645 protein-coding genes, 46 tRNA genes, 1 other RNA gene and 4 pseudogenes (1 of these 696 running past the window's edge) are annotated in these 733564 nt (G+C 39.6%); 414 read left to right on the forward strand and 282 right to left on the reverse strand.

Annotated elements, in window-relative coordinates:
• On the reverse strand, positions 1-157 hold the start of the coding sequence (locus RF53_RS01565; RefSeq protein WP_039036410.1) for a YqhA family protein. 320 nt of this gene lie to the left of the window's left edge; 157 of the gene's 477 nt are visible here — the first part of the coding sequence; it begins with the start codon at positions 155-157; the stop codon falls past the left edge of the window.
• 98 nt (positions 158-255) lie between these two features.
• On the opposite strand from RF53_RS01565, the gene RF53_RS01570 reads away from it, so the two are divergent.
• Positions 256-843, forward strand: a complete 588-nt coding sequence (locus tag RF53_RS01570) for an acyl carrier protein phosphodiesterase (RefSeq protein WP_039036411.1) — start codon at positions 256-258, stop codon at positions 841-843.
• A 51-nt stretch (positions 844-894) separates the two neighbouring features.
• Here RF53_RS01570 and RF53_RS01575 read toward each other — a convergent pair whose 3' ends face one another.
• Positions 895-1203 carry a hypothetical protein gene (locus RF53_RS01575; protein ID WP_039036412.1) on the reverse strand — a complete coding sequence of 103 codons (309 nt, stop codon included), beginning with the start codon at positions 1201-1203 and terminating at the stop codon, positions 895-897.
• Positions 1204-1567: 364 nt separating this feature from the next.
• Between RF53_RS01575 and RF53_RS01580 the strand changes: the two genes are divergently transcribed.
• Positions 1568-2410, forward strand: a complete 843-nt coding sequence (locus RF53_RS01580) for an alpha/beta hydrolase family protein (RefSeq protein WP_039036413.1) — start codon at positions 1568-1570, stop codon at positions 2408-2410.
• Positions 2407-3642 (forward strand): kynureninase, encoded by a 1236-nt coding sequence (gene kynU / locus RF53_RS01585; protein ID WP_039036414.1) that lies wholly within the window; start codon positions 2407-2409, stop codon positions 3640-3642. Before RF53_RS01580 ends, kynU begins: the two co-directional genes overlap by 4 nt.
• 74 nt (positions 3643-3716) lie before the next feature.
• Here kynU and RF53_RS01590 read toward each other — a convergent pair whose 3' ends face one another.
• Positions 3717-5705 carry a methyl-accepting chemotaxis protein gene (locus RF53_RS01590; protein WP_039036415.1) on the reverse strand — a complete coding sequence of 663 codons (1989 nt, stop codon included), beginning with the start codon at positions 5703-5705 and terminating at the stop codon, positions 3717-3719.
• 282 nt (positions 5706-5987) lie between these two features.
• On the opposite strand from RF53_RS01590, the gene RF53_RS01595 reads away from it, so the two are divergent.
• The 3 genes from RF53_RS01595 (at position 5988) to RF53_RS01605 (ending at position 8742) form a co-directional block, all read left to right on the forward strand.
• Positions 5988-7298: a hypothetical protein gene (locus RF53_RS01595; RefSeq protein ID WP_039036416.1), complete on the forward strand. Its 1311-nt coding sequence runs from the start codon at positions 5988-5990 to the stop codon at positions 7296-7298.
• 298 nt (positions 7299-7596) lie between these two features.
• On the forward strand, positions 7597-8442 hold the full coding sequence (locus RF53_RS01600; RefSeq protein ID WP_006791797.1) for an enoyl-CoA hydratase/isomerase family protein: 846 nt from the start codon (positions 7597-7599) through the stop codon (positions 8440-8442).
• A 57-nt stretch (positions 8443-8499) separates the two neighbouring features.
• A complete protein-coding gene (locus RF53_RS01605; RefSeq protein ID WP_039036417.1) occupies positions 8500-8742 on the forward strand; it encodes a YdcH family protein in 243 nt (80 codons plus the stop codon).
• 99 nt (positions 8743-8841) lie between these two features.
• Here the strand turns inward: RF53_RS01605 and RF53_RS01610 are convergent, their stop codons facing one another.
• Positions 8842-9738: a LysR family transcriptional regulator gene (locus RF53_RS01610; RefSeq protein ID WP_006791800.1), complete on the reverse strand. Its 897-nt coding sequence runs from the start codon at positions 9736-9738 to the stop codon at positions 8842-8844.
• Between the two features lie 111 nt (positions 9739-9849).
• On the opposite strand from RF53_RS01610, the gene RF53_RS01615 reads away from it, so the two are divergent.
• Positions 9850-10839: a zinc-dependent alcohol dehydrogenase family protein gene (locus RF53_RS01615; RefSeq protein ID WP_039036418.1), complete on the forward strand. Its 990-nt coding sequence runs from the start codon at positions 9850-9852 to the stop codon at positions 10837-10839.
• 104 nt (positions 10840-10943) lie between these two features.
• Here the strand turns inward: RF53_RS01615 and RF53_RS01620 are convergent, their stop codons facing one another.
• The 16 genes from RF53_RS01620 to RF53_RS01695 form a co-directional block, all read right to left on the reverse strand.
• Complete coding sequence (locus tag RF53_RS01620) at positions 10944-13124, reverse strand: GAF domain-containing hybrid sensor histidine kinase/response regulator (protein WP_039036419.1); 2181 nt, start codon at positions 13122-13124, stop codon at positions 10944-10946.
• 364 nt (positions 13125-13488) lie between these two features.
• Positions 13489-14043, reverse strand: a complete 555-nt coding sequence (locus RF53_RS01625; protein ID WP_039036420.1) for a hypothetical protein — start codon at positions 14041-14043, stop codon at positions 13489-13491.
• 5 nt (positions 14044-14048) lie between these two features.
• On the reverse strand, positions 14049-14534 hold the full coding sequence (locus RF53_RS01630) for an RNA polymerase sigma factor (RefSeq protein ID WP_039036421.1): 486 nt from the start codon (positions 14532-14534) through the stop codon (positions 14049-14051).
• On the reverse strand, positions 14534-15241 hold the full coding sequence (locus RF53_RS01635; protein WP_039036422.1) for a hypothetical protein: 708 nt from the start codon (positions 15239-15241) through the stop codon (positions 14534-14536). Before RF53_RS01635 ends, RF53_RS01630 begins: the two co-directional genes overlap by 1 nt.
• Positions 15242-15355: 114 nt before the next feature.
• Positions 15356-16147 carry a hypothetical protein gene (locus tag RF53_RS01640; protein ID WP_039036423.1) on the reverse strand — a complete coding sequence of 264 codons (792 nt, stop codon included), beginning with the start codon at positions 16145-16147 and terminating at the stop codon, positions 15356-15358.
• A gap of 163 nt (positions 16148-16310) precedes the next feature.
• A complete protein-coding gene (gene dps, locus RF53_RS01645; protein ID WP_039036424.1) occupies positions 16311-16826 on the reverse strand; it encodes a DNA starvation/stationary phase protection protein Dps in 516 nt (171 codons plus the stop codon).
• Positions 16827-17065: 239 nt separating this feature from the next.
• On the reverse strand, positions 17066-17428 hold the full coding sequence (locus tag RF53_RS01650) for a DUF2237 family protein (RefSeq protein ID WP_039036425.1): 363 nt from the start codon (positions 17426-17428) through the stop codon (positions 17066-17068).
• Between the two features lie 203 nt (positions 17429-17631).
• A complete protein-coding gene (locus RF53_RS01655; RefSeq protein WP_039036426.1) occupies positions 17632-18411 on the reverse strand; it encodes a DUF2189 domain-containing protein in 780 nt (259 codons plus the stop codon).
• 225 nt (positions 18412-18636) lie between these two features.
• On the reverse strand, positions 18637-19398 hold the full coding sequence (locus tag RF53_RS01660; protein ID WP_039036427.1) for a DUF6515 family protein: 762 nt from the start codon (positions 19396-19398) through the stop codon (positions 18637-18639).
• Positions 19399-19673: 275 nt separating this feature from the next.
• Positions 19674-20753, reverse strand: coding sequence for a methyl-accepting chemotaxis protein (locus tag RF53_RS01665; protein WP_052242853.1), 1080 nt, complete (start codon positions 20751-20753; stop codon positions 19674-19676).
• Between the two features lie 176 nt (positions 20754-20929).
• Positions 20930-22000: a cytochrome-c peroxidase gene (locus RF53_RS01670; protein WP_039036428.1), complete on the reverse strand. Its 1071-nt coding sequence runs from the start codon at positions 21998-22000 to the stop codon at positions 20930-20932.
• Positions 21993-24671: a TonB-dependent receptor plug domain-containing protein gene (locus tag RF53_RS01675; RefSeq protein WP_039036429.1), complete on the reverse strand. Its 2679-nt coding sequence runs from the start codon at positions 24669-24671 to the stop codon at positions 21993-21995. Before RF53_RS01675 ends, RF53_RS01670 begins: the two co-directional genes overlap by 8 nt.
• 13 nt (positions 24672-24684) lie before the next feature.
• Positions 24685-27429 (reverse strand): Ig-like domain-containing protein, encoded by a 2745-nt coding sequence (locus RF53_RS01680; protein ID WP_039036430.1) that lies wholly within the window; start codon positions 27427-27429, stop codon positions 24685-24687.
• Between the two features lie 192 nt (positions 27430-27621).
• The gene (locus RF53_RS01685) at positions 27622-28314 is read right to left on the reverse strand and encodes a hypothetical protein (protein WP_235420589.1); all 693 of its coding nucleotides are present in this window, start codon (positions 28312-28314) and stop codon (positions 27622-27624) included.
• A gap of 447 nt (positions 28315-28761) precedes the next feature.
• Positions 28762-29709, reverse strand: coding sequence for an alpha/beta hydrolase (locus RF53_RS01690; protein ID WP_039036432.1), 948 nt, complete (start codon positions 29707-29709; stop codon positions 28762-28764).
• Positions 29710-29972: 263 nt separating this feature from the next.
• Entirely contained in the window at positions 29973-31856 is a 1884-nt protein-coding gene (locus tag RF53_RS01695; protein WP_039036433.1) for a propionyl-CoA synthetase, read from the reverse strand.
• 183 nt (positions 31857-32039) lie between these two features.
• Here RF53_RS01695 and RF53_RS01700 point away from each other — a divergent pair, with 183 nt between their 5' ends.
• On the forward strand, positions 32040-32444 hold the full coding sequence (locus tag RF53_RS01700; RefSeq protein WP_039036434.1) for a nucleotide triphosphate diphosphatase NUDT15: 405 nt from the start codon (positions 32040-32042) through the stop codon (positions 32442-32444).
• Here RF53_RS01700 and RF53_RS01705 read toward each other — a convergent pair.
• From RF53_RS01705 to RF53_RS01720, 4 genes are all read right to left on the reverse strand, one after another.
• On the reverse strand, positions 32434-33522 hold the full coding sequence (locus tag RF53_RS01705; protein ID WP_039036435.1) for a polysaccharide lyase family 7 protein: 1089 nt from the start codon (positions 33520-33522) through the stop codon (positions 32434-32436). The two genes, RF53_RS01700 and RF53_RS01705, sit on opposite strands and share 11 nt — an antisense overlap.
• Before the next feature lie 118 nt (positions 33523-33640).
• Entirely contained in the window at positions 33641-34585 is a 945-nt protein-coding gene (locus tag RF53_RS01710) for an alpha/beta fold hydrolase (RefSeq protein ID WP_039036436.1), read from the reverse strand.
• 46 nt (positions 34586-34631) lie between these two features.
• A complete protein-coding gene (locus RF53_RS01715) occupies positions 34632-35402 on the reverse strand; it encodes a substrate-binding periplasmic protein (RefSeq protein WP_033018990.1) in 771 nt (256 codons plus the stop codon).
• Between the two features lie 93 nt (positions 35403-35495).
• Positions 35496-36497 (reverse strand): AraC family transcriptional regulator, encoded by a 1002-nt coding sequence (locus RF53_RS01720; protein WP_039036437.1) that lies wholly within the window; start codon positions 36495-36497, stop codon positions 35496-35498.
• Positions 36498-36591: 94 nt separating this feature from the next.
• On the opposite strand from RF53_RS01720, the gene RF53_RS01725 reads away from it, so the two are divergent.
• Together RF53_RS01725 and RF53_RS01730 are read left to right on the forward strand one after the other, a co-directional pair.
• Positions 36592-37044, forward strand: coding sequence for an SRPBCC family protein (locus RF53_RS01725; protein WP_039036438.1), 453 nt, complete (start codon positions 36592-36594; stop codon positions 37042-37044).
• Complete coding sequence (locus RF53_RS01730; RefSeq protein WP_039036439.1) at positions 37034-37879, forward strand: sterol desaturase family protein; 846 nt, start codon at positions 37034-37036, stop codon at positions 37877-37879. Before RF53_RS01725 ends, RF53_RS01730 begins: the two co-directional genes overlap by 11 nt.
• 42 nt (positions 37880-37921) lie before the next feature.
• Here the strand turns inward: RF53_RS01730 and RF53_RS01735 are convergent, their stop codons facing one another.
• The 3 genes from RF53_RS01735 to RF53_RS01745 all read right to left on the reverse strand — a co-directional run bounded on the left by RF53_RS01735 (position 37922) and on the right by RF53_RS01745 (position 40984).
• Positions 37922-40111 (reverse strand): fasciclin domain-containing protein, encoded by a 2190-nt coding sequence (locus tag RF53_RS01735; protein ID WP_039036440.1) that lies wholly within the window; start codon positions 40109-40111, stop codon positions 37922-37924.
• Between the two features lie 130 nt (positions 40112-40241).
• The gene (locus RF53_RS01740; RefSeq protein ID WP_006791830.1) at positions 40242-40619 is read right to left on the reverse strand and encodes a hypothetical protein; all 378 of its coding nucleotides are present in this window, start codon (positions 40617-40619) and stop codon (positions 40242-40244) included.
• Positions 40616-40984: a hypothetical protein gene (locus tag RF53_RS01745; RefSeq protein ID WP_082014412.1), complete on the reverse strand. Its 369-nt coding sequence runs from the start codon at positions 40982-40984 to the stop codon at positions 40616-40618. The genes RF53_RS01740 and RF53_RS01745 overlap by 4 nt, the downstream gene beginning before the upstream one ends.
• 195 nt (positions 40985-41179) lie before the next feature.
• On the opposite strand from RF53_RS01745, the gene RF53_RS01750 reads away from it, so the two are divergent.
• A complete protein-coding gene (locus tag RF53_RS01750; protein ID WP_006791832.1) occupies positions 41180-41599 on the forward strand; it encodes a VOC family protein in 420 nt (139 codons plus the stop codon).
• 54 nt (positions 41600-41653) lie between these two features.
• Here RF53_RS01750 and RF53_RS01755 read toward each other — a convergent pair whose 3' ends face one another.
• On the reverse strand, positions 41654-43279 hold the full coding sequence (locus RF53_RS01755; protein WP_039036441.1) for a sensor domain-containing diguanylate cyclase: 1626 nt from the start codon (positions 43277-43279) through the stop codon (positions 41654-41656).
• Between the two features lie 51 nt (positions 43280-43330).
• The gene (locus RF53_RS01760) at positions 43331-44215 is read right to left on the reverse strand and encodes an AraC family transcriptional regulator (protein ID WP_008128897.1); all 885 of its coding nucleotides are present in this window, start codon (positions 44213-44215) and stop codon (positions 43331-43333) included.
• 184 nt (positions 44216-44399) lie between these two features.
• On the opposite strand from RF53_RS01760, the gene RF53_RS01765 reads away from it, so the two are divergent.
• Positions 44400-45545: an iron-containing alcohol dehydrogenase gene (locus tag RF53_RS01765; protein WP_039036442.1), complete on the forward strand. Its 1146-nt coding sequence runs from the start codon at positions 44400-44402 to the stop codon at positions 45543-45545.
• A gap of 71 nt (positions 45546-45616) precedes the next feature.
• Here RF53_RS01765 and RF53_RS01770 read toward each other — a convergent pair whose 3' ends face one another.
• Positions 45617-48718, reverse strand: coding sequence for a beta-galactosidase (locus tag RF53_RS01770; protein ID WP_039036443.1), 3102 nt, complete (start codon positions 48716-48718; stop codon positions 45617-45619).
• Positions 48719-48830: 112 nt separating this feature from the next.
• On the opposite strand from RF53_RS01770, the gene RF53_RS01775 reads away from it, so the two are divergent.
• From RF53_RS01775 to RF53_RS01795, 5 genes are all read left to right on the forward strand, one after another.
• A complete protein-coding gene (locus RF53_RS01775) occupies positions 48831-49649 on the forward strand; it encodes a helix-turn-helix transcriptional regulator (protein WP_039036444.1) in 819 nt (272 codons plus the stop codon).
• An 80-nt stretch (positions 49650-49729) separates the two neighbouring features.
• Entirely contained in the window at positions 49730-50038 is a 309-nt protein-coding gene (locus tag RF53_RS01780; RefSeq protein ID WP_006791838.1) for a hypothetical protein, read from the forward strand.
• Between the two features lie 148 nt (positions 50039-50186).
• Positions 50187-51449 (forward strand): TolC family protein, encoded by a 1263-nt coding sequence (locus RF53_RS01785; RefSeq protein WP_039036445.1) that lies wholly within the window; start codon positions 50187-50189, stop codon positions 51447-51449.
• Complete coding sequence (locus RF53_RS01790; RefSeq protein WP_039036446.1) at positions 51446-52705, forward strand: efflux RND transporter periplasmic adaptor subunit; 1260 nt, start codon at positions 51446-51448, stop codon at positions 52703-52705. The genes RF53_RS01785 and RF53_RS01790 overlap by 4 nt, the downstream gene beginning before the upstream one ends.
• 8 nt (positions 52706-52713) lie before the next feature.
• Entirely contained in the window at positions 52714-55851 is a 3138-nt protein-coding gene (locus RF53_RS01795) for an efflux RND transporter permease subunit (RefSeq protein WP_039036447.1), read from the forward strand.
• Between the two features lie 78 nt (positions 55852-55929).
• Here RF53_RS01795 and RF53_RS01800 read toward each other — a convergent pair whose 3' ends face one another.
• The gene (locus tag RF53_RS01800) at positions 55930-57165 is read right to left on the reverse strand and encodes a TMEM143 family protein (RefSeq protein WP_039036448.1); all 1236 of its coding nucleotides are present in this window, start codon (positions 57163-57165) and stop codon (positions 55930-55932) included.
• A 197-nt stretch (positions 57166-57362) separates the two neighbouring features.
• Here RF53_RS01800 and RF53_RS01805 point away from each other — a divergent pair, with 197 nt between their 5' ends.
• From RF53_RS01805 to RF53_RS01820, 4 genes are all read left to right on the forward strand, one after another.
• Positions 57363-57947, forward strand: coding sequence for a YqaA family protein (locus RF53_RS01805; RefSeq protein ID WP_039036449.1), 585 nt, complete (start codon positions 57363-57365; stop codon positions 57945-57947).
• 70 nt (positions 57948-58017) lie between these two features.
• Positions 58018-58926: a GGDEF domain-containing protein gene (locus RF53_RS01810; RefSeq protein WP_039036450.1), complete on the forward strand. Its 909-nt coding sequence runs from the start codon at positions 58018-58020 to the stop codon at positions 58924-58926.
• 147 nt (positions 58927-59073) lie between these two features.
• The gene (locus tag RF53_RS01815) at positions 59074-60435 is read left to right on the forward strand and encodes a hypothetical protein (RefSeq protein ID WP_039036451.1); all 1362 of its coding nucleotides are present in this window, start codon (positions 59074-59076) and stop codon (positions 60433-60435) included.
• Positions 60436-60552: 117 nt separating this feature from the next.
• Positions 60553-63219 (forward strand): DUF2339 domain-containing protein, encoded by a 2667-nt coding sequence (locus tag RF53_RS01820; protein ID WP_039036452.1) that lies wholly within the window; start codon positions 60553-60555, stop codon positions 63217-63219.
• Between the two features lie 75 nt (positions 63220-63294).
• Here the strand turns inward: RF53_RS01820 and RF53_RS01825 are convergent, their stop codons facing one another.
• Positions 63295-66735, reverse strand: a complete 3441-nt coding sequence (locus tag RF53_RS01825) for a PAS domain-containing hybrid sensor histidine kinase/response regulator (RefSeq protein ID WP_039036453.1) — start codon at positions 66733-66735, stop codon at positions 63295-63297.
• A gap of 412 nt (positions 66736-67147) precedes the next feature.
• Between RF53_RS01825 and RF53_RS01830 the strand changes: the two genes are divergently transcribed.
• The 13 genes and pseudogenes from RF53_RS01830 to RF53_RS01890 all read left to right on the forward strand — a co-directional run bounded on the left by RF53_RS01830 (position 67148) and on the right by RF53_RS01890 (position 81029).
• The gene (locus tag RF53_RS01830; RefSeq protein WP_004586074.1) at positions 67148-67411 is read left to right on the forward strand and encodes a DUF4212 domain-containing protein; all 264 of its coding nucleotides are present in this window, start codon (positions 67148-67150) and stop codon (positions 67409-67411) included.
• A 10-nt stretch (positions 67412-67421) separates the two neighbouring features.
• Complete coding sequence (locus tag RF53_RS01835) at positions 67422-69146, forward strand: sodium:solute symporter family protein (RefSeq protein ID WP_039036454.1); 1725 nt, start codon at positions 67422-67424, stop codon at positions 69144-69146.
• 105 nt (positions 69147-69251) lie between these two features.
• A complete protein-coding gene (locus tag RF53_RS01840; protein WP_039036455.1) occupies positions 69252-71090 on the forward strand; it encodes a DUF294 nucleotidyltransferase-like domain-containing protein in 1839 nt (612 codons plus the stop codon).
• 7 nt (positions 71091-71097) lie between these two features.
• A complete protein-coding gene (locus RF53_RS01845) occupies positions 71098-71721 on the forward strand; it encodes a 3'-5' exonuclease (RefSeq protein WP_006791850.1) in 624 nt (207 codons plus the stop codon).
• A gap of 59 nt (positions 71722-71780) precedes the next feature.
• Positions 71781-72458: a hypothetical protein gene (locus RF53_RS01850; protein ID WP_039036456.1), complete on the forward strand. Its 678-nt coding sequence runs from the start codon at positions 71781-71783 to the stop codon at positions 72456-72458.
• Between the two features lie 140 nt (positions 72459-72598).
• Positions 72599-73323: pseudogene (locus RF53_RS01855) on the forward strand (SIMPL domain-containing protein).
• Between the two features lie 26 nt (positions 73324-73349).
• Entirely contained in the window at positions 73350-73610 is a 261-nt protein-coding gene (locus tag RF53_RS01860) for a hypothetical protein (protein ID WP_039036457.1), read from the forward strand.
• A gap of 165 nt (positions 73611-73775) precedes the next feature.
• A complete protein-coding gene (gene epd / locus RF53_RS01865) occupies positions 73776-74792 on the forward strand; it encodes an erythrose-4-phosphate dehydrogenase (RefSeq protein WP_006791866.1) in 1017 nt (338 codons plus the stop codon).
• A gap of 68 nt (positions 74793-74860) precedes the next feature.
• The gene (locus tag RF53_RS01870) at positions 74861-76036 is read left to right on the forward strand and encodes a phosphoglycerate kinase (RefSeq protein WP_006791867.1); all 1176 of its coding nucleotides are present in this window, start codon (positions 74861-74863) and stop codon (positions 76034-76036) included.
• Between the two features lie 200 nt (positions 76037-76236).
• Positions 76237-77301: a class II fructose-bisphosphate aldolase gene (gene fba / locus RF53_RS01875; RefSeq protein ID WP_006791868.1), complete on the forward strand. Its 1065-nt coding sequence runs from the start codon at positions 76237-76239 to the stop codon at positions 77299-77301.
• Between the two features lie 587 nt (positions 77302-77888).
• Positions 77889-78578, forward strand: coding sequence for a phosphate regulon transcriptional regulator PhoB (gene phoB, locus RF53_RS01880; RefSeq protein WP_006791869.1), 690 nt, complete (start codon positions 77889-77891; stop codon positions 78576-78578).
• 60 nt (positions 78579-78638) lie between these two features.
• On the forward strand, positions 78639-79970 hold the full coding sequence (phoR, locus tag RF53_RS01885) for a phosphate regulon sensor histidine kinase PhoR (protein WP_039036458.1): 1332 nt from the start codon (positions 78639-78641) through the stop codon (positions 79968-79970).
• 90 nt (positions 79971-80060) lie between these two features.
• On the forward strand, positions 80061-81029 hold the full coding sequence (locus tag RF53_RS01890; RefSeq protein ID WP_006791871.1) for a PstS family phosphate ABC transporter substrate-binding protein: 969 nt from the start codon (positions 80061-80063) through the stop codon (positions 81027-81029).
• Positions 81030-81099: 70 nt separating this feature from the next.
• Here RF53_RS01890 and RF53_RS01895 read toward each other — a convergent pair whose 3' ends face one another.
• The 8 genes from RF53_RS01895 to sfsA all read right to left on the reverse strand — a co-directional run bounded on the left by RF53_RS01895 (position 81100) and on the right by sfsA (position 87534).
• The gene (locus RF53_RS01895) at positions 81100-81336 is read right to left on the reverse strand and encodes a hypothetical protein (RefSeq protein ID WP_006791872.1); all 237 of its coding nucleotides are present in this window, start codon (positions 81334-81336) and stop codon (positions 81100-81102) included.
• A gap of 28 nt (positions 81337-81364) precedes the next feature.
• On the reverse strand, positions 81365-82213 hold the full coding sequence (gene panC, locus RF53_RS01900; RefSeq protein WP_039036459.1) for a pantoate--beta-alanine ligase: 849 nt from the start codon (positions 82211-82213) through the stop codon (positions 81365-81367).
• Positions 82213-83007, reverse strand: a complete 795-nt coding sequence (gene panB, locus RF53_RS01905; protein ID WP_006791874.1) for a 3-methyl-2-oxobutanoate hydroxymethyltransferase — start codon at positions 83005-83007, stop codon at positions 82213-82215. Before panB ends, panC begins: the two co-directional genes overlap by 1 nt.
• Before the next feature lie 31 nt (positions 83008-83038).
• A complete protein-coding gene (gene folK, locus RF53_RS01910; protein WP_039036460.1) occupies positions 83039-83524 on the reverse strand; it encodes a 2-amino-4-hydroxy-6-hydroxymethyldihydropteridine diphosphokinase in 486 nt (161 codons plus the stop codon).
• Between the two features lie 4 nt (positions 83525-83528).
• On the reverse strand, positions 83529-84956 hold the full coding sequence (gene pcnB, locus RF53_RS01915) for a polynucleotide adenylyltransferase PcnB (RefSeq protein ID WP_006791876.1): 1428 nt from the start codon (positions 84954-84956) through the stop codon (positions 83529-83531).
• Between the two features lie 187 nt (positions 84957-85143).
• Positions 85144-86046 carry a tRNA glutamyl-Q(34) synthetase GluQRS gene (gluQRS, locus tag RF53_RS01920; RefSeq protein ID WP_039036461.1) on the reverse strand — a complete coding sequence of 301 codons (903 nt, stop codon included), beginning with the start codon at positions 86044-86046 and terminating at the stop codon, positions 85144-85146.
• Between the two features lie 18 nt (positions 86047-86064).
• Positions 86065-86508, reverse strand: a complete 444-nt coding sequence (gene dksA / locus RF53_RS01925; RefSeq protein ID WP_006791878.1) for an RNA polymerase-binding protein DksA — start codon at positions 86506-86508, stop codon at positions 86065-86067.
• 306 nt (positions 86509-86814) lie between these two features.
• Positions 86815-87534 carry a DNA/RNA nuclease SfsA gene (gene sfsA, locus RF53_RS01930; protein ID WP_039036462.1) on the reverse strand — a complete coding sequence of 240 codons (720 nt, stop codon included), beginning with the start codon at positions 87532-87534 and terminating at the stop codon, positions 86815-86817.
• A 115-nt stretch (positions 87535-87649) separates the two neighbouring features.
• Between sfsA and pepB the strand changes: the two genes are divergently transcribed.
• Both pepB and RF53_RS01940 read left to right on the forward strand, forming a co-directional pair.
• The gene (gene pepB, locus RF53_RS01935; RefSeq protein WP_039036463.1) at positions 87650-88945 is read left to right on the forward strand and encodes an aminopeptidase PepB; all 1296 of its coding nucleotides are present in this window, start codon (positions 87650-87652) and stop codon (positions 88943-88945) included.
• Between the two features lie 182 nt (positions 88946-89127).
• Positions 89128-89694, forward strand: coding sequence for a phosphoribosyltransferase (locus RF53_RS01940; protein WP_006791881.1), 567 nt, complete (start codon positions 89128-89130; stop codon positions 89692-89694).
• A 95-nt stretch (positions 89695-89789) separates the two neighbouring features.
• Here the strand turns inward: RF53_RS01940 and RF53_RS01945 are convergent, their stop codons facing one another.
• Positions 89790-90446, reverse strand: coding sequence for a Crp/Fnr family transcriptional regulator (locus RF53_RS01945; protein WP_010555776.1), 657 nt, complete (start codon positions 90444-90446; stop codon positions 89790-89792).
• A gap of 384 nt (positions 90447-90830) precedes the next feature.
• Here RF53_RS01945 and RF53_RS01950 point away from each other — a divergent pair, with 384 nt between their 5' ends.
• The gene (locus RF53_RS01950; protein ID WP_039036464.1) at positions 90831-91082 is read left to right on the forward strand and encodes a YgjV family protein; all 252 of its coding nucleotides are present in this window, start codon (positions 90831-90833) and stop codon (positions 91080-91082) included.
• 50 nt (positions 91083-91132) lie between these two features.
• On the opposite strand, the gene RF53_RS01955 is transcribed toward RF53_RS01950, so the two are convergent.
• From RF53_RS01955 to RF53_RS01975, 5 genes are all read right to left on the reverse strand, one after another.
• Positions 91133-92821, reverse strand: coding sequence for an amidohydrolase (locus RF53_RS01955; RefSeq protein ID WP_039036465.1), 1689 nt, complete (start codon positions 92819-92821; stop codon positions 91133-91135).
• Between the two features lie 167 nt (positions 92822-92988).
• Entirely contained in the window at positions 92989-93225 is a 237-nt protein-coding gene (locus tag RF53_RS01960) for a calcium-binding protein (RefSeq protein ID WP_008130970.1), read from the reverse strand.
• Between the two features lie 8 nt (positions 93226-93233).
• Entirely contained in the window at positions 93234-93470 is a 237-nt protein-coding gene (locus RF53_RS01965; protein ID WP_006791886.1) for an EF-hand domain-containing protein, read from the reverse strand.
• 180 nt (positions 93471-93650) lie between these two features.
• Positions 93651-93878 (reverse strand): hypothetical protein, encoded by a 228-nt coding sequence (locus RF53_RS01970; protein ID WP_008130972.1) that lies wholly within the window; start codon positions 93876-93878, stop codon positions 93651-93653.
• Between the two features lie 24 nt (positions 93879-93902).
• Positions 93903-94136 carry a cag pathogenicity island protein Cag25 gene (locus RF53_RS01975; RefSeq protein WP_039036466.1) on the reverse strand — a complete coding sequence of 78 codons (234 nt, stop codon included), beginning with the start codon at positions 94134-94136 and terminating at the stop codon, positions 93903-93905.
• A gap of 309 nt (positions 94137-94445) precedes the next feature.
• On the opposite strand from RF53_RS01975, the gene RF53_RS01980 reads away from it, so the two are divergent.
• The 4 genes from RF53_RS01980 to RF53_RS01995 are packed head-to-tail and all read left to right on the forward strand — an operon-like array spanning position 94446 to position 98292.
• Complete coding sequence (locus tag RF53_RS01980; protein ID WP_039036467.1) at positions 94446-95903, forward strand: HAMP domain-containing sensor histidine kinase; 1458 nt, start codon at positions 94446-94448, stop codon at positions 95901-95903.
• Between the two features lie 2 nt (positions 95904-95905).
• Positions 95906-96421, forward strand: a complete 516-nt coding sequence (locus RF53_RS01985; RefSeq protein ID WP_039036468.1) for a hypothetical protein — start codon at positions 95906-95908, stop codon at positions 96419-96421.
• Between the two features lie 2 nt (positions 96422-96423).
• Complete coding sequence (locus RF53_RS01990; protein ID WP_039036469.1) at positions 96424-97773, forward strand: sigma 54-interacting transcriptional regulator; 1350 nt, start codon at positions 96424-96426, stop codon at positions 97771-97773.
• Positions 97774-97791: 18 nt separating this feature from the next.
• A complete protein-coding gene (locus RF53_RS01995; RefSeq protein WP_006791892.1) occupies positions 97792-98292 on the forward strand; it encodes a DUF1543 domain-containing protein in 501 nt (166 codons plus the stop codon).
• A 43-nt stretch (positions 98293-98335) separates the two neighbouring features.
• On the opposite strand, the gene RF53_RS02000 is transcribed toward RF53_RS01995, so the two are convergent.
• A complete protein-coding gene (locus RF53_RS02000) occupies positions 98336-98563 on the reverse strand; it encodes a hypothetical protein (RefSeq protein WP_039036470.1) in 228 nt (75 codons plus the stop codon).
• A gap of 124 nt (positions 98564-98687) precedes the next feature.
• Here RF53_RS02000 and RF53_RS02005 point away from each other — a divergent pair, with 124 nt between their 5' ends.
• The 6 genes from RF53_RS02005 to RF53_RS02030 all read left to right on the forward strand — a co-directional run bounded on the left by RF53_RS02005 (position 98688) and on the right by RF53_RS02030 (position 102841).
• Positions 98688-99941, forward strand: coding sequence for a multifunctional CCA addition/repair protein (locus RF53_RS02005; RefSeq protein WP_039036793.1), 1254 nt, complete (start codon positions 98688-98690; stop codon positions 99939-99941).
• Between the two features lie 500 nt (positions 99942-100441).
• Positions 100442-100996 (forward strand): hypothetical protein, encoded by a 555-nt coding sequence (locus RF53_RS02010; RefSeq protein WP_039036471.1) that lies wholly within the window; start codon positions 100442-100444, stop codon positions 100994-100996.
• Between the two features lie 54 nt (positions 100997-101050).
• Positions 101051-101566, forward strand: a complete 516-nt coding sequence (locus RF53_RS02015) for a hypothetical protein (protein WP_039036472.1) — start codon at positions 101051-101053, stop codon at positions 101564-101566.
• A 128-nt stretch (positions 101567-101694) separates the two neighbouring features.
• Positions 101695-102129, forward strand: coding sequence for a hypothetical protein (locus tag RF53_RS02020; RefSeq protein WP_039036473.1), 435 nt, complete (start codon positions 101695-101697; stop codon positions 102127-102129).
• Between the two features lie 14 nt (positions 102130-102143).
• Entirely contained in the window at positions 102144-102539 is a 396-nt protein-coding gene (locus RF53_RS02025; protein WP_039036474.1) for a hypothetical protein, read from the forward strand.
• 80 nt (positions 102540-102619) lie between these two features.
• A complete protein-coding gene (locus tag RF53_RS02030) occupies positions 102620-102841 on the forward strand; it encodes a hypothetical protein (protein ID WP_039036475.1) in 222 nt (73 codons plus the stop codon).
• Positions 102842-103030: 189 nt separating this feature from the next.
• Here the strand turns inward: RF53_RS02030 and pdsS are convergent, their stop codons facing one another.
• Positions 103031-105166 carry a proteobacterial dedicated sortase system histidine kinase gene (pdsS, locus tag RF53_RS02035; RefSeq protein WP_039036476.1) on the reverse strand — a complete coding sequence of 712 codons (2136 nt, stop codon included), beginning with the start codon at positions 105164-105166 and terminating at the stop codon, positions 103031-103033.
• Positions 105166-105855, reverse strand: coding sequence for a proteobacterial dedicated sortase system response regulator (gene pdsR / locus RF53_RS02040; protein ID WP_039036477.1), 690 nt, complete (start codon positions 105853-105855; stop codon positions 105166-105168). Before pdsR ends, pdsS begins: the two co-directional genes overlap by 1 nt.
• 201 nt (positions 105856-106056) lie before the next feature.
• Between pdsR and pdsO the strand changes: the two genes are divergently transcribed.
• From pdsO to RF53_RS02060, 3 genes are read left to right on the forward strand one after another with little or no spacing between them, the layout of a single operon-like run.
• Positions 106057-106791 carry a sortase-associated OmpA-like protein PdsO gene (gene pdsO / locus RF53_RS02050; RefSeq protein ID WP_039036479.1) on the forward strand — a complete coding sequence of 245 codons (735 nt, stop codon included), beginning with the start codon at positions 106057-106059 and terminating at the stop codon, positions 106789-106791.
• A 25-nt stretch (positions 106792-106816) separates the two neighbouring features.
• Complete coding sequence (locus RF53_RS02055) at positions 106817-108811, forward strand: marine proteobacterial sortase target protein (protein ID WP_039036480.1); 1995 nt, start codon at positions 106817-106819, stop codon at positions 108809-108811.
• A complete protein-coding gene (locus RF53_RS02060; RefSeq protein ID WP_039036481.1) occupies positions 108808-109401 on the forward strand; it encodes a class GN sortase in 594 nt (197 codons plus the stop codon). Before RF53_RS02055 ends, RF53_RS02060 begins: the two co-directional genes overlap by 4 nt.
• Here the strand turns inward: RF53_RS02060 and RF53_RS02065 are convergent.
• Positions 109296-110255 (reverse strand): DMT family transporter, encoded by a 960-nt coding sequence (locus tag RF53_RS02065; protein ID WP_008130411.1) that lies wholly within the window; start codon positions 110253-110255, stop codon positions 109296-109298. The two genes, RF53_RS02060 and RF53_RS02065, sit on opposite strands and share 106 nt — an antisense overlap.
• 117 nt (positions 110256-110372) lie before the next feature.
• On the opposite strand from RF53_RS02065, the gene proB reads away from it, so the two are divergent.
• The 4 genes from proB to gltX all read left to right on the forward strand — a co-directional run bounded on the left by proB (position 110373) and on the right by gltX (position 114482).
• Positions 110373-111476: a glutamate 5-kinase gene (gene proB / locus RF53_RS02070; RefSeq protein WP_039036482.1), complete on the forward strand. Its 1104-nt coding sequence runs from the start codon at positions 110373-110375 to the stop codon at positions 111474-111476.
• A 102-nt stretch (positions 111477-111578) separates the two neighbouring features.
• Entirely contained in the window at positions 111579-112520 is a 942-nt protein-coding gene (locus tag RF53_RS02075; protein ID WP_039036483.1) for a GGDEF domain-containing protein, read from the forward strand.
• A gap of 72 nt (positions 112521-112592) precedes the next feature.
• Positions 112593-112952, forward strand: coding sequence for a glutaredoxin family protein (locus RF53_RS02080; protein ID WP_006791909.1), 360 nt, complete (start codon positions 112593-112595; stop codon positions 112950-112952).
• A 45-nt stretch (positions 112953-112997) separates the two neighbouring features.
• Positions 112998-114482 (forward strand): glutamate--tRNA ligase, encoded by a 1485-nt coding sequence (gene gltX, locus RF53_RS02085; RefSeq protein WP_008130406.1) that lies wholly within the window; start codon positions 112998-113000, stop codon positions 114480-114482.
• 96 nt (positions 114483-114578) lie between these two features.
• On the opposite strand, the gene RF53_RS02090 is transcribed toward gltX, so the two are convergent.
• Positions 114579-114977, reverse strand: coding sequence for a hypothetical protein (locus tag RF53_RS02090; protein WP_039036484.1), 399 nt, complete (start codon positions 114975-114977; stop codon positions 114579-114581).
• A gap of 172 nt (positions 114978-115149) precedes the next feature.
• On the opposite strand from RF53_RS02090, the gene RF53_RS02095 reads away from it, so the two are divergent.
• From RF53_RS02095 to RF53_RS02110, 4 genes are all read left to right on the forward strand, one after another.
• Complete coding sequence (locus RF53_RS02095) at positions 115150-115851, forward strand: DUF3581 domain-containing protein (protein WP_039036485.1); 702 nt, start codon at positions 115150-115152, stop codon at positions 115849-115851.
• Between the two features lie 93 nt (positions 115852-115944).
• Positions 115945-117192, forward strand: a complete 1248-nt coding sequence (locus RF53_RS02100) for a DEAD/DEAH box helicase (RefSeq protein WP_039036794.1) — start codon at positions 115945-115947, stop codon at positions 117190-117192.
• Positions 117193-117434: 242 nt separating this feature from the next.
• Positions 117435-117974 carry a heme NO-binding domain-containing protein gene (locus RF53_RS02105; RefSeq protein WP_039036486.1) on the forward strand — a complete coding sequence of 180 codons (540 nt, stop codon included), beginning with the start codon at positions 117435-117437 and terminating at the stop codon, positions 117972-117974.
• Between the two features lie 2 nt (positions 117975-117976).
• The gene (locus RF53_RS02110; RefSeq protein ID WP_039036487.1) at positions 117977-119710 is read left to right on the forward strand and encodes a response regulator; all 1734 of its coding nucleotides are present in this window, start codon (positions 117977-117979) and stop codon (positions 119708-119710) included.
• Positions 119711-119795: 85 nt separating this feature from the next.
• Here RF53_RS02110 and RF53_RS02115 read toward each other — a convergent pair whose 3' ends face one another.
• The gene (locus RF53_RS02115) at positions 119796-120752 is read right to left on the reverse strand and encodes a methylenetetrahydrofolate reductase (RefSeq protein ID WP_039036488.1); all 957 of its coding nucleotides are present in this window, start codon (positions 120750-120752) and stop codon (positions 119796-119798) included.
• A 257-nt stretch (positions 120753-121009) separates the two neighbouring features.
• On the opposite strand from RF53_RS02115, the gene RF53_RS02120 reads away from it, so the two are divergent.
• Positions 121010-123889 (forward strand): M16 family metallopeptidase, encoded by a 2880-nt coding sequence (locus RF53_RS02120; protein WP_039036489.1) that lies wholly within the window; start codon positions 121010-121012, stop codon positions 123887-123889.
• Positions 123890-124061: 172 nt separating this feature from the next.
• Here the strand turns inward: RF53_RS02120 and RF53_RS02125 are convergent, their stop codons facing one another.
• The gene (locus RF53_RS02125; RefSeq protein WP_010555809.1) at positions 124062-124382 is read right to left on the reverse strand and encodes a helix-turn-helix transcriptional regulator; all 321 of its coding nucleotides are present in this window, start codon (positions 124380-124382) and stop codon (positions 124062-124064) included.
• A gap of 1 nt (position 124383) precedes the next feature.
• Positions 124384-124791 (reverse strand): hypothetical protein, encoded by a 408-nt coding sequence (locus RF53_RS02130; protein WP_039036490.1) that lies wholly within the window; start codon positions 124789-124791, stop codon positions 124384-124386.
• 302 nt (positions 124792-125093) lie between these two features.
• Here RF53_RS02130 and RF53_RS02135 point away from each other — a divergent pair, with 302 nt between their 5' ends.
• The 3 genes from RF53_RS02135 (at position 125094) to RF53_RS02145 (ending at position 127700) form a co-directional block, all read left to right on the forward strand.
• Positions 125094-126023, forward strand: coding sequence for a sensor domain-containing diguanylate cyclase (locus RF53_RS02135; protein ID WP_039036491.1), 930 nt, complete (start codon positions 125094-125096; stop codon positions 126021-126023).
• 142 nt (positions 126024-126165) lie between these two features.
• Entirely contained in the window at positions 126166-126984 is an 819-nt protein-coding gene (gene cysE / locus RF53_RS02140; protein WP_006791922.1) for a serine O-acetyltransferase, read from the forward strand.
• A gap of 35 nt (positions 126985-127019) precedes the next feature.
• Positions 127020-127700 (forward strand): hypothetical protein, encoded by a 681-nt coding sequence (locus RF53_RS02145; protein ID WP_039036492.1) that lies wholly within the window; start codon positions 127020-127022, stop codon positions 127698-127700.
• Here the strand turns inward: RF53_RS02145 and xseA are convergent.
• Positions 127697-129028: an exodeoxyribonuclease VII large subunit gene (xseA, locus tag RF53_RS02150; protein WP_006791924.1), complete on the reverse strand. Its 1332-nt coding sequence runs from the start codon at positions 129026-129028 to the stop codon at positions 127697-127699. The two genes, RF53_RS02145 and xseA, sit on opposite strands and share 4 nt — an antisense overlap.
• Before the next feature lie 147 nt (positions 129029-129175).
• Here xseA and guaB point away from each other — a divergent pair, with 147 nt between their 5' ends.
• The 5 genes from guaB (at position 129176) to rimI (ending at position 133388) form a co-directional block, all read left to right on the forward strand.
• Positions 129176-130645: an IMP dehydrogenase gene (guaB, locus tag RF53_RS02155; RefSeq protein WP_039036493.1), complete on the forward strand. Its 1470-nt coding sequence runs from the start codon at positions 129176-129178 to the stop codon at positions 130643-130645.
• A 97-nt stretch (positions 130646-130742) separates the two neighbouring features.
• Positions 130743-132320, forward strand: a complete 1578-nt coding sequence (guaA, locus tag RF53_RS02160; RefSeq protein ID WP_039036494.1) for a glutamine-hydrolyzing GMP synthase — start codon at positions 130743-130745, stop codon at positions 132318-132320.
• Between the two features lie 154 nt (positions 132321-132474).
• A tRNA-Trp gene (locus RF53_RS02165) sits at positions 132475-132551 on the forward strand.
• Between the two features lie 65 nt (positions 132552-132616).
• Positions 132617-132934: a hypothetical protein gene (locus RF53_RS02170; RefSeq protein ID WP_039036495.1), complete on the forward strand. Its 318-nt coding sequence runs from the start codon at positions 132617-132619 to the stop codon at positions 132932-132934.
• Positions 132921-133388, forward strand: coding sequence for a ribosomal protein S18-alanine N-acetyltransferase (gene rimI, locus RF53_RS02175; protein WP_039036496.1), 468 nt, complete (start codon positions 132921-132923; stop codon positions 133386-133388). The genes RF53_RS02170 and rimI overlap by 14 nt, the downstream gene beginning before the upstream one ends.
• A 29-nt stretch (positions 133389-133417) precedes the next feature.
• On the opposite strand, the gene RF53_RS02180 is transcribed toward rimI, so the two are convergent.
• Complete coding sequence (locus RF53_RS02180; RefSeq protein WP_039036497.1) at positions 133418-136078, reverse strand: hybrid sensor histidine kinase/response regulator; 2661 nt, start codon at positions 136076-136078, stop codon at positions 133418-133420.
• Between the two features lie 424 nt (positions 136079-136502).
• Here RF53_RS02180 and prfC point away from each other — a divergent pair, with 424 nt between their 5' ends.
• The 4 genes from prfC to RF53_RS02200 all read left to right on the forward strand — a co-directional run bounded on the left by prfC (position 136503) and on the right by RF53_RS02200 (position 141775).
• Positions 136503-138092 carry a peptide chain release factor 3 gene (gene prfC / locus RF53_RS02185; RefSeq protein WP_006791930.1) on the forward strand — a complete coding sequence of 530 codons (1590 nt, stop codon included), beginning with the start codon at positions 136503-136505 and terminating at the stop codon, positions 138090-138092.
• Positions 138093-138154: 62 nt separating this feature from the next.
• Complete coding sequence (gene argS / locus RF53_RS02190; RefSeq protein ID WP_039036498.1) at positions 138155-139897, forward strand: arginine--tRNA ligase; 1743 nt, start codon at positions 138155-138157, stop codon at positions 139895-139897.
• Between the two features lie 450 nt (positions 139898-140347).
• Positions 140348-140986 (forward strand): pyridoxamine 5'-phosphate oxidase, encoded by a 639-nt coding sequence (gene pdxH, locus RF53_RS02195; protein WP_008130371.1) that lies wholly within the window; start codon positions 140348-140350, stop codon positions 140984-140986.
• Between the two features lie 21 nt (positions 140987-141007).
• Positions 141008-141775 carry a TatD family hydrolase gene (locus tag RF53_RS02200; RefSeq protein ID WP_039036499.1) on the forward strand — a complete coding sequence of 256 codons (768 nt, stop codon included), beginning with the start codon at positions 141008-141010 and terminating at the stop codon, positions 141773-141775.
• Here RF53_RS02200 and RF53_RS02205 read toward each other — a convergent pair.
• Entirely contained in the window at positions 141742-142362 is a 621-nt protein-coding gene (locus RF53_RS02205; protein WP_039036500.1) for an AhpA/YtjB family protein, read from the reverse strand. The genes RF53_RS02200 and RF53_RS02205 overlap by 34 nt on opposite strands.
• 148 nt (positions 142363-142510) lie before the next feature.
• Here RF53_RS02205 and serB point away from each other — a divergent pair, with 148 nt between their 5' ends.
• The gene (gene serB, locus RF53_RS02210) at positions 142511-143530 is read left to right on the forward strand and encodes a phosphoserine phosphatase SerB (protein ID WP_039036501.1); all 1020 of its coding nucleotides are present in this window, start codon (positions 142511-142513) and stop codon (positions 143528-143530) included.
• Positions 143531-143555: 25 nt separating this feature from the next.
• On the opposite strand, the gene RF53_RS02215 is transcribed toward serB, so the two are convergent.
• A complete protein-coding gene (locus tag RF53_RS02215) occupies positions 143556-146033 on the reverse strand; it encodes a PilZ domain-containing protein (protein WP_039036502.1) in 2478 nt (825 codons plus the stop codon).
• A 359-nt stretch (positions 146034-146392) separates the two neighbouring features.
• Between RF53_RS02215 and radA the strand changes: the two genes are divergently transcribed.
• Positions 146393-147778, forward strand: coding sequence for a DNA repair protein RadA (gene radA / locus RF53_RS02220; RefSeq protein WP_008130364.1), 1386 nt, complete (start codon positions 146393-146395; stop codon positions 147776-147778).
• A 74-nt stretch (positions 147779-147852) separates the two neighbouring features.
• Entirely contained in the window at positions 147853-148785 is a 933-nt protein-coding gene (locus RF53_RS02225; protein ID WP_039036503.1) for a hypothetical protein, read from the forward strand.
• A 76-nt stretch (positions 148786-148861) separates the two neighbouring features.
• Here the strand turns inward: RF53_RS02225 and serA are convergent, their stop codons facing one another.
• The 5 genes from serA to metK all read right to left on the reverse strand — a co-directional run bounded on the left by serA (position 148862) and on the right by metK (position 153288).
• Positions 148862-150091: a phosphoglycerate dehydrogenase gene (gene serA, locus RF53_RS02230; protein ID WP_006791939.1), complete on the reverse strand. Its 1230-nt coding sequence runs from the start codon at positions 150089-150091 to the stop codon at positions 148862-148864.
• A gap of 9 nt (positions 150092-150100) precedes the next feature.
• A complete protein-coding gene (gene rpiA, locus RF53_RS02235) occupies positions 150101-150754 on the reverse strand; it encodes a ribose-5-phosphate isomerase RpiA (RefSeq protein WP_039036504.1) in 654 nt (217 codons plus the stop codon).
• 53 nt (positions 150755-150807) lie between these two features.
• Positions 150808-151404: a 5-formyltetrahydrofolate cyclo-ligase gene (locus RF53_RS02240; RefSeq protein WP_039036505.1), complete on the reverse strand. Its 597-nt coding sequence runs from the start codon at positions 151402-151404 to the stop codon at positions 150808-150810.
• 20 nt (positions 151405-151424) lie between these two features.
• The gene (locus RF53_RS02245; RefSeq protein WP_039036506.1) at positions 151425-151973 is read right to left on the reverse strand and encodes a hypothetical protein; all 549 of its coding nucleotides are present in this window, start codon (positions 151971-151973) and stop codon (positions 151425-151427) included.
• A 163-nt stretch (positions 151974-152136) separates the two neighbouring features.
• A complete protein-coding gene (gene metK, locus RF53_RS02250; RefSeq protein WP_039036507.1) occupies positions 152137-153288 on the reverse strand; it encodes a methionine adenosyltransferase in 1152 nt (383 codons plus the stop codon).
• 305 nt (positions 153289-153593) lie between these two features.
• Between metK and tkt the strand changes: the two genes are divergently transcribed.
• From tkt to RF53_RS02290, 8 genes are all read left to right on the forward strand, one after another.
• A complete protein-coding gene (gene tkt, locus RF53_RS02255; protein WP_008130353.1) occupies positions 153594-155585 on the forward strand; it encodes a transketolase in 1992 nt (663 codons plus the stop codon).
• Between the two features lie 348 nt (positions 155586-155933).
• Positions 155934-156248: a pyrimidine/purine nucleoside phosphorylase gene (gene ppnP, locus RF53_RS02260; RefSeq protein ID WP_006791945.1), complete on the forward strand. Its 315-nt coding sequence runs from the start codon at positions 155934-155936 to the stop codon at positions 156246-156248.
• A gap of 180 nt (positions 156249-156428) precedes the next feature.
• Entirely contained in the window at positions 156429-156785 is a 357-nt protein-coding gene (hpf, locus tag RF53_RS02265) for a ribosome hibernation-promoting factor, HPF/YfiA family (protein ID WP_006791946.1), read from the forward strand.
• 142 nt (positions 156786-156927) lie between these two features.
• Positions 156928-158163, forward strand: coding sequence for an NRAMP family divalent metal transporter (locus RF53_RS02270; RefSeq protein ID WP_039036508.1), 1236 nt, complete (start codon positions 156928-156930; stop codon positions 158161-158163).
• Positions 158164-158234: 71 nt separating this feature from the next.
• Positions 158235-158690, forward strand: coding sequence for a GNAT family N-acetyltransferase (locus RF53_RS02275; protein WP_039036509.1), 456 nt, complete (start codon positions 158235-158237; stop codon positions 158688-158690).
• A 17-nt stretch (positions 158691-158707) separates the two neighbouring features.
• Positions 158708-159118, forward strand: a complete 411-nt coding sequence (locus RF53_RS02280; RefSeq protein WP_082014413.1) for a GNAT family N-acetyltransferase — start codon at positions 158708-158710, stop codon at positions 159116-159118.
• 178 nt (positions 159119-159296) lie between these two features.
• On the forward strand, positions 159297-161486 hold the full coding sequence (locus RF53_RS02285; RefSeq protein ID WP_039036511.1) for a putative Ig domain-containing protein: 2190 nt from the start codon (positions 159297-159299) through the stop codon (positions 161484-161486).
• 378 nt (positions 161487-161864) lie between these two features.
• On the forward strand, positions 161865-162056 hold the full coding sequence (locus tag RF53_RS02290; RefSeq protein WP_039036512.1) for a DUF3185 family protein: 192 nt from the start codon (positions 161865-161867) through the stop codon (positions 162054-162056).
• 92 nt (positions 162057-162148) lie between these two features.
• On the opposite strand, the gene RF53_RS02295 is transcribed toward RF53_RS02290, so the two are convergent.
• Genes RF53_RS02295 through RF53_RS02305 form a run of 3 tightly spaced genes read right to left on the reverse strand, consistent with a single transcriptional unit; the run spans position 162149 to position 164463 of the window.
• Positions 162149-163336 carry a vWA domain-containing protein gene (locus RF53_RS02295; RefSeq protein ID WP_039036513.1) on the reverse strand — a complete coding sequence of 396 codons (1188 nt, stop codon included), beginning with the start codon at positions 163334-163336 and terminating at the stop codon, positions 162149-162151.
• 1 nt (position 163337) lies between these two features.
• Complete coding sequence (locus RF53_RS02300; RefSeq protein ID WP_039036514.1) at positions 163338-164186, reverse strand: AAA family ATPase; 849 nt, start codon at positions 164184-164186, stop codon at positions 163338-163340.
• 52 nt (positions 164187-164238) lie between these two features.
• Positions 164239-164463 (reverse strand): DUF1653 domain-containing protein, encoded by a 225-nt coding sequence (locus RF53_RS02305; protein WP_006791952.1) that lies wholly within the window; start codon positions 164461-164463, stop codon positions 164239-164241.
• A 60-nt stretch (positions 164464-164523) separates the two neighbouring features.
• Between RF53_RS02305 and RF53_RS02310 the strand changes: the two genes are divergently transcribed.
• The 11 genes from RF53_RS02310 (at position 164524) to rpoS (ending at position 172109) form a co-directional block, all read left to right on the forward strand.
• The gene (locus RF53_RS02310) at positions 164524-165003 is read left to right on the forward strand and encodes a DUF2947 domain-containing protein (protein WP_006791953.1); all 480 of its coding nucleotides are present in this window, start codon (positions 164524-164526) and stop codon (positions 165001-165003) included.
• 74 nt (positions 165004-165077) lie between these two features.
• Positions 165078-165710 (forward strand): hypothetical protein, encoded by a 633-nt coding sequence (locus RF53_RS02315; protein ID WP_039036515.1) that lies wholly within the window; start codon positions 165078-165080, stop codon positions 165708-165710.
• Positions 165711-165750: 40 nt separating this feature from the next.
• Positions 165751-166038, forward strand: a complete 288-nt coding sequence (gene ftsB / locus RF53_RS02320) for a cell division protein FtsB (RefSeq protein ID WP_006791955.1) — start codon at positions 165751-165753, stop codon at positions 166036-166038.
• Entirely contained in the window at positions 166028-166729 is a 702-nt protein-coding gene (gene ispD, locus RF53_RS02325; RefSeq protein ID WP_039036516.1) for a 2-C-methyl-D-erythritol 4-phosphate cytidylyltransferase, read from the forward strand. Before ftsB ends, ispD begins: the two co-directional genes overlap by 11 nt.
• On the forward strand, positions 166726-167223 hold the full coding sequence (gene ispF, locus RF53_RS02330) for a 2-C-methyl-D-erythritol 2,4-cyclodiphosphate synthase (RefSeq protein ID WP_039036517.1): 498 nt from the start codon (positions 166726-166728) through the stop codon (positions 167221-167223). Before ispD ends, ispF begins: the two co-directional genes overlap by 4 nt.
• Entirely contained in the window at positions 167220-168272 is a 1053-nt protein-coding gene (gene truD, locus RF53_RS02335; RefSeq protein WP_039036518.1) for a tRNA pseudouridine(13) synthase TruD, read from the forward strand. Before ispF ends, truD begins: the two co-directional genes overlap by 4 nt.
• Entirely contained in the window at positions 168253-169017 is a 765-nt protein-coding gene (gene surE, locus RF53_RS02340) for a 5'/3'-nucleotidase SurE (RefSeq protein WP_006791959.1), read from the forward strand. Before truD ends, surE begins: the two co-directional genes overlap by 20 nt.
• Positions 169007-169645, forward strand: a complete 639-nt coding sequence (locus RF53_RS02345; RefSeq protein ID WP_006791960.1) for a protein-L-isoaspartate(D-aspartate) O-methyltransferase — start codon at positions 169007-169009, stop codon at positions 169643-169645. Before surE ends, RF53_RS02345 begins: the two co-directional genes overlap by 11 nt.
• A gap of 9 nt (positions 169646-169654) precedes the next feature.
• Positions 169655-170233 carry a YqaA family protein gene (locus tag RF53_RS02350; RefSeq protein ID WP_008126892.1) on the forward strand — a complete coding sequence of 193 codons (579 nt, stop codon included), beginning with the start codon at positions 169655-169657 and terminating at the stop codon, positions 170231-170233.
• A gap of 41 nt (positions 170234-170274) precedes the next feature.
• Positions 170275-171099, forward strand: a complete 825-nt coding sequence (locus tag RF53_RS02355; RefSeq protein WP_039036519.1) for a peptidoglycan DD-metalloendopeptidase family protein — start codon at positions 170275-170277, stop codon at positions 171097-171099.
• 35 nt (positions 171100-171134) lie between these two features.
• Positions 171135-172109 (forward strand): RNA polymerase sigma factor RpoS, encoded by a 975-nt coding sequence (gene rpoS / locus RF53_RS02360; RefSeq protein WP_006791963.1) that lies wholly within the window; start codon positions 171135-171137, stop codon positions 172107-172109.
• A 68-nt stretch (positions 172110-172177) separates the two neighbouring features.
• Here the strand turns inward: rpoS and mutS are convergent, their stop codons facing one another.
• Positions 172178-174760 carry a DNA mismatch repair protein MutS gene (gene mutS / locus RF53_RS02365; RefSeq protein ID WP_039036520.1) on the reverse strand — a complete coding sequence of 861 codons (2583 nt, stop codon included), beginning with the start codon at positions 174758-174760 and terminating at the stop codon, positions 172178-172180.
• A 21-nt stretch (positions 174761-174781) separates the two neighbouring features.
• Here mutS and RF53_RS02370 point away from each other — a divergent pair, with 21 nt between their 5' ends.
• Together RF53_RS02370 and recA are read left to right on the forward strand one after the other, a co-directional pair.
• Positions 174782-175273 (forward strand): CinA family protein, encoded by a 492-nt coding sequence (locus RF53_RS02370; protein WP_039036521.1) that lies wholly within the window; start codon positions 174782-174784, stop codon positions 175271-175273.
• A gap of 65 nt (positions 175274-175338) precedes the next feature.
• Positions 175339-176382: a recombinase RecA gene (gene recA, locus RF53_RS02375; RefSeq protein ID WP_039036522.1), complete on the forward strand. Its 1044-nt coding sequence runs from the start codon at positions 175339-175341 to the stop codon at positions 176380-176382.
• 269 nt (positions 176383-176651) lie between these two features.
• On the opposite strand, the gene RF53_RS02380 is transcribed toward recA, so the two are convergent.
• Entirely contained in the window at positions 176652-178775 is a 2124-nt protein-coding gene (locus RF53_RS02380; RefSeq protein ID WP_039036523.1) for a TonB-dependent siderophore receptor, read from the reverse strand.
• A 235-nt stretch (positions 178776-179010) separates the two neighbouring features.
• Positions 179011-180180, reverse strand: a complete 1170-nt coding sequence (locus RF53_RS02385; RefSeq protein WP_006791968.1) for a DcaP family trimeric outer membrane transporter — start codon at positions 180178-180180, stop codon at positions 179011-179013.
• 437 nt (positions 180181-180617) lie between these two features.
• Between RF53_RS02385 and acs the strand changes: the two genes are divergently transcribed.
• The 3 genes from acs (at position 180618) to RF53_RS02400 (ending at position 185267) form a co-directional block, all read left to right on the forward strand.
• Entirely contained in the window at positions 180618-182558 is a 1941-nt protein-coding gene (acs, locus tag RF53_RS02390; protein WP_006791969.1) for an acetate--CoA ligase, read from the forward strand.
• Between the two features lie 95 nt (positions 182559-182653).
• Positions 182654-183307: a response regulator transcription factor gene (locus tag RF53_RS02395; RefSeq protein ID WP_039036524.1), complete on the forward strand. Its 654-nt coding sequence runs from the start codon at positions 182654-182656 to the stop codon at positions 183305-183307.
• A gap of 370 nt (positions 183308-183677) precedes the next feature.
• Positions 183678-185267, forward strand: coding sequence for an AbgT family transporter (locus tag RF53_RS02400; protein WP_039036525.1), 1590 nt, complete (start codon positions 183678-183680; stop codon positions 185265-185267).
• Between the two features lie 89 nt (positions 185268-185356).
• Here RF53_RS02400 and purU read toward each other — a convergent pair whose 3' ends face one another.
• The gene (purU, locus tag RF53_RS02405; protein ID WP_010555843.1) at positions 185357-186187 is read right to left on the reverse strand and encodes a formyltetrahydrofolate deformylase; all 831 of its coding nucleotides are present in this window, start codon (positions 186185-186187) and stop codon (positions 185357-185359) included.
• A 197-nt stretch (positions 186188-186384) separates the two neighbouring features.
• The gene (locus RF53_RS02410) at positions 186385-188271 is read right to left on the reverse strand and encodes a hypothetical protein (RefSeq protein WP_039036526.1); all 1887 of its coding nucleotides are present in this window, start codon (positions 188269-188271) and stop codon (positions 186385-186387) included.
• A 189-nt stretch (positions 188272-188460) separates the two neighbouring features.
• Between RF53_RS02410 and RF53_RS02415 the strand changes: the two genes are divergently transcribed.
• The 3 genes from RF53_RS02415 (at position 188461) to RF53_RS02425 (ending at position 191982) form a co-directional block, all read left to right on the forward strand.
• A complete protein-coding gene (locus RF53_RS02415) occupies positions 188461-189438 on the forward strand; it encodes a DNA topoisomerase IB (RefSeq protein ID WP_039036527.1) in 978 nt (325 codons plus the stop codon).
• Positions 189439-189610: 172 nt separating this feature from the next.
• Complete coding sequence (locus tag RF53_RS02420) at positions 189611-190972, forward strand: L,D-transpeptidase family protein (protein ID WP_052242854.1); 1362 nt, start codon at positions 189611-189613, stop codon at positions 190970-190972.
• Positions 190973-190983: 11 nt separating this feature from the next.
• Positions 190984-191982, forward strand: coding sequence for a D-Ala-D-Ala carboxypeptidase family metallohydrolase (locus tag RF53_RS02425; protein ID WP_039036796.1), 999 nt, complete (start codon positions 190984-190986; stop codon positions 191980-191982).
• A 58-nt stretch (positions 191983-192040) separates the two neighbouring features.
• Here the strand turns inward: RF53_RS02425 and pelG are convergent, their stop codons facing one another.
• From pelG to RF53_RS02495, 14 genes are all read right to left on the reverse strand, one after another.
• The gene (pelG, locus tag RF53_RS02430; protein WP_010555847.1) at positions 192041-193405 is read right to left on the reverse strand and encodes an exopolysaccharide Pel transporter PelG; all 1365 of its coding nucleotides are present in this window, start codon (positions 193403-193405) and stop codon (positions 192041-192043) included.
• Positions 193393-194910, reverse strand: a complete 1518-nt coding sequence (gene pelF / locus RF53_RS02435) for a GT4 family glycosyltransferase PelF (RefSeq protein WP_039036528.1) — start codon at positions 194908-194910, stop codon at positions 193393-193395. Before pelF ends, pelG begins: the two co-directional genes overlap by 13 nt.
• Positions 194903-195886, reverse strand: coding sequence for a tetratricopeptide repeat protein (locus RF53_RS02440; RefSeq protein ID WP_039036529.1), 984 nt, complete (start codon positions 195884-195886; stop codon positions 194903-194905). Before RF53_RS02440 ends, pelF begins: the two co-directional genes overlap by 8 nt.
• Complete coding sequence (locus RF53_RS02445; RefSeq protein WP_039036530.1) at positions 195879-197180, reverse strand: PelD GGDEF domain-containing protein; 1302 nt, start codon at positions 197178-197180, stop codon at positions 195879-195881. Before RF53_RS02445 ends, RF53_RS02440 begins: the two co-directional genes overlap by 8 nt.
• On the reverse strand, positions 197177-197692 hold the full coding sequence (locus RF53_RS02450) for a hypothetical protein (RefSeq protein ID WP_008132805.1): 516 nt from the start codon (positions 197690-197692) through the stop codon (positions 197177-197179). Before RF53_RS02450 ends, RF53_RS02445 begins: the two co-directional genes overlap by 4 nt.
• Positions 197693-197706: 14 nt before the next feature.
• Positions 197707-200988 carry a tetratricopeptide repeat protein gene (locus RF53_RS02455; protein WP_039036531.1) on the reverse strand — a complete coding sequence of 1094 codons (3282 nt, stop codon included), beginning with the start codon at positions 200986-200988 and terminating at the stop codon, positions 197707-197709.
• On the reverse strand, positions 200988-203699 hold the full coding sequence (locus RF53_RS02460) for an endo alpha-1,4 polygalactosaminidase (protein WP_039036532.1): 2712 nt from the start codon (positions 203697-203699) through the stop codon (positions 200988-200990). Before RF53_RS02460 ends, RF53_RS02455 begins: the two co-directional genes overlap by 1 nt.
• A 337-nt stretch (positions 203700-204036) precedes the next feature.
• Positions 204037-205026 (reverse strand): sensor domain-containing diguanylate cyclase, encoded by a 990-nt coding sequence (locus RF53_RS02465; RefSeq protein ID WP_039036533.1) that lies wholly within the window; start codon positions 205024-205026, stop codon positions 204037-204039.
• 197 nt (positions 205027-205223) lie between these two features.
• Entirely contained in the window at positions 205224-205604 is a 381-nt protein-coding gene (locus RF53_RS02470) for a DP-EP family protein (RefSeq protein WP_008132792.1), read from the reverse strand.
• A 20-nt stretch (positions 205605-205624) separates the two neighbouring features.
• Positions 205625-208876, reverse strand: coding sequence for an nSTAND1 domain-containing NTPase (locus RF53_RS02475; protein ID WP_039036534.1), 3252 nt, complete (start codon positions 208874-208876; stop codon positions 205625-205627).
• A gap of 158 nt (positions 208877-209034) precedes the next feature.
• Positions 209035-209865: a mechanosensitive ion channel family protein gene (locus tag RF53_RS02480; RefSeq protein ID WP_008132787.1), complete on the reverse strand. Its 831-nt coding sequence runs from the start codon at positions 209863-209865 to the stop codon at positions 209035-209037.
• Positions 209866-209902: 37 nt separating this feature from the next.
• The gene (locus RF53_RS02485) at positions 209903-210622 is read right to left on the reverse strand and encodes an LrgB family protein (protein ID WP_039036535.1); all 720 of its coding nucleotides are present in this window, start codon (positions 210620-210622) and stop codon (positions 209903-209905) included.
• A complete protein-coding gene (locus RF53_RS02490; protein ID WP_039036536.1) occupies positions 210615-210968 on the reverse strand; it encodes a CidA/LrgA family protein in 354 nt (117 codons plus the stop codon). Before RF53_RS02490 ends, RF53_RS02485 begins: the two co-directional genes overlap by 8 nt.
• Before the next feature lie 88 nt (positions 210969-211056).
• The gene (locus tag RF53_RS02495; protein WP_039036537.1) at positions 211057-211848 is read right to left on the reverse strand and encodes a crotonase/enoyl-CoA hydratase family protein; all 792 of its coding nucleotides are present in this window, start codon (positions 211846-211848) and stop codon (positions 211057-211059) included.
• A 243-nt stretch (positions 211849-212091) separates the two neighbouring features.
• Between RF53_RS02495 and RF53_RS02500 the strand changes: the two genes are divergently transcribed.
• The 3 genes from RF53_RS02500 to RF53_RS02510 are packed head-to-tail and all read left to right on the forward strand — an operon-like array spanning position 212092 to position 213783.
• Positions 212092-212412, forward strand: coding sequence for an HI1450 family dsDNA-mimic protein (locus RF53_RS02500; protein WP_006794135.1), 321 nt, complete (start codon positions 212092-212094; stop codon positions 212410-212412).
• A 41-nt stretch (positions 212413-212453) separates the two neighbouring features.
• The gene (locus RF53_RS02505; RefSeq protein ID WP_006794136.1) at positions 212454-213269 is read left to right on the forward strand and encodes a DUF481 domain-containing protein; all 816 of its coding nucleotides are present in this window, start codon (positions 212454-212456) and stop codon (positions 213267-213269) included.
• 25 nt (positions 213270-213294) lie between these two features.
• Positions 213295-213783, forward strand: a complete 489-nt coding sequence (locus RF53_RS02510; RefSeq protein ID WP_039036538.1) for a hypothetical protein — start codon at positions 213295-213297, stop codon at positions 213781-213783.
• A gap of 35 nt (positions 213784-213818) precedes the next feature.
• Here RF53_RS02510 and RF53_RS02515 read toward each other — a convergent pair whose 3' ends face one another.
• Together RF53_RS02515 and ygfZ are read right to left on the reverse strand one after the other, a co-directional pair.
• A complete protein-coding gene (locus tag RF53_RS02515; RefSeq protein WP_039036539.1) occupies positions 213819-214304 on the reverse strand; it encodes an FKBP-type peptidyl-prolyl cis-trans isomerase in 486 nt (161 codons plus the stop codon).
• A gap of 12 nt (positions 214305-214316) precedes the next feature.
• A complete protein-coding gene (gene ygfZ / locus RF53_RS02520) occupies positions 214317-215228 on the reverse strand; it encodes a tRNA-modifying protein YgfZ (RefSeq protein ID WP_039036540.1) in 912 nt (303 codons plus the stop codon).
• 161 nt (positions 215229-215389) lie between these two features.
• Between ygfZ and RF53_RS02525 the strand changes: the two genes are divergently transcribed.
• Entirely contained in the window at positions 215390-215641 is a 252-nt protein-coding gene (locus tag RF53_RS02525; protein ID WP_006794140.1) for an FAD assembly factor SdhE, read from the forward strand.
• A gap of 70 nt (positions 215642-215711) precedes the next feature.
• Positions 215712-216053, forward strand: coding sequence for a hypothetical protein (locus RF53_RS02530; RefSeq protein ID WP_425273084.1), 342 nt, complete (start codon positions 215712-215714; stop codon positions 216051-216053).
• On the opposite strand, the gene nadB is transcribed toward RF53_RS02530, so the two are convergent.
• Entirely contained in the window at positions 216028-217638 is a 1611-nt protein-coding gene (nadB, locus tag RF53_RS02535) for an L-aspartate oxidase (RefSeq protein WP_039036541.1), read from the reverse strand. The two genes, RF53_RS02530 and nadB, sit on opposite strands and share 26 nt — an antisense overlap.
• Before the next feature lie 246 nt (positions 217639-217884).
• Between nadB and rpoE the strand changes: the two genes are divergently transcribed.
• The 10 genes from rpoE to pdxJ all read left to right on the forward strand — a co-directional run bounded on the left by rpoE (position 217885) and on the right by pdxJ (position 226563).
• A complete protein-coding gene (rpoE, locus tag RF53_RS02540; RefSeq protein WP_006794143.1) occupies positions 217885-218466 on the forward strand; it encodes an RNA polymerase sigma factor RpoE in 582 nt (193 codons plus the stop codon).
• A 1-nt stretch (position 218467) separates the two neighbouring features.
• Complete coding sequence (locus RF53_RS02545) at positions 218468-219079, forward strand: sigma-E factor negative regulatory protein (protein ID WP_039036542.1); 612 nt, start codon at positions 218468-218470, stop codon at positions 219077-219079.
• A gap of 4 nt (positions 219080-219083) precedes the next feature.
• On the forward strand, positions 219084-220034 hold the full coding sequence (locus RF53_RS02550; protein WP_039036543.1) for a MucB/RseB C-terminal domain-containing protein: 951 nt from the start codon (positions 219084-219086) through the stop codon (positions 220032-220034).
• A 19-nt stretch (positions 220035-220053) separates the two neighbouring features.
• Positions 220054-220503 carry a SoxR reducing system RseC family protein gene (locus RF53_RS02555; RefSeq protein ID WP_006794146.1) on the forward strand — a complete coding sequence of 150 codons (450 nt, stop codon included), beginning with the start codon at positions 220054-220056 and terminating at the stop codon, positions 220501-220503.
• Between the two features lie 248 nt (positions 220504-220751).
• Positions 220752-222542, forward strand: coding sequence for a translation elongation factor 4 (gene lepA, locus RF53_RS02560; RefSeq protein ID WP_006794147.1), 1791 nt, complete (start codon positions 220752-220754; stop codon positions 222540-222542).
• A gap of 16 nt (positions 222543-222558) precedes the next feature.
• On the forward strand, positions 222559-223494 hold the full coding sequence (gene lepB / locus RF53_RS02565) for a signal peptidase I (RefSeq protein ID WP_006794148.1): 936 nt from the start codon (positions 222559-222561) through the stop codon (positions 223492-223494).
• A gap of 2 nt (positions 223495-223496) precedes the next feature.
• Entirely contained in the window at positions 223497-224174 is a 678-nt protein-coding gene (rnc, locus tag RF53_RS02570) for a ribonuclease III (RefSeq protein WP_006794149.1), read from the forward strand.
• On the forward strand, positions 224164-225096 hold the full coding sequence (gene era, locus RF53_RS02575; RefSeq protein WP_008132750.1) for a GTPase Era: 933 nt from the start codon (positions 224164-224166) through the stop codon (positions 225094-225096). The genes rnc and era overlap by 11 nt, the downstream gene beginning before the upstream one ends.
• A 20-nt stretch (positions 225097-225116) precedes the next feature.
• Positions 225117-225809 carry a DNA repair protein RecO gene (recO, locus tag RF53_RS02580; RefSeq protein WP_039036544.1) on the forward strand — a complete coding sequence of 231 codons (693 nt, stop codon included), beginning with the start codon at positions 225117-225119 and terminating at the stop codon, positions 225807-225809.
• Positions 225810-225831: 22 nt separating this feature from the next.
• Positions 225832-226563 (forward strand): pyridoxine 5'-phosphate synthase, encoded by a 732-nt coding sequence (gene pdxJ, locus RF53_RS02585; RefSeq protein WP_006794152.1) that lies wholly within the window; start codon positions 225832-225834, stop codon positions 226561-226563.
• A gap of 70 nt (positions 226564-226633) precedes the next feature.
• On the opposite strand, the gene barA is transcribed toward pdxJ, so the two are convergent.
• Positions 226634-229420: a two-component sensor histidine kinase BarA gene (gene barA, locus RF53_RS02590; protein WP_010555869.1), complete on the reverse strand. Its 2787-nt coding sequence runs from the start codon at positions 229418-229420 to the stop codon at positions 226634-226636.
• Positions 229421-229545: 125 nt separating this feature from the next.
• Between barA and rlmD the strand changes: the two genes are divergently transcribed.
• The 5 genes from rlmD to eno all read left to right on the forward strand — a co-directional run bounded on the left by rlmD (position 229546) and on the right by eno (position 237036).
• On the forward strand, positions 229546-230871 hold the full coding sequence (gene rlmD, locus RF53_RS02595) for a 23S rRNA (uracil(1939)-C(5))-methyltransferase RlmD (RefSeq protein ID WP_039036545.1): 1326 nt from the start codon (positions 229546-229548) through the stop codon (positions 230869-230871).
• A gap of 8 nt (positions 230872-230879) precedes the next feature.
• On the forward strand, positions 230880-233036 hold the full coding sequence (gene relA / locus RF53_RS02600; protein ID WP_039036546.1) for a GTP diphosphokinase: 2157 nt from the start codon (positions 230880-230882) through the stop codon (positions 233034-233036).
• A gap of 2 nt (positions 233037-233038) precedes the next feature.
• A complete protein-coding gene (gene mazG / locus RF53_RS02605) occupies positions 233039-233836 on the forward strand; it encodes a nucleoside triphosphate pyrophosphohydrolase (protein WP_039036547.1) in 798 nt (265 codons plus the stop codon).
• A 151-nt stretch (positions 233837-233987) separates the two neighbouring features.
• Positions 233988-235622 carry a CTP synthase gene (locus tag RF53_RS02610; RefSeq protein ID WP_006794157.1) on the forward strand — a complete coding sequence of 545 codons (1635 nt, stop codon included), beginning with the start codon at positions 233988-233990 and terminating at the stop codon, positions 235620-235622.
• Positions 235623-235737: 115 nt separating this feature from the next.
• Positions 235738-237036, forward strand: a complete 1299-nt coding sequence (gene eno, locus RF53_RS02615) for a phosphopyruvate hydratase (protein WP_006794158.1) — start codon at positions 235738-235740, stop codon at positions 237034-237036.
• Between the two features lie 671 nt (positions 237037-237707).
• Here eno and mutH read toward each other — a convergent pair.
• On the reverse strand, positions 237708-238379 hold the full coding sequence (gene mutH / locus RF53_RS02630; RefSeq protein ID WP_039036548.1) for a DNA mismatch repair endonuclease MutH: 672 nt from the start codon (positions 238377-238379) through the stop codon (positions 237708-237710).
• Between the two features lie 529 nt (positions 238380-238908).
• On the opposite strand from mutH, the gene rppH reads away from it, so the two are divergent.
• The 12 genes from rppH to RF53_RS02690 all read left to right on the forward strand — a co-directional run bounded on the left by rppH (position 238909) and on the right by RF53_RS02690 (position 249102).
• Positions 238909-239427 carry an RNA pyrophosphohydrolase gene (gene rppH, locus RF53_RS02635; protein WP_006792674.1) on the forward strand — a complete coding sequence of 173 codons (519 nt, stop codon included), beginning with the start codon at positions 238909-238911 and terminating at the stop codon, positions 239425-239427.
• A gap of 30 nt (positions 239428-239457) precedes the next feature.
• Positions 239458-241722: a phosphoenolpyruvate--protein phosphotransferase gene (ptsP, locus tag RF53_RS02640; RefSeq protein ID WP_039036549.1), complete on the forward strand. Its 2265-nt coding sequence runs from the start codon at positions 239458-239460 to the stop codon at positions 241720-241722.
• Between the two features lie 91 nt (positions 241723-241813).
• Positions 241814-242623, forward strand: coding sequence for a sulfite exporter TauE/SafE family protein (locus RF53_RS02645; protein WP_006792676.1), 810 nt, complete (start codon positions 241814-241816; stop codon positions 242621-242623).
• Between the two features lie 12 nt (positions 242624-242635).
• A complete protein-coding gene (gene lgt, locus RF53_RS02650; RefSeq protein ID WP_008132732.1) occupies positions 242636-243439 on the forward strand; it encodes a prolipoprotein diacylglyceryl transferase in 804 nt (267 codons plus the stop codon).
• A 7-nt stretch (positions 243440-243446) separates the two neighbouring features.
• The gene (locus tag RF53_RS02655; protein WP_039036550.1) at positions 243447-244298 is read left to right on the forward strand and encodes a thymidylate synthase; all 852 of its coding nucleotides are present in this window, start codon (positions 243447-243449) and stop codon (positions 244296-244298) included.
• A gap of 21 nt (positions 244299-244319) precedes the next feature.
• Entirely contained in the window at positions 244320-245198 is an 879-nt protein-coding gene (gene galU / locus RF53_RS02660) for a UTP--glucose-1-phosphate uridylyltransferase GalU (protein WP_006792679.1), read from the forward strand.
• A 339-nt stretch (positions 245199-245537) separates the two neighbouring features.
• Entirely contained in the window at positions 245538-246227 is a 690-nt protein-coding gene (locus tag RF53_RS02665; RefSeq protein ID WP_039036551.1) for an SPOR domain-containing protein, read from the forward strand.
• A 77-nt stretch (positions 246228-246304) separates the two neighbouring features.
• Positions 246305-246904 (forward strand): SPOR domain-containing protein, encoded by a 600-nt coding sequence (locus RF53_RS02670; protein ID WP_039036552.1) that lies wholly within the window; start codon positions 246305-246307, stop codon positions 246902-246904.
• A gap of 48 nt (positions 246905-246952) precedes the next feature.
• On the forward strand, positions 246953-247546 hold the full coding sequence (locus RF53_RS02675; protein ID WP_039036553.1) for a FlgO family outer membrane protein: 594 nt from the start codon (positions 246953-246955) through the stop codon (positions 247544-247546).
• 13 nt (positions 247547-247559) lie between these two features.
• Positions 247560-248252: a FlgO family outer membrane protein gene (locus RF53_RS02680; protein ID WP_006792683.1), complete on the forward strand. Its 693-nt coding sequence runs from the start codon at positions 247560-247562 to the stop codon at positions 248250-248252.
• A gap of 7 nt (positions 248253-248259) precedes the next feature.
• Positions 248260-248952, forward strand: a complete 693-nt coding sequence (locus RF53_RS02685) for a FlgO family outer membrane protein (RefSeq protein ID WP_039036554.1) — start codon at positions 248260-248262, stop codon at positions 248950-248952.
• A gap of 75 nt (positions 248953-249027) precedes the next feature.
• Positions 249028-249102 (forward strand) — tRNA-Arg (locus RF53_RS02690).
• A gap of 441 nt (positions 249103-249543) precedes the next feature.
• Here the strand turns inward: RF53_RS02690 and RF53_RS02695 are convergent.
• From RF53_RS02695 to RF53_RS02715, 5 genes are all read right to left on the reverse strand, one after another.
• A complete protein-coding gene (locus RF53_RS02695) occupies positions 249544-250968 on the reverse strand; it encodes a hypothetical protein (protein ID WP_039036555.1) in 1425 nt (474 codons plus the stop codon).
• Complete coding sequence (locus RF53_RS02700) at positions 250968-252890, reverse strand: restriction endonuclease subunit M (protein ID WP_052242855.1); 1923 nt, start codon at positions 252888-252890, stop codon at positions 250968-250970. Before RF53_RS02700 ends, RF53_RS02695 begins: the two co-directional genes overlap by 1 nt.
• Before the next feature lie 567 nt (positions 252891-253457).
• Complete coding sequence (locus RF53_RS02705) at positions 253458-254390, reverse strand: exopolyphosphatase (protein ID WP_039036556.1); 933 nt, start codon at positions 254388-254390, stop codon at positions 253458-253460.
• A gap of 145 nt (positions 254391-254535) precedes the next feature.
• The gene (locus RF53_RS02710) at positions 254536-255984 is read right to left on the reverse strand and encodes a dihydrolipoyl dehydrogenase (protein WP_039036557.1); all 1449 of its coding nucleotides are present in this window, start codon (positions 255982-255984) and stop codon (positions 254536-254538) included.
• A gap of 52 nt (positions 255985-256036) precedes the next feature.
• The gene (locus RF53_RS02715) at positions 256037-256765 is read right to left on the reverse strand and encodes a glutathione peroxidase (RefSeq protein ID WP_006792689.1); all 729 of its coding nucleotides are present in this window, start codon (positions 256763-256765) and stop codon (positions 256037-256039) included.
• A 111-nt stretch (positions 256766-256876) separates the two neighbouring features.
• Here RF53_RS02715 and RF53_RS02720 point away from each other — a divergent pair, with 111 nt between their 5' ends.
• Positions 256877-257776 (forward strand): LysR substrate-binding domain-containing protein, encoded by a 900-nt coding sequence (locus tag RF53_RS02720; RefSeq protein ID WP_039036558.1) that lies wholly within the window; start codon positions 256877-256879, stop codon positions 257774-257776.
• Here the strand turns inward: RF53_RS02720 and RF53_RS02725 are convergent.
• The gene (locus tag RF53_RS02725; protein ID WP_039036559.1) at positions 257773-258966 is read right to left on the reverse strand and encodes a flagellar assembly protein FlgT; all 1194 of its coding nucleotides are present in this window, start codon (positions 258964-258966) and stop codon (positions 257773-257775) included. The two genes, RF53_RS02720 and RF53_RS02725, sit on opposite strands and share 4 nt — an antisense overlap.
• 139 nt (positions 258967-259105) lie before the next feature.
• Here RF53_RS02725 and RF53_RS02730 point away from each other — a divergent pair, with 139 nt between their 5' ends.
• A complete protein-coding gene (locus tag RF53_RS02730) occupies positions 259106-259564 on the forward strand; it encodes an LPP20 family lipoprotein (protein WP_033019180.1) in 459 nt (152 codons plus the stop codon).
• Positions 259565-259810: 246 nt separating this feature from the next.
• Here the strand turns inward: RF53_RS02730 and flgN are convergent, their stop codons facing one another.
• The 3 genes from flgN to flgA form a co-directional block, all read right to left on the reverse strand.
• Positions 259811-260242 (reverse strand): flagellar protein FlgN, encoded by a 432-nt coding sequence (flgN, locus tag RF53_RS02735; RefSeq protein WP_039036799.1) that lies wholly within the window; start codon positions 260240-260242, stop codon positions 259811-259813.
• Positions 260235-260555: a flagellar biosynthesis anti-sigma factor FlgM gene (gene flgM / locus RF53_RS02740; RefSeq protein ID WP_006792694.1), complete on the reverse strand. Its 321-nt coding sequence runs from the start codon at positions 260553-260555 to the stop codon at positions 260235-260237. The genes flgN and flgM overlap by 8 nt, the downstream gene beginning before the upstream one ends.
• Positions 260556-260630: 75 nt before the next feature.
• Complete coding sequence (flgA, locus tag RF53_RS02745; RefSeq protein ID WP_039036560.1) at positions 260631-261338, reverse strand: flagellar basal body P-ring formation chaperone FlgA; 708 nt, start codon at positions 261336-261338, stop codon at positions 260631-260633.
• Positions 261339-261480: 142 nt separating this feature from the next.
• Here flgA and RF53_RS02750 point away from each other — a divergent pair, with 142 nt between their 5' ends.
• The 32 genes from RF53_RS02750 (at position 261481) to RF53_RS02905 (ending at position 294238) form a co-directional block, all read left to right on the forward strand.
• On the forward strand, positions 261481-262413 hold the full coding sequence (locus RF53_RS02750; protein WP_006792696.1) for a chemotaxis protein CheV: 933 nt from the start codon (positions 261481-261483) through the stop codon (positions 262411-262413).
• A gap of 20 nt (positions 262414-262433) precedes the next feature.
• Complete coding sequence (locus RF53_RS02755; RefSeq protein WP_006792697.1) at positions 262434-263264, forward strand: CheR family methyltransferase; 831 nt, start codon at positions 262434-262436, stop codon at positions 263262-263264.
• Between the two features lie 141 nt (positions 263265-263405).
• The gene (gene flgB, locus RF53_RS02760; RefSeq protein WP_006792698.1) at positions 263406-263813 is read left to right on the forward strand and encodes a flagellar basal body rod protein FlgB; all 408 of its coding nucleotides are present in this window, start codon (positions 263406-263408) and stop codon (positions 263811-263813) included.
• Positions 263814-263818: 5 nt separating this feature from the next.
• A complete protein-coding gene (gene flgC, locus RF53_RS02765; RefSeq protein ID WP_006792699.1) occupies positions 263819-264250 on the forward strand; it encodes a flagellar basal body rod protein FlgC in 432 nt (143 codons plus the stop codon).
• 13 nt (positions 264251-264263) lie between these two features.
• A complete protein-coding gene (locus tag RF53_RS02770) occupies positions 264264-264944 on the forward strand; it encodes a flagellar hook assembly protein FlgD (protein WP_039036561.1) in 681 nt (226 codons plus the stop codon).
• Positions 264945-265003: 59 nt separating this feature from the next.
• Entirely contained in the window at positions 265004-266365 is a 1362-nt protein-coding gene (flgE, locus tag RF53_RS02775) for a flagellar hook protein FlgE (RefSeq protein ID WP_039036562.1), read from the forward strand.
• A 156-nt stretch (positions 266366-266521) separates the two neighbouring features.
• The gene (locus RF53_RS02780; protein ID WP_039036563.1) at positions 266522-267265 is read left to right on the forward strand and encodes a flagellar basal body rod protein FlgF; all 744 of its coding nucleotides are present in this window, start codon (positions 266522-266524) and stop codon (positions 267263-267265) included.
• 20 nt (positions 267266-267285) lie between these two features.
• Positions 267286-268074 (forward strand): flagellar basal-body rod protein FlgG, encoded by a 789-nt coding sequence (gene flgG, locus RF53_RS02785; RefSeq protein WP_006792703.1) that lies wholly within the window; start codon positions 267286-267288, stop codon positions 268072-268074.
• 15 nt (positions 268075-268089) lie between these two features.
• The gene (gene flgH, locus RF53_RS02790; RefSeq protein ID WP_006792704.1) at positions 268090-268773 is read left to right on the forward strand and encodes a flagellar basal body L-ring protein FlgH; all 684 of its coding nucleotides are present in this window, start codon (positions 268090-268092) and stop codon (positions 268771-268773) included.
• 12 nt (positions 268774-268785) lie between these two features.
• Complete coding sequence (locus RF53_RS02795) at positions 268786-269880, forward strand: flagellar basal body P-ring protein FlgI (RefSeq protein WP_006792705.1); 1095 nt, start codon at positions 268786-268788, stop codon at positions 269878-269880.
• A 134-nt stretch (positions 269881-270014) separates the two neighbouring features.
• The gene (gene flgJ / locus RF53_RS02800) at positions 270015-271010 is read left to right on the forward strand and encodes a flagellar assembly peptidoglycan hydrolase FlgJ (RefSeq protein WP_010555887.1); all 996 of its coding nucleotides are present in this window, start codon (positions 270015-270017) and stop codon (positions 271008-271010) included.
• Positions 271011-273014, forward strand: coding sequence for a flagellar hook-associated protein FlgK (gene flgK / locus RF53_RS02805; protein WP_039036564.1), 2004 nt, complete (start codon positions 271011-271013; stop codon positions 273012-273014). It abuts the gene before it with no gap.
• 2 nt (positions 273015-273016) lie between these two features.
• Positions 273017-274249: a flagellar hook-associated protein FlgL gene (gene flgL, locus RF53_RS02810; RefSeq protein WP_039036565.1), complete on the forward strand. Its 1233-nt coding sequence runs from the start codon at positions 273017-273019 to the stop codon at positions 274247-274249.
• A gap of 334 nt (positions 274250-274583) precedes the next feature.
• Positions 274584-275549 carry a flagellin N-terminal helical domain-containing protein gene (locus RF53_RS02815; RefSeq protein ID WP_039036566.1) on the forward strand — a complete coding sequence of 322 codons (966 nt, stop codon included), beginning with the start codon at positions 274584-274586 and terminating at the stop codon, positions 275547-275549.
• Between the two features lie 495 nt (positions 275550-276044).
• Positions 276045-277013, forward strand: coding sequence for a flagellin N-terminal helical domain-containing protein (locus tag RF53_RS02820; RefSeq protein WP_039036567.1), 969 nt, complete (start codon positions 276045-276047; stop codon positions 277011-277013).
• A gap of 164 nt (positions 277014-277177) precedes the next feature.
• The gene (locus tag RF53_RS02825) at positions 277178-278143 is read left to right on the forward strand and encodes a flagellin N-terminal helical domain-containing protein (RefSeq protein ID WP_039036568.1); all 966 of its coding nucleotides are present in this window, start codon (positions 277178-277180) and stop codon (positions 278141-278143) included.
• Positions 278144-278229: 86 nt separating this feature from the next.
• Positions 278230-278664 (forward strand): flagellar protein FlaG, encoded by a 435-nt coding sequence (locus RF53_RS02830; RefSeq protein ID WP_039036569.1) that lies wholly within the window; start codon positions 278230-278232, stop codon positions 278662-278664.
• Positions 278665-278691: 27 nt separating this feature from the next.
• A complete protein-coding gene (gene fliD / locus RF53_RS02835) occupies positions 278692-280098 on the forward strand; it encodes a flagellar filament capping protein FliD (protein ID WP_039036570.1) in 1407 nt (468 codons plus the stop codon).
• Between the two features lie 40 nt (positions 280099-280138).
• Positions 280139-280573 carry a flagellar export chaperone FliS gene (fliS, locus tag RF53_RS02840; protein WP_039036571.1) on the forward strand — a complete coding sequence of 145 codons (435 nt, stop codon included), beginning with the start codon at positions 280139-280141 and terminating at the stop codon, positions 280571-280573.
• Positions 280563-280844, forward strand: coding sequence for a hypothetical protein (locus tag RF53_RS02845; RefSeq protein WP_039036572.1), 282 nt, complete (start codon positions 280563-280565; stop codon positions 280842-280844). The genes fliS and RF53_RS02845 overlap by 11 nt, the downstream gene beginning before the upstream one ends.
• A 70-nt stretch (positions 280845-280914) precedes the next feature.
• Positions 280915-283008, forward strand: coding sequence for a motility associated factor glycosyltransferase family protein (locus RF53_RS02850; RefSeq protein ID WP_039036573.1), 2094 nt, complete (start codon positions 280915-280917; stop codon positions 283006-283008).
• 73 nt (positions 283009-283081) lie between these two features.
• Positions 283082-284263, forward strand: a complete 1182-nt coding sequence (locus RF53_RS02855; protein ID WP_039036574.1) for a UDP-N-acetylglucosamine 4,6-dehydratase — start codon at positions 283082-283084, stop codon at positions 284261-284263.
• 11 nt (positions 284264-284274) lie between these two features.
• A complete protein-coding gene (locus RF53_RS02860; protein WP_039036575.1) occupies positions 284275-285417 on the forward strand; it encodes a LegC family aminotransferase in 1143 nt (380 codons plus the stop codon).
• Positions 285418-285423: 6 nt separating this feature from the next.
• Entirely contained in the window at positions 285424-286581 is a 1158-nt protein-coding gene (gene neuC / locus RF53_RS02865; RefSeq protein WP_039036576.1) for a UDP-N-acetylglucosamine 2-epimerase, read from the forward strand.
• Positions 286578-287660 (forward strand): N-acetylneuraminate synthase, encoded by a 1083-nt coding sequence (gene neuB / locus RF53_RS02870; RefSeq protein ID WP_039036577.1) that lies wholly within the window; start codon positions 286578-286580, stop codon positions 287658-287660. The genes neuC and neuB overlap by 4 nt, the downstream gene beginning before the upstream one ends.
• The gene (locus tag RF53_RS02875; protein WP_039036578.1) at positions 287653-288285 is read left to right on the forward strand and encodes an acetyltransferase; all 633 of its coding nucleotides are present in this window, start codon (positions 287653-287655) and stop codon (positions 288283-288285) included. Before neuB ends, RF53_RS02875 begins: the two co-directional genes overlap by 8 nt.
• Positions 288286-288295: 10 nt before the next feature.
• Entirely contained in the window at positions 288296-289354 is a 1059-nt protein-coding gene (locus tag RF53_RS02880) for a nucleotidyltransferase family protein (protein WP_039036579.1), read from the forward strand.
• Positions 289354-290316 carry a Gfo/Idh/MocA family protein gene (locus RF53_RS02885; RefSeq protein ID WP_039036580.1) on the forward strand — a complete coding sequence of 321 codons (963 nt, stop codon included), beginning with the start codon at positions 289354-289356 and terminating at the stop codon, positions 290314-290316. The genes RF53_RS02880 and RF53_RS02885 overlap by 1 nt, the downstream gene beginning before the upstream one ends.
• Positions 290316-291011, forward strand: coding sequence for an acylneuraminate cytidylyltransferase family protein (locus RF53_RS02890; protein WP_039036581.1), 696 nt, complete (start codon positions 290316-290318; stop codon positions 291009-291011). Before RF53_RS02885 ends, RF53_RS02890 begins: the two co-directional genes overlap by 1 nt.
• Positions 291008-291817, forward strand: coding sequence for an SDR family oxidoreductase (locus RF53_RS02895; protein WP_039036582.1), 810 nt, complete (start codon positions 291008-291010; stop codon positions 291815-291817). The genes RF53_RS02890 and RF53_RS02895 overlap by 4 nt, the downstream gene beginning before the upstream one ends.
• Before the next feature lie 40 nt (positions 291818-291857).
• Positions 291858-292640 carry a flagellin N-terminal helical domain-containing protein gene (locus RF53_RS02900; protein WP_039036583.1) on the forward strand — a complete coding sequence of 261 codons (783 nt, stop codon included), beginning with the start codon at positions 291858-291860 and terminating at the stop codon, positions 292638-292640.
• Positions 292641-292801: 161 nt separating this feature from the next.
• Positions 292802-294238, forward strand: a complete 1437-nt coding sequence (locus RF53_RS02905) for a sigma-54 dependent transcriptional regulator (RefSeq protein WP_039036584.1) — start codon at positions 292802-292804, stop codon at positions 294236-294238.
• 187 nt (positions 294239-294425) lie between these two features.
• Here RF53_RS02905 and RF53_RS02910 read toward each other — a convergent pair whose 3' ends face one another.
• Positions 294426-295022, reverse strand: coding sequence for a DNA-3-methyladenine glycosylase I (locus RF53_RS02910; protein WP_039036585.1), 597 nt, complete (start codon positions 295020-295022; stop codon positions 294426-294428).
• A gap of 131 nt (positions 295023-295153) precedes the next feature.
• On the opposite strand from RF53_RS02910, the gene RF53_RS02915 reads away from it, so the two are divergent.
• The 31 genes from RF53_RS02915 (at position 295154) to RF53_RS03065 (ending at position 325755) form a co-directional block, all read left to right on the forward strand.
• The gene (locus RF53_RS02915) at positions 295154-296266 is read left to right on the forward strand and encodes a sensor histidine kinase (RefSeq protein ID WP_039036586.1); all 1113 of its coding nucleotides are present in this window, start codon (positions 295154-295156) and stop codon (positions 296264-296266) included.
• Positions 296263-297729, forward strand: coding sequence for a sigma-54-dependent transcriptional regulator (locus tag RF53_RS02920; RefSeq protein ID WP_039036587.1), 1467 nt, complete (start codon positions 296263-296265; stop codon positions 297727-297729). Before RF53_RS02915 ends, RF53_RS02920 begins: the two co-directional genes overlap by 4 nt.
• Before the next feature lie 157 nt (positions 297730-297886).
• The gene (fliE, locus tag RF53_RS02925; RefSeq protein ID WP_008132633.1) at positions 297887-298219 is read left to right on the forward strand and encodes a flagellar hook-basal body complex protein FliE; all 333 of its coding nucleotides are present in this window, start codon (positions 297887-297889) and stop codon (positions 298217-298219) included.
• A gap of 20 nt (positions 298220-298239) precedes the next feature.
• Positions 298240-299955, forward strand: coding sequence for a flagellar basal-body MS-ring/collar protein FliF (gene fliF, locus RF53_RS02930; protein ID WP_008132632.1), 1716 nt, complete (start codon positions 298240-298242; stop codon positions 299953-299955).
• Positions 299948-300994, forward strand: a complete 1047-nt coding sequence (fliG, locus tag RF53_RS02935; RefSeq protein WP_006792737.1) for a flagellar motor switch protein FliG — start codon at positions 299948-299950, stop codon at positions 300992-300994. Before fliF ends, fliG begins: the two co-directional genes overlap by 8 nt.
• 3 nt (positions 300995-300997) lie before the next feature.
• Positions 300998-301804 (forward strand): flagellar assembly protein FliH, encoded by an 807-nt coding sequence (gene fliH / locus RF53_RS02940; protein WP_039036588.1) that lies wholly within the window; start codon positions 300998-301000, stop codon positions 301802-301804.
• An 18-nt stretch (positions 301805-301822) separates the two neighbouring features.
• Positions 301823-303157 carry a flagellar protein export ATPase FliI gene (gene fliI / locus RF53_RS02945; protein WP_039036589.1) on the forward strand — a complete coding sequence of 445 codons (1335 nt, stop codon included), beginning with the start codon at positions 301823-301825 and terminating at the stop codon, positions 303155-303157.
• On the forward strand, positions 303157-303603 hold the full coding sequence (fliJ, locus tag RF53_RS02950) for a flagellar export protein FliJ (RefSeq protein WP_006792740.1): 447 nt from the start codon (positions 303157-303159) through the stop codon (positions 303601-303603). Before fliI ends, fliJ begins: the two co-directional genes overlap by 1 nt.
• A gap of 95 nt (positions 303604-303698) precedes the next feature.
• A complete protein-coding gene (locus tag RF53_RS02955) occupies positions 303699-306071 on the forward strand; it encodes a flagellar hook-length control protein FliK (protein ID WP_039036800.1) in 2373 nt (790 codons plus the stop codon).
• Between the two features lie 57 nt (positions 306072-306128).
• On the forward strand, positions 306129-306656 hold the full coding sequence (fliL, locus tag RF53_RS02960) for a flagellar basal body-associated protein FliL (protein WP_008132626.1): 528 nt from the start codon (positions 306129-306131) through the stop codon (positions 306654-306656).
• Positions 306657-306665: 9 nt separating this feature from the next.
• Positions 306666-307757 carry a flagellar motor switch protein FliM gene (gene fliM / locus RF53_RS02965; RefSeq protein WP_010555915.1) on the forward strand — a complete coding sequence of 364 codons (1092 nt, stop codon included), beginning with the start codon at positions 306666-306668 and terminating at the stop codon, positions 307755-307757.
• 20 nt (positions 307758-307777) lie between these two features.
• On the forward strand, positions 307778-308176 hold the full coding sequence (fliN, locus tag RF53_RS02970; RefSeq protein WP_006792745.1) for a flagellar motor switch protein FliN: 399 nt from the start codon (positions 307778-307780) through the stop codon (positions 308174-308176).
• Positions 308173-308556: a flagellar biosynthetic protein FliO gene (gene fliO / locus RF53_RS02975; protein WP_039036590.1), complete on the forward strand. Its 384-nt coding sequence runs from the start codon at positions 308173-308175 to the stop codon at positions 308554-308556. The genes fliN and fliO overlap by 4 nt, the downstream gene beginning before the upstream one ends.
• A gap of 4 nt (positions 308557-308560) precedes the next feature.
• On the forward strand, positions 308561-309301 hold the full coding sequence (fliP, locus tag RF53_RS02980; protein ID WP_006792747.1) for a flagellar type III secretion system pore protein FliP: 741 nt from the start codon (positions 308561-308563) through the stop codon (positions 309299-309301).
• 40 nt (positions 309302-309341) lie between these two features.
• The gene (locus RF53_RS02985; RefSeq protein ID WP_006792748.1) at positions 309342-309611 is read left to right on the forward strand and encodes a flagellar biosynthetic protein FliQ; all 270 of its coding nucleotides are present in this window, start codon (positions 309342-309344) and stop codon (positions 309609-309611) included.
• A 3-nt stretch (positions 309612-309614) separates the two neighbouring features.
• Positions 309615-310394 carry a flagellar biosynthetic protein FliR gene (fliR, locus tag RF53_RS02990; RefSeq protein ID WP_006792749.1) on the forward strand — a complete coding sequence of 260 codons (780 nt, stop codon included), beginning with the start codon at positions 309615-309617 and terminating at the stop codon, positions 310392-310394.
• A 9-nt stretch (positions 310395-310403) separates the two neighbouring features.
• Positions 310404-311534, forward strand: coding sequence for a flagellar biosynthesis protein FlhB (flhB, locus tag RF53_RS02995; RefSeq protein WP_010555918.1), 1131 nt, complete (start codon positions 310404-310406; stop codon positions 311532-311534).
• Between the two features lie 73 nt (positions 311535-311607).
• The gene (flhA, locus tag RF53_RS03000; RefSeq protein ID WP_039036591.1) at positions 311608-313716 is read left to right on the forward strand and encodes a flagellar biosynthesis protein FlhA; all 2109 of its coding nucleotides are present in this window, start codon (positions 311608-311610) and stop codon (positions 313714-313716) included.
• Positions 313717-313736: 20 nt separating this feature from the next.
• Entirely contained in the window at positions 313737-315212 is a 1476-nt protein-coding gene (flhF, locus tag RF53_RS03005; protein WP_039036592.1) for a flagellar biosynthesis protein FlhF, read from the forward strand.
• A complete protein-coding gene (locus tag RF53_RS03010) occupies positions 315205-316065 on the forward strand; it encodes a MinD/ParA family ATP-binding protein (RefSeq protein ID WP_006792753.1) in 861 nt (286 codons plus the stop codon). The genes flhF and RF53_RS03010 overlap by 8 nt, the downstream gene beginning before the upstream one ends.
• Positions 316066-316091: 26 nt before the next feature.
• Positions 316092-316802 carry an RNA polymerase sigma factor FliA gene (locus tag RF53_RS03015; RefSeq protein WP_008132612.1) on the forward strand — a complete coding sequence of 237 codons (711 nt, stop codon included), beginning with the start codon at positions 316092-316094 and terminating at the stop codon, positions 316800-316802.
• Between the two features lie 39 nt (positions 316803-316841).
• Positions 316842-317225: a chemotaxis response regulator CheY gene (gene cheY / locus RF53_RS03020; RefSeq protein WP_008132609.1), complete on the forward strand. Its 384-nt coding sequence runs from the start codon at positions 316842-316844 to the stop codon at positions 317223-317225.
• Between the two features lie 18 nt (positions 317226-317243).
• Positions 317244-318011: a protein phosphatase CheZ gene (locus tag RF53_RS03025; protein WP_006792756.1), complete on the forward strand. Its 768-nt coding sequence runs from the start codon at positions 317244-317246 to the stop codon at positions 318009-318011.
• 15 nt (positions 318012-318026) lie between these two features.
• Positions 318027-320294, forward strand: a complete 2268-nt coding sequence (locus tag RF53_RS03030; RefSeq protein ID WP_039036593.1) for a chemotaxis protein CheA — start codon at positions 318027-318029, stop codon at positions 320292-320294.
• Positions 320295-320353: 59 nt separating this feature from the next.
• A complete protein-coding gene (locus tag RF53_RS03035) occupies positions 320354-321508 on the forward strand; it encodes a protein-glutamate methylesterase/protein-glutamine glutaminase (protein ID WP_010555920.1) in 1155 nt (384 codons plus the stop codon).
• Positions 321501-322265, forward strand: a complete 765-nt coding sequence (locus tag RF53_RS03040) for a flagellar motor protein (protein WP_006792759.1) — start codon at positions 321501-321503, stop codon at positions 322263-322265. Before RF53_RS03035 ends, RF53_RS03040 begins: the two co-directional genes overlap by 8 nt.
• 2 nt (positions 322266-322267) lie before the next feature.
• A complete protein-coding gene (locus RF53_RS03045; protein ID WP_039036594.1) occupies positions 322268-323227 on the forward strand; it encodes a flagellar motor protein MotB in 960 nt (319 codons plus the stop codon).
• Positions 323228-323239: 12 nt separating this feature from the next.
• Positions 323240-324010, forward strand: a complete 771-nt coding sequence (locus tag RF53_RS03050; protein ID WP_006792761.1) for a ParA family protein — start codon at positions 323240-323242, stop codon at positions 324008-324010.
• 3 nt (positions 324011-324013) lie between these two features.
• Entirely contained in the window at positions 324014-324814 is an 801-nt protein-coding gene (locus tag RF53_RS03055) for a chemotaxis protein CheW (protein ID WP_039036595.1), read from the forward strand.
• Positions 324815-324838: 24 nt separating this feature from the next.
• Positions 324839-325336, forward strand: coding sequence for a chemotaxis protein CheW (locus tag RF53_RS03060; RefSeq protein ID WP_006792763.1), 498 nt, complete (start codon positions 324839-324841; stop codon positions 325334-325336).
• A gap of 17 nt (positions 325337-325353) precedes the next feature.
• Complete coding sequence (locus RF53_RS03065) at positions 325354-325755, forward strand: DUF2802 domain-containing protein (RefSeq protein WP_006792764.1); 402 nt, start codon at positions 325354-325356, stop codon at positions 325753-325755.
• Between the two features lie 35 nt (positions 325756-325790).
• Here the strand turns inward: RF53_RS03065 and RF53_RS03070 are convergent, their stop codons facing one another.
• Positions 325791-326444, reverse strand: coding sequence for an OmpW/AlkL family protein (locus tag RF53_RS03070; RefSeq protein WP_039036596.1), 654 nt, complete (start codon positions 326442-326444; stop codon positions 325791-325793).
• 262 nt (positions 326445-326706) lie between these two features.
• Here RF53_RS03070 and dapE point away from each other — a divergent pair, with 262 nt between their 5' ends.
• Positions 326707-327891, forward strand: a complete 1185-nt coding sequence (gene dapE / locus RF53_RS03075; protein ID WP_039036597.1) for a succinyl-diaminopimelate desuccinylase — start codon at positions 326707-326709, stop codon at positions 327889-327891.
• Positions 327892-327942: 51 nt separating this feature from the next.
• Here the strand turns inward: dapE and RF53_RS03080 are convergent, their stop codons facing one another.
• The gene (locus RF53_RS03080) at positions 327943-329649 is read right to left on the reverse strand and encodes a lysophospholipid acyltransferase family protein (RefSeq protein ID WP_039036598.1); all 1707 of its coding nucleotides are present in this window, start codon (positions 329647-329649) and stop codon (positions 327943-327945) included.
• Positions 329650-329804: 155 nt separating this feature from the next.
• Between RF53_RS03080 and RF53_RS03085 the strand changes: the two genes are divergently transcribed.
• Positions 329805-330725: a 2-hydroxyacid dehydrogenase gene (locus tag RF53_RS03085; RefSeq protein ID WP_039036599.1), complete on the forward strand. Its 921-nt coding sequence runs from the start codon at positions 329805-329807 to the stop codon at positions 330723-330725.
• Positions 330726-330930: 205 nt separating this feature from the next.
• Here the strand turns inward: RF53_RS03085 and smrA are convergent, their stop codons facing one another.
• The 3 genes from smrA to RF53_RS03105 all read right to left on the reverse strand — a co-directional run bounded on the left by smrA (position 330931) and on the right by RF53_RS03105 (position 332434).
• A complete protein-coding gene (gene smrA / locus RF53_RS03095) occupies positions 330931-331509 on the reverse strand; it encodes a DNA endonuclease SmrA (protein WP_039036601.1) in 579 nt (192 codons plus the stop codon).
• Between the two features lie 128 nt (positions 331510-331637).
• Complete coding sequence (locus RF53_RS19550; RefSeq protein ID WP_006792771.1) at positions 331638-331883, reverse strand: hypothetical protein; 246 nt, start codon at positions 331881-331883, stop codon at positions 331638-331640.
• 107 nt (positions 331884-331990) lie between these two features.
• A complete protein-coding gene (locus tag RF53_RS03105; protein ID WP_039036602.1) occupies positions 331991-332434 on the reverse strand; it encodes a hypothetical protein in 444 nt (147 codons plus the stop codon).
• 113 nt (positions 332435-332547) lie between these two features.
• Here RF53_RS03105 and RF53_RS03110 point away from each other — a divergent pair, with 113 nt between their 5' ends.
• Positions 332548-332931: a response regulator gene (locus RF53_RS03110; RefSeq protein WP_006792773.1), complete on the forward strand. Its 384-nt coding sequence runs from the start codon at positions 332548-332550 to the stop codon at positions 332929-332931.
• A gap of 65 nt (positions 332932-332996) precedes the next feature.
• Here RF53_RS03110 and rpsT read toward each other — a convergent pair whose 3' ends face one another.
• Complete coding sequence (gene rpsT, locus RF53_RS03115; protein WP_006792774.1) at positions 332997-333257, reverse strand: 30S ribosomal protein S20; 261 nt, start codon at positions 333255-333257, stop codon at positions 332997-332999.
• A 294-nt stretch (positions 333258-333551) separates the two neighbouring features.
• On the opposite strand from rpsT, the gene murJ reads away from it, so the two are divergent.
• The 13 genes from murJ (at position 333552) to RF53_RS03180 (ending at position 348496) form a co-directional block, all read left to right on the forward strand.
• Positions 333552-335090: a murein biosynthesis integral membrane protein MurJ gene (gene murJ, locus RF53_RS03120; RefSeq protein ID WP_039036801.1), complete on the forward strand. Its 1539-nt coding sequence runs from the start codon at positions 333552-333554 to the stop codon at positions 335088-335090.
• Positions 335091-335173: 83 nt separating this feature from the next.
• A complete protein-coding gene (gene ribF / locus RF53_RS03125) occupies positions 335174-336124 on the forward strand; it encodes a bifunctional riboflavin kinase/FAD synthetase (RefSeq protein ID WP_006792776.1) in 951 nt (316 codons plus the stop codon).
• A 5-nt stretch (positions 336125-336129) separates the two neighbouring features.
• The gene (gene ileS / locus RF53_RS03130) at positions 336130-338958 is read left to right on the forward strand and encodes an isoleucine--tRNA ligase (RefSeq protein ID WP_033025856.1); all 2829 of its coding nucleotides are present in this window, start codon (positions 336130-336132) and stop codon (positions 338956-338958) included.
• A gap of 12 nt (positions 338959-338970) precedes the next feature.
• A complete protein-coding gene (lspA, locus tag RF53_RS03135) occupies positions 338971-339471 on the forward strand; it encodes a signal peptidase II (RefSeq protein ID WP_010555931.1) in 501 nt (166 codons plus the stop codon).
• Positions 339468-339908: an FKBP-type peptidyl-prolyl cis-trans isomerase gene (gene fkpB / locus RF53_RS03140; RefSeq protein WP_039036603.1), complete on the forward strand. Its 441-nt coding sequence runs from the start codon at positions 339468-339470 to the stop codon at positions 339906-339908. The genes lspA and fkpB overlap by 4 nt, the downstream gene beginning before the upstream one ends.
• Complete coding sequence (gene ispH, locus RF53_RS03145) at positions 339908-340837, forward strand: 4-hydroxy-3-methylbut-2-enyl diphosphate reductase (protein ID WP_039036604.1); 930 nt, start codon at positions 339908-339910, stop codon at positions 340835-340837. Before fkpB ends, ispH begins: the two co-directional genes overlap by 1 nt.
• 40 nt (positions 340838-340877) lie before the next feature.
• Positions 340878-341912, forward strand: a complete 1035-nt coding sequence (locus RF53_RS03150; protein WP_039036605.1) for a sensor histidine kinase — start codon at positions 340878-340880, stop codon at positions 341910-341912.
• Complete coding sequence (locus tag RF53_RS03155; protein ID WP_010555933.1) at positions 341909-342616, forward strand: LytR/AlgR family response regulator transcription factor; 708 nt, start codon at positions 341909-341911, stop codon at positions 342614-342616. Before RF53_RS03150 ends, RF53_RS03155 begins: the two co-directional genes overlap by 4 nt.
• 106 nt (positions 342617-342722) lie before the next feature.
• A complete protein-coding gene (gene pilV, locus RF53_RS03160; RefSeq protein ID WP_008132554.1) occupies positions 342723-343283 on the forward strand; it encodes a type IV pilus modification protein PilV in 561 nt (186 codons plus the stop codon).
• 2 nt (positions 343284-343285) lie between these two features.
• Entirely contained in the window at positions 343286-344293 is a 1008-nt protein-coding gene (locus tag RF53_RS03165) for a PilW family protein (protein ID WP_082014415.1), read from the forward strand.
• Complete coding sequence (locus RF53_RS03170) at positions 344281-344784, forward strand: hypothetical protein (RefSeq protein ID WP_010555936.1); 504 nt, start codon at positions 344281-344283, stop codon at positions 344782-344784. The genes RF53_RS03165 and RF53_RS03170 overlap by 13 nt, the downstream gene beginning before the upstream one ends.
• A gap of 1 nt (position 344785) precedes the next feature.
• Complete coding sequence (locus tag RF53_RS03175; RefSeq protein WP_039036606.1) at positions 344786-348070, forward strand: pilus assembly protein; 3285 nt, start codon at positions 344786-344788, stop codon at positions 348068-348070.
• A 9-nt stretch (positions 348071-348079) separates the two neighbouring features.
• Positions 348080-348496 (forward strand): type IV pilin protein, encoded by a 417-nt coding sequence (locus RF53_RS03180; protein WP_006792787.1) that lies wholly within the window; start codon positions 348080-348082, stop codon positions 348494-348496.
• Positions 348497-348498: 2 nt separating this feature from the next.
• Here RF53_RS03180 and RF53_RS03185 read toward each other — a convergent pair whose 3' ends face one another.
• The gene (locus RF53_RS03185; RefSeq protein ID WP_008132543.1) at positions 348499-349026 is read right to left on the reverse strand and encodes a GspH/FimT family pseudopilin; all 528 of its coding nucleotides are present in this window, start codon (positions 349024-349026) and stop codon (positions 348499-348501) included.
• A gap of 78 nt (positions 349027-349104) precedes the next feature.
• Positions 349105-349656, reverse strand: a complete 552-nt coding sequence (locus tag RF53_RS03190; RefSeq protein WP_006792789.1) for a GspH/FimT family pseudopilin — start codon at positions 349654-349656, stop codon at positions 349105-349107.
• Between the two features lie 159 nt (positions 349657-349815).
• On the opposite strand from RF53_RS03190, the gene glnB reads away from it, so the two are divergent.
• Positions 349816-350154 carry a nitrogen regulatory protein P-II gene (gene glnB / locus RF53_RS03195; RefSeq protein WP_006792790.1) on the forward strand — a complete coding sequence of 113 codons (339 nt, stop codon included), beginning with the start codon at positions 349816-349818 and terminating at the stop codon, positions 350152-350154.
• 56 nt (positions 350155-350210) lie between these two features.
• On the opposite strand, the gene RF53_RS03200 is transcribed toward glnB, so the two are convergent.
• Positions 350211-350975, reverse strand: coding sequence for an outer membrane protein assembly factor BamD (locus tag RF53_RS03200; RefSeq protein WP_006792791.1), 765 nt, complete (start codon positions 350973-350975; stop codon positions 350211-350213).
• Between the two features lie 141 nt (positions 350976-351116).
• On the opposite strand from RF53_RS03200, the gene rluD reads away from it, so the two are divergent.
• The 3 genes from rluD (at position 351117) to clpB (ending at position 355499) form a co-directional block, all read left to right on the forward strand.
• Positions 351117-352094, forward strand: coding sequence for a 23S rRNA pseudouridine(1911/1915/1917) synthase RluD (rluD, locus tag RF53_RS03205; protein ID WP_006792792.1), 978 nt, complete (start codon positions 351117-351119; stop codon positions 352092-352094).
• Positions 352094-352825 (forward strand): peptidoglycan editing factor PgeF, encoded by a 732-nt coding sequence (pgeF, locus tag RF53_RS03210; protein ID WP_039036607.1) that lies wholly within the window; start codon positions 352094-352096, stop codon positions 352823-352825. Before rluD ends, pgeF begins: the two co-directional genes overlap by 1 nt.
• A gap of 97 nt (positions 352826-352922) precedes the next feature.
• Positions 352923-355499 (forward strand): ATP-dependent chaperone ClpB, encoded by a 2577-nt coding sequence (gene clpB, locus RF53_RS03215; protein WP_006792794.1) that lies wholly within the window; start codon positions 352923-352925, stop codon positions 355497-355499.
• 64 nt (positions 355500-355563) lie between these two features.
• Here the strand turns inward: clpB and RF53_RS03220 are convergent, their stop codons facing one another.
• Positions 355564-357111 carry a methyl-accepting chemotaxis protein gene (locus RF53_RS03220; RefSeq protein WP_006792795.1) on the reverse strand — a complete coding sequence of 516 codons (1548 nt, stop codon included), beginning with the start codon at positions 357109-357111 and terminating at the stop codon, positions 355564-355566.
• A gap of 441 nt (positions 357112-357552) precedes the next feature.
• On the opposite strand from RF53_RS03220, the gene gshA reads away from it, so the two are divergent.
• Together gshA and RF53_RS03230 are read left to right on the forward strand one after the other, a co-directional pair.
• Positions 357553-359130 carry a glutamate--cysteine ligase gene (gene gshA, locus RF53_RS03225; RefSeq protein WP_039036608.1) on the forward strand — a complete coding sequence of 526 codons (1578 nt, stop codon included), beginning with the start codon at positions 357553-357555 and terminating at the stop codon, positions 359128-359130.
• Between the two features lie 134 nt (positions 359131-359264).
• Positions 359265-359879, forward strand: a complete 615-nt coding sequence (locus tag RF53_RS03230; protein WP_039036803.1) for a transglycosylase SLT domain-containing protein — start codon at positions 359265-359267, stop codon at positions 359877-359879.
• Positions 359880-359922: 43 nt separating this feature from the next.
• Here the strand turns inward: RF53_RS03230 and RF53_RS03235 are convergent, their stop codons facing one another.
• A complete protein-coding gene (locus tag RF53_RS03235) occupies positions 359923-361194 on the reverse strand; it encodes an HlyC/CorC family transporter (RefSeq protein WP_008132535.1) in 1272 nt (423 codons plus the stop codon).
• A 61-nt stretch (positions 361195-361255) separates the two neighbouring features.
• Positions 361256-362062 carry a cytochrome C assembly family protein gene (locus RF53_RS03240; protein ID WP_006792799.1) on the reverse strand — a complete coding sequence of 269 codons (807 nt, stop codon included), beginning with the start codon at positions 362060-362062 and terminating at the stop codon, positions 361256-361258.
• A 249-nt stretch (positions 362063-362311) separates the two neighbouring features.
• On the opposite strand from RF53_RS03240, the gene ffh reads away from it, so the two are divergent.
• The 6 genes from ffh (at position 362312) to tyrA (ending at position 367493) form a co-directional block, all read left to right on the forward strand.
• The gene (gene ffh / locus RF53_RS03245) at positions 362312-363691 is read left to right on the forward strand and encodes a signal recognition particle protein (protein ID WP_006792800.1); all 1380 of its coding nucleotides are present in this window, start codon (positions 362312-362314) and stop codon (positions 363689-363691) included.
• Between the two features lie 260 nt (positions 363692-363951).
• Positions 363952-364200, forward strand: a complete 249-nt coding sequence (rpsP, locus tag RF53_RS03250; protein WP_006792801.1) for a 30S ribosomal protein S16 — start codon at positions 363952-363954, stop codon at positions 364198-364200.
• A gap of 17 nt (positions 364201-364217) precedes the next feature.
• Positions 364218-364754, forward strand: coding sequence for a ribosome maturation factor RimM (rimM, locus tag RF53_RS03255; protein WP_006792802.1), 537 nt, complete (start codon positions 364218-364220; stop codon positions 364752-364754).
• Positions 364754-365521, forward strand: coding sequence for a tRNA (guanosine(37)-N1)-methyltransferase TrmD (gene trmD, locus RF53_RS03260; RefSeq protein ID WP_033019178.1), 768 nt, complete (start codon positions 364754-364756; stop codon positions 365519-365521). Before rimM ends, trmD begins: the two co-directional genes overlap by 1 nt.
• Positions 365522-365554: 33 nt before the next feature.
• Positions 365555-365914, forward strand: a complete 360-nt coding sequence (rplS, locus tag RF53_RS03265; RefSeq protein WP_008132530.1) for a 50S ribosomal protein L19 — start codon at positions 365555-365557, stop codon at positions 365912-365914.
• Positions 365915-366359: 445 nt separating this feature from the next.
• Positions 366360-367493, forward strand: coding sequence for a bifunctional chorismate mutase/prephenate dehydrogenase (gene tyrA / locus RF53_RS03270; RefSeq protein WP_039036609.1), 1134 nt, complete (start codon positions 366360-366362; stop codon positions 367491-367493).
• Positions 367494-367552: 59 nt separating this feature from the next.
• Here the strand turns inward: tyrA and RF53_RS03275 are convergent, their stop codons facing one another.
• Positions 367553-368710, reverse strand: coding sequence for a chorismate mutase (locus RF53_RS03275; protein WP_008132528.1), 1158 nt, complete (start codon positions 368708-368710; stop codon positions 367553-367555).
• 359 nt (positions 368711-369069) lie between these two features.
• Between RF53_RS03275 and RF53_RS03280 the strand changes: the two genes are divergently transcribed.
• Positions 369070-372081 (forward strand): bifunctional diguanylate cyclase/phosphodiesterase, encoded by a 3012-nt coding sequence (locus tag RF53_RS03280; protein WP_039036610.1) that lies wholly within the window; start codon positions 369070-369072, stop codon positions 372079-372081.
• Positions 372082-372096: 15 nt separating this feature from the next.
• Here RF53_RS03280 and RF53_RS03285 read toward each other — a convergent pair whose 3' ends face one another.
• A complete protein-coding gene (locus tag RF53_RS03285; RefSeq protein ID WP_039036611.1) occupies positions 372097-372426 on the reverse strand; it encodes a translation initiation factor in 330 nt (109 codons plus the stop codon).
• A 134-nt stretch (positions 372427-372560) separates the two neighbouring features.
• Here RF53_RS03285 and RF53_RS03290 point away from each other — a divergent pair, with 134 nt between their 5' ends.
• The 4 genes from RF53_RS03290 (at position 372561) to RF53_RS03305 (ending at position 376499) form a co-directional block, all read left to right on the forward strand.
• Positions 372561-372866 carry an STAS domain-containing protein gene (locus RF53_RS03290; protein ID WP_006794681.1) on the forward strand — a complete coding sequence of 102 codons (306 nt, stop codon included), beginning with the start codon at positions 372561-372563 and terminating at the stop codon, positions 372864-372866.
• Entirely contained in the window at positions 372866-374518 is a 1653-nt protein-coding gene (locus RF53_RS03295; RefSeq protein ID WP_039036612.1) for a fused response regulator/phosphatase, read from the forward strand. The genes RF53_RS03290 and RF53_RS03295 overlap by 1 nt, the downstream gene beginning before the upstream one ends.
• 56 nt (positions 374519-374574) lie before the next feature.
• Positions 374575-375228, forward strand: coding sequence for a GAF domain-containing protein (locus RF53_RS03300; RefSeq protein ID WP_039036804.1), 654 nt, complete (start codon positions 374575-374577; stop codon positions 375226-375228).
• Between the two features lie 80 nt (positions 375229-375308).
• Entirely contained in the window at positions 375309-376499 is a 1191-nt protein-coding gene (locus tag RF53_RS03305; protein WP_006794684.1) for an amino acid aminotransferase, read from the forward strand.
• Between the two features lie 86 nt (positions 376500-376585).
• Here RF53_RS03305 and RF53_RS03310 read toward each other — a convergent pair whose 3' ends face one another.
• A complete protein-coding gene (locus tag RF53_RS03310; RefSeq protein ID WP_082014416.1) occupies positions 376586-377791 on the reverse strand; it encodes an aromatic amino acid transport family protein in 1206 nt (401 codons plus the stop codon).
• Positions 377792-378117: 326 nt separating this feature from the next.
• Between RF53_RS03310 and RF53_RS03315 the strand changes: the two genes are divergently transcribed.
• The gene (locus RF53_RS03315; protein WP_039036613.1) at positions 378118-379005 is read left to right on the forward strand and encodes a DMT family transporter; all 888 of its coding nucleotides are present in this window, start codon (positions 378118-378120) and stop codon (positions 379003-379005) included.
• Positions 379006-379102: 97 nt separating this feature from the next.
• On the opposite strand, the gene RF53_RS03320 is transcribed toward RF53_RS03315, so the two are convergent.
• Positions 379103-379981 (reverse strand): flagellar protein MotY, encoded by an 879-nt coding sequence (locus tag RF53_RS03320; protein ID WP_039036614.1) that lies wholly within the window; start codon positions 379979-379981, stop codon positions 379103-379105.
• 205 nt (positions 379982-380186) lie between these two features.
• On the opposite strand from RF53_RS03320, the gene rnt reads away from it, so the two are divergent.
• The gene (rnt, locus tag RF53_RS03325) at positions 380187-380870 is read left to right on the forward strand and encodes a ribonuclease T (protein WP_039036615.1); all 684 of its coding nucleotides are present in this window, start codon (positions 380187-380189) and stop codon (positions 380868-380870) included.
• Here rnt and RF53_RS03330 read toward each other — a convergent pair.
• On the reverse strand, positions 380854-382479 hold the full coding sequence (locus RF53_RS03330) for a DUF342 domain-containing protein (RefSeq protein ID WP_039036616.1): 1626 nt from the start codon (positions 382477-382479) through the stop codon (positions 380854-380856). The two genes, rnt and RF53_RS03330, sit on opposite strands and share 17 nt — an antisense overlap.
• Before the next feature lie 267 nt (positions 382480-382746).
• On the opposite strand from RF53_RS03330, the gene ssrA reads away from it, so the two are divergent.
• Positions 382747-383103, forward strand: a transfer-messenger RNA (tmRNA) gene (gene ssrA / locus RF53_RS19185).
• A gap of 95 nt (positions 383104-383198) precedes the next feature.
• On the opposite strand, the gene RF53_RS03335 is transcribed toward ssrA, so the two are convergent.
• From RF53_RS03335 to mnmC, 4 genes are all read right to left on the reverse strand, one after another.
• Positions 383199-384257, reverse strand: a complete 1059-nt coding sequence (locus RF53_RS03335) for a hypothetical protein (protein WP_039036617.1) — start codon at positions 384255-384257, stop codon at positions 383199-383201.
• Between the two features lie 468 nt (positions 384258-384725).
• Positions 384726-385361: an NAD(P)-binding oxidoreductase gene (locus tag RF53_RS03340; protein WP_010555951.1), complete on the reverse strand. Its 636-nt coding sequence runs from the start codon at positions 385359-385361 to the stop codon at positions 384726-384728.
• A gap of 172 nt (positions 385362-385533) precedes the next feature.
• Positions 385534-385863, reverse strand: a complete 330-nt coding sequence (locus tag RF53_RS03345; protein WP_006793328.1) for a hypothetical protein — start codon at positions 385861-385863, stop codon at positions 385534-385536.
• Between the two features lie 59 nt (positions 385864-385922).
• Positions 385923-387932: a bifunctional tRNA (5-methylaminomethyl-2-thiouridine)(34)-methyltransferase MnmD/FAD-dependent 5-carboxymethylaminomethyl-2-thiouridine(34) oxidoreductase MnmC gene (mnmC, locus tag RF53_RS03350; protein ID WP_039036618.1), complete on the reverse strand. Its 2010-nt coding sequence runs from the start codon at positions 387930-387932 to the stop codon at positions 385923-385925.
• Positions 387933-388110: 178 nt separating this feature from the next.
• On the opposite strand from mnmC, the gene fabB reads away from it, so the two are divergent.
• Positions 388111-389322 carry a beta-ketoacyl-ACP synthase I gene (fabB, locus tag RF53_RS03355; protein ID WP_039036619.1) on the forward strand — a complete coding sequence of 404 codons (1212 nt, stop codon included), beginning with the start codon at positions 388111-388113 and terminating at the stop codon, positions 389320-389322.
• 71 nt (positions 389323-389393) lie between these two features.
• Here fabB and RF53_RS03360 read toward each other — a convergent pair whose 3' ends face one another.
• Complete coding sequence (locus tag RF53_RS03360) at positions 389394-389762, reverse strand: hypothetical protein (protein WP_006793331.1); 369 nt, start codon at positions 389760-389762, stop codon at positions 389394-389396.
• A 50-nt stretch (positions 389763-389812) separates the two neighbouring features.
• Here RF53_RS03360 and RF53_RS03365 point away from each other — a divergent pair, with 50 nt between their 5' ends.
• Both RF53_RS03365 and ggt read left to right on the forward strand, forming a co-directional pair.
• On the forward strand, positions 389813-390364 hold the full coding sequence (locus tag RF53_RS03365) for a GNAT family N-acetyltransferase (RefSeq protein ID WP_039036620.1): 552 nt from the start codon (positions 389813-389815) through the stop codon (positions 390362-390364).
• A gap of 133 nt (positions 390365-390497) precedes the next feature.
• Positions 390498-392171 carry a gamma-glutamyltransferase gene (gene ggt / locus RF53_RS03370; RefSeq protein WP_039036621.1) on the forward strand — a complete coding sequence of 558 codons (1674 nt, stop codon included), beginning with the start codon at positions 390498-390500 and terminating at the stop codon, positions 392169-392171.
• A gap of 64 nt (positions 392172-392235) precedes the next feature.
• Here ggt and RF53_RS03375 read toward each other — a convergent pair whose 3' ends face one another.
• From RF53_RS03375 to RF53_RS03410, 8 genes are read right to left on the reverse strand one after another with little or no spacing between them, the layout of a single operon-like run.
• Positions 392236-392988 carry a DUF3379 family protein gene (locus RF53_RS03375; RefSeq protein WP_039036622.1) on the reverse strand — a complete coding sequence of 251 codons (753 nt, stop codon included), beginning with the start codon at positions 392986-392988 and terminating at the stop codon, positions 392236-392238.
• A complete protein-coding gene (locus RF53_RS03380; RefSeq protein ID WP_021032391.1) occupies positions 392988-393545 on the reverse strand; it encodes a sigma-70 family RNA polymerase sigma factor in 558 nt (185 codons plus the stop codon). Before RF53_RS03380 ends, RF53_RS03375 begins: the two co-directional genes overlap by 1 nt.
• A 60-nt stretch (positions 393546-393605) precedes the next feature.
• Positions 393606-395261, reverse strand: coding sequence for a BatD family protein (locus tag RF53_RS03385; protein ID WP_039036623.1), 1656 nt, complete (start codon positions 395259-395261; stop codon positions 393606-393608).
• Positions 395255-397165, reverse strand: a complete 1911-nt coding sequence (locus RF53_RS03390) for a VWA domain-containing protein (RefSeq protein ID WP_039036624.1) — start codon at positions 397163-397165, stop codon at positions 395255-395257. The genes RF53_RS03385 and RF53_RS03390 overlap by 7 nt, the downstream gene beginning before the upstream one ends.
• Positions 397165-398151, reverse strand: coding sequence for a vWA domain-containing protein (locus RF53_RS03395; protein ID WP_039036625.1), 987 nt, complete (start codon positions 398149-398151; stop codon positions 397165-397167). Before RF53_RS03395 ends, RF53_RS03390 begins: the two co-directional genes overlap by 1 nt.
• Positions 398144-398578, reverse strand: a complete 435-nt coding sequence (locus tag RF53_RS03400) for a DUF4381 domain-containing protein (protein WP_039036626.1) — start codon at positions 398576-398578, stop codon at positions 398144-398146. Before RF53_RS03400 ends, RF53_RS03395 begins: the two co-directional genes overlap by 8 nt.
• 3 nt (positions 398579-398581) lie before the next feature.
• Positions 398582-399526, reverse strand: coding sequence for a DUF58 domain-containing protein (locus RF53_RS03405; protein WP_039036627.1), 945 nt, complete (start codon positions 399524-399526; stop codon positions 398582-398584).
• 3 nt (positions 399527-399529) lie between these two features.
• On the reverse strand, positions 399530-400486 hold the full coding sequence (locus tag RF53_RS03410; protein ID WP_039036628.1) for an AAA family ATPase: 957 nt from the start codon (positions 400484-400486) through the stop codon (positions 399530-399532).
• Positions 400487-400792: 306 nt separating this feature from the next.
• On the opposite strand from RF53_RS03410, the gene fadI reads away from it, so the two are divergent.
• Both fadI and fadJ read left to right on the forward strand, forming a co-directional pair.
• Positions 400793-402103, forward strand: coding sequence for an acetyl-CoA C-acyltransferase FadI (fadI, locus tag RF53_RS03415; RefSeq protein ID WP_006793342.1), 1311 nt, complete (start codon positions 400793-400795; stop codon positions 402101-402103).
• Positions 402103-404322 carry a fatty acid oxidation complex subunit alpha FadJ gene (fadJ, locus tag RF53_RS03420; protein WP_039036629.1) on the forward strand — a complete coding sequence of 740 codons (2220 nt, stop codon included), beginning with the start codon at positions 402103-402105 and terminating at the stop codon, positions 404320-404322. Before fadI ends, fadJ begins: the two co-directional genes overlap by 1 nt.
• 84 nt (positions 404323-404406) lie before the next feature.
• Here fadJ and RF53_RS03425 read toward each other — a convergent pair whose 3' ends face one another.
• Entirely contained in the window at positions 404407-404802 is a 396-nt protein-coding gene (locus RF53_RS03425; protein WP_006793344.1) for an MmcQ/YjbR family DNA-binding protein, read from the reverse strand.
• Between the two features lie 194 nt (positions 404803-404996).
• Here RF53_RS03425 and efpL point away from each other — a divergent pair, with 194 nt between their 5' ends.
• Together efpL and RF53_RS19555 are read left to right on the forward strand one after the other, a co-directional pair.
• Entirely contained in the window at positions 404997-405569 is a 573-nt protein-coding gene (gene efpL, locus RF53_RS03430; protein WP_006793345.1) for an elongation factor P-like protein EfpL, read from the forward strand.
• 403 nt (positions 405570-405972) lie between these two features.
• Positions 405973-406167 carry a hypothetical protein gene (locus RF53_RS19555; protein WP_052242856.1) on the forward strand — a complete coding sequence of 65 codons (195 nt, stop codon included), beginning with the start codon at positions 405973-405975 and terminating at the stop codon, positions 406165-406167.
• Here RF53_RS19555 and RF53_RS03440 read toward each other — a convergent pair.
• Both RF53_RS03440 and RF53_RS03445 read right to left on the reverse strand, forming a co-directional pair.
• Complete coding sequence (locus RF53_RS03440; protein ID WP_006793347.1) at positions 406164-408422, reverse strand: putative bifunctional diguanylate cyclase/phosphodiesterase; 2259 nt, start codon at positions 408420-408422, stop codon at positions 406164-406166. The two genes, RF53_RS19555 and RF53_RS03440, sit on opposite strands and share 4 nt — an antisense overlap.
• A gap of 53 nt (positions 408423-408475) precedes the next feature.
• Positions 408476-411199 (reverse strand): insulinase family protein, encoded by a 2724-nt coding sequence (locus tag RF53_RS03445; protein ID WP_039036631.1) that lies wholly within the window; start codon positions 411197-411199, stop codon positions 408476-408478.
• Positions 411200-411389: 190 nt separating this feature from the next.
• Between RF53_RS03445 and sixA the strand changes: the two genes are divergently transcribed.
• Genes sixA through RF53_RS03460 form a run of 3 tightly spaced genes read left to right on the forward strand, consistent with a single transcriptional unit; the run spans position 411390 to position 412972 of the window.
• Complete coding sequence (gene sixA, locus RF53_RS03450; protein WP_033019453.1) at positions 411390-411860, forward strand: phosphohistidine phosphatase SixA; 471 nt, start codon at positions 411390-411392, stop codon at positions 411858-411860.
• Between the two features lie 14 nt (positions 411861-411874).
• On the forward strand, positions 411875-412228 hold the full coding sequence (locus RF53_RS03455) for a RidA family protein (RefSeq protein ID WP_006793350.1): 354 nt from the start codon (positions 411875-411877) through the stop codon (positions 412226-412228).
• 6 nt (positions 412229-412234) lie between these two features.
• Entirely contained in the window at positions 412235-412972 is a 738-nt protein-coding gene (locus RF53_RS03460; RefSeq protein WP_039036632.1) for an SDR family oxidoreductase, read from the forward strand.
• A 1-nt stretch (position 412973) separates the two neighbouring features.
• On the opposite strand, the gene RF53_RS03465 is transcribed toward RF53_RS03460, so the two are convergent.
• Positions 412974-413903 carry an AEC family transporter gene (locus RF53_RS03465; RefSeq protein WP_039036633.1) on the reverse strand — a complete coding sequence of 310 codons (930 nt, stop codon included), beginning with the start codon at positions 413901-413903 and terminating at the stop codon, positions 412974-412976.
• 27 nt (positions 413904-413930) lie between these two features.
• Positions 413931-414488: an endonuclease SmrB gene (gene smrB, locus RF53_RS03470; RefSeq protein WP_006793353.1), complete on the reverse strand. Its 558-nt coding sequence runs from the start codon at positions 414486-414488 to the stop codon at positions 413931-413933.
• Positions 414489-414640: 152 nt separating this feature from the next.
• Here smrB and prmB point away from each other — a divergent pair, with 152 nt between their 5' ends.
• The 8 genes from prmB to RF53_RS03510 all read left to right on the forward strand — a co-directional run bounded on the left by prmB (position 414641) and on the right by RF53_RS03510 (position 421796).
• Entirely contained in the window at positions 414641-415576 is a 936-nt protein-coding gene (gene prmB / locus RF53_RS03475) for a 50S ribosomal protein L3 N(5)-glutamine methyltransferase (RefSeq protein WP_039036634.1), read from the forward strand.
• Between the two features lie 103 nt (positions 415577-415679).
• Positions 415680-416777, forward strand: coding sequence for a chorismate synthase (gene aroC / locus RF53_RS03480; protein WP_039036635.1), 1098 nt, complete (start codon positions 415680-415682; stop codon positions 416775-416777).
• Positions 416778-416898: 121 nt separating this feature from the next.
• The gene (locus RF53_RS03485; RefSeq protein ID WP_039036636.1) at positions 416899-417291 is read left to right on the forward strand and encodes a DUF4112 domain-containing protein; all 393 of its coding nucleotides are present in this window, start codon (positions 416899-416901) and stop codon (positions 417289-417291) included.
• Between the two features lie 68 nt (positions 417292-417359).
• Positions 417360-418007: a glutathione S-transferase family protein gene (locus RF53_RS03490; RefSeq protein ID WP_039036637.1), complete on the forward strand. Its 648-nt coding sequence runs from the start codon at positions 417360-417362 to the stop codon at positions 418005-418007.
• 107 nt (positions 418008-418114) lie between these two features.
• On the forward strand, positions 418115-418669 hold the full coding sequence (locus RF53_RS03495) for an elongation factor P hydroxylase (protein WP_039036638.1): 555 nt from the start codon (positions 418115-418117) through the stop codon (positions 418667-418669).
• On the forward strand, positions 418659-419822 hold the full coding sequence (locus tag RF53_RS03500) for an ATP-NAD kinase family protein (protein WP_039036639.1): 1164 nt from the start codon (positions 418659-418661) through the stop codon (positions 419820-419822). The genes RF53_RS03495 and RF53_RS03500 overlap by 11 nt, the downstream gene beginning before the upstream one ends.
• Positions 419819-420094 (forward strand): YfcL family protein, encoded by a 276-nt coding sequence (locus RF53_RS03505; protein ID WP_006793362.1) that lies wholly within the window; start codon positions 419819-419821, stop codon positions 420092-420094. Before RF53_RS03500 ends, RF53_RS03505 begins: the two co-directional genes overlap by 4 nt.
• Before the next feature lie 145 nt (positions 420095-420239).
• Positions 420240-421796 (forward strand): AbgT family transporter, encoded by a 1557-nt coding sequence (locus RF53_RS03510; RefSeq protein ID WP_006793363.1) that lies wholly within the window; start codon positions 420240-420242, stop codon positions 421794-421796.
• A gap of 229 nt (positions 421797-422025) precedes the next feature.
• On the opposite strand, the gene RF53_RS03515 is transcribed toward RF53_RS03510, so the two are convergent.
• The 3 genes from RF53_RS03515 to RF53_RS03525 form a co-directional block, all read right to left on the reverse strand.
• Positions 422026-423828, reverse strand: a complete 1803-nt coding sequence (locus RF53_RS03515; protein ID WP_006793364.1) for a DEAD/DEAH box helicase — start codon at positions 423826-423828, stop codon at positions 422026-422028.
• Between the two features lie 159 nt (positions 423829-423987).
• The gene (locus RF53_RS03520; protein ID WP_010555975.1) at positions 423988-424251 is read right to left on the reverse strand and encodes a GrxA family glutaredoxin; all 264 of its coding nucleotides are present in this window, start codon (positions 424249-424251) and stop codon (positions 423988-423990) included.
• Positions 424252-424378: 127 nt separating this feature from the next.
• Positions 424379-424873, reverse strand: coding sequence for a TlpA family protein disulfide reductase (locus tag RF53_RS03525; RefSeq protein WP_052242857.1), 495 nt, complete (start codon positions 424871-424873; stop codon positions 424379-424381).
• A 300-nt stretch (positions 424874-425173) separates the two neighbouring features.
• On the opposite strand from RF53_RS03525, the gene RF53_RS03530 reads away from it, so the two are divergent.
• Positions 425174-425701 carry a redoxin family protein gene (locus tag RF53_RS03530; RefSeq protein WP_039036640.1) on the forward strand — a complete coding sequence of 176 codons (528 nt, stop codon included), beginning with the start codon at positions 425174-425176 and terminating at the stop codon, positions 425699-425701.
• A gap of 308 nt (positions 425702-426009) precedes the next feature.
• On the forward strand, positions 426010-426456 hold the full coding sequence (locus RF53_RS03535; protein WP_010555978.1) for an Hsp20 family protein: 447 nt from the start codon (positions 426010-426012) through the stop codon (positions 426454-426456).
• Between the two features lie 64 nt (positions 426457-426520).
• On the opposite strand, the gene RF53_RS03540 is transcribed toward RF53_RS03535, so the two are convergent.
• Both RF53_RS03540 and RF53_RS03545 read right to left on the reverse strand, forming a co-directional pair.
• A complete protein-coding gene (locus RF53_RS03540) occupies positions 426521-428077 on the reverse strand; it encodes a cryptochrome/photolyase family protein (protein ID WP_039036641.1) in 1557 nt (518 codons plus the stop codon).
• A gap of 163 nt (positions 428078-428240) precedes the next feature.
• The gene (locus RF53_RS03545) at positions 428241-428702 is read right to left on the reverse strand and encodes a globin (RefSeq protein WP_008128088.1); all 462 of its coding nucleotides are present in this window, start codon (positions 428700-428702) and stop codon (positions 428241-428243) included.
• Between the two features lie 390 nt (positions 428703-429092).
• Between RF53_RS03545 and RF53_RS03550 the strand changes: the two genes are divergently transcribed.
• From RF53_RS03550 to RF53_RS03630, 17 genes are all read left to right on the forward strand, one after another.
• A tRNA-Met gene (locus tag RF53_RS03550) sits at positions 429093-429169 on the forward strand.
• A gap of 282 nt (positions 429170-429451) precedes the next feature.
• Complete coding sequence (gene rimP, locus RF53_RS03555) at positions 429452-429907, forward strand: ribosome maturation factor RimP (protein WP_006793371.1); 456 nt, start codon at positions 429452-429454, stop codon at positions 429905-429907.
• A gap of 39 nt (positions 429908-429946) precedes the next feature.
• Positions 429947-431446 (forward strand): transcription termination factor NusA, encoded by a 1500-nt coding sequence (nusA, locus tag RF53_RS03560; RefSeq protein ID WP_006793372.1) that lies wholly within the window; start codon positions 429947-429949, stop codon positions 431444-431446.
• Between the two features lie 25 nt (positions 431447-431471).
• Positions 431472-434129 (forward strand): translation initiation factor IF-2, encoded by a 2658-nt coding sequence (gene infB / locus RF53_RS03565; protein ID WP_006793373.1) that lies wholly within the window; start codon positions 431472-431474, stop codon positions 434127-434129.
• A gap of 109 nt (positions 434130-434238) precedes the next feature.
• Positions 434239-434685, forward strand: a complete 447-nt coding sequence (gene rbfA / locus RF53_RS03570; protein ID WP_008128093.1) for a 30S ribosome-binding factor RbfA — start codon at positions 434239-434241, stop codon at positions 434683-434685.
• Between the two features lie 14 nt (positions 434686-434699).
• Positions 434700-435644 (forward strand): tRNA pseudouridine(55) synthase TruB, encoded by a 945-nt coding sequence (truB, locus tag RF53_RS03575; RefSeq protein ID WP_039036642.1) that lies wholly within the window; start codon positions 434700-434702, stop codon positions 435642-435644.
• Positions 435645-435753: 109 nt separating this feature from the next.
• Positions 435754-436023, forward strand: coding sequence for a 30S ribosomal protein S15 (gene rpsO, locus RF53_RS03580; RefSeq protein ID WP_006793376.1), 270 nt, complete (start codon positions 435754-435756; stop codon positions 436021-436023).
• Between the two features lie 330 nt (positions 436024-436353).
• On the forward strand, positions 436354-438480 hold the full coding sequence (pnp, locus tag RF53_RS03585) for a polyribonucleotide nucleotidyltransferase (RefSeq protein WP_010555982.1): 2127 nt from the start codon (positions 436354-436356) through the stop codon (positions 438478-438480).
• Between the two features lie 212 nt (positions 438481-438692).
• Positions 438693-439571 (forward strand): lipoprotein NlpI, encoded by an 879-nt coding sequence (nlpI, locus tag RF53_RS03590; protein ID WP_010555983.1) that lies wholly within the window; start codon positions 438693-438695, stop codon positions 439569-439571.
• 1 nt (position 439572) lies between these two features.
• Positions 439573-440682, forward strand: coding sequence for a hypothetical protein (locus tag RF53_RS03595; RefSeq protein ID WP_039036643.1), 1110 nt, complete (start codon positions 439573-439575; stop codon positions 440680-440682).
• Positions 440683-440882: 200 nt separating this feature from the next.
• The gene (locus RF53_RS03600; RefSeq protein WP_039036644.1) at positions 440883-443675 is read left to right on the forward strand and encodes a monovalent cation/H+ antiporter subunit A; all 2793 of its coding nucleotides are present in this window, start codon (positions 440883-440885) and stop codon (positions 443673-443675) included.
• On the forward strand, positions 443675-444028 hold the full coding sequence (locus RF53_RS03605; protein WP_006793383.1) for a Na+/H+ antiporter subunit C: 354 nt from the start codon (positions 443675-443677) through the stop codon (positions 444026-444028). Before RF53_RS03600 ends, RF53_RS03605 begins: the two co-directional genes overlap by 1 nt.
• Positions 444025-445542: a monovalent cation/H+ antiporter subunit D gene (locus RF53_RS03610; protein ID WP_039036645.1), complete on the forward strand. Its 1518-nt coding sequence runs from the start codon at positions 444025-444027 to the stop codon at positions 445540-445542. Before RF53_RS03605 ends, RF53_RS03610 begins: the two co-directional genes overlap by 4 nt.
• Entirely contained in the window at positions 445542-446078 is a 537-nt protein-coding gene (locus tag RF53_RS03615; RefSeq protein ID WP_006793385.1) for a Na+/H+ antiporter subunit E, read from the forward strand. The genes RF53_RS03610 and RF53_RS03615 overlap by 1 nt, the downstream gene beginning before the upstream one ends.
• A complete protein-coding gene (locus RF53_RS03620; RefSeq protein ID WP_006793386.1) occupies positions 446072-446341 on the forward strand; it encodes a K+/H+ antiporter subunit F in 270 nt (89 codons plus the stop codon). Before RF53_RS03615 ends, RF53_RS03620 begins: the two co-directional genes overlap by 7 nt.
• A gap of 9 nt (positions 446342-446350) precedes the next feature.
• Positions 446351-446683, forward strand: a complete 333-nt coding sequence (locus RF53_RS03625; protein WP_006793387.1) for a Na+/H+ antiporter subunit G — start codon at positions 446351-446353, stop codon at positions 446681-446683.
• Between the two features lie 189 nt (positions 446684-446872).
• A complete protein-coding gene (locus RF53_RS03630) occupies positions 446873-447088 on the forward strand; it encodes a TIGR02450 family Trp-rich protein (protein ID WP_008128120.1) in 216 nt (71 codons plus the stop codon).
• 156 nt (positions 447089-447244) lie between these two features.
• On the opposite strand, the gene RF53_RS03635 is transcribed toward RF53_RS03630, so the two are convergent.
• Positions 447245-447487 (reverse strand): RNA recognition motif domain-containing protein, encoded by a 243-nt coding sequence (locus RF53_RS03635; protein WP_006793389.1) that lies wholly within the window; start codon positions 447485-447487, stop codon positions 447245-447247.
• A 220-nt stretch (positions 447488-447707) separates the two neighbouring features.
• Between RF53_RS03635 and RF53_RS03640 the strand changes: the two genes are divergently transcribed.
• Positions 447708-448985, forward strand: coding sequence for a VCBS domain-containing protein (locus tag RF53_RS03640; RefSeq protein ID WP_039036807.1), 1278 nt, complete (start codon positions 447708-447710; stop codon positions 448983-448985).
• Positions 448986-449069: 84 nt separating this feature from the next.
• Here RF53_RS03640 and lipA read toward each other — a convergent pair whose 3' ends face one another.
• The 13 genes from lipA to leuS form a co-directional block, all read right to left on the reverse strand.
• Positions 449070-450035 (reverse strand): lipoyl synthase, encoded by a 966-nt coding sequence (gene lipA / locus RF53_RS03645; protein ID WP_004585911.1) that lies wholly within the window; start codon positions 450033-450035, stop codon positions 449070-449072.
• Positions 450032-450685, reverse strand: a complete 654-nt coding sequence (gene lipB, locus RF53_RS03650) for a lipoyl(octanoyl) transferase LipB (protein ID WP_006793391.1) — start codon at positions 450683-450685, stop codon at positions 450032-450034. The genes lipA and lipB overlap by 4 nt, the downstream gene beginning before the upstream one ends.
• 19 nt (positions 450686-450704) lie before the next feature.
• A complete protein-coding gene (gene ybeD / locus RF53_RS03655; protein ID WP_006793392.1) occupies positions 450705-450983 on the reverse strand; it encodes a DUF493 family protein YbeD in 279 nt (92 codons plus the stop codon).
• Between the two features lie 169 nt (positions 450984-451152).
• Complete coding sequence (locus tag RF53_RS03660) at positions 451153-452316, reverse strand: serine hydrolase (protein WP_008128128.1); 1164 nt, start codon at positions 452314-452316, stop codon at positions 451153-451155.
• A 100-nt stretch (positions 452317-452416) separates the two neighbouring features.
• Positions 452417-453181, reverse strand: a complete 765-nt coding sequence (locus tag RF53_RS03665; protein WP_039036646.1) for a septal ring lytic transglycosylase RlpA family protein — start codon at positions 453179-453181, stop codon at positions 452417-452419.
• The gene (gene rodA, locus RF53_RS03670; RefSeq protein ID WP_006793395.1) at positions 453181-454287 is read right to left on the reverse strand and encodes a rod shape-determining protein RodA; all 1107 of its coding nucleotides are present in this window, start codon (positions 454285-454287) and stop codon (positions 453181-453183) included. Before rodA ends, RF53_RS03665 begins: the two co-directional genes overlap by 1 nt.
• A complete protein-coding gene (gene mrdA, locus RF53_RS03675) occupies positions 454284-456164 on the reverse strand; it encodes a penicillin-binding protein 2 (protein WP_033025212.1) in 1881 nt (626 codons plus the stop codon). Before mrdA ends, rodA begins: the two co-directional genes overlap by 4 nt.
• A 9-nt stretch (positions 456165-456173) precedes the next feature.
• Positions 456174-456644, reverse strand: a complete 471-nt coding sequence (gene rlmH / locus RF53_RS03680; protein WP_002958522.1) for a 23S rRNA (pseudouridine(1915)-N(3))-methyltransferase RlmH — start codon at positions 456642-456644, stop codon at positions 456174-456176.
• A gap of 37 nt (positions 456645-456681) precedes the next feature.
• On the reverse strand, positions 456682-456999 hold the full coding sequence (rsfS, locus tag RF53_RS03685; protein ID WP_006793397.1) for a ribosome silencing factor: 318 nt from the start codon (positions 456997-456999) through the stop codon (positions 456682-456684).
• Positions 457000-457054: 55 nt separating this feature from the next.
• Positions 457055-457690, reverse strand: a complete 636-nt coding sequence (gene nadD, locus RF53_RS03690) for a nicotinate-nucleotide adenylyltransferase (RefSeq protein WP_039036647.1) — start codon at positions 457688-457690, stop codon at positions 457055-457057.
• A gap of 24 nt (positions 457691-457714) precedes the next feature.
• Positions 457715-458752: a DNA polymerase III subunit delta gene (gene holA, locus RF53_RS03695; protein ID WP_008128152.1), complete on the reverse strand. Its 1038-nt coding sequence runs from the start codon at positions 458750-458752 to the stop codon at positions 457715-457717.
• Positions 458752-459243 carry an LPS-assembly lipoprotein LptE gene (locus RF53_RS03700; RefSeq protein ID WP_006793400.1) on the reverse strand — a complete coding sequence of 164 codons (492 nt, stop codon included), beginning with the start codon at positions 459241-459243 and terminating at the stop codon, positions 458752-458754. Before RF53_RS03700 ends, holA begins: the two co-directional genes overlap by 1 nt.
• 1 nt (position 459244) lies before the next feature.
• Complete coding sequence (leuS, locus tag RF53_RS03705) at positions 459245-461833, reverse strand: leucine--tRNA ligase (RefSeq protein WP_039036648.1); 2589 nt, start codon at positions 461831-461833, stop codon at positions 459245-459247.
• Between the two features lie 290 nt (positions 461834-462123).
• On the opposite strand from leuS, the gene RF53_RS03710 reads away from it, so the two are divergent.
• The 3 genes from RF53_RS03710 (at position 462124) to RF53_RS03720 (ending at position 465577) form a co-directional block, all read left to right on the forward strand.
• Entirely contained in the window at positions 462124-462582 is a 459-nt protein-coding gene (locus tag RF53_RS03710) for a zinc ribbon-containing protein (protein WP_010555995.1), read from the forward strand.
• 77 nt (positions 462583-462659) lie between these two features.
• Positions 462660-465098 (forward strand): Lon protease family protein, encoded by a 2439-nt coding sequence (locus tag RF53_RS03715; protein ID WP_235420591.1) that lies wholly within the window; start codon positions 462660-462662, stop codon positions 465096-465098.
• 2 nt (positions 465099-465100) lie between these two features.
• The gene (locus tag RF53_RS03720) at positions 465101-465577 is read left to right on the forward strand and encodes an FKBP-type peptidyl-prolyl cis-trans isomerase (RefSeq protein WP_008128159.1); all 477 of its coding nucleotides are present in this window, start codon (positions 465101-465103) and stop codon (positions 465575-465577) included.
• 49 nt (positions 465578-465626) lie between these two features.
• On the opposite strand, the gene RF53_RS03725 is transcribed toward RF53_RS03720, so the two are convergent.
• Positions 465627-466151, reverse strand: a complete 525-nt coding sequence (locus RF53_RS03725) for a CIA30 family protein (RefSeq protein WP_039036650.1) — start codon at positions 466149-466151, stop codon at positions 465627-465629.
• A gap of 326 nt (positions 466152-466477) precedes the next feature.
• Between RF53_RS03725 and RF53_RS03730 the strand changes: the two genes are divergently transcribed.
• Together RF53_RS03730 and RF53_RS03735 are read left to right on the forward strand one after the other, a co-directional pair.
• Complete coding sequence (locus RF53_RS03730; RefSeq protein ID WP_039036651.1) at positions 466478-467491, forward strand: RDD family protein; 1014 nt, start codon at positions 466478-466480, stop codon at positions 467489-467491.
• 33 nt (positions 467492-467524) lie between these two features.
• Positions 467525-468385 carry an alpha/beta hydrolase gene (locus RF53_RS03735; RefSeq protein WP_425273083.1) on the forward strand — a complete coding sequence of 287 codons (861 nt, stop codon included), beginning with the start codon at positions 467525-467527 and terminating at the stop codon, positions 468383-468385.
• A gap of 62 nt (positions 468386-468447) precedes the next feature.
• On the opposite strand, the gene RF53_RS03740 is transcribed toward RF53_RS03735, so the two are convergent.
• The 8 genes from RF53_RS03740 to miaB form a co-directional block, all read right to left on the reverse strand.
• Positions 468448-469122, reverse strand: a complete 675-nt coding sequence (locus RF53_RS03740; protein ID WP_039036653.1) for a hypothetical protein — start codon at positions 469120-469122, stop codon at positions 468448-468450.
• Complete coding sequence (locus RF53_RS03745; protein WP_235420593.1) at positions 469119-469862, reverse strand: hypothetical protein; 744 nt, start codon at positions 469860-469862, stop codon at positions 469119-469121. Before RF53_RS03745 ends, RF53_RS03740 begins: the two co-directional genes overlap by 4 nt.
• Positions 469863-469877: 15 nt before the next feature.
• Positions 469878-470462, reverse strand: coding sequence for a MalM family protein (locus RF53_RS03750; protein WP_039036654.1), 585 nt, complete (start codon positions 470460-470462; stop codon positions 469878-469880).
• A gap of 157 nt (positions 470463-470619) precedes the next feature.
• Complete coding sequence (lnt, locus tag RF53_RS03755; RefSeq protein WP_039036655.1) at positions 470620-472170, reverse strand: apolipoprotein N-acyltransferase; 1551 nt, start codon at positions 472168-472170, stop codon at positions 470620-470622.
• A complete protein-coding gene (gene corC, locus RF53_RS03760; RefSeq protein ID WP_006793412.1) occupies positions 472151-473035 on the reverse strand; it encodes a CNNM family magnesium/cobalt transport protein CorC in 885 nt (294 codons plus the stop codon). The genes lnt and corC overlap by 20 nt, the downstream gene beginning before the upstream one ends.
• Before the next feature lie 22 nt (positions 473036-473057).
• Positions 473058-473516, reverse strand: a complete 459-nt coding sequence (ybeY, locus tag RF53_RS03765; RefSeq protein ID WP_006793413.1) for an rRNA maturation RNase YbeY — start codon at positions 473514-473516, stop codon at positions 473058-473060.
• A 4-nt stretch (positions 473517-473520) separates the two neighbouring features.
• Positions 473521-474579: a PhoH family protein gene (locus RF53_RS03770; protein WP_006793414.1), complete on the reverse strand. Its 1059-nt coding sequence runs from the start codon at positions 474577-474579 to the stop codon at positions 473521-473523.
• Between the two features lie 51 nt (positions 474580-474630).
• Positions 474631-476079, reverse strand: a complete 1449-nt coding sequence (gene miaB, locus RF53_RS03775; protein WP_010556002.1) for a tRNA (N6-isopentenyl adenosine(37)-C2)-methylthiotransferase MiaB — start codon at positions 476077-476079, stop codon at positions 474631-474633.
• A 244-nt stretch (positions 476080-476323) separates the two neighbouring features.
• Here miaB and RF53_RS03780 point away from each other — a divergent pair, with 244 nt between their 5' ends.
• Both RF53_RS03780 and RF53_RS03785 read left to right on the forward strand, forming a co-directional pair.
• Positions 476324-477505: an FAD-dependent monooxygenase gene (locus RF53_RS03780; RefSeq protein WP_039036656.1), complete on the forward strand. Its 1182-nt coding sequence runs from the start codon at positions 476324-476326 to the stop codon at positions 477503-477505.
• A 181-nt stretch (positions 477506-477686) separates the two neighbouring features.
• Positions 477687-479261, forward strand: coding sequence for a putative bifunctional diguanylate cyclase/phosphodiesterase (locus RF53_RS03785; RefSeq protein WP_039036657.1), 1575 nt, complete (start codon positions 477687-477689; stop codon positions 479259-479261).
• A gap of 303 nt (positions 479262-479564) precedes the next feature.
• On the opposite strand, the gene RF53_RS03790 is transcribed toward RF53_RS03785, so the two are convergent.
• The 25 genes from RF53_RS03790 to lolB all read right to left on the reverse strand — a co-directional run bounded on the left by RF53_RS03790 (position 479565) and on the right by lolB (position 487203).
• Positions 479565-479639, reverse strand: a tRNA-Gln gene (locus RF53_RS03790).
• Between the two features lie 39 nt (positions 479640-479678).
• Positions 479679-479763, reverse strand: a tRNA-Leu gene (locus tag RF53_RS03795).
• A gap of 38 nt (positions 479764-479801) precedes the next feature.
• A tRNA-Gln gene (locus tag RF53_RS03800) sits at positions 479802-479876 on the reverse strand.
• Positions 479877-479916: 40 nt separating this feature from the next.
• Positions 479917-480001: transfer RNA gene (locus tag RF53_RS03805), tRNA-Leu, on the reverse strand.
• Between the two features lie 65 nt (positions 480002-480066).
• Positions 480067-480141 (reverse strand) — tRNA-Gln (locus tag RF53_RS03810).
• Between the two features lie 40 nt (positions 480142-480181).
• Positions 480182-480266 (reverse strand) — tRNA-Leu (locus RF53_RS03815).
• Positions 480267-480331: 65 nt separating this feature from the next.
• Positions 480332-480406: transfer RNA gene (locus tag RF53_RS03820), tRNA-Gln, on the reverse strand.
• Between the two features lie 40 nt (positions 480407-480446).
• Positions 480447-480531, reverse strand: a tRNA-Leu gene (locus RF53_RS03825).
• A gap of 95 nt (positions 480532-480626) precedes the next feature.
• Positions 480627-480703 (reverse strand) — tRNA-Met (locus RF53_RS03830).
• A gap of 5 nt (positions 480704-480708) precedes the next feature.
• Positions 480709-480783, reverse strand: a tRNA-Gln gene (locus RF53_RS03835).
• Between the two features lie 40 nt (positions 480784-480823).
• Positions 480824-480908 (reverse strand) — tRNA-Leu (locus RF53_RS03840).
• A gap of 38 nt (positions 480909-480946) precedes the next feature.
• Positions 480947-481021: transfer RNA gene (locus RF53_RS03845), tRNA-Gln, on the reverse strand.
• Positions 481022-481061: 40 nt separating this feature from the next.
• Positions 481062-481146: transfer RNA gene (locus RF53_RS03850), tRNA-Leu, on the reverse strand.
• Between the two features lie 38 nt (positions 481147-481184).
• Positions 481185-481259 (reverse strand) — tRNA-Gln (locus tag RF53_RS03855).
• Between the two features lie 40 nt (positions 481260-481299).
• A tRNA-Leu gene (locus RF53_RS03860) sits at positions 481300-481384 on the reverse strand.
• A gap of 95 nt (positions 481385-481479) precedes the next feature.
• A tRNA-Met gene (locus RF53_RS03865) sits at positions 481480-481556 on the reverse strand.
• Between the two features lie 5 nt (positions 481557-481561).
• Positions 481562-481636, reverse strand: a tRNA-Gln gene (locus RF53_RS03870).
• Between the two features lie 40 nt (positions 481637-481676).
• Positions 481677-481761 (reverse strand) — tRNA-Leu (locus RF53_RS03875).
• A gap of 47 nt (positions 481762-481808) precedes the next feature.
• Positions 481809-481885: transfer RNA gene (locus RF53_RS03880), tRNA-Met, on the reverse strand.
• 318 nt (positions 481886-482203) lie between these two features.
• Positions 482204-483295: a redox-regulated ATPase YchF gene (gene ychF, locus RF53_RS03885; protein WP_008133148.1), complete on the reverse strand. Its 1092-nt coding sequence runs from the start codon at positions 483293-483295 to the stop codon at positions 482204-482206.
• 53 nt (positions 483296-483348) lie between these two features.
• Positions 483349-483933 carry an aminoacyl-tRNA hydrolase gene (gene pth / locus RF53_RS03890; RefSeq protein WP_008133146.1) on the reverse strand — a complete coding sequence of 195 codons (585 nt, stop codon included), beginning with the start codon at positions 483931-483933 and terminating at the stop codon, positions 483349-483351.
• Positions 483934-483951: 18 nt separating this feature from the next.
• The gene (locus RF53_RS03895) at positions 483952-484569 is read right to left on the reverse strand and encodes a 50S ribosomal protein L25/general stress protein Ctc (RefSeq protein ID WP_008133144.1); all 618 of its coding nucleotides are present in this window, start codon (positions 484567-484569) and stop codon (positions 483952-483954) included.
• Positions 484570-484719: 150 nt separating this feature from the next.
• The gene (locus RF53_RS03900; RefSeq protein WP_008133143.1) at positions 484720-485667 is read right to left on the reverse strand and encodes a ribose-phosphate pyrophosphokinase; all 948 of its coding nucleotides are present in this window, start codon (positions 485665-485667) and stop codon (positions 484720-484722) included.
• 88 nt (positions 485668-485755) lie between these two features.
• Positions 485756-486613, reverse strand: a complete 858-nt coding sequence (ispE, locus tag RF53_RS03905) for a 4-(cytidine 5'-diphospho)-2-C-methyl-D-erythritol kinase (protein ID WP_010556006.1) — start codon at positions 486611-486613, stop codon at positions 485756-485758.
• A 2-nt stretch (positions 486614-486615) separates the two neighbouring features.
• Positions 486616-487203 carry a lipoprotein insertase outer membrane protein LolB gene (lolB, locus tag RF53_RS03910; protein ID WP_082014419.1) on the reverse strand — a complete coding sequence of 196 codons (588 nt, stop codon included), beginning with the start codon at positions 487201-487203 and terminating at the stop codon, positions 486616-486618.
• Positions 487204-487286: 83 nt separating this feature from the next.
• Here lolB and hemA point away from each other — a divergent pair, with 83 nt between their 5' ends.
• The 12 genes from hemA to rlmM all read left to right on the forward strand — a co-directional run bounded on the left by hemA (position 487287) and on the right by rlmM (position 498704).
• Entirely contained in the window at positions 487287-488543 is a 1257-nt protein-coding gene (gene hemA, locus RF53_RS03915; RefSeq protein ID WP_170865573.1) for a glutamyl-tRNA reductase, read from the forward strand.
• Between the two features lie 7 nt (positions 488544-488550).
• A complete protein-coding gene (gene prfA, locus RF53_RS03920) occupies positions 488551-489636 on the forward strand; it encodes a peptide chain release factor 1 (protein WP_006794503.1) in 1086 nt (361 codons plus the stop codon).
• 2 nt (positions 489637-489638) lie between these two features.
• The gene (gene prmC / locus RF53_RS03925) at positions 489639-490478 is read left to right on the forward strand and encodes a peptide chain release factor N(5)-glutamine methyltransferase (protein ID WP_039036658.1); all 840 of its coding nucleotides are present in this window, start codon (positions 489639-489641) and stop codon (positions 490476-490478) included.
• A gap of 56 nt (positions 490479-490534) precedes the next feature.
• Complete coding sequence (locus tag RF53_RS03930) at positions 490535-492076, forward strand: DUF3369 domain-containing protein (protein WP_200888038.1); 1542 nt, start codon at positions 490535-490537, stop codon at positions 492074-492076.
• Between the two features lie 28 nt (positions 492077-492104).
• Entirely contained in the window at positions 492105-492479 is a 375-nt protein-coding gene (locus tag RF53_RS03935) for a SirB2 family protein (protein ID WP_039036659.1), read from the forward strand.
• Positions 492480-492623: 144 nt separating this feature from the next.
• Positions 492624-493451 (forward strand): tetratricopeptide repeat protein, encoded by an 828-nt coding sequence (locus tag RF53_RS03940; RefSeq protein ID WP_039036660.1) that lies wholly within the window; start codon positions 492624-492626, stop codon positions 493449-493451.
• Positions 493452-493465: 14 nt separating this feature from the next.
• Complete coding sequence (locus RF53_RS03945) at positions 493466-494719, forward strand: DUF819 family protein (protein ID WP_039036661.1); 1254 nt, start codon at positions 493466-493468, stop codon at positions 494717-494719.
• Positions 494720-494728: 9 nt separating this feature from the next.
• A complete protein-coding gene (gene kdsA / locus RF53_RS03950; protein ID WP_039036662.1) occupies positions 494729-495583 on the forward strand; it encodes a 3-deoxy-8-phosphooctulonate synthase in 855 nt (284 codons plus the stop codon).
• A gap of 118 nt (positions 495584-495701) precedes the next feature.
• A complete protein-coding gene (locus RF53_RS03955) occupies positions 495702-496598 on the forward strand; it encodes a transcriptional regulator GcvA (protein WP_006794510.1) in 897 nt (298 codons plus the stop codon).
• A 2-nt stretch (positions 496599-496600) separates the two neighbouring features.
• Positions 496601-497233 (forward strand): alpha/beta fold hydrolase, encoded by a 633-nt coding sequence (locus RF53_RS03960; protein ID WP_039036663.1) that lies wholly within the window; start codon positions 496601-496603, stop codon positions 497231-497233.
• A complete protein-coding gene (locus RF53_RS03965; protein WP_006794512.1) occupies positions 497233-497601 on the forward strand; it encodes a DUF423 domain-containing protein in 369 nt (122 codons plus the stop codon). The genes RF53_RS03960 and RF53_RS03965 overlap by 1 nt, the downstream gene beginning before the upstream one ends.
• A gap of 17 nt (positions 497602-497618) precedes the next feature.
• On the forward strand, positions 497619-498704 hold the full coding sequence (rlmM, locus tag RF53_RS03970) for a 23S rRNA (cytidine(2498)-2'-O)-methyltransferase RlmM (RefSeq protein WP_008133126.1): 1086 nt from the start codon (positions 497619-497621) through the stop codon (positions 498702-498704).
• 75 nt (positions 498705-498779) lie between these two features.
• Here rlmM and cysZ read toward each other — a convergent pair whose 3' ends face one another.
• Entirely contained in the window at positions 498780-499490 is a 711-nt protein-coding gene (cysZ, locus tag RF53_RS03975) for a sulfate transporter CysZ (protein WP_200888040.1), read from the reverse strand.
• Between the two features lie 263 nt (positions 499491-499753).
• On the opposite strand from cysZ, the gene RF53_RS03980 reads away from it, so the two are divergent.
• The 5 genes from RF53_RS03980 (at position 499754) to speB (ending at position 506907) form a co-directional block, all read left to right on the forward strand.
• Positions 499754-500215 (forward strand): GNAT family N-acetyltransferase, encoded by a 462-nt coding sequence (locus RF53_RS03980; protein ID WP_039036811.1) that lies wholly within the window; start codon positions 499754-499756, stop codon positions 500213-500215.
• A gap of 206 nt (positions 500216-500421) precedes the next feature.
• Entirely contained in the window at positions 500422-502662 is a 2241-nt protein-coding gene (locus tag RF53_RS03985; protein ID WP_039036664.1) for a sensor domain-containing phosphodiesterase, read from the forward strand.
• 200 nt (positions 502663-502862) lie between these two features.
• The gene (locus tag RF53_RS03990; RefSeq protein ID WP_039036665.1) at positions 502863-503732 is read left to right on the forward strand and encodes an MYG1 family protein; all 870 of its coding nucleotides are present in this window, start codon (positions 502863-502865) and stop codon (positions 503730-503732) included.
• Between the two features lie 328 nt (positions 503733-504060).
• Positions 504061-505974: a biosynthetic arginine decarboxylase gene (gene speA / locus RF53_RS03995; protein ID WP_039036666.1), complete on the forward strand. Its 1914-nt coding sequence runs from the start codon at positions 504061-504063 to the stop codon at positions 505972-505974.
• 3 nt (positions 505975-505977) lie between these two features.
• On the forward strand, positions 505978-506907 hold the full coding sequence (gene speB, locus RF53_RS04000) for an agmatinase (protein ID WP_006794519.1): 930 nt from the start codon (positions 505978-505980) through the stop codon (positions 506905-506907).
• Between the two features lie 43 nt (positions 506908-506950).
• Here the strand turns inward: speB and RF53_RS04005 are convergent, their stop codons facing one another.
• Genes RF53_RS04005 through RF53_RS04015 form a run of 3 tightly spaced genes read right to left on the reverse strand, consistent with a single transcriptional unit; the run spans position 506951 to position 509477 of the window.
• Positions 506951-507349, reverse strand: coding sequence for a DoxX-like family protein (locus tag RF53_RS04005; protein ID WP_006794520.1), 399 nt, complete (start codon positions 507347-507349; stop codon positions 506951-506953).
• Positions 507336-508358, reverse strand: coding sequence for a M48 family metallopeptidase (locus RF53_RS04010; protein WP_039036667.1), 1023 nt, complete (start codon positions 508356-508358; stop codon positions 507336-507338). Before RF53_RS04010 ends, RF53_RS04005 begins: the two co-directional genes overlap by 14 nt.
• A 9-nt stretch (positions 508359-508367) precedes the next feature.
• The gene (locus RF53_RS04015; protein ID WP_039036668.1) at positions 508368-509477 is read right to left on the reverse strand and encodes a YjgN family protein; all 1110 of its coding nucleotides are present in this window, start codon (positions 509475-509477) and stop codon (positions 508368-508370) included.
• A 169-nt stretch (positions 509478-509646) separates the two neighbouring features.
• On the opposite strand from RF53_RS04015, the gene RF53_RS04020 reads away from it, so the two are divergent.
• From RF53_RS04020 to msrB, 7 genes are all read left to right on the forward strand, one after another.
• Positions 509647-510378 carry an RNA methyltransferase gene (locus RF53_RS04020; RefSeq protein ID WP_039036669.1) on the forward strand — a complete coding sequence of 244 codons (732 nt, stop codon included), beginning with the start codon at positions 509647-509649 and terminating at the stop codon, positions 510376-510378.
• 67 nt (positions 510379-510445) lie between these two features.
• The gene (locus RF53_RS04025; RefSeq protein WP_039036670.1) at positions 510446-513850 is read left to right on the forward strand and encodes a chromosome segregation SMC family protein; all 3405 of its coding nucleotides are present in this window, start codon (positions 510446-510448) and stop codon (positions 513848-513850) included.
• A 74-nt stretch (positions 513851-513924) separates the two neighbouring features.
• The gene (zipA, locus tag RF53_RS04030; protein ID WP_039036671.1) at positions 513925-514692 is read left to right on the forward strand and encodes a cell division protein ZipA; all 768 of its coding nucleotides are present in this window, start codon (positions 513925-513927) and stop codon (positions 514690-514692) included.
• Positions 514693-514769: 77 nt separating this feature from the next.
• Positions 514770-516788 carry an NAD-dependent DNA ligase LigA gene (gene ligA / locus RF53_RS04035; RefSeq protein WP_039036672.1) on the forward strand — a complete coding sequence of 673 codons (2019 nt, stop codon included), beginning with the start codon at positions 514770-514772 and terminating at the stop codon, positions 516786-516788.
• 10 nt (positions 516789-516798) lie between these two features.
• Complete coding sequence (locus tag RF53_RS04040) at positions 516799-517320, forward strand: DUF2919 domain-containing protein (protein ID WP_039036673.1); 522 nt, start codon at positions 516799-516801, stop codon at positions 517318-517320.
• Complete coding sequence (locus RF53_RS04045) at positions 517320-517766, forward strand: hypothetical protein (protein ID WP_006794528.1); 447 nt, start codon at positions 517320-517322, stop codon at positions 517764-517766. Before RF53_RS04040 ends, RF53_RS04045 begins: the two co-directional genes overlap by 1 nt.
• A 131-nt stretch (positions 517767-517897) precedes the next feature.
• The gene (gene msrB, locus RF53_RS04050; protein WP_006794529.1) at positions 517898-518338 is read left to right on the forward strand and encodes a peptide-methionine (R)-S-oxide reductase MsrB; all 441 of its coding nucleotides are present in this window, start codon (positions 517898-517900) and stop codon (positions 518336-518338) included.
• Here the strand turns inward: msrB and RF53_RS04055 are convergent.
• The 9 genes from RF53_RS04055 to RF53_RS04095 all read right to left on the reverse strand — a co-directional run bounded on the left by RF53_RS04055 (position 518335) and on the right by RF53_RS04095 (position 522090).
• On the reverse strand, positions 518335-519972 hold the full coding sequence (locus RF53_RS04055) for a response regulator (RefSeq protein ID WP_039036812.1): 1638 nt from the start codon (positions 519970-519972) through the stop codon (positions 518335-518337). The genes msrB and RF53_RS04055 overlap by 4 nt on opposite strands.
• 778 nt (positions 519973-520750) lie before the next feature.
• A tRNA-Val gene (locus RF53_RS04060) sits at positions 520751-520826 on the reverse strand.
• Positions 520827-520880: 54 nt separating this feature from the next.
• Positions 520881-520956, reverse strand: a tRNA-Val gene (locus RF53_RS04065).
• Between the two features lie 33 nt (positions 520957-520989).
• Positions 520990-521065, reverse strand: a tRNA-Val gene (locus tag RF53_RS04070).
• Between the two features lie 45 nt (positions 521066-521110).
• A tRNA-Val gene (locus RF53_RS04075) sits at positions 521111-521186 on the reverse strand.
• A gap of 151 nt (positions 521187-521337) precedes the next feature.
• Positions 521338-521413: transfer RNA gene (locus RF53_RS04080), tRNA-Val, on the reverse strand.
• A gap of 155 nt (positions 521414-521568) precedes the next feature.
• A tRNA-Val gene (locus RF53_RS04085) sits at positions 521569-521644 on the reverse strand.
• Between the two features lie 147 nt (positions 521645-521791).
• A tRNA-Val gene (locus RF53_RS04090) sits at positions 521792-521867 on the reverse strand.
• Between the two features lie 147 nt (positions 521868-522014).
• A tRNA-Val gene (locus tag RF53_RS04095) sits at positions 522015-522090 on the reverse strand.
• Between the two features lie 727 nt (positions 522091-522817).
• On the opposite strand from RF53_RS04095, the gene RF53_RS04100 reads away from it, so the two are divergent.
• The 9 genes from RF53_RS04100 (at position 522818) to RF53_RS04140 (ending at position 527343) form a co-directional block, all read left to right on the forward strand.
• Positions 522818-522893, forward strand: a tRNA-Ala gene (locus tag RF53_RS04100).
• A gap of 36 nt (positions 522894-522929) precedes the next feature.
• A tRNA-Glu gene (locus tag RF53_RS04105) sits at positions 522930-523005 on the forward strand.
• A 141-nt stretch (positions 523006-523146) separates the two neighbouring features.
• Positions 523147-523222 (forward strand) — tRNA-Glu (locus tag RF53_RS04110).
• A 90-nt stretch (positions 523223-523312) separates the two neighbouring features.
• A tRNA-Glu gene (locus RF53_RS04115) sits at positions 523313-523388 on the forward strand.
• Between the two features lie 90 nt (positions 523389-523478).
• A tRNA-Glu gene (locus RF53_RS04120) sits at positions 523479-523554 on the forward strand.
• Between the two features lie 90 nt (positions 523555-523644).
• Positions 523645-523720, forward strand: a tRNA-Glu gene (locus tag RF53_RS04125).
• A gap of 89 nt (positions 523721-523809) precedes the next feature.
• Positions 523810-523885: transfer RNA gene (locus tag RF53_RS04130), tRNA-Glu, on the forward strand.
• A gap of 194 nt (positions 523886-524079) precedes the next feature.
• Positions 524080-526947, forward strand: coding sequence for a M16 family metallopeptidase (locus RF53_RS04135; RefSeq protein ID WP_039036674.1), 2868 nt, complete (start codon positions 524080-524082; stop codon positions 526945-526947).
• Between the two features lie 129 nt (positions 526948-527076).
• A complete protein-coding gene (locus RF53_RS04140) occupies positions 527077-527343 on the forward strand; it encodes a DksA/TraR family C4-type zinc finger protein (protein ID WP_010558061.1) in 267 nt (88 codons plus the stop codon).
• Positions 527344-527392: 49 nt separating this feature from the next.
• Here RF53_RS04140 and gloA read toward each other — a convergent pair whose 3' ends face one another.
• Complete coding sequence (gene gloA / locus RF53_RS04145; RefSeq protein WP_006794590.1) at positions 527393-527779, reverse strand: lactoylglutathione lyase; 387 nt, start codon at positions 527777-527779, stop codon at positions 527393-527395.
• Positions 527780-528477: 698 nt separating this feature from the next.
• Between gloA and RF53_RS04150 the strand changes: the two genes are divergently transcribed.
• From RF53_RS04150 to RF53_RS04210, 13 genes are all read left to right on the forward strand, one after another.
• The gene (locus RF53_RS04150; RefSeq protein WP_008131457.1) at positions 528478-529356 is read left to right on the forward strand and encodes an NAD(P)-dependent oxidoreductase; all 879 of its coding nucleotides are present in this window, start codon (positions 528478-528480) and stop codon (positions 529354-529356) included.
• A gap of 145 nt (positions 529357-529501) precedes the next feature.
• Positions 529502-531760, forward strand: coding sequence for a polysaccharide lyase 6 family protein (locus RF53_RS04155; RefSeq protein ID WP_039036813.1), 2259 nt, complete (start codon positions 529502-529504; stop codon positions 531758-531760).
• Positions 531761-531764: 4 nt separating this feature from the next.
• Positions 531765-533972, forward strand: coding sequence for a heparinase II/III domain-containing protein (locus tag RF53_RS04160; RefSeq protein WP_039036675.1), 2208 nt, complete (start codon positions 531765-531767; stop codon positions 533970-533972).
• 11 nt (positions 533973-533983) lie between these two features.
• Positions 533984-534328: a cupin domain-containing protein gene (locus tag RF53_RS04165; protein ID WP_006794594.1), complete on the forward strand. Its 345-nt coding sequence runs from the start codon at positions 533984-533986 to the stop codon at positions 534326-534328.
• Between the two features lie 2 nt (positions 534329-534330).
• Positions 534331-535638: an MFS transporter gene (locus RF53_RS04170; RefSeq protein ID WP_006794595.1), complete on the forward strand. Its 1308-nt coding sequence runs from the start codon at positions 534331-534333 to the stop codon at positions 535636-535638.
• Positions 535639-535709: 71 nt separating this feature from the next.
• Positions 535710-536642 (forward strand): sugar kinase, encoded by a 933-nt coding sequence (locus RF53_RS04175; RefSeq protein ID WP_039036676.1) that lies wholly within the window; start codon positions 535710-535712, stop codon positions 536640-536642.
• Positions 536643-536698: 56 nt separating this feature from the next.
• Positions 536699-537316, forward strand: coding sequence for a bifunctional 4-hydroxy-2-oxoglutarate aldolase/2-dehydro-3-deoxy-phosphogluconate aldolase (eda, locus tag RF53_RS04180; protein WP_006794597.1), 618 nt, complete (start codon positions 536699-536701; stop codon positions 537314-537316).
• 14 nt (positions 537317-537330) lie between these two features.
• Complete coding sequence (gene fbaA, locus RF53_RS04185; protein WP_039036677.1) at positions 537331-538410, forward strand: class II fructose-bisphosphate aldolase; 1080 nt, start codon at positions 537331-537333, stop codon at positions 538408-538410.
• Positions 538410-539375, forward strand: coding sequence for a class 1 fructose-bisphosphatase (locus RF53_RS04190; RefSeq protein WP_010558054.1), 966 nt, complete (start codon positions 538410-538412; stop codon positions 539373-539375). Before fbaA ends, RF53_RS04190 begins: the two co-directional genes overlap by 1 nt.
• Before the next feature lie 434 nt (positions 539376-539809).
• Positions 539810-542545, forward strand: a complete 2736-nt coding sequence (locus tag RF53_RS04195) for a poly(beta-D-mannuronate) lyase (RefSeq protein WP_039036678.1) — start codon at positions 539810-539812, stop codon at positions 542543-542545.
• A 299-nt stretch (positions 542546-542844) separates the two neighbouring features.
• Entirely contained in the window at positions 542845-545877 is a 3033-nt protein-coding gene (locus RF53_RS04200; protein ID WP_039036679.1) for a TonB-dependent receptor, read from the forward strand.
• A gap of 627 nt (positions 545878-546504) precedes the next feature.
• Complete coding sequence (locus RF53_RS04205; protein WP_039036680.1) at positions 546505-549462, forward strand: TonB-dependent receptor; 2958 nt, start codon at positions 546505-546507, stop codon at positions 549460-549462.
• 184 nt (positions 549463-549646) lie between these two features.
• Positions 549647-551035, forward strand: a complete 1389-nt coding sequence (locus tag RF53_RS04210) for a sensor domain-containing diguanylate cyclase (RefSeq protein ID WP_039036681.1) — start codon at positions 549647-549649, stop codon at positions 551033-551035.
• 107 nt (positions 551036-551142) lie between these two features.
• On the opposite strand, the gene RF53_RS04215 is transcribed toward RF53_RS04210, so the two are convergent.
• Positions 551143-552015 (reverse strand): AraC family transcriptional regulator, encoded by an 873-nt coding sequence (locus RF53_RS04215; RefSeq protein ID WP_039036682.1) that lies wholly within the window; start codon positions 552013-552015, stop codon positions 551143-551145.
• A gap of 170 nt (positions 552016-552185) precedes the next feature.
• Here RF53_RS04215 and RF53_RS04220 point away from each other — a divergent pair, with 170 nt between their 5' ends.
• The 6 genes from RF53_RS04220 to RF53_RS04245 all read left to right on the forward strand — a co-directional run bounded on the left by RF53_RS04220 (position 552186) and on the right by RF53_RS04245 (position 558751).
• The gene (locus RF53_RS04220) at positions 552186-553136 is read left to right on the forward strand and encodes an SDR family oxidoreductase (protein ID WP_039036683.1); all 951 of its coding nucleotides are present in this window, start codon (positions 552186-552188) and stop codon (positions 553134-553136) included.
• Positions 553137-553201: 65 nt separating this feature from the next.
• Positions 553202-553876, forward strand: a complete 675-nt coding sequence (locus tag RF53_RS04225; RefSeq protein ID WP_006794764.1) for a fibrobacter succinogenes major paralogous domain-containing protein — start codon at positions 553202-553204, stop codon at positions 553874-553876.
• Positions 553877-553887: 11 nt separating this feature from the next.
• Positions 553888-554625 carry an alpha/beta fold hydrolase gene (locus RF53_RS04230; RefSeq protein ID WP_039036684.1) on the forward strand — a complete coding sequence of 246 codons (738 nt, stop codon included), beginning with the start codon at positions 553888-553890 and terminating at the stop codon, positions 554623-554625.
• Between the two features lie 391 nt (positions 554626-555016).
• Positions 555017-555517, forward strand: a complete 501-nt coding sequence (locus RF53_RS04235; RefSeq protein WP_039036685.1) for an RNA polymerase sigma factor — start codon at positions 555017-555019, stop codon at positions 555515-555517.
• Position 555518: 1 nt separating this feature from the next.
• The gene (locus RF53_RS04240; protein WP_039036686.1) at positions 555519-556178 is read left to right on the forward strand and encodes a hypothetical protein; all 660 of its coding nucleotides are present in this window, start codon (positions 555519-555521) and stop codon (positions 556176-556178) included.
• A 146-nt stretch (positions 556179-556324) separates the two neighbouring features.
• Positions 556325-558751 (forward strand): PAS domain-containing hybrid sensor histidine kinase/response regulator, encoded by a 2427-nt coding sequence (locus RF53_RS04245; protein ID WP_039036687.1) that lies wholly within the window; start codon positions 556325-556327, stop codon positions 558749-558751.
• 284 nt (positions 558752-559035) lie between these two features.
• Here the strand turns inward: RF53_RS04245 and RF53_RS04250 are convergent, their stop codons facing one another.
• Positions 559036-560946: an aminotransferase class V-fold PLP-dependent enzyme gene (locus RF53_RS04250; protein ID WP_008131420.1), complete on the reverse strand. Its 1911-nt coding sequence runs from the start codon at positions 560944-560946 to the stop codon at positions 559036-559038.
• Positions 560947-561151: 205 nt separating this feature from the next.
• A pseudogene (locus tag RF53_RS04255) lies at positions 561152-561391 on the reverse strand (endonuclease III); the annotation flags it as partial.
• Positions 561392-561462: 71 nt separating this feature from the next.
• Here RF53_RS04255 and RF53_RS04260 point away from each other — a divergent pair.
• A complete protein-coding gene (locus tag RF53_RS04260; protein WP_004589241.1) occupies positions 561463-563112 on the forward strand; it encodes a recombinase family protein in 1650 nt (549 codons plus the stop codon).
• A gap of 77 nt (positions 563113-563189) precedes the next feature.
• Here RF53_RS04260 and RF53_RS04265 read toward each other — a convergent pair whose 3' ends face one another.
• Positions 563190-563393 (reverse strand): hypothetical protein, encoded by a 204-nt coding sequence (locus RF53_RS04265; protein WP_004589242.1) that lies wholly within the window; start codon positions 563391-563393, stop codon positions 563190-563192.
• 577 nt (positions 563394-563970) lie between these two features.
• Between RF53_RS04265 and RF53_RS04270 the strand changes: the two genes are divergently transcribed.
• The 3 genes from RF53_RS04270 to RF53_RS04280 all read left to right on the forward strand — a co-directional run bounded on the left by RF53_RS04270 (position 563971) and on the right by RF53_RS04280 (position 566445).
• On the forward strand, positions 563971-564363 hold the full coding sequence (locus tag RF53_RS04270; RefSeq protein WP_004589243.1) for a hypothetical protein: 393 nt from the start codon (positions 563971-563973) through the stop codon (positions 564361-564363).
• A 129-nt stretch (positions 564364-564492) separates the two neighbouring features.
• Complete coding sequence (locus tag RF53_RS04275) at positions 564493-564777, forward strand: hypothetical protein (RefSeq protein ID WP_004589244.1); 285 nt, start codon at positions 564493-564495, stop codon at positions 564775-564777.
• 714 nt (positions 564778-565491) lie between these two features.
• The gene (locus RF53_RS04280; protein ID WP_002962290.1) at positions 565492-566445 is read left to right on the forward strand and encodes a replication initiation protein; all 954 of its coding nucleotides are present in this window, start codon (positions 565492-565494) and stop codon (positions 566443-566445) included.
• A gap of 35 nt (positions 566446-566480) precedes the next feature.
• Here the strand turns inward: RF53_RS04280 and RF53_RS04285 are convergent, their stop codons facing one another.
• A complete protein-coding gene (locus tag RF53_RS04285; RefSeq protein ID WP_002962291.1) occupies positions 566481-567359 on the reverse strand; it encodes a hypothetical protein in 879 nt (292 codons plus the stop codon).
• 807 nt (positions 567360-568166) lie between these two features.
• Between RF53_RS04285 and RF53_RS04295 the strand changes: the two genes are divergently transcribed.
• Entirely contained in the window at positions 568167-568364 is a 198-nt protein-coding gene (locus RF53_RS04295; RefSeq protein ID WP_002963063.1) for a hypothetical protein, read from the forward strand.
• 672 nt (positions 568365-569036) lie between these two features.
• Here RF53_RS04295 and RF53_RS04300 read toward each other — a convergent pair.
• From RF53_RS04300 to RF53_RS04310, 3 genes are all read right to left on the reverse strand, one after another.
• Positions 569037-569444 (reverse strand): energy transducer TonB, encoded by a 408-nt coding sequence (locus RF53_RS04300; protein ID WP_039036688.1) that lies wholly within the window; start codon positions 569442-569444, stop codon positions 569037-569039.
• Positions 569445-569752: 308 nt separating this feature from the next.
• The gene (locus RF53_RS04305) at positions 569753-570421 is read right to left on the reverse strand and encodes a hypothetical protein (RefSeq protein ID WP_039036689.1); all 669 of its coding nucleotides are present in this window, start codon (positions 570419-570421) and stop codon (positions 569753-569755) included.
• Between the two features lie 334 nt (positions 570422-570755).
• The gene (locus RF53_RS04310) at positions 570756-571313 is read right to left on the reverse strand and encodes a hypothetical protein (RefSeq protein ID WP_039036690.1); all 558 of its coding nucleotides are present in this window, start codon (positions 571311-571313) and stop codon (positions 570756-570758) included.
• Between the two features lie 296 nt (positions 571314-571609).
• Between RF53_RS04310 and RF53_RS04315 the strand changes: the two genes are divergently transcribed.
• Positions 571610-572233, forward strand: coding sequence for a tyrosine-type recombinase/integrase (locus RF53_RS04315; RefSeq protein ID WP_010388419.1), 624 nt, complete (start codon positions 571610-571612; stop codon positions 572231-572233).
• Between the two features lie 85 nt (positions 572234-572318).
• Here the strand turns inward: RF53_RS04315 and RF53_RS04320 are convergent, their stop codons facing one another.
• Both RF53_RS04320 and RF53_RS04325 read right to left on the reverse strand, forming a co-directional pair.
• Positions 572319-572801: a hypothetical protein gene (locus tag RF53_RS04320; protein ID WP_039036691.1), complete on the reverse strand. Its 483-nt coding sequence runs from the start codon at positions 572799-572801 to the stop codon at positions 572319-572321.
• A complete protein-coding gene (locus RF53_RS04325; RefSeq protein WP_010388416.1) occupies positions 572801-573523 on the reverse strand; it encodes a hypothetical protein in 723 nt (240 codons plus the stop codon). Before RF53_RS04325 ends, RF53_RS04320 begins: the two co-directional genes overlap by 1 nt.
• Positions 573524-573963: 440 nt before the next feature.
• On the opposite strand from RF53_RS04325, the gene RF53_RS04330 reads away from it, so the two are divergent.
• A complete protein-coding gene (locus RF53_RS04330; RefSeq protein ID WP_039036692.1) occupies positions 573964-574773 on the forward strand; it encodes a toll/interleukin-1 receptor domain-containing protein in 810 nt (269 codons plus the stop codon).
• Positions 574774-575111: 338 nt separating this feature from the next.
• On the opposite strand, the gene nth is transcribed toward RF53_RS04330, so the two are convergent.
• From nth to RF53_RS04405, 15 genes are all read right to left on the reverse strand, one after another.
• A complete protein-coding gene (gene nth / locus RF53_RS04335) occupies positions 575112-575774 on the reverse strand; it encodes an endonuclease III (RefSeq protein WP_039036693.1) in 663 nt (220 codons plus the stop codon).
• Positions 575775-575815: 41 nt separating this feature from the next.
• Positions 575816-576514: an electron transport complex subunit E gene (locus RF53_RS04340; protein ID WP_008131414.1), complete on the reverse strand. Its 699-nt coding sequence runs from the start codon at positions 576512-576514 to the stop codon at positions 575816-575818.
• Positions 576511-577152 carry an electron transport complex subunit RsxG gene (rsxG, locus tag RF53_RS04345; RefSeq protein WP_039036694.1) on the reverse strand — a complete coding sequence of 214 codons (642 nt, stop codon included), beginning with the start codon at positions 577150-577152 and terminating at the stop codon, positions 576511-576513. The genes RF53_RS04340 and rsxG overlap by 4 nt, the downstream gene beginning before the upstream one ends.
• Entirely contained in the window at positions 577149-578207 is a 1059-nt protein-coding gene (gene rsxD, locus RF53_RS04350; protein WP_039036695.1) for an electron transport complex subunit RsxD, read from the reverse strand. The genes rsxG and rsxD overlap by 4 nt, the downstream gene beginning before the upstream one ends.
• Complete coding sequence (rsxC, locus tag RF53_RS04355) at positions 578204-580747, reverse strand: electron transport complex subunit RsxC (RefSeq protein WP_039036696.1); 2544 nt, start codon at positions 580745-580747, stop codon at positions 578204-578206. The genes rsxD and rsxC overlap by 4 nt, the downstream gene beginning before the upstream one ends.
• A gap of 8 nt (positions 580748-580755) precedes the next feature.
• Positions 580756-581310, reverse strand: coding sequence for an electron transport complex subunit RsxB (rsxB, locus tag RF53_RS04360; protein WP_006794774.1), 555 nt, complete (start codon positions 581308-581310; stop codon positions 580756-580758).
• A 1-nt stretch (position 581311) separates the two neighbouring features.
• Positions 581312-581893, reverse strand: coding sequence for an electron transport complex subunit RsxA (gene rsxA / locus RF53_RS04365; protein WP_008134172.1), 582 nt, complete (start codon positions 581891-581893; stop codon positions 581312-581314).
• A 270-nt stretch (positions 581894-582163) separates the two neighbouring features.
• On the reverse strand, positions 582164-584107 hold the full coding sequence (locus tag RF53_RS04370) for an EAL domain-containing protein (protein WP_039036697.1): 1944 nt from the start codon (positions 584105-584107) through the stop codon (positions 582164-582166).
• Between the two features lie 151 nt (positions 584108-584258).
• Positions 584259-584335: transfer RNA gene (locus RF53_RS04375), tRNA-Asn, on the reverse strand.
• 24 nt (positions 584336-584359) lie between these two features.
• Positions 584360-584436 (reverse strand) — tRNA-Asn (locus RF53_RS04380).
• A 21-nt stretch (positions 584437-584457) separates the two neighbouring features.
• A tRNA-Asn gene (locus RF53_RS04385) sits at positions 584458-584534 on the reverse strand.
• A 21-nt stretch (positions 584535-584555) separates the two neighbouring features.
• Positions 584556-584632: transfer RNA gene (locus tag RF53_RS04390), tRNA-Asn, on the reverse strand.
• 21 nt (positions 584633-584653) lie between these two features.
• Positions 584654-584730, reverse strand: a tRNA-Asn gene (locus RF53_RS04395).
• A 21-nt stretch (positions 584731-584751) separates the two neighbouring features.
• Positions 584752-584828 (reverse strand) — tRNA-Asn (locus tag RF53_RS04400).
• Positions 584829-584849: 21 nt separating this feature from the next.
• Positions 584850-584926: transfer RNA gene (locus RF53_RS04405), tRNA-Asn, on the reverse strand.
• A gap of 1053 nt (positions 584927-585979) precedes the next feature.
• Between RF53_RS04405 and RF53_RS04410 the strand changes: the two genes are divergently transcribed.
• The 5 genes from RF53_RS04410 to RF53_RS04430 all read left to right on the forward strand — a co-directional run bounded on the left by RF53_RS04410 (position 585980) and on the right by RF53_RS04430 (position 592102).
• Complete coding sequence (locus RF53_RS04410) at positions 585980-587359, forward strand: MATE family efflux transporter (RefSeq protein ID WP_039036698.1); 1380 nt, start codon at positions 585980-585982, stop codon at positions 587357-587359.
• Positions 587356-589350 (forward strand): excinuclease ABC subunit UvrB, encoded by a 1995-nt coding sequence (gene uvrB / locus RF53_RS04415; RefSeq protein ID WP_008129815.1) that lies wholly within the window; start codon positions 587356-587358, stop codon positions 589348-589350. The genes RF53_RS04410 and uvrB overlap by 4 nt, the downstream gene beginning before the upstream one ends.
• A gap of 3 nt (positions 589351-589353) precedes the next feature.
• Positions 589354-590292, forward strand: coding sequence for a class I SAM-dependent methyltransferase (locus tag RF53_RS04420; RefSeq protein ID WP_039036699.1), 939 nt, complete (start codon positions 589354-589356; stop codon positions 590290-590292).
• Positions 590293-590973 carry a tRNA (adenine(22)-N(1))-methyltransferase TrmK gene (locus RF53_RS04425; protein ID WP_039036700.1) on the forward strand — a complete coding sequence of 227 codons (681 nt, stop codon included), beginning with the start codon at positions 590293-590295 and terminating at the stop codon, positions 590971-590973. It abuts the gene before it with no gap.
• Positions 590974-591076: 103 nt separating this feature from the next.
• Entirely contained in the window at positions 591077-592102 is a 1026-nt protein-coding gene (locus RF53_RS04430) for a hypothetical protein (protein WP_039036701.1), read from the forward strand.
• Between the two features lie 34 nt (positions 592103-592136).
• On the opposite strand, the gene RF53_RS04435 is transcribed toward RF53_RS04430, so the two are convergent.
• Positions 592137-592379: a hypothetical protein gene (locus RF53_RS04435; RefSeq protein ID WP_006792318.1), complete on the reverse strand. Its 243-nt coding sequence runs from the start codon at positions 592377-592379 to the stop codon at positions 592137-592139.
• A 256-nt stretch (positions 592380-592635) separates the two neighbouring features.
• Here RF53_RS04435 and RF53_RS04440 point away from each other — a divergent pair, with 256 nt between their 5' ends.
• Positions 592636-593085, forward strand: a complete 450-nt coding sequence (locus RF53_RS04440) for a methyltransferase family protein (protein WP_006792319.1) — start codon at positions 592636-592638, stop codon at positions 593083-593085.
• Between the two features lie 82 nt (positions 593086-593167).
• Here the strand turns inward: RF53_RS04440 and queC are convergent, their stop codons facing one another.
• Complete coding sequence (gene queC, locus RF53_RS04445) at positions 593168-593824, reverse strand: 7-cyano-7-deazaguanine synthase QueC (RefSeq protein WP_006792320.1); 657 nt, start codon at positions 593822-593824, stop codon at positions 593168-593170.
• Between the two features lie 144 nt (positions 593825-593968).
• Here queC and queE point away from each other — a divergent pair, with 144 nt between their 5' ends.
• Complete coding sequence (gene queE, locus RF53_RS04450) at positions 593969-594634, forward strand: 7-carboxy-7-deazaguanine synthase QueE (RefSeq protein ID WP_039036702.1); 666 nt, start codon at positions 593969-593971, stop codon at positions 594632-594634.
• A gap of 568 nt (positions 594635-595202) precedes the next feature.
• Here queE and RF53_RS04460 read toward each other — a convergent pair.
• The 4 genes from RF53_RS04460 to RF53_RS04475 form a co-directional block, all read right to left on the reverse strand.
• A complete protein-coding gene (locus RF53_RS04460) occupies positions 595203-595556 on the reverse strand; it encodes a 2OG-Fe(II) oxygenase (RefSeq protein ID WP_039036703.1) in 354 nt (117 codons plus the stop codon).
• Between the two features lie 86 nt (positions 595557-595642).
• Entirely contained in the window at positions 595643-595861 is a 219-nt protein-coding gene (locus RF53_RS04465; RefSeq protein WP_006792323.1) for a DUF6500 family protein, read from the reverse strand.
• Positions 595862-596053: 192 nt separating this feature from the next.
• Positions 596054-596533, reverse strand: coding sequence for a thioredoxin-dependent thiol peroxidase (bcp, locus tag RF53_RS04470; protein WP_039036704.1), 480 nt, complete (start codon positions 596531-596533; stop codon positions 596054-596056).
• A gap of 9 nt (positions 596534-596542) precedes the next feature.
• Entirely contained in the window at positions 596543-597076 is a 534-nt protein-coding gene (locus RF53_RS04475; RefSeq protein ID WP_039036705.1) for a glycine cleavage system protein R, read from the reverse strand.
• Positions 597077-597434: 358 nt separating this feature from the next.
• On the opposite strand from RF53_RS04475, the gene bamC reads away from it, so the two are divergent.
• On the forward strand, positions 597435-598493 hold the full coding sequence (gene bamC / locus RF53_RS04480; RefSeq protein ID WP_039036706.1) for an outer membrane protein assembly factor BamC: 1059 nt from the start codon (positions 597435-597437) through the stop codon (positions 598491-598493).
• Positions 598494-598558: 65 nt separating this feature from the next.
• Positions 598559-599929 carry a YjiH family protein gene (locus RF53_RS04485; RefSeq protein WP_039036707.1) on the forward strand — a complete coding sequence of 457 codons (1371 nt, stop codon included), beginning with the start codon at positions 598559-598561 and terminating at the stop codon, positions 599927-599929.
• Positions 599930-599960: 31 nt separating this feature from the next.
• On the opposite strand, the gene RF53_RS19200 is transcribed toward RF53_RS04485, so the two are convergent.
• Positions 599961-600107 (reverse strand): DUF2897 family protein, encoded by a 147-nt coding sequence (locus tag RF53_RS19200; protein ID WP_006792328.1) that lies wholly within the window; start codon positions 600105-600107, stop codon positions 599961-599963.
• A 76-nt stretch (positions 600108-600183) separates the two neighbouring features.
• Positions 600184-600714, reverse strand: a pseudogene (locus RF53_RS19680) (acyloxyacyl hydrolase).
• Between the two features lie 243 nt (positions 600715-600957).
• On the opposite strand from RF53_RS19680, the gene RF53_RS04495 reads away from it, so the two are divergent.
• On the forward strand, positions 600958-601551 hold the full coding sequence (locus RF53_RS04495; protein ID WP_006792330.1) for an MlaC/ttg2D family ABC transporter substrate-binding protein: 594 nt from the start codon (positions 600958-600960) through the stop codon (positions 601549-601551).
• Positions 601552-601774: 223 nt separating this feature from the next.
• Positions 601775-603112: an ankyrin repeat domain-containing protein gene (locus RF53_RS04500; RefSeq protein WP_039036708.1), complete on the forward strand. Its 1338-nt coding sequence runs from the start codon at positions 601775-601777 to the stop codon at positions 603110-603112.
• A 66-nt stretch (positions 603113-603178) separates the two neighbouring features.
• On the opposite strand, the gene RF53_RS04505 is transcribed toward RF53_RS04500, so the two are convergent.
• The 5 genes from RF53_RS04505 to RF53_RS04525 are packed head-to-tail and all read right to left on the reverse strand — an operon-like array spanning position 603179 to position 606697.
• Positions 603179-603622: a DUF2069 domain-containing protein gene (locus RF53_RS04505; protein WP_039036709.1), complete on the reverse strand. Its 444-nt coding sequence runs from the start codon at positions 603620-603622 to the stop codon at positions 603179-603181.
• Positions 603619-604173, reverse strand: coding sequence for an NAD(P)H:quinone oxidoreductase (gene wrbA, locus RF53_RS04510; protein ID WP_006792333.1), 555 nt, complete (start codon positions 604171-604173; stop codon positions 603619-603621). Before wrbA ends, RF53_RS04505 begins: the two co-directional genes overlap by 4 nt.
• Positions 604173-604520 (reverse strand): arsenate reductase (glutaredoxin), encoded by a 348-nt coding sequence (gene arsC / locus RF53_RS04515; protein ID WP_039036814.1) that lies wholly within the window; start codon positions 604518-604520, stop codon positions 604173-604175. The genes wrbA and arsC overlap by 1 nt, the downstream gene beginning before the upstream one ends.
• A gap of 52 nt (positions 604521-604572) precedes the next feature.
• The gene (locus tag RF53_RS04520; protein WP_006792335.1) at positions 604573-606030 is read right to left on the reverse strand and encodes a M48 family metalloprotease; all 1458 of its coding nucleotides are present in this window, start codon (positions 606028-606030) and stop codon (positions 604573-604575) included.
• 1 nt (position 606031) lies between these two features.
• A complete protein-coding gene (locus RF53_RS04525; RefSeq protein WP_008129788.1) occupies positions 606032-606697 on the reverse strand; it encodes a hypothetical protein in 666 nt (221 codons plus the stop codon).
• 159 nt (positions 606698-606856) lie between these two features.
• Between RF53_RS04525 and RF53_RS04530 the strand changes: the two genes are divergently transcribed.
• From RF53_RS04530 to RF53_RS04580, 11 genes are all read left to right on the forward strand, one after another.
• Positions 606857-607075, forward strand: coding sequence for a hypothetical protein (locus tag RF53_RS04530; RefSeq protein ID WP_039036710.1), 219 nt, complete (start codon positions 606857-606859; stop codon positions 607073-607075).
• Positions 607068-608147 (forward strand): AI-2E family transporter, encoded by a 1080-nt coding sequence (locus RF53_RS04535; RefSeq protein ID WP_039036711.1) that lies wholly within the window; start codon positions 607068-607070, stop codon positions 608145-608147. The genes RF53_RS04530 and RF53_RS04535 overlap by 8 nt, the downstream gene beginning before the upstream one ends.
• Positions 608148-608262: 115 nt before the next feature.
• Entirely contained in the window at positions 608263-610509 is a 2247-nt protein-coding gene (locus RF53_RS04540; protein WP_039036712.1) for an aminotransferase class V-fold PLP-dependent enzyme, read from the forward strand.
• Positions 610510-610884: 375 nt separating this feature from the next.
• Positions 610885-612531 carry a glucose-6-phosphate isomerase gene (gene pgi, locus RF53_RS04545; RefSeq protein WP_039036713.1) on the forward strand — a complete coding sequence of 549 codons (1647 nt, stop codon included), beginning with the start codon at positions 610885-610887 and terminating at the stop codon, positions 612529-612531.
• Positions 612532-612798: 267 nt separating this feature from the next.
• Positions 612799-614271, forward strand: a complete 1473-nt coding sequence (zwf, locus tag RF53_RS04550) for a glucose-6-phosphate dehydrogenase (RefSeq protein ID WP_039036714.1) — start codon at positions 612799-612801, stop codon at positions 614269-614271.
• A gap of 2 nt (positions 614272-614273) precedes the next feature.
• Positions 614274-614984, forward strand: coding sequence for a 6-phosphogluconolactonase (gene pgl / locus RF53_RS04555; protein WP_039036715.1), 711 nt, complete (start codon positions 614274-614276; stop codon positions 614982-614984).
• A 344-nt stretch (positions 614985-615328) separates the two neighbouring features.
• Positions 615329-616033 (forward strand): SapC family protein, encoded by a 705-nt coding sequence (locus RF53_RS04560; protein WP_006792343.1) that lies wholly within the window; start codon positions 615329-615331, stop codon positions 616031-616033.
• Positions 616034-616158: 125 nt separating this feature from the next.
• Entirely contained in the window at positions 616159-617193 is a 1035-nt protein-coding gene (locus RF53_RS04565; protein WP_039036716.1) for an isoaspartyl peptidase/L-asparaginase family protein, read from the forward strand.
• 124 nt (positions 617194-617317) lie between these two features.
• Complete coding sequence (hrpA, locus tag RF53_RS04570) at positions 617318-621205, forward strand: ATP-dependent RNA helicase HrpA (protein ID WP_200888039.1); 3888 nt, start codon at positions 617318-617320, stop codon at positions 621203-621205.
• A gap of 75 nt (positions 621206-621280) precedes the next feature.
• A complete protein-coding gene (locus tag RF53_RS04575; RefSeq protein WP_008129771.1) occupies positions 621281-621661 on the forward strand; it encodes a response regulator transcription factor in 381 nt (126 codons plus the stop codon).
• An 8-nt stretch (positions 621662-621669) separates the two neighbouring features.
• Positions 621670-621966 (forward strand): PilZ domain-containing protein, encoded by a 297-nt coding sequence (locus RF53_RS04580; protein WP_039036718.1) that lies wholly within the window; start codon positions 621670-621672, stop codon positions 621964-621966.
• Here the strand turns inward: RF53_RS04580 and RF53_RS04585 are convergent.
• Complete coding sequence (locus RF53_RS04585; RefSeq protein WP_006792348.1) at positions 621963-623153, reverse strand: class I SAM-dependent methyltransferase; 1191 nt, start codon at positions 623151-623153, stop codon at positions 621963-621965. The two genes, RF53_RS04580 and RF53_RS04585, sit on opposite strands and share 4 nt — an antisense overlap.
• Positions 623154-623259: 106 nt before the next feature.
• On the opposite strand from RF53_RS04585, the gene RF53_RS04590 reads away from it, so the two are divergent.
• On the forward strand, positions 623260-623949 hold the full coding sequence (locus tag RF53_RS04590; protein WP_425273082.1) for an HD domain-containing protein: 690 nt from the start codon (positions 623260-623262) through the stop codon (positions 623947-623949).
• Between the two features lies 1 nt (position 623950).
• Positions 623951-624391, forward strand: a complete 441-nt coding sequence (locus RF53_RS04595; RefSeq protein ID WP_039036720.1) for a VOC family protein — start codon at positions 623951-623953, stop codon at positions 624389-624391.
• Here RF53_RS04595 and RF53_RS04600 read toward each other — a convergent pair.
• A complete protein-coding gene (locus RF53_RS04600; protein ID WP_006792351.1) occupies positions 624388-625380 on the reverse strand; it encodes a response regulator in 993 nt (330 codons plus the stop codon). The two genes, RF53_RS04595 and RF53_RS04600, sit on opposite strands and share 4 nt — an antisense overlap.
• An 8-nt stretch (positions 625381-625388) precedes the next feature.
• The gene (locus tag RF53_RS04605; protein WP_039036721.1) at positions 625389-628712 is read right to left on the reverse strand and encodes an MHYT domain-containing protein; all 3324 of its coding nucleotides are present in this window, start codon (positions 628710-628712) and stop codon (positions 625389-625391) included.
• A gap of 275 nt (positions 628713-628987) precedes the next feature.
• Here RF53_RS04605 and RF53_RS04610 point away from each other — a divergent pair, with 275 nt between their 5' ends.
• Positions 628988-629674, forward strand: coding sequence for a M48 family metallopeptidase (locus tag RF53_RS04610; RefSeq protein ID WP_039036722.1), 687 nt, complete (start codon positions 628988-628990; stop codon positions 629672-629674).
• A 46-nt stretch (positions 629675-629720) separates the two neighbouring features.
• On the opposite strand, the gene RF53_RS04615 is transcribed toward RF53_RS04610, so the two are convergent.
• Positions 629721-629805, reverse strand: a tRNA-Tyr gene (locus RF53_RS04615).
• A gap of 49 nt (positions 629806-629854) precedes the next feature.
• A tRNA-Tyr gene (locus RF53_RS04620) sits at positions 629855-629939 on the reverse strand.
• 112 nt (positions 629940-630051) lie between these two features.
• On the opposite strand from RF53_RS04620, the gene RF53_RS04625 reads away from it, so the two are divergent.
• Positions 630052-630579 (forward strand): VC2046/SO_2500 family protein, encoded by a 528-nt coding sequence (locus RF53_RS04625; RefSeq protein ID WP_039036723.1) that lies wholly within the window; start codon positions 630052-630054, stop codon positions 630577-630579.
• A gap of 195 nt (positions 630580-630774) precedes the next feature.
• Positions 630775-631077 carry a DUF6172 family protein gene (locus RF53_RS04630; protein ID WP_006792356.1) on the forward strand — a complete coding sequence of 101 codons (303 nt, stop codon included), beginning with the start codon at positions 630775-630777 and terminating at the stop codon, positions 631075-631077.
• Positions 631078-631391: 314 nt separating this feature from the next.
• Here RF53_RS04630 and RF53_RS04635 read toward each other — a convergent pair whose 3' ends face one another.
• From RF53_RS04635 to RF53_RS04645, 3 genes are all read right to left on the reverse strand, one after another.
• Positions 631392-631871 (reverse strand): YchJ family protein, encoded by a 480-nt coding sequence (locus RF53_RS04635; RefSeq protein ID WP_039036724.1) that lies wholly within the window; start codon positions 631869-631871, stop codon positions 631392-631394.
• A 29-nt stretch (positions 631872-631900) separates the two neighbouring features.
• A complete protein-coding gene (locus RF53_RS04640; protein WP_039036725.1) occupies positions 631901-632344 on the reverse strand; it encodes a SulA-like leucine-rich domain-containing protein in 444 nt (147 codons plus the stop codon).
• A gap of 288 nt (positions 632345-632632) precedes the next feature.
• Positions 632633-633088 carry a tetratricopeptide repeat protein gene (locus RF53_RS04645; protein ID WP_008128067.1) on the reverse strand — a complete coding sequence of 152 codons (456 nt, stop codon included), beginning with the start codon at positions 633086-633088 and terminating at the stop codon, positions 632633-632635.
• Positions 633089-633207: 119 nt separating this feature from the next.
• Between RF53_RS04645 and RF53_RS04650 the strand changes: the two genes are divergently transcribed.
• Positions 633208-634500 (forward strand): NCS2 family permease, encoded by a 1293-nt coding sequence (locus RF53_RS04650; protein WP_167378159.1) that lies wholly within the window; start codon positions 633208-633210, stop codon positions 634498-634500.
• A 149-nt stretch (positions 634501-634649) separates the two neighbouring features.
• On the opposite strand, the gene RF53_RS04655 is transcribed toward RF53_RS04650, so the two are convergent.
• Complete coding sequence (locus RF53_RS04655) at positions 634650-635408, reverse strand: hypothetical protein (RefSeq protein ID WP_006792361.1); 759 nt, start codon at positions 635406-635408, stop codon at positions 634650-634652.
• Between the two features lie 291 nt (positions 635409-635699).
• Between RF53_RS04655 and cysB the strand changes: the two genes are divergently transcribed.
• Complete coding sequence (gene cysB, locus RF53_RS04660) at positions 635700-636677, forward strand: HTH-type transcriptional regulator CysB (protein WP_006792362.1); 978 nt, start codon at positions 635700-635702, stop codon at positions 636675-636677.
• A gap of 65 nt (positions 636678-636742) precedes the next feature.
• Here the strand turns inward: cysB and RF53_RS04665 are convergent, their stop codons facing one another.
• The 3 genes from RF53_RS04665 to pabB form a co-directional block, all read right to left on the reverse strand.
• Positions 636743-638119 carry an L-serine ammonia-lyase gene (locus RF53_RS04665; RefSeq protein ID WP_008127692.1) on the reverse strand — a complete coding sequence of 459 codons (1377 nt, stop codon included), beginning with the start codon at positions 638117-638119 and terminating at the stop codon, positions 636743-636745.
• 101 nt (positions 638120-638220) lie between these two features.
• Positions 638221-638796, reverse strand: coding sequence for an NUDIX hydrolase (locus tag RF53_RS04670; protein WP_039036727.1), 576 nt, complete (start codon positions 638794-638796; stop codon positions 638221-638223).
• Positions 638797-638798: 2 nt separating this feature from the next.
• Complete coding sequence (gene pabB / locus RF53_RS04675; RefSeq protein WP_039036728.1) at positions 638799-640148, reverse strand: aminodeoxychorismate synthase component I; 1350 nt, start codon at positions 640146-640148, stop codon at positions 638799-638801.
• A gap of 169 nt (positions 640149-640317) precedes the next feature.
• Between pabB and RF53_RS04680 the strand changes: the two genes are divergently transcribed.
• The 5 genes from RF53_RS04680 to RF53_RS04700 all read left to right on the forward strand — a co-directional run bounded on the left by RF53_RS04680 (position 640318) and on the right by RF53_RS04700 (position 648295).
• On the forward strand, positions 640318-641844 hold the full coding sequence (locus tag RF53_RS04680; protein WP_039036729.1) for a fumarate hydratase: 1527 nt from the start codon (positions 640318-640320) through the stop codon (positions 641842-641844).
• 425 nt (positions 641845-642269) lie between these two features.
• Positions 642270-643310 carry a Leu/Phe/Val dehydrogenase gene (locus RF53_RS04685; protein WP_006792367.1) on the forward strand — a complete coding sequence of 347 codons (1041 nt, stop codon included), beginning with the start codon at positions 642270-642272 and terminating at the stop codon, positions 643308-643310.
• Between the two features lie 132 nt (positions 643311-643442).
• On the forward strand, positions 643443-644081 hold the full coding sequence (locus RF53_RS04690; protein WP_082014421.1) for a CatA-like O-acetyltransferase: 639 nt from the start codon (positions 643443-643445) through the stop codon (positions 644079-644081).
• Positions 644082-644185: 104 nt separating this feature from the next.
• A complete protein-coding gene (locus tag RF53_RS04695; protein WP_039036731.1) occupies positions 644186-645010 on the forward strand; it encodes a M90 family metallopeptidase in 825 nt (274 codons plus the stop codon).
• Between the two features lie 99 nt (positions 645011-645109).
• Positions 645110-648295, forward strand: coding sequence for an amidohydrolase family protein (locus RF53_RS04700; protein ID WP_039036732.1), 3186 nt, complete (start codon positions 645110-645112; stop codon positions 648293-648295).
• 119 nt (positions 648296-648414) lie between these two features.
• On the opposite strand, the gene RF53_RS04705 is transcribed toward RF53_RS04700, so the two are convergent.
• On the reverse strand, positions 648415-648783 hold the full coding sequence (locus RF53_RS04705) for a hypothetical protein (RefSeq protein ID WP_039036733.1): 369 nt from the start codon (positions 648781-648783) through the stop codon (positions 648415-648417).
• Positions 648784-648933: 150 nt separating this feature from the next.
• On the opposite strand from RF53_RS04705, the gene RF53_RS04710 reads away from it, so the two are divergent.
• Entirely contained in the window at positions 648934-649686 is a 753-nt protein-coding gene (locus tag RF53_RS04710; protein WP_039036734.1) for a Nif3-like dinuclear metal center hexameric protein, read from the forward strand.
• Between the two features lie 372 nt (positions 649687-650058).
• Positions 650059-650637 carry a DedA family protein gene (locus tag RF53_RS04715; RefSeq protein ID WP_039036735.1) on the forward strand — a complete coding sequence of 193 codons (579 nt, stop codon included), beginning with the start codon at positions 650059-650061 and terminating at the stop codon, positions 650635-650637.
• 138 nt (positions 650638-650775) lie between these two features.
• Here the strand turns inward: RF53_RS04715 and RF53_RS04720 are convergent, their stop codons facing one another.
• The 3 genes from RF53_RS04720 to RF53_RS04730 all read right to left on the reverse strand — a co-directional run bounded on the left by RF53_RS04720 (position 650776) and on the right by RF53_RS04730 (position 655392).
• Positions 650776-651552, reverse strand: coding sequence for a YdcF family protein (locus RF53_RS04720; protein WP_039036815.1), 777 nt, complete (start codon positions 651550-651552; stop codon positions 650776-650778).
• 41 nt (positions 651553-651593) lie between these two features.
• Complete coding sequence (locus RF53_RS04725) at positions 651594-652481, reverse strand: LysR family transcriptional regulator (RefSeq protein ID WP_006792376.1); 888 nt, start codon at positions 652479-652481, stop codon at positions 651594-651596.
• Between the two features lie 541 nt (positions 652482-653022).
• Positions 653023-655392: a bifunctional diguanylate cyclase/phosphodiesterase gene (locus RF53_RS04730; protein WP_039036736.1), complete on the reverse strand. Its 2370-nt coding sequence runs from the start codon at positions 655390-655392 to the stop codon at positions 653023-653025.
• Between the two features lie 200 nt (positions 655393-655592).
• Here RF53_RS04730 and pyrC point away from each other — a divergent pair, with 200 nt between their 5' ends.
• From pyrC to RF53_RS04775, 9 genes are all read left to right on the forward strand, one after another.
• Positions 655593-656648 carry a dihydroorotase gene (pyrC, locus tag RF53_RS04735; RefSeq protein WP_039036737.1) on the forward strand — a complete coding sequence of 352 codons (1056 nt, stop codon included), beginning with the start codon at positions 655593-655595 and terminating at the stop codon, positions 656646-656648.
• Positions 656649-657145: 497 nt separating this feature from the next.
• Complete coding sequence (locus RF53_RS04740) at positions 657146-657349, forward strand: cold-shock protein (RefSeq protein ID WP_006792379.1); 204 nt, start codon at positions 657146-657148, stop codon at positions 657347-657349.
• A gap of 1043 nt (positions 657350-658392) precedes the next feature.
• Positions 658393-659163 carry a DUF3450 domain-containing protein gene (locus tag RF53_RS04745; RefSeq protein WP_006792381.1) on the forward strand — a complete coding sequence of 257 codons (771 nt, stop codon included), beginning with the start codon at positions 658393-658395 and terminating at the stop codon, positions 659161-659163.
• 6 nt (positions 659164-659169) lie between these two features.
• The gene (locus tag RF53_RS04750) at positions 659170-660534 is read left to right on the forward strand and encodes a MotA/TolQ/ExbB proton channel family protein (protein ID WP_039036738.1); all 1365 of its coding nucleotides are present in this window, start codon (positions 659170-659172) and stop codon (positions 660532-660534) included.
• Positions 660534-661058, forward strand: coding sequence for a MotA/TolQ/ExbB proton channel family protein (locus RF53_RS04755; RefSeq protein WP_004588135.1), 525 nt, complete (start codon positions 660534-660536; stop codon positions 661056-661058). The genes RF53_RS04750 and RF53_RS04755 overlap by 1 nt, the downstream gene beginning before the upstream one ends.
• Positions 661059-661072: 14 nt before the next feature.
• Entirely contained in the window at positions 661073-661477 is a 405-nt protein-coding gene (locus RF53_RS04760) for an ExbD/TolR family protein (RefSeq protein WP_006792384.1), read from the forward strand.
• Positions 661477-662088, forward strand: coding sequence for an energy transducer TonB (locus RF53_RS04765; RefSeq protein WP_039036739.1), 612 nt, complete (start codon positions 661477-661479; stop codon positions 662086-662088). The genes RF53_RS04760 and RF53_RS04765 overlap by 1 nt, the downstream gene beginning before the upstream one ends.
• Before the next feature lie 11 nt (positions 662089-662099).
• Positions 662100-663359 carry a tetratricopeptide repeat protein gene (locus RF53_RS04770; protein ID WP_039036740.1) on the forward strand — a complete coding sequence of 420 codons (1260 nt, stop codon included), beginning with the start codon at positions 662100-662102 and terminating at the stop codon, positions 663357-663359.
• A gap of 61 nt (positions 663360-663420) precedes the next feature.
• Positions 663421-664467, forward strand: coding sequence for a hypothetical protein (locus tag RF53_RS04775; RefSeq protein ID WP_039036741.1), 1047 nt, complete (start codon positions 663421-663423; stop codon positions 664465-664467).
• A 317-nt stretch (positions 664468-664784) separates the two neighbouring features.
• Here the strand turns inward: RF53_RS04775 and RF53_RS04780 are convergent, their stop codons facing one another.
• Both RF53_RS04780 and RF53_RS04785 read right to left on the reverse strand, forming a co-directional pair.
• Complete coding sequence (locus tag RF53_RS04780) at positions 664785-665126, reverse strand: TraR/DksA C4-type zinc finger protein (protein WP_039036742.1); 342 nt, start codon at positions 665124-665126, stop codon at positions 664785-664787.
• A gap of 61 nt (positions 665127-665187) precedes the next feature.
• Positions 665188-666168, reverse strand: coding sequence for a tRNA-dihydrouridine synthase (locus tag RF53_RS04785; RefSeq protein ID WP_039036743.1), 981 nt, complete (start codon positions 666166-666168; stop codon positions 665188-665190).
• A gap of 232 nt (positions 666169-666400) precedes the next feature.
• Here RF53_RS04785 and RF53_RS04790 point away from each other — a divergent pair, with 232 nt between their 5' ends.
• From RF53_RS04790 to adk, 12 genes are all read left to right on the forward strand, one after another.
• On the forward strand, positions 666401-666784 hold the full coding sequence (locus RF53_RS04790; RefSeq protein WP_039036744.1) for an HvfA family oxazolone/thioamide-modified RiPP metallophore: 384 nt from the start codon (positions 666401-666403) through the stop codon (positions 666782-666784).
• 66 nt (positions 666785-666850) lie between these two features.
• Positions 666851-667708, forward strand: a complete 858-nt coding sequence (locus RF53_RS04795) for an HvfB family MNIO-type RiPP peptide maturase (RefSeq protein ID WP_039036745.1) — start codon at positions 666851-666853, stop codon at positions 667706-667708.
• 36 nt (positions 667709-667744) lie between these two features.
• Positions 667745-668497, forward strand: coding sequence for an HvfC family RiPP maturation protein (locus RF53_RS04800; protein ID WP_006792392.1), 753 nt, complete (start codon positions 667745-667747; stop codon positions 668495-668497).
• A gap of 71 nt (positions 668498-668568) precedes the next feature.
• Positions 668569-668691 (forward strand): hypothetical protein, encoded by a 123-nt coding sequence (locus tag RF53_RS19645; protein ID WP_008132255.1) that lies wholly within the window; start codon positions 668569-668571, stop codon positions 668689-668691.
• 169 nt (positions 668692-668860) lie between these two features.
• Positions 668861-669406: an adenine phosphoribosyltransferase gene (gene apt, locus RF53_RS04810; protein ID WP_039036746.1), complete on the forward strand. Its 546-nt coding sequence runs from the start codon at positions 668861-668863 to the stop codon at positions 669404-669406.
• Between the two features lie 3 nt (positions 669407-669409).
• Complete coding sequence (dnaX, locus tag RF53_RS04815) at positions 669410-671905, forward strand: DNA polymerase III subunit gamma/tau (RefSeq protein WP_039036747.1); 2496 nt, start codon at positions 669410-669412, stop codon at positions 671903-671905.
• A gap of 59 nt (positions 671906-671964) precedes the next feature.
• On the forward strand, positions 671965-672291 hold the full coding sequence (locus tag RF53_RS04820; RefSeq protein WP_006792396.1) for a YbaB/EbfC family nucleoid-associated protein: 327 nt from the start codon (positions 671965-671967) through the stop codon (positions 672289-672291).
• 6 nt (positions 672292-672297) lie between these two features.
• Positions 672298-672906: a recombination mediator RecR gene (gene recR / locus RF53_RS04825; protein ID WP_008132248.1), complete on the forward strand. Its 609-nt coding sequence runs from the start codon at positions 672298-672300 to the stop codon at positions 672904-672906.
• Between the two features lie 173 nt (positions 672907-673079).
• The gene (locus RF53_RS04830) at positions 673080-674981 is read left to right on the forward strand and encodes an MFS transporter (RefSeq protein ID WP_039036748.1); all 1902 of its coding nucleotides are present in this window, start codon (positions 673080-673082) and stop codon (positions 674979-674981) included.
• Between the two features lie 5 nt (positions 674982-674986).
• The gene (locus RF53_RS04835; RefSeq protein WP_039036749.1) at positions 674987-675694 is read left to right on the forward strand and encodes an RluA family pseudouridine synthase; all 708 of its coding nucleotides are present in this window, start codon (positions 674987-674989) and stop codon (positions 675692-675694) included.
• 103 nt (positions 675695-675797) lie between these two features.
• Positions 675798-677711 (forward strand): molecular chaperone HtpG, encoded by a 1914-nt coding sequence (htpG, locus tag RF53_RS04840; RefSeq protein ID WP_039036750.1) that lies wholly within the window; start codon positions 675798-675800, stop codon positions 677709-677711.
• Between the two features lie 174 nt (positions 677712-677885).
• On the forward strand, positions 677886-678530 hold the full coding sequence (adk, locus tag RF53_RS04845) for an adenylate kinase (RefSeq protein WP_006792401.1): 645 nt from the start codon (positions 677886-677888) through the stop codon (positions 678528-678530).
• A 56-nt stretch (positions 678531-678586) separates the two neighbouring features.
• On the opposite strand, the gene tpx is transcribed toward adk, so the two are convergent.
• Complete coding sequence (tpx, locus tag RF53_RS04850; RefSeq protein ID WP_039036751.1) at positions 678587-679168, reverse strand: thiol peroxidase; 582 nt, start codon at positions 679166-679168, stop codon at positions 678587-678589.
• Positions 679169-679397: 229 nt separating this feature from the next.
• Between tpx and RF53_RS04855 the strand changes: the two genes are divergently transcribed.
• Both RF53_RS04855 and RF53_RS04860 read left to right on the forward strand, forming a co-directional pair.
• Positions 679398-680402, forward strand: coding sequence for a response regulator (locus RF53_RS04855; protein WP_010557595.1), 1005 nt, complete (start codon positions 679398-679400; stop codon positions 680400-680402).
• A gap of 3 nt (positions 680403-680405) precedes the next feature.
• Positions 680406-681377, forward strand: coding sequence for a sensor domain-containing diguanylate cyclase (locus tag RF53_RS04860; RefSeq protein WP_006792404.1), 972 nt, complete (start codon positions 680406-680408; stop codon positions 681375-681377).
• Positions 681378-681423: 46 nt separating this feature from the next.
• Here RF53_RS04860 and RF53_RS04865 read toward each other — a convergent pair whose 3' ends face one another.
• The 4 genes from RF53_RS04865 to RF53_RS04880 all read right to left on the reverse strand — a co-directional run bounded on the left by RF53_RS04865 (position 681424) and on the right by RF53_RS04880 (position 686982).
• A complete protein-coding gene (locus tag RF53_RS04865) occupies positions 681424-682938 on the reverse strand; it encodes a SpoVR family protein (RefSeq protein WP_039036752.1) in 1515 nt (504 codons plus the stop codon).
• A gap of 17 nt (positions 682939-682955) precedes the next feature.
• On the reverse strand, positions 682956-684239 hold the full coding sequence (locus tag RF53_RS04870) for a YeaH/YhbH family protein (RefSeq protein ID WP_039036753.1): 1284 nt from the start codon (positions 684237-684239) through the stop codon (positions 682956-682958).
• Between the two features lie 30 nt (positions 684240-684269).
• Complete coding sequence (locus RF53_RS04875) at positions 684270-686192, reverse strand: PrkA family serine protein kinase (RefSeq protein WP_039036754.1); 1923 nt, start codon at positions 686190-686192, stop codon at positions 684270-684272.
• Positions 686193-686400: 208 nt separating this feature from the next.
• Positions 686401-686982 carry a superoxide dismutase gene (locus RF53_RS04880; protein ID WP_006792408.1) on the reverse strand — a complete coding sequence of 194 codons (582 nt, stop codon included), beginning with the start codon at positions 686980-686982 and terminating at the stop codon, positions 686401-686403.
• Positions 686983-687247: 265 nt separating this feature from the next.
• Between RF53_RS04880 and RF53_RS04885 the strand changes: the two genes are divergently transcribed.
• Positions 687248-687586, forward strand: a complete 339-nt coding sequence (locus tag RF53_RS04885) for a Grx4 family monothiol glutaredoxin (RefSeq protein ID WP_006792409.1) — start codon at positions 687248-687250, stop codon at positions 687584-687586.
• A gap of 90 nt (positions 687587-687676) precedes the next feature.
• On the opposite strand, the gene RF53_RS04890 is transcribed toward RF53_RS04885, so the two are convergent.
• The 6 genes from RF53_RS04890 to RF53_RS04915 form a co-directional block, all read right to left on the reverse strand.
• A complete protein-coding gene (locus RF53_RS04890) occupies positions 687677-688990 on the reverse strand; it encodes a sensor histidine kinase (protein ID WP_039036755.1) in 1314 nt (437 codons plus the stop codon).
• Complete coding sequence (locus RF53_RS04895) at positions 688990-690321, reverse strand: sigma-54-dependent transcriptional regulator (RefSeq protein ID WP_008132054.1); 1332 nt, start codon at positions 690319-690321, stop codon at positions 688990-688992. The genes RF53_RS04890 and RF53_RS04895 overlap by 1 nt, the downstream gene beginning before the upstream one ends.
• Before the next feature lie 85 nt (positions 690322-690406).
• Complete coding sequence (locus RF53_RS04900; protein ID WP_039036756.1) at positions 690407-691615, reverse strand: ABC transporter permease; 1209 nt, start codon at positions 691613-691615, stop codon at positions 690407-690409.
• 11 nt (positions 691616-691626) lie between these two features.
• Positions 691627-692940, reverse strand: coding sequence for an ABC transporter permease (locus tag RF53_RS04905; protein ID WP_039036757.1), 1314 nt, complete (start codon positions 692938-692940; stop codon positions 691627-691629).
• Positions 692941-692943: 3 nt separating this feature from the next.
• Entirely contained in the window at positions 692944-693654 is a 711-nt protein-coding gene (locus RF53_RS04910) for an ABC transporter ATP-binding protein (RefSeq protein WP_006792414.1), read from the reverse strand.
• A 36-nt stretch (positions 693655-693690) separates the two neighbouring features.
• Positions 693691-694944: an efflux RND transporter periplasmic adaptor subunit gene (locus tag RF53_RS04915; RefSeq protein WP_039036758.1), complete on the reverse strand. Its 1254-nt coding sequence runs from the start codon at positions 694942-694944 to the stop codon at positions 693691-693693.
• Positions 694945-695820: 876 nt separating this feature from the next.
• On the opposite strand from RF53_RS04915, the gene gltB reads away from it, so the two are divergent.
• From gltB to RF53_RS04930, 3 genes are all read left to right on the forward strand, one after another.
• The gene (gene gltB, locus RF53_RS04920; RefSeq protein WP_039036759.1) at positions 695821-700278 is read left to right on the forward strand and encodes a glutamate synthase large subunit; all 4458 of its coding nucleotides are present in this window, start codon (positions 695821-695823) and stop codon (positions 700276-700278) included.
• A gap of 9 nt (positions 700279-700287) precedes the next feature.
• The gene (locus tag RF53_RS04925) at positions 700288-701703 is read left to right on the forward strand and encodes an FAD-dependent oxidoreductase (protein WP_006792417.1); all 1416 of its coding nucleotides are present in this window, start codon (positions 700288-700290) and stop codon (positions 701701-701703) included.
• Between the two features lie 322 nt (positions 701704-702025).
• Positions 702026-703048 (forward strand): GGDEF domain-containing protein, encoded by a 1023-nt coding sequence (locus tag RF53_RS04930; RefSeq protein ID WP_235420597.1) that lies wholly within the window; start codon positions 702026-702028, stop codon positions 703046-703048.
• Between the two features lie 377 nt (positions 703049-703425).
• Here RF53_RS04930 and recN read toward each other — a convergent pair whose 3' ends face one another.
• From recN to nadK, 3 genes are all read right to left on the reverse strand, one after another.
• Positions 703426-705105, reverse strand: a complete 1680-nt coding sequence (recN, locus tag RF53_RS04940) for a DNA repair protein RecN (RefSeq protein ID WP_039036762.1) — start codon at positions 705103-705105, stop codon at positions 703426-703428.
• 75 nt (positions 705106-705180) lie between these two features.
• The gene (locus RF53_RS04945) at positions 705181-705738 is read right to left on the reverse strand and encodes a hypothetical protein (RefSeq protein WP_039036763.1); all 558 of its coding nucleotides are present in this window, start codon (positions 705736-705738) and stop codon (positions 705181-705183) included.
• Between the two features lie 78 nt (positions 705739-705816).
• A complete protein-coding gene (gene nadK, locus RF53_RS04950) occupies positions 705817-706701 on the reverse strand; it encodes an NAD(+) kinase (protein ID WP_010557611.1) in 885 nt (294 codons plus the stop codon).
• 175 nt (positions 706702-706876) lie between these two features.
• Between nadK and RF53_RS04955 the strand changes: the two genes are divergently transcribed.
• Entirely contained in the window at positions 706877-707842 is a 966-nt protein-coding gene (locus RF53_RS04955) for an HrcA family transcriptional regulator (protein ID WP_006792423.1), read from the forward strand.
• Positions 707843-707900: 58 nt separating this feature from the next.
• Complete coding sequence (grpE, locus tag RF53_RS04960) at positions 707901-708509, forward strand: nucleotide exchange factor GrpE (RefSeq protein WP_008132071.1); 609 nt, start codon at positions 707901-707903, stop codon at positions 708507-708509.
• Positions 708510-708537: 28 nt separating this feature from the next.
• Here grpE and RF53_RS04965 read toward each other — a convergent pair whose 3' ends face one another.
• Positions 708538-709740 carry a multidrug effflux MFS transporter gene (locus RF53_RS04965; RefSeq protein ID WP_039036764.1) on the reverse strand — a complete coding sequence of 401 codons (1203 nt, stop codon included), beginning with the start codon at positions 709738-709740 and terminating at the stop codon, positions 708538-708540.
• Between the two features lie 180 nt (positions 709741-709920).
• Between RF53_RS04965 and RF53_RS04970 the strand changes: the two genes are divergently transcribed.
• On the forward strand, positions 709921-710718 hold the full coding sequence (locus RF53_RS04970; protein WP_006792426.1) for a M48 family metallopeptidase: 798 nt from the start codon (positions 709921-709923) through the stop codon (positions 710716-710718).
• Between the two features lie 108 nt (positions 710719-710826).
• Here the strand turns inward: RF53_RS04970 and RF53_RS04975 are convergent, their stop codons facing one another.
• The 3 genes from RF53_RS04975 to RF53_RS04985 form a co-directional block, all read right to left on the reverse strand.
• A complete protein-coding gene (locus tag RF53_RS04975; protein WP_039036765.1) occupies positions 710827-711843 on the reverse strand; it encodes an alpha/beta fold hydrolase in 1017 nt (338 codons plus the stop codon).
• Between the two features lie 152 nt (positions 711844-711995).
• Entirely contained in the window at positions 711996-712784 is a 789-nt protein-coding gene (locus RF53_RS04980; protein WP_039036766.1) for a nucleoside-binding outer membrane protein, read from the reverse strand.
• A gap of 119 nt (positions 712785-712903) precedes the next feature.
• Positions 712904-714217, reverse strand: coding sequence for a Na+/H+ antiporter NhaC family protein (locus RF53_RS04985; RefSeq protein ID WP_021032455.1), 1314 nt, complete (start codon positions 714215-714217; stop codon positions 712904-712906).
• A 348-nt stretch (positions 714218-714565) separates the two neighbouring features.
• Here RF53_RS04985 and dapB point away from each other — a divergent pair, with 348 nt between their 5' ends.
• The 8 genes from dapB to rhlP all read left to right on the forward strand — a co-directional run bounded on the left by dapB (position 714566) and on the right by rhlP (position 723865).
• Complete coding sequence (gene dapB / locus RF53_RS04990; RefSeq protein WP_039036767.1) at positions 714566-715363, forward strand: 4-hydroxy-tetrahydrodipicolinate reductase; 798 nt, start codon at positions 714566-714568, stop codon at positions 715361-715363.
• Between the two features lie 362 nt (positions 715364-715725).
• Entirely contained in the window at positions 715726-716862 is a 1137-nt protein-coding gene (gene carA, locus RF53_RS04995; protein ID WP_039036768.1) for a glutamine-hydrolyzing carbamoyl-phosphate synthase small subunit, read from the forward strand.
• A gap of 16 nt (positions 716863-716878) precedes the next feature.
• A complete protein-coding gene (carB, locus tag RF53_RS05000; protein ID WP_006792432.1) occupies positions 716879-720097 on the forward strand; it encodes a carbamoyl-phosphate synthase large subunit in 3219 nt (1072 codons plus the stop codon).
• A gap of 47 nt (positions 720098-720144) precedes the next feature.
• Complete coding sequence (greA, locus tag RF53_RS05005; RefSeq protein WP_006792433.1) at positions 720145-720621, forward strand: transcription elongation factor GreA; 477 nt, start codon at positions 720145-720147, stop codon at positions 720619-720621.
• A 132-nt stretch (positions 720622-720753) separates the two neighbouring features.
• The gene (locus RF53_RS05010; protein ID WP_039036769.1) at positions 720754-721797 is read left to right on the forward strand and encodes a S66 family peptidase; all 1044 of its coding nucleotides are present in this window, start codon (positions 720754-720756) and stop codon (positions 721795-721797) included.
• Positions 721798-721920: 123 nt separating this feature from the next.
• Positions 721921-722370, forward strand: a complete 450-nt coding sequence (locus RF53_RS05015) for a hypothetical protein (RefSeq protein ID WP_006792435.1) — start codon at positions 721921-721923, stop codon at positions 722368-722370.
• A gap of 307 nt (positions 722371-722677) precedes the next feature.
• The gene (locus RF53_RS05020; RefSeq protein WP_039036770.1) at positions 722678-723022 is read left to right on the forward strand and encodes a lactoylglutathione lyase; all 345 of its coding nucleotides are present in this window, start codon (positions 722678-722680) and stop codon (positions 723020-723022) included.
• 12 nt (positions 723023-723034) lie between these two features.
• Positions 723035-723865, forward strand: coding sequence for a rhombotarget lipoprotein (gene rhlP / locus RF53_RS05025; RefSeq protein WP_039036771.1), 831 nt, complete (start codon positions 723035-723037; stop codon positions 723863-723865).
• A gap of 80 nt (positions 723866-723945) precedes the next feature.
• On the opposite strand, the gene RF53_RS05030 is transcribed toward rhlP, so the two are convergent.
• The 4 genes from RF53_RS05030 to RF53_RS05040 form a co-directional block, all read right to left on the reverse strand.
• On the reverse strand, positions 723946-724836 hold the full coding sequence (locus RF53_RS05030) for a dienelactone hydrolase family protein (protein WP_039036772.1): 891 nt from the start codon (positions 724834-724836) through the stop codon (positions 723946-723948).
• Positions 724837-724940: 104 nt separating this feature from the next.
• A complete protein-coding gene (locus tag RF53_RS19495; RefSeq protein ID WP_167378158.1) occupies positions 724941-725108 on the reverse strand; it encodes a hypothetical protein in 168 nt (55 codons plus the stop codon).
• Positions 725109-725250: 142 nt separating this feature from the next.
• Positions 725251-728400, reverse strand: coding sequence for an efflux RND transporter permease subunit (locus RF53_RS05035; protein ID WP_039036773.1), 3150 nt, complete (start codon positions 728398-728400; stop codon positions 725251-725253).
• A complete protein-coding gene (locus RF53_RS05040; protein WP_039036774.1) occupies positions 728397-729578 on the reverse strand; it encodes an efflux RND transporter periplasmic adaptor subunit in 1182 nt (393 codons plus the stop codon). The genes RF53_RS05035 and RF53_RS05040 overlap by 4 nt, the downstream gene beginning before the upstream one ends.
• A gap of 168 nt (positions 729579-729746) precedes the next feature.
• Here RF53_RS05040 and RF53_RS05045 point away from each other — a divergent pair, with 168 nt between their 5' ends.
• Both RF53_RS05045 and RF53_RS05050 read left to right on the forward strand, forming a co-directional pair.
• Positions 729747-730010 (forward strand): YkgJ family cysteine cluster protein, encoded by a 264-nt coding sequence (locus RF53_RS05045; RefSeq protein ID WP_033035838.1) that lies wholly within the window; start codon positions 729747-729749, stop codon positions 730008-730010.
• A 689-nt stretch (positions 730011-730699) separates the two neighbouring features.
• Positions 730700-731957: pseudogene (locus RF53_RS05050) on the forward strand (IS110 family transposase).
• 56 nt (positions 731958-732013) lie between these two features.
• On the opposite strand, the gene RF53_RS05055 reads toward RF53_RS05050, so the two are convergent.
• Together RF53_RS05055 and RF53_RS05060 are read right to left on the reverse strand one after the other, a co-directional pair.
• Positions 732014-732763, reverse strand: a complete 750-nt coding sequence (locus tag RF53_RS05055) for a hypothetical protein (protein ID WP_039036775.1) — start codon at positions 732761-732763, stop codon at positions 732014-732016.
• A 153-nt stretch (positions 732764-732916) separates the two neighbouring features.
• Positions 732917-733492, reverse strand: a complete 576-nt coding sequence (locus RF53_RS05060; RefSeq protein WP_039036776.1) for a hypothetical protein — start codon at positions 733490-733492, stop codon at positions 732917-732919.
• Positions 733493-733564 lie beyond the last annotated feature (72 nt).

Genomic DNA, 733564 nt, shown 5'->3' on the forward strand with positions numbered 1-733564 from the left:
TACCTGCTTTTGCAGAGTCTGGTAGGTCGAGAATGGTTGAAACCACTATATTAAAAACAATATTAATACACGAAACATAAACAAGAAGCGATGATAATGCTGCGGTAATAACCGCAATGACAACTAAAAAACGACTGGTTTGGAATATATTTTCCATGCTGCTCAACTTTATAATTTGACGTAACTTATACGAAGCATAGTATATGTTAGATCCCTAAGTTACTATTTAAACAGAGTAACTAACGCGAGACCATATTGAATTACTTAGCCCATCTTTATTTTGCAAAGCCAACGGCTGATTCTCATTTTGGAAACTTATTGGGCGATTTTGGTGGCCACAGGCATGTGGCGCAACTGAGTGAGCCTGTAAAAAATGCGCTTAGTAATCACTATTTAGTTGATAAATTTACCGACGCGCACCCAATTGTTAAAGAAGCTAAACAGTATTTTTCACCAACGCGCAGGCGATTTGCAGGCGTTGCAATTGATGTGGTTTTTGACCACTTTTTAATTATGCATTGGCAACGGTTTAGTGATCAGCCCTTGAGTGATTTTAAACGTAACAGTTTTGGGCTTTTAAATCAGCGGTTAGCGCACATGCCGCCGCGTATGCAGCGGGTTGTTACTAGCATAACTAAACACGATTGGTTTAAAGATTACGAAACCATTAATGGTGTGGGGGCTGCGTTGGATAATATTGCTGATCGTATTCGTTTTGCCAACCAATTTACTGGCGCTGCTGAAGATATAAAGCGCCATTACAACCAATTTGATGCCGCTTTTTTAGCGTTTTTTCCACAATTAATAGCGCATGTAAAAGAGTTTAATACTGAACGCACTTGAGCCTAGAGTGCTTTATTTGTAATTACAGGCAAAGGTTTTTGTTAATGCTGTTTAGTCGTCTGGGCCGTTTAAGGTAAATTTTAGGTGCTTTCGCATATCTTTTAAAATAACGCCTTTTTTAAGCATTGCGCCGCTTAATCGTTTTTGCCATTTTAATATGTCAGGCTCGGCGGTATCAAGGGTTTGCTGGTTTTCAAACTGAAAGCACATAAGTAACGAGCCTGGGAATAAGTGATACTCCACGTCAAACCAACATTGCAGCATACCGGGTAGTTCGGCTCGGCCTTGCTCTTCTATTTTATCGGCAACGTTAAGCACAAGCGCTTGTTGTTTTTCTTGCACTTTAGATAGTTTTTTCATTGTTGTGTTCCACTTGAGGGCATAATAATAGCCAGAGTGAGTCATTATACATAAGCTTTTAATGGCCAACACCTTAAAGCTAAGTTAATAATAATTTAGGTATAAATATAAGCTTAAACGCAGTAACTTTACTCGCTGCTTTTAGCATGGTTAACTTGGCGCTGCTTTTGTAAAGTGGGGTAAATACGCAAACAATGGTCATTAATTACGCCTGTTTTGTGTATAACAATAATAATTGCAGCCACTAAAGTGTTATTAATTAATGATTAAGTGACGTGATAACGCAAGTTAAACGTAACGCTATGGTAGCAGTTTTAATATGTATAAAGGCGTTGTTTTTAAAATTTAAAAAGGAAGTTGTGTTGTGAAAAATATGGTTGTTTTACTTTTAGGTATGTGGTTTTTAAGCGGGTGTACGACTACCAACAACATTGAGTTTCCTGTTGTTGAAAACAATGTTGCTTACTCTAAAGTAGCGTCGCTTAGTTTTGTAAATGCTAATGAAAAAGTACCTTACGGGAGTGATGAATCACAATTTGCATTACTGTGGCGCGCCACGCAAGCTGAGCAAAGTACATCAAAGCCGTTAGTTGTATTGCTACATGGTGGCTGTTGGCTAAGTGCATACGATATAAAACACACCTATGCATTAAGCACAGGCTTAGCACAAGCAGGATTTAATGTGTGGTCGGTGGAATATCGCCGCAGTGGTGAAAGCGGTGGCGGCTGGCCTGTAACTTTTGACGATATTAAAGCCGGTATTTTAGCATCCAGTACCTACAATAGTGGCGAATTTAAATTGAATAATACAGTGGTTATTGGGCACTCGGCTGGTGGTCATTTAGCGTTACTAGCGGGTGGACAAATGAGTGAATTAAAAGGCGTAATTGGCCTTGCTCCCATTACCGATATTAAAGCCTATGCGGCAGGTACAAATAGCTGCCAAAAAGTCACTAAAGATTTTATGCAAGGTATGCCAAGCGATAAACCTAAAGAATACACTCAGGCCAACCCAAGTGAGCAACCATTGCATCAACAAAGCATTATTTTACAAGGTGCGAATGACAGCATTGTTCCTGCGTATAATTTAGATCAGCTTAATCGACCGGTAGATTTACTCGAAGGGGTGGGGCATTTTGATTGGATACACCCAGGTTCTGCTGCTTTTAGCACCTTAGTTAAACATTTAAACGGAATCGATAAATGAATTTTGATGATATTGTAGCGCTTGATAAAGCTGATGTATTGGCAGGCAAGCGTGATGAATTTGATTTACCCGCAAACACTATTTATTTAGATGGTAACTCGCTAGGTGCTTTACCTAAAGCGGTTAAAACCAGAGTGGCGCAAGTAGTGAGCGAGCAGTGGGGGAGCCATTTAATTAGGAGCTGGAATGATCACCAATGGATTGATTTACCTACACAGGTTGGCGAAAAAATAGCGCCGATAATTGGTGCTGAAAAAGGCCAAGTCATTTGTTGTGATTCGATTTCAATAAACTTATTTAAGCTTTTAAGCAGCGCGCTTATGTTAAACACTGGCCGTAGTAAAGTGTTGTCGACACAAGATAATTTTCCGACCGATTTATACATGGTGCAAGGTTTAAGCGATTTATTAGGTACTGACTTATGTCAATTAAAACTAGTTGAAGAGCAATATATTGAACAAAACTTAACTGATGATATAGCGGTATTGTTACTTACCCAAGTTAACTTTAGAACTGGTAAGCTTTTGAATATGCAAAAACTTACTGAGCTTGCCCATAAAAAAGGTATTTTAGTAATATGGGATTTAGCACACAGTGCAGGTGCATTGCCGGTTGAGCTGGATAAATACAACGTTGATTTTGCAGTAGGCTGTGGCTACAAATATTTAAATGGTGGCCCTGGCTCACCTGCCTTTTTATACGTTGCCAAGCGCCACCAAAGTGCAGTTAAACAGCCATTGAGTGGTTGGATGGGGCATGCAAAGCCATTCGCGTTTGATGCTCAATACGAGTGTGCAGCAAGTATTAATCAGTATTTATGTGGTACGCCAAGTGTGATTGCTATGAGTGCGCTAGACGCTGCACTTGATGTGTGGGAAAGCGTAAAAATAAGCGATGTGAGGGCTAAGTCGATTGCTTTAGCCGATGTGTTTATTGCTTTAGTGCATTCGCATGCTAGCTTGGCTGATTTGCGCTTAAGCTCTACTGAGGATTCAATCCAACGCGGAAGCCAATTGGCTTTTTCGCATAATCACGCATTTGCTATTTGCCAAGCATTAATAGAAAAAGGCGTTATCGCTGATTTTAGAGCGCCTAATATTTTAAGGTTTGGTTTTACGCCTTTGTACACCTCGTTTGAAGATGTGTGGAAGGCGGTAAATACGTTAGTTGATGTAGTTACAACAAAGTTATACGCCGAGCCACGGTTTAACTTGGCGGGTAAAGTAACTTAATAAAGCGGGCTAATTGCTTTGGTTTATTTTGCTTAAGCAATTAGCCTCTAGCTGTATTACAAGGTTGCCATTAACTATTGAAATTTAAAGTTTTTCATTGTGTGTTGCAGGGTTTCAGTGTTGAGTCGCATTTCATTAAATATTTCTTCTTGCTTACGTGCTGCTTCAACTTCGTGGTTGGCGTATTCAAATACGCTTGCAGCATCCACTGCTATATTTGACGCAACTGCAGACTGTTGTTCTGCGGCTGATGACACGTTCATGGCTAAGTTTTCGAGTACTTTACTTTGTGCATGTACTTGCTCGGATACCGCTCTTGCTTGATCAAATCGCTCTAAAGTGGCTTTTGATAATTTAGTACTTGCTACAATAGAGCTAACTACTTGGTCGCTGATAGATTGTAACTCGCCGAGCAAAGACGAAATTTTTTCTGATGATTCTTTACTGTTTCCGGCAAGGCTTCTTACTTCGTCGGCAACAACGGCAAACCCTCTACCATGCTCACCTGCTCTTGCTGCTTCAATAGCGGCATTGAGCGCTAGTAAATTAGTTTGCTCGGCAATGCTACTAATTGAATCTAAAATGGACGATATGCTCGCTACCTGCTGATCCATTTTACTTACCACTTCTTCTACGTCAGACATCCCCGTTGCAAGCTCAGTAATTGAGCTTTGGCTGAGTTTGTTATCTTCTATCAATAGATTGGCTTGTTTGTTTAACTCGTCACTAGAGCTGAGAGTTTCAGAAGCTGAGCCTGCTATTTCGCGGCTTGTTGCGGCCATTTCTTCTATTGCGGTGGCTATATTACTCGCCATAGCCAATGTTTTGTTTGAATCATCAAGGACTGTTTTTGTTGCATTACTCATATCGTCACTGAGTTTTGAGCCTGAATTTATTGAGTGGTCGAGCCCTAATAGCAGGTCTTTAAAAGCGAAAATAGTATTGTGGATAGCATTTGATATTTCGCCGAGTTCATCTTTACTTTTGAGCCTTATATCTATTGTTAGGTCGCCTTTTTCGGCTTTAAGTAAAAGTGATGTTAGTTGGCTTAATTCCTTTTTGAGAGTACTTAATAAATGAAAGTTTAAGTATGCGATGATCACAAGTGTAACCAAAAAGTAGATAATAGTGAGTGTCAGCGTTGTATCGGCCGCTTCTTTTAGTTCAAGGCCATCTTTGTCAACAGTACTCCATTGGCTGTCTAGTACTTTTTTAATTTGAGTTATTTGTTGTGTTGCCATAGGAAACCACACAGAGGCTGCCGGCAAAGCTGTAAAGTTGGGCGATTCTGTGTTGAGCAATGTGTTTGTTATTGCATTAATTTCACGTGAGTCAGCACTTTGTATAATACTGTTAAAGCTTTGTAATTGTTGGCCTTGCAAATTAGCTATTAAATATTGGTTGAGCAAATCTATTTCTGAATTGTATAAGGCAATATTTTGCTGTGTAACACTTGTTAATTGCTTTTTAGCTAAAGTGCCATTTATTTTTCCCCTATTTTGGCCCAAACGTTCTTTATATTGCGCGAGCAAAAAAGCAATATTTAGATCTTTAGATAATACCGGGTGCTTTATTTGGCTACTCAGGTTAGCCGCTATATCGAGTGCAATTTGATTTAATTTACTGTAAAACGCGAACGCACCAGGGGCTGCTTTATTATCAACTTGAGTGCGTAATGCCTCTTTTTTTGCATTGTGATCAAAAAGAATACTTAAATTTTTAGAGACCTTTGTAGAATTTTTAGTAAGTTGATCACTTACCGACTCTAAATGCTGTATTGAAGCATCTGCTTTTTGGCGTTGCGCGAGCACTTTGTTTTTAGCCTCGGCTGAACCACTTCCTAAAAAGCCTGCAGTTAACCCTCGCTCTACAGCATGGTTATGTGCCACTTTTTCCAGTGCATCTAACAAGCTAATTAATGCAATATCTTGCTGCAGTGTCTGCGACTCCTGCCATTTATTCGCTATGTTTTGTATCAGCAATATAAAAATAAAAACCATTAATATGATTGATGTTAACAAAGAGAGCTGAATGATAGATAGTCGGCCAAGTAAGCGATTCATAGGGTCAGTCCTGTTGTGTATTTATCTCGGTATTTTGGCTAAACAAGGGTTAAGCAAATAAATAGCCATTAACTATTTAATACATAAAGCTTAGTGTAGTTTTTAATAAATTCACTTGAACAAGTGAGTTAATTTAGTAAATGATGTTATGTGTGAGGTACTTAATCGCGGCTTGTTTACAAATCATTGCATTTTTGTAACCGTTTTGGTGGTGGTTACCTTGTTATTGTTTTGCTTAAGTTGAGATAATGGTAGGTGAACCAATTTAACGGACTAATTAAAATGAATAAATTTATACTTACCCCGCTTGCTATTACACTTTCTTTAACGCTTAGCGCATGTGGTGGCTCTTCATCAGAAAGTAGCTCTGGCGGCTCGTCAAGCGGTGGCAACACAGCCCAACTTCAAACTATTGCTTTACAAACATTAACTCGCGAATGTGGGGCTGATTCTGCGTATCAAACAGATGTTGTTTTTCATAATGATGACGGCGATGCTATCAGTTCTGTTAAAACCGATGCAGAAGGTAAATTTTCAGGTGAGTTACCCTCAGGCACCAAGCATGTATCAGTATTAGGTGATGTGTTTGATGAAGAAGACGGTGGTTATAAGCAAATTATCACTGAGCTTGATATTGAAAATAGAACTAATTTAGGCACCTTTTATTTTAATGACTTCACAGGTGATTGTGGATGTACTGAATATAGTGTTGATACAACAGCGCTAAGTACGATAGCGTCTGATTACACAATATATCAATCACAAGGTAACGAAGTTTCGGGGTCTGTAAATGTTTGCCCAAATGATAATAAGCTCTATTTAACGGCGCTTTCTAGTTACTCAGTTGATGCTAAAGCTGCCGTTATTGATATACCGGTAAACTCATCAGTTATTACCCTAAAGGATGAAGATTTTATTCATGACGGTGTTGAAGTTCCTGTTCAATTAGATTTTGATGCTGATTATGCTAGTACTCGAGGTTATATAGAAGCTGATAATACGTATAGGTTTTTTCAATATAGTGGTTTAGGCATATCAAACACGCTTTTTGTATTCCCAACGGTGACTGAGCATAATTTTTATGTGCAACTTGATTTTATGACAGACCTTATGAATGTAGATGGTGTTGACGTTGAGTTTCAAAGCTATGCCCGAAGCGCAGTAGATACTAATGGTGATTATCAGCTGACCACACTTCCGATAGTTACTGACGATTTAGGATTTAGTTTACTTCAATTTGCTGAAAACAATGATTCAAGTTTTGACTTTGGTAATGTTGACAATCGGTTTGCTCGCACAATATGGGGTTACAGCTTTTTAGTTGATGATTCTGCTGAAAGCCGATTTGATTGGACAATAAAAGCTGGCATAAGTGGTCAAATTCCAGATTTGTCTTTTGGTAGTGTGTTCCCTGAACCCACTGATGAGGTTATTTTAGAAGAGTTAACGGTATTACTTTATGGCTATGCTGGTAATGCAACCGATGCAAACAGTTATGCAAAACTTTTAGATACGATGTCTGAAGGTGGGCATTTAACTAAGCCAGAGTTTAGTAATTATGTATATACATTTGTGAGTGCTGAAATATATTAGTCATTGCGTTTAGTTTTGTATTAAAAGGCCACACTTGTGGCCTTTGATTTTTGTAAACCTACCCACACTAAATTTTACCTACCGATACATTCTTCTCTTTTTACTGCATCAATAACAATAAAAGAGCGTTTACCTTAGTTAAATTAAACTTATTATTAATAAAATGTAAAAACTGATTGTTTGTATAGAGTGATAATAAATTATTTAAAAGTAATCTAGACTGTAAATCACTCAATTGGCAAGCGTATGCTTTGTTGCTGAGTTTAAATAACAACAGATAATTTTACAGGAATTTATTATGAAGTATGAAGGGTATAAAACATTCACAACAGCGCAAGATGCGGGCGTACTGACAGTTACATTTGATTATGGGACAGTAAATGTGCAAGGGATCACTATGCTTGCAGAGCTTAACAGTCTTGCTATGAGATTAGAGCGTGATAGAAGTACAAAAGTGGTTGTGTTTCAATCTGCAAATCCAGAGATTTGGGTATGTCATTATGATACTGAGTTACTTAAAGATATGTCGCAAGAAGCGGTTTCTCGTGATGATGTTAAGCTGCTTGATCTGCAATCTGTTTGCGAGCGCATAAGTAAAGTACCTCAAGCAACCATTGCTAAACTAGAAGGGTTTGCGCGTGGGGGCGGCCATGAACTTGCACTTGCTATGGATATGCGTTTTGCAGCTCGTGGTAAATTTAAGTTTATGCAAATGGAAGTGGGTATGGGGATTTTACCTTGTGGCGGTGGTGCATCACGTATGGCACGCCAAGCAGGGTTAGGTAGAGCACTTGAAATTATATTAAGTGCACGTGATTTTGATGCTGATGAAGCGCAAGCATACGGCACTATTAACAGAGCTCTTGAGCCGGATGAAATAGGCCCTTATGTTGATACCTTAGCAAAGCGAATTGCTCAATTTCCTGCAGAATCAATTAACGCATGTAAACAAGCCGTTTATGAATCAATAGATAAACCTATTGATGAAGCACTAAAAGCGGAGGCCTACTGGCTATATCAAGCAACAAGTAAAACACCAGCAATTAAACGTTTTGCAGCCGCGGATGAGCAAGGCTTAGAGCATGATATTGAAAACCAGCGAAACTGGAATGAGTTAGTGATGAAGGTCCAAGAGATAAATTAATAAACAAACACACGACATTGTAAGCACTTTATATAATCAAAATAAGTAGGAGTTAAAATGTTAGGCGAAGATCATTCACTTATTAACGAATTTCCAGCGTATAAAGAAAAAATCGTAGCGCTAAACTCTACAGACAAGTTGTTTTCAAGTAATGCAGAACGTTATCATGGACTTGATACTGAGATAAGAGAACTTGAACTTAATAACGCACCTATTGGCGATGATGCTTTACACAAATTAAAGCAAGAACGTGCAATTTTGAAAGATGTGTTATTTAGCCAATTGTTGAAAGTGAAATAGTTATAAATAAAGCACTGTTTTTAGTTTATAAACAAGTGTGAGCACATTAAAAAAGCAGCCTTTTGGCTGCTTTTTTTGAAACCGAACAAAGCTGGTAATTTATGTTTTCTCCCAATATGGTATTTCGCCATAGTACTTTATAAAAAAGTCGATAAATGCACGTACTTTTGGCGCCAGCAATCGGGAGCTTGGGTATACAGCCCAAATAGCGGCATTTGAATCCATGGGGTAATCTTTTAGTATTTGAACTAGGGTGCCTTCTTTTAATGCGTTGTGGGCGCACCAAATAGACGAAATAGTAATACCTGCATCATTAATACACGCATCCCTTATCGACTCTCCATTATCAATACGAATACTGCCTTTTACCTTAACTTTTTCAATGCCATTTGGCGTTTTAAAGCTCCAGTAGTCAATCCCAATTAATTTAATACAATTATGGTTGAGAAGATCCTGTGGTGTTTTTGGTTCTCCGTGTTCTGCTATGTAGCCTGGTGAGGCGCATATAATTCTATGGTCGCGGGCTAACTTTCTGGCTACGAGGGTTGAATCGTTAAGCTCGGCATTTCTGATAGCGATATCAAAACCACCTTCTACCATGTCTACAATACTATCGCTTTGTCTTAAATCCACTTTAAGTTCAGGGTGCTGATCAATAAAAGCTTTAAGTGCGGGCACTATATGCATACGACCAAATGAGGAAGGGGCTGCAACACGAATCGTGCCTTGGGGGGTAAAAGAGCCTGCGCCTACAGCTGCTTTTGCACTATTTATAGCATTTAATATTTCTTCGGCGTGAGGTAAAAACTCTCGGCCTTCTTCAGTTAAAGATACTCGCCTTGTTGTACGGTGGATTAGTTTTACACCAAGCGATTCCTCAAGCTTAATTATATGCATGCTAGCTACTGGTGGTGAAAGACCAAGTTCCGCGCCTGCTGAACTAATATTGTGTGTAGAGGCAACACGAACGAATAACTTGAGGTGTTCATTGTTCATTATTAAAGCCTATTATTAATAAAAATTTAATACTGATTATTCATTTGAGTGTATTATCATATGTATGTTTTGTAAATATACTGTCTGTATAAACTAAACAAGGGGGTTACCATGAAAGCGATGATTATTAATGAGTTTGGCGCAAGTGATGTATTTAAAGCTGCGGATATTGCTAAACCAGTTGTTAAGGAAGGTCATGTTGTAGTTAAAGTAATGGCTACGAGCGTAAACACGGTTGATATGATGATTCGTCAAATGGGTGACGCATTAGCCCCCTTAGCGCCAGCTCTACCGGGTGTTTTAGGTATGGATTTTGCCGGTGTTATTGATGAAGTTGGCGACGATGTAACCGGGTTTGCTGTAGGCGATGAAGTATACGGCTGTGCAGGTGGATTGGCAGAGTTACAAGGTGCGTTAGCAGAATATATGCTCGCCGATATTAAGTTAATAGCACATAAACCAAAAACGTTGTCTATGCGCGAAGCGGCAGCTATTCCTTTGGTGGGTATTACGGCTTATGAGGGCTTAACGCGCGCTGCAGTAAAGTCTGGTCAAAAAGTGTTAGTTCATGGCGGAGCCGGTGGCGTAGGGCATATTGCTTTACAGTTAGCTAAATACTTCGGTGCAGACGTATTTGCGACAGGTGGTGGCGATAAGCAATCAGCATTAATTGAAAAGTTAGGTGGCACTGCCATTAACTATAAAACGCAAGCTGTGGCTGATTATGTGCAGACACACACGCAAGGTGCTGGTTTTGATGTTGTTTACGATTCAATTGGTGGTGCAAACTTACTTAAGTCATTTGATGCAGCCGCATTGAATGGCCAGATAGCCACTACCGTGTCGTTAGCTGAAATAGATTTAACCCCTGCTCATTTTAAAGGGCTATCGCTACATGTTGTATTTATGCTTATACCTATGCTGCACAACCATAAACGCCAGCAGCATGGCGAAATACTAGCTAAGCTTGCAACAATTATTGATGAAGGGCACCTAGTGCCTGTGTTAGACAATATTGAATTTAACCTTGAGGATACAGGTAAAGCGCATGATCGTTTAGTAAGCGGTGAGGGCATGGGCAAGGTAGTAATTACAATATAAACTAGTTTTGTTTGAAAAGCCGAGCATCTGTTAAAGGGCTCGGCTTTTTTATTATTTATAGGCAAAATCACTCTATAAAGATTTACGGTTAAATAGTCATAAATTCAATTGAGATCTATTTGTTTTGATAAAAATAACGTAGTTAAGTCTGTTATTTTTATCAGGGCTTCTTTATCTGCGTGGGTCCATGATATTTTCGATCCAATACTTTCACAGCAAATCACGCCTAGTGCCTTATTATCTTTAAAATAAATGTAGTCAAGTAGTGAGTAAATATCGTATGGCTCAAAATAGCTTTTGGTAAAGCCTTTTGTAACTTCGTGATTTCTTGCATCGGGGGCATCAAGTATTTGGTGGCTTAGTATGTAGTTAAAGTAATCTGGGTAGTCTTTTGCTGTTAATACTGAGTCAAGAATGACTTCATCGTTCTCATCAAGGCACATTAAGCAATTTATCTCAGAGTATTCTTCATTAAACAGCCATAAGCTGACTCTGTTGGCCGCAGGTATTAATCTTTTTAGTTCACGGCATGTTTGTTTAAGTTTATGTTCTCTTTTAATGCTCGGGTCACTAATTTTTATTGCTAAGTCTTTGAGATTTTCGTTGTTTGGATTGTAAACATTAAGCAAGCTGTTCAAGCTATCTTTATTAAATGGCTTAGTTAAATAACCGTCCATGCCAATATTTAGGTAATGCTCAATATCTTGTTTCATTGTGTTGGCAGTCATGGCAATGATAGGTATTGATTTACCGTTTTTCAGTGCTCTTATGGCCTTGGTTGCTTCAACTCCATCCATTACTGGCATTTGAATATCCATAAAGATTAAATCAACGTGGTTGTTAACAAAGTAATCAACACACTCTTTACCGTTTTCAGTAAAAATCACTTGAGTGTTGTGCGCTTTTAACATTTTATTGACGACGATTTGATTTATTTTATTATCTTCCGCAACTAAAATAGCACAGCCTTGTAAATCAGTTACTTCTTTGTTTTTCTTTAGCAAACTATCTAAAATCGATGCTTCAAAGCTTTGCTGATAAATAAATGTAGAGCCTTCATTTTCTTGGCTGGTAAAACTGATTTTCCCACCCATTAAATGACTTAACTTATTACAAATGGAAAGGCCTAACCCTGTACCACCAAATTTACGAGAGGTAGATGAATCAGCTTGATGAAATTCTTTAAATAAGTTTGCTTGTGCTGCTTTGTTTATCCCTATACCTGTATCTATGACCTTAAATGCTATGTTCTGTGTATTTAAAGAGTGACCTTTTAAGTTAATTATTAAATCAACGTGCCCAGCTTGAGTAAATTTAATTGCATTTGAGCATAGGTTATTTAATATTTGCGATATTCTTAGTGGGTCACCTTTTAATGTTTCAGCCACTTTTTTATCTATTGATACATTAAACTTTATACCTTTATCAGAGGCTTGTTTTTTTAGTGGCTCAATTACACCATTAACAACGTCTTTAAGGTTAAAGTCGATATGTTCAATATCTAATTTTCCAGCTTCTATTTTTGAAAAATCTAAAATATCATTCACTATATTGGATAAAATATTGGCTGAGTTTAGAATACTTTTTAGCGCAATATCTTTTTCACTATTACTGCTGTCAGATAAGCCAAATTCGGCCAAGTTTAAGATACCGTGAAGTGGTGTTCTTAGCTCATGCGACATATTAGCTAAAAATTTACCTTTTAAATTATTGGATGTATCTGCTTCAGCTTTTAGTTTTTCAAGCTCTTGAATATGAGTTTTTTGCTGTTCTAATGCTTTACTTAGTTCTCTGTTTTTTAGCCTTAACTCTAATTGGGCTATTACCTCTTTACTTAAAATAGTTAACGCACTAATTTGTTTTTTAGTTAATTTTTTAGGTTTATCACTAATTACACATAAAGTACCAATTGTACTGCCTTGCGGTGTGATAAGGGGGGCACCTGCATAAAAGCGAATGTTTGGATCGTTGGTTACTAAAGGGTTGTCGTGAAAGCGCTCATCAAGTAAAGCATTTTGTATTTCAAATACTTGGTCTTGCAAAATAGCATGGGAACAAAACGCAATATCACGCTCTGTTTCACTGGCATCAATACCGTATTTTGATTTAAACCATTGTCTTTGCGGATCGACTAAGCTTATAAGTGATATAGGGGTATCACATATATCTGAGGCAAGTTGAGTTAAGTCATCAAATACTTTTTCTGCTTCTGTATCTAATATTTCGTACTCATATAATGCTTTTAATCGAGATTGTTCATCCGCTGGAATTCGCGCTTTCTGCATAGTAATACCTAATGTTTATATTGCGTTACTATAGAAGTAAAGTGAACTGAATGACAACTTTTAACTACAAGTTACAATAAAGAGACAAATATTCGTTAGCTTTATTATAGACAGCCCGCCATTTACAAAAAGTTATTGATTTACATTAAGCTCAATAAAAATAAGTTGGAAGGTTAATTAATCAATTATAAAAATTTAACGGACCTTTATTGGGTATAGTAGCGGTAAGCACTGTACCTTTGAAATTAAACCAACCAAACAATTATATATTGTTTATTTTAATGGATTTTAAATATCATTAGATATTTAATTTAGTTTACAGTTTTGGTGTAAACACCTTATTGAGTAGCTTAAGCTGGAAAATCTACTTTAAACTTTCAATTAGCTTTAGCTTACTTTTAAAATTTAACTTTACATGAATGTAGCGAGCTAGTGTGGCAATTAGTACCAAAGTGCCAATACCTACTTGTGTGAGCCATATTGTTGTGTGGTTGTACATTAAAATGCTCACGGCCGCAGTGATGCAAAGTACTGCCCACAAAATGGAACAGCCTATAAGGTTTAAGCGCCAATAGTTTATTTGATTAATGAGCTGCTGCTTTTTAAAAAGTAGTAAACCATTAACATCTAGGGTGTGTGTTTTTATTAGCTTTTTGCGCTGAATAAATGCCCATACTGAAAACCCAATTGGTAACGGAGTTAAAATTGCGTATAACACTTGCTCAGGAGTGCTAGTTGCTTCAAAAACTAACGCATAGATACAAAATAAGCTAACAAATGCGCCAGCAACTAAGTCTAACCATGCTTTAATTGATTGTTTTTTTCTTGCCGATGTAATTTGGCCCAGTAGTGCGGCAGTATCTAGTTTTGGAGTCGCATTTTTATAGTCTTTTTGCCATTGTTCTAATAGTGGATCCATAATTATTATTGCTCCATTAGCTTTTGAAGTTGCACACGTGCGCGGCTAGCGCGCTTGGCAACGTTCGCTTCGTTTAGACCTAACGTATGTGCTATTTCGGCTTGGTTAAAACCTTCTAATTGAAGAGAAATAACTTGCCTAAATTTTAATGGTAGCCGTCTCATTGCTGTCATTAAATCATACGTGTTATCGCTGTGTTTGTGAGAATCAGTACTAACCAAGTCAAGTAAAGGGTCGCTTAAATTATGACGATCTTGGCGACGTGTTTCTTTTAAAACATGATCGACAGCACGGTTGTGTGCGACCCTAGCAATAAAGGTCTTCATACTTGAATCGCCTCTAAAGTTTTCTACTGCATGCCAAACAGCTAACGATATATCTTGCAGTAGGTCCTCTCTAAGTGCTTGGTCTGCTTCATGTGTTGCAGCAATACGCGCCATTAAAGGTGCGTATTGCAGTAGTATCTCATGAATATGATCCCTTTTTTCCACTAGTCTTCCTTGTTTTTGATGAATACACTTCTGTAAGCAATATAGCTTATACACGTGAGTATAGGACCCGTAATAATCGCACTTAATAAAAAAGTATAAGGAGCTAACAATAGACTTAAGAAAGAAATTAGCGCGATTAAACACATTGGTTTAAACGCATAGAAAAAAGCATTTAGGCTACTTTTTAATGCTTGCAGTACATTTTTATCACCAAGTAAAACACAATAGCCTGCAAAACTGACAGGCAGTGTAACAGGAATAACCGAGGCAAAAATAATACCTAGTTGCCATTGGGTAACTTCAGTAGGCTGCGAAAATAAAAGTAAATTTATGCCATCATTTCCTAGTAAAAGCTTTGCTACAAATAACTGAAGAAAAAAAGCAGATGCTAAAATTGCTGAAAGCGGAATCATGCTTAGCCAGTTTTTAGCTTTAAAGATCGACTTCAATGAAAATACTTTTTGAGTGGCCAAATGGTGAATGACGATAATAGCGCTGCTGCCTACAAAAGTGGCAGCCCATTTGGAGGCTAGCATGCCATAAGGGGCGGGTAGTATTTGAAAAATACCTTCAATAATTAAAGGAAGCAGTAAAAATAAAAAAAGTTTTACAGGTGCTTGCTTAAAAAGTGAAAAACCGTCTTGAAGCCATTGATTAGCTTTCCTAGCGGGTAAAGTATGTAGTGGGGTTACTGTTAATGTATTCATAATTACTCTCCTTTTGATTGTTATGTTATTAGTCGATAACAATGAGAATAACCTGACATTTTATTTTTAATTAAAGTAAAAAATTTAAAACACAAAAATAGATTTATAATTAGATTAGCTTACACCACAAGCAGGATATAAATTAAGCACTTCAGTAACTACTTGACCAAATAGAGCTTGTTCTTGCTTTGACAAATTAATCGTTGGGTCAAATTTCATGATATCGGCGGGTCGTGAAGTAATTATTTCTGAAAAAGTCATTGCTGTTAATACATTGCCTGCATAAGAGGCATGGTTGCCATCATCCATATGTAGTTTTGCATTTGGCATCAAAACTAAAAGCCTGTTCCAAACAAGGCCAATAGGAGCTACGCAGCTAGGTTGTTTAGCGCTTATTGATAAATGTAAGTCGTATACACGCTGGCCTTCTTCAGGGTTGCCTCTTTGTGGGTGTTCAGGAAATAAAATAGGTGTGATATTTTGTGCCTTAGCTGATGAAATTAAATGCTCAGCGGCATCAGTAGGGTAAGTTGTTAAACCAGACTGAGAGTATTTTTGGCCTTGAAAAATGGCATGGCTTGGATTTTTGTTTTTAAGTTTGTCTACGTTTGCCCTAATACTCACAATATTATCTAAAAATGGTCCCGACACTGTGGTTGTTTGAACTGACTTATCTGGGTATTGGTTTTCGATTATATGCTCAATGATCCGCCCTAACTGACTGCTGTGACTATTGCCATAAATAATAATGTTGTAATTATCTTCGATATTATTTTGTGTAATTGGAGTCTGACTGACACTTGTATTTGATTGAGGAACATTGGTATTACTGCTGCCTGAGCCGCAGGCTGATAAAAATATTAAAGAAAAAAGCCAAAATTGTTTAGGGGTATTAAAACTTATCATACTAATTTGTACCAATATTGAAAACTACTTACTGATACTAGTAGGTTAATTCTTATGCCACAAGTTCTTGCACGGCTCAAATACCTTAGTAATATTTTGTTTTATGATTTAAACAAAAAGCCCAGCAAAAATGCTGGGCTAAGGTACTTAGGTAATAAAGGTATTATTGCGTTAATTCACCAGTAGCTGACTCTATGTGTGCTCTTACAAACCACTGAAATTGCTCAAGATCGGTAAGTTGGCTTATTAACATATCTTCAGATACTGGATCTAAATCTGATACCGTTTCGATGGCTTTACGGTGATCGGCATTAATACCGTTGTACACCTTATCTAACGCGCCTAAATGCTCGGTAACAAGTCCTTTACCTAATGAATATTCGTTCCATGTACGGCGGTCAACAATTGACTTAGGTGTCCCTACTGGTATGCCGCCTAAAGTGGCAATACGCTCGGCTATTGTATCTGTCATTTCGCGCACAGCTTCAACCTGAGGGTCTAGCATTTCATGCACGCCTATAAAATTAGGACCAACAACATTCCAATGAATATGTTTTAGTGTTAATTGAAGATCTATAAGTGCAACCATGCGGTTATCTAAGGCTGCGATAGTTTTTTCAGCTGATTCGTTGCTCATACCTGGTGCAGTAAATTTAGCTTGCTTATTTGTATTGCTCATAACTTCTCCTACTTAACTATTTAATATTTTCACGTAGTCCTTTACGTAATAAATACGTGATAATTGTATGAAGCAATCAATATGCCGAAAGTTAAACTAAATAAAATTGCTTTAAATCAGTCGCTTGTGTTTTTGCTTTTGTTTGGTTTTTTATTAATATGAGGTGGTTATGAAAAGTCTGCATCTTTTTGTAAAATTTGCAGACCAAATAGATTTGCTGAAACTAAACTAGAATATTTTTAACGGGTGTATTCATGTGCCTTTAGTAATTCAAGCGGTATTACTTCAAGCGATTTTTTATTAGTGGCCTGCAAGATTACTGGCGGCGCAACGTTTGCTTGTTGCGCATGAAGCCATCTTATTGCGCATAAACACCATTTGTCGCCAGCTTTTAAGCCTTTAAAATCGTAAAGTGGATTGGGCGTTATGAGATCATTACCTTGTGACTTCGAAAACTGTAAAAATTCTTCGGTCATAATTGCACACACACTATGATTACCGCGATCAGAGTCTGGTACATAGCAAAAACCTTCGCGAGTATACCCGCCATTCCCACAGCATAACTGCAACCGGGAATCCAGAACGTTATATTGATTTGCCATTAGGTGCCTTAAGTCATTATGTTTAATACAGTAAAAATTACTTTATCAGGCGCTAAAAAGTATAGCTACTAAAGTGAGGATGTTTAATTATGACTTTTTAAAAAAATCGGGGCATTTAAATGAAGGGAGGAGGGGAAAAGTATTATTTGTGCCACAAACTAGTTTCACTAGATCGTGGCACAAGTTAAGTTAAAGTTTGTTAACTATTCGTATTTTCTGGCTTTTTTAGTTTTGATTACTGCAATGTATGCGTGCCAGCTTGCATAGCTAAGTAGTGGCATAATCACAATAAACCCAACAGCCCCAGTTACAAAACCAAGCGCAACCATTAGGAAAATGCATATTGACCAAACAACCATCGGCGCAAAGTTATTTTTAACGGCGTTAATAGATGAGACGATAGCTGTCATTATGTCTACGCGTCTTTCCATCATAATTTGTGGTGTAAATGCAGACACTGAAAAAACAGACACGAGTAAAACGCCACCTGCAATTGTACCAAGCGTTAAAAATGCTGACAGTTCTTCAAATGTTGGGTTAGCGTAGTTAGGGTATAAAGCATGAACAAGGGCGGCAATGCGCATCCACGCAATCATTATTACGAGTAATAATATTGCAAATCCCCACTCTCCAACTGGGTTTCTAAACATCGACTTTAGCGAATGCCTAAAAGTGGGTTTGTGGTCTTTTTCGAGTTCCCATGCTACGTCGTATAGGCCGGCTGCGAAAGCGGGTCCAATTAAAACAAACGCAACAGTGGCGGGTAAAATTACAAACACGCTTTGTGCAAAAAATGCAGAGTAGATAATAGCTGCAGGAATAATACTAAACACTAGGCCATAAATTACAGTAAGTAACGGGGCTCGGGTCATATCTTTAAACGCAAGTGCTAACCAGTGAAAAGCAGCGAACGTATCTACTTTGTTACACTCTATACAGCGAGCAAATTCGGTATTTTTTTCAATTGTTTTTGTTGTAGGCATAAGTGGAGCTCCTCTATAAAGCCTCTATTTAGGTTTAGGTCATAAACGCTTTATTTACAAATATTAAACATACATACGGAGCTAAAATTAAAATTGTTCACTAAATAAACGTTTTATGTTTTTAGAAGGGGGGATTACAAAAGGAAATTTTATAGGAGGATTGCTGAAATCAATATTAATAAAGTACTACTTAACCTGTGGGCAGGTTAAGTAGTTAAATAATGCTCAGCCTAAGCTGATTGCTAGGTATTGTATCTCGTCACCATTTATTTGTGGCAAAAAGTAAATATCGTTGTATTTAAAATATTGCTGAGAGTTTATCGTAACTGGCTCAGCTGACGATGGTAGTTCATCGTAAACTTGCCCTAAGCTATAGTCGAAGACGTTGCCAATTTTAATTGCTTTGTTGCGCTGAATTATTGGCGCGTCTACCACTTTATAGCCGCCGTTATCAGCAATATAAAAAACGTTCTGATAAGCATAATATGTGGTGTTGCGATGTTTCATACGCGAATAATGTCTTGGAAGTTTTTTAATGCGCAGTCCGCGAGGTGGCATCACAGCGTGATAGCCTTTTTTAGCTTTTCGGTAGTAAATGCCGTCATTAAAGCTAAATGAAATTCCATTAAACCAAATAGAAGTACTTCTTCTTGGCAAGTGCCTTATGTATCTATTTTCTTTGTAATAACGCGGCTTATACCTATTAGTTAGGTAGTTATATTTATGATTGTCGAAACGTAGTTGTTTACGCTTTTCTTGCTGCTTTTTTTGCTTGTTCTTTTCTTTTTTACGGTCTTGGCGCTTTTCTTTTTTTTGCTCTATACGTAGTTTTTTTTCATGGCGACGTTCATCGCGCTTATACTCAATGCGTTTAGGGTTTTCGTGCTTATAATTTTTATGAGCTTCTCGCTCGTTGGGCGCTGCAATTGCGGTGCTTGAAAGCGCGCTAATGGCAATTATACCCGATAGTAAAAATGTAAGTTTCATAGTGTGCCTCGTTTATGTTGTTACATAACTAGGCTTAATATTAACCTCTGAAACTGAACATTAACTGACCTATTTAATGTTTGGACGTTCCTTTACATTGCTTTACGTAAGCTAAACAGTTTCTTACTTATTATTACAGTTTTAAACAGGGCGCTTTAAACAATCTATACATGTGATAAAAAAAGAGTGCAGGTTAAAATTAAAGACTAACTTATAAGCCAAGCTATTAAAATTTAAATCATTTTAATAGCTTGTTCATTAGTGCTTAGCTGGGGCTAACAAATCTCATCGAGTAAATGCATCACACGTTCGCTGGCTGCTTCCATTTTATGAATATGCTTAATTGCAGATTCTTTATCGCCATTTTGAATTGAGTGCAGAGCCGCAACACCATTTTTATGTACTTCACTATGCGGGTTTTCTAATTGTTTAAATGCATTGGTGTGTTTAAATTCAGCAGACTGCTCTGAACTATACCATTGGCCTAATCGGCACATTGTATGATCGCTAAAGTCATTAATTGACTTGTTGCTTTGGCCATTTGCTACTGCGTAAATGTCACCTTTCCATACGACATGATCTAGTTTAACGGTTTGAATAAACGACAACGTAGCAGCCTGAGAAATCGTATTTTTCATGTTGTTACAAAAATCAATAATTGAAGTGTAATCGGTATTCAGTGCATCAAAATTATCACTTAGGTGCGAACTATTTTCTTTAATACCTTCTACTGATACCACTGTTTCATCTGTTTTGTTAATAATTTCTTTTACTAGGTCGGCCACTTCTTGCGCTGACTTATTCGTGTTTGTTGCTAGCACCCTTACTTCATCTGCTACAACACTAAAGCCTCGGCCAGCTTCACCCGCACGGGCAGCTTCAATAGCAGCGTTAAGTGCTAATAAATTTGTTTGATCTGATATTTTACTAATTGTTGAAACAAACGTACTGATTTTACCGGCCATGCTAGCTAGGCCTGAAATGTTTTCAGTCATGCTTCCCATTTTACTGGTCATTAAATCCATTTCTTTGACAATATGATTTAGCGAGCTATTTGATTTTTCGAGCAGGGTGTTTATTTTATCGCTTACTTTGTTTTCTTCATCAATTTTAGAGTAAGAGCCCAATACGGTTTGTCTTATATCTTCGATTTGAGCAACACCATTGATAGAGCTGGAAAGTAATGAGTAAGTGAAACTATGATCTTCATTATTATTTGGGTTATTTAACTCTTCAATTAGAGAAGTATTTTCATTGATAAGCGTTGTATTTTTGTTACGTAAACTCTCAATTTCTTTTTTTAGTTGGTCATTTTCGTTTTTCAATATCGAGTAGGTTGAACTTAAAACAAACATATTTAGACCTTGATTTTTAAAAATTAATTTACATTTAGTTATCATTATAGAGGTAAAATTTTATTGAGCATATATTTATAATCACTGTTTTCTTTCAATAAACTCATATGGTGATAAATTTTTGTTAATTCTCACCATACATTATTAAGTTCAAAGTCCTTGGTTAAAGGTTGTTTTTATAAAATCCGTAAAAATGCCACTAGGTCTGTTTGTTCTTGCTTGGTTAAATTAAGCTTTATAAGCAGGTCGGTGGTTTTAGGGAAGTGTGGGTCGTTTAGTTGGTTTTTTCGTGGTCTTGGTCTAGCTCCGCCATGGTTATACATACTTACGATGCCTGATAAATCTTCAAATAAGCCGTTATGCATCCACGGAAATGTTTGCATTAACCCTAATAGTGATGGGGTTCTAAATTGGCCAATATGCTCAGAGTTGTGGGTGGCATCGTAGCGGCCTTTATCTTCAAAACGGCGGCCGTAATAATGCAGCCCTGTGCCATGGAATTGGTTGTCGCTGAGTAGTGCGCCGTTATGGCAAGTCATGCATTTAGCTTTAGTTCTAAATAGGTGCAGGCCATTTAACTCACTATCACTTAGACTACTAACTGCTTGTTGTGGAACCTTATTAAGCTGCGTTAAAAAAGTTTTATAGCGGCTATTTGGCGCTGCTAATGTGCGCTCAAACGCAACTAAGGCTTTTGCCATTTGCTCAGTGGTTAACGTGCTGCTATTAAAAGCGCTTTGGTTAAATGCACTGTAGCTTTTATCTTTATTTACCCGCGCTAAAGCTATCTCAGGGTCTAAGTCCATTTCAATTGGGTTTGCTATGGGCATTAGCGCTTGTTGCTCTGCCGTGCTTGCACGACCATCCCAAAAAAAGCTTTGCCACTGATCAATACCAAAAATAGCAGGGGTGTTACGTGTGCCTATTTGCTCGTCAATGCCTATGGCAGTTGTACGGCCATCATGAAAGCCTTTGTCGCGTTCATGGCAGGTGGCGCAGCTAACGGTATTATTACGCGAGAGCTGCACATCATGAAAAAGCTTGTCACCTAAAGCAACATGCTCAGGTTTTGGCGAGGCTACAGGCAAAAGCGACATGGGCTCAACGCTTCTGCCATCACTGGTTTGAATAGTAGGCCAGTGAGCTTGGCCTTTGCTATAAAGTGAGCGTAAATCGTTATTGTTTAAAGCTTTAGAATCAGCCGTAAATAAGAATACAGCAAGGGCTACAAAAATAACTTTAATCATACTTGTAGCTCAGCTCTAACCAAAACACTCGACCAGGCTCAATACCTGATGCGCCCTCTGCAACTGTATACGTTCTCGTATTTAATAAATTAGAAATATCAGCACGTAACTCTAAGCTTTGGTTGCGGGTCAGTTTATGTTTGTATTTTAAACTTAGGTTTAGCATTGTCCTGGCACGTATAGTCTGTTCTTGGTAAACATCAAATAGAGTGGAAACAACTGGGCAGCTAGCACAGACATCCTCTATATCAATACTTTCGCTTCCTCCTGTACGTACAGCTGTATCGTAGCTACCTGAATATGAGATATTTAATCCAGTGCTAAATGAATCGACCCAATCTACGTTCCAGCCTAAGGCAGCTGTGATAGGTGCTCCAAAATTAGTTCGTATCTGAGATAGTTGACTTAATGTGACCAGTGATCCTTCATCTGTTGCATTAACATAGTAAACGAGCTCATCAAGTGGGGTGTTATCTACGGTTGCATTATAATTGTCATTTGATATTTCGTTCTCGGCATACGACGTATTCGCCCATACTGAATGAGCACCAAATTGTGCGCTCCATGCTAGTGAAATACGTTCTGAACTTCCCGTTCCTTCATTACTAATATTAATATAAGTGTACCCATCAAGATCTGTTTCGTCTGAAGTAGTGCGAGAGAACTGCTGATGTTTTTTACGTTTTATGTATTTTAAAGACACATTACCCATTGTCTCAAATGCGTGAGCGATACCCAGTGCAAATTCATCATCGTAAGGGGTATCAACGTCATTAAAACGATATTTAAAGCTACCAGTGTAATTTGAATCTAACCAGTTTTGTAAATATCCACTTTCGATAGGTCTGTATTGCAGGTACGAAAACTGCTGTTGCTCTTTTATTTTATAACTGATGATTGCAGAGTCGTAATATCGGTTAAGGCCGGCACTAATAATAGTTTTTTTATTATCAAATACGTCGTAACCTAATGAAATTCGCGGTGCTACATCATGGTTTTGTAAAAAGTCATCATAGCTGTAGCGCATACCTAAATTCACATCCAGTTTGCCATAGTTAATATGGTCGGTAACGTAGAGTGCGTTGCGATTTAAATTTACATCTATGTATTCAGCTGGGCTAACAGTTCGGCCATTAAAAAATTGCGCTGTAGTAGTTATATTATTACTGTATGCGGTGACGTGCTCCGAGTTGTTAAAGTCAATTTCCCCACCTAATTGCTCAGCTAATTCTTCTATAGGGATGAGAGTTTCGAGTGCTTGACAATCAAGTGAATAACCACTGCAATTAAGGGGGGTAGTAGCACTAGACCATATAACAGGCGAACTGTAGTTATAGCCATCTTGAAAACGCTCACGTTCTATTTGCTGATATTTAATTTCTGCACCAGCCACAACTGAGTGGGTTAATCCTAAAAATTTAAAAGTTTCTAGATTAAATGTATTTTTCCAATTAGTAGTGAATTGGCGGTTATCTAACGCGCCATAACCACCTTGGCGTGAAAAGCGTTCGTCTGCATCGCCTTGGTTAGCGTATTGTCCCCAGTCTTTTCCTTTTGTTTGCAGCCAATTATAAAAATGCGCTGGGCCATCTCGGCTACTATCACTTATGTTAAAGCTTAAATTACTTGCCCATGTTACATATTTAAAATCTTGCTTTAATTGTATTGCGCTACCATATGCGCCACCTTCTAACTGATAGTCACTATCAAGTGCATCAGTAATAAAACCATTCACCTCGTAGGGAGAGTAGATCATACTTATCGTAAAATTATCAACCCAGCCGTTCTTATAACCATATTTAAATATAGCGTTAATGTTACGGCGGCTTTGGGTTTTTGTTTGCCCTAGTGATAAGTCACTTATATCACTGTTAAGGTAATTTAAACTAAGCATTACACCGTGACGTTTATTAAGTTGCTTTTTACCGCTCAATGAATAGCTTATTTTTTCGTATACTGGAGCCTCTAATTCAGCTTCATCTGTACTGCTTTGCTCAGTTTGATCATCGGCTTGAATATAATGATAATCAGCCCAATCACTGTGATTCCCGCGTACAGTAAAGCTAAAACTATCTTTGCCAAACGTTTCTTTTGTTTTGGTATCAACAACACCGCCAGAAAAACCACCAAATTCAGCCGGAATATTATGATCGTACACAGTGATTGACTCAACTACATCAGAGTTTACATTCATGCTTTGCACACCGCCTGACACGTCATTACTTGATGATGTTAAGCGACTACTACTGGCAGGATCAATTCGATTATTGTAGTTCATACCATCAAGTGAAAAACCTGTTTGCCAAGGCTGGGCGCCTGAGATGGATATTTCTGGCGCACTTATCTCTGCTAAGCTTTCAATGCTGAATGCCTCATTGCTTAATTGTACGCCAGGTAAAAGGGCAATTAGCTCATTTATGTCGCCATTCCCTTTGGCTGTTGCATCAATAAAACTGCGGTCTAAATACGAACGACCAATAACTTCAGGAACTTCTATCCCTATAAATTGGCCTTTGACTTCAATGTGTTCGATAGCTTCACATAAACTTTTTTTTTCATCAGTGAGTGTGCTGCATTCTTCAGGTGGGGGAGGAGTCTGTTTTTGCTCGGTCGCACCATATGAATTATGGGCAAGCAAAAACAGACACGCATAAATATAACGTGTCTGCATTGTTTTCTCTTATTTAGTTGCCAATTGGAGTGCTGTCTTCGCTATCAGCAATACCATCGTTGTCAGCATCTTCATCGGCTGTTAAACCCGAAGCGGTAATATCTTCATCAGTTACATTTGCTAAGAAGAAGTTTGGAAGCCCGTCGTTATCAGTATCAACACTGGCAACACGGTTATCTCTAAAGTCATCTTTGCTTGCAATTAATTCAGCCATTGTGGTGTAAAGGTCAAGTTGGTCGGCTTCACCATTTACCTCGTTAGTGACAAGCGCTGTCGCTTGCTCGTATTCGCCAAGTAAGGTATGTGCTTCGACTAAATCTTCCATGGCATCAATAATGACAGTATCGGCTTGTGTTAAAATAAGCGTTTCAATATCAGCGAGAAGTGCTGAGGTGTGTGTTTTCACACTACTGTAAGTGCTAGCAAAGTCAGAAATACTACCTGCATTAGCGCCCATGCTAGAAAGCATGCTGTAACGCTCCCAAAAGACAGTTGCAGACGGACTAAGTAGTATTGTTTCGTTTTTTAGTGATTCGAGTACTTCAAGTAGTTGGTTACTTGTTAACGTGCTTAAATTTTCGTTTACTTCAACTATTGCACTATTAAATGTAGTTAAGGCTAAGTCGGTAAACCCTGCGCTTACTAAATAGCCTAATGTTTCTAATCGGTATTCAAAGCGGTCTTCAATGTCATCTAATACACTAATTTTACTAAGTAATTGCGTGTTTATTGCGGGGATTTCGTCAGTTAAGCCTGCGCGGTCAAGTGATACCATTACATTGCTGTGAACAACAATTGCAGAAGTGTCGGTTAAAGTTCGTAATGTGCCTGTATTTAGTTTATTTAACATGGTTAAACAGCGATTTGCGGCAGCAGCAGTATCTGCGCCAATTTCTCTACTAATGGTGACTAGTAAACCACAGCCTTTATAGCCAGCTAAGAAAGAAGTAGATGACTCTGTACTTATGTATTCGTCAGATGAAATAAACTCACCCGCATACGTTAATACGTCTTTCGCTTGTTCGGTATACCCGTACTGATATAAAATTTGCGCTGTGCCTGCGTTGTTGTCTGTTTCGACTAAACTTCTAAAAAATTCATTATAATCACCTTCCTCGGTAAAAAAGGTAAAGGCCTCAGTGGCTGCATCGTCCACTGAAGAGCCCGACATAATGCTTTTAGCTACGCTAAAGCTATACATAATTTGATTAGCACCACTGATATCAAAATCAGATGAAAGTAAGGCAAACGCAGGGTTTTCCTCAAGATCGTACAGGCCTTCTAGTAATCCGGCCAGAGTTTGTAGTGGGTAAGTATAAGTACCTAAATTGGCCTCAGTGTATTCTGAAGCAGCAAAGTCATAGTTGCTATCGATGCCCGTTACACCATAAAACGACAACGCTAGATTTACGTATTCTCGAGCTAACTCAAGCGAGTTTGCACGAAATAAAATCTCTGCTGCCCATGCGGTATAAAGCGCTTTTAGTCTTTGTGTTTTTTTACCTTTAAATTCACCGCTTTTGTGAATTTGGTAACCTGTGTTACTCGAAATGTTTACCAGTGCAGTAGCAAAAGTTTGTGCTGTGAGTTGATTGGCATCAGTTGGGTCAGCTGCATATACGTCTAATGCACCTTCGGCTGCATTTTTAAATGCTGTTTGGAAGTAACCATACGTTTTTGTGTACTCTTCTTCACGTACAATCTCTGCGTAGCTGTTAATGGTATTTAGTAGGGTTTCTGCTTCTTCAGTTTGCCCTACATCCATATAATCATTTAATAAACCAAGTAACCAAGACGCATCACTACTGTTTATATTTTCAAAGCCCTTTTCAGCTAAGTACTGGTTGTAAGCGGCTAAAGCGCGTGAGCGATATTGTGCACCTTGCTCTATTTCATTGATGCTATCTAACGCAACACCTACATCTCTTAGGCCTCCAGCAAGAGCTGTTTGCTCGTTAATGAGTAATAAATAGTCTTCGGCTGTATCTAAAAACCCAGCACGTGCATACGCCGCTGCTTGAACTTGGTATACGGTATAACGTGAAATTTCATCGTTAATGCTTTCGTTTACAATATCGGCTTGTTTTAAGTGTGATTTACTAGAGCTGTAGTAGAAATTACGTTTGTCTTCATTTGTAACATAAGAAGGGCTTAGTGTAATACTGGCCGTAATGGGTTCATCAATTACGCCATCCGTATAGCTTATTACGAATGCTTCATTAACTGAACTTAATGTTTGCGCTTCAAAGATAAACTCGCCCGTGCTTTCGTTTATTGTAATTACACCATTTTTAGGGGAGGTTACCAGCGTAAATGTTATTTCATCTCCATCGGCATCAACTACATTAATAGTCCCCTCTGTTGTTGATGATGAGGTAACAAATACGTTTGTTGTTTGTAATACCGGCGTATCATTAACATTTTCGACCGTAAAGTTTAGCGTTACATTTGAACTAAGAGAACCATCGCTGGCTGAAATTGAAGCACTATCACTACCGAAAAAATCGGCGTTAGGGGTATAGGCAAACTTACCATTTACTTCTACCTGTATAGTCCCGTTATCTGGTGCATTGGCAAGCGTATAGCTTAAGGCGTCATCGTCGGTGGCTGTTACTTGGCCTGAAAAAGTGGTGTCTTCGTTTACAGTAAAACTTAAATTAGGTTGAGAAAACTGTGGAGCAGTATTACTAGAGCCACCGCCACAACCTGCCAACGCAAGCGCGCATAATATTGGGGTAAATTTAATTAGCTTGTTCATTATTGTTAATATAAAAAGTTAATGGTGTTGCGAATGATAATACATATCAATTAGATTTAAAAGTTAGAAGTGTTTTTCATATTAATCGTGAGTATCCATAAAGTACTTATAAGGCAGCTAAAATACAAAACCCTGCTATTAACAGGGCTTTATTGTGAGTAAAAATGAGATTAGTAAAGAGGTGTGTGGTTATTAGTTTAAGTCGCTAATAATAAGCAGCGGAAAGTTTTTAACTGAACGAGGTTGCCAATTATTATAGCTAATATTGCTAATTCCAAAATAGTTAAGCACCTTAGGTGAATACGTCCAGCCACGCGCATGTTGCTTTATGGCGGCGCTGCGTAAACTGGGTTTTAACCCTACAGTGAGTAGGTCGTGATTTACATTTAACTTTGTGTAAAAGGCTTTTTCGCGCAGGCTTGCTTTATTTATCACCTCATCGTAATGAGCACGTAAAGTTTGCCACTTTTGGCTTTTTTGTGGCTCTTTTAAATGCTTTACCATGGCATCAATATCGCTATCTAACCATTTATCTGAGGCAGCATCCCCATGCCAGCCGATAATCGTATTGGGCTCAATTGTAGTAGGGTGCCCAGCAAGCAACACATAATTAGCACTCGACGAAAAGCAAAACTGCTTTATGTTTACCGTTAGCTTATGCGCCAAAATTAATTCGGCTAAGTCCATCCCTAAATCTATGTTTCCGCCGCCGCTGGTAATCGTAAATGTATTAATTGTAGGGTCAGTTTTTAAAAGCTCAGCTGCCGTATTGTTATTTTGTTTGTTGATTTGGCCACTGTATATAATTGTTTTATCACTTAAGGTTACTTGGGCCTGCAATAACGTGGGAAGTATTAAAAAAAGGGTAAAAATTAATTTATGCATATGAGTTTTAAGTGAGTAATTTTGCCAAAGGCTACGTAATTTGGCTAAAAGTGGCAAATACTAATTTTGCCTAAAGTAAGTTAACCCCTTTTGACCACTCTTAACTTTGCCCTAATAAACTATCTGTAATGATTTAAATTAGGCACAGTTAAATGGATTATTTTAAAAAGCGGCTTTACGTAGTGAACGTTAAGCCGCTTTTTATGATTATTAGTAGGGCGTATTCCTTATAATACCAATCTGCAATAATACTTAATCATTTTGAGGGGCTAAACGTGTCGCTATCTGCGTTAAAAAACTCTCATTTACGACTGTATGGATGCAGAAGGTAGAGCAATGCAGGAGCAATTGCCGAGAACAACTAAATAGCGAGTTTTTTGCCTAGCTATCAACACGTTTCTCCATCCTCAAAATAGATCACTTAATTAAGCATATTAGTATAAATGATTATTCGACGGTAGCTTGCTTGGTTTTTCTAAACATAAACTCAAGCGGAATATGTAGGCGTTTTGCCCACGCGTTTTCGGTATGATCTTCCCCTGGGAAGTATTGACTTTGCCATAACTTTGCTGGGTATTTATGCGCCATAAATAAATCATCAATTTGCGCTTGTAGCTTAGGGTACATGGCATCTAAAGTGCTGTCGCCATAATCAAAATACACTTTTTGGTTACTCAGCTTTGCGATGTTGCTGGCAATGTAATTTTTAAACTCGGCAAATACTTCGTCGTCGTGACTAAAAATACCCGGCCAGTGGGTCGACATGCTAATAGCGCCGGCAAATTCGTTGGGGTAATTAAGTAGTGTGTACCACGATATAAGACCACCCATGCTAGAGCCACCAATATAGCGGTGCTGCGTACCTTTGTTTACATTGTAGTTAGACTCTATATGCGGAATAACTTCTTTAACTAAAAAGCGTGAGTAGTTATCAGAGTACACCTTAGAGGCAAATAATTTGTGGCCTGGGTATTTATCTAACTGGTATAGGGCGTTTTGTTTTTGTTTGCTTAAGGCTTCAAACGGTTGTTGTGGGTAGTATTCGCTGTGGCGGTTTTCTAGGGCGTTTGGAATGCCTACCACAATAAATGGGCGAACTTTGCCTTGCTCTATTAATGAGCCGGCTACTTCATCTACGCGCCATTCTTGCTTGTTCCATGTGCTATTGGCATCAAACAGCATGCGACCATCGTGCATGTAAAGTACATCGTAGGTGGTGTTTTTGTTGTAACCTGGCGGTAGCCATACATTTAAAAAACGGTTTTTTACAAACTGTGATTCTATATTGTCAATCACCTCAATGTGGCCCTTGCTTACTTGCACTTTGGGCGTGTTTGCATAGCTGGTATGCACTACAAACATTGATAAGCTAAACAGTAAAGCAACTAATTTCATGGTGGCGTCTTAGCATACAAAAAGTGCACTATCACAAGCTTGTATTGTTAATTCAATGTGAATACGTATGCACTTATATTTAGACAAAAAATACACTCGCATACAGTTTATAAATCGCGGTGCTATTGCTTAACGCCGCGTTTAGATTATTTCTAAGTTAAATTGTTTTTAATACTGTAAAACTAATAGGCCTTAGTTTATTTAAAAGAATAAATAAAAAGCCATTATAAAATGGCTTTAGATAATTAATAGGTTGGTTGGGTTTAACGCAGGATGAGTTGTTGGTTTATTTCATCAAAAATACCGGCGTCGTCTATGGTTGAAGGGATTTGTAGTTCGTCGCCATCAATAAGTTGGCGTAAATTTTTACGTAGTATTTTTCCGGAACGAGTTTTAGGTAAGCGCTCTACGCTAACTATATTTTTTAAACACGCTATGGCGCCAATTTGATTGCGCACTGAGGCAATAAGTGCTTTTTCGACTTCTTCGCTTGACCCTGTAAAGTCATTTTTAAGTACAATCATGCCCATTGGGAGCTGGCCTTTTAGTGGGTCGTTAACACCAAATACAGCGCATTCGGCAACCGCAGGATGAGCCGCTACAATTTCTTCCATTTCGCCGGTAGAAAGTCTGTGGCCTGCAACATTTATAACGTCATCAGTGCGGCCCATTATGAATAAGTAGCCGTCTTCATCTATATATCCGCCATCGCCAGAGAGGTAGTAGCCCTCGTATTCACTTAAATAACTGGCTTTAAATCGGGCTGTGTCTTGCCAAATAGAGGGTAAGCATCCGGGTGGTAAAGGTAGTTTTATAACTACGGCCCCTTGTTCGTTAGCTGCGCATTCATTACCGTCCATGTCGAGTATACGAACATCAAACCCCGGTGTAGGTACGGTTGAACTGCCAGGTTTGGTTGTTAATGTTTCTATTCCTACTGGATTACACGCAATGGCCCAGCCTGTTTCGGTTTGCCACCAATGATCGAGTACCGGAAGTTGAGTTTTCTCTTTTAGCCAATTGTATGTGGGCGGATCGAGGCGTTCGCCTGCTAAAAATAATCGTTTTAAACTAGAGGTATTATATTTTTTAAAGCCTTCAGCATTAGGATCTTCTTTTTTGATTGCTCTAAATGCTGTGGGGGCACTAAATAAGGCGCTTACTTTATATTCTTCCACTACTCGCCAAAAAGCAGTGGCGTCGGGAGTGCGCACAGGTTTGCCCTCATATAATACGGTTGCACATCGGTACATTAATGGTGCATACACAATATAAGAGTGCCCAACTACCCAGCCAATATCTGAGGCGGCCCAAAATACCTCGCCTGGCTCTATACCGTAAACAGTTTTCATACTGTAGTTCATCGCTACGGCGTGCCCGCCATTTTCACGTACAACACCCTTTGGGGCGCCTGTTGTACCTGAAGTATATAAAATATAAAGTGGATCGTTGCCATTTAAAGGTGTTGGATCTGCCGCCTGTGCGGTTTGCATTGCGTGTGTCCAATCTATATCGCGTTTGTTGACCATATTGGCAGTAGCTTGGTCGCGCTGATAAATAATACAGTGATCTATTTTATGATTGGCAAGCTCTATGGCGTCATCAATAAGTGGCTTGTATTCAATGATGCTATCGACCTCTACACCGCAAGAAGCGCTAAGTATCAGTTTAGGTTTTGCATCGTCTATACGCACAGCTAGTTCGTGTGCAGCAAAGCCGCCAAACACCACGGAGTGTATAGTGCCCAGGCGAGCGCAGGCCAGCATGCCTATTACCGCTTGTGGGATCATGGGCATGTAAATCACTACACGATCGCCTTTTTGTACACCAAGTGCTTTTATTACGCCTGCAAATTTAGCGACTTCTTGTTGTAGTTGATTGTAAGTATAAGTTTGCTTTGTATTGGTAACAGGCGAGTCGTAAATCAGCGCAGTTTGGTCACCAAAGCCTGCAATTACGTGTTGGTCGAGCGCTAGAAAGCTGGTATTTAATTGTCCATCACTAAACCAATGATAAAGGCCGTCTTTATCCTGCGTATATGCTTGGTTTGGTGTTTTGTACCAGGGGATGTTTTTACTTTGTTCTAGCCAAAACTGGGCTGGGTTTTGTTTAAAGCTCGTGTATTGCTGTTTATACAGGCCTGACATAATAGGCTCCTAAAACTAAATATGTATGAGAGACCTTACAAAAGGTAGGCTTTTTTATGTGCCTAGGCTATTCGACCTTGGTCGGCTAAAAGTTAATCACATGGTTAATATGCAGCTGCAGTGAGTTTGACAAATTAAGGCGCGCGGCTCAGCATAGCCTCATATTTGTAAGGAATTAATTGTATGAGTAACGACGTTAGAGTGGGTGTTGCCGTTATTATTATGCGACAAAACACTATTTTATTAGGTGAGCGCATTGGTGCGCATGGTGCAAATACATGGGCAACGCCGGGTGGACATTTAGAATTTGGCGAAAGCGTTGAGCTGTGTGCAATACGCGAGGTATTTGAGGAAACAGGGCTGAATGTTAGTCAAATAACTAAGCTTGATTTTACTAACGATATTTTTAGTGCTGAAAACAAACACTACATTACTTTGTACGTAAAAGCTGATTACGAAGGTGGTGAGCCTGTGCTAAACGAGCCAAATAAATGTATACAGTGGCGCTGGTGCGATATTAATAACTTACCTTCACCACTGTTTACATCACTTAAAAACTATTTAACTACAGCAACACTTACGGCTTAGTTGATGGGCTTAATATTAACTTTTTAAAGCTCACTTGTGCGTAGTCACCGTTTTGTTTGTCGAGTGCCCACTCGCCTGTGCCTAAACAGCCAGGGTACCAAATACCTTTAGACGATTTAGTACTACATTGGTTATAAGCACCGGCCTTGAAATAATGCCAATCGGCAGCATAACCGTGCGGGTGATCTTTGTCGTCCACTTTGCCGTAGGCATCAACATTGTTTCCTAAGTTAATTGAGTAATTAACATCCTCTTTGCCTTTTGCGCTAAAGGTAAGGTGCATTACATTACCATGTACGTTTACGGTATAGCTAAAATCTTCACCAAGCGCTATACCTTCAACACCCGGATCATTAGGGTTTTCCCACGTGTTTCCCCATACTGGGTATGTAATATCAGTTCGGTTAGGATCTGTTTTTGGTAAGTTACGTTCGTAGTTCCAAAAAACGGAGCCCATTTTATGGCCGGGCCATTTTTTGTAATAAATTTTAAGAGGCTCATTGCCCCAGCCATAACCCAGTTTTGTATCTATTAGGGCTTGGTCTTTCCCCGCATGAATTTGTCCTACCACCACAGAATATGCGGCTTTTTTACTTGAGTCTGTAGCGCGTAATGCCACATGATCAACCTTCAACGTGGCTTCCATTTTTCCGCCTACCGAGCCAAAGCGCTCCGATAGAGGGTGTACAGCTAGGGCAAAGTTATTCTTTGAATTTTTAGTTTTTATTTTGGTATTGGTGCCGCGGATCATTTGTCTTAGTTCACTGCGGGTATTAGTAGAATTGGCGCTGGTAAGCGCTTTATTTGGCGAGGTAAATACCATATAACCTTGATCATCAAGGTAGAAAAAATCAGGGTGCGCGTAAGTTTGAATTTCTTCAACATCAATTGTGTCTATTTTACCGTCGTTGTTTAAATCAACAGGTACGTTTATTTTCCATTGTGATAAATCAAACTTTGATGCAGGAACAGGTGTATTGCTATCAATAGGTGTGCTTGTATTTGCGCAGCCCATAAACAGCAACGGAGTAACAGCAGCCAGTGCTGTGAGTTTAAAAGTAGATGTTAGGTTTTTCATTGTTGTCTCTGTGTGATGATGTTAATGAAGGACAATATCGACCTTGATTAACGTTAATCTAACATACCAATTTAAAATATCAACATTACCAATTGCTGTGGTTTTTATTTTTTACTTTTTACATTTGGTTATACCAATGTGGTTTTTGAGCTTTTTTTTTAGTGTATTTACGTTGTGCCTTTTTAATATGCTTTGTGAGCCATTTTGTCATTTTTGGCATGAGTTCTGGTGCAAAATTATGGCCCATACCAGGCACTATTTTTAGTTTTGCCTTTTTTATTAGCATGGCCGTTTTTTTACCTTCACCCACATTAATGACTACATCATGACTACCATGAATGACCAATGTAGGTGTTTTAATTTTTCGAATTAAATGTTGCCTATCTTTACTGGCAGCCATTGCAATGAGCTGGCGTTTGTAGCCATTAGGGTTGTTTGAACGCTCAACTATTTGTGTTGCATGAAGCCGAAGGGCGTCTTCTGTTTGTGGGTAAGCTGGGCTGCCAATTAGTTGGTTTAGTTTAATGTTGTAATTAATTGCTTCATCACGGCTTGGTGTTTTTGGTTTTAATTTGGCAAGCTTAATAAATACGCCAATGCTTTTAGCACTCAGCCTTGGCAAGCTTGAACTTGACATAATAGTGGTTAAACTTAGCACCTTTTTTTTATGTTGCGCAGCTATTAGCTGGGCAATCATTCCACCCATAGATGCGCCAACAAAGTGGGCTTTTTTAATTTTAAGGGCGTTCATAAGCGACAATACATCGTTTGCCATATCATCGAGCAAATAGGGAGTTCGGCTTTGTATGGGAAGGCGCTTACTCAGCCAAGATTTCACTAAACTAGGGGAGGGGTAATGATCCAAATGAGTCGACAGTCCGCTATCACGGTTATCAAAACGGATAACTCTAAAGCCATTTTTAACCAAACCATAGTATAGTGAATCTGGCCATACGGTCATCTGAGCACCCAAACCCATTATTAGAATAACGGCAGGAGAGTGTTTTTTGCCTTCATCTTGATAGTTAAGCGTTATACCGTGCGGTGTTTTAATTGTTCGCATAGCCAAGTTAGGTTATCAGCTTTACTAAAATTGTAGTGCGTATTTATTACAGTTTATTGGCAGTGGTAGGAAGCGGAAGTTTCCATTTATTTAAAATTGCTTCGTATTCACCGTTTTGCTTAATTATTACAAGTGCTTGCGATAAGGTGTTGGCTGTACTTTCTTCAAGCATTTTATTACTGGCAAAATAAAGCGTTGAAGGAAAGTCATCTAAGTGAATGCGCTTGGTGATAAGGCTTGGATCTAAGCCCGACATTTTTAACTCGTTTTCTAATGTGAGTGTATTCATTAAGGCAAAGTCGATACGTTTTTTGTAAAGCATTTGCCAAAGTTGCTGGTAGTAGCTCACCAATACTAAGTTTTTGTCTTCTTTAAAGCCCATTTGCTTTAAATACTTAGCACTTGAGTAACCACGAATAGTGCCTATTTTATAAAACTTAGTGTGGTTTAAGTGCGTGGCTTCTGCTTTATTGCTTTTTAAGCTAACTACGTAGGCATCGGTAAAATAAACACTGCCTAACCATTTAAAGTTATTTGTGCGCGTAGGGGTTTTTAATAAAGAAAGTAAAATAGTGTTTGGATTACTTTCAAGCTCGTGAAATGCGCGCGCCATGGGCATTATTTCAAATTTAGCGTTTAATGGTGTGATTTTTAAAACGGCTTTGGCTATATCAACAAGCGCGCCATCGGCTTGACCATTCTCGTTTTTAAAGTGATAAGGGTGCAAATCTTCGGCAATAAAGTTTACTGTACTCATTGCATTTACCGCAGTACAAAACATAAATACAAAGGCGCTAATTACAACACGCAGGTACATAAAAAAGTCTTTTTTAGCCAACATTGGTTGAGTTTAAATAATATTGCCTGAAATATAAACTTAAATGTTTAATAAAAGTAAATCAAAGTAAAATTACCCCATCTTCGTTTTAAAGTATTCTAGTGGGCTGCACGAATACCAGCGTTTAAAAGCACGATTAAAAGAGCTTTGATCTTTAAATCCGAGCAGCAATGCTAGCTGTGCTAAATTAGGTTTATTAGGCAGTTCGTTAATACGTCGCTTTCGCTCGTTTTCAAGCATGAGGGCAAACGTTGTACCGTGCAATTTTAAGTGCCGTTGCAAGGTGCGTGGTGTCATACTTAGGGCATTTGCAGTGCGTATTAACGTACAGTTTTGTAAATCGAGCTTTGCCATTAAAATTTGGCTGACATTTTCAGTTATATTTTGCTGGTTAGTAAAAAGGCTTAATTGCTGATCAGATACTTGCTTAAGTGCTAAATGTATAGCAGCGTTATCAGTTTTAAAGTTAAGGCTTAAATAGCTACTCGGAAAACAAATTTCGTTGTGTTTTGCATTAGTTAAAATTGGGCAATTAAACCATGTTGCTAGCGTATTTATTTGCGGTTGAGTAAAGTGATATTGAAAGCTAACTTGTGTCGGTGATAATTCGTTATTGAGTAATTGGCGTACAACACTCACCCAAGCTGTCATATTTCTTAATACTACTTGTTCATTACATTGAGCATGGGGAAACCAGCGGATAGTTGCCTGGCTTTCGTGTTGCTCAAATTGTGCTTGACCTATATTTGCCACTAGGCGGTCGTAATTTAAAAGCGCTTGTATAGCGTTGCCTAATCCGTTACTTGACTCGACTAAATATCCCAAAACGCCATAGTCAGCCGTACGAATATGCTGACCTAGTCTAAAGCCAAATAAAGGGTCTTTAAGTGTATTTTGAGCATAATTAAGCAATGCGTTATAGCTTTTTAGGCTTATGCGTGGTGATAGTTGTTGTTTTGTGCGATTACTAAATTCAGTAAAATTAATTGCCTTTAGAGCATCTTCATTATTTAAACCTTGGCTTTGTAAATAATCAAGAATACTAGAAAAGTAATGATCGGCAATGGTTTGCATTTGTCGCCTAAAGCTAAAAAATGATCGCGTATGAACAAGTTTGCCACGTTAAATTTTATTATGCTAGAGGCCTTATTTTAAGTATTGGTCACTTATGGTTTCTATAAATTTAAAATGTACTTTATTTGCTCCGCCTGAAAAGGTGGCGGCTGTATTGCTGGAACATGCCTGTTTAGAGCGCTTTTTTAATGCTCAATTTTCACAATTAAAACCCCACAATAAAGGTGAAATGAAAGGTGGGGCAGGTGCCATAAGGCAAGTTAAAACGCCGCTTGTTGCTTTTAATGAACAAATTATACATGCCAGCAGTAATCATATTTGTTACCGCATAATGGGTGATAAGCCGGTGGAGAATCATCAAGGAGACATATATTTAACTCCCATTGAGTATGAAGGTAATACAGCTACAGCGCTTAGGTATTGTATCGCCTTTAGGCCACCATGGTGGATGCCGGGTAGCTTGATAAGGTTACTTGTTAAGCATGATATATCGCAAGCACTTAAAAAATTACAGCATTATTTTAAGAGGGCACAACATGACCATTGAAGTAATTTTACTTGCACTTAGTCCCATTTTTTTAATATTTGTTAGTGTTGAATTTATTAAATACAGGCGTTTTTACGATATAAAAGACAGCATGGCGAATACGGCCTTGGCGTTATTGCACCAAGGTGCTGATGCGGTTTCTTTAATATTACTGATGCCTTTATTTAATTGGTTATATGAATACCGCGTGTTCGATATAGAGCTCTCGGTATTTACCGTTTTGTTTGCCTTTATATTTCAAGACTTTTTGTATTATTGGTTTCATAGGGCGTCGCATAATATTCATTGGTTATGGGCTGCACATGTTGTGCATCATAGCTCTACAAAAATGAATTTTACAACGGCATTCAGGCAAAGCTTAATGTATCCCTTAGCAGGTATGTGGGTATTTTGGTTACCCATGATTTTAATCGGCTTTGATCCTATAACGGTACTTACAGTTGTTGCGTTAAACTTGGCATATCAGTTTTTTGTGCATACACAAATAGTTAAAAAACTTGGGTGGTTTGAAAGCGTATTCAATACACCGTCGCATCATCGTGTTCATCACGCTATAAACCGAGAATACTTAGATAAAAATTTTGCAGGCGTACTTATAATCTGGGATAAGTTGTTTGGTACATTTGTTGAAGAAGACTCTAATAAGCCATGTAAGTATGGCATTGTGGGGCAGTTAAATAGCAATAATCCAGTCACAATTACATTTCATCAATGGTGGCATTTAATTAAACAAACTTATACAGCAAAAGGGTTTAAAGCTAAGCTAAGTATTTTATTTGGCTACCCAACTAGTTCGCAGAAAAACAATGATAATGACGTGAGTTATAAAAGTTAAGAGTGGTTATCTACTCTTAACTTTGTTGTCTAAGGAAAGAAACTATTGTGCAGTAGTAATGACTGTATCAATCAAATGAACCACGCCATTGCTAGTGTATATGTCGGTAGTTGTTACGTTACTACCAGCAACTTGCAATGAAGTTGCAGGTAAGCTTACTTGCCACCAAACATTGCCTACACCTTGGCCATTATCATCGCCAGGAGCAGTATCGCCTGAGTAGGTGTATAATGGACGACCTAGATATGCAACCTGCATAGTGCTATCTGCACGAGCAATAAGTGATAAACCCGGTATGTTTTCAATAGAGTCCGCTGTGCCCAGCACTGGTGGCCACGTTGTAGCACATGTATCTTCACATACGCTCATTGACTCACCTAAGTCGTTGTCAAAAACGTAAAGCGTTTTACCCGCAGTGCTGTCAGCCATGCCTGTTACTAAGCGTGCGTTGTCTGCATCGTATGCAACACTGTCTGTTGCAGCATTGGTGGTACTAGTAAAGTCGACAATGTTTACACTTATCATGTTTTCAGCAAGCGTAGTGACCATTTTACCGTTTGTTGCAAACGCATCTGTACTACCTACTTGAGCACCTAAAACGTGCTGCGTTAATACGCCGGTTAATGCATCTGTATCAGCGAGTAGCGCGTTTAAGGTATCCGTTGGGATTTTACTAAATGCGGCGTTTGTTGGAGCAAATACGGTGAACGATTTTGTCGTATCATTAAACGTATCAACTAAGTCAGCAGCTTGTAAGGCTGTCACTAATGTTGAAAGTGCGTCTGTTTCTGTTGCAACAGTAGCAATTGTTTTGGTAGGTGTGCCTACTTCGGCTGGTGGCATAATGACCTTATTGAGTACATGAATTACACCATTATCGGCTGTTACATTTGCCGCAGTGACGACAGAGTCGTTAATAAACAGTGCGCTGTCTACGTATGATAGAGCGGCCATATCGCCATTTGCCATTTCCACTTTATTATTTTCGCTATTTGCAATGGTGACTGCTGCGTCAGACAAAACGCTTGCATCAGCAACTACATGGTAAAGTAAAATGTCGCGAAGGGTATCAGTGTCTGCAAGTAGTGCATCAATGGTGTCTTGCCCAAGCGCTGCAAAAGCGTCATCGGTAGGAGCAAATACTGTAAATGTATTGGTAGGGTCAGCAACTAAAGTGTCTAACCCTGTAGCACCTAGTGCGGCAATCAGTGTTGTAAAGTTACCATTATCGCTGGCAACATCAGCAATTGTACCAAAGCTTTCAGGCAGTGTTACATCAGCCACAATAACTGAATCGATTACATGAATTACCCCATTAGTTGTAGCAATGTCTTTAACCACAATATTGGCACCACCAAACATTAACATGTCTGTTTCGGCATTAATTGTAATTGGAAGAGAGTTGCCTAGCAGCGTTTCTGCAGATTGACCATTTAATGACATAGCCGTTACCGAATCAACCGCGCCAGTCAAAACATGTTGCTTTAAAATGTCGCCAAGTACATCTGGGTTTGCTAAAAGCGTATTGATCATTTTGCTACCAACGGCTTCAAAGGCCGCGTCGGTGGGTGCAAAAACAGTGAACTGTGCTGATTCGTCGCTTAATGCTGCTGTTAAACCCGCAGTGTCTAATGCAGCAAGTAACGTGGTGAATCCACCTGCCTGTTGTGCTGTTTCGACGATATTGGTAGTTGGTGCTGCTTCAGCAGTGGCGATAGGCATAAGTACTGCATCAATTACATGAATGATGCCGTTGTCAGTTGCAATGTCAGTCATGGTTACTGTGCTTGTGTTTATTAACAAGCTATCGCCATTTAACGATAAAGCGACTTTGCCGCCGTTTACAGTGTCAACCGTTGTACCAGCAAGACCAATTGCTGCTTCAGCGTTAACGCTACCTGAAACTACGTGATAAGTAAGTATTGAACTAAGTGTATCTGTATCTGCTAGCAATCCGTTTATTGTGTCTTCGCCAAGTAGCGCAAAGGCATCATCGGTAGGAGCGAAAACAGTAAATTCTTGGCTAGTGTCGGCAAGAGTATCGTCTAAACCTGTTGCCTCTAGTGCTGCAACTAAAGTGGTAAAGTTACCCGCGTCTCTTGCTACATCAACAATGGTTGAAGATGATTCGGGCTCAACTTGTACAGGGGTGTTATCGTCATCATCGTCATTACACCCTTGTGCTAGCAACAAGGGAAATGTAATAAGGCATACCTTCAGTAATTTGTTCATGACCTGATCCTTCTGTGTGAGATGTAATTAACAATCTCGTAACGTTACGGGCGTTTTTTTACAATGGATCAGGTTTTTTGGGTGTTTTTTGAACGTTTGCATCTGTGGAGTTTGTTAGGGATTAAACTATTTATCGCTTTTTACTACGTGGCGCCCCAAATAAAATAAATATATGACAAGCACATACAGATAAAAAAGCACTAATACCCAGTGCTCCGCCATAATTATTAATTTTAGGAACTAAATATTCAAATAAGATCGCAAAAATCATTGCTGCACTGGTTATTGTATATACACCAAAACGCTTTGGCGCACTCATACCAATAAACGTACCACCAAAAAAAATGGCACTATAAAGCTCGGGCTGTAAGTTAAAATAATAAAAAAAATAGTAAGCAATTATAGATAAGCCGGAAGAGGCGCTAACAGGGCTAAAAGGCTTATGTTTAGCAAGTAAAAATGTAAGTAAAGCGCCGCAAAATGCAATGGCAGGGTATTCTATTGTCATAAAAAAGAACCTTTAGCTAGAGCAAATACAGCAACGCTTACAAATGCAATACTTCCTAATTTTCCCCCAAAGCCAGAAAATAAATTTAAAGTAAGTACATACAAACATGCGCCTATAAGTGAAATAAACCCCAGTTCCCAGTAGCTGCTAATTAAACTCGACGAGCACATGCCTGCAAAACTCCCTGCATAGATAGCAGCGCTCGGGTGGTTTTTAAATAACTGAGAAAAAGGAATAAATGAGCCCGTAAGCCCTACTGAGGATGCAGCAATAACTGCAGGTATATTAAATACAGTGTGCAATACAAAGCACAGTAAGCAGCCAATAAAAAAAGCGATGAATTTTACGAGGAAGAATTTAAGCATAGGGCGCTTAGTTTAAAGTAACTCGGGAATGTTTAAAAGCAGTGCTTACTATTGCGAGTGAATAGTTAAAAAAATCAAATAAAGCTACCGTAAGGTTTAAATATGCTCAAAAGAAGTGTTTTGTGTAATGTAAATTACAATTTATGTATAATATAGAAAACTTATTAAAGATTAAGAAATAACCAAAGGTAATTTATGTCTAATTGTTTGCATTTGGCAATTCCGGCCGGCGACTTAGAAGTAGCTAAAACATTTTATTGTGACGTACTCGGTTGTAAAACCGGTAATAGTGAAGAGGGTCGTTGGGTCGACATCGACTTTTGGGGTAACGAACTTACATTACACCAAAGCGTTGAGCGATTACCTACTGTTCGCCATGATGTAGATATGGGGGCGGTTGCGGTTCCTCATTTTGGCATTCACTTATCTGAAGATGAATTTAACAATTTAAAAAAACGTATAGAAGACGCTGGTTTAGAATACCTAGATAAGCCATATCGTCGATTCATTGGCGACGAATTTGAGCAAGAAACATTTTTTATCGAGGATACTAATGGCAACGTGCTCGAAATGAAAACCATGGTTAACCCCGAGGTTTTATTTAAAAAAGTATAACTTTTATAAAAAGCCACTTTTCAGTGGTTTTTTTATGTGAAAAATTTGACGATTTTATAAATCGACTAACGTAAGCGGTGTTGCTTTTCTTTTTAGCTTTTCATGGTACATAGCAGCATCGCCAGCTTTTAAAAGGTTATCAATGTTTTTAGGTGGGTCACTAAATACAGCACTACCAACACTCGCTTTTATGGCTAATTGTTCAGTATTATGATCAATAAAGAGTTTGGCTAATTCAGTTTTTAAAAAATGAACTTTTGGACTTACCTGAGCCTTAGTATAAAAGTGCGCTAGCACTACAAATTCATCACCTCCTAAACGCCCTATGGCATCGTTACTGCGCACAATAGCTTTTAAGTGGTGAGCAACTTTACACAGTGCTTGGTCTCCAACGGCGTGACCGTGATTGTCATTTATTTGTTTAAAGTCATCTAAATCTATATAAATTAAACAGAGCACACCGCCACTTTTTATATGATGTTCTATTAAATCTGCCGATTTTTTACACCAGCCTCTGCGGTTTAAAATACCGCAAAGGTGATCATAATCGGCTTCGGTTTCGGCGCGTTTTTTTGCAATCCTCATCCGACTAATACGCCTTGAAACCGCCACGGCGAGTAAAAATGACTCTACAGCAAAAGCTATAATTAACCCGTAGCGACGCATAAATGGACTTTCGTCTATTAATAATATTCTAAAAATCATACTGACAAATACAAAGCTTAGAGCAATAAACACCAGTGTTGCTTCACGAATGCCTTTGCGTGCTTGCAAAGCGGAAAGCACAAAAACACACCCTACAATACAAAGCGTTACATAGCCTGTAGCTTTGCTTAAAAGAGCCCATACTTGAGGGGTTTTAAACAGTATTTGTAAAACGCTAAATAGCATGACAACTACAGCTAAACACTTTAAGGCAGTATCTACTTTTGGCCAGCTTGTTTTGATTTGTAAAAGAGCGCAAATAAACCATGTCGCGCTTAAAACACATAGGCCAATAAATAAAAGGTATATGTTAAATAAACTGCTACTGTGCTGCGAGGTTAAAAATAAATACAGCTGCCCTTCTTGCATAAGAATAAAGCCACCAATACAAAAAATGTATAAGCTGTAGAGCTTAAATGTATCGTCGTTAAGGCGGCTCCCCATAATTAATACATACAATATAAGCGTGATACACAAGCCGTAAAACAGCCCTAAAATTAGGTTTTGTTGTTGGCTTTTTTGTATAAATACAGGCATTGGTTGCCACTTAAATACCGGGCGAAACTCGACTGGAGAATACAAAGTTAATAGGGCGGTTGTTGCACCTGAGTCGATAAAATAAGCTGGTTTGTTGTATCTAATTGGATTGTGTATTTCATCGTTTTGACGCCACTCAAAGCGCTCAAGGGTAGAGCGGTTAAAGCTAAGAACACCAGCTTGCTGTAACTGGCAATTTACAGAGTATTGAACTCTGCCAGACTGAATTTTTAGTCTTAAAGGCGTTTGTTTATTTAATGTGTTTACTGAAGTGATTTGTGGACTAATTTGGTTAATTTCACAATGTTGATTTGCAAATGCAGACTTATTAAATAAAAGATTAGAAAAAACAAAAATAACACCTAACAGCAAATACCTTTTTAGTTGCGTTTTAAGAGTGTTAGGTAGGAAAAGTGCATTAAACTTTTTGTAAGCCATAGGCGCAAGATAAAAATACTACATAATTTTATATTAGCAGAGCCCACTCATTTAGCTATTTAATTGAGGTACGACCTCGCTTGGCGTTTTATTAAAGTGGCGCTTAAACTCACGGCTAAACTGCGAGGGGCTGGTGTAACCTACCTTTAATGCGGCCTCATTTGCTTTACTGCCGTTGTTTGTAATGAGTTCTTTTGCTTTTGCTAAGCGTACTTTTTTTAAGTATTGCAATGGCGATTCAAAGGTCACTTGTTTAAAGGCACGATGAAACGACGACACACTCATATTTACCTCTTCAGCCAAGCCTTCAACCGTAATTTGATCTGCATAGCTTTTATGCATAGTAGAAAGCGTTCGTGCTATTCGGGCGTAGTGCCCATCGTGCATAGCAAGGCCAATTAAGGTATGACCCTGAGGGCCACAAAGTACACGGTATACCAGCTCTTTTATTATGTCTTGCCCAAAAATTTCGGCCTCTAAAGGGTTATTAAGTGCGCTTAATAAACGATGAGTTACTTGCTCCATAGCACCATCTATTTTTGCTGATTGTACACCGCTCATTTGCCCAGAAGTAAACGGGGTATATTCGCCCATTTGGTTTACTAACTTATGCAATGTTACTGGGTTTATATCTATTACTACGCCCATTACCGGTAGGCCATTATCAGTAAAGGCTTCGCACTCAAGGGGGACGGGGACACCCAAAACAAGGTAGTCGCCTGCACCATATTTTATTTGATGATCAGGAAAATGAATAATTTTATGCCCTTGACCAACTAAAATAATACCAGAGTTATAAATGAGTGGCTGACGAGGTGAGCTTTTACTCGCACGATGAAAATAAACACCGGGAATAATCGTTTTCGTTACGCCTTCAAAGTTGAGCAAATCATTTTGTTCGGCGTATTGCTGCAACATACTGGCTATAGTGGGCATTAAAAAACCTTGTGTCGTACAAATTTTGCGTAAAATAACAATGTTGGCAGTATTAGGCAAGCTTTAGGCATTTATTAGGCTTTTTTAATGTTTGTTTTGCCACTAATATGCACTCATTGAAATTTAGTTTAGTGAGTAACTAAGTACTCTACTTAGTATTTAACCGTCACCTTGGAGCAAAATAATGAAATTTAGCTACGTAAATCCAACACTTATTCAGTTCGGCCAACAGCAAATTGCATCACTAACTGATTTGATCGCAAAAGATCAAAAAGTATTAGTCGTTTACGGCGGTGGTTCTATTAAAAAAAATGGCGTGTACGACCAAGTTGTTGCCGCACTTGAAGGTTTTGATTGGGTCGAGTTTTCGGGCGTTGGTGCAAATCCAACTGTTGAGGTACTAGATCAAGCCGTAAACATTTGTAAAGAACAAGATATCGACTTTGTATTAGGTGTAGGCGGCGGCTCTGTAATTGATGGCGTTAAATATGTTGCAGCGGCCGCATTATACGACGGTGAAGGCTGGGATATATTAACGGGTAAATACAAAATCACAAAAGCTTTACCTCTGGGGGCTTTACTTACGTTACCTGCAACGGGCTCTGAATCAAATCAGAACTCAGTTGTTAGTAAAGAAGCGACACAACAAAAACTACCGTTTGCATCACCTGAAGTACTGCCTAAATTTGCGATTATGGACCCAGATGTAATGAAAACATTACCGCAGCGCCAACTTGTAAACGGGTTAGTTGATGCGTGGGTACATACGTGTGAACAATACTTAACTTTCCCACAAAATGCGTTAGTACAAGAAGGTTATGCAGAGGCACTTTTAAGAACGCTTAAAACGCTGGGCGATAACTTTGAAAACCAAGACGATGCATGGCGTGCAAACTTAATGTGGGCTGCAAACCAAGCACTTAATGGTTTAATTGGTTCAGGCGTTTCACAAGATTGGGCAACACACATGATTGGGCACGAGCTTACAGCCGCTTACGGTGTTGACCATGCACGTTCACTTGCTATTGTTCAGCCTTCTTTGCTACGTAACCAGTTTGACGTTAAGAAAGCGAAGCTAGAGCAAATGGGTAAAAACGTATTTGGCCTAGCGCAATCTGATGATTTAGCAGAGCAAACAATTCAAGCAATTGAGGCGTTTTACCACAGCTTAGATGTAGCCACTGTGCTTACTGAACATGGCGATGACAAAGCCGCCGCTATTGACAATATTATTGCTAAGCTTGAAGCACACGGCATGCTAGCACTTGGTGAAAACCAAGCAATTACGCTAAAAGAAAGCCGCGAAATTTTAGAGCAAGCAGTTGCTTAAGCACTTCTAAATATTATAAAACTAAAAGCCGCTAACTTTTATGTTAGCGGCTTTTTTTGTACTAAAAACCTTTAGTCTTTAGCAGAAAAGGTAAGTGAATAACTGTACTGTTTTTGCTCTAGTAAATACTCTTTATGGGTACTTGGGCTCCACGAGTCATCGCCACCAACCCCCATATGTTGATGGTCAATATGTACATGTAAGCAATCACCAGCTACTAGCTCATTGGTGTGCTTTGCTTGCGTTAACATGCTTTGAGAGTATTCACTGGCTGCAAATAAAAACGCACCTGTTACGGTTAAGTTATTAATGCTAAGCAATTGGCAATCACTACGCACGCCGTTATCGGTTGGAAATATATACGGTGTATGCAGCTCATTATGTTGCGCGCTGTAATACCCTAAACGCGCAGCCGCTTTGCGGTCTGGGTAGTTTTCAAATGGGCCTAAACCAAGCCAGTTTACTTGTGTATCACTTTGTTTATTAAGCGTTGTACTTAGTCCTATGCGTGGCATGGGTGGCAAAGTATCGTTTAGTTGTACATCAACATTTAAGCTAATTTCACCTGTATTATTAAGTGTATAAAGCCAAGTTGTTTTTGCTTGTACTGCGCCATTAAATTCATAACTAAATACACATTTAATACGTGTATCTACTTTTGATTGCACTACTTCAAACGAGCGACATGTACGCTGCCACTGCCCAATACCCGCTCTTAGCCAGCGCGCTTCCCATGCATTAGGATCTAGGTTATCTACTTCGCTTACGCCTATGTCGTTATCAAGCGGGGCGCGGTAAAAATTATCAACCAATGGGCTTTTAATAACTTGGGTTTGATTGTGTAGCCATTGCTCAACAAGGCCTGATTGCCTATTAAACACAAGTTTAAAGGTGCCGCCTTCAATACTAAGCTGTGTGTCGGTTTCACTAATATTTACAGTGCCATGTGCTGAGGCGTTTGCTAAAGCAGGTGAAAATGCATCAGCGCTTAAACTTTGGCAATTTATAAGCTTAAATTGCTCGGTGTTTAATACATGATCGGCACATGCAAAGCTTGAGTCGTTAATTAGTGCTACATCTAAATTAAGGTGATATTGCGCACCTGCTTTAAACACCGTTTTTGTATTAATAGTTAGCGTTTGCGTGCTTTGCGGAGCAATATTAATCACTTGCTCGCCTTGCTCTACACATTTGCCATTTTCTATTAACTGCCAAACCAGTTTTTCGTTATCGGTGTGCCTAAATACATAATCACTAAATACATCAACGGTGTATTGGTTTTGAGTTTGCTCTCGCAGCGTAAATTGTAAATGTTGCTGGCTGTATTTAGCTTCAAACAGGCTTGGGTGCGGTGTACGGTCTGGGAATAATAAGCCGTTAATACAAAATTGGCGGTCGTTTAGTTCATCACCAAAGTCGCCACCGTAAGCCCAATAATGCTTTCCGTTTTCATCAGTTTTAGATAAACCTTGATCTACCCAGTCCCAAATAAAGCCGCCTTGCAAACGCGGGTATTCTCTAAATGCTTGCCAGTAATCGTCAAAGCTACCTAGGCTGTTACCCATTGCATGGGCGTATTCACATAAAATAAGCGGACGCGTTTCACCCGGTAGGCTTAACCACTTTTTAATTGAATATTTAGGTACGGCGTCGTCGGCAATATGCGTATCTACACGGGCGTACATTGGGCAAATAATGTCGGTAGCGGTAGTATTTGCGCCGCCACCTTCGTATTGCACTGGGCGCGATGGATCAAAGCTTTTTGACCAGCCGTACATAGCATCGTGGTTTGCACCGTGCCCGCACTCATTACCTAGTGACCAAATAATAATAGAGGCGTGGTTTTTATCGCGCTCAACCATTTGCGTATAGCGCGACATAAATGCGCCAGCCCACTGCGGATCGCTTGCAAGCCTACCCATTGGGAACATGCCGTGAGTTTCTATATTGGCTTCGTCTACTACATATAAACCTAACTCGTCACACAGCTCGTAAAAACGAGGGTGGTTAGGGTAGTGAGCGGTACGTACTGCATTAAAGTTATTTTGCTTCATCAGCTTAATATCTTCAATCATGTCGGCAGTGCTCACCGTGTGGCCGTTTTCTGGGTGATGCTCGTGGCGATTAACACCGCGAATAAGCAGCGGTTTGCCGTTTAAGCAAAGCTGCCCGTTGAGCATTTCTACTTTTCTAAAGCCAATGTTGTAGGCTTCTACGTCTACTGTAATGCCTTGCTCATCTAGTAAGCTTACAACGCAGCGGTGTAAGTTTGGCGTTTCTGCGGTCCATTTTTTAGGGCTTTGTATATCAATTGTTTGAAATACGACATCGCTCCAACCGCCTTTTTCATCAACGCGCTTATTGTTAGTGCTTTGTATGTGTGGCTCACACAGTGCCTGTTCGCCATCAAAAACTTGTACTGCGACTTGGTAGTTATTTGGCGCATCTATTGCGGTTTTTATATGCAAAGTGGCATCGCGGTAGCAGGCGTCTAAATTTGGGGTTATAAATACATCGCGTATTTGGTGTTGCGGTTTGGTAAGTAAATTAACATCGCGGAATATACCGCTTAACCACCACATGTCTTGATCTTCTAGGTAACTACCATCGCTCCAGCGGATAACCATAACCGCAATGCGGTTGGTGCCAGCCACTAACAGCTTGCTTAAATCAAATTCGCTTGGTAAGCGGCTATCTTGCGAGTAGCCCACCCATTGTCCGTTACACCAAAGGTGAAACGCCGAGTTAACGCCTTCAAAAATAATATGGTTTCGCTGAGCTAATTGCTCCGCCGTAATAGTAAACTCTGTGCGGTAGCAACCTGTTGGGTTATCGCTTGGCACAAATGGCGGGTTTACGGCAAAGGGGTATTTAACGTTGCAGTAAATAGGTTTATCAAAGCCATGAAGTTGCCAGTTAGAAGGCACAGGAATACTTTGCCAGTCGCTGGCGAGTGCCTCACTTAGTAATGACTCATCAACCGCTTCGGGTTTATCAAATAATTTAAAATCCCACAGGCCGTTTAAACTTTGTTTTTGTGATTGCGTGTTTGTACGGGCATGGTCAACGCTTTTAAAACCATTAAGTGGGCTGTGCGCTTTTACTTGATTAACTTGCACCGAAATTGGGTTTTCCCAATCGCGGCGGTTAATTATGTGCTGTAGTGAGTTCATTAGTGTCCTATTGCATGTGTGGCAATTATAGTGGCTTAAATATAGCTAAAATAATGTGTTGCGGTTATGCTTAAAGCTCTCTTTTATTTATCCAAAACTATCATTTTAAATTATGCGCAACACCATTTTAGATGTACTCGATATTGGCCCTACTTGTATAGAGCGGTTTATTGACGTAGCGGCTTTAGCACAAGCCTCAGATTTGGAACTTACGCTAGCTGGGTGCTCTAACTTATCTGGGCGATATTGTGTTGCGCGCTCATCGCCTTTGGAGCACACACTGTTTTATACGTTATCAGGTCAAGGAAAGTTGGTTACAGAACATAACCAATATACATTGACAGCGAATACGCTCATTGTGTTACCTGCCAAGCAAGGCTTTGAAGTTAAAATTGATGCTGCGCATTGGGATGTTATTTGGTTAAACCTTGCAAATACTAATCGTTGGAAACACTTAAACTTAGTTGAGGCGCTGGTACTTTATGATCAAAAATTACAGCCGCTGCACTTTGCAATGGAGCTTTTATACAGCGAAAGTAACGCTACTTTACGTGAAGGCGTTATGCCTATTTTAAGTCACTACTTAAACACTACGTTGCAAAGCGAGCCGCAAATAGGCGGGCACAACCGGTTAACTAGTTTGTTTTTAGAGGTAGAAGAGCGCCTGCAGTTTGATTGGACAATAGAGGCTATGTGCGAACAAGTACATTACTCAGCACCGCATTTACATAGGTTATGCCAAGCTCAATTTGGTAAAAGTCCTATGCAGCAACTGATTTATTTACGAATTAAGCGGGCCAAAAACTTGTTACTAAATACCCGCTGGCCTGTTGCCCATATTGCCGCTTATGTGGGATACCCTAATATATTTAATTTTTCAAAACGGTTTAAAAAATCAGTGGGCGTGTCACCAAGTGAATTTAGAAAATAACGTGGGCGGCTCTCTACATTTGAATAAATTTAAGGTATTGTGCGGTTTCTTAAATTGCATTTTATAGTTTTAGGTAATGGATGCGCTCAAACTACTTTTTAGTCGTGATACTTCTTGTGCTTGTACACAGCTTTATTAGCTGTGATGCTGCCGCGTATCATTTACAAGAAGAAGTCGATCATGCTTCGCACGTTCAGTCTGTGGCCGATACAAACGATAAAGACGCGCAACCACCTACCGAAATTCATGCCCATCAGCATTGCCACTGTGGCTACTACAGTACGATAAACCATTCAATAAGCCCTGAACAAAGCCAAGCCACAAACAATGCTTGTTACAATGGTTTAAATTATCCACCAGATGTTCCGCCACCCAATTTTTATAGCTAGTTTTTAATTTTAAACACTTTGTATATAACTGCCTGCGCCTGTGCGCTACAAGGCTAATTATGTACATATTTAGGTTGCTTAATCGCGCTTGTTTTTAAAATAGGCATAGTGATTAAGCCAACTCTGTTTGTTAAAACGGATATGCTATATGAACAAAAAACTACTTATGCTGGTGGCGCTAATGTGTGCATTACCAACACTGAGCGCTTTGGCAAAAAGCGAGCCTCAAAACGTATTAACGCTAAAGCAAGCGCTTAAAAATACTGAGCAGCAAAACTTACAGCTTAAACGCTACCCGTACCATCAAAAAATATTAACCGCGCTTAAAAGCCAAGCAGCGCTTTCACCTAACCCTGAGCTGAGCTTTGAAGCTGAAAACTTTTTAGGAACTCATGGCTCTCATGCGTTTTCGGGGGCGCAGTACACGCTGGCTTTAAGCCAGTTAATTGAGCTTGGCGATAAACGCCAAAATCGTATTAATTACGCTACTGCAAATATAAAAGCGCAAACAATTGAGTATAAAAATACTCGGTTAGCACTTTTAGCAACCACCGCTGAGCGTTATTACCAAGTACTAAAATTTCAGGCGTTAATTGCGTTAAACAGTGAGCGTAAAAACACTGTTAAGCAGGCACTCAACGCAATTGAAAAACGCGCTAAAGCCGGTGCGGTCTCAAGTGCTGATGTAACCCGCATGCGTTATGCATTAAGCCAAGTCGATTTAAATACGGCCATGCTACAAAGTGAGTTTGAGCGCTCTCGCTTAGCACTCAATGAGCTTTGGCAAGAGGTGAAAGTGAGTGATTACTATGCGGGCGATTTATCACAAATAGCAGCTATTAAAAGTGAGGCGGCGTTACTTGAGGCGGTAAATACAGCGCCTGAATTTGCACTGCTACAGCAGCAATATATGCAAAAAACGGCTAATTTAGCGCTGCAAAAATCAACGGGTCAAAGTGATTTGACCCTTGGTGGTGGTGTGCGATATAACCAGCAAACTGATGCCAGCTCGTTGGTTTTTTCGTTTTCAATGCCGCTGCAATTAAGTAATGCTAATGGCGGGAATATTGAGGCTGCGCAGCATCAGCTTACGCTACTTAATGAGCAACAAGGGCAATTACGTATACAGTTACGTAAGCAAATACGCACGCTCTATGCGTATTACCAAGGCAAAGCGGCGCAAGCACAGCTTTTAACACAGCGCGTTATTCCACAAGCGCAAACGCTTATAAAACAAAGTTTAAAAAGCTATCAACAAGGGCAAATATCGGTATTGCAATTACTCGACGCACAGCAAGCTTTATTTGATTCTAAACGTGCACTTATTAACACCCATAGCGAACTATACCAAGTGCTGCTTACCCTTGAGCGTTTAACTGGCCAACCTTTAATTGAGACTCATCAATCATGAATAAAACTCTTATCGCATTATTAATTACGCAATTATTTACACTCCCATTTTTAAGTAGCACGGCTATGGCATCTGACGACAATCACGAAGAAAGTCATGGAGACAGCCACGAACAAGGTCATAAAGACGAACACACACAAAAAGGCCCGCATGGCGGATTTTTACTAACCAATAACGCCCTTGATTTAGAGCTTAAATTAACCCAGTTTGCCGGTAATACTGAGCTGCGAATATATGGGTTTAATAACGGTAAAGCTGTTGATATAAACCAGTTAGCGGTAACCATAAACGTGCAGCGTTTAGGTGAAGAGCCACAGCTTATTCGCTTTAAAGCTGAAGATGACTATTTAGTAAGTACCGTGAGCGTAAACGAGCCGCATTCTTTTAAGTTTGATGTAATGGCTCGCTATAAAGGCGCTGAAATAAATTATCATTATGAGCAAGAAGAAGGGCGCACAACGCTAAGCGAGAAAGCAATTGAACGCACGGGGATTAAAACCGACATTGCAAAAGCAGGTAGCGTTGAGCTAACAGATACTTTATTTGGTGTTATAGCACCCACTGCGCAGAGCACCGTTGAAGTAATGGCGCCTTATATCGGCTTAGTTAACGATATTTTTGTAAGCATTGGTCAAAACGTTAAAAAAGGCGATAAGCTTGCCAGTATAACTAACCGCGAAACCTTACAAAATTACACCATAAAAAGCCCAATTACAGGCGTTATTAGTGAGCAATATTTAAAGCGCGGCGAGCTTGCCAGTAGCGCGCTAATGCAAATAGTAAACCTTGAAACCGTATGGGTTGAGCTGTCGGCCTTTCCCGATAACATTGAAAAGCTTGCCATAGGGCAAAGCGCTACAGTGTATGACTTACATCATCATTTAAATGCCCAAGGTGAGGTGTTTTACATAGCCCCAATGATGAGTGGTGGGCATATTGCACGTGCGCGAATCGAGCTTAAAAACCCTGATGGCCATTGGCGACCTGGTATGCATGTTAATAGTGATATTAGCATTGCAAAAATAGATGCGGCTGTTCGCGTTAAAGCGATTGCTGTTCAGGAATTTAACGGCAAACCTAGCGTGTTTATAAAAAGTGGCAATGTGTTTGAAGTACGCCCAGTAAAACTCGGTGCTAAAAACAGCGAATGGGTAGAAGTGCTCGAAGGACTTTCGCCAAACAGTGAGTACGTAACTGAGAATAGTTATGTAATTAAAGCCGATATTTTAAAAAGCGGCGCAAGTCACTCTCACTAGGAGGCAACATGATTAACTGGATAGTTTCGTTTGCGGTTAAGCGCCGCATGATGGTGCTTGCGCTCACACTCTTATTTGCTGGGTTTGGCGTATATAACACACAAAATTTAGCCGTTGATGCCGTACCCGATATAACTAATGTACAAGTGCAAATAAATACCAAAGCGCCGGGCTTTACTCCGCTTGAAGCCGAGCAGCGCATTACATATTTGATTGAAACTGCAATGGCGGGTATTCCTAAGCTTGATTACACCCGCTCAATTTCGCGTTATGGGCTTTCGCAAGTTACCGTTATTTTTAATGAAGGCACCGATATTTACTGGGCGCGCCAGCAAATATCAGAGCGCATTCAAAGTATTCGATCAGACTTACCAGCCAATATTGAACCAAACTTAGGGCCAATTGCCAGCGGGCTAGGGGAGATTTTTACTTACTCTGTGCATGCAAATAACGGTGCATTAAAAGACGATGGTACGCCATTTAACGCAGAAGATTTACGCACCCTGCAAGATTGGGTTATTCGCCCGCAGCTATTAAAAGTAAAAGGCGTAACCGAAGTAAACAGCCAAGGGGGTTTTGAGCGCCAATATCAAGTAGCGCCCATGCCCGAAAAGTTATTGGCTTATAAGCTCACACTAAGTGATGTAATTACGGCACTTAAATTAAATAATAGTAACCAAGGTGCAGGGTTTATAGAGCGTTTTGACGGGCAGTACTTATTACGCTCGCCAGGGCAATTAAAAACCATTGATGATATAGCCAATACCGTAGTTGCTAAGCGCGATGATGCACCCGTTCGCATAAAAGATGTAGCAAATGTGCGTCTAGGTAAAGAGCTCAGAACCGGCGCTGCTACCTACAACGGTAAAGAAACCGTGCTTGGCACCGCCATGATGCTCATTGGTGAAAACAGCCGCGTAGTGGCAAAAGCCATGGCAGATAAACTCAAAGATGTACAGCTAAGCTTGCCTGAAGGTGTTGTGGTTGAGGCTGTTTATGACCGTACAACCCTTGTTGATAAAACCATAGACACTGTAAAAACTAATCTGTTTGAAGGCGCGGTGCTGGTGGTTGTTATTTTACTGCTACTACTGGGTAATGTAACTGGCGCATTAACTACGGCCATGGTTATTCCGCTTAGTATGTTATTTGCCATTACCGGTATGGTAGGTAATAGGGTGTCGGGTAACTTAATGAGCCTAGGCGCAATCGACTTTGGTTTAATTGTTGATGGCGCTGTAATTGTAGTTGAAAATTGCTTAAGGCAACTTGGCCTTGCGCAACATAAGCATGGCAGGCTACTTACACTAAACGAGCGTTTAAGTGTGGTAACCGCCGCCACTAAAGAAGTGTTCAGCCCAGCAGTATTTGGCATTTTAATTATTATGCTGGTGTATTTACCGCTGTTTGCATTAAGTGGTGTTGAGGGCAAAATGTTTCAGCCAATGGCGTTTACAGTGGTTGCTGCATTAGTTGGCGCACTTATTTTTGCCGTTACCTTTGTACCTGCCGCTATTGCGGTATTCGTACGTGGCAAGGTGAGTGAAAGCGAAAATGCAGTTATGCGCGGTATTAAAAAAGGCTATAAACCGCTACTTGGTCTATCGCTTAAGTTACCGTGGATGATGGTATGTATTGCGGGTATTTTAGTGATTGCACTTGGCTTTAAAGTTAAAAATATGGGCGCTGAGTTTTTACCGCAGCTTGATGAGGGCGATATAGCCATGCATGCACTGCGTATTACCGGTACCGGTATTGAGCAATCGGTAAAAATGCAAAAAGAGCTAGAGCAAGCCATTTTAGCCATACCTGAAGTTGAAAAAGTATTTTCAAAAATTGGTACTCCAGATGTAGCAAACGATCCGATGCCACCTAACGTTGCCGACACTTTTTTAATGTTAAAACCACGCGATCAATGGCCAAACTCTACTTTATCTAAAGAAGAACTGGTTAAGCAAATTCGCCATTTAGTAAATGAAGTGCCAGGTAATAACTATGAATTTACGCAGCCGATAGAAATGCGCTTTAACGAGTTAATAGCCGGTGTGCGCGCCGATGTTGCCGTGCGTATTTACGGCGATGATTTATCAACATTAAAACAGTATGGCGAAAAAGCCACAGCCTTGGTGCAAAGCATTACTGGCGCAACAGATGTACGCCTTGAGCAAATGGAAGGCCTGCCTACGCTTTCGGTTACGCCGCTTCGCGACCACATGGCGCTGTTAGGTTTAACAGTAACTGACATACAGCAAAGTGTAAGCGCTGCGGTAGGCGGTGTGCAAACTGGGCTTATTTATGAGGGCGATAAACGTTTTTTGTTATTAGTGCGTTTAGATGAGCGTTGGTCTAGCGATATAACACAGCTTGCACGTTTACCTGTTGCTGTACCAAAAAGTGCTAACCCCGACCTTGCATTTGTACCGCTTGGCGAGGTGGCAAATATTAGTATTGATAAAGGGCCTAATCAAATAAACCGCGAAAGCGGTAAGCGTAATGTTGTAGTAACTGCAAATGTAGAAGGGCGCGATTTAGCAAGCTTTGTAAGCGACGCGCAAGCCGCTTTAAATTCGCAGCTTAATTTACCTAGTGGTTATTGGATTGAATATGGCGGCACGTTTGAACAACTAGAATCAGCAAGTAAGCGGCTATCGCTAGTAGTGCCAGTTACTTTATTGCTTATATTTGGCCTGCTTTATAGCGCGTTTAATTCACTTCGTGATTCGTTAATTATATTTAGCGGCGTACCACTTGCGCTTAGTGGTGGTGTGCTTGCGCTGCTTTTACGTGATATGCCGTTATCAATATCTGCAGGTGTGGGGTTTATCGCGCTAAGTGGTGTAGCGGTATTAAATGGTGTGGTTATGCTGTCGTTTATTAAGCAGTTAAGAGCCGATGGACTTAGTTTGATAGATGCAATACAAATCGGTGCGCTTTCGCGTCTGCGACCAGTACTTATGACTGCTTTAGTGGCGAGTTTAGGGTTTATTCCTATGGCGCTAAATACAGGCACCGGCGCTGAGCTACAAAGGCCGCTGGCAACGGTTGTGGTTGGTGGGATTATTTCATCAACTCTACTAACGCTATTAATATTGCCTGCGCTTTATAAATTAGTGCATGCAAAATTTACTAGGCATCAAGCTGCTTAGCTAATTGCATCTTGTTAAGTAATGTAAAAAGCAGCTGTAATTACAGCTGCTTTTTTGTTGTTAGGTAAACATTGCAGATTAATTATATTGAAACAGATTATCCCAGCGCTCATCCAAAATAGTTTTTGCATGATCTAAATTTATTGCGCTATACAAATTGTTAGTGCAGGTTACTAAACGCATTCGAGTGAGCTTTTCAAGCGCATCGCTAATTTCAAAGTCGAGTTCGCATTTATACTCTGATTTAAACCATGCCTCTATTTGCTCATCAAGCATTTGTGCGCTCAGGCCACTTTCTGATTTTAGTAAAAATGTATAGGCCAGCAGGGCTTCTTTTATGTCTTCTTCTTCGGCGGCGTCAATAAGAGTGTGAAAAACACCGGCGTTATTATCAAGGTTTTTAAAGTAAAGATTATCGCTTAGCGCTTTCATAAATTTAATTTTACGGTTTTTAAATTTACTCCATTCTTTAAAAATAAAGCTACCAAATACTCCCATGCCAATAGCAAAGGTAATAAAGTGTTGCTGGGTCATTTCTACGGCTTCACTTCTAAAGCCGCCCCAAAAAGCAATCAAAGCAAACAATAATAAAATTGATGCGCCTAGCTTTGTAATTAATACTACAGCACCACCCACTAAAGCAGACGAGCCAATAATCACTTTATCTATAGGGCGCATGCGTACTTCGCTATTAGGAAATAGCATTTCAAGATCGGCTTTGGGTACATTTTGAAATAGCTTAACTATGGTCGAGCTTGGCTCAAACCCTAAAGGCGCTTTATTCTTAGCCTCAAAGTAGGCTTTATCTTTAAAACGAATAAACACCGCAACGCGGTCGTAATTGGTAAAGTGCAGCGGCTTTTTACGTAGGCCCCAAAAGCTGGTTATTGTTTCAGTAAGTTGTGATTCGCCACGGCGATAAAAAACAACTTCTTCAAAGTCGTCAAACTCTACCTCAAGACGTACTTTAAATAATGACTCCTCATTTAAAGCATCTTGTAAATCTTCGTTGGTAATGACTTCAAAATTAGCGGCATTTAAAACCTTAGCAAAGTCTTTGGCAAATGCGCGTTGGCACTGCGCTTTTTGATCGCTCGATACAGGCGCTAAAGAGCGTGTATCGCTATTAGGATCAAAGGGCGCATAGTTATTTTTTAGCGACTCAAGCGTTTCGTGATAATCATAATGAATAAGGCTAGCAAGTAGGTCACAAAACTGTTTAAACGAGGTTTTTTGTGTATTACTGTCAAGTTCATTGCTACACATTTCAATAATATCTTGCTTACGAAAGGGGATAAAACGCGCATTTTGCATAAATTTTTAACTGCTTTGGTAGGTATTTAACTGCATTTGCACATAATAAAATATTCTTATAAATATTGCTATTTTGTTAACGCTATTACTAAGTGATTGTTTATTGCTTTTTAAAGCGTGTTTCAGGTTGTATTAACTTAGCTGTGTCAATATAAGTACGTAAACACAGGGCAATGGGCAATTAGCAGGAGCGACTTATGGCTTTACAAAAAAAGCTAAAACAAAAAACACGTAATTTTATAGAGTCAAAGCATATGCTCAGCGGCATTACGATTGCGTCGTTTTTAGAGTCGACTATTGTTCCGATTCCACTTGAGGCTGTAATGGTGCCACTTATGCAGGCACAGCGAGAAAAGCTGTGGCTGATTGCACTAATGGCAACACTGGGTTGTGTTGTGGGTGCATTATTTGGCTATGCCCTTGGTTATTATTTATTTGATGCTGTTGGCGATTGGGTGATCAGCGCTTTTTCAAGCCCAGAACAGTTCGAAAATGTTAAACAAAAAATGCACGACCAAGGTTTTTGGTTTGTTATTACTTTAGGGATAGTACCCATCCCATTTCAAATAGCGATGCTTGCTGCGGGCGCTACCAAGTACTCTCTTGGGTTATTTTTATTAGCCAGCGCAATTGCTCGTTCAATTCGTTACTTTGGGCTTGCTATTGTTGTGTATTACGCAGGAAACCAAGCTGAACGTATAATTAGTAAACATAAAGTTAAAGCTATGATTAGTTTAACTATTTTAGTTTTACTGGGGTGGGGTATTAGTACCTTACTTTAAGGCTAAATTTCTATCTTGTGTTATAATTCTTAAAGATGATTTATTAGCTCAAGTGTAATCTATTTATATGATGAATGTTGAAACTGTCAGCCTTAAGTTGACCCGCTTTACTCGTATAACGCGGTTAAACAAATTACTTATGTTTGCGCTGCTAGTGTTTATAGTGGTTTTCACTATTTACAACTTCACCTATTTCCCACTGGTAGGTGCTAAAAAAAGCATGTCTGGTTTTGCTAGCGAGTTCATAAATCTTATTGTCATAATGACGGTTTTTTGGGTTGTGCAGTGTTCTAAATTAGCTAAAAAAGCATACCAGTATGTCACCATTGGATTAATGCTATGGATAGTTGGAATGACTGCCGATGTGCTTGACGAGCTTGTTGTTCAACCACAATGGGTCACGTTGTACATAAAAGACTTATGTATTTCTGTAGGGGTTGTTATTACTGCTTATGGCTTATTTAAAACTATGTTATTTATGCAAAAAATGCACAATAGACTAGCCCAAGAATTTATAGTTGACGATCTTACCCAAGTTTACAATCGCCGATGTTTTTACGAATACGTTGAAAACGAGACAGACGAATCGTATGCAGTAATCATTATCGATATTGATCATTTTAAATCTATTAACGATACCTTCGGCCACGGTAAGGGCGACAAGGTGCTTAAAGCTTTTGCTAGTAAAATAGACGCTCTATTTGAAGACGGCAATATTTTTGCGCGTATTGGTGGTGAGGAGTTTGCAGGCTACCTACCAAACTGCACTTTAGAACAAATGCAGGCGTTTGCTGAGTCGGTGTTAGCGAGTGCTCGCACTATTGAGGTTACCGACGAGCTTTATACTAGTGCCAGTATTGGGGTAGCTAAACGTTTTAAAAACGAATCATTTGACAGCGTAATGAAACGCGCAGACCAAGCTTTATACAAAGCTAAAAATAGTGGTCGCAACCGATTCGTAATCGCAACAAAGCCGTAAATAGCGGGTCCTTATTGTTTGCACATTTGCTACACTTTTTTACGTTTTCGTAAGTAAATGTCAGCTTAGGTAATACTTTGTAAAGCGTGAAATTAAATTAAAATGTAGAGGTCGTAGAGGGGATATTAATAATAAGGAATCCCCTTGATGACCAACCCTCTTTTAAAAGTTGCTTTACCTCTTACTTTACTTGGTGTTTTATCTGGCTGTGGCTCTGATGATAGCGCAAGCTCTACAGGTTATATTCAAATGTATAATGGCTCATACAACAGCCCTTATACGCGCTTGTTTGTTGAAGAAACAGAGCGCTCAGGCGCCGACTTTGCAGAAGTCACCACCCGCCATAATTACAGCACTGGCACATTTGATGTTAGCTTTGAATATTTAGACGCTAACGATAGCTACATTACTATTAGTGACCAAGAAATTTCAATTAAAGGTGATAAAACGCAATTAGTTGTCATGAGTGGTGATTTTGCTGAACCCACCTTTACAGAGTTAACGGTGCCTATTAGTAGCGATACGGGTGAGTTTAATCTTGGCTTTTTTAATATTACGGGTGAAGACACCAGCTACGATATTTATCTTGCAACAGACGATGGCGTATTTGAAAGCGCGACATTGTTTGCATCTGCGCAGTACTTAAGTGAATTAGACTTACAAAGTGTAGATGAAGGATATTACACTATTTTTATTACCCCCGCGGGCAGTAGTGATGTAGTTTACGAGTCGTCATCGGTTTATTTGTATGATGAGGCAAGCTACGTAGCGATTATCCGCCCAAGTTATGCCACAGAGCTAAGTGGCATTTCGCTTGATGTAGTAACCGACAATAACTATGTTACTGAACTTAAACACCAATCGGCATTAGGGCAATTACGTTTTATTAATACCCTTGATGACTATTCACCAGTTAGCTTCAGTGTAACGCGTGGTACTACAGAAACCCCAACAAATACGGTATCAAGCGATGCGTATACAGATTACATAGAGCTTTCGCCAAACAGTTACAGCGTGGCGATGTTTGATGAGCAAAGTAATAAACTAGCCGATAACTTTTTAATGACGCTTGAACGTGAGCAAAGCGCGGTTGGCATTTTTTATAACGATATCGATAATGGCCTACGCATGATGAGTGTTGAAGAACATTTAACACCAAGCAGTTATAGCCATACTGTATCGGTTGTTAACCTTATTGAGAGTTACGCAGGGCAGTCGGTGACCGACATTGATGTGTACTTTACCCTTGATGGAGAAACGGTCGACGACACCAGCAATGTAGTTGATGGCATAGACCGCTACGATCAAGAAGAGCAAGTAGTTGATAACGAAATTTATACAGTTTACGCAGTTTACGAAGATAACGGACAGCAAATTGTACTTATTCAACAAAGTGATATGGATTTTACTCAAGAGGGAAATTACATATTAATTTTAGAGCATGACGAAACCACAGCAACGGGTTATAAAATGTCTTTAGAGCGCACAATTACAGACAGTGTTGAATAATCAAATGAGTGTTAAAAGCCTAAATACAGAGTGTATTTAGGCTTTTTATTGAACAAAATTTAACGGCTTAGTAATAATTAGGTACACTCATGACATAATAAATAATAAGAGTGTGCCATGGATGATTTTATTGGGTTAATAGTAATAGTCATGCTGATTATTGCAACCGGTGCTTTGTGTGGATTAATTGCATTAATACAAGTAAACGGCCTAAAGCAAGAAATCGCGATTTTAAGGGCTAAAGTAGTCAAAATGCAGGCAAGCCCAAGTGCGGATCATTCTGATACAAAAACTTTTTCATCCTCAAAACACGTTGCGCCTTTAAATGCACAATCTACTGCTTATAAAGTAGAGCCTACCTCAGTACCAAAAAGTAATTCAGCGCAAAATGAGCCAGTAAATACGGTTGTAACGCCTAACATTAAATCAATAAAAGCGAACCCCGCTATCCCTTTATTTATTGCCTCCGTGTTTGAAAAGCTACGCACCGGGTTTGAACAAAATTGGATGACCTGGATTGGCGCAATAGCGCTTGCTTTTGGCGGCATATTTTTAGCTAAATACAGCTTAGAAGCAGGGCTTTTATCACCCGTAATGAGGCTCAGCTTAGGTGGTTTATTTGGGGTAGGTTTGATCATAGCTGCAAGCTATTTACACTATAAACGTATTATTTTTGAAGGCTTTAATAACTACATACCTGCAGCACTTGCCAGTGGCGGGTTTATAACCTGTTTTGCATTAACGCTTTTAGCTTACAGTAGCTATCAAATGCTTAGCCCTACAACCGCTTTTATAGTGCTAGCTATTATTGCCATAAGTGCGAGCATAATGGCAATAACACTTGGGCCATTGCTAGCGGTGTTAGGAATTATTGGTGCTTACAGCGTGCCTATTTGGGTTAATACCGGCAGTAGCAACGTATTTGCATTATTTATGTATGTTGGCTTTGTTAGTTTGTCGGCATCCTTGGTTGCACACAAAGTGCAGCGAGCTTGGCTTTGGTATTTAATGTGGGCAGGGCATATTGGTTGGTATTTAGTTGGTTTTATAATAATGCAGCTAAAAAGTAATACACCTTGGTTACTTGCAACCTTTGCATTACTGAGTATTGTTGGCCTGATTGCTTTGCCGCGTTTGGGTTTTAAATTAAAAAGTATTGAACATCGTCCGCACTCTTTAAAGCGCCTTATAAAAGTATTCCCCGATCACCTTTTACTCCTTGCCTTTATAGTTCCGCTAATTTTTACCATGTCGATAAGCTATTACAATTTAGAATGGCAAACTATCGGTGTATTAAGTATTGGATTGTTATTATTTTTAGCACTTAAAAATAGTCGCTGGGATTTATGGCAAGGGCTATCACTCGTTATTGCTACGCTAATGATTATAAGCGCAGAGCAAATGAATTCTTTATCCGCTTTTTTTGATGATGGATTATTTATATTTAAAAGCGAATACGGCTTAGGGTTATTGCTTGGTTTTGGCTTTATGGCGTACGGACTTTATTTTGGTAAAAAACAGGTAAAACGATTAGCGTTTCATATTACTGCGGCATTTAGCGTTTTTGTAATGATAAGTACCTTGTATGTACTAATTCCAAACAATGCGTTAAGCATCGCTTATCCACTTTGGGCTTTTGTATTATGTGTGGTTGCGGCTATTTTAATTAAGTGTGCGCAGCATAATACAACGTTGTTTCACTGTTTTACTTACTGGGTAGGCGCAAATGCGAATATTACTTTAGCTATAACTATGCTTCTAAGCGACAGCGGTTTAACCATTGCATTAGCTATTCAAGTACTGTTAATTAGTGTGCTCATAAAGCGTTATAATGTGCCTATGCCGCATTGGCCTATTAAAGCGCTAGTGGCTGCTTTATTACTTCGGTTAACGCTTGCGCCATGGACACCAAGTTACGACGCTCTTACATTATTTGGCTTGCACTGGAGTATTATTGTATATCCGCTGTGTACCGCATTATTTTTTGCCACAGCTAAATGCTATAAAACATCGCAATTAAAAGTGTGGTTAGAAGGGGCTGCGCTTCATTGCTTTGCGCTGTTCATTACAACCGAAACCAGTTACCAGTTAGTGGGACACTCCCCACAATTTGACGCGCTTAGTTTTTATGAGCAAGTTTTGCTTACCTGTAATTGGCTTGCGCTGGGCTGCGTTTATTTGCATCGTGCACGTATTGCGGGGAGCTTAGCTAAGCTTTATCAAATTGCAGGGAGTGTACTAGCAGGCGGCGCTGGCTTTATGTCACTTAAAACACTACTCGACGATAACCCGTTATTAACCTCTATTTATATTGGTGAGCTCCCAGTACTTAACTGGCTGTTTTTACTTTGGTTAGTACCAGCAGGCTTAACGGTTTGGTTATACTCACTGATTAAACCTATAAACGCTAAGATAGCGCCGTTTGTACTTGGTGTTGCAGGTATACTTGGCTTAATTGCCATTAACAGTTTTATTCGTCAATACTGGCAAGGGGCTTATATTTATCTATCAAAAGGGGCCAGTAACGAAGAGTTGTATAGCTACTCTGTTATTTGGCTAATACTGGGCGCTGGTACGGTTATATTCGGACACCTTAAAAACCAGTTACTTATTCAAAAAATAGGCTTAGGATTACTTGCGGCTGTTATTGTAAAAGTGTTTTTAATTGATATGGCTAATTTAACGGGGCTGTTAAAAGCCCTGTCGTTTATTGGTTTAGGGCTTTCGTTAGTTGGGCTAAGTTGGTTATTTCAAAAGCTTAGAAGCCGCTCAAAAACAATATAAAATATTTGGATACTTTATTAAGCAAAGCCCAGTAAACGTACTGGGCTTTTTATTTGCGATTAACTAAGTTACAAATTAAGTGCTGTGATTAAGCAGGGCTTTTAATTTACCCGGCTTAATAGGCTTACTTAAGTAGTGAATATTAGCTGCTTTTGTTTCCTGTTTAAGTTCGGTGTCGCGTACTGCGGTAATTAAAATAGCCGGGATGTCGCTTTGCCATATTTCTCTGAGTGTTTTAATTAAAGTGATGCCATCGCACTCATTGCCTAACTGGTAATCCATTAATATAACATCCGGTGCGCTATGCGCTTTAGCATGCGACATGACGTTTTCGACATTATCAAACAGGGTATAATTTGCTTGCCACTTTTTAAGTAAGCTTGCCATAGCTGCGAGATTTTCTGGGTCGTCATCTACGGCAATAATGTTTATTGCAGTGCGGTTTTCTATTAGGTTACTCGCTGCGCTTTTTTGCTGAACAAACTGGGCGTCACCATAGGGTACGTCAATACTAAAGCGGCTGCCTTTACCGGGTTCTGAGTGCACATCAAGCTCTAAACTTAATAAATCTGCCATACGCTTCACCACGCCAAGGCCCAGCCCTACGCCTTTGTTGTCGCCAGACTCGACGCGATAAAAATCGTTAAATATTTTGGCTTGTTCAACGTCGCTAATACCAGGGCCTGTGTCCCATACTTCAATGCGCAGGCTATGTTTTCGGTTTCTACATGCCACTAACACGCGTCCTTTATCAGTATATTTAACAGCATTAGACACTAAATTTTGAATAATTCGGCGCAGGTAGGTGATATCGCTATGCACAACTTGGCCACCAGAACGCACGGTGAGCTTTAGCCCCTTATCACTTGATAAAATAGCGTACTCACTTTTTAGCGGCGCTAAAATATCTTCAATGTAAAAGTGGCGCGGTGTAGGGGTCATTGCGCCTTGCTCTAGTTTAGCTATTTCAAGTAGGGCTGACATTAAGTGAACAGTCGAATCTAGGCTGTCACCAAGCTTATTAAAGTTATTTGCATTAGTGGCATCAAGTTGTTTTTCATCAATGGCAGCTAGGTATAAACGCGCTGCATTGAGGGGTTGTAAAATATCGTGGCTAGCCAGTGCTAAAAAGCGCGTTTTACTGTCGTTTGCTTGTTCAGCCTCTCGTTTTGCTAAAGTAAGTGCTTCCTCCGTTTGTACTCGGCTGTCTATTTGCGCTTGTAAGTCTTTATTTATGGTTTGTACTTCTTGGGTTCGCGCCTCAATACGGTTTTCTAGATCCATGTTCACTTCTTCAAGCGCATTTTGGGTGCTTATGTGAGTTGTAATATCAGAAAAGCTCGTTACAAAGCCGCCATCAGGCAGTGGATTACCAATCATCTCAAACACTTGGCCATTACGACGGTGGCGTATAAAGTGATGAGAGCTACCATTTTTTAAATGTTGCACGCGTTTTTCTATTTGGCGTTCTATTTCACCAGGCCCACATTCACCGCGTTTAGCGTTGTATCTAATAATATCCTCTATGGGTTGGCCAACTTCTAAAAAACCTTCAGGGTAGTTAAACATGGCACTGTAGCGCTTGTTCCATGCCACTAGCTTTAAGTTTTTATCAACAACCGAAATACCATGGCTTAAGTTTTCTAAAGAGGTAAATAATAGGTTTTGGTTAAATTGTAGGGCTTGCGTGGTTTCATCAAAAAAGTTAACAACTTCTTCAAATGCCATGCGTTTACCCGATGACACCGTATGAATAAGCGCCTGTGCAGATGATGCGCCTAAAACACCAGTTAATGCGCGTTCGCAATAGGCTATAAATTCCGGCTCTGGGTGAGCGTTATTGTCGTTTAAATGGTGGGCAAGTGCGTAATGAGCCAGTACTTGTTGACTGCGTTGTATGCCTAAAAAGGTTTGCAGCAATATTTTAAAGTCGTAAACCGTGGCTTTAACATCTTTATTTAAACGGCGAGACAAAATAGCCTGATCTTTTGGATTTACAAACGCAGCGGCCTGAATTTTATCAATAAGGCGCTCTTCAGCCCCTAAAGAAAAACTAATATAACAACCAATATTTGCAAAGAGTGCGATGAGTGTTCCACGAGTGATGAGTGTTTGTTGTAACTCGCTATTTAAGGTATTACCTGCATCTAAAATGGGCAACATTAAAAACAGCACCCAGCAGGTTATACCAGCTAAAAGACCAGCATAAACGCCATAGGCATGACCTTTTCGCCAATATAAGCCACCAACAATAGAGGGCAATAACTGAGTCACTAACGAAAAGGCAACTAAGCCCATACTAGCCAGTGCGCTGCTATGGCCAAACCATTGTTGATAAAAATAAGCCAATATTAAAATGCCGGCAATGGTAAAGCGCCTTACTAATAAAATTTGTGCCTTATAGCTGGTGGTAATTAGGTTACGTTTAAACTTACGACGCAGTATTAATGGCAGCACTACATCGTTTGAGATCATGGTACTTAGAGTCAGTGTTGCAACCACAATCATGGCAGTTGCAGCCGATAGGCCACCAATAAATACAAAGGTTGTTAAAAAGGCGTTGTCGTTAATTAGCGGCAGTGCCAGTACAAAACTGTCTGGCGAATAACCAATACCAATATTTGGGTGAATAGCGGCAGTCGCTATAGGTAAAATCATTGCTGCGGTTAGTAATAAATATAAGGGGAACGCCCAACGAGCGGTATTTAAATGGCGCTTATTTTGGTTGTCGACCACGGTTACATGAAACTGGCGGGGTAAACAAATAATTGCCGCGGCAGCCATAAGGGATTGACCAATAAAATTAAAACTAAAAAAATTAAAGTTACTCCAGTGTGCCCAAGCAGATTCGGTTAACTGAGCTGATGAGGTTTCTGGTAGGTTGAATAATGTATAAATAGCGAGGCCTGCCACAGCCATTAATGCAAAAAGCTTGATTAAAGATTCGAATGCTACAGCTAGCATTAACCCAGAGCGATACTCGGTGACATCGACTTTGCGGGTACCAAAAAATATTGCAAATAATGCCATGATAAGTGTGGCAGAAAGTGCCAGCATATCACCCGATATTTTATTGCTATTTTGCAATAGCAAAAAGCTAGTGCTTAGGGCTTTAAGTTGCAACGCAATGTAAGGAATAGTGGCTAGCAGCGCAATAAGAGTCACCATAATGGCGGTGGTTTGGCGTTTGCCATAACGGGCGGAAATAAAGTCGGCAATGGTAGTGATGTTTTGTTTTTTACTAACCAAAACTAGTTTGCGTAAAAAACCCTGCCCGAAAAAAAACAATAAGGCCGGACCCAATAAAATAGGTAAATAGCTCCAGCTGCTGGTGGCTGCGGTGCCTACCGAGCCGTAATAGGTCCAAGAGGTACAGTAAATACCAATTGCAAACGAATACACAAAAGGATGATGACTAATGCGCTTTGCCAAAGGCGTTGTTTTATCGCCCCAGTTTGCTAGCCAAAACAGTACCCCTATATACCCTAATGCAACAATAATCAGAACGGCAGTCATGGTGTTATTAACCCTTATTATTTTTAAATGACCCTCAACCCAAGAGGTTATTACACAATACCAGAACTGAGCTTAGGTGTGGGGGCTGATTTTAAATAGTAAATTAAAGTGAAAATATATCCTACTGAATAATAACAATAAAAAGTAAAAAGCCTCCGTATTAGACTAATGTCGCATTTGTGAGCTGAGTGGTAAATCAGCAATAAGTATAGCAAGTATAAAAAGCGTAACATGCTGATATTAAATAAAAATAACGTTTTCTATTAAATGGGTTAAATGCAGTTTACGTAAACGTTAACTAGGTGTTACGACTATGGTCTCAATTCAATATGTGAGCTGCGTTGCTAAATTGATTAGCGAAGATAAAAAACCACCCATCGCGATACTGCGGTGCTTAAAGGGGAAAATAAAAATGGCTTTTAAAGACGAAGAACAAGCAAAAGCTTATTGGGCTGAAAACATTTCACTACTGTTTAAATTACTAGCAGTATGGTTTGTGGTCTCATTTGGCTTTGGCATATTACTGGTAGATGTACTGAATGAAGTACGTTTTTTTGGGTTTAAACTTGGCTTCTGGTTCTCCCAGCAAGGCGCGATTTACACCTTTGTGGCTTTGATTTTTGTGTACGTTTTCAAAATGAATACGTTAGATAAAAAATACGGCGTAGACGAATAGGAGCTAAGCAATGGATGTTCAAACACTCACATTTATAATTGTTGGTTTAAGCTTTGCGCTTTATATCGGCATTGCAATTTGGGCCCGTGCGGGTTCAACAAACGAATTTTACGTAGCGGGCGGCGGCGTACCTCCACTAGCTAATGGTATGGCAACTGCAGCTGACTGGATGAGCGCCGCGTCGTTTATTTCAATGGCGGGTATTATTTCGTTCGCAGGGTATGATGGCGGCGTTTACTTAATGGGGTGGACTGGCGGTTACGTACTGCTCGCTATGTGTTTAGCGCCTTACTTACGTAAATTCGGCAAGTTCACAGTACCTGACTTTATTGGCGACCGTTACTACTCGCGCACAGCGCGCTTAGTGGCCATTTTATGTGCCATATTTATTTGTTTTACTTATATTGCAGGGCAAATGCGCGGCGTAGGCGTTGTGTTTTCTCGCTTTTTAGAAGTAGAAATTGAAACCGGTGTTTACATTGGTATGGTGATTGTATTTTTCTATGCGGTTCTTGGCGGCATGAAAGGCATTACCTATACACAAGTAGCGCAGTATTGTGTACTTGTATTTGCATACTTAGTTCCGGCTATTTTTATCTCAATGATGATGACGGGTCATTTCTTTCCACAAACAGGCTTTGGTGCCACTTTAAGTGACGGCTCAGGTATGTATGTACTTGATAAACTTGACGGGTTAAGCTCAGAGCTGGGTTTTGCACAATACACCGAAGGCTCTAAAAGCATGATTGATGTATTTGCCATTACAGGTGCATTAATGGTCGGTACTGCAGGTTTACCACATGTAATTGTTCGCTTCTTCACTGTACCGCGTGTAAAAGATACGCGTATTTCAGCTGCATGGACGTTAGTATTTATTGCTATTGTTTATACTACCGCACCGGCAGTTGCCTCGTTTGCACGTGTAAACATGATCGACACAATCAATGGTAAAGACGGCAGTGGCACAGAGTACGCAGAAGCACCAGCGTGGATCAAAAACTGGGAACGTACAGGCCTAATCACTTTTAATGATAAAAATGGTGACGGCAAAATGTTCTACACAGCAGGTAAAATAGAAGATCCAAATAGCGCAAACGAAGTAAAAGTAGACCGCGATATTATGGTATTGGCTAATCCTGAGATAGCTAATTTACCTGCATGGGTTGTTGCACTTGTAGCCGCAGGGGGGATTGCAGCAGCACTGTCGACAACAGCGGGTTTACTACTGGTTATTTCGACTTCTGTTTCGCACGATTTACTCAAACGTACTCTGAAACCCGATATTAGTGATAAACAAGAGCTACTGGCCGCTCGATTAGCCGCGATGATTGCCATTGTTATATCTGCTTACTTTGGAATCAACCCGCCTGGCTTTGTAGCGTCGGTGGTGGCCTTTGCCTTTGGTTTAGCTGCGGCGAGTTTCTTCCCTGCAATTATCATGGGAATATTCTCTAAAACAATGAACAGAGAAGGCGCTATTGCAGGCATGATTACCGGTATTGGCTTTACTGCAGCGTATATCATCTTCTTTAAATTTGTGAGCCCAGAGCTTAACAGCCCAGAGAACTGGTTCTTAGGTATTTCGCCTGAAGGTATAGGTTTAGTCGGTATGGTAATTAACTTTGTTGTTGCTGCCGTAGTACTGAAATTCACTCAACCAACACCTGTTGAAATACAAGAAATGGTAGAAGGTATTCGTAATCCTAAAGGGTCGGCAGAAGCGCACGCGCATTAAGCCAACTTATATGTAAAGTACCAAAAGCCCGACCTTAGTCGGGCTTTTTATTTGTATAAATAATGAGTACATTGGTGCTGTGTATACTTTTTAGTGAGTGTAACAATGAGTGTAGAACAACAAGAAGTAGCCCAATATGTTTACCTTCAAGCGCCTTTCAGCATGCTCGATAACAGTGCTTGCGACTACTTTGTAAACCATCTTGATGTTATTTATTTAACGCGAGAAAATCAGGCGCAGTGGCTACAGAGCGAACACCCAAAGCTTTTTTTAATTCGCTCAGGTCTTTACGATCTAGTTGATGCTAAAGGTGATGTAGTAACGCGTTTGGCGCAAGGTGATTATTTTGGTTTTCCTTCGCTTTTAACCGGCGAAGCAATTCAAAATAAATTGGCGGTTCAAAAAGAGGGCATAGTGTATATGCTCAACCAAGAACACTTTGATTTTTTACGCCGAGAGTACAAACCTTTTGAGCAATATTTTGTAAGAGCTCACGCCAATAGATTACTATCGTCACATTATAAAAGTAAAAACGACAGTTGGTCAGAGCGCAGAATATCTGAACTCATGACCCGCACAGCCATAACGCTTTCACCCGATGCCAGCATTCGACAAAGCGCTAAAAAAATGAAAGAGCACGGTGTGTCGTCAATTATGGTTATTCAACACGCCCATTTAGTTGGCGTGGTAACAGACCGCGATCTGCGAAATAGGGTGCTTGCCGACGAGGTAGACCCGCAAGAAGCGGTTAGCAGCATAATGACCACAAACCCTAAATTTATATTTGAAAATAACCGCGTGTTTTCTGCATTGCATTTAATGCTCAAATATAATATCCACCACTTGCCAGTGCTTGATGAAAGCCATAACCCGATAGGCATGCTCACCAGTACTGATTTACTGCGCCAACAAAAAAGTGATCCTGTGCAGCTCATTGGCCGCATTTATAAAGCGCATAACGTGACCGACTTAAAACGTTACGCCAAAGAAGTGCCCGATTTACTAAAGAGCTTCTCTCATAATATTGACGATATTTCACTTATTGGTAAATTACTAAGCGGGTTAACCGATGCATTAACATCGCGCTTGATCAGACTATTTCAAGAAGATCACGGCGCAGCCCCAACCAGTTTTAGTTTTATATGCTTTGGCTCACAAGCGCGCGAAGAGCAAACATTACATTCAGATCAAGATAACGGCCTACTGCTCCCCAACGATTTAACTCAAGAGCAGCATACTTACTTTAAAAAAATGGGAGAGTTTGTTTGCGAACAACTCGTTGAATGCGGCATTAGGCGATGCCCTGGTAACATAATGGCAAGCAGTGACTTATGCCGCATGAGCGTGAGCGATTGGTCGGAACGCTTTTTTAAATGGATAAAAAGCCCAACCCCCGAAGCCATGCTTAATTGTAAAATATTTTTTGATTTACGCTTTATAGAAGGTTCAAATTCGTTATATACCGCATTTTGTGAACAATTAGTGCGGATATCGCGAAACGATTTATTTTATGCAGCCATGGCTACCGACATAAATAATAACAGCGTACCCATAGGGTTATTTAACAAGTTTAAAACGCAAAAAGATGACAACAACCACAAATACATAGATTTGAAAAAACGCGGTGTGGTGATCATTAACGACATAGTGCGCTTATACGCATTAAAAGCGGGAATTAAACGGGCTAACACCCAAGAGCGCCTAGAAGCATTATTAAAGTATAACCTCATCAACAAAGACGATATTTACAACTTAAAAGACTGTTGGCGGTTTTTAACTCAGCTGCGATTAAGCACACAAATTAATGAAGAGGGGTTACCAAGCAACTGTATTAACCCTAATAAATTAAATTCACTAGAGCGCCATCAGTTAAAAGAAGCGTTTTATTTAGTAAAACAAGCGCAGCAAGGCGCCGCGTTTAAATTTGCACGGGGCAGTTTGTGAGGCTCTCATGGTAAAAATGTTACTTACGCGGTATATAAAGCGCCGTCAATTACTAGCAAAAAATGCATTCTCGCAGCGCTATTTGGTGATTGATTTAGAGCTCACAGGGCTTGACTCAAAACAGCACGAAATAGTGTCGGTTGCATGGGTTGTAATTGATAACCAATGTATAAAAATGAGCGAGTCGCAACATTTTATTAATAAAGACGTAAAAAGCCTTGAACAAAGCCCGGTTTTTCATGGTATTAGTACTGACTCGGTGGCACAAGGGCAAAGCCTACAGAGTATTTTAATGTCTTTAAGCGCTCACTTTAGTGACTGCATTTTAGTATTTCATAATGCCATGCTTGACTGGGGCTTTTTAAAGTTAGCACTAAAAAATGCAGGGGTCACCCAGCGGCCTAAGCTGATCATCGATACCCTACAAATAGAAAAAAAGCGCTTACTGCAACACGCAAGCGATATAAAATTAGATGATTTAACCTTAAATGAATGCCGTAATCGCTACGATTTACCAAGCTATCATTGCCATCATGCGCTTACCGATGCACAAGCCACTGCTGAGCTGTTATTGGCCCAATGCCATCAAATAGGCGCCGGTAAAGAGTTAACGTTAAGAGCACTAGTTTAACAAAGCTATTTCACTTACGTATAATTTTGTTAAACTCAATTCTTTTAAAAGGATTTATTATGGTAATTGAAGCCGCCAGTAAGTATTACAACCAGTTAAACAATGACCTTCAAGCAGTTAAAAAGTACATTCACAACAATTTTGGTGTGTTTCTTACTATTCTTTACTTATTAGGTAGTTTATCAGGTGTTGTGTATCTTTACGTTTTACTTAATAACTTTTCGGTTGATGTATTCAACTTTATTGAAATAAGTGACTTTTTACTGGCACTGATTTCAAATCCTTTACTTATTACTATTTATACTACGCTCATCGTTATAACAGCTATTTATTTAAATTGGCGCTCAGGACACATGCCAGATCCTAGTAAAACAACCGTGTTAAAAAAACTTTATTATGGCTTTTGTTACCCGTACTATTTATTAAAACCTAGTTATACAGCGGTATTATTTTTAGCGCTTATAATACCTACATACCCTACTATGTTGGCGTATTCACACAGTAAAGACATAGTAAATGAAAGAACAATGAGTTATCACTTATCATTAAATTATCCAATTGCTAAGAGCAAAGTAACTCAACTTCAAAATGTTCAAATAGTAGCCTCAACAATGGGGAATTTATTTGTTTATGATAATAAACAAGATAAGTTACTTATTATTTCACAAGAAAATATTTCAGCATTAATACCTAATGAAAATAAAGTAAAAACGGTTAGCTCAGAGTCAAAAGAGTAGCCTCTACATCACCCAAAAATTAGCTAATTTAATGAGGATACTCAGGCACGTAAGCATAAAATATTTAGCTGAAATATTATTAAATGTTACTTATAGGTGTAGGCATATAAGTCATAATTTCACTTTTACAAGGAACGAATATGAAACTTATCATCGCTATTTTTATTGCCTTATTTCCACTTGTTACGTTTGCAAATTCAAGTTTGCCGCCGAATAGACATATTGCTGTCCAGGGGAAGGGTGAGGTATTAGCTAAACCAGATCTAGCCAAAATTTCATTTGAGGTGGTTAGTATGAAAAAAGAATCACTTGATGCAAAACGTGATGTGGATGCTAGGGTTAATTTATTTTTAAACGGTTTAGATAAATATGGGGTCGCAGAGTCGGCAGTATCAGCCTCAAATTTATTAACTACTGCTGATATGCAATATTTAGAAAGTGGTGAGAAAAACGGGTAGGTTACATTGCTTCGCGTTCACTCAAAGTTACTATTGATGATATTAACAAGATGAATGAAATTGTTGATTTTGCATTGAGTGTAAAAATAAATGAAGTAACTAATATAGAGTTACTGTCTTCAAAAGCCAAAGAGTTGGAAGCTCAGGCTACGCAGAATGCAGTAGAAAATGCGAAAGTTAAAGGTAAAGTACTAGCGAGTTCATTTGGTGCATCTCTTGGAAATATTTATAGTATTAATTCTAATAACAATCGCTCAAATTATGGCTATCATTCAATGTATGTTGAGCGCATTGATGTGACTGGTTCGAAAATGAGTGAGTCTCCTTTTGCAGCGGGGCGTTATTTAGAAATTTCTATAACATTTGAATCATCTATAAACGTAGTGTTTGACCTAGAGATAAAATAACAATTAGGGTATGAGGCATTAGGGAAATGGAATTAAATTATTTTTATATTGGGTTTGGTGTCATTGTATTACTGAACGTCATCGTTAGTGTTCTTTTGATAAAGCGCGATGATTTAGAGGTTTTTCAAAAAGTGGCGCAAGTCATATTGGTCTGGTTAATTCCGTTGTTTGCTGCGGTTGGTTTGTGGTTGTTTTATCGCTCACAGGATAAGCCCAAAAGCATACCTAAAAGCTTTGGTGGAGGAACTTCCTCTGGTACGAACACACACAATGGCAGCGGATTATAAGCAAATTTTAACGTGTATACTTTAAGGGTATGTGGGGATTTTCAACGTTAATTTAAAGTTTCTAATCGCCCCCTCTTATAATCAGGCGCAAGGTCGATTACAATACAGGCATCTAAAAGGCAAATAGCCTTTATCTGCACGCTAAAAGAGTGGATTTTATATTTCATGGCAATCAAACTTGCAATTAATGGTTTTGGTCGTATTGGTCGAAATATTGTCCGCGCGTTGTACGAGTCAGGTTTGAGCGACGAAATTAAAATTGTTGCCATTAACGAACTGGCTGACCCTGAAGCTATTGCTCATTTATTAAAATACGACACATCCCACGGTCGTTTTTCTTTTCCTGTAAAACTTGGTGAAGACACCATTAGTGTTGCAGGCGATACTATTGCACTTTTTTGTGAAGAAAACCCAGTAGAATTACCTTGGCAAACCCTTGATGTAGATGTGGTACTTGAATGTACTGGTGTTTATCATTCGCGTGAGCATGCACAGTTACACATTACAGCGGGCGCCAAAAAGGTGTTGTTTTCGCATCCGGCTGATAACGACGTAGATGCCACTATTGTTTATGGCATAAACGACGATGAGCTTAAAAGCGAGCATACTATTGTATCTAACGGCTCGTGTACCACAAACTGTGTAGTGCCAGTAATAAAAGTATTAGACGATGCCTTTGGTATTGAGTCGGGTGCTATTACCACTATTCATGCATCGATGAACGATCAACAAGTGATTGACGCGTACCATCATGATTTGCGCCGTACCCGCGCCGCGAGTCAGTCTATTATTCCGGTAGATACAAAACTTGCCCGCGGTATAGACCGCATATTACCTAAATTTGAAGGTCGCTTTGAGGCCATAGCTGTTCGCGTTCCAACAATTAATGTAACGGCCATGGATTTAAGTGTAACGGTTAATGCCGATGTAGATTTAAAGGCCGTTAATAATGCACTTAAAGCACAAGCAAAAGATAGACTCGAAGGTATTTTAAGTTACACCGAAGAGCCGCTTGTATCAGTTGATTTTAATCACGATCCACATTCTTGTATTATTGATGGCACACAGACACGAGTTAGTCACAAACGGCTGATAAAGTTACTTGTTTGGTGTGATAATGAGTGGGGATTTGCAAATCGTATGCTCGATACCGCGCGTGCGATGGTTGCAGTAACTCAGTAACTTTTTATATTACTATAATAATTTAAATGTATTTTTCAGGTTCAGTATCGTTAACTAAGGAGATATTCATGTCGGTCATAAAAATGGCAGATTTAGATTTAAACGGCAAACGCGTATTAATTCGTGAAGATTTAAATGTACCAGTTAAAGCAGGTAAAGTGACGTCAGATGCGCGTATTCGTGCTGCACTACCTACTATTAAATTAGCTCTTGAGAAAGGCGCTAAAGTAATGGTTATGTCACACCTTGGCCGTCCTACGGAAGGGGAATACAACGAAGAATATTCGCTTGCCCCTGTAGCTGATTACCTAAACGATGCGCTAGCGCAAACAGTACGTCTTGAAAAAGACTACTTAAATGGCGTAGATGTAGCTGATAATGAAGTGGTTGTATTTGAAAACGTGCGCTTTAATAAAGGCGAGAAGAAAAACGATGAAGCGTTATCAAAACAACTTGCAGCTTTATGTGATGTATACGTAATGGATGCCTTTGGTACAGCTCACCGCGCACAAGCGTCTACTCATGGTGTTGGTTTATTTGCTGATGTTGCCTGTGCAGGCCCATTACTATCGGCTGAACTTGAAGCATTAGGAAAAGCACTTGATAATCCAGCTCGCCCATTAGTGGCTATTGTGGGTGGTTCAAAAGTTTCGACTAAACTAACTGTATTAGATTCACTGTCTAAAATTGTTGACCAGCTAGTAACTGGCGGCGGTATTGCTAATACGTTTATTGCAGCTGCAGGCAATCCGGTCGGTAAATCACTTTTTGAAGCTGATTTAATGGATGAAGCAAATCGTTTATGTGCAGCAGCGAAGGCAAACGATGGTGAAATTCCAGTTCCTACGGATGTAGTGGTAGGTAATGAATTTTCAGAGTCAGCAGTTGCTACGCTTAAAGATGTAAGCGAAGTGACTAGCGACGATATGATTTTTGATATTGGCCCAGATACCGCCAGCCAACTTGCTAAAATTATTGCAAATGCAGGCACGGTAGTATGGAATGGTCCTGTAGGTGTATTTGAGTTTGATCAGTTTGGCAACGGCACACGTGCTATTGCTCAAGCAATTGCTAATTCAAACGCATTTTCAATTGCGGGTGGCGGTGATACTTTAGCTGCAATTGATAAATACGGCATAGCCGATAAAGTTTCTTACATTTCTACCGGTGGTGGTGCGTTCTTAGAGTTTTTAGAAGGCAAAAAACTTCCAGCAGTAGAAATGCTAGAGTCACGCGCTAAATAAAGTTATTTAGCCGTGTAAAGTGAGGGGAAACCCTCACTAATCATTAATTATTAAATACCTCTCACCCTAATTTAATAATTAATGTGTACGAAGCTTAACTGCAGAGCAGTGGGTTTCGTGGTGTTATTTAAACGCCAAACTAACATATCCGTTCAAACTAGATGGCAGTGAAATGCTATCGATAAATTGGAGAATACCCAATGGCTTTAATCAGTATGCGACAACTTTTAGATCATGCAGCTGAGCATGGTTACGGCGTACCCGCTTTTAACGTGAATAACCAAGAGCAGATGCGCGCAATAATGGAAGCGGCTGACAAAACAAACAGCCCAGTAATCGTTCAAGGATCAGCAGGCGCTCGTGCTTATGCCGGTGCACCATTTATTCGCCATATGATTTTAGCAGCCGTTGAAGAATGGCCACATATCCCTGTCGTAATGCATCAAGATCACGGCACCTCGCCCGGTGTTTGTCAGCGTTCAATTCAACTTGGTTTTTCATCAGTAATGATGGATGGCTCGTTAATGAGCGATGGTAAAACGCCTTCAAGTTATGAATACAACGTTGAAGTTACTCGCGAAACAGTGGCTATGGCACATGCGTGCGGTGTATCGGTTGAGGGCGAGCTAGGTGTATTAGGTTCACTTGAAACGGGTGAAGCGGGCGAAGAAGATGGTGTAGGCGCAGAAGGTAAATTAACAACTGATCAAATGCTAACTGATCCTGAAGAAGCCGCTGACTTTGTAAATAAAACCCATGTTGATGCGCTTGCGATTGCATGTGGTACATCGCACGGGGCTTACAAATTTACGCGCCCACCAACAGATGATATTTTAGCAATTGATCGCATTAAAGCCATTCACGCACGTATTCCTAACACGCATTTAGTAATGCATGGATCGTCGTCGGTACCACAAGAATGGCTAGAGATCATAAACCAGTACGGTGGCGAAATTCCTGAAACCTACGGTGTACCAGTTGAGCAAATTGTTGAAGGTATTAAGCACGGTGTTCGTAAAGTAAATATTGATACCGATTTACGTTTAGCGTCTACCGGTGCTATTCGTCGTCATATGGCGCTTAATCCATCTAACTTTGATCCACGTAAATACCTAGCAGAAGCTACAAAAGCGATGACAGAGATTTGTGTTGCACGTTACAACTCGTTTGGAACGGCAGGGCAGGCTGGTAAAATTAAACCAATTTCTCTTGATGACATGCACCTTAAGTACTTAAGCGGCGAGTTAGCACCACAGATTAAATAATCGATCGATTAAACAGATCAATGTGTAAAGGCCAGTAATATTATTACTGGCTTTTTTATTGCCTGCCAATAGCAGATCATGCAATTACCAACGGTATTAATTGGGATCACTCATTTACTAACACAGATTGTATTGGATCATTACTTTACTAAGTAAACGTAATTTTTACTTTATTTAGCATTAAAAATAATCAGATCTTTTTTTGTTTGTACAAACAATCAACAACTTAACTTTTTGAGTAGGTAGAGTATTGATCTCAACATTGATCGCCTTGGTAAAAATCTGATCTTTAAAGTAAAGCTTAGTAAAATCCAGATCTATTAAAAGCTAAGTAAATACAAACAAAGGCAGACTTAGTAAAGCAATGATCTGAGTATTCGATCATATTTAAAGTTTAGTTTTTGTAAGTACTAAAAATGTCTTTATTCAATTTTTAAAATATATAAATTTGTGACAGTAGTGAGGTTTTTATTATTAATTTGGCTTTTTTTTACCCCGATTTTAATTTACACGTTACACTTTCATAAAAATGTAATACTTAGTCATAATAATGAAAACTTATTCGATAGCTTAAGAGATAAATTGGAATGTCACGTAAAGTACTAGTCGTAGACGACGAAGCGCCTATCAGAGAGATGCTTGTTTTTGTATTAGAGCAAAATGGATTTCAGGCAATTGAAGCTGAAGATTATGATTCTGCTATTGCTGCAATGGTTGAGCCTTACCCTGATATGGTATTGCTTGATTGGATGTTGCCTGGCGGAAGCGGTATTCAAATTGCTAAAAAGTTTAAGCAAAACGAACACACGCGCCAAATACCTATTATTATGCTTACAGCTCGCGGTGAAGAAGAAGACAAAGTACGCGGCTTAGAAGTAGGCGCTGACGACTACGTAACTAAACCGTTTTCGCCAAAAGAATTAATGGCGCGTATTAAAGCGGTTATTCGTCGTGTGTCGCCAACCTCTCTAGAAGAAGCAATTGAAGTGCATGGCTTACGCTTAGATCCTATTTCTCATCGTGTTACTTCTGAAGGAAATGAGCTTGATATGGGCCCTACAGAGTTTAGGCTCCTTCACTTTTTCATGACTCACCCTGAACGGGTTTACAGCCGTGAACAATTGTTAGATCATGTGTGGGGAACCAATGTGTATGTGGAAGACCGTACTGTTGATGTTCATATTCGCCGTTTACGCAAAGCAATTGGCCCGTTAGGACACGATCGTTTGGTTCAAACCGTGCGTGGTGCAGGGTACCGTTTTTCAAGTAAACTATAACCTACTTAAACACCAGCTTAGTTTTATACGTGTATAACTACTCTAAGGTAAAGTGAGTGTATGTATCGAGTTGTTAATAAGCAGGCGTTAATAAAACGTCTGTTTATCTATTTTTTACCCTTACTATTAATTGGTGTGCTAGTTGGCGCACCTTTTTTGCTTTTATTTTTAGGCTCTTTTTCACTTCTTGTTTGGCATTATCATCAATTATACCGTTTAAGCGATTGGCTTTTAAATCAGCGCAGTTTTAACCCCCCTGAAGGCGAAGGTGCATGGGAGCAAGTGTTTGAAGGCATTTATCATCTACAACACCGTAACCGAAAAAAACGAAATGAATTGGCTGATTTAATTAGGCGATTTCGTGATGGGGCCGAAGCGGTACCCGATGCTGTTATTGTGCTTCAAACCGATTTAAGCATTGTGTGGTGTAATCAGCTGGCGCTTAAGGTATTAGGGCTGCAGTGGCCTACCGATCATGGGCAGCGCTTAGATAACTTAATACGCGAACCTAAGTTTGCAAAATATATGCACAAAGGTAATTTTGACGAAGCACTAGAACTTGATAATGGCCATGCTATTGAACAAGTGCTTGAGTTTAGGGTAATGCCCTATGCAACTACGCAGTTAATGGTTGTGGTGCGCGACGTAACCCGTTTAAAGCAGCTTGAACAAATGCGTAAAGACTTTGTTGCCAATGTATCGCATGAGCTGCGTACGCCGCTTACGGTGGTTACAGGTTACCTTGAAATGATGGACAGCGACAACTTACCGCCTCCTGCAATGTGGAATAAAGCACAATCTACCATGCTTGAGCAGTGTAAACGTATGGACAGTTTGGTCAGCCAGTTATTATCACTTTCCCGAATAGAAGGTTCGCGCCGACAAGATAACGATAAAGCGATTAATGTACCTCAGTTACTTGGTTATATTCAAACAGAAGCCCAGTCTATTAATCAAGACAAAGGCCATGAATTACTCTTTGATATAGATAACACACTCGACATAAAAGGCTCTGAAGATGAGCTGCGTAGTGCGTTTTCTAATTTAGTTTTTAACGCTATTCATTACACTAAACCTGGCGGAAAAATACAGGTTAGCTGGCTTCGTAAAAATAATACCGCTTGTTTTACTGTTGTTGATAACGGTGATGGCATTGCTGCAGAGCATATTAATCGACTGACTGAGCGGTTTTATCGTGTAGATAAAGCACGAAGCAGAACCACAGGTGGGTCTGGTTTAGGCTTGGCAATTACAAAACATGTGTTAACACGCCACGATAGTAAATTAAATATCACCAGTGAAGTTGGAAAGGGTTCTTGTTTTTCTTTTTGTTTTTCAATAGATAAGATCGTTGAACCCCAAAATAAACAACAAGTTTTGGTAAAGTCATAAAAGTGTCATTTAAGAGTCATATCATTGTCATGTACTCACTTTAGAGTGGGCAGCAGTTAGAAAATGGGACGAACAAATCGGAGAACCCACATGAAATTTAAAAATTTAGTTGCCGCAATGGGTGTGGCTGTTACAACTTTCGTATCTGCTCAAGCAGTGGCTTTAGATCAAGACATTCCTGAGTATCAAAAAATCAGCGGCGTATCAGGCAACTTTTCATCAGTAGGTTCTGACACTTTAGCTAACATGATGACGTTTTGGGCTGAAGAGTACAAACGTATTTACCCAAATGTAAACATTCAAATTCAAGCGGCAGGTTCTTCTACAGCGCCTCCAGCATTAACCGAAGGTACTGCTAACCTAGGTCCAATGAGTCGCGCAATGAAATCAAAAGAAATCGAAGCGTTTGAAAAACGTTACGGTTACAAGCCAACAGCAGTTCGCGTAGCTATTGATGCACTTGCTGTTTATGTACACAAAGATAACCCAATTGAAGGTCTTCGTATTGACCAAGTTGACGCTATTTTCTCATCAACTCGTAAGTGTGGTGCGTCAGAGCAAGTTAACCGTTGGAGCGATGTAGGCCTTGAAGGTAGCTGGGCAGCACGCGACATTCAATTATACGGACGTAACTCTGTATCAGGTACTTACGGTTACTTTAAGAAAAAAGCACTGTGTAAAGGTGACTTCCGTAATAACGTAAATGAACAGCCGGGTTCTGCATCTGTAGTACAATCAATTTCGTCTTCACTGAACGCAATTGGTTACTCAGGTATTGGTTACAAAACGTCAGGTGTACGTACTGTTCCATTGTCTAAAAAAGGCACTAACTTTGTAGATGCAACACTTGATAACGTTGCGCAAGGTAAATACCCACTTTCTCGCTTTTTATACGTGTACGTTAACAAGCACCCAAATAAAGCCTTGTCTCCAATGGAAGCTGAATTCTTAAAAATGATTCTTTCAAAAGACGGTCAACAAATTGTAGAAAAAGATGGTTATGTTCCTCTTTCTGCAAAGCTAGTTGAAGTAGAGCTTAAAAAGCTAGGTTTAAAATAATAAATCTAAGCAATAAAAAAACCGCTCATTGAGCGGTTTTTTTGTGCTTAAAATTAAACATTTTAGGGAATTAAATACCACCTAACTTTTCAGCACGTGCTTTACATTGGTTGTATGTTTCTACACATTTAGCAGAACACACCTGTTGCTTAAGCCCTTCAGCTGTTGTTTGTTGCTCGCAGGTGCTTTCACAACGAAAGTTTTGTTGAGCACATTGGTTCATCTCGGCATTTTCAACATGGTTTTGACAACCGGCTAAAACAGCTAAAGTGAGCGCAACCACGCTTGTTTTTATTAATATATGCATTTTTAATCCTTAAAGTAAGCTCAATAAATTAAATATCGACCTGCATGTTGTCAATTAATCTCACAGAGCCTAAAAAGGCGGCGGCTAAAATAACAAAATGGTTATCATCGAGTGTAGCAGTTTTTAAGGTATCTCGTTGAGCTATCTCAAAATAGTCTGGCTTTAAGCCTGCTTGCTCTAGGCTTTGTTTAGCATGTGTTTTAAGCGAAGTGAAATCTTTATTACCTTGCTTAAGCTGCTCGGCACACTGGCCTAGCGCTTTAAATAAAGCGGTTGCTGTTGTTTTTTGCTCTGCTGATAAGTAGCCATTTCGTGAACTCATAGCAAGCCCTGATACTTCTCGCATGGTGGGTACACCAATAATTTCAACAGGTATAGATAGGTCACGAGCCATCGTTTTAATCACTTGCAGTTGCTGAAAATCTTTTTCACCAAAGCAAACGTAGTCAGGTTGTACTAGGTTAAATAGCTTAGTAACAACAGTTGCAACGCCTTTAAAATGCCCAGGACGCGAACCACCACAGTAACCAAGCGACACGCCTGGTACGTCAACAAAACTTTGCTCACCAAGCCCATTTGGGTAAATTGTGCTTACACTTGGTGTAAATACAATATCAGTACCTAATTCTGCAAGGCCTTGTTTGTCCTCTGATAATGTACGTGGGTAGTTATCTAAATCTTCGTTAGCGCCAAATTGCATTGGGTTTACAAAAATACTAACAACCACTTTATCAGCTAAGGTTTTTGCTTTTTCAACGAGAGAAAAGTGTCCTCGGTGTAAATTGCCCATTGTTGGCACAAACGCCACACTCAAGCCCGCTTGTCGCCATGCTTTAATTTGACTACGTAATGATTTAATTTCAGTAATTGACTGCATTATTTAAACTCATGTTCAGCACTTGGAAAAGCGCCACTTTTTACATCGGTACAATATTTTTGAACGGCCGCTGGCATGTTGCCAGTTTCTAATAAAAAGTTTTTTGAAAATTTTGGAATATAACCTGCCGAAATACCGACTAAGTCGTGCATTACTAATATTTGACCGTCGGTCACATTACCAGCACCAATGCCTATGGTTGGAATACTAAGCGCATCAGTAATACGTTTTGCCAATGCACTCGGAATACACTCTAGTACTAATAGTTGTGCGCCAGCGGCTTCAAGTGCTTTTGCATCATCAATCATTTTTTGTGCTTTGTCTTCTTCGCGGCCTTGGATTTTAAAGCCGCCAAATACGTGCACAGATTGAGGGGTAAGGCCTAAGTGCCCACACACAGGAATACCTTGTTGAGTAAGCGCTTTAATACTGTCGTAAAGCCATTCACCACCTTCAAGTTTAACCATGTTTGCACCAGCGCGCATAAGTTCTGCGGCATTTTTACAGGTGTCGTTAACGCTTGAATATGTCATAAATGGCATGTCAGCAATAACAAATAATTCACGGCTTCCTGCACGCACGCAGCGCGTATGATAAGCAATATCTTGGTTGGTTACGCCAAGCGTATCATCACCGCCTTGTAGCACCATACCTAATGAATCACCGACTAAAATAACGTTAACGCCATTATCATGAAATAACTTTGCAAAGCTTGCATCGTAAGCAGTTAAAGCTGTGATTTTGTTATTTTCTGCTTTCATTTTATTTAAAGTAGAAACGGTTATTTTAGACATAATATTCCTCGCAGGCATAAGCCTTGGTTAATTACAGAGGTAATTGTTGTAAGTCGTTGAGCGGTAAATTAGTTGCAATGGTTTTTAGTGCAATGCCGCTGGGTAAAATAAGTTCTGGCGCAAGTTCAAGCAGTGGATACACCACAAACTCGCGTTCGTTCAAGCCATAATGGGGCACAGTTAAGCGTGCAGTATTAATAATTTTATTACCAAACAAAAGGGTATCTATGTCTAGCGTTCGAGGACCCCAACGTTCGGCTTTTCTAACACGGCCGTGCTCTAGTTCAATTTTTTGTGTTAAATCAAGTAGCTGTTCTGGTTCAAGATAGGTATTAATACATGCAACTGCGTTAATGTAGTCGGGTTGGTCTTGCGGTCCCATGGGTTTACTTGCGTAATAGTGAGACACGCTTACAAACTCGCTATGCGGCAGTTTTTTAAGTGCCGCAATCGCATTATCAAGCTGTTGTTTAGGCGAGTTTAAGTTAGCACCTAACCCTAAATAAACACAGTTCATGTTATTACTCAGCTGGCTTTCTTGGTGCGCGGCGACGAGAGCGTTTACGCGGCTTTGGACCACCTTGATGACCTAAGTTTTTAACCATGTCTTTTTGACCGTTAATATCTTGGCTAAGGTATTGAGTCCACCACTGTGCAAGTTCTTTATGCTCAGTTTCACCCGCATCAACGCGCAATAATAAAAAGTCGTAAGCGGCTTTAAAGCGCGGTTGTTGCGTTAACCTGTACGCACGTTGGCCTGCACGTTTATCTAAACGGTGCTGGATATGCCAAATATCGCGCGCACCCAACGTAAAGCGTTTTGGAACTGCGATATGTTGTGCGCTTTCGCTAAGTACTTTATTCATTGCTTGTGCAAAGGCATCGTACTCGCTAAGTTGTTCTTCGGCTTGAAGCTTTTTGGTTATTGCTAAAAGTGGGAACCATAATAGCGCGGCAAAAATAAATGCAGGCGTTACTTTTTTATCTGCATTTATGCGTTTATCGGTATTTTGAAACATTTGCTGAACAAAGGCTTGTTCTAAACCATTTGGGTTGGCTTCTAAAATTTTATCTAGCGCAGGAAATAATGCACGGAAAAGCCCGTATTGGCGAAGCATTAAAAAGTTAGCTTCAGCTTTACCGTTTAAAAACAGTTTAAGCACTTCTTCAAACAAACGCGCCGGTGGAATGTTATCAAGTAAGCTGGCAAGCTCGCTGATCGGCTTTTCGCTATTAGGCGCAATGCTCATATCAAGCTTTGTTGCAAATCGTACTGCGCGTAACATACGCACGGGATCTTCACGGTAGCGTGTTTCAGGATCGCCAATAAGCTCTATTTGTTTTGCTTTAATAGCGGCTAAACCATTGGCGTAATCATGAATGCTAAAATCGTTAATTGAGTAATACAGCGCGTTAATTGAAAAATCACGGCGCTCAGCATCTTCTTCAATGCTACCAAATACGTTGTCACGTAATAATTGCCCTTCAGTACTTGATTGGCTTATTTGGTTTTTAGACTCAGGCGCTTCGTGATGACCGCGCATGGTTGCCACTTCAATAATTTCACGGCCAAATACAATGTGCGCTAAACGAAAACGGCGACCAATTAATCTACAGTTTCTAAAAAGCTTTTTAACTTGGTCGGGCGTTGCGTTAGTGACTACATCAAAGTCTTTAGGTTGTTGACCTAACAATATATCGCGAATACAACCACCAACGAGGTAGGCATCAAAGCCACCGTCTTTTAATCGGTATAAAACTTTGATTGCATTTGGGCTAAATTGTTTACGAGAAATACCATGCTCACCGCGCGTGATTACTAATGGTTCGCTGCTTACAGAGGCAGAGGCATTTTCAGCACTCGTATTTGGGCCGATTATCTGTCGGCAAAATTGAAAAAGCTTGGAAATAATAATCCGTCTCCTAGAAGGTGTTGATTGGCCTTTCATCGCAATCAAAAATAACCGCAAATAGTGGTGTTAAACCCCAATACTCACCGTCTTACTCAAATAGCACATATTTAGGCGGCTATCATATACCAGCAGGGTTTAAAAATTAAGTTGATGTGTTGAAATTAAGCTGTTTTTAACGATTTTATTTACACAGTTTAGTAAATTGCTTGGCTTAACTTGTTTGCTACTGAGAAATTTGTATTTCAGCGACTTGCGGCACTTGCTTTAACTCAAAGGTATTTACGCCCCACTCAATGAGTTGCTCAGTAGTTAAATCCATTAAATTGGCATGAGTTGGCAAGCCTAAAAATTCAAAGGCACTTATCAATGCGGGTTTTGGCTCTGCTTTACTAATTGCAGGAGCATAGTTTTGTTTAGATAGTTTAAAACCGGGCTTGGCAACGGCTAAAGGTAAGTGAGCAAACTCAGGAATAGGGTGATTAAGTTGTTTAAATAAACTGATTTGCCGTGCTGTTGGCTCAATTAAATCGGCGCCTCTAACAATCCTATTTATGCCTTGATCAATATCGTCCACAACAACCACTAATTGGTAGGCGAATAAGCCATCACTGCGCTTTATTATATAATCTTCGTGTGCCAGCTCGCTACTAACACAAATATCACCTTGAATCAGATCGTTAAACTGTGTGGTTGCATGGCATTGTGTTAATCGAAGTGCGCCTGTATCGGTTGGGTGTCCAAGGTTTTTACACTGGCCTTGGTAAATTCCACCCAAAGCTTTTATTTGTTTTCGGCTACAGTGGCAAGCATAAACACATTGTTGATTTTCAAGGGAGCTGACTACGTCTTGGTATAAATCGAGCCGCTTAGTTTGATAAACAACTGATTCATCCCAGTGGAGGCAATAGGCTTGTAAGGTATTTAGAATATCGGTGTCGGCATTTTTCACCACTCGAGTGGTGTCTATATCCTCGATACGGACGAGCCATGACCCTTTATTTGCTTTTGCATCAAGGTAACTGCCCACAGCCGCAACAAGTGAGCCAAAATGAAGTGGCCCAGAAGGAGACGGTGCAAAACGACCGCGATAGTTGCGCATAGGCGCAGTAACGGCTGCAGGTGGCATGCTAATTAATAGGGTTAATTAGCCGCGTCCAGCTTGTTTTTCTTTAATTTCTGCAAGTGTTTTACAGTCTACGCATAAATCAGCAGTTGGTCGCGCTTCTAGGCGGCGAATGCCAATTTCGATGCCACAAGACTCACAAAAGCCAAAATCATCTTCTTTAATTAAAATAATTGTTTTTTCAATTTTTTTAATTAATTTACGTTCGCGGTCACGAGTTCGAAGTTCTAAAGAAAACTCTTCTTCTTGTGCAGCGCGGTCAACTGGGTCAGGAAAGTTAGCAGCTTCGTCTTGCATATGCGATTTTGTACGATCAACTTCATTACGTAAATCGTTACGCCAAGTTTCTAAAATCGTTTTGAAATGAGCACGTTGTGCTTCATTCATATACTCTTCGCCTGGTTTTTCTTGGTATGGTTCTAAACCGGCTTGAGCCAATAAACCATGTTTCTTTTGGTCTGGCATAACTCTCTCCTAAATCCTTAATTTAATGCCTCAGCATTAGCCGGCGGTATAAATAACAGAAACTTATACCCTAGGCAAATTTATTTTTAATTATTCGAATTAGCTTCAACCATGCTTTGCGAGTAAAAAGTGCGTTAAATGAGGGTGCTTATTTAACTAACTTACTGGTTTGTAAAACTTGCCTATATATGAGGGCAAAACTTTAAAAAACAAGTTTAACTCTGGAATTGATTTTTATTGCTTCAATCTTTTCATCGCGTTGTTTGTTCTAATTACAATTACTGAGCTTAATGGTTGGGTTATACATTAAGCTACAAATGCTATTTTTTTATGAAGAACGACTTCGTTTGCGCAAATAAGTGCTTTATAAGCGATAACTTCAACACCGCCATCGATGGCTTGTTGTAAAAGCGCTGCGTATTTTTCATCAATATGCGCCGCCGCGCTGACAATATTAATCCCCTCATGCAAAACAGCGAACAGTAGTACGGCGCGATGGCCTAATTCGACCACTTCAATAAGTTCGCGAAGGTGTTTTTGTCCACGCAGTGTTTGTGCATCCGGAAAGTAACCTTGGCCGCTGTGTGGATCATCTTGGCTTATTAAAGTGACCGATTTAACTTCAACGTAGCAGCTTGGTTTGTTTGGGGTTGTGAGTAAAAAGTCGATTCGGCTATTTTCACTGCCGTATTTAACTTCACTTTGAAGTTGCTCATAGCCTGTTAGTTCATCAATCACTTTATGATTAATCGCTTCTTCAACTACTTTATTGGCTACCGCTGTATTAACACATATTAATTGCCCTAAATTGTTTTTGGTCAGCTCTAATGAATGTGGATATTTTCGTTTTACGTTATCGCTGGTTGAATAAAAAGCAGTAAAACCTGGTTCGGCGCAGCCGGTCATTTTTCCGGTGTTAGCACAATGGGCGGTAAACTCAGCGCCATTGTTTAATTTTAAATCAGCTAAAAAGCGCTTGTAGCGTTTTAATAGTGTGGCTGATTGCAGTGCAGGTGTGTACTTCATGGTTGTGTCCAATGCGGTTAAATAGCGTGATAGGGGTTATTTATCTCAAGCTGTTGGGAACTTAGGCGCACTATAGTAAACTCAACAGCACATTTAAGTGCAAGGATATTCTAACATGAGTGAAAAATTTGTTGTTCAACTAAGCGAACACGCAGCACCGAGTCATTGGGGCGAAAGCGCAACGTTGTCTTTTAACGAGCGTGGCGCAACCGTTCATTTATCTGAGCAAGAAACATTAAAAAATGTTCAAAAAGCAGCGCGTACAATTGCTAATCAAGGTGTTAAGCATGTTGAGCTTGCGGGCGACACGTGGTGCACAGAAAGCCAATGGGCTTTTTACCAAGGCTTTGTAACACCAAAATTGTTAAATGGTGTTGAATTTGTTGATAACGCACAGTCAGATCTTAAAGAACTTGCGCATTTAAAAAGCTCAGCAACATGGGCGCGTGAAATGGTTAATGGCACCGCAGACGATATATACCCTGAAAGCCTTGCTGAAAAAGCAGCTGAGTTTATTCAATCACTTGCGCCAGAGCACGTAAGCTACCAAATAATTAAAGGCGATGCGTTATTAGAGCAGCAATGGATTGGTATTCATGCTGTTGGTCGCGGAAGTGTTCGCCCTCCGGTATTGTTAGAGCTTGATTACAACCCAACAGGCGACGATAACGCACCCGTTAGTGCAGCCCTTGTGGGTAAAGGCATTACGTTTGATTCGGGCGGTTATTCAATTAAATCAAGCGAAGGCATGCTAGGAATGAAGTGCGATATGGGCGGTGCTGCAACAGTAACGGCTGGTTTAGCACTAGCTATTAATCGTGGCATTGAAAAGCGCATTAAATTATTTTTATGTTGTGCTGAAAACTTAATTTCTGGCCACGCTTACAAATTAGGCGATATTCTTACTTACAAAAATGGCACAACCGTTGAAATTGTAAATACTGATGCAGAAGGGCGTTTAGTGCTTGCCGATGGCTTAATGGCTGCGGGTGAAACAGGCGCGCCTTTAATTATTGACGCTGCAACATTAACGGGTGCAGCGTTGGTTGCTGTTGGTCAAGAATACAATGCGTTGTTTGCACTAGATAAAGAGCTTGCGCGTGAGGTTGAAGGCTTTGCATCTCAAGAAATGGAAGCAGCTTGGCCATTACCACTTGAAAAGTGGCACCAACAAAACTGCCCATCACCTTATGCTGATACGGCTAACAGCCGAGCGCAAAAAGGGGGCGGCTATGGTGGTGCGTCAAATGCTGCAGGCTTTTTATCTCGCTTTGTGCCAAACGATGGTAAAGGTTGGGTACACATTGATTTAGCTGCTGCATTTAACATGGGTAGCACGAGCCAATGGTCTGCAGGCGCAACAACACAAGGTATGCGCACGGTTGCTCGTACGTTGCTAGAAAAAGCATAATATTAACTAAGTTAGGCTTTTTATATTAAAATTAGGCACCGTTTGGTGCCTTTTTTGATCTACAAGCAAGCAATTTTATTTAATTTACGGTAAAATCCATCGCCAATACCTGTTTGAGTGGCTAAGTTGGTTTTACTCTAAACTACGCTCAAATATAATATCCACCACTGGGGTTTCTAACTATGTCAGATAAGTGCTATATCACAGCTCAACAGTTACTTGAAGATTCATTCCGCGTAGCGGCACAAGTATACAAAGACGGCTTTCGTCCTGATTTTATTATAGGTATTTGGCGAGGTGGTGCACCAATTGGTATTGCTGTGCAAGAATATTACGATTACAAAGGTATTGAAACTGACCACATTGCAGTGCGTACATCGTCTTATTACGGTATTGGCCAACAATCAAAAGAAATTAAAGTACACGGCTTACATTACATTGTAGAAAACGCTAATGCGGGTGATTCTTTGCTTATTGTTGATGATGTATTTGACTCAGGGCGCAGTATTGTTGCACTAAAAGAAAAGCTTTCAGAACTAATGCGCTTAAACTTACCGCGCGATATTCGAATTGCTTGCCCATACTACAAACCAAAAAATTCAAAAGTAGATACCGTGCCTGATTACTACATTCATGAGTCGGAAGAATGGTTAGTATTCCCGCATGAATTGTCGGGTTTAACACCGGATGAAATTATTGAAGGTAAATCTGACTTAGTAAAAATTCACGATATTTTGTTAGAAGATTAATACAACGAGTGCATCGAATGCATATTTAGCCTTACGAACGTGTTATTCGTTTTTAGGGCAATAAAAAAGGCCTTAATTGGCCTTTTTTTGTGAGCTTAAAGTTGTGCAAAGCTATCTACATATTCACTAAGCATTGGAATATCGACCGCTTGTAAACCATTAGTGCTTCTTTGCACTAGGCCTTTTTCTACTAACTCTGTTACAACACGCCTGTAAGCTCGCTCAGTGGTTGCAAAACGTTCAGCCTCTGCGTTTACCGTTGGGTAGGCTCTAAGTAGTGTAGGGTTGCTATTCTCGGCTCTCAGCAGGCAATCTTTAGCTATATTGTAACTAAGTGGCAGTAATAACTTATCTAAATTGATTTTTTGATTTTCTTGAAACTTAGCCGCAATAGTTTGTGCTGTGTATAAACTTAGCTCTGGTTTTTCGAGCAATAATGCACGCCAATGCCTTAATTCAATCAGGTTGTAAGTCACATCACTAAAACACGTTACCGTATAAATACACGGATTGTTGTTAAGTGCTTCTATTTCACCTATCAGGGTATTATTACAATCCAGTTGTCCTAGCAGCAGGCGTCGTCCGTTTCCTACGTCATAACTAAATGACACAGTGCCGCTGCGCACAAGCACAAGCTTGCTTAAAGGCTGATCTTGATGGATCAGCACTTCTTTTTTTGATTGTTGATAACTACTACCTGCAAAGGTTAATAGCTGTTCAACAAGATAACTAGAAAAATGGTATTGAAACATCAATATGCTCTTCGGACATTTGTCCTATTTATTATGTTTTAATGACGGTAGCATTAATACATTAAGAATTTACGCTAACTTGCTACTAATACTTTTAGCTTTGCTATGGGTATTATTTTACCTTCATTTCCCGTGTAATGATTTAAGAATTTGTTGGTTTTTTTGCCGGCAAACTTTTTCAGGTTTTTAAGCAAGTTAGCTTTTTATTTACGTATGTCACTTCGCTTAATTATTAATATAAGAGAGCTACTCTCTTACTAGCCAATTATTTTTCAAAATCTAAATAACGCTCATAATTAAGCAAAGTGCTATTACTTTGCAATACTTACAACTGTAATAAGTTAGCATTAGTGTAATGCTAACCCAAAGGTTAGGAGAGAACAATTGAGTTGGGAATATTTAGGCTATATTGCGTCAGCTTTATTGGTTGCATCACTCACTATGACCGATGTAGTAAAGCTTCGTTGGTACAACATGTTAGGATGTATTGTGTTTACGGCTTACGGTGTAGCCATTGGTGCTGTTCCCGTTGTTTTTACCAACGCGTTACTGGCATTGGTTAACTTGTATCACATTATAAAATTATACCGTCAGCCAAAAGCTGTTCAGCCAGAGACACAGCAGCCAAAAAGCTAAATGATATGGTTTGTATAAAAAAGGGTTAACTTGCGTTAACCCTTTTTTGTTTATTTAGCTGTACTCTCTTTTTTATCGAATCGCTTCATACCGGCAATCCATGTTTGTAGCACCTGGGTTTTGTATATATCTTCAACGGGTACTGTAAAGTAATCTTTATCCACTAAAATAAAATCGGCCCATTTACCTTGCTCTAAGCTCCCTATTTTAAACTCTTGATGCGCAGCATAAGCACCGCCCAGTGTAAACGCACGTAGTGCATCTTCGCGGCTTAGTACTTCGCTTGGACGCCAGCCATTTTCAGGCAGTTTGTTATGATCCATTCGCGTTATTGCTGAATATAAACCATCAAACGGATTTGCAAGCTCTACAGGGTAGTCAGAACCCGCAGCAACCACTGAACCTTGTTGTAAAAATGTTTGCCATGCGTATGCAAAGCTAAGTTGCTTTTCAGTTAGGCGTTGCTCTGCCATATGCATGTCAGACGTAGCATGAACAGGTTGCATTGATGGAATAATTTTTAGTGCTTTAAATCGAGGAATATCGTCTGGCGTTACTATTTGCGCGTGCTCTATACGGTTGCGCAGTAAAATACCGCCTGTTTTTTTAAATACATTTTCGTAGGCGTCTAAAACCACACGATTGGCCTTGTCACCAATGGCATGGGTGTTGGCGGTAAAACCGTTTTTAAAGCTTTGCGTAAATAAAGCTTCGAGTTTTTCTTGGGTTTCAAGCATCAAACCATGATGTCCAGCACGGTCGGCATAATCTTCAATAAGCGCTGCGCCACGCGAGCCTAATGCACCATCGGCATAAACTTTAACACTGCGAATTTCCATAAAATCGTAGTTATCGTGATATGGCCCCGCTTTTAACATCGCTGGTAAATCTGGGCTAGCACCACTTAGCATTGCCACAATACGCAGAGGTAAATTACCTTGAACGCCGCGTTCTTTGTACACTTCCCATGTGGCTTTATCTATGCCAGCGTCGTGAGTAGAAGTAATACCTAAGCTTAATAAGTGCTTTCCTGCGGCATCTAGCGAGTTGCTAATATCTTGTTTTGAAGGGGCTGGCATGTGCTGAACAATTAACGACTCAGCTTTATCAACAAAAATACCGGTAGGGTGACCAAATTCATCTTTTATTACTTCACCGCCTTTTGGCGATTTTGTATCGGCGTTAATGCCCGCAAGCTCAAGCGCTTTTGAGTTAACCCAAATTGCATGGCTATCAACACGAGATAAAACAACCGGACGATCGCTTACTACTTTGTCTAAATCTTTAGCGGTAGGAAAGCGTGTATCTGGCCATAACTCTTGGTTCCAGCCTCGGCCGATGATCCAACCTTGTTTGCCTTGCGCAAATTGCTTTAGTTTATTTGTAACGTCATCAACCGACTTAGCGCCGCGTACATCAAGTTGCGATAAGTTATCTCCTAACCCAATAACGTGGCCGTGAGCATCTATTAAGCCGGGCAGTAATGTGTTGCCTTCTGCATTTATTAATTTGGCATCTGGAAAGCTTTCTTTTAGTGTGTCGCCGCCTACTTTTACAACTTTGCCATCTTTTATAACTAAAGTGCTAAATTGCTGAAGTTCACCTTTTTGCATTTTGCCTTTATAAAGCGGGGTGTAGCCATTAGCATTATAAATAACTTTGGTTTGTGCAATGGCAAAGCTAGAGCCCGCACAAAGGCTGGCAAGTACAAGTGGTTTAAGTAATTTTTTGAGTAACATAGGACACTGTTTTGTTATTTTTAGTGCAATAACACTAGCAAACCCTTTTTTAGAATACCAACAGGATGCGATAAGCTCGTAAAATAGACAGTTAAAGCTAAGCTGGTTGCTTAGCTGTTAAATTAATTGCCTAAAACCTAAAGTTAGAAAGGTTACTTAAGTTAGGGCTACTTACTGGCATATAAATGGTATTCGCTAAGTGTTAGTCGGCCGTCTTTATCTTGGTCGTAACGAATAAACTTAGACCACAAGGCGGGGTCTATTGAGGCTTCAGAACGCGTTAAAAATCCGTCTTTGTTTCGGTCTATTTTTTTAAACTGGTTGTTAATAGTGTCACTTGCGGCAAAGCTTGATGCACTAAATACGGTTAGAGTGCATAAAATAAATAAGCGAATGGGGTTCATTAAAATACTCAGTAAAGATTGTTAGTAAGGTAGTTTTTAAATTCAATTAATGAAATTTGTTTATCTTGATTTTTATCCCACATTATAAACGTGCTAAGTAACTGTGGCTGGCGCTCTAATTCGTTATGGGTAAGGTAACCGCTTTTATCTGTATCAAGGTGATCAAAGCGTTGTTTTACATCAAGTGCAAAGGCATTAAAACTTAACAGCAATGCCGTGGTAGTTACAAAGCAACGTATCTTCATGGTAGTCCTTCCAAAAGGGTAATTAAGTTGTATTTAATAACGAGGTATAAAGCTTGATAAGATAAAGCACTTGCCATAATTTAACTCCCAACATTAAATCCTTTTACACACTCCCTCAGGGATTATGGCAAATGCTTTAGTACACTTTACATGCTAAAAACTTAAGCAAAACTTAATCTTTTACGGCTTAAAGTTTTCAAACTCTGCTTTAGAGATCATCTCATCGTTGTCTTCATCTAAATCGGTAAACTGTCTAAGCAGCTCTTTATCCTGCTTAGCTTCAACAAACGAGATACTTCCGTCCATGTTTGTATCTAAGTGTGCAAATCGCACAGCCGAAGGAGATGCCAACACTGTTGCACTAATAGCTAAAAATAATAATAAAAACGCGGCAATAAGTTGTTTCATAATTTCATTCCTTTTGAAGTTGAATTATTGAATAAATTTACTAAATTCATTTAGCGACAGTTGGCCACTTTGGTCTGTGTCTATTTGTGCAAAGTTTTCCTTAAGCACAGCATCCATTTGGGCCTCGGCTTCGCTTAACAAGCCGTTATTATCCTTATCTAGCGCATCAAACGTAGCCTCAACGTCCATAGCATATGCGTCTGTATTAACTAAACCTAATGCAAGTAATGTTGAAAAAACCAAAGCTTTTGCTCTCATGAGTATTTCCTTATTAAATTCATTTGTCATACCTACTAACAAAAAGGGTGCCATGTTTTGTTTTTGTTTATTTTCAATGGTTTACGTTTTGTTGCTTGAAAGGGGAGGTAAAAATTACACTTTATGTGTGTAATTTTGTATGAGTACAGCAACAGAGTGTGAGGTGTTTTTTATGATGTTAACTAAATCAATAGGTTGCAATGTTGCTATTTAGCAACACTATAGCGAGTGAATATTAATATGGTTCAGCATGTGTATAGGCGGTATTGATAATAATAGGCGAGTTATTTACTGATAGAGTTTACTGCAATGGCTGCAACGTTTACTAAACATTACAATGCAATGCTTAATTGGCGCCCTAATTTAATAGGGCAGTTTGCGTTAAGTATGCTGCTGTCGTTATTGCCACTGTCTATAGTGGTCATTGTGTTTTTAAATGCGTTAAACAAGCAGCTAGCAACCACTCAACAAATTGTAAGTAATAATTATCAGCTTACAAAATCGTTCGCTAGCTTAAAGCAAGACCTTAACAGTCTTGAGCGCGCAACAAGACAAAACTGGGTATTAAAAAGTGATTCGCTCGACACCCTCATAGTTGATAAATGGCAATCTTCAGTACAAAGCATAAACGACCTTAAACACATTAATACAAACCCAGATTACACACGCCAATGGGCACAGCTTTTAAATGTTTTACAAACAGCACACCAGCAACTTGTTGATCAAAAAAAGCAAGATGCAGCGCTATTTGTACCTGTAAGCGAGTTAATTACAGCGCTAACAGTGTGGCTTAAAAATAAAAACGAAGCGCAAATAACCCTTAATCAAAACGAGCTAGCTAGCCTACAAACGTCGTTTATAAATTGGCTGGTGGCACTTATTCCACTTACTTTATTGGTTGGTGGTGGATTTTTATGGCGTATAAGTGGGCGCTTAAAGGGATTAACTAGGGTTATTGATAAGCTAGGGCAAGGGGATTGGCAGCAAAAAATAGCGGTAAAAGGCTCGTCAGAGTTAGTCGAACTTGGAGAAAAACTACAGTGGGTACAAACTCAGCTGCATATGCTTGAGCAACAAAAAGATACGTTTTTACGCCACGTAACACACGAGCTTAAAACACCACTTGCTTCTATGGTTGAAGGAACCGATTTACTAACAGATGAAATTGTTGGCCCCATTAATGACGAACAAAAAGCAGTGCTTTCCCTTATAACTCAATCTATGGTGCGCCTTCGCATGATGATAGACAGCTTACTGAGTTATAACGCTATTAGAGCAACGATAAACAGCTCAAGCGAGGTTAATATTGATCATTTAATTAAAAAAATTAATGGCCATTTTGAGCATCGTCTAACGGCTCGAAAACAACGTATTCAATGGCAAAACTCTGTTTCAAGCACTGTTCTTGCGCTTCCTAATGAACTAATAGAAATGATGCTAATTCAGTTAATTTCAAACAGCTTAAAATTTTCTGATGATAACCAAGGTGTGACTGTAAAATTAAAATGCGAGCAACATCAGCTGTGTTTGGTTGTGGCCGATAATGGCTGTGGCATTAAAGAGCACGAAATAAACCATATTTTTAGTGCGTTTTATCAAGGTAAACATGACCAAAGTATTACCTTACAAGGCAGTGGTTTGGGCCTAACAATTGTAAAAGAGACGGTTGAGCAGCTACAAGGCACATTAAGTGTTGAGAAAAATAAACCACACGGTTGCCGTTTTTTAATAAAAATACCAATCAGTAAAAGTTTAGGAGTTAATTAACAATGCGCATACTCACTATTTTATGTGTGCTTGCAGGTAGCCTAATTGTATCGGGTTGTGAGCTTAATAATGGCACGCAAGCGCAGGGCGGTAATAAAACATCAAATACTAAAAACGTATCTCCTAGCCCCAAGCCAATGCCTAAATTAGCCCCCATTTATCCTTCATCTGAGCGGGTTATAGCGCTTCATGCAAATCAATGTGGTGGGTTTACATTGCCACCAACAAAGCGGTCATTTAAAGGTGAAAATGAGCTAAAAGCATTTTTTAAATTTATGTGCTTAAAAGTAAGTACCGACCCAAATACAGTAATGACCAAGTTACTCAAACTCGACCTAGCCTATTTTTGGCCTGACGATATAAAGCAGTATTTATGGCTGCAAAAACAGCAGATTACCTTACAAATAAATGCTCACAAAGAGCAACAAGCACTTAATAACCAAATGCAGAAAACCCTGTCGTCGCTGGCAGATATAGAGCAGCAGCTATTACTTCGCGAAGATACCAAGGAGCAGTAACCATGGCCACAAATAGTCCGCACAAAGCAAAAGTGTTATTAGTTGATGACGATGCAAGTTTATTAAAGTTGCTTGCTATTCGTATTGAATCAAAAGGCTATCAAGTAACAACTTGTGAAAGTGGCTTAGCAGCGCTACAAATTTTAAAAAGTCACGTGTTTGATGCCGTCATTACCGACTTACGAATGGATGAAATGGACGGCATGGCGCTGCATCGTCAACTGCAAAGCCGATACCCTGCATTACCAGTAATTATGATGACAGCGCATGGCTCTATTCCCGATGCGGTTGAAGCCACTAAACAAGGCATTTTTGCCTTCATTACTAAACCGGTCGATAAAGACGAGCTATTTGATAGCCTTGCAAATGCAATAGACATTCACGGTGTAAATACCGATGAAGCCCCATCAAAAGGTAATATAGTAACGCGCAGTGGTGCCATGTTGCACTTGCTTGAACAAGTTAAGTTACTTGGGCCTACTCACGTTAATGTGCTTATTTCGGGTGCCAGTGGAACGGGTAAGGAGTTATTAGCGCAGGCTATTCATCAGCATAGCCAAGTAAGTAACGGGCCCTTTGTGGCTATAAATTGTGGTGCTGTACCAGGGGAGCTTTTAGAGTCTGAATTATTTGGCCATAAAAAAGGAGCGTTTACTGGTGCCGTAAAAGATCACCAAGGTTTATTTCAGCAAGCGCAGGGCGGTACATTATTTTTAGATGAAATTGGCGATATGCCCCTTAACTTACAAGTAAAGTTACTGCGTGTACTGCAAGAAAAAACCATTCGCCCAGTGGGTTTTCAAGAAGAGATCTCAATTGATGTGCGTATTGTATCGGCAACTCACAAAAACTTGCCCGAAGCCATTAAAAACCAGCAGTTTAGAGAAGATTTGTACTACCGCCTAAATGTAGTTAATTTAAAATTACCACCACTATGTGAACGCCGTGAAGACATAAGCCTACTAGCTCAATACTTTAGCGCAAGTATCGCTAAACGAATGAACCAAAATGAAAAACATTTTGCCAATGATGCTATGCACGCATTGGTACGTTATGATTGGCCGGGAAATATTCGTCAGTTACAAAATGTTGTTGAACAAGTGGTAGCCTTAACACCTGGTGAGGTTATTTCAGCGCATTTAGTATTAGCAGCACTCGATAGCAACGAAAAAAGTGTAGAGCCACTCTCATTAAACGACGCTAAAAAAGAGTTTGAACGTGATTACGTTATTAATACGCTAAAAATGGCAGGCGGCAACGTAGCAGAAGGCGCCAAGCTTGCTAAGCGTAATCGTTCAGACTTTTATAAACTCATTAAAAAACATAATATTGACGTTGATACTTTGGCGTAAAAAATTAAAGGAATCCTCATGCAGTTATTTATGGTGTATTTAGGCGGGCGAATTCAAGGCTGCCACATAGAAATGCACGACATTCGCTTTGTAGTTGGGCAAAACATAGAGCAAACCTACACCAAATTAAAAAGCCAATGGGTTGGCGACAAAAACAGCGTACACATGGATAGTTTTATGGCTGTTAACAATATTGATGGCTACAAAGTAGAAGTGGTAGAGGGTTATGTTGAACAAAATAAACAGCTTTATTTTGTAAACTTAGGCGCTTACAGAAGCGACTCAATGGCAGAGCAACACGACTTTGCATTATATGTAGCAAGCAGTAGTGAAGAGGCAAAGCAGCGAGCTAAACATGATTTATTAGCAGGCCTAAGCCATATTCATAAAGACGACTTACACGACGTAGACGATTGCTTTGCAATTGATTTACTCGACAGTCAATTAACAATAAAACTTAGCCCAAGTGGGCTTTCACAACCTATAAAACCGGATTGGTTTGGTTACCATGTTTTATAAGTTAAGTAATCTGAGCACTGAATAATAAAGCTATCTTAAGCCGCTATTTTTCTTGCTCGTTTTGTTCATTTTTTTCACTGTTTGATGCCAGCTTAAAAGCCACAATAACTAAGCCAAACATAGCAAACGGCAAGGCTGCTAACATATACTCAACCATGTTGCTGTCTTGAAAGTTAGCTTGCAATAAAAAGTGCCCCGCCACACACATAACAATAACGACAAGTAAAATTGGCAGCAGCATGAGCTCTTTTTTTGATGAATGATTTTTCATTGAATAACAGCTTAAACAAAAAATGATGCGCTATTGTAATGAGCTTACATATGCTTGGCAAACCACAACGCTTTTAATGATATGATTGCTATAAATGAAGTTTGTAAATGAGTGTGGAAACAACGTGAAAAGTAGCTTAAAAAACGTTTACCTAGTCGGTGGAGCAGTACGCGATAAACTGCTAAACATTGCATCAAAAGATAACGATTATGTGGTTATTGGCGAAACGCCCAGTACCATGGAATCGCTTGGCTTTTTACCAATAGGTAGCGACTTTCCTGTTTATTTGCACCCAAAAACAAAAGAAGAATACGCACTAGGGCGTACCGAACGAAAAAGCGGCAAGGGTTATACAGGCTTTGTGGTTGACGCCAGCCCAAGCGTAACACTTGAAGAAGACCTCGCAAGGCGCGACTTAACCATAAACTCTATGGCACTTGACGAAAACGGTAAAATTATTGACCCTTTTAATGGCCAACACGATTTACAAAACAAAATACTGCGCCACACTACACACGCCTTTGTAGAAGACCCTGTGCGAGTGCTGCGTATTGCACGGTTTTTAGCGCGTTACGGCAGCGATTGGCAAATCCATCCCAGCACTTATACGTTAATGCGAGAGCTTAAAAATAAAGGCGAGCTTAACCACTTAGTTCCTGAACGGGTATGGTTAGAAACCGAAAAAGCGCTTGGCGAAAAACACCCCGAGCTTTATTTTCAAGCATTAGATGGACTGGGTATTTTTCCTGAAATAGAACAAATGAAAAACGTACCACAACCTGCCAATCATCACCCTGAAGGCGATGTATTTGTGCATACAATGTTGGTGCTCAGGCGTGCGGCCGACTTAAATTTTAATTTAGAAACCCGTTTTGCTGCGCTTACCCACGATTTTGGTAAGGCCCTTAGTTATAAAATACGCGGCAATTTACGCGGTCACGAACGCGAAGGTGTAGCGGTAGTAGAGTCATTTTGTAATCGTTTAAAAGTACCTAATCGTTTTCGTGATATTGGCGTATTGACCAGCGATAATCACACTTTATGCCATACGATTGATCAGCTTAGGCCGCAAACTATTCATAAATTAATTGTCACTAATTTAAATGGTTTGGTGCACCCTGAACGCTTTTTAGCATTTACTCAAGCCTGCCAGTGTGACGCGCAAGGTCGCGGAGAAACACTGGTTAATAAGCCTTACCCGCAGGCAATTAAGTTGCGCGCCATTCATAGTAAATTACAGCAAATGGATAAAAAGCACATAGTGCAAGAGGCGCTTAAAAGTGGCAAAAAAGGCCCAGAAATAGGCGAGGCAGTAAAGCTGGCAGAAATAAACTGTATCAAAGCGTTTTTAAGTGATGAGCCAAGTACAACAAGCTAACTAGTGTAAATTAAGTCAAGTATTGAGATACGCCTTGCACCTCAAGGCGCGGTACTTTTAAAGGTCGTTTATTTGCGTATGCTGTGGTTTATTTGCCTCTGGCTCAGCGTTTTTATCAGATTTATATAAACTAAAAATAAAGTCGAGCTCTTCTCGTTCAAGTGATGGGGTCACGGCAAATCCTACTGCTTAATGCGTTAATATATCCCCAGAGTATGTGAACGCGACTGAATTAAAAGTGAATAGTTACAAAGGAAGGTGACTGTTTATTTCCTCACTGTTTATTAGCACATTACTTTTCTGTCTAATATTACTGATCTCTACCATTTTGGAGTATTTCTACATTTAGAATATTTTGAATGCTATATAACTATTTGTTTACATGCGCTTATTAGCTGGCTACATTAGATTGATTGTAATATTTGGACATATGCCGGTTTATAAAGCGACACATGTCGGATACAAAGTTGTTATGTATTTTAGCAAATTTGGAGTAAACATTGATTAAAGTAGTTCTTGGTATCATGATTGGTTTTTCGGCAACTATTTTATATTTAGTTCTCGATCATAGATTCGGCTTTAATCATTCACTTTCTGTGAATGTTGTAATAGCTATGGCGACTATTATCGCCACAATGATCCATTTCGATTCTCAGCATAAAGCTAGAAAAGACCGAGTTTGGGATATGAATAAAAGTGTACTTCTTGAGTTAGCTCATGCTTTATCAGAGGTGATTGAAGGTACTGAAAATGAAATTGATAATTTACATGGAAATTATGAAGGTTTTGAAAAAAATGAAGTTAAACCTTACGTCTTTAAAAATATCAAAGATAAAGTTGACTATGCATTAACAGTGTATAGACCTTTAATGGATGAAAAGCTGATCAAGATTATTGAGAAGCATAATGAACAAGATATAAAGGTTACGAGGGAAGTAAACTTCGAAGGTTTAGAACATCTCGAGGCATACGAGACTATGCTTGCCGAGCATCAAAATCTATATAAAGCACTACTTAAGTTCATGGGTGATATTAGTGGTGTTAAAAACACATAACAAGCTAATCAACTGGACGCATTACGGTTGTCATCGTTTTTGCAAAAGAAAAACATGGCAAAAACAAAGCCAACCTACACGCCAGTTATTAGGGCGTTATACGTAATCATGAAAATTAAGCTCGCTGCAATATTCTTAATTCTAAGTTTTAAATCTTTTGGAAGTAATATGGAACAAGGAAAAGTTGAGACTCAAAAGCTATTTGATGCTGTATTACCAATAGCTAAACAACTATTGCTGGAAAATGAAGAGTTCTTTCCATTTGGTGAAATAATGAAACCAAATGGGGAACAAGTTAATCTGTCTGTTTCAAATGGTGAAGAAAGACCGAAGTCATCAGAATTAATCGTCTTACTTAAAAACCACTATATCGAATCAGCTAAAACCAAAGAAATTATTGCTTCAGCTTTAGTTTATGACGTTATGGTTAATGGCTCGGATTCAATTGCTGTAGATTTAGATCATGTCAGTGGTTATTCAGTTACCGTTGTCGTACCTTATGAATTAACTGAAACAGAGTTAATTATTGGCAAAATGTTCTCGGTCAAAGGTAAAAATGCAATCTTTTAGTTTGGTGTATATTACGTATAACAAGTCAATAAAGTCGGACGCGTCAAGCTTGGCTCGTGTCGTGCCTCACAGAGTATAGCCAAGCTTAACTCTGCCTCTTATTGAGGCGTTATGTACAAAGTATAACTGTGAGAATAATTCTAGTTTTATTAACTCTTTTATTAAGCTCTTGTTCGTTAACCCGTTACACTGAGTTCGTATCATTGAGAGCTAGGAGCGATTTTTTCGATTCTCGAAAAGGAGTTTTTAAACGCTCACTTTGCTTCGTAAACCAAGAGAATGTAGAAGTTGCTTTACTCTTTACAAAAAGTGAAAAGCAGAAACTTTTTCGCTTTGCCAAACAAGACATACGCGATGGCAATGCTGGTTTAATCGATCTAGAAAAAATATGTGTTAGCAGTTATCCATATGAAATTAAGTATGGTGACAGTAAGGGTGAAATCAAAACAACTTGTTTTTCATCTTTACAAGATGATGAAGCTCAATTATCAAATTTTGTGTACGCCATTGAAGCAAACAACCACGCCAACACATTGCGTATTAGGCAAGCGTTATGTAACTAAGTAAGAGGTAGCAAATGAGCAAAGAGGTTATAGGGAAGTACATTGCAATTTTAGGCTTATTGCTTTTTTGGGCATTTCCATTGGGAGTGGCAGATGCGTTTTACCCTATGTACTCATCATTCCAAGATATAAGTCTTTTTGGAACAAATGAACCTAAAATAAATCCAGAAGAAATATCAATGTTGAAATCTATTGTGGTCGGTTTTGGTATATTTATGTTGGGGCTTATGTTTTTATTAGTTTCCGTTATAGGCCTAAATTACCGAACTAATTGGCTGTTTTGGACTCTGTTAATTTATTCAATTTTATTACTTTTTTTAATTCCTATTGGTACATTTTTGGGATTAACAGGGGTGATAATGTTAAGTTTAAATAGGAAAAAGTTCGGGTCAGATGTCCACGTTACATAACAAATGGATTAAGACGGACGTAATACAAGAGCGGTATTTAGCCCATTATCCAAGGTATTACAGTAAGAGGAGTACCTACAATGGATCGCCAATCACGTAAATTTAAAATTTTTGCTGCAATAATTACCATCCCACTATTTGCGGTATTTTTATTTGGGTACAGCTTTATCATCTTTATGCATGCTGATAGTTTAAGCAACATTAAGCACTACTTATTACTCGGTTTAGGTTTTATTGGTATTCTTTTGTGGGCTAAAATGTCCGTGAATATGATTAAAGACATAAGATTGATTAAGGTGTAATAACAAGAAAGATATGCGTTCAATTCAATTTTTACGTTTTGATGCCCGTTTACCCACTACTTTATACTTTAATCGCCGTTTTTCTAATGGTTTGTAATCAGCAGGTATTAAGCTCCTTGGTTTAATTAAGTCTTACAAGTTTCCCCGCTAGGCTAGGCTAAAACTAATCAATATTAAAAGCTCATTCAACTAATTTGCTAATGGCAAACTCACTGTAAAAGTGACCCCATTATTTTGTGTATTATTTTGCGCAGTTACACTGCCTTTATGGTAATCGCACACCAGCCTTACAATATAAAGCCCCAAGCCTAAATGCGGTTGTTGCTGCATGTGCTGGCTGCGCACAGACACCATAGAATCAAATATGTGCTCGCTTAGCCCTTCGGGTAATAATGGGCCTGTGTTACTTACGCTCAGAACTGCTTGTGTATCTTTGCTTTGTAACGTTACGTTAATCGCGGTATTAGCTTGGCTAAACTCTAATGCGTTATTAATGAGCTTATCAAGCAGCTGCGCTATAAACTCAGGTGCGCCTTGCATAGGTAATTTGTTTTGGCATACATCAAGCGTAAATAACTGGTTTGGGTAAGTAAGCTGATAGCCTTGCATGCAACCATTTATTACTTTTTGTAAATCAAAAGGCTCAGGCTCGTTACTTTGAATACTTTGCTCAAGGCGAGTAGCCTCACTCATGGTGGTAATTATTTTACCTAAGCGCTCTACGCCTTCACTTGCGCGATCGAGGTATTTTTGGCTAAGCTCGGTTTGTTCCAAACTTTGTAAGTTTTCAAGGGATGATCGCACCACGGCAACAGGCGTGCGTAGTTCGTGAGATAAACGCGAAGACATGTTTTCTAAATAGTCGGTATAGCCGCCCAATCGGCTCACAATATTTGCAAAGCTACGCGACAGGTCGCCAATTTCATCATTAGAATCACTGTAACTAATACTGCCAGTAACACGCCCTTGTGCATCTATTGCTTGCTCTGCGGTATCGCGAAGGCGCCTAATACGGCTCGATATTCGTGATGCAAAAAAGAATAAAGTCACGGTACCAATCAGCATAACGGCTAAAATAACGTTAAATAACTTTTCGAGCGATTTATTACGAAGCGTACGCACACCATTTGTAGTTTCTTCTGCTATTACTGCACCAATGACTTTGTCTTCAATCCAAATAGGGTAGGCGGCAGATAAAATAACGGCTTTGCTATCAGGGGTGAGCCGCCAAGACGATGCAGGTTGGCCTTTTAATGCATTAGCTAAATGACTGCCTTGCATAGATGTTACGTCGTGTAGGGTATCTATAAATTCGTTTTCGGGACGGGTTAAAATTTTATAATAAAGTGGGTGCAAATAGGTTTGCTCAAAGCGTTGCCAGGCATTTTGGGGTGGCTGATTTTTAAGGCCATCGGCCCATACACCATCAGCGTTTTGAATAGTGCCCGATTGCGCAAGTACGCGGTGATGATTGTCTACCACCCATATACGGCTGCCACTGTGGCCCATCCCTTTTAAAATGCGGCTAATTTCTGGTGAAGGCACAAGCACTGAGCCTAAATCGCTTGGGTTATTTAAATTAGAGGTCGACATAACGTTAGCGTTAGGTAACTCGCTTAAGCTATCGGTATCTACAATAGCAAAGCCCAGTTTGTTTCCTAGCATGGCTAACGGAAAGCGCAGTTCAACGGTGTAGCCTGTTTGGGTGCGTTTAAAATAGCCCTGAATTTTTGTAAATGGTGCTTTGGTGTCTGCATTAAATGCATTAACCCAGCCGTCTTGCCTTGGGGCGATGATATAGGTATTAAATTGGCCATCAGGGGCTTTTAAACCAATTTTTAAATGGTCGTTATTAGTAATGCTTAAGCTGTTTTTAGCACGATAAATAAGTGTGTTATCGGTCACATTAAAAATGGCATATAAGTAGTTATCAAATTTGCCTACCATGTGGTCGAAAGATAAATCGCTGGCTTGGTGGTTTTTATTAGTTTTTTGTAAATAGCGTTTATCGTAATGCCAAAATAACGGTTTGTAGGGTTCCCAGTCGGTTAGTTTGCCGTCGAGCTGAATAGGGTGTTTTAAGTTATAGGCGTATAAGTCGCGGCCTTTTATTACTTGGTCTAAAAAGTTGGTTTGCTCGTCAAATAAAGCAGGGCGTTCGTGCAGAGCAGTGGCAAGTGCACGCGTTGTGCCTACGAGTGTTTTTTCTTGGCCTTGGCGTAAAAACTTTTCCATTTCCCATACGTACTCGTAGCCTAGCCACGGCAGTAAAAATAAAAAACAAGAAAGCACAATAAACTTACTACGTAGGCCAAATCTAAGCATTAATGCTGCTCCCACCTATAACCCATACCATACACGGTATCGATACAATCAAATTGTGAGTCGAGGGCTATAAACTTTTTACGAATGCGTTTTACATGAGAGGTGATGGTGCTGTCGTCCACATATATTTTTGCATCGCTCATTAAATCGTTACGGCTTTTTACATGGCCTGGGCGCTGCGCAAGTGAATGCAGCATCCAAAATTCGGTCACGGTTAAATCCACTAATTGCTGTTGCCAAAAAACCTGCATGCGCTGTGTGTCGAGCGTTAACTGCCCGCGTGTTATAAGTGCATTGGCATCGGCGGGGTGTTCAAGGGCTTCCATTCTGCGAAATAATGCGCCTATTCGTGCTGCTAAATGTGCCAAGCTAATGTCTTTTGTTAAGTAGTCGTCAGCGCCCATACGTAGGCCGCAAACCGTGTCTATTTCGCTATCGCGTGCGGTTAAAAAAATAATAGGGAGCGTTTTAGATAAGGTACGCAGGGTTTGGCATAGTAAAAAGCCGCCATCAATTTCGTGGCCAAGGCCTATATCAACGATGGCTAAATCCGGGAGTGCGTCTTTAAATGCACTTTCTGCCGTTATGCGGTCGCTGTAACCACTCACTTGGTAGCCTTGTGCGCCTAACATTTCCATGTAGTTTTCGCGAATGGCGGTTTCATCTTCAATGATGGCTATTTTTTTCATTCTACACACCCTTATTTATTTTAAAACGCACTATATCGAAGTTTTTCAGCTATGTACGGTTAAAAAGGCAATTGCCATTTTTTTGCCACAATTGCTCAGCGGTTTGCCATTTTTGCTCCCCTTTGTTGCCACTTGGTGTTGTTTTAATGCACCTATCGAAACAAAACATCACAAAGTTAAATCAATTTTAAGGATCATATTATGAAGAAGACATTAATCGCGCTAACGCTTGTTGCTGGTTTTTCTACTCCGACATTTTCATCGGCATCTGAACATTCGCCCTCAAAAGAAGCAACTCAAGAAACCGCAATAGGTTTAGGTACAGGCGCTGTTATTGGTGGTGTGGTTGGTGGACCAATCGGCGCGTTTATAGGCGCATTTGCTGGTGGCTTAATTGGGGATGCAAAAGTAGCCGACAACAAACTTGATGAACAACAACGCGCCTTGGCAGTAATGAAACAAAAAACCAACGACTACCAACACGTACTTAATCATAACAATCTGTTAGAGCAGCAATTAGAGGTGCTTGCACAGCAAAACGAGCAGTTAACACAATCTCAAATTAATAACCTGCTTGCGATGACCGTTCAATTTAAAACGGGTTCAAGCACCATAGCGCCTCACTTTGCTAAACAGCTCGACCAGTTAGTTGTACTTTTAAACAATCAACCTCAATTAGCGCTTGATTTAAGTGGCTTTGCCGACCAGCGAGGCGATGAGCAAGCCAACCTTCTGCTCTCTAAAAAGCGTGTAAATGCAGTGCAAAGTTATTTAATAAAACACGGCGTTAGCCACAAACGTTTAAGTACGCAAGCCTTTGGTGAACAACACACATTGGCAAATAGCAATACCATAGAAGATAACTTTTTTGACCGTCGAGTAACGCTGACTACCCGTTCACTAGCGCCTGTAAATGGCCAAACGGCGAGTAACTAATTTTAGCATTCGATGGAGTGATTTTATGTTGAGTAACCCAACCAAAATGCTTGTTAAGGCAAGCATTTTTATATTCACGGCAATAGCGCTATTAGCAAGTAAAAGCAGCTATGCGCAATCGCCAAAGCTTGAACTAACCGATACGTTAGGTAAGCCCGTTAGCCCTGCCATAATATTAAAAAGCGACGCTCATATGACAGTAACAGGGTTAATTAACCATGTTGTAGTTAAGCAAACTTATCAAAACGAAAACCCATTTGCGGTGAATGCACGTTATGTGTTTCCACTACCCGACGAAAGTGCAGTGCACGCCATGACAATGCGTATTGGTGAGCGTGTTATTAAAGGGCATATTGATAAAAAAATAGAGGCCGAAAAAAAATACGCACAAGCTCAAAAGGCAGGAAAGCAGGCTGCACTGGTGCGTCAACAACGGGCAAATATGTTTGTCACTAATGTGGCAAATATTGGCCCCGGTGAACAGGTGGCTATTGAGCTTGAGTATCAAGAAATTATTAATTACCGCAGTGGTACTTTTACTATTCGTTTTCCTACCACAATTACACCGCGCTACCATGCAATAAATGGCACATTAGAGCAGCCTAGTTCAAGCCTTATGGATCAAAACGTAGCGCCCAGTGGTTGGCTAAGCCCGGTTTATAACATTCAAAAAAATAATGATGCACCAAGCAGTGAGTTTACTTTAAACATAGATATAGATGTGGGGTTAGAGCTTGTTGATATAACCTCTAAACATCACCGTATTAATGTTAATAATCCCGCGTTTGGGCAATATAAAATAGCCTTGAACGATACAAATGGGGCTAATCGTGACTTTGTTTTAGCGTTTAAACCGCTTCAAAAAGAAAACGCGCAAGCTGCCTTTTTTACCCAGCAGTTTGAAAACGCAGACCATTATGGCCTTGCTATGTTAATGCCGCCAGGGGATTATTTTACGCAAACTCAGCGCTTACCCCGAGAAATGGTATTTGTAGTAGATACATCGGGCTCAATGCATGGGCAGTCTATTGAGCAGGCCAAAAAGGCATTATTTTATGCGCTGTCGTTACTTGAAAGCGACGACAGTTTTAACATTATTGGTTTTGATAATAATGTCACCGCCATGAGTGATAGGCCTCTTATAGCCAGTGATTTTAACTTACGCCGAGCAGAGCGTTTTATTTACAGCCTTGAAGCCGATGGTGGCACCGAAATACAAGGCGCGCTTGACGCGGTACTTGATGGCAGTACGTTTGATGGTTTTGTACGCCAAGTAGTGTTTTTAACCGACGGCAGTGTAAGTAACGAAGCTACTTTATTTAAAAATATTCAGGCTAAATTAGGTGATAGCCGTTTATTTACGGTAGGAATTGGTAGTGCTCCTAATAGCTTTTTTATGCGCCGTGCAGCCGATATAGGAAAAGGCACATTTACTTTTATCGGCAGCACACAAGAAGTACAGCCTAAAATGGAGCAGTTATTTGATAAGCTCGCCCACCCAGCCATTACAGACCTAGCTTTAAGCGATGAAAACGGTAACAGTTTAGATTTTTGGCCGTCACCACTGCCTGATTTATATTTTGGAGAGCCTATCATGGTTGCTATAAAACTTAATGATGCTAAAAGTGTGATACTGACAGGGCAAACAGCACAAGGGCCTTTAAGTATTAAATTAAGCATACAAAATAGCTCTCAAGCCAAAGGCATAGCAAAGCTGTGGGCGCGTCAAAAAATTAAATCGTTACTTTTATATAACGAGCAAAGTAGTGTTAAAGACGAGGTGCAAAAATTAGCTTTAACGCATCAGCTTTTAAGTCCATTTACTGCGTTTATTGCCATTGAACATACTCAAATTAAAGACGTTGCAGATCAAACAGCGCAAGCCGCTAACGAAGTCCCGCAAGGGATGGAAATGCGTTTGCCGCAAACCGATGGTCAAAGTAGGCTGCATATAATGTTGGGTAGTATGTTACTTATAACGTTTGGTGCTCTTAAATTAAAAAGACGCGTTAAAGCATGAAAAAGTGGTTAAGTGCAGGGCTATTAATTGCTGGGCTCAGCTTGTTTGGCCACGGTTTGTATATGCAAGCAAAGGCATGGCTTGCACAAGTGCTTATTGAGCAAGCGTGGCAGCAAGCGCTTGCAGACCCTGGTAAAAAAGTAAAACCGTGGTTTTATGCTGACAGTTTTGTAACCGCGCAGCTTCACTTTCCATCGCATAACAAAACGTTAAGTGTGCTTGGTGGTGCGAGTGGTCGAAATTTAGCATTTGCACCAAGCCATTTTTTGCCCGCGGGGGAATTGGGCAATCGCCAGAAGGGAGCGCTAATAGCAGGTCATAACGACACCCACTTTGCGTTTTTACAGCACGCCAAAGTAGAGGAGCAGTTTACTATGCAGTTACAAAGCGGGGAGTTACAGCAGTATAAAGTCACGGCGGTTGATATAATTCATCAATCGCAGCATGACTTTTTACGCACACCGGGGCTTTATTTACTTACCTGTTATCCCTTTGATGCATTAGCATCGGGCACCGATTTGAGGTTATTGGTATCGGCAGAAATATCTTCACCAGATTCACTAAGTGGTATATCAACAACAAGCTCTTGATGGCGCTGGCTAACCATAACGCCAATAAATACCACAAAAATACTAAGCCACTGCCAAAGTGTAAGTACTTCTCCCAAAATAATGGCCGATAAGATAAGTGTAAAAATAGGAATTAAATTTGAATACGCTGCTGCAGTAAGCACCGATACCTTGCTAATTGCATAGTTGTACATACCGTAACCGCCTAAAGTAACGCAAGAGCCTAAATATAAAATACTCATAAGTGCCGTTAGGTCGTGTTGATTTTCGCTGGGTAGGTCAATAAAAAATAAAAAGGGGGCAAAAAACAAACTCCCGCTAATGCCTTGTAATGCAATTAAAGTCAGTGGTGAATACCGGTTTGCTAAGTGCTTAATACTAACAGTATAAAATGCAGCGCACACCATAGCCATTAACTCTAAAAAGTTACCCAAAATAGGATTAGGCGCTTGTTCTGAACTTGGTGAGAGCAGCGTAAGTAAAATACTGCCGCCAATACATAGCGTAAAGCCCACTACAATAGCTTTACTTATATATTCTTTGAGCATAAAAAATGCTAAAAACGCCACTATTATTGGCAAGCACGACACAATAACACCCGCCTGAGATGCCGATGTATATTCCATTGCGTGGCCTTCAAATAAAAAGTACAAGCACGGCTCAGCAAGTGACATGCCCACTAAATACTTCCAATCACCTTTTTGATATTCAAAGCGAATAACATAACGCCATAAACACAATGAAATAACGAGCGTAGTAAGCATACGTAAAAATATCACTAACGCTGGATCGTAAATGGCAATGGCGTATTTAAGCGCTATAAACGAACTGCCCCATAAAAAAGTGGCAATAATTAAACATAAACTGGCAGGCATAAGACGTAATTTAAACAATAAAATATAGCGCGATCCTAGCATGAATATTTTTAACTTGTTCAAAAATACCGAGCTGGTATAAGTTAAATCATAATAAAATTTTAATAGCTAAAAACAATGCAAAGGGAACAGATAATAGTTGTAAAGTTAGGTACAAGCGTACTAACTGGTGGCACCGATAAACTAGATAAAGCTCATATGGTTGAGTTAGTTCGCCAATGCTGCGAGCTTAAAAAGCAGGGGCATCAGGTTGTTATGGTATCGAGCGGCGCCGTAGCTGCAGGCCGTGAGCAACTATTAAAATCCTGTGGTACGAGCTTAGTGGATAAACAAATGTTAGCCGCCATTGGGCAGGGCCAACTTATTCATATATGGCAAAGTTTATTTGCCTTGTATGGTGTAAACGTAGGGCAAATGCTGCTAACACGCGCTGATGTTGATGACAGAGAGCGCTACTTAAACGCACGCGATACATTAACGGCCTTACTTAGTTACAACGTGGTGCCTATTATAAATGAAAACGATGCGGTGGCGACAAGCGAAATAAAAGTGGGTGATAACGATAACCTATCGGCCTTGGTGGCTATATTAGCTAATGCAGACAAATTACTATTACTTACCGATCAAGACGGCTTGTTTACCAGCGATCCGCGCACCAATGCCGATGCAAAGCTTATTGACGAAGTAACTCACATAAACGATGAACTGCGTCAACTTGCTGGTGGCAGTGGTACTAACTTAGGCACTGGCGGTATGGCAACAAAGCTGCAAGCGGCTGATATAGCAAGGCGTGCAGGCGTTGAAGTCATTATTGCCAAAGGCGCTGGCAGCAACGTTATTTTAAAATGCATGAGCGAGCAATTACCGGGTACTCGCTTTTTAAAGTTGACAGCGCCTAAAGATGGTCGCAAAAAATGGTTATTAGCCGGGCCTAAAAGTAATGGGCAAATAGCAATAGACGCAGGCGCTATTAGTGCGCTGCAAAATAATGGGGCAAGTTTATTGGCCAAAGGAGTCACTTGTGCCTTTGGGGATTTTGAGCGTGGTGATTTAATAGATTTGATTGATACAAATAACCAAGTAATTGCGCGTGGTTTAACCCGCTTTAGTCGCTCGGAGGTTAATAAAATTAAAGGCGCACATTCAAAAAATATTGCACAGTTACTTAGTTATGACGCTGGGGCAGAAGTATTGCATAGGGATGATTTGGTACTACTTTAATGCTTAGCTAAAAAGCATGTATTTTAATTAACTGTCTAATTATTTAGTAAAGTTATAGATTACGTCTAAAATGGTTAAAAATTATTCAAATTGGGTGTGGCAATGCAAGCCAATTCATGTGGCCACGAGTGGGTAGTCGAACTCACTTGTCAGGAAGACGAAAGCCATTTAGATTCGGCTTTAATAGACGTGCTAGGTGACTTACTAAGCGTCGATAATTTTGCTATTTACATAAACAAGCACGTTACCTTGCAAGCCCCACCTATACTGATAAACACACACAGCAACTTAAAATACTTAGAGCCCAGTCAAGCCCAATTAATCCTTAATAAAGCAACGCCTAGTAAAACAAGGGTTATTCATACGACTGATGATGTAACAACATACATCCCGGTTAATCATAGCGATACTATTCTGGGTGTTTTAATTATTAAAACCAAGCAGTTAATAACCGACAGAATAAGTGCATTAGCGATGTACATTTTAAATGTATATGCGAATCAATTATGGATTTTGCATAAGTCGCGGCTTGATCCTTTAACGGGGCTTTTAAATCGCCAAACCTTTGACATTACCGGTAATGGTTTTTTATTACCCCGAGAGCAAGCAGATACAAAACGCTGTTGGTATTTAGCCATTGTTGACATTGATTTATTTAAAAATGTTAACGATACATTTGGCCATGTAGTTGGCGACGGTGTAATTGCACAAGTTGCTAAACTCATAAAAAATAATTTTAGAATTGAAGATTATGCTTTTAGATACGGAGGGGAAGAGTTTGCAATAGTGTTTCAGTCGCAAACAAATACGGATGCACTTAATGCACTCACCCGTTTACGACAGCGAGTAGCCAGTCATGATTTTGAGCACATACAGCAGTTAACAATCAGTATTGGCTTTTTAGAGCTACAGAGCGCTGATACCGTTTCAAGCATAGTAAACCAAGCCGACATGGCGTTATATCACTCAAAAAAAACTGGACGGAATAAGGTGACATCATGTCACGAACTTACGCTCAGTAAAGAAGTCAGTATTTCTCAATAGTATTGAGCTTTTTTGATTGTAAAATTGTGCTAAAATCTGGCTCCTTAAATTGTTGTAGTCAGAGTATTAAGTATGAAATTCGTTCGTTGGTTTTTAGGTTGTATAATTTTATTCTTTAATTTTATATTTACTCCTCGTAGTAAAAAGCGTGCAAGCGAAGAGCAAGCCAAGCTTGATCTGCAAACCTCTCATTTTAAACTTTACCAATTTAAAGCATGCCCGTTTTGTGTGAAAGTACGTCGTGCTATTAAGCGCGAAGGCTTAAACATAGAAACACGCGATGCAAAAGACAATGAGCAATATCGTCAAGAGCTACTAGAACAAGGTGGCAAAATAAAAGTGCCTTGTTTACGTATAGAGCAAAATGGCCAAACTCAATGGCTTTACGAATCTAACGATATTATTGCGTACTTAAATAAAGTAGCTGCTTAAACGATTCACTTAATTTTTATCTCACTTATTTAAAGAGACATTATCATGACAATCCGTACTCGTGTTGCCCCGTCACCTACTGGTGACCCGCATCTTGGCACCGCTTATATTGCATTATTTAACTACTGTTTTGCTAAGCAGCAAGGCGGCGAATTTGTTCTTCGTATCGAAGATACAGACCAAGTACGAAGCACACCTGAGTCGGAACAAGCGATAATGGATAGCCTACGTTGGTTAGGTCTTGAGTGGGATCATGGCCCTGATGTAGGCGGTGAATTTGGCCCGTACCGTCAGTCTGAACGTAGCGATTTATATAAAAAATACGCACACCAACTTGTTGAGCAAGGCAAAGCATTTTACTGTTTTGCAACAAGCGAAGAGCTTGACCAAATGCGCGAAGAGCAAATGGCTGAAGGTCTGCGTCCTAAATACGACGGTCGTGGTTTAAACCACACCGAAGACGAAATTAAAGCTAACCTAGCTGCAGGTAAGCCTTACGTTATCCGTATGAAAATTCCAAGCGAAGGGACCTTTAAGTTCAACGACTACCTACGCGACGAAATTGAGATCCCGTGGGAAAACGTAGACATGCAAGTGCTATTAAAAGCTGATGGCTTCCCAACGTATTTTTTAGCAAATGTGGTAGACGATCACCACATGCAAATTAGCCATATTTTCCGTGGAGAAGAGTGGATTAACTCAGCACCTAAACTATTAAAGCTTTACGAAGATTTTGGTTGGGAAGCGCCAGTACTTGGGCACCTGCCATTATTACGTAACCCAGATAAGTCAAAGCTTTCTAAGCGTAAAAACCCTACAAGTATCAATTACTACAAAGAAATGGGTTACCTACCAGAAGCGGTACTTAACTACTTAGGCCGCATGGGCTGGTCAATGCCAGACGAGCGTGAAAAGTTCACACTTGATGAAATGATTGAACACTTTGACATGAAACGTGTATCGCTTGGTGGCCCAGTATTTGACGTAGATAAGTTAAGCTGGTTAAACGGTACGTGGATCCGCGAAAACTTGACTGACGAAGAGCTTGTGCAGCGCTTTGTTGATTGGAAGTTTAACGGCGAAATGCTAGCTAAAGTATTACCAGAAGCTAAAACGCGTATTAATACGCTGTCGGATATGGTTGATTTAGCAGGTCATTTTGTAGGTGGTATTCCAACTTACGACCCAGCACTGTTAACGGCGGGCAAAGCCGACGAAAATGTAATACGCCAAGCACTACAATTTTTTGTATGGCAATTAGAAGGCTTACGTAGTTTTGATAAGCCAGCTATTTTTGCCATTGCAAAAGAGGTTGCCACATTCCACGAGCTAAAAATTAAAGACTTTTTAGAGCCAATATTTGTAGCAATCACAGGTAAAACGTCATCAACGTCGGTACTTGATGCAATGGAAATTTTAGGCTCTGACTTATCACGTGCGCGTTTACGTGTAGCACTCGCTCATTTAGGTATTTCTAAAAAACAAGCTAAAAATATTGAGCGTGCGTACCGCACATACCCAAGCGCATAATCTTTAGTCATACTTTTTAAAAAGCCGAGCTTATTAAATAAGCTCGGCTTTTTTGTTTTAGGGAGCCAGTGTTAATTAGTTCTGGTATTACTGCATTTATTTCAAGTCGTAAGCTTGACCCGTACAAGTAACCGAAATGTCGCAATAAGATTGAGGAGTTTCTCTACAAGAATTAATAGTAAAGGCATTACCGCCTTTGCGCATTGCATCCGCTTTAAGTGAATCTATGGCACTTGATTTGGCGCGATTGTAACTAACGTTATTGTTTTCACCACGGCCATCTCCATGACAGCTCTCGCCTTCAATTCGGCCTAATAATGAAGCACCGCTTTCATGGGCTTGTTGGTCACTATAAAATTGGTGAAGGTCTCTTTTATTTACATAAGTACCAATTTCATCACCTAAAACATCGTTGTTTATATTGGTATGGTAAGTAACGCCAGAACACCCAGTTAGTGCAGTTAGCACACAGGTTACAGCAAAAATACGCAGCATAATGATTAATCCCTTAGTTATTGTTGGCTTAAGAACAAATTATCAATAAAAACAAAAGCAAGCAAAGCAAAAGCAAAAGTAAGTTGTATCATTTTGTAAGTGATTCGACCTCTCTTTAAATTTTTTCTGGTAGTATGGGTAAGTTATAAGCAGTTTAAGCAGTGAACAAACTATGTTAAGTCCTTACTTTCAGCAGCACGCTGATTATGTTTCTATCTCTCGTGAGCAAGGGTGTCGTTTCGCAAAGTGCGTTGCCGATGATTACAATCCACTTCATGATAAAGATGCCAAAAAGTTTTGCGCGCCAGGAGACTTACTTTTTTCTTTAGTGTTAGACCGCTACGGTATAAGTGAGCGAATGGAATTTACCTTTGCTGGCATGGTTGACGAAAATACCAAACTTAACTTCCCACAAGGGGATGATGAGTTTGATGTAACCAACGGCGACAAAGTAATTTTAAAGGTAAAACGCGAAGGTAAAACCAGCAAATGCCCAACACTTACTAATAGCTTAATAAAAAACTATGTTGAGTTTTCTGGTGCAGCTTTCCCGCATGTCATTATTCCGTTAATGGGCAAGCAAGAGGTAATGATTAACCCAGCGCGCCCTATGGTTATTTACGAGTCGATGATTATTAATCTTGATAACATTGAGATTAAAGCACCAACGCTTGAATTTGCAGAGCCAAGCTTTGAATATACAGGTAAGCGCGGCAAAATTACCCTGCGCTTTAACCTATTAGAAAACGGCGAAAAAGTTGGTTTTGGTGAAAAGCACATGGTGGTGTCGGGTATTCGTGAATACTGCCAAGCAACTGTTGATGACTTAATCGCATTTTATAATGAGCGGAAAGCGACCTTAAAACCAGTTTAAAATCAGCATTTAAATGAGGCGCTATTGATAGCGCCTTTTTTATTGCTAAAGCTCAGGTATAATGGCGCTCTTTGTTATTTTAAAGCTAAGCCTATGTCCGCTACATCATTTTCATCACTTAATCTCGACCCGTTATTATTAACAGCGATTGAGCAAAATAATTACACTACGCCAACCGCAATTCAGATTAAAACTATTCCGCCAATTCTCGCGGGCAACGATGTAATGGGCAGCGCACAAACTGGCACAGGTAAAACAGCAGCCTTTGTATTGCCACTACTACATAAGCTTTTAAATACACCAAAAAAAGATGAGCCAGGCATTGCCCGAGTGGTCATTTTAACGCCTACGCGAGAGCTTGCTCAGCAAGTGTTTGCAAGCTTTGAAAAATACGCTCAAGGCAGTAATATTCATGGCGCTTTAGCGTATGGCGGCGCAAGTATTAGCCCGCAAATTAAAGCACTTAAAACGGCGCAAGTGATAGTGGCAACACCAGGTCGTTTGCTCGATCATATAGTCAAAGGCAGTGTGGTGCTTTCTAGTGTTGATTCATTAGTATTTGATGAAGCCGACCGCATGCTCGATATGGGCTTTATTGATGAAATAAAACGTATTTTGCGCCACATTCCAGGCGATCGCCAAACGTTATTGTTTTCAGCCACATTCGATGACAGCGTGTTTGAGCTAAGTAAAAAACTACTTAAAAACCCCGAGCTGATTGAAGTTGATAAACGTAACTCAGCCGCCGTTGAAGTAGAGCAAATTATTTACGCAGTTGATGAAGACCGTAAGCGCGAACTTGTATCGCATATGATCGGCATGAAAAATTGGCGCCAAGTACTTATATTTACGCGTACTAAACAAATGGCCGATAAGCTTGCCAAAGAAATGTGTAAAGACGGTTTAAAAACAGAATCCATTCATGGCGATAAATCGCAAGGCGCGCGAGACCGTGCACTACAAAACTTTAAAGAAGGTACTACTCGCGTATTAGTTGCCACCGATGTAGCTGCCCGTGGTTTAGATATTCCAGCCCTTAAATACGTAATTAACTTTGAATTGCCATACATAGCTGAAGATTATGTCCACCGCATAGGCCGTACGGGTCGCGCAGGCGAGCAAGGCCTTGCAATGTCGCTTGTAAGTATTGACGAGCAATGGTTACTTGAAGAAATTGAAGTACTGCTTGATACGCGTTTAGCACCACAATGGTTAGAAGGTTACGAGCCTGACTTAAACAAAGCCCCTAAAGATAACCGAAAAAACACCAATAAAGCGCGTAAAGATCGTGACAAAAAGCGTATTACAGGTAAAAGGGCACCAAGCAGACGACGAAAATAATAGCCAGTAGCATGGGGCAGTTAATGCCCCATTTAGTTATAAAAAATTAGTTTTTAAATAGTATTTAGCAATTTTATACACATCAGCTGCGCTTATTTTAATGGTCATTTTTACATAAAGCGGCAAAATAAATAATCCCCCCTTTAAATCGCAATACTTTGTAAGTGTTTTTTCTTCTTACAAATGTGCATTATTACAGTTTAAATCTATACTTAATCTACGACTAATAGATTGGTAGAGCGATGAAAGGTATTATTTTTACTGAATTTTTAGAAATGGTCGAAAGCACATTTTCACCTGCCGTTGCCGATCAAATTATTGAACAAAACGAACTTGATTCCAATGGGATTTACACCAGCGTTGGTAACTATAACAAGCAAGAGCTTTTAAAATTAGTGACTTCGTTGAGCAACATCGTCGATGTTCCAGTAGATGTACTGGTTAAAGAGTACGGAAAATATCTGTTAACGCGCTTCTTGGTTTGCTATCCACAGTTTTTTGAAAACCTCACTACCACGTTTGATTTTTTAGATACCATAGATAGACACGTGCATATAGAAGTTGAAAAATTGTACACCGACGTTGAGTTACCTAGTTTTCAAACCAAGCGATTAAGTGATACTCAAATGCAGATGGTTTACCATTCGAGTAATCCCTTTGCAGTGCTCGCTGAGGGGTTAATAGAAGGTGCAGCCGAGCATTTTAAGGAAAATATCAGCATACGCAGCGATATCAGTGACGATCATCAAGTTGCTACATTTAACTTAACTCTGGTCGGTTAAATATGGATGTAGCTCTTTTACAACGCAGATTAGAACGAGAGCGTTTGGCACGAAAAGAAGCTGAAAAACTACTTGAAGCCAAATCGTTACAGCTTTACGAAGCCAATAAGGTGCTCAAAGGTGCGGCTGAAAATTTGGAGCAGGAGGTTGCTAACAGAACTCACGACCTTGAACTGGCTAAACAAGATGCAGAAGCTGCGAATGAGGCTAAATCAGACTTTTTAGCAAACATGAGCCATGAGATTCGCACCCCGATGAATGCCATAATAGGCATGGCTTATTTGGCTTTAGATACTGAGCTTTCGGAAAAACAGCGCGACTATGTTGAAAAAATTCATTATTCGGCAGAGTCTTTATTAGGGATCATCAACGATATTTTAGACTTTTCAAAGGTTGAAGCGGGTAAAATAGAGCTAGAACAAAAAGAATTCAATTTTAATACCTTCCTAGAAAATCTTGTAAATATTATTAGCACGCTAGCATCACAAAGAAAAATTGAAGTGGTGTTTGATATTGACCCCTTACTGCCTGACTTTTTTATTGGTGATGCATTAAGACTCAACCAAGTACTATTAAATCTGTTAAATAATGCACTTAAATTTTCAACACGGGGTAAGGTTATATTAGCTGTAAAACTAGTTCAGAAAGTAGATAGTTATTGCAGTGTTGCTTTCTCTATTTCAGATAACGGCATTGGGATGACCCAAGCACAAGTTGACTCACTATTTAAACCTTTTACTCAGGCTGACGTATCGACAACCCGAAAGTTTGGTGGAACGGGGCTTGGTTTGGTAATAAGCAAAACATTGGTCGAACTAATGCAGGGCGATATTACAGTAAACAGCAAATTAAATAAGGGGAGCTGCTTTAGTTTTACTATTCCACTCAATTATTCGACTAAGCAAAATGAGTTTGAAATATCACAAATTAGAGCCAAGCGAGCACTTGTTATTGAGAGTTCAGATAGTCAGTTAACATCATTACAAACGCTGCTTTTAGGTTTTGAAGTAAAATTTGACACTGTAAATAACATCAACCAAGTATTAGACCGGCTAGGCATGCTACATGATTACGATTTTATATTTATAGATTGGCGAACTTTAAATTTAAATCATGATAGTGCTGCGCAGTCTTTGCGCAATAAGCTTAAATTAAATGCAAAAAAGCTAATTGTAATAGCGCCTTGTGAAAATAAAGCGCTAAACGAAAGCCTACTAGGGTTTGGTAATAACACTTATAAAGTACTCATAAAACCAATAATTAAAAGTACTTTGCATAACGTACTTTTACAGATTATGCATATAAAAACACTAAAAAAACCAGAATCACAAGAGAGCTTAAATACACAAAACACACTACAAAAACTGCAAGGCATTCATATTTTATTGGTTGAAGATAACCCGCTCAATCAACAAGTAGCTACACAAATACTGCGTAAAAATGGCTTAATTGTTGATATTGCTAACGATGGGCTTGAGGCATTAGATGCGCTAAAACATAAAACTTACGATGGTGTGTTAATGGACTGCCAAATGCCTAGAATGGATGGTTATACGGCAGCCATAGAAATAAAGAAACAAGCAAAGTTTAAAAATTTACCCATTATTGCAATGACTGCTAATACAAGAGAAACGGATCTATTAAAGGCGCAAGATAGCGGTATGGATGGCTATATTTCAAAGCCCATTAAGGTTGAAAGTATGTTTGAAGTAATAGCAAAGTGGGTGTGTATTTAATTTTTTTGAGTTGTTTACTTAATAAGCTGGTGAGGTAAAAAAGGCAAGCATTAGCTTGCCAAGAAGGGTGTAAATTAGTTTAACTTTACGATATTTGTTTCTCAGCTAGGTTGAGCTCCATAGTTGCTTTTAATAAACGGTATAGGTTAATTGATGCGTCAATTTCTTCTTTACGGTTTGTTAAGCTTTCAATGTTTAAACCCAGTGGCACGTCTAGGTGTGCACAGCTTTTTAAAATTGAATCGAGATTTTCGCGGCAAATACGCACCGATTCACTCAAGGTGTTGTCGGCGTCAAGCATGCGCCATTTGGTCGCCTCAGGAACAGAAATCCCTAGCCATTGCATGAACTCTAGGGTTTTTTCACCGCCACATGGTGTAAACGTGAGTATAATACGTTTTGGTGTAACGCCTTGTGCCTTGCAGGTACGCGCGTAACTTGTTATTAAATCAATAGTAGCTTGAGCATTATAAACCGCTTGCGATATAAAAAATTGGCAACCTTGTGTTGTTTTTTCTATTAAGCGTTCGTGTTCATTACGTTTACTTGCATGTCGCTCTGCAATGGTTACGCCTCCTAAAAAGAAGTCATCACTTTGCTTAGCTAATGTCTTATAAGCGTCAGGTAGGCTTAGTTTAATATCACCTTCCGACGATGGGCTACCCACTAAAACGACATTTTTTAAATCAAACTCGTTTTTAGTTTCATCTAGCCACTTTTTAAATTCAGCCTCACCGCGTTGCGCTACGCTTTTGTAGGTAATTACATCTAGGCGTGATAAGTCTTTTAGCAACTTACTGTACTCACGCGGATCAACCGTTTGTTTAAATGGAAACGGACGAGCCTGATTAGTACGGCTACTCTCATCTTGAATATCGTAAATTACAACACCGTCGTATTCAATTTCGTGTAAGCGGCCTAATAGTTTTTCTGCAATGGTTTTTAACTGCGCTTTATCAGTGCCTATTTTGGGTGGCGTTGTGCCAATAAGATAAACACCTTGATTAGTGTCCTCAATTTTCTCTTGAAGTGATAAAGCCATAATCCTCATTCCAGCTCAATGGTTGATAGATTTAATATAGCAGCCATTTAGACGTCTAGATAGATTTTTTAAGTGAAAGTTTTTCAAGCAACGTGAGGATTATTCATACAAAGGAGTTCCTAAATTAAGTGCATGACACAGTTGTTTACATAATAAAGCGACTGAGGGCTCTTATATTCATTGGCTTTGGGGCATAATTAGTAGTGAAATTGTAAATATTTTGACAACAACTTTGCTCAATTTACTAAAGGACAATTATGAAATTTAAATTATTAGCAACAAGCCTTGCGGTATCACTCGCTTTAACTGGCTGTGCAATGCAAAAAAATGAAACAACACAAGCAGCAAAACAAGAACAAATAAAAACAACTGACGACCGTGTTTTTTCACAAGATTACTTAATTGAAGAGCTTGAGAATGGCTTACGTGTAATGGTTGTAAAAACGGATTACCCTGATGTCGTTTCGTTGCAAATACCCGTTTCTGTTGGCTCGCGTAATGAAGTAGAAGCGGGCAAGACCGGCTTTGCTCATTTTTTTGAACATATGGTATTTAAAGGCTCTAAAAAATTTCCGCAAGACGAATACACCGCCATATTCAAAAATGCAGGGGTTGATAACCGTGCATACACTACCAACGATTACACTAACTACCATTTAAACTTTTCAAAGCAGCACCTTGATAAAGTACTTGAGATTGAAGCTGATATTTTCCAAAACTTAACCTACACCGAAGAGCAATTTAGAACCGAAGCATTGACGGTAAAAGGTGAGTACTTAAAAAATAACGCCAGCCCGATTCGCAAGTTATTAAGTGCTGTGCGTGCAGAGGCTTTTGAAAAGCATACTTACAAACACACCACAATGGGCTTTTTTGAAGACATAGAAGCCATGCCAGACCAAATGGCTTACGGTAAAGAATTTTTTGATAAGTTTTATAAGCCAGAATATGTATCGCTAGTTATTGTGGGTGATGTTGACCTAAAAGCCACAATGGCAATGGTTAAAAAACACTGGGGTGGTTGGGAAAAAGGCAATTACGTTGCCGATATTAAAGCTGAGCCAAAACAGCAAGCTCCTAAATATTTGCATGAACAAAATAAAGCCTTGCCGGGGCATTGGCTATTGGTATCGTATAAAGGTGCTGCGTGGGAACCCGCTAAAAAAGACAGAGCTGCACTTGATTTAATCTCGCAGCTTTATTTTTCAAGTAACTCAGATTTATATCAAGAGCTCGTTGTTGATAAACAAATAGCGAGTCAAATGTTTACTTATAATCCAGAAACCAAAGATCCAGGCTTACTGCATGTATTTGTAAAAGTAGAAAACGCTGATGATTTAGCAAAAGCGCGTGATGCAATTAACCGCACTTATGCAAAAGCCAGAACAGAATTGGTCGATGCACAAAAATTAAGTGACTTAAAGTCTAACCTTAAATATGGCTTTATTAATGGTTTAGATTCGTCGCAAGCAATTGCATCAACGCTTGCAAGTTACATGCATTTTGAGCGCGACCCTGAGGTTATTAACCAGCTTTATAAATCAGCCGACAACATCACCGCTGAGGATATTAAAGCGGTTGCTAATAAATACTTTGTAGATAACACGCGTACTACTGTAACTATGTCGGCACTTGATAAAGCACCGGGGTTTGCAGAAGAGGCGAGTTTAAGTGCAGTAGTTGCAAAACTTGAACAAGCCCCAGAGGCACCTGTATTTAAAGTGCTTGATAAAACCAATAGCTCGCCGCTGATTGATGTAAACTTTTTATTTAATACAGGGGCAGCTGCTGATCCTCAAGGTAAAAAAGGTGTAGCTGCGCTTACCGCCGCAATGCTTGCTCAAGGTGGGTCGCAAAGTACCAGCTACAAAGAAATTCAAAAAGCGCTTTATCCGCTTGCAGGTAGTTTTGGTTACCAGATTGACAAAGAAATGCTGTCGTTCCAAGGGCGTATTCATAAAGATAACGCTGAAACTTGGTATGCACTTGTAAGCGAACAATTACTTAACCCAGGCTTTAGAGACGATGACTTTAAACGCCTTAAAAAAGAAATGATCGACGGTATTAAGTCGGGATTAAAAGCATCTAACGATGAAGAGCTAGGTAAAGAAGTACTCTACAGCACGCTTTACAAAGGCCACCCATTTGAGAGCTACAACTACGGTGATATTTCTGATTTAGAAGCATTAACGCTTGATGATGTAAAAGCATTTTACAATTCAGAGCTTACTCAATCTAAACTAACACTGGGTTTAATTGGCGCCGTGCCAAAAGCGCTTAAAGCAAATATTATGAGCGATTTAGCAACCTTACCTAAAGGCGAGCAAAACCGTTTAAGTATTCCTGATGCGCCAGAGCTTAAAGGCCATCATGCAACGATTGTAGAAAAATCAGCGCAATCGACGGCAGTGTCGTTTGGCTTCCCAATTGATACTATTCGCAGCAGCGAAGATTGGACTGCCCTTTGGCTTGTGCGTTCGTACTTTGGTGAGCATCGTAGTTCTAACTCATACTTATATGAGCGAATTCGTCAAACGCGCGGTATGAATTACGGTGATTACGCATATATTGAATACTTCCCACGTGGTATGTTTCAAACTAAGCCTGATGCAAATTTAGGGCGTTCTGAGCAAATATTCCAAGTATGGTTGCGCCCACTTCGCTCTAACAACGACGCGCACTTTGCAACGCGTACCGCATTATTTGAGCTGGATAAGCTTATTAAAAACGGCTTAACTGAAGAAGATTTTGAGGCAACACGTAACTTTTTAATTAACTACGTGCCGCAGCTTGTAGCAAGTCAAAACCGCCAGCTAGGTTATGCACTTGATAGCGAATTTTATAACACTGAATCGTTTGTAAAATACGTAACAAGTAAACTTGAAAAGCTAACGCTTGCTGATGTGAATCGGGTGATTAAAGATAATCTACAAACAGATAACGTGCAGTACGTGTTTATTACCGGTGACGGTGAAGACATGAAAAAACGTTTAGTGTCAGAGCAAACATCGCCAATGGTTTACAACACAGAAAAACCAGCAGCGCTTGTTGCAGAGGATAAAGTTATTGCCGATTACGCATTAGCTATTCCGGCTAACAATATTGAAGTAGTGAAAGTTGACAGTGTTTTTAAATAAACCTTAAACAAAACGACTTGTAGATAATGAAAAGCCCCACGTTTGGGGCTTTTTTATAGCATTGAGCCAACGTTTATCCCTAACCCTAAAATTATTACTGCGCTTATTATGGCTATTAATGTGATATGGCCTCGTAATTCTTTTTCTTTACGTTCTGACATTTTTTAGCGCCTCAACTCATTATAAAAAATACAGTGATCATCCCCAATATAAAGCTGACTACTGACGATAGTGCTAAAATTGAGGTTATATTACGCGTGTTTAAAGCTGGACTAACATCGCAAGAGTTAGTGTTATCTTCAAGTTTAATTAATTCACCTTGGCGTACTTCCAATACAGCACATAAAGCCATTGTTGTTTCTTTTGATGCTGCACCTTCTTTCTCTACCCGTTGAATTGTTCGTAAACTAACATCGCAGGCGTCAGCAAGTTGCTGCTGAGTCCAATTTAACTGGCCTCTGAGTGATTTAACAGTTGTAGGATTTAATTGCACGTTAAAGCTTCCCTACAAATAGCTCAACAATGGTTGCAGTTGCATAGCCAAACACTGCACCGCCTAATGCGCAACCAGCAATAAAAAAGAAAGCCTTTTTAGGATCGTCAGGAAGACTGCATTGAATTTGTTTGGCAACGACTTTTGTATCTTTATAAAGTGTGCACTCCATTCGCCCTGTGAGTATGTTGAGCATGTTAAACTTTACTTGGTACTGTGAGTTCTCAAAATCAAAAGAGTGGGTGCTTGTGCAATTTACATTGCGCTTTTTACTAAATAAATCATCATTTATGTACACCTCTTCTTTACCAGTAAAGTAACTTCCAAAACAGGCTATTTGATTGTCGCCATCTTGAAAATAAAATTTATAGCCGAGTTTTTTAGTATTTAATATGTCGTTTTTCATCATCGTTATCCTTGTTGAGTTGATGATGCTAATTTAGCGTTTATTATTATTTTTTACGCCGTCATGAATATGCCAGTGAGCAGTTTGGCATATGACACTGTGTATGTCATGTGTGTTTAACTACTGATTTTAATGTGTTTTATTTAATTTTTGTTCAGGTTTAAAATGAGTGGTGCTGTCGTATCATTTTTATTCTTTGATTGAGTAAATAATAAATTTAAAGAAAAGTACGCATTTATTTTTGTCAAAAAAACGCTAAGTACATATACTTTCAGACAATTATTCTTATAAGTCTGAAGGTAAGCGTGCTAGATGATAAATTATTTTTAAAGTTAGTTTTGGACACTATGCCAGAGCAGGTTGTTGTAATTAATAAAGAAGGAGAAATGGTTTTTATAAATAAAGGATGGCAAAACTTTGGTGAAGAAAATGACTGCTCATGCGGTGCTTGGGAAAAAGAAAATTATTTATTTACATGTAAAAAAGCCGCAGACAATGGTGACGAAATAGGCGAAAGGGCACTGAAGGGAATTAATGCTGTTATTAATGCAGAGCAAGAAGCGTTTTATTTAGAATACCCATGCCATAGTGATGATGAAAAACGCTGGTTTATGATGCGCGTAGTACCATTTAAGTACAGTACTGATTTTTATTATGTAATTACGCATCAAAATATTACAGAGCGAAAGCTCGCTGAAGAAGAAGTCCAGAAACTGGCCAATATTGATGGGCTGACTGATATATTTAATCGTGGTTATTTTGATAGCTTTTTAGAGCAAGAATGGAATAGGTGTAAGCGTTTAAACATGCCTCTTTCATTGGCATTAATTGATTTAGATGACTTTAAGCTACTTAACGACACTTATGGTCATCAACAAGGTGATGAGTGTTTAAAACAAGTTGCGGCAGTCCTTAAGCAATATACAAAAAGACCCAGTGATATTTGCGCACGTTTTGGCGGGGAGGAGTTTGTACTTGTTTATGGCAACACAAACTCTGAGCAAGCAACAATAATTATTAATGCTATTGTAGAGCAGCTAAAGCAGCTTAATATTTGTAATGAGCTGTCTTTACCAAGTAAAACGCTTACTGTTAGTGTTGGGCTGGCAAGTGTTATTCCTTGTAACAGTTATAAAATACGAAATATGGTTAAAGAAGCCGATGACTTATTATACAAAGCAAAAACTGCGGGTAAAAATTTATTATGTGCAGCCGATTTAACCGTGGTTGACTAAATTTTAAATACTTAGTTGTTAAATGTGCTTTGTTATACCTAATAACCAGAACAAATAACTAAGGCGTTAACACCTTGAGCTTTAAATCCGTTAGACTTAGCAAAAGGCTCTTTTTTATATCAATTTAAGGCAGTTCAGTATTATGCGTCATGAAATTTGGCAACAGCTTCGAAGTGAAGCAAATGAAGTCGTCACTCGCGAACCACTTTTAGCAAGTCACGTGTATTCATGTATTTTGAATCATGAGTGCTTGGGTTCGGCGTTAAGCTTTATTGTTGCTAATAAATTGGCGGATGCTGTTGTATCTGCATTTACTATTCGTGAATTATTCGATCAATCATTTGTAAAATGCGATCGCATGCTGTCTTTTGTCGCAGAAGACATTAAAGCTGTAAAAGATAGAGACCCAGCCGCAGAAACCTACCTGACTGTTATTTTAAATTTAAAGGGGTTTCATGCTATTCAGGCTCACCGTTTAGCTAACTGCTTGTGGCAACAAAACCGTAAAGAACTGGCGCGTTTTATTCAAAGCCGTACTTCTGAAGTGTTTGGTGTAGATATTCACCCTGCTTGTCAGGTTGGTAAAGGCATAATGTTTGACCATGCAACGGGTATTGTTATTGGTGAAACGGCGGTCATTGAAGATAATGTATCAATACTGCAATCGGTTACGCTTGGCGGTACAGGTAATGAGCAGGGCGATCGTCATCCTAAGATTAGAGCGGGTGTGTTAATTGGCGCAGGAGCAAAAGTGCTGGGTAATATTGAAGTGGGTGAGGGCGCACGTATTGGTGCAGGGTCGGTGGTATTAACTGCTGTGCCACCTCATACAACGGCCGTTGGCGTACCTGCAAAAATTATTGGCAGACCTGAATGCCCGTGTCCTGCGCAAAGTATGAACCAAAACTTTTTAGCTACACCAGAGCCAGAAAACGAATCGCATACCAGCGCTATGCTGTGACATAGAATAAAAAATAAAACTTAAAAGGAATTAAGATGAACAAAAATGACGTGTTAACCCTTGGAGTTGGGTTTATTGCCGGTGTGGGTTTAACTTGGGGCTATTTTAGTTTGGCTTCAAGTGACTCAACTCCCGCAAAGGTACAGCATGCTGATACAAAGCAGCAGACCCCTATTGTTCAGCCAGCTAAAATAAGTGAAGCAACAGCAAAGCGTGTTGTACCAGCTGCGCCTGAGCAAAGTGCTCGCTTAGAGCAAAAAGATATTTCCCCTAAACCAGCTCCACAACCCCTTGATGAGCTTCCCCTAGAAGAGCAAGTTACACAGCTTAAGCTGCAATTAGCTCAGCAAAAGTCGGTAATGGAAAGTGTGGTCAAGCAGTTGCGAGCTCCAAATGATGTGCAAGCCGCTTTACAGGCACAGTTTGATGAGCAACAACGTAACGAAGAATGGGCTTATCAAACTGAAACCGCCTTGCAGGATTTTTTACTTACCGCAGATTTAGCCTCAACGCCTGATATTGTCACTGCAGAATGTAAAACATCGGTTTGTAAATTTAAACTTACAGCGCCAACGGATAACGATTCATTCGATCATACCCAATGGCGAGAGCTAAACGATAAGTTAATGAAGCAAAAGCTTTGGTTGCAATTTAAAAGAACAACCTCGACTTCAAGCGACACCGAACTAACGTTACTAATGGCAACAGAGCTTTAAAGCGCTGTTGACTTTACAGAGCCATCGACCAGCTCTGTAACTAAAACATCACCGGCTTTAATTTGACCCACAGATTTAACCACTTTCCCTTGTTGTGTTTTAGTGATGCTATAACCGCGTGCCAAAACATTAAGCGGGCTTACCGAATCTAGCTTACTTGCTTGTAATGCCAGGCTATTATTGGCTTGTTGTAATTGTTGTTGTATAGCTTGGTTTAATCTTGCTTGTAACTGCGATAGTTGATGAGAAGCTTGCGCTAGCTTTTTGTCGGGAGATTGACGCATTAAACGTGGCGTTAAATTATTAAGCGTGCGCTCTTGTTGGTACAACCGGCTTTGCATAGCTTGTTGTAAGGCAATACTTAACTCATCTAATCGCTGCGCTTTTTGATTTAGCTGATTGCGCGGGTGGCATAGATTTAAACGATGTTGCAATTGGGTTGCGAGTGCACGCTTATCTGCAATGCTATGTTTAAATGCATTATTTAACCGGTTAATAAGCTGGGTTACTTTGCTATGCAACTCTTGTGTGTTAGGACTTACAAGCTCAGCCGCCGCAGAAGGGGTAGGGGCCCGCATATCGGCAACATAATCACTGATTGTGGTGTCTATTTCATGGCCTACGGCACTTATAATAGGTAAATCACTGTTATGAATAGCGCGGGCGAGTTGTTCGTGATTAAAACACCACAGATCTTCAAGTGAACCACCGCCGCGCCCTAAAATAAGTATGTCTACTTCGTTGCGTGCATTGGCTAACTCTATTTGGTTAATCAAATGTACGTGGGCTTCTTTACCTTGTACCATGGCTGGGTAAATAATGACTTCTAATTGCGGTGCGCGGCGTTTAAGTACGGTTAATATATCTTTTATAGCTGCGCCCGTTGCAGAGGTTATTACACCAATACGGTTTATATTTTGCGGCAGTGGTTTTTTGTATGCAGAGCTAAACAGTCCTTCAGCAGCAAGACGCATTTTTAGTGCATCAAACTCTTGCTTGAGTTGGCCTTCGCCTGCCGGTTCCATATGTTCAACAATAAGCTGGTAATCGCCGCGGGGCTCATAAAGTGATACGCGTGCTTTTACTGTTACTTGTGCGCCGTTTTCTGGGCGGTAACTTTGGCTTCGGTTATTACCTCGCCACATAGCCGCTTTAATTTGTGCTTTGTCATCTTTTAACGAAAAATACCAATGCCCAGAAGCTGGCGCAATAAAATTAGAAATTTCACCAGTAAGCACTAATGAAGCAAAGCCTTGCTCTAGTACTGTTCTGATCTCTCTATTAAGGCGCGAGACGGTATAAACCGTTTGCGAAGGCTTTGAAAACATAAAAAACAACCTAAAACTATTTATGAGGCAAGTTATAAGGGAAGTTTATCATAAATATTTGCGAAATATTATTTACGAATGCCTATAACGCTGTTAAAATTTGGCCGCAATTCCTTATCTTAGATCCACATGTGAGAAGTTGCCAAAATGCTTAGAATTGCTAAAGAAGCTCTTACCTTTGATGACGTACTTTTAGTACCAGGTCATTCTACTGTTTTGCCACACACGGCAAATATTTCAACTCGCTTAACGCGTGGTATCAAACTTAACTTGCCGCTTATTTCAGCATCTATGGATACTGTTACAGAAGCTCGTTTAGCTATTGCCCTTGCGCAAGAAGGTGGTCTTGGTTTTATTCATAAAAACATGACTATTGAAGAACAAGCGAAAAACGTACGAAAAGTTAAAACCTACGAAGCGGGTATTGTGTCTTACCCTGTAACAGTGACTGCTGATTTAACAATTGCAGATGCTATGGATCTTGCTGAAGAAAAAGGGTTCTCAGGCTTTCCTGTTACCGACCCAGAAAACACTTTAGTAGGTATTGTTACAAGCCGCGATATGCGTTTTGAGACAAAACTTGAACAGCCAATTTCGACTGTTATGACTAAAAAAGAAAAGCTAGTTACCGTTAAGGAAGGCGCAGCTCGCGAAGAAATTTTAGGTTTAATGCACGAACACCGCATTGAGAAGATTTTAGTTGTTGATGATGCGTTTAAACTTAAAGGCATGATCACCGTAAAAGATTACCAAAAAGCGCAAGATAAACCACATGCATGTAAAGACGATCAGGGTCGTTTACGTGTAGGTGCTGCGGTTGGTGTTGGCGCTGGTACTGATGAGCGTATTGCTGCATTAGTTGAAGCGGGTGTTGATGTATTACTTATTGACACTTCTCATGGCCACTCTCAAGGTGTTATTGACCGTGTATCTGCAACTCGTCAGGCTTATCCAGATCTTCAAATTGTAGCGGGTAACGTTGCAACTGCTGAGGGAGCAATAGCGCTAGCTGATGCCGGTGTTGATGCAGTAAAAGTAGGGATCGGTCCTGGTTCTATTTGTACAACCCGTATTGTTACCGGTTGTGGTGTTCCACAAATCACGGCTATTTCAGATGCAGTTGATGGCTTAAAAGGTCGCGACATTCCAGTAATTGCCGATGGTGGTATTCGTTTTTCAGGCGACATTGTGAAAGCGCTTGTTGCGGGTGCATCGTGTGTAATGGTGGGCTCAATGCTCGCAGGTACCGAAGAAGCGCCAGGCGAAGTAGAACTATATCAAGGCCGTTACTACAAATCATACCGTGGTATGGGCAGCTTAGGCGCGATGGATCAAAAAGAAGGTTCATCAGATCGCTACTTCCAAAAATCAAACGAAGCTGACAAGTTAGTCCCTGAAGGTATTGAAGGTCGCGTAGCGTATAAAGGGCCAATAGCGACTATTATTCACCAGCAGGTAGGTGGCCTTCGCAGCGCAATGGGCTTAACGGGTTGTGCAACAATTGAAGAGCTAAACACTAAGCCTCAGTTTGTGCGTGTTACATCTGCAGGTATGGGTGAGTCGCACGTTCATGATGTGCAAATTACTAAAGAAGCACCAAATTACCGCTTAGGTTAAACAACGACTTGAAATTACGGGGCTGGCTTTTACCAGCCCTCTTTAATAGCCACTAAGCAAATTAGTGGAATTTAGCATCTACTTTACGAGATACTCCATGAGCAAAGATATTCACGATTCACGAATTCTCATTTTAGACTTTGGTTCACAATACACTCAGCTAATCGCTCGCCGTATACGCGAAATTGGTGTTTACTGTGAGCTGTGGGCATGGGATGTGACTGAAGAGCAAATACGCGAGTTTAACCCACAAGGTATTATTCTTTCTGGTGGCCCAGAGTCAACCACACTTGAAAACAGCCCGCGCGCTCCTGAGTATGTGTTTAATGCAGGCGTTCCTGTATTAGGCATTTGTTATGGCATGCAAACAATGGCTACTCAGCTTGGTGGTAGTGTTCACAGCTCTGATAAAAAAGAGTTTGGTTATGCGCAAGTTGAAAAGGTAGGCAACTGTGCATTGTTTGATGCAATTGAAGATCATATTACCGATGGCGGCAATGGCGTTTTAGACGTATGGATGAGCCACGGCGATAAAGTAATGGAAGTACCAGCAAGCTTTAGCACTACAGCTAAAACACCAACGTGTCCGCATGCTGCTATGTCTAACGAAGAAAAACGTTTTTACGGCGTACAGTTTCACCCAGAAGTAACGCACACTCACCAAGGTCAGCGTTTATTAGAGCGCTTTGCTATTGATATTTGTGGTTGTGAAAAACTGTGGACTCCAGCAAAAATTATTGATGATGCCATTGAGCGCATTAAAGAAACCGTTGGCGACGACGAAGTTATCTTAGGCTTATCAGGCGGTGTTGATTCATCGGTTGTAGCTATGCTTATTCATCGTGCCATTGGTGATAGATTAACCTGTGTATTTGTTGATAACGGTTTACTTCGTTTAAACGAAGGTCAGCAAGTAATGGACATGTTTGGCAACAAGTTTGGTTTAAACATTGTTAAGGTTGATGCTGAAGATCAATTTTTAGCTGACCTTGCCGGTAAGTCAGATCCAGAAGATAAGCGTAAAGCTATTGGCCACACGTTCATTAATGTATTTGATGAGCAAGCTAAAAAACTTAAGAACGCTAAATGGTTAGGTCAAGGTACCATTTACCCAGACGTCATTGAGTCTGCAGCATCTGCTACAGGTAAAGCACACGTTATTAAATCTCACCACAATGTGGGCGGATTACCAGATGACATGAAAATGGGTCTAGTTGAGCCACTACGTGAGTTATTTAAAGATGAAGTACGTAAAATTGGTTTAGAGCTAGGTTTACCGTACGACATGCTTTACCGCCACCCATTCCCTGGTCCTGGTTTAGGTGTACGTGTACTTGGTGAAATTAAAAAAGAGTACTGTGATTTACTTCGCCGTGCAGATGCTATTTTCATTGAAGAGCTGCACAAAGCCGAGCTTTACCATAAAGTTAGCCAAGCGTTTACCGTGTTCTTACCAGTTAAATCGGTAGGTGTTATGGGCGATGCACGTAAGTACGATTGGGTTGTTTCACTTCGTTGTGTTGAAACTATCGACTTTATGACGGCGCGTTGGTCACATTTACCGTATGAGTTTTTGGGTGTGGTTTCTAACCGTATCATTAACGAAATTGATGGTATTTCACGCGTTGTTTACGATATTTCTGGTAAGCCACCGGCAACCATTGAGTGGGAATAATTTACCCTGCATTTAGTTTTGTAAATTAAAGTGATAAAAAACGGCGAATTAGCATGCTAATTCGCCGTTTTGTTTATTTAAAAAGCAGTTAAACTAAATGTGTGATTTTTCTCTTTACCTTTAGCGAAACTTCTCTATAATTCGTCGTCATTGCAGGGGCGTAGTTCCAATTGGTAGAACAGCGGTCTCCAAAACCGACGGTTGGGAGTTCGAATCTCTCCGCCCCTGCCATTTCTTCTTTACATCGTATTTATTAATTCTTATATTATCTTATTTCCTCATTTCATCGAGTCGTTATGCATTCACGGTACGCAGCTGTTTTTGATATTGAAAATCTCGAATTAAATACTCATTTTCGACCAGTAAATACTGAACCCCTTAGAAATAATGTTGAAAAAGAATTAACGCCTGCTTCATTTGAATCCCTTGAGCTTTCTAGCCAATTACTTGCAGATATTAATCGTGCAGCAGTGCCTGTAGCTATAAATAGCGTGGTGAAAAGCAAGCACATACAATTAACGGGTGATCAGCTTGAATTGCCATCCCCACAGCTAAATGCAACCGATAAACGTGCTTTGTGGGCTTTAATAAGTGAACACCTTGATAAACTTTAAACCTGTAAATAATGATGCCGTAGAAGCGCTTATGGCTATTGAAAATGCGTGCCATAGTCATCCTTGGACTTTAAAAACGATGAGTTCATGTATTGGTGGGCGTTATTTTAATTTAGCGGCTTTTGATAGTGACATACTCGTTGGTTTTTACATTGGTGAAAAAGCAGGGCCAGATTTTACGCTTATGGATATATGCGTGACGCCTGAGCGCCAAGGTAAGGGGATTGCTAAGCAGCTATTGAGTAAATTTATAGAGCACGGTGAACAGCAAAATGCTGAAAATTTATTTTTAGAAGTTCGAGAGTCAAATACGCGTGCAATTAAACTTTATGAGCAAGCTGGGTTTATAGAGATGTCGGTACGAAAGAATTATTACCCAAGTGATGATGTAACTAAAAACGGTTTTGAAGATGCTATTTTAATGGGTATGGCATTAAGCTTAGGGTTTATGTAATTCTTTTTAGTTACAGGCAGCCAACTGTTTTATTTTGATTCAATTGCCTGCTTTATTGCCACCATTACTGAGTTTATAATTTCATCTCTTTGTGATTTATTGCTACTTTTTAGGTTTTCTTCAAGCTCGCCTGCGCTTTTGTAAATAGCATCAAAGTTAAAGCATCCTGCACTGCCTTTAACACTATGCGCAACTGCTTTTAGGCTTTCCCAATCTTGTGCATGGTGGAATGTTTTTATTTGTTCCAAATAACTGGGTAAGTTTGCTAAGTAATTATCAGATATCTGTTGAAATTTTTCACTTTTTAACAAGTCATCCCACTTATTTTGATTATCTTTTTCAAGGTGCAAGTAGCTAACAAGTACGTTTTCGAGGGCATCTTTATCTATTGGTTTTCCAAGCGCTTTGTCGCAGCCAGCTTCTATATAAGTGCCGATATCGTGATTCATTACGTTTGCGGTGAGTGCAATAATGGGACCGTCGTAAGCAGCATGTCGTAGCATTTTGGTGGCTTCAAGCCCACCCATGACGGGCATTTGCATATCCATAATAATGAGTTGATAGTCGTTTACTAGCGCCATTTCTACGGCTTGTGCACCATTATTAGCTATGTCAGGCTCAAGCCCCCAAGTTTGCAACAGCAACTTAATCAGTAGCTGATTATCTGGGTTATCTTCAGCAACCAAAATATTTGCGTCAAAGCTGTTAGTCGCAAATGATAATAGAGGGTCTTTTTCAGGGGTTAATTGTGCATGATCGACAAGCAACTCAAGCTCGGGTGTTTTGCCTTTTAAGTGGCAAGCAGCACTAATTGAAAATTCACTTCCTTCGCCCACTTCGCTTTCTAGTTTTATGTCGCCACCCAATAAATTTGCCAGATTTTTGGATATACATAATCCTAACCCAGTACCACCAAAGCGACGTGTAGTTGTCGCATCTGCTTGTTCAAACGGTTTAAATACACGAGAAATTTGATGCTCAGACATACCAATACCGGTGTCGGTTATTACAAACTCAATGAGGTTGCTTTTAGCATGATAATGCACACAAATAGAGACATGCCCTTGCTCTGTAAATTTAACGGCGTTGTTGGCCACATTAATTAAAATTTGTTTTAAGCGTGTTACATCCGTGTATATAGTTTGCGGTATTGGTAAGTCAAAAATAATATTAAGTTCTAAACGCTTTTCTTGCGCCAGTGGCGTTATGATTGACTCAATATCATGGACTAACTGCACAACGTTCACAGAGGCTTGCTCTACAGCTAGTTTTTCAGCTTCAATTTTAGATAAATCCAAAATATTGTTAATGAGTTCAAGTAAGTGCTTTGAATTTCGTAAAATAGTACTTAAATGTTGTTTGTCGTTTACTATTTTATCGTTATGTAGCAACTGCTCTGTAAAGCCCATAATAGCGGTGAGAGGGGTTCGTATTTCATGACTCATGTTTGCTAAAAAACGACTTTTAAGTTGGTTAGCTTGCTCTGCTTGAGTAATTGCGAGTTCAAGTTGGCTATTCATAGACTCAAGCGCTTGAGTTCGGCTTTCCACCTTGTCTTCTAGGTGATGTTTGTATTCTTCGAGTTGTTGTTGATAGTGCCTAATTTGATTAACCATGTGGTTAAAGTCGTTAAACAGTATGCCTACTTCATCATCGGTATGAGCGGGTAAGCTTACTGCTAAGTCACCGTCACCTACTCGGTGACTGGCCGCACCTAATAGCTCTATCGGATTTAACAATAAGTTACGTACAACAACAAATATTAAGATAGGTAATGAGATCACTGAAATAATAACAATCAGACCCGTAATTAGGCTAATGGCTTTGCCCGACTGATGAAGTACCGCTTTGGGAATTGTTGATACGTAATAATAGCCGCCGCTCATTTGTACGGCAAAAATCATACGTTCGATTTTATCAATGCTCGATAACTCAATGGTAGAAAGTGAGCCTATGTCGGCCAAATCGCGAACCTTATTAAGTTCATATTCGCTAATGTACTGGCCTCGTAAATTATAATTAGAGCTAAATAGTATTTTACCGTCTTTGGTCAACAATAAATTGAGCGTATTGTTATAAGGCGCTTCTAAAATACTGGTATTTAAAATTGAAGGCTCAACATTTACAACAATAAACCCCAGTTGTTGTGGACGTTTTAGGTAATAACCCACGCTGTCTATTCGTTGCACAAAATACAGGCTGGTTGTGCCGTCGGGTTTTTGAACCATAAACTGCTGTTGGCTCAAATTGCTTTGTATAACCTGATTAAAAAAGGGGTAGTTTTTAGGCGCTATGGTTAAATTATTTGAATGATAGGCGTCACTTTTACCACTAGCCGACACTAGATTTATACTAATAATGTCAGGGTAGGCTTCGCTGTAACTGGCAAATACATCCATTAGAGCACCAAGCCTGCGCGTATAATTTCCGTCTAAAAGTGCGTCATTGGCCAAAAAGTCGTTAAGTACCGGAGAGCGAGAAAGTAGCTTAGTGGTAGAGTGGAATGAGTCTATGTAGTTAAACGCTTTTTGTTGTTGCTGCTCAACAAAGCGGCTCATGATTAGATCGGCTTGTTTTTGCGTAGAGTTAGTTACATTAGTTAACGTAAACCCACCTAAAAATAGCAGGGGCAATATAACAAGCGGGGTTATATACCATAATAATCTAATGCTTAACTTACTGGTTTTCATTAACTAACTAATATCCTTGACGCAATCTTTTTATAGTATGCGTTACAAGTTTATTAAACAAGCCTGCGCTTAACTCATCGCTAAAATATAAACTTTAGTTAGAGGTAACTTCCCCTTTATGCGTAGGTTTTAATTACTTAATTAAGTAAAAGTTTTTATTTTGCTTGAGTCAAATTACAAACTAAACGGCCTGAGTTTAAATATTGATAAAAAAGATCAGTTAATAACTAACCATTGATTGTTTAAAGGGTCAAGATCAGCGAAAATAGTCTTTAATTACGATTAACATAACGGATCTCAAACTAGGAGCTAATTTACTCTTGGTTTTGGTGTGTTGAGGTTTCGGGGTTTAGCAGTTTTAGCCTTTAAACGTCTGCACACTTTATGGTGATATTATCCGTATTCAAACTATAAGAACTTTTTAATGGCAGACCAAAATCTCCTTAGCGAAATAAATAAACGACGTACTTTTGCAATTATATCTCACCCGGATGCAGGTAAAACCACCATCACCGAAAAAGTACTTTTGTTCGGACAAGCGATTCAAAAAGCCGGAACGGTAAAAGGCCGTGGCTCTAATCAGCATGCAAAGTCTGACTGGATGGAAATGGAAAAAGAGCGTGGTATATCGGTTACTACCTCTGTAATGCAGTTTCCGTATAACAATGCGCTGGTTAATTTACTTGATACCCCTGGACACGAAGACTTCTCAGAAGATACGTACCGTACACTGACTGCGGTAGATTCGTGCTTAATGGTTATTGATGCCGCAAAAGGTGTAGAAGAACGTACCCGTAAGCTAATGGAAGTTACGCGCCTACGTACTACGCCTATTGTGACCTTTATGAATAAGTGTGACCGTGATATTCGTGACCCAATGGAGCTACTTGATGAAGTAGAGACAGAACTAAATATTGCCTGTGCGCCTATTACGTGGCCAATTGGTTGTGGTAAAGAGTTTAAAGGTGTTTACCACATTCATAACGACGAAGCGGTTTTATACAAAACAGGCCAAGGTCATACTATTCAAGAAGTACGTACAGTAAAAGGCCTTGATAACCCTGAGCTTGATACCGCCATTGGTGAAGAGCTCGCTGAGCAATTACGTGAAGAGCTTGAGCTTGTTATTGGTGCTTCAAACGAATTTGACCTTGAACTATTTTTAGCGGGTGAACTTTCGCCAGTGTACTTTGGTACCGCCCTTGGTAACTTTGGTGTAGACCATGTACTTGATGGTTTAACACAGTGGGCGCCAACGCCGCTACCGCGTGAGACAGAAGACCGCCAAGTAGTCGCAACAGAAGAGAACTTTACTGGTTTTGTATTTAAAATACAGGCTAACATGGATCCAAAACACCGTGACCGTATTGCCTTTATGCGTATTGTGTCGGGTAAATATAGTCAAGGCATGAAGATGAATCATGTACGCCTTGGTAAACAGGTGAGTATTTCAGATGCAGTAACCTTTATGGCGGGCGATCGCGAGCGTGCAGCAGATGCATTTGCGGGCGATATTATTGGTTTGCATAACCACGGTACTATTCAAATAGGTGATACCTTTACACAAGGCGAAAAGCTTAAATTTAGCGGTATTCCAAACTTTGCGCCTGAGCTATTTCGTCGTATTCGTTTGCGCGATCCGCTTAAACAAAAGCAGCTATTAAAAGGTTTAGTACAGCTTTCTGAAGAAGGTGCAGTACAAGTATTTAGACCGCTCATTAATAACGACTTAATTGTAGGCGCGGTAGGTGTACTTCAGTTTGACGTAGTTGTAGCGCGCTTAAAAGCTGAGTACAACGTAGATGCAATTTACGAAGGCGTAAACGTAAATACAGCACGTTGGGTAAGCTCAACTGATGTTAAAAAGTTTGAAGAGTTTAAACGTAAGTGCGAAAGCAACTTAGCACTCGATGGTGGCGATAACTTAACTTACATAGCACCGAGCCGTGTAAACCTTAATTTATCGACAGAGCGTTACCCTGAGGTAACCTTCAACCACACGCGCGAAAACTAGAATCGACTGACTAAAGTTAACTGAAAGCCTGCTATGGCGGGCTTACAAAGGTAAATAATATAATGAACATTCGTACTATTTTAGTAGAAAAAGCCATTGCCGCTATGACCGCTGCAGGCCTACCAGAAGACACAAACCCAGCTGTTACACAAAGCACACGCCCACAATTTGGTGATTACCAAATTAATGGTGCAATGGGCGCCGCTAAAAAAATGAAAAGCAACCCACGTGAGCTTGCGCAAAAAATTATTGATAACCTAGATGTAACCGACATTGCAGAAAAAACTGAAATTGCCGGCCCTGGTTTTATTAATATTCATTTAAAGCCTGAGTTTTTAGCCAAAAGCGTAGAAGCGGCTAACAGCGATGCAAAGCTTGCCGTAAACGAGCACGCAAATCCGCAAACTGTCGTGGTAGATTACTCATCACCTAACCTTGCAAAAGAAATGCACGTAGGCCATTTACGTTCAACCATTATTGGTGATGCCATTGTACGTGCGCTTGAATTTAGAGGCGACAAAGTCATTCGTCAAAACCACATGGGCGATTGGGGCACACAGTTTGGTATGCTGATTGCGCATTTAGAAGATCAAATTAGCCAAGGCGTGGACTTAGAGTCGGTAGCGCTTGCTGATTTAGAAACGTTTTACCGCGATGCTAAAAAACGTTTTGACGATGAAGAAGGCTTTGCCGATAAAGCCCGTGACTATGTAGTTAAACTACAAGGCGGCGACGCGCACTGTGAAAAGCTATGGAAGCTATTTATAGCGACCTCAGTTAAACACTCTGAAGAAGTTTACAAACGTCTAAACGTAACGCTTACTCAAGCTGATATTATGGCTGAAAGTGCTTATAATAGTGAGCTTAACGACATTATTAGCCTATTAAAAGATAAAAACATAGCTGTAGAGTCGCAAGGTGCACAAGTAGTATTTTTAGATGAGCTTGCCAATAAAGATGGCGAGCCGTCGGCGTTTATCGTGCAAAAATCTGGCGGCGGCTTTTTGTATGCAACCACCGATTTAGCCGCGTGTGATTACCGCTCAAATAAATTGGGTGCTGAGCGTATTTTAATATTTGTTGATGCGCGCCAAAGCCTTCACTTCAATCAAGTGGAGCTTACTGCACGAAAAGCTGGCCTTTTACGCGATGAAACAAGCTATGAGTTTTGCCCGTTTGGCACCATGATGGGCGCCGATGGTAAACCATTTAAAACCCGCACCGGTGGCACTGTTAAACTTGCTGATTTACTAGAAGAGTCAATTAGCCGTGCAGCAACAAAACTAGCTGAGCGTGAATCTGATTTATCGGATCATGAACGTAGCGAAATTGCCCGTAAAGTAGGTATTGGCGCCGTTAAATATGCTGATCTTTCTAAACATCGTACCAGCGATTACATATTCAACTGGGACACCATGTTAAGCTTTGAAGGCGCGACAGCACCTTACTTACAATATGCTTATACCCGTGTACGCAGTATTTTCCGTAAATCAGGTGTCGATGCCGCTACGCTAAATGCTGATGTAGCCATAGCCGAGCCGCAAGAAAAAGCACTCGCGCTTAAACTACTGCAGCTTGAAGAAGTGCTTGATTTAATGATCTCTGAGGCTACTCCACACGTATTATGTGGTTACTTGTACGAGCTTGCTAGCCTATACATGACGTTCTACGAAGCCTGCCCAGTACTCAAAGAAGGCGTAGAGCCAAGCGTACGTGACAGCCGTTTAGTGTTGTGTAATTTGGTGGCAGATACGCTAAAAACAGGATTGGATTTGTTAGGCATTGAAGTCATGGAGCAAATGTAATCATCGTCGTATTTTAACCTAATACTGCGTTATCCACCCCGACTTACCCTAATCACATACAAACCGTATGCTCATAGGGATAAGTAGGGGTGAATGCCTTGTCTTAGGCTAAACTACTTAGGTGAACCTTCTGTTTCGTGTAGTTCGCTTTGACTACGTTGTCGTGCTTTTTTAGCCTAAGTCACATACTAATTGTATGCTCCTTGGCATAAATAAGCACTTCGCCTTGTCAGCACTCCTACACTTGCAGATGATTTTAGGCTTTACTTGATTAACTCTTGTAAGTTAATCAATTTTGTAGCTGATAGCACCGTAGGTTGAGTAGAGTGAAACGAAACCCAACACTAAACTAACATTAAACAAAACATTTTTATTTTTGCTCTTAAAACGATTAACAGCCTGACCTTAACTTACCCACATACGCTTTAATAAACAGAGAAGGATTTGTTTATGAAACTCGAAGACATCCGCCGTGAATATCTGCAAGACGCGCTAAGCGAAGATAATTTGCAAGATGATCCATTCAAACAATTTGAAACGTGGCTTGAGCATGCTGTGGGCAGTAATATCCCAGACCCAACGGCCATGGTGGTCGCTACGGTTGATGAAACCGGGCAACCTTCACAGCGTATTGTATTGTTAAAACATTTAGACGATAACGGGTTTGTATTTTTTACTAATACCGGCTCACGTAAAGCACAAGAGCTAAAAGGCAATAACAAAATATCGCTGCACTTTCCGTGGCACCATATGGAGCGCCAAGTGATTGTATACGGCGAGGCAAAACCATTACCTACATCAGCCGTGGCAAAATACTTTTTATCGCGTCCTAAAGAAAGCCAATTAGCAGCATGGGCGTCGCAACAAAGCAGGCCAGTGTCGTCGCGAAAAGTACTTATGGAAACCTTTGCTAATATGAAAAGCAAGTTTGCTAAAGGTGAAATTCCATTGCCTGATTTTTGGGGCGGTTACTGTGTTGTGCCTGCTAAAATTGAGTTTTGGCAGGGTGGTGCACACCGCTTACATGACCGTTTTATGTACCAGCGCCAAGCAGATAACAGCTGGCAAGTTACACGCTTAAACCCTTAATAAAGTGATGATTAAGTAACCGTGCAATTTATTGACTCTCATTGCCATCTCGACTTTAGCGAGTTTGATTCAATTCGTGAATCGCTCATAAACGAGTGTATAGCAAAGGGAGTCAATCAGTTTGTTGTACCGGGTATTACGCTCGCCCAATCGCATACTCTTATCAAACTCAAAGCTACTTTTCCAAGTATAAAAATAGCTGCAGGGTTACATCCTTACTTTTTAGATCAACATAAAGAATCGCACATAGAAGCACTTTTTGAGTTCGGGGTTGCAAATAAGCATCATTTAATAGCTATAGGTGAGTGTGGGCTTGATAGAAGTATCGAAGACCTTGCAAAACAAACGAGTTTGTTTGAGCAGCAAATAACGATTGCTAATGAGCTAAATTTGCCGCTTATTGTCCATCATCGGCAAAGTCATGATTTAATTGCGCAATCGTTTAAACGCTGTAAGCCAAAATATGGTGGAGTGATACATGCGTTTTCTGGCTCACTACAGCAAGCACAGTATTATATTAAACAGGGTTTTAAATTAGGCGTGGGTGGGGTTATAACTTACGAGCGCGCAGCTAAAACCCGTAATGTAATTACTCAAATTGAACCTCAGCACTTAGTGCTCGAAACCGATTCGCCCTCAATGCCACTAAATGGTCATCAAGGTGAGATTAATACGCCGCTTCATATCCCTAATGTGTTCAACGCTCTGTGTAGTTTAAAACAAAGTAGCGATAAAGAGGTGCTAGCTAAAATGCTCTACGACTCTTGCTCTGAGGTTTTTCGTATATAGCGGTTGACTTGCCAACGCTTTAAGCCACGGCCCAATTGCCATGTAAAAATACATGCAATAACTAGCATTAATAAAACCTGACGACCCAAATCATGAAAATGGCTGTGGCTATCTGAAATAGCAGCTCGTGTTAAATAGGTTACCGAAACAAACCCTAGAGGGCGATCATCATCGCTTACAACGGGTTCAACAAATGGTGTTTTAAGTTTACTTATTCCTGGAGTCGATTCTGGAAGTTGACCTAAAATATGGTGTGACTGCCAATTATCACTGCTGGCGACTAAAATCCCCTGATGATCATAAATGGTAGCCGACAGTACAAATTCGTCTTTAGCTATGTCGTTACAAATAGTGTTTAACTGAGGTTTGTTTTTTTCTATCAGTGGTGTTTTAACATTTAAAGCCATAAATTGAGTTAAGCTTTGTGCTGTGTTGTCGGCGCTATCATATAATAACTGATGGCTTTGAAAGCTACTATTTACACCTACCCAACTAAGCAATACAAAACAGCCAGCGGCTAATAATAACCGTAAAAGTCGTTTTTTCTGTGATGCTGATATTGGATTTTTAAGATGGTTATTTTTCATAGTCACCGTATATGCTACTGACAGAATTTTGATTTGATGTTACAACTACTACTATAACCTTAAATTAACCCCGATGGCGAATTTAGCATTAATATTACCGCTTCAATTCGTTTTATATCAGTGGAATAAAAATAAACACGGAGATCGCATGTCGCAAATCAGCATGGCACAGCTTACTTCTCAGCAATCATTGTCAATGTTAACGCTCAACCAATGGTTTGCTCATAACAACGGGATTTTTACACTATTTGATGGTGTTCCAAATACACAAGAAGGGTTGTTTAGTATTGCATTTGCAGGTGACTTTAATGCGACAAGTATAGATACTTTTATTCAGTTTTTAGCTCATCATGGGCAAACGGTCACAGCATTATGCCAATACCAGCCTGATTTGGGCTTATCTCCAGCACTGTGTTTTTATACTCAAAATACAACGCAATCTATTAATCCATTAACGCTTAAAGCGTTTTCAGAAACACTAGAGTGCCAACTAGTACAAATTAATACACCGCCTAACCTTTACGAGTCGGGCTTGTTAGTAATGGATATGGATTCAACAGCGATTACTATTGAATGTATTGATGAAATAGCACGCTTAGCAAATGTGTACGATGATGTGGCATCTGTAACAGCCCTCGCAATGGCAGGTAAACTCGATTTTAGTGAAAGCTTAAATCAACGCGTAGGTAAGCTTAAAGGCATTGAAAAAAAACTTATTGAAGAATTAAAAAATACCTTGCCACTAATGCCGGGCATAAAAGCCTTGTGCCAAGTACTAAAACATCACAATTGGTATTTAGCAATTGCATCGGGCGGTTTTGTGCCATTTGCAGAGCGTGTTAAGGAGTTAATTAATTTAGATGAAGTACATGCAAATGTGCTTGAATTTAAAGATGATAAATTAACTGGTAAGGTACTTGGTACGATTGTGGATGCACAGCAAAAAGCGGTTATTTTAGAGTCTTTGCAAGCTAAGCTCGGACTTGAAAAAATACAAACAGTGGCGATTGGCGATGGTGCAAATGATCTCGTTATGATGGCAAAGGCTGGGCTTGGGGTTGCTGTTCATGGTAAACCAAAAGTAGTTGAGCAAGCGCAAGCAGCTATTTGTAAAGGCTCGTTATTACAGTTACTTTATATGCTCGCTATTCCGTTAAACAAAAAATAACGATGGCATATTAGCGTTAAACCGCTTAGCGAGAGCGGTTTAACCAAAGCAGTTTACGACGGCCCATTTGGTCAACCTTTTGTTGATCTAACTCAAAATGACTTAAAGCTTCTTCTGTAATATCAACCACATCACCCACACCTGTTACCGACCATAAAGCTTCTTCCAACTCTTTAGCTTTATGTAACGCGTATTGACTCACATAGCTAAGCTCGTTGGATAGGTAATCTGTATCTGGGCGACCAGTACGTGAAATATATAGTCGCATAACAAATATAATTTGAGACTTAATCCCCTTGCTAATTTGTTCATTAAAGCTGCTGTAATCTTCACCTAATATACACTGGCTTTGAATAGCTTCGGTGACTTTATCTTGTCGGGGATCAAAATTGATTGCCAGTGTAAACGCAAGTGGCGGATCTTGTCTGCTGCGATCTTTTATATTTGGGGTGATCACATTTAAAATTTGCTCGTTAGTTATTATACTCGACACGTCTGTTTTATTGCTCAGTAAACCAAAGTTTTGTAAAAGTACATGCAGCGGGCTTGAATATAAACCATAACCAATTGCACCCACTTTAAAATGTGCCGCTTCTTTGTGTAAATACAGCGGAAACTGGCAAACGCTTTTTGTTACCATGTTTCTAAGTGCTGTAGAAAGCCCTTCAATTTTAGGAGCCTCTTCACTTACCTTTAATTTATCTTTGTTATTTTCAATCAATTGTGTAAAAAAACTAACGCCAGCATGAGGTAAGTCAGCCACTCTATTGGCTTTTAAGTTAACGGTGGTCAGTGACTTACTGATAGCCATAACTTCGTACTTGAGTTCGCTTAATGCATGCTTTTTAGTTATTTTTTGTAAATCAGGGAATGTTAAAAAGACAATGTCGCCTTTTTTAAAGCTAACAGGCTGATCGCATTCTAGTTGTAGCCCCATGACTGAAAAATCGCGCGTATGCCCACTTAATACCGTATCATTTATATGTAATTTAACGTCGGTTTTGTATAAATAGCGTTTATGCGAGCGTAAATTTACATACTCAAGCGCAACAATGTCTAAATAGGGAGCCGTTTTATGTTTGGCATGCCCAAAAAGTTTAAGCTGATTGACCAAAGCTTTATCGTAAGTTATTTGTTTATAACGCAATTGCTCAACGCTATTACCTACACTAGTTAGTACAACAATATATTTTACGTCTTTAACTAATCCTTCAACACGAGGCGAAGGAGGTTTGTTAAGTTTTTCAATGTTACTACCAGCAGAATTTGGCAGTGAAAGTGGTATGTAAGCATCATCAGGATGGCTCGGCATTATCTGAATTTTAAAGCATTGCCAGCTTTCTTTTTGACTACCAAACCCTAAAAATAAATCACGTAGTTTGGTATTATTGTTTAATTCGGTGCGGGTTGCTGAATAGTAATAAATCTTTCCAGAGGACACATGTGTAAAGGTGTACAGGTAATCTTCTTTAACTGCTGTTGGTTGTGTTAATAACCCACTGACCCGTTTATGGTTAAGCACGTTGTATAAGCAAGGTACACTTCTTTCATCGGTAAAGTAGCGCTGAATAAAAATATTATTTTCGGTTGTTAGGCTTAAACTAGGATAATACTGATCGTCTTTTTTACTTAAAAACACATACAATGAAGTAACACGAGGTATGTAATATTGCTCATAACCTTTTGATACAACCGCATCGAGTGTGTTATCTAAATTAACTTTGTAGCGGCGTTTATTTCCGTGAATAAAGCTTTCTAAAAAGTTATCAAAGGCTTCATTATTTTCAACGTAAGTTCGCTTTAAACGAATATGATTAAATTCACGTGAGATATTCTCAACGGCAACTACTTCATATTGAATGCCATTTTTTAAACCCAGTTCAAAGTCTTGCTCTAGACCCACCAAACGCATTGCTATTAGTTGGCCTTTTCTGATTATGTTTCGCTTTGCCAGCTTTATTTTACAGCCGCTCAAAGAAATATCAGAGGTACTTGCTTTAATATTTTTCTTATCGTTATATTCAATAGTAACTTTTATTGAATAATTCATTCTTTCTTCTGCACGGCTTTCGTAAGATGCAAATTTAATAACATTAGTATTTAGTAAATCTTCTTGCTCTTGCTTATTCCCTTTTTCGGCGGCTTCTTTTTGCATTACGCGGTGATTATTTTCCGTATTCATAACCGCTTCGTAAACAGCAAGTGTGTATTTACCATGCTGTTTTAATGCGCTTTCAAACACTTCAATGGCCGTTTCATCCATAAAGTGCTGTTTACCATTATGTTCGTAAGGTTTTACTTGTCCTGTAACTAAACCGCGTAGATCAATAAAGCGCTCGACAGGCTGAGAAAGGCGCGACATTTCCATTTTAATTAAAAACTGTTCAGGCTTCGTAAGCTCTGCTGTTTTTGATTTAAAAATTAGGTCAAACTTGGCGTTGCCTAAATATTGTTTTAGCTCATTAACGAGGGACTCGTGTTTGAGCATGATGTCATCAGCCATTTATAAAACCATCACCGTCTCTTTGAAAAAGTAGGTATACTATTAAATCCATTTATTAGAAATTCAATAAACGTAAAGCGTGCTATGTTATTAATATAGGTACGATTTTTAGAGCAACTACCATTTAGTTTTTGTTATTATGTGTTATGTGCCGTTTTATTGGCAAGTTACTTTTATTCAATTTTAAAGCAAAAACTGTGCCCTAAGATATATAAAGGTAAAACAGTTAATTAGGTAATGATTGTGGCTTAAGAAATTTGCACAGGCAAGCTATGTTGCTATGTAAATAGATGAAATGGCAAAATAACAACAAAACAGTACGCATTTTTAAATTCAATGATTAATAAATAAGGTTATTAATGGCTAAAGCGGCAAAAGTAGAGTTTGTTTGTACAGAGTGTGGCATGAACTATCAACGTTGGCAGGGGCAATGTCGTTGCGGTGCGTGGAATACATTAGCTGAATTTAAACCTTCAGCAGGGCAAAGTAAAAAAGCAACTGCACGCTCAAGTGTTGGCGGGTATGCCGGAGGTATTGGTGGTGGTTCTAAAAAAATTAATGACATAGCGACCGTTGAAGCCGAAAAACAACTCACAGAAATAGGCGAGCTTGACCGTGTTTTAAGTGGTGGTGTTACTACGGGTTCTGTAAATATTATTTCGGGCGATCCTGGTGCTGGTAAAACAACGCTTTTATCTGACTTGGTGGCAAGAATGTCAAAGCGTATGCCGTCTCTTTACTGTACCGCTGAGGAGTCTTTATCGCAGTTTAAAAATCGTGTTAACCGCTTAAAGTTAGACTATAACGCAGATGAGCTTTATTTGCTTTCAGAAACCAGCGTTGAGACCATTATTGAAGAGCTTGATAAAAATAAAATAAAATTTGCAGTCATCGACTCCATTCAAGCCGTTGTTACAGACACTGCAAATGGCAGTCCAGGCTCTCCTTCGCAAGTTAAAAGTGCAGCTCAAGCATTAACTCAATATTGTAAGCAGAATGACGTGACCATGTTTATTATTGCTCACGTGAATAAAAATAACGAAATTGCAGGCCCGCAAACCTTGGTGCATATTGTTGATGCGCTATTACACATAGACACCAATGATGGACAAATACGTACCCTACGTGCCAATAAAAACCGCTTTGGTGACATTGATACTGTGGGTATTTTTAAAATGTGTGAACGTGGAATGTTAAGCGTAGACAACCCGAGTGAGATATTTTTATCGGGCTCGACGACTGAATCCCCGGGGTCGTCTATTACCTGTATCCGTAAAGGTAATCGGAATCTATTGCTTGAAATACAATGTTTAACAACAGAAACCGAGGCTGAATTTCCACAGCGTGTTTGTGTAGGTTTAAATATGAACCGCATAAAAATGCTCACAGGTATTTTACGTAAACATACAAAAACAAAAATATTTCACGATACCTTTTTTAATATTGTGGGTGGTTTAAAAATTGATGAATCAGAAACCTGTATAGATTTAGCCCTTGTTACTGCGTTACTAAGTAGCTTGAACGAATTTGTTGTGCCTCGAACCACTTGTATTATGGGGGAGTTGAGTTTAAACGGTGATGTGCGCCCAATAGACAGCGGCGTACCACGAGTTAAAGAAGCTGCACAGCATGGTTTTACAGAAATATTTATCCCGTTTCGTAACTACCATAAATCAATGGAAGGCCTAGGCGCTAAAATAACTCCAGTAAAAACGGTACATGAGTTATTGAGCCTGATTAATTAACGCTTACAGCGACTGGTATGCAATGTTACTCTTGGGTTAATACAATTTTTATAAAAATAGAATAAGGAAATAATATGAAAAAATTAATTATAGCCGCAGCGATTATTGCCGCAGGTGTTGGCGGCGTTAGCTACGCTAACTATGTTGCAACCCAAGAGGTTCGTGCTGAAGTAGACAAGCAGCTGGCCATGGTGAGTGAGCAAACGGGTGCAACATTTAAATATGCTGGCTTATCTGCAAGTGTAATTTCAAAAAGTGTTGAAATTACAAGTATGGAAGTAATAAGCCCTGAGGGCGAGAGTGTAGCCAACGTTCAAAGTATTGAAGTTAAAGGCTACGAAACCGATAAAATTTCGCCGCATACATCGCTTGATGTAAAAAATCTGACGCTCAGTAAAGACTTTATTGCCACACTGCCTGCTGACACAAATGCCATATTAGCATCAGCAAGTTACAATCTGCATTCATCTCTTGATTATAATGAAGAGTCGGGTGAAAGCGATATGGTTGTAAAGCTCAATGCTCAAGATGTGGTCAGTTTTAATATGGACTTAGGGCTAGCTAATTCTAAACCGCTCATGGATACGTCGCTTGCGATGAGCAAAGAACAAAAGCAAGCGGGTGATACCCCTCTAACTTATGAGCAGCAACTGCAACAACAAACACGTATGATGCAAGCAATGAGCAAGCTTGAACCCCGTAACGCAAGCTTTGTTATAAATAACCAAGGTAAACTTAAAGAGTTATTAGAAAGTGAGCTTTCAAAGCAAGGTATGACTATTGAGCAAATGCAAGCAATGTTAGCCCAGCAGTTAGAGCAAGCGCCTGTGACTGAAGAAATAGCGAATGCGTTAACCAGCTTTGCCAGCGGTTTAAATTCGTTAACTGTTTCAGCAAAATTGCCTGAAGGCCAAACTATGATGGAAGTTAACCAGCAATTAATGATGCTATCTGGTAAGCCAGAGGAACTGGTTAAGTTTATAAATTTAGAAGTTAAAGGCGACTAATCACTATAAGTCGTTAAATCATAATTTAAAAAGCCGCACTTGTTTAATCAAATGCGGCTTTTATTATAGATAATGTTTAGTGAAGAATACGCGCTCTAATTGTTCCTTCAACTGCACTTAGCTCTTTAAGCGCTACTTCAGAGTGGTCGGTATCAACGTCAATAACCACATAACCAATTGCTTCATCAGTTTGTAAGTACTGAGCCGCTATATTGATACCGTGCTGCGCAAACGCTTGGTTAATTTGCGTTAATACACCAGGGCGGTTGTGGTGAACATGCAATAAGCGACTACGGTTAGCAAGCTCTGGCAGTGATACCTCAGGGAAGTTAACGGCGGTAATTGTAGAGCCGTTATCTGAGTATTTAGCCAATTTACCTGCCACTTCAATACCAATATTTTCTTGAGCTTCTTGAGTTGAACCACCAATATGCGGCGTTAAAATAACGTTATCGAAGTCGCGTAGTGGCGATACAAACTCTTCATCGTTAGATTTAGGTTCAACAGGGAACACGTCAATTGCTGCACCACTTAGCTTTTTCTCGCTAAGTGATTCTGCAAGGGCATCAATATCAACAACGGTGCCGCGAGAGGCGTTAATTAAAATAGCGCCTTGTTTCATTACCGCAAGCTCTGCCGAACCGATTAAGTTTTTGGTTTGTGGTGTTTCTGGCACATGCAAACTAATTACATCAGAGCGCTGAAGTAGCTGAGTCAAGTTATGCACTTGTTTTGCATTACCCAGTGTTAGCTTATCTTCAATGTCGTAAAACTCGACGTTCATACCAATGTTTTCAGCCATAATACCTAGCTGAGTACCAATGTGGCCATAGCCAATAATACCCAACGTTTTACCACGTGCTTCAAATGAACCCGTTGCTGTTTTTAGCCACTCACCACGGTGAGCTGCAGCATTTCGCTCAGGTATACCGCGAAGTAAAAGCAGTATTTCACCAAGTACTAGCTCTGCAACAGAGCGTGTATTTGAAAATGGCGCATTAAATACAGCAATACCACGCTGGCGAGCGTTACTTAAGTCAACCTGGTTTGTGCCAATACAAAAACAACCAATGGCAATCAGCTTTTCTGCAGCATCTAAAACAGCTTCGTTAATATGAGTACGAGAACGCAGACCTACAAAGTGAGCGTCTTTAATACGTTCTTTAAGCTCGTCTTCAGGTAGCGATGTTTTAACGTAGTCTATATTGCTGTAACCATTTCGTTTTAGCGTTTCAACTGCGCTTTGGTGCACACCTTCAAGCAAGAGAATTTTAATTTTGTCTTTTGCTAACGATACCTTACTCATAACCTCATCCTATTTAATTTGAGGCCCATTTTTAGTGCCGATAATTACTTTATCAGCACCACGCATCGCAAATAGGCCATTGGTAACTACGCCAACAATTTGATTTATATCTGTCTCAAGTTGCTTAGCATTGGTAATCTTTAAATTATATACGTCTAAAATAACGTTGCCGTTATCGGTAACCACACCCTGGCGGTAGACTGGGTCGCCGCCTAACTTTAATAACTCACGTGCTACGTAGCTGCGCGCCATTGGAATAACTTCAACTGGAAGCGGAAATTCCCCCAATGTGTCCACTAGTTTGGTGTCATCAACAATACACACAAACTGCTTAGCAACTGCAGCCACAATTTTTTCACGGGTAAGTGCAGCACCACCGCCTTTAATCATTTCATTTTGAGCGTTAATTTCATCAGCGCCGTCGATGTAAACATCGAGTGCATCGGTATCGTTTAGCTCAAATACTTCAATACCGAGCTCTTTTAAACGCGCTGTAGAAGCTTCAGAGCTTGATACAGCACCTACTAAAGTGTCTTTAACTGTGCCAAGGGCATCAATAAAGTGATTAACGGTTGAGCCTGTGCCTACACCTACTATCGTGTTTTCTTTTACAAACTCGAGTGCCGCCCATGCTGCTGCTTTTTTTAATTCGTCTTGTGTCATTATTTTGTGCTCATGTATGTCAAACGTGTGCTGCAAGTATGCGAATAATCACATCACCAGCAGTAATTTTTGTTCGGTGTTATTATGGTTTTAAGCGGTACATCCCAAGACTCTATTGGCAATACATCAACTTTTTGGCACTCATGTGCAAGGCCTATAAGTCGTGGTTTTTGCCAGTTTTCATCGTGTAAACGAGCCAGTGTTCTATCGTAAAACCCACCTCCCATTCCTAAGCGATTACCTTGATTATCGAATGCAACTAATGGCATAAGTAAGTAGTCCAGCTCGGATAAAGGGCATATTTGACTGCAATTTAGCTTAGGTTCAAAGATACCATAGCGATTTGCCTTCATGGGTGAGTTTTTCTCATAGCGCTGAAACAGCAAAGTGGCGCCATTAAATGGGTGTATTACTGGTAGGTAAGTAACGTGATTTAAGTTCCATAATTCTTTAATTAACAAGGAGGTATCAAGCTCTCCGTCGTTACTTAAATAAATGGCGATATGTTGGTTTTTAGCTGTTTTTTCTGTTTTTAAGTATTGAATAAAATTCATACTTAAAGATTGAGATGCTAAATTTTGCTGTTCATTAGACAAATTATTACGTAATTCGCGAATGGATTTTCTTATTTGGGCGCGTGAATCGCTCATTTTTCAAACTTACCAACTAATTAAAAAGCAAATAAAGCAGGAAACGCCAAGTACACCGCAAGTATAATAAGCAACGTAACAACCGTAGCTATTAACGAATAAAGCAATGCATTACTGCGTTTTTTAGGCTGAGTTATTAGCTCCTCGTCCAGTAATAGCTCTTCGTCTTGCCATTCGTCTTCATCTACTTCAGGGTTTTTTGTTTGGTTTTCAGGTAAGCGCTGCTCAAGGTCTTCGAGTTTTTCTTCTAGCCTGATTAAACTGCTGGTTATGTAGTCTAATGCGTCAAAAATACGCTCATCTCGCTGGCTATCACTTACCGTTTGAGTGGTTTTTTCAGTATGTGTCGATACAGCTTGAAGCTTACTTTTAATGCCCATTCCGACAAGTAGCTTAGCTTGTTTTAATGCTTTGTTTTTATCGCTAGGCGCAAATAAAGGCTTACCTTTAAAAAATAAGGCTACTTTTTCTTCTGAGATTTTTAGTTTTGCCGCCAGTGTTGTACACGCTGTTTTTGAGTCAACGTTATCAGCGAGTCCAGCAAACATAACGCGAAAGTTATCGGTCATTTAAATATCCCTAAAGCTTTATAATTAAATGAGTATATACCTAAAGTATAAAAAAGTTCGAGGACCAATTAATAGTTATTTTTTAAACTATGAATTAGCGTTGCGTTACATAATTGCTAGCTATAAAAAAGGCCCTTAAAAGGGCCGTTTTTTTGCTTTAGTCTTAAAGACCCGCTGCTGCGCGAAGTGCTTCAGCTTTATCTGTGCGTTCCCATGGGAATTCGTCACGGCCAAAGTGGCCGTAAGCTGCAGTAGGAAGGTAGATAGGGCGCTCTAAATCAAGCATTTGAATTAAGCCGTAAGGGCGTAGGTCAAAATGTTCACGAATTAATTCGATTAAACGTGCTTCTTCTAATTTACCAGTACCAAACGTTTCAACACTAATAGAGGTTGGCTCTGCAACACCAATTGCGTAAGATACTTGTAATTCACACTTATCAGCAAGGCCAGCAGCCACTACGTTTTTAGCCACGTAACGTGCAGCATATGCAGCTGAGCGGTCAACTTTTGATGGATCTTTACCAGAGAAAGCACCACCACCGTGACGTGCCATACCACCGTATGTATCAACAATGATTTTACGACCTGTTAAACCACAGTCACCCATTGGACCACCAATTACAAATCGGCCTGTTGGGTTAATAAAAAACTTAGTTGCGCTAGTGATTAGTTCAGCAGGAAGTACTGGCTTGATGATGGTTTCCATCACAGCTTCTACTAAATCGTTTTGAGAGATGTCTTCGCTGTGCTGAGTTGACAGAACAACCGCATCAATACCTACTGGCTTACCGTTTTCGTATGCAAAAGTAACTTGAGATTTTGCATCTGGGCGTAACCAGTTAAGCTCGCCGCTTTTACGTACTTGTGCTTGACGTTGAACTAAACGGTGAGAATACGTGATAGGTGCAGGCATTAACACTTCAGTTTCGTTACATGCGTAACCAAACATTAAACCTTGGTCGCCAGCGCCTTGTTCTTCTGGGCTAGTACGGTCAACACCTTGGTTAATGTCTGGAGACTGTTTACCAATGGTGTTCAAAATTGCACACGAGTCAGCATCAAAACCCATATCTGAGTGAGTGTAGCCAATTTCACGTACTGTTTTACGCGTAATCTCTTCTATATCAACCCATGCGCTAGTAGTGATTTCACCACCAACCATAACCATACCTGTTTTCACGTATGTTTCGCACGCAACGCGGGCATGAGAGTCTTGCTCTAGGATAGCATCAAGAACCGCATCAGAGATTTGGTCGGCGATTTTATCCGGATGACCTTCAGAAACAGATTCAGAAGTAAATAAATGTTTTGCCATTGTAATTATGCTCACAAATATTGCGCTTCACAAACGTCGGTATTAGCGCTAAAAAATTAAGGGGCGTATTTTATCTAAAACGAAACACCTTGCATAGTGTTTTTACGCCTAGACGTCTAAATTAAATTAGTTATGACATTATGGTCTTAAAAAATATTCATAATACCTCATTTTTATAGGGTTTTTAATTGCACACAGCCCCCACAATAAGTAAGAATGGTCGCAATAAAAGTGCTCTTGTAACTTGAGTACATAAACGAACACATAAATACCCGCGCAAATACATATATAAGGTAGGAGAATTCATGCCATCTCGCAAAGAACTTGCAAATGCTATTCGCGTCTTGTCAATGGACGCAGTACAAAAGGCCAAATCTGGTCACCCTGGAGCCCCTATGGGCATGGCTGATATCGCAGAAGTATTATGGCGCGATTATCTAAAACATAATCCATCAAATCCAGAGTGGGCAGACCGAGATCGATTTATACTGTCAAACGGCCACGGTTCAATGCTTATCTATTCTTTATTGCACTTAAGTGGTTATGATTTACCGTTGGACGAAATTAAAAACTTCCGTCAAATGCACTCTAAAACACCAGGCCACCCAGAATATGGTTATGCGCCAGGTATCGAGACCACTACGGGCCCATTAGGCCAAGGGATCACAAATGCGGTAGGCATGGCAATTGCTGAAAAAGCGCTTGCGGCACAATTTAACCGTGAAGGTCACGACATTGTTGATCACCATACCTATGCATTCATGGGCGACGGTTGTTTAATGGAAGGCATTTCGCATGAAGCCTGTTCGCTTGCCGGCACATTAGGCCTTGGCAAGCTGGTTGCTTTTTGGGATGACAACGGTATTTCAATCGATGGTGAAGTTGAAGGCTGGTTTAGCGATGACACACCTGCACGTTTTAAAGCGTACGGCTGGCACGTAATTAGTGACGTTGATGGCCACGATAGCGATGCAGTAAGTGCTGCAATTAGCGAAGCAAAAAGCGTGACTGATAAACCAACACTAATTTGTTGTAAAACAATTATTGGTTACGGTTCACCTAATAAATCGGGTAGCCACGACTGTCACGGTGCACCACTTGGCGATGACGAAATTAAAGCATCGCGTGAGTTTTTAGGTTGGACGGGCGATGCATTTGAAATCCCTGAAGACATTTACGCACAGTGGGATGGAAAAGCTAAAGGCCAAGAACTTGAATCAAGCTGGGACGAAAAGTTTGCAGCCTATGCAAAAGCATTCCCAGAGCTTGCAGCTGAGTACAAACGCCGTACAAATTCAGATTTACCTGCCGACTGGGCTGAAAAGTCACAAGCGTATATTGAGCAGTTACAAGCAAACCCGGCAAATCCAGCATCTCGTAAAGCGTCACAAAATGCATTAAATGCATTTGGTCCATTATTACCAGAATTTATGGGTGGCTCTGCCGATTTAGCAGGTTCAAACTTAACAATTTGGGAAGGCTCTAAAGGCCTAACAGCGGACGATGCAAGTGGTAACTACGTTTACTACGGTGTGCGTGAGTTTGGTATGTCGGCAATTATGAACGGCATTGCACTTCATAAAGGCTTTATTCCTTACGGTGCAACGTTCTTAATGTTTATGGAATATGCACGGAATGCGGTTCGTATGGCTGCATTAATGAAGCAACCAAGCATTTTTGTATACACGCACGATTCAATTGGTTTAGGTGAAGATGGTCCAACTCACCAACCAGTAGAGCAAATTGCCAGCATGCGTTTAACGCCTAACCTTTATAACTGGCGCCCGTGTGACCAAGTTGAGTCAGCAATTGCATGGCAACAAGCTATTGAACGTAAAGACGGTCCTACATCGTTAATATTCACACGCCAAGGTCTTGAGCAACAGCCGCGTGACGCACAACAGCTAAGCGACGTCAAAAAGGGTGGTTACATCCTTAGCTGTGACGGCAACCCAGAGCTAATTATTATTGCAACCGGTTCTGAGGTGCAATTAGCACAAGATTCAGCTACTGAATTACGCAGCCAAGGTAAAAAGGTACGTGTTGTATCTATGCCATGTACTGATGCATTCGAAGATCAATCGCCTGAGTACAAAGAAAGCGTATTACCAGCAAGCGTTTCTCGTCGCGTAGCGGTAGAGGCAGGTATTGCTGATTATTGGTACAAGTATGTAGGCCTAAATGGCGCCGTAGTCGGTATGACTACCTTTGGTGAGTCTGCACCAGCTAACGAGTTGTTTGAGCACTTTGGCTTTACGGTTGAAAACATTGTAAGTAAAGCAAACGCACTTTTTTAATCGTTTTTGATTAAATAAGTTAAGTAACTTAAAAAACCCGCCAATGTGCGGGTTTTTTTATGCCCATATATGAAACAACTTCATCTTATACCAATCCGCTTAATTAAGTGATCTATTTTGAGGATAGATAAACGTGTTGATAGCTAGGCAAAAAATTCGTTATTTAGTTGTTCTAAATGAGGATTTTTTAACGCAGATAGCGACACTTTTAGCCCCTAAAAATGATTAAGTATTATTGCGAATTGGCATTAAGCGTTACTGCTTTTCTTGCAAGAAAGTAAGCTATCAGGCAAGGTAGTGCGATAAAATTTATAAATAAAGATCTTTAAATTAATAGCAGGAGCTAAAATGTCTCAGTTTGAAAATGTAAGCGTAGTTAAAAAGGCCAACGTGTATTTTGACGGAAAAGTGTCAAGCCGTACGGTTGTATTTAGCGATGGAACTACCAAAACATTAGGCTTTATGCAGCCGGGTGAGTTTGTATTCGATACCAGTAAAAAAGAACTCATGGAGCTTTTAGGTGGCCAGTGGGATATTTTATTACCAGGGGCAAGCGAGTGGAAAACATTTAACGCGGGCGAGTCATTTAATGTAGACGCTAACGTAAGCTTTAAAGTAAAAGTAAGTGATTTTGCCGACTACTGTTGCTCGTACACAGATTAATAGCTAGCACAGCTAGACGTCTGAAAGCCCATGGTTTATGGGCTTTGCATAAACTTTGCGCAACACATGATTTAAATCACCAAAAACCGCAAATAAACCTCAAATATCTCTCTTTTTTCCTTGTGTTAATCTAAATAGCCCCCAATACTATTTATGAGGTAACAAATAAAAGGATACCCTATGAAAATTAATCTTTCTGGTCACCATGTTGAAGTTACTGACTCTATTAGAGAGCACATCAACGAAAAATTTTCTAAAATTGAGAGCCACTTTCCATCACTTATTTCTCTCGATATGATCTTGTCTAAAGAGCATCATAAAATCCAAGCCGAAATTAGCACTAATTACGAAGGTGCGCGAATATCAGTAAAAGGGGAAAACGAAGTAATGTACCCAGCTATTGCAAGCGCAGCTAAAAAACTCGATGCAGCACTAAAACATCGAAAAGGGCAAATAAAAGCAAATTTACACGAAAAGCCTGTAAGTACAACGCCAGAAATAGCGCACGAAATCATCCAAGAGATGGAACTAAAATAATATTTAGTCCCAAAGTACTATAAAAAAGAGCCTTATGGCTCTTTTTTATTGCCTTTAATTTAGGTAAGTTATGCAGCCTTCGGTGTTATTAATTGTGAAAATTAATAACCAGAGTGAATAACACACATAATTTGAGAAATTAATGCAGCAAACACACACTTCTTGGAAATCTCACTTAGGCGCACTAGGCCCTGGTATTTTAATGGCAACTGCAGCAATTGGCGGGTCTCACTTAGTTGCATCTACTCAGGCTGGCGCGCTATTTGGCTGGCAACTATTTTGGTTAATACTGGCTGTTAACGTATTAAAATATCCGTTTTTTCGCTTTGGTATGGAATACACCTTAGCCACTAAAAACAGTTTAGTAGAAGGCTATAAAAACAAAGGCCCGGTGTATTTTTATAGTTTTATTGGCTTGAACATACTGGCAGCAGTTGTTAATACCGCAGGGGTATTACTACTTACCGCCAGCTTACTGCATTACGCACTGCCTGTAGTGATAGAGGTAACCCTGCTATGTTGGATATTGCTCTGTGTTTGCTTAGCAATATTATTGTTAGGTCACTTTAAAGCGCTTGATAGCGTTGCTAAAGGCATAATGGGGCTCTTAACGCTCGCTACTGTTATTGCGCTAGTTATCGCATTTAGTAACGGCCCAATGGCGCCAGCTGACTATATTGGCCCGTCACCTTACGAACTGGCTATGCTCAGCTTTATGGTCGCGTTAATGGGCTGGATGCCGGCACCAATAGAAATATCGGCCCTCAGCTCGCTATGGCTCAAAGAAAAACAAACTCAGCAAACGGTCACTAAAAACCAAGGCTTGTTTGATTTTAACGTAGGCTATTGGCTAACAGCCTGCTTAGCATTGGTATTTTTCAGCTTAGGTGTGCTGGTGCAATATGGGCAAAGCAGTAATATAGAACTTGGCGGTGTTGCCTTTGCTAAACAGCTTATTGATATGTACGCACTGACTATTGGCGAGTGGGCAAGGCCGCTGGTATCAGCTATTGCTTTTTTATGTATGTTTGGCACTACACTTACCGTGCTTGACGGCTACGCACGTACACTTAACGAGTCACACAAATTACTTGGTTTTAAGCAATCAAAACACAGCTTAAATATTTGGCTTGTACTGCAAGCACTAGCTGGCATGGCCGTTATTTTATTTTTTAAATCAGCTCTTGGCCCCATGCTTACCTTTGCCATGACACTTGCTTTTGTAACCACCCCCGTTTTTGCATGGCTTAACTTTAGCCTAGTTCGCTCAGAGCCCGCCATTAAACACAGCGTACTATTGCACAGCTTGACGTGGTTAGGCTTAGTGTATTTAGTTGGTTTTGCTGTTGCGTTTGTGGCGTGGAAGCTAGCAACCTAAATATAGCCACTTACTTTAGGGTTTTAATTTAAGCCCTAAAGCATTAAATTCAAGGATTAAACGAGGCATAAATGGATATTAGAACAGGCGAGCTTTCAAACCCTCACGTTATAAAGCTACTACAAGCGCATCATAACGATATGCTAAAACACTCCCCCATAGAGAGCATACATGCACTTGATGTAACTAAACTCACTCAGCCCGACATAACCTTTTATAGCTTATGGATTGATAATAACTTAGCGGGTGTCGGCGCATTAAAAGCGCTAAATACAGCGCATGGCGAAATTAAATCAATGCGCACCTCAAGTAGCTATTTACGCCAAGGCATAGCGGCTAAGTTACTCACGCATATTATTGAGCAAGCAACACTGCGAGGGTATAAAAAACTTAGCTTAGAAACCGGCACTGCTAAGGCATTTTTACCCGCACAAAAGCTTTACGTCCAATTTGGTTTTAAAGAGTGCGAACCGTTTGGTAATTATGAGTTAGACCCGTATAGCTTGTTTATGAGTAAATTCCTTTAAAGTGAGTAGAGGATATTATGGCTTATAAAGTTGAACTTAAAGCTCCAGCACTGGATGAATTCGCTAATTTACGTAAACAAGTAAAGTGGCAAAACCCTGACTATAAAACATTAAAAGCAAGCATCGAAAACTCACTTTTTTGGGTCACTGTATACGACACTGATAAGTTAATAGGCACTGGGAGAGTGATTGGTGATGGCGCAATGTATTTTTATATTCAAGATATAATTGTTGCGCCAAGCTATCAAAAACAAGGCATTGGTCATTTAGTTATGACCCACATTGAAAACTACTTAACCAACACTTGTTCTAATGGCGCTACAGTAGGTTTATTAAGTGCTCACGGTAAAGAAAGCTTTTATACACATTATGGTTATATAAAACGTGATGGCGATAGTTTAGGGTTTGGAATGTGTAAGTTTTTTTAAATAGTATAAAAAATTTCGTAGATAGAGAAATCACCTTTAACCTTTTCTTTCAATGCTTTTAAGTTGCTAAACTTATTTACAAAGATCTCATTTTTCCATATCTACTTGTTAAATAAAGGTTGTTTTAATGTTTTTTTATGATTAATATCTTTGCCGTTGATAAATATAAGGAAATATAATGGAACATCAATTTAAACTCAAATCCCTACTTGTTTTACCTCTTGTAACTATTTTAACCGCATGTGGCTCTTCAGATTCAAATGAGAAAGCGACTAATAATGAAGTTGCTATTGTAAATAATGCGCCTCTAATAACATCTGAAGCGGTAACCTCTGCTATCGAAGACAATACTTATACTTATTTAGTTGAAGTTCAAGATGATGGAGATGATTTGACGTTTACACTCAGTTCATTCCCAGAGGGTATGTCTATATCTGAAACAGGCTTAATTGAATGGCTTCCTACCGAAGGAGTATTAAGCTCAGGTGAAGTAGTTGTTGCCGTTAATGACGGGGAAAATGATAATGTAATTCAATCATTTGAAGTAGTCGTTACTCCGGTTAATGATACCCCTGTATTATCCCTCATACCAAATCAAACAGTTAAAAGTGGGGATGATTTTAGTTTTCAATTAGTTTTGACTGATCCTGACGATAATATAGAAAATGGTGACTTCTCGTTTTCAGTTTCCCCTGAAATTGAAGGAATGGAAATAGATCAAAACGGTCTAATTACTTATCAAGCCAGAGCTTCAGAGACAACTGAGTATAACTTAACAGTTGAAGTGAGAGATGGACAAGAAGATGGAGTATTACCTGTAAGAGCTTCATTCATACTTGATGAGCAATTCTTTCAAGGTATTTCAGCGGTTATAAAAAATTACTACACTGAAGATGTAATTCCAAATGCAGATGCTTTTTTGACGAATGGTAATGAAATCCTAGCTGATTCGGTCTCTGATGAAAATGGGATTGTTACATTTTCTATCCAAGATATATACATTACTGAACGCATGTCTATTATCAGTGACGCTTCTGGCTTTGCTGAGATGGCTGTAGGCTTAAATGAAGAGCAAATAGACTTGTCTAATAATATCTTATTACAACCTGTTCAGGCTGAGATATCGTTTGATCCAACTATCGAGAATAATCTTTCAGTTGAGGATTTTGTACTTGTAGAGTTACCTGCTAACAGCTTGCAGCGAGCGGATGGGACTTTAGCTACAGGACTGGTCAATGCAGAGCTCACAATTATAAACCCTGCTATTGATATTAACCTTATGCCCGGTGAAATGATTACTAAAGATGTTAATGGAGAGATTAAACCTATTGAGTCTTTTGGAGCGATAACGGTTACTTTTGAAGATGCTGATGGCGTTGAACTTAATTTGACTGAAAATATGCAAGCCAAAATAAATATTCCAGCTGTTGGTGAGCTAGATGGAACGGTTCCTTTATATTACTTTGACAATAACTCTGGCCTTTGGATAGAAGAGGGGCAGGTTGAGTTAGTATCTGGACCACAAGGAAATTACTATTCCGGAATGGTTTCCCACTTTACTACATGGAATGCTGATCGGATATATGAAACTATTTTTATAAATGGTTGTATTGAAGACAAGGATCAAAATCGACTTGAAGGTGTACAAATTAATTCAGAAGGCAGGGACTATATAGGTTCGTCATCAGCGGTTACTGATGAAAATGGCGACTTTTCAATACCTGCAAAGATGAATAGTACTGTTCTTATTTCATCTTCGGCTGGTATTCAAAGTCGTACATTTTCTATTGATACTTTTAATACTGATATTACTCTAAGTGAGTGTGTTGTTTTAAATGAAGCATTTACTAAGATAAAGTTAAATTGGGGATTAATGCCAACTGATTTGGATTCTCATTTATGGGGGCCTTCAAGTACGAACGGCGAACAGTTCCATATTTATTTTGGAAATGAGCAAGTAATAGTAAACGACGTAGTTATGTTTTTAGACGTTGACGATGTCACTAGTTATGGCCCTGAGGTGATCTCTATACCAGAGTTTGCTTTACCAGGAACATACTCTTACAAAGTACATAATTATTCTGGTACTCCAGAAATTGACTCTGATACTACTAAGGTTGAGTTATTAATTGACGACCGTAGGTATGTGTTTACTCCACCTAGTGAAGGTGCAGATGAAATGTGGCATGTTTTTGATTTAATTGTAAGTGAAGTAGGGAATGTGCAAGTCAATAAGGTAGATATATTTGAACCTTATTACTTTTATTCGAGTAACTCTTTAGTTCCAAACTCTAATATTGAGCCAAAAATTAAGTATTATGAAAGCATTTATAATAAACTGATAACTGGTAAGTATTACGCTAAGTAATATATTTACGAGCCTCTTTTATTAAGGGGCTCGCTTCTAAATATTTAACTCATATAGCCCTTTATTTTCAATAAACTCCTCGACTGCGCAATTGAAACCGTAAACTAACATTGATTGTTATAACTCTGTTTATTATACCTGACTACACTTGCGATGATTAAAATGTAGAGTTATTCAGAGGGTACTGTTGGTTAGCAATCTGTATATATTGGATGTAAATAATAACTTCAAAGGTTGTATTTTTTACACTTAAAAAATAGTTATGACTTTCTATATTATCTGTTCAAGTTACGTTAACTACCTAAGGTGTGCGTTAACTATATAGCGGTGTTGGTACTTAACTGATTCAGGTAAATAGTAGTAATATTTGGAGAAAAAATGAATAATAAAATTTTAGGAATAGTACTTGTAGTAGTTGGCGCAGCATTAGCTACGTGGGGCTACAATGTTTACGATGCAGCTGCGTCGCAAATCAGCAGAACATTAAGCGGCGATACGCCAATGGAAGCGTGGGCTGGTATGGTCGGTGGCGCTATTTGTGTTCTAGTCGGTATTTCACGGTTAAAGTAAATTAGTCATATTAGATTTCTCAACAAAATCCCCCCCATTTTATTGAGAATATATCTTTATAATTTAAGAATGCATTTTATTAATACTCAGTATTAACTCAGATCTTTTATCGCTCTACTTATCCCATCCAAGCTCAGCGCGTACATGCGATTGTTCATTAGCTCTTTTATAAAGCCAATTGATTGATAGTACGGCCAGTGTTCAACGGGTTGTGGGTTGAGCCAGGCGACTTTATCAAAGTGGTTTGTTATACGCTGTAACCATGCACTGCCGGGCTCTTCGTTGTAATGTTCTACCGAGCCGCCAGGGTAGGCTATTTCGTATGGGCCCATAGTGGCATCACCCACAAATATGACTTTGTAGTCGCTGGTAAATTTATTAATCAGCGTCATGGTGTCTATTACGTTTGAATGGCGGCGTTGGTTATCCTGCCAAACGTGTTCGTATAAACAGTTATGAAAGTAGTAAAACTCTAAATGCTTAAATTCACTGTGGGCTGCGCTAAATAATTCTTCGCAGGTATGAATGTAGTCATCCATTGAGCCGCCAATATCAAACAGCATTAATACTTTTACCGCATTGTGGCGCTCGGGTGCCATTTTTACATCTAGCATGCCGCCTTGCTTGGCGGTTGCGCGAATGGTCTCGTTTAAATCCAGGGTGTCACTTGCGCCGGTGCGGGCAAATTTGCGTAGCTTTTTAAGGGCGAGTTTTATAGTGCGTGAGCCAATTTCGCGATCTGAGTCTAAATTGCGGTATTCGCGCTTGTCCCACACTTTTACCGCTTGGCGATTGCGGTTGCCGTCTTGTCCTATACGCACGCCCTCAGGGTTATAACCATACGCGCCAAAAGGAGATATACCGCCGGTGCCTACCCATTTATTACCGCCTGCGTGGCGTTTTTGTTGCTCTTCTAAACGCTCTTTCAGGGTTTTCATAAGCTCGTCGAGCCCACCCATCGCTTTTAGTTGGGCTTTTTCTTCATCGCTTAGGTTTTTTTCAAACTCTTTGCGTAGCCAATCTTCAGGTAAGTTGTGCTGTTGCTTTAAACTTTCGAGTAGGTCTAAGTCGGCAATACCGCTAAAGTAGTCGCTAAAGGCTTTGTCGAAGCGGTCAAAATGGGTTTCGTCCTTTACCATTATGGTGCGGGCCAAATGGTAAAAGGCATCTACGTCGGCAAATATAACGCCTTTTTTTAAGGCGTTAATTAAATCGAGTAGTTCGCGCAGGCTTACCGGTAAACGGTATTCACGTAATTTGAAGAAAAACGCAATCAACATATTAACGGCGGCTCATGAACGCAAGTTTTTCGATGAGGCTTATGTCTTGCTCATTTTTAAGCAGTGCGCCAAACATCGGCATTAAGCCGCCTTTTTGGCTTTTGTCGTGTAATGTTTTAGCGTCTATATCCTCTGCCATTAAAAGTTTTAACCAATCCAGTAATTCGCTGGTGGAGGGCTTCTTTTTAAGGCCGTTGGCTTCACGTAAGTTAAAAAATACTTCTAATGCTTGGCGTACTAAATCTTGTTTAACGTTAGGGTAATGTACATCAACAATTTGCTGCATTTCCTCGCTGCTTGGAAAGTCAATATAATGAAAAAAACAGCGGCGTAAAAATGCATCAGGCAGCTCTTTTTCGTTATTTGAAGTGATGATCACAATAGGGCGCTCTTTTGCGATAATACGCTCACCTGTTTCGTAAACGTGAAACTCCATTTTATCAAGTTCGAGCAGTAAATCGTTTGGAAACTCAATGTCGGCTTTGTCTATTTCGTCAATGAGTAAAACTGGGCGTTTGCCGTTAAGCTCGGCATAGGTAAATGCTTGCCACAGCTTACCTTTAACAATGTAGTTGCCAATATCATGCACGCGCTCATCGCCTAGCTGGCTGTCACGCAAACGCGATACGGCATCGTATTCGTATAAACCTTGCTGTGCTTTGGTGGTCGATTTAATGTGCCACTGAATAAGCTCGGTATCTAAACTTTTCGCAAGCTCTTCGGCCAGCATCGTTTTGCCTGTACCAGGTTCACCTTTAATAAGTAATGGTTTTTCAAGCATAATAGCAGCATTTACAGCCTGTTTTAGCGAGCTGCTTGCGATGTAATTTTCAGTAGAATTAAATTGCACGGTGTACCCTTGTCTGGTCTGAGCAGTATTGAATGGGGTTATAATGCCACAGTTAATCTGCAGGTCCAAGGTAGGCAAAACGAGGTATAGTTTTGCCCTCTTTTTCAACGGTTTCTAAAAACATACTAAGTGGTCGTGCCCAAATACCGAACTCACCATATAAGGCTTGGTATATCACCAATTGTTCGTCTGTTTCGCTATGTGTTGCCTGATATAAAACTTTGTACTGCGGGCCTTTGTAGTGTTGATATAAACCCAGTTTTAGTGCTGTAGTCATGCTTCAATCTCTTGTATAATTTGTGTTTGCACTTTTAATGCTAACTAATTTGCCAATATTATGAACTATATTTCGTTAGATGATTACAGAAAAGCGTGGGTTTTTCGCCATAAAGACATTCCGGTATCAAGTGATGACGCAGCTAAAATAAAACCAATGAGCGACGAGCGCGCTGCTGTGCTTTGGAGCACAATGGTAAGCCGGGAGTTTGACCACCCCGACTTTTTTGATGACAGTATGTGGTGCGGTCAAGATAAAAGTTTTAGTGATGAAGTTAACTGGGAAGCAGCTTGGGAAAATGGCGATGCTTTACCACCTCAAGAAATTTTAGAGTTTTTAGGGTGGGAAGCAAATACCACGGTATATTTTTGTATGGCGCGCGATAATGTTATTGAAACAACGTTTGACGTATTTAAACGTAATTGGCAAAACTTTATGTTTTTAGCCGATGGCAGTTTACTAGTTGGTAAAAAGCGCAACAGTGTTGTGCAATTTTTAGAGTCGGGTAAAGCTAAGTTAGGTGAAAAACCAAGCGCTTAATTTATTATGTGTGCTTAAAAACTATTCAGTACTATGTTATAAAACAGTTATCTGAATGTTTTTGAGTAAAGCAATTGGTCGCGAAAAATCAGTCACTTGGTGAACAGCAGCAAGTTGAAATTTGGCAAACTGATGCGCAAAAGGCGCTATATGCGCAGTTGTGCAATGCATTTTATCAGCGAGAAGTTCAGCGGTTAGTCGCCGAACCTAATGCCGATAAGCTGCGTAGGCAGTTAAAAAGTTTGCCTTATTACATTGAACGAGCTGCATCGCTTGTAGTAAACGGGCATTCGCCATTTGCGCTTGATGCACAAAATGGCTCGTGGCTCGAAAAACAAAAAGCAACGCCGCCCGATGTAAATAAACAAGCCAATGAACTTTTTTTTCAAGCGCATGCCAAAGTGGGACTAATTGTTCCGGTGATAGTAAACCAGTATGACAAATTACACCTTAGGATAGACAGTATTGATCAGGTGTCTGAAAACAAGTTGCATTGCAACGAGCTAGGGTGGTTTGATTTTTTAGGCAACGGCCTAGAGCAGCAATATGCACAACTTTTAAAGCCAAGTAAGTTGAGTTTAGCTGCAGCGTGCTGTGGGCATCAGTGGCAGTTTTCAAAGCGTTGCACACCACGTGTATTATCATTACGTGAAATGCTACTGGCAGGGAATATTAATTGGCGCAATATAAAACGCCCATTAGCTTAGTTAAGTTAAAACTTTTAAATTATTAAATAAGGAGTGTTAAATGCGTGTTTTTCAAGTGTGCTTACTGTGCTTAGCACTGTTTGTTCAGTACAGGTTATGGTTTGGTCAAAATGGTGTGCAAGATTATTCGCGCTTAAAAGGCGCGGTGGCAACCCACCAAGACACTAACGAAAAGTTGATAAAACGCAATAAAGTGCTTAAAGCCGACATAGAAGATTTAAAGCTAGGCCTTGAAGGCATTGAAGAACGTGCCCGAAACGAATTAGGAATGATTAAGCCGGACGAAACATTTATTCGTGTTTTACCGGGTAACCAATATGAGAAATAAACAAACCATAGTCGCGATTGTACCCGCAGCGGGTGTAGGCAGCAGAATGCAGCACAATGCACCTAAACAATATATACAATTAGCGGGTAAAACAATTTTAGAGCACACCCTAGCAAAACTATCTCAATTACCACAACTACAAACTATTGTTGTTGCCCTTAGCGATACAGACCCATACTTTGGTGAACTACCATTAACCGATGCGCGCATTGTTCGTTCAAGTGGTGGCAAAGAACGTGCTGATTCAGTACTTAATAGTTTGTTATTTTTAGCACCCAATCCTCCTGATTGGGTATTAGTGCACGATGCAGCGCGCCCATTGGTTGACCTAGCAGACATAGAGCGCCTTATCAGTGAGTGCCTTCGTGAAAATGAAGGCGGAATTTTAGCCACTAAAGTAAAAGACACCATCAAACGCGGCGATACACACTCAAAGCAAACCGTCCCCCGAGACGACCTATGGCAAGCGCTTACCCCTCAATTTTTTAAGTACAGTGACCTTAAAAATGCGCTGCAAAATGCGCTGCAAAGTGGGGTGCCTATTACCGACGAAGCCAGTGCAATTGAGTGGGTAAACAAACCAGTAAAACTTATAGCGGGTCGTAGCGATAATATTAAAATAACCACGCCAGAAGATTTAGCTTTGGCAGGGTTTATATTAAACAAACAACAAAACGAGAGTGCAGTATGATACGAATTGGCCATGGTTTTGACGTACATAAATTTGGCGGCGAAGGCCCGTTAACTATTTGTGGTGAAAAAATTGATTACCCACAAGGCTTTTTAGCACACTCAGATGGCGATGTAGCTATTCATGCATTATGTGATGCTATTTTAGGTGCACTCGCTATGGGCGATATTGGTAAGCACTTTCCTGATACAGCGAGCGAATATGAAAATATAGACAGCCGCATTTTACTTCGCCACGTTGTAGGCCTTGCTAAAGAGCAAGGTTATGTATTGGGTAACGGTGATGTCACTATTGTGGCGCAAGCACCAAAAATGCTGCCGCACATACAGGCTATGCGTGTAAATCTAGCTAATGATTTAAACTGCGATCTTAGCCAAATAAATGTTAAGGCTACGACAACTGAAAAGTTGGGTTTTGAAGGACGTAAAGAAGGTATTTCTAGTCATGCCGTGGTTATTATGAGTAAAGAGCTTACGAGTACAAAAAACGCATGAGCGACTTAAATTATTTATACGGCGCACCGCTTTCAAAAGCTGACTTTAAAACCACAGCAGAAGACTTTATGGTAGATGAAGATCTAGGTATAGAGTTTACAGGTAACGGTGAGCATGTATGCTTGCAGGTGGTTAAAAAAGGCGAAAACACACAATACGTGGCTAAAATTATCGCGCAAAAAGCCGGTGTATCCCCTCGCGATGTAAGCTACGCGGGCATGAAAGATCGTCATGGTGTATGTAGCCAATGGTTTAGTGTAAAAGTGCCTATTAAAAAGCATATAGATTTTACAGAGTTAAATAGCGAAAGCATTTTTATAGTGTCGCAACAGCGCCACGAGCGTAAATTACGCACCGGTTGCCACAAGGGCAATAAATTTACCATTACCCTTCGTAATGTTACCGAGCCGCTTGATATATTATGCCGCATAAATGCTGTGCGTGCTGGTGTGCCAAACTACTTTGGTGAGCAGCGCTTTGGGCACGGCGGCCATAACTTAGTAATGGCCGAAAAAATGTTTGCCGGCGAACGTATTCGCGATAAGAAGTTACGCGGTATTATTATTTCAGCTGCGCGTTCACATATTTTTAATCAACTTGTAAGTTTACGTGTAAAAGAACACGGTTTAGCTAAAACTATGCACCGCGAAGTATTTATGCTCAGCGGCAGTAATGCATTTTTTGAAGATGCAATTAACGACGAAAACATAGCACGTTTAGCCTCTGGCGATATTGTAATGTCGGCACCAATGGCAGGCAAAAGTGATAAAGGGTTAACTGAGCAAGAAAAAATATGGCTTAAACCCTATCAGGCATGGTGTGAAGGCCTGGGTGAATTAGGGCTTAAAAACGAGCGTAGAATGTTGCGTTTGATTCCTAATAACTTGGCTGTAGAAACACTTGATAACACCACACTTAAGCTGAGCTTTGGTTTATCTAAAGGATGTTTTGCAACCGCATTACTACGTGAACTGGTGGACTATACAGATGCAAGTCCAAAAGAGCGAAAAGAAAAGGATAATGGCATAAATGAAGATACTGTTAAGTAACGATGATGGCGTTAATGCTAAAGGCATAGCGGTCTTATATAACGCGCTTACAAAAATTGCAGACGTCACTTTGGTGGCACCCGATCGCAATTGCAGTGGTGCAAGTAACTCGCTCACATTAATGAATCCATTGCGTGCAACAACTCTTGAAAATGGGTTTATGTCAGTTAATGGTACGCCAACCGATTGCGTTCATTTAGGTGTTAATCAGCTTGTTGACCAAAAACCAGATTTAGTTGTGGCAGGCATTAATCATGGCGCCAATTTAGGTGATGATACGCTTTATTCAGGCACTGTTGCTGCAGCGACCGAAGGTCGTCATTTGGGGTTGCCTGCTATTGCAGTTTCACTTTGCTCACACAATGGCGAGCACTTTGAAACAGCGGCCGCGGTAACAGTTAATATAATTAAAGAACTTGCATCGCACCCATTACCAAAAGACCAAATTATTAATGTTAATGTGCCAGATGTTCCGCTAAGTGAATTAAAAGGTGTGCAGGTTACGCGTTTAGGCGCTCGGCATAAAGCTGAAACTATGACCAAGCAAACAGACCCTTGGGGTCGAAGTATTTACTGGTATGGCTCGCTTGGCACAGAGAGTGATGCAGGTGAAGGAACTGACTTTTACGCCATTAATAATGGCTTTGCATCGGTGACACCACTCAGTGTTGATATGACCGCACACAATAGCATTAAGGCAGTTGGGGACTGGTTATCTAATTTGGAGATAAATCGTGCTCGCTAATTATACGCGAAGTGCGAAAGCGTTATCAGATTTACTTAAACGTGAAGGTGTTGAGGATCAAGGCGTACTTGATGCTATTGCAGGTATACCTCGTCATTTATTTATTGACGACGTGTTGCAGCACAAAGCTTATGAAAATACAGCGCTACCTATTGGGCAAGGGCAAACTATTTCGCAGCCTTATATTGTAGCCCGTATGACGGAGCTTTTGAGGTTGGCCGGTGTGCGCGATAAAGTATTAGAAATTGGCACGGGCTCTGGCTATCAAACAGCGGTATTGGCTAAAACGTTTACTAACGTTTATTCTGTTGAGCGGATCAAAGCTTTGCAATGGCAGGCTAAACGGCGTCTGCAGCAGCTTGATTTATACAATGTAACAATGAAACATGGAGATGGCTGGCAAGGTTGGCAATCTCAAGCACCATTTGACGGCATTATTGTTACGGCTGCGGCTGCTACCTTACCTCAAGGTTTGTTAAGTCAACTCGCTGATGGCGGTGTATTATTAGCGCCGGTTGGCGAAGCTGATCAAAAATTAATAATGGTTATTCGAAAGGGCGAAAGCTTTACAGAGCATGTTATTGCACCAGTAAGATTTGTACCTTTGGTACCTGGTGATATTGAATAGGAATTCACTTTGAAGTTGTTTACTAAGTTGTACGATATGGCCCTAGTATGGGCAAAGCACCGCCATGCGGAGCGTTATTTAGCAGGAATGAGTTTTGCCGAGTCTGTTTTTTTTCCTATCCCACCCGATGTAATGTTAGCGCCAATGTCGCTGGCTCAACCTAGTAAGGCGTGGCGTTTTGCAAGCTTCGCAACGATTGCATCTGTGCTGGGCGGGGTAATTGGCTACCTTCTTGGTTTTTGGCTTTTTGAACCTGTTGTAGAGCCGCTAATTGCACAGATGCATTGGCAAGAAAAGTTTGATGTAGCATTAAATTGGTTTAAAGAGTATGGCGTTTGGGTGGTGTTCTTAGCTGGTTTTTCACCCATACCCTATAAAGTATTTACAATTGGTGCGGGCGTTTTACAGATGGCGTTTTTACCATTTTTAATTGCTTCAGCAATCGGGCGCGGTGCTCGGTTTTTTCTAGTTGCTGCGCTTATGAAATGGGGCGGAGCGCAAATGGAGAAAAAATTACGTCAGTATATTGAAGTGCTTGGCTGGGGATTAGTAATATTAATAGCCGTTGCGTACTTTTTGTTGCGTTAAGCTATATAAAATAATGTTACTTAAACATGGAGAAAAGCACGATGAATAGACAATTTATGCTTTATGTTGCTTTTTTCATTAGTGTTTTTCTTTTTGGTTGTTCATCTCGCCATGTTCCAGCGCCCGTTAGTAGTTTAAATAATAATGTTAATGAATCAAACCATTTAATTAACATTGTAGATGGCAAATATACAGTACAAAAAGGGGATACACTTTATTCAATCGCATTTAGCGCAGGAAAAGACTTTAGAGAACTTGCTAAAAACAACTCAATTTCAAGTCCTTATGTTATATATCCAGGCCAGTCAATCTCTCTCTCTCCCACTGTCAAAAAAATTAAAAGTTCAAAAAACTATACGAATTCGAGTAAAAAGTCTAGAAAAAACATACAAAATAATAACAAAAAATTAAAGAAAGGACTTGATCAGCCAAAAAAACGAGAGTATGTTCAAAAACAAGCCAAATATAAAGTTAGTAACCAAAAGCAGTTGTCGAGCGATAAATTAAAGTGGTTTTGGCCAGCAAAGGGCAAAATTACCAAACGCTTTTCTAATAAGGAAAACGGCTATAAAGGCTTACAAATTACTAATAAAATGGGGGCTACAGTTTTAGCCGCTGCACAAGGAACGGTGGTGTATGCGGGTAACGCGCTTCGAGGTTATGGTAATTTAATCATTTTGAAACATAATGATGATTATCTTAGTGCTTATGCACATAACTCGAAATTACTTGTAAAAGAAAAGCAAAAAGTTAAGGCAGGACAAAAAATAGCAGAAATTGGCAATTCAGAGTCTTCGGTTACCGCGCTTCGCTTTGAAATTCGTTACCGTGGGAAAGCTGTCAATCCTGCTAAATACCTTCCTTAGATTTTAGGTATTGATAATTGCTCTGGAGAAGGCTTATGGCTAGCGCAGCAAAGATTGAAAAAAATATCAGCAATGACGACAAGTTTGATGAAAACACCGTTGAAGAAGCAACACCGCTACTTGAAAAAGTAGATGACGAAGACATATTTGCCAAAGAAGAGGTGACTAAAAACCTTGATGCCACCCAACTTTACTTAGGTGAAATAGGCTTCTCTCCATTATTAAGCGCTGAAGAAGAAGTATTTTTCGCGCGTAAATCCCTCAAAGGCTGTGAAGCCTCTCGTAAACGTATGATTGAGAGCAACTTACGTTTAGTTGTTAAAATTGCACGTAGATACAATAACCGTGGACTAGCGCTACTCGATTTAATTGAAGAAGGTAATTTAGGGTTAATTCGTGCTGTTGAAAAGTTTGACCCTGAACGCGGGTTTAGATTTTCAACCTATGCAACATGGTGGATACGTCAAACAATTGAACGCGCCATTATGAACCAAACACGCACTATTCGTTTGCCCATCCACGTAGTGAAAGAGCTAAACGTTTACTTACGTACAGCGCGAGAGCTAACCCAAAAACTCGACCATGAGCCAACTGCAGAAGAAATAGCTGAATGCCTAGATAAGCCAGTTGAAGACGTAACCAAAATGTTACGTTTGAATGAAAAAATAGCGTCGGTTGATATGCCAATTGGTGGCGAAAACGACAGCGTGCTGCTTGATATTTTACCTGACGAAAAAGGCAACGGCCCTGAAGGTGAAGTGCAAGACACCGAAATTAATAAACACATTGTTGATTGGTTAGGAGAATTAAACCTTAAGCAACGTGAAGTACTGGCGCGTAGGTTTGGATTACTCGGCTATGAGCCATCTACACTTGAAGATGTAGGTAGAGAAATAGGGCTAACACGAGAGCGAGTAAGACAAATACAAGTTGAAGCACTACGTCGTTTAAAAGATATTTTGCAACAAGAAGGGTTAAGCACAGATAGTTTATTTAACCAATTTTCTTAATAATAAATGTAAGGCCTTACAAGGCTTGAATAAAAAATGCCGAAGAAATTATTCTTCGGCATTTTTTGTTAAAGCAACGCTTTTAATTTATAGAGCAATTCGTGTGCTTGACGAGGCGATAAGTTATCTGGGTCAATTGCACTTAATTGTTCTTCCACTAATGAAGGTTCAATAACAGTGCCATTATTAAATGAAAATGCGTGTTGCTCAGCATTAGGTGCAGTAACACTTTGGTGATTTTCAAGTAACTTAAGCTTTTGTTTAGCTTGTGAAATTACCGCTTTAGGCACACCTGCCAGCGCGGCTACTTGTAAACCAAAGCTTTTGCTTGCCGCACCGTCTAGCACAGTATGCATAAATGCAATGGTGTCGTTATGCTCTATTGCATCAAGGTGAACGTTTACAAGGCCCTGCGTTTGCTCTGCAAGCTCAGTTAATTCAAAGTAGTGAGTTGCAAACAGGGTTTTAGCGGATATTTTTGATGCTAAATGATTCGCTGTGGCATATGCAAGCGAAAGCCCGTCATAGGTACTTGTACCACGCCCAATTTCATCCATTAATACCAACGACTGCGCTGTCGCATTATTTAAAATAGTGGCGGTTTCGGTCATTTCAACCATAAAGGTTGAGCGGCCAGAGGCTAAATCATCACTTGCACCAATACGCGTAAATATACGATCAATATTGCCTATTTTTGCGCTATCGGCAGGGACATAACAGCCAATGTGCGCCATTAATACAATAAGCGCTGTTTGGCGCATATAGGTTGATTTACCACCCATATTTGGGCCTGTAATAATTAACATTTTGCGCTGACTATTAAGCTCTACAGGGTTTGCAATAAATGGGTCTTTCATTACCTGTTCAACAACAGGGTGACGGCCTTGTTGAATGCTAATGTTGTCGTTGTCGCAAAGCTCTGGTTTAGCATAATTAAGTGCAAAGGCACGCTCTGCTAAGTTATTTAATACATCTAAGTCAGCAAGCGCTGCAGCCATTATTTGCAGCTGCTCAATGTGTGGGGCGATAAATTCAAACAACTCTTCGTATAGTTGTTTTTCAAGCGCGAGTGCTTTTGATTGGCTACCAAGTACTTTGTCTTCATGCTCTTTAAGCTCTGGAATAATATAGCGTTCATTATTTTTAAGCGTTTGACGGCGAATATAATCAGCAGGTACTAAATGTGAATTAGCGCGGCTCACTTCTATAAAAAAGCCGTGCACTCGGTTATAGCCAATTTTTAACGTACTAATCCCAGTACGTTCACGCTCGCGTTGTTCAAGCTGCTCGAGTACATCAGTTGCCCCTTTACTTAGGTTACGCCATTCATCAAGTTCACTGTTATAACTCGGCGCAATTACGCCCCCATCACGAATAAGTACTGGCGGGTTATCAATAACAGCTCGCTCTAGCAATGCTTGTAGCTCAGGTAATTCAGGCGAGTGTTTGATAATACTTGTAATGCGTGGGTCGCTCGCATCACTTAATAAATTATGCAGGGGGGCAAGTGCTTGTAGTGCACTGCGTAAGCGTGTTAAATCCCTTGGGCGTGCAGTACATAATGCTAAACGGGCTATTACACGTTCTATATCACCAATCTCTTTTAGAGACTCGTGCAATTCGCCACATAGTTGTGCGTCTAAAATTGCGCTAATAGCATTTAGACGAGAATTCAACTCGTCTTTATTTCGAACAGGTGTATGAATGCGGCGTTTTAATAAGCGTGAGCCCATTGCAGTGGCTGTTTTATCAAGTACTTGTGCAAGCGTGTTTTCAAATCCGCCCGACAGATTAACCGTTAGTTCTAAATTTTTACGGGTTGCGGCATCTAATATAACAGCGTGTTCGTTGTGCTCAAGCGTAATGGCGCGAATATGAGGTAAAGCAATGCGCTGTGTATCTTTCACGTATTGCATTAAACAGCCGGCAGCTACGAGCGCTGAGTGAGCTTTTTCTACACCAAATCCAACTAAATCCTTTGTTCCAAATTGATCGCATAATAAGTGCTGAGCCGTATCTAAGTCGAACTCCCATTCAGGGCGACGACGAGCGCCTTTAATATGTTCGATTAGATGGGTGTTTTCAAAATTTTCGCTATAAAGCAATTCTGCTGGCGATAAACGTTGTAGCGTTGAGCTTAACGCTTCGTCAGTATTGACTTCAACAACGTTAAAACGCCCAGAATTTATATCAAGATACGCAACACCGTATTGGCCTTTTTTATTTTGCCAAACAGCGGCCAGTAAGTTGTCTTGTCGTTCTTGAAGAAGCGCCTCATCTGAAATAGTGCCCGGTGTAACAATGCGCACTACTTTTCGCTCAACAGGGCCTTTACTGGTTGCGGGGTCGCCAACTTGTTCACAAATAGCAACTGATTCGCCCATTTGTACCAAACGCGCTAGGTAGTTTTCTACGGCATGATAAGGCACACCTGCCATAGGAATAGGGTCGCCACCGGCTTTGCCGCGCTGAGTTTGCGAAATATCGAGCAATTGAGCTGCACGTTTTGCGTCGTCAAAGAAAAGCTCATAAAAATCACCCATACGATAAAACAATAAAATATCGCGATGCTCTGATTTTATTTTTAGATACTGCTGCATCATAGGGGTTTGTTGTTTTATAGTGTGTGGTGCAAAAAGATCAAACGACATGTATTTACCCAAAGGCTGAATATGGACTTACATCAAGAGATTAAAACACTTGCTGCGAAATTAGGTGTTATTTTAACGGATAAATGCTTATGGATCACTACTGCTGAATCATGCACAGGTGGTGGAGTGAGTTATGCACTAACAGAAACACCTGGCAGCTCGCGCTATTTAGGGCGTGCATTTGTTACTTATAGCAATGAGGCAAAGCACGAACTACTCAATGTAGCGACGAGTACGTTAGAGCAGTATGGTGCTGTGAGCGAGCAAACCGTAAAAGAAATGGCGTTGGGGGCAAAAAATCTTGCCAATGTTGACGTTGCTATTGCTATATCGGGGATAGCAGGGCCGGGTGGAGCAACACAAGATAAGCCAGTGGGTTTTGTATGGTTCTGCCTACAAATTGCAGATAAACAATTTACATTTAAGCAAATATTTAGTGGTGATAGAGCCCAAGTTAGAATGCAGGCTATTGAATTTGCTTTGAAAAATACAATTGAAAAGATAAATTTATAAATTTCGCTTGATACTGTGGTTTCATACAGTATACTTGTTCGCATTAGCCGGATTTGGAGAACAAAATGAACGATAACAAACAAAAAGCGTTAGACGCTGCACTATCACAAATTGAGCGTCAATTTGGTAAAGGTTCAATCATGAAGCTGGGCGACAATAAAGCCCTGAACATTGATGCAGTATCTACAGGTTCATTAGGGATCGACATTGCTTTAGGCATAGGCGGTTTACCAATGGGTCGTATTGTTGAAGTATATGGTCCTGAATCTTCAGGTAAAACAACACTGACTTTGCAAGTTATCGCACAAGCTCAAAAAGAAGGTAAAACATGTGCCTTTGTTGATGCTGAGCATGCTCTAGATCCTGTATACGCTCAAAAGCTAGGTGTTAACATTGATGAGCTGTTAGTTTCTCAACCAGATACGGGTGAGCAAGCGTTAGAAATTTGTGACATGTTAGTACGTTCAAGTGCTGTAGATGTTGTGATTGTCGATTCAGTTGCAGCCCTAACACCTAAAGCTGAAATTGAAGGCGACATGGGCGACTCGCACATGGGCTTACAAGCACGTTTAATGTCGCAAGCATTACGTAAGCTTACGGGTAATATTAAACGTTCAAATACATTATGTATTTTCATTAACCAAATTCGTATGAAAATTGGTGTAATGTTTGGTAACCCAGAAACAACAACCGGTGGTAACGCGCTTAAGTTTTACGCATCAGTTCGTATTGATATTCGTCGTATTGGTTCGGTGAAAGAAGGTGATGAAGTTGTTGGTAACGAAACGCGCGTTAAAATCGTTAAAAACAAAGTAGCGCCTCCGTTTAAACAAGCCGAATTTATCATCATGTATGGTGAAGGTATTTCTAAGCAAGGCGAGCTAATTGATTTAGGTGTTAAGCACAAAATTGTTGAAAAAGCAGGTGCTTGGTACAGCTACAATGGTAACAAGGTAGGCCAAGGTAAAAACAATTCAATTAAATTCTTAAAAGAAAACGTAGAAATTGCAAACGAGATTGAAGGCAAACTACGCGATATGTTATTGCTTAAAGCAACAATTGAACCAGAAGATGGTGAAGATGTACTTGGTGCTGACGCTGACCTTTAAGGTTTAAAACGTTCTTCAAGCTTGATTTGACCCGAGCTTTACAAAAACGCTAGCCAGTAATGGTTAGCGTTTTTTTGTGTGAAAGCATTTATTAAGTCGTTACTAATTCACCTAACTAAACGTGCTGTTTTTAGGTTATAAAGCCTTAATAGTATTGGGTTTACTGTATTAACACTATGGCGGTTTTGTAACTACAGTTTTAAAAATGAAAAACGACACAGACACTGTGTCGTTTAAATTGTGTGATTAAAATATACTTATAATTAACTTTACAGTTGCCAGTTAACAGATAAGGCATAGTTACGCGGCGCGCCATAGTAACCTTGCGCCCAAAATAAGCTATGCAAATACTTTTCGTCGGTGGTGTTATTTACGTTAAAAGTAACACCTACGTTTTGAGTAATCTTGTAGTTGGCCATCAAATCAAGAATACCATAAGCACCTTGGTTTGTTGTTACAAGTGCTGTACCCGTTGCGTCAAAGACTTGTACACGGCTCACCGAATCTTGCCAGCGATAGTTTGCACCAAATGTTAAGCCTTCAAAAAACGGTACCTGATAAGTAGCGGCAAGTTTTAATTGATTTTCTGGTGTGTAGTCTTTTACTAAATCGTCACCTTTAATGCTTAGATTACTAAAGCTTACGCTAGTGCTTAAACTCTCAGTAAGTTTACCGCTTAGTTCTACCTCAAAACCGTCACTACTAATGCCATCAGCAGCATAGTAGCGCGTATCACTCGGTAATGAATCAGGTAGTGCAACTGCAAGGCCTTCCTGTTTAGCATCAAAATACGCCAACGTTAAAAACACTTGGTCTTCTAAAAGCTGTGCTTTTAAACCTATTTCGCTACTTTTGCCAGTAATGGGGGCAAGTTGCTCAGCGTTTATATCCAGCTCTTTTTGTGGCACGAATGTTTCGGTATAGCTTGCGTAGGCTGAGAGTGAATCTGTAAAGTCGTAAACCGCACCAATATAAGGAATAACTTCACTATCATCTCGTGTTTGTACTACCCCATATGCAGTGCCTTTTGTTTCCCAGTCGGTGTAACGAACACCTGCAAGCACACTTAGTGGGTCACTTAGTTTTATGCGAGTAGATATATAAGCAGATTGCTGCTTGTTTTCAATATCACTGCCGTTTAAACCATCTGCAAGTGTTGCTTCTGGCGCTACGCCATTCCATGTATCAAGCGATGGCATGGCAGGAAAGCCATTACCCGTTGTGTAATCGTAGAGTGACTGCTCGTTATAATCCATGTTTGCTTGGCTTACACCAAATGATAGGTCGTGCTCTTGACCAAATAAATCAAACTTACCACTAGCGTATAAATCAAACAGGTCGTGTTTATCCTCGTAATCATAACGGCTTGCGTAACCAGTAAGACCTAGGCCTGTTTCTCTATCGGGTGTGCCATAAACATAAAAAAGCTCTGAATCTTGCTCGTTTTCAATATGTGCATAACGGGCGGTTGCTACCCAAGTTGCTGATAAGTTTTGCTCAAGCGTTACATAAACCTGTTCAGCACTGTTGTCCCAGTATGACCAATCTGATGCAGTACTAGTAGATGCATCGTAATCAGTGGCTGAGCCATCAGTGTAGTAAAGGGGTAATGCTCCCCAAAGAGGGCTATCAGCATCTTTTTGTTGATTAACGTAGTTAAGACTTAGCGTTGTATCATCTGTTAATTTACCTCCATAGGCTAAGTAACCTATTGTTTTGTCAGTTTCGTAACGGTCCAAGTAAGATTCTGCTTTATGCTTAGTAAATACCGCGCGTACAGCATGCTCATCGTTTATTGGAGTCGAAACATCAACCTCTAGTCGTTTGTTATTCCATGAGCCATAAGATACCGATGCATGTGCTTGTGTTATGTAGGTCGGTTTTTTAAGTACCATGTTCACTGTTGCAGAAGGGTTTCCTGCACCGGTCATTAAACCGTTAGCCCCACGAACAATTTCAACACGGTCGTAAATAGAGGTATCTAGTGAGCCTTGAATTGACCCCGAACTTTGTGGAATACCCAAGCCATCTACTTGAAAGTTTGTGATTTCAAATCCACGGGCTTTAAAGTAAGTCCGATCTGTTTCAATTTGCTCCACCGTTACACCGGGTGTGCTTTCAAGAACGGAGTTAATATCATCTAACGAAAAATCGTCCATTAATGCGCGCGAAACAACCGAAATACTTTGCGGGGTTTCTTTTATTGAAAGGCCTAATTTAGTTGCAGACTGCGCATCTTCGGTAATGTAGTTTTTATGATGCTGGCCATATACGGCTATTTTCTCTAATGACTCGTTGTTAGTTTTTAACTCCTGCGCAAACGTATTTCCAGATAAAATTAAAGAAGTAACAATGCTTAGTTTAGACAAACGCAAAATAGTAGGGGACGACATATCGGTTCCAGTTCGTTAAAAAATTGGAACTTATGCTAATCTAAATGATATTGATTTGCAATTGCATTGTTGTGGTTTGTTTATCTTTTAACTAATTTGGGCCAGCTTAATTAATACCCTTAGGTTTATTTTAAAATTATGTAGGGTTTAATTAAGAGGTTTATTAACCAAATTTAAAGTTATACGCATAAAAAAAAGCGGCCTAAGCCGCTTAATTTATGGAGTAGACTTTAAACTAAAAAGCGTATTTAACAGAGAATTGTAAGCGGTCTAAATCACCATCAATACCGCTCTGAGTTTCTCTCTCAGCATGTTTTAACTCTGCACCAAATGTTAGGCGTTTAACCGGAGAGTATAAAATATTTGCGCTATAGCTTTGCGTTGATTCAGTAGGATCACCTGAAATGCTCAACAAATCAGTGTTGTTGTCAGCTGAAAAGAATGAGTAAAGGAATGTTGAACGCCATTGGCTGCTCCATTTATGCTGATAAGCAACAAAGCCAGACGTTGAGTCGATTGCATCTAACTCATCACCATTGAGTACGGCACCATGAGCAACATTTAAACCTACATATCGGCCTAAACCTTTACCTTGTGTCAGCATAAATTTAATGTTGTCGTCGCCTACTTTAAACATACCCGATGCACTTACGCCAAATGACGTTTCATCAGCATCAATACCGCCCACTTTATACGTTAATTGGCGAGCAAGTGCGGTTACAACAAGGTTACCCCAGTCTGCTTTGTGTGTGTATCGTGCGGTAAAATCAGGAAGCGACGCATCATCAGTTGCAACGCGTGCTCCGCCTGTTGTTGTGATTGTGCTTTCAGGGTTTTCTAATGAGAAAGACCACGCACCTGTTGTGTATTTAATTTGAGCTTGGCGAACAAACACTGTGCCTTCAGCAGGGCCTACAAAGTCTAACGTTTCAGGAAGAGCGCCTACGTTTTGAAAGTTTGACCATGTTTGGCCAAATAACCATCCGTCGTAGGTTATAAAAGCGTGGCGGATGCGTGGAGCGAAAGAGTTTGATACGCGTTCATTACCACCTGCGGCTGAGGCAAGAAAATCAATTTCAATCTTGCTGTTAATTTTTTTACCGTTATCTAGCAAGGTCGACGTACCAAAATTAAAACGCGATTGACGCGCATGCATATCAAACACTGCGTCTGAGCTGTCATCATCACCTACAGTTAAAGTACTCGGTACATAAAAGTCACGACCAACACTTGTACCAGCAGAGGCACCCGCTGAATAATCACTCCACATCGTGTCGAGTTTAATATATCCGCCGTAAGTGAACTCTGTGTCACCAATCTTTGCAGCTGTAGCCGCATAAGTAGTGCTTGATAGTGCACATAAAACAGCGCTTGCTGCGAGTGTTTTTAATGGAGTTATTTTCATACTGGTATCCCTTGTTTAGGCTACTTGTTGTTTATAATTTTTTACTCGTTTTTGCCAATACTTGCTACAGGTATAAATTACGAATAAAAATAAATAGTGTAAGTGTGTTCAGTGTTAATAAATATTTTTTTAATTTTTAAACAATGCATGCAATAGTTTTTAGATTTGCTTAATTGTTCAACACAAATACTTTAGATATGTGCAGTGTTTACTCAATTATCTATTGGTCTATAAGACTAAGGTTTAACAGTGAAGTAATCTTTTGCTACTTTTATTTAACATCATGTATTGTTTAGGTAAAAATATTTAAGCTTATTAATTATATAGTACAAATTAGTAATATGGAGGCGAGTACAACTAAGGTCTAATACTTAATAAAGCACTGCTGAGTAATCCTTGTTAAGAGCCTAAGGCAAGTAATTTAAACGGAGACTAAGATGTCACAAAGTATCTATCCTGTTCCTAATCATATAAAAGACACAACACTCGTTGATAAAAATAAATATAATTCGATGTACCAGCAGTCAATTAATGACCCCGAAAGCTTCTGGCGAGAGCATGGGCAACGCCTCGATTGGTCTACTCCTTATACTAAAGTTAAAAACACCTCTTTTGATAAAGGGCACATCAGTATCAAATGGTATGAAGATGGATTCTTAAATGCCTCTTATAATTGTATTGATCGTCATTTAAAAACCAAAGCCGATAAAATTGCACTTATTTGGGAAGGTGATGACCCGTCACAAAGCGAAAACATTACGTATCAGCAATTACACGACGAAGTGGCCAAATTTGCTAATGGTTTAAAAAAGCTAGGTGTGCAAAAAGGTGACCGAGTTGCTATTTACATGCCAATGACCCCGCAGGCTATTTACGCTATGCAGGCGTGTGCTCGCATTGGTGCAATTCACTCAGTTGTATTTGGTGGCTTTTCACCTTCGGCAATCGCTGACCGTATTAAAGACTCTGGTGCTAAAGTGGTCATTACATCAGATGAAGGCCGACGTGCAGGTAACTGCGTGCCATTAAAAGCGAATGTTGATGAAGCCGTATTACAAGATTCTGTAACCACTATTGAGCACGTGATTGTACATCAGTTAACAGGTGGTGAAGTTGATTGGCACGATCACGATATTTGGTGGCACGACTTAGTCGCTGACTTACCAGCACAGTGTGAACCAGAGCCAATGAACGCAGAAGATCCGCTATTTATTTTGTATACATCAGGTTCAACAGGCCAACCTAAAGGGGTTGTACACACAACTGGCGGTTACTTAGTTTATGCGTCAATGACTCACGAGTACGTATTTGATTTACAAGATGATGATGTGTATTGGTGTAGTGCCGATGTAGGTTGGATCACTGGGCACAGTTATATTGCATACGGACCGCTGGTGAATGGGTGTACACAAGTTGTATTTGAAGGCGTACCTACATACCCAAGCGCAGGAAGAATGGGTGAGGTGGTTGATAAGCATGGTGTCACTATTTTATATACTGCGCCTACAGCGATTCGAGCATTAATGGCCAAAGGTGATGAGCCTACCGCAACTTCACATCGCGATAGTTTACGTATTTTGGGTTCCGTAGGTGAGCCAATTAACCCAGAGGCATGGAACTGGTACTACGAAAGTATAGGTAAATCTAATTGTCCAATTGTGGATACCTGGTGGCAAACAGAAACAGGTGGCATTATGATCACGCCACTACCTGGTGCTACAGACACGAAGCCGGGTTCTGCAACCCATCCATTTTTTGGTATTGCTCCGGCACTTTATGATGCAGAGGGAAATACACTAGAGGGCGCGGTTGACGGTAATTTAGTTATTTTAGATAGCTGGCCATCACAAGCGCGTACCGTTTATGGCGACCATGAGCGTTTTGAACAAACTTACTTTAGTGCATACCCTGGCGTTTACTTTACCGGTGATGGTTGTCGTCGTGATGAAGATAGCTATTACTGGATAACAGGGCGTGTTGATGATGTACTCAATGTATCGGGGCACCGTTTAGGCACTGCTGAAATAGAAAGCGCATTAGTTGCCCATGAAGCTGTGGCAGAGGCTGCAGTAGTAGGTTACCCGCATAATATTAAAGGCCAAGGCATTTATGTTTATATTACGCCTAACGAAGGGGTCACGGTGAGTGATGAGCTTACAACAGCGGTTCGTAATTGGGTTCGTAAAGAGCTCAGCCCAATAGCTTCTCCAGATATGATTCAATGGTCTCCGGGTTTACCTAAAACACGCTCAGGTAAAATAATGCGTCGAATTTTGCGCAAAATTGCTGCCAATGAGCACGAGCAATTGGGTGATACGTCAACCCTTGCTGATCCGTCGGTAGTGGATGAACTTATCGATAATCGATTAAATCGATAAATACGCGTTAAAAGCTTGATTACAAGTTAATTCTAAACGTAGTATATCGGCTGTTACTTAGTAATAAGTATCAGCCGAATTTTTAGGAGTGAACCATGAGTCAGTTTTTAATAGCGGACGATCATCCGTTATTTCGTGAAGCACTAAAGGGCGCACTGAGCGTAAAATTTGAAGGGCTAGAAGTATTCGAGTCGTCAGATTTTGATAGCACATTGCAAGTGCTAAGCGAGCAAGAAGATCTTGATATATTACTGCTAGACCTTCATATGCCAGGTAATGGTGATTTGTATGGTCTTATTCGTATCCGAGAAGAGTACCCAAGTTTACCGATTGCTGTGGTTTCAGGCAGTGAAGATGTTAATATTGTCTCTAAAGTCATGGGTTATGGTGCTATGGGGTTCATTCCCAAATCATCGTCATCGGACGATATTGCCAATGCAATTAACCAAATACTTGAAGGTGATACATGGCTGCCAAAAGAGCTTAAAAACAAAGTAGCCGAAATTGAAGGTGAAGACAGAGAAATTGCAGCGCAAGTCGCTTCTCTTACACCTCAGCAATACCGCGTTTTACAATATTTGCATGAAGGATTACTCAATAAGCAAATTGCTTATGAGTTGCATATTTCAGAAGCAACAGTAAAAGCACACATTACCGCGATTTTTAGAAAGCTCGGTGTCTATAACCGCACGCAAGCCGTACTGATCGCTGCTAAATTACAACTAGAGCCTATTGAGCCAGCTCAATAATAGTTTAAGGGCTTTGAAGCGATTTATTACCGTTATATTTTACCCGCTATTTTTAATTGGCATTTTAGCGCATGGGCATATTGACGGCTATGATCTGAAACGCATTTAATTTAGGGCAGGCGTAGGTTAACCCCTTTAGGCAGCGTCTGCTTAGCACTTATGCTTTTTTATCTTTCACTTATGAAAAACACGCTTAATACCTATCCCTTTTGCTTTGTCTAACATTAAACGGCGTAATTAATTACAAAAGGTCAACATATTCCTGCTTTTGTGTTATTTAGCTTTACTCACAAACCATTCACCTTTTATACATGATCTAAATTACAAATAATGCTAGGTTACGGCAATTTTATAACTTTAAGAGCAGGGTATGACAGACTCCACACACACACCTAGCAACAACCCAAATAAGGGGTTGTTTAATCGGTTTTTAGCCACCGTCGAATTTTTAGGCAATATGCTGCCTCATCCAATTACACTATTTGCAATATTTGCTGTGGCAATTGTTGTGTTTAGCGGTATTGCAGATTGGTTTGGATTAAGTGCGATAGACCCTCGCCCGGTAGGTGCGCCAGGGCGCGACGCTGATGGCGTTATTGAAGTCGTAAGCTTATTAAGCGCTGAAGGTTTACAGCGCATTATGGCTGGGCTTGTCACAAACTTTACGGGGTTTGCACCCTTAGGTACCGTGTTGGTTGCACTACTTGGTGTAAGCGTTGCTGAGCACTCGGGTTTGCTCTCTGCAGCCATGCGAGGCATGGTAATGGGCGCTTCTAAACGTTTAGTTACGTTTATGGTGGTGTTTGCCGCTATTATGTCTAATACCGCCTCAGAGCTAGGTTATGTGGTTTTAATTCCACTCGCAGCGATGATTTTTCACAGTTTAGGACGTCACCCTTTAGCTGGCCTTGCCGCTGCATTTGCAGGCGTGTCGGGTGGCTATAGTGCTAACTTATTATTAGGAACTATTGACCCACTTCTTGCTGGTATTACAACTCCTGCGGCTCAAATGATCGATCCAACCTATGTTGTTGGCGCAGAGGCAAACTGGTATTTTATGATGATATCGGTGCTATTAATTTCAGTACTAGGTACTTTGGTGACTGAAAAAATAGTTGAGCCACGTTTAGGTAAATATAACCCAGACGAAGCCGGTATTGATCTGTCTCAAAACAGCATAGACACCCTTACTCAACAAGAAAAATCGGGTCTAAAATGGGCTGGCGTTTCTTTATTAGTAGTTTCTTTATTACTTGCTTGGACCATCGTTCCTGACGATGGCATTTTACGAAACCCTGCAACCGGTGAAGTTGCGGGTTCTCCTTTTTTAAAAGGGATTGTGGTTATTATATTTGTGACATTTAGTATTCCTGGTTTTGTGTATGGCCGTGTTGTTGGCACTATGAAAAACGATAAAGATGTTATTAATGCCATGAGTAAAAGCATGAGCTCAATGGGGTTATATATTGTGCTAGTCTTTTTTGCGGCGCAATTTGTCGCATTTTTCAAGTGGACTAATTTAGGCACCATTTTAGCTATAAACGGTGCGGCGCTTTTGCAAGCTTTAAACCTGACAGGCCCTGAAGTATTTGTTCTGTTTATTTTAATGTGTGCGTTAGTAAACCTAAGCTTAGGCTCATCGTCAGCACAATGGGCTATTACAGCGCCTATTTTTGTTCCTATGCTTATGTTAATAGGCTACGCGCCAGAAACAATTCAAGCCGCTTACCGTATTGGTGATTCGGTAACAAACTTGATAACCCCGATGATGAGTTATTTTGGTTTAATACTTGCCGTGGCTGTTAAGTATAAAAAAGACATGGGTATAGGTACGCTGGTTGCTACCATGCTGCCATACAGTATTGTATTTTTTATTGGCTGGGTTATTTTGTTTTATGTTTGGGTATTTTTACTGGGTATGCCTGTAGGGCCTGAGTCTCCTACGTATTACACACCGTAATTACTTATTTTACGCGAACAATAAAAAAGCCAGCTTAGCTGGCTTTTTTATTAAAATGAACGTGGTATAACCACAAAGGTTAACGCGTCCTAGCTAAATACAACGGTTTTATTGCCATTTATAAATAGCTTGTGCTCTGAAGCGAGTTGCAACGCTTTACAAAAAACCGTTTTTTCAACGTCTTTACCCATTTTTGCCATCATTTCAGCTGTGTTAGCGTGAGTCACACTTGTCACGTCTTGTAAAATAATTGGGCCTTCATCTAATTCATTATTTACAAAGTGAGCCGTTGCACCAATAATTTTTACGCCGCGCTCAAATGCCTGATGATACGGTTTTGCACCAATAAATGCGGGTAAAAAAGAGTGATGAATATTAATAATTTTACCGTCAAATCGGCCTACAAATTCAGGGCTTAAAATACGCATATATTTGGCTAAACCAATAATATCTGGGTTATAACTAGCAATTAAGTCACCTACTTGTTGGTCATGTTCACTTCGGCTTAGCCCAACATGCGATACCACATGAAATGGCACACCAAACCCTTTCGCAAGTGGTTCTAAATCAGGGTAGTTAGCAATAACAGCTAGCACTTCAATATTAAGTGTTTGCTCAAACTGTTTTAATAGCATACCACCTAAGCAGTGTGCTTCTTTGGTGGCAAGCAGCACCACTTTAGTTTTTGCATCGTCGTGCAATGCAAGTTTGGCGCCTTCAGGTAATAAAGCGCGTAGCTGCTCTAAAAAGTCACTTTGTGGTTGCCCCGTCAGCTCAGTGCGCATAAAGAAACGTTTGGCGTCTTTGTCTACAAATTCGTTATTACGAGTAATGTTCAAGTTATTTTGATGACAAAGCCCGGTGATTTTAGCAATTAAGCCCACATCGTCGGCACATTGGGTGGTTAGTATGTAACTCATTTTCCTCATTCTTACCCTGTGATTAATGTTTCATTATTTGTGTTTTAACACATAAAGCAAGGGCTTTGTGGGCTAATCAAATATTAATCATGTTATTGCACGCTTTTAGTTTAATTTAGACGTTACATAGCGGTGGGGCATATTTAGGTAAATAAAAAATGCCACCCAATTATACAGGTGGCATTTATCTGAAAATTCTAGTTTTTAGGCTCAGACGCCAAGTCGTCTTCTTGACGTAAAAAGCCAGCGGCTTCTTCATCGTCTTTAGTTAGAGTAGGTTGCATAGGCATTGCGCGAGTTTGTTGATTCAACTGATGTAGTTGAGATGCATTACCTAAATCGCGTTCACTCGTAATAGAGGCTATGGATTCGCGGTCTTTCAAAAAGGCGATTACATCTTTTTTGATTGCTTGTAATTGACCTTCATCTTTGTGCATTTCCATAATATGGCGAGGATGCTCAAGGTTTTTCATACCTGTTGCGGCAAAGGTTGTCGAAACGACACGTGAAACAATCACCCAAGGTGTTATGCTGCTGCGCACTAAGGTGTTTTCTGAACGAGTGCTATCGTGAATACCTGTACCTGTTGATATTTTTGACTCAGTAAATGTGCCTTCGCATTTAAAATATACCAGTAAAGATTCAAATTGCATTTCGGCAAAAAACAAGTGTGCACTGTTGCTTAGCAGCTGGGCAAAGGCTTTAATTAATACACCAATCAGTAATAAGTGAACACTTGCCATTAGCAGTTCACTAAACTCAATAATATTTTGATTATTAAACGCTTGCTCAATGCTATTTATATTTGCTGCATCAATATAGTGGTAAATATTAATAAACGAGTAGGCAAGCAATACGGTAAAAGTAAGCGCTACAATATAAAGCAAGTTACCGCTAATTAACGCAATTAAACGCGAAAGACTAAAATGCTTACCTAAATCCATTGTGTGCAGTTTAGGTTGAATTTCTTGAATCATTTCACCTTTAAAGCCGCCTTTACCTTCAATTTGCTCTTGTAATTTAGGATCTAGCTCACGGTAAACCCTATTAGGTACTTCTTTGTAACGACGGTTTGCCATCACTAAATTATCAAGGTTTATAAAAATTTCATCGGGATGAACAGACTCTTGCCAGTTCTCTCTCAGTTCTGATACCTCGGCAGTGGGGGTCACAATATTTAAACGAGCTTTAATCATTACAAACACAAGGGCGCAACTTAGTGTAGCGAGTATAATAATGGCTGTTAAATACAGCCCAGCATTAAGGCTAGGTAATTGTTCTAGCCAGTTGTCTATTTGTTGTTTACTAATGCGTTGCTCTTGCATTAGCCACGACATAGAAAGCCCTATAGCAATGGGTAATATAAACGATAAGGAAATGATTTTAGCAAGCGCACCCGTACCCAAGGCTTCAATGTTTTTTTCGGCATTTCGTGAAATGGGTTTACCAGACGAACGCCAAGAAAACAGCACGTAAAACATTAAAATTGCGCTATATATCGGAAAAGCAAGTTCTCCCGCTTCGCCTGTAAAGCCTGACAGTGATACAAATGCAACCAACGCATAAGCAATAAGTGCAACCAGCGTGCTAACCCATGAGCCAAATAAACGTTGGGCAACATTACGTATTGGATAGGGTAGAAATAATAGTTTTGGTATTAAGCTGTGTAGTAAGCGAGATAAAAAGCCGTTTGGTTCTTTGAACGTACTGTTTTTGCGCCCAACAAGCATTTCCTCTAATGTTTGTGCTGTGTAGGCTACTTCGTTTTTTTCTTCTTGTGCAGTTGAGGTTTGCGATTTACTAAAGTTAAACGCCAGCGATGTAGGGTGATTTCTACCTACAAAGTACTTAAGTGTGGCATATATACCGCCAGATAAGGTACGAATACCTAGCGCGAGTATTAACATGCCAAATATCATCAAAATCCAACCTGCGGTAGCATCGTCTTTTACAGAGCTAGATGCGGTAACTAACAGGCTAACACCGACAACAGCCTCAACCAGCCCTCTTACAGCCTTTACTTTACCTTCTAGTTTAAAAGGGTTTTTTAGTCCAAGATCGATTGATCCGTAATCAAAAGCCATTAAATGCTCCTTATAAATAGCACATCCAAAAAAGGGAATATCAGCAGAGTTACAATAACGTATGCACTTTAAACATTATTGCTTAATTTTTGATTGTATATCAATAATAGTGTTCAGTTTAAGGTTATTTGAATATGTTAGTTTAAATGTTTTATAGGTTGTCATTGATCAAAACGGAGTGCAGTGATTATGAAGTTAATTTATGTGGATGATAATTTACCTGGTATCACTCGAAAGCTTAAAAAAAAGCAATGGCAGTATTTCGATCCTATTGGCAAAGTAATAAAAGATGAAGCGGTTATTGAGCGTTTGAATGGCTTAGCATTTCCGCCTGCGTATAAAAGCGCATGGTTTTGCCCCGAAGAAAACGGACATATTTTAGCGACAGGATTTGACAGTAAAGGGAGAAAACAATACCGATACCACCCAGAGTTTAGAGCCCAGCAAGAAGCCAAAAAATACCAAGCCTGTGGTGTATTTGGCCATAAACTTCCTTTATTGAGAGCTCGCTTGGAGTCAGACTTACAAGGCAGTGAGTTAAATGTAGAACGTACATTAGCAGCGGTTGTTAGGCTTATGGACTTAGGGGCACTTAGAGTCGGTAACGAGCGAAACGTAAAACAAAACAAAAGCTTTGGCGCTACAACCTTACGCACCCGACACGCAAAGCTGACTGGGAAAAATATTCAGTTAAAATACCGAGCTAAATCTGGAAAAGAGCGTGAGGTCAGCATTACTGACAGAGTACTAAGCCATGTAATTAAAGACTTACAAGATTTACCTGGGCAACATCTATTTCAGTATATAAGTGAAGGTGAGCACACTAACGTAACATCGAGCGAAATAAACCAATATATACAGCACATAATGGGGGAGGAGTTTAGTGCAAAACATTTTAGAACCTGGCGAGCAAGCGTTATTGCTTTTAAGCAGCTAGCTAAAGCCAAAGGCGCACTTACCTTAAAAAGCATGCTCGATTGTGTATCTCAGCAATTAGGTAATACCCCAGCAATAGCACGCAAATCTTATGTTCACCCTGATTTAATTACACTGTGTAAAGAAGATGAAGCAGCTCAAAATGCGTGGCGTGAGTCACTTACGTTACCTCGCAAGACTAAGTATTTAAGCAGATACGAACGTGGTTTTTTAGCGTTTTTAAGCGATTAATCGACATAGCAACTTTACACACTTGAGTATATTTATTACACAAGTAGTTTGTATTGTAACTTAAATGAAATGATTTTATTTTAATAAACCTAACCTTTTCAGTGCCTTAGTGTTGAGTTTGTTTTTGGCACTGACGTTGCACCTCTCGTTGATAATTAAACGGCAAGTACACATGCATTTATCAACACTATTTAGCGAGGGGCGCACCGTGAAGGGATTATTTACAAAAAAAGGTTTTACCAAAACAAACAAAGCTACTTTGAAAGGGGCTTTGTTTGTGAGCTTAGCAAGCATGTTTGCTTCACCTTTACTCGCGAATGATGATCTTGATGGTGTTTTACTTGCCAGCTCATCACTGACCACCTACAGCTCGCAGCGCTACACGCAAACTAAAGATAGCTATTACTTTGATCAATACTCAGCCCAATTAATAAAGCGTACTGAAAAAGCGATTAATTGGTACCAAGAAATAGTGAATCGCGGTGGGTTTATTTCTTTACCCGCCAGCGAGTTGCTTGAACTAGGTAGTAACAGTAAAGCGGTAAGTTTACTCGCTATGCGTTTATTTCAAGAACAAGATTTACTCACTAACGTATGCACTAAAGCGCCGTGCATTTTTGATAAACATATTGAGCGCGCTGTAAAGCAGTTTCAACATCGCCATGGCTTAAACGTTGATGGACGAGTTGGCAAAAACACGTTTGCTAAACTTAATATTTCAGCTGAGCAAAAACTCAATAAGTTAAAGTTAAACTTTTATCGCATTACCAACTTTGCCGGTTCGAGCGATGAACAGTACGTGTATGTAAATATTCCTGAGTATCAGTTGCGTTATGTGAAAGTAGGTGATGTAAAACTTCAAAACAACGTGATTGTTGGTAAACCTAGCTGGGAAACACCGGCATTTAGTGACGAAATAGAAAAATTTGTTGTTAACCCTGAGTGGCGCATACCTATTTCAATTGCTACTAGGGAAATAGCCCCTAAAGTAGCAGAAGATCCTGATTACCTTGTTAAAAACAATATTGAAATCAGAAAAAACAGCTACATAGACTCACAAACAGTTAACCCAAATAATATTGATTGGGATTCAATTAAGCCTTATCAATTTGACCATTTTTTAGTGAAGCGTGCGGGTGAAAAAAATCCCCTTGGTGAAGTAAAATATTTGTTCCCTAACCCTGAGGCTATATATGTACATGATACACCTGCAAAGCAGCGATTTAGCCAAACAAGACGTGCGTTATCGCATGGCTGCATAAGAATTGAAGACCCTTTTTCACTTGCTCAAGAAATAATTAAACACCAAGGTGAAAAGCATGCATTGGCACAAGTTAACGATGCACGAAATGAAAACAGCACACAAACATTTTATTTGGACGAGCCATTACCCATTCATTTAGTTTATTGGACTGCGTGGGTGGATGAAAACAAGCTCGTTAATTTTAGAGATGATATTTACAAACGCGATCAAAAAGCACTCCTAAAAAATGATAACCAGTCGGTTATTGCAGCATTATTAGAAAGTAAATAATGAGAGGTAATATGAAATTAATCGGTATTTTATTAATCAGTATGCTGACTACTCTGCTTAGTACGCATTTATTTGCTTCTCAGCCTGCTAAAACGGCTCATCAGGTTGTTGATATACAAAACAGACCTGCTTTTGAGGACGCAGAATTTAGTTTAAAAATTAACGATATTGTCATGCCATACTCACTTTTTTCGGTGTTTGTAATGCCCAATGAGCAGGTTGAATTTGAAGTACTATATGCGCAATCACCCGATGCTTACACATTAATTAGCGATGAAAAGTTCATGCTAACTGATACTAACCGTTGGCAATGGCAGGCACCGGATACTCCCGGCTTAACATCGGTAATAATTGAATCGCCAAATAAAAAACAGCGCATGAAAATTAACGTGTTTGTAAAAATACCTGCCGATAAAGTAGAGGGCGGAAAGCTAAAATATTACCAAATAGGGCATTACCCAAAGCCATCGCAAATAAAAGATTCAAAGCACTATATTGTTCCTGACGGGTTTGTTGAAGTGACCCCAGAGAATGAAAGTACCAAATTATCGCCTCATTTTTCTTTAAAAGAATTTGTGAGTAAGCAAAAAAGTAATCATCCCAAGTATCTTTTTTTGCAAAATAAACTGCTGCTAAAGTTAGAAATGATTCGTAAGGAACTAATTTTAGAAGGCATTCCAGTTAGTAACATGGTGGTGATGAGTGGTTACCGAACACCTTATTACAATAAAGCCATTGGGAATGTGAAACTGAGCCGTCATGTGTTTGGAGACGCAGCAGATATTTTTATCGATAACGATGGAAATTACCGTATGGATGATATTAATAAAGATGCAAAATACACTATTGAAGACGCAAAAGTGATGGCAAATATTGTAGAGTCGTTAGCCAAACGCGAATCATTTAAAGGCTTATTAGGTGGGTTGGGCGTTTATGGCCCTAAACCGCACCGAGGGGCATTTATACATGTAGATACACGTGGTTTTAAAGCCCGCTGGGTAAGTAAATAAAGTTTACACCTAATAAACAATAAATATATTGGCTACTTTTTATTAGGTGTAAGTGTTTTTATTGCAACATAAATGTTTCGTATTCTAGGTCTTCAAACTGCCTAGATAACCAAAACAAGCCAACTACAGAAGTAATTATTGTAGAAAGGGCAAATCCGTAGCCATAAAATTGTGGCCCAAGTGCAATAGATAAATACGTGAGCACAATGTTTAATGCTAAAAATAGGCCCGAAAGGACTAACACAGTAAAGCGCTTATCAAGATAGAACAATATATTGAGAATAGATAAAAATATTACCTGCACGCCTACGCCTACTACATCAATAAAAAGTAGTGTTTTATAGTTAGGATCAATCCCAATGTAGGTAAGTATTTGCTCGCCCCACAATAGTAAACACGCAACAGTAATGCCTTGAATTTTAAATATGTCGTACAAGCCACCTCGGGCTGTTGTGATCATGTTGTCTTTTAAAAAGTAAATTTCTTCGAGCGAGGAGCCGCCCCTTATCGCAGAATAAAACCGGTCATATTGTTCTACAAAGTCAGTTTCCATTCTTACTAAAAATACCGCCATGCCGGGGATAATTGATAAATAGGCCAAAAATATGGGGAGATCGTAAATTGGGCTAGCTCTAAGGGGGCCTATAATATGTATGGATGTACTTGGTGAAAACCAAAACAAAATTTTATCTGCCCAAACGCCAATATTGTAAAATAGCCCGCAAAAGAACAGCATGTAATAGACTTTTTTTCGACTCATAAAGTCGAAGCTTATTAGTTTATTACCTGGGTAGCGACGAATAATCATGAATAAAAAACTAAAAAATAACAGTGCCTCACCTGCAAAAAAAGCAAAAAAGAGTCCATCTAATTGCCAGTCACGTAGTAATAATGCAAGTAGCACCATAAACGCGTACCCGCTGAGCATAGTGATTAAAATAAGCCGATACTCTTTCATACCCGATAAAAATATAGCACCAAGCCATTGATTACAAAGGCTAACAAAGCCACCTAAAATAATAATTTTGGTTACAACGGGTAAAGGTAAAAATGGCCAAACAGCAAATCCAACCAGTAATGCACCAATCGTTGTAATAAGTTGTGCACCAAGTAAATTGGGGAGTACTGAGTCGTCGTCTTTTGTAAAAAATAAATCTGCCACAAAGCGCGTTAGCATAAGCTGTAAGCCGCCAGTTAATATTAACGAGGCCGCCATCATGTAAGTTATCAGGGTTAGAAACTGAATAATTAACAGCTTAGGTAATACTATTCCAAGGCTTAAAATACCAATAAGCATTAGAGCGATGATCGACAATAACCAAGGGCCTGAACCGATGAGACCAGCGTAGCTATAGGCTTCAAAAACAGAGAGGAGGGTATTTTTTTTGAGAATTTTCCGTATCTCAAAACCTATTCCGGCCATGACATTGTATCCTTATAAAGCTTGTCGTATCGGGCAAACATGTGGCTTTCGTCATAAAATGCTTTTACACGTTTTAAGCCGCTTGATTGATACTCATGCCATTTATCGTCGTTATTAAGTATGTTTGTAATTTGTACGGCTGTATCGCTTGGCGATGCAATAGAAACAACTTCACCTGCTTTACCTAAAGCCTTGTCTTGTTCTGTGGCACCTTCAATAATTTCTCGACACGAGCCAACATCACTGGCTAAAACAGGTACGCCTGCTGCCATTGCTTCTAGTAACACTAAGGGTTGGGCTTCAGAAATAGATGTTAATGCAACAAGGCCTAACTTAGGGAGTATTTCAGCAATATTTTGCATACCCAAAAACTTCACGCTGTTCTGTAACTCAAGGCTGCCCACCAGTAACTGGCACTCTTTGTAATACTTTGGGTCTTCTTCAAAAGGACCTATGATCCATCCCTCTATTGCGGGCATGCTTGATTGCACTTCTTTAATGGCACGAATAAAGGTTTTAATGTCTTTGATTGGTACTACACGCCCAATTAAGCCTACTGTTAATGGAATAGTTTTAGAACGTGCAGCCAGTGCTTTAGCGTAGTGAGCGGTTTTAATGCCGTTTGGTACGACTAAAGAGCGCTTCTCACAGGCTCCATCTTTAATTTGGCGCTGCCTATTACCTTCGTATAGTGAAATTATTCTATCGGCTTGGTGGTAACTCGTGCGGCCAATTTGCTCGAAAAAAGTGATCCACATTCGGCGAATAAAGCCCATTTCGGTGTTTAAGTTTTTACCTAAAATAGCTTCAGACTCTTTTATCCAATCGGCTTGAATTAAGTCTATTTTTCGCTCTTTGGTATAAATGCCGTGCTCTGTTAATAGGTAAGGCGTATTATTAATTACGCTTGCACCTGCACCTAAAAAACCAGCATAGCCTGTAGAAATAGAGTGTATAAGTTTAACATTCGGTAATTGGCGGGCAATATCTGCAATTTTAAACAAAGGCTTATACAAATTACGGTACGACCAAAAGAAATCAATAAAAGATGATTCGTCGCAAAATGTTAAATAGTAGTCAGCCAATACCTGCCAAGATGACTCGCTATATAAAAAGTCAGCTTCGTTTATACCGTTTTTTTGCCCAAGTTGTTCAAATGCAAATTCAAGTAACTCGGTGGGAATAGGCTCTTTTGAGTCTCTAAAATAACTTTGCAGTTGCTGCCAAAACTCAAACAACTCTTTTTTATATTTAACGCCGTGCTTTGCTTTTATATCAGTATTATTTTGCTCTACTAGATAATGAACATGCAATTTTGTAACATTTTTTGGAAGTGTGTACTTAATATCGCCATAGTGCTCAGAAGCACCGCCTAAAAAAATAAGCTCAAAGTTATAATGAGGTAGCCCTTCAATAATTTGATGAACCCAACTTGATACCCCCCCACGAACATAAGGATAAGTACCTTCTAATAATAATAATATATCGGCATTGGGTTTAGGCATTCCAATACTCCTGTAATTGGCGAAGTTCGCTCCCTTTAGGTTGTTCAGGTAACTCTTTTAAGTAGCGTTTACAGTCATCATACTTATTCATGCAAAAGGCAACTTCGGCTTTGTAGGGTAAAACATGGCGACGCGCCATACCTAATTCAGTTGCTTGTACAAGAAAATCAAGCGCACGTTCGTAATAACCAAGCGCTAAATAAACACGCCCTAAAAATACATAACTGGCTGGTTTTTGTGCGTACTCAATACTTTGTAAACTGAGTGCTTCAGCTTTTTCTAATACATATGTTTTTAGAGCGCCTTGTGCAAGCCCTAAATAACTAAGCTCCCAATATACGTGTGCTAATTGTTGTTGTAAGTTACTCAGCTCAGGCTGCTTTGTGGTGTTAGCTATTTGTTGCTGATAAACACTAATTTTTTCGTTTAATTTTGTTTCTTTAGCATCAAGTGTTGAGTAGGCCAGTAAGCGTATATCGTCTTCTAAATCTTTGAGTGCGAGTTTTAATATTGGGATTGCTTGGCTGTCGCGCATGTGGCGAGCAGCCATTACTGCAGTTAAGCGTTTGTTAGGTTCGCTTGCGTATTTTAAAATGGCTTTTACACCACCAATTGAATAAGTAGGGTTCGCGGAAATATCAGGGACTTCAAAGGGGAGTTCTGGAATTTCATGCTCTATTATTTCGGTATCATCACTTTTAAGTGGCTTACATAGCGCAAACGTAAGCGCCATCACAACACCTAAAATACCAAATACAGGTAAGCTAAACAGTAATAAGAATAATAATAGCGTGCCATTTACAAGCGTTGTTTTATATTTTTTAGGAATTAAAACGTAGCTTACAAAGGTAAAAAGTATGCTTGCAATGGCATGCAGTAAAATTACACTAAACCAGTTTGGTGTACTAAGAATTTCTTGCAGTGCAAAATACTCGCATAAACATGCAATTAAGGCGGCTATCACAACTTTAATCATGTAGGGCTACCAGTTTAGATAATTCATCCTTATTGACTGGAAACGCCACTTCTTGCTCAATAATAATATCGAGTTCTTGTAATGTTTTACCGGTACGTTCTTTACACCAGCTATTCATTCGCATTACAAAACCATCTTTTTCAAGCTCATCGGCAAGCGGCATCAGTATTAACAGAACTTGTTTTTCATTATCGTATAAATAGATGTCTAACCCTCGGCGAGCCTCGGTTAAATACTCCATCAACCGTCGAGATTCATCATTAATACTTAGCGCGTTCACCTTTAAAAAGTGTGAAGGAATTTTATAACGCTTTGCTTCTTTGTTTGCGTGTTTAACTTGGCGCTTAAAGTATGGCGACTCTTCACGGGTCATTATTGGATTAGTGATTTCGTGACGCAATAAATCACCAATGTGTCCGGCCATAACGGCAAGTAAAGTAAGGGTGTTTTCTTTGAGAGCAAAAAACTTCACTTTTTCAACTAAAATAGCCCCATAAATTGTGTCGTTCACATCAATCAATGGAATAGCAATATGATACTTGCTATCACCCGATGAGGCTTTTGGATTTTTAAGTGACACCAGTTCTTTTTCGTCAAACATGGCAGCTATTAATGGGTCTGAATTAGATGGCTCACTCATTTTTCCTACACTAGCTAGTGCAGGCTCTTGTATTTTATCGTTTTCAACTTTATATAAGCCTGCTTTTTCTATCGAGCCATATTCTATAAATAGATTTAAAATAACCTCAGCGGCACTGTCTAAGCGTCTTTCTTTTAATTTACCAATTGATTCTCGTACGGCTTGTAATGACTCACGTAAACTAAGTGTATGTCCAGCAAGCATTTGTTCGATTCGGTCATGTGATGAGCTAATTAAATGATATTGGCGCGTAAATTTTTCAAGTCGGTCTGATACATAGGCTAGTTGAATGCTTTGCTGTTGATTAGTTCGCTCCCATACATCTCTAAATTCACCTGCCACCATAACTACAATAATGTAGCCAATCATGGCGTTAATATTAAACTCACTTTGAGGGTCTAATATATTGCTTTGTATTAGCAATAATTGCCCTACTAGTAAGGTTAAAATACTAATAAAACCTTTTGAAAAGCCATAGCGTAGAGCAACAAGCAACGGCCCTAATACTGGCCAAGAAAACCCTCCTTGCGTCCAATAGGGGTCCTCAGCATTAAATAGAACAGGCAGCCCTAAAGCTAAAGCGGTAAAAAAACATACCTCAGCCCATATCTGTAGCTCAGGAACGTCTCTTGGGCGTAAGAAATGTGTTTTCACTCACTAACCTCAATATAAGACACTAAATCGGCAATTACATCTTGCGCAGTTGCTGCAATGCTATCGCGTCCCCAACCGCTTTTTGCAATGGTGCCGGTCCAAATTGGCGTTGTTTCACCGTTTTTTGTAAGCAATAAAGTAAGTGCAACCACAGGCTCTCCATCAAGACCTGCTTTGTAACGCCATTCTTCAATACTGCCACTAAGTACATAGTCAGCTTGTTGAGTATTGAGCCATTGCATTGCGTTGTTTAAACGGTATTGATCGTCTAAAGGTGGCAGGTCTTTACTGCTATTTCTTGGTGCACGAAGTAACTTAGGAAGCTTATTTTGTTGCCAAATACTTGCTAAAATATCTTCAGCGCGCTCACCTGCCAGTGGTGTTTGTGCATGATTAACAAGCGGTAATAAAGCCACGGTAGTTGCTGGGCTAATTTCGATATCATCAGCAATTCGACTTGTAGTACACGCCGACAAGAGCAAAACCAAACTAAGTATAACTAAGCGAAACATATTCTCTCCTAACATTAAAAATGTATGTAATATCCTAATTGTAACTGTGTATCTGAGTTACCGACCTTATTACTACTTTGGTAACCGAGCTGTAATTTAAATAAATCATCACCAAGTACTGACCATCCAGCACCACTGGAAACAGACACATCAATTGTATCGTTCAGTGTTTGGTAGCCAGTACTTATGTCAAATAACCAAGATGGACTGGCACCCAAGTATGGGGGCGTTAATGAGCCTGTTGAGGCAAACGAAGTACCTAGGGCAAAGCGCCTAAAAGGTTCAATAACTATGCGTCTGGGTCTTCTATTTGTATTAATAGCAGTATTTACTGGGTCAAAGTCTTGCCATTGCGCACTAAAGTAGGCGTTCCAAATGGGGCGATCTTTTAAAATACTATATTGGTAGCGTGCGTTATATTCTTGTCCATTAACGAGTGTGCTGTTGTTGTCTCTACGCGTGAACGACATGGCAGCAGCCGATAGCTGCAGGCTTTGCCTGTTATCAATATTATAATTTATATAAGCCGTGGCTTTATTAAGTTGTGCATAGCTTAGTAACACTTCAGATTGGCGGTTTTCGGCGTTGTATTGTAAGTTTACGCCAACTTGAGTACGCGCATCCCATTGATAACGAGAGTCTAAACTTAAGCCTTGTCGGCTAACAATATCGCCCTGATGCGTATCAATTTTTGCATTAAAAGCCCACCGGCCAAACGTCATTGTATTTTCTATTGCGAACAGCAGTCCGTTATTACCAAGGTTTTGCTGATCGCTAAGGCTCAGTTTCCACTGGCCTTTTGCATAAGGAAAATACACATTTATGTCGTATTGCGTACTATTGAGCCCTGCTTGCGGTGATAGATTTACTTCAAATGCGCGAAAGTAAGCTGTGCGCGCGTTTCTTAAAAAGCCTAGCTGAGCTTCACTTGGCTCGTTAATTAGCTCTTCATACCAACGTTGCATAGTTGCATAAGGTTGGTTTAAGTATAAAAGCGCACTTAACTGATCGTTTTTGCCAAGTGTATTTTTATTAACTAATTGTTTGATTTTACTAAACTCACCTTGAGTCATGTACAGCTGAAGTGCTTGCCACGGCTCAAGTTTTTGCGCAGCACGGCGTGATAACCACCAGTTTGCTTGTGCTGTGCCTATGGTTTCAGGGGCTAACTCATCGAGTGTGTTTAGCTGCATTAAATGTGGCATAGCCATAGCGCCAGCCCATCTAAACATAAGTCCTCGATATGCATATTTATCTTTAGGTAAATTCTGAAGAAGATAATGATTAAGCTCTGTGGCGTTGGCGTAATAGCCGAGTTGTTTCATTACATCGGCTAAGTTTACTAATGTGGTTAAGTCGCTAGGCTCAGCTATCGCTAGTTTACGTAAGTAAAAATAAGCACTGTTATATGACTTTTCATAAATAGATAAGCTCGCTAAAAGTTGACCCCACGCATATGTTGGGTTGTTGTCAGCATAGTTATTTAAAATACGTTTAATCATGATGCTGTCGTGCATTTGCAGTGCTAACCAACCTTGTGCAAGCACCACATCGGGGCTGTATTCGCTCAGTTTTGCAGCGCGGTTGAGTGTTGTATACGCTGAATTTAAATCGCTCTGATTTTGATACCAGCTAGCAAGCGTTAACCAAGCAGGGTATAGCGCCTTGTTGTAGCGTTGCTTGTTCAGTTCGTTATAGATTCGTTCAACGGCGTTTGAATCGTTTATTTGCGTACTTAAATTAGCAATGTCAATTAGCTGATTTTCGCTCAGCGAAGATTGCTGCCATAAATGCGCAAGTAACGCTTTGGGGTTGCCTTCAAAGCGTATTTGCTGGTACTGCAATAAATCGCTTTCGCCTAATTTACCCAGTGATTTAAGTTGTTCAAGGGCATAAAGCTGTTCTTTTTTATCATTTACCCTGAGCGCCATGTCAACGCGAGCACTCCAAAACTCGTCGTCGGTACTTTGCTGCTTTTGCTTTAAAATGGTTAGTGCCGTGTTAAAGTCGTTATTTAACCAAAACGCACGGGCTAGCCACATTAAATCTTCTTCGTTTTTGGGGCCCTGATAAATAGGCCATAAATTACGTAAACCGCTCAAGTTACCTGTGTCATGTAATACTTTTGCTTTCCAATATTGTGATAATACGCTTTTACCGTTTATGCTTTCAAAACGCTCTATATGCTTGAGCTCTTGTTTGGCATCGCCAATAAACTCGTTGGTTTGCATCCATTTAGAAAAGCCATTACCTTTTAGTTGCCTATTTTTAGCTTTGTAAGCGTAAATGTCGTTAGCATCTTGGTACAAATATAATGCCGTTGCATCGTTAATACTGTCTGTAAGCATTGATGCGGTAACAGCTTTATTTATCATTAACCATTTAAATTCTTTGAGTGCAGCTCTTGGCTTATTGAGCCAGCGCTTTACTTTCCAATTTAGTAAATGAAGCTCTTTATCGTTAGGTTTTTGTTTTAGTAGTTTTGAAAGCAATAATTCAGCGCCGTTAGCATCGCCATTGGCTAAGTGAAGCTGCATTGCCTGTGTTAAATACTTAATATTGTTAGGTTCTTTTTGCAGCAGTTTTGTAGCTGCAATAATTGCATCTTCTTTATTGCCTGCTAAGTCAGCAAGATAAAGTGTGCGCTTTATATTTGATTGATCTCCATATTGCTTCCACCACGCATAAGCCTGCATCGCTTCGTTTGCACCCAGTGCGGTTTCAATGGCTTTTTCGGCTATTGTTTCGCTCATGTTATTTTTGTAAAGCAGCAACGCTTTTGCAGGTTGGCCTGCGGTTAACCAATAATCAGCGGCAATTAACGGCTTTTTGTGTGTTTCATAATATTGTGCAAGCTTTACATTCAAGCCGAGTGCTTTAGCTATGGTAAGAATGTCTTCGTTCCATGGTTTATAGGCACTAACCTTTAATGAAAGTTCTTCAAATCGGTCATCTACATTGGCACCACTTGCAAGCCATAATGAGTAAAGTAACTTTATTTCAAGTTCTGTTTTTCGCTTACTTTTTGGCAGTTTTTCAAGCTCATTAGTTGCGTTTGAATATTCACTCAATGCTATATGAAGTTCAGCCAATTTAGCGCGCAGCTTTTCATTGTTAGGGTCTGTATTAAGTGCAGCATGCAAGTATGACTTTTCAAACGTGTAGTCTTGCGAAAGTGCATCGTTTTCAAAGAAGAGGGTGTGCGGAAATAGCGCATACAATGAAAAACAGCTAACAGCGAGTATTGTTAAAATTGTTTTTATTGAAACTAAATGAGGGCGCTTTTTGGTATTCATTACTTAGCAACCCCTGTGCAGTTTAAATAACCAAAAAAATCACCTGCAGGGAGTTTAAAGTGGGTTATTTTTCCGCGAGTGATACCTTTATACCTTTTTCCCATGTGAGATATAAATTGGCATGAGCGGGCATTCACTAAATCAAGTGTTGCAGGTATCCACGCTTTAAAACTAACAGCGCCATTTACTTGCCATGTATCTATTACTACATTGGCAGAGGCTAAATAAGGGGTATTATTTTTTTGGCTATGGTCAAAACTAATACGTGAAATACCCTTTATAGTATGTACGTAATCGCCTTGCTGCGTTACTCCTAATATCCCATCGCTTTGAGATATATTTGCAATATCAAAGTCGCTTGGTATACGAAGGGTGCGAATATTTTTTGAGCTAAACAGCCAATCTCCTTTACTATTTTTAGCTAAAGCAGAAAAGTAGAAATCTTTCGCAATTTTTGCATAGTGGCTTAAGTACACCGGTGTATTAGGTCTTTGTAATACATAGTCAATATTATGCTTTAGGGCGTCAAGCCCTGCAGGAACTTCGCCAGAATAAAAATGATAGTAAATAGTATAGGGCTTTAACCTGTATGGCTTTTCGGTTATTTCAAAGGTTTCTGTTAGTCGCTTAAATCCGTAATACGGACCATGCCATAAATTAGTGTATACGTTTTCGTTCAGTATTGGCGCGTAAATTTGATACAGTAAATCACCCTCAGGGCGCGCAATCGGCGATATATGTGAAAGGCTAGGGTTATCACTATTTACATCAGTATTACCGCCATTTACGTTTAGTACACCAGCATTACGCGCTATTTTTAATGCGTCTGGACCGGGTGTAGCATCGCCCGACCACAACATAAGCACCGTTTTTTTTCCTTTAGGTACTAGTCTTTCATTAATATAATTAATGGTGCCGGTAATTTCTTTTTCTAAGCTAATTGTGTCATAGCCAGGTACATCTAAGTGAAACCCATAGTCAGTATCTTCTTCGTCAATTTCTTTTCGGCCAGAAAGCGCGGTCCAAAAGTAAGGGTGACTATAAGTATGCGAAGCGACCTCTACATAGGGAAGTTCAAAAATACTGCGCGCAATTTTTTCTAGTTTTTTACTGTGCTTAGCATGAATACCTCCAGGCTCTATATCCGCCTGAATAATGGAAGATGTTATGGGAAGTTTATAAGGTTTAATAATATCATCGCGTATTACCTCTGCGGCGTAAGGGCTGCCATCAAAATGTGCAATGCTGGTAAAGCCATCCCCATCTATATGCATAGTAAGCATACGTCTGCCACTTTCGGTCGTTGTGTCTGGAGCCAGTATTGTGGGTAACCCCATGGCTTTAGTAAGCAGTGTAATTGGGTCAATAACCCAATTACTACCTTCCATTGGTAGCGTATCAATTAGCCACGGGGCAACAATAACCGCGCCATATTTGGTTTTGGCACTTTGTACAATTGTGCTGCTATCAGCCGCTTTTATATCAATAAGAGTGGTGGCTTCTGGCGCTAATTTTAATAAATAAGGTTTGGTAATGGCTGGTGAAGAGCCTGACTCACCTTTTAACCATGGTGCTAAATAGTTAAGTTCATAAGGCCCTGGAGGGGAGCTGTTAAGTGTTTCCACGCCTAATGCGGCTAATAATTTAGCTGATTGTGGTAGCTCGCCTACCACTAACTGAGGCACTGTACCTAGGCTAGCTTCGAGCCAATTTATTACACTTGGGGAGTAAAAGCCCCCCATGTTGGTCCACGAAATAATTCCAGCATGTAAACTTGGGTCAACTAATGGCAGGTCTCGCTTGGCCATATCAATATAGTCAGGAATATAACCTAAATATTCAATAAGAGTGGCCAGCTTTAAGTGAACCGTAGAATAAATAAGAGGTTTTAAGTCACTATTGTACGGAATAAGCACACGCCTAGGTACGGGGCTAATAGCTGATGTTCCCCAGGTTTGTAAATGCCCATCGGTCACCCAAGCATTAAACCCTGAAGCAATAATTTTTTCAGCCATTACAAGACGTTTATCAGGTTTTGCATAATCAATAACTTGAACGTTAAAACCTAAACTTTGCGCTTTTTTAAGTTGGGCAGCTAACCATGCTTGATCGCTCTCAGTGGTAAATTTGTAGCTATCATCAAGCGGATTAAAATGGCTAAATAACCCCTCAGCGACTAAATCGGTTGCAAGGTTTTGTAGGTTAGGGAGTAACTCAAAGCCACGATTGAGCACTAATTGCTTTTTAAATACTAAAGACAGATCTTTTATTATTGAAACTAATCCAGCTTGCTGCGCTAATTTATCGTAACGTTCGTTATCTAATAATTGATAGCTATCAAGGGTGTCTAAAAACAACCCACTAAAGCCACGTTCTTTTAATATAACAGCCGAGCTATTTAATTGTTGTTGCCATTGTGTTGAAGTTAAATCGGAAATGTAGCTATTCCAATTTGGGTTTGTAGTAAGTGAATAGTCACTTTTATTATATGATTCGCCAATGCTCAAATAAGCATAAACAGCAATGTCACGTTCTTTAAACCAATTTAATTCATGCTCAGTCACTAACTCAGGTTGCACAACAACGCGTGAGTAAAAAGTCATTTCAGCTAAAGGCATTGGGGCTGAATAGTAAAAAGCGATGCTGTTATTAACGGGCTTTGCTAGTAATTGTGCTGATACTAAAAGCAAAAGCCATAAAATATATTTCATTTATGATTCGTTATATTAATTTTAAACTATTGCTCAAAGGAAAGCATTTCGAGGCTTTTCTAGTTATTTTGTATTAGTTATTAAGTATTATTATATGTTAACAAAAATAAAAGGTCTATCATGTTGTTTTAAATTTATACTAAATTAATCTATTATTTAGGTGGTGTTATTATTGCAAGTTAATGAATTTAAATAAATAAAACCTTTAAGAAAGGCTTGGATTTTAAACGAAATTTGTAAAGAAATGTAAGTTTTTATTGTCAGTTCTGGATAAATTTAAAAGCCATTTCGCTTATAAAATGGCCTTTAAAAAGTTTATTGTTTTAAATATTAATCATTACCTAATACAAATCATGTTTCTTCCTTGCGATTTAGCTCTGTACAAAGCGCTGTCGGCGGCACACATTAATGCTTCAGATGTTCTATATTGGTTATTGTATTCACACGCTAAGCCTTGGCTAACACTAATTTTAACGTTGTCAGGTAGGCCTATTTCTCTAAAGTTTAAATTTAAAATTCTATCTTGAATACGCTTGGCTATCATCTCAGCGTTTGAAATATGAGATCGCGGTAATACCACGGCAAACTCTTCTCCACCATATCGGGCAACTAAGCTGTCTTTTGACGGCAGGCATTCTTCAATTGTTTTTGCTACTTTTTGCAAGCATTTGTCACCTTTTACATGCCCAAAGTTATCGTTAAATAATTTAAAATAATCAATATCAATCAATATAAAACTTAATGGTTGCTTGTTCATTAGACATGTTTGCCAATCTTTGTGGATTGTTTTTTCTAACGTTCCACGATTTGCAATACCAGTTAGGTGATCGAGCTTTGAAAGTGTTTCGAGTACTTTATACTTTTTTATGTGTTTAGAAATGTCATGCATGATGCAAATAAATAAAGGAGTATTATTAGTTGTTGCTGGTGGAATGCATGAAACCGAAAGTTCTACATCTAAAAAGTTACCATTAGCTTTAATTATTTTTACTTCTTTGGGGCCATGATTTAGCGGCGTTTGATAATTGTTTTTCCAACTTTCAAACATGTATTCGTAATCGTCACGGTATTGCTCTTGTAAAAAATGCTGCCACTTTTTACCAATTAATATATCTGAAGGAACATTAAAAAATCGTGCAGCTACCGGGTTTACCGATTCAAAAACACCGTGTGCATTCACAATAAATATAGCATCGGCCATCACGTTAGTGACATTAATAATCGCGCTTATTTTTTCATTGTTAACACGCTCAGAAAGGCTGTTTACTAATGTTGATACAGCGATATTTTCGTTATTTAGTTTGCTGTGTTGATTATTGTTAGACATGGCAGTTGCTCATTTTTATTGTTAATGAAACTTGATGTCTAGCAGTGTATTCAATTTATGGGTTTTAAACCTTTCGGTAATCTTCTTTTTTAAGTTGTTGTTTTATTGGTTATTATTGGTTGATAGCTAAGGGGGGTTATAAATTAATTACACAGGCATAAATTAGTCCTGTGCAATTTAAAAATAAGTATTACTAATTAGAGTTCTTTTTCATTCTTAACTTGTGGATCAGCGCTTTCATATTTATTGCCATTACATTCAACGTTAAAAATTAAGCATACAGAGCCATTATTTTCATCTGTGTCGGTAATGATAATTGTGTGGCCGTTGTCACTTACTTTATAGCTGAAGTCTTGGGCGCATGGTTTTTGTGTGTCGATATCGGTGATAGTAGCGCCAGTAAATACGAAACCATTTTGAATTGTGGCGTCGTCTAAATTATAGTTGCCAGCGGTTTCAGTTCTTACAACACCACCGCCAGTAGCGGGTTCGCCATTTTTTGTATAGCTAAAAATAGCTTCACTGTTGTTAAGTTTAATATTTACTTGAAAGTCGACATTTTCTAGGGTGTTATTCATATTATTTCCTTTATGAGTAATTATAGTTGGAAGTTCGTAATGCCTAATTTAACTAGGCTTGTTTTTATTTCTGATATCTCGTCTTCCCTGTTTAAACAGGTATAAGCTTGTACTAGTGGGTATGTTATTTTTACGCTCTGACTTATTTTTGCAGCTTCAGAAATAGCTTTGATAGCGCTTAAGCAAAATTGCTCTCGCTGTTTATTATTTGTAGCTAAGTTTGCTTTGATTAAGTTTATTCTTGTATATACTAAGTAATCACCAGTTTTAGTTAGGTTGGATAATTGATGTTTGTAGTTTTCATTATTCTCAAGCTCAGTTAATAACTTCTGCGCTTTGAGTGATGATTGTCTATTTATAAAATATTGAATCAGTGTAATTTGTGTATTAATAGTGCTGGTATTTTTAAAATTTTGAGATTTTAAAAAATTAATTATTTTTTCAATTGTTGAGTCAGTAGCTTCATCAGTAGATAGCATTAGTGAAAGTGCTAAAGAGCGATAATACATAAGCTGAAATTTATTGTTTTTTGGATCTTGTACTAAAGCTTCATTGATAACTTGATTAGCCAAGCTGGCTTTTTTATGTGCCATCCGTTTATCACTCAAATAGCTCAGTAAATAACTTTGTTGCATATATAGGTTTGCTGATGTGTAAAAAAGGCTTGCATCACTAGGGTAGTTAGCAATCAATTTTGTGATTACTTTAACTGCAGCTTCTAATATATTAACTGCTTCATTAAAGTTACTTAGCCTCTCTTCTGTTTTTGCAAGCCAACTAATTGTATCGGATTTATCTCGAAGTAAGTCTTTGTTATTAGGTTTCAGTTCAAGCGCTTTATTCTTAAGTAAAAGTGACTCTGCAAAGTTCTTTTTTGCAGCGCTGTAGTTAGATTTTTTTATGTATAAAGAACCTAAAGAATTAGATGAATACGATAATTCCATAATGGAGTTAAAATCATTGGCTGCCAGCGCATACATTTTTTTACTGTAATCGTGGTATCTTTTAAACATTTGCTCAGTAGCTTGATGATCATTTTGATCATAAGCTAATTGACCAAGCCAAAAGGCATTGGCGCCTGCAAGCGTGAGTAGCTCTAAGTTGTTTGGCTGAATTTTTAATAATGCCTCAAGGCGAATGCGGGCGTTTTCAAAGGCGGTGAAGGCCTCAATGGTTTTTCCGCGCGAATAGGCCACTTCCCCCATGGCCTCAAGGGTTTGTGCGTACTGAAAACGGTTGTTAAATTGTGCTTTATTATTGCTAAAGCTAAAAAGTGAACTTGAATCGTCAGTTTGATCAGTAAAATACTCAAGTGCTTTATTACTAATACCATCAAGTAAGTCCATACGTTCAACGCTACGTAATTTATCCGCAAAGTCGCCGACCATAAACCCGAGTAAGCTTTCGGCTTCTTGGCGTTTTTGCTGTGCTAGTTGCTGCGCTTGAAAGCTGGTAACACTCATTAATAGGGCAACACAGGTAAGTAAACAAAGCAAAGCGACAGTGCCACGTTTTATGGTTGTTTTTGTTTTACTATGCTTAAGAGAGCTGGTTATAAGGGCGTGTTCGTCATCGCCTAGTTCGAATGTGTTATCGTTCAATAAGGTAACGGCCTCTTGCAGCGGTTTTCCTGTCGCAAGGAGGTAAGCATTACTTTTACCTTCATCTATCCAATTTTGTGCTTGGTGTTGTAAACGGCTTTTTATTGCTAATGAATCTTTGTGATCGCTTATCCACTGCTTTGCGCGTGGCCATTGACGCAATAATGCTTCGTGCGCAAGGCTAAAACAGGCTTCGCCATTTTGTAAGTGCGATACAAATAAGCGGCTATCGACCATGGCTTGTACAAGTTCTATTTGGCTAGTGTTAGTTAATGCCTTCCAGCGGGCTGCGCGGCTAGTAATAGTTTTACCATCAGGGTTTAGCGTTATTAATTGTGATAACACGCTTTTTAGTTGCAGTTGTTGTTTGTTGCTAAGGCCTATAAATACATCTTCTGCTTTTTTGCCTATGGCGCCCTCAATACCGCCAAGTTTTTTATACACACTGTGTAACAACTCATTATTATCACTGCGCTGTAAATACAGCTCTTGCAGTGTGTATTGCAGCATGGGTAGTGCATCGGGATTGTTGGCGGTATCGGCGCAGAGTATTTCATCCAGTGGTGTTTGGGTTTGTGGGTCGTGTGAAAACGTTAAATTAGCGGTTATTGCTGGCAAGCGAATAATTTGTTGAAGCTCGTGCCTGTTCGGTGGTGTTAAGTCGTAATGCGCGCCATTAGCTTTGCCAGCCATTAGGCTTGGCTGCTCAACCACTAAAGGATAAAAATCGTTTCTGCACGCACTAAATACAATCACCGCTTTAGACGTTGCTAAGCGCTCAATAACTGATAAAAATTGGCTACGTGTTTCATCATCAAATAAAGGTGATGAAAGTAGGACCTCTAAACGATCTATGAACAAAAATAATTGCGGTTTGTTAAGCGTTGGTTCTGTTTTAGTTAGGGCATTTGTTAAAGTATGAATAACGTTATTAGTGTTTTGCGTTAATTGCTGGGCGAGTGTTTCGGCGCTTAAACCATCAAAGACAGGCAGGTTATTTATATCCCAATCAAGCATGGCAGACGCTAAGTCTAAATAAAGCCGGCTGTGGTCAATATCTGCAAAATCTAGTTGAGTATACGAAACAACACCAATCCCGTTGTAGCCGCGCTCATCAAGCAGTTTAGGTAAAATGCCTGCGTTCACTAAGGATGATTTTCCGGTACCACTTGGACCTAAAATTAAGCAAAAAGCGCGACCAAAATTCACTTGGCTAGCCACTCTTTCCAATAAAGTGGTAATAGCCTGATTTCGGCCAAAAAACAGGTGGTTATCGGTTGTATTATAAGCGCTTAATCCTAAAAATGGAGATCCACCTTGCCAGCTTGTTACTTTGGGGGCTTCTTCACTTAAAGGAAAGTCTAACTTTGCAATAATACGGTAGCCACGTTTTCTTATTGTTTCTATGTATTGTGGTGCACTTGCTTTATCGCCAAGAGCTTTGCGCAACTGTGTAATTATTTTATGTAGCGGGTTATCGCCTACTTCAATATTTTTCCAACAGTGGTTAAGTAGTTCGTCACTGCTTACAAGCTCCCCTTTTTTTGAGCATAAATAGATCAAAACATCCATGGCTTTTGGTTCTAGCTGCTTGTTTTTACCAGCATGTTGAATGCTGTTTGATAGGGGGCTTACCTGCCAATCGCCTAAATAAAATGGGCTGAGGTTCATAGTGACTCATTGTTGTTTTTTGTTGATCTAAATATGTATCGGCTTGTTAAGCTGTAACTTAATAGTACAGAAAAAATGGCAAACCAATATGGCTTTTAGTCAGTGGTGTTGAGTTATTTTAACGCCAGCCCTTGGCTAGACCAGCGTTGTATTTACAGTTATAGGTCGTTTTTATTTATGGTAACAACACGTTGCGGGAAAGGAATTTCGATATTGGCGTCGTTAATGGCTTTGTACACTCCACCGTTTATAGCTAACTTTGTTTCTATAATTTTCGTGGTGGGTACCCAGTATCGGTAGCTAAGGGTAACACCGCTATCGGCAAAGCGCTCAATGCCTATTTGCGAGTGCGGGTTTTGAGCAACTAACTCGTGTGCGTTGAGTACCTCTTCAATAAGATTAATTGCGGTATCAGCACATGCGCTATAGGCAATATCTATTTCACCCTTAACTAACGAGTAACTAAATGAGTTATGAATTATTTCGCCCATTATATGTTTGTTAGGGATGGTGATTTCTACTTTTTCTTCATCTATTAAAATGGTGTAGCCAAGCTCTATTGTTTTAACTTGACCGCTTACATTTTTAACTTCAATGGTATCGCCAACTACAAAAGGGCGTGTAGCGATAATGGCAAGGCCAGCACCATAATTAGACAGCATGCCCTGTAGTGCTAAACCTGCACCCAAAGAAGCTGCACCTATTGCCGCCACAAAGGGAGTAACACTTATCCCTATCTTGCCAAGCGCTATAATAATAACCATAACAATAAGCAGTACTTTTACAACACTACTAACAAAGTTTGTAAGCGTAATATCCACATTATGGCGAGTCATTAAATTGGCGACTATTTTAGATAGTTTTTGTGCTATCCAAAGGCCAATCAACAATATAAAAACAGCCCCTACAATTTGCATGCTGTAGGTAACTAAATACTCAGTGAGCATATTGTAATACTTTTCAAACTGTTCGATTTCAGAACTGATCATTATGGGCTCTTAACTCGTGTAATTAAATTTTTGTAAACTATAGCAAACTGTTTACTAAAAAAGGATAGAGGAGTGGGACTATTATGGCCGTTAGCAATGCACTGAGCGCCATAGCTACTGATGAAAATGCACCTATTTTAGGGTGTTCAGCAAGTGCCGCTGCTGTCCCAATAGCGTGGCAGGCCGTCCCCATAGCAACACCTTGGGATTCATGACTGCCTATTTTTACTAATTTAAACAGCACGAAACCAAATAATGCCCCTAATAAGCCAATAAAAATAACCATAGCGGCGGCCAAAGAGCTGATCCCCCCCAACGAATCTGTAACAATTAAAGAAATAGGCGTTGTGACGCTAAGTGCCGCCACAGAGGCACTTAGCTCAGAAGGAACCTTAAAAAATACACTTAATAAAAAAGCCACAAAAGTTGCATTTACAATACCTAAACTGCAAGTACCTAGTATGAGTAATAGATTTTTACGTACGTGAATAAACTGCTGATACAAAGGTAGCGCTAATGCGACAATGGCGGGCTCTAAAAGCCAGCTTAGTAGCTGGCTATGATAAGCAAATTCAGAATAAGGTAGGTTAAAGTTAATCAATAGCAAAGCAATAACGGCAATACTTAAAAAAACAGGGTTTGTAATTGACTTTAAAGCACTGCTTTTCATGCGTACGTTAAACGCCCTAAGCAGTAAAAACAAAGCAATAATTATAGGAACACACAACCACCAAATGTCAGGCTTTAATTCAGTCATTGTTTTTTCTGCTTTTGAAAAAAACCATCACTGAGCTAACTAGTAATAATGTACTAGCTGGCACAATAAAAATAACAGACATTAAAAAAGGCCAATTAGATTTTATAAGGTTTAGGTGTTCAATAAAGCCAACGCCAGCGGGAATAAAAAAAATAGGCATAACATTTAAAATTGGGGAGGCACAAGGCTTTAGGTGTTGCTCTTTTACTATGCCTGCTAGCAGCAACGCTAATAAAATAACCATAGCGAGTAAAGGGGCAGGAAAGCTGCCTCCTGTATAATGCATAGTAAGTTTAGCGCAGGCTAAACACAGCAAAATGATTGCGCTACTTAAAAGGTATTTCATCATTATTACTCAATTTAATAGGGTGCATTTAGTTTAACAATCAATAACAGCGTGTACATTGTGCCTTAGTATTACCGCTATTAATGCATTACCACCGTTTGGCGTTTTTGTATTTTATATCGGATTTACCTTTTGCTTTTGCAATGGCTTTTTTTGTATTTGGATTTGCTAGTAAACGAATTTGACTCCAGGTTTCTTTTGCGAGTATTTTTCGTTGCCGTGACTTGTAGCTTAATTGAGTAATACGTTTAATGGCAGCTAGGGTATCCGGTGAGCGTTCAAGCAATGTACTCAGCAGTGTTTGGGTTGCAAGTTCGGTGTTGTTTGTTAGTTGTGTGACCAGTCCAAGCTCGTTTGCTTGCTCTGCAGTTATAGGGTTCGCATGGCTTGCAAGTAAAAGTGCTTGGTCGCGTTTAACTAGTCCGCCCACCATTACATTTGCTCCCATGTCAGGACAAAGCCCCCAGCGGGCTTCCATAATAGCTAGCTTGGCGTCATTGTGAACAATTCTGTAATCAGCTCCTAACGCTATTTGTAAACCCCCACCTAAACAATTGCCATTAATTTGTGCAATAACAGGTACGCTTAACGACTGCCAGCCCAGTACTACTTTTTGGGCTAAGTTTTGGTTGCCGGGTAACCACTTAAACAGTAATTTTATGATATTTAAAGGTGAGGCCATAACTGCGGCAATATCAAGCCCTGAACAAAAATGATCGCCATCCCCCTTTATAATTACCGCACGAATAGTACGATCCTTTTTTATATTTTTAATCGTGTTATTTAACGACATAAACATGGCAAAGTTTAATGCGTTTTGTTTATCAGCTCGACTCAAGGTAACCGTTGCAATACCTTCTTGCTTTTCTAGTTTTATCATTATTAACTCCTCTGACCTTTTGCTTGAGCTTATGCGGTTAGAAAGGTGAAGTAAAGTGATGTAGTTTTTAAAATAGATTGAATTTATTTGTAAATGAGCAGTCTGAATGACTTGGTTTTATTTTGATAATTAACAAAGTGTGGTTTGAGGTTAAAAAAGTCAGGTTTTTAAACGCTTTTTTATCAAATAGCTAATCAGATTTGATAACATACCGCCAATTATTAAGGTTAAGGTTACGCAACTATGTCGGGTCCACGTTTATTTACAATCGAAGAAGCAACACATCAAGCTTATGATATTTTTTTAGAGTTAGCACCGAGTAACTTAAGTGATGACGACGTTGAAAACTTTAATGAATATCGAGAAGACCTTGGCTTTATTGAAGAAGATGAACCTGACGACCAGTGGCAAGATTTTGTTGCGCTTGAAATTGAGCCAGAACACTTTATTCAAGTGTTAGTGGGTTTAGAGTTTGATAATGAAGATGTGCTATTTGCAAAAATTTTAATTAGCCGTGATAAAGACGCTCCGTTTTGCCATATTTTATGGAAAGAAAGTGAATAAGCCCCACTGCTTGTTTATTTTTTATTAAGTGGCGAGAGAGAATGTTGCGTAAGTATTTATTTATAATTTTTATTTTAATTAGTAGCTCTTGCTGGGCTGTTGATCCATTTGAAGATTTTCATGAGTATGGGCAGCTTTCTGACGAAGAAATCCATGATTTGCACAAAGGTGAAATGCTATACGGCGATACTGAGTTTGGGTTTATTTTGTCTCGGGGAAATATTAATTCAACCAGCTTTAAGCTCAAAGGTAACCTGTACCAAGATTTTGAAAAGTGGCGAAACCAATTTAAAATTGACACCCTCTATAAGCGCGACGAAAATGACGACACTGGAGACAGCGACGTAACTGCAAACCGTGTATTTGTATCTGCACAAGGTAACTATAAAGTAGGCGTTAAAAACTCATCGTTCTTTATCTATGGCGATTACGAGGAAGATCAGTTTAGTGGCCTTAAATTCAAAAGTACCATTGCAACGGGGTATGGCGCACGTGTTTATCAGGGCACTAAGAACAAAGTCGATATTGATATAGGGCCTGGTCTGTATCGTTCGGTGGCTGATGAAGACTCAACGGTAAGTGATAGCGAAGAAAATAAAACCGGTTACTTACTTCGTGTTGCTATGCAATGGGAACGACTGGTTTCAAAACGCACTCGTTTTAATCAAGATGTGAGTATAGAGCAGTCATTGTCAGGGTTAAATTCACGATTAAAATCTGAAACTGCGCTGATTAGTCAGGTTATAGGGGCGGTGTCTCTTAAGTTTGCTTATATGTATCGTTATAATTCAAAACCCGAAGATGATAAACTTAAGTTTGATTCTGAGCTCAGTGCTACTTTAGTGTATAGCTTTTAAGTATTTTATTTAATTAGAGAATAATATGTATCAGCATAAACAGTATGCGGTGTTTATCTTTTTTGTTTTGACCTGGATTGGTGGCTTTGTAGCACTTGCGTGGAATTTAATAGGGGCAGATTGGCCGTTAATTATTTTTGCAGGGGTGTTGGTGCTGGTGGGCTTTTTGTTTCATGGCTTAACAGTTAAAGTTGACGATAAAACAATTAGCTGGGGATTTGGCCCGGGCGTGGCTGGCCAGCAAATTATGCTCAGCGATATTTCAGAGGCAAAAGCGGTTCAAAACTCATACAGACATGGTATTGGTATTCGAATAACGCACGATGGGTGGGTTTATACCGTGTCTGGATTTAGTGCTGTTCAGCTAACGCTTAACGATGGTACCTTGTATAGAGTGGGTACAAACGACCAACAAGGGTTATTAGACGCGCTAAAAAAACAAAACGTAACAATGGCGAAGCCTCAAAAGCAACAAAGCGAGCCCAAAGAGGTCAAACGCAATAACATGATATAAAAAAAGCGCCTTAGGCGCTTTTTTACATCTGTAAGTTAGTGGTCGTGACCACACCCCCCTTCGCCATGAACATGGCCATGAGTGAGTTCGTCTTCTGTTGCGTCACGCACTTCAAGTATTTCTACATCAAAGTTAAGCGTAATACCTGCAAGCGGGTTATTGCCATCAACAATGACCTCTTCATCTTGAATATCAATAATCATTACTGATTGGTCGCCATCATCTGTTGATGCGCGAAATTGCATACCCACTTCAATTTCCATACCATCGAACATCGACTTTGGTACAGCTTGCATTAGGTTGTCATGGCGTTCACCGTAACCATCTTCAGGCTCAACTTTTACGCTAAGCGTATCACCAGGTTGTTTGCCTAGTAGCGCATTTTCAAGCCCTGAAATGAGGTAACCAGTACCTACAATAAAATGTAGCGGCTCACCACCGAACGAGTTATCAATGCTATTGTTATCATTATCCATTACTGAATAATGCATTTTTACCACTTTGTTTGCCGCAACGATCATAGTCATTCCTATTTATTCATCATCTAAAGAGTAGGGCAGAGGCAGAATGTTTAGCTCTACCTGAGGCGCGTGTTTTGCACGAAGTACTTGCGTTGTTTCAGTATCGTTTGGCAACACAACAAGGCCAGTTAAGATCTTTGTTTTTTCATCAAAGCTTTGCGCAATAAGCTTACCAGCACGACGCCAGTTTTCACCCAGTTGTACTTCAAGTTCGGGTTCGTCCAGCATACTTTCACTTTGCCCTGATACGATATACATGGCTCGCTTATTTTTACCAAGGTATTTCATACGGGCTACAGTTTCTTGCCCTGTATAGCAGCCTTTTTTAAAGCTGATTCCACCAATGGCTTGTAAATTAACCATTTGCGGCACATATTCACCAATTGCATCACTGCTCAGCTGTGGCTCGCCAGCTAAAATTGCTGCTTGCTGCCATGGTGCATCGTTATCAAGCGTTAAAACGCTATCCGGGATTGCAAACTGACTGTCAACCATAAGCAACACTCGGTTATCAGCCAGCTTCAATGCTTTACCGTTATCAAAGTCACACGCTATTATATTGTCGTCAAAAGAAATACCCAGCTCTGTTAAAATCGTAGATAAGTCATCACCAATAAGGCCAATTAACCGGTTTGAAGACGCACTTATGTCTACTTTTGCAAATACTGCGTATTTTTTTAGCTCAACTAACGATTGCTCTACCTCAGCACTACTGCCAGATAAGTAGTAACTGTCTTGGTGAGAAAATAGCTTAAATACGCCCCAAAGTTTTCCTTTGGCGCTACAGTGGCCGGTCCATAAAAAATTGCTGTTGGTTAGTTTATTTAGATCTTGAGTAATTTGCCCGTGCAGATAAGATAATTTATCAGCACCTGTAAGGCTAATAAGTTGGTGAGATAACGGACATGCGTAAACGCTAGACATAAAAACCTTCTTTGCAATACAAATGAAGTGACATAATAACGCAGTTGCTACGTATGGTACAGACAAGCACCCGCAGGGGTGTATTTATTTTATAGTTGATTAATAGCTGCTAAACCGGCTTGTGTTTGTTAAACTCGAGTCAATTCAGTATGAGGTTTAAAATGGTTGAAATTCATAGTAAAGCACGTATTCGTTGGGCTTGTCGTCGTGGTATGTTAGAGCTAGATGTTTTGTTTATGCCGTTTGTAGAAGAAGCATACGATTCTTTAAATGCAGAGCAACAAGCTATTTTTCAGCGCTTGTTAACACAAGAAGATCCTGATCTATTTGCATGGTTTATGGGCCATGAAAAATGCAAAGACGAGCAGCTAAATAGTATGGTACAACTCATATTAAACAGAGTTCGTGTATAGGTTCACTGTAAAAAATAATAAAGCAGACCACAAACCCATTGTGGTCTTTTTTTGTGTGCTTACTTTAATAATGTGTTTATTTTTAAGCTCTTTTTTGGCAATCCTAATATGTATTTTTGCCAACTTGATAACCGGGGTTTTAGTCTGGCGTAAAGTAAAAGCTTGCCAACCGCAAATGGGCGTGATTATTTTAGAGCCTAGTTTGTTTAGATTCGAAAATGACGCACATAAAATAGAAGGGCAAATAAGTCCAAAAAGCAAAGTGTTTACGGGCAGTGTTTGGCTACTTATAAAAGGATTTAATAACAACCATTGGCTTATTATTTCAGCCAATGGTGTTGATAAGCAAAGCTATGCCCGATTAAAACGAGCTGTTTTGAGTGCGGTTAATGGCGCTCAGGGGTCAAAATAGTGGGGGTTGGGTTTTCGTTTTGCTCAGGGTAATCAATTGTGTAATGAAGCCCTCTACTTTCTTTTCTTTGCATTGCACTTCTAATTATTAACTCTGCTACTTGCACTAAATTACGTAGCTCGAGTAAGTTGTTACTTACTCTAAAGTTAGCATAATAGTCGTGTATTTCTTGTTGCAGCAACTCAACCCGATGTAGTGCTCGCTCTAAACGCTTAGTTGAACGAACAATACCGACATAATCCCACATAAATAGGCGTAACTCATGCCAATTATGCGTAATGACTATTTCTTCGTCCGAGTTAGTTACACGGCTTTCATCCCATTGCGGCAAGGTCATGGGTTCTGGTGCATGTTCAATTTTGCTTAAAATATCTTTCGCTGCAGCATGGGCAAACACAATGCACTCTAATAATGAGTTACTTGCCATTCTGTTTGCACCGTGCAGGCCGGTGTAAGCTACTTCACCAACTGCATATAGATTATCTAAATCTGTTTTACCGTTAAAGTCAGTCATTACACCACCGCAAGTGTAGTGTGCGGCAGGGACAACCGGAATCGCTTCTTTTGTAATATCTAACCCAACACTCAAGCATTTTGCATAAATGGTAGGGAAGTGCTCAATAATAAATTCTTTATCTTTATGGCTAATATCTAAATAAACGCAATTTGCACCTATGCGCTTCATTTCAAAATCGATTGCGCGAGCGACTATATCACGAGGGGCTAGCTCTTCACGTTCATCAAAATCTTTCATAAAGCGAGTGCCATCTGGGCGTTTTAAATACGCGCCCTCACCGCGCATTGCCTCGGTAATTAGAAAGTTTTGTAATTCAGGGTGGTATAAGCTGGTGGGATGGAATTGATTAAATTCCATATTAGCCACTTTACAGCCAGCTCGCCAAGCCATAGCAATACCGTCACCGCTTGATACATCAGGATTAGATGTATATAAGTACACCTTGCTTGCTCCACCGGTCGCAAGTGCTACAAATTTAGCTGATATAGTTTCGACTTTTTTAGCTCTTTTGTTCCACACATACATACCCTCAACGTGTGTTCCTGCTTTGCCAGTATTTTTATCAGTAATTAAATCAATTGCATTGTATTGCTCAAGTAGAGTGATGTTTTTATGTAATTTTACTTGGCTTATTAATGTTGTTTGAACTGCTTTACCAGTCGCATCAGCGGCATGCAAAATTCGACGATGGCTATGACCGCCTTCTCGCGTTAAGTGAAAACGCTCTTTGCCTTTGCTATCAAATTCCATGTCAAAAGGCACACCTTGGTCAATTAGCCATTGAAGGCAATCGTGTGCATTACTTGCTGTATAGTGAACAGCTTCACGGTCACATAGGCCGCCGCCAGCATCCAAAGTATCTTCAACATGCGATTCAATACTGTCATTTTTTTTATCAAATACTGCGGCTATTCCACCTTGTGCATAAAGTGTAGAGCCTTCTGTAAGCGCGCCTTTACTAATAACGGTAACGTTACAATAGTTAGCTAATGATAAGGCAAGAGATAAGCCAGCCGCGCCGCTTCCGATAATAGCGACATCTGCGATGTGATGTTTATTTTGGTTCATGTCAGGGGTACTTTGCGGTTACAATGCTTAAATAAAGCAGTATTTGTTTTTAATATTTGTAGTTGTATCATATTTGTCATACCACTATGTAGTGATTTTAATGGCTTAGCGCCGTTATTTATGAACTATTTTATATAAAAATAATATTAAGCAGAACTTTTTATTCATGCCGCGGTCAGAGTATTTGTGAACAATGGCGATAATATGAATAACAAGCAAAAACCAGACATAGGAGTACCGGCTCGAATGAGCGAGCAGGAATTGGATTTAGTGCTAGTAAGAAGAGTGCAGCAGGGCGATAAAAATGCCTTCAATCTATTAGTAAAGAAGTATCAAAACAAAATTGCAGGTTTGATCTCTCGTTATGTATCAAATCAAGGCGATATTGCTGATGTAGCGCAAGAAGCTTTTATAAAAGCTTACCGTGCACTTCCCAACTTTAGAGGCGACAGTGCTTTCTATACTTGGTTATACCGTATTGCCGTTAATTGTGCTAAAAATTATTTAGTTGCTCAGGGGCGTAAGCCGCCAGCTAATGATATTGACGCTGAAGAAGCTGAATTTTATGATTGTGGTGACTCGATGCGTTCAAACGCATCACCTGAAAACCTTTTATTAAGTGAAGAGGTTCGCGCTGTAATTTTTAATACAATTGATAGTTTGCCTGAAGACCTTAAAACCGCAATAACTCTCAGAGAAATTGAGGGTATGAGCTATGAAGAAATAGCTGTGGTAATGGATTGCCCTGTAGGCACAGTACGTTCGCGTATATTTCGTGCCCGTGAAGCAATTGATAACAAATTAAACCCATTAATAGGCGAGTCTTAGTATGACAAAAGCACACCTTAACAAGTTAGATAACGAATCGTTATCTGCATTACTTGATGGCGAGCAGCACCTAGCTGATGCAAAAATTGCAGAGCAAGATGTTTCTACGTTTGGTCGTTATGCGTTAATTGGTGATGCAATGCGTGCTCAAAAAAATAACCACGACATCCATATTGATATTAGCGAACGCGTTGCTCTAGCACTTGAAAACGAGCCTGTTTATGCTGACTTTACCCAGTCGAAAAAGCAGTCTAAAGTGGACGATAAGCCAGACCAAAATAACGTAGTGGCATTTAATTGGCGTAAGCCTGTTGCTCAGCTTGCAATCGCTGCAAGTGTGGCAATGTTTGCGATTGTGGGAGTAAGCACTTTACCGCAAAGTGATCCACAGCAAAATGAAATCCCATTACTGCAAACAACACCGTTAACAGGTATGGCGTCACCAGTGAGCTACTCATCAGCGCCCGCTCTTGAAAACGCAGAGCAAGGCTTACGTGAATTGCAACAACAGCGTATTGGCGCGTTAGTATTAGAGCATCAACGTCAAGCACGTGTTGCTAACTCTCTTCAAACAGCGCAAAATGAAACAAAAGCGCAAGAGGAAAAAAACTAATTAAATGAAAGTAATCACTTTTGTTCTGTCGTTGGTATTGAGCTTTACTGCAGTTGCCAACGACTCAAATCCTGCCAAAACGCTATTATTAGAAATGGCTAATGCTGTTCATAATCGTAACTTTGATGCCTCGTTTGTGGTTGTTAAAGGTAAATCAATGGAACCCTATCGATGGGTGCACGCCAAACAGGGTGAAATTGAACTCGAACACCTAAGTTTGCTCAATGGCGCAGGCCTTGAAATGATTAGAGTCAACGACCAGGTAACTTACTTTGAACCTCAGTCTGAACCTTATTCACTAAAAACAGACTCTATAGCAGGGCCTATTCCAGAAGTACTTTTTAAAGACATACAGCGCTTAAGTGAGCACTACGATTTTGTACTTGGCGGAAAAGGGCGTATTGCTGGGCGTGCTGCACAACTTGTACGTATAGAATCAAAAGATGAGCACAAATATAACTACTGGATTTGGCTTGATATGGAATCGGCGCTGCTATTAAAAGCTGCTTATGTAAACCATCAAGGAGAGGCTCTTGAGCAGCTTCAGCTAACCCATATTAGTGTGACTGAACAACCAGCACCTATGCTGTTAGAAGTGTTAAATCGAAATTTTCCTACACCCTTACCTGAAAACGAATTGGAAGGGGTTGATAGTTCGTCAACTAACTGGAAAATAAGCTGGTTACCTGCCGGTTTTGAGCTACTCAAATCTGATAGGCACAAGCTAGATTTGAATAACGAGCTTACGGATTACTATCTATATTCAGATGGGTTTGTTGAAGTGTCGGTATTTATTCAGCGACCACTACCTGGTAAACGTTTAAGTGGTGCACTCACCTCTGGCGCTACAACGGTTTATGTGCATAATGGCGGTAATTTTGATGTATCGGTTGTTGGTAATGTGCCAAGCCTAACTGCAAAGGCAATAGCCGAATCTGTTACGCGCGCTTTATAAACGATTCGTAAGGATTGTTATGATTGAACAAACCCTCACTGTTGTGGCCCTTAGTGGCCACACGGCTCATTTAGAAGCCGAGCAAAAGCAAGCTTGCGCTGGCTGCAACGGTCGTTGCGGTTCCCAAGTATTTAGTAAATTATTTGGCACTGCAAAAAAAACACTCCCTTATAAATTTGAGTCCCCTGTCGAAATAGGCCAGAAAATCACTTTATCCCTTGATGATAGCCATATGGTAAAACACGCATTTGCTGTGTATATGCTGCCGCTTTTTTTAAGTCTTGTTTTTGCACTTGCTACGTCTGAGTTATTACTAATGGGCGAAGGGTGGCAAATATTTGCAGCTGCGGTGGGCGGTGTTTTGGGGTTTTATATTGCAAAAACACGTGTTAAATCGCTCAGGCACGATATAAAAGTAGTAAAAATTCACCCAATTAGTATCCCTTTAACTCAAATAGATGGTGATTGACGCCAATTAAATGTAAAATTGGCGTTTTATACCCAAGTAACTTGGAAATACAGGAAGCTGTGATTTAAAACAATTTAATAAAAGTTAATCAGCATGGTTGCTGTGTGAGCCTTTATTGATTGTTTATATCATTTTTCGTCATTATGTATGTTTTAAATTAATTAACAAAAGCATGCTAAAACAAGTATTTGCAAGTCACTTAGGTATCCATATTTAGTCCTTTAAATAAGAAGTATTGAACTCAGTTTATGAAGCATATCCGTAATTTTTCGATAATCGCCCATATTGACCACGGTAAATCGACCCTTTCAGATCGTTTGATTCAAGTTTGTGGCGGTTTAACCGACCGTGAAATGCAAAAACAAGTTTTAGATTCAATGGATATTGAGCGCGAACGTGGTATTACCATCAAAGCGCAAAGTGTAACGTTGAACTACAAAGCAAATGACGGCGAAACATATCAACTTAACTTTATCGATACCCCAGGGCACGTTGACTTCACCTATGAAGTATCGCGTTCTTTAGCTGCATGTGAAGGCGCATTATTAGTTGTTGATGCAGGACAAGGCGTTGAGGCGCAAACTTTAGCAAACTGTTACACCGCAATTGAAATGGACTTAGAAGTAATTCCTGTATTAAACAAAATCGATTTGCCACAAGCAGATCCATTGCGTGTTGCTGAAGAAATCGAAGAAATTATTGGTATTGATGCTTTAGACGCTGTGCAGTGTAGTGCCAAAACAGGTGTTGGTATTGCCGAAGTACTTGAAATGATCGTCAAAGACATCCCGCCGCCAGTTGGTGAAAAAGATGAGCCTCTACAAGCGCTAATTATTGATTCATGGTTTGACCCATACCAAGGCGTTGTATCGCTTGTGCGCATTAAGCATGGTGAGCTACGTACGGGTGACAAAATTAAAATCATGTCTAACGAGCACATTCATACAGCCGATCAAGTGGGTATATTCACACCTAAGCAAACCAATACAGGTATCTTACGTACCGGTGAAGTAGGCTTTGTTATCGCAGGTATTAAAGAGATTCACGGTGCCCCCGTTGGTGATACTATTACGCATCAAAGAAACGCAGCACCAGAGCGTTTACCTGGCTTTCAAAAAATTAAACCGCAAGTATATGCAGGTATGTTCCCAATTGCGTCTGACGAGTATGAGTCATTCCGTGATGCGCTTAACAAGCTAAGCTTAAACGATGCGTCGTTATTCTTCGAACCAGAAAACTCAACGGCACTTGGTTTTGGTTTTCGTTGTGGTTTCTTGGGTATGCTCCACATGGAAATTATTCAGGAACGTTTAGAGCGTGAATACGATATTGATTTGATTACAACCGCACCAACGGTAATTTACGAAATCGTAACAAAGGACGAGCGCACTTTCCAAATCGATAATCCGTCTGACTTACCCGCAGTAAATGACATTGTAGAAATTCGTGAGCCGATTGTTGAGGCAAATATATTAGTGCCGCAAGAGTACTTAGGTAATGTAATTACCCTATGTATAGAAAAGCGCGGTAGCCAAACCAAAATGACTTATCACGGTAAGCAAGTTGCAGTAACGTATGAGTTACCAATGGCTGAAGTGGTAATGGATTTCTTCGATAAGCTTAAATCTACAAGTCGTGGTTTTGCATCGCTAGATTATAATTTTAAGCACTTTCAAACCTCAGACATGGTTCGCGTTGATATTTTAATTAATGGTGAACGTGTTGACGCGCTTGCAATTATTGCTCACAGAGACAGTGCGCAATCGCGTGGACGTCAACTTGCTGATGCACTTAAAGAGCTTATTCCGCGCCAAATGTTTGATATTGCAATTCAAGCCGCGATTGGCCAGCATGTTATTGCGCGTACAACTGTAAAACAGCTACGTAAAAACGTAATTGCTAAATGTTACGGTGGTGATGTGAGTCGTAAGAAAAAGCTACTCAAAAAACAAAAAGATGGTAAAAAACGCATGAAACAAGTAGGTAATGTAGAAGTACCTCAAGAGGCGTTTTTAGCTATTTTGAAAGTTGGCAAATAACAACAAAGGATTATAAATGGCTGGTTACTTTTCAATTTTATTGGTGCTGTTAACCTTAGGCTCAGGCTTAATATGGTTAATAGACCACTTAATGTATGCACCAAAAAGGCAAGAGCGTTTAGCGTTAGCACAAACCTCTGCTGGCGCAAAGTTAGATGATGAAACAGCAGCATTAATTGCACCAGAGCCAGTATTAACTGAAACTGCAAAATCGATTTTTCCGATGATTGCTGCTATTACTATTTTCAGATCGTTTATCTTTGAACCTTTTCAAATTCCGTCAGGTTCAATGATGCCAACACTACTCGTGGGCGATTTTATTTTAGTACAAAAGTATTCATACGGTATAAAAGACCCTGTTTGGCGCACTCAATTAGTTGAGATGGACGAGCCTGAACGTGGTGATATTGTTGTTTTTAAGTTTCCTGGTAATGAAACAATTGACTACATCAAAAGAACAATAGGATTACCTGGCGATAAGGTTGTATACCGCGATAAGCACCTATACATTCAGCCAAAGTGTGCTGAGGGTGAAGTAAACCGCAGTAACTTACAATGTGGTGAGTACAACAAAATTGACATGGAAGTGAAAGATAGAGGCGAGTTTATGCTTAAAGGCATGGAATCGGTTCGAATAAATGAATCGCTAACAGAAGATGGTCACGATATTTTAATTTACCCTGAGGTTCCAGAGAAAAAAGGTCGCTACTTTAGACAAGCTGGTACTCGCACCGATGAGTGGGTTGTACCCGCAGATCACTATTTTATGATGGGTGACAACCGAGATAATAGTGAAGATGGTCGATTTTGGGGATTTGTACCAAAAGAAAACTTGGTGGGGAAAGCTGTCTTTATATGGATGAGTTTTGAATTTGAGAATGGCCCTGATGATGTTTTACCAGGATGGGTTCCAACTGGTGTTCGCTTTGAACGCCTAGGTAATATTCAGTAACAATGAAAAAAAATGTAACAGAGTTATACAACAAAATCGGCTACGAGTTTTCTGATCAAGGTTTACTTGAACAGGCAATGACGCACCGTAGTCACAAAGGTCAGCATAACGAGCGCTTGGAGTTTTTAGGCGATTCAATTTTGAGTTTTGTTATTGCTAATGCACTTTATGCCAAATTCCCTAAAGCACGTGAAGGCGACTTAAGCCGCATGCGTTCAACACTGGTACGTGGTCAAACACTTGCTGAGTTTGGCGTTGAATTTGGTTTAGGTGATTACTTACGTTTAGGCCCAGGTGAGCTGAAAAGTGGTGGATTCCGTCGCGAATCAACACTTGCCGATGCAGTAGAAGCCATCATTGGTGCCGCGTTTTTAGATTCAGGTATTGAGCGTTGCAGCGAGCTTATTTTATCGTGGTACGAATCACGGTTAGATGCTATTTCACCAGGGCTTAACCAAAAAGATCCGAAGACCCTGCTGCAAGAGCATCTCCAAGGTCGCAAACTTCCTTTACCAGGCTACACTGTGGTTGATACAAAGGGCCAAGCGCACAATCAAACATTCACGGTTGAATGTATTGTTGATGGAATGGATAGCATAATTTCTGTTGGTAGCTCACGCCGTAAGGCCGAACAAAAAGCTGCTGAAAAAGCATTGAAGATAATTAAAAATGAATCTTGATACCCTAATACAACCTCATGAAGGTGATGTTGATACATTTTGTGGCATGATTGCCATTGTAGGACGTCCTAACGTAGGTAAATCGACTTTACTCAATGAGATTATTGAGCAAAAAGTCAGTATTACTTCACGTAAGCCGCAAACAACGCGCCACCGTATTATGGGTATTCATACAGAAGGTAAGCATCAAGCCGTTTATGTTGATACGCCGGGACTTCACATAGAAGAAAAGCGCGCAATTAACCGTTTAATGAATCGAGCTGCGTCTAGTTCGATTGGTGACGTAGAACTGATTATTTTTGTGGTTGAAGGAACACACTGGACTGCTGATGATGAAATGGTACTAAATAAAGTATCGCAAAGCGGTAAGCCAGTGATGTTGGTTATTAATAAAATTGACCAAGTGAAAGACCGTGATTTAGTGCTTCCGCACATGAAGTTATTAGGCGATAAGTTTGACTTTGTGAGCATTATGCCCGTTTCGGCTAAGCAAGGTAAAAATGTTGACCTTATAAAAGACGAAGTAACCAAACGTCTTCCGCCATGTGAGTTTTACTTTCCTGATGACTACGTAACCGATCGTTCGATGCGCTTTATGGCTGCAGAGGTTATCCGTGAAAAGCTAATGCGCTTTATGGGTGAAGAGTTACCTTACTCGGTTACTGTTGAAATAGAGCAGTTTAAATGGCAAGAAAACGGTGTTTGGCATATCAATGGGTTAATTTTGGTTGAACGTGAAACACAAAAGCGCATGGTTATTGGTAATAAAGGCGAAAAGCTAAAAGTAATTGGCCGTGAAGCCCGTAAAGACCTTGAAGAAATGCTAGATAACAAAGTATTTTTAGAGCTTTGGGTAAAAGTTAAGTCTGGTTGGGCTGATGACGAACGCGCACTTAGAAGCCTAGGCTATGGTGAAGACTAAAATAGTAAGTAACCTACTTTATGGATAGTGACTTCTATACCGCATATTTATTACACCGACGTCCTTATAGTGACTCACAAGTAATGCTCGATATGCTAGTAGAAAGCGTTGGCCAGCTTAGAATGATCGCACGAATTAGTGGCCGCCAGGCCACTAAACACAAAGCGCAATTGCAACCCTTTCAACCTCTACTTGTTCACTATAGTGGTAAGTACGATTTAAAATACATTAATAAATTTGAGCTGCAAGGGGCACCGCTTTTTCTATCTGGTGACGAGCTTTATTGTGGGTTTTATTTAAACGAGTTAACAAATAGAATAGTGCCTGTTAATGAGCCTATTGAACAAGCTTATGAGCTTTATAAATCTCATTTAGAAAACTTAAACCGTGGCACCAATTTGCAATCTGTTTTGCGTTCGTACGAATTTCAATTACTAGAATTATTAGGTTACGGTGTTGATTTCAGTTTTGATACCAACGGTGAGCCAATAGATGAAGCGCTTACGTATAGTTATTTCTCTGAACTTGGGTTTGTTATCCAAGAAGATACTCGCTCAGGTTTTAGCGGAGAACAGCTTCAAGCAATAGCAAATCATGACTTTAGCCGAAAAGATGTGTTATATATGGCAAAACAGTTAAGTCGCTATTTACTAAAACCTTTGTTAGGTAATAAGCCATTAAAAAGTCGTGAGTTATTTACGGCCTCTCAATAAACGTAATTTTACAGGTAAAACAATGAAAGATATTCTTTTGGGTGTAAATGTTGATCACATTGCAACGCTTCGCCAAGCACGAGGAACAACGTATCCTGACCCAGCGCATGCAGCAAGCGTTGCAGAGCACGCCGGTGCAGACGGCATTACCATTCATTTACGTGAAGACCGCCGCCACATTCAAGACCGTGACGTGTACGTAATGGCAAAAACCATTCAAACACGTATGAACCTCGAAACAGCAGTAACCGATGAAATGATTGCTATTGCTTTAGAGGTGAAGCCTGAATATGTTTGTTTAGTGCCGGAAAAACGAGAGGAATTGACCACTGAGGGCGGTTTAGATGTTGCAGGTAATATAGAAAAAATAAAAGCGGCAACTAAAACCCTTACTGATGCAGGTATCAAAGTCTCATTATTTATTGACGCGGATACTGCACAATTAGATGCTGCAAAAGCCTGTGGCGCACCTTATGTAGAAATACACACCGGTGCATACGCAGACGCTACAAACGATAGCGACTTAAGCAAAGAACTTGAACACATTCGTCAAGGAGTACAATACGCTGCAAGTTTAGGCTTAATTGTAAATGCAGGGCATGGTTTAAATTATCATAATGTAAAACCAATAGCGGCTATGCCAGAAATTTATGAGTTAAATATAGGCCACGCTATTATTGCGCGTGCCGCCATTGATGGCCTAGATAAAGCGGTGCGTGATATGAAGCGCCTAATGATTGAAGCGCGGATTTAACTTTAATTATAACTAGCTGTTTTAACTTAACTATCAAGTATGAGTGTTAAGGCATAATTGAAAGACGCGCTTAAAGCACGTCTTTTTTGTTTTTACTATCCATTTTTGCGTCAACCAATAGGTTTTCAAGCTCATCTTGTAGCTCAAAAAGTTCAGGTTCTATATTTTCGAGCACGCACTCATTTTTAAGTGAAGTCTCAATAGTTTCAGCTAACGATTTTAATTTCGGTACACCGGTGTAGCAACACGCACCATGAAATTTATGAACAATGCTGAGTACTTGTTCGCAATCTTCATTATCAATAGCTTTAGTTAGTAAATTAAGCGTTTCTGGTACGCTTAAAAGCAGCATATTAAGCATTTCAAGCGCCAATTCGTTTTTTCCGCCAGCGCGTTGTAATGCAAGGGGCCAATCTATTCGGCTACTCTCAAAAGGCGCTGGACTTTGTGGTATTTCATTTTTGCTTTTTTCACGGTTTATTGGCGTTTGTGGGCTGTGGTCGCTAATAATTTGTTTAAGTGTATCTTCATCAATAGGCTTGGTTAAATATCCTTTAAAGCCATCTTTCAGTAGTTGTTCTTTTTCACTATGCAGGGCATGCGCAGTTACTGCAATTATAGGTGTATCTTCATTAAGGGATGACTCTTGGATAAGTTTACATGCGGTTATGCCATCCATTATCGGCATTTGAATGTCCATAAAAATAACATCATACTTATGACTTTTACTTAAACTATAAGCTTGTGAACCATTATGAGCGGTATCAATTACTTCAACCTGTTCATCGAGCAATGTACATATAAGTTTTAAGTTAGCATCGTTATCATCAACGACCAGCACTTTAAGCGGTAATAATTTTTGCTCGCTCTGTTCTATATTATGAACAGGGTGGTCGAGTCTATATGGTGCGGCAAGCACTTCACATAACTTACGATGATTAAGGGGCTTACTTAGGCAAGCATCTGCACCGCTGCCAATAAACGCCTCACGCATATTATGTGAAACGGTATTAAGCATTAAATATAAATAGTCGGTCGAGTCTCTTACTGTTTTTACATAGCCTTTTAATAGTTGCATGTGATCAACCGATGCCATGTGACCAATTAAACAAATATCAAATTTAGTTTGGGTATTTTCTACGGCCGATAAAAAGCTGGCTTCGTTAAAGCATGGCGTTACATTTGCTTGCCACTCAGTCAATAAAGACAGTACAGCATGATGCGTATGCTCGTGCGGCTCAAGGTATAAAATACGCTTACCAATGAGTGACTTACTTGGTAGATCGTTTGTAAATACGTGATTAGGCAGCCTAAAAACACTATTAAATGTAAAACATGTTCCGTTACCAGGCGCTGAGTTTAACGATATTCGACCATTCATCGCTTCAACAATATGTTTCGTGATAATCAGGCCGAGGCCGGTACCCCCAAATTTGCGCGTAATGCTTGAATCTGCTTGGCCAAAAGGAGTAAACAATGAATCTTGCTTATCCATTGGTATACCCACACCGGTATCTGTTACCGACACTAAAACAGAGGCACTCTCTTCATCAAGTAAGCGGTAGCTAATATCTACTTTTATAGAACCTTGCTCGGTAAATTTAATTGCGTTACTTAATAAATTAATAAGTACTTGTTTAAAGCGAGTAGGATCGCCAGTCAAGTCGTCAGGGACCTGCGGGTTTATATAAATAGAGAGCTCAAGCTGTTTTTCATGGGCGCTTGGGGCAAGTAATGTCATTACTTCATTTACTGCATCGCGCAATTGAAATTGAATCGATTCAAGTTCCATCGCCCCAGCTTCTAGTTTAGAAAAATCTAAAATATCGCTGATAATGGTCATTAAACTATTAGCCGATAACATGATTGTATCGAGGTAATCTTTTTGATGCTTGTTCAGTGGTGTTTTATACAGCTGGCGGGTAAACCCCATTACACCATTAAGTGGTGTACGCAACTCGTGACTCATTTTTGCTAAAAAGTCAGACTTAACACGATTGGCATCTTGTGCTTCTTTTTTTGCCATTGTGAGCTGAATATTTTGCGTTTCATATTGTTCAAGCGTTTCACGATAATCACTGGTTGCTTGGTCAATATTTTTTTGCATTTCGTCTTTTTGCATTACCATAGTATCGGCTATGGTGTTTAACCCTTCGCGAAGAATATCAAATTCACCCAACATGGTATCAGTAAGGCCAGTACTTCTTTTTCCCTCAACGAGTTTGTCGGTTGCAAGCACTAACTTATTTAAAGGGGTCATGAACATGCGGCTAAGTTTAAATGCCATAATTGCCGCTAATACCAAAGATAAAATAATAACTATGCCACTAATAAGTAAGGCGCGTTGTTGGCCTATAACGGCTTTATCTTTGTTTAGCTGTAAAATGACCGTACCTAACGATGTTTGAAAGGCTGAAGCGTCCCATTGAGTATTAGGTGAAGAATGACCAACAATTGGCGTATAGAAGGTAATTATATCTTTTGAGGATTCTATTTTTGTGGCTTTAAGTGATGCAAGAGACGCTTGATTGATTAATTCATCGAATGATCGGTGGTAATTACTCGTCATCAACAGCTCGTTGTTAGTGTCAAATATAGCAATTGACTTAATAGACGGGGAGTGCCGATTATGTGTAAAACTGATTAAACGATTTAGTAATACTTTATTTTTATCAAGAAGCGGTTGTTCTAAGGCAATTGCTAAAGGCTCCGAAATAGTTGCACCTTGCTGATATAAAATTTCATCAAGCTCAATGTAACGATTTACTGTAAAATAACCACCAAGCAGCAATCCAATGATCACAGTGGGGATCAGGGTCAAAGTTAAAACAGAATCACGTAAGCCTAATTTGGTCATAGTGGGAGCATTATTATCATTATTAGTATGTTTTGAGTATATACGTTTCGATGCCTATTCTCAAAGCTTCACCTACACGTGATTAGTTACGAGTTTTAACCTAAATAAATGTAAGGTAATGCCACATGGCGCAAATTTTTAAAGCGAAAAAAAAACCTCTTCAACAAAAGTCAGTGGTGCTCGATATAACAAATATGGATCACCAAGGCCGTGGCATAGCAAAATATAACAATAAAGTGTGCTTCGTCGCAGGCGCATTACCGGGCGAGAAAGTAAAAGCGACCCTTGTTGATGATAAGGCGCGTTACAGTAGTGCAATTACACACAAGGTGATTAAAGCAAGTGAAGCCAGAGTAGCGCCTTTTTGTGAGCATTATAACCATTGTGGAGGCTGTCAATTACAGCATTTAGATGTAAACCAGCAAGTAGTTGAAAAGCAAGCCGCAGTTGAACAGCTTTTCGAAAAATTTGCCAAGCAAACAAATTTAAACTGGCAAGCTCCATTATTAAGTAGTTCAACGCATTATAGGCGAAGTGCACGGATAGCGGTTATGTTTGATAAGGCCGCTAAAAAAATGCGTATAGGGTACAGAGCGAGTGGTTCAAAAAATATTGTAAGTATTAATAAGTGTGCAGTTTTGACTGACGCCTATGAAACTGTTTTTACACTCTTTGATGAATTAATTAATCACAATAAGTCATTACACAGTATAAGCCACCTGCAATTATGCCAAAGTGAAACGCATAACTTTGTAGTTATTCGTCACACTAAAGCAATTAGTGATGAAGTAAAAGCTGTGGTAATAAAAGCCTGTACGCCTTACAAATACTCAGTTATTTGGCAAAGCGAAAGTGATGTAATTGACCATACTAATATTACTATGCCTTACTATTACCTAGATGAATTTAAACTAAAATTTGAGTTTGGTTTGGATAATTTTATTCAAGTTAATGCTCAAGTTAATCAAGCTATGTTAAAACAATCGGTAGATTGGCTTGGTTTAAGTGGTAATGAAAATATATTAGATTTATTTTGTGGTATTGGTAACTTTTCACTTGTGCTGGCAAAACAAGCAAAAACGGTGATTGGTATAGAAGGTGTTGCTTCTGCGGTTGCAATGGCCGCGCAAAATGCGCAAACTAACTCTATCAGTAACGCGCAGTTTCATTGTTTTGATTTAACGCAAAAAATACAAAATGCGCAGTGGTTTAATAAAAACCTAGATGTGTTGGTATTAGACCCTTCACGTACTGGTGCAATGGCTATATTAGAGCAATTACCTTTAAAGCAATTTAAAACAATTTTATACGTCTCTTGCGACCCTGTTACCCTAGCCCGTGACAGCGCTATTATTTCGCAAGCAGGCTTTGAGCTCAACAAAATTGGGCTAATGAATATGTTTCCTCATACTGGGCATATTGAAACTATGGCGTTATTTCAACGGAGGTAAAGCGCATTATGGTAGCGACACGTCAATCACATCAACAAGATGAAACGGGTGATCTTTTTACACGGTTAAAAGCACTCGACCTATCTACAGAAAAGACTCAGTTGCTTAATAAGGCGCAAGCGCTGTGTGTTAAAAGTGATAACCAAGACTGGCAAAATACAGCCATAGAAATGGTGGAAATTTTAGTCGAGTTAAACCTCGATGCTGAGTCGTTAGCTACAGCGTATCTAACACCTTATTTTTTAAATGATGTGGTCTCCCTTGAAACCGTTCAAGAGCAGCTTGGAAGCAATATATCTTTGTTGTTAACGGGGGTTTCTCAAATGGCGACTATTAGTACTTTGTCGCACCAAGGTAAAGGCACTGTTCAAGTCGATAATATTCGTAAAATGTTATTAACCATGGTTGAGGATGTGCGCGCTGTGGTGATTAAACTTGCTGAGCAGGTATGTCATTTACGTAACGTTAAAAATGCAGGTGAAGAAGAGCGTGTTATTGCCGCCAAAGAAACGGCCGACATTTTTGCTCCTTTAGCAAACCGACTTGGTATTGGCCAATTAAAGTGGGAACTTGAAGATTTATCGTTCAGGTATTTACGCCCAGATACGTACAAAAAAATAGCAAAACAGCTAGATGATAAACGTCTTGCCCGTGAAGCCTATATGGAAGACATGGTAGAACAGGTTAAAAGTCGTTTAAGTGAAGCAGGTATAGACGCCGAAGTATATGGTCGGCCTAAGCATATCTACAGTATTTACAAAAAAATGGCGCAAAAAAACTACGAGTTTGATCAACTTTTTGACATACGGGCTATGCGTATTGTGGTTGACCGCTTGCAAGATTGCTACGGTGCGCTGGGTATAGTGCATACCAACTGGCGCCATTTGAACAAAGAGTTTGATGACTATGTTGCAACGCCTAAGCAAAATGGCTATCAGTCAATTCACACCGTTGTTTTTGGCCCTGAGGGCAAAACCGTAGAAATACAAATCCGCACGCAAGATATGCATCAAGATGCAGAACTCGGTGTAGCCGCTCATTGGATGTACAAAGAAGGGGCTTTACCTGGGCGTGGCTCGGGTTACGAGCAAAAAATTAGCTGGTTACGTAAATTACTGCAATGGCAGGAAGAAGTGGTGGATGGCGGCGATTTAGCTGAAGAGCTAAAAAACCAAGTTGTTGAAGACCGTGTATATGTATTTACCCCGCGCGGCGATATTTTTGATCTACCATTAGGGGCCACGCCGCTCGATTTTGCTTACTACATTCATTCTAATGTGGGACATCGTTGTATTGGCGCAAAAGTATTTGGCAAAATAGTGCCGTTTACGCATCAATTAACGACGGGCGATCAGGTCGAAATCCTCACACAAAAACAGCCAAATCCCAGTAGAGATTGGTTAAATCCGTCACTGGGTTATATTAAATCATCTCGTGCACGTGCCAAAATACACCATTGGTTTAAGCAACTTGACCGCGACAAAAACTTAAGTGCGGGTAAAGAAATTCTTGATAACGAGCTGCAAAAGCTTGATTTAACATACAAAGATTTAGCCCCAGCAATCAAGCGATTTAACTTTAAAGAGCTTGATGACTTAATGGTCGCAATTGGAGCAGGCGATGTGCGTCTTAACCAAATGCTTAATTTTGTTACTGACCGTACAGAAGACGAACCTGTTATTCGTTTTAAAGCACCAAGCAAAGTAACGGGCGATAAAAACGGCATAGTGGTTGATGGTGTGGGTAGTTTAATGAGCCACGTTGCTAAATGTTGCCGCCCCGTTCCAGGTGATCAGATCATCGGTTATATCACGCAAGGCCGTGGTATTGGTGTACATCGTGATGATTGTGATTCATTTAATAATTTGAAAACGCAGCACCCAGAGCGTGTTGTTGAAGTTAGTTGGTCTGAAGATATAAATGGATCATACGCGCTCAGTATAAAAATTGAAGCAAGCGACAGATCTGGACTAATTCGCGATATCAGTTCTGTACTGGCTAACGAAAAAGTAAACGTACTTAACATGAATGTAAATACGGTGGGCGCTGACCAGTTAGCAGTATTTACCATGCAAATAGAAGTACATGATTTATCGGGCACTAATCGTGTACTGTCTAAATTGCACCAAATTGAAGGTGTTCACCATGCTAAGCGAGGGCAGTAGCTTTGGCTAACCATTCAGCATTAACAGAATTACTGAATATTATGCAAACACTAAGAGATCCCAATGGTGGTTGCCCTTGGGATCTCAAACAAGACTTTAAATCAATTGTGCCGCATACACTTGAAGAAGCCTACGAAGTTGCCGACTGTATAGAATCGGGTAATTTAAATGAGCTTAAAAATGAGCTTGGAGACTTACTGTTTCAAATAGTGTTTTATGCCCAATTAGCTCAAGAGCAAAGCTTGTTTGACTTTAACGACGTAATAGAACAACTAAATGCAAAATTAACACGTCGCCACCCTCATGTTTTTGGCGATAAAAAAGCCCTCAATGATGAGCAGTTATCAGCTCAGTGGCAAGCTATTAAAGCTCAAGAGCGAAGCGAAAAAACAATATCTGAAGAACCACTGTTATGGCAAGATATTCCTGCAAATATGCCAAGCCTTAGCAAGGCTAAAAAAATTCAACAGCGAGTAGCCTCAATGGGGTTTGACTGGCCCACCTATCATGGTGCGCTTGATAAGGTAAGCGAAGAAGTACTTGAAGTTAAAGAAGCAATAACACAAAACCCCTTGTCGGATCACACAGCAGAAGAGCTTGGCGATTTACTGTTTGCCACTGTTAATGTAGCGCGTCACGTTAAACGCGACCCAGAGCAGCTCCTCAGAAATGCAAATGATAAGTTTTCTGCCCGATTTGAAAAGGTACAGGCGTACTTGCAAGCACAAGGTAAAAGCTTAGACACGGCAAGCCTTGAAGAAATGGATAATGCATGGGAAGCAATCAAAAAACATAAATAAAATAGCGCACGTTTTTTAATCGCCCATTCGCTAATTTTAGCTGGATTGCTAAAGCGTGTTTTGGTACAATTTCGCCCCGTCTTGATGATATGCCCATAGCCATTTTTTTGGGTGTTATATTCCTTTTAATTCCTGATATTCTAGGGTTCGCATGAGTACAAAATTTATCTTCGTTACTGGCGGGGTTGTTTCTTCGTTGGGTAAAGGTATTGCAGCAGCATCGTTGGCGGCTATTTTAGAAGCCCGTGGCTTAAATGTTACTATTTTAAAGCTGGATCCTTACATCAACGTTGACCCAGGCACAATGAGCCCAATTCAACACGGTGAAGTATACGTTACAGAAGACGGCGCAGAGACTGATCTTGATTTAGGTCACTACGAACGTTTTATTCGCACCAAAATGACTAGCCGAAATAACTTCACACAAGGCCGCGTATATGAAGACGTATTACGTCGCGAGCGTCGTGGTGAATACTTAGGCGCAACTATTCAGGTTATTCCTCATATCACTAACGATATTAAACAGCGTGTTTACGAAGGCGCTGAAGGCCATGATATAGCAATTGTTGAAATTGGTGGCACAGTAGGTGATATAGAATCACAACCGTTTATCGAAGCAATTCGTCAAATGGGCACAGAGATAGGTCGCGAACGCGCACTCTTTATTCACTTAACGTTAGTGCCTTTCTTAGGCCCTGCAGGCGAAGTGAAAACAAAACCAACACAGCACTCAGTTAAAGAACTTCGCTCTGTTGGTATTCAGCCAGATATTCTAATTTGTCGTTCAGACCGTAAGTTACCTAACAATGAGCGTGCAAAAATTGCATTGTTTACCAATGTAGAAGAAAAAGCGGTAATTTCACTACCCGATGTAGACAGTATTTATAAAATTCCAGCACTGTTAAAATCACAAGAACTAGACAACTTTGTATGTCGTCGTTTTCACTTAGACGCACCTGAAGCTGATTTAGTTGAGTGGGAACAAGTATTGTACCAAGAGTCTAACCCTACGGGTGAAGTAACCATTGGCATGGTTGGTAAATACATTGAACTACCCGATGCATACAAGTCTGTTAACGAAGCTTTAAAACATGCGGGCCTTAAAAACCGTTTAACTATCAACATTGAATATGTTGATTCACAAGACTTAGAAAGCAAAGGTGTAGAGCTGCTTTCTCACCTTGATGCTATTTTAGTACCAGGCGGTTTTGGTGGTCGTGGTGTTGAAGGTAAAATTTTAGCGGCCAAATACGCACGTGAAAATAAAGTGCCTTACTTAGGTATTTGTTTAGGTATGCAAGTGGCGCTTATTGAGTATGCACGTAATGTTGCAGGCTTAACCGATGCAAACTCTACAGAATTTAATGCTAAATCAGCAGCGCCTGTTGTAGGTTTAATCACTGAGTGGTTAGACGCCGAAGGTAAAGTGGAAGTTCGTGACGAGAAATCAGATCTTGGTGGCACAATGCGCTTAGGCGCTCAAAAATGTCACTTAGCACCAGGCTCTAAGGTACACGAAGTTTACGGTAGCGACGAAATTGTAGAACGTCATCGTCACCGTTATGAAGTTAATAACAACTTTGTAGACCAACTTGAAAAAGCAGGTTTAACATTCTCTGGTTTATCTGAAGATAAAAAGCTAGTAGAAATTATTGAAAATAAAGATCACCCTTGGTTTATTGCCGCGCAGTTCCACCCGGAATTCACGTCAACACCACGTGATGGTCACCCGCTATTTGAAGGATTTGTAGCAGCAGCGCATATCCACCAAAAAGCGTCGTCGTAATTTATAAAAAGCCGTGCATATATTGCACGGCTTTTTTGTTTTAAGACTGACTAAACTATGCAAAACATAGTAAAGTAAACAAAACTCACCATTTTGGGAATATAGAGGAAACAAGATGTCAAATATCGTAAAAGTAATTGGTCGCGAAATCATGGACTCGCGTGGTAACCCAACTGTTGAAGCGGATGTACATTTAGCTGATGGCTCATGGGGTCGTGCGGCAGCACCTTCTGGCGCATCTACTGGTACTCGCGAAGCATTAGAGTTACGTGATGGTGACAAAGCGCGTTACTTAGGTAAAGGCGTATTAAACGCGGTTGGTTACATCAATAAAGAAATTGCTGATGCGCTAGCTGGCCAAGACGCACTTAACCAAAGTGCAGTTGATAAAGTAATGCTAGATTTAGACGGCACTGAAAACAAAGAAAAATTAGGTGCAAATGCAATCTTAGCAGTATCACTAGCAACAGCTAAAGCCGCAGCTCAGTCTAAAAAAGTAGAGCTATACGAGCATATTGCTGATTTAAATGGCACACCGGGTGTTTATTCAATGCCACTTCCAATGATGAACATCATCAATGGTGGTGAACACGCAGATAACTCTGTAGATATTCAAGAATTTATGATCCAACCTGTTGGCGCTTCAAACTTCCGCGAAGGCCTACGTATGGGCGCAGAAGTTTTCCACAGCCTAGCAAAAGTACTTAAAGCAGATGGTCACTCAACAGCTGTAGGTGATGAAGGTGGCTTTGCGCCAAACCTTGAGTCTAACGAAGCAGCACTTGCAGCAATTAAAGTTGCAGTAGCAAATGCAGGTTACGAGTTAGGTAAAGATATTACGCTTGCAATGGATTGTGCTGCCTCTGAGTTTTACGACAAAGAAGCAAACATCTACGATCTTAAAGGTGAAGGCAAAAAATTCACGTCTGAAGAATTTAACTTCTTCTTACAAGAGCTAACTCAGCAATACCCAATTGTTTCAATTGAAGATGGCTTAGATGAGTCTGATTGGGATGGATTTGCTCACCAAACTAAATTAATGGGCGATAAAATCCAGTTAGTAGGTGATGATTTATTCGTAACTAACACTAAGATTTTAAAACGTGGTATCGACAACGGTATTGCTAACTCAATCTTAATTAAGTTTAACCAAATCGGCTCACTAACTGAAACGTTAGCAGCTATTAAAATGGCGAAAGACGCTGGCTTTACTGTTGTTATCTCTCACCGTTCTGGTGAAACAGAAGATGCAACAATTGCTGATTTAGCAGTAGGTACTGCGGCAGGTCAAATCAAAACGGGTTCATTAAGTCGTTCTGACCGCGTAGCTAAGTACAACCAATTGCTTCGTATTGAAGAGCAATTAGGCGCTAAAGCACCGTACAACGGTTTAAAAGAAGTTAAAGGTCAGTAATTTTTTAGAAGCTGATTTTAAATTTTAAGCTATAAAATCCTCGCCAATGCGGGGATTTTTTATTTCTCTTTTATGTTTTTTAGGTGTTTTTTGTTAGTATGGACTTCAACTTACAGGGAATTGTAGTGAAAAAACATTTCATTTTTTCTGCAGCGCTTTCCTTATCAATCCTTACACAACTTAATGGCTTTAATTAAAGTGAATATTTCAGTCAACGATTACAGTTACTTAATAGTAATATTGCCTATAGCGTTAACAATGGCTTATTTATTAAAAAAAGCGACATTAAAAACAAACGTTAAACATAACGTTATACTTAACTTTATTTTAACGATGTTATTTTTCCCCGCTGGGTTTGCACATTTTATTTGGTGTATTTATACATCAATAAAAAAGCGTAAATGCAACGCTCAATAATTTAAATTTAGGGGGGAACTCCCCTTTTTAGGAGTTTTAAATAATGTATTTTCACTCATCTTTTTATTACATTCTCGTCTTACCATTTTTGCTTATTTTTTCAGGCTTTATTTTTTTTCTAAATAAAAACTCTAATACTAAAAGTAGTATAGGTATAAGTTTGGTTTTGACGTTTGTGAATATCATTTTAGGTCTATTTCATTTTTTTTACGTTATTAACAAAGTGCTCAACGAAGTCCCTGATAATAAAACGCTCACAAAGTGAATTGCTGCTTTAAAATTTCACCTGTAAAACTGGTTTTTAAGTAAAAGCCACGGGGCAGGGTTTTTATTATTTGCCCGTTTGGGCCAATGGCATCTGTCACAATTTTGCTATTAGCGGCTTTTGGACGAATTTGCATTGCATCGCCTAAATGGCCTGATATTTCATCAACTCTACCAAGCGCAATAAGCTCCATTTGCTCTTCCCAGTCTCGTTGTAGTTTAGCGTCCTGCTCAGGCGTTGGTTGCCATAAAAAGCCACTGCCAATGGTTCTATTAAACGGTGCTATATCACGCTCGCTTAAAACCGGAAGCCATAAAACGTGGTTAAGCTTTTTACGAACCGCACTAGTGTGCCATGTCATGCCCGTTACGTTTATTAGTGGTGTTACCGATACAAAGGTGGTTTCAAGAGGTTTGCCCTTATAGGAAATAGGCAGCGTTTTGAGTTCAATACCTAAATCCTCAAAGTCTGGAAGGGGTTTAGAACCTGCTGTTGCACCTAAAACGTACTCAATTAATTGACCCGTCCAGCCTTTTTCTCTTAGTAAGTCATCAGGGGTTTTAAAGTTATATTGCTCGGCAAGTTGCCCAAGCGTAAGGCCTGCAATATTGTTAACACGTTGGATAAGGTCATTAATTGAATGTGGTTTAGTTGGACGCATAGCACTAATTTGAGTTGAATAAATACCATGCTCATGATAGCAAATCAGCTAAGCCGTGGATATCTTTAGGGTTGTGTGTTTTTTGTTCGGTGATTGGGTGTGTTAATTTTATACATTGTGAAAATTGCATCTAATTCGTTAAGTTGCTGACTAACTTGGCTTTTTTCTGTTGGCGAGTATTGATTGTATTGGGCGTAATAAAAGTTACAGGGATAAATACAACTATATGAACATGTTTATCCACAGAATCTGTGGAGAACAACACGTTTTCGATCTTTTATTGTGGATTTGTTTGCAAAATGAACGTGTTTTTTAAAAGTTATGCACAAACTGTGAGTAACTAGAGCAAAATAATAACTGCAATAGCTTTCATACATTTTTTTAAATCTTTTTACTCGTATCTCAGTATTTTCATCTCTGAGCTGAGTGTAAATTACACTTACCCACTGGCTCGCTTATAATAGTGTTTGCCGTATTGCGGCTAATGTGGAACAATCATTAAAAATCGACTTACAAATGAGGCACTAAGGTGATTGATGCCGAAGGTTTTCGTGCCAATGTCGGAATTGTAATTTGCAATAATCAGGGACAAGTATTTTGGGCCAGGCGCTACGGTCAGCACTCTTGGCAATTTCCCCAAGGCGGTGTTGATGATGGTGAAACACCAGAACAAACTATGTACCGTGAATTACACGAAGAGGTCGGACTGCGACCAGAAGATGTAGAAATTGTCGCAAGTTCAAAACATTGGTTACGCTATAAATTACCCAAACGATTAATTCGTCGCGACTCAAGTCCGGTGTGTATTGGGCAAAAACAAAAATGGTTTTTACTGAAACTTCGTTGTAAAGATGAAGATGTAAACTTACTTAAAACTCATCACCCAGAATTTGATGACTGGCGTTGGGTGAGCTATTGGTATCCTGTAAGGCAGGTTGTGTCGTTTAAACGGGATGTTTACCGACGTGTAATGAAGGAGTTTGCTCCTTTCGCTATGCCTTTTAATAAAAGAGAACAACATAAAGACCACTGGCGAAGTAAAAGGTAATAACATTATAGTAAAATAAAGGAGCAGGACATGCTGGCAACATTGAGGTCTATTGCTGAGTCTGTATCGCAACAAGCGAATTTAGACACTGCATTAGTGTGCTTTGTGCAAATGGTTAAAGACGCCATGAAAACCCAGTGCTGCTCTATTTATTTTGCTGATTATAGCCAAGACAACTTTGTGCTTATGGCTACCGAAGGGTTAAATCCTGATGCGGTTGGTAAGTTTAGAATTGGCTTTACAGAAGGCTTAGTAGGATTAGTTGCTCAACGCGAAGAGCCCATAAATATTGCCTTTGCTAAATCTCACCCGCGCTTTAAGCTCTCTCCTGAGGTAAACGAAGAAGGCTATAATGCTTTTTTGTCGGTGCCTGTGGTACATCAAAAAAAAGTGTTAGGCGTTATTGTTGTTCAACAAAAAATGGCCCGTGTTTTCAGCCAAGATGAAGAATCATTTTTAATAACGCTTTCTGCTCAGCTTGCTTCACAATTGGCACATGCCGAAATTAAAGAAGTACTTCGCCAAGACGAGTCATCTCATCAAACATCCGTTTTAAAAGGGGTATCCAGTGCGCCGGGTATAGGTATAGGTACTGCTTTTGTGCTTTTACCAAAGCTTGACTTTAAATCAATTGAGCTTCAAAAAAATAGTGATGTAACAGAGCAGCGGCGGCTATTTACTCAAGCGGTGGCCGCCACACGAAAAGAATTTAACACGCTTTCGATGACGTTGAGTGACTCTATTCCTCAAGAGGCGTTAGCCGTATTTGATGTTTACCAACAGTTATTGGATGCTAAAAGTTTAGGTCACAATGTAGAGGTTCAGTTACTCGAGGGATGGTGTGCAAAAAGCGCACTTAAAATTGTGATTGAGCGTTTAATTTCGCAATTTAATGCGATGCAAGACCCATACATAAAAGAGCGTGCTGTTGATGTTAAAGACATAGGCTTACGCGTATTGCATCACTTAGTTAATACCGAACACGCAATAAAAGATTACCCCCCAAATACTATTTTGATTGCTAATACATTAACCCCCGCCATGCTTGCTGAAGTACCAAAGGGGCATTTAGCAGGGGTTGTTAGTGTTAATGGCTCTGCCAATAGCCATGCTTCTATTTTGACTCGCGCAATGGGGATCCCTGCTATTTGGGGGATAGAAGATTTACCATTACTTCAATTTGATGGTAAACCAATGATTTTAGATGCATTTGCAGGGCGCTTGTATATCTCACCCTCACAGATGTTATTAGATGAGTACGCAGACTTACAACATCAAGATAACCTGTTAAATAATCGCTTTTTAGCAGAGCAAGAGTATGAGTCTATTACTTCAGATGGCGAACACGTCAGTTTATTGTTAAATGCCGGACTAGAGTTAAAAACAGATCAAAACAACGCTCATGTGTGCGACGGCGTAGGTTTATACCGGACTGAAGCGTGGTTTATGCAAAAAGGCCAGTTTCCCTCTCAGTTAGAGCAAGAGAATTGGTATCGAGAAGTGCTCACTAGTTATTACCCAAATCCCGTTGTAATGCGTACGCTCGACATTGGCGGCGATAAAGTGCTCGACTATTTTAATATAACCGAAGAAAACCCATTTTTGGGTTGGCGCGGTATACGTATTAGCCTTGATCACCCCGAGTTATTTTTAGATCAGCTCAAAGCAATGCTTAAGGCAAATATAGGTTTAGGCAATTTAAAAATAATGCTGCCGATGATCAGCGGCACTGAAGAAGTAGATGAAGCATTAGGGTTATTTGAACAAGCTTATTTTGAACTCAACGAACACTTTCCTGAGCAGCAAATAGATCGTCCCGATATTGGTATTATGCTTGAGGTGCCTTCCAGTGTGTTTATGTTGCCTGAATGGTCTAAAAAAGTAGATTTTTGTTCAGTAGGCAGTAACGATTTAACACAATATTTATTGGCAGTAGATAGAGCCAACGCGCGTGTTGCTGAGCTTTTTAATCCTTATCATCCAGGGGTGCTCAGAGTTTTAAGTAAAATAGCCAGTGAGTGTGAAAATTACGAATTACCCTTTAGTTTATGTGGTGAACTTGGTGGTGACCCAGAAGGGGCCATATTGCTAATAGCTATGGGCTACAGACGATTGAGTATGAACTTATCGTCTTTAAATAAGGTAAAATGGGTGCTTAGGCGTTTGAGCGTTGCCGACATGGAGCAGTTGTTGAGCGAGTGTTTAGCACAATCAACAGCTAAACAGGTTCTGCGTTTAACGCGCAATTTTATGTTAGAACATAATTTAGGTGACCTATTTTATACCCCAAAGTAAAAAGTACTGACTTAATTAATTTTAATACGCAGATGCTATTCGTTTTATAATCCTTTAACATATAAGCCTTCAAAAGGCATTTGAGATAACTATGTATGACTTAGGTTTGTTGGTCGCATGTTGCGCACTACTAGGCTGTATTGTTGGTTTTTTAGCAGGATTATTAGGTATTGGCGGCGGATTAATAATTGTGCCTGCACTGAGCACATTGCTGATTTTATTTAATGTTACATCTGCAGAACATGTTGTAGTTATTTCGATTGCGACCTCTTTGGCCTCTATTTTATTTACTTCTACGTCTTCAGCATTGGCTCATCATAAAAATGATAATGTGCCTTGGCATGTTGCACCTTGGGTTATGGCTGGTGTAGCAGTAGGGGCTTTAATTAGTGGCTTTGCCGCAAGCTTAATACCGGAGCAGTTACTTCGTAGTGTATTTGCAGTAAGTGTTGTATTTATTGCAGCTAGAATGGCGCTATCATCACGTAATAAACCCTCATCAACTAAGCCGCTCCCACCGGGTCCTATTTTAGGGTGTATTTCCGCTATTATGGGTGGTTTATCGGGCTTGATTGGTATTGGTGGTGGAGCGTTAATTGTGCCTATGCTCAATTACTTTTCTATTGATATAAGAAAAGCCATTGGCTGCGCTGCCGTTTCGGGCATTGTAATTGCCTTATTTGGCTCTATTGGCTACATTAGCGCGGGTTGGAAGGTGACCGACTTAGCACATGGTTTTGCAGGGTTTGTATATTTACCTGCGTTATTTGGTATTGTTATTACGTCGTGGTTTGTGGCGCCTTACGGGGCTAAAGCAACTCATTATTTACCTGTTAATACAATAAAGAAAGTTTTCGCGGTACTGCTTGTTGTTATCGCAATTAAAATGGTTTTTAGCTAAAGGTTTATTTTTATGGCACTTGAGTTTCCTCAAATCGATCCAATTATTTTTTCGATTGGACCACTGAGCGTACGTTGGTACGGATTGATGTATTTAATTGGTTTTGCATTTGCGATGTGGTTTGCAAATCGTCAAGCGGCAAAGCCTAATTCTGGCTGGACCAAAGAGCAGGTAAGTGATCTATTATTTTATGGCATGTTAGGGGTCATACTTGGTGGTCGTATTGGCTATGTATTGTTTTACCAATTTAGTTATTTTTTAGAAAACCCACTTTACTTATTCCGCATCGATCAGGGCGGTATGTCGTTTCATGGTGGTACGCTGGGCGTAATTACAGCCGTTGCTATTTTTTCGTGGACACGCAAAAAATCACTCCTACAAGTTGGCGATTTTGTAGCGCCACTGGTGCCAGTGGGGTTATTAGCAGGGCGTATAGGTAACTTTATAAATGGTGAGTTATGGGGGCGTGTATCAGACGTACCTTGGGCTATGGTATTTCCAACCGGCGGGCCGCTTGCTCGCCACCCTTCGCAGTTATACGAAGCCTTTTTTGAAGGGCTCGTTTTATTTTTAATTATGCTATGGTTTATTAAAAAACCACGCCCTGCGGGCAGTGTTGGCGGTGTATTTTTATTAGGTTACGGTGTGTTTAGGTTTGGTATTGAATACTTCCGCCAACCAGACGCACAACTAGGCTTATTTGCCGACTTTATTTCTATGGGACAAATACTGTCACTGCCTATGATTATAGGTGGTTTAGGTTTATTAATTTGGGCTTATAAAAACCCGCAGCAAGTAACAGCAGCAAAGGCATAATAAAAGCATGAAACAATATTTAAAATTATGTCAGCGTATCGTTGACGAAGGTCAATGGGTAGAAAACAAACGCACAGGCACACGTTGCTTAACCGTTATAAACGCCGATTTAGAATATGATGTAGCAAACAATCAGTTCCCGATGATCACAACGCGTAAAAGTTACTATAAAGCCGCCATTGCAGAGTTACTTGGCTATTTACGAGGCTACGATAGCGCAGCGCAATTTCGTGAAATTGGCTGTAAAACATGGGATGCTAATGCCAACGATAACCAAGCTTGGCTTAATAACCCAAATCGTAAAGGTGAAGACGATATGGGCCGCGTTTACGGCGTCCAAGGGCGCGGCTGGCAACGCCCTGATGGCTCAACACTCGATCAGTTAGCTAAAGTAATTAACAATTTAAAAAATGGCATTGATGATCGTGGTGAAATAATCACGTTTTATAACCCAGGTGAATTTGAACTAGGTTGTTTAAGACCTTGCATGCACACGCATACGTTTTCACTATTAGGTGACACGCTTTACTTAACATCTTATCAGCGCAGCTGCGATGTGCCGTTGGGGCTAAATTTTAATCAAATTCAATGTTTTGTATTGCTTGCATTGGTCGCTCAGATTACCGGCCACAAACCGGGTAAGGCGTATCATAAAATAGCTAACGCTCATATTTACGAAAATCAGCTCGAATTAATGCGCGACGTCCAGCTCAAGCGCGAACCATTTGAATCGCCTACACTTACAATTAATCCAAATATAAAGTCACTTGAAGACATAGAAACGTGGGTTACCCGAGACGATTTTGAAGTAACTGGCTATCAATGCCATGACGCAATTCAATATCCATTTTCAGTATAATAACCGATTAAGGAAAACAACATGAAAGCAGTGATCCCAGTAGCGGGACTTGGTACGCGCATGCTACCAGCCACAAAAGCAATCCCTAAAGAAATGCTTCCTGTCGTAGACCGACCTTTAATACAATACGTAGTAAACGAAGCGGTTGCTGCAGGTATAAAAGAAATAGTACTTGTCACGCACTCAAGTAAAAATTCTATCGAAAACCACTTTGATACCAGCTTTGAGTTAGAAGCAACGCTTGAAAAGCGTGTTAAGCGGCAATTGCTTGCCGAAGTGCAAGCTATATGCCCTAAAGACGTAACAATAATTCATGTGCGCCAAGGCGAAGCAAAAGGGCTAGGCCACGCTATTAATTGCGCCGCGCCAATTATTGGTAACGAACCGTTTGTCGTTATTTTACCCGATGTGATTATAGATGACGTTGAGAGCGATCTTAAAAAAGACAACCTTGCGGAGATGATCGCTCACTTTGAACAAACTAAACACAGCCAAATTATGGTAGAGCCTGTACCAATGCAGGAAGTAGATAAGTTTGGTGTGGTGGACTTAGGTGGCACCGAAATAGCACAGGGTGAAAGCTCACCAATTGTTAGCATGGTAGAAAAACCACCGGTTGACGAGGCACCTTCAAACCTAGCCGTAGTTGGGCGCTACGTGTTAAGTGAAAATATTTGGCCACTACTTGCAAAAACGCCGCAAGGTGCTGGCGATGAAATTCAGCTGACCGATGCCATCGCTATGTTGATGCAAAGCGAAAAAGTAGATGCTTACGCAATGAAAGGCCGAAGCCACGATTGTGGTAGTAAAATTGGTTATTTAAAAGCAACCATTGAGTTTGCACTTCGTCGTGACGAATTTGCCGATGAGTTAAAAACGTTTATTAAAACACTTGTATAACCGTTTACATTTAATCAGCAAAAAGCGCCTAATTAGGCGCTTTTTTTATTGTTTTTTGCATAACTTGTTTTTTTAATGTAAAAATTAGAATAGTTTTGATTACTTTACAGACATAATGTAATTTATGTTGTAATGTTTGTTTTAAGTGGCATTAAAATTGTATTGAAATGTGCTCTCATGGAGGAGTCAAAAAAACATAAGCTTATTGAATTAAATACGCTTATTTTTACAAAGGGCTAGGGTGTGGCTCGAAAATTTAAAGTAAGGTTAAACGCTTTCTAAAGAGAATGTTTAATTGAAATGTAAGTGTGATAGCACTGCTTTCAGGACAACGAATAAATGTTAATAAATAACAAAAAAATAACAGGATTACTTTTAAGCCTGCTGATACTGCTATTTGGTACAGCATGCTCCATTACGCCTGAAGCTAAATTAGTGCAAGCACCTGAAACACAAACTAATTCGCCTGAGTATGTACCTATTACTGCATTAGAGCTGGCTCAGTTAAAAGATGCAGCATTGCAATGGCAGCAAGCCAGGGCGGGTATAGAGCGTATTTTAAAGCTAGAAAAAGAAATAACATACCTTGTTAATCATATAGATATTATTAACAGTAAGGCAATAGCCCAATCTAATAAGCCTACAAATAGCTCGTACAGCACGCGCACAATTCACAATCAGCAAGCTGCACGTTCGCGTAGCCAAAGTGTTAATCAATACAGAAATAAAAAGCAGACAGTTAAACTTAATACACCTAGGCATATTTTTGCTCTGCAAGTGGCATCGGTTGACTCAGAAAAAGACATCGCAAAAGCGTGGAAAGAGCTAAACACCAAAGCTGCCCCCTTATTCAGAAAAAAAATACTGACCAATGTTGAAACCGCAAAAATTAACAAAAAAACGTTTTACAGGCTTAAATTAGGTTCGTACCAAAATCTAAAAAATGCCAAAGCAGACTGCGAAGTATTTAAAGTGTATAAGCTTGACTGCATAGTGAGTAACTACACAGATAAACCTGTAAAGCTGTAGTTAAAATAGAAACTTGCTAAAAATTTTTTTATCCATAAAATACCTGACCATAATCAAAAGGGTGGTAGGTAAAAAGTATGGTTATTAAAAAGGAATTTATAAACACTTTATTTTGTATTGGGGTTCTGCTCGTTATAACAGGGTGTACTTCATATAAAAAAGCGCCACCGAGTTCAACAACACCAAACACTGTCCTTATTTCAAGCGAGGATTTAAAAGCGCTCAAACAGTCTGCAAATGAGTGGAAAACAGTTGAGCCTAAAGTTAACGATCTGCTTGAGCTAGAAGGGCAGCTATCAAAGCTGACTACTCGTTTAAAAGCCATTGACGAAACCAATACGGCTGGAACAAACAACGCTCAAACAACCACTCCAACAGAAAGTATTTTAAAAAGCGACCAAGCATTTTTCGCTATTCAAGTAGCAGCATTTAACAGTAAAATTAAATTAAACAAGGCACTGGCTAATTTAAAACGTAAAATACCGACGTTTTTTGATACTAATATAGCTGTTAATATTGAAACTAAAGTAATAAAAACCAATACGTTTTATCGTTTAAAGTTAGGCGCATACAGAACAAATAAACAAGCAACAACCGCTTGCGAAGCATTAAAACAGCAAAAAATTAATTGTTTTGTCACCTATTATACGCAGGAAAAACCACAACCAACCCTCTAGGCATAATAATTGCTTAGTCTCTTGTATGATCACAAGAGGATGGCAACTATGCGCCTTTTACTACCCTTATTATTTATTAACTTGGCCGCGTGCAGTTTAATTCCTGAACCCGAGCCAAGTATAAGCACATATGCCCCAAAAGCAGCGATGGCACCTTATACAGTAAGTGACTATGTACACAACTTAACTGTGCAATTAAGTCATTTAAAAGGTCCATTAAGCAACAATACTCGCATAGGTGTGAGTAGCTTTTATTTTGCAGATGCGCTCGACACTAAGCTAATGACGCAGCAAGCGTCGGGCTTAAGCCAACAAATACAAGAAAGTATATTAACCAAAATGACGCAAATGGGTTATCACACGGTCGAATATCGCTTAGCAAATAACCTACACTTATCTCATAATGCCGACAGTGCGCTGACCCGTAATTTAGAACAGTTACGAGAGCGCCAAAATATTGACCTTATAATCACCGGCACCGTGACACGTCAACAGCATGCATACATTGTAAATGCGCGCATGGTAAACATTAGCAATAAGCAAGTTTTATCTGCTGGCAGTACCGAGATCCCAATCAATGTAATGTGGGGAAATGAAAAAATTCAGCAGCGCGATGGCTCACTCTATCGCAGTGAATATTAACGAGGAGTACACAATGAGAAACTTATTAATCACGCTATGTTTGCCACTAGGTTTTGGTTGTTCACAAATTATGAACACCCCTAGCGCCGACCCAGCTGTTGAGCAAAGTAACCAAGGAGCGCAACTGGCAACAAGCCAACGCAAAGTGAGTGCTCCAGTTAATCACGATAACATGTTTCAGTCGGGATTAGCTCAGCAAACTAACTACACAAAATCGACGCCGCCAATGCATAAAAATATAAACCACTATGTGCGCGGAATAATGCAAGACATGGTCGAAAACTTACAATACGTAAATGATAAAACACCACTAGCGGTATCAAGTTTTGTATTTTTAGACGACGATTACAGTAATGGTAGCTTATTAGGAAATCAAATTGCTGAAAGCTTTATGCATGAGCTTCACAATTTTGGTGTACCGGTCATTGATTTTAAAACCACCGATTATGTGCGTGTAACACAAACCGGCGACTTTGTTTTTAGCCGAGACTATCTTGAATTAGACCCAGAGCAAAACTTTCAATACGTACTGGCAGGCACGCTAGTAAGTCACCAAGGCGGAGTTTTAGTTAATGCACGAATTGTTGGCTTAACAAGTAAAGCGGTTGTTGGTTCGGCGCAAGGGTTTTTACCGCAATCAGTTATTGATGCGTTAAATGGTAACTACCGTACCGATGGTATTATGCTAAAACAAGCGAGTGAGTGAGGTGAGTATGCGCTTTACACTAAACACCAATTTACGGACATTATCACTAGCTGGATTAGTCGTTGCTCTATCTGGTTGCTCGCTAACGCATCACCATGAGCATGATTCAAATTCGCACACAAAAACGCAAGCAAGTACCAGCTATGTACTAAATGGCAGTTACGATACTCAAACACACAACCAAACTGTACAACCAAACAATGATTACGATGCGTCAAAACCCTTTAAGCCAGTAAAGCATCATAAAACCCTCGTTAATTACGTAGAACAAATGGCTTTAGACTTAGTTGACACGCTAGAGTACGACACAGAATCCGATACACAGGTTAATATTGCTGTTAGTACATTGGTAAACTTTGACTCGTCACTCAATAAAAGTAACCAGTTAGGTAACCAAATATCCGAAACATTAATCCATCAATTACAAAAGTTTGGTTACAGTGTGGTTGATTTTAAAACCACCAGCACAATAGACGTAAACAGACGCGGTGATTTTGTGTTTTCACGAAATATCAAAAAGCTGAGTGAAGATCACATGGCAAGTCATATACTCGCGGGCACTTTAATCTACAGGCAAAACGGTATTGTTATTAATACACGCATTATAAATGTCAACACCAAGCAAATAGTGGCCAGCAGCCGAGAGTTTATACCGCAATACGTACTAAGCAAAGAAGATATATATTTATCAAGTAATTAACTCAAATTCCACTTGATTTAAAACTTGATATTAAAAATCAGATGCCGTTATAATTTAGCTCTAGCACATCGCTGTGGCCTCTTAGTTAAATGGATATAACGGCCCCCTCCTAAGGGGCAGTTGCAAGTTCGATTCTTGCAGGGGCTACCAATTAAATCAATTAGTTAGGTTTTTTGCTTTTTCTTTTTGTCTTTCTGTGTAGCACATATGTAGCATTCTAAATTGAAATATAAAGAATTTAGTGATGTCCATTTATTGAAATTGTCAAATTGCATTCAGGCTGCTTTGTGTCAACCATTGACATTGGTAACGCCTTAATAAGTTCATTAAAAAAAACCATTAAACACAAAAAACTAAAATTTAAAAAATGTAGCTAATAACCTGTAACTATTTCAAATATAAACTAACAGCTTATTATGTCATATCTATATTGTCATTTAATAACAATGATTTAGGTTGGTATTTAAATTAATTAAGGCAAAGCTGAAATAAGGGGAAAGCTAACGCATACATGTTAGCTTAAGAACCTTTTTTAATTTAAATTCAACACCTAGTTAAGCAATGTTTGGCTTTTAAAAAATAACACTTTCCCTATAGACTATCTAAGTGCTTCTCGATATCTTTAATACAACCTTTAATAGTTGCAGTGTATTTGTTTTTGTTTAATTCAGCTACCGAAATTAATGACTCGTATTCTACTAATAATTTTTTATCTGGGATTGGAATACGGACAAACCTTGCCAAATCTCTAGCATAAACATGCCCACCTCTTAATCCACGAATACATCGTTGAACTTGATGGCGCCCTGCATCAGAGCGAAGAAACGAAGCTACATAAGAATTTGGTAAACTGGCAGGTTTATCTACTTTTGCTCTGATAACTAATAGATCACAAACAGCTTTATTATCTTTCAATTCGTCGGGTAGCCCTCTTACCAAATCAACTTTACGGCCTACATAAAATATTTCATGGGCAGTACAAGCTAAAAGAATATCTCCTTCTTGTACATCTGAGCCATTTTCTAACAGTTGGCCAGGCTCCTTGCCTACAGAAGCCCAATTTATTCCATAATTTGATAAACAACCTTGTTTAAAGAATACAACCTCTCCTTTAGCTTTTCCTAAGCCACTTCCAGGAGATAAATCATAATATTCACCCAATAAAAAGTGCGATCCATTTTCTATAACTCTAGAGTTAAACTCCACGTATTCGCTTCTGAAAAACTCAGCATCAAATCTCATAGCTCCATCAGTTTTATAAAAAGAGTCTCTTGTTACGATAGTGCAATCTAAACCTGTTTTATTTGACTCTAAAGGACTTGGAGGTGCACCATATGTTTTCAAAAACTTATTTAATTTTTGCTCCGCTTTATCCAAGTTTTGAAAGAAGTCAGCTTTTTCTATTAAGCCTTTCTTTACTTTTTTTGTTATTTTACTGACAAATTGGCTAGAGAAACTAGGAATAACAGTAGTAAAAATATCTTCTGCAACTACTGCTGGGTACATTGAGCCTCTGTTTCTTCGTAATAGTTGCTTGATTGCATAACTAGTTTTTAAATATACGAATAGAAATTCAGGAGTAAAGGGGGCAGCTCTATTTAACTTTAAAAGAGTATAACCTGAACTAGCTATGCTCTTAGATTCCCTATCTCCTATTAAGGCCACTGTATTTCTGTTTGGGCGCACATTAGAGACAATAATATCCCCCTCAGCGACCTCGTACTTTGCTCTTGATGGCCTTTCAGAAAATATGAGCTCGTCAGGAAAAATCAAACCATCTTGATTATCTACAGCATCAATCGGAATGTATCGAAATAAAGACTCTGCTTTTGAGTAATCCTTACTAATCGCAGGTCCAGAATACGAGGAACAGTAATTAATAAGTGGTTTTGCATTACCTTTAGTTAATAACAAGGCCTCTACTTTATATAAAGAGAGTTCAGCATATTCAGCATCTAGCCTTGAAGTTCCTGTTGGTGATTTAAAGAAAGCTTTGTTAACAATATGAGTAATCATTAATGCAATCCTAAATTTTCATTTTTTGACCACAAAATAAATTCTTCAGCGATTTCATCCATATCAGTATCAACAGTTTGTTGGTCATCTAAATAAATAGGAGTGCCGAGGTTATCTTTTCCAGGCTTCATTGATACAGCAGTAAAAATAGGATAATCATCTAAATAATTGTCATTTTTCCACTTTTCTATAAATAGAACGGAAGTTTTCGCAAGAGTAAATGGCTTAAAAGTAAATGGATGTAGGCCTACAACAGCAAGAATTCTTGCTTTTTTATCAACGAAATCTCTAATATTTTGATCTGTAATGTTGTTAAATAAACCTTGAGGTAAAACTATTCCCATCCGTCCTCCAGGTTTCAACATATCAATGCATCTCTCTAAAAATAATACGGCTCTTACAACCCCTTTTTTAGCTTTACCGTTAGGATCTTTACTTAATTGATATTGACTCAAGGTCGTTGGAGTTTTTATTGCCCCAGCAAAAGGCGGATTACTCAAAATAATATCTACGCCATCATCATCAACTCTCTCATTAACCAGAGAACTAGGCACCATCTCAGAGTTTTTTAAGTCTCTCCCTAATACCATTTCTTTTAGTCTTTTATCCCAAGCTTTATAATCTAGTCCGTCAACACAAAAAACACCTGAGCGACCATCATTTTCCATAATCATGTACGCTTTGGCAACACGAACTAGTCGAGGGTCATTATCCATACCAATAAGAAACTCTTGTGCATAATCCTTTCTTTGTTCTGCTCTGTCATCTGCGTCAGACCATCGGTTATCAATAAAATCAAAAACTGACCTCATTGAATATATAAGAAAACCTCCGGAACCGACAGCGGGATCACAGACACTTTCATCGATTTTTGGATTCATCATCTTAACCATCATTTGCACTACTTGACGGGGTGTAAAAAACTGGCCCATTTCTCCTTTCATTTCTTGATTGACTAATAGCTCAAAGGCTACCCCAAGTACATCTCCTGAGCGAATAAGGTGATATTTTTGTAAAGCTTTAATGCAGTAAGCAACGTTTTCATCATTTAACTGTATTTTCTCACTTGGATCATAAACGTCTTTCCATTTTTTCTTAGCCGCTTCAAATAACTTTTTAACTGATTTTATAGCGTCAACCGGGTTTTCAGTAAGTCCTAATCTAAATTGTGCTTCCGCATCGTCATTATATAGATTAACTCTTTCATCTAATAATTTAGCAAAAACAACCTTAAAAATTTCGTTGAAAGTCTCAACACTTTGGTGGGCTAAAATCTCATGTTCCATATCTTTAAAAACACCATGAAGGTCTTTAACTGGAATAAGCTTCTTCCTAGTTAGAGGTTCATCAATATCAGTAAGTGTCTCACCTTTTCTGGGGATTCTTAGAATTGGTTTAGAGAAGTCATTCGCTCCTGATCGCAAGAGAAAAAATTCATCTATACCATCAGACCAATATCCAAAGGTTGCCGCAGTAGGGTTCATGTAAGAAATCAATTGCTCCCGACCATCTTTTCTAGAGGGTTGTTTTACTTCAATAGTAATCCAATGTTGCTCTTTACTCTCGTCATTAAAGACAACAATATCAGCAGGTTTAGAGTGAACCGTGGTGCCCATAATAATACCTACTTCTACACCTATTTGTTCCTCAGGGTAATTTAGTTCATCAATGAGCCAATTTAAAACTTTTTGTCGAATTACCTCTTCAGGTGTATATTTAAGTAACTTCTTACGTATACGACACTTAATTGACAACTTTTTATTTTCGATTTCAATACTCACTCCAGTATCAACAGGAGTCGACCCTTGAGGAATTATGAATACTCCATTTGTCCCATCATCATAAACCCTAACCTCAATAATAGATTTTCCTTTTACGATTGTAGGGTGGAGTATCTCTATCGTGTGTTTTTCTTCCGTCATTGTATAATTTTCACCATTATTGATTTTTTGAATACTAAGTAAATTAATGCATAAATCTAAAATGCTGGTACATCGTACTTCGATAGAAAAAAAAAACAATGTAATTAATGGTCCTCAACTTTACTTATATGTGTATCTAGAGTCTATAACTCAAACCAAAAGTCAGCTATTCGTTTAAAAGAATTACTTAGTACAGTTATTTACAGAACTCCAAGTAAGACCCTTTTTGCCATTCTGGCAAGTGGTCAGCTAAAGGAGATTTTTGGCTTTGTCTTAGTATTTGATATGAGCTGAAGCTTAGTTTAGTGCTTTAGCTATTTGAAATGTTGAATTTAACTGCAATTTTATTTAAAGAAGAGCCGAGGGTCAAATCTTGACTTCAGACATCATAAATTTTGACTGACAGTTTCTCTCAAACCTGCCCTTAAAAACCTAAGATATTAATAACTATTGAGTTGAAGCGTTAGCAAAACAGTTTTTTATAGCTAAAAATTTATAACTACACATAAAAAAGCGAGTAAATGAAAATTTACTCGCTTTTTTATTTTGATATTTAATCGTTAGTAATTAACCATCATTAGTAATTTTATCGATCAGCTCAGTGAGTACTCTGTCAGCTTGGCTGGTCTCTACTTGGCAGGTGCCTGCATTTAAATGGCCGCCGCCGCCGTATTTTAGGCATAGCTCACCTACGTTTGTGTTTGAGCTACGGTTAGTAATTGACTTACCAATTGCATACACTACGTTTTGCTTTTTAAGCCCCCACATTTTATGAATTGAAATATTGCAGTCGGGGTACATGGCGTAAATTACAAAACGGTTGGTGGCGTAAATGGTTTCTTCTTGAGTTAGATCTAATACCACTAGGTTTTTATGCACTGTTGCACACTGTGTTATTTGTGCTTTTGCTTTTTCGTTGTGCTCATTATAAAGCGCAACTCGCTCTGCGACATCTTCCATTTGCAAAATGTCGTCGATGCTTTGATCTTTACATGCATCAATGAGCTTCATCATTAACTGGTAGTTTGATATTTTGAATTCGCGAAAGCGGCCTAGGCCTGTGCGGGCATCCATTATAAAGTTCATTAACACCCAGTCGGTTGGATTGAGTATTTCATCTTTAGAAAACTGAGCTGCGTCGCCTTTATCTACAGCGTCCATCATATCTACTGAAATATTAGGAAATTTTTCGGCGCCGCCGTAGTAGTCGTAAACGACTCGCGCAGCTGAAGGCGCTTTAGGGTCAATTATGTGATTTTTAATGTCGCTTGCGTTTCGAACGGTTTCACTTAAGTGGTGGTCAAATGCTATGTGACAACCCGCTACGTAGGGAAGGTTAGTGGTAATATCGTTAGCGGTGATGTCTATTTTTCCATCTTGCATGTCTTTTGGGTGTACAAACAAAATGTCATCAATTAGATCTAAATCTTTTAGTAGTACAGCACATACAAGGCCATCAAAATCGCTACGAGTGACTAGTCTAAATTTATTATTGGGCATAGCTATTCCATATTTTTAATTAAGTTACGTATTAAGTGTAACAGCTAAACTATTTTTTGAGATACCAGTGCTTAAAAATTATATAAATAAAAAAGCCAAAACAGACGTTTTGGCTTTTTGATAGCAAGTGTTTATTTTTTGTAAGTTATGCGCCTGGGCCACATTCCATACAGTGGTTAATGATATCTGGGCCAAACTTAAGCTTGGCGTTTAAGTCGCGCAGTGCGGTGCGTAAGCCTTCTTCAATAACCGGGTGGTAATACGGCATATTAAGCATTTGTGGTACGGTCATTTTATTTTGTACTGCCCATGCAAGCAGATGCGCTATGTGCTCGGCTTGTGGGCCAATAAATTCGGCGCCTAAAAATAAGCCGGTGCCTTGTTCTGCGTATACACGCATATGGCCCTTATTTTTAAGCATTACGCGGCTTCTGCCTTGGTTTTCAAAGCTGACTTCGCCCACTTCAAAACAGCCACATGAGCCTAAACGGTCTGTTATTTGGGTAAAGCTTTCACCTACCATGGCAATTTGTGGGTCGCTGAATACAGCGGCAATTTTGGCCCTGCGTAGGCCAATGCGTACATCTGGGAAACGCCCTGCATTTTGCCCTGCGATGGTTCCCTGATCAGACGCTTCATGAAGTAGCGGGATCATGTTGCTTGCATCGCCGGCTATAAATATGTTTGATTCGCCACATTGCATTGTGTGCGGATCGGCATGCGGTACGCCGCGTTCGTCAAGTTCTATACCTGTGTTTTCGAGGCCTAGCTTGTCTACATTAGGAACTCGGCCTGTTGCGGCTAGTACATAGTCAAACTGTTCGGTGTGTTTTTCACCTTGTTTGTCGGTGTAAGTAAGCTGCGCTTTGTCGCCTACTTGCATCATGTCTGATACGTTTGAGTCGGTATCAACAAAAAACTCTTTTGCAAAAACTGTATTTGCATAGTCTTTTACTACGGGGTCGGTGAGTGGACCAATTGCACCACCTACACCAAATAATTTTACATTAACACCTAAACGGCTAAGTGCTTGACCTATTTCAAGGCCAATTACGCCCGGGCCAAATACGGCAACAGATTCTGGTAAGTCATCCCACTCAAATACGTCGTCGTTAATGATTAATTTGTCACCAAAATTATTAAATACGCCAGGGTAAGAAGGGCGAGAGCCTGTAGCAATGACAAACCGCTTGGCTGTAATAATGGTGTGGTCATCTATTTGTACGCGGTTTGCATCTAAAAATTTAGCGTAACCTTTAATTTTGTCTTCGTCTGGTAGTTCATCAACGGCTTCTACTACAAAACCAGCAAAACGATCGCGTTCACTTTTAACGCGTGCCATAACTGCTTTGCCGTCTATTACCGGCTTTGAGCTATGCACACCAAATGCAGGTGCCATTTCTATAGCGTGCGCAGCTTCTGCAGCAGCTATTAATAATTTGCTTGGCATACACCCTACGCGTGCGCAGGTTGTACCATAAGGACCTGATTCGATCATAAGTACGTTAGGGGTAAACTGTTTAGCGTTTCGGTATGCACTTAAGCCTGCTGTACCTGCGCCTATAACTACTACGTCGGTTTGCAATTGTTTCATTGTATTTTCCTTTAATAAATAGGGGCACTTGGCCCCCATTTAAATTTACTTATTAGGCAAAGTATTTTTCTAGGTCGTCTGAACCACCAATGTGATTACCACCAATAAATACTTGTGGAACGGTGTCGCGGCCAGAGATTGCTTTTAGGCTTGTTAATGATGCACCTGCACCCATAACAATTTCCTCATAGGCAAAGCCTTTTTCTGTAAGTAGTTCTTTTGCTTTTTTACAGAATGGACAACCGGGCTTAGTGAAAACGCTTACTGGCTCAGGTTTAGCTTGTTTAGGGTTGATGTAATCAAGCATTGTGTCTGCATCAGACACTTCAAACGGGTCGCCTGGTAGGTCTGGTTCGATGAACATTTTTTCAATTACGCCATCTTTTACTAGCATAGAGTATCTCCAGCTGCGCTTACCAAAGCCTAAATCGTTTTTGTCTACTAACATGCCCATGCCGTCTGTAAACTCGCCGTTGCCGTCTGGTAGTAAAGTAATGTTTTGCGCTTCTTGGTGTTCAGCCCATGCATTCATTACAAATGTATCGTTAACTGACAAACATACAATTTCATCTACGCCATTTTGCTTAAACACACCAGCTAGCTCGTTGTAGCGAGGAAGGTGAGTAGATGAACATGTTGGGGTGAATGCACCCGGTAGTGAAAATACAGCAACGGTTCTGCCTTTAAAAATCTCGTCTGTTGTTACCGATTTCCATTCGTCGTTTTGACGTGTTGCAAATGTAACGTTTGGGATTGTTTGACCTTCAATATTCTTTAACATGGTTTAGTTCCTCTTGATTTGTTAAAGCCATTATGGCGAAAATTTAAATATAGTTCTAATCGTTTGTTTGTATTAAACTGATAGTCAAAAGCTATCAGGGTGGAGCTGAACATGAACTTAAAAGACTTTGAATACGTTAAAGCCATAGCACAACATAAACATTTTCGTAAAGCAGCCGATGCGTGCTTTGTTAGCCAACCTACACTGAGTGGGCAGGTTAAAAAACTTGAACAAACATTAGGTGTTACTTTATTTGACCGCTCAACCAAACAAGTAACCCTAACAGCTAAAGGTGTACGTTTATTAGCGCAAATAGAGGTTATTTTAGAGCAAACTCAAATACTCAAAGAGCTGGCTTCTACCTCTAATGAACCATTACAAGGTAAGATAACAATTGGTATTATTCCAACTATTGCGCCGTATTTATTGCCAACTTTGTTAACCTCAATGAAAGAAGCATTTGTAGATAGCCAATTTGCATTTATTGAAATGCAAACAGCCACCATATTAGATGCGCTTAACAATGGTGAGCTTGATTTTGCAATTTTGGCCGATGTAGCTGAGCTTAATCATTACCACACTATTCCACTTTATAAAGAAGACTTTTTAGTCGCTGTTTCAAAAGATAACGCGCTGGCTAAGCATAAAAAAGTCGCGCTTAGCGATCTTCAGGGTTGCAGCCTATTAATGTTAAGTGATGGCCATTGCTTTAAAGATCAAGCCCAAAAGTTTTGTTTTTCAGCAGGTGTTGATGTGTCTAATCAATATAAAGGCAATAGTTTAGAAACATTACTTGCGCTGGTGGCAATGGATGATGGCGTTACTTTTGTGCCAAAGTTAGCTTGCACACAGCGCACGGGTATTGATTATATGCCTATATTTCCCAATCAGCAGCGTAATGTCGTGTTTGCATGCAGAAAGCATTATCCGCATTTGGCAGGGGTTGAGCAGTTGGGTGAGTGGTTGTCGGCTCACCCTAATTTAAAAACACAGCTTGCTAAAGCGTTTTAAAGATCTTGGCTTATTACTTCAACTACATCGTTGATTTGTACGCCGGGTAAGGGCTGGTCGTCAATGCTTACTGCAACCGCAGTTTGTTGATATAACTGCTCTACACGTATTTTGTTAAGTGTTGTAGTGGTGTGAGGCATTACATTACCAGCTGCATCAGTTAGGTAGTTATGGTGTGCAATACTCAGCATTTGCCCCTTTTTTAAGCCATGTGCTTTACCTAAATTAATTACTATTTTGCTGTTTTCCATATGCATTATTTTACCTTGCGTTGGAAAGCAGGCTAATACAGCTTGTAAGTCATAACTTAGGGTTTGATTTATATCTTGTATACTTTGACCGTAGGGTGATTGCCAAAATCTATCACTGTTTACATCAATGATGGCGGTTTTTTCGAATGGCCAAGTGCCTTGGCCCTGATAACTATTGCTCCAAAGCTGCTCATAGGTTGTGCCATTAAAAAGGCTAAACTCTATTTTGTAGTTGCGTTGGTAGCTATCGTCTTGCCAAAAAGCATAATCGCTATTGAGTTTATCGCTTGTTGATAGGTCTGTAATTTGGCTTAGTAACACGTACTGAGCGTTGGTGCGAGATGATATTTCTTCTAGCTGAACTTTCGAGTAGTCGTACTGCTGCGAAAAGTAATTATCTACATTTAAAGGCATATTGTAATAAGCAACGGGTAGGGCGCTCATTTTTGATTTTTGTAAGGTGGTGAATATTCGTTTGCTAATTGCTTTATTTACGTCAAATATTTGACCCATTCTAGCTTGCTCTCGATGAGCTAGCTGACTTTGTGTTACGGCAACAAACTTGTTAAAGCTGCTTTGCGGGCATTGCTCTGTTTGCGCAAATATATCTAAACGCAGGGTAATGGCAAATTTATCGTCGTATTTATTTTCACTTACAAGTTCAATTTTTTGAATTTCGCCGTGGCTACTAATTTTTAACTGATCTTGCATTAATACGCCGTCTACCAAGGTTTGTACTGAGCTGACACGCGCCCCAGAAAAAACCAACGCTTGAGTTATGGCATCTTTTATAGCTGCTGATTTGGCCGCGCTTATGTCGTCGTTTTGAATAAGTGCGTGCCCTGTAGATTCATACCACTGCGCATTTGAAAAAGTCGAAAACGTAAATAACGCAGTTGCGCTTAATCCTGCAAATGCCTTTAATAAAAACGATTTCATACTTTTTGCTCCAAATAAACGTTAGCTTTATCTTGAGGCAGCAAGGAATGTACCAATGTTATTAATCAATGAAAATAACGTTATAAATGGCATTAAACATGCATATACCACCGTAATTAATTTACTAGGGCACAAAGTTATGCGAGCAATTTCATTAGTTATTACACTTGGGTGTTTAACCTTGAGTGGGTGCAGCAGCGTGTTTGATAAGCATGTTGAGTACAAATATGTTGAGCCTAATAATTACCCGGTATTAAAAGCGGTAGGTTATGCCCCTATTAGTTTACAAAAAGGGGCAAGCGCTTCACAAAAGCAGCTTATGGCTATTAAAGCCTCTAAACTTGAAGCATACAGAGAGCTTACAGAGCAAGTATATGGGCAAAAGGTAACTGCGGGTATGAGCGTTGAAAACGCCGTCGCTAAGGATGATTATCTAGAAAGCAAAGTGCAGGGCGTTATTAAAGGTGCACAAATTATAAAAACGTATGCAGTAGACGACACATACGTCACTGAGCTTGAACTCAATATGAAGCGCGTGCATGATTTATATATTGGCGAAATAAAACCACGTGAAGTAAAAAAAGTAACGTATTACTGATAAATTGACGTTCGCAATAAATTTTACAGCTGTACGTTTAGTATTTAGGCAAGTTAGAGTTTTAAGTATACAGCAGTTTAAATATTACAATGCGCCAACTAAACACTCCCACATGAGTACAATAAACCTCAGTCAAAAAGGTTGACGCAGCTTGGCTCAATTTTTGGGTTTTCAAGTTTGAGATACCGGTAACTAGCAGGTTTAAATATTATAAAAAGTATATAATTTGACTGAAGCGTTTTGAATTTATGCTTTTAAATTTCTGACAAGCTGACCGTTGGTGTTAACTTCACCGCCAGACTGATTATATGTGGTGGACGATGGGGCACCAATTAAAATGTTTTTTAGTTGTTTTACACTAAGCTGCGCCTGATGTGCTGCATGCGCGTTTACTTCGTTTTGTTTTTGGCATTTCTCTAACTTACTGCGAACTTGGGCTATAAGCTCGGGAAGCTCTTCAGACTGCTCGTCATTCTTATCAAGTAACTTGTTCAGCTCTTGGTCTAGGCTATTTAATTTGGTTAAAAAAGTCATTTTTTGTTGGGTAATTTCTTTTAAACCTTCACCTCTTCTTGAGGCAATAGCTGTTAGCTCGTCGTTTAATAAAACAGCGAGAGAATCTAAACACTTATCTTGCTCGTTTAGCTTAACAATAATTAAGCTATTATGATCAGCCATAGACATCAAACTCGAAGTCAGCTAAATTTTTGGCAAGCTTTTCACTGTCTATTTGGTACTTGCCTTCAGTGATTGCTTTTTTTAGCTCAGCAACTTTATTACTGTCAAAACCAGAAGATTGCTGTGCTTTTTCTTGCAGTGTTTTTAATTGCTGTGCTTGTGGTGTTAAGCTTACAGAATCGCTAGCAGCTTTAGGCGTAGCCGATTGAGCCGCTTGTGTATTTGCATTATCTCTTTGCAAATCAACCTTTTGTTGTTTAGCATTAGCTAAAGCGCTTGGTTGTTGATTACCTGAATTGACTTGATTAACCATAATAAAAATCCATAATTTACCCAACTAATACCAGTATATCGGCATATCTTTAGTAAACTTTAATATTATTTTCAATTAAATATTTACTTGTACAGACTCTACACCATCTACACGCGCATTTAAAACTTTACCTGTTTTTTTGTTCTCTACAAGTATTTGTTCGCCCAGAGTGCCATCTTCAAGCGCAACACCGGTCGTTTTTATCTGTAAGCCTTTTGTGCTTGCATAAATATTAATAGCATCACCTTTGCATACCATACATATTTGATTGAGCAATATTGGCATACCTTCGCGAATGTTGCGTTTACTTCGACTGCCAATAAGTGCTTTAGGATCGTCTTGATATTGCACTCTTACAAAGTGTGTCGGTTTCATTTCAACGGTTAGGTGAGCGCTGGTTATTACTTCACCGCGCGCAATATTATCAGTTGTTACAACAACAGGTGCCATTTTTAGCACCTTTATATGTACGTATTGTGCCCAGCTTTGTGGATCGTCGCATTTTACTTGTATTGTAATTTGTCTGTTAAACGGTGGTTCACTTGATGAAATAATATCAGGTGTCGTTGAACAAGCACGATCAGGTATACGGCTGTCTAATGGCAATGCACTGAGGTGTATTTGCTCACTATCGTGTTCGCCAATTTGCTCAGCAATGTATTTTACAGCCATTTCTTGTAGTGATGCTTTACTAAATACTTGTGCAGATACAGGGAATGCCATTCCTAGGCTAGTAACAAAATAAAAAACACTGTATCTTTTGATTTTTTTTAACAAACTCATAATGTTTCGACTATGCTTATGGTTTCAAACAGGGTATAAATATTTTGCGTCAAAATTAAGACGCTCCCACGATGTTGTGTAGCTTTGTATATGTAGGAAGCAATTATCGTTCCGTATTATTTGTTTTCTAAAGGAGATTTTAATGGCAGGCATTTTAGACTCAGTAAACCAGCGTACTCAGTTGGTTGGCCAGAACCGCCTAGAATTACTATTATTTAAACTCAGAGGGCGCCAGCGTTTTGGGATCAATGTATTTAAGGTAAGAGAAGTCCTTCAATGTCCTCCGCTTACTAGTATGCCAAAATCGAATTCTTATATTCGTGGTGTAGCTCATATTCGTGGACAAACTATTTCTGTCATAGATTTATCTATGGCGGTAGGTGGACGTCCAATCGATAACATCAAAGACAGCTTTATCATAATTGCTGAATATAATCGCTCAGTGCAAGGTTTTTTGGTCGGTGGTGTTGAACGTATAGTTAATATGAACTGGGAAAAAATAATGCCACCACCTTCTGGTGCCGGACGTTATTCATATTTAACCGCCGTTACTGAAATAGAAAACGAGCTAGTAGAAATTTTAGATGTTGAAAAAATATTAAATGAAATTTGCCCTGTTAACACAGAAGTAAGTTCTGAAGTTGCTGAAAGTGGTGACATTCAAAAAGATTTAGGTGAACGAATTGTATTTATAGCTGATGACAGTGCGGTTGCGCGAAATCAGGTAAAACGAGCACTTGAGCCGCTGGGTGTACAAACTGAGTTGGCTAAAAATGGCAAAGAAGCACTCGTAAGATTAAAAGAAATTGCGAAGCTTGATTGTCAAACAGATATTACAGAACGTGTTGCTTTGCTTATATCTGATGTTGAAATGCCTGAAATGGATGGCTATACACTAACTGCAGAAATAAAAGCAGACCCTAAACTTGCCCCTTTGCATGTCATTTTGCATACATCACTGAGTGGTGTATTTAACCAAGCAATGATTGAAAAGGTTGGGGCTGACGATTTTATTGCCAAATTTAACCCTGATGAATTAGCCACGGCGGTTAAAAAGTGGGTTCATTGTGAATAATCAAAACAGGTGCTACTAATTTGAATAATAAAGACTTGCAGCAAAATGAATACGATCAGTTCCGTTCGTTTTTAGAACAGCAATGCGGTATTGTTCTTGGTGAAAACAAGCAATACTTGGTAAAAAGTAGACTTGCGCCCCTTATGGCTCGTTTTGATGTAGGGTCGTTATCTGAACTTGTTAGCAAAACACTCGGGCCGCATGAGAGGCAATTGCGCGCGGCTGTTGTTGATGCGATGACTACAAACGAGACCTTGTGGTTCAGAGACCAATACCCCTTTGAGCTACTTCAAAACAGATTGTTTCCTGAGTTTAAAGATTTGAGGCGGCCTGTAAAAATTTGGTCTGCAGCTAGTTCGTCTGGTCAAGAGCCTTATTCTATTGCTATGTCGGTTGCTGAGTTTCAATCTAAGCAGCCTAACGTTTTAAAAATGGGTGCTCAGATCATTGGTACTGATATTTCTAACACTATGCTAGACATGTGTAAAAATGGCGAGTATGACGCGTTAGCCTTGGCGCGCGGGTTGTCTGCAGAACGTCGAAAAAAGTTTTTTACAGACAGCGGCAATGGTATGGCAAAAGTTAACGACACTTTGAAAAGACAAGTGAGCTTTAGGCATTTAAATTTACTAGATTCGTATGCATTAATGGGTAAATTCGATATTATTTTTTGCCGCAATGTACTTATTTACTTCTCTCCAGAGGTAAAAGCAAAAATTATTAAACAATTTGCACAAGCGCTTAATCCTAAAGGTTATTTATTTTTAGGGGCTTCGGAGTCAATGGCCGGGTTGAGTGACGAATTTGATATGGTTAGATGCAACCCTGGCATTATTTACCAAAAGAAATAAACCTTTTTTCTTTCCTTCAAAACGACACATTATGTGTCGTTTTTCATTTTAAATCATTCGATTACAAAAAATATAATCACTCAATTATAAATGGCTTATTTATTGCTTTATTCAAGTTAAGTCAATTTTTTGGAGATGGTTATGGCTATCAGTTTTGATAAAGCTTTAGGTGTGCATCAGCATACTATGTTGATCCGTTCACAACGAGCAGAAGTGCTAGCAAGTAATATTGCTAATGCTGATACGCCGGGCTACAAAGCAAAAGATATTAACTTTGCCTCAGCATTAAAAGCGGCAAAATCACACCAGCAAAGCGGCAATACAATGGTAACTACTAATGAAAAACACATTGGTGGTGGTACCCGTAGTGTGGGTGGTGATGAATTATTTCGTACGCCAAATCAAACAGATACAGGTGATGGTAACTCAGTGGATGTACAGGTGGAACGGAACTTGTATACACAGAATGCTATGGAGTATCAGGCTAGCTTACAATTTTTAAGCGGCAAATTTAAAGGCCTGAATAAAGCCCTCGGTAGTCAAGGATAATAATTATGAGTTTATATAACGTTTTTGATATTGCTGGTTCTGGTATGAGCGCACAGAATGTTCGTTTGAATACCACTGCGAGTAATATTTCGAATGCTAATACAATTAGCTCTTCTCAAGACAAAACGTACCGAGCGCGACAACCTGTATTTGCTGCAGAGCTTACCAAAGCTTCTGAGTCGGTAAGTAATAATCAGGGCTCTTCTGTTGGTGTTAAAGTGCTGGGCATTGTTGAAAGCAGTGCACCACTGCAGATTGAATACAACCCTAATCACCCGAGTGCGGATGAAAATGGTTATATCTACAAACCCAACGTTAATGTTGTAGAGGAGATGGCGAACATGATTTCTGCCTCTCGCTCTTATGAAACAAACGTGCAAGTTGCTGATGCAGCTAAGCAAATGTTAAGTAAAACTCTGCTGCTAGGTCAGCGTTAACCGAGGGTAGGTTATGAGTAACGATATTAGTACATCTTCATCCTATTTAGATTCTTTGCGTTGGCAGGATACAACACCAACGACAACCGAAGAGCAAAGCGATGCGTTAACTCAAGAAGATTTCTTCTCGTTGTTAACTCAGCAATTATCGTTTCAGGATCCGAGTAAACCTGCTGATAACGATCAAATGATTGCACAAATGACCAATTTCACGATGGCTGAAGGTATCTCAAATCTCAATAGTAATTTTGAGTCGCTAGCAGCTTCGATGACATCTAACTCTGCTTTGCAGGCATCAACATTGGTTGGTAAGCAAGCATTACTTGAGTCGGATTCCTTAGATTTAAATGCAACGGGTGAAGCGAAAGGTTCAGTCGTTGCAGAAAGCCCAGTAGATAGCTTAACGCTTCGTATTACTGATGGGTCAGGTCAATTAGTTCGCAGTATTGATTTAGGTTCACAGTCTGCTGGTGCAATACGCTTTGCTTGGGATGGTAAAAACGAAGCCGGTGAGCGGTTGCCTGAGGGTGAATACAATATTGTAGCTGAAGGCAGTACAAATGGTGAGTTTTCAAGCTTACCCATTGCTACGTTCAAGAATATTGAAAGTGTAAATATAAACGGTGCCAATGGCATCATTATTAACACTAAAGAAGGTGCGGTTAGGCTGACTGATGTCGCAGAGATCGCGTAATAGAGTTTGATAATATTTCGCCTGTTTGCAGGCTGTATTTAATAGGTTAGAGGTCAATTATGAGCTTCAATATTGCATTAACAGGCATAGCTGCCGCACAAAAAGATTTAGACGTTACCGCAAATAATATTGCGAACGTTAATACAACCGGCTTTAAAGAGTCTCGCGCTGAGTTTGCAGATGTATATGCTTCTTCAGTGTTTAGTTCAGGTAGAACTAAAAATGGTGACGGTGTTCAAACCACTATGGTTGCTCAGCAATTTCACCAAGGTTCGCTGCAATTTACTAATAACTCACTTGATTTAGCGATTACAGGCGAGGGTTATTTTGCAATGAGCCAAGACTTGGGCGCGCAAGACTTTACATATACGCGAGCTGGGGCTTTTAAATTAGATAAAGATAACTTTATCGTAGATGCCAAAGGTAACTTCTTACAAGGTTTCCCTGTTGATGAAGCTACCGGAGATACTACCTCAGTCAGTTTGAGTACTTCGTCGGCACTTCAAATCCCTGATTCGTCTGGGTCACCTCGTGCAACGGCAACGGTATACAGTTCATTTAACTTAGATTCACGTGCAGATGCGCCTTCGCTGCCATTTGATCCAACAGAAAGTGCTTCGTATAATTCATCAACTTCAACCACTGTTTACGATTCACTGGGTGAGGCACATGTTTTACAATACTTTTTTGTAAAAAATGATCCGACGACAAACCCTAATGAGTGGGATATACATGCAACGCTCGATGGTTTAGTTGTTGATCCAGCAACGGGCGCTGAGCAAACTACTGCGCCATATACACCTTTAACTACCCTAGGTTTTAGCTCAAGCGGTTTACCTGAAACAACAAATGGGGTTGCTAATGCAAACCCAAGCAGTTTCGATGAGTTAGTTTTACCTGCGGGTGCTGGGACTGGTTTATCTTCGTTACTGACCAACGGCGCGTCATTTCCTGATACGGGCGTGGAGCTTAATTGGCGAGATGAGGCTGCAACTACAAATAAGCAGCCTACTCAGTACGCAAGTCGATTTGAAGTTAAAGCGCTAGACCAAGATGGCGCTACGGTTGGTCGTTTAGCGGGTATTGATATTGGTACCGACGGAAAAATAGTGGCTTCATACAGTAATGGCGACACATCTTTCTTAGGTCAGGTAGCGATGGTTCGTTTTTCTAATTCACAGGGCTTATCTCAAGTTGGTGATACCTCGTGGAAAAAAAGCTTAACGTCAGGTGAGCCAATTGCGGGTGAACCTGGTTCAGGTACATTAGGTTCAATAAATTCATCAGCACTAGAGCAATCTAATGTGAACTTAACGAATGAGTTGGTTGACCTAATTAGTGCTCAGCGTAACTTCCAGGCTAACTCTCGTGCGCTTGAGGTTAACTCAACACTGCAACAGGCAATTTTACAGATTCGTTAATTTAATACTTAACACCATTTTAAGGGCTGCTTTTTAAAGTGGCCCTTTTTACTTTTACTTCATTTAGTTTGTTTTATAACCATTTCACATCGTTTCCTATTGTGGCATCTATTTTGCATTTCCTGTGTATAGAGATTTTTGAAACGAGTCGATGCTATGGACAAAATGGTCTACATTGCGGCCTCAGGCGCTAAACAAAGCCTACAGGGGCTAGCCCTCAAAGCCAATAATTTGGCGAATGCGAATACTACTGGATTTAAGTCAGACTTTGCACAAGCTCGCTCTATGCAGGCTTTTGGTGAAGGGTTGCCATCACGTGTGTTTTCTATGCAAGAGCGCCCAGGTTCTAATATGACCTCTGGTGGCATAGTTGAAACAGGTAGAGACCTCGACATTGCAATGAGTGATAACGCATGGTTAAGCGTCCAAGATGCCTCAGGCAATGAAGCTTACACCAAGGTGGGTACATTAAATATTACCGCTGAAGGTATGTTAATGACCAGCCATGGTCGTCAAGTAATTGGCGAAGGCGGGCCTGTCATTTTACCAGTACCGATTGAAAAAATTGAATTTAGTGAAGACGGCGCAATTCAAGTTCGCCCGCAGGGGGCGCCTGCTACGTTTTTAGAAGAAGTTGACCGCTTAAAGGTGGTTGAAGCTAATAGCTTTCAACTAGAAAAAGGGAATGATGGTTTATTTAGGCCTAAGGCAGGAGAGCTTGTTGATACTTCTGCCAATGTCAAAGTATTAAGCGGAACCTTAGAAATGTCTAATGTGAACCCAGTTCACGAAATGGTCGATATGATCAGCCATCAACGTCAATTTGAGTTACAAGTAAAACTGATGAAAACAGCTGAAGATCTGGATAGATCACAAGATCAGCTGATGCGCATAGTTTAACTTTAAATGAGGACACGATTATGAATCCAGCATTGTGGATCAGTAAAACGGGGCTAGACGCTCAGCAAACCGATATTTCGGTTATATCAAACAATTTAGCGAATGCCAGTACGGTAGGTTATAAAAAAAGCCGCGCTATTTTTGAAGATTTACTTTATCAAAATATTAACCAGCCAGGTGGGCGATCGTCGCAAGACACTGAAATGCCCTCTGGTTTAATGTTAGGTGCTGGTGCAAAAGTAGTGGCTAACCAAAAAAACTTTTCTCAGGGTAATATGCTAACCACTGAAAATTCATTGGATTGGATGATCTCAGGGCCTGGCTTTTTTGAAGTATTACAACCCGATGGCAATATTGCTTATTCGCGTAATGGGCAGTTTACTACCGATGGCGATGGCCGAATTGTAACGTCTGGTTCTGGTTATGTAGTGCAACCAGAAATGAATGTTCCCGATGATGCTCAATCAATTACTATTTCACAAGATGGTGAGGTATCTGTTCGTATTTCAGGTCAAGCTGATAATGTTGTGATTGGCCAGCTTACAATTAGTGATTTTATTAATCCATCGGGTCTTGAGCCTGTAGGGCAAAACCTTTATACCGAAACGGCAGTAAGTGGCGCGCCGGTTCAAGGTAACCCGGGTGTTGAAGGCTTAGGCACAATTATTCAGGGCTCACTTGAAACATCAAACGTAAATGTAACTGAAGAGTTGGTTAACCTGATTGAAACGCAGCGTATTTACGAAATGAACTCAAAAGTCATCTCGGCTGTTGACGAGATGATGAGTTACATCAATCAGCAATTATAAGGTATAGGGGGAGTTATGCGTCATTATATGTTATTTGCGGTAGGTACATTATTTTTAAGTGGCTGTGTTTCAACACAAAATAGTGATGTTGTTCAAGATGACCCCTATTATGCGCCAATGTATCCTGAACCAAGTATGGAACCCGTAGTTGCAACGGGTTCATTATTTAATACTAATGTGTCAAACGACTTATACGCAGATAGAAAAGCACTGCGTACTGGCGACATTATTACTGTAAATTTACAAGAGTCTACTCAAGCAACTAAAGCAGCTAAAACCGAAACCGATAAGCAATCTGATGCAAGCCTAGACCCAGTCATAGGACTTGGTGGCCTCCCTGTGAATATAGGTGGCGATAGTATTCAGTTTGGTATTGGTAGTGACGCCTCTTTTACGGGGGATTCTAAATCAAATCAATCAAACAGCTTGTTTGGCAATATTTCGGTTAATGTTATGCGTGTTTTACCTAATGGTAACTTAGTTATTCGTGGCGAAAAGTGGTTAACATTAAACACTGGCGAAGAATTTATTCGTTTGGAAGGTTTAGTACGCCCGCAAGATGTGAGTTCTGATAATACGGTTGAGTCAAACCGAATAGCCAATGCGCGTATTCAGTACTCTGGCAAAGGGCAAACACAAGAAGCTCAAAGTGCAGGTTGGTTAACACGCTTTTTCAGCAGCTCGATTTTTCCTTTTTAGAGGGCATTCATTATGAATGTATTAAAATTAATTTGTTTAATCACGCTAATAGGTTGCCAATTTTCGGCACATGCTGAGCGTATTAAAGATATTTCTATGGTCGAAGGGGTTAGATCGAACCAGTTGGTAGGTTATGGCTTAGTAGTAGGTTTGCCTGGCACGGGTGAGCAGAGCCGCTTCACTCAGCAAAGTTTTAAAGGCATGTTAAGCAATTTTGGTATTTCGCTACCTGCAAATTTAAGCCCTAAAATTAAAAACGTTGCTGCCGTTGCTGTACATGCTGAATTACCCGCATTTAGAAAGCCAGGACAAACAATTGATATAACCGTTTCATCTATTGGTAGTGCGGGTAGTTTGCGCGGTGGCACGTTATTACAAACGTTTTTAAAAGGGGCTGATGGCAATGTATATGCCGTAGCTCAAGGTAGCTTGATAGTGGGGGGCTTAGGTGCCCAAGGCGCTGACGGCAGTCGGGTTGTTATTAATACCCCAACAGTTGGCCGTATTCCAAATGGCGCAACAGTAGAGCGTGAAGTTAAAAGTCCGTTTATGCAAGGCGATTTTATTACGTTTAACTTAAACCGCCCTGATTTTACAACGGCAAAGCGCCTTGAAAAAACAATTAACGATTTAGTCGGGCCTAATAGTGCAAAAGCAATTGATTCTGTGTCTGTTCGTGTGATTGCCCCTAGAGATGCTTCTCAACGTGTGTCTTATTTATCAACGCTTGAAAATCTTGAATTTAAACCTGCAGATATGTCTGCAAAAATTATCGTTAACTCGCGTACAGGCACCATTGTGATTGGTAAAAATGTTAAGTTACAGCCTGCAGCAATAACACATGGCGGGTTAACTGTAACCATTTCAGAGCAACAAAATGTGGCTCAACCTAATGCATTAGCTGAGGGCGAAACCGTTGTAACGCAGCAATCAATTATAGATGTAAATGAAGACGACTCGCGTGCGTTTGTGTTTAACCCGGGTGTTAGTTTAGACGATTTAGTTCGTGCTATAAATGAGGTCGGCGCAGCGCCTGGCGATTTAATGGCTATTTTAGAGGCCCTTAAAGAAGCCGGAGCAATAAACGGCCAACTTGTTGTTATTTAATATTTATTAAGCTTTAGCAAAGCCTTTGCTAAAAACTTTGCTAAAGCTTCCCGTTTACTCCCTCATTCATATTTCCAATCTGGCTTAATTTTTGCATTTTAATTTGTATTATTCATTATTGTGTCAAAAAGCTGATGGAAACTAATCATCTAGACAAACAAAACTTTTTTGATTTAGGCAATTTAGATTCACTTCGTAAAGAAGCCTTAAGCGGTGGTGATGCATCGACCGATGCATCTAAAGCCGCTCTTAAAAAAGCAGCTGCGCAATTTGAAGCTATTTTTACCCAAATGCTACTTAAAAGTATGCGTAAAGCTAACGAAGCGTTTGAAGATAAAGAAAGTCCACTTAACTCAAGTAGCGTTAAGTTTTTTGAAGACATGCATGATCAACAGTTATCTACTGAGCTTTCATCAAATGGGTCTTTAGGCCTTGCTGATTTAATTGTTCAGCAGTTATCGCCAGACGGCAAAACTTTTATGCCGGGTTCTGTTTTGAGAACCACCAATGACTTTTTAAGTGATATGCGTGCGGGCTCTTCGCTTCCTCATACCCAAAATGAAGAAAAAGCTGCTGTTAATGTTCAAAACGATAAAACCGATTCTAAAGTGCCTGAAGCTCCTTCAGCGCCATTCGAAAGTACTGAAGAATTTGTAACTACAGTATGGGAACACGCTAAAACAGCAGCACAAAAAATTGGCTTAAACCCTGCTGTTATGGTTGCACAAGCCGCACTTGAAACAGGTTGGGGTAAGCACATTATTAATAAAAGCGACGGTAACAGTTCAAATAACTTATTCAATATCAAATCAGATAAAAGCTGGGATGGCGAAAAAGCGAGTAAAGTAACCCTAGAGTTTGAACAAGGAACGCCTGTTAAAAAACAAGCAAGCTTTAGAGCTTATGACTCAATAAAAGAGAGCGTAAACGACTTTGTTGATTTTTTAACCCAAAACCCACGCTACCAAGAAGCATTACAAAATACAGCTAAGCCAAGCGAGTTTTTAGATTCATTACAAAAAGCCGGCTATGCAACGGATCCTAATTACGCTAGTAAAATAAAAAAAGTGCTTAACAGTGCTCAATTAAAAGATGTTGCAGCCAGTGTTATTCGCCAAGGAGTAAAGTAAATGTCGTTTAACTTATTAAACATTGCCAGTTCTGGGGTTAGAGCAAATTCGGAACTACTGCAAACGACAAGTAAAAATATAGCGAATGTAAATACCGAAGGCTATGTGCGAGAGCGCACAGAGCATACAACTATGGTCGATAACCAGGTAGGAAAAGGAGAAACCTATCGCTTGTTAAACCAGTTTGCCCAAGAGCAACTCAACAGAGACACTTCTAATAAAACGTTTTTTGATCAATTTGTTACAGAGTCAAACCGCGTTGATAGTTTGTTTTCAGAAGATTCTAATAGTTTATCTACTAGTATAAATTCATTGTTTAATAATGTTCAGGAGTCGTTAAATCAGCCTTCGTCTACCGTTGCTCGCTCGCTGGTAATGACGGATGCTGAAAACTTAGTGAATCAAATGGACAGACTCTCAGGCATTGTTTTCGATCAGAAAAATATTGTAAATGAACAGCTAGACGTATTTACAGAAGAGGCAAATGGCTTAATTCAAAAAATTGGTACATTAAATCAAGATATTGCTGCTGTTAACGGCACTAATAACCAGGCTGATGCAAGTTCTACTTATAATGAACGCGATAAGGCAATCCGTGATTTATCAGAACTTATTGATATAGAAACACTGGATGGCCCAAATGGTGAAAAACTTGTATTTATGGGCACCGGTGAAGCGGTTGTAATGCAAAATGGCTCGTTTAATTTGTTTTCTATGCGTGGCGATCCTGATCCAAACTTTAAAGAACTTAGGTTAGATGTAAATGGGGGCAAGGCAGTGCCGCTTGAAGTTGATGTATCTAAATTAAAGGGAAAAATTGGTGGATTACTGGCATTTAGAGACGATGTGCTAGTCCCTGCTCAAAATCAAATTGGCCAAATGGGCTTAGCAATAGCCGATTCTTTTAATGAACAAAACAAGCTGGGTATGGACGCTAACGGAGAGCTAGGGGGTAATATTTTTAATATTCCTACGGTTGGTGGCTATGCTTATACCGCTAATACGGGTAGTTCAAGTATGACTGCAACCCTTGAAGCTGGTAAGGGCAGTGAATTGCCTGCAAGTGACTTTATAATTACTTATACCAGTGCTTCAACGGTTGAAATTCAGCCAGTAGATAATAAAGGTGAGCCGCTAGGCACAGCATCGACAGCAAATATAACCGCTGGCGTCATTGATTCATCAACAATTACTAGTGGCGAATCGTTTGGTTTAGAAATTAATGTTGCTGGCGCTGCTAATGCAGGTGATCAGTTTCAAATAAAGCTTAACTCTGAGTCGGCGGCAAATATGTCTTTAGCAACCACTCGTGGTGAAGATTTAGCGCTTGCAGCACCAATAAGAACAGCAAACGACATTAACAACATAGGAAATGCCACCATTACGGTTGGTGAGGTAAATGATGTTACTACTGGTAGCTTTACAACGTCACCGGCAGGTCTTACAAATGGCCCTATTAGTGTTGTTAAAACCGCTAATCTAAATGAATACACAATAAGTGATGGTGTAAATACCAGTACTTTTACAGCAACTTTGCCAGCAAAAGACATGTTACAACAGGCAGGTAATGGCTTTGAACTATATGGTTTTGACTTTGATATTGAAGGCAGCCCTGAAACTGGCGATACATTCACACTTGAGTTTAACCAAGGTGGCTTTGATGATAACCGTAATGGTCAAAAGTTAGCGGGGTTACAGCAAGGTGAATTAGTGCGTCAAAATGTTGTTAGCGGTACAAATTCAGACAACCACAAAACATTTAACCAAGCTTATGCAGGATTGGTAAGCGATATAGGTGTGGTAACTAACCAAGCAAAAACGAATGGGGAAGCATTTGAAGCGCTTGCTCAGCAATCTGAAGCCTGGTATGAATCGCTTTCTGGCGTAAACCTTGATGAAGAGGCTGCCAATTTATTACGTTTTCAACAGTCTTATGCGGCTTCTGCACAGGTACTTGCAACTGCTCGTACTGTTTTTGACACTATATTAAGTGCTGCGAGGTAATTATGCGCTTATCAAACAATTTGATGTACCAAAGTAGTTTAAATTCAATTTTGAACAATCAACAAAATGTTAGTAAGGCTCAAGAGCAAGTTAATACTCAAAAGCGTGTGTTAACGGCATCGGATGATCCTGCAGCGGCTTCCCGCGCACTTCAATATACCGATCGAATACAGAGTAATGAGCAGTACAGTAAAAATATAACCATGCTTAATAGCCGCTTGAATATAGAAGAAGGTGCACTTGAAAACATAAAAGGCGCATTAGAGAGAGCGCATACTTTAACCATTCAGTCAGGTAACGGTGCATATAGCGCTGCTGACAGAGAAGGGCTTGCCGAAGAAATTAAAGCGCTTCAAAGTACAGTACTTGATTTAATGAACTCTAAAACGGAAGACGGGAAATATATTTTTTCTGGTTATCAGGATAATACACAGACTTACTCGCTCGATTCATCCACCGGCTTATATGTGTATGGTGGCGACCAAGGTCAGCATATGATTAAGATAGCTGAAGGGGTTGATATTAAATCAAGTGATAATGGGTTTGATGCCTTTGAAAAAGTGGATGCGCGTTTAGATGTTGTTTCTAACGATGGAGTTGTATCAGGCGGTATTACAAGTTCTAAGGTGTATGTAACGGAACAAGGTCAATTTGATACGTTCCATAAACAGAACTATAACCCAGATCCGGCGGCTGCCGCAGGTGCTAATACACTAAACGTGATCACAACGGCGGGATCACCTAATACTTATCAAATAGAGCAAGCAGGGACAATACTAGCAACCGGTAACATCAACGACTCTGTTATTAAGTTTGCAGGTATGGAGATAAGTGTTACGCCAGTTGCGACAGGCCAAATTGATATTACGCTTGAAGCGCCTAAAAAAGAAAATGTGCTTAACTCTATGAGTGAGCTAATAGCTGGCCTGACTAACCCTGCGTTAACAGAAGAAGAATATGAGCAAGTCATTGCTGACTCGCTTGTTCAAATTACGAATGCAAAAAATAATGTGTCTCTAACCCAAGCTGGACTGGGTGGACGAATCAATACAGCAGAAAAAGTACTGCAATCAAATACAGATTTAGATATTAATAACAAATCAGCACGATCTGACTTGGTTGATATAGATATAACAGAAGCAATAACTGAGTTAACCAAACAAGAAACAGCACTTCAGGCATCACAGGCAACCTTTGGCCGTTTAGCAAACCTTTCGTTGTTTGATTACTTATAATTAAACTCAGAGTAAGGCAATACTTTGCCTTACTCTGTAAAACTCTTCGCTTTGAATAAATACTTCTTTTAAATAAATTACTTACCTCACCAATAAAAGCACTTTAAAAACATTTACAATGATGTTTTTATTTAGCGATGACTTTAAATTGTTTTTATTTTAATTAATTAAATTCAATAAGTTAGAAAATAAATTTGATTTTTTTAAAAAAAAGCTAAAGGATTTTTTTTCTAGACCGATAACTTAATTAACCAAGCACAGCGTTGAAATTACAACCACTGCTTAATCTAGTAAGTTTGAGAGTAAATGATAAGTTTACTTTAGGAGAGACATCATGGCTTTATATGTAAATACAAATGTTAGCGCGTTAAATGCGCAGAGACAATTAAACAATTCAGGTAATGCACTTGATACATCATTCCAACGTTTATCATCTGGTATGCGTATCAATAGCGCAAAAGATGATGCGGCTGGTCTACAAATTTCTGACCGTCTTACATCACAAGTAAATGGTCTAAATCAAGGTAACCGTAACGCGAATGACGGTATCTCTCTGGCTCAAACAGCTGAGGGTGCACTTGATGAAGTAACATCAATGTTCCAGCGTGTTCGTACTCTTGCACAGCAAGCTACTAACGGTTCAAATACAGATGAGGATCGTCTAGCAATTCAAGAAGAAATTCGTTCTTTATCAGCTGAAGTTAACCGTGTGGCTGAAGATACCACATTTGGCGGACGAAACTTATTAGATGGAACTTACTCAGCTAACTTTCAAGTTGGTGCGGATGCTGTTCAAACAATCGGCTTCAGTATGCAAACTGTAGGTGCTACTACTAATACTATAACTGCGGATGGAGGTTTTACTCTATCGGGTATTGCAAGTGTTGCATCAGCAGTGTCAGGTAAAGCATTATCAGCTAACTTAGTGGGTGTGAGTGAGGCTGGTGGTACCGCTGCAGCAACTACATATAATTTTGCAGCTCAATTTACCGAAACAGGTATTAGTGTTTCTTCTCAAGGTAATGCGCAAGCGGTTTTAGCAGGTATGGATGCAATGATCGCAGTAGTTGATAAAAAACGTGCTGAATTAGGTGCTGTTCAAAATCGTTTTCAATCAACAATTCGTAACCAGTCAAATATAGCTGAAAACCTATCTGCGGCACGTTCACGTATTCAAGATACCGATTTCGCATCAGAGACTGCAAATTTAACTAAGATGCAGATTTTACAACAAGCAAGTCAAACAATTTTGGGACAAGCTAACCAGCGTCCACAGGCTGCACTTAGCCTACTAGGTTAATAAAGCTTTACAATTAGATTAGTCAATTTATTGGCGAAGAAGAAATGAAAGCGCCTTTGCTTAATGGGGTATTAACAAAGGCGCTATAGGATTTTGCCAGCGGAGGCCTTAATCCAAGTTGTTCTAACATTTGTAGAACATATATGTATTAGCACAAACTATGCCATTATTTTGTGTTAGTCACCCACTCTCAAACTTATCAAATCATAAGGCCCTTAGCGGGCCTTATTTCTCAATTATACTACTACTACCTTTAACTGCCCAATTTTAAATCAAAACACACCGTATAACGGATTTCCAGTCTTTAATAGTCTTTAAAATAAAGTTGGCCTAATGCTTGCTTTTATCTTTGTAAGTTTATTATTAACTTACAAAGTGGCAGATAGTTGCCCCTAGGCAGAATATACCGCCTACATATCTAGTCACTTTGTCAAATACCCACTTTCTTTGAATGAGATAGTGACCTAACTTTGACAGATAAGAAGAGAGTTTATTATGGCTTTATATGTAAATACCAATGTAAGTGCGCTTAATGCACAAAGACAGCTTGATAGAAGCGGCGGTGACTTAGACACGTCATTTAAGCGCTTATCGTCAGGTCTTCGTATAAACAGCGCAGCAGATGATGCCGCAGGTTTGCAGATTTCAGACCGCTTACAATCGCAAATACTGGGCCTCAATCAAGGTAACCGAAATGCGAACGATGGTATTTCTTTAGCGCAAACTGCTGAAGGTGCAATGGATGAAATTACCTCTACTTTCCAACGTATTCGAACGCTTGCACAACAATCGGCAAATGGCTCTAATACTGATGAAGATCGCTTAGCAATCCAAGAAGAAATTCGTCAATTATCGGCAGAAGTAAATCGTATTGCTACGGATACTACTTTTGGTGGTCAAAACTTACTTGATGGAACCTATTCTGCAAACTTTCAAATTGGCGCTGATGCTGTACAGGCTATAGGTTTTAGTATGCAAAATGTTGGCGGAACAGCAAATTCATTATCAGCTAATGGCGGTTTTACTCTATCAGGTGTTGCAGGTGTTGCATCTGCGGTATCAGGCAGGGCATTATCAGCTAACCTTGCAGGGGTTAGTGAAGCTGGTGGAACAGCAGCAGCAACTACATACAATTTTGCAGCTCAATTTACTGAAACTGGGATTAGCGTTTCTTCTCAAGGAAATGCGCAAGCGGTTTTAGCCGGTATGGATGCTATGATTGCTGTAGTTGATAAAAAGCGTGCTGAATTAGGTGCGGTACAGAATCGTTTTCAATCAACAATTCGTAATCAAGCTAATATTTCTGAAAATTTATCTGCTGCTAAATCGCGCATTAAAGATGCTGATTTTGCCATGGAAACGGCTAACTTGACTAAAAATCAGATTTTACAACAAGCAAGTCAAACTATTTTAGGGCAGGCTAACCAGCGCCCACAAGCAGCACTTAGTTTACTTCAGGGTTAATAAGATCACAGCTAGTAGAAATTAAATACAAATAAAGCTAAAGCTTTCGCTTCAATGGACGATATATGATTTAGAGGACTAAAAATCCAGGACTCTAAATCACGGATAATAACAGGGTAGGGGTATCCCGTTATTGTCTATCGAACTTTGAAGCGGAGGCTATCATGGCTTTATACGTAAATAGTAATGTGAGTTCTTTGAACGCACAAAGACAATTAAGCAAATCAAGTAACGCATTAGATACATCATTTCAACGTTTATCGTCAGGTATGCGTATCAACAGTGCAAAAGACGATGCTGCAGGTATGCAGATTTCAAACCGTTTATCATCACAAGTTAACGGTTTAAACCAAGGTAACCGAAATGCAAACGATGGTATTTCACTTGCACAAACAGCGGAAGGGGCACTTGATGAAGTAACGTCAATGTTCCAGCGTGTTCGTACTCTTGCACAGCAAGCTACTAACGGTTCAAACACAGATGAAGACCGCTTAGCACTTCAAGAAGAGATCCGTTCTTTGTCAGCTGAAGTTAACCGTGTTGCAGAAGATACGACATTCGGCGGTCAGAATTTACTAGATGGTACGTTTTCAGCTAATTTTCAAGTTGGCGCGGATGCTGTTCAAACTATAGGTTTTAGTATGCAAACTGTAGGTGCGACTACTAATACTATAACTGCGGACGGAGGTTTTACTTTGTCGGGTATTGCAAGTGTTGCATCTGCTGTGTCAGGTAAAGCATTGTCTGCGAACTTAGCGGGTGTAAGTGAGGCTGGTGGTACCGCTGCAGCTACTTCATATAATTTTGCAGCTCAATTTACCGAAACAGGTATTAGTGTTTCTTCTCAAGGTAATGCGCAAGCGGTTTTAGCAGGTATGGATGCAATGATTGCAGTAGTTGATAAAAAACGTGCGGAGTTAGGTGCTGTTCAAAACCGTTTCCAATCAACTATCCGAAATCAGTCAAATATCTCAGAAAACTTATCGGCTGCAAAATCACGTATCCAAGATACGGATTTCGCACAAGAAACAGCTAACTTAACTAAGATGCAGATCTTACAACAGGCTAGCCAAACAATCTTAAGCCAAGCAAATCAGCGTCCACAAGCAGCGTTATCGCTTTTAGGCTAATTGATTTGAACTATGAGCCACTTTAGACTAAGCAAATAGTCCAAATGTGGCTTATAGTCTTAATATATGTTTCGAGGGTAGCCGAGATGATTGATTTAAATTCTTCACAAAAAACGATAGATGGGCTCAGTGTTGTAAATACATCTATTGCTAAAGATGCGGTAAAAGAAGAAAAGCTTGAAAAGGGTACAGCTTTAACAGCAAGAGAAGCTGTTGATTTGAAGAATGCTCAAAACCTTAAAGAGCAAGAAGGTAAAGAAGATAAAGAAGATAAAGAATTGTTTGTCGAAGTTAAAGACAATCTAGAGAAGCTAAATGAGTACATCCCAGTAACATCAACTAACTTAAAATTTGAGTTTGATGATGGTGGAGATCTACCTATCATTAAAGTGCTTGATAAAAGCAACGATGAAGTAATTAGAGAAATTCCTACCGAAGAGTTTAGGGAAATAGCTAAAGCTTTAGATGAATTTGCCGATAAACTAACTAATAAAGGTTTACTGTTTAATAAAACAGTTTAAGCCGTTTCAGCTATTTAGGATTATATTATGCCTCTTATTACATCTGCGGGTATTGGTTCAGGTCTTGATTTGGAAAGTATTATTTCGGCGTCAGTTGATGCTGAAAATGTACCTAAAATGAATGCCTTTGCAGCGAAGGATGAGGCGCTTCAGGTTGAATTATCAGCAATAGGTGAAGTCAAATCGGCAATGTCTAAACTTCAAGATACAATTGAAAAATTAGCAGACCCAGATAACTTCAACAAAAGAATTGCCAATATAACTCAACCAGCAAGCGATGATGGAGATCTGATTTCTGTAACTCCAACGTCAGATATTTCTCCAGGTGACTTCAAGATAGAAGTGGTTGCAATTGCCCAAGGGAGTAGAGCTTTATCTGAAGATGGTTTATTTGCTACTAATGAAGATGTTGTGAGTGCTTCAGGCGGTACATTATCCTTTTCAGCAGGCCCTGATAAATCTTTTGATTTGACTTTGGATACCGGTGCTACTCTTTCAGATTTACGCGATGCAATAAATAGTTCTGATAGTAATTTTGGTGTCACAGCGAATATTATTAATACGGGTTCGGAAGCTAAACTAGTTTTGACTTCAACTGTCACTGGTACCGGGAACGATCTTGTCATAACAAACGATAATGCTGAACTCGATAACGTATCTACTGTAGCAAATGCAGGTGGTGCAGGCGGCATTGGAATAGCAGCAGAAAACACTGCAAAAGATGCAATTATTAAAGTTGATGGCATTACCATAACGAACGACACAAACACCTTTAAAGACGCTGTTCAGGATATGACTATCACTGCTAAGCGTCAAAGTATTGACGGGGAAACAGCCAAACTCTCAGTTAATGTTGATAGAGAAAGTGTAACAGAGCTAGTTGATGAGTTTATCGCCAATTATAACAACCTAATTGGACAGATAGGGTTGCAAACACGGATCGGCAAGCCCTTAAATAGTGATTCTACGATAAGATCATTCGATTCTCAGCTAGTTAATGGTTTATCAACACCATTATCAGGCGCAGGACCATTTACTAGTATTTTTGATATTGGTTTAGGGATTGATAAAGACGGTTACCTAGAGAAGTCATCATTAGTTCGCAGCCTAAACGACGCAATAGATGAAAATTATGACAATATTGGCAAGGCTTTTGCTGGTGATAACGGTATAGCTAAAAATCTGGAAAGTTTATTAGATAACTATGTTAATTCTGATGGGATAATGAAACAACGCGAGAATAATTTAAATTCCCAGATTGATGATTTAGAAGATGATGTGGCTAATCATGAATATCGTATGGAGGCCTTGGAAGGTAGACTTCGAGAACAGTATGCGGGGTTGGATGTACTGCTTGCGCAAATGCAATCTACGCAAAGTTATTTAAGTGCTCAGTTAGCTAGCCTGCCTGGATTTACACGTTCAGACAGTTAGTATATGAATCAAAGTTGGTAACAATATAATCAGGTGAACTATGTACAATGCTAGAGTAAAAAATTATCAAAAAGAAGCCTTAAAAACGCGTGTTGCAGGGGCTGATCGTTATGAAATAATCCAAATGCTAATGTCTGGTGCAATTGAAAAAATGGTTCTTTCAAAAGTGGCTATCGACAAAAAAAATTTTGAGGCAAAGAGTGAGCATTTATCTAAAGCCTCAGCAATAATTTCAGCATTAAGAGATTGTTTGGATTTTAATGCCGGCGGAGAAGTTACTGAAAATCTTTATGCCCTATATTCATACATGAACGAACGTTTAATTGATGCAAGTGTAAAGAATGACGTCAATATTGTAGATGAAGTTTCAAACTTACTAAAAGAAATAAAATCTGCATGGGATGCAATTCCAGTGGATGTTCGTCACCAAGTTTTAGGTACAAATGGAAGCCAGGCGACTGTTAATGCAGGCTAATACGGATAAATTAGCTGAGTTGCTTGATGCGATGGAGGTTGCGCTTAAAAACTCTAATCAAATTGAAGCTCAAGATTACCTTAATGAAATAGACCAGCTACTAAGAAGTCTAACTAAAGAGGATTTAGCTGCTGAAGAGCAATCATTTACTCTGCTAAATAAGAGACTTATAGAAATTTCTATAGTTTATACATCACATCGTGACGATATGAAAAAGCAGCTTTTTCAGTTTAAAAGCAATTCTAAAAAACTTTCAGCTTACTCTAAATAACCTACAGCATTGGCATTTTAATTGCAGGTGGTTGAATGAATAATACACTCGCAATAGTGGTGGCTAACTTATGACAAACCAGCAAGAACAACTCCAGTCGTTACTCGTAGAAACTGAAAAATCAATTCAAGACCATCAAGAACAAAAGCTGCGTGAGCTTAAGTTTGCGGATGAAGCAAACTATCGTTTTAGTAAAAATATACAAGCTTTCGATAAATACTACCCTGATATTGCTAAATCTATAGCAGAATATCAAATTCGCGATGATTTCTGTATTCATGTTACTAAATCAGGTCACGGAAATTTTATCCCTGATGGAGAGCATGTGCCCTTATACAGTGATAACCCGCTATCGCAGACAATTCAACAAGTTAAAAAGTATACGAAAAAAGCAACTTTTGGGCGCACGGATTATACAGGAACACAAGAATGGGAAAGTGATGACTCTCGTTTACACATGCAGTATATGCAGCGTTTAAGTACTGTTTTAAGTAAAGTTGGCGCCAACAAATTTACACCAATTTCTTCATTACCAAAACATTATCCAACAGCTTTAATTTTTGGTGTTGGTTTGGGGTATCATATACAGGCGCTATTAGAAGAGCACTCTTTTGATTATATGTTCATTTGTGAACCTGATTTAGAGCTGTTTTTTGCCAGTTTATATTGTATTGATTGGTTTAAAATAATTGAGGGTTTAGATAAAAAAGGTGCCTGTTTATTCCTAAGTATAGGGGTTGACTATGATGAATTTTTCGATGAGATATACAGAATAGCTAATGAGTTAGGCTCTTTTAGCGCAATAAATAGCTTTTGTTATCAGCATTATCCTTCGCAAAAAGTAAACGAACTAATTAAATCTTTTTTTGATAACTATTATCAATTACAACAAGGTTATGGCTTTTATAATGATGCAATAACAGGGTTGGCTCATGTTATTAAAAATATAGAAAAGAAGGCTGATTTTTTATTTTCTTCACCTGAAGAAATGAAAATGCTAGCAGATATTCCGGTATTTGTTGTTGGTAACGGACCATCGTTAGACAACGCGATTGAATTAATCAAAGCATATAAAAATAAGGCAATTATTTTTGCTGCAGGTACCGCCTTACAAAGTTTACTTAAAGCTGGGATTGTTCCTGATTTTCATGTTTTAGTTGAACGCACAAAGGCAACTTACGATATTTTGAAGCTCGTTGAGCCCGAGCAGGGATATCAGGATTTAAACCTTCTTACCGTCGACGTTATGTATCCAGATGTTTTAGATTTGTATAAATGGTCGGGCGTAGGATTGAAGGGCCCTGAAGCGGCCACTGCCTTCATGTCTCTTTACAGTTATATTATGTGTGGCAAGCAAGTATCCGAGCTACCTGCTAGTGGTCCGTTTGTTTCAAATACCGCTTTTTCTTATGCTTTGACGCTTGGCTTTAAGCAAATATATTTAATAGGTGTAGACAACGGATACACTTTAAATGGTAAAACTCACTCAAATTTATCAATATACAATGATACAGAGCTTAAGGCACTTGAAGGTGCTAGCATTAGGTTCGATGGTAATTTTGATAATGATGTAATGGCCACTCCACTTATGGCAATGTCAAAAAATAGCTTTGATAGATTAATTTCGGCTTTTGCAAAAAACATAAGTGTATTTAATGTTGGTGAAGGTGCTAAATTAAGAGGTGCGGTACCTATTCGTGAAGGGGATTTGTTACTTGGCGAGGTGATCAAAGATAAAGCAGAACTCATTGAGTCTATAAAATCGCATTTTTTCGCTCCAGTTGATGATAGTCAAATAAAGGAAGTTCTTAATTTTGATGAGTTTGATGAGCTTTGCGATTATATTTATAATATAGGTATTAGAGAGATAAATTCTCGAGATGCAGCTAACGCAAATTTAATAGCTCAACAACGCGTTATTTTTGCTTACAAAAAATCAAAAACACCTCATTTATTCCAGCTTCTCAAAGGGACAATGCATTATTTCCATTGTGTTATTGTTTCTCTTTTATATCAGTTTGAAGAAGAGCAAGAAATGCTAGTATATTTTAATGAAGCACATAAACTTTGGCTTGAGTTTGTGTTAGCAGCTAAAGCTGATTTCAGAAAAAATTGGAAGTCAAAATGTGATTGGACAAAACCTGAATATCAAAAGAAGGCTTAAGCTTTTAAGGTATTGATTTATCATGGGTACTTATCTTTATTGCGTTTTTTAAATTTAGAAGGAATGGACTGTGATGCTAAACTTGTTAAAGCGCTCATTATCTTTATTTAACAGTGATTTAATACAATTTGAGCATGAGCTGGTCTCTAAAATTTCAACCTCTCGTTTCCTGATTTTAGGTGGGGCAGGGACGATAGGGCAAGCTGTTACTAAAGAGATTTTTAAAAGGTCTCCCTTAAAACTTCATATTGTTGATATAAGTGAGAATAACCTTGTTGAACTCGTACGTGATTTACGTTCTTCGATAGGATATATAGAGGGAGATTTTCAAACATTCACACTTGATATTGGCAGTGAAGAATATGATGCATTTTTCAACGCTGATGGTGGTTATGATTATGTTCTTAATTTGTCCGCTCTCAAACATGTCAGAAATGAAAAGGATCCTTTCACGCTGATGCGCATGGTGCGCACAAACATACTCAATACTGAAAAAACCTTACAACAATGTATCGGAAAAGAAATAAAAAAGTATTTTTGTGTTTCTACCGATAAGGCTGCTAACCCTGTAAATATGATGGGGGCATCAAAGAAAATAATGGAAATGTTCGCTGCAAGAGCCAGCTCAAAAATTGATGTATCCATGGCCCGATTTGCTAATGTTGCTTTTAGTGATGGTTCTCTGCTTCATTCATTCAAACAGCGTATCGAGAAAAAACAACCTATAGTGGCCCCTAATGATATTAAACGTTACTTCGTCACACCGGAAGAGTCAGGTTTAATATGCTTGTTTTCATGTTTGTTAGGGGAAAATGGAGATATTTTTTTCCCCAAGCTGGATGATGATGTACACCTTTTGAAATTTTCAACAATTGCAGAACGTTATTTGAACTCTCGTGGCTTTAAGGCTCACGCTTGCTCAGATGAAGATGAAGCGAGAGCATTAATCTTAACACTACCTGAGACAGGAAGTTGGCCGTGTTTATTTACACAAAGTGATACCACTGGTGAAAAAGATGTTGAAGAGTTTTATACCGCTCAAGAAGTACTTGAGATGATGCGGTTTGATGGGCTAGGTGTTATTAAAAGTTCTTTGGGATTTGATGAAATGAAATTGGTTGAATTTTCTAAACTAATAGATAATCTTATAGGAAAGCAGCATTGGACAAAAGAGCAAATCGTTGGCCTCTTCTATACGCTGCTACCTGACTTTGCTCACCAAGAAAAAGGCAAGTACCTTGAAAGTAAAATGTAGTCGAGGTTCATGTGAATACTAGTCAACTCATTAACTTTATCCGCGATTACTATAAAACGAATGATTTTATTCCCCTGCATGCACCTGTTTTTGAAGGGAAGGAACGTCAATATGTTTTAGATACTTTAGATTCAACCTTTGTATCAAGCATTGGTCAGTATGTTGATAAATTAGAGCAAAAAATTGTAGGCTATACCAACTCTAAGCATGCCATAGCTACAGTAAATGGTACGGCTGCATTGCATACTGCGCTTTATGTGAGTGGCGTAAAAGCCGGGGATTTAGTAATCACTCAACCACTTACGTTTGTAGCTACTTGTAATGCGATTAATTATTTAGGAGCTGAGCCTGTCTTTGTTGATGTTAACCGTGAAACGCTCGGGCTATGCCCTGATGCACTCTTAAGTTATTTAGAAGAAAACTGTAAAGTCCGTGATCAAGAGTGCTATCACAACAAAGGTGCTCGTGTTAGCGCTGCTGTGGTAATGCATACATTTGGTCATCCTGCTAGAGTCGATGAATTAAGGGAGGTTTGTGATCGCTTCTGTATTGAGTTAATCGAAGATGCCGCAGAAAGTCTGGGCTCTTTATATAAAGGCTCACATACAGGAACTTTTGCAAACATGTCAGCACTGAGTTTTAATGGTAATAAAATAATTACTACAGGAGGTGGTGGAATGGTTTTATGTAATCAAGATGCTTTAGCTCACCGCGTAAAGCATGTTACCACCACTGCAAAACAGCCTCACCCTTACGAGTTTTACCACGACGAAGTAGCATTTAACTATCGTATGCCTAATATCAATGCTGCTATAGGCTGTGCTCAGCTCGAAAGGTTATCAGAGTATATAGACAATAAAAGAGAACTGGCGTTACTTTATCATACGGAGTTTGAAAGATCTGATGTGGAGTTTATCGTTGAGCCGAAAGGTGCTCGTTCAAATTATTGGCTCAATGCCGTATTATGCCCCTCGAAAAAATACCGAGATGAGTTGCTCTCAAACACTAATAAAGCTGGAGTAATGACAAGGCCTGTATGGCAGTTAATGCATACATTACCGATGTTTAAAGAGTCAATGTGTGGGCCTCTCAACAACTCGCTTTTTCTAGCTGAACGTTTAGTTAACATCCCAAGTTCTGTATCAATAAAGTGAGCAAGTATGAGAAAAATAGGTGTAGTAACAGGAACAAGGGCTGATTTTGGGTTATTAAGTAGAACGATTTGTTTACTGCAAAATGCACAAAATATAGCTTCAGTCGTTTTTGCTTGCGGTACGCACTTGTCGCCTGAATATGGTTACACTATAAGTGAGCTTGAAGAATCAGGTGTAGAAAACATTATACCAGTCGAGATGTTACTTTCATCAAAAACTAGAGTTGGTATTGCCAAATCAACAGGTTTAGCGACGATAAGCTTTACAGATGGATTCGCGTACCAAAACTTAGACTGTATTTTGATTTTAGGTGATCGCTTTGAAATATTTGCAGCTGCTCAAGCTGCATTATTTTTAAATATACCCATCGCTCACATCCACGGTGGCGAAGTAACTGAAGGAGCGTTTGATGAAGCTCTCAGGCACAGTATTAGCAAGATGGCCAGTATCCACTTCCCTGCTACGGAGTCTTTTGCAAAAAGACTAATGCAATTAGGTGAGCAACCTAGTCAAATTTTTGTCACTGGCGCACCCGGTATCGACAACATCATTCATGCTTCAAATGCAAGCGATATAAATTTAAACGATATAGTCTCGTTTAAAAATATTGATCTCCCTATATTTCTTGTTACTTATCATCCTGTTACTAGAGGTTGTGCAGAAGAAAATGACATTAATCCTTTATTAAATGTTATTAAAGAACGAGACGATATCAACTTTCTTGTCACTTATCCAAATGCAGATGGTGAAGGCGCACTGATGATAAAACAGTGGCTTGCGTTGGCGAACTTAAACAACGTGATCCTTTATCCTTCGCTCGGTTTTAAGCGCTACTTAGCTGTAATGAAACAAGCAGCTTGTGTGCTAGGAAACTCATCAAGTGGTTTAATTGAAGCTCCTAGTTTTAAGATCCCCACGATAAATATTGGCACCCGTCAAAAAGGTCGGCCTAAAAGTTGCAGTGTCATTGATACTAGTATGAACAATATTGCATTAATGAATGCGATTGATAAAGCCCTAGATACTGACTTTATTTTCCAATGCACACAGGCTATTAATCCCTATGGGGAAGGCAATGCATCTGAAAAAATAGTTAAAATATTGAGTGAGGTTGATTTGAGCAACTGCCAAAGTAAACCTTTTTATGACAGAGATAATGCATGAGCCAAAAAACATTAATTATTGCTGAAGCTGGCGTTAATCATAATGGCAATGAGCAGCTGGCTCTTGAGTTGGTAAGGGAAGCTCATCGTGCAGGAGCAGACGTAGTTAAGTTTCAGACCTTTAAAGCAAAGAACATTGTAACTAGTGACGCAGCTCAAGCAAGTTATCAAAGCACCAATATTGGCATGGTTGAATCACAATTAACAATGTTAGAACGTTTGGAATTGAGTTATGAAAGCCATCATACATTAGTAGCTGAATGTAAAAAATTAGGAATCGAATTTTTATCAACAGCATTTGATATACAAAGCTTGCGTTTTTTAATCGACGACTTAAAACTAACTAGGTTAAAAATTCCTTCAGGAGAGATCACGAACCTCCCGCTGGTGTTAAAGCACGCTCAATCTGGTTGTGATTTAATTGTATCTACAGGCATGGCGACATTAGGCGAAATCGAAACGGCTCTTGCTGTGATTGCTTATGGCTACATTTTTCCTAAGAAGCAGGTCCCTAGTGAAGGGGATTTTGAATTAGCTTACAGTAGCATTCAAGGGCAAGCTTTATTGCAAAGTAAAGTGACATTATTACACTGTACAACCGAATACCCAGCCCCACTTGATGAAATAAATTTGTCAGCTATGGCAAGTATGGAAAACGCGTTTAATTTACCAACGGGTTACTCCGATCATAGCGAAGGGTGGCTAGTACCTTTAGCTGCCGTTGCTTGTGGCGCCAAGATTATCGAAAAACACTTTACCTTGGATCAAAACATGGCTGGACCAGATCATAAGGCATCCCTTAACCCTGCACAGTTAAATGAGATGATCAACTTGGTCAGGCAGACAGAGCAAGCTATGGGCAGTAAAATTAAAGCTCCTACTAAAAGCGAAGTCGCAAATAAAATCGCAGCAAGAAAAAGCTTAGTCGCTGCTGTCGATATCTCACCTGGTACGGTCTTCTCAGAGCACAACATTGATATTAAAAGACCAGGTAACGGTATGTCACCAAGTCTTTTTTGGAAAATTATGGGGTGTAATGCTTCTCGCCACTATAAAGCAGGTCAATTAATTAATGAATAGCAAACCCACAGTAATTTTGGGGGCCGGTGGGCATGCGAGTGTGCTGACTGATATTCTTAGAGAAAATAAGCAAACGGTAGCTGGAATAATCAGTCCTGTAAGCCCCTCAAATGAAATTTTTTCAGGTATAAAACTGTATAAACGTGATGATGATTTAGCGGTTTTTTCTACGAAGCAATATGGTGTTGTGGTTGCTATAGGACCACAGCTTGATGATAGAAAACGTCTTAATATAATTGATATGGTTGTCGCGAAAGGCTATACATTTACTAATGTATTATCCCAGCGCGCTATTATTTCACACTATGCTATGTTGGGTTTAGGCGTGCAAGTTTTGCCTGGCGCTATTATAAATGCAGGAGCAAAAATAGGCGAACATGTTGTGATTAACTCTAGAGTAGTTATAGAACATGATTGCATTGTAGGTAGCTTTTCTCATATAGCCCCTGGTGCTGTAATTTGTGGTGGCGCCAATGTGGCCAAGCATGTCTTTATAGGCGCTGGTGCAGTTGTACTACCAGGCATAAATATTGGAAGTAACTCAATTATTGGTGCAAATGCATTAGTTGATAAGGATATTCCTGAAAACACGACTATTTATGGCTGTCGTGGCAATATTAAATAGGGGATTACAGATGAAGTTTGTATGGCAAAATATCTTAATTTCACCAACGCGAACCTTACGAGACGCACTGGAAGTTATTAACGAACAAGCATCACAAGTTGTGCTTGTAGTTGATGATGAAAACCATTTATTAGGTGTTGTTACTGATGGTGACATCCGGCGGGCACTGTTGAAAAATCTCGGCCTTGAGGTTGCATTATCAGAAATAATGAATTTATCCCCAATTACAGCACAAAGAGGCACCGCTAAAGAGCAATTAATTGAGCTGATGGAACGCAAGAGTATTTTATCTGTCCCTTTGGTCGATAAAGGCAAAGTAGTTGGCTTGGAAATGCTCAAGCACTTTCTTAGCAAGCCAAAATATGACAATCCAGTATTTCTAATGGCGGGTGGCTTTGGTACTCGCTTACGGCCATTGACCGATAATTGCCCAAAACCCATGCTACAAATTGGCAATAAACCAATACTTGAAACAGTATTGAAAAGCTTTGTTAAAGCTGGTTTTAGAAACTTTTATATATCGACTCATTATATGCCAGAGTTAATTTTGAGTCACTTTGGTGATGGCAGTAAGTGGGGAGTCAATATTGAATATATTCATGAGGATAAGCCTCTTGGTACCGGTGGTGCACTGGGTTTATTACCTGATGATGTTTCTCAAGAACTTCCGTTAATTTTGATGAATGGGGATGTACTGACTAAGGTAGATTTTACACGTTTGTTAGAGTTTCATTGTGATAACGGTGCCGATGCAACGATGTGTGTCCGAGAATACGAATATCAAATACCGTATGGTGTGATTAGCGGAGAAGGAAATCGTATAACTGAAATGGTAGAAAAACCGATTCAACGATTTTTTGTAAATGCGGGAATTTATGTACTATCGCCAAGTGTTGTTAACGCGGTGCCCCGAGAATTAAATATTGATATGCCAACAATTTTAGAACAGCAAATCGCACAGGAAAAAGATGTTTTAATGTTTCCTATTCATGAATATTGGCTTGATATTGGTCGCATGGATGATTTCAACCGTGCGCAAGTTGATATTCGCAGTTTGGGCATGAGTTAATGCTATGCTTAGCTGTAATTGGGCTTGGTAATATCTCTCTTCGCCATCGAAAGAATCTTAAGATCCTATACCCAGAATCAAAAGTGATCACTCTTTCTGCAAGAGGTAAGGTATTGACTGAGTTACCTGATAGTGCCGATTTGATTGTTACAGAGGTTGCTGAACTAATTAGATTGAAGCCTTACTTTGTCATCGTTGCTTCACCAGCGAGTATGCACCTTCAGCATGCGAAGGAATTAATACAAGCGGGAATTCCGTGTCTGATTGAAAAGCCTTTATGTATTAATTTTCGCGAAGCTGAATCTTTACTTAAATTGAGTCAGAAAGAGTTAACTCCCACCGCTGTTGGCTACTGCTTAAGGTACATGCCGGCTGCAAAAAAAATGCATGAGCTGATTAAGAGTAAAATACTTGGGGAAATTTATAATATTACTATAGAGGTTGGTCAATACTTACCAGATTGGCGTCGAACGATAGATTACCGATACTCTGTTTCGGCACAACGGGAGCTTGGCGGCGGTGCCTTATTAGAGCTCAGCCATGAGTTTGACTACGCTCAATGGTTATTTGGCCCGCTCAATGTTGAACACGCGGTTTTACGAAGCTCAAAAGAGTTGGGCTTAGACGTTGAAGATTTAGTTGATGTTGTATTTAGCACGCAAAGTGGTGCTCAGGGCCATGTGCATCTTGATTTTTTACAACAGCAACCACAGCGTTTTTGCACAGTTAAAGGAGAAAATGGACGTATTCATTGGGATTTATTGAAAAGTACAGTAGACATTTTTTTAAATCATCAAGAACACCAACACTTTGCATTCAATGATTGGCAAGTTAATGATATGTACTTAGATTTAATAAAAGATTTTGAAAACCTGTGTTTAGGCAAAAAGCATTTAACAGTAGATTTAGCGCAAGCTGCTGAGACATTAAAATTAATAGATATGATTAAAAAGAGTACATGATGAGTCATTATGCATTTATTTTTGCTAGAGGTGGCTCAAAAGGGCTACCAAGGAAAAATATTTTACCTCTTGCAGGGAAACCACTATTAAACTGGTCGATCGATACCGCGAAAGCTATTCCGATTATTGACCGTATTTTTGTTTCAACCGATGATATTGAAATAGCTAATGTAGCAAAAGCTGTGGGGGCGGAAATTATTGATAGGCCCAAAGAGCTGGCTTCAGACACTTCTGCTGAGTGGCTATCTTGGCAACATGCCGTTGAGTGGGTAGAAAAAAAATATGGTAAGTTTGATTTTTTTATAAGTTTACCAGCAACGAGCCCTTTGAGAAATGAGGCTGATGTTGAGGCTGCAATTGATAAATTAAAGTCAACATCTGCAGATGTTTGTATCACTGTGACCCCATCAGATCGTAGCCCGTTTTTTAATATGGTCAAATACACAGAAGATGATCTTGTTGAGTTGGTGATCAAAAGTGATGAACAAGTATCAAGGCGACAAGACTCCCCTGAAATTTTTGATATTACTACTGTTACCTATGTTACAACGCCGGCATATATACGTGAAAGTAATAGTGTAATGGCTGGTAAAGTCACTAGTGTCTGTGTGCCTAGAGAAAGAGCGGTAGATATTGATAATCAAATAGATTTTGACTTTGCACAATTACTAGCTAATAAGTTGGAGCAAAAATGAGAACATTAGCACAGTTACAAGATCTTCAAGAATGTTGGGCTTTGATCACTGGTGGCAGTGGGCATGTAGGTAAGGCCGCTGCAGATACTTTGCTAGAGCTCGGTGCGAATGTCATTTTATTAGATCGTAGTAAAAAAAGTTTGCACGAGCTTCACCAAAAGGCTTATAGCAATAGTACAAAAGTTCACACTTTGGCTTGTGATCTAGCTGATAAACAAGCCATTATTGGCGCTATGGAGAGCGTAGCAACAATCTCGGGTGGGAAGCTCAATGTATTAATAAATAATGCGGCATTTGTCGGCACAGATAAACTTACTGGGTGGTGCGTTCCTTTTGAAAAGCAATCAATTGACACATTCAATGATTGTTTAAATGTGAATCTTTCTGCGCCGTTTTTATTAAGCCAATTGGCGTATGAATTAATGAAAAAACAACACTATGGTAGTCGCAGTATCATAAATATTTCGTCTATATATGGTGTTGTTGGGCCACAAATGGATTTATATGAAGGCACAGATATGGGTAACCCTGCAGCGTACGCTGCAAGTAAAGCAGGTTTAATGCAATTAACGCGTTGGATGGCGCCCTCAGTTGCACCTCATGTAAGGGTGAATAATATCGTGTTAGGTGGTATTGAGCGTGGCCAACCGGAGAGTTTTTTAGAAAAGTATAATGCTAAGGTTCCATTAGCAAGAATGGCAACGGAAGAAGATATCAAAGGTGCAATTGCTTACCTTAGTTCAGCACTTTCAAGTTATATGACTGGACAGTGCTTATTTTTAGATGGAGGTTGGACTGCTGTCTAAATAGTCTATACTAAGCTAATTACTATTCTAGGAGTTAGCTATGAAAATTGATAACTCAAGTTCATTTTTAAACCAAACTCAGCAAACGGGTAATAAGCTTTTAGAACAACTTGCTACAGGTAAAAAAGTAAATACCGCAGCAGATGATGCAGCGGCTTTGCAAATTATTGATAGGCTTACTTCACAGCAAAATGGTTTTAGCCAAGCTGTAAGTAATGCGTACGACGGGATTTCATATACTCAAGTAAGCGAAGCTAACTTGAGTGGTGTGAATGATGCCGTTTCGCGTATTCAAGAGTTATCAATTCAAGCGGGTAACGGTGCATTGACTGACAGTGATCGTGCTGCGTTGCAAGAAGAAGTCGTGCAATTGCAAAGCCAAATATCTGAAACGTTCGAAAATGCTTCATTCGGTGGTAAGCCTTTATTTGATGGTCAAGCTGTCACGTTTCAAGTTGGTGCTGATGCGAATACAAACCAAACGGTAAACTCTACAGATGGTAGTTTTGCCTCTGCGTTATCAACCATTGATATTTCAACCCAAGCCGGTGCTCAAGCGGCTATTGACATCAGTAAGCAAGCAAATGATGAAATAAATGCACAACGAGCTGAGTTAGGTGCATTTCAAAATACGTTGGCAAGCACAATTAAAGGGTTAGGGACGCAGCAAGAAAATATTGCAGCCAGTCAAAGCCGCATTCAAGATACCGATTACGCCCTAGCAATTTCTCAACAAGTGTCTAATGACATTTTAGCGCAATCATCAGTTGCTCTTCGTGGCCAGGCTAACCAATCTGCAGAGTCTATTTTAGGCTTACTTTAAATATTAATACTTAATAGTTAATTCTTAAGTATGACTGAATTAACGAGTGCGTCTGTTTTTTGGCGTTTATGTCAAAAAACTGCCGCTATCACTTGCATCCGTGCTTAACTGGCTTACAATTTAGTTAATTACATTAAAGAGTGAAGCACGGCTCGCTAACTATGATCCTGATTTTAGATAATAATAACAATCGCTCTATTGGGTTAAACGCATCACTTGGTTTTATCGGTGAGGTTACTCATCGTTTAGATGAAGACAACTTTGAACAAGAGTGTGCAAAATATCAGCAGCATGAGTGCATGGTCATTTTAGGGGCTTTACAGTCTCTCGATCACGAAAACTTAATTAAGCGCTACCCAACACTTCCATTTTTATTAATAGGTGAAACGTTAAGACCATTACTTAGCATTGCTAATGTAGTTGGACTTATTTGTGAGCCATTTAATCACGAAGTGACCACACAGTTGCTTCATGATTGCCAGCAGTATCATCGTATGTTGCCGGGGGAGCACAAAAATACTCAGCCACATAAATCTTTTGATGGCCTTGTAGGTGAAACACAAGCTGTCAAAGAGGTCCGTTTTTTAATTGAACAAGTAGCAAAAACAGATGCAAACGTTTTAATTTTAGGTGAGTCAGGTACTGGTAAAGAAGTGGTTGCACGTAACGTTCACTTACTTTCTAAACGAAGTACAGGACCATTTGTGCCTGTAAACTGTGGAGCCATACCTGCAGAACTATTAGAAAGTGAACTTTTTGGCCACGAAAAAGGGGCGTTTACAGGGGCTATTTCTGCGCGTAAAGGCCGTTTTGAGTTGGCGCAAGGCGGTACGCTGTTTTTAGATGAAATTGGTGATATGCCGCTACAAATGCAGGTTAAACTTTTACGCGTATTACAAGAACGAAGCTATGAGCGTGTAGGTGGAACTAAGGCGATTCAAGCCGATGTACGTGTTATTGCTGCAACACACCGCAACCTCGAAACCATGATTGAAGCAGGCAGCTTTCGTGAAGATTTATATTACCGGTTAAATGTATTCCCTATAGAGAACCCGTCGTTAAGTGAGCGTGCTGATGACATTCCGTTACTACTTAAGGAGTTAATGCGTCGCGTAAACGAGCAAACGGGCACGACAGCTAAATTTACTGAGCGAGCAATCGAAAGTTTAAAAGAGCATGCATGGCCGGGTAATATCCGTGAGCTTGCGAATTTGGTTGAGCGCATGGTTATAATGTTCCCTGAAAAGGTAGTGGACATCCCTGATCTACCCAATAAATATCGTTACATTGAGGTAGATGCTTATGAGCCTGAATACCCTGAAGAACTTATGGAAAAAGATGCTTTTAACGATATATTCAGCACAGGCTTTAGTGATTATGACAATGAGCCGGAGCCTGAATTTAACCAAGCTGGCTCAGGCGCATTACCCGAAGAGGGCATTGAGCTTAAAGAGTATTTAGCAGAGCTTGAAATAAGCTTAATTACCCAAGCTTTAGAGCGTTTTGATTACGTTGTTGCGCGCGCCGCAGAAATATTAGGTGTAAGGCGTACAACATTGGTCGAAAAAATGAAAAAGTATAACCTTTCACGAGATTAGCAGTACGAAAATGGTGAAATACTCTTTGTTATTTTTATTCATTTTTGAGCAATTAATTTACGGGCTTCGCCCGTCACGCAAGCAAGCTTGGCGTCTACAAGATAAACACAAACTTAAACCATGGCGGTAGACGCCGAGCTTGCTCGCGTGAAAAGCAAAGCTTTTAATTACCTACCTGTTTGGCTGCTTACTCACCACAAAAAGCCTGTATAATTTCATCTTTTCTAAAGCAGTCATTACTATGATCGTTAACCATACCGCAGGCCTGCATATGAGCGTATACCGTGGTAGGGCCTAAAAATTTAAAGCCGCGCTTTTTTAAATCCTTTGCGAAGGCTGTTGATTCTTTGGTGATTGCGGGCGTCTCTTCGGTATAATTTAAATTGTTTACGATCGGTTTGTTATCAACAAACTGCCATTGATACGCGCTAAAACTGCCAAATTCTTTTTGAATGTCTATAAATTGCTTGGCATTATTTATTGTGGCGTTAATTTTTAAACGGTTTCGTACGATCTTTTCATCAAGCATTAAACGCTCAACATCGTCTTGGGTAAACAACGCGACTTTATTTACATCAAAATTAGCAAATGCATTTTTATACCCTTGTCGTTTTTTTAAAATGGTATACCAACTTAAGCCTGCCTGAGCCGACTCTAGCGTTATAAATTCAAACAGTGTTTGATCATCGTAAACAGGGACGCCCCATTCTAAATCGTGATATAAAACGTAATCGGGTTTGGTGGCGTCTAACCAAGCACATCGGCATTTTATTTGTTCACTCATACATATTCCTTTTTATGCGCGTCATTTTTATGTCGCGCTATTATTATTGTAAGTTAATGAAAATAATATAAATAAATTTTGGTATACATTGTGCATTAAGCTCTATATCTATACAAATTCGAGATTTGATTATGGCCCTTGCGAGCGTGCTTAAACCACAGTTTATTTCTGCAAATCAGTATAACCCATGTTTACTTCAAGAGGAGTACATAGGTGAGTTAAGCGATCTGCGTCAGCAAGCAAGTTGGCTTTCACATTTAGTTGATACCATGCCCGCAGGTGTGGTTGTGCTTGATGGTAAAGGAATGATTGCAAAGGCCAACCAAATAGCCATTGATATGTTAGGCGAACCTTTAGAAGGTGAAAAGTGGTTTAGCGTTATTCAACGCTCTTTTAGACCGCATCAAGACGATGGTCACGAAGTATCACTTAAAGATGGCCGTTTAATTAAGCTTGATATAACAGCGTTAGCGCCCGAGCCGGGCCAGCTAATTTTAATGACCGATTTGAGTGAAACACGCCGTTTACAAAAGCGAGTTGCTCATATGCAGCGCCTAAGTGCTTTGGGTAAAATGGTGGCGTCGCTAGCACATCAGGTTCGAACCCCGCTTTCAGCGGCCATGCTCTATGCTGCTAATTTGGGCTCTAAGCGTTTACCCGAGGCATCTCGCGATAATTTTCAAAGCAAGTTAATGTCACGCTTAAGAGATTTAGAAACTCAAGTAAACGATATGCTACTTTTTGCCAAAAGTGGCGACCAGCAAGTTGTTGAGCAAGTGTCTATGCAGCAGCTACTCAGTGAGGTAAAAGCGGGTGCCGATGCTATGGTGACACTAAATGACAGTCATTTAGCTGTTAGTCTCCCAGAGCCAGATATTCAAATAACAGGCAATAAATCAGCCATAGCCAGCGCAATTCAAAATTTAATCCATAACAGTATTCAAGTCATTGGTGCTGGCGCTGAAGTAAAATTAAGTGCTGCGACTGACGAGCAAAATCCAGATTTTGTTCGTATCAGCGTATCCGATAACGGTCCAGGTGTTGATTTAACTCAAGCAGAAAAAATATTTGAACCATTTTATACCACTAAAAGCCAAGGCACAGGGTTAGGGCTTGCTGTTGTGAGTTCGGTTGCAAACGCTCATCAGGGGCGTGTTGACGTGACTAATAATAAAGGCGGTGGAGCATGCTTTAGTTTGCTTTTACCTATTCGCACCGCATCTAAATTAGAGGAATCATTATGAGTAACACTATTTTAGTTGTCGAAGATGATGCAGGGCTTCGCGAAGCCTTAATTGACACACTCGAAATGTCGGGGATTGAATGTATTGCGGCTAATTGTGCAGAGCAAGCCATGTTATTGCTGAAAAAAGAGCAATTTTCGCTGGTGGTGAGTGATGTACAAATGGGCACTATGAGTGGGCTTGATTTACTACGTAGTATTAAGCTTAACCACCCTGAATTGCCTGTTTTAATGATGACGGCGTACGCTACCATTGACGATGCTGTTGAAGCGATGCGCTTGGGCGCTATTGATTACATGGCAAAGCCGTTTGCACCTGAAGTTTTACTCAATATGGTAAGTCGATACTTACCTGAAAAAGCAAAAGAGACCGACGGACCCATTGTTGCCGATCCCAGCAGTATTCAACTTTTAGAGTTAGCAAGTAAAGTTGCACGCTCTGATGCGAGCGTTATGGTGCTAGGCCCAAGTGGTTCAGGTAAGGAAGTGCTTGCACGGTATATTCATGATAAATCGAACCGATGCGATGCGCCGTTTGTTGCGATTAACTGTGCAGCAATTCCTGAAAATATGCTTGAAGCAACCTTATTTGGGTATGAAAAAGGCGCGTTTACAGGCGCAATTCAAGCGTGTCCTGGTAAGTTTGAGCAAGCGCAAGGCGGTACTATATTGCTTGACGAAATAACAGAAATGGATCTAGGGCTGCAAGCTAAACTACTTCGTGTGTTGCAAGAGCGCGAAGTAGAACGCTTAGGTGGAAGAAAAACAATCCAGTTAGACGTACGTATACTTGCAACAAGTAACCGCGATTTGAAAGAAGCGGTTACCGAAAACCAATTTAGAGAGGATTTATACTACAGGCTTAATGTGTTTCCTTTGATGTGGCGACCACTTTGTCAGCGACCAGGAGATATCCTTGTATTGGCTAAGCATTTAATTGAGCGCCACTTAAACAAAAGTAAAGAGCCTATGGCTTATCTTGATAGTGCCGCAGAGAAAAAATTACTTGCTCATTCATGGCCTGGTAATGTGCGTGAGCTTGATAACGTAATACAACGTGCGTTAATACTTAGGACTGGGGATACTCTAAACGAGCATGCTATTTTCATTGAAAACATAGCGGCGACAGATTTTGTAATGGAGCCTGCATCTGTCAGCGCGCAAAATACTAGTCAGCAGCAAGTAAATGCTACTAATAGAGATATTGACCAAGGCGCTATGAGTTCAGCGTATTATGACGAACAGTCATCTCCAGCCGAGCCAACAAAACAAGACTTATTGGCTGTTGATACGGGAAGTTATAAGGATGAGCTAAAAGATAAAGAGCATCGCATTATTTTAGAAACGTTAGCAAGATGCCAAGGTAAGCGAAAAGATGTTGCTGAAACGTTAGGTATAAGCCCTCGTACTTTACGTTATAAACTAGCGCAGATGCGCGACTTAGGTATTTCACTCCCCGCATAACATCATTTTTAGCCCTAAATTTCCCCTTTGAATTTAGGGCTGTCAAAACTCTGACTTGTAAAATTTCTCACAACTCATTGAAATTGTTAATTTAATTTTTTGGCATGCTTTGTGCTTTATTCATGTTAAGAGTTAACTGCATTGTCAGAGACAAATTATGAAAATTCAAAACAGCGCTGTATTTCAAGAAATGCAATCTATGGCTTTAGAAGCTGGCCGTAATAATCAAATCGAAAGATTGCCAGTAAAAACACAAGCCTCATCAACCGCTCAATTTGGCGATATGCTATCGGATGCAATTAATACTGTGCACGGTTTGCAGCAAGACGCTAAACAAAAAGTAGTGGCAGTAGAAACGGGCGACAGAAGTGTGTCTTTGGCCGAAGCGATGATTGCTTCTCAAAAGTCGTCAGTTGCATTTGAAGCGACAGTGCAGGTTCGTAACAAACTTGTCGAAGCTTACAAAGAAATCATGAACATGCCTGTTTAACTAGGTAGTGGAGAATTATTGTGGCGCAATCTAATCAATCAACCGATCTGGCTCTTGCTACTGGTGAAATGGACCAAAGCGACAGCGACGATCAACAAGAACAGAAATCAGGCTACTTAAGTTCGCTAAATGGCGTTGATTTATTGCGCCAAGTAACTTTAGTTATTGCTTTAGGCATTTGTTTAGCGATTGCTATATTTATTATTATTTGGGCACGTCAGCCAGATATGCGCCCACTTGGTAAAATGCAGACAGAAGAGCTTATTGAAACGCTCGACTTTTTAGATGCACAAAAAATTGAATACCAAGTAGATGGAAATGTAGTGCTCGTCCCTGAAACTGAGTACCAAAATATTAAACTTTTAATGACTCGTGAAGGGCTAGAGCAAGGCCCTACATCGGGTTCAGATATTATCATGCAAGACATGGGGTTTGGTGTAAGTCAGCGTTTAGAACGTGAACGCTTAAAGCATGGCCGAGAACAACAGTTAGCGCGCACAATTGAAGAGCTCAATAATATTACGCGTGCACGTGTATTGCTTGCCATTCCAAAAGAAAATGTATTTGCGCGCAGAGAGAAAAAGCCTTCAGCAACTGTTGTACTTACTCTTAAGCGTGGGCGTTCGCTAGATAGCGAAGAGGTCGACTCAGTGGTTGATATGGTTGCATCGGCTGTACAAGGTTTAGAGCCGGCTCGTGTAACAGTAACGGATCAAAATGGTCGCTTACTAAATTCAGGCTCGCAAACATCGCTTGCTGCACGTTCACGCAAAGAGTACGACATAGAGCGTAAGCGTGAACAAGAATATCTTGAAAAAATAGACAGTATTTTAATACCTGTTGTAGGGCTTGCAAACTACACTGCACAAGTTGATTTAAGTATGGACTTTAGTGCTGTTGAGGAGACGCAAAAACGCTACAACCCAGATTTACCAGCAGTAAGAAGCGAAACAACATTCGAAGAAAATAATATAGGTGGTTTAGCGGTAGGTATACCTGGTGCACTGACGAATCAGCCTCCAGTAAACTCTAATATCCCTGAAGTAGCAGGACAAGGTGGCGCAGGTAGTGCAACTTCACCATCAAGAACGCATAAAGAAGCGACGCGTAACTATGAGTTAGATACAACTATCTCACATAAGCGCCAGCAAACAGGTGTGATACGCAGAATAAGCGTGTCGGTGGCCGTTGACTACATTCCAAAAGTAGGTGAAAACGGTGAAACCACAATGACACCGCGCTCAGTGGAAGAACTGTCAAATATTCGTCGTTTGTTACAAGGTGGCGTTGGTTTTGACATGCAGCGTGGTGATGCACTTGAAGTGGTAACGGTTCCGTTTGTTCGCGAAGCAACTGATTTTGATATTAGCGTGCCGCTTTGGGAGCAGGATTGGTTTATGAAAATAATCCGCTTGGTACTGGGTGCATTAGTTATTATTGTACTCATAATGGCGGTAGTTAAACCGATGCTTAAACGCTTAATTTACCCAGACGATACACTTGAAGAATATGACGAAGATGCGTTAAGTGCAGGCGTAGACATTGGCGATAGCACGTTGGATATGCTAAACAAAGACTTTGATTCTGCTTCAATTGGTTTCTCAAGCGATGGTACACTGCAGTTACCAGATTTACATGGCGACGAAGACTTACTCAAAGCAATTCGTGCTCTTGTAGCCAATGAACCAGAACTATCATCACAAGTAGTGAAAGCGTGGTTAACAGAAGATGACTGATCAAGATCAAGAACAAAAACAACTTCCAGCAGCGTTTGATGTTGATAAGCTAGACGGTGTAGATAAAGCCGCTATTTTATTACTGAGCTTATCAGAGGAAGATGCAGCCCAAATACTTAAGCACTTGGAGCCTAAACAAGTTCAAAAAGTCGGAATGGCAATGGCTGCGTTAGACGACCTGTCACAGGCTAAAATAAGTGCGGTTCACAACTTATTTATTGAGCAAATTCAAAGTTTTAGTACTATAGGGTTTCAGTCGGAAGACTTTATTAAAAAGGCGCTTACTGCTGCATTGGGTGAAGATAAAGCGGCCAGCCTTATTGACCAAATTGTTATGGGGTCTGGGGCTAAAGGCCTTGATTCTCTCAAATGGATGGACTCTAAGCAGGTGGCGAATATTATTCGTAATGAACACCCCCAAATACAAACGATTGTATTGTCTTACTTAGAGCCTGAGCAGTCCGCAGAAATTATTGCGCAGTTCCCAGAGAAAGTACGTCTTGATTTAACCATGCGAATCGCTAACCTTGAAGAAGTGCAACCAGCTGCACTGCAAGAACTTAACGAAATTATGGAAAAACAATTTGCCGGACAAGCAGGAGCACAAGCTGCGAAAATGGGTGGCTTAAAAGCCGCGGCAGACATTATGAACTACCTAGATACAAACGTAGAAGGGCAGCTAATGGATTCTATTCGTGAACATGACGAAGAGATGTCTCAGCAAATTCAGGATCTTATGTTTGTATTTGAAAACTTAATGGATGTGGATGACCGGGGTATTCAAGCCATTCTACGAGAAGTACAACAAGATGTATTAATGAAAGCAATCAAAGGTGCAGACGACGGTCTGAAAGACAAAATACTGGGTAATATGTCTAAGCGTGCTGCCGATATGCTGGCTGATGATTTAGAAGCAATGGCGCCTGTACGTATTAGCGAAGTTGAAGCTGCCCAAAAAGAAATTCTATCAACGGCACGTCGTTTATCTGATTCGGGTGAAATTCAGTTAGGCGGTGGTGGTGGTGAGGAGTTCTTGTAAGCCATGAGCAAACTCAAAGGGCGTCCACTTCGAGCTGAAGAAGCTGATGAATTATTAAAACATTGGGCGATTCCCGATGTAGCACCTAACGAAAAAAGCTTTGGTAACCGCTCAACAGCGTATGGCACCCCATTGGGCGAGCTTTATAAAAAAGAGCTTGCCGAAGAAATGCCCGCTGATGAACCCGAAGAGCCCGAGCTGCCAAAGCTTACTATGGTTGAGCTTGAACGCATTAGACAAGATGCTTATGAAGAAGGCCTTAAACAAGGCCATGAACAAGGCTACATTGACGGCTTTGAAAAAGGCGTTAGTGAGGGAAAAGAAGCTGGTTATAAAGAGGGGCTAGAGCTCGGTAAAACTCAAGGCCAAGAAGATATAAAACCGATTATTGAAGAGCAACTAATTAGCCTTAAAGGTATTTTAGAAGCACTTAATTCACCGCTAAAAAAAGTGGATGAACAAGCCGAGTTGCAACTTATTCAATTAGCTAGCATGTTGGCTGAAGCAGTTATATACCAAGAAGTACAAACATCGCCAGATGTTATTTTACATACATTAAAACACAGTATTGATTCGTTAAATGCGCAACAAGAAAAAGTAAAAGTGCATCTAAACCCAACCGATCTAGACATTATAAAAGATAGCTATGGCGAGCAAACTATAGCAGACAATAACTGGCAATTAGTTCCCGAACCCACGCTTGAAAGAGGTGGATGTGAGGTGAAAACCGCGCAATCCTCGCTCGATATGACGTTAAAAACACGCGTCAAAGAAACGTTGGATAGCTTTTTGCATAATAGTAATATCTAAATATTTTTTAGGCGTACTATGTCTGTGCAAATTGCTTCTTTGAGCGAACGCTTGTCGCAATATCAACAAAACATTAAGCCCTATACACCTGCAGTGGCGGGTATTTTAACGCGTGTTGTTGGCCTTACCTTAGAGGCAAAAGGTCTGCGGGCGCCTGTTGGTAGTCAATGTAAAATTGAAACCATGAATGGTTTTGTTGACGCAGAAATTGTTGGTTTTAACGACCAAACCTTATACTTAATGCCTAATGATCATATTTCCGGCGTACTGCCAGGTGCTCGAGTAATACCTCAAGTAAATAATTTGGGGTTACCTGTAGGAATGAGCCTACTAGGGCGTGTAGTTGACGGCTTAGGCCGTCCACTCGACGGACTTGGTAAAATAAACGCAGAACATTTTTTAAAGTTTGCCCAAAATACAATTAACCCTTTAGCCAGACGTCCGATCAGCCAGCCAATGGACGTGGGGGTGCGGGCTATTAATTCAGTGATCACCGTAGGGCAAGGTCAGCGTATGGGCTTATTTGCAGGCTCTGGTGTAGGTAAGTCTGTACTGCTAGGAATGATGACAAGAGGCAGCGAAGCCGATGTCATTGTAGTTGGTTTGGTTGGTGAGCGTGGTCGTGAGGTCAAAGAGTTTATTGAAGAAATTCTTGGAGAAGAAGGGCGTAAACGTTCTGTTGTTGTTGCAGCACCCGCCGATTCATCGCCATTAATGCGTTTAAAAGGTTGCGAAAGTGCAGTGACCATTGCTGAATATTTTAGAGACCAAGGTTTAAATGTTTTACTGCTACTCGATTCAGTAACACGCTACGCAATGGCTCAGCGTGAAATTGCTTTAGCAGTTGGAGAACCTCCGGCAACAAAAGGATACCCACCATCGGTTTTTGCAAAGCTACCAGCCTTAGTTGAACGAGCTGGTAATGGGGGGGAAGGGCAAGGTGCTATAACAGCCTTTTTCACCGTGTTAAGTGAAGGCGATGATATGCAAGACCCAATAGCAGACGCTGCACGCGCCATACTAGACGGCCATATTGTACTTTCTCGTGAGTTAGCCGACAGCGGCCATTACCCAGCAATAGATATCGAAAAATCCATATCACGTGTTATGCCCCAAGTGGTTTCAGAGCCTCATATGCAACAAGCCCGAGTGCTTAAACAAGTGTATTCAATGTACCAACAAAATAAAGACATGATCACATTAGGCGCCTATCAAAAGGGCACTGACCCCATGCTCGACCAAGCTATAAACATGATGCCAAGAGTAAACGGGTTTTTACAGCAAGGTATGCGTGATGTAATAAGTTATGACGATGGGCTGCAAGGGCTTGCCCAATTATTAGGTCAAGGGTAATGGCTAAAAACAAATTTGACTTGCTGTTAAAACTTGAAAGCGACAAAGAAGAAAGTTTACGTATGAGTTATTTGCAAGCTAATCAAAACCTGCAAGCAAACCAGCAAAAACTTCAGGGTTTAAATGACTTTAGGCTTGAATACTCTCAACAGTTACATTTAAAAGGTCAATCAGGTTTATCAAGCGCTGGTTTTGGGCAGTATCATGCGTTTATAGCAAAAATTGAAGAGGCTATTCGGCAACAAGCAAGTACTGTAAATACGGCAAAGCAAGTTGTTTCACAGCGAAAAACGTTGTGGTTAAAACAGCAAATAAAGGCTAAAGCGGTGGCTAAATTGATTGAAAATCAAAAAATAAAAGCAGCAGCTGTGGTTGCTAAAAACGAGCAAAAAATGCTGGATGAGTTCACATCTAATCAATTTTTTCAGCGTCGCAAACTTTCTTAAGTTAGGCACGTTTATTGCTTTATTAATGGGTGGTATTTAATTTTGGGCAATGTGCGGTGACATGTTGCCGTAACCGTATTAGGTGACTTATGGCGATGAATGATATTTCTGTTTCAATTTCGGCTGATAAAGAGTCTTTTTTAGCATTTAAAGACAGTAGCTTAGCTGATTCTGCCGATGAATCAGGTACTGAATTTTTTACTCAGTTGCAAGATGCTCACACTACATTTGAGCCAATAAAAAAAGAGATTAATAAGCCTGAAACAGATACTTTATCTGCCGCCTCAGCAGATTCCTCATCAGTTACTAATGAAAAATTAAACAGTGATTCAGATGATGAAGACATTGCCCAAATAAATTTGTCTGGAAGCGATATTCTGGAGCAGATCAATTCATCTCAACTAATGAACACTGAGGTTACAAAGCCAAGTGAAAAAGTAAAAGATATAAACCTTGCAGATACATCAACAAATAAAACACCGCTTGTTATTGCTGATTTAAAAGAGAAACTGCCGGTTAAAGGCTATGTTGCTGTGCCAGCAAAAGATTTACCTGTTAAAGATGAAGTAGGTAAAATAATAAGACCACATGCAACACTTACTGATAACAACGCAAGCGGTGTGGCAAGTTTAGTCGATAATGTAGATATTAATGACTCGTCAAATTCACAAAGACAAAATAAAACGTCTCTTGCTCAGGCTGTTGAAGCAGAACTAAATATAAAATCGGATAAAGTTAAACACCCTGCAGAGGCGCAAAGTATAACTCAGGGCTTTGATACAAAAGATAATGGAGCAGATACTAAAAAAGGCATTTTTACGGATAAAATAACAGCTACACAAAGTTCAGTACTCTCTGACGTGAGTGTCAATTCTGATCAGACTATTTTAAAAACGGATGTTGATAAAATAGTTACTACTCAAAGCACAGTAGAGAATAGTGGTAAAGTTAACGTCAATACCATAGCTCAAAATACCATAGCTAAAAATACAGTTGCGGAACTAGCAGAAAATACGCTCACAGCAACTTCACCTAACTCAAACATAACTGAAACTGAAAAAGCAGACGCGATAAATACACTCATTGCTAAAGATGAAAATGCATTAATGTTACCCAACTCAAACATAACTGAAACTGAAAAAGCAGACGCGATAAATGCACTCATTGCTAAAGATGTAAATGCATTTAAAACAGATAAAGTATTAGCAAGCCTAACGCCTGAACAGCTAACAAAATTACAGACTGAAATTAAACCAGTGATGCTTGACGCATCAAGCAAAGCTGAAAAATTGACGGTTTTAAAGCAAATTCTTACCCAATTTATAACGGATAATAAACAGACACAAAGCACTGACGTTAAGTCGTCACCCAGTGAGCAGTTTAATACGCTTTCAGGGACAGAAAAGCAGGCACTACTGACTCAATTAAATGCCTTTATTAAAGCCGAGCAACCAAAAGGTGAACAGTTAGCGGCTATTAAGCAAGCGATTGGTGAGCTAAAAGTGTTGGTTGCGAAAGATGCGAATCAATCATCAGACACTAAATTTACGATATCGCAAAAAGCTGTAAATGACTCACAAAAATTGCCGCAAACAAATGAATCTCAAATAGACAAAGTGGTTACCTTACCGGTAAAAGGTGAAGAGATAACAAAACCAGTTACTTTTGTAGCTTCACAAACACCAAATACGGTAAACAGACTACAAAAAGTGAGTGTGAAATCAGGCTCTGAAAATAGCGCTGATCCAACTAAATTAGCAGCACAGCCTACTAGTGATGAAGAGCTTACAAAAGCGCTTGAGCAATTGCAAAAAGAGGGGCTAAAAAATACCACGGCTGAGCAGTCACCCGCTAAAGTTATGCAGGTGTTTAACCATATAACTAATGCTTTAAATACAACCCAAACCAGTGCCCAAAGCTATTATGATTCGGTTGATTATGAAATGGGCTTGTTGGATCAACAAACTATTCAAAATCAGCAGTTACAAAGTACAGCACAGACAAAGCAGGTAAGTATTGATCCTGGTGTGATGCAGGCGATTAATATAGTTAAAAGTGACGCGGCCAAGTTACTACAAGAGCGCGTTAGTTCAATGCTAAGCATTAATAACAAAGAGGCTGAAATTCGTCTGGATCCACCTGAGATGGGTAGCATGCAAATACGAGTTCGTAGCGATGCAGAACAAGCACAAATTAACTTTGTGGTACAAAACCAGCAGGCCAAAGAAGCACTCGAACAATCTATGCCTCGCTTACGCGAAATGTTAGCGCAACAGGGATTGGAACTTGGTGAAAGCACTATTTCATATGGCCAATCAGGTGGTGAAAATGCTGAGCAAAATGAATCGGGGGCGGGTGAGCAATTAGCCAAAAATGGAGTAGCAAATAGTGAAAGTGATGAGCCATCAAATAGCCCAGAACAAACTTCTGAGCAACAAACATCATCATCAATAGATTACTATGCCTAACTACTGCTATTATAATAACTAAAACAAACAAATACCTTTGCGATATAAGGAATCATGATGGCTGAAGAAACAAGTTTAGAAATAGAAGAAGCGCCGAAAAGTAAAAAAAAGCTGATAATTATTATTGCAGCAGTACTGCTCGTTGTAGGTGGTGCTGCGGGGTTCTTTTTAATGTCGGGCTCGGATGAGCCTGTTGAAACATTAGATGAAGAAACGACCCTTTCAGAAGAAGCGCCAGAAGCTTCTGGGTCATCTGCAGAAATAGGCAGTGCACTTTATGTTGCGATGCCAAGACCTTTTGTTTTTAACGTTCCGGGCTCGAGCCGAGATAGAATTGTACAAATTAAAGTACAACTTTTGGTACGTGGTGAGGTAAATGAAGAAACAGCTAAAAAGCATATTCCGCTGATTGAAGGTAAGTTACTCAGTGTATTTTCAACCACTACAGCTGACGAGCTTAGTACCAGTGCAGGTAAAGAAACACTGCGTTTTACTGCGCTAGAGACAGTGCAAACTGCCTTAAATGACGTTGAAGGCAGCAAAGTAATTGAGCGGGTATTATTTACCGGCTTTGTAATGCAATAAGGGGTTAGCGTGAGCGACTTATTATCCCAAGACGAAATTGATGCTCTATTACATGGTGTTGATGACGTTGAAGAGGAAGATATAAACGATGGTGAAGATGGCGGGGGAAGTACGCTTCAGTACGATTTTTCTTCGCAAGATCGAATCGTACGTGGTCGCATGCCGACGCTGGAAATTGTTAATGAGCGTTTTGCTCGCCATATGCGAATTAGCCTATTTAATATGATGCGCCGCACAGCGGAAGTGTCTATTAATGGCGTTCAAATGATAAAGTTTGGTGAGTATGTTCACACTTTATTTGTACCAACAAGCTTAAATATGGTGCGTTTCAGACCTTTAAAGGGTACCGGCCTGATCACCATGGAAGCACGGTTAGTATTCATTTTGGTGGATAACTTTTTTGGCGGTGATGGCCGTTACCACGCAAAAATTGAAGGCCGTGAATTTACCCCGACAGAACGCCGAATTGTGCAAATGTTGCTAAAAATAATCTTTGAAGATTATAAAGAGGCATGGGCACCGGTAATGGACGTGTCGTTTGAGTACCTCGATTCAGAGGTAAACCCCGCAATGGCTAATATTGTGAGCCCGACTGAAGTTGTGGTTATTAGCTCTTTTCATATTGAACTCGATGGTGGCGGCGGTGATTTTCATATTGCCTTGCCATATTCAATGCTCGAACCAATAAGGGAACTTTTGGATGCGGGTGTTCAGTCAGATACTGAAGATACCGACTTGCGTTGGAGTAAGGCATTACGAGATGAAATAATGGATGTTGAGGTTGACATGTCAACTCAGCTTTTAGAAGTTGACTTAACACTTCAACAAATAATGGAGCTTAAAGCAGGTGATATTATTCCTGTTGAAATGCCAGAGCATATAACTGTATTTGTAGAAGAGCTACCCACGTTTAGAGCTAAAATGGGCCGCTCTCGTGATAATGTTGCGTTGCAAATTAGCGAAAAAATTAAACGTCCTGATTCAGTTAAATCTGAGCTGCATGTATTTACCAAAGGCGGCAAGAAAATTGACTCAGATGCAGAGTTAGCAGAATTAGAAGAAGATTTACACCTTTCAGACGGTGTAGACTTAGACTGGTAATTGATTAAAAGGTTAAACGTATGAGCGATGATCAAGACACAATGGACGAATGGGCAGCCGCACTTGCTGAGGCTGAAGGCGGTGATGATGCTGGCGAAGCGCAAGTTGCCGAACTTGATGAATTAAGTGATGAAAAAAGCGAAATAACAGGCGAAGAAAAGCGCAAGCTCGATACTATTTTAGATATCCCAGTGACCATATCGATGGAAGTTGGACGCTCAAAAATTAATATTCGTAATTTGCTACAACTTAACCAAGGCTCTGTAGTTGAGCTTGATCGTGTTGCTGGTGAGCCATTAGATGTATTGGTTAATGGTACCTTAATTGCTCACGGTGAAGTGGTGGTGGTAAATGATAAGTTTGGTATTCGCCTAACGGATGTTATCAGCCAAGTAGAGCGGATCAAAAAGTTACGATGAGTGCCTTTTTTGCGCTAACAGCGTCTGTATTTACAAAAACAGAGTCAGTTACGCCTACGGGCGATTTAATTTCTATGGTGCTTTCGCTTGTTGTGGTGCTAGTGCTCATTGTTGTTCTGGCTATTTTTGTAAAGAAACTTAATCCTAATTTGGCAAACAGTGATGAATTTAAAGTGGTTCGAAGTCTTCCCTTAGGCTCACGCGAACGCTTAATGGTGGTAGAAATTGATAATGCGCAGCATTTATTAGGCGTCACGCCGCACAGTATTAATTACCTTCATAAATTAGAATCACCACTGAGTGAAAAAGAAATCCCAGAACTTGCTAAGCAATTTAGTAAACTGTTAAACCCCAAATCGAAACAAAATAAAAAGAACTGAACCTATGACTAAGTGGCTGCTAATTATTTTTGCCATTGTGTTTGTTCCAAGCGTAAGTGCCGAAGGTATTGATGCGCTTACTATCACAACAAACGCAGATGGCACACAAGATTACTCGGTGACATTGCAAGTTTTAGCCATTATGACGGCGCTGAGTTTTATTCCGGCAGCCATAATCATGATGACGTCTTTTACACGTATTATTGTTGTACTCGCAATTTTACGCCAAGCAATTGGTTTGCAGCAAACGCCCTCTAATCAAGTACTGTTGGGCATGTCTTTATTTTTAAGTATTTTTATCATGGCGCCTATTTATCAAAAGGTTAATGACGTAGCCATAGAGCCTTATTTAAATGAGCAAGTTACGTCGGTACAAGCATTGGAGCTTGCAAAAGAGCCAATGAAAGCATTTATGCTCTCGCAGGTTCGTTTAAAAGACTTAGAAACATTTGCCAAAATAGCAGGCTACGACAAGCTAGAGTCACCTGAAGAAACTCCGCTTATAGTTCTTATACCCGCATTTGTAACAAGCGAACTGCAAACTGCGTTCATCATAGGATTCATGTTTTTTATACCTTTTTTAATCGTCGACTTAGTTGTTGCGTCTGTACTCATGGCTATGGGTATGATGATGCTCTCCCCTATGATTGTTTCCTTACCCTTTAAAATAATGCTGTTTGTACTTGTTGATGGCTGGAGCTTAGTGATGGGAACCCTCGCCAAAAGCTTTGGTTTAGGCACATAGTATGTATTTTTTGAATGTAACTGAAAGATAGGATTACAGCATGGAACCAGAAATTTTTGTTGATATTCTTAGCGATGCACTGTTTTTAGTTATTAAGTTAGTATCGGCTATTGTTGTTCCAGGTTTAATTATTGGCCTAGTGGTGGCGGTGTTTCAAGCCGCTACGTCTATCAATGAACAAACGTTGAGTTTTTTACCGCGTTTGCTAATTACTATAAGTGCATTAATTGTTGGTGGTCACTGGTTTACACAAGAACTTATGGACTTTTTTACCCGGTTGGTGTTGCTCATTCCCGAAATTGCAGGTTAGCAAGTGGAGTACCCGTTTTCAGTTGTCATTCAATGGTTGAGCGACTTTTTACTACCTTTGGTACGTATTAGTTCCATGATTATGATAATGGCGGGGTTAGGCGCTAAAAATGTGCCAACACGTATAAAGCTGGGTTTATCAGTGGTCGTGACTCTGTTGGTTGTGCCTGTTCTTCCTCCAGCTACATTTACTAACTTGTTTTCGTTTGAAATGATTTTAGTGGTCATACAGCAAATGCTTATTGGAATAGCGATTGGCTTTGCTTCTACCTTGTTACTCAATACCTTCGTTTTGGCAGGTCAGATACTTGCTATGCAAACCGGTTTAGGTTTTGCCTCTGTCATTGACCCCTCAAATGGGGCCAGCGTTCCGGCTGTTGGTCAGTTTTTTCTTATTTTAGCAACACTATTATTTTTTGTATTCAATGGCCATTTAATGATGATACAGATGGTTGTACATAGTTTTGAAGTACTGCCAATTGATGGTAATTGGTGGTCAGTAGATCATTACTGGGATATTGTAACGTGGGGCGGTTGGATGTTTACAACAGCTTTAGTGCTCTCACTTGCACCATTGACGGCAATGCTAGTTATTAATATTTCATTTGGTATTATGACCCGTGCGGCGCCTCAGCTAAATATTTTTGCTATTGGTTTTCCATTCACCCTTGTTGCAGGGCTTGTCATTATTTGGGCAACACTGGGCAACTTCATCCTGCAATTTGAATTCCAGTGGCTTAAAATGATCGAACTAATGTGTACCTTAGTTGGTTGTTCACCTTAGGAGTGTGTTATGGCTGAAGATTCAGGTCAAGAAAAAACAGAAGAACCCACAGGGAAAAAAATAGAAGAGTCTAAAAAGAAAGGGCAGGTTGCTCGTTCTAAAGAATTAGGCACTATGTTTGTTCTTATATTTTCAGCTATTTCATTGTTAATGTACGGCCCTGAAATTGGTAAGGGTTTATACAATATTATGGGCAGAATGCTCAGCCTTAATCGAAATGAAACCTACGACACCACTAAAATGTTTGCGGTTTGGTCCAGTGTTGCCGACGCGCTTATTTTTCCTATGGCTATGTTTGTATTCATTATTTTATTTGCGGGCATTATAGGTAATACTTTACTAGGTGGCTTTAATTTTAGTTGGCAAGCAGCCGCTCCTAAAGCAAGCAAAATGTCTCCATTTAAAGGCTTTAAACGCATGTTTGGCCCACAAGCTGCAGTAGAGCTTACTAAAGCTATTTTAAAGTTTTTAGTGGTCGCAAGTTTTGCCTTTTTTTTGATTAATACTTTTTTTGACGAAATATTACATTTAAGTATTGAGTCTGCACCTAATAATATTATCCATGCGCTCGAAATCCTCTCGTGGATGTTTTTAGCATTGTCGTGCACATTGGTAATTATTGCAGCAATCGATGCCCCGTATCAAAGTCATACTCACCATAAGCAGTTAAAAATGACACTGCAAGAAGTAAAAGATGAGTACAAAAACTCTGAAGGTGACCCTCAAATAAAAGCGCGTATTAGGCAAACTCAGAGACAAATGTCTCAAAAAAGAATGATGCAAGACGTGCCCGATGCCGATGTAGTTGTTACCAACCCAACGCATTATTCTGTTGCTCTTAAATACGACACTGAGCGAGCAGGAGCACCTATAGTGCTTGCTAAAGGCGTGGATGAACTGGCTATGCAAATTCGAAAAGTGGCAAACGGTAATGATGTACCCATTGTTGAGTCGCCAATGCTTACTCGAGCGCTTTATCATACCGCAGAAGTGGGAGAACAAATTCCTGATCAACTGTTTACTGCCGTTGCACAGGTGCTAGCTTATGTTTTTCAGCTAAAACGCTTCAATAAAGGTCGCGGAAAACGCCCGACTAAGCTTAATAAAAAGCTCCCCATTCCTGATGCCTACAGGTATTAATATTACCCCTTTATTAACTTGGAATAGTTATTGCTAATTCTACGTAGTGTCAATTTTTTGAAATTGTAGAATTATGAGTTTTAAAGCGGTATTACAACAACTTAATGCAGATAAAAAAGAATATGCAAAGGGCGTAGGTACGCCTTTGCTTGTGCTTGCAGCTTTGGGAATGGTCATTTTACCGTTACCGCCATTTTTACTTGATATCCTTTTTTCATTCAATATTGCGTTAGCGTTGGTGGTTCTACTCGTCACCGTTTACACCATGAAACCCGTTGAGTTTGGTATGTTTCCGGCCGTGTTGCTTATCGCCACAATTATGCGTTTAGCACTCAACGTAGCCAGTACACGTGTTGTACTTTTAGAGGGACATAATGGTGGAGATGCTGCGGGGAAGGTAATAGAAGCCTTTGGCTCTGTTGTGATTGGCGGTAATTATGCTGTTGGTTTAGTGGTGTTTTTAATTTTGATTATTATTAACTTTGTAGTAATCACAAAAGGTGCCGGGCGTATTTCTGAGGTATCTGCACGTTTTACACTTGATGCAATGCCTGGTAAGCAAATGGCAATTGATGCTGATTTAAACGCAGGGTTTATTAGTGCCGAGCAAGCGCGCGATCGCCGAGAAGAAGTAACCCGCGAGGCCGATTTTTATGGTTCAATGGATGGTGCAAGTAAGTTTGTAAAAGGTGATGCTATTGCGGGTATCGTCATTTTAATTATTAACATTGTTGGTGGTCTATTTGTTGGCATGATCCAGCATGACTTAAGCTTTGGCCAAGCTATGGAAGTTTACACACTCCTTACGATTGGTGATGGCTTAGTGGCTCAGCTACCCTCATTACTACTATCAATTGGTACCGCAATTGTAGTAACACGCCAAAACGAGTCTCTCAATATGGGCGACCAGTTTAAGAAACAACTTGGCAACGAAAAATCTTTATTTATAGCCTCTGGCATCTTAATTACCATGGGCTTAGTGCCTGGCATGCCTCATTTAGCATTTTTAAGCCTAGGTGCATTATTAGGTTATTTAGCTTATTACACTCAACAAAGTAAATTAAAAGTGGCTGCAGCAGAAGCCGAGGCTGCTGCAAATGGAACTGCTGGTAAGGGCGTTGCCAACAAGCAAGAGCAAAAAGAACTTGGCTGGGATGACGTTCAGCAAGTAGATGTAATTGGCTTAGAAGTGGGTTACAGATTAATTCCTTTGGTTGACCAATCTCAAGGCGGAGAGCTGCTAAATCGTATTAAGGGTGTTCGTAAAAAGCTCTCTCAAGAGCTGGGTTTTTTAGTTCCACCCGTACATATTCGCGATAACTTAGAGCTTGACCCTAATGCATACAGAATTACGCTTATGGGTGTATCTACCGGTGAAGGTGAACTGAAGCATGGTGATGAGTTAGCAATAAATCCAGGTCAAGTATTTGGGCCAATTAAAGGGGTTGAAACTAAAGACCCTGCTTTTGGGCTTGATGCGGTATGGATAAAACCAGATCAAAAAGACGAAGCACAATCGCTTGGCTATACCGTGGTAGATTCAGCGACAGTTGTGGCTACGCATATTAGCCAGTTACTCACTAACAGCGCAGCACTGTTGTTAGGTCACGAGGAAGTACAGAACTTATTAGATATGTTAGGTAAAAGCCACCCTCGCTTAGTTGAAGGTCTAGTCCCTGACGTATTACCGTTAACTGTGATTGTAAAAGTACTACAAAATCTACTTAATGAAGGCGTTGCAATTCGTGATATGCGCTCAATTGTACAAACCCTTGTTGAGTATGGGCCACGTAGTCAAGACCCTGATGTGCTAACGGCTGCAGTACGTATTTCATTACGTCGATTAATCGTTCAAGACGCTGTAGGCATGTCTTCAGAAATCCCTGTCATAACCTTGGCGCCTGAGTTGGAACAGATGTTGCATCAGTCACTACAAAATGCAGGCGACGAAGGTGCCGGTATAGAACCAGGACTTGCAGAGCGACTTCAAGTGTCACTAAATGAAGCGCATCAAAATCAAGAAATGTCCGGTGAACCTTCAATATTGCTAACGTCGGGAATGTTACGCACTGTGTTATCTCGTTTTGTTAAGTACACCATCCCGGGTTTAAGGGTGATGTCTTATCAAGAGGTACCAGATGAAAGACAGATCAAGATAGTCAGCTCTGTGGGCCAACAATAAGATTTTAAAGGGGTTGAATCATGAAAATAAAACGTTTTTTTGCTAAAGATATGCGCACAGTACTTAAAGAAGTTAAAGACGAATTAGGTGTTGATGCGGTTATTATGTCAAATAAAAAACTAGCTAACGGTGTAGAAATTGTAGCAGCAGTAGATTATGACAAAGCAGCCCCTAAAAAAGAGCAAGCACTTAGCGCTCCAGCACAAAGCTCAACAAAAACACAGCCAGTGCATAATTTTGTAAAACCAGAGCCTCTTCGCGCTAAACCAGAGCCACAAGTGAAAGTAGCCGATAGTCTTCAGGCATTATTAGAGCGTCAAGCCCCACGCCCTCGTTCTGCAGAATTGGCTTCTATGTTTTCTCAATCAGGTATTGATACTATAGACAACTACCAAGAGCCAGTTCAAGAGCAGCGTCCTCGTCCTATGTTCACTAATGAACGTCAAGCTTCAGCGCGTCCGCAAACACAAGCAGACAGCCTTGGATTTGATGATTTAGAAAGTGGTTTTGATGATCTTGACAGTTCAGTGACACCTCGCCAAGAAACTAAGCATACTGAAAGTGAGCAAATTTCGTCAATGCGTGACGAAATGAATGCCATTCGTCAATTGTTAGAACATCAAGTGTCAGGGCTTATGCAACAAGACATGGCAAGACGCGATCCTACTCGTGCATGCATGATTGATCGTTTAGTCGGTATGGGAATAGATAAAGATGTTGCTGAGCAAATGGCGTGCTTTGTACCTGACGATGTATCTCGCCAGCAAGGTTGGAAAGCACTTTTAACAATGGTTGAAGATCAGATGCAGACAACCAACAACGAGATTTTACGTCAAGGCGGTGTATACGCCTTAGTCGGCCCAACGGGTGTTGGCAAAACAACAACCGTTGCTAAATTAGCTGCACTTGGCGCACAAAAATACGGTGCAGACAAAGTCGCTTTAATCACAACAGACACATACAGAATTGGTGCTTATGAGCAACTCGCCACTTATGGCCGAATTATAGGTTGTGGTGTTAAGCAAGTTAAAGATGCTAATGAATTAGCTGAAGTTTTATATCATTTACGAAATAAACGACTAGTATTAATTGATACTGCGGGTATGAGCCAGCGCGACTTGCGCTTAACTGAGCAACTTAATACGCTAATGCGTAATCAGCGTGTTGATATTCGTAGTTATTTAGTGCTCAGCGCAACATCGCAAATACATGTGTTGCAAGAAACCGTTAGGCACTTTAAAAAAGTGCAGTTAAGTGGTTGTATATTCACCAAATTAGACGAATCTTTAAGTTTAGGTGAGATTATTAGTATAGCGATTCAAAATCGCCTTCCAATAGGGTATCTTACTAACGGTCAACGAGTACCAGAAGATATTCGAGTTGCAAATGCTGAAAAACTAGTTAAAAAGGCTGAGCAACTCTATTTAAAAAGAGCAAAAGCACAACATTCAAGGCACCAAGCAGTGGCGCCAAGCACAGTAGGGATGTATGATTAACACAGTATTAGATCAAGCAAGTGGCCTGCGCAAAATGAGTCAAAACAATAACAACGGCGTAAAAGTTATCGCTGTCACTGGCGGTAAAGGTGGAGTAGGAAAAACAAATGTTTCTCTGAATACTGCAATTGCATTAGGCCAGCAAGGTAACAGAGTGTTGGTTCTTGATGCCGATTTAGGCTTAGCAAACTGTGACGTTATGCTAGGACTACGTGTTGAACGTAACTTATCACATGTTTTATCTGGTGAATGTGAACTTGATGAAATTTTAGTTGAAGGCCCCGCAGGTATAAAGATTGTACCCGCAACGTCAGGCTCTCAAAGTATGGTTGAATTGTCGCCTTCAGAGCACGCGGGACTTATACGGGCTTTTAGTGAATTAAATACAGAATTTGATATTTTAATTGTCGACACAGCCGCAGGTATTTCAGACATGGTGCTGAGTTTTTCTCGCGCGGCACAAGACGTCATGGTTGTTGTATGCGACGAGCCCACATCGATTACAGATGCTTACGCGCTCATTAAAGTGTTGAGTCGCGAGCATGGTGTATACAAATTTAAAATTGTTGCAAATATGGTCCGTAGTATGCGTGAAGGGCAAGAGTTATTTGCTAAACTTTCCAAAGTGACCGATCGTTTTTTAGATGTATCAATGGACCTGGTCGCAACGGTTCCCTACGACGAAAATATGCGCAAAGCAACGCGTCGCCAAAAAGTTATTGTAGAGCTTTTTCCTAATTCGCCGGCGGCACTTGCGTTTCAAGCTTTAGCAACAAAAGCAGTTAAATGGCCAATACCTAATCAACCATCAGGTCATCTGGAGTTTTTCATAGAGAAACTAGTAAACGGCTAATTATGACAACATTGGTGAATAAAGTTATGGGATATCAATCAGCACAAAATTTAAATGTGATTGTTGAAAAACATGCATCACTTGTCAAAAAAGTGGCATGTCATCTTATAGCGCGTTTACCAGCCAGCGTGCAGCTGGACGATTTAATACAATCAGGAATGATAGGTCTGATTGAAGCATCTAAAAGTTTTGATGCAACCAAAGGGGCTAGCTTTGAAACTTTTGCGGGGATTCGTATTCGTGGGGCAATGCTTGACGAGATGCGACGTGGCGATTGGGCACCCCGTTCAGTGCATCGTAAAAGCCGTTTGGTGGCCGAAACAATTGCTTTTTTAGAAAAAAGCTTAAACCGTGAGCCGACAGATATAGAAGTTGCTGAAAAACTTGAAATTTCGTTAAATGAGTACCATCATATCTTAAACGATGTAAATGCAAGTAAAGTACTCGGTATTGAAGACCTTGGTGTTGATGAAGATGCCATCAGTCCAGTGGGCCAAGATTTAGCGCTAGACAAACCGTTTAATAATGTTAAAAATGAGCGGTTTAACGAGTCTTTATTAGGTGCAATAAAATCTTTACCAGAACGTGATGCAATGGTGCTGTCTTTGTACTATAACGATGAAATGAATTTAAAAGAAATAGGGCATATACTCGATGTAAGTGAATCGCGTGTAAGTCAAATACATGGTCAGGCGATGATTAAGCTTAAAGCTAAAATCAATGACTGGATAAATTAGTAGTAAGTAAACAAGGTTAAGACCTCACTGGGGGATGTTTTGGATAAAAACATGAAAATTCTGGTTGTTGACGATTTTTCAACAATGAGACGTATTATTAAAAATCTGTTGCGTGACTTAGGTTTCACTAATGTTCAAGAAGCAGACGATGGGTCAACCGCTTTGCCAATGCTACAAAATCAAGTATTTGATTTTGTTGTTACCGATTGGAATATGCCAGGAATGCAGGGTATAGACCTACTAAGAGCAATACGTGCGGATGATAAGCTTAAACACATTCCAGTATTGATGGTAACGGCTGAAGCTAAAAAAGAACAAATTATAGCGGCAGCACAGGCAGGTGTTAATGGTTATATCGTTAAGCCATTTACTGCTGGAACACTCAAAACTAAATTAGAAAAAGTATTTGAACGTTTAGGCTAATGATAGGGGGAGAGGCTTATGTCAGCACTTGCTGCGCCTCAAATAACTTTAGAACAAGCTCGTCAGCTCGTTGTTTTTCTAGAAAACGGTGAGCAAGACAAAGCCAATCAGTTAATTTTAGATACCGCTTCTAAGGAGCAATCTGAAATATTTGCTGAGGTTGGAAAGTTAACCCGTCAATTGCATGAAGCTTTAAAAAGCTTTGAGCTAGACACTCGCTTATCTGACTTAACTACCGATGCTATTCCAGATGCAAAAAAACGGCTCAATTATGTTATAGAAATGACAGAAAATGCCGCGAATAAAACAATGGATGCTGTTGAGGCTAGCCTACCAATTGCTCAACAGTTGGCAGACGAAATATCTCATATCAAACCGACATGGGATCGCCTAATGAATCGAGAGATTGAGTTAGGGGAGTTTAAATCGTTATGCCACAGCATTGATAAGTTTATGAACAATTCTCATCATAAAACTGATGAGCTGCAAAGTTTGATGACTAATGTACTTATGGCACAAGACTATCAAGATTTAACCGGACAAGTTATTCGCCGAGTTATTGAGCTTGTTAGAGAAGTTGAAGAAAGCTTAATTCATCTTTTGACAGCCTTCGCTGATCAAAGCGAAAGTAAAGCCGAAAAAATAGAACAACAAAAAACAAATGAACCATTAGACGAACAAACTTTAGCAGGTCCAGAAGGCCCTATTATTGATAAAGAATCACGTAATGATGTTGTATCTGATCAAGATGAAGTCGATGATCTTTTATCAAGTTTGGGCTTCTAAGAGGAGAGTAACTGCATGTTTGAAGTCGATGAAGATATTTTACAAGACTTTCTTGTAGAGGCAGGAGAAATCCTAGAGCTTTTATCTGAACAGTTAGTTGAGCTGGAAAACAATCCAGAGGACACCGAATTACTCAATGCCATATTTAGAGGGTTCCACACTGTAAAAGGTGGTGCTGGATTTTTAGCTATGACCGAGCTCGTTGATGCATGTCATGGCGCAGAGAATGTGTTCGATCTGCTTAGGCAAGGCGTACGAACGGTTAATTCAGAGTTGATGGATGTAATTTTACAAGCTCTCGATACGATTAACGAGATGTTTGCCACCATTCAAAATCGTGACAAACCAGAACCCGCCGATCCTGAACTTCTTGAAACCCTTCATAAACTAGGTTTACCTCCAACAGAAGAAGAGCTTGCTGGTGACTCACCAGTTGATTCAACTGAAGAACCTCAAGCCGAGGTTATTGATGCCCCAGTTGCCGAGGAAGCCTCAGGAACTGATGAAGAAGATCCGTTTGCATTTGACGAGCTATTTAGCGGTGGAACAGTTGAACAAAGCGATGATGAAACTCAGATTGACGAAATAACAGAAGATGAATTTGAAAACTTACTAGACGAATTACATGGAAAAGGTCAAAGTCCAGTAGCTGAAAGCGCGTCCAGTAGTAGTGATGTCAGTGGAGACATTACAGATGATGAGTTTGACAACTTACTTGATGAACTTCATGGCGTTGGAAGCTTTGGTGCTGTTGCGGCCAGTGAGCCTGTAAAAGAGCAAACAGCAAGTAATAATTCTGCAGAAAGTTCTGCAACGCCTTCAACAAGTTCACCTGCAAGTGATTCTAGCGATGATGAAATTAGCGATGATGAATTTGAAGCATTGCTTGACGAGCTTCATGGTTCAGGTGCTCCTAAATCAATAGAGAGCCCTGCAGCTCCAGAGCCGAAGCCGGCGGCAAAACCCGTGGCTAAAGTAAGTGAGCCTGTCAAAAAGCCTGAACCTGTTAAAGCAGCAGCCCCAAAACCTGTTCAAAAGCCAGCAGACAAACCGGCAGCAAAACCTGTAGCAAAAGCGGCTCCAGCGCCAGCAGCTGTGAAAAAGCCAGCTCCTCCGCAAGCAGAAACAACAGTGCGAGTTGACACAAAACGCCTAGACCAAATAATGAATATGGTGGGTGAGTTAGTACTTGTTCGTAATAGGTTGGTAAGTTTAGCCACTAACTCAGAAAGTGAAGCAATGGGTAAAGCCATTTCTAACCTAGATGTAGTGACTGCAGATATTCAAGGTGCAGTAATGCAAACGCGAATGCAGCCAATTAAAAAGGTATTTGGCCGCTTCCCTCGCGTTGTTCGTGACTTAGCACGAAGCCTCAATAAAGATATTAGCTTACAGCTTGTCGGTGAAGAAACCGATTTAGACAAAAACTTAGTTGAGGCACTTGCAGACCCGCTTGTTCACTTAGTTAGAAACTCAGTTGACCACGGAATAGAAATGCCAGCTGATCGTGAAGCAGCAGGTAAACCTCGGACGGGTAATGTAACACTTTCAGCGTCTCAAGAGGGAGATCATATTTTGCTTACCATCAAAGATGATGGTGCGGGTATGGACGCAGAAAAGCTCAAAAAGATAGCGATTGGTAAAGGGGTAATAGATCACGATCAAGCAAGTCGTTTATCGGATACTGAAGCATACAACTTAATATTTGCACCAGGATTTTCTACCAAAGAAGAGATCTCTGACATCTCAGGCCGTGGTGTGGGAATGGATGTTGTAAAAACTAAAATCACTCAACTTAATGGCTCAGTGAGTATTCAGTCAGAGCTAGGTGTTGGTACAATTTTAGAAATAAAAGTACCGTTAACACTTGCGATATTACCAACCTTGATGGTTGTAGTTGGCGAACAAACATTTGCATTACCATTAGCAGGTGTAAGCGAAATATTCCATTTAGATTTAACCAAAACAAATGTTGTTGATGGTCAATTAACCATTATTGTACGTAAGAAAGCGATACCGCTATTTTATCTTGAGCATTGGTTAGTTAAAGGAGCAGATCGCACTCAGCGCAAAGCGCAAGGTCATGTTGTTATTGTTCAAATAGGTACTCAGCAGGTTGGTTTTGTAGTTGATTCTTTAATAGGTCAAGAAGAAGTTGTAATTAAACCTCTTGATGCTCTTTTGCAAGGTACTCCAGGTATGGCAGGCGCAACTATTACATCAGATGGTGGAATTGCACTAATTTTAGATGTTCCAAATATGTTAAAACACTACGCTGGCTAAATCATAAAGTAGGTACACACAAGATGTGTACCTACGTATAAATTTAATAAGAGAGCTAAATGGCCGTAAAAGTTTTAGTTGTTGATGATTCGAGCTTTTTTCGTCGTAGAGTAAGCGAAATCCTTGAACAAGACAGCGACATACAAGTTATAGGTTTTGCCATTAATGGCAGAGAGGCTGTAGAAAAAACGGCTCAGCTTCGTCCTGATATGATCACGATGGATGTAGAAATGCCTGTGCTTGATGGTATCAGTGCTGTTAAAGAGATAATGGCAAGTAACCCCACGCCAATCTTAATGTTTTCCTCTTTAACCCGTGCTGGCGCAACAGCAACACTTGATGCGCTTGATGCTGGAGCGATGGATTTTTTACCTAAAAAGTTTGAAGATATTGCACGTAATAATGAAGATGCGATAAAGCTCCTTCAAGCTAAAGTCAAAGAAATTGGTAATAAGCGCATTCCTAGAGCCTTTAAGCCAATAACACACCAGAAACCAGCGGCACGCTCTGTGCCTGATAAAACCAGTAATACTGGGTCTTCAATCAGGCAACCAGATAGAAGTTTTCAGCGTTCAACAACCGCATCGACATTAACAAAAACACAAAACAACGTACCAACTCGTGCAAGTGGCAAGCAATACAAGCTTGTGGCTATCGGTACATCTACTGGTGGTCCTGTTGCTTTACAAAATGTGCTTACGCAATTACCCGCTAATTTTCCGCATCCCATTTTACTTATCCAGCATATGCCTGCTGCTTTTACACCGGCATTTGCAGCTCGTTTAAATGGATTGTGCAAAATAAAAGTAAAAGAAGCACAGCAAGGTGATCGTCTTGATGCTGGAACTGCCTATTTGGCTCCTGGCGGGCAACAAATGATGGTTGAAGGTCGAGGTGGTTCTAAAACATTGCGCGTTTTTGAAGACAATAGCGAACGAATCACTTATAAACCCAGTGTTGACGTTACATTTGCAAGTATTGCAAAAGCTTATCAGGGAGATGTTTTAGCTATTATTTTAACCGGCATGGGGGCTGATGGTAGAGATGGCGCAAGAATGTTAAAACAAACTGGCGCCACTATTTGGGCACAAGATGAAAAAAGCTGTGTTGTTTATGGTATGCCACAAGCTGTTGCTAATGCGGGGCTTTCAAGTGAGAGTTTAGCGCTTGACGATATTGCAACGCGGATAAAAAGTGAAACCGGTTGTGGATAAGCTTTCTGTACTTGGTTTAATTGTTGCACTAAGTGCTATAGCAATTGGCTATCATTTAGAAGGTGGTGTGATTGCAGCACTTTTTAATGGCCCTGCGCTTATTATAGTACTAGGTGGGACAGTAGGCGCTGTAATGCTGCAAACGTCTACTAGTACCTTTAAAAAAATGCTTAGAATGAGTCACTGGGTATTTGTGACTCCCAGTTACAATATTGATGATGCAATTGAGCAAGTTAAACGTTGGTCTCATAAAGCGAGACAAGAAGGATATTTGGCATTAGAGGATGAGGCCCTAACTCACTCAGATGTATATGCAGCAAAAGGGCTGAGTTTACTTGTTGATGGCGGTTCAGAGCAGAGGCTACGTGATACGCTTGAAATAGATTTAATGCTGGAGCGTGAGCGTTTGCTTGAAGCTGCACGTGTATACGAAGCAATGGGCGGTTATAGCCCTACCATCGGTATTTTAGGAGCTGTTCTTGGGCTCATTCAGGCTATGTCTTTTATTACCGATCCGCAATTGCTTGGCGCTGGAGTTGCAACAGCCTTTATTGCAACGATTTATGGGGTGGGGTTAGCTAATTTATTATTTTTGCCAATGGCACATAAGCTCAAGCAACGTGTAGAAGAAAAGATGCTTTACCACGAAATGCTTGCAGAAGGGATAATTGCAATCAGCGATGGCCAAAGCCCAATGAACATTGAGCTAAAGTTAGAAGCTTATCGTGTTGAACGGCCAAGCCTAGTGGACGCATAAAAATGATGCGTCGACGATTTGGTCGCTCGGCCCATAAAAACCAGCATACAGAGCGCTGGTTAGTATCTTATGCGGATTATATGACCATTATGTTTGCCTTCTTTGTTGTAATGTATGCGATTGCGATTAACAAAGAAGAAAACTTCCAAATTTTATCCGATTCCCTAGAGCAAGTATTCGACAAGTCGGCTCGTGTTTATTCTCAGCAAGGTACGGGGGTAGATGGTACTGGAATACTTACTGATAGGGTTACTCCTGAAGATGAATTGCTGTATGGCGAAAGTATCAACAAGGAAGAGCAAGGCCCAGAGTTGTTAGACGGCCAAAGTGAGACAAGTAATATACAGCAAAAATATTTAGGAAAACCACTTGATAGCTTATTAACGAAACTTCAGTCAGCGCTTATTGATGAAATACGTGATGGTGAAGCCAATCTAGAATTGCATCAAGATTGGCTCATAATAGAACTGAGTTCAGGTATGTTATTTTCAAGTGGTAGTGCAGTTGCTCATTCTAGAGCAAAACAAGTTGTTAAAATTGTAAAAGATATTATCGCGCCAGTGGATAACTATATACGTGTGCGTGGATATACAGATGATGAAACAATTAAAAATGAAATATTTCGCTCTAACTGGGAGCTTTCTGTCGCTCGCGCAACTTCAATACTTGTTGAGCTTGAAGCACTTGACATAAATTCGGCCCGAATGGCTATTGAAGGGTATGGACAGTATTCACCCTTTGCACCTAACGACACAGATGAGGGCCGAGCTGAAAATAGAAAAGTAGTAATAGCGTTATCTAAATATGGGTTGCCAGAAGAGAAAAATAATTCAGCAGAAGAGCCAATAGTTGAGGCAGTAGCGCCTGAGCCAGAAGTAGAATTACCGTCAGACGATGACACAATAAAAATTATTCGTTTACCACATGGTGGAATTCGTATTACAACTCGCAATGAACAGTAACTAGGATATGATGTGAAGATTTGGACTGTAGCCAACCAAAAAGGTGGCGTTGGTAAAACAACGACTGCGGTCAGTCTTGCTGGTACTTTAGCACTGCAGGGTAAACGTGTATTACTAATAGATACCGATCCTCATGCGTCTTTAACGTATTACTTTGGTATTGATTCTGAAGATTTAGAAGTCAGCGTTTACGATATTTTCGCTCGTGGAACTAGTATGCAAAGTGAGGAAATACTTCAAGCATTGTGCCCATCCACTCTCGAAAATTTAGATATATTACCTGCTACTATGGCTATTGCTACATTAGATAGAAGCATGGGCAATAAAACAGGCATGGGGTTAATTTTAAAAAAGACGCTTGCCAAAATAAGCGAACATTACGATTATGCTATTTTAGATTGCCCCCCTGTTTTAGGGGTTTTAATGGTTAATGCATTGGCTGCGAGTGAGCGCATTTTAGTCCCTGTTCAAACTGAGTTTTTAGCGCTTAAAGGCTTAGATAGAATGATGCGTACAATGGAATTAATGCAGAGCTCACAAGCGAAAAGTTACGAATATACTATAATACCTACAATGTACGATAAAAGAACGAAGGCATCACTCGAAGCCTACAAAACGTTACAAAAAACCTACGGTAATAGAGTTTGGCCAGGTGTTATTCCCGTAGACACAAAACTAAGAGATGCAAGCTTAGCACAAAAAGTACCCATAGAATTTTGTCCTCGCTCTCGTGGTGTATTTGCTTATAAAGCATTATTAGATTATTTAATTGAACAAGGTTAATGAATGAGTAAGCAATTATTTGCTAATGAAAAAGTAATGACTCAGTACTTAGGTGCCTTACTTTGCGAAGAAGAGCTTGCCAGTGACTTAGAGCCCGTAGCAAAACTTTTAGAAAGTATACCGGGTGACTTGCCAAGCGAAGAAGCCACTCATGAAAGTCAGAAGCCAGTTACTAAAGTTAAAGTAGTGGCTGAGCAGGGATCATCATCGTTAGATGATACGCATGAAGTTAAAGAAGCAGAAGCTACAACACCGAAAGTTAACGTCATTGAAACGCCAAAAGAGACAACGAGTACAGACCTTAAAATAGCAAAACAGAAACAATTAAATCTTTCAAATAACAGTGAGTCAGATTACTTTGACGGCGAATTTCAGGCATTGTTCTTTGAAGTTGCAGGACTTACGCTAGCAGTCCCGCTTAAAGCTCTTGGCGGTATACATCAATTAGGTGAAGTGAATCACCTGTTTGGTAAACCAAAGTGGTTTAAAGGCGTTATGCTTAATCGTGATGAAAAGCTCAATGTTGTAGATACAGCACGCTGGGTTATGCCAGAGAAGTACGATGAAAAACTTGAGGCATCACTTGATTATCAGTATTTAATAACTTTAGGAGATAGCCAATGGGGATTATTAGCTGAGAAGCTTATAAATAACATTACATTGACAAAAGAAGATGTAAAATGGCGTACAGATCAAAGTAAGCGCCCATGGCTTGCCGGGGTTATTAAAGAAAAAATGTGTGCTTTAATAGATGTAGACAATTTAAATACGTTATTAGAAGAGGGCTTAGATAGCCGTCAGTAGTAATGACCATTATGGGGTAACAGCATGAACCAAGAGAAATTACTGTCAGAAAATAAAAATGCAGATAATAATGATGAAATATTACAGTGGGTTACTTTTAAACTAGAAGAGGAAACCTACGGTGTTAATGTAATGCAAGTTCAAGAAATACTGCGTTACACCGAGATTGCACCAGTCCCTGGTGCGCCTTCTTATGTAATAGGCATTATTAACTTACGTGGTAATGTAGTAACCGTTATTGATACACGTGCTCGATTCGGTTTGTCAGCAGCTGATGCAACTGATAACTCACGTATATTAATTATTGAAGCTGAAGAACAAGTTATAGGCATTTTAGCTGATAGCGTTTCTGAAGTTGTATACCTGCGTAGCTCTGAAATTGACAGTGCGCCAAATGTGGGTACTGAAGAAAGCGCTAAGTTTATCCAAGGTGTCTGTAATCGAGATAATGAGCTTCTTATTTTAGTTGATTTAAATAAGCTACTTAGTGATGACGAATGGGATGAGTTAAGCGATTTATAAGCTTTACCAGATAAACTATGCTGTTACTTAGTATTGCTGTAAGCGCGTTAGCGGTAGGTCTTATATCGTTAACGCTTATTATTGCATTTAAAAATAAACACACCAGCGATGTTGCTGATGTACATCAAAAACTTAAAGAATGTGCAGAACAAGTTCATATTTTAAGAAGCGAGGCCGCTGAATTAAGAACCGGTTTACTCAGTATCGGCAAGCGAGTTCTAGAGGTTGAGCAACAAAACCAAGATTTACTGCAGCAGCAATCGGCTCAAAAATACGATGATCCTGATGCTAAGATTTATTCCCGTGCTGTGAAAATGGTTGAGTTAGGTGCAGATTTAGACGAAGTTATTCGCGAGTGTGAGTTACCAAGGGCTGAGGCCGAGTTATTGTTTTCGTTGCACAAAAAAAAAGGCGCTTAGCGCCTTTTTTACACACATAACATCGTACTTAGACTTTAAAAACTATACTTCACACCAAACATTGCCACTACAGGGTCAAGCTCAACTGTTGATGTTAATGCTTTTGCATTGTTAGCGTACACAGTTGCATCTGTATCAATATCCATTATAGAAACCATTGCGTGGAGTCCCCAGTGATCATCCATTTTATAATTAGCCCCTACTTGTACTAAAAACCCTAAAGAGTCATCAAGCTCAACTTTAACATCGTCTGTACCAAGGGTTGTTTTAAGAGCTTGCGAAGGCTGTTCATCAAAAAAGGTTGTATAATTAACACCAACACCTATGAATGGTCTAAGCTGATAGCTTGTATCTAAAAAGTGATACTGTGCCACTAACGAGGGGGGCAAGTGTTTAATGTTAGCAATTTTATTACCAGCCAGGCCGCCTGTTCCATTTACATCATGAGAGAATGGCGTAGCAGCAATCAATTCTAATACCCAATTGTCATTAAATGCATAGTCTACCGTAATACCTAGCTGAGTATTCGAATCACCTTTTAGACCTAATGAAGGGGCTTCGTTAATTGCAGAGCCACTGTTATCTGGGTTAACGTTAATAGCGCCCAGATTTACGCTGAAGTTAGCGTGTGCAGCTGGAGAGAGTGCTAATAAAGAGGTTAATAGTGCAATGCTAATTTTGGTTTTCATGTTGTTCTCCAAGAACTACTTTTTGATTGACGCCATTATTACGCTTAACAAATATGGAAAACCTGTTCTAGATCAAAGTTTCAAAAATGATTGAACGTTGAAAAGTATTTTATTGATTTAGATTAATTTTGACGCTGTTTCGTAACAGCAATGATTGACAATCTATATAAGTAATAATCATCAGAATGTATAAAAGCTGACATCTCTTAGTCATACTCTCACTATTTAATAATGCCTTACTTAGTAATAAAGGTGTTAAAAAATGTCTTTAGTTGTTTCACAACAAGCAGTCACTTCTCAAAGGTTAAACGCCGAATTAATAAAGAAACTACAAACGCTTATCAAATTTAAATCAGTGACGCCGAATCAAGCCGGCGCAATAGATTGGCTGGTTGAGCAGTTATGTGAGCTAGGTTTTTGCTGTGAAAAGTTTACGAGTAGTGGTGTCACTAACTTAATTGCGCATATTAAATTCAATGAGGGACCGTGTGTCGCTTTTTCAGGGCACATTGATGTGGTTCCCGCAGATAATGGTGACTGGCTAACCCCTCCGTTTGATGGAAGAATAATTGATGGGGTAATTTACGGAAGAGGTGCCGCTGATATGAAAGGGGGTGTCGCAGCTATGCTAACTGCCACAAAAAAATTAATAAATAACACATCATCAAAAGTGGGGACTTTTTATTGGCTCATTACCTCTGATGAAGAAGGCGAGGCTGAGTTTGGCTCTGCGCAAATAGCCAATAAGCTTTCTTCAAATGGGGTTGTTTTAGACGGATGTATTGTAGGCGAGCCAACGAGTTCGACACATGTTGGCGATACAATTAAAAACGGTCGACGCGGTGCACTTTCAGCACGTATTCTGGTAAAGGGCAGGGCAGGTCATGTAGCTTATCCTCAAAATACCATTAACGCCGCACATATTAGTGCCAAAATAGTCAATAAACTGAGTGAACAAGCGTGGTACTTAGATGACGCAGGCTCAAAAACAACACTGCAAGTAACAGGCATAAATATTGACAATGTGGTCGATAATTTGGTCCCTAGTCAATGCGAAATAACATTTAATATTCGCTATAGCCATAGGTACAGCAGTGAAAAAATTAAATCAATATTGAGCAATTCGTTGGATGCATTTTCACGTTACACAACGATTAATTGGGAGCGTCCATGTGAACCATACTATACCCAACCTAAGAGTAAGTGGAGTTTAATTACTTGTGTTGAACAGGCCATACATAGTCAAACTGGAAACTACCCAGTTCTAAGTACCAGTGGTGGCACATCTGACGGTCGTTTTTTTGCTAACAGCCATACTCAAGTAATTGAATGTGGGCTAAGAAACCATACAATTCATCAGGTTAATGAGCACGTCTCTATTGATGACTTAATAAAAGTTGAAGCAATTTATTATGACTTACTTTCACGTATTTATATAGAACGGTAATGTTAGTTTTCAAATAAAACCCAGATAGTGGCGAGGGTAACCTCGCTTCAATTAGCTTAAGTATCGCTTTGCTTTGTTATCTTTAACATTTTGCAAGTCCACCAATACTAAACCATCAATGCAATTGTTAAAGTCGGGATCTACGCTAAAACTTAAAAATTTTACTCCACCAGGCTTACATAGCTCTGTATATTGTTTAAATAAAGTGGGAACTTGCGCACCCATATTAGCAAGCACATGCTTTAGTTCTACAAAGTCTTCTTTAACGTCGTTTTTGCAAAAAATCATGTCACACTGCGCAAGTTCATGTTCGCTTAGTTTGAATTCATTGTTTGGAGTCGCAAGTACTTCATCGGTTTTATAATAATGCTGATAGTAATACACTAGCATGGCCTTTGCCGGGTCAGGTAACGTATTAGACACGCTAACAGCGCCAAATAAATAACGATATTGTGGGTAGTTTTTAACATAAGCGCCAATGCCGTACCATAGGTAATCTAGGCTTTTACGCCCCCAATATTTTGGTTGAACAAAGCTACGACCAAGTTCAATTCCTTGCTCTAGGTAGGGGCCCATTTCAGTGCTATAAGTAAATAAACTGTCGGTATACAGCCCTTTACGGCCATGTTTATCAATTATTTCTTTAGCGCAAGCTAGCCTATACGCGCCTACCAGCTCTAATTGTGTTGGGTCCCAAAGAACTAAGTGTTGATAGTCCATATCGTACTTATCAATATCACGGCGTTTTCCACTGCCTTCACCTACAGCTCTAAAAGCTATTTCTCTCAACCTACCTAGCTCTCTAAAAATAGGTGAGCTACCCGTATATTGATATAAATGAATATGCATACCATCTTGTGTTTCCCCCAGAAGCTGACACGCATCTATTGCTTTTTTAAGCTCTTTCCTACACTCAGGAACAGCAATAGGAGTTTGTGTTTTAAGTGGTAAGGTTTTTTTAGTTGTTAGGCGATACAGTTGCTTTCGTATTAAATTAACAATCTCTTTATCTTTTAAATTTTCTATGAGGTATGACGCTGGAGGAATAGACGCACCAATTTCAAACTCTAACGATTTCTGGCGTTGTTTAAACATTTCTTTTACTAGTAACAAGCTTGCTAAGGGTTTGTAAATTATTGAAGTCCCATAAAATAATGGGCTGTTTTTAGCTTTTATATAAATAGGTAATATAGGGCAATTGGCTTTTTTTGCCATGCGCAAAAAACCGCTGTTCCATTTACAATCTTTGATACCTGTAGGGCTCAGCCGTGATACTTCACCAGCGGGAAATATCAATAATACCCCCTCATTTTTTAAATGCTGGTGAATATTATAAAGCTCTTGTTTTTTACTTGTGCCAGATAAGTTATTTACAGGTAAAAGTAAGTCGTGCATTGGAGTCACCGACATGAGCATACGGTTAGCAACAACCTTTAAATCTTTTCTTACGCTTGAGATCACTTTAATTAATGCAAGCGCATCTAAAGAGCCTATAGGGTGGTTTGCAACAATAATTAATTTACCTTCGCTAGGAATATGCTCTATTTGCTTTGGCTTGTAACGTGTATCAAAGTTAAGCTCATCGAGAACTTGTTCAACAAATTCTAGCCCTTGTAAATGAGGGTAGGTGTCGGCAAAGGCCACAAACTCTTGTTCATGTAGTAAATAGCCTAATCCCTTTTTTACTAGGCTTTTTACTTTTGGTGAGCTTTCTAATTGTGGTAAGTTTGCTGCAATTACTTTATCAACACTGATCATACAAGCCTCTTTTTAATTTAGCACGACTGCCATATCTGTAGAGTAAAAAAAGGGTGTGACAGTTATTTTGCAGTTGTGTGACCTTTTAAAGTGTAAAGGGTGCCAAGTGTTGATTAGTCAGTATGGATTTTATAAAAACTTATTTGGAAGTAACTATGTCGGTATTAGTAGCAATTACAGGTCGAGATAACACAAAGTTAATAGCGCAATTACAAGCCCGATTACCCTCTACAAAAATACAGCAGTGGCCAGATTGCAATAACCTAGAAACTATTGATTTTGTATTAGCATGGAAAGCACCGCATGATATGTGGGCAAAGTTGCCAAACCTTAAAGCGGTATCGTCATTTGGTGCGGGTGTAGACAGTATTGATTTAAATTTGCTTGGTGATGACGTAGATGTGGTGCGTATAGTTGATGAAAAATTGGCACAAGATATGGCCGAATATGTGCTTACGCATGTTTTAGCGCAAAAATTGCGATTAAAAGAATACTTTATTAAGCAAACGCAGCACCAATGGAAGCCCAAAAGGGCTTATCAACAAAACAATGTAGGTATTTTGGGATTTGGGGAGCTAGGCAAAGCATGTGCGAATCGACTTATTGCCAATAACTTTACTGTAAATGCTTGGGCTCATACACATAAAACCAGTAATACAGTTAATTTATTTTATGGCGAACAAGGGCTTCAAAATATGCTTAGCAACATTGATTATCTAGTCTGTTTGTTGCCATTAACCAAAAAAACGAAAGGTATTATCAATAAAAGTACAATTAGTATGCTGCCTAATCATGCTGTTATTATTAATGTTGCACGAGGAGAGCATGTTATAGAAGCGGATTTACTTAAAGCCTTAGAAGAGAATTCGCTTCGGGCTGCAGTCATTGACGTGTTTGAACACGAACCCCTTAGTAAAGAACACCCTTATTGGCAGCATGATAAAATAACCCTTACACCGCATTGTGCAGCATTATCAGATATAAACAGTGTTGCAGCACAAATAGCAGAAAACGTTGAACGCTTGCAGCAAGGTATTACTTTAAATAATCGAATAGATAGAACGAAAGGATATTGATAAATATTTAAAGAAACAGCTTGTTAACATATGTAATTTTTATTAATGTTGTATATGTTCTCAACAATAAAAATATAAAGAGGGTGAAATGAAAACAAATCAGGGTGGTGCTAGATTAAGCTTAATTGTAATTTCTATAATAATATTAGGCGTATCTGCTTGGTTTAATCAGCCAACTATTTTATAGAATGGCACCACAGCGAGTTTAGCGCTTGCTGTGGATTTCTCTATTTTCGTGTTTTTTATCGGCACTTTTTTTGAGTAAAACATAAGTCGCACCACTCCCTCCATGATGCCTCTGTGCAGTATGATATGCCAAAACCGCCGGTAATTCAGTTAGCCATTTATTTACAAAACTTTTTAGTATTCCTGGTTTAGTTTTATTTTTAATTCCTACACCATGCCTAATAAGCACCACGCGTACATTTTGCTGCTGACAGTCATTAATAAAATTAAAGAGCGTATTGCGTGCATTTTTAAGTAGCTGGCCATGAAGGTCTAAGGTCGCATCAACTTGATACTTTGCTAAACGTAAGTTTTTAAATACAGGGCCTTGTACTCCGTCTTTTTTAAAGCTTAATATAGCAAATGGTTCAACAAGCTCTACAGACTCTGTGCTTAAGTAGTTTTCATCTGTTGATAGAGTATTTTCGGCCGCTTGTCGCTTTTGTTGTTGCGCAAGTGAAGAATGAGGGCTGCTTGATAACGGTTTAATAGTATCACTGCTAATAGGGGTCACATCTTCCATAGAAGATAAAAACAAATCAAAATCAGATAAGGACATACCGAAATCTCAAAATAATGTAGTACGAGGTCAATATTATCTTAGTTCACCTAATTACCCAACCATTTTGATTTATACAATAAAAAAGCCCAGCAATGCTGGGCTATAAAATATTCTAGGGGAAATTGTTAGCTCTGAGTTACATTAAGTTGCCCAAATGTATAAACCTTAAACAGATAAAATGTATTGATCAATACTAAACTCATATTTGAAATAACACTCGACGACATAAGATCTAAGCTAAATGATAAAAATAACAGGCCACATGCACTTATGGCGGCTACGCGCAGTAATGTTATGTGGTTAATAAAGAATGCACCTAAACCTAGTGCAAGTAGTATCGTGTTTAAAAGCCAATCTAGCTCATTTAGCATGGTCGTTTCAATAGTTCAGTTGTTGAAAAAAGGAGCGCCATTATGGTGATCTTTTGCGCACCTTTCAACCAAGTAATTTTACATTTTTCAGATTAGTTTTATTAATGCTAAAAGTAACTTTTAATCGCTGAAATGAGACCGTCGTCAGCAATAACTTGATACTTTTGGCAGCTCTGAGGATTCTGTAAATCACTGCATAAATAAAGAGATTTACGCTTATCGTCAAACTTAGGATGTAAATGCGAGTCAACAAGCGTTGCACCGTATCCAAATACACCAGGCCAATAAATACTTTTGCTAACCATCCCTAATTTTTTATAGGTGAGTAAAGTTGGTTTTGGAAAAGCTATAATGATAACTGCAATAATAGCGAGCGTTATTAACAGCCCTTTTTTAGGTTTAGGGTTTTGGCTATTTAACTCTGTATCAATAGTGTGTTGTTTAGTTTGTGCCTGCCTTTGAGAAGCTGCCCGAGTTTTATTTTTTTGTGTTGTATTTTTTTTTGCCGGTGTTTTACCTAGCAAGGATTGTTTTTTTGGTGTTTTTGACATAAAGCAGATCTGGCCTTTTTTACATAGGTCTTTATAATTCAAATAGTAAATTTATATACTAAGCTAATTATTATAATAACGTAAAGTTAGCTTATAGCCTATGAGGAATGAAGATGGACACGCAGCTATCAATTTTAATAGTGGATGACGTTAGCACGGTGCGTAGTTTTTTGAGCCAAACGCTCATGCATCTAGGGATAGACAATGTAAAGGAAGCATCTACTGCCTCACAGTGTATTAGTGAATGCCAAGCAGCAAAATACAGTATGATTTTTTTGGATATTGAGTTACCGGATGGAGACGGAAAAGAATTAATTGCACAAATCAACGAGATGAGTCCAGAAACGAATGTAATTATGGTGTCTGCGCATTCAGCTGTTGAAAATGTAAAAGATGCCATAGATAAAGGCGCTAAAGGGTTTATCGTAAAACCGTTTACACCTAAAAAAATAGCAGCCATGCTTAAAAAGTTTTATCCAGATTTAGAAATTATGTAGTCCAAAAACTTTTAAGTAAAAAAAAACCGGCAAAAGCCGGTTTTTTATATTCTAACAAAAACAAATTATAGCGCTTTGATCTTAGCTGCTAAACGGCTCTTATGACGAGCTGCTTTGTTTTTGTGGATTAGACCCTTAGTTGCGTAACGGTCTAGGATAGGTGTAGCAACAGAAAAAGCTTGCTGTGCAGCTTCTTTATCGCCAGCTTCAATAGCAACAACTACTTTTTTGAAGTAAGTGCGCATCATTGAGCGACGGCTTGCGTTGTGCTGACGGTTCTTTTCGCTAGTGATAGCGCGTTTTTTTGCAGACTTGATGTTAGCCAAGGTTTGCTCCTAACAATCTTAAAATAAAGCTTAAATTAAAGGCCGTGGAATATGCCTGTTTCTATCATGAATGTCAATTAAATTTAACTATTCAAGAAAAACTGCTCCTTATAACGAACATTAATTTGCCGCTTTAGCAGTTAATGACGCTATTGTAACAAAGCACAGACCCCCAGCCTAGTGCTTTAAAGCGATTTATAAAAAAGACTGTGGCATAATCGCGTATCTTAGGGATTTTTAAGTAGGTTTAAGGTGTCAAAAGGTTTATTTCGCTCCGGTATGATTGTTAGTTGTATGACTATGATCTCGCGTATTTTAGGGCTCGTAAGAGATGCAGTTGTTGCCAATTTACTTGGCGCAAGTGCTGCGGCTGATGTATTTTTATTTGCTAACCGAATTCCTAACTTTTTACGTCGCTTATTTGCAGAAGGCGCTTTTGCACAGGCATTCGTACCCGTTTTAAGTGAAATAAAAGAGCAACAAGGTGATGATAAAGTTAGGCTCTTTGTTGCCCAAGCTGCAGGTACGCTGGGCACTATTTTATTGTTAGTGACTATTTTTGGTGTAGTGGCTTCGCCGGTTATCGCCGCTTTATTTGGTACCGGCTGGTTTATTGATTGGTGGCAAGGCGGCCCCAATGCAGAAAAGTTTGAGCTGGCCAGTTCGTTATTAAAATTTACCTTTCCGTATTTGTTGTTTGTAAGTTTAGTCGCGCTGAGCGGTGCGGTAATGAATGTTTACAACCGTTTTGCCGTTGCGGCATTTACCCCTGTGTTACTCAATATATCAATAATCACCTGTGCAATTTTTTTACATGATAAGTTCAGTGTTGGTGCATATGCCCTCGCTATAGGTGTATTTGTCGGTGGCATTGTTCAGTTGTTATTTCAATTACCTTTTTTATTCCGCGCTAAAATGTTGGCTCGCCCGCGTTGGGCTTGGCATGACGAAAACGTCAAAAAAGTGCGTAAGCTTATGCTGCCTGCATTGTTTGGCGTATCGATAAGCCAAATTAATTTATTACTAGATACTATGATTGCCTCGTTACTGATGACAGGTTCTATAGCATGGCTTTATTACTCAGACAGGCTAATAGAGTTTCCGCTTGGTTTATTTGGGATTGGTATAGCCACTGTCATTTTACCCGCACTCTCTAAATTGCACAGCAGTAAAAAATTGAGCGATTTTCAGCATACGTTAGATTGGGGAGTTCGCTTTGTAATATTTTTAGGTATACCAGCAATGGTTGGCTTAATGATAATAAGCCCACTTATAATTACGGTCCTATTCGATCATGGTGCCTTTAAAGAGGACAGTGTTGATCATGTAAAAGCGGTAAGTTTAGGTGTTGTAGCTTACTCTGTTGGGTTAGTTAGTTTTATGTTGATTAAAGTGCTCGCGCCTGGGTTTTATTCACGTCAAGATACTAAAACGCCCGTACGCATTGGTATTATAACCCTTGTGCTAAATATGGTATTTAATATTATGTTAGCCCCTTTTATAGGTTACTTAGGGTTAGCACTCGCTACATCAATGTCAGCCAGTTGTAATGCATTTTTACTTTATAGGCAGCTAAAAAAAGAAAATGTTTATCAGTTTTCTTCTATGAGTTTGCGTTTCACTATAAAGTGCATCGTTGCAAGTTTAGTCATGGGCTGTGTTACATGGTATGTAAGTAGTTACTATTTCTGGGCCTCGTGGGCTTTCGCACAACAAGTTATATTATTAATTGCCCTTGTTGTATTAGCAGGAGTTAGCTATTTTTCAATGCTCTTTTTAATGGGTGTAAGACTAAATACGATAAAAAGTGTAGCAATTACTGAATCAAACTAAAAAAAAGATTATAATCGGCAGCCTTGTGGCTTTTCCTTGATATAAGTCGTGATAATACTTGCTGAAAAAAGGCTTTAGGTGGCATGGAGTTAATTAGAGGTATACACAATATTCGCCCACACCATTTTGGGTGTGTGTTAACTATTGGTAATTTTGACGGCGTTCACTTAGGTCATGCGCAAGTATTAAAAGGCTTGTTAGCTGACGCAAAAGCACACAATTTACCCAGTACGGTGTTGTTGTTTGAGCCTCAACCTCAAGAGTTTTTTGCAAAAAATAATGCCCCAGCAAGGTTAACTCGCTTACGCGACAAGTTACGTTTATTAAGTGATTTAGGCATTGAACGTGTAATTTGTATTAGCTTTAACCAGCGGTTTGCAAATATGCATGCAGAACAGTTTGTAAACGAGATACTAATAAAAAAACTCGGTGTTAAAGCGTTAACGGTGGGTGACGACTTTAGATTTGGCCAACAACGTAAAGGTAATTTTAATTTACTTGTAAATATGGGCAAACAAGCAGGCATGGATGTACAAAGCACTGCGAGTTTTCATCAGTTAAATGCTAGAGTAAGTAGCACGTTAATACGTGAGGCATTGGCATGTGGCAACTTAGCCGATGCAAAAGTGATGCTTGGTCATAATTATGCGATTTCTGGGCGTGTTATACACGGTTGGAAACGAGGCCGTGAACTTGGCTTTAGAACTGCAAATATAGCGCTAAAGCGCCAAGTTTGCCCCGTGAATGGGGTATTTGCTGTGCAAGCGACTATTGCAGGGAAACAGGTTTTTGGGGTTGCTAATATAGGCAATAAACCCACATTTAATGGGACACGTGCACTTCTGGAAGTTCATCTTTTTGACTTTGCACAAGACATTTACGGACAATTTATGCACGTTGAGTTGATACAAAAACTCCGCGATGAAAAAAAATTCGAGACATTAACACAATTAACGGCGCAAATAGCAACAGACGTTGCCGCCGCTAAACAGTGTTTTGGTTTAAATCAGGTAGCCGATAGAGACGGAATGTAGGATAAATGAGCGACTATAAACATACTTTGAACTTACCGGAAACACCGTTTCCAATGCGTGGCAATTTGGCACAACGTGAACCAAAAATGCTAAAAGCATGGTATGAAGACGACCTATACGGTCAAATCCGCAGCGCTAAAAAGGGCAAAAAAACCTTTATTTTGCATGACGGTCCTCCATATGCGAATGGCGACATTCACTTAGGTCACTCAGTAAATAAAATTTTAAAAGACATTATTGTAAAGTCTAAAACCTTATCAGATTTCGACTCACCATATATTCCAGGTTGGGACTGTCACGGTTTACCAATCGAGCTAATGGTTGAGAAAAAAGTAGGTAAGCCTGGCGTTAAAGTAACTGCGAGCGAGTTTCGCGAAAAATGCCGCGCTTATGCTAAAAAGCAAGTTGAAGGTCAAAAAGTAGACTTTAAACGTTTAGGTGTGTTTGCCGATTGGGACAAGCCATACCTAACAATGAATTTTGATTTTGAAGCGAATGCAATTCGTGTACTTGGTCGTATTATTAAAAATGGTCACCTACACAAAGGTGCAAAGCCTGTGCACTGGTGTACTGATTGTGGCTCTGCATTAGCTGAGGCTGAAGTTGAGTATCAAGATAAACAGTCGCCAGCCATTGATGTGCGTTTTATTTTTGCTGACCAGGACGCCGTAGTTAATGCATTTGATATGGCACAAGGCCATAAAGGTAAAGGTAGTGTAGGTACTGTAATATGGACTACAACACCATGGACGCTTCCAGCAAACCGTGCAGTAGCCGTGCATGCTGAGTTAGAATATGCATTAGTACAAGTTGAAGATGAAGGCGCTGAGCAGCGTTTAATTTTAGGTTCAGAGCTTGTAAAAGATGCTATGGATCGTTTTGGTTTTAATCATTACCATGTTTTAGGTTACGTAAAAGGTGCTGCACTTGAAAACTTGCAAGTAGCGCATCCTTTTTATGACTTTAATGTACCGGTAATTGTTGCAGAGCATGTAACTACGGACTCAGGTACTGGCGTGGTGCATACAGCACCGGGTCATGGTCAAGAAGATTTCGTGGCAGGCTTAAACTATAACCTAGAAGTTGCTAACCCAGTTGGCGCTAACGGTGTGTACTTGCCTGATACAGAATTATTTGCAGGCCAGCACGTATTTAAAGCAAACGCGAGCGTAATTGAAGTATTAAAAGAGCGTGGCGCTTTAGTGCATCACCATGCGCTTACTCATAGTTACCCACATTGCTGGCGTCATAAAACCCCTATTATTTTCCGTGCTACGCCACAATGGTTTGTTAGCATGGATCAGGCTAACTTACGTAAAGATTCACTTGCTGAAATTAAAAATACGCAGTGGTTACCAGAGTGGGGTGAAAGCCGTATTGCAAACATGGTCGAAGGTCGCCCAGATTGGTGTATTTCTCGCCAACGTACTTGGGGTGTACCCATTGCTTTATTTGTTGACAAAGACACCGGTGCATTACACCCAAATACCCAAGCGCTTATTGAGCAAGCTGCCGCATTAGTAGAAAAATCAGGTATACAGGCATGGTATGACTTAGAGCCAGAAACACTATTAGGCGAAGAAGACGCTAAACAATACATGAAAGTGCAAGATACACTCGATGTATGGTTTGACTCAGGCGTGTCGCATGCGTGTGTTGTTGATGCTCGTGAAGAATTAGTAGGTCCAGCAGATTTATATCTGGAAGGGTCGGATCAACACCGTGGTTGGTTTATGTCGTCGATGATGACATCGGTTGCGATTAATGGTCATGCCCCTTATAAACAAGTGCTTACGCATGGCTTTACCGTTGATGAAAACGGCAGAAAAATGTCTAAGTCATTGGGTAACGTTATTTCTCCGCAAAACGTTATGAATAAGTTGGGTGCTGACATTTTACGTTTATGGGTCGCGTCTACCGACTACACGGCTGAAATGACTGTATCGGATGAAATATTTAAACGCTCTGCAGATCGCTACCGCCGTATTCGTAATACGAGCCGTTACTTATTAGCTAACTTAAATGGTTTTGATCCTAAAACAGATCAGGTTGCTGTTGACGATATGGTTGAGCTTGATAAGTGGATTGTTGGCCGTGCTGCACAGCTTCAGGACGAAATTTTAGCCGCTTACGATAGCTACCAAATGCTATTAGTTACGCAAAAGCTAATGAACTTCTGTACGGGTGAGCTTGGTTCGTTCTACTTAGATGTAATTAAAGACCGTCAGTACACAGCTAAGAGCGACAGCCATGCACGACGTTCTTGTCAAACTGCGCTTTACCACATTGCTGAAGCAATGACGCGTTGGATGGCACCAATTATGAGCTTTACAGCACAAGAAATTTGGGAAGCTTTACCTGGAGAACGTAGCGATTACGTATTTACATCAGTATGGTATGAAGGTTTACAAGCACCAACAAATACCCAGTTTAGTAATGATGACTGGCAAGCAATTTTAAACGTACGTGACGAAGTGAACCGTTTATTAGAAGCGGCACGTAAAGAAGAAGTTATTGGTGCGGCTCTTCAAGCTACAGTTAATTTATTTGCGGGCGAAGAGCTGGCAAACAAATTAACAGCATTGGGTGATGAGTTGCGTTTTGTACTGCTAACGTCAGCTGTTAATGTAGCGCATGTTGATAGCCAGCCTGCAGATACGCAAGAAACAGAAATTGAAGGTTTGTACATTAGTGTTGCAGCAACAGATGCCGCCAAATGTGAACGTTGTTGGCATTACAGCGACGATGTAGGCATTGAGCCTGCTCACCCAGAAATTTGCGGTCGTTGTGTTAGTAATGTTGATGGCGAAGGCGAAAAGCGTCAATTCGCTTAGGGGATGTTTTTAGTGAGCAAACTAGCCCAAAAAAGTGGTTTAGTGTGGTTATGGTTGAGTCTATTGCTTTTAGCAATAGACTTTGCCAGTAAAACACTTGTTGTAAATACTATGGCTTATAGCGAGTCTATTAATTTACTACCTGTTTTTAGTATTACCTATGTGCATAACTATGGTGCTGCTTATAGTTTTTTAAGTGATGCTGGTGGTTGGCAACGTTGGTTTTTAAGCGCAATTGCAATTGCTATAAGTGCCTTATTGGTGTGGTGGCTAAAAAGATTACCCGCAACTAATAAAGTGTTATGTGGTGCTTACTCGTTAGTGCTTGCTGGCGCTATTGGTAATTTATACGACCGTATTGCTTACGGTTATGTAATTGACTTTATTCACGTATTTTATGAAGACTCACATTTTCCAGTATTTAACTTTGCTGACTGTGCTATTTGTGTAGGCGCGGCATTGTTATTATTTGACGCCTTTACAGGTGAGAGTCCGAAGGAGCATAAAGCATGAGCCAAGCTGTAATTAGTGAAAACTCGCAAGTTATTTTTCATTTTTCTATAAAACTTGAAGATGGCTCTGCCGCTGATTCAACTAAAGTGCACAACAAACCTGCAAAGTTAACAATGGGCGATGGCAGCTTAACGGCAAATTTTGAGAAGTGCCTATTAGGTTTAAGCGCAGGCGAAAGCAAAACGTTTGAATTAGAACCTGAAGATGCATTTGGTCAGCCAAATCCAGATAACATTTATTATGTTGATCGTAGTAAATTTGGCGCAGAAACACCTGCGAAAGTAGGTGCTATTATTGCGTTTACTCAACCTGATGGTACAGAGCTTCCGGGCTTAGTGCGTGAAGTGCAGGGTGAGTCGGTTACTATTGATTTTAACCATCCGCTATCTGGCCAGCGTTTAACATTTGAAGTTGATATTATTGAGGTAGAAGGCTAATGGATATTTTATTAGCTAACCCACGCGGCTTCTGTGCAGGCGTTGATAGAGCAATTAGTATAGTAGAGCGCGCTTTAGATATTTTCGAAAAGCCAATTTACGTACGTCATGAGGTTGTTCATAACAAATATGTTGTCGACGGCTTAAAAAACCGAGGCGCAGTGTTTGTAGAAGAATTACACCAAGTACCAGACGACAGCATTGTTATTTTTAGTGCGCATGGTGTATCTCAAGCGGTACGCTCTGAAGCCAAGCGCAGAGAGTTAAAAGTATTTGATGCGACTTGTCCGCTTGTAACTAAAGTACATATGGAAGTAACCCGCGCAAGCCGTAAGGGTATAGAATGTATTTTAATTGGCCATCATGGTCACCCCGAGGTTGAAGGCACCATGGGGCAATACGACAATGATGCTGGCGGTATTTATTTAGTAGAAACCGTAGACGATGTTATTGCACTTAATGTTAAAGATGCAGAAAACTTGTTTTATTGTAGTCAAACAACGCTCTCTGTTGATGACACTGCTGATGTAATTGATGCATTACGAGATAAATTTCCTGCAATTGACGGCCCGCGTAAAGATGATATTTGTTACGCGACTCAAAATCGCCAAGATGCTGTTCGCGACCTAGCTGATAAGGTTGATGTATTATTAGTTGTTGGTGCGAAAAATAGCTCAAACTCAAATCGCTTGCGTGAACTTGCAGATAAAATGGGCACAACGGCTTACTTAATTGACGATGCTACTGATGTACAAGAACAGTGGGTTTCAAGTGCTAATTCAGTAGGGGTTACGGCTGGTGCGTCAGCACCTGAAGTGCTTGTACAGCAGGTAATAAGTCGTTTAAAAGAGTTGGGTGGAACACAAGTTGTAGAAAACCCAGGTGAAGAAGAAAATATCGTATTTGCTGTTCCTGTGGAGCTGCGTTAATCTATATAAATTAATTATTTAGATTACAAGGAGAGCTGTGATGAGCAAAGCGCCTCAATCGGATGTATTGCTTTTTTCAGCTCTTTTTAATGAGCGAGGTGTGCTTGCTTCGCTTGTTGTCACTCAAGTGATTGCGGTTGTTTTAGCATTTTCTCCGCATGCTCAGGGTGATATATGGCTTAGGCTTGGAATAATTAGCCTATTTTTACATTTAATTGTTTTATCAAGTACTTCCTCGTTATATATAGCTCGGCACTTTTTACAAAAGCGTACACGTGCCCTACAACTTTCGCTCTTTTTTGTTTCTTTTTTATTATTTACCAGCCTATTCAGTGTTTTATTTTCGCGCTTTGCGTTTGATATAAATACAACTGAACACCTTATTTATTTTGTTATTCAAAATACTATTATTGTTGCATTTTTGGTTGCTTTATTTGTGCAGTTTTTGCTTATCTATGCTGAAAAAGAGCAACAAACTAAGGCACTTTCCCGTGCTGAGTTAGACGCTTTGCAAGCACGAATTCGTCCACACTTTTTATACAACAGCTTAAATACAGCGGCAGAATTAACGCATCACGATGCCGCGGCTGCAGAGCAAGCTATTTTAGCATTAGCTGCATTGTCACAAGCGGCAATGCGTTCAGGGCAAAGCGTGCAATTAAACGATGAGGTAACACTAAGTAAGCAATATATTGCCTTAGAAACTTGGCGCTTTGGTGAGCGATTAAAAGTTAATTGGCACATTCCCTCAGATTTACCAGCATTAAATATACCGTGTTTAACACTTCAGCCATTAATTGAAAACGCAGTATGCCACGGTGTTGAAACAAGTGAAGACGGCGCGACAATAAATGTAGAGCTGCATATCACCACCGGCTATATAACAATGATTGTTTCAAACCCAATTACAGCTTCAAAGGAGCAGACTAGGCCTAATAATGGAATGGCACTTGATAATATTCGCCAGCGTTTAAATATTTATTATAAAAATAAAGCGCAGCTTACTATTACTAATAGGGATGGCGTATACAGGGTGAAAGTCGTTATTCCTAAACATATTGAGAATAGCGTATGAATGTACTGATTGTTGATGATGAACCATTAGCTAGGACGCGATTAAAACGGCTTTTAGCAGTTGACAAAAGCATAGTGATAAAAGCAGAGGCAGCGAATGGGAATGAAGCGTTAGAGCTTGCTAAAAAGTATAACCCTGATTTAATTTTTTTAGATGTCGATATGCCAGGAATGAATGGCTTAGAGGTAGCGCATAAGCTAAACAGAATGCCTTTACCACCCGCTATTGTGTTTGTTACGGCTCACCCAGAGCATGCATTAGATGCCCTGCAATTAAGTGCTGCGGGATATCTAGTTAAACCTATTACCGACCAATCTTTAAGTAAAGTGCTAGATCAGCTAGGGCGTTTAAATAAAGCGCATGTGCAAAAACAGCAATCAGCTAAAATTAGTTACCAGGTGGCAGGGGTTATAAAAAGTGTAGAGCTTGACAGCATTATTTATTTTATCGCGCAGCAAAAATACACAAACATGGTTTTTGAAGGTGGAGAAGCCTTTATAGAGCAGAGCTTAAAACAGTTAGAGCTACTTTACCCCGCCCAGTTGTTACGAATTCATAGAAATACCTTAGTAAACAAAAGTAAGCTGCTATGTTTGAAAACACAAAATACAGGGGTACATACAATAGAACTTGTTGGTTGCAAAGAGCACTTAGCTGTAAGCCGACGGGAACTAAAAGCAGTTAAAGATATATTAAATGCCTAGCTGTTAACCGTTTATCAACAAATCCTACCGCTTATCCTAGTAAGTATTGAATCTAAATTTTAATGCCATAAACTTACAATCAGACAATTTTTTATTTGGTTTTGGTATGCAATCGTCTCAAACAAAATTTCAAAAAGGCTTCACACTAATTGAAGTACTTATTGCATTTATAATTTTAAGTTTTGGCTTATTAGGGGCCGTGGCTTTGCAAGCTAAAGCTAAGCAGGCAAGTTTTGATTCTATGCAGCGAGCTGCTGCTGTTGCGCTAGGAAACGATATTATTCAACGTATTCGTGCAAATGATACACCGCAATTAGTTGGGCTTTACGCTAAAACATTTAATAGTGAAACCTCTACAACAACGTCTCAAACTTGCTTCACAGCAAGCTGCAGTGCAGCGCAAGTTGCAGCTTTAGATTTAGAACAATGGAAACGCGCGATTAGGGCGCGAGAAAATACAGGCGCCTTAGATGATGCAACTGTGTGTATTAGGCCAACAGCAGTTGGTGGCTCAGGTGGTAAAGCATTTAATTTAGAAGTGATTATTTCATGGCAAGGCAGACAAGAATTTACAGCCAATGATGCAACAGCCGCAATTGAGTGTGGCGAATCAGACAAAAAGCGCCGTTTAGTGGTTTTAACTAGTTACATTTATCTTAGGAGTTAAGCATGAGCATTAAGCAAAAAGGTTTTACCCTTGTAGAAATGATGATCTCGCTTTTTATAGGGGGCTTAGTACTTGGCGGCGTTATGTTCACCTACATTGGCATGAAAGTAACCACAAAAGACACCATGACCATAGGTGAGATCCAAGAGTCTGCGCGCCTTGCTATTAACATTATGCAGCGTGATATAGAACAAATTGGATTTTGGGGCACATACTACGATGACTCTTTTGTCGCAGGGAATACAACAAGGGCGACGGCAACAACTCCTGCACCAGATTGTTTTGAAGGGGCTAATAACGGGAGTTTTCCTGATTTAGCATCTTCCACTAACTTTCGAACTATTTATGCAAAGGTTGCAGAAGAGTCCAAAGAACTAAATTGCGTGAGTAACCCTGTTAAAAGTACAGATATTTTACAGCTTAAATTTTTACAAGGTAACCGCTTAACAGTAGGAGCCGCAGGAAACGAAACCCAAGCAGGTCAAAACTACTTTGTTGCAGAGCAAGAAAAGGCGCAATTTGTTCGCGGCGTAGTCAATGCTGGTGCGCTAAATATTAATGCAACCGTTTGGCCTTATAGCCACCACGTTTATTACATTTCAGAGCAAACGTACAAAGTTAATAATAAAAATATTACTGTTCCTGCATTGATGAGAAAACGCTTGGTAGGGGCTAATATTTCTACAGAGACAATAATGGAAGGCGTAGAAAATATGCGCTTTGTTTTTGGCCTCGACACAAATAGTGACAGCCGCATTGATACCTATAAAAGTATCGGCGATATGGAACATTCAGACTGGGAAGATCGAAAGGGTATTTTAACCGTTCAAGTATTCTTATTGATAAGAGCTTTACAAGAAGATCCGGGGCTTAAATTAAAGAACCAAACATATACCTTGGGCGAAGACGATAATAAGCGTCAGTTAACATTTAATGACAGTTACAGACGCACCGTATTTACTACCACAATTCGATTAAACAACGTTGGATCAAACTTATGGCGTATTTAAAAAACTCACCTAACAAACAGCAGGGTGTTGTGCTTATTACTGCATTAATTATGGTAATAGCCGTCACTGGTATTGCTGTAACACTGATGAGTAGCAGCAGTATTGACGTTAAAATTACAAATGCAGCGCAAGAACGAGAAGTCGCTGAAAACGAACTTATTGGTGAAGTTCAAAGAATGATTTCTGATGAGGCTAACAAAGGGGCTGCAAACCAGTTTTTTTTAACACCCGATGAAGTCTCACACCATTCTGGAGACAACGGTGAAGGTATGACAATTGCAACACACGGCGATATGCAAAGTAAAATGATTAACTTAAATCAAGGTGCACTTGATTTAGAATGCCCAAGGCGCTTTAACTTTACAGCGGGTATATCGTGCAACATGGTACAAGTTGCTACTACCGTTGAATATGGATCTAAAGCAAAGCATTCACTCACAATTGTGACAGGTGTAGCACAAGAAATGGCTAGTATGAGTAAGGGAATTTAAGATGAATTTTAAATTAAACAAAGTGCTAGCGGCATTACTTGGCTTAGCGGTCAGTGCAACGGCAAGCGCAGAAGACATTGAGTTATATGTAAATCATAACGTAGAGACTGATGAAAACCCAAGAGTACTAATGATATTCGATACGTCAGGCAGTATGGATTGGAGTGTCATTAATGGTGATAATCAAGTTTGTTATATAAAAAAGATTACTCAAAGCAATGGTAATGGAAACGGAAACGGAAACGGAAACGGGAATGGAAACGGGAATGGAAACGGGAATGGAAACGGTGGTGGTGGACAAGTTTATTATGAAAATGTCACTTGTTTTGCTAGTAAAGATGAATATGCAGAATTTGATGAGCAGTGCTACATAGGTGTAAATGGAGTTGCCGTTGCAGATTGCCATGATCGTAGAATTGACGTCGCTAAAAATGCAATGACTCAGCTAGTCAACGATAATAGTGATATCGATTTTGGTCTAATGAGGTTTCGTAGCAATGTGGGGGGGTATGTTGTAGCTAAGCTAGGCACTGACAAAACAAGTTTAATAAGCGATATTAATAGCTTGCCTGCCAGTGGTTCTACACCAATGACTGAGACATTGTGGGAGGCATATCGATATATCACAGGGCAAAGTTTAGATTATGCTTTTAATGTGAACGACAGAGATAAAAGTGCAGATAATTCAGTGGTTTATACATCGCCGTTTAAACCAAATAATGGTGACCCGTTGCGATGCGATAATTCAATAAATGTAATCTTAATGACTGATGGTGACCCTACTAACGATGATGGCAGAGACACATCTATTGCTCAAACTCACAACAGTTATTTTAATGACGATATTCCTTTTGATGATGGCACGTATGATGATAGCTATTTAGTTGCAATGGCAAAAATACTTCATGGTACGTCAGACACTAAGGTAGATTTGTATACCCCATCAACTGATGTATTAGATACAGGTCGGCTTTATACCATTGGCTTTGGTACTGGTATGAGTCAAGGGGGTATTGATTTACTTGATAAAGCGGCAAGAGTTGGTGGCGGCCAATACATTGAGGCCAGAACTGCAGAAGCTTTATCTGAAGCACTCAAAAATACAATTTCTCGTATTAGAGAGGTAAACGACAGCTTTTCATCGCCTTCTGTGGCAAGTAATAACGTGGATCAAACCCGAAGCCGCGACGCAATATATTTTGCTATGTTTTACCCTGAAACCGGTGCCCGTTGGCGCGGTAACCTAAAAAAGTTAAAAGTATCAGGCAGTCAAATTGTTGACTCAACAGGTAACCAAGCTCTTGATGAAAATGGACTTATTGACGAAAGTGCCAAAACGTTTTGGTTACCTAGCGGTGAAGCTGCTGATGGTAATTTGGTGGCCCAAGGTGGAGTAAATCTTCATTTAACTAATCTTGATTCAGACAGCCGTAACTTATACACAGAGAATCAAGGACAAGTTATTACGTTTAATACAAGTACTGTAACAGACATTCTTGATTTGGTTGACGATAACCCAATTAGTTTATCGAGTAATGATATTAAATGGGCAATGGGTATTGACGTAGACGATGAAGATGGCGATGGATCTCGCGTTGATCAGCGAAATGATATATTTGGCGACCCTTTACATTCTAAGCCCGTAGCTATCGATTATGGTAACGATGATATTAGGGTTTTAATTGGCACTAATGCAGGCTTTTTACATATGTTTAAAGATTCTGATACCAGTGTGAGTGAAAGCTGGGCATTTATTCCTTCAGCCTTATACGACATTATTGAGCCGCTTAGGAATAACCAAGCCGATACAAAAGTTTACGGTATGGATGGACCCATTAGTGTTTATTTTAGTAATAAAAACCTTAACAGCGATGGATTAAATGATGGCATTATTGATGCCAGTGGGGACGACAAAGTATGGGCGTTTGCAGGTATGCGCCGCGGTGGTGAAAATTACTATGCACTGGATATTACTAACCCAGATGAGCCTAAAAAACTGTGGGATAACCCAATTGAAGGCGGTAAAGGTCAATTTCAAGAGCTGGGGCAAACATGGTCTAAGCCGCAGATTGCTTATATTAAAGCATTTGGCGATAAACCATTACTTGTATTTGGAGCAGGTTATGACACAAATAAGGATGAGGCCATTCGAAGCGAAGACAGTATAGGACGAGGTATTTATATTGTTGAGGCTGAAACAGGTAAACGAGTGTGGGCATTAACGCCTAACATTAATGGGTTTAAGGGCAAGCACAGCATTGCTGCAGATATTACTACGTTAGATTCTGACTATGACGGCTACATAGACAGAATATACGCAGCCGATACAGGCGGTGATGTGTGGCGTATAGATATGCCAGGCACAAATACCAATGATTTTAGCCATTTTAAACTGGCAGAACTTGGCAGTAACAAAGCAACAGAGGATAGACGCTTTTTTTACAAGCCGCTTGTTGCGCGTACTATTTATAGCAAAGTATCAGAAACGACGGTTAACGGTAAAAAGGTGATTACACGTTTAGATACACCGTATGATGCAATAGTTATTGGTAGTGGTAACCGTTCTAAACCAACGGGTACAAATGAGCAAGACCAACTGTTCATGATAAGAGATGAAAACACAGTTACACAAACTTTTAAAACTAACGCACCAGACACCATTAAACCAGATGATTTGATGCTGATGAATTCAGACCCATTTGGTAATGCACTTGATGATGTGGACGATTTTGTAGACCTAGAAATAGATTTAGCAAAATTCAATGGTTGGCGCTATGAGTTAGGCACCGGAGAGAAGTCGCTTGCCGCTTCGACGGTAGTGGGTGGTGTTGCGTACTTTACTAGCTTTACTCCAGCGTCAGAAACATCAACAGAAAACCAATGTTCGCTTAGTGGCGGGGGTGGCTCATTGTATGCTTTCCACCTGCATTACGGGACAAAAGTGTATGACGACCTGAAATTTTCAACCAGTTACGATGTACCAGATACACCGCAACTTTACTTTGGAGAAGGTCCTTCGTGTGCAGATGGTAATGGCGATGGTAAGTGTGATGACAACCCAACATTATCTGTAACACAAGAAAGCCAATTTTATCTTATTGGACCGGGTATAAAAGGGGAAAATGCACAAAACCCAATGAAGCCGGTGGAGATCACTGGTCCTGGTTTAAATGTGGTTGATGGTAAAGTACAGCTTGTGAACCCTGATAACGCATTAGGCTTTGGATTTAGAACGCAGCAAACGTATATCTATAAGCGTGAAGAAAATGATGAAGTTGGAAATTAAGGAATAAAAATGAATAAGCAACGTGGATTTACCTTGATTGAGCTGATGATAGCGGTGGCTATTGTTGGCATTATAGCGGCGGTTGCAGTGCCCAATTACACTGAATATGTAAAACGGGCATCAAGAGCAGAAGCTGCTGCAGCACTTTTAGATACAGCTAATAAGCAAGAGCAGTTTTTTGTTGATAACCGTGAATACACAGAAACATTTGCAGACTTAGGACTTCAAGATAAAACCGAAAATGGACATTTTGAATTATCCATTGATGTCGTCGATGGCAATGCATTTACAATAAAAGCAAAGCCAATAGCAGGTGCTGTGAAAGGTGATAACGACTGCAAGGAGTTATCTGTTACCGATACAGGTCTAAAAGGCGCTAAAGGTGCTAAAGGTAACTCAGATATTGACTATTGCTGGGGCCGCTGAGTTTAATTTTTTTGACACTTATCGGTTGATTTAATTCTTATTCTGCCAGTTTGACTCACCGACAAAGCCAACCCTTCGAGGTTGGCTTTTTCATTTGGGCAGTAAATAAACGTCCCATTTTGAAAGCCGTTTAATGAGCCATCAGGGCGAAACGTAATTGCAGTGCGAGGATATTCAAGCGCATCAGCCTCATTTATTCTTTCAAAGGTACTAAGTAACAATTCATCGTCATCTAATGTTGTTGATTTATCTAGATCGATAAACAAAGACATTTGACCATCCCATTCATCTTTTGAGCACTCGCCTTCGTTTAACGAGCAAAGAGTAACGTAAGTGCTATTTTCTATTGCGTAAAGTCGCCCATAATTAATGGTTCGATGCAGAAGATTAACGTGGTTCTCTAGCCGGTTTTTTGCTAGAAAATCTGGGTAGTACCACATAGAGATTTGACTGATAATGCTTACAACAGCGAGTGTAAGCATTAGTTCAAGAAGCGTGATCCCTTTACATTTCGATATTGATAACCTCATCCCTGAAGTCCTAAATTAATTATCTTTTAATTTAGTTTAGTAAATGAATAAAATATGACAAGCTAGATTGGTTGTTTTTTAACCGCAAGTTTTTGCACTATCACCTAAATAAAACGCCGTACCAGATTGAGAAACACTGAGGGCTTTATTGTTATCTGTGCCGTTGTTAGGACAAAAAACAAACTCTCCTGGGTTTGTTGTAATTCGGCCACTGGTATTAAACCGTAGCCGCCTTGAGTTACCTGTAAATTTAACTTTATCTTCTAGGCTAATTTTTTCCATAACGCGTAATAATGAGTCGGTGGATTTGTTGTAGTGGCCACTGTTATCAGAGTCGATAAAAACAATAATAATTTTATTCCTATCCCATCGGTTTCGGCATCGCATATTATCGTTTTGGTTTTTTACTTCACCATGTTGCGCTGCACATATTACAACTATTTCATCGGTGCTTGCCGCTTGAGAACGCGCGTAGCTAATGTTTCTTTTCAGCTCAAGTAAAAAGTTTTCAGCACGGTTTTCTTCTAACATGTCGCTACTATTCCAAAAAGCGATAGATGCTATAATTCCAACAATTGCGACGGTTACCATTAATTCTAAAAGTGTGAATCCTGATTGTTTAATCTTCATAACGATCTCATTTACAGCTAATTTTTATATTACGATTCTTATATAGCCAAAATTATATCATGGCTGATTAATTTATCACCGTAATTCAATTGCTTTGTTTGCTATGAACCTTATGATTGTCTAAAATCGTGGCATCTAAGGCTTTAAAAAGTAATTAATATGAAAAAAATAGAAGCAATTATAAAACCGTTTAAACTTGATGATGTACGCGAGGCGCTGTCAGAGGTAGGCATTAACGGCATGACCGTGAGTGAAGTAAAAGGCTTTGGTCGTCAAAAAGGGCACACTGAGCTTTATCGTGGTGCTGAATATATGGTTGATTTTCTGCCAAAAGTGAAGCTTGATATAGTACTTGCTGACGAAAGTGTTGATCGCGCGATTGAAGTTATTGTTAAAACTGCACAAACCGGAAAAATTGGTGATGGTAAAATATTTGTCACTGAGGTTGAGCGTGTAGTTCGTATTCGTACCGCTGAGGAAGATGAAGACGCAATCTAATTTAAGCTTAAATAGCTTAGTCAGTAAAAAGGCGCTTTAAAGCGCCTTTTTTGTATTTACTGTGTTCTTTTATTCAGCGCTTGTGCTTTTTTAGCGTTTTGACTTAATTCGGTTAAACCTAATTTTTCATAGCTTTTTTGCATCATATCAAGGGCTGCATTTAAATAACTACTTTGAGAGTAGTGTTCAACTACAAATTTACCACGGTTAGCAGCTGCTAAGTACGCTTCGCGCTCATAGTAGTATGTAGCTACTTTTAGCTCGTATCGTGCCATACGGTTTAATAACCATACTAAACGACGTTTTGCTTCTGGTGCGTAACCGCTTTGTGGAAAACGTTTTACAAGTGTTGATAAATCAGTAAAAGCAACGCGGGTTCTGTTCGCATCCCTGTCTGCTCTATCAATACCAAAGTATTCTTGGAACGCGTTTTTGTCTGCTTTAATATTTACCAAACCACGCATGTAATACATGTAATCTAGATCTTTATGATTTGGATTCAAACGGATAAAACGGTCAATGGTTGCTAATGCTTGTTCAGTGTTACCCGACTGGTAATGAGCATACACTAAATCCATTTGCACTTGTTTTGAAAATGGCCCAAATGGGTAGCGCGAATCAATCGCTGATAAAAGCTCAATTGCACGGGCATATAAACCTGAATCTAGTGTTTCTTTTGCATCTTCGTATAAAGCTTGTGCTGATCTATTTGGTACACGTTGAATGTCTTCTTGGTCAGGTGCTGACGAACAGGCACCTAAACTAAGTACCGAAACTGAAAAAACGATGGCAAATGCACGTTTCCCTATTTTATTTATCATTTTATTTGTTACCTTCGATGTCTTCGGCTAGGCCAAGTCGGTAAAACCGAGTAAACTATACGTATTATATTATGCTTTTATTAAAAGCGATTCTAACCCAGTCGAGCAAAGCTTGCACTGGTAAATTGGGTAAAGTTACGAATGACAGAGCAAATTTCTCTTCAAGCCGAGGTTCCAACCGACTTAGGTGGTAAACGTCTAGACCAAGTATTAGCGCAATTGTTCCCTGATTATTCACGTTCACGTATAAAAACTTGGATTTTGGATGATAAAATCACCGTTGATGGCGAAATATTAAACACACCGCGTACAAAACTGTTAGGCGGTGAAGTGTTAAATGTTGAAACAACCATTGAAGCACCGCGTGAATACCTTGCACAAAATATCGACTTAAACATTGTTTATGAAGATGACCATATTTTAGTTATTAATAAACCTATGGGATTAGTGGTTCATCCTGGTGCTGGTAACCCAGATGGCACAGTGCTTAATGCATTATTACACCATTACCCTGACATTATTAATGTGCCACGAGCAGGTATTGTGCACCGCTTAGATAAAGATACAACAGGTTTAATGGTTGTTGCTAAAACAATTCAAGCGCAAACACACCTTGTTAAGGCACTACAAAAGCGTGAAAACTTCACTCGTGAATACGAAGCGCTTTGTAACGGCACTATGACAGCGGGTGGTATGGTCGAAAAACCAATTGGTCGTCATGCAACACAGCGTACTCATATGGCTGTGCATGAAATGGGTAAGCCTGCCATTACTCATTACCGTGTTGCTGAAAAATTTCGTGCGCATACGCGTTTGCGCTTGCGTTTAGAAACAGGCCGTACTCACCAAATTCGTGTACACATGGCTTATTTGAACCACCCATTAATTGGAGACCAGTCATACAATGGTCGTCCTCGTCCACCAAAGGGTGCAACACCGCAATTGTTTGAACTGCTTAGAAGTTTTAAACGCCAAGCGTTACATGCGGTAAAACTAAGTATTGCGCATCCAATCACGGGCGAAATGATGACGTGGCAAGCACCTATTCCAGATGATATGGTAGAAATGACGTTAGCACTTCGTGAAGATACTCAGGCTAACCCAGATATCGATAGATAATGCAGTTGCTATCAGCAACATGGCAAAGCCTTCATAATGTGAGTACCCTCAGTACCACACGTGAAGGCGGCGTATCAAAGGCACCCTATAACAGTTTAAATTTGGGGCTTCATGTTAATGATAGCCAAGCTAACGTTTTAAAAAATCGCTCAATATTAAATAACTTCCTTCCAAATCCAGCTATCTGGCTAAATCAAATTCACAGCGCAGATGTAATTACAGTTGATCAGCAGTTTGATTTTAATAAATTACATAATGCCGATGCACTCTATACGCGCCTAGTTGATCAACCTTTGGCTATAATGACTGCCGATTGCCTACCTATATTGCTTGCAAGTCATGATGGGACTGAAGTAGCAGCTATTCACGGCGGCTGGCGAGGGCTAAAGCAAGGTATTATTCAAAATGCACTTAAATGCTTTAACGCTAAACCAGAAAATATATATGCTTGGCTTGGTCCGGCAATAGGGCCGGATCAGTTTGAGGTTGGTGTAGAGGTTTTTGAAGCATTTAATAATCAATCGCCTTTATTCTCAGATGCATTCAAGCCGCACCTCAATAACAAGTATTATGCTAATATATACGGTATAGCGCGTACTTTATTATCGCAGTTAGGGGTAATAAATATTGCTGGTGGTGAATACTGTACAGTTTCTCAATCACATTTATTTTTCTCTTATAGAAGAGATCGGCAAACAGGGCGAATGGCTAGTTTGATCTGGCGCAAGTAATTAATCGTTTAGCGAATATATTTTCTTTCGTGCCTTGAACAAATCGTGCAACATACCCATTTATTAATCAATTAGATTTTTTAATAGGTAACCCCTCATGCGTTTAGATAGATTTACAAGTAAATTTCAATCTGCGCTTTCTGATGCGCAATCACTTGCCCTTGGCCGCGATCATCAATTTATTGAACCCGTTCACCTAATGTATGCACTCCTTCAACAGAGTGGTTCAAGCGTTCGTGCCTTGTTTGCTCAAACAGGTGTAAGTGCCGATGAGCTTAATACAAAGTTATCCCAAGAAATAGAAAAGCTATTCAAAGTTGAAGGGGTTGGGGGCGATGTACAGTTATCTAATAATATGGCTACGCTTATAAATTTATGTGATAAGTACGCTCAAAAGCGCAAAGATAAATTTATTTCTAGTGAGTTATTTGTTCTTGCTGCGTGCGATGACAAAGGCCCGCTTGGGGATATTTTGAGATCGCTTAATATCACTGCAACAAAAATAGAAAGCGCCATAAAAGCAATCCGTGGGGGTCAAAAAGTTGATGATCCGAATGCGGAAGAAACGCGTCAAGCTTTAGAAAAGTATACAATTGATTTAACCGAACGCGCAGAGCAAGGCAAGCTTGACCCCGTTATAGGTCGAGACGACGAAATACGCCGTACTATCCAGGTATTACAGCGCAGAACTAAAAACAACCCGGTACTTATTGGCGAGCCTGGGGTGGGTAAAACCGCCATAGCAGAAGGCTTAGCGCAGCGTATTATTAATGGTGAAGTACCAGAGGGATTAAAAAATAAACGTGTACTGTCACTTGATTTAGGAGCCTTGGTTGCTGGTGCTAAATTTAGAGGTGAATTTGAAGAGCGTTTAAAATCGGTTTTAAACGAGTTGGCAAAAGAAGAAGGCCAAGTCATCTTATTTATTGATGAAATTCATACCATTGTAGGTGCAGGTAAAAGCGATGGCGCAATGGATGCAGGCAATATGCTTAAGCCTGCGCTCGCACGTGGCGAGCTGCATTGTGTAGGCGCAACCACACTAGACGAATACCGTAAATACATAGAAAAAGATGCAGCCCTTGAGCGCCGTTTTCAAAAAGTATTAATCGAAGAGCCTTCAGTTGAAGACACTATTGCAATATTGCGTGGTTTAAAAGAACGTTATGAACTGCACCACTCAGTTGAAATCACCGACCCTGCAATTGTTGCTGCCGCGCAGTTATCGCATCGTTATATTAGCGACCGCCAGCTTCCCGATAAAGCAATAGATTTAATTGATGAAGCAGGTTCTTCTATTCGTTTGCAAATTGATTCGAAGCCTGAGTCATTGGATAAGCTTGAACGCCGCATTATTCAGTTAAAACTTGAAGATAATGCTCTCGCTAAAGAAAAAGATGAGGCAAGTCAAAAGCGCCGCAGTGAAATGCAAGAGCTTATAACCGATCTTGACGGCCAATACCGCGAACTCGATGAAATTTGGAATGCAGAAAAAGCATCACTGCAAGGTACGCAAGTAATTAAAGCTGAGCTTGAGCAAGCTCGGCTCGACTTAGACGTTGCTCGCAGAGCAAGTGATTTACAGCGCATGTCTGAGTTGCAATATGGTCGTATACCCGAGCTTGAACGCAAATTAGACTTAGCGTCACAAGCCGAAATGCAAGACATGACGCTGCTTAAAAACCAAGTAGGCGAAGATGAAATTGCAGAGATACTCTCTCGTTGGACAGGTATTCCAGTGTCACGCATGTTGCAAGGTGAACGTGAAAAACTGCTGCAAATGGAAGATAGATTGCACAGTAAGGTAATAGGGCAAGACGAGGCAGTTGTTGCGGTGTCTAACGCTATTCGTCGCTCCCGAGCAGGGCTTGCTGATCCAAACCGACCGATTGGCTCATTTTTGTTTTTAGGGCCAACAGGCGTAGGTAAAACAGAGCTTACAAAAGCCCTTGCTGGGTTTATGTTTGACACAGAAGATGCCATGGTGCGTATCGATATGTCTGAGTTTATGGAAAAACATTCTGTTGCCCGTTTAGTAGGTGCGCCTCCTGGGTACGTAGGGTACGAAGAAGGGGGCTACTTGACAGAAGCTGTTCGCCGTAAGCCATACTCGGTCATATTGCTTGATGAAATAGAAAAAGCACACCCTGACGTGTTCAATATTTTATTACAAGTACTTGATGATGGTAGGTTAACCGACGGACAAGGGCGTACTGTTGATTTTAAAAATACCGTGATCATCATGACCTCAAATTTAGGTTCAGATATTATTCAAGAGCAGGCGGGTAATAATGATTACGCAACACTTAAATCAAAAGTAATGGATGTATTGATCAGTGAATTCAGACCTGAGTTTATAAACCGCATTGACGAAACCGTGGTATTTCATCCGCTAGCGAATCAGCACATTAAAGAGATTGCTGATATTCAGTTAATGAAGTTACGTGAACGTTTAACTGAGATGGGGTACTTACTAGAAATTAGCGATGCGGCGCTCGATACTATTGCTGCAAGTGGGTTTGATCCTGTATACGGCGCACGTCCATTAAAGCGGGCCATTCAACAAACAATTGAAAATCCGTTGGCGCAAAAGTTACTTAATGGTGATTATATTCCGGGATGTGTCATTGTTATTGATGCTGGCAGTGATGGGTTAGTATTTACTAGCCGGTAAATAATTATAAAAACCGCTTAGTTGCCTATCTCCTGAAACTAAGCGGTTTTTTAACCTATAATGTTTATACTTTAAAAGTTAATAGCAAGTCATTTACTTTTCGTGAGCCTTCAACCAGTTCTGCTGCACCTTTAGCTACTTCAAAGCTTAAACTCAAATTGTTATCGCCAAAGGCTTTAATATCAGTCACATTGTTGCTGATATCGTTACTCACCATTTGTTGCTCTTCTGCTGCAGACGATATTTGAATGGCTAAATGCGATATTTCACTAATTTGAGAAAAGATACCTTCTAGCTCCACTTGCGTTTTTTCTGTGGTACTAACGCAATTATCGGCTTGCTCTTTTGTGTCTTGCATCACTTTTGACCAGCTAAATAAAGTATCTTGTATTTCTTTTATTGAGCTGTGAATTTGTGTTGTAGCACTTTGTGTACGAGACGATAAAGTTCTTACTTCATCGGCAACGACAGCAAACCCTCTGCCATGCTCACCCGCTCTAGCTGCTTCTATTGCTGCGTTAAGTGCAAGTAGGTTTGTTTGATCTGCAATGCCTTCTATTTCACTCATTACCTGACCAATCTTATCAGCTTCTGAGGCCAAGCTACTTGCGGTGGTTGCTGCATGCTCAACTTGCACTGCTAGTTCAGAAATCATATTACTATTATCAGCAATGTGTATTTTGATTTCAGAGCAACTGCTATGCGTTGCGTTTACTTTGTCTGCCGTTTCAGCTGTGTTTACTGAAATTTCGCCAATGGTCGATCCCATTTGAGTCATCGCAGATGCAATCTGTTCCAAGCGCTCACCCTGAGAAGCAATTCCTTGCTCTGTAAGTGTTGATTGTTTGTCTAAATTAGTCGCAATACTATTAAAATTAAGAGTTGAATCTTTCATTCGCCCAAGTACAGTACGCAACTTGGCATTTAGCAGTTGTTCTTTGAAGTCACTAACGCTGTGGGCTGTGGTACCGCTGTATATATAGCGAGAAACAGAGTCCGATTTAGCTTTATGCTCGCGCAATATTTTAGGGGTTGCAACAAGCTCATCGTAATTTAGGGCGATTACTAATATACAAACAATAACATTAAGTAAAGCAATGGCTATTGGAGCAAATACTAAAGAGCTTATTAACCAAAGTAACACACACGCTATGGTGATACTCTGCCTAACTCCAGTTTGTTCGCGAATACTGAACAATGATTTATTAGCATTAAGGGTGTTGTATAAGCTTTGCGCTTTATTTTTGAGTGCTTGACTCGGTTTTGTTCTTACTGATTGGTAGCCAACCAGCTGGCCATGTTCAAAAATTGGCGTAACAAAAGCGTCAACCCAATAGTAACGGCCATCTTTACAGCGATTTTTTACCATGCCGCGCCAAGAGTGACCTTGTTTTAATGTTTCCCACATTTCTTTGAACGCTGCTTTAGGCATATCTGGGTGGCGAACTATATTATGGTTTTTGCCAACAAGCTCTTGTATTGAGTAACCAGCAACTGTACAAAATTCTGTATTAGCGTAGGTAATAACACCGCGTAAATCGGTTGTTGAAACAAGCTCTTGTGACTCATCAAAATGAACTTCTTCATTAATTAATGTTTTATTACTGTGCATTGCATTCACTATCATCCTTTTTAATTAACTGAAGTATATTCAGTTATTTACACAAAGCAAAATTAAAGCTCGATTATGTTTATATTGACGATGAATTGAATGCTTTATTGATCTATATCAAGATTTCTGTGGTTAATAACGTCAGCGAAATAAAATTGAATTCTTTAATCGAAATAACAGGTCTCCTATCCGCATTGGTTTAATGCTTCATTGCATACCGTGTTATTAGTAAATACCTTCGTAAAGCAATTGTATAAAGTAAATAGCAATGGCAAGATTACAACATAATTTTACGAAGATAGTTAAATCAAGCGTATGCTCAAATTAGGGATTTTAAGACTAATTGAAAAAACTAAATGGTTCTTAACAATTTAATCTTGAGTAATCGGTAATTAGCCCCCATAACCGTATGATTACGCCACGTGGCCCGAGGAAATATTTTTGACAACACAAGATCTAACAAATGCGCTTAACGCGTTATCGACTGGTGAACACCAAAACGCAATTAAAGGCATTAAACGTGGCATTGAACGAGAGTCGCTAAGAATACAAAGCAACGGTGCTATATCTCCTACAGGTCATCCTAAAGGGGTAGGGAGTGCACTAACCAATGGTCATATAACGACTGACTTTTCTGAATCTTTACTTGAATTTATTACACCGGTTAGCGAGTCATCAACGCAAACATTAAAGCAACTGCGCGATCTTCAAAAGTTCACGCTTGAAAATATGGGTGACGAACTGCTTTGGCCTATCAGTATGCCGTGCTTCATCAACCACCAAGACGATATCGTACTTGCTCAGTTTGGTAGCTCGAATATAGGCAAAATGAAGACGCTTTACCGTGAAGGGCTAAAAAATCGATACGGCAGTATGATGCAGGCTATTGCTGGCGTGCATTTTAATATCTCTTTTCCAGAGTCACTTTGGAAGTCTCTGCATTCGTTAAAGCAAAGTAATACGAGCTTGCAGGATTTTATATCTGATGGTTATTTATCGCTGATAAGAAACTTCAAACGCGAGCTGTGGCTTATTAGTTATATGTTTGGCGCATCGCCTGCCCTGTGTAACTCATTTTTGCAAGGTCGTAAAACAGATTTACCTTTTAAAAAGTTAGGTAAAGGTACCTTGTACTTAGAGGTCGGCACTGCACTGCGTTTAGGTAACTTAGGTTACACAAACAGCGCACAATCGTCCTTGCGTGTCATGTATAACTCGCTTGATGAATATGTTGCTGGTTTGAAAAAGGCCATCAATACGCCATCAGATATATACAGCGACATTGACGACTATACTAGCGAACAGCCAAAACAGTTAAATAAAAATATTCTGCAAATAGAAAATGAATTTTATTCGCCAATTCGCCCTAAACGTAATGCGAACAGTGGTGAGACGCCAACAGATGCACTATTGAGAGCGGGTATAGAATATGTTGAAATTCGTGCATTAGACGTAAACCCATTTAGTGAAGTGGGTATCGATATAGAGCAAATTCACTTTTTAGATGTATTTTTAACGTATTGCTTATTAAAAGATTCACCAAACATGGATTGGAAAGAACAGGCTCGCAGTACTGAAAATTTAGATGCGGTTGTAAATCAGGGGAGAGAGCAAGGGTTGATGCTCAACGATAATAATACTCCGCGTAGCCTGCAATCTTGGGGGAATCAAATATTTGCTCAATTGACTGATGTTGCAAAGTGGATGGATAAAGCTTACGGCGTAAGTTATTACTCTGAAACAATTGAGCGAATGAGCACGTGGGTTAATGATCCTTCGCTTACTTACTCTGGACGATATGTAGCAAAACTAAAAGAGTCAGGTTTAGACAATGGTCACTTTGCCTTAGACTTAGCAAACCAGTATAAGCAAAGCCACATAGACACAGATTACAGTGAGTTTTTAAAGCCGTGGCTCGAGCAGCAAGTTGAGCAGTCAAATGAAGCGCAGCGTAATATAGAAAATGCAGATGCGCAGTCGTTTACAGCGTTTTTAGATGAGTATTTTCATAAAAACTGATACCCAACATGCACGCAAAAAAACGCAGCCTAATATGGCTGCGTAAATAATATTCAGGGATGAAACAATGCTATACAGCTGCATTAATTATTACGACCAACACTTTTTATAAAAGTTCAGTGAGAACACAAAAAATGAACAAAAAAGCACTTATTTTATCTCTCACTCTCGCTTTTACCCTTGCCGGGTGTGCTACAGCGCCACCTAAACAGCCAAATGATCTTTGTAAAATTTTTGAAGAAAAGCCTGACTGGTATTTTGATGCAAAAGACGCGCAAGACAAGTGGGGCTCTCCTAAACATGTACTCATGAGCATGATGTATCAAGAAAGTTCGTTTAAGCACGATGCAGCTCCGCCTATGGAATATTTTTTATGGATTATACCAACAGGTAGAGCAAGCTCAGCCTACGGTTATTCACAAGCTAAAACGCCTACTTGGGCTGATTACGTTCGTGAAACAGGTAACAGCGGGGCAGATAGGGATGACTTTGATGATGCAATCGACTTTATGGCGTGGTTTGTTTATAAAACGCATAAAGTAAACGGCATTTCAAAATGGGATGCTTACGCTCAATATCTTAATTATCATGAAGGCTGGGGCGGATATAAACGTGGCACATATAAGAAGAAAAAATGGTTAATGAGCGTAGCCAACAAAGTAAAAAATAGAGCAAGTCGTTATGGCACGCAATTAAAGCGATGTGAAGATGAGCTCGATAAAGGCTGGTTAGAGCGGTTATTTACATAATCGCACAACAGCGTGAATAAGGAGCCTTATGGCTCCTTATTTGTTATTGACGAGTACGTTTTTTAGGTTGTATTTTAACCTGTTTAATCATGTTTTCTTTTACTTCGAGTACTTCTAATGGGTATCCCGCAATACGTAAACTGATATTTGCGTCAGGAATATCTTCTAAATATTCAACAATTAAGCCGCTTAATGTTTTAGGGCCATCAAGAGGAAAGTCCCATTCCATTTCTTTATTTAAGTCACGGACGTTTGCGCCACCATCTACAATAAACGAACCATCAGGTTGTGTTGTCACTTCTTCACTTGGCGTACGTGTTTGAGTGGTCGTGAAATCCCCCACCACCTCTTCTAAAATGTCTTCAAGGGTTACTAGTCCTTGAATATCGCCGTATTCATCAACAACTATACCAATTCGCTCTTTTGATTGTTGAAACTTAAATAGTTGTGTATTTAACGATGTGCCTTCGGGGATAAAGTAAATTTCGCGAACTGCACGCAATAGTGACGGTTTGTCAAATTGCTCTTTTGTTAAAAGTCGCAGCGCATCACGTGAGTGAATAAAACCGACAGCATCATCAATATTATCGCGATACAACAAAACACGTGTATGTTGCGCATGTGTTAGCTGGCGGCTAATTACTTTCCAATCGTCGTTTATATCAATCGCCACAATTTCGTTACGTGGAATCATAATATCTTCAACAGTAACTTGTTCTAGATCTAAGATAGAAGTCAGCATGCTTTGGTGACGAGCAGGTAATAAAGCACCTGATTCGTTCACGACTGTTTTTAATTCTTCTTTGCTCATGCTGTGCTCATCGATTTGAGCTGCACTAATACCAAATAAACGTAATATGCCGTTAGTTAGCCAGTTAACAACTACAACAAACGGAAACATGATTTTCAGCAAGCCTTTGAGTATCACTGAGCTTGGAAAGGCTACTTTTTCGGGGTAAAGGGCTGCGAGTGTTTTAGGCGTAACTTCAGCAAATATAAGCACTACCAAGGTAAGTACACCTGTTGCTATTGCGATACCTAAATCACCGTATAGGCGGATACCTATAATAGTGGCAACTTGAGCTGCGGCTATATTTACTAGGTTGTTACCAATTAAAATGAGGCCAATAAGCCTATCGGGACGGCTAAGTAATTTACTGACTCGTTTAGCTGCACGGTGATCTTGCTTTGCAAGATGTCGCAGGCGTATACGATTGATTGACATAATCCCAGTTTCAGAACCAGAAAAATAAGCAGAAAAAAGTACCAATAATCCTAATGTGATAAACAGGGTACTTGTCGATATGTCGTCCAACGATGGATCCTTTTTTTATAAATCAATGCGTATTAAGCTAGAGTGAGCAACTAGAGTCAAGTTAAAACTTGTTTAGTACGACTTCTTGTACAAAACGGCTGCCAAAATAAGCTAATGTGAGGACAAATGCTGCAACCATGATGGTAATTACCACAGGTTTACCACGCCAACCTTGTTTAATATGGCCAAGGGCGACTACAACAAAAATAGCCCATGCCACCAACGAAAGTATGGTTTTATGGATAAACTCTTTGGCAAACATGCCATCGAGAAATACAAATCCGCACACGAGTGCAATTGTAAGCAGCGCAGTACCAAGATTAAGCAGTTGATAAAGCTGGCGCTCAACAACCATCAACGGAGGTAAATGGCTATGCACAATGGCGAGGTCTTTGCGCTTAAGGCGTTTATCTATAAAGTAAAATTGCACGCCGTATAAGGTTGCAATAATTAAGATACAGTAAGCGAGTAGGGAAAGTGATATATGGGCAACCAAACCAAGCTCAACATCTATACTTTGCAGCAATATATGATGGGGTATAAATAAGCTTGCAACAGATAAAAGCGCTGCAAAGCCATACACTACGGGCAATAATAAAGTGGCTGGAAATTTTAAGGAGACAGCTGTTACAGACACAACAATAACCCAACAGGTTAGCAGTGCGACATTTACAATGCTTAGATCTTGACCGTCAGAACGAAACACCGAGTTCACCAATAACAACATATGCGCCAATATAGCGACGGTACTCAAGATAACAGTTACTTTTTGGTTTGGGCCTTGTTTATGAAAAAGCCGTGAAAGCACGTGTGACGTTGCTAGCACATAAAATAAACTGGTGATAATAGTTAAACTGATGATCAGCATTTTGCTTGGGCCACTTAATTTGAGTCAAAAAATCCTTGCAAGTACAAACGTATTGTATTTTATAGCAACGCAAATGAATAGACCTTAAAAAAGAAACTTAATTCACTGCACTTGAACACTGTATTGTCCACCACTATTTACGGTATACTGTTTTTAATTCAAATTTAATAATATCAATGTCATTAGTCGAGCTAGTAGCTAAATCGGCTGGGTAATTAAATTGGTATAACGTTTTATCGGAACCGATACATGTTTGAGAATCTCCAAGAACGATTAGGTAAAACCTTAAAAAATATCAGTGGCCGTGGCCGCCTAACAGAAGACAACATTAAAGATACTCTTCGCGAAGTGCGCATGGCCTTTTTGGAAGCCGATGTGGCTTTGCCAGTTGTTCGCGATTTTGTAAAGCAAGTTAAAGAACGTGCAGTGGGTGTTGAGGTAACTAAAAGCTTAACGCCTGGGCAAGTGTTTGTAAAAATTGTGCGTGAAGAGCTTGAAAAAGCGATGGGCGAAGCAAACGAAGAGCTGAGCTTAAACGCACAACCGCCAGCAGTTGTTATGATGGCTGGTTTGCAAGGTGCCGGTAAAACGACCAGTGTTGGTAAACTTGCTAAGTTTTTAAAAGAGCGCAAGAAAAAATCAGTGCTTGTTGTTAGTGCCGATGTTTATCGTCCTGCAGCAATAAAACAACTTGAAACGTTAGCCACAGAAGTTGATGTAGATTTCTTTCCAAGTGATATTTCACAAAAGCCTGTTGATATTGCTACTGCGGCTATTACACACGCTAAAAAGAAATTTATTGATGTTGTATTAGTTGATACAGCGGGTCGCTTGCATGTGGATAGCGACATGATGGATGAAATTAAAGATCTTCATTCAGCTATCAACCCAATTGAAACATTATTTGTTGTTGATGCTATGACGGGTCAAGATGCGGCAAATACTGCAAAAGCATTTGACGAAGCTCTGCCACTTACTGGTGTGATATTAACTAAAACAGATGGTGACGCCCGAGGCGGTGCTGCTTTATCTATTCGTCATATTACAGGTAAACCCATTAAGTTTATGGGTGTGGGTGAACGTACAGACGCACTTGAACCTTTCCACCCTGACCGAATAGCATCGCGAATTTTAGGCATGGGTGATGTACTTTCATTAATCGAAGAAGTCGAAATGAAAGTGGATAAAGAGCAAGCTGCCAAAGTTGCCGAAAAAGTATTTAAAGGCGCAGGCTTTACGCTGGATGACTTTGCTGACCAGTTAAAGCAAATGAAAAATATGGGCGGCATGATGTCGATGCTTGATAAACTTCCTGGTATGTCTAATTTACCTGACGCGGTAAAAGGTCAGATGGGTGATAAAACCTTCATTCAAATGGAGGCTATCATCAGCTCTATGACAAAACAGGAGCGAGCTCGTCCAGAAATCATTAAAGGGTCGCGTAAAAAACGTATTGCAGCAGGTTCTGGTACACAGGTACAAGAGATCAATAAGTTGCTTAAACAATTTACGCAGATGCAAAAAATGATGAAAAAAATGAAAGGCAAAGGCGGGATGCAAAAAATGATGCGCGGTATGAAAGGCATGTTGCCACCGGGCATGATGGGCGGCGGCGGTCCAAAATTTTAGATTTTTAGTAAGCGTTGCACTTAAATTAATCACAACGCATACAAAAAAGGAGCAAATTGCTCCTTTTTTGTTGAATAATTTATGCACTCGGTACTGCATTAACTCTAATTTTTAGCCTAGATCACGGTTTAACCTACTAAACTGGCTTTTTGCTTCACTTCTTACTTGCGTTATTGCTAAAAACTCGTACAATTCACCGGCTCCCCATACTGGGGAGTAAATCTTATTAATGAAAACAGTCAATCTATTTAGAGGACGGTATGGTAACTATTCGTTTGCAACGTGGTGGCGCTAAAAAACGCCCTTTCTATCAAATTGTGGTTGCGGATAGCCGTTTCTCGCGTGACGGTCGCTTCATCGAGAAAGTTGGTTTCTTTAACCCAATCGCTTCGGGTCAGGAAGAAAAACTTCGCTTAGATTTATCTCGTGTAGATCACTGGGTAGGTCAAGGCGCAGGTCTTTCAGATCGTGTAGCTAAATTAGTTAAAGACGCTCGTAAAGCGGCTTAATAGGCGTAAGTGTAACCATGAGTCAAGAGAACACCTCATCAATAATTGTCGTAGGAAAGCTCGGCGCCCCTTATGGTATAAAGGGCTGGCTTAAGGTACATTCATTTACTGATGATCCCGCAGGGATCTTCGATTTCAGCCCGTGGTTGATAGGGCAACAAGGTAAATGGCAGTCCTTAGAAGTGGTCGACTGGCGTCGCCACAACAAAGGCTTTATCGCTAAATTTGCGCAAGTAAACGATCGAGACGAAGCAATGGCTTATACCCATGCAGAAATCTCAATGGATGCAACGCAATTACCAGAACTACCGCAAGGTGAGTTCTATTGGCGAGATCTCATTGGCATGTCGGTTGTAACTGATAAAGGTTATAACTTAGGCACTGTTGATGACTTGATGGAGACAGGGTCAAATGATGTACTGGTTGTGAAAGCAAACAGTAAAGATGCATTTGGTCAATCGGAGCGTTTAATACCTTTTTTAACTGATTCAGTTATCAAAGATGTTAAATACGACGTAAAAGAAATTACCGTAGACTGGGATCCTGGGTTTTAATGACTCAAACTAGTTCATTGTGGGTTGGGGTGATAAGCCTTTTCCCGGACATGTTTGACGCAATTACCCAACAAGGGGTTACTGGTCGCGCAGTAAAAAATGGGTTAATTAATTTTAACTGCTGGAATCCACGTGACTATGCTTTAGATAAGCACAGAACTGTAGATGATCGTCCTTACGGGGGCGGACCAGGTATGTTAATGATGGTTAAACCATTGGAAAAAGCTATTCTTGACGCTAAAAAAGCGGCAGGTGATGGTGCTAAAGTAATTTATATGTCCCCACAAGGGCGCAAACTTGATCAGCAAGGGGCTAGCGAACTCGCTAACTCTGACAAACTGATTTTGATTGCCGGTCGATATGAAGGTATAGATGAGAGAATAATAGAGTCATACGTTGACGAAGAATGGTCAATTGGTGATTTTATTTTGAGTGGTGGTGAACTACCTGCCATGACATTAATTGACGCAGTAGCGCGATTGGTGCCAGGCGTGTTAGGTCATAACCAATCAGCAGAGCAAGATTCATTTTCGGATGGCTTGCTAGATTGCCCTCACTACACACGACCAGAAACATTGGACGACAAACAAGTTCCTGCTGTATTACTCAGTGGTAATCACCAAGCGATAGCAAGGTGGCGGCTTAAGCAGTCATTAGGCAGAACTTGGATACGACGTCCTGACTTGTTGCATAACCTAGCTCTGACTGAGGAGCAAGCGGTATTACTCGCAGAATTTCAGCAAGAGTACCAAAAAGCTTGTGGCTAGAAGACAGTTACACCTAGGAAAGTGAGAAACATAATGGCAAAAGTAAACCAAAATATTATTAAAGCGCTTGAAGAAGAGCAGCTTAAAACAGACGTACCTGCATTTGGCCCTGGTGATACAGTGGTTGTACAGGTAAAAGTAAAAGAAGGTGCTAAAGAGCGTCTACAGGCCTTTGAAGGTGTTGTAATCGCTAAGCGTAATCGTGGTCTTCACTCAGCATTCACAGTTCGTAAAATCTCGAACGGTGAAGGTGTTGAGCGTGTATTCCAAACGCACAGCCCTCTTATCGATAGCGTAACAGTTAAGCGTCGCGGTGCAGTTCGCCGTGCTAAGCTTTACTACTTACGTGAGCGTTCTGGTAAATCTGCACGTATTAGAGAAAAACTTAACTAATACGCGCTGTTTATCAACGCAAAAAACGGGTTGCAGTCTTCGGATTGCAACCCGTTTTCGTTTTTAAGCGGTCTAGATTTTTATTGTAATGTTAAGTGGCGCAGGCAATATTAGGTATTTGAAATAGATTGACTCAAAAAACGTTTCTTTTTTTATGAACTGCAGCTTCGGTTTAAAACGTTTTACTGTTCCTACGCTATGAGGTTATCGATATTTAGCCCACTACTAACAAAACTGAAGACTCATTGAGCAGGCCTACAAAAGCTTCTGAGATGTTGCCCATAATCTAACCAATAACATAAATTCACCGTTGGTTTTAACCTTGCTATATGTGATCAGCCCTTTTAACGTCTAACGTATCCTGTTAGTATTTATCGTATTGATTAGTTTACTTTTATGTAAATATAAATTTACGAATTTTGATTTTTTCAAGGTGGGATTAGACGTGGCAAATATAAGTGATTTGGCCCAACTAAGACAAGGTATAGATGAATGTGATGCGCAGCTTGTTGCCTTACTAGCTAAACGTAATGGTATTACCCAAAAAATTGGTGAGATCAAACAGCAAACAGGTGCGCCTTTACATGCACCAGAGCGTGAAGCTGAATTACTAGCGGCTAGGCGCCAAGAAGCAATTAATCAAAATGTAAGTCCTGATCTAGTTGAAGATATTCTCAGACGGATGATGCGTGAAGCATATCAAAACCAACAGGCTAAGTTAGCGTGTGCAGCGCCATCACTTTCACCTATTGTTATTGTGGGCGGCCAAGGGGCGATGGGGCAGTTATTTGCCCAACAATTTATGCGCTCAGGTTATGACGTCAAAATATTGGACAAAGAGCAGCAAGATGATGCCCAAAGCATTTTAACCGGTGCAAAACTGGTAATGATCAGTGTACCTATTAATGCTTTAGAGTCTGTAGTTGCTAAACTACCAAAACTAGATGATGACTGTTTACTCGTTGATATAACCTCGGTAAAGCAATCGCCAATTAAAGCATTAAAAGCAGCTCATAGTGGTCCAGTTGTTGGTTTACACCCTATGTTTGGGCCTGATATTTCACATTGGGTAAAACAAACGGTAGTTGTATGTGAGGGCAGAGAGCATAAGGCGGCAAAAGGGCTATTAGAGCAGTTACAAGTGTGGGGGTGTCAGCTTGTAGAGCTAGACGCTAAAAAACACGATGAAGCCATGCAAATAATTCAGGTAATGCGACATTTAACAACGTTTGTTTATGGGCAGTTTTTAGCAAAGCAAAGCCATACTTTAGCAGAGTTACGAAGTTGCTCGTCGCCGATATATCAATTAGAGCTAATGATGGTAGGGCGTTTGTTTGCGCAATCACCTGAGCTTTATTCCGATATAATGTTGGCTCAGTTTGATGACGTTGAAAGTTTGTTAGCTCAATACCAAGATACCTTTGCACAAACGCTTGAAAAGCTTAGGATAGGTGATAAAGCAGCCTTAATGGAGGCATTTGCAGATGCTAAATCATATTTTTCAGACTCAACTGCGCATTTTTTAACACAAAGCCGCAGTTTACTTAATAAAGCGAATGACGCTAAGGTGCTCGACTAGTTTTACATCAAATAAATGTAAAGGGGGCACATTTTGTGCCCTTTTTTAATAGTCTATATTTAAGTATTCACACTAACAGCTTGTAATGTTTCACTTTGGTAGCAACCTAATATGCGCACATATTGGGTATGTTCTTTAAGTTCCTCTAGCGCTTCTTTTACTTGGGTATCAGCCAAGTTTGCTTCTAAATCAACATAAAACACTTCTTCCCATGGGTTGCCTGGGGTAGGGCGTGATTCCAGTTTTACCAAGTTTATTTTGTGTTGCTTGAAAATCATCAGTGCATCAGCAAGTGAGCCGGCTTGTTGTTTGGTCGACATGATCAAGCTAGTCTTCGTAGGTATTTGATTCGACACATGCAAAGGCTTACGCGCTACGACTATAAAGCGGCTGTGGTTTTCGCTTTGATTAGCTAAGTTTGATTTAATAACTTCAAGGCCTACATTTTTACCAGCTTGAGCTGAGCCAATTGCAGCACTATTTGGTGTACTAAGCGCAGATTGAAGCGCTGAAGATGTTGAGTCACATGTTTCATGTTGCAAATCCCCTAACCCTTGTAAAAAGCGGCTACATTGCGCGAAGGGTTGTGGATGAGCAAATACTTTTGTGAGCTGTTCAAGTTGTGTATCAGGTTTAGCTAATAAGCAATGCTCAACACTGTGTGTCACTTCACCAACAATAGATACTTGTGCGTGTTGTAGTAAATCAAATACTTCGTTAATACTGCCTGAGCTGGTATTTTCAATAGGAAGTAATCCAAAGTCTGCTTGCCCGCTTTCTACCTTGGAGGTGATTTCTTCAAACGATGAACACCCAATTTCGACGAGTTTGCCGGGGCGACGGCTAAAGTACTTATGGCAAGCAAGTTGGCTATATGAGCCTTGCCCACCTAAATAAGTAACACGGTGTGTTTCGCTTAATGCATCAGGGTTTAGGTTTTTTTGCAGCATTGCTTGCTGGTGTAATACGGAGTCTTCTAGGATTGTTTGAAAAACATTGTTTACATAATACGCATCTAAGCCAAGTGACTTGCCATAACCAATTAATTTTTCTAGTAGTGCTAGTTCACGGGCTTCATCACGAATAGGCTTGTTATTTGCAATTTTATATTCAACAACACCATGACTAATACGGCGCCGTTTAGCTAGGAGTACGAGTAAGTCAGAGTCTATTTCATTTATATCATGTCTTAATGTGTTTAATACATCGTTGGTCATTTTGGGGTTCCTCATTCCAAAAGTCATATGCGTAAATGCAGCATATACAAAAAAGCCTCCCGGTTGGGAGGCTTTACTATTCGATTGATTTATCTCACAAACAGGCCAGCCTCTTTTATTTAAAGAAGCTAAAAAAAGAAAAAATAATGCGAGAATAAAATATGTTCATGCAGTTAATGTATGGAGAGTTAGGGGTAATGTCAATAACATACTTTACTAAGATAGTGCTTAAGTATTGATTATTTCAACTTTTGTAATTTTTTTATAAAGTTTACAAAAAATTTATAATAATGAATTTGAATCTGGTATATTTCATTAACAGCTAAATAATAACAACTATTAATAATTAAGGTTGGCTTGTGCTATATAGACGCCCTCCATCGCGTTTTGGAATAAACTCTTTAAGTGTGAAATTGTCGTTACTCATATCCTCAATTTGTTTAATTGCGGGTGTTTGTGCTGCCTTTTTTATGCTTAAATCTGAGGAAAAGCAGCTGGTTTTTGAAGAGCACGAAGTACTAAAAAGCTCGACCGATTTATTAGTAAGGCAATTTAAAGAACGAATAGAAACAAAAGTTAACATTGCTAAGCAAGCTAACAACATAGTTAATGAGCAGTTATTTCAAAAAAACTCCCCAATTGATCTAACCAGTAAAGCACAATTACAGTTTAATAGTGATGGCACTATTCGAAGCGCTTCATCGGATGGTTTATCTGCCGCGTTTTTACCACAAGAAAAGTTCACACCTTTTTACAAACAGTTATTTAATAACTCTGAAGCACTATGGGATGTTATCTCACCAACATTAGTTTATGACTTCTACAATTTTTACCTTATAACCAATGATGACTTTATCAGAATATCGCCGCCTAATTGGGCGTTAAATGCTCCTGCTGATTTTCGAGTAAGCGGTGGTTCAACTTATAAGTATGTTCGCGAAAGTTTAGGCAACTCTGTAGAACCTGAATGGTCAAAGGTTTACTACGATAGGGTATGGCATGATTGGGTGATCAGTTTACTGGTCCCTATTTATTCGAATAATGAATTTATAGGGGTTACAGGCAGTGATATTACGCTTAATAAACTCGTGTCTTTTCTACCTATAGGAGACAAAGAAAAAAACTTACTTGTTTTTGATAGTAAAGGCCAATTATTAGCCCACCCAGATTTGAGTACTTCATTACTTGCTGAATACGGAAAAAATAATAAAAAAGTGGCTATGGACGAGTTTGTAAACCCTCAGCTCAAATCAATTATTAGTGAGGCAATTGCGACAAAGCTTCCAGAATATGCAAGTTCTTTTTTACAAAATGACGAGGCACACTTAATCAATATTCAAAAAATTGATCAGCTAGATTGGTACATAGGGGTTTATAAAAAGCGTTCTTCTACATTATCTGCTCTGCAAGATTTGAAACTTAAGTTTTTTGGTCTTTTTATTCTTTACGCTATTTTAGTTGCCTTGTTATTGCATCAAGCCTTGCAGCATCTTGTGTTACGCCGATTGCATTCACTTGTTTATGCGGTATCGAGCTTTGGTCAGGGCAAACTAGATACTCAATTTCCAGAAGAGAACAAAGACGAAATTGGTACGCTTAACGGTTCGTTCAAAGATATGACGGTTGAAATTCGTAAATTAATAGATGGACTTAACCAGCGAATAACTGAAAAAGAAATAGCCGAAAAAGCAGCTAATCGATTATCAAAAGCCGTCGCTTTCTCTGGCACAGGTGTTGTTATAACTGACGAAAACTTTGTTATCGAATACGTTAACCCCAAAATGTTAGAGATGACAGGTTATCCAGAAAGTCATTTCACGCGAGCGCCACTTTTAAACATTATTGCGTCTGATATGGCTATTTTGGTTGAAGATATTGATATAGACCTACGTAGTCGTAACTATTGGCGCGGTGATACGTTAATTGAAAGCAAAGACAAACAGCCTATTTGGGTTTCATTGAGCGTTTCACCGATACGAGAGGAAGGCGGTAATATCACAAGTTATGTTGCTTCCGCACAAGATATCTCGTTTGTTAAAGAAAGCCAGCGCAAAATGGAACAGCTCGCTTATTTTGACACGCTAACAGGTTTAGCAAACAGAACCTTCTTCAGAATGCAGTTACGCAAATCTCTTGCGCTTGCAGAACGTGGCCATTATGCCTTTTCACTTTTTTACTTTGATTTAGATGAATTTAAGCGAATTAATGACACCCTTGGACATGACGCAGGCGATCAATTATTAATACAAGTCGCGAATAGACTGAAGAAGCGCCTAAGATCGGAAGATACGATTGCACGTTTAGGCGGCGATGAGTTTGCAGTATTACTCAGTGGAATTGAAAGCCAAGAACACGCAACCGATGTGGCAAATACAATCCAACAAACGCTTAATATGCCTATTATGCTAGGAAATAACGAGGTAATTATAAGCGCGAGTATTGGTATTACTATGGCGCCATATGACAGCCTCGAAGAAGATCAATTATTAAAGCACGCGGATTTAGCAATGTATGAGGCCAAAGAGAAAGGGCGAAATACGTTCCACTTTTATAGCCAAGAGCTAAATGCAGCCGCAAATGAGCGCTTATTTATTGAAAACGAGTTGCGTATTGCGTTAAAAGAAGATCAGTTTGTGGTTTATTATCAGCCGCAGATAGATAGTCGTACTCAAAAGGTTGTAGGGTACGAGGCATTATTGAGATGGTTCCACCCAACAGAAGGTTTAATACCGCCAGATAAGTTTATTCCTATAGCTGAGGCGACAGGGCTTATTGTTGAATTAGGTGAGTGGGTATTACAGGAGTCATGTGATTTCGTTGTGAGATTGACAGAGCAAAACCGTGAAAATAACGTATCGATTAACTTATCTGCTCGCCAATTTAAAGATTCGAATCTTGTGCCGACCCTAAGTAAGATGATTATTACATCGGGCGTATCGGCTAAACGATTGCATTTAGAGTTAACTGAAAGCATGTTGATGGGGAACGTAGAGGCTGCTATTGCTCAACTTCATGAGCTAAAAGCACTAGGTATTTCTATCTCAATTGATGATTTTGGAACGGGGTATTCTTCGCTTAGTTATTTAAAACGCTTCCCGGTAGATATACTCAAAATAGATCGTTCATTTGTGCAAGATATCCCAGAAGATAGCAATGATATGGAGATTACTGCCGCTATTATAGCAATGGCTCAAAAGCTTAATTTAGATGTGGTTGCTGAAGGGGTAGAAACCATAGAGCAAGTTGAGTTTTTGCAAAACAACAACTGTTTTATAGTGCAAGGGTACTATTACAGCCGGCCAATCCCTGAGTCTGATTTACCAGATTTATATCTAAAGCTGGGTGAAGTACCATTTAAAAAAGTAATGTAGATTTATAATTGCGGGTTAACCACCCGCAATTTTCACTTTAAACTTTAAGCCCTCTAAAATTGCTTTTAACTTCTCTCGGTCATCGCCTTGGACTTCTATAACGCCTTCTTTTACAGCGCCACCTTGGCCCATTTTACTTTTTATTGTTTTAGCTAACTTTTTTAAGTCATGATCTTTAGGGTCTATGCCAACAACAAGCATTACGCCTTTACCTTTACGGCCTTTTGTTTGACGCTCAATACGAACAAAACCATCTTTGAAAAGCTTAATATCAAGCTCTTTTTCTGGTTTTGGCTGGTCAATACGTCCAGTGCTTGTTGAATATACTAAGTGACTATCTGTCATGGTTTACCTTATTCAGTCAAAATGTATTAAGTAATGGCGTAAATGATAGCAAATTTGCTGTTGTGTGTTTTTCTTTTTGCTAAATACTTTTAACAGGTTATATTTAGTCAAAGATACATTTAACGGAGAAATCGATGAATTTAACTACCCGTACATCAGCCGATGGGAAAGCGCTAACAATACAAATAAAGGGAAAGTTTGACTTTAATTTAGTGCAGTCTTTTCGCCAAGCCTATGCTCAGATAGACAGTAGCACTAACAAAGTGATTGTAGATTTAAGAGAAACTGACTATATGGATAGTTCTGCACTAGGCATGCTTTTAAATATGAAAAAAACATTAGAAGATAAAGTGACTGTGTTTGAAATCACTAATTGCCAGCCACAGCTGAAAAAAATATTACAAATATCGCGCTTCGATAAGAAATTTGATATTAGCTAATGGCAGCACACGTTCTTATTGTCGATGATCAGGCATTAAACCGTATTTTATTAAGTCAAATGCTCAAAGATGAAGGTTATCAAGTATCGATGGCCTTCAACGGCCAAGAAGCAATTAAAGTCCTTGAGCATGAAGCCATAGACATTGTGTTACTCGATGTAATAATGCCGGTTATGGATGGTTTTGAGACAGCCAAAATAATAAAAAATAAATACAGTGAAGTTTATTTACCTATTATTTTTATTACTTCGTTAGACGACAAAGCAAGTTTTGAAAAATGTTTAGAAGTCGGCGGGGATGACTTTATCCACAAGCCATTTGATAAAGTTATTCTTCACGCAAAAATTAAAGCTCATAGAAGAACTCGTGAGCTAAGCAAAAAAGCCAACCAACAAAAAAAACTACTCGAGTATCACCACAATCAAATTGAACGTGAACACGAAATAGTGGAACACATATTTAATAATTCACTCGAATATCAAGATGATTTTAAGCAACATCTAGATTTTAATTTATCGCCAGCATCCATGTTTAATGGTGACATGTTTTTAGTTGCACAAAGTCCCATTGGTAACTTGTATTGCATGCTGGGTGACTTTACTGGGCATGGCTTGGCAGCTGCTATAGGTGCGCTACCTGTCTCTCGCGCATTTTATACAATGGTAAATAAAGGTAAGGCCGTTAATGATATTGCCTTTGAGCTAAATACACTTCTTTACAACCTGTTACCGGGGCATATGTTTTGCGCGGCTACCATTGTGGAGCTCAGTGCGTCAGGAAAAAGTATATCAGCGTGGCTTGGTGGCTTACCCGATGCATATTTGATCGATACTGAAGGTAATATAAAAAAGACATTAGAATCTCAACACATGGCATTGGGTATATTAGACAAACATGAATTTGAGTACGATTTAATACATTTTGAAGTAAATAGTGATACACGTTTAGTTTTTGCTACCGACGGCATAACAGAAACCACTAATAAGCAGGACGAGTTTTTTGCTGAAGAACGCTTTATAGCATCATTAAAAAGTAAGCCCATGATCTCTTGTGAAGATATAATTGCTGATGTGAGTGATTTTGCGCAGGGCTTACAACAGCAAGATGATGTAAGCATTGTCTTGCTTAACTGTTTGCCTTTGCAGGTGGAAGAAAAGCCGAGAGAGCCTTTTTCAACGCTTGCCTTCAATTTGTCATTAAGCCTTAATTCAAAGCAAATTAAGCAAACCGATCCTGTCTACGATATTGTCAATATTCTTAGCCGAATTGAGGGATTAAATGATCATCGCTCAAACATTTTTTTACTCCTTTCTGAAGCTTATAACAATTCACTTGATCATGGTGTTTTAGGATTAGACTCCGCAATAAAGCTGCAAGAAGACGGTTTTTTTAAGTTTTATGAAATGCGTGAGAAAGCCATAAGTGAGTTAAAAGATGCCATGATCATTATTGATATACGCTACTGCCCAGAAACACTCAGTTTGTATTTTATCATTTGTGATTCGGGGAGGGGGTTCAGTAGCCAATCAAATGATGAAATGAGTGGCAATAATGAATTTGGGCGAGGTCTTTCACTGCTTGAAGAAATTGCAGAAAAAGTCACATATAACGCCAGTGGTAACCAAGTTGAAATGTCCTATAAGTTGATCTAGCTCTGTGAAAATATCCATGCTATTATTTCTGGAAAATTAGATGTATGGATGGCCAAATGATTTCTTCTTATTTAACCCAAGCGCAGTTGCGCGTTAATGCAAACTTAATTACAGCCGAGCTTGAAAAGCTTGAGCACTATCTAGCGCATACATCTTTACCAGAAACGCGTTGGCAGTATCAAATACCTGAATTAGGTGAAGGCGGGGCGTGTAGCTTATTTGGTTACTTGCAAGATGAGCCTTTTAACCTTGCTGATTTTATAAATAAAGATAGCAATACCAAGCTTGCACAGCTACAAAGTATTGTTAACTATGTACACGCACAAACGGGTGTTGACTGGTATGGTATTTATCAATCAACGGACACAGACGAAGGTAAACAACTTTTAAAGCTTGCTTATCATGGTGTACCTAGCCGCCCTCTATTTCCGCTTACAGAGGCCTTTGCTGCAGGAAGCAATAATGTTCAAGTGGCGTTATCACAAAAAGGTCGCATTATTAATAATGTAGAGAAGTATTTAGCACAAGGTGGAGAGTATTATACCTGTGACCCTAAAGTTAAATCTGAAGTATGTTTGCCTTTATTTAATGCCCAAAATGAGTGTGTAGGTATTATTGATGCTGAAGCATTTGATAATGACTTTTTTGATGACAAAGTTTTGGCCATTTTAATTGCGTGTTGTATTAAAATTCCTCACTCACTCGTGTAAATAACACTAGTCAACGTGATGTGCTTTTATGTTAAGCTAAGCTTAATTGCTAACCCATAAATATAGATAAGAGATAGCCCATGTTCTCAGTATTAAAACCATTACCAACCGATCCTATTCTTGGCCTTATGGCGGCCTATAAAAAAGATACAAACCCTAATAAAATTGATTTAGGTGTGGGTGTTTATAAAGATGAGCACGGCAATACACCTGTATTAAACGCAGTGAAGAAAGCAGAAGCATTTCGCTTAGAAAATGAAACAAGCAAATCTTATATTGGCTTAGCAGGTAACTTAGACTACTGTCAAAAAATGGAACAGCTATTACTTGGTGAGCACCAAGCATTATTAGCAAATCGCGTGCGTACAGCACAAGCACCAGGTGGTACAGGTGCGCTTCGTGTTGCTGCTGAGTTTATTAAGCGTTGTAATACAGATGCAACTGTATGGGTTACTACACCTACTTGGGCAAACCATATTAGTTTATTTGAAGCTGCGGGTTTAACCGTAAAAGAATACCCGTACTACGACTACGAAAATAAAGACCTGCTGTTTGATGAGATGATCAATACCCTTAAGCAAGTACCAAAGGGTGATGTAGTGCTATTACACGCATGCTGTCATAACCCAAGTGGAATGGATTTAAACGAAGCTCAGTGGAACACAGTAGCAGAGCTTGCTAAAGAAGTTGGCTTTACACCATTAGTGGATATAGCTTACCAAGGCTTTGGCTCTTCACTAGAAGAAGATGCGCGCGGACTTCGTATTTTAGCTGATGCCGTTGAAGAGTTAATTATTTGCTCATCTTGCTCTAAAAACTTTGGTTTATATCGTGAGCGTATCGGTGCATGTTCATTAATTGCAAAAGACAGTGCGACAGCTGATGTGTCAAACTCAGTAATGTTAAGTGTGGTACGTAGCATTTATTCAATGCCTCCGGCACATGGTGCTGATATTGTTAACACTATTTTAAGCAGTACAGAACTTACGCAAATGTGGCATGCTGAACTTGATGAAATGCGTACGCGTATTAATGGCCTTCGTAGTTTAATTAAAGAAAGCTTAGCATCAAAAGACATAGCGCAAGACTTTTCATTTATTGAACGTCAACACGGTATGTTTTCGTTCTTGGGTATTAATAAAGAGCAAATTGAGCGATTACAAAAAGAGTACGGCATATACATTGTTGGCTCAAGTCGTGTCAACGTAGCCGGTGTTAGCAAAGCAAACCTTGATTACTTTGCAAATGCAGTTGCTGACGTTTGTAAATAAACGTAGATAATATAAAAAAACCGCACTCCATTAATCATGGTGTGCGGTTTTTTATTAACTAAATTTTGGTGTTACAAAAGCAAGCTTTAACCAATTGCAGGTATAAATCCACTCATTTGCATAAATTGCGCAGTAATTATTAGCACACCACATAACGCTGCAATCAATAGCCCTGTACGACCACTGCGTACTTTATAACCAGTGTCGGAACTAGTTGAGGCACGTTGTTTATAAACCATAGCAACAGGTAAAAATACAGCCAGTACAACTAAAGCTATGGCGGCATAGCCAAGGGCCATTATAAAGCCTTGCGGGTAAAAAAGAGCAAATCCTAAAGGCGGTATAAATGTAATAAGCGCTGTTATAACACGGCCTTGGTTGTTATCTCCTTGTTTAAATGCATCAGCAAAAAAATCAAATAAACCTAGGCTTACACCTAAAAATGAAGTCGCTAACGCTAAATCAGCAAATAATTTCACCGCTATAGATACATTTGAATTATGTGCAATACCTGCAACACTGGCTACAAAACCGCTTAAGCCCTCACTATTGAGTAAATCGCTTTGGCTCATAATACCTTGGCTTAATAGTTGCCAAAATATGTAAATCACCAAGGGCAATGCTGCGCCTGCAATCATCACTTTACGCAGAACTTTTACGTCAAGACCTACGTATTTAACAATTGATGGGATAGAGCCGTGAAAACCAAAAGATGTAAATACCACAGGAATTGCCGATAATATTAGCCCTTGCTCAACGGGCATTTCGAGCAAGTGCTTTGCTTGTACATAGGGCGTAAGCATATAAAATAGGCTAGCTAAAACAATCACCTTGATTGAAAAGAGTATTCTATTAAATTTATCTACCTTGCTAGTCCCTAGTGTAACCACGCTTGCAATAATGACCGCCAAAATAACGGAGCCAAATTGGGGGGCAATTTCTAATTCAAATCCAAGATTGATTCGCTCTTGAAGCTGAGCACCACCGCCTGCGATATAAGCTGCACATAAAGCATAAAATAAAAACACCATTGAAAAATTGGCAATGTATTGACCGCGCTTCCCAAGCCAGCGTTTAGCAAGTGTATTTAACGTTGCATCACGAGGGGCAAACTGATGTAGCTCTAGCATCAGCAAGGCGGTGTAAGTCATTAATATCCAGCTTGCAACAATGAGTGCAAGTGCAGTCATAAAACCTAAACCAGCAGAAGCGATAGGTAAAGCAAGCATACCAGCACCAATAGTGGTACCAGCTACAATTAACATGCTGCCTGTTGTTTTATTTTTGAGCACTTAATTACCTTAATTATTATTAATTTACACGCACCATATAACTAGAACGGTAAAACTCAAATAGTTTTGTTATAAATGGCATTAAATAAAATGTAACTTACATTTTACAGCTGTATATTTAAGCATTTTATAATCTTTAATATGATTAAATATCTATCCATAAACCCTTTACAGCGTATAATTCTATTACTAGTTATTGAGCGTTTATATCTTAAGATTAAACTGACCGTTAAGTACGTGTACTGTAACTAGTGCATTAATACGCTTGGCTGGCTTTTTCCCTCAAAACCCACTCGCCTTATTTTTAACTTACAAAGGAATGGTACATGCCTGTTAAAGTTTCATATTTTTTAATGGTTCTTATATGGTCCACCACTCCGCTGGGTATTGTGTGGAGTAGTGAGAGTGTTTCGCCATCACTAGCGGTGTTAATGCGTATGCTCGTTGGGCTATTTATTGGTGCGCTTGTCGTTGCAGTCACTAATGTAAGAGTGCCATGGAGTAAGCAAGCTTGCCTACTCTATGCTTACTCAAGCATTGGTATTTTTGGTGGCATGTTATTGAGTTATATGGCGGCTAGAACAGTGCCTTCTGGCATTATTTCACTTATGTTTGGATTAGCTCCTATTTTATCTGGATTGCTTGCTCAACAGCTATTAAACGAGCCTAAATTTAGTTTTATAAAACTCATTGCTTTAGCAAGTGCGTTAGTCGGACTTTATTTTGTAAGCTATAACCAAGTACAAAACTCACAAACTCAGGGGCTTGGGCTTGTATATGTGTTTATGGCTGTATGCTTTTTTAGCTTAAGCGGTGTGATGATAAAGCGGGTGAAAATTGCAATTCACCCTATGGCCACAACATTTGGTGCACTAGTATTTGTAACGCCATTATTTTTTATTGCGTGGTGGGTGCTTGATGGTGAGCTTAATATACAAAACTGGAATTTAAGGTCGCTTTGGGCAATTGGTTATTTAGGACTATTTGGGTCGTTAATAGGGGCATTGGCATATTTTCATGTTTTACAAAACTTAAACGCGAGCACCGTTGCGTTAACAACACTTATTACACCTAGCTTTGCAATAGGGTTAGGTGCGTGGCTTAATAACGAGCCACTAAGTAAAGAGCTAATAATTGGCGCTGCTATTATTGTAATTAGTTTAGGCTTTTTTCAATTTGGTGATAAATACTTAAAAACTAAAAGTAAGCGCTAGGGCGTGTTTAATTTTGTGACATAAAATGTCTTCAATCGAGAGCGATTAATTAAATTACGGCGCAAAGTTTGTAACCTCGTAAATTAAGTAACCCCCCCTACATTTTAGCTATTTGAATGACCAAACGGCGGTTTTTATCGCGGCCTAAAATATTATCATTGGTGTCTACAAAGCGTTTTTCACCAAACCCAGTTGTTTTTACTTTATTTTCATCCACACCTAAGCTAACCATATAATCTTTTATCGCTTTTGCACGCTTACGAGATAGGTCTAAGTTGTTCCAACGACCGCCATAACTGTCGGTATAAGAATCAATACTAATGGACTCAATGGTTGAATCGTTTTTTAGATATTCAGCAATTTTATCAAGGCGTTGCTGGGATGACTTAGTTAACTTACTGCTATTAGATTGATAGTTCATCACTGTAAACGAAATATCCTCAAAGCTGTAAGGTAATAGTTCGTCACGGCATTGCAAAAAGGCCCAATAAGCTTGCTTAAAGTTTACACTTGAAATACCAACGGCAATTTTATCGGCACTATTTTGCCAGTCTTGGTAATAAAAAGTGGGGTAAAACCCTTTTTCAAGTTCTGTAAGCATTTCCCAAGCAGTTCGATTACCGAGTTCACCATCAAACTTTTTAAGTAGCTTCATATTTGCTATGTCGCGTGCTGGCAGCCCAGAGCGCCAAGAAGGAGGAACTGCTTTAAGCCCTGCAATGGCGTAATTTTCAGGGCGAACAACCATATCTAAATTGAAAGTTAGGTTTTTATTTTTACTCGCCGATGCTTTAAAAATAGCCTCGCCATAGTAAGGTACCTCATGGTTCAACTGACATTGCAAACGTGTTGTTTTAACCACTTCCCAATTTGAACTGTCTTGATTTGCAGAGTAATTACGCATGGCCGCATGTGCACTGACGCTCAATAGCGCAGAGCTAATACTAACGCTCATTAATAATAACTTTAATTTCATCAAAGACTCCCCGTAAACCCGACACGCCAAAAATTTGGCTTTGTTCAGTACTGCCATATTATATAGCAGTTAACACTTAGCTAGTATCACTTAAAGCAAATTGTATGCCTATAATTATAGGCATAAATAATAGGTAAAAGTCCCTAGCCGAACGGCACCTACTTTTGACATAATAGAAGGCTTATACCTACAAACCAAGAATACTATGGCAAATACTGAGCAAACCCTTTTCGCAAAACGCTTTCGTGGCTTTTTTCCTGTTGTTATTGATGTTGAAACTGCTGGTTTTAACAAAGAGACAGATGCATTACTTGAAATTGCAGTCTCTGTTTTAAAAATGGATGATGACGGGTTGCTTAGCATAGATCAAACAGTGCATTTTCACGTTGAGCCGTTTGAAGGCGCAAATATTGAGCAAGCAGCAATTGAGTTTAACGGCATTGACCCATTTTCGCCATTACGAGGTGCAGTCGCAGAAGAAGACGCTATCAAAGAGATTTGTAAGGTCGTGCGTAAAGCGCAAAAAGCAGCAGGGTGCCAGCGTTCTGTTATTGTGGCGCATAACGCCGCGTTTGATCATGGCTTTTTAAATGCGGCTATTGAGCGCAATAATATAAAGCGCACACCGTTTCATCCATTTGTCAGCTTTGATACAACAACGTTAGCAGGGCTTGCTTTAGGCCAAACAGTATTAGCTAAAGCTTGTCGTGCAGCTGGAATTGAATTTGATAACAGTCAAGCACACTCTGCACTTTACGACACAGAACGCACCGCTGAATTATACTGTTTAATTGTAAACCGCTGGCAAGAGCTGGGCGGTTGGCCGCTTGCGCCACTCGATGAAAGTGACGATGAGGAAGCCGCCAATGAAGCTAAAACGACTGAGTAATTTTACCCTCAGATAATCTTACGAAGTGGGGGGGATAAATACGCGAAAACTGTTTAGTTTCTTTTGCTATTTTAAGCTCCACACCAGGGTGCATTAACTCGTTCACTTTTAAGCGGCTAGAGGCTAGTAGCTGGGCTATTTTTCTTTTTACGAGTGCTTTTTGTTGCTTAACATGACGAGAGCGGACATTCACTTGCTTTTCGTTAGCCGTAATTTTATCAGTAAATTGCTTGCGCTGAGCAGGGTTAGTTATTTTCTCTGCTTTAGTTCGCGCATTTTTTAATTCCAGTAATTTAGTACTCAATACCTTTTCAAAGTCGTTAATTTGGCTTTGCTTATCACGCAGTTCAAACCAATTTTGTGCTAAAAACACACGCGTTTTAGTACCAGCAGGCGCACCTAATTCACCAGTTTCAATCCGCATTGCATCAAATATATTACCACCAATAATTTTGCCACGAGGGTTATCGGCTTTGCCAACACGTATTAAACGTTTAGCTGTTAGGTCACAATGTAATACTTGGCGCTCTATGAATAAACTTTGTTCAGTCTTAATGTCACAATATTGAGCATAGCCTATAGAAATTGTACGCTTGGCTGAAATACGGCAAGTAAATGCTTCTTCGTTTTCACGGTTTCGGCCTATAGCACCTAATACAATAGTTACAGCACTTTCGCTCTGCACAATTCCTGATTCAACAAAGCCTAAAACAGTAATGTCACCTTTCGCTTTTACTCGCATTCCGTCTTTTATATCGCCACTAATAATTACACTGCCGTCAAAATCAATGTGGCCTGTACTTACATCTACATTATCGAAACATAAAACGTCGTCAACGCGCATTCCACGTGGCAGCGCAACAGGAACGCCTTTGCAATCTGCAATCAGTAAATTAGGGTTTGTTGGGTCTATTTTTGTCCCTTCAAAGGGTTGTAGTTCAAGTTCTTTTCCTGGCGAAGCAGGGATAATATCGCCAAACACCGTGTATCCGTCTTCACCCTGGGTGGCGGCTATACGTTGCATAAGAGGAGTGCCCGGTTTAACAGTAATGATAGCCCCAAGATCTTTCATATCAACTTTACCGCCAGCAGTTGCTTGCGGGCTTAAAACGCGATCTTGTGCTGTTGAACAAAGGCGAACAAATTTAGCATCGCTACCTTCTTTTGGATTGCGGCCATGGGCTACAATAGCGCTATATGCCACACCTGAAGCTTTTTCAAACTGTTGGCCTAAAAAACTATCAAGCGCACGCGGACTAATCCCTTTTTTTACACCTGCTTGGCTAAGCGCCTCTTGGGCATCTTCCATTGTTAACAGTGATCCACCTTTAGCTGTAGTAATAGTGGCTTCTGCAACCATATTTTTTTCATCAATATTAATAGCAATAGTGGCATCCACTGCTTTAGCAATCACTAAAGATACTTCTTTGTGGTTTTTAGAAGGCGCAAAAAGTTTCCCGATATTAGCTGTAATAGTTTCATACTCGCCAAATTCAGATTGTTCAAACATTTCAATTAATTGAGTGCTTGTGACCGGAAAACCGCTATCAATAGGATGTTTAATTAAAGAAACACACCCTGTATTTTTATCTAATGAAAAAACCGACATTTTAAATCCCTACTTCTTATGCCTGTTATTATTCTTAACCTTTACAGTTACAACTAAACCTTTAGCACTAGCTGGCTAATCCCTTATTTGAACACAGGTTTACCATATTGTTAAGTAAATGTTTACTGTGGCTAATACATTATTGCTAATTTGGTTGCTAAATATGCAGTTAGCCTGTGTAAATCAAATAAAGCGTTATTAAGCCTTGAGTATCATCACTTTACTCAGTTATACTACTCGCACGCTCTGAATGAGTTTACTAATTCAGGGGCTGATTAGGATTCGACGGAATTCAAGAAGCCCAAGGTGCATGTCGAGGTGCGGTTTGCCTCGTAAAAAAGCCGCAATCTAAAGTAATCGCAAACGACGATAACTACTCTCTAGCAGCTTAGGCTGGCTAGCGCTCCTTCCATGTATTCTTGTGGACTGGATTCTGGAGTGTCACCCTAACACCTGATCGCGATGGAAACCCTGGCCGGGGTTGAAGCGTTAAAACTAAGCGGCCTCGCCTTTACTTACCGTGTTTGTCCGGGATTTAAAGGTTAATTAAATGACAATACTAAACATGTAGTACCGACGGTCGAGGCTTTTCGGACGGGGGTTCAAATCCCCCCAGCTCCACCAATAACGGTTTTTAAATTCGTTTGTTTAAAAACCCTAAAAAACCCGCAACTTGAGTAATCAAGTTGCGGGTTTTTTTATGTGGTTAATAAAAGCTATTATGATTCTCTTATTGTGCGTAGCTTCATTTTTATCACAATGATCATTAATATAAGTAGTGATAAAACACTAATTGATAGCGTTAAGTTAATTACGGCGTTGTTGAGCTGATTAACTTTAGGGTGTGCGTTGCCATTTTGCTGCTGCCTAATATAACGCTGGCTTATCCAGTCTACGGCGTTGATCCATTGTACTTTATTTGGATCTGTATTATTGAGTGTACTCATTGTATGTGCGTCATTATTTAAACTTTTTGCTAAATTAATGAGTTGCAACCAAAACGCATTTTTCTCACCTAAGTCGTCTATTTCTTGCAGGCGAAGGTTTAATTTTTCTCCTCCCATTTTTTCAATATTAGGCTGCTTTACACTATCGGCATAGCTGTTAATTAATAGAGAAAACCGATTGAACTGCTCGCTATCGTGGCTTAGTTGTGCATTATTATTGGCACTCATATTCGTTTTTTGTTGATTACTAACTGCCTTTTGCTCAGTTATGTACTGTTTGTAATCTTGGTAGGTTAAGCCAATTATCGTGTTACTTTGTGATTCACTCATTGTATTTGAAAGCAAATTATAGCTAAGAGTAAGGCCCGTAATTGTCATAACTAACAGGGCTATATAGCAAAGATAGAGTAGGCTTTTTAGTGAAGATCGCTGTAGCTTTACTTTGTCGTTTTTGTAACGCGTAATTATAGTTTGTATAGAATTAGTTTTTTTCTGCAGTAGTGTACGTTTTGAATTAGACGTTTTATGTTCTTCTGCATCATCATGTTTTGTTAATTTTTTTAACGCTAAAGGATACTGCTTTGCTGTAAGAGCGGTAGATTGATGCAGTTCAACTCGTGTTATTAAGCCCATTTTTTTTAGTGACGATTCTGCTTTAACGGCTTCAATACTCGTTAGATTTTTTTTTAATGCGTAAGATTTACCATCAAACAACTTTATAGCAATAGTGTGGGGAATATTTAAAAATTGGCTAAGTTGTTTTTGTACCAATGAAATATTGGCATGTTGGTGTAGTTGGCCATTAAAAATAATTTTAAATGTAGCGCTCACTTTAATTCCTTTGTTTTCATTTCCCTTAAGGAGCTTTTTTATCTATATACATAACATAAACTTAACAGATTAAGACTCTGTTTTCTATATTCCTCACTAATGATTTTTTATTAATAATTTAATGTGCTTAAACTTAATACAGTAAATGACTTTACGAGAGGAAAATTTGAAAGAAAGAGGGATAGTAGGTTACGTTTAGGTCACAGAACGCTGCTCACTTGAGGCTTATCGTCAAGGGATTCTATTGCTAATTTGTTAACTCTTATAGGCAATGCTTTGGTTTGCAATTGTTGACGTGGTTAGAGGGTAAATTGTTTGGGGTAGCCTTATGGCTGTTGTGGCGTATCTAAATGATTTGTTTTTTTGAATTAAATATTAGCAGCTTGTTTTGAGTGTCAGCTGTTTAGTTAACTTGCTAATAGTTGAAAGTGTTGCCCCATTAACGCTTTTGTTAATGGAGCACTTTGGCTATTTAACCGCAGATTTAATGGCAGTATCACCATCAAAAAGTTCAAAAATACGGTTCTTTTCAAACGAATTGGTTGCGATATGCAGCAGTGCATTGGCTACATTTTCACGACTAATTTTAGCCTTATCTTGGTCATCAGGGCGCTGTGTTGTCACTTTCATTGATGCGCTTTCATCAGTGAGCGTACCCGGGCGAACAATGGTGTAATTTAAACCACTACTGGCAAGGTGTTCATCGGCCATGTGCTTAGCAACTAAGTATGGTTTTAAATCACTTTCTATTGCGTCAGGGTTATCTGCACCTATTGAGCTGACCATAATAAAGTGCTTAACGTTATTGTTTTTTGCGTAATTAGCCGCTTTTGCTGCAGCCCATAGATCAATTAATAGTGTTTTGTCGTCGCCGGTGCTTCCACCAGAACCAGCCGCAAAAATTACTTGATCACAACCTTTAATAGCTTCACTAAAATCACCTTCTAAATCTTGCTCTACAATATTTAAAAACGGGCTTTCTAAATCACTTAGCTTAGTTTTATCACGAACAAGGGCGGTAACATTTTGTTCGTTCTTAAGTAATAACTCCGTTGTCATTTTACCAATTTGACCACTAGCGCCAATAATTAAGGTCTTACTCATAATCAACTCCTTTCACTTGTTAGTAAATGTATTTGCTTACAAATAGACCTTGGGCTTAAAAATTGTTTTTAAAGGGCAAAAAGAGACATTAACGTATTAATTTTAAAAAACATTTAATTTAAAAAGAGCACCTTAACTGAGTATGAAAATGAGTGGTTATATTTGTGTTTTTTTATAATATTTTTTCAATCATTATACTCACTTCGGTCACATAGTTACGGTGGTATAAGCTAATACGTACTTTACGATTTTGGTAATTGTAATAAAGGGTGCGGTAGTTTTCACTGCCGGTTATCTTCAATGGGTCACCTAATTGTTGCTGATAAAAGTCTGTAATGGAGGAAATAGACTGCGTTAAATACCCAGTTTTAACCAGTGGGTATTCATCTGTTACTTCCATAGTTGTTACAAACTCATCTGGCACTGCAATATCAATAACATTTATGGCAAGTGTTTTAAACGAGGTAAACAATAACAGCGATAGTATAATTAATTTTTTCATTGTGACTCTTTAAGTTCCTTTTATTAAGAACAGTTTACCCAAATAGTGGGCTTTGTCATTTATATTTTATTACGAATTAAATCTCTTACAATAAAGCGAGCGGGGTGTATAGCTTGGCTTACTCGCTCGCTGAATGGGCGCGGCTCGTTTGCTAAGCAGCTAATAAAATGTTCAGCACACAGTGGTGCGCTGCACAAGGCACGAGCTCCAAAGCCCGTAAAAATATGTAGCCCTTGTTGAGGGTGATTGAGAGGCAAATATTGATAACGCTTACCCAACCTCAGGTTTGCAAATGCATTTGTATAATCGCTTTGTTCACACCATTGCCCAGCCATTGGCAAGTGGTCGATGAATGTGCATCTTACTGCTGCTTTTGCAGAGCTTACTTTTCCTAACGTTGTAGCAAAGTCGCTATGATCGTAAAAGTTTATGAGTTGAGCACGGTTAGTGTGGTCATCCTCATCTGAAACATGGCGGCTTTTACTGTTTTTTTCAAATGTAGCGCCCATGCAATGATGGTCTAAATAAGCTGGTGTAAAGTAGCCTTTATGGCAAAGTACCGTTTTAAGCTTTCGAGATTCAGGACTTGCTTGAACATGCGATACTTGCCCGCGCACGCCTACAATAGGAAGTGATTTTGTTTGCTCAAATGTGTCGCTGTGCTCACCTGTGCAAATTATAACATCGCTAAATGGACCAAACTGTTGATTATTGCTTGTTAAAACCCAGCCGTTTGCTGTTTTTTCTATGTTTATTATATTGCAATTAAAGTGACTGTTGTGGGGTATTAGCCTATTTGCCGCGCCTAGCATTGCATTAACGAGTTGTGGTGGATTAACCCAGCCACCTTGTTCAAAATAAACACCGGGGTACCCAGTTTGAACGCCGGCTATTTCATCGCCTTGCTCTGCGGTTACGTTTTGCATAAGTTGCTTTGGCCAAAGTTGCTTTTGAGCAAGGTTTTTGTGTTTATCAGCAAGGGGCTTTTTTACAGCATGTTGCAAAACACCACACCATTGGTGATCAAAGCTAAATCCATCATTTAACAATTTCTGGTAAACGCGCTTTGCGTATAAAAAACTATGTGCAAAAAGTTCACTATGCGGTGAATCTTTAGCTTGTAAATGAGGGTACACCGCGCCTTGCACATTATGTGACGCGCCCATGGCAGGCTGCGGGTCTTTGCAGAATAATTCAGCGTTTATACCGCGTTTAGCAAGGCTGTATAAAATACAACTACTGGCTATACCGCCGCCAATAATAGCGACGTTATTAAGTTTACTATCGTCTTGATTAAAGTAAGGGGGGGCTGATTGAGCCGTGTTTGCATGTGGTATTTGGCCAATTAGCATGTCTCTTTTTTTGCCAAAGCCTTTGGTTTTAATTGTATCAAACCCGGCTTCTATTAAACCACGGCGAACAAAACCTGCTGCTGTAAACGTAGCTAGAGTTGCCTTTGCTTTTGAAATGTCAGCCATGCTATTAAATAAGCTTTGCTGCCACATTTCAGGGTTTTTGCTTGGGGCAAACCCATCTAAATACCAGGCATCTACAATCCCTGTTTGTGGGTAGCTCATTGTATTAATAGACGCGAGTGCATCGCCAAAATGTAAGTCGAGGACAATACGTCCGTTGTCAAATTCAAGTCGGTGACACCCTTGTAAATTAATAGGGTAATTGTTGACGAGTTTTTCACTTAATCTTTGTAATGTAGGCCACGCTTGAAGTGCTTTGCTTAAATCGTTAACTTTTAATGGGTATTTTTCAAACGAAATAAAGTGAAGGCGCTTTACACCTTTATCTAATTGATTTTGTGATTGTTGACGTGCAATATGATCGTTAAAGTGTTGCCATGTATTTAAAAAATTTAACCCAGTACCAAATCCTGTCTCTGCTATTACAAAGTGGGGTTGGTCATGAGTTTGTAATCGAGTTTCTATATTATTTTGCTCATAAAACACATAATGCGATTCGGCAAGACCGTCGTCATTCGAAAAATAAATATCACCAAAGTTATCAGCAAACGGTGTACCTAAATCGTTAAAGTGTATATGTGCGTTTTTAATCATAATGTTTAAATTTACAAAATATATTTTTCATTATTTTACGGGTTTTCTTTGTAATAGTCTGGCGTTATTTATAAGCTAGCAGTTCAGAGTACAAGTGTACGCTAGAAAGCTGACCACTTAAGTGATTAAATTCGCGTAAAATAAAACGCAATTAAGTATTAAGCTAAGGGAATCACCCATGAGAAGAGCCGTAATTACCGGTATCGGTGTTGTATCAAGCATTGGTAACAACAAAGAAGAAGTTTTAGAGTCATTAAAAACAGGTAAAAGTGGTATCGCTTTCAACCAAGAGTTTGCTGACTACAACTTGCGCAGCAACGTATCAGGTAAAATTGATATAAACGTTAAAGACCATGTTGACCGCAAAGCAATGCGCTTTATGGGTGATGCTGCTGCGTACTCTTACATTTCGATGACTCAAGCAATTGAAGACTCAGGGTTATCAGAAGAGCAAGTCTCAAACGAGCGCACGGGTATTATAGTTGGCTCTGGTGGTGGTTCATCTAAATGGCAAGTAGAAGCCGCCGATATTTTACGTGAGAAAGGCGTAAAGCGTGTAGGCCCTTACATGGTGCCTCGCACTATGGCCAGTACAACTTCAGCATGTTTAGCGACTCCTTTTAAAATAAAAGGGGTTAATTATTCAATTAGTTCAGCATGTGCTACGTCGGCGCATTGTATTGGTAATGCGGTTGAACAAATTCAACTTGGCAAGCAAGACGTTGTGTTTGCTGGTGGCGGTGAAGAGCTTCACTGGACGCTTGCAATGGAATTTGACGCAATGGGTGCACTCTCTACTAAATACAACGAAACACCAGAAAAAGCATCGCGCACTTATGATGCTAACCGTGATGGTTTTGTTATTTCTGGCGGTGGTGGCATTGTAGTTGTAGAAGAGCTAGAGCATGCATTAGCACGCGGCGCACATATTTACGCTGAAATAGTAGGGTATGGTGCTACATCTGATGGGTACGATATGGTTGCTCCATCGGGCGAGGGTGCTGCACGTTGTATGCGTCAAGCAATGCAAAATGTAGATAGCATTGATTATCTTAACACGCATGGCACATCAACACCTGTGGGTGATGTTAAAGAGCTTGGTGCAATTCAAGACGTATTTGGTGGTAACTCGCCCATGATCAGTGCGACTAAGGCAATGACGGGTCATGCTTTAGGGGCTGCCGGTGTGCATGAAGCTATTTTCTCTTTGTTAATGCTTGAGCATGGTTTTGTAGCACCGTCTATTAATGTTGATGAATTAGACGAGCAAGCTGAAGGTTTAGATATTGTTACTGAACGCAAAGATGTAGAGCTAAATACAGTGATGTCTAACAGCTTTGGCTTTGGTGGTACAAACGCCACTTTGGTAATGAGCAAATACACAGCTTAATTACCTACATTTGTTCTTTTCGGTTAAAAAAAGGTAAGCCACAATGGCTTACCTTTTTATTATAAAGGGAGTTATTCCCCCTTACTGTGTTCTTCACGAGCTTGCTCAATTTCGTCAGCAATTTCTTGGGCTTTTTGCTTGGTTTTTTCTGTTAATTCACCTGCGGCTTCTTTACTTTTTATCCATGCATCGATAGCAATTTCCTTTCCATCGTCGTACATATCTAAGCCCATGGCTTTGCTTTGTTGAAGTAACTCGTTTAACGACTCATCATTTTTAAGATCGTGTGTTGTTTCTTTTACTTCATTCCAGGCATCGCCTAGTTTTTCTTGCATTTGAGCGCTTTTTTCTTTTGTTTCTTCTTTTACTTCTTTAGCGTCTTCACAACCGGTTAAAGTAATTAAAGTGCCTAATAATGCTAAACCTGCTAATTTGTTCATATGCTATCTCCTCAAGAGATTAATAGTTAATTCCAGATAATTATAGAGTAATGAAAATGAACGTTCCCGTAACAGAGCGGTTAAAGTTTAAATTAATGAACGAGCATGATTGGCAACAACTATATGAGCTTGATCAAGACCCTGCAGTAATGCAATTTTTAACGCGTGGTGTGCCTACAACTAAAAAACAAATTAGAGAAGAGGGGATACCGCGTATGCTTGCATACCGCAATGCTAAAAAGGGTTGGGGGCTTTGGTCTGTGACAACTAAAGACACCAATACATTTATTGGTTGGGTCCTTTTAAGACCTATGGATTTTTTTAGTGAACAACCAAACTTTAGTGATATTGAAATTGGTTGGCGCTTTAAACAAATAAGCTGGGGGATGGGGTATGCAACTGAAGCCGCAAGAGCATTATGTGCAGAGCTCACCAAACAGCCTGATGTTAATTATATTAGTGCCAGTGCGTTAGCAGATAATATAAGCTCTATAAAAGTAATGAAAAAGCTTGGACTAACGTTTGTCAAATCTTACACGCATACTGATGAGCAGGGTGACTTACCTGCTGTTTTATATTCTAAGCGCCTAAAGTTAGACTAAAATCTGCACCCACAAGGATTGACCTAGCCATAAATGCTATGCATAAATATGGGAAGGTTATACTGCTTATTATTTGTAACTTAACTTTTAAGTGAAACTTCCAACAACTAAAACAATAATTTAAGGACGTTATATGGGCTTATTTTTCTCGCCAACCAAGCTAGTGATAACGAGTATGCTTGTGTTTCAATTCAGTGCATTTCATGTAGCAGCCAAGCAAGTTGCGCAAAGTGCTGTTGCTATGCCTGACTCGTACAGTGCTGATACGGCTAAAAATATATTAGAGCTGGGCGGAAATGCCGTAGACGCAGCTATAGCAGCACAGTTTGTATTGGCTGTAACCCTGCCTGAAGCGGGTAACATTGGTGGCGGCGGATTTATGCTGATCCAAAAAGATGGAAAAAGTGATTTTATAGATTACCGAGAAACGGCTCCAAGCGAAGCACACCGAGACATGTACTTAGACGAACAAGGCAATGTAATACCTAATAGATCTATTTATGGCATACACGCAAGTGGTGTACCTGGCAGTGTTGCGGGTATGTGGTTAGCTCATAAAAAACACGGTTCGGTAGAATGGAAAAAATTAGTACAACCTTCCGTTACTTTAGCTGAGCAAGGTTTTATTGTGCCACCAAAATTGGCGCAAGGGGTTAGTAGTTACATAAGCTATTTAAACGAGCAAAAAATAGATGTTAACTTCGAAAAATATTTTGCTGGTTTAAAAGCCAATGAAAAATTTACACAACCTGAGCTGGCAAAAACATTAAAGCGAATTCGCGATGATGGACAAGCTGGGTTTTATGAAGGCGAAACAGCCAATATTATCGAAAAATTTATGCGTAAGCATGGCGGTATTATTACCAAAAATGATTTAAAAAATTATACGGCTAAGTCGCGCGCACCATTAAAAGCAAGTTGGAACGGGTATGAAGTGCTTACTTCGCCGCCACCCAGTTCAGGCGGTATTGCAATTTTACAATGGCTAAAAATGTATGAACTGCAAAAACTAAATAACGAAGTGGCTCATAATTCGTCGTCTTACGTGCATTTGCTTTCTGAAATAGGTAAACGCGTGTTTGCAGACCGAGCAGAGTACTTAGGTGATCCTGACTTTTTTGATGTGCCAGTAAACGCATTAATCAATGAATTATATTTAAAAAAGCGTATGGCTGATATCTCATTAACCGCGATTTCAACAACCGAAAAAATAAAGCCCGGACTGAAAGAAAGCGAACAAACGACACATTTTTCTATTGTTGATAAAATGGGGAATGCCGTAGCAAATACCACAACTATAAACTTGGGGTTTGGTAGTGGGGTCGTAGTTGAAGGCGCCGGGTTTATTTTAAATGATGAAATGGACGACTTTAGTGCAAAACCGGGTGTTATGAATGCGTTTGGTGCGTTAGGTGGTAAAGCTAATGAAATACAGCCACATAAACGTATGCTGAGCTCCATGACACCGACCATTTTATTAAAGGATAACACGGTAAAAATGGTAACAGGCTCACCTGGTGGTACAACGATTATTAGCTCGGTTTACCAATCAATTTTAAATGCAATAGAGTTTAATATGAGTGCAGATCAGGTGGTTAACGTGCCTCGCTTTCATCATCAGCTGTGGCCTAAAAACGTTATACGTGTTCACGAAGGGTTAAATGATGCGGTAAAAGTAGAGCTTCAAAAAATGGGTTACACAATTGACGAGCGCCACTTTGGTGACATGCATGTGATTATTAATAAAGATGGGGAATTAGATGCTGCGTCTGAAAATTCAGGAAGAGGTAAATCAATCGTTTTTTAACTAATTAAAATTAGATTTATAAAACCGCTCAGTATGTACTAAGCGGTTTTTTATTTACTATGGCTTAGAGCCAGCGAATTGCGCTGGTTACTCGCTCGTTATAGGTATCTAGTGGTGCACCCACACTGGCAACCAAAATGGTATCAGCCTGCGACCCGCGATTGATTTGGCCTTCAAAGCGCTCATCTTGGAAATGATCATTTCCCAAACCAAACGATTTATTTTCTGAAGGTACAATAAATACCGTCATTGGACCAAAGTCCGATTCAAAAATTAAATGTAAGCCTCTTTCCCCTTTAAAATCACAAAACATAGCGTAAGTTATATCGCCAGGAAGCTCATCTATGTGACCGCCAAGTACGGCCAGTTTGTCATTAACACTTTGAAGGCTGATAGGGGATTTTTTATCAAGGGCATTTATTTCGTAGTACACATGCGCAAGTGCATGCTCGCCCGCTTCGTGGCCAATATGCTGCTCTGAGCTGAAAAAGAACGCACTCACTGCGACCATGAATGATGCCGCTAAGGCAAGGTGCACACGGTCAAACTTAAAACGCGATTTAGCGTCAACAACGTTGGTGCCAGCAGCTTGCTCTTCTTGTAAGGCTTTTTCTTTTAACGATGTATTTAAAATAATACGATCAGCTAAGTTATCAGGCACAGGTATGTCGAGTGCATCTTGAAGGTGTTTATCAAATTCTTTCATTTCGGTAATAAAACTTTGTCGCTCAGGGTTGCTCTGGGCAAACTCCATAAGTTCATTATCTATATCGTTTGGTTGCGCAATAGTGCGGCGACGAAACTCAAGTTCATCCATTATTTTGATGCCCCTTTAAGTTGTTCATCATCACGGCTTAAAGCCTCTTTAAGTTGGTTTCTAGCACGGTATAAACGTGTCATTACCGTGTTTTTATTTAAATCGAGTATGTCGGCAATTTCCTCGCCGGTGCACCCCATTACGACCTGTAATAATAGTGGCTCTCTGTATTCGTCAGATAGCAATCCAATTTGTCGTTGAATAACGGTTTGCTCCATTTCATCATCAAGCGAATGGCTGGTTTCATCAACTAGCGTATCGTTTTCTACATCACTGTAATCAAACTGTTTACGTTCAAATCGTCGTGCGTTTTCTCTGCGTAAAATAGTCAGTAACCACGGTTTTGCTGCTTTTTGATCGAGTAAAGAATCAAGTGAGCGCCAAGCGCGCAAAAATGTCTCTTGTACTAAATCATCAGCTATGTGCGGATCACGGCACAACCAGTATGCAAAGCGGTAAAGCTCTTTATTATAAACGTGAACTAAGGCTTCATAACGTTTTTGTTTCTCTGCCATATCGATTAAGACCTGATTATTTGATTTTTTATTTCCCAGCATAAGCACTTTTTTACTACTATATTTTTATTTAATGAAAAAAGACTCATACGTAACTTTATTTTAGCTATAAAGGTCTTTTAATACAGTTTGTTGCGAATTTGATGCTTGAGCTTGCTCACTCTCAAGTATTTTTATAATAGCACCAAGGTCACTGTTTGTAGCTTTTTTTCCATACAATTGCGCTTGTAATTGAATTACCTCAGTACTTAACTGAGAGTTATTAATTCGTCGGCATAACTCATCAATAGCGCCGGTATCCTGTTTGGTTATTTGTACTGCGTAATTATTTAGCTCATTGTAAAATGCCTTAACATCACCTGTTTTTTGTATGTTTAACAGCTTTTTTAAACTTGGCTTGCTGAGTGGAGTAGGTAATGGCTTCACTTTTTCAATGGTATTTATATTAGAACGGGTAAACCAATAATAAATTGCAGTGCCAATCCATAAGATATAACCCAGTACAGCAACAGCAATAAGCCATAGTGGCGTGTAGCTGCGAGCAGTTTGCATTTGGGCTGATGTATTAGCGTCAGCTTTAGTTTCATCAACGGGTGTTTTATCAATACTTTGCTCTGTATTTACAGGGGTATTAACAACGGTGCTGCTTGGCGTTACAGTAATTTTACGCGCTGGGAGCGTGGCAAAACTAATACGGTTAATTTTAGTATTAAACCAAGGTAATTTAATTTCAGGTAAGGTGTAAGTGCCCGGTGTTTGTGGCAATAATGCATACGATGCAGTTTGTTGCGAAACAACACGCCCATTTCTTACTGCGTTGTTGTTCTCTTTTTGATCAGGGTAGCTACGGATCCCATTTATTGTTGGCATTTCTATATCTGGGAGTTGCTCTTTGGTGACGCCAAGCGCTGTAAGTGTAATTGTACGAGTTATAGGTGTACCGACTTCAATGGTGTCATCACTTGGTTGCCATTCTTCACCAAGGTTTACCAGCTCACTGGGCAACCATGCACCTTTGTAATCACTGGGAATGGGTTTAATTTCTATTTGTTGGTCTTCGCCAATTGCAGATACTTCCAACTGGCGATAATTTTGTTGCACTCGGCCCTGAAATACGGGGGCAGCAATCGTATAAGGACCACTTTTTTGGGGTTGAATCAAATACTCTCGAGTAATAACTAGGTAGCGTTTACCATCAACTAATTCGTAACTTTCTGTCTGTTTACCTAGTTGTGTTAGCTGTGCATCTTCCATGCTCGGTGTACTTAAACTACCATCAAGTAACTCTTTAGCTAAGTATAGTTTTAGTGTGTAAACGCCTGCTTCTTGCACATAGAGTGAATTGCTAGAAAGTGATGTTTTTACAAAAATGTCGTTATTATTGTCAGCGTTTGCAGCACGTTTTGTCACGGTTAAATCAATTGGCTGCGAGCTTAATCCACTTACCGTAAATGAGGGGATAGTGTACTGCCCCTCGGTGCGGGTCATTAATTTAACGCTCCACGTAGTTTGTTTATTAATGCTACCGTTTATGATGTTAGTTCGCGTACTCAAACTTGTTGGGCCGACTACAAAATCTTTCAGCAGTACAGACGTATCGGGTTGTTCACCTTTGACGGTATCGTCTACTGATATATTGAGCATAAAAAACTCCCCCGCCAAAACAGGGTTTTTATCTACGCTCGCTTGAAGTTTTGTCGCTGCGAACGAGGGGATCGCGCATAGTAGCAATAAACAGCAAAATAATCGCATTACCATGATTTTTCTACTCCTGTAGGGCGGCGTTGATATTGTCTTTTTTGGGCTTCGAGTTGCATTTTATTTCGTAGTAAAATTGCTGGGTCGTCCGGTACTTTTCTGAGTAACTGATTAAGCTGCTGGGCTTTTTCTTTTTCTTCATTTGTAAGCTCACTGGCTTGTGCTTGCATTGCCTGTTGTTGCGCTTTTTGTTTTTGCTCGTCGCTAACGGGTTGCTCACTCATTGCTTGCGACTGGGACTGTTGCTGGTCAGGCTGTTCAGCGTTTTTATTTTCGCTTTGTTCGCTTTGTGGTTGTGCTTGCATATCAGGTTTATTTTGCTCCTCTGATTGCTCACCGGTTTGCCCTTGTTGATCTTCAGAGGGTTCAGACTCTTGCTCTGATTTTTCGCTCGCATCGCTCTGGCTTTGGTTTTCACCTTTTGCCGAGTCGTTTTGCTCATTATTTTGTTGCTCTTGCCCAGATTGTTCGTTATTGGGTTGTTGGTTTTGATCGCCTTGTTGCTGGTTTTCTTGATTTTGAGATTCATCACCACTTTGTTCTTGCTGGTTTTGCTGTTCTTGTTGATTCAACAGCTGCTCAACTAAGGCTTGGTTATCTGCGGCTTGACTAAAATCACTTTGCAGCGTTTGAGCATGCTTATAAGCGTTTATGGCCTCTTCAAGTTTGCCCGCTTTGGCAAGTGCATTGCCATAGTTATAGTAACCTGTGGCGGACTTATCTTGACCAAATGCATCTAAAGCGGCGTTATAATTGCCTTGTTTGTAAAGCGCTGCGCCTTTTAATTGGTTTGACTTCGCGTTAGCGGCTTTGTCGTATTCTTCATTTTTATAGGCGGTGAGAGCCCGTTGGTCTGTATTTTTTAATAGTGTAGGGAGCTCCAATGCATACGCGTTTTGCTGAGGTAAAAAGGTAAGCAACAAAACCGCGCCTAAAAAGGCAGAGCGCCTGAATAAATACAAACCAAATGGTAACAAGAGCAAAAGCCCGTAAATACCGGCGTCGATGCGCCACAGTGCTTGGCTTTGTGTTTCATCTTTTAATAACTCACTATTAGCCATTGGCGAAAACGTATTTATGTCGCTATTACTTGGTTGATAGCGTGCAAATTTCCCGCCACTGCGCGTTGCTAAGCTTTTTAGTTGTGAAATATTTATAGTAGGGATGACAATTTGACCGTACCGGTCTTTTAAAAAACCACCTTCAGGTAACTTTATAGGCGCACCTTGCTCTGACCCTACACCATAAATGTTGAGTCTAAATGTTGTGTTATTTATAAAGCTTGTTACATCGCTTTGTTCTTCTTGTTCTATACCATCGGTTATTAAAATAATATCGCCATCAATATAACCTGCCTGATTTAATAACTCTTTTGCCATATCTAGGCCAGCTAAAACATTAGAGCCTTTGTCGGGCATTATATCGGGGCTTAAGCTTGGAATTAAATTGCTGAGTGTTGTGGCATCATTGGTTAGTGGCGATATGGTATACGCAGTGCCAGCATAAGCAACTAGCGCGGTGTCACCTTCTTTAAAAAGCTCAATCATATCAAGGGATTTAAAACGAGCTTGCGTTAACCTGTTTGGTAAAATGTCGGTGCTGTACATTGAATAAGACATATCCATAACGATGACACGAGCACTTTTGCTTTGAAAAACGGGTACCTGTTTTTTTTCAAAGCTTGGGCCTGCACTGAATAAAACCCCTAAACTGCAAAATACAGCTATCAGCCAAAGTGGTTGGCTGGCTTTTGTGTTGGTATCACTGATGACAAATTGGGCTAAGTGCGGTGCAATTAATTGCACGTCTGTGGTTTTTTTATGCTTAATTAACGCTACAAAAAATAGGCCAATTGCAGGTATAAGCAGCCATAAAATGGCAGGGCGAATAAATTCAAAATCCATTAGTTTGGCTCCTTTAATGCGCGCAATGTACTTAGCATCACGTTTAAGCTAATTAGTAAAATGGCAATAAGTAGCGGGTAATAAAATAATGAGCTTTGTGGGCGAAAGGTTTTTTCGTCCGCACTAATGGGCTCTAGCTTATCAAGCTCTGCGTAAATCTGTTTGAGGCCCGCTACATCCTTGGCTCTAAAGTAAAGGCCGCCGGTATCGTCAGCTATATTTTTTAGTAGGCGCTCATCTAAATTACTTCCGCCTGAGCCACCCATATTAAATAGGCTAAAACCACGTGGGTTATCAGAGCCGACACCTATGGTATAGACTTTAATGCCCTCTTCGCGGGCGAGTAATAATGCGTCGTCAGGGTTTAAGTTCCCCGCGGTATTTTGACCGTCTGTTAATAGCACAACGATTCGGTTGCTGTCGTCTTTACTAGCAAAACGTTTCACTGATAAGCCAAGTGCGTCGCCAATAGCTGTCGCGCGTCCAACTAAACCTATTTGTGCTTCGTTAAGCATTTTAGTTACCGTTTTTAAATCGCGCGTTAAAGGTGTTTGTAAAAACGCCGTATCGCCAAACAAAATAAGTCCAAGTCTGTCGCCAGTGCGTTGTTCTATAAAGTCGCTAAGTACTGCTTTTACCATTGTTAAGCGGTCAACATATTGACCATTGTAGGCCATATCCTGTTCGGTCATCGAGCCAGATAAATCCACCGCAAGCATGATATCTCGGCCTTCATTTGGCAACAAAATAGGCTCGTCTAACCACGTGGGGTTAGCAGCTGCGCTGACAAGTAATAACCAAAGTAGCCATTCAAATAACGATAAACGACGTGATCGAGGTTCAATACTTTGATTACTCAAGCTGTGCTGAGCAAACCCCGGAATTCGTAAGCGAGTATTGTTACTACTTGCTGCTGGCTTTAGTAATAAAAGCAGTAAAGGTAACGGAAGGAGCAGAAAAAGCCATGGCCAACTAAATTCAAACATATAGCGGCTCCCTTACTTTAAAGTTTTTGATTGCTTGTCGAAATTTTTTACTTAAATCGACATTGTTATTTTCGCTACTGTATAAGCTTAAAATTTCTTGCTCAGTAAACGTGAGTCCACTGAGTGTATTAAGCGTTTCACACCACTGCTTTGTAGGTTGTGTGGCAAGGTGCTTACCGTAATATTCAACAACTAGGCGTTTTAAAATAATATGTAAATGCTGAGGGTACTGCTCTTGTTGACTTAATGATACGGCATAACGTTTTGCTTTTTTAAATTGGTACGCTTTATAAATTGCATACACACCGGTTAAAAGTGCAATGCAAAGTAGAGCAATAATAACCCACCAAGCAGGGGCGAGTGGCCACCAATCAACTTGGTTAGGTGCTATTACATCGTGCAGGCCATCGAGTGGATTGGTTTGCATGGTTTATTTTCTCACAAGCTGCAGTTCAAGTGGTTCGGCTGCATTGAACGATATTAAATTAAGACCCGATTTAGTTAAGCGAGTAAGGCGCTTATTGAATGTATCTTCTGCATTTTTAGCAAAGCGCACTCTAAAGGCATTATCCATTAGTGGCAAAGCAATATCCTGGCCATTTGTACTAACGCTTACAGTATTTTTATAAGCCGGTAATTGATGTTCAAATGGGTCGCTAATATGACAGCCAATAAGCTCACAATGACGGCTAAGTATTTCAAGCTGTTTGAAGCTTGCATCGTCAAGAGAACTAAAATCTGATACCAAATACACCAAGCTACCCGGCTTTGCCAAATGATTAAGGCGCTTTAGGTTATCACTAAAGTTATTGTGGGCTTTTGCATCTATTCCCCCAAGTGCTTGCTGGTGGTTAGCACATAAATTGTGACAAAGCTTTAATACGGCTTTTTCTCGCGCGCTGGGTTTGAGCTCTAAATGAGCGTGCTGATTAAATACAATGCCGCCAATTCTGTCGCCACGCTGGCAGGCAGACCATGCAACTAAAGCACTAATGTGCGCAGCTTGCACTGACTTAAGCAGGAGCTTTGAGCCAAATAACATCGAGTTTGAAAAATCGGTAAATACAAAAACAGGGCGTTCTTTTTCTTCTTGAAAAAGTTTTGTATGGGTTTCGCCTGTACGTGCTGTAACTCGCCAGTCAATTGAACGAATGTCGTCACCTTGCTGGTAATGGCGAACTTCGGCAAATTCCATACCACGACCTTTATGCGGTGCAAGATATTGCCCTGCTAAAGTATTTTTAATTTTAACCTTAGGAGCAAGCTCAAGCAGTTGCGCTTTGGCTTTGTAATACATCAGCTCTTTTAGTGCTAAATTAACACCGTGGCTATGACTTTGTTTCAGCCATGCCTGAGGGTCTAATTGTTTATGCATAAATTAAGGTACAGCTACCAGTTCTACAATTCGGCTAATTACTTGATCTTTTGTAATGCCGTCGGCTTGGGCTTCGTAGCTCAAAATAATGCGATGGCGTAGTACATTATGAACAACCGCTTGTATGTCGTCAGGGGCTACAAAGTCTCGGCCCTGTAACCATGCATGAGCACGTGCACATTTATCGAGCGCGATAGTGGCACGAGGGCTGGCGCCAAATTCAATCCAGCGGCCTAGTTGTTCATCTAACTTTGCTCCTTCTCGCGTAGCAATAATGAGTTGAACCAAATACTGCTCAAGAGGCTCGGCTAAGTACAAACCTAAAATTGCTTGGCGGGCAGAAAATAAATCGCTTTGGCTAATTTTTTGTAAAACAGCTTGTTGCTCTTTTAATGCTTCACCGCGCGTTAGGCGTAAAATGTCTAGCTCGTGCTCGGCGCCCGGATAACCAATACTTAAATGCAGTAAAAAGCGGTCAAGCTGTGCTTCTGGCAGCGGGTAAGTACCTTCTTGCTCTAGCGGATTTTGAGTGGCCATTACTAAAAATAAGTCGCTAAGTGGGTAGGTGTTTTTTCCTACCGTAACTTGGCGCTCTGCCATGGCCTCTAGTAATGCTGATTGTACTTTTGCTGGGGCACGGTTAATTTCATCAGCCAAAATAAGGTTATGAAATAAAGGGCCTTTCTCAAACACAAACTCGCTTGTTTGTTGGCGGTAAATATCGGTGCCAGTTACATCGGCCGGTAATAAATCGGGTGTAAACTGGACACGTTGAAACGAACCTTCAATCCCTTTTGCAAGCGCATTTACAGCGCGTGTTTTTGCAAGCCCTGGTGGGCCTTCAACTAATAAGTGGCCGTCAGCTAAAATAGCAATAAGTAGTGCTTGAGTAAGCTCTGGCTGGCCAATGATTTGTGTATCTAAGTACGTTTTTAATTGTGAAAATGCGTTAGCTGCCATAATAAGTGGACTGTCCTCGTCAGCTGGGTTAGTACCTAAATGGGTTAGGTTGCAAATACTGACCTATTTATAAGGTTTATAATAGGGTAACTCAAGAGTTAGACTGTATTTTTTAAAATAGTTCGTTATTTTTTAACGGTTTTTAGCGTAACACAAATCTTTGTAAATGCGTTTAAAAAAGCCTATTGTGTGATATGTAAACATGACTACTTTGTATAAATTTCAGTTTATCTATTGGCTTTAGCACACGGGTTGTTTAGAATCGAGGAAAACAAACAGGTCAGACCTGTCAGCGGGAGAGCATAAATGTCTGAGCAAAACATACTAAAAACACCAAAGGGTGATCGTATTGCCATTGTAAGTGGCCTTCGTACACCGTTTGCAAAACAAGCAACAGCATTCCACCATGTACCAGCACTTGATATGGGTAAATTAGTGGTTAACGAAATGCTTGAGCGATTAAATTTCGACAAGTCAGAAATCGATCAACTTGTATTTGGTCAAGTAGTACAAATGCCAGAAGCGCCAAACATTGCGCGTGAAATTGTACTTGGTACAGGCATGCCAGTTGGTGTTGATGCTTATTCTGTGTCACGTGCATGTGCTACCAGCTTTCAGGCAATTGCTAACGTAGCTGAGTCTATTATGGCGGGCTCTGTGAGTGTAGGTATTGCCGGTGGTGCCGATTCGTCGTCTGTATTACCTATTGGCGTAAGTAAAAAATTGGCAGGTAGCTTAGTTGATTTAAACAAAGCGCGTACTTTAGGGCAACGCTTACAAATTTTTTCAAAGCTGCGCTTAAAAGACTTAATGCCAGTACCGCCTGCAGTTGCAGAGTATTCAACAGGCCTTTCAATGGGTCAAACTGCTGAGCAAATGGCTAAAACACATAATATTAGCCGTGAAGACCAAGATGCATTAGCGCATCGTTCACATTCACTTGCTACCCAAGCATGGGCAGATGGCAAGTTAAAAGATGAAGTAATGACGGCACATTTACCGCCATACAAAAGCTTTATTGAAGAAGATAACAATATTCGTAAAAATTCGACAGTTGAAGGTTACGCAAAACTTAAGCCTGTGTTTGACCGTCAACATGGTTCGGTTACAGCTGCAAATGCAACACCACTTACAGATGGTGCCGCTGCGGTATTGATGATGAACGAAAGTAAAGCACGCGCGCTTGGTTACGAAATTTTAGGTTACGTACGTAGCTTTGCGTTTTCTGCCATTGGTGTGGAGCAAGATATGTTAATGGGTCCTGCGCATTCAACACCTATCGCATTAGACAGAGCTGGTATTACCCTTGCTGATTTAGATTTAATTGAAATGCATGAGGCATTTGCATCGCAAGCCCTTGCGAACATGAAGATGTTTGCTTCAGACAAGTTTGCGCAAGAAAAGCTAGGTCGTAGTAAAGCAATTGGCGAAATTAACATGGATAAGTTTAACGTGAATGGCGGCTCGCTTGCATATGGTCACCCATTTGCAGCAACAGGTGCTCGCTTAATTACACAAAGCTTAAACGAGCTTAAACGTCGTGGTGGCGGTTTAGCATTAACAACAGCATGTGCTGCTGGTGGTTTAGGTGCAGCCTTTGTATTGGAGAGCGCGTAATGACAGATTCAGTATTTAATTTAGCGGTAGACGAAAATAAAATTGCCGTTGTAACGATTGACGTGCCGGGTGAAAAAATGAATACCCTGCGTGACTCGTTTGCAGACGATTTAAAAGCCTTACTTACGCAAGCACAAGAACATGCTGTTAAAGGCATGGTTTTTATCAGCGGTAAAAGCGATAACTTTATTGCGGGCGCTGACGTAAAAATGCTTGATAGCGTAGAAAAACGTGAAGATGCACTTGCTATTAGCGAGCTGTGTCATCAAGCTTTTTTTGATATGAAAAAACTACCATACACTACAGTAAGTGCCATTCATGGCGCTGCGCTTGGTGGTGGTTTAGAGTTTGCTTTAGCGTGTGATTACCGTGTTGGTACAGATAGCGATTTAACTAAAATTGGCTTACCTGAGGTTCAACTAGGTTTATTACCTGGTGGCGGTGGTACGCAGCGTTTAACTAAAATTGTGGGTATTCAAAAGGCACTTGAATGGATGCTTACTGGTAAGCAAATTCGTCCTAAGCAGGCAAAAAAAGCCGGTGTTTTAGATGATTGCGTACCGCAAAGCGTGCTTTTAAAAGTGGCAAAAGAGTTTGCTGCCAAGAAAAAGCCTCAAGCTAAAGAGCCAAAGCTCGACAAAGTAAGCAAGCTACTAGAGTCAAACCCGTTTGGTCGTAACTTTATCTTTAAAAAAGCAAAAGAAAACGTACTGAAAAAAACGGGCGGCCATTACCCAGCGCCACTGGCTATTATAAAAGCAGTACGAGCGAGCGTTGAGCTTGATGAGCTTAAAGCGTATAAAACCGAAGCAGAAGGGTTTGCAACGCTTGTTATGAGTGAGCAATCTAAAGCGCTTCGTGGTTTATTTTTTGCAACCACCGAAATGAAAAAAGAGTGGCGCAACGATGATGCCCCAGCAGTGACTAAAACTGCCGTGTTAGGTGGCGGGCTGATGGGCGCTGGTATTGCCCATGTAAGTGCAGTAAAAGCGAAAGTGCCTGTTCGCATTAAAGATGTCGCAGAGCAAGGCATTAGCAATGCGATGAACTACACCTACAAAATTCTTGATAAGCGCCTTAAGCGCCGCATTATGTCTAAAGCAGATATGCAGTTAACAATGAACCGTATCACCGGTACAACTGACTACAGTGGCTTTAAACACATTGATTTAGTTATTGAAGCGGTATTTGAAGACTTAGCACTTAAGCAAGGTATGGTTGCAGACGTAGAACAGCAATGCCAAGAGAATACAATTTTTGCGAGTAATACGTCATCGTTGCCTATTTCTCAGATTGCGGCAAATGCTACACGTCCTGAAAATGTAATTGGCTTGCATTATTTCTCTCCAGTAGAAAAAATGCCACTGGTTGAAATTATTCCGCATGAAGGCACTTCTCAAGAGACAATTGCACGTGTTGTTAATTTTGCGCGTAAGCAGGGTAAAACGCCAATTGTTGTTAAAGACATGGCAGGTTTTTACGTAAACCGCATACTTGCACCTTACTTAAATGAAGCGGCTAACTTAATGCTTGCTGGTGAGCCAATTGAAAAAATTGATGCAGCACTTGTAGAGTTTGGTTTCCCAGTAGGTCCGCTTGCATTACTTGATGAAGTAGGTATTGATATTGGCTCTAAGATCGCACCTATTCTTGAAAAAGAATTGGGAGAGCGCTTTAAAGGACCTGATGCCTTTTCACGCATGATTGATTCAAAACGCCTTGGCCGTAAAACGGGTCGTGGTTTTTATGATTACGAGAAAAAAGGCAAAAAAGTTGACGATTCAGTTTACGAGTTGCTGGGTGTAACGCCTAATTCACGTTTAAACAAAAATGAAATTGCTCAGCGTTGTGTAGCGCAAATGCTTAATGAAGCTGCGCGTTGTTTAGATGAGGGCATTATTGCAAGCCCACGTGATGGTGATATTGGCGCTATTTTTGGTATTGGCTTCCCGCCATTCCTAGGTGGTCCATTTAGCTACATGGATAAACTCGGTGCAAGCAAAGTAAGTTCGGATATGTCTTCGCTTGCTAATAGCAACGCTATATTTGCACCCTGTGAGTCGTTAGTATCAATGGCTGAGTCAGGTGAAACGTTTTATGGCGAAAAGCCAACACAAAACGAAACTGTTGCTGAAGTAGTAAAGCTAGAAACATCAGAGCAAGAAGCAGACGTTGTGCCTGAAGAGCAATCAGACGTTGCTAAAGATGACACTAAATAACGTTTAGCACGTATTAAAAAACCGCATTTTAGATGCGGTTTTTTTGTGTCCTAACTAGGCTAAGTAACAGGCTTATAAGTAAGCTTAATCAGCATTTAAATGTTGCGCTATCATGTTACGGTCTTTTTCAGGCATGTTTTCCACGACTAAATTAAACGAATTATCAATCATGCGTTCAATTTCACCTTGGGGGATTGAACCGTCTAAAATAACCGTATTCCATAAACGCTTATTCATGTGATAGCCGGGGATAACCGCGGGGAAAATATCGCGTAACGAAAGTGCCTCGTCGGGATCGCACTTTAAATTAAGCCACCAAATTACTTCACCGTTTTCGTTTGTTTCACCATCGTTACCAACAGCAAGGGTGGCGAACATTTTATGATTCACTTTATAGACATCAACCTCTTGAGCAAATGGTTTTGTAACCAACACAAGCGGCTTTTTGATTAAATACTCATGTACTTTTATTTGATCCATGATCCATTCCTTGAAGTCATACTAGGTAGATACACCATAGCAGTTTTTTAATGAATTGATTATATGTATTTTAGTATAAATATAGATTTTACAAGTCAATACAAGGTATAAGCCGTTTTAGCTCACTTTATTGTTGAACAAAGTTCAGTTCATGGTATGTTTCTGGCAATTAAAAAAAATAATAGGATTTACACATGCCAAAGGCGAGTGAAGTAAAAAAAGGCACAGCTATTGAGTTTAATGGTCGTGTATTAGTAGTAAAAGATATTGTGCGCTCTGTTCCTCAAGGCCGTGCTGGTGGAAGCTTATACCGTATGCGTTTATACGATGTAGTAACCGGTGGCAAGGTTGATGAAACGTTTAAAGACAGCGATATGCTAACGCTTGCTGACTTAATTCGTCGTGAGGCTATGCTGTCGTACATAGATGGCGACGAATACGTGTTTATGGATAGCGAAGACTACACGCCATATAACTTGAATAAAGATGCTATCAGTGAAGAAATTTTGTTCATCAATGAAGAAACTCAAGGGGTGCACGTTATTGTCATTGATGGAGCGCCAGTAGGGCTCGATTTACCTTCAAGCGTTGAGCTTGTTGTTGAAGAAACTGATCCGTCTATTAAGGGCGCTTCAGCCAGTGCTCGTTCAAAACCAGCACGCATGTCTACTGGTTTGAATATATCTGTTCCTGAGCATATTTCAACGGGCGATCGTATTCGTATCAATACGGTTGAAAACAAATTTATGGGGCGTGCTGAAAAGTAGCGCTCATCAAATTATTAATTAATTTAAAAAGCTGCGGTTTAGCTAGGGTCTGTTAATCCTTCAAGGTTAAATTTGCAGCTGTCTGTTTGGTATGTAGGTAAGGCAGAGCCTATGTAGTGTGGTTATACCCCATCAACTGGCGATAACGTCGCATTAATACTAAACAGCTGCAGCCCAAAGGGTTCTTCCTAAGGGCTATTGACTCTTTGTTACTCAGTTTTTACTTAATCTACTAGGTTACAAACCTCGCGCCGCGATTAAATAGCCGCTGATTTGAACAAAATTTAATCCCAAAGATCAACAGCCCTAAATACGCTGCCTTTTTGTTAAAGGTGTATTGCTTTAAATTTAATCGAAGAAACGCTAAACTGCGCGCCAATTTATTTAGATAAGGTATGTGGTTTTGTGGTTTGTTTTACTTAGCAGTTTGTTTATCCCGCTTATGTACTTAGACACAATACAAAAAGGAATGCCCGTAAAGCGCTGGCTTTTACTCAGTGCGCTGCTTGGCCCCTTGGCTTGGTTTTTATTTAACGTGCATTACAGGCGAGCCTGGGTGAGATATGTCGGTTTTAATACCTGCATGTGGCGCGCTTAGCTTATAGACGCCACATTACTTTTTTTAGAGCTAATTAAGCTTGGCGTTGCTTTACTTTGTTGCTGTTTTAAAAACTCAGTAAATTCGTCTTTAGATAATGGCTTTGAGTAATAATAACCTTGTACCGTTTCGCAATTAAGCGTTTTTAAAATGTCTATTTGATGTGCTTGTTCTACGCCTTCGGCAACGACATGCAAGTCAAGGTTGTGAGCAATCGTAACGATTGAATCGACCATATTTCGGCCGCGCTCGTTTTTCATATCATCAATAAATGCCTTGTCTACTTTTAGTGTATTTAGCGGAAACTGTTTTAAATAAGCCAAAGATGAATACCCAGTACCGAAGTCGTCCATGGCTAAATGAATACCTCGGGCGCTTAACGAGCGCATAATATTAATGGCTTCGTTTGGATCATCCATTACTGTGCCTTCAGTGATCTCTAATTCTAAAAAGTACGATGGCAAAGCATTTTTTTGCAAAATAATATCAATACGCGACGTTAAATCGGGGAGGCTAAATTGTTTAGCAGACAAGTTAACAGCAACGCGCCCATTAAACAGTCCATCGTCCAGCCATTTTTTTACATCGCGACAGGCTTTGTTTAAAACAACTTCACCAATATCTATTATTTGACCTGTTTCTTCAGCAATAGGGATAAATACGCCCGGACTTATTATTCCTTTTTTAGGAGTAATAAAGCGGACTAACGCTTCCATGCCTGTTAACTTGCCCGTGCGTATATTCATTTTTGGCTGATAGTAGACTTCAAAGTGATCTTCTTTCAAACCAAAGCGCATTAGGTTTTCAATTTGTAAGCGTTTAACTGCTTGGCGGTTCATGGTGTCGTTAAAAAACAGGTAGCTGTTACCTTTCTTTTTAGCATGATACATTGCGGTATCGGCATTTTTAAGTAGTACCTCGGGTGTGTTTCCATCTTCAGGAAACAATACAATACCAACGCTTGAGGTAATAGCCAGCTCGTGCCCTGCCATTTTAAATGGGGTGGAAATAGCCGCTAAAAACTGTTTTGCAGTGCGAGTGATTACATGAAGGTCGTTCGTATTTGACATTACAAGCGCAAATTCATCGCCTCCCAAGCGATAAAATACATCGTTTTCGCGGGTGAGTTTATTTAATCGCATAGCAAGCTTTGCCAGTAAACTATCACCAAGTTGATGACCTAATGAGTCGTTTATTTTTTTAAAGTTATCTAAATCAAAAACAAGTAATGCATGGTGAGCGTCTTGCTGAACCAGTTTATGTAAGTTAGTAAAAAATAAATTACGGTTAGGCAGGCTTGTGGTGCGATCTCGATTTGATAAATTATGCAGCTGCGACTCTGCTTTTTTTCGCTCTGTTAAATCGGAATAAACAACCACGTAGTTAGTAATTTGGTTTTGCTCGTTTTTAATTTCATCAATTGATATTTCTATTGGCAGCAATACACGCTCATTATTGCGCAGTTTAATTTCTTGCTGAATATGCTCAGTTTGGCGCACTACATCGATAATGTTTTCAACGTAACTTGTATCGTATCCAGGCAAATTAAAATCTTTATTTAGGTATTGTTCGCGCATACCACCAAATAACGTTAAAAAACTGGGATTTATATCGACTAATTTAAAGTTCTTATCGTAAATTGCCAGCGCATCAGTAAACGACTCAACACATTTAGCAAACAGATTTAATCGTTCTTCGGTTGATTTTAACTGTGAAATATCGCGAACAGTGCCTGTCATTCTGAGCGGGGCTAGATTTGCATCTTTTTCGATAACCTTGCCGCGGTCAAGCACCCAATGCCACTTGCCAAATGTATCTTTGACCCGGTATGTGGCCTCAAAAAAAACGCTTTGCTCTGCAAAATGTTTTTTTAGTAGATGCTCAACATGAGGAATATCTTGTGGGTGTATAAGTCCTTTATTTGGTGGGAAACCCATAATAGTGGGGGAGTTCATCATGTATTTATCGTTAATACGAATAACTTCGCCTGTTTTTATATTCCAATCCCACAAGGTGTCACCACTGCCTTCAACGGTACTTTTTAAACGTTTTTCAGAGAGGCGAAGTTGGCGACGAGAGCGCCTAAGCTTGTATATAACAAATAATAGGTATGGCAAAGCGAGCGCAATAATAGCGCTCGACAATAACAGCAGAGTGTCTGAATTGTATTTAAATGAAGACTCAAAGGCGTAAGTATCAAACGAGTAAGCAAGTAATACAGCGAATAGGTTTAGTTTTATTGTTTTTATTATCATTTTTTATTACTACTAATTTACTAATGACAATTTAAAACAAGGACATTCAAGAGTCAAAGAGAATGCGAGTAAACCGGTGTTTTTTGAGATTTATTAACTTTAGCGTTACTTAAAAGCTCGTATCTTGGCCTATCTTCATCAAAAAGTACCAGAGCATAATCTTTAATTTCTTGTAGAGTCAGCATGTTAAGTGCACAAAGCAATCGTTTTTGCATATCAAAATTATGATCTCTGTTACCTATGGCAAGCCATAAGCGTTGTGATCGCAAACGTAAGTTTTTGTCTTTTTCTGCAATATGCGTTTTTAGACCATGTTTTTGTTGCTGCCAGCTATGCTCGTCTAGCTCATTGATATTACTTAAATATTGATTCACAAAGTGAGTATGGCGATGCAGCAAGGTTTTTGAATCAAATTTAGGGGACTGTATATAAAAAGCAATGCCTGCCCGGGTGTTAAAAGGCGCGTAACCCGCACCAACCAAATAGCCTAATTGTTGTGTTGTGCGCAACTCGTTAAAGTAGTCTTGGTTCATTAAATGATTTAACGCCATCATTTTAACTTTTTCGTTCACGTCATTGGTTTGTGCCTGGTAATACACAACCATGGCATGATCGTTACACGGTAACTCAATTTCATAACGTGTTGCTTTTTTTATTTCAAATAAAGGGCGTCTTAAATCGTCGATAGTTGTGGCATTCTGCAAATGTGCAGCCACCTTTTTTTGAAATTCTAAAGCATGATTTTCTTGCCAGTTACCATGTAAAAAAGACTCCACATGTAACGCCTTAAAAAAGTCTTGTCTAAATTCATTAAATTGCTGAAAACTTGTTGCTTTTAACGCTTCTGCTAAATCGTTAGGCTGTGGATTCCAAGGCATTAGTTTTGCACCTAAAATACTAAACAACTCACTAACAGGTTTGTTTTGGTTGCTGTTACGCCAATGCCTAACAAGTTGTTTTTTATACTCGGCAAAGCGCTTTGCACATATATCTACATTAAATAACGCATCTAAAAGTTCATCGACGAGTTCTAATTGGCTCGATGATAACCCTGCAGTATGTAGTGTAAGTCCCCCTTGGTGGGAGGTTAAATGATAACTTAAACCAGCCAGTTCTGCTGGGTAAAACTGCTCGCCAACACTATCCATAAATAAATCGGTAAATAAGCGTGTTAGCGCCATGTGCTTTACGTCTTTTACCGCAAAGTCAGAGTCCATAGCTAAATAAAAATGACCTTTCGCTACTCTAAATGTGCTGTCTTGCTTAAACCAAAAATCAAACCCCGGTTCTTTTACTAAAAGTGTGGGTTGCTCTTGGGGCTTTTCTATTTCGAAAAGCTCAACCTCTTTAGTGAGATATGGGTTTGCAGTGGGTAGGTACATATCTTTAAGTGGTTTATTGATATCACTAAGGGCATCAAGCCAACTAGGTGATACTTTTTCTACTTTATAGGGTGTGTTGTACCACGCAGTTTTATGCTCGGGTTCTACGTCAGGGTGAATGAGTACAATACGCATATTGTTAGGTTTTAACCATTGCATCGCCATTTCGTGCGTTGCTTTATTAAAGCCTTCCATTAGGTAGTCACCTTGCACATAGTTGCATTCGTCATAATGCTGCATATTGATGCTCAAACTACTTACCCAATCAATAAGTCGTGATTTTTCTTGGTTATCAAACGCAATTTGTAAAAGATTTTTTTTGTCTTGATATAAGCGGGGCAGCTTTTCTGTGTTGGCATTAATTAAACATATGTACTCAAAAAGCATTTCGATAATATCTTCAAAATATTCTATACCCTCATCGGTAAGCGCCATACTGACATTAAAATCTTTAAAGTTACTGCCGTTAATGCCCCCTCCCGCCGAAAGGGCATTTATCCAACCTTGCTCTTTTAAAATAGAATACAGTGAGCCTTGTCCTTCATAACCGAGTAAATGTGCAATAAAACTGACGGTTTTATGTCGGTAAAAGTCATCAATATTAGGCATTGCAAAACTAACGATTAGTTTTTGCATGTGTTTGTGTGGCTCTATATGTAAAATTTTCCCTAGGTCTTGTTTTCGATAAAGTGGCTCGCTGATCTCAGGTTTTACAGATGCTTTATTTCCTAAAATTTGGCTAAAGTGAGCTTTTACCCAGGTTTGAAGAGTGTCTAGCTTTTCGTTTGCACATACAACTAATGTCATCCATTGTGCTTGGTAATGCTCATTAAAAAAGTCACAAAGTTCGTCGCTAATACAGCGTTTTCTGTCTGCGAGTGTTTGCAGGTTACCAACAGAAAACTTAGCGAAAGGATGTGCAGGGTTAACCGTTTCTTTATGGGCCTGATAAATGCGACGGGCATCGTCTTTAATTTTTAATTTAAATTCTGCATCTATAGCATTACGTTCTTTTTCTGTTTCATTAGCACTTAACAGAGGGGCAATAAAAAAGCGGCTAAATTGTAATAATGCGTGTTCAAACTCTTGATTGTTTATATCAAAAAAGTAGCAGCTGTGTTCTGTACCGGTCCATGCATTTGTGTTCCCGCCTGCTTGCGAAACAAAATTATTAAAACTTCCAGAGTCTGGAAATTGGTCTGTGCCTAAAAAAAGCATGTGCTCTAAAAAGTGAGCAAGACCTTGCCTATCAGCAGGATCGTCAAAGTGGCCCGCATTTACAGCCATTGATGCTGCAGCCTTTGTTGAATCTTTATCTTGCACAAGCAATACTTTTAGACCATTGTCCAGTGTAAGGGCGCGGTATGCTCTATTATCATTGCGGCTGATATTCAAATGGTGCTCCTGAAACTAAACGTTTACTTGATAACAACAGAGGATAACTTCAGGACAGCAAGGGTGTGCTAAAAGATTTACCTGAATGTCGTGAAAGAACTATTTTAGAAAAAATAAGTTTATGTTGTTAATATAGCTGACAAGTGAGCAAACTGGCTACTGTTTATATTCTTTAATCGGTTGATTTTTTATGAAAACAATCTTAATAATGCGCCACGGCGAAGCTGCACCTATGCAGGCCGATGATGCGGCAAGAAATTTAACCCAAGTGGGTCATTTAGAAGCAAAAAAAATGGGGCAGTGGCTTGCCAATACGCAAAAACCGGATGCATTGTTAGTTAGCCCTTACGTACGAGCTCAACAAACAGCAAACGGGGTCGCTGAAAGCATCACGTTTAAATATAGCGAAACGTGTGCCGATATTACCCCGGAAGGCAAACCGCATGTTGCAGCTGATTACCTTGAAACACTCATCCAAATGCACCCCGAGTGTAATAGTTGGTTAATTGTAGCGCATATGCCAATAGTGAGCTATTTGGTTGATCAGCTTTGCCCTGGAAACATGCCTATATTTAATACAGGTGCTGTGGCTGTCATTCATTACAACGAAAATACGAATCGTAGCGAATATATAAATATAAACGCTCCTGCCGATTTATAAATTAAGAGACTAATATGACCATTGAACGTCTTCAAACCGGTGCGCGAATGAGCCGCATTGTAAAGCATAACGGCACTGTTTATTTGTGTGGACAGGTATGCGCTGATGCTGAAAAGGGAATAACAGAGCAAACGCAAACCATGCTCGATAAAGTAGAAGCATTGCTAGATGAGGCAGGTAGTTCAAAAAAGCATATGTTAAGCGCAACAATTTATGTAAAAAGTATGGAATATTTTGCCGATATGAATGCTGTATGGGATGCATGGGTACCAGAAGGTTATGCACCGGCACGCGCTTGTGTAGAAGCCAAAATGGCGCGCGATGCGCTATTGGTCGAAATTTCGGTAGTGGCAGCGCTAAAGGACTAATTTTGTATGAACAAAGCGCGGGTGGTACTCATAACCGGTTCTAGCCGAGGTATAGGGGCAGCCACCGCTGTTTATTTTGCGCGCCACGGATATGATGTATGTATTAACTATAAGACCCATTTAACTCAAGCAGAATACGTTGCCGATAGAGTAAGAAGTTATGGTGTACGAGCCGAACTAGTAAGGGCCGATGTATCTCAAGAGAGCGATGTTAACGATTTATTTTCACGTATAGATAAAGTCTTTGGTCGGCTCGACGTGCTTGTAAATAATGCCGGTATGCTTAAACCTCAAATGCCGCTGCTAAACATGGACGCAAAACGAATTAACGAATTACTCACTACAAACATTACCAGCACATTTATATGTAGCCGAGAAGCCATTAAGCGTATGTTACCCGGTAGCAGTATTGTTAATGTGTCATCGGTAGCGGCTAAAACAGGTTCACCTAATGAATACATTGATTATGCAGCGACAAAGGGCGCTATTGATACATTGACCATCGGTCTCGCTAAAGAGGTTGCTTGTAAAGGCGTGCGCGTTAATTGTGTTAGGCCTGGCCTTATTTACACTGATATGCACACAGATGGTGGTGAAGAAGGGCGGGTAGAACGGCTTAAAAGTAATCTTCCTCTGCGTAGGGGTGGGCAACCTGAAGAAGTGGCTGCTGCAATATACTTTTTAGCCTCACATTCTGCTTCATTTACTACAGGCACTTTTATTGATGTAGCTGGTGGCTTATAAATTAAAGTAAAACCGCTAACCAAAACGTTAAACTCACTACACTTAAAATAGTAGATAGCACCACCGCTCCTGCAAGCGTTGCTTCATGTTGTTTAATTTGACTCGCTATTAAATAGGCGTTTACGCCAACAGGTGAGGCACTTAATAAAACTAGTACGGTTAGTATTTGCGGGTCGAGCTTAAATATATACGACCCAATAAATAGTACACCTGTCGGCAATATAATAATTTTTAAAATCGAGGCAATTAAAGCAGGTTGCCAGTTTGCTGCTATTTTATAAAACGCTAGGTTTGCGCCCAATACAAATAGCGCACAGGCTATTGCAGGGGTTGCTAATAATGCCAAACTGTCCGTTAAGTTTTTAAATAATACAATGCCCGAAACGTTAATGATTAAGCCACACCCAATACTTAAAACAATAGGGTTAAGCACCATGCTTTTGCCAAACTGTGACCACGAGAACGAACTGCTATTGCCCTTTGCCCCAATTAAATAGGTCAGTGCAAATAATAAAGTGCTGTGGAAGGTGATGATCATAAAAGCAATGGCTATTTTCTCTTTGCCCAGCGATGCAATAATGATAGGAATACCTACCAACACCATGTTTGAGTAACTAGCTGCAAGACCAAATACGCCGTGTTTTTGGTAATTTTTACTATTATTTTTATTCAAATAAAATCGGTCGACTAAAATACCTAATCCAAAAATACACAACACCGGGATATAAAAACTTAAAAATGCAGAAAGACTAATGCTTTGCTTTAAGTCTATTTGCGACATATTCAATAATAAAAAAGCCGGCAAACTTATGTAAAAAGTAAATTTACTCAGCCCTGTAATGTGCTGTTTGTTAAAAAACGAAAGCCGGCAACAGCCATAACCCAATGCGACAATGAATATAAGTGGAAAAATAATAGAAACAATATGCACGTAATTACTTCCTAGTAATATGTTGGGTTAGCGTCTAAATTCATCGCTTTGTGGTAAGTTTATTAAAATAAGTACCGCGCCTTTACCACCGTATTCAAGTGGCGCTTGATGCATTGCAATTACGTCTGGGTGCTGAACTAGGTACTGAGGAATTTTATGTTTAAGTATGCCACCACCAATTCCGTGCACAACACACGCACAATAATAATGTTGTTTTTTACATTCGTGAATGAGTCCTGCTAATTCATCTTTAGCAATTTCTTTGTTTAAGCCATGCAGATCAAGCGTTAAATCAGGTGCAAAGTCGCCTCGTCGTAATTGCTTGGGTAAATAAGTGTCGTGCCCTTCTTTTACATAATGGACAGTACCGTGGGTGTCTATATCGGGAATATATTCATCTGAGAAATAAAATTCAGATTGAGCCTGCTTTTTTTGCTGGGCAAATTGCTTTGCTTGTGACACCTTAGGCTTTGTATCAAAACGATGAGTATCTTGTTTAAATACTTTAGCGCCTGTGATCGTTTGACGAAATAAGTCTATGTCGTCATTGCTTAGGGACGATGGTGATGGAGAGTCTTTTTTCATAACAATTACCTAAACAAAAAAACGTAAAAACGCAGCGCAAAAGGCGGTACAATACTTAAATGAGAGGCAATTGTAATTTGCTAAGCCAATATAGGCAATGCAATCGTCTTAAAGACTCAAAACAGTCAGTAAGCTAATACAGGTAAAAATATATGAGCGATTTACAAATTGAAGAAGCAACACTCGAAGAAGCTGTTGCAGAACTGTCAACTTTACATGACTGGTTACGTTGGACTACAAGCCAATTTGCAAGTAGTAGTATATTTTTTGGACACGGAACAGATAACGCGTGGGATGAAGCTGTGAGCCTGCTTTTACCAGCGCTTAGCTTACCCGTTGATGCACCAAAAGAATTAATGCATGCGCGTTTAACAAGTACAGAAAAAAACCGACTAGCGAGTCTTATTGCTGAGCGTATAAACGACTGCACTCCAGTCCCTTATTTAACTAACATTGCATGGTTTGCAAGCATGCCGTTTTACGTAGATGAACGTGTACTAATTCCTCGTTCACCATTTGCAGAACTTATTAGCAATCGGTTTACGCCTTGGCTTGTTGAGCCAAACTCGGTAAATCGTATTTTAGATTTATGTACAGGGTCAGGTTGTATAGCCATCGCACTTGCACAAGCATTTGAGCAAGCGCAAGTAGATGCTGTTGATATTTCGTATGAAGCGCTTGAAGTAACTGATATCAACATTAATGACTACATGTTAAGTGATCGAGTACTGCCTATCCAATCAGATGTATTTAGTGGCGTAGAAGGCCAAAAGTACGACTTAATTGTGGCTAATCCACCGTATGTGGATGCTGAAGACATGGCAGACTTACCGCGCGAATTTCACCATGAGCCAGAGCTAGGCCTTGCATCAGGGCACGATGGTCTTGATGTAACGCGTACTATTTTAAGCGAAGCCAGCAATCATCTAACCGATAACGGTTTGTTATTTGTAGAAGTGGGGAACTCTATGGTACATATGGATGCTTTGTATCCAAATGCGCCATTTGAATGGATTGAGTTTGAACAAGGTGGTTTAGGCGTATTTGTTATTAGCAAAAAACAGCTAGATGAGTATTTTTCAAAATAACACGACTTGCTTTAGGTTAATATGAGCTAACTTAAACGTAAGTGAATACATGGCTGGGCATATTAGCCCAGCTAATGGTCGTCATTAGGAATGAGGAAAGTTAATGGCAGGTAATAGCATTGGACAGTTATTTAAAGTGTCCACTTTTGGAGAGAGCCATGGCGTTGCTTTAGGCGGCGTTGTTGACGGTACTCCCGCAGGTCTTGAATTAACAGAGGCCGACTTACAAATAGATTTAGATCGCCGCAAACCAGGCCAAAGCCGATATACCACGCAGCGCCGCGAGAGCGATCAAATAAAAATATTAGCAGGCGTTTTTGAAGGTAAAACAACGGGTACAAGTATTGGTTTATTAATCGAAAATACCGATCAACGTTCACAAGATTACGGCAAAATTAAAGACGTGTTTCGCCCAGGCCATGGTGATTACAGCTATTGGCACAAATATGGCCTTCGTGATTATCGCGGAGGTGGCCGCTCGTCTGCACGTGAAACCGCAATACGCGTAGCAGCTGGCGCCATTGCTAAAAAATATTTAAAGCAATTTCATGGTATTGAAGTAAAAGCATGCTTAAGCCAACTAGGTCCTATTAAAGCAGAAAGTTACGATTGGGATGAAGTTGAAAACAACTTGTTTTTTTTTCCTGATGTAAGCAAGCTAGAAGCGCTCGATGAATATATGCGTGACCTAAAAAAACAAGGTGACTCAGTAGGCGCTAAAGTTAAGGTAGTGGCAAGCAATGTACCTGTAGGGTTAGGTGAGCCTGTCTTTGATCGCCTTGATGCGGAGCTTGCGCATTCATTAATGAGCATTAACGCAGTTAAAGGTGTTGAAATTGGTGATGGCTTTGACGTTGTTGAACAAAAAGGCTCAGAGCATCGTGATGAACTAACACCTGAAGGGTTTACTTCAAACCATGCTGGTGGTGTGCTTGCAGGTATTTCTACAGGGCAAGACATAGTAGCGTCTATTGCGTTAAAACCGACGTCAAGTATTACTATCCCTGGTAAGAGCATTAATACAAGCAACGAAGCGGTTGAGATGATCACCAAAGGTCGTCACGATCCGTGTGTGGGCATTCGAGCAATACCTATTGCTGAGGCTATGATGGCTATTACATTAATGGACCATTTACTGCGCCAGCGCGGGCAAAACCCGCATGTAAACCACGAACACGGGCCTATTAACGGCTCTGTATAATGGTTTGAATTTAGTCACTGTAAAGGCGCGTTTTTCGCGCTTTTTGTTTATGTAAAATAGTTAATGTAGTTTAAGGCGCAGTTCAACTTTACCGTTATATAATTTTCCACAGAGGTAAATTATGCAGAATTCAATTCAAACACACAGTAAATACGCTAAACAAAAAGCAACCCTTGCGCGCCTTGCGCGTTTTAGCCAATTAACCGACAGTAGTATTCGTTTTCCTTTCACAAACTTTAGGTTTGGTATTGAGGCGGTGATTGGTTTTGTGCCCGTTGTAGGGGATGTGATAGGGCTTATTTTATCTAGTTACGTATTATTTGAGGCTCAAAAGTTAGGTATTAGCTGGCATGTTAAACTGCGGATAATTATTAATATGCTGATAGATTTTTTTGTCGGATCTATTCCTATTTTTGGCGATATATTTGATGCGTTTTTTAAAGCTAATACCCGAAATACACTCATACTGAAAAAGTATATTACTAAGCAACTAAATAAAAACAGTAACGGGTAATTTTTAGTATTTATTTTGCGGTTAATTAATGTACAGTTGAGAAGTTCGTTTTTAACAAGGAATAGGTAATGGAATTATTTATCGGCAATAAAAACTACTCAAGCTGGTCATTGCGCGCATGGTACTTAATGAGCAAATTTGAATTGGAGTTTGATGAAATTCAGCTTGTACTCAATACCCCAGACTTTTACAGCGAGTTAAAAAAACATTTTACAGTTCAAAAGGTACCCGCATTAATTGATGGTGATTTACACGTTTGGGACTCACTTGCTATTTGTGAATACATTAACGATGCGTACCTTTCGCAAGTTGCCTGGCCTAAATACGTAACGCAGCGTGCAACTGCACGAGCTTTAAGCGCTGAAATGCACTCAGACTTTATGGCGCTTAGAAGTGAAATGCCAATGAATATAAGGGCAAAGCGAAAAATTACACTTTCAGATGATGCTAAAAAAGACATCGCCCGTATCGACGACATATTTGCTAAACAGCAAGAAATTTACCCAAACCAGTGGATGTTTGGCGATTTTAGTATTGTTGATGCTATGTATGCCCCCATTGTACTGCGATTAAAAACTTATCAGGTAACCTTGTCTAAAGCCGCTAATAGTTATTGCCAACATGTATTAGCATGCCCTGTATTACAAAGCTGGATAACTCAAGCACTGCAAGAAACCGATATTGTTGATGCAGATGAAGCTGGGGTTGATTTATAAATATAGGTCAGTAAGCGACTTTTACTTTAGCTATAAAAGCCCGTACAATTCGTCTCGTTTTTAGTGCGCCAAAAGGCGCTTTAACCGAGACGAATTAGTCGTATTATATGCATCAAATCGCTGATCTTATTTCTATTTTCGAAAACACATTTTACCAAAGCCATAATACAAGGCTGATAAAAGGTGATTGTGAGCCCGTGTACCTTCCCGTAACACAAGACATTCCTTATCATCAAATTGTGTTTGCACATGGTTTTTATGCCAGTGCCTTGCATGAAATAGCCCATTGGCTGGTTGCGGGCATTGATCGTCGACAACAAGAAGATTACGGCTATTGGTATTGCCCCGATGGCCGCGATAAACACCAGCAGGCTGAGTTCGAAAGTGTAGAAGTCAAGCCACAAGCCATTGAATGGCTATTAAGCACTGCAGCGGGTTTTCCCTTTAATGTATCGGTAGATAATTTAAATGGTGAGCAAACATGTCGTTTTGATTTTCAAAAGCGGGTTCACCAGCGCGTGCTTACGTTGATTGAAAGTGGTTTTAATGCACGAACTCAATCATTATTAATCGCGCTTACTCGTTTTTATCACACACCATGGCCAATGACTGCAAATCAGTTTGATTGGCAACACCCTCAGGAGTTTTGTGATGCAGTTTAAATTAGGTTTAATTATAAACCCTGTAGCAGGATTAGGCGGAAGTGTCGCCCTCAAGGGAAGCGATGGGGCGCAAACCGCAGCAAAAGCGATTGAGCTAGGTGCACAACCTAAAGCAAATAGCCGTACTAAAGCCGCACTAGAAATACTGTTACCGTATAAAGAGCAGCTTGTTATTTATACCGTAAATGGCGAAATGGGCGAACAAACAGCAAAAGCTTTAGGTTTTAATGTTGAAGTTGTATACAACACAGACGCAGTAACAACGCCGGATGATACCGAGAATGCCGCACAGGTGTTAAAAAATGCCGATGTAGATTTAGTTCTATTTGCAGGTGGCGATGGCACCGCACGTAATATTTGCCATGCCATTGAAGATACTGTCCCAGTGCTTGGCATTCCTGCCGGCTGTAAAATCCACTCTGGCGTATATGCCATTACACCAAAAGCTGCAGGGCGGGTTGTTGAAATGCTCGTAAATGGCGAGTTAGTGACGTTAGCTGATGCCGATGTAATGGATATTGACGAAGACGCATTTAGAAAAGGCACAGTAAAAGCTAAACGCTTTGGCGAAATGCAAATACCCAGTGAAGTACGCTATGTGCAAGCTGTAAAAAATGGCGGTAAAGAAACAGACGAATTAGTACTTTCAGATATAGCTGCTTACGTTGTGAGCGAAATGGACGAAGACACACTTTACATTATGGGAAGTGGGTCAACAGTCGAAGCTATAATGGAAGAAATGGGCCTTGAAAATACTTTGTTAGGTGTTGATTTAATAAAAGATCAAACACTTGTAGGCCAAGACCTAACAGCCGCCGACTTACTTGAACTTACCCATAAGAAAAATACCAAGCTTGTGATCACTTTAATTGGTGGGCAGGGTCATATTTTTGGTCGCGGAAATCAGCAGCTAAGCCCTGCGCTTATCCGCGCTATTGGCAAAGAGAATATTATTGTTGTTGCAACAAAAACCAAGCTACAGGCATTGAATAACCGCCCGTTAATTTGCGATACAGGCGACAACGAACTAGACGACGAATTAACAGGTTACATAAAAGTAACCACCGGATTTAACGACCATATTATGTATGCAGTAGGGCACCAATACCAAGATGAAACGGGTGCTATACAAAATCAGGAGATAAACAAGTGACCTTAGTAAACTATATTGACGCGGCTCAACAGTATTATGATGATTTAGTTATCAAAGCAACGGATGACGAATTATTTGCAGGCGGCTACTTACGTGGTCATTTTGATCTTGCTGTAGGCTATGCTGAAGTTGAGCAACTTACTATCAGTATTGAGCAGTTAAACGAAACAGTAGAGCAAAGTCTTGTAAAAGCGTACCGTAACGGAGAACTTAACGAAGAAGACAAGGCACTAGTTGTTCGCTTATGGGAAGAAGTTAAAGCGCTCGCTTAGTAACCAAATGAACAAAAAAAGCACGATTATCTTTGGTAATCGTGCTTTTTTTATTTAACGTTCCTAAAATAGCTTTTTACGTTAATTTACTGTTGCGTATTAATGCGATATTGTTACTTAAATAAATTTTAATGAGCGAAATACAATGAGTAATAATCAAGATGCTTTACCTTCAGGAGTTGTTGCGCGCTTCTTGAATGTAGTTGAGCGGGTTGGTAATAAGCTACCTGATCCAGCAATTATATTTTTGTTTGCTATGTTATTAATATGGGGTTTGTCGTGGTGGTTTTCTGGCGTAAGTTTTGATGCAATTGATCCGCGTACAGGCGAAGCAATTATAATAAACAACATGCTTGCAAGCGACTCGTTGGCCACTTTTTTATCTTCAATGGTAAAAACATTTACCGGCTTTGCTCCTTTAGGCGTAGTACTTGTGGCTATGTTAGGTGTTGGTGTAGCTGAGCACTCAGGCTTTATTAATACTGGCCTTAAGCTGATGTTAAAAGTAACGCCTAAAAAGCTGTTAACACCGTCAATTATTTTAGTTGCTATTGTAAGCCATACAGCCACGGACGCAGGTTACGTGCTTGTGATACCGTTAGCTGGCGTAATCTTTTATGCAGCAGGAAGGCACCCATTAGCGGGTATTGCAGCGGCGTTTGCCGGTGTAAGTGGTGGCTTTGGCGCCAACTTTATTCCATCTGGAATAGACCCATTACTCCAAAGTTTTACACAAAGTGCTGCCCATATTATTAATCCTGATATGTCGATAAATCCATTAAATAATTGGGCGTTTGCCTCAGCATCAAGCATGTTTATTGTATTACTGGGTTGGTATATTACCGATAAGATTATTGAACCGCGTTTACAAAATACGCCTCTAGATGGAAATAGTGAAGACTTACCTGTTTTTGAAGATGCGCGTAGCGATGAAAAGCGCGCATTCTTCATAGCAAGCAGCGTAATGATTGCAGGCATTGCTTTACTCGCTTACGTGTCTGCGCCGGTAGATTCAGCCATGCGTAGTAGCGATGGTTCATTAACTAACTTCCGTTCACCTTTGATGCAATCTATTGTGCCGTTGATCTTTTTGTTATTTTGGATCCCAGGCGCAGTATATGGCTTTACAGTAGGTACATTTAAAAGCTCTAAAGATATGATAGATGCCATGAGCAAGGCAATGGGCGGTATGGCTTACTACATTGTTATGGCATTCTTTTGTGCGTTATTTATTGCTGCCTTTAGCAAATCTAACTTAGGGGCATTACTTGCAATCGAAGGGGCGCAGTTATTAAAAGCCATGGCACTTCCAAGTTCGGTAACGGTGGTAGGTATTATATTTTTAACCGCATTCGTTAATTTATTTGTAGGCTCTAGCTCGGCCAAGTGGGCATTACTAGGGCCGGTATTTGTGCCTATGTTAATGCAACTGGGTATTTCACCTGATTTAACGCAAGCGGCTTATCGTGTTGGTGATTCTAGCTCTAATATTATTACACCGCTTATGCCTTACTTCCCATTAGTTGTGGTTTATTGTCAAAAGTACGTTAAAAGTACGGGAATTGGTACGCTAATAGCGATGATGCTGCCATACTCGGTTGCATTTTTAATAGGCTGGAGCTTGTTTCTACTCGGTTATTGGGCATTGGGTATTCCGCTAGGGTTAGATGCAAGTTACGTGTATCCAGCAGTAGCGCCTTAACATAGAGCATTCGGTACAATACAGTAAAAGCCTCACTATTAATAAAGTAGTGGGGCTTTTTAGTTTTAATTGAATGATTTACACAGAAGTTTATAGTCGCCGTGCTTAGAAGATAATCATGGCTTGCGGTTGTGAGTTACGCAGAACAGCTTGAACCATTACTTAAATTTTAGACACAAAAAAACCTTGGCACTTTCATACCAAGGTTTTTTTATTAAAGAACTGTTGCTTACTTAGCGGTAAAGCTAACTGGGCGACGTTCTTTACGAGGTCCGCTACGCTTATCACCGCGTGGGCCATCGTTACGTTTTCTATCACCAGATGGGCGTTCGCCACGTGGTTCAGCTGGGCCTTGATCTTGTGTAATTGTCATACCCATTGGGCGTTTACAAATAAACACTTTTTGGAAATGATCCAGTACATCTTTAGGCATGTTTTGTGGTAACTGAACAGTGCTGTGTTGATCGTGTAAACGAATGTCACCAATAAACTTACTTGAGATATCAGCTTCATTAGCAATTGCGCCAACAATATTCTTAACCTGAACACCATGCTCACGACCTACTTCGATACGGTAAGTATCCATAGGGCCTGCATCACGGCTGTTACGCTCGCGCGGTTTACGTTCAGAACGTTCACCACCACGTTCGTTACGACGTCCGCGATCACCACGGTCATTACGTGAATTGCGTTCATTACGCTCACGTGGTTGAATCTTAACTTCTTCAACTTTAATTGGCGACTGTTGCTGTGCCAAACACAGTAAAGCACCCGCTAAGTTTTCAAGAGGAAGGTCAAGCTTTTCAGCCATGTTAGTAGCCACTTCGTTAAAGAACGTAATGTCTTTGTTTTCAAGCGCAATACTTAATTTTGCTTGTAACGCAGCGATACGTTTTTCTTCAACAACTTTAGCTGTTGGTAATTCAACCTGTGCAATTTCAGACTTAGTATGACGAATGATATTTTTAAGTAAGTAACGTTCGTTATGCTTAACAAATAAAATTGCTTTACCAGTACGACCTGCACGACCTGTACGACCAATACGGTGAACGTAGGCTTCAGAATCTTGTGGAATGTCGTAGTTGATAACTAAGCTTAAACGGTCTACATCAAGACCACGAGCTGCTACGTCTGTTGCAATAACAACGTTCAGCATGCCACTTTTTAAGCGGTCAACAGTGCGTTCACGTGCTTGCTGGTTCATGTCACCATTAAGCGGAGCTGCAGAGAAACCTTCGCGCTCTAATAATTCAGCAAGTTGAACGGTATCGTTACGTGTACGTACGAAAACAATAGCACCTTCGTATTGCTCAGCTTCTAAAAAGCGAACAATCGCTTTGTTTTTATGTACGCTTGCGTTCCAAAACACTTGCTCAACAGACGATACTGTCGAGTTACGCGCAGAAATATGAACCTGTTCAGGGTTATTCATATATTTGCTGCTGATGTTTTGAATTTGCTTAGGCATGGTCGCAGAGAAAAGACATGTTTGCTTTTCGCGCGGTGTTTTTTCCATGATGTTTTCAACATCATCGATAAAGCCCATACGTAACATTTCATCGGCTTCATCAAGTACAAGTGCTTGAAGAGCATCAAACTTGATAGTGCCACGGTTAATATGATCGATTAATCGACCCGGAGTAGCAACAATGATTTGAGCGCCACGACGAAGTGCGCTTAATTGAATGCTGTAGCTTTGGCCACCGTATAGTGCTAATACTTCAACACCACGAGTACCTTTTGCATATTGTTCAAATGCCTCAGCAACTTGGATCGCAAGCTCACGTGTAGGTGTGAGTACAAGGATCTGTGGCTGTTTCACAGACGGGTCAATATTGTTTAGTAACGGCAGTGCAAATGCTGCGGTTTTACCTGTACCCGTTTGTGCTAGTCCCAGTACGTCCTTTCTTTCTAGCAATAACGGTATACATTGAGCTTGGATTTCAGATGGTGTCTTGTAACCCAACTCTTCAACTGCCTTCAAAATTGCAGGAGAAAGATTTAGAGATTCAAACGTGACTGGTTCTGACATTAATACGCCTCAACGAATTTAAAGAGGCGCGCATTATATAGGATTAGCGAGGCAAATGCTTGTATAAATTAAAACTAATTTGTATGTGCTTGATGTTGGTTGAAATTTAACCAGTCCAGTTGTGGGATTATTGAACTGGTTAACAAATTTAATATACGACTACTTGTACAAGCCTAGGTTTTCTTTTGCATAAGCTTCAAATTCGGTAAAACCGCCAATGTGACTTTGATCAACAAAAATTTGCGGGACAGTAGGACAAGGTTTACCTGCTGACTTCTCTAAATCGGCTTTGCTTATGCCTTCTTTTATGATGTCGATGTAACGAAATTTAAAATCATCGCGCTCGTTGGCAAGTTGCTCTGCAACATCTTTGGCACGAACACAAAATGGGCAGCCTTCACGGCCAAAAATTACTGTAAGCATAGTGCTCTCCTTTATTTGATTGAATTTAGTTTAAATGATTAAAAAATATAATAAAGCGCAAAAAAGTGATTGTGCCATTCTATTATTGCGATGAACATTAATTTGACCGAGTCATGAACGGCATAATTCACCACGTTCTTGCCGCTATTCCTAATTGGGTTGAATAGCCCATTGCGTGTGCTGTTATCTGTAAATTTGCATTTATTACGTAGTAAGTTGGAAAAGCGCTTACTTTATAATTTGATTGGGTATATTGATTACCAAGAAGTATGGGCATACTTAGGTTTAAGTCATCAATAAATTGAGTAACTTGTTGCTCATTTTTATAATCAAGGGCAATACCAATTACATTAATGTCTGAGTTTATTAAGGTGCTTTGTAAGTTGGGCATGCTGTAGCGGCATATTGTGCACCAAGGAGCAAAGAAATACACAATGGTTGTTCTCCCTTCAAGCTCTGCAATACTAAATCTTTCGTTATTTTTATTTAAAATAGGCAAGTTAAAATAAGGGGCAGGAGTATGGTTTGTTTCAAGTAAATTACGCGTTTGGTAGGCACTTGCTAAGTAAAACACGAGTATTGCTAAACTTAAATTCATTAACGTGCTACGTATTAATGCCATTGATTTTATCTGACCTATTTATAATTAAAAACCAACCCTAACATAAATGCTAAGCAGCCACTGTTATTTGATAGGCAGAGCTTTAGCGTTTGCTTGTGTATCAAGCCCAGTTGCTAATAAAGCCTATGTTAAAGTTTCACTGCTTTACACAAATCAGGCCTTTAGCTAATAAGGTCTGCTGATTACGTTAGAAATTTCCTGATTACATTTTAATGGTTGAATTTATAACTTTAACCCTAAGCTCTATATTTGAGACGAACATATAGAATATGTTTTTTAACTGCAAAGGAGATCAAGATCATGAGCAATTATTTACAACCAGCAATGAAAATGCCTTCACTTAAAGTTAAAGATAATGAGAACAACCTTGCTGACGTGTCAGCTCGACAGACAGATTTACCCTGGAAAATGATAGTAATCTATCGCGGAAAGCATTGTCCATTATGTACTAAACAACTTAATGCACTTGCTAAAATGAATGATAAATTTAAAGATGCAGGGGTAGAGATTGCCGCTGTTAGTGGTGACAGCCACGCACAGTTAACAGAGCATCTAAATGATTTACATGTTAATTTTCCTCTTTATAGTGGTTTATCACTAGCTCAAATGACTGATTTAGGCCTGTATATTAGTGAACCACGCAGTGAAAAAGAAACCGATCACCCATTTGCTGAACCTGCTATTTTTGTAATTAACGAGCATGATCAAATTCAGATACTAGATAAATCAAATGCACCTTTTTCACGCCCTGATTTAAATGATTTGTTGGCTGGCATTGAATTTATTCGCGAAAACGATTATCCAATTCGTGGCACATTAACACACTAATTAGCGATGAATACTTAGCGCTAATCTACAATACTGAACAACCATTTTGAGGCATTAAAAGCATTTGACTTTTTAATGCCTCAAAATGGGTTACTAATTTCACTAGTTTATAAAATGAGGAATTTTTTAAATATTTTAATTTATTTACTTGAAAACATTTTTACCGTCCATATATAGTTTAGTAGGACGCCTGATGGGTCCTAAACTAAACTTAAACAATTGAAATTTATATTATTAATTTATATTTGTTAGCGCTTGTTCAAATGAAAAGTGCAAACAAAATATCGCTTAAATATGAGGATATTATTATGCGTACAGTAGACTTATCACCACTTTATCGTTCATTCATTGGGTTTGATCATTTAGCGTCTTTAATGGATGCTGCGGCGAACACAGACAAACAGCCGAGCTTTCCTCCTTACAACATTGAAGCACTCGATCAAGACAGATACCAAATCACTATGGCTGTTGCCGGATTTAGCGACAACGAGCTAAGCATTGAGTCAGAAAATAACACATTAAAAGTAGCGGGTATAAAAGCTAATAAAGATGAAAACAAAGAACGTAAGTTTATTCATCAAGGAATTGCAGAGCGCAATTTCGAGCGAAAGTTCCAGCTAGGAGACCATGTTAAAGTACTTGGCGCCGACTTAGCAAACGGCCTACTTACTATAGAGCTTAAGCGCGAAATACCTGAAGCATTAAAACCGCGCAAAATTGAGATTGGCCAAGGACGTTTATTAGAAGATAGCTAATCTGGTTTTAACAACATTTTTTCCCTGATTATTTGGCCGCCTCTCCTGAGGCGGCTTTTTTGTGTCATAAAGACTCAATGTTATTTATGTAGTGTGTAGCTTGATTAAGTGTGTCTTCGCGTAATTCATCGCTTTGCTTATCCCAATTTCTATAAACCATGCCTATGCGTGGATTTTTCTCTAGTTTTTCGCGGTGTGTTTGCATAAAACGCCAATATAAACTGTTCAGTGGGCAAGCTTTATCCCCCACTTTTTGTTTCACGTCGTATTGACAATTTTTGCAGTAGTCGCTCATTTTATTAACGTAATTACCACTTGCAGCATAGGGTTTGGTAGCAATAATTCCATCGTCTGCAAATTGGCTCATTCCACGTGTGTTGGGCATTTCTACCCACTCAATGGCATCTATATAGACACCTAAGTACCAGTTATCAACTTCGTCAGGGTTTATTCCGCTGAGTAAACAAAAGTTACCAATGATCATCAAGCGCTGTATATGATGAGCATAGGCAGTATCTAAGCTTTGCTTTAATGAGTGGTTCAAACAGTTCATTTTTGTATTACCATCCCAAAAATATTGAGGGAGCTTATTATTGGCTTTTAGTTGATTTTTAGTCGCGTAGTCGGGCATGTTTACCCAATAAACAGCACGAACGTATTCTCGCCAACCGAGTATTTGCCTGGTAAACCCTTCAACTTGTGAAAGAGATATCTCGTCAGGCCGTTGCTCGAATTCAGATATTACACGTTTGATTACATACAAGGGGTGAAGAAGTTTTGTGTTTAGGGCAAAAGAGAGCCTGCTATGGTAAAGACTGGTATTGTCTTTACTTTGATCTGTCATTGCATCCTGAAACTTACCAAAATTGGCAAGTAAATGCTCACAAAAGTATTCAAGAGATTCTTTGGCTTGCTTACGTGACGTAGACCATTCGAGTTTTCCTTCTTTAATTTCTCCAAAGTAAGCGATGTTGTGTTTTTTTAAACGAGCGAGGATATGACTTACATCGTTTTTAAATAATTTAGGCTCTGGGATAGATTTTAAGTCTTGCTTAGAAAATTTATTGCGGTTATTACTGTCGTAGTTCCATTTACCGCCAGCTGGCTTATCGTCCTCCATTAATAAATCATATCGTTTACGCATAGCACGATAAAAGTGCTCCATGGTCACGTGCTTATCTTTTTTGAATCGATCTTTAATTTCGTTAAAGGGTAGTAAAAAATGCTCTGAGTCATATGCTGATACATTTATTTCGGATGATTTTTCAAAATCAGCTAATTGCGATTTTAACCTAAATTCGTCTGGGTATAAGTATTCTATGCAGGAGCAGTTATATTCCTTAGCAACACGATTTAGTAGTGCGGGTAGGTGTTTATCTTCGTGTGTGTCGTCTAGGGTTAAGTGCAATACATTGAAACCTGCAGATTTTAACGCAGTTGCAAAGTTTTCCATCGCATTAAAAAAAGCACAAAGCTTTTGCACATGGTGTTTAACGTAATTGGTTTCTTGTTTTAATTCTGCGATAAGGTAGAGAACATCGTCTTCTTTACCTTTAAACCAAGAATGAGAAGGATTGAGTTGATCGCCTAAAATGAGTCTTAAGGTTTTGTAAGTCGCCATGATTAAACCAAAATTGAATTTGTACGAGGATGTCTGCTTAATCGATCGCTGTAATATTAATAACAAATTGTATAATTTGAGCTTTATTTAAATATTCGTTAATGAGTGTATAAACACTCATCAAGCATCAAATTTGATATGAATAGACTCAATTAAAATCGCCTTAGTTATTATTGCTTTGCTTTTGCTTCGAAAGTTGGGTTAAGCACACTACGTTAGAAACGTTAAACAGCGTATCATTCGTATAGCGTTCAAAGTAAGTAAGCACTTTGCGCCATGCTAAATGACTTTCTTCATTAAAAAACCGACCTAAATGTTCAACTAATGTTACATAAAATATATCAGTCAGAGGTTTAATATCACTCTGCTGAATATTTAATTTTTTTAAAAACTGTAAGTGATGGCTCAGAAATGGCGCAACCGATGATGGATTATCAATATTTTTGATTATGCGCTCTAAGGTACAATATAAAATATAACTTTTTTCGTTAAACTGTTCAGCTGTTAGCGTGTTCATCGAAATATCTGACTCTACAAGCTTTCTATGAAAACGCGCGGTAAATGCATGAAAGTTTGGTTTTATGATGCCAATACTTTTTAATAAAACAGATTTATGTGAATTCATCAGAGCCTCACAGAAGATTAAAAACTTATTTTTTATTTTTTATCATTATAGCTCGCGTAACAAAAATTACACGTTTTTTGATATAAAAGTATTAATTTGTTGATAACTTTTTGAGTTCTATTGTTTTTTAAATAAAAGTGAGAGTAGTTATTAATTCCATTATTGTGATTTCACTGGGCTTAGCCAGCAAATGATTAGCCGTTTAAAATAGGTTTATACCTATAATAGGTATAATGTTTTATTTCCTTACATCTGATTTGAACTGTATTTCCAAAGTTATTGGTTATTATGGTTGCTAATTATCCCCAACATCCCTATAATAGCGGCCATTGTTTAGTCTGTTTTAAAACAGCTAACAGCGATGTTAAATCAAGGTTTGATATCTATTGGCGCGGGATGGAGCAGCCTGGTAGCTCGTCGGGCTCATAACCCGAAGGTCGTCGGTTCAAATCCGGCTCCCGCAACCAATTCTACTAATAAGTGAGAACTTATTATTTTATATCGCGCATTCTATGTAATGCGCGTTTTGCGTTTAAGCTAATGTAGTTTAATTTGGTCAGTTACTGACTCGCAACCAAGCTCGGCCCTAGGCCACACAGTTTTATGCTTTATTGGTGTGACGCCCCGCTTGGTTCGGGGCGTTGTTGTATCTGCACCTTTCTTAATTTATGGCGGTTGTCATTAAATTAAAATTTAAACTCAGTATTTTAGGGCTATAAGCCCTTTTTTTGTTTGTATGGAGGATTTTCGTGACAAAACTTGAACAAGATTTAGTAACCATGTTAACGCCTGCGGTAGAAATGTTAGGCTTTGAGTTACATGGTCTTGAATTTGTACAAGCGGGTCGCCATTCTACCTTAAGAGTATATATTGCTCATGAGGATGGGATCTCAGTTGATAACTGTGCGGACGCTAGTCGCCAAATTAGTGCGATTTTAGATGTCGAAGACCCAATTACAAATGAATATGATTTGGAAGTGTCGTCTCCTGGTGTTGATCGTCCATTATTCAAACAAGATCACTACGAGCAGGCGCAAGGAGAGGAAGTACGAGTGCGTACTAAACTTCCACAAGACGGTCGTCGAAATTTTAAAGGCGACTTAATAGCAGTTAGCAGCGATATGATCACACTATCTAGTGATGGTGTAGAGCATTTGATCATGCTTAGTAATATAGAACGTGCGAATTTAATCGCAAAGTTTTAAATTCGAGTGCGAAGGAATAGGGCAAGCGAGGCATTACCCATGGCAAAAGAGATATTATTGGTTGCTGAAGCCGTTTCCAATGAGAAAGCGGTTCCAAAAGAAAAGATTTTTGAAGCATTAGAGTTCGCATTAGCGACTGCGACAAAGAAAAAACACGATGGTGAAATTGAAGTACGTGTATCAATTGACCGTAAAACAGGTGATTACGATACGTTCCGCCGCTGGCAGATTGCTGAAGTATTAGAGGATGGTTCATTAGAAAATCCTTACAGCGAAATAACATTAGAAGCTGCGCAGGTTGAAGAGCCTGACTTACAGCTAGGTGATTTTGTTGAAGAGCAAATTGATTCAATCAAATTTGACCGCATCACAACACAAATGGCTAAACAAGTAATCGTACAAAAAGTACGTGAAGCTGAGCGCGCTTTAGTTGTTGACGCATATAAAGACCAAGTGGGTGAGTTAGTAACAGGTGTTGTTAAAAAAGCAACGCGTGATTCAATCGTACTTGATTTAGGCAACAACGCTGAAGCAGTTATTTACCGTGATGACATGCTACCACGCGAAAACTTCCGTCCAGGCGACCGTATCCGTGGTCTTTTATACGAAGTTAAGCCAGAAGCACGCGGCGCACAGTTATTTGTAACGCGTTCTAAGCCAGAAATGCTGATGGAATTATTCCGCATTGAGGTGCCAGAAATTGGCGAAGAAATGATTGAACTTCGCGCTGCTGCACGTGATCCAGGTTCGCGCGCTAAAATTGCTGTTAAGTCAAACGACAAGCGCATTGATCCAATTGGTGCATGTGTTGGTATGCGTGGAGCTCGTGTTCAAGCTGTTTCGTCTGAACTTGGTGGTGAGCGTGTTGATATCGTTCTTTACGATGACAACCCTGCACAATTTGTTATCAATGCAATGTCGCCAGCTGAGGTTGCTTCAATAGTATTAGATGAAGACACTCATTCGATGGATATCGCTGTAGAAGCCGATAATCTAGCACAAGCGATTGGTCGTAATGGTCAAAATGTTCGTTTAGCAAGCCAGTTAACTGGTTGGGAACTAAACGTTATGACTGTTGACGAAATGCGTACTAAAAATGAAGCGGAATCAGATAAGTTACTTAACTTATTTACTGAAAATTTAGATATCGATGATGAGTTTGCAACCTTACTTATCAACGAAGGTTTCTCAACACTTGAAGAAGTGGCGTACGTGCCAGCCTCTGAGTTTTTAGAAATTGACGGTCTTGACGAAGAAACGGTGGATGTTTTACGTTCACGCGCTAAAGATGCATTAACAACTAAAGCACTTAAAACGGAAGAAAGCTTAGAAGGCGCAGAGCCAGCTGAAGACTTACTTGCGCTTGAAGGCTTAGAGCGTCATCTAGCATTTGTAATGGCAAGTAAAGGTGTTGTAACACTTGAAGACTTGGCTGAGCAAGGTATTGACGAGCTAGTCGATATCACAGAGCTTTCATCTGAACAAGCAGGTGAGCTGATTATGGCTGCACGAAACATTTGTTGGTTTGCAGACGAGTAATTTATTAACGGAGGTATTACACACTATGGCAGAAGTAAATGTTGAAAAACTAGCCGGCGATATAGGTACAACTGTTGATAAATTGCTACAGCAATTTTCGCAAGCGGGTATCACTAAGCAGGCAACTGATAATGTAACTGAAGCTGAAAAAGCAACGTTACTTGATCATTTAAGCAAATCACATGGCGGCACGGGCTCTGAAGGTCCTGCACGCATGACTTTACAGCGTAAGAGCAAAAGCACATTAAATGTGACTGGCTCTACAGGTAAAGCGAAGGCGGTTCAGGTTGAAGTTCGCAAAACACGTACATACGTGAAGAAAAGCGCGATGGAACAAGAGCAAGAGCAACAACGCTTAGCCGCTGAAGAAAAAGCCCGTCTTGAAGAGCAGCAAAAAGCTGAACAAGCTGCAGCTGAGTTAAAGGCAAAACAAGAGGCAGAACGTAAAGCGAAAGAAGACGCTGATCGTAAAGCCAAAGAAGAAGCTAAACGTAAAGCAGACGCTGAACGTAAAGCGAAACAAAAGCAGATGACCCCAGAGCAAAGTGCTAAGTCTGAGAAAGATCGCATCGAAGCTGAGCGTCTGCAAAAAGAAGCAGAAGAGGCCGCATTGAAGAAAGCTGAAGAAGAAGCGAAACGTCAGGCAGAAGAAGCAAGAAAACTAGCTGAAGAAAACTCGGCTCGTTGGAAGAAAGAAGAGGAAGAGCGTAAGAAGCGTGAAGAAACAGCAGATCACCACCTTACGACTTCAACTTACGCACGTGAAGCAGAAGATGTAGCTGATGCTCGTGAAGAGCAAGGCTCTCGCCGTGCTAAGAAAAAGAAAAAAGCGCCAGCAAAAGATAAGTTTGCAGCGTCTAAGGGTAAAAAAGGTAAGCTGAAAGCACCTGCATCATTACAGCATGGTTTCCAAAAACCAACAGCTGATGTAAAAAATGAAGTACGCATTAGCGAAACAATTACAGTGGCTGAGCTTGCATCACGCATGGCAGTTAAAGGCGCTGAAGTTGTAAAAACAATGATGAAAATGGGTGACATGGTTACAATTAACCAAGTTATTGACCAAGAAACTGCGCAACTTGTAGCAGAAGAAATGGGCCATAAAGTTATTATCGTTAAAGAAAACGAATTAGAGCAAACAGTACTTAACGACCGCCATGAAGATGGTAAGTCAGAGCCTCGTGCTCCAGTTGTTACTGTAATGGGTCACGTTGACCATGGTAAAACATCAACGCTTGATTACATTCGTTCAGCAAAAGTTGCTTCAGGCGAAGCCGGTGGTATTACGCAGCATATTGGTGCATACCATGTTGAAACAAATGGCAACATGATCACATTTTTAGATACTCCGGGTCACGCCGCGTTTACATCAATGCGTGCTCGTGGTGCTAAAGCAACAGATATTGTAATCCTAGTAGTTGCAGCCGATGATGGTGTAATGCCACAGACTAAAGAAGCGGTACAGCATGCTCGCGCAGCGGGTGTTCCTTTAATCATTGCTGTGAACAAAATGGATAAAGAAGGCGCAGATCCAGATCGCGTTAAGAACGAGCTAGCACAGCTTGACGTTATCCCAGAAGAATGGGGCGGCGACACGCAGTACGTTCATATCTCAGCTAAAACAGGCTTAGGTATTGATGAACTACTTGAAGCCGTACTTATGCAATCTGAGCTATTAGAACTAACTGCACCAAGTCAAGGTATGGCTGCAGGTGTTGTAATTGAATCGCGTCTTGATAAAGGCCGTGGTCCAGTAGCGTCTATCCTTGTTCAGTCAGGTACACTTAACCAAGGTGACATTGTATTATGTGGTCTTGAGTATGGCCGTGTTCGTGCTATGCGTGATGAAAACGGTAAAGATATCAAGTCTGCAGGTCCTTCTATTCCAGTAGAGATTTTAGGTCTATCTGGTATCCCTGCAGCCGGTGATGAAGCAACGGTAGTTAAAGACGAGCGTAAAGCGCGTGAAGTTGCATTATACCGTCAAGGTAAATTCCGTGATGTTAAATTAGCACGCCAGCAAAAAGCGAAACTTGAAAACATGTTTACTAACATGGCTGAAGGTGACGTTTCTGAAGTTAACGTGGTACTTAAAGCAGACGTTCAAGGTTCTATCGAAGCGATTTCTGATTCACTAACTAAGCTTTCTACTGACGAAGTAAAAGTGAAGATTGTGGGGTCTGGCGTTGGTGGAATCACAGAAACAGATGCAACGCTTGCTGCGGCGTCTAACGCGATTGTTGTTGGCTTTAACGTTCGTGCTGATGCATCTGCACGTAAAGTGATTGATTCTGAGAACCTCGACTTACGCTACTACAGCGTTATTTACGCCTTAATCGAAGAAGTTAAGCAAGCGATGTCAGGTATGCTTGCACCAGAATTTAAGCAAGAAATTATTGGTCTTGCTCAGGTTCGTGACGTGTTCAAATCACCAAAAATTGGCGCAATTGCTGGTTGTATGGTGACTGAAGGTGTTATTAAGCGCAGCGCGCCTATCCGTGTACTACGTGATAACGTGGTTATATACGAAGGCGAACTTGAATCACTTCGTCGCTTTAAAGACGATGTGCAAGAAGTGCGTAATGGTATGGAATGTGGTATCGGTGTTAAGAACTACAATGACGTACGTGTTGGTGACCAAATCGAAGTATTTGAAACAGTTGAAGTACAACGTACTCTATAATTGTTAGCTCACTAAACAAATAAATGGGGGCTTAGCCCCCATTTGTGTATCTATTACTTAATTAGCTTATTATTAAATTTCAATAAGTTACATTTTTAGGACAAGTTTCATGAGAGAATTTTCTCGCACTGATCGTGTTGGCCAGCAAATCCAAAAAGAAATTGCTGTGATTTTACAACGCGAAATTAAAGATCCGCGCTTAGGCATGGTGACAGTGTCTGCGGTAGAAGTATCGCGCGATTTATCTTATGCAAAAATTTTCATCACTGTGTTTAACACAAAAGATGAAGATGCAGCAAAGCAAAGCGCAAAAGTACTTAACGAAGCTACGGGCTATATTCGTTCGCTTTTAGGCAAGCGGATTCGTGCTCGTATTATGCCAGAGCTAAAGTTTGTGGTTGATAATTCATTAATGGAAGGGATGCGTATCTCTAACTTAGTGGACACAATCATCAGAGAAGATAACGCAAAACACGTCAATGAAGACGATAGCAGTGTTGATGATGCGTCGAACTCAGATGACAACATTAAACAAGCAGATGATAAAGATAGCTAAGAAGGCATATAGCGATGGCAAGACGCAGTAAAGGCCGTCCAATAGACGGGATTTTGTTGTTAGATAAACCCAAAGGTATTTCGTCAAACAAGGCATTACAGCAAGCAAAAGGTATCTATTTTGCCCAAAAGGCGGGGCACACAGGTGCACTCGACCCGCTTGCTACCGGTATGCTGCCAATCTGTTTTGGTGAAGCGACTAAGTTTACTCAGTTTTTACTTGATACCGATAAAACCTATGTTGTGCGAGCTAAGTTAGGTGAAAGAACAACAACATCAGACTCTGATGGTGAAATAGTTCAGACGCGAGATGTAAACGTAACTGTTGATCAACTAAAGCAAGAAATTTCAGCGTTTTTAGGTGAATCTGATCAGTATCCATCGATGTATTCTGCGCTTAAGTATGAAGGGAAACCTTTGTATAAATATGCGCGTGAAGGGATTGAAGTTCCTCGAAAATGCAGAAAAATAAATGTATTTAGCCTAACGCTTGATGAGTTTGATGAAGCGAATAATGAAGTACAAATGACAGCTCACGTTTCTAAAGGGACTTACATTCGTACTATTGTTGATGACTTAGGTGAAAACTTAGGCTGTGGTGCTCATGTAATTATGCTTCATCGCTCGGCTGTTGGCCATTACCCCGCAGATAAAATGGTATCGATAGAGCAGTTAGAATCGTTACTAGCTAAAGCCAAAGACGAAGAAACCGTTCCGTCAACCTACCTTGACGAACTGCTTTTGCCAATGGACACCGCTCTAGTTGATTTACCGGTTGTGGAAATCACTAAAGAGCAGGGTGTTTCATTTAGCCATGGGCAAGCTGTAGTTATTGGTAAAGAATTACCTGATGGTGCAATAAAGGTATTAGCCGATGGTGTGTTTATAGGCACAGGCGAGAAAAACCCTGATGGCCATTTAAAATCAAAACGCGGTCTATCAAACCAGCAGGCAGAGTAAAGTTTAACTTGTAGTTATTATTATACTTGGTAGAATACGCCCGCTTAATCGTTTTGGCTGAATTAGTGATCGGCTGAGACACCTTTTAAATTTAATTTTTGGAGTTACTATGTCACTAAGCAATCAAGAAAAAATCGATATCATTGCTAAATTCGCACGTGCTGAAGGCGACACTGGTTCACCTGAAGTACAAGTAGCATTACTTACTTTTGATATCAACAAGCTTCAAGGTCACTTTGCTGATCACAAGCATGACTTCCACTCACGTCGTGGTCTGCTTCGTAAAGTAAGCACTCGCCGTAAACTGCTTGATTACCTTAAAGGTAAAGATATCTCGCGTTATACTGCACTAATCAAAGAACTTGGCCTACGTCGCTAAGAACTTGATTACGAGAAAAGGAGCTTTTTAGCTCCTTTTTTTGTGCCTGAAATTTAACAAATTACATCGCAATGTCACCTTTAAAGCTATCTGTAGTCGCTCTCATTAATTCGAGCCAATTAGATGCCAAACACACAAACTAAAACTGTTTGCTGGACTCGCATTTTTACGTGGCTTTGGTATATACTGTGCGCGTAGATAAAAAGGTTTATCTACGGTTATTAACATCATTGCCAATTGTAGTACTTAATTGATTTCCAACTGAATACAATTATGTACTGTAATTGGTACTTTGATGGAACACTTATTTAGATTTAAAGGATATTTTAAGTGCAAGCAATTATAAAAGAATTTCAACTAGGTCAACACACTGTAACCCTAGAAACAGGTGCAATCGCACGTCAAGCAGACGGCGCAGTACTAGCAAGCATTGGCGATACGTCAGTACTAGTAACGGTTGTTGGTAAGCGTGAAGCACAGCCAGGTCAAGACTTCTTCCCACTAACAGTTAACTACCAAGAGCGTATGTACGCTGCAGGTCGTATCCCAGGTGGTTTCCTTAAGCGTGAAGGTCGTCCTAACGATGGCGAAACACTAATTGCACGTCTTATTGACCGTCCAATTCGTCCACTTTTCCCAAATGGTTTTGTAAACGAAGTACAAGTTATTGCAACTGTTGTATCTGTAAACCCTGAAATCCAACCTGATATGGTTGCGATGATTGGTACATCAGCAGCACTTGCTATCTCTGGTATCCCGTTCAGTGGTCCAATTGGTGCAGCTCGTGTTGGTTACATTGGTGGTGAATACGTTCTTAACCCAACGTTAAAAGAACTTGAAGAGAGCCAACTTGATTTAGTTGTTGCTGGTACTGATAACGCAGTACTTATGGTTGAATCAGAAGCAGACGTACTTGCTGAAGACGTAATGCTAGGCGCGGTTGTATACGGCCATGAGCAATCACAGTCTATCATCAATGCTATTAACGAATTTAAAGCAGAAGCAGGCAAGCCTACTTGGGATTGGACTGCACCTGAGAAAAACGTATCTCTTGAAGAGAAAGTAGCTGAACTTGCTGCTGATAAAGTAGGCGAAGCTTACCGTATTACTGATAAAGTAGCGCGTAAGGAAGCACTTGGCGTAGCTAAAGATGCAGTTATCGAAGCACTTTCAAGCGAGCTTGCTGAAGGCGAAACGCTTGATAAGCAAGAAGTGGGTAAAGTATTCGGTTCACTTGAGAAGAAAATTGTTCGTGGCCGTATCGCTGCAGGCGAAAAACGTATCGATGGTCGTGAACCAGATATGATCCGTGCACTAGACGTAATGACTGGCGTATTACCGCGTACTCACGGTTCTGCTATCTTCACACGTGGTGAAACGCAAGCATTAGTAACAGCAACGCTTGGTACAGAACGTGATTCACAGTTAATCGACGATTTAACGGGCACGCACAAAAACCACTTTATGCTTAACTACAACTTCCCTCCATTCTGTGTAGGTGAAACTGGTTTTGTTGGTTCTCCTAAGCGTCGTGAAATTGGCCACGGTAACCTAGCTAAGCGTGGTATCCAAGCAGTAATGCCAACATTGACTGACTTCCCATATTCAATCCGTGTTGTATCTGAAATCACTGAATCAAACGGTTCATCTTCAATGGCATCTGTGTGTGGTACATCACTAGCGCTTATGAACGCGGGTGTTCCAATTAAAGCATCTGTTGCAGGTATTGCTATGGGTCTAGTTAAAGAAGACGAGAAATTCGTTGTTCTTTCTGACATCTTAGGTGACGAAGATCACTTAGGTGACATGGACTTTAAAGTAGCGGGTACTACTAACGGTATCACTGCATTGCAAATGGATATCAAGATTGAAGGTATCACACAAGAAATCATGCAAATTGCGCTTAAACAAGCAAAAGCAGCACGTTTACACATATTAGAAGTGATGGACGAAGCGATTTCTGCTCCTTCTGAAGAGCTTTCAATGTTTGCTCCGCGCATTTACACAATGAAAATTCCACAGAAGAAAATTGCTGAAGTTATTGGTAAAGGTGGCGCTACTATTCGTCAACTTACTGAAGAAACAGGCACAACAATTGAAATCGGTGATGACGGTACAATCAAAATTGCCGCTACTGACGGTGAAAGCGCTGCAAATGCAATCAGCCGCATTGAGCAACTAACAGCAGAACTTGAAGTAGGTACTATCTACGAAGGTAAAGTTGTACGTATTGTAGATTTCGGTGCGTTTGTAAATATTCTTCCAGGTAAAGATGGTTTAGTGCATATTTCTCAAATTAGCACAGAGCGCGTTAATAACGTTGCTGATCACCTTAGCGAAGGTCAAGAAGTTAAAGTTAAAGTACTAGAAGTAGACCGTCAAGGTCGTGTACGTCTTAGTATTAAAGAAGCAATGGAATCAGCTGCACCAGCGGCAGATGCGTCAACTGATGCTTAATTGCTAATACTTAATCCAGATATTTTCTGGATAATATAAAAGGGGGCTGTTTAGCCCCTTTTTTTATGCTTTAATGAGGGACTTGAATTTAAACAAAGATTATTCAAGGAAGCTAAATTACTTACGATGATACACAACAGTGTATGTGCAACTATGAACCAAATCATTGGTCGTCAGTCATAATGCTACCAACCTTGGTATTAAGGATTTTAATGATTTTCAAACACATTGCTTTGGCGTCTTTTGCTATTTTGTCTTTAAGCGCTTGCCAAACAACAACCCAATCAGAATCAGCACCTGTAGTAAATGTGCCTTTCACTGCCCCCTTAGCGTCTGATTTTCGCAGTGAAATAGCTATCGCACGTTATTCAGAATTACTTAATAGAGCTGATTTAACGCCAGAGCAACAAGCAAAGTTATATTACGACCGCGGAGTGCTGTTCGATAGTTTAGGCATGACCACTTTATCGCGTATTGACTTTAACCGTGCGGTAAAACTTAAGCCTGACTTAGCTGAGGTGTATAATTTTTTAGGTATTCAACACACATTAATGCAGCAATATGAAAAAGCGTACGAGCTTTTTGATTCTGCGTTAGAGCTAGATGAAGAGCACGAATACGCTTACTTAAACCGCGGTATTGCGCTTTATTATGGTGATAGGCCCAGTATTGCAAAAACAGACTTCAGTCAATTTTTAGCGCGTTCTCCTAACGACCCGTATCGCGTTTTGTGGGTGTATTTAGCTCAAGCTAAATTAGACAAAGATTCAGCAGTTGCTGAACTAAAAACTAACTCTAAAGCGCTTGATGACTCGCAATGGGCATATCAGTTAATCTCACTTTTTGCGGGTGATATGAGTGAGCATACATTTTTATCTGGTGTAAGCGATGGCGTTAAGTCAGAGCAAGAATATGCCCAGCGTTTGTGCGAAGCTTATTTTTACTTAGCAAAACTTCACCAAGCAGCGGGTGATACCTATGTTGCCGCTGATTATTTTAGATTGGCACTATCTACTAATGTACATGAGTTTATAGAATATAAATATGCTCGCTTAGAGCTTGAACTTTTAATGGAAGCAGACGCAAGTTAGTGTGTTAAAAACAACATTAGCATTACTTTTTAGCTTGTTGGTTGCAGGGTCGAGCAACAGCTATGGTGGTATTGGCTTTTGGCAGGTATTAAATGCCAAAGCCGAACCGCTACAATTATATTGGCAGTTTCCTCGCTACTTTTTAGCAAATATAAATAAACTGCCTAAAAATACTCTTGGCCTACTTGCTAGGCATCACATACCTTCTGCTCAATACGAGTATTCTTTACACCTGATCAAAAAAGACCAAGCTGAAGCAGCGAAGTTATTTTGGCGACTGAGTTTACCAAAAATAAGTAATTTTCAGCTTGCCAAGTTAGCCCAGCAATTACTTGTTAATAAGCAGTGGGACGATCTTAAATTATTAAACACGTTAGGCTACCTAGAGCCTGGTTTTGTATTAAATCACCTTAACTTACACAATGGTGTTATTCACACACAGATCCCCGAACCATTTTTGCACTCATTGGACTTTTTATCGTTAAATTCTACTATTGCCGTAAATAAAAAATGCCAGTTTAATGTTTTAACGATGAGCGATCATCGAAGTGGACTTTATAAGTTATCGGCATTAATCAAAACTTATAATAAAAATCCGGAGCCAAGACCGGACGCTTTTTGCTTTAGTAAGCCAGTGTATGTGGGCGGTGCTTTAAAGTGCAACAATAGCATGAGCAAAGCGGCTAATTGTGATTGGCAATCTTCTTTAATAAATAAACAACTTTTAAGAAAATTCGATTTTGTTGTAATGATGCCCAAATATGGAAGTGCTAATGTTAGCCGCGGCATTATGCAATTAAATTCAGACGCCAATTATGGGATTTTTTTGCATGAGCTAATGCACTTTAATGGCTTTGAAGATGAGTATGTTTTACCCAAAGCTAAGCAGGCTTGGTTGTGTAAAATGAGAGGCTTAGTTGCTCCTAACTTGTATATTGCACAAAAAGATGAAAAATCACCAAAAGGTTGGCATAGAAGTAAAAGCTGCCAGAGTGGCGGTGTAGCCTACAAACTAAGTAAAGACTGGTCAATTCTAGAATATCAACAGATAAAGCTCTCTGATCAATACAGGGCCCTTTGGTTAGCACATATAGATAAAATTAAGCCTTAATATGTCTATAACCATTGGTTTTTAAGTCCCTATTTTCTCACTTAAAATTAACTCAACATGCTTCGCTTTTTATAGACAAAATATCTGTTATTGAGTATAACTATTACCATTAATGTCGTTTAAAAACAGGCAGTAAAAGCATCACTTAATGTATAAAAGTGGCGCCCTGATAAACTTATGATTATAAAAGGCCCTACATTATGACTTTGCTCTGGATACCCTTGTTATCCTTGATTGGCAGTGTTATTTCTGCATTCACAGGCAAACTTTCTCGCAATCAAAGTACATTTGCTACTGTGCTTGCACCGTTAACTGCTTTGGGGATTACTTTATACCATGCACCAGCGGTTCTTGCCGGTGAAACTATCCGCTATTCCTTAGCGTGGATCCCCTCTATTGGTCTAGATTTATCGCTTCGTATAGACGGTTTAAGCCTCTTGTTTATGTTTATGATATTAGGCATTGGTTTGCTTGTTATTGTATATACACGTTATTACCTCAGCGCCAATGACTCAATGGCTAAGCTTTACAGCTACTTAATGTTATTTATGACAGCAATGCTAGGCATTGTTATGTCTAATAACGTTATACAGCTATGGCTATTCTGGGAATTAACCAGTATCAGTTCTTTTTTATTGATAAGTTATTGGTGGCATAAATCTGAAGCGCGTAAGGGCGCGCGAATGGCTTTAGCCGTAACAGGGGCGGGTGGTTTAGCACTACTTGGCGGGTTAATGTTGCTAGGTGATATTGTTGGCAGTTATGAGTTGGATGTTATTTTGGCAAGCAAAGCCATTATTCAATCCCATGATTTATACGAGTTAGCACTTGTTTTAGTATTGCTGGGTGCATTTACTAAATCGGCTCAGTTTCCGTTTCATTTTTGGTTACCTCATGCAATGGCAGCACCTACGCCCGTTAGCGCTTACTTGCACTCAGCAACGATGGTTAAAGCCGGTATCTTTTTACTTGCGCGTTTTTATCCAGCTTTAGCTGGAACCGAAATGTGGTTTTTATTAGTTGGTTTAACTGGTTTAGCTACATTGTTATTTGGTGCTTACATAGCGTTATTTAAGCACGATTTAAAGGGTTTACTTGCGTATTCGACAATTAGCCATTTAGGTTTGATCACGCTATTGCTTGGCCTTGATACCGAGCTTGCAACGGTTGCAGCTATATTCCATATAATTAACCACGCAACATTTAAAGCCTCGTTATTTATGGCTACTGGTATTATTGACCATGAAACAGGCACGCGTGATATGCGTAAACTTAATGGTATGTGGCGATTTATGCCCTATACCGCGACTCTTGCAATGGTTGCTGCTGCAGCTATGGCGGGCGTACCTCTACTCAATGGTTTCTTATCTAAAGAAATGTTTTTTGCCGAAACACTACATCAACAAGTACTTGGATCTATGTCATGGTTAATACCGGTACTTGCGACGGTGGCAGGTGCATTTGCAGTAGCCTATTCAGCACGCTTTATTCACGATGTATTTTTTAACGGCGACCCAATCGACTTGCCTAGAACACCGCATGAACCACCACGTTATATGCGTGTGCCAATAGAAATACTGGTTGTGCTATGTATTTTGGTGGGTATTTTCCCAAGCTTTACTGTTGATAGTATTTTATCTGCGGCGTCATTAGCGGTGTTAGGGGAAGCGATGCCAGAGTACAAATTAACAATTTGGCATGGTTTTAATCTACCGTTACTGATGAGTGCAATGGCCGTTGTAGGTGGTTTGTTTATTTACGTGAATCGCAAATATTTATTTCAATTTCAGGCATCACTTCCCACACTTAATGCTAAAAAAACCTTTGAACGTGCAGTGCTGAGTGTAGTTGCATGGTGTCAGAGCAAGATTAACAGCACTGAAAATGGTTCTTTACAGCGCTATTTGGTTATTATGCTGGGTGTCGTATTACTTTGTGCCGGTTGGCCATTATTTGAAATGCAACAATTAGCTGGCAGTATGCCGCGCACACCTGTTGATGTGCATAACGCGATTGGTGCTGGTTTATTAATAATTGGCGCAATAGCCACCGTTATTTGGCACAGGTCGAGAATGGTCGCACTGTTGATGCTGTCTATTGTAGGCTTAATGGTGTCGGTTTTATTCACTCGTTTTTCTGCGCCAGATTTAGCGTTAACTCAGCTTACTGTTGAGGTGGCCACTATTATATTGCTTATGCTTGCGTTGTTCTTTTTACCTCAGCATACGCCTAAAGAGTCTAGCTCGTTGCGAGTACTGCGCGACTTAGGAATCGCCTCTACTATTGGTGTAGTGGTTGCGAGTATTTGTTATGCGATATTAACGCGTCCGTTAAATTCTATTTCTGATTACTTTGTCGCTAATGCCAAAACAGGTGGTGGCGGTACAAACGTGGTTAACGTTATTTTGGTCGACTTTAGGGGATTTGACACCCTAGGTGAAATAACGGTACTGGGTATAGCCGCATTAGGTATATTTAAAGTGCTTTCACGTATTCCATTATTTATGCCTGCCAGTGATAGCGAAGGACGCCCATGGGCGCGTGAGCGTTACCCAATATTACTTGCAAGTATTTCACAAAGCTTATTGCCGTTGGCGTTGTTAGTATCAGCGTATATATTCTTGCGTGGTCACAACTTACCAGGTGGTGGTTTTATTGCTGGTTTGGTTACGTCAATTGCTTTCATATTGCAGTACATGGCACATGGCTCTAACTGGATCACCGAGCGTTTTGACATCAACTACCGTAAAATTATTGCCTCGGGGATAGGTATCGCAATGTTTACCGGTGTAGGTAGCTGGTTCTTCGGTCGGCCATTTTTAACCACGTGGTTTGATTACTTTGATATTCCGTTTGTAGGTAAAACAGAGCTTGCCAGTGCAATTGTGTTTGACCTTGGCGTGTACCTCACCGTAGTAGGTGCAACATTAATGATTTTAGCTAGTTTGGGTAATATGACTTCCGATGCCCCTAAAAAAGAGGTGAATATTTAATGGAGCTATTATACGCATCGTGCGTTGGTGTATTAGTTAGCTGCGGTATATTTTTACTGTTGAGAGCTCGCACGTTTCCTGTAGTACTGGGTCTTACCATGATTTCGTATGCAGTAAACTTATTTTTATTTTCATCGGGGCGTTTAACTATAAATAAAGCAGTGGTACTTGGTACCGGAGCAGATTACGCCGATCCACTTCCTCAAGCCTTGGTTTTAACCGCTATTGTAATTGGTTTTGCGATGACAGCATTTGTGGTTATTTTGGCTATTCGTGGACGTGCTGATTTAGGGAGCGATCATGTTGATGGAAGCCCAGTTAAATCAGCTGCTGTAGTTAAGGAGCAAAAATGATTCAACATTTAGCATCCTTACCTATTTTATTACCTATGCTTGCAGCGGTTATTTTGTTACTTCCACCGTGTGGTAAAAGTGTAAAAATTCGCCGTTACGCATCAAATGCTATGGCGCTTGTTACGTTTGCCGTCAGTGTGTTTTTATTGATACATATTTACAATACAGGCATCAGTGTTTATGCCATTGGTGATTGGTCGGCCCCTTTTGGGATAGTACTTGTGGCCGACAATTTATCAACATTACTCGTAGCGCTAACCTCGTTTTTAGGACTTGGGGCCATTTTATATGGCAGTGCAGGCGATGATGAAAAAGGGAGCTTTTATCACCCACTTGTTCATTTCTTAGTATTGGGTGTTAACGGCGCTTTTTTAACGGGTGATTTGTTTAACTTGTTTGTATTTTTTGAAGTTTTACTTATTGCATCATATGCATTACTTATGCACGGTGGCGACAAACAAAACACACGTGCAGCGCTACAATATGTCATTTTAAATTTAGTGGGCTCAAGTGTATTTTTAATAGGTTTAGGTATTTTATATGGCGTATTAGGTACATTGAATATAGCTGATATGGCGCAAAAGGTATCACAGCTTAATGGTGACGATGTATTTATTGCTAAAGCCGGTGGTTTATTACTACTTATTGTATTTGCTTTAAAAGGCGCATTATTGCCCCTACATTTATGGCTTCCAAATACCTATGCAAGCGCTAAACCTGTTGTTGCAGCCTTATTTGCTATTATGACTAAGGTGGGCGTATATGCCATGCTGCGTGTTTACACCGTTATATTTGGTGAACAGGCGGGTGCACTTGAGCACATGGTACAACCTTGGCTTTGGGGATTAGCAATTGCCACTATTATCGTCGGAGCTATGGGCGCAATAGCCGCCCAAGACTTGCGTAAGTTAACTGCTAATTTAGTGTTAGTGTCTGTAGGTACATTAGTTGCGCTAGTGGCTTTACAAAATGTAAATGCAACGGCTGCATTATTGTATTACCTAGTGCATTCAACATTAGTGAGTGCCGCGTTATTTTTATTAGCCGACTTAATTACTAAGCAACGTGGTAAAGTTGCCGACAGGCTTGTTGGTGGGCGTGCAGTTAAACAGCCGCTTTTACTTGGGGCATGTTTTGTTGTTGCCGCTTTAACAGTAGTAGGTATGCCGCCGTTATCTGGCTTTGTTGGTAAAATATGGATACTTAAATCGACGTTAAATAGTGAGCAGGCCTTAGTATTTTGGCCCGTTTATTTAATAACAAGCTTTGCATTGCTAGTTGCACTTTCTCGTGCGGGTACAAGCTTGTTTTGGGAAAGAAAAGATAAACGCAGCGAAAGCCCAGACTGCGCTGATGCAAACCCATTACAAGTTACGGTAATTATAGGGTTACTCGCATGTTCGCCATTATTAGTTATTTTTGGCGGGCCGATTAGCGAATACATGGTAGGTGCTGCTACGCAATTACATGATATTAGCGGTGGCATAAATGCTGTACTAAAAGGAGGCATGTAATGAGACTACAAGCCCGTTTTCGTTGGTTACCAACACCATTTCGCAGCTTATTTTTGTTTATAGTATGGTTGTTGCTCAATAATAGTGTGTCGGTTGGTCATATTGTACTGGCAACATTTTTTGCTATTTTTATTCCTATTTTAAGCTTCTCGTTTAGAGACCCTCAGCCGCTTATATTAAAGCCAGGGCTAGCTCTAAAACAATTTTTAATTGTACTTTACGATATTATTGTAGCTAACTTACAGGTTGCGTTATTAATTGTTGGGCCTTCCAAAAAATTACGCCCCGCATTTATTAAAGTCCCCTTAGACTTAACACATGATATGCCGATTACAATTTTAGCAAGCAGTGTGTCGTTAACACCCGGTACTGTAAGTGCGGAGGTGTACCCTATTCCTGAATCGTTAGCACAGGGCGAGGAAATGACACAACGTTATTTGCTCATACATGTACTTGACCTTGATAACGAAGCTGAGCTTATCAAGCATATTAAAAAGCGTTACGAAGCTCCACTAAAGGAGATATTTCAATGTTAGATACCGTATTACTTATCGTTTTTGCCATGATAGGGCTCTCTTTATTACTTAATTTGTGGCGCCTTATTATAGGGCCTTCGATTCCTGATAGAGTTTTAGCCCTTGATACTATGTATATTAATGTTATTGCACTTATTGTTTTATACAGCATAAGTATGGGAACCGGCTTGTATTTTGAGGCTGCATTGTTGATAGCCATGTTAGGGTTTGTAAGTACTGTTGCGGTGTGTAAGTATTTACTACGTGGCGATATAATTGAATAGGGTGGCAAGATGATTAGCGAGTGGGTTGTATCAATTTTATTGTTATTTGGCGGCACGTTTATTTTAATTGGCTCGTTAGGCTTATTAAAACTGCCCGATTTTTTTATGCGTTTACATGGCCCAACTAAGGCCACCACTTTAGGTATGGCAAGTATATTAATTGCCGCGATGGTATTTTTTGCAAACTCTGAAACGGGTTTAAGCGTTAAGGAAATATTGATCACTATATTTCTATTAATTACCGCGCCAATAAGTGGCTATATGTTAATTAAGTCGGCTATTCATCACAAACTTAAGCCAAAAGAGGGAACCAAAGGCCTAGACAATATTGAAGATGATTAAGCTTTATTAATTATTACACTATCTAGGTAGTGCCATAGCAATGAGCGTTCTTAAACCGAATAAAGAAATTTATTCGGTTTTTTGTTATTAGAGAAGTCGTTAACGCTTTTATTTAAGAGTGATTAATTGAGCTTGAGAACATAATTGCACGTATTAAGCCTTACAAATTGACAAGAAACTTTAAATTTTATGAATAACATAAACCCAAAAAAATTACTCAATAGCAAATGGACTGCAACGCCTGCCATTAATAAAGAAAAGCATTTTGTAATTGTGGAGGTAGAGTACGATGAAGATGCTAACGTGATAGCGTGTGTTACTGAGTCTGTGTTTTCTAAAAACCAATACCCCATTAGTTGGCGCGATCTCAAAAACACAGAAAAATGGCGTCAAGGTTGGAAGTAGCTTTAATAAATTTATATAAATTAATGGATTGAAATTTAAACATATAGTTAAAGTAGTTTAAAGCCATCAATTTTAGGGAAGATCAGATTGATAAAAAATAACACCAACAATAAAAAACCAGCATTTAGCTGGTTTAAAAAAGTGTTTAGCTAACAGCTATTTTTCATCTGCGTATTTTACGCGAATCTTACTTTTATCAACGGTTAATTGATTAAGTGCTTTAATAGCGCTTTTGCTTTCAATATCGTTTGGCATTTCTACAAAGGCAAATCCTTTAGATTGGCCAGTTTCTTTATCGAGTACTAAGTTACAGGTAGTCACTTTGCCGTGCGCTGAAAACAGTGTACGAAGATCTTGCTCTGATGTAGTGCGAGATAAGTTACGAACTAATAATTTCATATTTAACCTAAATAATGGTATCGGGTAGATTATCTCAAGTAACTTGGTTTTAACCTAATTATATTTTTAGCATTGTTATTGCTGTTAGTTTAAAACACTTAACTAGCCCTGAAAGCGAATAATGAGTTATTGGTAATAAATAACTAGTTATTAAAATTAATAATTGGTAAGTTATATTTTTAAAAGTTTACTTACCATTAATGTGTTGGGCTGGTTTGTTATGTCGATATTTCGTTTGAGTGTATTAAATATCTATACAGTGTGCTTTTTAAGTTTTTCATTATTGGGCTGTGGGAGTTCGAGTTCGAAAAATGAGTTAGTCAGCACTGAGCTGTCGGTACAATCTGCCGCAATTATCAGTGGGGAAGTATCAGCAAATATAGAAAGCAATCGTCAAAGTGCCGTTGTGGGTGAGCTTTCTATAACAGATGAGCAAGCTGGTGAGGCGGTGTTTATTACTCAGACGAGCAGTCAAACACGTTATGGTATATTTAATCTTTCAAGTAATGGTAGTTGGTCTTACACCTTGGACCTCGCTGACACAAACGTGACCGCTTTAGATATAGGTGACACATTACTTGATGAAATAGTAATTAGCTCTGCTGATGGAACTAAAGCGACAATAAGCATTACCGTTGTTGGCGTAGTACAGCCAGATAATTTTGTAGTAAGCGATGAAACAACCCTAAATGCTGATGGCGTTAATTTAGGGCTCAGCGCTTATACCTTGATAGAAAATGTATTTAGTGAAGGTTCAATTGAATCGCCTGATATGTATAGCGGTAATCATGAAGGTGTTATACATATAGTGGAAGATACAGACGCTATTGTAGGTAATCACTTTGTATTTTTAACTCATCGCGATGAAGACCAAGATAAAGACAAAGGCCCAAGTGATCGTCAGCGTAACGAAATTAAGTCCTATGATAAATCCCCCCCGGCAACGCTTGCTTTTAAAAATGAAACCGTACAATACAACTGGAAGTTTAAAGTAAGTAGTGAGCTTGAGTTAACGAGTAAATTCAGTCACTTTTTCCAAATAAAAGCCCGTAACGATACCAACGACAATACCAATGGTAACGACGATCAACCTATCATTACGCTCTCTGGTGCTCAAAAAAACAGTATAGGGAACCAGTTACAAGTAAGATATAGCGCAGGTTTTGATGAAAACGGTAACAGTACAGGGCTTGATAAAAACCTTTTAGAAACAGATTGGTCACTTATAACCGATGAGTGGATACAGGTTTTTGTTCAAGCCACATTTAGCGAGGAGGGGCAATTTGAGATGATCCTTACCCGCTTAAGCGACAATGAAGAGCTATTGAATATAAACGAGCAAAATATAGATATGTGGCGAGGCGTAAGCGATGATGACTTTGCACGCCCTAAATGGGGAATTTACCGCTCAATAGTAGAGGCCGATAGCCTTCGCGCTGAAGAAGAGCAGGTACGATTTGCTGATTTTGTGATTAAGAAAGGTTCTTTAATAAAGTAATCGACATAATACAATTGTAAAATCCACAAAAAAGCCCTTAGTAATTTAATTACCAAGGGCTTTTTTAATGCATTTTAAAAGTAATTATTTTACTTCTTTACCCGCAGCTTGTTGGTCAGCGTGGTAGCTTGAACGAACGAATGGACCAGAGGCTGCATGTGTAAAGCCAATTTCATCAGCGTATTCTTTCAACGCGTCAAACTCTGCAGGCGGCACGTAACGTTTAACTGGCAAGTGATGCTTAGAAGGTTGTAAATATTGCCCAACGGTTAGCATGTCAACGTTATGAGCACGTAGATCACGAAGTACTTCTTCTATTTCGCTAATCTCTTCACCCAGACCAACCATTAAGCCAGATTTAGTTTTTACTTCTGGGTGTGCTTCTTTAAAGCGACGAAGTAATTCTAACGACCATTTGTAATCGGCACCTGGGCGCGCAAGCTTGTACAAACGCGGTGCTGTTTCTAGGTTGTGGTTGAACACATCAGGCGGTGTCTCAATTAAAATCTCTAGTGCGCGGTCCATACGGCCACGGAAATCGGGTACTAAAATTTCGATGGTAATGGTTGGGTTGTGCTTACGAATTTCACGGATACAATCGGCAAAGTGCTGTGCGCCGCCATCACGAAGATCATCACGGTCAACCGAAGTAATTACAACGTAGCTAAGCTTCATGTCTTTAATTGTTAGTGCAAGCTTTTCAGGCTCTGCTGCATCAGGTTTTAATGGGCGACCATGAGCAACATCACAAAATGGGCAACGACGCGTACAAATAGCACCTAAAATCATAAAGGTTGCTGTACCGTGGTTAAAGCACTCTGATAGGTTTGGGCATGATGCCTCTTCACATACTGAGTGTAAGCCGTGCTTACGCATGGCTTGTTTAATACCGTCAATACGCTCTGTTGACTTTGGTAAGCGAATTTTAAGCCACTCTGGCTTACGCAACATTTCAGTTTTTTCTGTTGGTAAAACTTTAACGGGGATCAACGCCATTTTTTCTGCGTCGCGTAGTTTTACACCTGGTTCCATTTTGACTGGTTTATTCATTCGTTTTCAAACCCTTCAGTATGCTTAACCTGTGCTGCATTAAGCTTTTTAATCATGTGTTTTACGAGTCCTTCACCTGCGCTTTGTAGGTTTTGAGGACCCTCTAATTCTTTTGTTTGCACCATATTCATACCGGCATAACCACACGGGTTGATGCGTAAAAATGGACTTAGGTCCATGTTAACATTTAATGCTAAGCCATGAAATGAGCAGCCGCGGCGAACTCTTAAACCTAATGATGCAATTTTGCTGTCGTTAACGTAAACACCAGGGGCGTCGGCTTTAGCGTATGCTTCAATATTGTATTCAGCAAGCGACTCTATAATGCACTCTTCGAGCCAAGTAACAAGTTCACGCACACCTATCTTTAAACGACGTAGGTTAAATAATACGTACATCATTTGTTGGCCAGGGCCGTGGTAGGTAACTTGGCCACCGCGATCAACTTTAATTACTTCAATGTCGCCAGGGGCAAGTAAATGCTCGTCTTTTCCTGCTTGGCCTTGAGTAAATACACTTTCGTGCTCTACAAGCCAAATTTCATCAGGGGTGTTTTCATCACGTGTATCGGTAAAGTCTTGCATTTTTTGCCAAATAGGCATGTAACGCTGGCGACCTAATTGGCGTACGATTAAAGTGTTTTCGCTCACATCAAATCTCAACTATGGCTTAAAGCATATGGCGTACGTCATCGATATTACTGATCACGTTGTAAATTTCTTCAATGTGTTTACCACTTGTAACCGTAGCTACTAGCGTAACAGACTCATAATTACCTTTACTGCTTGGTTTTACTTTTGGTGCGTAGTCGCCCGGAGCAATAGGTTGTAATTTTGCTAATATTTGATCTGTTAAATTAACGTTGGCTAAACCCATAATTTTAAATGTAAATGGGCAAGGGTACTCTAAGTACTCATCAAATTTAGTATTTTTAACTGGTTGAACCACGTTAGTGACTCCTCATACAAAAGTGTGAACTCTATGTAAAGCACGAAGCTTAATACAGATAGGCGTTTAGCAGTGATGCATATATGGGGCGCATTCTAGCATTTTTCAAGCAAAAAAAAACGCCTCACAATGGAGGCGCTTAAATTATATATACTTAGTCATTTACAAGTTATTGCATGATCTGTAAACGTAAGTAGTCATAAATTTTACTAAAGAAGCTGCCTTCTTCCACTTCTTCAAGTGTCACTAGTGGGTATTGCGCAATGTCTTCCCCTTCTAGTTGCAAGAATAAAGTGCCTACTTTAGTGCCTTTAGCTAATGGCGCTTCAAGGGTGTTGTCTAGCTCAAAGTTAGCTTTTAGGTTTTTATGCTGACCACGTGGAATAGTGATAGGTGTATCTTCTAAAATACCTAACGATACATTTTCTTTGTTACCCATCCAAATGCGCTGCTCTGCAAAGCTGTCGCCCGCTTTGTAAGGTGTAATTGTTTCAAAAAAGCGAAAGCCGTAGTTAAGTAGTTTTTTGCTTTCTACTTTACGTGCACGCTCGCTTGAGGTGCCCATAACAACAGCAATTAAACGCATGCCATTTTTAGTGGCTGATGTAACTAAGCTGTAGCCAGCTTCAGATGTGTGGCCTGTTTTTATACCATCTACGTCTAAGCTTTCATCCCATAATAGTGAGTTACGGTTGTATTGCTTAATACCATTGTAGGTGTATGATTTTTCTTTATAAATAGCATACTCTTCAGGTACATCTCTGATAAGTGCGGCGCTTAGCGTGGCCATATCACGTGGTGTAGTATAGTGCTCATCAGTATCAAGGCCATGGCTATTAATAAAGTGGCTGTTAGTCATACCTAATTTAGCAGCGTGAGCATTCATTAAGTCGGCAAAAGCACTTTCACTGCCTGCTATGTGCTCAGACATAGCAACACAGGCGTCATTCCCTGATTGAATAATAATGCCATGATTGAGCTCATCAACACTAATTTGCTTACCCACTTCGATAAACATTTTTGAAGACTCTGGGAAGTTTTTTGCCCATGCTTTTTCGCTAATTGTAACCATGTCGGTAGGGGCTATGTTACCAACTTTAATTTCTGTACCAATTACATAACTGGTCATCATTTTAGTTAAGCTTGCTGGCGCAAGTTTAGTATCGGCTTCGCCTTCAGCAATAACCTTACCTGTTGTAAAGTCTACTAAAAAATAACCCTTTGCATTAACTTGAGGTGGTGCCGGAATAATTTGGGCGCTGGCTGAAAATACGGCGGCTGAACAAACTAAGCCACATACACCTTTGAGGATTTTATGTTTAATTGATTTCATCATACTCATTAATGGTTAAAGTTAAAAATTCGCGTTACGCCATTCTATACCCAAACACCCCCGAGATGCGAGTGTGGTTAGGCTGGTTTGGGTATTTGTCTTACTGAGTGTAAAGCAAGAACGCGTTTTGAAATTGATTTTGTTTTAATTTTTTTAATACTTTTTCTGCATGTTGGGCGTTTTGTATTGGCCCCAAATGCAATCTGTAAATAGTGTCTTTTTTTACAATGTTTGTTGGTAATTTATATTGTTGGCGTAAGCGTTGTGCAAGGGCTTCAATATTTGCCAATGTACTGCCTGCAGCTACTTGAATATACGTTTTATTAGCAGCAGAATTCGAAAGCGTAACCGCTTCAAGCTTAACCTTTGCTGTACCGTGTGTATAGTAGCCTAGCTTGTATGCAGCCGCATATGACAGGTCAATAATTCTGTCATCATGAAAAGGCCCACGGTCGTTTACGCGTACAATTACTGACTTGCCATTTTGCGTGTTTGTAACGCGAACAAAACTAGGTAAAGGTAATGTTTTATGCGCCGCGGTCATGGCAAACATATCGTATATTTCACCATTTGAAGTGTGGTAACCGTGAAACTTTCTGCCGTACCACGATGCAATGCCTTCTTCTTTGTAACCCGTTTCGTCAAGCATTGGGGTGTAACGTTTACCTAGCACCTCGTAGGGGCGAGAAGCACTAGCACTTTTTTGCACCTCAGTAACAATAGCATCCTGCATTTCAAGCGCTGTGGGTGCTCTAAGAGGGGCTGAATCATGGCGCATATGGTAACGCCCACTCGAACCACTACTACAGGCACTGACAGTGATAGCGATTAAGATGATTATTAGAGTCTGAGCGTAACGTTGCATTATTTTAAAAGCATCCTTTTGTCTGTCGCAATCGACATAATAATACCAAAGCCGGCCATTAGCGTAATCATCGATGTGCCACCATAACTTATCAGGGGTAAGGGCACACCAACAACAGGTAGTAGTCCTGATACCATGCCAATATTTACAAATATATAAACAAAAAAAGTTAAAGTCAGTGCGCCAGCTAACAGCTTTCCAAATGCGTCTTGTGCATTTACTGCAATATATAAGCTGCGGCCAATTATAAACAAGTACAAGCTAAGTAAAACGCAGACACCAAATAAGCCAAACTCCTCACTTAATACCGAAAAAATAAAATCGGTATGCCGTTCAGGTAAAAACTCAAGTTGTGACTGTGTACCTTGCAACCAGCCTTTACCTTCGACACCGCCAGAACCAATGGCTATTTTAGATTGAATAATATGATAACCCGAGCCAAGAGGGTCGCTCTCCGGATCTAAAAATGTTAGTACGCGTTGTCGTTGATAAGCATGCATACCGTACTGCCAAAATGGCCATGCTGCTAAGGCAACCGCTGCACTTAAAAAGCTAATTAATCGCCAGCTCAAACCTGATAAAAAAAGTACAAATATGCCAGAGCTTGCAATCAGTATTGATGTTCCTAAGTCTGGTTGCTCTTTAATTAATAATGTTGGCAGCATTACTATCGCAAAGCCAAAAATTAAGTGTAGTGGTCGTGGTGGTAAATGTTTACGGCCAATATACCAAGCTACCATCATAGGTACTGCTAGCTTCATTAATTCAGAGGGTTGAAAGCGAGTTAACCCTAAATCAAGCCAACGTTGCGCGCCTTTAGAGCTCACACCAAATAACAACACACCAACCAGCATTAATAACCCAACGCAGTACATCGGTATAGTGAGTCTTTTCAGTGTCGCGGGAGGAATTTGTGCAAGTACTACCATGGCAATGATGGCCACACCCATCCGCGTCATGTGTCTTATCATCATCGCTGACTCTTGGCCACTTGCGCTGTACACAACCGTGATGCTTCCAGCCATCATAAGTAAAATGGCAATAAGTAAAGGCAAGTCTAAATGCATGCGCATCCAAATAGAGCGCTTGTCATGCAGGGCGGTCATAGGGTGTTATTCCTTGCCAGTTCAACAGGGTTAGCTGCAAAGTAATAATCCATTAACTGCCTGGCAATAGGTGCGCCAACCGTGCTGCCACCACCATTATTTTCAACAACAATAGACACAACTATTTGAGGATTATTGTAAGGGGCAAACCCCACATAAATGGCATTATCGCGTTGTCGCTCTTTAAGTGATTCTGCATCGTATTTTTCACCTTGTGCAATGCTCACAACTTGTGCCGTGCCTGTTTTACCTGCAGGGTCGTAGTTTACGCCCTTAAACGCTTTGTGGGCGGTACCTGTGACTTTAGTTACGGTATTGTGCATAGCATCAATGGCTATACGCCAATTGTCAGGATTGTTCAGTACTACAGGTGGTTTTTCTTCATTATTTATTTGCGTCACATCGTCCTCTTTTTTAGCCACTTGCGCTAAGTGAGGAGGGTGGTTAACCCCTTTGTTAACAAGTATGTTAGTTGCATTAGCAATTTGAATCGGTGTTGCGGTCCAATATCCTTGGCCAATGCCTACAGAAATTGTATCGCCACGCCACCATGACTCTTTAAATCTGTTTTCTTTCCATTCTTTTGAAGGCAATATCGCGGTGGTTTCTTCGTGTATATCTATACCCGATAGGTCGCCAAAACCAAAGCGCGCCATAAAATTACTAATTTTTGTAATGCCTAATCGGTACGCGGTATCGTAAAAGTACGTATCGCACGACTCTTCAATGGCTTTGTATACATCCACATGGCCATGCCCCCAACGTTTCCAGTCGCGCCATTTGTGCTCTACGTTTTGAATTTGGAAAAAGCCCGGGTCCCACATGGTTGTCCCTTCCGTCACCATGTTTTCTTCAAGTGCTAAAATAGCCATATGCGGTTTAATGGTGGATGCTGGTGCGTATCGGCCTTGGGTAGCTCTATTAATGAGTGGGCGATCTGGGTTAAGAAGTGCCTTATAATTTTTACTGCTAATACCGTGTACAAATAAATTGGGGTCGTAGCTTGGGTTCGAATATAGCGCAAGTATTCCGCCATCTTTTGCATCCATTACGACAACCGCACCGCGCATGTCTTTGAGTGCATGTTGGGCTATTTGTTGCAGGCCGATATCGAGCGTTAACACTAAATCACTACCTGGCTGTGGGGGAAGCATACTCAGGGTGCGGATAACACGACCACGGTTATTAACTTCTACACGTTGCGAACCGACTTGACCATGTAAAAGTTGCTCGTAGTATTTTTCAATACCGAGTTTGCCAATATCGTGGGTTGCACGATAGTTTGTGGCTTGGCCCTCTTGTTCGAGCTTGTTCAGCTCTTTTCGGTTTAGCTTTGCAACATAACCTAGGGCATGAGTAAGCGTGTCGCCGAATGGGTAATAACGTGCTAAACGGGCCTCGATACTAAACCCGGGGAATTTATGCTGGTTAACCGAAAATGTAGCAACATCGGCTTCATCAAGGCGCGCTTTAAGTACTTGCGATTTAAAACGGCGCGTGTTTTTTATATCTTTTAAAAAATCTTGTTTTTCTTGTTCTGTAATCGTGATTAGTTGGCTTACTTGTTCAAGTGATTTTTCAAGGTTATCAACCTCCTCGGGGATCACCTCGAGATTATAAACGGGTTTGTTCTCAGCAAGCAGTACACCGTTTCGGTCGTAAATTAAACCGCGATTAGGTGCAATAGGAATAACTTTAATACGGTTGTCGTTGGAGCGGGTTTGATAATCTTGGTGGTCTTTTACTTGAATATTGTAAAGATTAGTAATTAAAACAGCTACTAACCCTAATACAAAAACAAAACCCACAAATGCACGCCGTGCAAACAAATTTGCTTCTGCGGAGTGATCGCGAATAGTGGGTCTTTGTTTTAGCATGGCAAGGCGTTACTCGCGATGATAGGGATGATTGTTATTTAAGCTCCAGCCCCTATATAGGCTTTCTGCAACAATAATTCGCACCAAAGGGTGTGGTAATGTTAGGTTCGATAACGACCATTTTTGCTCCGATGCAGCAATGCATTCTGGAGCAAGTCCTTCTGGGCCGCCAATAAGTAAACTTACATCGCGGCCATCGAGTTGCCATTTTTCCATGTTTTTAGCAAGTTGGTGAGTATCTAGCGCTTTGCCAGTGACTTCTAGCGTAACAATACGATTGCCTTTAGGAATAGCGGCTAATGTTTTTTCGCCTTCAATATGTAAAATACGCTTTATATCGGCATTTTTGCCACGTTTACCGGCGGGTATTTCAATTAGCTCTAAAGCCATATCCTTGGGAAAACGGCGCTGGTATTCAGCAAATCCCGTTTCTACCCACGCTGGCATTTTTGTACCAACAGCAATCATTTGTATTTTCACGAATAACTTCCAAGCGTTGCTTTTAACAAGTGGGTGGTTAGCCCCACAGTTTTTCTAGATCGTAATAGCTACGTGCTTCAGTTTGCATCACGTGTACAACCACATCGCCTAAATCAACCAGTGCCCATTCGCCGTCATTTTCGCCTTCATAGCCTAATGGCTCTGAATCTGCATGACGTGCTTCTTTTGCTAAGTGGTCGGCGATTGATTGAACGTGGCGTTTAGACGTGCCAGTACAAATTACCATGTAATCGGTAATGTCTGATTTATCAGTTACGTCTATGTCAACGATGTCACGCGCTTTCATATCGTCAATTTTATCCATTGCAAAGGCGAGTAGTTGTTTTGAATCCAAGGTTTTGTCTCAATTTAAAAATTTAATGGCGCGTATTTTAACACGCTAGGCATTTTTAAGCATCAATTTGATATAGCTGATGCATTTGTATGTAATGACTCACGGCATCGGGTAATAGTTCATTCTTTTTGTTACTTTTTTTAAGATCATCACGAATAGAACTAGAAGCTGCATCAAGCATTTTACCCGGTAAAAAGTAAAGTTTACCACCTAAATGCTCTGTAATAAGAGCGGGGTCATCCACGAGGGCATGCTGCATGTAGTGTTTAAGCTCACCTGTTACCTGACAACTCTGCGCTGGTCGTTGATATACCACAATATGGCAAAGCTCAGTAATTGTTTGCCATTCAAACCACTTATTTAGTGAATTAAATGAATCCATTCCAATCAAAAATAAAATAGGTGTACTTGGGTACTCTTTACGCAGTTCTTGCAGGCTAAGTAATGAGTATGATGGGCCTGAACGATCTAGCTCTCTTAAATCGAGTGCAAAATGAGGGTACGGTTTAATCGCCGCATTGAGCATGTTAACACGATGTTCTGTGCTTATACCTGGTGCCGCTTTGTGGGAAGGTAGTGCGCAGGGCATAAAATACAATGTGCTTAAATTAAATGCGCTTACACATTGCTGAGCCATATTAATATGGCCTAGATGAACGGGGTCGAAGGTGCCACCAAAAATAGCAATCATTTTTCTGTCCGACAGGTTAAGCAACTAATTAAGGCTGTGACACGGCATAGGAATATCGAGCGGTTGACAAAACTTAATACAAATATGTGCAAGTGCCTGATAAGGAGCAATTAAGTTGCCTTGTTTATAGCTTGCATCAAATAAAGCAATGTCACTATTAATTTGCTCAAGTACAGTAATATTTAGGCGATTAACGGCATTTTGCACCGGCCCTTGCTGATTTTTCCAAATGGCATTTTGTTTAAATAAGCTAGCGATTGGCTCACCATTTAACAATCCCAATTGCACATTCATCAAGGTGTTGAGCTCTTTTGTAATCGCCCATAATATACTCACAACTTCAGTGTTGTCACTGGCTAGTTTGTTCAAAACTTTAATGGCTTGCTTGGCATGACCATTTAATAAGGCATCGCTTAAATCAAAAATATCAAATTTGGCTTGATTTAATAGCCCTTGCATAACCAATTGCTGGGTAATAAGTGCGTTGCCATGCAGTAAGGAGAGCTTTTCAAGTTCCTGAAAACACGCTAGAAGGTTACCTTCTGTAGCATTGATAAGGCTTAATTTGGCATCATTTTGCATGTTAAGAGCCAAGCGTTGACATTGCTCATCAAGCCATCGTTTTACGTGCGAGCCAGTCAGTGGGTAACAAGGTACAAATACACCTTGTTTGTCGAGCGCTTTAAACCAGGCACCGCGTTGTACTTCTTGGCTCGCTTTTGCACCTTTAATAATTAATATCGTGTCGGGGTTAACAAGCTCAACGACACGCTTAAAGGTATTACTACCAATTACACCGGGCTTTTGCTGGTTTAGATCAAATTCAATAATAGTGCGTGCACTAAATAATGACATACTTTGATATTGCGCTATTATTTCTTGCCAATCAAATCCTTGCATTAAAGTAAATTTAATGACTTCATCAAAGCCTTGTGCTTTGGCAGTATCGCGTATTAGCTGAACACACTGTGCTTCTTGAAAAGGCTCTTCACCAAAAACTAGGTAAAAAGGTTTTAAGCCTTTGTTTAACTCGTTAGGTAATTGATTAGCGTAACAGCGCATTACAGTTGCGACAGCTCTCTAACAATACGGCGACTTGCTTGCTTACGAATTTCGTTAATTAGCAGCTCTAGCTCTTTGGCTTTGGCAAGTGCGTTATCGGGGTCGTCTTGATAATTTCTATAAAGCTCAAAGCGTTTTTCTATAGCATCTTTATTGGGGTGTTTTAGAACATATGAAACGCCATAGGCAAGTTCGTATTCAGCAACCTGGCCATTTTTAAATAACGACAACGTTTGGCGTTCTATGGTTTCTTTACGTAAATACAGCTGCGCTACGTTTTTAGATGAAGAGGTAAGTTCAACTTCACTTGCTAACAGCTCTTTTTGTAGCTGTTCAAATAAAGCTGATTTTTCGTCATCACCAATAAGCGTAATGAGTTTTAGATTATCAGGCAGGCTTGACGCTTGCTTTAAGTGAAACCCACAACTAGATAACAAAAAACAGACTAGCGCTAAGGCTAGCCCGTTTTTAATGGCCTTAAATACAGCCATATTAGTTAGCAACCACGTTAAGTAGTTTACCTGGCACGTAAATTATCTTACGAATGGTTTTACCATCAGTAAACTTAGTTACGTTTGCTTCTGCAAAGGCAAGTGTTTCTACTTGTTCTTGTGTTGCATCTGCTGCCACAGTTAGCTTAGCGCGAAGCTTACCGTTTACTTGAACGATGATGAGCTTTTCATCTTCAACCAAGGCTGACTCGTCAACTGTTGGCCATGCTGCATCTAAAATATCACCGTCTTTACCTAGTTCTTCCCACAACTCATGAGATAAATGCGGCGTAATAGGGGCAAGCATAATAATTAACGCTTCAAGTGCTTCGTTTGCAATGGCAATGTCTTGTGCATCGTTAAGTGGCGCTTTAATTAACTTATTAGACAGCTCCATAATGGCAGCAATCGCCGTGTTAAACGTTTGACGACGTTCAACATCATCACTTACCTTTGCAATGGCTTTGTGTAATTCGCGACGAAGTACTTTTTGTGGGTTAGTAAGCGCAGACTTTTCAAGTGCTTGGTAACCTGCCGCTTTCACGTCTACTGCGTATTTCCATACACGTTTTAAGAATCGGTGCGCGCCTTCAACGCCAGAATCTGACCATTCAAGTGTTTGTTCTGGTGGTGCAGTAAACATCATGAATAAACGCACTGTATCAGCACCGTATTGTGCAATTACTTGTTGTGGGTCTATACCGTTATTTTTAGACTTAGACATTTTGCTCATGCCTGAAGAAAATACTGGTTCGCCATCTTCCTTGTGCCATGCTTTAGTAACTCGACCTTTCTCGTCAGTTTCTGTTTCAACATCGCTTGGTGAAATCCAAATATCACCACCTTTCTCATCTTTACGATAGAACGTTTCAGCCAATACCATGCCTTGACATAGTAAGCGGTCAAATGGCTCGTCTGAATTTACTAAACCAAAGTCACGTAATAGTTTATGGAAAAAGCGTGAGTACAATAAGTGTAAAATTGCGTGTTCAATACCACCTATGTATTGGTTTACAGGTAACCAATAGTTAGCGGCTGCTGGGTCTAACATGCCTTCGTCGTAACGCGGGCTACAGTAACGTGCGTAATACCAAGACGATTCCATAAAAGTATCGAAGGTGTCAGTTTCGTGAGAAGCAGGTACGCCGTTTACTGTGGTTTTAGCCCACTCAGGGTCTGCTTTTATTGGTGATGTTACACCATTCATTACCACGTCTTCTGGTAAGCGAACGGGTAACATATCTTCTGTTGCAGCAAGCTCGTTGCCGTTTTCGTCGCTCAGCATTGGAATTGGAGAGCCCCAATAACGTTGGCGGCTAACACCCCAGTCACGTAAACGGAAGTTTACTTTACGCTCACCCACGCCTAGTGCTTCTAGTTTGTCGGCAATCGCATTAAACGCTGCTGAAAAGTCTAATCCGTCAAATTCGCCAGAGTTTACTAATACACCTTTTTCGGTGAATGCTTCTTGCGCTAGGTTTACTTCAAAGTCTGAGCCTTCAACAGGCGCAATAACTTGTTTAATATCTAGGCCGTATGCATTTGCAAACTCAAAGTCACGTTGGTCGTGGGCAGGTACTGCCATTACCGCGCCTGAGCCGTAATGCATAAGCACAAAGTTAGCTACCCAAATAGGCACTTGCTCGCCTGTTAATGGGTGAGTTGCGTAAAAGCCTGTTGCAATGCCTTTTTTCTCCATTGTTGCCATATCTGCTTCGGCTACTTTGGTGTTTTTGCATTCTTCAACAAACATTGCAATCGCATCGCTGTTTTTAGCTGCTTCTTGGGCAATAGGGTGGCCACCGGCAACGGCGAGATAAGTTACACCCATAAAAGTATCTGGGCGAGTGGTGTATACGCTAAACTTTTCGTTGTTATCGGTACGCGTAAACTCAATGTCTAAACCTTCAGAGCGGCCAATCCAATTGCGCTGCATGGTTTTAACTTGCTCAGGCCAGTCGTCTAATTTGTCTAAATCGTCTAAAAGCTCTTGTGCGTAGTCGGTAATCTTAATAAACCACTGTGGAATTTCTTTTTGCTCAACCACAGCGCCAGAGCGCCAACCGCGACCGTCAATAACTTGTTCGTTAGCAAGTACAGTTTGATCAACCGGATCCCAGTTTACGGTCGACATTTTTTTGTACACTAAGCCTTTTTCGTAAAGCTTAGTAAAAAACCACTGCTCCCACTTATAGTACTCTGGGTGACACGTTGCAATTTCACGATCCCAATCGTAACCAAAACCTAATTGCTTAAGTTGGTTACGCATGTAATCAATGTTTTCGTAAGTCCACTTTGCAGGCGCTGTTTTATTTTTAATAGCGGCGTTTTCTGCTGGTAAACCAAACGCATCCCAACCCATAGGCTGCATTACGTTTTTGCCTTGCAGGCGCTGGAAACGAGAAACAACATCACCAATGGTGTAGTTACGCACATGACCCATATGCAGTCGACCACTTGGATAAGGGAACATAGAAAGACAGTAATATTTTTCTTTGCTCTCATCTTCAGTGACTTTAAATACTTGGTTTTCTTCCCAGTAGCTTTGTACTTTTGACTCTATATCTTGCGGGTTATATTGCTCTTGCATCTACGATTCCAGACTTCTTGCAAACTAATAAAAAATTGCCGATAGGATAACCCAAATAAAGCACTATTCACAGCGTCAAAAACACCGTTTTGCTAAATTGTAACCTTCATGTCAGGTTAACCTATACTTATCTATGTTAAACGTCAGGCGTGTTGACCTGTGTAGATTGAAATTTGCTCAGTTTAGGGTTTTCTAATCACATTATAAAATGTCACTTAGTGGCCTGAGCAAAGATTCATAAATATTGCGTCAATCCAACTCGTTTATTAGCAATTTTGAAGGAGTACATAATGGCAGATTATAAAGCATGGCTTAGTGATTTAAGCGCGTGGCTAAAAGACATCAAAGATCATGAGGTAAAAGATGCGGTAACTCGTTTTGTTGAATCAGAGCAAGCACTTAAAAATTTAGGTGAGGAAAAGTATCAGCTCTACCGCAACTACTTAAAACGTGACATAGAGCACCTTAGCGAAAACGATTCCCACTATAATTCGCTTGCATGGCAAGAGCTTAAAGAGTCTTTATGGTTTGAACTTTCACATATAGAAGACAAAACTCAGCTGGAATGGCAATCCCTAAACCAAGATTTTAAACATAATGGGGTGTATCACGCAGGTGAATGGATAGCCATGGGCACATTAGTATGTAAGAATTGCACTCATAGTTACGATGTTTATCACGCCACACAAATTTTACCGTGTATTGAGTGTGATGGAATCTATTTTAGTCGTAAGGCACTGCACCCTTAAGCATATGTATTAAGTGGCTGCTGGCCACTTAATACGCCCAAAAGCCAGCGATTATGCTGGTATATAAAGAAGTTAGAATGACGAAAAAACTGCTGCCACTACCTGTATCAACGCTTGCACCTAGTATTTCTGCTAATCACGTACTGACGTGCATGAATAATCCCTACCCAGAGCAACTCAATTTTATTGGGCAACAACGTGCACAAAGTGCGCTGGACTTTTCGCTGGGGATGGAATTACCTGGTTATAACGTTTACGTTATGGGCGAAGCCGCACATGGGCGTTACACACTCGTAAAGGACAAACTAAAACAACATGCCAAAGGCCGAGTAACCCCAAACGAATGGTTGTATGTTAATAACTACGACGACCATCGCGAGCCAATAGCATTGTTTATGCAGGCAGGGCAAAGCAAGCAATTGAGTGACGACATAGACTCGTTTTTAGACGAAGTGCTCGACACGTTTCCAGCCGCATTTGATAACCCTGCTTACCAGCGAAAGAAAAAATCAATTGATCGTGAATTTAATGATGCTTACGACAGCGCAATTACCGCCGTTGAAGTGGCTGCGCTTGAGCAAAGCGTTGCACTTGTTGAAGAAAAAAGCTCAGTGGGCTTTGCGCCGCTTATAGATGGCAAGCAATTGAGTGATAGCGAGTTTGCAGAACTTGAAGATGATCTTCGCGAAGCGTTTTTTGAGAAAATAGAAAAACTAGAAGATGCGTTAATTGAAGCTCTGATAGAGTTGCCGCGTTGGAAACGTGAATCAAAAGAAAAACTCCGCAACCTTAAAAAGTCGACCGCTGAGCAAGCAACTAAACCACTGTTAAAAGATTTAGAACATAAATACGCCACACATATTGGCGTGCTTCGCTATTTAAAAGACATACGTGTAGAAATTATAGATGCTGTACTTGAATGGCTAGACGATGAAGACGAAAACGAAGAAAATAAGGAAGACTTTGATCGTAAAGGCATGCTCACTGACTTTTTTGCCCCCAATATTTTAGTCGAGTTTAAAGAAGACGATGCAGCTCCTGTGGTGTACGAGCCTAACCCTACCTTTGGTAATTTATTTGGCAAAATAGAGTATGCCACTTCACAAGGTACACTAATCACCAGCTACCGCTCAATTCAGCCCGGTGCATTACACCGTGCAAATGGCGGTTATTTGATAATGGATGCTGAAAAAGTAATGGCTAACCCACAGGTGTGGGATGGGCTAAAGTTATCGCTGAAAATGCACCAAATTAAAAATGACTTACCATATCAAGATAGTACAGTAGGCACGAGCTTTACGCTTCGCCCGCAATTGATCCCACTTGATGTAAAAATTATTTTATTGGGCTCGCGCGATTTGTATTACACCATAGGTGAATACGATGAAGAATTCGCAGAGCTATTCAGAGTACTAGCTGATTTTGATTACTACTTACCGAGCAGTGATAAGTTACAGTATCAGTTTATTACTAAAGTGACAGAGTACTGCGAAAAAACGCTTAAGTGCACTACAACGCAAGCCGCTATGGTGAGATTGCTTAAATTTAGTTATCGCCAAGCTGAGCATCATAATAAGCTGTCAGCGCGCTTTGCTGATGTGTTAGAGCTGGTGGCTGAGGCAAGTTACTACGCGAAACAAGATAAGCTAACGGTTATTGATGCGCATCATATTGATGAAGCCATTGAGGGGAAGCAATACCGCACCGGTCAAATTAGTGAAAATATGCTTAGTGATATCAAAGAAGGTCATACGTTAATTGCTACAACCGGACAAGCCATTGGTAAGGTAAATGGCTTAACGGTACTGCACATTGGTGATACGTCGTTTGGCACACCGGCGCGAATTACTGCCACGGTATACGCCGGCGCTGATGGCGTAATAGACGTAGAGCGCGAAGCAGAACTGGGTAAAGCTATTCACTCTAAAGGCGTGATGTTACTTACTGGTTATTTAGGTAATAAATATGCTCAGCAATTTAGCCTTACGCTCAGCGCAAACATTGCAATAGAACAAAGCTATGGCTACATAGACGGCGATAGCGCCTCGTTGGCAGAGCTTTGCGCGTTAATTTCGGCTATTACAAGCTTACCAATAAGCCAATCAATTGCGCTTACGGGGTCTATAAACCAACATGGTGATGTACAAGCCATTGGTGGTGTAAACGAGAAGATAGAAGGCTTTTTTAAGTTGTGTAAAATGCGCGGCTTAACGGGTGAGCAAGGCGTCATTATTCCTAAGTCAAACCAAGTTAATTTGGTTTTAGACGACGAAATACTCAATGCAGTAGAGCAAGGCAAATTTAATATTTACGCAGTAGAGACGGTCGATCAGGCGCTAAACTTACTGATGGATATTGAAGCGGGCGAACTCATCGACGATGTATACCCTGAAAGTTCAGTAAACGGCATCGCACTTGCGCGTTTAAAAGAGATTGCCGATATTGTTAATGGCGATAACGAAGACGATGCGGATGACGAGCTAGAAAACGAAAAACGAGAAGACGAGAAAAACTAATTATGATCAATATTATTTTGGCGGTTGTGATCGCTATTTTGTGCGTTTTAATATTTAAAAACAGTAAAAAGGCCAAACAACAGTCGATTGCTAATGCGCAAATTGAAAGCGACTATTTAGTGGCAAACGCTAAGGTAGATGGTGTATTAGAAACTGCATCTGGCCTGCAATATAAAGTATTGCACAAAGGAGAAAACAGCAACACACCTAGCCCAACAAGTATGGTCAATGTGCATTACCACGGTACACTCATCGACGGAACTGTGTTTGATAGCTCAGTAGAGCGCAAGTCACCTATCAGCTTTGGTTTACACCAAGTTATTAAAGGGTGGACCGAGGGGTTACAGTTAATGAGCCCGGGAGATAAATTTCAGTTTTATATACCGCACCAATTGGCTTATGGCGAAAAGCGGGTAGGGAGCATTCCACCAGCATCACTGCTTATTTTTGAAGTAGAATTGCTTGCAATAGAGTCGTAAAGTTACTGTGTTTGCTCACTTTTAACCGATTAAAAGTGAGCATGACGTGCTAATCTAGAAATTCAATGTGTGCTATTTCAAGCTTAAATTTTCCCGCCTGTTTTCCTGCAATCATAAAACCAAGTTGTCTAATATCACTAAAATCAATCACTGGTTGCTGCGTTAGCGTACGACCACGAAAAGTAAGCGTAAAATCGCTTGGGGTAAAATTAATGTTAGTCCATTCATTTTCTATTGTTTTAAATGAGTGTGTATACGCAGGTCCATCAAGGTAGTTGGATGTACGCAGCCTCAGTTGATACGTTTGACCGTCACCTTTAACACGTAAATTAATAGTATTTGCGTTTTGCCCCTGTGTGTTGAGCTCAGTACGGATAGAAGCAAACCCTCCGTTATTTTTAAGCGATACATTACCTTCAAATACCAATGCCTCTTTTGTATGGCTTACTTGGCTATTAGACACGCCCCCCATGACCGAATCGTTTACAACGTACCAACGCTGATTGGCGTTAACCTCTGCGCTTAGCAGCAAAGTATTAAATATAAAAAGAGAGGCTAATTGTTTAGTGGTCATTGGGGTTGCTCCTAAAGGCTTTGATTAACTAATACGATCACATATATAAATTGTTCACTTAACCTAAACTAATTTATTAATAACGCGTAGGTCTTGCTGGCTTTTAAGGATAAAAAATTGTTAAATCGAGGGTTTTTAGTCACAGCGCAAAGTTTGTAACCTAGTGGACTAAATAAAAATCGAGTAAAGCTTCTGCGTCCCGCTCACCCTTTTACCTTCACCATGAAGGCATCTCACAGTAAATAGCGCTTGTTTGAATTAGCTTGAGCAAAAAATAAAAAGCGCGTAAGTTAAACGCGTTACCTATTTTAATAACAAGAATTAAAATGAAAGCAAAAGAAATAGAACAATTAGAATTATCTAAAACCGAAACTAGAGAAGTCATTACCCCTTATGCATTTAAGGTTGATAACGCTCTGTTAGGCATACCTCTAGCAACACCTTTTAAACGAGCTTTAGCAATAGTAATAGATGTTGCCCTAATATTTGTAGCTGCAAAGCTTAGCGCCACCTTAATTGCCTTTGTTGCTGCTATGGCTTTTTATAAAGGCACTGCGCAGCAATATCTTCCTAAAATGTCGAGTGTATGGCGAAGAATATTAAAAATAATGGCGGCGAGTATTTTATTTGTAAGCGCTCTTGCAGTGCTTTCAATTGGCATAGACTACTTAGAAGACGATAACAGTGAAATCGCCTCAGTTATTCAAGGTGTAAAAATAGAAGACGAAATACAGCTTACTGAGTTAGAAAAACACCGTGTAAATGCCTATTTAATTGAAGTAGTAGACGAGAGCTGTGAGCAGTCTTGCCAACAAAATGCGCTTGATAATTTGATAGGACAAGTACCCAAGTTAGCAGAAATGGACGACCTTCAAAGCCCACAACTTGCTAGAGCACTTTTACAATTATTAGTGCTCAGTGAAAATAACGAAATAAAGCCTGCACAGTTAATAGAAGAAAAACCTGCTCAAACAACTACAAACAGTATTTTGCAGTGGGGCAAAGGTATTATTCAAGACTTAGGCTTAGGTTTTGGGTGGGCTGCTGTTTACTTTACGCTATTTTCATTACTTTGGCGTGGTCAAACTCCCGGTAAGAAGGTGTGCAATATACGTGTTGTTGCCTTAAATGGCGAACCACTTGGTTTGCTTGATTGCTTTGGCCGCTACGGTGGTTACGGCGCAGGTTTTGCTACTGGGTTGCTAGGCTTTTTACAAGTGTATTGGGACCCAAACAGGCAAGCCATTCAAGATAAAATATCAGCGACTGTGGTTATACAAGGTAGTGTAAAGCAAATTGTGAATATAGAAACAGTAGAAGAAACCGTAAAAGCTAAATAATTAATAGTTATAGGAACACAAGTGAAGTTTTTAATGTTGACGATCATCACCTTATTTTTTGCAATCAGTGCAAGTGCTTCCGAGTCGGTTTTATTAGCAAAAAATGATCATATAGAGTCTCGAATTTTAAAGGAAAGGCGATTTTACAGCGTTTACTTACCACCTAGTTATAGTCAAAACGCTAATGAAACATACCCTGTAATTTACTTACTCGATGGTGATAGCACGCATTTAAAAGCAGTTGCAGGGCTGGTGGAAGCGCTAAGTACAGAGCGTTTAGAGCAACAAATACAGCAAGCAATTATTGTAGCTATTCCTAACAGCCAAAACGCAATAAGAGAGCGCGACTTTACTCCTACCAATGTTGATTGGAAGTTTAACGGTAAATTATTAGAAAAATTTGAAAATAGTGGTAATGCAGTAAATTACAGTGCATTTTTTGAAAAAGAACTTATTCCACATATTAATAAAAACTACCGAACATCAAATAAGCGGGTATTAATTGGTGAGTCTTTTGGTGGCTTATTTGCAAGTTACGTACTTTTGACTAATCACACATTATTTACAGATTACTTAATAATTGATGCTACCTACATTTGGGATAATAATTATTTAAACCGTTACTTTAAAAATAATCAACTTGAAAATAAAGAGGTGGCAGGGAATGTGTATTTTACCTTTGCGAATAACGCCACAGCATTTGGTGATATAGGTAAAACAAATTATCAGTGGGGATTAGCGTTTGCAGATAAATTAAGGAATCACCCAAGTAAAAAATTAACAGTAAAACAGCGTTACTTTGAAAACGAAACACACGGTACCGTTGCTGCACTTAGCTGGTATTATGGATTGAGAAAATTACTTCAACAATCAGTTGTAATTGAGAATCAATAAAAACTATAAATTAAAGTCCAATAACTAGCTAAAGTTTTAGTTAATTATTGGACGATCGAAGACTATTTTACTTTTGTATTTAACAAGACAATAGGAGTTAAAATATGCTTAAGTATTTGCTCATATTTATCGTTATCAGTTAAGTCAGGGGCATGTAGATCTAGGCCAACCTCATGAAAATTATTTTTTTCAACGTCATTATAATATTGTAAGGCGATACTAATTGCAGGCCTGAATTCGACTGAGTCTCTTGACCTTGTCAATACGTGCTGCTCAACACCATTCCAAGTTGCAGTGCCATCTACTATTTTAATTGAATTTTCTTTTGGGTGGATTACCAGCACATTGCCAATATTTGGATACGTTTGCTTAATGCTGTTAAACGTAAATTGTATAGCTGCTTGCACTCGTTCTGATTCGAGTTTGCCTGTTTTTGTGTTAAAAGCACCGCCTTGTTCAATAATAAAGTTATCAAACATGGGTTGAACTTTAGGGTTTAGGTTAGTTAAGTTATATTTTTTTGAAAAGTTAATTACGTTATTATCAAATGCTTCTCTATAGAGTGCTTTGTTACCGGTATTGGCTGTTGGTAACCATATATAGGCTAGGTTACTATGTGTTGCCGGTTTAGCGATTGTAATTCCATTCGCTATCACTTTAGGGTCGCTATTGTATTGAAATAGTTTGCAACCGACTAAATTGAGTAAAACGATGATGACAACCATGTGTTTAATCATTTTTTCGTCTTCCAAGTGTCGATTGTTTTTAATGCGAACTGTAAAGCACTATCCAATTTTGCAGGGTCTTTAAATAATTTATCGGCATCTTTCACAATAATTTCTTCATCACTGTTAAATTGTGCCACTAACTCAATACCTCCAGAGCCCATAGTTAAGAGTGTGTCTTTCTCATCTCTAATTCTGATATACACTCTGCTTCCTGGCACATAACCTTGTTCGTTTTGAAATAACGATACGAATATATCACCCCCATCGGCACCACCTTCAAGGTAAGACTCTTCTTGGCCATACCACTTGGCTACGTGGCCTAATAAAATACTGTTTGTAAAATGTGCGCGTACAGTATCAACACCTGCAAACACAAAAGCATTTACACCGAGGTTTGTTTTTGTAGTGGCAAGCGCTTCTTTCCAGAGTTCATTACGTAGGTTTTCATTTGCTTGTCCTGTAAGCGGGTCGTATAAGTTCTCAGCGTTATCTAATAATTGATTAAATACCGTATAAACTTCGCTGGCGTCTACTACTTTAAAACCACGCGCTTCAAGTGCTTTTTTTATTGGCGCTTTATAATGGTTTTTTAATTGTTTTTCAAAATAAGTGAGATCTTCTTCAACATAAAAACCGCCAAATCCAAGTACCTGATAATTTGCTTTTAGTTGTCCCGTATTCATGTAGTTTGGTGAGGATTTACATCCACTTAATATGACAAGGATAATAATGGTAAAAATATATCTCATAAAAACTCCTGAAAATTAAAGTAATTTGATACCAATTTTAGCGAACGATGTAAGGGTAAGTTGCCTATATTCACTTCCACCAACTTGTGAGCGCCAATTGATTGTTGTTTTTTTATTATTCAAACTGCTATCAGTATAAAAAATTAAGTATTTGGCTTCCTCTGGTAGAGTAAATTGAGTTTTGTAATATAGGTTACCAGCTAAATCTAATGTTGTTGGTAAACCATTTTCCCACGCCTCATAAGGTTTAAGGTGTTTTATAACCTGCTTTGATTTATCTAACAGTATTAACTCAGGGTAAACAAGCGTTGCTGTTTGAACAAATGCGCCATTGGCGTAACTAAAAACTTGAGCGAAGCGACTATTATTTGGTTTTTCAATTGCAATGAATGGGCTTTTGGCTTCATTAAAAATTCTAATAGGCTGGTTTTTCAAATCAAAAGAGGTCAGCTTGTTTATTTGCTGTGTTGCAAATGCAATGTCGCTTAAGTTTGTACAGCAGGCGGGATTACTTTTTAGTCTTGATAGGTCACTTTTAGCTGAATTAGCGCAGCCAAACAATAATATGACTAATGTTGCTATGCTTATTACTTTTTTCATAAATATTTTAATTATTATTAGTACATTGATAGTAACTAATATGAAATAAGACTGAAACACATAAATTTATAATATGTAACTCAATGTAAATAAAGTTAAATATGAATTGTTCACACAGGTTTATTCTCTAATTTGACTTATAAATATTGAGTACCTTTTAGTTTTTAAATCGCATTAGAGCCCCACCAATCCCCAATAACGCCACAATTCCCCATACAAACACATTGCCATATTGGCTATACACACTATTACCTTGTATCAATTTTACATCGGCCTTTAATACAGCGGCTTCAAACTGTGGCATGGTTTGTTGTGTATTGCTTAGCGGGTCGTATACGGCGCTTACACCGTTGTTGGTAACACGTACCAGCGGGCGTTGTAACTCAAGGGCACGCATGCGGGCAATTTGCATGTGTTGCAATGGCCCAATTGATTGACCAAACCACGCGTCGTTACTGACAGTAAATAATATGTCTGAGTTAGTTTTGTAATTGCCACGTACTAAATCGGCAAATACTATTTCGAAGCAAATAGCAGGGAGCAGATTAAAGCCATTGGCGCGCAAGTTATTTTGTATTCTGTCGCCACGCGTAAACGACGACATAGGTAAATCAAACAAAGGCGCGATTGGGCGCAGAATATCTTGAAACGGTACAAATTCTCCAATCGGTAGTAACTGGTGTTTTTGATAGCGATTTTTACCGAGGTATTCATAATGGCCGTGCTCGTCGCCGCGCTCTTTGTTACCCAGCACTATAAGTGTATTAAATATGGTTTTAGTATCGATTTGGTAGTCGACAATGCCCGTTATAAGGGCGGTTTCATTAAATGAGGCTGCGCTATCTAGCCCAGCTAAGTAGCTGTCGGCAAGGGCTTCTATTTCAGGAACTGCGGCTTCAGGCCAAACAATTAAATCAGCATCCCAATGTGGGCGAGTCATGTCTTGGTATTTGCTCATGGTGGTCCAAAACTCGCTAGGCTCAAAGCGAAGGTGCTGCTTTATATTGCCTTGCACTAGTAAAGTCGACATTGACTTACCTGAGTACTCAACGGTGTTTGTTGCACGCGAACCAATACACAAAACAGTAAATACAGTAAGCGTAACCAGCGGGGTCTTTATGTCTTTTTGTGTTATCCGGTACAGTACAAAGCCAATGGCAATACACACTAAGGTCAGTCCAAATTCACCAATGTAAGGGGCCAGTATATTTAATGGTCCATCGGTTTGGGTATACCCAAAACTTAACCACGGAAACCCGGTAAGGACCACCCCCCGTAAATATTCACTAAGAGCAAAAAAGCTGATAAGCAGCAAACCAAAGCTATTTGTGCTGGTGGCAAAACGAGCTGTTAAGTAGAACGCTAAGGCGGGATAAAGCGCTAAGTAGCCGCACAATAGTGCCATTAACGAAAAAGAGGCTACAAGCGGCATACCGCCAAAGGTAGCTATAGACACGTGTACCCAACTAATACCTGCACCAAACCAGCCTAAACCAAATATAAAACCATATTTAGCGGCATTCTTCGCATGGGCTTTTCCGGTATTGTTTGGATTAATACAAAAAATGACAGCTGCAATACTAATAAATGCAATTGGCCAAATTTCAAAAGGGGAGTAGCTAAAAGTTAAAATAAGGCCCGCAATAAATGCGAGCCATGATTTTATATCTTTTGCTAATAGGGTCAGTCTAGTTAGCAGTTTCTTCACTGTCGGTGTCATCAGCCTTAGGAACGGTGACTTGCAGTTGCAAGATACGACGATTGTCGGCATTGGTTACTTTAAATTGGTAACCATCTATGTCTATCGTTTCACCACGGCTAGGCATATGGCCAAATGCATGTAAAACGGTGCCACCAATAGTGTCGGCTTCTTCTGTGCTATACCCTGTACTGAAGTGCTCGTTAAAGTCATCTACTGGCGTTAAGGCCTGAACAACATGAACGTGTTTTGCAAGTTGACGAATATCTTGTTGTTCTTCTTCTTCGTCGTGCTCGTCTTCTATTTCCCCAACAATGGTTTCAAGAATATCTTCAATTGTAACGAGTCCCGATACACCGCCGTATTCATCAATAACGACAGCCATATGATAGCGTTGCTGACGAAATTCATTAAGCAGAGTGTCAACACGTTTGCTCTCAGGTACGACCATGGCAGGGCGTAAGTAATCGCGTATTGAAGGTAAATGCTCGTCTTTATTTAAGATAAGCGGCAGCAAATCTTTAGCAAGTAAAAAACCTTCTACGTGATCTTTGTCTTCAATCACCACAGGGAAGCGTGAGTGAGTTGAGTCAACCATCATGGGTATTAGCTCTTCAAGCGGGCTGTCGATCTCAAGAGTGACCATTTGTGAGCGCGGGATCATTATGTCTCGCACTTTAAGCTCAGATACACTAAGCACACCTTCAATCATTTCTTTTGTTTCTGGATCGATTACGTCTCGTTCTTGCGCATCGGCAATCACTTCGACCAGCTCTTCTCTATTCTGGGGTTCCCCTTGCAGCATTTGGGTTATTCTACCCAACCACGTTTTGCCAGAAGAACCCTGGCTAGATTGCGAGTTACCGTCGCTCATTGCGTCTAATTGCTCCGTTAATTTAAATTTCGTCCCGGTATGGGTCTGCTATATTTAGCTCTGCAAGTAATTGCTTTTCGATGCTTTCCATTTGCAAAGCGTCTTCACTCTTTATATGGTCAAATCCAAGTAAATGCAAGCACCCATGAATGACCATGTGGGCAAAGTGGTCATGAAATGACTTCTCTTGCTCCACTGCTTCAGCCAATACAATGGCTGGGCAAATAACTAAGTCACCAACAAGGGGAAGCTCTATTCCTGGTGGCGCTTCAAATTCAAACGACAATACGTTAGTGGGTTTGTTTTTACCCCGGTAGTCGTTATTAAGCTGTTGTGATTGCGCTTCGTCGCTAATTACTATGGTGAGTTCAGACTCATCACGATATTGGCTTAACGCTTTATCAGCCCATAATGCAAATTGGGCCTCACTAGGGAGGTTGTCAAACTCACAGGCTATTTGTAAATCAAGTTCGGTTGTCAAAGTATTACTCTTTAGTAGTAGAGTTAAGTTGAGCAGCTAGCTCGTCTTTTGCTTTTTGCTTTTCAATTCGCTTCAAGCGCTCGCTCTCATCGTTACGCTCGTATGCTTCAACAATGCGCGCAACAACAGGGTGGCGCACTACATCGTGTGCTTTGAAGTAATTAAAACTAATTTCATCTACACTGTCGAGCACTTCAATAGCATGGCGCAGGCCAGAGCGTGTACCGCGCGGTAAATCAACTTGGGTTATATCACCAGTGATCACCGCTTTTGAATTAAACCCTATACGGGTTAAAAACATTTTCATTTGTTCTGCTGTGGTATTTTGACTTTCATCTAAAATAATAAACGCATCGTTTAATGTACGACCACGCATATAAGCAAGGGGTGCAACTTCAATGATATTTTTTTCTATTAGCTTTTCGACTTTTTCAAAACCGAGCATCTCGAATAGCGCATCGTAAAGCGGGCGCAGGTATGGGTCAATTTTTTGGCTTAAGTCACCAGGTAAAAAACCAAGCTTTTCACCAGCTTCTACAGCGGGGCGCGTTAACAAAATACGACGAATTTCTTGTCGCTCAAGGGCATCAACTGCGGCAGCTACTGCTAGATAGGTTTTACCTGTACCAGCAGGGCCTATACCAAAAGTAATGTCGTGATTTAATATATTGGCAACGTAAAGGCCTTGGTTGTCGTTTCGCGGCTTAATAACACCACGGCGCGTTTTTATAACCATTTCTTTGCCGTATGCACTGCTTGAAGCATCTTGCTCTAGGGCTTTAGATTCGGTAATTGCCAAGTGAACATTATCAGGTTCTATTTCACCAATAACACCGCGCACAGGTTGAGTATCAACATATAGATTTTTTAAGATTTCGACCGCAGAGGCACTATTGAGTAGCTTTCCCGTTACTTTAAAAAAGTTGTCACGGTGAATAATTTCAACAGCTAGGCGGCGTTCAATTTGTTTGATGTTTTCGTCAAACGGGCCACATAAAGAAGAAAGGCGTTTGTTATCGGCAGGTTCTAAATAAATCTCTAATGTTTTTAACTGATTACTCAAAATTGCTTCCTATAGAACGGCGCCAGTATTTACTGGCGCTAGGTATATTGACTAAGGAACGAAAGTAGCTACGCCAATCTCGTTAACAGTCTCTGGTTTTGGCTCACTGCTTGCTGCTTTGGTTAAAATAGCTGATGGAGCGATATCGCGTCGTAAGTTCATTTCTGATTCTGTACGAATTAAGTCACCACGTAAAGAGTTAGGCAGCGCTTCAGTAATACGTACGTCAACGAACTGGCCGATCACCGAATGTGGACCAACAAAGTTAACAACACGGTTATTTTCGGTACGACCGCGTAATTCCATTGGATTCTTTTTCGATGGACCTTCAACCAAAATACGCTGTTCTGTATCGAACATTTGGCGGCTAATGTGCTGTGCCATTTGTGTAATACGGTTCTGTAACAGGTATAAGCGTTCTTTTTTCTCTTGCTCAGTTACGTCGTCTGGTAAATCTGCCGCAGGTGTACCAGGGCGTGCGCTATAAATAAAGCTAAAGCTCATATCAAACCCAATATCGTTGATAAGGTTCATAGTGGCTTCAAAATCAGCTTTACTCTCACCCGGGAACCCGATAATGAAATCTGACGACATGCTTAAGTTAGGGCGAATTTTACGCAGCTTTCTAATTGTTGATTTGTATTCAAGTGCTGTATGGCCGCGTTTCATTAGGTTTAGTATACGGTCAGAGCCACTTTGTACTGGTAAATGCAGGTGATCTACAAGCTCTGGTACGTCAGCATATGCATCAATAATATCTGGTGTAAATTCTACTGGATGCGATGTGGTATAACGAATACGGTCAATACCATCAATTGCAGCAATTAATCGAATTAAATCTGAGAAGTAACAAATGTCGCCATCGTGAGTATCACCACGGTATGCGTTCACATTTTGCCCCAATAGATTTACTTCACGCACGCCTTGCTCTGCAAGTTGTGCCACTTCAAGGAGTACGTCATCAACTGGGCGGCTAACTTCTTCGCCACGGGTATAAGGTACAACACAAAAGGTACAATACTTAGAACACCCTTCCATTATTGATACAAACGCAGAAGGGCCTTCGGCTTTTGGCTCAGGTAGGCGGTCAAACTTTTCAATTTCTGGGAACGAAATATCAACAACTGACGAACCTTTATTACCTTGCACTTGCTTAATCATTTCAGGTAAACGGTGCAGTGTTTGTGGGCCAAAAATAACATCTACAAATGGAGCTCGCTGGCGAATAGAATCACCTTCTTGAGAGGCAACACAGCCACCTACACCAATAATTAGCTCTGGCTTGTCGTCTTTTAACAACTTCCAACGGCCTAATTGGTGAAATACTTTTTCTTGTGCTTTTTCACGAATTGAACAGGTGTTAAGTAAGATTACGTCGGCATCTGTTGCATCTTCAGTTAGCTGGTAGCCATTGGTGGCATCTAAAAGTTCAGCCATTTTCTGAGAGTCGTATTCGTTCATCTGACAACCCCAGGTTTTGATATGCAGCTTTTTGCTCATTGAAATTTAGCCTCGTGTTCAATTCGATAATGGCACAAATATGTGCTTGAAACAGAATTAAGGAGCAAGCTTGCTCACTTAAAGGACGCGTATTTTAGCTGGATACCCGCCCAGATCCAAGTATAGTTTTCATGTTTGTGATCTCAAATCAAACTCAGACGAGTTTAATAGCTTGATAGTTATATACTCTCGCACTATAGCGGTGAGTTACGGTACAATTAAAATAGATTAACGTATTAACAAAATGATGAAAAACATGACTCAAAATAATGTGATAGTGGTTGGCGGCGGCATGGTTGGTGCGGCAATGGCAATAAAATTAGCACAACAGGGTAAGTCAGTGCGCATTATCGAAAAACACCTAATCGATCCGTCTCATGTTTTGAGTAATGACAACGTTGATATAAGAGTATCAGCTATTAATCGTTTTTCTGAAAAGTTACTCGATGGTTTAGGGGCCATGCCCATTTTAAGAAAAGGCCGGATTGCGCCATACCAACAGTTAGAAGCTTTTGAACGCGGCGACGATAAATTGTTATTTGATTGCGCCGACATTAATACCACGCATTTGGGCCACTTAATCGAAAACAGTTTAATACAAGCCAGTTTATGGATGCAGTTTGAGCAATACGACATTGAAGTCATCGAGCAAAAACAGGTTGTTAGTAAAATTGAACAAAATGCCGATTCGATTACCTTAATATATGGCGAGCAACGTTATACCGCCAGCTTAGTGGTTGCAGCCGATGGCGGACAATCACAATTACGAACTAAAGCAAATATTGGTGTAACCGGTTGGCAGTACCAGCAGCAATGTATGGGCGTACTTATTAAATTGGACGCACCTCAACAAATAAAGACATGGCAGCAATTTACGCCATCAGGCCCATTGGCTTTTTTACCTATGCAAGCACCCTACGCTAATTTAATTTGGTACGACGATGCCAACACATTAAACACATTTAAAGGATTAGATGGAGCACAATTAAAAAGTCATATTGTGGCTAAGTTCCCTGGCCTTGTAGGTGATTTTGAAGTGCAAAGTCATGCAGTGTTTCCAATTACTCGTCAACATGCTAATAATTATTCTTGTGGTCGTCTGGTGTTAGTAGGCGATGCTGCGCACACTATTAATCCATTGGCTGGGCAGGGCGTTAACTTGGGTTTCCAGGACGTGGTCGCCTTAGCCACTATATTAAATGATGCAACCGACGTCGGATGCGCGTTAAAGCTGCAAGAGTACGAACGCACTCGCCGAAAAGCTAACTTATTAATGATGAGTATGATGGATGCCTGCTATTTTGGTTTTTCAAACCAAATAGCCCCACTAAAATGGGCGCGTAGCCAATTTCTAAAAATGGCTAACAATACTGGGGTGGTAAAAAACTGGGTATTAAAGTACGCAATTAGCGGTGAATTTAGCTAAGAATATGCGTTTACATTTAAGATATGCATTTTACTCATTAAACCAATTTGTAATCATTTGACTATTCAGCTCTTAAAATGAGCGTTCACAAGTTATTTTAAAGCTCTTAATCCTAATTTTATTTCCCTTTTACGTATATTTGCCATACTCAAGCAATAAGAAGTCTTTAGTTTGAGGGCCTATGGAAAGTTTATTAATTGTAATCTTATTTGGTATTTTGCTGTTAGGTTTTAGCATTCAGCCAATAATAACAATATGCAAAAAGACTAAAAATATGGCATGGAGTTTACTTCTTGCTTTAGTTGTCTTATTTATTTTTGGGTATTGTTGGATATTACATTATTTTGCAAATAACACTTTAGATAACTTGGTCTTAATTAGTATCTCACTCATTTTATTAGGAGGGGGTATTTTTGTATTTCTAATAATGCGCCTCAGCTTAAAAAGTATTTTAGAAATAGAAAAGTCTGAAAATCATCAACGATTCCTAGCAGAGCATGACAGCTTAACAAGCCTCCCTAATCGCAAGTGTTTTTTTAATCTATTGATTCAGCATATTAATAATGAGCAACCATTTAGTTTATTTTTATTTGATTTAAGTAATTTTAAACGTGTAAATGAGCTCTACGGTAATAGCTTAGGAGATGAATTGTTGTGCATATTCTCCAAAACGTTAAATCTAAATTTATTAAACATAGGTGAACTGCACCGAATTGGCGGTGATGAATTTGCGTTAATTTTAGATTCAGCAAATGAGCAAGATATTTATGATTGTATTGAAGTTATAAAGGGCTCTGTTGAAGAGCCTTTTTTCATTAGTGCGCAAAAAGTATGGTTAAAGCTAAAAGTCGGCGTTAGCTCATATCCTCAAGATGCGTTTTATGCCAATGAGTTATTTAAAAATGCAGATTTAGCTTTACTTGAAGCTAAAAGCACACAGCAATTATTTGTTAATTATTTTGAAGGATTGAGTGAAAGGGCTGATAACTTTCTTGATATGACTACAAAAATAAAAAACGCCCTTATAAACCATGAGTTTGAGCTTTATTTTCAGCCAATATTTTGCACTCGTTTTGACGAAATACATGGTGCAGAAGTATTAATTAGGTGGCCGCAGAAGGACGGTTCGTTTATTACTCCTGATCAATTTATCAAAGTGGCTGAGCGTACGGGGATGATTCTTAATATCACTCAATGGGTTGTAATTGAAACAATAAAAAATTTACAGCGTCTAAAATCGTTAGGTTTTACTGGCACCATGCACGTAAATTTATCAACACGAGACCTTGAAAGTGAGAGTTTTGTGGAGTTTATAGAAGAGCTCCTTAAAGAAGACCCTACGTTAAGTAACTACATTGTTTTTGAAATTACAGAAGGTGCAATGATGACTGATTTGGAGGCTGCTCGAGCAATGATGTATAAGCTTAACAGTCGTGGATTTGAATTTAGTATAGATGACTTTGGTACCGGGTTTTCTTCCTTATCTTTACTGCGAGAGCTACCTATAAATCAAATTAAAATAGATCGGTCTTTCATTAATAATATGCTTACTAAGATAGCTGATTATGCAATTGTAGAATCGACGTTATTTTTAGCACATCGGCTCAATTGTAATGTGGTTGCAGAAGGAATCGAAACGAAGGAGCTACAAGAAGTACTTAAATCAATGAATTGTGAATTCCTTCAAGGCTATTATTTTAGCAAGCCACTACCTTTAGAGAGCTTTATAGAGAAATACTTAAATAAAGGCAGCTAAAGCATTATGTAGTAATAGCAATGCGTAATAAAATTTATGCGACTAAACTTGATGTTAGTAGTATTGAGATTTTTAATAAAACGACTAAGTAACTCAATTTTCACTATGAATCAGCAGTGTTTTTATTTACAGAATTAAATTATTAAACGTATTATTTTTTCAATCAGCTTCAGTACATTTATATCACGAGGTGTTTAGCGACTGATCTTAAAATATTGAATTAGTTGGATAGATTTTATAGAAGATGATCTATTGGATAATAGAATTTATTTTAGATGGTACAAAGGAGAACGGTTAGAAAATTGGCTGGGATACCAGGATTTGAACCTGGGAATGCCAGGATCAAAACCTGGTGCCTTACCGCTTGGCGATATCCCAACTTTAAATTTGGATGAGTTTTAGTTCTAATTAAGAACGTGGTGCGGAAGGAGAGACTTGAACTCTCACATCCTAAGATACTGGAACCTAAATCCAGCGCGTCTACCAATTCCGCCACTCCCGCAGTTCTATTCTTTAGCAACATTCTTTGGTAGAAGAAGTTGGCTGGGATACCAGGATTTGAACCTGGGAATGCCAGGATCAAAACCTGGTGCCTTACCGCTTGGCGATATCCCAACAAAGAAATATTTGATTGTTTTAGTTCTAATCAAGAACGTGGTGCGGAAGGAGAGACTTGAACTCTCACATCCTAAGATACTGGAACCTAAATCCAGCGCGTCTACCAATTCCGCCACTCCCGCATATAGTTTTATGTTTATACTCATGACAGAGTTATTCTTTAACAACACTCTTTGGTAGAAGAAGTTGGCTGGGATACCAGGATTTGAACCTGGGAATGCCAGGATCAAAACCTGGTGCCTTACCGCTTGGCGATATCCCAACAAAGAAATATTTGATTGTTTTAGTTCTAATCAAGAACGTGGTGCGGAAGGAGAGACTTGAACTCTCACATCCTAAGATACTGGAACCTAAATCCAGCGCGTCTACCAATTCCGCCACTCCCGCATATAGTTTTATGTTTATACTCATGACAGAGTTATTCTTTAACAACACTCTTTGGTAGAAGAAGTTGGCTGGGATACCAGGATTTGAACCTGGGAATGCCAGGATCAAAACCTGGTGCCTTACCGCTTGGCGATATCCCAACAAAGAATTAGCTGATAATTTTAGTTCTAATCAAGAACATGGTGCGGAAGGAGAGACTTGAACTCTCACATCCTAAGATACTGGAACCTAAATCCAGCGCGTCTACCAATTCCGCCACTCCCGCATTTTTAACTTTGAATAATCAAAGAAAGGTAGTTATTTTAGACTCTTCATTGAGTTGCAATTTAACTCTTGCAGAGCCAATTCTTAAAAAAGAAATGGTGGCTAAGACGGGATTTGAACCTGTGACCCCATCATTATGAGTGATGTGCTCTAACCAGCTGAGCTACTTAGCCATTGTTGGCTGGGATACCAGGATTTGAACCTGGGAATGCCAGGATCAAAACCTGGTGCCTTACCGCTTGGCGATATCCCAACAATAAACAACTGATAGTTTTAATTCTTATCAAGAATAATGGTGCGGAAGGAGAGACTTGAACTCTCACATCCTAAGATACTGGAACCTAAATCCAGCGCGTCTACCAATTCCGCCACTCCCGCAGTTTTATTCTTTAGCAACATTCTTTGGTAGAAGAAGTTGGCTGGGATACCAGGATTTGAACCTGGGAATGCCAGGATCAAAACCTGGTGCCTTACCGCTTGGCGATATCCCAACAAAGAATTAGCTGATAATTTTAGTTCTAATCAAGAACATGGTGCGGAAGGAGAGACTTGAACTCTCACATCCTAAGATACTGGAACCTAAATCCAGCGCGTCTACCAATTCCGCCACTCCCGCATTTTTATTCTTTAGCAACATTCTTTGGTAGAAGAAGTTGGCTGGGATACCAGGATTTGAACCTGGGAATGCCAGGATCAAAACCTGGTGCCTTACCGCTTGGCGATATCCCAACAAAGAAATATCTGATAATTTTAGTTCTAATCAAGAACATGGTGCGGAAGGAGAGACTTGAACTCTCACATCCTAAGATACTGGAACCTAAATCCAGCGCGTCTACCAATTCCGCCACTCCCGCATTTTTAACTTTGAATAATCAAAGAAAGGTAGTTATTTTAGACTCTTCATTGAGTTGCAATTTAACTCTTGCAGAGCCAATTCTTAAAAAAGAAATGGTGGCTAAGACGGGATTTGAACCTGTGACCCCATCATTATGAGTGATGTGCTCTAACCAGCTGAGCTACTTAGCCATTGTTGGCTGGGATACCAGGATTTGAACCTGGGAATGCCAGGATCAAAACCTGGTGCCTTACCGCTTGGCGATATCCCAACAATAAACAACTGATAGTTTTAATTCTTATCAAGAATAATGGTGCGGAAGGAGAGACTTGAACTCTCACATCCTAAGATACTGGAACCTAAATCCAGCGCGTCTACCAATTCCGCCACTCCCGCACACAAGGTAGTTATTTTAAACTCTTCATTGAGCAACAAAAAATAAATGGTGGCTAAGACGGGATTTGAACCTGTGACCCCATCATTATGAGTGATGTGCTCTAACCAGCTGAGCTACTTAGCCATCTTTTTTGTTAGCACTTCATCGCTGAGTGCGGGGCGTATTATGCTGACATGACCCAAATTCGTCAACACCTTTTTTGCAAAAAAACGCTTAACTGTGTTTGTTTGCAGGAAAATTAAGCTAACAGGCTAAATTTTAATAAAAACGCCGTTTTTTTAACACCGATTAAAGAGGAAGTATAACAGGTTACGCTTTTTTAAAATTAACTTAGTGTTATTTATCCCCAAAAGCTAACAGTGTATATACGTTTAAAAAACAAAAAAGGCTCGTAAAAACGAGCCTTTAAAATTTATTTCCCTAAATAGAGGGAATAAATACTTATACGTTAAACAGGAAGTTCATTACATCGCCATCTTTAACAATGTACTCTTTACCTTCTTGGCGCATTTTACCCGCTTCTTTTGCACCACTTTCACCTTTACAGTTAATGTAGTCGTCATAAGCAATGGTTTGTGCACGGATAAATCCACGTTCAAAATCGGTATGAATTTTACCAGCAGCTTGTGGCGCTGTTGCACCTACAGGAATTGTCCAAGCTCGCACTTCTTTTACGCCTGCGGTAAAGTAAGTTTGTAGCTTGAGTAATTCGTAGCCGCCTCGAATTACAAGGTTAAGGCCTGGCTCTTCTAACCCAAGGTCAGCCATAAATTCGAGCTTGTCTTCATCATCAAGTTCAGATAACTCAGATTCGATTGCTGCGCACACAGGGACAACCACAGCGCCTTCTGATTCAGCTATAGCGCGAACGCGGTCAAGTAGTGGGTTATTCTCAAAACCATCCTCTGCTACGTTTGCAATATACATAGTTGGCTTGATAGTTAAGAAGTTAATAGAGCTGATAGCTGCTTTTTCTTCTTTAGTTAATTCTAACGATCGAAGTGTAAGGCCTTCATCAAGGTGTACTTTTACTTTTTCAAGCGCCGCATTTTGTTCTTTTGCGTCTTTATCGCCGCCTTTCGCTTTTTTAGCATTACGGAACATCGCTTTCTCAGCGCTGTCCATATCAGCAAGTACTAACTCAGTATTGATTACGTCAATATCGTCAGCAGGGTCAATGGTACCCGCTACGTGTATTACATTTTCGTCCTCAAAACAACGTACTACATGACCAATCGCATCAGTTTCACGGATATTCGCTAGGAACTGATTACCAAGGCCTTCACCTTTTGATGCGCCTTTTACAAGGCCAGCAATATCAACAAACTCCATACTTGTAGTAAGAATACGTTGTGGGTTTACAATTTTAGCAAGCTCGTCCAAGCGAGGATCTGGAACAGGTACCACACCTGTATTAGGCTCAATGGTACAAAAAGGAAAATTAGCGGCTTCAATACCCGCTTTAGTTAATGCATTGAAAAGCGTTGATTTACCTACGTTAGGCAAGCCAACGATGCCACATTTAAAACCCATAGTAAGATACCTTGTTTAGAATTCGTTTAACCGTGCACTTGGACTCAAGTTTATTAGGGTTTAAACGAATGAAGTCTGTTTTGTGCTTTTAGCACGCCGTCTTTTGCAAGTATTTCCATACAACGAACTGCTTCATCTACAGCAGCATCCATTTTTTCTTGGTCAACCTTTGGCGCTTTTCCAAGCACCCAGCCGGTAACCATTTCACGATGTCCTGGATGACCTATGCCAACACGTAAACGCATAAAATCTTTTTGATTTGCCATTTTTGCCATAATGTCTTTTAAGCCATTATGACCACCGTGTCCGCCCCCTTTTTTTAATTTGGCGACACCGGGCTCTAAATCCATCTCGTCATGTGCAACTAAGATATTTTCAACAGGGATTTTGAAAAAGTTGGCTAAACTACTGACCGCTTTACCACTTAAATTCATGTAAGTGGTGGGGATCAATAATTTGAATTCTTGGCCTTGGATTATCACTTTGCCAGTAAGGCCGTGATATTTAGGATCGTGTTTTAGCGTACAGTTGTAGCGTGCTGCGAGTTGCTCGATGAACCAAGCACCTGCATTGTGGCGTGTATTTGCGTATTCGGGGCCTGGATTAGCCAGGCCCACAAGCATTTGAATAGAATTCAAGGTGCGAGACCTTAAATATTATTCTGCAGCGTCTGAAGCTTCTTCGTCTTCAGCTGGAGCTGCTTTGTTTGCTTTGATTGTAACTACTGAAAGGTCATGGCCTTCGCCTTTACCTAATTCAACAGACGCAACGCCTGCAGGTAGTTGTAAATCAGAGATATGGATTGAATCACCAGCTACTAACTCAGAAACATTTACTTCAATGAATTCTGGTAATGCTTTTGGAAGACAAGAAATTTCAACATCAGTTAACTGGTGAACAACAGTTGCGCCAGCTTTAGTTACGATTTCTTCACCGATGAAGTGAAGAGGAACTTTAGTTGTTAATTTATGAGTTGCGTCTACACGTTGGAAATCAAGGTGAGTAAGCTTAGGCTTGAATGGGTGACGTTGAATATCTTTTAAGATAGCTTCAACTTTCTCGCCGCCTACATTAAGTGTAAGAATATGAGTGTAAAAACCTTCGTCTTCTTGTGCTTTGATCATATCTTTATGAGCAAAAGTAAGAGATAAAGCTTCTTTGTCAGCTCCGTAAAGGATTGCAGGAACTTTGTCTTCGCGACGTAGGCGGCGGCTCGCACCAGTACCAGTTTCTACGCGAAGTTCAGCGTCATATGTATAAGTTGTGTTAGACATGATGTCTCCAATTATTTAAAAGTTTAGGGCCTTTGCGACCAAGGTCCCTAGCCAAAAGGCGCGCTATCATACCACTGTGATTCAGTAAAATATACATAGCATACAAAAAAAGCGCCAAAAGGCGCTTTTGTTTTCAGCAAATACCTGAGATTAGTGCTCAAACATCGCTGAAATAGATTCTTCGTTGCTAATACGACGAATAGTTTCTGCTAACATATCAGCAAGCGTTAGCACTTTTACTTTATCAAGCGCTTTAAGTTCATCAGATAATGGAATTGAGTCGGTTACAATAACTTCGTCAATAACAGAATCACGTAAATTTTCAGCTGCTTTACCTGATAAAATAGGGTGAGTTGCATAAGCAAATACGCGTTTAGCACCATGTTCTTTAAGTGCTTCAGCGGCTTTACATAACGTACCGCCAGTATCAATCATGTCATCAACAATGATACAGTCACGGCCTTCTACATCACCAATAATATGCATTACCTGAGAAACATTTGCCTGTGGGCGGCGTTTATCAATAATAGCCAAATCAGTATCGTCTAATAGTTTTGCAATTGCACGTGCGCGCACTACACCACCAATATCCGGAGAAACAATAACAACATCATCAAAATGACGCTCTTTCATATCTTCAAGTAATACAGGGCTACCAAATACATTATCTACTGGTACATCAAAGAAGCCTTGAATTTGCTCTGCATGTAAATCAACCGTAAGTACACGGTCTACTCCTACACTCGATAAGAAATCGGCAACAACTTTAGCAGTGATTGGTACGCGGGCAGAACGTACGCGACGGTCTTGGCGGGCATAACCAAAATAAGGAATGACGGCAGTAATACGACCCGCAGATGCGCGACGAAGAGCATCAACCATAACGATAAGTTCCATAAGGTTATCGTTTGTAGGGGCACAGGTTGATTGCAAGATAAAAACATCCGAGCCACGAACATTTTCATTAATTTGAACACTGATCTCACCGTCGCTAAAACGGCCAACAACAGCATCGCCTAATTCAATATATAAACGTTTTGCAACTTTTTGAGCTAACTCAGGTGTTGCGTTACCAGCGAAGAGCTTCATGTCAGGCACGGTAGGGTTCCTCAGGCACTGAAATTTTGGACTAACGAGCAATGATAAAAATCATTACGAGTTAACTTATGATTACTTTTACGTTACTTCATTGATCGAAAATGGCGGTTAACTCCGTATGAGCAGGGGAGATATTAGCATTTGACGCTACAAATCCCTGCCAAGTATGGGGGAGGTTAGCAAGTACATGGCTAGCTTGAGCTTGTGTATCAAACTCTACAAAACAACATGAACCTGTTCCGGTCATCTTCGACGGAGCGTATTTTAGCAACCACTGGAGGGTTTTTTCAACCTCGGGGCATAGCTTTTTAACTAAAGGCTCACAATCGTTGTGCAAAGTTTGCTGTTTCCAATCACCTGAGATTTTTGGTGTATCGCGTTTTAAGTCGGGGTGAGTGAATATTTTAGCGGTGCTTACATGCTGGTTTGGGTGCACAACACAGTACCATTTTTGCGCAAGTTCAACACGGTGTAGTTTTTCCCCAATGCCTTGCGCAATGGCGCTTTCACCACGTATAAATACAGGCACATCAGCCCCTAATTGTAACCCTAAATTAGCAAGTTTATTAATGTCATAATTAATATTCCACAATTTATTGAGCGCTAATAGTGTTGTTGCCGCATCAGACGACCCCCCTCCAACACCTCCTCCCATAGGCAGTCGTTTTATCAAATTTATTTTTACACCGTGCTTTGTTTTAGTATCAGTTTGTAACATTAAAGCAGCTTTATAGATGAGATTATCTTCAAGTGGTATGTCTTTAGTATCACCAGTGATTAAAATTGATGATTCATCTGTTAACTCAAAAGAGAGCTCATCGCCGAAGTTTAAGAAGGTAAATAAGGTTTCTAATTCGTGATAACCGTCATCTCGGCGCGCATTAATATGTAAAAATAAATTGAGTTTTGCAGGTGCAATAAGTGAAAAAAAGGTTTTGCTATTCATAGTTAATTAAACTGCCAGTCATATAGTTGAATTTTAATTTTAATTTTTTGGTGTTTGAGCGTTAGTTTTGTAGGCAACCAATAACCAGCGGTTTGTATATAATCTGCATAGTTTATTTGCCATTTTTTACTTTCATTATCTAACCAAAGTACTTGTTTCGAACGGCCAAGTTCATCAACTTGCAACGTTTGTGAATCAATAGTGCCTTTAAGCCAGTTATCAGCATTATTAACAGGTAAAGCAAAGCCAGTTAAGCGCTTAAGCAGCGCAGATGCATTGGTATCTACATAAACTTTATCGTCAAATTCAAGCTCAGCAACATTGCGCGACTGTTTTAGTTGTAAAATGCGTGTGCCAATAAATGAAGTCAGTACTAAATTATTGTTGTTTTCTTGTTGCTGCCAATTTAAGTTTGCAGATTGGCGCTCATCGGGACTAATAAAAGCAAGTTTCCCCTCTACATGCCAAGTTTTTTGATTGGCGAGTTGACCTTTCCAGTTGTCGTAAATTGCTGTTTTATCGGGTAATTGTTGCGCGCAGCCACTTAAAAACATAAAAGTTATAGCTAATATTAAATAATGTCTAATCAAATGTTGTTCCTTACTTTCCATATTCCGCTGATTTTTGGTAAAATTGCCGCCTTTAAAGTAGGGCTCAGCAATATTTGGCAAACATGACCATAATAGCACTAGGTATAAATCACAAAACTGCTTCCGTAGAACTGCGTGAAAAAGTGGCTTTTTCGCCTGAGCAAATGTCAGAGGCGTTGCAGCAATTAAGTGGCCATGCCGACTTTAATGAAGCTGTGATCGTGTCTACCTGTAACCGAACAGAAATCTATTGTAGCCTTGCTCAGCAAAATTCCCAAACACTGTTAGCATGGCTTGCCAGTTTCCATGGCTTAGATGAACAGGAACTGAGTAATAACATTTATTGCCACGAGGGCAATCAAGCAATTAACCATTTAATGCGCGTTGCCTGCGGTTTAGATTCGCTTGTGTTAGGTGAACCGCAAATTTTAGGGCAAATTAAACAAGCCTATAATAGTGCTAAAACCCATGATGCAGTGGGTGTTACATTTGATCGTTTGTTTCAAAAGACATTTTCGGTTGCTAAAGAGGTCCGAACTGAAACTAACATAGGCGCCAGTGCAGTTTCGGTAGCGTTTGCGGCTGTTAATTTAGCTAAGCATATTTATGGCAAGCTTGATAAAACCAATGTGTTATTAATAGGTGCAGGCGAAACAATAGAACTGGTTGCTAAGCATTTGTATCAAAATGAGCCACAAAATATAACAGTAGCCAATAGAACAATTGAACGAGCCCGCAATTTAGCCGATGAAGTGTCTGCAGATGTCATTGCATTAGCGCAGTTGCCAGAGCGTTTGCATAACGCAGATATTATAATAAGCTCAACGGCCAGTACACTGCCTATTATTGGTAAAGGTGTTGTGGAGCAAGCACTAAAGCAGCGCCGTAACAAACCGATGTTGTTTATTGATATTGCGGTACCGCGCGACATTGAAAGCCAAGTTGGTGAGCTAGATGCGGCTTATTTATACTCGGTTGACGACTTACAAACGATTGTAAGTGAAAATATGGCAGCGCGAGAACAAGCTGCACAGCAGGCACAAATAATTATTACTGAGCGCACTAAAGAGTTTTGTATGTGGATGCGTTCACTCGATTCTGTGGGGTTAATTCGTCACTATCGAAACGATGTTCAAACAATTAAGTCGGAATTAGTAGAAAGAGCAGTTAGCCAGCTTTCTAGTGGTAAAGACGCAGAAAAAGTAATTTTAGAATTGGCCAATAAGTTAACCAACCGCTTAATGCACGCGCCTACCCGTGCCATTCAAGATGCGGCTAAAAAAGGTGAAGTGGCTCAATTAAATCAGTTGAAAAAAATGTTAGGTATTGATCAGGAATAACCGTTAAATGAAAGAGTCTGTTTATAATAAATTAGAAACGCTAGTAGAGCGCTACGAAGAAGTACAAGCACTGTTGAGCGACCCGTCGGTTATTAGCGATCAAAATCGCTTTCGTGGCCTTTCAAAAGAATACTCAGAGCTTGAAGAAATAGTTAAAACTTTTTTAGCATATCAACAAACAAAAGAAGATTTAGCAAGCGCTGAAGAGATGCTTAAAGACTCAGACCCTGATATGCGAGAAATGGCACAGGAAGAGTATAAAGAAGCTAAAGCACAAATATTAAGTCTTGAAGATGAAATTCAGGTATTAATGCTTCCTAAAGATCCAAAAGATAATAACAATGTATTTTTAGAAGTCCGCGCAGGTACAGGGGGTGATGAAGCCGCTATTTTTGCCGGTGATTTATTTAGAATGTACAGCCGTTTTGCTGAAACGCAAAAGTGGAAGTTAGAAGTAGTAACTACCAATGAAGGTGAACACGGTGGTTACAAAGAAGTCATTGCTAACATTAGCGGTGAAGGCGTATACGGTAAGCTTAAATTTGAGTCTGGCGTACACCGTGTTCAACGTGTACCAGAGACTGAATCGCAAGGTCGTGTTCATACATCGGCGTGCACCGTAGCGGTAATGGCAGAAATTCCAGAAGCTGAAGCAATTGAAATTAACACCGCCGATATAAAAGTAGATACTTTTAGAGCATCGGGTGCAGGTGGCCAGCACGTAAATAAAACTGACTCAGCAATTCGTATTACGCATTTACCTACTGGTGTGGTTGTTGAATGTCAAGATGAGCGTTCGCAACATAAAAACCGTGCTAAAGCGATGTCAGTACTTGCAGCACGTTTACAGCAAGCTGAAGATGAGAAGCGTCATGCAGCAGAAGCCTCTGAGCGTCGTAACTTAGTTGGTAGTGGTGACCGTTCTGAACGTATTCGTACATATAACTATCCGCAGGGACGTATAACCGATCACCGTATCAACTTAACGCTGTACCGCTTAAATGAAGTTGTAGCGGGTGATTTAGGTGCCATTGTAGACCCATTAATGCAAGAGCATCAGGCTGATTTACTTGCCGCAATGGGCGATGAGTAATAGTGAATCAAACTCTCGAGCAAGCTGTTGCTGCTGGCGCTAATTTATTAGCGCAAAGCAGCGAAAGTGCGAAATTAGACGCACAGGTATTACTTCTTCATGTTCTTGATAAACCACGTAGCTATCTTTTTACTTGGCCCGAAAGGTTGCTCAGTACAGAGCAACAACACTCCTTTGATACTCTTTGCGCTCGGCGATTAAGCGGCGAACCTGTAGCGCATATTACAGGGCAACGTGAGTTTTGGAGCTTAACCTTAGAAGTCAATGCAACAACGTTAATTCCGCGGCCAGATACTGAAACATTAGTTGAAGCTGCACTTGGTTTAGGAATTTCGGAAAATGCAAAAGTTCTGGACCTGGGAACAGGTACTGGGGCAATTGCATTGGCATTGGGTAGTGAAATGCCTTTGTGGAATATTACAGCGGTTGATAAAGTGACTGACGCTGTAGCGCTTGCAACTCGGAATCAACAGCGTCTAGGACTTGGTAATGTGCGTGTTAAACAAAGCAATTGGTTTAGCTCACTTGAAAATGAATATTTTGATCTTATAGTTACCAACCCACCGTACATAGAAAGTAATAACGAACATTTGGCTCAAGGCGATGTGCGATTTGAACCTTTATCCGCCTTAGTTGCTGAAGATTCAGGAATGTCTGATATTAAACAAATAATTACACAATCACGTGACTATTTGCTATCTAGTGGCTATCTTCTAATAGAGCACGGTTATGACCAAGGTTTTGCTGTTCGTGAATTTTTTAAAACGATGGCCTTTGTTAATATTAAAACGATAAAAGATCTTGGTGAAAATGACCGTGTAACGCTCGCACAGTGGCCATAATAAGCTTAATTATTACTGCATCCGTGTGTTAAATGTGTCATGTAGGAATTCTAATTATGATGGGTGACTTTTTATTTTCAGATGAGCCAGATACACCGGTAGATAACACCGATCTGGGCACCTGGAAAGTACTAATCGTTGATGACGAACCTGAAGTTCATGCAGTTACTAAATTGGCATTGAGTGATTTTGAGTTTCAAAATAAACGTTTAGAATTTATCAGCGCGTATTCTGGCGCTGAGGCTAAAACTTTAATTGATGAGCATAAAGACGCAGCAATTGTTCTACTTGATGTTGTAATGGAAACAGACGATGCAGGCCTACAAGTTGTAAAATACATTCGTGAAACCGCAAAAAATAACCACATTCGTATTATTTTACGCACCGGCCAACCTGGTCAGGCACCAGAACGCCAAGTAATAGTTAATTTTGATATTAACGACTACAAATCAAAAACAGAACTCACCGCACAAAAATTGTTTACAGTTATCATGTCGAGCCTTCGTTCGTACCGCGATATTATTTCAATAGAACAATCTCGTGTTGGCCTTGAGAAAATAATAACTGCATCACGCAATATTTTTTCTGCACATTCAATAGAGCATTTTATAGAAGGAGTAATGCAGCAACTTACATCATTGCTTGGTATTTCAGATCAGGCTATGTACGCGACCACCCTTGTTGCACAAAACCCAGCATCTCAGAACAATAAAATGATTATTTGTTCAGGTACCGGTGAGTTTGAAAAAAGTGAAGGTAAAGACCTTGAAGAGGTGCTACACGCAGAGCAACTAAGCGCATGCCAAGAAGCGTTAAATAATCAGTCTATTATCTACAAAGATAATTACCTATTTGCTTATTGCAGCAGTGAATATAACCACAGTTCAATGCTGTTTATCACAGGCATTCCAAATACACTAACCGATACACAACGCAACCTCGTTGAAATTTTTGCTCAAAATGTACAATTAGCCTTTGAAAATGTTCAGTTACAATCAGAAATTGAGGCCACGCAACAAGAGCTTGTTTACAGATTAAGTGAAGCGGTTGAACAACGCTCTACTGAAACAGGTAATCATGTAAAACGTGTTGCACATATTTGCCATGCTTTGGCGCTTGGTTATGGTTTATCTAAACAGCAAGCTGATTTGATTAGATTAGCTGCGCCTTTGCATGATGTAGGCAAAGTAGGTATCCCCGATTCGGTATTAAATAAGCCCGCAAGGCTTGATGCACCAGAGTGGGAAGTAATGAAAACCCACACTGATAAAGGCTATGGGATTTTAAAAGGATCAGCACATGAAATTGTCAGTGCAGGTGCCACTATAGCCAAGGAACATCACGAAAAGTGGGATGGTTCTGGTTACCCTGAAGGTTTAGCAGGGAATAAAATTAATATATTCGGCCGCATTGTGGCATTGGCTGATGTATATGATGCGTTAAGGCATAAACGCTGCTATAAAGATTCATGGACGCTCGAGCGTGTTGTTGAAGAGATAAACGCACAAAAAGGCACGCATTTTGAACCAAAGTTAGTTGATGTTTTTAACACAAACCTTGATGAACTTGAAATAATTATCAAACGTTACCCAGATTAATTTTATATAAATAGAAGAACAGAGGCATATGGATTATTTAGCAGTAAAGCACTCACACATGGCAATAGCAGCATTGAGTGTAGTTTTATTTTATATTCGATCTTTTTCACGAATGGGCAGTGGCAAAATTGCTCGTAATAAACTTGTATTTATTGGTAGCCATAGCATGGATACATTACTTTTAATTTCTGCATTTACACTCATGTATATGGGGAAGATAAACCCGTTTGAACAACATTGGTTATTAGAAAAAATTATATTAGTGGTTGCTTATATTGCTATTGGAATTATAAGCGCTAAGCAAACTAATTTTTTGGCTAAAATATCCTACCTTATTGTAAATACGTTTGTTATTTTAGCTATTGGTTATTTGGCAACAGCCAAGTCAGCATTACTACTTTAAGCCTTAAATAAATTTACCGAGCTTTAGTATCTCTAAAGCTCGAATATTCCCTCCATGCATTTGATCAAGTACATTTCGTTATTGGAATATATGGGTAGAATTAGGTAAACTACGCGTTCGTTTTCTAGAAATGTTGCAGTATTGATGACCACTTTTGGGTTTGATGAACACGATGACTCTTATATTGATGATGCTTACGATGACTTTACCCCTGCGGCAATTTATCGTTGCATTAAGGCTGAATCGAAATGGGATCCACAACTAGACTTAACAGACGCTTTTGATGTTCTTGCTGATTTTGAAAAACAAATTAATGCATTATGTATTGTTGTACCCGACTCTCATGAACGCTTAGATAAGTTGCTAGACACCTTTTACAGTACATGGCTATTTAGCGCTTCGAGTTTAAAAGTACCTGAGCATAAATTAAATAGCCTAAGCTACACCCTCACTATGCGTAGTGGCTCGCCAACTACTCTGGCAATTTTACTTTGTCATTTTTTACAACAGGCTAACCTCGATGCCAGTATGAGCCTAAATCAAGGCGATATAGGTGTTCATATTGCTATGAGCGATGAAGAAGGCTATTTGGTTGAGCCAAGTAGCGGTCAGCAAAGTTGGTATATTATTCCTGAAAATGCTGATGAAGCTGAAGGGCAAGAACAAGAGCCCTTAGAACTTATTTTTGACGATGAAGTTTATAAGCTTTTCTTAGCGCAGCAAAAGTGGTCTTTCATTAGTGAAAATAAATTTGGCCACGCATTAACATGCGTTGAAATGTTAATGGAATTAATTGGCGACGACCCCTACGAAAGGCGTGACAGAGGGTATTTATTAAATCAGCTCGATTGCCCTAAAATGGCCCGAGATGATCTACAATTTTTTGTAGATGAATGCCCAGATGATCCAGCAATAGAAATCATCCAGCACCAAATTGAAGAATTAGAAGATAATAATAAAACTCACCATTAATATTAGGGAATACCATGGTCGAAACACAAAGCGCATTAATCACCAATGATGCAGTTGTGCTTGGTTTACTTGCGGTTATTTTGGGGTTTATATTTAAAACCTCAAACAGCGAGCGCCCAGCATTAAAAACGTTCTATAAATATGTACCGGCTTTATTGCTTTGCTACTTTTTACCTTCTTTGCTTAATACGTTTGGTATTGTCGATGGTAATAAATCGAATGTTTATTACGTTGCTTCACGCTATTTATTACCTGCCTGTTTGATACTTTTAACTATTAGCATTGATTTAAAAGCGATTTTAAACTTAGGCCCTAAAGCACTAATTATGTTTTTAGTCGGAACGCTCGGTATTGTTATCGGCGGACCCCTGGCTATATTAGTTGTGAGCGCGGTAGACCCTACAATTGTAGGCGGGCATGGGCCAGATGCTGTATGGCGCGGCATGACCACCGTAGCTGGAAGCTGGATTGGCGGTGGTGCAAACCAAGCCTCAATGAAAGAAATGTTTGAGGTGGGCGGCGATATTTTTTCAGTGATGGTCACCGTTGATGTCATAGTGGCTAATATTTGGATGGCAGTTTTGTTACTAATGGCAGCTAACCATAAGAAAATTGATGCTGCTACAGGAGCAGACACCAGCGCCATTGAAGATTTAAAGCAGCGTGTTGAAAAATACCATGCAGAGCATGCGCGCATGCCAACGCTGAATGACTACATGACATTGCTTGCTATTGCATTTGGTATTACTGGTTTAGCCCATTTTTGCGCAGACTTTTTAGGGCCGTTTTTCGCTAATAATTATTCATGGGCAAAAGAGTACAGTTTAACCAGTAAGTTTTTCTGGTTAATTGTCATTTCAACTACCATTGGTATTAGTTTGTCTTTTACTAAAGTAAGACAGATTGAAGCATTTGGTGCATCTAAAGTAGCCTCAAGCTTTTTATACATTTTAGTTGCCTCAATTGGCTTACATATGAATGTAACCGCTATTTTTGATAACCCGGGCTTGTTCTTAGTGGGCGCTATTTGGATGCTAGTACATGCTGGTTTAATGTTGCTTGTTGCAAAATTAATTAAAGCACCGCTTTTTTATATGGCAGTAGGCTCGCAAGCTAATGTCGGAGGCGCAGCGTCTGCGCCTGTTGTTGCGTCAGCATTTCACCCTTCGCTTGCGCCTGTCGGTGTTTTACTGGCTGTATTAGGTTACGGAGTGGGTACATACATGGCTTATATTTGTGGATTAATGTTGCAAGCAGTTGCACCTTAAGGAATTAAAATGAAAGATCAAATTATCAAAATTAATGAAATTGAATTAGCAAACAACAAACCGTTTGTTTTATTTGGTGGTATGAACGTTTTAGAATCGCGCGATTTAGCCATGCGCATTGCAGAGCATTATGTAGAAGTGACGACAAAGCTAAACATACCATATGTGTTTAAAGCATCATTTGATAAAGCTAATCGTTCTTCAATCAACTCGTACCGTGGTCCGGGAATGGAAGAAGGGTTAAAAATATTTGAAGAAATTAAAAACACCTTCAATATTCCTCTTATCACTGACGTTCACGAACCGCATCAAGCGGCGCCGGTTGCTGAAGTGGTTGATGTTATTCAGTTGCCTGCTTTTTTAGCCCGTCAAACAGACCTAGTTGTTGCTATGGCAAAAACAGGTGCGATTATCAATGTTAAAAAGCCGCAATTTTTAGCACCACATGAAATGCGCCACATCATTACTAAATTTAATGAGGCTGGTAATAATAATATTGCACTTTGTGAGCGTGGCTCTAGCTTTGGGTATAATAACCTGGTTGTTGATATGTTAGGTATGGATGACATGAAAGCAATGGCACCCGTTATTTTTGATGCAACGCATGCGCTGCAACGCCCAGGTGGTCGTGCAGATTCAGCTGATGGGCGTCGAGCTCAAGCGGCAGAGTTAGCCAGAAGTGGAATGGCTTTGGGGATCGCTGGTTTATTTATCGAAGCACATCCAAACCCTAATGAAGCAAAGTGTGATGGACCATGTGCATTAGCCCTAAGCAAATTAGAAGGCTATCTATCGCAAATGAAAGCGGTAGATGATTTGGTTAAGAGTTTTGCGCCGTTAGATACCAGCGCTAGCGACTTATAAAAAGTAACCGCATAATAAAAAGCGACATTAGTCGCTTTTTTTACACCTTAAATATACTCTTTCTCGTCATGGGTATATAATTCATGCATAAGAAAAACTAATTCAAAGCTTGGTTATTATGTCAAGACGAGTCCCCCCATTAAACGCACTCAAAGCATTTGAAGCTGCAGCACGGCATTTAAGCTTTACAAAAGCCGCAGAAGAGCTTTATGTAACGCAAGCAGCTGTCAGTCATCAAATAAAAACACTCGAAGAACATTTAGGTTTAAAGCTATTTTTACGAAAAAATCGTTCGTTATTATTAACAGAAGAAGGCCAAGGTTATTTTTTAGATATTAAAGAAATTTTTACGCAACTGATTGATGCCACAGAAAAGTTACTTGCGCGAGGGGCTAAAGGCTCATTAACGGTAAGTTTAACACCTAGTTTTGCAATTCAATGGTTAGTGCCTCGTTTAAGTTTATTTAATGAATTACACCCTGAAATTGACGTAAGAATAAAAGCACAAGACCAAGACGAAAATTCGTTAAGTGACGATGTCGATATTGCCATTTACTACGGGCGTGGCCACTGGAATGGAGTGCAAGCTTATAAGTTACATACAGAGTATTTAGTGCCATTGTGCAGCCCTATGTTATTGAGTGGCCCCAAACCACTTGATCAACCCAGTGATTTAGCACAGCACACCTTATTGCATGACACTACACGTAAAAATTGGAAAACGTGGATGAAAACTGCGGGTGTACGTAACGTACAAGTAAATCAAGGGCCTATATTTAGCCACTCTTCTATGGTGCTGCAAGCTGCCGTTCATGGCCAAGGCGTTGCAATTGGGAATAGTGTGTTAGCCAAACCAGATATTGATGCAGGGCGACTAGTTATTCCGTTTAGCCACAGTCTAGAAAGTAAAAACGCTTATTATTTGGTGCTTCGTGAGTCACAAACTGAACTGGGAAAAATAGTGTCATTTAAAGAATGGATGCTAAGTTTGGTTGAACAAGAGCAAGAGTATTAATCATGATTGAATGGTTCAAAAGTCAAAGTCAACCCGCAATTGCGCAGTTTATTTTTGCCCATGGTGCTGGTGCTGGCAGTGATTCTGATTTTATGCAGCACGTGGCTGCACTGATCAGTGAGCAGGGTGTTGATGTTGGTTTATTTGATTTTGAATATATGCAAATTGCAAAGCAAACCGGCAAGCGACGCCCACCAGAGCGTGCTCCCAAGTTGCTTGCATACTATGAGCAAGTATTAACGCATGCCCAACCTAAATTACCCTTGTTTATTGGCGGTAAATCAATGGGCGGGCGAATGGCGTCAATGCTTGCATGCACAACTAAGCAGCCAGTTAAAGGCGTTATTGCATTTGGTTACCCATTTCATCCACCAGGTAAACCAGACAAGCTTCGAACAGAACACTTTGCTGATATTCCTTGTCCTTTTTTAGTGTTGCAAGGTGAGCGAGATACATTTGGTACGCGTGAAGAACTAAAAACGCTGGCAATGCCAAAACAGCCCGACTATGTATGGCTGGCTGATGGTGACCATTCATTAAAACCACGTAAAAAAAGTGGCATTACTGAATTAGAAAACCGCCAAATAGCAGCTTCTAGTGCAGTACAATTTATAAACAAAATGTTGGGTGAATAATGACAAAACTATTTTTAATGGCAGGCAGTTTATTTTGTATGCTTTCGGTTATGTTGGGGGCTTTTGCCGCTCACGGACTAAAAAGTCGTCTATCAGAGTATTCGATAGGTGTGTTTAAAACAGCCGCTGAGTATCAAATGGTGCACGGTTTAGCATTAATTGCAGTAGCATTACTCTTAAAATGGGGTATTAACCTAAATTGGGCTGGCCACTTTTTTATAATAGGTACACTGCTTTTTAGTGGCAGCCTATATTTATTAGCACTGACAGGAATGAAGTGGTTAGGGCCAATTACTCCTCTTGGTGGGGTGTGCTTTATTATTGGTTGGATTGTTATTTTAGTGCAAGTTGCACGATTTAAGTTTTAAAAAGTTTAAGGGTTATTATGTCTAGTGTTGTGATTTATTGTCGCAGTGGGTTTGAAAACGATGCAGCTGCTGAAATAACATTTCATGCTGCTGAGCAGGGTTTTGCAGGGTATGTAAAGGCAAAACCTAATACAGGTTACGTTATATATGAATGTTTTGAAGCGCAGCATAGCGACGAGATAATCAAAAAAATCGACTTCAAAAATATGGTGTTTGCTCGCCAGTGGTTTGCCGGCACATTATTAGAAGATATGCCTTTAGAAGACCGTGTAGGCGCAGTTGTGCAAGCAGCTAAAGATTTTCCTTTATGCGCTGAACTACGAGTAGAGACGCCTGATACAAACGAAGGGAAAGAACTACTTACTTTTTGTAAAAAAATATCCACACCGCTTAAAAAAGCACTAGAGAAACAAAACACCGTGTTGCGTGAGTCAAAGGCAAATCGGCCTGTGATGCATGTGTTATTTTTGGAAAATAATACCGCATATGTTGGCTACTCATACAGCTATAACAATTCACCCAACTTTATGGGGATTTTACGTTTGCGTATGCCAAGCGATGGCCCTAGCCGTTCTACACTTAAACTTGATGAAGCGTTTAATGTGTTTATACCAGAGCAACAAAGAGAAACACGTGTTGCTGCAGGTATGCGATGTGTTGACCTAGGCGCATGCCCAGGTGGTTGGACATATCAGTTGGTGCGCAGAGGCATGTTTGTTAATGCAATAGACAATGGACCAATGAATGATAACCTAATGGAAACAGGGCAGGTTAAGCATTTCAGAGAGGATGGCTTTAAATATCGTCCAGAGAAAAGAAATATTACTTGGCTTGTATGTGACATGGTAGAAAAACCAACCAAAGTAACAAGCCTAATGATTGACTGGGCAGTCAATGCCTATGCAAAAGAGCTTATTTTTAATCTTAAGTTACCAATGAAAAAGCGCTTTGACAGTGTATATGAGTGCTTAGCAATGATAAAAGAAGAGCTCGCTAAGTACGGTATTAGCTACGAATTACAAGCTAAGCATTTATACCATGATAGAGAAGAGATCACGGTACATTTAAATGTGACTAAAGTCCCTCAAAGCTTATACAGCTGATTGAAGACAAAAAATGGGCCGCTAGGCCCATTTTTATATACACACTGTTACTAAAGTAATCACTTCATTTAAGAGTTAGCTTCGATATTTTGGTCGGTAATTATCTACCCACAAACGCGTAGCACCGCATACGGCAACAGGCATAACAATTAGGTTCACAAATGGGATGGCTGTCAATAACATAACAGCAAAACCAAATCCATAAGAAAGCCCCTGTTTAGACTTTAAGTCGTTTTTCATCTCTTTAAAACTAATTTTATGGTTATCAAACGCATAATCTTTATACTGCACCGCATACATCCAACAAGTAAATAATACCCACAAAATTTGCCCTATTACCGGTAATACCCACAGTAATATAAAAAAGCCAATAGCACGTGGTAAGTAGTAGCATAGCTTGGTCCACTCACGGGCAAGCATACGTGGTATATCTTTTATTAAGTCAGCAAAGCCATCATCGTTAATTTTTTGACCCGTTAGGTACAATTCTACTTTTTCGCTTAAAAGTGCATTAAATGGGGCTGCAATAAAGTTTGTAATCACGGTAAACACCATACTATAACTAAATAGCACGACTAATACCGCAATTGGCCACATTAACCATTCTAACCAGCTTAGCCATTCGGGAAGCATATTGTTGATATAATTAAAACTGTCACTCAGCCACCCAAATAAGAAAAATAATGAACTACCGAATAATAAAATATTAATCAAAAGCGGAATGAGCACAAAGCGCTTTAATCCTTTTTGGCTTATTAATTTAAACCCTGAAAAAAAATATTCCATACCTTGTATGATCTGCACAACAACCTCAATCAATGTTTACAACTAAAGTTAGTATAAATAGCTTAATAATTTTGAACAGCTATTTTGCGTAACAAAGTGTTTAAAGCAATGTATACGCATTTTTTATCAGTTCCTTATTTGAAAATACTGAGTCTGAATCATTTAAAGCCGTAATTGTGTTAAAACACCATGCAGAGGTTGTTCATTTGTTACAATTCGGTATAGTTTCACAACATATAATTAATATAAATTTGAGATACTCAATGCAGTTAGTTGATTTAAAACCGAATGACCAGGATGTGATTAATGTTTTTGCTGATATCGACCGACTTATAAACTCTTTATACCCTGTAGCTACCGCGCAATCACTTACATTAAGCGAACTAGATAAACCCAACGTTTATGCCATTGGGTTAAAAAATGATGGCGGGATTGTTGCTTGTGGGGCAATTGTAATGCAATCAGGGGAACCATCTTACGCAGAAGTAAGACGTCTTTATGTAAACCCTAGTTACCGTGGGAAAGGGTTATCTCGCAGAGTTATGCAAATTCTTTTGCACTACGCAGGTGAAGAAGAAATACCATTGATTAGATTGGAAACCGGCCCTAAACAAATTGAATCGATTAAACTATATGAAAATTTAGGGTTTAAACGTTGTGGTTGTTTTGGTTCTTATCAAGATAACCCGCAAAGTGTGTTTATGGAGCTTGGCTTAAGCCAATAACAAGCAGATTTTAAAACACCTATATTTTATAGACTAACGCTATGCTGTTTATTATTGTATAAAAAACAGCAATTAGCAGTAAAAGTCGTTTATTTAAAGCTATACTTTACGTTACCTAAGCGAATAATTTTATTCGGTACAGAATACGTACTGTTTTTAAAAAACATCTGTAAGCTAAAAACAATAATGAAAGTGTGTGGTGTCAAATGGAAACAGTTAGATTAAATAAGTTGTTATCCCATCAGCAAGATATTTTATCTAAAATAGCGCTTGGGCTCCCGTTTGAGGATGTCCTTGACGAGATATGCTTATCGATAGAAGAACTTATTGATGAAAAATCCGCTAAATGTTCTATTTTGTCACTAAACAAAGGGCAATTGCTGCACTGTGCCGCGCCTAACATTGAGGATGGTTATTGTCAGGCAATCAATGGGGTTCACATAGGTCCAAATGTTGGCTCGTGCGGTACTGCTGCTTATTTAGGCGAGCGCGTTATTGTTGAAGACATAGCTAATTCATCGTTGTGGGCTGATTTTAAAGACGTCGCTTTACAGTTTGGATTGCAGTCGTGTTGGTCTACCCCTGTTATTTCAACTAAATCTAGTATTTTAGGCACGTTTGCCATTTACCACGATAAGCCCAAAAAGCCTTCACCTTTCGAACTTGAATTAATCGACTATTTTGTAAATTTCACAAGTATTGCACTTGAAAAAAATGCAGAGTACATAAAAGCTAACCAGCTCATTACTGATTTAGAAAAAAGTAATGAAAAATTTGCAGCTTTTACAAAGGTTATGCCCGATTTAACACTTATTATTAGTGAAGAGGGTGAGTATATGGATATTTATGGCACCACCGACGCGCTTTTATACAAGTCACAATCTGACTTAATAAATAAAAAAATTAATGACGTAATGCCTGCTGAAGATGCCACATCAATAATGGCGGTAATAAATAAAACATTGCTCACAAACGATGTTCAAGTATTTGAATATGAATTAGATATCGACGGCAAAATAATGGTTTTTGAAGGTCGTACATCACCCATTAAAGATTACCAGTCAGATAACCCATCTCAGCGTTATATTGTTTGGGTTGCACGCGATATAACAACAAGAAAAAAAGCAGAGCTAGAAGTAGAAAGGCTTGCCTTTTATGACCCATTAACAGGTTTGCCAAATAGACGAATGCTGAATGACAAATTATCAGCCTATGTTGAGAATATAAAGCAAAGCGATGTGACCGGTGCGTTATTATTTCTAGATTTAGATAACTTTAAACGAATCAACGACTCAGTAGGCCATAGCGCGGGTGATGAAGTTCTTGTAGAGCTTTCAAAACGATTTAATGGTGTTGTTAGTGAAAAAGATACATTAGCGCGTGTTGGTGGCGATGAGTTTATTATATTGCTTGAATATGTTGGTGATAATACCGAAAGTGCAATTTTAGAGTCTGAAAAAATTGCAAAAATAATACAAAGTGTTTTTTATGATAAATTTGAAGTGGGCCGCTTAGCCTTTCAGGTCAGTTGTAGCATTGGTATTTGTTTAATAGATAAAAGCAATCATTTAACCGATAATATTCTTAAATTTGCTGATACGGCTATGTACCGTTCTAAAATGAAAAACGGCAATAGCTGCAGCTTTTATGATCCCGAGTTACAAGCATTGCTTGAAAATCAGGCCGAACTTGAAACCGACATTGTAAGAGCCATTGCACACGATGAGTTTAGTGCGTATTTTCAGCCGCAAATAAATGCAAATGGTAAAATTACTGGGGCTGAGGCTTTAATTAGATGGCATCATCCAAGTAAGGGGCTGATTGCGCCTAATGACTTTATTCCAATCGCTGAGCAAAATGGGGTTATTCAAAAGCTCCAAAACACCGTTCTGCGTGATATTTGTATTCTAATAAATGAGCTTAATAGCAAGCAGCTGATTGATGATTCATTTAAAGTGTCTATCAACATCAGTCAAGTCCAGTTCAATTCAACGACGTTAAAAACTGAATTATTAAATGTTGTTAATGATTATAATGTTAATCCATCGAATATTAAGTTAGAGATCACAGAGTCTATGCTTAGCGGCGATATAGCCAGCGTAATATCGCAAATTGATGAGTTAAAGCAGCAAGGTTTTATTTTCTCAATAGATGACTTTGGTACAGGCTATTCGTGTTTAACGCATTTGAGCTCGTTTTCAGTGAATGAATTAAAAGTAGATAAAAGCTTTATAGATAAAATATTAGATAAAGGCACAGGGTTTAGTATTGTGCAAACCATTATTAATTTAGGTAAAAGCCTTAACTTAACAGTTGTTGCTGAAGGTGTTGAAACCGAAGAACAATTTACCGTACTTAAAGCAATGAGCGTTGACATGATTCAAGGCTATTTAATTGCTAAGCCTATGAACTTCGATGATTATTTATGCTGGCATCAGTCTTATTAAAATGTAGGCACCTTCAATTTTAAATTAACATGCTTTGGTAATTTGGCTGGAGTCTGTCGTAGTATCAAAACGACTAACAAGAATCCTGTTCTTGTTAATCACATTCGTATAAAATTCACCACTTAACGTCCTATAGTTTTCACAATTAACGCAATACAGAGCGAGACTTCCTTATCCTTTCTAATAAAGACACCAGTTCAGTGACCGATTTAACAGTAGTTACTCATAACGGTAATTTTCATGCCGATGATGTATTTAGCATCGCGGTGCTTAAACATGTCTACCCTTCGTTTAATTTAGTACGTACACGTGATAAAGCGCTTATGGACAGTGCTGATATAGTGATTGATGTAGGTGGGCAATACGATTCAGATGCTGGGCGTTTTGATCACCACCAACGTGGTGGCGCTGGGGAGCGTGAAAATGGAATACCGTACTCGTCATTTGGATTGGTGTGGCAAAAGTATGGTTTAGCACTGTGTGACAATAATCAAGCAGTTGCAGACAGAGTTGATGCAGGATTAGTTTCAACCATTGATGCAATTGATTGTGGTCATGTTGAGGGTGTTCAGCAGGGTATAAGTTTAAGTCAAACAATTTCAATGTATAACCCAACATGGGAAGAGAGCCCTGAGTTTGATAAGTGCTTTGATGAAGCTGTCGAATTTGCTTCTCGTATGCTGACTCGATTCATAGCGTCAGCAAGTGGCAGTGTCAATGCAAAAGCAATTGTCGCTAAAGCGATAGAAAGTGCTGAAGATCCTCGCGTTATTGTGCTTGAAAAGTACACGCCATGGAAAAAAACAGTCCATATTTTGTCAAGCGAAGCGTTGTACATGGTTTATCCTTCACATTCAGGTCAATGGATACTTCAAACAGTCCCTGTCGAGCCCGGCTCGTTTGAAGATAGAAAGTCGCTTCCTAAAGCATGGGCTGGTTTGTCTGATGAAGATTTCCAAGCAAAAACGGGATTGGACGACGCTGTTTTTTGTCACAATGGGCTATTTATTGCTGGCACTAAATCATTTGAGAGCACAATGAAGCTTGCCGAAGTGGCGTTAGCTGAATAAATGATTTAGCTTCAATAGTTAATTAGCCTGATTCTGAAATCTAATCTCTAAAGCAGACCTCAGGCTAAGTAATTAATTTGCTCCTACGCAGTTGTTTAAACCACACCTAACATTACCCCTCAATATATAAGTGTGTTACCAATCTGAGCTTTTCTTAAAGCTAGGCCCTATAAAATAAGGTTTTGTTGGTCATGCTCTTTACTATTTATTTTTAATATTAAAAATCACTCGTTACGAGTAAAAATACTTGTTGGACTTAAAGGTCTATTTTTCTTTTAATGCGCGCAATTAGCCGAACCGGCATTCATTAATTAAAAGAGAAAGATAAATGAAAGAGACAACATCACTAGAACAAGCTCGCACGAGTTACAATGTTCGTCATTGGAGCCAAGGTTTTTTTGGTATTAATGATCAAGGTGATGTGTATGTTGCTCCAAAGGCTCACGCCCCAGAGCAAACTATTGCACTGACAGATATTGCAAAACAACTTCAAGAAAAAGGCTTAAGCTTACCGGCTTTAGTGCGCTTTCCACAAATTTTACATCATCGTGTGCACAGTTTATGTGGCGCATTTAATACCGCGATTGAAAACTATGGTTACCCAAAAGACTACTTATTAGTTTACCCAATTAAAGTAAACCAACAACGTGAAGTGGTTGAAGAAATAGTAGCAAGCCAAGCCGAATTAGAAAAAAAACAATTAGGACTTGAGGCGGGCAGTAAACCAGAGCTATTAACTGTTTTGGCAATGGCAGAAAAAACCAGTGCAGTAATTGTATGTAATGGCTACAAAGACAAAGAATATGTGCGCTTAGCACTGATTGGCGAAAAGCTAGGCCACAAAGTATACATAGTGCTTGAAAAGCTTTCTGAGCTCGACATGGTACTTAGCCAAGCAAAAGCGCTAAATGTTAAACCGCGTATTGGTATTCGCGTACGTTTAGCATCGCAGGGCAAAGGTAAGTGGCAAGCAAGTGGCGGTGAAAAATCTAAATTTGGTTTATCAGCGTCGCAAGTTTTACATGTAGTAAACCGTTTAAAAGAGGCAGGCCAACTTGATTTAATGCAACTTGTGCATTTTCACTTAGGCTCGCAAATGGCAAACATTCGTGATGTGCGTTTAGGTGTGAGCGAAGCCGCGCGTTTTTACTGTGAGCTACGCAAATTAGGTGCAAGCATTGAGTGCTTAGATGTAGGGGGCGGTTTAGCTATTGATTACGATGGTACACGCAGCCAATCGCATAACTCAATGAATTACAGCTTAGCTGAGTATGCAAATAACATTGTGTATACCATAGGTGATACTTGTAAGCAGTACGCGCAGCCAATGCCGACGATTATTTCTGAGTCGGGGCGTGCACTAACAGCGCATCATGCGGTGCTTATATCTAATGTTATAGGCACAGAAAGCTACGTACCAGAGGAGCTAAAAGCGCCTGCTGGCGATGCACCGCTTTTATTAAATAATATGTGGGCATCGTTTGTGCAGTTAACCGATTTAACGGATGACCGCGCACTGATTGAAATTTATCACGATAGCCAAGGGGATTTAGCAGAGGCGCATAACCAGTTTGCACTTGGGCTTTTAGATTTAACGCAGCGTGCGTGGGCAGAGCAAGTTAACTTACGTATTTGTTATGAGCTTAACAAACACATGGATAACAAAAATCGTTTTCATCGCCCGATTATTGACGAGTTAAATGCGCGTTTAGCTGATAAGTTTTTTGTAAACTTTTCGCTTTTTCAATCATTGCCTGATGCGTGGGGGATTGATCAAGTGTTTCCGGTATTGCCATTAAGTGGCTTAACCGAAGCACCAAAAAAACGTGCTGTATTACTTGATATAACCTGTGATTCAGACGGTGCACTTGAGCACTATGTTGATGGCCAAGGCATTGAAAGCACTTTACCTGTGCCTGAGTACAGTGCAGATAAGCCTTACTTAATGGGCTTTTTCTTAGTGGGTGCGTACCAAGAAATTTTGGGTGATATGCACAATTTATTTGGCGATACGCACAGTGCAATTATTAATATGGATGATCAAGGCGTTGCCAGTATTAGCGAAATAAACCAGGGCGATACGGTGGCCGATATGATGCGATATGTGCATTTAGATGTTGAGAGCTTTCAGCAGTCGTACGCGCAGTTAGTGTCTGCAAAAATAGATAAAAATGAACAGCAAAGCGTTTTAGACGAGTTGCAAAACGGCCTTAATGGCTACACTTATTTAGAAGAGTTATAAGCAATGTCTAGCTTGTTTGGTCATGTTGACCACTCATTGTATTCAAACGGGATGACGTTTTTACGTCGTCCTATGGTGCAAAATATTAATGCCATTGATGCAGATGTCGTTGTACTAGGCTTACCGTTTGACTTAGCAACATCGGGCCGTCCCGGTGCTCGCTTAGGGCCAGATGCTATTCGCAGAGCGTCGGTACATTTAGCCTGGGAAGACACTAAATACCCGTGGACATTTCCTTTGTTTGAGCGTTTAACGGTTGCTGATGCGGGTGACTTTACTTATCCGGTAGGCGATCCTGAGTATTTTACGGCACAGCTAGAAATGGCCGCAGAGCAAATACTTCGCCAAGGGGCAACGCTGTTAGGCCTTGGGGGCGATCACTTTGTAACGCTTCCGCTATTGCGCGCGCATGCAAAGATACATGGCAAAATGGCGCTGGTTCATTTTGATGCGCACACTGATACATACAGCAATGGCTCGCGTTTTGATCACGGCACTATGTTTTATCATGCACCCATGGAAGGGCTGATTGATGTAGAGCACAGCATACAAATAGGTATTCGTACCGACTTTGACCAATCAAAGCATGAGTTTGCAGTGATTGATGCAATGCAAGCTAACGATTTGCACGCCAATGAAATAGCAGCGCAAATACGCGAGCGGGTAGGCGACTTACCCGTTTACCTAACGTTTGATATAGACTGCCTTGACCCGGCATTTGCACCAGGTACAGGCACACCGGTTTGTGGTGGTTTAACATCAGATAAAGTGCTTAAAATACTGCGCGCGCTTAAAGGTATAAATATGGTGGGAATGGATGTGGTAGAGGTATCACCGTCGTATGACCAAAGTGAGCTTACCGCTATTGCCGCAGCAACAATTGCGAGCGAGTTATTGCATTTGTGGACACATAAAAATAAGTACTCACTCTAAAGTGCCCCAATAATAAAAGAGGATGTAAATCCTCTTTTATTATTTAGAGGTATCGATTACTCAAGAGTTTTATTTCTTTCAGCCATATAAAGCTTAAGGCAATAAGCGGTAAGTTGGTAGTAACTGGATTAAATGCTTCTATTAACAAATTTGGCTGCATGACCGCAACGGCCCCTAACAGGCCGCATAATAAGAAAATATTTAACCAAACTAGCTGTTTATTTTTATAAAATATAATTAGTAACAGCCCAAAAATAACCTCAGCAATACCGGCACCACGTGTAATCAAATCAGACACTTGTGCAGAATAGCCAGCACTGCCAGTCATTAACTTTTCAAGAGGGGCAACGTGATAAATCTTTGGAAAAAAGCCATGATACATCCAACTCAACCCCACAATATAGCGTGCAATTTGTATATAACCGCGGTTATTTCCTAGCATTATCTATTCGCTCCTGTGAGCTGGGGTGGCTTGATAAGTATTCGAGTAAGTTATTTACCTTTTTAAGGTGTTCGTTTTCAGTGGTATGCGCACTTTGCAAAGCTTCAATTGCATCGGCAAAATCGTTGCTTGAATAGCCTAAGTTTTCTAGTTGATTTAATGCATAACTGTCGGCTTCTCGTTCCATATCTCGCGAAAAGCCTTGTTGGGCAAACGAGGCACCAGTCCCCAAGGCAACCTCAGCTATTCCCTCTAAATCACCGAATATAACGGCAAGTACAATCGTACTTGCTGCCGATTGTGCTGTTATGCGAACACTATGCTGGTGGACGACATGGCCAATTTCGTGAAGTAATACGGCTTTTAGTGCATTGGGCTTATCGGCCAGTAAATTAGCTAATTCATCTGTGACCACAATTCGGCCATGAGGGAGTGCAAACGCATTAGCACCAAAGCTTTGGGATTTATAAAACGAAAGCCTATACACCGAACTTTCAAGTGCAAGCTCATCAAGCATGGTCTTAAAGTGTCGCTGAACTCTGGCTTGTTGTTCGTCAGGTAACTCTGTTGGGTCAAGTGCTAATTTTTTAATTACAGCAAAACTTTGCTCACCCATTTGTTCAACAACGCTATGCGGTAGAGTATCAACACTGTAAACAGCAATTGCGGGCACAACTTTGTATAGCATTAACCACATAAAAAGAGGTGTAACTACAATTGCTGCAATAATAGCCCACTTATTTTTTTCAAACCGCTCTAGTGAGTGATTATTTTTAGCGTTAAATGGCCACCTAAAATCTACATCAAGCGGTATAAACCGACCACCATCGTCAAAGCTTAGTTCGTCGGCAAGACCTGCAATCGCCGAACTTAAATTAAGTTCGTTAATTGCATAGCGGACAGGTTCGTCGTTACCGTGATTAATTTCAACGTGTGAGCCGCTAATTTTAGCGACACACAGCTGATAATTACTCGAAGCGTTTGAAAAATAATGTCCCTGAACGTTCATAATAAACTCTTATGTTAACGACAAATCAATATCAAATACGTTAGCCGCTTCCTCAGCAAAGGATGATTGCTGCTCTTGCGTTGTATCTATTAAGTTTAATGCGCCAGGGTATATATCAACGGTTGTAGCTTCGGCAAGCATTTTTGATGTACGAATTTGTGTCCAGGGGTAAGCAAGCCCTAATGAAAACACAATAGCTAACATGTTGGTTAAAAGTAAAATGGCGTAAGGAATAGGCTTAAGCTGTGATTTAAACGATGCTACATCTTCAAATTGGCTATTATTAAAAATATGATTTCTAATTGCCGCTTTCCATACCGCGGTTACTATGGCAATCATCACGACGTAAGCAACCATTAACCCACCAAACATAACCCCCATTTTTGCAGGGTCTTGAGCGGCTTGTTGGTTTTCTACATTGAGTAAATCAAGTCCAAATAGTCCTAAAATAGCCATAAATATCACCATGGTGATAGAGCTCACCACAAAACAAATAAGGGCTGTAAGGTAGTAGGTTTCACCTTTGAGGTTTACGGCTAATGGCTTATTACCGTAACTAATATTACTGTGAATGTAAGTATCTATGCGCTTTAAAACATAAGGCATTAATAAATACAGTGTAAATACACTAGCAATAGGTAAAAGAATAAAGTTAATGAAGGCTTCGCCGTAATCTCCTTTAAACGAAAAACGCACATTACGATGACGGGTCATACGCATATTAAAACGTAAGCCTTGGTTAATAATCCACGGCATTAAAAAAATAAAAGCGATGGCAAATAAGAAGCCTATGAGTGGAAGAAAGCTGACAGCAAATGTGTAAATTAAAAATACAATAACGGCTAAAATACGGCCTTTTAAAATTTGCATTGGAGTAGCTAAGTAGTCAAAGCTGTGGCCATCTATACGAGTATGCCCATAAAAATAGCGCATTGTACGCACTTTTGCCCAGGCAGAATAAATGCCCAATGTTAGTACGCTTAGTAAGATATTAACTATCCAAATACCAAAAAACTCACCGCCTTTACCACTAAATTGTACTTTAGAGCTAGATAGCGGGGTGAGTGGATTCGCGCTCGATTCGTTTGATTGTGAAGGGGGTGGGTGTATTGATTCCATTAAAAGCCATTCCATGTTGTTTTTTTGTTAATTTACCGATTTTAAGTGCAAAACTCAATATTTATCCCTGCAATCGGACTTTTAATCTCTATAAGGTGAGTTCAAACTAGGTGATACATTTTTTATAATGAACTCTGTTATACTGGACGGATAATTTTATGGGGCTGTTATGATTTCAAAAAACCAACTCAAACTTATTCGCCAACTTGGCCAAAAAAAGTACCGAAAGCAATATAATCAATACCTTGTACAAGGCGAAAAAAACGTACTTGAGTTGCTTAATAGTTCACTAAACGCAGTTGATGTATTTGCAACTTCGGCATTTATAAATGCTCATCAAAGCTGTTTTCCAAGCACCCATATCATTGAAGCCGACGAGGACGTTCTTACTAAAGCGAGCACGCTAGTAAGTAATAATGCCGCAATTGCAATTGTTGATATGCCAAAAGCCGACTTACCCAAAATAAAAGGATTAATATTGGCTCTTGATGGCGTGTCTGATCCTGGCAATTTAGGCACAATAATAAGAGTGGCAGACTGGTATGGTATTAAACACATTGTTACCAGCACAGACAGTGCAGATGCCTATAACCCAAAAACAATTAGCGCCACAATGGGGTCATTTGTAAGAGTTTCAGTTAGTCAGGTCGATTTGCCTGCTTACCTACAAACACTCAAGTTACCAATTTACGGTGCGTTTTTAGATGGCCAAAGCGTACACAAAACACAGTTTAATGGCGAAGGTGTATTGTTAATGGGGAGCGAATCTCATGGCATACGACAAGCCTGTGCGGGTTTAGTAACCGATAAAATAACAATTCCTGCATTTGGTGAGGCCGAGTCACTTAATGTGGCTATGGCGACAGGGATTATTTTAGATAATTTTAAACGTCAAGCTTAACAAACGTGTGTTCTTTGAGTTAAATTGCCCATGAATAACAACAATAATAAATTGGTAAAACAACAAGATGCGCTTAAGCACTATTAAATTAGCGGGCTTCAAATCGTTTGTAGAGCCCACTAAAATACCGTTTCCAGATCAAATGACCTGCGTTGTTGGGCCAAACGGCTGTGGCAAATCTAATGTGATTGATGCGGTAAGATGGGTGCTTGGAGAAAGCTCAGCTAAAAACTTGCGTGGCGATGCCATGACAGATGTTATTTTTAACGGCTCGACTAATCGAAAAGCCATTTCGCAAGCCTCTGTAGAGCTGATTTTTGATAACTCGTTGGGCGAGCAAGAATTAAAAAATACCTTTGCCGATAGAAACCAAGTAGCGATTAAGCGTTTAGTAACACGTGATGGCCAATCGTTGTACTTTTTAAATGGCAGCAAATGCCGCAAGCGTGACATAACTGATATATTTTTAGGCACTGGGCTTGGTCCTCGCAGTTATGCGATTATTGAGCAAGGGATGATATCGCGCTTAATTGAAAGTAAACCTCATGAACTTCGCGTGTTTTTAGAAGAAGCTGCGGGCGTATCTAAATACAAAGAGCGTCGCCGCGAAACGCAAACGCGGATTAAAAGTACCCGAGAAAATTTAGAACGTTTATTAGATGTTCGTAAAGAGTTGCAAAGCCAACTCGATAAATTAGCTGTTCAGTCACTTGATGCTAAAAAATACCGTGAACTTAAAGCAATAGAGCGCACATTAAAAGGTCAAGTAGCTGTTTTAAAATGGCAAAAGCTGCATCAACAACAATTAGACAAAAGCGAGCAAATCAAAAAGCTTAATGAGCAAATAAGCTTTTTTAAAACGGCTCACTCAGGGCACGATGATGTGCTTGCAACACTTGAAGGAGAGGTGCAAGCTCAGCAAGATAAATTAAGTGATGCGCAGCACCAGCAACATATTACTCATACCGAGTTAACTCGAGCCGAACAGCAAAAAATTAGTGTTAAACAACAAATACAGTCACTTAAACAAAGTTTAATAAAATTACAACAACGCCAAACAGATAGCCTTGAGCAAAAAGCGCAACAGCAGCACATATGCGAAGAACTTGATGAAGCACTGCAAGAGGCAATAGAAAGCAGTTTAATGTGCGAAGAGCAAGTGAGTGAATTGTCATTTGAGCTTGAGGGGTTGCAGGGTACTAAGCAGCGAAGTTATTCGAATTGGCAAACACTCAACGAACAACAGCAACACCTTACCAATCAGGTGCAGTCGCAAAGTAGTGAAATAAAGCACACGCAACAGCAAATAAATCATGTTAATGAGCAACTTAGCCAATTAAATTTACAGCTTGATGAACTAAAAAATAATAATGTAGAACAGCAGCTGGCCGAGCAAAAACAGCAGCGCCAAGCACTCACTGAGGCGCTTGCAAAAAACCAAAGCGCGCTTGCGCAATGTGAAGTTAAATTGACTCAGCAAAATAGGCTGGTTGATGAAACTCAAGACAATCATAAAACACTGACACAGAAAGAAAATGAACTAAACGCCCGTATTGCTGGGCTTAAAAGTGCATTGGGGTTAGATGAAGAGGTCACTAACTCAACTGGGGTTTTAAGTCAGCTCATAGTGCAAGATGGTTTTGAGCCACTAATAGAGCAAGCACTTAAGTCGCTCACGCATTTAAGTGTAACAGAGCAGCAATCAACTAATAGTATATGGCCAAGCAGTCAGCCTTCACTTAAGGCAAGCTTGGCAGATTATATTACCGCTGGCGTTTACCCTGACTTACTCACGCGAATTGGCTATAGCGAACACGCCGATTTAACCATGCTAAATGATGGCTATTACATTGCGATAATGGATAAAAAAGGCGAATTGCATGGTCGTAATTGGCACGTAAACGCAGACAGTAACACCGACAACTCATTGCTAATAAAGCATAAGCAACTTCACGCGCACACCGATGAGGTCATACAGGTTAAAAGTCAGCTTGAAAAGGTCAAAAGTGAGCTTGAACAATGCACTGTAATACAAGCAGAGCTTAATACCGAGCAAAAAGCACTCAAAGACGTTATTCATCAGTTTGCTCAACAAATTGCTATTTCAAGTACCCGAAGCGATATGCTCACAGAGCAGGTTACTCAACATCAACATCAGCTATCAAAAATAAAAACACAAGAGCAAGCGATAAATGCGTCAATGGTGCAACTCAATAAGCAGCTTGATGAACAAACCGAGCAATATGAACTATTTGTTGATCAGCAATTAAATTTAACAGATGAAACTGAGATTGCGAATGATGAGCGCATGCTCAGCGATAAAAATTATAGCCAAGCACTCAGCGCATTGGAGCAATACAAAACGCAGGCTCATCAGGCAAGCTTAAGTCAGCAAAAAGCACGTAGTGAATGGCAGTTAAGTCAAACAAAACTGAGCCATGCAGCGCAAGCCTATGAAGAGGCAAAACAAGGGGCTGAAGAATTAGTTTTGGAAATAGAGGCGTTACTTATTCCAGAAGAAACACTTAGTGAATCAATTTCAACCTTACTAGAAAAGCATCAGCAAGGCGAACAACGATTAGCGCAATTGCAAAACGATTTATCACAAGCTAAAGACGCCTTGCATACAAAGCAAGCTAGCCTTAAAAATTCGCAAGGTAAGCTGCAAGGGCTTCAAGAACAACATCAAAAATTAACACTTGAAGAGCAGAGCTTACTAATAAAGGCACAAGCTGCACTTGAGCCATTAGAAGAGCTTAAACAAAGCTTAAAAGCCGTACTTGAAACATTACCTGACGACTTAACTCTAAATGCAGCGCAAAACCAATTAACAGGTATTACAAATCAGCTAGACAAGCTGGGTGCGGTTAACTTAGCAGCTATAGAAGAGTTTGATGTTGCAAAACAGCGCAGTGAGTATTTAGATAATCAGTTAGAGGATTTAACTAAAGCGTTAAATACCCTTGAAGGGGCTATTCGGAAAATAGATACCGAGACAAAAACACGCTTTAAAGCCACGTTTGATCAAGTTAATGAAGACTTTGCACAGCTGTTTCCTAAAGTTTTTGGTGGAGGGAGTGCGTATTTGGAATTAACCAGTGACGATTTACTTGAAAGTGGTGTTAGTATAATGGCACGGCCGCCAGGTAAGAAAAATTCAACTATTCACTTGTTAAGTGGTGGAGAAAAAGCGCTGACGGCATTATCATTAGTGTTTTCTATATTCAGGCTAAATCCAGCCCCGTTTTGTATGCTGGATGAAGTTGACGCACCATTAGATGACGCAAACGTTGTTCGCTTTTGCCGTTTGGTGGAAGAAATGTCACAATCAGTGCAATTTATTTATATAAGTCATAACAAAATTGCAATGGAGATGGCGGGGCGTTTAACCGGTGTGACTATGGCAGAGCCGGGTGTATCTCGAATGGTTGCAGTAGATATTGAACAAGCGGTGCAACTTGCACACGCATAAATTTTTATAACACGTGTATTAGTTTTTAATTACTATACAGGTTTTAGGCATAACAAATAATAAAAGGTGAGGGGATGGCCGAACAATTAAGATGGGTTTTAATCATTATCAGTGTGATTGTCATTGGTGGCTTATTAGTCCATGGTTTATGGTCTGTAAGAAAAAAAGAGAGCCCAGATACGTCCGTTAATGAACGGGTTGAACCACTCCAAGAAAGCCAAACAGCTTCCTCTCATTCATATAGTCAAAAAGCTGAGCCAAAAGAGCCGGTAATTAGTGAGCGTGACGAACCACAGCTAGGGGAACTTAACTTTGATGCTAATGAGCCTCAAATTGAGCCCAGCGCGCCAGAGGTTCCTATTGAAGATGACCTGAGTGTTGTTGACGATTTAGAATCGGTTGAGCAAACTAATGAACAACCAAAAGAGCCAGTACCCGATTTTGTTATTGTACATATACAAATGCCAGAAGGTTTAACTATGCAAGGCAGCAAGTTATTACCTGCTGTGAATACGCTTGGTTTTAAATATTCTGAAGAAGGCTTTTTTAATCGTCATTTAGACCCTGCAGGCCAAGGACCAGTGTTGTTTAGACTAGTTAATATGTACAACCCAGGAACGTTCGATATAGACAATATGGAACAGTTTAGCACCGCAGGTGTGAGCTTATTTATGACCTTGCCGTGTGACGGTGACGGGCTAGCAGCCTTTAATATGTTGCACAGTGCGGCTAAAAAAATAGCCGACGAATTTGGCGCGCACATATTAGACGCAGAACGCGAAGAAATGAGTGTTGAGCGTGTAAGGCAATATGTTGAGCAGGTTCGTGCTTTTTCAGCTTAACAATTTGTAATATATAATTTTTACAAGCCACTGGGCGATATCGTCAAAGTGGCTTTTTTATGTTTTTTGAGGTTTAAATGTCTAGCAGCATTAGTGAGCAAATTAATCATCTTCGTACCCTATTAGAGCAGCACAACTATAATTATTATGTGCTTGATACCCCCAGCATTCCCGATGCTGAATACGATAGGCTATTACGCGAACTCAGTGCGCTTGAAACACAAAACCCTGAATTTTTATCTGCTAATTCACCGACTCAAAAAGTAGGTGGTGCAGCGCTTAGTAAATTTGAGCAAGTTGCTCATCAAGTGCCAATGCTATCGCTTGATAATGCGTTTAGCGAAGATGAATTTACGGGCTTTAATCGCAGAATAAAAGAGCGCTTAATGAGCACAAATGAGCTCACTTTTTGCTGTGAGCCAAAACTTGATGGGTTAGCGGTATCTATTATTTATCGTGATGGAGTGTTGGTACAAGCTGCAACACGGGGTGATGGCTTTACAGGCGAGAATATTACTCAAAATGTAAAAACAATTCGTAACGTCCCCCTTAAGTTGCGTGGCAACTACCCCAAAGAGCTTGAAGTGCGTGGTGAAGTATTTATGGACAGCGCTGGGTTTGAAAAGCTAAACAATGAAGCGCAAAAGCGTGGCGAAAAAGTATTTGTAAATCCACGTAATGCGGCGGCAGGTAGCCTACGCCAGCTAGACTCTAAAATTACCGCAAAACGCCCACTGATGTTTTATGCATACAGTACTGGTTTGGTTGCTGATGGCTCAATCCCTGAGGATCACTTTCAGCAATTAGAAAAGTTAACTGATTGGGGCTTACCCCTTTGTCCAGAAACAAAGCTGGTGGAAGGGCCACAAGCTGCACTTGATTATTATGATGATATTTTAACGCGTCGCAGTGAGCTTAAATATGAAATTGACGGCGTGGTAATAAAAGTTAATAAAAAAGCCCTACAAGAGCGTTTAGGCTTTGTAGCGCGTGCACCTCGTTGGGCTATTGCCTATAAATTTCCGGCGCAAGAGGAAGTCACTCAACTCCTTGATGTAGAGTTTCAAGTTGGTCGTACAGGTGCAATTACGCCTGTTGCTCGTTTAGAACCTGTGTTTGTAGGCGGTGTAACGGTGTCTAATGCAACGCTTCACAATGGTGATGAAATTGCTCGGTTAGGCGTTAAAGTCGGCGATACGGTGATTATACGCCGTGCTGGCGATGTGATTCCGCAGATAACACAAGTTGTGCTTGAACGCAGGCCCACAGATGCAAGAGACATTGTGTTTCCATCAGCTTGCCCTATTTGTGACTCCCATGTAGAAAAAGTAGAAGGGGAAGCTGTAGCCCGTTGTACTGGTGGCCTAGTATGCCCCGCGCAGCGCAAGCAAGCTATAAAGCACTTTGCCTCGCGTAAGGCACTAGATATAGATGGTCTTGGCGATAAAATTGTTGATCAATTAGTGGACCGTGAGCTTATAAAAACTCCGGCTGATTTATTTATATTAAAGCAAGGTCACTTTGAATCACTTGAACGCATGGGGCCTAAATCGGCTAAAAACTTAGTTACTGCTTTAAATGAAGCAAAAGCGACTACGCTTGCTAAATTTTTATATTCATTGGGTATTCGAGAAGCCGGTGAGGCTACGGCACAGAATTTAGCGAATCACTTTTTAACGCTAGAGAATATTATTAGTGCTAGTGTTGAAAGCCTCACACAAGTAAGCGATGTAGGCGATATTGTGGCATCGCATGTCCGAGGCTTTTTTGATGAAGAGCACAATTTAGCGGTGGTCAATGCGCTTATTGAGCAAGGTGTTCATTGGCCAGCACTAAGTGCACCGTCAGAGGATGAGCAACCGCTGGCGGGGCTTACTTATGTACTTACAGGTACGCTCAATACGCTTAACCGCAATGATGCCAAAGCGCGCTTACAACAGCTAGGTGCAAAGGTGTCAGGTAGTGTATCTGCTAAAACTGATGCTTTAGTAGCGGGTGAAAAAGCCGGCTCTAAACTCACAAAGGCTCAAGATTTGGGGATAGACGTGCTCACAGAGGATGGTTTAATCGAGCTCCTTAAAAAGCATAACGGCTAGGAAAATAGTAATGAGCCAATACGGACCTCAATACTGGGATAAATACGGGAGTTATCGCACGCCTGTTGCGTTTCACTTAAGTGTAGTGGTGTTGCTGCGTGCTTATTTTATTTGGGTTATTGCGGCACTGAGCCGACGACCAGAGCTAGATTTAATGTCGTTATTTTTTAGATCTAAAAGCGACTTTTTTATTGCTATTGCCATTGGCAGTATTGCGATATTACCTACGTTGTTATTTTGCTTGCGCCGCCCTCGCGATTCACATAGCGCCACTGACAGATTGGCGAGTATTTGGCGGCATATGCGTTGGCCATTAATTGTATGCGCGCTAATAGATTTAACGTGGCTAATAGTACAAGCGGCACATAGCCATTACCGGTTTTCACTTTTTTTAGCGGTGCAAATGGTTATTGTGTTTTGGGTGCTTTGGTATTTAGTTAAAAGTCGTTATTTAACCGTGTTTTTTAAAGATTGGCCTGAGCCAACAGAAAAAGCATCAGATGACAAAAAAGATCTTAAAAGGGATTCATAGTGGACGCAGTAAACAAAAAAATAGCATTAATCATTGCACTCATCGGCTGTGTGCTTATTGGTTTAATGTTTGCTTTTGAGTTATTTGAAGTTATGTGGTTTAAAGTATTGATAGGAGTGTGGGTGTTTGTATTTTGTTCAAGCATGTATAGGCTTACACCACTATTTAAAGCGCGAAACCGTTTAGAGCACTTTGTTCAACGCGATGCGCAGCACTTACTAGTGTTTAGCCTAATGGGCTTTTTTGATAAAAAACATGGTCCAAATTGGTTGGTTATACAAAGTATTGAGCGCGTAGTGAGTAAAGATGACGAGCTAATTATTTGTAGCAATAATGACCGGCAACTAAGTGTTAGCTTACCCGTTAAAAAAGCGGAATTAGAGGCGTTTATGCAGCGTATTTTTACTACTGCAGAAAAGCAAACTATTACCTTTGAACAAGCTTGATCGCGGCGTCATTCATCCACGTAACAATAAAAAGATTTAGCCATATAACCTGATCTTTGTTTTATATAAATTAATTATCTAGAGGCCAGATTATACACCCTATTCGTAATACAGGTTTTCATGAGGTTACTATGTTGAAATGGAAAGATGTGATTAACTTTGCCAATAATGGCAACCCTGCACCCAGTAAAAAAGTCATTAAAACCGATGAACAATGGCGTGAACAATTATCAGAAAACGAATACTACGTAACTCGTATGAAGGGGACAGAGCGTCCTGATATGTCTGGCAGTTGTACATTACTAGAGCCCGGTAAATATGTGTGTGTTTGTTGTGATAATTTATTGTTTGATGCTGACGAAAAATTTGAAAGCGGAACAGGCTGGCCTTCATTTACTCAGCCAGCAACAATAGAAGCAATAGGCTACGTACGCGACGTCAGCCATGGCATGGAGCGTGTAGAGGTTGTATGCAACGTGTGTGATGCGCATTTAGGGCATATATTTCCAGATGGCCCACTACCAACGGGCCTTCGATACTGCGTTAATGGCGCAGCAATGAAAAAGCTTTAGTCTTTGAGGTTTAGCTTCATCTCTTTTGCTTGATTCATAATTTTATCTAAGCGCTGCGCTTGATCTGCTGGCAGGTCAGATTTGTCCAATAAGGCGTAGCATTTTTTAGCAAGTCCTATATTCAATGAGCTGCCACTTTGCTTGGTCGAATCAAACAAGCATTGTAATAAATTAAGTGCAATGCTTTGATTGCGTGGCATAACTCTAAACGCATGCGTAAATGCTTCAAGTGCTGTGTTTAATTGCCCTTTGTTAAATTGGGTTACCGCATGGTTATTAAGTTCTTTTGGCCCCATTTTAATGTCACGTCGTTCGCTTTGTTGTTGCTGTATATAGCGTAAGTAGGTGGGTTCGCTGGTATTTGGGTGTCTTTCACAATGATTAATTATTTGCGAAAATAACATTTGCGCCTTTTGATGAAACCCTAGCTCATGAAAGGCTTTTGCTTTATCAAGTGCGCCATCTACTGAGCGTATTATAGAGTCGTCATCTTCTAATTGTTCAATGAGCTTTTTAGCTTTTTGATGCTCATCTTTTAAATAATGAAGCCGCGCATTAAGCACATCAATTTGCGATTGATTCGTACTGTTAGGAAATTGGGTTTTTAAATCGTTTATATACTTATTTGTCTGCCTTGAAATTCGCTGCACTTGATCGGTTTGATCCGTTGTTAACGCAAAATCGATTCCTGCTCGAGCCGCATTTAAGTAAATGTCGGGATGATCGTAAATAGAGTGCTTAGCAAAGTTTGCTATATCTTTTTGTGTTAGATAGTTTTTTTCGTAGTCGTGATTAATTAACGAGACTGTACTTAACGATTTTTGACGCGATATATTACGTGGTGCAATTGTGGCAGCTTGGCTCAAAAAATCTTGTGCCAATTCAAATTGATTGAGTTTTATTTCTAACCGGCCTAGTAAGTCTAATGCAACAAGGCGGGTTTCTTGACGTTCTAGCATGGTTTTTAACATGCGCTGCGCCAAAATGTGCTCGTTGTTGGCTATAAGTGCTTCAACTAGCCCCACCTTTGCCCAGGCAAACTTTTGAATGTCGAGGACGGATTTAAAAAAATCTTTGGCCTCTTGAGCCCGCTTTAACCGAAGAAGAGCGTCACCTTTCAGGCGAAGTAAGATAGGGCTGTAATTATTGTCTTTTCTTTCAAGTGCGGCATCAATATATTTTACTGCTTTTGAATCATTGCCATCATCAATAAGCATGTATACGGTTTGAAGATCGTGTTTGCGCTTTAAAATACGTTCAATTCGGGTTTTGAGTTCTTGCCCTGTAAAAGGTTTAACTAAAAAATCATCCGGTTGAAGCTCAAGTACACTGTGTACTAATGAGCCACTTGTTTCAGCTGAAATAAAGATAAAGCCAGTGGAGTTTTTTATAAGTTTTTTTACTCTTAGCTCTTCGTACAATTGGTAACCGTCTTGGTGTTTGTTTAAATTAAACGAACAAACAATTAAATCAAACGATTCACTTAAACATTGCTCTTTGGCTGAATTTGCATGATCGGCAAAACTCAACTGCCGAAAGCCGAGCCTTTCTAACGATTGTTTCATATAGCTTTGAGCAAGCGGTTGCTCTTCGACTATTAGTATTTTGGCTTTTGAAAATATCTTAGTTGGCATTGGCTTAAGCGTTATCACTTTTAACACAGACTATAATCAACAGTTTAGCTGCTTACAAGAGAATTTAAATGCTAGCTGTATTTATTAGGTAATTAGGTTTAACTAATACGTTTATATGGTCATAAAGTGTCATTTTTATCCAGTGCTGTAATAACGGGTTATGTACGTATTTGAATAGGTACTAAATAATAGGGCGTGGTTAATCTGTTATTACTAGTAAAGAAAGGGGGGGCTCTTTTTTATAATAGATTTAATTATTCGAATAAGAATTTAATAAAAATAGGAAAGGAATTAAAAATAGATATCTAGGAAGTATTTATATGTGGTGGGTGATACTGGACTTGAGCCAGTGATCTTCGCCATTATTTGTAAAGAAAGGCGATGCTCTTTTTTATAAAAAATCTAAATATTCAAATATGAATTTAATAAAAATAGGAAAGGAATTAAAAATAGATATCGAGGAAGTGTTTATATGTGGTGGGTGATACTGGACTTGAACCAGTGTTCTTCGCCATTATTTGTAAAGAAAGGCGATGCTCTTTTTTATAATAAATCTAAATATTCAAATAGGAATTTAATAAAAATAGGAAAGGAATTAAAAATAGATATCGAGGAAGTATTTATATGTGGTGGATGATGCTGGACTTGACCAGTGACCCTCGCCATTATTTGTAAAGAAAGGCGATGCTCTTTTTTATAATAGATTTAATTATTGGAATAAGAATTTAATAAAAATAGGAAAGGAATTAAAAATAGATACCGAGGAAGTATTTATATGTGGTGGGTGATACTGGACTTGAACCAGTGACCCTCGCCTTGTAAGGGCGATGCTCTCCCAACTGAGCTAATCACCCACATATAATAGGTATTACTTTTTTAAACTTATCAATTAATCGCTTAGTATAATTTGGTGGGTGATACTGGACTTGAACCAGTGACCCTCGCCTTGTAAGGGCGATGCTCTCCCAACTGAGCTAATCACCCAAATTATATATTTAATATGCACCATTCTAAGAATGGTGGGTCGTACTGGACTTGAACCAGTGACCCTCGCCTTGTAAGGGCGATGCTCTCCCAACTGAGCTAACGACCCATATTAAATTTTAAAACGCGACTATCAATATAATAGATTTATATGTGGTGGGTGATACTGGACTTGAACCAGTGACCCTCGCCTTGTAAGGGCGATGCTCTCCCAACTGAGCTAATCACCCACATATAAATTAAAACGCTACTATTAAAATAAATAGTACTGGACTTTAACCAGTGAACCTCGCCGTTACTTGGAAGTAGCGGTAATGCTCTCTTTTTTCTAAACTGAGTAATGACCCATTTAGATTTTTGTAATATGCACCATTCTGAAAATGGTGGGTCGTACTGGACTTGAACCAGTGACCCTCGCCTTGTAAGGGCGATGCTCTCCCAACTGAGCTAACGACCCATATTACATGCTACTACCTATAGTAAGTAGTACTGGACTTTAACCAGTGAACCTCGCCATCCTTTATAAAAAGCGGTGATGCTCTCTTTTCTTGTAACTGAGCTAACGACCCATATTACAATTTAAACTACTATTTTTATAATAGGTTTTATATGTGGTGGGTGATACTGGACTTGAACCAGTGACCCTCGCCTTGTAAGGGCGATGCTCTCCCAACTGAGCTAATCACCCACATATAAATTAAAACGCTACTATTAAAATAAATAGTACTGGACTTTAACCAGTGAACTTCTCTGTTACATGAAGTATCAGTGATGTTCTCTTTTTCTAAATGAACATAGAGTCCGTATAGAATTTAGATGCGAACACTTTTAAAAGTGGTGGGTGATACTGGACTTGAACCAGTGACCCTCGCCTTGTAAGGGCGATGCTCTCCCAACTGAGCTAATCACCCACATATAAATTAAAACGCTACTATTAAAATAAATAGTACTGGACTTTAACCAGTGAACTTCTCTGTTACATGAAGTATCAGTGATGTTCTCTTTTTCTAAATGAACATAGAGTCCGTATAGAATTTAGATGCGAACACTTTTAAAAGTGGTGGGTGATACTGGACTTGAACCAGTGACCCTCGCCTTGTAAGGGCGATGCTCTCCCAACTGAGCTAATCACCCACATCTAAACAACTCCACATTGCTGCGTTGTTGTGGGGCGCTATTATAGATAGAGTTGAAAATGTGTCAACACTTGAATGACAAAAATGTACTGAATGAAGGTTTTATAAACAACAAGATATGGCGGGCGTCTATTTTATAGGCAAAACATGTTCAGTAACGTAATTGTGTGGTGTATTTGTGGTGTTTATAACTCACATTAGTGGTTAATCTAGTTTTTTTGGGGAATACACAAGCGATTACTTTTAATTGTTGAACATTTAAACCTTCTATAATAAGAATATATATTTTGTTACCTCTCTAAAAAGTCATAACAAATAAAATAGAAAAAGTATTTTAAAGTGCAACTATAAAAAGCATGTGTGTTTTACTGCATTTACCTAACTGGCCTGTTGATATGAAAGTACAGTGTTAGGTCGGTAATTTATAAATTATATTTGCAATGTTTGAATTGCATATAAATGTATACCTTTTGAGGGTAGGGTAGTGAACTACCATTCACTGACTAGCAACGCTACATAAAATAAAAGTGTAGGGGAGTCGCATTAGGGCAATGATTTTAATCAAATTGTGTTTTTTAGCATGCTTGATAGCCAGTTTGTTGAAAATTAAACCATTTAAATAAAGCTGGATAAAAAACTGTTGACTTTATTTTGGGTGGTGCATAGAATGCGCCCCGCACTAAGCAATACACGACGTAGTTATTACGGCGAGTGTTGATTAAGTTGGGGCTATAGCTCAGCTGGGAGAGCGCTTCGCTGGCAGTGAAGAGGTCTGCGGTTCGATCCCGCATAGCTCCACCAATTATTAGTGTTTGTCCTAGGGTAGCAGTTTTCTGTGTCCCCATCGTCTAGAGGCCTAGGACACCGCCCTTTCACGGCGGTAACAGGGGTTCGAATCCCCTTGGGGACGCCATCTAGCTTTAAGCTAGAGGTGGTTTTACCAAGAGAATAGCGTAACAATTAAAGCTCGAGTCTTTACTTGTATTATATGCATTACCTTAGCAACTCATGATGTGAGTCAAACTCATCAAATGTCCTAGTGACACATTTATGTGTCCCCATCGTCTAGAGGCCTAGGACACCGCCCTTTCACGGCGGTAACAGGGGTTCGAATCCCCTTGGGGACGCCACTTACTATTTTAATAGTCAGTGTAGTGTTATTAAGAAAGCTCGCCTGAAACGAGTCAAACCATTCAGTTGTCCTAGTGACACATTTATGTGTCCCCATCGTCTAGAGGCCTAGGACACCGCCCTTTCACGGCGGTAACAGGGGTTCGAATCCCCTTGGGGACGCCACTTACTATTTTAATAGTCAGTGTAGTGTTATTAAGAAAGCTCGCCTGAAACGAGTCAAACCATTCAGTTGTCCTAGTGACACATTTATGTGTCCCCATCGTCTAGAGGCCTAGGACACCGCCCTTTCACGGCGGTAACAGGGGTTCGAATCCCCTTGGGGACGCCACTTACTATTTTAATAGTCAGTGTAGTGTTATTAAGAAAGCTCGCCTGAAACGAGTCAAACCATTCAGTTGTCCTAGTGACACATTTATGTGTCCCCATCGTCTAGAGGCCTAGGACACCGCCCTTTCACGGCGGTAACAGGGGTTCGAATCCCCTTGGGGACGCCACTTACTATTTAATAGTCAGTGTAGTGTTGTTAAGAAAGCTCGCCTGAAACGAGTAAAACCATTCAGTTGTCCTAGTGACACATTTATGTGTCCCCATCGTCTAGAGGCCTAGGACACCGCCCTTTCACGGCGGTAACAGGGGTTCGAATCCCCTTGGGGACGCCACTTACTATTTCAATAGGGAAGTGAAGTGTTGTTAAGATATCCACAGATTTTCTTCTAAAATTAGTTATCATTTTCTCTTAAAGATTAAGTGTTTACACTTAGTTACAAAACCATAGTAATTTCCCTTCAATACAACTTGTTGTAACTCTACTTAGTCCTTAAACTCATTGAGTTAATTAAAAATGGACTAAAAAATGAAACTCTCAAAAATAGCACTTACAGTATTATTAGCATCAGGGTTAGCTGCTTGTAATAGCTCAACCCAAGCAATTGATAAAAATACCGCAGCAGAAGTATCAATTCCAGGCGTTACACTCATAGAATCTGTTCAAGCTAATCCTAACGATATCAACATACCTTATAAAAAATATAAACTTGATAATGGTCTAACAGTTATCGTTCATGAAGATCATTCAGATCCACTAGTGCACGTTGATGTTACCTACCATGTTGGATCTGCTCGCGAAGAACTTGGTAAGTCAGGTTTTGCTCATTTTTTTGAGCATATGATGTTTCAAGGATCTGAAAATGTTGCTGACGAAGAGCATTTTAAAATAATCTCAGAGGCAGGTGGTACTTTAAATGGAACTACTAATTCAGATAGAACAAATTATTTTGAAACAGTCCCTGTAAATCAGTTAGAAAAGATGTTGTGGTTAGAGTCTGACAGAATGGGCTTTTTATTAGATGCTGTGACTCAAGAAAAATTTGAAGTACAACGAGAAACTGTAAAAAATGAACGAGGTCAACGAGTCGATAATCGTCCTTATGGTCGTTTAGGTGAGCGTATGGCACAAGCAATGTATCCCGATGGACATCCGTATTCGTGGCCTGTTATTGGATTTATGGACGATCTAAATCGTGTGAATGTTAATGACCTAAAAGCATTCTTTTTGAAATGGTATGGTCCTAATAACGCAACGCTTACCATTGGTGGAGACATCAACGCTAATGAAATATTGCCATTAGTTACTAAATACTTTGCGCCAATCCCAAAAGGCCCTGAAATACCTAAAGTTGAAAAAAAAGCGGTAACACTAAATGCTGATAGATATATATCGATGGAAGATAAAGTTCATTTACCTTTACTGGCAATGAGTTTTCCAACGACTTATGCTCGCTCTGAGGATGAAGCACCACTAGATATACTTGCCGAAATTTTAGGTGGTGGCAATAACTCATTACTTTATAAAAACCTAGTAAAAACTCAACTTGCAGTTCAAGCTAGTGCCAATCACCCATGCCAAGAGTTATCTTGCTCAATTAGTATTTATGCTTTACCAAACCCCACATCAGGTAAAACGTTAGCTGATATGGAAAAAATTGTACGTGATTCATTTACTGAATTTGAAAAGCGCGGTGTTACACAAGACGATTTAGATAAAGTAAAAGCAAAAATAGAATCGGGTGCAATATTTGGCTTACAAAGCGTATCCGGAAAGGTATCTCAACTTGCTGCATCAGAAACATTTACGGGCAATCCAAACTCAACTAAAGCTGAAATTGCACGCTATAACAGTGTGACAAAAGCAGATGTTATGCGTGTATTTAATCAATACATTAAAGGTAAATCTTCAGTTATTATGAGTGTAGTTCCAGAGGGACAAACTCAACTTATAGCCGCTCCAGATAATTTTACTCCTAAGAAGCATGATTTTGGAGGCCCCTCGACAACCTCTGCTGATGATTTAGTCGCCCGAAGAGCTGTTGATACATTTGATCGAAGTGTTCAGCCTGTAGCGGGTGCAAACCCTGCTGTAGACGTACCTGCGCTTTGGCAAACTAAGACCGACAACGGTATTAAAATATTGGGCACTCAAAGCAGTGAAACACCCACTACAGCTGTATTCATTAAAATACCGGGTGGCTTTTATAACGAGCAGACTAGTAAAGTGGGTTTATCGTCGATGACTGCATCGTTAATGAGCGAGTCAACGCAAAACTATACTACAGAGGAAATGAGTAACGCGCTTGAAAAACTGGGTAGCCAAGTAAGCATATACGCTGATAAAACACACACAAATGTATATGTTTCTACCTTGACTAAAAACCTAGACGCAACATTAAAGCTTGTTGAAGAAAAGTTATTTAGACCAGCATTTAATGCCGATGATTTTGAGCGTAATAAAAAGCAAATCATTCAAAATATTCAACATTCAATGAAGGATGCTGGGTATTTAGCATCTAATACATATAGCAAATTACTATATGGCGACAATATAGCTGCACTTCCAAGTTCTGGAACGCTTAATAGTATTGAGGCTATTACATTAGATGACGTTGAAACTTTTTATAAAGCCAACTTTAAACCACAAGGTGCTCAAGTCATTATAGTGTCAGATTTAAGTGAAGCTGATGTCGAACCAAAAGTTAAATCAGCACTTGCTAACTGGCAAGGGAAAGGCCAAAGTTTTGATGTAGACTTTACCGAGCCTAACGTTCAAACAAACGTAATTTATCTTGTGGATAAACCTGGTGCGCCGCAATCACAAATTCGTATCGGTAAACGCGATATGGTTGAAGATATTACAGGTGAATTTTTTAAAGCTAATTTAATGAACTTTGCGCTTGGTGGTACTTTTAACAGCCGTATCAATCTAAATTTACGAGAGGATAAAGGCTATACATATGGTGCTCGTTCACGTTTTTGGGGTGATAAAACATCAGGTGGTTTTACAGCCTCTGCAGCAGTAAGAGCTGATTCGACTGCTGCGTCTATTACAGAGTTTACTAATGAGCTTAATAACTACGCTCAAAACGGTGTAACAGACGAAGAGCTGATGTTTATGCGTAAGGCAATTAACCAAAAAGATGCGCTTAAATACGAAACCCCTAATGCAAAACTTGGCTTTTTGGCACAAATTTTAGAGTTTGATTTAGAACCTAACTTTGTAAAAGAAAGAAATAAGATTGTTAGCACTATTAGTAAAGAAGAAATTAATGCTTTAGCTAAAAAGCACTTAAATGCTAAAGATATGATTTACCTAGTGGTTGGAGATGCAAAGACATTGCGTCCAGAGCTTGAGAAATTAGGTATGAAGGTTGTTGATTATAGTCTTTAATATTTAATTGAATAATCGGTATGATAAAGCAGCTTTTTAGCTGCTTTAATTTTATCTCTTCTCTATTCAGGGCTTATAAATATTTTACTTGTTAACCTATATAAAACTTCCAGAAAAAGAGGAGGATTTATGGCAAGTGGATGGGCGCGAGATGGCGCAATTCAAGAGCAAATAGATGCAAGTGTTAACGATGCAGTACAATATGCAAGAAGAAACTTAATCACTGGAGCTAGTGCTGAGATTTGCGATGAGTGTGACGAGAAAATACCACAAGCAAGAAGGTTAGCATTACCAGGCGTACGCTACTGCATTTCATGCCAAGCAGAATTAGAAGGACTACCCAGCAATTCTAACGCGTTCAATCGCCGTGGTAGTAAAGATAGTCAACTACGATAAAGGTGCCAAAGGCACCTTTTTTTATGGGTAAAATACCACGCATTATTATTTATGATTTTTTCTGAATAAGCTCAATTGCATACCCATCAGGGTCTTTAACGAATGCAATTTGGGTTGTCCCACCTTTAACTGGGCCGGGTTCTCGACTTATATTTCCACCTGCCGCTTTTATGTCATCGCACGCTTTATATATGTCTTCAAATTCAATGGCGATGTGCCCGTAGGCGTCTCCTAAGCTGTAACTACTTTGATCCCAGTTGTATGTTAGCTCAAGGACGGTTGTATCTTTTTCGTCGCCATAGCCTATAAAGGCCAATGTGTATCGGTACTCTTCATTTTCAGAGCGACGTAGCTCTTTCATACCAAGAACATGCGTGTAAAACGCAATGGATTTTTCTAAATTTGTAACGCGAAGCATAGTGTGTAATAAGCGCATTTAAGTAACCTTAAACTTTATTTGAATGTAGTCGGCCTTTCATTCAGACGTTTTGAAATACGTTTTTTATAGAAGGCGTATTGCTTTGTTAGTTTGAGATTATATGAGGGCAGCACATGTTTATTACAACCAATAAAACGTCCATTTATTATTTATATGTGAGTTAACAACTTAAATTAATTACCAATTTTAAATAAAAATGCGACTGGTCAGCCAATTTTTACGCTTATTGGTCAACCTGTCACTGAAAGTTTATTTTAATATTATTTAACAATGCTTTTACACGAAGAGTTAGGTTTTGGTTTTTATCTTGTTGTAATTGCTGGGTATTTTTATTTCTATTAGCATTTGGTTGTAACTGGCTAATTTACAAAAAGTAACTTATTGGTTGACAATAAATGCATTTGGTCATAATGTTTGTGCATACCAATTGGTAACCTCGTTAACGTTGTTACTAAATGGGTTAGCAATTAATCAGAGTTACACTAAATTTTAAATTTAAATAAGAGCATAAAAAATGCAAAACCAATGAAAATTTGGTTTAACATTTTTACTTTAATAAAGCACAAAAGACTTATTTATTTAACTAAATATAGTGGCTCTACTGAATTAAATAAAAGACAGAGCGTACCTATTTTATGGGGTAAATCATTACTCATTATCATAAAAGTTTGCGCCATCATATCTAGGAGTTTTTCATGTCAAAACCTGTAATCGGTTTCATCGGTCTAGGCCTTATGGGCGGCAATATGGCCGAAAATTTACAAAACAAAGGCTATGAGCTGATTGTTATGGATTTAAGCAAAGATGCAGTTGCTGCATGTGTTGCTCGAGGCGCAAAAACAGCAAGCACGGCGAAAGAACTTGCTTCAGGTGCAGATATTGTAATGCTTTGTCTAACAACTTCAGCTGTTGTTGAAAAAATTGTTTACGCAGATGATGGTATTTTAGCTGGGATCAAAGAAGGCGCAGTGCTTGTGGACTTCGGTACATCGATACCATCTTCAACTAAAAAAATTGGTGCTGACTTAGCTGCTAAGGGTGCTGGTATGATTGACGCGCCATTAGGTCGTACACCTGCACATGCCAAAGATGGTTTATTAAATATTATGGCGTCTGGCGATATGGCGACCTTTAATAAAGTGAAATCTGTATTAGAAGACCAAGGCGAAAACGTTTTTCACTTAGGTGATTTAGGCGCTGGCCACACAACTAAGTTAATCAATAACTTTATGGGAATGACGACTGTATGTGCTATGTCACAAGCGTTTGCTGTTGCAGAGCTTGCAGGTGTAGACCGTCAGCAATTGTTCGACATAATGTCTACTGGTCCGTCAAACTCCCCGTTTATGCATTTTTGTAAAAACTACGCGGTTGATAATGTAAGCGACTTGGGTTTTTCTATCGCCAATGCAAATAAAGACTTAGGCTATTTTTTACAAATGGTTGAAGATTTAGGCACTCAATCAAAAATTGCTGAAGGTTCGTCTGCTAACTTACAAGCTGCATTTGACGCAGGTATGGGGCAAGGCAACGTGCCAGAGATATTTGATTACTTCAAAAAACTAGAAAAGTAATTCTTTTCTAGCTTTAAAGCGCTTTAAGCTTATGACTTAAAGCGCTTCAACACACATGACACCAATTGACTTAAGTCTTTATGTATTGTCAGTCTATTTAACCCTGATAGCGCATTTACTTAGTCACAACGAAAAAGAGTTAACTATGCGTTTGATTAATACAATAAAGCTTAGTCTAGTTCTCATCGGTTGCCTATCAACACACATAGCGGCCAAAGATTATTTTGTAGAGGACCAACAGGCTTTCAACGATATTGCAGCAAACCTACTTGCAGGCGATAAAGTTATTCTTAAAAATGGAACTTGGTCTGATTTTGAAATTTTATTACAGGGTCAGGGTAAAAAAAATGCACCTATTACGTTAACAGCTGAAACACATGGCAGCGTTATTTTATCAGGCCAATCTAATCTTCGTCTTGCGGGTCAATATCTTGAAGTGTCGGGTTTAGTTTTTAAAGATGGTTATACACCCAGTTCTGCAGTAATTGAGTTTCGTCGTGATAAAAAAGAGTTAGCTTACCACTCACGTGTTACCAACGTTGTGATCGACAATTACAATAATCCAGATAAGCGAGAGTCAGATTACTGGGTAGCGCTATACGGCCAACACAATAGATTTGACCACAGTCACCTAGTGGGAAAAAGAAATAAAGGTGTGACAGTCGCTGTTCGATTAAATACTCCTCAAAGCCAACAAAATCATCACAAAATTGACAATAATTATTTTGGCTACCGTCCTACATTTGGATCCAATGGTGGCGAAACACTACGAATAGGTACAAGTCATTATTCTTTAACTGACTCGTATACCTTGGTTGAAAACAACTACTTTGAGCGCACTAATGGTGAAGTTGAAATAATATCTGTTAAGTCAGGTAAAAATACCCTTAAAAATAATGTGTTTTATGAAGCTCGAGGCACACTAACGCTACGCCATGGCAATGGTAATCTAATAGAAGAAAACGTATTTATTGGTAATGGTGTTGATCATACTGGCGGTATTCGCGTAATCAACAAAGACCAAATTGTTAAAAATAACTACCTAGAAGGGTTAACTGGCTACCGCTTCGGGAGTGGTTTCACTGTGATGAATGGCGTACCTAATTCATCAATTAATCGCTACCATCAGGTAGAAAACGCCACAATCGAAAATAATACATTCGTAAATGTACGTCACATACAGCTCGCGGCAGGAAGTGATGCTGAACGCAGTGCAGTCCCAATAAACAGCACAATGAGCAACAATTTGATTGTAAATCAAAGTGGTAATCAGCCGTTTACAACATTTGACGACGTGACTGGTTTAGTCCTTAGTAATAATGCTGCCAATACCAATGTGTTAGATGAGCTAGCTTATGGTGTAGAAAAGCAAGATATAAAGCTAAAAAAATCCAAAAATGGATTATTTTACCCAGTATCTAAAAAGTTAACTGTAGGCGTAAAACGCGACTTAAAAGTATTACAAAAAGAAGAAGTAGGTGTTAGTTGGTATCCTAAAACACCTGCATTAACAGCATTTGATTCGGGCAAAACAATCAATGTAAAAGCGGGTGCAGATGCTTTATTAAATGCTATTGCGAATGCTAATACAGGTGATGTATTGGTATTGGCACCTGGTCAATACGATATTCCTAAATTAGTAAAAATAAACAAAACACTTACCATAAAGGCAAAGAAAGAAGGCCAATCAAAGCTTACCTTTCAACGTTCTACCTTATTTGAAATTCATGATGGCGGCAGCTTAAAAATTGATGGTTTATCAATTTCAGGTGAGAACGCGCCTGACGCCATTGGTAACAGTGTGGTTCGTACACAAAAGTGGGGAATGATAGAAAATTACCGCCTTGAAATGACAAATACAGAAATCAATGCATTAGATATTAATCATTCATTTCATTTTTTCGTCACTGGTAAAGGGGCTATGGCCGATACCATTGTATTAAATAATAATACATTTAATGAAATTACGGGTGATGTATTACGCCTAAATACAGAAATCGAAGACTTAGGTGTTTACAACGCAGAGTACGTGACGGTTACGGGCAATAGCTTTAAAAATGTAAAAGGCAGTTTAGTAAAACTCTACCGAGGCGGGTCTGACGAGAGTACATTTGGCCCTCATTTTGAGATGAAAAATAATACGCTTAACAATGTTGGCCTTGGTAAACGCAATAAAGAAAAAGCCAGTATTTATGTTCATGGTGTGCAGGTAACTAATATTGAAAATAACGAGTTCACTAATTCTGCACCCATAGTCGTTGAGCATACTGTTGGCGAGCCAATCACAAAAGTATTAAAAAATACATTTAAAGAAACACCCGCCCCAAGTGTAAAAGAACTAAGAGTTAAAGGTCCGCATACCGCAATTCTTGAAAATAACAACGTGATAAGTGAGGGGCAGTAAACTGATGAATTTTTTTAAACGAACAACACACATAAAAGCTGCTTTTTTAGGTTTATTTTCATTGTTACTGTCATCAGTCGCCATTGCTGGGTCACATCCTAACCTTGTAATCACAATTGACGATGTAAAGCTCATGCGCCAAGCAATAAAGGGTGAGGGACAGTTTGCAACGGCGTATAACGATTTAAAAGCACAAGTAGATAAGCAAATAAAGCAGCCTATCACGGTACCAGTTCCAAAAGATGGTGGGGGCGGCTATACGCACGAACGCCATAAAAAGAACTATCAGGTAATGTACAACGCGGGGATTATTTATCAATTAAGCGAAGACGATAAATATGCTGCTTATGTTCGCGACATGCTGCTTGAATACGCAGCTCTTTATCCAACACTTGACGTTCATCCAAAGCGTAAAGTTAAATCACAAAACCCTGGCAAGCTATTTTGGCAAAGCCTGAATGAAGCTATGTGGCTTGTTTACACTATACAAGCTTACGACCTTATTTATGATTCATTAAGCGCCGCACAGGTTAAAGTTATAGAGGATGATTTAATGCGCCCTGTTTCATTGTTCACATCAGAGGGTCAACCGTCAACGTTTAATAAAGTACACAATCATGGTACATGGGCCACGGCTGGTGTAGGTATGGCAGGTTATGTATTAGACGAGCCTGAGTGGGTGGAAAAATCGCTATATGACCTAGACAAGTCGGGTAAAGGTGGCTTTATTAAACAATTAGAAATGCTGTTTTCACCACAAGGCTACTACAACGAAGGGCCGTATTATCAGCGTTTTGCATTATTGCCATTTGTTACGTTTGCTAAAGCAATAGAGAATAACGAGCCGCAACGTAATATTTTTGAATACCGCGATGGTGTGCTACTCAAAGCGATTGATACCACTATTCAACTTAGCTACAACGGTTTATTCTTCCCAATTAATGATGCTATAAAAAGTAAAGGTATCGACACTATTGAGCTGGTTCATGGCGTTACAGCAGCTTATGGGCTAACAAACGACACAGGTTATTTAGATATTGCGAAAAAACAAAAACAGACGATTTTATCTGGCGATGGCTTGAAAGTAGCTCAAGCGCTAGATAATCAAATGCAAACACCTTACGAGTTTAGATCTGTAGCGTTTGGTGATGGTAATGATGGTAAGCAAGGCGCGCTTGTAGTTATGAGAACACAAGTAGGTGGCGATCAAGCTGTTTTATTTAAACCTGCAGCACAAGGTTTGGGCCATGGCCATTTTGATAAATTAACTTGGCAATTTTATGATCGAGGTAACGAAATTGTATCTGACTACGGTGCGGCTCGTTTTTTAAACGTTGAAGCTAAGTTTGGTGGTCGTTATCTTCCAGAAAATGAAACCTACGCCAAGCATACCGTTGCACACAATACAGTTGTGGTAGATGAAACATCGCATTTCAATGCTAATGTAAAAGTGGGGAACAACAATCACCCAACACTAAATTATTTCACCACCAATGAGTTTGGTACTGTGGCAAACGGTTCAATTAGCTCGGCTTACAAAAACGTAGAGCTAGAGCGTACCCTTGCATTAATAAACTTACCAGAGCTTGATAGCACTATCACATTAGATATTTTTAATGCCAATGCTAAGACTAAACATCAATTTGATTTACCCCTTCATTACAAAGGGCAGCTCATTGACACAAGTTTTGACTTAAAAGCGAATGCATCACAGCTATCTGCATTAGGCAGTAATAATGGTTACCAGCATTTATGGCTTAAAGCACAAGCAACACCTCAAACTGGCCTTGCTAAGGTGACATGGCTAAATGATAACGGACGCTTTTATACGCAAACAAGTTTAGTTTCGGGCGATGAAGAATTCTTGTTTACTCAAATTGGTGCAAACGATCCACACTTTAATTTACGTAATGAAAATGGCTTTATTCGCCGAGTAGAAGATCAAAAACAGCATACGTTTGTATCTATTTTAGAGCCTCACGGTGAATATAACCCTAGTAAAGAATATACCCTAGAGGCTGTTAGCCGTGTGTCAGCTGCCAACTATATCGAGCAGGGTAATTTATTGCTCGTGCATTTAATCATTAAGAACAAAGCCTACTTAGTCGCTATTAATAAAGCGCACAGCAAAGCAAGCAACACATTCACATTTAAAAATAAGTCATTCACCTTAAACGACCGACTTGGCGTTTATGCGTTGAAGAATAATTAGGAGTAATTAGGATGCAAAAGCAAAGTGCACATTTTTCATTTGGTGACAAAACTGAAATTGAAGATTTAGGCAATGGTTTAAAGCGTCAAATGTTAGGTTTTAACGAAGAGCTTATGGCCGTTAAAATTTGGTTTGAAAAAGGCGCAATTGGTTATAACCATGCCCATAGACACTCACAAGTAACCTATGTAGTTGAAGGTGAATTTCACTTTAACATTGACGGCGTCACTGAAATTTTAAGACCCGGTGACAGCTGTTTTATTCCCCCGTTTGCAGATCATGGCGCTACATGCCCAACAGGTGGTATTTTAATCGATACTTTTAGTCCAGCTCGTGAAGACTTTCTTGAGGAATAATTATGCAACTTAAAGGCTTACGCTGGTGGGTTATTGCGTTAATCGCGTTAGCAACCATCATTAATTATATCGACCGCCAAGCACTTAGTGTGCTTTGGCCGGATATTGTAGAAGAAATGTTCCCTGATGAATCAGCATTAGAACGTAAACAAATATACGCAAATATTTCCATCGTGTTTGTGTTTGCCTACGCATTTGGCCAAGCTATTTTTGGTAAAATATTTGACTGGGTGGGCACCCGTTTTGGTTTTGTTTTATCAATTGGTGTGTGGTCATTGGCAACCATTGCGCATGCATTTGCACAAGGTGTTTTAAGCCTGAGTATTTTTCGTGCCATTTTAGGGGTAGCTGAAGCCGGTAACTGGCCAGGTGCTGCCAAGGGAAACGCTGAGTGGTTCCCAACTAAAGAACGCGCACTCGCACAGGGTATTTTTAACTCTGGTGCTGCAATTGGTGGCATTATCGCTATTCCTCTAATCGCTTACTTAACAGTGTATTTTAGCTGGCAAATGGTGTTTGTTTTTGTAGGTGCCTTGGGTTTTCTATGGTTAGTTCCATGGTTAATTTTAGTAAAAGCGCCACCAGGTTCTCACCCTTGGATAAGCGAAGAAGAGCGCGAGTACATTTTAACAGGTCAAAGACGTGTTGATGACAACGGCGATGTAACAGGCGAAGATGAAGAAGAATATAACCCTTCTACTGGCGAGTTGCTTTCACGTAAACAAAGCTGGGGTGTAATTATAGCTTCTGCGGCAATTGACCCAATCTGGTGGTTATTCGTTTTCTGGATACCTATTTATCTAAACGAAGTGTATGCCATGGACGTTAAATCTATTGGTATATATGGCTGGGTTCCTTATGTAGGCGCAATGTTTGGTGCCTGGTTTGGTGGGCTACTTGCTCAAAATAGACTTAAATCAGGTTGGAATACGGACAAAACACGCAAGCTCACTATTACACTTGGTTGTTTAATTATGCTTCCTGCATTACTTGCCATGGCTAACCCAGGTGGACCCACAACAGCTGTTCTGATCATGGCCGTTATTTTGTTTGGCTTTCAAACTGCTATTGGTAATGTTCAAACTTTACCAAGTGACTTACTGGGCAAAAAAGCGGTGGGTACCTTATCTGGTTTTTCTGGCATGGCTGCAAAACTAGGTGCGGTAGGTCTTACGTCACTTGTACCAATATTAACCGCTGATGGTAATTATGCTCCGGCATTCATAATTGGTGCATCACTTGCCATTATAGCAATGGCTGCAGTGTGGATTTTAATCCCTAAAATTGAACCTCTTAAAAAGCCTGATTAATCTGCTTCAACTGCTATGCCAACACGGTAGTGCTTGTGCATAGCAGTTAGTTACAAAGGATACTTTTAAAAATGAATACTATTTATTTTATGGGTGAATGCATGGTAGAGCTCAGGGCTATGAGCGCTGCTACGTTACATCAATCTTTTGCAGGCGATGTATATAATTCAGCGGTATATTTGAAACGCTGTTTTCCTGAAATAAGCACATCTGTAATTACGGCTTTAGGGCAAGACAACCTAAGTAAAAAAATGCGCGAACGCTTTGAAAGTGAACAGCTTGATACACAGTATGTATTTAGCCACGAAAGCAAAGTGCCCGGCATGTACTACATTGAGACAGATGAGCACGGTGAGCGAAGCTTTATTTATTGGCGAAGTGATTCTGCGGCTAAAAAAACAGTTGAGTTTTTAAATACCGAGTGCGTTGACCAATTATGCCAAGGTGATATGTTTTTCTTCTCAGGGATTTCTTTAGCCATCATAGACAAAACATCACGAGAGCAATTCTGGAAGGTTTTAGAGCAACTAAAAAGTGCTGGGGTTAAAATTGTATTTGATCCTAACTACCGAGCTCGTTTATGGGACAGTGTAGAGGATACTAAAGCGCAGTATCATTTAGCATTTAGTCTTGCAGACATAACTCTACCAGGAGTTGAAGACCTAACAATATTATATGATGTTCACAGCGTTGAGGCGGTAATTGAGTACTTAAAGCCATATCAAATTAATGAGATTGTGGTTAAAAATGGTCCAGAATCTGTTATTACACAACAAAACAACACACTTCAAAGCCACACAATAATACCTGTCACCACATTGGTAGATACAACGTCAGCGGGCGATGCCTTTAATGGTGTTTATTTAGGCGCTCGACTTTCAGGTAAGTCAATTGCGGCAGCAGTTCAACTTGGCGCTAAAGCAGCCGGAGCTGTGATTCAACAACCGGGTGCAATTGCACCAAAAGATGTTTTTCGACATGCAATGGTTGAAGCTGGTATCTAATAAAATTTAAGGCCTCCATACCCCGGCCAAACTACTTAAAATAAAGGAACAACGTTATGACTCGCTTTTCTGAACTTATGTCAGGGCAAACTCTGCTACCTATAATTCAAGCTGATACCCCAGAGCAGGGTGTTCAAATTGCAAAAGCTATGGCTAAAGCAGGCCTTACTTTGGTTGAAGTTGTGCTAAGAACTGACGCCTCAATTGATGCTTTAAAAGCGATTAAAGAGCAAGTCCCAGAGCTTAAAGTTGGTGCAGGTACCGTTATTAACGAAGCTATTTTACAGCAAGCAATTGAAGCAGGTTCTGATTTTATTGTAACCCCAGCGGTATCTCCTAAATTACTAACTGCACTAACAAAGTGTGGTGTTCCTGTTTTACCCGGCGTATCAAATACCGGTGATATTCTAATGGCGCTAGAGTATGGCTTTGAGGAGCAAAAATTATTCCCCGCATCGCTAGCAGGAGGGGCTCCGTTTGTGTCGGCTGTATCGAGTGTATTTAGAGCGGTTAGCTTTTGCCCAACGGGTGGGGTAAGTGAAAGTAACAAAATGGATTATCTTTCTTTAAATAACGTATTTGCTGTAGGTGGTACATGGGTTGCTAAAAAGGAATGGGTTGCACAAGAAAACTGGCAAGCTATTACAGACTCATGTATTCAAGCAATAAAATAGCAGGGAGCGCTAAAATGAACGATTTATCTCAAACTATTTTACCTGGCGTAATAGTGGGTGACGAGGTAAGTGCAATATATAACCATGCGCGTGCTAACCAGTATGCGCTGCCAGCTGTAAATGTAGTTAGCACAACCTCAATTAATGCAACTCTTGAAGCCGCGAAAGAAATGAAGTCACCGGTTATTATTCAGCTTTCAAATGGTGGTGCACAGTTTTTTTGTGGTAAAGGCCTCTCATTGCCAGAACAACAAGGTGCAGTACTTGGTGCGGTGAGCGCAGCTAGGTATGTACATAGTGTTGCGGCGCACTACGAAATCCCCGTTATGCTTCATACCGATCACGCAGCCAAAAAATTATTACCATGGATTGATGGTTTGTTGGATGAGGGTGAAAGGCATTTTAGATTGACAGGTAAGCCGTTGTTTAGCTCACACATGATCGATTTATCTGAAGAGCCGCTAGAAGAGAACATAGAGATATGTGAGCGCTACCTAGCACGCATGGCTAAAATAGGGATGACACTAGAAATTGAGCTTGGTTGTACAGGCGGAGAAGAAGACGGTGTTGATAATTCCCACCTTGATAGCTCAGCGCTTTATACGCAGCCAGAAGATGTTGCTTACGCTTATGAACGCTTAAGTGCTATTAGTCCTAATTTTATCATTGCCGCTTCTTTTGGCAACGTGCATGGTGTTTATAAACCAGGAAATGTTGTCCTTACGCCTACTATTTTAAAAGACTCACAAGCATATGTAGCGAAAAAATTTCACTTACCGAGTAATTCAATTAACTTTGTATTTCATGGTGGCAGTGGTTCAGAGGAAGAAAAAATTGCAGAGTCATTAACGTATGGTGTAGTTAAAATGAATATAGATACCGATACGCAGTGGGCATGTTGGAACGGTGTTTTAGATTACTACAACAGCAACGAGGCCTACCTACAAGGTCAAATTGGTAACCCTAACGGTGATGATAAACCTAACAAAAAGTACTATGACCCACGCGTGTGGCTTCGTCACTCTGAGCAGCATATGGTAACAAGACTAATCCAGTGCTTTGAAGATCTTAATTGTGTAAATCGGTATAGCTAATGAAAAGACTCAATACAGTATTAAAAGAAGATGGTGTAAGAACGGATCTAATTTTACTTATCCGTACTATTTTAGCCACAAGTAAAGAGATTGCGTTTAGGGTTGGTCAAGGTGAACTTGCAGGTGTTTTGGGTTCCACAATGAATGAAAACATTCAGGGTGAAGTTCAAAAAAAACTAGACATAATTGCCAACCAATTACTTAAAGATATTCTTCTTGACGACAGCTCTGTAAGAACCGTTGCCTCTGAAGAAGAAGACCATGCGGTTGGTGGCCACCCTGAAGGCACTTTTATTGTTGCTTTTGATCCACTCGATGGCTCTTCTAATATCGATGTAAATGGTCAAATAGGCACAATATTTACTATTTATTTGGCAAGAGACGACGTACCTTTTGACAGTGATGAGCAGTTTAACCAACCGGGTGTAAGCCAAGTGTGTGCAGGCTATGTATTATATGGCCCTTCATCATTGCTCGTAATGACCACCGGTGGGCCAACACGCTGTTATACCCTTGACTCAACACATGGTGGGTATTTACTCACTAATCCACAACTACAAATTCCTTCGCAAAGCCGAGAGTTTGCCGTAAATATGGCAAATTATCGTTACTGGGATGAGCCTACACAAGTGTACTTTGACAAGTTGCTTTACACATCTGAAAGCTTTGAAAAAAGCTCAATCCGATGGAATGCGGCAATGGTAGGTGATGTACACCGGATATTATGTCGCGGTGGCTTATTTTTATACCCGCAGGATAAACGCGTTGGTAATGACAATGGCAAAATTAGGCTTTTATATGAAGCCAACCCGCTTGCAATGCTCGTAGAAAATGCGGGAGGCAAAGCCACATCGCGTGGCGCTAGAATTTTAGATATAACTCCTGACGATTTACATCAACGAGTTCCCGTTACTTTAGGCTCGATTGAACCCGTTGATTATTTTAACAATTCAGCGCTAAGCTAATTCGATACCCTTCACTTCGGTTATTTAGTAACAGAGAAAGCTTTTCTCTGTTACTTTCCTTTTCAACTAATTACTTATCTTCTTGTTCTTGCAATTCTATTAATACGCTCATTAGTTAAATAGTCATTTGTATTTTAGAGTCATTATTGTAAAGCCAATTGGTAAAAATTTATTTTTTGTCAATGCTGATTTTTGTACATTTATGCATCCTTTAAATAGGTTGGTGGGTTACCTATGTGCCTTGTATAGGTAAAAAGGTACATTGACATCAGTAAATAAGCTGGAAATATCATTTCTATTGTGGTTATATGACCAAGTTGGTTAACAAATTATTTTCAGATAAAGTAAATTTGGTAACAACTAATATGATTATTTGGTAACACACACAATAGCTGGCCAAATATTTAACCTATAAAATGGAGAATAGAGGCATCATGAATTTAAAACACTTTGCACTATGCGCTATTGCAGCGGCAATAGTTGGTTGTGACACTGACGCAAACAACAATGACAACGAACTGGGCTCTATTGCTCTGTCAGGAACAGCCACAAGCGGTCAAACATTAACAACAAACGTGTCAGATCCTGATGGTATATCAGGAACTGTTTCTTATTTTTGGTATGCAGATAACGAAGTAATAGAGGGCGCTAATAGCGCATCGTTTACGCTTACGGACGATCAAATTGGTTTAGCTATCACAGCTCAAGCTAAATATACTGATGATGGTGGTGTTAACGAGTCACATATTTCAGATCCGACCTCTGACGTAGCAGCCATTGCATTTCCAGCAAGCGTAACAATAACAGGTGATGCACTTATCGGGTCAGAGCTGACCGCGAATGTTGAAGACGAAAATGGTTTTGATAGTTTAACAGTTGTATACGAGTGGTTGGCGGATGACGTAGTAATTGAGGGAGAGGTTCTTTCATCACTCATGCTTACTGAAGCACAGTTTAATAGCGTGATCACCGTTACAGCATCGTTTGAAGACGATCGTGGGTTTGCAGAGTCAGTGACGTCTGTTGGCACTGCGCCTGTTGCGCGTGTTAATGCGCAAGGTGATGTAGCAATTAGTGGCACACCCACAGTGGGTAATACGCTTAGTGCTGATATTACTGATATGGATGGTGTATCTGGAGAAATCACTTATCAATGGTTTGCTGACGATGAAGAAATAGTTGGTGCAACCCAAAGCGAATATATTGTAGAGGCTACTTTAATTGGACAAGCTGTATCGGTACAAGTGACTTATACAGATGACAATGGTTTTGTAGAAGATAATACATCAGAAAAAACAATTCCCGTATCGGCTGTTGCGGTTGATGAAGCGGGAAGTATTACAATTATAGGCACATCACCTTACTTAGTTAGCGGTGAATTAACAGCACAACTAACAGATAATAATGGTATTGAAGAAACAAATGTTACCTATAGCTGGTTTGCCGATGGCGTTGAAGTAGCCGATACAAACAGTAATACGTTTTCACCTGCGGCATATGCGGGTGCAATTATATCTGTGAGTGCTTCTTACACCGATAACGACGGATTTGAGGGTTCTGTAAGTGGCTCACTAGAGACGGTAATTTATTCCCAACTTGTTAGCTCACCAACAGAGTTACTAAGTGCGGTAAGTGGCGGCCTTGCTGATGGTGATGTTGTTGGCCTTAATACCGGTGTTTACGCTGATATGGATGAAGTTTTACTCACCAGTGGTGTAACGCTTCGCGCTGTTGAAGAACAAACGCCAGTTATTAGTGGCGAAGTATGTATTCACGTTGCTTCAGGTGTAGAAGGTGCAGCGCTAACAGGCCTTACGTTTAAAAATATAGATACAAAATCAGGCTCATTTTGTGAAACGCAAGAAAGTGCAATTATCTATTCTGAAGGGAATAACTTCGAGTTTACTCAAAATACAATGGATGGTGATGAAGCCGATTTAAATAATTCGACTTACCACTGGTTAATGATCAAAGGCACAGGCGCGCTAATTGAGCGAAATACATTTAGTAATCGTGATAATGCTGAAAATGGCTCCGTTATTAAAATTGCTTCATCAGGCAGCGACCATGTTGTTCAATACAATTTATTTAGTGGCACCAGTGCGAATCCAAATTTTGGTAACTCAAGCCTTCATTTAATTAATGCGGGTAGTACTACCGGTTCAGATGCAGCTGACGATGCAAACTTTACTATTCAATATAATCGAGTAGAAAACTTTGTAACCGGTCGTCGTTTAATGCGTGTGCAAACATCGGGTGCAACTATCAAAGGTAACACTGTGGTTAACCCTAATGGCGGGATTTCACTAGAAGATGGTGGTTTTAATAACGTGACAGACAACGTTATTATTCGTACTACTGATATTGCAAGCTCTAGCGATCGTCCTGCTGGTGTGCTAATTACACCGCTAGGCCACACAGTTAGTAACAACTACATTGCAGGTATTCGTTCTGGTAATAAAGAGGCTGGTGGAATTGTATTTACAGCAAATCCATTTTCTCAAGCTGATGGCGGTATACCAAACTCAGGCAACCAAGCTGTATTAGATGCGGCGGGTGACTTCACATTAACGGTAACTAACAACACTGTTTTGAACTCTCAGCAACCAATCGTGTTTAGTACTGAAATAGGTTCTCGTGCCCCTGTGGGTGATTGTGATGAACTTACAGTGGATAATGCTCCTGTACTCTATGGCTTAACTAAAAATGCATTTGTCATAAACTTTGATGGAAACCTTATTGCTAATGGCTTAGGTGATCAAACTGATGCAGATACCATTGAAAGTAGCGCCTTAACACAAGGATTATTCTATCCAAATACGCTTGATAGCGACCATGCTTTTGAATACGACTGTGATTTAATCAAGCATGATACATCAGCATTAAGCAACAACTTTGGTTACATGGATAGCCGTGTATCTGGTGATACAAGTGGCGATTGGGTTGCAATCAGAAACCTAAATGGTAACGGCTCATTTGATACCGATGGCGCTATTGATCAAGACCCAGCTGCAAACGGTAAAGAAATACTTGAATATGTATTCGCAGCAAGCACATTACTTGAAACCGACCCAGCAGGTTTACAAGCTGTGGCAGGTGCAAAAGGGCTTTACTACATTCAAGCGAGTGATGTAGGTGTTGGCTCAACATGGGTTGTTAATAACGACTAACCTAAGTAAACACTCTTAATTAAAAAGCCCCTTTTTTGGGGTTTTTTTATGCCTGTGAGTAAAATATGACCGAAAAATGCGTTTGCTTTTCTAATTATTTTTCATTATAACGCCGCCTGACCCCTTGGTAATACTGGTTTGTGGAAATTGGTATGTTAATTGGTAATGCTTTGGTTGTAAAATTGGTTGATCATCCGTGGTTACTTGAGTATATTAACAACAGTTGTCACATAACTTATACAGATGAATAACAAGTCAACACACAACAATCACACAACAATAACCAACGGAGCATAAAAATGTCGTTGAAGTCTTCAAAAAATAATAAAATGCGTTCAGGTCAATTCGCACTGAGCCCGGTAGCTAAATGGATACGAACAGCCGCTATTGCCGGTGTAGCAAGCTCATGTGTATTTTCAGCGCACGCACAACAAGAACAAGCAAAAGCGACTGAGGTCGAGCCTGATGTAGAAATCATCAGTGTTACAGGTACACGCAGAACAATTCAAGATCAAATAGCCATAAAGCGCGAAGCCACAACCGTTGTTGATGGTCTTTCATCTGAAGATATTGGTGATTTACCCGCTTTATCGATAGGTGAAGCATTAGAGTCTATTACAGGCGCAGCATCGCATCGTGAAAATGGCGGTGCGACAGAAATTACCATTCGCGGCCTAGGCCCATTTTTAAGTGCAACACACATAAACGGCCGTGAAGCAACCAATGGTAGCGGTGATCGTTCAGTAAACTTTTCACAATTTCCATCAGAACTTGTAAAAAAAGTAGCTATTTATAAAACCCAAGATGCTTCGATGATTGAAGGTGGGGTTGCGGGTGTTATCGCACTTGAAACGGTTACCCCACTGGATTATGGCAAGCAGCGTTTGCAAGGTGAGGTTAAACTTAACTACAACCCTGACGAGAGTAATGTAGACAACTCACTACAAAGCGATTTAGGTTACCGTGGCACATTTAGCTATGTTGACCAGTTTGAGTTTGATAATGGTCAGGCAGTTGGCTTTTCTTTTGGTGTGCAACGACAAGATATTTCGCAGCCAGAAGCAGAATACCGAAGCTCTAGCCCATCAGGTTCGTCGCTTTGGGCATGTTTAAATGATCCAACAAATACGAATGAAGGTTTTTACCGCAGTAGTGCAGGTGATTGTGAGGATCAAGTAAACGGAAGTAATAACCAAGGTTATGACACAGAAATTGACCCTGACACAGGCAAAGCCGTGAGTGATGGTACTCCATACGCATGGACTGGCAGCAGCCGAAGCTTTCGTCAAAACGAAACGTCAGACGAGCGTGACGCGGTATTTTTTGCCTTTCAGTACCAGCCGTCTGCAGAATGGGATATTAATTTTGATAGCCAAATTTCTGATAGAACGCAACGAGAAGCACGCCATGATTTAATTTTCTTACAAAAGCGCGCAACACCAGGTGTAACAGGCCCATCACTTGTCACTAACGATGTAGGCGGCATTTTACATTGGGAAGGTGAAGAGCGTATTGAGTCTGCTGGTGAGCAATTTTCTCGTGAAGAAAACTACCGTGGTTACGGCTTAAATATCGAACATACTGTAAATGATAGACTGACCATTGATTTAGATTTAGCGTATTCAAAAACCTCGCGTGAAGAACTGCAAATTTCTAACCGAGGCAGAACCGCTGGACGTAATTTCTTCTCGTGGGATATGGGCGATAACATTCCACATTTTACGCTTACTGATTTTGACGTAACAGATATATCTAATTTTACAGACAGCTTAAGAACGCGTATTGACCGTGAAAACGTGAGAGATAACAAAGTTGTGTCTGCTCGTTTAGATTTTGACTATTTAGTTGATAGCGGCATGTTCACCACAATTCAAGGTGGCGTTCGTACCTCAGAGCTTAGCTTTACACAATTTGGTGGAACGAACGGTAACGGCTCTCGTAATCAATTTACTCTAGGTTCAGGTGCTGAAGCGCTCGATGTGCTTCAAGGTTGTCAAATTGATTTTCCTGAATCAGGCTTTTTGTCTAGTGTGTCAGATGGAAATATCATCACGCATGTAGATAGCGATGGCAATGTGGTAGACACAGGGACAGGCTCTTCATGGGCGACTTACGATAATGAGTGTTTTTCTCAAGCTGTTGTCGCGTCTAATGAGGGTGGAGTATTTGAATACCCTGAGGTTGAATACCAAAACGCAGGAACCATTGACGTAACTGAAAAAACAACGGCTGCTTACTTAATGGCTAATTACGATACAGAAATGTTTGGTAAGTTCATTCGTGGTAACTTTGGTTTGCGTATTGTCGATACTGAAGTTACATCAATTGGTTTTAGAAATAGTTTTGACGTTGTTACCAGCGATACAGGGGTTCTTTCTCTTGTTGAATCAGACACAGGTACTCTTGATAAAATAAAAGGGGGCGGTGATTACACCAAGTTCTTACCTAGCTTTAACTTAGTGGTCGATTACAGCGAAGATATTTTATTACGTGCGGGTATTTACCGTGGTATGTCGCGTGCAGACCCTTCTGATTTAGGTTATAGCCGCTCTTTTCAAGAAGACACATCTGATACGGCCACTACAATTAGTGACTTATTAGTGGGTGTAAACGGCTCTGGTAACCCAGATACGCAGCCTCTAATGTCATGGAATTACGATGCAGCATTTGAGTGGTACCCTAATGAAGATTCAATTTTTGCATTAAGCCTATACTACAAACAGTTCCAAGGCGGCTTTCAACAGCGCACAGTTATTGAAGACTTTGTTGTAGGGGGGGAAACCGTTTCATTGCCTATTACAAATTCAGTAACAAACGACGAAGAGAGTGAGATTTTAGGCCTAGAAACATCATTCTCATACCGTTGGGACAATGGCATAGGCGTTAAGTTTGGTTATAACTATGCCGACACTGATTTTGAATTTGAAGACAGCCTATACGGTGATACATTTGTAACAGACGTTGATGGCAATACAACTCAGCTTAAAGAAGGTATTGTTGAGCCAGGTTCTGTACCAGGGTTTTCTAAGCATGTATTTAGCAGCCAACTTTATTACCAAATAGGTGGCTTTGATACTGCGGTTATTTACAAATACCGTAGTGAGTATTTCCAACCTTATACAAGCAATGGCACACGCTTACGTTATGTTGATTCGGTAGGCGTATGGGAAATGCGTGCATCGTACAAAATTAACAAGCACTTTAGAGTTAAAGCAGAGGCAATTAATTTATTTAGTGCTCCTAAATCTCAAGACTTTTTTGTTGAAGATAACTTAGGTGAAGTAAACGATTACGGCCCACGTTTATTCTTAGGTTTAAGTTATAAACTGTAAAAGTTAGTAACTTATAAAAACCCCCAATTGGTTTAACTAATTGGGGGTTTTTTGTATCTACGTGGATGTGCATACCTTTATCACTGAAATGTCTTAACTAAACCATCTAAACTGATCGCAGATTAAATTCTATTCAACTTTTACAGCCTTTGTTGTAAGCCAAAAAAACTCCTTTGTATTTTTATAAGCGTAAATGCGATTAGTCTGTTTTATTTTTGTACCTTTTTATTCTAGCCAAAAGTCTAATAGATTTTTAATTGGTTAACCAATTCGAGGGCTTTTTATACTTTTATAATTAAAAGCTTTCAGTTTATAGCTAAATAATATAACGGAATAATGAACTTAAAAATACAATCTAACTACTACTATAGTGTTGCATACCGGATTTGAAAACTATATGTATTACAGGTGGTTGTATTTTTTTCCTACATTGTTGTAGTTGTCAGGTATGGGGAATTTATTTTTGGTAATAACAAACTTGAATTATTTTATAGTATTTGACTTACAACGTGGTTGACCTTTTTGGTTTTGAGTGTAAATATTAAGTTAACCTTTTGTAATACATTAATTCACTTTTGTATGAAAAGTAACAAGTAGCATAGCGTTTCACACACACAGGAAAAAACTATGAATCATAATTTATCAAAAATCACACTGGCGGTTATCTCTGCAACGGCAATGAATATGTCTTTATCTGTTCATGCGCAGGAAGAGACAAAGAATGTTAAGGATGACCTAGAGGTAATTGAAGTTTCTGGTATACGTCAGTCTTTAACTAATGCGCTTGCTGAAAAACGTTCAGCAGACAGCCTTGTAGAAATTATTCAGTCAGAGGATATTGGTAAGTTACCTGATCAAAATTTAGCTGAAGTACTTGAGAACGTAACGGGTATTCAGATCACGCGTCAGGCTGGTGTAGGTACGGGTGTTCAAATTCGTGGTACCGATGCAAACCGTACTGAAATAAATGGCGTTTCAACTGTGGGTTCAGGCTCTGGACGCAGCGGCATTAGCTTTGAAGATGTGTCGGCTTCTATTATCTCTAGTTTAGAAGTTATAAAATCGCCTGAAGCCAAAACAATTGAAGGCTCAGTAGGCGGAACAATAAACCTTAAAACAATACGTCCACTCCAACTAGGTGAACAATTAGCCACAATTAGAGTACAGGGCGAAAATAGTAGTTTAAGCACTGATAGTGGCTTACAACCTCGTTTTTCTGGTACTTTTGCAGATAACTGGGAAGGCGACTTTGGTGAGTTTGGTATTTTAGTAAGCGGCAGTTATGCCGAGCAAGACGTGACAGCATTTCGCCCTCGTGCAGACAGAGACAACATTGTAACCTCTGATAGTGGAGTAGCCAGTGCACAGTCTTTTGACTTTTTACCTATTCAATTTTTTGTCCAAGATTACGATAACTACGAATACGAAACAAAGAACTTCGTAGGTACGCTTGAGTGGGCACCAAATGACAATACTAAGTTTTATTTTGATGCGGTTGTAAACGATCAGGAACGTCGTCAAGAGAGCTCTCGTGTTCAAGCGTCGGGTGTCAGTGCATTGAATGACATTTCGGTTCCTGATGAATTTGAAACAATTAATCTAGGTTCTTTAGGTGGAACTAATTTAGGTTCAATTCAAGCGGCTTTAAGCGGTGTAATCCCAGTTAATTTAGCAAATGATGATGACGATCCAAATTTACGTTTTTCGAGTGATACAAATTCTCGTGTTACCGACAGTAATATTTTTAGGCTAGGTGGTGAATGGCAAGGTGATAAATGGTTTGTAAGCGCTGAAGTTGCGTCGTCATCTTCTGATACAACAACACCAAGCTTTAATACTACACTTAACTTCATTAACCCTAATGCACCTTTAGATGCTGGTGGCGGTAATGATAACAGTGTGCCTTTTGAATACGACCTGTCAGGTGGAGCACTTACTTTTGGTATTGCACAAGGTGCTGAATATGCGCCTACGGTTGAGCAATTACTTGACCCTGCAAATGTAGTACTACGTGATGTAAACATTGGTCAAGATACCGTTGAGAACTCTGAAGATGCGTTCCGTATAGATTCAACATATTACACAGACTCAATAGTTACCTCTGTTGATTTTGGTTACCGTTATAGCAAATCGGCGAGTAAGCAGAACGAAATCACATCAAGTGTTGGTCTGCGCTCTATGGCAGATAGCCCAAGAGGTGATTTATTCGCTGATCTTTTAGTTGCGGGTCCTGATAACTTTAATGAGGCTGATGGTCGTTCGTTATACATAGGCGATTTTTTACTGATAGACCCAGAACTCGTGGCATCAGACCCAGATGCAGTACTTGCAACACTTCAGCAAGCATTACAAACTCATGGCTCTAGCCGTACGCTAAATGCACCAACGTCAAGTTCTTCAGGCTTTTTTGATATTGAAGAAATTACACACGCTTTTTATGCACAAGCTAACTTTGAATACGACATGTTCCGCGGTAACTTTGGTTTACGTTATATTCAAACTGATGTTGAATCGACAGGTAACTCTGTAACGCAAGACGGCGGTGGCAATGAGCTAGTAACGCGTATTACAAATGAGTCAGACTACAACTTTATCCTACCGCGTTTAAACTTAGTTGCCGACGTGTCAGAAGATGTAGTGGTTCGCTTTGGTGCAGGTAAAGACATTCGTCGTCCAGATTATAACGACTTATCTACTTCTATTACTTATAGCACGAGCCCAAATGATGAAGTTGAATTTGGTAACCCAGCACTAAAACCAGAAGAAGTATTATCTTATGATTTATCAGCAGATTGGTACTTTACTGAGGCGAGCGTATTTAGTGTAGGTATTTTCCACAAAACGCGTAAAGAGCTTCATGTTAATCAGTTAACATCGCCGGTAGAAGACCCAGTAACAGGCTATCGTGATTTAACAGACCCATGTGAAGGGGGTGGCATATTTAACCCAATTGCAGACATTAACGTGTTTGGTCCTGAAAATGGTCGTGGTGTATGTGTAGGTACTGAGACAAAAGTAAATGACACTGGCGAAACAACCCAAAAAGGGATTGAGTTTGCGTTCCAGTATGACCTATCTAGCTTTGAAAAAGATTTAGGATGGGCGTCGGGTTTTGGTGTTTTAGCTAATTACACAATTCAAGAGTTCTCGGGCGGGGAAACAGTCAATAAGGCTACTTCAAGAGCGAGTAACGTATTTGCTGCAAGCACCGGTACACCGGGTATTGAAGTAAGCGAAATACAAGGTTTGCTTAACTTATCAGAAAATGCGTATAACTTTACTCTATACTACGAAAAGTTCGGTTTATCGGCACGTATGCGTTACACATGGCGTGAAGGTTACCGCTCAAACGATTTTGGTAGCACGTCAAGCTTCCCATGGGGGTTCCCTGTAGTGCAAGAGGACCGTGGTCAGCTTAATGCAAGTATTAGCTACGATGTAAATGAGCAGCTTAATATTGGCTTAGAAGCCGTAAATATTACTGAGTCTGAAATTAGCCAGTCTTGTGTTAACGAAGGGTCGTTATTGTGTTTCCAAGGCCTTACAGACCGTCGTATTACGTTTGGTGCTAGTTACCGTTTTTAAAATTTATGTTGAAAGTGTGTAGCCTTTGAACGGGCACAAAAAGCAAGCCACTATGGCTTGCTTTTTTATTTTTAAGGTTTAAATAATGAGCAGTTTTTAAATTAAATTAGGTACTAATTGGTTTCATTTTCTTTATTTGTTTACTACCTTTTTGGTATTAATATTTTTTTAAATGAGATCATTCATGAATGGTATCAGTGATTTAAATTTTAAAAACTTACTTGAGTATGCACAAGTAGGTGTGATTATTCATAACTGGGATACATCAATTGTTTACATAAACCCAATCGGTTTGCAGTTACTAAATTTAGATTACGAGCAAGCAATAGGGCAAGACATTTATGACCCTAATTGGACACTCATTGACGAGCAAAGCAATCTAATGTCTGTTGATGATTATCCAGTTAATATTGTTAAAGCTACAAAAAATAAAGTAGTTAATAAAATTAAAGGTGTTGTTGGCGGGGCAAAAAAAGACATAAGCTGGTTTATGGCTAACGCTTACTTTGAAGGCCACGATAATGATAAAAACTTTATTGTTGTAACCATCACTGATATTTCTGACGCTAAGCAGCAAATTTCATTTCAAGATGTGGTCGAAAATACGCAAGACATGGTTGTTATTACCGATGCAAAAAATATCAAACACCCTGAAGGGCCTAAAATAATTTACGTAAATAAGGCTTTTGAAGTACTCACTGGCTATACCTCAGCAGAAGTTATTGGTGAAACGCCTCGAATTTTACAAGGTGATTTGACCGATTCTAAAGGCAAACAAAGAATATACGCTGCGCTAGAACGTCGAGAAGAAGTAACTGAAACACTGTTAAATTATGATGTCAGAGGAAGGCCCTATTGGGTTGAAATGAATATTATTCCGTTGAAAAATAAGTTTGGTGAGGTTACTCATTTTGCAGCAATTCAACGGGATGTTTCAAAAAGTAAATTTCAAACCGAACAGTTAGAAAAACGAAATAAAGATTTAAAAGAGTTAAAAGTTAACCTAGAAAATTTAGTACAAGAAAGAACATTTGAATTACAACAAGCTAAGTCTCAACTTGAAAAAATAGCGTTTTTTGACCCATTAACTGGAATTCCTAATCGTCGCTTTTTTTCAGATCAAGTTAATAAATTAGTCAAAGGAAGTGTCAGGCGTGGGGGTATAATTGCGTTTGGATTATTTGATGTTGATAACTTTAAAGCTGTTAACGATACCTATGGTCATGATGTGGGTGATCGCGTACTTGTTGAATTAGCAAACATATTAACGCACATATTGAGAATTGATGATGTATTTTGCCGCTTTGGTGGTGAAGAGTTTGCTTTTGCTGTTATTTTAAAAGAAGTAGACGATGCTGAACCCGTTGCCGAAAAACTTATAAATGCAATTAGAGATCTTAAAGTGCCTGTTGAAGGTGAAAACACAATAAATGTAACCGTAAGTATGGGGTTAAACGTGGTATCACCAAACAATAGCACTGACATAGATGATGAAATAAAAAAATCAGATGCGGCAATGTACCAAATTAAAAAGTCTGGCAAAGATCGTTATAAAATTATTCATGAACCATAAAATAAGTTGGGTTATGCAATGTTACTAAGCTAATAAGTATAACTTTTCACAAGTTAGGTACTCACTCTTTTACATGTATAAGCCGTTAAAATATCGCCTTTATTGTGCTAATTTTGTTGGCTCCATTGCTTGGGCGATAAGCCGTACATTCTTTTAAATTCTCTGCTGAACTGAGAACTGCTTACATAACCCATTTCCATGGCCGCAACGTTGACATTGGTACCTTGTGTTATTTTCATGGCAGCATGATTAAGCCTCATTGATTTAACAAATTGAATAGGGGACATGTTAGTTGCTTGTTTAAATTTACGATGGAATACAGCGCGGCTCATACCTATTTGGCTAGCCATGTCTTCAATAGTTATGTTTTCATGCAAATGAGAGGATAAAAATGCAATTGAACGTGCAATCTCGTTACCCACACCAAATGCCCGTTTAAACGCATAGCCTGCTTGACCTTTTAACAGCGCGTAATATAGCTCACGCAAGCGTGCTTTTTTCAATATGGCTAAATCAACAGCATCATCGTCGAGCAACAACACTTTATATAACGCATCGGTAAAGTTAGGGTCCCAATCGGCAGTTAAAATACTTTGTGAAGGATAACTCACGTTAGGTATTTGTTGGGTGCTAGTTGCGCTTTGAATCTCGAGTGCTAACTCGGTCATAATCCCTGTATCTATCGAAATGTATACACCTATTAATGGGTTATCTGTCGAGGCTTTTGGAGTACCGGCTTCAATAGGCATAGGCATTGTGCAACATATGTATTGTGTGTTGTCATAAAGGTGTTTGTTGCCATCTAAAATAGCTTCTTTTGTGCCTAAAACAATCGCCGTGACAGAAGGTTCATAGACCGCTGGTGAACATTCAATAGGGTCTGTGATTTTAAATAATTGAATGCCTTCAATACCTGTTTGTACCATGCCGCTTTCATTCATTTTTCTATTAATTAGTTGTAGTATTTTGCCTTTACTCATAGTCAATAATCACTCATTAAACAGGTGGTAAAATTAGCATTAGAGTTTGTGTAACTCAACAAAGTGATACAAATAGGCATGTTTTAAGGATTATTACGCCTTTTAGCATGTGTGGCTGAGATTATAATGTCTGCATATTAAAATTAACATTATTCATCTTGGACAACATTATGACGCAAAAAAATCAATTTGGGCCTAACGGCTGGACACCTGAAAACTTAAGCGCTTTGCATGGTAAAACTTATCTAATTACCGGAGCAAATACAGGCGCGGGCTTTCAAGCAACTCGCATATTACTCTCTAAGGGAGCCAATGTTGTTATGCTAAATCGTAATCCAAATAAATCTGTGCTGGCAATTACAAAGCTCAAGGATGAATTTGGCAGTGGCGCAAACGTCAGCTTTATAACATTGGATTTAGCCGATTTGACATCAGTACGCACTGCTTGCACAGAAATTTTGATAAAAGTACCTCAAATTAACGCACTAATTTGTAATGGTGCAATAGCGCAAGTTGAGCAGCAACAATTTACAGCAGATGGTTTTGAAAGCCAGTTAGGGGTTAACCATTATGGCCACTTTTTATTATGTGGTTTGTTGTTTGAGCGAATTAACACATCGAAGGGACGTATTGTTGTGGTGTCGAGTGAAGGGCACAAAATGGGGCTCAAAACAATTCAGTTTGAAGACATGAACTGGGATAAAAATTACAACGCAAATAAAGTGTATAGCCAAAGTAAATTGGCGCAAATGATGTTTGCTTACGAGCTACAAAATAAAGTTAAAGCGGCCGATAAAAATGTGGAAGTATATGTTTGTCATCCTGGGGCATCAAACACATCATTAATTAGGGAAACAGCAAGTTTTGCTACTAGGTTATCGTGGTCATTTATGGTCAAACTGGGTGTTGCTCAATCAGCTGAAAAAGGCGCTTATCCAGAAGTAATGTGCGCAGCTCAAAGTAACCTAAAACAGCATGCCTACTACGGACCAACCGGATTTTTAAACTTTGGCGGCCCTGTAGGCGAATGTAAGCTCGAATCATTTGTGTTAGATAAAAAGGTTTTAACAAAATTATGGACGCTTTCGGAACAACAAACAACATTTAAATGGCAACTGTAGAAAGCAATATTTACTTGACGGGCACCTCACCTATGAAACATTTCATTTATATATTGGGAATATTTATGTCGGCCTCAACAGCGTTAGCGAATGAACTTATTAGCGAACAAAACACTTCACAACCATCAATAAATAGCGCGTTGGTTCAGGATCATGAAGGTAATATTTATCGAACAGTTACGATTGGTAAACAAATATGGTTAGCTGAAAACCTTCGTGTGACTAAGTTTCAAGATGGCTCAAAGGTTAATACTGGCTTTATACCTAATGATGATAAAAGTAATTTAGCTATTTATGGTAGGCTTTACGATTGGTATGACGTAACAGATACGCGAAACCTTTGCCCAGAAGGATGGCGAGTCGCCTCTGATGAAGACTACAAAGCTTTAGAGATAGCTATAGGAATAGATAAAACAGACGTGGATAAACTTGGGTGGCGTGGACAAGACGACGTGGCAATTACGTTAAAAGTAAAGCAACCCGACACTATTTTTAAGCGTTTTAATCAATTGCAAGTAAATAAATACGGCTTTTCTGCTATGCCTGCGGGGGTCAAATTAGGAAATTGGTATATCACTCAGGGTATGTATACCGAGTTTTGGACAAGCACCAATGCAACTAATTCTGAGGCTTATGCAAGAACACTTGCTTATTCGTGGTGGAACTCTCACAAGGGCGAAATTCGCCGTGCGAAGCTTAATAAAGAGTATATGTTTTCAGTTCGATGCGTAAAAATTTAGGTGGTTAGATAATGCTATTAAAAATTACATTCGTGTTGTTTATTACACTTTTTACAGCAACAGGTTGCGTAAATACGAACCAAGCTTCGTCGGGCGATGATATTGATAAAGATCTTATTGTGCTGGCACATGGATTAGGAAGAAGCGATTGGGCCATGTGGAAATTAGCTCAAAGGCTAGAGCAAGCAGGGTATAAAGTATGCAGTTTAGATTACGCAACAATTGGCGAAAGTGTTGAGGCAGTATTGAAAGACACAACAAAACAAATTGATGCCTGTATTATCAATTCTTCAAAAGTGCACTTTGTAGGGCATTCTTTAGGTGGGTTAGTAATTAGAGCATATTTACAAAACGCTAATCACACACTAAAAAATGTGGCTATAGGAAATAGCGTTTTAATAGGCACGCCAAATAAAGGGAGTGAACTGGCTGATCATTTTAAAAACTCTTGGTTAATTACTTTAGGAGGCGGCATTAGCAAATCATTAGTTACAGGTGTGAATAGCCTTGGTAATAATTTGGGAGAGTTAACTGTAAAGTTTGGCGTAATAGCAGGTACAAAGTCGTCTAGCTTAACTAACGATAAATTTAATGGTGTTAATGATGGGCTTGTATCGGTTGAGTCCACAAAATTAGCGAACATGCATGATTTTATTACTATTAATGTAAGCCACTATGAAATGCGCTACAACGAAAATGTTGCTTATCAAACTATACATTTTTTACAAAAAGGTTATTTTAAGCACTAATTTTATGCATGATTAGCTAGCTACTATCAAAAAATACTTCAGTTTATTTAACCTTAACAGAGAGGTTAAAAGCCACCGTTTAAATATTAAACCCACTTAATAAAGCCTCTTCAGCAATATTTACCATCGACTAAAAATAGAGAGTTAACAACGCGTTTAACGCTTGAATTGAAAAATTTTATTTGAACTTGTGATTTTTTCGCAGTTGCTGCGAATAACTAGGTAATAAACTAAGCAGATATTACTTTAGGGTCGATATGTTTTAAATAGTATTTAAAGCATATCGAAGGCATACCCGTAAATAGGGCTAGAGTGCTTTATGCTATTAAATAAACAAACTTTAAAGTCTTAATATTATGAAATTAAGAAAAAGTGATGGATTAACCAGTAAATGACCACAACTAAAAAAACACAATTTGCTCAAGCAATGGAGCAACATAAAGGCATTATTTATAAGATTGTGAATTCATACTGTCAAAACAAAGATGACCGACAAGACTTAGCCCAAGAAATATTAACAACGATGTGGCTAGCTTATGATAATTACAACAATGCTTATAAGTTTTCAACGTGGATGTACCGGATTTCGCTAAATGTAGCTATATCTTATTACCGAAAAGACAGTCGTCGAGAAGATAAAGCAAATGAAGAGTGCATAGTGAAGATTGCTGACTTATCGCAAGAAGATGAGAGCAACGAGGTGGTAAAGCAGTTATATGAGTTTATTGGTCAACTCGATAAATTAAATAAGGCGATTATGCTCCTTTATTTAGAGAGTGAATCTTACGAAAGCATAGCGAATAGCTTAGGGATCAGTAAAACCAATGTTGCTACGCGAATTAGTCGAATTAAACACACATTAAAACTTCAATTTGAAACACGGGATTCTTAACATGAATTTAGATAACTTTAAAAGCGCTTGGCAACAACAAAGCACTGATACACATAGTGCTATTGAAATTAATCAAGCAAAGCTTGCTGAAATAAAAATAAATAAACAAATAAAAGCACTTAATAAAATGAAATGGGCACGAATAATTGAAAGCTGTGTGTTTCTTATTATTATTGTACTGTTGTGGAAGTATATTGCTGCAGGCTTTACTTTTTCAGCGCCAATCATTTCAGCCTTTATTCTCAATCTGTTTGCCATCATTGGGCTTGCAGGAAATATTGGCCAAATTGTTTTAATTTCAAACATTGACTATTCAAAACCAGTTAACCAACTACAAAAAGATTTTTACCGAGTTTGTTCTCATAAATTAGAATTGACCAAGTTGCTACTTATGTCAGTTCCCTTTTATCTTGCTTATGTTTTTATTGGGTTTGATCTACTTTTTGGAATTGATTTATATCAGTATTTAGAGCTGCACATGATTTGGTTTTACTCTTTGTCGTCAGTACTGCTTTTTATAGCTACAGCATGGGTATTTGCTAAATTAAATTATAAGAACATTTCGGAAAAATGGGTTAATGCGAGTGTTCAATTTATTGTTGGTAAACGTTTGGTCACTATGGCTGAGTTTTTAAATAGCTCTGAGTTAATAGAAAGTTAGTTATCAAATGCTGTGTTTGTGTAGAAAATAGTTAATGATTTTTTTGCATAAACTCTTTAGATAATTGATTTTTTCTGCAATTAAGCTGCCAAATTTTTACATCGCTTCTATACTATGTAAAACGCGTAGTTAATGAGTTAGAAGTAGTGCCTGCCAGTAAAAATAATCTTGAGCAAGAAAACACAAAACTAAAGCGAGCGATTGCTGAGCTTACTTATGAACGAGATAAGTACAAAAAAATCTTTGACGCTTCGGCCGACGCGTATTCAGTTATCGATTTAAGCTCAGGTAAGTTTATAGAATGCAACCAAGCAGCTATTGATATGCACGGTGTTAATAGCATGGGCAACTTTTTAAACCTTAGTCCTGCTGACTTGTCACCCGAGTTACAACCTTGTGGTAATCGTTCAGATGTTTTAGCTAAAGCGCATATAAATTGCGCCATAGAACAGGGCTTTCATAGTTTTAAATGGATACATTCGCGTTTAGATGGCACAACGTTTAACTGTTTAGTTAGCTTGACTGGATTATTCATAGAGGGCAGTCAATTAATATTGGCGGTCGGTCGAGACATATCCGATATAGAAATAGCCCAAAAACAAATCAGTACCGAAGCTTCAGAAAAGCAGCGATTTAAACAAGCGTTTTTGGGAGAAAAAGAAAAGTTTGAAAAGTTTGTTGATTTGGCACCCGTTGGTATTTCAATTAATTCAATATCTGACGGCAGCTTTGAGTTTGTGAATGAGGAGTTTGGCAGAATCACAGGCTATAGCGTTGATGAGTTAAATCAAATGGACTATTGGCAGCTAACCCCTGAAAAGTATGAGAAGCAAGAACATGAACAGCTAGAATTACTTGCTAAATATGGCCAGTATGGGCCGTATCAAAAAGAATACATACATAAAAATGGGCATGTATATCCCGTATTATTATCGGGTATAAAAATTACAGATAGCAAAGGTGAAACATTTATTTGGTCTGTCGTTCAAGATATATCTCATCAAAAGCAGAGTGAGCAACAAATTAAAACGGCGAAAGAAAAAATGGATTCCTTTGCTTTGCGTATGCAATTAGCCAATGACTCTGCGGGTATTGGAGTATGGGAGTTAGATTTAAAAACAGAAAAACTAGTATGGGATTCTTGGATGTACAAATTATACGGCATCTCAGAGTTAGAGTTTTCCTGCACATACCAAGCATGGCTAGATAGAATACATGTCGATGACGTTGAACATAATGAACGTATGTTGGATGAAGCAATAAACGGGGTAGGCATTTACGACCCAGAGTTTCGCGTTGTACACCCTGATGGAAATATCCGGACAATTAAAGCAAGTGCAGAGGTATTGAGAGATTCGCATGGTGTTGCCATAAAAGTAGTTGGTGTAAATTATGATGTAACCGAAAAAGTAGATGCAATACGAAAATTGTTTGATGCAAAGTTAGCCGCTGAAAATGCAGCTCAGTCAAAAAGTGACTTCTTAGCTAATATGAGTCATGAAATTCGCACTCCTATGAATGCAATTCTAGGTGGTTTGCAACTGTTAAAAAATATTAATTTACCTGAGGAATTAAGGGCAGTACTTAAAAATGCCTCTTATTCGGGACAAAGCCTTTTAACTATTATTAACGATATTTTAGATTACTCTAAGATAGAGTCCAACCAACTACAGTTAGAAAAAGCATCATTCTCATTAACTGAGGTATTAAATTCTATAACCTATGACTTAGACTCCTTAGTTAGTGAAAAACGTATCGGCTTTACCGTAAATAAAGATGAAAGTTATTACGAATATTGGGTAGGTGATTTAGTTCGAGTTAAGCAAATACTATTAAATTTAAGCTCTAATGCGGTTAAATTTACAGATAAGGGAAGTGTTAAAATAAACGCGAGCAGTAAAGTTTTTGAAGGTAAAGAGGCTATATACCTAGAGGTTGTAGACTCAGGAATAGGGATGAGCAAGGAAGTTACTGAGCACATTTTTGAGCGGTTTACTCAAGCAGACTCATCTACAACCAGAAAATATGGTGGAACAGGACTTGGCATGTCTATCACTATTAGTTTAGTTAAAATGATGGGCGGCGAAATTGATATCCAAAGTAAGCAAGGGCTTGGTACAACTGTCACGATTAAATTACCATTACCTAAAGCAAATAACATAGCAGATAAAGCCCCTAAAAAATCGTTTAAAGCGCCTAATTTACAGGGGAAAAAAATTCTTGTTGCCGAAGATAACAGTATTAATCAAGTGTTGATTAAAGCCATGATGGCTAAAACAAATGCCGATATTACAATTGTAGAAAATGGTTTACTTGCGTTTGAGGCAGTTCAACTAGAGTTGTTTGATTTGGTATTTATGGATATTCATATGCCGGTTATGGATGGGATTGAGGCTAATCAACAGATAAAAACAATACTGCCAAATTTGCCTATTATTGCGTTAACAGCCAATGTAATGGATAAAGACGTAAAACATTACTACCAGCAAGGTTTCATCTTTCATGTACCTAAACCAATCGATATCAATGAGTTATATGGCACACTCAGGCGTTGTTTGTATTTAATCGGTTAATTAATGTTGGCTATATAAAATAAGGCCTGTCCAATAGAAAAATATTTGGTTTTGAAAATAACATCAGCAGGGTTTAAAAACTGCTGACAAATTTCTCGTAGAATATTGTATGTAATACTAATCCGCAATAATACTTAATCATTTTTCGAGGCTAAACATGTCGCTACCTGTGTTACAAAATGTTCATTTAGAGCAACTAAATAGTGATATTTTTGCCTAGCTATCAACACGTTTTTCCAGCCTCAAAATAGCTCACTTAATTAAGTGAATGGGTAAAATACTGGTTATTTTTCTATTTTACCTTTTAGAACATAAATTTCACCATCAAAGCTACCTTGAATAGTTAACCCTTGACCGGCAAGCTCTTTTAAGTATTCGATATGTTCTTCAGTGATGTGTTGCCCTGGAACTAATAACGGTATACCTGGAGGATAGGGGGTAACTAAACCAGCACAAATACGATTATTGCTTTTAGCAATAGGCACAGACTCGCGTTCGCCATAAAAAGCATCGCCTGGAATACATGCTAAATCGATGGCTGGTAAGCTTTCTGGCAAGCGAGAGCGCCTTGTTGATTTGGCTAGTTTTACTCTCCCACTATCAAGTTTTTTTAATGCATTGTATAAACGAATAATCTTTGAACGAGTACCACCAAGCGTTAATAATACCAAAATTGTACTGTGAGTGTATTTTTCTATTTCTAGGCCAATTTCATCTAATAAAAACTTATGAATGTCTTTTAATGAGTAGGGTAATTCACTAATATCGATAAGGATTTTTAGTGGATCGTGACCCATATTATCTTCACTAAAGTGTGGAAATATTTCCATAAAATCGTCTTTACCCAGCACTTTAATGTATTTCAACGATGCCATTTGTTGTTTAAATTCATCGACATGGTTTAACAAGGCATTAAGTAATTTATAGCCTTCCATTTCCAATTGTTTTTGGCATACGTCAAGTGAGGCAATAAGCTGATACTTGGGCGATGTACTGGCGTAAATACTGTAAATTTCTCTAAAAAAATCTGCATCGAAGTCTGGATCATTCACATGAATATAAGACGCCTGTGAAAACGCCGATACCACTTTATGTGCTGAATGAGTGACATAGTCGGCTCCAGCATGAATGGCTGAGTAGTAACGCAGGCTCGGGTGAAACAAAGAGTAAGCAAACCAGGCTTCGTCAATGAATACTTTAATGCCGTGTTGATGGGCAAAATCCACAACTTGTTTTAAATCGCTTAATAAACCATCGTAAGTACAACCGGTAAGCACCAGTAGTTTTGCATCGGTATTTTGCTCTATTGTTTGTTTTATATCGGCTAACGAAGGTGGCGCAAAAATACCATATTTAGGGTTTAATATACTCGATAAATAAATGGGTAAACTGGCTGATTGCAAAATGCCATAATGAACAGATTTATGACAATTACGGTCAATAATGACCTTATCCCCCTTACGTAACAGGGTTTGTAAAATAATTTTATTTGAAGTAGAAGACCCGTTAGTAACAAAGTAGGTATGCTTTACCTCAAACGTTGCAGCTGCAGATTCTTGAGCACGCCCAATGGTATTGGTGCTATCAGATAAAGAGCCTAACGAATCGACAGATACCGACAGATCGCCAACAAAGACATTGCGGCCATAAAACTGATAGAAGTCTTTAATATAAGGCGAGTTTCTAAAGCTAGAGCCACCACTATGGCCCGGTGTGTGCCATGAATCGTTCGACTCGCCAACATAACGGCGATACGCAGTCCAAAACGGGGTTTCTGAACGGTCGTCAAAGTCGTTGATCATATAGCCTAAAATAGCTTCGGGGTCAGAAATAACCTCGTCTTTAAAGAAAAACGATTCAATTTCTTCTGACTCGTTGACTATTTCCAGTCCTTTAGTATCATCGCCAATTACATAAACTGGAAGCTCTAATCGAATGGCTTTTAACTGCTCAATAAAGCGGCTATACGTTCTCTCGCCAACCTTGTTTTGTAAATCCCAACTAAGTACAACAGCCTGAATATCACCATCTTCTTCAACACTTGTTATCGCATCTTTAAGCGTAAAACGCTCAAGAATATCGATATGGATATCGTCTCGCTCAAAATTTGGTATCGCTTTAGAGAGATTTGTAGACAACTCTTTTAAAGTGGCTTGGTCTTGCTCAATTAATAATATACGCAGTAAAGGCAACATAGGGGTTTTCGTAATAAAATCTTATAATACTCAGTAGCATAACCAATGCATTGGCACTTGTGAAATTAATACTTTGTAAATGTGCATTAATTATATTTTATGCACGTCCATGTTTAATGTTTCATTCTCAATAAAAGTTCACGCAAGCGAATGTCCTACAACTGTTTTAAAGTAAAAAGTTGATCACTATGCGTAAACTTATCTTTTACTCTGTTTTATCTTTAAACTCACACAAGTCTTCAATAATACAACTACCACACTTAGGCTTACGGGCTGTGCACACGTAGCGGCCATGAAGAATTAACCAGTGGTGGACATCAACTTTGAACTCTTTTGGCACTACTTTTTCGAGCTTTTTTTCTACTTCAACAACGTTTTTACCCATAGCAAATTTAGTGCGGTTCGATACACGATCGATGTGGGTGTCGACAGCAATTGTCGGCCAGACAATGTATAATTAAACTAGATTGTGATACAGTCCTTTCATAATAGATAACTAACGATTTGAAAAGCCCTATGTCAGAAAAACCTTTGTTGTTCAGCTATGTGAGATTTTCTACTCAAGAGCAAGCCAAGGGACATTCCCTTAAAAGGCAATTAGATTATGCAAATAAAGTAGCTAAGGAAAGAGGATTATTATTGGATGAGTCTCTTACAATGAGAGATCTAGGCCTTAGTGCATATCATGGAAATAATATTAAAAAAGGTGCATTTGGAGTATTTTTAAAAGCGATAGAGGACGGTAATATCCCTTCAGGCTCAGTTTTGCTTATTGAAAGTCTAGATAGAATGTCAAGAAGGAAGGTCTCAGAATGCGCAAGTATTGTAACTCAGATAATCAATGCTGGTATTACAGTAATAACCGCAATAGACAACAAAGAATATAACAGCCAACTTATTGATGAAAACCCGTTTGAGTTACTTGCCATGTTGATGATCTTCATGCGAGCAAATGAAGAGAGTGAAACCAAATCTCAACGTGTACGAGATGTATTGAAACAGCAGTGTGATGATTGGAGTGCGGGCAAGCGTGGATTCAGAGTAAATTGTGGTAAGCCGCCTAGTTGGACTGTGTGGAATGATGATAAAAAAATATTTGAATTTGAGCCACATCATAAAAAAATTATGCTCCGCAAAATAGAGCTTTTTAAAAAAGGATATGGCGGCATAAAAATAGCAATGTTAATTAATAGTGAGTTTGGTGCAGGCACTATTCATCATACTGGTGCCAATGTATATAAAGAGGTTAAGCGTCGTTCACTTATTGGTGAGCTCAATGTAAAAGTAGGGAATGCAGAGTATGGCCTTAAAGGTTATTATCCTCCGCTGATGAGTGAATCTGAATTTAACTTTTTAGTCGCTGATTCATCTAAGCGTGGCGCTACTAAACAATCACAGAAGTTTGTTGGTATTTTATCTGGGGTAGGTGTATTTAAATGCGGCAATTGCGGAAAGTCTGTAGGTTCACATGTTGTTTATCGAAACAAATGTTTGAATGAAGTAAAAAGCAGCCATAAACGATATGGCTGTGTTGAAGCACGGCGAAAAAATAACTGTGAAATGAATTCAACCGTCCAAATTGATGTGATAGAAAAAGCAGTTGTCACTTTTTGCCAAGATAAGGTTAACCTACAGCGTATTTTGTTAAAAGGTGGAGATAGGGAGGCCATTAACAGCCAAGAGGCTAATCTTAGGGCGCGTTTAGTTAAAATTAATGGTGATATAGATTTATTTACTGAGGCTCTTCTGACTTTAAATGGAACTCCGCCACAGGCCATTGCTAACAAAATATCCAAACTTGAGTCTGAGGCACGTGATGTTGAGTCGCAGATTAGTATTAGTAAAAATAAGTTAGCTAGAATTGATAACTCATTTCGTGATGAAGTAACTGATCGGTGGTTATCAATTACTAAAAACCTTATAAAACTTTCCAACGACGAACGTCTAGCTATTCGTCAACTAGTTAAAGACACTTTTAAAAGCATCAGTTTACAATTAAATACATTTAGCGGCGATAAAGGTGGCCTCAATAATGTATTTGAGCGTCTGTTAGGTACCTCAAATGCTGATTACTTTGAGCTTTTACTTGAATTTCATAATGATAAGAGGCGTTTGTTACGTCTGCATAAACATACTGGTGAGCTAGTTAGTGGTTATGACTTTTGACGTAATTACGAAGAGGTCAGTTGCAAGTTTAACCTTGCAACAGGCCATACTTAATATTACTTAGCTAAAGGGCTTAGCTATTGAGGTTCTTTAAAATAATTAGGGTCAATACTTGTAAACTTAGAACAAAAGGTTTCAATAGTGTGGGCCAACATGGCTTCAAAGACCATTGACTCAACAACCATTCCTGACTGAATAATCTTACCTTGATTGGTAATTATCGCTAGCGCAAATCCTTTTTGCATTTGAAGTCCATCATTATTAGAAAAAATAATTTGCATAGAAACCTTTAATTTATTAAAAAAAGAATTGGTTAGCTTGAAGTTTTAATTAATCAAACTAATAGTACTATGATAACTAATTTCAATAAATTTCAAAAGTTTAGTGATTTTTTTGATGAACTTCTGAATACCTCCGCCAAATGGAGATTTACGTTTCATCTTGATTAAAATTCAGAAAAATATACAAAATTTTATTTAATTTTTTTTAGATAAATGGAGGATAAAGTAATTTTATTTGTGTTTTTTTTAAGCGATCGTTAGGGTTGGTTCATTAATTGTTCAATATTTTTATTATCAATAGGTAGGCTTAAGTTATTTTTCACACTGAATTATTTATGCACTTAAAGTGTAGGTTTACTTTCTGGACTTTTTAATAAGCTTGACTAAAACTATTGTTAGTATGGTCGCAGGTAATAGCCAAATATAATCAGTCATATTGTTCTACCTCAAAGTTAGGAACTTTTTTAACCTTAATGATTTTTATTCTTTTTGCAAATTAAACCAACAAAACGCAATTCTTCACTTTTACCCATTGCATGGCCCTAGTTAATTTCAGGACAATTAACGAGGACAAATCATGAAAAATATTAAATCTCAATTTATTCGCCAATACGTTCGAGCCAGTAGATCTCCGTGGGATGACTGCTCTACAATTTTATTGTTAGCAGATGTAGTTAATGAACAAACATTAGAGTTAAATTTCAATAATTACATCTATTTACATAGAGATAGCGTTGGAAAAATACTTGGCATTAGTATTTCAAATAGTATGTTGGAAAAAAATCCAAGTTTTGAGAATAGGTATTTAGAAGGGCACGACATGACGCTTTTTTTACTTATCTACATAGAGCAAATAACACAGTTTTGTGAGCTGTTCTCTGAAGAGTTCCAGCAAATATTTATGCAAACGCCAACTGCATTTTTTGCAGCAACAGAAAGTGATTGGGTCGATATTATCGACAATGCATAACCCCCTAAGCGAACATTTGTTCGCTTTTTTAAAAATTTTTTTCGTAAACCGTTTTAAATACCCATGTCTGATTTTATTTACTAATACGTTATCGATTTTGATAACAAAACACACAAGGATAGTGAAAAAATGAAACATACATACGTATCAACATTGGATTTCTTAAATTTATTACACTCATTTAGCCGAGTAATCACCGCTAATGACCACCAGATAAACTTATTAGAATTACGCAGTGATAATGCGAATTTAGATGAGCTGTGGGAGGTTATTGGCCCTGAAATTACAGCAAATAGAGCGCTCAACCAGTATGCTATGCGAAAACTCACCTACGAGATTATGCATGCTCTAATTAGCGACCCAATAGAGCGTGTGGAGCTGCCGTGCGACTTTGAAGATGATGTTTTTGCTTAGTGTGAAATTGGAAATAATTAGCAGTTGAACTAGGTCATAATGGTTATTTTCAAATTAAAAAGTAACAGCCTGATCATGTCTCCCAAAATATGCCTGAATCATTATTTGCTGATTCGTTGCCCTAACTGCAATAGCGTTTAATAGGGCATTTTACTCAGTTACTGAGTATCAAACCTGGGAGGGGGTCCTGCGCAAATACAGGGTTTCGTTACGATGCCTCAAAAGCGAGGTCATTGTAATCATGTTTGGCAAGGCCATAGGTCAAATGCACAAGGGAGGTAGATTTATGTCTATCTCCCTTTTGCGTATTTCAGTAAGTCAGTTCACTCAGTAGTTTTATTACAAATGATAGTGGCGGGGTAAAAAAATAAAAAATAAAAAATAAAAAAATAATTAATTTATTTTTTAACCGTCAGAAATGAATTAATAAATTTATAAAAGTTGCAAATGTGCCTGTATTTTTATTTTTTCTATTTTAATACTTTTAGAGGGGGTTATCTTATTGAAATTAAATAAAATATTTACTGTTTTGGTGGGCAATTTATATGTTTATTGTGGCATTTTATACGAAATGAGTAGGCAATTTATACGGTTTAGGGGGCCATTTTCACTGTAAATAAATAAAACTTTTTTTACCAAAAAACTTACCGAAATTTCTTTTATTCGTTGAGCCGCGGTTAGCATAACAGCATAAACTAGAAATGAGGTAGAGAAATGAGTAGTAAAAATTCTCCAAGAATTGTTTTCGGCAATAAGCTGTTACATGCGGGTTATTCGCTCGATATTAATGAGCAGCGATTAATAAATCTCGCGCTGTCTAAAGTAAACTCCAAAAAGTCTAACCCAGGAAAAATTCTGATTTATCCAACGGAATATGCCAAGTGTTTCGGCCTGAGTAAGTACAGCGTTTATGAGCAGCTGAGTTCTGCCGCAGAGTCACTCAGAGATAAATCTGTAAGCATTTTAGACGATAGCGGGCAGTCGCTTTCAATTCCTTGGGTGAGTAGCGCTTCATACGAAAAGGTGAAAAATCAAGGGTCTTTCATTACACTTGAGTTTTCAGAAGAAATCGAGCCGTATATTTTTAATATAGAGAAAAATTTCACAAGGTTATTTTTTCATAACACAGTAAAATTAAACAGCCTAGCATCATTTCGGTTGTATGCACTCCTAAACGAGGTGCGAAATTATAAAAATTACAAACGACAGGGCGCGGTAGTTGTGAATTTTCAGTTGCCAGAGATGAAACAAAAATTATTTTTATCTGAATCATATGGAGCATGGCGCGATTTTAAAAACCGCATCCTGTTACCTGCTATTGAAAAAATTAATGCCCACACAGATGTACGCGTAACGTTTAAGCCTAAAAAAATGGGTAACTGTATTACTGCCATTGAATTTTCCTATTTTACTCAATGCTCTAGTGAAAGTGAAGAGTTTGCTAGGCCAAGACTATCTCGTCGCCCTAAAGTCAATAAGGGGTCGCATGCTGAGGGTGTGTGGGCTCGGGGAAACCTCAATCGATTAGGAAATTATGAGCTATCAAACCAAAACGAAAACCCCGCTTTTAGATTGGCAAAAGCAGATATAAGGCGCTGTATAACGTATGCAAAAATCATTGGTGACGATGAAGCTAAGATTTTTTACTCTAAACAATTGAATAAATAAAATAATCATGATGTCTCAATGTTGATACTACTGCATTACGAGTAAAACATTTTTTCAATTTCAGAGCACAATTTAGTTCGGTATATTATTGAGGCACGCAGCAGCTCAGCATCGCTCTCACTGAGAAGTGGTGCTCGTGTCTTCTTGTCAAAACGTTGCGGCATTTCCTCAAATAGTTGTTCGTGGAGTCGTTTAATGTCATCAAAAATTTTGACCGATTGAGAGAATAAAAAAATCTTACTGTAATCGTTTTTTTTTAACGAGGCCAAATATTTTAGTAAAATGACCTGTCGTGCCGTTTTATTTTTAAATGAATGCTCAATTTCAACTGCTGCAACAGAGCCATCTAGGAGTCGCACAGCACCATCCACAGTTCGTGCATCAGATAGGTTATTAATACGTTTAAATTCAGGCTCGGTAATGAATCCACTCCACATTGGGGCGTACGTTTCATCACTGTGATAATTATGTATACCGCGCAACATTACAAATGCGTTTATAAGGTTGTGTGCTACATTATTTTGGTTGAACTGCAGAGCAGGGTTTTTATTACTCCTAAAATACACGTCGATGCCCATTAACTCCTCGGCAAATTTGGCAGCAGTATAGGTAGGCACATAGACGCGACCATCTGGACTGCGGTGTGTTTTTACTACACGCAGTAAACCATCTTTTTCTAGCCTGTTTAGGTGTTCCAACGCGAGGCGATGATTAATGCCGTAGAGCCAACGCACAATGCCTGGTGTAACAATAGAAAACCGAATTGCAATAAGCACCGAGACCTTGGTTCTGTTAACCCCTTTTTGGTGGTTATTTTCGCCTAGATAATACCGCATATTAATATCAAAATAGCGAGGGTAGTGAGTATGAAGCGGGTTTTTCGTTTCTAAATCTTTTGATGGTTGCTGAGTCAATTCAAAAATCCTTTTGGTGAGTTAATTATTAAAATTAACTAGCACCGCAACACAAAAATTATCATCATTTTATAATTATATTGCCGTTTTTCATTCCGAGATGCTCTGGCAGCATGTACGGAATGATTGTCGCGATAATTATCGCAACAAAAGCCGCTTTCAGCGGATGGCCTCGTCGCTTCGCTACTCAACCATAGGTCTAAAACGCCCGTCAGCTCTGGTGTTGCTCCGCAACGAGCTGGCTCAACGCGCTATCGCGCTAGCGTTTTATACCCAGCGCGAATGCACCGAGCTACGCTCTGTACTGACCGCCATACTGCCGCTTCAGACAATGCGATGGGTGCCCCATTATCCGCATTTTTCTTCGCTTTTATTTTCTGACGAAAATTATGGTTCGATATCAATTTGTGCCAAATTTTAATCGAATTTCGCTGATGCGAAACACTATCGCGGTCAGTACAGACCAGCTGTACATTCGCGCTTTCTCCATGTGTCTACGGCTTCGCCTACACCACATTACGCGCTTGTTGGCCTCATTCTGAGGCGCTATTTTGCAGTTTTTCGTGCCGAAAAATGCGATCTAAAAACCTGTCTTGCAGACAAAAGCCGCCTTCAAATTAAACTTATTAATAAACTTTTTAGATAAAGAGGAGAGGGTTTTTACTAAAAAAATTAAGTGAAAATAGAAGAAAAGTGAATGCCTTATTCAAACTGTTTGTTGCTGAGCTGCGCAGTCAAACAAGTTTGTTTTGTATCACGAAATCATTAAATTTGAAAGCATTAATTAATGATTATTAAGGTTTAAAAATGAAAAACGACGCTAATGATATTGCTATTAATCCAACAACAGGACTACCTATCACAAATGCCAGTACTAATATCGTAGATGTTGGTGGCAATGTGGTGGGCCAGCCAGACAGGGTAATGACTGTTTATGAAATTGAAGAGTCGATAGGTGACTCTATAGAACATGATTCTTTTGATGCTTTTGATGACGGTTTTTAATGTCCAAAATTTTAAAGGCTTTTAGCCAATATCGAATAGAAATTACCTATTCGATTATCGCATTTAGTGGCTCAGCTATATTGTGTTTACAGTTCCAATCCACTGAAAACTTCGCTTGGTTTATCGCTCTAAGTTTTTTTTGCACTAGAATGATAACAGGTATCTATAACTACGAATATTATCGAAAAAGTAACACCCCAAGCATGAAGGTCATGCTTAAGCATCTCCTTATTAAATTTGTATAACCCTTGTTTATTTGTCCTAAACGCAAAGCGCTCTGAGTTAATCAGGGTGCTTTTTAGTTTTATATGTATGTAAGTTACTGACCAGCCAGCCTTTAAGCTAGTTAAAATATTTTAATTCGACAAATATCAACGTATAAATTATGAAATATAAGATATCGGGTTTGGGTTTGTGGGTACCATCACTTAAGCTGATTTTGAGTCACAGATTGAGAATAATAACTACAATTTGAAGCAAAGTAGGGCACAAAAATTGATATTTTTTGATTAGAGCTTAACTTTAAATTTAGAGTAAGAGTATTTTCAGTTAGTGCCAGAGTAGGTCGGATAAGCTAAGAGCCATCAGGCGGAGAAAAACACTTTATCAATTATTATTTTATCGAGTGGCTGGAGAGTGCCATAAGCGGACACTCATAACCTTAGTCACTTGTTAAGTGTTCTTTTCTGGGGCGAAGGTAAATATTATATTTTGTACTACTTTCTTGTCTGCTTCACTTAGGTACGAAATATCAAACGGTTCCGAAGATTTAATGGCTTTTAACGCTTCTTTTTCTAGCTCTTTTTGGCCCGTAGAACGCACGATTTTAGAAAACTTTAGATAACCATTATCATCAATATTTATATGCACTTGCACTTTGTGACCGAAACAAGTTTCGCAAACAAATAAATGTGATTCAATTAGGCTCTTATTCTTACTTGCCCACTTTGGAACATCAGATTTTTCATTAAAATCTGCAGCCTTTCTAGTTGAAATTTTTTCTCCAGGTAATTCATGCTGAATAGTTGAAGTGCAGCCCACCATGAGCAAAACAAGATAAAGTTTGACTAGATATTTCATAATTTCCTAGAGCATATAGCATGTTTATAGCGAGCGAATCGCATGTTTTTCTACCACAGCGTCGCTCGTTTATCTTAATTACTCACTTGTAACAAACTTCTTAACTATTTGCCAGCACTACCAAAATACAGTAGTTCTGGTTTTTACTTCAGGACAAAAAAGAGCTATTCGGTCGTTTTCTTGACTATGCAGGCAATATATACTTTGACGAAATTGAAAAGTAACTGCTAACGACCGCTTATCGCTCGTTGTCGAAGTACGCCTGTGTGCCATAAGCGGACACTCATAACCTTAGTCACTTGTTAGGTTTAATGCCTCTGAGTAGAGATAAACTTAGCAGCACTAAAATATATAGTTTTACTTACCCAAGCACCTGTTTCTATATCCTTAAGTAATACGGTTAGACTGAAATCATTTTTGGGATTCGGTGTTTCAACATCGAAAACTAGCAAATATTCTAACCAACCTTGCTTATAACATTTTTCACTTTTATTACGATTTTTATCTGGAACTGTATGCGGAACGTTTGAATCTATAATTTTCCATTCAGTATGCACGTAATTACACTCTGGAATTGGATCTCTAAACTTAACCTCTTTCACTTTTATGGAGCTATTTAATTTTGATTTTAAAGGATGAAATTCTACTTTACCTTTTTCCCCTCTTAATCTTATCTTGATCATAAAAGGATTTTTACCCACATCTCCGTAAAATGGCCCTTGTTTATCAACCGAGACAAAGAATAATTCAAAGTTCTTTTCTGTAGCAATCGTATTATAAGGGGTTACTGTTAACTCAAAGTTTTCAAAGGCAAAACGGCCAGAAACCTCTTCGTCATAATACGTATAAGGCTCATCAGTTTTAAAAGCCTTTTTAGGATCTAACTTAGCCGCACTACCTAAGTAATAATTTACGTTGGCACATCCTGAAATGGCACTAATAAAGAGAAGGAGCAACGAGAATTTGATAAATTCCATTTTAAACCTAACATGTTTATAGCGAGCGAATCGAATGTTTTTCTACCAAAGCGTCGCTCGTTTATCTTAATTACTCACTTGTAACAAACTTCTTAACTATTTGCCAGCACTACCAAAATACAGTAGTTCTGGTTTTTACTTCAGGACAAAAAAGAGCTATTCGGTCGTTTTCTTGACTATGCAGGCAATATATACTTTGACGAAATTGAAAAGTAACTGCTAACGACCGCTTATCGCTCTTTGCCGAAGTTCGGCTCAGTGCCAAGAGCAGACATTGGTAACTGCCGCGTAGTTTTGATGTCCTAGGGAGCCTGCGAGCGCCTTGATGCGTTTGTTATATGCCAAACTCTCTCAATTTTCTATCTAGAACCAGTCCAATATCAGCTAAAATGCCATCATGCTCGTAGTCAAGAAAAATTCTCACATCGTCGCGATCACCATTGGCATCAACTCTTGGTATGCAAAAGCCACGTGAGCACTCATTAGGGTTTACTACATCTCTCTCTTCACTACCATAGTATGAGTGAACATAGTGAATATTTGGCATTGATATATCCATCATGACTAAATGATCGTTTCCCCTTGGAGCATCAACACTCCTATGAGCAGAGTATTTCATTCTCAAAGGAATAATTTTAAGAATATTAGGCATTTCTGAGTCAACCACTTTTATGAAATCAGATTTAAAAAAGTAATAGATTTGACCTAATCTGTTCAGATACGCAACTACCTCATGAAACCAAAAAGGTTGCTCCCTCACTTTTGTCTGCGCCATATAGTTATCAAAGTGGTATTCCAGTCCCTGAACCATAGTTTTAACACCAGAAACCTGCTTGTAGTGCACTTCATAATCTTTTAATTGATCGAGTTTGTGAAGAATGCTGTTGATCATGAACCACTCCCTGAGTTTCCCTTGGCATATAACACTTTATAAGAGAACATCTTACCTATTTTAGCGCGAAAACGTCCTTATTTTATGAACTTATATTAATAGCAAATAATGAAAACTATTTGTAGCTATAAATATTATTCTTTCTGTGGCATATATAAACATGTAAAAAAGAGGAACGTTTCCTCTTATTCTGACTAAGTTAATGACGACTCACCTGACTGACCGCTTATCGCTCATACCCGAATTCTTTTGTAGCGGGCTAAGCTTAAAACTCCATAAACACCGGAGTACAACTAATGCACCAGTTAACAATATATCAGCCTAAAGAGCCTTGGAATAAAAATAAGCTTGTAGGACAAAAGTTACCTCTGAAATTACAGCAAATATGGGCTATCCGAATACGACTAGAACTTTTTCATAAAATAAGAGATCTAGCACTATTTAACCTAGCCATAGATAGCAAACTAAGAGGGTGTGATTTAGTTTCACTAAAAGTTAACGACATCGCACATGGTAAAACAATTCAATCAAGGGCAATAGTCGTTCAAAAAAAGACTGGTATGCCCGTCCAATTTGAAATTACTGGGAATACAAGGAAATCAATTGTGGCGCTCATAGAGCAATTTACTCTCAACTCTTATGATTACTTGTTTAAGTCACGAATTCATTCCTCAGAACACCTTTCAACCCGTCAATATGGACGTATAGTTGATTCTTGGGTCACTTCAATTGGGTTAGATAAGACTCAATATGGCACTCATTCTATGAGACGTACTAAACCATCACTAATTTACAAAAAAACTAAAAATTTAAGAGCCTGTCAGCTTCTACTTGGCCATAGAAAACTAGAAAGCACTGTCAGGTACTTGGGAATAGAAGTTGATGATGCGTTAGAAGTATCAGAACAGATCGATGCTTAAGTTTGAACCAATGCCAGACCTGAAGTAAGCGTCTGGCATTGGTTTCTAAAAAAATGTTAATCCACGCTACTTTGTTCTAAGAAAATCATAATGAAGCTGTATCAATATTGATTTGATAAGGCTTAATGACAAATTCAGCCATTTTTATACACTCCTTAACTGCAAACCCTCGTCCTTTGTAGTTTGCGAAAGCAATATGAGTATTATCAGTTAACACTGCATATAATCTATAGTCATGTGTGTAGCCTTTTCTAGGTATAGCTTTAAAACCTTTAATATCTGATAATTTATAAACACGTTTAAAAATAGTATATAAACTACTCGACTTTAATTCCAAGGTTTGTTTTGCGAGATCAAAACGACATACATAGCCACCAAACGAACCACTCCACCCTAGCCAGCATATAAACCCAGATACCCATATCGGTAATGATTTTGCTTCATCAGAATTAAACACATTAATTAGCCCGATAAATAAAAAGAAACCACACAACAAAACTAGCAATAATCTAGTTAACCTCGGTTGTCGATAAATAGCTAGCTCACTAGATAGTTCTTTAAAATACATTACAGCACTCCGTATTTAACTAAGCCGGCAATGGCTGTAAAAACAAAAAATGGCAGGGATAGTTTTATTAGCGATTTGCGATCCCATATTTCAATGAAAACAAGATCTTCACTATTAAAATCTTCATCTTCCAGGTGAGAGTTTGAATTAGCTTTTTTAGTATCATGAGTAACTTGAGGTGAGTTATATAATTCACTTTGAGCAAACCTTATCGGTGTTTTATTAGGCCAATCCGATATGGTTTCAACTGCAGTAGTATTATATTTCGTATATAAAAACGAAATGAACATCTTAGCATCTGTATACTGTTTAAATTCATATAACTGATCAACAAACTTAATTTGATAAGGGCCTTGCGCGCCTATACTACTTAATTCAAATGATAGTGTATCAAACGGTACAACAATTTTACTTCTTTGAAAGTAACCCCATAATGCGGTTTTTAAATTAAGCTGTTTTTCTGTCCCGTTAAACTCTAAGCGGCTCTTTCGACCAAAAAGCAATATTGATATACTTAAAAAGAAGCTTGCAGAAATAGCGAAGAAAATACTTTCCCCTCCTTCGCTTGTTACTGTCATCACAATGCTAGTAATTCCAGGAATAAGCATAATAAACGCAAAAATTTTGCTTGTCATTTCGCGTCTTGAGGGCATTGTTGTATTACCACTTTGATCTGTTTTGAGAACTTTTTTTACAAGCTTGGATAGATTGTTATATTCCATTACTTCAACCTTAAAAATTAATTATTACCTTATTTACATTAACAAAAAGTAGCTAAGTAAACCTTATCTCACGATACTTATATCGCTCCTTATACAGAAGCAAAATTACTATTTACAATACAACAGTTAATTCAAGTCAGGAAATCTTAAATGCATTTGATATAAAAAGATGACCGTCTGCTTCTCGCTCTTTGCCGAAGTTCGCCTAAGTGCCATGAGCGGGCATTAAAGCGTAACTCGTTTCTGCCCCAAAACGTGTTGAGGCGAATGCCTCAAAAGAGCGATTACCGGCCATTGAGGTTGGTTAAATACAATGGAAAACTGTGATAGTAATATCTAAAGTTATTTGTTAAAACTATATAGATTATAAAGGCGAGCTTTACATCCGCTCAGATGTGCCCTTCGAACACTAAGAAATGTTAAGCATTTAAGGAATAAATTTGAAACATCCCAAATATAAATGTGTTAACTTTCTAGATGCAGAAATACGAAAACTTGAACAAAATGTAATTACTAGAGAGATAGAGTTCGAGTGGGCAGTAAAAAAATTAAAAAATGCAGATCCTTATGACGATATACATAAATTAAGGAAGGCCTTAAAAAGTAAAGAAAAGTCTGTTATTAAAGCTAGACGACAAGTTAAGTCAAAAATAGCTCAAAAAACCAGAAAGTTAGCTGAGCGAAATAAAGAAAAATTTGGTGGTAAAGTTCAAAAAAGAAAGAATATTGCACTTAATCAATCATTAAATGAAGAATTAAAAATTCAGGGAAACATATTGTCTCAATTAAAAAATATGCCGATCAGTTTTGCTAAGGATTTAACTAAGCAAGATGGTAAAGCAAGCGACTTATTTATTTCACACGCCTCTGAAGATAAAGCTGATTTTGTGAAATCATTAGCAGATGAGCTCATAAAACAGGGAGTTTCAGTTTGGTATGATGAATACGCACTAAGAATTGGTGATAGTTTAAGGAAGTCCATTGATAAAGGCCTTTCTCAATCTAGGTTTGGTTTAATTATTTTATCTAAAAGTTTTTTCGAAAAAAACTGGACACAATATGAACTAAATGGATTAGTCGCAAAAGAGATGGAGGGTGAAAAAGTCATTCTTCCTATTTGGCATAATATTAGTAAAGATGAGATTATGAAGTTGAGTCCTACGCTTGTGGATAAGTTTGCTCTTAATTCAGCAACTAATACGGTATATGAAATTGCAGAAAAAGTTGCAGATGCCGTAAACAACGCGTGAAAGCTAATTAATTAGAAAATCCCTAAGAGAGAATAAGAGCAAATTTTGGCTCATGAATCTCATTATCGAACGTCTGCAACTGGCACAAACCGGAAATAGCTTCCAATTAACTCCGTATTTAAATTTTAGGTTTTAGCTGGGCTCTAATTAATAAATCATAATCTATTTGCAACACCTCGCTTAAATTCAAACTATTCTGAAGTTAACGCAAATTTTCAATTTAATTGGTGCTGGCCGAATAAAGGCTCATATGAGAATCAAATCGCCAGCTTCTTAAATAGAAACTAAAGATGTGACCGTTAAAAGGTTTATGCTAATTAAAAAATAACTACTCTTAACTATGACTCAGTTTTCTCTTTATAGTCACACAAATCCTCAATTATACAACTTCCACATTTTGGTTTTCTCGCTGTACACGTATAGCGCCCATGTAAAATAAACCAATGATGGAGGTTAAACATAAATTCTTTCTTATTTGGCGTATTTTTAATTATAGCCTGTTCAGTCTGCTCAACAGTCTTACCCTTAGCGTAACCAGTACGGTTTGCAAGACGTTGGATGTGAGTATCTACTGCTAAAAAGTATCTACCTTCATTATCTTTTAGCCAGCCGAAGGCGGTGTTGAGTACCACATTTGCTGTTTTTCGACCTACGCCGGGTAGGGCTTCTAGGGCTTCGCGGTTTTCAGGTACGATGCTGTCATGTTTATCTACCAATATTTGGCACATTTTATAAACGTTGGCAGCTTTAGAATTAAATAAGCCTATGGTTTTTATATAATCACGGAGTTTATCGTGGCCTATATCTAAAATAGCCTGTGGTGTATTTGCAACAGGAAATAGTTTTCTGGTTGCTTTATTAACACCAACATCAGTGGCTTGCGCTGACAGTGTAACAGCAACAAGTAACTCGAACGGGCTTGAATATTCAAGCTCCGTTTCTGGGTTTGGGTTGTTATCGCGCAAGCGTGTAAGTATTTGGTAGCGTTTTTCTTTATTCATATAACTTAAACGTACTTACTTAAAAAGCAGTACGTTTCCCCTTAAGTTAAACTGGTAACACGTGCACGAGGGCCTTTTTCGGCTTCTGGCGGTGCAATTTGTTTTGATTTTATTTGTGCATCAATCACATTTTTAGCGGCTATGAGCAACCCAAGCCCTAAAAATGCGCCAGGTGGTAAAATAGCAAGTAAAAACTGATTGTCAAAGCTAAACACTTCAATGCGTAAACTTTGTGCCCACGGACCCAATAATAAATCGGCACTGTCGAATAACGTACCTTGGCCAATGAGTTCTCGCATTGCACCCAGTACAACGAGTACAAGCATAAATCCAAGTCCCATCATTAATCCGTCAAAGGCAGATAAATGAATTGGATTTTTTGAGGCGTACGCTTCGGCGCGGCCTATAATTGCGCAGTTAGTTACAATTAGTGGAATAAATATGCCCAGCGATTGATAAAGTCCAAATGTGTAGGCGTTCATAAGTAATTGAACAATGGTTACAAACCCAGCAATGATCATTACAAAAACGGGAATACGTATATCTTTTGGTACCCAGTTTCGTACAATAGATACGCTTACATTTGATCCAATTAATACCAAAAGTGTTGCAAGGCCCAAGCCCAGTGCGTTTGTAACAGTCGATGTCACAGCAAGCAGCGGACAAAGCCCTAAAAGTTGAACAAGAGCAGGGTTGTTTACCCACATCCCCTCTTTGTACAGTGTTTTTAATTCACTCATTGGCTTACCTCTTCACACTGGCTATTTGGGGCTGTAAAAATAGTATCAAACTCATTTTGTGCAAATAATACGGCGTTTTTAACTGAATTTACAACTGCACGAGGCGTAATTGTTGCCCCAGTGAACTGATCAAATTGGCCGCCATCCTTTTTCACAGCCCAGCGGTTATCGTCTTCACTGTGAACCGTTAAGCCTTTAAATGTGGTGATCCATGATGACTTTTTAATTTCTATTTTGTCGCCTAACCCTGGTGTTTCTTCGTGTTTAGTGGTTCGCACACCCGCTACAGTTCCATTGCGTAATATGGCGGTTAAAAGCTTTATATCGCCACTGTAACCGTTTGGTGTTACGTGCCTAACAACAAGGGCGACTGGTTGGTTATTTTTTCGTGCACGGTAGATAACTTGCGAATTATATGGTCCTAGTCGTTCATCTTTAATAACGATACAGTCTTTCGACAAGTCATTGTCGTAGGTGTTAGGGTCAAGTACTTCGTGCAATTGTGATGTTAAGTATAGTTGCTCTTGCTCTGCAATTTTATCAGCCGTTAGTGCATCAATAGTTGCCACTAGCCCAGTAGTTACAAGGGCGAACGCAGTTAAAATAGCGCCGTTTTTTGCCATAGATGAAACAATCATTTTACTGCTCCATGGCCATAAGTTCGTGGCTGTGTGTAGTAGTCAATAAGTGGTACTGCAATATTTAGCAATAGTACTGCAAAGGCAACCGCATCAGGAAAGCCACCAAAGGTACGAATTAAATAAACAAATAACCCAATTAGTGCGCCGTAAATCAAGCGACCTTTATTTGTGGTTGAGGCCGAGACTGGGTCGGTTGCAATAAAAAATGCGCCCATCATAGTTGCGCCACTTAGCAAGTGGAATACAGTACCCGGCTCTGTGCCCGGTGCCGCTATGTAACCAATAGCACTGCATAATGCTAAGCTACCAATAAAACTGACAGGAATATGCCAGTTAATTACTTTTTCTTTTAGTAAATACAACCCGCCAGCTAAAAAACCAAGGTTAACCCACATCCAACCTTGGCCTGCCCATTCGTTAAAAATAGGCTTTTGCATGCTTTCGCTCACTGTTAAACCATGAGCTACATCTGTTTTGATAGTGTCTAGTGGCGTTGCCATTGTAGTGCCATCAACACCAGCACGTACTTGATCTAAGCTATAACCAGTAGAGGTAAAGTCCGTAAAAATAAGCCGTAATTGTTCTGTAAAGCCAATAGGGTTGCTTGCTAGATCTGTAACAGGTAACCACGCAGTCATTTGCACAGGGAACGATACCAGTAGCAAAACATAAGCTGCCATAGCGGGGTTAAATAGGTTAAAACCTAAGCCACCATAAAGCTGCTTTACAATCACTATGGAAAATAAACAACCAATAATAACAATCCACCACGGTGCAAATGGTGGAATACTCAAGGCAAGTAACACCGCGGTTAACCATGCGCTGCCATCACTTAATGCAGGCCAAACAGGGCGCTTACGTATTAGCATTATTGCTGCTTCAAAAGCAGTGACAGCCACAAAAGCAAGGACGAGTTGAATAAGTACACCTGTACCAAAAAAGAAAACTTGAGCAATGAGTCCAGGAATACACGCAGCAATAACGGTTAGCATTAATCGTGTTAGCGATTTATGGCTATGATTATGCGGCGAACTGGCCATGGTTAATTTCATGACTGATCATTTCCTTCTTTTTGTAACTTTTTGGCTTTGGCTCGGGCAATAGCAGCAGCCACAGCCGCTTTTTTCTTTTCTGCAGCTGTTTGCTCACCCTCACTTTGAGTGTCTGCTTTTACATCTTTTTTAGTTGATTGATCTGTGTTTTCTGCGCTTTGAGTTTGCTCTGCTTCTTTAGCTGCTTTTTTAGCTTTAGCACGGGCGATTGCAGCAGCTACAGCCACTTTTTTGTTATCTGCTGGTGAGTCTGCTTCTGAGCTCTCAGATTTAATATTGTCTGCTTGTTCTACAGTGTTGTTCGATTCGTCCAATTGTTCTATTTTATCAGCTGCTTTTTTTGCTTTAGCGCGGGCAACTGCGGCAGCTACAGCCGCTTTTTTATCATCAGTAGGCGCTGCTGTATCGGCATTATCTGTATTAGCTTGAGCACCTTGTGCTTGCGCTGCCTTTTTAGCTTTAGCACGAGCAATTGCGGCGGCTACGGCCGCTTTTTTATCATCAGTAGGCGCTGCTGTATCGGCATCATCTGTATTAGCTTGAGCACCTTGTGCTTGCGCTGCCTTTTTAGCTTTAGCACGAGCAATCGCGGCGGCTACAGCCGCTTTTTTATCATCAGTAGGCGCTGCTGTATCGGCATCATCAGGATTAGTTTGAGCACCTTGTGCTTGCGCTGCCTTTTTAGCTTTAGCACGAGCAATTGCGGCGGCTACGGCTGATTTTTTATCATTAGCTGGTGCAGTACTGGCATCATCTGTATTAGTTTGAGCACCTTGTGCTTGGGCTGCCTTTTTAGCTTTAGCACGTGCAATAGCGGCAGAGACTGCAGACTTTTTGTCGTCAGGTGTTGTAACGTCTTCAGAAAGCTCTTTTTGCTCTTTATATTTGCGAGCTTGCTCTTTGCGCATTGCACGCTCTTTAGCGACTTCACTATTATCTGGCTCAATCTCTGTATTTTGGCCTTCAAGTTTTTTGGCTTTTGCGCGAGCTATTGCAGCAGCAACGGCTGACTTTTCATTGCCATCGTTCGATTTGTTTTTAACACGGGCAAGGGCATCCGCTACTTTTTGCTTTTCATCATCAGATTTAGCTGGTGCCTTGCGCTTATGACGGTTTTTACGTTCTTCTTGCTCACGCTCTAAACGTTCTTTGCGCGCATCAAAGCGTTCTTTTGCTCTATCTGCTTTTATTTTTTCAGCTTGTTGTTCTTTTATTTCAACTTTAGCCACTCGGTAATATTGCACAAGTGGGATTTCGCTTGGGCACACATACGCACAGGCACCACATTCAATACAATCAAACAGGTTATGTTCTTGGAGTTTGTCGTACTCTTTAGATTTTGCAAACCACTGTAATTGTTGCGGTAGTAACGAAGCCGGGCACGCGTCTGCACACGCACTACAGCGTATACAGGCTTTTTCAGGTCCTGGCTCTGCAAGCTCTTTATGATCAGGGGCTAAAATACAGTTAGTTGTTTTAATTACACCAATCCGTACGGTGGGCAATGTAAAGCCCATCATTGGGCCACCCATTACAACACGTTGTTGTGGTACTGGCGAAAACCCTTGGCAGTCGAGCAGGTGTTTGATTTCTGTACCTAATAAAGCCCATACATTACCTGGTTTGTGTATAGTGTTACCCGTTACTGTAACCACTCGCTCTATAAGAGGTTTCCCTTCGTAAACAGCTTGTTGTACAGCATAAAGGGTACCTGTATTGTGCATGAGTACACCAATATCAGCAGGAATTCCCATGCTGGGTACTTCACGATTAGTCAGCAGTTTTATTAGTTGTTTTTCGCCACCTGAGGGATAAACTGTTGGCACGGTTTGAACAATAATTTTGTTGTTATGTTCAGCCGCTTTAGTCATTGCAGCAATAGCTTCTGGCTTATTGTCTTCTATACCCACAATACAAATTGTTGGGTCTAAAAGTTGCTGCATTAATTCAATGCCTTGTACAATTTCAGCAGCGTGCTCACGCATTAGTGTGTCGTCAGCGGTTATATAGGGTTCACATTCCACAGCATTGACAATAAAAAAGTCTATTTTTTGCTTTGTATCGGCCTTGATATAAGTTGGAAAACCAGCGCCGCCCATGCCGCTGATACCCGCTTGATGAATTATATCAACTAACTCAGTATGGCTTAGTGTTTTTGGCTCACTTATCGGGCTAAGTGTGCACCACTCGTCTTTTCCATCAGGCTCAATAACAACACTTAGCTCTGGCAGTGCAGACGGGTGAGCCGAGGGCTTTGGCGCTATTTCTGTAATAACACCCGAACTAGGAGCATGTACTGGTACAGACCAGTTAGCAACGGGTTTAGTTAAGGCTTGACCTTTAAGTACGCGTTGGCCTTTTTCTACAAGTAATTTACCATTAGCGCCAATGTGTTGTTTTAGCGCAACTACAAGTTTGTCAGGTAGTGGAAGGCGAGCAATATTTGCACCGTTAGAAAGTGATTTTTGCTGTGGAGGATGCACGCCGCCAGGAAATTGCCAAACAGTACCTTTTTGTATTTGTTCAAGTAACTTTTCCACTCAAACCTCTAATCTATTTGTGTAACAGGAATAGCATCTAACTGCCATTTCCAGTTTTGTTTTGTTTCAGCAACCGGTAGCATATCAATACAATCCACAGGGCAGGGCTCAACGCATAAATCACAACCTGTGCATTCGTCTATTAAAACAGTATGCATTTGGCGAGTAGCACCTACAATGGCGTCTACAGGGCAGGCTTGAATACATTTGGTACAGCCAATACATTCGTCTTCGCGTATGTATGCAACGGTTTTAATTGGCTCGGCTTGCTCTCCACCGGCAAGGGGTTTCTCATCAACGCCCATGAGGCCAGCAAGCTTTTTCATGGTGGCTTCACCACCAGGCGGGCACTTATTAATTTCATCCCCATTGGCAATTGCTTCTGCATAGGGGCGACAGCCTGGGTAACCACATTGACCACATTGCGTTTGCGGTAAAATGGTATCGATTTGTTCAACAATGGGGTTACTTTCTACGCGAAAGCGTATTGCAGCAAAGCCTAAAATTAACCCAAAAACCAGCGCGAGTGAGCCAAGCGCAATTAAGGCATAAAACAAGGTCATATTAAAATTTCACTAATCCGGTAAAACCCATAAACGCCATAGACATAAGGCCGGCGGTTATCATAGCAATAGAGGCACCTTTAAAAGGTGTTGGAACATCAGCAGCAGCAAGGCGTTCGCGCAGCGCTGCAAATAGTACGAGCACTAATGAAAAGCCAACCGCAGCACCAAAACCATACACTGCTGATTGTAAAAACGAGTGGTCTTCTTTTATATTAAGTAAAGCAACACCTAGTACTGCACAGTTTGTAGTGATAAGTGGTAAAAATATACCCAATAAACGGTAGAGTGTAGGGCTTGTTTTACGTACCACCATTTCTGTAAATTGCACTACAACGGCAATAACTAAAATAAAGCTCATGGTGCGTAAAAATTCTATATCCAAAGGGATTAAAATATACTGATTAACCAAGTAACTAGTTACTGAAGCAAGCGTAAGTACAAAGGTAGTAGCTAAAGACATGCCGATTGCTGTATCAAGTTTTCCTGATACACCCATAAACGGACATAAGCCTAAAAATTGTACTAACACAAAGTTATTAACTAGAACGGTTCCAATCAATAACAATACATATTCAGTCATGCGAGCCTCGCGCTTTTAAAGTCCCGTGTATTATCCTTTTTTCTGCTCTGATTAACAACATGTGCAGTGATTATCATTTAAATAAACATTATTAAATTAACTAACAGTAATAATGATGTAATAGACCTATGAGTTAGACATACTTTTTTCTTTAACATGATGACTTTAATCATACTAATTTGAGGGGGGCAGTGATCACCGTAGCGCTAAATAAAGGGGAAGGGCACAAACAAAAAAAGAGCAACGAGTGCTCTTTTTTAAAATATGGGGTTAAATATCTTTCGGCTTTTCGATGTAGTAGCCTTGAACGCCATCTAAGCACAAGGTTTCTATTATGTGTTTTTCTTCTTGGCTCTCTACACCTTCGGCAAATACACTCACGCCAATCCTGTGTGCTAGGTCTACCATTAGACGCATAAAGTATTGATTATTTTTATCGTCTTCTAAACCGCGAGTGTAACTGGCATCCATTTTTATAAAATCGGGTTTTAAATCACGGAAAAACTTGAATGATGTTAAACCGACACCAAATCGCTCAACGGTAATACGTGCACCTACTCGGTGAATCATATCAATAAAGCGTTTACTGGCTTTAATATTTTGTTGTAAACCAAACTCACTTACTTCGAAAACGAGTTTAGATGCGATATGGGTATCTTTTAATAGGCGACGCTCTAGCCAAATTACAAACTGATCGTTATGTGCACTTGAGGCCGTTACATTTAAGCCAAAGAATTTCTCGGATAAATTACGGCTTTTCACTTTTTCAAGCGACGAGTCAATAATAAGGCGGTCAATTTCTATTGCCATATCGAGTTTTTCAGCCATGGCTAAAAACGATGCAGTAGGGAGCATTTGGTTATCTTCGGTTTTAAACCTAACCTGTATCTCGGCGTATGCCTTAATGCTTTTACCCAAAGGCATAATATTTTGCATTACTAAATGCACGCGCTTTGATTCAATAACTTCGTTTATTACTTTACGCCAGTTTTGGTTACCAAAGCCTGCGCTTACATTGTTAACTAAATCGGTTTCGCGTTGTACGTGCCATGCATTAGTTTGCTTAGACTGAGCCATACTCATCGCGTTATCAACCACCGAAAGCAGCTCGCCTAATGGTTTACCTTTTTCGTAACCCACAATGCCGGTATTAGCCACAGAGCTTAATTCTTGGTTTTGTTGATATTGAGTGAAGCGGGACTGTAAGTTTTCACCAAAACGCTCAGCTTCTTTAAGCGGTGTATGCGGTAAAATAACAGCAAAGTCAGAGCTGTTTAGTCTAAACAATTGGCTGCCAGTATAAGTGCCGCTCAAGTGTTTAATTATATCAGCAACACCCCTTACGTACTCGTCACCTTTTTGGTAGCCACGGCTTTGATTAATTGCTTGTAACTCACTACAGCGCACCATAGCTAACGAGCCAAACGTACTTTGCTCGCAGTTCTCGATATGCTTTTCATAATACTCAACAAACATATTTCGGTTACCTAAAGAAGTGATAACGTCTTTATAGGCTTCTTGTTTAATGCTCATTGCTGCATTTTGTATATCTTGACTTTTAGACTTTAAAAAGTGCGATAACCGGTTAAAGCTTGGAACTAAATCTTTCCCCAGCTTTTTGAGACTAGAACCATCGAGTGCAGTTTGTAGATCGTCATCAACTTGGTTTTGGTTAATATAAATATCAATGATGTCAGATACTGTAGTGCTGATATTTTTGTTCAGCTGGTAAAAAATTGACTTAAGTAAGATGATAGGAATGATCACCAACACCGCAGATATAAGTATTACTATGAAGAGGGCCGTTTGTAGCTGCGAAGCTAGTTGTTGAATGTTGAGCGTAAATTCTACTTTTACATCTGCTGCATCGTTGACAGCAAATTGAGGACGTATAGAGTTAAATTGTGACTGAATAAACTCGGCGAATGCTGGCAACTCTTCAGGCGAACTAACACTGAAAACTTCCGCGCCTTGATAATCTCTAAGCGTGAAGTTTGAAAAAGTATTGCCGTTTGCAATTGATTTTTTTAAATTTTCTGCAGAAATATCGTCTATAGACAGCTCATTTATATACTTACTAACGGTTACTTGAGCACTTTTTTGTGCTTCGCTCACCGCGTTATCAAAGCCCACTGAAATGAAGTAGCTTCCTGCTGCAACACACAATAACCAAGATATTATTTGTATTAAAATAAGTTTTTTAAATCCAGCCATTTTTTCAATCTTTTTGATATTACAGAGGAAAGGAATCAAGTCCTTGATTATTTAACTAAATGCAACATTTATTAGTTTTTTTTCAATGTTTTAGTTCTAGAGTAGAAGGGTAGTGGAAATAGTAGTAAATGTCTATGGAATTGTTGAGAATTGGCTCCCCCTCCCCGACTCGAACGGGGGACCTGCGGATTAACAGTCCGTCGCTCTAACCAACTGAGCTAAGGGGGAACTAAATTTTGACTTGTATGATATTGGCTCCCCCTCCCCGACTCGAACGGGGGACCTGCGGATTAACAGTCCGTCGCTCTAACCAACTGAGCTAAGGGGGAACTACATCATATACATAAACTTGGCTCCCCCTCCCCGACTCGAACGGGGGACCTGCGGATTAACAGTCCGTCGCTCTAACCAACTGAGCTAAGGGGGAACTACATCATATACATAAACTTGGCTCCCCCTCCCCGACTCGAACGGGGGACCTGCGGATTAACAGTCCGTCGCTCTAACCAACTGAGCTAAGGGGGAACTACATCATATACATAAACTTGGCTCCCCCTCCCCGACTCGAACGGGGGACCTGCGGATTAACAGTCCGTCGCTCTAACCAACTGAGCTAAGGGGGAACCGTTTATGGTTAAAAAGCTTGGCTCCCCCTCCCCGACTCGAACGGGGGACCTGCGGATTAACAGTCCGTCGCTCTAACCAACTGAGCTAAGGGGGAACCGTTTATGGTTAAAAAGCTTGGCTCCCCCTCCCCGACTCGAACGGGGGACCTGCGGATTAACAGTCCGTCGCTCTAACCAACTGAGCTAAGGGGGAAGCGTCTTGCCTTTCAACGGGGCGAAATATTAATGACCGCGCTGCAAAGTGTCAACATATAAAAGTCATAAATTAAAAAAAGAGGCTTATTCGTTGTTTTTATGTGCAATCTGCGTGTTTTATAGCTTTATTTGAAACCATTTATTGGCCTTTCAATAAAACCATCAGTGGTAAACTAGCGCTAAGTGATCGTTTGCTATAGACAATTGAGTAAATAAAATACGACTTTGAAATGATTTGGTCTGTGTAAAACACAAAATTTAAAAGTACTGACTCTTCGTTTTAGCTATTTATACTCAAAAACCTGACGTTAGGGTATTTTTAATCCTAAGTAATAAAATCTAAAGCGTATGCTTTTTAAACATTTGTAATTTTAGCACCTAACCATATATGCAAGTAAAAGCAAAGGTGCTCATAAATAATACAATCAATAACTTGCAATTATAAATGCTGAATACAGGTTAGCTTAATAATCACATTGCAAATAAAATTTACTAACCTGATGAAATAGGTTTGCAAAGGTTATAAAACACTAAAAAAGCAAATCTCATCACTTTTTAAGTTAGTAGTAAAAATGTATCTCTCTTAAACCCTTTATAAATGCGGGGTCCAATGAGTTATCCACGGTTTCTGTGGATAACTCTGTTTATGAAACTTTAAGAACATCAGCAGCACCAGTAATTTAGAGTGCTACAACGATTTCAAGCTTTTAAATCATTATTTTTATCTCTTTTAAAAACAATGGCTTAAAGTTTTTGTTTTATTGTGTGTGATACGATGAGTGGAATTTTTCGTTACGATAAATCAAAAAGGAGATTTGTGCAAAAAAGCATCAGGTAACGCGTGTGTTTTGTAATAAAAGTAACAATTATGTGTCTTAATTGTTTTTTGACGCGTTAAGCCGCTGTTTTAACAAAACCGTTTAAAAAGCAATGTTTACTTCCAAGGCGCACTTTAAGCAGTTTTATTGCAGTAAATCTATTGATAAATCCGTGGCTTGAATTGCCCTGATGCTTTAAAATAATCAACTCAGTAAAAGAGGCTATTTATTTCATGCGCGTAACACAAAATACCAAGACTCGCCCAGATTTACTAAACGATCCCATCTTGCCCACGTTGAAAACCATGACTGTTCCAATGATTTTTGGCATGATCATGTTAATGATGTTTAATATTGTTGATACCTTTTTTATTAGTTTGTTAGGTACTGAGCCCCTTGCGGCAGTGAGCTTTACATTCCCTGTTACATTTACAGTCATTAGTTTGGCTATAGGGTTAGGAATAGGTACTTCAGCTGTCATTGCAAAAGCATTAGGCAGTAACAAAATAGATGAAGCCCGATTTGATGCCAGCATCTCTATAATGGTGGCTGTTGTATTGGTGCTTGCGTTATCGCTTATTGGTTATCTACTTATTGACCCTGTATTTACATTATTGGGGGCAGGACAGCAGGTGCTTCCGTTAATTCATGACTACATGAATATTTGGTTTATTGGCAGTGTATTTTTGATCACACCAATGATTGGTAACTCCGTATTACGTGCCAGTGGCGATACTAAAACGCCAAGTATTGTAATGGGAGGGGCTGGGCTAATAAATGCATTACTTGACCCAATGCTGATATTTGGTTTTGGCCCTATACCTGCTATGGGTATTCAAGGAGCTGCGATTGCAAGTGTAATAGCTTGGGCTGTAGCAGTTGTGATTATTTTATATATATTAACTGTAAAAAAGCGACTACTTAGCTTAAAAGCGGGCTCACAAACGGTTGTGGGGGCAATCCGAAAAATCTTAAAAATAGGTGTGCCGGCTGCAGGTGCTAATATGCTCACGCCTGTTGCAATGGCAGTTATGACTGCACTTGTTGCTAATCATGGCCCTGAGGCTGTTGCTGCGTTTGGTGTTGGTAGCAGAATAGAGTCTATTGCAAGTATTTTAGTGCTTGCCTTATCAATGACACTCCCTCCATTTGTTAGTCAAAATTTTGGGGCTGGAAAGTTATGTAGAGTGAAAGATGCATACATAGGTACCTTGAAGTTCGTCATGGTTTGGCAGTTCATAATTTATATTTTACTGATTATTTTTTCTGGCGTTATAAGTCAGTTATTTGGTAAAGAGCAAGCGGTAATAGATGTAATTAAACTTTTTATTTATATCATTCCACTTAGTTATGGTCTGCAAGGTGTGATCATATTATCGAACTCATCGTTTAATGCTTTGCATAAACCAATGAACGCGCTGTTTTTAAGTATTATTCGGTTGTTTGTTTTCTATGTTCCGTTTGCTTATTTAGGTAGTCATTTTGCAGGGTTAACGGGATTATTTATAGGTGCTGCTGTCGGTAATTTATTTACCGCATTGGTAGCGTATAAATGGTTTATAAAAGAGCTTGAGTCTTTGAGCAGTCAGTCGTTACAGGAGTGCAATAGTTGAGTGATCATTTTCAGTTAAAATCACAGTTTAAACCAGCAGGGGATCAACCCACCGCAATAAAGCAGTTGTGCGAAGGTTTAGAGGCAGGGCTTGCTCATCAAACATTGTTAGGGGCTACAGGTACGGGTAAAACCTTCACCATGGCTAATATTATTAGCGACTTAAATCGCCCAACAATTATTATGGCCCACAATAAAACGTTGGCTGCGCAGCTTTATGGTGAAATGAAAGAGTTTTTTCCTAAAAATGCCGTTGAATATTTTGTTTCTTATTACGACTATTACCAACCAGAGGCCTATGTTGTATCGAGCGATACGTTTATCGAAAAAGATGCTTCAATAAATGAGCACATAGAACAAATGCGTTTAAGTGCTACGAAAGCACTTCTTGAACGCCGGGATACCATTATTGTTGCATCGGTTTCGGCTATTTATGGTTTGGGTGACCCCCAGTCATACATGAAAATGATGTTGCTTTTAAAAGTAGGCGAAAAAGTTGACCAGCGTGACATGCTTCGCCGCTTAGCCGAAATACAATATACCCGTAACGACATAGAGTTTAGCCGTGGTACTTACCGAGTTCGCGGCGAAGTGGTCGACATATTCCCGGCAGAGTCAGAAACATACGCAGTGCGGGTAGAAATGTTTGACGACGAAATAGAGCGCTTGAGTATTTTTGATCCGCTGACAGGTGCTGTTGAAAAACATATTGTGCGTGCCACTATTTATCCTAAAACGCACTATGTAACTCCGCGAGAAAAAATTCTAGGCGCAATCGAAAATATAAAAATAGAACTAAAAGATAGAAGAGCTCAATTACTCAGTGCCAATAAATTAGTAGAAGAGCAGCGCATTGCGCAGCGTACTCAGTACGACATAGAAATGATGACCGAGTTGGGCTATTGCTCGGGAATAGAAAACTACAGTCGTTATTTATCGGGGCGTACCCCCGGCGATCCGCCGCCAACCTTGCTTGATTACCTGCCTGATGACGCATTAATGATTATTGATGAATCTCATGTAACGGTGTCGCAAATTGGCGCTATGTATAAAGGCGACAGAAGCCGTAAAGAAAACCTTGTAGAATATGGTTTTAGAATGCCCTCAGCCATGGATAATCGCCCACTTAGGTTTGAAGAGTTTGAAGCCATTGCTCCGCAAACCATTTATGTATCGGCAACGCCTGGTGACTTTGAAATGGAGCGCAGTGGCGGGGAAGTTGCAGAGCAAATTATTCGTCCAACAGGACTTTTAGACCCGCTTATAGAAGTAAGGCCTGTTGGCGACCAAGTTGATGATTTATTATCAGAAATATACCAATGTGTTGAAAAAGGTGAGCGCGTATTAGTGACTACGCTTACTAAACGTATGTCTGAAGATTTAACCGATTACCTAAGTGAACACGGCGTAAAAGTTCGTTATTTGCATTCAGACATAGATACAGTAGAGCGCGTAGAGATAATTCGTGATTTACGCGCAGGGGTGTTTGACGTGCTAGTAGGCATTAACTTACTAAGAGAAGGTTTAGATATGCCTGAAGTGGCGTTGGTTGCGATACTGGATGCCGACAAAGAAGGCTTTTTACGTTCAACGCGCTCGCTTATTCAAACTATTGGTCGTGCTGCGCGTCACTTAGATGGCCGTGCTATTTTATATGGCGATAAAGTGACTAAATCTATGGCAAAAGCGATAGATGAAACAAGCCGCAGGCGCGAAATTCAACATCAATACAATATAGATAACGGCATAGAGCCACGTGCTTTAGCCAAAAAGATTCTTGATGTGATGGATGTAGGTGAAGAAGCTGGCCCTAAAGATAACCTACAACTTATTCGTAAAGAGTCTAAAAAGGTGCTTAGCGCGAAAGAAATTGCAGCGCAAATCAAGCAGCTTGAAACTAAAATGCACGCGTATGCGAGTAATTTAGAATTTGAAAAGGCGGGCTCTGTGCGCGACGAAATACACGAACTACAACAACAGTTGATTAATTAAAAAATGACTATAAATTTTACGCCTCTTATCACGGCACTTGAGAGTGCCCCTATTTTAAATAACGAACTGTGTCGTGTTTTTCACGGGCGAGGCCATAGTATTGAGACATTAAGCCACTTAAATTTAGATTTTTACCCGCCAAGCTTATTTTTAGTTTCTTACGATGAAATAGACGACAACACGCTTAATCAGCTAACCGAAACACTTTGGCAGTGGGCGCAAGCGCATTACCCAGAGTTAATTACCTCGCTTGTTTATCAGCAGCGCGCGGGTGTACAAAGCCAAAATACCGTTATGTTTGGAGCGCTTCCTAACCCGCATACAGTAACCGAAAACGGAATTCGCTTTTTAGTTGATTTGCAAAGCCGCCAAAACACGGGGATTTTTCCAGATATGCGAAGCGGCCGTGAGTTTGTAATGGCCAATAGTAAGCATGGCAAAGTACTTAATTTATTTTCGTACACGTGCGGCTTTTCGTTAGCAGCAATGCAGGGCGGCGCTGATCACGTAATGAATATGGATATGAGCAAAGGAGTACTCAAAGTAGGTAAGCAAAACCATCAGTTAAATGGCTTTGACAAAGGCGTGAGTTACTTACCTCACGATATTTTAAAGTCGTTTGGTAAATTAAAAAAAGCGGCCCCGTTTGATCTGATTATTGTTGATCCACCAAGTTTTCAAAAAGGTAGCTTTATTTTAACTAAAGATTACCAAAAAGTGCTTCGTAGGCTCCCTGAGTTACTTAATCAAACAACTAAATTACTCTTATGCGCTAATAGCCCCGAGCTAACTGAGGATGCATTTAAAGCACTTATTGCTGAGCACACACAAGGTGCGATTGAATTTGTAGCGCGCCTTGCACCTACCGCACGCTTTATTGAAATAGACAGTGATAAAAGTTTAAAAGCGCTTGTCTATAAAATGTCACATTCGCCTGATTAAATGAAGCTCAGTAAACGACTGGCTGCGATTGATGCGCTGATCACTCGCCAGCAAAACACTATTTGGGATTGCTGCTGCGATCATGGCTATTTAGGAATGGCTTTGTTAAAGCGCTCAGCTGCGGATAAGGTCATATTTGTTGATATTTTATCCAATGTCATGGCCGACCTTGAGGCAACGCTTACACGTAACAAAAAACTAAGGACGCCTGGTGATAAAAAGCCTGAATGGCAGGTCTTGTGTCAGGACGTTGGAAGTATAAAGCTTGATGATGTAGCAAATCAGGTAGTGGTTATAGCGGGTATAGGTGGTGAATTAGCGCTGCGTTTAGTGCAGCAAATAATAGCTAACAACTCGCCAGAGTCTGTAAAGCATGTGCGATTTATTTTATGCCCAATTCACCACACCTATTTACTGCGCAGTGGTTTACACAAGCTTAATTTAGGTTTGCATAGTGAGCACATCATAAGCGATAAAAACCGTATATACGAACTCATAGAGGTTAGCTTTAAAAGCAACCAAACGGTAAGTAAAACAGGTGATGCCATGTGGGACTTAAATAATAAACAGCATACGGCTTACATTCAACGACTGTTAAATCATTATAATAAAATGCTCAATAAAGATGAGCTTTATTATCAAAAAGTTATAAGCGACTATCAAAGTCTATACGATAGTTAAAAAAGCCCAATTTTGTCGGGCGGCTGTGATCTAATTACATAACAAAACACGTAATGTAAGCACAGTTAATATCTTGCCCAGTGCGAGTTTATTTGGTTTATTTATGTCAGATAAAAATAGTCACCTAAATACGTTACTCAGTAACGACAAAAAATGGCAACATAGCTACGAGCAGCCAATTCCCTATGCGCCGCTTGTGCAATTAGCTAATAATAATTGGGTCGTTCCACAGCATTTTTTACGTTACAAGCATACACTTGAAAGTGTAAATGAAGTGCTCGAAAGCATAGAGTTTTCAGCGCACTTTAGAGTTCTTGCTGCACAAAAAGGCGATGAAATATACCTACAAGTTGCAGTACTAAGCCCTGACAACTACAAAAAAAGCGGCCATCAAAATGCCGATAAGGCAAAAAAATTGCTATTCGGTAGGCGCTGGATAGTAGAAGAAAACTTGCCGACTTCAGAACTTATTCAAACTGCCTTTTTAGCTTTAAAAGTAGCGCGTGAGCACGAAGTGAGAGAGTTGTTTCAGTTAAAACAAAATGGTGCAATTAGCACACCGTTTAATAATCATCACGACTTACCTGTCATGGCGCAAAACCCTGAACTAGTCATACAAGCTCAGCACAATAATGACATTAATGATTTAATCAGCCGTATTGTTTTTGCTGACTCGACTGTTGAGCTTACCAGCCATCAAGTTATAAATGAGCAGCAACACTTGTATACAGTAAAGCTTCATTGCGACAACGCTCAGCTTAATGAATTTAATAACAAAACAATTGCGTTTTTAACTACGGGTTCGTCTACTAATCACTTTTTACATGGTTTTATTACAGCCTTAGTTAACACCAGCAACGACTATGTAAATGAGCAGTTTAAGTATCAAGGTTTTGCCCGCTTTAGTAAAAGTGTGGCGGTAGAAAGTATTGGTAAGTTAAGCATTGCAATGCGCTCACCAAATACAGTTGATTTGTGCTCAATGGGTAAGCAAGAAGCTAATCAATTAAACTTTGAAATAGACAGTGGGCGTGCACCGCAAGGGTGTGGACAAGCTATAGGTGGGTTTTTAGCAGCCCATGGAATAGAGCAACCAGAAAATGCCCATTTATACCCAAACTACCTTTAAGGGCCTTAGTGAACAAGTAAGCGTTTAACAACGCTTACAGTTTGTTGATTTCTTGCTTAACGTTAAAGCTTGAGTCGGTCACAATGGCTTCGAGTGTTTGTACACGTTCTCTTAGTGCAACCACTTCTGCTTTTGTTTCAGCAAGTTGTTTATGAGCATCGCTATTGTTGTTTTGCATTTTATGTTTAAATTCTAAATGCTTTTTATACATATCGTAAACCACACCCGAACCCACAGATATAAGCACAATTAGCACAATCATCGTAGTACCAGACATAACTATATTCCTTTTATATTTTTATTTTTAAAGTATACGCTTTCTTCTCTTTAGATAAAGCTGACAATTGTAACTTTATTTGTAAAGGGCGATGATTTGAAATCAATCAATTAACACTGTGGCTATATACATGTAAATCAGTGCTTTTTGTTTGGTGTTCATACTTTATACAGTAACAGGGTTGTTTAATGTCAAATCAATCGCCATATAGTTACTAACACACTATTTTATAAACTAATTTTATCAGAGAGTTATTATGCTAAATAATAAAATACCTCCCGTTATAGTTGTTCTATTTTTTGCAGGCATTATGGCGCTTATAGCGCATTACAGTGTTATTGACTTTACTGTATTTGTTGCCTACTTGGCGGCAAGTTTAGTTATTATTGGTTGTGCAAGCTGTGTTGCGGGTGTTGTGAGCTTTAAGCTAGCCAAAACCACAGTAAACCCCAATAAACCAGAACAGGCATCAAAATTAGTTACCAGCGGTATTTACCGAATTTCACGTAATCCCATGTATTTAGGATTTGCATTTATTTTAGCTGGGTGGGGTGTGTGGTTAAGCTCTGTTTGGGCAATGTTAGGTGTTATTGGGTTTATTGGCTATTTAACGTTGTTTCAAATAATGCCAGAAGAACGTGCGCTTACTAAATTATTTGGTGATGAATTCACTATCTATAAAGCTCGCGTAAGGCGCTGGCTATAGAGTCTGAAGTGCCGTGTAATTAATTTACTATGCAATAAAAAAGGCTATGTAACATAGCCTTTCTCTTTTATTTATGTGTTGCTTATTCGTATTCTAACGGATCTGTAATATTGTTTAGTGCAAATGCTTCTAAACGTTCTTGGCACGCACCACACTTACCACAGGCCTTTTCACGGCCGTTGTAACATGTCCATGTTTGGCTGTAATCTAAACCCATTTTAATACCGTCAGTTAAAATATCAATTTTGGTGTTATTAAGATATGGGCTAAAAATTTCTACTGCATCGTAGTTTGCAATACGACATACATCATCCATTTTTTGCACAAATTCAGGACGGCAATCGGGGTAAATAGCATGATCCCCAGAATGAGCACCGTAATAAACTTGGCTTGCTTTAAGTGATACTGCGTAACCAACTGCAAGCGAGAGCAAAATCATATTACGATTTGGCACAATCGTGCTCTTCATGCTTTCTTCTTCGTAGTGGCCTTCTGGTACATCAATGTTATCGGTTAATGATGAGCCACCAATAAGCTGATTAATAGCTGAAATATCAACTATTTTGTGTGGCACATTGAGTTTTTCACATACTTGCGCTGCAACTTTAAGCTCTTTTACATGACGCTGACCATAGTCAAACGAAAGGGCATATACATCATGGCCTTGTTGCAGGGCTTTATTTAACACGGTGAACGAGTCCATACCGCCGGAATAAATAACAACTACTTTTTGCGTCATATCTGTTTTGCTCTTAGTTTTAATAGAGGTTTATATCAGGGCGCGATATACTACACGGCCGCGGCTTAAATAACAATTTTTGCTCAGTGCTTTTTCGTCTTTAATAGTAGCAATGTTGCTGCTAGGTAGTAAGTGAGATCTCTTTTGTACAAAATTAATGAAGTGTTTGAAACCATTCAAGGTGAAGCAAGCTTTACTGGCACACCCTCAATATTTTTACGCCTGCAAGGTTGCCCTGTAGGGTGTTCGTGGTGCGACACAAAACAAACATGGGATGTAGACAACGTATACAAAGTGTCTCTTGACGAAACTGTAGAGAAAAAAGCCGACTCAGATCATTGGGCCGATGCCAGCGCCGAGCAAGTACTTGAGCTGTTTAAATCACGTGGCTATACCGCAAAGCACGTAGTAATTACTGGCGGCGAGCCATGCATGTTCGATTTAAACCCAGTATGTAACTTATTACATGCACAAGGCTTTACCACACAAATAGAAACCAGCGGCACGTTTGAAATACTCGCCCCAGAGCAAACATGGGTTACCGTTTCGCCTAAAATAAACATGCGCGGCGGTTATGAAGTACTTACCAGCGCCATGAAGCGTGCAAACGAAATTAAACATCCCGTAGCAATGCAAAAGCACGTAGAAGAGCTTGAAGAATTATTTGCCAAAACAGGTGTTAATCCTAAACTTGTTTACTTGCAGCCAATAAGCCAAAAGGTATCTGCAACCAAATTAGCAATCGACACCTGTATTGCAAAAAACTGGCGCCTATCAATACAAGTACATAAGTATTTAGGAATTAGTTAAAGCGCAAAGGCGGCTTTAAGTGGTTAGCTGTAAGCGATAAGCTGCTCTGCGTTAAGTTATATTCTGTAGATAAAAGGTTGGGTTGAGTGAAACGAAACCCAACACAGCAACTTCAATGCTCACTCTTTCCAAGCACTCTTTATATCAAACTCTAACAAGCTTATTTAAACACGTAGGTCGGATAAGCAAAGCGCCATCCGACAATGTTAGTTAATTTCTTCCCTGCAGTGATAGCAATTATTTGTTGGCAGGCGATAGCTAGTAGCTGATTGCATTACCTGGTTTTTCTTACACTTTGGGCAGAAGTAATTAATAACATTCACAATTAGTACGATTGCAAAAATAATACCGCCAATATAAAACGGGTTTGCATAAAACTGATTACTTGCCGGCGAAAACTGAAACCCAATAATACATGTGATTAAAGCCACTAAATACGCTTTAAACCTAACTGCCTTTTTCAAATTTAAATCCTTATATTTAGTTTTTTATGCTCAATATATCAATAGACTATACCGTGAAAGATGGTGAGTACTAGATTAAAGTGCACTTTAAGGGGAGTTTTTGACTAAGTATTTTTTATCCAGCCAATACTGAGTATATATCGGTTACCTTTTTCTACCTTTGATACTTGGTGCCTGCTGATATCAGGGCGAAATAACTTGATCCTTTCTGTTTCAAATATGAGGCTAGAGCAAATAAACTCTCCGCCTATATCCGCTTTTTTTAACACAATATTTAGTCTGTAATGCTGACCACCCTTAACAAGATCAGTGTGCGGTGGTATTTCACTTCCTTTTGGGAACTTTAATAAATACACATCAAACTTTATGGGCCAAAATGCACCACAAAGCAGCATTTTATCATAGCCCGATTTTTGCCTGCCTCGTGACCACCGAAATAGCTTTTTTACAAAAGACATACACACTCCTTGATTTAGAGACTTTAAATCGCGCTTTTAACTGTTGCTTAAAGCATTATGCACATTGAATATGAACACTTTAGGGCTTATAAATTACTCAGTACCATCTGTTTTATTTTATGAGCTTTAACGAAGTGATCTAACTGATGAGTTTGAATCCACCAAGTAGCAGCTTCCATTAAAAGTTCAGGATTGTTGTTTTTATTAGCAAAAAAAGCATAGAAAGACAGACCTACATTATCACCTTTACTGGCAATTTTTTTATCACATACTTCAATGATTTTAGTTCTTAATTCTTGTCTCATAAATAAGTAACCTAATAGAGCGTATTGGTGAAAACAAAAAGGAACAAACTGTAACTTTAAATTCAAAACGTGCAGTTGTTTATTTATTTTTCGAAGATGCTTTATTTAACCACGTTATTTAGTAAATAACATAAAAAAAAGCGCTGCTCTAGGGCAACGCTTTATGTATTTTTTTGGTCGTAGTTAGCGAGCTTATTCAGCCGCTAAGTAATCCAATACCACTTGATGGTGATCTTTGGTTTTAAACTTATCAAATAGGTGTTTTATTTTACCGTCTTGGCCTACTAAAAATGTAAGGCGGTGAATACCGTCGTATTCTTTACCCATAAACTTTTTGTAGCCCCATACACCAAATGCTTCTGCAATGGCGTGATCTTCATCGGCGAGTAAATCAAAGTTAAGCTCTTTTTTAGTTTCAAAGTTTTTAAGGCGCTTAATTGGATCTGGGCTAATGCCTACAACACGGGTGTTAAGCTTAGCAAGCTCGGCTTGTTGGTCGCGCAGGTTTTCTGCTTGAACGGTACAGCCTGGTGTAGACGCTTTAGGGTAAAAGTACACAAGTACTTGTTGCTCTTTTAACAATTCACTTAATGTGATTGTTTCGTCGTTTTGGTTTTGTAAGCTAAAAGCGGGCGCTGTATCACCAGCTTGTAATGGACTAATTGTGTTCATGCTATTTCCTTAACGAATGCGTTTAAAAATATAATCTACGTTTAGGGTATGAGAAAGGCTCTCAAAACTAATTTTAAATTTATCTATGTCTACATCTATGGGGATATTAAATTCTACTTCACAGCGCATTTTAGTGTCAGTTTCTTCATTAAACGTATCTGACTTTAAAGAACAAATGCTGATGTGGTTATCGGCAAAAAAGCGTGTCACTTTGCTTAGCGTACCAGGGGTATCTATACCCGTGTATTCTAATGTGTAACCGGCACAAAACTCGCTAGGGCTATGGCTGGTTGTGCGTTTCATCATGGTTAACAAGCCAAGTTCCATTGCTTTGGTTGGTAACACATGTTCAATTCGGCTTATGGCCGACATATCGCCCTGCAATAACATTATAAAGGTAAACTCGCAGCCTAAAATGGCAATGCGGCTGTCAATAATATTGCAGTGACAGTCGCTGACTAATTGCGTCAGTTCACTGACAATACCAGGCCTGTCTTCGCCGATAGCAGTTAACACAATTTGATGATTTGAAAATGCAGTCATGGGTTAAAATACCTAAGTTACAAGGGTTATAACAACGCAATAGATAACACTACTAAATACACTCGAGGACTTGCTCGGCGGCGAAGTTTAACACAAAACAGTGTGTAAACTACAATGCGGGCTAATTAAGCGCGTTTAAAGTACGGTGTTTCTTGTTTTTACTAGCACAGGAAAGTACCATAGTTAAAATTTGCTTATTTGCCCTTAGTTTTTTCTAAGTTGAGGTGCTGAACTTTATTGTAATTAAGCAGCCAAATAAAAATGTAAAGTTAATATTGATTTTACACTGAACCAAATCGGCATAACCCACTCATATATTTGTTAAAACAATTAAAGGGTATGCTAAGGAGAATTATCTGTGCAGTATTGGATCCCAAAAGCACTTGCAGTAAGTGTATTGGTAAGTTTATCAGGGTGTAGTGTATTTGTTAACGATGCGCATAATGAACGTAATTACCGCGCGCATGAGCCAGTAAAAGCGCCAGCGCCTTTATCTCAGCCGGCTCAAGATCCAGTTTATAAAATGGAAGTAGGTCAATATAACAATAATCCAGACGCAACCAATTATCGTCCACCAGCTCAAGTACTCACTGTAGCAAAAGGCAGCTGGGTCGAAGAGGCTGATAATTTAGCACGTGTATACTTTGATAAAAACGATGGCATTGTTGATTTAGATGACTTTATTTGGGATTCAATTAAAGCTGTTTTAGCTGAAAATAACACCGCTACTACCAAAGAAGATAAGCTACTTGGCATTATTGAAACCGATTGGTACGCAATTATTAAAACCGAAGAAAGCTGGTTGTGGGGCGATGAAAAAAACGATGACCTCCAACGTTTTAGATTTTCTATTGAAAAAAAATCGCATGAACGTACAGCTTCTTTACGTGCTGAGCTAATCGATTTTAAAGGTGATACAACACTTACAGACTTGCTTAAACAGCAATTAGAAGTGCGTGCACTTAACCAAGTTATTACTGAATTTGATTACCGCTATCGCCAGCTTGAAGTAGATATGCGCAAGCGCCAAGGTATTATTTCTTTAGAAATGGGCTTTGACAATAAAGGTAATGCAGCGCTGGTTACTGAGCAGTCTTACGATGCGGTATTTGATCGTTTTTCAGGCTTTTTAGAGCGTTTGTCGTTTACTATTGTTGAAATAAACCAAGATACAGGTTTGATTACAGCTGACTATAAAGCACCGGAAAGCAGTATGTGGGATTCGATTTGGGGCGACGATGTTGCGCAATTACCAATAGATGAAGGCCAATACCAAATTTTAGTGAGTAAAACCAAGCAAGGTGGCACAAGCTTAACCTGGATGGACGATAAAGGCGAAACGCTAGAGCCAGGTACCATGAATGGTTTACAGCAAGCACTAGAAGCAGCACTTATTAAGCGCGGCATTAAAATATAAATAATAATACGTTTTACCACAAAAAGAGCGCTTAGCTCTTTTTGTGGTTTTTATAGGTTAAAAATATGTCTCAATTATCAACTTCACCTCAGTACAATTGGCGTACTTGGTTTGCGTTCCTTGTGCCTTCGCTAATTGGTGTGTTTTTGTTTATGACGCCGGTGTCGAGCGGTGAAGCAATGACCATTCCTATTGCAATGATGGCCAAAGCCATGCAAGTATTTTTTGCAGATACAGCACAAGCCATTATTACTGCCATAATTTGTATAACGGGTGCGTTTTCACTCATTGTAAGTGTTTTTAAGCCTCAAGTTATTTGTAAAGTACCACTTTTAAACCACTTATTTAATGTTAGTTGGATTTGGTTGCTTACGCGTTTATTTGGTACTGCATTTGTATTAATGACCTTTTTAGGCGTGGGGCCGCATGCGATAACGTCTGAAAATACAGGGGCACTCGTGTTAAACGACTTACTTCCTGTGTTGTTTTCGGTATTTATACTGGCAGGACTTTTACTTCCTCTGTTACTTAACTTTGGGTTGCTTGAGTTGGTAGGTACGTTATTAACTAAAGTAATGCGCCCGTTATTTGGCGTTCCAGGGCGAAGTGCCGTTAACTGTGTGGCATCGTGGTTAGGTGATGGCAGTGTGGGAATATTAATGACTGCGCGCCAATACGAAGATAAATACTACACACAACGCGAAGCCGCTGTTATTGGTACTACATTTTCTGCTGTTTCAATTACGTTTTGTTTAGTGGTTATTGGCCAAGTAAAGCTTGAGTATTTATTCGCTCCGTTTTATTTAACGGTGTGCTTGGCAGGTATTACTGCCGCTATTATTGTGCCGCGCTTGCCACCGCTTAGGTTTAAAAAAGATTTACTTATTGATGGCTCAGAGCCTGACGCAAACGCAGAGCTGGTGCCTGAAGGTAAATCATTAGTGGGTCATTCTTTAGATATAGCGCTGGCCAAGGCAGATAAATCGCCGGGTGTAGTGGGGACATTAAAAGAAGGCGTACACAACGCACTTGATATGGTATTTGCTGTATTACCTGTTGTTATGGCAGTGGGTACATTTGCATTAATCATTGCAGAATATACGCCGCTATTTCAATATTTAGGTATGCCGTTTATTCCATTTTTAGAATTGTTGCAAGTGCCTGAAGCTGAGGCTGCAGCACAAACAATCATGGTTGGTTTTGCCGATATGTTTATCCCTTCAATCCTTGCAGCTGGGACTATTGAGAGTGATGTAACACGCTTTATCATTGCCGCGATGAGTGTGACTCAGCTTATTTATATGTCTGAAGTGGGGGCGCTGCTGTTAGGAAGCAAAATCCCAGTAAACATTGTTGAGCTGTTTGTAATATTTATTCTCAGAACACTTATAACATTGCCGATTATTTCGTTAATGGCACATTGGCTTGTTGGTTAAGCTTATTTTTTAAATTAAAAGCCCTGATTTATCAGGGCTTTTTTGTGTCTTGTTTGTTTTTTAAGTGCGAGTCTGACTTTTTAAATTCCATATTAGCACTGTGTTTTATTAAGGCAATATTTCCTATTACAACACCAAATACCATCACCACAATGAGGATTACTTGCCATGTTTGCATTTTAATTTCTCAGTTTTTGTTTGCTGATTATTTTACGTTTTTAAATAGTAATTACCAGCAAACAAATCAGAGAGTATTAAAATCGCTTGGCAACCGATAAGGTCATAAAATCAAGGCCTGGATTGGGCTTTTGAAACCCCGCATTAGAATAATGCATAATTCGCAAAGCAATGTTTGTATCGCCTAAGTCGGCAACGAGTCCAATACGATCTTCAAATTGATAATGGCTACTTAAATTTTTACCACCAAACTGTGTTTCGTCAATAAGTGAAACACCAATGCCTGCTTCAACATAAAACGGGGTGTTATTAAAACTAAATGCTGGAAACTGCAATACAGGCGATACCGCTAATACCAAGTTAGATTATGAGTGGTGGTTATGCGCAAATTCCCACAGGTTTACACTGGTTTCGATATAAAAGCGGGTATCTCCAACTAAGTTTTGCATTTTTGGCATATGGTATTGATAAGCTAATTTTATTCCATTTATATTACCCGTGCCTTTAAGTATGTCGACTGCGTAGCCATGGTTTGATTGCGCTAATGCTGTGTTATTAATAAAAAGTGAGGCGATTAATAAAATAAGTATTTTAAAAAAGGATTTCATAGCTGCTCGCTGATAGTTGATTTATCGAAAAAACAAATGATGAGGGTGGGGAGGTTATAAATTCAAGGCGAGCGAAAATGGGGATGTATACGGTGTGTTAATAGGTTTTATTAACTTATTGAAATTTAATTACTTAATCTATTGGTGCTTTTTGGGCATTAATAAGTTGCTTATTTGTGCCTTTTTTATTGCGTATTAATGACGTAAATTAGCCTTAACTTAATCACACAAACAAAAAATATTATGAAACTTATTAAACTATTTTTAATTGCTACCGCATTTTTAAGCACATCGCTTTATGCACAAGCTCAGCAATCACCAGATATACTTTTAGAGTCTGTAGCAGACACCCTTTTTGCTGATATAGGCAAAGTGAACAGTAAAGGTAATGCCAGTAAAAGTGAAATGTCGGGAATTGTTGAAAAACGTTTAATGCCACATATTGATATTAAGTTTGTGTCTTTTAAACTATTAGGTAAACACATTAAAGGCATTGAGCGCCAACAAGCTGTTGATTTTATTAACGCGGTTGAGCATTACTTAACTGGTACATATGCCGGTGCATTAATGAAATACACAGGCCAAAAAGTGGTTTTTGAACACAATAATGCACAAAGCGATTCAGAATATGCCACGGTTAATACGCAAATTATAGAGCCTAACGCCCCCACAATTGATTTAAGCTTTAAGTTACGCCTAGGTAAAGATAACCAATGGAAGGTGTATGATATTGTAGCCGAGGGTATTTCGCTTTTAAGTGCTAAGCAAAAAGAGATAATTCAGCGCATTTCAGATGTAGGCATTGACCAAGTAATTAGCGAGTTAAAGAATAAATAATTAATCTTTTTGTGTGGAAGAGATTAAGCCCAACTCCAACCTAAAAAGCAGCCATGTAATTACTTACTTGGCTGCTTTTATATTTTTCATTATTCATCTACTTTGTTCTAGCGTGGCGATCTGGGTGTGCTAGAATATCGCCTCTTTGATTAAGCGTGGTGTCAGCTGAAAGCTGTTATAACCTGACCACTTACCCAAGCTACACTGGAGTTGTGTTGTTTTAATGGAAAATGTACTGATTTGGCCAAAGGAATATCCGTTACTCATTAAAGGCCTTGTAGAGCAAAACGGTGCCTTTATTTTAGATGCTTTAGAAGCTTGGCCAGCTTGTCGTTCTACCAATGAAGACGATGGTGTGTGTACCACTGTTTTGCCCCCGATTTATTATTTGGCGTGGTTAACACCGCTTGAACCTTTTGAAGAATGCTATTTTCAACATATTTGTGAATACGACGAAGATGCACAGGCATACGTAGGCGCAATGAAAACCCACTTTTACGATAACGAATATACTCCAGAGAGCTTAGTGCTATTGTTGTGTCAGCGTTTAGAGAAATACGCAAGTGTTGCCGCACAAAATGCAGTTGAAACACCGCTTTCATTATTTAATTTATTTTTTAGCAAACGCTATTTTACACTCATTGAACATGCTTTAAATAATGGCAGTAAGCTTAGTGCTGTTGATGCGTTAGAGCTTTGGAAAGAGGTTGATTTTAGAGATCGCTTAAGTCACTTTATACCTGAGTCAATTGCTGACTTAGAAGTGTTAAGTGGGCTTGCAAGTGACAAAGTAGCAATGGGTAAAGACTATTTTACTTTATTGAAACAAGTATCGCCTGATGTTGATTCTGTGGTTTTACTTGAGCAAGCGCTCCTAACACATTTACGTAAAAAAACGGCCAAGCAAACAATGGCTATGCGCTTTATTGAGCAAGGTGCAACAGGCACATTAGCTGATGATAACGGTAAAACGGCATTTATGTGGGCGGCAGAGCGTGGTTTTGTAAACGTTGTGCAAACCTTACTACCCAAGCAAGATAAAAAAGCCCTTGATAGCCTTGGTAATACTGCATTGCATTATGCTGTGCTCTCTAAAAATGAATCGTTAATGGTGATGCTAATAAAAGCAGGCTTTGATTTTAGAGCGCGTAATAACGAGGGCCTAAGTTGCTACCGATTGGCTGTGAGCATTAAAGCGCAAAACCTAGTTAAATGCCTAGAGCGTGATTTTGGAATTAAAGAGCTATCCCCAGAAGGGCAATTTGATCGTATTAAAAAAGTGCATGTTTTACATGCTATTGTAACTTTATTATTGCCATTACAGTTATTTTTCTTTTTTGATGAAGCGCTGACCATAAAAAGTGAACTGACGCTTGGTTTAACTATGGTTACGGTGATTTGTTTTTTCTTTGCTATGAGCTTAAAGCGCTGCGCTTTGTATCCACATATAAAACATCCTTGGGGGTTATTTGTATTGAGGGGCTTTTCGTTATTGAGCTTATTAGCTCAGCTAGGTTTAGCGGGTATCGTGACGTTGGCTGCACTAAGTGAATTGGTTTAAATAGTTAATACATATTTAGAATGTATAAAAGCGCGTTTATTCAATAGTAAACGCGCTTTTTTTATTTTACTTTTGAAGCTCGTTAGCGGCTTTTTCGTCAGCTAAATCTTCTTTTAGTTTGCGAATTTTTAAGCCTAACTCTTGCCCGCGGTGCCTTGCATAATAAGTACACCCAATAAACATGAAAGATGCAAATAACAACTCAAGTAAAACCCAAATCAGCTCGTCAGGTGCAACCCAAAGCATAGTTAAGCCATGAATAAAATAAAGCATAACAACAAAGTTTGCCCAAGCGTAGGTATAAGTATTGTCTTTTATAATACCTCTGAGTGGAAGTAATAGAGGGATTATAGGTACAAATAACGACATAACATCGAGCGGGCCTTCTTGAGGCGGCACAAAGTACATCCATAATGGCATTAAAATGAGCAGGCCAATATAGCCAATTAAAGCAATGCGTTGAAATTTTACGGTTATTGGCTTTTTAGCAGGGGGTTGCGCTGTGTTCATTGAAGTTTACTCGCAATTTTTGTCAGGCGTATACCTACGCTTTGGCATATTTTAATTTCGTCTTTACTTAACTGGGCACTATTGTTGCTACCGGCAACGTGCGTAGCGCCATAGGGGGTACCGCCAGTTTGAGTGCCTAATAATTCGGGCACATCGTAAGGTACACCAAGTAGCATCATTCCGTGGTGTAGTAAGGGCAATGATAAATTAAGCAGTGTGGCCTCATTACCGCCGTGCATACTGCTTGACGATGAAAACACACATGCGGGCTTATCAATTAGTTGGCCTTTAAGCCATAGCTCGCTGGTGGTTTCCCAAAATGCTTTGGCTTGAGAAGCCATCATACCAAATCGGGTAGGTGTACCAAAAGCCAAGCCATCACACTGTATAAGGTCATCTTTACTAATAACAATGTCGTGCGGGTTTTTAGCTACAAACGTTCTCAGTAGAGCTGTTGCGCCTTGTTGCTCTATTGACTCAGCTATTTCATGGGCCATTGCTTCAACGGAGCCATGGCTCGAGTGGTAAAGTACCACGATGGTTGTACTCATTATAAAACGCTTAAAACGTTTTCTGGTGGGCGACCAATTGCGGCTTTACCATTGTGTTCAACAATAGGGCGTTCAATTAATTTTGGATGCTGAACCATGGCGTTTATAAGCGTGGTTTCGTTTGTTTCGTCTTTTAAATTTAGCGTTTTGTATTCGGTTTCTTTTGTACGCATTAAATCACGAGCAGAGCTAAAACCAAGTTGTTCTATAAGTGTAGTAATTTGTTCAGATGTTAAAGGCGTTTTTAAATACTCAACAACGGTGGGCTCAATTGATTTACTTTGTAAGAGGGCTAGTGTTTCACGCGATTTAGAACAACGCGGATTATGATAAATAGTAACAGACATAAAAGTTTCCATAGTGTGAATTGCCTCTATTTTAGGGCAACAGCTTGCAGACTTAAAGCCTTGCAAGCTCTTTTTGTAAACGGCGGTACTGAGTAAGTAATGCTTTTAATCGCTGCTGTTTTATTAACTCTGTTGATTCTACGAAGTTAAGCGCTTTTTGGATTTCATCAGCGGCTTTCATGTAAGCACCGTATTGAGATAGCACGTCAGCGTTTGCCTCGTGATAGGCCGCCAATTTGTCTTGTTTTTTGTACGCGTCAGCCAGTAGCTCTTTACCTAAACTATGCTCTGGTTTTTCCAATAAAAAACCTTTAAGCACGTTTTCAGCAAGTTCGTATTGCTTAGCTTCTAATGCTGCATTTGCATAGTTGAGCGTAATTACTTGATTGTTAGGGCGGTAATTATGTAGTTCAGCTAAAAATGAAACGGCTTCGTCGGCTTTTTTTTGCGCTATCAGTAAATCAGTTTGCGTATCAATATAAAATAAATTCTTAGGGTCACTTTTTAATAGCTTGCTTAAAATAGTGTCTGCTTCATCAAGTTTTTCTTGATCAAGTAAACTTAACGCTAAACCGTAATTAAGTGCTGTATTGCTGTAGCTGTTTTCACGAAGGAGTTTTCTAAATAAGGCTTCAGCATTTTCTGGTTTGTTGTCGTAACGCGCAAGTACTCGGCTTTTAGCAAGGTTAAATTCGAGGCTTGCAGGTAAGCGACGCTTTGGGTACTGCTCAGCACGAAGACGTACATCAGACACTCGACTTTCTGGCAGTGGGTGAGTAAGCAAAAATGCAGGTGGTTTATACTTATAACGAATTTGTGCAGCCAGTTTAGTCAAAAAGTCGCTAGATGCACGCGCATCAAACCCTGCATTATTAAGTGTTTGCATGCCTATTCGATCAGCTTCTTGTTCAGCAGAGCGACTGTGCGTTAATTGGCTAAACGCAGATTGTGTTTGGCTTGCTGAAATAATAGCAATACCAGCGTCAGGGGCAACAATAGTTGCTAAAATACCGGCTATCATACCCGCTATGGTCATTGCGCTGTTATCTTGTTGTTGCTGAATTCTGCGTGCTAAATGGCGCTGAGTGACGTGAGCGATTTCGTGACCGAGTACAGATGCAAACTGACTTTCGCTATCGGCTTGCGCAATAAGACCTGTGTGGACACCGACATGCCCGCCGTAAAAAGCAAAGGCGTTAATGTCAGAGTTATTGATCCAAAAAAATGAAAACGGGAAACGTACATCGTTTGCGTTTGCAACAAGCTTTCTACCAATGGTAGTTAGGTATTCATCTAATACGGGGTCGTTAATAATCGGTGAACCACCACGTATTTGCATCATCATTACTTCCCCAATTGCTTGTTCTTTTTCGAGGGGAAGTACTTGTAATGCAGAAGTTCCCAAGTCAGGAAGATTAAAGTTAGTTTGCGCCTTTAATGGCTCACTTACTAGAAGGCTAAATGTAAGTACGGCACTGCATAAAGAGATAAAGGCTGATTTTAGCTGCATCTTATTCCTTGTTTATTGGCTCGCCAATGGCAATTTTGGCTATGTCTATTTCGTCACTGCTTGCACGGATGTCTTTTTCGCACAATTGGTAGAGTTCTTTTATTGAGACTCCATCTATCTTTATTACGTTCAACTCTCGCTGCAAAAAAGTAATAATTTTATGAACCACTTTGTGTGAGTGCAAAATGAGGGCTTTATCGGCTTTATCACCGCGCTCAAAGTAAGAGCCAATAAATTTATGTAATTGATTTAACCTAAAAAGTACTTTCATTGAATGCGGATCCCACACTCTAAACTCCATAAAGCGGTTATCTTTTATGTATTGGTCAACAATAATATCTTTTGCATAAGGCAGTGCCCACAATTCAAAGCCCCTGTCTGTAAATACCTGGTGTAATGCAATGCGAGGTTTATGTTTGGTATGGATCTCACCTAAATCGTCCTCAAAGCCGTCGAGTATGTCTAGATTCCAGTTACGTCTGTCGATAAGTTGTTTTACGGCGTTATCAAACCCATGCTCTAAAACACCTTCAGACTCGCTAACTGAAGAGGCAACTAAATGATAAAAAGGAGGAAGCTCCCCCCAATTTATTTGCTTTTTATACCAATTAATCTCTTTGAGTGTTGGATTACTTGGTAAATGCGCTTTATTATGTGTGCGAGACATTAATCTGTCCTTAACCTGTCCTTACTACTAACTATGTATTACAGAATAAACCATTGCAGGCATTGTTTTAAGAAAAAGTTACATTTGTTGATATTTTATAGGCTACCGATGCACATCAATACGACTTATTATCCATTTTAATAAATCGGTAAAGCGAGTATGTTACACCAAGATTTACGAAGTTATAGATGCCCTCAGCAGTTTATTCAGTTTAAATTAGGGCTACGTGAAGCATTATCCAAACAGCAAGCCATCACATTTACAATTGCTAGTGATGAGAGCATGGATGATATTGAGCGATATTTAAAAAAATATGCTTACAGTTACAACTTAGATAAACAACAAGGTTTATTATTAGTGGAGCCATTACGTGTTTGAATATATAAAAACATGGTACGAAAGAAAATTTTCTGATCCTCATTCGGTCACCTTATTATTTTTACTACTCGTTTCTGTTGCCTTACTGTACTTTTTTGGCTCGTTAATTGTGCCGGTTTTAGTGGCATTAGTTATTGCTTATTTACTTGATTGGCCAGTTGTTCACTTAGAGCGTCTTGGTTTACGCCGTTTTACAGCAACCGTGATCGTAATGCTTATATTTACAGGCATTATGCTTACTTTAATTTTAGTGATTGGTCCTGTTCTGTGGAAACAAACCAGTAACTTAGTGCAAGAAACCCCTCATATGTTAGAGCAAGGTAAGTCGTATTTAGTTGCCTTACCCGAGCAATACCCAAGTTTAATAAATGCCGACCAAGTACAGAGTATTGTTGCTACTGTCGAGGCTAAAGTTATTGAGTTTGGCCAAGTGGTTTTATCATTTTCATTAACGTCGTTAAAAGATTTAGTGGCGTGGTTAATTTACTTAGTACTTGTGCCGTTGCTCGTGTTTTTTATGCTTAAAGATAAGCTCGAGTTAACGGGCAGTGTGGCTAAATTAATTCCACAACAGCGTCGTTTAATTTTGCAAGTATGGAATGAAATGAACCAACAAATTATGAATTACATTCGCGGAAAAGTGTTTGAAATTTTAATTGTAGGCGGCGTTTCGTTTATTGCGTTTACATTTTTAGATTTGCGCTACGCAGCCTTGTTAGGTGTGTTAGTTGGTTTTTCTGTGTTAATTCCGTTTGTGGGTGCTGCGCTGGTGACTATTCCGGTCGCTGCTGTGGCGTTATTTCAATTTGGATTAGAAACTCAGTTTTGGACTATTTTGATTATTTACGGGATTATACAGGCCCTTGATGGCAACGTTCTCGTGCCATTGTTATTTTCAGAAGCGGTTGATTTAAATCCTGTATTTATAATTGTCGCAGTTTTGTTTTTTGGTGGTCTTTGGGGCTTTTGGGGGGTATTTTTTGCCATTCCTTTGGCTTCGCTTGTTAAGGCATTGATTACCGCTTGGTCTTCAACGCAAGAAGAGCTAAATAATAAACTGACAGAAGGTTAGTTCAAAAAGGCATAGAAAACGCACCGTCAGTACTAATTGATTATTACTCAATACGTCTAAAGTTATGTAATATTGGTAATAAGATATATCTTTTAGTAATAAGGTGCGTTTTTAGATGTCTGACTCTTTATTTAGCTCTGAGCAAATTTACCTCGATGCAAATGCAACAACGCCGGTGTTGCCATGCATTGCTCAGGTGGTCTCTCATACAATGCAAATTTGCTTTGGTAATCCATCAAGCCCACACATTACAGGTATTCAAGCTAAGCATTTGTTAGAGCAAACCCGTGAAAACGCACGAACAGTGATAGGCGCAAAAGAGGGAAATATTTTGTTTACCTCTGGCGCGACTGAAGGCATTCAAACCGCTGTCGTATCCACACTCATTAATGCTAAAACTCATAAAATAGATAATCCAGTGCTATTGTATGGTGCTACTGAGCACAAAGCGGTACCTAATACCTTAAAACATTGGAATGATGTATTGGGTATTAATGCCAAAATTTTAGCAATTCCGGTAGATAGTAAGGGTATTCTAGACCTTACTTTCATTGCAGAACACATTCCTAATGCGCTTATGATATGCACAATGGCGGTAAACAATGAAACCGGTGTGTATCAAGATTTAGATGCTATTGAACAAACGATTCGTTTTTTAAACCCTGACGTGTCGTGGATGGTCGATTGTGTTCAGGCATTGGGCAAAAAGCAACTTAATCTAAGCGCGACCACAATAGATTACGCTCCCTTTTCGGGCCATAAACTTTATGCACCTAAAGGCATCGGTTTTTTATATATACGAGCTGGCAGTGCCTATACACCGTTTATAGCAGGGGGCGGGCAAGAGAGCGGGATGCGTTCGGGTACCGAGAACTTACCCGGTATTGCCGGGTTAAATAAACTATTTAGCTTACTGCTAGACAGGTCAGATACCACGTTTAAACCAATCGATGTGCTCAATAGCTACCGCGCGCAAATAAAATGCGCTATTGAAGATACTTTTGGTGAGGTTACGTTTAATCATAGTTTTGAGCATTCGGTACCAACAACGCTCAACTTTGCGGTAAATGAACTAACAAGCAAAGAAGTGATTGATTTATTTGATGCTGCTGGTATTCGTGTCAGTGGAGGGTCTGCATGTAGCACGGGTTCTTCAACAAGCTTTGTGCTTGATGCTATGGGCGTTAACCAATGGCAGAGTGAAAATGCAATTAGGCTATCGTTTGGTCCCGCAGCTACAGCCGAAGAAATTGCAAATGCGTGTGAATCTATACGTGCATTAAAAGCCATTTTGCAGGCTAACTGTTTAATCGTATCTGATAGCGCAACACCTCACCAAGATGTGTGCGCGATTGGTTTAACGCAGTTTAGGCACCAAGGAGCTTGTTGTTGGTTATATGTAAGTGAGAATAAACAGGCAATTATTATAGATCCTATTGTAGAGCTCATACCGCGTTTAGAAAAAATAGCCAATACACAAAACCTCACTATTAAGGCAGTGCTTAATACGCATGCTCACCAAGAGCGCCATTGCGGCGTTACTTTATTACGCAATGTATTAGCGAGTCGATGCGATGACATTGAAATAGATAAACTGGGGTGGCCAATACATGCAGCGTATATTGACCTCAATAACCAACGATTAGAAAAAATAGCCACACCAGGGCACAGTGAAGATAGCGTAAGTTATGTTCTAAAAAATGAAGATAATCACATTAATTATTGCTTTTGTGGTGACCTAATATTACCCGCAGGTTTGGGGAACACGTCTTTAGCTGGTGGCAATGCAAAGGCCATGGCTCATTCTATTCTAGCGCTTGCTGAGCAGCTAGATGAAACAAGTGTGATTTGTTCAGGACATGATTATTTACAATGTTTTGCGATGAACTGGGAGGCAGAGCAACAACAAACACCTTTATTAAACGGATTAATAAACGGCCAAATGAGTATTGATGAATTTGTTATTAAAAAACAGCTTGATGATCAGGCTAAAGAAAAATCAAGGTCACAATTGTGTGGTTATGTCACCGCGTTGCCCGAATCATCTATTCAGCAATTAAATTTTGATAGTGCAAAGGCAATGCTTACTAAAAACGATGCGTATTTGATTGATACCAGAGAGCCATACGAGCATGGTGCCAATAATGTATCGCAATTGTTTTGCACCAAAAAAATAAAAACACTTAATATACCTCTTAGTAGAATGGCTAATGCATTGATGGAAGGTCAGCTTAGTAAGAGCGGTAAATATATATTGTTGTGTCGTAGCGGTAACCGATCAAAGCTTGCGGCTGCTAACCTAACACAACTAGGGTATCAAACAGTGTATAACTTAGAGGGTGGTTTGGCATTGAGCCTCTAATTATACGACACTAATAGGATTCAAATTAAATCGGCTCTGGTAGCCGATTTTTTATTTATTCACATAAATGTCATAACTATTAAAAAAGTACTGAACGTTTAGTAAAATTCACGAACATAGCAACTTAATCGATTAAGCTTTGTGGGTGCCTTTGAAATTGCGGGTAAAATAATTTGCAAAATATTTATGATACCGGTGTCAAAAGACAAAAATTGCGTTATCATCTGCGTATAAAATAGTAAAAGCAGCGCTTTTTTTACGTTTTTAACTATACTATCAGCGTTTTATTTTAGTGTGTTTAGCGCGGATTAAAGACTTTTACATTATAAAAAGAAACTATAAATCAACCGGTTAAAATTTTTAGAGGATATTTAAATGTCGAACCGAACGCAATTAGCAAGTTGGCAAGCCCTTGAACAAAGTGCTGCTAAGATGAAACAAACACATCTTAAAACGTTATTTGCACAAGACGGTACCCGCTTTTCTAAGTTTTCAACTCAGATCCCAGGTGTATTATTCGACTACTCTAAACAATTAATTGATAACGATGTTTTTGCTAATTTAGTGTCGCTTGCTAAAGAGTGCGATATTGCCTCTTGGCGAGATAAAATGTTTAGCGGTGAGAAAATCAACATCACCGAAGAACGCTCTGTACTACATACTGCATTACGTAATCGTGCACATACTCCATTAATTGTTGATGGAGAAAATGTAACGCAAGCGGTTGATAATGAGCTTGCCAAAATTAAAGTATTTGTTGAAAAAGTGCGAAGCGGCCAATGGCTTGGTTATACGGGCAAAGCGGTGAAAGACGTTGTTAGCATTGGAGTAGGCGGGTCAAATCTAGGTCCTCAAATGGCAACTGAGGCGTTAAAAGCACTCGCAGACAACACGTTAAATGTGCACTACGTGTCAAATGCCGATGGTGTACAAATTGCTTCTGTACTTAAAAATATTGATCCCGAAACAACATTATTTGTTATTTCGTCAAAAACATTTACTACATCAGAAACCATGACGAACGCTAAAACAGCGGTAGATTGGTTTTTAGAAACAACAAAAGATGAAAGCACAATTGCTAAACACTTTGTTGCAGTAAGTACAAATTTGGAAAAAACAGCTGCCTTTGGTATTGCTGATGAAAACGTATTCACTATGTGGGATTGGGTAGGTGGTCGCTTTTCATTATGGAGTGCGATAGGCTTACCGATTGCGCTGTATTTAGGTTATGACGCATTTGAAGAAATACTAACAGGTGCTTTTGAAGTTGATGAACACTTTAAAAATGCGCCGCTTGAGCAGAATATTCCTTTAATAATGGCTTTGTTAAGCGTATGGAATACCAGCTTTTTAGGGTATACGTCGCAGGCAATTTTACCTTACGACCAATCTCTTCACATGTTACCTGCGTATTTACAACAAGGTGAGATGGAAAGTAACGGTAAGCATGTTAATTTTGCAGGCAAAGTAGTACCGTACACTACGGTACCAATTATTTGGGGTATGACTGGTATTAATGGTCAGCATGCGTTTTATCAATGCCTGCACCAAGGCAACGTGATTGTGCCAGCAGATTTTATTGCATCTGTTAAACCACAAATAAATGTTGATAAGCATCATGACATTTTATTATCAAACTTTTTTGCTCAAACAGAAGCAATGATGAGCGGCGTTGATGCAGAACAAGTTACAGCCGACTTAACAGCTAAAGGCAAATCGCAGGCGCAAATTGATGAGCTATTAAATCACAAAATTCATCAAGGAAACCGTCCAACAACATCAATGCTGCTAGACACTGTTGATGCTAAAACGGTAGGGCGTTTAATTGCGTTATACGAACATAAAATCTTTTGCCAAGGCATAATTTTAGACATTTGTTCATTTGATCAATGGGGTGTTGAACTGGGTAAAGGCTTGGCATCTAAAATTGAAAGTGAGCTGACAGATGATAGTGTAAATCACGATCACGATAGCTCTACAAGTGGACTGATGGCGTACTATAAGCAACACCGTACGCAGTAACAATTTAACCTACATAAAAGTAGGTAAACCGAGTACCTTTGAACGGGTAGCGCTGGAGTGCTTAGGGTCTGTATTTTTGTGAGAGGAGATACAGAATCCTAAGGCTCATTTAATAAAGCGTAGATGATAAAAAAATAATAATACATCATCAATTAAGAACAATTCAGCAGGCTTTTAACACATTATAAAAGCTATCATAATCCAAGTTATAAACAGGCATACCCGCGAACTTATTTAGGACGGGGTATCACAACGTAGAGAGTAACTATGCTTAATCCTTTTGATATCATAATTTTTGGGGGCGGTGGTGATCTTGCGTTACGCAAATTACTACCTGCAATGTACAGAGCATATCAAGAAGGGAACCTACCTGAAGGCTCACGCATCCTGCCAACAGTTCGTGAAGAAAGCAAACGTGCCGAATACATTGAAACAGCGCACAAAGCACTACAAGAGTTTTTAAGTAAAGGTGAATTTAACGCCAAAGATTGGAAAGCATTTTCTACTTATTTAGTGCCAGTGGTGAGTAATGTTACTGAAGCTGACGATAACTGGGATGTGCTTAAAGAGATCTTAGATGAGCACGATAGTACTAAATCTCGCGTGTTTTACTTATCTTTACCACCAGCCGTTTATGGCAAGTGTTGTGAAATTCTTTCTACAAAAAATTTGATTACGCCAACATCGCGTGTAGTCGTAGAAAAACCAATCGGTTACTGTGGTGAATCTGCAGAAGCAATAAACGCTAAAATTGCTGAATTTTTTGAAGAAGACCAAATTTTCCGTATAGACCATTACTTAGGTAAAGAAACAGTACAAAACCTAATGGCACTGCGTTTTTCAAATTCATTATTTGAAAACATGTGGGATGCTAAATCGATTGATAATATTCAAATTAGTCTTTCTGAAACCGTAGGCCTTGAGAGCAGAGCTGGGTTTTACGACAAAGCCGGTGCACTTCGTGATATGGTTCAAAATCACTTATTACAGCTTTTGTGCCTTGTTGCAATGGAAGCTCCTAATAAGCTTAATGCTAATAGTATTCGTAACGAAAAACTAAAAGTACTCGAAGCGCTTCGTCCACTTTTTGATTCAGATGTTGATAGCAACATAGTACGCGGCCAATATGTACCGGGCGATTTAAACGGAAAAATAGTTCCTGGCTACCTAGAAGAGCTAAATGAAGGCGCTAGTAAAACAGAAACCTTTGTTGCTATTCGTGCACACATTGATAATTGGCGCTGGGCTGGCGTACCATTTTACCTTCGTACAGGTAAACGCATGGCAAAACGTTGTGCTGAAATAGTGGTTGAGTACAAAAAAGTATCGCACAATATTTATGAAGAAAATGTTGGCAACATTGAACCAAACCGCTTAGTTATTCGTCTTCAGCCTGAAGAAACGATTCAGCTAACGCTTATGTCAAAACGTTTGGATAACCTTGAAATGCAATTAGAGCCGGTAACGATGAACATTGAGTTATCACAAGCTTACAGTAACGGTTTCCATTCTGATGCATATAAACGTTTAATGCTTGATGCGGCTGCAAATAACCCATCATTGTTTATTCACCGTGATGAGGTTCGTCAAGCATGGAAATGGATTGACCCGATTGTTGAGCGTTGGCAAGAAAAAGGTAAGCCTGCACTTTACCGCGCCGGTACGTGGGGGCCTGATGATGCCGATGAATTATTATCAGAAAACAACCACTTGTGGTTTAACACAGGTGATAAGGCATAATTATGGCGACTTTAGTTGAAAAATTTTTTGATGACAAAGATGCACTAACAAAAGAGTTATCGGCAACCTTAGAGCAATCATTAATAGATGGTATTAAAGATGATGGCCGCGCGGTACTAATGGTATCAGGCGGGTCATCACCCGCTGCATCATATAAGCATTTATCAACCCTTGATTTAGATTGGCAGAACGTTGATGTAGCCATGGTTGATGAGCGCTGGGTTGAGCCAAATCACGACAAAAGTAATGAAGCATTTATTAAAAGTACGTTGTTGCAAAATTTTGGCAATGCAGCCAACTTTATAACAATGAAAAACGATGCTTCTACTGCACAACAAGGTGCTGAAAAATGTGAAGCCGCGTATAGTGCACTCAAAGCGCCTTATGATGTAACTATTTTAGGTATGGGGCCTGATGGGCACACTGCATCTTTGTTTCCACACGCAGATGGATTAGAAAATGGTTTAACCACCACTCAAACGGTTTGCGCGATTAACGCAATACAAAGCGACGTGACGGGGAGTATTACCGAGCGTATGACGCTTACTTTGCATGCAATAGCAAATTCTAAAGTGGTAAAACTACTTATTAGCGGTGAAGAAAAGCTCGCTGTTTATAAGCAAGCTAAGGCAGGGGGCGATGTTAACGATATGCCTCTGCGTGCTGTGCTAAACCATCCTGATATAAATATTGAAGTGTATTGGGCTCCATAATTTAATCAAATTTGCAGTACTCACTCAATTTTATAAAGGCAGCTAAATTAGCTGCCTTTTTGTTTGTTTAAATATTCCCCAATATGAGTAAGTTTATAGGTGAATATCTGTTAACTATTGTAAATGGGTTGCTTGGTTTTGTATGCTAAATAGCCGCGTAACGCTTTATTTTTAAGCGTATTTTAAAATTATTACGTGTATGTTTTTTGGCAACGTGCAGATTTATTTAAATTTTATTTTTAGATGGCTTATGTCATAAAACTTTCCCTTCCTTTTTCGCCTCAAAAGCATTAGCCTTAGTGCATTAACAATGAAACTTATAAAATTAAAAACGGAGCAGTAACATGGCGGAGCAACAAGTACAGCCTTTACACAATGAAAAACATGCCAACATTAAAATTCAAAACGGCATCAATGTAGAATTTATGAAAACTCAACATTTAGTGCCTGTAGTTGCACATGAGTTTGCGCGTGTAGCAAATGAGTTTCCTATGTCGTTTGTTAAAAATAACGAAGCAGGTACTTTCCAAGCAGTTGCAATGTTTGGCCTAGAGCCAGGCGAAAACTTATTTGTTGAAGGCGACAAATGGACAGCTTCTTTTGCACCAATGGCGTCTACACGTTACCCACTAGGTTTAGTTAAACACCCAGAACAAGACCAATTTGGTATCGTTATTGATGAAGCAAGCCCACTTGTAAGCGAAACAGACGGTAATGCGTTATTTGAAAACGGTGAAGAAACAGATTACCTAAAACGTCGCAAAGAGTCGCTAGTGTCTTTCATTGAATTTTCTCAAGTAACAGATGCGTTCACTAAATTCCTTGCTGACAAAGAGCTACTGATAGCACAAACGTTAACAGTAGACATCAAAGGCGAGAAAAAAGACATCAACGGTATTTACCTTATCGACGAGAAAAAACTAAATGAGCTAAGTGATGCAGACTTCTTAGAGCTTCGTAAGCGCGGCTATTTAGCACCAATTTACTCTTTCTTAACGTCTACTCACCAAGTAGCACGTTTAGCGCGTTTAAAAGCCAAACAAGCTTAATTTAAACACGTTAACTAAAAAAAGCGCCTCAAGGCGCTTTTTTTATGCCTTTAAACTTACTTTAGTTGAAATTTACGTTTTAACCGTTCACATTGGTTTTATTACTTTTTTGATAAGGGCCAGTCATGAAAAAAATAATCTTATTATCTATTTTAGCCAGTGCGAGCATAGGGTTTAGTCACAGTGTACTAAGTGAAGAATCTCCGCTTGCCATTGCCATTCATGGTGGCGCAGGAACAATAGATAAAGCAAAATTTTCCCCTGAGCAAGAAAAAGCCTACCGTGCTAAATTATCCGAAGCTGTTGAAGCAGGTTACAGCGTACTTGAAAAAGGCGGGGAAAGCTTAGATGCGGTGACTGCTGCAATTACAGTATTAGAAAAGTCTGAGTTTTTTAATGCAGGGCGCGGTGCAGTATATACATATGACGGTGGGCATGAACTCGACGCATCAATTATGGACGGGCGTAACCGCCAAGCTGGGGCTGTTGCAGGTGTAAAACATGTAGAGAGCCCAATTAAACTTGCTCGTTTAGTTATGGATAACTCAGTGCACGTTATGCTCAGTGGGCAAGGTGCTGAGGAATTTGCAAAAGAGCAAGGTATTGAACTTATCGAAAATAACATATTTGATACTAAACATCGTTACGATGCTCTACTTAAAGCAAAAGATAAGCTCGATAAAGCCAAAGCAACAACTAAGTCATATCAGGCTGCACACAATGCACTACCAGATAACTTTAAAATGGGCACTGTTGGCGCTGTTGCCCTTGATAAAAATGGTAATTTAGCTGCAGGCACATCAACCGGTGGAATGACGGCAAAGCGCTACGGCCGTGTTGGAGATGCTCCTGTTATAGGTGCTGGTACGTTTGCTGAGAATGAGTCATGTGCGGTATCAGCAACCGGCCATGGTGAATATTTTATTCGCTACAACGTGGCAAGTGATATTTGCGCTCGTGTTAAATACCAAGGCAGTACAATCGCCCAAGCCGGTGATGAAGTAATAAACAAGGTATTAAAGCCAATAGGTGGTACAGGCGGTGTTATTATTCTCGACACACAAGGCAATATTAGCTTACCGTTTAACACGTCGGGAATGTATCGCGCGAGTAAATCGAATACGCAAGCAACTTATGTAGGCATTTTTAAAGGCGAATAGGAATACAGACTGATACATGTGATTAAATGTCAAACAACTGAGTGTTTAATGATTTGTAGGATTAACCCCAGCCGTTAACTTTGATACAATTACGGCTCTTTTATATATTTTATAAGGTATGCGGGTGGTTAACCTAGGTCAGTTGTTTGGCGAGCTAAAAACGTGCTTAAAAAAAGATCAATTCATATTCAAAAAGCGCCTTCATGGCGTTAAAAAAATAGCCGACGAAACTAAACAAGCCAATGCGCTTGAAAAAATAGCCGCAGATATAACCCGCAGCCAACAATCAAAAGAAAAACGATTAGCTAACTTGCCACAGGTAACATACCCTGAGCAACTGCCTGTAAGTCAAAAAAAACAAGCCATTAAAGACGCAATAGCAAATAACCAAGTTGTTATTATTGCCGGTGAAACGGGCTCGGGGAAAACGACGCAAATACCTAAAATGTGTCTAGAGCTTGGCCGTGGAGTTGATGGGTTTATTGGCCATACACAACCACGTAGGTTAGCCGCACGCACCGTTGCAAACCGTATTGCTGATGAGATGAAGTGTGAACTTGGCCAACAAGTGGGTTTTAAAATCCGCTTTAGTGATCAGGTTTCTAACAATACATACATTAAACTGATGACAGACGGTATTTTACTGGCTGAAATTCAGCAAGATCGCTTTTTAAATCAATACGACACCATAATTATTGATGAAGCCCACGAGCGTAGCTTAAACATTGACTTTATTTTAGGGTACTTAAAAAACTTACTGCCTAAGCGTCCAGATTTAAAAGTTATAATTACCTCAGCAACTATCGATCCTGAGCGTTTTTCTAAGCATTTTAACGATGCGCCAATTATTGAGGTATCAGGTCGTACTTTCCCTGTTGATGTTCGTTACAACCCAATTAGCGATATTAAAAAAGAGGGGATGGAAGCAGAAGGTGACCAGTTACAAGGTATTTTTGATGCCGTTGACGAGCTGTGCGCAGAAGGCCCTGGCGACATACTTATATTTTTAAATGGTGAACGTGAAATTCGTGACACTGCCGACGCGTTGAGTAAGCGAAATTTAAAACACACTGATGTACTCCCACTGTATTCGCGTTTATCAAATGCAGAGCAAAACCGAATATTTGCACCGCATTCGCGCCGCCATATTATTTTATCGACTAACGTGGCTGAAACGTCATTGACCGTACCGGGTATTCGCTATGTTATAGACCCAGGTACTGCGCGCATAAGTCGCTACAGCTACCGTACAAAAGTACAGCGTTTACCAATCGAGCCTATTTCACAAGCAAGCGCTAATCAGCGTATGGGCCGTTGTGGGCGTGTTGAAGCGGGTATTTGTATTCGCCTGTATTCTGAGGATGACTTTTTATCTCGCCCCGAGTTTACTGACCCGGAAATTCTACGTACAAACTTAGCCTCTGTTATTTTACAAATGCTAGCTTTGGGCTTGGGTGACATGGCGCAATTTCCATTTGTGCAAGCGCCAGATAGCAGAAATATCAATGATGGTTTGACTCTGCTTGAGGAGTTACAAGCAGTAAAGTCGTCTAAACGAGATAATAGAACTGCGTTAACGCAATCTGGTAGGGAGCTGAGCCGATTACCCGTTGATCCGCGTTTAGCTAAAATGGTGTTAACAGCGCATAAGTTAGGTGCACTTCGTGAAGTTATTATCATTGTGGCTGCTTTATCTATTCAAGACCCACGTGAACGACCTCAGGAAAAACGCGCAGCAGCGAATGAAAAACACGGCCGCTTTGATGATCCTGATTCAGACTTTATTGCCTTTTTAAATTTGTGGAATTACTTAGAAGAGCAACAAAGCGAGCTGACAAACAGTCAGTTTAGAAAATTATGCCAAAAAGACTTCCTAGCCTATATGCGCCTGCGTGAATGGCAAGATATTGTATATCAAATAAGTACTGTGTGTAACGAAATGGGCATGAAGGCAACAAGTGATGTTGCTGATAGTGAAGCCGTACACAAAGCCTTACTAAGCGGTATGCTTAGCCATATTGGTTTTAAGGACGAAAAACAAGCTTACAAAGGTGCGCGTAATAGTCAGTTTCATATTTTTCCGGGGTCAGGTTTATTTAAAAAAGCGCCTAAATGGATTATGTCAGCAGAGCTTGTTGAAACGAGTAAATTGTATGCGCGCACTAATGCAAAAATCGATATCAGTTGGGTTGAACCTTTAGCCCAACATTTGGTAAAACGCAGCTACTCTGAGCCCCACTGGGAGAAAAAACCTGGGGCTGTTATTGCCTTTGAGCAACAAACTTTATATGGGTTGTTAGTTGTTAATAAGCGCCGCTGTGTGTATAGCAATATAGACCCTAAAGTTAGTCGTGAGCTGTTTGTACGCACCGCACTGGTTGAACAAGAACTAGGTTTAAACGAGCGTTTTTTACAGTTTAACCGTGAGCTAATCGAAGATATACAAGTTCTTGAAAATAAGTCGCGCCGACGTGATATTTTAGTTGATGAACAAACCTTATTTGAGTTTTACGATAAAAAAATACCAAAAGAAATTAATAATCGAGCCGCTTTTTTAAAGTGGTATAAAACTCAAAAACAACAAAATAAACACTATCTACATATGACTCGCGATGAGTTAATGCGCCATGGTGCAAACAGTATTACAGAGTTTGATTACCCAGATACATGGCAGCAAGATAATTTAATATTACCGCTTACGTATCACTTTGATCCAGGTCAAGCGGTTGATGGTGTTGCGGTGCAAATACCCGTTGCCTTATTAAATCAAGTGCAAGAAACCGGCTTTGATTGGCATATCCCTGCGTTTAGGCACGAACTTGTTAGTGGCTTGATTAAATCGCTACCAAAATCACTTCGACGTAACTTTGTGCCCGCTCCTAATTATGCCGATGCTGTTATTGCGGCGGTAGAGCCGATGCAAGGCACGTTGCTTGACGCACTTACCACACGTTTGTTGAGAATGACCGGTGTACGCGTTGATCCTGAAGCGTGGGATTTAACATCACTTGCTTCTCATTTACGCTTACATTTTGAAGTACGCGATGAGCACAATAAACTACTTGCTCGCGGTCTAGACCTTGCGAAGCTCAAAGCAGAGCTTCAAGGAGAGGTAACTGAAACACTTTCTAAAGTTGCGGATGACGGCATTGAAAAAGCAGACTTAACACAATGGGACTTTGGTGAATTACCTAAGTCTTACGTTAAAAAGCAAGGCCAGTACGAAATAAAAGCGTATCCAGCGCTGGTGGATAAAAAATCAAGTGCTGCGGTTGAGCTATTTGATAACGAAATAAAGGCACAGATTGCACACCAGCAAGGCCTTCGCCGATTGGTATTATTAAATGTGCCTTCACCTATTAAATATTTACAGCAAAATCTGCCTAATAAGGCTAAGTTGGGATTGTACTTTAATCCTTTTGGAAAAATAGCCGATTTAATTAATGATTGTATTGCCGCGGGTGTTGATAGCTTATTACTCAAATATGGCGATATTAGAACGAGCAGTGAGTTTGAAAGTGTAAAAGAAGAAATACGTGGCGAGCTAGGTGACGCTGTAGTCGATATAGCTATTCACGTTGAACAAGTTCTTAGCATTGCGCATGCGCTACATAAAAAAATGAAAGGGCGGGTTGATTTGACCATGATCACTGCGCATGGCGATATTAAGTCTCAGCTTGAGTCGTTAATTTTTAAAGGGTTTGTTAGTCAACATGGTGCGACTAAGCTGACTGATTTAATTCGTTATTTGAAAGCGATTCAAAAGCGATTAGAAAAGCTCCCTGTTGACCCAAACAGAGACAGAGTGTGTGTACTTGAGCTTGATAAAGTGGCAGCTGAGTATAAAAAGCTGACTAATAAAATACCCAAAGGTATGCCAATACCCAGCGAGATAGAAGCTATATTTTGGATGCAACAAGAGCTAAGAGTTTCATTATTTGCACAAACGCTAGGAACGCCTTACCCTATTTCGTCTAAACGAATTTTAAATGCTATAAAAGAAGTTGAATAATGCTTGCATTTATCAAGAAGGTTAGTACCTTAAAGGTAGGATTTATTTTTGTTTTGAGAAGGAAACGACATAAGCATGTCCTCGGTGATTGAACCTAAAACAAAACGACTATTAGTTGTAGATGATGAGTATTTTAATTACGAAATGCTTAAACCTGCACTAGAGTCTAAATTTGACGTTAGCTATGCTGACTCTGGTCAGAACTGTCTTGCGTCTGCAATTGCCAATCCTCCTGACATTATTTTACTCGATGTATGTATGCCAGGCCTTGATGGCTACGATACGTGCAGAATGCTAAAACATACGCCAGAAACTAAAAACATTCCTGTGGTTATGGTGTCAGGCCTTGAGTCTGAGCTTGAGAAGAAAACAGGGTTTGACGCCGGTTGTGATGCTTATGTAGTCAAACCGTTTGCCATAAGTGCACTGTTAGAGCAAATAAACACAATAGTTTAGAGGGAATTATGTTCACAGAAGATAAACGAAACTATAGACGTATGCAGGTAAACGCTACTGCAATGCTTACAACTATTGAGCCGGTTGCAGGCTTAACTTACACTGCTGAATGCGTAGACTTAAGTGCAACGGGATTGTCACTACATTTAGATGATTTATTAGAACCAGATACACTTTTGTCTGTTGATATTGCATCAACTCATCCAAGTATTGCCCCTTTAAAAGCGACCGCTAAGGTAATACGTGCCAGCAAAGAAGATGATGGCACGATTACGGCAGGGCTTGAGATAATAGAGTTTAATTAATAAACTTTACAGATAAGCCCTTTTAAGTAAAAGCCTTCAGGGTAGCTGCCCGCAATTGGGTGGTCAGCTGCTTGGTTTAAACGCTCCATTATTAACAAGTCTTTACCCGCGTCTAGTGCTGCGTCTGCAACTACTTTCTGAAATAAGTTTTGTTCCATTAAGCCCGAGCAAGAGAATGTTAATAGTGTGCCGCCTGGCTTTAATATTTGCATAGCTATCATATTGATATCTTTATAGCCCCTACATGCACCTGTTAGCTGTGCCTTGTTGTCGGCAAATTTAGGTGGGTCCATAACAATAGTGTCGAACTGTTTACCTTCGTCTCTGTACTGGCGTAAAAGTTTAAAAACATCTTGTTTAACAAAATCGACTTTATTTAAATCTAAATTATTATGCTCAACATTACGTTTTGCGGTATCGAGTGCCGGTTGTGATACGTCAACGTTTGTAACATGTGTACAGCCACCACGAAGCGCATAAAGTGAGAATGTCCCTGTGTAGCTAAAGCAGTTAAGAACAGTTTTATCTTTTGAAAAACGCTCAAGTGCTGCACGGCTATCGCGTTGATCTAGGTAAAACCCGGTTTTATGACCTTCTAAAATATCTACCTCAAGCTTTAAACCATTTTCTTCAATAAGCACTGGCTGCGTTGGCTCCGAGCCCCAAAGTACCCCTTTAATTGGCTCTAACCCTTCTTTTGTTCGTACGTCTACGTCTGAACGCTCGTAAATACTGCTGCCTGGAAATATAGCCATCAGTGCGCCTACAATTTCACCTTTGTGGCGCTCTGCACCTGCGCTTAGTAGTTGGCATACAAGTACATTATCAAACTTATCGATTGTAACACCCGGTAAGTAATCAGACTCAGCGGCACATAATCGGTAACCAGTTAATCCGCCTTCTTCAATTACTTGGCTACGAGCTTCAAGTGCTCGGCGTAAGCGTCTCTCAAAAAAGTGTTGATCTATAATTTCTTTTTCGTCAAAGCTCCAAACACGCGCTCGAATCTGAGAATGCGGGCTATAGGCTGCTGTTGCTAAATATTTACCTTCACTGTCGTGAATAGTTACCGTGTCGCCCAGTCCCGGTTTACCTTTGATCTTTTTAATGGCTTTAGAAAATAACCATGGGTGTTTTCTTTTTAATGATTTATCGCGACCAGCTTGGAGATAAACGGCAGATGACATAAGGCTTCTCGGTTGTATTAAATAAGCGCTGTATTTTAGTCAAGGCAGGGGCAACATACAATGAATGTTTTGCATGAAGCCTATAAAGCGCGGTAAAGTATGACTAATTCAATATGTTAATAAATTTTTGGAAACTACCTTGGCAGAAACCACGTTATCTCCCGCATTACAAATACTCTCTGGGCAATGTCGTGACTTTATTACATCGCTTAAACATGCTGATGTTGCTCATGATATTACCCATATAGAACGTGTGGTTAGAGTGGCAATACAACTTTGTGAAGCTGAAAATGCCAATATGGCGATTGTTTTGCCTGCAGCATGGTTACACGACTGTGTCGCAGTGGCTAAAAATCACCCTGACAGAGCCAAAGCATCGACTATGGCAGCCGATAAGGCGATTGGGTTTTTAAAAGGCTTAGGTTATGACGCAAACTTGTTTGATGAAATTCATCATGCAATAGCGGCACATAGCTTTAGTGCTAACATTAAAATTAAAACGCTTGAGGCGCAAATAGTACAAGATGCAGATAGAATGGATGCTCTTGGTGCCATTGGTGTTAGCCGTTGCATGAAAGTAGGGGGCTCTATAGGGCGTTTACTTTACAGCCCTGACGATCCTTTTTGTACAACTAGAGAGCCTGACGATAAAAAATTTACTTTAGATCATTTTTTTATAAAACTTTTAAATATTGCTAAGAGTATGAACACACCATCAGCTAAAGCTGAAGCGCAAAGACGCACCCACTATATGCATGCGTTTTTAGAGCAGTTAAAATCAGAGATTGGTGAATAATATGAGCAACAAAACCATGCCTTTGTTATCGGGGATTGATCACTGCCACATAAACGTAAATAACCTTTCGAATGCAGTGGCTTGGTATGAAAAAGTACTTGGCTTTAAAGTAGTTGAGGAGCTTGCGTTTTGGGACGAGACAGGCAAAGGTCCTTTAACACTCCAAGACCAAAATACCACAACACGCTTAGCATTGTTTGAAGGTCAAGTTCGCAGCAAAGGAATTGCGTTTGGTGCTACTGGAGAACAATTTATAGCGTGGCTTGCGCACTTCAAATCAATGGACATAAAAACAGTATTAGCTGACCACGGTGTTTCGTTCTCAATATATTTTAAAGATGACAGCGATAATAGTCATGAAATAACATCTCATGATTATGAACATATTAAGATGTTTTACCCATCTGTTGAGCAGGGATCACACAGTGCTAAAAAGAGTTAACGTTCTTGATTGCTTTGCTTGATATTGAGTATTTCGTCTAGTTTATTAACTAACAAATCAATAATAGCTGGGTCAAAGTGGCTACCAGCTTGTTCTTTCATATGAGCAACTGCTTTTTCTACACTCCACGCATCTTTATATGGGCGTTTAGATGTGAGTGCATCAAATACATCTGCAACAGCAACAATTCTACCTTCGATTGAAATTTCATCACCTTTTAAACCGTAAGGGTAACCTGTTCCATCCCATTTTTCGTGATGCTCTATTGCTAATGTGTGCGCGAGTTGAAGCAATGGAGAAGATGAATTAGCTAAAATTTTTGCGCCAATTAAAGCATGCTCTTTCATGTGTTCAAATTCTTGCTCTGATAACTTTCCGGGCTTTAATAAAATCGCATCGGGAATGCCTATTTTTCCAACATCATGCATAGGGGCTGCCTGATGTAGAAGCTCTGCTTGATTTTCTGACATGCCAATGCCTAACGCAAGAACTTTACTGTACTGGCTCATACGAACTATGTGCTCACCCGTATCGGTATCTTTATACTCTGCGGCACGCCCTAAGCGCTGAACTAAATCTATATGTGCTTGCTTTAATTGCTCTGCTTGTACCAAAGAAAGGTGTGTTTTAACACGCGCTCTTACAATAGCAGGGCTTATTGGCTTGGTTATGTAGTCGACCGCGCCTAATTCAAACCCTTTATACTCATCGCTCTCGTCACCAAGTGCTGTGACAAAAATAATGGGGATGTGTGCTGTTTTTGGATTACGTTTAACGTGTTCACATACTTCAAACCCATTCATATCTGGCATCATTATGTCGAGTAAAATGAGTTTAGGTAATTCTTTTTCAAGCAACGTTAAGGCTGCTTCTCCTGATTTTGCAAAGGACAGTCGGTACTGATTGCCCAGTATTTCTCGCATAACCTTAAGGTTTGCAGGTTCATCATCAACAATTAAAACCCGAGGCCTGTGTGTAGCAAAAATCATTTATATACTCATATATCGTTTAGTTTGTTTATCAATGTGTCTAATTTGAGAATCGCATTTTCAAAATCAAATTCATCAAATGCATCAGCTATTGCGGCAATGTCATCTGAAAAGGGTTCACCTGAAAACGTTTGCAGGTTCGTCAATGCATTATCGTTTAATTCAGCGTTTTGCGCTGAGTCATAAAGTGCTTCACACAGCTGTGTTAATTCATCAATTGACACTACATTGTTTTTACTTTCAGGTTTATCAGTTTGATCACCTTCTTTTGTCGTTAACAATTGTGAAATAACAGACAGTTCAGCTTTTATTGATTGTAAAATATTATCAACGTCCTCGCCTTGTTTAATAGCTTGCTCTAGATTGGATAAAAGTCTCATTAGTGCAATAAGACCAAGGTTTCCAGCAATCCCTTTTAAAGTGTGTATTAAACTATAGCTATTTTGAGTGTTTAGCTGAGGCTCGTTTATAAGTGTGTCGAAGCGTTTGTCATTGTCTTTAATAAATTTAGTGATTTCAGTCAGCTGTTTACACTTCGATCCCCATAACGCTAATCCTTTTTTAAAGTCGATGTGTTTTGCATTTGGATCTGTTTGTGCTATTTCTATTTCTTTCGAAACACCTAAACCAAGTACTTGTGCAATCTCTTGATTTAATTGATTAATGTCAATTGGCTTGTTTGCAAACCCATTCATGCCTGCTTTTTTAGCTAATAGTTTATCTTGCTGTAAAACGCTGGCGGTTAAAGCAATAATAGGAATATTTTTTAACTGTTGTTGTTTTTCTATCTCGCGTATTTTTATCGAAGCTTCAATACCGTCACATTCTGGCATGTGAATATCCATTAAAATGACATCAAAATCGTGTTGTTTGAAGGTGTCAATTGCCTCAAGACCATTACTCGCTTTTGTAACCGCATGGTGATCCCTGGAAAGTAATAACGAGAGAAGCTCAGTATTTTGTTCTATGTCGTCAACGACCAAAATTCTTAGGGCAGGTAATTGTGTATGAAGGCCATCAAAATAGTCAATTTTCTCTTCATCACCCACTTTAAGAGGAAGCGAAAAATAAAAGCAGGTGCCTTTATTTATTTCACTGACTAAATTTATAGTTCCCCCCATCAGCTCAACAAGTTGTTTGCTGATAGTTGTTCCAAGCCCTGTACCACCAAAGCGGCGGGTAGTCGTTCCGTCAGCTTGGACAAAAGGTTGAAAAATAGCGCTCACTCTATCCTTTTCAATCCCAATGCCGGTGTCTTGTACTTCAAAAAATAAATGCCCATTTTGTGTGGTGCTTACGGTAATGGTCACAGAGCCATGCTCTGTAAACTTAATCGCATTGCCAATAAGGTTAGTTAAAATCTGTCTTAACCTGTCTGGATCACCGTAATAGGTATTTTGCACTGATTCTTTAATAATAAGATGAAGTAAAAGATCTTTCTTTTTTGCTTCTAACCAAAACGTTGAAATGATGCTGTCTATAACGGGTTTAAGGCTAAAGTGAACTGCCTCAATGGTCAACTTACCACGTTCTAATTTAGCTGAATCGAGTACCTCGTTAAGCAAGCGAAGAAGCGAACGGGCTGCGTTATTAACGGTAACAAGGTGCTTTTGCTGCTCATTATTGAGTGGTGTATCCATGAGCAGGTCGCTAAAGCCGATAATAGAGTTCATAGGGGTGCGTATTTCGTGGCTCATATTAGCCATAAACGACTGTTTTGCTTGTGCGGCTTCTTCAGCGATGAGTTTCGCTTTTTCGAGCTTCTCTTCGTACTCTTTACGCTCGGTGATATCAACAAACACGCCATCTATCCACTGAGCTTCGTCTTTATTATTAAAGTAAAAACTACCTTGGTCTAATAACCATAAAACTTTACCATTTCTATGACGAATTCTATATTCGATAGAATATTGGCGCTTTTCTTTAACTGCTGAAGTTACTGCATCTATTACTGCCTGTTGGTCAGTTTTTAAAATAAGGTCGTTAAACTCTAAGCAATGCTCAGTAAATTCATCTGATTGATAACCTGTTAACTCTAAAATACTTGGGCTTATGAATAACATACTCCAATTATCATCTAGCCTACATCTAAATACAGCACCCGGCATATTGTTTATTAAAGAACGGTATTTTTGCTCTTTTTCAACAAGGCTGCGTTGTAATTCACGTTGTTCGGTTAAATCAGTGATATAACCAACATAAAGTGGGGTTTGTCCTGGCTGGTTAACTTCACCAATGCCTATTCTAATAGGAAAAAGATGGCCTTCTTTGTGTTTTGCAAAAATTTCACGGTTTACACCGAGCACCTTGTTTGAGTTAACATCTTTTGCATTAGAGAGGTATTCATCGTGATGCTTAGCGAGCTTTTCATCCATTAACATTTTTATATTTTTGTTTTTTACTTCATGTTCTTGCCAGCCAAAAATATGTGTGGCTGAGGCATTAAAACTTAAAATATGCCCTCTGTGATCAATCGTTACTATGGCATCGATGGCTGTTTCGAGTATGGCATTCAGACGAGACTCATCGGCAGACTTTTCTTCTAGCAACATTTTATAACGAACCATTCCGTTAATAACCGCCACGACGCTTGTAATAGCAACCGTTGCTGTAGCAACAGCAATTGCGACAAATGTAAGACCGGCGGATGCGTTAATATCATCGAATAGCAGTGGCGAAGTTGCAACAAAACGGGTTGCTGCCATGCCCATATAGTGCATTCCTGCAACAGCAAGGCCCAAAATAATTGCGCTTATGGTGCGGCTTTGTAGAGGCGTTAATGTAGGGAAAAATTTATCTAAGTTAAATCTACTATAAAGAGCAATAAAAGAAAGTGCTATTGCAACAAATATTGATAAAACAAACATAAGTGGGTCGTAGCGTAATAAAGGAGCCAACTCCATAGCGGCCATGCCGCTATAATGCATTGTGCCAATGCCTGCGCCTAATAATACAGAACATAAACCAAGTATTTTGAAGCTCGCTTTATTGTTAATTAAAATAGAAATTGCAAATAGGCAAGCAAAAAAAGCAGGAAGAAAAGACAATATAGTTATTGTTGGGTCGTATTTAATATTTGTGCAGAGCGAGAAGGCCAGCATACCGATAAAGTGCATACTCCAAATACCGGCCGAAAATATTGCTGCGGCAGTAAATTTTGCTAGGCGTTCATAATTATAAAATTTTGTTTCTTTGGCTAAATCAATCAATCGGGTTGTAAAAAAAGAAGCAAATATTGCTATTAAAACAGATATAGATACTAAAAGAGGGTCGTAAACGCCGTTAACTACTAGGCTAGGGTCGTGGTCTGTAATAAAAAATGCAGATAGCATATTGGCTCAAAAATTAGTCTTTAGGTAGCCAGTTTAATATATTCATCATATAAATAAATACTTAATTAACTAGAGCGGTATAAAAAATGAGTTTGTTTCAATTTTTTAACGTATAGTTTTCAAGTTATTATTTTTTATATTTATTTTGTCAAACTGATAGAGAAGCATTTTGCTATCATATGAATGACACAGATGATAACCAACATGGGGTTACATCAAATTAGTATATAAATATTTGTAGTGAATACTTAAAATTAGGTCAATGAGAGAAAGCAGTGTTTGATTACCAACTAAAAAAAAGTAAACGAAGAAAAACAGTCGCTATAAAGGTTCATGATCAATCTGTCACTGTATATGCCCCCCATTATGTTGCCCAAAAACAAATCGATAGCTGGTTACTTGAAAAGCAACCCTGGATTGAAGCACAATTAAAAAAGCAGCTTAATGCAGTCGATATTAAGCAGTATCCCCTTATACATAATAAAATTAAGATATTTTCTGACTGGGTTAAATTAAGTTTTTTAGAAAGCTCATTATCTGATATTCAAGAGCACAATAATGTTTTGTTAGTAACACACTCTACTAGAGTAAAAAATTACAATGGTAAATACGAAAGCTTGATTAAACAGTATTTAGAAGAGAAGTTGGCGGCGTATATTGAAATGCGTATTAACTATTATTGCAAAATAATGAAAGAAGAATTGCCTCAAAAATTAAGTATTGCCATATATAAGCGCCGTTGGGGGAGTTGCAACAGCAGGCGAGAACTAACTTTTAATTTACACCTAATAGGGGCTCCTCATGCCGTGATTGATTATGTAATTGTGCATGAACTTTCTCATTTGCAGTATTTAAACCACAGTAAGCACTTTTGGGCTAGAGTAGAGGCATTTTTTCCTGATCATAAAATTGCATCAGATTGGCTAAAAGCAAACGGAACAAGTTTACAGTGGGTGTTTTAAGCTAATTTGAATATAGGAATATAGGAATATAGGAATATAGAAGAAGTGGTGGAGGGAGCTGGATTCGAACCAGCGAAGGCTGAGCCGTCAGATTTACAGTCTGATCCCTTTGGCCGCTCGGGAACCCCTCCACACTATTTTTGTTACATTTGGCCCCACTTAACTTAGCGGTAAGAAAAGTGGTGGAGGGAGCTGGATTCGAACCAGCGAAGGCTGAGCCGTCAGATTTACAGTCTGATCCCTTTGGCCGCTCGGGAACCCCTCCAATGCAACGGCGCTGATAATAGCAAAATGTGCCTTTAAGTAAAGAAAAAAGCTAAAGAAAATTTAAATAAAGCCGATAAATATTCATTACTCATTCCAATCGGCTAAAGTCTATGCAAATCGATGATTTGTTAATCACAGAGCAGCAATTAAGTACTCGGTTAAACCAAAGTGTACATGCAGACCGCCGTGGTGAATTTTCATTGCTGTTAGCAATGCTTTCACAAGATGCTTTAGATTTTAGTCAATTTCATTTACCTAAAAGTGAAATTGAAGATAACACAACTCAAGAAGCGCAGTTAAGAGAGCAATTAGGAGCAGGACCAAAGCAGCCATTAGCACCCAGTGAATTTAATATGCTAATTGGGCAGTTTAATGCACAGCGTTTGTCTTCGGTTGGTGAGAATAAAGGCATGGCCGATATAAAGCTAAATCAGTGTTTAAACCCTGAGCCCTTTTCGATTAGAGATGATGTAAACCACATACCCCTACCCATTATAGATAATTGTGAACTTGCTGTGCGCAGGCGTTTACAAAAAGACGAAATAGAAATAGATAATCCTAAAATGGATGTCGCAGGCTTTTATGACGTTCTAACAGACGTAAATCAGCGTGAACCATTACATTTGACGATGGCATAATTTATGATTTCATCAAATAGTGTCTAGTTACACTACCCATCACTGATTAAATTTTACGACTGCACCAAATCCGAATTGACTAAAAATTGATTTAATGTAAAAAAAGCATCCAAAAATTAAATGCAATTGCTATAATGGCTACAAATGGTATGACATGAATGCCGTTATCATTAAACCAAGGTAATTAGGAACGTAATGAAGAAAACATTCACGCTAAATCACGAGAAAATCAAATACCCTCGTATGGTTGATGCTGCAAAGCATGAAGTGAAAAAATATTTGAAAAGAGAGCGCAACAAAACTCTACCAGAAGATGCAGATTATTGGGCATTTGACTGTAAGTTTGGTAAAACGGTTGAAGATGCGCAAGTGGTTCATGTAGCTGAAATCAGCAACTGTATTAGCGATATTGAAAAGCAAGAATTGATGTCTTTTTACTTAGAAATATTGGCAAAACCTGCACAGCGTCAACAGCTAGACCTTGATAACGACGAGTAATAATTAGCGTTTGTGCATATCAAATTATTTAAATGGGCCATTGGCCCATTTTTTATGCCTATAGATTACCTTCAAGCTTTTTTCTTTTGAGCTCGCTCAAAGTATTTTACATCGTTTTAGGGCTTTAACTGTTGAATTGTTATTAACACTACCTTTTCCCTCAATATTAACCACTTCATTAATAGGGGTAGTACTAAACCTAAAAGTTATAGAGGAAGTTGTGTTTAATAAATTTCCGAAGCTACGTATTAAATGTGAGTATTTAATTAGCAACGGAGTGAAGTAAATAATGTACTTCACTTAAAAAGAGGGGATTACGCGCTATGGCATTTTTTGTATTTTTTTGCGCTGCCACAAGGGCAATCATCATTCCTGCCAACTTTTATATCAGCGACCGGAAATATAATACCATCGAGATATCGCCACTGGTGTTGCTCTCTTATAAATTGAGAGCGCTCATGTAACACACAATATAGGTTTTGATAAAAATAGGTAGCTTTAAACTCAACGACCCCTTTATTTTCATCGCTGTTTGTTTCAATAACAGATAAGCTTACAAATCGACAACTGGTCGCAAATTCTTTAATTTCATTTACAGGGTTTTCAGCTTGCTTTTCACTTGCATATGTTTGGTATACGTATTTAGCATTTTTTTGTACGTAAGCTGTATACCTAGAGCGCATTAACTGCTCGGGTGTTTCTGCTTGTTTATCACCTAATAGCAGTGGTTCACAGCAATCTTCGTAATTTTTTTGGTTTCCACAAAAGCAAGTGTTGTTATTTAAATAATTCATAATTGTTACATAAGATTTAAAACATCATTTTAGCAAGCTTGCTGTATGTAAGGTATATCAAGTACGTCAGAATTTTTAGTAAAACAATATAACTTTGTTTTTGTGTTACTTAAGTTAAGCGATAAGTTGCTCAATAACTGATTGTTTAACATATCAGTCCATGTAATGACCGCTGCAAAGTTACCATTATGCAGTGCGCTACGCAGTACATATTCTAGATTTACTAAATGTTTTTGCCTAATGACTAATAGTTTACTTGTGTCTATTGAACATGAATCAAGCAAAGCTTTACTAGGAACATGATCTGGTGCGATTAACAAAGTCCAAGCATTTAAACTATTGTACTGGTGTAGCACCTTTAACAGCTCAAACGTTGCCGATATATCATCTTCGATTTGAATCACGTTAACACAATCAGATAGTTTGTCTTGTTGATAGCTTTTTACTGTTCTTACGGTTATTGGCTGTAACATATTATCTCGCTCACTGGGTTTATATACAGTACGCGTATACAGTAGTTTATACAGTGTTATGGCGCAAGTGTTTTTTTGCTATTTTTTTATACAAATTTATATTCTATTTTTAAGGATATATATTTTAATGTTTATATTGTTGATATTTATCGCTTTTATTTAAATTGGAATGTTAGTGGGTGAGTGTTTTTTATACAGGTTGAAAAGGTTTGCTTACGTTTTTTATAAATTTAAATTATAGCTCTGTACTGTATACAGTACTTTTACGAGCTAAGTTTCGGGCTTTTACTAAGGGGCAGGGGGGATTAAATGGGCATATTGTAATTGATGAATTTGTTCATATAAACTGGCTGCATAACATTGGGCATCCTTAAAACGCTTTGTTTCTATATATTTTCTTAAATCAGCAAGCGCAACTGTAGCTGGCTCATGACCCTGGCTACTCGATAAGCTAAGCCAAGCAACTCCATGAAATACACTTTGTGGAACACCTTGGCCTTTTACAAAAAACAAGCCTAAATAAAATTGCCCTCGGTGATCACCAGACATTGCCGATAAACGCATCCACTTTGCAGCTAAAGCAGGCTGGTTATTTTTTAAATAATATAGCGCCTTATTCAGCGTACTTTGTTGAGAGCTATCATTTTCAGGTGACGAATTAGTATCGCCTGGTTGTGTCACAAAAGACAAAATATTGTCTAATTGTTGTTCTAAATCATAACCTGTTGGTGTGGTTTTTATCATATGCTGTCATTCGGTATAGTTAACTACTTCAATAGTTTAGTATATCGCAAGGTAAAATGTCCTGAAAAATATACTTTTTATGATAAAATCTCGCTACTTTTTATTGTTGTAAGTTCATTATGTTAGAAGCTTTATTTAAAATTAACGAAAATGGGTCCACGGTTCGACGAGAATGCATCGCCGGAATGACTACTTTTATCACAATGGTTTACATTGTATTCGTGAACCCTGCGATGTTAGCAGAAGCGGGAATGGATCAAGGTGCTGCTTTTGTTGCTACTTGTATTGCTGCTGCAATAGGTTGTTTTATCATGGGGTTATGGGCCAATTACCCATTAGCTTTAGCACCTGGCATGGGGTTAAACGCCTTCTTTACGTATGGCGTTGTATTAGGTATGGGATACACCTGGGAAGCTGCGTTGGGCGCAGTATTTATGTCGGGTTGTATATTTTTATTATTAAGTTTATTTAAGGTTAGAGAATGGATAATAAATGCCATTCCATTAGTTTTAAAACGGGCTATTGCGACAGGCATTGGCGCATTTTTAGCCTTAATAGCACTTAAAAATGCAGGCATTATTGTGGCAAGCCCCGCTACATTTGTGCAGTTGGGTGACATAACATCTGCGGGACCGTTACTGGCTATATTTAGCTTTTTTATTATTGCGGCATTGTTATATCGTGATTTTAAAAGTGGAGTGTTGATCAGTATTTTATTGGTTACTGCTATCTCACTTGGTTTAGGTTTAGTTGAATACCAGGGAATTATTGCTGCACCGCCTTCAATTTTACCTACTTTTATGCAGTTGGATTTTGCTGCTGCTTTAGAACTTTCAATGCTTAGTGTTATTTTTGCATTTTTGTTTGTCGATTTGTTTGACACGTCAGGTACTCTTGTAGCTGTAACGCAAAAGGCTGGTCTTGCAGATGAAAAAGGAAACATGCCACGCTTAGGACGTGCACTCAGTGCCGATAGCTCAGCTACCATTGCAGGTGCAATGTTAGGTACCTCAACAACCACATCTTATATAGAGTCAGTTGCGGGTGTATCTGTTGGTGGGCGTACAGGTTTAACTGCAGTGGTAGTTGGTTGCTGCTTTTTGCTAATGATGTTCTTTGCACCGTTAGCTAATATGGTACCAGCTTATGCAACAGCGGGCGCAATCTTATATGTTGCTGTACTTATGTTACAAAACCTAAAGTTTGTGGATTGGGACGATATGACAGACGCTATTCCAGTAGCCGTTGTGCTGTTAATGACGCCGCTTACGTTTTCAATTGCGCATGGTATTGCGCTTGGCTTTATTTCATATACGGCGGTTAAGTTGCTTTGTGGTAAACGCAGTGAAATAACAATTAGTGTATGGATATTAACCGTGTTATTTATTGTTAAATTCGCGTTTTTATCATAAATAACAAAGTTTTGTTTTGATATATAACTACCAGCGACGTTATGTGATTTATCCCTGTTGGGGAAGCTAAACTCTCGGTTATAAAATTTAATGCTAAAAAAGCCCATACACAGTATGGGCTTTTTTTATTATTCAGTGGAAAGCTGCTGTTACCATTTCTTTTTTGGAGCAAACAGCACATCTAAATCGTCTTGTTCTTGCTCGTTTTTCTTTTTTAGGGCGCTCGCGTTAGATGCTTTTAGCTCGACGCTAATTTCCTCTAAGTAACGTTCCACTTCTTGACGTTTAGCATTTACATATTCGTCTGAATAAGGCACTGCACTAAGCGTTGCGTAGGCTTTTTCAAAATATTGTCTAGCAGAGCCAACCATACTCGCAGAACGTGCCGAAATACCGCGTTTAATTTGGCTTTCTATATTTATTTTAAGCTGTAATTTCTCAAGTAGTTTGTCTTCGCCTGTAAATACTTGGCTATTAACACGGCCCTTAGTGTGTTCAGAACGTAGGATCACACGTAATTTTTTAATCCCTTGAATTAGCGCAACAAGCTGTTTGTCGTTACTTGGTAATGCTAGTGACTCACTACTGGTTCCTTGCACCGGGTTAGAGAGATGCTGTTTCATTTCTTCTAAGCGGCTCTTTAGCGCTTTTGAGGTTGGCGAATGCGTAACCATTGTTTTGAGTGCTTCGGCAATTCGGCTTTGTAGAACCCTAATAACGTTTTCAGATAGCGGAATATTAGCCTGGTTCATTAATGCTTCTTCAGTTTCTTCAATGATCGCCTTTTGTTTTGTGAGTTCTTTTCGGCGCTCATTTTCTTGTTTTTCTTTGTGTTGCTGAACAGCACTTACCCAAAGTGCAATCACAACCAAAGCAACTATAAGGACAATTATAATAGACACGATCATGGTGTAATTCTCGGATTCATAACCTAATTTTTTAATATTACATTAAATATAAGCCATCGGGGTAGTTTTGCGCGAATTAACTTCAAATTAGGTAAATTAACTGTCGTTAAATATAAGGACTATGAGATTAATTCGTCTAATCTTGGCTACCTCAAGTATATTTATTATGCTAGCCTTGAGCACCACTTCGATAAATGCACGCTATAAGCTTAATCAACGCTACCAGTAAAACTGATCTAGCTTTATAGAATTGCCTTTATTTATAATAAATTACAACGTAAAAATGCAACCATGAAATTACAACAACTCAGATACATAGTAGAAGTACAAAATCATAAATTAAATGTTTCAGCAACGGCTGAGAGTTTATTTACCTCACAGCCTGGTATTTCTAAACAAGTACGTATGTTAGAAGATGAGTTAGGTGTTCAAATTTTTGGGCGAAGTGGCAAGCATTTAACGCATGTAACTAGTGCCGGTGAAGATATTATAAATATCTCGCGAGAGATACTTTCAAAGGTAGAAGGTATAAAAGCGGTAGCTAACGAGCACACATTACCAGACCAAGGTAAGCTCAATATAGCAACAACGCACACTCAAGCACGTTATGCTTTACCTAGTGTGATTCAGGGGTTTATGAAAAAATACCCTGCAGTATCATTGCATATGCACCAAGGTACACCGCAACAAATATCTGATGCCGCAGCAAGGGGCGATGCCGATTTTGCCATTGCAACAGAAGCGCTTCATTTATACTCTGATTTAGTTATGTTGCCTTGTTATCATTGGAATCGCAGTATTGTTGTTGCAAAGGATCATCCACTTGCTAAAAAAGCCAATAGTTTAACGGTAGCAGATATTGCCGAATACCCGCTAATTACTTATGTATTTGGTTTTACGGGTCGCTCTGAATTAGACAAAGCATTTAGCGCCCATGGGTTAGAGCCGCATATTGTATTTACGGCGACTGATGCCGATGTAATTAAAACCTATGTGCGTTTAGGGCTTGGCGTAGGGGTAGTGGCTTCAATGGCGATTGATGAAATCACTGATACTGATTTAGTCTGCATTGATGCAAGTCACTTATTTGAAGCTAGCACTACAAAAATTGGCTTTAGAAAAGGCAGCTTTTTACGTACTTATATGTATGACTTTATAGAACGATTTGCGCCGCATTTAACTAAAGAGCGAGTGGAGCGCGCGAGTTTATTACGTAATCAAGATGATGTAGATAAGTTATTTGAAGATATAGAGTTACCTGTAAAGTAGCACTGGGTCTGATAACAAAAAAACCGACTATTTATTGATAGTCGGTTTTTTTGTTTAAGGTTAGCCTAACACTCGATAATGTTAACGGCTAAACCACCGCGCGCGGTTTCTTTGTATTTTGTTTTCATATCATTACCTGTTTCAAGCATGGTTTTTATTACTTTATCAAGTGATACTTTTTGCTCGCCACTACCACGAATGGCCAATCGAGAAGCATTGATGGCTTTTATAGCCCCCATCGCATTACGTTCAATACAAGGAACTTGCACTAAGCCGCCAACAGGGTCGCATGTTAAACCTAAATTATGCTCCATGCCTATTTCAGCTGCGTTTTCAACTTGTACAACATTACCACCCACAATTTCAGTTAATGCTCCGGCGGCCATTGAACACGCAACACCTACTTCGCCTTGGCAGCCCACTTCGGCACCAGAAATAGACGCATTCTTTTTATATAAAATACCAATTGCAGCGGCTGTTAGTAAATAACGCGTGGCAATGTCGCGGTCTACTTCTTTTACAAATGTATGATAGTACATGAGCACAGCGGGTAGAATGCCTGCAGCACCATTAGTGGGGGCTGTTACCACTCGTCCACCGGCGGCATTTTCTTCATTAACGGCAAGTGCAAATAGGTCGACCCAATCCATTGCTCTGAGTGGATCGTTGCTCACTTCGATATTCAGTTTTAAGTATAGGCTGGGGGCACGTCGTTTTACTTTTAAACCGCCAGGTAAAATTCCTTCAGTACGCATTCCGCGCTCAATACAGGCTTTCATTACTTGCCAAATATGAAATAACTCATCTTTTATAGCGTCTTCGGTTCGAAGTGTGCGTTCGTTTTTCATCATCAAGCTAGAAACACTCAGGCCTGAATCTTTGCACATTTCAAGTAGCTCTTTTGCGCTACTAAAAGGGTAAGGCGCTGGGTTTTCTTCTCTAATATCGAGCGCTGCTTGCTTTTCGTTTTCAAATTCTTCGTCGGTAACAATAAAGCCGCCGCCGATAGAGTAGTACACTTTGCTATAAAGCTTTTCACCATTATTTGAAGCAATAATCTCCATTGCATTAGAGTGCTTTGGAAGCGTTTTACGACGATGAAAAACAATAGCACCTTGCTTAGGAAAGTTGGCTTTGTGTGTTTGGTTTAAATAAATAACTTGTTCTTGCTCGATAGTTAATAAAATATCATCGACTAAATCGGCATCGATTGTTTCTGGGTCATAGCCTGCTAAGCCAAGTACAACAGCTTTGCCAGAACCATGACCTATACCTGTTTGACCTAACGACCCATAAAGCTCTACTTTAATATCGGTAACACTTTTCAATAGCTGTTTTTCATGGAGTTCATTAACAAATAAGCGTGATGCGCGCATTGGGCCAACGGTGTGTGATGACGAAGGGCCAATACCAATGCTAAACATATCAAATGCACTGATCATAGTGTGTGTCTCTTATTAATTTACTCAGCCCGAGGCTGCTCTTTGAACGGTCGAGCATAATAACGCGGAATTGTTAGCATGTAACTATTATTAACGAAGATTTAAACTGGTAAGGCTAGTTGTTTTGTAAAGTTTTTTATAATGCTAGCAGTTGCTCCCCAAAGTAACCCATGGGGGGTAACAAACCCCTGCAGAGAAATTTCTTTACCAAAACGTTGAAATGGCAAAGGTTGCCAGTTAGCTTCAGTGCTTAATTCATTTAAAGAGAGTAAAAAGCTGGCCTGTACTTCATTGTGATCGTTTACCCACTGCGTATTTTTATTTAAAACACATACGTAGGGACGAATACTAAACCCAGTTAAGGTGGAGTACTCTGGTAAATTGCCAAGGATATTTACATCTTTGTGCGCAATGTTTAACTCTTCTTTCAATTCACGTAGTGCCGTTGTACGAAGCGTTTTGTCGCTTGCCTCAAATTTACCACCGGGTAAGCAAATTTCACCTGGGTGATGATGCAAATAAGTAGGGCGCTTACACAGTAAAATATGTGCATGTCCTGCTACATCTATAATGGGTAGCATAACGGCACTGGCGCGTTTATTTCGAGAGTCTTTTATTTGATTTGGCGCAGCGGTTGGGCTTAATTGAAAGCGCGTTTTAATAAAGTCACTATTCAAGATCACCTACTCTTTAATAAAGGTAAAATTTTATTTACCTTATCGTAAGTCTCTTGGTATTCCAATTCGACTTTAGAATCAGCGACAATTCCGCCTCCGGCCCAACAGTAAATATGCTGCTTATAGCAAACTAAAGTACGAATAGTAATACTGGTATCCATATTACCGCAGGCACTTAAATAACCTATAGAGCCACAGTAAACGCTGCGCTGATGAGGTTCTAGTTCTTCTATAATTTCCATCGCGCGTATTTTGGGTGCTCCAGTAATAGACCCCCCAGGAAAAGCGGCCTCGAGTTGATCAACGGCTGTTTTATTAATATCAAGTTCGGCGGTCACTGTACTTACTAAATGGTGTACGGCCGGAAAACTTTCAATTGCGAATAAAGAAGGCACTTTAACGCTGCCGGGTTTGGCTACTTTACCCAAGTCGTTACGAAGTAAATCTACAATCATCACGTTTTCAGCGCGATCTTTGGATGAGTTTGCAAGTTTTAACGCTTGTGCATTATCTTCGTGGGCGTCAGCTTTACGTGCAAGTGTCCCTTTTATTGGTTTAGTTTCTACAATATTGTTTTGGATCGATATAAAGCGCTCAGGCGAAATTGACAAAATAGCGCCTGCAGGATGATTAATAAAACTTGAAAAAGGCGCTTTATTAGCTTCGCGTAATTTAACATACGCTGACCAAGGGTCACCGCTATATTGGGCTTTAAAGCGCTGCGCTAGATTAATTTGATAACAATCACCGCTTTTTAAATAGTCTTCAATTACAGCAAACTTTTTGGCGTATTGGGTTTGGCTCATATTAGAAAACCACTCAGACGTTAACTCAAACTTTGCGTCAATCGGAGTTGATGCTAGATACTTCTCGTAAAGCGCGCGTCTTTCAACATGTGGCTGTGAAACATAAAACCACGCATTTTTCTGTCTATCAAAAATGAGTGCATCTAAATAAAGGCCTACAGCCATTTGCGGTAAGTGTATGTCTTGCTCTGCTATGGTTGGCATTTTTTCAATTATACGACCCAAGTCATAGCCGAAATAACCTAACCAACCTCCATTAAAGGGCAAGTCAAAAGGTGCTTTTGTGTTACTGAGTTTGCGCAAATGGGTATTCATTATCTCAAAACAGGTTAGCTCACTTGGCTCGCCATTGAATAATGTTTTGTTATCACTCACTTCAAGCAAGTGTTCAGGTTCTATGGAAATTATGTCGTAGCGACTATTTACATGGTCGCTATTAGCAGAGTCGAGCAGTATGGCATGAGGCAGATGAGAAAAATGCGAAAATACATCAATACAATTTTGTGTTATTGATAATTTTATACAATTATTTTTATTGTTTAGCATTTACTACCCCTATAAGAACTGGCTCCAAACGGGCTGGGAGGGTATCATAAGTCAAATTTTTTTGGCAGCGTTTAGTATAAAATCAACGTTGTAATTAAAACAGTACAAACCACCGTCACCGGTTTGGTATAGATTACGCTTAAGCGTAAAGCTAACTTAAGGAACCATTATGAGTACAATCCGTCAGCAAGACTTTATTGATAGCATTGAAGATGCATTGCAATATATTTCGTTCTACCATCCACTTGATTTTGTTCAAGCATTAGAAAAAGCTTACAACAAAGAACAAAGTAAAGCGGCTAAAGATGCTATTGCGCAAATTTTAATTAACTCGCGTATGTCGGCTGAAGGCAAGCGTCCGCTTTGTCAAGATACAGGTATTATTACGTGTTTTGTAAAAGTGGGTATGGATGTTAAGTGGGATAAAACAGACTTAACAGTTCAACAAATGGTTGATGAAGGTACTCGCCGTGCGTATTTGAATCCAGATAACCCGCTTCGTGCTTCTATTGTTGCAGACCCTGCTGGTACTCGTAAAAACACAAAAGATAATACACCTTCGGTTGTTCACATCGATTTGGTAGCTGGTGGCGAAGTAGAAGTCATGGTTGCAGCAAAAGGTGGCGGCTCTGAAAACAAAAGTAAAATGGTTATGTTAAACCCTTCAGACGATGTTGCTGCCTGGGTAGAAAAAACACTGCCTACAATGGGTGCTGGCTGGTGTCCGCCAGGCATGCTGGGTATAGGTATTGGTGGTACTGCAGAAAAAGCTGCAGTAATGGCTAAAGAGTCATTGATGGATCCGGTTGATATCCATGAGCTTATGGAGCGTGGGGCGGAAACTACAGAAGAAAAGCTTCGCCTAGAAATATTCGAACGTGCAAACAAACTAGGTATTGGTGCACAAGGCCTGGGCGGGTTAACAACGGTTGTTGATATTAAAATTAAAACCGCTCCTACCCATGCAGCATCAAAACCAGTGGTGATGATCCCTAACTGTGCAGCAACTCGTCACGTGCACTTTACTTTGGATGGTTCAGGTCCTGCTGATTTAAAAGCGCCTAAGCTTGAGGATTGGCCTGAAGTGACTTTTGAAGTAGGTGAGGGGACACGTCGTGTAAATTTAGACACGCTAACGAAAGATGATGTTCAAGAATGGAAAATGGGTGAAACCGTTTTACTTTCAGGCACCATTTTAACTGGCCGTGATGCAGCGCATAAACGTTTGCAAGACATGATCAACTCTGGCGAAGGCTTACCTGAAGGCGTTGATTTTGATAATAAATTTATATACTACGTTGGCCCTGTAGACGCTGTTGGTGATGAAGCAGTAGGCCCTGCAGGCCCAACTACAGCAACACGTATGGATAAGTTTACCGATATGATGCTAGAAAAAACTGGCATTGTAGGCATGATTGGTAAAGCAGAGCGCGGCCCTGCAACGGTTGATTCAATCAAGGAGCATAAATCTGTTTACTTGATGGCTGTAGGTGGTGCTGCGTATTTAGTATCTAAAGCGATTAAAAAAGCGCGTGTAGTTGCGTTTGAAGATTTAGGTATGGAAGCGATTTACGAGTTTGAAGTTGAAGACATGCCTGTAACGGTTGCTGTAGATAGCGAAGGTGCTAATGCACATACGCAAGGTCCTGCGATTTGGAAGGCAAAAATTGCTGAGCTTGATAGCAAATTAAAGTAATTGTTATCTTTGTTTATGAAGCGAGCCATGTGCTCGCTTTTTTATTTTAAAATCATCAATATTGAGTGGAAACTGATCTTACCAGTTGTGTGGTAATTGTTTATATAAATATAAATCATTAAATAACAATTGCTTGCGTGTTAATGGTAGATGTATTAAAAACTTTACGGAAAAATCACTGGTTACGCTAACGTAAACGTAAAGAAGTGTACTCTGGTGTTATTTTAGTTTTAATGTCTATTTTTGTAATTTATTTTAAATTTTTTATTTGTTAATAAGTTATAAGTTGATTATTTAATTTAATCACTTGGTGTTTGTTAGCTTTATCATCTTGATGTGTGGCGAACACTATCTTGAAGTGGTAAAGTCTCGACAATTTCCAGCGCGTACACCCTCTCACGGGTCAATTTTTCGGAGTATTTTAAGTGGCTGTGTTTAATCAAGTTGAATTTGATAACCATGAACAAGTAGTCTTTTGTTCTGACAAAGAGTCAGGTTTAAAAGCAATTATTGCTGTGCATAGTACCAAGTTGGGGCCTGCTGTTGGTGGGTGTAGAATGTGGGATTACGCTAAAGATGAAGACGCAGTGTATGATGTTTTGCGTTTGTCAAAAGGGATGACTTACAAAAATGCGGTTGCGCGCCTTCCTTTTGGTGGTGGAAAATCTGTCATTATTGGTAACGCCAAAGAAATTAAATCGGAACAACTTTTTCGTGCATTTGGTCGCCAATTAGAGCGTTTAAATGGTAGCTATTACTCAGCAGAAGACGTCAATATTACGTGTGCCGACGTTGCTTTAATGAACAAAGAAACAAATTACGTTCTTGGCCTTGAAGGCAAAAGTGGAAACCCATCTCCTTTTACTGCATACGGTACTTTTTTAGGTATTAAAGCTGCACTGCAGCATCAACGCGGCCACCAAGACTTCTCGGGCATTAAAGTAGCTGTACAAGGTTTAGGGGCTGTTGCTTACGGCTTGTGTCAGCACTTAGCTGATGCAGGTGCTAAGTTGTTTGTGACAGATATAAACCAGGTTGCAATTGATCGTGTTGTTAACGATTTTGGTGCAACAGCTGTTGGTATTGATGACATTTATGACTTAGATGTAGATGTGTATGCACCCTGTGCATTAGGCGCAACCATAAACGATGACACTATACCTCGTATTAAAGCAACCATTATTGCTGGTTGTGCTAATAATCAGTTAGCACAATCACGCCATGGTGAAATTATTCGTGAAAAAGGCATTTTGTATGCGCCAGATTACGTTATAAACGCAGGGGGTATTATTAATGTTTATTACGAAACTGCGCCAGAAGGTTATACCGTTGAGGCCTCTAATAAACACGTTGAGGGTATTTTTAATACGCTAACAGAAATTTTTGCTCGCAGCGAAAAAGAGCAAAAATCGACGCACTTAATTGCAGATGAGCTTGCTCAAGAAATAATACAAAATGGCCTTTAGATTTATATTTAGGTCTTGAAGAAAGGGGATGCATTTGCGTCCCCTTTTTTGTTATTAATGCTATTTTTATGAAACAACGTTACACTTTATTTTTAATTAAGTGTGGTATGTATAATGACGTCAACTTCGAATATGCAGCCTATCGACTTTGATAGCTGGCCTCGTAAACAACATTTTGAACTATTTAAAAATTTTATCCAGCCATACTTTAATGTGTGTGTTCAGCTAAACGCACAAACACTGTTTGATTACTGTAAGGCTCAAAATATATCGTTTTTTCAAGCCTATGTTTATTGCACACTAAAAGCTTGCTTCGCTTATGAACCAATTATGTTACGAATTATAGAATCCAAGCCCTGGTTACTTACAAGCATCCGTGCAAGTGTTGTTGAACTTGATGAAGACGAGTGCTTTGTATTTAGTTATTTTGATTATTTGGGCTCTTTCAAAGAGTTCTCAGCCAATAGCGACAAAGTAAGTAAACAATCTAAGTCAAACTCACTATTTAGCGACGCATTTGCCAATACAGAGGGGCAAGCTGATTTAATTCATATATCTGTTTTACCATGGCTTAATTTTAGCGCTTTTTCACATGCATTTAGCGAAGGGCAAAGTTTAGGGATCCCTAAATTTGTATTTGGTCAATACGACAAACAAGCTGGCACGATGCCACTGTCTGTTGACGTACATCACTCTTTAATGGATGGTCTACACGTTGCGCGCTTTGTAAAGGTGTTACAAGCTGAGTGTGATCATTTTAAATGTAAATGACGGTAGTAAAAAAAGTATTTTAAAAATCTATAATAGCCACAGCAGTTGAAAATTCATCCCGGTGAACATATTTATAAAGGCACATATATGTTTAGGGTATTGCCATGATAAATGGACTGTTAATTGGTGTTTTAGTGTTATTTGTGGCGATACTTTGGCAGTGGCCTTCTATCCAAGCCTCCTTTTGGCGCAATAAGTATCAACGTATGGGTTTAAGCTCTCAGCAAAAAGATATCTTACTGCGCTGTATGCCTATTTACCGAAAGATGACGGATGCTGATAGAGCCAAACTTGAGAGACATATTGTTTGGTTTTTAAATGAAAAGCGCTTTATTGGCTGCGATGGATTAAAGCTCACACCTGCCATGAAACTTATTGTTGCTGCTGATGCCTGCGTACTCGTGCTTAACAAGCCGTGGCCTCTTTATATTAATGTAAAAGAAATACTATTGTACCCAAGTGCTTATTACGCACCGCAAACCACGCGCGATAGTGCTGGTTTAGTCAGTTATCATAATACGGTGAGACAAGGTGAATCGTGGCCTGGGGGAACATTGGTACTCAGTTGGCATGATGTATTAGAAGGAAGCCGCTTACCCAGTGATGGGCATAACTTGGTGTTTCACGAATTTGCTCATCAGTTAGATCAGGAAACAGGTAAAACAACAGGTACGCCACTTTTAAAAAGCTCGGCGGATTATAAAGAGTGGGCAAGGGTATTTAGTCGTGCCTTTACGCAGCTTAAAAGTCATGTGGCGTATAGTATGCCTCACGTTATTCATAGTTATGGCGCAACAAACGAGGCCGAATTTTTTGCGGTGATCACCGAAACCTTTATTGAAAAACCAGCAGAGTTACGGCGCTACGATCCAGAAATATATAGAATGCTGGTTAACTACTATCAATTTGACCCCATTTCTTGGCATTAAACGTAATAAACTGCGCTTTATCAAATAACGCTGGTAACTTTTGGTTGTTTTTGTTGCAATCGGTTAAAACACACAGCAACAATAATAAGCGAGAAAGTTATGAAGAAATTGCTGCATACGGCGTTGGCTTTGTCAGTGTCATTAGCTCTTGGGCAAGCACATGCTGAATCAACCGATAAAAAAGATGAACAAAAATGGCAAGTAGATTCTCCTAAAGGGCAATTTGTTGACGCTAAAATTAGCGTAGAACAAGGCACATGGATGAACATTGATATTAGCCCAGATGGCAAAACCATTGTATTTGACTTACTAGGCGACATTTACACAATGCCAATGAGTGGCGGTACAGCAACACAATTAACCTCTGATATAGCATGGCAAATGCAACCTCGTTTTAGCCCCGATGGTAAACACATTGCGTTTACTTCTGATCAAGGTGGCGGCGACAATATTTGGGTTATGGATTTAAACGGTGAGAACCAAAGTGCAGTAACCAACGAAACGTTTAGATTATTAAATAGTCCAGCGTGGAGCCCTGATGGCGATTTTTTAGTGGCGCGTAAACACTTTACGGCTAGTCGTTCACTAGGTGCTGGTGAAGTATGGCTATACCATAAAGCGGGTGGTAAAGGGGTTCAGCTGACTAAACGCGAGAACGACCAAAAAGATTTAGGTGAGCCAATGTTTTCACCTGATGGGCGTTATGTGTATTTTTCTCATGATGCAACACCAGGCAAAACGTTTCACTATTCGAAGGATTCTGTAGCGGGTATATATAAAATTAAGCGCTACGATCGTGAAACAGGTGAAATAGAAACAATTATTGATGGTATGGGTGGCGCAATTAGACCAACTCCATCGCCAGATGGAAAAACGCTTGCTTACATTAAGCGAGACGACTTTCAAACTAGTTTGTATCTTTATGATTTAAGCACGGGTGAGCACACTCAGGTATACGATAAGTTAGAGCGTGACATGCAAGAAACGTGGGCTATTCACGGTGTTTATCCTACAATTGCCTGGACACCCGATAATAAAGAATTGGTATTTTGGGCGGGTGGTAAAATTCAATCTGTTGACGTGACTGACAAATCAGTTAGTCCGATTGCATTTAAAGTAGAAACCACTAAAAAGATTCAACCAGCGCTTCGTTTTACTCAAAATTTAGACACTGATGAATTTGACGTAAAAATGCTGCGTAATGTACAAGTAAGCCCCGACGGTGAAACCGCTATTTTTGAAGCGTTAGGCTATATTTATAAACGCGATTTAGAATCTGGAAAAATTAAGCGTTTAACAAAACAAACAGATCATTTTGAATTATTTCCGCAGTATTCTCGCGATGGTAAAAAAATAGTTTACACCACGTGGAACGATAACAAGCAAGGGCAAGTGCGCGTTGTATCTTCTCGCAGTGGTCGAGGCGACACAATTACACAAGAGCCAGGCAAGTATGTAGAACCAACGTTTAGCCCAAATGGTAAAACGGTTGTTTATCGCAAAGCCAGCGGTGGCAGTATTTTAAATCCTAAATGGTCATTGAACCCAGGTATTTATAGCGTTAGCGCAAAAGGCGGTGAAAGTGAACTGATTTCTAAAAGTGGATATCAGCCACAATTTGGGGCTGACAACGACCGTGTATTTGTAATGAGTCCATGGCCAAAACCATCGCTGAGTGTTGTAGAGCTAGAGAGCAAAAAAGTATCTAAACTTTATGAATCTGAGCATGCTACTGAATTTAGAGTATCTCCAGATGGGGAGTATCTTGCTTTTGCTGAGCGATTTAAAGTGTATGTAACGCCATTAGTTGAAAGTGGGAAGGCCATAAATATTGGACCTAAAGACAGTAAATTCCCTATAGAGCAGCTATCTGTGCGTGCTGGTGAAAGTATTAGCTGGAGTGCCGATAGCAGCAAACTTTATTGGACACTAGGGCCTGAGCTTTACCATGCAAATTTAAACGGTGTATTTGCGATTAACAGTAAAAGCGACGCTGATTTTAAAGTTAAAAATGGCGAAAACATCGGATTTAGTAAGAAGGTGAATGAGCCAAAAGGCATGATTGCTTTAACTGGCGGTAAAATTATTACGATGAATGGTGATAAAGTCATTGAAAACGGAGTAATAATTACTGATGGCAAGCATATAAAAGCTGTAGGCCCAGCTTCTGAATTAAGCATACCAAAAGATGCAGACGTTATAGACGTTACAGGTAAAACCATCATGCCAGGTATTGTTGACGCCCATGCTCATGGTTCTCAAGGGAGCAATGAAATAATTCCTCAGCAAAATTGGAAAAACTTTGCAGGTTTAGCTTTAGGTGTTACGACTATTCATGATCCCTCTAACGACACCACCGAAATATTCACTGCAAGCGAAATGCAAAAAGCAGGCATGATTGTTGGTCCGCGTATTTTCTCTACAGGAACTATTTTGTATGGGGCTAATATGCCGGGTTATACCTCGCATATTGATTCGTTAGAAGATGCTAAATTTCACTTAGAACGCTTAAAGAAAGTCGGTGCTTTTAGTGTTAAATCATACAATCAACCCCGTCGTGAGCAGCGCCAACAAGTCGTTGAAGCAGGTCGCGAACTTGAAATGATGGTTGTGCCAGAAGGCGGTTCGCTACTGCAACATAATTTGAGCATGGTGGTTGATGGGCATACAGGTATTGAGCATTCCATTCCTGTAGAAAACATATACGATGATATAAAACAATTATGGTCACAAAGTGATGTGGGTTACACACCAACGCTTGTTGTTGCCTATGGTGGTATATGGGGTGAAAACTATTGGTATGATAAAACTGACGTGTGGAATCACCCTCGTTTAAGTAAGTTTGTGCCTCAAAATCAGTTGCTGCCGCGTTCTATGCGTCGTGTTAAAGCACCCGATCATCACTATAATCATTTTAACAATGCACGTGTGTCGGCTGAGCTACAAGACTTAGGTGTTTTAGTTAACTTAGGAGCACATGGCCAACGTGAGGGGTTAGGCGCACATTGGGAAATGTGGATGTTTGCCCAAGGCGGCATGACGCCACTAGAAGCCATACGCGCATCAACACTCGATCCAGCTAAGTACCTAGGGCTTGATAAAAACGTAGGCTCGCTTGAAGTGGGTAAACTGGCTGATTTAATGGTGATTGATGGTGATCCGTTAATTGATATTCGCAGCTCTGATAAAGTCGATTATACAATGATTAATGGTCGTTTATTTAATGCAGAAACGATGAATGAAGTTGGCAAAAAAGCACGCCAGCCGCTTTATTTTGAAAAGTAACAATTTTAATTAACGTCTTTAAAAAGCGGCTTTTATGCCGCTTTTTTATTTTACAAATTATAAACAGCAGGCATAAAAAAACCGCTTAACGCGGTTTCTTTTAAAATCATTAATGTTGATTAAACAACACCGCGCGGTAGGCGACAGTCATGATCTTTACGCGCTAGGATTACAATCCACAATTCTTCTGCGGTGTAACCATCTTCACTTTGAGTAACCAAAGTGAATGGCGCTTTTTTCTGAGCAGTAACAGGCGCAGCTTTTTTGGTTTTAGTTTTTTTAGCTGGCGCTTTTTCAGCAGGTGCCGCTGTTGCTTTACCACTGCTTAATTCTTTAGTTAGCTCAGCTACGTCAGCTAGGCGTAAGTTTTTTCCGCCATCGATGCTGTACCAGCCTGGTTTAGTTGTAATTTCAGGTTTTTTACCATTAGCAGCTTCATACGCTGCTTCAAAGGCAGATAGTACTTCTGTTTTGTCTAGTTTGCTCATCAGAGACCCTATACGTTGTGAACACAGATAAAGAGAAGCTATTTATACCTATTTTGAATCAGTTTTTCAATTTTTTGCGATTTTCCTTCCATTTTAAAGCAATAAACGCCAAAATTTGCACAAAATTCAGTGCAAAGTAAGGTTACGCGTATGCAACGTCAAGAATTTAACCAATTATTAAATGATATTTTAAAGCCTCACAATATTAAGGATTTTTGCCCAAATGGATTACAAGTTGAGGGTAAAAATGAAATAAAAAAAATTGTTACCGGAGTAACAGCGAGCCAAGCTTTAATTGACGCTGCAATTGATGAGCAAGCAGACGCTATCTTGGTCCATCATGGTTATTTTTGGAAAGGCGAGTCTCAACCTATCACCGGGATGAAAAAGCGAAGAATAGCCGCCTTATTGGCTAACGACATTAATTTATTTGCTTATCACCTCCCTTTAGATATTCACCCAGAGATTGGTAATAACGCGCAGCTTGCAAAATTATTAGATATTGAAATTCAAGAAGGGCTTGAACCTGTTGCTAACAGTGTTGCAGTGAAAGGGCGCCTTAAAACAGCGCTAAGTGGAGATGAATTTGCATCAAAAATAGCTAAGGTACTTAACCGAGAACCCCTCACAAGCTTAGTTCGTTCAAGTAAAATACAAACTATTGCGCTGTGCACTGGTGGAGGTCAAGGTTATATTGATTTAGCTGCTGAGCAAGGTATTGACGCTTATTTAACAGGTGAAGCGTCTGAGCAAACTATTCATAGCTCACGAGAACAAAATATTGATTTTTTTGCAGCAGGGCATCATGCAACCGAACGCTACGGTATAAAAGCTCTGGGCGAGCTACTTGCCCTGGAGTACGGTTTTGAGGTTAGCTTTATTGATATTGATAATCCTGTTTAAGCTACTGTGATATTTAAGATTATTAATTTTAGTACTCGTTATATTTTAAAATTTAAAGCCTTGAATTTAACGCCAGTTAAATAGGGGCGACAACGGATAGTGTACAAGCTCTGCTCTAATAGACTTTATTTACTTATATTGAAGTGAGGGCGTGTTTAAATTTGTTGTCTAGTGAGTTGAGTATAAATTGAGAGTGTTCAGAGCGTGGGAAGTAGACACGCTTTCTTTATATACACTGCTTAAATGAAAGCGAATAAAATAAACCGGTTGTAAAAGTAAGGTAAGTGGTTTGGTCTCTCATAAAGATCTTTTAATTTACTTAATTCGTTATGTATTTCTAGTTTTATTAAAAATGACCTTATAAGGACCGCAATGGAAGGTGTTTTAGCTCTACTTGAGCAGTACGGCTTATTTGTTTACCTATTGCTATTTGGCTATTGTGCATTGAAAAGCGGCTGGTTACCTTTATTTGCAGGTTATGCTGCTCAAATCGGCGCGCTTGATATTAAATTAGTTATTTTAGCTACTTTTATGGGAGGGTATATTGGCGATGAGATACGGTTTGCTCTTGCAAGAGCTTATGGCACTTCATGGCTTGAAAAACCTAATAAAATTGGTCAACTATTTCAAACAGCGAGTGCGCTTGCTAACCGTTACGGCAAGGCTTACATTTTTTTATATCGATACCCCAAAGGTATGCGCACAATTGGAGCGCTCCCTGTAGGGCTAACCGATATATCTTGGCCCCTATTTAGCACCTTAAATGCCTGTTCAGCTGCTTTATGGGTCATTATTTTAGTTGGCGGAGGCTATACTTTTGGAGCTACATTTGAGTCTATAGGTGTAGAGAGCTTAACCGCACTGAGTATATTATTGTTAGGGATATTTTTAGTTATACTCTATCGGCTTTGGACAAAACACCCACCTACAAAAACAACGACAGTAAAGTGACGTTATTGTTTAACAAAAAATCTAGCGAAGAGCTTTACCCACATATCATAAATTATTGATACTTTGTGTTTTGCTCGATAAACATTAAGTATAAACAAATCAAATTTACAGGTTAACAGTTGGCTTTATGCAAGTTGTTTAAAGTGCCTCAGGGTTTAGCCATCGACGGACTTTTATCCACGTCGTTCCTACAACTTCATGGCTGTATTGCGTTACGGCTAGTAGCGCTTGCGCATTTGGAACGAGCTGTTTATGAAAAGGAAGCGCTGAAAAATTGTGAAAGTCAGTTGCTGCAGGAATGGTTATTACACCTTGGGCTAAAAACAAGTCCTGGGCTCTTGGCATATGCAATACCGAAGTTACTAACGCTACTTTAAAATCAACTAGCTTAGGCGCCAGTAGCGCCGCTTCTTGCGCTGTATCCATTGCCTTTGGGTTTTGCAAAAGCCTATTTTTATTAATGCCTAGCTCAATGGCGGTTTGATACATCAAGCTGCTGTTAGTAATATTCTCATAACCGCCGCCAGAAACAATAAGCTGTGATTTTGGGTAGTACTTAGCGAGTTTGACTCCTTCAACTAGTCGGGTTAGCGCGCAATTACCTAATTGGTTATTGGCACTTAAGACAGGGTTAGGATTTATATCGCACCCAAGCACTACTATTTTGTCTAATTCTGGGTGTTTTGAAGGGTGAAAAGAAAGGCTTGTTGGCTCGTTGTTTTTTAAAATCAGGTTAGCAACAAACGGTGTACTGATTGCCAACAATGTTGAAAGTCCAAAAAATGCAATTACTAAAGAAAACTTGCGACCCTTAAATGCCAAAAACAAAGCTATAAATGTAAAAAGACCAAGTAAAGGGAGCGGCATAAGCAAGCCGCCAAGTAACTTTTTCAAAGCGAACATAATGAGCAACATAAAATCAATAATGTAAGTTATGTTACTCATTAACGAGTAGTTTATCGACCGTTATTTAACTTACACGTATTTAAAAAGTGGCGATATACAGGGTTATCTTTCATATCTTTTTTCATCGCTAAGTACATTGGTCGAGTTAAACCTAGTGCACCTAGTGGAATCGATTTGATGAGTCCTTGGCTTTCATATGGTGTAACCAACCAATCAGGTAATGCAGCTACACCCATTCCAGCACTTACTAGCTGAAAAATTAGTAGTCCTTGATCTACGTTTTTTAACGTCCCGTCAAAACGTGCATTTTGAATGAAATGTTTAAATATATCTTGGCGTTCGCGCGGAATAGGGTAAGAAATAATAGTTTCATTCTTTAAGTCTAACGCTGTAACGTATGCTTTTTTAGCAAGATCGTGATCAGGTGCAACAATTAATTTTAACTTAAAGTCGAATAAATGGGCATACTCTAGCTTATCGGGTTCACGAATGTCTGATGTGAGTACTAAGTCTAATTCATCGTTAAGTAAGTCTGGAATTGCGTCATAACTAAAACCACGTTCATAGTCAATTTTTATATCTGGCCAAAAGTTATTAAAATCTTTAATTGTTGGAAGTAGCCAGTGAAAACAAGCATGGCATTCAACACTTAAGCGTAATTGTGAAATTGGCTGATTAAGGCTCTCTTTTAAACGACATTTAGTTGCTTCAATTTTCGGCAGTATTTCGTGGGCTAACTCAAGCAATAACATGCCTTGCGGGGTAAAACGCACAGGCTGCGTTTTGCGTTCAAACAGCTGGCAGTCTAACTTGTTTTCCAAGTCTTTAATTTGATGTGATAAAGCCGACTGAGTTAAGAATAATTCGCGGGCAGTATTCACTAATGAACCGGTTTCTTTAAGGGTTGCAATAGTTTTTAAGTGTTTTATACCAATCATCTTTAATAATTCTCATGGAAAATTTGAGTAGTGCTCATTATTTTTCAATACTACGCTTATATAAAAAACGTTTCAACGTCTAGACGTCTAAATTAAGCTAATAAATATAGTTTTACTGATTAATATTTTTATAGTTTAGCGTAAGTAACTAGATTAAAGCCGATTTTTTCTGCTTGTATTAATTTACTTCATGTTTAAAGGTGAAGGGACTGGTATAAAAAATTTTTAACTCGCTTAGTTAACTAACGCAAATAGATAGAAAAGTAGTGACCTTTGTAGAAAATAAAAATACTTTGGAGTATATGAAGGTTGATCTTTGGTGAATGATTTTACAGCTGTCAGTTTTTTATTAAGGCAAACATAATTTATGTATTGTGGTCATTCCTAATAAATAACCAATAACAAACCCAAAAGTATGTTGTCCTTTGGGTTATTTATGGGGCTATTTGCTATTTGTTGCTGGGTATTTATTTATCCCACTGGGTTATATACCTCGCGCCGCGCTCTAAGTGCCCCAAGCCTTAACTTTACAGATGTGGGGCTAAAGTGGTTGATTAATTAGTAATATAGCTTCTTTTGCTGGAACTGGTTTTGACATTAAATAACCTTGTCCGTATTCACAATGCGTAGTTTGCAAAGTCTCTAGCTGTCCGGTGGTTTCAATTCCTTCAGCAACAACTTCAAGTTTTAACGACTTAGCAAGTGACAAAATAGCCTCAACCAAGGGATTTGTTGAATCTTGTACATGATCGATGAAGCTTTTATCAATCTTCAGAATATGAATGGGGAGCTGGTGTAAGTAGCCTAGCGCAGAGTAACCTGTTCCAAAATCATCAAGACATAGTTTTACTTTTAGAGGTGAGAGCCCTTCGATAATTTGTGTGGCGAGCTCTAAGTTTTCTATTAATCCAGATTCGGTTATTTCTAAGCACAAAGAACCTAAAGGCAATTGGTATTTGTTATAGATAGCGTGGACCTGAGCTACAAAATCTAGGCTTGCAAAATGACGCGATGATACATTTACTGTCACTTTTAAGAAACGATGACCTTGTTGGTGCCACTTTGAAATATGCTGTGCAGCTAAGTCGAGTAGATGTAAATCCAGGTTGATTATTTGGCCTGTTTTTTCAGCAATAGGAATAAAGTCATTAGGTGAAACAAACCCTTTTTTAGGGTGGTGCCAACGCACAAGTGCTTCAAAGCCAATAACGTGGTTATCTAAGATTGTAAAAATTGGCTGAAAGTAGAGTTCAAATTCGTTGTGTTCAATACCGTGCTGTAGGTCGTTTTCTATGTCGGCGTGTGTTTTAAGCTTTTTTCTCATTGTGTTGTTAAAAAACTTAACTTGTCCGCGGCCTGTTGATTTAGCCTCGTACATAGCGGCGTCTGCTTGTTGCAGTAACAGGTATGCTTTATCGTCAACATTATCAGTATAGGCAATACCTATGCTGGTAGAGGCTTGCAATAAATGGCCATCAACATTTATTGGTTTAGAAAGTGCTTCTTTTATGCGCCCTAGTGCCTCTTTAACTTGATTACGATGAGTAATGTTTTCCATTAAAATAGCAAACTCGTCGCCACCCAAGCGTGAAAAAGTGTCGGTGTTACGAACTGTACCTTTGATCAACTCACAAATTTTAATTAAAAAGTGATCGCCAACTTCGTGGCCAAGCGCATCATTGATGCTTTTAAAGCGGTCAAAATCTAAATAAAGTAGGGCATGAACAGTGCCTTTTTTTACACGCGTTAAGCGTAAAATTGCATGCTTTATTCGTTCAATAAGTAATGAACGATTAGCAAGCCCTGTTAATCCATCATGTAAAGCTTTGTGTTCAAGCTCCTGTCTAGCTAACTGCCTATCTATTGCCATACTTATTTGCCTGCTCACATAGGTAAGCAAAGCACTATCGTGCTCATTATAATGATGTGCCTCATGATAACTTTGCACAACAATGACACCACTCATACGTTCATTGGCTTTAAATGGTACACCTAGCCAAGATTCGGCTTGACGACCAATTAATTTAAAATGACCTTGCTCTATATGATCAATGTAGTCTTGTTTTGTTAATAACATCGCTTGGTCAGTTTGCAATAAAAAGTAAGACGCGGTGTCTTTAAGTTGTTCTTTAGAGATTTTTTGATGTGTGTTTGTTTGTATTCCAGCTTCAACAATGTAAACAATATCAAGGATGTCGATTTGTTTATCGTAAAGGCCAATAAAGAAGTTATCAGCCCTTAATAAGCTATTAATAATAGTGTGCAAAGATTCAAAAAATGTATCTAAGTCACTGGCTTTATAGGTTAAGTTGGCTATTTGAAGAAGACTGTTTTCAAGCTTTTGCGCGTCATTTAACTGCTCTACAGTCGATTGCAGGCTATTTACCATGTTGACTTGGTTTATTTTAGCGCTTAAAAGGTGTGCCACTGTTGTTAATATTTCAAGGTGTGCATTAGTAAAGTAGTTCATAGCTGGGTGTTCACAATCAATAACACCTAGAATGCGGTCTTTATATACAAGAGGCACGCAAAGCTCTGATTGAGCAGGGCGTTCGTCTGCAATATAACGGCTATCTTTTGTGACATCGCCTAAAATTATTGCCTTTTTTGTTGTTGCAACAAAACCTGATATCCCTTCGTTAAAATTAATTACTTTTCTTTGGGCTTTGTACTTATATCTTTGGCGATCGATTCCCATAGAAGCAACAAGATTGAGTTTAGAGGCTGATTCATCAGCAAGATAAATAACACAGTCAACAAATCCAAGCCGATTCACAACTTGGGTCGTTACATATTCAAATAGCTCATCTAAGGTGTCTAGCTGTAATAGGCTTGATGAAAACTGATTTATGATACTTAGCTGATCTGTTTTTACTTCAAGCGCTTTGGAGGTATCGATACTGTTCGACATAGGCAAAATTTATTATTCTTTTTTTATGAACACCACATTAAGTTAACCTAATATCAACTGTTCTACAAAATAAAACGATAAACGTTTTAACAAAGCTGTAAATAAAATAGGGCAAATTAGTAACCGATTATTTTAATAAAATCTTTACTCGAAAACATCATATGCCTATGATCACATAAATTCAGCTGTGGAATGAAGTGATGACCAGTAATAATACAAACTCTGTAAAAACGTTAACTATTACCCGACCTGACGATTGGCATGTGCATTTACGCGATGGTGATCAGCTTAAAGACACTGTGCGCGATATTAGCCGCTATATGGGGCGCGCTATTATAATGCCAAATTTGGTTCCTCCAGCGACCTGCACGGACACCGCTTTAGCTTACAGAGAGCGTATAATGGCTGCTAAGCCACAAGGTAACTTTGAGCCCTTGATGGTGCTATACCTTACTGATAAGACAACACCTGAAGAAATAATTAAGGCTAAGGCATCAGGCAAAGTATTTGCTGCTAAACTATATCCTGCCGGCGCGACAACCAACTCTGATTCAGGAGTAACGTCCGTCAAAAATATATATTCAGTGCTTAGCGCTATGCAAGATGTTGGTATGCTTTTGCTTGTACATGGTGAAGTGACGGATTCTTCAATTGATATTTTTGACAGAGAAAAAGTATTTTTAGATACGATTCTAGGTGATGTAGTTAACGACTTTCCAGAGCTTAAAATAGTACTTGAGCATATAACAACAAAAGATGCGGTTGATTTTGTCAATAATGCGCCAAGTAATGTTGCGGCAACGATTACTGCCCACCATTTACTGTATAATCGAAACCACATGTTAGCAGGGGGGATTCGTCCTCATTATTACTGTCTGCCTATACTTAAACGTAATATTCACCAGCAAGCACTAATGGCTGCAGCTACGAGTGGCAGTAAAAAGTTCTTTTTAGGTACTGACTCAGCGCCTCATTATAAAGATAAGAAAGAAGCTGCGTGCGGTTGTGCAGGGGCTTACACGGCTCATGCTGCTATTGAGCTTTACGCAGAAGCATTTGAAGAAGCTGGTGCATTAGATAAGCTAGAGGGCTTTGCAAGCCACTTTGGGCCAGACTTTTATGGTTTAGCGCGTAATAGCGATACAATTACACTGCAAAAGTCGCCTTGGACTGTGCCTGCAAGTTATACGCTTGGTGATTCTGAAGTCGTACCAATAAAAGCAGAATCCGTAATTGATTGGGCTGTTTTAAAGTAAAATTAAGTATTTGAAATCAAAGCCGCTTACTTAAGCGGCTTTTTTTATGTAAATATTTAGGCTCACGGCTTGTAAAAAAAGTTGTAAATTGGCTTGTTACTTAATCATTATTTCTTGTTTGTTTTAGTATGAACAGAAATCAGCCTGCTAAGAGTTAACAATCGCTGTATTTTTATTAGGATTTTATAATAAATATTACAATAATATTTTATTTTTATTTATTTTAATCAATGTCTTATCTATTTTTAGTCACGGAGTAAGTTTTTTTAGAAATTATTTTCAATTAATAGAGCGAAAAAAAATAGAATGTGTTAATCTTACTTTGCTTTGAGTTTTTATGAATTGAATTTACGGATATTGTGCTGCGTTTAAGGTTACCAGTTAGGTTATTACTTGTTCCTGTACTATACCTCTATTTTATGAGCATTGACTCAAGGAGGCTATTGCCACAATAACGTGGCAGAATTTTTAATTATTGACTTACAGGAAAATTTAGTATGTCGGTTTCTGGTAAAGTAAAGTTTTTCAACGAAGCTAAAGGCTTTGGTTTCATTGAACAAGAAAACGGTCCTGACGTGTTTGTACACTTCAGCGCAATCTCTGGTTCTGGTTTTCGCACTCTTAGCGAAGGTCAAGCAGTGACATTCAGCATCAAACAAGGTCAAAAAGGCCCTGAAGCTGAGAACGTTGAAGCAGCATAATTTTAATTATGTGAACTCATGTTCATCTTGGTGAAGCAGGTCTCTGTTTCACCATTATTCCTTAAAATTTCTCACATGCTCAGTAAATTCCTCATATACCCATAAACCACTATACCTCCAATCATTAATAGCGCTCATTTATTATATCTAAACTCCAAAAGACCATTATGTGGTTTAATTTTGCTATAAAACCTAATTTTAATTAAATACGCTAAACAGAATTCTATGTATTATTAATTTTGTGCTGCCTATAAATTTCTAATATTTTTATTACCTTCCTAGATTAACTTGCAAGTTTTAGAAGTATTAATATTTACAAAACTCAGCCTCAAACTGGATTATATGGATAAACGACAAAGCCTAGAGTTTGGATAGTGAGCTAAGAAGTAACATACAGTGAACTTAGGCAAGACTCGGTTTGAACATCATAAGAATAATTAACTAAAGTAAGCTTTTTTTAATGTTGATTGTGCCCAAGCCATTAATGAGGCCTTATTTCGTCTATCAGTGTAGAGCGTTGCTTGATTGTAATTGAGTGTCAAAAAACCTTCACAAATTCAATATTGAAATCCTTCTATTAGCTTTACAACTTCCAATATGTGTAACGTTTGATTTTTGTGCGTTAAACCGTTCCTTTTTTGAGTTAAAGTGCTTAAAAATGATAAAAAACCGTCAAATAGAGCCCCTAAAAGAGTTTTTTTTTAAATGTTTTTATTTTTTTTTTACATACATCTAGTTTGAACTAAATGTTGCATTTATGTTGTTTGTTTAGAGGTCTATCCAGTTAAACATCAACCTTATTGGGGTTTGCTAGGATTGTTGATAATACAGTTGGTTGCAATAATGTTAACATTTTATTGGTGCTACTTTAATGTAGTCCATCGGCAGGTGATTTATTTGCTAATTACACCTAACATCAAGTTGACAGCGCTTATTGCATTTAGCATTATTGAAAGGTTGATATCTATTAAAAGATATCAGGGTTGTTCTCCTCGGAGGATAATTAAATTATAAAAGTAACATTACTTAATTGGTTGGGAACTATGTCTGTTAAAATCAGAAAGAGTCTTGTAGCAACAGCGTTGGTTGGCGCTTTTGCATTTGCAAGCAGCAATGTGATTGCAGATCCTTTGAATGACGTGCAAAAAGCAGGTCAACAAATTCAAAAGGCTGCTGTTAAGTCTCAAACTAAAATTGACAATGTATATGGTCAAACTCAAGAGCTAATCGCTGAGTACCGTAGCATCGTTGATGAGACTGAACTTATGAAAGTGTATAACGATCACGTTGCACGTTTGGTCGCTGACCAAAATGCATCGATTGAGTCGTTCGATCGTCAAATCGCGACTATCGATAACACTAAACAAAACGTTGTGCCTTTGATGTATCGCATGATCGATACGCTTGAGCAATTCATCAAAGCGGACGTTCCATTCAATCTTGAAACGCGTCTAGGCCGTGTTGAAAGACTTCGTGACATCATGGCATCTGCCTCTGTTACTACGTCTGAAAAATTCCGTCAAGTTCTTGAAGCATACACAGTTGAAACAGCTTACAGCTCTGCAGTAACTGCTTCTCAAGGTACGCTTGAAATTGATGGCAAAAATATCAACGTAGATATCGGTCGTTTAGGTCGTATTACTTATGTTGCTCAGTCTTTTGACTTGAAACATGCTTGGGTGTGGGATAACAACACTAAACAGTGGAAAAAATTAGGTGAAGAATACCTAAAACCTGTTAAAGAAGTGATCCGCATGGCACGTAAGCAAGCGACACTAGAACTTGTTAAACTACCAATCTTTGGCGCGGAGTAATCAATAATGAAGAAACTATTTAAAGGTTTTGCTGTTGCAGCAGTACTATCTGTTTCTGCAGGTACCGCGCTTAACGCACACGCAAACACTGACGCTTTAGACAAAATTCTTGAGCAAGTTAAGCAAGAGCGTATCTCAGAAGGTAAGATCAATAAGCAACGTGAGCAAGAGTTCTTATCAGAACGTGCTGACAAGCAATCTTTACTTAATAAAGCTAAAAGCCAACTAGCTGCTGAAAAAGCACGTGGTGATTCTTTAGCTAAGCAATACGCACAAAACGAAAACACTTTAGCGGAAAAAGAGCAAGCTCTTCAAAATGCTCAAGGTACGTTAGGTGAGATGTTCGGTGTTGTACGTCGTGCAGCGCAAGACGCTATCGGTTCTATCGAAGCATCTTTAGTAAGTGCTGAAAAGCCAGGTCGTGCTGAAGTACTTCGTTCATTAGCAGCAGCTAAAGAACTTCCAACAGTTCGTGAGTTAGAAGAGCTTTGGATTTCACTTCAAACAGAAATGACAGAATCAGCAAAAGTATCTACTTTTGAATCTGAAGTTGCTGGCCTTGACGGAAACACTGCGGTTAAGAAAATCACTCGTATTGGTAACTTTAACTTAGTTGCTGACGAAGGTTACTTAATCTACTCGCCAGAAACAAAGTCTATCCAGCCTTTAGGTAAACAACCTGATAGCTACATTTTAGATGGCATTTCAAACCTAGAAGCAACATCTTCTGATAGCTACGCGGGCGTTTACATTGACCCTACACGCGGCGCAATCTTGCGTATTAATACGCAGAAGAAAACGCTAATGGAATACTACCACCAGGGTGATACAGTTGGTTACATCATCACTGTACTACTTGCTGTAGGTCTATTAATCTTCTTAGTTCGTTTCCTTGACTTAGCGCTTACTACTTCTAAGATCAAATCACAACTTAAGAACTTGTCTACACCGAATACAAACAACCCACTGGGTCGTATTCTTAAAGTGTACTCTGACAACAAATCTCAAGATGTTGAAAACCTTGAACTTAAACTTGATGAAGCGATTCTACGTGAAACGCCACGCATCGAAGCTGGTATTAATATCATCAAGATCCTTGCTGCTATCGCACCATTACTAGGTCTACTAGGTACGGTAATCGGTATGATTTTAACGTTCCAAACAATCACATTGTTCGGTACGGGCGATCCGAAGATCATGGCTGGTAACATCTCTCTAGCACTTGTAACTACAGCGCTAGGTCTAATCGCAGCATTACCACTTATTCTACTTCACTCTATTGTTGCAAGTCGTAGTAAGTCGGTATTACATATCCTTGATGAGCAAAGCGCGGGTATCGTCGCTACTCACGCGGAGAAGGAGAAAGCCTAATGCTAGTCCTGATGGAGATATGGGAATCTATCAGGGATTTTGTTGGCACAGGCGGCCAGGTTTTATACGTGGTCGCGATAGCACTCTTTCTGATGTGGGTTTTAATGATTGAGCGCTATTGGTTCTTACTTGCAGAGTTTCCTCGTTTAACGAAGGATATTGTTGCTAAGTGGGATGCCCGCCAAGACACTACGTCTTGGTACGCACACAGAATCCGTGAAGCATGGATTTCTGAAGCGTCTGAAAAATTAGATCAGCGTATGTTGTTGATTAAAACATTAGTAGCTGTTTGTCCTTTAATAGGCTTACTTGGAACTGTAACGGGTATGATCGCGGTTTTTGAAACCATGGCAACCCAAGGTACTGGTAATGCACGTTTAATGGCATCAGGTATTTCAATGGCAACAATCCCAACAATGGCTGGAATGGTTGCGGCACTATCTGGAGTTTTCTTTAGCTCACGCCTTGAGGCAAGAGCGAGAATGGTGAAAGCCAAACTTGTAGATAGCATGCCTCATCACTAGAGAGAGAATTAAATATGGCACGTAAACAACGTTTTCGTGAAGAAGAAGAAGCAGCGGTAGATATGACACCAATGCTTGACATCGTATTTATCATGCTTATTTTCTTTATCGTAACTACATCGTTCGTTAAAGAGGCTGGTATCGAGGTCAATAAACCTAAAGCTGCCCAAGCTACGAAGCAAAAAAATGCAAACATTTTTATTGCTATACGCAGTGATGGCGCAATCTGGATTGATAAGCAGCAAGTTGACGTTGAACGTGTTTCAGCGAAAATTGAAAGCTTACTAGCGGAACAACCTACTGACGTTGTAATTTTGCAAGCTGATAAAGAAGCAAAACACGGCACAGTGGTTAAAGTTATGGACCAGATTAAAGCAACGGGCGATAACCTAAGAATTTCAATAGCTGGAGATCAGTAATGATTCGTTTTCTGTTTTCACTGATTGCAGGTGGGGCAGTTACTTTCGGCTTGTTCTACTTCATGGCTTACCTCATCTCTGGTGGGGCTGACCGTAATACGGAACAAAAAGAGCAGATCATAGTCGAAATTATGACGAATCCGCCTGAATCTAAGGTGCAGGAGAGGAAGCGTGTACCGCCTCCGCCTCCGCCACCGCCAAAGCAGCCGCCTAAACCGCAGCCGCCACAGCCGGATACTAATCCTAACCCAGGTGCAATGTCATTTAATATGCCAAGCATCAGCGTGGGGAGTTCTGCTGGTGGACTAAGTGGTCCGGGTGCATTTGGACGAGATGGTGATGCGACACCTATCGTTCGTATTGAACCAAAATATCCAACGCAAGCAGCGCGTGATGGTAAAGAGGGTTGGGTACAACTTTCGTTCACAATTGATGAGTTAGGTGGGGTTATTGACGTTGATGTAATCGACGCAGAGCCTAAACGTATCTTTGACCGTGAAGCTAAACGTGCACTTCGTAAGTGGAAATACCGTCCGAAAATCATTGACGGAAAACCACAAAAACAAGTTGGTTTACAAGTTCAACTAGACTTTAAACTTAATCAGGGCTAAGGAGGCGAGTAATGAGAAATTTATCTAAAGTAACTGCTCTTGCAATTCTTATGTCTGTGTCAGGTGTAACTTTAAGTTCATCTGTATTAGCGGCGCCAGATTACGCAAAAATTGAAGAGCGTAAGAAAGCAAAAACTAAGATCATGGGCGAGCGTACTGGTAAAAAAGTAATTAAAGCGTTTGAATTGTACAACGAAGATCAGCTTGACGAAGCCATAGCATTGCTGAGAGAGATTGACCCTTCAGATGAGTTTGATAAAGCGACTGTAAATCGTTACTTAGGTAGCATGTACGCGCAGAAAGAAAACTACGCTGATGCAATCAAATACAGCAAGCTAGCAGTAGCGCCTGATATTTTGAACTTTGCAGACCATGAACAAACACTTAAGTTATTAGGTGATTTGTACGCGGGTACTGAGAAATACAAAGAAGCAAAAAAAGCATACACAGCTTGGATGGACTTCACAGGTGAGGAAGATCCAACTGTATATACTCGTATTGCGCAAGCCAACTTTCGGTTAGAGCAATTCAGTGATGTTTTTGAGCCTGCTAACAAAGCAATAGCTCTTCAAAAAGAGCCTAACAAAGGCCCTTACCAGCTTAAACTTGGCGCATACTTTGAAACCAAAGATTTTGCTAACATGGTTAAAGTGGGTGAAGAAATTGTTAGAGTTTGGCCTGATGATAAAAAAGCTTGGATTGGTTTAGGTAAATACTACCTACAAACCGAGGATTATCAGAAAGGCCTTGCAACAATGGAAGTGGCTTTCAAAAACGGTTACTTTGAAAACGAAGTTGAATACAAAGTACTTGCTAACTTTTACTCTTTAAATGAAATTCCTTACAAAGCAGCAGTAACGCTTGAAAAGGCAATTAAAGAAGAAAAAGTTAAACGTACTAAGCAAAATGTCAACGCTGTTGCAAGTAACTATCATCGCTCTAAAGATATAGAGAAAGCTGCTAAGTATTATGAAGAAGCTGCTAAATTTGATGACGACGCTGAGCTTTACCGCAAAGCAGGTTCATTACTTTTACAATCTGAGAAATTCAGTGCTGCCGTTGTTCGCTTGAACAAGGCGTTAGAGCTTGGCTCTGACAAAAAAGGTACAATTTATTCAGATTTAGCTGAGGCGTATTACTACCAAGGCAAGTATAAGCAAGCTTATGCTGCTATTGTTAAAGCTATGGACGACCCACGCACACGTAAGTTTGCAAAAGGTTGGTCTACTTACATTAAAGATAAAGCCGCTCGCAACGGTGTTAAAATTTAATATTAGTTAACATTAGCAATTTTTAAAAAGCCCCTCTGGGGCTTTTTTTATTAGGATCACTATGTATAAAACGTTTTTTGTATCATTGTTATTGTTTTTAAATCTTGTTGGTTGTACTGATAAGAGTGATAGTTTTAGTTCTTTTGATGAGGCACGCAGCGCTTTAAAGTCTTTAAATACTGTGTTGATATTAGGTCAAGAAACAAATAATAAAAAAGTTACAGAAGAAAACATTGTTTACTCGAACGAATATCTTGATAAACGTCACGCTATTTATCAGCAATTGATGACGATGAAGTTAACACCTAATCAAATTACCCAAGTTAATTATTTGGTTATTGCAGAACGATTTCCTGAGCGTTTTTTTCCTTGGCCAGCCCAAGTAGACGTTCTACATAATATGAGTTTATTTAACCGTTCAGCTAGCACCGTTGAGCAAACTATTAGTTGGCTTAAATTTACACAAGCTAAGTTAGACATTGCAAAGCAAAGTAATCTAAAACTAAACAAGTTAGAGTATTCTTTATTACAGGAATATGTAGCGCAAGCTATCGAAAACAAGGCTACACAAGGTGCAATTAAAAGCCATATCAGAGCTTTTTCTAATTATTTGGATAATTATAAGCCTAGAGGGAGTGTTGGTTTAAGAGGGCTTTCTAATGGTTCAGAGTGGTATCAGAGTAAACTCAATTATTATGGCAACGCGGTTAACTCGCCTTTAGAGTGGGTTGTTATTATTAACGAACAAATTAAAGCGCTTGAAAGTGCAGTTATTAATGTCAAATTTAAACAAAATCACACCAAATCATTTGTTGTGCAATATTTATCTAAAGAGCCATTGATTAATGGACTTGACTGGCAAACACATTACTTAGACTTGCCTGCTATGGCCAGCAATACAAAACTGTCTAATAAGGACAAGTTGCTCATGCTTACAATGATGGAAACAGATATAGGTATTCATTACCATGCATGGACAATTGAACAGGCTAAAGTTAATTTGTCAAAGCGTCTTAAAGTGTCAGAACAAACCGCGCAATATTTAGTTGAAGATATTATTCTTTATCCAGGACAATCGTTTAGTTTTTGTGGTCAGATTTGTTATTAACCCAGGGGTTGTTTATTTGCCGAGGCTTATGGGAATGCAAAGCCTCGATGTGTAGATACATGTTTTTTAATACGTAATTACGCAGAGTATATTTTAACATACCCTGTTATTTTTTTGAGTTCCGGCCGGGGCAGTTTATGTTTAGCTGCCTCTAGTCAATATAGGTAATGGGCATGAGTAATGAGTAGGGTGCAGGGGTTTTGCTCTGTTTTTACTTGTCTACTGGCTCAAAAACTTTGCACCCCGGTTAAATCAATTTCAAAACTAATATGTCTACAGGCATTAGCTATATAAAGTTATAACTAAGACTTTAAACATTAGTTAGATGTTCGTTTAATTGCGCATTTTGTACAGCGCTGTGTTGCAGGGTCTTTTTGAAGTAATGCGGTTGCAATTTTGTCTTCACAATCACAACAATAGCCGTATTGACCTATATCAATTTGACTCACTGCGGCCTCTAACATAGTCATACGATTAATTAAGTTTGCATACTCAGGGCCGAGCCTTTTTGCAGCAAGATCTAACCATTCATTATTTGCTGTATGTTTTAATGTGGTGATCAAGCCTTGATGGGCGGGGTGGGGCGATTTAGAAAGCATAACAAGTATGTTTGATTTAACTTGTGTTAGTTCATCATGTAAGCGCTTTTGGTGGTTCATTATCAGTATAACCCTTTTACATTAACTGCTCGTTATACTGATATTATCTAATTGCTTTTAATTATCTGTCATGATTTGAATCAAGTTGTGGTGCTTTTGCGTATTTTTTTAAAACGGCAGATACGTCTTCTTTGGTTTTTAACCTACGAATTTCATCAAACAATGTTATTGCTTGCGGATATTGACGCTTTAAATAACCTAGCCATTGCTTAGTTCTAGATGCAAAATATTTTTCATCTTTAGCTGGATCATGATGAATAGCTGAGTGTATTAAGTGATAAAGAACATGCTCCCATTCTAAACCCTCGTAGTTCTCATTGTTGACATGTGCCTTTATTTTTTTTGCTAAATCAGGATGAGATAGGGCGCCTCTGCCAAGCATTAAGTCGTTACAACCGCTTCTTTTTTGGCAAAGCACTGCGTCTTCAACTTGCCATATTTCACCATTAGCAACTACGGCAATATTTTTACCTTTTATTATAGGAGGTATCTTTTCCCAATATGCTGGTGGGTTGTATCCATCGCGTTTTGTTCTTGCATGAATTGCTACGCTATTAGCGCCAGCACTTACAACCGCATCAATAATTTCTTGGCTGTTACTGTCGTCATCAAATCCTAAACGTATTTTTGCACTGACTTCATGTTTTGAATCTACCGCATCTCTAACCGCTTTAATTATGGTATACATATGCTCGGGATCTTTAAGCAAAACGGCACCACCGCGGCTACGGTTAACCGTTTTCGCAGGACACCCAAAATTAAGGTCAACACCATGGGAACCCAAATCAATCGCTCTCACTGCGTTTTCAGCTAATGGATTAGCTTCTTGTCCAAGCAATTGTATACGCACCGGCGTGCCTGCTCGGGTATAGCCATTATTATTTAGTTCAGGGCAGTATCGATAAAATACTTTTTCAGGTAAACGTGCTTGAACAACTCTTACAAATTCGGTCACGCATAAATCAAACCCGCCAAGGTCAGTTAGCAGTTGGCGCATTTTAAAATCTACAACACCTTCCATAGGTGCTAAAACAAGTTTCATAAAACTATTATATTATTAAAAATAAGGGCGCTAGTTTACCTTTAAATTGCATATTGATAAATCTGTAATTGTTACTCATAGTTAAAGTGAGAATGCAGGGGGCAAATTTTTCGAATAAATAAAAATAAAATGAAAGTTTTTATTTCATCACAGGTCTACTTAAACATACACGCAATTTAAAACGATATTTACATTGCAATGACTTACACATTGAGTATAGAGAGCAAAGATAATGAATACAGTAAAAAATAATACAATCGCATTAACATTAGGTGCAGTAGTAGTGGGTTCTGCGAGTTTAGTATCTGCTGATGTACAAGCAAACCCGTTTGAATTTCAGCAGCTTGTTTCAGGTTATCAATTAGACGCTGCCGAAGGCAAGTGCGGTGAAGGCAAATGTGGCGGTGACGCAAAAGGTAAAAAAGAAGGCAAGTGCGGCGAAGGTAAATGTGGCGGCGACGCAAAAGGTAAAAAAGAAGGCAAGTGCGGCGAAGGTAAATGTGGTGGCGACGCAAAAGGTAAAAAAGAAGGCAAGTGCGGCGAAGGTAAATGTGGTGGCGACGCAAAAGGTAAAAAAGAAGGCAAGTGTGGCGAAGGTAAATGTGGTGGCCGTTAATTTCTTAATTTAATTAAGTTATGCTAAAGGGCCACGGGCCCTTTTTTGTTAATAGTAGAGGCAGTTATGACACAAATGCACAGTTCGGGATTTGGAATGGTTGGCTTAGGTTTGCGCCGTGAAATGCTAGATGAGTTATTAGAACACGTTCCAAAGCAAATTGATTTTTTAGAAGTTGCGCCTGAAAATTGGTTAAAACTGGGCGGCCGATTTAAAAAGCAGTTTAAAACATTAACCGATGCTAATAATTTTGTGTGTCATGGCTTGTCTTTATCAATAGGTTCGCCAGAGCCGCTTGATATTGAATTTATTAAATCGCTAAAAGCCTTTTTTGATCAGCACAACATTAAAATGTTTAGTGAGCATTTGAGTTATTGCTCTGGTCAAGGCCATATGTATGATTTAATGCCCATCCCTTTTACCAAAGAGGCAATAGCGCACGTTGTCCCCCGAATTAAGCAAGTTCAAGATATTCTTGAACGACCTGTTGCGATGGAAAATGTATCTTACTACGGTGCGCCAGGCCAAGAGTTAACTGAACTCGAATTTACTACTGAAATTTTAGAGCAAGCAGATTGTAAATTGTTGCTTGATGTAAATAATATTTATGTTAATTCGATAAACCATGGTTATGACGCAAATACTTTCTTAGCTGGCTTACCTACAAAGCGTATCGCCTATGGGCATGTTGCGGGACATTATAATGAGGCTAATGATTTGATAGTCGATACTCATGGCGCCGATGTTATTGATCCAGTCTGGGAGTTACTTGATAAAGCTTATAAGGTACATGGTGTATTTCCAACGCTTCTTGAGCGAGACTTTAATATTCCAGAGATAAATGTACTCACTAAAGAGCTTGATATTATTATTCAGTTGCAACAAAAGTATCTAAATCCTGAGCTTTCAAAACAACGAGCTTAAAGTTAACGCGAATCAGACAGTAATGAGTATCCAGCTATGAGCTTTATAGATGTTCAAAATGAATTTATGGCGCACATACGTGAACCAAAAAAAAATAAAAAGCCAACTGATATTGAAGATAGACGCATGGCTATATATCGCGACTTATTCTTTAATAACATAGAGGGATTCATTTCTTCTGGTTATCCAGTGTTAAAAACGCTTTATAGTGACAAACAATGGAACAAATTGATTAGGCAGTTTTTTAGTGAATATAATTGTCAATCACCATACTTTTTAGATATAGCAGGGGAGTTTATTAATTACTTGTCCAGTAGTTATAAAATGAAAAACTATGATCCTGCTTTTATGTTAGAGCTTGCGCATTATGAATGGGTAGAGCTTGACGTTTCAATAGCAAACGAAGACCCCAATGAGAGAAAACTACAACAAACAGCGTTAACTAAAAGTCCATTATTTCTATCAAGCGTAGCGAGAAATTTGAGTTACCAATATCCAGTGCAAACTATAAGTGACCAAGTCCGGCCAAAAGAACCATCGACTGTACCTAACTATTTTGTTGTTTATAGAGATGAAGAAGATGAAGTACAGTTTTTAGCAACTAATGCCATGACGGCTTTATTACTCTCTATCATTGAAAGCGTTGAGGGCATTACATTTGATAACCTCTGCCAACAGGTGATTATGCAGGCTCCTCAGTTTAACGAAGAGCAAATAACACAAGGGGCGCTTGTGACACTCAATGCGCTGATTGAACGCGGTGTAATCGTGACAAAAAATCAAGATTAAGGCCTTTATTGATGTTTTTACATCGTCTATCATGGCAGCCTTATTTATCGTGCTTAATAAAAGGTTGTACCATGTCAGATGATAAAGATTTTAAAGATCCGTTTAACGCTACTTATTTTATTGCTTTTCTAGCGGTATTTGCAGGTATTGGTTGTTTAAATGCAATTTTAGGTTGGATCACTAGCTTAACCTAAAACGTATTTATAGTTTAAGGCTGTTGTAAGCATCAGCCTTAATGCTTTGCTTTTCTATCCTCTATAACTGTTCAATATTTTCGTTAAAGTCACAGCAAACTCGCAATTAAAGTTCACTTAAGGTTATAATCACCTGCTTTGTAATATCAACCATTGAGCAGTAAAACTTATGACTCAAGTAACACCAGCAATTATTAAAAACAGCATTGCAACAATTGCTGATTATCCTAAAGCGGGCATTATGTTTCGCGATGTAACTACATTAATGGCCAACCCTGAAGCGTTCAAGGCTACTATTGATGCATTTATAACCGAATATAAAGACCAAGGTTTTACAAAAATTATTGGCACAGAATCACGTGGCTTTATTTTTGGTGCACCTTTATCTTATGCTTTAGGTATTCCTTTTATTCCAGTGCGTAAGCCTGGCAAATTACCGCGCGAAGTTATTCGCCAAGATTACCTACTAGAATACGGTGAAGACACGCTAGAACTTCATGTTGATGCAATTGTACCCGGTGACAAAGTACTTCTTGTTGATGACCTTCTAGCCACTGGCGGTACTATTGAAGCGACTGCTAAACTAGTTAAAAAGTTAGGCGGTGAGGCTACTGATGCAGCATTTGTTGTATCACTGCCTGAATTAGGTGGCGAACAACGCATTGAAAAAATGGGTATCAAAATCTTAAAGTTGGTTGAATTCGAAGGCGAATAATCGATGAGTTATCAGGTTCTAGCGAGAAAATGGCGTCCACAAACCTTTCATGAATTGGTTGGGCAGTCTCATGTTAAACAAGCGCTTGTTAATGCGCTTACACAAAATAGACTGCATCACGCGTATTTATTCACTGGAACCCGAGGAGTTGGTAAAACAACTATTGCGCGTATTTTTGCAAAAAGCTTAAATTGCGACGAAGGTATTTCGGCATCTCCTTGTGGGCAATGTAGCAGCTGTACAGATATTGAAGCAGGGCGCTACATTGACTTGCTAGAAATTGATGCTGCCTCTCGTACTAAAGTAGAAGATACGCGTGAAATACTTGATAACGTTCAATACGCACCTACGCGCGGGCGTTACAAAGTATACCTAATAGATGAAGTTCACATGCTTTCAAAGCATAGTTTTAACGCGCTTTTAAAAACGCTTGAAGAACCGCCAGAGCATGTGAAATTTTTACTCGCAACCACCGATCCCCAAAAGTTACCCGTTACTATTTTATCGCGATGTTTACAGTTTAATCTAAACGCTTTATCGCAAAGTGAAATTAAAACACAGCTTCAACACGTTTTGACTCAAGAACAACTACGCTTTGATAACGATGCACTTAGCGTTATTGCAAAAGCTGCAGATGGCAGTATGCGCGACGCGCTTAGCTTAACCGATCAAGCCATAGCACAAACGAATGGTGATATTAATAATCAAGCGGTTCAAGCTATGCTTGGTTTAATGGATACACACTACAGCCAAAGTTTATTAGCAGCATTACTAAGTCAAGATGGCGCTGCGCTCATGAGCGAAATAGCAAATGTAGCGAGCAAAAATCCAAATTATATAGCGTTACTTGATGATTTAATTTCATTAACGCACTTAACCCAGCTTACCCAATTAGTGCCTCAAGCTGCTGGGCTTGATGAGACCAATGCTGATTACATAAAACACGTTGCAGAGCACACCAGTGCGCAGCAAGTGCAGGTTTATTACCAGTTACTTTTAAACGGTAAAAAAGATTTACAATGGGCCCCTGAACCACGTTTAGGGTTCGAAATGATTTTGCTGAGGTTACTTGCATTTCAGCCTGCAGGAAACGAAACTCAGCAGGGCGAGATAAGTACGCCTCAATTGCCGGCACGTAACACTGAAAGCCGAGCCAATGCACTGCGCGATATTTTAAGTAAAAATAAGCCTGAAAGTACTAATAACGCTGCTAATCATAGCGACACAAACACTGTACAGCAACCAGCTGAAAAATCGATTATAAGTGCAGAACAGCATGAGCAAGTAACCCCCACTGTTACTGACACGCCTGTTGATTCTGCTCACGTAGAGCATTTACAGGTTGAAAACGAAGAGGCTCAAACTGAAACGAGCCAAAATACACCTGCGAAGCAAATAAGTGATGAGCAAGCACAGCGTAACAGCGAAAATGAAGCGTACATGCAGCACAATGATGTAGAGCAAACATTAGCTGCACAATTCGATGATGTAATGAGTAGCGCGCTAGATCAAGGCTTTAATCCTCAAACTCAAAGTACAACGCAACAGGCTGAAACTCCAAGCGCTCCAGTCTCTTTGGATGCATCTTCACTGCATGATAAAGAGTCTCAGGCACAATCGGCCATTGCACGCATCTTACGTGACAGAAATATATCAGGTTCAGGCAGGTTATCGGGTAATAATATAGCTCAGCCGCCAATGTCTGAAAAACCTGAAACTGCTAATAATGAGCAAAATAACAGGCTGGTTGGTTCGCCAATTGCAGAGCAAAGTGAAGCCACTAATAAAGATATACACACTCATTCTGAAAACGCAGAACACCCGCTCGCGGCTTCTGTGCAATCTACTAACCCACCGCCGTGGGATGACTACAATACAGGCGAGCATGAAAAAAAGTCTGAGCTCCCTGATAGCGGGAGCCAAGCAAAACGCCCCAGTGTAGTCGCTACAAAAGCACAAAAAGTTGATTTTAAAGCTAAGCATCAAACAATCACTGAAAATTTAGCGCCTGAGTTACTAGAACAAATTAATCCTCAAAGTGTGCCTGCTCCAGCTCCACAAGAGGAAAGTATTCCGGTTCCAGATGATTTTCAAAGCCCAATAAGTGAAATAAAGTTTGCTCATCAGCAAGACGAGTGGGCTTATTTGATAAAACGTATGGGGCTGGGTGGACGAATGCGCCAATTTGCGCTGCATTCAATTTTTACGAAGCAGGGAAGTAACTTACATATAGATGTTGATGAATCGCAAAAACACCTAGATACGCCAATGCTTCGCCAAAAACTTGATGCCGCATTATCGAGTATTTACGATCACAATGTGTCGCTGAGTATAAAATTTGCTCAAGGGGTTATCGATTCGCCTTATTTAATTCAACAAAAAATAGATGCAGGGCGCCATCAGCAAGCAATAGATGTGATCACAAGTGACGAAAACATAGTACAATTTCAACAGTTATTTAGCGCCGAAATTGACGAAAACAGTATTCAGGCATTGTAATTACATACAATCGCCCTTATCTTCATGACAATTAAAGATTAAAAGAAAGAGAGAAAATTATGTTTAAAGGTGGAATGGGTAACATGATGAAGCAAGCGCAGCAAATGCAAGAGCGCATGCAAAAAGCCCAAGACGAAATTGCAACAATGGAAGTTGTTGGTGAAGCGGGTGCAGGCTTAGTTAAAGTAACCATGCTTGGTAACCACAATGTTCGTCGCGTAGAGCTTGATGAAAGCCTTATGGAAGACGACAAAGACATGATTGAAGACTTACTTGCAGCGGCATGTAACGATGCTGTGCGCCGTGTAGCTGAAGAAACGCAAGAACGAATGAGCAAAGTAACTGGCGGTATGCAATTACCACCAGGTATGAAAATGCCGTTTTAACAAACAATGCAACTTTCAGATAGTTTAAATCAGCTTATTGAAGCATTGCGGTGTCAACCGGGTATTGGCCCAAAGTCTGCACAGCGTATTGCATTCCATTTGCTTGAACGTGATCGCAAAGGTGGTACACAACTAGGTAGCGCGCTTACTAAGGCAATGACAGCAATAGGTCATTGCCAAACGTGCCGAACTTTTTGTGAGCAACCTCAGTGTGACATTTGCTTGAGCACAAAACGCCAAGACAGCGGTACGTTATGTGTTGTTGAGTCGCCTACTGATGTACTTGCCATTGAGCAAACGGGTCAGTATTTAGGTTTATATTTTGTCCTTATGGGGCATTTATCACCCATTGATGGTATTGGCCCTAAAGAAATAGGCTTAGATGTTTTAGAGCAAAAACTTTCTCAAGGCGGCATTAACGAAGTAATACTAGCAACTAATCCTAGTGTTGAGGGTGAGACGACTGCGCATTATATTGCCCAGCTTTGCCACAAAAATAATGTGGGCGCCTCGCGAATAGCGCACGGTATTCCGGTTGGAGGCGAACTTGATTTAGTTGATGGTAGAACCCTAATGCATGCATTTAGTGGTCGCCGCGTGGTTACACAAGAATAGTTCATTAAAGCGACTGTTTGAAAAGATATGTAAAAGCCTACGTAATTAATTTATGTAGGCTTTTTTGTTTTTAAGGTAAGCTAGCTAAAAATAGTATGCAGTTAATTTGACGGCTAAGTAATCAAAGCCCTTTTTGAGATAGGTTTATTTAGAGTTAAAACGTAAGGATCACAATGAAAACGCATTCAACAAATCAAAGCGGCTTACTTAATAGTAAGCGATTTTTACCTTTGTTTATTACCCAGTTTTTTTCTGCCGTTAACGATAATGTCTATAAGCAGTCGGTGCTTATTTTACTGGTTTTTCAAGCTGCAACATTGGCCGATGGTGCGCTCTATTCAAACATAGCAGCAGGCTTATTTATTTTACCGTTTTTTTTATTTTCGGGTATGGCAGGGCAGCTTGCTGAGAAAACAGAAAAATCAAAATTAATCAGGTTTGTAAAACTTTGCGAAATTCCTATTATGGTTGTAGGGGCACTATCTATTTATACCCAGTCTATTTGGCTTATGCTCACCACTATATTTTTCATGGGGTTTCAAAGTACATTTTTTGGTCCGTTAAAATATTCTATTTTACCGCAGCACGTTGCCCCGAACGAATTAACAAAAGCGAATGGGTTAGTTGAATCGGGTACCTTTGTTGCCATTTTACTAGGGACTATTTTTGGGACTTATTACATTACGCAAAACGTAGGCCCCGAAATTATTAGCATTGCAGTACTCGTGCTCGCAGTATTAGGTTATGTGAGTAGCCGCTTTATACCAATAAGTGCAGCGAATGAACCTAACTTAGCGTTTACCTACAATATTTATACCTCTACAAAAAATGTGTTTTCAGCACTTAATTCACAAACAGAGTCTGTTGGAAAATCAGTCTTAGGTATAAGCTGGTTTTGGTTAATAGGCGCCATTGTGCTAACTACATTACCAAACTATGTTAAGCACGTAATGGGCGGTAACGAATTAGTAGTAACCAGTGCGCTGGTGGTATTTTCGTTAAGTATTGCTATTGGTTCTTTATTATGTGAAAAGCTTTCGCGTTCGCGTATTGAGTTAGGCATTGTGCCCTTTGGTGCCATCTTAATTACCCTATTTTTATACTTGCTCAGTACAGAGCCCGCTATTTTAAGTTATGGTGTGCAAATCGATGAATTATTAACCTTAAAGCAGGTATTAAATACTGGCGATATGCGCTGGCACTTTGTGTGGATGGCCGGTATTGGTATAGCATCAGGTTTTTATACTGTTCCTTTGTATGCTTTGATACAACAAAGAACAGAAGAGGCGTGTCGGTCTCGTGTTATTGCCGCTAACAACGTACTTAACGCGCTGTTTATGGTGTGCAGTGCCATTTTAAGTATTGTGACATTGTCTATTTTAGAGTGGAGTATCTCAGAATTATTGCTTTTACTTGCAGGGTTAAACTTACTGATTTCATTGTATATTTATACCAAAGTACCTGAGTTTTTCTTGCGTTTTATTATCTATATTTTAGCTATTTGCATGTATCGCGTGAAAACCAGAGGCGAAATAAATATACCAGAGGAAGGTGCAGCGGTTATCGTTGCCAATCATGTCAGCTTTGTTGATTGGATGTTTATTTTAGCAGCGTCACCAAGACCAATTCGTTTCATGGTTTTTGCGCCAATTTATTATTCTCCTGCTCTGCACTGGTTATTTAAAATGGCTAAAGCAATACCGATTGATAGCGAAAAAGCAAACCCTGAAGCTTTTAAAAAGGCGTTTGACGATGTTGCAGAGGCACTTGAACGCGGCGAGCTTGTGGGTATTTTCCCTGAGGGTAAATTAACAGGTGATGGCTGTGTTGATATATTTAGAAGAGGTATAGAGAGAATAATTGAGCGAACGCCTGTTGCTGTTGTGCCTGTGCATTTAGGTGGGCTATGGGGCAGTATGTTTAGCCGAAAAACAAAGTGGCAATTGCCTCGTTTAAAGTGGTCGTTAGTCTCTGTATCTGTTGGTGAGCCTGTTACGGCAAATAAAGCAAAAGCGGACAACCTGCGTGAACGAGTGTTAGATTTAAAACTACTTTACTCCAAAGAAAATGATTAATAGGCATGAAAAGCAGCCAAACAAACCCTATTGTCGATAATTTTATAGCGCCAAAATGCATAGATACGTTTAGTATTTTGTATCAAGATAACGATATTTTAGTCATTAATAAACCCAGCGGGTTGCTGAGTTTATCAGGGAAAAATTCAGAAAATTGGGACTCAGTACATTATCGTCTAGTAAATGGGCAAAAAGGGTTAACGCCGCCCTTTTTAAACGCAAAATTAGTTCATCGATTAGATTTAGGCACATCGGGGATAATGCTTGTAAGCCTAAACGATTTGAGCTCAAAACGTTTAAATAAGCAGTTTCAATTACGTAGTGTAAAAAAGCATTATGTAGCAGTGCTGCAGGGGTATGTTAGCGAAAATAGAGGGCAAATTGATGCGCCCATAGCTAAAGACACACAGTTATTCCCGCGTGTGAAAATCTGCAAACTAGAGGGGAAGCCTGCTGTTACCGAGTTTAACGTTATAAAGCGCCTTGCTAACCCTGTTAGAACTTATGTACATTTTTCTCCTTTGACTGGGCGTACTCATCAGCTACGCATACATAGTCATTTTATAGGCCACCCTATTTTAGGATGCGACCTGTATAAGAGTGCACACAGTGAAAAGCTATCAAAACGCTTACAGTTGCATGCAAGCGATCTGTTTTTTGAACATCCCACTACAAATCAAGCAATTCACATCCATTGCCCAAGCCCATTTTAGTTTGAATTAACATTACATTTTTTAATTTTTTCCCTTGAAGTTCTATTAGCTCCCCCCATATTAAGTGCATAACGCAGACACTTTGCTAATTGGAGATATATAAATGACTGCAGCACAAAAAGAAACATTAGGCTTTCAAACAGAAGTAAAACAACTATTAAACTTAATGATTCATTCTCTTTATTCAAACAAAGAGATTTTTTTACGTGAGCTTGTATCAAACGCATCAGATGCAGCCGACAAGCTACGTTTTTTAGCGCTTTCAAATGGTGATCTTTACCAAGGTGATGCAGACCTTCGCGTTCGTATCAGCGCAGATAAAGAGGCCAATACCGTTACTATTTCAGATAACGGCATCGGTATGACGCGTGAAGAAGTGATTAACTCTTTAGGCACTATTGCAAAATCGGGCACTGCTGAGTTTTTCAAAAACTTAACGGGCGATCAGAGCAAAGATTCACAACTTATTGGTCAGTTTGGTGTTGGTTTTTACTCTGCATTTATTGTTGCTGATTTAGTGACTGTTCGCACACGTAAAGCGGGTGAAACAACTGCTTATGAGTGGGAGTCTAAAGGTGAAGGCGAGTATACGCTGCAAGAAATTGAAAAAGAAGGCCGTGGTACCGAAATTACTTTACACCTTCGCGAAGACGAAAAAGAATTTGCAGACGAATTCCGTTTACGTAGCATTGTGACCAAATACTCAGATCATATTTCTACGCCTGTACAAATGTACAAAGCAGAAGTACCAGAATCTGAAGGCGAAGATGGCGAAAAAATTCCAGCAGTACCGGGTGAGTGGGAAAGCATTAACCGCGCCACGGCATTGTGGACGCGTGATAAATCAGAGCTTTCAGATGAAGAATACAAAGAGTTTTACAAGCATGTGAGCCATGACTGGGAAGATCCGCTAAGCTGGGCACATAATAAAGTTGAAGGTAAAACTGAGTACACTAGCCTTTTATATATCCCTAAAAAAGCCCCTTTCGATTTATGGAACCGTGAGCGTCAAAGTGGTTTAAAACTATACGTTCAACGTGTGTTTGTAATGGATGATGCTGAGCAGTTTATGCCAAGCTACTTACGTTTTGTTAAGGGTTTATTAGATTCAAACGATTTACCATTAAATGTATCGCGTGAAATTTTACAAGATAACAAAGTAACCCAAGCGATTCGTAAAGGGTGTACCTCGCGTATCATTAAAATGCTTGAGCGTATGGCTAAAAACAAAGCTGACGATTACCAAGTATTTTGGAATGAGTTTGGTCAGGTGATGAAAGAAGGCCCAGCGGAAGACGCTGCAAATAAAGAAGCGATTTGCAAGTTACTTCGTTTTTCTTCTACTCATACAGACTCACAGACGCAAGATGTGTCGCTTGAGCAATATGTTGAGCGCACGAACGAAGGGCAAGATAAAATATATTACGTGGTAGCCGATACCTTTACCGCTGCTAAAAACTCGCCGCATTTAGAGATTTTCCGCAAAAAAGGCATTGAGGTATTATTACTAAGCGACCGTGTTGATGAGTGGATGATGAGCCACCTAACTGAGTTTGCAGATAAGCCACTTCAGTCAATCACACGTGGTGACTTAGACCTAGGCAAGCTTGATGATGAAGAGACAAAGAAAGCCCAAGAAGAGTCTGAAAAAGAGATGGCCGGCTTAGTCGAGCGCATTAAAACAGCCTTAGGAGAAGATGTTAAAGAAGTGCGTTTCACACACCGTTTAACTGACTCTCCAGCATGTGTTGTAAGTGATGACAACGACATGAGTTCGCAAATGCAAAAGCTAATGGAGTCTGTTGGTCAAGCGGCGCCAGAGGCTAAGCCTGTGTTTGAGCTAAACCCAGAGCATCAACTTGTGAAACATTTAAATGACGAACAAGATGAAGATAAATTTACACAATGGTCACATGTACTATTAGACCAAGCATTACTTGCAGAGCGCGGAACATTAAAAGACCCAACAGGGTTTGTTACTCGCCTAAATAAATTAATGTTAGAGCTAAGCAAATAAATTTATATTAAGTTATTAAGAGTACAAATATTGTACATATTAAAAAAGGAAGCCTAGGCTTCCTTTTTTTATGCGCTATAAACTAGGCAATTAGTATAAGTTGCTTGAGTATCAGCGGCGCTTATGGAAGAATTCAGGCTTTAAAAATAAACTCTCATACTAGGGGACAATGATATGCGCATTATTCTTTTGGGCGCGCCGGGTGCAGGTAAAGGTACTCAAGCTCAGTTTTTAATGGACAAGTACGGTATTCCACAAATTTCAACTGGCGATATGCTACGTGCTGCAATTAAAGAAGGCACTCCACTTGGCTTAGAAGCAAAAAAAGTAATGGACGCAGGTCAGCTAATTTCTGACGATATCATTATTGGTTTAGTTAAAGAGCGTATTGCTAAAGCTGATTGCGAAAAAGGTTTTTTACTAGATGGCTTTCCACGTACCATTCCACAAGCAGATGCAATGAAAGAAAATGGCGTAGTAGTTGATCACGTTATTGAATTTGATGTTGCTGATGAAGTAATTGTAGAGCGTATGGGCGGACGTCGTGTTCATCCTGGCTCGGGTCGTGTTTACCATGTTGTTTACAATCCACCAAAAGTGGAAGGTAAAGATGATGAAACAGGTGAAGAGTTAATTGTGCGCGCTGACGACACAGAAGAGACTGTGCGTAAACGTCTAGGTATTTACCATGAGCAAACTATGCCGTTGGTTGATTACTACCAAGCTGAAGCCGCTGCAGGCAACACGCAGTACCATAAACTTGACGGTACACAAGCCGTAGAAGTTGTAAGTGCACAGTTAGGTGAGCTTTTAGGTTAATTTAAAGCGCACAAAAAAACCGCCAGTAGGCGGTTTTTTTTGTTTTACAGAAAGGCCTATAAGGTTTTAAGCTTTTCTATTACGCTGTCATATTCTGGCTCGGTAGATAGGTTACTCACTAATTGCTTGTAAATCACTTTGTGGCTCTTATCGAGTATAAAAATAGAGCGCGTTAGAAGCCCCATATCTTTTATAATCACACCATATTTTTGGCCAAAATCACGCCATACCGAATCAGATAATGTGATGACTTTATCTATACCTTCTGCTTTACAAAATCGTTTTTGGGCAAACGGTAAATCAGCACTTACAGTCAATATTTCAATACTTGGAAATTGCAGCGCCACTTTTTCGTTAAAGTGCTTAGTTTGTAAACTACACACACCGGTATCTAAACTTGGTACTACGCTAATTAGTAATGCTTGCCCTTTGTAGTTTTTGAGCGTTACAGGCGTAAAGTTACCATCAACTACTTTAAAGTCAGGCGCACTTTCACCTACTGAGACACCTTCACCCATTAAAGTAATTGGTTTGCCCTGTACTGACACTTTTCCTGCATCTAGTGTATTTTCTGGGTAATCGGCTGCCATAGCAACGGAGCAAAATGCACTCAGCACAAACGCGAACGTACGATACATAAGGTATTTCCTTTTAAATTAACGCAATAAGCGACAGTGTATTATACTGCGTATGAGTAACCAAGCGATTATGCGTTCTTGCTTGCTAAGAATTAGTTATGAGATTTATAAATTGTAAACCGCTGAAACTTTGATTAACATATAGTTACAAAAAATATCTTAAATAATAAAAATAAAAGCCACTATCATTTTGTGATGTTAATACTTGGTTTAAAAATAGAGAGATAGTATGCCAACATCAGTATTAGTATGTGATGATTCCAAATTAGCGAGGCGCCAGTTAGCTCGCTCATTGCCGGAAGACTGGGACATAAAGGTTGAGTTTGCAATTAACGGTGTTGATTGCATAAAGCAAATAAAAGCGGTTGACCCAGAAATTCTATTCCTTGATTTAAACATGCCTGAAATGGACGGGTATGAAGTGTTGATGGCAATAAAAGAGTTAGGCTTAAATGTGCTTACTGTTGTGGTATCTGGTGACATACAACCTAATGCCCACCAACGAGTGCTTGATTTAGGCGCTATCGATTTTATTCAAAAACCCTGCTCACCAGAAAAGCTTGCCGAAATAATAGAGCATCATGGAATTAAAGACAAAGCTATGCGTGAACGCTTGTCCCATGCATTAGGTGAGCAAGTTGACCCTGACGTTCGAGACATCTACCAAGAACTGACGAATGTCGCAATGGGGCAGGCTGGTGACTTACTAGCAAGGTTACTCAATGTATTTGTCGAATTACCAATCCCTAATGTAAATATTCTCGAGGTGAGTGAGCTAGATATGGCACTTCGCTCCATAGATAATAATGCGTCTACTTCTGGTGTGTGCCAGGGCTTTATAGGTGGTGGTGTATCTGGCGAAGCATTATTATTACTCAACGATTCTAGTTTTAAAGAAATTGCGTCTTTAATGAATTATGACGGTGTACTCACCGATAACGTTGAGCTTGAGCTACTAATGGATATTAGTAATATCCTTATTGGTGCAATTCTTACGGGTCTTTCTAAGCAGCTCGACATGTCATTCAGCCAAGGACACCCAATTGTGTTAGGTCAGCATAGAGATGTGTCTGAACTGGTAAAAGCAAACAAGTCTCGTTGGCAACGCACTCTTGCAATTGAAATTAGCTATGGCATTGAAAATCACAACATAAACTGTGATTTAATGTTGTTATTTACCGAAGACTCACTAAAAACTTTGAAATACAAAGTTGCTTACCTATTAGAAGATTAAGTTATGGCTGCTGATTTAGATATGAATGAGATCCATTGGTTAATGGATATGTTTAATACCGTTGATGTGGGTCTTGTTGTACTTGATAGAGATTACCGAGTGTGTGTTTGGAATGGGTTCATGGAAAACCATTCCGGCTTATTACCAAGTGCGGTAAAGCATAAAGATTTATTTGATTTGTTTCCTGCAATAGACGAAAAATGGTTTAGAAGTAAATCTGAATCAGTATTTGTTTTAAAAAATCGCTCATTCACAATATGGGAACAGCAACCTTATATATTTAGGTTTAAAAATTACCGTCCTATCACTGGTAAAGCCGAGTATATGTATCAAAATGCAACTTTTATACCTTTAACTAATATTCGTGCAGAAGTCAGTCATATATGTATTATCTTATATGATGTAACTGATATTGCGGTAAATAAAAAAGAATTAGAGGATTTAAATGCCCGCCTAGAGCAAGTAAGCCAAACAGATAGCCTTACTCAATTGTATAACCGTGGTCATTGGGAGAGTACGCTCAAGCAAGAGTTTTTGCGTACTAAGCGCAATGGCGGTTCTAGTGCATTGCTGATGTTTGATATCGATCGATTTAAAGTCGTAAATGATGAATATGGCCACACGTGTGGTGATGAAGCACTACGCCACTTGTCAAAACTTTTAAAAACGACACTACGCGAAACGGACATAGCAGGAAGGTACGGTGGTGAGGAGTTTGTAGTTACTTTATTAGATACCGATGAAAAGGGGGCTGAAATTTTTGCTGAACGCTTAAGGGTATTAATTGAGCAAAGTCCTGTTATGTATAAACAACTTGAAGTGAAAGTAACAGTGAGTATTGGTTTTGCCTGTTTTAGTAATGAGTTTAAAGACCATGAGCGCTGGATAGAAGCTGCAGATAAAGCTATGTATCAATCTAAAAAGAATGGACGAAATAAAGTAACTGCCTATGCCGATATAAAAAATGACGCTTAAGCGTCATTTTTTATTAATTATTTTTAGTCGGCCGCTCTGAGTTTAATCACTCGGTTGTATGTCGAGAGTCATCTTTAGGGCATTGTCCGATAGTCGTTATTTTTTCATTGTTATCTACTTGTTCAAGTTTTACTTTAAACCCCCATAATCTATAAAGATGCTTAAGTACTTCCTCATGTGTATTTGCTAAAGGTATATTATTGTGCGGCACATACCTAAGCGTTAGCGCTCTATCCCCTCTGATATCAACATCGTACACTTGAATGTTAGGTTCATGATTACTTAAGTTATATTGAGCCGAAAGCGCTTCCCTTACCGCTTTATATCCATTGTCGTTATGAATTGCGCCTATTTCTAAATGCGGAGCGCTTGCGTTATCAATAAGTGTAAAAAGCTTAAAGTCGCGAATTAATTTAGGGGATAAAAACTGGCTTATAAAGCTTTCATCTTTAAAGTTTTGCATAGCAAAATGAAGGGTATCAAGCCAATTACTTCCGGCATATTCAGGAAACCACTTTTTATCTTCTTCCGTTGGGTGTTCGCATAGTCGCCTAATATCAACCATCATATTGAAGCCTAAAGCATACGGGTTTATGCCCGAGTAATACTGACTATTGTAAGGTGGTTGATAAACAACATTTGTGTGGCTTTGTAAAAATTCCAGCATAAATGAGTCGGTAAGTTTACCTTCATCATATAGGTGATTTAAAATGGTGTAATGCCAAAAGGTGGCCCAACCTTCATTCATTACTTGTGTTTGTTTTTGTGGGTAAAAATATTGTGATATTTTACGCACTATACGAATAACTTCACGTTGCCAAGGTTCTAAAAGTGGTGCGTTTTTTTCTATAAAATACAAGATATTTTCTTGCGGCTCTTGAGGAAAGTGGCGTTCTTTCTTTTTTGCTTCTTGGTGATGTTCGGGGATTGTTCGCCATAATTCGTTCACTTGAGATTGCAAATAAGCCTCGCGTTCTTCTTGGCGCTTTTGCTCTTCGAATAACGAAATTTGTTGCGGGCGTTTATAACGATCAACGCCATAGTTCATGAGTGCGTGGCATGAGTCTAGTAAGGTTTCTACTGCTGTTACACCGTATTTTTCTTCGCAGCGACGTATATAATTTTTAGAAAATACCAGGTAATCAATGATAGAGCTGGCATCGGTCCATGTTTTAAATAAATAATTACCTTTAAAAAAAGAGTTGTGGCCATAACATGCGTGCGCCATAACTAGTGCTTGCATCGGTAACGTATTTTCTTCCATTAAATATGCAATACAGGGGTCTGAATTAATCACTATTTCATACGCGAGGCCCATTTGTCCGCGTTTATAGTTTTGCTCAGTTTGAATGAATTTTTTCCCGTAAGACCAATGGTTGTAACCAATAGGCATCCCAACACTTGAGTACGCATCCATCATTTGTTCGGCGGTGATCACCTCTATCTGATTAGGGTAAGTGTCTAACCGGTAAAAGTCTGCAACGCGGGCTATTTCTGTTTGATACTCAGTTAACAAATCAAAAGTCCAGTCAGGGCCGTCACTCATTCGTTTAGTATTCATATTAATACCTCGCTTGGTTATGCAGCCCCTTGTTGTTGCCGACCTTTTTTAAAAAGCTCCCTAAATATAGGGTAAATGTCTTCAGCACTTTGAATGTGCTGTATGGCAAAGTTGGAATGTGTTTGCGTAATATTTAAATATTCTCGCCATAGGCTTTGATGAGCACGTGTTGTGATTTCAATGTAGGCAAAATAGCGAACAGCATCTAAAATACTATTACGTAATATTTGCCCGCAATGAGGAGTATCGTCAGCCCAGTTATCACCGTCAGATGCTTGTGCTGCATATACATTCCATTCGTCTGCGTTGTAACGCTCTTTAATTATTTTATCCATCAGTTTAAGTGCGCTCGATACGATAGTTCCCCCAGTTTCTTGAGAGTAAAAAAATGTTTGTTCGTCTACTTCAGTAGCTTGCGTATGATGACGGATATAGACCACTTCAATGTCTTTATAACTGCGCGTTAAAAATTGATATAGTAAAATATAAAACCGTTTTGCCATATCTTTTGTGGCTTGGTCCATAGAGCCTGACACATCCATAATACAAAACATAACCGCTTTGCTGGTGGGGTGGGGGCGCTTCTCGTAATTTCTAAAACGCAAGTCATAGTTATCAATAAATGGCACAGCTTTAATTTGCTGTTTGAGTAGGTTTATTTCTTTTTGTAAAAGTGCAACAGCGGCTTTATCGCTATGAGGTTCGTGTATTAATATTTTTAGCTGAGCTTCTAAATCGGCTAAGCGGCGCTTTTTTCCAGCGCTCATCGCAACACGTCGAGCAAGTGATCCTTGTAACGAACGAACAATATCAATATTACTTGGCATACCTTCACTGCAAAAACCGGCTCGGTGAGTTTTCATTTGTACAAGTTTATCAAGTTGATTTTCTTGAAGATTAGGAAGTTCTAAATCTTCAAAAAGTAAATCGAGGTACTCATCTTTTGAGATAGAGAACACAAATTCATCTTGCCCTTCGCCAGAGTCGCTTGCCTCACCTTGTCCAGAACCATCACCTTGACCACCTTTTGGTCGCTCTATTTTATCACCTGTTGCAAACTTATCGTTACCTGGGTGTATTTGTTTCTTATTCCCACCTTTACCTTGATGAAAGGAAGGCTCGCTGATATCACGTTGAGGAATAGATATACTTTCCCCCGATGTAGAGTCGGTTACACTGCGTTTATTTATTGCATCTGACACCGCTTCTTTTATCTGTTTTTTATAACGCCTAATGAAGCGTTGACGATTTACGGTGCTTTTATTTTTACCGTTTAAACGTCTGTCTATGAAATGCGCCATAATGACCTCCTAAAACCACAACCATGAAGGTTATTGTGATTTTCTAACACGTAGGTACCACTCAGATAACAATCTGACTTGCTTTTGTGTATAGCCTTTCTCGACCATGCGATTAACAAAGTCTTCGTGTTTTTGCTGATCTTCAGCTGAGGTTTTAGTATTAAACGAAATAACAGGCAACAGATCTTCTGTGTTTGAAAACATTTTTTTCTCAATGACAGTGCGTAATTTTTCATAACTCGTCCACAGCGGGTTTTTGCCATTGTTATGAGCCCGTGCGCGTAGTACAAAATTGACTATTTCGTTACGAAAATCTTTAGGGTTAGAAATGCCCGCTGGTTTTTCAATTTTCTCAAGCTCTGCATTGAGTGCAGCTCGGTCAAATAATTGGCCTGTATCAGGGTCACGATATTCTTGATCTTGAATCCAAAAATCGGCATAAATAACATAGCGATCAAATATGTTTTGCCCATATTCTGAGTATGATTCCAAATACGCAGTTTGAAGTTCCTTACCAATAAATTCAACATACTGAGGGATTAAATAGCCTTTTAAAAAGCTCAAGTAGCGTTCTTCAAGATCGCTGCTGAATTGTTCACGCTCTATTTGTTGTTCAAGTACATAAAATAAGTGAACAGGGTTCGCGGCCACTTCTGTGTTATCAAAATTAAACACCCGAGATAAAATTTTAAATGCAAAGCGAGTAGAAAGGCCCGTCATGCCTTCATCCACCCCTGCGTAATCGCGATACTCTTGATACGACTTTGCTTTTGGATCAGTGTCTTTGAGTGTTTCACCATCGTACACTCGCATTTTAGAATATAGGCTTGAGTTTTCAGGCTCTTTTAATCGTGAAAGAGTTGTAAATTGTGCCAAAGCTTTTAAGGTGCCAGGCGCGCAAGGAGCGCTATGAAGTTCACTATGCTGAAGAAGTTTGTCGTAAATTTTAATTTCTTCAGTGACACGCAAACAATAAGGTACCTTGACTATGTATACACGGTCTAAAAAGGCTTCATTATTTTTGTTATTTTTAAAGGTTTGCCATTCAGATTCGTTTGAATGAGCGAGGATCATGCCATTAAAGGGAAGAGCGCTAATACCTTCAGTCCCATTGTAATTACCTTCTTGCGTGGCCGTTAGTAGTGGATGGAGTACTTTGATAGGGGCTTTAAACATCTCTACAAATTCCATCAAGCCTTGATTTGCCATACAAAGTGAACCCGAGTAAGCATAAGCATCGGGGTCATTTTGCGCAAAATGTTCAAGCTGACGTATATCTACTTTACCCACTAATGCGGATATATCTTGGTTGTTTTCATCGCCAGGCTCTGTTTTAGCGATGCCTATTTGATTCAGAATAGATGGATAACGTTTTACCACTCTAAACTTACTTATATCGCCATTAAACTCTTTCAGTCGTTTGCCTGCCCACGGTGACATAATTGTTTTTAAATAACGTGGCTTAATACCGTACTCTTGCTCTAGCACATTAGCGTCTTCAATGGGATCAAACAGAGATAATGGGTGATCGTTTACCGGTGACCCTTTAATTGAATAGATGGGTACTTGTTGCATGAGGTACTTTAGCTTTTCAGCAATAGATGATTTGCCACCGCCGACTGGACCTAATAGGTAGAGAACCTGTTTACACTCTTCAAGCCCTTGAGCGGCGTGTTTTAAATAAGAAACAATTTGTTCAATGGCATCCTCCATACCATAAAAATCGGTAAAGGCAGGGTAGCGTGCAACTACTCTATTTGAAAATAACCGACTGAGGCGTGCATCCGTTGCGGTATCTACCATTGTGGGTTCACCTATGGCCATTAAAAGGCGTTCTGGTGCACTCGCGTAGGCAGATTTGTCGGTTTTACATATCTCAAGAAACTCGGCGATACTGTACTCTTCTTCTTGTGCCGCTTCGTAACGTGCTTGGTAATGCTCAAAAATCGTCATAATAACCTCCGAAACCCGCTGTAAAAGGTGCTTACATTTTAAAGTTTAGTCGCGAAAGTCTATGTTTGTGGAATAAAATTAAAAATTTAAGTGAAAAAAGATCATGTTGAAGAAGGCTATTTTGTCAAATGACAGAGTTTAAAAGTATAAATAATAGGCATAAAAAAAGACGCGTTAGCGTCTTTTTTAAATTAGCGATAAGTGCTAATTAAGCGAAGTTTGCGTTTGCAAATTCCCAGTTAACAAGTGACCAAAAACCTTTAAGGTAATCTGGACGCACGTTACGGTAATCAATGTAGTATGCGTGTTCCCATAAATCTACAGTAAGAACAGGTGTAACGCCTTCGTCAGTAAGTGGTGTAGCAGCGTTAGATGTGTTAACGATATCTAAAGAGCCATCGGCAAGTTTTACTAACCAAGTCCAGCTTGAACCGAAGTTATTTACTGCTTTGTCGTTTAATGCATCTTTAAACGCATCAAAAGAACCCCATTTAGCGTTAATTGCATCTGCAATTGCGCCAGTAGGCTCGCCGCCGCCATTTGGAGATAGGCTGTTCCAGTAAAACGTGTGATTCCAGATTTGCGCTGCGTTGTTAAATACACCGCCTTCTGATGAACATACGATTTCTTCTAGAGATTTGTTTTCAAACTCTGTACCAGGGATCAAACCGTTAAGCTTAACAACGTAAGTGTTGTGGTGCTTACCGTGGTGAAACTCTAATGTTTCTTTTGAAATATGTGGCTCAAGTGCGTCGATTGCATATGGTAGTGACGGTAGTTCAAATGCCATTTTTTATCTCCATCTTTTTTAGTTGATAGTCCATTTGGTAATACGTAATGCCTGTTGAAACAGACCACTTACCTATACCAAGTGGGAATATAGTGTTACTATAATTGTTGAGTATTTTACTCAAGTTTAAGCAAACAGCAATGCTATTGCGAAAGACTATTTCAATTGTGGCTTTATTTGCCCATTTTAAGTTATATATTTATGGTCACGATGAGTTATTTTCAAGACCTAAGTATATTTAGCTATCGTTACTTTGAGGTTGTAGATGGAAACCATTGATAAAATTAAACAGCAAATTTCAGAAAACCCAATTATCCTTTTCATGAAAGGGTCACCTAAGTTACCAAACTGTGGTTTTTCTTCACAAGCTTCACAAGCACTTATGTCGTGTGGCGAACCGTTTGCATACGTTGATATTTTACTAAACCCAGACATTCGTGCTGAGCTTCCTGCTTACGCAAATTGGCCTACATTCCCACAACTTTGGGTTGAGGGTGAGCTAATTGGTGGTTGTGATATCATCATCGAAATGTTCCAACGTGGTGAATTACAACCGTTAATCACAGAAACAGCGGCTAAGTACAAAGAAGCTGACGCTGAGTAATCTTATTTTGTGAGCGCTATTTCTATAGTGCTGTGATAATAAAAGCCACGTTAAGTGGCTTTATTGTTTTTAGTATTTTTACAATATCACTCATCTGCACGGCAGGGTAACTTGCACATTTAGACCACCACTTAATTTATTATGTAAGCTTATTTGTCCTTTATGTGCTTCAGCAATCTCTCTGCACAAAGCTAACCCCAAACCACTTCCTGTACTTTTTGTAGAGTAAAAAGGTACAAGGGCATTAGCCATAACCTGCTCACTCATGCCTTTTCCGCCATCGCTTACATCTACTATGCAAGTATTATTAAAAAACGTTACATCTATGTTTATTTTAGACGGATTTGAGCCTGACTCGTGTGCATTTTTGAGTAAGTTGATAAGCAACTGCTCAAGTTGTGCCTGATCTGCATGTAATATGCTTTGGGTGCTGCTTACTGTGTAGCTAAACTGCCATTGGCTATTCAGATCACTTAATGTGTTTTGCCAATTTATCGCTGATTTTTGTGGTGTAGGGAGCTTTGCAAATTTGCCGTAGCCTTGAACAAACTCAGTCAAGTGGCTTATCCTTTCATCGATTGTTGAAAACACTCGTGCAAGGCGAGGCTCATCTACGCGGCTAGCTAAAAGCTGAGCGCTGTGCAGCATTGATGACATAGGGCCAAGAGAGTTATTGAGCTCGTGGCTTATTATTCGAATAACTTTTTTCCATACTGCTACTTCTTGGCGGCTGAGTTCACGGGTAAGTTGTTTAAATATGTATAAGTGATGTTTTTGATTGTTAAGCAAAAACTCGCCAGTCGATAAATGCCAAGTTTGAGAATCGTGACTATCTACTTCAATATTAAACAAGCCATCCACGCCTTGTTCAATAGCATTAGTAAGCTGAATAGGTGCATCAGACAATAATTGGTGAAGCTGCGTGCCTTCTAGTTGTGTTTTGCTATTAAATAAAGTGCGGCTGACTAAGTTACTAAATACAACAGTTTTGTTATCGTTAACAAGTAAAAGTGCTTGGGGAGAGCTTTGTAATACTTTATCTAACATTAACTCTCGTTGATAAATCCACTGTTTTTCTTGCCGAAGTTGTTTTGCCGTTTGATTATAAAGCTGACATAGTTTTCCTAGCTCATCATTATTTTTGTAGGCTAATAAACTAGAAAGCTCACCATCTTTAAAATTAAGTAAGCCGGTTTCTAGCGATTGCAACCCTAGCTTAATAGGTTTTGTTAAGGCTCTAGCTAGCAAGATGCTTATTAGCATAGCTGCTATGACCAACAACACAGAGTAATACAGCGGATGTTGTGCAATTATTGTAATGCTAACAACAGGCAAAACGCTGCATAAAACACATATAGCCATTATTTTTTGAGTTAACGATAAGCCACTAATAAAATTAAACATTAGTAATCAATACCCATTTTTTGTAAGCGCCTATAGAGTGCTTGACGGCTTAAACCAAATTCTCGTGCTACTTTGGCTATAACCCCCTGATTAGCGCGTATTGATTGTTCAATTTCGAATTTTGTTGGTTCTTTTTTTACGTCGTTATTTTTTATTGGTGACGACGGGGTTAGGTCAAAATCTTCAGCACTAAGCAAACCATTAGGCTTGATTACACCAACACGTTTACAGGCGTTTTCAAGTTCTCTTACATTACCTGGCCATTGGTATCGATTAAGGGCTTGCTCTGCATCAATACTTAGCTCTCTATGTGGTAAAAAGTGATTAATGAGTGGCGCAATATCATCAACGCGTTCACAAAGCGCAGGTACGTTTAACTCAATAACGTTAAGGCGATAGTACAAATCTTCTCTAAAACGCCCTTCGGTTATTGCTTGTAATAAATTTTCGTTTGTGGCTGATATAACACGTACAGTTACTTTGCGCGTTTGTGTGGACCCTAACCGTTCAAATTCACCTGTTTGCAACACTCTTAGCAACTTCATTTGCCCAGAAAGTGGCAAGTTGCCAATTTCATCTAAAAATAATGTTCCACCATCGGCTGCCTCAAAACGACCTATACGTTGCTTGCTTATACCAGTATAAGCACCTGCTTCAGCACCAAACAATTCAGCTTCCAAAAGCTCTTGGGGAAGGGCGCCTGCATTGACCTTTATGAAAGGCTGATTTATTAGTGAAGAGTTTTTTTGAATAATAGTGGCAATACACTCTTTACCACTGCCATTAGGGCCTGTTATGAGTGCAGAGATATCAGATTTAGCCACTTGCAATGCCATTGTGACTAATCGCTCCATTGCGGTACTTTTAAAAATAAGGCCTGCTAAGTTAGCAGTGTTATATTTATCCTCTCGCTCTTTTTGTTGGCGGTTGTGCGTGGCCACAAGTTGCTTAGTGCGCCCTAGCTCTATTAAGTTAGTAATACACGTAAGAAGCTTATGGTCGTCCCATGGTTTTGGAAGGTAATCGGCTGCACCTGCTTTAACGAGTTCAATAGCCGTTGACAATTCAGTCCAAGCGGTTATTAGTATAATAGGGAGGTGTGGGTTCTCTTCACGCAGCGCATAAAACAAAGTTTTACCTTCTTCGCCTGAGGTGGTATCGCTGGTAAAATTCATATCTTGAATAACGAGAGAGATGCGTTGGTACTGCACAATTTGAATCGCTTCAAAGGGCGTTGTTGCGGTAACTACATTAAAGTTATGTATTTCCAGTAGTAATGATAATGCCTCTAAAACAGCCGGGTTATCATCAACGATAAGTATTTTTTCCATGTGAATTTAATCGCTGTTTATTATTATTTAAATATTGAAAATGCTACACCGTGTTTAGCCAGTGTAGCATAGGTTGGAAGCTGCGTTATATGGTTCGGGTTGCGATACTGGGCGAAATATTTGCAGCACGTTTAGCTGGGCCAAATACAGCCAAAAGACTCATTATAAAAACCATAACGGCAGTCGCTACAACATAGCCTAAGGGTAGTGCAGCTATTGAAAAGTGTTGCATTAGCAATTGCCCAAGTATGAGAGCAGCAATGACGCCTAAAACTAATCCAGCAATGCAAATCAATGCATTTTCAACTAAAAAATAATTAACAATTGCAGATTTACGAGCGCCCAAAGCACGACGGGTTCCAATTTGTTTGGTGCGCTTACTTATATTAAATAAGGTTAAGCCAAAGATCCCTAAAGCGGTGACAAGTAAAAGTATAGTAATAAGCACAACTAACATACGCATCATCAATGTGTCTTCAGCCATATATTGCGCTTTGTCTTGATCTAAACCACGAATTCGAATAATCACACGCTTGTTATAATTTTTAAGCATAGCGTCTTCAATCTGTTTAGCTATGTCTGCACGCTCGTTGGACGCAGTGCGAACTAAAAAGTTGCCAGATATATTGGGATTAATGTAAGGAATTAATGCGATATTATTTGGGCGGCTGTCTTTTAACCAAGGCCCTTTTGCATGCTTAATTACACCAACAACTTTCAGTGGAATATCACCAAGAAAAATCGTTTTTCCTAAGCCCTCTTCATCAGGAAAAAGCTCATTGAGTAATGCTTGAGTGACAATTGTCACATTGGCTCGTTGATCATTATCGTTAGTGACAACGATTTCATTTTGAGTAAAATTTCGTCCTGCAACAAGCTCAACGCCAAGTGTATTAATTGCATGGTCATCCGTAAAAAAGTAAGCCGTTCTTGCTGAAAGCCCTGGCTCTGGTGCAGAGTTAATACTGAAGTCAGATGAGCTGCCACTACCTGATAACGGTATGTTATTAATATATATGGCGTCTTTAACGCCGGGTAAAGCTCGAAGCATGGCTTCATCAAGTTCAAATTGCTGATGGCTTTGAACATCTTTACCAAAATGCATGACATGAAAAGCAAGTATTTCATCTTCCGGGTAGCCAGTTTCTTGGTTAAGGTAGGTTACTCTGTCTTGAATTATAAATGCTGCGTTACTAACAATTGCAGTGGTAATTGCTATTTGTATAAGTAGCAAAATTGCACCCACCTTAGATCGACACAGCGCATGAAAAATAGGTTTAATTTCTAATATCATTGTGTTCGTCCTTATTGGCTTTTTAGATAAATGGCAGGGTTGGTTTTACATACCAGCCAAGCAGGATAAAGCCCGGCAATTACACAAGTACTGATTGCAATAAGTGGGGCGCTTAGTAACATACTTAAATCCATAGTCGCTAAGCTTTCGTAATAACTGTAGCTCTGACGAACACCCAATAGGCCAAACTGCGCAAATACAATCCCAAGTAGCCCGCCCAAAAGCCCTAACATAGCGACTTCAATGATATGCTGCATAAAAATTTGTCGCTTATTAGCACCAAGTGCACGGCGTACACCTACCTCTGGCGCTCGACGTAAAAATTTGGCAAGTAATAAGCCAAGTATATTAGCCAAACACACAGCCAAAAACATAAAACTTAGAGCCACTAAAATTTTGTTATCTTCACTAACCACATTATTGTAAGCCATCCATTGATTAACATCTCGAAGCCCAAAAGCGAGCTCTTTACGATTAAATCGACCGAGCTTTTGCTGCTCTTGCATATAAGCTAATAAGTAATTCTCGTAATCATTTTTTTGTTGCTCGGTCGTTAATTCAACCCAGAATTGAATCCAAACCATTTCTGACTGTAATTTGGCAGTAAAACTTCGAACATCTTCATGCTTCCAACCATTAGTATTTCCCCAATTACCAAGTTGCTTTGCCTCAAGAAGGCTAAATGGCATAAAAAGTTGTTCGGGTTGGTTAAATGCACCATTGTTTAAGTCGTAATATTTGATGGTTAGTGGCCAATTTTTTGTAACGCCAATCACTTCGTAACTAGCATCGTCAAGGTAGATAACCTGACCCACTGAATTTTTGCCAGCAAATAACTTATCGTTTAACTCCTCGCTAATGACAACAACGGGCGCTGCATTGTCTTCTTGTTGCTGTGACCACTTGCTACCATGTAAAAATTCGAGGTCAAACATATTAAAAAATTCAGGAGTGGTAAGTCTTGCACTTTGACTAAACGGTTTTACTTTGTCAGAGTCTATGTAAACAGAAAAGCCACTTCGTACCATTTTTAAACGTTGAGCACCTACTTGGGATTGATAAAGATTTGCAGCATCTTGATAAGTTAGTTGAAGAGGCTGGTTATCTGACGTCCACCATGTGCTTCCATCATCCATTATCTGTAATTGCACACTAAAAAGCTGACTGCTCTTGTGTGGGATTGGATCGGCCGACATCATGTGATACACACTCAGACTAGTCATGGTGATGCCTATACCAATTGCTATGGCAAGTACCATTAAAAAGCTTACGAGTGGTGTGCGCTTAAAGCTACGCCAACTCAGATCAATATAATGAACCAGCATGAATTATACTCCTTGTGCGACTTTTATTGGCTGTGTACCTTGGTACAAAGTAAAGTCAGCAAGTTGTCCATCAACTACTTGAATGTTGCGCGGTGCACGGCGGGCTAATTCGCTGTCATGTGTCACCATTATAATTGTGGCGCCATCGCGATTTATTTGCTCAAGTAATTCCATCACTTGGCGAGCCATTAGGCTGTCTAAGTTACCGGTGGGCTCATCGGCAAGTAAAAAGCGTGGTTCGCCGGCAAGTGCGCGGGCTATAGCGACGCGTTGTTGCTGGCCGCCAGAAAGTTGTTGAGGTAAATGTTTAGCGCGGGAGGCTAAGCCTACTTGTTCTAAACATTGCTCTATTCTACGTTTACGTTCTTTTGCTTTAATACCTCTATAACGAAGAGGTACTTCAATATTTTCATAGAGGTTTAAATCTGGTATTAAATTAAAACCTTGAAAGATAAAACCAATTTTTTGATTTCGGCAATCGGCACGTTGGTTGTCGTTTAGGCTACCCACATTTACACCATCTAAAATATAATCACCTTCACTAAAGGGCTCTAACATTCCGGCAATATTTAAAAAGGTAGTTTTCCCAGAGCCGCTAGGGCCTGTGACAGCTATAAATTCGCCTTCATTTACATTTAAATTAAAGTCTCTTAATGCGTGAGTTTGAACCATTTCAGTTTGGTATACTTTACTTATGTTTTTCATTTGTAACATGGTTTTTCCTTAAATTGGCGCTGGTTGAGAGCGCTTCTAATTTAATAAAAGCGTGTCTACTTGGTTAAATTGGTTGTAGCTAGAAATTATTATTTCGTCGTTTTCATTTAAGCCGCTTAAAATTTCTACCGCGTTAATGCTGGTGGCTCCTACGGATATAGGTATACGTCTTGCAAAATTTCCGTCTATTTTATATGCAACAATGCCACCTTGTTGCATAAAAGCGCCTCGCTTTACCTGCAGCACATTTTGGCGATTGTCGAGTAAAATACGCGCGGTTAAACGTTGATTTTGGCGAATGTTATTGCTGTTGCTTGTAAAGCGAACACGTGTGGTTACTTCGCGATTATTAACTTCGGGTGATATAGCCGAGAGCACTCCCATTATTGTTTCGTTCCCTAATTTAAGCTCTACGTCCATACCTAACCCGAGTTCGTTTGCGTAACTTTCTGGCACCTGCAACTGTGCTTCAAAATGACTTAAATCAACGAGTGTCATCAGAGGCTGACTTTGCGTGACGGCTGCTTTTTGTTGCACAAGCAGATTACCAACAATGCCTGTCACTGTGGCCCGAATTGACAGCTCATTTACTTTTCTATGTAATTCATCAACGATCAGCTGCTGACGCTCTACATCACTTTTAGCAGCTTGCAATTCAAATGCGAGTGTATCTTTAGCAAGTGCCACCTCTTGCTGTGCGTGTTTATAGGTAAGCTGAGCACGTGATAAGTCGTCTATTGCTTTTTCAAGGTCTATTTGGCTTATTAAATGCTTTTTAATTGATAGTTTTGCGCGGCGATCTTCTCTTTGTGCTGCGTTTAATTCTACACTTGCCATATCGAGTGTTTTTGTAAGGGTTAAAGTGTCTCTTCTTGATTGCAGGTGTTGCCTTTTAAGTTCACCCTCTAAGCGTTGTAATACGGATTGTTGTTGTTTTAATTCATTGTTAAGTTCAGGGCTATGAAGAACAGCAAGCTCGTCGCCTTTGGTAACTGTATCGCCAGCTTTAACGTGCAAGCTTACAAAGCCTCTCTCTGGGCTGTAGATATGTGGTGCATTGGCGGCAACAATTTTTCCACTTGCGGCTACATCACGAATAAGCGTTTTAATTTCTACTTTTGCTATTTGCACCTTTTCTTGGCTAAATGATTTAGTTGCATCCGAGCCTGACATAACTCCATAAGTAGCAGCAATAATAAGTAACAACACAGCGATAATTAAAAGAAAACGTTTTTTACGGTTTGCGGGTGTTTTAACTTGTATGTCTTGAGCACTGGTATCTTTAATCATTATTCAACCCTAACTAAATGAATTTATATTTTTTTCAAACATGACATAAAGTAGTGCTGCAAAAATAGCGGCTAGTGGCGAGAGTAAAAATAAGCTTAAAGTGAACATAATTCTTCCAAATAATAATTACTAAATTACACTATACGATTAGCATGCCAAAATTTAACCTATTGATATTATTATACTTAATAATTTATTTATTAAAGTAATATGTCCGCGGACACTTTATGTGTCCGCTTCGGACACATAAAAAGCAATGTATAAAGAGTAGATACTGCGTTGCGGGTACAAGAAAACCAGTAACGTCGGCACTACAGTGAACTCAAAGTGTAAGTGTATTTTAAAGCTAAGCTACTCAGGCGATTAAATAGCGGGGGTGACATTTAAGCTTTGACTGGTTTTATTTTTCTATTTACGAATAATTAATCAAAGTAATGAGTGGTTAAATTACAGTTTTTAAGCTGAATGAAGAATAAGGAACATAATTCTACCTGTATTTATCCCTTTTATAATTCGTTAATGAAAAGGGGTAATATTATTTGCATAATCCCCACATTTTACGAATCTCTTCAATTGAATATTTATTCACTAATATCTAAGTTTACGTTTACGTAAACTGCGTTTTAAATTGGAGGTGTTTTTACAAAATGTTAAACTTGACACCAGTGTCATGAAAAAATAACGGTGAAAATACCGCTAAATGTTAATAAAAATGATAAAAAAGAAATCTTGCTATGAAGTGAGAAATATTCAAGAATGTGAATATGTATTCAAATTACTGTTGACTCTATTTGATATAGAGGCTAGTTTTGACCGGCTGTTAGCAAATCGTCGAGCAGTTCATTAACGCTAACAGTGAAGCAAGGGGAGGGGTCTATGTTATACGACTCGAAATTAGAGAAAGAAAATTGTGGCTTTGGCTTAATTGCCCAAGTTAATGGTCAGGCTAGTCACCGGCTTATTCGTACTGCTATTACTGGGTTGGATCGTATGCAACACCGTGGCGGTATTTCTGCTGATGGTAAAACAGGCGATGGCTGTGGTTTGCTTTTGCAAAAACCAGATAGTTTTTTCCGTGCTATTGCAAGTGAGCATAATTGGCACCTTGGTAAAAACTATGCAGTAGGCATGATCTTTTTAAATTCAGATCCTGTTTTAGCACAAGCTGCAAAGGAAATTCTTAGCGAAGAATTAGAAAAAGAAACGCTAAATATTTTAGGCTGGCGCGAAGTGCCTACCGACCCATCAATGCTAGGCCCAATTGCTGTGCAGCAATTACCGGGCTTTGAGCAAATTTTTGTAAGCGCACCTGAAGGTTGGCGTTCAAAAGATTTAGAACGTCGCTTATACGTAGCGCGCCGTCGTGCTGAAAAACGTTTAGCAGACGATGAATCATTTTACATTGCAAGTTTATCTGGATTAGTGACTATCTATAAAGGCCTTATGATGCCTGCAGATTTACCTAATTTTTATCTAGACTTGGCAGATATCCGTATGACCAGCGCGATTTGTGTTTTTCATCAGCGCTTTTCAACAAACACACAGCCTCGTTGGCCACTTGCTCAGCCTTTCCGCTATTTAGCGCATAATGGTGAAATTAACACCATTGAGGGTAACCGTCAGTGGGCTCGTGCTCGCTCGTATAAATTTTCGTCTCCACTTATTCCAGATTTACAAAGCGCAGCGCCGTTTGTTAATGAAACAGGCTCAGATTCGTCAAGCCTCGATAACATGCTAGAGCTATTTTTAGCCGGTGGCATGGATTTATTCCGTGCAATGCGCATGCTTGTGCCGCCTGCATGGCAAAAAAACCGTGCTATGGATGACGATTTACGTGCATTTTATGACTTTAACTCTATGCACATGGAGCCATGGGACGGTCCTGCGGGGATTGTTATGTCAGATGGCCGCTTTGCAGCCTGTAACTTAGACCGAAATGGTCTTCGTCCTGCGCGTTATGTAATCACACAAGATGGTTTTATCACTCTTGCTTCTGAAGTGGGCATTTGGGATTACACCGCCGATGAAGTAGTTGAAAAAGGCCGAGTGGGTCCGGGTGAGCTTTTAGTAATTGATACCAAATTGGGGAAAATTTGGCACTCAGACGAAATCGACCAAGATTTAAAATCTCGCCATCCTTATAAGTCGTGGCTCGAAGAAAATGTTAAGCGCTTGACTCCCTTTGAAGAATTAAAAGAGCAAGATGCAGGCAATCGTTCATTTGACGATGAAACGTTAGCCAAATATCAAAAAATGTTTGGTTATACCAATGAAGAGTTGGATAGCGTTATTCGTGTAATGGGTGAAAACGGGCAAGAAGCAACAGGCTCAATGGGTGATGACACTCCGTTTGCTGTGTTAAGCGAAGGACATCGTTCACTATACGATTATTTCCGTCAAAAGTTTGCACAAGTCACTAATCCGCCAATTGATCCTCTTCGCGAAAACCATGTTATGTCTTTGGCTACGTGTATTGGTAGCGAACAAAATGTGTTTAACGAAACTACAGGCCACGCTAAGCGCTTACAATTCGATACACCTATTTTAATGTATGCAGACATGCAGCAGCTACTAAATGCAGATGAAGCGCATTACAGCTATTGTAAAATTGATATTACTTACACTGTTGAAGAAGGCTTGGAAAACGCAGTTAAACGCATTTGCGATAAAGCAAAAGAGAAAGCAGCTGCTGGCTCTATCATGCTTATTTTAACCGATCGTAATTTTGACGATGTAAACCTACCTATCCCTGCGGCTATGGCTGTAGGTGCAGTGCAAAAGTGTTTGGTTGATAACAATTTACGCTGTGAATCAAACATCATTATTGAAACGGGTAGCGTAAGAGACCCTCATCAATTTGCAGTGTTACTTGGTTTTGGCGCAACAGCTATTTACCCATACTTAGCGTATGAGTCGTTGGTAGCGATGAGCGACAGTAAAATCATCGATAAATCTTACTGCGAGGTAACCCTTGCTTATCGTAAAGCGGTAAACAAAGGTTTATACAAAATAATGTCGAAAATGGGCATTAGTACAGTCGCTTCTTACCGTTGCTCAATGTTATTTGAGGCGGTGGGTTTATCAGATGCTGTTGTTGATATGTGTTTTAAAGGTGTGGCTAGCCGCATTAAAGGCGCATGTTTTACAGACTTTGATGACGATCAACAAAGCTTACATAAGCTTGCCTTAAGTAAACGCAAGTTACTTAGCCATGGCGGTTTATTTAAATATGTACATGGTGGTGAGTACCATGCATATAACCCAGATGTAATCCAAACACTGCAGGTAGCAGTTCGCTCTGGTGAATACAGAGATTACAACGAGTATGCAAAGCTTGTTAACAATCGACCTATTTCAACATTACGCGATATGCTGGCACTTAAATTACCAGAAAATGGAATTAGTATTGATGATGTAGAGCCTGCAGAAGCGCTTTACAAACGGTTTGACTCAGCTGCAATGAGTATTGGTGCTTTATCGCCAGAGGCTCATGAAGCACTCGCAATTGCAATGAACCGGCTGGGTGGTTGTTCAAATTCAGGTGAAGGTGGTGAAGATAAACTTCGTTACGGCACTGAGAAAAACTCACGTATTAAGCAAGTAGCTTCAGGTCGATTTGGTGTTACACCGCATTATTTACGTAGCGCAGATGTAATTCAAATCAAAGTCGCGCAGGGTGCAAAACCAGGTGAAGGCGGGCAACTTCCGGGTGAAAAAGTAACACCTTACATTGCTAAACTTCGCTATTCGGTACCTGGCGTGACGTTAATTTCACCGCCACCGCATCATGATATTTATTCTATTGAGGATCTTGCTCAGCTAATTTTCGATTTAAAGCAAGTAAATCCAAAGGCACTAGTATCAGTAAAACTTGTGTCGGAACCAGGTGTTGGCACCATAGCAACAGGTGTAGCTAAAGCATATGCTGATTTAATTACTATATCTGGCTACGACGGCGGCACAGGCGCAAGCCCGCTAACATCAGTAAAATATGCAGGCAGCCCATGGGAACTAGGTCTAGCTGAAACACAGCAAGCCCTTGTAGAAAATGGCCTTCGTCATCGTATTCGTTTGCAAACAGATGGTGGTTTAAAAACAGGTTTAGATATTATTAAAGCTGCTATTTTAGGTGCTGAAAGCTTTGGTTTTGGTACAGGTCCTATGGTGGCATTAGGGTGTAAATATCTACGTATTTGTCATCTAAATAACTGTGCGACCGGTGTTGCAACGCAAGACGAAACACTTCGTCAAAAGCATTACCACGGCTTACCTGAAATGGCGATGAACTACTTTAAGTTTATTGCACAAGAAGCGCGTGAAATCATGGCAAGCTTAGGTGTTGCAAACTTAACTGATTTAATTGGTCGTCTTGATTTACTTGAAGCAATTGAGGGCAAAACAGCCAAACAGAAAAAGATAGATTTATCTTCTGTTATTGCGCAGCCAAACAATCCAACAGGCGAAACGTTATTTTGTAGCGCGCCAAATAGCTCACATTATTTAGGCAAGCTTAACGAAAGCCTATTAGGAAAAGCGCAAGAAGCGATAGATGCTTCAAGTGGTATTTCACTTGTTAGCCGAATTTGTAATACAGACCGTTCAGTTGGTGCAATGTTATCTGGCTACATCGCTGATAAACATGGAAATCAGGGTATGGCGGCTGACCCGGTAGCAATCGAGCTCCATGGCACGGCTGGTCAATCGTTTGGTGTTTGGAACGCAGGTGGCCTTGAGATGACCCTCGTTGGTGACGCTAATGACTACGTTGGTAAAGGCATGGCTGGTGGTAAGCTAGTTATTCGTCCGCCAGTGGGTTCATCATTTGAAAGTCATAAAGCTACGATTATTGGTAATACCTGTTTATACGGTGCAACGGGCGGTAAATTGTTTGCTGCAGGGTGCGCAGGTGAGCGCTTCGCAGTTCGTAATTCAGGCGTGCAAGCAGTTGTTGAAGGCGTTGGCGATAATGGCTGTGAATACATGACCGGTGGTGTTGTGTGTGTGCTTGGTAATGTAGGTGTTAACTTTGGGGCGGGTATGACCGGTGGTTTTGCCTATGTTTTAGATGAGCGAAACGACTTTGAAAAACGCATAAACCCAGAGCTTGTCGAAGTTGTGACATTAGAAGCGTTAACGTCACACCAAGAGCACCTACGTGGATTAATTGCTGAGCATTTAGAGCTAACAGGCTCATGCAGAGCAGAAAGTATTTTAGCTAATTTTGAGCTCTACTTACCTATGTTTAAATTAGTAAAACCTAAATCAAGTGACGTAAAAAGTTTACTCGGGCATCGCGCCCGTAGTAGTGCCGAACTACGTGTTCAGGCGCAATAAGGGGGCAGTATGAGCGAAAATGTATATCAATTTATAGACGTGCAGCGTGTAGATCCACGCAAAAAGCCAATTTCGTCACGTAAAAAATCATTTGTAGAAATTTACGAACCCTTTTCAGAGAATCAGGTTAACTCTCAAGCGGATCGTTGCTTGGATTGTGGTAACCCATACTGTGAATGGAAATGTCCGGTACATAATTACATTCCACAGTGGCTTAAACTAATTCGCACAGGGCGTATATTAGAAGCTGCGGAGCTTTCTCATCGAACAAACAGTTTGCCTGAAGTATGTGGCCGTGTTTGTCCTCAAGATCGGTTGTGTGAAGGCTCATGTACGCTCGATGAAGAGTTTGGCGCGGTAACGATAGGTAACATTGAAAAATATATTACCGATACCGCGTTTAAAATGGGCTGGAAGCCAGACATGTCTTACGTAACATGGACTGATAAAAAAGTAGCTATCATTGGTGCAGGGCCCGCGGGTTTGGGTTGTGCGGATATTTTAGTTCGAAATGGTGTTAAACCTGTTGTGTTCGATCGTCACCCAGAAATTGGTGGATTACTTACATTTGGTATTCCTTCTTTCAAGCTAGAGAAAGAAGTGATGCAAAAACGCCGTGAGATTTTCACTGAAATGGGCGTAGAATTTAAGCTAAATGTTGAAGTAGGTGTAGATATCACTATGGATGATATTTTAGCCGACTATGATGCAGTATTTTTGGGCGTGGGTACGTATCAGAGTATGCGTGCTGGGCTTGAAAATGAAGATGCGCCGGGTGTTCACGATGCGCTGCCGTTTTTAATCGGTAACACTAACCGAGTTATGGGTTATGACGAAGCGAATCAAGCTTATATTGATATGGCGAATCAGAAGGTCGTTGTATTAGGAGGTGGTGATACTGCGATGGACTGTGTAAGAACGTCTATACGACAGGGTGCTGCAAAAGTAACGTGTGCGTACCGCCGTGATGAAGAAAATATGCCAGGCTCTAAGCGTGAAGTAAAAAATGCCAAAGAAGAAGGGGTTATATTTACATATAACGTTCAACCTAAAGGCATTGTGCTAGACGCTAACGGCCATGTTGCAGGCGTAAAAATGGTTAAAACTAAGCTGGGTGAGCCAGATGCGAATGGTCGTAGCCGCGCAGAAGAGGTCGCCGGTTCAGAGCATGTTATTGAAGCAACACAAGTAATTATGGCGTTTGGTTTCAAGCCACACAAAATGGACTGGTTAGAAAAGTATGATGTAGAAATAAACCACTGGGGCGGTATTAACGCACCAGAGCAAGGTGAATTTACACATCAAACAACTAACCCTAAAATATTTGCTGGTGGCGATATAGTGCGTGGTTCGGATTTAGTAGTAACCGCTATTTTTGAAGGCCGTAACGCAGCTGAAGGTATTATGGATTATTTAAAAGTTTAATTTAATATTTTCAGAAATCGACAATTTAAAAGCAAGCCAAGTGGCTTGCTTTTTTGTGTTTGAAACGAATTAGGTACCATTTATTTTTAACCATTTTATTTTCGATGATAATTTGGTTGAATGACCAAGCTATTCTCATGAATAGTTGTAAGATTCATAAACGTATAATTTGCTAAAAAAGGTACTAGTATTAATTTTACATCAGTAATACTTTAATCTTGATTTAACTGCTGAAAAAGGGGAGTATTGAGTGTTACTCAGAAAAATTGGTGATAACTTTGCTGAAAATTAACTCAATAATATAAGAAAAATAGCGCTTATTATGCATGAACATTCAAATAATCCAGAAAGAAAACTAATAGTTAGATTTTTCTCATCAATAGGCTTTATAGCAACCTTGGTGATGGGCTGCATTGCATTGACCAACAGCGATTATTTTTTATTTTTTACCTTAATATGTTCTTCGCTAATTTACGCATGGGCGCTTAGTGTTTATAAAAACCTTGAAAAGTCAGCTAGTGCTATCCTTTATAACCTTTATGCATTGATGATTTACCTTGTTTTAACTGGAGGCGCGCAGGGAACTGGTCCGATTTGGATATTCATAGTTTCGCCAGTCACATTTTCAATTAGAGGCTTAAAGCGCGGTATCGTTGATATTATTTTGTTTTTATTAGCGGTTATATTAGCTTTTTATTGCGCGCATACCTTTAGTATTTATAACTATCAACCGGATCAATTTCCCTATCGAGTTATATTTTCATTTATTATTGTCGCAATGTTGAGTGGCTTTTATGAAAACTCAAGGGAAAAATACAATCAAAAAATATTAGCACTGAGTAAAAAAAATGAACTGTTGGCGACTATTGACCCTTTAACGGGGTTACCAAACAGACGCTTTACAATGAATAAGCTTAGTGAATTTAAATTAGCGCTCATGAAGGAGCAAACACCATTTGTACTTATTTTGTGCGATGTAGACAACTTTAAAAAAGTTAACGACGAGTACGGACATAGTTTTGGTGATGAAGCGCTTATACACTTAGCTAATATTTTAAAGCAACATATTCCTAATAATGCCGTTGCATCACGCTGGGGCGGGGAAGAGTTTTTGATTGCAATTCCTAATGTATTTAACGCAAAGGGCGTAGAGATTTCAAATAAAATACATGGCGCGCTAAAACAATTTCCGGTTAATACATCTTCTGAGAGCTTGAGCTTAACGATTAGTATGGGGGTTGTTCAATCCCATGAAAGCGATTCTATAGACATTGATATCAAGCGCGCAGATGAATTGCTTTATAAAGCTAAAAAGCAAGGTAAAAATAGGACTTGCTCAAAGTAGTTTTATTATTCCATTGAGAACGAATCAAGTGTTGACTTAACTTTAGCAATACGTCTTTTTAAACTCATGTAACAAAATACATTACACAGTATTTGGGTGAGCAAAACACATGTATAACTAAAAATTAAATTATTCGAATTACCACCCTGGTAACTCATTAAATTGTAAATACTAAGAATCAGCTGAACGAATAACGTTACATTTAAAAAGCTCATTAAGTGTTTCTTAAATTGTGTGTGTTTATATCGGCTAAATAAAGTTAGCAATATACTAATTAAAACCAGTAGCCAGCTTACAATAATAAGAATTAAAGCAGTATTAGTAATCATATAAAGGCCTTGCTGAAAATTGAAACCCTAGTTGGTTATTAATTAAACCTAAATTACACATGCGCTTTTTATTAACTCTTTTGCGTTTGCTTTTGCTGTTTTACTAACATTGTCGCCGCCAAGCAACCTTGCTATTTCGTCTACTCTACCATCTTTTGTTAGTGCCAGCATATTGGTAAAGGTTTCACCTTTAGCAATTTCTTTTGCTACAAAAAATTGCTGATGCGCACTACTTGCAACCTGCGGCAAATGGGTAACACAGATCACCTGAGTCGATTTACCAAGTTGCCTTAATAACTTTCCAACAGCAGAGGCTGTAGGTCCAGAAATACCTACGTCTACTTCATCAAATATCAATGTTGGTGTTGTTACTTTTTGGGCAATAATAACCTGAATAGCTAAGCTAATACGCGAAAGCTCACCACCAGACGCCACCTTAGCCAAAGGCTGAAGAGGCTGCCCTGGGTTGGTCGATACTAAAAACGAAACGCTATCTTGCCCTAAAAGATTGGGGGCTCGTTCAGGATCTTCAGTAAGCGATATTTCAAATACACCATTTTCCATAGATAAATTTGCCATACTTTCGCTTATTAGGGTATTTAAGGTATTAGCATAACTTCTGCGGCTAACGCTTAATGCTTCACTTGCTTGCTTGTAGTCAAGCAATGCATCGTTTATTTCAGAGTCGAGTTGCTCCAAGCGGAAACTATTATTACTAATTGACTCGAGTTCTTTTGAAATTGACTGATGAAATTCAACTAATGCTTGCGGTTTTATATGGTGCTTACGAGCTAAGTCCATTGCGCCGCTTAACCTGTTCTCTATTTCTGTTAAACGGGCAGGGTCTAAATCAACTTGTTCCGTATAATTGCGAATTTCTCGGCTAGCTTCTTCTACTTGAACAGCCGCTTCTTCTAGCATTGCTGCCACACTTGCTAAGCTTTCATCATATTGTGCTAAATCTGCAAACTGTTGTGCGCTGTGCTGTAAAACAGAACACGCACTTTGTTCTTCACCTTCATATAGGTATTGCAGCTCTTTTTGACATGACTCTAAAATGGTTTGGCTATTACTTAGCTTGTAGTGTTCGGCTTCAATTTGTTCAAACTCACCGTCTTGTAACGCAAACTCGTCAAGTTCTGCCACTTGGTATTCTAGTAGCTGTTTTTGAGCGGCTTGTTGTAATTGCTGTTGCTCAAGTTGTTTAAATTCTTTTTGAAGGTTGGCGAATTGTTTATAACTTTCAGTTACTTTTGCAACCAAGTCTTGATGCCCAGCATATGCATCAAGTAGTTGTAATTGATGTTCAGCTTTTAAAAGGTGTTGATGAGCGTGTTGTCCATGTATAGAAATTAAATACTGGCCAAGTTCTTTGAGCTGAGATGCAGTTACTGAGCTGCCATTAATATAGCTTTTACTGCGACCATTTTTGCAAACAACGCGTCTAAGTAAGCAATCGTTATCAGTACTGGTCAGAAAATGTTGTTCTAAAAAAGCCTGAGCGAGCGGGAGTGCGCTTATATCAAATTGAGCACATACTTCAGCTTTGTTTGCAGAAGGTCTTACAGCAGAGGCTTCAGCGCGCTCGCCTAAACACAATGAAAGTGCATCAATGGCAATCGATTTACCCGCGCCGGTTTCACCCGTGATCGCCGTCATGCCGTTATGCCATTCAGTGCTTAAGTTACTTACAATTGCAAAGTTTTTAATTTCTAAACCAACTAACATACTGTTTATCCATCCAGTTAATTAACTGGTAATTTATACAGTGTTTAGCTTTTTTGCAAATTAATTTTTTATTATTTAGGCAATATTAACATGTTGATTGAGTTGGTTGTTTGGGTCTAGATTTTCTGGAATGTATTCATTTTCTTCATTATCAAGGGGTTGTAGCAAGTCGTTGGTTTTAATTAATTCGATAAGGTTTGGTAACGCCTCTGAGTAAAACGTTTTGTTATACGAAATACCTTGCTGTGGAAGTTCAGACACAAAATACTGGATATTTTCTTCCAAGCTTTGGCCATTGCCTATTTGGTTCGCTTTAGTCAATTCGTTAGATAAAGTATTGATTAATAGATCAGATACATCTTCAAGGGTTTGTAAATTCTCGTCAGTATGCTTTTGAACTACAAAAAAGTTGGAAACGATTGCTTGAATTCGAGGTGCGTATTTAGGGCGAAGAATTTTCGCTTCTACTAGCTCATTTAATTTTGACTTTAGACGGGCGCCAACTTGTGATACACGTTCGTTAAATTGCTTTTTTTGAGCTTCAATTGCTTTGCGACGATTGCTTTCTATTTTTAAGTAGGTTGCTAGAAGTGTAATTAACAGTAGCAAGGCAAAAAAAACGACATATGTCATTGCTATTTGTTCCTAAAAATTGGTGTATTATTGTTGTAATCTGCATTTTGCGCTAAAGACAACGCTTTAGCAATAAAATTAGTATAAACGACTGCCCCAATTTAATTTCGTACGTAAAACGTTGTAGTAAGAGTAGTTTTTTGGATGAATTAACCGCAATTTTTTATCTGCTTTTTTAATGACGACTTCATCACCAGGTAAAACGGCAAGCACAACGTGGCTGTCGCAGCTGACTTGCAAGCTGTCTGTATTGTCTAAACTAAGTTTTAGCCTCACTTCGTTATCGGCATCTACCACTAATGGCCTGCTTGATAACGTGTGCGGAAACATAGGCACCAAAGATATTGCATTTAGTTCAGGCGTTAATATTGGACCGCCACCAGAAAGTGAGTAAGCAGTTGATCCTGTTGGCGTAGATACAATTAGCCCATCAGAGCGCTGAGAGAATACAAAGTCGCTATTTATAAATGCCTCAAACTCAATCATATGAGCCACTTTATCTGCATGTAATACGGCTTCGTTTACCGCTAAATTGGCACTTTTTAGTTCATTGTGGCGATAAACTTCTACTTCCAATAAAAAGCGATTTTCTTCAATATACTCACCACTTAGAACGTGCTCTAGGCTAGCTTCAAAACCTTCAGGGTTTAAGTCGGTTAAAAAACCAAGGTTACCTCGGTTAACGCCAATTACAGCAATGTTAAAACGAGCAAGCACGCGCGCAGCTCCTAACATGTTTCCGTCACCGCCAACCACAATTGCAAGGTCGGCTTGCTCTCCTAAATCAACCAGTTTAACAAGGTTTTCTTTGGGTACATCGACTAACTGTCCGCCAGTGCGCTTTTCAACAATCACTTCAAAACCAAGTGCCAGTAGAAATGTATGCAAACGCTGCAAAGTGGCAGCCGCTTTTGGGTGGTTTGGTTTGCCAATAAGGCCAATAGTATTGAAAGGTGAGTTCATAATCTGCACACTAAAAGTTTTGATATTGGTAGAGTAACTCAAAAGCAAAGTGTTTGAAAATACAGATCTTACCTAAATGAGTATGATTCAATTTAGTTTAAAATAAATTTGTTTTATATTGTTCAACAAGGGGGAAATGACTTGAAATAGCAGCAAATGCCCCGATATACCTTTCATGCAACAAGATGTAGATATCATGAAATTAAATCCACGCGATCAGCAAATATTTTCAGCTGTAATGAACATGTACTGTAACGGTGAGGGATTGCCCGTTCCATCAACAAAAATTGCCAAGCTAAAAAGCATGGCTGTGTGTTCAGCAACCGTTCGTAATGCAATGGCCCGTCTTGAAAAAGTAGGTTTATTGTATTCCCCCCACACTTCTGCTGGACGAGTACCTACAGATGAAGGGTTTAATTATTGGTTTGATGAGTTTTTTCCATTATCAGATATTGCTAGTTACTGGGAGCCAGAACAGGCACAGCTAGTTGAATTGGCACATGGCTTGAGTCAAAAGTATCAGGTGTGCTGTTGTGTTGGTTTACCGCAAGTGAGCTCACAGCATGTATTTAGAGTTGAAGTACTTGATTTTGATTCTACCGATTGGCTTATTTTATTAATAGATCGCGCAGGCCAAAGCCATAATATTTGCATTGATAAACCACATGATGCTTCAGATACGGTTCGTTACCAGTTTGCAACGTGGTTAAATACAGTATTTAGCCAACAAACATTGATGGAAGGCTTGTATAGAATGCAAGCAATGGCAAACACAGCGCCTAAAAACTGTCATGACTCACTTACTCAATGGACACGACAGCTAAGTCAAAAGTTAGGTTCAGATAATAGTATAGTTGTGGGTGAAAACTACCTTTATAAAAAAATAAATTGTGAGCAAAGCCTAAATATAGGCGTGTCATTTCTAAATTTTGTTGAAGATGCACTGGCATTTAAAAATGGTGTTTCGGTGATCAGCGGTAAAAAACTTCCGTTTAGTGAATGTAACGATCTAATAACCATCAGCGTTCCTTACTTTCAAAACCAAGAATATCAAAGCCGCTTTTGTATAATCTGCCCAAAATCAGCGCAAATAGAACAAATAATCCAAGAATTTAAATTAATTGAGTCATCGAACTCTTGAATCTTTTTATTCAATCCCCATAATTACCGCAATTGAAAAGAATTGGAGCATGTATTTTATGTCTGAGCAGACACAAAACCCAGAGCAAGAAGTAGAACTAAACGAAGAAATTGAACAAATGCAAGCAGATGTAGAAGCAGCCGTGGATGCCGCTGAACAACATGCAGAAGAACAAAGCCCTGAAGCTGAAATTGCGATGCTTTACGCAGAGCTAGAAGCTGCTAAGCAAACTATTGCAGACCAAAAAGACGGTGTGATCCGTGCAGCTGCTGACGTTGACAACATTCGCCGTCGTGCTGCACAAGATGTAGAAAAAGCACACAAATTTGCACTTGAAAAGTTTGCTAACGAATTACTTCCTGTGATTGATAATCTTGAGCGCGCTATTGAGTTTTCTGATAAAGAAAACGAAACGTTAAAGCCGTTGCTTGAAGGTATTGATATGACGGTTAAAAGCTTTAACGATGCTGTTGCTAAATTCGGTGTTGAAATTGTTAACCCACAAGGCGAGCAATTTAACCCAGAGTTCCATCAAGCTATGTCAATTCAGCCAAGCAACGATGTAACACCAAACACTGTGCTTGCTGTTATGCAAAAAGGCTACACATTAAATGGACGTTTATTACGCCCGGCAATGGTTATGGTTTCAAAAGCGGCTGACGCTTAATTTAGCCGTTTAACACTTTAAAAATGCCTCAAATTGAGGCATTTTTTTTGTCTTTTTTAAAATGAATTATTTGCACTAATATCGTCAGTAGTACAGCGCTAAACATGAGGCTCGAAAACGGCACAGAGCTTTGAGCATGCATAACAGCAAGAATGGGGCCTACCAAGGCACCGCTGCCAAACCTAAGCGTACCAATAACGGCAGTAGCCGTGCCGGTGTTTTTTTCAAACTTCATGAGTATTAACGAATCTGCATTACTGGCAGTGACCCCTAAACTCATCATTAATGGTGCAATTGCTGCCACTATATAATAAAGCGATAAATGTAAAATACTAAAAGTTAAAAGGCAAAATCCTGAAATAAAACCGCATACCAATCCAATATGTAACATTTTGCGTGAACCAATACGCGGCACAATTCGTGTGTTTAAAAAGTTACCAAACATTAATGCCATCACATTAAAGGCAAATAATATCCCAAACAGTTGCTCCGACACTTTGTATAAGTCTAAATAAATAAAAGGCACTGAGGTTAAAAAGCAAAAAAAGCCAAACGATACAAACATTGAGCTTAAAATATCGGCGCGTGCATCGGTATTACTCAAAACAGTTTTATAACTATCAAAAAATAAGGCTAACCCTTTTTTTTCGCTGGTATGAATAGGTATATCAATTAAATATACTTGCACAAACACAAGTATTATAAAGCTGTAAGCTGCTAATACTAAAAATATGGTAGACCAAACAGAAAGCCCTAAAATAAAAGAGCCTACAGACGGTGCTATTAATGGTGCAACCATCATGATCATCGATACATACGACATACCTTTTGCCGTATTTTGCTGATAGATATGCCTAATGATTCCTGGCACGACCACCGTAGCAGCAGCACCAGTGAACGCTTGTATTGCCCTTAGTGCCCAAAAAGTATGAATTTCTGTTGTGAATGCTAACGCAGTAGAGGTTAAACCAAATAATGTTAAACCAATTTTAGCCAGTTTCCGGCGGCCAATTTGATCCGCTATAGGGCCAAAAAATAACATGCCCAATGAGTAACCTGCTAGATATATACTTAGCGATATTTGTACATTTGGCATACTAGTTTGTAAATTGTTCGCAATAACCAACATTGCGGGCAAATACATATCAATTGCAAGGGGTGTAATAGCGACAATACTTGCCAATAAAGGTAATAAAATACGGGTATTAAAAGACGTAGACGAGGCGCCCATACATAAACTCAAGGTAACTAAAACAAGGGCTATAGTGTAGCAGGGCATTGTATATGTATAAACGTAGTTTAGCCGGAACGTTACTTACTTCACCACAAAGTACTTACCTTAAACCAATGATTTTAAACTGGCACTGTGTTTGCTATCCTACTTGCAGTATAAATGACTTAAGGTAATACAATGAAAAAATTGGTATTGGCACTAGTAGCAACGGCTGTTTTAGCCGGGTGTAAAACATCGCCAACAGGGCGTACTCAAATAGCGCTTTATTCGGATCAGCAAATGAGCGAAATGGGTACAGCTAGCTTTGCTGACATGAAAAAAAATCAGCCAATTAATAAAAATCCAAAAACCAATACATATGTAAATTGTATTGCTGAAAAAGTAATTGCCGTTTTACCTAATGAGTATGCGTCTCAAAACTGGGAAGTGGTGGTATTTGAAGATGATTCAGCAAATGCATTTGCTTTGCCTGGCGGTTACATTGGAGTTCATACCGGGTTACTAAAAATAGCGACTAATCAAGATCAAGTCGCCACCGTTTTAGGGCATGAAGTAGGACACGTAATTGCAGAACACTCTAATGAACGTGTATCACAAAGCTCGTTGTTAAGTACGGGAATGCAATTGGGTAGTGTTGCGCTTGAAATGGGTAACGTGCAGTACCGTAATGAAATTATGCAAGGACTCGGATTAGGCGCTCAATATGGTGTGGTTTTACCGTTTAGCCGTTCTCATGAATCTGAGGCCGACACCATTGGTCTTGATTTAATGGCAAAAGCGGGTTTTAACCCAAAAGAGTCGGTTACGCTTTGGGAAAACATGAGTAAAGCGGGAAGCGGTGCAACGCCTGAATTTTTGTCTACCCACCCAGCACCAACGAGTCGTATTAATAATTTGCAGTCGCAAATGACAAAAGCACTAAGTGAGCAAAGTACTGCAAACTCACAAGGAAAAAGGCCACAGTGCTCACTTTAGTTGAGCTCTTAACAGTATAAAGCAGTGGCGTATAGTGTTGATGCGCTAATAAAATAAAACCCCTGAATGTAAATACTTTCAGGGGTTTTATTTTATCGGTTATGTGTGTTATTCAGCAGCGAGTGCTTCTTTAAATACAGTTTTAAAACGTTCAAAGTCTTCTATATGTGGTAAATGGCCTAAATTATCGAGTTCATATAATTTAGCATTGGGGATAAGCGAAACGGCATTTTTGCCTAACTTATCGTATCGACCAAGCTCATAATCTACACCGGTTTTTTTCCAGTTTCGGCCTGGTCCTGTTCTATCACGGGTACCAATAATTAACTCAACTGGCACGGCAAAGTCTTTAAATTCAGTAATAACGGGTTGAGTGAAAATCATATCGTATGTTTTAGCATTAACCCACGCCATGTGAGCTTTGTCCGGCCCTTGTATTTGCCCAGTAATAAAGTCTGTTAATGCTGAATACGTAGCGTTCCATTTACCATCGTAATAGTTTTTTTGCTGATATTTTTTTACGCCCTTGGGCGTTTTAGCAAGCTCATTTTTATAAAAGAAGTTGGTGTCTTTGTATTCAACATAATGTAAGTAGTTTTCAAGCCCTATAGGGTTAAGCAAAACCAATTTAATTGTTGTATTGGGATACATTAAAGCAAAGCGACTTGCCAACATGCCGCCCATAGAATGGCCAACTACAATTGTTTGTTTTAAGTTAAGGGAGTCCATTAACGCATGTGTATGGTGGGCAAGCGATGCAAACGAATATTGATAGTTAGTGGGTTTGGATGATTTACCAAAGCCAATTTGGTCAGGAATTAATACACCAAAGCCAAGCGATTGCAAGTACTGCGCTGTAGTCGTCCAATAATCAGCATTAAAATTTTTGCCGTGCATGAGTGTCACTGTAGGCATCTTTTCTTTGGTAGGCTTTAGGTAAATATACGCCATCTTTAAAGACTGCTTTTGTGATTCAACGCTAAAGTAATTTACTTTAAAGTCATATTGATAACTGCTTAAAAGGGCATCGTAAGATAGGGACTCTGTATTTACTACACTACTTGCTAAAGTATTATTAGTGAAAGCTAACAAGGCAGCAAAACACATTACTTTAATTGACATCATTTCATTATTCCTTCAAAGATAAAGCATGAGGCTTAAAAGAAATACGACAATAACTAAGTATTTACAACCATTCAATTAAATACTTTTATGGCATAAAAAAAGGAGCGCTTAATAGAGCTCCAATTTATGTGATTTTAACGCAGTGTAATTGCTTAAAAGGTCCACTCTACATGTATTTGCGGAACTGACTCTGTCACTTCAGTTCCTAGCTTGTTATGCCAGTATTGAAGCTCCATGCCGAGTAGCAACGTATTTTCTTTCATTTCAAAGGCATGACCCATGTCCCATACTAAAATAGGTTGTGCGAGTATCCATGCCTCTACATCGTTTCCAAATTCGTCTTCACGTTCTGCAATGTATTCTGCGTGCCCTTTAAAGCTGAACTTTTGTGAGCCAATAGTAAAAGGGTATTCAAAAGCTACATCAAACATCCAGCTATTTGTTTCTATGGGGGCGCCGCCTTTAGCAATACCTTCGCTGTCGTCAATATAGGCTGTTACTATTGTTTGAAAGAAGTTAAAACCTGGTACATCCCAGTTTAATTTAACACCTGGCAGGTATTTCACCATTTTAGCATCGCCAGCAATATTTATACCGCCAGTAAGGCCAACATCTAATAACGCACCGGTGCCAATTTTTTCACCGCTGAGCGCCGATAAGCTAACAGTTGAATACCATTCGCCGTAAAAATCGCTATCTTGATAGCCGTCAGTTTTATCGTCTTTACTGTAATCAATGAAAAAGAAGTTGTCGCCGTAATCGTAGCCCGATGCATGTTGAACTGAGTAAACCGTGGTATCTGACTCTTGCTCAGTAAAAGGGTTTTTTTGGTCGCCATTGTTAATGTGTAATGCTGTGCTGCTCCAATTAGCGGCAAAAGCAGAAGACGATAAAGCAATGGATGTAAGGGTAAAAAAGGAGAGTGTTTTATTTAATTTCATAATTTGTATTTAACTATAACTTGAGTGACACGCGAAAGCGCGCATTATAGCAAAAGTGATTAATATGTAGAGAAATATGTTGCAGCTTGTTTTTAAGCTGCAACAGTGGGGCAAAGGTTTTAAGCTTTATTACGACGCAAACAAATTATTGCTATAGCGGTAAATGCTAAAATGAAACAATAATAAGACGATGTTGAAACTTCCCAAGGGCTAATTTTAAACGTAGCGCCAAGTAAAAGAGCTTGCGCTCCATAAGGTAAAGAGCCCTGAGTTACACAAGCAAAAATATCAAGTAGGCTTGCAGAGCGTTTGCCACTAATTTCACCATCGTCAGCGAGTTTTTTAGCAATAGGACCCGCCACAATAATTGAAACGGTATTATTAGCAATACAAATGTTACTTGTCATGACTAGGGCTGCAATACCAAGTTGGTCAGCTACTTTTCGGTGCCATTTAGCAATTACTTTAGTAATGGCTTGAATTTTTTGGGCAATGTAATCAAGGCCACCGTTAATGCGAATAAATTCAGAAAGACCACCAATAAACATAGAAAGTAAAAATATTTCCTGCATATCGGTAAAGCCTTGATAAATATCTTTAACAAAGCTAGACCCTTCGTAGCTACCGGTAAAGCCCATTAATGCAGCAAATATAATACCGCTAAATAACACAACAAATACATTTAGGCCTGCTACGGCGAGAACTAAAATAAAGGCATAAGGTAGCACTAACCAAATATCGTAATCTTGGGTTTCGACCACTTGCGCTGCAGGCGTAAGGTAAAATAATAAACCGATTGTTAAAATTGCGGCTGGTACTGCAATTTTAAGGTTTTCTTTAAATTTATCTTTCATTTCACAACCTTGCGTTCGTGTAGCCGCAATAGTGGTATCTGAAATAATTGATAAGTTATCGCCAAACATAGCGCCAGACACAATAGTACCCGCCATAAGGGCTGGGTCTATACCTGTTTTGATCGACACCGCATAAGCAATTGGGCCAATCGCCCCAATAGTGCCCATTGATGTGCCCATTGCTGTAGATACAACCGCGGCAATTAAAAATAAACCAGGAAGTAATAAAGCAGGCGGTATCAGTGATAAACCCGCATTAACTACGGCGTCAACACCCCCTGTTGCACTGGCCACTGCAGAAAAAGCACCAGCAAGCAGGTAAATTAAACACATCGTAATAATGTTGTTATGCCCAGCGCCTTTTATAAAGGTTTCAACACATTGATTAACAGTGCCTTTATTAAGTATAAAGGCAAGCATAATGGCGGGTAATATTGCCACCGGTGCTGGGAGTTGATAAAAAGCGTAATCAACCCCTTGAGATTGCAGGTATAAACCAGAACCTAAAAATAGGGCTACAAATGTTAGTAGGGGTAGTAAAGAAAGTATTGCTTTGTTTTTATTAAATGATGGCTGCATCATAATCCTCGGAACCAATTAATTACCACAGCCAAAAATTCCTCTTTTAGCTGAATTTAGCAAGTCTATCTACGTTGTTAAAAGCTAACAAATAGTAGAGCAATGCAGCGCCCGCAAGCCAAAGACCAAATCGACGCGAAAGGGAAGTTTAAATGTATAGATGGCTAAAGTAAACTGGTATTGTTATTATTCTTTTATTAAAGGGTTGACTGACTATTACATGACTTTTAGATAAAATCTACTAAGTACGTTACTTTCAGTGATTGATGTTAACTGAGCGATATATACACTCAATATATACAAAACGATCGGTTTACGGTTTAAACAAAAATAAATTAAGGCATAGTGATGATTCGAATAGGTGTTTTTGGTGCTAACGGCAGAATGGGTTTAGCTTTATTGGAAGCCGCAACAATAAAAGAGCAAACACAACTAACAGGCGCCTATGTTCGCAGTGGGTCATCGTTAATTGGAATTAATGTAAACCAAATAAATAGCGCTGCTGATAAAAACGTATGTTTTAGCGACGAAAACACGCTCGAAAGTGTTGATGTTTTAATTGATTTCACCCTGCCAGACGGTATGCGTAGCCACTTAAAGCGTGCTGTTGAACAATCTCTCCCCTTAGTTATTGGCACAACAGGTTTAACGGCCGATGACATGGCATTATTAGAAAATGCTGCTAAACATATACCTATTGTATTTGCTCGTAACTACAGTGTTGGCGTAAATGTGTTACTAAATTTAGTTCAAACGGCTGCCACTAAGTTCGGTGACGATTTAGATATTGAGATATTTGAAGCGCATCACCGTCATAAAATCGATGCGCCATCGGGCACGGCTCTGGCAATTGGTGAGTCAATTGCAGATGCAAAAGGGTGGAACCACGAAGAGGTTGCTGTATACGATCGAAGCCAAATTGAAACTGAAAAATCTCAAAACGAAATTGGTTATTCAGTCCTAAGAGGAGGTGACATAGTAGGTGAACATACCGCCTATTTTGCCACAATGGGGGAAAGGCTTGAATTAACGCACAAAGCAAGTTCGAGAATGACCTTTGCGCTAGGCGCTATAAGAGCTGCAAGCTGGTTGCAAAATAAACCGGTAGGACTTTATGACATGCAAGATGTGCTCGATTTAAAGTAGTTTAGTATCTATTTTGGGTGTTTGGGTCTAATTTTAGCTAAAAGCACTTATTTGTTATGATTTACCAAATAATGTTAGACCTAAAACTCAACATCATGTAGTATACAGCCAATTTGCCAAAAATTACTAAATGCGTGTTTCCAATTATACCCAAGTGGCTAGTAAAATCAGGGGTTCAGTGGGAATGATAATAGTTTTAGGCAAGAAAAAATGTTGAAGATTTAGCGGTTATATCGGCCTCATTTAAGACTGCGTAAAACAATTTAATCTCATACAAAATCTGGTTTTGACGATCCCTCTGGGTATTGGCGGGGTGATAAGCAATTTGCTTACTCCCGTTTTTTACTGTTAGGAGGTTTAACTTGACTAAATCCGCTCTGTTAGTCCTAGAAGACGGCACAGTGTTTCGCGGTACTGCAATCGGCGCTGACGGCATGTCAGTCGGTGAAGTGGTATTCAATACGTCTATGACTGGTTATCAAGAAATTTTGACTGACCCTTCGTACGCGGAACAAATCGTAACTTTGACGTACCCACATATCGGTAATACGGGTACCAACAGCGAAGACGAAGAAGCGAATCAAATATGGGCTAAAGGCCTAGTGATCCGTGATTTGCCACTGCTAGCAAGTAACTTTCGTAACGAGCAATCGTTAGATGATTACTTGAAAGAACGTAATACTTTAGGTATTGCGGACATCGACACCAGAAAGCTAACACGTATTTTGCGCGACAAAGGTGCTCAAAATGGTTGTATTATTGCTGGTGACGAACTAGACGAACAAAAAGCGCTACAAGCCGCGCAAGCCTTCCCGGGCTTAAAAGGTATGGATTTAGCAAAAGTTGTCTCAACCAAGGAAAATTTTGAGTGGCGCGAATCAAGCTGGACATTAGGCGAGGGGTTTAAAACCTTAGATACCGCCGATGAAAAGTTTCATGTTGTAGCCTATGACTTCGGTGTTAAGCGTAATATATTACGTATGCTTGTTGACCGTGGTTGTAAACTTACCGTAGTACCTGCACAAACAAGTGCTGCTGACGTACTCGCATTAAACCCCGATGGTATTTTCTTATCTAATGGCCCTGGCGATCCTGAGCCATGTACATACGCAATTGACGCGATAAAATCATTTTTAGAAACCGACACACCCATTTTTGGTATTTGTTTAGGTCACCAGTTATTAGCGCTTGCTTCAGGTGCTAAAACAGAAAAAATGAAATTTGGCCATCATGGTGGTAACCACCCAGTTAAAGATCTAGACCGCGATGTAGTGATGATCACAGCGCAAAACCATGGTTTTGCAGCCCAAGAATCAAGCCTACCAAGCACGCTTCGTGCAACACACAAATCACTGTTTGACGGTACGCTTCAGGGTATTCATCGTACAGATAAGCCAGCATTTAGTTTTCAGGGGCACCCTGAGGCAAGTCCTGGCCCGCATGATGCAGCCCCATTATTTGACCACTTCATCGATTTGATGCAAGCGCGTAAACACTAATTTAACTGGAGTAATAATGCCAAAACGTACCGACATAAAAAGCATTCTTATCTTAGGCGCAGGCCCAATTGTTATTGGTCAAGCTTGTGAATTTGACTACTCTGGTGCACAAGCGTGTAAAGCACTCAGAGAAGAAGGCTATAGAGTTATACTTGTTAACTCAAACCCAGCAACGATTATGACCGACCCAGAAATGGCTGATGCAACATACATCGAACCTATTCACTGGGAAGTAGTAGAAAAAATCATCGAAAAAGAAAAGCCAGATGCAGTCCTGCCTACAATGGGCGGCCAAACAGCATTAAACTGTGCACTTGATTTAGACAAGCACGGTGTATTGGCTAAGCATGGCGTAGAGTTAATTGGCGCAACAGCTGATGCAATAGACAAAGCCGAAAACCGTGAACGCTTTGACACTGCAATGAAAAATATTGGTCTTGAGTGTCCTCGTGCAGAGATAGCACACTCAATGGAAGAAGCTAAAGATACAATGAGCCGCATAGGCTTACCGTGTATCATTCGTCCTTCTTTCACCATGGGTGGCACCGGTGGCGGTGTTGCTTACAACATGGAAGAGTTTGAAGAAATTTGTGAGCGTGGTTTAGACCTGTCACCTACTAACGAATTATTAATTGATGAATCACTGATTGGTTGGAAAGAGTACGAAACAGAAGTTGTTCGTGACAAAAAAGACAACTGTATTATTGTTTGTACTATTGAAAACTTTGACCCAATGGGCGTGCACACAGGTGATTCAATCACTGTTGCACCAGCGCAAACGTTAACCGACAAAGAATACCAAATTATGCGTAATGCCTCTATGGCAGTACTGCGTGAAATTGGTGTTGAAACCGGTGGCTCTAACGTACAATTTGGTATTAACCCTAAAGATGGCCGTATGGTTATCATTGAGATGAACCCACGTGTATCGCGCTCATCGGCACTAGCCTCTAAAGCAACAGGTTTCCCAATTGCTAAAATTGCAGCAAAACTTGCAGTAGGCTACACGCTTGACGAACTTCAAAACGATATCACTGGCGGTAAAACACCAGCGTCATTTGAGCCTTCAATTGATTACGTTGTAACTAAAATACCTCGCTTTAACTTTGAGAAATTTGCCGGTGCTAACGACCGTTTAACCACGCAAATGAAATCAGTAGGCGAAGTAATGGCAATTGGTCGTAACCAACAAGAGTCATTACACAAAGCATTACGTGGTCTTGAAGTTGGCGCAACGGGTTTTAACCCAATTGTTGCACTTGATGACCCTAAGGCAAAAGAAAAAATCATCCGTGAATTACGTGAGCCAGGTGCTGAGCGTATTTGGTACATTGCAGATGCAATGCGACACGGTATGAGCGTTGAAGATGTTTACGAGCTGACTAAAGTTAACCGCTGGTTCTTGGTTCAAATTGAAGACATTTTAAAAGATGAGGCAAGAATCGCTGAAGGCGGAATGGCTGGCCTTAATGCTGATTTTTTACGCAAGCTTAAGCGTAAAGGCTTTGCCGACCCGCGTATTGCTGAAATTGCCGGTGTGTCAGAAGCTGAAATTCGTAAAAAACGTCATCAGCTAAATATTGTGCCAGTTTACAAGCGTGTAGATACGTGTGCTGCAGAATTTAGTTCAGACACCGCTTACATGTACTCATCGTATGATGAAGAGTGTGAAGCTAACCCAACAGACAAAGATAAAATCATGGTTATTGGTGGCGGTCCTAACCGTATCGGCCAAGGTATTGAATTTGATTACTGTTGTGTACATGCTGCGCTTGCACTTCGTGACGACGGTTACGAAACCATCATGGTTAACTGTAACCCTGAAACTGTATCTACCGATTACGATACATCTGACCGACTTTACTTTGAGCCAATTACGCTTGAAGACGTACTAGAAATTGTACGTGTTGAAAAGCCAAAAGGTGTTATCGTGCAGTACGGTGGTCAAACACCACTTAAACTAGCACGTGAGCTAGAAGCCAATGGCGTGCCAGTAATTGGTACTTCGCCAGATGCAATTGACCGTGCAGAAGACCGTGAGCGTTTCCAACAGTTAGTAGAGCGTTTAGATTTACTGCAGCCAGAAAACGCAACGGTTACATCAACTGAAGAAGCTATTTTAAAATCAGCTGAAATTGGTTTCCCGCTGGTTGTTCGCCCATCATATGTATTAGGTGGCCGTGCAATGGAAATTGTATACGACGAAGACGATTTACGTCGTTACATGACCGAAGCAGTTCAAGCTTCAAATGAAGCACCTGTTTTATTAGACCATTTCCTAGATAACGCAATTGAAGTTGACGTTGACGCAATATGTGACGGCGAGCAAGTAATCATTGGCGGTATTATGGAACACATTGAACAAGCTGGTGTTCACTCTGGTGACTCTGCCTGTTCATTACCAGCACATTCTTTATCGCAAGAAGTGCAAGATGTAATGCGCAAGCAAGTAACCGATATGGCTCTTGAACTAGGTGTTGTAGGTTTAATGAATACACAGTTTGCAGTAAAAGATGGCAAAGTGTATTTGATTGAAGTTAACCCACGTGCTGCTCGTACGGTTCCATTTGTATCTAAAGCCACCGGCGTTGCACTTGCAAAAGTAGCTGCACGTTGTATGGCGGGCCAATCTTTAGCGAGCCAAGGCATTACTAAAGAAATTATCCCTCCTTACTACAGCGTTAAAGAAGTGGTTTTACCGTTTGCTAAGTTCCAAGGTGTAGACCCTATCCGTGGCCCTGAAATGCGCTCAACAGGTGAAGTAATGGGTGTTGGTGATACTTTCGCCGAAGCATTCGCAAAAGCACAATTAGGTGCAAGCAATACTTTACCACGCGGTGGTCGCGCGTTATTATCTGTTCGTAATAGCGATAAGTCACGTATTGTTGAATTAGCTAAAATCATGACCGAGTTAGGTTTTGAATTAGACGCAACAGGTGGCACAGCCAAAGCGCTTGAAGAAGCGGGTATTAACGTTCGTCGCGTAAATAAAGTTTACGAAGGTCGTCCACATATTCTTGATTACATTAAGAATAAAGAATACAGCTATATCGTTAATACCACCGAAGGTCGCCAAGCGATCGAAGATTCGAAGGTGTTACGTCGTGGTGCATTGCAAAATAAAACCAACTATACGACTACCTTGAACGCGGCATTCGCTAACTGTACTGCTAACAAAGCAGATGACCGCAGTAAAGTGGCGTCAGTTCAAGAGCTACACCTGCGATTGAACTAAGGAAATGTACCAAGGCCTAATTAGGCCTTGGTGTTAAGTGAGAAAATATGCAAACAATTCCGATGACAGTTCGTGGCGCAGATTTACTGCGTAAAGAGCTTAACGAATTAAAAACAGTTACCCGTCCTAAAATCATCGCTGATATTGCTGATGCGCGTGAACACGGTGACTTAAAAGAAAACGCTGAGTACCACGCTGCGCGTGAGCAACAGGGTTTTTGTGAAGGTCGTATTCAAGAGATTGAAGCTAAACTTTCAAATGTTCAAATAATCGACGTAACTAAAATGCCTAACACAGGTAAGGTTATTTTTGGTACCACAGTAACTATTGTTAATGTAGAGACTGATGCCGAAGTTAAATACCAAATAGTTGGCGATGATGAGGCAGATATTAAAAATAACTTAATTTCTGTTAACTCACCTATAGCTCGTGGTTTGATTGGTAAGCAAATGGATGATGCAGTCACCATTAAAACACCAAAGGGCGACGTTGAATACGAAATCATTGAAGTTGAGTACCTTTAATATATCCTCACTTTAACGTTTACATAAAAGCCGATGTGATTACATCGGTTTTTTTATGCCTTTAATAATCTCGACTTTGTTTACTTTATTGGGTACGTTAGGTTGACTATATCCTAATGATTGAGAGTACTGATGTCCTTAATTAATTTTCCTGAGCCACTTAAACCTAATGATAATATTGCAATTTGTGCGTTTTCTTCAGGTGTTGATAATCACTTTCAAACACGATTAGACACTGTGCTAAATGGTTTAAAGTCGCAAGGGTATAAAGTAATTGAAGGTGACAGTGTAAGGCAAAATATCAGCGCTAAAGATCGAGCTTTAGAGCTAATGCACTTTCTTACCGACGATAATATAGCGGCAATTATGCCCCCATGGGGTGGAGAGCTTGCCCTAGACGTTTTGCAATATATTGACTTTAACATAGTGAAAACGGCTAAACCTAAGTGGTTAGTGGGGTTCTCTGATGTTAGTACATTAGCATGTGTGCTCACTTCTCGATGTGGTTGGGCAACCCTTCATACTGCTAATTTAATGCAGCTACATCCAAATGAAACAGATCATAATTGTGTAAATGTTTTTCACGCTTTAGCGCTCACCAAAGGCGAGCAATTTGAACAAGTACCTTCAACTTCATACCAAACTAAATTAATTAATTATGAGAGCGACCCTGATGCGTTGTTTGAACTTACTGAGCCAACGCAATGGCAATGTTTAAATTACAACGATGCGCGTAAATTAGAAATTACAGGCCGGCTTTTTGGCGGTTGTTTAGACACGCTTAACTTGTTGCTTGGCTCGCCTTACCTCGATTTACATCGCTTTAAACAAGAGTATGCACCAGAGGGCCTTGTGCTATTTCTAGAAAACGCAGAGCTAAGCCCAACAGCCGTAGCACGTAGTCTCATTGCATTAAAACTAAATGGCGTACTTACTGATGTAAACGGTATTATACTTGGTCGCAGTGCCATTATTGATAGCCCCCATAAGCAGATTGATTATTACCAAGCAATAGAATTAGCACTTGGTAAATGTATTTTCCCCGTACTGTTTGATGCTGATATTGGGCATGTTGCACCTAATTTAAACTTAATTAATGGTGCAAGCTGTACGATTAACGCAGACATAAATGAAGGCAAAGTGATTAAGGCATCGCTAAGCACTAAGCTGTGTTAATTATTAAGTCGCTCTTATTGGTGGCTAATCATATAAAAGTAATGGATAAATTAAGCTCTTTAATTTATTTTAGTTAATCATTAGTTTTTATACGTATTGTATATTTGAAAAGGAATCGCTAAGTTGAAAATCACGGACGCTCATTATAAAAACGGCTTTGCTTTTATTGCCGTTGTTATGTTTATCGCTTTTTTTATAATTTGGTATATAAACAATGAAATTGAAGCTTCTTTTTTGCTGTTATTTTTTGCATGCTTATCGTTTAGGTATCGATTTACCGATGAATATAAAGCTAAACATTCCCCACATAATCTAATCAAGAGAAGCGCCGGCACTATAAAAATCACAAAGCCAAATTTGAGTCGCTTTAAGTTTATATCAGATCAAGAGTCGATCGAGGTTAAGCGAATTTCTATTGTTAATATAAGTGATAATTGGTTATCAATAATTATTGACGGAAACGGCAATGGTTACGATTTTCAACTTTTAGGCTCAAAAGATGAAATTTATCAACAATTTAACTCACTGCTAAATTCAGATGAAAAAGAGAACATTGATATTAACTACGTGTAATTTATTGAGCGCTTAATACCGCGCTTGATGGTAAAAGCGATAGGGCATATTGACCTTAGTGGCTTGAGTTTATTTAATTTAGTGGACGTGGAATAACTGCGCTATGTGTGCAGCCGAGCGGGCTAAGCAAAAGTCGAGCAATGCCTATGCGTCCAGCTTACGCCTTTAGCCTAATTTATACAGACAACAAATAGTAAATGGCTCTTAGCAAGGACAACCCTTAACCCTGAAAGTTTATTAGTCTCTAAAGTCGCTTTTAAAAGTAAGTTAATAAGCTCTGCTGCACCTAAATAACAACAGGAAAACAATGAAAATAGATGACATCAGAGTGTTTGTGCCGTGTAAAAACTATCAACAATCGTGTGCATTTTATCAGGCGATGGGCTTTAATGTTGAGCAGGCATCAGCTGATTTAAGTATTGCAACATCAGGTGAATGCAGCCTCTTTTTACAGCGTTACTACAACCAAGAAATTGCTGAAAATTTAATGCTGCAAGTGTGCGTATTAAACATAAACGAAGCTTTTAACACTATTAGTAAGTTAACTCACTTTGATATTCGCTTTGAAGGAATAAAACAAGAGCTGTGGGGCAAGGTGATTTATTTATGGGGACCATCAGGCGAGCTTTTACACGTAACTGAATTTAATTAAAAAGGAATAATAATGAAAAAAAATACGTTTTTTGTCATGTTGATGGTTTTTGTTCTGACCTCATGTAGTGCGCTTGTGAGTAATAATGCAGGTAAAAATACGCGTTCTAGCAGTTTGGTTGACTTTCTTTATCCAAACGAAGATAGCCGTGCTACGTATAAACCAGAAATTCCAGTGTTAAAATTACCCGTTACAGTGGGTATTTCATTTGTGCCGTCTAAAGAGTGGCAAGCAAACGCAATTGAAAGTCAAAATGAGGTAGAGTTGCTCGAAAGAGTTAAAAAATCGTTTTTGCAGTACGATTACATTGACCGCATAGAAGTGATTCCAAGTACGTATCTTAAAGGTGGGGAAGGGTTTTCAGCGCTTGAACAAGTAGGGCGACTATACGATGTAGACGTGATGGCATTGGTTTCTTACGATCAAGTAACGCAAACCTATGAAAATAACGCCGCATTATTGTATTGGACCATTGTAGGTATGTACGTTATTCCCGGTAACGAAAATACGATTCAAACCTTTGTCGACACTGCTGTTTTTGATATAAAAAGTAAAAAAATGCTTTTTAGAGCACCAGGCATCAGCAAGCTTGAAAAAAGAACCACCGCTATTGGTATTGACGAAACGCTCAATGAAAAGTCACTTGAAGGGTTTAATTTAGCGGTTACCGATATGAGCCTAAATTTAGATGCGGAATTGGCACGCTTTAAAACGCGGGTTAAAGAAGAAAAAATAGCAAAAATAGAGAATAAAGATGGCTCAAGCAGTGCTGGGGCGTTTAGTGTGTTTATTCTGGTTTTTATGTCGCTACTTGTTTTAAAGCGCAGATATGTAAATAATTAAACATCTACACAGTTAAGTCGCTAAATACTTAAATTTAAAACGCCACATTATTCATCTTATGCGGCGTTTTTTTATGGTGTTTAGCTTAATTTTTCATTAAAAAACGCTAAGGTACGCTGCCAAGCAAGCTCTGCTTTTTGCTCATCATAACGCCCAGTAGAGTCGTTATGAAAACCATGATTAGCACCTTCGTACATGTGCATAGTGTACTCAACATTGTTAGCTTTTAAGCTTTTTTCATACTCAGGCCATGTGGCGTTAACGCGTTTATCAAGTTCACCTAATTGAATCAGTAAAGGGGCTTTAATATTTTTGTGTAAGCTTTCACTTGCAGGTGTGCCATAAAAGGGCACGCCCGCGCTGAGTAAGTCACTATCAACTGCGGCTAAGTAGTTAACAATATAACCCCCAAAACAAAAGCCTACGGCGCCTAATTTGCCGTTGCTGCTAGGGTGGGCTTTTAAAAAGTGAGCGGCAGCTACAAAGTCGTTTTGAATTTTAGCTCTGTCCATCGTGCGTTGCATTGCACGCCCCTCATCATCATTACCCGGATAGCCACCAAGCGGGAAAAGTGCATCGGGAGCAAAAGCAATAAAGCCTTTTTTGGCTAAGCGCCTTGCTACATCTTTTATGTAAGGGTTTAAACCACGGTTTTCGTGAATAACTAATACAACCGGCAGTTTACTTTCAATTTTGCTAGGCACCGCTAAATAACCTTTACCCTTACCATGCCCGTTTGGCGAATCAAATTCCTCGTAGGTAGCTTTAATATCGTCATCGTTAAACGAGACTTGCTCTGCAAGTGCATAGTTAGGTAAAAGCGCGCTGGTGAGCACACTCATTGAAATCCCTAGTGCTGCAAGGCCACCTAGTTTTTTCATAAAAGTGCGACGGTCCATTAAACCATGGGCATATTCGTCGTACCAATCAAACGCTTCTTGAGGAATGTGATCTATTTGAGGTGAATTCATGGTTTTCCTTAATTGTTATGCTTTTTAATATTAAGTACCTAAACGTATCGGGTATAAAAAACGAGCACTAATTTTACTATTTCGTGTATTTTTGCCGTTAACTATTAATAAGCTGACAGGCTATGATCAACCCCTATCATAAAATCTAATCCTACAAAGGCAAACGCTACAACAATGGCACCCAATAACATTAAATTACGGTTATTTTTTCTGTATCCAACAATGGTTAGTACTGCAAATATGATAAATAAAATAAGTTGGAATGTACCCATGGTTAATCCTTTAAGAAAGTAAACTGAGAGTCAAAATACCAGTGAAAAGGGGAAGTTAGCAAATAATTGAAGGTTATTTTTAACTATAAATAAAAAGCTCGGCATGTTGCCGAGCTTTTTTTTGGTTGGGGGTTTTACTTAATTAGCTATTGGTCGTTGTTGGTTGGCCATCGACAATAGGGTGTTTACCACGCCACTTACGAATCATTCGTTTTGTATCTTCAAGTGCGACATACTGACACGGTATAAGAATAAGCGTAATTACGGTGGCAAATAGCACACCAAAGGCGAGTGATACTGCCATAGGTATTACAATTTGTGCCTGTAAACTCGTTTCCATAATAATAGGTAACACGCCAATAAAGGTGGTCACTGAGGTTAGCAATATAGCTCTAAAACGACGAGCTCCCGCTTGCATAACCGCTTCTTTTATAGGTACACCTTCAGCACGCGCTTTATTTACAAAATCAACCATAACGAGAGAGTCGTTAACTACAATACCGGCTACTGCAATTATGCCAAACATTGAAAGACCGCTCATGGTCATTCCTAATACCATATGACCAAACATTGCACCGACCACACCAAATGGAATAACCGACATAATGATCAATGGTTGTGAGTATGAGCGAAGCGGAATGGCTAATAATGCAAATATAATCATTAGTGAAATTGCAAAATCACGTAATTGCTCATCAGCGCTTTCCATTTCCTCTTGCACTCGACCAGCGACATTACTGGTAACACCTGGGTAATTTTGTAAAAGGGTTGGTAAATACTCGTCAGTGATTTCTTTTACAATGGCAAAAGGTTCAACTTTATCAGTATTAATGGCTGCCCATACATTAACTGTTCTGTTTGCGTTTTCACGGCGGATTCTGTTTACACCATCTACAATGTTGATTTGTGCAACTTCACTTAACGGCACTTCAACACCTGTTGGCGTGATAATACGTGTGCTGTGTATGTTACTAATAGAGTTACGTTCGTTTTCAGGGTAGCGGATCATCACTCTGATCTCTTCGCCTTCACGTAAAATACGTTGTGCCTCTAATCCGTAATAACTAAAGCTAACTTGCGATGCAACGTCTGCAAGGGTCAATCCCATGCTGTATGCAAGTGGTTTTAAATCAAGTTGCACTTCATCGGTAGCGCTTTGTAGTGAGTCGTTAACATCGCCTACGCCTTCCATGCTTTGTAATTTAGTTTTTAATAACGAAGCAACTTCTTTTAGTTTGTCGGTATCTTTACCTTGCAGTCTAAAACTTACGTCGCCGTCATCTCGTCCGCCGCCAAATAAGTTATCTTCAATGGTCAACGTTTTAACGCCCGGCAATGGTGGCATTTTTTCACGCCATAATGAGCTAAGGGTGAAGGTATCAATAGGGCGTTTATCAGGTTCAATGAGTACAGCCATTAATTGCGCAGTGGTACGGCCACGAAGGCTTACCGAGAGGTCACGAATCATTTTTTGACCGTGTTGTGCTTCAAGCTCTTCATCTACACTAAGAAGTACCGCTTCAATTTTTTTAGCTGTTTCAAGTGTTGCTTGCTCTGATGATTCAAGATTCATTTCTACAACCACACGCGGAAAGTCATGTTGTATTTTAGGGTTTGGTACAAATTTAACTAAACCGCCTGCAAACATGCCTGCGCTCATAATTAAAATACATATAAACCCAATAATTACGGTATAGCGATAATGAATACAGTGCCCTATGAAAGGCGTGTAGTAATTTTGAACAAACGATTTAAGGCCTTTATCAACAACCATACGCGCCTTGTGCAATGGGTTTTTAGGATTAGGTTTACGTGGGTTCATTGCGGCAATATGGGCCGGTAAAATAAGTTTTGATTCAATTAACGAAAAAATCAAACACAGGATAATAACAACACCAATCGCTTTAGAAAATGCTGCGCCTGGGCCTGATGCCATAGCTTGAGGTAAAAAAGCAGCAATGGTGGTGAGTACGCCAAATGTAGCGGGCATTGCAACACGTTTAACACCACGGATTACGTTATCGAGTGAGTGGCCGTGTTTTTCTATTTCGGCACTGGCCGATTCACCCACAACAATAGCGTCGTCCACCACAATACCGAGTACAATTATAAAGGCGAACAACGACACCATATTAATGGTGATATCTAAAAAGCCTATTGGCATGAACAAAAAGGCACCCAAAAAAGAAACCGGTAAACCCATCATTACCCAAAATGCTAATCTAAGCGGTAAAAACAATGCCAATACCAGCATAACTAAAACACCACCCCATACCATGTTATCGATCATCATATCGAGACGACCTTGCAGGTAGTAGGTTAAATCAACCATAGGGGTTAGTTTTACGCCTTGTGGTAATTTAGATTCTTTTTCGGCCATGTAATTTTTAAGTACTTTGGCAACGTCGGTAATGTCTTGATCTTTAGATGCTGCAATATCAAACATTAACGAATTTTTACCATTGTATTTTGAATATAATAAGCCTTCTTCAAAACCATCGTTAATGGTGGCTACATCGCCTAAATATATTTGTGCGCCATCAGCGAGGGTAATTAAAGGCAGCTGCTCAAACTCATTGCCTTTATAAGCTTGTTTTTCAACACGCATAGAAATATACCCGTTATCTGAACGGATTTGGCCAGCCGACATATTAGTTGAAAAGTTTCTTACAGCGTTTGATACATCTCTAAAAGTAAGGCCGTATTCACGAAGTTTGTCGGGGCTAATCTCAATGCCTATTTCATAATTTAAGCCGCTAAAAAAACTAACTAAATTAACGCCTGGTAAAGCGAGTAATTCATCTTCTAAATCGGTACCTAGTTCTTTTAGTTGGGCATAGGTCATATCCCCATATAGCGCGATAAACATCACTTCTTGTTGAAACTTATCGCGCTGAATTATTGGTCTTTCCATACCCGCAGGAAACGAGTTAATAGAATCTACTTGGGCTTTTATCTCGTCTAAAGCTTCTTGAAGGTCGTATTTTTCTTCAATTTCAATCCATGCTTGTGCATAACCACGATTAGAGTAAGTTATAAAGCGTTTAATACCCTCTAATCCCTCTAGGTTTTCTTCAATTTTTATTGTAATGCCTTCTTCAACCTCTTGCGGTGCGGCGCCAGGGTAAACGGCTTGAACACTCACCCAGTTACTTTCAAATTGCGGAAAAGCTTGCTTACGAATCGTTAAGGCTGTTAATAAACCGCCAACCAGAATAAAAATCATGATTAAATTTGCTGCAACAGGGTTGCGAGCAAACCAGGCAATTAGGCCCTTTTCAGAGGTACTCATAGGGTGTCCTCTTTAAGAGCAAGCTGTGTTACTTCACCTTGTTCGTCATCTTCATCCGTTTTAACAGCCATTCCTTCGCTTGGGTATTCTAGTGCTGAGGTAATTAACTGTTCGCCAAGTTGTAATCCTTGATCGGCTATTACCATGCCATCTTGTTCACGTACAATATTTAGTGTTTTAAAGCTTAGAGTATTATTTGCGTTTAAAATGGCAATTTGTTTATCTTTAACAAGGTGATGCGGGACAATAATTGCGTTATCAAGGGCTCTGCCCTCAATGGTTGCATTAATGTATGAACCAAAACGTAGTGGTTTAGTGTTATTGGCGTAAGGCGTTGGTAGTTGTGCAACTAAATAACTCATACGGCTTACTTGATCTATTACGCCTTCGCTGCGCACAACTTCGGCCTGCCAAGACGTTTGCTTGCCGGCAAATTCAGCATTAAGGGTAACAGTAGCACCAATGCCTCCATTGGCTAGGTATTGCATTTCGCTATCTGCTACAGGTAAACGTACTTCAGCCACCGATGTGGCACTTAGTGCGCCAAAGCTACTGCCCGGGTTTACTACAGAGCCTAAGCTTATTGTGCGTGCGTTAATAATAGCGTCGTATGGGGCTTTTATATAAGTGCGTTCAAGGTTACGTTTTGCACGTTTAACACTGGCTTGTGCAGAGCGGTACCGCGCTAGCTTTTCGGCTAATTGCGGTTTACGTAAATAAAGCTCTGATGCAGTTGAGTCACTTGAGTCTGATTTAATACGTTCCCATTCAGCTTTTGCTACATGTGCTTGGGCGCGTTCTATTTCAAGGGCTGAACTTGCTTGAGCAAGGCCTGCTTGTGCTTCAATAAAATCGGCTTCGTAATCATTTGGATCAATTCGTGCTAATATGTCGCCTTGTTTTACAAATGCACCTTCAACAAATTCATCTGCTACGGAAATAACTTGGCCACTGACTTGTGCAACTAGCTCGGTACGGTCTTTAGGTTTTACAACCCCGTACGATTTTACGTCGAGTGTTATTGCATCAATGTTGACTGTTTGCGCAGCAACCAGTGGACGAGTATCTTGCGCTGGTTTTTCTTCAGGCGGGGTTTTCATATTTGAAAAGCCAATTGCCAGTGCAATTCCGGCAGCTAAAACTGCGATTGGAAGAACAATTTGTTTTTTAGTAGCCACAAGGCATTCCTTCATAAAAGTGGTGATAGGGCAATAATACGCAATAAAGTGTTTACAAGGCGTTTGAAGATGTAACAAAGCATTACATATGTGTATTACAAATAAATATTTGGCTCTAAAAAGGAGTCTGTATTGTTAAATATGTGGTTAATTTAAACTGAGGGTGTTATGAAAACAGAGCCAATGGCGTGTCGATTGGGCTGCGGTGCATGTTGCATTGCGCCAAGTATTAGCTCGCCAATACCGGGTATGCCAAATGGCAAAAAGGCCGGAGAACGTTGTATTCAGCTAGATGAGCGCAATTTATGTAAGTTATTTGGTGATGAGTCTCGACCAAAAGTATGCAGTGATTTTAGTGCCACAGTTGATGTGTGTGGGTCAACTAATGCAGAGGCTCTTGCGCTTATCACGGAGCTTGAACAATTAACTTAGTTGGTGTGTTCAATACACACATAGTTACATTTAACTACTACCGAGTAACTTTTTTACGTTATTAAAAGCTGCGCTTTTCACGCGAGCGAGCTCTGCGTCTACCGCAAATGTGGAGATATTCGAAAGTTTTATAGACGTAAAGCATGCTTACGTTACTGGCAAAGACTGTAAAAGTGATTTATTTACAAAGAGGATAAGAGGCGCTGCGCTTTTATAGTAGTCATTAGCTTAAAGTCTTTTGGCTTTTATTTTCCTCATTCATTTCTCTTTGTGCCATATGTTTTTTCTTTGCCAGAATAAAACGAATACGTTTAACTTGATGGATGAAACCATTAAGTGAACGATTCACAAAGAGGGTAAGAGGCGCTTCGCTTTTAGAGCAAAGGCTAATTGAATAAGTCTTAACTAACCTATCAGATTTAATTTTTTTATTATGATCAAATCTGACAGTCGCATACGTGCCATGTATAGTCTTTGAACCTTAATAATCTATACTTTGAATTGTTGAGGTTATGTGCTCTTTACTTACGAATATTGTGCCATCATCATTTAATGATCACCGCTTTTCTTTCGAAGTATTGAGTTACTTTACTCAAAACGAATACTCAGGGCTTGCCTTACAAACGCTGTCTATATTTCTTTCGAAGAGTAAAGAATGCATAACAAATTTCAATAATCGGAGATTTGGCATGAATACTAAAAATGATAACTTTTCTGCATATGTTGGCCTTGATTGGGCAGATAAAAAACATGATATTTGTGTGCAGGTTAAAGACGAAGAGTCTCGGGCGTTCAGCGTAATTTATCACACACCTGAATCAATTCATGATTGGGTTGAGGGATTACATAAAAAAGTAAAAGGCAATATTGCTGTTGCAGTTGAGTTAAATAAAGGACCTATAGTATATGCCTTGCAAAAATATAGCTTTGTTACAGTTTATCCTATTCATGGATTAACCCTTGCTCGATACAGACAAGCTATGTTTCCTAGCGGTTCAAAAGATGATCCTTCAGACGCTGAATTAGCATTAGATATGATGTTCAATTATCCAAAGAAGATTACCCCCCCTCAAACCAAGCAGCGAGAAAACAAGAACATTAGCCCTTTTTGTCGAACAACGTCGATTACTTGTAGACGACAAACGTAGGCATGCGAACCGAATCATTAATGCTCTAAAGCAATATTATACACAGCCCTTAGAGTGGTTTCCACACAGAGATACAGAGCTATTTTGTAATTTTCTAATTAAATTCCCAAACTTAAATGAATTGAAACGCGTTAGAACAAATACAGTTGCCAAACTGTTAAACTCCAGAGGAGGGCCCACTGTTAAGAAGACCGCAGAACGCATTGCATCTATAAAGGAGGCAATTCCTCTTACTAACGACGAATCTTTAATTATACCTTATCAAACGTTTGTCATCGCATTGACTAAACAGATGTTGGTATTAATTAACAATATTCGAGAGTATGACTCACAAATAAACTCAATTTTTACCAGTATGGATGACGCCTCAATATTTGCTTCACTTCCCGGTACAGGCCCTTGCCTTGCTCCTAGGCTTTTAGCTGCTTTAGGGGAAGATAAATCTCGTTTTAGTAGCGCACAAGAAATACAAAACTATGCAGGCTTATCGCCAGTTACAAAGCGTAGTGGTCAAAAGAGCTGGGTACATTGGCGCTGGCAATGTTCTAAATTTGTCCGTCAGAGCTTTATAGAGTGGGCTTCCAAAAGCGTAGGGCAATCTTATTGGGCGGGCATTTATTACGCACAGCAAAAAGCGAAAGGTAATTCACACCAATCGGCAATAAGAGCGCTGGCCTATAAATGGGTAAGGATCTTATTTAGGTGCTGGAAAACAGGAAAAGCTTATGATGAATCAAAATATTTAAAAGCACTAAAAGAGAAAGGTTCTCCTCTTTTAGTGGTAGAAAAAGCTTGTTGAATGCCTCAGGGCGTGAAGCGGCCACTCATTACCTTAGTCACTTGTTAGCAGTATTATTAGTCATGTTTCCCTTCTGATTCAATAACATCGGGAGTATAAAGGTCACTAGCAAAATCGAATGTAGTAGTAGAGTAGTTTGGGCGAATTTTTGCGTCTAGAGGTTCTATAATGTTCAATAAAATCCAGCAGCTGTCGGGCCCTAAAACAACTCTCACAATTTCATGGTCAACTACTCCTGTAGCAGATAGCCTTTGCATTTTGTGAAATAGACCAACAAACTTTCTTCTAGAGTTATCGATCGACTCAAACTCTTCTAATTCCCTACCTTGAAGTTGGTCAGCCTTGTTTTTTTGAAGTAATGCAAAATATATTTCATCAAAGTTATCTTTTTTTCCAAACTTTGTTAACGTAATAATGGAATTGCGCATTTCAGAAGAAGATATTTCGTTCATAAAAGGCATAATCACTTCAAGACTAATAGCGTTTTTCTGGTGCGTAGCCATTTCTTGTTGTGCCTGCGTAGAGTCAACTATCTCTTTCCTTGTTAACTCTAATTCCTCCGCTTGTATTCTTAATGCTTCGCGTTGCTGCTGGATACTTATTATTACGGCGATTAACGCGAAACCAGAGAAAAAAGCACTGGCAGGTCCGAACATTCCCCCAACAGGAGCTACGACTTTAATAACATTTTGATCTGCAGGATTAATAAATCCCAAATGATAGAGTGCATATGGAGCCAACCCTAGCAATAATGATATCAATAAAGCAAAAATAAAAATTAAGAGCCAATACCCTTTATATTTCATTTAATTCTCCGATTTAAATAAAAGTTACTCGTTGCAATATAAGATGATTACACCTTTTACTGCTAACGCCTCGCTAAGAGGCACAAAATAGTTGGTTAAAATAAGCGACGCAGGAGCAAAAACCAACTGTTTTTTGTCCTTTTGAGCGACTTGTTATACACCGTTTTCACAATGTTTTGCAATGAAAGCCTCAATCATTGCATCAAACGATTTATATGCTGGATTGTGTGGATGAGTACGACCTATGAATACATTTTTATCGCTATTGTATATAGACAATGACTCTTTATATTTTATACAACCATTTACATAACTATTATCTGTAACGTAGGCATTGCCCATAGAAAATAAAGCTTTTGAAACACCCCAATAATCTCCATCCTCTTCAAATGCTTTAGCGGCTAACTCAAAGTGTTTAATTGATTTAGATGCCGTAGGATCATATTCATTGTGTTTTATATAAAAGTCTTTGTGTTCGCGGTAGCTTCTATTTTTATAAAACAACCCTAAGAAAGTATGAGCTTCAGCCACACCATAAATATTTTTTGATTTTTCAAGATCAGCGAGCGCCTCTAATCCAAGCTTTTCAGCCGCTAAACCTCGCCCCTGCGTTCCCATTAGTTGATATGCGTAATTTAGTTTAGTCATAGGATCGCTTGTATATGGAACTCTTGCCGCAGCACAGCCGAGTAAAAACAAAGTGATTAGTGAAATAATGGTCAGCTTCATGCCAAACTTTCCTTAGGTGTATAACGCCCTAATAATGGGCAAAAAATTGTTGGCTGAAATGTTGAGGAACGA

It is taken from the genome of Pseudoalteromonas sp. ECSMB14103 (genome assembly GCF_000813065.1).
GTDB lineage: Bacteria > Pseudomonadota > Gammaproteobacteria > Enterobacterales > Alteromonadaceae > Pseudoalteromonas > Pseudoalteromonas marina.

What these genes read in the sequence shown, in the direction of transcription:
- RF53_RS04980 (WP_039036766.1), bottom strand. Translation starts at nt 712,784, where the DNA reads ATGAAATTAAATAAAACACTCTCCTTTTTTACCCTTACATCCATTGCT.
- RF53_RS04540 (WP_039036712.1), top strand. Translation starts at nt 608,263, where the DNA reads ATGTCTGACTCTTTATTTAGCTCTGAGCAAATTTACCTCGATGCAAAT.
- recN (WP_039036762.1), bottom strand. Translation starts at nt 705,105, where the DNA reads ATGTTAGTTGGTTTAGAAATTAAAAACTTTGCAATTGTAAGTAACTTA.
- RF53_RS02370 (WP_039036521.1), top strand. Translation starts at nt 174,782, where the DNA reads ATGGACTTACATCAAGAGATTAAAACACTTGCTGCGAAATTAGGTGTT.
- RF53_RS03060 (WP_006792763.1), top strand. Translation starts at nt 324,839, where the DNA reads ATGAACCAAGAGAAATTACTGTCAGAAAATAAAAATGCAGATAATAAT.
- RF53_RS04300 (WP_039036688.1), bottom strand. Translation starts at nt 569,444, where the DNA reads ATGAAATATCTAGTCAAACTTTATCTTGTTTTGCTCATGGTGGGCTGC.
- infB (WP_006793373.1), top strand. Translation starts at nt 431,472, where the DNA reads ATGGCAGAAGTAAATGTTGAAAAACTAGCCGGCGATATAGGTACAACT.
- RF53_RS02890 (WP_039036581.1), top strand. Translation starts at nt 290,316, where the DNA reads ATGAGTCATTATGCATTTATTTTTGCTAGAGGTGGCTCAAAAGGGCTA.
- RF53_RS01850 (WP_039036456.1), top strand. Translation starts at nt 71,781, where the DNA reads ATGGTAATTGAAGCCGCCAGTAAGTATTACAACCAGTTAAACAATGAC.
- RF53_RS01835 (WP_039036454.1), top strand. Translation starts at nt 67,422, where the DNA reads ATGGATGTTCAAACACTCACATTTATAATTGTTGGTTTAAGCTTTGCG.
- RF53_RS01810 (WP_039036450.1), top strand. Translation starts at nt 58,018, where the DNA reads ATGAATGTTGAAACTGTCAGCCTTAAGTTGACCCGCTTTACTCGTATA.
- RF53_RS04605 (WP_039036721.1), bottom strand. Translation starts at nt 628,712, where the DNA reads ATGCTATCTGCATTTTTTATTACAGACCACGACCCTAGCCTAGTAGTT.
- phoR (WP_039036458.1), top strand. Translation starts at nt 78,639, where the DNA reads ATGTATCGAGTTGTTAATAAGCAGGCGTTAATAAAACGTCTGTTTATC.
- RF53_RS04320 (WP_039036691.1), bottom strand. Translation starts at nt 572,801, where the DNA reads ATGTATTTTAAAGAACTATCTAGTGAGCTAGCTATTTATCGACAACCG.
- RF53_RS03605 (WP_006793383.1), top strand. Translation starts at nt 443,675, where the DNA reads ATGGAGCTATTATACGCATCGTGCGTTGGTGTATTAGTTAGCTGCGGT.
- RF53_RS02055 (WP_039036480.1), top strand. Translation starts at nt 106,817, where the DNA reads ATGTTGAGTAACCCAACCAAAATGCTTGTTAAGGCAAGCATTTTTATA.
- radA (WP_008130364.1), top strand. Translation starts at nt 146,393, where the DNA reads ATGGCTAAAGCGGCAAAAGTAGAGTTTGTTTGTACAGAGTGTGGCATG.
- truD (WP_039036518.1), top strand. Translation starts at nt 167,220, where the DNA reads ATGAGCGACTTAAATTATTTATACGGCGCACCGCTTTCAAAAGCTGAC.
- RF53_RS01615 (WP_039036418.1), top strand. Translation starts at nt 9,850, where the DNA reads ATGAAAGCGATGATTATTAATGAGTTTGGCGCAAGTGATGTATTTAAA.
- RF53_RS02685 (WP_039036554.1), top strand. Translation starts at nt 248,260, where the DNA reads ATGCGCTTTACACTAAACACCAATTTACGGACATTATCACTAGCTGGA.
- RF53_RS02780 (WP_039036563.1), top strand. Translation starts at nt 266,522, where the DNA reads ATGGACAAAATGGTCTACATTGCGGCCTCAGGCGCTAAACAAAGCCTA.
- RF53_RS03510 (WP_006793363.1), top strand. Translation starts at nt 420,240, where the DNA reads ATGAGTAATAATCAAGATGCTTTACCTTCAGGAGTTGTTGCGCGCTTC.
- RF53_RS03440 (WP_006793347.1), bottom strand. Translation starts at nt 408,422, where the DNA reads ATGATAATAAAAACAATAAAACTAAACCTATTCGCTGTATTACTTGCT.
- RF53_RS01985 (WP_039036468.1), top strand. Translation starts at nt 95,906, where the DNA reads ATGCGCATACTCACTATTTTATGTGTGCTTGCAGGTAGCCTAATTGTA.
- ggt (WP_039036621.1), top strand. Translation starts at nt 390,498, where the DNA reads ATGGGCTTATTTTTCTCGCCAACCAAGCTAGTGATAACGAGTATGCTT.
- RF53_RS03055 (WP_039036595.1), top strand. Translation starts at nt 324,014, where the DNA reads ATGAGTAAGCAATTATTTGCTAATGAAAAAGTAATGACTCAGTACTTA.
- RF53_RS02915 (WP_039036586.1), top strand. Translation starts at nt 295,154, where the DNA reads ATGGCCCTTGCGAGCGTGCTTAAACCACAGTTTATTTCTGCAAATCAG.
- RF53_RS03010 (WP_006792753.1), top strand. Translation starts at nt 315,205, where the DNA reads ATGATTAACACAGTATTAGATCAAGCAAGTGGCCTGCGCAAAATGAGT.
- RF53_RS03515 (WP_006793364.1), bottom strand. Translation starts at nt 423,828, where the DNA reads ATGTCAGAACCAGTCACGTTTGAATCTCTAAATCTTTCTCCTGCAATT.
- RF53_RS05035 (WP_039036773.1), bottom strand. Translation starts at nt 728,400, where the DNA reads ATGAGTACCTCTGAAAAGGGCCTAATTGCCTGGTTTGCTCGCAACCCT.
- ppnP (WP_006791945.1), top strand. Translation starts at nt 155,934, where the DNA reads ATGTCTCAGTTTGAAAATGTAAGCGTAGTTAAAAAGGCCAACGTGTAT.
- RF53_RS04420 (WP_039036699.1), top strand. Translation starts at nt 589,354, where the DNA reads ATGACTATAAATTTTACGCCTCTTATCACGGCACTTGAGAGTGCCCCT.
- RF53_RS04565 (WP_039036716.1), top strand. Translation starts at nt 616,159, where the DNA reads ATGAAAAAAATAATCTTATTATCTATTTTAGCCAGTGCGAGCATAGGG.
- mnmC (WP_039036618.1), bottom strand. Translation starts at nt 387,932, where the DNA reads ATGATTAAAAACGCACATATACACTTTAACGATTTAGGTACACCGTTT.
- RF53_RS02845 (WP_039036572.1), top strand. Translation starts at nt 280,563, where the DNA reads ATGCAGGCTAATACGGATAAATTAGCTGAGTTGCTTGATGCGATGGAG.
- RF53_RS03665 (WP_039036646.1), bottom strand. Translation starts at nt 453,181, where the DNA reads ATGCAACGTTACGCTCAGACTCTAATAATCATCTTAATCGCTATCACT.
- RF53_RS03065 (WP_006792764.1), top strand. Translation starts at nt 325,354, where the DNA reads ATGCTGTTACTTAGTATTGCTGTAAGCGCGTTAGCGGTAGGTCTTATA.
- RF53_RS03015 (WP_008132612.1), top strand. Translation starts at nt 316,092, where the DNA reads ATGGGATATCAATCAGCACAAAATTTAAATGTGATTGTTGAAAAACAT.
- ffh (WP_006792800.1), top strand. Translation starts at nt 362,312, where the DNA reads ATGTTTGAGAATCTCCAAGAACGATTAGGTAAAACCTTAAAAAATATC.
- RF53_RS04855 (WP_010557595.1), top strand. Translation starts at nt 679,398, where the DNA reads ATGCCAACATCAGTATTAGTATGTGATGATTCCAAATTAGCGAGGCGC.
- RF53_RS04915 (WP_039036758.1), bottom strand. Translation starts at nt 694,944, where the DNA reads ATGATTAAAGATACCAGTGCTCAAGACATACAAGTTAAAACACCCGCA.
- RF53_RS04575 (WP_008129771.1), top strand. Translation starts at nt 621,281, where the DNA reads ATGTCCTCGGTGATTGAACCTAAAACAAAACGACTATTAGTTGTAGAT.
- acs (WP_006791969.1), top strand. Translation starts at nt 180,618, where the DNA reads ATGTCACAAAGTATCTATCCTGTTCCTAATCATATAAAAGACACAACA.
- RF53_RS05055 (WP_039036775.1), bottom strand. Translation starts at nt 732,763, where the DNA reads ATGAAATATAAAGGGTATTGGCTCTTAATTTTTATTTTTGCTTTATTG.
- RF53_RS01890 (WP_006791871.1), top strand. Translation starts at nt 80,061, where the DNA reads ATGAAATTTAAAAATTTAGTTGCCGCAATGGGTGTGGCTGTTACAACT.
- RF53_RS03940 (WP_039036660.1), top strand. Translation starts at nt 492,624, where the DNA reads ATGACCACTTTTGGGTTTGATGAACACGATGACTCTTATATTGATGAT.
- gltX (WP_008130406.1), top strand. Translation starts at nt 112,998, where the DNA reads ATGACAATCCGTACTCGTGTTGCCCCGTCACCTACTGGTGACCCGCAT.
- metK (WP_039036507.1), bottom strand. Translation starts at nt 153,288, where the DNA reads ATGGCAAAACATTTATTTACTTCTGAATCTGTTTCTGAAGGTCATCCG.
- RF53_RS01800 (WP_039036448.1), bottom strand. Translation starts at nt 57,165, where the DNA reads ATGCAAAATGCGCGTTTTATCCCCTTTCGTAAGCAAGATATTATTGAA.
- RF53_RS04630 (WP_006792356.1), top strand. Translation starts at nt 630,775, where the DNA reads ATGAAGAAAACATTCACGCTAAATCACGAGAAAATCAAATACCCTCGT.
- lipA (WP_004585911.1), bottom strand. Translation starts at nt 450,035, where the DNA reads ATGAATAAACCAGTCAAAATGGAACCAGGTGTAAAACTACGCGACGCA.
- RF53_RS02920 (WP_039036587.1), top strand. Translation starts at nt 296,263, where the DNA reads ATGAGTAACACTATTTTAGTTGTCGAAGATGATGCAGGGCTTCGCGAA.
- RF53_RS04210 (WP_039036681.1), top strand. Translation starts at nt 549,647, where the DNA reads ATGAATGGTATCAGTGATTTAAATTTTAAAAACTTACTTGAGTATGCA.
- RF53_RS04250 (WP_008131420.1), bottom strand. Translation starts at nt 560,946, where the DNA reads ATGTTGCCTTTACTGCGTATATTATTAATTGAGCAAGACCAAGCCACT.
- pyrC (WP_039036737.1), top strand. Translation starts at nt 655,593, where the DNA reads ATGACCAGTAATAATACAAACTCTGTAAAAACGTTAACTATTACCCGA.
- RF53_RS04725 (WP_006792376.1), bottom strand. Translation starts at nt 652,481, where the DNA reads ATGATTGGTATAAAACACTTAAAAACTATTGCAACCCTTAAAGAAACC.
- RF53_RS04795 (WP_039036745.1), top strand. Translation starts at nt 666,851, where the DNA reads ATGACACAAATGCACAGTTCGGGATTTGGAATGGTTGGCTTAGGTTTG.
- RF53_RS02120 (WP_039036489.1), top strand. Translation starts at nt 121,010, where the DNA reads ATGAAATTTAAATTATTAGCAACAAGCCTTGCGGTATCACTCGCTTTA.
- RF53_RS04160 (WP_039036675.1), top strand. Translation starts at nt 531,765, where the DNA reads ATGAATTTTTTTAAACGAACAACACACATAAAAGCTGCTTTTTTAGGT.
- RF53_RS02830 (WP_039036569.1), top strand. Translation starts at nt 278,230, where the DNA reads ATGATTGATTTAAATTCTTCACAAAAAACGATAGATGGGCTCAGTGTT.
- RF53_RS03965 (WP_006794512.1), top strand. Translation starts at nt 497,233, where the DNA reads ATGACAAAACTATTTTTAATGGCAGGCAGTTTATTTTGTATGCTTTCG.
- RF53_RS01650 (WP_039036425.1), bottom strand. Translation starts at nt 17,428, where the DNA reads ATGGCAAATCAATATAACGTTCTGGATTCCCGGTTGCAGTTATGCTGT.
- rnc (WP_006794149.1), top strand. Translation starts at nt 223,497, where the DNA reads ATGAAAAAAAATGTAACAGAGTTATACAACAAAATCGGCTACGAGTTT.
- RF53_RS01770 (WP_039036443.1), bottom strand. Translation starts at nt 48,718, where the DNA reads ATGAACTCACTACAGCACATAATTAACCGCCGCGATTGGGAAAACCCA.
- rpiA (WP_039036504.1), bottom strand. Translation starts at nt 150,754, where the DNA reads ATGACACAAGACGAATTAAAAAAAGCAGCAGCATGGGCGGCACTCGAG.
- RF53_RS04150 (WP_008131457.1), top strand. Translation starts at nt 528,478, where the DNA reads ATGTCAAAACCTGTAATCGGTTTCATCGGTCTAGGCCTTATGGGCGGC.
- RF53_RS03715 (WP_235420591.1), top strand. Translation starts at nt 462,660, where the DNA reads ATGACGAAAAAACTGCTGCCACTACCTGTATCAACGCTTGCACCTAGT.
- RF53_RS04435 (WP_006792318.1), bottom strand. Translation starts at nt 592,379, where the DNA reads ATGTCTGGTACTACGATGATTGTGCTAATTGTGCTTATATCTGTGGGT.
- RF53_RS02400 (WP_039036525.1), top strand. Translation starts at nt 183,678, where the DNA reads ATGACAGACTCCACACACACACCTAGCAACAACCCAAATAAGGGGTTG.
- RF53_RS02170 (WP_039036495.1), top strand. Translation starts at nt 132,617, where the DNA reads ATGCATTCACGGTACGCAGCTGTTTTTGATATTGAAAATCTCGAATTA.
- neuC (WP_039036576.1), top strand. Translation starts at nt 285,424, where the DNA reads ATGAGAAAAATAGGTGTAGTAACAGGAACAAGGGCTGATTTTGGGTTA.
- RF53_RS04220 (WP_039036683.1), top strand. Translation starts at nt 552,186, where the DNA reads ATGACGCAAAAAAATCAATTTGGGCCTAACGGCTGGACACCTGAAAAC.
- rpoS (WP_006791963.1), top strand. Translation starts at nt 171,135, where the DNA reads ATGGCTAGCGCAGCAAAGATTGAAAAAAATATCAGCAATGACGACAAG.
- folK (WP_039036460.1), bottom strand. Translation starts at nt 83,524, where the DNA reads ATGAACTGTGTTTATTTAGGGTTAGGTGCTAACTTAAACTCGCCTAAA.
- RF53_RS02205 (WP_039036500.1), bottom strand. Translation starts at nt 142,362, where the DNA reads ATGAAAAATAACCATCTTAAAAATCCAATATCAGCATCACAGAAAAAA.
- RF53_RS02725 (WP_039036559.1), bottom strand. Translation starts at nt 258,966, where the DNA reads ATGAAATCGTTTTTATTAAAGGCATTTGCAGGATTAAGCGCAACTGCG.
- rbfA (WP_008128093.1), top strand. Translation starts at nt 434,239, where the DNA reads ATGAGAGAATTTTCTCGCACTGATCGTGTTGGCCAGCAAATCCAAAAA.
- nlpI (WP_010555983.1), top strand. Translation starts at nt 438,693, where the DNA reads ATGATTTTCAAACACATTGCTTTGGCGTCTTTTGCTATTTTGTCTTTA.
- RF53_RS03070 (WP_039036596.1), bottom strand. Translation starts at nt 326,444, where the DNA reads ATGAAAACCAAAATTAGCATTGCACTATTAACCTCTTTATTAGCACTC.
- fliH (WP_039036588.1), top strand. Translation starts at nt 300,998, where the DNA reads ATGAGCAAACTCAAAGGGCGTCCACTTCGAGCTGAAGAAGCTGATGAA.
- RF53_RS02770 (WP_039036561.1), top strand. Translation starts at nt 264,264, where the DNA reads ATGAGTAACGATATTAGTACATCTTCATCCTATTTAGATTCTTTGCGT.
- RF53_RS03980 (WP_039036811.1), top strand. Translation starts at nt 499,754, where the DNA reads ATGCAGTTAGTTGATTTAAAACCGAATGACCAGGATGTGATTAATGTT.
- RF53_RS04200 (WP_039036679.1), top strand. Translation starts at nt 542,845, where the DNA reads ATGTCGTTGAAGTCTTCAAAAAATAATAAAATGCGTTCAGGTCAATTC.
- RF53_RS03035 (WP_010555920.1), top strand. Translation starts at nt 320,354, where the DNA reads ATGGCCGTAAAAGTTTTAGTTGTTGATGATTCGAGCTTTTTTCGTCGT.
- RF53_RS04295 (WP_002963063.1), top strand. Translation starts at nt 568,167, where the DNA reads ATGAAAAACGACGCTAATGATATTGCTATTAATCCAACAACAGGACTA.
- RF53_RS01695 (WP_039036433.1), bottom strand. Translation starts at nt 31,856, where the DNA reads ATGTCAGGCCTGTATAAACAGCAATACACGAGCTTTAAACAAAACCCA.
- RF53_RS02455 (WP_039036531.1), bottom strand. Translation starts at nt 200,988, where the DNA reads ATGAATACCAAAAAGCGCCCTCATTTAGTTTCAATAAAAACAATTTTA.
- RF53_RS02495 (WP_039036537.1), bottom strand. Translation starts at nt 211,848, where the DNA reads ATGATAAAACTAGAAAAGCAAGAAGGTATTGCAACGGTTACCTTGAGT.
- RF53_RS03455 (WP_006793350.1), top strand. Translation starts at nt 411,875, where the DNA reads ATGACCATTGAACGTCTTCAAACCGGTGCGCGAATGAGCCGCATTGTA.
- RF53_RS01780 (WP_006791838.1), top strand. Translation starts at nt 49,730, where the DNA reads ATGCGCTCAAACTACTTTTTAGTCGTGATACTTCTTGTGCTTGTACAC.
- apt (WP_039036746.1), top strand. Translation starts at nt 668,861, where the DNA reads ATGACTCAAGTAACACCAGCAATTATTAAAAACAGCATTGCAACAATT.
- RF53_RS01745 (WP_082014412.1), bottom strand. Translation starts at nt 40,984, where the DNA reads ATGCTTAAATTCTTCCTCGTAAAATTCATCGCTTTTTTTATTGGCTGC.
- RF53_RS02105 (WP_039036486.1), top strand. Translation starts at nt 117,435, where the DNA reads ATGAAAGGTATTATTTTTACTGAATTTTTAGAAATGGTCGAAAGCACA.
- RF53_RS04135 (WP_039036674.1), top strand. Translation starts at nt 524,080, where the DNA reads ATGAAACTCTCAAAAATAGCACTTACAGTATTATTAGCATCAGGGTTA.
- smrA (WP_039036601.1), bottom strand. Translation starts at nt 331,509, where the DNA reads ATGTCCTTATCTGATTTTGATTTGTTTTTATCTTCTATGGAAGATGTG.
- RF53_RS03615 (WP_006793385.1), top strand. Translation starts at nt 445,542, where the DNA reads ATGAGACTACAAGCCCGTTTTCGTTGGTTACCAACACCATTTCGCAGC.
- RF53_RS02115 (WP_039036488.1), bottom strand. Translation starts at nt 120,752, where the DNA reads ATGGCTTTATCACTTCAAGAGAAAATTGAGGACACTAATCAAGGTGTT.
- RF53_RS04875 (WP_039036754.1), bottom strand. Translation starts at nt 686,192, where the DNA reads ATGACGATTTTTGAGCATTACCAAGCACGTTACGAAGCGGCACAAGAA.
- RF53_RS02110 (WP_039036487.1), top strand. Translation starts at nt 117,977, where the DNA reads ATGGATGTAGCTCTTTTACAACGCAGATTAGAACGAGAGCGTTTGGCA.
- RF53_RS02550 (WP_039036543.1), top strand. Translation starts at nt 219,084, where the DNA reads ATGAAAGTAATCACTTTTGTTCTGTCGTTGGTATTGAGCTTTACTGCA.
- RF53_RS04730 (WP_039036736.1), bottom strand. Translation starts at nt 655,392, where the DNA reads ATGTCGAACAGTATCGATACCTCCAAAGCGCTTGAAGTAAAAACAGAT.
- RF53_RS03945 (WP_039036661.1), top strand. Translation starts at nt 493,466, where the DNA reads ATGGTCGAAACACAAAGCGCATTAATCACCAATGATGCAGTTGTGCTT.
- RF53_RS01955 (WP_039036465.1), bottom strand. Translation starts at nt 92,821, where the DNA reads ATGTTACTCAAAAAATTACTTAAACCACTTGTACTTGCCAGCCTTTGT.
- RF53_RS03490 (WP_039036637.1), top strand. Translation starts at nt 417,360, where the DNA reads ATGGAATTATTTATCGGCAATAAAAACTACTCAAGCTGGTCATTGCGC.
- RF53_RS03185 (WP_008132543.1), bottom strand. Translation starts at nt 349,026, where the DNA reads ATGAGGTTATCAATATCGAAATGTAAAGGGATCACGCTTCTTGAACTA.
- fliJ (WP_006792740.1), top strand. Translation starts at nt 303,157, where the DNA reads ATGGCTAAAAACAAATTTGACTTGCTGTTAAAACTTGAAAGCGACAAA.
- RF53_RS04600 (WP_006792351.1), bottom strand. Translation starts at nt 625,380, where the DNA reads ATGATTTTTGCTACACACAGGCCTCGGGTTTTAATTGTTGATGATGAA.
- flgA (WP_039036560.1), bottom strand. Translation starts at nt 261,338, where the DNA reads ATGAGTTTGTTAAAAAAAATCAAAAGATACAGTGTTTTTTATTTTGTT.
- fliP (WP_006792747.1), top strand. Translation starts at nt 308,561, where the DNA reads ATGACTAAGTGGCTGCTAATTATTTTTGCCATTGTGTTTGTTCCAAGC.
- adk (WP_006792401.1), top strand. Translation starts at nt 677,886, where the DNA reads ATGCGCATTATTCTTTTGGGCGCGCCGGGTGCAGGTAAAGGTACTCAA.
- pdsO (WP_039036479.1), top strand. Translation starts at nt 106,057, where the DNA reads ATGAAGAAGACATTAATCGCGCTAACGCTTGTTGCTGGTTTTTCTACT.
- RF53_RS03220 (WP_006792795.1), bottom strand. Translation starts at nt 357,111, where the DNA reads ATGCACAGTAATAAAACATTAATTAATGAAGAAGTTCATTTTGATGAG.
- rhlP (WP_039036771.1), top strand. Translation starts at nt 723,035, where the DNA reads ATGAAAAAAAATACGTTTTTTGTCATGTTGATGGTTTTTGTTCTGACC.
- RF53_RS02750 (WP_006792696.1), top strand. Translation starts at nt 261,481, where the DNA reads ATGGCAGGCATTTTAGACTCAGTAAACCAGCGTACTCAGTTGGTTGGC.
- RF53_RS04800 (WP_006792392.1), top strand. Translation starts at nt 667,745, where the DNA reads ATGAGCTTTATAGATGTTCAAAATGAATTTATGGCGCACATACGTGAA.
- queC (WP_006792320.1), bottom strand. Translation starts at nt 593,824, where the DNA reads ATGACGCAAAAAGTAGTTGTTATTTATTCCGGCGGTATGGACTCGTTC.
- RF53_RS03535 (WP_010555978.1), top strand. Translation starts at nt 426,010, where the DNA reads ATGCGTACAGTAGACTTATCACCACTTTATCGTTCATTCATTGGGTTT.
- tpx (WP_039036751.1), bottom strand. Translation starts at nt 679,168, where the DNA reads ATGTATCGTACGTTCGCGTTTGTGCTGAGTGCATTTTGCTCCGTTGCT.
- RF53_RS03400 (WP_039036626.1), bottom strand. Translation starts at nt 398,578, where the DNA reads ATGCAAACCAATCCACTCGATGGCCTGCACGATGTAATAGCACCTAAC.
- RF53_RS02475 (WP_039036534.1), bottom strand. Translation starts at nt 208,876, where the DNA reads ATGAACCTCAGCCCATTTTATTTAGGCGATTGGCAGGTAAGCCCCCTA.
- RF53_RS03385 (WP_039036623.1), bottom strand. Translation starts at nt 395,261, where the DNA reads ATGGTAATGCGATTATTTTGCTGTTTATTGCTACTATGCGCGATCCCC.
- mutS (WP_039036520.1), bottom strand. Translation starts at nt 174,760, where the DNA reads ATGTCGTTTGATCTTTTTGCACCACACACTATAAAACAACAAACCCCT.
- rpsO (WP_006793376.1), top strand. Translation starts at nt 435,754, where the DNA reads ATGTCACTAAGCAATCAAGAAAAAATCGATATCATTGCTAAATTCGCA.
- RF53_RS04260 (WP_004589241.1), top strand. Translation starts at nt 561,463, where the DNA reads ATGTCAGAAAAACCTTTGTTGTTCAGCTATGTGAGATTTTCTACTCAA.
- RF53_RS04560 (WP_006792343.1), top strand. Translation starts at nt 615,329, where the DNA reads ATGGCGGAGCAACAAGTACAGCCTTTACACAATGAAAAACATGCCAAC.
- fliO (WP_039036590.1), top strand. Translation starts at nt 308,173, where the DNA reads ATGAGTGCCTTTTTTGCGCTAACAGCGTCTGTATTTACAAAAACAGAG.
- truB (WP_039036642.1), top strand. Translation starts at nt 434,700, where the DNA reads ATGGCAAGACGCAGTAAAGGCCGTCCAATAGACGGGATTTTGTTGTTA.
- RF53_RS04525 (WP_008129788.1), bottom strand. Translation starts at nt 606,697, where the DNA reads ATGTCTCGCACACATAATAAAGCGCATTTACCAAGTAATCCAACACTC.
- eno (WP_006794158.1), top strand. Translation starts at nt 235,738, where the DNA reads ATGTCAAATATCGTAAAAGTAATTGGTCGCGAAATCATGGACTCGCGT.
- RF53_RS03500 (WP_039036639.1), top strand. Translation starts at nt 418,659, where the DNA reads ATGCAGTTTAAATTAGGTTTAATTATAAACCCTGTAGCAGGATTAGGC.
- RF53_RS02480 (WP_008132787.1), bottom strand. Translation starts at nt 209,865, where the DNA reads ATGATCAGTTCTGAAATCGAACAGTTTGAAAAGTATTACAATATGCTC.
- flhB (WP_010555918.1), top strand. Translation starts at nt 310,404, where the DNA reads ATGGCTGAAGATTCAGGTCAAGAAAAAACAGAAGAACCCACAGGGAAA.
- RF53_RS02730 (WP_033019180.1), top strand. Translation starts at nt 259,106, where the DNA reads ATGCGAGCAATTTCATTAGTTATTACACTTGGGTGTTTAACCTTGAGT.
- RF53_RS02075 (WP_039036483.1), top strand. Translation starts at nt 111,579, where the DNA reads ATGCAAGCCAATTCATGTGGCCACGAGTGGGTAGTCGAACTCACTTGT.
- RF53_RS02905 (WP_039036584.1), top strand. Translation starts at nt 292,802, where the DNA reads ATGATCCTGATTTTAGATAATAATAACAATCGCTCTATTGGGTTAAAC.
- RF53_RS03730 (WP_039036651.1), top strand. Translation starts at nt 466,478, where the DNA reads ATGAAAGCAAAAGAAATAGAACAATTAGAATTATCTAAAACCGAAACT.
- corC (WP_006793412.1), bottom strand. Translation starts at nt 473,035, where the DNA reads ATGAGCGACGGTAACTCGCAATCTAGCCAGGGTTCTTCTGGCAAAACG.
- RF53_RS01610 (WP_006791800.1), bottom strand. Translation starts at nt 9,738, where the DNA reads ATGAACAATGAACACCTCAAGTTATTCGTTCGTGTTGCCTCTACACAC.
- RF53_RS04710 (WP_039036734.1), top strand. Translation starts at nt 648,934, where the DNA reads ATGCAACGTCAAGAATTTAACCAATTATTAAATGATATTTTAAAGCCT.
- rsxG (WP_039036694.1), bottom strand. Translation starts at nt 577,152, where the DNA reads ATGATTGTTTCATCTATGGCAAAAAACGGCGCTATTTTAACTGCGTTC.
- RF53_RS01945 (WP_010555776.1), bottom strand. Translation starts at nt 90,446, where the DNA reads ATGTTTCAATACCATTTTTCTAGTTATCTTGTTGAACAGCTATTAACC.
- lgt (WP_008132732.1), top strand. Translation starts at nt 242,636, where the DNA reads ATGGCACTTGAGTTTCCTCAAATCGATCCAATTATTTTTTCGATTGGA.
- efpL (WP_006793345.1), top strand. Translation starts at nt 404,997, where the DNA reads ATGCCAAAGGCGAGTGAAGTAAAAAAAGGCACAGCTATTGAGTTTAAT.
- RF53_RS19645 (WP_008132255.1), top strand. Translation starts at nt 668,569, where the DNA reads ATGTCAGATGATAAAGATTTTAAAGATCCGTTTAACGCTACTTATTTT.
- RF53_RS02705 (WP_039036556.1), bottom strand. Translation starts at nt 254,390, where the DNA reads ATGCCCAATAATAAATTTAGACTAGTCACTCGTAGCGATTTTGATGGC.
- RF53_RS04860 (WP_006792404.1), top strand. Translation starts at nt 680,406, where the DNA reads ATGGCTGCTGATTTAGATATGAATGAGATCCATTGGTTAATGGATATG.
- RF53_RS04910 (WP_006792414.1), bottom strand. Translation starts at nt 693,654, where the DNA reads ATGTTACAAATGAAAAACATAAGTAAAGTATACCAAACTGAAATGGTT.
- RF53_RS02485 (WP_039036535.1), bottom strand. Translation starts at nt 210,622, where the DNA reads ATGACTGAATTAAAGCCTGACATTTGGTGGTTGTGTGTTCCTATAATT.
- RF53_RS02855 (WP_039036574.1), top strand. Translation starts at nt 283,082, where the DNA reads ATGCTAAACTTGTTAAAGCGCTCATTATCTTTATTTAACAGTGATTTA.
- trmD (WP_033019178.1), top strand. Translation starts at nt 364,754, where the DNA reads ATGACTCAAACTAGTTCATTGTGGGTTGGGGTGATAAGCCTTTTCCCG.
- RF53_RS04820 (WP_006792396.1), top strand. Translation starts at nt 671,965, where the DNA reads ATGTTTAAAGGTGGAATGGGTAACATGATGAAGCAAGCGCAGCAAATG.
- RF53_RS04005 (WP_006794520.1), bottom strand. Translation starts at nt 507,349, where the DNA reads ATGCTAGGAAATAACCGCGGTTATATACAAATTGCACGCTATATTGTG.
- RF53_RS03360 (WP_006793331.1), bottom strand. Translation starts at nt 389,762, where the DNA reads ATGAACAAATTAGCAGGTTTAGCATTATTAGGCACTTTAATTACTTTA.
- RF53_RS01845 (WP_006791850.1), top strand. Translation starts at nt 71,098, where the DNA reads ATGGTAAAAATGTTACTTACGCGGTATATAAAGCGCCGTCAATTACTA.
- speA (WP_039036666.1), top strand. Translation starts at nt 504,061, where the DNA reads ATGAAAGAGACAACATCACTAGAACAAGCTCGCACGAGTTACAATGTT.
- RF53_RS01940 (WP_006791881.1), top strand. Translation starts at nt 89,128, where the DNA reads ATGTCAGATAAGTGCTATATCACAGCTCAACAGTTACTTGAAGATTCA.
- RF53_RS03110 (WP_006792773.1), top strand. Translation starts at nt 332,548, where the DNA reads ATGGACACGCAGCTATCAATTTTAATAGTGGATGACGTTAGCACGGTG.
- RF53_RS01625 (WP_039036420.1), bottom strand. Translation starts at nt 14,043, where the DNA reads ATGGATCCACTATTAGAACAATGGCAAAAAGACTATAAAAATGCGACT.
- RF53_RS04015 (WP_039036668.1), bottom strand. Translation starts at nt 509,477, where the DNA reads ATGGAATCAATACACCCACCCCCTTCACAATCAAACGAATCGAGCGCG.
- RF53_RS03525 (WP_052242857.1), bottom strand. Translation starts at nt 424,873, where the DNA reads ATGGCATTAATACGTAGCACGTTAATGAATTTAAGTTTAGCAATACTC.
- RF53_RS04475 (WP_039036705.1), bottom strand. Translation starts at nt 597,076, where the DNA reads ATGACTGCATTTTCAAATCATCAAATTGTGTTAACTGCTATCGGCGAA.
- RF53_RS05030 (WP_039036772.1), bottom strand. Translation starts at nt 724,836, where the DNA reads ATGAATTCACCTCAAATAGATCACATTCCTCAAGAAGCGTTTGATTGG.
- RF53_RS03405 (WP_039036627.1), bottom strand. Translation starts at nt 399,526, where the DNA reads ATGCATAAACAATTAGACCCTCAGGCATGGCTGAAACAAAGTCATAGC.
- RF53_RS02545 (WP_039036542.1), top strand. Translation starts at nt 218,468, where the DNA reads ATGACAAAAGCACACCTTAACAAGTTAGATAACGAATCGTTATCTGCA.
- zwf (WP_039036714.1), top strand. Translation starts at nt 612,799, where the DNA reads ATGCTTAATCCTTTTGATATCATAATTTTTGGGGGCGGTGGTGATCTT.
- RF53_RS04695 (WP_039036731.1), top strand. Translation starts at nt 644,186, where the DNA reads ATGATAAATGGACTGTTAATTGGTGTTTTAGTGTTATTTGTGGCGATA.
- RF53_RS04930 (WP_235420597.1), top strand. Translation starts at nt 702,026, where the DNA reads ATGCATGAACATTCAAATAATCCAGAAAGAAAACTAATAGTTAGATTT.
- flgM (WP_006792694.1), bottom strand. Translation starts at nt 260,555, where the DNA reads ATGGTTAATCAAGTCAATTCAGGTAATCAACAACCAAGCGCTTTAGCT.
- RF53_RS04885 (WP_006792409.1), top strand. Translation starts at nt 687,248, where the DNA reads ATGGAAACCATTGATAAAATTAAACAGCAAATTTCAGAAAACCCAATT.
- fliG (WP_006792737.1), top strand. Translation starts at nt 299,948, where the DNA reads ATGACTGATCAAGATCAAGAACAAAAACAACTTCCAGCAGCGTTTGAT.
- RF53_RS01805 (WP_039036449.1), top strand. Translation starts at nt 57,363, where the DNA reads ATGGCTTTACAAAAAAAGCTAAAACAAAAAACACGTAATTTTATAGAG.
- aroC (WP_039036635.1), top strand. Translation starts at nt 415,680, where the DNA reads ATGGCAGGTAATAGCATTGGACAGTTATTTAAAGTGTCCACTTTTGGA.
- bcp (WP_039036704.1), bottom strand. Translation starts at nt 596,533, where the DNA reads ATGAACACAATTAGTCCATTACAAGCTGGTGATACAGCGCCCGCTTTT.
- fkpB (WP_039036603.1), top strand. Translation starts at nt 339,468, where the DNA reads ATGAGCCAAGCTGTAATTAGTGAAAACTCGCAAGTTATTTTTCATTTT.
- RF53_RS01995 (WP_006791892.1), top strand. Translation starts at nt 97,792, where the DNA reads ATGCAGTTATTTATGGTGTATTTAGGCGGGCGAATTCAAGGCTGCCAC.
- RF53_RS04755 (WP_004588135.1), top strand. Translation starts at nt 660,534, where the DNA reads ATGCTAGTCCTGATGGAGATATGGGAATCTATCAGGGATTTTGTTGGC.
- fabB (WP_039036619.1), top strand. Translation starts at nt 388,111, where the DNA reads ATGAGAAGAGCCGTAATTACCGGTATCGGTGTTGTATCAAGCATTGGT.
- arsC (WP_039036814.1), bottom strand. Translation starts at nt 604,520, where the DNA reads ATGTCTGTTACTATTTATCATAATCCGCGTTGTTCTAAATCGCGTGAA.
- nadK (WP_010557611.1), bottom strand. Translation starts at nt 706,701, where the DNA reads ATGAACTCACCTTTCAATACTATTGGCCTTATTGGCAAACCAAACCAC.
- RF53_RS03425 (WP_006793344.1), bottom strand. Translation starts at nt 404,802, where the DNA reads ATGGATCAAATAAAAGTACATGAGTATTTAATCAAAAAGCCGCTTGTG.
- RF53_RS01775 (WP_039036444.1), top strand. Translation starts at nt 48,831, where the DNA reads ATGCGCAACACCATTTTAGATGTACTCGATATTGGCCCTACTTGTATA.
- RF53_RS04790 (WP_039036744.1), top strand. Translation starts at nt 666,401, where the DNA reads ATGAATACAGTAAAAAATAATACAATCGCATTAACATTAGGTGCAGTA.
- RF53_RS02875 (WP_039036578.1), top strand. Translation starts at nt 287,653, where the DNA reads ATGAATAGCAAACCCACAGTAATTTTGGGGGCCGGTGGGCATGCGAGT.
- leuS (WP_039036648.1), bottom strand. Translation starts at nt 461,833, where the DNA reads ATGCAAGAGCAATATAACCCGCAAGATATAGAGTCAAAAGTACAAAGC.
- RF53_RS05010 (WP_039036769.1), top strand. Translation starts at nt 720,754, where the DNA reads ATGTCCTTAATTAATTTTCCTGAGCCACTTAAACCTAATGATAATATT.
- guaA (WP_039036494.1), top strand. Translation starts at nt 130,743, where the DNA reads ATGAGCAAAGATATTCACGATTCACGAATTCTCATTTTAGACTTTGGT.
- fbaA (WP_039036677.1), top strand. Translation starts at nt 537,331, where the DNA reads ATGAACGATTTATCTCAAACTATTTTACCTGGCGTAATAGTGGGTGAC.
- serB (WP_039036501.1), top strand. Translation starts at nt 142,511, where the DNA reads ATGTCGCAAATCAGCATGGCACAGCTTACTTCTCAGCAATCATTGTCA.
- RF53_RS04025 (WP_039036670.1), top strand. Translation starts at nt 510,446, where the DNA reads ATGCGCTTAAGCACTATTAAATTAGCGGGCTTCAAATCGTTTGTAGAG.
- RF53_RS01685 (WP_235420589.1), bottom strand. Translation starts at nt 28,314, where the DNA reads ATGCATAAATTAATTTTTACCCTTTTTTTAATACTTCCCACGTTATTG.
- RF53_RS01640 (WP_039036423.1), bottom strand. Translation starts at nt 16,147, where the DNA reads ATGATAAGTTTTAATACCCCTAAACAATTTTGGCTTTTTTCTTTAATA.
- RF53_RS04500 (WP_039036708.1), top strand. Translation starts at nt 601,775, where the DNA reads ATGGAAAATGTACTGATTTGGCCAAAGGAATATCCGTTACTCATTAAA.
- ligA (WP_039036672.1), top strand. Translation starts at nt 514,770, where the DNA reads ATGTCTAGCAGCATTAGTGAGCAAATTAATCATCTTCGTACCCTATTA.
- RF53_RS01720 (WP_039036437.1), bottom strand. Translation starts at nt 36,497, where the DNA reads ATGCAAACCATTGCCGATCATTACTTTTCTAGTATTCTTGATTATTTA.
- RF53_RS02440 (WP_039036529.1), bottom strand. Translation starts at nt 195,886, where the DNA reads ATGATTAAAGTTGTGATAGCCGCCTTAATTGCATGTTTATGCGAGTAT.
- proB (WP_039036482.1), top strand. Translation starts at nt 110,373, where the DNA reads ATGCAAAGGGAACAGATAATAGTTGTAAAGTTAGGTACAAGCGTACTA.
- phoB (WP_006791869.1), top strand. Translation starts at nt 77,889, where the DNA reads ATGTCACGTAAAGTACTAGTCGTAGACGACGAAGCGCCTATCAGAGAG.
- RF53_RS03600 (WP_039036644.1), top strand. Translation starts at nt 440,883, where the DNA reads ATGACTTTGCTCTGGATACCCTTGTTATCCTTGATTGGCAGTGTTATT.
- rsxA (WP_008134172.1), bottom strand. Translation starts at nt 581,893, where the DNA reads ATGACTGAATATGTATTGTTATTGATTGGAACCGTTCTAGTTAATAAC.
- rimM (WP_006792802.1), top strand. Translation starts at nt 364,218, where the DNA reads ATGAGTCAAGAGAACACCTCATCAATAATTGTCGTAGGAAAGCTCGGC.
- RF53_RS04580 (WP_039036718.1), top strand. Translation starts at nt 621,670, where the DNA reads ATGTTCACAGAAGATAAACGAAACTATAGACGTATGCAGGTAAACGCT.
- lepB (WP_006794148.1), top strand. Translation starts at nt 222,559, where the DNA reads ATGGCTGGTTACTTTTCAATTTTATTGGTGCTGTTAACCTTAGGCTCA.
- RF53_RS02670 (WP_039036552.1), top strand. Translation starts at nt 246,305, where the DNA reads ATGGTTATTAAAAAGGAATTTATAAACACTTTATTTTGTATTGGGGTT.
- RF53_RS03320 (WP_039036614.1), bottom strand. Translation starts at nt 379,981, where the DNA reads ATGAAATTAAAGTTATTATTAATGAGCGTTAGTATTAGCTCTGCGCTA.
- RF53_RS19550 (WP_006792771.1), bottom strand. Translation starts at nt 331,883, where the DNA reads ATGCTAAATGAGCTAGATTGGCTTTTAAACACGATACTACTTGCACTA.
- RF53_RS03170 (WP_010555936.1), top strand. Translation starts at nt 344,281, where the DNA reads ATGGCGTATTTAAAAAACTCACCTAACAAACAGCAGGGTGTTGTGCTT.
- RF53_RS03640 (WP_039036807.1), top strand. Translation starts at nt 447,708, where the DNA reads ATGTCGATATTTCGTTTGAGTGTATTAAATATCTATACAGTGTGCTTT.
- RF53_RS01690 (WP_039036432.1), bottom strand. Translation starts at nt 29,709, where the DNA reads ATGAAATTAGTTGCTTTACTGTTTAGCTTATCAATGTTTGTAGTGCAT.
- RF53_RS02420 (WP_052242854.1), top strand. Translation starts at nt 189,611, where the DNA reads ATGCATTTATCAACACTATTTAGCGAGGGGCGCACCGTGAAGGGATTA.
- flgH (WP_006792704.1), top strand. Translation starts at nt 268,090, where the DNA reads ATGCGTCATTATATGTTATTTGCGGTAGGTACATTATTTTTAAGTGGC.
- ftsB (WP_006791955.1), top strand. Translation starts at nt 165,751, where the DNA reads ATGCGTGTTTTTCAAGTGTGCTTACTGTGCTTAGCACTGTTTGTTCAG.
- RF53_RS04340 (WP_008131414.1), bottom strand. Translation starts at nt 576,514, where the DNA reads ATGAGTGAATTAAAAACACTGTACAAAGAGGGGATGTGGGTAAACAAC.
- RF53_RS03485 (WP_039036636.1), top strand. Translation starts at nt 416,899, where the DNA reads ATGCAGAATTCAATTCAAACACACAGTAAATACGCTAAACAAAAAGCA.
- RF53_RS02820 (WP_039036567.1), top strand. Translation starts at nt 276,045, where the DNA reads ATGGCTTTATATGTAAATACCAATGTAAGTGCGCTTAATGCACAAAGA.
- RF53_RS04270 (WP_004589243.1), top strand. Translation starts at nt 563,971, where the DNA reads ATGAAAAATATTAAATCTCAATTTATTCGCCAATACGTTCGAGCCAGT.
- RF53_RS04785 (WP_039036743.1), bottom strand. Translation starts at nt 666,168, where the DNA reads ATGAAACTTGTTTTAGCACCTATGGAAGGTGTTGTAGATTTTAAAATG.
- gluQRS (WP_039036461.1), bottom strand. Translation starts at nt 86,046, where the DNA reads ATGCCACCTGCAGCCGTTACTGCGCCTATGCGCAACTATCGCGGTCGT.
- galU (WP_006792679.1), top strand. Translation starts at nt 244,320, where the DNA reads ATGAAAGCAGTGATCCCAGTAGCGGGACTTGGTACGCGCATGCTACCA.
- pgl (WP_039036715.1), top strand. Translation starts at nt 614,274, where the DNA reads ATGGCGACTTTAGTTGAAAAATTTTTTGATGACAAAGATGCACTAACA.
- RF53_RS02665 (WP_039036551.1), top strand. Translation starts at nt 245,538, where the DNA reads ATGTTAATAAATAACAAAAAAATAACAGGATTACTTTTAAGCCTGCTG.
- RF53_RS04370 (WP_039036697.1), bottom strand. Translation starts at nt 584,107, where the DNA reads ATGGCTGGATTTAAAAAACTTATTTTAATACAAATAATATCTTGGTTA.
- RF53_RS03105 (WP_039036602.1), bottom strand. Translation starts at nt 332,434, where the DNA reads ATGTCAAAAACACCAAAAAAACAATCCTTGCTAGGTAAAACACCGGCA.
- RF53_RS04665 (WP_008127692.1), bottom strand. Translation starts at nt 638,119, where the DNA reads ATGATCAGTGCATTTGATATGTTTAGCATTGGTATTGGCCCTTCGTCA.
- RF53_RS02900 (WP_039036583.1), top strand. Translation starts at nt 291,858, where the DNA reads ATGAAAATTGATAACTCAAGTTCATTTTTAAACCAAACTCAGCAAACG.
- zipA (WP_039036671.1), top strand. Translation starts at nt 513,925, where the DNA reads ATGGCCGAACAATTAAGATGGGTTTTAATCATTATCAGTGTGATTGTC.
- ptsP (WP_039036549.1), top strand. Translation starts at nt 239,458, where the DNA reads ATGCTGGCAACATTGAGGTCTATTGCTGAGTCTGTATCGCAACAAGCG.
- RF53_RS04225 (WP_006794764.1), top strand. Translation starts at nt 553,202, where the DNA reads ATGTCGGCCTCAACAGCGTTAGCGAATGAACTTATTAGCGAACAAAAC.
- RF53_RS03240 (WP_006792799.1), bottom strand. Translation starts at nt 362,062, where the DNA reads ATGCTGATCATCAGTTTAACTATTATCACCAGTTTATTTTATGTGCTA.
- RF53_RS04020 (WP_039036669.1), top strand. Translation starts at nt 509,647, where the DNA reads ATGATTTCAAAAAACCAACTCAAACTTATTCGCCAACTTGGCCAAAAA.
- dnaX (WP_039036747.1), top strand. Translation starts at nt 669,410, where the DNA reads ATGAGTTATCAGGTTCTAGCGAGAAAATGGCGTCCACAAACCTTTCAT.
- RF53_RS03735 (WP_425273083.1), top strand. Translation starts at nt 467,525, where the DNA reads ATGTTGACGATCATCACCTTATTTTTTGCAATCAGTGCAAGTGCTTCC.
- gltB (WP_039036759.1), top strand. Translation starts at nt 695,821, where the DNA reads ATGTTATACGACTCGAAATTAGAGAAAGAAAATTGTGGCTTTGGCTTA.
- RF53_RS04700 (WP_039036732.1), top strand. Translation starts at nt 645,110, where the DNA reads ATGAAGAAATTGCTGCATACGGCGTTGGCTTTGTCAGTGTCATTAGCT.
- fliD (WP_039036570.1), top strand. Translation starts at nt 278,692, where the DNA reads ATGCCTCTTATTACATCTGCGGGTATTGGTTCAGGTCTTGATTTGGAA.
- RF53_RS01740 (WP_006791830.1), bottom strand. Translation starts at nt 40,619, where the DNA reads ATGACAATAGAATACCCTGCCATTGCATTTTGCGGCGCTTTACTTACA.
- RF53_RS03895 (WP_008133144.1), bottom strand. Translation starts at nt 484,569, where the DNA reads ATGTCTAACACAACTTATACATATGACGCTGAACTTCGCGTAGAAACT.
- nusA (WP_006793372.1), top strand. Translation starts at nt 429,947, where the DNA reads ATGGCAAAAGAGATATTATTGGTTGCTGAAGCCGTTTCCAATGAGAAA.
- RF53_RS03165 (WP_082014415.1), top strand. Translation starts at nt 343,286, where the DNA reads ATGAGCATTAAGCAAAAAGGTTTTACCCTTGTAGAAATGATGATCTCG.
- pelG (WP_010555847.1), bottom strand. Translation starts at nt 193,405, where the DNA reads ATGGCCGGAATAGGTTTTGAGATACGGAAAATTCTCAAAAAAAATACC.
- RF53_RS01590 (WP_039036415.1), bottom strand. Translation starts at nt 5,705, where the DNA reads ATGAATCGCTTACTTGGCCGACTATCTATCATTCAGCTCTCTTTGTTA.
- hpf (WP_006791946.1), top strand. Translation starts at nt 156,429, where the DNA reads ATGAAAATTAATCTTTCTGGTCACCATGTTGAAGTTACTGACTCTATT.
- RF53_RS04905 (WP_039036757.1), bottom strand. Translation starts at nt 692,940, where the DNA reads ATGCTGGTTCATTATATTGATCTGAGTTGGCGTAGCTTTAAGCGCACA.
- RF53_RS04265 (WP_004589242.1), bottom strand. Translation starts at nt 563,393, where the DNA reads ATGCAAATTATTTTTTCTAATAATGATGGACTTCAAATGCAAAAAGGA.
- xseA (WP_006791924.1), bottom strand. Translation starts at nt 129,028, where the DNA reads ATGTTTTCAAAGCCTTCGCAAACGGTTTATACCGTCTCGCGCCTTAAT.
- RF53_RS04235 (WP_039036685.1), top strand. Translation starts at nt 555,017, where the DNA reads ATGACCACAACTAAAAAAACACAATTTGCTCAAGCAATGGAGCAACAT.
- fliL (WP_008132626.1), top strand. Translation starts at nt 306,129, where the DNA reads ATGGCTGAAGAAACAAGTTTAGAAATAGAAGAAGCGCCGAAAAGTAAA.
- RF53_RS02240 (WP_039036505.1), bottom strand. Translation starts at nt 151,404, where the DNA reads ATGAGCGATTCACGCGCCCAAATAAGAAAATCCATTCGCGAATTACGT.
- RF53_RS04970 (WP_006792426.1), top strand. Translation starts at nt 709,921, where the DNA reads ATGAAAAAATTGGTATTGGCACTAGTAGCAACGGCTGTTTTAGCCGGG.
- RF53_RS03750 (WP_039036654.1), bottom strand. Translation starts at nt 470,462, where the DNA reads ATGAAAAAAGTAATAAGCATAGCAACATTAGTCATATTATTGTTTGGC.
- RF53_RS04305 (WP_039036689.1), bottom strand. Translation starts at nt 570,421, where the DNA reads ATGGAATTTATCAAATTCTCGTTGCTCCTTCTCTTTATTAGTGCCATT.
- RF53_RS04890 (WP_039036755.1), bottom strand. Translation starts at nt 688,990, where the DNA reads ATGTTTAATTTTATTAGTGGCTTATCGTTAACTCAAAAAATAATGGCT.
- RF53_RS02505 (WP_006794136.1), top strand. Translation starts at nt 212,454, where the DNA reads ATGTTGCGTAAGTATTTATTTATAATTTTTATTTTAATTAGTAGCTCT.
- RF53_RS02275 (WP_039036509.1), top strand. Translation starts at nt 158,235, where the DNA reads ATGGATATTAGAACAGGCGAGCTTTCAAACCCTCACGTTATAAAGCTA.
- RF53_RS01705 (WP_039036435.1), bottom strand. Translation starts at nt 33,522, where the DNA reads ATGAAAAACCTAACATCTACTTTTAAACTCACAGCACTGGCTGCTGTT.
- RF53_RS04780 (WP_039036742.1), bottom strand. Translation starts at nt 665,126, where the DNA reads ATGAACCACCAAAAGCGCTTACATGATGAACTAACACAAGTTAAATCA.
- RF53_RS03530 (WP_039036640.1), top strand. Translation starts at nt 425,174, where the DNA reads ATGAGCAATTATTTACAACCAGCAATGAAAATGCCTTCACTTAAAGTT.
- RF53_RS02060 (WP_039036481.1), top strand. Translation starts at nt 108,808, where the DNA reads ATGAAAAAGTGGTTAAGTGCAGGGCTATTAATTGCTGGGCTCAGCTTG.
- RF53_RS03180 (WP_006792787.1), top strand. Translation starts at nt 348,080, where the DNA reads ATGAATAAGCAACGTGGATTTACCTTGATTGAGCTGATGATAGCGGTG.
- RF53_RS03175 (WP_039036606.1), top strand. Translation starts at nt 344,786, where the DNA reads ATGAATTTTAAATTAAACAAAGTGCTAGCGGCATTACTTGGCTTAGCG.
- neuB (WP_039036577.1), top strand. Translation starts at nt 286,578, where the DNA reads ATGAGCCAAAAAACATTAATTATTGCTGAAGCTGGCGTTAATCATAAT.
- RF53_RS01815 (WP_039036451.1), top strand. Translation starts at nt 59,074, where the DNA reads ATGACCAACCCTCTTTTAAAAGTTGCTTTACCTCTTACTTTACTTGGT.
- RF53_RS02415 (WP_039036527.1), top strand. Translation starts at nt 188,461, where the DNA reads ATGAAGTTAATTTATGTGGATGATAATTTACCTGGTATCACTCGAAAG.
- RF53_RS04485 (WP_039036707.1), top strand. Translation starts at nt 598,559, where the DNA reads ATGTCTCAATTATCAACTTCACCTCAGTACAATTGGCGTACTTGGTTT.
- pabB (WP_039036728.1), bottom strand. Translation starts at nt 640,148, where the DNA reads ATGCTAAACAATAAAAATAATTGTATAAAATTATCAATAACACAAAAT.
- RF53_RS04190 (WP_010558054.1), top strand. Translation starts at nt 538,410, where the DNA reads ATGAAAAGACTCAATACAGTATTAAAAGAAGATGGTGTAAGAACGGAT.
- flgN (WP_039036799.1), bottom strand. Translation starts at nt 260,242, where the DNA reads ATGGCTGATCATAATAGCTTAATTATTGTTAAGCTAAACGAGCAAGAT.
- RF53_RS02100 (WP_039036794.1), top strand. Translation starts at nt 115,945, where the DNA reads ATGTCCGCTACATCATTTTCATCACTTAATCTCGACCCGTTATTATTA.
- surE (WP_006791959.1), top strand. Translation starts at nt 168,253, where the DNA reads ATGAAGATACTGTTAAGTAACGATGATGGCGTTAATGCTAAAGGCATA.
- RF53_RS04530 (WP_039036710.1), top strand. Translation starts at nt 606,857, where the DNA reads ATGTTACACCAAGATTTACGAAGTTATAGATGCCCTCAGCAGTTTATT.
- RF53_RS02145 (WP_039036492.1), top strand. Translation starts at nt 127,020, where the DNA reads ATGAACAAAAATGACGTGTTAACCCTTGGAGTTGGGTTTATTGCCGGT.
- fliI (WP_039036589.1), top strand. Translation starts at nt 301,823, where the DNA reads ATGTCTGTGCAAATTGCTTCTTTGAGCGAACGCTTGTCGCAATATCAA.
- ispD (WP_039036516.1), top strand. Translation starts at nt 166,028, where the DNA reads ATGAGAAATAAACAAACCATAGTCGCGATTGTACCCGCAGCGGGTGTA.
- RF53_RS03410 (WP_039036628.1), bottom strand. Translation starts at nt 400,486, where the DNA reads ATGGCAGCTAACGCATTTTCACAATTAAAAACGTACTTAGATACACAA.
- RF53_RS03740 (WP_039036653.1), bottom strand. Translation starts at nt 469,122, where the DNA reads ATGATTAAACACATGGTTGTCATCATCGTTTTACTCAATTTAGTCGGT.
- RF53_RS04870 (WP_039036753.1), bottom strand. Translation starts at nt 684,239, where the DNA reads ATGGCGCATTTCATAGACAGACGTTTAAACGGTAAAAATAAAAGCACC.
- RF53_RS03985 (WP_039036664.1), top strand. Translation starts at nt 500,422, where the DNA reads ATGGAAACAGTTAGATTAAATAAGTTGTTATCCCATCAGCAAGATATT.
- RF53_RS02500 (WP_006794135.1), top strand. Translation starts at nt 212,092, where the DNA reads ATGTCGGGTCCACGTTTATTTACAATCGAAGAAGCAACACATCAAGCT.
- rodA (WP_006793395.1), bottom strand. Translation starts at nt 454,287, where the DNA reads ATGACCGCCCTGCATGACAAGCGCTCTATTTGGATGCGCATGCATTTA.
- pcnB (WP_006791876.1), bottom strand. Translation starts at nt 84,956, where the DNA reads ATGAAAGGCCAATCAACACCTTCTAGGAGACGGATTATTATTTCCAAG.
- RF53_RS01755 (WP_039036441.1), bottom strand. Translation starts at nt 43,279, where the DNA reads ATGGCTTACAAAAAGTTTAATGCACTTTTCCTACCTAACACTCTTAAA.
- RF53_RS01635 (WP_039036422.1), bottom strand. Translation starts at nt 15,241, where the DNA reads ATGAATACATTAACAGTAACCCCACTACATACTTTACCCGCTAGGAAA.
- RF53_RS04140 (WP_010558061.1), top strand. Translation starts at nt 527,077, where the DNA reads ATGGCAAGTGGATGGGCGCGAGATGGCGCAATTCAAGAGCAAATAGAT.
- purU (WP_010555843.1), bottom strand. Translation starts at nt 186,187, where the DNA reads ATGAGTTACATACTAACCACCCAATGTGCCGACGATGTGGGCTTAATT.
- murJ (WP_039036801.1), top strand. Translation starts at nt 333,552, where the DNA reads ATGACTATGATCTCGCGTATTTTAGGGCTCGTAAGAGATGCAGTTGTT.
- RF53_RS01675 (WP_039036429.1), bottom strand. Translation starts at nt 24,671, where the DNA reads ATGCAGACACGTTATATTTATGCGTGTCTGTTTTTGCTTGCCCATAAT.
- RF53_RS01965 (WP_006791886.1), bottom strand. Translation starts at nt 93,470, where the DNA reads ATGAAGATACGTTGCTTTGTAACTACCACGGCATTGCTGTTAAGTTTT.
- RF53_RS04705 (WP_039036733.1), bottom strand. Translation starts at nt 648,783, where the DNA reads ATGAGCAAACTAGACAAAACAGAAGTACTATCTGCCTTTGAAGCAGCG.
- RF53_RS02465 (WP_039036533.1), bottom strand. Translation starts at nt 205,026, where the DNA reads ATGTCTAACAATAATCAACACAGCAAACTAAATAACGAAAATATCGCT.
- fadI (WP_006793342.1), top strand. Translation starts at nt 400,793, where the DNA reads ATGTCTGAGCAAAACATACTAAAAACACCAAAGGGTGATCGTATTGCC.
- RF53_RS02025 (WP_039036474.1), top strand. Translation starts at nt 102,144, where the DNA reads ATGAGCAAAGAGGTTATAGGGAAGTACATTGCAATTTTAGGCTTATTG.
- panB (WP_006791874.1), bottom strand. Translation starts at nt 83,007, where the DNA reads ATGTCTAAAATAACCGTTTCTACTTTAAATAAAATGAAAGCAGAAAAT.
- RF53_RS03085 (WP_039036599.1), top strand. Translation starts at nt 329,805, where the DNA reads ATGTCGGTATTAGTAGCAATTACAGGTCGAGATAACACAAAGTTAATA.
- RF53_RS03290 (WP_006794681.1), top strand. Translation starts at nt 372,561, where the DNA reads ATGAATTTAACTACCCGTACATCAGCCGATGGGAAAGCGCTAACAATA.
- RF53_RS01730 (WP_039036439.1), top strand. Translation starts at nt 37,034, where the DNA reads ATGACCATTGAAGTAATTTTACTTGCACTTAGTCCCATTTTTTTAATA.
- RF53_RS02895 (WP_039036582.1), top strand. Translation starts at nt 291,008, where the DNA reads ATGAGAACATTAGCACAGTTACAAGATCTTCAAGAATGTTGGGCTTTG.
- RF53_RS02720 (WP_039036558.1), top strand. Translation starts at nt 256,877, where the DNA reads ATGAACTTAAAAGACTTTGAATACGTTAAAGCCATAGCACAACATAAA.
- flgG (WP_006792703.1), top strand. Translation starts at nt 267,286, where the DNA reads ATGAATCCAGCATTGTGGATCAGTAAAACGGGGCTAGACGCTCAGCAA.
- RF53_RS04170 (WP_006794595.1), top strand. Translation starts at nt 534,331, where the DNA reads ATGCAACTTAAAGGCTTACGCTGGTGGGTTATTGCGTTAATCGCGTTA.
- RF53_RS04895 (WP_008132054.1), bottom strand. Translation starts at nt 690,321, where the DNA reads ATGGAAAAAATACTTATCGTTGATGATAACCCGGCTGTTTTAGAGGCA.
- RF53_RS01975 (WP_039036466.1), bottom strand. Translation starts at nt 94,136, where the DNA reads ATGAGAGCAAAAGCTTTGGTTTTTTCAACATTACTTGCATTAGGTTTA.
- RF53_RS04765 (WP_039036739.1), top strand. Translation starts at nt 661,477, where the DNA reads ATGATTCGTTTTCTGTTTTCACTGATTGCAGGTGGGGCAGTTACTTTC.
- RF53_RS04430 (WP_039036701.1), top strand. Translation starts at nt 591,077, where the DNA reads ATGTCAGATAAAAATAGTCACCTAAATACGTTACTCAGTAACGACAAA.
- RF53_RS04750 (WP_039036738.1), top strand. Translation starts at nt 659,170, where the DNA reads ATGAAGAAACTATTTAAAGGTTTTGCTGTTGCAGCAGTACTATCTGTT.
- speB (WP_006794519.1), top strand. Translation starts at nt 505,978, where the DNA reads ATGTCTAGCTTGTTTGGTCATGTTGACCACTCATTGTATTCAAACGGG.
- RF53_RS04465 (WP_006792323.1), bottom strand. Translation starts at nt 595,861, where the DNA reads ATGAGACAAGAATTAAGAACTAAAATCATTGAAGTATGTGATAAAAAA.
- RF53_RS01620 (WP_039036419.1), bottom strand. Translation starts at nt 13,124, where the DNA reads ATGCAGAAAGCGCGAATTCCAGCGGATGAACAATCTCGATTAAAAGCA.
- RF53_RS02910 (WP_039036585.1), bottom strand. Translation starts at nt 295,022, where the DNA reads ATGAGTGAACAAATAAAATGCCGATGTGCTTGGTTAGACGCCACCAAA.
- RF53_RS04585 (WP_006792348.1), bottom strand. Translation starts at nt 623,153, where the DNA reads ATGTCATCTGCCGTTTATCTCCAAGCTGGTCGCGATAAATCATTAAAA.
- RF53_RS03635 (WP_006793389.1), bottom strand. Translation starts at nt 447,487, where the DNA reads ATGAAATTATTAGTTCGTAACTTATCTCGCACTACATCAGAGCAAGAT.
- RF53_RS04965 (WP_039036764.1), bottom strand. Translation starts at nt 709,740, where the DNA reads ATGGGCGCCTCGTCTACGTCTTTTAATACCCGTATTTTATTACCTTTA.
- RF53_RS04625 (WP_039036723.1), top strand. Translation starts at nt 630,052, where the DNA reads ATGCAAATCGATGATTTGTTAATCACAGAGCAGCAATTAAGTACTCGG.
- pdsR (WP_039036477.1), bottom strand. Translation starts at nt 105,855, where the DNA reads ATGAAAAAAATAGCCATCATTGAAGATGAAACCGCCATTCGCGAAAAC.
- cysZ (WP_200888040.1), bottom strand. Translation starts at nt 499,490, where the DNA reads ATGGAATATTTTTTTTCAGGGTTTAAATTAATAAGCCAAAAAGGATTA.
- pepB (WP_039036463.1), top strand. Translation starts at nt 87,650, where the DNA reads ATGAGTGAAAAATTTGTTGTTCAACTAAGCGAACACGCAGCACCGAGT.
- ychF (WP_008133148.1), bottom strand. Translation starts at nt 483,295, where the DNA reads ATGGGTTTTAAATGTGGCATCGTTGGCTTGCCTAACGTAGGTAAATCA.
- RF53_RS01680 (WP_039036430.1), bottom strand. Translation starts at nt 27,429, where the DNA reads ATGAACAAGCTAATTAAATTTACCCCAATATTATGCGCGCTTGCGTTG.
- RF53_RS03295 (WP_039036612.1), top strand. Translation starts at nt 372,866, where the DNA reads ATGGCAGCACACGTTCTTATTGTCGATGATCAGGCATTAAACCGTATT.
- RF53_RS02130 (WP_039036490.1), bottom strand. Translation starts at nt 124,791, where the DNA reads ATGATGAAAAACGACATATTAAATACTAAAAAACTCGGCTATAAATTT.
- dapB (WP_039036767.1), top strand. Translation starts at nt 714,566, where the DNA reads ATGATTCGAATAGGTGTTTTTGGTGCTAACGGCAGAATGGGTTTAGCT.
- glnB (WP_006792790.1), top strand. Translation starts at nt 349,816, where the DNA reads ATGAAAAAAATAGAAGCAATTATAAAACCGTTTAAACTTGATGATGTA.
- RF53_RS02815 (WP_039036566.1), top strand. Translation starts at nt 274,584, where the DNA reads ATGGCTTTATATGTAAATACAAATGTTAGCGCGTTAAATGCGCAGAGA.
- RF53_RS01785 (WP_039036445.1), top strand. Translation starts at nt 50,187, where the DNA reads ATGAACAAAAAACTACTTATGCTGGTGGCGCTAATGTGTGCATTACCA.
- RF53_RS05020 (WP_039036770.1), top strand. Translation starts at nt 722,678, where the DNA reads ATGAAAATAGATGACATCAGAGTGTTTGTGCCGTGTAAAAACTATCAA.
- RF53_RS03200 (WP_006792791.1), bottom strand. Translation starts at nt 350,975, where the DNA reads ATGATAAATAAAATAGGGAAACGTGCATTTGCCATCGTTTTTTCAGTT.
- RF53_RS02310 (WP_006791953.1), top strand. Translation starts at nt 164,524, where the DNA reads ATGAACTATATTTCGTTAGATGATTACAGAAAAGCGTGGGTTTTTCGC.
- rplS (WP_008132530.1), top strand. Translation starts at nt 365,555, where the DNA reads ATGGCAAAAGTAAACCAAAATATTATTAAAGCGCTTGAAGAAGAGCAG.
- RF53_RS03495 (WP_039036638.1), top strand. Translation starts at nt 418,115, where the DNA reads ATGCATCAAATCGCTGATCTTATTTCTATTTTCGAAAACACATTTTAC.
- RF53_RS02795 (WP_006792705.1), top strand. Translation starts at nt 268,786, where the DNA reads ATGAATGTATTAAAATTAATTTGTTTAATCACGCTAATAGGTTGCCAA.
- RF53_RS02285 (WP_039036511.1), top strand. Translation starts at nt 159,297, where the DNA reads ATGGAACATCAATTTAAACTCAAATCCCTACTTGTTTTACCTCTTGTA.
- RF53_RS02065 (WP_008130411.1), bottom strand. Translation starts at nt 110,255, where the DNA reads ATGCCTGCCAGTTTATGTTTAATTATTGCCACTTTTTTATGGGGCAGT.
- RF53_RS03305 (WP_006794684.1), top strand. Translation starts at nt 375,309, where the DNA reads ATGTTCTCAGTATTAAAACCATTACCAACCGATCCTATTCTTGGCCTT.
- RF53_RS04215 (WP_039036682.1), bottom strand. Translation starts at nt 552,015, where the DNA reads ATGAGTAAAGGCAAAATACTACAACTAATTAATAGAAAAATGAATGAA.
- RF53_RS01960 (WP_008130970.1), bottom strand. Translation starts at nt 93,225, where the DNA reads ATGAACCCCATTCGCTTATTTATTTTATGCACTCTAACCGTATTTAGT.
- RF53_RS03620 (WP_006793386.1), top strand. Translation starts at nt 446,072, where the DNA reads ATGTTAGATACCGTATTACTTATCGTTTTTGCCATGATAGGGCTCTCT.
- RF53_RS01970 (WP_008130972.1), bottom strand. Translation starts at nt 93,878, where the DNA reads ATGAAACAACTTATTGCCGCGTTTTTATTATTATTTTTAGCTATTAGT.
- RF53_RS02530 (WP_425273084.1), top strand. Translation starts at nt 215,712, where the DNA reads ATGTGTTTATTTTTAAGCTCTTTTTTGGCAATCCTAATATGTATTTTT.
- RF53_RS19200 (WP_006792328.1), bottom strand. Translation starts at nt 600,107, where the DNA reads ATGCAAACATGGCAAGTAATCCTCATTGTGGTGATGGTATTTGGTGTT.
- RF53_RS03955 (WP_006794510.1), top strand. Translation starts at nt 495,702, where the DNA reads ATGTCAAGACGAGTCCCCCCATTAAACGCACTCAAAGCATTTGAAGCT.
- RF53_RS02450 (WP_008132805.1), bottom strand. Translation starts at nt 197,692, where the DNA reads ATGTTTCGCTTAGTTATACTTAGTTTGGTTTTGCTCTTGTCGGCGTGT.
- RF53_RS03700 (WP_006793400.1), bottom strand. Translation starts at nt 459,243, where the DNA reads ATGGCTGTATTTAAGGCCATTAAAAACGGGCTAGCCTTAGCGCTAGTC.
- RF53_RS01860 (WP_039036457.1), top strand. Translation starts at nt 73,350, where the DNA reads ATGGAATTAAATTATTTTTATATTGGGTTTGGTGTCATTGTATTACTG.
- RF53_RS02515 (WP_039036539.1), bottom strand. Translation starts at nt 214,304, where the DNA reads ATGATCGTTGCGGCAAACAAAGTGGTAAAAATGCATTATTCAGTAATG.
- rsxB (WP_006794774.1), bottom strand. Translation starts at nt 581,310, where the DNA reads ATGACCTTGTTTTATGCCTTAATTGCGCTTGGCTCACTCGCGCTGGTT.
- RF53_RS04635 (WP_039036724.1), bottom strand. Translation starts at nt 631,871, where the DNA reads ATGAATTATTTAAATAACAACACTTGCTTTTGTGGAAACCAAAAAAAT.
- era (WP_008132750.1), top strand. Translation starts at nt 224,164, where the DNA reads ATGAATCTTGATACCCTAATACAACCTCATGAAGGTGATGTTGATACA.
- RF53_RS02695 (WP_039036555.1), bottom strand. Translation starts at nt 250,968, where the DNA reads ATGATTACTCATATTGTTAACAAAGCTTTCTTTAAATCACCAACAGGA.
- RF53_RS02380 (WP_039036523.1), bottom strand. Translation starts at nt 178,775, where the DNA reads ATGTCGTCCCCTACTATTTTGCGTTTGTCTAAACTAAGCATTGTTACT.
- tkt (WP_008130353.1), top strand. Translation starts at nt 153,594, where the DNA reads ATGCCATCTCGCAAAGAACTTGCAAATGCTATTCGCGTCTTGTCAATG.
- pilV (WP_008132554.1), top strand. Translation starts at nt 342,723, where the DNA reads ATGCAATCGTCTCAAACAAAATTTCAAAAAGGCTTCACACTAATTGAA.
- fliE (WP_008132633.1), top strand. Translation starts at nt 297,887, where the DNA reads ATGAAAATTCAAAACAGCGCTGTATTTCAAGAAATGCAATCTATGGCT.
- RF53_RS03155 (WP_010555933.1), top strand. Translation starts at nt 341,909, where the DNA reads ATGAATGTACTGATTGTTGATGATGAACCATTAGCTAGGACGCGATTA.
- RF53_RS03460 (WP_039036632.1), top strand. Translation starts at nt 412,235, where the DNA reads ATGAACAAAGCGCGGGTGGTACTCATAACCGGTTCTAGCCGAGGTATA.
- RF53_RS04425 (WP_039036700.1), top strand. Translation starts at nt 590,293, where the DNA reads ATGAAGCTCAGTAAACGACTGGCTGCGATTGATGCGCTGATCACTCGC.
- smrB (WP_006793353.1), bottom strand. Translation starts at nt 414,488, where the DNA reads ATGAAAAAAGACTCTCCATCACCATCGTCCCTAAGCAATGACGACATA.
- pelF (WP_039036528.1), bottom strand. Translation starts at nt 194,910, where the DNA reads ATGCCTAAACCCAATGCCGATATATTATTATTATTAGAAGGTACTTAT.
- recA (WP_039036522.1), top strand. Translation starts at nt 175,339, where the DNA reads ATGAACGATAACAAACAAAAAGCGTTAGACGCTGCACTATCACAAATT.
- flgE (WP_039036562.1), top strand. Translation starts at nt 265,004, where the DNA reads ATGAGCTTCAATATTGCATTAACAGGCATAGCTGCCGCACAAAAAGAT.
- RF53_RS03150 (WP_039036605.1), top strand. Translation starts at nt 340,878, where the DNA reads ATGAGCAAAGCGCCTCAATCGGATGTATTGCTTTTTTCAGCTCTTTTT.
- pgeF (WP_039036607.1), top strand. Translation starts at nt 352,094, where the DNA reads ATGCAGTTGCTATCAGCAACATGGCAAAGCCTTCATAATGTGAGTACC.
- rlmD (WP_039036545.1), top strand. Translation starts at nt 229,546, where the DNA reads ATGGCGCAAATTTTTAAAGCGAAAAAAAAACCTCTTCAACAAAAGTCA.
- RF53_RS04520 (WP_006792335.1), bottom strand. Translation starts at nt 606,030, where the DNA reads ATGCAGCTAAAATCAGCCTTTATCTCTTTATGCAGTGCCGTACTTACA.
- RF53_RS03520 (WP_010555975.1), bottom strand. Translation starts at nt 424,251, where the DNA reads ATGCTTACAGTAATTTTTGGCCGTGAAGGCTGCCCATTTTGTGTTCGT.
- fliN (WP_006792745.1), top strand. Translation starts at nt 307,778, where the DNA reads ATGAGCGATGATCAAGACACAATGGACGAATGGGCAGCCGCACTTGCT.
- RF53_RS02425 (WP_039036796.1), top strand. Translation starts at nt 190,984, where the DNA reads ATGAAATTAATCGGTATTTTATTAATCAGTATGCTGACTACTCTGCTT.
- RF53_RS04680 (WP_039036729.1), top strand. Translation starts at nt 640,318, where the DNA reads ATGAGTACAATCCGTCAGCAAGACTTTATTGATAGCATTGAAGATGCA.
- flhA (WP_039036591.1), top strand. Translation starts at nt 311,608, where the DNA reads ATGAGTTTTAAAGCGGTATTACAACAACTTAATGCAGATAAAAAAGAA.
- RF53_RS04505 (WP_039036709.1), bottom strand. Translation starts at nt 603,622, where the DNA reads ATGAACACAGCGCAACCCCCTGCTAAAAAGCCAATAACCGTAAAATTT.
- RF53_RS04275 (WP_004589244.1), top strand. Translation starts at nt 564,493, where the DNA reads ATGAAACATACATACGTATCAACATTGGATTTCTTAAATTTATTACAC.
- htpG (WP_039036750.1), top strand. Translation starts at nt 675,798, where the DNA reads ATGACTGCAGCACAAAAAGAAACATTAGGCTTTCAAACAGAAGTAAAA.
- RF53_RS04975 (WP_039036765.1), bottom strand. Translation starts at nt 711,843, where the DNA reads ATGATGTCAATTAAAGTAATGTGTTTTGCTGCCTTGTTAGCTTTCACT.
- RF53_RS04925 (WP_006792417.1), top strand. Translation starts at nt 700,288, where the DNA reads ATGAGCGAAAATGTATATCAATTTATAGACGTGCAGCGTGTAGATCCA.
- RF53_RS04055 (WP_039036812.1), bottom strand. Translation starts at nt 519,972, where the DNA reads ATGCCAACTAAGATATTTTCAAAAGCCAAAATACTAATAGTCGAAGAG.
- RF53_RS04715 (WP_039036735.1), top strand. Translation starts at nt 650,059, where the DNA reads ATGGAAGGTGTTTTAGCTCTACTTGAGCAGTACGGCTTATTTGTTTAC.
- prmB (WP_039036634.1), top strand. Translation starts at nt 414,641, where the DNA reads ATGAGCGATTTACAAATTGAAGAAGCAACACTCGAAGAAGCTGTTGCA.
- RF53_RS01895 (WP_006791872.1), bottom strand. Translation starts at nt 81,336, where the DNA reads ATGCATATATTAATAAAAACAAGCGTGGTTGCGCTCACTTTAGCTGTT.
- flgL (WP_039036565.1), top strand. Translation starts at nt 273,017, where the DNA reads ATGCGCTTATCAAACAATTTGATGTACCAAAGTAGTTTAAATTCAATT.
- pdxH (WP_008130371.1), top strand. Translation starts at nt 140,348, where the DNA reads ATGAAACTCGAAGACATCCGCCGTGAATATCTGCAAGACGCGCTAAGC.
- RF53_RS02095 (WP_039036485.1), top strand. Translation starts at nt 115,150, where the DNA reads ATGTTAAGTCCTTACTTTCAGCAGCACGCTGATTATGTTTCTATCTCT.
- RF53_RS02955 (WP_039036800.1), top strand. Translation starts at nt 303,699, where the DNA reads ATGAATGATATTTCTGTTTCAATTTCGGCTGATAAAGAGTCTTTTTTA.
- RF53_RS01790 (WP_039036446.1), top strand. Translation starts at nt 51,446, where the DNA reads ATGAATAAAACTCTTATCGCATTATTAATTACGCAATTATTTACACTC.
- RF53_RS02555 (WP_006794146.1), top strand. Translation starts at nt 220,054, where the DNA reads ATGATTGAACAAACCCTCACTGTTGTGGCCCTTAGTGGCCACACGGCT.
- cysE (WP_006791922.1), top strand. Translation starts at nt 126,166, where the DNA reads ATGCGTCATGAAATTTGGCAACAGCTTCGAAGTGAAGCAAATGAAGTC.
- RF53_RS03630 (WP_008128120.1), top strand. Translation starts at nt 446,873, where the DNA reads ATGAATAACATAAACCCAAAAAAATTACTCAATAGCAAATGGACTGCA.
- RF53_RS04740 (WP_006792379.1), top strand. Translation starts at nt 657,146, where the DNA reads ATGTCGGTTTCTGGTAAAGTAAAGTTTTTCAACGAAGCTAAAGGCTTT.
- RF53_RS01605 (WP_039036417.1), top strand. Translation starts at nt 8,500, where the DNA reads ATGTTAGGCGAAGATCATTCACTTATTAACGAATTTCCAGCGTATAAA.
- RF53_RS02385 (WP_006791968.1), bottom strand. Translation starts at nt 180,180, where the DNA reads ATGAAAATAACTCCATTAAAAACACTCGCAGCAAGCGCTGTTTTATGT.
- cysB (WP_006792362.1), top strand. Translation starts at nt 635,700, where the DNA reads ATGAAATTACAACAACTCAGATACATAGTAGAAGTACAAAATCATAAA.
- hemA (WP_170865573.1), top strand. Translation starts at nt 487,287, where the DNA reads ATGACCATAATAGCACTAGGTATAAATCACAAAACTGCTTCCGTAGAA.
- RF53_RS02015 (WP_039036472.1), top strand. Translation starts at nt 101,051, where the DNA reads ATGGCAAAAACAAAGCCAACCTACACGCCAGTTATTAGGGCGTTATAC.
- RF53_RS02850 (WP_039036573.1), top strand. Translation starts at nt 280,915, where the DNA reads ATGACAAACCAGCAAGAACAACTCCAGTCGTTACTCGTAGAAACTGAA.
- RF53_RS01750 (WP_006791832.1), top strand. Translation starts at nt 41,180, where the DNA reads ATGTCTAATTGTTTGCATTTGGCAATTCCGGCCGGCGACTTAGAAGTA.
- RF53_RS03380 (WP_021032391.1), bottom strand. Translation starts at nt 393,545, where the DNA reads ATGCTGGGAAATAAAAAATCAAATAATCAGGTCTTAATCGATATGGCA.
- RF53_RS03330 (WP_039036616.1), bottom strand. Translation starts at nt 382,479, where the DNA reads ATGTCGGTTTTTTCATTAGATAAAAATACAGGGTGTGTTTCTTTAATT.
- RF53_RS04280 (WP_002962290.1), top strand. Translation starts at nt 565,492, where the DNA reads ATGAGTAGTAAAAATTCTCCAAGAATTGTTTTCGGCAATAAGCTGTTA.
- RF53_RS04655 (WP_006792361.1), bottom strand. Translation starts at nt 635,408, where the DNA reads ATGATCGTGTCTATTATAATTGTCCTTATAGTTGCTTTGGTTGTGATT.
- RF53_RS02090 (WP_039036484.1), bottom strand. Translation starts at nt 114,977, where the DNA reads ATGCTGCGTATTTTTGCTGTAACCTGTGTGCTAACTGCACTAACTGGG.
- RF53_RS02215 (WP_039036502.1), bottom strand. Translation starts at nt 146,033, where the DNA reads ATGGCTGATGACATCATGCTCAAACACGAGTCCCTCGTTAATGAGCTA.
- grpE (WP_008132071.1), top strand. Translation starts at nt 707,901, where the DNA reads ATGTCTGAGCAGACACAAAACCCAGAGCAAGAAGTAGAACTAAACGAA.
- RF53_RS01980 (WP_039036467.1), top strand. Translation starts at nt 94,446, where the DNA reads ATGGCTGCAACGTTTACTAAACATTACAATGCAATGCTTAATTGGCGC.
- RF53_RS02000 (WP_039036470.1), bottom strand. Translation starts at nt 98,563, where the DNA reads ATGAAAAATCATTCATCAAAAAAAGAGCTCATGCTGCTGCCAATTTTA.
- RF53_RS19495 (WP_167378158.1), bottom strand. Translation starts at nt 725,108, where the DNA reads ATGGGTACATTCCAACTTATTTTATTTATCATATTTGCAGTACTAACC.
- RF53_RS02885 (WP_039036580.1), top strand. Translation starts at nt 289,354, where the DNA reads ATGCTATGCTTAGCTGTAATTGGGCTTGGTAATATCTCTCTTCGCCAT.
- RF53_RS01830 (WP_004586074.1), top strand. Translation starts at nt 67,148, where the DNA reads ATGGCTTTTAAAGACGAAGAACAAGCAAAAGCTTATTGGGCTGAAAAC.
- RF53_RS04440 (WP_006792319.1), top strand. Translation starts at nt 592,636, where the DNA reads ATGCTAAATAATAAAATACCTCCCGTTATAGTTGTTCTATTTTTTGCA.
- RF53_RS04155 (WP_039036813.1), top strand. Translation starts at nt 529,502, where the DNA reads ATGCGTTTGATTAATACAATAAAGCTTAGTCTAGTTCTCATCGGTTGC.
- RF53_RS02470 (WP_008132792.1), bottom strand. Translation starts at nt 205,604, where the DNA reads ATGAATAACACCCTAGAAAATGTCGACTTTCAAGTAAATATTAAACTT.
- nth (WP_039036693.1), bottom strand. Translation starts at nt 575,774, where the DNA reads ATGAATAAAGAAAAACGCTACCAAATACTTACACGCTTGCGCGATAAC.
- RF53_RS04745 (WP_006792381.1), top strand. Translation starts at nt 658,393, where the DNA reads ATGTCTGTTAAAATCAGAAAGAGTCTTGTAGCAACAGCGTTGGTTGGC.
- sfsA (WP_039036462.1), bottom strand. Translation starts at nt 87,534, where the DNA reads ATGAAGTACACACCTGCACTGCAATCAGCCACACTATTAAAACGCTAC.
- RF53_RS01660 (WP_039036427.1), bottom strand. Translation starts at nt 19,398, where the DNA reads ATGAAACTTACATTTTTACTATCGGGTATAATTGCCATTAGCGCGCTT.
- RF53_RS01795 (WP_039036447.1), top strand. Translation starts at nt 52,714, where the DNA reads ATGATTAACTGGATAGTTTCGTTTGCGGTTAAGCGCCGCATGATGGTG.
- RF53_RS04770 (WP_039036740.1), top strand. Translation starts at nt 662,100, where the DNA reads ATGAGAAATTTATCTAAAGTAACTGCTCTTGCAATTCTTATGTCTGTG.
- RF53_RS03935 (WP_039036659.1), top strand. Translation starts at nt 492,105, where the DNA reads ATGGATTATTTAGCAGTAAAGCACTCACACATGGCAATAGCAGCATTG.
- RF53_RS03395 (WP_039036625.1), bottom strand. Translation starts at nt 398,151, where the DNA reads ATGTTTGAATTTAGTTGGCCATGGCTTTTTCTGCTCCTTCCGTTACCT.
- RF53_RS04640 (WP_039036725.1), bottom strand. Translation starts at nt 632,344, where the DNA reads ATGTTACAGCCAATAACCGTAAGAACAGTAAAAAGCTATCAACAAGAC.
- holA (WP_008128152.1), bottom strand. Translation starts at nt 458,752, where the DNA reads ATGCGCTGTTACGCTAATCAATTACCTAACGAGTTAAACAAAGGCTTA.
- RF53_RS01870 (WP_006791867.1), top strand. Translation starts at nt 74,861, where the DNA reads ATGTCGGTCATAAAAATGGCAGATTTAGATTTAAACGGCAAACGCGTA.
- rluD (WP_006792792.1), top strand. Translation starts at nt 351,117, where the DNA reads ATGACAGAGCAAATTTCTCTTCAAGCCGAGGTTCCAACCGACTTAGGT.
- RF53_RS01840 (WP_039036455.1), top strand. Translation starts at nt 69,252, where the DNA reads ATGAGTGTAGAACAACAAGAAGTAGCCCAATATGTTTACCTTCAAGCG.
- flgJ (WP_010555887.1), top strand. Translation starts at nt 270,015, where the DNA reads ATGGAAACTAATCATCTAGACAAACAAAACTTTTTTGATTTAGGCAAT.
- RF53_RS03045 (WP_039036594.1), top strand. Translation starts at nt 322,268, where the DNA reads ATGATGCGTCGACGATTTGGTCGCTCGGCCCATAAAAACCAGCATACA.
- RF53_RS04945 (WP_039036763.1), bottom strand. Translation starts at nt 705,738, where the DNA reads ATGACATATGTCGTTTTTTTTGCCTTGCTACTGTTAATTACACTTCTA.
- RF53_RS04495 (WP_006792330.1), top strand. Translation starts at nt 600,958, where the DNA reads ATGAAACTTATTAAACTATTTTTAATTGCTACCGCATTTTTAAGCACA.
- RF53_RS01655 (WP_039036426.1), bottom strand. Translation starts at nt 18,411, where the DNA reads ATGCCTACAACAAAAACAATTGAAAAAAATACCGAATTTGCTCGCTGT.
- RF53_RS01760 (WP_008128897.1), bottom strand. Translation starts at nt 44,215, where the DNA reads ATGCCCACTATAGCCAGTATGTTGCAGCAATACGCCGAACAAAATGAT.
- flgB (WP_006792698.1), top strand. Translation starts at nt 263,406, where the DNA reads ATGGCTATCAGTTTTGATAAAGCTTTAGGTGTGCATCAGCATACTATG.
- RF53_RS02680 (WP_006792683.1), top strand. Translation starts at nt 247,560, where the DNA reads ATGAGAAACTTATTAATCACGCTATGTTTGCCACTAGGTTTTGGTTGT.
- RF53_RS01735 (WP_039036440.1), bottom strand. Translation starts at nt 40,111, where the DNA reads ATGAACAAATTACTGAAGGTATGCCTTATTACATTTCCCTTGTTGCTA.
- RF53_RS03785 (WP_039036657.1), top strand. Translation starts at nt 477,687, where the DNA reads ATGGAAAGTTTATTAATTGTAATCTTATTTGGTATTTTGCTGTTAGGT.
- RF53_RS02270 (WP_039036508.1), top strand. Translation starts at nt 156,928, where the DNA reads ATGCAGCAAACACACACTTCTTGGAAATCTCACTTAGGCGCACTAGGC.
- fba (WP_006791868.1), top strand. Translation starts at nt 76,237, where the DNA reads ATGGCTTTAATCAGTATGCGACAACTTTTAGATCATGCAGCTGAGCAT.
- RF53_RS01575 (WP_039036412.1), bottom strand. Translation starts at nt 1,203, where the DNA reads ATGAAAAAACTATCTAAAGTGCAAGAAAAACAACAAGCGCTTGTGCTT.
- RF53_RS04955 (WP_006792423.1), top strand. Translation starts at nt 706,877, where the DNA reads ATGCAACAAGATGTAGATATCATGAAATTAAATCCACGCGATCAGCAA.
- RF53_RS03025 (WP_006792756.1), top strand. Translation starts at nt 317,244, where the DNA reads ATGTCAGCACTTGCTGCGCCTCAAATAACTTTAGAACAAGCTCGTCAG.
- RF53_RS02510 (WP_039036538.1), top strand. Translation starts at nt 213,295, where the DNA reads ATGTATCAGCATAAACAGTATGCGGTGTTTATCTTTTTTGTTTTGACC.
- RF53_RS03745 (WP_235420593.1), bottom strand. Translation starts at nt 469,862, where the DNA reads ATGAGATATATTTTTACCATTATTATCCTTGTCATATTAAGTGGATGT.
- RF53_RS02225 (WP_039036503.1), top strand. Translation starts at nt 147,853, where the DNA reads ATGAAAAAATTAATTATAGCCGCAGCGATTATTGCCGCAGGTGTTGGC.
- kynU (WP_039036414.1), top strand. Translation starts at nt 2,407, where the DNA reads ATGAATTTTGATGATATTGTAGCGCTTGATAAAGCTGATGTATTGGCA.
- RF53_RS04040 (WP_039036673.1), top strand. Translation starts at nt 516,799, where the DNA reads ATGAGCCAATACGGACCTCAATACTGGGATAAATACGGGAGTTATCGC.
- RF53_RS04230 (WP_039036684.1), top strand. Translation starts at nt 553,888, where the DNA reads ATGCTATTAAAAATTACATTCGTGTTGTTTATTACACTTTTTACAGCA.
- greA (WP_006792433.1), top strand. Translation starts at nt 720,145, where the DNA reads ATGCAAACAATTCCGATGACAGTTCGTGGCGCAGATTTACTGCGTAAA.
- RF53_RS03300 (WP_039036804.1), top strand. Translation starts at nt 374,575, where the DNA reads ATGATTTCTTCTTATTTAACCCAAGCGCAGTTGCGCGTTAATGCAAAC.
- RF53_RS01670 (WP_039036428.1), bottom strand. Translation starts at nt 22,000, where the DNA reads ATGATTAAAGTTATTTTTGTAGCCCTTGCTGTATTCTTATTTACGGCT.
- RF53_RS01715 (WP_033018990.1), bottom strand. Translation starts at nt 35,402, where the DNA reads ATGTACCTGCGTGTTGTAATTAGCGCCTTTGTATTTATGTTTTGTACT.
- carB (WP_006792432.1), top strand. Translation starts at nt 716,879, where the DNA reads ATGCCAAAACGTACCGACATAAAAAGCATTCTTATCTTAGGCGCAGGC.
- RF53_RS04410 (WP_039036698.1), top strand. Translation starts at nt 585,980, where the DNA reads ATGCGCGTAACACAAAATACCAAGACTCGCCCAGATTTACTAAACGAT.
- RF53_RS01825 (WP_039036453.1), bottom strand. Translation starts at nt 66,735, where the DNA reads ATGACTGCCGTTCTGATTATTGTTGCATTAGGGTATATAGGGGTACTG.
- RF53_RS02290 (WP_039036512.1), top strand. Translation starts at nt 161,865, where the DNA reads ATGAATAATAAAATTTTAGGAATAGTACTTGTAGTAGTTGGCGCAGCA.
- guaB (WP_039036493.1), top strand. Translation starts at nt 129,176, where the DNA reads ATGCTTAGAATTGCTAAAGAAGCTCTTACCTTTGATGACGTACTTTTA.
- ribF (WP_006792776.1), top strand. Translation starts at nt 335,174, where the DNA reads ATGGAGTTAATTAGAGGTATACACAATATTCGCCCACACCATTTTGGG.
- epd (WP_006791866.1), top strand. Translation starts at nt 73,776, where the DNA reads ATGGCAATCAAACTTGCAATTAATGGTTTTGGTCGTATTGGTCGAAAT.
- RF53_RS03375 (WP_039036622.1), bottom strand. Translation starts at nt 392,988, where the DNA reads ATGGATGAACTTGAGTTTCGTCGCCGCACTATTGCGCAACCAAACGAT.
- RF53_RS02395 (WP_039036524.1), top strand. Translation starts at nt 182,654, where the DNA reads ATGAGTCAGTTTTTAATAGCGGACGATCATCCGTTATTTCGTGAAGCA.
- panC (WP_039036459.1), bottom strand. Translation starts at nt 82,213, where the DNA reads ATGCAGTCAATTACTGAAATTAAATCATTACGTAGTCAAATTAAAGCA.
- clpB (WP_006792794.1), top strand. Translation starts at nt 352,923, where the DNA reads ATGCGTTTAGATAGATTTACAAGTAAATTTCAATCTGCGCTTTCTGAT.
- argS (WP_039036498.1), top strand. Translation starts at nt 138,155, where the DNA reads ATGAACATTCGTACTATTTTAGTAGAAAAAGCCATTGCCGCTATGACC.
- rpoE (WP_006794143.1), top strand. Translation starts at nt 217,885, where the DNA reads ATGAGCGAGCAGGAATTGGATTTAGTGCTAGTAAGAAGAGTGCAGCAG.
- RF53_RS03030 (WP_039036593.1), top strand. Translation starts at nt 318,027, where the DNA reads ATGTTTGAAGTCGATGAAGATATTTTACAAGACTTTCTTGTAGAGGCA.
- RF53_RS02825 (WP_039036568.1), top strand. Translation starts at nt 277,178, where the DNA reads ATGGCTTTATACGTAAATAGTAATGTGAGTTCTTTGAACGCACAAAGA.
- RF53_RS04325 (WP_010388416.1), bottom strand. Translation starts at nt 573,523, where the DNA reads ATGGAATATAACAATCTATCCAAGCTTGTAAAAAAAGTTCTCAAAACA.
- RF53_RS02610 (WP_006794157.1), top strand. Translation starts at nt 233,988, where the DNA reads ATGAGTACAAAATTTATCTTCGTTACTGGCGGGGTTGTTTCTTCGTTG.
- rsxD (WP_039036695.1), bottom strand. Translation starts at nt 578,207, where the DNA reads ATGAAATTAACCATGGCCAGTTCGCCGCATAATCATAGCCATAAATCG.
- RF53_RS04595 (WP_039036720.1), top strand. Translation starts at nt 623,951, where the DNA reads ATGAGCAACAAAACCATGCCTTTGTTATCGGGGATTGATCACTGCCAC.
- RF53_RS01990 (WP_039036469.1), top strand. Translation starts at nt 96,424, where the DNA reads ATGGCCACAAATAGTCCGCACAAAGCAAAAGTGTTATTAGTTGATGAC.
- RF53_RS04760 (WP_006792384.1), top strand. Translation starts at nt 661,073, where the DNA reads ATGGCACGTAAACAACGTTTTCGTGAAGAAGAAGAAGCAGCGGTAGAT.
- RF53_RS04720 (WP_039036815.1), bottom strand. Translation starts at nt 651,552, where the DNA reads ATGTTGCTCATTATGTTCGCTTTGAAAAAGTTACTTGGCGGCTTGCTT.
- RF53_RS02030 (WP_039036475.1), top strand. Translation starts at nt 102,620, where the DNA reads ATGGATCGCCAATCACGTAAATTTAAAATTTTTGCTGCAATAATTACC.
- RF53_RS02280 (WP_082014413.1), top strand. Translation starts at nt 158,708, where the DNA reads ATGGCTTATAAAGTTGAACTTAAAGCTCCAGCACTGGATGAATTCGCT.
- dksA (WP_006791878.1), bottom strand. Translation starts at nt 86,508, where the DNA reads ATGCCAGACCAAAAGAAACATGGTTTATTGGCTCAAGCCGGTTTAGAA.
- RF53_RS04205 (WP_039036680.1), top strand. Translation starts at nt 546,505, where the DNA reads ATGAATCATAATTTATCAAAAATCACACTGGCGGTTATCTCTGCAACG.
- RF53_RS03545 (WP_008128088.1), bottom strand. Translation starts at nt 428,702, where the DNA reads ATGAATTCACATAAATCTGTTTTATTAAAAAGTATTGGCATCATAAAA.
- RF53_RS03345 (WP_006793328.1), bottom strand. Translation starts at nt 385,863, where the DNA reads ATGAAAAAATTAATTATACTATCGCTGTTATTGTTTACCTCGTTTAAA.
- recO (WP_039036544.1), top strand. Translation starts at nt 225,117, where the DNA reads ATGGATAGTGACTTCTATACCGCATATTTATTACACCGACGTCCTTAT.
- pgi (WP_039036713.1), top strand. Translation starts at nt 610,885, where the DNA reads ATGTCGAACCGAACGCAATTAGCAAGTTGGCAAGCCCTTGAACAAAGT.
- wrbA (WP_006792333.1), bottom strand. Translation starts at nt 604,173, where the DNA reads ATGAGTACAACCATCGTGGTACTTTACCACTCGAGCCATGGCTCCGTT.
- prfC (WP_006791930.1), top strand. Translation starts at nt 136,503, where the DNA reads ATGGCAGACCAAAATCTCCTTAGCGAAATAAATAAACGACGTACTTTT.
- RF53_RS04195 (WP_039036678.1), top strand. Translation starts at nt 539,810, where the DNA reads ATGAATTTAAAACACTTTGCACTATGCGCTATTGCAGCGGCAATAGTT.
- flgK (WP_039036564.1), top strand. Translation starts at nt 271,011, where the DNA reads ATGTCGTTTAACTTATTAAACATTGCCAGTTCTGGGGTTAGAGCAAAT.
- RF53_RS03710 (WP_010555995.1), top strand. Translation starts at nt 462,124, where the DNA reads ATGGCAGATTATAAAGCATGGCTTAGTGATTTAAGCGCGTGGCTAAAA.
- RF53_RS03725 (WP_039036650.1), bottom strand. Translation starts at nt 466,151, where the DNA reads ATGACCACTAAACAATTAGCCTCTCTTTTTATATTTAATACTTTGCTG.
- recR (WP_008132248.1), top strand. Translation starts at nt 672,298, where the DNA reads ATGCAACTTTCAGATAGTTTAAATCAGCTTATTGAAGCATTGCGGTGT.
- RF53_RS04880 (WP_006792408.1), bottom strand. Translation starts at nt 686,982, where the DNA reads ATGGCATTTGAACTACCGTCACTACCATATGCAATCGACGCACTTGAG.
- eda (WP_006794597.1), top strand. Translation starts at nt 536,699, where the DNA reads ATGACTCGCTTTTCTGAACTTATGTCAGGGCAAACTCTGCTACCTATA.
- RF53_RS01725 (WP_039036438.1), top strand. Translation starts at nt 36,592, where the DNA reads ATGGTTTCTATAAATTTAAAATGTACTTTATTTGCTCCGCCTGAAAAG.
- RF53_RS01600 (WP_006791797.1), top strand. Translation starts at nt 7,597, where the DNA reads ATGAAGTATGAAGGGTATAAAACATTCACAACAGCGCAAGATGCGGGC.
- RF53_RS04775 (WP_039036741.1), top strand. Translation starts at nt 663,421, where the DNA reads ATGTATAAAACGTTTTTTGTATCATTGTTATTGTTTTTAAATCTTGTT.
- RF53_RS04460 (WP_039036703.1), bottom strand. Translation starts at nt 595,556, where the DNA reads ATGTCTTTTGTAAAAAAGCTATTTCGGTGGTCACGAGGCAGGCAAAAA.
- RF53_RS03930 (WP_200888038.1), top strand. Translation starts at nt 490,535, where the DNA reads ATGATGGGTGACTTTTTATTTTCAGATGAGCCAGATACACCGGTAGAT.
- RF53_RS02700 (WP_052242855.1), bottom strand. Translation starts at nt 252,890, where the DNA reads ATGACGGAAGAAAAACACACGATAGAGATACTCCACCCTACAATCGTA.
- RF53_RS03660 (WP_008128128.1), bottom strand. Translation starts at nt 452,316, where the DNA reads ATGAAATCAATTAAACATAAAATCCTCAAAGGTGTATGTGGCTTAGTT.
- prfA (WP_006794503.1), top strand. Translation starts at nt 488,551, where the DNA reads ATGAAAGAGTCTGTTTATAATAAATTAGAAACGCTAGTAGAGCGCTAC.
- ygfZ (WP_039036540.1), bottom strand. Translation starts at nt 215,228, where the DNA reads ATGTCTAGCGTTTACGCATGTCCGTTATCTCACCAACTTATTAGCCTT.
- RF53_RS01820 (WP_039036452.1), top strand. Translation starts at nt 60,553, where the DNA reads ATGGATGATTTTATTGGGTTAATAGTAATAGTCATGCTGATTATTGCA.
- ispF (WP_039036517.1), top strand. Translation starts at nt 166,726, where the DNA reads ATGATACGAATTGGCCATGGTTTTGACGTACATAAATTTGGCGGCGAA.
- msrB (WP_006794529.1), top strand. Translation starts at nt 517,898, where the DNA reads ATGTTGAAATGGAAAGATGTGATTAACTTTGCCAATAATGGCAACCCT.
- RF53_RS03315 (WP_039036613.1), top strand. Translation starts at nt 378,118, where the DNA reads ATGCCTGTTAAAGTTTCATATTTTTTAATGGTTCTTATATGGTCCACC.
- RF53_RS01710 (WP_039036436.1), bottom strand. Translation starts at nt 34,585, where the DNA reads ATGCGAACAATTAAAACACCGCACGGTATAACGCTTAACTATCAAGAT.
- RF53_RS04165 (WP_006794594.1), top strand. Translation starts at nt 533,984, where the DNA reads ATGCAAAAGCAAAGTGCACATTTTTCATTTGGTGACAAAACTGAAATT.
- RF53_RS03780 (WP_039036656.1), top strand. Translation starts at nt 476,324, where the DNA reads ATGATGAAAAACATGACTCAAAATAATGTGATAGTGGTTGGCGGCGGC.
- RF53_RS04865 (WP_039036752.1), bottom strand. Translation starts at nt 682,938, where the DNA reads ATGAATACTAAACGAATGAGTGACGGCCCTGACTGGACTTTTGATTTG.
- RF53_RS02180 (WP_039036497.1), bottom strand. Translation starts at nt 136,078, where the DNA reads ATGAAAACCAGTAAGTTAAGCATTAGATTATTATGGTATATAACCCCG.
- RF53_RS04650 (WP_167378159.1), top strand. Translation starts at nt 633,208, where the DNA reads ATGTTAGAAGCTTTATTTAAAATTAACGAAAATGGGTCCACGGTTCGA.
- kdsA (WP_039036662.1), top strand. Translation starts at nt 494,729, where the DNA reads ATGAAAGATCAAATTATCAAAATTAATGAAATTGAATTAGCAAACAAC.
- miaB (WP_010556002.1), bottom strand. Translation starts at nt 476,079, where the DNA reads ATGAGCAAAAAGCTGCATATCAAAACCTGGGGTTGTCAGATGAACGAA.
- RF53_RS02525 (WP_006794140.1), top strand. Translation starts at nt 215,390, where the DNA reads ATGGTTGAAATTCATAGTAAAGCACGTATTCGTTGGGCTTGTCGTCGT.
- RF53_RS01765 (WP_039036442.1), top strand. Translation starts at nt 44,400, where the DNA reads ATGAAATTTAGCTACGTAAATCCAACACTTATTCAGTTCGGCCAACAG.
- RF53_RS02305 (WP_006791952.1), bottom strand. Translation starts at nt 164,463, where the DNA reads ATGACTACAGCACTAAAACTGGGTTTATATCAACACTACAAAGGCCCG.
- rnt (WP_039036615.1), top strand. Translation starts at nt 380,187, where the DNA reads ATGGCAAATACTGAGCAAACCCTTTTCGCAAAACGCTTTCGTGGCTTT.
- dapE (WP_039036597.1), top strand. Translation starts at nt 326,707, where the DNA reads ATGTCTTTAGTTGTTTCACAACAAGCAGTCACTTCTCAAAGGTTAAAC.
- RF53_RS02710 (WP_039036557.1), bottom strand. Translation starts at nt 255,984, where the DNA reads ATGAAACAATTGCAAACCGACGTAGTAGTTATAGGCGCAGGTACAGCA.
- RF53_RS03275 (WP_008132528.1), bottom strand. Translation starts at nt 368,710, where the DNA reads ATGACCAACGATGTATTAAACACATTAAGACATGATATAAATGAAATA.
- RF53_RS04835 (WP_039036749.1), top strand. Translation starts at nt 674,987, where the DNA reads ATGAAAAGCAGCCAAACAAACCCTATTGTCGATAATTTTATAGCGCCA.
- RF53_RS03230 (WP_039036803.1), top strand. Translation starts at nt 359,265, where the DNA reads ATGAACAAAAAAGCACTTATTTTATCTCTCACTCTCGCTTTTACCCTT.
- nadD (WP_039036647.1), bottom strand. Translation starts at nt 457,690, where the DNA reads ATGATTGCTATTTTTGGTGGCACCTTCGACCCCGTTCATCTAGGCCAT.
- sixA (WP_033019453.1), top strand. Translation starts at nt 411,390, where the DNA reads ATGAAAACAATCTTAATAATGCGCCACGGCGAAGCTGCACCTATGCAG.
- RF53_RS01700 (WP_039036434.1), top strand. Translation starts at nt 32,040, where the DNA reads ATGAGTAACGACGTTAGAGTGGGTGTTGCCGTTATTATTATGCGACAA.
- RF53_RS01665 (WP_052242853.1), bottom strand. Translation starts at nt 20,753, where the DNA reads ATGTTTGTTTTAAGTTCAACCTACTCGATATTGAAAAACGAAAATGAC.
- RF53_RS01595 (WP_039036416.1), top strand. Translation starts at nt 5,988, where the DNA reads ATGAATAAATTTATACTTACCCCGCTTGCTATTACACTTTCTTTAACG.
- RF53_RS03540 (WP_039036641.1), bottom strand. Translation starts at nt 428,077, where the DNA reads ATGGCGACTTACAAAACCTTAAGACTCATTTTAGGCGATCAACTCAAT.
- dps (WP_039036424.1), bottom strand. Translation starts at nt 16,826, where the DNA reads ATGAGCAATACAAATAAGCAAGCTAAATTTACTGCACCAGGTATGAGC.
- nadB (WP_039036541.1), bottom strand. Translation starts at nt 217,638, where the DNA reads ATGAACCAAAATAAACATCACATCGCAGATGTCGCTATTATCGGAAGC.
- RF53_RS04985 (WP_021032455.1), bottom strand. Translation starts at nt 714,217, where the DNA reads ATGCAGCCATCATTTAATAAAAACAAAGCAATACTTTCTTTACTACCC.
- mrdA (WP_033025212.1), bottom strand. Translation starts at nt 456,164, where the DNA reads ATGCTAAAACAAAGACCCACTATTCGCGATCACTCCGCAGAAGCAAAT.
- RF53_RS03390 (WP_039036624.1), bottom strand. Translation starts at nt 397,165, where the DNA reads ATGGATTTTGAATTTATTCGCCCTGCCATTTTATGGCTGCTTATACCT.
- RF53_RS03720 (WP_008128159.1), top strand. Translation starts at nt 465,101, where the DNA reads ATGATCAATATTATTTTGGCGGTTGTGATCGCTATTTTGTGCGTTTTA.
- serA (WP_006791939.1), bottom strand. Translation starts at nt 150,091, where the DNA reads ATGAGTAAGGTATCGTTAGCAAAAGACAAAATTAAAATTCTCTTGCTT.
- flgC (WP_006792699.1), top strand. Translation starts at nt 263,819, where the DNA reads ATGAGTTTATATAACGTTTTTGATATTGCTGGTTCTGGTATGAGCGCA.
- RF53_RS02490 (WP_039036536.1), bottom strand. Translation starts at nt 210,968, where the DNA reads ATGAAATACCTTTTAAGTAGCGCAATCATTTTGCTGTGTTTAGCCTGC.
- gloA (WP_006794590.1), bottom strand. Translation starts at nt 527,779, where the DNA reads ATGCGCTTATTACACACTATGCTTCGCGTTACAAATTTAGAAAAATCC.
- lepA (WP_006794147.1), top strand. Translation starts at nt 220,752, where the DNA reads ATGAAGCATATCCGTAATTTTTCGATAATCGCCCATATTGACCACGGT.
- RF53_RS03625 (WP_006793387.1), top strand. Translation starts at nt 446,351, where the DNA reads ATGATTAGCGAGTGGGTTGTATCAATTTTATTGTTATTTGGCGGCACG.
- ispE (WP_010556006.1), bottom strand. Translation starts at nt 486,613, where the DNA reads ATGAATAGCAAAACCTTTTTTTCACTTATTGCACCTGCAAAACTCAAT.
- RF53_RS02080 (WP_006791909.1), top strand. Translation starts at nt 112,593, where the DNA reads ATGAAATTCGTTCGTTGGTTTTTAGGTTGTATAATTTTATTCTTTAAT.
- RF53_RS02715 (WP_006792689.1), bottom strand. Translation starts at nt 256,765, where the DNA reads ATGTTAAAGAATATTGAAGGTCAAACAATCCCAAACGTTACATTTGCA.
- fliS (WP_039036571.1), top strand. Translation starts at nt 280,139, where the DNA reads ATGTACAATGCTAGAGTAAAAAATTATCAAAAAGAAGCCTTAAAAACG.
- RF53_RS04645 (WP_008128067.1), bottom strand. Translation starts at nt 633,088, where the DNA reads ATGATAAAAACCACACCAACAGGTTATGATTTAGAACAACAATTAGAC.
- barA (WP_010555869.1), bottom strand. Translation starts at nt 229,420, where the DNA reads ATGACCAAATTAGGCTTACGTGATTCTGTTTTAACTTTGACCCTGATC.
- RF53_RS02460 (WP_039036532.1), bottom strand. Translation starts at nt 203,699, where the DNA reads ATGAAATATATTTTATGGCTTTTGCTTTTAGTATCAGCACAATTACTA.
- RF53_RS03960 (WP_039036663.1), top strand. Translation starts at nt 496,601, where the DNA reads ATGATTGAATGGTTCAAAAGTCAAAGTCAACCCGCAATTGCGCAGTTT.
- RF53_RS04690 (WP_082014421.1), top strand. Translation starts at nt 643,443, where the DNA reads ATGCAGCCTATCGACTTTGATAGCTGGCCTCGTAAACAACATTTTGAA.
- ileS (WP_033025856.1), top strand. Translation starts at nt 336,130, where the DNA reads ATGAGCGACTATAAACATACTTTGAACTTACCGGAAACACCGTTTCCA.
- RF53_RS04240 (WP_039036686.1), top strand. Translation starts at nt 555,519, where the DNA reads ATGAATTTAGATAACTTTAAAAGCGCTTGGCAACAACAAAGCACTGAT.
- RF53_RS04315 (WP_010388419.1), top strand. Translation starts at nt 571,610, where the DNA reads ATGCACCAGTTAACAATATATCAGCCTAAAGAGCCTTGGAATAAAAAT.
- pdsS (WP_039036476.1), bottom strand. Translation starts at nt 105,166, where the DNA reads ATGCTTAGATTTGGCCTACGTAGTAAGTTTATTGTGCTTTCTTGTTTT.
- RF53_RS02645 (WP_006792676.1), top strand. Translation starts at nt 241,814, where the DNA reads ATGTATGACTTAGGTTTGTTGGTCGCATGTTGCGCACTACTAGGCTGT.
- RF53_RS02675 (WP_039036553.1), top strand. Translation starts at nt 246,953, where the DNA reads ATGCGCCTTTTACTACCCTTATTATTTATTAACTTGGCCGCGTGCAGT.
- RF53_RS03365 (WP_039036620.1), top strand. Translation starts at nt 389,813, where the DNA reads ATGAAAATGAACGTTCCCGTAACAGAGCGGTTAAAGTTTAAATTAATG.
- fadJ (WP_039036629.1), top strand. Translation starts at nt 402,103, where the DNA reads ATGACAGATTCAGTATTTAATTTAGCGGTAGACGAAAATAAAATTGCC.
- pdxJ (WP_006794152.1), top strand. Translation starts at nt 225,832, where the DNA reads ATGAAAGATATTCTTTTGGGTGTAAATGTTGATCACATTGCAACGCTT.
- rpsP (WP_006792801.1), top strand. Translation starts at nt 363,952, where the DNA reads ATGGTAACTATTCGTTTGCAACGTGGTGGCGCTAAAAAACGCCCTTTC.
- RF53_RS05060 (WP_039036776.1), bottom strand. Translation starts at nt 733,492, where the DNA reads ATGAAGCTGACCATTATTTCACTAATCACTTTGTTTTTACTCGGCTGT.
- RF53_RS02655 (WP_039036550.1), top strand. Translation starts at nt 243,447, where the DNA reads ATGAAACAATATTTAAAATTATGTCAGCGTATCGTTGACGAAGGTCAA.
- mutH (WP_039036548.1), bottom strand. Translation starts at nt 238,379, where the DNA reads ATGCGTCCAACTAAACCACATTCAATTAATGACCTTATCCAACGTGTT.
- RF53_RS02295 (WP_039036513.1), bottom strand. Translation starts at nt 163,336, where the DNA reads ATGTTGATTGCGTTTTTCTTCAAATTACGTGAATACCGTTTACCGGTA.
- RF53_RS03340 (WP_010555951.1), bottom strand. Translation starts at nt 385,361, where the DNA reads ATGAGTAAGACCTTAATTATTGGCGCTAGTGGTCAAATTGGTAAAATG.
- ispH (WP_039036604.1), top strand. Translation starts at nt 339,908, where the DNA reads ATGGATATTTTATTAGCTAACCCACGCGGCTTCTGTGCAGGCGTTGAT.
- RF53_RS03190 (WP_006792789.1), bottom strand. Translation starts at nt 349,656, where the DNA reads ATGAAGATTAAACAATCAGGATTCACACTTTTAGAATTAATGGTAACC.
- flhF (WP_039036592.1), top strand. Translation starts at nt 313,737, where the DNA reads ATGAAAATAAAACGTTTTTTTGCTAAAGATATGCGCACAGTACTTAAA.
- RF53_RS04175 (WP_039036676.1), top strand. Translation starts at nt 535,710, where the DNA reads ATGAATACTATTTATTTTATGGGTGAATGCATGGTAGAGCTCAGGGCT.
- RF53_RS03080 (WP_039036598.1), bottom strand. Translation starts at nt 329,649, where the DNA reads ATGATCAGTGTTGATAAAGTAATTGCAGCAAACTTACCACAATTAGAA.
- RF53_RS04900 (WP_039036756.1), bottom strand. Translation starts at nt 691,615, where the DNA reads ATGATATTAGAAATTAAACCTATTTTTCATGCGCTGTGTCGATCTAAG.
- RF53_RS02880 (WP_039036579.1), top strand. Translation starts at nt 288,296, where the DNA reads ATGAAGTTTGTATGGCAAAATATCTTAATTTCACCAACGCGAACCTTA.
- RF53_RS02355 (WP_039036519.1), top strand. Translation starts at nt 170,275, where the DNA reads ATGAATAGACAATTTATGCTTTATGTTGCTTTTTTCATTAGTGTTTTT.
- RF53_RS05045 (WP_033035838.1), top strand. Translation starts at nt 729,747, where the DNA reads ATGAAAACAGAGCCAATGGCGTGTCGATTGGGCTGCGGTGCATGTTGC.
- RF53_RS04310 (WP_039036690.1), bottom strand. Translation starts at nt 571,313, where the DNA reads ATGATCAACAGCATTCTTCACAAACTCGATCAATTAAAAGATTATGAA.
- RF53_RS04830 (WP_039036748.1), top strand. Translation starts at nt 673,080, where the DNA reads ATGAAAACGCATTCAACAAATCAAAGCGGCTTACTTAATAGTAAGCGA.
- RF53_RS03610 (WP_039036645.1), top strand. Translation starts at nt 444,025, where the DNA reads ATGATTCAACATTTAGCATCCTTACCTATTTTATTACCTATGCTTGCA.
- RF53_RS02245 (WP_039036506.1), bottom strand. Translation starts at nt 151,973, where the DNA reads ATGACCGATAACTTTCGCGTTATGTTTGCTGGACTCGCTGATAACGTT.
- RF53_RS03285 (WP_039036611.1), bottom strand. Translation starts at nt 372,426, where the DNA reads ATGACAGATAGTCACTTAGTATATTCAACAAGCACTGGACGTATTGAC.
- rlmM (WP_008133126.1), top strand. Translation starts at nt 497,619, where the DNA reads ATGTCTAGTGTTGTGATTTATTGTCGCAGTGGGTTTGAAAACGATGCA.
- RF53_RS04010 (WP_039036667.1), bottom strand. Translation starts at nt 508,358, where the DNA reads ATGAACGTTCAGGGACATTATTTTTCAAACGCTTCGAGTAATTATCAG.
- RF53_RS02410 (WP_039036526.1), bottom strand. Translation starts at nt 188,271, where the DNA reads ATGGCTTTTGATTACGGATCAATCGATCTTGGACTAAAAAACCCTTTT.
- RF53_RS02985 (WP_006792748.1), top strand. Translation starts at nt 309,342, where the DNA reads ATGGAACCAGAAATTTTTGTTGATATTCTTAGCGATGCACTGTTTTTA.
- relA (WP_039036546.1), top strand. Translation starts at nt 230,880, where the DNA reads ATGGTAGCGACACGTCAATCACATCAACAAGATGAAACGGGTGATCTT.